Source organism: Natronosporangium hydrolyticum (assembly GCF_016925615.1).
Taxonomy (GTDB): domain Bacteria; phylum Actinomycetota; class Actinomycetes; order Mycobacteriales; family Micromonosporaceae; genus Natronosporangium; species Natronosporangium hydrolyticum.
This window is the reverse complement of record NZ_CP070499.1, coordinates 4,705,574-5,614,787: the sequence shown is the minus strand read 5'-3', so window position 1 is coordinate 5,614,787 and position 909,214 is coordinate 4,705,574. Positions and strand designations below refer to the sequence as shown.

The window sequence follows — 909,214 nt, the reverse complement described above, 5'->3', positions numbered from 1 at the left end:
CAGTCGGCCGCCGAGATGCGGGCCGACCTGCTCCGCGCCGCCAGCGGCCGGCCGGTGCTCGCCACCCCGGTGATGAGCGACGCCGAGACCGCGATGCTCGGGCAGGGGCCCGGCGGCGAACCGGCCCGGGTCGGCGACCCGCAGCAGCGCAAGGCCTCCACCTGGGTGCTCGCCGCGCTCGGGGTGCTCGGGGTGCTGGCGGTGATCGCCCTGATCACCGGTCTGATCCTGAGCAACCAGGGCAGCGAACAGGTGGTCGTGCCGAACCTCGAAGGGATGACCGAGGAAGAGGCGTCCGAGGAGATCGACGCGCTGGAGCTGGCGGCCGCGGTCGGCGAACCGCTCGCCGGCGACGACTGCGAAGAAGACACGGTGGTCGCCCAGTCGCCCGGGCCAGGCGAAGAGGTCGAACCGGCCTCGGTGGTCACCTTCCAGCTCTGCGCCGGCCCGGAAGCGTTCCCGATGCCGAACGTGGTCGGCTCCACCGAAGAGAGCGCCGTGAACCAGCTTCGAAACGCCGGCCTGGACGTCACCGTGGAGGACCGGGCCAGCTCGGAGCCGTCCAACACGGTCGTGGAGACCGATCCGGAGGCCGGCGAAGACGTGCTCCCGGGCGACGAGGTCACGATCTACGTCTCGCAGGGCAACATCGCCTCGGTGCCGGACGTGGTCGGCCTCTCGGAGGCAGAGGCCCGGGGCCGCCTGGAGGGCGCCGGCTTCACCGTGAACACGGACAACGCCGACAGCTCACCCTCCTCGCCGGATCAGGCGGGCACGGTGGCCGGGCAGAACCCGTCCAGCGGTGAGGAAGTCAACGTGAACGAGACGACGGTGACCATCTTCATCTACGCCGACGGCCAGGCCCTGCAGATCAGCGAGCCGGTGGTCGGCGACGACGGCGTCACCGTGGTGATCAACTGGGACAATGACATCTTCGGCGGGGTCACGATCGACTGGGGCGACGGCACCACCGAGGACTACAGCAGCTCCGAGGGCCCGAGCGACCCGCACACCTACCAGGTGGCCCCGGGCGACTCTGAGCAGTTCACGATCACCGTCACAGCCCAGGACGACTCGAGCCGGAGCCAGAGCGTCTCGGTGACGATCGAACCCGAGCCGTAACCGCGCCTGCGTGCGTGCCGCGCCTGCGTGCGTGCCGCGCCTGCGCGCGTGCCGCGCCTGCGCGCGTGCCGCGCCTTGGTTGGCTGGGGAGGGATCTTGCGTACCGGAATGTCGGACATTACCGGGCGCAAGATCCCGCTCTGCCCAACCATGATGCGCCGCAGGTCGCGGGTGGGCCCGGAGGTCGCGGCGCGCGCCGATCAGTCACAGTCAGGTCAGGGACGGTAGCCGCCGCGGACCAGCATCTGCTCAGCCCGGTAAGCCAGCGCGTCGGGCCGTTGGTACGCGTCCCGCCAGGTCCATCGGAAGGCGGTGAATCCCAGTTCGGCGAAGCCGGCATCGCGGAGCTTCTCTCGCCGGAGGACCTCCGGCGCGGTGTACTTCGTGAGTCCGTCCGCCTCCCCGATGACCCGGTACGGTGCCCAGAGAAAGTCGGCCCGCTCCAGGCCGCCGATGATCGCCTGCAGGGTCGGTGTCGGTAGCCCATGGTGGTGAAACGCCACCCGGGAGATCGACTCCAGCGGCGACTCGGCCCGGTGGTCGGCGAAGGCGGCCACGTGTCGCGCTCGGGCAATGCCCGGCCACCCCCGGCATGAATCGAGCACCTCCAGCAGTTCGTCGCGCGGGCAGCGACGCCGGAGCGCAGCGTCGGCGACCACCACCCCGGCCCGGAACGGCCGGCGCCGGCTCAGGTCCACCACCGTACGAGGCAGCGTCGTGACCGGAACTCCCCTGATCATGGTGTGCTCGCCGGGTGCCACCCGAGAGTGATGTACTACGACTCCCGGATACCGCGCCGTGCCCTGTGTCCGGCGCGCGCGGGTGAGCTGGTGATGATCCGGGGCGCCCAGCGTGGGGATCCCCCACAGCATCGCCGCGGTCTCGTGGCTCGCGATCGCGTCGAGCCGTTCCGTCGCCGCTCTGATCTCCATGATCGAGTCCGCTCGCAGGGCGTACAGTCCGCGTCGTAACCGCACGAGTTCGCCCCTGCCGTGGCGCGCGCGGAGGGCCGATTTGCGCTGCGGATCAGTGGTGATCAGCGGCGGCCACGGAGCGTCGGGTGACGGATACGAAGAGCCCATGACATTGACTATCGCCGACCCGTGCAACCCGGCGCTCGTCCACGTCGGCACCCTGCCCGCCCCGCCGCACCTTGGTTGGCTGGGGAGGGATCTTGCGTACCGGAATATCCGACATAACTGGACGCAAGATCCCTCCCCGCCCAACCAAGCGGGGCGCGGCGCCGGGGCGCTGTGGCGGGCGCGGCGGGGCGCGGCGGGGCGCGGCAAGGCGGGGGTGGGGGCCCGCGGCGGGGGACCTAGCGGAGGCCGGCGAAGGCGGTTTGCCGGCGGAGGTCGAGTTCGGCGCCGAGCGCCGGGGCGAGGGTACGCGCCGCGGGCAGGCCGCACTCCGCTAGCCAGTTCGCGAGCAGCAGATGCCCCGCCTGGCTCAGCACCGACTCCGGGTGGAACTGCACCCCCTCGATCGGGAGCCGGCGATGCCGCACGCCCATGATTACGCCGTGCTCGCTGCGGGCGGTGACGGCGAGCTCCGGCGGCAGCGTCGACTCGACGATCGCCAGCGAGTGGTAGCGGGTCGCCTCGAACGGGTCCGGGAGCTCCGCGAACACCCCCTCACCGTGATGGCTCACCAGCGACGTCTGTCCGTGCAGCAGCTCCGGCGCCTGGTCGATGGTGGCACCGTACGCGGCGCCGATGACCTGATGACCGAGGCAGACCCCGAGGATCGGCACCCGCCCGGCCAGCTCGTCGACGAGCGGCAGGCAGATGCCCGCCTGGGCCGGACCGCCCGGCCCGGGTGACAGCAGCAACCCATCGCCCGCGAGCGCCGCCGCTTCCGACACCGTGATCTCGTCGTGGCGGCGCACCAGGCACTCGGCGCCCAACTGCTCCAGGTACTGGACCAGGTTGTAGACGAACGAGTCGTAGTTGTCGACGACGAGAATGCGCACCCGTCACCCATCCGTGTCGTACGGGATGTCGTGCTCGTCCTCCAGCGTAGACCCGTCCGGCCCGACCAGGCCGTCGTCCTCCTCCGCCGGATCAGTCAGCCCGGGGTCGCCGCCCGGGGTCGGTGGGGCGTCGCCCTCACCCGGGTCGAACTCGCCCTCCAGCTGGCCTTCGTTCCACGGCAGTAGGGTCTGCTCGATCCACGGGTCCGCCCACGGGAAGACCACGAACCACAGCATCGCCATCGCCCCGCCAGCGAGCAGGACCGACCCGAACAGCTTGCCGGGGAGCCCGAACGGCAGGTGGCGCCAGATCCACGCGTACATGTTTGCCCGACCCCCTAGCCGCCCAGCCCGCCGAGCACCGATGGGCGCCCTTCCGACTGGGGCTGGTGGTCGACCAGCTCCGCGTGGACGATCAGCCGTTCGTAGTTGTCCCACTTCGGGTGGCAGGTGGTCAGGGTCAGCATCGCCTGCGACGGCTCCACCCCCGGCTGGCCCGGCACCGGTGCCACCACCTCCACCGCGCTCGGTGCGACGATGTGGTTCTGGGTGACCCGGTATGTGTACCAGTTGCCCTGGGTCTCCACCACGATCGCGTCGCCCTCGTACACCTTGTCGAGGTCCCAGAAGGTGGCCGGATTACGGTGACCAGCGATGGCGAAGTTGCCCACCTCGCCGGGCATCGCGCCGCTCGGGTAGCGCCCCGGTGCGTACCGGATGTCGTCGAGCTCCACACCCTCCACAACGACCCAGTGTTTGCCGAGCTTCGGCACGTACAGCCGGGCGATCGCGTGGCCGGGCGGTGGCCCCAGCGGCTCCGGGGTCGCTTCCGGCTCCTCGTCGTCCGGGCTCGGGGTCGGCGCTACTGGTTCGGCCCACATCTCCTCGAGCTGCCGGTCCAGCTCATCCTGGTGGGAGGCGACCACCGCGGCCTTACCCCAGACCTCGTACGCGGCCAGCAGCAGCACGATCACCCCGACGGTGATCAGCAACTCGCCGAAGCCGCGGACGGTGGTGCGCACCACCGTGCCGAAGGTGGTACGGGTCAGCGCGGAGTAGACGCTGCGGTACCCGCCGGTGTCGGTCTGCAGTGCCCGCAACGGGATCACCTGCTCGCCGGCCTTCGGCTCCGGCTTCGGCGCGTCGTCGTCGGGGTCCGGCGGCGGGGCGGGCGGGACGATACCCAGCAGACTGGTCTCCGCCGCCGGCGGCGGCCCGGTGCGGGCTGGTTCCCGGTGGCGAGTCCGGGCCCCCACCGCGGAGATGACGGCGGTCTGGTCGGCGTCGACCCGCCCGGCGTCGATCACCGCGGTCTGGTCGGCGTCCCGCAGCCGCGGCAGCACGGTCGTCGCCTCCACCGCCGGGCTGACCGGAGCGGGGTCGGTGCTGTCCGCCCACGGGTCCCAGTTTTGGCCGGTGGCCGGCGCGGGCGCTGGCGCCGGCTGCTGTGGCTGCGCCGGCCGTGGCGTCGGCGGCGGCGCCGAGAAATTCGGCGCCGGCGGGTTCAACGTGGGCGGCCGAGGCGGAGCGGGCTGCTGCGAAGGTACGGGCTGCTGCCCCCACGGCTCAGCCTGCTGCCCGGCCTGCCCGACTCGGGCCCCCGGCTGCTCGTCCGCCTGCCCTTCCGGGGGGAACGAGTCGTCACGCACCCACTCGTCAGTGTCGGAGGCCCGATGGCGCCCCCGACGACGTCCCGGATCGGGCCCCGCGGTCACCGCGGCACCTGCCCCGACCGTAACGTGCTGGTCCCCTCGTACGCCGGCACGCTGACATCCTCCTCCACCGACTCCCGATAGCCAAGCCCGTACGCGTCGGCCGCCTCCCAAAACACTTGAACACCTGATGAACCCGCCAACGCGTCGCTCATCGCCGCCGGATCCCCGATCGCCGTAATCTCGTACGGCGGCGAGTAAGGTCGGCCGTGCAGCAACAATACCGGCCCGACGCACAACACCGCGCTGGTCGCGATCACCCGCTCGCCCATGATGGTCATGGCTTCGGCGCCGCCGGCCCACAATGCGTTCACCACCGCCTGCACGTCCTCCTGATGCACCAGCAGGTCGTCAGGCTCAGCACCAGGCGGACGGACCCCGTCGGGGCGAAGCGCGTCATCGAGGTGGACGGTCAGACCCGGCCCCCGCAACGCCGAGAAGCCGGCGGCCTCCCGGTGCTCAGCCGCCCGGTCCTGCTCCGCCAACACCGGGGCGTCCGCCCCCGCCAACGCCTCGGTGAGCGCCGCGACCTCGGCCTCGAGCGGTGCCACCTCGGCCTCGGCGGCGGCCACCCGGTTCGCGCGCTCCTCGATCAAGTCGGCGAGCTGCAACTGCCGGTCCTCCCGCAGCGGAACGTCGCTGGCCGAGGTGGCGGAGGTCGTGAACAGCAGCCCGGCGGCGAGAGCGATCACGGGAACCCCCACCGCCCAACCCGGTCGCCGGGCGGGGCGGCGACGCAGCGCCTGCCGCAGGTGTCCGTACACGTTTCGCCAGCTGGCCGGACCCGGCGAGTACTCGCTCACGACCGCACCCCCACGCCGCGGGGCTTCCTGTTCGCGCTGCGGGGCTCGCTTCGCTCGCTCCTCGCACTCACTGTGGGGTGGGTGTTCGCGCTGCGGGGCTCGCTTCGCTCGCTCCTCGCACTCACTGTGGGGTGGGTGTTCGCGCTGCGGGGCTCGCTTCGCTCGCTCCTCGCACTCACTGGGTGCCCCCTTTGGGCGTGGTCTCGGTTAGGCTGTCGGGGTACGTAATGCGACAACCATCGAACCTACTGTTCAGCATGCCGGCCCCTCGGGGAGTATCTCGTGCCGAAGTCAACGATCCGTAAGAAGAAGGTCTACACGCCGCCGGCGGAGGTGCGGCCAGCTTCTGACGCTACCCGCCGGAAGCCCAGTCCGCCGTGGCTGCCGGTCAGTGCGGTCTGCATGATCGTCTTCGGCATCGCCTGGTTGGTGGTCTTCTACATCACCACCGGAGACTATCCCGTCGCAGCCTGGGGTTACTGGAACCTAGTCATCGGGTTCGGGGCGATGGTCAGCTCGCTGGCGGTCCTGTCCCGCTGGCGCTGACCGGCGCGACCCCCGGTCTGCCCACTTCGCCCCTGCGTACGCGGGGGTGAAGCCGTCGGTGGCGGCTGCTCGCCGCCGAGCGCCGAGGGTGCCGTTTGTCACGTGTGCGCAGCGTACCGGCGTGTCGCCGGGGCGAGCCAGGCTGGCGTGCCGCCGCACCGGTCCGTAGGCTACTGACGAGTAGGGTTTGTGGGGAACTACCGTGGTGTAGTTATCCACAGCCGTTATCCACACTGTGGATAACGGCATAGCTTTCAAAACGGACATTAGGAGCGAGTGTGGGCGCCGTCCAGATCCTCTCTACCGTCGTCGCGTACCTGGTGACCGTGGTCGCGGTGGCGTTCGCGGTGCGTGCGGCCCGGCGGATGGTCGCGGTGATCCGGCTCGGGCAGCCCGACCCATCCCGGTTCGACGACCGCCGCGGCCGGACCGCGACGATGCTGCGGGAGACCCTCGGCCACACCCGGATGTTGAAGTGGTCGGTGGTGGGGGTCGCCCACTGGTTCGTGATGGTGGCCTTCATCCTGCTCGCGTCGCTCGTCGTCGCCGCCTACTTCGAGGTGCTGGACCCCACCAGGACGCTGCCGATCGTCGGCGGCTGGACCATCTTCGGCCTGGTCACCGAGGTGCTGAGCGTGCTCGGGGTGCTGGCGATCGGACTGCTGATCGTGGTTCGGCTGCTGAACCTCCCACGCCGCCGCAGCTGGTCCCGGTTCGCCGGCTCGACCTCCTGGCAGGCCTACTACGTCGAGTACACGATCCTCGCGGTGCTGGTCGTGGGGCTGCTGGTCCGCGGCACCAAGGCGGCCGACGGGGCGCTCGCCTACCCGGTGTGGGCGGCGCCGGTCAGTCACGCCCTCGGCGGCGTGATGCCGGCGAGCGGCGATCTGATCAGCTTGCTCGCGTTGCTCAAGATTCTCATCTCGATGGCGTGGGTGATCGTGATCTCCACCCACGTGACCATGGGGGTGGCGTGGCACCGGTTCACCGCCTTCCCCAACATCTACTTCAAGCGCTCCGGCGACGCCGCCCCGGCGTTGGGCGCGCTCAAACCGATGACCACCGGCGGCGAGCCGATCGACTTCGAAACGGCCGACCCCGAGACCGACCAGTTCGGCGTGGCCGAGGTCGAGCAGTTCAGCTGGAAAGGGCTGCTCGACTTCACCACCTGCACCGAGTGTGGCCGCTGCCAGGACCAGTGCCCGGCCTGGCACACCGGCAAGCCGCTCTCCCCCAAGTTGGTCGTGCTGAGCCTGCGCGACCACGCGTACGCCAAGGCGCCGTACCTGCTCGCTGGCGGGGGCAAGAGCCCGGCCGGGGAGGAAAAGGCCTCGGCCGAGCAGTTGGCGAGCGTGCCCGCGTCGGCGCTGGCGGAGGCGCAACGGTCGCTGATCGGCGGCGCCGAGGAGGCCGGGATCATCGACCCGGACGCGCTGTGGGCCTGCACCACCTGCGGGGCGTGCGTGGAGCAGTGCCCGGTCGACATCGAGCATGTCGACCACATCGTCGATCTGCGCCGGCACCAGGTGATGATCGAGTCGAGCTTCCCGCCCGAAGCGGGGGCGATGCTGCGCAATCTGGAAAACAAGGGCAATCCGTGGGGGGCGGCGAACAAGGCCCGGGAGGACTGGACCAAAGGCCTCGACTTCGAGGTGCCGCGGGTCGGCGACGGTTCGGCGAACGACTTCGAGTACCTGTTCTGGGTCGGCTGCGCCGGGGCGCTGGAGGACCGCGCAAAGAAGACGACCCGGGCGGTGGCGACGCTGCTGCATCAGGCCGGTGTGAATTTCGCCATTCTCGGTGAGGGTGAGACCTGCACCGGTGATCCGGCTCGGCGGATCGGCAACGAGTTCTTGTTCCAGATGTTCGCCGAGCAGAATGTGGAGACCCTCAACGAGGCGTTCGGCGATCGGTCACGGCCTAATCGGAAAATTGTGGCAACTTGCCCGCACTGCTTCAACACGCTCGGTAACGAGTACTCACAGTTCGGCGGCGAGTATGAAGTGATTCATCACACACAATTGCTCTCCCAATTGGTCGGTGACGGTCGGTTGACCCCGATTCGTTCCGTGGCTGGCGGCCTGACCTGGCACGACCCCTGCTACCTGGGGCGGCACAACCAGGTGTACGAACCACCGCGTGAGCTGCTCGGCGACGCGCTGGTGGAGATGCCGCGCAACTCGGAACGCTCCTTCTGCTGCGGCGCTGGTGGCGCCCGGATGTGGATGGAGGAACGGATCGGTAAGCGCATCAACACCGACCGGGCCGAAGAGGCGATCGCCACCGGGGCCGGGACGGTCGCGGTGGGCTGCCCGTTCTGTTACACCATGTTGGGCGATGGCGTAGCTGGTGCGCAGGCAGGCCAGGAATCGCAGGTAGAGGTGGTCGACGTCGCCACGGTGCTGCTTCGCGCCAATGCAGATTCGGCCACCTAGTGGCCACTTTCGAGTGATGGCGCCACTACCCAGTGAAACCCTTTCGTGCCGCCCTTGACCACTGCTTGACAATCCGTTTAGGCTTCGGGGTCGTTGGGTCGGATGTCGGTTGCCCACTAGGGGCGACCCCGAGCCAGCACCGCCGAGTTGTCGGGGTGACCGTCCCGACGAGCCGGGGAACCACGCAACACCCCGGGGTGAATCCGCGACTTCGCGGTAGGGCGACACTTCCCGCCCGAACCCGTCAGCTAACCCGGTAGGCGGTCAGGGAAGAAGGGGTACGGTCCCCGTGGCAGAACCTGCCAGGCGGGTGCGCAGCCGGTCCGACCGGTCGCACAATGCCCGCTCTCGTTCAATGACCCGTTCACTTCTCTCCATCATGGCCGCCGCGGTCGTCGCGGTGCCGGTCATCTTCGCCGGTCCGGCCTACGCGCAAGACTCCCCCGAGGAGCTCCAGTCGCAGATCGACGACGCCTGGCGCGAGCTGGAGCCGATCATCGAGGAGCACAACGCGATCCGGATCGAGCTCGAGGAGCGCCAGGAAGAGGCCGAGGAGCTCGAGGAGAAGATCGAGCCGCTGCAGCTGCAGGTCGACCTGGCTCGGGCTGAAATTTCCGACATCGCCCTCTACAACTTCAAGGGGGGCAACGTCACCGCCTTCAAGGCGCTACTGACCACCGGCTCCCCGCTCACCTTCGCCGAGCAGCTGACCGCGCTCGACCAGTTCGCGCGCGCCCAGCAGGGCAAGATCCTGAAGGTCCTGGAGACCAAGGAAGCGTACGAGACCGAGCAGGAGGAGCTCGACGCGCTGGTGGCCGAGCTGACCGCGACTGAGGAAGACCTCGCCGAGCGGGCAGATGAGATCGACGCCGAGATCGACCGGCTGGAGGATCTCCGGGAGGAGGCGCTCGCCAACGCCGCCCCCGACACCTCGGCGCCAGCGGTCAGTGGCTCGGGCAACTGCCCCAGCGGCGCCAACGCCGTGATGGCCTTCGCCTGCGCTCAGCTGGGCAAGCCGTACGGCTGGGGCACCGCGGGTCCGGACACCTTCGACTGCTCCGGGCTGACCATGCGGGCCTGGGAGCAGGCCGGGGCGAGCCTGCCGCACAACGCGGCCGCGCAGCGCAACGCCACCCGACAGGTCGATCGAACTGATCTTCAACCCGGTGACCTCGTCTTCTACCACAGCGGGCTGAGCCACGTCGGTCTCTACGCCGGCAACGGCTGGATCGTCCACGCCCCCCAGGCGGGTAATCCGGTGAGGATGATGCAGATCGACCAGATGCCGATCCACAGCTATGGCCGACCGTAGCCGGACGGCCTGACTAAGGCTCCCGCCAATCCCCCCGGGCGGGAACCCTGGGCGCCCGCCGCGCGCATCCCCGTCGCGCGGCGGGCGCCACTACCTTTTCCTGCCGATCATGGACCTAGGTACATCATCAGGGCCGCTAAGCGCCCCAAACTCCATGATCAACGCATAGAACGGGGCGTCAGCGGGTGGGCCAGGTACGCCAGTTCTGCCAGGCGCGGCTCGGGGTAGGCCCACGCTGATCCTGGTACCGCGAGCCGTAGACCGCGGACCCGTACGGATTCTCCGCCGGGGAGGAGAGCCGGAAGATGCAGAGCTGGCCGATCTTCATGCCCGGCCACAGCTTGATCGGCAGCGTCGCGACGTTCGACAACTCAAGGGTCACGTGACCGGAGAAGCCCGGGTCGATGAAGCCCGCGGTGGAGTGGGTGAGCAGGCCGAGTCGCCCGAGGCTGCTCTTGCCCTCCAGCCGGCCCGCGAGCTGATCCCCAAGGGTGATCACTTCGAGCGTCGAGGCGAGCACGAACTCACCCGGGTGCAGCACGAACGGGTCCCCGTCGGCGACTTCGACCGCCGCGGTCAGGTCGTCCTGCCGTATTGCCGGGTCGATGTGGGTGTAGAGGTGGTTGTTGAAGACTCGGAAAATCCGGTCGAGCCGGACGTCGATACTCGAAGGCTGGAGCAGCTCCGGGTCGAACGGATCGAGGCGCAGCCCGCCGTGTTTGATTTCGACGAGCAGGTCACGGTCGGAGAGCAGCACCTTGGCAGCCTACCGATAGTGCAGCACGAGCGGCCTGACGGTCGTCAGTGTCGGGCCGCGCGAGCGAGGCGGATGCTTGCCCATGGTACACATGTTCGATAGAATTCAGACATGGCATCTTGGGGGGAGTTCGCCGCCGCCGCACCGAGGCTGGCGGGGCGGGCGCGGGCACTGCTGGAGCAGTACGGGCCGGGCCTGGCTTATCTGGCCACCATCCGGTCCGATGGTGGCCCGCGGGTGCACCCGGTGGCACCGGTGATCGCGGGAGATGGCTTGTTCTGCTTTCTGTTGCGCTCGCCGAAACGCCGAGACCTGGAGCGCGACGGGAGATATGCGCTGCACTCGTTTCCGCCGGAGCTGACCGATGACGAGGCTTATCTCGCAGGTCGGGCGAGTCCGGTGCGGGATTCTACCCGGGCCGCGGAGCTGGCGCGCCGGTTCAGCGCCTCGGGGCAGGTCGACTGGCGGCTGTTCGAGCTCTCCGTCGAGGTGGCGATGGTCGGTCACCCATCGCCGCCGACGCCGGCCGGAACCCTGCCCGCTGCCGGCTACCGCCCCGGCCCCACCCACCAGGTGTGGCGCGCTAACCAGCCGGTGAGGCATGCTCCCGCCCCACGTGCATCGCCGGTGGCAACCGGGTAGAGTGTCATCACCTGCGGGTGTAGTTCAATGGCAGAACATCAGCTTCCCAAGCTGACAGTGAGGGTTCGATTCCCTTCACCCGCTCCAGGAGTTTCGGCAGGTCGGCAGATCAGCGGCCTGATCGGCGATCGATGCCATCGGCTGATCTGCTGTTGGGTGCCCCAACCTATCGTGCCGAGGCACTAGTGGTCAGATTCCGGTTCCGCCGGGTCTCGGGGCCCTGCCGTCGCAGGACCCCGGCCGCAGTCTGGTCAGGCGGCGGAGTCCTGGTCGGTCAAGCCGACGGCCTGGCTGGCGGCCTGTTCCAGGATCCGGGCGACCCAAATGTCGATCGTGACGTGAGCGCTGTCCGCGGCCTGGCGGATGATGTCCAGTTGCCGGGGGGTGAGCTGGATGTCGAGGCGTTGGCCCGACTCATTTACGGTCAGCACGGGCAGGCTCGCGACGTTCGGGCCGGTGCCTTCGTCGGTCCCATCGGCGACCGGTGGCGCGTCCTCGGCCGGCGGATCGGCGGGCTTCTCCCGCTCACGCAGGCTGGCGCGGACACCCTGCCGTAGCTCGTTGCGGGACCAGCCGAGGGTCTCCGCCTTGCGCAGCCAGAAGTCTTGCTCGGGTTCAGCCAGGGCGGCCACTTCGGCATGATGGCCGAAGCTGAGCTCATCACGCCGCCGCTCCCGTGTGAGCCACCAAGCCGATCAGACGTTCGTACCACCGCCCTGGCCGTGGTATGCGCTCGTCGCCGACAGCATGTGGATGGTCGACGAGTTCACCCCAGAGAACGGGGCGACGCGGCTCGTTCCGAACAGTGTGTGATCTTTCTCGACTGCCGACTCTTCGACGACGAGCTGGAGCGCGACCGGTGGCTGTCCAGCCCGCACGTCACCATTCTTTGGAGCGATCATCCCGACATCTACATGCGACGCAATCTGATCGGGACACCCGAGCGCATCCTTGAGAAGCTTCAGCGGTACGTCGATGCGGGGGTCACCGAGTTCGGCATCTACTTCCGTGACTACCCGGCACTGGACAGCGTCAGCAGGTTCATGACCGACGTGGTGCCCTATCTGAACCAGCTTCATGATCGCAATCGGATGGATGATCCGGTGGGCCATCTGCATGGTACGTAACGGCCGGCTTCGACGCTTAAGCGACTACAATCGACCTCAGATCACCGCAGTGAGATCATCAAAGACCTAGGCCTGTCAGCTGAATACGTACGTTCCGTCGGCTAGAGTCCGATACGGATTCACCAAAGGGGACGAGATCATTCGAACTCGTCAAGGTGTGATGCCATTCACGTTTGCTAACGCACAGAACGAAAGGGAAACTTAGATGCCCAGCCCCACCGCATCGGCGAAGCTCTCCATGTTCGGGATCGTCGCCGATGATCTTCCTAAGACGCTCGCGTTCTACCGGCGTCTCGGCCTAGATATCCCACCGGAGGCGGACCAGGCGCCGCACGTCGAGGTGACGCTTCCCGGCGGTCTGCGCCTAGCCTGGGACCCTGCCGAGACGGTTCGGTCGTTCGACTCCCAGTGGCAGCCCCCGGCCGGCGGCAGCCACCGCTTCGCGCTCGCCTTCGAGTACGACGGCCCCGCTGCGGTAGACGCAGCCTACGACGACCTCGTCAGCGCCGGCTACGAGGGTCACCTGCCGCCCTGGAACGCACCGTGGGGCCAGCGCTACGCCACCGTCAAGGACCCTGACGGCAACGCCGTAGACCTGTTCTCGGCGCTCTGAGCATCCCGCCCCGGGAGCCGGTACGGCAGCCTGCCGCACGACGCGCCTGCGCGAAGACCCGGCCGCCATCGCCGGCGCGATCGAGGAACTGCTGCGCTGCTATCCGTCGAGCAACGACGGCCTGCTGCGGGTGGCTACCCGCGACGTGGTACTCGGGACGACGCCGGTTCCCGCGGACGCGGCGGTGCTCCCGCTGGTCTGCGCAGCCTCCCGCGACCCGAAGTACTTCCCGGAGCCGGACCGGATCGATGTTGACCGCGTCGCGGACCGCAGCATCGCCTTCGGTTCCGCCCCGCACGCCTGCCCGGCCGCCGACCTGGCCCGGACGGTGTTGTCGGTCGGTATGGGCGCATTGCTTGCCCGATTCCCGGGCGTCCGTCTGGCAGCGCCAGTTGACGATGTCGAGCACCACAGCAATCTTCTGCCACTGGGCATCCGCGCGCTGCCGGTACACCTGTGACGACCCCCTCGACTCCGACCGCCGAATACCCACCGTGAAAGGATTTCGGTGCACGAGCAAACAACCAGACCACGCCACTCCCTGGACCGAGCCGCCGTCAAGGAACTCACGGCCCTCGTGGACGGACCAGTGGTCCTCGCTGGCGACGAGGGGTACGACGAGGAACGGTCCGGGTTCGAGCTGACCGTTACGCATCATCCGGCGGTCATCGTGGGTGTCACCCGCGCGGCCGACGTCGTCGAAGCTGTGCGGTGGGCCGCCGACCGAGGCTTGCCGGTGGCGGTCCAGGCCACCGGCCACGGCGCCTCGGTTCCGGCCGATGATGCGGTGCTCCTCAACACCCGTCGCCTGGACGGGGTCAGCGTCGACCCAGTGGCGGGCACGGCGACTATCGAGGCGGGCGTCCGGTGGGAGCGAGTCATCGCCGCGGCCGAGCCGCACGGCCTGGTTCCGCTGAGCGGGTCGGCGCCGTTCGTCGGCGCCGTCTCGTTCACGCTGGGCGGTGGCCTCGGCCTGATGTCCCGCGCCCACGGCCTGGCCTGGGACCACGTCGTGGCGTTCGACGTGGTCACCGCTGACGGCCAGCTGCGCCACGTCACCCCGGATAACGAGCCGGACCTCTTCTGGGGGGTGCGCGGGAGCAAGGGCAACCTCGGGATTGTCACCTCCCTGACCGTCCGGCTGTTTCCCGTCGAGCGAATCTACGGCGGCCGCCTCTTTCTCGACGGCGAACACTTGCGGGCGGCTCTGGACACCTGGACGGGATGGACGGCGACTCTGGACGACGAGACATCGACGTCGTTTTTCATGACCCAGTTCCCGCAGGACGACACACTGCCGGAGTCGCTCAACGGCCGTTACGTGCTACAGATCCGGTTGGCATACGTGGGGACCGACCTGGAAGTCGGCCGCCGACGCTTCGCGGAGTTGCGTGATGCCCTGCCCCCGGCGTTCCAGGACACGCTCGCTGTCCTGCCCTACCGCGAGTCCGGCAGCGTCCACGGCGACCCACCGTCCCCGGTTCCTAGCCAAAGCCGCACGGTGCGGCTCGCCCGCCCGGACGCGGGGCTGCTCGACGTCCTGGTAGAGCGGGCGGGGTCGGGGTCGGTGTTCGGCGTGGAGGTGCGGCTGTTGGGCGGCGCCCTGGACCGAGCGGCCCCCGTACCGGGAGCAGCCCGCCGCCCGCGCGGTGCAGTCCTGAACGTCTACGTGGCGTCCCTTGTGCCCGAGCCGGCAGAGGCACCCGCCATCGCCGCCGCGCAGCAGGCCTTCCTCGACGCCCTTGCGCCCTGGTCGGTACCGGGCGCGGAGCTGAACTTCCTCGCCGGGGTAAACACCGGCGTTCACCTGACCCGCGACGCGTACCTGCCCGAGGATTACGAACGGCTGCGCCAGCTCAAGGCACGCTGGGATCCCCAGAACCGCTTCTGCTTCAACCCGAACATTCCACCGGCGGACAGCTGACCTGCAACTGCTCAGCCGGAAGCCCTCCGGGTCGGCGGGTGGCTCAGGTACGCGCCGTCCGGGCCTTCCGGGGCCCCGTCGACCAGCGTCTCGGCCCACTGCGCTCGGATCAACCGCTTGACCTCCTCGGCGTAGCGCGCCTCGAACTTGGGTGCGCTGGGGTCGATGCCCATCCGGCGGGCGACCTGGGGCAGGGTGATCGGTGCGGCGATGGCGCCCATGATGGCGACCATGATGGCGAGCAGGAAGAGGGCCGGGTCGAGGTCGGAGGCGATCTCGCCAGCGTCCTGGCGGCGACGGATGTCGGCCACGTCCGCCTGGCCAGTCTGGCTGTCGGTAACGCTGCCGTTTACTCAGGACGGGTACGGCACCTTCGCCACCGGCATCGGTGGCGCGCTAGTGGTCATTGTGCTCACCGCGTGCTGAGGGCTGGCCTACGGTGCGATCAGCTACGCGATCGCGCTAAAGACCGGCAGCGCCGCCATCACCCAGGCCGCTTTCCCGATCTTCTTCCCGTTCCTGTTTCTCGCGCCGTCGTTCGGACCCCGCGAGTCCATGAGCGGGTGGGTGCAGGCGGTAGCCCAGTTCAACCCGGTCACCTACGTCATCGAGGCGCAACGCGCCCTTGTCCTGACCGGCTGGGACAGCGGCCGGGTCGCCGCGGGTTCGCAGCTATCGGAGTGATGGTAGTAGTGACCACGACCCTTGCCCTGCTCGCCCTGCGTTCCCGGGTGAGCTGACCACGCCGGCCTTCGATGCGCTAACCGATCACCGGTTGGCGCATCGTCGGGTTCGCAACTGCCGCGGGCAGTCCGGTAACCTGGGGGCAGCGTCGCGTGTCGGTGGCAGGCTGTGCCAGGCATGGAGGCGCCGGACCGAAGGGAGCACGACGACGATGTTCGTCGTCCCTTCGCCCTCCCCCTGTGGCTGAGGGCGAGCAGGCCAGGCTGGTGGCCTGGACTTGGGAGCTGCACAGCGTCCACGATCGACTGCGTGATGCGCTCGCGGTGACCCGGGAGGCGGTGGCCGCTGGTGCGCCAGCGGAGCCTGCGACCAGGGATCTGCTGTTGTTCTGCCACGGCTTCTGCGCGGCGTTGGCGGCCCATCATGAGGGCGAGGATCGGCAGCTGTTTCCGGCGATCGCCGAGCAGTATCCGGAGCTCCGCGAGGCGCTGCGATACCTACAGCAGGATCACTCCATGATCGAGCACCTACTCGGCGGCCTCCAGGCGGCGGTGGCTCGGGCCGCCCCGCCCGAGGAGCTGTCCCGGCACCTGGAGGGCCTGGCAGCGATCATGGAGTCGCACTTCCGGTACGAGGAACGCCAGCTCCGGCAGGTGTTGGCGACCTTGGCCCTGGATGCCGAACCCGGCGCCGTGTTGGGGCCGTTGTGGGCTCCGAGCCCGGCTGCGGCCGACCCCTGAGGGAGGTCATGACCCGAGCGCGGTCACCAGTGTCTCGGTGAGGGCGACCCCGGCGGTGCCGTCCGGGTCGCGAGTGGGGTCATAGATGGTGACATCGAGACCGACCCAACCGGGTGCGGCGAGCAGCGGCGTTAGCAGTGCGCGCAGCTGGTCATGGTTTAGCCCGCCGGGCTCTGGAGTGTCCACTGCGGGCATGACGCTGGGGTCGAGCACGTCCGCGTCGAGATGAACCCAGAACCCGGCCAGCGCGGGGTCGCGTAGTCGCGCCAGCGCGGCGCGGACGACGGCGGCCGGACCGGCGGTCGCGACCTCGGCGGCGCGCACGGTGTGGAAGGTCTGCTCGGCCTCGGTGCGGAACTCGTCGTCGTCCCGGCAGCCGATCAGGGTTACGTCCTGATCCCGGAGGTAGGGCGCCAGCCGGTCGATGTCCGCGAGGTCGGGGCTGCCGCGGCCGGTGACCAGCGCCAGTGACTCCCCGGCGGCTCCGCCGACATGTGGGGAGTTGCCAGGGTGCCGGAAGTCCGGCCCGTCGAGACAGACCAGCCCGAACCGGCCGCGGCGCCGCAGGGCCAGCATGACCCCGAGCAGGATGCTGCAGTCACCTCCGAGTACGAGCGGGACGTGCCCGCTGCCTTGCAGGCTGCCGAGCCGGTCGGCGAGCCGCCGCGAGTATCCGGCGATCTCGGCGGAGTGCCGCACCCCGTCACCCGGGCGCCAGCCGTAGTCGTGATAGTCCGGTGGCGTCACCGCCCCGGCGTCGGTGGCGCCCAGCCGGGCGAGCAGCCCCTGTGCGCGCAGGGCAGCCGGGAGCTGTCGGCAGCCCGGCGCCTCACCAGCCGCCGAGGGTCGGAGCCCGAGGTTGCTGGGTGCGTCCAGGACCGTGAGGGTCGACATGTGCTCAGTTTTCAGGAGGGGTGCGACAGCTGCGGCCGCGCTTACTTCGCTCGGTGCCACTACGGCAACTGATCGGTGGGCCAGAGCTTCGGTACGCACGGCGGCGGGTTCGCCATCACTCGGCCCGTCCCTCGGTGGTCGCAGATGGTGAGTCCTGCTGCCGGGATGGCCGCACGCCGAGCGAGGCCAACTCGGTCGCCCGGGTCAGGTCGCCGCTGCACACGACGCCCACCAGCTGCTCCCGGTCGAGGACCGGGGCGAGCCGGTGACCCGGTGCGAGCAGCAGCGGTGCCGCGTCCACCAGCGAGGTCTGCGGATCGAGCACCGCGGTCCGGTCCCGCGGCGTCTGGACATCGGCCAGCCGGGTGGTGGGTCGCCTCGCCGGCGGCACCCGCCCGAGTTGGGCCAGGGTCACCACCCCGGTGAGCCGCCCGCCGATGTCGAGCACCGGGTAGCTGCGGTGTGGGCTGCCGCCGGCCACCCGGGCGGCGAAGTCGTCGAGGGTCTGGTGGGCGTAGCCGGCAACCGCGGGGGTGGTCATCACATCCGCCACCCGCAGGTCGCCCACGGTCTCCCGGAGCCGGGTGCCGGCGGTCTCGGCGCCGGCGGCGGTGATCAGGAACCAGCCGATCAACGCCAGCCACAGCCCACCGAGCCAGGCCAGCACGATGACCTGGGCCAGGCCGGCGGCGATCAGGATGGCGCCGAAGACCATGCCGGCCCGGGCGGCCACCCGCTGGGCGGCGGCCCGGTCCAGACCCAGGCCCCACAGCGCCGCCGCCAGCACCCGGCCGCCATCTAGCGGCGCCGCCGGCAGCATATTGAAGACTCCGAGGACGACATTGACGATCGCCAGCCACACCAGCGCGGCGACCACCAGCGGATCGAGTCCGATCAGCGAGGCGCCGGCCGCCAGCACCGCGAACCCGCCGGCGGCGGCGATGCTCACGATCGGGCCGGCCAGCGCGATGAATAGGTCTCCGCGGGCGTGCGGGGCCCGCCCGTCCAGCTCGGAGACGCCGCCGAGCAGCCACAGCGTGATCGCGCGGACCCGTACGCCGTAGTGGCGGGCCACCAGGGCGTGGGCGAGTTCATGGGCGAGCAGCGCCGCCATGAACAGCACCGCCGCCAGCACCGCCAACAGCCAGTAGAGACCGGCCGGCTCCCCGGGTGCGCTGGCCGGCAGGATCGTCAACGCCAGCAGCCACACCAGCAACAGCATGATCACTAGTACGGACCAGTGGCTGCCGATCGGGATACCGGCGATCCGGCCGAAACGTATCGACTGCCGCACCTGCTCACCCCCCGTGGCGGCACGGTTCGCCATCAGCTCAATTGTGTCACCGGCCAGATGACTCACGGTAAGAGTCGGTTGCGGCCTCACTGAGCGGCGGTGTTCAGGGGATATCCGGTCCATGCGAGATAGCTCTCGGGACCCGTGTGGTTTCCCGCAGGATGGGTAGAAAGTGCCCATGGTGAGCGGGAAGTCGCGCCGCGTCGAGCGGATCGAGGGGGCCCAGGCGGTCGATGCCCCGCCCGAGGTGGTCTTCGACACCTTGGCCGACGAACGCAACGAGCCGCGCTACAACCCCCGGCTGCGTCGGGTACGCCAGATCACTCCAGGCCCGATCGGCGCCGGTACGCGGTTCGAGGCCGACCTCGCTACCCGCCCCACCCGCACCATGACGATCGAGCTGACCGACTACCAACGACCGGTCCGCCTCGGCTCGCGTACCCATGCGCCGGGCCTCGATGTCGTGGGGGAGCTCCGGATCGAACCCAGCCCCGACGGCACGGTCCTGCACTGGTCGTGGGATCTGATCCCGCGCGGTCCACTCATGTTGGTGCGACCCCTGCTGCGCCGGCTCGGGCAGCGCCAGGAACGCCAGACCTGGCAACGGTTCCGGGACTATCTGGAGCAGCAGCCGGCCACGGCCCGGTCGAGCTACGTCGTCGTACCCTCGCCCACCGGCCGGATGCCCGCCTATCTCAGCCGGCCCGTGGGCGCCGGACCCTGGCCCGGCGTCATCATCGTCCATGACGCCGCGGGGATGAGCCCCGACCTACGAGCGCAGGCACGGTGGCTCAGTTCGGAAGGGTTCCTGGCGCTCGCCCCCGACCTGTTCCACTGGGGCGGCGCCGGTCGCTGCCTGCGGGCGTTCATCCGCGACGCGCTGGCCCGGGACGGCACCGCCTTCCAACAGCTTGCGGCGGCCCGGACGAGGCTGGCCGACGAGCCTGCCTGCACTGGCCGGATCGGGGTGATCGGATTCTGCCTGGGTGGTGGCTTCGCGCTCCTCCTCGCACCGCGGCCCGGGTACTCGGCAGCCGCCATCAACTATGGGACGGTGCCATCGGACGCCGCGACACTGCTCCGCGGCGCCTGCCCGATCGTCGCCAGCTACGGGGGCCGGGATTGGACTCCCGGTGCCCGGGGCGCCGCCGGCCGGCTCGATCAGGCCCTGACCAGCGCGGGGGTCGAGCACGACGTCATGGAGTATCCGGCGGCCGGCCACGGATTCCTCAACGATCACCGGGACCCGGTCGCGAGGGTCATGCGGGTGGTGGGTATCGGCTACGACGAGTCCTCGGCGGCCGCTGCCCGCCCGCGGATCGCGGCGTTTCTGCGCCGGCACCTGAGCGGTGGGTGCTGAGCCGGGGCGGGGGCGTCGCGACCCGAGCAACACCAACTGCTGGCCGGTCGTTACAGGCTGAGCGAGAAGACCCCGAGCAGCATCAGCGCGACCAGCAGGACGACGAACAACGCCACCACGGCGACGATCGCGCCGATACAGCCGCACCCGGCGTTGCCGCGGCGGTATCGGCTGTAGCCGAAGCCGCCACCCCCCATCCGGGGCCCACCAACCCGGGGCCCACCGAACCGGCGGCCACCGAACCGTAGGCCGCCGCCGGACGAGCGCCTGGCGACCGGCGACGACCGGCGGGCTGATTGGCGACGAGGTGATCTCCCACCGCGACTGGACCCGGATCTTCTACCTGCGCGCCTGCCCACCGAAGCCGCTCCTCTGGTTTTCGCACGTTGTGAAAGGGACTCGGGAAGCACATCACACGCGTGCAACCGGGTGACATCGGCATAACGGCTACGCGACAGGTACTCTGGCCCGTTGAGTAGCGGTGGTGGGGCTCACCGCATCCGCGTGGTTACAGTGCGGATAATCTGCGGTCTCGTGCCGCCAACGGTCCCTGCCGGGCAGATGTCCATCTAGCTGGCAGGGGTGACGTTGAGCGAGCAGGCGAAAGCAGCGATGCCGGTCGATTCGGATGTCGACCTGCGGGTCGCCCGACAGCGTCGGGAGCTGCGGCGGGCGCCGTGGTCGGTGCTGGCGATGATCTCACTCGGCGGTGGCGTTGGCGGCCTGGCGCGGTACGGGTTAGGGGTGTGGGCGCCGGTTGAGCCGGGAGCGTTCCCGTGGACCACCTTCGGCGTCAACGTCTCCGGGTGTCTCCTGATCGGCGCTCTGATGGTGCTGGTCACCGAGGTGTGGGGCGGGCACCGGCTGGTGCGCCCGTTCCTCGGGGTGGGGGTGCTGGGCGGCTACACCACCTTCTCGTTTCATATGGTGGAGGCGCAGCACCTGATCGAGGAGGCCGCGGTGCGCACGGCAGCGCTCTACCTCGCCGGCACCGCGGTCGCCGGGTTGCTGGCGGTGGCCGCCGGCATGGCCGGCACTCGATGGGTCATCCGCCGCCGGGCCGGGGTCCACCCGGCGGGGATCGGGGGACGGGCCGAGCTGGTCCAGGCCGTCGGTCGGCAGGGTGACGCATGACGGCCGCTACTTGGCTGCTGGTCCTGGCCGGGAGCATGCTTGGGGCGCCGGCCCGCTACCTGGCCGACCGGTGGGTGCAGTCGTGGTTCGACTCGGCGTTTCCTTGGGGGACCTGGGCGGTCAATGTGGTCGGATCGGCGATCCTCGGGTTCGTCGCGGCCGGGGCGATCGCCGGCGCGGTGCCGGGACTGGTGATGGCCGGAGTCGGCTTCGGCTTCTGTGGCGCGTTGACTACCTACTCCACCTTCGGCTACGAGACCATGCGGCTGCTGGAGACCGGCTCCTGGCTTTACGCGATTTTGAACGTGGTGGCCAGCGTCGCCGCCGGGCTCGGCGCCGCGTTCGGCGCGGGCGCGCTCGCGATCGTACTGTGGGGATGACGGGGTGGCGGGTCAGCCGGACCGCTGGGCAGGGGGGATCGGACCGGGGTGGCGGGGCTCCGACTGGGCTTCGCCCAGCTGTAGGGCACGGCTCCACATTGTGATGATCTGCTCCACGCAGTCCCGCCAGGTGTAGCCCTCGGGTGGATCGAGCACGGCGCCGTGCAACTGGGCGGCGATGCCTTGGATCGCGAGCAGCGCCGCGAGTTCACGGTCGGCAGTGGCCTCGCCGGAGCGTTCAAGATGCGGAGCCAGCGCCTTGGCGAGCCGTCGTTCGGTCAGCCGGAAACGGGTCACCAGCGCCGGCAGCCGCGGTGCCTCGTCGAAGAGAAGCTGGTGCAGTCGGGGTTGCTCGATGTGGCTGGCGGCGGTGGCGTACACCAGCTCCCGCAGCAGTTCCGCACCGGACGTCCCGGCCGCGCCGAGCTGGGCGAGCAAGCCTTCGATCACCTCGGTGGCGGCGGCGAGTTCCTGCTCGGCCAGCGTAACCAGCAGCGCGTCCTTGTCCGGGAAGTATTGGTAGAGCGACCCGATGGACACCCCGGCTCGCTCGGCGATCTTGTTGGTGGTGGTGGCCGCGTACCCCTCGCGCTGGAAGACCTGCGCAGCCGCCTCAATGATCACCGCGACCGTCTCGCGGGAACGCTTCTGGCGGGGAGTTTTGCGGGCGTTGAGCACTGGCCTCCCATGTGAGCGCCGATGCGGCTTTCTGTCTCCCCATTGAAGCAGCTTCGGGCCGTTTCGGCACTGTGGATACCAGCCCGTGAACGCCGAAGCCGACCTGCCGCATCGAGCGCATATATCTAACTTAGTAAGATCCAGTAGGAGTCTTGTGCATCTCTCGGTCCGCTCGTACGGTGTTCGGCATGGTGGATGGCGAACGGCCGCGCGAGCGGCGGCGGATCGACGACCCGGCGGCGCTCCGGGCGCTGGCGCACCCGCTGCGGCAACGGCTGTGGCGGCTGCTGATGCAGCGCGGCCCGGCCACGGTGGGCACGCTGGCCAGCCATACCGACTGCGACCCCGGCCAGGTCAGCTACCACCTCCGAGAGTTGGCCACGGGCGGCTGGGTGGTCCGCGCGCCGGAGCTCAACCGGGACCGGCGAGAGAGCTGGTGGCGGGCGGTGATGGAGAGCACCGACTGGGACCCGGACCTGTTCGACGACCCGGCGGACCGGGCGATCGCCGAACAGCTCAGTCACCAACTGGTGGGCGGGGATCTGCAGCGCCTCCGCCGGCACCTCGAGACGGGTGATCAACAAGACCCGGCGTGGCGGGAGGCATCCTCGATCACCAGGTCGTTCCTCTCGCTCACCCCGGAGGAGGCCCGGGCCGCACAGGCCGAGCTGAACGCGGTGCTGGGCCGGTGGGCCGAGCGCAGCGCCGATCCGCCCGCGGCCGGCGGCGAGCGGCGACCGTTCCTAATTCTGCTGTACGCGTTCCCCGACGATCCGGCCGCGGCGGGCCCGGCGGCGCCACGATGAGCGCGCCGGTCACGTCGACGGCGACCGCCGATCCCACGCTGCCGCCGCTGCGCCGGGACGCCCGCCTGTTCGGCTGGGTCACCAGCCACGGCCTGTCGTCACTGGGCGACACCATGATCATGGTGGGGTTGGTCTACACCGCTGCGCAGGTCGCCCCACCTGCGCAGGTCGGCCTGGTCAGTGCTGCCGCGGTGCTGCCGCAGGCGGTGCTGGGGCTGCTCGGCGGCGCGTTGGTGGACCGGACCGAGGCGCGCCGGGTGATGGTCGCGGCCAACCTGCTGCTGCTCCTGGTCATGCTGGGCGGACTAGCGGTGCTGTTGACCACCGGGGCGTCGATCTGGCTGCTGCTGGCGGTCGCGCTGGGCGCGGGCACCGCGATGTCGATGTACAACCCGGCCACCTTCGCCTTCCCCCGCCAGCTGCGGCAGGTTAGCGAGATGGGCCAGGTGGCGGGCGTCCGCCAGCTCGCCGACCGGGCCGCCGGAATCGGTGGACCGCCGCTGGCCGGGTTGCTCGTGGCGGCGCTGGGGCTCGCCGGTGTGCTCGCCGCCGAGGCGTTCCTGGTGGCGATGGTCGCTGTGTTACTGCTGCTCATCCGCCCGCGCTGGCCCCGGGAACGGGCCGGCGGCGCCAACATGTGGTCCGACATCCGGTCCGGCCTCGCCTACATCGGGCGTACCCCCCGGGTCCGCGGCCTGCTGATCGCGGTGGCCGGTTTGAATGTCTTCGCCGCCCCGGTGACCGCAGTCGGTCTCGCCCTGCGCGCCACCGACGAAGGGTGGGGCGCGGGCGGCCTCGGTGTGCTGCTCGGCAGCATCGGGGCGGCCGCCGCGCTGGCGACCGTCGGCATGCTCCGGTGGCGCCCGCGCCGCCCGGTGCTGGTGGCGCTGGTCGCCCTGCTCGGGCAGGCGGTCGGGCTCGTGGTGGTGGGCTTCGCGCCGTTCCCGGTCGCGCTGGCGGCGACGATCACCGTCGGCCTGACCGCCGGCGTGGCGTCGCCGCTGCTAGCCGGCGCGGTGCAGGCGATCGTCGAAGAGTCGTACCTGGCTCGGGTCGGCTCGGTGATCGGCCTCACCGACTCCGCCGCAGTGCCGCTGTCGGTCGCCGGTTTCGGCGTCCTCGCCGGCACCGCCAGCGTGGCGGTGGCCTGCGCGGTCTGCGGTGGCGGACTCATCCTGCAACTGGCCTACTCGCTGACCCGGCGGGAGCTGCGGCAGACCTCGTTTGCCACGGTCTGAGCGGCGGAGGCGGGCAGACCACCGGGTCAGTTCCGGATCGGCGTTCGGTCAACGTTGGTCAGTTTGGCTCCGAGATCAGGCATGCTGTTATCGACTATGAAACTGCTGCCGCTCGTCCGAGGCCGAGGCCCGCTGAGCCCCGCTTCCCGCGCCGGAATCGGCGCGGCGCTGGTGCTGCTCGCGCTCGTGTCGGCGGTCGAGCTGGCAGACGGTCGAGAACCCAACTACGTCGGCCTGATCGCGGCCGCCCCGTTCCTCGCGGCGGTCTTCGCCGGCTGGCGGGTGGTGCTGCTGATCGGGGTGCTCGCCACATTGGTGGCGCTGGGATTCAACCTCGCCGCTCCCGAGCCGACCTTGCAGTCCGGGGTCAACGTCGCCGGCGTCACCCTGGCGACCGCGATCGCGGCGGTGGTGGCGAGCCTGCGGGAGCGGCAGGCGGAGCGGATCGCGGAGCTGGCCCGGTTGGCGACCGTCGCCCAGCAGGCGGTGCTGCGGCCGATCGGGCCCCAGGTAGGCGGCTTGGCGGTGGCCGGCCGGTATGTTTCGGCGACCGCGGCCGCCGACATCGGCGGCGATCTGTACGAGGCGCTGGACACGCCGTACGGGGTGCGGATCATCGTGGGCGATGTGCGGGGCAAGGGGTTGGACGCGGTCCGGCTCGCCAGCATCGTGCTCGGCTCTTACCGGCACGTCGCCTATGAGCGGGCCGACCTGCGGGCGGTCGTCGCCGACCTGGACCGGGCGGTGGCCAGGTCGGTGGGGGACGAGGACTTCGTCACCGCGGTGCTGCTGGAGGAGCGTGGTGGCACGCTGTCGATCGTCAACTGCGGACACCCGGCGCCGCTGCTGCTCCGGCGTGGGGCGACCATCCCGCTGGAGCCGCCGGCGACTGCGCCACCGTTGGGGTTCATGCCGGTGGTGCAGACCCGGGTGGAGCGGCTGGAGCCGGGCGACCGGCTGCTGCTGTTCACCGACGGTCTGGGGGAGGCGCGCCGGGACGGCGAGTTCTTCCCGACCGCTGACCGGGCATGGGGGCTGCTCGGTCACGGCCGGGTCGACGACGGGCTCGCGTCGCTGGAGACCGCCCTGGTGGAGTGGGTACGCGGCCGGTTGGATGACGACATCGCGCTGGTGCTGATGGAGTACACCGGAGCCAACGGCGCCGCGGAGCGGCCGGCGCCGAGCTGGGAGTTCAACACCGCCGCCCCGGACCCGCGTTGATCATGGACCTAGGTACATGGTTGGGGCCATTTTCGGTCCCTAACCCCATGGTCAACCCAGCGGGCGTAGCCCCATGGTCAACCCAGTGGGTTCTCGGCTGGCCGGGCAGTCCCAGCGCCGGGAAGCGCCACCCTGCCGACGAACCGGGCCAGCCGGTTGGCGCGGTGCCGGCCTACGTACCGGCGGGGGCGCGTCGACCGGCCGGGGGCGGGATCCAGTCTGTTCGGCGCGGCGATCTCGGGCCCGGCTGGCGGCTCGATAGCGGGCGCGGTGGCATCGGTGGGTTCGGTGGCATCGGTGGGTTCGGTGGCGTCGGTGGGTTCGGTGGCGTCGGTGGGTGCAGTGGTCAACACGACAATTCCTCCCGGGGGGTCGGTGTGCGCGTGCCAGGACCAACGAGTCTTCCTACTGAGGGGTAACGAACTGGGTTACTCGCTGGTAACATGGCGCCCATGAGCCACTACCTGAGCAACCTCCGCGACCTTGAGTTCAACCTCTTCGAGGTGTTCGGGTCCGGCCCTGACGCGGGGCACCCGGTTTTCGGCCAGGGACCCTATGCCGAGCTGGACCAATCGACCGCCCGCGACATCCTCGGTGAGGTCGAGCGGCTCGCCCGCGAGCAGATCGCCCCCAGCTTCACCGCTGGCGACCGCAATCCCCCGGTCTTCGACCCGGCCGCCCACACCGTGACCGTGCCCGAGGAGCTGCACTCCGCGTACCAGGCCTTGATGGACTCTGAGTTCTGGCGGCTGGACCTGCCGGAGGACCTCGGCGGCACGCTCGCCCCGCGCAGCCTCTGGTGGGCCGTCGCTGAGCTGGTGCTGGGCGCGAACGCCCCCGTGTGGATGTACGCCTCCGGGCCGTCCTTCGCCCACACGCTGCTCCGCGAAGGCACCCCGGAGCAGCAGGAGTGGGCGAAGCTCTTCGTGGCCAAGCAGTGGCCCGCCACCATGGTCCTCACCGAGCCGGACGCCGGCTCCGACGTGGGCGCCGGCCGCACCCGGGCGGTCCAGCAGGCCGACGGGTCCTGGCACATCGACGGGGTGAAGCGGTTCATCACCGGCGGCGAGCACGACCTGACCGAGAACATCATCCACTATGTGTTGGCCCGCCCCGAGGGCGCCGGCGCCGGCACCAAGGGGCTGTCGCTCTTCGTCGTGCCGAAGTTCCACTTCGACCCGGCCACCGGCGAGCTGGGTGAGCGCAACGGCGTTTACGCCACCAACCTGGAGCACAAGCTGGGGATCAAGGTCTCCAGCACCTGCGAGCTGACCTTCGGCCAGCACGGTACGCCGGCCAAGGGCTGGTTGATGGGCGAGGTGCACCAGGGCATCCGGCAGATGTTCCTGATCATCGAGTATGCCCGGATGATGGTGGGCACCAAGGCGATCGCCACCCTCTCCACTGGGTACCTCAACGCCCTGGCGTACGCGAAGGAGCGGGTGCAGGGCGCCGACCTGTTGCAGGCCACCGACAAGACCGCGCCGCGGGTCACGATCATCCACCACGCCGACGTACGCCGGTCGTTGCTGCTCCAGAAGTCGTACGCGGAAGGGCTGCGTGCCCTGGTGTCGTACACGGCCGGTTGGCAGGACCGGTACTGGATGTCGATGGCCGGCGGTGACTCGGCAGCCGCCGAGTCTGCCAAGAACGTCAACGATCTGCTGTTGCCGCTGGTCAAGGGGGTCGGTTCGGAGCGGGCGTACGAACTGCTGGGGTCGGAGTCGCTGCAGACCTTCGGTGGCTCGGGCTACCTTGAGGACTACCCGCTGGAGCAGTACCTCCGCGACGCCAAGATCGACACCCTGTATGAGGGCACTACCGCAATCCAGGCGCAGGACCTCTTCTTCCGCAAGATCGTGCGGGACCAGGGCGCGTCGCTGATGACCGTCGCCGGGGAGATCCAGAACTTCATCGACGACGAGGCCGGCAACGGGCAGCTCAAGGAGGAGCGGCGGGCGCTCGCCGAGGCGCTCGGGGATGTCCAGGGCATGCTCGCCACCATGACCGGCTGGCTCGGGGCGGTAGCCGAGGGCGAGACCCGGGAACTCTACAAGGCCGGCCTCGCCTCCCGGCGATTCCTGCTGGCCATGGGTGACCTGTTGGTCGGCTGGTTGTTGCAGCGGCAGGCTGAGGTGGCGCTGGCGGCGCTGGCCGGCGCCGAGGTCTCCGAGCGGGACCGCACCTTCTACGAGGGCAAGTTGTCGGCGGCCCGGTTCTTCGCCCGTGAGGTGCTGCCGCGGCTGGCTGCCGACAAGCGCGTGGTGGAGAACACCACCCTCGACGCCATGGACCTCGCAGAAGAGGCCTTCTAGACCGCGCGCTCAGGCCCCGGTTTCGGAGGCCCCAGGGCTCCCTGGACCCGGGTAGGGGATCGGGGAGCCCTGGGGCCTCCGCGCGGCCTAGCCGCGGGCGGTATGGGTCGCCGTGAGCCGGGCGTTGCCCGGCGCGCACTCGCCCCAGCCACCGGGGATCTCAAGCAGCGCCAACCCGGCGGTACGCAGGCCGTCGGAGTCGAGCGGGCCCTCCGGGGCGAGGTCGAACGCCAGCTGCGACAAGGTCGGGTTGTGCCCGATCAGCAGCACACTGCCCACCGCGTCGTCGACCTCCTGGAGCAGCGTCAGCGCATCCGCGAGACCGCCGGCGTAGAGCCGGCGTTCGTAGCTGACGTGTGGACTCACCTGGCCCAGCCCGGTGGCCACCGCGTGCCAGGTCTGCCGGGTGCGTTTCGCTGGTGAGCAGAGCACCAGCTCGGGTGGTTGGTTGGCGGCGAGCCAGCCGCCGGCGGCGTGGGCGTCGGCGCGGCCCCGCGCCGACAGTGGTCGGTCCTCATCCGAGGTTCCGACCGGATTCTCGGCCTTGGCGTGCCGCAACAGTACGAGTCGACGTGCCGTCATGCCGATAGCCTGCCCCATCAAGCCGGCCGCCGCACCTTAAGGCGACCCTTCCGTGCCTCCCGGCCGGGAACTCAGGGGCAGTTGACCCATTCGTCGGTGCCGTCGGTGAAGAACTGGTGCTTCCAGATCGGCAGCCGCGCTTTCGCCTCGTCGACCAGCCGGGCGCACGCGGCGAACCCCGCTGCCCGGTGGGCGGTGGCGACCGCGGCGGCGAGCGCCACGTCACCGATCCCCAGCGGGCCCACCCGGTGGGAGACGGCGACCGCGTAGACCGCAGGGTCCGCCGCGATCTCGGCGGCGACTTCGGCGAGCACCACCTCGGCCCGGGGGTGGGCTTCATACTCCAGCCGGACCACCGACCGGCCGTGGTCGTGGTCGCGGACCACCCCGGCGAACGAGATCACCGCACCGGCGCGCGGGTCCGCCACGGCCGCTTCGTGCTCGGGGACGGTCAGCGGCGACTCCGTGACCACCGCCCACCAGGTGGCGGTCGGCGCGCTCATCCGACCTCCCCGGGCAGCAGCGGCAGCGGCAGTAGCGGCACCTCGTCGCCGGCGGCGGCGCTGGTCTCCGGGGCGATCACCGCGAAGCCGGCGGCTCGGGCCAGCCCACGCAGCATCGCCGAGCCGGCGTGTGGCAGCGGATAGGCCAGCCCGTCGGCCGGGTCGCGGTGGACCAGCGCCAGGTGGGTGTCGCCGCCGCGGCCCGGCACCGGTGCCCCCAACCGGACCCGCGGCGCCGGCTGGTGGGCGGGGTCGCCGCGGCCGGCCCAGCCGGCGAGCGCCGGGGCGACCAGGCTGACCAGCGCCACCACCGCCGACTGGGGGTTACCGGGCAAGCCGGCGAGCAGGCCGGAGCCGCCGCCCGGCAGCGGCACCCGGGCCAGCAGCATCGGGAACCCGGGCCGGACCCGTACGGCGCCGATTATGTACTCGGCGCCGAGCTCGGCGAGCGCCGGGTGGAGATGGTCGACCGGCCCGTGCATGGTGCCGCCGGTGGTGCAGACCAGGTCGGCGCCGGCGGCGAACGCCTCCGAGATCGCCTCGACGTGGGCGGCGAGCGTGTCCACGCCGGGTTCGGTCACCGGCCGGTCGACCGTAGCCCCGAGCCGGCTGAGCCAGCCGGGCAGCTGCGGCCCGAGCGCATCCCGCACCCGCCCGTCGCCGGGGAGCCCGCTCGACAACAACTCGTCACCGAAGATCAGCACCGCCGCGCGGGGGGCCGGGCGTACCGCCAACGACTCGTAGCCGCAGGAGGCCGCCAGGCCGAGCAGCCCGGGCGTGACCGGGGTGCCGGCCGGGAACAGTTCCTCGCCGGCGTGGGCCTCCTCTCCGGGCAGCCGCCACTCTGGCCGCTCCCGGGGCTCGCCGCTGACCCGGCCGTCGGCGCCGACGGTGGCGTGTTCCACCCGGACGATCGCGGTGGTGCCGGTCGGCACCATGGCGCCGGTGGCGATCTCGGCGCACTCCCCGTCGGCGGTCAGCGGCGCCGCCTGGGAGCCGGCCAGGATCTGGCCGGTGATCCGCCACGGGCCCGGGCCCCGGACCGCCCAACCATCCACACTTGAGGTCGGGAACGCCGGCAGGTCGGTCTGGGTGACCAGCGGCTCGGCCAGCACCCGACCGTCCGCTGCAGGTAACCCGGCCTGGACCGGGGCGGGGGTGAGCGCCCGACCCGCCGCCCAGGCGGCGGTCATCGCTGCTGGCCAGGCGGTCGCCGCCGGCAACCCGGCCGGCGCGGGGTGCGCGGTAGCGGTCATGAGGTCGAGCCTATCCGGGGTCGGCGCGCCCCAGCTGCGGGTCCACGCCGCGCAGCACCAGCGGCAGCGAGCCCGCGCCGTCGGGCGCGATGGTCACCGGCACGCCCCAGTCTTGGCGGGTGAGGTGGCAGGCCGCGTGCGGACCGTCCGCGTCGCACGTGGCGGCCTGCGCCACCACCTGCAGGACACCACCCCCCACCGCCGGGTCCAGCACCAACCGGCGAGTCAGCTCGCTGCCGACCCCGGCGCCGTCGCGGAGCAGCTCCGCCGGCATCGCCGACACCTCCAGCCGGGTCGCTGGCCCGAACGAGCTGTCGAGCTGTTGCCCGGGGGCTGGCGAGAAGACCACGGTGAGTTCGACCTCACCCGCCGCCAACGCGGTGGCCGGGCGTTCGGTCCGTAGCCGGGACTCCGGTGCCTGCTCGGCCCGCGCCAGCTCGGCCGGGGCGAGCGGCACCAGCCGGTGCCCGGCCGACTCCACCACCAACACTGTGCCGTCGTCCGCGACCACCAGGTCGCTCGGGTCCGCCAGCCCGGTCGCCACCGTGGCGACCTGGTCGGTGGCCGGATCGAAGCGACGGATGGCGCCGTTGTAGGTGTCGGCGACCAGCACCGCCCCGTCTGGCAGTGCCGCCACCCCCAGCGGGTGCTGCAACAGTGCGGTGGCGGCCGGCCCGTCGGCGTGGCCGAAGTCGAACAGCCCGGTGCCGACCGCGGTGTGCAGCTGCTCCTGCTCCACGTAGCGCAGCGCGCTGGTCTCGCTGTCCGCGATCCACAGCCGAGCCCCGTCGGGGCTAACCGACAACCCGGACGGCTGAGCCAGCCACGCCTCCCGCAGCGGACCGTCCCGCAAGCCCTCCACAGTGGTGCCAGCCCACATCTCGACGGTACGGGCGCCCGGGTCGAAGCTCCACAGCTGATGCACGCCGGCCATCGCCACGATCACCCGATCGGCGTACCAGGCGACATCCCACGGCGAGGACAGATCCATCGCGTACGCGTCGTGTCGGTGGAAGTCCGCCTTCGCCCGCCACGGCCGGCCGGTGCCGGCGATGGTCCGGACCTGCGGCGGCCCGCCATCGGCCGGGAACTGCACGCCCCGCAGCAGGTGGTTGACGGTATCGGCCACCACCAGCTCGTACCCGGCGATCTCGGCGATCCGGGGCGGCAGCCAACACAGCCCCTGCGGTTCGCTGAACTGTGCCTCCTCGGCCGGGCCGTCGAGTCGGCCCCGGCTGCCGTCGCCGATCGTCCGGCGCACCGTCTGCTGATCGGGGGCCAGCTCCACCAGTCGGTGGTGAACGGTATCCGCCACCAGCGACCCGCCGTCCGGCAGCGGCAGCGCCTTGGCGGGGAAGCGCAATGTGGTCTGCGGGGCGGCGGCCAGGGTGGCGACCTCGCCGCCCCGGCGGAGGGTCCCCCGCTCCTCGTGCTCGGTGATCAGCTGGTCGATCAGGCGGGCCAGCCCGTCGGCGTGCCCCTCACCAGCCATGCTCGCCACTACGTAGCCGGTCGGATCCACCACCGCCAGGGTGGGCCAGGCCCGCGCGGCGTACTGCCGCCAGGTCACCAGCTCCGGGTCGTCCAACACCGGATGGGTGACGCCGTGCCGCTCCACCGCCGCGGCCAACGCGGCCGGATCCCGCTCGTGGGCGAACTTCGGCGAGTGGACCCCGATCACGACCAGGACGTCGGAGTAGCGCTCCTCCAGCGGCCGCAGCTCGTCCACCACATGCAGACAGTTGATGCAGCAGAAGGTCCAGAAGTCGAGCACCACGATCCGGCCACGCAGGTCGGCCAGGCGCAGCTGTCGCCCGTCGGTGTTGAGCCAGCCACGTCCGGTCAGCTCCGGCGCCCGTACCTTGGGCTCGGTCATCCGGTTTCGTCCTCGTCGGCCGGCTGTTCGGCGTCGACCTCGCCCGGCTCGCCCAGCGGCTCCTCCGCGGCCTCGCCCGCCGGTTCCAGACAGAAGAAGTGGCTCGGCGGGCCGGTCATCTCGATCGCAGGCTGCGTCGGGTCGGCGCACTCGTCGCGGGACTCGACCTCGGCGACGATCTCGTAGGCGCCCGGGGAGCCACAGTCGGCGGTACGGGCATCCTGCCCGTCCCGGACCACGCAGTCCCCGATCGAGTGCTCGTCGCCCCCGCCGGCCGAGTTCAGGTACTGCAACAGCAACGGGATGCTGAGGGCGAGCAGCACCAGCAGCGTGGCGCCGATCATGACCAGCCCGACGATCACACCGGTCGACGGGCCCGACTTGCCGGGCTCCGGCGCCGGGGTGGGCGCGGCCACCGGCTGCTCATGGTCATCGGGCCGCCCCTGATCGGTCGGCGCTCCGTCCGCCGCCGGACCGGACCCACCGCCCGGCCGCTCCGGCGTGAGCAGATCGCCGTAGACAGGCACGCCCGGTTGCCGTTGCCGAGGCGGGCGCGCGGCAACGCCAGCGGCCGCCTCGGGCTGCCCACCGGCCGGCAGCGCGGGCTGCGCTGGTGACTCCCAACCATCCGGCGGGTACGCGTCGCCGGCCCCCGGGTGCGGCGGTCGCTCCACCGGTGCCGGCAGCGCCGCGGCGCCGCTCGGTGGCCCGCCCGCCGGCCCGCCGCGCTCCGGCGGTTCGCCACCCCGCGCTGGCCCGTCGCCGGCCGGCTGCTCGGGCGCTTCGCCGGGGTGGCTGAGGCCGGCGTGCTCCCCAGGGGTACGAGTAGGCAGCGGCGGATTGGCGGCCTGCGCCGCCGCGCTCGCCGGCTGCTGCGGTGCCCCCGGCGGCGGGCCGCCCTGGTACGACGGGGTCCGCTGGTACGGCGAATCGGGCGCGACCGCCGGCGGCTGGTGCGATGCTCCCGGCGGCTGGTGCGGCTGGTGCGGCTGGTGCGGCTGGTGCGGCTGGTGCGGCTGGTGCGGTGGCTGCGGCTGCCGCGGCGCCGGCGGATCCACCGGCTGTGGCGGGCCGGCGGCGGTCTGGTACACCTGCGGCCGGCTACCCCCCGGAACTGAATCGCCTGGGGTGGGCGCCGCCCGGTTCGCAACCGGCACGGTGGCGGCGCCACTGGCGCGCCGTACGCCGTCCCCCGGCGACCCTCCGGCCTGGCCGCGATCTGTAGAGCCGCGTTCTGCAGGGCCGCGATTGGTTGGGCCGCTATCTGCCGCGTCGCGAGCTGCCGGGCCGCGAGCTGCTGAGTCAGCCGCCGATGGGTACGAAGGTGCGGGCGCGGCGCCGGGGCCCGCGGAGCTTGGGCTGATGGGGCCCGGCCCGCCAGCGCTCGGGCCGCCTGGGCCGCCGCTGATGGGGCCGGGTGCTGGCGAGATCGCGCCAGGTGGCACCGGCGGCGCGGCAGGCGGCGGTGGCGGCGGGAACTCCGGCGCCACCGGGCTGCCGGGTGCCGCCGACCCACCCTGGCTCGCCGGCCCACCAGCCGCCGGGAGATCGTGGGGGTACCCCGGGGCGGGCTGGTCGCCCACCGGGTGGTGCGGCGCTGAGTAGCCGTCACTCGGCGGCCTCGACTCCGGGTACCGGGACTCCGGATAGTCCGGCCGAGGGAAGCTCGCTCCCGGATGGTTCGCTCCCGGATGGCTCGCCTCCGGACGGCTCGGCTCCGGACGGCTCGGCTCCGGACGGCTCGGCTCCGGATAGTCCGGGCGAGGAAAGTTCGGCTCCGGGTAACTCGGCTCCGGATAACTCGAATCGGGGTGGCTCGGGTCGGGGTGGTTCGGCGCGGGGTAGCCGCCGCCGTCGCCGGCTCCGGCCGGTGAGCCGTACGGCGCGGGGGGCGCGGGCCGGTTGGGCGGAGCGGGGGGCGCGGACGGCGACTCCGGGGAGGGAGCCCCCGGCGGCGGATGCACCAGCCGGTAACCCGGCGGGGGCGTGGGCTCCGCCGACGGGGCGCCGGCCCGGGTCGGCGGTGCCTCGCCGGCCAGCGGCGGCGCCGGGGAGAGCGGCGGACCGGCGGCCGGTGACGCCTGGGCGGCTGGCGGCGGGCCGGGCAGGAACGGTTCGCGTACCGGATGCTCCGGTCCGGAGTGGTCACTCGGTGGCGAAGGGGGCGGCTCGCCGTACGGGCTGTCCCGGTATGGGTTGGCCTGATACGGGGAGTGGCCGGCCGATGGCGGCGAGAACGGGGGCGGTTGCCCAGGCTGCTGCTGCGGCCCCGGTGGCCAGCCGGCGGGGCGCGGCTCGGACGGCCCCGGCGGCTCCGGATGGGGTGGCTCCCCGGCTGCGGGATTGTCCGGCTGGGACGGTGCCTGCGAGAAGACCGCCGCGGAGCCGCGGATCCGGTTCGGTGACGGCGGCGTCACCGACTCCGGCCAGCCACTGTGACCGGGATCGCTTACTGGTGATTGTGGCTCAGCCGGTGGGTCCGGTTCGCTCTCCGGTGGCATGCCGTACGGCGCCGGGGGCGGCTGCCCAGGCTGGTACTGACCGCTCGACGGGGAGTGGGGGGCGTTGGTCGCCTGGCTGTCCGGCTGGCCCTCGGACGTCATGTGTGCCCGCCTCCTGAAACGACGACAGTTGACAACCGTACCGGGCGCGCTTCGGGGAGGGAATCCCGGGCATAGCGCGGAATACGCGGACGGCCCCGCCGGGATCTCCGGTCGGGGCCGCGGTCATCGCCATCGGCTCGGGTCAACGGCCGATCGTGGCGAGCATCTCGTTTCGGACTGCCTTGGACGTGGTGCTGCTCATGGCGCGCCGGAGCGCCTGGGCGTGGCGCGCGGCCTCGCGGTGGCTGCGGAGTCGGTGCCGCAACGGGTTCATGCTGTCCCCCTGGCTGGATGTCTCGTGGACACCTACGATTACATCACCGATAGCGGCCAACAGCCAACGATTATTCGGTGATCCGGCCCACTCTCCTAACGACCCTCGGCCCACCCGGTGAGTTGATCATGGACTTAGGTGCATGATCGGGCCCTGATCATGCACCTAAGTCCATGATCAACCCGCAAAAACCGGAGGCGGGGCGGGCGCCGGACTCCCGGCACCCGCCCCGCCTCCGATGTGATCGGCCGCCAGATTCAACGGCCTCCTAGCTCAGCCCCAGCCGAGCAACGCCGTCTCGGGATCCGACAGGAACGCACCCACATCGGCGAGGAACCGGGAACCCAGCTCACCGTCGATGATCCGGTGGTCGAAGCTGAGCCCGAGCGTGGTCACCTGGCGTACCTTCACCTTGCCCTTGTGCGCCCACGGCTGCTCCCGCACCGCGCCGAACGCCAGGATCGCCGCCTCACCGGGCGGCAGGATCGGGGTGCCGGTGTCGACCCCGAACACCCCCACGTTCGTGATGGTGAACGTGCCGCCGGACATGTCGGCCGGGGCGGTCCGCCCCGCCTTCGCCGTCTGCACCAGCTCGGTCATGGACTCGGCGAGTTCCCGCAGCGACAGCCGGCCCGCGTCCTTGATGTTCGGCACGATCAGCCCCCGGTCGGTCGCGGCCGCGATCCCGAGGTTGACGTACTCCTTGACCACGATCTCGTTGGCGCCCGCGTCCCAGCTGGAGTTGACCATCGGATGCCGGCGCAGCGCCAGCAGCACCGCTTTCGCGGTCAACAGCAGCGGCGAGACCCGCACCTCGCGCCATTCCCGCTGCTCCTTCAGTCGACCGAGCGCCCGCATCCCGCGGGTCATGTCGATGGTCAGGAACTCGGTGACGTGCGGTGCGGTGAACGCCGACGCGGTCATGTTTTCCGCGGTGAGCTTCCGGACTCCCTTGACCGGAACCCGCTGCTCGCGGTCGGGGCCGAAGACCGGTGCCGTCGTGGCGGTCGGGGCCGGCGCGGCGGCCGGTGCGCCAGCGAGCGCCGTTTCGACATCCTCCCGGGTGATCGACCCGGCCGGGCCGCTGCCGTGCAGCGTCCGCAGGTCCACCCCGAGGTCCCGGGCGAGCTTGCGGACCGGCGGTTTCGCCAGCGCCGGGCCGCCGTTGACGGCTGGTGCCGGCTCAGCCACCGCCGGTGCGGCGGGGGTGGTCGGTGCGACCGGTGCGGCAGCGGCGGCCGGCGACGCTGCGGGACCGGTCGCGGGCTCCGGCCGTTTGCGCGGCCGTCGCACCGCCGCAGCGGTACGCGGGCCGTAGCCGACCAGCACCGCGGTGCGTCCGCTCGCGGTCACCTCGCCGATCTTGCCGCCGTTGCCCTCGCCGTTGGTCGCCGGAGCGGGTTCCGCCGAAGCGGCCGGCGCCGGCTCGGCCGGCCCATCGCCACCGCCGGTGTCGATGGCGACGATCGGTGCCCCGACCGCCACCGTGGCACCCTCGGGCTGGTAGATCTTCACGACTCGGCCGGGCCACTTCGCCGGGATCTCGACCGCCGCCTTGGCGGTCTCCACCTCCACCAGCGGCTGGTTCTGCTCGATGGTGTCGCCCTCGGCGACCAGCCATTTCAGGATCTCGCCCTCGGTGAGCCCTTCGCCGAGGTCGGGCAGGGGGAATTCGTTGACGCTCATCTGGTCACCACCCGAAGGTTCGGTCGACCGCGTCGAGCACCCGGTCCAGGTCGGGCAGGTACTCCTCCTCCAGCCGAGACGCCGGGTACGGCGTGTCGAAGCCGCCCACCCGCAGCACCGGTGATTCGAGCGAGTAGAAGCACTGCTCGGTGATCCGGGCCGCGACCTCGGAGCCGAGGCCGAGGTTGACCGGGGCCTCGTGCACCACCACGCACCGGCCGGTGCGCTTCACCGACTCGTACGCCGGGCCGAGGTCGAGCGGGGAGAGCGTACGCAGGTCGATGACCTCCAGCGCCCGGCCGTCCTCCTCGGCCGCGGTGGCGGCGTCGAGCGCGACCCGGACCATCGGCCCGTACGCCAGCACCGTGCAGTCGGTCCCGGACCGGGCGACCCGGGCGGCGTGCAGCGGGTACGCGTCGGTGGCGGGGGCGGCGGTGTCGACGTCGCCCTTCTCCCAGTAGCGTCGCTTGGGCTCCAGGAAGACGATCGGGTCGTCGGAGGCGATCGCCTGCTGGATCATCCAGTACGCGTCGGTGGGGTTGGCGCAGCTGACCACCTTCAGGCCGGCGGTGTGGGCGAAGTACGCCTCGGGGGACTCGGAGTGGTGCTCCACCGCGCCGATGCCGCCGCCGAACGGGATCCGGATCACGATCGGAATCCGGACCGCGCCCTGCGACCGGTAGTGCATCTTCGCGACCTGGCTGACGATCTGGTCGTACGCAGGGTAGACGAACCCGTCGAACTGGATCTCGCAGACCGGCCGGTAGCCGCGGATCGCCATGCCGATCGCGGTGCCGATGATGCCGGACTCCGCCAGCGGGGTGTCGATCACCCGGTCGTCGCCGAAGTCTTTCTGGAGACCGTCGGTGATCCGGAAGACGCCACCGAGCTTGCCGATGTCCTCTCCCATCATGATCACCTTGGGGTCGTCCTCCATCGCCCGGCGGAGACCGAGGTTGAGCGCCTTGCCCAGGGTGAGGTTCTCGGTGGCCATCAGTGCGCACCCCCTTCGAAGGACGCCGCGTACGCCTCGAACTCGCGACGCTGGGCGTCGACCTCGGGTGACCCGTGCGGATAGACATGGTCGAACATCTGGCTCGGCGCCGGGTCGGGCAGCGCCAGCACCCGCTCCCGCAGCTCCTGCGAGGCGGCCTTCGCCGACTCGTCGACCTCCGTGAAGAAGGCCTCGTCGGCGAGCTGCTGCTCGCTGAGGAAGGTGCGCAGCCGCGCGATCGGGTCTTTGGCCCGCCACTCCTCCAGCTCGCTGGCGAGCCGGTAACGGGTCGGGTCGTCGGAGGTGGTGTGGGCGCCCATCCGGTAGGTGTACGCCTCGACCAGGGTCGGACCCTCGCCGCGGCGGGCCTGCTCCAGCGCGGCCTTGGTGACCGCGTAGCTGGCCAGGACGTCGTTGCCGTCGACCCGGATGCCCTTGAAGCCGAAGCCACCGGCCCGCTGGTAGAGCGGAACCCGGGTCTGCCGCTCGATCGGCTCCGAGATCGCGTACTGGTTGTTCTGGCAGAAGAACACGATCGGGGCGTGGTAGACGCTGGCCCAGATGAAGGCTTCGTTCACATCGCCCTGGCTGGTGGCGCCGTCACCGAAGTACGCGATGACCGCCTCACTGTCCGCGCCGCCGACCTTGCCGTCCTGGGTGATCCCCATCGCGTACCCGGTGGCGTGCAACGCCTGGGCGCCGATCACGATCGTGTACATGTTGAACTTGAACTTGTTGGGGTCCCAGCCGCCCTGGTCCACGCCCCGGAACAGGCCCAGCGGCATGATCGGGTCGATCCCGCGGCAGTAGAGCACGCCATGCTCGCGGTAGGTCGGGAAGGCCATGTCCTGCGGCTCCAGCGCCCGGCCGGAGCCGACCTGCGCCGCCTCCTGACCCTGCAGGCTGGCCCAGATGCCGAGCTCACCCTGGCGCTGCAGCGCCTCGGCCTCGGCGTCCAACCGGCGGACCACCACCATGTCGCGGTAGAGCCCGCGGTATTCATCGTCGGTGAAGTCGACGGTGTATTCGGTGCCGTACGAGTCGCGGGCCGTGGGGATCCGCTTCCCGTCGGGGGTGAGTAGCTGCACCATCTCCGGTGTGCCACCCGCCGCGGTCTTGCCGCGACGGGGACGGGCCCGGGTGCCGGTAGCGCCCATCCGTGTTCTCCTGTCCTATTTGCGCGATCGCGGGGGTGTCCTGCGTGCGCCCAATTCGCCGAAACCCGCGCCGACCTGGGTAAAAGTCGTCACGCGGGGCCTGACATCGCTGCCGGGTCCATCCTCGCAGACTGCTGGCGCGCACTCCACCGTTGCGGTCGGCTGATCATGGCATGGAGCAGGTTACTGTCAGATACCCGGCAGTTTGCGACGCATAGAGAACTAGCATCCAGTCTGTCCGATATTGCACGCTTGATGGATGGCAACCATGTCCACTGGGCTGACCGGGAGCCGCTACCTGGCCGCGGTGCTCCTCCTGGCGTTGCTCTCGACGGTGCCGACGCTGCTCGTGGTCGCGGTCGGCGCCGCCGCCCTGGATCCGGCCACGACCAGTGACCACCCGCCGGCCCCGGACCCGTTCGTGACCTACCGGCCGGCCCCGGTGCCGGCGGTCGGGGTCACCCCGACAGGTGACCCGGCGCCGCCGGCCAGCCCGGCCTCCGGCCTCACCGTAGGGCCGGTGGCCTGCGGCAATGATGCAAAGGTGGGTTGCGGTTGGTGAGCCCGGGGAGCATCGCGTATGCTTTGGTGGCCTCCGGCGGGGCCGGATGGGTGGGTCGCCCCCATCGTCTAGCGGCCTAGGACGCCGCCCTTTCAAGGCGGTAGCACGGGTTCGAATCCCGTTGGGGGCACGCGATGCCGGGATGTAGAGTGTCCCGGCAGAGCAAGCAAGTGATGGTCCTGTGGAGCAGCGTGGAGTGCTCGCCGCCCTGTCAAGGCGGAGGTCGCGGGTTCAAATCCCGTCAGGACCGCACAACAGCATCATCTCGGCCAGGTAGCTCAGTCGGTACGAGCGTCCGCCTGAAAAGCGGAAGGTCGCCGGTTCGACCCCGGCCCTGGCCACCACCACTAGTCAGCGTCTTCCCAGTTCAGAGCCGGTCTCGGCGCTTCGCCCCGGCTTCTCTTCTTGCTCGCTGCTGACCGCTGCTTTCCCATGATCACCGAGGCTTATCGCACGCGGATCGCACGCGTCGGTGGTCCAGAGCGGGCCGTTTCAGGCTGTCAGGTGCCTGGTTCCGTACTTGTGGATCACGGACGGTGGCCTCTTCGTCTCGAAGCGCACGAGCGGGTCCACCTGGCTGCCGGAGCGTGCCTCGCGAGCTGGGCGCATCGTCCGCCAGGACGGTCCACCGGTGTACGGCTCCATTGCCACGCAGTTCGTCATTTACCCGCGCGGCGAGTCGGATCTTGCCGCCCACTTGCACCGTCTAGCTCGATAGAGAGGAGTAGGAGGTCAGAAGACTGCACCGAACTTGACGCGCTCCATGATATCGATCACGAGGTGAACCAGTTCGTCGGCGGTGTTGGTGTAGGCGAAGATCGCCGGATCCACGCCGAGTCTTGGGTCGAAGGCTGTGGCGAAGATAACGACCGGCGCCTGTACGCCGTATCCGCGCAGCTCGTGGACAAGGGTGATCCCCGCCCGGTCAGCTGGATGCTCGTTGTCGCGACGCATGTCGGTGATTACTAGGTCGTAGGGTCGGCTGCGAGCCAAGGTCATGGCGCTCGCCGTTGATTGTTCGATGTCTACGGTCATCTTGGCCTGACGAAAGAGATCGATGAGCGGCCGGTTCCAGTCTGGGTTGTCGTCCACCCACAAGATGCGACCGCCGGCGAGACTATCAACAGCATGTTCAAGGCGAGAGATCACCGACCGCCGATCGGCCGCCGACGGCGCCTGGCCCGTGTCGACCTTGCTAGCGGCCTCATCAAGCAAGTGCTCAGCGAAGCTGAACTCCACGCCGGAGGCTTTGACGTTCTTCACCTGTCCGAGCTTGGTCTGGATCGCTCTCCGTAGCATCCAGAACGCGATGAAGGCGACAAATACCCAGAGAACGCTCGGCGTGACGTTAATCGCTTCGATGACCACGGCTTCTGACATTCCCAACGTCCTCCACAGTGGCTTGGGATGGCGAGAGTCTAGCGCGCGAACCACAACCGTAGGGGCGGCTCTGGGCGGTTCACCCTCGCCTACAGCCTCCGGCGTACAGGCCGACTCGTCCGCCGCCGCCCTGCTCCCGGTCGTGGCCGGGGAGGTGAGCTGCGCCGGGCGTCCGCGGCCCGGCAGTCGGGATCGGGGTGGGGCGCGGGCGGCCGAGACTCGGCGGCCTCCCGGGAGTGGCTAAAGCTGGCGGAACAGGTGGTTACGACTCATCAAGCAGATCTGCTGCGGTGTCCACCAACTGCCTGGCCTGTCGTAGCGCTGCGGTGGCCCGCTGGTGGCTGACGTGCAGTAGGCCATAGTGGGCATCATCCTTTACCGCGAGCAGGCGGCGGAGATGACGGGACATCGCCGCTCCGCCGTGGGCAACCTGTGCGACCAGATCCACCGCCTGTCGGTGGTCCTGGCCTCGCGCCCGCCGCCCCAGGACCGTGCAGCAGGCTGCGTCCGCCGCCGCTATCCCGGCCAGCACCGCTAGCGCTGTGGCGACACTTGGTGTAGCCAGCTCGTTGTCCTCTGCACCTACCAGCTCAGCGACGTCAAGGAATGCCCGAGCCTGGTCCAGCCGGACCCGCCCTTCCGCCGCACCACAGTTCTGGGTCCGGCCGACCGGTCGCGGGCTCATTTTCTGCCTCCAGTACGGGGCAGCCGCCGCAGCACCTGCCGTAGTTCGTCACCGGCGATTTTGACCGCATCTCGCCGCCACTCATCGACGATCGGGTCCCGTGTTCGGAGGTGTTCGGCGAGCCGGGCCCGGTCGAGTTCAAACACATGGCAGTGGTTGCCCGTCCACGCCGAGACCAGCCCGCGAAGCCGGTCGACCTGCTCGGCCCAGGGCGGTGCTTCCTCGTCAACCCGGTCCGGGCGGACAAGAAGCAGGTCGATGTCGGAGTCTGCGTCGCCATCGCCTCGGGCGGCGGAGCCGAACAAGGATGCGTGCACGGGCCTTACCTCCCAGGCCGTCATCTCCTCGACCATTCGATTGATCAGCGTGCGACGCAGACTGGTCAGGGCCTCGACCGCGGGCCACGCCAGGTGATCCCGGTTGGCTAGATAGAAAACGGTGTTGGCCCGACGTTCGGCTCCCACCAGCCCTTGGTGGGCCAACCGGTTCAAAGCCAGCCGGACACCATTGGTCGATCCGGTGCCGGCCAACCGGTACACCTCGGGAGCGGTCAAGGACGAGGTCGTGCGCGCCAAGACCTCAAGGACCACGCCGTCCAGGGTTGGCGTAACGGTTCGGATCGGATGGGCGACGTCCACTGGTCTCCAGGATGCTGTGCTCAGATGTCGGATAGTGTATCCATATACAGGATAGTGTGCAGAGTCCGCGGTCCGCGGCCCGCTACGGGATAGCCGGCACCCAGCATCGTCGATGCCGTAGCAGGCCCCGGCTCAACCAGTGCCGGGCGGCGTGCAGTGCAACCGGTAACCCCGGTTCGCAGAACCCAAGAATGTGGGGCCGAAGCGACTCGCGCCCCAACCTGGGAGTACCTGTGAGCGGATACGCAGTGGTTATCGAGCGCGCCGAGGATGGCGGCTACGGGGTGTGGTCTCCGGACCTGCCCGGGTGCGTCGCGCTCGGGGATACTCCGGCCGAGGCCGTCGAGGAGATGCGTGCGGCGATCCGGCTGCACGTGGAGCTGTTGCAGGAGCGCGGCGAGCCGGTGCCCGAGCCGACCGCGGTAGGCGTCGACATGGTCGCGGCCGCCTGAGCGGAGCTAGTCGCACGCTAGTCGCACGAATGCCGATCGTACCGGCTCTGAGCTGGGAAAAGATGCGTGCCTGAAAAGCGGAAGGTCGCCGGTTCGACCCCGGCCCTGGCCACCACCACTAGTCAGCGTCTTCGCAGCTCAGAGCCGGTCTCGGCGCCTTGCCTCAACCAGTCTTCTTGCTCGCTGCTGACCCCTGTTTCCCCATGATCACCGAAGCTTGTCGCACGCGGTTCCCAATCAGAGGTCGACTGCGGAGCCTTGCGCCTGAGCAGCTGTCGTAAGGCAGGGTCGAGCTGCGGAGGTTGTGTGCACTCAAGCTCCTCGGCAGCAGCATGCCGTGGGCCAGATCTTGGAGAGTTGCTGTTCGTTACGAACAGCAACTCTCCAAGATTGACTGTGTTTGGGCCGAGGCGACCGTCGGCTGGTGGCCGCGACCCGATGGCCGTTGACCGGTGCCTCTCGATGAGTCGGTAGCAGTCATCGCCGCTCCGCCCGGTTACGCGCCACGCATCGCAGCCTCCGCCTTAATGCTTGATGCCGATGAGCGTGATCATGTGCGTCATGCCCGATGGGCCGGCCGAAACGAGATGGCAGGGGCTACGCATGTAGATCAAACATGTAGACAAAACGTAGCCTGATACGTAGACTTATTGCATGGCGACGACGACGATCAGAGTCAGCACAGTCACTCGCGACCGGCTGATGCGGACCCGCGCGCAGGATTTCGGTGACGCCCCGATTGACGAGGTAATTACGCGGCTCCTTGACGAGCACGCCGACCAGGCACTGCGGGCGAGGATACGTGCCGACGCGGAACATGCTCGCGACAACGCCGATGATCTTGCGGAGGTTCGCCGGGTCCAGGCGGAGATGGACGAGATCAGTGCGTGGTGACGTATACCGCCTGCGCGCACCCCGCAATGCCGTGGGTCACGAGCAGCAAGGTCGCCGGTACGCCGTGGTGGTGCAGTCCGACGATCTCCACCTGTCAACGACGATCGTCGCCCCAACCTCCACCTCGGCACACCCGTACGTGTTCCGACCCGAAGTCACGGTGCGCGGCGAGCCGACCCGACTCATGCTGGACCAACTGCGCGCCGTTGACGTCGAGAAGGCCATCGGCGACCGGGTCGGGCGACTGAGTCCAGCCGAGATGGCCGAGGTCAATCGGCTGCTTCGAGCTGTCCTCGACATCCTTTGACCGAAACGTCGATGTCCACCACGTGTCGAGCGGGCCGTCGCAAGCTCGCTGGCAAGCCTCGCCCTTGCGTAGACCCGCGCGAAGGTGCCCTCATCTGCTGAGATCAGTGCACCGGCAGTCATCTAACTTCAGGAAGCGGACGGGGTTGACCGTGCACGGACAACATGGGCCCTAGTTCGGTCAAGCTCTCAACTATGTGGCGGGCAGCCAGCCATGGGGGCGCCTCGCGACCCCTGCGGTTTACCCATATCGCCGCGAGTCCCGCAGCATGTGCTCCGGCAACGTCGGCGGTCAGCGAATCTCCGACATGAACGACATGATCGCCGTCCAGGCCCAGGGCCGCCAGCGCCTGCTGAAACATGGCTGGAGCAGGCTTGTATACGCGCACGTCATCACTGGTGACCACCGCTGTGAAGGCGAGACCGTGATACTCCAGGGCAGCTTCGAGATCATCCCGGTCGATGTTCGAAACTATGCAGATCGGCAGGTCAGTCGCCTCGAGAAAGGCCCGGCTACCCGCCCGCATGGGTGGCCTGCGCCAGTACGCAAACTGTCGTTCGCACCATCCGGCCGGATCACCACGACACTCCAATGTCATCGCGACCTCGGCCAAGCTCGCTACGGCGATCTCCCGTTGTGACCGGAAATCCGACGCCGCCATGGCAGCCTGGAACGCTCGCCACCACGCGGTACCCACCTGCGCCGGCGTCACCTGCACCGCGGTCGAAGCCGCGACATCGTGGCAGATCGCCGCCACGACCCGGTCGTCCTCCTCCACCACCGTGCCGTAGAAGTCCAAAAGCAAGCCCTTGACCATCCTGGCAGCATCGTGGAGGACCACTCGCATGTCGATCACAATCCGGTCCTCGTCGGGCACCTCTGCCTTGATCGCCGGTGGTGTTAAAGGTGGTTGCGGCAGGACTCTGCGACGCCTCCGGCGCTGAGGCATGACGGGCTGATGGAACGCTCACGACCTGTAGGGTTGCCCGCCGGGCGGAGGCCGGCAGGTTGGCCGGGCTGAGCTATCCACCGAATGCCAGCACGCCGAGGATGGTGTACGGGGCGCGGTCTCCCGACCTGCCCGGGTGCGTCGCGCTCGGGGATACTCCGGGACCGCGGTAGGCGTCGACATGGTCGCGGCCGCCTGAGCGGAGCTAGTCGCACGCCAGTCGCACGAATGCCGATCGTACCGGCTCTGAGCTGGGAAAAGATGCGTGCCTGAAAAGCGGAAGGTCGCCGGTTCGCTGCTACCGCCACTTTCCCATGATCATCTTGGGTATCACCCAGCGTGAGGCTTTCCCGGCGGGAAGTCGACGGGTCGCCAGGGTGATGCTAATATGTCTTTATGCGCACCACGATTGATCTACCCGCTGAGGTCATGCAGGCGGCGAAGATCCGGGCAGCAGAGCTCGGGGTGACTCTCAAAGAGCTCTTCAGTCGCGCCATCACCCACGAGCTCGGCTTGCCCGCTGCTCGGCAAGGGGCTAGCCGAGTAACCCTTCCGCTGGTCGGAGTCGCCGCCACACCAGCGGTCCACGTGACGAACGCCGACATCGAAGCCGCGCTGGCGGCGGACGAAGCGGAGAGGTACGGCGGGTGAGTCTCCTGGCCGACGTCGGTGTCTGGCTGGCCGCCGTCTGGGGCAGGCACGTCCACCACCCGGTTGCCGCGAGCTGGTTCGAGCAGCAACCGGGTGGGGTCATCCTGTGCCGGGTCACCCAGATGAGTCTGCTCCGGTTGCTGTCCAACCCGGCGGTTATGGGCGCAGACGCCACCAGTCGCCGTGATGCGTGGGCGGTCGTCGACCGGCTTCGAGCCGATGACCGGGTGTCCTGGGCAGACGAGCCACTTCAGCTTGAACACGTCTGGCGGGCGATCTCTGCCCGTGACGACGGTAGCCACAAGCTGTGGACCGACGACTATCTTGCCGCGTTTGCGCAGGCCGCCGACCTCAGCCTGGTAACGCTCGACCGTCAACTCGCTCGCCGCTACCCCTCGGTGCGGGTGGAGACGCTCGGCCCATCCCTGACCGCCGCAAACTGACCTCCGGCTAATGGGCCGCGTCATACGGTGTCAGTTCGCCCGCACGCCGTCGCCTTTGATGTGCCGGAGACCCTCGCCGACCTGGCCCGCTGCGTGCCCGGTTCGAGGAGATAGGCCAGCCGCCGGAGCTGATGCGGACGTGACCGGCGACGATCTGACCGAGGTGGCGGAGCAACTGCTCTCTCTGCCCCCGAACTAGCCGCGTCCCGATGCCGGCGCTGTCCGGTTGGTCGGCTACGGCGGGCCGACCGCGGAGATCTCATACCGCTGGACGCTGGCGTCGAGGATCGGCACCGCACTTGGTGACTCCGGCGCCTCGCCGCGGAATTGCTCCAGCTGCTCGGTCGAGCCCCAGCGTTCGTAGACGTTGATCCGGCCGGGCTCGATCGGGTCGGCGGCGAGCACGAAGTCGAGGCAGCCGTCGGCACTCCGGGCCTGCTCGATGATCGGCCGACAGCCGGCCAGATATTCCGCCCGGCCGGCCGGGTCGACGTCGAGTCTGCCCGCGATGATGATCACGATGGTGCCCTCCTACTACTAACTGGCAGGTTCGCGCGGATCCTGGCAGCCGGGTCCGACAATAACCGCTAGGCGGGCCCACGAGCGGATAACCGCTTTCGCGGCGGCGGCGTGATGGGTACGGTGAACACCGTCCACCACCGACCACAGCGCACAGAGGAGAGACCTGTGAAAGCACGGCACACCTGGCAACCACGGCGGCCGCAGCCGCACGTCGGTCAGGCGCGCCGTGCCGGTCTGCTCCGGCGCGGTGACCGATACCAGCTGCACCCCGGGCGGTGGCGAGGCTAGGCGCATAGCCGAGCGACGCGTGAGCCGCCCCGTCCCCGCCGGACCGGGCGGCTTTGTCATCTCCGCCGATCGGTCCCGCACCACCAGCCCTCGTAGCTCAATGGACAGAGCGGCAGCCTACGAAGCTGTGACATGTGGAGGTTCGACTCCTCCCGAGGGCGCTCCCGGCGCAGTAATCCGATTGTTGGCCGGGACCGACTGAAAGGAATGGCGATGCCGTACACGACCCTGCCCGGCACCCGGGCGCCGGTCAAGGTGTGGACCGACCCGTACCAGATTGACCCGGGGGCCACCCGGCAGCTGCGCAACATCGGCAATCTGCGGTGGGTCGACGGGGTCGCGGTGATGCCCGATGTCCACTATGGCAAGGGTGCCACCGTCGGTTCGGTGATCGCGATGCGGCAGGCGCTGGCCCCGGCCGCGGTCGGGGTGGACATCGGCTGCGGCATGACCGCGGTCCGCACCTCGCTGGTCGATGCTGAGCTGCCCGACGACCTGTCCCGGCTGCGGTCGGCGATCGAGGCGGCGATCCCGGTCGGTTTCGGCCGGCACCAGCGCCCGGTCGACCCGCGGCGGGTCCGGGGCCTGGACGGAAAGGGTTGGGAGCCGTTCTGGGCCGGGTTCGGCGATCTGCACGCCAGCGTCGGCAAGCTCGAGTCCCGGGCGGCCCAGCAGCTCGGCACCCTCGGCGGCGGGAACCACTTCATCGAGGTCTGCGTCGAGCAGGGCGGCGACGGCGCCGGGCGGGTCTGGTTGATGCTGCACTCCGGCTCCCGGAACATCGGCAAGGAGCTGGCCGAACGGCACATCGCGACCGCCCGCCGGTTGCCGCACAACGCCGACCTGCCGGACCGGGATCTGGCGGTCTTCGTCGCCGGCACCCCGGAGATGACCGCCTACCGGCGGGATCTGGCCTGGGCGCAGGAGTACGCCGCCCGGAACCGGGCGGTCATGCTTGCGCTGCTCTGCGGGGTGCTCCGCGACCAGGTGCCGCAGGTCCGGTTCGACGAGCCGATCTCGTGCCACCACAACTATGTGGCGGAGGAGACCTACGACGGGGTGGAGCTGTTGGTGACCCGGAAGGGTGCGATCCGGGCCGGTGCCGGGGAGCTGGGTGTCATCCCCGGCAGCATGGGGACCGGCTCGTACATCGTCCGGGGCCTGGGCAACCCGGCGGCGTACTGCTCGGCCTCGCACGGGGCCGGTCGCCGGATGTCCCGGGCGGCGGCGAAGCGGAGCTTCACGACCGACGATCTGGCCGCCCAGACCGAGGGGGTGGAGTGCCGGAAGGATGCCGGCGTGGTGGATGAGATCCCGGCCGCCTACAAGGATCTGGCGCAGGTGGTCGCCGAGCAGCGGGACCTGGTCGAGGTGGTGGCCCACCTGCGCCAGGTGGTCTGCGTCAAGGGTTAGCGGATGCCTCGCCGGCAGGCTGCCCGCGGCCGGCCGGGCCGCGGGCAGCTCAGGGCAGTAGTGTGCGCCAGTAGTCCCAGAACTCGACGCCGATCAGCGCCCCGATCGCCAGGTACCAGAGCAGCAGCAGGAACGAGTGGTTGCGTACCAGCGTGTCCGCGACCCCGGCGAGCGCAGCCGGCACCGGCAGGTTGCGCTGCCGCAGGTTGTAGAGCGTGACGTACCAGAAGACGGCGATCATCGCGACCCAGACCACCATGCAGTACGGGCACAGCGCCCCGATCGGGTAGAGGCTCTGGTAGATCAGCCAGTGGACGAAGACCACGCCGAAGGTGACACCGGCCTGCAACCCCAACCAAATCCAGCGGGGCAACCGGAGGCCGGCGAGCACCGCCACCCCCAGGGTGACCACCACCGGGAAGCCGGCCACCCCGATCAGCGGGTTGGCGAACCCGAACACCTCCGCCTGCGGCGTCATCATCACCGAGCCGCAGGAGAGGACCGGATTGATGCTGCAGGTGGGCTGGTAGGCGGGGTCGGCGAGCAGCGCCATCTTCTCCACCGTCAGCGCCCCGGCGGCGACCAGCCCGATCAGGCCGCCGAGCGTCAGCACCCAGCCGAGCAGCCGCTCACCGGTGCGGTGGGCGGGCTGCTGGGCTGGGGTGGCGGGGTCGCGGCCGGTGGCCGGCGGCGTTTCTAGCGCCATGTCTGGTTCGCCTACTCCGCCAGCGCCTCGTCGACCGCGCTCTTGAGCGCGTCGTAGGTGGGCGGGACGTCGAGCCGTTCGCCGTTGAGGAAGAACGTGGGTGTCCCGGTGACGCCGGCCTCCTGCCCGGCCGTGCGGTCCTCGCGGATCCGTTCGGTCACCTCGGGGCTGGTCAGGTCGGCACGGAACTGCTCGACGTCGAGGCCGAGCTGCTCCGCGTACCCGACGAAGGTCTCGGTCTGGTCGCCGCCGGCGCCCCGCCACTGTGGCTGGTTCTCGAAGAGCAGGACATACATCTGCTCGAACTGGCCCTGTACGCCGGCGGCCTCGGCGGCCCGGGCGGCGTTCTCCGCGTTGGGGTGCGAGGAGAGCGGGAACTGCCGCGGCACGTAGGTGATCTGCCCGTCGTACTCGGTCCGTAGCTGCTCCACGGCTGGGAACACCTGGGCGCAGGCCGGGCACTCGAAGTCGAGGAACTCGACCAGCGCCACCTGATCGCCCTCGGTGCTGGCAAGCCGGTGGCTGTCGGCCGCCACCAGGTTGCCGTCGACCGCGCCCTCGTCGGAGCGGTCGACGAAGAAGAAGAGCGCACCCAGCCCGACCAGCAGCACCGCGAGCAGGCCCACGGTGAGCTTGGTGTTGGTGCTGACCCCGCGCTGGCGGCTCAGCGAGGCGGCGGCGCGGTCGGCCGCGCGGTTGCGTGGCCGGCCGGCCCGGTTGGCCGGCTGGCGGGTCCGGTTCTTGTCTGCCATGGCTGCTTTCTCTGGTCTGCGCGATCACCCAGGGGCGGCCGCGCGCGGGTGTTGTCGAGCAGGTGGTCGGCTGGCGGGCCGAGCGAGTTCCACGGTACCCCGATTGTGTGGTGAATTATGGCGTTTCGTACCAATCCTGACTCATCGTCGGAACGGAATCCGCCGTCGGTGGCCAGGCTCACACCCATCAGCTGCCCGCCCTCACCCGGGAGCCGTCGGATTTCCGACTGTCCGGACGACCGGGCGGCGGTCTTACTCGGCGTAACATCAGCCACACAGGAGGGTCGGCGTTCCTACTCGGGATCGAGGACGTCATGGGCTTCGTTCAAAAGGCCAAGTGCAAACTCGGGTTCCATATCTTCGACTGGCAGCGGTCGGCCGACCCTGCCACCCCCTGCCGGTTCGAGTCCGACTGCTCCGCCTGCGACCGCAGCTCGGCCAAGGTGGAGCACGACCTGCCGCCGTGGTCGCCGTCGGCGGCCGACCCGTGCTTCTTCACCCGGATGTGTCGCCGCTGCGACCACTCCGAACAACGCACCGATCACGCTTGGGCAGCCCCCTACTTCACTGAGGACTACTCCTGCCAGCGGGAGCAGATCTGTGCGCGGTGTGGCGAGCAGCAGCAGGTGAGCCCGGACCACAGCTACAGCTATGTGTACGCGGCCGACTGGCGCCCCCGGAACCCGATCGGGGCAGCGGTCAACGACCTGCTCGAGATGATGTTGAAGACGTCACCCGGCCCGTGCGACCAGATCTACGTGTGCCAGCGCTGCGATCACCAGCTGGTGCACCGGCAGCGGCAGGAGCACCAGTGGTCGCAGTGGTCGCAATGGTCGCCGCAGTCGGCCGGGCAGCTGCGGCGGTTCTGCGGCCGGTGCCCGGCGCACGAGTTCCGGTCAGCGTAGCCCGACCGGTCGGTGCCGCGTCCGGTCTAACCCGCCGGTACCAGCAGCAGCTCGTCCGGGAAGCACCAGGCCCAGCCCTCGCGCGGCTCGGCGGACGAGGCGACCGGGTGGTCGCTGCGACGCCAGTGCCGGCTGGCGTGGCGCTGCGGCGAACTGTCGCAGCATCCGATGTGCTGGCAGCTGAGGCAGCGGCGCAGGTGCACCCACTCGGTGCCCTGCTCCACGCACTCGGCGCACACCTGTGCGGGTTCGATGATCACCGGGGCGCTCTGTGCGTGCGCACAGCCGGGCCCGGCGGGCTGGGCCGCCACCCATCCGGTCATGTCTGCCTCCCCTGCTCCGTGGCTGCCGCTTCGACCCCCGGTGGTAGCGGGAGCCGGGTGGTGAAGGTGGTGCCGTCGGGCCCGGTGGTGAACGACAGCTCGCCCCGATGCCGCCGGGTCACGATCCGTCGGGCGTTGTCCAGCCCCAGCCCGCTGCCCTGGCCGACCGGTTTGGTGGTGACGTACGCGTCGAAGAGGTTCCCCCGGACCGAGTCGGGGATGCCCGGGCCGGTGTCGGTGATCGCGACCGCCGCCCACTCGCCGTCCCGGTAGGTCCGGATCCACAGGTCGCCCCGACCGGCCATGGCGTCCACCGCGTTGTCGATCAGGTTGGTCCAGACCTGGTTCAGCTCCGAGGCGTACGCCGGCACCGTCGGCAACTCCCGGTCGTACTCCCGATGCACCTGGACCGCGGTGAGCTTGTGCCCCAACATCACCAGCGTACTGTCCAGTCCGGGATGCAGGTCGATCTCCTGATGCGCGGCCTGATCCAGGTGGGAGTACTGGCGAACCGCGGCGACCAGGGTGGAGACGCGGGTCGAGGCGTCCTCGATCTCGTCCATCAGCAGCTCCGTCTCCACCGTGTACGCCAGCCACCGCAGCGCGCCTTCCCGGGCGTCCGGCGCCAGCCCGTCGGCGACCTCGGCCAGCCAGTCCGCGTCGAGCCCGGCACCGGCGAAGACCGGCGCCAGCGCGTACGCATCGGGGATCCCCAGGTCGCTCAACTGGTCGGCGAGCGCATCTTCCAGGTCGCTCTCGGCGAGCGACGACAGCGGCTCGCGCGGTTTGGCGGCGCGCTCCACCGCCGCCTCCTGCACCGTGACCAGGGTGCGCAGCAGCTCCGGGTCGATCCGCTGGCCGGCGAGGAGGCCGAGCTTGTGCCGCATCCCGGCCACTCGGGTGCGCAGCTGCGCCGAGGCGCGTACCGCCGCCGCGGCCGGATTGTTCAGCTCGTGCGCGAGGTTGGCGGCGAGGTGGCCGAGCTGTGCCAGATGCTCACGTTGCCGGATCGTCGCCTCGGTGTTCTGGATGCCCAGATACAGCCCGTCGAGCAGGTGCACCGCGAGCGGGAACCAGTCGTGCATCAGGGTCGAGAAGTCGTCGGCCGAGATCCGCAGGAACCGGCTCGGCGCGACCGTCACCATCGAACTCTGGTAGATGCCTGGCGCGGCGGCGGTGAACGCGCGGATCGCGCCCGCGTAGGCGCCCCGGTGCGCGGTCTCGTTGACCGGCACCTCCTCGCCGTCGGCGGTGCGGGTCAGCCGGAGCCGGCCGTCCAGCAGCACCCACAGCGCCTCGGCCGGTTCGTCGGCCCGGTAGACGACCGCCCCGGCGTCGAAGGTGCGCACCTGTGCCCGCTCGGCGATCCAGCCCAGCTGATCATCGGTGAGCGCCTCGAAGAGAAACAGGCTACGAAGCTCGTCGATGGCAATGTTCGGGCCGGTCATATCGTCTCCAGATACCGATGGATCAAGGTGACCGCCATCGCCCCCTCGCCCACCGCCGAAGCGACCCGCTTGACCGACTCGGCCCGCACATCGCCGGCGACGAAGACGCCCGGCACGCTCGACTCCAGGTGGTACGGGTCGCGGTTGAGCGGCCAGGACGGCGGCGGCCGCCGCTCCTGATCAAGCAGCGCCGGCCCGGTCAGCAGAAAGCCGTGCCTGTCGCGCAGGAACGATTCGTCGAGCCAGTCGGTCAGCGGCGAGGCGCCGATGAAGACGAAGAGCCGACTCGCCGCCACCGTCTCCTCGGTGCCGGCGGCGCGGTCGGCGAGCACCAGCCGCTGCAACCGCCCGTCGCCCTGCGCCGCGACCACCTCGGTGCGGGGCCGGACCTCGATCCGGGGCTGCGCCTCGATCCGCGCCACCAGGTACTCGGACATGCTGTGCCGCAGGTCCCCACCTCGCACCAGCATCACCACCCGGTCGGCGAACTTGGCGAAGTGCAACGCCGCCTGGCCGGCCGAGTTGGCGCCGCCCACCAGGTAGATGTCTTCGCCCTGGCAGCCGGCCGCCTCGTGCTGGGCGGCGCCGTAGTAGACCCCGCGCCCGGCGAAGGCGTCGGCGCCGGTGGCGGCGAGCCGCCGCCAGGCCACCCCGGTGGCGAGCACCACCGCGTGCGCGGTCACCTCGCTACCGTCGGAGAACCGGACCACCCGGCCGTCGCCGCGCGGCTCGACTCCGACCACCTGGGCGGTGGTCAACGCCTCCACCGCGAACCGGACCGCCTGGTCCCGGGCCCGCTGGGCCAGGTCGTCCCCGCTCACCCCGCGCGGGAAACCGAGATAGTTCTCGATCAGGCTGCTCTGCCCCGCCTGCCCGCCGATCGCCTCCTGCTCCACCATCAGTGTGCGGAGCCCTTCGCTGGCGGCGTAGACCGCCGCCCCCAGACCGGCGGGCCCGGCCCCGATCACCACCACGTCGTAGAGCGCGCTACCGGCGGTGGTGGCCAGGCCGCAGCGCTCGGCGAGCTCGCGGAGGGTGGGTTGGCGCAACACCTGCCCGTCTGCGAGCACCACCGCCGGCAGGTCAGCCTCGGTTAGGGTTGCCGCCTCCATCACCGCAGCTGCGTCGGCCGCCGGCAGGTGCCGGTACGGGACCTGGTTGCGGGCCAGGAACTCCTTGAGCTCCTGGGTGCCGGCCGACCACTGGTGGCCGAGCAGGGTCGCGCCCTCGAAGCTGGGCCGGGCGTTGCGCGCCCACTGCTCGACCAGTTCGTCGAGGACCGGGTAGAGCCGTTCTTCCGGCGGGTCCCAAGGCTTGAGCAGGTAGTAGTCGAGGTCGACCTCATTGATCGCCCGGATCGCGGCGTCGGTGTCGGCGTACGCGGTGAGGAGTACCCGTTTCGCGGTGGGGGCGATGTCCATCGCCTGTTCGAGCAGTTCGACGCCGGTCATGCCAGGCATCCGGTAGTCGGCGAGCACCACCGCGGTGGCCTCGCCCCGGACGGTGAGCTCCCGCAGCGCGGCGAGCGCGTCGGGTCCGCTGTCGGCGCGGACCACCCGGTAGGTGTCGCCGTAGCGGCGGCGAAGGTCGCGGGCCACCGCCCGGCTCACCGCCGGATCGTCCTCTACCGTCAACAACACCGGTCTGGTCGCCATCCAGAGCCCCCTGCGCGATCCCCCTGCGCTCGCTCCTTCCCACTATGAACCCGCGGAGCGCAGTTGTGCAGGGTGGCAGGTCGGCTAGTCGGCAGGTCGGCTGGTCGGTAGGCCCAGCAGCGTGAAGTGCTCGGCACCGATGAACGAGACGACCTCGGCGATCCGGTCACCCCGGAACCGAAGCACATTCACCGACCAGGCTTGGTAATCCCCGCCGGGGTCGGTGCGGCGGTAACAGCCGACCGCAGGCTGCCCGTTCGCCCAGGTCGGCAGGTGGCGCCAGGAACCGCACCGGCTCATCGGCACCTCCCGGACGAACTCCACCACCGCAGCCACCCCCTCGTACCAATGCGGCAGCGGTGGCATCGACCAGGTCACGTCGTCGGCTAGCAGGCCGGCCAGGCCGGCCACGTCACCCTGCTCCAGGGCGGTGGTGAAAGCGGTGACGACCTCCCGCAGCCGGGCGTCCCCGAGCATCCGGAGCGACCGCTGCTGGCTCGGGGCGGGCACCTTCTCCGCGATTACCCGGCGGGCCCGTTGCAGGGCGCTGGTTACCGAGGCCGTCGAGGTCCGCAGCATCGTGGCGATCTCGGCCGGGGTGAAGCCGAGCACCTCGACCAGCAGTAATGCCGCCCGCTGGTTGCCGGGCAGGTGCTGCAGTGCCGCGACGAACGCCAGCTCGACCGCTTCTCGTTGTTCGTACCGGCCGGTCGGGCCGGTGGCATCGCCCCGAGAATCGGCGATGTCCGGGTACGGCCCGAGCCAGGCGACCTCGGTCGCCGGCCGGTCATCCACCACCACCTGGTCGCTGGCCGGCCCCACATCGATCGGCAGCGCCCGCCGGCCCCGGGCCGTCAGCGCGTCCAGGCACGCCCGGGTGGTGACGGTGTAGAGCCACGACCGCAGCGAACTGCGGCCCTCGAACCCGGCCAGGCCGCGCCACGCCCGCAGCAGAGCGTCCTGCAGCGCATCGTCGGCGTCATGGGCGGAGCCGAGCATCCGGTAGCAGTGGGCATGCAGCTCTGGCCGTAACGGGCCCACCAGTCGGGTGAACGCGCTGCCGTCTCCCGCCTGCGCCCGGGCCAGGTCAGCGGCGGCCTCGGGCCCGGCCTCCAGAGAATGTCTGCTCACCACCGATGATTCTGCCCCCTCCCCGCCGGTCATCAGTATGACAACCGACACTGCCAGGAGGAACAGATGAACCGCACCCAGGCCACCGGCCCGGCCCGTACCAGCACCCTGGAGGTGCCCGGGGCCACGCTGCACTATGAGGTACGCGGCGAGGGGCCGCTGTTGGCGATGGTGGGCGCCCCGATGGACGCCCGGGCGTTCGCTCCGCTGGCCGACCTGCTCGCCGCCGACCACACCGTGGTGACTACCGACCCGCGGGGCATCCACCGCAGCATCGTGGCGGACCCGGCGCAGGACTCCACCCCGGAGCTTCGCGCCGACGATCTGGCGAGGCTGTTGACCCACCTCGACGTCGGGCCGGCCGCGGTGTTCGGGTCCAGCGGCGGCGCGGTCACCGCCCTGGCGATGGCGCAGTCCCACCCCGGCCTGGTCGACACCGTGGTGGCTCACGAACCGCCGCTGGACGAACTGCTCGAAGATCCGGCGGCGAGCCATGCCCGCACCGAGCAGATCATCGCTACCTACCTCGCCGGGGATGTGCCGGGAGCCTGGCGGATGTTCCTCCACCAGGCCGGAATCTGGCTGCCGGACGAGGTCTTCCAGGCGGCGTTCGGCTCTCCCCGGGATCGGCAACAGGCGGCGGACGAGCACTTCTGGTTCGCCCGGGAGCTGCGGCACACCACCCGGTGGCGGCCCGACCTCGACACCCTCCGGTCGGGACCGGTCCGGGTGGTGGTGGGCATCGGGGTCGACTCGGCCGGCCAGCTGTGTGATCGGACCTCCCGGGCGCTGGCGACCGCGTTGGCAGTGGCGCCGGTCAGCTTCCCCGGCGACCACACCGGCTTCGTCGATGATCCGGCCGGGTTCGCCGACCGGCTCCGCGAGGCGCTCTGATCACAGCCACAGCCAGCCCTTTGCCGGGCCGATCATGAGCTAGTTGATCGACACGCCCGGCGTGTCTGCCAATTGGCTCATGATCGGCGGCGGATTCCGGGGGCCGGGGCCCGGGGGTCGGGGGCCGGGGGTTACGGGATGGCGAGGCCCGGCACTTCGACGCGTACCGACTCGATCCTCGCGGTGCCGTCGAAGTTGTTCGCCATCCGTTCCAGGTCGGTGTCGGCCGTGCAGAGGTAGAGGGTGCGCAGGTCGTCGCCGCCGAGCGCGCAGGAGACCACGAAGTGGCCCGGGGTGTGGGTCCGGACAGTGTCGGTGACGGTGCCGTCCGGCAGCACCCGGCGTACCTCGCTGCTGAAGGGGGCGGTTACCCAGATCCCGCCGGCCGAGTCGACGCAGAGCCCGTCCAGTGCGTCCCGCTCCAGGCTGTCGAACTGCTTGAGCACCCGCTGGTTGGAGAGTTGACCGTGCGGGTCGACGTCGAAGGCGGTGAGCCGGAAGCTGAACGTCTCGGCGACGTAGAGGGTGTCCCCGCTCGGGCTGAGCCCGATTCCGTTGGGGCAGACCAGGTCCTTACCCGCCACCGTGACCTCGCCGGTCGGACTCACGATCACCACCGGTCGGCCCTGTGGCTCGCCGCCGTTGAACAGGTCGTAGCCGATCTGGGTGATGTACGCGCGGCCCTGAGGGTCCACCCACATGTCGTTGGCGGCGACCGCCACCGCGCTCAGGGATGCCACGATTTCGGTGCCGCCGTCCGGGGTGATCCGGCGTAGCGCGGAGTCGGCATGTGTGACCACTAGCGGGGTCCCGTCCGGCCGGAACCCGAGCCCGGAGGGCTTGGCGTCGACCTCGGTGGCGATCCTGGCGACGCCGCTCTCCGGCTGGAGCCGGTAGACCCGGCCAGTCGGGATGTCTGAGCACCAGAGTTCGTCGCGGTACCAACGGGCGCCTTCCAGGTAGCCGAACCCCTCCAGCAAGACGGTCGCCGTCGTTGTGCTCATCGCCTACTCCTTCGCTTGAGCTGGTTGCCACCGGGGGTGACGTTGTGTACGTTAAGTGAATCACTCCTAGATGAGTGGCGCAAGTCATAACGTGCGGGAAGTGGGTAGCCGGATGACGGAGCATCGACCGCGAGTTGCCGGGGTTGGCCTGGCCAAGTTCGAAACACCCAGCAAGAGCGGTGATTATTGCGAGATGACCGAGGTGGCGATCCGTGCGGCGCTGCGCGACGCCCGGGTCGATCTGGCCGATGTTGAGCAGGTCTATGCCGGCTATGTGTATGGCGATTCGACATCCGGGCAGAATGCTCTATATGGCAGCGGCATGACCGGTGTGCCGGTGGTGAACGTGAACAACAACTGCTCCACCGGCTCGTCGGCGCTGTGGTTGGCCAGGCAGGCGGTGCTCGGCGGCACCGCCGACTGCGTGCTCGCGGTCGGCTTCGAGCAGATGCGCCCAGGGGCGCTCGGTGCTCACTGGGACGACCGACCCACGCCTTTCGCCCGGTTCAGCGCGGTCGTCGACGCGCGGTATCCCGACCACCGCGACGCGCCGCTCGCCGCTCGCTACTTCGGTGGCGCGGGGCTTGCGTACGCCGAGCGGTACGGGACCAAACCCGAGACCTTTGCCCAGATCACGGTCAAGGCGCGCCGGCACGCCGCCCAGAACCCGAACGCGGTGTTCCGCACCCCGGTCTCGGTGGCGGAGGTGCTCGACTCGCCGCACATCTTCGGCATGTTGACCCGGCTGCAGTGCTGCCCGCCGACCTGTGGTGCGGGCGCCGCCGTGATCTGCAGCCCGGAGTTCGCCCGGCGTCGGGGTCTCGACGCCCGGGTGGAGATCGCCGCCCAGGCCATGACCACCGACCAGCCCACCACCTTCGACCCTCCCGACCTGCTGAACCTGGTCGGCTACGACATGGCCGCCCGGGCGGCGCACCAGGTTTACGAAGCGGCCGGGATCGGACCGGAGGAGATCCCCGTCGTCGAGCTGCACGACTGCTTCACCGCTAACGAGATCATCAGCTACGAATCGCTCGGGCTGACGCCGCCGGGGACGGCAGAGAAGTTCGTCGAGGACGGCGACAACACGTACGGCGGTCGGGTGGTCACCAACCCGTCCGGCGGGCTGCTCGCCAAGGGGCATCCGCTCGGCGCCACCGGGCTCGCGCAATGCGCCGAGCTGGTTTGGCAACTGCGCGGGCAGGCCGGCGACCGGCAGGTGAGCGGCGCCAACGTTGCCCTGCAACACAACATCGGGCTGGGTGGGGCGTGCGTGGTGACGATGTACCGGAAGGTGGATTGAGATGGCGATCGACCCATCGGTGATCGGCAAGGAGCTGCCACCGGCCGAGTTGCTGGTGGAGCGGGGCCGGCTGCGCTTGTTCTGCCGGGCGATCGGCGAGACTGACCCGGTCTACCTCGATGTGGCCACGGCCCGGCGCGCCGGCCACCCGGATCTGCCGGTGCCACCGACCTTCTTCACCGCCGTCGGGCATGAACGGCCCGACCCGTTCGACTGGCTGGCGGAGCTCGGCGTCGGGCTCGCCGAGGTGCTGCACGGCGAGCAGGAGTTCACCTACCACGCCATGGCGTACGCCGGGGACCGGTTGGTCATGCGGAGCCGGATCAGCGACGCGTACAGCAAGAAGGGTGGGGCGCTCGACTTCATCGTGCGGGACTCCACCGTCGTTCGGCTGGATGGCCGCGCAATCGCCGACCTGCGGGACACGATCGTGGTCCGAAACCCGGAGCCGGCGCGATGAGCCTCGACGTGCGCGTCGGCGCCGAACTGCCTGAGCTCTCGCCGCCGCCGATCTCCCGGGCCACGCTCGCCCTGTTCGCCGGTGGCTCCGGCGACCACAACCCGGTCCACATCGACCTGGACGCAGCTCGGGCGGCCGGCATGGCCGACGTGTTCGCGCACGGCATGCTCAGCATGGCCTATCTCGGTCGGCTGCTGGCTGGCTGGGCGGGGCAGCAGCGGATCCGGAGCATGCGGGTCCGGTTCGCCGCGATCACCCCGGTGCACGCCGCGCTGCGCTGCACCGGCCAGGTGGTCGCCATCGACGACCAGGCCGGTGAACGGCGGGCCCGGATTGAACTCCGGGTGAGCTTGCCGGACGGGACCACGACGATTCTCGGCGACGCCACCGTCGCCATTGACTAAGGCTCGGAAGGACGTACGACGAAGATGGGAAAACTGACCGGCACCACCGCCCTGGTCTCCGGCTCCGGCCGCGGCATCGGGCGCGCCATCGCCCTGAAACTCGCCAGCGAGGGCTCCCGGGTGGTGATCAACGATCTGGATGCGGCACCGGCGCAGGAGACCCTGGCCGCGGTGACCGCCGCCGGGGGGACGGCTACCACCTGCGTCGGCAACGTCACCGATCAAGACTTTCCGGCGCGGTTTGTCCAGACCGCGGTGGACGAGTACGGCGGGGTGGACATCATCGTGAACAACGCCGGTTACGTGTGGGACAACGTCATCCAGAAGATGACCGATGAGCAGTGGGACGCCATCCTCGACGTGCACCTCAAGGCGCCGTTCCGGATCCTACGGGCGGCCCAGCCGGTCATCTCGGCGGCGGCGAAAGCCGAGCGGGAGGCGGGCGCGGTGCGGTGCCGCAAGGTGGTCAACGTTTCTTCGATCGCGGGGGTGGGAGGCAACGCCGGGCAGGCCAACTACGCGGCGGCGAAGGCCGGGATTCTGGGGCTGAGCAAGACTCTGGCCAAGGAGTGGGGCCGCTACAACGTCACCGTAAACTCGGTCGCGTTCGGGCTGATCGGCACGCGGCTGACCCAGGGGCCGGCGGACGGGAGCAGCTCTATCGAGCTCGACGGCAAGCAGCTGCCGGTGGGTGTCAACCCGGAGCTGCTTGCGGCGATGCAACAGATGATCCCGTTGGGCCGGGCTGGCACGGCGGAGGAGGCTGCGGGCGCGGTCTACCTGTTGTGTACTCAGGAGTCGAACTACATCAGCGGCCAGACCCTCGTGTGTGGCGGCGGGTTCATGGTGTGACCCGAATCGGAGGCGTAATGACCGACTACCAGTCCCCCTGGATGGATGAAGAACTCGCGGACCTGCGCGGGTTGGCTCGACGTTTCTGTGTCGAGGAGCTGCTGCCGCACCAGCAGCGGTGGCGCGAGCAGCACCACGTCGACCGCGAGCTGTGGCGCAAGGGTGGCCAGGTGGGGCTGCTCTGCCTGTCGGTACCCGAACAGTACGGCGGGGGTGGTGGCGACTACCGCCATGAGGCGGTGGTGTTGGCCGAACAGGCCCGGGTCGGCGACAACGCCTGGGGGATCGGGGTGCACTCGGTGGTGGTCGCGCACTATCTGCTCGACTACGGCACCGAGACGCAGAAACAGGCGTGGCTGCCGAAGTTGGCCAGCGGTGAGGTGGTCGCCGCGATCGCGATGACCGAGCCGGGCACCGGCTCGGACCTGCGGGGCATCCGCACTCGGGCGACGCTGGACGGCGACGAGTACGTGATCGCCGGTGCCAAGACCTTCATCAGCAACGCATCGCAGGCCGACCTGGTCGTGGTGGTAGCGACCACCGACTCGGGGGCGGATTCGCCGGGGATGTCGCTGCTGCTGGTCGAGGCCGACCGGGCTGGCTTCCGGCGGGGCCGGGTGCTGGAGAAGATCGGCCAGCGCGGCCAGGACACCGCCGAGCTGTTCTTCGACGATGTCCGGGTGCCGCGGGAGAACGTGCTCGGGGGAGTCCCCGGCCAGGGTTTGCCCCAGCTGATGCAGCAGCTCCCGCAGGAGCGGCTGACCGTCGCGGTGATCGGGCTGGCCGCGATGGAGACCGCGCTGGCGCAGACCATCAGCTACACCAAGCAGCGGCAGGCGTTCGGCCAGCCCATCTTCGAGTTCCAGCACACCCGGTTCACGTTGGCCGAGGCCGCCACCGAGGCCCGGGTCGCGCGAACCTTCGTCGACGACTGCATCGCCGCCCATGTCCGGGGCGAGCTGGACGCCGCCACCGCGGCGATGGCGAAATGGTGGACGACCGAGCGGGTGAGTCGGGTGCTCGACGACTGCCTGCAGCTGCACGGCGGCTACGGCTACATGTCGGAGTTCCCGATCGCCCACAGCTGGGTCGACCAGCGAGTGTCGAAGATCTACGGCGGCAGCAACGAAATTATGAAGGAAATCATCGCCCGCACCCTGTAGCGGCTGCGGGGCGTGGCGGAACCATGCGTGAAGGAGCGCAGCGATGTATCTCACCCAGGTTCTTCACCAAGCTCTACAACAGGATCCGACGCGCCCGCTCACTGTCTACGGTGACCGGACTCGTACCGTGGCCGAGACCGTCGACCGAGTGTCGCGGCTGGCCAGCGCTCTGCGTGAACTCGGGGTCGGGCCCGATGACCGGGTCGCCATGCTGGGCCTGAACTCCGACTATTACCACGACTACCTGCTCGCGGTGCCGTGGGCGGACGCGGTGCTCAATCCGGTCAACTACCGGTGGAGCCCGGCCGAGATGTGTCACTCGCTGGCCGAGTCCGGTTGCCGGGTGCTGCTGGTGGGCGAGCACTTCGTCGATATCGTGCCGCAGTTACGGGAACGCTGTCCGGATCTGGCCACTGTGGTCTTCTACGGAGATGGGGACTGTCCGGAGGGCATGGTCGACGGCCGGCGGTTGGTCGCCGAGTCCACCCCGGTCCCGGACGCCCGCCGGGGCGGCGACGCGCTCTTCGGCATCTTCTACACCGGCGGCACCACCGGGCTGCCGAAGGGGGTGATGCTCAGTCACCAAGCGGTGCTGGTCAACGCGCTCGGGACCATGGCCACCGGGGAGTGGGGCAGTCACGACGGCCGGATGCTCCACGTAGCGCCCATGTTCCATCTGGCTGACATCTTCATCTGGCTGACCGGCATGATCAACCGGGCCACCCACGTGTTTCTCGCCAGCTTCACCCCGGCGGGCATCTTCGACGCGTTGGAACGGGAGCGGATCAACGATGTCCTGTTGGTCCCCACCATGCTGCAGGTGATGGTGGACAGCCCGGAGTTGGCCGGCCGCGACCTCTCGAGCGTGCGGCAGGTCACCTACGGCACCTCGCCGATGTCGGAGGCGCTGTTGGCCCAGGCGGGTGCGATGTTCCCGAACGCCCGCTTCGCCCAGGCGTACGGGATGACTGAGCTGGCGCCGGTAGCGACGGTGCTCACGCCGCGGGACCACGAGGACCCATCGCTGCGCCGGTCGGCTGGTCGGCCGGCGCCGCACTCCGAGGTCCGGATCGTGGACCCGGACGACGTGGAGGTGCCGCGCGGGTCGGTCGGCGAGATCGTGGCGCGGGGAGTGCACATGATGAGCGGCTACTGGAACCGCCCGGAGGAGACCGCCGCCGCACTCCGGGGCGGGTGGATGCACACCGGCGACGCCGGATACATGGACGATCGGGGATACGTCTTCGTGGTGGACCGCCTTAAAGACATGATTATCAGCGGTGGCGAGAACGTCTACTCGGCGGAGGTGGAGTTCGCCCTCAGCCGGCACCCCGCAGTAGCGGCATGCGCGGTGATCGGCGTACCGGATGCGCAGTGGGGCGAGCGGGTGCACGCGGTGGTCGTACCGGCTGCCGGCGCCGCACCCACCCTGGCGGAGCTACAGCAGTTCTGCCGGCAGCAGATCGCGGCCTACAAGCTGCCCCGAAGCCTGGAGACGACCGACGCGTTGCCGGTCTCCGGCGCCGGCAAGGTGCTCAAGCGGGTGCTGCGGGCGCAGCACTGGGCGGCGGCGGGGCGGCAGATCTGATGGGGCCGCTGGCTGGGGCTGAGGAGGTCGACGGACCGGGTGCGTCGACTCCGTACGCAGGGAGTGGTTACGGAGCCACCGGCGGCGTAATGTGATAGCCCTTTGGCAGGTAACCCTGGTGCTCGGAAGCGGACCGGAAGGCGGCTGATCGGGACCGATGACGCTTGAGCGCGCGGCGCCGCCCCGGGGCACCCGGCCCCGCAACCGTCGTGCCCTGATCATCGCCGCGGCTACCGACCTGTTCCAGGATTACGGCTATGACCAGGTGTCGATGAGCGACGTCGCGGCAGCGGTCAACGTCGCACCGTCCGCGCTCTACCGTCATTTCGCCGGTAAGCCACAACTCTTCACCGCGGCGCTGGTCGCGGAGATGACGCCGATCCGGGAACTGCTCGACCGATCGGCCGACGCCGAACTGATCGCCGTCGCCGAGCAGTTGGCGACCGCGGCGCTCGACCACAGCCGCCTGGGCCGGTTGTGGCAACGGGAGGCTCGCAGCCTGCCGCGTGACGACTACGCTCAGCTCCGGCGTGAGGTCACCGCCTCGGTGACCATGCTGGCCGACCTGGTAGCCGTCCGCCGTCCGGAGTTGTCCCGGGCGGACACCCGGATGCTGGCGGTCGCCACCTACTCGGCGTTGTGCAGCGTCTCCTACCACCCTGACGAGCTGCCGCGCGGTCAGTATGAGCAGCTGCTCAGCGAGGTGATTCTGCTGATCCTGCAGACCGGTCCGGCGCCGTCGGCCCCGTCGGCCCCGTCGGCCCCGTCGGCCGAACGGGAGCCGGCTGGTCTGCTGCCGGTGGCCCGGCGGGAGCGGCTGTTACGGGCGGCGACCACGCTCTTCGCCGAGCGGGGGTACTCGGCGGTCAGCATGGAGGAGATCGGCGCCGTAGCCGGCATCGCCGGCGGTAGCGTCTACTACCACTTCGACTCCAAACAGCAGCTGTTGGCGGCGGCACTCACCCGCGGCGACGAGTGGCTCCGGTACGACATGTACCGGGCGCTCCGGGGCGTCACCGACCCGGGCGAGGGTCTGCGCCGGCTGCTGCGGTCGTACATCGAGTTCGCGATGGACCACAGCACCTCGCTCGACCTGCTGGTCAGTGAGGCCACGCACCTCGCCGACGAGGTGCGATCGCTGATCAAACAGACCCAGCGTGACTACCTGGGTGAGTGGATCCAGCTGATTCGGTCCGGTTACCCGGCGATGAGCGAGGCCGAGGCGAAGGTCCGGGTGCACGCGGTGCTGACGATCGTGAACGACGCGGCCCGGACACCGTGGCTGCGCTCGCGACCCGGCGTACTGGCGACGCTGAACGAGGTGGGTAACGCGATGCTGCAGCCCCCTCCCCGGCGATCATGAGCCAGGTGACCGACACGCCCGGCGAGTCTGCTTACTAGCTCATGATCGGCCGGGGAGGGCGGTTGGCCATGGGGAGGGCGGCGGGGGGTTTGTGATGGCGACGACGGGGTAGCTGTCCGTTATGAGCGGAGTGAAGCGCGTCCTTGAGAAGACCGAGACGCTGGAACGCGTCGACCGCCCGGCGAGCGCGCTGCAGCGCTGGTGGCGACGGGTGTTCCCGGACGGTCGACCACTGGTGAGACACCTCAGCGGCGAATCGGCCGGGCATCCGCTGCATCCGGCGCTGGTGCTCGCGCCGGCCGGGGCGTGGATCTCCGCCAGCGTCCTCGACGCCATCCCGGGTCAGCAACGGGCAGCTCAGGCGATGGTCCTGACCGGCTTGCTGACCGCGATGCCGGCCGCCGCAGCCGGGGCGGTCGACTTCCGCAATCTCGACCAGCAGCAGCGCCGGGTGGGGTTCGTCCACTTCTTGGCCAACGCGACCGGCATCGTCTGCTACCTCGCCTCGTACCGGCATCGCACCCGCGGCAGCCACCTGGCCGGCCAGGTGTGGGGTTTGCTGGGCCTCTCCGCGGTCGGCGCCGGTGGGGCGCTCGGTGGGCATCTGTCCTACGCGTTGGGCGCCGGCGCCTACCGGTTCCGGCCAGAGTTGGCCGAGGCGGCGGCCGAAGCCGCCCCGAAGGCCGAGCGGGTCACCGCCGCCACCGGCTGAGCCGATCGGCGTACGAGGCCGGTTGCAACCGAGGAGGGTGAGCCTGTGAAGGCGGTTACCTGGCAGGGGAAGCGGCAGATTCGGGTCGAGGAGGTGCCGGATCCGGAGATCCAGCATCCGACCGACGCCATTGTGCGGGTGACCAGCAGCGGCATCTGCGGGTCAGATCTGCACCTCTACGAGGTGCTCTCGCCGTTCTTACGCCGGGGTGACATCCTCGGCCACGAGCCGATGGGCGTGGTGGAGGAGGTCGGGGCCGCCGCCCAGGACCACCTCCGGCCTGGCGATCGGGTGGTGGTGCCGTTCAACGTTTCCTGCGGTGAGTGTTGGATGTGCCGGCGGCGGCTCTACGCCCAGTGTGAAACCACGCAGAACCGTAGCCACGGCATGGGCGCGTCGCTGTTCGGCTACACCGAGCTGTACGGGCATGTGGACGGTGGCCAGGCCGAGTATCTCCGGGTGCCGTACGCCAACTTCGGGCCGATCAAGGTCCCGGATGGTCCGGCCGACGACCGCTTCCTGTACCTCTCGGACATCCTGCCCAGCGGTTGGCAGGCGGCCCGGTTCGCCGCGATCAGCGAAGGGTCGACGGTGGCCGTGTTCGGGCTGGGGCCGGTGGGCCAGTTCAGCGCGCGGGCGGCGTTGCAGCTCGGCGCCGCCCGGGTGTTCGGTGTGGACCTGGTGCCGGAGCGGTTGGCGATGGCGGCCCGGGCCGGCATTGAGGTGCTGGACGCGCAGCGGATCGACGACGTGCCCGAGGTGTTGCGGGAGCGGACCGGGGGTCGTGGGCCGGACAGTGTGATCGATGCGGTGGGGATGGAGTCGGCCGGTAACCCGGTGGCGAAGGTGGGCCAGCACGCCGCGTCGGTGCTGCCGGATTTCCTCGGCCGGCCGGCGGCGAAGAGCGCCGCGGTCGACCGGCTGCGGGCGTTGTCGGATGCGGTGGCGGCGGTACGCCGCGGCGGCACGGTCTCGATTATCGGCGTCTACAGCGGGGCGGTGGATCCGTTGCCGATGCGGGCCATGTTCGACAAGGGGATTCAGCTGCGGATGGGTCAGTGCCACGTCCGCCGGTGGGTGGATGAGCTGTTGCCGTTGGTGCTCGACGACTCCGATCCACTAGGGACGATGGATATGGCGAGTCACTATCTGCCGCTGGAGCAGGCCGCCCACGGGTACGAGATTTTCCAGAAGAAGCAGGAAGAGTGCACCAAGGTGCTGCTGCAGCCGGGGCGGGTGAGCCCCGAGGTGTACCCCGGGGGCCGGGGCGCGGCAGCGCTCACCGCGGTCTGAGCGTGCGCAGCACCGGGAGGAGGAGGTCATGCCGGGACGTGACGAGTTGCCGGACACCGTGCAGCGGTCACCGAAGAAGGCGCGCGACACCTGGGTCAAGGCACACGATTCGGCGGTCGAGACCTACGGCGAAGGGCGCCGGGCGCACCAGACCGCGTTCGCGGCGTTGAAGCACAGCTTCCAGAAGGTCGGCGACCACTGGGAGCCGAAGCGGGCGAAGGGGCCCAGCGACGAGCAGGCGAAGCGGGGGCGGGGGCAGCGGCCGGTCGCCACCGCCGGTGGGGTGGACGCCAACGCCTCCAAGCAGGACCTGCTGCAGGTGGCGAAGCGGCTGGAGGTCAGTGGCCGATCCCGGATGAGCAAGCCGGAGCTGGTCGAGGCGATCCAGCGAGCGAACGAACGGAGCACCCGCCGGGCCCGTCAGCGTTCATGATCGACTCCCGCGCGGGCCCGGCATCCGTGATAGGGATGACGGAGCGCGGCGCGGAAGGAGTCGATCATGGCAACGGCCCGGCGACCCCAGCTGGCAGACCTGGCGCGGCTACGCCTGCCCAGCCAGCCGGCGATCTCGCCGGACGGCGCCAGCGTGGTCTACACCATGCACTCGGTCGCGAGCGAGGCCGACGAGCGGCGCAGCGCACTGTGGCGGGTGGCTGCTGACGGCGGCGAGCCTACCCAGCTCACTTTCGGCACCGGCGACTCGTCGCCGGCCTGGGCCCCGGACGGCACCCAGTTGGCGTTCCTGCGCCGCCCGGCCGAAGGGGGTCCGGCGCAGCTGTGGCTGCTTCCGGCCGGGCCAGGCGAGCCCCGGCAGCTCACCAGCCTGCCCGGCGGCGCCGGCCCGGCGGTCTGGTCCCCGGACGGGAGCCGGATCGCCTTCACCGCCCTGGTCGACCAGGGGGAGCAGCCCGACCAACCGGACCACGCGCCGCTCGTCGCCGACCGGTTGCGGTACAAACTCGACGGTCAGGGCTGGTGGCGGGGCCGGCGGCGGCAGCTCTTCGTGGTCGACCTCGCCGACGGCGAGGCCAGGCAGGTCACCGAGGGGGACTGGCACGCCGGCACCCCGGCCTGGTCGCCCGATGGTGGCTCGCTCGCCTTCGCGACCAGCTTCCGGCCGGAGCACGACCTGTCCCGCCGGAAGTCCGAGGCGGTGGTGCTCGACCTGGGCACCGGTGAGCCCCGGGAGGTGTTCGCCGGCCACGTGGCCGCGGTGACCTGGGTTCCCGCCGGAGACGCGCTGATCGTGATCGGGGCGGCCGAGGTGCGGGTCGGCCACGACCAGCTGCTGCTGGTCCCGCTCGGCGAGGAGGCTGCGGGAGGGGTCCGGCAGCTGGCGCCGGAGCTGGACCGCAACGTCATGCCCGGCGGCCCGGGCTACCCCGGTGGACTGCCCCGATTCACCACCAACGGCCAGATCCTGCTCTTCTGCGCCCGGCACCACGGCTGCACCCAGCTCTACGCCCTCGACGGGGACCTCACCGGCCCGGCCCGGCTGGTGGCCGGTGGCGACGGGCGGGTGGTGGCGGCGCCGTCGGTGGCGGGGCAGACCGGCCGCTGTGCGGTCACCCTCGCCGGGCCGGCTTCGTTCGGCGAGGTGGCGCTGGCCGATCCGGGTTCCGGTGCGGTGACCGTCCTGACCGATCATTCGCTGCCCGGGGTGGCGCTGATCGAGCCCGAGGAGCGCTGGTTCGACGCCCCCGACGGCACCCGGGTGCAGGGGTGGCTGCTGCGCGACTCGGCCACGCGGACCCCGGCGCCGCTGCTGCTGGACATCCACGGCGGCCCGCACAACGCCTGGAACCCGGTGCCGAATCCGGGCCGGTTCTACTGGCAGCTGCTCGCCGCCCGGGGTTGGGCGGTGCTGCTGGTCAACCCGCGCGGCAGCGACGGGTACGGCGAGGAGTTCTTCACCGGCGCGGTGGGCGGCTGGGGGGTCGCTGACGAGCAGGACTTTCTCGCCCCGGTCGAGCAGTTGGTCGCGGCGGGGGTGGCCGACCCGGATCGGCTGGCGGTCACCGGCTACAGCTACGGCGGGTTCATGACCTGCTGGCTGACCACCCGGACCGACCGGTTCCGGGCGGCGGTGGTGGGCGCTCCGATCGCGGATGCGAGCAGCATGATCGGCACCTCCGACGCCGGCCACGTGATCGCCGAGTACGAGCTGACCGCGTTGCCGTGGCGCGACCCCGAGCTGCTCGCCGGCCAGTCGCCCTACCAGCGGGTCGGTGAAGTCACCGCGCCCACCCTGTTACTGCACGGAGCCGCGGACGACCGGTGCCCACCCGGCCAGTCCGAGCAGTGGTTCGCGGCGCTGCGGACGCGGGGGGTGCCGTCCCGGCTGGTGCTCTACCCGGGCGGTTCCCACCTGTTCCTGGCCAATGGTCGGCCGTCGCACGCGGTCGACTACTGCCAGCGGGTGGTGGACTGGGTCACCCGGCACACCGGCGCGGCACCGCGCCTGGCCGGCGACCGGTGGCAGCGGCGGCTGGCCGAGTTGAGCAATGAGTTCCGGGTGCCGGGGGCGGTGCTCGGGGTGCGCCGCGGCACCGACCGGACGGTCGTCGCCACCGGTGTAACCAATGTGGAGACCACGGTGCCGGTGACGCCGGAGACCCGGTTCCAGATCGGCTCGATCACCAAGCCGTTGACCGCCACCGCCGCCCTGCGCCTGGTCGACCAGGGCCGGCTCGACCTGGACAAACCGGTCGTCAACTACCTGCCGGAGCTGCGGCTGGCCGACCGCTCCGCCACCGGGCAGATCACGCTGCGGCACCTGCTCACCCACACCAGCGGCATCGACGGAGACCTCTTCCACGACTTCGGTCGCGGCGACGACTGCCTCGCCAGGTACGTCGCCGCGCTCGCCGAGGTGCCGCAGCTGCACGCACCCGGGGCCACCCTCTCCTACAGCAACAGCGGGTACGCGGTGGTGGGGCGACTGATCGAAGTAATCACCGGCCAGGTGTGGGACGAGGCGCTGCGGGAGCTGCTGCTCGACCCGGCCGGCCTGACCGGGGTCAGCACCCTGCCCGAGCAGGCGCTGCTGCACCGGGTGGCGGTGGGCCACGTCCACGAGGCGGACGAGCCGCTGCGGCGTACCGAGGTGTGGTCGTTGCCGCGCGCCACCGCCGCATTCGGCGGCACCCCCTGCGCCACCGCCGACGACCTGCTCACCTTCGCCGGCCTGCACCTCGACGCCGGGGTGACCACCGGCGGCGGCCGGCTACTCTCGGCCGAGCTGGTGGCGGCGATGCAGGCCGAACAGGCGCCGGTGCCCGGTGGCCACCAGGTCGCCGACTCCTGGGGGCTCGGCTGGTTCCGGGGCCCGGCCGGCGGCTCGGCGATGATCGGGCACAACGGCAGCACCCTGGGCCAGCACGCCTTCCTGCGGCTGTTGCCCGACCACGACCTGGCGGTCACCCTGCTGACCAACGGCGGGTTCGCCGCCGACCTGCATACGGTGCTGATCAGGGAACTGATCGAGGAGCTGACCGGGGTGCGGCTGCCGGACCCGGTGACCCCCAGCCCAGAATCGGCCAGCTCAGAACCGGCCACCGCCGACCTCGGCCGGTGGGCCGGGGTCTACCAGCGCACCGGCGTCCGGTACGAGGTCCGGGGCGATCAGCTCGTTACGGTCGTCGATCATCGGACCCCGGGGCTGGGCCGGCCGCCGACCGAGTTGACGTTGCACCCGGTCGATCCGGCGGCCGGGGTGTACGCGGTGCGGCTGCCCGGTGCGCGTACCTGGCAGGCGGTCAGCTTCTACCAGCTCCCCGACGGGGCCACCTACCTCCACAGTGGCCTGCGCGCCACCCCTCGCGTCGATTAGCCACGATTGCCGGGAACTGAACGGCGCGGCTGGCCGACTACCCGGTCGTGACCAAGCCACACCCCCACCTGCGGTACGCGTGGGCGGCGCTGGTGGGGGTGTTCGCCGCGACCGTGTTCGCGGCCGCGCCCGCCCACGCCCACGCGGTGCTGCTCGATAGCGACCCGGCCGACGGCGAGGTGTTCGCGGAGGCCCCCACCGAGGTCGTGCTGCACTTCAACGAACCGGTGGAGCCGCCGCCGGAGCCGCTGCGGGTCTTCGACGCCGACGGTGAGCGGGTCGACGCCGACGACGCCGGTCACGGGTCGGATCGAAGCATCCTGCGGGTGTCGCTGCCGGCCGATCTGCCCGACGGCGGGTACGTGGTGGCGTGGCGGGCGATCTCCGCCGACACCCACCCGGTCAGCGGGTCGTTCACCTTCGTCGTCGGCGACCCGGCCGTAGTCGACCAGGCCACCATCGCGCCGCCGCCGGACACGCCGGCCGGCTGGGGCGCAGCGGCGGCGGCCGGCCGCTGGCTCACCTATGCGGGGACGCTGCTGGCGGTCGGCGGCGCGGTCTTCCTGCTCTTCGTCCACGACCGGGCCCCGGCAGAGCGGCGGCCACTGACCAGAATCGTCGGCTGGGCGGTAGCGGCGGGCGCCGCGGGCAGCCTGGTCGCGATCCCGCTCTACGCGGCGGTCAGCAGCGGCGCCGGTGGGCAGGCGCTCCTCGACGAGCAGCTGCTCGCCGGCGCGGTCAGCTCGGCGACCGGGGCGAGCGCCCTGCTGCGCCTCGCCGCGCTGGCGGTACTGCTGCTCGGGGTGGCCGGGCTGGGCATCGTCTCCTGGGCCGGCCCGCTCGCGGTCGCCGGCGGAGTCGGGGCGCTCGGCTCGTTCCTGTTCGCCGGCCACACCTACACCGCGGAGCCGCGGGCGCTGATCTGGGCGTCGAACCTGTCCCACACCGCCGCGGCGGCGGTCTGGCTCGGCGGTCTGGTCCTCCTCGGCCTGGTGCTGCACCTGCGGCGGCGGGCCGGCGGGGAGGCGAGCGGCGGAGCGGCCATGGTGGCGCGGTTCTCGACCCTCGCCGCCGCCAGCGTGCTGGTGGTGACCGTGGGCGGGATCGCCCTCGGCTGGGCGGAGATCCGTACCCTCAGCGGGCTCACCGGCACCTCGTACGGCTGGCTGCTGCTGGCGAAGGTCGGCCTGGTCGCCGCGGTGGTCGCGCTCGGCGGGTACAACCGCCGCTGGCTGGTGCCGGCGGTGCGGCAGGGCGGCCAGCAGGCGTGGCAGCGGCTCACCAGGACCGTGCGGGTCGAGGCGGCGGTGATCCTGGTCGGCGTGCTCGCGCTCACCGCGGTGCTGGTCAACACCGTCCCCGCCCGTACTCAGCAGGCGCTCGATGAGGCGGCAGCCGCCGCCGAGCCCTATCAGGAGACCCACCCGCTGGGGCCGGAGTACCAGGTGGAGCTCACCGTGGACCCGGCGGTCGCCGGCGACAACCAGGTGACGGTGGAGTTGCTGGATGAGGCCGGCGACCCGGTGTCGCTGGAGGTGCCGGCGGAGCTGCAGTTCAGCCTCCCGGAGGCCGAGATCGACCGGATCAGCCGGGAGCCGGAGCCGGCGGGGCCGGGCAGCTGGGAGCACTCCGGCGGCGAACTCTCGATCGCGGGTGACTGGGAGATCGAGATCCGAGTCCTGGTCGACGAGTTCGAACGAATCACCACCGTGGTCACGGTGCCGGTCGCGGACGCCGGCACCGGTGTTGATCACGATCACCACCCGTAGCGTCCGCTGCAACCAGAAGAGAGAAGAGTATGTCCACTGTGATACGTCGGGGCGGGATCGCTATCGCCGCGACCGGAGTGCTGCTGGCGGCGCTCGCCGCACCTGCGGCCGCCCACGTGACCGCCGACCCGAACGAGGTCAGCTCCGGGTACGCCACCAGCCTGCTGCGGGTGCCGCACGGATGTGACGGCGAGGCCACCACCGCGATCCGGGTCCAGGTGCCCGACGGGATCGAGAACCTCCGCCCCCAGCAGGTCGGCGGCTGGGAGATCGAGATCAGCGACGACGAGATCGCCTGGGTGGGCGGCGATCTGCCGGACACCGAGTTCCAGGAGTTCGGCATCAACTTCCGGGTGCTCGACGACGCACCGGAGATCTTGTGGTTCCCCACCATCCAGGAGTGCGGCGACACTGAGCACCGGTGGATCGACATCCCCGAGACCCTCGACGGGTGGGGCGCGCTCGACGAGCCCGCACCTTACGTGATCAACAGCGTGAGCGGCGGAGCCAGCGACGAGGACCACGGCGACGAAGCCGACGACGCGGCCGACCAGGATGCGGCCAGCAACGAGAGCGACAACGGGGAGACCGACGAGGCGGCCGGCGAGACCGGCGGCGGCACCGACGCGGTCGCGGTGATCGCACTGGTAGCCGCGCTCGCAGCGCTCGCCACCGGGGTCGCCGCGCTGGTCACCGGCCGGCGCCGGGGCAGCACCGGCAGCTGACCGCTCTCGCGGAGGTCTCGCCGGCCAGACCTGGTCAGCCGGCGAGACCGCCCGCGGCGCCCGACCCGCGCCCCGGCCGCGAACCGTGGCCCTGCATCGCCACCACCAGGTCCTCGCGGGCCCGCGCCACCCGGGACCGGACGGTGCCGATCGGGCAGTCGCAGACCTCGGCCGCCTCCGCGTACGACAGGCCCAGCACCTGGGTGGCGATGAACGCCAGCCGCCGCTCCTCGGTCAGCCCGGCCAGCAGCTCCCGCAGCGCCACCTGCTCCTCGAACCGGGGGCTGGTCACCACCGCGTCGACCGCCGCGTCGACATCGGCCACCTCCGCCCGGCGGGGACGCGCCGCCGCGGCGCGCAGATGGTCGGCGGCGACCCGGCGGGCGATCGAGTACAGCCAGGTGCGGGCGGAGGAACGGGCGGCGAACCGGGGGAGCGCCTTCATCGCCCGCAGGTAGGTCTCCTGCGCCAGATCCTCGGCCTCGCGCGGGTGGACCAGGTGCGCCAGGAACCGGTGCACCTGCTGTTGGGTGGCCCGCACAAAGGCAGCGGCGGCCGCCTGATCACCCGCCTTAGCCGCGAGCGCCAGATTGGTGATGGTCACTTCGTCCGCTGCCATGACATGCAGGTTACCTACTGGTGTCCCGGCTCCCCTACCCCCTAGGGGAACTTCGTGGCGCCGGTGACCGACTATGGGACCGTGGGCTGCGAGCAGTATCGGGAGGCGTTGTCGGCGCGGCTGGACGGCGAGGCCGAGCCAGTGCCGGCGGCAGCGACAGACGCGCACCTGGCCGGATGCCCGGCGTGCCGCGCGTGGGAACAGTCCGCCGCGGCGGTGACCCGGCTGATCCGGACCGGGCCAGCGAAGGCGGCGCCGGACCTGGCGGATCGGGTGGTGTCCGCTGCGCCGGGCCGTTGGCGGAGCCGGGCGGCGGTGCTGTTGCGGGTCGCGTTGGGCGCGATCGGCACCGTGCAGTTGATCCTGGGCCTGCTGCAGTTGACGACGTTGCGGCCGGCCGGCGAGTCCCATGCCCACGGCACCACCGTCGACGGGGCAACCGCCGGACACCTGTGGCACGAGTCGGCGGCGTGGAACGTGGCGGTGGGCGCGGCGTTCGTGTGGGTGGCGGCCCGGCGTGGCCGCCCGACCGGGATCGTGCCGATCCTCACCGTCTTCATCGCGATGCTGGTGGTCCTGAGCGCGGCGGACATCTGGGCAGGTCGGGTCGAGCCGGCGCGGCTGGCCAGCCACGTCTTCGTGATCGCCGGCTACCTGATCGTGCTGGCGTTGAGCCGCCGCGCGCTGGATCTGACTCCGCCGGGCAGCGTCGTCGGTGAGGCGGGGCAGCGGGAAGCGGCCGAACCGGACGCACCCCGGCCGGCGAAGGGGGAGGGCGCCGCCCAGTCGGCCGACGGTGTGGTGATCCCCTTCCCGGGCCGACCCGATCGAGGGCAACCGGCAGCGGAAGCACGCTGGCCCCACGCCGCCTAAGCCGCTCCCACGCGCTCGTACCCCGCACGCCCTAGCCCTCGCACGCCCTAGCCCCCGCGCCTTGGTTGGGCAGGGAGGGATCTTGCGTACGGATAAGTCCGACATTCCGGCATGCAAGATCCCTCCCCAGCCAACCAAGGCGCGGGGGCTCGCGTCGAGCGCCGCGGCCGTCACGACCCCGTACGCACGAAGGGGCAGTGCCGGCAGCCGCTGCCGCAGCAGCGACCCTGGTCGGCCAGGTAGCGGGCGGTAAGCGCGAACAAGCCGGTCGCAGGGTCCAGGTAGCCGCTCGCACCAGCGGCGAGCGCCGCCGAGTGCGCGGCGAGGATCTCCGCCCGGCGGGGGTGATCGGGCGACAAGCGGCTGGGGTGTGGCTCGGTCAACGGTCGCGGCGCCAGCCGTGCCCGGGCCGGCTGCCGCGAATCCTCCGCCACGCGGGCAACCCTAGCCGGGGAAAGAGCGGTCAGCTGGCAGCTGTGGCCGACGCGACCGCCTGTGCCAGTGCGGTATGTCAGCGAAAACCGTTCGTCGAGCGTCCCTACCCGTCCCTATCCTCGGCGCATGGTGATCCGGGTGGCGCCCGACCTAGCCGACGACGGGTTTCGATGGTCGGCGTACGCGGATGACCAGCGGGCCGGAGCGATGGCCAATCGGGCGGCGAACCGGGTGGCGCGGCGGGCCGGCGCGGTCCGGATCGGCGGGGGAAGCTATCTGCGCTGGCAGCGTCCCGAGCTGGTGGCGACGTGACGCTTGACCCGCAGGAAGGGATCGACGCGGCGGGGTACCTCACCACCGGCGCAGCGCTGGACCGGGTCCGGCCACCCTTTGCCGCAGTGCTCTCCGACGCGGTGGACACCCTCACCACCGAGCTGGGTAGCTGGCTACACGGTCTCTATCTGTACGGCAGCGTCGCTACTGGACAGGCGCGGCCAGCCGTGTCTGATCTGGATCTCCTGGTCGTCGTCACCGAGTCGGCCGCGCTGGCGCGCTGCCGGGAGCTGGCTGCGCTGCTATCGCAGCGGCACCGGGAGATAGTCAGTGCGGTAGGGGTCTCGGCCGGGCTGCTGTCGGAGGTGACCGCGCCGGGGCCGGCAGGGCGCGCCGACCGGTGTTTCCTGAAGCACTACTGCGTCCCGGTCAGCGGGGTGGACCTGCGTCCGGAGTTTCCGCGGTGCCGGCCTGATCGGGAGTTGGCCCGGGAGTTCATCGGCGACCTCGACCGGATCGTCGGGCGGCTGCGGGCGCAGCTGCAGGCAGCCACGAGCGAGTCCGAAGTAGCGGCGGCGACGGCCGCGGCGGCGCGGCGGCTGTGGCAGGTGGCCGCGGTGCTCTACTCGGCCGCGGAGGGTGGCTGGAGCACCGACCGGGGCACCGGCGCCGCGTTCTTCGCCGAGCGCTATCCGGAGGCGGCCGCCGCCGTCTCCTCGCTGCTGCCAGACCACCCTGCGGCAACCAGTTCTGCGGTGGCGATCTCCATGGTGGACCGGGTGGCGGAGCAGTTGCAGCAGGATCTTCAACGGCTGATGGATGCCGGGCCCGCCGCGCCGAGGAGGCCTGGGCGCGGCGGGAATCGGGCGCGCTAAGGTCGGGGGGTGAGCGATGCCAGTGGCCCGGGCCCCGCGCCCGGAGTCTCCGAAGAGCAGTTGCGTGAATATCTCCAGCAGCTGCGGTCCGCACCAGTCGATCAGGTCTTCGCTGAGGTGCTCAGCGGGCTGCTCAACGCGGCCCAGGCCAAGTTAGGCAGGCGGGATGGGCGGCTGCTGATCGATGTCGCCGCCGTGGCGGTGGAGCACGCCCGCCCCTACCTCTCCCCCGACCTGCTCGGCCAGCTCGACCCGGCGTTCCAGCAGCTGCAGGTGGAGCAGGCCCGGGCCGAGGAGGCGGTGGCCCAGCAGCCCGGGGCGGAGCCGAACGACCTCGCCGAGGCGCCCGGTTCGCCGGCGGGCGAGGCCGGTCCGGGTGCTGCGGCGCCACCCCGGCCGCAGGGGTCGCCGAGCTCCGGGTTGTGGGTGCCCGGCCGCTGAGCCGAGCCGCGATGGTCATATCCGGCGACTAGGGTGGCGCCATGCCGCGCACCGCCAGGAAGCCATCGCCCCGCCCACCCGCCAGCGCCAACCTGCCGGCGACCCTGCCGGCGGCCACGCTGGTCGATCATGACCTCGAAGACGAGGCGAGCTTCGACCGGCTTGAGTTCGGGCTGGCGCTGCCGGATCGGCACGCCGAGGCGGTGGAGTTCACCGAGTGCCGGTTCGCCCGTGCCGATCTCAGCGACTGCCGGCTGCCGAAGCTGCGGCTGCGCGACAGCGAGGTGACCGGCAGCAACCTGGCCAACCTGCAGGCCGAGCAGGCGACCCTGTTGCGCAGCGGTCTGGCGAAGAGCCGGATCACCGGGCTGCAGCTCCACGATGGGGTGCTGCGGGACGTCCTGGTCACCGACTGCCGGGCGGACCTGACCTCGTGGCGGTTCAGCTCCTTCACCCATGTCCGGTTCGAGCGGTGCCTGCTGGCTCGCGCCGATTTCTCGTACGCGAGGTTGGGCGGGGTCGAGTTCGTCGACTGCGACCTGACCGGTGCCCAGTTTTCCCACGCTGAGATGACCGGCGCCCGATTCCGCAGGTGTGAGCTCGCCGGCATCGGCGGCGTGACCAGTTTCGCCGGCGTCACGATGAGCGGGCAGGATCTGCTCGCCCTTTCGTACACGCTCGCCGGCGCGCTCGGGATCGAGTTGGCCGACGACGACGCTACGATCACCGACTGACCGCAGTGCGAACCCGGCTCACCCGGCGGGTTCGGCGGCGAGTTCTCGCAGGTCCAACACCTGTTCGCACCAGTGGTCGGCGAGCAGCCGATCATGAGTTACCAGCAGGATCCCGAGGCCGTGGCTGCGCTGCTGTTCGGCGAGGGTCGCCAGCAGCCCCGCCTGACTGGAGACGTCGAGCATCGCGGTCGGCTCGTCGCAGATCAGGTACCCGGGGCGTAGCGCCAGCGCGCGGGCGAGCGCGGCGCGTTGCAGCTGCCCGTCAGACACCTCATGGGGGTAGCGCCGCAGTAGCTCCGGGGTCAGCCCGACCGGTTCGGAGAGCCGCCGCAGCAGCTCCGGCCGGTCTGGCCGGGGCGGCAGTTCGCGGTGGGCGGCGAGCGGTTCCAGCAGCAGCTGCCCCAGCCGCAGCCGTGGGTCGGTGGCGGCGCGGGGCGACTGCCACAGCAGCTGCACCCGGCGGCGCAGCCGCTTGGGGAGGCTCAGCCCCGCGCCGGGTACCGGTTCGCCGTCGAGCTCGACCCGGCCGGCGTCGGGGGCGAGCAGCAGCGCCAGCACCAGCGCCAGCGTCGACTTGCCCGAGCCGCTGGGCCCGACCAAGCCGATCCGGCCGCCGGCCGGGAGGCTGAGGTCGACGCCCGGCAGGGCGGTCACCCGGTCCTGGCCGCCGCCGTAGCTGACCCGGACCTGGTCAGCGCGCAGCATCGGTGCTCCGGTGGGCGGTCGCGGGCACCATCGGTGGCGCCGGAAGGTAACAGCGGACGTGCCGGTCGGGCTGGTCCGGCACCGGCCGGGGCGTTGGTACCGGCCCCGCACAGTCGGGGATGCGCAGCTCGCAGCGCGGTTCGAACGGGCAGCCGGGCGGTGGCGCGGTCAGCTCCACCGGCTGGCCGGGGATCGGGAGACCGCCGCGCTCCGGCAGCGCCGCCAGCAACCCGTCGCCGTACGGGTGGGCGGGGGCTGCGAAGAACTCCTCGGTCGGCGACGACTCCACCAGGTAGCCACCGTAGAGCAGGGCCAGCCGGCCGCCGAGTCGTTGCGCCAGCCGCAGGTCGTGGGTGATCACCAACACCCCCGCGCCGCGGCCGGTGAGCTGCCGCAGCTGTGCCGCGGTCACGTCGACCAGGTCGGCGTCGAGCCCGGTGGTGGGCTCGTCGGCGATCACTAGTGCCGGGTCGCCCACCATCGCCAGTGCGTTGAGCACCCGTTGCTGCATCCCGCCCGAGAGCTGGTGCGGGTAGCGCCGGGCGATCCGGTCGAGGTCCAGGTCGAGTTCGGCCAGCGCCTGTCGCAGCGTGACCCGGGCGGCCGCCGGGCTCAGCCCGCGGGCTCTGGCCAGCTCCAGCAGCAGCGACCCGACTCGGCGTACCGGGTTGAGGGCGGTGGCCGGGCTCTGTGGGATGTAGGCGAGGTGGCTGCGCCGGAACCGGTCGAGGGCGGCCCGGTCCAGCGTGGCGAGGTCGTGGCCGGCGACTGAGATCGTGCCGGCGAGGTCGGTGTTGGCGGGCAGAGCGCGCAGGATCGCACTGGCGAGGACGCTCTTGCCGCTGCCGCTCTCGCCGACCACCACCAGGAACTCGCCAGCGGGCAGCCGCAGGTCGATCTCGGTCAGCGCGGCGACCGGGCCGGCCCGGGTCTGGAACCGTACCGACAGGCCGGTGACGGCCAGCGGATCTGCCGACGGGGCGGTCATAGGCGCAGCTCCGATCGCCACTGTGGTTGATAACGGTCGCGCAGCCATTCGCCGAAGGTGCCGACCGAGGCCGCCATCGCGAAGATCACCAGCCCGGGAAAGAGCGCGGTCCACCAGGCGCCGGCGTAGATCGCCTGTTGGCTGTCGGCGAGCATGTTGCCGAGCGACGCCTGATGCGCCGGCAGCCCGAGGCCGAGGAAGGAGAGCCCCGACTCGTGGAAGATCGCATGGGGCACCAGCAGGATCATCGCGGTGATGATCGACGGCGTGAGGTGCGGCAGGAAGTGTCGCCGCGCCAGCCGCCAACGGTCGGCGCCGCCACCGACCGCGGCGGTGACGAACGGTCGGGCTCGCAGCGACAGCAGCTCACCGCGCACGATCCGGGCCACCGTCGTCCAGTGGGTCAGGCCGACCGACAGCAGCACCGCCCCCTGTGCGCCGAGCACCGGCCGGAACAGCACTACCAGCAGGATCGCGAAGAGGAAGTGGTTCTGGCTGGCCATGAAGTCGACCACCCGCATCGCCAGGCCGTCGACCCAGCGACCGAAGAGCCCGGCGACCGCGCCGATCGTCACTCCGATGCTGACCGCGACCGCGGCGGCCAGCACCGAGATAGTGAACGAGACCCGCATCGCCGCCAGCACCATCGCCAACAGGTCCCGGCCGGAGGCGTCGGTCCCCATCGGATGGCTCAGGGACGGGCCGGCGAAGACGTTGCCCAGGTTGACGCCGGTGGGGCGGGCCCACGGCCCGATCACCGCCGCCAGCACCAGCCCACCGAGGACCACCGCGGCGACGGCCGCGCCCGCCGGCATCCGGCCCGGCCGCCGGTCCGACCCGAGGTACGCCAGCCGGGACCAGGGCCGCCACTGGCTCACCCGGGCGCGGAGCTGCCGCACTCCGCCGGTCACGGCGCCGGCTCCCGTACCCGTGGGTCGGCGACCCGGTAGAGCAGATCGGCGGTCAGGTTGCCCAGCACCACCAGGACGGTGCCGAACAGGGTGATCGCCAGCAGCAGCGGCAGGTCGACGGCGAGCGCCGCCTGCACGGTCAGCTGGCCGACACCGGGCCAGCCGAAGATGGTCTCGGCGAGCACCGCGCCGCCGATCAGCTCCGCGAGGTGGGCACCGGTCAGGGTCAGGAACGGCAGCAGCGCGTTCGGCAGCGCGTGCCGGAACAGCACCACGGTACGGCGGACTCCGCTCGCCTCAGCGAACTGTACGTAGTCGGCCCGGCGTACCTCCAGCAGCGTGTTGCGTACGTAGAGGGTGAACCAGGCGTGCTGGGCCGCGGCGAGGGTGAGCGCCGGCAGCACCAGGTGGCGAAGGTCCACCAGGGGCGGATCCAGTGCCCGCGGGTCGGTCATGCCGCCGGGCGGCAGCCAGCCGAGGGTGACCGAGAAGAGCCAGATGCCCAGTAGCCCCAGCCAGAACGACGGGGCGGCCAGGTTGACGTAGCAGAGGGTGCGGACGATCCGATCCGGCCAGCGGTCCCGGAACGCGGCGGCGGTCACCCCCAGCACCAGCCCGCCGATCAGCACCAGCAGCAGCGCCACTCCGATCAGGATCGCCGAGGGCAGCAGCCGGGCGCCGATCTCGCTGAGCACCGGTTGGCCAGCTAACAGCCGGGAGTTGCCGAAGTCGCCCCGCGCCAGATTGCTCAACCAGTGCCAGAACTGCAGGTGTACCGGCTGGTCGAGACCCCAGGCGGCCTCGATCTCGGCGGCGGTCTGGTCGCTGAGCGGGCTCTGCACGGTGGCGTAGGACTGCACCGGGTCCCGCGGGGAGAGCTGGGCGAGCGCGAAGGTGAACGCCGCCACCGCCAGCAGGATGATCGGTAACGCCAGCAGGCGCTGGCCCACCAGGGCCAGCGCGCTGCGGTTGCGTCGGGGGGTGGTCACCGGGTCAGCCGGTCACTCGCCACTCGTGGAGATTCCAGAGCAGGCCGCGGGAGAACCCGTGCAGGTGTCCTTCGCCGATCGCTGCGTCCACGCCAGCCACCCGGTCGGAGACCACGAAGACGTGTTCCGGGCGTACCAGGTGGTGGTAGCCGCCGTTGGCGGCGACCAGCTGCTGCACCTCGGCGTAGGCGGCGGCCCGCTCGGCCGGGTCGAAGGAGGCGCGGCCGGCTTCGAGGGCCGCGTCGAGCGCCGGGTCGTCGATCACCGCCGGGTTGTTGAAGGCGTTGCCGTCGTCGATCCGGGAGGAGTGGAACGTGTCCAGGAAGTCGAGGTCCGGGTCGAAGACGGTGCCGGTGCGGTTGAGCGCCGGGGTGCCCTCGGCGAGGTGGTCGACCATCACGGCGTGGCCGGCCGACTCCAGCTCCACCTGCATCCCCAGCTGTGCCAGGTCGTCGGCGACGGCGAGCGCCGCGCCCCGGTCGCCGGCGTCGCCGGCGCCGTAGACCAGGGTGAAGGCGAACGGCTCGCCGGCGTCGTCAACCAGCAGGTCCCCGTCGGCGCTCCAGCCGGCGGCGTCGAGCAGCTGCTGCGCCTCGGCCGGGTCGTGGGGCTGGTTGATCGACTCGTCGGCGGCCCAGTGGCCGGGCGGCAGCACCGCGTAGACCGGCTCGGCCCGCCCTTCGAAGACGCCGTCCACGATCGCCTGCCGGTCGATCGCCAGCCCGATCGCCTCCCGCACCCGCGCGTCGGTGAAGAGTGGGTTGTCGTTGGGCAGGATCAGCGCCAGCGAGTCACCGGGCACCCCGACAACCTGGAAGCCGTCGCGGTCAAAGGTGTTGGCGGTCTGCGGTGGCAAGCTGCTCGCTTCGGCGTCGACCGTGCCGGTGTCGAGCTGCGCGGCCCGGGCGTTCTCGTCGGGGACGAAGCTGAAGGTGAGCCGGGGGCTGGCCACCTCGCCGCCGTGCCAGCCGTCGTGGGCGGTGAGCACGATCCGTTCGCCGCGACGCCACTGGTCGAAGACGAACGGGCCGCTGCCGACCGGCTCCACGTTGAACTCGGTGGTGTTCAGGTCCTCGTCGGCGAGCAGGTGTTCGGGGATGATCCCGATGTAGAGCTTGTCCAGGAAGGCGGGGTCGTCGCGGCCGAGCGTGAACTCGACAGTGGTGTCGTCGACCGCCCGCACCTCGGTCAGCGAGTCGAAGAGCAGATCCCGGAGCCGGGTGGCGACGTCGGGGTCGAGAATCGACTCATAGGTGAAGACCACATCGTGGGCGGTGACCGGTTCGCCGTCGTGCCAGGTCGCGTCGTCCCGCAGCGTCACCGTGACCGTGGTGCCGGTCACCTCGGGCAGCTCGGCGGCCAGGTCGGGCACCTGGTTCAGCTGCTGGTCGTAGCCGATGAGGCCGCTGAACATCGGCCACTTGTCACCGTAGATGGTGCCGTAGATGTCGCCGAAGATCGGATTGAGGTTGTCCGGCTCGGCGCCGACCGCGATCACCAGCGGGGCGGTGTCGTCGGCGCCGGCGTCGGAGTCGTCGCCGCAAGCGGCGACCGCCAGCACGAGCGAAGCGGCGGAGGCTACGGTAAGGCATCTGCGCATGGCGCAACGCTATTGCAAGTTGATGGCAATAGGCAAGTCTTCCGTATTGATTCCATGCTTGTATGTGCATGTATGCTGCCCGTTCACCTGGTCGGCACTCACCTACCCCACGCTGCGGGGAGTACCCCCAACCGAGATGAGGTAGCGCAAATGCCAGACCAGGAGCGGAGTTCCCGGCGAGCCGAGGCGACCGAAGCGGGCGCCGAGGGCATCGGGCGGCGGGCGTTGCTGCGCGCCGGCGGTGTCGGCGGCGTCGCGGCAGCGGCGGTCGTGGGACTCGGGCTTCGGCCCGAGGCCGCGTTGGCCCAGCCTCGTGACGAGGCGGTGACCTCCCCTGCCCGAAACCTCGGAGAGCTGCACGAACTCGACCCGCACGCGCACACCGCGCGGACCGGGCCCGGGGGTGGACCCCGGCCGGCGCCCGGGGTGCGGATCCTCCCGATCGACCGGGCGAAGTTCCTGGTCGGCGTCCGATTCGACCTGCGGGTGGAGGCATCTGGCGTGGATCCGGAGACAGCCCGGATCGACATCGAGGTTCACGGCCCGGACGGGCCGGCCCCGATCCTGGTCGGTGACCCGATCCGCACCAGCACCGAGTCCGACAGCCTGGAGATCACCTACCCGCAGGTCACCTTCCCGGCCGCCGGCACCTTCCACGTACGGGCGAGGGTGACCGGCCGCGGTGGTCGCAGCGCTCAGGCCACGGTCGAACACGAGGTGGTGACCGCCCAGCTGGGGGACCACCCACCGGCGAAGAACATCATCTTCTTCCTCGGCGACGGGATGGGAACCGCGGCGATCACCGCTGCCCGGATCCTCTCCAAGGGGATCACCGAGGGCAAGTACCACGGTCTGTTGGAGATGGACCAGCTGCAGTATCGGGGCCTGGTCGGGACCTCGGGGGCGGATGCGCTCGCCACCGACTCGGCCAACTCGATGTCGGCGTACATGACCGGACACAAGTCGTCGGTCAACGCGATGGGGGTCTATGAGGGCAATGACCCGGACCCCAACAACCACCCCCGGGTGGAGAACCTCACCGAGTTGCTCAAGCGAAGCCGGGACATGGCGATCGGAGTGGTGACCACCTCCGAGATCCAGGACGCCACCCCGGCGGCGGTCTGGGCGCACACCCGCCGGCGCTCCGAGTATGTCGAGATCATGGAGCAGGCGTTGAACCCGGAGCAGCAGCCTGATGTCCTGCTCGGCGGCGGGCTGCACGCGTTGCTGCCGCAGTCGGAGCCTGGTTCCCGGCGGGAGGATGACCGGGACCTGGTGGCTGAGTTCCGGAAGCAGGGCTTCGAGTACGCCGACAGCCGCCGGGAGTTGCACAAAGCGGTCCGGGGCCGGCGGCCGGAGAAGCTGCTGGGGCTCTTCCACCTCGGCAACATGAACGTCTACCTCGACCGGCAGCACGCCCCGGACCCCGAGGTCCTGGGTGAGTGGACCGACCAGCCCAACCTGACGGAGATGACCGAGGCCGCACTGCGGGTGTTGGAGCGCAAGCCCAACGGCTTCTTCCTCATGGTCGAGGCTGCCTCCATCGACAAGATGGAGCATCCGCTCGACGGGCCCCGGGCGGTCTACGACACGATCGAGTTCGACCAGGCGATCGGGGCGGCGAAGCGGTGGGCGGCCGGGCGGGACGACACGCTGATCGTGGTCACCGCCGACCACAACCATTCGATGCAGATCGCCGGCACCCACGACAAGCGGGAAGCTGCGGGTCGAGCCGCGAACGGGGTATACGGCAACGCAGCCTTCCCCACCTACGCTGACCGGGACGGAGACGGGTTCCCGGACGACCCGGCCCCCGATGTCGAGCTCTTCTTCGGCTGGTCGAACCACCCGGACCACAGCGACGACTTCCACCACAACCCGGTCTTCAAGCAGCCGGCACTGCTCGACGAGGATGGTCGGGCGGTGGACAATCCGGAGCGGGATCCGGACGCCGAGCTGCAGGTGGGGAACCTGCCCTTCAACCAGACCAACTGTGTGCACACGGTGGAGGATGTGTCGGTCTTCGCCTCCGGCCCGGGTGCGGCCCGGTTCAACGCCTTCCTGGACAACACTGAACTCTTCTTCGCCATGACGGACTCGCTCGACCTGTCGGTGGCGGATTGATCCCGGTGGGTGAACGCCGCCGGAGCGGTCACTCGACCATCAGGCGTCGCCGCAGCTCAGGTGGTGCTGCAAGAGCGTTTCCCGCCGGCTGGGGCACCATCCTGAGCTTGCTCAAATACCCGGCAGTTGTACGGCTCGCCGTGTGTCGTACAGCTGCCGGGCTTTGGATCTTTAGCTCGACACCGCGTCCCGGCGCGCGGCCGCGAGGCCCGGGGCGTTTCGGGCATGGTTGGGTGGGGAGGGATCTTGCATACGGGAATATCCGACATTTCTGTACGCAAGATCCCTCCCCGCCCAACCATGTCGGGGTTGGGTGGGATTGGGGACGCCGCGCCTGTCGCCCAGTTGGTCGACAGGCTTGTCCTAATCGGCCGGCAGAGTCGCATACGCCAGCGGCCGGGCTGTCGGTGGGGATTGCCGCCAGATCGGAGCGGGCGCAAGAGGTCTACTGGCTGACTTAGTTCTGGCGGTTCCTCCCTCTCCAGCTGATGATCTTGGCTGGTCGGGCTGCTCCGTTTCTGCTCGCAGCTCTCGTAGGCCGCGAAGCGACGCCCGAGCCCACCCACCCGAAAAATTCCGTACCGGCGGGTCTTCAAAGTCCAGACCGCGACGGTCATGCCCACAGTGGTTGGCCAGCGGAGAGCGGTCCGCCGCGAGTGACCGCTGGCGGATGCGGCTTCGCCGAGCTTCAGATGAGCCCGTGCCGGGGCCTGACTTTCGTCAGGCAAAGTCTCCGTCGGAGGAAAATCCGGGCCTTCGACAGCGGGGGTGGTGTCGAAGGCCCGGACATCTGCGGGAAGGTTGACCGCCTAGATCGGCTCGTACCCCTCGGGGAGCGGCTCCGGGTCGTCACCGCCGAGCTCTGCCGGCGGGTCCACCGGCTGGCCCGGCTCCACCGGCTGGCCCGGACCGCCGGCCGCGCCGAGCGGCCACGCATTGAATACCGCGGTCACCTGCGCTCCCCTCACGGATCGGCGTCATATCCTTCACATCTGAGGATCGGCTGGTTACGCCGTGCTAGCAATGGGTCAGACCACCCAATCTTTGCCCGGTCGCCCGCCATCCGGACGATTACCCGATGGGTGGTCACCGCCGGCGCAGTAGTCGCCGGGTGAGCAGCGCGAAGACGATCGAGATCCCGATCATCGCTGCGATGCCGCCGAGCCACGCCGCCGGATGGTGTGACCACAGCACGTCGTCCGGAGTGCCGAGCGACACCCGGCGGAGGTCGGTAGTGGCGGCCGCACTGGCGTAGCCCCAGCGGGCCGGCGCCAACCACGACGCCTGCTCCAGCACCGCCCGGCCGGTCACCGGGATCACCCCACCGCAGAGCACCAGCTGCGCCATCACCGCCACCACCAGCGGCGGCGTCGTCTGCTCCACGGTGGTGGTGAGCGCCGAGACGAGCAACCCCATGATGGTGCAGGCGACCGCGGTGGCGGAGACCGCAATGATCACCTCCAGGGTGCCCGAGCCCAGCAGCAGCGCCGTGTCCGGCCCGGGACGGATCAGCCGGACACATCCCACCAATAGCACCGACTGGGCGATCGCCACGGTGGCGAAGAACGCGAGCTTCGACCGCAGGTACGCCTCCGGGGTCAGCCCGGCCGCCCGCTCATGTCGGAAGATCGGGCGTTCCCCGACCAGATCCCGGACCGAGGCGGCCATCCCGGTGAACGTCGCGCCGACGATCAGCACCACAAGTAATCGCATCGCCTCCGAGCTGGGATCCGGGAACGGATCACCGAGCCCGTTGCCGCCGGGCACCGCCAACGCCAGCACTGCCAGCGCGACCGGCATCGCGGCCAGGAACGCGAGGTAGCCGCGGTCGGCGAACAGGAGCCGCACCTGCCGCCGGAACAGCACCCCGAATTGCCGCCGGACCAGCTTTCCGGCGGGGCGGGTGGCGGCCTGCCGGGGCCGTGGCTGGCCAGCCCGGGCCCGCTTGCCGGCAGCGGTGGCGCCGCCGGACGGGCCGGCGGGTGCGATCGCCAGCCGGGAGAAAATCTCCGGCCACTGGTCGGTCCCGAAGTGGGCGGCGATGCCGTCGGGCGGCCCGACGTAGGCCAGCTTGCCGCCGGCACCCATGATCACCACCGAGTCGCAGAGGTTGAGGTGGGCGGTGTCGTGGGTGGTCACCAACACCTGCCGCCCCTCGTCGGCGAGCCGGCGCAGCAACTTCATCACGTCGAAGGCCAACGCCGGGTCGAGCCCGGAGGTCGGCTCATCCAGCATCAGCAGCGAGGTCCGGGTCAGCAGCTCGAACCCGATCGACAACCGGCGCTGCTGCCCGCCGGAGAGCCGGTCCACCCGGGTGCCGGCGTGCTTGCTCAGGCCCAGCTCGGAGACGACCTGCTGCACCCGGCGGTCCCGCTCGGCGGCGCTGGTGTCGCCGGAAAGCCGCAGCTGGGCGGCGTACTGGAGCGCCTCCTGGGCGGTGAGCCGCTGATGGGCGATGGTGTGCTGGGGGACGATCCCGATCCGGCTCTTGACCTCGGCGTAATGGGTGTGCACGTCGACGTTCTGGTAGAGCACGTTGCCGCCGGTCGGCTCCAGCTCGCCGCAGAGCAGCCGGAACAGCGTCGACTTGCCGGCACCGGAGGGGCCGAGCAGCGCCACCAGCCGGGCGCCGTTGACCTGCAAGCTGACGTTGTCGGTCAGGGTGGTGCCGTTGGGCAGCGTGTAGCTGATCCCGTTGACCGTCAGCCCGGCCGCCGGCTCGTCGGTGACCTCCCGCAGCTGGCCACCCTGCTGGACGAACCGGGTCCGGCCGATCGTGAGCAGGTCGCCGGCCTGCAGCGGTGCGCTGGTGATCGGAACCCCGTTGACGAAGGTCCGGTTGCTGCTGCCCAGGTCTTGCACCTGGAAGCCGTACGGGGTCGGCTCCAGGCGGGCGTGCCGGCGGGAGACCAGCAGATCGGTGAGGACGATGTCGTTTTCCTTGTCGCGGCCGATCGTGATCGGCCGGGACAGTGGTGGGGGCGGCGGCACCGGGCTCGGGGTCGGTGGCGGTGACGGCACATCCGGCGGAGGTGGCGGCACCGGGCTGCTGGCCGGCGCAGGTGAGGACACTTCTGGTGGCGGTGGCACCGGGCTCGGGGTCGGTGGCGGTGACGGCACGCCCGGCGGGGTCGGTGGTGGCGGCACCGTCGCCGGGGACGGCGAAGCCACACCTGGCGCCGCCGCTGCTGGCGTCGCCGGCGGCGGTGCCGCGATCGGGGCGCTGGCGACGCTCAGCTCCACCAGCGGGCCGTCGGTGACGTGGCCCAGCCGGATCTCGGTGGGCTCCGACACCGGACCACCGCCCCACCGCTGGCCGTCGTAGAAGGTGCCGTTCGCGCTGCCGAGGTCGCGCACCAGCCAGCCGTGCGGTTGCCGGCTGATCTCCAGATGTCGCCGCGAAACCCGACTGTCGGCGATCACCACCTGGCAGCCGGGGCTGCGGCCGAGTACCACCGGGACGCCGGGTCCGAACGCGTGCCGCTCCCCGTTCACCGTCACCACAAGCTGACCAGCCGACTCAATCACGCTCACATTTCACCATCGAGGCGCAAGGTGGACCGACGCCGGCCGGCGAAGCGGTCGCCGGGGTCACCGGCCGGCCGGCCCCAGCGCCGTGTCAGGCCGGTCGGAGACGTCCGGCCGGTCGGGGAAGTCACGTGAACCTTCGCCGGAGGGTCGCCGCCGCGGAGCCGGCGAGGGTGAGCAGGCAGTCGGTGAGGTGCCCGTCGGACTGTGCCGCTCGACACAGCGCGGTGCCGGTGCCGGGGTCGCCGTTGGCGTAGGCGCTCAGAAACCGCGCCACCCAGCGGGCTTCGTAGGGTGCCTGGTCGATGTCGGGGAACTCCAGCCGCCACGGCCCGCGCGCGAGCTGGTCGCCGACCGTAGTCTGTGCCAGGCACCAGGCCACGTCGTACGCCGAGGTCACGCCGCCTTTGGCGACCACAGAGTGGAAGGTGCCGGCTACCGCGTCCGCCTCGCCAGCGAGCGCGCGGTCCAGCACCTCGGCTGCATCCCGGGTGGCGGCCGTCGACAGGTCCACGAGGGCACTGTACGACCAGCGGTCAAGGCCGGTCGGGGGTTCGTTTGTGGCGCCGCCCGGGATATTGTGCCGGGGACACGAAGCGAGAGAGGGCCCCTGGTATGCGTACGCCCCGCCTGGTTCCGGCCGTCGTGGCGGCGGCCGCGCTGCTGCTGGCCGGATGTGTGGATTCGTCGGCGAGCGACGACGGGCCGGACGGGCCCGGGTCGGTCCGGCTCTACGGCACTGACGGCACGATGCAGGACGCCTTCGGCTCCGGTCTGGTCGACCGGACCGTGCTGAACGGTATGAAGGGCACCGCCCCGCTGAACCCGTTGCCGGCGGAGTTCACCAACCGGCTGTTGGCGGTGGACCCGGCGCTGGAAGGGTTCCTCTTCAGCGGGGAGACCTACGACGCGGTGGTGATCAGCGCGTTGGCGGCGGAGCTGGCGGGCACCCCGGACCCGGCGGTGGTGCGCGACTACATCAACACCGTCACCACCGGCGGCACCCCGTGTACCGAGGTGGCGCAGTGCCTGGAGCTGGCCCGCGACGGCGAGCAGCTCGCCTATCGCGGGGTGTCGCTGCGGGAGCGGGGCTTCACCGAACAGGGAGAGCCGTCCGCGGCGACCTATGCGACCCTGCACTTCGGCCGGCAGGGCTTCATCGAGCAGGACAAGACCGAGTTCGTGGGGGCCGGCGACGCGGCCGCGGTGACCGAAGCGGACCCGCCGGAGCCGGGTCCCCGGCCCACCGAACCAGCCTTCGACCGGGAGCCGCTGCGGATCGGCGGGCTGCTGCCGGAGACCGGAGACCTCGCCTTCGCGTACCCGCCGCTGATCGCGGCCGCCCAACTGGCGGTCGACGAGATCAACGAGGCCGGGGGTGTGTTCGAGGTCGACGTGGAGTGGTTCGACGGCGATGAGGGCAGCAGCGTCGAGGTGGCGCGGGAGTCGCTCGCCGCCCACATCGACGACGGCGTGCACGTGATCATCGGGGCGGCGGCGTCCCGGGCCACCCAGGCGGTGCTGCCGGACGCGGTCGCCGCGGGCCGGATCTTGTTCTCCCCGGCGAGTACCGCTGCCGAGTTGAGCGGGGTGGAGAGCGACGGTTACTACTTCCGGACCGCGCCCTCGGACCTGCTGCAGGGCGCGGCGCTCGCCGACATCATCCTGCGAGACGGCAACCAGCGGGTGGCGATCATCGCGCGCGACGACGCGTACGGGCGGGGACTGTCGCAGAACGCGGAGGAGTCGCTGCGCCGGCTCGGGGTGACCGACGCCGAGCTGACCGCGCTCACCTACCAGCCGCCGGAGCAGGAGGACGGGCCGGTGCCCGGGGTGGCGGAGTTGGTCGACGACGTGACCGCGGCGGAGCCGGACGCGGTGGTGCTGATCGGCTTCAGCGAGGCGGCACAGATCATCCAGGCGATGGTGGACGAGGGCCTGCTGGCGGAGGAGTGACGGAGGAGTGATCGGGGCGCCCCTGACTCGGCTACCTCCCGGAGCCGGGGCGCCCTACCCACGTGGGTCGTGGGACGAATTTGGTTCGGGGTCTCTTCGGGGGTGTGGGTTATTCGCCCGGGGGGCGCTGCTGGGGGATCTGGCCCTGGAGCAGGGCGCGGACTTCGGATTCGCGATATCGGCGGTGGCCGCCCAAGGTGCGGATTGCGCTGAGCTTGCCCGCCTTCGCCCACCGGGTCACGGTCTTCGGGTCCACGCGGAACATCGATGCGACCTCAGCCGGGGTCAGCAAGGGTTCGGGTTCATGCGTACGCGACGCCATCGGTAAAGTTCCTCCACATTAGCCGGATCCTCCGCGGGGGTGCGAAGGCCGCGTTCGACGCATATCGACCGGGGGGTCTTCCGGCCGACGCGTCTCCATCGTCCGGCTAGTCTCGGATGTCCGACATGGGCCGAACGGCCGAAGCTAGCTGGATGTAAGGACGACCAATGACTGATTTAAGGTGACTTGTCTGGACATGGGGTGAGTGTCCCGCCAGTACGGTCAGTTCGCCCGCTCCAATAGTTGAACCGCCCGCCACCGCGCGACCAGTTTCTCGTACGCCTCGGTCGCCGCGTCCGCGTCACCCTTGGCCAGGCTCGCCAGCCCGGCCGCGACCAGGCCGGGGGAGTCATCGGTAGCCAACTCCTCGTCGGGTAGCAGGTCCACGAGCCCACCGTAGTCGAGCTCCACCAGCGAGCCCGGGTGGAACTCCTCCAGCCAGCGGGCGCCCTCCGCCACCGCCTCGGTGATCGGCGCGTCCTCGCCCACCGCCTTGCGGAGGATGGCCAGGCTCCGGTGCGCGCGGCGGCGCGCCTTCGACATCGGGGCGTGGTAGATCAGCCGGCGCTGCCCCGGCTCGATGATCAATTCCCGCTCGCTCTCGTCCACGAAGACGAACCAGCGCAGCGGGATCCCCCAGGTCGCGACCTGCTCATGCAGCCGGCCCTCGCCAGCGCGCCAGTCGTCGAGCACCGCCTGGGCCAACCCGGCGAAGGCGGGTGGCACGAACGCGTCAGCGATCACCGCCGGCACCCCGTCGCGGGCGCTGAGCGCCGCCTCCGCCACCCGGGCCCGTAGATGCCACGGGCAGACCAACACGGTGCCCTCCCGCTCCAGGACATACGCCTCCTCGGGGAGGTCGGGCAGCCGGGTCCAGCCCGAACCGAGCGCCGCCATAACCGCCGTACGCTGGCGTTCCGGGCCTTCGCCCGGGCTTACCGCCCGCCCTTCCCGGACATATCGCCGCCAGCGGCGCTGCTGCTCACGGTCGAAGGCTGCCAATGGCTCGTAGACCCGCAGATAGGCGGCGGACAGGGAGGACACGCCTCGATCCTACGGCGGGGCTAGCGCCCGGCGCCGACCTCGGTTGCCGTCTACCCTCAGAGGTGGTGCACCCGATGATGGGCGTGCCGCGGCGACACCTCGCCGCCCCCGCCGGCGTCACCTCACAAGGGTGCGCCGGTTACGTTCCCCCACAGGAGTGAGACATGGGCGTTTTCTCCGGCCACGACGGCGTCGACACCAGCCACGAGCAGGTGGTCTTCTGTCAGGACAAGCCGAGCGGGCTTCGGGCGATCATCGGCATCTACTCCACCGCGCTGGGGCCGGCGCTCGGCGGCACCCGCTTCCACCCCTACGCCAGCGAGGCGGAGGCGGTCCACGACGTGCTGGAGCTCTCCCGGGCGATGGCGTATAAGAACGCGCTGGCCGGGCTGGACCTCGGCGGTGGCAAGGCGGTCATCTGGGGCGACCCGGACCAACTGAAGAGCGAGGCGCTGCTGCGCGCGTACGGCAGGTTCATCGAATCCCTGGGCGGGCGTTACATCACCGCCTGCGATGTCGGGACCTACGTCGCCGACATGGACATCGTGGCCCGGGAGACCCGGTGGGTGACCGGCCGCAGCGAGCAGCACGGCGGCGCCGGCGACTCCTCCGTGCTCACCGCCTGGGGCGTCTACCAGGGGATGCGGGCCGCCGCAGTGCACGCCTGGGGCGACCCGTCGCTGGCCGGCCGGCGGGTCGGCATCGCCGGTCTGGGTAAGGTGGGCAAGCATCTGCTTGGCCATCTGCGTGACGAGGGCGCGGTGGTGAGCGGTACCGACGTGAGCGAACGGGCGCGCCAGTGGGTGCGGGCGCAGCACCCCGAGGTGGCGCTGGTCGAGGACGTCCAGGCGTTGATCACCTCGGAGCTGGACATCTACGCGCCGTGCGCCCTCGGCGGGGCGCTCAACGACGAGACGGTGCCGGTGTTGCGGGCGAGTATCGTGGCCGGCGGGGCCAACAACCAGCTCGCCCACCCCGGCATCGACAAGGCGCTCGCTGATCGGGGGGTCCTGTACGTGCCGGACTATCTGGTCAACTCCGGCGGCGTGGTGCAGGTGGCGGATGAGATCGATGGGTTCAACTTCGAGCGGGCCAAACTGCGGGCCACCAAGATCTACGACACCACCCGGCAGTTGTTGGCCGAGGCGGAGTCCGAGGGGGTGCCGCCGGCGGCCGCGGCGGACCGGATGGCCGAACGGCGGATGGCCGAGGTCGGCCGGTTGCGGACGATCATGGCGCCGAGGCCGTAAATGCTGCGGGGTTAGCCACAGTACGCGGGGGCCGAGGTGTCGATTGCCGCGGTTGCGATGTAACGTAAGACCCACGAGAGATGCTGAAGACATCGGGGCCCGCCTTCGGGCTGCCCCGAATTCTGTGCGAGGGGGTCGCCATGGGGCGCGGCCGAGCGAAGGCCAAGCAGACGAAGGTGGCCCGGGAGCTTAAGTACCATTCCCCGGAAACCGACCTCGAAGCGCTACAGCGGGAGCTGTCGGGCAACGGCACCGCGGGCACGGGCAGCGTGGGCACGGGTAACGGCACCGTGCACCACGAGGAGCCGGACCCGTACGCTCCCTACCTCAACGAGGTGGATGAGGACGACGAGCCAGACCACGCTCGCCGTTCTTCTCGCCGCTAACCGAGCCGCGCTCCCAGCCCCGGTCAGCGGGGCCGGTTGCTGAACTCGGTGAACTGGGTGGTGAACACATCCGTCCAGCGCGGAGCGCCGCGCTCCCGGGCGGCGGCGGCGCGTCGGCGTTGCACCGCCGCCGCCTGCTCGAGCAGCGGCCGCAGCCCCGGCTCGGCGTCGCGCACTCGTTGCTCCAGCTCGTCAGGTGTCTCGGGCGGCATCGAGCACTCCCTCCAGTAGTCTGATCTTGGTGTTCCGGCAGTGTTCGGTCTCGGTGACATCGAAACGCCCCAGCTCGAAGTATCGGTTGGAGGCGTGGGCGCCACCGCAGAACCCGAAGTAGGCGCAGCCGCGCCGGCACCGCTCCACGCCGGTGAGGTACTCCGCCACCCACCCGGTCGGCCGGTTCGCCGCGGCCACAATCTCCGCCAACGGGGTCTGCCGCACATTGCCGAGCGCGAAGTCGCGGTGGCCGCCGGCGGCGTCGAACCCGGCCAGCTCCGGCGAGAAGAGCACCACCCGGCCGTCGTAGGCGACCGTGGGGACCGGGTCCCGACGGCGAGGCAGCACCGAGTCCGCCTCCCCCCGCACCGCGGCCGCCAGATAGTGCAGCGACCACTCGACCTCGCGCAGTTCGAACCGCGGGTCGGCCACCCACGCCGCGGTGAGCGCGGACCAGAACCCGCGCACCGCGGCGTCGGTGCGGTGGTTGTCCCGGCGGTTCACACCCTCCCGCTCCTCGATGTTGACCCCGAGCCAGTAGCAGCCCAGCTGGCCGAAGAAGTCGTAGAGTTCGCGGGCGAGCTCCGGGGTCGGCTCCGACACCACACAGATCACCGCGAACCTGATGTCGTGGGCGCGGAGCGCCGCCACCCCCCGCATGATCCGCTCGTACGCCGGCCGGCCGGCCCGATCTACCCGGAGCGCGGTCCGGGTGGCCGGCCCGTCGAGGCTCAGCCCCACCTCGATCCGGTGGTCGCGAAAGAAGCCGCACCACTCGTCGTCGATCAAGGTGCCGTTGGTCTGGATGTGGTGCTCAACCCCGGTGAACGGCGCCATCAGCGACGCCAGATGCTCCCGGCCGGCGGCTAACGGCTCACCGCCGTGCCACACCACCGAGAAACGGTCCACCCGGGTGGCCCAGTCGTTGACAGTCTCGGCCACCGCCGCCGCGACCGGCACCGACATCCGCCGATCGACCGCCCGGTGCGGCAGATAGCAGTAGGCACAGTCCAGATTGCACAGAGTCGTCGGCTGAAGTAGGAGGTAGGAAGGGATCTCCACCACACCGCGCATCCCGGTCCAGCCGTCGACCAAGAGGTACGCCCTCCTTCGCAGCGCAGCGCGGGACGCTCAGCCGCCCGCGTACGACCCCACTAGCTGGACGTTGCCGCTCCCTTCGATGATCTCGCCGGCCACCCACGCGTCGACTCGGCGCCCACGCAGGAACGCCAGCGCCCGGTCGGTCTCGCCGGCCGCGACGATCGCGAACATCCCGACCCCCATGTTGAAGGTCGACTCCATCTCCAGGTCGTCGATCCGGCCGCGCCGCTGCACCAGATTGAAGATCGGCTGCGGGCACCAGGTGGAGCGGTCGACCACCGCGTCCACGTGGTTGGGCAGCACCCGAACCAGGTTGCCGGGGATCCCGCCGCCGGTGACGTGGGCGAGCGCGCGCAGCTCGCTCTCCGCCTGCAGCCCGAGACAATCCTTCGCGTAGATCCGGGTCGGCGTGAGCAGTTCCTCGCCGACGGTCCGCTGCTCGCCCAGGTCTTCCACCACCGAGTCCAACCGCAACCGGCCGGCCCCGAGCAGCACATGCCGCACCAGCGAATAGCCGTTGGAGTGCAGGCCAGAGGAGCCCATGGCGATCACCGTGTCGCCTACCTCGACCCGCTCCCGGCCGAGGATGGCGTCCTCCTCGACCACGCCGACCCCGGTCGCCGCGAGATCATACTCGTGCGGGGCCATCACCCCGGGATGCTCGGCGGTCTCGCCGCCGATCAGCGCGCAGCCGGCCAGCTGGCAGCCGAGCGCCACCCCGGCGCCGATGTCGGCCACCCGGTCCGGCCGCACCTCACCGCAGGCGACGTAGTCCAGCAGGAACAGCGGCTCGGCCCCGCATGCGACCAGGTCGTCGACGACCATCGCGACCAGGTCCAGCCCGACCGTGTCGTGCACGTCCATCGACTGGGCGATCAACAGCTTGGTCCCCACCCCGTCGGTGGAGGAGGCGAGCACCGGGCTGCGGTACTTCGCCACGTCGAGTTTGAACAGGCCGGCGAAGCCGCCGACCGACCCGAGCACCTCGGGCCGGATGGTGCGCTGCAGATGTGGCTTCAGCCGCTCCACCGCCTCGTCCCCGGCCTGGATCGAGACCCCGGCCTCGGCGTAGGTCGCGGTCCGGCCTCGGGCCTGCTTACCGTTGCGGCCGGCACTCCAGGGCTGGTGGCCGGTGTGCTGCCGCGGGCCCTCGCTCACGTGCGTCACGCTTCACCCCTCATCGGTGTGGCCAGGCGCTCCGGCGCCGGCGGGGAGGCCGGTGCGGGCGGCTCAGACGGCTGGTCGTCGCCGGCGCGGCCGGTAGCGGTGATTCCTTCGAGGACGTGCTTGCCGATCAGGTGCTGGGCGGGCAGCTCGATCGGATACTCCCCATCGAAGCACGCCCGGCACAACCGCGTCCTCGGCTGTTCGGTCGCCGCCACCAGCCCGTCGAGCGACACGTAACCGAGCGTGTCGGCGCCGATGGAACGGCGGATGCCGGCGACGTCCATGCCGTTGGCGATCAGCTCGGCCCGGGTGGCGAAGTCGATACCGTAGAAACAGGGCCAGCTCACCGGCGGCGCCGAGATGCGTACATGCACCTCGATGGCGCCCGCCTCGCGGAGCATCCGCACGATCGCCCGCTGCGTGTTGCCGCGCACGATGGTGTCGTCCACCACCACTAGCCGCTTGCCCCGGACGTTCTCCCGTAGCGGGTTGAGCTTCAGCCGGATGCCGAGCTGCCGGATGGTCTGCGAGGGCTCGATGAAGGTACGCCCGACATAGGAATTCTTCATCAGGCCGGCACCGTACGGGATGCCGGACGCCTCGGCATAGCCGATCGCCGCCGGAATGCCCGACTCGGGGACCCCGATCACCAGATCCGCCTCGGCGGGCTGCTCGCCGGCCAGCCGGCGGCCGATCTCCACCCGGGTGGCGTAGACGTTACGCCCAGCCAGGGTGCTGTCGGGGCGGGCGAGGTAGACATACTCGAAGATGCAGCCGGTCGGGGTCGGGTTGGCGAACCGGGCCGACCGCAGGCCGTGCTCGTCGATCGCGAGCAGCTCACCCGGTTCGATCTCCCGCACCACCGAGGCGCCGACGATGTCGAGCGCAGCGGTCTCGCTCGCCACCACCCAGCCCCGCTCCAGCCGGCCCAGCACCAGCGGGCGCACCCCGTGCGGATCCCGGGCGGCGTAGAGGGTGGTCTCGTCCATGAAGACGAAGCTGAACGCACCCCGCAGCGTCGGCAGCACCCGCAGCGCCGCCTCCTCCACCGAGAGGTCCGGGAACCCGGCGAGCAGGCTGGTCACCAACGCGGTGTCGGAGGAGGTGCAGGGCTGGTGGGGTCCGGTCCGGTCACCGCCGGCCTCGACCCGCTGCGCCAACTCGGCGGTGTTGACCAGGTTGCCGTTGTGCCCCAGCGCGATGGTGCTGCCGGTGGGGGTGGCCTGCAGCGTGGGCTGGGCATTCTCCCAGGTCGAGCCGCCGGTGGTGGAGTATCGGCAGTGCCCGATCGCGAGGTGGCCGCGCAGGCTAGCCAGGGTGGGTTCATCAAAGACCTGGGCTACCAGTCCGAGGTCTTTGTAGACCACCACTCCGGAGCCGTCGCTCACTGCGATCCCGGCGGCCTCCTGGCCGCGGTGCTGCAGCGCGTACAACCCGAAGTAGGTGAGCTTCGCCACCTCTTCACCGGGTGCCCAGACGCCGAAGACGCCGCACTCGTCGCGGGCCTCCGACAACTGGAGGTCGGGCACCTGCCACTCCTCAGACTCGTTCGCTGGCGCGGCCAAGTCTACGCGAGGTTTCCGGTAAGCCACATAGCCGCGCTCAGCGCCGAGAGTGACCAACATCGCGTCCGGATTCGGCGTCACCGGGGGCCCACAGCGGCAGGTACGCGGACAGGTCGGCCCGGCCGCCGGAGAGCTGAACCCGGCCAGTAGCCACCGCCGTCGCCCAGGACACTTGGCCGGTGGCGACCTCTACCCAGGTCACCGGGTCGGCCTCGACCAGGTTGGGGGGTGTGCCGCGGGTGTGCCGGGGCCCGTCGACGCACTGCACCGCGCCGAACGGCGGCACCCGGACCTCCACGGAACGTCCCGGCGCTGCCGCGCTCAGTGCCCGCAACAGGGTCCGCACCGCGGCGGCGAGGTCACTGGCATCGGGTGTACGGCCAGCCGCCAACTCACCGGTAACGGTCAATATTGCGGCGGATTTTCCTGGCCCTCCGGACATGCCGGGACGATACGCCGGGTCACGAGCCCCCGTCCACCCGGACCAGGGTCGCGCGAGCGGGCATCGGCAAGGCATAGTTTCCGACGAGATCCGTACGTTCGGGTCCGGCATTCCCATCGTCGGGTGGTTGGCATCGGAGGTTGTTGACGTGACGGGGCTGCGTAGTGCGCTCCGGGTCGCGGTCGTGGCGGTGATCGGTACTGCCCTGCTCGCCGCCCCGGTCGGCCCGGCCCACGCCCAAGAGGGTGAGCCGAACCTCAACATCGGCGGCATCGGCGGCATCGACCTGCAGGTCGGTGGCGGCCAGCAGACCGTGCAGGTCCAGGTCGAGAACCGCGGCGACGGCCCCGCCCAAGGCGCCACCCTGACGATGACCCTGCCGCTGACCGACCTCGGCGTCCATATCACCAGCGCCCCGGGCGGCTGCGACATCAGCGGCAATGGCAGCCGGATGGACTGCCAGCTCGACATCCCGCCGGGCCAGTCCTTCAGCGGCCAGGTGCAGATCGCCGTCCACGGCAACAGCAACCTGCAGTCCGGCGAGAGCCGCAGCGGGAACGCCGAGGTCACGGTGAGCAACGGCGGTCGGCAACAGTTCAGCGTCCGGCTGCAGGGGCCGGACGCGCCGCCGTCGGTGGCCGAGGTCTCCGGTTTCGTCACCGACATCAGTACCGGCGAGCGGATCTCGAACGCCGAGGTGCTGCTCGTTGACGGCCAGGGTGTCGATCTGAGCACCACCACCAACGACAACGGTGAGTTCCGGTTCGCCGACGGCAACATCGCCCCCGGGTCGATCGGGCTGCGCCCCCGCAAGGAGGGGTTCGAGGGCGAGTCCGGCACCTTCTCGGTCGGTGCTGGGGAGTCGCTGCGGGACGTGCAGTTGACCCTGCGCGACACCGCCACCCCGAGCCCTTCCCCGAGCGCCAGCCCGAGCCCCAGCCCGGAAGCGAGCACCACGCCAGCGGCGGCGGCAGTGGAAGAACCCACCTCCTCCGGGTTGAGCTTCTTCACCCGACTGATGATCTTTCTCGGCATCTTGCTCGTACTCCTGGGCGTGGGCGCCATCGCGCTGCTGATCTACCGGCGGCGCAAGGAGGCCGCCGAAGAGGAGGGCGACGAGGGTGACGAGGGCTTCGGTCATGCCGACGACCCGACCTCCGGGCCGGATGGTCCGGGGCCGACGCCGGGCAGCCGGGGGGTCTACCACCCGACCCCGACCCAGGTTCGCAGCGCCGGACCGGCCACGGCGATCGGGCCGACCGCGGCGATGGCGAACGCCGAGACCAGCCTGATCCCGCGGGCTGGTGCCGCCGACGCGACCGCGTTGCAGCCGCGGGCGGGAGCGGCCGACGCGACGGCCATGATCCCGCGCGCCACCGACGCTGGCGGACCCCCCGCTGGCGGGCCGCCCGGCGGCGACCCGGCCGGGCCCCGACCGCCGGTCCCGGGCACCCCTCCTCCGCCACGATCCGCCGCCCCCACCTACGGCGCCGGCCAGTCCACCGAGGTCTACGGCGGTGCCGCGCAGAGCAGCGGCACCGGATACGGGGACCCGACCATGGTGGGTCGACCCGGCTCCGGTGGCCCAGCTGGGGGCCCGCGGTCGGGGCCGCCCGGGCGCCCCGAGTCGGGTGCGGGCTACGGACCCGACCCGTACACCCAACGTGGCCAGGGTCGGCCGGCGAACGGCTACGACGACGGCGGCACCCGCTACGACACCGGCGGTTACGAGCAGGCCCCACCACGCGGCGGGTATGACGAGCCGACCCAGTACGGCCGCCGGGGCGGTGGCCAGCCGGAGGAGCGCGGCGGCCGGCGCGGCTACGACCAGGGTCATGGTGCGGATCAGCATGGTGGCTACGACCAGCGCGGCGGGTACGACGCCGGCACTCGCTACGACACCGGCGGCTATGCGCAGCAGCCGCAGCGGGGCGGCGGCTATGAACAGGAGCCGCAGCGGGGCGGGTATGACGAGCCGACCGGCCACTTCGGTGGCTACGACCAGTCGGGCGGGTATGGCCAGTCCGGCGGTTACGACCAGTCCGGCGGTTACGACCAGTCGGGCGGGTATGGCCAGTCCGGCGGTTACGACCAGTCGGGCGGGTATGGCCAGTCGGGCGGTTACGACCAGTCGGGCGGGTATGGCCAGTCCGGCGGTTACGACCAGTCCGGCGGTTACGACCAGCGCGCCGGCTACGAGCAGTCGGGTAATTACGGCCAGCCGAGCTACGAGCAGTCGGGCGGCGGCTACGGTGCGGCCGGTTATGACTCTGGCGGTTATGACTCTGGCGGCTACGATTCCGGCGGTTATCAGGCTGGTGGTTACTCGGGCGGCAGCTACGCGACGGGCGGCTATCCGGCCGGTCCCGGTCAGCCCGGCGGCGCCGAGGGCCACGACCAGTACGGCGGCGGGTATGACCAGGGCTATCGCGGCGGCGGGTATGGCGACGAGGGCGGCTACCAGGACCCGAATCAGCCCGGTGGGCCGCCGCGGCGCTCGGCGCCGCCGGCTGACCGGCGCCGTAGCGACGACTGGTTCGACCGGCCCCAGGGCTGACCGCCGGCTGGCACCTTGCGCAGCGGCGGAGTAACCACCTGCTCCGTACCCAAGACCCCCCGCCAGGCCCTCGCCCGCCAAGGCACGTCGAGTCGGCAGCCCGATCGATCGTGAGGCATCGCCGCAGCTCAGGTGGTGCTTGCGGCAGCCTTTGCTTTGCTTATGCATACGCGAGCGTCAGCGGGCAGGTCTTCTTGGTGGGTTGAGTGGCGCCTGATTTGCCAGTTTGAACCTGGTTTGTCGCCGTAGTGGATCACCACTCAACCGACCAAGAAACACATGGCCGTGGCGGGACCGCCCGTAGGTGGATGAAAGAGGGCACGTGAAACCTGCAGAGTTCTAGCGATCTTGAACTCGCAGCCTAACTTATGTTCAGCTATGCCCGTTTCGTGCTGCTCGGGCGGCCAAAGTAACGACCATCGTAGCCCTCTTTCGTCTCAGCGATCGACGGCGCGCAAGGGGCTGTTGACAAGCCCATTCGCGGGACCGGCCGGCGTGGGGACGTCTCGCCGGAGGTCGGAAACGGTCGGCTGCATCGTCTCGCGATCTCGCGGTCTCGCGGCCGGGTCACGGCGTCGGCGTCGAGCTGAAGATCAAAGGCCCGGCAGCTGTACGACACGCGGCGGGTCGTACAGCTGCCGGGTAGTTGATCAACGATGGGCGGCGTATCGGAGTGATCCGCCACCGTCGAGTTGGCCGGCGGCCGGGGCAGGCACCTCAGCGGACCTCGTGGCCGCCTGCGTGCCGCCGGTCGGCCGCTTGGTCGGTTGAGTGGTGATCCACTACGGCGACAAACCATGCTCATACTGGCAAACCAGGCGCCATTCAACCCACCAAGCTGAGCGAGACGAGCCGCCCAGAACCGATCTTGCAGCTCGACAGCCCGGCCGACGGCGTATGCGTAAGCAAAGCAAACGCTTGCGCTAAGGGGAGGACGCCCTAAGGGGAGGATGCCCCCTCGTTCGGCGGGAACGAGGGGGCAGTCAGGCTAGTTGGTCGGTTCGTGAGGGGTTGTGGGATCGGAGCCGGCCGCCGAACCCGCCAGGTCCGGTTGCGCGGAAAGCGGCTCCGCGTCCACGGCCGCGTCCACGGCCGGGGTTACGGCCGCGTCCCCGCCTGCATACTCGACGGCATGCTCGGCCGCGCCGTCGTCCGGCAGCTCGGTGCCCCGAAGTTCGGTGGCGACCTGCGCTTCGGCGGCGGCGGGTGGGATGGTCGCGGTCGGTGCCGGGGGCTCCCCGGCGACCAGTTCGGCGACCGAGCCCGGCCGGTCGAACCAGGCCGGCAGCGTGCCCGACCAGGCCGCCCGGAGCTCCGACAGCGGGATGTCGAACTCGCCGGTCACCTCCAGCGAGGCGCCCGGGTTGCCGACCACCCCCAGCGCCGTCCACGGAACCTCAAGCTCCTCACAGAGGGCGAGGAAGGCCCGCTCCACCCCGAGCGGCACGCTGACCAGTGCCCGGGCGGTGGATTCGCTGAACAGGTAGCCGAAGGCGCCACCGGCCGCGTCGGCGGGCAGCTGCACCGTGGCCCCGAGATCGCCGCGAAGGCAGCATTCGATCAGCGCCTGCGCTAGACCGCCATCGGCCAGGTCGTGGGCCGAGCGGAGCAGCCCCCGCCCGTTGGCGGTCGAGACCAGCCCCGCCAACCGCTGCTCGGCGGCCAGATCCACCGCCGGTGGGGACCCGCCCAGGTGCCGGTGGGTGAGCCACGCCCACTCCGAGCCGGAGAGCTCCTCGCGGACCTCACCGAGCAGGATCACCACGTCGCCCGGGTTGCTGAAGCCCATCGGCACCCGGGTGGTGACGTCAGGCAGCAGCCCGAGCACACCGACCACCGGAGTGGGGTGGATCGCGGCGGCGCCGGTCGAGTTGTAGAAGCTGACGTTGCCGCCGGTGACCGGGATGCCGAGGGTGGCGCAGCCGTCGGCGAGCCCGCGGACCGCCTCGGCGAACTGCCACATCACATTCGGGTCCTCGGGGGAGCCGAAGTTGAGGCAGTTCGTCACCGCCACCGGCTCTGCCCCGGTCACCGCCACGTTCCGGTACGCCTCGGCGAGCGCCAGCTGGGCACCCGCGTACGGGTCGAGGCGGGCGTACCGGCCGTTGCCGTCGACCGAGATCGCCACGCCCAGCTGGCCGTCGCCCTCGAGCCGGAGCACCCCGGCGTCCTCCGGGGTGGCGGCCACGGTGTTGCCGCGTACGTTCTTGTCGTACTGCTCGGTGACCCAGGTCTTGTCGCACAGGTTGGGCGAGGCCACGAGTTGCAGCACCGCCTCCCGCAGCTCCTCCGGGGTCTGTGGTCGGGCCAGGGTCTCGGCCCGATCGGCCTGCAGCAGCACCAGGTCGGCCGGTTCGCGCACGGGTCGGGCGTACTCCGGGCCGTCGTCGGCGAGGCTGCCCGGTGGCAGCTCCACCACGGTCTCGCCGCGCCAACTCACCCGGAGCACTCCGGAGTCGGTCACCTCGCCGATCGCGGTGGCGGTGACCCCCCACTTCTCCGCGGTCGCCAGCACCGTCGCCAGCTGCTCCGGCTCGACGATCAGCAGCATCCGCTCCTGTGACTCGCTGGCCAGCACCTCGTGCGGCAGCATCGACGAGTCTCGCAGCGGCACCCGGTCCAGCTCGACGTCCATGCCGGTGCCGGCGGCGGCCGCGGTCTCCGACAGTGCACACGTCAACCCGGCCCCGCCCAGATCCTGCACGCCGACGACCAGGCCGGCCTCGTACAGCTCCAGGCAGGACTCGATCAGCAGCTTCTCCATGAACGGGTCGCCCACCTGCACGCTGGGGCGTCGCTGCTGGCTGGCGTCGTCGAAGTTCGCCGAGGCGAGCACCGACACACCGCCGATGCCGTCGCGGCCGGTGGCGGCCCCCATCAGGACCACCACGTTGCCCGTACCGGTGGCCTCTTTGCGCTGCAGCCGGTCGGTGGGCAGCACCCCCAGGCAGAGCACGTTCACCAGTGGGTTGCCCTGGTAGGACGGGTCGAAGACGACCTCGCCGCCGATGTTGGGCAGGCCCAGACAGTTGCCGTAGCCGGCGATCCCGGCGACCACCCCGGGCAGGACCCGGCCGGTGTCGGGATGCTCGGCGGCGCCGAACCGCAGCGGGTCCATCACCGCCAGCGGTCGGGCGCCCATCGCCAGGATGTCCCGGACGATGCCGCCGACGCCGGTGGCGGCGCCCTGGTACGGCTCGACGAACGAGGGGTGGTTGTGCGACTCCACCTTGAAGGTCACGGCTAGCTCGTCGGTGACCCGGACCACCCCGGCGTTCTCGCCCATCCCGGCGAGTAGCCGGTCGGACTCGGGCGCCCGGTCCCGGAACTGGCGCAGGTGCAGCTTGCTCGACTTGTAGGAGCAGTGCTCGCTCCACATGATCGAATACATCGCGAGTTCCGACTCGGTCGGCCGCCGGCCGAGGACCGCCCGGATCGACTCGTACTCTTCGCTGCGTAGGCCCAGCTCCTCGTAGGGCTGGAGATCATCTGGGGAGGCGGCGGCCTGCTCGACAGTGTCGACGAAGGTGGGCGATGCCGTGGTCACGCGGGAACCCCCGTGGTCTCGGCCCCGGTGAGATGCTTGAGCACCGAGGTGAAGAATCCCAGCCCATCGGTGGACGGGCCGGTCAGCATCTCCACCGCGTGCTCCGGGTGCGGCATGATCCCGACCACGTTGCCGGTCTCGTTGCAGACCGCGGCGATGTCGTCGAGTGAGCCGTTCGGGTTCTCGCCCAGGTAGCGGGCGACGATCCGACCGGAGGCGGCTAGCTCGGCCAGCGTGTCCGGGTCGGCGACGTAACACCCTTCGCCGCTCTTGAGTGGAATCACGATCTCCTGGCCCGCCTCGTAGCTGTCGGTCCATGCGGTCCCGGCGGTCTCGATCCGCAGCCACTGGTCGCGGTGCCGGAACCGCAGGTGTCGGTTGCGGGTCAGCGCCCCCGGCAGCAGCCCCGCCTCGCAGAGGATCTGAAAGCCGTTGCAGATGCCGAGCACCGGCAGGCCGTCGTGGGCAGCCTGGCGCACCGCGGTCATCACCGGGGCGAACCGGGCGATCGCCCCACACCGCAAGTAATCTCCGTACGAGAAGCCGCCTGGCAGGACCACCGCCGCGACGTCGCGCAGGTCCTGGTCGCCGTGCCACAGCGAGACCGGCTCGGCGCCGGCGAGCGCCACCGCGCGGGCGGCGTCGACCTCGTCCAGCGAGCCGGGGAAGGTCACCACCCCGATCCTCACGCGGCCTCCTCCGGAATCGCCTGCTCCGGCAGGCTGATCGCATAATCTTCGATCACCGGGTTGGCGAGCAGTTGGTCGGCGAGCTCGTCGAGCTGCTGCCGCTCCGGTGTGCTCTCGAATTCGAGCTCGATCCGGCGCCCGATCCGCACCGACCGGACGCCGGTGACGCCGAGTCGCGGCAGCGCATCGGCGACCGCCTGACCTTGCGGATCGAGAATCTCGGGTTTGAGCATGACGTCGACAACGACGCGCGTCACCAGCTACTCCTGACGTCATGGGGTCTGGACGGCCCGGCCCCGGCTACCGCGGTGACCAGGATGTGCTCAGGTTAGGCCAGGCCCAGGATACCGCGTCCGTCCGACGGGCTAACTCCACGATGCCTCCATGATCGCTGAGACGGTCAACACGGTCGCCAGGACCAGGCAGACCGCCCCGGCGATGTACCGCACCAGCGATAGCCGCACCTTCCGGACAATCCAGCTGCCGGCGAGCACCGCCGCCCCGGAGACCGCCGCCAACGCCCCCCAGGCGCCGAGGAAGACCGCGGTCGCCGGCTCGCCGCCAGCGACCAGCCCCATCGTGAACAGCTGCGACAGGTCGCCCCACTCGGCGGTGAAGAGCAGCACGAAACTGGCGCTGTACGCGGCCCAGCCGCCCCGCGGCCCGGCCCGCTCGCTGAGCTTCTCCTGGTAGTGCTGGTGTTGCTCCCGCTCCTCGGCGTCGGCCTGCCGCGCCCCCCGCACCATGATCACCGCGCCGACCAGGAAGAGGCCGGCGGCGACCAGCCGCACCGGGCTGGTGGGCAGCAGCCCGACGACGCTGCCGGCGGCGACCGCGATCAGGCAGTGGAGCGCGAACGCGGAGACCACCCCGAGCCAGACCGCCAGCGGCCGAAACCGGGTGCTGAGCACCAGGGTCGCCACAAAAGTCTTATCCGGTAGCTCCACCGGCGCGATCGCGGCGAAGGCCATGCCGGCCGACAGGAGCCAATCCACGCGATCAGGTTAGCTGCCGCGCCCGACCCGGATGGCGACCCGATCGAGGTACATGAGCTGGAGCACACCGGCGCCGACGAGGAACAGCAACAGCATCGGAATCGGGAACACCAGGCCAAATCCCGCATCTTCCTGCCCGGTGCCGAACCCGATCATCCGCAGCGCCCAGACCGGGCCGGTGAACTCCTCCCGGGAGACCAGCAGCCCCCACAGCAGGCTCTGCGACTGCAGCAACCAGGTGGCGCCGGCCACGAGCGCGACCATCGGCAGCGCCCGGACGAGCTGGAGACCGGCGCCCGGATCAGGCCCGGCGGCTGCGGCGGCGGCCCGCTGCCCGGTGAGCCCCCGGAACAACAGCGTGAAGACGAACAGCGCCGGAATGGTCAACCAGATCGGCGGGATGTAGACCAGGAACGTGTCCAGCCGCGGGAAGGGCCCGAACGCGGCGCTGTCGTACTTCGCGATCGCCAGCGGGCCGACCCCGACGAACAGCCACGGCGCGAACGGCAGCAGGAGCAGCTCGCTCCAGCGGCCCATCGGCCGCATCGCGCCGATGCCGTAACCGGCGAGTGCGGCCAGCCCGACCCCGATCAGGGTGGAGATCAGCGGCGGCGCCCAGGTGTGGAGGACGATCGAGGCGGCGGCGTTCCGGTCGCCCGGCCCGAGCCCGCCCAGCCGCGACAACCAGGGCCAGATTTGGTAAAGCCACACTCCGAGCACCAGCAACCCCCCGGCCCCGGCGATCACCCCTTTGACCAGGCGGCGCTGCCCGTCGGTCGCGCCGGCCGGGGCGCTGGCGGCGGCGCTTGCGGCCGGGTCCGGCGCGGCGACCGCGACCACCGAGCGGTCGCCGGCGCTCATGACCTCGATCCGCATCCGAGTAAAGATGATCACTAGCGTTGCGGCGATGCCGAGCACCATCACCGGCACCAGCAACAGCACCGATAGCGCGGCGGCGAGGCCGAAGTCCCCCCGCGCCAGACCCTGCTGGTAGATCTCCACCAGCGGCGGTATGCCCGCCGTGGGCCTACCCGGCAGGTATGCCGGGTAGGTGAAGGACTGCAACGCGATCGCGAACGCGGCCAGGACAATCACTGCCGCCACCGCGCCCATGCCGCCCAGCACCCGCCGGTTCGGCAGCCAGCCCGCCCCACCGCCGGCCTGGGGACCGGTCCGCGGCTCCCGCATGGCGGCCAGGAACAGCATGGTCCCCACCGCCAGCAACGCGCCGAACAAGGTCAACCACACCGCCGAGCGGAGCGCCGAACCGGCGCCGGTGCTCTCGGTCAGGTCGAGTCGATCCCGAACCCAGCCGACCACCAGCGCTGACGGCGCGACCATCACCAGCGGCAGCGTCAATGCCAGCCGGACACCCCGCCGGAGTGGGGTGGGAGCCCCGTTGATCGCCCACGCCAGCAACGGGGCGATTACCACCAGCAGCGCGAGCGGTATCAACGCCAACGAGAGCGCCAGCAGGTAGCCCTGCGCGCCGCGGCCGACGAACGAGTCGACCACCGACCCGTCGAACAGGATGTTGAACGCCCGCTCGTAGTTGGCCAGGGTGCGGTCGCCGTCCTCGGGGACGAAGCGCTGCCGCTGGTCGAAGCTGAGCCACACCGTCCGCAAGGTGGGCCACCCGTAGCCGACGAGCAGCGCCACCGCCGCCGGCAGCAGCAGGAGCAGGCCGAGCGGGTTGGCCCGCATCGGCCTGGCCCGGGCCGGATCGACTCCCGGACCGGGCGCCCGGTTAGGAGGTGGCTGCTGCGGGGGGTACGGCTGCGCCGGGTACTGGTGCGGAGTGTGTTGCTGTGGAGGGTGCTGCGGTGCTGGGTGCTGCGGCGGTTGCGGCGGGGTGGGCAGCATCAGCACGGTCCTTCCTGGACAGGAACAGGTGAGCTGATGGTAACCGGCCGTCGCCATACCCGCGGGGCAGCAGCCGCGGCGCCCGGCAGCGGGTCAGCCACGCGGCCCGGCGAGCGGGCGTCAGAGAATCGGCACCGGGGCGTACCCGGCCGCGTCCGGGTGCGCGGCGACCACCGGCGCCACCTCGGCGGCCACGGCATCGACCTGCGCCGACGCCGCCCCGGTGAAGGCCGACTCGTCGGCGACCAGCGCGTCGATGTCGGCCCGGGAAAGCCCCAACCGGGGATCTTCGGCGAGCCGGCCGAGGAGATCGTTCTCCCGGGCGCCCTGTTCCCGCATCGCGAGCGCCACCGCCACCGCATGTTCCTTGATCGCCTCGTGGGCGACCTCACGCCCCACCCCCCGCTGGACCGCGGCGACCAGAATCCGGGTGGTGGCGAGGAACGGCAGGTACCGGTCGAGCTCCCGGGCGATCACCGCGGGGTAGGCGCCGAACTCGTCGAGCACTGTCAAGAAGGTCTGGAACAGGCCGTCGGCGGCGAAGAACGCGTCGGGCAGCGCCACCCGGCGGACCACGGAACACGAGACATCGCCCTCGTTCCACTGGTCGCCAGCGAGTTCCCCAGCCATCGAGAGGTAGCCGCGCAGCAGCACCGCGAACCCGTTGATCCGTTCACTCGACCGGGTGTTCATCTTGTGCGGCATCGCCGACGAGCCGACCTGCCCCGGCCGGAACCCTTCGGTGGCCAGCTCGTGCCCCACCATCAGCCGTAGCGTGGTGGCGAACGACGAGGGGGCGGCGGCCAGCTGGCTCAACGACGAGACCACGTCCAGGTCGAGCGAGCGCGGATAGACTTGGCCGACCGAGTCGAGCACCCGATCGAACCCGAGATGGCGGGCCACCCGGCGTTCCAGCCCAGCGAGCCGGTCGGCGTCCCCGTCGAGCAGGTCGAGCTGGTCGGCGGCGGTCCCCACCGGCCCCTTGAGACCACGCAGCGGGTACCGCCGGAGCAGGTCGCTGACCCGCTCGTAGCCGAGCAGCAGCTCCTGCGCCACCGTGGCGAACCGCTTGCCCAGGGTGGTGGCCTGGGCGGGCACGTTGTGGGACCGACCCACCAGCACCGTGTCCTGGTGGGCGACGGCGAGCCGGGCCAGCCGGGCCAGGGCGGCGACGCTCCGGTCGCGGATCAGCTCCAGCGAGGCCCGGACCTGCAGCTGCTCGACGTTCTCGGTCAGATCCCGGGAGGTCATGCCCTTGTGGATGTGTTCGTGGCCGGCGAGGGCGCTGAACTCCTCGATCCGGGCCTTGACATCGTGCCGGGTCACCCGTTCCCGCTGGGTGATCGAGTCCAGGTCGACCTGGTCGAGCACCTGCTCGTACGCCTCGATCACGCCGGGCGGCAGCTCGACGCCGAGGTCCTGCTGGGCGCGGAGCACCGCCAGCCACAGCCGGCGCTCGATGCGCACCTTCTCCTCCGGGGACCAGATGGTTGTCAATTCCGGGGAGGCGTACCGCTGCGCCAGCACATTGGGGATCACCCGCTCATGGTACGGGCGGCGCCGGCTCGGCCCGGCCGACCCGGATGGTCAACCGGTCCAGATAGGTGAGTTGGAGCAGCGCCAACCCGCCCGCGAAGGCGAGGATCACCACGAACGGCAGCACCAGCCCGATCGCGGGCTCGGCCTGCGCGGCGGCCAGCTCCTGCTGGTGTCGCAACGCGGCCAGCGGGCCCGACTGTTGGTCCGGCGCCGCGGTCACCTGATTCCAGATCAGGCTCTGCGCCTGCACCAGCCAGGTAACCGCGCCCACCAGCCAGAACATTGGCATCGCCGGCCCGATCAGCGCCCGGACGGTCGCCGCCCCGAGCCCGGTCCCGGCCTGCCGCAGCTCCCGCCAGCGGGGTTCCTGACCGCGGAAGAGCAGGGTGAACACGACCACCGCCGGCACCACCACCCAGCCGGGCGGCACCAGCGACCAGAAACCGTCGGCGCCGCCAGCGTCGCTCAGTCGCTGATATTCGGCGATGCTGAGCACCCCGTTGCCGACGAAGAGCCACGGTGCGAAGAGCAGCAGCAGCGCCGGGCTGAACCGGCCCAGCGGGCGCAGCGCGCCGATCGCGAAGCCGGCCAGCGCCGCCACCACCATCCCGATCACCGCCCCGATCAGTGGCGGCAGCCAAGTGTTGAGGAGCAGCTGCCCGGTCTGGTCGGCGCTCCGGAATTGGAGCAGCCGGCTCAGCCATGGCCACAGTCCGTACAGCGTGACCGCCAGCACGACGGCCAGGCTGAGGATCGCGCCGAGCACCGCCTCCGGATGCCGCGCGGCGGCCTTGGTGCCGTGGAAGGTGCCGGCCGCGGCGGGCCGGCGGCGCGCCCCGGGCTCGGGGACGTCCTCCCGGCGTACCGGCGAGATCTGGATCCGCAACCCGGTGACGATCGCGAGCAGCACCGTCACCAGCCCGAGCACCGCCAGCGCGGCGAGTAGCACCGCCGCCGCGGCCGCGCCAGCGGCGAGGTCACCCTGCCGGAAGCCGAGTTCGACCACGGTGACCAGCGGCGTCGCGGCCGACTCCGGGTCGCTGCCCAGCACGGTCGGGTACGAGTAGAGCTGCAGCCCGACCGCCACCGTGGTGAGGCCGGCGAGCAGCGCCACGACCACGGTGGCCGCCCCGGGGCGGGTCTGTGCCCGGTGCCGCAACGTGGCCAGGTAGAGCGTCACCCCGACACCCACCAGCAGCCCGAACATGGTGAAGCCGACCGCCGAGCGGACCAACGCCTCCGCGGTGCCGGCGTCCGGGTCGACCCGGTCCAGCCGCCACCCCAGCGCGAACGCGGTCGGGGCCAGCGCCACCATCGGCAGCACCAGCGTGAGCCGCACCAGCCACCGGGCGAACCAGCCCGCCCGGTTCGCGAAGTACGCCACCACCAACGCCACCCCGGTGACCGTTACGACCGGCCACACCAGGACCGAGCCGGCGAACCCGTAGGTCGCGAAGTAGTCCACCGAGCGCAGCCGATCGAAGGCGCCGGGTTGGCCGAGCCCTTCGCGCAGCGTCGCGACGCTGGGCAGCACGTAGCCCACGACCAACATGATCAGCGACGGCGCCAGCAGCACCAACCCGAGCAGTCGGGCGGGGCGCCACTGGTCGAGGGAGGTCTGCGGCGTCTGGTCGGCGACGGGCGCTTCGGTCACGGCGACTCCGGGGTGATTCGCGCCGCGATCGCGCGTCGCGGGGGGTGAACGGCCGACCTGATCCTAGACCGGCCGCGCCACGTCGCCGTTCACCCGACCGGGTCGACGAGATCACCTACCGCGGCACACCGGAGGCCTACTCACACGTACGGTGGACCGATGGGCGACAGGTACGCAAGTTTCGCGCATTCTGGACCCGGCCGGGCGCTGGTCCGTCGGTTCGGGCTCCCCGAGCCGCCACGGCTACACCGCTACACCCCTGGTGACCCACTGCTGAGCGGGCCCGCGCTGATCAGCACCGCGACCGGGGGCCGGGTCACCAGCATGATCTCGCAGGTGCTCAGCGCTGCCGGGGTGGAGCGGGTGGCGCCAGCGGCGCCGGTCCCGGCGCAGGCCAACGGCGGCCGGCCGGACCGGCCCCGGCTGCACGCGGCGCTGATCTTCGACGCGACCGGGGTGACCGATGTCGAGTCGTTGCGGGGCTTGCACGACTTCTTCCGGACTCACCTGTCCAGCCTCTACCCGAACGGGCGGGTGCTGGTCCTCGGGCTGCCGCCCGCCGCCGCCGATGGGATCGGTGCGGCCGCCGCACAGGAGGCGCTGACCGGCTTCACCCGCAGCCTCGCCAAGGAGCTGGGCCGCGGCAGCACCGCCCACCTGGTGCAGGTGACGCCGGGGGCCGAGGAGAACCTCGCCGGCACCCTCCGGTTCCTACTCTCGTCCCGGTCGGCGTACCTCTCTGGACAGGTGCTGCACCTGCAGCCCGCGCAAGTCACCACACCGGCCGACTGGCACCGGCCGCTGGCGGGCAAGGTGGCGCTGGTGACCGGCGCGGCCGGCGGGATCGGCGCCGCCACCGCGGAGGTGCTGGCCCGCGACGGCGCCGAACTGGTCTGCGCCGACCAGCCCGGTCACGGCGACAGCCTGGCGGCGGTCGCGAACCGGGTTGGCGGCACCGCGCTGCAGCTCGACCTGGCCGATCCGGCGGCGGCGCAACGGATCAACGAGCATCTCGCGGGCCAGTACGGGCAGGTCGACATCGTCGTCCACAACGCCGGCATCACCCGCGACCGCCAGCTTGCGACGTTGAGCGGTACCGACTGGCAGGCGGTCCTCGAACTCGACCTGGCCGCGGTGGTACGGATAACCGAGGGGCTGCTCGACGACGGGCTGGTCCCGGAGCAGGGACGGATCGTGATGGTCTCGTCGCTCGCGGGCCTCGCGGGCAAGGCTGGCCAGACCCATTACGCCGCGGCGAAGGCGGGGTTGATCGGTCTGGCGCGGGCGTGGGCGCCGGCGCTCCAGCCGCGGGAGGTGACGGCGAACGCTGTCGTGCCGGGGTTCATCGACACCCCGCTGACCGCCCAGCTGCCGAAGGTGCCGCGCGAGTTCGGCCGCCGGATGAACAGCCTCTCGCAGGCGGGCCGCCCCGGCGACGTCGCGGAGGCGATCGCCTGGCTGGCCTCGCCGGGGTCGGCCGGGGTCACCGGCCAGGTGGTCCGGGTCTGCGGTCAGTCCATCATCGGCGCCTGAGTTCAATCAGCCGATCCTTGTGTGAGTTCGAGAGTCGTACCTTTAACCGGGATCGAGGGCTCTATCTCCAATCTTGTCAATCCTGATCCCGGCAGTGATCGACGTCTATACCATCTATCCAGTTTGATTCATCCGATAAGCGCTGATCCAGTCAGGACAGTGAGGAAAGGTGGGCATTTCGAGGGCATATCGGGTTACTGAGATCACCTCATTGAACCCAGATGGCGCTGGAACCAACGGTCATCGTGGCGGACAGCTGCGTTTTCTGCAGCCCGAAGGTCGGCGCTTGGCAATAGTCCCACTTCTTCTGACAAGGCTTGGCACGCGCGACGTACAGTGCTCTGCGCTATGGCGGGATTGCCATTCATGTAATGAGCGCAAGCCAGTAGTACCCAACCACTTTCTCTGGTGGGAGAGTCATTCACGTGTCTGTCTAATAACTGTATTGCCTCACCTACGTTGCGAATCGTAATAGCCACCCTTCCGAGCTGTTCCACAGCCAACGTTCGCTCGTTGTTAACACCACGTGCAATCGCCGTTAGGCGGCCGGTATTGGCGAGATCTTCTCCGAAAGGCCCTCGCCATATTGCAATCGCCTTCTTCAGCTCTACGGCAGCTTCTTCGTTTCTCCCTGCTAGGAGCTTTTTTTTTGCCTCCGCCCGCAGTGAACGAAATGAGAGGAGGTCGACTTCCTGACTATCTGCGACTATGCTGTAGCCGCCGATTCCTCGTTGACCTGTCAGGATTCTGTTTGATTGCGTGGTCACCCTCAGAATGTGTTGTAGCCTGCTCTTGTAGGTCCGCAGGTTACTCGCCGCTGATGGCGGTCTCTCATTCCACATTAAGTCGGCCAAGCGTCCGGTTGAGACTACCTTGCCGGAGCCCTCCAGGAGCAGTGCTGCTAACATTGTTCTGACCATGACGGAGTTGATCGAGTATACTCGGCCATCAGCGTTTGAGATGCGTGTTTCCCCCAATATTTGGAAGTAAAGCCTCCCCACAGCTGCACCATCCTCCTGTGCCCGAACTCTCCTGTGTAGGTTACGCGAAGTGGTCTATACCGCGCAACCCGCGGTAACTGTTCAACTAGGTCCGCGTAGTCACGAGAGTCTATTATGGAGCTGTGGGACCGCACCTGCTGGCGGTAGCAGTCTGTGCGGTGCTGGCCGGAGCGTCCTCGTTCGCCGCGATCGCGGACTGGGCTGCTGATCTGGATCCACCGGCCAGGCGCCGGTTGGGGTTGCTGGGGACGGATACCGGCCGGTAGTACGGTGTGGCGCTTCCTGGTCCGGGTGGACGCGACAGTGTTGCAGGCGGCGCTGACCGGCTGGCTACGCCGCCGCCTGCCGACTCGGCCTACCGAACCAGGTCGCAGAACTCGGGCACCGCCGAGGCGAAGTCGAACGAGAATCCGGCGTTCGCTCCGTTGCTGGATTAGGTGCAGGCCCGGCTGGGGTCGATTGCCGGCACGATCATCGTTGCCGGCGCGCTGCACGCCCAGGTGGGCCACGCCCACACGGTGGCCGCCCACGGTGGGTATCTGATGGTCACGGTGAAGGCCAACCGGCCCACTGCTGGAGCAACTACGTACGCTGCCTTGGGCGCAGGTGCCGGTCGGGCACCGCAGCCGCAGCCGCGCTCACGGCCGCCGCGAGACCCGCACCGTCAAGGCGGTCACCGTGGCCACGCCGGATGGGTTGCAGTTCCCGCACGCGGCCCAGGCGGTGCGGATTACCCGTACACGCCCCCTCGGCGGCAAGCCGACTCGCCAGACGGCCTACCTGGTGGTCAGCCTGCCCGCCGCAGACGCCCAGCCAGCTGGCCTTGCCGACTGGTCCCGCCGCGCCTTGCACATCGAAAACCGCCTTCATTGGGTGAGAGACGTGACCTTCGGCGAGGATGCTCACCAGGCACGTACCGGCAACGGCCCGCCGTGGCTGCGGTGCTACGCAACACCGCCATCAGCTTCCACCGCAGCAACGGCGAGCCCAACATCGCCCGCGCCACCAGACGAGCGTCATCCACCGGTGAGGATACAGTTGACCAAGTGCGCAGGGTGCGTACTGCGGCCGGTGTGTTCCTACTGGCGACTGACCGCAACCACCGCGGTCACCCGCGCAACGGCCTCCGCAACACTCTCGCCGGAAGCACCCGCAGCCATCGTGGTATCGACTGCGCCGGGAGGAGGCAGGCCCACACGCCCACAACGAGTACGGCGAAGGTAAGTATCCAAGATGAGAACGAATCAGCTCCGTGCGCCGGCCACGCCCAAGCCCGGACTGTGCCCGCCGAATCATAGATCATTAAGCTGAATACGAGGCATAGAGCGGTCGGCGCTGCCCAGGCCAAATGTCGTCCCATCAGCCTCCCGGAGAGGAGGGCGATGCCGAGCCAGAGAAGGTAGGCGCGCACGGCGACCGTCGCTCCCACCGTCTCACCTCCGAGGACAAACCCCGCTGCCATGGTGAGACAAACAAAGGCGGCCACGACTGCTAGCTGGCCGATCTCCCATGCGGGGAGGCGTCGAGCTGCGAATGACTCAAAGTCTGCCATGCTGCTGTGCAACATTGTCGCGGTCAGGGCCGCTAGCGGCGCAGGGAGCAGCAGTAGCACTGCTACCGAAACGAGGGTGCCGGTTCCGAGTTGCGGCAGTTCCACCCGGGCGTCTGCTGCCAGCCACGCAGCGGGCGCCCCCAGGCTTAGGGCAGCCATGCCGAGCCCTAGCCGTCGGGCCCGCAAGTAGGAGGAAAGAGCCGATATCCAGTCAGCCACATGCATCGCCTGTTACGACTTCGACCTGCAGTTCTGCCCACTCCACCTGCGACGGCGGAGGCTGCTCTACAACGTCATCGATAGCCGCTTCCAGGACCGGTTCATCGGCGAACTCCGAAGTGCTGTTGACCGTCCTTGAGTAGACCCAGGCGAACAACATTTCACGTGCGTTCTGCGCCTCGCGTACTTCGGCATCTCCAGCCTCCCAGACACAGTCGCCCACATTGGGTATGAGCTGCCAGACCATCATCGCTAACGCTGATCGTTCGTCGTGAAGTGTCAGCTCGAACGGTGGTTTACCAGCCTCCATAGTGATGCCGGGAGCCGGGCCTCGGAGCCCTTCTTCATAGAAGGCATCGGGTACGGGGAGGACGCCAAGGGTCGATTGCGGCAGTCGTTGCGCCAGCTCGGCGACTCTATCCAGTCGCATTGCGTGGTCAGGCCACACGCAGACTCGAGGGATAGGCTCCGAGCACAGGGGATCGGGGGCCACTCGATGCTGACGGAGGTCGCCACCGGTAGCGACAACCCACACACTGAGTCCAACCAAGCCAACCGCGAAGATGCCGGCAAGCCGATACTGCCGATTAACCACATCAGCCGTTGCCAGGCTCGCTACGAGGACCGCCGCGAGCGCAAGTGAGAGAGCCACGCCTGACCTAACCGCCAATGAAAAGAGATCTATCTCAGCCTGTGGACGGCCGGAGACTACCCAGAAGGCAAGGTGCGGATACGGATACGTGAAGATCAAACATACATATATCGTAACAGCGGATGCTATCGGGGCTAGAAAGGGCGGTAAAAACAATCCGAGTAGATGACCAACCGCCACACCTCCAATGAGCGTCACGAATCCCAGTACGAGGTAGCTTGGCCACGGTCCACCTGGAGGCCCGACAACAAACGCGGCGGTTATGGCTGATGCCACCCCGATGACATAACACACCATGGCGTACGCCATCGTTGCTCCGAGGTGGAGCACCTCGGCCTGCCAACGAGGTCGCGCCATACACATCAGTTGGTGAGTCAGCGCGCGGCGACGTGTACGTGACGCCGACCAAGCGGCGCCAGCGGCTAGCACTGCTCCGACGAACGGTACCGGGTATTGCGCCCTAGCCGAGGCCTGCGACCAAACGTCGACCCAGCCGCGATCGATTCCGAGAATCAGCAGAAGTAGCAGTGCTGCTGCGACCGGTAGCCACCAGCGAAGCGGTGAGCGACGAATCTCACTCCAAACAACTGGGCTCATGCGGCCACCGGTTCCTCGAGTACCGTGACGTAACCCCGTTCCAGGGGAGTGTCGCCGGCCGCACTCGGAGCAGCAGCAGCGGCCAGTGCCTCCGGGCTGCCGCTGAAGCGGATGTGCCCAGATTTTAGGACGTGCACCTGGTTGCAGGCTGCGGCGACATCCTCCACGAGGTGTGTACTAATGACTACGACTGCGGACTGTCCTAGTCGACGAAGCAGAGCGCGGAACTCCACCCGCTGCACGGGGTCCAGGCCCGCCGTTGGCTCGTCCAAAAGGACGACCTCAGGGAAACCTGCAACCGCTTGTGCGATACCGCATCGCCTGAGCATTCCCCCTGAAAGCTTCCGCAGGCGCAGGCCTGCTACGTCACTGAGCCCGACCGCTGTGATAGCCAGTGAGGCAGCCTCGCTGGCGTTCTTACCGGACATTCCTCGGAGCCAAGCGCAGTATTGGACGAATTCATGAACGGTGAAGCTGGGAAGGAAGCCGAAGTCTTGAGGCAGGTAGCCGATTTCCGCCCGTGCAGCGCGGGCACTTCGGGCAGTGCTTACATCGTGTCCCAGGATTTCGACTACGCCGGCGCTGGGAGGAACTACCGTTGCTAGCGTTCGCAATAGCGTCGACTTTCCCGCGCCGTTAGGTCCCAACATGGCTACCACGCCACGATCGATATCCAGCTTAAGGTCACTAATGACGTGTTTACCGCTATAGCCCTGGCACAATCCGCGTACTTTGATTCTGGTCATGAATACTCTCAACTCGACGGTTGCTTCAAGACTGACAGTAGGCGGCGTCGACACTGTCGAAGAAGTGTCAACGCCGCCTACTGATCAGGAGCCTATCCCCATTCGACGCTTACGCTTTGCACGCTGAAAGTGCACTCGAAGGAGTCTGATCCATCCCCTTGCTGCCAGTGTCGCGAGGGGTCGGGTTGAAATTGGCAGGCAATGTGCATCCGCCAATCCTGGTTCTGGCTCGACTGGGACGTGCCAGCGCAGTCCGTCCGGCCAGCCGTGTTCCACCACTGATTCTGACACTCCAGTCCATTCCTGGACTGCTCGGAGGAGCCGGAAGCGAACGCCGGCGTTGCTGAGACAGCACCAAGCGCGAGCAAACCAACAGCAGCCACCGAGGCGGTCCGCGCTATGATCCTTCTGGAGCCCGTGTAACGCACAGTTTCTCCTCTCTGCACGGGTCTCACCGGCCGCCGCAGCGAGATGGGCTGCGGCGGCCAACCGATGCTATAGAAGGTAGCAACCACGCGCATACAAGCTGCATATGGTGCGCACACAGAGCGCTAACATCGACACATTCCCTAGCTTTATGCAGATGGGCGGCCTTCGAGGCTTCGGCCAGGGCCCCGGCGAGGTGCCGAATTGTCGGGTTCACGGCGGGCTCACGCAACGAGTGTGAGGGGCCGGCGAGCGGCGCATAGGTTTCTGGTGCGGCGGGTGATTCGCAGCGCTTGCACGGCATTCGGAACAGCGGCCCGGGTGCGGTCAGCACCTGCAGGCGGCGGACCTCGTCGGGGCCGTGGTCCCGGCCGCGGGTGCGGTCGCCGACCGGTACCGTACCCCAGGGCAGGGCCCCAGCTGCCGATACAGATGTGGCTGGTTCGGCTTGATGAGCAGCACGTAGGCGGCGTGCTTGACGGTGACCAGGAACTGGGCGTGTTCACGCTGACCGTGAAGTGCATGTGCATCGGCGGTGACCACAGTCCTGGCCAGCTCCAGATCGGCCAGCAGCGGCGCGAAGGCGGTGATCTCGTTGCTCTTGCCCGCCACGGCGAGCTGGCCGAGCACCGCAGAGGTGTCGTGGCGCATCGCCGCCAGCAGATGCACCTGCGCATCGGTGTGGATGCTGCTGCCGCGCAAGGTTCTTCCGTCGACGGCGACCGCCGGCCACGGGCCGCGTGGGGTCGGCGGCTCGACCGTTGGTGGCGCCGCGGCCGGTGACAGGCCAGCTAGCCATGCACCGACAGCGGCGTCCAACGCGTCGCCGTCGATGCCGACCAGCATGGCCAGGTCGACAGTGGCCCACCACAGCGGCATTACCGGAGACCGGCTCCTCGCGAAGCTGACCAGCACCGATTGGCGGGCGGTCCTCGATTTCGACCTGGCGACGGTGGTCCCGGTCACCGAGGGGCGGCTCGACGACGGGTTGTGCCGGAGAGCGGCCGGCTGGTGGGGTGCGGCTTCCCGATGGTGGTCAGCTGCGGGTGCCGAGGCCGGCGCGGAGCCGGGTCAGGGCCTCGGCGAGCACCTCGTCCCGTTTGCAGAAGGCCCAGCGGACCAGCGGCCGGCCGGCCTCCTTCCGGTCGTAGAAGACCTCGTGCGGGATCGCCACCACGCCACACCGCTCGGGCAACATCCGGCAGAACTCCACCCCGTCGTCGTACCCCAGCGGCCGGACGTCGGTGGTCACGAAGTAGGTACCGGCGGGGACCGCCACGGTGAGGCCGAGGCCGGCGAGCCCTTCGCAGAGCAGATCCCGCTTGGCTTGCAGGTCGGCGCGGAGCTGGTGGTAGTACGTGTCGTCCAGGGCCAGCGCCGCGGCGACCGCCGGCTGCAGCGGGCCGCCGGAGACGTAGGTGAGGTACTGCTTGGCGGTGCGGACCGCGGTGACCAGCTCCGGCGTCGCGCACACCCAGCCGATCTTCCAGCCGGTGACCGCGAAGGTCTTGCCGGCGCTGGAGATGGTGACCGTCCGCTCCCGCATCCCCGGGAAGGTCGCGAGCGGCAGGTGCGGCACCCCGTCGTAGGTCATGTGCTCGTAGACCTCGTCGGTGACGACGAGTAGATCGCGCTCCTGCGCCAGCGCGGCGATGCCGGCGAGCTCGTCGCGGTTGAGGACCGCGCCGGTGGGGTTGTGCGGCGAGTTGATCAACAACAGCTTGGTACGGGGAGTCACCGCTGCCCGCAGCGCCGCAAGATCGAGCCGGAACTCCGGCGCGGTCAGGGTGACCGGCACCCGGACGCCACCGGCCATCGCGATCACCGCCGCGTACGAGTCGTAGTACGGCTCGAGGGCGATCACCTCGTCGCCGGGTTCGACGAGCGCGAGCACCGTCGCCGCGATCGCCTCCGTAGCGCCGGTGGTGACCAGCACCTCTTGATCGGGGTCGTACTCCAGGCCGTAGAACCGGCGCTGATGGTCGGCGATGGCGGTACGCAGCGGGGCGATCCCGGGGCCGGGCGGGTACTGGTTGTAGCCGCCGGCGCGTACCGCCTCGGCGGCCGCGTCGAGCATGGGCGCGGGGCCGTCGGTGTCGGGGAAGCCCTGCCCCAGGTTGACCGCCCCGGTCCGGGTGGCCAGCGCGGACATCTCGGCGAAGATGGTGGTCCCGAGTCCGTGGAGTCGGGAGGCCATGCGTGGGTGGGGATGGCTCACAGTCCCCGAGGGTAGGTCAACCCATCGGCGCGGTGGGGCGCGGTAGGGTAACCACCTGGTAGAGACCCCCGGGAGGCGCTGTCGTGACCCAGTTCGACCCGTCTGACTTGTCCAATATGTCTGACCTTGCGGCGATCGAGCCGGCGGAGTTCTCCCGGCTCGTAAAGTCGACACCGGACGCCACCATCGCCGAGATCATGACTGGGCCGCACCGCGGCGCCATCCTCGACGCGATCTTCGAACGGTTCCCGAAGGTGTTCCGCGCCGACCAGGCCGCCGGCACCACCGCGGTGATGCACTGGCAGGTCGGCGGCGCCCCCGACGGCGGCTTCGACACCTACCAGGTGGTGATCGAGGACGGAGTCTGCACCAGTTCGGCGACGACCGACCGGGAGCCCCGGCTGACCCTGGCGATGGGCCCGGTCGAGTTCCTGAAGCTCATCTCCGGCTCTGGCAATCCGATGATGATGTTCATGACCGGCAAGGTCAAGGCAAAGGGCGACCTCGGCCTCGCCACCAGCCTGCCCAAGTTCTTCGACCTCCCCAAGGGCTGACGGCAACCCGCACCCATGGCGGATCGGGTCCACAGCTGGGAACGGCGCACCGGCCCCTGGCTCATGGCGCTGGCCGTGCTCTTCCTCGTCGTCTACGCGTGGCCGGTGCTGCAGCCGGAGCTGCCGGCCGAGGTCCTCACCGCCTGCCGAGCCGCCAACCTGGTGATCTGGCTCCTCTTCGGAGCCGACTACCTGATCCGGCTGCTGCTCGCCGGCGACCGGTGGCGGTTCGTCCGCAGCCACCTGTTCGACCTGCTCGTGTTGGCGCTGCCGCTGCTGCGACCACTTCGGCTGCTTCGGCTGGTCACCGCGCTGATGGTGATCGAACGCCGGACCGAGGTGATGACCCGCGGCAAGCTCGCCGTCTACGTCGGCGCCACCATGGGTCTGCTGGTCGGCGTCGGGGCGCTCGCGCTGCTCGACGCCGAACGCGGCACCGGCAACATCGACTCCTACCCGGACGCACTGTGGTGGGCGGTGGTCACCGTGACCACGGTCGGCTACGGCGACCACTTCCCGGTCACCGGCGCCGGCCGGGCGGTCGCGGTCGGGCTGATGCTCTGCGGGATCGGCCTGCTCGGCTTCGTCACCGGGTCGTTGGCGAGCTGGGTGATGGAGCGCATCTCCACGGTTGCGAGCACGACCGAGCAGACCCAGGCGGAGCTGACCGACGTGGTCGCCGAGCTGCGGCAGCTGCGGGCAGAGGTCGCGGCGCTCGGGGCGCCGGCCGGAGCCGAGGCCACCGCGCCGGCAGGGCCGGAGCCGGGATCAGCGCCGGTAGGGCCGGAGCCGGGATCAGCGCCGGCACCGGGACAGCCGGGTTCGCCGCGCTAGGGAGCGCGCACCTCGCCGCGTACCGCGGCTAGGGCGATGTCGCCGCGGTGCTGCGCACCGGCGAAGCTCACCTGGCCCACCAACTGGTAGGCGGCGTCGCGAGCCCCGGCCAGGTCAGCGCCGGTCGCGGTGGCACAGAGGACCCGCCCGCCGGCGGTGACCAGCGAGCCGTCGTCAGCGCTTCGAGTGCCGGCGTGGAGCACACCCGGGCGGTCCGCCCCCTCGATAACGTCCCCGGTGGTCGGGCTGGCCGGATATCCGGCGGCGGCCAGCACCACCGTCACCGCCGCGCCGGAGCGCCAACGCAGCGGCGGATGCTCGGCCAGCCGGCCAGTAGCGGCGGCGTAGAGCAGCCCGGCGAGCGGCGTCTCCAACAGCGCCAGCACCACCTGCGTCTCCGGATCGCCGAACCGGCAGTTGAACTCCACCACCCGGGGACCGGCAGCGGTCAGCGCCAGTCCAACATAGAGCACACCGGTGTACGGGGTGCCGCGCCGGGCCAGCTCCGCCAGGGTCGGGCGGACGACCGAGGTCATGACCTCCTCCACCAGTGTGGAGGGTGCCCAGGGCAGTGGGGCGTAGGCACCCATCCCGCCGGTGTTCGGGCCGGCGTCGCCGTCGCCGAGCCGCTTGAAGTCCTGCGCTGGCAGCAGCGGCAGCGCGTGCTCGCCGTCGCAGAGCACAAACAGCGACACCTCGGGACCGTCGAGGTACTCCTCGATCACCACCTGGTGGCAGGCGGCCGCGTGCGCGGCGGCGGCCGCCCGGTCGGTGGTGACCAGCACCCCCTTGCCGGCGGCGAGCCCGTCATCTTTCACCACGTACGGCGGGCCGAAGTCGTCCAGCGCCGCGGCGGCCGAGTCGGCGTCGGCGCAGGCGTACGAACGGGCGGTGGGGACGTTCGCCGCCGCCATGACCTGTTTGGCGAAGGCTTTTGAGCCCTCCAGTTGGGCTGCGGCGGCGCTGGGCCCGAAGCAGGCGATGCCTTTGGCGCGGACGGCGTCGGCCACCCCGGCCACCAGCGGCGCCTCCGGCCCGATGATGACGAGGTCGGCGCCGATCTCCACGGCGAGGCCGGCGACCGCCGCCGGCTCGGTGCTGGTGATGTCGTCGCGCAGCTCGGCCCCGGCTGCGGCGATGCCCGGGTTGCCGGGGGTCACGATCAGCTGCTCGGTCGTCGGGTCGGCAAGCAGCCCCTGCGCCAGGGCGTGCTCCCGCCCACCGCCACCCACCAGAAGAGTCCGCACCCGACGCAGTCTAGGCCCCCACCCGCCCAACCCCGCCCCCCACCCGGCCGACCCGCCCGGCCGATCATGGACCTAGGTACATGGTTGGCGGGGTTTCGTGTCCCTAGCCCCATGGTCAACACCGGCTCTCGCGTCCCCAGCCCCATGATCACGACCCCGGGTGGGCGCCGGCGAGCGCCTGCCGGACCACGTACGGGATGTAGCCGGGGCGCAGCGTGTCCTCCCACGTGAACCGGATGATCCGCCAGCCCGCGTTCGCCAGCGCGTTCTGTCGCCAGCGGTCCCGGAACAGCGCGTCCGGGCGAGAGTGCACCTCGCCCCCGTCGGCCTCCCCCAACACCCGCGCCCCCAACCAGGCGAAGTCGGCGATCCCGAGCAGCTCACCATCGAGATCGAGGACCGGGTACTGCAGGACGTCGGGCGCCACGCCGCCGTCGGCACACCGTAGCCGTACCCGGGTCTCCAGCGGCGACGCCGCCCGGGCGTCGGCGGCCGGCACCCAGGTCTTCGTCTGGACGGCGCCGCGTCTGCCCGCGATCAGCTGCGGCAGGGTCGCGAACTCGGCCTCGCTGATCAGCTGCTGATGCAGCGCCGAATCCATGATCGAGACGGCCGAGAAGCGGCCGACCCGCAGGATCAGGTCGGCGACCGTACGCAGCGGGGTGGTGACCATGAGCCCGTCCACCTTGGTGATCTCTGCCGGTTTGATCGCCAGCTGGTGCAGCGCCAGCTGGCGGTCGATGATTCGGCGGGCGCGGGCGTGCTCACCGGGCAGGCTCAGGTGCACCTGGCCGTCGGGCGGCGGCAGGCCCTCGATCCCGTGCACCGCGGCGGCGGTGCTGAGCACCGCCACCGAGTGCGGTCCGGCCGCCAACAACCCCGCCCGGGTGCGTACCCGGGCGGGCAACTCCGCCACGCTGGCGCCCATCACCAGGTAGGTGCCGCGGTAGATGCGCCGCCAGCGGCCGCTGCGGCAGCGGGCTTTGATCTCTGCCGGGCTGATGCCCAGCTGCCGGCACTGCCGGGCGGTGACGATTCCGTCCTGTTTGCTGGCTAGCGTCAGGACCTGTTGCGTTGTGTGTGCACTCTCCATGTCGGAGACGGTGCCGCCGGCCGCCGGCTTCGGGCCAGTCGAGCCGGTGCCGGCCTGTGGATAACGGCCGCCTGTGGACGACGGTCCGTCCGAACCCCCAGCTACCCGGCGTTGACCATGGGGTTAGGGACGCAAAATCGCGCCGACCATGTACCCAAGTCCATGATCAACTCAGAAGGGGGTGGCGGATGACGTTCTCTTCCCGGCCGGGGCCGACCCCGACCATGCTCACCCGGGCGCCGCAGAGCTCTTCCAACCGGGCCAGGTACGCCCGGGCATTCGCCGGCAGCTCCGCCTCGGTGCGCGCCTTCGAGACGTCCTCCCACCAGCCGGGCAGCTCTTCGTAGATCGGAACCGCGTGGTGGAACTCGGTCTGGGTGGTCGGCATCACCTCCACCCGCTCACCGTCCACCTCGTACCCGACGCAGATCTTCACCCGCTCCAGCCCGGAGAGCACATCCAGCTTCGTGATGACCAGATCCGTCACCCCGTTGACCTGGACCGCGTACCGGCCGACCACCGCGTCGAACCAGCCGCACCGGCGTTCCCGGCCGGTGGTGGTGCCGTACTCGGCGCCGATCTTCCGCAGGTGCGCCCCGACCTCCTCGAAGAGTTCGGTCGGGAACGGCCCCGACCCCACCCGGGTGGTGTACGCCTTGGCGACCGCGATCACCTGGTTCAGCGCGGTCGGCGGGATGCCGGTGCCGACGCAGGCCCCAGCGGCGGTCGGGTTGGAGGAAGTGACGAACGGGTAGGTGCCGTGGTCCAGGTCGAGCATGGTCGCCTGGGCGCCCTCCAACAGCACCGTCTCGCCCCGCGCCAGCGCCTGCCAGAGGACGGTACGGGTGTCGGTGATGTGGGGCCGCAGCCGCTCGGCGTAGCCGAGGTACTCCTCGACCACCGCGTCGACCGAGAGCGCCTTGCGGTTGTAGACCTTCGCGAGGACCTGGTTCTTCTCCCGCAGCACCAGCTCCAGCTTCTGCCGGAGGATGCCCGGGTCGAGCAGGTCCTGCACCCGGATGCCGGTGCGGGCCACCTTGTCGCCGTAGGCCGGCCCGATGCCGCGGCCGGTGGTGCCGATCCGGGCCGAACCCAGGTAGCGTTCCACCACCCGGTCCAGCGCCCGGTGGTGCGGCATGATCAGGTGGGCGTCGCCGGAGATCAGCAGCCCGGAGACGTCGACGCCGCGCTCGGTGAGCCCGTCCATCTCGCCGAGCAGCACCTTCGGGTCGATGACCACGCCGTTGCCGAGCACCGTCACCGCGTTCGGCGAGAGCGCCCCGCTGGGCATCAGGTGCAGCGCGTACTTCTGGCCGTCCGGCGTCACCACAGTGTGGCCGGCGTTGTTGCCGCCCGAGTAGCGGACGACGTAGTCGACCTGCGCCCCGAGCAGGTCGGTAACCTTGCCTTTGCCCTCATCGCCCCATTGGGCGCCGAGGAGCACGATTGCTGGCATCGTGATCGCCTCCAGAGGGCTCCAGGGGCCCCACGACCTGCCAGGGTAACAAGGAGAAGACAGTGTACGACGTGGTGGTGCTCGCCCTGGCCGATCCGGACCAGGCCTGCGCGGTACGCGCGCCGGTGCGCGCCTGCCTGGACGAGCTCGCGGCCGGCGGGGTACGGGCGGAGTCGGTGGTGGCGACCTCGGACCAGGCGGTCGACGAGGTGCTGGCGCGGTTGGACGGCGACGAGCCGGCCCGGCTGACCGGCGATGCGCCGGCGCGGCTGGTGGTGGCCTCGGCGGCCGACGCGCAGCTGCGGGCGGTGGTGCGGCGGATGGTGCGCCGGTGGGCGCCGGCGCCGTCGAAGCGGCCGGCGGACCTGCCGGCGCACCGGACGATCCCGGATCTGCCGCCGCTGGGGGTGCTCCCGCTCGACCCGGCCGGCGCGGCGCCGACCGGACTGCCCGGCCAGCTGGGGTTGCCGAGAGATCCTGCGGCGGTGGCCGCGGCGGTGCTCGGCGGTGAGGTCCGCCGGCTGGATCTGCTGCGCCACGACGGCGGCTCGGTGACCCTGGACGGGGCGCTGCTCGGCGGCAGCGACCAGGCGGGCCGGGCGGTGCCGTGGCGGGCCCGGGTGGAGGTGGACGACGCGCTGCTTAGCGACGGCAAGGAGCCGCTGTTGGCGGGGCTGGTCGCCAACGCCGGTGGCTACCAGCGGGTGGATGACCTGCCGCTGGTGACCGGCGCCGACCCGGCCGACGGGCTGATCGAGGCGGCGGTGGCGGTGCCGGTGCGCAGCCGGTTGCGGCGCCGGGTGCGGATGGAGGTGCGGCGCGCCAGCGGCCGGGCGGTGATGGTCCGGCCGGCCGACGACGGGGTGCCGATGCTCGATGACGGGGTGGCGGCCGAGTTGACTCGGCAGCGCTCGTGGTGGGTCGAGGCCGGCGCCTGGGCCGTCTACACCCAGCCCACCCGGGCGCGCCGATCATGAGCCGCCCGCCCGGTCGCGCCGATCATGAGCTAATTGCGCGACACGCCCGGCGTGTCGAACAGCAAGCTCATGATCGGCGGCACCGGCCGGGCGGGCCGCATGAAGGGCGGGCGGTCAGCCGGCGAGGGCGTCGCCGGCGGCGGGGTCGCAGTCGCGCAGAAACTGCGCACACCGGGCCGCCTCGTCGGCTTCGCCGATGGCGTCGGCGGCCCGGGAGAGCTGGTGGAGCGCCCGCAGGAAGCCCCGGTTGGGGCGGTGCGACCAGGGCACCGGCCCGGCGCCCTTCCAGCCCGACCGGCGCAGCTGGTCGAGGCCGCGGTGGTACCCGGTGCGGGCGAACGCGTAGGCGCTGACCGGGTCGTCGTTGGCGTGGGCCCGGATGGCGAGCGCCGCCCAGGCCCCGCTGAAGGTGGGATGGTCGGCCGCGACCTGGGGCAGCGCCGTCGCCGGGGCGTCGGTCGCCAGCGCGGCGGCCAGTGCCGTTTCGGCGTCGTCGTCGCTCGGCAGCAGCGTGGCTGGTGGTTCGAGGAGGTTCTGCATGCCCTCTATTCAACCCCGGGCAGCTGGTCGGTGACAGTTCCCGCCCCCCGTTAGCCGAACGGCTGATGCGCTACTCCCGCGTACGGTGGGTGTGTGCCTGCCCGGAGCAGAGTAGAAATAAAAGTCCGGAGCCTCCCCAGGACCCGGTTAGGAGCCCGGCGGCGCAAGCTGCCGGGCTCCCCTTATATCAGCCGACGGCCGGCTACGCCGAGCTGGTGCGCAAACCAGCCGAGGGTCGAGTCGAGCAGCCGAGTGCGGGCGGCCACGCTGGTGAGCGTGTGCCCCTCGCCGGGCAGCGTGATCAGCTCGGTCGGCACCTGCTGCTCGCGGAGTCCATGGTGTAGCCGGCGGGCCTGTTCGACCGGGATCTTGCGGTCCTGTTCGCCGTGGACCACGAGCGTGGGGGTACGGCAGCGGTGTAGGTGGGTGAGCGGCGAGGCGGCCGCGTAGCCGGCCGTCCGGTCCCGGCTCGCGCCCGGGAAGAAGCCTCGCCACACCGGCCCCATCGGTGATTCGTCGAGGAAGCTGGCGACCTCTGAGATGCCCGCGCCCACCACCGCGGCGGCGAACCGGGTGGTCTGGGTGATCGCCCAGGCGGTGAGGTACCCGCCGTAGCTCCAACCACCGATCCCCAACCGGTCCGGGTCGGCGACCCCGTCGGCGACCAGCCGGTCCACGCCGTCGAGGACATCGGTCAGCGGCAGGGTTCCGAGTGCGCCGCGGACGGCGTGCGCGTACCGCCAGCCGCGGCCGGTGGAGCCGCGCGGGTTGGGCAGCAGCACCGCGAACCCGTTTCCGGCGAGCAGCTGCGCCCACTCCACCCAGGAGCCGTGCCAGCCGTCGCACCAGTGGTAGTGCGGGCCACCGTGCAGGTTGACGACTGTCGGCAGTGGTCCATCCGGTGCGTCCGGCGGGTGGACCAGTAGCCCGTCGACCCGGGTCCGGTCGCGGGAGCTGCGCCAGGAGATTTCGCGTACCGTGCCGAGCCGGAGTTCGCGCAGCTGCGGGTTGAGGTCGGTGAGTTGCCGGGCACCGGTAGTCGGGTCCCGGAGCCAGACGTCGGGGGCGGCGTCGGCGTCGCTGGTCAGGTAGGCGGTGCGGCCTCGGCGATGGCTGAATCGGGGGTAGCCGACCCGGGCCCGGGCCAGCCGTCGGGGTGGCCCGCCGGCCAGGTCCTGCTCGACCAGGACCGAGGTGGTACGGCGGAAGAGTTGGGCGACGATCCGGTCTCCCGCTCCGCTCCAGCGGGCCGCGAGCACCGTCGCCGGCCCGCCCCACCGGATCGGCCGGACGGCGCCGCTGGCGAGGTCGGCGACGGCGGGTTCGTGTCCGCCGCTCGCGCCGGCCCGGCTGAACAACACCGCCGTCCCGTCGGGCGACCAGTCCAGCGTCTGGTCGCGGGTGGTGGGGGCGCAGACCCGGTGGTGCAGGGTCTGGGTCAGTTCGCCGGTGGCCAGGTCGATCAGGCTGAGCTGGCCGGATTGGCCGGCGGTGGGCCGCGCTACCACCGCCGCCCGATTTCCCGCCGGGGAGAGCGTGAAGGCGAGCACGTCCAGCCCGTCGGGGCTGGCGGCGTGCGCGGCGCCACCGTCGGGATCGATCCGCCACAGTCGACCGACTTGGTGGGTACGCAGCAGCGCGACCAGCTGGCCGCCGCCGGGTTGGAAGGCGAGCGTCCCGGTCCCGGTGACAGGTTCGGGGAGCACGATCTCGCTCTCGGACGCGGGCAGGCCGGCCAGGCTGAGCCGAGTCAGCCACCGCGTCGCACCGTCGCCGGTGAGGTAGCCGATGTGGCGGCTCTCCGGGTCGAAGCAGAGGGGGGAGGCGAGGGCGACCTGCGCCGCCACCGGCTCCGCCTTCTCGCCACCGTCGGCCGGTGCCAGCCAGATCGACGCGTAGGGCGCCTCGGCGGGCCGGGTCACCGCGAAAGTGACCCACCGGCCGTCCGGGGAGAGGACCGGGGGGCCGGGCTCGGCGAGTCCGGCGAAGTCGGCGGCGGTCGGGCGCCGGCCAGGGCGAGGCTGTCTGGCCGGCGCTGGCGCGAGCGGATAGCGGGTCACGCCGCTGGTGCCTGCCCGTGGAGCAGCGCTTCCGCCACGTCGTCGAGGATCAGCTCGGCGGCGGCTAGCGAACCGCAGTTGAACCACCACCGAGGGTCGACCGGGTAGGCGTTGCCGGCGGTGACCGCGTCGAGCTGTTCCCACAACGGGTTCTCGGCTACTTGGTCGAACGTGGACTGGGCGTCCTCCGGGTTGGTGCCGGTGGAGCCGACGAAGTAGAAGAGGTGATCAGCGTCGGCGTCGGTGAGCCGTTCCACGCTCAGCCGTACCGCGTTCTCGCCGTCCTCGGTCTCGTCGTGCAGGTGCGGTTCGATCCCGAGGTCGTGCAGGACCGCTGCGGCGCAGGAACGGGTGTAGACCCGCAGATCATCCAGCGCCCGGATGTTGAGCAGCGAGACGGTCTCCTGGTCGATGCCGGCGTCGCTGAGCTGTGCGGCGAGGTCGTCGACCTGCTCCTGGTAAGCGGCCAGCTCGGCGCCGACCGGCTCGGCACCACCCACCGCGGCCGCCACGGTGGTGACGGTCTCCTGCCACACCATGTCGTCGAGCGGCAGCGCGATCGTGGGGGCGATCTCGCTGAGCTGGTCGTGGTAGGGCTCCACGAACGAGATGAGCCCAATGATCACGTCGGGCTCCAGCGTCGCGATCTGCTCCACATTGAGCTCCGTGAACCAGCCGACGTCGGTGGCGTCACCGGCCACCGTTTCGTCGATGTAGGGCGGGAACGGGTCACCGAAGGGCTGGTAGGAGGTGCCGACCACGGTGGCGTCGGCGGCCAGGGCGGTGGGCAGCGACGCGTACGGGTCGAGCGCCACCACCCGTTCCGGTGCTGCCGGTACCTCGGTCTCGCCCAACTCGTGGCTGATGACGCGGGTCTCGGCGCCGGATTCGGCGTCCGGCTCGGTGGAATCGTCGCCGCAGGCGACGGTCGCGAGCAGGGCTGTACCGGTGAGCGGCGCGAGCCACCGCAGGCGGTGCCGGGCGGCGCGGGTGGGGGCAGCTTGATTCACGGCTGCGATTCCTCTCTCTGGTTGGGTTCCCGACCCCGCGGGGACGGGATCGCCGGCCGGCCCATCGGGACCACCAGCGGGGTGTGGCTGACCGGGTCGTCGATGATCCGGCAGTCGATGGCGAAGACCCGGCGCACCAGGTCTTCGTCGACGATCTGGGTCGGTGGACCCTGGGCGACGACGGCGCCGTCGGCCAGCGCCACGAGCTCGTCGGCGTACCGGCAGGCCTGGTTCAGGTCGTGCAGCACCACGACGATCGTGCGGCCCTCGTCGCGGTTGAGCCGGCGCAGCAGCTCCAGCACCTCGACCTGATAGGACATGTCGAGAAAGGTGGTGGGCTCGTCGAGCAGCAGTGTGTCGGTCTGTTGCGCGAGCGCCATCGCGATCCAGACCCGTTGCCGCTGCCCGCCGGAGAGCTCATCCACCACCCGGTCGCGGAGCTCTTCGGCGCCGGTCATGGCCAGTGCCTGGGTGACCGCGGCCTCGTCGTCGCGGCTCCACTGCGACAGCCAGCTCTGGTGTGGATAGCGGCCGCGCGCGACCAGGTCGGCGACGAGGAGCCCTTCCGGGGCGGTGGGTGACTGCGGCAGCAGCCCGAGCTGCCGGGCGAGCTGCTTCGCCGGCAGCTGGGCGATGTCCGCGCCGTCGAGCAGGACCGCGCCCCGGGCGGGCCGGAGCAGCCGGGCCATGCCCCGCAACAGAGTGGATTTGCCGCAGCCGTTCGGGCCCACCAGGGCGGTGATCCGGCCGGCCGGCACGCTGACTGTGAGGTCGTCGATGACCAGCGCGCCGTCGTAGCCGAGCCGAAGGCCATCAGTGCGTAGGGTCGCCATCTCAGGTGGCCTCCGTCCGGCTCATCCGAAGCAGCAGGTAGAGAAAGTAGGGGCCGCCGATTAGTGGGGTGATCACCCCGAGCGGCAGCGGCACCGGCAGCAGGTGCAGCGCCACCAGGTCAGCGAGCAGGAACAGCAGCGCGCCGATCAGCGCGGCGATGCCGAGCACCGCCGCCCCGGGGGCGCGGGCGATCCGGCGGGCCAGATGGGGGGCGATGAAGGCGACGAACGCCACCGGTCCGCAGATCGCGACCGCGCTCGCGGCGAGCAGGACCGCGACGATCAGGACGGTGAGCCGGACCGGGCCGGTCCGGGTGCCGAGCACCTGCGCAGTGTCCTCGCCGAGCTGGAGATTCATCAGCGGACGGCGGACCGCGACCACCACCGGGGTGAGTAGCAGCAGCATCACCAGGAGGAACCAGGCGTCGCCGGGGCCGACGCCGGCGAGCGAGCCGACCATCCACAGCACCGCGGCTTGCGCGGGCATGCTCTCGACCGCGACCAGCAGAAACGAGATCCCGGCCCGGCAGGCGGCGTCGACGCCGATGCCGATGAGCACCAGCCGGTAGGGCTGGAGCCGGCCCCGCTGCTGCGCGGCCAGGTAGACGAGGGCGGCGGCGGCGATCGCCCCGGTGAAGGCGCCCACCTCCAGCGCTCCGCGATATCCGGTGTAGACGGTGAGGACGGCGACCGCCACCAGCGCGGCACCGGCGTTGACCCCGATGATGTCCGGTGCCACCAACGGGTTGCGGGCGAGGCTCTGGAGGAGGGCGCCGGAGAGCCCCATCGCGGCACCGGCGAGGACCGCCACCGCCACCCGAGGCAGCCGCAGTTGTCGGACGATGAACTCGGTGCTGGCGGAGCCGTGGCCGGTCAGAGCGCCCCAGAGCTCGGTCACCGGGATCGGCGCGTCGCCGAGCGTGAGCCGGTAGCCGGCGATCGCCATGGTGAGCGCGAGGCCGGCGGCGGCGAGGATCAGGATGCGTCGGTCGAGGCGCCGGGAGAAGGGGGTGCCGGGGATCCGGAGGGTGAGCTGCCGACTCATACCGACACCAGCCGGCCGCGACGGGCCAGGGCCACGAAGAGCGGCGCGCCGATCAGGGCGGTGGCGATGCCGACCTGCAGTTCGGCGGGGCGGATCAGCAACCGACCGGCGATGTCGGCGGTGAGCAGGATCACCGGTCCGTAGAGCAACGACAGAAAGATGATCTTCCGGTAGTCGGGGCCGGTCACCATCCGGACCAGGTGCGGGACGGCGAGGCCGAGGAAGCCGATCGGTCCGGCGGCCGCGACCGCGCTGCCGGCGAGCAGGACGACCGCGCCGCCGACCAGCAGCCGGGTCAGCAGCACCTGCTGGCCGAGGCCGCGCGCGACGTCGTCGCCGAGCACTAGCACGTTGATCGACGGCGACGCGGCGACCGCGATGACCAGACCGGCCACCATGAACGGTGCGACCACGACCGCCACGCTGGGGTCGCGGCCGGCGATCGAGCCGACCATCCAGAATCGAAACTGGTCGAGACTGCGTTCGTCGAGCAACATGATCGAGGCGGTGACCGAGCCGAGCAGCGCTGCCAGCACCGCGCCGGCCAGCGTCACCTTGAGCGGGGTCATCCCACCCCGCCCGCTGGCCCCGAGCGTGTAGACCAGCACCGCCGCCCCGGCCGCCCCGGCGAAACCGAACCACACGTACCCGATCGGCGCGGAGATCCCTAGTAGATAGATCGCGGAGATGACGGCGAGCGATGCGCCGGCGTTGACGCCGAGGATGCCTGGGTCGGCGAGGGGGTTGCGGGTGAGCGCCTGCATCAGCGCGCCCGCCACCGCCAGCGACGCCCCGACTCCGAGCCCGATCAGGGTACGGGGGGCGCGAAGCTCGCGGATGATGATGTGGGCCTCGGTCGGGGCCGGATCGGTGAAGGCCTGGACGACGGTCACCCAGTCGGTGGTGGTGTTGCTGCCGTAGCGCAGGCTGGCGAGCGCGGTGCCAGCGATCAGGAGCACGCCGACGACCGTCGCCGGGACCCAGGAAGATCGCATCGCGCGAGAGCTTAGCATCCCCTAACTAAGGCAAGGCTAAGCTACATGGGAGGTCGGTGCTCTGCGCTGGTTCCGTCGCGGCCGGCCGGGTGGGGTCACTTGATCATCAGGCATCGCCGCAGCTCAGGGTGTGTTGCTGGAAGCGTTTGCTCTGCTTATGCATACGCCAGCGGTCGGGCTGTCGGTGCGGGCAGCTCGTATCACTCGACTTGGTGGGTTGAGTGGCGCCAGGTTTGCCAGTATGAACCGGTTTTGTCGCCGTAGCGGATCACCAGTCAACCCACCAAGCGGCCGATGGCGCAAGCAGGACGCTGGGCGATGTGACCGGCCGCGGTCTGGCCGTCGCCGGTGGTGGCCCTCACCCCGCTGGTCGACGATCGGGGTGGGGTTCGCCAGCGCGGCAGACCCCACCCCGACAGCTCGGTGGTTACTTCTTCGCGGTGGTGCCGGTGGAGCGCAGCGCCTCGCAGGACTCAGCCACCCGCTTGGCCATGTTCTCCTCCGCGGCCTTGCCCCAGGTACGCGGGTCGTAGGCCTTCTTGTTGCCCACCTCACCGTCCACCTTGAGCACACCGTCGTAGTTGGTGAACATGTGGGTGACGACCGGCCGGGTGAACGCGTACTGGGTGTCGGTGTCGATGTTCATCTTGACCACGCCGTAGTCGAGCGCCGCGTGGATCTCCGAGATCAGCGAGCCCGAGCCACCGTGGAAGACCAGATCGAACGGCTTCTGCTTGCCGTACTTGGCGCCGACCGCGTCCTGGATCTCCTTCAGGATCTCCGGCCGCAGCTTGACGTTGCCGGGCTTGTAGACCCCGTGCACGTTGCCGAAGGTGAGCGCCGCCATGTAGCGGCCCTTCTCACCCAGCCCCAGCGCGGCGGCGGTGGCCATACCGTCCTCGACCGAGGTGTAGAGCTTGTCGTCGATGGCGCCGACGATGCCGTCCTCTTCGCCGCCGACCACCCCGACCTCGATCTCCAGCACGATCTTCGCCGCGGCGGCGTCCGCCAGGAGCTGCTCGGCGATCTCCAGGTTCTCCGGCAGCGGCACCGCCGACCCGTCCCACATGTGGGACTGGAAGAGCGGTTCCTCGCCGCGGGCGACCCGCTCCTTGGAGATGGCGATCAGCGGCCGGACGAACTTGTCGAGCTTGTCCTTCGGGCAGTGGTCGGTGTGCAGCGCGATGTTGACCGGGTACTTCTTCGCCACCTCGTTGGCGAACGCCGCGAAGGCGACGCTACCGGTCACCATGTCCTTGACGGTCGGGCCGGAGAGGTACTCGGCACCGCCGGTCGAGACTTGGATGATGCCGTCGCTCTCCGCCTCGGCGAAGCCCCGCAGGGCGGCGTTGAGCGTCTGCGAGGAGGTCACGTTAATCGCCGGGTACGCGAACCCGCCGGACTTGGCGCGGTCGAGCATCTCGGCGTAGACCTCTGGCGTAGCGATGGGCATGTCTGCTCCTTGAATCTGCGAACGCGGGTACGCGGGACCACGACGTCCCTGTCCCGAAGTATTCCCCAGCCGGGTGCGTCTCCACGCGTCACCCCGTACCGTGGGGAGGAGTTTGACGAGCAGGAGGTTCCAGCATGGCCCGACCCGACGAAGAGCTTGCTCCCGGCGACCCGGCCGGGCGCCCCGATCCGGACGAACGTGATCTGGAGGCGCCGCCGGAGGACGCTGCCGAGCAGGCGATGTCGGCGAGCCCGGAGCCGGAGCCGGCGCCGGTGGCATCCCCGAGCCGGAGCTTCGAGGTCGGGGAGTGGGACGCGATGGAGCAGTCCATCGTGATCGACATCGAGGACGACTACGACCGCTGACCCACCGCGCGCGGTGGCCGGGGTGGGCGAGGTCACCGCAGGCTGCCGGTGTGTCCGAGCGAGTAGCGCCCCGGCTGCGGCCAGACGGTGACGCTGTAGGTGCCGGGGCCCACGGTGGTCCGGGTCCGGAGTTCGCCGCTGTCGGTGTCGATGGCGTAGACCTCGTCGTCGCCGCCGGCGAGCCACAGCAGGGTCCCGTCGGCGTTTACGCCGCCGAGGTCGAGCGTGCTGGTCGGCACCGGCCATTCGGCGACCGCCGAGAACGACCCGAGGTCCAGCACGGTGACGTTCGCCTCGTCGCGGTTGACCACGTACGCGTGTTGGGCGTCGCGGCTGAAGTAGATCGCGTGCGCGCCTTCGCCGGTGGCGACGAACCCGCTTACCGTGCTTGCGTCGCCCGCCAGTAGCTGCACCCCGCCGGCGCCCGCGTCGGCGACCAGGAAGTACTGCCCGTCCGGGGTGAGCCGGACGTCCTGCGGGGAGCTGGCGTCCTGTTCGGTGAAGTCGAACTCGGCGAGCTGGTCGAGGCTGTCGGTGGCCAGCGCGACGACTTTGCCGGCGCCGGCGCAGCTGACCAGCATCGTGCGGCCGTCGGCGGAGTAGTCCAGGTGGCTGGCGCCATGGCAGCCGGGCAGGTCCAGTGAGCCCGCGTGCTGCCAGCTGTTCGGGTGGTAGAAGTCGAGGCCGCCGGCTGTTTCGGCGACCGCGATGGCGTACGTGCCGTCGGGTGCGAAGTAGAGGTTGCTGATCTCCGGGAGGTCGACGAAGTCGGCTGGTGAGTTGTTCGCCGGATCGATCACGACCAGCCCGCTGTCGGTCGGGTCGCTGGCGGCGACGTACAGGGTGCTCAGGTCGTAGCCGGGCACTATGTACCGGGGCCCGGGTCCGCCGGGGACGATGTCGACGACTTCGCCGGTCGCCTGATCGATGATGTAGACCTCGTCGTCGCGGTAGCTGGCCGCGTAGACCACCGCCGGGTGGTCGCGGACGTGTTCGGCGAACATCTCCGGCCCGGCGCCACCGTACACATTGTCGCTGGTGAGGTACTCCGGCATGCCGGGGAGCAGTTCGTAGGCGCGCAGGTCGACCGGGTCGTTGCCGCCGCAGCCGGCGGCGGCGAGTAGCGCCCCGGCGCTGCCGGCGGCGGCGAGTCGCTTTAGCTGGGTACGCATCACAGCATGCTATATGTGCAAATCCGGCATACCGTGCATTTATCTCAGGGCGTGCCGGGGCGGTGGGCCGCGACCAGCGGGTGCCGGCCGGTACGTGCCAGGACCCCCGTCGGGCTCGGATAAGGTGTCGCGCATGTCAGTCACCCGCGCCCGTGCCGCGAACGTCGCCCGAGGCGGCCTGATCGGGGCGGCCGAGGCGGTCCCCGGCGTCAGCGGCGGCACGGTGGCCCTGGTGACCGGGGTGTATGAGACCCTCATCGACTCGGCCGGACACCTGGTCAGCGGGGTGCGGGCGGTCTTCACCGACCGGGACCGGGCCCGCGCCGAGTTCCGGTCGGTCCGGTGGGACGTGATCCTGCCGCTGCTGGGTGGGATGCTACCGACCCTCGTGATCGCCCTGCTGCTGCTCGCGCCGCTGATCGAGGCGCACCCGGTGCCGATGCGGGCGCTGCTGCTCGGGATGGTGGCGGCCGCGCTGGCGGTGCCGGCGACCATGGTCGACCGGTGGGGCTGGCGTGAGGTGGGGTTCGCCGCGGTCGCCGCGCTGGCGGCGTTCGTGCTCACCGGGCAGCTGCAGCTCTCGGTCTCGCCCGCGCTGCCGCTGGTCTTCCTGGTCGCCGCGATCGCGATCTGCGCGCTGGTGCTGCCGGGCGTCTCCGGCGCCTTCCTGCTGCTCGCCTTCGGGCTCTACGGCCCCACCCGAGAGGCGGTACGCCACCTCGACCTCGCGTACATCGCCACCTTCTTCCTCGGCGCGGTCTGCGGACTGTCGCTGTTCGTCAAGGCGTTGCAGTGGCTGCTGAGCAACTGGCACCGGGCCACGCTGGCGGTGATGACCGGGCTGATTCTGGGCGCGCTGCGGGCGTTGTGGCCGTGGCAGACCGAGCAGAACCAGCTCCAGGCACCGGGTGAGCTGGTCGGCCTGGCGGTGGTGCTGTGCCTGATCGGGGCGGCGGTGGTGGTCGGCATCATGCTGCTGGAGCGGCGGGCCCGAGACCAGGACGCACCGGCCGCCCCGGTCAGGTGAGCAGCGCCCGCAGGAAGACCAGCCCGATCTCGTCCGGATTCTCCAGTTGAAAGGCGCCGCCGCCGGTGGCGTCGGCGACCGCCGTCAGTTGGGTCATGTCCACATCCGGGCCCAGCCCGAGCAGGATTACCCGGATCGGTCGGGTGACATCGGCCAACCGCTCCAGCTCCTCCAGGGTCTCCGTCAGGCCCGAGTCGTCCGCGACGTTGTCGCCGGTGTCCGTCCACACGATCAACGTGTTGGAGCGGGCCGGGTCGTAACCCTCCTTCAACTCCCGGTACCCGTCGAGCAGCACCTCGAAGAACGCGGAATCGTTGCTTTCGGCGAGGGTCACCGACCCGATCGAGGCGAGGATCTCCGCCTGGTGCTCCTCGGTCAGGGTGGCGATCGGCGCTCCTTCCCGCCAATCGTCGGTGTACTCCCAGTGCCCCAGCTCACTTTCGGGGGTGAACAACCCGAGGCCCTGTTCGGCGGCGGCTTGGAAGGCGTCGATCCGGCGCAGCGGCACCTCCACCGGGCCGATCGGCTCCGCCATCGACGCGTTTACGTTGATCACTGACAGCACCCGGGCGTCCCGGGTGGCCGAGGTCCAGATCCGCACCGTGCCGGCGACCTGCTCTGGTGGGCCGACCACCGGCTCGTCGCTTACCGGCCGGAAACCGTGGTCGCCGAAGACCGCCGCCCGGTCGGTGAGCGCGTCGTGGAGCATCCCGGCGGCGGTCTGTGCGCCGGGCACGGCGCGGGCCAGCCCGGCGAAGGGGAAGTCCAGCACCGGCGCATCCGTCACCGGCAGCGCGGCCACCCGGCTGGCGCCGGCGGTCTGGTTGTGAGTCTCGATCGCCTGCTCGCTGACGGCCGCGAGCACCACCCCGTCGAGGCCCGATCCGGTCTCGTCATCGTCCGGACCGCCGGTGGCCGTAGCCACCGCGTCGAACTCGACAAGCATGCCGGGCGCATCCGCGGGTGGCTGGTCCAGCGCGCGGAACGCACCGACCAGGTTCGGCAACTCCTCGTCGGTGGTGACCAGCGCTTGCTGGAGCCAGCCGGCGCCGACCACCCCGGCGGTGTCGCGGCGCGGTTCGGTCAGCCGCATCGGGGGTGGGGAGCCGGCGTCGAGCGCGCCGAGCACCGGCTCCCGTAACTGCTCCGGGTCGACCGGCCCGCCGTCGAAGAGGTCTGCCGCGGCCGGGGATGCCGCCAGCATCACTGGGCTCGTGGCCAGCGGGGCCGGCTCCCCGGCGAAGAGTCCGCGGCTGACCGACCGCAACTGCGAGACCCAGTAGCTGGAGTCGGGCACCCAGACATCCGGCAGCTCCCCGGCCTCGGCCGGCTCCGCCGCGTCGAGGAAGCCGCCGGCCGAGGCGGCCAGTGCGGTTGCGACATCGGCGGTGCCGGCGGCGGTCACGTCGACCGCGACGCAGCCGCCGTTGAGTTCGGGGGCGTCCTGGGCGATCCACGCGTCAGCGGCCTCCCGGACGGCGGGGGCGATCGCCGGGTCGGCGGCCACGGTGAGCCGGACCCCGGTGTTGCCGCTGCAGCCCTCGGCGTCGGCGAGGTTCTGGACCACCAGCACCAGACCGGTGGCGACGAGCGCGACCAGCGCGATGACGGCGGGGGTGCGGATCGTCGGCCGGCGCAGCGTACTGGCGGTGCGGTGTCGTCCCGGCACAGGCTTGCCTCCCCCTACCCCAGTGGACTGCGCGGTCCAGGGGCTGAGCTAGATCCGTAACCGGAAACTATCTCATATTGCCTGGGTGGCGGTCTGCCCCTGCGCGGGCAGAACATCCGGGGGGCACTCAGGAATGTCCCCACGGCCGAGTAACACCGCCCGGTAGGTCAGCTGGGCCGCCTCTTCCAGGTTGCGTACCCGCTTGTGCGCCAGCTCGACGGAGTCGGCCAGGACGGAACAGCCGTGATGGGCGAGGATGACGCACTCCGCCTCGGTCGCGGCCGCCGCCGCCCGCTCGGCGAGCAGGGTGGAGCCCGGTGGATAGGCGCCCACCCGGGCGATCCGGCCGACATAGAAGGCATGGTCGGTGGTGACCAGTCGGATCCGCTCACCGAGCGCGTCGAGCAACAGGACGCTCTGCGGATGCAGATGCACCACGACGGTGACATCGGGGCGGGCCCGATAGGTGTGAAGGTGCAGCGCCACCTCCGTGGAGGCGACCGGCGCCGCCGGGTCGAGCGGCGCGCCGTCGGCGATCCGGACCGGGACGAAGTCGCGCAGCGTCAACCGGTCCAGCCAGGTGCCCCGAGCGGTCACCCAGCACTCGGCGCCGCCGGGGGCGCGCACCGAGAGGTTGCCGCCCGAACCGACCACCAGGCCGGCGCGTACCGCGTCCGCGCCGACCTGTGCGAGCTGGTCGCACAGGTCGGCGGCGGTGCGGTCGTTGCGGTTCAGCGCTTCCGGCGCCGCTTCGGCGGCGTGAGCAGCTGAGCGACCTCACCGATCGCGGTCGGCACCAGGCGGTAATACGCCCACACCCCCCGCTTTTCGCGCTCGAGCAGCCCCGCCTCGGTCAGGATCCGAAGGTGGTGGCTGACCGTCGGCTGGGACAGGCCCACCGGCTCGGTCAGATCACACACGCACGCCTCACCGTCCGGCGAGGACTGGATCAGGCTCAACAGCCGCAGCCGGGCCGGGTCCGCTAGTGCCTTCAACACCCCCGCCAGCTTCTCGGCATCAGTCCGTTGGATCGGCTCGCCAGCGAGCGGCGAGGCGACGAGATTGGTTTCTACCAGTGCAGTACCCACGTACTTCATCCTTCCAGCAGCAGAATCGATCTGCCTACCTGGTCATATCTATAAATTCTTTCGGCCTAAAGGCCGAGATCGGTCAACGTGTAGGCCGACCGGTACGCCAGACCAGTGGATACGACCTCGTCGCGAGCACCGCGATCCACGATAACGGCCACACCCACCACCTCCGCTCCGGCTTCGCGTAGCGCAGCCACCGCAGTGAGCACGCTACTGCCGGTAGTGGAGGTATCTTCGACCGCCAATACCCGACGGCCCGCGACGTCCGGGCCCTCGATGCGCCGCTGCAGCGCGTGTGTCTTCTCAGACTTCCGGACCACAAAGGCATCAAGCACCTCCCCCCGCGCCGCGGCCGCGTGCAGCATCGCGGTCGCTATCGGATCCGCCCCCAAGGTCAGGCCACCGACTGCGTCGTACTCCAGATCAGCGGTCAACTCCCGCATCACCCGCCCCACCAATGGTGCGGCGGCGTGGTGCAGCGTCACCCGCCGGAGGTCGACGTACCAGTCCGCCTCCTGCCCCGAAGAGAGCACCACCGGACCATGGACCACCGCCAGGTCAGTGATGAACTTGCACAGGTCATCCCGATCAGCCATACCTACAGCGTACGGGGTGGTTGCCGAGACGCCGCGCCACCGCGCGAAATGGCGCGAACCAATGCGCCCGGGGCGACCCGCAGCAGCGCCACGAGGATCCGATATCGCCAGTCGACCACCCGCACTATTCTCCCACGTCGCAGTGACCGGAGTCCATCCGCCGCGACGTGATCAGGCGTCAACCACCATCGATCCGACGTACGGGACAGGTCGATCCCGGCGCGTTGATGGAACTCAGTCCGGACCAGTCCGGGACACAACGCCATCACTCGTACGCCGTGCGGACGAACCGCGTACCCGATGGACTGACTGAAGTTCGTCACCCAGGCCTTGCCGGCCGAGTAGGTGGAGCCGGCGCGGGGCACCGTGAACCCGGCGACCGAGGAGACGTTGACGACGCCCCCGTGACCGCGGGCGGCCATCCCGGGCACCACGGCCAGGGTCAGCCGCATCACCGCGTGCACGTTGAGTCGCAACAGCCGCTCCTCGGCGGCCGGGTCGGAGTCGAGAAAGGATCGATTCAGGCTGATCCCAGCATTGTTGATCAGTAGCTCGGGCGGGTCCGCGGCGAGTCGCTCGGCGACCGCGGCGACGCCCGCCTCGGTCGCCAGATCGGCCGGCAGCACGGTCACCGGCGCGGGCGCCAGCTCCGCCGCGACCGCCCGCAGCCGGTCGGCGTCCCGGGCCACCAGCACCAACCGGTACGACTCGGCCGCCAGCAACCGGGCGAAGGCGGCGCCGATGCCGGCGGTGGCACCGGTCACCACCGCGGTCGGCAAGGCGGCGGCAGGGTCCGGGGCAGGCTCCGGGGCGGGATCCGGCTTCATCCCGGACGGCGGGGAAGGCGAAGGCATACCCGGCACCTTAGGGGCGCCGGCCCGGCCGGCGGCGCGCCACACTGCCCGCGACCGGCAACCGCGATGAAGGAGTACGATTCTAAGAAACGTGTTCCTTGCTTTCGGGGGTCGGATGCTGGCAAAACCGTCACGAATCTACGACCGAGAAGCCGAATGGGATCTCCTCACCCGGTTCGCCGATCGGGCGAAAACCCGGCCACAGCTCGGCGTCGTCACTGGCCGTCGGCGGCAAGGTAAGACGTACCTTCTCGATGCGTTGACCAGTCAGGCCGGCGGCCTCTACTTCGGGGCTACCCAGGCGACCGCCACGGAGTCGTTAGCGCTGTTCGCCGCGGCGCTCGACCGTCACCTCGCACCCGTCACGCCGCACCGGTTCGCCGACTGGGACGAGGCGATCACCCACCTCTACTCCGCTCCGGAGCTACGCGGCACAGTGGTGGTGTTGGACGAGTTCTCCTACCTGACCGACGCCGTGCCGGCGTTGCCATCGATCCTGCAGCGGGAGGTGGACCGCGCGGTCTCCCGCAACGAAGGGCCGTCGGTGCTGCTGTGCGGCTCGGCGCTGTCGGTGATGGGGCGGTTGCTCGCTGGCTCCGCGCCGCTGCGAGGGCGGGCGAACCTGGAGTTCGTGGTCCGGCCTTTCGAATACCAGTCGGCTGCCCGTTACTGGGGGATCACCGACCCCCGCCTCGCCGTGCTCACCCACGCGGTGGTGGGCGGCACCCCGGCGTACCGCTCCTTCGTCAACGATGATGTTCCGCTCGGCCCCGGCGACTTCGATGATTGGGTGTTGCGGACGGTGCTGAACCCAGGGACCCCGTTGTTCCTCGAGGGGCGCTATCTGCTCGCGGAGGAGATGGTGAGTCAGCGGGAGCCGAATCTGTACCACTCAGTCCTCGCGGCGGTCGCGGCGGGCAACAACACTAGAGGTGGTATCGCCTCCTACGTCGGCCGCAAAGCCAACGACCTTAGTCACTACCTGAATGTCTGGGAGGACACCGGCCTGCTTGTCCGGGAGGTCGATGTGTTCCGACCAGGTCGGAGCACCTACCGGATCGCAGAACCGGTGATCGCCTTCTACGAGGTGGTTTGCCGCCCGCGGTGGGGACAGCTCGAAGCGGGCCGCGCCGCGGCGGTGTGGCAGGACGCTCGGGTTCGGTTTACGGCCCAGCTCCTCGGGCCGCACTTTGAGAGTCTGTGCCGTCGTTGGGCGCTGCTCGCCGAACCCGGCCGGTTTGGCGGGTTGCCGGGAGAGGTAGGTACCGGGGTGGTCGCCGATGCGGGTGGCCGGAGTCAGATTCAGGTGGATGTGGCCGTCTTCGCGCCCACCGAACCGGGTCGACCGCGACGGTTGCTCTCGATCGGGGAAGCGAAGTGGGGAAAGGTCATGACCACGACGCACCTTGACCGCTTGCGCCGGGCGGTCGAGCTACTCGCGAAGCCCGGGCTGGACACCTCCCACACGATCATGACCTGCTACAGCGCGGCCGGCTTCGACGACAAACTATGGGAGGCCGCCGCCGCTGATCCGAGGGTGCAGTTGGTCAGTGCGGCGGACCTCTATCCGGAGTTGGTCGACAGCCAGTAGCGCAGCTTGTTGCCGCGCTGGTCCTCGAGCACCCCGCCGTTGCGCTCGATCACTGTGCGGGAAGCGAGGTTGTCGTGGTCGCAGGTGATCAGCACCGGGTCGATGCCGAGCGAGGCGGCGACCGGGAGCGCGGCGGCGAGCATGGCGGTCGCGTGGCCGCGCCGGCGGGCGCTCGGGCGGACGTCGTAACCGATGTGGCCGCCGACCTCCCGCAGCTGCTCGGTGAGCTGGTGCCGGATCGCCAGCCGGCCCAGGTAGACCTCGCCGGCCAACCACCACAGCGTGGTGGCGGGCACCCGGCCGGGTGGCCGCGGGATGTCCGGGTCAGCCTCCGCGCGCAGCCCCGCGACGTAACCGGCGAACCCCGCCGCGGTGGCCCAGTCGGCGCGGAACCGGCGCAGCTCCGCACCGACCAGGCTGTCGTCGCCCGGCTCGCCCCGGCCCTCCGCGATGAACTCCGCCATCGCGGTGAGGAAGGAAGCTCGGGCGTCGGTGGTGGGGGCAGACAAGTGTGGCATCTCCGATGTATACCGGGTGCCCGCCGGCTTTCGCAGCTGAATAACCGGTCAACTCGGCACCGGCTCGGCCGGGGCCGTCGCGGGCTGCCGGGCCGGATGCAGATAGAACTCGGCCGCCCAGTGTCGCCACCCGGCCAGCTGTGTCTCCGCGTCCGGCACCAGTTCGGCGTGGACCGCCAGCCAGCTGGCGAACGCCAGCCGGCCATGCACCTCGTGGTAGCGCTCCCCGAGTTCGGCGATCAGCGTCTGGCGGTCGAGTAGCGCCAGGACCCCGCGGTCCTGGTAGCGAAACGGCTGCCCGGGCTCCCCGCGCCGGGCGGCGGCGATCGCGCGGGCCGCCCACTGTCCAGACTGGGCGGCGACGCTGGCCAGCTGCGGTAGCCACCCGCCGGCCGCGCCCGGCGTTGGGATGTTCGCCGCGTCGCCGACCGCGTACAGGCCGGGGTAGCCGGGCACGGTCAGCTCCGGCGTCACGGTCACCCGTCCGCCGGGGCCGGTCGGCAGCCCAGCGGCCGCGACCAGCGGGGCGGCGGTGACCCCGCCCGCCCATCCGGTGAGGTCGCTGGGGATCACCTCACCGGTGCTCAGGATCAGGTGGTCGGGGGCGACCTCGGTCACGGTCGCGCCGCAGCGGATCTCGACTCCCCGTTCTCGTAGGTGGGCGGCGGCGGCCTGCTGTGACTGGTCGTGGAAGCCGGGCAGGAGGATCTGCCCCTGCTCGAGCAGGGTCAGCGTCGTCGTCGAGCCGAGCGGTCCGGTGCCGTTCCCGAGCGCGTCGGCGAGCGCGCCGGCGGCCTCTACGCCGGTGGCGCCACCACCGACCACCGCCAGTTGGAAGCCGCGGCCGCGCCGGTTCGGCCCGAGCCGCTGCCGGAGCCGGTCGCGGATCTGCACCGCGCCGTCGATGGAGTAGAGCGGGTACGCGAAGCGGTCGGCGCCGGCCACATCGACGTAGGCCGGCCGGGAGCCGGCGGCGAGCACGACGACGTCGCCGGGCAGCAGTTCGCCGTCGTCGAGGGTCACGGTGTAGCCGGGCGCGGCGTCCGGCGCAGCGGTCAGGGCGACCACGGTCGCGGTCCGAACCTGGAGCTGGCTGCCGGCGTCGGCGCCGAGCCGCTGCCGGAGGTCGAACCGGACATCCGTGGCCGGTAGCTCCGCCGTCGCGACCTGGTAGAGCAGCGGCGTGAACTCCTGCTCGGCTCGCTGGTCGACCAGCGTCACCGCGATCCCCGGGGTGCCGGCGAGTCGTCGGGCACAGGCCACCCCGGCAAAGCCGCCGCCGACGATGACCACCTGCGTCGTATCCGCCACCACCGCAACCTCCCCCGCCTGCGCGTCGCGTCGCTTGCCAGCCAACCACAGAAAATACGGGCGGGTGGGTGGTTGCGGCGAAGGTCCACCCAGCGGGGTTCAGTCCCGGTAGGGCCAGGGAGCGGCGGCTACCACCACCCCGTACAGCACGTGGTCGGTGAGCAGCGCCAGCTGTTCGGCGCGGCGGTGCTCGGCTCGGGGCAGCCCCAGTAGCGGCGAGATCACGAGCTGGTAGGCGCCCCAGAACAGGGCGCCGTACGCCGGACCCAGCCAGTGCCGGTGGCGGCGCCGGAACCGGTCCGGGAGCGCCCCGAACATCACTCCGCCAGCGACGCCGTACGCGATGTGGGCGCTCTCCACCAGCGCGGGCCGGCGCCCGGGTGGGAGCGTGCCGAGGAGCCGGGGGGCCTGCTGGCGGAGCACCCGCTCCGGCGGGGTCCGTTCCACCCAGCCCAGCGTGGTGGTCAACCGGCGTAGCCCGGTCATCGCCATGGCCGCGATCGCGCCCCGGGCGCCGGCCCGGATCACCGGCAGGTACGGGTGGTGCGTCACGCTCCACCTCCGTGCTCGGTTCTGCTGGTCGTTCCTCCCCAGTTGCCGGGTTTCCCGATTCAATGCACCGTAAACGCGATTGGTGGTGCTGGCCGGCGGGTATCCAGATCCACGACGTGGGCAGCAGCTCGCCGAATCCGGGAGGTCAGCGCATGGGCACGGTAGGCCGGGAGATCATCGGTCCCGAGGCCGACAAAATCATCGATCTGCTGAACCAGGGCATCGCGGCGGAGGTGAACGACGCGTACCGGTACCTGCTGTTGTCGAGGTATGCGGCCGGTATCTACAGCCGTCCGGTGGCCGAGCTGTTCGAGCGGACCTCCCAACACGAATGGGGGCACGTCGCGCTGCTGATGGACCGGGTGACTCAGCTCGGGGGCGATCCAATGCTCGCCCCGGCCGAGGCGGGGGAACGCTCGTACGTCGCGTATCAGCCGCCGCCCAAGGATCCGGCCGATGTCCGGGGGATGGTCCGCGACAGCCTGGCGGGGGAGCGGGCGGCGATCCGCTTCTACCGCAACCTGTACGACGTCGCCCGGGAGGTCGACCCGGTCACCGCGCAGATCGCCCGGGACGCGCTGGCCGACGAGATCGACGATGAGGACGAGTTGGAGCGGCTGCTCGCGGGTTGGCACGAGTGAACGGGGTGGCCGCCCTGCGCCGGCTGGCGGGGAGCGCCGGCCGGATTCTGCCGGTGGAGCGGCTCAGCGAGCTGCTCGGGGAGTGGGAACGAGCCGCCACCAGTGAGCCGGCGGCGTCGGGTTCGCCGGTGGCCGGCTCCGCCCGCGGCGAGCTGATCACCCTCGGCACCTATGTGCTCGGTGCCGGGCTGGCGACGGTCGGGTCGGTGACCCGGGCGGCCCGGCTGCCGGCGGCGGTGCCGGCGCTGACCAGCGTGGCGGCGAACGTGCCGCAGCTGCGGGAGGTGCTCCGGGCCCGGCTCGGGGCCGGGCGTGCGGAACGGCTGGTCGCCACCGGTGAGTCGGTCCTCGGCGTGCTCGCCGGGCAGCCAGCGGGCCTGCTGGTCACCGCCATCCATAGTGGCCAGAAGGTCCTGGAGGCGCAGGCACGGGAGCGGGTGTGGGCGCGGCGGGCGCCGGGGCTCTTCACGATCGGTGGCACCCTCGCCGAGGATCCGGCGGCGGCGGGCCGGCCGGTGCCGTTGCCGGCCGGGCCGGTCGAGCGGTACGCCGCCCAGGCGGCCTCGGCCGGGCTCGCGGGGCTGGCCGGCGGGGTGGTCACCGGCCGGCCGGCGTTGCGGATGGCGGCGTTGGCCGGTGCGTCAGCCAAGGCGGCCCGGTTGACGAAGGAGTCCTGGGCGGCCCGGGTCGCCCGCGCCGCGGCCAACCACGACCTGATCATCGTCGATCCCCAGGCGTTCCGGCGGCTCGACCGGGTCGACACCGTGGTGATCGAGGCCAGCCTGCTCACCACGGGCCGGCTGGCGGTCGAGGAGGTGGTGCCGCTGGCCGAGGTGACCGACGCCGACGGCGAGTCGGTCGACCTCTACGGGATGGCGCTGACCCTGCTCACCCCGGACGCGCCCGCCCCCGAGGGGTGGGAACTCACCCCGGCCGCCCGCAGCGGTCCCGCCCCGTACCGGGAGCTGGCCCGGCGGCTGACTCCGGGCGGTGCCCTGTTTACCCTGCACCACGACGGTCGGGCGGTCGCCGCGGTCACCGCCGCCCCGGAGCTCGACCCGTACGCCGATGCGGTCGTCGCCGCCGCCCAACGAGTCGGTCCAGTATGGATCGCCGGAGTGGGTAGTCGGCTCGACCGGCGGCTCGACGTCGCGGGGGCGGTGCCCGCCGGCAATCGACTCGCCGAGCAGGTACGGGAGCTGCAAGCGGCCGGACACGGGGTGATCCTGGTGGCGGACGCCGGCACCGGAACCGGTGCCGGGCAGCGGCAGCGGGCAGCGCTCACCGCCGCCGACTGCGGGGTCGCGGTGGTCGGGACGGCGACGCTGACCGAACCACCCGGTGGCCATCTGGCGTGCGGCCCGGGCCTGGCCGAGGTGCCCCGACTGCTCGCGGCGGTGCCGAGCGCCCGCCGGGCCGCTCAGGCGGGGGTACTCACCGCCAGCTACGGCGCGGCAACCGGGGCGCTGGTCGGCCTGAGCGGGCTGGGTGGGCAGGCACAGGCCGGCCGGAACGCACTGGTCGCCACCAACCTGGCGGCGCTGGCGGGGATCATCACCGGAGCCTGGTACGCCGACCCGGTGGTACGCGGGCGCCCGGCGAACCCGATCGATCGGATCCCGTGGCACGCGGTCCCGGTGCCGGAGGTGCTGCGGCGGCTCGGTTCTTCGCTGCGGGGGCTGTCCACCGGGGAGGCGGACCGGCGGCACCACGCCGCCGGTGACGACATCCCGCCCGACGGCATGGTCCGGGCCACCGCCCACGAGCTGGACAACCCGCTGACCCCCGCCCTGACCGCCGGCGCCGGCCTCGCCGCCGCCAGCGGCTCCACTCTAGACTCAGTGCTGATCGGGGCGGTGCTGGGCGTGAACGCGCTCGTGGGTGGCGCGCAGCGGTGGGGTGCGGGGCGGGCGGTCCGCCGGCTCGCCGGCCAGACCGCGGTGCCGCTGCGGCTGTGGCGGGACAACCACCAGATCAGCGCGCCCGCCCAGGAGTTGGTCCGGGGTGACGTGATCGAGCTGCGGGCGGGGGATGCGGTGCCGGCCGACGCCCGGTTGCTCGCCGCTGACGGGCTGGAGCTGGACGAAGCGAGCCTGACCGGCGAGTCGCTGCCGGTGGCGAAGTCGGCCGAGCCGAGCGTCGCCCGGGAGCCGGCCGAACGCCACTCCATGGTGTACGAGGGCACCGCGATCGCCGCTGGCCGGGCGCGCGCCGCTGTGGTGGCGACCGGGGAGGCGACCCAGAGCCATCAGGCCGAGGCCCTCGCCGACCCGCCGCCGGCCGGCGGCGTACAGGCCCGGCTGGCGGAGCTGACCAACGCCAGCCTGAAGCTCTCGTTCGCCGGCGGGGCGGCGCTGTTGGCGGCGAACCTGCTGCGCGGCCGACCGCTGAGCGACTCGATCACCGCGGCGGTGTCGCTCACCGTCGCCGCGGTGCCGGAAGGGCTGCCGTCGGTGGCGACGGTGGCGCAGCTCTCGGCGGCCAACCGGCTCTCCCGGCGCGGAGTGCTGGTCCGCAACCCGACCGCCCTGGAGTCGCTGGGTCGGTTGCAGACCCTCTGCTTCGACAAGACCGGCACGCTCACCGAGGGGGCGCTGCGGCTGCGGATGGTGGCCGACGACGGCGAGCAGGCCCGGGCCGCGGCGCTGTCGCCCCGACTGCGCTCGGTGCTGGCGGCGGCGTTGCGGGCCACGCCACCGCCGGCGAGCAGCGGCCGGCGGCTGCCGCACCCCACCGACCAGGCGGTGGTCACCGGCGGGCAGGAGGCCGGCGTAACCGAGGACTATGACCGGCCAGAGTGGACTCGGGTGGACGAGCTGCCGTTCGAGCCCGCCCGCGGTTTCCACGCGGTGCTGGGGTCGGTCGGCGATGAGCATCTGTTGAGCGTGAAGGGCGCCCCCGAAGTGGTGCTGGAGATGTGCACCACCCGGCGTACCGGCGGGGAACTCCGGACGATGCGCGCGGCCGACCGGCGCCGGCTCACCGAGGCCGCGACCGACCTGGCCCGCCGCGGGCACCGGGTGCTCGCGGTAGCCGAGGGCGACACCCCGGCGCACACCCCGATGGAGGCCGACACCGACCTGGGTGAGCTGGCGTTCGTCGGGTTCGTGGCGCTCGCCGACCGGGCCCGGCCAGCCGCCGCCGCAGCGGTAGCCACGCTGACGCAGGCCGGGGTACGGGTAGTGATGGTCACCGGCGACCACCCCAGCACCGCCGAGGCGGTCGCGGCGGAGCTCGGCCTGCTCAACGGCGGCCGGGTGATGACCGGTGCGGAGCTGGACGAGTGTGGCGACGAAGAGCTGCGCTCGCGGCTGCCGGAGGTCACCGTCTTCGCCCGGGTGGACCCGGGCCACAAGGTCCGGGTGGTGCGGCTGCTGCGGGCAGCTGGCGAGGTGGTCGCGGTAACCGGGGATGGCGCCAACGACGCACCGGCGATCCGGTCAGCCGATGTCGGGATGGCGCTCGGCACCCGGGCCACCGCCGCGGCCCGGCAAGCCGCCGACGTCGTGGTCACCGACGACCAGATCGAGACCATTGTGGACGCGATTGTGGAGGGACGGATTCTCTGGTCCTCGGTACGGGAAGCGGTCTCGGTGCTGCTCGGCGGGAACCTGGGCGAGATCGGGTTCACGGTCGGAGCCGGCATGGTCGGGGCGGCGTCACTGCGCCCCCGGCAACTGCTGCTGGTCAACATGCTCACCGATGTCGCGCCCGCGATGGCGCTGGCGGCCCGGCAACCACCCGGGGTCACCCCCGAGACGTTGCTGGCCGAAGGCCCGACCAGCTCGCTCGGGGAGCAGCTGACCCGGGACATCCGTACCCGCGCCACCGCGACCGCCAGCGCCGCCGCGATGGCGTGGCTGGCCGCCCGGCTCACCGGCACCGAAACCCGCGCCGCCACGGTGGCGCTGATCGCGCTGGTCTGCGCCCAGCTGGGCCAGACCCTGCTGGTGGGGTGGCGGGACCCGGTGGTGGTGGCGGCGTGCGTCGGGTCGCTCGCAGTGCTGATCGGCGCGGTCCAGGTACCGCTGCTCAGCCAGCTGCTGGCCTGCCGGCCGGTGGGGCCGATCGGCTGGGGGATCGCGCTGACCGCCGCCGCCGGCACCACGCTGGCGGTCCACGCCAAAGGGGCCAGGAGCGCGGTATCGTAAGGCGGTGACCAGCGACGAAGCCAGCCCGCGCGGCCGGGGGCAGGCTACCGAGCGCAGCAACCGCTGGCTGCTGCGGGCGCGCGACGCGATGGACCGTGACTACGCCGAACCGCTCGACATCCCCGCGCTGGCCCGGCTGGCGCACGTGTCCGAGGGGTACTTCATCCGCAGCTTCCAGGCGACCTTCGGCGAGACCCCGCACCGCTATCTCCAGCGCCGCCGGGTCGAGCGGGCCATGGCCCTGCTGCGCACCTCCGACCGCAGCGTCACCGAGGTCAGCCTGGCGGTCGGCTTCAACAGCCTCGGCACGTTCAGCCGGACCTTTCACGCGATCGTCGGCGAGTCGCCGAGCGCCTACCGGCGCGGCCGGGTGCCGCAGCCGGTCCCGAGCTGCTTCGCCATGTCCTGGAACCGGCCCGCCACCGGCCTGCGGATCCCGGACCGCCAGCGGTCAGTTTCGGATAAGCCAGCGAGCGCGCTCAAGCCGTAGCGTGGCCGGCATGTTCAATTCTGTGACCCACTCAGCGATCTTTGTACTGGACCAGGACGAGGCGATCGAGTTCTACGTCGGCAAGCTCGGCCTGGAAGTCCGCAGCGACGTCGACCTCGGCTTCATGCGGTGGTTGACGATCGGGGTGCCCGGCGATGCGCGGGAGATCCTGATCGAGAAGGCCGCCCCGCCAGCGGTGAGCGAGGAAGCCGCCGGCCAGGTGCGGGATCTGTTGACCAAGGGAGCGCTCGGGCTCGGGTTCATCCTCAGCACCGACGACTGCCGCAAGACCTACGAGGAGCTGAGCGCCAAAGGGGTGGAGTTCAGCCAGCAGCCCACCGAACAGCCCTACGGCACCGACTGCGCCATTCGCGACCCGTTCGGCAACCACATCCGGATCGGCGAGCCGCCGGCCGTCGAAGGCGAGATCACCGCCGAGGTCATGAAGCGGTGGGAAGAAGAGAACGGCTGAGGCACCGGCTCAGGGCGGGTCGGGCAGCACCTCTTCGGCCGGCCCGGGCCGGCCGAAGAGCCACCCCTGCCCGGCGTCGCACCCGGCGGCGCGCATCCGCTCGGCGTGCTCGGTGGTCTCGATGCCCTCGGCGATGACCCGGAGCCCCAAGGTGTGCCCGAACGAGACCACGGCCGCCATGAACTCCTCGGGATCGGCGCCCGCGTCGTCGCGTACCTGGGGGTTCTGCACAAAGGTCGCGTCGAGTTTGAGGGTGTGCAACGGCAGATCCCGCAGCCGCGCCAGGTTGGAGTAGCCGGTGCCGAAGTCGTCGACGGCGATCCGGACCCCGAGGCCCACCAACGCCGCCAACGTCCCCGGAGCGTCCCTCGCGTCGATGATCGCGTGCTCGGTGATCTCGATCTGCAGCCGCTCCGGCGCCAACCCGGACCGGTCGAGCACCTGCGCCACATGGCCGACGAAGCTGGACTGCTGCAGCTCCACCGCGGAGGCGTTCACGCTCACATAAGGTGGCCGGCCGGTGCCGGCGGGCCAGGTGCTCGCCTCCCGGCACGCCTGGATCAGGAGCTGGCTCCCGAGTGGGACGACAAGCCCAGTGTGCTCAGCCAGACCGATGAACTGGTTGGCGGCGAGCCGACCCCGGTTAGGGTGATGCCACCGGGCCAACGCCTCCACCCCGACGAGGTGGCCGGTGTCGAGCGCGACCAGCGGCTGGTAGTCGAGGTCGAACTCGCCCCGCCGGAGCCCTCGGGGGATCTCGGCGGAGAGCCGGTAACGTTCGGTGTCCTCATAGGCGCGGGCCTGGGAGTAGAGCCGCCAGCGGCCCCGGCCGTCGGCCTTGGCCCAGTGCAGGGCCATCTGCGCGGCGCGGGTCAACTCGGCCGCGACGGCAGTCGCGATCGGACCCTCGACCACGCCGATGCTCGCGGTCATCGGCAACTCGGCGTCCTCGATGTGGAACGGCGCCGCCATCGCCGACTGGATCCGGTCGGCGGTCTTGGTAGCGTCGTCGCTGCCCCTGCTGGCCTCGGCGAGCAACGCGAACTGGTCGCCCTCGAACCGGGCGATCACCCAGCCGGCGGTGGCGGCGAGCGCGCGCAGCCGGTCGGCGACCGCCACCAGCAGCCGGTCGCCGACCCGGAAACCGAGGCTGTCGTTGACCGCGGCGAACCGGTCCAGGCCCACGCAGCACACCACCGCCCGGGTCTCCGGCCGGGCAGAGATGATCCGTTCCCGCAGCTGTTCGGTGAACATGGTGCGGTTGGGGAGGCCGGTGACCGTGTCATGCGTGGCGAAGTGGTGGAACTTCGCCTCGCTCGCCCGGAGCGCCTGCTCGGCGCGGTGCTGCGCGCGCATCGCCGCCGCCCGGACCTCCTCCTGCTCGTCCAGCGCCCGGTCCCGCATCGCCGAGGCGAAGCCGTCGGCGAGCGCGGCCGCCACCTCGGTGGCCCGGTGCGGATCGGTCACGCCGAGATCCGCGGCGAACCGGGTCGTCAACAGGGTGATCGTGCGGCCCAGCACCTCCGACGAGTTGAACCCGGCGGCCACCAGGTCGGCGCCCACCCGTCGCACCAGCTCCGCGGGGAATGGTTGCCGACCGGCCGCCTCCGACAACCGGGAGGTCAGCCCACTCAACAGCCCAAACCGCTCATCCGGGCTGAGCGGGGCATAGACGGCTCCATACAACGACGCCGACCAGGCCGCTACGAACCCATTCGCCCCCGCGCCAACTGTCTCGTCGGCCCATGTCACCTCGTCGAGTCTACGCGGCGGAGCGACCTACCCACATCGTCTTGGTGCCATACGATCGCGGATGAACGGGTAGTCGTCTGCTAACCGGAGGTCGTGATGAGCGCGCACGAAGACTACGGCCCGAAAGAGCTCGACCTCGAGGTGCCCAGCGCCGCCCGGGCGTACGACTACCTGCTCGGCGGCTCACACAATTTCAAGATCGATCGGGACTTCGCCAACCAGGTTCGCGAGCACTCCCCGTGGACTCCCAATGTGACCCGGTTGAACCGTTCGTTTCTGGGGCGGGTGGTCCGGTTCTGTCTCGACCAGGGGATCACCCAGTTCCTCGACCTGGGCTCCGGCATCCCCACTGTGGGCAACGTGCACGAGGTCGCCCAGCAGCGGGTCCCGGACGCCCGGGTCGTCTATGTGGACTATGAGCCGGTCGCCTATCAACACGCCAGCGCCATGCTGGCCGACAACCCGAACGCGACGATCATCCAGGCCGACATCCGCGATCCGGAGTTCATCCTCAACCATCCGGAGACCCGGGAGCTGCTCGACTTCTCCCGCCCGCTCGGGCTGCTGATCGTCGGCGTCCTGCTCTTCATCGGACCAGAGGACCAGCCGGCCGAGCTGGTGCGCGCGTACCGGGAACGGTTGGCGCCCGGCAGTTACCTGGCGATCTCGCACATCACCGGCGAGCACGCCTCGCCGGAGCTGCAGGCGCAGTTGGCGGCCACGGTCGCCGCCTACCGCGAAGCCAACGAGCAGCTGGTGATCCGCGACCATGCCGAGATCAGCTCCTGGTTCGCGGGGATGGAGCTGGTCGAGCCCGGAGTGACGTTCCTGCCGGACTGGCGACCGGACACACCGGACGAGGCGCAGGACCTGGCGCGCCCGCTGGGGTATGGCGGCGTCGCCCGGCAGCCGTAAGGTAGACCATCGGTAACGAGCTGGTCGCTCGACGGCACCGAAGGTCTCCGCGACGTTCACCACCTAGACCACTGCTGACTCTACCGTCACCCGGGTGGTCTCCCGTACGCTGCTGACAACGGGGGGTCAGGTCGTCGGATGTAGGGAGACCCCCGGATGCGCCGCACCCTCGTCACCGCCGTCACCGCCACCCTGCTCGTCGGCGGTGGAGCGGTCCACCTCGCCAGCCCCGCGCAGGCCGCGGTCGCTGCCGCACCCGCCTGCTCGACCAACGGCAGCTGGCAAGCCGGTGAGCTGAACATCTACTTCTTCGACGTGGAGCAGGGCGACTCCCAGCTGATCGTCGGCCCCACCGGCCGGACCATGCTGATCGACCTCGGGGAGCGTTCCTGGAACGCTTACCACACCACGATGGCGATGCGGGTCGCCGAAGAGATCCGAGCGATCTGTGGCATCGCCAGCGGTCCGGTGCATCTGGACTATGTGATGGCCTCCCACCACCACCTCGACCACGTCGGCTACGCCGGCAACCCGCACGACGACGGCAACATCGGCAACGGCTTCTGGCAGCTGCTACACCCGGACCATCAGGCGTTCACCGTCGGCACGGTGATCGACCGGGATGCCGGCGACTGGGTGGACACCAACGGTGACGGCACATGTGAGGTCGGAACCTCGGCGGAGCCCTCCGACGAGGTGGTGTGGCACAACGCCGGCACCACCTCGCAGACCACCCGGCGGCTGATCTGCTGGCTCTACGGGCCGGATGGCCAGCGCGACCGGCTCCACATCGAAGGCCGGGTGCTCCGGCTGACCAACGACGACCCGTGGCCGTCGTTCGATCTCGGCCCCGGGGTCACCGCCGAGGTGCTGCAGGCCAACGCGAAAGGGGTCATGCAGGCCGACGGGGTCACCCCGGTGCCGGGCGACCACACCACCGCCGCCTACCCGCCCAGTGAGAACGACTACTCCATCGCGCTGAAGGTCCAGTACGGGCAGTACCGGTACGCCACCGCCGGCGACCTCGACGGGGAGTATTCGATCAGCGGCTTCGGGTACTCCTACAACGACGTCGAAGCATCGGTCGCCGAGGAGTTCGGCGACGTCGACACCATGCGGGTCAACCATCACGGCTCCGGGCACTCCACCTCCTCGTACTACACCGAGGTGCTCGCCCCCGAGAGCGCGGTGATCTCCTGCGGCAACAACTCGTACGGCCACCCCGCGAACCGGGTGCTCGACGAACTCCGCACCGTCGTCAACGGGCTCGGGGTCGGCGCCGACATCTACCTCACCAACAACCCGTGCGCCATCGACGACCGCAGCGGCGACCCGATCGACTACACCGGGGTGCTCAACACCGAAGGCGACATCGCCCTGCACACCACCGGCGGCGGCACCGGCTACACCATCCACTACGACGCCGGGTCCAACAGCTACCCCGCCGGCCTGCCACCGGTCGACGGCGGACCCACCCCCACCGGTGAGGTGCTCATCTCCGAGTTGCGGTTGCGCGGACCCGGCGGCGCCAACGACGAGTTCGTGGAGCTGCGCAACACCGGCACCGGCAGCGCCGACATCTCCGGGTGGCGGCTCCAAGGGTGCGCCGCCACCTCCGGCGCCGCGACCAACCGGGCCACCATCCCGGCCGGGACCGTGCTGCCCCCCGGCGGCTACTACCTGATCGCCCGGGACACCCACTACACCGGTGCCGCCACCGCCGACCTGACCTTCAGCGCCGCCATCGCCGACGAGGGCGGGGTACGGCTCGTCACCGCCAGCGGCGGGTACGTCGACGGGGTGGGGTCGGCGGCGCCGGCCAGCTCGGAGTGTCGGGAGGGGGCCGGGCTCACCTTCCCCACCGGCGACGCGGACGTCTCCTTCCACCGGGACGGTGCCGGGTCGGTCGACACCGACGACAACGCCGCCGACTTCCTCGGCCCCGCCGCGTCGCAGCCCACCAGCTCGCTGGGCCAGGCCAGCTGACCCGGGCCGGAGCGAAGGCGATGCGACCGGGGCGACGGCGGCTCTGGGCACTAGCCAGCGGGGCGGTGGTGATCATCGCCGGCCTGGTCGGCCCGCGCATCGGTGGGGAACCGGCGCCGCCCCCACCGGCCGCCCTGGTCTACCTCAGCGGCCTGGACCAGCACCTGCTGCCGGCGTACGAGACGGTGCCGGTGCACGCCGAACCCGGCGGCCCGGTCGTGACCTCGGTGCCGGCGGGCAGCCTCGCCTGGGTGCACGACCAGGCCGGCGGCTGGCTGGAGGTGGTCCTCGCCGAGGGCGAACCGGTGCGGGGCTGGGTGGGGGACTACTTCTCCCGGGGCGAGCTGCACCTGGTCGACCCGACCGCCCCGTCCTGCCCGGTGCCGGCCGGAGCGGCGGAGTTCGCCCCCTCCAGCAAGGTGCGGCTGCTCGACGCCGGCGAGCCGGCCCGGCCCGACCTGGTCCGGGTCCGCGGCGTGGCCGACGGGCAGACCGGCTGGGTGCCCCGGGCGGTGCTTTCGGAGCAGCCGGGCCCGCATCCGCTCCGGCCCGGCCCGCAGCCGCTCGGCCCCAACCAGGAGTGTGCGCCGTGGCCGCTGCCCGAGCAGACCGACCACCGCCACCCGCCGGTGAGCTCAGAGCAGCCCTAGCCGTCCCAGGGCTTCCTCATCCCAGGGCAACAGATCGGTGTCGGAGAAGAGGGCCTGGTAGACCCGGGGGTCGGCGGCGTGTGCCAGCCGCAGCGGCACCGGCAGCTCCAGCACGTCGCGATCGAGGAGCCGGAGGTCATGCGCCGCGAGCTGGGCGATCACCCATTGTTCCGCGGCGTCCAGATCCGGCTGCCCCGGTTCGATCACCCGGGTCCACCCCAGCTCCACCCGGCCGAAGGCGGCGAACGGGCCGACCGCGGACAGATCGAGGGCCCACAGCTGCGGGTCGTCCTGCAGGAGCAGGCAACGGCCGTGGTCGAAGTTGGGGTCGGTGTCCTCGTCGACGGTGAACCGGGCCGCCAGCGCCGCGATCAGCTCCTGGTACGGGCCGCTCGCCAACGCCTCCCGCAGCAGCCGGTAGTCGGGCTCCGGGGTCGAGCCGAACATCCGGGTGAGGTGGTGCCGGATGTCGTGCGGAAGCCGGTCGACAGTCATCGTTAGTGATCATCCTACGCGACCCGTTCCGGCCGATCATGAGCGTGTTGGCAGACACGCTCGGCGTTTCTGTCAACACGCTCACGATCGACCGGTGGGGGTGGGGGGCTAGTCGAGCGCGCAGCGAACGCCGTTCAGCCACACCGACTCGGGGGCGTGGTCACTCGCCCCGGCCGGATCGCCGACGAACCCGAAGGTGTGGCCGGCGGCCGTCCCCTCGGCGGCGAGCAGCGGCTTCCACTCCGGATTTGTTGCGGTGACGGTCGAACCGGACTGACGCAACTCCGCTCCCCAACCGTGCCCGACCTGCTGGTCGCCGGGGAAGTCCCAGGTCAACGTCCAGCCGTCTACCGACCCCGGCCCGAGGTTCTCCACCCACACCTGGGTGAGGAAGCCACCCGACCAGTCGGCGTGGACGGTGTAGCTGACCTGGCAGGTGGTGGTCGGCGGGGTCCACTCCGGCGCCCCGTCGGCCATGTCCGCCGCCCACGACGCGTACCAGGAGAGCGCCGCGTTCCAGTTGATGGTGGTCTCGTTCGTCGACCACGACCCGATGTCGTCGATGTAGCACGCCTGCGGGGCGCAGCCCTGCAGATTCGCCTGCGCCACCGGGTCCTGGATGCCGGAGTTGGGACCACCCGCCAGCTTGCCGTCCGGGAACGGTGGCAGCCGGTCCGCCGACCGGTACCAGCGGCTGTGCATGTTCTGCGAGTAGTGCGTGCCGTACCCCTTGACGTAGGAGTTGTTGATGGCGTTGCGACCCAGGATGTAGTCGATCGCCTCCAGGCCACCGTCCAGGTACGCCGGGTCCCCGGTCAGGTCGTACGCGGTCGCGATCGCCACCGCGTTGTTGATGACCTGATGCGCCGAGCCCCAGTCGTAGAACTCCACCCCGTACGGTTGGCCGAACGGCTGCTCGGCCTGGGTGGCGAGGTAGTCGTCGGCGGCCTCGATCACCGAGTCGATCACGTCGGCCCGGCCCGGCAGGTTGTTCGGCACCGTGGCCAGGTCGAGCCGGCCGGCCGGTGCGGTCCACTGCCAGCCGAAGCCGGCCGGGTCGAAGATGTCCTCATTGGCGCCACCGACGTGGTACGGCGAGTCGAGCACCGCGGTGGCGAACTCCTCCTCGCCAGTGGTGAGGTAGAGCTGCGCCGCCGCCCAGTAGAACTCGTCGCCCAGGTTGCTGTCGTCGTACGGGCCACCGCCCGGGTTCGGATCGAGATCGTTGGTGTTCGGCGCGTAGATCTCCGGGTGGGCCTGCGCCGCGTCCCACGCCCGCCGCGCCGCGGCGAGCAGATCTTCGGCGTACGCCGGGTCGTAGTCGTCGTAGAGCCGGGCGCCCTGGGCCGCCGCAGCGGCCAGGTTGAGCGTCGCGGCGGTCGACGGCCGGTGCAGGTAGCGCGGCATCGGATCCTCGTGCGGCAGCATGTTCATGCCGGTCCAGGCGATGTCGTGCAGCTTGTGGTGGGCCAGGCCGCCGGCGTCGATGGTCTCGCCGCCGATGCCCATCTCGGTACCGTCCGGCACCTGCATCGCGAGCATCCAGTCCAGGTTCCACCGGACCTCGTCGAGGATGTCCGGTACGTCGTTGCCCCGCTCCGGGATGATCAACGTCGAGTCGCCGAGCGCGCCGTCGGCGACCACCCCGGCGTGCCGGGTCCGCTCGTAGGTGGCGAGCAGCTGGTAGACCGAGATCCCCGAGTTGACTACATACTTGCCGTGGTCGCCGGCGTCGTACCAGCCGCCGGTCACGTCCAGGGTGTACCCCTGCGGGCAGTCCCAGCCGTCCGGGCCGTAGTGGGCGTAGCCACCGAGCTGCGAGCTGCCCTGGTGATCCACGGCGCCCTCGTTGGGCAGGCACGGCACGGCCAGGTCACCCTGGTTGGTGTCCGCGCCGCCGTACTCCGAGACGTGCCCGGCCGGCCGGACGTAGTCCTCCTTGTGCAGTTCGCCGTCGGCCTCGATCGGGGTGATCTCGATCCCGGAACGCTGGGTGTAGTAGATCCCCAACGAGTCCCGGCGCAGGTCGTCGTAGAGGGTCTCGGTGATGTCGAACGGGTAGCTCACCTCCCCGTCGGCGGCGAGCTGGAACCCGGTGCCGCTGACCTTGACCTCGCTGAAGTCGATGGTGTGGACGTCGAGGCCGGCGGACGGGTCGAACCCGGCCGGCGCGGTCGCCCCGGTGGCGACCTCTGCGCCGTCGGCGTCGAGCAGCTGCCACGCCAGCGACTCCTCGGCGTCGGTGACCAGGGTGGCGTTCTTCGGGCCCTGCGGCAGGTAGCCGACCTGGTTGACCCGGACCCGCGGCCCGGTCTCGTGCTCGAAGTCCTCGACCTCACCACCGGTGGTCAGCGATGCCAGGTGCAGGCACAGGTCGAACTCGCTGGCGTTACCGCCGAGCTGGAGCTGGAACTCGGTGTCGGCGCTGAGTTCGGCCTCGAAGGTGTCGGTGAAGCTCTGGCCGTCCGGGCGGAGCGTGATGTCCGCCGCGTAGATCGGCGGCCAGTCCACGCCCGGTTCTGGGATCAGCACCCGGGCCGCGGCCTGCGGCTCGGCGGTCGCGGTGACGGTGACCGTGTAGGTCGCCCCCTCCTCGATCGCCACGGCGCCCTGCCCGAGGATGACGTCCCACTGCTCACCGCCGGCCGGTACGGTGCCGCAGACGCCGCCGTCCGGGCCCGGCTCCAGGGTCAGGTTGGGCGTCGTCCACCACGGCGCCAGCCCGTCGAAGGTCGGGTTCTGCAACAGTTCGGTGATTGGGGTGACGTACACCTGGCTGAGGCATACCTCGCTGGTGGCGTCGGCGTTCGAGAGTTCGAACTGGACCCGTTGGGCGTCACCGGAGGCGGTGAACGACCACTCGAAGGTCTCCGGCTCGCCGGCTACCGCGAAGGTCTCCTGCACGTCGAAGATCTCCGGGCCGGCAGCGCCGTCGGACTGCACCGCCGCCTGCAGGCCGCCGGTGCCCGGGTCACCGTGCGCGGTGAACCCGAACAGGTAGGTCTCGTCCTCGGCGAGACCTAGGTCGACGAAGTTGCCGAATCGCTCATGCTCCGGGACGGTGATGCACAGCTGGCCGTCCTGAAGGTCGTCATCACTGATGCCCCACCACTGGTCGGCTACGGGCGGAGAGAAGTCGCCGTTGCTGACCAGGTTGGGGGGTCCATCCTCGTCCTGCGCCTGGGCCGGCGGGGCCGCGAACAGGCTGGTGACCAAGAGGGAACTGGTCACCGTGGCCACGATCGCGCGCCGGCTGCTTCTGCGTTGCGAACGCACAGCACATCCTTCCACTGACGGGGGTGGAAGTGGGAGCGCTCCCACTTCTTTCACGAGAGCTTAATCACACTGAACCCTCCGCGTCACTAGCTTCGGCCGGAGAATCTGCGACGGAGCGGTCGGCCGGCCGGTTGCGGCGCTGTGTCACGATGCCGGGTGGCCACCGAACCCGTCCGACGAGGAGCCCTTCCGTGTCCCACCCCGGCAGCCCCGACCCACCGCTCGCCCCGGCCTCGGCTGGTCCGCCGCCGGGCAGTCGGGGCCGTGGGCTGCGCTACGCCGCAGTGGTCGTCGTCGGTCTGCTGGTCGGCCTCGCCGCCGGCTGGGGCGGCTTCACGCTCATCCGGGACAGCGGCGACGGTGGCGAGGACCGCTATGTTCGCGGGGCCTGCCAGGCGCTCGCGGACTTCCAGCGCGGCGGTGTCACCTGGAACGACCCGGAGTCGTGGCGCGATGACGCGTTCGTCACCTACCACCTGTGGACCGCGGTGATCGGCTACTCCCATGCGGCGGCGACGGCGGACCCGGACTTCGACATCTCCGAGGGGTCCGGGCAGGCGCCGGCGTCGCCGGACCTGAGCCGGCTCGATGTCGACGCGCTGGCCGACTCTGAGGCCGCGCTCGCTGAGCTCTGCGCCGACCGCGGACTCTGACCGTCGCTTTTCGCGCCCGCGTTTCTCCCTGCCGAGGAGGCCACGTTGTCCCATCCGCCCGTCCCCGACCACAGTGACTCCAGCGCCTTCCCGTCGGCGGGTTCGCCCCCGCCCGCTCCGGCGCCCTCGCCGTACCCCGCGGGCTCGCCGTACCCCCCGCCCTCGCCGTACCCCCCGCCCTCGCCGTACCCCCCGGCCGGTGGCGGTGTCGAGCCAGCTACCGGCCCCGCGCCGCGGCGGAGCTGGTGGCCGCTGCTGCTGGCAGCGCTGGCCGCGGTGGCGGTCGGGATCGCCGGCGGGGTGGGCGGCGCGGCCCTCGGCGGCGGCACGCTCTCCGGCGGCGGCACGCCCTCCGGCGGCGGGACGGCCGCTGGCGGACCCGATGCGGAACGGTTCGCCCGGGGTGCCTGCCAGGCGTTGACCGACTGGGAGCTGACCGAGGCCGAGTTCGTGATCACCGATGGCGAGGTGCCCGCCGATGGCTGGCTCGCCGCCTCCGGCTACGGGCTGGCGGCTGGGCTCTCCGATGACCGGTTCCACGAGTTCGAACAGGCTGGTCTCAACATCCAGCGAGCGGTTCACCTATACGACCAGGACGGCCTGGCCGAGGCGACCGAACGCCTCGCCGACGCCTGCGCAGACCACGGGTTCTGAGCTGGCCTAGCCTGCCTTGATCATTAGGCATCGCAGCAGCTCAGGTGGGTCTGCGGGACCGTTTTCTCTGCACACCTATACGCCTGCGCTTGGCCAATTCGGGGTGTGCGACTTCGCCGGTGTGCGACCGCCGTCGCACCGGCGCGCCAGGTTGGCCCTCTTGGTGGGTTGAGTGGTGATCCACTAGGGCGACAAAGCGGGTTCTACTGGCAAACCAGGCACCACTCAGCCCACCAAGTCGGGTGAGACGATCTGCCCGCCGATCTTGCAGCCAACAGCCCCCCGATGGCGTATACGTGTGCAGAGCAAACGGTCCCACAAACCACCTGAGCTGTGGCGATGGATGATGATCAAATGGTGCTATCACCGGCCATCTCCCAATCGGTACGGAAGGTGGAGCGCCGTTCGGCCGTCCGCCGCTCTAGGGTTTGGACCGCAAGATCGTGCCCTGGCAGGCGCGGGGGGCGATTACCGGTATGGGGGTCGCAGGGGGACGGGGGACGCAGTGGTGGAGCAGGCCGACCAACCGGCGGGGGCCAGGTCGGCCCTTCCGGCGTTCGTCGGCCGCGATCGAGAAGTAACCACTGTGGCGGCGTCGATAGCGCAGTCGCCGGTGCTGCTGCTGATCGAGGGGGAGGCCGGGATCGGCAAATCCCGGCTGCTGGCGGAGGCGCTGCGGACGGCGGCGCCGCAGCCGGTGGTGGTCGAGGCCGCGTGCCCGCCGCTGCGGGAACCATTTCCGCTCGGCCCGCTGGTGGAGGCGCTCAGCCGCCGGTGGCGGCAGGCAGGTCCGGTGCCGTTGAGCCCGCTCGCCGGGGCGCTGCGGCCGCTGTTTCCGGAGTGGGGTGATCAGCTGCCACCGGCGTTGGAGCCGCTGGACGACCGGCGCGCGGTCCGGCACCGGCTGTTCCGGGCGTTGGCCGAGCTGCTCGAGGCTCTCGGCACCGAGGTGCTGGTGGTCGAGGATGCCCATTGGGCGGACGCCGCCACATTGGAACTGCTGACTTCGCTGGCGACCACTGGGCACCCGCCGGTGAGCATGGTGCTCACCTACCGGCCGACCGATGTCCCGTCGGGCTCCCCGTTGTTGCGGCTGACCTCTCGGCCGCCGGCGCGGCTACCCACGGTACGGCTCGCGTTGGCGCCGTTGAGCGCAACCGCGACCGCCGCCATGGTCGCGTCGGTCTTCCCGGCGGAGGCGGCCGACGACGAGCTGGTGGAGTTCCTGCACGCGCATACCCAGGGTCTACCGTTGGCGCTCGCGGAGACGCTGTCGCTACTACGGGACCGTGGCGAGCTGCGCGGGGGCGGCGACCGGGCCGGCGGTGGCGACCGGGCCGGGGGCGACGGCCGGCTGCGCCGCCGGGACATCGACCGGCTGGCGGTCCCACCGACGGTTCGGGACTCGGTGTTGGAGCGGGTGTCGAGATTGGACTCTGTGGGCCGGCGACTGCTCACCGCGGCGGCGCTGCTGGCGGAGCCCGCTGACGAGCCGACGCTGCGAGCGGTCGCCGGGCTCGACCCGGCGGCGGGGCAGGTCGGGGTGGCGGAGCTGCTGGCCCGCGGGCTGTTGCGGGAGGCCGAGCCGGGTCGGTTCGAGGTGAGCCACGTGCTGGCGGCCCGGGCGATCGCCGAGGCGACCCCGGCCTCCGAGCGCCGGCGGCTGCACCAGCAGGCCGGGCAGGTGTTGATGCGGCTGGACAATCCGCCGTTCGCCCGGCTGAGTCACCATCTTCGGGAGGCCGGCGACATCGCCGGCTGGCGCCGCTACGCCGAAGCCGCGGCCGAGCTGGCCCTGGCCTCCGGGGATGAACTCGCCGCGGTGGCGGCCCTGCGGGGGCTGCTCGACACCGCCCCGCCACCGCCGCCGACCGCGCGGGCCCGGCTGGCCGGCAAGCTGGGTGAGGCGGCGGTCGGTGGGGTGGCCTCGCTCGGCGAGGTGGCGGCCGAGGTAGCCGGCACGCTCCGGGAGGTGCTGTCCGATGCGGACACGACCGCGACCGACCGGGGGCCGGTCCGGCTCTGGTTGGGCCGGCTCCACCTGCAGCTCGGCGAGTTCGAGGAGGCGTACGCGCAGACCCAGGCGGCCTGCGCCGAACTGTCCGGGCACCCCACGTTGGCGGCGCGGGCGATGATGTCGTTGGGGTTCCCGCGCGGCAACACCTGGCCGGTCGAGCAGCATCTGAGCTGGCTGGACGGCGCCACCGCGCTGCTGCCGGAGGTCGCCGACCAGGCCGAGCGGACGTCGCTGGCGGTCGACCGGGTCGGCGCATTGCTGCTGCTCGGTCAGGCAGCCGGCTGGCGGGCGGCGACCGAGCTCGGCGATGACGCGCCGACCCTGAGCCAGCGGCGGCAGCTGGCGCGGTGCGCCATGAACACCGGCCACATGGGGGTGATCTGGGGCCACTACTCGTACGCCGAGCAGCGGCTACGCACCGCCGAGCAGCTGATGCGCGACACCGGCTACGAGCGGCTGCTCAACTCGGCCCGGCTCACCCGGGCGTACCTGGACTGGCACACCGGGGCGTGGGCGGGGCTGGCCGGCCGGGTGGCGGAGCTGGCCGACGCCGACGACACCCTACCCGAGGCGTACCTGGAGGCAAGGCTGGTCACCGCGCTGTTGGCGTTGGCGGCCGGCCGCCGGTCGGCGGCCGAACCGGAGCTGCGGGAGATCCTCGGCCAGGCCACCCACCGCGGGCTGGTCGACACCCAGCTGTTGCCGGCGGCGGCGCTGGGCCGGCTGTGGCTCACCGACGGCGCGGTCGAGGAGGCGATCCGGGTCACCCAGCCCGGTATCGACCTGATCGCCGGCAAGGGGGTCTGGCTGTGGGCGACCGACCTGGCGCCGGTCCATGTGGCGGCGCTGGTGCGGGCCGGGCAACGGGCGGCGGCGACCCGGCTGACCGAGGAGTACGTCGCCGCGCTGGCGGGGTTGGACGCGCCAGCGCCAGCGCCAGCGACCGCCGCGCAGGTGTGCCGGGCGATCGTGGCGAACGCCGCCGGTGAGCCGGGTCGCGCCGCAGAGTTGGCGCTCGCGGCCGCGCAGTCGTGGGCGGCGCTGCCCCGGCGCTACGAGGAGCTGTTGACGCTGGAGCGGTACGGCGGCTACCTGCTCGCGGCCGGCGAGGACGACCGGGCGCTGCCGGTTTTGACCTCGGCGCAGCAGGGGCTGTGGGCGCTCGGTGCCAGGTGGGACGCCGACCGGCTGGCGTACCGGCTGCGGCAACTCGGGGTGGAGGTCGCGCGTACCTGGCGGGGTGGCCGGCGCGGCTACGGCGACCAGCTCTCCCCCCGCGAGCTGGAGGTGGTCCGGCTGGTCGCGCAGGGGTTGACCAACCGCGAAGTGGCCAAGGTGCTGTACCTGTCGCCCCGCACCATCGACCGCCATCTGCAGAAGGCGATGCAGAAACTGGCGGTCACCTCGCGTACCCGGCTCGCGGTGGCCGCCGCGGACACCGGCCTGCTGGTCGCGGAGCCGGCCGGGTCGGCGGGCGAGCCGGGCCAGCTGCCGGCCGCGCCGGCCAAGAATGGGTGATCTACCCAATCGCAACCTCGGCCGTACCGGGTGAGCGTGATCAGGTGACGGCGATGCCGCCGTTGTGACGCCCGGAGAAAGAGGATGTTGATGTCCCCCATCCCATTACCCCCCGGCGGGGAGCGGCCGGCCCGGCGATGGCGGATCGCCGTGGTGGTGCCGGCGCTCGCCGCGCTGCTCGGCGGATCGGCCGTACCAGCGACTGCCGCCCCGGCACCGGCCGACCCGGTACGCGGGATGGCCGCGCCGCCGTCCGCAGGTGACACCGTCCCGGTGACCCTGCTCACCGGCGATGTGGTGGTGGTGCATCAGGGCCCGGACGGCACCCAGTCGGCGTGGCTCGCCGAGCCGGCGGTTCCGGCGAGCGGGGCGGCGCCGCAGATCTACCAGCAGGACGGCCAGGTCCATGTGATCCCGGCCGAGGTGCAGCCGTACCTGGCCGCGGGCGTGCTCGACGAGCGGCTGTTCAACGTCACCGGGCTGGTGGCGCAGGGGTACGACGACCGGTCCCGGGACGACCTGCCGCTGCTGCTGGCGGCGCCCGATCTGGCGGCGCTTCCGGCGGGGGCGGCGCCCGGCGGTGAGGTCGGGGTGCTGTCGAGCATCGACGCGCTGCCGGTCGAGGTGGACAAATCGGAGATCCGGCAGGTGTGGGAGGCGTTGCGCGGGCCGGAGCCGGCCGCGGCCCAGGATCCGGAGCCGCAGCTCGCAGCGGCCGAACGGGTGTGGCTGAACGGTCAGGTCGAGCCGACGCTCGGCGAGAGCGTGGGCCAGGTCGGTGCCCCGGCCGCGTGGGAGCTCGGGTACGACGGCGCCGGGGTGGCGGTGGCGGTGCTCGACACCGGCTACGATCCGGACCACCCGGACCTGGTGGGCCAGGTCGCGGATTCGGCGAACTTCACGCCCGACGAGGACCCGGCCGGCGTGGTCGGGATCGACCGGCAGGGCCATGGGACGCATGTGGCCGCGACCGTAGCCGGGACCGGTGAGGCCGCCGACGGCGGGCGTCCCGGGGTGGCGCCCGGCGCCGAGCTGCTCATCGGCAAGGTACTCAGCGACGCCGGTGTCGGCTACGACGACTGGGTGATCGCCGGGATGGAGTGGGCGGTCGAGGCCGGAGCGCGGGTGGTCAACCTGAGCCTCGGTTCGTCGTTCCCGAGTGACGGCTCGGACCCGTTGAGCATGGCGGTGGACCGGCTCACCGAAGAGTCGGGGGTGCTGTTCGTGGTGTCGGCCGGCAACATCGGCCCTGCCGAGGGCAGCATCACCGCGCCCGGGGCCGCCGAGCACGCGCTCACCGTGGGCGCCACCGACCATCACGACCAGCCGGCGGACTTCTCCTCGCGGGGGCCGCGCCCCGGCGACTCGGCGATCAAGCCGGAGCTGGTGGCGCCCGGGGTGGATGTCGTCGCCGCCCGCGCCGCGGGCACCAGCTCGGGGCAGCTGATCGACGACTACTACACCGCGATGAGCGGCACCTCGATGGCGGCGCCGCATGCCGCCGGGGCGGCCGCGATCGTGGCCCAACAGCACCCGGACGATACGGCGGCGGAGCTGAAGGCCCGGTTGGTCGCCACCGCCGAACCGCTCGACGAGCGGGTCTCGTTCCAGGGCGGCGGCCGGCTCGACGCCGCCGCGTCGGTCGCGGCGACGGTCGCGGTGAGCGACGCGGCATTGTCGCTGGGCGAGGTCGGGCAGTCGGGCCGGTTCGAGACCCGCACCTTGACCTACCAGAACCACTCCGACCAGCCGATGACGCTGCGGTTGACGCCGCACGTCAACGCGGCCGGCGACCTCAACGACGCCCGGCCGGTGGTGCGGATCCGGCCGGCGGCGCTGGTGATCCCCCCGGGCGGGTCGGCCAGCGCCGACGTGTCGCTGCTGACCCAGGCGACGACGCCGGGCACCTATACCGGCTACATCCTGGCCGAGGACCGGCGGAACCAGTCGGCGCCGGTGCAGACCGTGCTGACCGCCACCCTCCCGCCGCCGATCCATACGGTCACGGTCGAGGGAGTCGACCGGGACGGGGAGCCGGCCGGCTCGGGCTCGGTCGAGGCGTGGAACCTGGAGACCGGGCAGATGTATTACGGCTGGTTCTTCGACGGCCAGACCCAGCTCGAGTTGCCCGCCGGGCGGTACACGTTGGTCTTCTCGGTGCAGTCGCCGGCGGGTGCCTTCCCGCCGAGCAGCGTGGTCTTCGGCGGCGACCCGGAGCTCACGGTGGCGAGGGACCTGACGCTGCGGTATGACGGCCGGGACGCCGAACCTTTCCAGGTGGAGACGCCACGGGAGACGGTGACCGATTCGTTCGACATCTTGTGGCACCGGCAGGTCGGCGACCGGGCCATCGCCACCACGTCCAGTGGTGGACTCACCGGCACCGACCTTTACCTGCTTCCCAGCGATGAGGCCGACACTGGGGTCTTCGAGGCGTCGGTGCTGTGGCAGGAGTCGGAGCCGCTGCTGCGACTCTCCGCGCCCGGCCCGGACGGGGCGCCGATCGAAACGACCCCGGTGTTGGCGACGCAACGGTTGGTCTACGAAGGCCAGGAGTCGCTGCCGGTGGTCTACGCCGGAGAGGGGACGCCGGAGGAGTTCGCGTCGGTGGACGCCGCCGGCAAGGTGGCGCTGGTGACCCGGGCCCGGTCCGGTCATTACATCTCCGACCAGTCGCAGGCTGCGGCCGAGGCCGGGGCGGTGCTGCTGCTGGCGCACAACGACGAGCCGGCGAACTGGTGGGACCCGGACAACACCAGCTTCCTGCCCAGCTACCGGCTCAACCAGGGCGAGGGCATGGCGCTGCGGGAGCAGCTCGCCGCCGACCCGGAGCTGGAGCTGGACCTGCACGGGGTGATCGACCCCGCGTACACCTACGACCTAGCCTTCCACACGGCGGGCCGGTTCCCCGGCGGGGAGCGGCAGGTGGTCGACGAGGCGGAGCTGGCGACGGTCGAGTCGGCGTTCCACGCCGACTCGGCGGAGACCGGCCGGATGGAGTCATGGGTGGCGCTGCTGGGTAGCTCCGAGTTCGGGCTGCGTATGGGGCGGACCCGCAACGCGCCGGGTCACCGGACCGAGTTCATCAGCACCGAGCAGGTGCGGTGGCAGCGGTTCGGTCAGCCGCATCATGAGTTCCCCGGGATGTATTGGATCTGGACCGGCGTCGAGCGCTACCACCCCGGCGAGGTCTACCAGCAGCAGTGGTGGGGGGCGTTGACCCGGCCCGGTGTGCCAGAGTTGCCCGGTTACGAGGCGATCGGGTTGCCGGCCGCCCGGTTCCACGACGCGCTGCGGTTCAACATCCCCACCTACCTCTACGACAACGGCCGGATGTACGGGTATCCATACCACCAGCTCGGCGACGAGGTGGTGATGCGGGTGTACCGGGACGGTGAGCTGGTCGGCGAGGGTGACTGGTCGGATCTGCAGGTGTCGGTGCCGCCGGAGGAGTCATGGTACGAAGTGGAGCTGATAGTCCGCAACGGCGCCGGTAACTGGGCCGGCACCTCGGTGGTCACCGAGTCCAGCTGGGAGTTCAGCTCCGGCCGGCCCGTCGATGGGCGGGAGGTGCTGCCGCTGGTGCAGCTCGACTACCACCTGGAGACCGGGCTGCACAACCAGGTCGAGGCGACCGACGCGTACCCGCTGCGGTTGGTGCCCGGCTACCAGCCGGGGGTGACCGGGCCCGGTGACTTCGAGCTGACCGTGGAAGTGTCCTTCGACGACGGTGCGAGCTGGGCGGCCGCGCCGGTCAGCGAGGTGGACGGCGGGTTCGAGGCGACCGTCCCGGCCGCCCCGGCGGCGGCCGAGTTCGGTTCGGTGCGGGTGGTCGCCACCGACCAGGCCGGAAACCAACTGCGCCAATATATCGAGCGGGGCTGGCGGGTCAATCTGGACTGAATTCGCGACGGGGGTGGTGGGGTCGGCCCGGGGTCTCGGCCGGCCCCACCATCACGTCACCGCTCTACAACACGCTGCCGGAGCCGACCAGCGCCTTCAGGTCGGCCATCAGCGCCGGTGAGACCTGCACCCGGTAACGGGGCAGCTTCAACAGCTCCGGCTGCCGGTTGCCGGTGTACCGCAGCTCCAGCCGGACCTCGGTGTCGCCCTGATGCTGCACCAGGACCTCCCGGAGCCGTTCCACGGCGCCCTCGGTGACCGCGGAGTCCTTCATCCGGATGGTGACCGGCCGGCCACCGGCCGCCGCCACCGCGCTGGTGTCCAGCACCGCCAGGTCGTGCGCCACCACCGAGACACTGCCGCTGTCGCGCCGGTTGACCTTGCCCTTGAGCGCCACCACCAGATCGTCGGCGAGCTGGTCCGAGACCGCGTCGTAGGTGCTGGGGAAGAAGAGCACCTCGATCGCGCCGTCCAGGTCCTCCAGGCTGGCCGAGGCCCACAGCTTGCCCTGCTTGGTCACCCGCCGGTTCAGGCCGACGATCATCCCGGCCAGGGTGACGTGCGCCCCGTCGGGCAGCTCGTCGTCCTCGATCTGGGTGATCGCCTGTTCACAGTTGCGGCGGAGCAGGTGCTCGGCGCCGGCGAGCGGGTGCGAGGAGACGTAGAGGCCCAGCATCTCCCGTTCGAAGTCGAGCAGGGTCTTGCTCTCCCACTCGTGCTCCGGCACCGTCAGCGTCAACCCGGCCGCCGGCTCGTCGGCCTGCACCAGGTCGTCGAAGAGCGAGAACTGCCCCTCCGCCTCCCGGCGTTTGATGTGGTGGGCGTCCTCGACCGCGGCCTCGTGCACCTCGACCAGGCCGCGCCGGGTGTGCCCGAGCGAGTCGAAGGCACCGGCCTTGATCAGCGACTCGATGGTGCGTTTGTTGCACACCACCAGCTCACCCTTGGCGAGGAAGTCGGCGAACGAGGTGAACGCCTCCTTCGCCTTCCGGGTCTCGATGATCGAACGCACCACGTTGGTGCCGACGTTACGGACCGCGTGCAGGCCGAACCGGATGTTGCCGTCGACCGGTTTGAACGGACCCTCTGACTCGTTGACGTCGGGGGGCAGCACCTTCACCCCCATCCGGCGGCATTCGCCGAGATAGAGCGCCATCCGGTCCTTGTCGTCGCTGACCGAGGTGAGCAGCGCCGCCATGTATTCGGCCGGATAGTTGGCCTTCAGGTAGGCGGTCCAGTACGCGATCAGGCCGTACGCGGCCGAGTGGGCCTTGTTGAAGGCGTAGTCGGCGAAGGGCAGCAGGATGTCCCACAGGGTCTGGATCGACTCGTCGGAGAAGCCGCGTTCCCGCATCCCGTCCCGGAAGAAGACGACCTGCTTGTCGAGCACGTCTTTTTTCTTCTTGCCCATGGCCTTACGCAGGTTGTCGGCTTGCCCCATGGTGTAGCCGGCCAACTTCTGCGCGATCGCCATCACCTGCTCCTGATAGACGATCAGGCCGTGGGTGGGGCCGAGCACCTCCTCCAGCGCCTCGGCGAGGTGCGGGTGGATCGGCACCACTTCCTGCTGGCCGGTCTTGCGCAGCGCGTAGTTGATGTGGCTGTTGGCGCCCATCGGGCCGGGCCGGTAGAGCGCGATGGCGGCCGAGATGTCCTCGAAGTTGTCCGGCCGCATCATCTTCAGCAGTGACCGCATCGGGCCGCCGTCGAGCTGGAAGACCCCGAGCGTCTCCCCGCGGCCGAGTAGCTCGTAGGTGGGGCGGTCGTCGAGGCCCAGCGAATCCAGGTCGATCCTGCGGCCGGTGCTGCGTTCGACGTTACGCAGACCTTCGGCGAGGATGGTCAGGTTACGCAGCCCCAGGAAGTCCATCTTGATGAGTCCGAGCGACTCACAGGTGGGGTAGTCGAACTGGGTGATGATGGCGCCGTCGTCTTCCCGCTTCATCAGCGGGATGTGTTCGATCAGCGGCTCCGCGGACATGATGACCCCGGCGGCGTGCACCCCGGTCTGCCGGACCAGCCCCTCCAGGCCGCGGGCGATGTCGAAGACCTTGGCGACGTCGGGCTCGGAGTCGACCAGCGCCCGGACCTCGGTCGCCTCGTGGTAACGGGGGTGGCCGGAGTCGGTGACCGCCGAGAGCGGGATGTCTTTACCCATCACCGCCGGCGGCATCGCCTTGGTGATCCGGTCGCCGAGCGCGTACGGGTAGCCGAGCACCCGGGAGGCGTCCTTGATCGCGGCCTTCGCCTTGATCGTGCCGTAGGTGGCGATCTGGGCCACCCGGTCGTCGCCGTACTTCTCGGTGACGTAGCGGATCACCGCGGCCCGCCCACGCTCGTCGAAGTCGACATCGATGTCGGGGCGCTCGACCCGCTCCGGGTTGATGAACCGCTCGAAGATCAGACCGTGGGTGAGCGGGTCCAGGTCGGTGATGCCCAGCGCGTAGGCGACGATGCTGCCGGCGGCGGAGCCGCGGCCGGGGCCGACCGAGATGTCGTTCTCCCGCGACCACCGGATGAAGTCGGCCACCACCAGGAAGTAGGCGGGGAACCCCATCGAGCTGATGACCTCGACCTCGTACTGGCACTGGGCCCGCCGGTCCTCCGGGATGCCGCCGGGGTAACGGCGGGCCATCCCCGCCCAGACCTCCTTGGTGAACAGGCTCTCCTCGGTCTCACCCTCCGGGGTGGGGAACCGGGGCATCAGGTCGTGGTAGGCGAACATCCCCTCGGTCTCGACCCGCTCGGCGATCACCAGGGTGTTGCGGCACCCCTCCAGCCAGGCGTCGGAGCCGTCGACGCCGTACATCTCGGCGGGCGACTTCAGGTAGTAGCCGGAGCCGCCGAAGCGCATCCGTTTGGTGTCGGTGATCCGGGCGTTGGTCTGCACGCAGAGCAGCGCGTCGTGGGCGCTGGCCTGGTCTTCCTGGGTGTAGTGGGAGTCGTTGGTGACCACCGGCGGGATGCCGAGCTTGCGGGAGATGTCGAGCAACCCGGAGCGGACCCGGGTCTCGATATCCAGGCCGTGGTCCATCAGCTCCAGGAAGTAGTTTTCCTTGCCGAAGATGTCCTGGTAGCGGGCGGCGGCGGCGAGGGCCTCCTCCTCCTGGCCCAGCCGCAGCCGGGTCTGCACCTCCCCGGAGGGGCAGCCGGTGGTCGCCACCAGCCCACCCGCGTACTCGGAGAGCAGTTCGGCGTCCATCCGCGGCTTGCCGTACTGGCCCTCCAGCGACGCCCGGGAGGTCAGCGCGAAGAGGTTGTGCAGGCCGGTTTTGTTCGTCGCCCACAGGGTGGCGTGGGTGTAACGGCCACCGCCGGAGACGTCGTCGTCCTTCTGCTCCGGCCGCCCCCAACGCACCGGCTTCTTGTGGAACCGGGAGTCCGGGGCGAGGTACGCCTCAATGCCGATCACCGGGGTGACCCCGGCGGCGGTGGCGGCTTTGTAGAAGGCGTTGGCCCCGTGCATGTTGCCGTGGTCGGTGATCGCCACCGCCGGCATCCCCAGCCGCTGCACCTCGGTCATCATGTCGTTGATCCGCGCCGCACCGTCGAGGATCGAGAACTCGGTGTGTACGTGCAGGTGCACAAACTGGTTGGACAAGCCGGTACCTCCTCAACCAGGCATACAACCCAGATGGAGGCCAGAACCGTCACACCCGGCGTCGCCTGGTCCGCAATCCGCCAAGGTCAGCCCATAGCGTACGCACTCCCGCCCAGCCGCTTGCGCAGACCGGCCGAGGTCGGCTGCCGAATCTGTCGAACCCGTCACCGGTCACCCGTCACCGGTCACCCGTCACCGGTCACCCGTCACCGGTCACCCGTCACCGGTCGTCGGCGTCGGCGAGTAGCGGGTCCAGCCGTACCGTGGGATTCTCCCGAGCGATCATGTCCAGCCGCCACCGGTTCGGGAAGAGCGCCAGCAGCGCCCCGTCGCGTACCCGGGTGAGCACCTCGATGCCGCGGACCCGGCTCAGCGCCTCCTGCCCAGCCGGATCGGTACGGCGGACATACTGGTAAGGTAGATGGTCCACAGTGGTGGGTACGCCGAACTCGGCCGCCAACCGGTGGGTGGCGACCTCGAACTGCATTGGACCGACCGCGGCGAGCACCGGGGCGGCGTCGCCCCGAGCCTCCGATCGCAGCACCTGCACGATGCCCTCGGCGTCCAGCTGGGCTACGCCCCGCCGGAACCGCTTGAACTTCGAGGTGTCGCTGGTCTGGATCGTCGCGAAATGCTCCGGCGCGAACGACGGCAGCGGCGGGAACTCCACCGGCCGATCACTGTAGAGGGTGTCGCCGATGCCCAGCGCGGTGGCGTTGACCAGCCCCACCACGTCACCCGGGTAGGCGTAGTCGGCGGTGTCGCGTTCCCGGCCGAACAGCTGCTGGGCGTACTTGGTGGCGAATGGCCGGCCGGTCGCGCCGTTCGTGACCTGCGCACCCCGCTCGAAGCGCCCCGAGCAGACCCGGACGAACGCGACCTGGTCGCGGTGAGCCGGGTCCATGTTCGCCTGGATCTTGAAGACGAATCCGGCGAACGGCGCCGCCACCGGCCGCGGCTCACCGGCGACGTCCGGGCGGGGGCCGGGCGCCGGCGCGAGCTCCACCAGCGTGTCCAGCAGTTGGCGTACCCCGAGGTTGGCGACGGCGGCGCCGAAGAGCACCGGGGTGGTTGTCGCGGCGGTGAAGGTGGCCTGATCATGGTCGGCGTCGCTGAGGTCGAGCAGTTCCAGCTCCTCGACGGCGCGTTGCCAGTCCTCGCCGAACCGGCGGGCGGCCTCGTCGGTGGTCAGCTCCTGCTCGGTGGCGGCGGTGGCGCCGCCCGGTGCCCGTTCAAAGTGGATGGCTGTGCCGGTGCGTCGGTCGACCACCCCGTGGAACTGCCCGGCGAGGCCGATCGGCCAGGTCAACGGTGTCGGCCGCAGCCCGATCCGGGTCTCGATCTCGTCCAGCAGCGCCAGCGGCTCCAGGCCGGGCCGATCCCACTTGTTGATGAAGGTGACGACCGGGATCCGCCGATGCCGGCATACCTCAAACAGCTTGAGAGTCTGCGGCTCCAGCCCTTTGGCGGCGTCGAGGAGCATGACCGCGCAGTCCACCGCGGTGAGCACCCGGTAGGTGTCCTCGGAGAAGTCGGCGTGACCCGGGGTGTCGAGCAGGTTGACCACCACGTCGCGGTACGCGAACTGCAGCGCGGCCGAGGTGATGGAGATGCCGCGGGTCTGCTCCATCGCCATCCAGTCGGACACCACCCCGCGGCGTCCGCCCTTGCCGTGGACCGCGCCGGCCTGCCCGATCACCCGGGCGTGCAGCGCCAGCGCCTCGGTGATCGTGGACTTGCCGGCGTCCGGGTGGCTGATCACCGCGAAGGTACGCCGCCGGGCCGCCTCTGCCTGGATGTTCGCCTGGCCCGGAGCCGTCACCGATTGCACCTGCGCTTCCCCCCACCGCCCACTCGGCCGATCATGGACATAGGTGCCGGATCGGCCGCTGACTCTGTCCCTAGCCCCATGATCGCGCGGGTGGGGTGGTGGGGGTGGAGCGGGGCTAGGTGGTGGGCGCTGAGGTGGCCTACGATGCGCGAATGGTGGTAGATAAGGGCCGCCTGCCATGGTGAGTGCCCGTTTCGAAGAGCTGGACTGGCGGCAGACCCCGATCGGTGAGATCAGCCTCCGGCGCCGGTGGGATCCCACCTGTGCCCGAGAGGTCCACGAGATCAAGCTCGACGACGAGTTCCTGATGTCCAGCCTGTTCACCCAGGCGGAGGTGGAACTCGCCCGGCTGGCCCTGGCCCGGATCCGCGGCGACGGTCCCTGGGATGTCGTCGTCGGCGGTCTCGGGCTCGGATGCACCGCCGCGACGGTGCTGGCCGAGCCGAAGGTCGGCACCTTGCTGGTGGTCGAGGCCCTGGAAGCGGTGATCGACTGGCACACGTGGCGGCTGTTGCCGACTGGTGAGCAGTTGGTCACCGACCGCCGTTGCCGGCTGGTGCAGGGCGACTTCTTTGCCATGGCCGCCGCCGATGGTTTCGACCCGAAACGCCCCCGGCGGCAGTTCGACGCCATCCTGGTAGACATCGACCACTCGCCGGATCATCTGCTGCACCCGGGCCACGGCGACTTCTATCGGCCGGCCGGGCTGCGTCGACTCGCCGCCCACCTGCGGCCAGCCGGGGTGTTCGCGCTGTGGTCCGACGACCCGCCGGAGCCCAGGTTCACCGCTGCGCTCTCCGACCTGTTCACAACCGTCGAGGCGGAGACTGTGCGCTTCCGCAACCCGTTCCTTGAGCAGGAGTCGGCCAATACCGTCTACGTGGCGGTCGACCCCCGCTGAGCTGGGCCGGGTTGTCCCATGCCGTCCCTACACTGACTGGCATGGCTGAGCAACTGCCGGAACTGATCGTCGTTGACGCCGCCGCGTGGCGCGAGTGGCTGGCGGCACACCATGACCGTGCCCCCGGCGTGTGGTTGGTGCTGGCAAAGGGGGGAGCTACCGACCCCACCAGTCTCACCTACGAGGAGGCGGTAAACGAGGCGCTGTGCTTCGGTTGGATCGACGGCCAGGCGCGGCGCCGGGATGAGACCACCAGCAGTCTGCGGTTCACCCCTCGCCGGGCCCGCAGCATCTGGTCGAAGAAGAACGTCGAACGGGTGGCCCGGTTGACCGAGGCGGGCCGGCTGCACCCGGCCGGGCTCGCCGAGGTGGAGCGGGCGAAGGCGGACGGCCGTTGGGAAGCGGCCTATGCCGGCCCGGCCACCATCGAGGTGCCGGCCGACCTGACCTCGGCGCTGGCGGCGCAGCCGGCGGCGCAGGCGATGTTCGAGATCCTCACCAGCCAGAACCGGTTCGCGATCCTGCACCGGATTCATAGCGCCAAGCGGCCCGAGACCCGGGCCCGTCGGATCGCGCAGTTTGTCGAAATGCTCGGCCGAGGTGAGACGATATATCCGCAGCGCCGTCAGGCCGGGCAGTAGCGCGCGGTTCAGCCGGGCGAGGCGGCCCGGTCGAGGCGGTCGCCGAGCGCCTGGGCGAGGACGCGGTGCACGTAGTCGGGGTCGGCGGGTGCGTTGTCGAGCAGGATGGCCGTGCACAGCCCATCGGCGGCGGCGACCAGCGCGGCGATCGCCGCGGGATCGTCGGTGAGGGTGGCGGCGAGGTCGGCGACGTTCTCCCGCCACCGACGGGCCAACGATTGCAGGGCGGGTCGCCGAGCGGCCATGGTGGCCAACTCCCGCTCGGCCAGCGCTCGCTCCCGACCGGCGCCAGCCGACTCTCCGATCAGCTGGGCCAGCCCGCGCAGCTTGTCGCCGGGGTCGTCGATGATGTGGCGGATCCGGGCGGTGTACCCGTCGGCGACGCTGGCCAGCGCCGCGACCAGCAGATCGTCGAGGGTGGCGAAGTAGTAGGTGGTCAGGCTGGTCGTAATGCCCGCCTGTCGGGCGACGGTGCGGTGGGTGACCCCGGCGGCACCGTCGCGGGTGACGACGGCGAGGGTAGCTTCGATGATCTCGGCCCGGCGCTTCTGCCCCCGGGCGCGACGACCGTCGACGGGTTCGCTCTCGGCGTGGTGCATGCTCCCTCCTGGGCTTCCAGGATAGTCGAGCGGCTCACCGCTGGGCCGGCTCGATCTCCTGGTCCGCGCCGAGCGGCCGCACCTGCCGCAGCGCCGACAGGCAGAGCAGCGTGGTGATCAGGATGGCCGCCCCGGCGACGGCGGAGGCGATGTTCACACCGGCGAGGAAGGCCTCCTGGGCGGCGGGGACGGTCTGTGGGGGCAGTTGGTCGGCGGCTGAGAGGGCGCCGGAGAGGCTGCCGGTGACCCGGTCGGCGACCTCAGGGGAGACGCCGGCGGGGGCGACCATGCGGGCGGTGTAAAGGGCGGTGGCGAGACTGCCGAGCAGCGCGACGCCGACGGCGACGCCCAGTTCCTGCACCGTCTCGGACATCGCCGCGGCGGAGCCGGACTGGGACGCGGGCGCGGCACCGACGACCATGTCGGTGCCGAGCGCCGCGATCGCCCCGAGGCCTAGATAGATCAGCGCGAAACCAGCCACCACCCGGGGCGCGTCGCCGGTGTCCGCGGTGGCCAGCGCCGCGTATCCGAGCAGCGACAGCCCCAGCGTGCCCGCCATGACCAGACCTGGACGCACCCGGCGGGCGAGCAACGGCGCGCCGATGGCGGCGACGAGCATCGCCAGTGCGGGTGGGCCCATCCACAGACCGGCCACGAACGGCGTGAGCCCTTCAACGAGCTGGAGGTACTGGGTTACCAGGTACATGGTTCCGCCCACCCCGACCAGCCCGATCAACAGCACGGCCAGCGCCGCGGAGAAGGCCCGGTTGCGGAACAACCTGACCTCTAGCAGCGGCGAGGGGAGGCGTCGCTGCCGGCGCACGAACACCACCCCGGCGGCGATGCCGGTGGCGAGCAGCACGACGGCGCTGACGGTCGCCCCGTGGGCGGCCGTGTGCTTGATGGCGTAGACCACCGACAGGATCGCCGCGAGCGAGAGGGCGACGCTGGCCAGGTCCAACCGCCCCGCTCGGGGGTCCGCGTACTCCGGCAGCAGGGTCCGCGAACCGGCCAGTACGACCACGGCGATCGGTACGGCGATCAGGAACGCCGCCCCCCACCAGAAGGTGTCGACCAGCGCACCACCGACGACCGGCCCGGCGGCCATGCCGAGCGCGAACATGGTGGCCCACACCCCGATCGCCACCGCCCGCTGGCGTACGTCGGCGAACATGTTCGAGATCAGGGACAGCGTCGAGGGCATCAGCGTCGCCCCCGCCACACCCAGCAGGGCGCGATAGAGAATCAGCAGTTCGGCGCTGGGGGCGAAGGCGGCGAGGACGGAGACGACGGCGAAGGCGGCCATTCCGATCGACAGCAGTCGGCGGCGGCCGATCCGGTCGCCCAGGGTGCCCATGGTGATGAGGAATCCGGCGATGAGGAAGCCGTAGGCATCCATGATCCACAGGGTCTGGGTAGCCGACGGGTCCAGCGCCGCCGCCAGATTTGGCAGCACCAGGTAGAGCACGGTTACATCCAGGCCGAGGAGCATCGTCGGCAGCGCCAACAACCCCAGGCCTGCCCACTCTCGCGCTCCCGCGCGCGCCACCTGGACATCCGACACAGCAGCTCTCCCCCCATCAGGCAGTTACTTGGACTATCGTACAACTAGTACAGGGGTTCGAGCGGTCAGCGGCGCGGCAACCGTCACCGGGTTGGCAGGGTGGGAGCTGGTGAGTCTCCGCCGGCGTGGGATCCGGTTCACCTCCGGTGGGCGCTAGCGAATGAGCGCCAGGGCGGCGTCGGTCATGCCGGCCGGGGCGGTGGCCGGGGAGCCGGCGCCGAAAGGTGGCTGCGGGTCGTACTCGATCGCCAGCTGTACCGCCTGGGCGATGGTGGGGTCGTGAAGCTCGGCCAGGAGGGCGAGCGCCATGTCGATACCGGCGGAGACCCCGGCGGCGGTGACGATCCGGCCGTCGAAGACCACCCGCTCCTCGACCGGGACGGCGCCGAAATCGGCCAGCCGCTCCCGCCATCCCCAGTGGCTGGTGGCCCGTACCCCTGGCAACAGCCCGGCGGCGGCCAACAGGAAGGAGCCGCTGCATACCGACGTGGTCCACTGGGTGTGCTGGTGTACACCCTGGAGCCAACCGATCAGCTGCTGGTCGGCCAGGGCCTCGATCGTCCCCGGACCACCCGGGACCAGCACCACATCAGGGTGGGACACCTCGGCGTACGTGGCGTTGGCGGTCAGCGACAGCGTGCCCCGGTCGTCGCTGACCGGGACCCGCTCCGCGGCGACGAAGCTCACCTTGCACTCCGGGGCGAACGCCAGCACGGTGTAGGGCCCGACCACATCGAGGGCGGTGAACCGCGGGTAGAGCGGGATGGCGATGTTGCGCATCAATCCTCCTTGGAGCTGAATCGGCGACGGTAGTCACCGGGAGAGATCCGCCAGTGCCGGCGGAAGGTTCGGTAGAGGGTCTCCGGCGCACCGAGACCCGACTCCCGGGCAACCCGATCCAGCGGATGGTTGGTGGTCTCAAGCAGGCGGCGGGCAGCCTCGGCCCGGCTGCGCTCCACGTACCGGCCCGGGGAGACGCCGGTCTGGTCGGTGAAGACCCGGGAGAAGTGACGTTCGCTCAGCTGCACCCGACTCGCCAGGGCGGCCACGCTGAGGTCCGCGGCCGGGTTGCCGTCGATATACGTCTGCAGCTCCCGGAGCGGGTCTTGGCGCGGGACAGCGGCGAGCATGGGAGTGCTGAACTGGCTCTGTCCGCCGGGCCGGTGCAGATACACCACCAGGCCGCGGGCGACGTCACGGGCCAGCTCGTGGCCGTAGTCCTCGGCGACCAGGGCGAGTGCCAGATCTACCCCGGCGGTGACGCCGGCCGAGGTCCACACCCTGCCGTCACGGATGTAGATCGGTTCGGCGTCGACGTCGACCGCCGGATATCTGTCGGCGAGGCCGCCGGCGGCGAGCCAGTGGGTGGTCGCCCGGCGGCCGTCGAGCAGACCGGCCTCGGCGAGCAGCATGGCCCCGTTGCAGACTGAGGCGACGCGGCGGGCGGGACCGGCCAGCCGGTTGATGTGCTCGACGAGGACCCGGTCGGCCAACCTCCTCGGCACCGTGAAGCCGCCGGTCACCAGCAGGGTGTCCACTGGGCCTGGGAGGTCGGGGAGCTGTACCGGAGCCACGATGGTGACCCCGTTGTGCGCCACCACCTCGCCGGCGGTGACCGCGGCGACCTCGACCCGGTAGCCGCTGTCGCCGGCGAGCAGGGTGGCGCCCGCGAACACGTCGGCCGGCCCGGCCAGGTCGAGGAGTTGGAATCCCTCGAAGGCCACGATGACGACGTGTCGTTGCATGGCAGCAATCGTCGCCACCGGTCGACGTTGACGTCAACGACACGTACCTTGCAGATCCGGCCACCTCGGCGAGTCACCGTTGGGTGCCGTCAGCTCGTCGGGCTGGCCGGGCGGTCGGGGAAGAGGATCCGGGGCACAAACCACAGGCAGAAGATCATGCCGAAGAGCTCCACCAGCGACTGCACGACGATGACCAGCGCGGCTATCTCCCATCCGGCGGGCAGCGCGAGCGCGAACGGCAACACGATGAACGAGTTGCGGGTGCCCAGCGAGAATGCCAGCGTCCGCCCCTGGGCCGCCGGCATTCTCGCTATGGTGGCGAGGATCCGGGCCACGATCAGGCTGGCGGCGAGGAAGGCGGCCGCGATCGCGACGACGGGCGGCAGCAGATCGATCGAGGCCCGCGCCGCGCGGACGTGGGCGGCGGCGACCAGGAAGATCACCACCGAGAGCAGCGGCACCGGCCACCACCCCAACCGCTGGCGGATCCGTTCCGGTTCGGGCCGCCGGGCGGACCAGAACTCGGTGAGGGCCGCCAGCCCGAGCGGCACCAGGACGACCAGTAACGCCGGCCACACCTGGCCCGGGGTGAACACGGTGGTGAACTCGGCACCGGACATCAGCCACAGGTACGCGGGCAGCAGTAGCAGCTGGAGCAGCAGGCTGACCGGGGTCAGCGCGGTGGCCCGGGTGGCGTCGCCGCGGCCGAGTTGGCTGAAGGTGATGAACCAGTCGGTGCAGGGCACCAGCAACACCAGCAGCAGGCCCAGCCGCAGCGCGTCGTCGGGGGGTGCGAACGCGACCAGGCCCCAGACGACGGCGGGGATGATGACGAAGTTGCCGAGCAGCGCGGTGAGCAAGAAGCGTCCATCCCGGAACGCGGTCGGGATCGAGGTGAGCGGGGTCTGGGTGAAGGTGGCGTAGAGCAGCAGCGCGAGCGTTGGCCAGACCAACGACTCGACGGTCTCGCCGACCGCCGGCCACAGCGTCCCCACGGTGAGGCCGAGCGCGAGGGTGGCGAGGTAGCACCACACCTGGTGGCGTTCGAGCCGCTCTCTGGTCATGATCGGTCCACGGTAACCGGGCTGGGTTGCCCAGTCAGCGGATGCGTGCCGCCCGCCCCACTCCATGTTCGGCAAATCGGCGTGGGGTGGCGCTGCGATTTGTAACGATAACGATTATCATTGGCGCGGTCCTGATGAGAGGAGCGCCCGGTGGGTCATCTGTTGCTAGTGGAGAGCTGGGTCGGCGCCATGAGTACGCTGCTGCCACGCGCGATCCACGAGGCGGGGCACCGGTTCACATTCGTCACCCGCGAGCTGGCGCACTATCTGCGCGCCTACCGCGGACCCGGCGTGCACCCGCTGCTCACCGCCGACCACGTGCTCACGACCGAGACCAATGATCCGGAGTCGCTGGCGGCGCAGGTCGCTCGTTGGCACTCCGTGTTCCGGTTCGACGGAGTAATGACCTCCTGCGATTACTACCTCACCGTCGCCGCCCGGCTCGCCGCCGAGCTGGGCCTGCCGGGGCCGGAGCCGGCGGCGGTGGCCCGGGCGACCCGCAAAGACCAGACGCGGCGCGCGATGCGCGACGCCGGCCTGCCCACCGGCCGGTTCGCCGTCGCCGAGCAGTGGCCGGAGCTGGCCGCAGCCGCCGACCGCGTCGGGTACCCGCTGATCTGCAAACCGGTCGACCTGTGCGCCGGCATGTACGTCCGGCGGGTCGGCGACCGGGCCGAGCTGCGCACCGCCTACGAGGCGCTGGCCGGCTTCCCGGTCAACGCCCGCCAACAGCTCCGGGCGCCGCAGATCCTGCTGGAAGAGATCTTCGAAGGGCCGGAGGTGAGCGTCGAGACGGTCACTATCGACGGGGTGACCGAAGTGATCGGCGTCACCGACAAGCGGCTCGCCGGCGACGCATGCTTCATCGAGACCGGGCACATGTTCCCGGCGGACCTGCCGGCCGGGGCCGCGACCGCGGCGGCCGAAGCAGCGGTGCAGGCGCTGTCGGCGGTCGGCTTCGACCGCGGTGTCGCCCACACCGAGCTGCGGCTGACCGCGGCCGGGCCGCGAGTGGTGGAGATCAACCCGCGTCCGGCCGGCAACCAGATCACCGAGCTGGTCCGGCTGGTCACCGGCGTCGACCTGCCGATGGTCGCCGCCCAGCTGGCGGCGGGGCAGCGGCCGGCGACCCAGCCGCAGCACACCGGGGTGGGTAGCGCGGCGGTGGCGTTCCGGCTGCCACCGCACGGCGGCGTGCTCACCAGTGTCACTGGCACCGACCCCCTCGCCGCCGCAGCCGAGGTGGTGGAGTGGTCGGTGAAGCCGCCCGGCACCCGGGTGGCCGACCCGACGAGCAACAACGCGTACGTCGGTCAGGTGCTGGTCACCGACCCGGGCGGGGGCGCTGGCGCCCGCGCCGAGCAGCTCGCCGACCAACTCCTGGTGACGGTCGCCGCCGACCCGGTCCCCGACACATCGGCCGCGGCCCCGGTGGCCGGGTCATGACCGCCGCCGACACCACCACTTCTTCCAGCGGGGGCGCCCCGGGCGTCGCGGCGCCGGGTGAGCCGGCCGCGCCTACGGTCACGGTGCCGGACCCGGTCGCCGAGCTGGCGGCCGCGGTGCGCGCCGGGCAGCTCGGGCCCGATCCGACCGAGACCCGGGTGAGCGTCGGCTTCGTGACCCGACAGGGCGCCCACCATCCGGGCCGCGGCACCTGGTACCGCAATCAGGCGGTGTCGTTGCGGGTCGGCGCCGCGGTCGGCTCCTGCGCGGTGGAGCCGGGTGAAGCCGACGACGATGTCATCGCCGACTGTGCCGGCCGCGACATCCACTCCCTGTTGGACCATCCGACCCCGGCGGTGCGGTTCGCCGCCCTCGACGCGTACCTGCTGGCCAGTCGGCCGCACGCGGCAGCCGTCCAGGCCGGGCAGGCGGAGCCGGTGACCGTGCCGGCGGGGGACTCGCTGACCAAATCGTTGGCCCGGGCCCAGGCGGTGGTCGGGCTGCTGCCGGTGCGCGCCGGGCAGCGGGTGCTGGTGGTGGGGGTGGTGAACTCGTTGCTGGCGCAGCTGCGCCGCCGCGGCGTGGGATATCTGCCGTGCGATCGGGCCGGTGGCGAGACCGAGTGGGGTGAACCGGTGCTGGCCGACGCGGCCGACGGGCTCGCCCGCGGCTGTGACGCGCTGCTGGTCTCCGGCATGACGTTGGGCAACGGCAGCTTCCCGCCGCTGCTGGCGTACGCGCGACGGGCCGGTGTGCCGCTGGTGGTGTTCGCCCAGACCGGCAGCGGGGTGGTGCCCCGGCTGCTGCGCGCGGGCGTCACCGCCGCCTCCGCCGAGCCGTACCCATTCTTCTGGCTGCACGGCGAGCCGACGGTGCTGTACCACTACCGCAGCCCGGACCGGGCCGCCGGTCGGCCGCCGGCCGACCGTGGGGAGGCGTCGTGAGGTCACCGGCCGACCGTGGGGAGGCGTCGTGAGGTCACCGGCCGATCTTGGGGAGGCGTCGTGAGTTCACTGGTCGCCAACCCGGCACCGCCAGCGGCCGCGACCGCCGCGAACCCGGCGTTGTTGCCGCTGCTGGGACAGACCCCGGTGCTGCGGGTGGAGGCGCCGCTGCCGCTGCCACACGCCGGTTTCTGGGCCAAGCTGGAGTGCCTGTCGGCGGGTGGGATGAAGGCCCGGGCGGCGGTGGCGATGCTGACCGCCGCCCGCCGCAGCGGCGAGCTCGCGGCGCACGCGCCGGTGGTGGAGTCGACCAGTGGCACGCTCGGACTGGGCCTGGCCTTCGCCGGCCAGGCGCTGGGGCATCCCGTGATCCTGGTGGTCGACGCGGAGTTGGAGCCGGCGATGCGTACGCTGCTGCGCGCCCACGGGGCCCAGCTGGAGGTGGTGGAGCGGCCGCATCCCCGCGGTGGGTGGCAGCAAGCCCGCCGGGACCGGCTGCAGCAGGTGCTGGCGCAGTCGCCCGGGGCGTTCTGGCCCGACCAGTATCACAACCCGGACAATCCAGATGGGTACGCCAGTCTGGCGGTCGAGTTGGCCGACCAACTAGAGCCGGCCGACGTACTGGTGTGCAGCGTCGGCACCGGCGGGCACAGCGCCGGAGTGGTGCGCCGGCTGCGGCGATGGTGGCCAGGGATGCGAATGATCGGAGTAGACACCGTCGGCTCCACTGTGTTTGGCCAGCCGGCCCGGCATCGGCTCGCCCGCGGGCTCGGCAGCAGCATCCACCCGCGCAACGTCGCGTACGACGAGTTCGCCGAGGTGCACTGGGTGGGCCCGGCGGAGGCGGTGGAGACCTGCCGGCTGCTGGCCCGGCGCAGCTTCGTCACCGGCGGCTGGAGCACCGGTGCGGTCGCCCGGGTCGCCGCCTGGGTGGCACGGGTGGAGCCGGCCGCCCGGGTGGTGGCGATCTTCCCGGATGGGCCGCATCGCTACCTGGAGTCCATCTTCGACGACGAGTTCTGCCGCAGCCGTGGGCTACTGCGCGAAACCTCCTGGCATCCGGTGCAGATCGCCGACCCGTGGGCGGTGGAGGTCACCAGCTGGGCCCGGTGCCGGCGGGTGGTCGATCCACGGTCCCGTCAGCAGGTGGCGGATTGATGCGGCTTTGCTGGCGCACGATTGCGCTGCCGCTGCGGGAACCGCTGCGGATCGCCCGCGGTGCCATGGCCACCCGCGACGCCGTGCAGGTGGCGCTCCGAGCCGAACCCGACGGCAGCGAAGCTGGCTACGGCGAGGTGGTCACCAGCCGCTATCTACAGCTGTCCCAAGAACGGATCACCGCCGAGCTGGCGACGCTGGCGCCGCGGCTGGCCGACTACGACGCACCCGAGCCGCTCCTCGCTGACCTGACCGCCCTCGCCGAACAGCAGCGGCTGTCCGCAGGCGTGCTGGCGGCGGTGGATGCGGCCGGGCACGACCTGGTGGGCCGTCGGCGGGGCGTGCCGCTGCACCGGCTGATCGGCCAGCCGCGCTGGTCACCGGTGCGGACCTGCCGCACGATCGGCCTCGGTAGCGCGGCCGCCGCCGAGGCGACCACCCGAGAGCTGGTGGCGCAGGGGTTCACCGACCTGAAGGTGAAGCTCGGCGCCGACGATCCGGCGCTCGACCAGGCACGGCTAGCGGCGGTACGGGCAGCCGCCCCCACGGCCCGGCTGCTGCTCGACCCGAACGCTGCCTGGTCGCCGGAGCAGGCGGTGCGGCTCCTTGAGCAGCTCGCCAACTACCGGTACGAGGCGGTGGAGCAGCCGGTGCCGGCCGGTGACGCGGCGGCGTTGGCGTGGGTGGCGGCCCGCTGCCCGGCGCCGGTGATCGCCGACGAGGACGCCCGGTCCGCGGCGGACGTGCCCCGGCTGGCCGGGGCGGTCGCCGGGGTGAACATCAAGCTCGCTGAGTGCGGCGGGGTCACCGCCGCCCGCCAGTTGGCCGACGCGGCCCATCGGGTCGGGCTAGCGGTGATGCTGGGATGCCAGGTCGCCAGCTCGCTCGGGATCGCCCCGGCGGTGCACCTGACCGGTCTCGCCCGATGGGTCGATCTGGACGGACACCTGTTGCTGGCCGCCGATCCGTGGACCGGGATCGGCGGCGGCGACGGCTGGTTGCGGCTATCCGGTGCCCCCGGCCTCGGGGTACGCCCGGTGGCGGGGCACGGTGCGGCCGAGGCGGCGGCGCCGGCGCAGCCGGGGCACCGGCCGTGATCGCGACCTGGCGGCTGTGGCGTAGCTTCCCATGGCCGGTGCGGCTGCTCGTGCTCAACCAGGCCGGCATCAACTTCGGGTTCTATCTAGTGCTGCCGTACCTGGCGACCTACCTCACCGATGACGTGGGCATGTCGTTGGCGACCGTTGCGGTGGTGCTGGCGGTGCGGAACCTCAGCCAGCAAGGGCTGTTCATGGTGGGCGGGTCCGCCTCGGACCGGCTCGGTGCCCGGTCGGTGATCATCGCCGGATGTGCGTTGCGGACCGTCGGGTTCGGCTTGTTCGTGGTCGCCGGTTCGGTGCCCTGGCTGCTCATGGCTGCGGTGCTGTCCGGGGTGGCCGGTGGGCTGTTCAACCCGGCGGCGCGCGCCTATCTCGCGGACGCCGCCGGGGACCGGCGCACCGAGGGGTTCGCGCTGTTCCAGGTGTGCGGCAACGTCGGGTCGCTGGCCGGTCCGGCCGTCGGCAGCGTCCTGCTGCTGGTGGACTTCCGGCTGGTGGCGGCGGCCGCTGCGGTGGTGTTCGCGGGCCTGACGCTGGCCCAGCTGGCGGCGTTGCCGCCGCGGCCGGCCACCCGCACCGGCGGCACGCTGCGGAGCGACTGGCGGCGGTGCCTCACTGACCGGCGTTTCGTGCTGTTCACATTGGCGTTGTCGGCGACCTACACCCTGCAGAGCCAGCTGTACCTGATCCTGCCGGTGCGGGCGGAACGGGCGACCGGGGCGGCCTGGGCGGTGGCGTTGCTGTTCGTCACCGCGACGGTGGTGACGGTGGTGGGGCAGGTGCGGGTGGCGCAGTGGTGCCGCCGATGGCGGCCCGGCGTGGCGATGGCGACCGGGCTAGCGGTGATGGCGGCCGGGTTTGCCCTACCCGCGCTGGCCGACGGATACCTGCCGGTACTGGCCGCGGCGCTGCTGCTCGCGGCCGGTCTGCTGCCGGTGATGCCGGTGATGCTCGAACGGATCGGCGCGTTCGGCGGCCGGCACGGGTTGGCCGGCACCTACTTCGGTTTCTTCTACATGGTCAGCGGGGTGGTGGCGGCGGCCGGAACGGCGGTGATCGGGTGGGTCGCCGGTCGGGCCGAAGCCGCGACCGCCGGAGCGAGTAGCCAGGTGGGGGCTGCGGCCACGACAGCGATCGCCGCGCCGGCGTGGTGGCTGTGCGCCGGGCTGGGGCTGACCGCCGCCGCGGCGGTGTGGTTGCTGGAACGAGCCGGTCAGCTCACCCCCGCCGACAGCCCGGAAGCCGCGGCGGCCGGGGCCGCGCAGACGACGAGTACCAACAATGATCGAAGGTGAGGAATCAACGATGAACGAGGTAATGACGGTGCCGAACGGGCGGCCGGTGGCGGCTGCGTTGCCGGCGGAGCGGCGAGTGGGTGACTATGTGGTGCGGCTGGCCACCCCGGCTGACCTCCACGGTGCCCGGAAGGTAATGCTCGACACCTTCTACCGCGAGTTCGGCCACGGCTATGTGGCCGACTGGCACCACGACGTGATCGACCTGGCCGGCACCTACCTCGCCACCCCCGGTCACGCGTTGCTGGTCGCGGCCACCGTCCCGTACCCGGGCGGCGATGAGCAGGTGGTGGCCACCGCCGCGGTCCGCGCGCACGGTCCCCGGCACCCCCCGCACCCGCAGTGGCTGGTGGAGCGGTATCCAGACGGGTCCACCGCCCAGCTGTTCCGGGTCTACGTGCACGCGGAGCACCGGCGCCGCGGACTGGCGCGGGCGCTGGTGCGCCGGGCGGTGGAGGTGGTCACCGCGCAGCCGCGGTACCAGCGGCTTTACCTGCACACCGATGCCCGGGTGCCGGGTGCGGAGGCGTTCTGGCGCTCGGTGGCCACGCCGGTGTGGGACGCCCGCGACGGGGTGGCCGACCGTCCTCAGACCATCCACTTTGAGATTCCGCTGCCGGGCCGATGCGGGCCGGCATGACCGCAGCCGACCAAGGCGCCAACGATTTCGCCGCGGCGGTGCAGCGGGCCGCCGCGGCGTGGCGGTGGGTCCCCTACGACGCCCAACGGGTGGCGGTTGCGGGCCAGGAGCTGATCGTCCGGGGGCAGGAGGCTCGGATCCACCTCGCGGGGGCACCGGACGCGGTACTGGTGGACGCGGTGCACCGGCGGGCGGCCGAGGCCGGCGCGCAGGCGGTGACCTGGGTGGTCGCCGAGCCGGAGCGGCCGGCGGCAGGGGTCGCTGCCGCGGCGGTGCCGGTGCCGCCGGTACTGGTCGAGGCCGGGGCGGTCTGTGTCGAGGAGTTGGAGTTGTCGGCCTGCCCGCTGCCGCTCCCCGCGCTGAGCTCGGGCGACCCGCCGGCAGGGCTGCGGCTGCGGCGGGTCGACACTGAACAGCTGCTGGACCAGGCGTACCACCTCGACGCCGAGGTTTTCGGCACCCCGCCTCGGTCCGGGGCGTACCGGCGCGAGGCGGCGGCGGCGCTGCGTGCGCAACTGGAGCAGGAGCGGACTCCCGGGGTGGTGGGGTCCGGGCCGTGCCGGTATCTGATGCTCGTCGACGGCGACCAGCGGGCGGGAGCCGGCCCGGGCGACGATGTGCCGGGGCTGGCCGTGGCTACCGCGGGGGTGACGGTGGTGGATGCGGTGGCGCGGCTGTGGGGCGCTGCGGTGCTGCCGGCCTACCGGGGTCGGGGACTGTTTCGGGTGCTATTGGCTGCGCTGCTCCGGCGGGGGAGCGCAGCCGGCGCGACGCTGGCGCTTACCCGGGCCAGAGTGGACACCACCGCCGGGGGTGCTGCGCCGGGCGGGGTTCGGCGAGTTTGGTCGGGAGCGTCATTATCGGACCAGGGTTTGAAAACGGTTGTCGTAAGCATTATTATGAGTCGGATGTGCTGCGTTACGCAACGGCCCACTGTCGCCACCAGGAGCTACGGTGGGCACAGCGGCTGACGCTCCGCTGGTGGTGAGCGACAACCTGCTCACCGACAACCCAGCGCTCTACGAGGCGGTGTTTCCAGACCCGGAGCACCACGCCGGTCGGTTCGTGGCCGGCGTGATGCGCCGGTTCGGGGCACCCACCCCGGCGCGGGTGCTCGACCTCGGCTGTGGCACCGGCCGCGACGCCGGCTACCTCGCCGAGCAGGGGCATCAGGTGGTGGGCCTGGACGCATCCGAAGAGATGCTCGACTACGCCCGGCGCCACCACCCGCGGGTGACCTTTTTGCCTGGACGGCTGGAGTCGTTCGCCCTGGAGCAACCGTTCGACCTGATCACTTGCCTGGACAGCGCGCTGCTCTACTGCCACCACAACGAGGAGTTGGCCGCCGCGCTCGCCGCCTGCCGGAACCACCTGGCGCCCGGTGGGCTGCTGCTGGCCGAACAGCGCAACGGGGCCTACTTCCTCGGCAGCGGCCCACCCGCCTCACCGACCGAACGGTCCGTGCAGTGGCGCGGGGTCACCTACCATGCCCACACCGAACTATGGATCGACCACGCCGCCCAGCTACTGCGCCGCCGCCGCCGCTGGAGCTGGGACGGCCAGGACCCGATCGGGCAGGAGTCGGCGTGGCGGCTGCTCTTCCCCCAGGAGCTGCGGGCGCTGGTGGCCGCCGCCGGGCTGACCGTGCTGGCGTTGTTCGACACCCCCGGACCGCGTACCCGGCCCGGCTGGCGCGACGACGCGCCGTTGGGCACCACCCTGCGGGGCGATCGGCTGCACCTGGTGGCGCAGCGCCCGCGTGCCGCGTGACCGCCCCAACCTCGAACCACCCCGTCCAGGCACCCCCGTGCGCTCCACAATGACCCCATGAACGGAGTAACCTCATGCCTTTACCTCGATTGACCCGACGCGCGGTGCTTGCCCGGGCCGGCCTGGCCGGCGCCGGGCTCGCCGGCGCCGCCACCCTGCTCGGCGCGTGTGGTCGCGGCGCTGCCGACTCAGCCGCCAGCGGCGACCAACCCCGCCGCGGCGGCGACCTGGCGGTGGCGTTCCAGACCGGCGGCTCCCAGGAGACCCTCGACCCGCACGCGGCGTCGCTCTTCGTCGACGGTGCCCGCGGCAAGGCGCTCTTCGACAAGCTGGTCGATCTCGCCGGTGACATGACCCCGGTGCTGCGGCTGGCCGAAACCCTGGAACCCGACGACGAAGCCCGGGTGTGGCGGGCGACGCTGCGGGAGGCGACCTTCCACGACGGCTCCCCGGTCACCGCCGACGACGTGCTCTACAGCTTCGCCCGGATCCTGGAGCCGGACAGCGGCCGGCGGGCCGCCGCCCAGTTGGCCCCGCTGGACCTCGACGCCAGCCGGGCGGTCGACGCCCGTACCGTCGAGCTGGTGCTCGACCGGCCGGTGGCCGAGTTCGCCACCGCGCTGGCGGCGTTCGGCGCCTGGATCGTGCCTGCCGGCAGCGAGGACTTCACCGCGCCGGTGGGCAGCGGCCCGTTCCGGTTCGGCTCGTTCACCCCCGGCGGTTCGCTGGTGGTGGAGCGGTTCGACGACTACTGGGAAGGCGCCCCCCATCTGGACACCGTGGAGTTCGTGCCGGTCAACGAAGAGACCGCCCGGATCAACGCCCTAGTCGGCGGGCAGGTCGGCTACGCACATGACCTGAGCGTCACCAGTGCCCGCACCTACGCCGACGAGTCGCGGGTGGAGATCCTCGCCGCGCCGGGTTCGCTGATGCACGCGTTCGCCATGAAGCTCGACCGGCCCCCGTTCGACGACCCGCACGTCCGGGCGGCGTTCCGGCTGCTGGCCGACCGCACCGAACTCGTCGACACGGCGCTCGCCGGCATGGGCGAGGTCGGCAACGACCTGTTCGGCAAAGGGCTACGGTTCTACGCCGACCACCTCCCGCAGCGGGAGCGCGACCTCGACCAGGCGCGCGACCTGCTCGACCGGGCCGGCGCGGATGGCTTGTCGGTGACCCTGCACACCGCCGAGGCCGGGGGCGGGCTGGTCGACGCCGCGGCCCTCTTCGCCGAGCAGGCCGCACAGGCCGGTGTGGACGTACGGGTGGAGGTGGGCGATGCGGACACCTTCTGGGCCGACTCGTTCGCCGACGGAGCGATCTCCAGCTACCGCTCCGGCGTGATGCCGATCGCCACCCACATCGGCAACCGCCTGCTCTCCGACGCATCGCAGAACATCACTCGCTGGCAGGATGAGCAGTTCGACGACCGGTACGCCGAGATGCAGCGGACGGTCGACGACGACGCCCGCGGCGAGATGCTCGGCGAGATGCAGCAGCAGCTGCACGAGAGCTGCGGGCTGCTGGTGTGGGGCTTCGCCGACTGGCTGGTCGGCACCGCCGACGGCGTGCACGGGGTGCAGGGCGCCCCACCGAACACACTGGAGTGGGCGCGCTTCGACCGCGTCTGGCGCGACTGACCCGGCGGTGCGCCGCTACCTGCTGCGCCGCGGCGGCATCGGGCTGGTGCAGATCCTCGTGGTGGCGACCGCGGTGTTCTGGCTCGCCGAGGCGCTGCCGGGCGACGCCGCGGTGGTCGCCGCCGGTGACGACCCGGACCCGGCCCGGATCGCGCTGATCCGCGAGCAGCTCGGGTTGGACGAACCGGCGTCGCAGCGGTACCTGTCCTGGCTGACCGGCCTGGCCACCGGCGACCTCGGTAGCTCACTACGCACCGGCCAGCCGGTGACCGAGCTGCTCGCGCCGGCGCTCGGCCCCACCGTGGTGCTGGCCGTGGTGACCCTGGCGGTGCTGCTGCCGTTGGCGCTGACGCTCGGGGTCACCGCGGCGGTACGCGCCGACGGGTGGTACGACCGCGCGGTCTCCACCACTACCGTGGCGCTGAACGCGGTGCCAGAGTTCGCGCTGGCGGTGCTGCTGGTGGCGGTGTTTGCATTGCAGCTGGGGGTGCTGCCGGCGACTGCGGTCGGCGCCACCGGCAGCAGCCTGCTCGCCGAACCTTCGTTGCTGGCGCTGCCGGTGGCGGTGCTGCTGTGCCGGTCGCTCTGCGCGCTCACCCGGCTGGTGCGCGCCGGCATGGTCGACGCGCTCGACGCCGAGTATGTCGCCTACGCCCGCCGGCACGGGGTGACCGGCGGGCGGCTGCTGCTGCGGCACGCGCTGCCGAACGCCCTGCCACCGGCGGTGCAGCAGTTGGCGCGCACCGCCGACTGGCTGATCGGGGGGATCATCGTGGTGGAGGCGGTGTTCGCGGTGCCGGGAGTCTCATCGGTGCTGGTGACCGCGGTATCGACCCGGGACATCCCGGTGGTGCAGGCGCTGGCGGTGCTGTTCGCGGTCGTGACAGTAGCGGTCAACCTGCTGGCTGACCTGGTCTGCCACCGGCTGGCGCCGCGTTCGGCGGTGGTCACGTGACCGCGACACCCGAAACCGAGCGGGACCACGGACGCGGGCGCGGCCCGGCCGGCAGTGGCCGGGCGACGTTGGCCGTCGGCGTGGTACTCGCCCTCGGCCCGCTGCTGCTGGCCGTGGTCGGCCCAGCGCTGGTGCCGCTGGTCGACCAGCCCCGCGCCGCCCCGTACAGCAGCGCCGACGGGCACCCGTTCGGCACCGACCAGCTTGGCCGCGACGTGCTCGCGATGACGCTCGCCGGTGGACGGTCCATGCTGGTGCTCGCCGCGGTCGCCACGGTCGCCGCGTACACGCTCGGCATCGCGCTCGGGGCAGCCGCCGCCGCGACCCGGCGGCGGTGGCTCGACGACCTGCTCAGCCGGCCGCTGGACATCCTGCTCGCCGTGCCCTCGCTGCTGATCCTGCTGCTAGTGGCGACCCTGACCGACCGTGGCGCCGGCATGGTGGTGCTGGTGGTGGCGCTGGTCAATGCCCCGGCGATCGCCCGGATCGTCCGCGCGGTCGGGTTGGACGCGCTGCGGTCGCCGGCCGCCGAGGCGATGCACCTGCAGGGCGAACGGTGGGTTGTGGTCACCATCGGGCACCTGGTGCGGGTGGCGCGGCGACCGCTGCTCGCCGACCTCGGAGCCCGGATCACCGCCGCCGTCTACCTGGTCGGGGCCGCGAACTTCCTCGGCGTCGGACTACCGCCGACCGCCGCCGACTGGGCGGTGGCGGTCGACCGCAACCGGGCCGGGTTGCTGCTGCAGCCCTGGGCGGTGCTGCTGCCGGCCGTGCTGATCGTGCTGTTCACCGTCGGGGTGAACCTGTGCGCGGACACGCTTACCCGGAGGCGACGGTGACCGACCTGGTACAGGTGAAGCACTTCGGAGCGGACGCGGTCGCCGTCGCCGGCGGGACGGGGCCGACGGCGCTGGTGCGAGACCTGTCGTTCACCGTCGCCGACGGCGAGGTGCTGGCGCTGGTGGGCGAGTCCGGCAGCGGCAAGACCACCACCGGGCTGGCGCTGCTCGGCGAAGCCCGACCGGGAATCCGGCTACACGGGACGATCATTGTCGCCGGCCGGGATCCCCGCCACCGGCCCGCTGCCGACCGGCCGCCGGTGGGGTACGTGCCGCAACAGCCCGGCGCCGCGCTCAACCCGGCCCGCCGGGTCACCGGCCTGCTCGCCGAACTCGCCCGGGTCAGCCAGCCGGCCGACGTACCGCGGCGTGAGCGGCGCGCCAACGCCGCCGCCCGGGTCGCCGATGCCACCCTGGCCGCGGCGCTGCCCGAGCCCGACACGCTGCGCCGTCGCTTTCCCCACCAGCTCTCCGGCGGGCAGCAACAGCGGGCGGTGCTGGCCGGGGCGCTGCTGGGCCAGCCGCGGCTGCTGGTGCTCGACGAACCCACCACCGGCTTGGACACCCTGCACCGCGGTCGGGTCCTCGACGAGCTGGCACAGCTGCGGCACCGTGGGCTGGCGGTGGTGCTGCTCACCCACGACCTGCCGGCGGTGCGGGAGTTCGCCGACCGGGTGTTGGTGCTACGCCACGGCGGGTGCTGCGAGGCCGGCCCGGTGGCGCAGGTGTTCGACCGCCCGCGCCACCCCTACACCCGCGAGTTGCTGGCGGCGCAGCCCCGATTGCGCTCAGCCGTCACTGTGGCGCAGCGAGTCCCGGCCCTGACCGCAGCGCCGGCGCGCACGGCGACGCCCTCGGCCGAGGTCCCGGCTGAGGTCCCGGCCGCCAGTCCGGACCCGGCGCCCGACCCGGAGACTGAGGTGTCCGGTGCCGGCTTGGTGGTCACCGGCCTGACCGCCAGCCACCGGGCGCCGGGTCGGGTCCGGCGGCGCAACGCGGTCGGTCGCATCGACCTGACGGTGCCGGCCGGCGGGTGCCTGGCGGTGGTCGGGCCATCCGGCGGCGGCAAGACCACCCTCGCCCGGTGCCTCGCCGGCCTGCACCCGCCGGAGACCGGCACCGTCACCGTGGCCGGCGAGCCGCTGCCGCCCCGGTTGGCGCAGCGCAGCAGCGCGCAGCGGCGCCGGGTGCAGTACGTTTTCCAGGACCCGCGGGCGTCGTTCGTGGCCGACCGGCCGGTGCTCGACCAGGTCGCCCGTACCGCCGTACGGCTGCGGCGGCTGGGCCGCGGCAACGCCCGGGCCGAAGCCACCGCGCTGCTGGCGACCCTGGGCGTCGATGAGGTCACCGCCCGGCGCCGGCCGGACCAACTCTCCGGCGGCGAACTCCAGCGCGCCGCGCTGGCGCGGGCGCTGCTGGCCGAGCCGGACGTGCTGATCTGCGACGAGGTCACCGCCGCCCTCGACACGTTCACCCAGGCGTCGGTGAGTGCGCTGCTGGCAAGCCTGGCCGCCCGGAACGACCTGGCGCTGGTGGTGATCAGCCACGACCTGGCGCTGGTCGAGCAACTCGCCGACCGGGTGGCGGTCATCGCCGACGGTGCCCTGGTCGAGCTCGGCACCGCCGAACAGGTGCTGACCCAGCCGCGGCACCGGATCACCCGCGAACTGCGCGACGCCGCCCGACGGTGACGGGGTAGCCGACCGCGGGCAGAATCGCCTGATCGACGATGCGCTCCAGATAGTCGCGGTTAGGCGGGTCACCGGTGTTCGCGTAGTACGCCGAGACGAGCGCCTCGCCGATCTCGGTGACCACATCGGTGATCAGCGCCGGGTCGATCACGCCGGCTTGGCCATAATGGAGCAGTACGGTCCGGGTGAACCGGACACCGTGCGGGTCGAAGACCCGCTCGAAGAGCGCATCGACCAGCTCCGGGTGCCGGCGACGCTCCATCATGATGGCGGCGACGGCCTGTGCGGTGGGGGTAGCTGTCCACCCGACCAGCTGCTCCAGGGCGGCGAGCAGATCGCCGCGGAGATCGTCGGCGCGGGGCGACACCTCCTCCCGCGGAAAGTCGCTCTCCAACGCGTCGAGCAGTACGTCGGTAGCGCTGCTCCAACGGCGGTAGAGCGAGGTCCGCGCGGTCCCGGAGCGTTCGGCGATGCCGGCCATGGTGAGTCCGGCGACACCTACCGCCAACACCTCCTGGAGGGCGGCGGTGTGAATATCGGCGAGCATCTCCGACTCGGTGCGACGACCGCGTCCCCCCATCCGCGCTTCCCTCCGCTCGGCAGGCTGGTGGCGGGCGCCCCCGCCGGGCGCCCGCCACCATGTTCTCAGGTGAAGGTCACGACCGCGGTAGCGAACGGAGCCAGCACCAGGGCAGGCTCGTGGACCTGTGCGGTCACCGGCGGGCCGGCCGCGGTGTCGACGCTCACCGAGCTCACCGTGACCGGCGTGCCGACCGTCGCCAGGTCGACCTCGGCCGGTTCGGCGGAACGGTTGACGAGCAGCAGCCGCCGCTCGCCACTGTTGGTGAGGAAGCCCTGGGCATGGACCGGCGGCTCGGGAGCGAGTTCGCTGCCGGCCGAGGTGGTCACCACCTGATCGCCCGGGCCGAAGTGGTCCAGCAGCAACCGGAGCACCTGGTAACGGGCGTTAGGCTCGCCGGTGTCCCAGTCGACCAGCGTGGTGCCCGGGATCACGCCCGGGTAGCCGAGAAACTCCGCGACGCCGACCAGTTCGATGCCCATTGTGGTCAGCCGCGACCAGAGATATCCGATCAGCGCGCCGCCCAGCGCCCAGTATTCTTGCGGGATCTGCGGCTCTGCCGCCAACACGTCGGGGGCGAAGCTGCCGATCTCGTTGATGTGGTGCTCGGTGTTCGGGCTCAGGTGCCGGCGGATGGAGTCGACCAGCGCCACCTTGTCGAGGAACCCGTCGGCCTGCGCGAAGAACGTCGTCGGCCAGGTGTGGAACGGCGCGTTGCCTTCGCTCCCCAGCGGGTTGATCAGTGCTGGGGAGGCGTAGAAGTGGTGCGAGAACGCGTCGATCGGGATCCCCGGCTGGTGGTTGGCCGGGTTCAGAAAGTGCCAGAAGTAATCCGCGTCCTGGGTGACCGGGCTCAGCGACAGCCCGACGAAGCGCATCTCCGGGTCGAGCGGCCGCAACCGTTCTACCACCAGGTCGTACAGTCGGGTGTAGACCTCCGGGGAGAGCTGGTGGCCGATGTCCGGCTCAATCAGCACCTCCCAGTGCGCGAACCGGTAGCGGTGGTCGGAGGCGTGGTGGACGCCGCGCTCGTCGGTGAACCCGCCGGAGATGTACCAGCGGGCGAAGCGCTCGAAGTAGTCGGCGATCTCGCGCAGCGACGGGTCCCGCGGCTGTTTGCCTACTTCGTAGTCCCAAACGGTGGCGCCCGGGTCCGGGTCGAGTTCGAAGCTGTCCGGGACGTCGAACATCCAGTGCGGAATAGTGGCATGGTGGGCGACGACCGGCCGCCCTTCGGCGGCGGCCATGAAGTCGGCCACGAACGGGTCGATGCGGCTGAAGTCCCAGGACGTGCTGGTCTCGGTCGGCGGCGTGAGGGCTGGGACCGCGAGCTGCGGATGGGTCCAGAAGGTCAGGAACCTGGCGCAGTTCGCCTTCAGCTCGCGGAGCGCCTGGAAGGCGGGGCCGCGAGTGGGCGCGCCGGGCTGCAATGGCGGCGCATTCCACATGTGGGTGGTCAGCGTGGTGCGGGAGGAGCGGATCACGTCGCTCCAGTCGGTCTGTACCGGGATCACTGGCCTGGTCATAGCTACCGGTCCTCCTGAGATGTTCCGGGTTCGGCTGGTAGAGCGTAGCTACAAAGTTGTAGCTACGACAACGTAGCTACATTGCTGTAGCTAGTGACGTGGCTCACGACGTCGATACCGCACCGCCCAGCGGTACGCTGCCGGGGACCGGAGAGGTGTTCATGACCGCACTGCTGTGGGCCGGAGCCGCCGGCACGGCGATCTTCGTCCTGACCTTCACGATCGACGGCGCGACCAGGTCCGGTTACCACCCGGCCCGGCATCCGGTCAGCGCGCTCGCCCTCGGGCGGCGCGGATGGGTGCAGACCACGAACTTCATCCTCTGCGGCAGCCTGGTCACGCTCGCGGCTGTAGCGGTGCCCCCGGCCGCCGACAGCATCCTGCTCGCGCTGCCCATCGGGGGCTTCGGCCTGGCCCTGATCGCCTCCGGGGTGTTCCCGATGGATCCGATGCGCGGCTACCCGCCGGGCACGCCCAATAAGACCCCGACCAGCTTCAGCCGCCGACACCAGCTACACGACGGCGCGGGCGCGGCGGTGTTCGGAGCGATGCCGCTGCTGGCGTTCGTCGGCGCCTGGGCGCTGGACGGTGTCCTGCGCTGGCTATCGCTGGTGGTCGGGATCGCGTTGGTGGGGCTGGTGGTCGGATTCGGCACTGCGTGGGAGAAGGACTCACCCCGGGCCGGGCTGGTGCAGCGGGGCGCTATCGTCCTCGGCTGGGCCTGGCTGACGCTGCTGTTCGGCTCCCTCGCCTCGGGCTGAGTCGTCGACCGCCGGAGGATGCTCCGGCAACGGGTCCGCCGCGGCTGTGCAGCTGCCGGGTGCGGCGGGTGAGATCCGCCGGCACGTCGGCCACGGGGTCGGCAACTTCGCCGTGATGGCTACGGCGGGCCTGCTGTCCCTGTGGTGGGGTGCCGCAGCATTGCTACTGCTCGCGATGATCCCGGCCGTCGAGGTGCTGGCGGACCGGATCGTCCGCCGCTCCGGCGCTGCTCCGCGGCCAGCGGGCGACTCGGCGGGGCAGCCGACCGGACCGGGAGAGCTCACGTCGACCCCCCAAGTCGAGCCGGGTCATCACACCAGCGTGAGCTTGGATGCCGCGTCGCCGCTGGTGATCGCCTACGCCGAAACGCTTGACCAGGTCGAACTGGCGGAGGTCCCCATGCTGGACCTGATCCACACCCTGATGCCGGACGCGTCAACGGCGCCGGCAACCGCGGTGGCGGAACTACACCAGGCGCCCCAGCGATTGCAGGCGGTGTTTCGCGGCGCCGCCGGGAACCTCGTAGTACGCATCGACGATCAGCTGCGGCTGTTGTGGCCGGTGCAGCGACCGGTGGCCGGCATCGGGCAGCCAACGGCGGTGCGGGCCTGCTCCGGCCGAGCGTTCGTGGCGGGTGACAACGGGCGACTGGTGCCGTTGCCGGCGGCGTCGCCTCCCACGCAGAGGGCGTGAACTGGGGAGACGGCGGCACCACCGGAGCCGTCAATTTCTACCTGGCCCTCGTCTATGCCGTCGCGGGTGAGATCCCGCCGATCCCGCCGCCCGCGGTCGGCGACGATCCACGGTCGATGTTCGGGTGGCTGCGGCGCCAGCAAGGGGCCGAGGTCGGGTGGGAGTGGCCCGTGGTGGTGCAACGCGTGGCCGAGGACAAGCCGCTCCGCGAGGCAGTCACTGAGACAAGCCGCGAACGCAACCGCTAAAAAGGGCCACCTTCATCGATGGAAAGTGGCCCATGAGCTGGTCGGGGTGGCGGGATTTGAACCCACGGCCTCTTCTCCCGAACCGGCGCTCGCCCGGACTTGTCATCGGTTGTCAGAACTCGCCCCTGAGCTGCAGGAATGCGGCCAGCTGATGATCACTACTTGTCGCCGTTCGTCGATCCGCGGACGGGGTTTTCGGGGGGTAAACGGGGGCGCTGTTGATCAGGCCTGGTGTTGGTCTGTCGCGTGGCCCAGCCGAGCCAGAGGCGGGCGCCTGCGATGAGGAGGTCGTTCTTGCGGCGTTCGTAGTCGGGTAGGGCTCGTTCGACGGTGGCCCAGAACGTCGGGGGTGTGCCGGGGTGGTTGAGGTGGGCCAGTTCGTGGACGAGGACGACCTGTCTTGGCTCAAGATCGCTGATCTTGACGGGTTTCGGCTCGCTGACCTCCGGATTCACCCACGAAGACGGCGAGAAGTGCGCACTAATCGGGTCTTCCGCGCCAACCGCAAGGCCGCCCAAAGCGCACGCGGCCGGATTGGGTGTGCTGCCGATCTTGTAGCCGTCGGTCGTTTGGCGATGTGCGGTGGGGTCGTGGCGAGGTGACCGGCGATGCGTGGGCAGTGATCGCGCCGCTGCCTCCCGAGCCTGGTGGAGCTTGCGCCGGCCGTCCTACGCCTCCACCTGAGCGGAACTGACGAACAAGGCACCGGATCTGACATCGATGGGCTCGTCGATCCATGGCTGCAGGACTGCAGCGACGTCCGTCGTCACCGGCCACACGTCCACGATCCAGCCTTCAGGTGTCACGTTGACGTGCGCACGCAGTGGCCCAACGACATCTGGTGGCAGATCCCAAGAACGTTCCAGGAAGCCGTCCGAGCCGAACTTCTCCACCAGGATGACCACCACCGTCACACCCTAGCCGCGGCCACATGTCAGTTCATGGTCGGCCGGGCAGCTAGTCCGTAGCTCAAGGATGTGTGCGATTCGAGCACTCACCGCCAGCGCTGTGCGACGTCTGTGCTTAACATCGAGATCTAGCTATGCCATGGGACCGCCGGACGACTTGTCGCCGCCAAAGCGGCCGATCAGCTCGTGCGGTTGCCCGATTCGCGCGACCCCTTCAGGTAGCCGCTTCTGACCAGCACCTTGCCGACCTCGTTGATCACCTCGATGTCGTGATGGTCCTTTGCCCAGTCATCACCCACGCACAGCCGCATCCGTGCTCTCCCTCCGGCACACCCATGTCCAGATACCCGTTCTGCAGCAGCCAGGGGAGAACCATCGGCAGACTAATGAACAGTGCTCACGTCAGGCGGCGGGCACAACATCCCAGCAGCGATCAACCCTCCCGGACCCCGACGGGGGAACGGTCTTGGGCTGAAGGGCTCCAAGGCCCAGCCAGGACAAAGTGCTCACCCGCCGGTGGCCACCGGTACCGAATCTGCCTCACGACCGACCCAGCAACTCTCATTAGTCGGGACGGACGGCACCACCCGCCCCGTCACGATCGCCGACTTCGCCTGGCCCGAGCACAAGGTCGCGGTCTTCTGTGACGGGTGGCAACACCACCACTACCCCGAACGGCAGGCATCCGACAAAGCCAAGCGCGACCAACTAGCCGACGCCGGATGGACTGTGCTGTCGTTCTGGGGTGGCGAGATCGTCCGCGACGCCGAGGGCTGCGCAACAGCGATCATCCAACAACTTCGTCGAACATAGACGACGCTCTTGCGCCAATCGGTGGCCGCGGAGGATGTTCGTCGGCCTCGCTCGGCGGAACGGCGGATAGTGGAGCCCGATGGTCTGGAAGGAGTCACCCTGTCGGCCCTATTCACACGTGTGGTCGAAGGTCGCGTCTCCTCTTCGGTCAGTAATCGTTACAGTGTCGACTCGAGCGAAAGGCGAAAGAACACGGAGCGAGTGCTGTGACGTCAACAACAGCACCAACTGAGAGCGGTGGGGCGGTATCGATGGCAGATGCGAAGCACGCGCCCGCGCGATTCTGGGCTGTCGACCTTCACATTCATACCCCAGCGTCGAATGATGTCGATTTCCGTACCTACGGCGCCAGCGACGCCCGACAGATCGTCGAAGCGGCGCTCGCCGCGGGACTGCACGCGATCGCCGTCACAGACCACAACACCGCCGACTGGTGCGACGCGATGGCGGAGGCTGCCCGGGACACCCCTCTCGTGGTGCTACCCGGCGTGGAACTCAGCACAGCCGAAGGCCACCTCCTCGCCATCTGGGAAGAAGGCACACCGGCACAGTTCATCGAGGACGTACTCGTCGAACTTGGGATCCTCCGCGCCGACCACGGCGACCTCCACAAGGCCCTGCGCACCGGCTTCGCCGATACCGCGAAGATCATTTCCGCCAGGGGCGGTCTGACGATAGCGGCACACGCCGACCGGGAGAAGGGTCTGCTCAAGCTTCCCGTCGCTGACCACGTAAACCGGACCCTGCTGGACCCTACCATCGCGGCCGTCGAGGTCGTCGACATCACCGAGGCCGAGAAGATCAGAACTCGGCTCCATGGCAAACGCGACCTGGCGGTCGTCCGCAGCTCCGACACCACCGCGCCCGGCGCGAGTGCCCACGCCCTCCACGGCATCGGGCACCGCCGGACCTGGATCAAGGCATCGAGGCCGGATCTGCGCGGGCTGCGGCACGCGCTGGCCGATCCGCCGCTGCGAGTGCGCCTGGTGGAGCCCGCGGCGCCAGAGCACACGGTGATCGAGTCGGTGACAGTGACCGGCGGGTTCCTCGACGCTCAGCAGTTCGAGTTCTCAGGCGACCTCACCTGCCTGCTCGGCGGCACCGGCACAGGCAAGTCGCTACTCATCGAGCTGGTCCGGTTTGCGCTCGACCAGCAGAGCGATCCCGACGACTTCCCACAGGTCCGCAGAGAGGTAGAGTCCCGGCTCAGATACGCCCTGACCTCGGGCTCGACCGTCGAGATCGTGCTCACCCGCGGTCACGCGCGGTGCCTCGTGCGCCGCGCGTACTTCGAGGACGGGTCCACACAGCCCGAGTTCATCGGCGACACCGAGCAGTTGACCGGCCCGTCCGGCCGGATCCCGATCACCGGATTCTCCCAGGGCGAGGTGATCGAGTACGCGCGAACGGAGGTCGGCCGGATGGCGCTCATCGACCCCGCACTCGACCTGACCGAGTTCGAGATCCGCGAAACGGACACGGTAGCCCGGCTCAACGACAACGGCCGTCTCATCGCCGAGCTCGAGTCGACGATCGCGCAAGCCCGGCACAGATTGCAGGCCCTGCCGGAGGTCGAGAAGCGGCTGGAGGAGCTGTCCGGCTTGTTCGACGATGAGGTCGTCAAGATGCAATGCCGTTAAGGTAGGGGCGTTTTTCGAGGTCAGCGCGGTGGGGTGAGCGTTGCGCCGGCGGGTGGGTTACCGTTCCCGGTCATGGCGGTGCCGCAGGGGCAGGAAGATGAGCAGGTTTCGGGTGACCGGCTGACCGACCACATCGGGCTGGGTGTGCTGTCGGCGAGGTTCGGCCGGGACCTGATCGAGGAAGTCATCAACGACACCGGTGTACGGGAGAAACGCCGCCGGCTGCTTCCTGCTCATGTGATGATCCGCTACGCGATCGCCTTGGGCCTGTACTCAAACGAGTCCTATGAGGAAGTGATGCGGCGGCTGGTGGGGAACCTTCGTAAGCTCGGTTCGTGGGTCGATGACTGGCAGGTGCCCACCGCCTCGGCGATCTGCCAGGCCCGTAAACGGCTGGGTGCGGCACCGGTCAAGGAACTGTTCGACCGGGCAGCGGTGCCGATCGCCACCACTGGTACGAAGGGGGCGTGGCTGGCAAGGCGCCGGCTGATGGCTATCGACGGCACCAGCTTCGACGTGCCCGACAGCGACGCCAACGTGGAACATTTCGGGCGGATCGGGTCGGGTCCGAAGGCTTCGGCGTTCCCGAAACTGCAGGTGATGGCCCTGGCCGAGTGCGGCACCCGGGCGATCGTGGCCGCGGTGCCCGGCGCGGCCCGCGCCGGGGAACGAACCCTGGCCGCCGAACTGGTCGACAAGATCGAGCCGGACATGCTGGTCACCGCCGATGCCGGCTTGTACTCCTGGGAGTTGTTCAACAGCTTCGCCGATACGGGTGCTGACCTGCTCTGGCGCATCGGCGCGTCGGTGTCGATCGGGCACCTGCGGTGGCTGGCCGACGGCTCCTACCTGGCCCTGATCTACCGGCCCGGGCTGGACGCCGACCGGCGTGCCCGGCTGGCCGCGGCGGCCAAAACCGGCGCCGAGGTGCCTGCCGAACTGGCCCGCCTGGTGCGGGTGGTCGAGTACACCGTGCCCGACCGTAACCCCGGCGGTGAGCTGATCGCCGTGGTCACCACCATGCTGGATCCGCGGCAGGTCGACGCTGGCGAGCTGGCCGGCGCCTACCACCAGCGCTGGGAAGAGGAATCGGCTATCGACGAGGTCAAGACCGACCTGCGGGGCCGTGGCCAAGTGTTGCGGTCGAAGACCCCCGAGTTGGTCGAGCAGGAGCTGTGGGGCCTGCTGCTGGCACACTACGGCATCCGCGCCCTACTGGTCGACGCCGCCGACGAGGCTGGCTACGACCCCGACCGGACATCGTTCATACGTGGCCTTCGTGTGGTCCGCCGCCAGGTCACCGACCAGGCGGCTATTTCCCCCTGAACACCTCACCGAAGCGATCGCCGAGTCCACACAGGAAATCCTGCGGCATCTCAACCCACGACGGCGTCAACGTACCTGCCCCCGCGCGGTGAAACGCGCCCGCCACAACTCCTACCGCGTCAAGCGACCCACCGACAAGATCATCCGACATGCCGGACCACCCACACCCATCCTGGCCTGCCCAGACGCCCTACCTTAACGGCATTGCGTCAAGATGCAGGCCAACTGGAGCACGGAGAAAGCCCTGTTCGACCAGCTGGTCGGTCACCCCGAACTGAAGCTTACCGCCCCGACTGAAAGCGGGGACAAGTTCGGGGACCCAGCCGCTGTTGTCGACAACCAGGGCCTCTACGCACGAGCGCAGGCAGCCTATGCCCAGTTGTGCGAGGCGATCAACGCGGCCAACACACAGCTGTCCCAGGTGCTGCTGGCGGTCAACAAGGAACTGGCTGCCATCCGGCAGGAGTGGCTCGAGCGGTACCAGCAGTTCGACAATCAGCTCGCCGAGGCAGTCAGCCGGATTGACGTCGACAACAAGGGGCTCGCCGCCTTACGGACCCGCCTGGTGGAACTACAGACGGAGAAGGTGCAGCTCCACGCGCAGCTAACCCAAATGAACCACGAGTTGCTGCCGAACCGGGCCGCAACCACAACGTACCGGGAGGAGTTGATAGCAGAGCTCCTGGAGACGCGTAAGACACGACGACAGCAGCGCGATAACCGGATCAAGGCGCTCAACAAGCTGATGGGCGGCATCGTCCGGATCAAGATGCTCCCCGAGAACGACGACTCGGCCTATCTGTCAAACCTGTCGGCTATCGCCAAAGGCTCCCGGCTGCGCGCCCCGATCCTCCAACAGATCTGCAACAAGTCGACCCCCGTCAAGCTGGTCCGTTCGTTCCTGGCGGGGGACATCGACGGCGTGTGCGCCGCCACCGACGTCGAGCGCAAGCACATCGAGACCCTGTTCGAGCACGTGATCGAGAAAGGCACCATCGAGGACTTCCTGCAGCTGCAGACGCTCGACCTGCACGACGGGCTAGCGGTCGAGTTCCGCAAGCACAGCAACGACGACTATGTGCCGATCGAGCGGCTGGCCCACGGCCAGAAGTGCACGGCCATCCTGATCATCGCCCTCGCCGACGGCGATGCCCCTCTGATCATCGACCAGCCCGAAGACGCGCTCCACGCACCGTGGATCGAGGAATACCTCGTCGCGAAGCTGCGCGACCTACGAGGTAGCAGGCAGTACCTCTTTGCTACTCGAAGCCCCGGCCTCGTCGTCTCCGCTGACGCCGAAATGATCATCACCATGACCTCTGACGCGAAGAACGGCGTCGTCGAGGCCACCGGCTCTCTCGAACGCCACGACCTCAACGTCTTGGCCCTCTACCATCTGGAAGGCGGCCCGGTACCCTTCAAGCGCCGTACCATCAAGCTCGGTTCGTCCATGAACTAGCGTGCGGCGGACTCCCCGCTGAGCCGCCATCGACGCTTGGGCCGTGCCGAACCCCAACCAGCTCGTAGGCCTGCCGCACGACCGACAGCAGACCCACAGGCAGAGGGCAAGTGCGAGGCGAGGCCGAGGGCAGCCCACGCATTCGCGGGCGATGAGTTCGTGGTGCCGTTCGGCTTCGCTGATCCAGCCGCGTTGTTCGGCGTCGGCGGCCAGAGTGGTGGCGTTGACGCGTTGGGCGGCGAGGATGGGCAATGAGCTGGCGTCGGTGTGGAAGCTGGGGCAGTGCTCGCAGATGTTGGCGCAGGCGCCCCGGTAGTTGTCAAGTCAAACTGAGACGGTCTGTTGCTGCTGGGCTGGCTGGTTGATCCAGGCCTGGTCGGGCAGTTTCGGTGCGTGGGGCCGGCGGTTGAACCGGTCGGGGTGGGCGGCGTGGGCCGCGTCGAGGGTGGTCTGGCGTTGCTGGCGGATTTGCTCGGCGGTGCCGTAGTGCACCGACGCTGGGGTGTGCCAGCCGATCCCGGAATGTCGGTGCTAGTGGTTGTAAGCGGTGAAGAAGCCGTCGCAGAAAGCTCTCGCGTCGGCGAGAGACCCGAACCTTGCGGGGAAGTCCGGCACGTATTTCATGGTCTTGAACTGGGCCTCGGAGTAGGGGTTGTCGTTCGAGGTCCGGGGCCGGGAATGTGACCGTAGGACACCGAGGTCGACGAGCATCTCTGATACCGGTTTCGACACCATGGCCCCGCCTCGGTCAGCATGGATAGTATGCGGCTCGATCCCGTTACGGGCGATCGCATCGGCCAGGAAGTCGCGGGCCACGACCGCGTCCTCGCCGGCGGCGACGAGCCACCCGGTGACGTAACGCGAGTAGATGTCGATAACGACGTAACACCGGTACCAGACGCCCTTGACCGGACCCTTCAACGCGGTGATATCCCAGGACCACACCTGAGCTGGCCCGGTCGCGACCAACTCCGGACGCACCCGCGGTGGATGCGACGCCAGCCGCCGCCGTTCCCGGCTCTGCCCGGCCGCCCGCGCGATGCGATACATCGTGGACATTGAGCAGTGGTAGCGGCCCGCGTCGAGTTCCCGAGCCCAGACCTGCGGAATCGCCAGATCAGCGTAGGCCGGCGAGTTCAGCACCGCCAGCACCCGCTGGCGCTCAACTGTGCTGAGGGTCTGGGGCGGCGGGGTGCGCGGTAGCCACGGGCCGTGCCGCGGCCCGACCGGCTTGGCCCGCCGATAGTAGGTCGCCCGCGCAGTCCCGGTCAGCGTGCATGCCCGTTGCGTGGCTGCCTGGTGGTGCAGCCCATGAACACCGAGGTAGGTGCGGAGACGCTGAACCCGGCCACGTTCCTCCGAGTGTTGGGGCCTGAGCCGTGGCGGGTGGCGTACGTTGAACCCAGCGTGAGTCCCGACGATGCCCGATACGGGGAGAACCCGAACCGGATCCAGACTCACACGCAGTTCCAGGTCATTCTCAAACCCGAACCAGGTGCCGCCCAGGAGCTCTACCTGGGCAGCCTCGCCGCGCTCGGCATTGACATCGGTGCCTATGGCTGCCGGTGGGGCTGAGCGCAGCTTCTTACAAGGCTTGGCGCGGGCCCATCCGCGTGGCGTAGGTGCTCCACCAGCCCTGCGCTCGCGCATCACGGGCGATGGTCATGATCTGGTGTCCCGGTCCTGGTCAACGTCAAATTAGCGTTCGCGGTGCACAGGTACGGGCTGGTCGGGTTCGTCTATCCATACCCACTGTTGTCCGTCGCTGCGGGCAGTGATCCCGATACGGGTGCGGTCTGGTTCGTCGAAACGCGTCCACGACTGCCAGGCGGCCTCGACGGTGTCCCAGAGGCGGTCTCGGTCCTGGGTCACCGGCCACCTCCCTGGCTCGGCGGCCGCATAATCGACCTGTGCCCGGCGGTCGGCGGTGTAGACGATGGCGCCTGTGCGGTCCATATGCTCGTTGACCAGATCGGCGATGTGGCCGTGCGGGAGGTGAAGCGCCAGCCACAGCCGCCAGTCCGGGTTGTTCCAGAGCTTCAGCGGAATTGCGGTGGTGGCCTCGTGTGAGGCGCCGATCTCGCTTAGCTGCGGTAGATCCGGGACGAAGCCGTTCGGCATCGGCTCTCCCGCCGCGTGCAGCGGCATGAAGTACGCCTGCTCGGCAGCGAGGTGACCTGACACCTCGCCAAGGGCGGTCTTGCGCAGGACTGCCAGGGCGCCGCCGTAGGTGAGGGGAGCGACGATCAATCCGCCATCTGTGAGCTGGTCAATCCAGGCAGCGGGGACGGTGGCGGCGGAGCATGTGGACAGGATGCGGTCGTAGGGCGCTGCGCTCGGCAGCCCGTTCGCCCCGTCGCTGGCCTCCACGACCGGTTGGTAACCGAGCCGGTTGAGGCGCTGCTGGGCCTCGGCGGCCAGCAGCGGGTCTATGTCCACCGAGGCTACGGCCGCGTGGCCGAGTCGATTGCACAGCAGCGCGGTGTTGTATCCGGTTCCAGTGCCGATCTCCAGTACCCGGTTGCCGTCGTGCACATCGAGTGTCTGGAGCATCTGGGCAACCAGCGAGGGCATCGACGCTGAGCTGGTGATAATCCGACGTCCGCGCTGTCCGTGCCATTGGGTGATTAGCACCTGGTTGCGGTAGCAAGCGGTTAGCCACCGCTCCCGATGGTCTGGGTGGGCACCGTCAACCAGTTCGGTGGGGTTGTTGTTCTGGTCGAGGTCCCAGAAGCGGGGAACGAAGTGATGTCGTGGAGTGCGTGTGATCGCCTCCCGCCATGGCGCCTCTAGGTTGACGTCAGCGGCGACTGCCTCGGCGAGTTCCTTGGCCAGCCGCTCCCAGTCGATCATGAGGGTCCCTTCTCCAATAGGTCGGCGACCGCGGCGGACATCGGCAGGCCGGTAGCATCTTCGAGCCATGCGTACTGGCCGACGCTGTTGCATTCCAACATCCACCAGCATCCATCGGAGTCCGCGGCGAAGTCGAAGGCTCCGTATGAGATGCGGAAGTGGTCCATGAACGCCTCGACCCCTTTCGCCACCTGATACGGGATCGGAACGACCGAGTAGGACAGCGAGGCGTAGTCAGCCCGGAAGTCGACTCGGGAAGTGTCAGAGCCGGACAGGATCGCTACCGCGAACTGATGTGGGCCGACGGCGATCAGCCGAACATCGTGTGTCTTCGGTATGTATGCCTGGAAATAGTGCATCGTGTGCTCAACACCGGCCAGGTCCTCAAGGTCGTGGCCGCTGAGTAGGTGGGTATACAGGGCTCGACGACCGCCCTCCTCAGCGATCGAGGCGAAGCCGAGCTGTTTAACCACGACACCGGCCGGATGGTGCGCGGCGAACCTGCGCACCACATCTGGACGGTTGGTAAGCAGGGTGTCCGGCACGGTCAGCCCACAACGTGAGGCGACCGCGAGCTGGGTGGGTTTGTAGAGGTCGGCCTGCCGCGCCGGGTGGTTGACCCACTGCACCGGCAGCGACCACAGCACCCCGGCAAGGCCGAACTTCGCCTCGTAGGCGGCGTGACGCCGCTCGGCGGCGGACATGCCCTCAGGGAACTCAAACCCGGTGGGGTGCCGGTACCAGATTGCGCGGACGTCGCTCAGCGCGACCTGCCGGTGCTGGGTGCGGATCTGGCCAACCCATTCGCCGTTGACCATTTCGCCGGCCACCTGCAGGCACTTCGGGAACCAGCTTGTGTCCGCGCGCAGCACCGGCACCTCACGCTGGTTGAGCAGAGCGATCACTTGGTCGGCGGTCGGGTCGATCTGCTCGGTGAGCACCAGCACGGTCACGCCGGAATGCCTCCGTCGTCGTGGTGGTTGTCGGGGCCCCACTCCTCCGCGCCGCCCCCACTGTTGCCGTCGCCCGAGGGGCCGGTGGTCCGCTGGGTCATGTCCAGGATGTCCGCGCCGTTGGGATGAATGGCGATCTGGCGGTCGGGGCATATCGACCAGTCGGCCTGATCCAGCCCAGGGGCAGGCAGCGGTGCGGTGGCGAAGCGAAGCCCGAACGGTCGCAACGAGCTGGCCGAGTCGCTGGCGTCGACCGGGGCAAACCGGGGACGACCGAGCGCGAACCGCTCGGAAGCGGCGACCAGTGGATCCGGTGCTGTGGGCATCAGTACCTCCTTGCAGTGTGCAGTTTGATGTCTGGTTGTATCCGGCAGCGTACGGCTGGTCACCGCGAGATCGCCATGGCTCAGGTGGTAGCTACCATCTAGGTCGGCGACTCTTGGCTGGGCAAAGAGTAGATTTAGATGAATAGGCGGGCCGCCGGAGTAGCGGCCGGTAGGTCCGCCCCAGCCCGCTACCTGGGAGCGCCGAGGAATGGCTTGCCACACCGCACCCGACTCACGTTTTGGCGTGCGGCTACGCGAGTTGCGCGTCGCCCGCGGCCTGTCCCTCAGGGGCCTGGCCAGCAAGGTGCCGTGCAAACACCCCCACATCTCCGACATGGAGAGCGGTAGGAGGAATCCGTCACAAGCCACGGCAGCCCGTTTGGACAAGGTCCTAGATGCCGAAGGCGAGCTGATCGCGCTTGCCGTGGCCGAGTCCAGCGAGCAACGGGACTTTGCGGAACCGGTCGCTACCCATAAGATCGTTAACCGCCTCGGTGCCGACCCGGATCAGTCGCTAACTCGGTTCGCCGGGGCAGCCTGGTTCGGGATGTTGCCTACGGAGGTGGCTGAGGGCGAGCTTCTGGGCCTCTCGCCCGTGTTGGCGAGTACGCCCGCGAAACTGGAGTATCCGCACGTCACCGCCTTGCGCAGCAGCATCAGTGTGTTCGAGCAATGGGATCACCAATACGGCGGGGGTGTGGTACGCGCGGCTATGGGCGGCCAGTTCGAGTGGGCTTGTCGGGCGGCGCGGACAGCGTCGATGACCGATGACCTGCGCAGGGAGTGGCAGTCCGCAGCCGCGCGACTCGGCGATCTGCTCGGCTGGGCCAGTTTCGACGCTGGCGAAGATGACGCCGCACGACGGTACCTCCTCGCCGCCCTGCAGCTCGCTGGCGAAGCAGGTGATCTTCAACAGCGCACGCACACCGCTACCACAATGAGCAGGCAGCTGGCATACCTTCGGGCCGACGAGGCGGCGCTAGAAATCGTCGACCTCGCCCGGTTGTCCTGGCGCCATCTCCCGCCATTGGGGCGGTGCGTGATCGGCATCGTCGAGGCTCGCGCCCTCGGCCGGATCGGTGATCGGCAGGGATGCCAGCGAGCTGTTGGCGTGTGTGACGAGCACTTCGCCGTTTGCACATCCGCTAGCGCCGACGATCCGGCGTGGAGCTACTACGCCGATGAGGGGCAGGTGCTGGGCGATGCCGGTCATGCCTTGTTCGATCTCGCCATGGCCACCGGCGACCAGCTGATTGGGTCAGCAACAATCGATCGGCTAGAAACGGCCTACACCACCCATCCTCTCGATGCCCACCGCTCCAGGGCGCTGACGATGATCCGGATTGCCTGCCTGAAGGCCCGCTTCGGCGACCCGGAGGAGGCGTGCTCAGCAGCCGAGAGCGGGATCAACGATGCTCGCCAAGTGTCGTCACGACGGATCACCGATGATCTCCGCATCCTGGATGCGTCGCTGAGCGAGATCCCCACGACTGGGGAAACGTTCGACCACGTCGCCAAGGTCCGAGTCGACGTGCGGGAGTTGGCCAGCGTCGGTAGCTAGAAGCCGGTCCAACCGGCTGGCGCAGAATCGTCACGAAGGCTCGCGATGCGATGCTCTAACTGCGCTTGGCGCTCCGGGTAGTCGGCGGCGGTTTGGGCGAGCCAGGTCGTCATCCGCAGCATCCTGATGCCACGCAGCACGGGCCACGCGGCGCTCATGCGTACATCGAAGCCGTACTCGCCGGTGAAACTCCTGTATTGGTCTGCTGTAAACCAGCCGCACTCGTAGTACAGCGCCGTCAGCGTCAAGTCCCATTCTGGCGGCCCGACAGCGACATGCTCTAGGTCGACGAACGCGAGTCTGCCGTCTGCTCCGTCGGTCACGAGCAGGTTGTCCATGTGCGCGTCGCCGTGGACAACCGTGGTTGGCAGATCGAAGGTGGCCTGTTTCCACTGCTCGCTGAGCTGGTTGCCCAGCGCCGCAAGGAACGACCGGTCAGCCGCGTTGAGGGTCACTGCCGACGTCAGCCGCTCCTGGAGTCGCGAGAACGGCTGGACCGAGGGCAAGGCAGGTGAGTCCGGGATCGGCGCAGCATGCAGACGACGGAGGAAACGCGCCAGAGTGATCAGGTCTGCCGACCGAGCCTCTGGAAGGTACTCCCAGAGCGCTACGACACAGCCGTCGATGATCACTGGTTCCTCCGCCACCGGCTGCATCACGGGCACGTCGGCCGAGGCGAGCCATTGCGCTACCGCCAGCTCGTGCCGAACCAGTTCGATCAGGCCCTCGTCTGGGACGACCTTGGCCATCACGCCGGCTGCAGAAAGGTGGACAACGGCGTTCTCTCCCACACGTACCATCCGGGAACCGCCCGAATCCAAGCCTCTCGCCGTGGCCGCTCTCCTCGCCGCCGACATCGCCCGCTGCTCCCACATGCCAACCATGCTGCCGGGTGCGCCCACGTCTGGCCAGTCGGGTGCAGGTCCGGTACGCGGCCAGCTGGTAGCAGCCGCTGCCTGGATGGCAGCTACCACCAAGACCCTTCACTGTCACTGCATGCTGGTGTCAACGACGCGTGAAAAATGGCTCTGGCTCAAGTTCCGTGATCGCCTCCCGGCCGGGTCTATGGTGGAGCGATGATCCGCTTGCGGAGGAGGTCGAGCTTCGCTCGGCCGTACATCTGCCGCTTGATCATCTTGATGCGGGTCACGGCGCCTTCCACCTTGCCGGAGCTCCAGTGCAAGGTTAGCCCGGCCTTGACCGCGTCGAAGTCGCTGTAGAGGCCCTTGGCGAAGCCCCGCACCTCCGGGAATGCGCTGCTGGTGGCCTTGTTGATCCACTCCTCCAGCCGGTGGCCGCTGCGAGTGCGGACCAGTTGATTGAACTCCTGCGCCAGCTCTGTCAGCGTGGCCAGCTCCGGGCATGCCTGACAGACGGTCTTGAGCCCCAGCCGGTCGTCCTCATCGAGCTTGTCGTCCGGGCGCATGATCCAGCCGGTGATCTGCCGGGCGGAAGGCACCACGGGTGCCGGAGGCACCGCGGGCACCGGGCGGCGGATCTGTGCCAGATACTCGCGCAGGGTACGCAGGCTGCCGCGGTAGCCCCGGCCGCGGATCTCGGCGAACAGCAGCTGGTTGCCGATCTCGGGCTCCTGCTCGATTCGAGTCTGCAGGTAGGGCTTGAACGCGCCGAGAACGTCGCGCCCGGTAGGCGGGTTCGGGGCGATCAGCTGCTCAGGATGCTCGGCGCGGGCGTACTTGCGCACGGTCTTGACGTTCATCTGCAGCCTGCGGCTGATCCCTCTGAGCGCCACGCCCTGCGCCAACAGCTCATGCACGGCGGCGTGACGGGCGCGGGCATTGCTGGCCCGTCTGCCCTCACTCTTGGCGGCCGGGGGCAGTCCCGACTGCTCACCCAGCGGTGGCGACGGCGCCTGCTCGGCAGGTGGGGTAGCCGGCGCGGTGCGCAGGCAGCGGCGGTGGGCGGTGACCACCTTGCGCACCGCCTGCGACAGGTTATGCATCAGATGCCACCGGTCTGCCACCTGCACCGCCTGCGGGGCGCCGGTGGCCGCGCCCTCGGCGTAGCCACCTGACCGGTCCCGGCAGATCACTTCCACACCAGGATGGTCACGCAGCCAGGCGGCGAACGTGTCCGCCTCCCGGTCGGGCAGCACATCCACCGGCCTGCCCGTCTCCACATCAATCAGGATCGTGGCGTAACGGTGTCCCCGCCGCTTGGCGAACTCGTCCACCCCCAGCACCCGCGGCGTCGCTACCTGCGGGTCCGGCGTTCTGCGGATCGCCCGCAGCAGCGTGGAACGGCTCACCGGCGCCGCGACCTGCTCAACCAGCCGGGCACCGGGCCGCCCACCCAACGCCATCGCAACTGCCTGCACGGTCCGCTCAACCGGCGCGGTACGCCGCCCGTGCCGCGAGGTGAGGCCCTGGACCTGCTCGACGAAGGTCTTCTTCTCGCAGTCGGGATGGTCGCAGAAGAATCGGCGCACCCGCAGCGTCACCAGCACTTCTCGGCCACCTATCGCCGAGTCGACCAGCCGACGCTGGTAGCGGCTGTGCACCCGGCCTGAGGTCACCCGGCACCCGGGGCACTCGGCCTTGCCGCGGGTCGTGGCCGCCTCGATGCGCACCCGACCGGCCTTGAGCCAGATCCGCTCCAGCCGAAGCTGCGCCATGTGCGGCAGCAACGCCGCAACGTTCTCCACAGAGGGCACAGACGATAATGATCAACTCCAGATGATCACGGAACTTGAGCCAGAGCCAACTTTCACCCGCCCTTGACAGCTGGCGGCAGGCTACGAGGCATAAGCGCCGGTCGCCGCGGCTGATCAGTGTCTGCGAGCGCGGATGTCCTCCGATGATCATCCCGCTAGGTGGCCGATACGAAGAGCGCAGGTACGGAGTTGAACCTCTATCGGGGAAGCGATGGTGGACCTACCAGTGGTGAATCCGCTTGATCGGGATCAGGTGCCGGTGGCCGGTAGCTATAAGCCGGGTGATGCGGTTTGGGTGCATCGGCATGGGGCCTGGAACCCGGGGACGGTTCGGGCGGCCTCGGATGGGGCTGTGCTGGTCGATTACCACCGGGGCGATGAGCGGGGGGTGCTTACGGACACGGTCCCTGCGTTGTACGTCATGGTCCGGCCGGCGCCAAATCAGTCGGGGGGTGGCGGGTGATGGCTGGGGTTACGCGGGCTGCTGAGCTGACCGTGAAGCGGCTGTTGACAAGGGGTTTCGTGGTGCACGAGCCGCTGCGTCCGGCTTGGGACTGCGGCCTTTGCGGTTTGCCGTATCCGTGTCGGGCGGCGCGTGAGCAGTTGCTGGTTCGGTACGGGCTCAGTGCTGACCTTGGGGAACGGGCCTGGGAGATGTTGGAGCAGGCAGTTCGTGATCGGCCTGACTTGACGGTGACGGAGCTGTTCGACCGGTTCGTGGCCTGGTCGCTGCCCTCCGAACCGTCACCCCGGCCAGTTCTGGGGAGGCCGCTGAGCCCGTAGACCTCTTCTTTAGACCGTGCCGTCGTGACGGCGGCGCGGAGCTCTTTTGCCCCGGCCCCGGGGCGCCGTTCTCGCCAAAGACCTGAGCGCCCCGGGACCGGTCCACCCCCAACCAGATGTGGAGGTCTTCTCATGCTGTCTTATGTGCCGGCTGGTGCCGGTGCCACCCCCCGCTCCCACCTTCGGCGCTTGAGCATCGCAGCGGTTTTAAGTGTGGTGGTGGTGACGCTCGGCGGCTGCGGCGTGTTTGGTGATGCCCGGGAGCCGGCGCCGATGCTGATCGGTGTGGATCTTGCGTTGACGGGTTCGTCCCAGCAGTTGGACGAGGTGCATCACCGGGCGTTGCTGCTTCGGCTGGAGCAGGTGAATGAGCAGCGGCAGCAGGCCGGGCAGGCGCGGTTGGAACTGCGGGTTCTGGACAACAGGTCAGACCCGGCGACGACCGTGGCCAACGTGGAGAGCTTCGCCGCTAGTGAGGTGTCCGCGGTGGTTGCCGGTGCTTGCGTTGAGTGTGCGCTGGGCGCGGTGGATGTGATCGACGAGCTGGGGGTGCCGGTGGTGGTGTTGGCTGCCTCGACCGGGGTGGCCGAGCCGGTGGAGGCACGTCGCTTCGTGTTTCAGCTGGCTCCGCATCCGTCCGGCGCCGCCGACGTGATGGCTTTGGAGCTTGCTCGGGCAGGGGCGGCGACCGTGGGGGTGCTGACCTCCGACGACGAGTACGGGGCGGATGGTGCGCGGGAGCTGGCGGCAGCGCTGGCGGTGCACGACATCGAGTTGGTGATCGACGAGCCGGTCGCCGGCGACGGGCTCGGGCAGGCGGTGTCACGGGTTGCCGCGTGGACACCGCCGCCGCCGGTGGATGTGTTTGTTCCGGGGCCGGTCGAGCCGGGCCCGGATGCGGTGGTGGTGTGGACCTCGACCCCGGTGTTGTCCGGCGAGATCGCGTTGGCGCTGGTGGAGGCCGATTTCCAGGGGCAGTTGTGGCTGGATCCGGCCGCGGTCGGCGAGTTGGTGATCTCTGGGCCACCGGGGCAGGCCTTGGATGGGGCACGGGCACTGTTCGTGGAGACGTTGGTGGCCGATCAGGTGATCGCGTCGTTGCCGCATCGAGTGACCCGGCGGCTGTGGTTCGAGACCTATGTGACCAACCACGGAAACTTTCACGGTCACGCTGTCTACAGCGCTGATGCGTTGGATGTGCTGGCTGCCGCCGCTGATGCCGGTGGGGTCGAGCGTATCGGGTTGCGGGATGCGTTGGAGAGCACGCAGCTGGTGGTGAGTTCCCCCCGCTTTCACGGAGCGGTGATTACCTGACGCCTGCCGGCGCCGGGGGCAAGATCCGAACCGAGAAGGTCGGCCCGAACCGGCACCGTGCCAGAGCACGGTTTCGTGACTATGACGGCACCACCCGCGACGTGGAAGCCACCGACACAACGGGTCCTGCTGCCACCCGAGCGTTGAAGATCAAGCTCCGTGATCGCAGCAGCCCGACCGACGATGAGATCAACCGTGAGACGCGCATCAGCAAGCTCGCCGAGCTGTGGATCGAAGAGATCACCGCGGAGGAGCGCCTCGCACCGCAGACCATCCAGCGGTACCAGACCAGCCTGAACACCGCAGTGGTGCCTGCCCTTGGCAACCTGCGGGTGCGGGAAGCCAGCGTCGGTCGCCTGGATCGATTCCTCCGTGACATAGCCAAGGAGCGTCCGGCAGCAGCCAGGTCAGCCAAGATCGTCCTGAGTCAGATGTTCGCGCTGGCGGTGCGTCACGGCGCGGTCTCGACCAACCCTGTACGGGACACCGGTCGGCTCCGCAAACGACGCCGCAAGGTGGTCACCCTCACTGAGGAACACCTCCAGGCCGTCCGTACCGCGATTCGCGACTGGCAACAACCTGAACCCGGCAAGCCGGGGCCACGGCATACCGGCGACCTGGCCGACATCATCGACCTTATGCTCGCTACCGGGGCCCGTATCGGCGAGATTCTTGCTCTCCGCTGGGAAGACCTGGACCTCGGCGCGGACCGCCCTACCCTCACGATCTGTGGAACCATCGTCTACGTCAAAGGAAAGGGCTTCTTCCGGCAGGAGTGGACGAAGAGTCACGCCAGCTATCGGACGGTCATACTGCCGCGGTTCGCGGTCGCTGTGTTGATGGGGCGCAAGCTCGTGGCCGCCGAGAATGCCCACGACGCGATCTTCGCCTCCCGGAGGGGTACCTGGCTGTCCACGAACAACGTGCGCCGTCAATGGCGGCAGGCCCGGGCCGCGACCGATCTCACCTGGGTCACTCCGCACACCTTCCGTAAGACCGTGGCCACACTGATCGACAGGGAAGCTGACGCCAAGCGTGCCGCTGCCCAACTTGGACACGCCAGCGAGGAGGTCACCAACACGTACTACATAGCCAAGCCCGCCCTCGCGCCCGATGTCTCTGACATCCTTGAGCAGCTCAGCGCCGAACGAGCGGCCAGCGATCTCAGCGGGGACCGCCGCCCGCGGTCAACCGAGTAGGCACCTACCGGGCAGCCCACAACCCCCCAGCCTGGCGGACCTGGTTCCCTTACCGCGTTTATGGGGGGTTTTCGAGGGGCGGTTCAGAATTCAATAGACAAAAGTCAACGCCCTGACCGCATTGTTGCTGGTCAGGGCGCTGGTTTGGTCGGGGTGGCGGGATTTGAACCCACGGCCTCTTCGTCCCGAATTAGGTCCGTGCCGTATCCGCACGTCCTTCTGTGGACGAAGGCGCAGGTCAGAGCGTTGGTCTGCGTTGCTATGACCAGCGGTCCGGATGTCTCTCAGGCAAGATCTTCTCCCAGATCTCTCCCAAGCTCCACAGCGCTGTCACGGTCTTCCTGTTTCGACAGTTCGCCGCGGAAGTCGCACCCATGGCAGGAATCCTCGCCCTGGATATGACCTTCATACCAGCCGTGCACGGCGGCGTGGAGGATCGCATCCTCGGCAGTCGCCTCGCCGGAGCGCATCGCATTGATCGCGTTGTCGATGACCAGCTTGAGGACCGCTGATTGAGGATCCGGAAACGGCGGCGCCGGCATCGGGCCTTGAGGGCTTGTCATAGATGCATATCGTATCGCAGTTCCGCCAGCCGGCGTAGGTGGTGGCGTGGAGGCCGCGCAGTAGCTGTACCTACGTTCGGCGGTGATGCACATTCGGGCGTCGTCCCTACTTTGGGGTGGGCGGCGCGGTTTCGAGGGCTCTCCGTGGCTCTGAGGCCGTTTTCCCTGCATACAGCTTGATTCAATCGCGTTAGGTCGTTGTCGTTCGGCCCTGGTCAGTGCGCTGACCAGGGCCTTTGTCATGGAAGGAGGAAACGCAGTGGGTGACGTGCTCGCCACCGCGTTGCGGCACGCTGCCGTTGGGCACCAGGTGTTCCCGCTGGCTTCCTCGAAGCGGCCGGTGGCCAACTGCGACCGGTGCCGCGACGCCGACCACGATCGGCAGGCGTGCCCGTGCCTGCTGTGCCACGGGCTCTACGCCGCCACCGGCGACCCGGAGCGGATCGCGGCGATGCTTGCGGCCGTGCCTCGGCCGCTGCTGGCGGTCCGCACCGGACAGCCCTCCGGGGTGGTGGTGATTGACATCGACCCCGGCAACGGTGGCGACCTCGCTGCGCTGATCCGCAGGGGCCTGGCCCCGCCGACAGCTCATGTGGTCACCGGCTCGGGTGGGTGGCACCTGTGGTACCGGTGGCCAGGCCGGCTGGTCCCCTGTTCGGCGAGTCGGATCGCCCCCGGAGTCGACGTGCGTGGTGATGGCGGCTACGTGGTCGTGCCACCTTCGGCGCATCCCCGTACCGGCCGCCGGTACGTGTGGGCCGATCGCCCGCGGGAGGTGGTGGAGATGCCCTCCGCGCTGGCGGAGGCGTGCCTGCCTCCGTCACTGTCGGTGCAAACCAGGGGTGAGCCTGTCCGCCCGGCTACCGCCAGCGCGGAGGGCATCTCCTACCCGGATCGGCTCCTGGCGGCGCACCTGGACGCCGTGGCTCGTGCGCCGGAAGGCCGCCGCCGGGTGACTCTCTACGGCGCGGCGCGTGGTGCCGCCCGGATGGTCGCCGCCGGGGCCATCACGAGCGGCGCTGCGGTCGCGGCGCTGACCAGGGCCGGATACGACGCTGGCCAGTCCGAAAGAGACACCCGCCGGGCGATATCGGGCGGCTTTGAAGCGGAAGGGGTGACGTGGTGATCGATACCGACACCGACGCGGACGAGCTGCCGCAGATCCGACTGGGGGATGCGGCTTCCACGATCCGCACCCTGACCCAAACGATCGCTGACGGCATCCTGCCGGACGTCTATGTCACCAACGGGGCGCTGGTCGGGCTGTCTCAGGTCTCGGGTGATGTGGACACCGCCGGCGACGGCAGCCCGCTGCCGGTGCGGGCCGAAACCCTGTCGGTGGACAGCCTCACGAGGCTGCTCGCCCACCACACCCACACCTTCCGCCGGCAGACCAAGGATGACGGTTCCACTGCGGATGTGCCCTGGCTGCCTCCGGCGCGGGTGCTGGCCTCGATCCTCTCGCGTCGCTGGTGGCCGGGGGTCCGGCCGCTGTATGGGGTGGTCGGCTCGCCGGTGCTGCGACCGGACGGCAGCCTGCTCCAGAGCCCCGGCTACGACGAGCCCACCGGGCTGTACCTGGCGCCGAAGGTGACCGTGCCGACAATCCCGACCCGGCCCAGCCGCGGTGAGGTGATCGCGGCGCGGCGGTTCGTGCTGCGGGAGTTCCTCGGTGACTTCCCGTGGGTGGCCGAGGCGGACAAGGCCAACTACGTCGGTCTGCTCGTCGCGCAGATCCTACGGCCCTATCTGCGCACGATCACCCCGTTCGGGATGGTCTCCGCGACCACCCAGTCGTCAGGCAAGACCTTGTTGACGGAGGGGATTGGTCTGCTCTACGGGCAGAACACCCCGACCTGGGGCCGTGACGATGCCGAGCTGCGGAAGGTCATCACGGCCATGCTCGGCTCGGCGGCGGCGGTGATCGTGTGGGACAACCTCAAGGAAGGTACGGCGATCGACTCGCCGGTGCTGGCGCAGCTGCTGACCTCGCCGTCCTGGTCGGACCGCACGTTGGGCAGCAATCGCACGTTCACCGCGGCCAACGACCGGCTGTGGCTGGCCACCGGTAACAACCTGCGTATCGGTGGGGACATGGCCACCCGGACCGTGCTGGTCCGGCTGGACCCGAAGATGCCCCGGCCCGAGCTGCGGACGAACTTCACGATCCCGAACCTCGACCAGTGGATCAAAGACCCCGACAACCGGGTGACCTTGTTACGCCACCTGCTGATCCTGGCCGTCGACTGGATCGCCCACGGCGCACCTCGGTCCACCCACACGATGCGGCAGTTCACCACCTGGGCCGCGGCCACCGGCGGGTTCCTCAACCACCACGGCATCCGCGGGTTCCTCGATAACGCCGAAGTGGTGCGGGAGCTGGACGACGAAGACGAGGAATGGGTGGTGTTCCTAGCCCGGTGGGCCGAACTCTACGGCGACCGGGAACTGACCGCCAACGAGCTACGTGTCGCGGCGGAGATCGACTACCTCAACGGCAAGCCGGTCGACCGGTGGGACGGCCGGTTCATCACCGACGACGCCGGTCGGCTACCAACGGTAAAGTCGCTCGGCCGGCGGCTGCGGGGACAGATCGGACGCCCACACGGCGACTACGCCCTCACCTGCCGCAAAGACAGCCACCGCCGCTGCCAGGTGTGGTCGGTCGTCAAGGTCTCCAGCTGACGAACATGGCTCAGACTCGCCGAACCAAACCCGCAAACCCGCCTGATCTTCAAAACCTACCTGTGACCTGCGGCAACGTTTGCGGGTTTGGGTCTGGCCAAACCCGCAACAAACCCGCAGATCGCTGACCAAACCCGAGAGTGATCGGTTCGTCACTTCGCAAACCCGCAAACCCGCATCAAACCCGCATCATCCCACCAGACAACACCCCAGTTCAGGGCCTGTTCATTGAAGATCAAGCGGGTTTGCGGGTTTGCGGGTTTGGTTCCAGGTGGTCTGAGAATTCGCTCCGGCCGTGCCCGGGTGCAGCCCGTCTCTTCACTTCGAGCGGAGGTGACCATGACCAGCCGTGGCGATCTCCGGCGCCGGCTCGCCGTGCTCCGCGACCAGTGGCGCACCGCCACCGCGGCCGGCGACCACGCCCGCGCCGCCCAGATCGAAGCCACCGCCCGCCAGATCCAGGCCGGGCTCGACCAGCCCGAACCAGCACGGCGTGCCGAGCTAGTGACCGTCCACGGGTGGTGGCTGGTCAGCGCCACCCCCATGCACCGGGGATGCGACGACTGCCGGCGGGCACCCGGCGGCCCGGACCACCCCTGACTCCCCGTTTCTGCCTGCTCGTGGCCGGCGCCCAAGCAGGGATTAGATGAATGGGAACTTCGCCCACCCATCCGGCGGGCCGTATGGGGCGGCCCTCGTGGCGTCAACCAGCGCGAGGCGGGAGCGGGGCCGGGCGCTAGGGTCCCGGTGAGATAGGAAGCACGTGGGTGACCTGTTCGATGGTCATCGGCGTACCGAATGTCGGTTTACGGAGCGCATAGTATTACTGCACGGTCGGTGAGCGTGAAAGGGGTTGATCCAGTGAGCGGCATCGTGGCTACGAGGTCCCGAGGCGTGGTCGGTGTGGGCTACCAGCAGCGACCCTCAGCCGAGTTCGTCGATGACCTGGGCCGGATAGGGGTGTCGTTGGTAGTAGATGTCCGATTGACGCCGCTTTCCCGCAAGTCGGGGTTCAGCAAGACCGCGCTGGCGCGAGCGCTGGCCAGCGCAGGGATCTGTTACGAGCATCGCCCTGAGCTGGGCAACCCACGGCCCAACCGGGCAGGGTTCACCGGCTCAGCTAGTGAGCTTGCGGCAGCTCGTTCGGTGTATAGGGCGCTGCTGGAGGAACCGAATTCGGCCCTGGCACTTGACGACATCGCGGCGGCGAGTGAGAAGCAGCTGGTGGCGCTGCTGTGCTACGAGGCCGATCAGCAAAGGTGCCACCGGGATGTGGTGATCGAGGCGCTGGCTGGGCGGGCGGCGGTCTAGCGCGGCGGGTAGTACACCCCGAGCACGCTGAACACGTGAGGTCGTCTGGCCTGGTTGCCCACGTAGAACGCCACGTCACGGGACGGCTTGCACATCTCGGTCAGAAACCTCGTCTGTAGCTGTGCGGTGAGTGCGTCATCCGCGCCGCCCTGGAGTTTGAGCTGTAGGGCGACGAACTCCCAGTCCAGCATCCCCTGCTTGTGCCCTCGGCATTGATCGTCGTGGCAGAGGTAGTGGTACGTGCCGCGGAAGCGGGGCGGTTGCAGCGGTGTCGGGTCCTCGTGGTTGAACAGGTCAGGCTGGTTGGCGTACGCGTCGATCTTTCGCTGCTGCTCGGGTGTCCATCCCGGATGGCGGGTGACCGATAGACCATAGACCTGCCGCGGTCGCACCAGTGCCAGCGACTGGGAGTTCGCGTCCTCGCGCGCGGCCCGGTTGAGCCTGCACATGGATTCTTCGATCAACGGGTCCAACAAGCCGCGCCGGGCCCTCCACGGGGGTAGAAACTGTTCCCTCTTGAGAGTGGGTAGATGAGGCTTCCAGCTTTCCCGACGTTGGTCCTGGCGAGCGGGGACAGCGTCAACGGTTACCACCTCATACTTCTTGAACTGGTCGCTGCTGGTCAGAGCCCGGAAGTTGATCGGGTATAGCCGCACCCAGCCCAGTCGCGCTTGATCCAGACGGAGGCCGGCAACGCACACGGTCTCCCCATAGGACTCTGAGGGGTTCGGTGCTGCCTTGACCGTGATCAGTACGCGCAACCGTACGACGCCGTCGCTGACTGGCTTCGCTATCGGTTCCGAGTCCTGGTCGAACAACGAGGGCTGCGCCACGGTGTCCTCCCGAGGGGGAAGGGAGTAATCACGACACTACAAGATGATATGAGGATGTCACACAGCGCGACGCGGCGCCAGTGCTGCGGCTAGGGCGGTCACGGGCGTACTCGCGGTGCCGGCCGCCGCGCTGTCCACCGCTTGGGCACGCACCCCTAGCCCTCCGACCGGTGTGGAACTTATGTCCCAGCTGCCCCGCTGTCGTCACGGCTTTCGAGATTCAGGTAAACGGCCGTGGCATCGTCGCTGGCCTTGTAGCGGGGCCAGCGCTCCCCGGTCGTGTCATCGCGCTCCACACTGCGGGTCCACGCGATGAGATCGGCGGGCCCGGCGGAGACGAGGCGATCAAGCAACTCCTCCCATGTCGCCAGACCGAACCCGTCGACCACCCGGCTAGCCCCGTCGGTGAGTACTGCTGCCCTCCGGCAGCCGCGTCGCGGCACGCTCCCGGTGATTGCCTCGTCCGCGGCCTCCGGTGCGGAGCCAGCGACCCAGTAGCCGCCTGGCTGGTTGCGGGAGAGCCGTTGAGTCCGCGAGAGCTCGGCGACCGCCTCGATATGTGCAGGCGAACCCACAGGGTGGCGCTGCGTCCGTGTGTGGGCATCCGCCGCGACCCTGGTCACGCGGTCATCAGTGACGACCGTTAGCTTCTCGTCGACGTCGAGCACGACCACTGTGTCGGCCAGCACCAAGTAGGTGATCTCCTCCGGCCCGAGTTGGAGGATCGCAACCGCCGCCGAGGGCGTGCCGGGGTGCCTCAGGTCGCAAGTGCCAGCGTGGGCGTCCGCGGTCTCGCGGATGGCTGCCGAGAGGCTGGCGTCCGGTGTCAGATCGTCTCCGGCCAGGTGGAGGAGGAGCCGCGAGCCGAGTTGGTTGACGTACCACGCAGTGCCGTGGCGGCATCCCGTAGACGTTCCGGGGGGTGCTGAGACACCGTCCAGAACCACTACGGCGGTCGGGCATGTGCCGACCCAGTCCTCGTTCTGGCCGCTGTCGCCGGCCTCTGTCGCCGTGGAGATGTACACGTCAGGCACCGTCCGGGCGGTAGATCGGAGTCAGCATCTCGCTGGATTCGACCTCTCGCGTCTTCGGATCGAAGGTGCAGGCGATGAGCGTTGAGAACCGCCGCTTCTTGACCTCCCGGTACAGGTCGGCGAGGTTATTGGCGAGGTAGTGAATGACGCCCGCGGCACCGGCGGCGTGGATGCCGGCGATGTAGAGGAAGCTCCCGCGGCCGTCAAGCCGGGGGAGGCGACCGAGGTACGCGTAGTCGGCCGACTGTCCGTCATCTATCGGCGACCGGTAGATTCTGCCGGCCTGCTTGTCGACCAGGTACCAGCCACTGTCGTCTTCTTCGAACGCTAGGTGCGGATCGCTGGCGAGAATCTGGGCGATCATCGAGGAGAGTCGCGGGCCACAGATGACGATCAGCCCTTCGCGGTTGACGTTGAGGGCGCCGCCCGCCGAGATCACTTCGTATCTGGTGCTCAGGCCCACCGTTTGGGCGAGGTCGCGCAGGTTCTCGTAGGCGACGAAGTCCTCCTGCGCCACGACCGGTCCGGGATTCTGCTTGTCGCCCTCGATCTTTCCGCCGAGAGCCACCGTCAGGGTGCCGAACCCAAGCAACGCCCGCTCCGGGCGAGGGCCGCTGGAGAGAATCTGGCCGATGCGGGCGCGGGTGGTGCCGAGGAGCTCAGCGATCTGGGTCTGCGTCATCCCCTGAGCAGCGAGCTCCTCGAGCGCCTCGCGTCGGATGCGCGACAGCTCCCCAACGATCTGCTGGTGGCGGACCAGCAGGTCTCCCGCCTCCTTGGCTCGAGTCGTCGGGTCTGCGAGTTCCGCCAGCTTGTCAATCTCCTGGTCCACCGCGACCACCGTCCCATCCTGATCTCGTCGCAGGCTACCCCGTCTTGCGCTAGACCCTCTGCGCTAGAGGGGGTTGACATAGCAAGCCCCCCTTGCCTAAGGTTACCCGCAATCCCCCCTTGCAGGGGACATAGCGGGAACGCTGGGCGTAGCCGTCCTGTTCCTTGACGAACTTCATAGGTGTTGGGCACGTTGCCGTGCGGCGCCTGCGGGTGCCGCGCCTGGGTTGACGCCCACCTCCCGATCAGCAGGGAGGCCGGTGTAACGCCGGAGCGGAGGCTTGGTCCCCGGGTAGGCAATGAGTGCAGCACCGCAGCGTTGTGTGCGCTGCCCGTCCGTCACCGCCGGATCCGTCGGCGACGGGTGGGGAACGTACACGATCTTGGAGGTGAATATGCGGCACAATCGGCGGCCGCCGCTGCGGACGAGCCGGATGGTTCCCAGCCGGGTGAGCCTGCGTCGTGGTGAGCCTGTGCAGGTGGCCTGTGCGGTGTGTGGTCGGTGGCGGCTGTTGGAGCGCGGGATGCTGCGTCCGCACCGCGCCGACGACGGACGCACCCGGTGTCCGGGCTCCGGGCAGCGGATCACGGTCGATGAGCAGCCGGAGCAATGGCTGGCGCGGCTGCGGTTGGCGGAGCGTAACCCATCGATGAGGTAGCAGCACGCCGCTTTCATATGGATCTAGAGGCCGGGCGACCGCCCGGCCTTTCGGCATTTCTGGAGGTGACCAAATTGTTCTACGTGGACTTCGACCTGGACCCGTTGGCGGGTCTGGAAGGCCCAAGCGATTCGGAGCTGGCCGCGCTGGTGGCCGAGGAGCACTTGATCGCGGCCGAGCTGGCCAGCCTGGACGCCGAGCTGGCGCGGATGGCTGGTGGTCTGTGATGAAGGTCCGGATTATGGGCACCCCGGCGGAGTGCCAGGCGGCGGTGACGGCGTTGGCTGCCTCGCCGCGGCTTTCGGTGGTTGAGGTGTCCAACCCGTACCCCAACCGTGGAGACTCCCGCCAGGTGCGCGTCTACGTCGAAGCGCACCCGGCCAAACGTGGCGGCCGTGATGACCACCAAGGCTGAGCTGGCGGCGGTGCTGGTCGAACTGGCCGACCCGGCGCCGGTGGTCCCGGCGCCGGACTGGTCGAAGGCGTTGTGCCCGCAGACCGACCCGGAGGCGTTCTTCCCTGACCCTGGCGGCTCTCCGCGGGACGCGAAGCGGATCTGTCAACGCTGCGAGGTTCGGCCCGAGTGCCTGGCCTGGGCGGTGGCCACCGGTCAGCGGCACGGCGTCTGGGGTGGCATGTCGGAGCGGGAACGCCGCCGGCTGCGCCGCCAGTTCGTCGGCGAGGCGGACCGGTGAGCGCCGTTGGTGCGGCTGACGGGCAAGAGTCCGCTATCCGGTGGGTGGCGTGATGGCCCTCGATGACGTGCTGGTGGTCGTCGGTGTCCTGGTCCTGGCGGTGCTGGTGGCCCGGCTGGTGTTGGGTGTGCTGCGTCGGCTGGCGCCGTTGCTGTTGCTGGGCGCTGTCGTGGTGGCCGCTGTCCTGGTGTTGATGTGAGGAGCACTTATGAAGGACACGGAGACGGAGTGCCCGCATTGCGGCGGGCCGGCGGATCTGCGCGGCGACCGGTACCGGTGCCGCCGCGGTGTCGAGTTCGAGCGATCGGGTGGCCGTGGCCGCCCCTGCTACGCGGAATGGCTGAGCCTGCGTTTGGAGCGGGAGGCGGCGGCGGAGATCGCCGATTACCTGCGAAGTCTCGGCTAGAAACCGAAAGCGACGCGCGGCCGGCGGCATCCGGCCGCGCGTCTTGACCTGATTGGAGCCACAAGATGGCTGTTGGTACAGGTCGCGGTCAGGATACCGCGACGACGTTCGACCCTGGCCCGGTGCCGGCGGTGGTGGAGCAGGAAACCTCTCCGGTGACCACCATCCCGGTGACCCCGCGTACGCACCTGGAGATCAGCCGGCGGGGTGACTGCACCCAGCTGGCGCTGGTGTCGGTACGGGCGGGCGCTCGGGTGGCCACCGATCTGCCTCCGCAGGCGGTTGACGCGCTGCTGTGGGCGCTGGTGGCGCACACCCCGCCGCCCTACCTGCTGGCCCCCTCAGCGCCGTGGGAGGTGAGCGGTGGTGAGTAAGCCGAGTCAGACAGTGGACCGCGCCTTCGCTGCCCTGCTGGGGATGGCCGGCGTCGGGTTGGCGGGGATCGTGTTGACCACGGTGTTCGCCGAGCAGCTGGAGCAGCCACGCACCGAGACCCGGGCGTGGCTGGCTGAGCATAGCTATCCGCTGGCCACCGTGGGCGGCGTCGCGCTGCTGGTGTGGGTGGCTGTACGGGTCGGCGCCGAGCTGCTGGTATGGCTGCGGGCCCGTCGGCAGGCCGCCCTGGCCGGTGGTTGGTGCGCGATCTGCCCCGGTGGGATCGCTGTGATGACTTACCCGCCCGTCGGCCGCCCGGTGCCCCTGTGCTGGGCGTGCCTGGACCTGGACCACAAGCGGGCCGAGCTGGCCGAGGGTGAGCCGGCGCCGTGGCTGCGGCTGGACCGCCCGGACTGGTGGCACCTGGCCGGGCTGGTCGCCGGGCCGCTGGCGGTGGCCGCCACGGGCGCCGTGCTGCTGCTGACCGCTGTGAGGAGTGCGACGTGATCGAGACCCTGTACGAGCTGCTGACCGGCCGGTCGTGGACCACCACCCGGTCGATGATGGCCGAGTTCGGGCCGCCGCCGGCCGCGCGGCACCCGGAGTTGGCCCGCTACTCCGACGCCGAGCTGTACGAGCGAGGCGCCGAGCTGGTGGCCGAACTGGACGCGGCCACGGCCGCCGGGCGGCGGCCCGACCTGCCCCTGCCGGTGGCCTACCGGGATCTGACCGCGCACGAGGTGGCGCGCGCCGCGTGACACCAGGTACGCCCGGCTGGGTCGGCTACGGCCGCCTGGCCGGGTGTCTTGGTCCTGCTACGACACGGCGGCCCTTTGCCGCCGGGAGGTGACGAGACATGACAGAGGAGAGCACAACGCAGGGTGCGGCGGCGGCCGGCACACTGTCGACCGAAGCGATACACCGGTTGGCGTTCACGTTCTACGCCACGGCCGCGGCGGCCGCGGTGATAGGCCAGACGTGGGTGGCGCTGAAGAAACTGCCGTGGTCGGATGACCTGCACGTGGGGTGGCGGATCGGTGCGGTGGCGCCGTTCGCGCTGACTTTGGAGCTGCTGGCTGTGGTGCTGGCGGTCATGGCTGACCACCGGATGCGGCTTGGTGAGCGGGCGGTTGTACTGCGGGTGTTCTCGGCGGCGGTGGCGGTGCTGGCGACCGGCGTAATCGTGGTCGGCCACTGGGGAGACCCGTACGTGGTCGCCGCGTTCGGCGGCCTGTCGGTAGCGGCCTACCTGCTGTCGATGGCGCACATGGCGATGCGGCGCCGCGACGCGATGCGTGCCGCCGGGCAGCTCGCCCAAATCGCCCCGGCTTACGGCTGGTGGCGGCGGCTGCGCCGCCCGCTGCTGACCGCACGGGCCGCCGAGCTGGCCCGTGAGCGTGGCCTCGGGCTGTACGAGTCGCTGCGGGCTGCGGAGTTGGAGCTACGAGCCGAGCGGCGCCGCCCGGCGATCGCGGCCGCGGTTGGGGCGGCGATTCGGGCTGAGCAGGCCGACCCCCGCATGGCCGAGATCGCCGTGTCGACCCTGGACCTTGACCGGATCGCTGCTGAGCTAGCCGGCCGGGCCGACTACGCCGGGTGGGCCGCACGGCTTGCGCCGGCTGTGACCGCCCCAGTCGACACCGCAACGGATGAGTCACCGTCGATGCCGGATGCGCCGCCGGTGGGTGAGTCACCGCTGTACGTGCCGGACGAGTGGATGAGCCACCCGACCTCTGGTGAGTCACCAGAGCCCGGCCAATCACCGCCGCACGCTATCCCGCCCGGTGACGCACCGGCGGGGAAGGCATCGGCGCGGCGCCAGCGGCGACCCCAGCCCGCCGCCAGCGGCGACCCGGAAGTCACTGACTCACTGCTCGCGCAGGCCAAGACGGTTAGCGACGACAGCGACACCCGCATGGCGTGGTTGTGGCACGCGACCAGCGGGCAGGCGTCGGGTCGCCAGCTCGCGGCGGTTGGGGGAGTCAGCGCGGCCACCGGCATACGCCGTGCGGCGCAGTGGCGCCTCACCCCGCCGCCGGACCCGCGCGGCGACACCCCGCCGGTGCCGGTCGCCTGACTCACCCACGGGTGACTCACCCCCGCCCGAGCAGAGCTGTCCGGACATGCGGGTGAACAAGGCACGGTCTGCGAACGCGGATCTGTCCGGACAGACCTTTCCCGGCCACCCGACCCCAACCCCCCTTGAGCGTGGCAGGCCCGCAGTCGCCGCGAGCCTGCCACGCCGGTTTTTCCAAGTCGAAGGAGGACAAAGTGGCGGTACGCCGTCCAAGCCGAGCGCAGACCCGCGCGCAGCGGCGCCGCGCACTGCTGATTACCCGGATGGGCCGGGCGCAGACCCCGGCGGAGCGGCTGGGCGTGGCCTACGGGTATGCCCGCGCCGCGATCCAGGAACTGCCACCCCACCAGGCCGAGATGCTCGCCAGCGAGTTGGTTGACGCGCTGGTCTCGGCCGCTGACCGGGCCACCACCCGACAGAAAGGACCCCGCTAGTGACTACTGACAGTGATACCGCATCCCGCAGTGCGGTTTCGGGTGCGGAACCCGCCGAGGAGGCCCCAACGCGCCCCCGTGCACGCGCGCGTGCGCGCGAGAATAGCGCGGTTGAAACCGCACCGCCAGCCACTACCGACAGTGACGTTCGCGGGGGTGGTTGGCAGCGTCTGGTGGGCGAGCTTCGTCCGCCGGAGCCGTGGGCCCACCGCCCCGCGTCCTTGGCGGCGATGGCCCGCTACGCCGCCCGGGGCGGCTGGACCGGCCCGGAAGGGCCGGCCCGCCGGTGCGGGGTGTGGTGGTACCGGCTGATCGCCGTGCCGGTCACGCTGGTGTGCCACTACACCGCTTGGCTGGTCGCCCGCCCGTCCCGCGCGGTGACCGCCGCCCTGGTGGCGGTGGTGGTGTGGATGGCGGTGCGCTCATGAGCCGGCGGAGGGAGCAAGGCAGGTATCTGCGCTTGCCCGTTGGGCGGGTGTCCGACCTCCGCGGCACGGACACACCCAGGCCGGGTGACCATCTCATCTTCCTCAAGACGTTGACGGTCATCCGGGTCATTGAGGTGCGGCTCCTCCACCCGGATCCGCCGCCGACCGACAGCATGTGGGCGGTCAAGGCCGAGATCGTCCAGGCGTCCAAGCGGCGCAGCGTCGGTCGTGTGGAGACCTGGCACCTGCGGCCCGAAGAGTTCGCCCGCGTGCCGGAGGAGGTGCGCTGACGGGCCGAGTGGTGGCCAACCCTTCCTGTGATGCCCGGCGGCCGGCTCCCCGGCGGCCGGGCATCCCCCATGACATTGATCGAAGGAGAAGATTGAGATGACGTTTACGGGTACGGCGGTGGCGGTGATCGCGCTGTCCGTCGCGTTGACCGTGATGTGGCGCCACCAGTGGCAGGGCTCGCGGCTGATCGTGTGCCTGATGCTGGTGGCCGGGTTCGGTATCGCCGGGGTCGGGCTGGTAGGTGAGATGCTCGGCCGGCTCGGCGGGATGATCGGCGGCGCCGCTGGAGATGGGACCGGTCGGCTGTTCGGTGTGAGCGTGCCGGTGGTGGTCATCGCGGTGATGGTGACCTGGATCGTGGTCGACATGCGCGACCGGTCGATCCACATCGCCACGCCGTGGATCGCGCTGGCGCTGCCCAGCATGCTCGCGGTCGTCGGCGGGGTCTACATCGGCATGTCCGACACCGCGCTGGGTGCGGCCGGGGAGGCCATGACCACCCTGGCCGGCTGGCTCGGCTCGCTGGGATAGGGAGCCGCCGCCGATGAGTCCTTTGGAGTTGCTGATCCTCACCGGGATCGTCTGGTGGATGATCCGCAAGGGCGTGGTCGACTGCGCAGCGGCGATCCGCGGCCACGCCCCGCCGCGGTGGAACGGCACCTCCGGCCGCGGCGGGGGCCGGAAGGGTTCCGGCCGGTACGGCGCCCGCAGCTATCTGGCCGACCTGTACTCGGATGCCTGGCAGGACGCCCGCGCTCGCCGGGAAGCCAAACGCGAGGCCCGCGCAACCGGCGGAGGTGATGGAACCTCGCGCTGGTCGCGGCTGCGTCACGCGGTCGGAAACCGGTGGGAGGCCGCGTGGGGCCGGTGGGAGGAGCGGCATAACCCTCGCGGCCGCGAAGGTGGCGACCAGGGGCAGTCCCACGCCCGACCTGCCGACAACCCGGGTACCGGACCAGGCGGAAAGCCGGGCGAGCAGCCGCCCACCCAGAGCCGGCCGGGTGGACCGGAGCAGACCCCACCAGCCGGGGAACCTACCGGCCCGGACGGCGGCACCGACCCTCACCGGCCCGGTGCCGCGGCTGGGCCGGATCCGCAGCCGGCCACCGACGGCCAGCACCGCCCACACGACAACGCCGACCAGAAACCGAACCAGACACCAGACCAGAGCGGAAAGGAACCAACACGGGTTCTTGATGCTCGCCGTGTCGGCGACCGGTGGGTCACCGACAACGACACCGACCACGGTCCGGCCGCCGGGGCCGGGCCGAACCCGCACCAGCACCAGCCGGGGCGGGACAACCAACCACCATCCACAGGAGGTACACCGATGGCAGAGGCAACCGGACTGACCACCTCAATCAACTACGCCGCCGCCATGGCAAAGGCCAACGAGACCAACGCCGTCGAGGCTGAAGCGTGGGCCGCGAGCCTGGCCTCCAACGGGGTGTCCGGGCCTGCCGTGGCAGCTGCGCACCAGGCCATGGAATCGCAGCAGCAGGCTGCCGCCAACTGGCGCGCAGCGCAGTCGGTGCTGGAGTCCCACATGGGCGTCAAGGAGCAGTACGACGCCCACCCCGACGCCGGCAGCCGGGAGTTCGTCCGGAGCGAGTGAGCGGCGCGTCGGCCGCATCGATCGGGCGCCCGAGAGGACATCTCCTCTCGGGCGCCCTGTCGTAGCTACCGACACCACAACCGACCAGGAAGGACACACCATGCGCACCGCAACCCGAGGCCCCGTGACCGTCACCCTCTCCCCAGACGGCGAGGTCACGATCAGCGTCTCGCTTCGCGACGGGCACGACTGTGTCGCCACCGACGCAGGAACCGCCCGCAACCTGCGCGACGCCCTCACGGCCGTGCTCGGCGGCGGGGATGCACACGTCAGCCAGGGGATCGATGTCGTCAAGCCAGGCAGCACAGTGATCGGCTACCGCGCCGACCGCATCTAGGAGCCGCAGATGAGCAAGAAGACCAGCAAAGACGAGCTGGGCGCGACGGTGAACGCCAGGCTGCGCCGCGATCGGACCAACACGATGCCCACCCGGCTGTCGAAGCAGGCGCGGCCGCACTACCTGCTGGCCGGGCTGGCCGCCGGAGGCGCTGCGGTTGGGCAGCTCGCCGCGGTCACCGACCCGGCCACCGTCGCCGGTGGCGTACTCGCGGCCGGGGCCGCCGGCACCGGTGTGCGGTGGTTGATGCGGCGGGGCAAGACCGGCCGGGCGGGCACGGTCCGGCAGCTGGCTACCGGGCTGGCCGCGACGTGCTGGTGCGGCTGGGTGGCCGCCGCCGCGGGGATCGACTGGACCTCAACCGCGGTGCTGGCGGCCGGCGGATACACCGCGGCGCTGGGATGGTGGCGCCGGCACCGGCTACCTGACCCGCCGGTGACCATGCCGCCGGTGATGGTCGAAGACGACCCGAACGACCCCGCGCTGCTGTGGGCAGAGCACATCGGCGGCAACTCGGGTGATGCCCTGCCGGGCAGCTCGCTGTCGGGTGCCGAGGTGATCCCGACCGGGGTGCGGTACCAGCTACACCTGGTCCCCGGCCGGCAGACCCTATCCGGGGCGCAGAACACGCTACCGAAGCTGCGTACTGGGCTGAGGTTGCGCCGCGACCAGGACCTGATCCTTGAACCGCACCCGGAGACCGACGAGTCGATCATCCAGCTGACGATCGTGCGCCAGTCGAAGGTGCTCCGGCAGGCTCAGCCGTGGCCGGGGCCGGCGTACAACCCGCACAGCGGCAACATCGTGCTCGGCCCCTACGTCGACGGGGAAGGCAGCGCCGAGTGGCTGCTGGCGGCCGACAACCGGCTCTACGGCGGGTTTGTGGTCGGCTCCACCGGATCCGGCAAATCCCGCCTCTTGGAGGCGTTGGCGTTGGGCGCGGCTGGCGGCGCCGGCACCGTGGTGTGGTTCGGCGACCCCCAAGGCGGCGCCAGTTCACCGTTTCTGGCCGGGCACGCCGACTGGGTCGCCCGCGACCCCGACGGCATCGCCGCGATGCTGGATGCCGCCCGAGCGCTCAAGCGGCTACGCCAGGTCGAGAACGCCTACCACGAATGGGAAGGCTGGACCCCGACCCAGTCCCGCCGCGGGCTGCTGCTGGTCATCGACGAATCGCACGGGCCGATGGCAGACGAGAAGATGCGCGCTGCCGCGACCGAGCTGGCCCGCGAAGGCGGCAAGGTCGGAATCGCGCTCGTACTCGCTTCCCAGGTACCCACCTTGGATGCCTTCGGCGGCTCTGAGGCGCTGCGGTCGAACGTGTGCGCCGGCAACGTGGTGCTGATGCGGATCAAGTCCAAGCAGGCCAAGAGTGTCCTGCCGGGGGTGGATGTCGACCCGTCCGGGTTCCCGAGGGTGCCCGGCTACGGGTTCCTCGTCGACGACACCGGCACCCGCCGCAGCGCGCCCTTTCGCGGGTTCTACCTCGATGACCAGACTCGTGACAACGCCGCCGCGCAGGTGGCCTGGCCCGAGCTGGACACCATGGGCACCAAAGCAGTCGGCGAGGGCTACCAGAACCGCCGCGAGCGGGAGCAGTCCGACAAGCAAGCCCTCGGCGCCGCACTGGCGGCGCTGGCCCGCGGGGAGGACGTACCCACGCTCACCGCCAAACGGCCAGTGCTGGCCGCCGCGGCGGCCGGGCCGAAGGTCCACCCGTTCCCCTCGTGGCCACCAGCGGACACCACGACCGGAGACAACACCGAGGCCACCCCAGACGGTGGCGGTGGCCGGCCCCGGACCGCGGTCGAGGCCGTGCGCGAGCTGCTCGCTCAAGGTGTAACCAGCCCCAAAGAGCTACGCGAACGCTCCCAGTACAGCGAGAAGTCCGTAGAGAACGCGCTGCGGGAGCTGGCCGACCGTGGCCAGGCCCGCCGGATCAAGAAGGGCGTCTGGCGCCCGACCGACGCCTGAACCACCACGCGGCCGGCCCTGCCTCGCCTGGACAGCACACAGGACCGGCCCGCCACTCCCACGAAGGAGCACCCCCATGATGACCGATGCCGGCGAATTCGCCGCCGCCTTCGTCGCCCTCTACGTCGCCCACCAGGTGGGCGACCACTGGATCCAAACCTGCGCCCAGGCCGAACGCAAAGGCGAACCAGGCTGGCCCGGCCGGCTCGCCTGCGCCCGGCACGTCGCCACCTACACCGCCACCGGGCTGATCGCCCTGCTGGCTGTGGCCTGGCCGACCAGCCTCCACCTGCACCCCGGAACCCTGGCCGCCGGGCTCGCGGTCTCCGCCGCTACCCACTACCTCGCAGACCGGCGCACACCACTGCGCCGGCTCGCCGACCTACTAGGCGCGTCACAGTTCTGGACGCTCGGTCAGCCGCGGCCAGGCCGCGACGACAACCCGAGCTTGGGCACCGGCGCCTACGCCCTCGACCAGTCCTGGCACATCGCCTGGCTACTGGTCGCCGCGTTGATCATCACCTGACCCGCACCCCTGGAGCACCAGTCATGCCCGGCCCGGCCGTCCCGGGTGTGGCTGGGGCGTCACGGTGGCGCCCAGAAGGAGACCAACATGTCCAAGCAGGAACCCACGTACCTGATCCGAGCAACCGCTGTCCCGGCTCGGCCCGGTGCCCTCATCGACCCGCTGGAGTTCGACGAGGAGCTGGCTGGTTCGCAGGCGTACTACTCCCGGCAGTGGGAGGAGTACGCCGAAACCGGTGGAAACGCCGACGACGACCAGTGAGCCGCTAAGCGACCAGTGAGCCGCTAAGCCAGCCTCCTCCGCCGCCTGCCCCCTTGAGATGCCCACCCTCCCCCCGCTGGGGCGGTCACCGAATAGGAGATGCCCATGAAGACATATTGCTGCGACACGTGCCGCACGTGCGGCCAGACCATCGAGAGGGTCGCCGGGCGTGACCCGTACTGGCGGCATGTCGGACCCATCCCGGACCCACCGCACCCGGCCGCCCCCCGGCGGTAACCCCCTGTTGATACCCCGCGGCGCCGGCGAGATCACACTCCGCCTCTGACCCGCTCGTTCACCGCGGCCCCGAGAGATCCCTCTCGGGGCCGCTGACTTGTCCACATCCTCAAATCATCGAAGGAGAAACGCATGGGCCGCACCTGGACCCACCCCGATGTCCTGACTCGCGGAGTCCGAGAGGGTTGGGCAGACCCCCAGACCGACCCGACCCGGATCGACTGGCCCAGCCGGCAACGTCACGCCGCAATCCCGTTCAAGGTCATCAACGGCCGCCCCCTCAACCCCACCGCGCCGACCGGCATCCGCCACGGCCGCGGCGAACTCGGCCACTGGGGCGAAGCGCAGGCAGCCGACGCGATGGTCACCGCCGACCACGACGGACACCGGTGGCTGCTGATGGTCGAACGAGCCGACCGGCACGGCTGGGCCCTGCCCGGCGGGCACGTCGACCCCGGCGAACAGGCAACAGCCGCCGCCATCCGCGAGTTGCGGGAGGAGACCGGGCTTCGGCTGCCAGCACGTACCCCGACGACCGCGCAGCGGCCACGGATCGTCCCCGACCCGCGTGCCACCGATGAGGCATGGATGGTGACCACTCTGGTCCGGATCGGCCTCGGAGCCGTCGACCGGCTTCCTGCGGTGCACGGCGGCGACGACGCCGCCCGCGCGGCATGGTGCATCGCCGACACCTACCAGAAGCTCACTCGCCACCTGGCCACGCAGCACCGCGGCCAGGTATTCGCCGCGCACCGGCAGATGCTGGCCGACGCGCTGGCCAAGTGACTACGAGGTGACTAAATGAAGACACTCAACTGGATGGCGGCCGCGAGCCGCCGCACGCTCATCCTGGCCAAGCCCGGCGCCGGCACAGTGACGATTACCCCCGGCCGTGGTGGCGGGTGGACGGTGCAGACCGCGAATCGGGTAGTCACCGTCGATGCGGTGAGGCTTGAGGAGCAGATGGAAGCCTGGGACTTCCGCGGCTACCGGGAGGTGCCCTCGTGAGCCGGCTCGGCAGGTACGAGCGGGACCGGCGGGTACGTAAGGAAGGCAAGGGGTACACCGTCACCGTCGACGGCCGCGAGTACCGGGTACTGCACACCGACGCCTTCGCCTGGGGTATCTACACCGGGCCGAACTTGGACCTGGTCGGCGACGGCCGGGGCGGCTTCGCCCACGGCTACCGCGGCGCCGAGGCTGCCATCGACGCCCTGATCGGGCACCGGTGATCGGCCGGCGCTACCTCGACCCCGGCGACCGGCAAGCAGGCCGCTACGACCCGCCCCGGCCATGCGTCGTGCTCGCCCGTTGTGGTCCCGGTGGTGGACCCCGCAACGTCCACGTCCGCTACCTCGATGACGGCACCGAGGAGGTCATCCCGTTCCCCCGCCGCCTCCGGCGGCACCCCCAGCAGCCACGCTGAAAGGGAAACCCATGGCATCCAAGCCCTACGACATCTATTGGACCGAGGTCGAGGTAGGTATGCAAATCGCGGTCGACAACCGCGGGCGCGGGTTCGCCTGGAACGTTATCGACGTCGAGCGCCGGCCCGGGAAATACGACTGGCGCATCGTCATCGGCAAAGACCGGGCCGGCCCCATCATCGACCGCGGCGGGCCCGGTATCAACGGCCCACTCGTGGTAGTCCGCGACCTCGGCCGCGGCGATCGGACCGCGATCGTCACTCTCGTACAGCACATCCGCAACGCCGTGATCGCACGCGACCGGGAAAGTGAGCAGCAGCTCCGGCGGCAGCTCGAACGCCGCATCGCCGCACTCCGGTAGCTGCCTCGCCGCGCCGGGCCACCACCACGGGTACCGCTACTAGTATCGCCGCCAGCGCTACTAGTAGCGGTGCGCGGCGGGGCCGCACAGCTTTGTCGACAGCGCCGGCCGGCCCTTGACGACAACCGCCGGCCCTACCTGACGACAGCGCCGATGCTCCGGCGTCGACAACCACACCGGCACCGGACCCGATGACGCGATCCGACAACAAGGGCTTCCCCGGCCTCGCGCTGGGGCTGCCACACTCCGGTGCCCCGAACGAGTTCGCGCAGCGCCGTTGCGCGCGCGGTGGTAGTAGCGCTGGGTTGCCCCCGCCGGGGCAGCCCCCAGCAAGGTAGAGCAGGGATAACCGTAGCCGCAGCAAGCTATGGCGGCGCTAAGCGCGGCCAGCCGACCGGGCGCGGTCGGCAACGGCGAAACCAGGAACTTGCGCCTGTTCGGCGCCAGACCGGGGGCGGCCACTCCCGCAACAGGACAACCTGCCGATACCCGGCCACTGGGCACGGCCGACGAACCGCCGGGTTGCTCGGCTCGCGCTGCCAGTGGACTCGCCCGCCCTCTGAGCCCACCGCTACTAGTAGCAGTTTCGCTAACGGCCGCTTCCTACGGTCGCCACCAGCACCGCCGAAGAGGTCCGACCACCGGCTCCGCGCCACCACCCGGGAGCTTCTCGCGCAGGCCACGCCCATCCTCGGAGGCTTCGAACACCTGAACCAGGGGCGGTTTCGATGACGGTTCCGGACACGGTTCCGGACACGCCCGCTTCCTACCGTCGCCCAACAGCACCGTCGAAAGAGGTCCGACCGTGTCCCGTACCACCTCCACCACCATCAACGACCTTCGCCGCCTCGCCGAACAGGCCACCAACCTCGCACGCGCGATCCGAGCCGCTGGCGACCGATTGCGACGTACCGATGACGAGCCCACCCGCAGGGCCGGCTTCCGGTTGGATGAAGCTGTCTCGGCCGCTGACCGGGTGACCGGCGAGCTGATCACCACCGCCGACTACCTGACCCGCATCGCCAACCGGGGCACCTGCGCCGCCGACTGGGGCCTGTGCCCCGAACACGGCAACACCCTGGCCGGCTCCGGCGGTCGCAGCTGGTGCCAGCGGATCGGATGCCGCCGCCGGTGGGATCACGACCGCGCCGGGCTGCCCTGCACCGAGCCAGCCGCCTACCAGGTACGCGACACCGCCGGAGGCGAAACGCTGCTGTGCACCGGCCACGCCAACGACGCCCGCCAACGGCTCATCGGCGCCCGGCTGACCCCGATCACGACGGGGAGGAAGCGGTGAGCGACCCGAACGCCCGCTACGAGGCCGAGCACCGCCGCTTCAACGACCTGGCCGTGGTCGGCAGCGCCGAGGGCGTCGTCACCCGCGCCCGGATGGCCGAACTGGCCGCCGCGCAGCAGAGCGCCTACCGCCGCGTCTCGGCCGCCCAGAGCCGCCTGACCCGAGCACAACGCGAAGGTGACGCCGCAAAGATCACCGCCGCACGGCAGCGGGTCACCCAAGCGCACGCCGAGTTCGACCGCATCTCTGACGCGGTGATCACCGAGATGTTCGCCCTCCAGCGGGCGCGGCTCGACCACACCGGAGCCTTGCTCGACCAGATGCGCCGCACCTGGGATGCCGGCGACGAGATCCGCGAGGCGCTGACCACCGGCAATCCCGAACCACCACCCGAACCCTCGCCGTCATCGACCAGGCCGAGGTCACCCGTACTCGCTGACCACCGGGAGGAAGTGATCGCCGTGGATCGCAGACAGCAGGTGCCTTGCGGGATGTGCGGAGGTACGGGCCGATCCCGCCTCACCGGAAACGCATGCGACAGGTGCAGAGGGAGCGGGGTCGACCCGTTCGCAACCGGCAGCGCGGGGAGGTGACGCACACCTGACCCGCGTAGGAGAAATGCGGCCCAGGCGCAACACCTGGCGGCAACCACGCCCCGCTGACGCCCTTCGACTCTCATCCCGCGAAAGGACCGATCACCGTGACCGCAACCCTCGACCGCTTCGCCACCGACGTACTGGCCCGATGCCGGTGGGCGCTCGCCCACAATAACGGCCACCCGAACCGGGCCTGGTCGACCGGCCAGCAGCTCGCCGTCGCCCTCGTGCTACGCGACCGCAAGCACCTGGCCGCGATGGACTGCACCATCACCGAGGCCGCCCAGCAGGTCGCCGCCGGAATGTGGAGCCCGCCCCGCGACATGAACCAGTGGCTCGCTGCGATCCGCACCGCCCTCGCCCACGACTGACACCCCCGGAGCAGCGGCCCTGGCGCACCGCCTGCAAGCAACCGCGCCAGGGCCGCACCCCTATCAGCCCGAGCCGAGAGGAGCGCCCCCATCATGACCCGCACCAGCACAGGACGGAACCATGCCCCCGGCGACGTACTCCTACGACTACTGACGCCCGCCGAGGTCGCCCGCGCCCTCGGCTGCTCCGAGTGGTGGATCAAGGAACAGGCCCGCAAGCGGCGCATCCCCTTCACCAAGACCGGCGGCGCCTACCGGTTCACCCCCGAGCACGTCCACGAGATCGTCCGCATATTCGAGCAGCGACCGAACGAGCACCGCGAGCCCGAGGTGACCACCGGCCGGAAGCGCCGACCGGTCGTGCAACCCGTGCGGCCGCTGGTCGAACTACGGGCACGCCCGCCCCGCCGTGCCCGCGACGCGGCATAGCCAACACAAAGGAGAGTCATACCTTGGGATACGCAGAGAACCGCGGGAGCTACTGGCGCGGCCGGTACAAGATCGGCGCGGGCCGGTACGGCACGGTGTGCAACGCACATGGTGAGACGATTCGCTTCCGCACCAAGCGGGAAGCCAAGCAGGCCGCCGACGCCGAAGAGGCCAAGATCCGCGCCGGGAGCTGGCGAGACCCAGCCGCCGGCCAGGTCACCTTCGGGGCCTACGCCTCACGGTGGTACGCCGCCCAGGACCTGGCGGCCTCGACCATGCAGAACTACCGGCGCCACTTGGAGGAACACCTGCTGCCCGAGTTCGGTGATCGTCCGTTGGTGAGCATCCTCAGCGCCGACGTGGAGGCATGGGAGAAGCGGGAGCGCAAGGTGTACGCGGCGGCGAGTGTGAAGACCTGGCGGAGCACCCTGCACCTGGTGCTCGCCGACGCCTTGGAGGAAGGGCTGATTGGCGCGAACCCGGCGACCAAGCGGCGCGGGCGGGGCAAGCGGGCCGGCCGGTCCCGCAACCGTGGTCCGGAGAAGACGGTGACCACCGCGCTCGGTGTGCTGCTGATCGCCGAGCGGGCCGCCCTGCTGTCTGGTCGGGATGACGAGTTCGTGGCGCTGCTGCTGAAGGGGTTCACGGGGATTCGCTGGGGTGAGCTGGTCGGGTTGGAGACCGAGTTCATCCGCCCGGGTGCCGTGCGGGTGGAGTGGCAGCTCTACGAGCTGGACACCGGGGAGCTGGTGCGGTGCCCGCCAAAGGACGACAGCTACCGCACCATCGACCTGCCCGGCTGGCTGGCTGACCTCGTGGCCCAGCACCTCGCACGTACCCGCCCGAAGCCCTGCGCCTGCCACGGCAAGACCTACGTCTTCCAAGGCCGGGGGAGTTCCGGCCAGCTCGGTGCCACCCTGGTCGACGTGGCACGCCGGGCCGAGGTGTCCACCGGCACCGTGTCCAACGTCCTCAACCGGCCCGCGGTGGTGGCCGAGCGTACGCGCGTCCGCGTTGAGGCCGCGATCGCGGACCTCGGGTTCGCCCGGCACCGGCTGCGGGCCGAGCCCGTACCGCACTGGCGCCGGACCGGATTCGCCACCTGGCTGTTCGGCCCGGCCGCCTCCGGCTGGTACCCGAAGAAGGCCCCACAAGAGGCTCGGCCGGTGCCGGTCCTCGCCGAGCCCTGGCCCGGGGTACCGGCGCGCGGCCGCAACGCCAGCGGCCGGGCTGATGCCTGCTGGCTACCGATCGCGGCCGGGCTCACCCCGCACGGGCTACGGCACTCGCACCGCACGCACCTGGAGGAGCTGCGAACAGAACGGGTACTCATGGACGACCGGATGGGCCACACCGATGGCTCGATCGGTGCCCGCTACGCCCACGTCACCCCGACTATGCGCCGCCGGCTGCTGGCCGGGCTGGACCGGATGTGGCGGGAAGCGCTCACCACCCGGCGGGAGATGAGCCCGCGGTCACCAGTGGCAGCGCTCGATGCGTTGCTGCGTAGTGAGTAGCCGCCGCAGCAGCGGCGGGGAGGCGACCCGTCAAGATCTTCTCCCAGAATTCTCCCGAACGGCCTCCGGACGAATTTCAGGGGCGGTTTCCTCTTTCGAGAAACCGCCCCTGACCTGGTCTTTCATTGGTCGGGGTGGCGGGATTTGAACCCACGGCCTCTTCGTCCCGAACGAAGCGCGCTGCCAAGCTGCGCCACACCCCGAGTGTGACTGGGCCATACTAACTGACGCCTGCGGGGCGCTACTACCCGATACCCCCGGCGTGGTGTCGTGGCTGGTCGCGGGCTTGGCTGAGGAGCCAGCCGCCGAGGCCGAGGAGAGCTGCCGCGGTGGCGCCGTGGATGCCGAGCGCCACCGGCAGGCTGCCGCCGTGGTTGAGCACGATCACCGTGTCGACGATCGGGATCAACGCTGCCAGCAGCAGGAAGCCGCCGAGCGTGCGGTAGAGCCCGCGTGCTAGCAGCAGTAGGCCGAACAGGCCGGAGGCGATGTCGCGAACCCCTTTGGTCGCCAGGTATGCCGAGGCCTCGCCGGACCCGGTGGCTGGTACTCCGAAGTTGGTTGCGGCCGTCTCCGGGCTGATCAGGAACCGGAGGCCGATCACGATGATGCCGGCGCCGAGGAGCCCGGCGAGGATCAGGGGTGTTCGTGGCATCACAGCTCCGTGTCTAGCGCTGACCGATTCTCTAGCAACGCTAGCAGTAGTCCAGGTGAAGGTGCTAGCGGTGCTAGCGTGAACCGGTGCCGCCAGGAGATCGGAAGGCTCGCGAACGAGCTCAGCGCCGACAGCTGATCATCGACGCCGCCCGCGCGCTCGCCGAGGCGGAGGGGTGGGAGGCGGTCACCACCCGGCGCCTCGCCGACCGGATCGAGTACAGCCAGCCCGTCCTCTACAGCCACTTCGCCAACAAGGACGCGATCGTCGCGGCGGTCGCCGTTGCGGGGTTCGCGGAGCTGGCTACCGCCCTTCGCAGCGCCCGGGCGATGTTTCCGCACGACCCCGACCAGTGGTTACCCGCCGCCGCCCAGGCGTACGTCGAGTTCGCGGAGGTCAACCGGGCCCGGTATGACGCGATGTTCGTCCTCGCCAGCGATCTTCAGTTCGCGCAGGCTGACACGCCGGCCGACCTCCGGGAGGCGTTCACCGAACTGGTCGAGGTGGTGGCGCCGCTCGCCGCAGGGCGTGATCGGGAGACCTTCGCCGAGGTGGTGTGGGCGGCGTTGCACGGCCTGGTGATGTTGACCCGGGACGGTCGGCTCCGGCCGGCGCAGCGCAGTGAGCGGCTGCGGATGCTCATTGAGCAGCTGAGCCGGCCGCCGGAACTCAGCGGGGGATGAGCGTCAACAGTGACGCCTCGGGCCGGCACGCGAACCGGACCGGGGCGGTCGGATGGGTGCCCAGGCCCGCCGAGACGTGTAGCCAGGTCGGATCGGCCCCGCCCGGCCACCGGTGCAGCCCGCGGGCCAGCTTGCGGTCCAGCCCACAGTTGGTCACCAGCGCGCCCACGCCGGGCACCCGGACCTGCCCGCCGTGGGTGTGGCCGGCGAGCAGCAGCGTGAAGCCGTCGTCGGCCATCGCGTCCAGCACCGCCGGCTCCGGGCTGTGGGTCACCCCCAGGTGGAGATCAGCGTCGGGCGAGGCGGGCCCGGCCACCGCCGGGTAGTCGTCGCGTTCCACGTGTGGGTCGTCGACGCCCACCAACTCGACCGCCCGGCCGCCGGCCTTGATCACCGTACGGGCGTTGTTGAGGTCGACCCAGCCGGCGCCGGTGAACAGGGCACGCAGCTCCTCGTACGGGAGTTGCTCACCCTGGATGTAGGGCCGGCCTTCGCGGGGCCGCAGGTAGCTGAGCGGGTTGCGCCAGACCGGGCCGGCGTAGTCGTTGGAGCCGAAGACGAACGCGCCCGGGTAATCCAGCAGCGCCCCGTACGCGTACTCGATCGCCGGCACCGCAGCCGGATGGGCGTGGTTGTCGCCGGTGACGATCACCAGGTCCGGGTCGGTGCCGGCGAGTTCAGCCACCCACTGCTGCTTGCGGCGCTGCCCTGGGGTGAGATGCAGGTCGGACAGGTGCAGGATCCGCAGCGGTTCCGCGTCGGGGGCGAGCACCGGCACGTCGAACCGGCGGAGGGTGAACAGGTTGCGCTCCACCAACGAGGCGTACGCGAAGGTGGCCGCTCCGGTCGCCACCAGTCCGCCGCCGAGCCATCCGAGCGTTCGCATCCGCATCCGTACAGCCTAGGGGTCGCGCTTCCAGCAGGTTCGCGGTGGTGCCCGGTAGGTTGGTCGACTATGGGCACGCTGAAGGAACAGCTCACCACCGATCTGCGGACCGCCATGAAGGCGCGCGAGCAGCTGACCACCGAGACCCTGCGGATGCTGCTGTCGGCGGTACGCAACGAGGAGGTGGCCGAGGCGGCGGCGCGGGAACTCTCCGACGACGAGGTCTCCACCGTCTTGACCCGGGAGGCTCGCAAACGCCGGGAGGCGGCGGATGCGTACCAGCAGGCCGGCCGGGTGGAGCTGGCCGACCGGGAACGAGCCGAGCTATCGGTGGTGGAGCGGTACCTGCCGGCGCAGTTAAGTGACGAGGAGGTCGCCGAGTTGGTGGCCGCGGCGCTGACCGACGGCGGGTTCCAGGGTGCGCAGGCGATGGGGCCGGCGATGAAGGCGGCGCGGGCGGCGGTGGCGGGGCGGGCAGACGGGGCCCGGGTCGCGGCCGAGGTACGCCGGCAGCTGGGTGGCTGAACGGCCGGGCACTCCCGGTTCGGGGATGGGTTTGGTGGCTCCGGCCACCGAACCCATCCCCACTCGAGTTCGGGCTACTCGCCGCCGGCGAGTTCCCGGGCACGCTCGGGCCACTTGGGCAGCGCGGCGGTGGCGCGCATCCCAGCAGCTTTGACCGCTGCGCGTAGCTCCGCCTCGCTGGTCTCGCCGAGCTGGCGGTAGGTACGGATGCCGGCGGACTGCAGCGCAGTGGCCATCTTCGGTCCGATGCCTTCGATCTTGCGGAAGTCGTCGGCCGGTCCGGCATCAGCCGGTTGCCCGGCGACGGGCTCTGCGGCGACGGGCTCTGTGGCGACGGGCTCTGCGGCGGCGATCGGGTCGGCCGCGGGTTCGGCGAGGGTGGGTTCGGCCGGGGTGGGTTCGGCCGGGGTCGGCTGCGCGGTGGTGGGGTCGGCCGCGAGCGGAGCGGCGGGCGTCGTGGCCGCGGGGGCGGGGGCGGGCTGGGCTGGCGTGGGCTCGTCCGGGACGACCGGTTCGGGCTTCAACCCGACCGGCACCGGCGCCGGCGGCACCTCGGTTTCGGACTCATTCTCCGGAGACGTCCTCGGCGCTGGAACCTGATCAGCCGGCGGGTCCATCGGTACGTCAGGCGAAGCGGTGGGGGCGACCGGCGGATTCGGCGCCAGCGGCGCGTCGGCGGCGCGGGCCCGGCGGCTCAACAGGAGAACTCCGCCGACGATGAGCCCGAGGAGTACCAGCACCCCCACCCCCACCAGCACACTTGAAATGGGACCCACGGCATACCTCCAGCACGAGACTCGGATCGGGAACGATCTCATCACAGATGAGCAGCTGTCAACATACGGTGGCCGGCAACGGGCGTCGTCGGCAGGGCGCTCAGACCGCCCCGACCTGCCGGCCGATCATGAGCGTGTTGACCGACACGCCCGGCATGTCGGTCAACACGCTCATGAACGCCGCGCCCGGCGACTAACCCGGCGCCGGGCGCCGGGCGCCGGGTTAGTCGCCGCCGTCGCCGGGGTCGGTGTTGCCGCCGAGGTCGGCGTCGTCGTCGTTGTCACCGTTGTCGCCGGGCGGGCCGTTGCCATTGCCCGGTCCGCCGTTGCCGTTGCCGTTGCCAGGGCCGCCGTTGCCGTTGCCTGGGCCGCCGTTGCCGGCCCCGGACCCGTTGGAGATCTGGATGGTGATGGTGTCGCCCGGTGAGGTCTCGCCGCTCGGGGAGGTGCCGGCCACCGAACCGGCCGGGCAGGAAGAGTCGACCCGGCCGCCGGCGACCCGGGTGGCGAAGCCAGCGTCTGCTAGCCGAGACTCCGCCTGCGACACCGACTGGCACGAGACGTTCGGGATCGTGACCGAGCTGCCGCGGACCAGCTCCCGGTCGTCGGGGACGTCCCAGTCCTCGCTGTCGTGGTCGGCCGTGCCGTCGCGGAGGATGCGCATCACCGCGTTGCGGACCAGCTCGGTCTCCATCTGCTGGTTGGTCTGGGCCCAGTCCGGGTCGGTGAGCTGGCCGGCGACGACCAGCTGTTTGGTGGAGAGCACGGTCGAGTACGCGCGGACTCCGTCGCTGGTGCCGGTCTTGCCCCACACCGGCTTGCCGACCGTGTCGTGTGCTTGCCGGGCGGTGCCGCTGCCGCTGCTGCAGCCGCCCAGCTCCGACCCGGCACCGGTGACGCAGCGGCCGGTGTCGATGGCGGCGAGCGCGACATCCTCGTCGAGCACCCGTTCGCAGTCCGGATCGGCGACGTCCAGGCTCTCGCCGTACTGGGTGCGGATCTCCTCCACCGGGATCGGCTCGCAGTGGACGCCCTCGGCGGAGACCGTGGCGTACGCGTTGGCGAGGTCGAGCGGGGTGGTGGCCGAGACGCCGAGCGTGAACGGGCCCCAGCTGGATGAGCGGCCGGGGGAGGCGTACTGGGCGTCTTGCGGGTTCTCTTCGGTGCCGCTGGCCCGGAATTTGATCCCCAGCCGTTTGGCGACGTCGACCGCGTTGTCGGCGCCGACCCGGTCGACGAGCTGGACGTAGTAGGTGTTGATCGATTGCCCGAAGGCGGTCCACATGTTGTAGTTGCCCGGCTCCTGGTCTGGGTAGTTCACCGGGCACCACCGGTCGCCGCAGGCCGCCGAGGTGCCGGGCTCGGCGTAGAAGTTGGTGGTGATCTGCGTGGGCGAGTCGATGTTGGTGGACAGGGGCAGGCCTTGTTCGAGCGCGGCGATCTGGGTGAAGAGTTTGAAGGTCGAGCCGCCCTGGTAACCGTCGATGTCGCCGCCGCCAGAGATCAACGGGTTGGTGGTGTTCGGGTACGAGCCGCGGACGCCCTCGTCACGAGCCTGCGGATTGGTGTGGGGGCCGTTCTGCGGGTTCTGCGGGTCGTCGATGGCGAAGTTGCGGTTGGTGCTCATCGCTCGGATCTTGCCGGTGCCCGGCTCCACCGCGGCGACCATCAGCGCGTGCTCGTCGCCGGTGGCGAGCTGTTCTTCGACGTGCTCCTTGGCGGCTTCCTGCGTGTCCACGTCGAGGGTGGTGACGACGTGGAAGCCGCCGCTGCGTAGCCGCTGCTCGCGCTCCCACCGGGTGGCGCCGAAGGTCTCCTGCTCCAGCCACCACCGGTAGAAGTAGTCGCAGAAGAAGCCCCAGTGGTTGATGGCGACGCCGACGCACATGTTGGGCTGGCGCTCGGGTTCCAGGTCCAGCTCGACCCGCTTGCCTTCGGCGGCTTCGGCGCGGGTGATCGCGCCGGTGTCGACCATTTGGTCGAGCACCCAGTTGCGGCGTTCGGTGGCGGCGGCGAGCCCACCCTCGCTCGGGCTGAACTGGGACGGGGCCTGGACCAGGCCGGCGAGGAAGGCGGCTTCGTCGATCTCCAGCTCGGCGGGGCGTTTGTCGAAGTAGACCTGGCTGGCGGCGAAGATCCCGTAGGCGCCCTCGCCGAAGTACGCGAGGTTGAGGTAGCCGTTGAGGATCTCTTCCTTGGTGAGCTGCTGCTCCACGGCGATCGCGTACCGGGCTTCGCGGAGCTTGCGGCCGTTGGTCTCCTCGGTGGCGTCGACGACGTCCTGGAGGTCTTCGGAGAAGTAGGTGAGGGAGAGCCGGACGAACTGCTGGGTGACCGTGGAGGCGCCCTGGGTCACCTGGTCGGCGGCGGTGTTGGCGACGAAGGCGCGGGCGATGCCGCGGACGTCGACCCCGTTGTGTTCGTAGAAGTTTCGGTCTTCGGCGGCGAGGATCGCCTCGAGCATGTGGGGGCTGATGTCGTGGAGGGGCACGTTGCGCCGGTTTTCGTCGTACATCGCGGCGATCCGGGTGGTGCCGTCGGCGGCGTAGACGAAGCTGACCTGTGGCCCGTCGTCGACGTGGAGTTCGGCCGGGAGTTGGTCGAACTGCTCGAGGCTCTCCTTCGCCATCAGGCCGGAGAGCGCGACGCCGGGGAAGAAGGCGGCCGCCACCACCACTCCGGCGATCGCTCCACAAAGAACCAAGGAGCCTAGGTTGGCGAAAAGATTGTTATCCCGGGGGCGCATCCAACTCACGTTTACAGGGTACGTGAGGGTGGGCGGAGTGACATCGGCACACGCCAGTGCCCGGCGAGGTATGTGTGGCGGCGGGTTCGCCGGTGGTGTTCCGGTGGTGATGAGTCGTGGCTACACCTGGCCGTGGCCGCCCGCGGTGGCCGGTCGATGACCACGGTCGGGTGAGCCCGGGGCCGGTTCGGGGCGCCGTTTGCGGTGTCGAGCTCGGGGTTACGGGGTGATTGGACTTGTTTTCGCCAGATTTGCCTGACGACGTTGCGTAACCATCCGGATACGGAGCATGATGGGCGGGCGGCATGCGCCGCACAGCCGCCTCGTGGTTACCGGGAAGGTAACGCGGGCGCGGCCCGGGGGAAACGGGAGAACACTAAGGGGGACGCGGGCAGATGGAGATGATCGCGGACTGGCCGAGTAAAGCGGCTTGCCGGGATGGCGATCCGGACGCACTGTTCGTGCAGGGGGCAGAGCAGAACGTGGCCAAGCGGGTCTGTCGGGCCTGCCCGGTGAAGTACGAATGCCTCGCTGACGCGCTGGACAACCGGATCGAGTTCGGGGTGTGGGGCGGAATGACCGAACGGGAACGGCGGGCGCTGCTCCGCCGGCACCCGCACGTGGCGAGCTGGCGCCGCGCCTTCGAGGCCGCGATGCGGGACAAGGAGCTCGTTTCCGCCTAGTCGATGAAGGGTTGGTGGGGGTCCGGGCGAAGCCCGGACCCCCACCAACCTCAGGCCAGGGTCGCCCCGACTGTCCGTAGCCCGGCCAGGTCGTGGACGTCGGTGGGTTGGGCGGGCACCGTCGCCACCGGCACCGCGGGGAACGCCCGGGTGAACCGGGCCGCCACGGTCTCTTCCCGGCCGACCCGCTGCACCAACGACGCGTGGGCGCGCAGCGCCGCCGCGGTCTGCGGATGCTCTTGCGCCACCACCTCGGCGCCGCGCAGGCTCTCGCTGGCCGACAGCCCCGGCGCGGCCGTGACATGGACCCGGTTGAGCAGCAGCCCGGCCAGCGGCATCCGGTCGGCGACCAACCGCTCCGCGAAGTAGGACGCCTCCCGGATCGCGTCCGGCTCCGGCGCCGCCACCAGCAGGAACGCCGTCTGCGGATCCTGCAGGACCTGGTAGGTGTGTTCGGCCCGTTGCCGGAACCCGCCGAACATCGAGTCCAACGCCTCCACGAAGCCGGACAGGTCCCCCAGGAGTTGGCTGCCCAGCACCCGCTGCACGGTCCGGGAGAACGCCCCGAACGACGCGGTCACCAGCTGAAACATGCTGCGCCCGCCGGCCCGGGCGGGGGCCAACAGCAGCCGCAGCATCCGGCCGTCGAGGAACCGGCCGAGCCGGGCGGGCGCGTCCAGAAAGTCGAGCGCGCTGCGGGACGGCGGGGTGTCGACCACGATCAGGTCCCAGCGGTCCGCGGCGCGTAGCTGGCCCAGCTTCTCCATCGCCATATATTCCTGGGTGCCGGAGAAGGTGGAGCTCATCGCCTGGTAGAAGGGGTTCCCGAAGATCTCCTGCGCCCGCTGCTCATCGGTGTGGGCGGCCACGATCTCGTCGAAGGTCCGCTTCATGTCGAGCATCATCGCGTACAGCTCGGCGTCCCGGTCGGTCTTGACCAGCCGGGGTTGGTTGTCCAGCTCGGTCAGGCCCAGCGCCTGCGCGAGTCGCCGCGCCGGGTCGATGGTGAGCACGACGGTACGCCGGCCGTGCTCCTCGGCCGCCCGCAGCGCTAGCGCCGCGGCGGTGGTGGTCTTGCCGACCCCACCCGCGCCGCAGCAGACCACGATCTTTACGCCCGGGTCGGCGAGGAGCTCGTCGACGGCCAGCGCGAGGTGATCCGACACATCATCGAGGCTAGCCGCCGGCACCGCCCGGCGCCGATCTCTGTGATCTCCTCAACCGTCGGCGGGGGGCGGGGTCAGCGCTGCGGCGAGCGCGCCGAGCCCGGCCCGGTTTACGCCACCGGGGATGAACGGCAGCTCGACCATCGGGCGGCCGAGGTCGGCCAGTTCGCGCCGGAGCCGCGCCGCGAGCTCTTCCCGGGCCAGCTGGTCGCGGGCCTCGGCGTGGAGGCCGCGGACGGTGGCCGGGTCGGCGGGGAGGCCGGCGGCGGTCAGCCCGGCGCGCAGCTGGGCCCGGGTGACCGGGGCCGATTCGCCCGGCAGCATCGGTGGCCCGGCGCCGTTGAGGATGATCTTGCCGAGCGGTAGCCGAAGGTCGGCGAGTTCGCGCAGCGTGTCGGCGGTCTCCTGGACCGGCATCTCCTCCAGCAGCGTGACCAGGTGGACCGCGGTCATCGGCGAGCGCAGCAGCGCCGCCACGCCTTCGCTCTGGGATTTGATCGGCCCCACCTTCGCCAGCCGGGCGGTCTCGGCGGTGACGTTGAGGAACCGCCCGACCCGCCCGGCGGGCGGGGCGTCCAGCACCACCGCCCGGTACGCGCGGTGGCCGTCCTCGGTCCGGGTGGTCGCCTCCTTGACCTTGCCGATCAGCAGCACGTCCCGCAGCCCGGGGGCGATGGTGGTGGCGAAGTCGATGGCGCCGATCCGGCGCAGCGCCCGGCCGGCCGCACCGAGCTTGTAGAAGCGGTCGAGGTACTCCAGCAGCGCCCGCTCGGGGTCGACCGCCAGCGCCCGGACCTCACCGTGGTCGGTGGTGGTGGCGATCGGTCGTTCTTCGTATGGCAGCGGGTCGATCTCGAACAGCTGGGCGATGCCCTGCCGCCCCTCCACCTCCACCAGCAGGGTGCGGTGGCCGCCGGCGGCGAGCGCCAGCGCCAGCGCGGCAGCGACGGTGGTCTTGCCGGTGCCACCTTTGCCGGTGACCACATGCAGGCGGGCCGGCCACTGCGGGTGGACCGGCCCGTGCTGCGTCAGGTGCACGATGCTGAGGCTACTCCTCCACGCGGGTGGGCTGGCTAGTCGTCGGCCGATTCGTCGCCGCCGTCGTCCTCGGCTTCGTCCCCGTCGGCGTCTCCATCTGCCTCGTCGTCAGCTTCCGGGTCGTCGCCGGTCGCGGGGTCGTCCGGCGGTCCGTCGGTCGTCGCCACGTCGCAGACCCACCAACCGTGAGGATCCTTGTCGAGGACGCTTACCTGCATCGACTGCTCGGCGACCTTCTCGTCGCCGGTGATCATGGTGAGAGTCACCGCGACTACGGCGAGTTCGTCGCCCTCGTCGACGATCTGTGGACTGGTCCACTGGAACCGGGGGTCGACCTGTTCGTCCTGGTAGGCGCGCACCTCATCGATCTTGGTGCTGAGGGCACCCTCGTCGCGCGCCTCCGAGCAGACCAGCGCGGCCGCGGCGGCCGGGTCTTGGTCGCGGTAGACCGCCTGGAGAAACGACTGCACCGCGGCGGTCGGCGTGGCGGCGCCATCACGGTCGGAGTCGCGGAGCAGGAGCCAGCCGCCGACCCCGCCGCCGACGCAGAGGACGAGGACGCCAGCGAGGGCGGCGGCGAGAATCAGCAGGCCCTTCTTGCGCCGGGGCGACATGCCGCCGCCGGGCGGGCCGGCTGGTGGGCCGTACGGGGGTGGGCCACCCGGTGGGCCACCCGCCGGGCCGTACGGCGCGCCGCTGGCCGGGCCGTACGGTGCGGGACCGTACGGTGCGCCACTGGCCGGACCGTACGGTGGCGGGCTACCGGGCGGTTGGGGTGGGCCGGCGGGCTGGCCGCCGTACGGCCCAGGTGAGGCAGGCGGGCCACTGGGTGTCCCGGGCGGGCCACCGGGTGTCCCGGGCGGACCGCTCTGCGGCGCCGGCGGGCCGGGCGGCGGCGGGAACTGTGAACTCGCCGGCGCAGGCTGCGGCGGCAGATATGGCGGCGGGGCGCCGCCGCCGGACGCGGGCTGCGTCGGTGGCTCCCAGCTGGGGGGTCCGTAGAAGGGATCCGCCGGCGGTGGTTGCTGACCGGGCTCCGGTGCCGGGTAGCCATCCGGGGGCTGAGTCATCGTCTCGCTCTCGGGGCGGGGAGTCGTGCTGTGGCAGGTCCCGACTCTACCCGGCGGGCACCAGTGCCCACCTGAGTACGGGTACCGGTTGGGTTAGGGTGCGGTCATGCAGAAGTGGGAGTACGCCACCGTGCCGCTGCTGGTGCATGCCACCAAGCAGATTCTCGACAACTGGGGGGAGGACGGCTGGGAGTTGGTCGCGGTCATCCCCGGCCCCAACCCGGAGCAACTCGTCGCGTACCTCAAGCGGCCGAAGTCGTGACCGCCCGGCGGGCGTGAGTCTGATGAGGAGTGATTGTGACTGACGTCTATGCCCGATTGTCGGAGTTGGGGCTGACCTTGCCGTCGGTGGCGGTGCCGGCCGGTTCGTATGTGCCGGCCGTCCGTTCGGGCAATTATGTCTACGTGTCGGGGCAGCTGCCGTTGGCGGATGGGGCGTTGCTCGCCACCGGCGCCGTGGGGGGCGAGGTCTCCGCCGAGCAGGCCAGCCAGCTGGCGGCCCGGTGTGCGCTGAACGCGTTGGCGGCCCTGGACAACCTGGTCGGCCTCGGCTCCGTGGTCAAGATCGTCAAGGTCACCGGGTTCGTCGCCTCGGCGCCCGGGTTCACCAGCCAGCCCGCGGTGATCAACGGCGCCTCGGAGTTGTTCGGTGCGGTCTTCGGCGAGGCGGGCCGGCATGCGCGTAGTGCGGTGGGGGTGGCCGAGCTGCCGTTGGGCGCTCCGGTCGAGGTCGAGGTGATCGCGGAGGTTGCATAGCGGCAGTTTCGCTACTTTGCGGTAGCCGCTTGTGACCGTATGTCACCTCGGTGCGTCGTCCCGAGAATTCTCGTTGTACCGGACCGATTTGCGTTCGTCGGGGCTCCCGCTGGCGTCGTAGCATCACTGGCATGGCGGGTGAACGGGGGCACACCACCACCTCGGTGGTGGCGGTCGCCACGGAGCTGCCCGAGTGGGTCACGCTGCTGCGGGCGCCGAACCCGGGGCCGATGACCCTGGACGGCACCAACACCTGGCTGCTCCGCTCCGGGCCACCGGGCGCGCCGCTGGTCGTTGTCGACCCGGGGCCGGACGACGAGTCACACCTGCGCCGGATCGCCCAGTCCGGTCCGGTCGCGGCGCTGTTCGTGACCCACGGCCACCCCGACCACCTCGACGGGGTCGAGCAGTGCCAGCGGTTGACCGGTGCGCCGCTGCGCGGCGCCGACCCGGCTACGGCCGACCCGGACTTCCGGCTCGGCGACTTGTCGATCACCACCCTGCCGACCCCCCGGCCACACCGCTGATTCGGTGTGTTTCCTGGTGTCGGCGCACGGTGACCGGGTGATCCTCACCGGCGACACGATCCTGGGTCGGGGGACCACCGTGGTCGCCTGGCCGGACGGCGACCTGGCCGACTACCTCGCCAGCTTGGCGCAGCTCACCGCCTATCGGGGGGTGCCGGCGCTGCCGGGCCACGGGCCGGCGCTCGCCGACTGTGGCGCCGCCGCGGACTACTACCTTCAGCACCGTCACAGCCGGCTGGCGCAGGTGCGGGCGGCGGTGGCGGCCGGTGCCACCACCCCGGCCGAGGTGGTGGCGAGCGTCTACCCCGATGTCGGCCAGGCGTTGCAGGGCGCCGCCGAATGGACAGTCCGGGCCCAACTGGCGTACCTGAACCACCCCGACCGGGAATCCCCGCCTGACCGACCGCCGTTGGACTCGCTGTGACCTGTGCCGTCTGCGGGACCGTGGCCGTGCTGGGGGCACGGTTCTGCCATCAGTGCGGCAGCGCGCTGCCGGACGCGGCGAGCTTGCCGCTCACTGAGCGGCGCGTCGTCACCGTGCTCTTCGGCGACCTCTCCGACTTCACCTCCTGGTCCGAGGACCAGGACCCGGAGCGGGTCGGCGCGGTGGTGGACCGAGTGCTGGCCGCGCTGGCGGGGGCGGTTCGGACCTTCGGCGGGCACGTCGACAAGCTGACCGGCGACGGGATCATGGCGGTCTTCGGGGCGCCGGTGGCCCACGAGGACGACGCCGAACGGGCGGTCCGGGCCGCGTTGGCGATGCAGCGGTCGGTGCGGCGGGTGCTCGACGACGAGCGGGGCGGCGGCGCCCCGCTCGGGCTGCGGGTCGGGATCAACACCGGCGCGGTCGTCGCCGGGGTGCAGGCCTCGCTCGACTACACCGTCATCGGCGACACCGTCAACACCGCCGCCCGGCTCGCCGACGCCGCCGCCATCGGCACCGTTTACGCCGGCGCCCGTACCTCCGCCACCACCCGTAACCTCGCCTCCTGGCGGCAGCTGCGGCCGTTGCGGCTGCGCGGCAAGCGGGAGCCGGTCGAGGCGTACGAGCTGCTCGGTCTGCACGACGCGCCCGGCACCCGGACCGCGTTCGGCGATGAGGCGCCGTTCGTCGGCCGGGAGGTCGAGTTGGCGCGGGTCGCCGGCCGGCTCGCCGAGGTGGTGGACCGCGGTGACCCGCGGGTGCTGGTGATGACCGCCGAGGCCGGGGTCGGTAAGACCCGGTTCGCCGCCGAGGCGGCCCGGGGCGCGGTCGACTACGCCACCCCGGCCCGGGTGCTGTCGGTGCGTTGCGCCGCGTACGGCGAGCGGCGCCGGTTCGCGCCGTTGGCCGACCTGGTCCGGGCGGCGATCGGGCTGGCCACCGACGGCGCTGCCAGCCGCTCCGTGGTTGAGCAGCGGCTGCGCCGGTTGGCGGCCCGGTTGGACACCCCGCTGCACGTGGAGGCGCTGCTGGCGATGCTCGGCCACGGCGAGCTGCCGGACCCGCTGAGCGGGGCCTGGGCCGGCGCGGAGGGGCTGGACGCGGCGGCGCTGCCGGCGGCGGTGGCGGGGCTCTTCACCGGCCTGGCCCGCAACGAACCACTACTGGTGATCATCGACGATCTGCACGACGCGACCACCGAGACGATGGAGGCGCTCGGGGCCACCCTGTCGCGGGTGCGGGGTCCGGTCCTGACCCTGCTGCTGGGCCGGCCCGAGCTGGTCCGCACCAGCGGCGCGCTCACCGCCGTGCCGGACGCCGAGGTGACCACGTTGCCGCCGCTGCGGGGCGCGGATGTCGCCCGGCTACTAGGCTCCTATCTGGCCGGTGGCCGGCTGGAGCAGTCCGATGAGGACCAACTGCTCGCCACGGCGCAGGGCAACCCGTTCTACCTCGCGGAGCTGGTGACGCTGCTGATCGAGCGGGGCGCGCTGACCCGGGTCTCCCGGCGCGGCGACGAACCGGGGCCGACTCGGTGGCGGCTGGCGACCGGATCGCTGGGGGCGCGGCTGCTCTCCCGGGACCTCGCGGCGGTGCTCGCCGCCCGGATCGACGCGCTGCCGCCAGAGGCCCGCTCGGTGCTGCGGGACGCCGCCGTGGTCGGCGCCACGGTGCCGGGCGGCTCGATCACCGCGCTCGCGGAGCGGCGGACCGGTCGGGACGGCCGGCCGGCGGCGGTGGCGGCAGTCGAGCTAGATCGGGCCATCGACGAGCTGCTGCACCGGCGGATGCTCCGGCGGACCCGGGACGGGTACGGCTTCGCCACGCCGCTGCTGCGGGAGGCCGCCTACGCCGGGTTGGGCAAGGCGGACCTGGCCGAACGCCACGCCTTCCTGGCCCGGTGGGGGGCCAAGTCCGGGCTGGCCGAGCCGGAGCGGGACGAGTTCGTCGCCCGCCACGTCGAGCGGGCCGCCACCTTGGCCGATCTGGTGGGGCTCGCGCCTGATGCGAACCCCCGGCTGGTGGTGCCGCTCGGGGTGGCCGCGCTGACCGCCGCGGCCCGCCGGTCGGTAGGGGTGGGCGAGCCGGCGCTCGCGGTGGACTTCGCCCAGCGCGCTACCCGGTTGGCCGGCGCCGATCTGCCCCCGCCCGACCGGCTGGTGCACGCCCGCGCGCTGCTTCAACACGGCCAGCTGGCGGAGGCCCGGGAGCTGGCCGAGAAGGTCTACGCCAACGCCGGCGACGCGCCGGCGATTCGGGCCAACGCACTGATCGTCGCCGGGACGGCACACCGGTCGCTCGGCGACCACCCGCGGTCGTTGCAGGTCTGGCGGGAAGCGCTGCAGATCGCCACCGACGCCGGGCTCACCACCGAACAAGCCGACGCGCTGCGCCGACTGGGCATGGCCGACTACCTGTCGGGCCGGGTGGCGGAGGCGGCGCAGCGGTTCACCGAGGCGTACGAGATCGCGGTACGCGCCGATGATCCGCGCAGCCAAGCCTGGTCGTTGCACCACCTGGCGTGGGTCAGCACCTCCCGGGGCGACTTCGCGGGCGCGGACGCGGCGTTGGGTCGCGCGGCCCGACTCTTCGCCGAGCAGCGGGACCCGTTCGGGCGTACCTGGCTGCGCGGGACCACCGCATTCAACCGGCTGTTGGCGGGTCGCCTCGCCGAGGCGAAGCGGCTGGCCCGGACCTTCCTGCCGTTCGGTGAGCGGGTGGGGGAGGCGTGGGCGGTCGGGACGCTCCGGGCGGTCTCCGCGTTCGCCAGCGCGGAGCTGGGGGAGTTGGGTGAGGCGGACCGGCTCGCCCGGCGGGCGTACCGGGACTTCGCCGCGGCCGACGACGACTGGGGCCGGGGGCTGGCGCTGGTGGTCCGGGGGGTGGTCGCGCGGGGGTTGGGCGAGGCCGAGCACGCCGCCGACCTGCTCGATGACGCCCGCGAATACTGCGAGCGGGCCGGCCATCCACTGCTGATCGGCGTCGCCCGCACCGTCCGGGGGCTGGTGGCGCTGGAGTCCGGTGATCCGGCGACCGCGATCGCGCAGGCGGAGGCGGTGCAGGCGATCGTGGAGCCGCACGGGGTGCTGGAGCCGGCGCTGGTGGGGCCGCAGGCGCTGCTCGGCGCCGCCCGGCTCGCCACCGGTGAGTACCCCGCCGCGCTGGCGGTGCTGGCGCCGTTGGCGGCGGCGGCGCAGGCGCCGTCGCTGGTCTTCCCGCGCCGGCAGGCGGTGGCGCTGTACGCGGCGGCGCTGCTCGCCGATGGCGAGGCCGACGAGGCGGTGGTCTGGGCGGAGCGGGCGCAGGAGGTTCCGGCCCAGGACGTCCGCAGCCGGGTCTTCTCGGCCCGGGTGCTGGCGCAGGCGTTGGCCGCCACCGGAGCGCGGGAGCGGGCGCGGGTGGCTGCTCGGGAAGCGGCTCAGTTGGCGTACGCCACCGCGCAGGTCAGCGAACGCGCGGCCGCCGACGCGGTCCTGGCCGAACTCGCCTGATGCCGGCCCGCGGTCCCACCCGGGGTCCGGCCGTGCTGTCCGGTTCGCGACGGGCTCGCGGCGGGACGTCAGATGACTGAGTTACGGTCGTTGCCGTGAGCGAACGAAGGCCGCAGGTGGTTGTGCCGACGATCCCCGGATTGTCCAACTTGTCGGTGCTCGCCCGCGGCGGATACGCCACGATCTACCGGGCCATCCAGGATTCGATCGGCCGCGAGGTGGCGGTCAAGGTCGAGAATCGCACGTTGGAGGGCGAGCGCGACCAGCGCCGGTTCCTCCGTGAGGCGCGCGCCGCCGGGCAGATGTCGGCGCATCCGTACGTGGTCGATCTGCACGACGTGGGGGTGACCGCCGACCAACACCCGTACATGATCATGGAGTTGTGCGACGGTTCATACGCGGAGCGGCTGCGCGCCGCCCCGCTTACCCCCAGCGAGACCCGCGATGTCGGGACGAAGATCGCGGACGCGCTGGCGGTGGCGCACGACAGCGGGGTGCTGCACCGGGACATCAAACCGGCGAACCTGTTGATCAGCCGGTTTGGTGAGCCGCTGCTCGCCGACTTCGGGTTGGCGGTGCTCGCGGAGACCCGCGAGACCTCGATCACCCTGGAGGTGCACACACCGGCGTACTCTCCCCCCGAGACCCTGCGGTATGGCTCACCGACCTCCGCGGTCGACGTGTATGGGCTCAGCGCCACGCTGTACGCGATGCTCAGCGGCCGGCCGCCGCGGCTGCAACCGGATCGCAGCCCCAGCGTGTTGGCGCTGCTGGAGCTGTTCGAGGAGCCGATCCCAGAGGTGCCCGGGGTGTCGGCCAGCTTCATCGATCTGCTGCGGCTGGGGATGGCGAACGATCCGCTGGCCCGCCCCAGCGCCGGCCGGCTCCGGGATCTGCTGGCGGAGCTGGTGCTGGAACGGCCGCCGGGGCCGGAGGCGGTGCGCGCGTCGGCCCGGGTGCCGACCGGCGGCTACGCCCAGCCCTCCGCCGGCGCCACCGAAGCCGGGTAACGGGGCAGTTCAGTGAGCGCGACCGAGCCGTCTGGGCAGTCGACATAGGAGACTTCGCCGACCCGGTGGACCGAATAACTGGTCAGCACGCCGGCTACGTCGAGCACCACCCGTTCGCCGGTTGCCGACACCAACGCCACCGGCGGCCGGTCCGCCGGCCGGCTGGTCGGCTGGCCCAGCCCAGCCAGGTCCACCTCGTCCGGATCGACGCCGCGGACCCACCAGTGTTGCAGCTCCTCGGTCCGATCGAACCGGTACCCGATCTCAAAAGTCCCCATCGGACTCGCATAGACCGTCGTCTGGGCGCCGGAAGGTACGTTGCGCCACCCCGAACCGATCGTCGCCAGCGCCCGGGCCCGGCCGCGCCGGTCGGCGGCGGCGGCCAGCGCCGCCGCCAACCCGGCCAGCCGGTGCGAGTCCACGACCGACAGTAGTGGGGCCAGCAGCTCCGGGTGTCGCGGCAGGAAATCGGTGTCGAGCGTGGCGGCCTGGAAATCCGGGTGACGCAACGCCCGGACCAGCAGCTCCCGGTTAGTGGTCGGGCCGTGTAGGTGGGCACCGGTCAACGCCCGGGCCAGCCGGCGGGTCGCCTCATGCCGGGTCGGTGCCCAGGCGGTGAGGCTCGCCAACTCCGGGCCGTAGTGGGTGCCCACCTCCTCACCGGTGGCGACCCCCGAGTCCAGCCGCAGCCCGGGCCCGGCCAGCGGTCGGAACGCGCCCACGACCGGCCCGAACCCGAACCGGTGCAGCCGACCGTTAGTGGGTTGCCACGCGTACGCCGGGTCCTGTGCCCGTAGTTGGCCGGTGATCGCGTGGCCGCGCAGCGCGGGTGCGGTGCGGAACGGCAGCGGGGACTCCTCGCCGACCAACAGCTGCAGCCGCACCAGGTCCAGCCCGGTGGCGCACTCGATCGCCGGCAGGCCTGGTGGCAACGCCGGGCGCAGCGCGAGAACTCGACAGTCGCCCGCCGGGGTGATCAGGAACTCCACGGTGATCAGTCCGGTGCCGCCCAAGGCGGTCACCGCCTCGGTCGCCGCCCGACACAGGCGTTCCCGGAGCCGGGCGGAGACCGCTGGCGACGGGCACTCGGCGAGCAGTAGCTCCGGGCCGCGGCGTACCGTGCAGTCGTACTCGCCCAACGCCACCGCGGTGCCATGATGGTCCACAATCACTGGTACGTCGAGCCGGCGGCCGGTGAGCGCGGCGGCGGCCGGGCGGCTGACCACCCGGACGCCCGCCTCGGCGAGGCGGGCGGTAGTCGCCGGTTCGTCGCGCAGCGCCGCTAACAGTTTGGCCGGTGGGCCGAGCCAGCTGCGGCCGTCGTCGGTTACCGCCGCGGCGAAGTCCGGGTCGGCGGCGAGCAGCCCCCACCCCGGGTGTACGGCGTCGGCGTCGACCCTTCGGGCCGCCGCCAGCAGCCGGTCGCCCCGCCGATACGTGGCGGTGAGCGCGTTGCCGGGCAGGTGGACCGCCCAATCCGCGTCGGCTATGTGGGGAGCGCGGGCGTCGGCGTCGGAGTAGACCGCCACCGTCTCCAACCCCACCAGCCGGCAGCTGGCGAGCACCCGCCGGGCGGCCTCCCCCCGACTCGCCACCAACACCCGCCGGATCATGTCCGGCCCGCCCGGATCGCGCCGAGGCAGATCCCCAGGACCGGGCGGGTGTCCAGCGGGTCGATCACCGCATCGTCGGTCAGCTGCGCGGCGTGTTCCAGCGCCGATCCGGCGGTCGGCCAGGCGAAGCGGAACCGGGCCTGGGCGGTGACCACCGGCGCCGGTTCGCCCGCCAGCCGGAGCAGCAGCAGCGGCACCAGGCTGGCGGCCACCGCCGGGGCCAGTGTGGACTCCGGCAGCGTAGCCCCGCCGTGCAGCGCCACCAGCGCTACCGCCCCGTTGGTCTCGGCGTCCTGTAGGAGCCGGAGCGCGGTCTCCGGGGCGGCCAGCCCACCACCGCCGCCGGCGTCGGCGAGCACCGCCACCCGGTGTCCGTGCAACCTCCCCCAGCCGGCGCAGGCCGGCCCGCCGGCCGGGTCGACCTCGTCGAACTCGGAGCCGTCCAGCACCCGGGTCAGGATCTCGCGCGGTTCCTGCACCGGCACGCCGAGCAGCTCTGCCGGGTCGTACGCGGGGCCGGTGACGGTCGGGACCGCGGCGGCCTCGGCGGCGGGCGGTCGGAGGGCGCGCTCGACGCACTCCCGGGCCGCCCGGATCGCCTGCCGTTCGTCGTCGGCGAGGAAGGCCGCGCGGCCGGGGCGGGTGACCGGCGACAGCGTGACCAGCTGCGCTAGCCAGTCGGCGAGGTCCGGCGCCCACGGCGGCGGGTGGTGGCCGCCGAAGCAGACCCCGACCGTCGGCAGCTGGTCGGCGGCGAGCGCGGCGAGTTCCTCCCCGAGCTGGCCGAGCTGCCGGCGGAGCTCCACCGGTGGCGGGTCGTCGCGCGGCTCCCGGCCTACTTCGAGCAGCAGCACCAGGGGCAGCCGGTTCTGGCTGCTGATTCGTACCGCCCGGCGTAGCTTGCGCGCCGCGTCGAGGTCGAGGACGCCGTCGGCGACCGGAGTGTCGGTCGCGGCGAGGACGCAGATCCGGTCCGCCACCACCCCGATCCCGGTGACCACGCCGGCCCCTACCGGGCCACCGGCGCCCCAGCCGGCGGTCGGGTTGAGCTCCAGCAACGGCGAGTCCCGGTCGACGAGAAGCTCCAGGCGTTCCCGCGCCAACAGGCCGCCGCGGGCGTGGTGACGGGTGACTGCCCGTTCACCGCCGCTCTCCCGGGCGAGGTCCAGGGCGCGGTGCAGCTGGGTCAGGGCGGTCTGGGTCAGCGCCTGGGTGGCGAGGTAGGACGGCGACCTCGGGTCGATCGTGGTCTGCACAACCTGCAGCTCCCCCACCTCCGCAAATTAGGACAGACCATGACATTTCACGCGTGCCATGGGGCCCAACGAGCGGAACGGCGGGTGGACACCCGCAGACTGTCAAGGGTGGCCGGCGAGCGGCGGTGGCCACCCGCGGACTGTCGGGGCGGCCGTCGAGCGGGTCAGACGCGGGCGCGTCGCGCCAGCCGCTCCGGGTCGAGAATGATCACGCTCTTGCCGTCCAGCCGCAGCCAGCCGCGGGAGGCGAAGTCGGCGAGCGCCTTATTGACCGTCTCCCGGGATGCCCCCACCAGCTGGGCCAGCTCCTCCTGAGTGAGGTCGTGGGTGACCCGCAGCACGCCGCCGTCGCGGGTGCCGAACCGACTCGCCAACTGGAGCAGGTTTTTGGCGACCCGGCCGGGCACGTCGGTGAAGATAAGGTCGGCCTTTTCGTCGTTGGTGCGGCGCAGCCGCCGGGCCACCACCCGCAGCAACTGCTCGGCGATCTCCGGCCGGTTCGCCAACCACGGTCGCAGCGCCTGCTTGCGCAGCCGGGCCAGCTTGGTGTCGACCACCGCGGTGACCGTGGCGGTGCGCGGCCCCGGATCGAACAGCGACAACTCGCCGACCATGTCCGATGGGCCCATCACCGCGATCAGGTTCTGCCGGCCGTCGGCGGCCCGCCGGCCGAGCTTCACCTTGCCGGTGAGCACGATGTAAAGGCTGTCGCCCGGCTCGCCCTCGTTGAAGACCACGTCGCTCTTGCGGACCTCGACGGTCTCCATCTCCTTGGCGAGCGCCTCAGCGGCTTCCGGGTCCACCCCCTGGAAGATCCCGCTGCGGGCAAGTACCTCGTCCATCGCGCACCTCCATGCATGCGCGGATCCCGCGCAGCAACAGTCTAGGCGCTGCCGCGCCGAACCCCACAACCACCCGGTAGGGGTGGTAGTCGCAAACGCAGGCTAGCCGCGGGTACCCCGGATTCGCAGCCAGCCGAGTGACCTCGCTGACGCGTGCTACCAACGGAGCGTATGCGACAGGTATCCTCAGCCGGGCGGAGTGTCCGCAGAGCGTCCCCCACAGCCTCCGGTGAGTTATCATGCCCGTCCCGTCCTACCGCCCGCCGCCAGCCGACGCACCATCGCGGCGGGGCGTGCCCCGCCGATTATTCATCGGGGCCGCCGCGGCAGTAACGGCCGCGCTGCTGCTCGGCCTCGGCGCGGCGAGCCTGTTCGGTGACCGGTTCGCCCGCGCTGGCGACCCGGCCGGCCAGTGGCGGTCGCCGACCGAGACCGTTGCCCCGACCCAGCCCAGCCCGGTGCCCACCACCCCACCGGCCGCGGCGGTGACCCTCTCCGCCACCGGCGACATCGTGCTCGGCGACGAAGGGCGGCTCCCGGCGGACGACGGCGCCGGCTTCTTCGCCCAGGTGGTCGACGCGCTCGCCGCCGATCTGGTGATGGGCAACCTGGAGCAGCCGCTCACCGAGGACACCGGCCACGAGAAGTGCCCGGAGGAGGCCACCGCCTGCCACGCGTTCCGGGCCCCGCCCCACTACGCAGCGCACCTGCGCGACGGCGGCTTCGACCTGATGAACCTCGCCAACAACCACGGCAACGACTTCGGTCCGGCCGGCCGCGAAAACACCCGGGCCGCGCTGGCCGACCACGGCATCGCCCACACCGGCGAGCGGGAAGAGATCACCGTCGTCTCGGCCGCCGGGGTCGAGGTGGCCGTGGTGGGCTTCAGCCCGTACGCCTGGACCAACGACCTGAACGACCACGGCCAGGCGTCGGCGGTGGTCGCCCGCGCCGCCGACCAGGCCGACCTGGTGGTGGTGCAGGTGCATATGGGGGCGGAGGGCGCCGACGCCACCCGGGTCTCCCCCGGCCCGGAGGAGTACTACGGCGAGCAGCGGGGCGACCCGATGGCGTTCGCCCGGGCGGTGGTCGACGCCGGCGCCGACCTGGTGGTCGGCCACGGCCCGCACGTGCTGCGCGGGCTGGAGTTCTACCAGGGCCGGCTGATCGCCTACAGCCTGGGCAACTTCGCCGGTGGCGGCGGCACCCTCAACGCCGCCGGCCCGCTCGGGCTGGGTGCGGTGTTGCGGGTGTCACTACACGCCGACGGCGGGTTCGCCGCCGGCCAGCTGGTCTCGACCCACATGTACGACGCGGGTCTGCCCCGCCCCGATCCGGAGCAGCGGGGCTTGGAGCTGGTCCGCGACGTCACCGCGCTGGACTTTCCCGAGACCGGTGCGCAGCTCGGACCGGACGGCGAGATCACGCCGCCGTCGGTGGGCTGACGTAGGCTGGCCGGCGTGGCGAAGGCGGCGAATCGGCGAGCGGCGGCGGGAGCGACCCCCCAGCGGTTCGACGATGACTCGGAGACCCCCCTGGCCCGTACCCGCCGCGCCCGGCGGATGGCCCGCGAGCTGGCGGTGATCCACCCGGACGCCCACTGCGAGCTCGACCACCAGACCCCGCTCCAGTTGACCGTCGCCACCATCCTCTCCGCGCAGACCACCGACGTCCGGGTCAACGAGGTGAGCCCGAAGCTGTTCGCCCGCTACCCGACCGCCGCCGACTACGCTGCGGCCGACCGGGGCGAGCTGGAGGAGCTGCTGCGGCCGACCGGTTTCTTCCGAAACAAGGCCGATGCGCTGATCAAGTTGGGGCAGCAGCTGGTCGAGCGGTACGACGGCGACGTGCCGGGCCAGATGGCCGAGCTTCGCACCCTGCCCGGGGTGGGCCGCAAGACCGCCAACGTGATCCTCGGCAACGCCTTCGGCGTACCCGGCCTCACCGTCGACACCCACTTCGCCCGACTGGTCCGCCGCTGGCGCTGGACCGAGCAGACCGATCCAATCAAGATCGAGCAGGCGGTCGGTGAGCTGCTCCCCAAGCGCGACTGGACCATGTTCTCGCATCGGGTGATCTTCCACGGTCGGCGGGTGTGTCACGCCCGCAAGCCGGCGTGTGGCGCGTGTTCGCTGGCCCGCTGGTGCCCGGCCTACGGGTCCGGCCCCACCGACCGGGACACCGCGGTGATGTTGCTCAAGGGCCCCCGGGCGGCCGAGTTGGCCGCGTTGACCGACGCCGAGGTCGGGTGAGCGCTGTGTCGAGGTCGGTTCGCGGAGCCGCCGTGGCGATGGCTGCGGCGCTGCTGCTCGCCGCCTGCGGTAACGATGGCGGCGGCGAGCCGGTCGACGACGGCGGGCCACCCGAGGTGGCCTCGCCGCTGGCCGAGTGTGACGAGCTCACCGCCCCACCCGACGGCGAGTCCCCCCCGGCCGCCGGCGGCGAGCCGTCCCCGGGCGGCGGCACCGACCAGTTGCCCGAGCTGACCCTGCCTTGCTTCACCGGGGACGAGCCGGTCGAGTTGACCGCCCTACGAGGGCCGGCAGTGGTCAATCTCTGGGCCAGCTGGTGCCCCCCGTGCCGGGAGGAGCTGCCGGCGCTGCAGCGCTACGCCGACCTGACCACCGGCCAGGTGCACGTGGTGGGGGTGGTGAGCGAGGACACCCGGCCCCGGGCGGCGTCGCTCGCCGAGGATCTGGCGCTGGACTTCCCATCGCTCTACGATCGCGGCGGCGACCTGCTCGCCAGCCTCGGCCTGATGAATCTGCCGATCACCCTGTTCATCGACGACGCTGGCGAACTCGTCTACCTCCACCTCGCCCGCCCGTACGACGCGGCGGAGCTGGCCGAGCTGGTGGCCGAACACCTCGGCGTCCCGCCGCCGGAGGGGCTGGCGTGACCGACTCCCTGCCCGACTGGTGGCAGCCGCTGGCGAGCCGGGCCGCCACCGCCGTAACCGCCGACTTCACCCGCTGGCCCACGCCGGCTGGGCGGGGGCGCCCGAGCGCGGTGCTGGTCCTGCTCGGCGAGGAGCCCGGTGCCGGGCCGGACGTGCTGCTATTGGAACGGGCCGCCACCATGCGCACCCACGCCGGCCAGGTCGCCTTCCCGGGCGGCGCCGCCGACCCGGGCGACCCCGGCGCGACCGGCACCGCGCTGCGGGAGGCGACCGAGGAGGTCGGCCTGGATCCCGGCAGCGCCACCGTGGTGACGGAGCTTCCCCAGCTGTGGATTCCGGTAAGCGACTTTGTGGTCACTCCGGTGCTGGCCTGGTGGCATGCCCCGCATCAGGTCTACCCCCGGGCCACCGACGAAGTGTCGCGGGTGGCCCGGTTGCCGGTCGCCGCGCTCGCCGACCCGGCCAACCGGTTGCGGGTCCGCCACCCGAGCGGATATGTCGGTCCCGCCTTCTCCGTGGATGGCTTGCTGGTGTGGGGTTTCACCGCCGGGGTGCTCGCCACCCTGCTGGAGTTGGCCGGCTGGGCGAGACCGTGGTCACAGGACAGAGTCGATGACCTGCCCCGTGAGCAAGCCTGGCCCGTACGCTAAAGCAGTGTCAGTGGTCGACGTCGTCCTAGTCGTGCTCATGCTGATGTTCGCGATCAGCGGCTACCGGCAGGGTTTCGTGGTCGGGATCCTCTCCTTCGCCGGCTTCTTCGCCGGTGCCCTGCTCGGGCTCCAGCTGGGCCCGATCTTCGCCCGCCAGATGGAGGCGGACATCCACCGGGTGGTGGTGGCGCTGCTGGCGGTGTTCGGCCTGGCGGTGCTGGGCCAGGTGCTCGCCGGCTGGCTCGGTTCCCGGCTGCGGGGGATCATCCGGAGCCGGCCCGGCCAGAAGCTCGACGACGCCGGCGGCGCGGTGGTGTCGCTGGTGGCGGTGGCGTTGGTCGCCTGGCTGGTGGCGGTGCCGTTGGCCTCGTCGTCCGTGCCCTGGCTGGCCAAGTCGGTGCGGGACTCGGCGGTGCTGGGCGGCATCGACCGGTTGATGCCGCCGCCGGCGCAGGCGCTGTCGAACGCGTTACGCGACGCGGTCGACACTCGTGGCTTTCCGGATGTGTTCGGTGGCCTGACCCCCACCCGGGTACGAGAAGTGGCGCCACCGGATTCGGCGCTGGCGGTCCACCCAGTGGTAGGCCAGGCGGCCGAGTCGGTGGTCAAGGTGGTGGGCAGCGCGCCGAGCTGTTCCCGGCGGATCGAGGGCTCCGGCTTCGTCTACTCCGCCGAGTATGTGATGACCAACGCGCATGTGGTGGCGGGCACCCGCTCGGTGGGGGTGGAGCTCGCGGGCCAGCCCTACGACGCCACCGTGGTGGTCTACGACCCGGACCGGGACCTGGCGGTGCTGCACGTGCCCGGCCTGGGCGCCCCGGTGTTGCCGTTCACCGAGGTGCAGTTCGACAACGGCGACGACGCGATCGTGCTCGGTTTCCCGCTGGACGGACCGTTCGATGCCCAGGAGGCGCGGATTCGGGACGTGCGGACCATCCGCGGGCCCGACATCTACGACGCGGCTCAGGTGTCGAGGGAGGTCTACACCATCCGGGCGCTGGTGCGCAGCGGTAACTCCGGCGGCCCGCTGGTGTCGCCCACCGGCGAGGTGATCGGCGTGATCTTCGCGGCCGCCGCCGACGATCCGAACACCGGGTTCGCGGTGACCGCCGACGAGGCCTCGACCGTGGCCGAGGCCGGGCTGGAACGGACCTCCCAGGTCGATACCGGGGCCTGCACCTAGCCCCGCCGGCCGTAACCGCTCATGATCGACGGGGGGACCGGCTGCGCTGGGCGGCGGCGGCCGCGGCCAGGCCGAGTGCGGTCGCTGCCAGCGCCACCGCCGACAGCAACAGCCAGGCCGGCGCCTCACTGGTCCGCCCACCCGGCGGCGCGGCTGCGACGGCGGTCGCGGCGGCATCCGGGACCGGGCTCGGATCGCCGGCCAGCTGCCACGGGTCGGTCGGCGCCGAGCCGAAGCCGGCGACGCCGTACCGCGCCTTGGTGTCCAGCGGATTGACCGGCACCTCGAACGATGGTGCGGTGAGCGCCGCCACCGGGTCGACCACGCCGTAGCCGTAATCGGGGTTGCGGGCCGGCTGGCCCAGATCGTCGGCGGTGGTGACCAACCGGTGCACCACCTCCGCTGCGGGCATCTCCGGGTAGGCGGAGCGGAGCAGCGCCGCCGCCGCCGCGACCAGCGCGGAGGCGAAGCTGGTGCCCTGCACTCGGCGGTGGCCACCGCCGGCCTCGGCGCCGGTCACCACCGCCGGGGCGGCGAGCACCGTCTCGGGGCCGGTCAGCGAGGCGCGCCAGCCGGCCGCGACGGACTCCTCGCCGACGAACTCGATGCCGGCGACGGCGAGCACCCCCGGCTCCCGCGCCGGGTACCACACCTCGTAGGTCTCGTCACCGCTCAGGTTGCCGGTGCACGCCACCACGACCACGTCGTTCGCCATCGCGTAGGCGAGCGCCAGGGCGAGCGCCGAACTCTCGCGGGGCCCACCCAACGACAAGTTGATCACGTCGGCCCCTTCGTCGACCGCCCACACCACACCGTCGGCGATGGTGGTCGCCTCCTGATAGCGGTTGTCCTCATCGAGCACCCGGACCGGCAAAATGGTGGCGTCAGGGGCGAGCCCCACAGCCGGCTCACCGGCGCCGGCCACCAGCGAGGCGACGGTGGTGCCGTGACCGACCGGGTCGTCGCGACCGTCGGTGGAGCCGTCGACCAGGTCGAGCCCGGGTAGTACCCGCCCAGCGAGGTCCGGATGGTCAGCGTCCACTCCGGAGTCGAGCACCGCGACTACTACGTCCGCCCCGGTCGAGAAGTGCCAAGCGTCCGCCGCGCCGAGCGTGGTGAGCTGCTCGTGTGGCTGATGCGTCGTCGGGGTGGGGGCGGGGGTCAGGTCGGGCACGGGTGGCTGTTGGGTGCCCGGCATCGCGGTGGCCGCCGGCGCGCCGGCGGCCACCGCGATGCCGGGACCGGCGACGACTACTGCCGAGAGCAGCATCGCCGTGGCGGTACGCAGCAGCGCGCGGGAACCCCGGCAACCGGTGATCACGTCGCTCATTGTGACACGTACCGCCGCCGATCCCCACGAACCTCTCGCTACTGGTCGTGGCGGCGGAACGACGCCGCGATCTCCTCCTCAGCCTCGGCGCGCCCGACCCAGGCAGCGCCCTCGACGCTCTTGCCCGGCTCGGTGTCCTTGTAGACGGTGAAGAAGTGCTGGATCTCCAACCGATCGAACTCGGCGACGTGATGGATGTCCCGCAGGTGCTCCAGTCGTGGATCACCGGCGGGCACACACAGCACCTTGTCGTCGACCCCGGCCTCGTCCCGCATCCGGAACATGCCGATCGCCCGGCTCTTGATCAGGCAGCCGGGGAAGGTCGGCTCCGTCACCAGCACCAACGCGTCCAGCGGGTCCCCATCCTGGCCCAGCGTGCCCTCGATGAATCCGTAGTCGGCCGGGTACTGGGTGGCCGTGAACAGGGTCCGGTCCAGCCGGATCCTGCCGGATTCGTGATCCACCTCGTACTTGTTCCGATTGCCCTTGGGAATCTCCACCGTAACGTCGAACTCCATGCCGCCCCTCCGTTGGCTCGTACCGGCTGGTAGCCCATAGTCTCTCGCGTAGGTGCGGGGACCGGACGAGCGGAGGCGGGGTTAGGTGGGGAAGAAGACCGCGTGGGCGGCCACGATCGTGGGTGGGTCGCTGGTCGCGCTGGTGGCGGCGGCGCTGGTGGTCCGCCCCTGGGAGGTGCCCGAGCCGGTCGCCACGCCGACCCCGACGCCGGAGCCGCCGCCGGCGGCCGTGCTCACCGGCGCCGATGCGGGTGCGCCCGCGCCGACCGCTGACGGGGTCCGCGACGCCATCGACGAGCTGGTCGAGGCGGCCGCGTTCGGCGGCGCGATCAGCGCCTCGGTAGTCGATGTGGGCACCGGCGAACAGCTCTACTCGTACGAGGGCGCGACCCCGACCATCCCGGCCTCGACCACCAAGCTGCTCACCGGCGCCGCGGTGCTGGCCGCTCATGGGCCGGCCCACCAGCTCGCCACCGTGGCGGTGGCCGGCGCCGAGCCCGGCGAGGTGGTGCTGGTCGGCGGGGGCGACCCGACGCTGGCCATCGACGCCGACGGCTTCTTCCCCGGGGCGGCCCGGCTCGATCAGCTGGCCGAGCAGGTGACCGAGGCGCTGGGTGATACCCAGGTCTCGCAGGTGACCGTCGACTCTTCACTCTTTACCGGTCCGGTACATGGCCCGTGGGACGACGACATTCCGGGGTCCGGCTTCGTCGGGCCGATCACGGCGCTGATGACCGATGGGGGTCGGATCGACCCCGATCCGGCCCAGGGGCAGCGCTCCAGCCTGCGCTGGGAAGAGCCGGACCTGGCCGCCGGGGTGGCCTTCGCCGAGCTGCTGGGAGTGTCCGCGGACCAGGTGACGATCGGCAGCGCGCCACCCGCGGTGGCCGGCGACGGCGATAGCGGCGGTCAAAGCGACCAGGGCGAGTCGACCACGGACCCGACGGGGACCCCGGCGCCGCCCGACCCCGCCGCGCCCGGCGCCGTCCTCGGCCAGGTTATGTCGCCGCCGCTGCTGCGGCTGGTCGAGACAATGCTGGTGACCAGTGACAATGCCCTCGCCGAGGGGCTGGCACGGCAGGTCGCCCTGCACCAGGGCGAGCCGGCGTCGTTCGCGGGCGCGGCGGCGGCGACCACCGCGGTCCTCGCCGAGCTTGGGTTGCCGATGGCGGCGGCGGAGATCGCCGACGGCAGCGGCCTGTCCCGCGACAACCAGCTCCCCGCCGAGCTGCTCACCGATCTGCTGGCCCAGGCGGCCGACCCCGCCGCCGGGGAGCCGCTGGCCGGGCTCTTCGCCGGGCTGCCGGTGGCGGGCTGGTCGGGCACCCTGGCCGGCCGGTACCGGGCGGGGGAGCCGGACCCGACCGGGGTCGAGGCGGAGCTCCGGCCGGCCGGCCCGGGAGCCGGCGCGGTACGGGCGAAGACCGGTTCGTTGACCGGGGTGAACGCGCTCGCCGGGCTGGTGATGACCGCCGATGGCCGGCTGCTGGCGTTCGCACTACTCACCGAGGAGGTGCCGGTGGCGCCGGGGCCGGCCCGGCAGGCGCTCGATGAGGTGACCACGGCGTTGCTGGAGTGCGGCTGCCGCTGAGCGCCGGGCCAGCTCGGGTGGCACGCGCTACGGTGGGGTGATGGCGCAGCTGGTGGATTGGGACTTGGCCGCGACGACCGCGCGCAGGCTGCGCCGGGCGGGCCCGCGAGTGACCTATGACGAGGCCGCCGAGGTGGTGGCGGAGCTGCGGCGGCTCACCGACGAAGCGGCCACGCTGGTCGCCGACTACACCGGGCTGCGGGCGCAGGTCGATCACCCACCGGTGCGGGTGGTGGACCGGGCCGACTGGGCTGGCGTCAACATCGCCGGCCTCCGAGAGGTGGTCACGCCGCTGGTGGGCCAGCTCACCGGGGGCGCCGCCGAGCAGAGCGGGGTGTTCAGCCTGGTCAGTGCCCGGGTGACCGGGGTGCAGGCCGGCACCGTGCTGGGTTATCTCTCTGGCAAGGTCCTCGGGCAGTATGAAGTCTTCACCGGCGACCCCGGGCAGCTGCTGCTGGTGGCCCCCAACATCGTGGAGGCGGAGCGCAAGCTCGGTGCCGACCCGCGCGACTTCCGGCTGTGGGTGTGCCTGCACGAGGTGACGCACCGGACCCAGTTCACGGCGGTGCCGTGGCTTCGCGGCTTCTTCCTCGCCGAGGTGCAGGAGTTCGTCGCCGCGTCGGACGCCGACGTGGTGCCGTTGGCCGACCGGCTCCGGGCCGGCATGTCCGCGGCGGCGGAGGCGATCCGGAATCCAGACAGCCGCGCCAGCATGCTGGACGTGGTGCAGACCCCCGGGCAACGGGCGGTGCTGGACCGGCTGACCGCGGTGATGACCTTGCTGGAGGGGCATGCCGAGGTGGTGATGGACGGGGTCGGCCCAGAGGTGATTCCGACCGTGGCCGAGATCCGGCGCCGGTTCAACCGGCGTCGCGAGGCGGCGAACCCGGTCGAGAAGCTGTTCCGGCGGCTGCTTGGAGTCGAGGTGAAGCTCCGGCAGTACGCCGAGGGGGCCCGGTTCGTGCGGGCGGTCGTGGATCAGGTGGGGATGGACGGCTTCAACCGGATCTACCAGTCGCCGGAGACGCTGCCGCTGCTCAGCGAGATCACCGAGCCGGACGCCTGGATCGCCCGGGTGCACGGCCCGGTCTCCGCCTGACTCGATACCGATGGCCGCACTCGACCCGGCGGTGGCCGCCCTCCGGGTCGCGGTCCGGGATGCCCTGACTATCGAAGCCGAAGCGGCTGCAGAAGCCGAAGCGGCCACCGAAGCCGCCGAGTCAGCGGTCGCTGGTCTCGCCGGCGGCGACTCGTTGCCCTTGGCGCTGGTGGCCTGTTCGGGCGGCGCCGATTCGTTGGCGTTGGCGGCGGCTGTGGCGTTCGTCGCCCCTCGGCACCGGTGGCGGGCCGGACTGCTCACCGTCGACCACGGTCTGCAGGACGGTTCCGGCGACCGCGCTGCCGCGGTGGCGCAGTGGGCCGCGACCGTCGGCCTGGCCCCGACCCGGGTGCTGCCGGTGCGGGTGGCCGGCCGGCCCGGTGGGCCGGAGGCGGCGGCCAGGCAGGCCCGGTATGCGGCGCTGGCGGAGGCCTCGCAGGTTGCCGGCGCCGCCGCGGTGCTGCTCGCCCACACAATGGACGACCAGGCGGAGACCGTGCTGTTGGCCCTCGCCCGGGGCGCCGGACCGCGCGGCCTGGCGGGCATGCCGGCCCGCCGGTACGCCGACCGGGTGGCGTGGCTGCGGCCGCTGTTGGGGCTCCGGCGGAGCCAGACTGTGGCCGCGTGTGCCGCGCAGGGCTTGGTGCCGTGGGACGACCCGCACAACACCGATCCGGCGTACGCCCGGGCCCGGGTCCGCGCCACCGGGCTGCCGGCGCTGGTGACGGCGTTGGGGGATCGGGTGGTGCCGAATCTGGCGCAGACCGCCCGGCAGCTCGCCGCCGACACCACGGTGCTGGATCAGCTCGCGGCCGACGCGCTGGCCGTCGCGCGTTCCGGGCCGGACGGGTTGTCGGTGGCGCGGCTGCGGGAGCAGCCGGACGCGGTGCGGACCCGGATGCTGCACGCGTGGGCGCGGCAGGCCGGAGTGCCGGGGTCGGCGCTGTCCCACCGGCACGTGGCCGCGCTGGACGCGTTGGTGACCGGTTGGCACGGGCAGGGCGCGGTGCATCTGCCCGGCGACCGGCGGGTGGTGCGGCGCGGCGGTGCGCTGCGCATGGCGCTGCCGCCGGCGATCGAGCCACCAGTTGATGATCCACTTGCCGGGTAGGGTTCGGGCATGACTCACCCCCGCAGTTCGGTGTACGCCCCACGAGGTGCCTGCGCCACCAGCCAACCGCTCGCCGCCGCCGCTGGCGCCCGGATTCTGGCCCGGGGCGGCAACGCGGTCGACGCCGCCATCGCGGCGGCCGCTGCGCTCACCGTGGTCCAGCCCGGCTCCAACGACATCGGCGGTGACCTGTTCGCGATCGTCTGGGACGGGCAGCGGTTGCACGGCCTCAACGCCTCCGGGCGGGCACCGGCCGCGCTCACCCGGGAGGCGCTGCTAGCCGCCGGTCCGGCCGCCGCCGCCACCGACGCGCACGGCGGTGCCCAGGCCGATGCCGGCGCGTACGGGGCGGTGCCGCCGCACGGTTGGGCGCCGGTGACCGTGCCGGGGGCGCCGGCGGGTTGGCGGGATCTGCACGGGCGGTTCGGGCAGTTGCCGTTCGCGGAGCTGTTCCAGGACGCCGTCAGCTACGCCGAGCAGGGGTATCCGGTTTCGCCGCGGGTCGCGGCGAGCTGGCAGCAGGGGGTGGCCCGGTACCGGCAGCTCGCCGGGCAGGGCCCGGAGTTCGCCGAGTGGGGTCGAGTCTGGACCATCGACGGCGAGGCGCCCCGGGCCGGAGCGCGGTGGCGGAATCCGGCCGGCGCCGGCACGCTGCGGCTGATCGCCGATAGCCGGGCGGAGGCGTTCTACCAGGGCGAGATCGCCGATGCGATGGTCGCCGCGGCGGCCGGGACCGGCGGCTACCTCGGCGCCGCTGACCTCGCCGAGCACACCTCCAGCTGGGTGGATCCGATCTCGGTGGAGTTCGCCGGGCACCGCGTCTGGGAGCTGCCCCCCAATGGCCAGGGCATCGCCGCGCTGCAGGCGCTGGGCATCCTGGGCCGGCTGGATCTGGCCGGCGCCGACGAGCAGGAGCGGTGGCACGCCGAGATCGAGGCGATCAAGCTCGGCTTCGCCGACGCCCACGCCTACGTCGCCGACCCGGACCGGGTGGCGGTGCCGGTCGCCGGGATGCTGGATCCGGCGTACCTGGCGCAGCGGGCGCGGTTGGTCGGCCCGAAGGCGGCCGACCCGCCGCCCGGCGATCCGGCCCGCGGCGGCACCGTCTACCTGTGCACCGCCGACGCCGACGGGCTCATGGTCAGCCTGATCCAGTCGAATTATCAGGGCTTCGGCTCGTACGTGGCGGTCCCCGGGTACGGCTTCGGCCTGCAGAACCGGGGGGCCGGATTCTCGCTGGACCCGCGGCACCCGAACGTGCTGGCCCCCGGCAAGCGACCGTTCCACACCATCATCCCGGGGTTCCTGACCCGCGCCGACGGCGCGCCGGTCGGCCCGTTCGGGGTGATGGGCGGGCACATGCAGCCGCAGGGTCACGTGCAGCTGGTGACCCGGACGCTGCTCGACGGGCTGGACCCGCAGTCGGCGTTGGCGGCACCGCGCTGGTATTGGCACGCCGGCCGGCGGGTCTACGCCGAGCCGACGACCGCCGCCGAGGTGCTCACCGGGCTCCGCCAACGTGATCACGATCTCGTTTCCGACGCCGGCGCCGCCTTCTTCGGTCACGGACAGGCGATCTGGCGGCTACCCGAGGGGGGCTACCAGGCCGGATCTGAACCGCGGGCGGACGGCTGCGCGATCGGCTGGTGAGCGCCCGTACTAGGGTTCGGACCATGCAGTCGCAGTCGCGCTGGTACGACGCGGACATTGAACGGGTCTTGATCACCGAGGAGGAGATCCGGGCCAAGACCGACGAGCTCGCCAAGCAGGTGGCCGACGACTTCGCCGGCATCGACCAGGTGGTCCTGGTGGGGGTGCTCAAGGGGGCGGCGATGTTCATGGCCGACTTCGCGCGGGCGCTGGGCCGGGTCGGTCCGGCGGTGGAGCTGGAGTTCATGGCCGCCTCCTCGTACGGTCAGGGCACCACCTCCTCCGGCGTGGTGCGGGTGCTCAAGGATCTCGACCGGGACATCGCCGGCAAACACGTGCTGGTGGTCGAGGACATCGTCGACTCCGGGCTGACGCTGAGCTGGCTACTGAAGTATCTGGCGAGCCGTTCGGCGGCGAGCGTGACCGTGGTGACGCTGTTCCGCAAGCCAGCGGCGATGCGGTCGGCGCCGCCGCTGAAGTACATCGGCTTCGACCTGCCGCCGGAGTTCGTGGTCGGCTACGGGCTGGACTTCGGCGAGCGGTACCGGGAGCTGCCGTACGTGGCGGTGCTCAAACCCGAGGTGTATGCGCGGGGGTGAGTGGCGAAGCTGTGAATCAGCTGTGCCGCGAGTGGGTTGAGGGGACCGTCGGCAGCCGATCCGACCGGTAACGGTGTACGGTCGAAGCCGGATCCTCGCCCTGGCGTGACCCGGTGAGGCGCGGCGCGGCGCGGTGGGGTGCTCAGGGCCGACGCGCGATCCCCGCGCTGCGGCAAGCGGACGAGGTCGATCAGGAGGGGTCGGGCGCGTAGCGCTCATACGACAACATGGAACGGACCCGTTTCTTCCGGCGGCCGGTGTTCTGGTTCATCCTCGTGGTGATCGGCGCCATCGTCGCGTTCATGTGGTTCACCGGCCGCGACTCGTACACCGAGGTGGATACCTCGGTGGCGCTGGAGCGGCTCGATCAGCCCGGCATCGAGAAGGTGCTGATCGAGGATCGGGAACAGACCATCCGGCTCGATCTCGCCGACCCAATGACGGTCGCCGGCGAGGAGACCACCGAGATCCAGGCGCAGTACCCAGCCGAGATCAGCGAACAGCTGTGGGACCGGGTCTCGGAGGCGCTGGCCGACGGTCGGGTGACCGAGTCGGTCGACACCGAGGTCACCCAGGACAGCCCCTGGTCGACAATGCTGCTGCTGCTGATCCCGGTGGCGATCATCCTGCTGCTCTTCCTGCTGTTCATGTCGCAGATGCAGGGCGGCGGGTCGCGGGTGCTCAACTTCGGCAAGTCCAAGGCGAAACAGATCACCAAGGACATGCCGAAGACCACCTTTGAAGACGTGGCCGGCTCCGACGAGGCCGTCCAGGAGCTGCACGAGATCAAGGACTTCCTCTCCGACCCGACCAAATATCAGGCGCTCGGGGCGAAGATCCCCAAGGGGGTGCTGCTGTTCGGGCCGCCCGGCACCGGCAAGACGCTGCTCGCCCGGGCGGTCGCCGGTGAGGCCGGGGTGCCGTTCTACTCGATCAGCGGCTCGGACTTCGTGGAGATGTTCGTCGGCGTCGGCGCCTCCCGGGTGCGGGACCTGTTCGAGCAGGCCAAGCAGAACGCGCCCGCGATCGTCTTCGTGGACGAGATCGACGCGGTCGGCCGGCACCGGGGCGCCGGCATGGGCGGCGGCCACGACGAGCGGGAACAGACCCTGAACCAGTTGCTGGTCGAGATGGACGGGTTCGACACCAAGGGCGGCGTGATCCTGATCGCCGCCACCAACCGGCCGGACATCCTCGACCCGGCGCTGCTGCGGCCGGGCCGGTTCGACCGGCAGATCGCCGTCGACGCCCCGGACATGGAGGGCCGCAAGGCGATCCTGCGGGTGCACGCGAAGGGCAAGCCGTTCGCGCCCGACGTCGACCTGGACGCGGTAGCCCGCCGGACTCCGGGCTTCTCCGGTGCCGACCTGGCGAACGTGATCAACGAGGCGGCGCTGCTGACCGCCCGGCACAGCAAGCGGGCGATCACCGACGAGTTCCTGGAGGAGTCGATCGACCGGGTGGTCGCCGGCCCGGAGCGAAAGACCCGGGCGATGAGCGACAACGAGAAGAAGATCACCGCGTATCACGAGTCGGGTCACGCGTTGGTGGCGTGGGCGTTGCCGGGCCTGGCGCCGGTGCACAAGGTGACGATCCTGCCCCGGGGCCGATCGCTCGGGCACACGCTGGTGCTGCCGACCGAAGACAAGTACACCCAGACCCGGGCGGAGATGATCGACACCCTGGCGTACGCGTTGGGTGGCCGGGCCGCCGAGGAGCTGGTCTTCCACGAGCCGACCACCGGAGCCGGCAACGACATCGAGAAGGCGACCCAGCTCGCCCGGTCGATGATCACCCAGTACGGCATGAGCGCGAAGCTCGGCGCGGTCAAGTACGGCAGCGGCAGCGGCGAACCCTTCCTGGGCCGCAACTACGGCCATGAGCGGGACTACTCCGACACCGTCGCCGCCGAGATCGACAAAGAGGTCCGGACCCTGATCGAGCTGGCCCACGACGAGGCGTGGGAGATCCTGGTCGAGTACCGGGACGTGCTCGACACCATGGTGCTGGAGCTGATGGAGAAAGAGACCATCTCCCAGCAGGACATGGAGCGGATCTGTAGCCGGGTGGTGAAGCGTAAGCCGATCCTGCCGTACAACGGATTCGGCAAGCGGAAACCGTCGACCGCCCCGCCGGTGTTGACCCCCGCGGAGCGGGCGGCGAAGGCCGAGGCGGCGCAGCGCAACGGTGGCGGACCGGAGGAGGCCGGGAGCGAGGACCGCACCCGGGTCACCACCCCGCCCGATCGCGCCGGCTCCGAGCAGGAGGAGCAGCCCTGAGCGAGCACCCCACCACCCCTCCCTACGGCGGCGGCTCCGCCACCGAACCTGACGACGATCTCACCGCCCCCGGCTTCGGCGGCGACGTGCTCGACCACCTGGCGGCCCGGCTGGTCAACGGCCGGCTCGCGGGCGGGCCGATCGAGGCGGCCGTGGATCTCCCACGGATCGAGAAGGCGGTCCGCGAGATCCTGATCGCGGTGGGCGAGGACCCGGACCGGGACGGGCTGGCGCTCACCCCGGCCCGGGTGGCCCGCGCCTACGCCGAGTTGTTCGCCGGCCTGCGGGTCGACCCGGCGTCGGTGATCACCACCAGCTTCGAGGCCGAGCACGACGAGCTGATCCTGGTCCGCGACATCGAGGTGATCAGCCTCTGCGAGCACCACCTGCTGCCGTTCCGCGGCAGCGCCCACGTCGGCTACATCCCGGGCGGCCATGGCCGGATCACCGGCCTGTCCAAGCTGGCCCGGCTGGTGGAGGTCTTCGCCCGGCGACCGCAGGTGCAGGAGCGGCTCACCTCCCAGGTGGCGGATCTGCTGCTGGCGCAGCTGGAGCCGCGCGGGGTGATCGTGGTGCTGGAGTGCGAGCACATGTGCATGGCGATGCGCGGCATCCAGAAGGCCGGCTCGAAGACGATCACCTCCGCGGTCCGGGGCATCTTCAACTCCGACGCCAAGAGCCGCTCCGAGGCGATGTCGCTGATCCTCGGCTCCGCCTAAGGCCTGCCTGCCGGCGGCGGCATCCCTACTGGACGACGAGCCAGAGCAGGACCAGGCCGAAGCAGGTGAGCAGCAGGGTGGCGCCGAGCAGTGCCACCGCCACCAGCGAGCCGGGGCGGCGTCGGCGGGGTAGCGGCGGTGCCGCGTTCAGCTGGGCGTCGCAGGCGTCGAGCAGGCCGTGGCTGTGGCGCAGCACCGGCAGCAACGAGAGCGGATCGTGGCCGATCGTCATCGCCGCGGCGGCCTGCTCAGCCGGCGCCGGGAGCAGTTGTGGCGCCGGCAACCCGGCCCGGACCGCCTCGCCGACCAGCCGGGCGCGTTGGAGCTCGATCCGTCGCCGCACCTGATCCAGCTCGGCGCGGGCGGCGCTGAGCGCGTAGCTCGGGTCGGCCGGGGCGTTCGCGGCGTCCCGGCGGATCGCGTCGAGTGACTGGGCGGCGGCTAGGTACTCCTCCCACGGGGTCGCGGTCGGGGTCGGGTCCGGGTCGACCTCCAGCTGGGTCATGACTGCTCTCCGCTCACTGGTCCGCCGCCGGCCCGCCACAGCCGGTGCCGCAGCCCGGCCAGAGCGACCCCATCCGCGTACGGGTCGGGGAAGCGGACGTGCTGTTCGTGCGCGCGGGTGGCGCCGCGGGGCCCACCCAGGCCGCTGGCCGTGTTGACTACTGCGGTGCCCTGCGCCAGCGCCGCCGCGGCCTGGTTGGCCGGGTCGAGCGCGGCCCCGCCGCCGGGCAGCGCGATCCGGACCCGGCACTGGGAGGTGATCGCGGCGGACGGCAGAGTGTGACTCGCCAGCACCAGGTGGATACCGTGCGCGCCGCCCTGCTGCGCCAGCGTGCCGAGTAGCTGGCCGGCCTCCGGCCCGAACTCCTCGTCGGCGAGCAGCGGCGCCAGGTCGTCGATCAGGCACACCACCCGCGGCAGCGCGCCACCGGCGGGGGCGGTCGCCTGCCGGCGGGTGAGCTCATCGGCGAGGCCGCGCAAAACCCCCACCCCGTCGGCGTGGTCGGGGCTGATGCCGACCGCCCGGGCGTGCGGGAGGTAGGACGGGTCGGTGGCGCGGGGCACGAAGTCGCTGAAGGAGCCGCGACCGGTGAAGTCGAGCAGGTAGAGCCGGAGCTGTTCGGGGCAGTACCGGCTGCACAATCCGTAGAGGACCGAGAGCAGCAGGGCGGTCTTGCCGGCGCCGGGCCGGCCGATGATCAGCCAGTGGGGGGTGATCTCGGCGAGCCGGAGCCGTACCGGCGCGTCGCCGGCGCGGCCGACGACCACCTCCAGCCCGGTGGTCGCGTCGCCGGCCCAGAGCCCGTCGGCGGGGAGGAGTTCGCCGAGGGTGAGCCGGGAGTGGTTGACCGCCAGCGAGGCGAGCTCCATACACACTCGATTGATCAGGGTGTTGGCGGGCGCCTCGTCCAGGTAGGCCGGTGCGGGCAGGCCGGGGGAGGCGGGCTGGCCGGGCGGCACCGGGCTGGCGTAGCAGCCGCCGGGCGGGTGGCCGATCAGGACGTGGGGGTTGTGCAGCGTCACCTGGGTGGCCTGGGCCAGCGGGCCGGGCACTGTGTCGCTCAGCAGCGGCGGCGGCGGCCAGCCGCCGACCAGCAGATGCAGCCGGGCGGCGGGGCCCGCCTGCGCGAGTGCGGCCAGCCGGGCCTGGTCCGCCGGTTCGGTCGTCTCCGGCCAGGCCGCGATCGCCAGCAGCAGCGTCCGATCGGGCCGGGACCGGGCGGCGCGGACCCACTGCTCGGCCTCGTCGAGCAGCGCCACCAGGCCGGGTCGGTCGGTGACCGGCGGCGGCATGATGCCGGCGTCGTGCAAGGGTTCGAAGGCGGCGAACCGGTCACCGGCCGGGTCGACCGCCCGCACCAGCAGCGAGCCGGGTGCGGCGGTGGCGAGCAGCCGCAGCAGCACCGCCCGGAGCGTGCCGGCGACCCGGGGGTCGCGGGCGTCGCCGTCGAAGGCGAGGTGGCCCAGCGGCGCCAGGACCGGGAAGCTGGCGTCGTCCAACGGGTACGCGGTGCCGATCCGGACCAGTTCGGGTTGGGTGGTGATGCCGAGCGGGGTACTCGCCGGCACCGCGTCGAGGGCCGCGCCGAGCCACCCGGGCGTCAGCAGAGCGGCGGCGACCCGGAGCCGTTCGGCGATCTCCCGGATGCTGCGTTCGTCGGTGGCGCCGCGCCGGGTGGGGCTGTGGCCGTCGAGCATGGCGCCGGCCGCCCCGGCGACCGCGGCCGCCTGGCGGTGCGTCGCCGCGGCCTGGTCGAGCCACGCCCGGATTTCGGCCATCGATCCCCCGCACCTCGCGCAGTCAGTTGTCGGAAGGGTAGCGCGGGAATACCGGCTGTCGGCGCCGCCGCTCCGAACCGTGTTCGGTTCCGGGCCGGCGGGCCGCCGTACCGGCTGATACTCAGGCTGGTAGGCCATCCGGATGCCTGAATTTCCACAGTAATCCGGGGCGAGTGAGCGTGTGGGGCGTCACTACCTGTTCCAATCTTGGCGTGCGCGTCCGATGATGTCCGCGTGGACTGGGGTACTGTGCCCGCCTGGGTGGGGGCGGTGGGGTCGCTGCTGGTCGCGTTCGTCATCGGCGGTGGGCTGTTGAATGAGATGCGGCAGCGGCGGGAGGCCGACGAGCGCGCGGCGGCGGAGCGGTTCGACCGGGCGGCGGCGCCGGCCCGGTTGGTGTCGGTCGGCGGCGGCATCGCCAAGACCCGCGGCGGCAAGGTCAGCGTTCGCAACGATGGCGACGCGCCGATCCGGAACATCGCCTACGCGGTGGTGACCCGCGGCGGGGACGGCGAGATCCGGCGGATCCCGGCCCGCTCCTCCAAGCCGCGGCAACCGTTCGTCGGGGCCCACTCCGAGCTGCGGGCCGACATCATCTCGTTGGAGGTGGTCGATCCGCGGTACTCGTCGATCGAGGTGGAGTTCACCGACAAGAACGGCCGGCGGTGGGCGCTGACCGAACGCGACGAGCTGCGGCAGGTGCATTACGAGCCGGAGCCTGACGGGGAGCCCTGGTGACCGCCGCGAGCTACTCGATCCGGACGGTGATCGGGGTGGCGCGTTCGACGGTCTGACTGACCGTGCACAGTCGGGTGTGGGATCGGGTCACCGCCTCCGGGAGGACCTCGCGGGCGGCGTCGCCGGCCTCACCGGCCGGGAACGAGACCCGAAAGACCACCTCGAGATCGGCGAGGTGGTTGCCGGCGTCGTCCCGCTCCTTGCGGGCGGTGATGCTCACCTCGAAGGACTCCGGTTCGGCCCGGCGGGCGGTGATCGCGGCGACATCCATGCCGGTGCAGCCGGCGATGCCGGCGAGAAGCAGCTCGACCGGTGAGAAGACATCGTCACCGGTGCCGAGCTCGACCGCCGCCCCGTGGGGGTTGGTGGCGACGAACCGGCCTTCCTCGGTGCGGCGGAGGGTCACCGACCGCAGTTTCTGATCACTCATCTGCCCACCTTGCCACGGCGCGGCGGCCGATGGGGCCGGCGGTTACGCCGGGTGGGCCGGGTAGGAGAACATGACGTCCACCGCCCAGTCGGTGAAGCCGAGCTTCCGGTAGAGCGCCATCGCCGCCTGATTCGAACCGTCTACATAGAGAAGAGCCTGGGGAAGGCCGCGGTCCCGCAGGTGCCGCAGCCCGGCCAGGGTCAGCGCCCTACCCAGGCCGGTGCCGTGCGCGGCCGGGTCCACCCCCAGCACATACACCTCGCCGATCGGTGCGCCGCCCGGCCCCTCGGCCGGATGCACCTTGGTCCAGTGGAAGCCCAGCAGCGCACCGGTGTCGGCGCGGACCGCCAGCAGGAAGCCGGCCGCCGAGAACCATGGTTCGGCCAGTCGGAGCCGCAGGTCGGTCTCCTGCCAGCGGCCCTGCTCCGGGTGGTCGGCGAAGGCGCGGGCGTTCAGCGCCAGCCAGGCCTGGTCGTCCTCGCCCGGCCGGTACGCCCGCAGCACCACCCCGGGTGGCAACTCGGGCTCGGGCAGCGGGGTGTCCAGCGGCCGGCGGAGCTGATGCAGCACCCGGCTGCGGGCGAAGCCGAGCGACTCGGCGAGCCGGTTGGCGCCGGGGTGGTCGCCGTGCGCCCAGATCCGCAGCCGGCCGGCGGGGTCGTGGTCGCCGGCGAGCTTCAGCGCACTGGTCGCCAACGCCCGGCCCGCGCCGGCACCGCGGGCGGCGGGATGCACCACCAGCTCGGCGGTGGGCCCCGCCGGGTCACCGAGGTCGAGGTACCCGTAGCCGATCAGTCGCCCTGGCTGGTCACGGAGGAGCATGTGGACTCCGCCGCCGCCGTGGCGGACCCGCAGCAGAGTCTGCTCGGCGAGCGGCGCGACGCCGTCGGTGGCTGCGGCGGCCTCCGCCAGCGCGACCACCTCGGTCGCGGTCGGCGGGTCCAGCTGATCGAGCTGTTGCACTATCCGGGCTGGTTGGCGGACTCGAGCGCGGCGCGCTCGTCGCTGCCGACCTCATCGGCGGTGGCGGTGGCCGCCTCGGGCAGTGGCCGGGTCGGCGGCAGGACGAACTTGTAGCCCACCTGCCGGACGGTGCCGATCATCGACTCATACTCGGCGCCGAGCTTGGCGCGGAGTCGCCGCACATGCACGTCCACGGTCCGGGTGCCGCCGAAGTAGTCGTACCCCCAGACCTCTCGCAGCAGCTGGTCGCGGGTGAAGACCCGGCCGGGGTGCTGCGCCAGGAACCGGAGCAGCTCGAACTCCTTGTAGGTGAGGTCGAGCGGGTGGCCCCGCAGCTTCGCCGCGTAGGTGTCCGGGTCGATGGTGAGCTCACCGGCGCGGATCAACCCGCTCGCGCCGGCGACGGCGCTGGAGTGGCGGCCGGTGACCAGCCGCAGCCGGGCCTCCACCTCGGCGGGGCCGGCGGTGGTGAGCAGCACGTCGTCGATGCCCCAGTCGGCGTTGACGGTGATCAGGCCAGCTTCGGTGACGACCGCGAGCAGCGGCACGCCGAGCCCGGTGGCCTCCAGCACCCGGCAGGTGGCGCGGGCGTCGGCCAGCTCGCTGCGGGCGTCGACCAGCACGGCGTCGGCGCTGGGGCCGGCGACGAGGGCGCGAACGTCGCGGGGGGCGGTGCGGACCGAGTGGGGCAGTAGGTCAAGCGAGGGAAGCACACTGGCCGGCTCTCCGGCACGGTTGCTTACCAGCAACAGGATCTCCACGACGAACCTCCGAGGTGGGTCGGGTCCCCGGCGACGCTGGCAGGTTCCGGCTGCGCACTAGCTTAGCCGACCGGCCGGCCGGGCACCTCACGCAGGCGCGGTTCTGGCACCATCGGATCGTGCCGACAACCGCCGCTCCGGGCTCACCGGCCGGCCCCGCACCGGGGGCCGGCGCCGAACCGGCCGCGCCGGCGCCCGCCGACGAGGTGGTCGCGCCCGCGCCGCCCGGGGGCAAGCCCGCCCCGGTGACCCCGGTTGACCGGCTGTTCTCCGCCGCGCTCGCCGGCTTCGCCGGAGTGCTGGCGATCGGCCTGGTCTTCGGTGCCCAGACCGCCGGGGTGGGGGTGCTCCGGTTCCCGTACGCGGTGGTGGTCTTCGGGGTCCAGGCGCTCTTTGTGATCGCAGTCACGCTCGCGCTGCGGCCACCCGCTCCCGCGCCGCTGGTGTTGGTGGGGCTGGTGGTCTCGCTCGTCGCCGACATCGCGGCGGTGGCGCCCGGTGAGGCTGATATCACACCGCTGCTCTATCTGGCGGTGCTCGGGTTGGTGGCCGGGCTCGCCGCCCAGCTGTGCTTCCGGGAAGGGCGGCTCCGGCTGACCGAGTCGCTGACCTCGTCGTCCGTGGTGGTGCTGGGCGGGCTCGGCTACGCGAGCCTGATCGTGCTCACCCGGCTTCCGATCGGCACCCAGGCGCTCACCATCTGCCTGGTCGCCGCCGGCCTGGCGCTGGTGGTCAGCCGGTTGGCGGACACCGTGGCGCCCTGGCCGCGGCTGGCGCCGCAGGTGCCGCGGGGCGCCACCGGGGTGGTGCTGGGGGCGATGCTCGGCACCGCCGCCGCGGCGTATCTGGGCGGCTACATCCGCGGCTTCGACCCGGGCAACGCCGCGCTGATCGGGTTGCTGGCGGCGGTGGCGGCGGTGCTCGCCGACGTCTCGGTCGGCTACGCCGAGGCCGGTCGCCGCACCCCGGGCGCGCCGGCCACGCTGTGGGTGGCCCGGCAGCTACAGGGACCGCTCTGCGGGTTCGCGGTCGCCGCCCCGGTGGCGTACCTGTTGAGCGCGCTCTTCTTCGTCCCGCGTTACCTCTGAACTCAGGAGCCGCCATGCGCAGAGTGGTCTGGTTGGTGGTGGCGGGGCTGCTGCTGATCGGGGTGGTGGTCGCCGACCGGGTCGGCGAGTCGGTGGCGGAGTCGATCGTGGCCGACCAGATCGAGCAGGAGTTGGCGGCCAACGGGGTCTCGACCGACCCGCCCGAGACCAGCGTGGACCGCAACCCTTTCCTGACCCAGGTCTTCGCCGGCCGGTATCACTCGATCACGGTGCGGCTCCGCAACGTCGGCACCGCCGAGCTGGAGCTCGCCGAGGTGGACCTGGTGGCGACCGGGGTATCGGCCCCGCTGGGCACGTTGCTCTCCCGGGACGGGGAGATCGTCGCCGACCAGCTTGCGGGCACCACCACCATCGACTACGACGACCTGCTCGACCTGCCGGAACTCGCCGGGCTGGAGTTGGGTGGGCTGGACCTCAGCCGGTTGGAGCTCGCCGGCGGCGACGACGGCCAGCTGCAGGTGCGGGTCCCGGCCGAGCTCTTCTCGCTCGACCTGGTCCTGGCAGGCACGGCGGAGGTGACGGTGGCGAACGGGGCGGTGGCGCTGGCGGTGACCTCGCTGGAAGTGGCGGAGCCGGCGGACCTGCCGCCGGGCGCCGACGCGGTGCTCGACCAGACTGCGGAGCAGCTGTCGCTGGCGGTGCCGCTGCCGGCGCTGCCGTACGATCTGCGGCTCGACGAGGTGGCGGTGACCTCGGCGGGGCTGGCTGTCGTCGTCTCCGGCGAGCAGGTCACCCTCGCGCAGTTGCACGGCTAGCTTGAGCCCTTACTCTGGATTCGTCTACCGTCGATATACAGATCTCCGCTGCTGGGAACATGGGGGGTGGCCATATGCAGCCAGCGGCGCCGCTAGCGACCCGCGGGCCGGTGGTGGCGGTCCAGGTGCGAAACCCGCAGTTGCGGACCGAGCTACGAGAATTTCTCTCCCGCTGGTGGGGGGCAGGGGCGCCGCCAGTTGTGGTCGAGCCACCAGCTCCTCGAAGTAGACCCGCTCCGGTCGATGTCGTGGTGGTTGACGGGGCACCGTCGACAGTTGATCAGGAAGCGTCATCGGCCGTATCAGCGCGCCATGTGATCCTCATGGTCGAGGATCTGACCGACTTCGACCCCGCGTGCTGGGGGAATCAACGGGTCAGCGCAGCCGTACTCATGAGTGCGCCGCTCGAAGAGGTGGGTTGTGCGGTTGACATCGTGCGTCACGGCGGGTTGTGGGTTTCTCCGGGCGTGTTGAGCCGGCTGGCCTCCGCTGGCGATCGGTTACCCCAGCGGGTGCTGCCGCAGGAGGCTGACTGGCTCACGAGCCTGACGCCCCGGCAGCGTGATGTGTATGACCTTGCGCTCGCCGGACTATCCAATGAGGGCATATCAAGGCGGCTGCAGGTCGCCGCCACCACGGTCCGGACCCATATGCGGGCGATTCTACGGAAGGCGCAGTGTGCCAATCGGCGAGAGCTGCTGGTGAAGGCGGCTGGGCGTGCTGTCCCGAACTCCGAGGTTCAGCCGCAGGGATGATGAATCTGCCCCGGTGGATCCATACGATACTTAGCGTCGTGATTGTTCGGTGGGGGTGGTGGCGGCGATAGGGCGCCGCCACCACTAACCCCTCACCGCGCTCAGAAGCCAATAGGGAGGCTATCTGATGCAAGGCCGAGGTAGATACATAGTAACGAACCGCCGAACCGCTTTGGTTGCGAGCGGCGCCGCGTTGGCGTTGGCGGTCAGCGGCGCGCCGGCGGTCGCCGACGATGCGGCGGAACGGGATCCGATCCCGGTGGAGGAGATCCATGTTTCACAGGCAGGATTCGAGTTCTCCATCGACGCACGGACGCTGGAGGCCGAGGTCCACAGCGTCGCTGCGGAACACATCGTGCAGGACACCGAAGGTAACGTCCTGCGGACCGGGACGCTCGACGCATCGGTCGACCGGGGTCCGGTGAGCACCAGCTCAAACGGAACCCAACAGGTCGGTGACTACACCTGCGTTGTCGAGGGCAACCCGGACTCGTACTTCTTCCCGGTCGCGCCCTTCGATGTGAGCTTCGGCGGGAACTCAAACTTCACCAGCTACCTGTACCACCCCTATGTGCAGTGGTATGCGCGGGAGTTGGTCACCGGTGAGCTCACCGACCAGCTGGAGATCTGCTCGACCGGCGGCGGCGACGTCTGGAACAGCTGGCGGCAGAACTTCAACGGCACGACGATGACGATCGAGGAGGCCACGACCTATCGAATCGGCAACAACTGGGGTCAGGGGGTGGTGGAGAACAGCGGGTTGGTCTCCGCGACGCTCGGGTTCCAGGTGCAGGATCCACGCGTGCCGGTCGCGATCAACGGCTCGGTCACCGTCGAGCCCAGCACCGACACCTACACCGGCAATCTCGGCAACGAGCCTCGCTACCTCCTGGACTGGCCCGTCGAGTGGCAGGCCAATCGGGTGAACGCATTCTACGAGGCGCCGGACACCTTCATCTGGGATGGCTCCAACCATTTCCAGGGCAACGTAGCGCACGTCCTGTATGAATGGGTGTGGACCAACCCGCCGAACCTCAACTACTGGGGAGGGGCGACGATCCGGGCCCATTGCGGCGTCTCACTGGGTCTCTGCGACCCGTTCAACTGATCGAGTGACGATGAGCGAGCGGTAGCGCAGGAGGAGGTGCGACCGATGGCCCAGGGCGTCACCTCAACAGGGCGCGCTTGTCTCGTCGCCGGGTTGGCCGGGCTGCTGGCGGGTGCCTGCACCGACAGCAGCCCGGCTCCGGAGCCGACTACCCCGGCGACTGAGTTCCACCAGGACATCGGGGTGGCGGTCGACCTCGCCGACTACCCGCGCTACGAAGGGACTGATCTCTACCTGCTCGCCGGGCCGGACGTGCGGACACTCGATGTCTATCTGGTCGGGTTCGACCGGGAGGTGGAGCGGCTCACTCGGAGCGTGCCCGATTTGGGAGTCTCGTTCATGTCGGCGTCGGGTTCGCTCGTGGTGATGGCGGACGCCGCCACGGGCCGCGACGAGCTGACGGTGCTGGACGGGACCGCACGTCGGCCGCTGCCCGGAGAACCCCCCGGGAGCCGCGGGTTCTCACCCACCCTGAGCCCCGATGGGCTGCTGGTGTATGCGCGGCTAAGACCGGCGGGCGACACCGCGGACGACGCCACACCTTTCGAACTGGTCACGCGCGATGGGGTCGATGGTGATCCGACTGTGCAGCTGCGGAGCGAAGGGCCGGTGGCCGGGGTGTGGGGACCGGACGGCACGATCGTCGTCCGCAGCCACCCGGGTCGGGCGGACCCGGAGGCGGCTGTCGAGGTGATGCTACTCGACCCCGAGACCGGCGAGACCACCTTGCTGGAGCCCGAGCTCGACCAGGCGGCGACGCTGGTGAGCCACCCAGCGGCCAGGCAGGTGGTGATCGGCGACCCGGCCGGAGGTGAGGCAGGGCTCCTCGATGTCCGCACCGGCGAGTGGACCCCGTTGCCGTCCGGTTGGACCGGCCTCTGCTTCGACCCGTACGGGGAGCGCTTGTTGGTCGGGCGCGGCGGCGACCTGGCGCTGCTCGACCCGGCCGAACCGGATGGGCCGACCCTGATCGGCGAGACCCACGGTGGGTCAGTGGGCCGGTGTTCCTGGGTCGCGGGATGACGGTGGGAGCGGATGCGCGGCGGGTCTCCCAGATGATGGGCGGTTGGCTGGGGGAATGACCGGTAGCGGTGCTATCGTCACTCCCTATGGGCACCTTGCTCACCAAACGGCGCGCGGTCGACCTGTGCCGCGTGGCCACCTGCTTGTGTCGCTCCGCCTAGTCGCGGAGCCAGCTGCCCGTTCCCTCTGTTCGTCGCGCGGTTCCGCATACCCCGTGCATGTCGACCCTGTCCAACCCGGGTCGCGCGCGGTGCGAACCGTCTGGTCGCCGTGCGTGGCTCACCCGACCATCTAGGGAGAACTCATGAGTCGCGACTCCGCGCTCGTCACGGCCGAGTGGGCTGAGAAGAACCTCGATACCCCGGGGACCGTCTTCGTCGAGGTCGACGAGGACACCGCCGCCTACGACGCCGGCCACATCCCGGGCGCCATCAAGCTTGACTGGCGGACCGAACTGCAGGACCCGGTCCGCCGGGATTTCATCGACAAGGGCCAGTTCGAGGAGCTGCTCTCCCGCAAGGGGATCAGCAACGACGACACGGTCATCCTCTACGGCGGCAACAACAACTGGTTCGCCGCGTACGCGTACTGGTACTTCAAGCTCTACGGGCACCAGGCGGTCAAGCTGCTCGACGGTGGTCGTAAGAAGTGGGAGCTGGACAACCGCAGTCTGGTGACCGAGGTGCCGCAGCGGGCGGCCACCAGCTACCAGGCGCAGGAGCCAGACCCGGCGATCCGTGCTTTCCGGGACGAAGTGGTCTCGGCGATCGGGGTGAAGAACCTGGTCGACGTCCGGTCGCCCGACGAGTACGCCGGCCGGTTGCTCGCCCCCGCTCACCTGCCGCAGGAGCAGGCGCAGCGGGGCGGCCACATCCCGAGCGCGCTCAGCGTGCCGTGGAGCAAGGCGGCCAACGAGGACGGCACCTTCAAGTCCGACGACGAGCTCCGCGAGCTGTACGCGGAGGCGGGCCTGGACGGCAGCAAGCCGATCATCGCCTACTGCCGGATCGGTGAGCGCTCCTCGCACACCTGGTTCGCCCTGCACGAGCTGCTCGGCTACGCCGACGTGAAGAACTACGACGGCTCCTGGACCGAGTATGGCTCGCTGGTCGGGGTGCCGGTGGCGGTCGGCGACGAGCCGGGCGGTAACGCATGAGCGCGGGTGCGGCCCCGGGTCAGGCGGCGGCGGCCGGCTGCGCCGCTCCCGACCAGTCGGCTCCACTCTCCGGTGTGGACCTGGAGCGGGAGACGGTGATCACCGGTGTGGTCCGGACTCTCGACTCCGCGGAGCCGGTGGCCGGTGCGTACGTCCGGCTGCTCGATCGCAGCGGCGAGTTCGCAGCCGAGGTAGTCAGCTCGCCGGAGGGGGTGTTCCGGTTCTTCGCCGCCCCCGGCTCGTGGACCGTGCGGGCGCTCTCCCGGCACGGTGACGGTCAGGCTGAGGTCGCCGCGGAGCGTGGCGTGAACGAGGTGGCGCTGGCCGTCTCCTGACCGCCGTAGGGCGCCAAGAGTACGTGGTCCGCTCCAGGCGGACCACGTACTCTTGTTTTTGATCTAGTCGGCGAGTGGGCCGGCCATGGCAAGATTGCTGGGTGCGGATGACTGGTAAGCGGCGCTGGTGGGTCACCGGCCTGGTGGCGATCTGGGCGGTGGTGTTGGTGGCGGCCGCGGTCTGGTCGGCGCAGTATGATCCGCCGACCGTGCGGGGGCAGAGCGATCTCACCGTCGGTCGGGAGACCCTCGACGAGGCGGTCGAGACCATTGGTTCGGTCGCCGGGGCTCAGGTGGCGGTCGAGATCGAGCCATACCAGCTGACCGCCGGCTGCCGGCTCACCCTCGCCCGGCCCGGCACGGAGGTAGACCAGACCTTGGTGTTCACCGTCCCCGCTGGCGAAGAGGAGCCGTTGCTGGAGCAGCTCGTCGACGAGCTACCAGCCCAGTGGGGCGCCCGGTACAACCCCAACCGCAACCGTTTCTTCGCCGACGCTGGCGACTTCGTGGCGATCCGCGGTGAGGTCGCTGGCGAGGGTGAGGTCCGGTTGACGGTCAGCACCGGCTGCCGGCCGGCCGATACCACCGTCGACGAGTAGGCCGGGGCTGGCCGATCGGGCCGGGCTAGTAGACCAGCGCCTGCGCGCCCTCGGCGAGCGACTCCTCCACGAAGACCGCGGCGCCGGCGATCATCACCCCCGGCAGCAGGTCCGCCTCGGTGATGCCGCGCCGGGCCGCGCACTGGGTGCAGAGCCGCACCTGCCCGCCGGCGATCACCGCGGCGAGCAGCTCCGGCAGCGGGGCCGAGTGGGGCAGCTCGAACTCGGCGGCCCGGTCCGGCAGCGCGAACCAGGCCGATTCGCCGGTGAGCCAGAGCGACACCTGCGCGCCGGCGGCGACCGCCGTCGCCGCCACCGTGAACGCCTGCGCACACCGCTCCGGCGCGTCCGCGCCAGCGGTAACCTTGACGACCAACGCTCGGGTCATACCCGACAGCATAGGATCGGCGGGATGGTTACTGAGATCGGGTTCGTAAGCCTGCTGGTGACCGGGTTCGGCGCACTCGCCGGGGGCCTGGTCTACCTCGCGATCAGACTGGGGCGTAGTCGATGACCGCCGAGATGGAACCGCCGTGGCTGCACGCGCCGCCGGTGGAGCCGTACCCCTATCAGGACTCCGACGATGTCGAGAGCGGGCCGCCGCTGCATCCGGCGCTGGCGCCGCTGCGCGCGTACGTCGGGCGTTGGCGGGGTCGGGGCCGGGGCGGCTATCCCACCATTGAGGATTTCGACTACGCCCAGGAGATCCGGATCAGCCACGACGGCCGACCGTTCCTGGCGTACGAGTCGCGCGCCTGGCTGTTGGACGAGCGCTCGCAGGCGATCCGGCCGGCGGGTCGGGAGAGCGGTTGGTGGCGACCGGTGATGGTGGACGGCGAGCCGACCGGCGAGCTTGAGGTCCTGCTCACCACCCCGACCGGGATCATGGAGCTGCACGTCGGCCGGGTCAGCGGTCACCAGGTGGAGCTCGCCACCGACGCGGTGCTGCGGACCACCACCGCCAAAGAGGTTACGGCCGGCAAGCGGCTCTACGGCATCGTCGAAGGGGCGCTGCTCTACGCCCAGGAGCTTGCGGCGGTCGGCCACGGGCTGGCGCCGCATCTGTCGGCTCGGCTGACCCGGGCCTGATCGGCCAGCGCTGGCCGGCACAAGTGCTCTTCGGGGCAGTGGTCACCGGGGCAGTGGCGGTGCGTCGAGGCCGACCGACTCGCCTTCGGTGTAGACATCGCCGTGGAGCCGTACGTGGGTGATGTCGGCGTGCTCCGGCAGGTCATAGCTGAGCACTGCGGTCGCCGCCGTGCCCGGCGGGAGGGTCCCGAACGGCGCCGGCTCGCCGGGCACCGGCAGGTGTCGTAGCCCATCGGGGCCGGCGAGGTGCTGCCGGTCGCCGGGGATCGTCGCGGTGGCGGTCCCGTCGTTGCGAGCTCCGATGGTCACCTCGCACAGCCGGCCATGGGTGGTTTCGCCCTGCTCATCCGGTCCGCACCGGATCTCATGGACGATGAAGGTGATGTGGCCGTCGGTGACCTCGGCGCCGAGTGGATGGCCGATCGCCGCATCGGCGTTGCGTTCAGCGAACCTCTCCACCCCGAGCGCCAGCCCTGCCGGAGCGAAGGCGAGCAGGGCGAGTCCGCCCAACGCCACCGACCCGGCGGTGATCGCCCGCCAGTGTTCCTGCCATATCGTCGCCGCCACTTGCCGGGCGGTCGATCCGAAGCGATCCGGTCCAGACACAGGCTTCCCCCGTCGCCGCGATCGTCGCGTTAACCCTAGAACAGGAAGTTACCCGCCCAAAAACAAGATCATTCACATTTCGCCTCAACTACCCTGCGGAGTCAGAGGCTTTACGGCGCGTAAATGGTTATATGTCAAGACAATCCTCTTTGGTAGCTCCGTGATCAAAGTGACTGAGTGGCTGCTATAGGCGCCACTTAGTCACTTTGATCACGGGAGTAGCTGGAGTTTCGGGTCGACGAGCCAGACCGTCAGCGACGCCCGAGCCCCAGGCGCATCCGATCGGCAGACCAGGTGCGGCCACTGCACCAGGCACCCAGGCTGGTCGGGAGGCTCGCCGCCAGCGGTGGTCAACGGGATGATGCCGGACCGGTCCGGACGCAGCACCCCCAGCCGGGGGCCGGCGTCGCCCGCCGCCCGGAGCGCCAGCGTCGGGGCGTCGGCGGAGGCCTCGACGTCGGCGCCGGGCGAGCCTGGCACCAGCCGCCAGTCCGAGAAGGTCGCGACCGTCTGGCCGGTGTCGGTCGCCAGTAACCGCTGGGGCCCGCGCGGATCGGGCCCGGCCACCACCAGCAGGTGGTCGCTGAACGGATGCTCCCCGGCCGGGGCATGCCAGATGATGTACCGCACCGGATCGGCGGCGGTCCAGCGCTTTTCGCCGGTGGCGGGATCCACTCCGTGCAGCACCCCGTCACCGGCCAGACAGAGCAGTTCGCCACAGCGCACCGGAAACACCGCATCGTCGGGGCCGATCTGGGTGTCCAGCTCCCAGCGCAGCGTCAGCGACTGCGAATCGAACGCCCGCAGTCGGGCCACCCGCTCCTGGAAATCGAGCTGCTGCACCAGCACCGCCGAGTCGATGGTTTGCAGGTGCGAGATCACCCACGGGGGTTCCGCCGCTTTCGTGGCGGCGACCGGCTCGCCGGTGGCGGGATCGAATCGGATGAGCTCACCCTCGTGGGCCCCGTAGACCCGGCCCTCGGCGATGTCAGCAGTGACGTGGCTGAGGGCGGCCGGCAGCTGCCACCGCGGCGACCCGGTGGTGGGGTCGACAGCGGACAGAACGGGAGCGGTGGAGAGCGGCCGCCCGTCCTCCCGTTGCTCCAGCACCACGAGCTCGTCGCCGACCGCGGCCGGTGACCCGGCGGCGGTCCACAGCAGCTCACCGGTCTGCCAGTCCAGCGCGCTCGTGGTGCCCTCGCCCAGGTCGAAGGAGGTGGTCAGCACCAGCCGGTGGCCGGCGAAGGACCGGAAGTGGTGGTCCGTGCCCGCGGGGATCTCCGAGCGCCAGGCGGTCCGGCCGGTGGACAGGTCGTGCGCGGTCACCCGCGCTGTCTGGTCCGGTGCGGAGTGGATGGTGTAGACGTGGTGATCGTCGAGGTGAAAGGCGTCGGCGCTGGTATGGAACACCACTCGGGCACTGGCTGGTGGCGGTGGGGCTCCGGTCAGCGTGAGCAGCAGGACGGCGATCAGCCCGGCTCCGAGCCCGGCGAGGACCGGATTCGGGTAACCGGGCCGGTGCCGGAGCCGGGACCGCAACGACTGCGCCGCTGCCTGCTCAGGAGGCGGCGGATGATCAAGGTTGATCTCGGCCGGCATCCGGGCGCTAGATCGGGTGGCCGGCGAGGCGTTGCAGGTCGGCGGTTAGCGGAGACGGTTTTAGCGCGACCCCGTCCAGCTCTCGCACCGCGGCGACCCCCCGCACCGACGAGACCAGCCACACCCCGTCCGCGGCGGTCAGCTCCTCCGGCTGGACCAGCTGCTCCGTGGCGCGGCAGCCGAGGTCAGCCGCGTGGTCCAGCAACCACCGGGCGGTAGTGCCGGGCAGCACCCCGGTCTGGTCGGCCGGGACCGTGCTCAGCGTCTCATCCCGCAGCCAGCACAGGGTCGAAGTAGGCGCCTCCAACGCGTACCCGTCGGTGGAGACCCACAGGACGTCGTCGAGTCCTTGTTGGGCAGCCCACCGCTGGCAGGCCATGTTTACCGCGTACGACAGCGCCTTGACGCCACCGAGCAGCCAGGGGGCGCCTTCGCGCACCGCCACCGGGAAGCCGAGCGTGGCGGTGGCGACGGTGAGCCCTTGGGCGCGGGCGAGCCGGGTGGCGTCCCGGATCGGCGCCAGGGTGGCGAAGACCGTGGCCGGTCCCCCCCACTCCGGGCCCCGGGTGCAGACCAACCGCAGCGCACCCTCCTGATCGGCCGGCCAGCCCCGCAGCGCGGTCTCGGCCAGCTCCCGCAGCACCGAACGCTCCGGCAGCGGCAGCTCCAGGCGCGCGGCGGAGTTGACCATCCGGGCCAGATGCTCGTCGAGCAGCCACGGCCGCCCACCGCGGACGTGCATCGTCTCGAAGACGCCGTCACCGCGCAGGACGCCGAGGTCGTCGGCGCGTAGCAGCGGCGTGTCCACCGGAACTCGGCCGCGACCGAGCATCACCACCACGGGTTCGATCACCCGGGCAGCCTACCGCCTCAGGTAAGCGCGGCGACGAGTTGCCGGGCCAGCGGCTCGTGCTTGGCGTAGTGGTCGGGGAAGGCGGAGACCTGTACGGTCTGCGCGGCGACCGTGACCGGCAGGTTCTCCCAGCCCGGCACCTGCTGTAGAGCCTGGTAGAACGTCCGGGTGGAGTGCTCCGGGTCCATGCACTCGGCGACGGTGCCCCAACCGGAGATCGGTCGCTGTTGGAAGATGCCGACCGAGTCGTGGTCGTAGCCTTCGCCGTCGTTGGGGATCTGGTACGACTCCGGGTACGCCGGGTTCGCCAGCACTCGTAGGTTGCTCTCCTGCAACGCAGTCGCGATCGCCACCACGTACGCCTGCTCTGGCAGCCCTAGCTCCTGCCCGACCCGGACGATGGTTCCCGCGTGCTCCATCTGTCGTTCGTTCAACCCGCCGATCGGTGCCGGTGGAGTATCTGGAGTGGACTCTTCGGCGGCCTCCTCGGCCGGCGGCTCGGGCTCCGGCTCGGGTTCCGGCTCGGGCTCGGGTTCGGGTTCCGGCTCCGGCTCCGGTTCGGGCTCCGGCTCGGGCGGTCGCAGCTGCGGCGCGGCCGCCGCCGGCCGGGGGGCTGCCGGGGGTTGGACCATCGCCCGAAGCAGGGATCGGGAACTGAGATCGGCGGTATCCCGCCGCTCGGTGAGCACCTCCGGGGCATCGTCGGCGGCGGCGCTGGCGGGCTGAGTGCGGTGCGCCGAGTTGGTAGCCACCAGCGCCGGTGCGATCGCCAGCAGCATCAGTAGCGCGACAGCGAGCGAGGCGCGCCGGGCGCGGAGCCGGACTGCCTGCGGGATTAGTTCGGCGCGGCGGCGCAGCGCGGCCCTCGCCGGGGCGCTGCGGCGGTGAAGCCAGGTGTAGCCGGGGGCGGCCGAGCGGACGCGGCGAGACCAGCTGGTGACGGTGTCGGCGAGATCGGCGGTGTGGTCGGCGAGCCAGCCGAGGGTCGGCCGCAGCCACCGGCGGCGGTGACGGACGGGGGTGGCGGTCGATCGGCGAACGTGACGCTCTCGGGGGGGCTGGGGGGTTTGCATTGGGTCAGGCTAGGCGCGGATCTGAAGCTAAAACACCAGGTCACGGCGTGTGCTCCATCACTGTTCATGAGTATTATCGGCGCGTATGCGCCGCCCTTGGCCCGGCCAAGGCGAAGTCCGTTTTTTCGGACTTAACCGAGATTTCAGTGGGGCTGGGCACGGTCGGCGCGCGGCGCCGGCCGGACTATCATCGAGCGGTGCCGGAGACATCGTTGGCCCAGGTGCTGCGTTCGCGCGGGCTCCGGATGACGCCGCAACGGCAGTTGGTGCTGGATGCGGTGCGCCGGCTCGGCCATGCCACGCCCGAGCAGGTGCACGCCCTGGTGCAGCAGGCCGCGGACTCGGTCAATATCACCACCGTCTATCGGTCGTTGGAGTTGCTCGAGCAGCTCGGCCTGGTCACCCACACCCACCTGTCCCACGGCGCCCCCACCTACCATCCAGCCGAAGATCATCAGCACGTTCATCTGGTCTGCCGTAGCTGCGGCGCGGTCGCCGACGCCGATCCGGAGCTGCTCCGGCCGGTCGCCGAACGACTGCACACCGAGCGTGGCTTCCAGGTGGACATCGCCCATATCGCCCTGTTCGGGCGCTGCGCCGATTGTGAGGCGGACCAATGAGCCAGCCGGTGTCGACGACCGGATTCCCCACCACTGCGGTGACCGTGGCTGCGCTCGACCCGGCGGCGGTCGACGCACCGGCGGCGGCCCACTACGGCGATCCGTTGCGGGAGCAACGACTCCTCGCCACCGAGGTGGGGATCGTCGACCGGAGCCATCACGAGGTGCTTGCGGTGCCGGGGGAGGAACGGCTGAGCTGGTTGCACAACCTGACCACGCAACACCTGCTTGAGCTGCCGCGGGGGGTGGCGACCGAGACGCTGGTGCTCTCCCCGCACGGTCACGTCGAGCAGCATGCGACCCTGCTCGACGACGCGGCCACCAGCTGGCTGGTGACCGAGCCTGGCGCGGCGGCCGGGCTGCTCGATTTCCTGACCAAGATGCAGTTCCTCACCCGGGTGGAGCCGCGGGAGGCCAGCGCCGAGCAGGCGTTGCTTTCGTTGCTTGGCCCGGCCGCCGAGCAGGCGCTCGCCGGGCTCGGGGTGGCCGTGCCCGGCCCGCCGGAGTTCACGCCGGTGCCGGGGCCGAAGTTCGCCACCGGTGCGGTGCCCGCCCGGCCGACCGGCCGATACGACGCCCAAGAGTTCCCCGGCGGCGGCTGGGTCTGGCGGGACCGGCTCGGCCTGCAGTTGTTGGTGCCCCGGGGCCAGCTGCCGGAGGTGGTGGGCGCGCTGCGGGGAGCCGGAGTGGCCGCCTGCGGGATCTGGGCCTACGAGGCGCTGCGTGCCGCCGCCCGGGTTCCGCGGATCGGACTCGATACCGACCACCGGACTCTGCCCATGGAGATCGACCTGGTGGCGCCCGCAGTCCATCTAGAGAAGGGTTGTTACCGCGGTCAGGAGACGGTGGCCCGGGTCCATCACCTGGGCCGTCCGCCGCGCCGGCTGGTGCTGCTGCACCTCGACGGCGTGACCACCGACGAGCTGCCGGCGTCCGGGACCCCGGTGGTCGCCGGCGAGCGAGGCGTCGGCTTCGTGGGGACCGCCGCCCGCCACTACGAGCTGGGCCCGATCGCGCTGGCGGTGGTCCGCCGCAACGTCGCCGACGACGCTGTGCTGCGGGTCGGCGACGCGGCAGCCGCCATCGACCCGACCGTGGCCCCGGGACGTTCCTGACCGGTGGCGGCACCCGTACCGCAGCATCGCCCTTTATGCTCATGATCGTCGGAGCAACGCAGCTGCGGCGGAAGGGAGCGGTGAGCCGGTGACCGGAACCCTGATCACGGTCGCGCCGACCGGGGCGGAGGCGGCGAAGGCTGAGGTGCCGGCGCTGCCGGTGACCCTTCCGGAGCTGGTCGAGACCGCTCGCGGCTGCCAGGCGGCGGGCGCCAGCATGATCCACGTGCATATCCGCGACGCGGCTGCGCAACCCACGCTCGATCTGGGGCTGCTGCGGGAGACGGTGGCCGCGCTGCGGGACGCGAGTGAGCTGGTGGTCCAGCTCTCCACCGGCGGTGCGGTGACCGATCCGTTCGCCGACCGGCTCCGGGTGCTCACCGCCGAACCGGATATGGGCTCCTGCAGTATGGGCACGGTCAACTTCGGCGATGAGGTCTTCCACAACCCGTGGCGACTCATCGTCGACCTGCACACCCAGGCCCAGCAGTACGGCGTCGTGCTGGAGTACGAGATCTTCGACCTGGGTCACCTGTGGAGCCTGGAACGGCTGCTGGACCAGCATGGCCTGCCGGCCGGCGGCCACGTCCACGTCGATCTGGTGATGGGGGTGCCCGGCGGCATGCCCGGCACAGCGGAGGCGCTGGTCGCCGCGGTGGCCGCGATGCGCAACCTGCCGGCCGGGTCGACCTTCTCGGCGACCGGGATCGGCCGTACCACGCTGCCGGTGATGTTCTCGGCGCTCGCTGCGGGGGGTCACCTGCGGGTCGGGATGGAAGACACCCGGTCGTACGCGAAAGGGGAGCCGGTGGAGTCCAACGCCCAATTGGTCGCCCGGGCGGCGGCGCTGGCACGCCTGGCGCAGCGGCCGCCGCTGTCGCCAGCGGCGGCGCGGGAGCTGTTGGGGGTGACCCGATGAGCTACCGCGGCGGAGTACCGGTAGCGGAGGTGACCCGGTCGGACTTTGTGGAGAGCCGGCACCACGGGTCGGTGGTGTTGTTGGACGCCGCCGGGGAGACCGTGGCCGTGACCGGGGATGTGACCTCGGCGATCTTTCCGCGCTCCTCGAACAAGCCGCTGCAGGCGGTGGGGATGGTGCGCAGCGGGCTGCGGCTGGCCGAACCCGCCGAGTTGGCCCTGGTCTGCGCCAGCCACTGGGGCGAACCTCACCACCTCGACCGGGTACGCGCGATGCTGCGGCACGGTGGACTCACCGAGGAGGCGCTCGGGTGCCCACCGTCGCTGCCGTTGGACGACGACGCCCGGGCGGCGGTGCTGGCGGCCGGCGGCGGCCCCACCCGGGCCCAGATGAACTGTTCCGGCAAGCACGCCGGGATGCTGCTCACCTGCCTGGTCGCGGGGTGGCCGATCGAGGGCTACCTGCGCCCGGAGCATCCGCTACAGCAGCGGCTGCAGGAGGCGGTCAGCGAGGGCACCGGCGAGCCGGTCGCCGCGGTAGGCGTGGACGGCTGCGGCGCCCCGGTCTGCTCCGCCTCGTTGACCGGGCTGGCGCGGGCATTTCTGCGGCTGGTCGGCGCCGAGGCGGGCAGCACGCAGCGGGCCATCGCGGATGCCATGCGGGCCCACCCTGACCTGGTCGCCGGGACCGCTGCGACCGCGGTCGACACCCGGCTGATGAGCGCGGTGCCGGGGTTGTTGGCCAAGAGCGGCGCCGAGGGGGTCTCGGCGGTGGCGGTGCCCGGAGTAGGGGCGGTCGCGCTGAAGGTCGATGATGGCGCTGCCCGGGCTCGGCTGCCGGTGCTGGTCGCGGCGCTGCGGCAGCTGGGGGTCCCGGCCGAGCAGTTGGCGGAGCTGGTCGACTCCCCGGTGCTGGGGGGCGGCCGGCCGGTGGGGGCGGTCCGGTCGTTGGTGTGCGTCGAGTCACGCTAGCTTTCGCTAGCAAATGCTTGCTGGAGTTAGCGGGGCACGTTACCGTCGAAGGGTGAGCGAGCAGCAGCACCATGAGGCGCCGGAGGGGCCGGACCAGCAGCGGCTCGGCCGCGAGGTCGGTGACTTCATTCGTGACCTCCGGCGCAGCGCTGGGGTCTCGCTGCGGCAGCTCGCGGCGAAGGCCGGCGTCAGCAATCCCTACCTCTCCCAGGTCGAGCGGGGCCTGCGCAAGCCGAGCGCCGAGGTGCTGCAGCAGATCGCCGGTGCGCTGCGGGTCTCGACCCCGGTGATGTATCTGCGGGCCGGCCTGCTCGACGCCAAAGACCGCGAAGGGGTGTTGGCCGCGATCGCGGCCGACCCGGAGCTCACCATGGCGCAGAAACAGTCGCTGAGTCAGATCTATGAGACGTTCCGGCGCGAGAACGCCCGGAGTGAACCCGAGCCAGATCGGGAGGAGCAACCATGACGACCACGGGCACCAGCAACCAGAAGCGAGTACGACTCAAGACCACCGAGCTGCCCAAGCCGGTCTACGCTGCCGCGGGCGCTGGCGACCTCGCGTACCAGCAGCTGCGCAAGCTGCCGGAGGTGGCGGCACGGACCATCCGCACCGCCAGCGAGACCGCCGACGAGCTGCGCCAGCGGCTCGCCGCCCAGGAAGAGACGGTCAGCATCCGGGTGCGGGCCTCCGCCGAGCGGGGTCGTTCCCGGATGCGCGAGACCGCGCTCGCCGCCCAGCAGCGCGCGGTCGCGAGCTACCACAATCTGGTGGCGCACGGGGAGCGGGTGGTCGCCGACCGGGCCGGCGCCGGCCCGGACGAACCAGCGCAGGTCGAGGTGATCGTCGGCCCGGTCCAGTCGCACGATCAGGCCAATGGAGCCAGCGCCGATGCTGGTCAGAGCCGCCCGACCGGTGCCTGACCCACTGGTTCGACGCCCCGCCCCAGGGGATGTTCGACGTTCCCGGGGGCGGGGGCATACGCTTCGGTCATGTGGCATGTAGCCGTCTACGAGGCGATCAACACCCTGATCACACTGTTTGCGCTGGTGCTCGGGGTGATCGCGTTCATCCATTGCGCCACCCAGCGTTCGGACGCCTTCTCCGCGATCAACACCATCCAGAAGCCGGCGTGGCTGGCGGTCCTCGGGGTGGCGACGGTGATGGCGTTGTTGACCCAGGGATGGTTGTTGTTCAACCTGATCGCGATCGGGGCGGCCGCGTTCTATCTACTCGACGTTCGACCCGGCCTGCGGGACATCGCCAACGGTCACGGCTCCTGGTGACCCCGGAGCGCCGTGATATCTTAGCTATCAGGGTCAGATATATCTGATAGCGAGGTGGTCCGGTGTCGCGGTTGCTGGTGGATGTGGACGATGACGCGCTGGCGGAGGCGCAGCGGGTGCTCGGCACAGCCACCAAGAAAGACACCGTGAACGCCGCGTTGGTCGAGGTTTCGCAGCGGCTACGTCGGCTCCGGGCCCTAGACAAGCTGGCCGCCATGGGGCAAGCGGGGGACTTCGACCCGTTGTTTGACAAGCAGCACTATCGGCCTTGATCACCTATCTCGTCGATACCTCTGCGGTAGTCCGGATGCTCACCAACCGGCAGGTCCAGCAGCGGTGGCAGGACGAGTTCGAGGCTGGTGTGATCGGCATCTGCGACCTGGTCGAACTAGAACTTTTGTACTCGGCACGTTCACTGGTCGACCGGCGCGACAAGAAGGACGCCTTCGGGCAGCTCTTCAGCTGGGTCACCACCCCGGACGCAGTCTGGTCCCGATCGCATCGGGTGCAACAGCTACTGACCGAGCGCGGCGAGCACCGCAGCGCCGGGGCGGCGGACCTGCTGATCGCGGCGACCGCTGAACTGAACCGGCTCGTCGTGCTCCACTACGACCGCGGCTTTGACGCCATCGCCGCCGCAACCGGCCAGCCGGCCGCCTGGGTGGCTGAGCCCGGCAGCATCTCCTAGTCACATCTCCTAGCCACATCTCCTAGCCAACGCGTGCATCGTTGGACCGGTCTGCGGATCGCGGGTAGCCCCGCCCGCGGGGCGTGAGCCGGGCAACCGGCGGGTACCAGAGATCAATGACCAGCTACCTGACCGGCGAACCACTGGTCGACGAGGGGCTCGGCAACAGCGCCTGGTTGGTCGACCTCGGTGACGGGCGGGCGCTCGCCGTAGACGCCCCCCGCGACCTGCGGGCGTTGCGGGCTGCGGCGTTGCGGCGGGGGCTCACCGTGGCGTTCGCGGCCGACACTCACCTGCACGCCGACTTCCTCTCCGGAGCCAGGCAACTCGCCGCCGAAGCGGGCGCGGTCACGCTCGCCCCGGTCGACGGCGAGCGCCGGTTCCCGCACCGGGGTCTGGCCGACGGCGACGAGGTGGAGCTGGGGGGTTTGACGATGCAGGCGCTCGCCACCCCCGGCCACAGCGACGATCACATCTCGCTGCTGCTGCGCGACGGGGCCACCCCGGTGGGGGTGTTCACCGGCGGCTCATTGATCGTCGGCTCGGCCGCCCGGACCGACCTGCTCGGCTCGGCTCGTACCGACGAGTTGGCGCGCAAGCAGTACGGGTCGCTGCGGCGGTTGGCGCAGTTGCCGGACGAGACAGCGGTGTGGCCCACGCATGGCGCCGGATCTTTCTGTTCGGCGGCCGGCGGGGCGGACCGGTCGACCACCATCGGTGCGGAGAAGGCGCAGAATCCGCTGCTTACCGCGCCCGATGTGGACACGTTCGTGGCGCGGCTGGTGGCCGGCCTCGGCAGCTACCCGGCGTACTTCGGCTGGTTGGCGGAGCTGAATCGGCGCGGGCCGGATGTGCTCGACGGGGCGCCGATCCTGCCCTCGCTCGACGCCGCTTCGGTGCGGCGGCTGCTGGCGGACGGCGCGATGGTGGTGGATGTGCGGCCGGTCCCGCAGGTAGCCGCCGGTTACCTGCCAGGGTCGGTGGCGATTCCGCTGCGGCCGCAGTTCGCGACCTGGCTCGGCTGGCTGGTGGACCCGGATGTGCCGGTCATCGTGGTCCGCGACCCCGACCAGGATCCGGCGGACATCCTCTGGCCCGCTCTCAACATTGGGTACGAGCGGTTGGTGGGCGAGCTCGCTGGCGGCCCGGGGGCGTGGCGCGAAGCGGGCGGCGAGCTGGCCCGGGTGGCGCTCCGGGAGCCCGGTGAGGCGGCCGGGCCGGCGGTGCTCGATGTGCGGCAGGAGAACGAGTTTCGCGCCGGTCACCTCCCCGGCGCCGTCCATATCGAACTTGGGGAGCTGCCGTACCGGACCACCGAGGTGGCTCCGGGACCGGTAGTGGTGATGTGCGCCCATGGTGAACGGTCGATGACCGCCGCCACGTTGCTGGCCCGGTCGGGCCACCCGGCGCCGGTGGTGGTCTTCGGGGGCGGCGCCGAACAGTGGGCGGCCGCGAGCGATGCGCACCGCCTGGTGAGGTGAGCCGGGGCGGCGGGCCGGCTCACCCCACCGGTGCGGGCGCTGCGGGGTTAATCTGGGAGGCCGTGCTCGGCGATCACCTTGTGGTACCACCGCGCGCTGTCCTTGCGCAGTCGGACCTGCGTCTCATAGTCCACATAGAAGATCCCGAACCTGGGTCGGTACCCCTCCGCCCACTCGAAGTTGTCGAAGAGCGACCACACCAGGTAGCCGCGGACGTCCACCCCCCGGGCGATCGCCTCGTGGACGGCTCGGAGATGACCGTCCAGGTAGGCGATCCGGGCCGGGTCGGCGACCCGCTCACCGTCCGCCTCCGGCTCGTCCTCGTAGGCGCATCCGTTCTCGGTGATCCAGAACGGCAACCCCGGGTAGTCCCGGCTGAGCCGCTCCAGCAGGCTGGTGAGGCTGGCCGGTTCGATCGACCACCCCATCGCGGTGAGCGGACCGGTGGCCGGCATGAACCGGATGTCCTCGGTGCCTGGGTGGACCGACGAACTCGGTTGGCCGGGGGCGCTGGTCACGATCGTCGGGTTGTAGTAGTTGATCCCCAGCAGGTCCAGCGGCGCGGCGATGATCTGCTCGTCGCCCGGCCGCAGCCATGGCGCACCACCGAACTGCGCGTCGATGAGCGCGCGGATGTCGGCCGGGTAGCCCCGGCCGTAGAGCGGGTCGAGGTAGAGCCGGTTCTGCAAGCCGTCGACCCGGGCGGCGGCGGCGACATCGGCCGGTGCGGTGGCGTCGAGCGGCCGGACCGCCGACGGGTTCAGGGTGATGCCGACCTGGCGGACGCCGTGGCCGCGCAGCACCGGCACTGCTTCGCCGTGGCCGAGCAGTAGGTGGTGGGTGGCGGCGAACGCGTCGGGCGGGTTGGTGATCCCGGGCGCGTGGGTGCCGCTGGCGTAGCCGAGGAAAGCGGCGCACCACGGCTCGTTGAGGGTGATCCAGGTGCCGACCCGGTCGGCGAGCCGCTCCGCGACCAGTCCGGCGTACTCGGCGAAGCGGTACGCGGTGTCCCGGTTGGTCCAGCCGCCCGCGTCCTGCAGCGGCTGGGGCAGGTCCCAGTGGTAAAGGGTGATCATGGGTTCGATCCCGCGAGCCACCAGCGCATCCACCAGCCGGTCATAGAAGTCCAGGCCGGCCCGGTTGGCCGGGCCGGAGCCGGTGGGCTGGATCCGGGGCCAGGCGATCGAGAATCGGTATGCCTGCAACCCGAGCTCCGCCATGAGCTCCACGTCCTCGGCGTACCGGTGGTAGTGGTCGCAGGCGACATCGCCGGTGTCACCGTTGTGGACCTTGCCCGGGGTGTGGCTGAAGGTGTCCCAGATCGACGGGCCGCGACCATCCGCGGTGACCGCGCCCTCGATCTGGTAGGCCGCGGTCGCCGCGCCCCAGACGAACCCAGCCGGGAAGCTCAGCCCGCCCGCGTCGCCGGTTACCCTCGTCGCCGGGTCGATCTGGGTGTCACTCATTGTTACCGCCCTTCCGTGGCTGTCGTCCGGACAGTCTAGGAGAGCGCTCCCAGCAGCGAAATCCCTGGTCAGGGCAGGAGGCGGCGCCGATCGGCGGGGACGGCCGGCTCAGCCGGCGCGTAGCGATGTCAGCAACGCCGCTTCACCACTGACCTCGAGCACGTCGAAGCGGACCCGGCCGAAGAGCGCCAGCACCAGGTCGCTCGCGGTGCCGCGGGCGCTGACCCGGGTGGGGTGCTCGTCATGGTCCAGCCAGGTGTCGGTGTCGAGCAACGCCACACCCTCACCGCGCAGCCGCACCAGCCACTCGTCGTCGGCGTCGGTGGCGACCAGCCGGACCACCCCGGACCGGTCGGTCGGCCCGCTCCGCCGACCCGCCGGCAGCCAGGTCTCCAGCACCTCGGCGACGCCGTCGGCGGCGAGCCGGGACTCGATCGGCTCCGCCTGGCCCAGCGCCATCTGGGCATCCCACCGCCGGACCGCGGTCGAGTGGGCCATCCGGCGCAGCCAGAACCCGGCGAGCTTCGGCGCTGGTGCCCAGTTCCAGGCCGGGAGCTGCGGGTCCAGCGTCTCCAGCAGGCCCACCAGGGCGTCGTACTCGTCGGACCACCATTGGATCGCGGCGGTGCCGGTCGGCAGTTCGGCCAGCTCTTCCCGCGGGTCGTGATCGGGGCGGCTGGTCACCCCCCGGGCGACGTGCGACCGTACCCACAGGTACGTCTTGGCCTGGTGGGTGACCAGGTCCAGGACGGTCCAGCCCGGGCAGGAGGGGGCGGGCACCGAGAGCCCCGCCTCGCTCGCGGCGGCCTCTTCGAAGGCCACCCGAGTTGCCGGGCCGTCGGCGCGCAGCGCCGCCAGCCAGAGCTGCCTGTGCTCTTGCGCCTTTGACATGGCGTTCCTCCCCGGAGTCGGGTACGCCGCCACTACCCTGCCGCTTAGGGTAAGTGACGTGCCTGAACTGAGCGCTGACCCGCATTGCCAGACCGTCCCACTCGCCGAGTTCACCACGCTCCGGCTCGGGGGCCCGGCCCATCGACTCCTCGCGCCCACCAGCGCGGAGGAGATCGCGCAAAGTGTACGGGACGCGACCGTCGACGGAGCGAGGACACTCGTGCTCGGTGGAGGCAGCAATGTGGTGATCGCCGATCAAGGTTTCCCTGGCACCGTGATCCTAGTCCGTAGCCGGGGGATCCGTGTTACCGGCATGCACGGGGACACGGTGACGATCGAGGTGGCCGCCGGCGAGCCCTGGGACGAGGTGGTCACCACCGCGGTCACCGCCGACTGGTCCGGTCTGGAGTGTCTGGCGGGCATTCCGGGCTCGGCGGGCGCCACCCCGATGCAGAACGTCAACGCCTACGGCCAGGAGGTGGCCGAGACGATCACCGCCGTCGAAGTGCTGGACCGGGTGAGCGGCACGGTGAGCCGGATGGGGCCGACCGAGTGCCGGTTCGGTTACCGCAGCAGCCTGTTTCGGGGCAGCGACCGGTGGGTGGTGCTGTCGGTCGAGTTCCGGCTGCGGCGGAGTCCGGCGTCGGCGCCGGTGCGCTACCCGGAGCTGGCCAGGGCGCTCGGCGTGGAGCTGGGCGCCCAGGCGCCGCTCGCCGAGGTCCGCCAGGCGGTGCTCGGGCTGCGCGCTGGCAAGGGGATGCTGCTGGATCCGGCGGACCCTGACTCCTGTTCGGCCGGGTCGTTCTTCATCAATCCGGTGCTCACCGCGGATGAGGTGACGCGGCTGCGGGGCCGGCTCGACGGGGCGCCGGAGCCGTCGCTGCACGCCACCGCGGATGGCCGGTTCAAGGTCAGCGCGGCCTGGTTGATCGAGCGTGCCGGCTTCGCCAAGGGGTACGGCCTGGGGGCGGTGTCGATCTCGTCGAAGCACGCGCTGGCGTTGACTAACCGGGGTGGGGGCAGCAGCGAGGAGTTGCTGCGGCTGGCCCGGCAGATCCGGGACGGGGTGCGCGCACGGTTCGGGGTCACGCTGGTGCCGGAGCCGGTGCTCGTGGAGTGCCAGCTGTAGCCGGCGCAGCCGGGGCCGCGCCTCGGGTGGTCGCTGTCTCGTTGCACAGGGTGTGCGCGATACGGGATGGCGGTGGCGCGGCATCACGACGCTGGCCCTGCTGGCCGGCGTCGGGTTGGCGGTGCCGGCGCTGCCGAGCGGGCCGGCGGAGCTTCGTCTGCTGGCGCTGGCCGGAGCCGGCCTGATGCTGGTGGGGTTGGGCATTCTCACCCGGGTGATCGTGGTGCGGGAGTGACCACCTCCGGGGCCGGGTTACTCGCGTCGATGCACCTTGTGGTTGGCGGCCTGGGCGAGCGGGCGGACCACTAGCCGGTCAACGTTGACGTGGTGTGGCCGGGTCGCGCACCAGGCGACACAGTCGGCGATGTCCTCGGCGACCAGCGGGTCCGGCACTCCGGCGTAGACCGCCGCCGCCCGTTCGGTGTCGCCGCGGAATCGGACCAGGGCGAACTCGTCGGTCTTGACCAGACCTGGATCGATCTCGATTACCCGGACCGGTCGGCCGCACAGCTCCAGCCGCAGCGTCTCCGCCAGGGCGCGCTCGGCGTGCTTGGCGCCGGTGTAGCCGGCGCCGCCCTCGTAGACCGCCAGGCCGGCGGTGGATCCGACCACCACCACGGTGCCGCGCCCGGAGCGTTCCAGCGCCGGCAGCAGCGCCTGGGTGATCCGGGCCGTACCGAGCATGTTCACCTCGTACATCCAGCGCCAGTCGGTGAGGTCGGCGGTCTCGACCGGGGCCAGTCCGAGCGCGCCGCCGGCGTTGTTGACCAGCAGGGTCACCGGCTCGGGGAGTTGGTCTCGGAGGGCCGCCACGGATTCGTCGGAGGTGATGTCACAGGCGACCGCGCGAGCCTGCCCGCCGGTATCCGTGATCTGCGTCACAAGTTCGTCGAGTCGGTCGATCCGCCGGGCGGCGGCGATCACCTGGTAGCCCTCGGCCGCGAGGCGCCGGGCGGTGGCGGCGCCGATGCCGCTGGAGGCGCCGGTGATCACCGCCACCGGGGCGGCGGCGTCGGGTGCGGCGGCTCCGGACGTGACATTACCCATAACCTGATGGTGCCCTACCGTTCGCGGGAAGATCCACGCCGGGCGGCACGGTTGCATTCAGAGGCGCTCCACCCCCAGGGCGCCTTGTCGATCTTGAGGAGGGCGATGTGCGCCGGTTGGCCACGATCTCCGTCCATACTTCCCCGCTCCACCAGCCCGGCACCGGCGACGCCGGCGGCATGAACGTGTACATCGTCGAGACCGCCAAGCGGTTGGCGGCCGCCGGAGTGGCGGTGGAGATCTTCACCCGGGCGACCGCCAGCGACGTGCCCCGGACGGTGGAGCTGGTTCCTGGAGTGTCGGTACACCAGGTGTTGGCCGGTCCGTTCGAAGGGCTGGCGAAGGAAGACCTGCCGGCCCAGCTCTGCGCGTTTACGCAAGGGGTGCTGCGGGCCGAGGCGCGCCACGCCCCGGGGTGGTATGACCTCATTCATTCGCATTATTGGCTCTCCGGTCAGGTCGGTTGGCTCGCCAAAGAGCGCTGGGGCGTGCCCCTTGTCCACAGCGCCCACACCCTGGCCAAGGTCAAGAACGCCTCGCTCGCCGAGGGCGACCGGCCGGAGCCGTGGACCCGGGTGATCGGCGAAGAGCAGGTGGTCGCGGAGACCGACCGGCTGGTCGCGAACACCGAGGCCGAGGCGCACGAGCTGACCACCTGGTATGACGCCGAGCCGGAGCAGGTGTCGGTGGTGGAGCCCGGGGTCGACCTGGGCCGGTTCCGACCGGCGCCGCCCGGCAACGAACACCGCGCCCGGGCCCACGCTCGGGCGTTGCTCGGTCTGCCGGACGACGGGCCGCTGATCACCTTCGTGGGCCGGGTGCAGCCGTTGAAGGCCCCCGATGTGCTGCTGCGGGCGGTCGCCGAGCTGCGGGCCCGGTCGCCGGAGTTGGCGGACCGGTTGACGGTGGCGGTGGTGGGCGGGCCGAGCGGCAGCGGCCTGGATCGACCCAGCGCCTTGATCGAGCTGGCGTCGACGCTGGGGATCACCGCCCAGGTGCGGTTCCTCCCGCCGCAGCGCGGCGCGGCGCTGGCCGAGGTGTACCGGGCTTCGGACCTGGTCGCGGTCCCCTCGTACAGCGAATCGTTCGGGCTGGTGGCGCTGGAGGCGCAGGCCTGCGGTACGCCGGTGGTGGCGGCGGCGGTCGGTGGGCTGGTCACCGCGGTGCAGGACCAGGTCTCCGGGCTGTTGATCGACTCTCACGACCCCACCGAGTGGGCCCGGGCGCTGGCTGGTCTGCTGGCGGCGCCGCAGCGGCGGGCGGAGCTGGCGCGCGGCGCGGTCACCCATGCCCGGCAGTTCTCCTGGGACCGGACCGCGTGGCGGCTGCTGTCGGTGTATCAGGACGCGGTGGCGGCGCACCGGCGCCGGTTGGCGGCGCAGCTGGTGTCATGCTGACCGGGTGGCGGCGAATCGTGACGAATTAGGGTCCCTGATCGAGCGGGTCTGCGCGGAGCGGGAACTCGCCTACGAACGCACCGGGGCGTACGCCTTCGCGGTGACCCTGCCCGGCACCCGCAAACTCCGAACCGTCTGCAACCTGGTGCTCGGCGAGCATGCGCTGCGGGTGGAGGCGTTCGTGATGCGCGCGCCCGACGAGCGGCACGAGCAGCTGTGGGCGTGGTTGCTTCGGCGCAACGCCCGGATGTACGGCGTGGCGTTCGCGATCGACGGTGCTGGGGATGTCTATCTGACCGGTCGGGTCGGGCTGGCCGCGGTGACCGAAGACGAGCTCGATCGGCTGCTGGGCTCGGTGCTGACCTACGCCGATGAATCGTTCGACACCATGTTGGAGATTGGCTTCGCGTCGGCGATCCGACGGGAGTGGGCCTGGCGGATCTCCCGGGGTGAGTCGACCGCCAACCTGGCGGCCTTCCGGCATCTGGCCGAGGGCTCGCCCGAACAGTCGTAACACCGCGTTACGGGCGGCCGACGGCTGGACATTGTGACCAGTGCCGCACCGCCAACCGTTGTCGCTCCGGAAACCGGGGGCGTACGCTGGTGTCAACACGCTGCTCATGGGGCCAGGTCAGATCTATGGGGTTGGGTCTGACGGCCGGCCGGAGATTCTCCGGCGCATGTTTGACGAGCGAGCGTTCGGGGGACGGGTGGACTCCGCCGTGGGGGACGGTGCCACCCTTCAATCCGGCGTGCGGGCGGGCGACGCTTACGGGGGTGGGCGTCGCCCGCCGCCGCCGGATCACCCCGGGTCTCGGGGATCTTCGATCAGCCGGAGACCCCGCGTCGCTGAAACATTCGGGTTCTCAGCACCTGGCCTTCTCAGCTTCTGTCCAGGTTCGCTGCTAGCGAATCGGCTTCGGTGCGCACCGCTGTCCTGGCAGGATCAGGCGCATGCGACTCCTGATATTGGGCGGCACCGTCTTTCTGGGTCGAGCGGTGGCCCGCCACGCCGTGGCCGCCGGGCATGACGTCACCTGCCTGGCGCGGGGAGTCAGCGGCACGCCGGTCGCCGGGGTCCGGTTTCTGAGCTGTGACCGTGGCCACTCCGCGGCGTACTCGCTTGTGGATGGTGAGCGCTTCGATGCGGTGATCGACGTAACCAGCGACCCCCGCCATGCCCGCGGCGCCGTCGCCGCCCTCGGCGACCGGATCGACCACTGGGTCTACGTCTCCAGCATCTCCGTCTACGCCGACCACAGCCAGCCCCACCAACGCGCGGAAACCACCCCGCTGCAGCCGCCGGCCGACCCGGCTGGTGACGACCCGAGGACCGACCCAGAGACGTACGGCCGGGCCAAGGTGGCCTGTGAGGCAGCGGTGCGGGACGGGGTGGGCGCTGCCCGCTCGTTGATCGCCCGAGCCGGGTTGATTGTCGGGCCGGCGGATCCGACCGGCCGCTTCACCTACTGGGTGACCCGGCTGGCGCGCGGCGGACGAGTGCTGGCCCCCAACGAACCCACCGACCTGGTGCAGGTCGTCGATGTCCGGGACCTGGCAGCGTGGCTGGTCCTCGCGGCGGAGCAACGGCTGTCCGGCACCTTCGATACGGTCAGCGAGCCGGTGCCCTTCGCGGAGCTGCTCGCCGAGGTCGCCCTCGGGGTGGCGGCGGAACCTTCGCTGGTGTGGGTGCCGGAGGTCTTCCTTCGCGACCACGACGTGCGCTTCTGGAGCGGTGAGCGGTCGCTGCCGCTGTGGCTGCCCCGCGCCGACCACGGCGGCATGGTCTCCCGGGACACCTCCGCCGCGCTCGCGGCCGGGCTGCGGATCCGGCCGTTCGCGGAGACCGCGTCGGCCACTCTGGAATGGGTGCGCGCTGGCGGTGATGCCGACGCCCGCCCGGCGGGTTTGACCGAGGCGGCGGAGATGAAGCTGCTGCGCGCCTGGGACGCGGCGGCGGCCGAGCCGGCGGGGTCCGGGACTTGACGAGCGGGGGCCCGCTGGCCGGGCTGCGGGTGGTGGAGCTGGCCGGTGTGGGGCCGGCGCCGTTCGCGGGCATGGTGCTCGCCGACCACGGGGCGGAGGTGCTGCGGGTCGACCGTCCGGGCGGCGCCGGCTACCCCATTCCGCCGCGGCTCGACCTACTCAACCGCGGTAAGCGTTCGGTCGCGCTCGACCTGAAGCAGCCGGCCGGCGCCGCCGCTGTCCGGGCGTTGGCGCGCCGGGCGGACCTGCTGTTGGAGGGTTTCCGGCCGGGCGTCGCCGAGCGGCTCGGGGTCGGGCCGGAGCAGTGCCGGGCGGAGCAGCCACGGCTGGTCTACGCCCGGATGACCGGCTGGGGTCAGCACGGCCCGCTGGCCCACACCGCCGGACACGACCTGACCTATCTGGCGCTGAGCGGGGTGCTGCACGCGGTGGGCCCGCCGGGTGGCCCGCCCACCCCACCGGCGAACCTGTTGGGCGACTACGGGGGCGGCGGCATGCTGCTGGTGGCGGGCGCGTTGGCGGCGCTGTGGCGGGCCGAGCGGACCGGCGTGGGCGAGGTGATCGACGCGGCCATCGTGGACGGCTCGGCCCTGCTCGCCACTCAGCTGCTCGGGCTGCGCCACAGTGGCCAGTGGCGGGAGTCACCGGGCGGGAACCTGCTCGACGGCGGCGCCCCGTTCTACGCGGTCTACCCGACCGCCGACCACCGGTATGTGGCGGTCGCCGCGCTGGAGCCGCCGTTCTTCGCGCAGCTGCTCGCTGGGCTCGGGTTGGATCCGGCGACCACCCCCGGGCAGGCAGCGGTCGCGGACTGGCCCCGGCTGCGGGCGCTGCTCGAGCAGCGCTTCGCCACCCGTACCCGGGACGAGTGGGCGGCGGTCTTCGCCGGTACCGACGCCTGCGTGGCGCCGGTGCTGGACTGGACCGAGGCGGCGGCCCATCCGCAGCTGGCCGACCGGGGCGTCTACCGGACGGCGTACGGGGTGAGCCAGCCCGCGCCGGCGCCCCGGTTCGCCGAGTCGGGCACAGCCTTCCCGGCCGCTCCGCCGCCGGTGCCTGGGGAGCACACCCGGCAGGCGCTGGCGGAGTGGGGGGTCGAGGGGGTGACAGAGCTGCTCGCGACCGGGGTGGCCGTGCAGGCCGACCCGCTGCCGGCACAGTGAGCGCCGCCGGGCAGGATGGCAGGCATGAGCGTCGGAACCCTGGTGCTGCTGCGGCACGGCGAGAGCGTGTGGAACGCGGAGAATCTATTCACCGGCTGGGTCGATGTGGACCTGAGCGAACGAGGCGAGGCGGAGGCCCGGCGCGGCGGGCACCTGCTGAGCGAATCCGGCCTGCTGCCGGACGTGCTACACACGTCGCTGCAGCGGCGGGCGATCCGGACCGCCCAGCTGGCGCTGGACGCGTGTGACCGGTTGTGGATCCCGGTGCACCGGTCGTGGCGGATCAACGAGCGCCACTACGGTTCGCTGCAGGGCAAGAACAAGAAACAGATCCGCGAGGAGTTCGGCGACGAGCAGTTCATGATCTGGCGTCGCTCCTACGACACGCCGCCGCCGCCGATCGCCGACGACGACAAGTGGTCGCAGGTGGGCGAGGCGCGGTATGCCGCGCTGCCGCCGGAGTTGGTGCCCCGGACCGAGTGCCTGAAAGATGTGGTCGGCCGGGCCCTGCCGTACTGGTACGACGCGATCGTGCCGGATCTACAGGCGGGCCGGACGGTGCTGGTCTCCGCCCATGGCAACTCGCTGCGGGCGCTGGTGAAGCACCTGGATCAGATCTCCGAGGAGGAGATCGTCGGGCTGAACATCCCCACCGGGATCCCGCTGCGCTACGACCTCGACCTGGCCACGATGCGGCCGGTAACGCCCGGCGGCGAGTATCTCGACCCGGAGGCGGCCGCGGCCTCGATCGCGGCGGTGGCGAACCAGGGCCGGTGAGGCAGTCGCCGCTCCCCGTCGAGCCAGCAACCGCCCGTGGGCGGGCGGCTCCTGGCTCGACGGGGCCCGGTCACTCGTTCTGCGCTTTGCCGGTGATCAGATAGATGACGTGTTGGCCGGCGTTGACCGCGTGGTCGGCGTACCGCTCGTAGAAGCGGGCCAGCAGCGCCATGTCCACCGCCGCTTCGACCCCGTGGCTCCAGCTCGCGTCGAGGATGGTGGCGAGGAGCCGCCGGTGCAGGTCGTCCATGGCGTCGTCGTCCCGCTCCAACTCGGTGGCGCGGGTCACATTCGGGGTGGAGAGTACGCGGCTGATCTTGCCGGCCATCTGGTCGGCCACCGTCGCCATCTCCCGGACCACCCCGGTCAGCTCCTCCGGCACGGCCGGGGCGGGGTGGCGGCGCAGTCCGGTCTTCGCGACGTGGCCCGCGAGGTCGCCCATCCGCTCCAGATCACCGGCGATGTGCAGCGAGGTCAGCACCAGCCGTAGGTCGGAGGCGACCGGCGCTTGCAACGCCACCACCTCGTACACCTTCTCCTCGACGTTGTGGTAATGCGCGTCGATCTCCTGATCGGCGAGAATGACCTGTTGTGCCTGCTCGGCGTCGGAGTGGAGGAGGGCCCCGGTGGCCTGCCGGATCGCGGTCCGGACCGCATCGGCCATCTCAACCAGCAGTCCGGCGATCGTGGCCAGATCGCCCTGAAACTTTTCACGCATCGTGACATGGTGCCACGGGATGTGAATTTCAGCCGGATCGGTGGTTAACAGTCTGGGTGGGTGGCCGGATTCGTCCGTTCTTGTGAAGGCCCGTCGCTACGCTGGGACATACGATCGACGAGATGAACTGGGCGCTCGTTCTCAGCCTGGCCGGCGGACTCCTCGCCGGTGCTGGCGTGACCCTGCTCGCGATCCGGCGGTGGGGGGCCCGCCTGGGCCCCGGTGGTGACGGGAGGATGACCATCGCGAGCCAGGTGTCCGAGGTGACCGACCCGCACCGGGACGACCCGCGGGGCGGGCTTGCCCGAAAGAGCGTGGATTCGCTGCGGGTCGGGGTGGTCGTGCTGGACGCGGGTGATCAGCCGGTGCTGGTGAACCCGTCGGCCCGGGCGATGGGGTTGTTGCGGGCCGGCGCCGGCCCGGGCACCATCGCCGCCCACCCGGTGGTGCGGACGCTCGCCGCCCAGGTGCGCCGCAGCGGGGTTCGCCGCGAGGTCGAGCTGGACCTACCGCGTACCGGCGCGGACGGCGCCGCCGACCCGCTGGGAGTGGTGCTGCGGGCGGTCGGCCTGGGCGCCGACCATGTGGCGGTGGAGGCGGCCGACGCCACCGAGTCGCACCGGGTGGCTCGGGTGCGCCGCGACTTCGTCGCCAACGTGGGCCATGAACTGAAGACCCCGATCGGCGCGCTGCAGCTGCTCTCCGAAGCGTTGCTGGACGCGACCCAGCCGGGCGACGAGGGGCGGGGCAGCTTCGCCACCGATCCGGCCGAGGATGTCGCCGCCGTCCGCCGGTTCGCCGAGCGGATCCAGCAGGAGTCCACCCGGCTGGGCCGGCTGGTGAGCGAGTTGCTGGAGCTCTCCCGGGTGCAGGGCGCGGAGCCGCTGCCGGACCGGGACCCGGTGTCGGTGGAGTGGCTCACCGCCGAGGCGCTCGACCGGGCCCGGACCGGCGCGGCGGCGAAGCGGATCGAGGTCACCGTGACCGGCGAGCGAGGGCTCACCGTCTACGGCAGCGCCGGGCAGCTCGCCACCGCGCTGTCGAACCTGGTGGAGAACGCCGTCGCCTACTCCCCGGAGGGCAGTTCGGTGACGGTCGAGGTGAGTTGCCAGGACGATGGTGGGCAGGTGGTCTTCGCGGTGGTGGACCACGGCATCGGGATCGCGGCCAAGGAGCTCGACCGGATCTTCGAACGGTTCTACCGGTCCGATCGGGCGCGGTCCCGCGCCACCGGCGGCACCGGGCTCGGGTTGGCGATCGTCAAGCACATCGCCACCAACCACGGCGGTCGGGTGGAGGTCAACAGCACGCTGGGCGAGGGGTCAACGTTCACCTTGCGGCTGCCCGCGCGTCCCCCGGAGGCAGTCATGGCGCAACCCGCCCCGGCTGAGATCGATGTTGTTCGAGGATTGTCTGTTTCGGAGATGAAGTGAGGGACCGTGGCCCGGGTGCTCGTTGTCGAGGATGAAGAGTCATTCTCCGACGCTCTGTCGTACATGCTCCGTAAAGAGGGCTTCGAGGTCTCGGTGGCGGATACCGGCACCGCGGCGATCTCCGAGTTCGACCGGGCCGGCGCGGACATCGTGTTGCTGGACCTGATGTTGCCGGAGATGTCCGGTACCGAGGTGTGTCGGCAGTTGCGGACCAAGTCGCAGGTGCCGATCATCATGATCACCGCCCGGGACAGCGAGATCGACAAGGTGGTCGGCCTGGAGATCGGGGCCGACGACTACGTCACCAAGCCCTACTCGCCCCGCGAGCTGGTGGCCCGGGTGCGGGCGGTGCTGCGCCGGCAACTGTCGGAGACGGCCGAGTCGGCCACCCCGTCGCTGGCGGTGGGCCCGGTCCGGATGGATGTAGACCGGCATGTGGTGACCGTCTCCGGCGCCGCGGTGCAGCTGCCGCTCAAGGAGTTTGAGCTGCTGGAGCTTCTGCTGCGCAACGCGGGCCGGGTGCTCACCCGGGGCCAGCTGATCGACCGGATCTGGGGCGCCGACTATGTGGGCGACACCAAGACGCTCGATGTCCATGTGAAGCGGCTGCGGTCGAAGGTCGAGCCGGTGCCCTCGAATCCCCGGCACATCGTCACCGTGCGCGGGCTCGGCTACAAGTTCGAGCCGTAACGGCCCCGGTGCAGCTCGCCAATCGCTGGCCGAACAGGTGGACGTCCGGTAGCGGCCGGTCCATACTTGTTGTATGACAGCAGTACGACAGAGCGAGGCGCGGGAGACGGGCCGCTCCCGGGTGGCCCAGGTCCGGTTGCAGCCCGACGAGTTCGCCGCGCTGCACGACGTCATGCGCCGGTTGGAGCTGCCGTCGACCTCGGAGGCGTTGCGGGAGGGCCTCCGGCTGCTGGTGCGGGAGGCTGCTGAGATCTCCGCGGCGGAGGAGATCCAGAGTTTCTACGGTGGGCGACCTGCGCCGTTACCTGATGGTGTCGCCGAGGCGACCGAGGAGGAGTTGGCGGCCGCGGACGCGGCACAGTGGTAGCAGCCTCGGCGGGTCTGCTGCCGATGCGTGGTGAGGTGTGGCTGTGCGCACTGCCTACCGCCGGCCCACACCCGGTCGTTGTCCTCACCGTCAACCGCATCGCGGCTCCGCTGTCGGCCATCACTGTGGCGCTGGTCACCGGCTCGGCTGGCCCCGCCACGACCCACGTAGCGATCGGGCGGGACGCCGGGGTATCGAAATATCCCGAGTCATACGTGAACTGCACCGATCTCCACTCGGTCGGCAAGCCGCGGCTCCGCCGTAGATTGGGTCGGCTCGCGCCCGTGGAGCTTAGAGGTGTGGAGCACGCGATCAGGACCGTCCTCGGTCTCTGAGGATGGGTCGGCAGCCGCGGACCAAGTCGCAGGTGTTGATCATCATGGTCACGACTCGGGACAGCGAGATCGACAAGGTGGTCGGCTCGGAGATCGGCGTCGACGACTACGTCGCCAAACCGCACGGGCCGAGGCGTGCGGGCCGGGCAGTGCCGCCACCAAGAATTGGGAGGTATAGGCTCCGAGACTCCAGCTGCCAGTCGATCGAGGGCAATAGCGATGGGCTCGTCGGAGACAACCCCGGTTCGTAGTCGCCGTGTCGCGCACTTCACACATCTGGATAATCTCGTCGCGATCCTAGAAGCCGACCGACTGGTCTGCGACAGCATCGCGCGCGGCGATCTCTTGCGCACCGAGGTAGGCGACCCGCAGATCAAGGAAGCACGTCGTGGTCGAAGGGTACCGATCGCTCCGGGAGGGCGTGTCGGCGACTACGTCCCGTTCTACTTTGCGCCACGTTCTCCGATGATGTTCCGGATCGCCTGCGACTGCCGGGGTCGCGTCACTGGTCGGTACGCGGATGGTGATCGCAGGCTGGTATACCTGGTGGCCACCATCGGCGCGGTGGTAGACGCCGGCCTGGACTGGGTCGGGACTGACGGCAACGCGGCGAGTGCGACGACGGCCTTTACCAGCACGCTCCATGAGCTCAACGGCATGGTGGACTGGCCGCTAATGCGTGCCCAGCGATGGAGTAACACTCAGGAGGACCCGGACCGGCAACGGCGCCGGATGGCTGAGTTCATGGTGCATCGCGAAGTCCCGCTCATCGTTTTCCACCAGGTCGCGGTGTTTGACCAGACCTGCGCACCGCTCGCGCAGCGATCCCTGGGGCAGCACCCATTGGCAGCGAGTGTCGTTGTCCGACCAGCATGGTACTAGCGGGTACGAGGCCGCGAGGAGGTGACGACGTGATCGAGGAGAGTCGGGGCAACCTGCTAACCGCGGAGGTGGACGCCCTCATCAACACGGTGAACACGGTGGGGGTCATGGGCAAAGGTATAGCGTTGCAGTTCAAGCGCGCTTATCCGGAGAACTATCGTGCATATCGCGCAGCGTGCGAACGGCAGGAGGTTCGCCTCGGTCGGATGTTCGTGTTCGACCGAGGTATACTTGGCGCTCGGCGCTATATCGTCAACTTCCCCACCAAGAGCCACTGGCGTAGCCCCGCGAGGATGGACGATATCCGTTCCGGGCTCGCCGATCTCATCGAAGTAGTGCAGCACTACGAAATACGATCTCTCGCGATTCCCGCGCTTGGCTGTGGCAACGGTGGTCTGGACTGGGGCGCGGTCCGTCCCTTGATCGAAGCGGCGTGCGCGGCAATGCCGCAGGTTCGGACGGTGGTGTTCCCTCCCGACGGGGCGCCCCCGGCTGAAGCCATGCCGGATGCGACCCCCCGCCCGCGGTTAACCCGATTGCGGTCGCTGCTCCTGGCGACGATCGCTGACTACCTCGAACGTGCGCGACTCCAAGAGTATCGCGAGGGCGTCAGCGAACTCGAAGTGCAGAAACTGGCTTATTTCCTGCAACTATTGGGCGCGCCGCTCAATCTTCACTTCGTTCGTGGCAGATATGGTCCGTACTCCGACCGCCTCGGGAAGGTTCTGGAAACCTTAGAGGGCCACTATCTAACCGGGCTGGGGGATAGGTCAGCGCGGGTTTCTGAGCTGGCGCCGATTACGCCGCTTCCCGGGGCCGTCGAAGCCGCCACGGCTTCGCTGCACGAGCATCGCGAAGACGAAGCCCGGAGAGCGGCGGTGCTCGACCTCATCAACGGGTTTGAAACACCCTATAGCCTCGAACTTCTCGCCACTGTCCACTTCGCGGCCATTCAGTTACCGCTCTCGGCTGACCCCGATGTGTTGAGTGATCGAGTCGCCGCTTGGAGTCTGCGGAAGGCTCGGCTGTTCACCGACGCCCATGTCCAGTTGGCAGCTGGGCGGCTGGGTTCCCATGGTCTTCTGCCCACCTAGTGTCTCGTGATCCTGTTAGCGTTATCTTGATGTGTCGTTGACTCGGTTGTGATGTCGGTGGTCGATGCTGGTGGGGTGGAGTTGACGCAGGAACAGACCGCCGAGCTTCGGGCTGTGATCAACAGCCGGGACGTGTCCGGAGCGGTCGCGACCCGGGCTCGGATCGTGTTGTGGATGGCCGAGGGAAGAAGGCGCAAGGACGTGGCGGCGTTGGCTGGCGTGTCGCTGCCTACTGTGGATCGCTGGGTGGGTCGGTACGAGGCCGAAGGGCTGGCGGGTCTGGAGGAGCAAAAGCGGGGCGGGCCCAGGCAACAGGTGCCCGCCCGGGTGCGTGCCCGGATCCTGGCGCTGAGCCGGACCAGTCCACCGGCCGAAACCGGGCTGTCGCACTGGTCGAGTCGTCAGATGGCCGGCTACATCAGGCGGACTGAGGGTGTGCCGGTGTCCTGGCACTACGTGGCCCGGCTGTGGCGTGAGCATGACCTCAAGCCGCACCTGCAGGGCACGTTCAAGCTGTCGAAGGATCCACGCTTCGCCGAGAAGGTCGCCGACGTGGTCGGGCTGTATCTGGACCCGCCGGCCGGAGCGGTCGTCCTGTCGATCGACGAGAAGACGCAGGTCCAGGCGCTCGACCGTACCCAGCCGATGCTGCCGATCGACTTCGGGCTGACCGAGAAACGCACCCACGACTACGTCCGGCACGGCACCACGAACCTGTTCGCCGCACTCGATGTCGGCACGGGGCAGGTGACCGCCGGCTGCTACCCGCGCCGCACCGGCGAGGCGTTCCTGGCGTTCCTGCGCAAGGCGGTCAAGCCGCACGCTGGCAAGCAGATCCACGTCGTGCTGGACAACCTGTCCACCCACACCACCCCCGAGGTGAAGGCATGGCTGGAGCGCAACCCGAACGTCACCCTGCACTTCACCCCGGTCGGATCGAGTTGGATCAACCAGATCGAGACCTGGTTCGGGCTCATCACCAGGCAGGCCATCCGGCGGGGCACGTTCACCTCGGTCAACGCCCTGATCGCCCGTATCCGCGCCTACGTCGAACACTGGAACACCGACGCCAAGCCGTTTGTATGGACCGCCACCGCCGGCCAGATCCTCGCCAAGGTCCGCTGGACCGAGACCAACGTCAAGCAACTCGTAGCGGACAACTCAAAGTAACGCAAACAGGATCACGGAACACTAGGCGAGTTGACGCGACCAGCCCTACCTGGGCGCCGTGGGTAACTCACGGCACATCCTTGGGGCGCTGGACGGCCGGTGGTGAGGTGGGCGCGGGTGCCGCACCAGCATTCGAGTTCGAGCAGGATGCCGTGGTCGGTGTTGCGGAGCCCGCGGATCCGGGCGGCGGTCAGCAGGATCGGCTGGCCGTGAGTGGGGCAGTCGATGAGGAACATGCCATCAGCGTCGCCGCGGCGGCGAGACCGGGCCAGTGGCAGAGTTGACATCCTTCGCAAGTTTCCTGCCATACTGTCGCCATGGCAGTCTCCACCCCCTTCCGCCGCGTGGTGGCGTACGCGCCGGAGCGGGTCGCGTCGTTCTCGCTCGGGATCATCAGTGAGGTCTTCGGCTACGACCGCACCGACCGGGGCATGCCCGGCTTCGAGTTCACCCTCTGCGCCCGGCAGCCCGGCCCGATGCGCACCGACACCGGCGTGACCATCGTCGTCGAGCACGGTCTCGACCGGCTGGCCGACGCTGACCTGGTGATCGTCCTGCCCTGGGAGGAGCACGAGGTGGCGCCGGGCGACGCCTTGACCGCGGCGCTGCACGCTGCGGTCGACCGCGGCGCGATCGTCGCCGGCACCTGCACCGGTTCGGTCACCCTGGCCGCCGCTGGGCTGCTGACCGGCCGGCGCGCCACCACCCACTGGCGCTGGGCCGGCGAGTTCGCTCGCAGGTTCCCGGCGGTGACCGTGGAGCCAGATATGCTCTATGTGGACGAAGGCAGGATCGTCACCGCCGCCGGCGCCGCCTCCGCAGTGGACATGAGCCTCTATCTGCTCCGCCGGGAGCACGGCGCGGCGGTGGCGAACGCGTTCGCCCGGGACATGGTGGTCCCACCGCATCGGGAGGGCGGCCAGGCGCAGTTCGTCGCGGCGCCAGTTCCGGACGGGTGCGAGGACGATCGGCTCGCCGACGTGCTGGCGTGGGCCCGCGCCCACCTGGACCAGCCGTTGACGGTGCCCCAGCTAGCCGCCCGGGCGCTGATGAGCCCGCGGTCGTTTGCCCGCCGGTTCCGGGCCGCCACCGGCACCACGCCGCGCGCCTGGCTGCTCGGGCAACGGTTGCTTCGGGCGGAGGAGCTGCTAGAGGCGGGGACGTTGGCGATCGAAGAGGTGGCTCGGCGGACCGGGTTCGGCACGTCGGCGGCGCTGCGGGAGCAGTTCCTGCGACGGCGCGGCGTCCCGCCCCGGGACTACCGCAGGACGTTCGCCGCCCGCTGAGCCGCGTTCGCCACGGTCGCCGGGTGGGGCGCCACCTGACCCTGCCGTTCCCGCTGCTCACACAACTCGGCCAGCTTCGCGTACGTCGCGGCACCGAGCAGCGCGGTCAGCTCAGCCTGGTACGAGCGGTAGAGCGGCTCACCCGCCCCGTGCCCCTCCGGCGCCGAGGTGCACCACCAGTGGTGGTCGTGGCCGCCCGAACCCCAGCCTCGCCGGTCGAACTCGCCGAGCGTGGTCACCAGGATCTGGGTCTCATCCTGCCGGGTGATCCACTCCTGGTCCCGGCGGACCGGCAGCTGCCAGCAGACGTCCGGTTTGTACTCCAGCGGGTGCACCCCGTCGCGTACCGCCTGGGCGTGCAGCGCGCAGCCGTAGCCGCCGGAGAAGTCGGGGTCGTTGTGGAAGACGCACGGGCCGCCGGTCTCGCGGAGCGCGGTCCGCCGGGCCGGGTTCTCGCCGTCGATCGTGTCCAGTTCGGTCCACTTGTTGAACCCGCGCCGGTAGTGCTGCCAGGTGCTCCGGTCGAGCCGTCGCACCGCCGCCCGGACCCGCTTCTCGTCGTCGGCGTCGGTGAAGAACGCCCCGTGCGAGCAGCAGCCCTCGTCGGCCCGCCCTTCGATCACCCCGAAGCAGCCGTTGCCGAAGACGCAGCCCCACCGTGAAAGTAGCCAGGTCAGGTCGGCCCGGATCCGGTGTTCCGGATCGTCGGGTGCGAAGAACTCCACCCACTCCCGCGGGAAGTCGAGGTCGACCTCCCGGTCCCGTGGGCGTGGGTCGGGCAGTGCCACCGGAACGCGTGCCATCCGGCAAGGGTACGCGTCCCCGGTCGGCGACTACGGTAGGTGGATGCGGCTCGGAGTGCTGGATGTCGGCTCGAACACCGTCCACCTGCTGGTGGTCGATGCCCACCGTGGCGCCCACCCGTGGCCGGCCCACTCGGAGAAGTCCGTGCTGCGGCTGGCCGAAGAGCTCGGCCCCGGCGGCGAGGTGTCGCCAGCGAGCGCGGCGGCGCTGGTGACCGCGGTGGCCGAGGCCCGGCAGTCCGCCCGCCGGCTCGGAGTCGACGACTTCCTCGCGTTCGCTACCTCGGCGTTGCGGGAAGCCAGCAACGGCGTCGAGGTGCTGGACCGGGTCCGCGACGAGACCGGGGTCCGGCTGTCGGTGCTCTCCGGCGAGGACGAGGCCCGGATCACCTTCCTCGCGGTGCGGCGCTGGTTCGGCTGGTCGGCCGGCCGGCTCCTGGTGGTGGACATCGGCGGCGGCTCGCTGGAGCTCGCCGCCGGGCTCGACGAAGAACCCGACCTGGCGATCTCGTTGCCGCTGGGGGCCGGGCGGCTCACCCGGGCGTACCTCGGCGACGGTGACCCACCCTCGGCGGGGGCGGTGGCGGCGCTGGAGGCGCATGTGGCGGGGGCGTTGGAGCCGGCGGCGGCGAAGCTCACCGACGTGGTGTGGGAACGGGCCGTGGCGACCTCCAAGACGCTGCGCTCGCTGGCCCGGCTGGCTGGCGCGGCGCCGAGCAGCGCCGGGCACCGGGTGCCACGGCAGCTGACCGGCACCGGGCTGCGGCAGGTGATGGGGTTCATCCGGCACATCCCGGCGCCGGCCCTGGCGGGGATGGACGGCGTCAGCGGCCGGCGCGCGCACCAACTGCTCGCCGGCGCGGTGGTGGCGGCGCAGGTGATGCGCCGGTTGGAGCTGCCGGCGTTGCAGCAATGCCCGTGGGCGCTGCGAGAGGGCATGATCCTGCGCCGGCTGGACATCCTCGACCCGGCCTGACTGGGTCGGAGGCACGGTAGGGCGGCGGCTGCCGGCTAGGCTGGGCGGCGTGAGTGTTCCGGTGTTGTTGTCGAGTTCGTCGGTCTTCCCCGAACCGACCGCCGCCGCTTTCGAGCTGGCGGCGAAGCTCGGCTACGACGGGGTCGAGGTGATGGTCTGGACCGACGCGGTCAGCCAGGACGCCGATGCGTTGCGCGGCTTGTCGAAGCATTACGGGGTGCCGGTGCGCTCGGTGCACGCGCCGTGCCTGCTGGTCACCCAGCGGGTGTGGAGCTCCGACCCGACCGTGCGGCTGCGCCGCTCCGCGGAGCTGGCCGAGGCGGTCGGCGCCGCGACCGTGGTGGTCCATCCACCGTTCAGCTGGCAGCGCGAGTACGCGCGCGGCTTCTCGGCGTTGCTCGACCTGCTGGGTGGGGCGCATCCGCGGCTGCGGTTCGCGGTGGAGAACATGTTCCCGGTGCGGATGGCCCGGCGGGAGCTGGTGCCCTACACCCCGGGCTGGGATCCCACCCAGTCCGGCTACGACGCGTACACTCTTGATCTTTCCCACTGCGCGGCCTCCCGGGCCGATGCCCTGGCCATGGCCGACAAGATGGGTGACGGGCTGGCCCATCTCCACCTGGGGGACGGTAACGACCGGGGCCGCGACGAGCATCTGGTGCCGGGCCGGGGCAGCCAGCCCTGCGCCGAGCTGCTTCGGTCCCTGCCCGGCCGTGGCTTCACCGGCACCATCGCGGTGGAGGTGTCGACTCGGCGGGCGGTCAGCCGGGCCGAGCGGGAGGCGGATCTCGCCGAGTCGCTGCGGTTCGCCCGGCGGCACCTCGCCGACGCGCCGACCTCGGCGCAGCCGACCGAGTCGACCGGGGGCCGCAGCGCGGCCAGCTGACTCAGCCAGCTAACGCGCTCGCCCGTTTGCGTGCCCTATGGGCCGCCACGTGGGCGCGGGTGGCGCAGCGTTCAGAGCAGAAGCGCCGGGAGTTGTTCGACGAGGTGTCGAGGTAGGCGCGGGCACAGCGGGGGTCGGCGCAGACCCCGAACCGGGCGCTGCCAAACTCGCACACCCACACCGAGAGTCCCCAGACCGCGCCGGCCAGATACTCGGCGCTGACCGAGGCGCCGCGGCTGGTCACGTGCATGTGCCAGTCGGTGGTGTCGTGGCCGGAGATCCGAGGTCGGACCGGGAAGGCGTCGAGCAGGCGGTTCAGCTCCGCGACCGCGTCGGCGTCCTGGCCGGCGGCGCCGAGCGAGAAGACCGCCCGCAGTCGACGCTGGGTACGCCGGAACACCCCGAAGTCGCGTTCGGTCAGGTGGTCGTGCTCCCAGCTGCCGGGTGAGAAGAGCCGGGTCAGGTCGTCCGGCTCGGTCAAGGGAGTGTTGACCAGCGCGACCGCCGTGCGGGCGTACGCGTCGAAGTCCACCCGCTTACGGTAGACGATACGCTCGGCTCATGCTCCGATCGGTTATCCTCGCCGCCTCCCGGTCATCCCGGATGGAGCGGTTCGTGGCTTCGGCCCCTGTCTCCCGCGACCTGATCCGGCGGTTCGTCGCCGGCACCACTATTGAAGACGCCCTGCGCGCTACCCGTGAGCTGGTCGCGGAGGGGTTGACGGTGACCCTCGACCATCTGGGGGAGGACACCTTCAACCCGGCGCAGGCGGCCGCTGCCCGCGACGAGTACCGCAACCTGTTGCGGGCGCTCGCCGCCGCCGGGTTGACTCCGGCCGCGGAGGTGAGCTTGAAGCTGTCCGCGCTCGGGCAGCGCTTCGACGAGCAGTTGGCCCACGACTACGCGGCGCAGGTCTGTGCGGCGGCGGCGGAGGCGGGGACCACCGTCACGCTCGACATGGAGGACCACACCACAACCGACTCCACCTGCGAGATTCTGGCGAAACTGCGCCAGGACCATCCGGAGACGGGCGTCGCGCTGCAGGCGTACCTGCGCCGTACCGAGGCGGATTGTCGTGATCTGGCGGGGTCGGGGTCGCGGGTGCGGCTCTGCAAGGGGGCGTACGCCGAGCCGGAGTCGGTCGCCTACCAGGCCAAACTGGAGGTCGACAAGTCGTACGTCCGGTGTCTGAACATCCTGATGTCCGGTGACGGCTATCCGATGTTCGCCACCCACGATCCGCGGTTGGTGGCGATCGCGGAGGACCGGGCGCTCTGGTTCGACCGCTCCCCGGATCGGTTCGAGTTCCAGATGCTGTACGGGGTGCGCACCGAGGAGCAGCAGCGGCTGGTGGCCGACGGCTACCGGGTCCGGGTGTATGTCCCCTACGGCACCCAGTCGTACGGCTATCTGATGCGTCGGCTGGCGGAGCGGCCGGCGAACCTGGGCTTCTTCGCCCGGGCGTTGGCCTCCCGACGTTGACGGTGGCCGGGCGGAGGGGCAGCGGTGGAGTTCGCTGAGGTGGTCCGGCGGCGCCGGATGGTCCGCAACTACGATCCGGACCGGCCGGTGCCCGAGGCGGTGCGGGATCGACTGCTGGCGCACGCGCTGCGCGCGCCTAGCGCGGGTTTCTCCCAGGGCTGGGGCTTCCTGGTGCTGAGCGAGCCGGCGGATCGGCAGCGCTTCTGGGCGGCTACCTCGCCGGATCCGGCGGCGGAGAACCGGTGGTTGACTGGGATGCGCCGGGCGCCGCTGGTGGTGGTGGCCCACTCTGACAAGCAGGCGTATCTGGACCGGTACGCAGAGTCCGACAAGGGCTGGGCGGATCGGGACGAGACGCGGTGGCCGGTGCCGTACTGGCACATCGACGCCGGCATGGCGTCGCTGATGATCCTGCTGACCGTGGTGGACGAAGGGCTGGGGGCGTGCTTCTTCGGGGTGCCGCCGCAGCGGGTCGACGCGTACCGGGGGGCGTTTGGGGTGCCAGATCGGCTGACTCCGGTCGGTGCGATCACGATCGGTTATCCTGCTCCCGACTGGCGGTCACCGTCGCTGAAGCGGGGTCGGCGCGGGGTCGACCAGGTGGTCCACCACGGCCGGTGGGGCGCCGTCTGACCAGCCAGCTAGTCTGGCCGATGGGCAGCGGGCGGCGGGCTGCTGGTCGACGGCGGGTCGACCGGGCCGACCGGGCCGACCATGGGGAGGGGTGAGCCGACGTGATCTTCAAGGCAGTGCTCGGCGATCGTCCCTACCCGCCGCACGGTTTGAGCCTGCGTGAGTGGGCGGAGATCCCCCCTCGGCAGGTCCGGCTGGATCAGCTCACCACTACGAAGCGTGAGCTCGCCCTGGACAAACTGCTGGCCGAAGACTCCACTTTCTATGGCGACCTCTTCCCGCACGTGGTCGAGTGGAACGGCGGGATGTATCTGGAGGACGGCCTCCACCGGGCGTTGCGGGCGGCGTTGCAGCAGCGGACCCAGATCCACGCCCGGGTGCTGGTCCTGAGCTGACTGGTCGGGTAAGTGTTGATGGGCCTTCACCTCTCGTAGTCTGTCCAATGCGTTGACGTAACATTGTCCAAACGTGAGCCCCTTGCATCGTCTGTTCGGATGATCCGATCTATCACCGGATCGGTGACATCAAACGCATTAATGGGTGACAGTGGTCTCCTGACGGCGCTTCCTGGTTCGGGTAAGCTCAGCCACGGTCTCCGTCTAGGAGGCGATCCAACCCCCTGGGCCGCCGACGGAGACACCGCCGAGTCGCCGCAAGGCGAGCCGGGGACCCGGTTAACTGGGGTGAATCCGCGCCAGCGGTAGGGAGCCTTCCGTCCCGAACCCGTCAGCTAACCCGGTAGGCGGCCGATGGGAAGGAATATGCAGCTGTGCTGACGACGGCACTTCCCCGCCGTGGTGCTGCGCATCTCGTGATCGTGACCGCTGTCGCCGCCGTCCTCGTAGGCCTACTCGCTGTGCCTGGGTTCGCCCAGTACGACGAGGAGACCGACGACGAGGGTGGCACCAGGTCACTGCGAGAGTCGCTCGACGCCGCCTCCACGGCCTACCAAGATGCGCAGATCGAACTTGAACAGTCCGAGAAGCGGGAGCTGAAGCTGCTGGTGCAGCTCGACGAGCTGGCCGAGGAGCGCGAGGCGCTGGTGGACGAGGTGCAGTTGACCGCCTCCACCGCGTACCGCACCGGCCGGGTGGGCGCGCTGACCGCCCTGCTCAACTCGAACTCCCCCGAAGCCTTCCTGGAGCGGGTGGTCGCGGTCGACATGCTCGCCAAGCGGGAAGGCGAGCAGTTGGCCAAGCTTCGGGAACTCGCCGAGGAGATGGAGGAGCAGCACTCACTTCTCGCCGATGAGATCGCGATCCAGGAAGACGAGGTCGCCAACCTCGAGGCTGCCAAGGACGAGGCTGAGCAGGCGCTCTTCGCGATCGGCGGCGGCGCCAACGCCAGTTTCGAGGCTTTCCCGGCCGAGGACGCGGCACCCGCGCCGCGAAACTCCGACGGCTCGTTCCCGTCCGAATCCTGTTCGGAGCCGGACCCGACCACCTCCGGATGCCTCACCCCGCGGACCCTCCACGCGCTGAACGAGGCCCAGACCTTCGGCTTCACCCGCTTCACCTCCTGCTGGCGGCCGGGTGACTTCGGTGAGCATCCGCTCGGTCGCGCCTGCGACCACTCCTCGTCAGCCAACGGTTTCGGTGGCGCGGCGGTCGGCGCGGACAAAGCCTACGGTGACCGGTTGGCATCCTTCTACGTGCACAACGCCGACGCCCTCGGGGTGCAGTATGTGATCTGGTATCGACAGATCTGGTTCCCCGGCACCGGCTGGCGCTCCTACGGAGGGTCCGACGGCACCCCCAACGGAGACCACACCAACCACGTCCACATCTCGATCCGCTGACCGGTCGAGAGGCCGATCCGCAGGCCGGCCGGCCTGCGGATCGGGCCCGGTGACCAGGTAGGACACGGCGGCGACGCGCCCAGCGGGCGGGTCGCCGTCACCGTCTCGGGTCGGGCGCGAGCTCGGCCAGCAGCGTCCGCGCCCGATCGCGGAGCAGTTGGTAGCCGACCGACTCGGCGAGCGCCAGCGCCGCCCTCGCATGGTCGCGGGCGGCCGTATCGTCACCGAGCTGCCGGTGCGCCTCGGCCAACCCCAGCTGCGCCTGCGTCTGCGGATACCGGGCCCCGATCTGCTCGGCCAGGACCAGCGCTGCTGCATACTGCTCCCGGGCTCCCGCGCCATCATCCAGCCGGGTCAGGATGCTGCCGAGGACATTCCGGGCGTCCAGCTCGCACCGGCGGGCGTTGATCCGCTCGCCGACCGCGAGCCCTTCCTCGGCGTGCACCCGGGCGCCGGCGAGCTGGCCGGCGTCGCGTTCGACGGCGGCCTGGACCGTCAACCCGAGCGCCTCACCCGGAAGATCCCCCAGCTCCCGGTGTCGGCGTAGCGCCTGCCGGATCTCTTCGTCGGCGAGCGCCAGCTGGCCCAGGTCGAGGTGGATGGTGGCGAGGTTATGTAGTGACGTGGCCAACCCGTCGGTGCCCTCCAGCTGTTGGTCGATCTCGTACGCCTGCTGGAAAAACTCCGCGGCCGCCGCGAGCTGACCCAGCTCACGGTTGATGATCCCGAGACCGGTCAGCGCGGCCGCCTCCCCGTCGAGGTCGCCGGCGTCGCGGACCAGCGCCAGCACTTTGGCGAAGCTCGCTGCGGCGTCGGCGGGTCGACCGGTCGCGGAGAGCACGATCGCCTGGCTCCGGTGGGCGGTGACCTCGCCCTCCCGCCAGCCCGCCGCCTGGGCCAGCGCCACCGCGGTGTCGTAGCCGGACAACGCTTCGGGGTACTCGCCCATCCGGCCCTGGATCTTGGCGAGGTTGTGCCATGCCGACGCCTGCGCGGCGGCGTCGCCGTGCGCGCGGGCCGCCGCCAGCGCCGCTTCGGCGATGACCCGCCACTCGACCGCGAGCTGCCGACGCATCAGATAGCCGCGAAGCCGATCGGCGAGCAGCCACGCCACCGGTGCCGGACCCCGCTCGGCCGCGTCGCTGACCGCCGCCACCAGGTTCGCCCGCTCCGCGTCGAGCCACGCCATCGCCGCCGGCACGTCGGTGAAGCCGATCGGTCCGCCAGCTGGGGCGCCCGGGTGGCCCGCGGGCGCCGGCACTCGGGCCGCGGTCGGGAAGAGCAGCTCGGCAGCTTCGTCGGCACCGGCCAGGTAGTAATGAAGCAGCCGGTGGCGGGCGGCCTCCCGCGCCGCGGCAGGCTCCTCGGTCGCGACCAGCTCGCCGGCGTACGCCCGGAGCAGGTCGTGGCTGCGGAACCGGCCAGGCTGTGGCAGGTCGAGCAGGTGCGCGTCGGTCAACTGCTGCAACAGGGCCCGGGTCGGTGCGGTCGGTTGGTCGATCAGCGCGGCGGCGGCGGGCGCGGCGATATCGGGACCGGTGGCCAGGCCCAGCCGGCGGAAGAGTTCGGCCGCTGCCGGCGACAGCCGGCGATACGAATGGGACAGCGCGGTCGCTACCGAACTCTCCTCGTCGTCGCCGGTCGTTAGCGCGGCGAGACGCTCGTCGCCGGCTAGCTCGGCGACGTAGTCGGCGATCGGCAGGCGTGGCTGCCCGTCGAGGTCGGCCGCGGCGATTCGCAGCGCCAGCGGCAGGTGCGCGCAGGCGGCGGCCAGCGCCGCGACCGGGCCGGGTTCGGCGGCGCAGCGCTCCGCGCCGAGCAGCCGCCGGAGCAGGTCGGTGGATTCGGCGGCGGTGAGCACCTCCAGCGTGAGCCGCCGGGCGCCGTCCCGGGCGACCAGGCCGGTCAGCTGCGCCCGGCTGGTCACCAGCACCAGGCAACCCGGGGCGCCAGGCAGCAGCGGCCGCACCTGGCCGGCGTCGGCTGCGTTGTCCAGCAGCACCAGCATCCGCCGGCCGGCCATGGTGGAGCGGAACATGGCCGCCGCCGGCCCGGGGTCGGCCGGGATCTGCTCGGCCGGCACCGCCAGCGAGCGGAGCAGCCAGCTGAGCGCCTCGATCGGGCGCAGCGGGGCGCCCGCGGCGTGGCCCCGCAGATCGAGGTAGAGCTGGCCGTCGGGGAAGTGGTCGAGCACTCGGTGTGCCCAGTGGACCACCAGGGCGGACTTGCCGACCCCGGCGGTGCCGGCCACCGCCGAGATCACTACCGGGGCCGGCGTGCCGGCCAGGTCCGGCAGGAGTTTGTCGAGCGCGGCGAGCGATTCTTCGCGGCCGGTGAAGCTGGGTACGGCGCCGGGGAGCTGACGGGGGACCGGCGCGGCGGCGAGGGCCGGCGGCGGCGCGGGCTCGGCCGGCGGCGTGGGGCTCGGCTGCGGCAGATCGAGGCTCGGGTCGTGGTTGAGGATGGCCCGGTGCAGCCGCCGCAGCTCGTTACCGGGATCGGTGCCCAGCTCCTCCCGCAGCAGCCGGCGGCCCTGCTCGTAGCGGCGGAGCGCGTCGGCCTGCCGGCCGGCGCGGTATAGCGCCAGCATCAGGGCGGCGCGCAGCCGCTCCCGGTACGGATGGTGGCTCACCAGCTCGGAGAGCTCCTGGACCAGCTCACCGGTGAGGCCGCTCGCCAGCTCGCTGTGTAGACACTCCTCGATCGACTGTAGCCGCTCCTCGGCGAGGTCGGCGTTGGCCCACTGGGGGCCGGCGACCGCGACATCCGCGAGCGGCACCCCGCGCCACAGCGCCAGCGCCGCCCGGTAGCGGCGGCCGGCCTCATCGTGCCGGCCCTGGCCGGCGGCGGCCCGGGCAGCGTCCCGGAGCCGCCGGAACTCGAGCAGGTCCAGCGTCTCGGGGCCGACCGCGGCGCGGTAGCCGCCGGGGTCGGTGAGGATCACCGGCTCGGTTACGCCGGCGGCGGTCAGCTGCCGGCGCAGCCGCGAGACCGCGCCCTGGAGCTGACCGCGACCATTGCGCGGTGGCTTGTCGGGCCACACCGCCGCCACCAGCTCATCGGCGGGGACCACTCGGTTGGGCTGGAGGAGGAGCGCTGCGAGCAGGGTGCGTTCCCGGTTCGTGGCGATCGCCGACTCGCCCGACCCGGTCTGGACACGCAGGGGGCCCAGGATCTGGAACCACACACCGTCTCCTCACCGCCACCGGCCGGGATGAGTGACCCGGTTGCCCGGCCTATGTCCTGAAGTCTGGCATGTGGTCCGGACAACGGCACCGTGCTGTCCACAGCTTGACATTCGCTGGCTGGCTGCTCCGCCAGGCGGGGAGGGGGAACACCCTGGTGAGTCTCGGGGTCGGATCAGGGACTAGCCGGATGTTCCGCGCCGCCCGTCGGGTCTACCGTGACGATGTGACTCTGATCAGCACCGAAGCACTGACCAAACGGTACGGTGAGCGGGTCGCCGCGCTCGACGGACTGACCGTCGAGGTGGCACCCGGCATCATCGGGCTCGTCGGCGCTAACGGCGCCGGCAAGTCCACCCTCATCAAGATCCTGCTGGGGCTCGCCGCCCCGACCAGCGGATCCGCCCGGGTGCTGGGCCTCGACCCGGTTCGTCAGGGCGAGCAGGTTCGGGCCCGGGTCGGCTACATGCCCGAGCACGACTGCCTGCCGCCCGACGTGATCGCCGCCGAACTCGTCACGCACCTCGCCAGGATGAGCGGCCTACCCCGCACCACCGCCAGGGAACGGGCCAGCGAAGCGCTGCGCCACGTCGGCCTCTACGAAGAGCGGTACCGGCAGATCGGTGGCTACTCGACCGGCATGAAGCAGCGGGTCAAACTCGCCCAAGCGCTGGTGCACGACCCGTATCTGCTGCTGCTCGACGAACCGACCAACGGGCTCGACCCGGCCGGTCGGGAGGCGATGCTGACGCTCATCGCCCGCATCGGCGTCGAGTTCGGCGTGTCGATCGTGGTCTGTTCCCACCTGCTCGGTGAGGTGGAGCGGATCTGCGACACGCTGGTGGCGATCGATGCCGGGAAGCTGCTGCGGGCAGATCGGATCTCCGCGATGACCGCCGGCACCGGGGTGTTGGCGGTCGAGGTCGACGAGGGGACCGATGAGCTGGCGACCGCCCTCGCCGAGCTGAGCCCACGCCGGGAGGGCGACGCGCTGCTGGTGCCGCTGACCGGGGAGCAGACCTACGACACGGTGGTCGAGACGGTGGCGCGGCTCGAACTACCGCTGCACCGGCTGGCTCAGCGCCACCACCAGGTCTCCGACCTGTTCGCCGCCGCCACCACGGAGGTGCGGGCATGACCAACGGAGTCATCCACGATCTCGGCTACCAGCGGTACACCGGCCAGCGGCTGGATCGCGGCTACGCGGTCCGCTCCCTGTACTGGCACTCGCTGCGCAGCGCGTTCGGCATCGGCCGCGGCGCCAAGGCGAAGGTCTTCCCGTGGCTGGTGACCGGCCTGGTGGCGGCGGTGGCGATCGTGGTCACCGCGATCCGCGCCGTGCTGGGAGAGCCGGTGCTCGGTTATCTCGCCTTCCCGGACGCGGTCTTCATGCTGCTGGTGCTGTTCTGCGCGGTGGCCGCGCCGGAGCTGGTCTCCCGGGACCTGCACAGCGGGGTGCTGCCGCTCTACTTCTCCCGGCCACTGCGCCGCACCGACTATGCCTTCGCGAAGCTGGCGGCGCTGGTGACCGCGGTCTGGCTGGTGCTCGCCGGCTCGCTGCTGGTGATGTTCCTGGGCGGCGCGTTCGGCACCGACCGGATCGGCGAGGTGTGGCCGGAGTTGGGCGACTTCGCCCGGGGCCTCGGCTACGCGGCGATCACGGCGACCGTCTTCGGCGCACTCGCGATCCTGGCCGCGTCGTTGATCGCCCGCCGGACCGTGGCGGCCGGTGTCATCGTCGCCCTGTTTCTGGCGACCATGCCGGTGGTGGGCGTGCTCGACCCCGGCGGCGGTCACCTGCCCGCGGGCGAGGCAGGCCGCCACCTGGCCCGGATGGTGAACCCGAGCACGTTGGTGCACGGAGTCCGGGACTGGCTCTTCCATCGGGACACACTGGAGCTGGGCGGGTTCGGCCCGCTCTACCTCGTGGTCGCCGTCGGGCTGGTCGGCCTCACCGTCGGTCTGTTGTTGCTGCGCTACCGGAGGGTCAGCCGATGAAGGTGGAACTCAACGACGTCTCCCGGTGGTACGGCAACGTGGTGGCGGTCAACAACGTCAGCATGACGCTCGGGCCCGGGGTGACCGGTCTACTCGGCCCGAACGGTGCCGGTAAGACCACCCTGCTGCACATGATGTCCGGCTTCCTGCCCCCGTCCCGGGGCACGGTGACGCTCGATGGGGTTCCGGCGTGGCGGCAGCCCGCGGTCTACCGCAGCCTCGGGCTGGTGACCGAACAGGAGGCGGTGCACGGCTTCCTGACCGGCTACGAGTTCGTGCTCGCCAGCGCCCGGCTGCATCGACTGCCCGATCCGGCGGCGGCGGCCCGGCGCGCCATCGCGCAGGTCGAGTTGGACGATGCCCAGCACCGGCGGATCGGCACCTACTCGAAGGGGATGCGGCAGCGGGCCCGGGTCGCCTCGGCGCTGGTCCACGAGCCGGCCGTGCTGCTGCTCGACGAGCCCTTCAACGGCATGGACCCGCGGCAACGGATGCAGATGATGCGGCTGCTGCACGAACTCGGTGAGTCGGGTCACACGGTGCTGTTCAGCTCGCACATTCTGGAGGAGGTGGCACAGCTCTCCGGGACGGTGCAGGTGATCGTGGCCGGGCGGCTCGCCGCCTCCGGTGACTACCGCAGCATCCGCCGGCTGATGACCCACCGGCCGCACGTGTTCACCGTCCACTCCAGCGACGACCGCCGGTTGGCGGTCGCCCTGCTCGCCGAGGCGTCGGTGGTCGGGGTCGAGCTGCTGCCCGCCGGCGGGCTCACCGTCCGCAGCAGGGACTATGGCGCGTTCGCCCGCGCACTGCCCCGGATCGCCGTGGCGCAACAGCTGCGGCTCACCGGGCTGGTCCCCACCGACGAGTCCTTGGAAAGCGTCTTCTCCTACCTGGTGGCATCATGATCAATCCAACGGTTGTCCGGATCACCCTCCGGGGTCTACTCGGGCGGCGCCGGTTCCTGCTCCTACTACCGCTGCCCCTACTCGTGGTCGGGCTGGCCCTGCTCGCCGACCTGATCGGCGCCCGGCCGGTCGACTGGGTGTCCGGCATCCTGATCGGACTCGGCGTCGCGGTGGTGCTGCCGGTGTTGGCGTTGATCATCGCGGCGAGCGTCCTCGGGTCCGAGATCGACGACGGGACGGTCGTCCACATCCTCGCCAAGCCCTTACCCCGGCGCGAGATCATCTGCTCCAAACTGCTGGTGGCGGTGGTGGTCACTTTCGTCGCGGTGGGGCCGGCGCTGCTGCTCGGCGGGGCGCTGGCCGAGCCCGCCATCGGGCTAGGCCTGCTGGTCGGAGCGGCGGCGGGCGCCTTCGCGTACGCCGCGGTCTTCCTGGCGCTGTCGCTGCTCACCCGCCGCCCGGTGCTGATCGGGTTGGTCTACGTCCTGGTCTGGGAGGGGCTGCTGACCAACCTGCTCAGCGGTGCCCAGGTGCTCTCGATCCAGCAGTATGTGATCACGATCGCGGATCAGGTGGCGGGCTCGACGCTGCTGACCAGCTCGGTGTCGCTGCCGGTCGCCCTCGCCATGACCGCGGTGGTGACGGTCGGCGCTACCGTACTGGCGACCGACCGGCTCCGGTCGTTCGCGGTCGCCGGCACCTGACCCCGGAGGCGACGGTGCCGAGCAGTTGGCGTCGGGCGGTTCTCGTCAGGTAACTGACGAGAACCGCTCCACGTCCGGGGTCTTGCCGGCGACGATCAGCAGCGCCCCGCCGTAGACCATGGTCTCCGGCCGGGCGTAGGTGAAGTCCGAACCGGTCATCTTCACCGCCACCACGGTCACGCCGTACTTGCTGCGGAGTTTGCTGTCGCCGAGGGTGCGGCCGATCGCCTCGGTCGGTGCCTGCACCTTCGCCATCGCGTACCCGTCGTCGAACTCGATGAAGTCGAGCATCTGGCTGGCGATGAGGTGGGCGACCCGCTCGCCCATCGCCGCCTCCGGGTAGATCACGTGGTCGGCCCCGACCGCGGAGAGGATCTTGCCGTGCTTGGCGCTGATCGCCTTCGCCCAGAGGTCCCGCACCCCGAGATCATTCAGGGTGAGCACGCTCAGCACGCTGGCCTCGATCTCGGTGCCGATCCCGACGATCGCCCGGCGCAGGTCCCCGACACCAAGTTGCCGGAGCGCATCCTCGTCGGTGGCGTCGGCCTGCACCACGTGGGTGAGCCGGTCGGCCCACTTCTGCACGATCTGCTCGTCTTCGTCGATCGCCAACACCTCGTGGCCGAGCCGGATCAGCGAGGCGGCGACTTGGCCGCCGAACCGGCCCAACCCCACCACCAGGATGCCGTCGGTGGAGGCCTTGCTAGCCAACGGTGCTGCTCCTTCGCCTGCCGGGACCGGTGTCGACGCCGTGGGCCGGTCAGCCGACGATCGGTCGCTCCTGGGGATAACGGTACATCCGCTGCCGGGTGTTCAGCGCCAGCCCGGTCGCCAGCACCATCGGCCCCACCCGCCCGATGAACATCCACGCCGCGATGATCAGCTGAGCGGGCTCGGGGGCCGCCGCGGTGACCCCGGTGGAGAGACCGACGGTGGCGAAGGCCGAGACCACGTCGAAGAGGATGTACTCGAGCGGGAACCCGTCGGTGACCAGCTCCACCAGCAGCGTGCCCACCACCACCAGCGCCACCCCGAGCAGCGCCACGCTGAGCGCCTCCCGCTGCGCCGGCCCGGCCACCCGGCGGCGGCCGACCACCACGTCCGGCTCACCTCGGATCTCCGACCAGATGATGTACGCCAGCAGCAGGAACGTCGCGACCTTGATCCCGCCGGCGGTGGAGGCGCTGCCGCCGCCGATGAACATCAGTCCGATCGTGATGATGATCGACTCGGCGTGCAGCGCGCTGAACTCGATGCTGTTGAATCCGCCGGACCGGGGCATCGCGCCGTTGAAGAAGGCGGCCAGCACCTTCTCGCCCACCCCCAGCGGTCCGAGCGTGGCCGGGTTGCGCCACTCGAACGCCAGCAGTGCGACGAAGCCGACCACCAGCAGCAGCGCCGAGCCGATGATGGTGAGCCGGGTATGCAGGGTCCAGTGCTCGGGGCGGCGCAGCTGCCGGCCCAGTTCGATCAGCACCGGGAAGCCGAGGCTGCCAGCGATCACCCCGAAGGCCAGGGCGCCGCTGATCCACCAGTCGCCGACGTACTCCTCCATGGAGGTGGTGAAGAGCGAGAAGCCGCCGTTGTTGAAGGCGGAGATGCCGTGGAAGATGCCCTGCCACGCCGCCTCTTCGAAGCTCCGGCCGTACCCGCTCCACCAGCGGATCGTCAGCACCGCCGCGACCACCAGCTCGAAGGCGAGCTGAATCAGCGCGACCCGGATCAGCACGCCCTTGATGTTGGCCATGTCCAAGCTGCGGCCCTCGGTGGTGGCGAGCAGCCGGGTGCGGACCCCGAGTCTCCGGGCGACCAGCAGCGCGAGCAGCGTCGCGGCGGTCATGATGCCGTAGCCGCCGGCCTTCACCGAGCAGATGATGACTGCGTGGCCGAAGTCGGACCAGTGGGCGGTGTCGACCACGATCAGTCCGGTGACACAGATCGCGGAAGTGGCGGTGAACAGCGCGGTGACGAGGCTGGTCGACGCCGCCGGGTCGGCCCGGGCGGCGGGCAGCATGAGCAGGACCGTGCTGATCCCGATCGCGGCGAGAAACGCCAACGGCACGAGCCGAGCAGGGTGCTTACTCAAACTGCCCTCTCCTCGCGCGATCATGGACCTAGGTACATGAACTGGCCGTTATGCGGTCCCCAACCCCATGGTCAACGCACCGGCTGTGCTGGCGGAGCGGGGTCGGCGAAACGGGCTTGGCGGGCGGCGTAGCTCCGTAGCGCCCGGAGGAAGTCGACCCGCCGGAAACCCGGCCAGTAGACGTCGCAGAAGTAGAGCTCCGAGTGCGCGGTCTGCCACAGCAGGAAGCCGCCCAGCCGCTGCTCGCCGCTGGTGCGGATGACCAGATCCGGGTCGGGCAGGCCGCCGGTGTAGAGATGGGCGGCGATCCGCTCCGGATCCAGGCTCGCCGCCAACGATTCGACCGTCTCGCCCGCCCTGGCGGCGTCGTCGAGCAGGCCTCGGACAGCATCGGCGATCTCGGTACGGCCGTCGTAGCCGATCGCCAGCGTAAGGTCGTAGCCGGCGCGATCCTGGGTCGCCGCCGCCGCCGCCTTCAGCGCGCGGGCGGTGCTGTCCGGCAGGATGTCCAGCTGGCCTGCGAGGTGCAGGCGCCACCGGTTGTCCGGGCGGGCAAGCCGCTGCTCGACCCCCTGTTCGGCGAGCCGCATCAGAAAGCCGACCTCGCCGTCGTCCCGCTTACGCAGGTTGTCGGCGGAGCAGACAAACGCGGTGACCTGCGTGATGCCGAGGTCGGCGCACCATTCGAGGACTCGCGCCAGGTGTTCGGCGCCCTGCTGGTGGCCGGCGCTGACGCTGTCGAGGCCCGCCCGCCGGGCCCACCGACGGTTACCGTCCATGACCACCGCGACGTGTCGGGGGAGCCGGTCGGCCGGCAGTCGACGTTGAAGTCGCCGGGCATACCAGCGATAGAGCGCTTGCCGCATTGCGTCAACCTAACAGCATCAGCGGCCCGGCCCGTGGGTACGCCGGTCCGCCCGCGTGGCTGGCGGCGGCGTTCCCAGCGTGGCTGTGGAGCGATCGCCGCGCGGGAGCAGACTGTTGGCAACCGGACCACATCCTGAGCGTTGTAGGCCACAACACTGAGGATGTGGGTTCGCGCCCAACAGTACGACCCGGCGGGGCCGTCGGTGGCCGCCTTGCGCGCGGGTCGCATCATGGACGGGTGACCAGGCGGACACTGCAAGGTGATGTGGGGCAGCTGCTCCGGACGGTAAGGGAGCGCCGAGGCCTTTCCCAGTCCCGGCTGGCGGCCCGGGTGGGGACCAGCCAACAGCGCCTCTCGCAAGTGGAGCGGGGGGTCGCCAACCCGACGCTGGGGGACCTCGAGCGACTCTTCGATGGGCTGGGCCAGCGGCTCCGGGTGGCGGCCGTTCCGCACGCCGAGGCGGTCCGGGAGGTGCGGGTGCGTCTGCTCGACCGCCTGCCGGCCGCGGTCGTCATTCGCCTGGGCGATCACCAACTCCGGGTGCCGCCAATGTCCTGGCTCACGGCGCACGATCCGGACCTCGCGGAGTTGCTGGCGCGGCTTACCCGGGCGGGGTGGGCAGGGTCGGCGGCAACAGCTTCGCCAGCTGTGGGGTGACCGACCAGGCACTGGTCAGGTCGGCGTACTCCTGTTGTTGGGCAGCGGTCGCGGGGGCGCCGGTATAGGCGGCGCGCAGCAGCAGATTCCGCGGGGTGTGCTGGGAGTCGATGAACTCCACCACCTCCACCCGGTAACCGTGCTGCCGCAACAGCGACGCCCGCAACGAGTCGGTGAGGACGTCGGCGAACCGTTCCCGCAGGATGCCGTGCCGGACCAGCGGCGGGTAGGGCGGGCTCGGCGACCGGCGCAGCTGCGCCGCCACATCGTGGTGGCAGCACGGGGCGGCCAGGATCCAACGGGCCCCCCAGCCCACCGCCCGGGCGAGGGCGTCGTCGGTGGCGGTGTCGCAGGCGTGCAGCGCGAGGACCAGCTCGGGCGCGGGGGTCACCACCGCGTCGGCGATGCTGCCGGCGGCGAAGGTGAGCCGGTCCGACCAGCCGAGCTGCGCGGCGAGCGCGGTGTTGCGGGCCCGCTGGTCGTCGCGGACATCCACCCCGACCACGTTGACGTCGAGCCCGCGCTCGGTGGTCAGCCACCGGTAGGCGGCGAAGGTGAGGTACGCGTTGCCGCAGCCGAGATCGACGATGTGCAGCGGCTGCGGCAATCGTTCGGGGTCGGTGCCCGGTTCCGGCAGCGTCGCCGCCAACGCCCGCAGGAAGGCGTCCACCTGGCGGCGTTTGGCAGCGTCCGCGCCGATGCTGCCGAAGAGCGGATCGCCGGGGTCGAGCAGGTGCCGCCGGCTCCGGTCATGGTTGGGCGTGGCCGAGGGCGGCGTACTGCCGGCGGCGCGGTGGACCTGCGCCTGCCCGGACTTGGTGACCCGCACCTGGAGGGTGGCGCCGCCGGCCTCCACGAGCCAGCTGCCGAACGGTTCCGCGAGCAGTTCGTCGACCGCGGCCTCGGCGGGCGGGCCGTAGCCGAGGTTGCGGGTGGTGGGGCGCTCGCCAACGGTGGTGACCAGCTGTAGCTGGGCCTCGCCGCGCAGGGTCACCGGCCGCAGCTCGGCCCGGCGCGCCGCCGGCTGCCGACCGCGTCGCTTGCCGGCGGCGACCGCGCGGATCAGGTCGCCGCCGAGCAGGAGGGTACGCAGCTCCGACAGGACCGGGGGCAATGGTTCGGGCATGAGTTCACCAGGGACGTGGCGACCAGGGGTCACAACGTTCGGGTCTCGCCGATCGCCAGATCCCAGAGGTCGTCGCGGGGGCGGCCGGCCCGCGTCCACGCTTCGGTGGCGCGGGTCAGGGGTTCGATGATCGGCTCGTTGGACAGGATGAAGGTCCCCCAGTGCATCGGCACCATGCGGGTCGCCGTCAAATCCAGGCAGGCCTGCACCGCCTCCTCGGGGTCGACGTGCATGGCGTGCATGAACCAGCGGGGCTGGTAGGCGCCGACCGGCAACAGCGCGAGGTCGATGCCGGGGTAGCGGTCGCCGATCTCGCGGAACCAGTGGCCGTAACCGGTGTCACCGGCGAAGTAGATCCGCTCCGCTCCGGAGCTGAGCACCCAACCGCCCCACAGGCTGCGGCAGGTGTCGGTGAGGGTGCGCCGGCTCCAGTGGTGCGCCGGAACGAAGTCGAACTCCACCTCACGAAGCCGCCACGACTGCCACCAGTCGAACTCGCGTACCTCGGTGAACCCTCGACGGCGGAACCATCGGCCGAGGTTGGCCGGCACGAATACCGGGGTGTCGCGGGGTAGCCGGCGGATGGTGGGCGCGTCGAGGTGATCATAGTGGTTGTGGCTGATCACCACCGCGTCGATCGGTGGTAGCGCGGACCAGGCGATGCCCGGTGGCGTGATCCGGGGGAGGATGCCGGGGATCCGGCGGGACCACACCGGGTCGGTGAGCACCGTCAGCCCACCGATCGTGATCACGAAGCTGGCGTGGCCCGCCCAGGTCAATGCGGTGGTCGCCGGCTCCGGGGCGGGCGGCGGCCCGGTCGGTGCACCCGGCGCGACCGGCACCGCGCCGGCCTGTGCGAGGAGCTGCCGGGTGGGGCCGCGTTCCCGCACCATCCGCCAGACATCGACCGGGCGGGGCAGGGGCCCGGTGAGCCGGTCACGGAATGAACGGGGCCAGCTGGCGACCTGCGGTGGCGTGGTCATGTCATCAGGGTACGGCGCGGCTGCGGTGGCGCGGCTGAAGTCCAGGCCACGCCACCGCAGCCGCCGTTGCGCTCAGCTGGCCGGCTGCTCGGTGGCCTCGGTGACCTGCTCCGGACGGGCACCTTCCCGGCCCGCGGCACCGCGACCGCCGCGGCGCCGACGGCGGCGGGTACGGCCGGCCCCGCCCTCGGAGGTGGTCGGCTCCTCCCGCTCCGGTGCCGAAGCGACCGCCGCGGTGGGCGCCGAAGTAGGCGCCGAGGTGGTCGAGGGCTCGCCCACGGCGGCGGCGTCTCGGGTGCCGCCGCGGCGGCGGCGTTGCCGGGGGCTGCGGGGGGAGCGTTCGGCTGGCCGGTCGGTGGGGCGGCGGCGGCCGCGCTCCTTGGTCCGGGAACCGCCGAGGTCTTCCTCGGTCTCGGCGCCGAGCCCGGCCCGGGACTGTTGCGCCGAGGGCAGGATGCCGGTGGCGTCGCTGGGGATGTCTAGATCCTGGGCTAGCCACTCGGAGGTGTGGTAAGTCTCGGGTGGTTCGGGCGTGGCCAGCCCCATCGACTTGTCGATCAGCCGCCAGCGGGCCATGTCTTCCCAGTCGACGAAGGTCACCGCGATGCCGGTGGCCCCGGCCCGGCCGGTGCGGCCGATCCGGTGGGTGTAGGTGTCGGGGTCCTCGGGGCAGTCGTAGTTGATCACGTGAGTGACCCCGGTCACATCCAGCCCGCGGGCGGCGACGTCGGTGGCGACAAGTACGTCGACCTTGCCGCTGCGGAACGCGCGCAGCGCCCGTTCCCGAGCACCCTGGCCGAGGTCGCCGTGGACCGCGGCGCAGGCGAAGCCTCGGAAGTCGAGTTCACCCGCGACCTTGTCGACCCCCCGCTTGGTACGCGAGAAGATGATGGTCAGGCCGCGCTCCCGGGCTTGCAGGATGCGGGCGACCATCTCGACCTTGTTGAGCGAGTGGGTGCGGTAGATGACCTGGCGGGTCTGCGGCGCCCCGGCCCCGGCCGCCCCTGGGTGGGTGGCGTGCAGCGTCATCGGCGACCGGAGGAACCGGCGGGACAGGGCCACGATCGGGTCCGGCATCGTGGCCGAGAAGAGCATGGTCTGCCGCTCGGCCGGCAGCATCGCGAGGATCTTCTCGACGTCGTCGAGGAACCCGAGGTCGAGCATCCGGTCGGCCTCGTCGAGCACCAGCGCCTGGATTTGCCGTAGCTTCAGCTGCTTCTGCCGGGCCAGGTCGAGTAGCCGGCCGGGGGTCCCCACCACGATCTCGACGCCGGCGCGCAGCTTGTCGGTCTGCGACTCGTAGGCGACCCCGCCGTAGATCGGCAGGACCCGGATCCCGCGGGTGGCGCCGCCGGCGGTCAGGTCGCTGGCGACCTGGAGGCACAGCTCGCGGGTGGGTACGACCACCAGTGCCTGCGGCGTGCCGTCGGCGCCCTCGCTGCGGGCGGTGACCCGCTCCAGCAGCGGCACCCCGAAGCCGAGCGTCTTCCCGGTGCCGGTGGGGGCCTGGCCGATCACGTCGTTGCCCCGCATCGCGATCGGGATCGCGTACTCCTGGATGGCGAACGAGTGGGTGATGCCCACCGCGGCGAGCGCCGCCACCGTCTCCGGTCGGGCGCCGAGGTCCGCAAAGGTCGGACTGTCCGGTTTAACTTGCTTTTCTGCTTGCTCCTGATTTGCGGCTGTATCGGTCATAAGTTGGATTTCGCTTGCCCTCCGTCGGGCCGCCGGCTACTGATCCGGCGGGTAGCGCGCCCCGGATTCTCGAAGGGCGCGACATCGTCGTTGCTGCGCCATCCCGGCGCAGCGCGCTCATCGGCGGCGATCTAGCCGCGAGAACACGTGCCGCGGGCGAGGACGCCCGCGTAACTGGCTCCATCATACGAGAGAGACGGCACAATCACGAGTAACTGCCGTAAGGTGGATCTCGACCGGTCGCGCTGACGGAGAGAAACCCACCTGTGATGTCTGAGCCGAGCTCGCCCGCTTCCCTGATCAGCACCACCGCTGACCCCGGGGCGGAGGCAGTGGCTGAGCTGCTCGGCATGCTCGCCTACGGCGAGCTGCTGGCGTTCGAGCGGATGGCCTCCGACGCCCGGCTCGCGCCGGATCTGGACCGTCGGGCGGTGCTGTCGGAGATGGCCGCCGCGGAGATCACCAATTACCAGCGGCTCGCCGCCCGGCTGGCCGAGTTGGGGGCCGAGCCGCAGCAGGTGATGACGCCGTACGTCCAGCCGCTGCAGGCGTACCACAACCGGACCGAGCCGCGGGATTGGCTGGAGGCGCTGACCAAGGCTTACGTTGGCGACAGCGTGGCCGACGACTTCTTCCGGGAGGTCGCGGCGTTCTTAGCCGACCGGGACCGGCAGCTGGTGCTAGAGGTCCTGCACGACTCCCGGTACGGGGAGTTCGCGGCCGACGAGATCCGGACCGCGATCGCGGCCGACCCGAAGCTGGCGAACCGGCTCTCGATCTGGGCCCGCCGGTTGATGGGAGAGGGTCTGTCGCAGGCGCAGCATGTCGCGGCGGCCCGGCCGACGCTGGCGACGCTGATCATCACCGGAGCGGGGGATCAGGATGGGGTGACCGCGTTACTGCGGCGGTTGACCTCGGCGCACGGTGCCCGGATGAACGCGGTAGGGCTGAACAACTAGCGGCCGTGCGGCCCGACGCCTAAACCAACCGGTTACGGCTGTGCCCGGCCCACCGGGGCGAACCCCACCGGCCGGTGCATCTGCTCGGCGATCTCGACGTAGGCGAGCTTGTCGACCGGCACGATCACCCGCCGCCCTTTCTCGTCGACCAGCTGCAACACCCCGGACGAGTCGGCGATGGCGGTGGTGACCGCCTTCTCCACCTCTTCCGACGACTGCGCGCTCTCTAGCACCAGCTCACGTCCGGCGTGCTGGACGCCGATTTTGACCTCCAAGTCCCCACTCCTCTCACGGGTTCGTCGCCGACGATACCTCCCCTTCGGGGCCAGGTTGCCACCCCTCCGCTCCGTGCTGTAGCGGAAAGCTCGCAATGCCCCGCCAGGCGAGGGCGGCGAGTAGCGACTCGGCCTCCGGGCGTGGCACTTGGCGGCCGGTGGCGAGCCAGAACCGGGCGGCGGTGTGCGCCGAACCGACCAGACCGGCCGCGAGCAGCTCCGCCGGCGCCCGGCCGGCGCCGGTGTCGGCCATGATCGTGTCCGCGATAGCCTCGATGGACTCCCGTTCGGCCCGTTCCACCCGCTCCCGGGCGGCCGGTTCGTTGCGCAGATCCGACTCGAACACCAGCCGGAAGGCTCCGCTCTCGTGGTCGATGATGTCGAAGTACGCCTCGATGGCGCTGCGCACCCGTTGCTTGTTGTCGGCGGTGGCCGCCATCGCTGCCCGGGTCTTGGTAACCATCGCATCACAATGGGTGTCTAGTAGTGCGAGGTACAGCTCAAGCTTGCTCGGAAAGTGCTGGTAGAGCACGGGCTTCGAGACGCCGGCCCGCTCCGCGATCTCATCCATCGCCGCCGCATGGTAACCCTGTGCGACGAACACCTCCTGAGCTGCGGCGAGCAGTTGCTTGCGGCGCGCCGAACGGGGCAGGCGAGTCGGCCGTCCGACGGGTATCTCCGTCGTGTCCTGGGACATCCTTCCCCCTTCCAGGTGCCGGGTGCAGGTGGCGGGCAATTGGTCCGTCTGACCCGGCTCGTCTAGTCCATCATCACGTATGCCGGCGACGCATGCGGCGACGCCCGGCGGGTTAACGGATGTGCGTAGGCACGGTAGCCTCACTCTCGGCAGCAAGGAGCGTGCGTGGACGAACAACGGCAACCCGACGGCCCTACTCACGCCGAGGCGGTGCCGTGGCGGGTGAACGGAGCGCAGAGCGCAATTGGCGTGCACGGAGCCGAGCCGGACTGGTCCGCGTCGGGGCCAGCCCGGGAGGGCGCGACGGAGCCCTTGACACTACTCTCGCCTGGGCCTGAAGGCGGGCCGGAGGCGCGGCACCGCTCGGAGGACCCGGAGCGAGGGGCCGACGCCGACACTCCCGCCAGCGGCGTACCGGTGGTCGAGCCGCCGCTGTGGCGGGAGGCGGCGCGCTGGTCGCCGTCGCCCAACTACCGGGGTGAGTACCACTCGGAGTACGCGTCGTCGGGGGTCCCGTACCCGTCGGCGCCAGAAGCGGAACCGGGGTCCGCGGACGATTCGGCGGACCTGCGCTGGGCGGAGGGCGACTACCTGGTGGGTGAGTCGGGCGAGCCGACCAGCGCCGCCGACTACCAAGACCCACTGGGCGGCTACCCCGACCCGAACGCCGGGTACCCCGGACCGGCCGGCTACCACTCCGACTACCAGGAGTACCCCGAAGCCGATTACCAGCAGGCCGATTACGGGCAGCCCCAGTATTCGCAGCCTGATTATTCGCAGTCGCAGTATGCGCACCCCGGGTACGCACAACCTGAGTACGCACAACCTGAGTACGCGCAGCCTCAGTACGCGCAGCCCGCCGAGCCGGCCGGTGGCTACCGCGAGTATCCCGACTACCGGGAGCGTCCGTGGTCGGGCGCGCCGGCCGCATCTGCGGTGGAGCGTCCGTGGTCGGGCGCGCCGGCCCCCACTGCCACCGAGCGGCCGTGGGCCGCGGAGCCACCCCGAGCGCCGCAACCGGCCCGGCCAGAGTCCCGGGCGGAGCCGGCCCGGCCAGAGTCCCGCGCCGAGCCGGCCCGCGCCGAGCCGGCCCGGGCGGAGCCGGCCCGGGCGGAGCCGGCCCGGGCGGAGCCGGCCCGGGCGGAGCCGGCCCGGGCCGAAGCTCGGGCGGAGCCGGCCCGGGCCGAAGCTCGGGCGGAGCCGGCCCGGGCCGAAGCTCGGGCGGAGCCGGCCCGTGGGGGTCCACCGGCCCGGAGCGCCGAGCCGCGGACCCCGGAGCAGTTCCGGCCCGCTGCGCCAGCCTCCCCCGCGCGTTCCGCCGCGGGCCCGCCTACGGCGCCCGTGCCCGAACCACGGCACGCACCGTCGCCGCCGAGCCCTCGCAGCGGTGATCGTCGCGCGCCGGAGGTGACGAGCGGGCTTCCGCAGCGGGTGCCGGCGGAGCCCGACGTACCTGTCCCGCCCATTTCGGCATCCGAGGGTGACGGTGGTGGCGGGCTGGACGCCGGTCGGGACCGCTGGACCGCGCCCGAACTGGCCTGGATCGCCAACCAGCTCCGTCGCGACGACGTTCCCGGGGAGGTGCCGCCGGAGCAGCTCGACGTCGACGGGGTGATGTCGGCGGTGCAGGAGGTCCCGGGAGTGCGCTCGGCCGCGGTCCGGCCCAACCCCAACGGGATCCACACCCTGCGGCTCGACCTCGCCGACGACGCCGACCCCGGCGAGGTCAGTCGGGCGGTGGCCCGGTTGCTGCTGGAACGGATGGGGCTCTCCGCGACCGACCAGCTGTTGGCGGCGCCGGAGGCGCTGCCGACGAGTCAGCCGGAGCCGGCGTCGACGCGGCAGCCGTGGAGCCCGCCGCACCAGCGCACGTCGCAGGAGGAGGGGGCACTGCCGCCGCAGCGGGGGCAGCCGGAGACACTGCCGCCGCAGCGGGGGCAGCCGGAGACACTGCCGCCGCAGCGGGGGCAGCCGGATACATTGCCGCCGCAGCGGGGGCAGCAAAGCCAGCGGGCCCCGCAGCAGCAGCGGACCCCGGAGCAGCAGCGGGCCCCGCAGCAGGAGCAGCGGGCGGCGCCGGCCCACCCGGTCGGCGAGCCTGGGCAGGGGCCAGCCGCCGATCCGGCCAGCCCGCCCTCGATGGCGGAGTATGAAGCTCTGGCGCAGCTGGGGCAGCTACCACCGGAGCTGCCCTGGGGGGTTTCCCTGCCCGGCCAGGCGACTCCGGAGGCGCCGGAGCCGGTGTCGAGACCGTTGCCGCCGGCCAGCCGACCCGGCCCCCGGGTGTTGATCGACCACGTTCAGGTGAGCACGTTCGGGCTCGACGCCACGGTGGAGGTGCGGCTGACCGCGGGGGCTCGGCGCGCCGCCGGGCTCGCCAGCGGTCCGGCGGTCGACTCGTACCTGGTGCGGTTGTCGGCGGTGGCCGCCGCCAAGGCGATCGATCTGCTCCTCCGGGAGGCGGACGAGCCGGCCGGCCCGTCGCGTTGTTTCATCGAGCACACCGGCGTGGTCAACTTCGGCAATACTGAGGTGGCGGTCGCGGTTGTGCTGCTGGTGTGCGGTGGCTGGGTGGAGCAGCTGACCGGCTCCGCGCTGGTCGACGGAGACCCGCGCCAGGCCGTGGTGCGGGCCACCTTGAGCGCGGTCAACCGCAGGTTGGAGGCCCTGCTGTCCTGACCGCGCCGGCATCGGAGGGGCAGGTGGCTAGCGGTGATCCCGAACTCGACCGGCCGGGCGGGTCTGCGGCGTCGCCGTGCGGGGCGGCGGAGCTCACCGGCGATGCGGACGCGGCGGGCGATGCTCGCCCCGGAGTCGGTGCTGCCTGACCTCACCGAGCCGTTGAGCGCCTGGCCTGGGCGCCTGGTACGGGTCGACGGGTCGTTGACTTACGCCCGGGCCGCTCCGCCGACCGGCGCCGACCCGGCGCCCGCGGTCTACGTGCATGGGCTGGGCGGATCGTCGACGAACTGGACGGACCTCGCGGCGCTGCTCGCCGGCCACCTCGACGCCGACGCGATCGATCTGCCTGGCTCCGGGCACAGCGACCCGGCCGGCGAGTACCGGATCCGTAGCTTCGCCGCCCGGGTGGTCCGCTGGATCGAGGAGGTGCGTGGCGAGCCGGTGCATCTGGTCGGCAATTCGCTCGGCGGGACGGTTTCGGTGGTGGTCGCGGCCACCCGGCCGGACCTGATTCGCAGCCTTACGCTGATCTCGCCGGCGCTGCCGTTTCTCGATCCGCGCCGGTCGCTGCAGAGTCGGATGGTGCCGTTGCTGGCGGTCCCCGGTGGCGAGTGGGTGGCCCGCCGGCTGCTCGCTTCGATGAGCCCGGAGGAGTTGGCGCAGCGGGTGGTGGCGGCGTGTTTCGCCGCTCCAGAGCGGGTGCCGGACGAGCGGTTCGCCGAGGCGGTGGCCGAGATGTCGATGCGCTTCACCGTCGACCACTATGTGCCGGCGTACCTGGCGACCATGCGGGGGCTGGTCGGCAGCTTCCTGCGGGCGTACCTGCCGGGGTCCGGGTCGTTGTGGCGGACATTGGCCAGGATCGAGGCCCCCACTTTGGTGATCGCGGGCCGACAGGACAGACTGGTGGATATCCGGGTGGCGCCACGGGCGGCCGAGTTGATCCCGGACAGTCGACTGTTGATCCTGGACGGTGTCGGACATGTTGGACAGATGGAGGCCCCGCGGTTGGTCGCCCGGGCGGTGGTGAGCATGCTCGATGAAGTTGTGGGGCGCCCGCTGGCGGGTGTGGCAGACTAGCCGCACCATGCCCGATACCCCTCAATCCGTTGATCGGGCGCGGACCCGGAAGAAGCCGTCCGCGACCCGGCAGCCCCGTCGGATCCAGGCCCGGCGCCGCCGCCGGCAACGACGGTTCTTCGCCTCGACGTTGGTGGTGGTCGGGTTGCTGGCCGGCTCCGCGTTCGCCCTGGATCAGCTCGCTCGCGAAGACGATGCGGGCGGCCCGGGCTCGGTCGCCGGACCGACCGCGTCGCCGGTCGCCACCCCAACCCCGGACCCGTCGCCGGAACCGTCGCCGGAGCCGACCGAACCACCAGTGGTGTTGGAGTTGTCGGGCGACTTCCCGGCCGACGGGCCCGGCAGTTTCCGGATCGGCACCGACCAGGGGGAGCAGCTGGGCGCCTCCGGGCAGTTGCTGCGGTTCCGGGTGGCGATCGAGGAGAACATCGACGAGGATCTAGCCGAGTTTGCGGAGTTCGTCGACGACACGTTGGGCCATCCGGATGGGTGGACCGCCGGCGGGGACCTGAGCTTTCAGCGGGTGCCCGACGGCGCCCCCGCGGACTTCACGATCTACCTGGCCACCAGCGGCACCACCGAGCGGATGTGCGCCCAGGGCGGGTTGAACGTGGTCGCGCCGGGGCTGCCCGAAGGTGGGGTCTCGTGCCGGTTGTTCGGGCAGGTGGTGCTGAACCTGCACCGGTGGCGTACCTCGGTGTCGCACTATGTGGCGGAGGAGGTGCCGCTGGAGGTCTACCGGCAGATGGTGCTCAACCATGAGGTCGGTCACGAGCTGGGGCTGGGCCATGAAGACTGTCCGGAGCCGGGCGGCCCGGCACCGGTGATGCAGCAGCAGTCGATCTCGCTCCGCGGCTGTGAGGCGTGGCCGTTTCCGTATGTGGATGGAGTGCGTCACACCGGGCCGCCGGTGCCGTGAGCGTTCGGCGTCCAGGTGCTGGGCCGGGCGTGGGCGGGACGGGTCGGAGCGGGTAACAATGGGAGGCGACGTGTTTCGGGTCGAATGTTTGCCCTCCAGGAGACGATGTGAGCCTGCCGCCGCTGGTCGAGCCAGCCGCCGAGCTGTCCACCGATGAGATCCGCCGCTACTCCCGCCACTTGATCATCCCGGATGTCGGGGTTGAGGGGCAGAAGCGGCTCAAGAATGCCCGGGTGCTGTGTGTGGGCGCGGGCGGCCTCGGCTCCCCGGCGCTGCTCTATCTGGCGGCGGCCGGGGTCGGCACCCTGGGCGTGGTCGACTTCGACACGGTCGACGAGTCGAATCTGCAACGCCAGATCATCCACGGCCAGTCCGACATCGGCCGGTCGAAGGCCGAGTCGGCGAAGGCGAGCGTCGCCGAGATCAACCCGTACGTCGAGGTGGTGGTCCACAACACCGCACTCGACCGGGACAACATCCGGGAGATCTTCAGCCAGTACGACCTGATCGTCGACGGCACCGACAACTTCGCCACCCGCTACCTGGTAAACGACGCGGCGGTGCTGCTCGGCAAGCCGTACGTCTGGGGTTCGATCTACCGGTTCGACGGCCAGACCTCGGTCTTCTGGGCGGAGCACGGCCCCTGCTACCGCTGCCTCTACCCGGAGCCGCCGCCGCCGGGGATGGTCCCCTCCTGCGCCGAGGGCGGTGTGCTCGGGGTGCTCTGCGCCTCGATCGGTTCGATCCAGGTCACCGAGGCGATCAAGTTGCTGGCCGGGATCGGTGAGCCGCTGGTCGGCCGGTTGACGGTCTACGACGCGCTGGAGATGAGCTACCGCACGATCAAGGTCCGCAAGGACCCGGAGTGCGTGCTCTGCGGCCCGAACGCCACCCAGACCGACCTGCTGGCAGATTACGAAGACTTCTGCGGCGGGGTCTCGACCGAGGCGCAGGATGCGGTCGAAGGCGCCACCATCACCGCCACCGAGCTGAAGGAGTGGCGCGAGGCCGGCAAGGACTTCCTGCTGGTCGATGTGCGGGAGCCGGCCGAGTACGAGATCGTCAAGATCCCGGAGAGTGTGCTGATCCCGAAGGGCGACATCATCTCCGGGGAGGCGCTGTCGCAGCTGCCGCAGGACCGGCAGATCGTGCTGCACTGCAAGTCCGGGGTGCGCTCGGCGGAGGCGCTGGCGGCGTTGAAGGCCGCCGGGTTCCGGGACGCGGTGCATGTGCAGGGCGGGGTGCTCGCCTGGATCAAGCAGGTCGACCCCTCGCTGCCCAGCTATTAGCCCGACCGCTGCTGGGGCCGGGGTGGCAGCCCACCCCGGCCCCAGCGCGGAGCGGTCACGGTCGGGCGGCGATGACCAGGTTGAAGGGCGTTTCAGCGGCCAGCTCAAAGCGGCTGAACCCGGCCTGGGTCGCTATCTGCCGTAGCCGTTCGGGGCCGGCCTGGGCCCCGAGGGCGAGCCCCACCTCTTGCGAGAGCGAGTTGGGGGTGCAGATCATGCTGGAGCCAGAGTAGAACACCCGGCCGATTGGGTTGAGGTTGTCCTCCAACCGATCGGCGGCGGCCGGCTCCACCAACAACACGGTGCCGTCGGGCTTGAGCCGTCGCCGAGCGTGGCGAAGCGCACCTACCGGGTCACCCATGTCGTGCAGGCAGTCGAAGTAGGCCACCAGGTCGAATTCCGGGCCGGGGAAGTCGCTGGCGGCCGCGACCTCGAACCGGCACCGGTCGGCCACCCCGGCGCGGGCCGCCGCCGCGGTCGCGGCCGTTACCGATGGTGCGTGATTGTCGAACCCGACGAAGTGCGACGCCGGGTAGCGCTGCGCCATCAGGATGGTCGACGCGCCGTGTCCACATCCGACGTCGGCGACGTGGGCGCCGGCGGCGAGCTTGTCGACCACCCCGTCCAACGCCGGTAGCCAGTTGTCGCAGAGGTTACCGATGTAGTTCGGCCGGAAGAACCGTTCCACCCCGACGAACAGGTCCGGGTGGTGGTCGTGCCAGGGCAGCCCATTACCGGCCCGGTAGGCCGTGACCACCTTCTCGACATCCTTGATCATCGAAGCCGCCAGCTGCAGGCCGCCCGGGGCGAAGACCGGGTTGTGCTCGTTGGTCAGTGCGAAAGCTTGTTCCGGGGGCAGTCGGAACCGTTCCGTGGCCGGGTCGTACTCGACGTAGCGGCTGGCCGCCTGGGCCCGTAGCCACTCCTCGACGCAGCGTTGGTCGGTGCCGGTCCGCTCCGCCAAGGTCGCCGGGGTGACTGGCTGCCCGTCGGCCATCGCGCGGTAGAGGCCGAGCGCGTCGCCGACCAGCACAGTCGCGGCGTGGGCGGCTGCGCCGAGATCGGTGAGGAACCGTTCGATGAACTCGTCCAGCTTGGCTGAGTCCAACTCGGGAGCGGGCTGTTCGGTCATGGTCATGGAGAGACTCCTTTCGGGAAACGTGATCAGGAGAGTCGGCGTACCGCGGGCTCGACCGGCACCGGGTTCGCCACCGTGTCCAGGACCGGTGAGGTCGCGACGGCGTCGCGGAGCAGCTCCGCCAGCACCTCGTCGCTCGCCTCGGTGCGCACCGACAGCTGGATCTTGGCCACCGTCCACCCGGGACGGACCTCGGCGACCTGGTACGCGCCGCGCAGGTCGAGCTGGCTTTCGCAGGTGACCTCCAGGCTGTCGATGACCACCCCCCGGCCGGCGGCGTGCTCCACGAACTGGTGCGCCACGCAGGCGCCGAGCGCCGCCGCGATCAGTTCGCCGGGGGCCGGGCCGTGGTCCGTCCCGCCCAGCTCCGCGGGCAGGTCCAACCGAAGCGTGTGGCGGCGGGTGAGCGGCTGATCGGCGAGCGTCACCTGGTCGGCGCGCCAATCCAGGGCGTACCCGCCGCGCCAGCGGTGCTCGGTTCGCAGCCGGGCGTCGCCCGCCGCGGGTGTGGTACGCAGTACCTCGGCGAAGCCGGTCACCTGGTCGACCTCGATGCCGTTGCGGATCATCAGGACACCTCCTCGGGTAGCGGTCCCGGTCGTGGCTCAAGCTCACCGCGGGTCGGCGCAGCGAACATCGGTGAGCTCACCTATCCGGGCCCGGGTGGCCGGCCGGCGGTGCGGTTTCTCGCCGTGGCGGCGTCGAACCCATAGGATCGCGGCATGTCTGTCGCCGGCGGTCCCGCCAGTGACCAGTTGCTGGCCGGAGATCAGGCGCTGGCCAGCGGTGACTGGGCGGCGGCCCGGGCCGCGTTCACCAGCGCGCTCGAGTCCGGGGACGAGCCGGTGGCGTTGGCGGGGTTGGGCGAGGCGCTGTGGTGGCTCGGTGAGTTCCCGACCGCGATCGGCTATCGGGAACGCGCCTACGCCGCGTACCGGCGCCGGGATGCCCCGGATGATGCCGGGCGCGCGGCCGAGCTGGCGGTCCGGCTCGCCATCGACCACTGGGCGAACCTCGGTAACGCCGCCGCCGCTGCCGGGTGGGCTGCGCGTGCGGACCGGATCGTGGCCGCTGCCGGGCTGGCGCCGTTGGCGGGCTGGGTGCGGCTGCTGGAGGCCTACGACGCGGTCGACCCCAAGGAGGCTGAGGCGCTGGCCAGGCAGGCCTGTGAGGCCGCCCGCGCGCACCGTGACCTCGATCTGGAGCTGTGTGCGCTGAGCCAACTGGGGACGGCGCTGGTGGGCCAGGGCCGAGTCAAGGAGGGGCTGCGGCACCTGGACGAGGCGATGGCCGGGGCGCTGGCGGGCGAGGGCACCCCGGGCACCGTGGTCTATACCAGCTGCAACACCATCATGTCCGGCAACGCCTGCGCCGCGTACGCCCGGGTGGTGCAGTGGGTCCGGGCAGCCGACCGGTTCACCAGCCGGTACGGGTGCCCCTACCTCTTCGCGTACTGCCGAGCCCGGTACGCGGCGGTGTTGGTCGCGGTAGGCGACTGGGCCCAGGCGGAGGAGGAGCTAGCCGTCGCCATCGCCGCCACCCGCAACGCACTGCCGGCGTTGCACGGTGAGGCGTTGGCGGTCTCCGCCGGGCTCCGGCTCTGCCAGGGGCGGCTGGAGGAGGCCGAGCGGCTGGTGGCGGGCCTGACCGACCATCCGGCGGCGGCGGCCGTGACCGCCCGGCTGGCGCTGCTCCGGGCCCGCCCGGCCCAGGCGGAGCTGGTCGCCCGGCGGCGACTGGCCGACGCGGGCGAAACGTCGCTGCGGGGGATGGGGTTGGTGGCGTTGCTGGGAGAGGCCCGGATCGACCAGGGCGACCCGGCGGCCGCGCTCGCCCTCGGGCAGGAGCTGATCGAGCTGGGCCGGTTGCAGGAGTGCGAGGTCGCGGAGGGCTACGGGGAGCGGCTCTGCGGCCAGGCCTACGCCGCCGGGGCAGCCCTGGCGGAGCCGGAGTCCAGCACGATCGCCCCCGATCAGGCCCGGGAACACCTGAGCCGGGCAGCGGCGACCTTCGTCCGGTTGGGGATGCCGTACGAGGCTGCCCGGAGCCGGTGGCTGCTCGCCACCGCGGTGCGACACGAGACGGTCGACCGGGCGGCGGCGGAGGCGCAGGCCGCGTTCGACACCTTCTGCGGCCTCGGCGCGGACCGGGACGCCGACGCGGCGGCGGCGCTGCTGCGCGAACTCGGGATCCCGGCCGCCCGGGTGGGCCCGCGCGACCCGGCGAGCTTGACCAGCCGGGAGCGGGAGGTGTTGGAGCTGCTGGCGGAGGGGCTGTCCAACCCGGAGATCGCGGAGCGGCTCTACCTGAGCCGCCGGACCGTGGAACACCACGTCGCCCGGGTGTTGGCGAAGCTGGGGCTGCGCAGTCGGGCCGAGGCGGCGGCCGAGGCGGTCCGGCTGCGGGCCCGCTAGCCGCCGACCGGCTCAGTCGGCGGCGGGTCGGGGCGGGTCCGGGAGCTCGTCAGCATCGACGATGGTGTACGCGTACCCCTGTTCGGCGAGGAAGCGTTGCCGGTGGGCGGCGTAGTCGGTGTCGACGGTGTCCCGCGACACCACGGTGTAGAAGTGGGCCTGCCGGCCGTCGCCCTTCGGCCGCAGGATCCGGCCCAGCCGCTGCGCCTCCTCCTGCCGGGAGCCGAAGGTGCCCGAGACCTGGATCGCCACCGTCGCCTCCGGCAGGTCGATCGAGAAGTTGCCGACGCGGGAGAGCACCAGTGTGGAGAGTTCGCCCCGCCGGAACGCCTCGAAGAGCCGTTCCCGCTCTTTGTTGGTGGTCTGCCCCTGGATCACCGGCGCGTCGAGGTACTCGCCCAGCTCGTGCAACTGATCCAGGTAGGCGCCGAGCACCAGCACCTGATCGTCGCGGTGCTTCTCCAGCAGCGACTTCACGACCGGAAGTTTGGTCCGGGCGGTGGCGGCCACCCGGTACTGGACATCCGACTCGGCGACCGCATACCCCATCCGCTCCTCGTCGGTGAGGGTGACGCGCACCTCGGTGCATTCGGCCGGGGCGATCCAGCCCTGGGATTCGATGTCGCGCCACGGCGCGTCATACCGCTTCGGGCCGATCAGGCTGAACACGTCCGCCTCCCGGCCGTCCTCCCGGATCAGGGTGGCGGTGAGACCGAGCCGGCGGCGGGTCTGCAGGTCGGCGGTGAACCGGAAGATCGGCGCCGGCAGCAGGTGCACCTCGTCGTAGATGACCAGCCCCCAGTCGCGGGCGTTGAAGACATCCAGATGGGTGAAGGCGCCCTTGCGGCGGGCGGTGAGCACCTGGTAGGTCGCGATGGTGACCGGCCGGATCTCCTTGCGCTCGCCGGAGTACTCGCCGATCTCCTCCTCGGTGAGGGTGGTGCGGGCCAACAGCTCCCGCCGCCACTGCCGGCCGGCGACCGTGTTGGTGACCAGGATCAGCGTGGTCGCGGCGGCCTGCGCCATCGCCGCCGTCCCGACCAGCGTCTTGCCGGCGCCGCAGGGCAGCACCACCACACCGGAGCCGGCGGCCCAGAAGTGCTCCACCGCCTCTTTCTGGTAGGTGCGCAGCGACCAGCCGGACTCGGTGAGCGCGATCGGGTGCGACTCCCCGTCGACGTAGCCGGCGAGGTCCTCGGCCGGCCAGCCCAGCTTCACCAGGGCCTGCTTCAGCCGGCCCCGCTCGCTGCCGTGGACGGCGAAGCTCTCCTCGTCGATCCGGGACCCGAGCATGCCGGCGAGCTTCTTGCTCTTGGCCACCTCGGTCAGCACCGCCCGGTCCAGCCCGCGCAACACCAGCCCGTGCGCCGGGTCGTTGAGCAGCTGCAGCCGGCCGTACCGGTCCATGGTCTCGGTGACGTCGACCAGCAGGGCGTGCGGCACCGGATAGCGGGAGTGGCGCAGCAGCGCGTCGACGACCGACTCGGCGTCGTGGCCGGCGGCGCGAGCGTTCCACAGCCCCAGCGGGGTCAGTCGATAGGTGTGGACATGCTCCGGTGAGCGCTCCAGCTCCGCGAACGGCGCGATCGCCATCCGGCACGCGGGCGCGTCCGGATGATCGACCTCCAGCAGCAGCGTCTTGTCTGACTGCACGATCAGCGGTCCACCGGTCACGCGATACACCTCCACCCCGCGTCCGACCTGCCGGACCGGACAAGTCTGCCACGCTGCTGCGGCGCCGGCGGGGCAGACCGCGCTGTGGGGCAGCTCACGAATCCAAGAAATTTCTCTGAAACACGCAACCGAGGGAGGGCGGTCAGCGTCGTAAGGGTATCGGCGTCTCGCGGGTGCGTCCGGATCTGGGGGTTACGGGGGTGGGCGCACCCGCGACGGCGCCGATGACCATGGTCCTGACCATGCGCCCTGACCAAGCGTCGCTCAGCCCTCGATCGTGGCCCCGGTGATCCGGTGCAGCGCGAAGGTGTGCAGCGTGTCGCTGCGCTCATCCTCGGCCCGCAGATAGCCCGCGCCGATCGACACCGGCCGCACCAGCCGCGAGGTCCGGGAACCATGCCCGTCCACGTAGCCCACCCGCACCGGGGTCTTGTCCCGTACCGCCTGCTGCAGGATCGCCATCGCCTCGGTGTGCGCCTGCGCCCCACCGACCGGCGCCCCGTTCGCGGCACCCGGGCCGGGTCGGCGGCGGGCCCGATGGTGGGTCTCCGCCCGGCGCAGATCCTCCACGATGCCCAACAGCCGCGGCGCCGCCATCCGTAGCGGGGCGAACGGGTCCGCCGGCGCAGTGGCCCGCGCCGAACGGGCCGGGGCCCGCCGGGTGCGCGGCTTGACCAGCACCATCGCCCCGCTGGGATCCTCCGGCACCGGGGCGTATCCGGCCTCCCGCAGCGTGGCCAGCAGCCGGTTGCGGCTGGCGCTGGCGCAGATCAGCACGGTCGGCGCCAGCCGCCGCAACCCCACCTCGGCGAGCCGCCGGTCGGCCAGCACCTGCGCCACCAGCGTCTCGTCGTCACTGCGCAGGTACGCGGTGGCGGTGCCGATCCGCAGCCCACCATGGGCGCGGGCGACGTCGTCGATCAGATACGACAACCCCTGCGGTACCGCGGTCCGGGACCGGCGCTTGAACAGGCTGTGCAGATCCTCGGCGGTGTAGCCGGCGTCGAGCGCCCGGCGGACACTCTCCCGGGTGACCCGGTGGACGCTGCCGCCGCCGGCCGACTCGGGCTCGGTGACCAGCTCCAGCTCGGCGGCGAGCAGCGGCTCCGGCGGCCCCGGCACCACCACCGACAAGTCGGCCTGCACCAACACCTCGGCCACCGGCTCCGGCAGCAGCTCCGCCAGCCGCGCGGCCGAGCCGGGCAGCCCGTCTGCCGCGCCCGCGGCGCGGACCCCGAGCGGATCGTCCTCGGGCTCGGGCGGCTGGTGCGCCTCCGCCAGCAGCGCCGCCCCGTAGGAGGTGAGCGCGCCCCGGCCGGTCAACCCCAGCGTCGCCGCCTCCGCCAGCACCTGCCGGGCGGTCGGTTCCCGCCCCGCCGACCAGCGGGGTGCGCGCCAAGCCACCAGCGCCAGCACCTCGTCGGCGGAGGGCGCCACCCCGGCCGGAGCGGTCGCGAGCACGCCCAGCACGGTCCGGCGGGTGGCTGGGGCGCCGGACCGGGTGACCTCCGTGGCGAGCGCCCCGATCAGCCGGTCCCGGGCATCCCGCTGGCCGACCAGGCCAGGCTGCCGGGTCATCAGCAGCCACGCCTTCGCCAGGGTGTGCCAACGGCCGGCGAGCGACGCGCCGGCCCAGTTGTCGTACGCCGCGGCGGGGCGGAACGTGGCCTCCTGCGCCGGCTCGGATCGGGCGCCGGCCCGGCCGCGCCGCTCCGGCTCGGCCTCGCCGATCAACCCGGCCGCGTCAGCCACCTCCAGCAGCAACGCCGCCAACTGCTCGCCGACCCCGACGGTGCGAGCCAGCCGGCGCAGGTCGCGGACGCCCATCCCGCCGGATCGCAGCACCGTCGCCGGCTCATTGCCGAGCGCGGTCAACATCGCGTCCGTACGCTGCACCAACTCCATCGCGGCGCCGGCGCCGGCGGTGTCGGCCGCGGCCGGATCGGGCGCCGGCGGCTGGTCCGGGGCGGATTCTCCCGAGGACGTGGCCCCGGGCGGGGTGGGGTGCAGCTCGCCGAGCGGGCCGGTGTCGCGCCGCAGCAGCATCCCCAGCTCTCGCGGCAGCTCCACCGCTCCGGGCGCGGTCGCGATCAGCATCCCCCGGCTGACCAGCCAAGCGACCGGCGAGTCCGCGGCCGGTTCGTCGGTGGTGGCGCCGACCGGTGGGCCGACGGCGAGCCGCTCCAGCACCGCCCGCGCCGCAGGTGGGGCGGAGAGCAGTGTCCGTCGTAGCCGCGCCGGGTCGCCGACGAGCGCCGCGCAGGCTTCGGAGAGTTCGGCGGCGGGGCGGCCGAGGCCGGCCGGGTGGGGGCCGAGCACCTCGTCGACGGCGGCCACCACCTGGAGCGCCTCGTCGGTGCCGTAGACCAGCAGCAGCTGCCGCAGTTGCCGGACCGCGGCCCGGACCTGGCCCGCCTCGACCCGGGGCACGTCGGCCCGGCCAGGGGCGCCGGCGGTGATCGCCAGCACCTGGTCGAGTGAGGAGTGGCCGGTGGGGTCCCGGGTCAACCGGATCCCGTCGAGGATCTCCAGCTGGAACTGGTTCAGCTGGTCGAGTGCCCGGGTGACCGAGAGCCGGGACTGGGCGCGCGCCGCCAGACCGGACAGATCACCCGGCAGGGGGACGATCAGGTCGGGCCGGGCACGCAGCAGCTCGGCCAGTGCCTCGTCGGACTGGCCGCGCACCAGGTCGGTGAAGGTGGACGCCATCGCCGTCCAACGCTACCGCCCCCGCCCCGGTTCCCCGCGCCGATCATGAGCCTGCCGTTCCCCGCGCCTCCCTCCTGGCCGATCATGAGCTGGTTGACCGACACGCCCGGCGTGCCGGTCAACCAGCTCATGATCGGCCCGAGGTTCCCGGGGCGCTACAGGTTGTCGCCGATCGCGTGGATCAGCTCGCCGTCGGCGGTGTCCCCGGAGAGCTCCCAGAAGAAGGTGCCGCCGAGACCCTGCTGCTGCACGTACGCCATCTTTCCGGCGATCGTGGCTGGTGTGTCGTAGCTCCACCACTGGTCACCGCAGTGCGCGTACGCCGTGCCGGCGACCGTGCCGGTGGCGGGACAGTTCGCCTGGAGCACCTTGTAATCCTCGATGCCCTGCTCGTAGGTGCCCGGCGCCGGCCCGGTGGCGGAGCCGCCCGGTCCGCTCTGGCTCACCCCGGTCCAGCCCCGACCGTAGAACGGCAGGCCCAGCAGCAGCTTGTCGGCGGGCACGCCGCCGGCCCGCAGGTGCGCGATCGCGGCGTCGCCGTAGAAGCCGGGGGTGGGGATGCCGCCGAACGACTCCAGCGGGGCGTGCGGCGCCGTCGGTCCTTGCGGCGCCCAGGCGCCGAAGAAGTCGTACGTCATCACCATGTAGAAGTCGAGGTACTGGGCGGCACCGACGTAGTCGGCCGCGTCCAGCTTGCCGCCGGCGGTGGCGTCGGCGGTGATCGCCGAGGTCACCAGTTGGCCACCGAACCGGTCCCGCAGCGCCGACATCAGCACCCGGTACCCGTCGAACCCGCTGTCGTCGCAGGTCAACCCGCAGGCGTTCGGGTACTCCCAGTCGATGTCGATGCCGTCGAAGACATCGGCCCACCGCGGATCGTTGACGAGCTGGTAGCAGGACTCGGCGAACGCGGCCGGGTTGGCGGCCGCCTCGGCGAAGCCGCCGGACCAGGTCCAGCCGCCGAACGACCAGACCACCTGGATGTGCGGGTACATCTCCTTCAGTTTCCGCAGCTGGTTGAAGTTGCCGCGGAGTTCACCGGTGTCCCAGCTGTCGGCCTGCCCGTCGACGCTCTCGGCGGCGGAGTAGAACCGGTCGTAGTCGGCGTAGGAGTCGCCGATGGTGCACTGCCCGTTCTGGACGTTGCCGAACGCGTACATGATGTGGGTGAGTTGGCTGGCTGAGCCGCTGGTGTGGATGTTCTGGACGTGGTAGTCGCGGCCGTAGACACCCCAGTTGGTGAAGTACCCCACCACCGCCTGGTCGCCGGGCGGGGGCGGCGGCGTGGTTGGTGGGGTGGTCGGCGGGGTCGTCGGTGGGGTGGTGGGCGGCGGGCCCTGCTCGCAGGGGCCGAGGTCCACCCAGACTCCCCATTCGCCGGTGGTGCCGGGCTCTTCGCCCTGGGTCCACCATTGGGCGCGCCAGCTGTGGCCGGCGTGGCTGACCAGGTCGCCGCCGGTGTAGATGGCGCTGGCGGACCAGGCAGGTTCGGCGCAGGCCTGGGCGGTGCCGGCGGCGGGGGAGTCGGTCTGGGCGGTGGCGGTGGGTTGGCCGACCAGGGTCAGGGCGGCCGCGAGCAGGCCGGTCAGGGTGGCGATCAGGAGCGCCCGGGCGGGTGCTCGGGTGGTGCGGAGTCTCATCTCGTCCCTCCCGATGTGGGGATCAGGTTGGAATCAAAAATTAGGAAAGCTTCCTAACAGTTAGGCTGTGACGTTAGTCTCTATGACGTCGGGTGTCAATGGATCGGTGGGTTGCGCCGTCGGGTTGGCTACCCTTGGCGCTCATGAGCGCGCCGGTGGTGGGTTTCGACCTCGACCTGACCCTGATCGACACCAGGGCCGGGATCGCCGCGACCTACCGGGCGCTCGCGGAGCGCAGCGGAGTCGCGGTCGACACCGACGCGGTGGTCTCCCGGATCGGGATCCCGCTCGCCGAAGAGGTGGCGCACTGGTTCCCGGCCGACCAGGTCGACACCGCCGTGCAGACCTTCCGGGAGCTCTACCCGGCACACGCGATCGAGGTGAGCAGAGCGCTGCCCGGCGCGGCGGCGGCGATCGCCGCGGTGCGCGACCAGGGCGGCCGGGTCGTCGTGATCACCTCGAAGTTGGACCGGCTCGCCACCGCCCACCTGACGCACCTCGGGATCGAGGTCGACGCGGTCTGCGGCAACCGGTTCGGCGACGGCAAGGTCGCCGCGCTGCGCGAGTACGGCGCCCACAGCTACGTCGGTGACCACCTCGCCGATGTCCGGTCGGCCCGCGCCGCGCAGGTCACCGCAGTTGCGGTCGCCACCGGCCCGTACGACGCGACCGCGCTCGCCGCGGCCGGCGCCGACGTGGTCCTGCCCGACTTGCGAGGCTTTCCGGAGTGGCTCGCGCGGGCGCCGATTGCCCAGGACTCGCCGAACGCCACGCGTTAGCCTATTGAGCGGGCGAGTCCGCGCGAAGTTTCCAGTACGAATTTCCCCAGTATGAGTTCACATCCAGCAAGAGGTTGAGGTCTGCGGTGCCAACGGGTCGAGTGAAGTGGTACGACGCTGCTAAGGGTTATGGCTTCGTCACCAGCGATGAGGGTGGCGATGTCTTTCTCCCGAAGAGCGCCCTGCCCAGCGGGGTGACTGAACTCAAGAGCGGCCAGAAGATCGAGTTCGGCGTGATCGAGGGGCGAAAGGGTTCGCAGGCGTTGGGGGTGACGCTGCTGAGCGCTCCGCCATCCGTGAGCGAGCTGCGTCGGCGCCCGCCGGAGGAGCTCCACGGCGTGATCGAAGACATGATCAAGGTGCTGGAGGCGAAGGTGTTGCCGGACCTCCGCAAGGGGCGGCACCCCGACAAGAAGACCGCGCAGAAGGTCGCGCAGGTGGTCCACGCGGTGGCGCGGGAGCTCGACGGGACCGGCAACGCCCCCAGCTAACGGGTCGGTGCGGGGAGGGCGGCGGCGCGCGCGAGCAGCGCCTCGACCGCGGCGCGGCCCTCCTCGCCGAGATCCTCAGTGAACTCGTTGACGTAGAGCGCGATGTGTTGCTCCACCACGCCCGGCGAGAGTTCCTGGGCGTGAGCGAGCACATAGTCCCGGCTCGCGGCGGGGTCCGCCCACGCCGCCCGGACCGAGGCCCGGATCCACTCCGCGGCCTGGTCGATATCGACCCGGTCCCGGCGGGCCAGGATCGCCCCGAGCGGGATCGGCGCGCCGGTCTCGGCCTCCCACCACTCGCCCAGGTCCACCAGCGCCCGCAGCCCGTGCTCCGGGTAGGTGAACCGGGCCTCGTGGATCACCAGCCCGGCGTCGACCTGGCCGCTCGCCACCGCCGGCATGATCTCGTGGAACGGCAGCACGCTGATCCGGGCCGGCGAGCGCTCTCCGGCCCACAGCCGGAACAGCAGGTACGCGGTGGTCAGCTCGCCGGGGATCGCGACGTGGGCGCCGGCGAGATCGTCGCGGTTCGGCTGGTCGCCCCGCACCAGCACCAACGGCCCGCAGCCGCGACCGAGTGCACCGCCGCAGGGCAGCAGTGCATAGTCGTCGGGCAGCCAGGGCAGCACCGCGTAGCTGACCTTGATCAGGTCGAAGTGTCCGTCCTGCACCGCCGTGTTGGTGACGTCCACGTCGGCGTAGGTGACGGCCACCGGTGGCGCTCCGGGCACCTGGCCATGGACGAGGGCGTGGAAGACGAAGGTGTCGTTCGGGCACGGCGAGATCGCCAGCGACAGGGTCACCCGCCCACGGTAGCCGGCGGCGCCGCCGGCCGGCCGGTCAGCGCCGCAGCCGCCATACCGTCAGGTCGTTGATCCGGGATCCGCCCTCGGCGCAGACCAGGTACGTCGACGAGTGCGTACACCAGTCGGTGGGGTGCGGCAGCGGGGCGACCGGTTCGACGCCGGAGTAGTCGGCGGCGATCCAGCCCAGCCAGCTGACATCGTCGAAGTCGCGCACCGTCAGCCTGCCCAGGGCCGGGGCGGTCATCGGGGACCAGGAGACCTCCGGTGGCTCGAGCGCGCGCCAGCCGGTGAGCTCCAGCAGCACCTCGCCGGTCTCGGTCGCCACCAGCTGTTGCGCCGGTTGCCGAGCGAGGTCACTGAACAGCATCACCCCGTCGTCCGGGTGTTCGGAGGGGAGGGTAGCTGTGCTGGTCGACCGCCACCGCAGCGCACCGGTCGCCGGATCGAGTCCGCCGATGCCCCCGCCCGGCGTGCCGAGGCAGATCACCGGGTCGCACGGCCGGGGGATCGGGAATCCCCACTCCTCGTCCCACTCGACTTGCCACTGCGGAGTCAGCCCAGCCAGGTCGAAGGCGTGCATGACCGGCGGGTCGCCGTCGTCGAGCAGCAGCGCCAGCGACCCGACGACCGAGACCGGGATCCGCTCGGGTCGGTCTGCCGGCTCAGGCGCCGGCGTCGATTGCACCGGCTCCCCGGTCTCGGGGTGGAACGAGACGAGGTCGCCACCGGTGAGGCCGACCACATGCCCGGCGGCGACGTTCAACGTGGCGTCGAGCGGGCCGATTCGCCACCGGTGTGCGCCGGTGGCCGCGTCCACCCCGACGTAGAGGTTGTCCTCCTCGGAGCGCACGAGGAAATTGGGATCGACCACCAACGTGTCGCCCGCCGCCCCGATCGGCCAGCCCGGCTCTGTCCACAGCAGCTCGCCGGTCTGCCAGTCCAGCATCGTGACCCGGCCGGCGGGGTCACCGGCGGGGTCACCGAGGCGACCCGCGGTCGGCAGGGACGACAGGTAGGGGGTGCCCGCCCCCGGGTGCAGGCTGAGGCCGTCGACCGTTTCGTCGAGCCGGGTGCGCCAGGCCACCGTACCGTCGGTGAGCTGGTATGCGGTGACCACGGCGAGGTCATCGTCGGGCGCTGGTTGCCGCGCCACCGTGTAGAGGTAGGTGTCGTCGACGAAGAAGTGGTTGGCGGTTACCTGAAACCGCAGGTCCAGCGCGGGACGTTCCGGGGCGCCGCCGGTCAGGCCGGTCAGGAGCGCTGCCGCCAGCGCCGCCGCCAGGATCGGCAGCAGCCGGCGGCGCAGCTGTTCCCCCCGCTGCCGACCGACCGCAGCCTTCGGCTGCCGGTCGACCAACTCGGTGGCGGACCGGTCGCCAAGATCGATGACCCTCGCGCTGTGCTCGGTGGACATCCGGCCACTGTAGTGGTTACCGGTGTAGTGGTTGCCGAGTGGACAAGCTCGGTGGTCGCGGTAGGGATGCCCCGCCGGCAGCCTACGAGAGCTGCTAGCGCAGACGGAGCAGACTTTGAGCTCCGCCGGCCGCTGTCGGGTGCTCCGCGATGCCGATGTCATTGACGTCGCCCCTGGTACCGCCGGTGCGGCTGCCCAGGATGCGCTCGGCGCCCGCGCCCCACCCCTGCTAGCACAGACGGTGCAGCTCTCGAAGGCTGCGGCACCACCCACATAGGCCGGGCGAGGGTTTTCCACAGCTCGGCGGTTATCCACAGGCTGGCCGGAGCAGGCTTGCCGCGCCTGGCTGAGCTGGGAAGACTGGCGTGCGTGACGACCCAGGGCCGATCCGAACCGGAGCCGCTCGATCTCGGCCAGACGCTGCGGTGGCTGCGCCGCTGCGCCGACCTGAGCCAGCGTGAGCTCGCCGCCCGCGCCGGGGTGCCGGCGAGCACTATCGCCAGGATCGAGTCCGGAGCAGCCAGCGACCCTCGGTTCCGGACCGTGGAGCGGCTAGTTTCGGCGGCCGGGGCGGCGCTCGCGGTGACGACAGAGCCGCAACCGCTGCCGACCCACCCTTATGAAGCCGTCCCGGATCGTCGAGGCCGGCACTTCCCGGCGCATCTTGAGGCGCGTCCGGTGCTGACCGCCCGCGACTGGTGGGGCGCCTGGTGGGCCCACTGGTATGAGATTCCCCGCCCTCGATGGCCCCGACCGGCGCCCGACCACACCTTCGACCTCGACCGGGAGCGCCGGGATCAGCGTCGTCGCCGTGCCTGCGGGGAGCAGCTGCTGCCGGAGCTGCACCTCACCAGGTCGTCGGTGGGGCTACCTGACAATGTGCGGCAATACGTGGCGTACGACCCGAGCGGCGGGATAACCGGCTGGCTCGGCGGTTACCTGACCACCGACCCGAGCTCCCGGCAGCGAGAGTTCGTGCTCTGCGCCGTCGAGGTGGCGCCGGCCTGGCGGGGCGTCGGGTTGGGGCGCCGGCTGGTCGGCCGGCTTCGGGATGAGCTCCGCGCCGGGGGCGACGGCGTCGTCATTCGAGTGTGGTTAGGGCTCCAAGCCCCGTTCGGGTTCTTCCGCTCCTGTGGTTTTCGCCTGGTCAACCCGCAGCCCGCGGCGTTGACGCTGGCCGTTGCTGGCTCAGGCGAGCGCCTTGGCCGCGGTGGTGAGGGCGGCGAGCGCCTCCTTGATCCGCCAGGCGCCGCGGTCCCGGGGGCCCACCAGGTTGGAGATCGCGCGGAGCTCGGCGAAGGCCGCGCCGGCGGTGGCGGCGGCGCAGGCGACCCCGTAGCCCTCCATCGCCTCGGCGGCGGCCCGGGGGTGGGCTTCGACGAGGGCGGCGGCACGCGCGGCGGTGCCGGTGACGGTGGCGAGGGTCAGGACATCGCCGATGACCGCCTCGGGTAGCCGGTCCGACAGTTCGGCGAGGAGCTGCGGGTCCGCCGCGACGGTGGCGCTGCCCCAGCCCAGCTCGTCGAGCGGTAACCAACCCTCGGGGGATTCGGCGCCCAGATCGGCCTGGCTGCTCCGGGCAGCGATCACCAGCTCCCCGGGGCCGGCGTGGCCGGCGAACCCGCCGGCGATGCCGGCCGAGATCACCGTCCGGTACGGGTGTCCGGCGGCCTCGGCCAGCGCCAGCAGCCGAGCGGTGCCGGCGGCGGCCGCGGCCGGGCCAACTCCGACCGCCTCGACCGTCACCGAGGTGGCGTCGGTGGGGAGCCCGGCGCGGATCGCGTCCCGCTCGGCGGCGACGGCGGCGGCGACCAGAATCGGCGAATTCAACGGTTGACTCCCTGGTCTCGTGGGTCGGTCTGGTCTCGTGGGTCGGTCCGGCCTCGTGGGTCGGTCCGGCCTCGTGGGTCGGTCCGGCCGGAAGGGTGATCCTGGTCGGCGAGTTCGACGGTGGCGGGGTCGGGGTCCGTGAGTTCGACGGTGGCGGCGTCGGGGTCCGCGAGTTCGACGGTGGCGGCGTCGGGGTCCGCGAGTTCGACCGTAGTGGGGTCGTGGCCCGCGCGGTCCGGGGTCGAGGGAGCGGGCTGCGCCACCGACGGCCGGCCGGAGAGGACCTCCGCTCGTAGCTGGACGGAGACGATCGCCGCTCGAACTACCGCCAACGCCAGCACCCCGGCCGCCACCGCCAGCCCGAGCTGGCCCGGCATCGGGATCAGGCCGAACGCCGCCCCGCCGACGAAGGCCAGCATCAGCACCGTCTCGGAACGGGCGAACGCCGAGGTCCGGTGCTCCTCGTCGAGCCGTTCCTGGATCGAGGAGTCGATCGCCACCTTGGCCAGGCCACTGGAGATCGCCGCGATCACACACAGCGCAACGACCATGGGGAGCGCGAAGAAGAACACCGTCGCGATCGCGGTGAGCGTCACCACCAGCAGCCCGATAGCCTGGATCGCGACCGGATGGTGGATGCGCAGCCGGCTGCCGAGCGCCACCGCCAGGAAGGTGCCGACCACCAGCGCCCCGCTGACGACGCCGAGCGCGGTGCCTTGGCCGAGTTCTACCCCGGCGATCGTGGTCGGTAGCTGGTCGGCCCGGATCGCGAAGGCGAGGAAGATGAGCAGGAACCCGTAGAGGGCGCGGTGGATGCTACTGCCGATCAGCGTCGCGACAACCAGCCGGCTGTTGAAGATCCGGTAGCCGAGGCCGCGGCCCGGGACCCACAGCATCTTCAGCAACCGGGGCGGCTCCTCCGGGGGGTCGGAGTCGGCGCGGTCCGGTAGTCGCAGCGCGATCACCATCCCGATCAGGAACAGCACCGAAGCTACCCGGAGCGGCCACTGCGGCCCGATCCAGAACGCCGCCAGCCCGAGCGGGGTCACCACCGCGCCCGCGATCGTCCCGTACACGCTGCCGCGGGCGTTGGCCTGCGACAGGCCCAGCCGGTCGGGCAGCAGTCGGGGGACGGTGGCCGCCCGCGCCACCCCGTACCCGCGGGAGAGCACCAGCACCCCGAAGGCGGCCGGGTAGAGCGCCCACTGGTCGAGGTAGTCGGCGATCAGCCAGGCCAGCACCGCCCGACCGAGCATGGTGGCGGCCAGGGCGTACCGGCGGCCGTGCCGGAAATGGTCGATCAACGGGCCGATGAGCGGCGCCAACAGTGCGAACGGCACCATCGTGACCAGCAGGTAGAGCGCTACGTTGGTGCGCGCTTCGCCGAGCGGTACGGCGAAGAAGATGGTGCCGGCGAGGCCTACGGCGATCAGTGTGTCGCCGGCGATCGAGGCGGCGTGCAGGTCGAACAGCCGGGCCATGCCGCGCTCGCCACCGGCCATGGCGGTCCGGAAACGGCCGGTCTGCCGCCGGGTCCAGCGGCCACCCGCGACCACGGGTCGGGTGGTGGCGCGGACTCCGCGACCTGCGGCGGTCGCCGCACGCCCGACGGTCTCGGTAACCGGCATTTCCCTATCCTTGCGCATTCTCGTCGGGTAGTGCGAGATTCGACCGGCGACCGTTCCCGCGCGTGACCCGCCGACGGCAGCCATGGGACAATGCCGGCATGCCCACCACACCGTCCCTGAGCAGCACCGCCGAGGCCGGCGCGCGTACGGTCGGCCGCCGTGCCCGGAGCCCGCGGCTGGACGCGGTCTGCGCCGAGGCGGTCGAGGTCGCTCGCGAATCGGTCACCGAGGTGGAGCCGCAGTACGTCGGCGACCATCTGGGCACGCTTGCCGAGGCGGACCGGGTAGTCACCCATCTCTTCGATTGTGGGTTGCCGGGATACCAGGGCTGGCGCTGGGCGGTCAAGGTGACCCGGGTGCCCCGCAGCCGCAAGGTGACGGTCTGCGAGACGGTGTTGCTGCCGGGGCCGGAGGCGTTGCGCCCACCCGAGTGGCTGCCGTGGGATGAGCGGCTCAAGCCGGGTGACCTGGGGGTGGGTGACCTGTTGCCGACCCCGTCGGAGGACGATCGGCTGGCGCCGGGTTACCTCCTCTCCGATGATCCGGCGGTCGAGGACGTGGTGTGGGAGATCGGGCTGGGTCGACGGCGGGTGATGTCCCGGGAGGGGCGGTTGGAGACCGCCGCGCGGTGGTATGAGGGTGATCATGGCCCGGACGCGCCGATCTCGACGTCGGCGCCCCGGGACGCCCGCTGCGTCTCGTGCGGCTTCTGGCTGCCGCTGGCCGGTCGGCTGCGGCAGCTCTTCGGGGTCTGCGGCAACCTGTACGCGCCCGATGACGGCACCGCCGTCAGCGCCGACCACGGCTGCGGGGCCCACTCTGAGGTGCTGCTCGCGCCGGAGCAACCGATCGAGGAGTTGCCGACCGTCTACGACGACACCGAGGTGGAGCTGGTCGAGACGCCGGGGCGCAGCGGCTAGCGACGCTCCCGGAGCCGGCCGACGATGGTGAGCCCGACTCCGATCAACGCCCCGGCGAGGCAGGTCCACACCCAGGCCGAGGGTGCGGCGGCGGCCAGCGAAACCAACCCCACCACCGCCCAGAGCGCGGTGCCGGCCAGGGCGTACGGCGTCAGCGGCGGGTCTAGGGCGGTGATCGGAGGTCGGGCGACGGTCGGGTCGCCGGAGCGCTGGTGCTGGGGCGTGGTTGCCACCGCTCAACGATACTGGTCCGCTCGCCAGGGTAGCCGGGCCGACACTGGTAGCGGCGGTGTCCGGCCTGGACAGGTGTAGGTACGCTACGACCCACACGGGTGACCGCGGTCATAGTAGCTGGTCGTTAGCCCGGCTTATTAGTTAAGCTAAGTATCGTGACGGAGCGGATGGTGATGGCGAAGCAGGTGCCTTCGGTGCAGCTGGCCGGGATGCTGCGCGACGCTCTCACCAGGCTCAACCGGCGGGTCCGGCAAACCCGACCGGTCGGCGATCTGACCGCGACCCAGCTCTCCGCGCTACTCAGCCTCGAGCTCGCCGGGGCGATGGCCCCGCGGGAGCTGGCCGATGCCGAGCGGGTCCGGCCCCCGACCATGACCAAGATCGTGGCCAAGCTGGAGCAGCGCGGGCTGGTGCAACGCACCCCGCACCCGACCGACGGTAGGCAGGTCATCCTGTCCGCTACCCAGGCGGGGCGGGAGATGCTGGCCCAGTTCGAACGGGCGCGCGACGAGTGGCTCGCCCGCCGGATCGCCGAGCTGACGATCGACGAACGCGAGGCGCTGCGGCGAGCCGCGGAGATCTTGCGTCGGGTTGCGGAGGCCTGAGCCCACCCCAGGGGGCTCACCACGCCGGGTCGGTCCGTTCCGTCCGCTATGGACCAAGGTTCGACCCGAGGAGGCGTACCCGCTTGCGATCGCGGCTGCACAAAACCTTTCAGTCCCTGACTGTCCGCAACTACCGGCTGTTCGCCACCGGCCAGCTGGTGAAGCTCATCGGGGTCTGGATGATGTTCGTCGCCCAGGACTGGCTGGTCCTGCAGCTGTCGGACAACTCCGCCACCGCAGTGGGGATCACGGTGGCGCTGCAGTTCACGCCGATCCTGTTGCTGACTCTCTTCGGCGGGGTCCTCGCCGACCGGTACGACAAGCGCAAGCTGCTACTCATCGCCAACGCCTCGTTCGCCGTACTGGCGATCGCCATGGCGCTGCTGGTAGTCACCGGCCTGGTGCAGCTGTGGCACGTGTTCGTGCTGGCCGCGCTGCTCGGCACCGCCAACGCCATCGAGAACCCGGTACGCCAGGCGTTCGTCTCCGAACTGGTCGGCAACACGCTGTTGCCGAACGCGCTCGCGCTCAACTCGGCGGTGTTCAACTCGGCCCGAATCGTCGGCCCGGCGGCGGCGGGCGGCGCGATCGCGCTGTTCGGCCTCGGCCCGGCGTTCCTCATCGCCACCAGCGCCGCGATCTCCCCGGTGATCAGCCTGCTCCGGATCCGGCCGCAGGAGCTACTCCGGGAGCAACTGCCGGGCAAGGGCAAGCGCCCCAGTAGTGGGATCGCCGACAGCATCCGCTACGTCCGCGCCCGCAGCGACCTGGTCCTGCCGATCGCGTTGGTGGCGGTGGTCGGCGCCGCCGGCTTCAATTTCCAGGTCACGTTGCCAGTACTGTCCAAGGTGGTGTACGAGACCGGGGCAGCCTCGTTCGGCCTGCTCGCGGCGGCCCTGGCCGCCGGTTCGCTGGCGGGTGCGCTGGGCGGCACCTGGCGCCGGACACGCCCCTCGGCGTACGTGGTGACCGGTTCGGCGGTCGGATTCGGGGTCTTTTCGATCCTGGTCGGCTTCTCCTCGCCGTACTGGTTGGTGCTGACGCTGCTGCTGCCGACCGGATTCTTCGCGATCTTCTTCGCCCAGGCGGCGAACCAGCGGGTGCAGATGGGCTGCGACGCCTCGTTGCGGGGCCGGGTGATGGGGTTGTACATCCTGGTCTTCCTCGGTACGACGCCGTTGGGCGCGCTCGGGGTCGGCTGGTGGTCGGAGCGGTTCGGCCCGGAGTCGGCGATCTGGCTCGGCGGGGTCGCGTCGCTGCTGGCGGGTGTGGCGGGGTTGGCGTGGCAGCTGCGCCGGCACGGGGAGCAGCTGCGGATGCGGTTCCGCCCGTTGCCGGCGGTGTACGTAGCCCCCCGCTCTCCCGCCGCCCCCACCCCCCCAATCGGCCGATCATGAACTTAGGTACATGAACAGCGGGGTTTCCGGTCCCTAACCCCATGATCGGCAGAGGGGAGCGGGCAGACTGGGGCGGTGAGGCTCTTCGTGGCGATCTATCCCCCGGCCACCGCCCTGGACCACCTGGCCGAGTATGTCCAGCGGCTACGGCTCGGCCGGGCCACCGCCGCCGGCTCCCGGGTCGGGCTCACCGCCCGACCGTCCTGGCACGTCACCCTGGCGTTCCTCGGTGAGGTGCCAGACTCCGGCGTACCGGCGGCCGCGGCCGCGCTCGACACCGGCGTCGCCCGATGGCGTGCCCGCAGCGAACCGGTACCCCGGTTGCGGCTGGCCGGCGGCGGCCGGTTCGGTCGCCGCCGCTTCACCGTGCTGTGGGTGGGACTAGATGGCGACCGGGCGGGGCTCAGGGATGTAGCCACCGAGGTCCAGCGCGCGCTGTGGGAGGCAGAACTCGCCATCGACGACCGCAAACCGTTCCGGCCGCACCTGACGATCGCCCGGCCGGGCGACCGGCTGCCCGTGGCCGACCTCGACGCGGACCTGTCCGCGCTCGCCGAGTACACCGGTCCGGAGTGGCCGGTGGCTTCGGTGATGCTGGTGCGCAGCCACCTCGGCCCGAAACCGGTGTATGACCCGCTGGTGCGGATTCCGCTCCCGCCCGCCCCCTCCGCGCCGATCATGAGCTAGTAAACCGACACGCCCGGCGGGTCGGCAAACCAGCTCATGATCGGCCGGGAGGGCGGGGCGGCTCATGATCGGCCGGGAGGGGGCGGGTTCACCAGGCCCAGGCTTCGGGCCCCGGGCCGCCCTTGCCGACCGGCGGGAACAGCTCGTCCAACCGGCTGCTCACCTCGGCATCGAACGGCACCGTCAGCGCCCGCAGCGAATTGTCCAGCTGCTCGACCGTGCGGGGCCCGATGATCGGCGCCGTCACCGCCGGCTGCGCCAGCAACCACGCGACCCCCACGTCCGCCGGGTCGTGGCCGAGGTCGGCGGACAGCTTCTCGTACGCCTCGATCGCCGGCCGATGCGCGGTCAGCGCCTCTTCCGCCCGGCCGGAGCCGGCCCGGGCCGCCCGCCCCTCGGCGAGCTTGCGGATCGCCCCGGCCAGCGCCCCGCCGTGCAGCGGCGACCACGGGATGATCCCGATGCCGTACCGCTGCGCCGCCGGCAACACCTCGAGCTCCACATGCCGGGTGAGCAGGTTGTAGATGCACTGTTCGGAGACGAGGCCCAGGAAGTGGCGCGACTTCGCCGCCTCCTGCGCCTGCACCAGGTGCCAGCCGGCGAAGTTCGACGAGCCGACGTAGCGGACCTTGCCCTGGTTGGTGAGCACCTCCATCGCCTGCCAGATCTCCTCCCACGGGGTGCTCCGCTCCACGTGGTGCATCTGGAACAGGTCGATCCAGTCGGTCTGGAGCCGTTGGAGGGACTCGTCGCAGGCCTTGATCAGATGCCGCGCCGACAGGCCCTGGTCGTTGGGCCAGTCGCTCATTTTGCCGAATGCCTTGGTGGCGAGCACTACTTTGTCGCGCCGGCCGCCGCCCTGGGCGAACCAGCGTCCGATGATCTGTTCGGTGACCCCTTCGCCGACCTTCCAGCCGTATACGTTGGCGGTGTCGAAGAAGTTGATGCCGTGCTCCAGCGCCCGATCCATGATCGCGAAGCTGTCGGGTTCACTGGTCTGCGGGCCGAAGTTCATCGTGCCGAGGCAGAGCCGACTGACCGAAAGTCCGGTGCGGCCTAGGTTTTTGTACTCCATCCGCCCAGCCTGCCACGCGCGGCCGGTGCCGACCGGCGACCGGCCGGCCGTGCCGGGCCTTGACGGTTCACGACTCGCGGGCCGCCGGTGGGCTGCCGAAGAGCACTTCGTCCCAGCTGGGGCCGCGCTTGCGGGGGGCTTCCCCGCCGCTGTTGGCGTCGTTGTTGCCGGTGCGGCGGGGGCGCAGCACCGCCAGCGACGGCACCGCCGGGACCTCCTGCGGGGCGTCGGCGTCGTCCTCGAACGGCGAGCTGCCCCGCTGCCGGGAGGTGTCTGCGATCGCGGCCGCCGCGGCCGGTGCGTCCAGGCCCCGACCAGCGGCGCCGAGCGGGCGGTCCAGGCTGGCCATGAGCGCGTCCCGGCCGGCGCGGATCGGGTCCCGGGTGCTGCGGCGGGCGGCGGTCTCGTCGGTCGGGGTGGGCAGCCCGTGGCCGCCGCGGGACTGCTCCCGCGGCTTGCCGCGACGACGCAACGGGTCGGCGTCGGCGCCGGGCGCCTCCTCTTGCCCGAGGATCGGGGTGGGCCGCTCCGCGCACAGGTAGTGCGCCATGTCGTCGTGCGGCGTGACCTGGGTGCGGGCCTTGTCGAGCTCCCAGATCGCCTGCGCGGTGGCCTTGCCCGACGGCCAGGTGGCGATGACCCGCCAGGTGCCGTCGTCTCGCCGGTACGCGTCCCAGGAGATCTTCTCCGCGTCCACGCCGTGCTGGTCGAGCCGACCGTCGACCACCTCGGCGAGGGTGGCGGAGCGGTCGGAGCTCTTCAGCTTGGTCCGCCGGGCGTGCTGGGCCAGCATCGCCCGCTCTTGCAGGACCGGTCCCGCGTACCGCAGCACCCGGTCGACCGGCACGCCGGCGACCCGGGCCACCTCGTCGGCGGACTCGCCGGCCCGGATCCGGGCCTGGATGTCGCGCGGGGAGAGCGTCGCGACCTGCTCCCCACCGCCGCCGGAACCGTTGGCGGACCCGTTATGATCTGCCTCGGCACGAACCGCCATCACCAGGCGGTCGTCGCGAGGCAGGGCCAGCAACCGGCCGACCTCGTCGGCGAGCACCAGCGCCTGACCGTCCTCGGAGACGGCGACGAACCTCACCGGTCGCATCGCGAGCCTCCCTCCCGTGCCGTGCCAGCGCCGAGGTGAAGTCCTCGGCTGCCCCCCGATGCCTCCCGACCACGGTACGCGGTCTTCGCCAGGGTCGGGGGGAGGCCACGCCGACGGGTACCCGACGCGAACGGTCCCGGCTGCCCACTATGGCAGACGCAGCGTCGTGGGCCGATCACCAGGAGGTGGCGACTCCGGCGAAGACGGCGAGGGTGCAGAACGCGATCCCGACGAATACGGCCCCGATGATCGTGAACATCACGTCATTGAGGGCCCCGCCGGCCCCGGCCAACCCGAACTCTGCCGGATGGGCGGGGTGGTACCGGACCGTCACCTGCTGCTGTGGCTTCGGCCGGAAGACGCTGTTGGCATCCCGGTGGCGGCGATGGACCTCGCGACCGTCGGGTGTGAAGAAATGCACGGTGAACGCGTACACGAGGCTGCTGCCCCGGCCGGAGCGCTGGCGTTCGGTCCACACATCGGTGACCACGCCGGTGGTCTCGGCGGTCCACTGCCGGCGCCGCCGGCCCGACCGGACCCCGCTGCCGAGCAGGACGCCGCCGACGATCAGGAAGAGCACCGGCAGCAGCACCGGCAGGATCTGCGCGCCCCACTGCCAGCTGGCCAGCAGCCCCGCCGCCGCCAGCACTGGCGCGATGAGCAGCAGGTACGGCCCGAACGGGCTGGTCTGGGCCGGCCCGGCGCGGACCGGGTACGGGCCGGCGGGTCCGAGGATCTGCTCCACCTGGTACAGGTCTGGATCGTCTGGTGACACCCGGAGCTGGACCTGCCCGCCCTCCCGGACCACATAGCCGCCCAGGCCGCTGGTGTCCCGGATGGTGCGGTCGTAGCCGCCGCCGGTGGGTAGTGACAGGGTGACCGCGTGGCCGGCGGCGCGGTTGACCGACCGGTCCATCGGCTCCACCGCGGCGACCCGGGCGGTGACCAGCCGGCCCGCCTGCGCGAGATGGAACTGGTCAGCGGCCCGCCGCCGGCCGGCGACGACGCCGCGGACCCCCAGCACCAGCGCACCGAGGATCGCGGTGGCGATGACGACGGCTCCGAGTGGTTCCATCCCCTCGGTGTATCAACCCTGCGCCACCGGCGGCCCGGCGGCGATCAGCTCAGCTCTGCTCCAGCAGGTAGTCGAGGCAGGAGGTGAGCGCTGCCACGTCGGCCGGGTCGATCGCCGGGTAGAGCGCGACCCGGAGTTGGTTGCGGCCGAGTTTGCGGTACGGCTCGGTGTCGAGGATCCCGTTGGCCCGCAGCGCGGCGGCGAGCCCGGCCGCGTCGACCGAGTCGTCGAAGTCGATGGTGGCCACCATCGGCGAGCGGAGCGCCGGGTCGGTGACGAACGGCTGCGCCACCGGGCACCGCTCGGCCCAGCCGTAGAGCACGCTCGCCGACTCCGCGGTGCGCTTGGCCGCCCAGCTCAGCCCACCTTGGCTGAGTAGCCAGTCGACCTGCTCGGCGGCGAGGAAGATGGTTGCCAGCGCCGGGGTGTTGTAGGTCTGGGACAGCCGTGAGTTGTCGATCGCGGTGATCAGGTCGAGGAAGGTCGGGATGTAGCGCCCGGACTCCTTGATCTCGTGGGCCCGCTCCAGCGCGGTCGGGGAGAGCAGCGCCAGCCAAAGCCCGCCGTCGGAGGCGAGCGCCTTCTGCGGGGCGAAGTAGTACACATCCGACTCGGCGACGTCGACCGCCAGCCCACCGGCGGCGGAGGTGGCATCGTGGAGCATCAGCGCGCCCGGGTCGGCGCCGGCGACCCGGCGGACCGGCACCGCCACGCCGGTGGAGGTCTCGTTGTGGGGGGTCGCGTACGCGTCGACGCCGGCTTCGGCGATCAGCTCCGGCGCGGTGCCGGGGGCGGCCTGCCGGACGCTCGGGTCGGCCAGGAACGGCGCGTCCTTGACGGCGGCCACGAACTTCGAGCCGAACTCGCCGAACGAGGCGCACTGGGCCTGGTTGCGGATCAGTGAGAAGACCGCCACCTCCCAGAACGCGGTGGTGCCGCCGTTGCCGAGCACGACTTCGTACCCGTCGGGGAGGTCGAACAGGTCGGCGATGCCCTGGCGTAGGCGCGCCACCTGGTCGCGGACGGTGCGCTGGCGGTGTGAGGTGCCGAGGTACGTGGTCGCCACCGCGCGCAGCGCGTCCAGCGACTCTGGGCGTACCTTCGACGGCCCGGAGCCGAACCGTCCGTCGGTGGGCTTACGGTCCTCAGGAATCTGGATCTTCGTCAGGTCAGCCACCAACCCATCCTTGCACCCCGGGCTGGGCGGGGGCACATGCCGCCCCCCGCCCACCCCGCCAACCTGCGGGTTGATCATGGGTTTTGGGACCTCAAACCGCCCCGTTCAGGTACCTGGGTCCATGATCAACTCTTGGAGGGTGCGGGGGGCTGGGCCGACGTACTTCGCTGAAGGGCGCACCAGCCGCCCCAGCTTCTTCTGCTCCAGGATGTGCGCGCTCCACCCGGCGGTCCGGGCGCAGGTGAACATCGAGGTGAACATGTGCGGCGGCACCTGGGCGAAGTCGAGCACCACCGCGGACCAGAACTCGACGTTGGTGGCGAGCACCCGGTCCGGGCGGCGGGCGTGCAGCTCCGCCAGCGCCGCCTTCTCCAGCGCCTCCGCCACCTCGAACCGCGGCGCGCCGAGATCCCGGGCGACCCGCCGGAGCACCCGGGCCCGCGGATCTTCGGCCCGGTAGACCCGGTGCCCGAAGCCCATCAGCCGTTCTCCCCGGTCGAGCACATCCTTGACGTACCGCTCGGCGTCGCCGGAGCGCTCCACTGCGTCGATCATGTGGAGTACGCGGGAGGGTGCGCCGCCGTGCAACGGGCCGGAGAGGGCGCCGATCCCGGAAGAGATGCAGGCTGCCGCGTCGGCGCCGGTGGAGGCGCAGATCCGGGCGGTGAACGTGGAGGCGTTCATGCCGTGTTCGGCGGCGGAGATGAAGTAGGCGTCGACCGCCTTGACGTGGCGAGGATCCGGATCGCCGCGCCACCGCTTCATGAATCGCTCCACAATGGTGCTGGCCTTGTCGATCTCGCGCTGTGGCACCGCCGGCAGGCCCAGACCGCGGGCTGACTGGGCGACGAACGACAGCGCGGTGACCGAGACCCGGGCCAGGTCGTCGCGGGCCCGCTGGTCCGAGATGTCCAGCAGCTGCTGGAGGCCGTAGTAGGGGGCGAGCATGGCGACCGCCGACTGCACGTCGACCCGGATGTCGCCGGAGTGCACCGGCACCGGGAACGGCTCGGCCGGGGGCAGGCCCGGCCCGAACTCGCCGTCGACCAGCAGCGCCCAGACGTTGGCGAACGACACCTCGCCGATCAGGTCCTCGATGTCGACGCCTCGGTAGCGCAGTGCGCCGCCTTCCTTGTCGGGTTCGGCGATCGCGGTCTCGAAGGCGACCACGCCCTCCAAGCCCGGTTTGAAGTCAGACATTTCGCACTCCCTTGATGTGTCTGGGCGAGCGCAGCCAGTGCTGCCCGGCGATGAGGGATCCCCTATCTTCGAGTCATCTTGCCTGGCCGGGGTGGTGCGGGTGGCGACCGGGTGGGTGAGGATGGGCAGTGTGACGAAGGACATGCCGGACCTGCCGCGGGTCCGCCAGGAGTACGCCGCCGAGGCGGCCCTCGCCGAGGGCGACCTGGCCGCCGACTGGCCGACGCAGTTCGCCGGGTGGTTCGCCGAAGCGGTCGACGCCGGTGAGCTGGAACCGAACGCGATGGTGCTGGCGACCGCCGACGCCCGCGGCCGGCCCAGCGCCCGGACCGTGCTGCTGAAGGGCTACGACGAGCGTGGCTTCGTGTGGTTCACCAATCTGCGGTCGCGTAAGGCCACCGAGGTACGGGCCAACCCGTACGCGAGCGTGGTCTTCGGGTGGCTGCGGCAACATCGTCAGGTGGTGGCGTGTGGGGAGGTGGCGCCGGTCTCCCGGGAGGAGACCGAGGCGTACTTCGCGCAGCGGCCGCGCGGCGCGCAGTTGGGGGCGTGGGCGAGTCACCAGTCGCAGCTGCTGACCGACCGGGCCCAGCTGCGGGAGCGGTACGAGCAGGTAGCAGCCCGGTATCCGGAGCGGGTGCCAGCGCCGCCGTTCTGGGGTGGTCTGCGACTGGTGCCGGAGACGGTGGAGTTTTGGCAGGGCCGCTCGGATCGGTTGCACGACCGGTTGCGCTACCGCCGGCTCGCCGGTGACCACAATCTGAGCGGCGATCCCAATCTTGGCGGCGATCCCAATCGATGGGTAGTGGAGCGGCTGGCGCCGTGACCCAGCCGCCAGGTCACTATAAGGTAACGGGCATGGCTGACACAGTTCATCCGTCGGGTTCCCAGTGGACCATCTCCGACGGCGCCCAGGAGGCGGTGATTGTCGAGGTCGGCGGCGGCCTGCGGACCTGGCGGGTGGGCGAGCACGAGCTGCTCGACGGGTATGCGGCGGACGAGCTGTGCCCCGGTGCCGCCGGCCAGATCCTCGCCCCGTGGCCGAACCGGATCCGCGACGGTCGGTATCCGTTCGCGGGCACCTGGCACCAACTGCCGGTCAACGAACCAGAGAAGCACACCGCCCTGCACGGGTTGGTGCGCTGGTTGCCGTGGCGGCTCACTGCGGCCGACGATTCGTCGATCACGGTCGAGTGCGTGTCGCCGGCGCAGCCGGGTTACCCGTGGACGTTGGCGTTCGAGACGGTCTGGTCGCTGGCCGCTGGCGGGCTCACCGCCACGCATCGGGTGACCAACTGGTCAGCGGAGCCGGCGCCGTTCGGTTTTTCGGTCCATCCTTATCTGCGTCTGCCCGGCGTCGCGGTGTCGGAGCTACGACTGCACGTGCCGGCGCGGTCGCGGCTGCTCGCCGACTCCCGGTTGTTGCCGATCGGCGCGGCCAAGGTCGACGGGACCGAGTGGGACTTCACCACTCCCCGCCGGATCGGTGATCTGGTGGTGGATGTGACGTACGGGTCGGTCATCCCGGAGGCCGACGGGACGTCGGCGGTGACTTTGTCGGCCGAGGACGGCGCCGGGGTGCGGCTGTGGGCCGACGCGTCGTTCCCGTGGTGGCAGCTGTATAGCGGTGACACGTTGGGCGACGAGCGGCAGCGCCGATCGGTCGCCCTGGAGCCGATGACCTGTCCGCCGGACGCGTTCCGATCCGGGCGGGACGTGATCATGCTGGCGCCTGGTGAAACCTGGGAAGCACGGTGGGGGCTGGTGGCGCTGTCATCGGCGTAAACACCGTGACGGAAATGCGAGAAGTGTTCGCGTCGGCACCTTGAGCCCCGGTACTGTGCTAGTTGAACGCACGTAGCCGGGGGGTGGAGCTATGACTAGAGCGACCCGTGCGGAGGGGGCGCTGGCCGACGTCAAGTTCTTGACGGTGGCAGAGGTGGCCGAAGTGATGCGGGTGTCGAAGATGACGGTGTACCGCCTGGTGCACTCCGGTGACCTGGCCGCGGTACGAGTCGGGCGTTCCTTCCGGGTGCCCGAGCGGGCGGTGCACGAGTATCTCCAGGAGGCGTTCGACGAGCACGGTGGCCCGGTGCTGCCCTAGCGGCGTCGCTCCCGGCCCGACCTCGTTGCCCGGTCGGTGGGGCGACCCGCTACCCTAGGTGCCGACCGCGCGGGCCGACCGCGTGCCGGCCGAGGGCGAAGGGTGATTTGCATGGGCTCGGTGGTCAAGAAGCGTCGTAAGCGCATGGCCAAGAAGAAGCACCGTAAGCTGCTGCGTAGGACCCGCGTCCAGCGTCGTCGCCTCGGCAAGTAACCCCGGGCGCGGGCGTTCGCCCGCAAGCTGTGGAGGGGCACGTGAAGGCCGCAGACCCGGAGGTCGTGCTGGTGACCGGCGTGAGCCGGTTCCTCGGCGCCCACGTGGCCTCGCGGCTGGCCGACGATCCCCGGGTTCGGCGGGTGATCGGGCTGGATAACGGCCCGCCGCCGCCGGAACTCGCCCCACTGTTGCGGCGGGTGGAGCTGATCGAGGCCGACCTCACCCGCTGCGCCACGCTGATTCCGCCGCTGGCGCCGCAGGCCGTGGTGCATCTGGGGGTCTCGACCGCGCCGGAGCCGGCTACCGGTGGCCGAGCGGCCATGAAAGACCAGAACATCATCGGCAGCATGCAGCTACTCGCCGCCTGCCAGCGGCTACCGAAGCTGCGCAAGCTGGTGGTCCGCTCCTCCACCGCCGCCTACGGCGCGTCGTTTCGGGATCCGGCGGTCTTCACCGAGGAGACCGAGCCGCGGGAGGTGCCGCGCGGCGGCTTCGCCCGCGACATCCTCGACATCGAGGGCTATGTCCGCGGCTTCACCCGGCGCCGCCCCGACGTGATCCCCACCGTGCTCCGGCTGGCCCCGCTGATCGGTCCGGCCGCGGAGACGACGCTCACCCGATACTTCGCCCAGCCGGTGCTGCCGACCGTGTTGGGTCGGGATCCGCGGCTGCAGTTCGTCCATGTAGACGACGCGTTGGAGATCATGCACCGGTCAGTGGTGGAGGATCATCCGGGCACCTTCAACGTCGCCGGTCCCGGGGTGTTGACGCTGTCGCAGGCGATCCGCCGGGCCGGTCGGGTGGCGGTGCCGGTCGCCGAGCCGGGGCTCTCCGGGGTGGCGGCGCTGGTGCGCCGGTTTGACCGGGGCAGCTTCGGGCTGGACCAGGTCGACCTGTTCATCCACGGCCGGGTAGTCGACACCACCCGCTTGTCGAAGGAGTTCGGGATCACCCCGCGTACCACCCCGGAGGCGTTCGCTGACTTCCTCAGCGGCCGCGGCGCTGGTGGGGTGGTGCTGGGGCGGCAGCGGCTGGAGGCGGCGGAGCGGGCGATCCGGTCCGGCATCGCCAAGGTGCGCGCGATGCGGCAGCAGCGCGATCAGCCGGAGCCGGAGCAACCGGGGTTCGGGCCATGACCGCCGCTTCCGAACCGGATATCTGGGATCGCCGGGTCGCTGCCGGGCTGGCGTTCCTGCGTCGGCGACTCGCCGGCGACTACGACGTCGACGAGTTCGGGTTCGATCCGGAGCTGACCGACGCGGTCCTCTACCCGATGCTCCGGCAGCTCTACCGCCGTTGGTTCCGCACCGAGCTGATCGGCGATGAGCACCTGCCGCGCACCGGTCCGGCGCTGGTGGTGGCGAACCACTCCGGCACTATCGCGCTGGACGCGTTGATGCTGGCCGTCGGGGTTCACGACGCGGTCGACGACGGCAATGGCGTGCCGCCCCGATATTTGCGGCTGCTCGGAGCGGACTTTCTGTTCCGTGCGCCGGTGATGTCGTCGCTGACCCGCAAGTCCGGCGGCACCCTGGCGTGCAACCCGGACGCCGAGCGGCTGCTGCGCGCTGGCGAGCTGGTGGGGGTGTTTCCGGAGGGGGTCAAGGGCGTCGGCAAACCGTTCCGTGACCGCTACAAATTGCAGCGATTCGGCCGGGGAGGCTTCGTCTCGGCGGCGTTGCACACCGGCGCGCCGATCATTCCGGTGGGGATCGTGGGCGCCGAGGAGATCTACCCCAAGCTCGGCGATATCCAGCCGCTGGCGCGGCTGCTCGGCCTGCCCTATTTTCCGGTCACCCCGACCTTCCCGTGGCTGGGGCCGCTCGGAGCGATCCCGTTGCCGTCGAAGTGGTTGATCGAGATCGGCGAGCCGATCGACACCTCGGAGTGGGCGGGGCAGACAGACGATCCACTGGTGATCTTCAACCTCGCAGATGAGGTACGAGAACGGATCCAGCAGTCGCTGCACCGGTTGCTGGAGCGGCGCCCGGAGCCGTTCTGCAGTGAGCCGTCGCCCGACCCGGACCGGTCGCCGCCGGTCAGCTGAGCGAACGCAGATCCAGCGCCCGCCAGTGGAGCGCCTCCCCGCTGCCGGTCGACCACCACAGGAAGCCGTTGCCGTGGCCTACCCGGCCTACCTCGGTGGCGAGCTGCACCGAGGCTGTCTGCCGGAGGTCGTAGAGCATCAGCTGCTGGTCGCTGACCGGGCTGCCGGCCACCCCCGGCACGGTCCAGATCTCGAATTGATCCTGCAACGCGACATCCAGCAGCGGCGACGCCACCTGCCCGCCGCCGGCGACCAGCTGCCGGTCGCTGCCGTCGGGCCGCTGTAGCTCGATTCGGGTGACCTCGCTGGCGGTCGCCGGCACCAGCACCCGGCACCAGCGGGCGGCGCAGGTGACCAGTTCGCCGGGCCCGGCGGGCACCTGCACGGTGGCGGCCGCGGCGGTCTGTGCCCGCAGCCGCACCGGCTCGTCCCCGACCCCGCCGTTGTCGACCAGCCAGGGCCAGGGGCCGAGCGCCCACTGCCCGGCGATCGTCCGCACCCGTACCGGGCCGCCGGCGAGCGGCACCGACCGGAGTTCGGTGCCGTCCTCGCTGGCGGCGGCCCAGTGCACCTGGTCCTCGGCGACGGTCAGGTCGTGCTGGGACTGCCGGAAAGTGGCCGGCCCGGTGTCGGCGGTCAGCCGTTGCGGCTGGCCCGGGCGCCGGTCATCGGACGGCGGTGTGGTCGGCAGCTCGGCGGTCCAGATTTCGGTGGTAGCACCGTCGGTGCCGCTGGTGGATTCGCCCCAGACCAGAGCACCGGGTGGCGGGTCGGCGGCGATGGTGAAGCGAGGCCGGCTGGCGCCCGGTAGCCGGCGCAACTCCGCCACCGAGGGCTCGCCGGCCGCCGCGGCCGGCGCTCCGCCGGCCGCGCCAGCGAGCTGCAGCAGCACCGCCTCGTCGGTCTCCGGGTCACGGCCGGTCGCGATCGTCGTCCCGTCGTCGAGCACCAGCAACGGCTCGTACCCGACCGTGCCGGGCGCCACCGGCAGGTCGAGGACGGTGGCGTGCGGGTAGGCCGAGGCGAGCGTGGGTGGGCCGCCGGACCGGCGGGGCGGGTCGCCGACCAGCAGCACCAGGCCGGCGGCGAGCGCCGTCGAGACCGCGACCAGCTCGCGGATCCGGACCCGGCGGGTGGCCGAGGTCACCGACTGCGGGCCGGGGTCTGGCGGCGCTCCGGCGCTCGCCAGCGCCGGCGCAGCGCCATCGCGGTGATGATCGCACCGGCCGCGGCGCCGGTCGCGAGGGTGGCGGGGATACCGACCTTGGCCGCCTTCCGGACCGACCGGAAGTCGCGTACCTGCCAGCCGCGGGCCCGGGCTTCCCGGCGCAGCGCCGAGTCGGGGTTGACCGCGACCGCCTGCCCGACGGTGTTGAGCATCGGCAGGTCGTTGATGGAGTCGCTGTAGGCCGAACAGCGACTCAGGTCGAGGCCCTCGGCGGCGGCGAGCTTGGTGATCGCGTCGGCCTTGGCCGGGCCGTGCATCAGGTCGCCGTCGAGGGCGCCGGTGTAGACGCCGTCGGCGACCTCCGCGACCGTGCCGATGGCCCCGGTGAGCCCGAGCCGGTTGGCGATCACCCGGCCGAGTTCGACCGGCGCGGCGGTGACCAGCCACACCGGCTGGCCAGCGTCGAGGTGCTGCTGGGCCAGCGCCCGGGTGCCGGACCAGATCCGTTCGGCGATCAGCTCGTCGTAGATCTCTTCGGCGAGCCGCTCCATGTCGCTGACCCGCCAGCCGGCGACGAACGCCAGCGCCGACTGCCGGGCCAGGTCCATGTGGCCGCGGTGTTCGGTGGCGACGACCCGGAACCGCAGCTGCCCGAGGGCGAACCGGACCAGGTCGCCGGCGGAGAGGTAGCGACGAGCCGCCAGCCCGCGGGCGAACCAGTAGATCGAGGCACCCTGCAGCATGGTGTTGTCGACGTCGAAGAACGCGGCGGCGCCGGGGTCCGGCGGCACCGTCAACGCCGCGTCTAGCTGCTCCTGCGCGCCCCGGGCCGGCTCACCAGGGGAGCGGAGCCGGCGGATGGGGCGCGCGATCCGACGGGTACGGGGCACCGGCGTCCCTCCTTCACGCTTCTCCCGCGAGGGTAGCCGGCCGCCGCGACCACGGAGAAACCCGACACCGGTTCCGAGAACCCACCACCGGTACGCCGGCACCGGCTAGTGGCCCAGCAGATTCGCCAGCAGCCGGTTGACGCTGTACGCCAGGCCTGGATCGTCCTCGGCCGAGCCGGTGGGGGGAGCGTCGGTGACCTGGCCGGAGGGGGTCGTGCTCGGCCCGGGGCTGGCGCTGGGCGGCGGGTCGGCGGTCGCCGAACCGGTGACCTCGGGGGTGGCGGCGTCGCCGGTGGGCTCGGGGTCGGCGCTGGCCGATGGCGAGGCCGGGGCGGTCTCGGTAGGAGTCGGGTGGCCCTCGCCGGCCGCCGCCGGCTGTCCGGTGGCCGGGTTCGGTACGGCGGCCGGGGCGGGCAGCGTGACGCAGTCGGCCGGCACCGGGCCGAGCATGTCGATCGAGCTGACCGCGGTGCAGTCCCGGTCCAGGTTGCCGCGCAGATCGCTGGCGCGTTCGTCGATCTCGTCCAGCAGCTCCAGTGAGGCGAGGATGGGTGCCCGCTCGGAGCTGTCGACCTGCCCGGCGAGCTCGCCCAGGGCGGTGCGCTGCTCGGCGCTGAAGGTCTCGATCGCGCGCAGCGCCGCCCGGTCCTGCCGGTTGGTGGCGGCGGTGGTGAGTAGCCGGACGCCGTGGCTGGTGTCGCGGTCCATGTCGGAAAGCACCCGGGAGAGGTCGTTGGCGAGGGTCCGGGCCTCGGCCAGCCGGGTCTGGGCGAACTCAAGGTATAGCTGACCGCGGCCCAGGTCGGAGCTGGCCAGCGCGAGCTGGGCCCGCTCGGCGGAGCGCTTGACCCCGTAGAGGGCGTCGCCGGGCATGGCGTTCTCGCTGGCGGTGGACATGCCGGTGAAGGCTACGGCGCCGACGGTGACCCCGGCGATCACCGCGGTGCGGGTGCGTGGCCCCTGTGCGAACGCCGTTCGCAGGCGGGCGGTTGCGGCGCCGACGAGCGGATGGGTCAACCAGGGGTTGGCCGGTGGTGGTTCGCTCGGTTCGGGCTCGGCGGTGGCGCCGATCCCTTCCCGCTGGGCGGTGGCGACCAGCATCGCCCGGAGTCCGGTGCGGAACTCGTGGTCGAGTTCGGGCGCCCGGATCTCCTCGACCAGCCGGCGTTGCAACGCCACCAGGTCGCCGACCTCGTCGTCGTAGGTGGTCCGGAGGTGCTGGCGGCGACCGCCGTTGGCCTCATCCAGGAGTTGGGAGAACCGTTCTGCGCGGCGCCGGTTGGTCAGTGGGCTGGCCATGGCCGGCACCTCCTCTCGTCATCGTGGCACTCGGTGTGCGGACCTGGCGACACGGATGCGACCGTCGGGCTGGACACCGGCGGCCGTACCTCTCCCAACGGGTCGGGAACGTGGTCGGTTACGGCTGTGCGGCGGCCGTCCGGTGGGTGCGGTGACAGGCTGGCGGGGCTAGCCGCGACCACGCTGGAAGCCCTCCGGAAGTAGCCGGGCGAGCGCGCGGACGGCGCGATACTGCAACGCTTTGATCGCTCCTTCGTTCTTCCCCATGGCCTGCGCGGTCTCGGCGACCGAGAAGCCTTGCAGAAACCGCAGCACGATGCACTCCTGCTGCTCCGGGTTGAGTTGTTTCACGGCGCTGAGCAGGGTGACGTTGGTGATGTGGTCGACCACCACGGTCTCCGGGGTGCCCTCGGGGCCGCGGTCCTCCTTGTCGGAGTCGAGCACGTCGCCGGTGGCGACTTCGAGCCGGTAGCGGCCGGACTTGAAGTGGTCGGCGACCAGGTTGCGGGCGATCGTCACCAGCCAGGCACCCAGGTCGCGGCCCTGCCAGGTGAAGGAGTTGATCCGTTTGAGCGCCCGTAGGAAAGTGTCGGAGGTGAGGTCCTCGGCGAGCTGCCGATTACCCACCCTGAAGTAGATAAATTTGAATACGGTCTCGACGTACCGGTCGTAGAGCAGCCCGAACGCTTCGGACTCGCCAGCCTGGGCACGTTCGACGAGGGCCCAGACCTCGGCCGCGGCGTCGCTCGGGTCGGGGCGGGCCGGGTAGCTCGGGGCGGCGGTGGGGGTCCCCGCCCCGGTGCCGGCGACGGCGGGGTTGACCGTCGCGGCGTCGGCGGCGGGGGTGGCCGCCGTCGACTGGTCGGTGGGTTGCGCCGGGACGGCCGGGAGGATCGCGGTGGGAACCTCCGGGTTCGGGTCCTGGCGGCGGTTGTGGGGTTGGGCTGGTGGGCGACGTGGGGTGCGGCGCGAGAGTGGGGGCGTGACGTCGTAGAACTTGGCGCGGGCAACGACATGTGCTTCGGTCACGTCTACCGCCCTTTCTCCGCAAACCTGACATCAGGCTGGGGAAGTACGTATTGGTGCACAGCGGTTCTCCTAGGCTGGACCGTATGTCTCCACCACATACGTGATGAGCTGACCTTTTGGTGATGGTAAGGCTCATCACGCTCCCAGGTGCGGGATCTGGCGACATGCGCTCGAAAATCCTTTCGTCAGCGTGGTCGAAGCAACGCACAGCGTGTGCGATTACCTCGAATGGGCGACATATGCCAGACTTCAGAGCCATGACGACCGCGTTCGACGGCCCCGGCGCCGGGGTAGGTCACCCGGAGGAGTCACCTGAATCGGTGCGAATCACCCTGCTGGTGCGGCCGGGTTGCCACCTCTGCGACTACGCCCGGGAGGCGCTGGGTCGGGTCGCCGAGACGACCGGCGAGCGCTGGCACGAGGTGAGCGTCGAGAGCGACCCGGAGCTGGAGCGCGAGTACGGCGGCCGGGTCCCGGTGGTGCTGCTCGACGGGCGGGAACACGACTACTTCCGGGTGGACGAGGCGCGGCTGCGGCGGGATCTGACCGGCGCTGACTGAGCAGACTGCCGCCGGTTACCTTCGACGCCATGAGTGGAGAGCGGCACCTGGTCTGGGACTGGAACGGCACCTTGTCCGACGATCTCACCCTGGTGGTCAGCGCGACGAACGCGGCGCTGGGCAGCGTGGGTGGCCCGGAGATCACGGCGGAGCAGCACCGGCAGGATTTTCGGCGACCGATCGCCGACTACTATGCCGGGGTGCTCGGTCGCCCGGTCGACGCGGCCGAGTTCGTCGAGCTCGACCGGCGGTTCCACGAGGCTTACCTGGCCGGGTTGCCGTGTGAGCTCGCCGCCGACGCCGAGGAGGCGCTGCGCGCCTGGTCGGGTACCCAGTCGCTGCTGTCGATGTGGTTCCACTCCGACCTGGTGCCGGCCGTCGCCGCGCACGGACTTACCGACCATTTTGCCCGGATTGACGGGGTGCCGCGGCAGTGGCTCGGGCAAGGTTCGTCCAAGGGCCCCCGCCTGGTGGCGCACCTCACTGAGTTGGGGTTGACCGATGCCTCGGTAGTCATGATCGGCGACACGGTGGACGACGCCCACGCCGCGGCGGCGGCCGGCGCCGACTGCGTGTTGTACTCCGGCGGGTTCAGCAGCGCCGAGCAGCTCCGGACGGCCGGCGTGCCGGTGGTAGACACGCTGCTGGAGGCGGTCTGGTTGGCGCAGCGTACCGGGTGAGTTGCGGTGGCAGTGCTCCGGGCAATTGGGGATAATCGGCCGTAGCCTAGGAGCCCACTCGCCACCGCGCCAACGCGGGAATGGAGGCACCGGTGGCTTCGTCGGTGCGTTCGTCGAGGAGCCAGCCGGCGTCGCGGGGGCATGCCCCGGGTTGGCGCTGGTGGCGAGTGGGCCCGGCGCCCGGCGGATCCGGGCGCGGTCCCGGCGCGCTTTCAAGATCGCGATTTGTGCAGGGCTTCACAAACGCCTACTCTGTAGCGGGTGGCGCGGCTAGCACTGCCGGTCACGGCCACGTTGGCCCACCGGGTCAGGTGACGATCGCTATGTCGGCACGGAGTCTCATGAGCCAGTTCGCGGGGCGCGACGCTGTGGCACCAGCGGTGATGGTGCCGGACTTTCCGGACCTCCCCGAGGCCACGGTGTCCCGGCTCCCGGAGTACCTCCGGGCGCTGCACCAGCTCGCCCAACTAGGTCACGACACCGTCTCCAGCGAGGCGTTGGCGACCGCCGCCGGCGTGAAGTCCGCCAAGGTACGCAAGGACCTCTCCCAGCTCGGGTCGTACGGCACCCGCGGTGTCGGGTACGACGTCGACCGGCTGGTGCAACAGATCGAGCAGGTGCTCGGGCTCAGCCAACGCCGCAACGTCGCGGTGATCGGCGCCGGCAACCTCGGCCACGCGCTCGCCGGCTACGCGGGCTTCCCCAGCCGGGGGTTCCGGATCAGCGCCCTGGTCGATGTCGAGCCGGCCAGGGTCGGCGAGCGGCTCTACGGCATCCCGATCACCCATCTGGACGACCTCGCGGCCACCGTGGCGGCGGAGAAGATCGCGATCGGAGTGATCGCCACCCCTGCCGGCGCGGCGCAGCAGGTCGCCGACCGGCTCGTCGGCGCCGGGGTCAAGTGCATCCTCAACTTCGCCCCGTGCGTGCTCAGCGTGCCCACCGATGTCGACGTGCGCAGCGTCGACCTCGCCATCGAGCTGCAGATCCTGTCATTCCATGAGCATCGCCGGACCCGGAGCGCGCTCGACGGCGTCACCGACGGCGCGGTGCCGCACCCGGTGAGCCACACCCCGGCCCGGAAGGTGGTCTGATCGTGAACCTGCTGGTGGTCGGGGCCTCCTATCGCACCGCGGACGTGTCGCTGCTGGAGCGGCTGGCGGTGGCCGCCCAGGAGCTGCCGGGGCTGCTCACCGGGCTGCTCCGCCGGGATCACGTGACCGAGGTGGCGGTGCTCTCCACCTGCAACCGGGTCGAGGTCTACGCCGGAGTCTCGACCTTCCACGGCGGGGTGGCGGACATCTCCGCGACGCTCGCGCAGCGCGCCGGAGTGGACCCGGCGCTGCTCGCCCATCACCTCTACGTCCACTGGGACGCCGACGCGGTCACCCACACCCTCCGGGTCGCCGCCGGGCTGGACTCGATGGTCGCCGGCGAGACCCAGATCCTGGGGCAGGTCCGGGAGGCGTACGCCGCCGCCACCGACGCCGACACCGCCGGCCGGCTACTGCACGACCTGCTGCAACAGGCCCTCCGGGTAGGCAAACGCGCCCACGCCGAGACCGGCATCGACGCCGCTGGCCGCAGCGTGGTCAGCGCCGCGCTCGACCTCGCCGCCACCGCCGCCGGGGCTACCTCGCTCGCCGACCGGGGCGCGCTGGTGGTGGGCACCGGCTCAATGGGTGCGTTGGCGCTGGCGACCCTCTCCCGGGCCGGCGCCACCCCCCGCTACGTCGCCAGCCGGACCGAGCAGCGGGCCGCCCGGCTGGCCAACGCCTACGCCGCCCGGCCGGCGGTGCTCAGCCAGCTCGCGGCGCATATGTCCGAGATCGACCTGGTGGTCTCGGCGACCGCCTCCCCGCACCCGGTCCTGACCACCGAGGCGATCGCCGCCGCGGTGGCGAGCCGGCCCGCGTACCGGGGGCCGCTGGTCATCTGCGATCTGGCCGTTCCGCGTGACGTGGAGCCGGCGGTGGGGCAGCTGCCCGGAGTGGAGCTGATCGACCTGCCGCGGCTGGCCGCCGGCGAGCCGTCGCTCGCCACCGCCGAGGTCGCCGCCGCGGAGGAGTTGGTCGCAGCCGAAGCTGCGACGGTCAGCGCCGGGCTGCGGGATGTCGCCGTGGTGCCGACCGTGGCCGCGCTGCGGGCCCGCGCCGACGAGGTGGTCGCCTCCGAACTCTCCCGGCTCGCCGGCCGGCTGCCGGAGCTCAGCGACGACCAACAGGCCGAGGTGGCGCACGCCGTCCACCGGCTGGTGCAGCGACTGCTGCACCAGCCCACGGTGCGGGTCCGGCAGCTCGCCGCCGGCCCGGACGGCCACAGCTACGCGGCGGTGCTGGCGGAGCTCTTCGATCTGCAGGTCCCGCAGCCACGCCGAGTCGACGAGGTCCCGGACCTCACCGAGCCGGGGGGTGGGGCGGCATGACCGGGGTTACGGCGGCGCGGCCGCCCGGCCTGATCCGGATCGGCACCCGCGGCAGCGCCTTGGCGATGACCCAGACCGGCACGGTCGCCGCGGCGATCACCGAAGCCACCGGTCTGCCCACCGAGCTGGTGGAGATCAGCACGGCGGGGGACCGTTCCGGTGCCCCGGTGGCGCAGCTCGGGGTGGGGGTGTTCGTCTCCGCGTTGCGGGAAGCGTTGGCCCACAAGGAGATCGACGTCGCGGTCCACTCGTTCAAGGACCTCCCGACCGCACCGGACGAACGGCTGACGATCGCCGCCGTGCCGACCCGGGCAGACCCCCGCGACGCGCTGATCACCCGTGACGGTGCCACGCTGGCCACCTTGGCCCAGGGCGGGCGGATCGGCACCGGCTCACCCCGGCGGATCGCGCAGCTGCTCGGGTACCGGCCCGACCTGACGGCGGTCCCGGTGCGCGGCAACGTGGACACCCGGCTGCGCAAGGTGGCCACCGGGGAGCTGGACGCGCTGGTGCTCGCGCGGGCCGGCCTGGCCCGGCTCGGGCGGGTCGAAGAGATCACCGAGACGCTCGATCCCGAGGTGATGCTGCCGGCGCCCGCGCAGGGGGCGCTGGCGGTGGAGTGCCGGGTCGACGACCCCAGCGTGGCCAAGCTGCTGGCGGTACTGGACGACCCGGCGACCAGGGCGGCGGTGACCGCCGAGCGGGCGCTGCTGGCCACCCTGGAGGCCGGTTGCAGCGTGCCGGTGGGTGGCCTGGCCGAGTTCACCGACGACGGCGAACTCCGGCTACGCGGCGCGGTCTGCGGGCTCGACGGGGCCCGGAGCATCCGGCTGGGCCGCTCCGGCCCGGTGCCGACCACCGCCGCCGCCGCCCGGCTCGGCCGGGACCTCGCCGCCGCGCTGCTCGCGGCCGGTGCCGACACGCTGCTCGGCGTCGAGCGGCAGCGGCACGTCGACGGGCCAGCCGGAGCCCGCGGCACCGCTACGACCGAAACTCAGCCGGCCGGAGTGGGCGCTTTGGGGCAGCGCCCGGACCCGCGCCGGCCCGGAAACCCGCAAGCGCAGTAGGAGCAACGATGACGACCCGTACCCGAAATCCCGTAGGCCGGATCACCTTCGTCGGCGGTGGGCCCGGCGACCCTGGCCTGTTGTCTCGGCGCGCGCTCGAGGCGTTGAGCGCCGCCGACCATGTCCGGTACGAGCGGGGTACCTCAGAACAGCTACTCGCCGCGGTCCGGGCCGAGACCCGGAGCGAGGTTGAGCTCAGCCAGGCCGACAGCAACCCGGGCGAGCTCGCGAAGGGGTTGCTCGCGGCGGCCAAGGACGGCCACGACGTGGCGTACCTGGCGATCGGGGACCCGTTCAGCCGCGAGTCGGTGGTGAAGGAGGTCTCCGAGGTCGCCCGCAGCGGCGTCCGCTTCGAGGTGGTGCCCGGGATCGACCAGTCGGCCGGGGTGGCCAGCTACGCCGGGGTGCCACTGGCCGGTGCACGGACCACAGTGGATGTCGATGATGTCACCACTCTCGACTACGAGGCGCTGGTGCCCCGCGCCGGCCGTGGTTCGCTCGCGCTCGCGGTCGACGCCGGCGAGCTCGCCCAGGTACGCGACGGCCTGCTCGCGGCCGGGGTGGACGGTGAGGCGCCGGTGACGGTCACCGGCGACGGTACCGGCGACACCCAGTACACCACCAGCTCCACCGTGGACAGCTTCGTCGCGGCGGCGCTCGGGTTCAGCGGCCGGGTGGTGCTCGCGGTCGGTGCCGGGGTCACCGAACGGGAGCGGCTCAGCTGGTGGGAGAGCCGGCCGCTCTACGGCTGGAAGGTGCTGGTGCCGCGGACCAAGGAGCAGGCCGGGGCGATGAGCTCCCGGCTGCGGCAGTACGGCGCCATCCCCACCGAGGTGCCCACGATCGCGGTGGAACCGCCACGTACCCCGGCGCAGATGGAACGGGCGATCAAGGGGTTGGTCGACGGCCGCTACGCCTGGGTCATCTTCACCTCAGCCAACGCGGTCAAGGCGGTGTGGGAGAAGTTCAGCGAGCATGGGCTCGACGCCCGCCACTTCGGCGGGGTGAAGGTCGCCTGCATCGGCCCGGTCACCGCGGAGGCGGTCCGCGCCTTCGGGATCAACCCGGAGCTGACCCCGGGCGCCGAACAGACCACCGAGGGGCTGCTGTCCGAGTTCGCCCCCTACGACGATCTGCTCGACCCGGTCGGCCGGGTGCTGCTGCCCCGCGCCGACATCGCCACCGAGACGCTGGCGGCCGGGCTGGTCGAAAAGGGGTGGGAGGTCGACGACGTCACCGCGTACCGGACGGTGCGGGCCTCACCGCCGCCGGCCGAGATCCGCGACGCGATCAAGTCGGGCGGCTTCGACGCGGTGCTCTTCACCTCTTCCTCGACGGTCCGGAACCTGGTCGGGATAGCAGGCAAGCCGCACGCCCGGACGGTGGTCGCGGCGATCGGGCCGAAGACCGCCGAGACCGCCACCGAGTTCGGGCTCCGGGTGGATGTGCAGCCCGAGCACTCGACCGTGGCCGACCAGGTGGAGTCGCTGGCCGAGTACGCGGTGGAGCTGCGGGAGAAGCTCGCCACCATGCCCGCCAAGCAGCGGCGCGGTTCCAAGGTCCAGGGGCCGACCGCGCTTCGGTTCCGCTGAGTGTTGCGGAGGGCAACCATGAGCTACCCCGGAGTACGTCCTAGGCGGTTGCGCGGCACCGCAGCGATGCGCCGGCTGGTGGCCGAGAACCGGGTCTCACCGGCCGAGCTGGTGCTGCCGCTCTTCGTCCGGGAGGGGCTGCCCGAGCCCCGGCCGATCCCGTCGCTGCCCGGGGTGATGCAGCACTCCCGGGAGTCGCTGCGAAAGGCGGCGGCCGAGGCGGTGGCGGCCGGGGTCGGCGGGCTGATGCTCTTCGGGGTGCCGCAGCAGCGGGACCCGGAGGGCAGCGCCGGCACCGACCCGCGGGGGGTGCTCAACGTGGCGATCGGCGACGTGGTCGCCGAGGTGGGCGACTCGACCGTGGTGATGAGCGACCTGTGCCTCGACGAGTTCACCGACCACGGTCACTGCGGGGTGCTGGCTGCCGACGGCACCGTCGACAACGACGCGACGCTGGTGCGCTACTCCGAGATGGCGTTGGTGCAGGCGGCCGCCGGGGCGCATGTGCTCGGCCTCTCCGGCATGATGGACGGGCAGGTGCAGGCGGTCCGCCGGGCACTCGACGCGGCCGGCCACGAGCAGGTGGCGATCCTGGCGTACGCGGCGAAGTACGCCTCGGCCTGCTACGGCCCGTTCCGGGACGCGGTCGAGTCGACGCTGGAGGGTGACCGGCAGACCTACCAGCAGCACCCCGCCAACAGCCGGGAGGCGCTGCGCGAGGTGGCGTTGGACGTGGCCGAGGGCGCCGACATCGTGATGGTCAAGCCGGCCCTGCCCTACCTGGACGTGATCGCGGCGGTCCGGGACGCGGTCCAGGTGCCGGTCGCGGCATATCAGGTCTCTGGGGAGTACGCGATGGTGGAGGCGGCTGCGGCCAACGGGTGGCTGGACCGGGAACGGGTGGTCGCCGAGACGCTGACCTCGATCCGCCGGGCGGGCGCGCAGATCATCCTCACCTACTGGGCGACCGAGGCGGCCCGCGCCCTGCGCTGAGCCACCCGCCTGCGGCGTTCAACTGCTCACATCGGAGTCTCGTCCCGGCTTCGCGGTCAGCCTGTCTGCGCTGGCCGGTGGGCCAGGTGCATAGGGTGTGCCCATGCGTCTGGTGACGAGCTGGATCGGGTTCCTGGTGTTGGGGCTGGCGCTGGTCGGCGCCGGCATCGGTTATCACCAGTTCCTGGCTGCCCGGGCCGCGGATCGGGTGGCCAGCGGAGAGGCGGTCGCCGCCACCGTCACCGAGGTGATCCGCACGCGAGGTACGCCGAACCGGATGGTGGTCGAGTACCACCTCGATGACGAACCGCGGCGTCAGCGCCTGGCGGGTCCGGTGGGTGCCCGGCTCTGGGAACCGGGTGACGCGCTCACCGTCTACGTCGACCCCGACGCGGGTACGGTGACCACTCCGGACGGCTACACCGATGACGACTGGCGGATTCTGGCACCGCCGGTGCCGCTGGCCGCATTCGGTGCCGTCTTCGCGGCGCTGGCGCTGCGGCACCCGGTTCGGACCTGGCGGGAGTCCCGGCAGCGGGCGCGGCGGTCGATCCATGACGTTTCGGTGACAATGGATCTGGGTGAGGACGCGTCGGTGGAGTGGGATCACGCGTACCGGCGGCTGGTCGCTCAGGTGACCGCGGCCCGTCGCCGCCGCCGGGTATCACCGGTGGCCCTGCGGGTGTCCTTCCTGGTCACGGGGGTGGGGTGCGAGTCTGGGGCCGAGGGGGCCGAGGTGAGTTCCTACGACAAGCGGCGCCAGGTGCTGACGGTGTCGGTGGCGTTACCGCCGCAACCGGCAGACACCGCGGACCGGGAGTTGCGGGCGGGTGTGCGGCAGGCAGTGACCTGCGGCGAGGCCCACCTGCGGGAGCGGGGGCGGGACGCGGATCTTCGCCCGCTGTGGCGGATCGTTGATGAGCTATCGTTGGCCGCCCGCCCCGAAACGCCGGCCGGGCCGGGGACGCAGGCTTGACCAAACCGCGGCTGGACCGCCCCGCCGACCTCAGTGGCGGCGGGACCTCCGTTCAGGGGGCGGCGTCGCTGAGTTCGAGGCTGGCGTGCAGCCCGCTGAGCGCGGTCTCGAAGCCCGCCGCCGGCGCGGCGAAGGTGACCAGGAACGAAAACGCCTCGCCGGGCGACGCCGCGCCGGTCCGGTCGGTGACGACCACGACGGTGGCCACCGAGGCGAAATCGTTCCACTGAATCCCAGCCGGCGCCCTACCGCCCCGGACGGCTCGCCCCGGCAGGGTGGCGCGGACCGGCCGGACTGCGCTGGCCAAATCAGGTCGATTGATCATCAGACATGGCCACAGCTCAGGTGGTGCTAGAGGGAGCGTTTGCTTGCTTACGCATACGCCATCGGCCGGGCAGTCGGTTGCGAGATCGGCGGGCAGATCGTCTCACCCGACTTGGTGGGTCGAGTGGCGCCTGGTTTGCCGGTATGAACCTGGTTTGTCGCCGTAGTGGATCACCACTCAACCGACCAAGCGGCCGACGGTGTTGACAGCCGGGCGCAAGGGGGTCTGCTGAAAAGGCCGTGACCTGGTACCGACTTCCGTCGGACGCGATCCCGGCGAGAGCCGGCCGGCCGCAGGGAGGACCGGCGCCTTCTCGAATTAGCCATTGGAGCCCGGCCGGTGAGCAGAGCACCGACCGCCTCCGGCGACAAGCCGGGCGGCGGCGGCGAATGTGAGCGGAGGCTCGGGGATTTGAACCCCGGATGGGCGCTAACCCAAACCGCATTAGCAGTGCGGCGCCATAGACCAGACTAGGCGAAGCCTCCACCGGCACCTCGCTTGGCGAGGCACGCGCAACGAGGATACAGGGCGGCAGCGGCCGGGAGCAAAGGGACGTCCATGCCGCGTTGCGAGCGGCAGCTCGGGCCGAGACCGGTTAGGCTGCGACAACATGGCTGACGAAAAGGCTGACGAGAGCACCCCGGCCCGGGACGCCGCCGCTGACCCGGCGCCACCGGCGAAGAAGGCTGCCAAGTCCACCTCCGCCAAGTCCACCTCCGCCAAGGCCACGAAGGCCGCCAAGGCCACGAAGACCACGAAGTCGACGGGGTCCGCCAAGTCGACCGGTGCTACCAAGTCCGCCAAGGCAGCCAAGTCGACCGGGCCGGCTAAGAAGGCTCCGGCCCAGGCTGAGCAGGCCCAGGCTGAGCCGTCCGCGGCTGAACCGCCAGCCGCCGTAGCGTCGCAGCCGGTCGGCGGCGACCGCGCCCGTGGGGTCGACACCCCGGATGCCCTGGCGGGTACCGTCGCGCCGGGGGTCTGGGCCGACGCCGCATGGCAGGCGTTGCAGCAGCTGGATCAGCCGCCGCGCCGGCTGGCGGAGCTCGCGGTCGCCGAGTTGGGCCCGCGGGCGGCGGCCTGGGCAACGTGGCTGCGGGACCGGTACCCGGCCGCACCGGACTACGGCGTGGCGCGGCTGGCCACCCAGGAGGCCGTCCGCGGTGGCAGGGCGCTTGCGCTCGGCGCCGCCGGTGGCCCGTTCACCGCCCCGCTGTTGTTGCCGGCGACCGCCTGGGTGTGGGCCACGGTGATCCTCCGGGTGGCCGCCGCGTACCGGCAGGACCCGACTGACCCGGCCCGCGCCGACGACCTGATCGAGCTGCTCGACCTCGATCCGGCCGCCACCGGTGAGCCGTTCTCGCTGCTCGGTTTCGGCGGCATCGCGGGCGCCGCCGGGCAGCAGGGGTTGGCCCGGTTCGCGGTCAGCCGGCTCGGGCTGCGCCGTACCCCTGCTGCCGCCGCCCTCCGGGTGATGCTCGCCGCGGGTGACCACAGTGAGCAGCTGACCCTGCTGGCGCATCGCGCGATCCGACATTTCCGGCCGGTCGCCGGCGCCGCGGTCGCTGACCGTTGACCGCCGACTGGATCCGCCGGACCGGCCGATCCGGACTACCGGTTACCGGCGCACATCCTCAGCGTTGTGGGCCACAACGCTGAGGATGTGACTTAGGGATCGACACCTGGGTCCGGCCAGCGCGGCCGGCGCCTCGTAAATCTTCCGGTTCAGCCCAGCGCCCCCAGGATGCGGCCGAGTAGGCTGTCCAGCTCGTCCGAGTAGAGCCCGTAGCCGACGAAGGCGACCACGTCGAGGATCGTGTGGGCGATCACCAGCGGCATCACCCGCCGGTACCGCAGGTAGAAGAGCGCGAAGATGACGCCCATGATCGCGTTGCCGATGAACCCGCCGAAGCCCTGATAGAGGTGGTAGGAGCCGCGCAGCAGCGCGTGGGCGCCGACCGCCGCGGCGGCGTGCCAGCCGAGCTCCCGCAGGCGAGTCAGCAGATACCCGACCCCGATCACCTCTTCCAGCAGCGCGTTCTGGAGTGCTGCCAGGATCAGCACCGGCACCGCCCACCACACCGCGCTCAACGCCGCCGGCGCGATCCGTACTCCGATGCCCAGGTGCAGCGCGGCGACGTAGAGCGCCAGGCCCGGGATTCCGATCACCATCGCCAGCAGCGCGCCGCTGCCGAGATCGAAGCGGGGGCGGCGCCAGTCCAGGCCGATCAGCCGCCGGCCGTCGCCCGGGTAGCGGCTGAGCAGATACACCGCGAGCAGCACCGGCACCAGCGCCAGACTGATCCGGAGCAGCTGGTCGACCAGGTCGAACCAGGGCCGGTCGGGTAGTCGGGAGACGTTGAGCGCCGCGGTCTGCTGCGACAGCGCCTCCGGCCGGCTGAGCCGTTCCACGATCCGGTAGGTGGCGAAGATCGCGGACGCGCCGATCGACACCCCGAGCACCAGCAGGACTTCGGTGCCCAGCACCCGGCGGGAGGGCGCCGGCGCGGTCGACGCGGCGGCCCCGGACGCTGGTGCCGCGGCAGCGGCCCCGGTCTCACCACTGGTCATGCCCGGTAGCGTACGTGTCGGCCGCTCGCGCTGGTGGCGGTGCGGGCCGGCGCCCACCGGGCCGGTGCCCACCAGCCCGGTGCACCGTCGCGTTAGCATGAGCACGGCGGCGTGCCGTCGCGGTGCGAGTCGCGGCAGTTTCTGGAGGGTTCGCCTAGTGGCCGATGGCGGCGGTCTTGAAAACCGCTGAGGCGTTTGCGCGTCTCCGTGGGTTCGAATCCCACACCCTCCGCTCACCAGCACGGTCGAGGCACCGGCATCCGGGTAGGCTGCGCCCGTGACCCGAACTCCCCGGGTGGTGCGCAACGACTGGTCGCGGGTGCCGGTGCCGCAGCTGGCGGGGTGGCGGCCCACCCTCACGGTGAGCGTCATTGTGCCCGCCTTTCAATGCCAACAGACGCTCGATCTGACGTTGGCGGCGCTCAGCCGGCAGACCTACCCAGCGGAGTTGCTCGAGGTCGTGGTGGTCGACGACGGCTCGGAGCCGGCGCTGGTGTTGCCGCCGCTCCGGCCGGACCGGACGAGGCTGATCCGGCTGGCGGACTCCACGGCCGGTTGGGGGCGGGCCTACGCGCTGGCGCAGGGGGCGGCGCGCAGCTCCGGCGAAATCCTGCACTGGCTCGACGCCGACATGGTGGCCTTCCCGGACCATGTCGCAGCGCAGGCGCGGTGGCACCATCTGCTGCCGTACGCGGTGACGTTGGGGTATAAGCGGTTCGTCGAGCCGGCGGCCGGCGGGTCCTGGCCGGAGCCGGGTGCCGTGGTGGCCGCCTGGGAACGGGCGGCTGCCGGGGAGCTGTTCGGCGGCGACGAGGGCGAGCCGCACACCTACGTCGAACGGTACATCGCGCAGACCGACCAGCTCCGAAGCGCCGACCATCTCGCGTTCCGGATCCACGTCGGCGCGACCGCGGCGCTGCGCCGGGAGCTGTACGACGCGGCTGGCGGGTTCGACGTAGAGCTGCGGCTGGGTGAGGACACCGAGTTCGGCTACCGGCTCGCCCAGGCTGGGGCGGTCTTCGTACCCGAGCCGGCTGCCCGCAGCTGGCATCTGGGGCGTACCCAGGTGATGCGGGCCCGTGCGCAGGTGTCCCGATACAACCAGCCGTTCTTCGCCGACCGGATTCCGTACCCCCGGCACTGGCGCAAGGTGGGCGGCACCAGCTGGTCGGTGCCGTTGGCGGAGGTGGTGGTGCCGGCGACCGACGCGCCATTGGAGCAGGTGCGTGCGGCGGTCGACTCGGTCCTGCGCGGCACCGAGTCCGACGTCCGGGTACACCTGGTGGGTCCGTGGCAACGGCTCGACCGCGGCCGGGTGCGGGTGTTGGTCGATCCGGTTCTCGATCTGCAACTGCTCGCGGCGACCTACCGCGGCGAGCCACGGGTCCGACTGGTGACCGAGCCGCCCGAGGCCGCCTTCCCGGCGCCGTACCTGCTGGAGCTCCCGGCCGCCTACGGCCTCAAGCCGGACGGACTACGGTCGTTGATCGCAGTCGCCGACCGCCATCAGGTCGGCCTCGTCCAGGTGGACACCCCTGGTGCCGGGTCGCCCGCCCGGCTGTGGCGGACGGCCGCGGTGAGCCGGTCGCGGTGGGTGCGGGAGCCGGATGAGTCGTTGGTGGAGGTGGTCAGCGAGGTGTTCGGTCGCCGGGATGCGACGGCCGAGGCTGCCGGCCTGGTCGACCTGACCGGGTGGGCGGCGGCAGAGCTCGCGGCCGGCATCCCGGCGGCGGCCAACGTTGGGCGGCGGGCCCCCCGACTGGCGCCGTCCACCGTAGAGGTTGGGGGTGTCCGCTCCTGGCTGCGGGCGACGGCGGTCGTGGCGTGGCTGGTGGCCCGGCGGATGCGGGAGATGCTGCGGTTCGGCCGGCGGTGACCCGGACGGTGCTAATCCGCCCGGCGGCCGGCGAGCGGTTCGGCCGGTGCCGCCGGGCGGTCGGCGAGCGTGCCGCCAGCTGGGCGCCGCCGCTTCAACATCAGGTCCCGCACCCTGCGCCGTAGCTGCGCGGGGGTCAGCCAGATCTGCAGAAAGGTCAAGTAGTCCAACGCCCCGGGCTGGCCATGACGGCGCGCTTCGCGCAGTAGCGTCCGGAATGCGGTGACGCTGCGGGTGGGGGCGGCCATCGAGCTGATCACACTCATGGTGATCGCTGCGTACGCCCGTCTTGTGAACAACGGCCGGCTGCGCTGCAGCCAGCCGAGCGACTCTTCCCAGGGAGAGTCGAAGGTGATACGAGGCCGATCCTCGTCGGTGTTCCAGATCACGAGCGGTTCGGGTGCGACGATCAGGGCCACGCCGTCGTGCTGGACCGCCCGGAGCGTCCAGTCCAGCTCCTGCAACCTCCGCAGCTCGGGGATGAACGGCACCCGCCGCAGCAGCTCGGTCGGGGTGAGTATGGTGGAGGTCTGGACGAAGCCGTCGCCGTGGAACAGGCCGTGCCGGACCGTGAGATATTCGCTGATCGGCTGGTCGGGGTCGGGTAGCCGCCGGGGGACCACCAGGTCGGCGCGCGGGGTGCGGTTGATCAGCCGGCTCGCCACGATGGGGGTCGGTACGGAGGTCGCGGCAGCGAGCTTCAGCTGGACCGCGAGCTTCTCCGGCAGCCACTCGTCATCATCGTCGAGCAGCGCGGTCCAGGCGGCGCGGGCGAGTCGTACCCCGTGGTTGCGGGCGGTCGGGGCACCTCCGGGAGCGGGCAGCTCCACGGCCCGTACCCGGTGGTCGCGGATCGCGGAGAGCGCCCCGATGGTCTCCTGGTCCGGTCCGTCGACCACCACGATGACCTCGATGTTCGTGACCGTCTGCGCGAGCGCGCCGCGAACCGCGCGGCAGACCAGCGCGGGTCGGGACCGGGTCGGGACGATCACGCTGACTTCCGGGACAGACGCCATGTTGACCTGCCAAGCCGAGTCGTTTGGGCGGTGTCCCGGCGAACGTTAGTGGCGCTGGGCGTCTGGCAGGTGACGAACAGTGATCCAGTCGACGTACAGTCGGGTGCGAGGTCGGCGCGGAATATCCCCCGGCCGGGGCCGGTTGTACTAGATGCAAACGCATGAAATCTCGGTGCAGCTGGAGGGAGCGCGCCATGCAGTTCGGCATCTTCTCGGTGAGTGACATCACCAGCGACCCGGTCTCCGGCTACACGCCGAGCGAGGCCGAGCGGATCGACGCGATCGTCAAGAGCGCACAGCGGGCCGAGGAGGTCGGGCTCGACGTCTTCGCGGTCGGCGAGCACCACAACCCGCCGTTCGTCTCCTCCTCGCCCACCACCCTGCTCGCGTACATCGCAGCCACCACGCAACGGTTGATCCTCACCACCGCTACCACGCTCATCACCACCAACGACCCGGTGCGGATCGCCGAGGAGTACGCGATGCTGCAGCACCTGGCCGGCGGCCGGGTCGACCTGATGCTCGGCCGGGGCAACACCGCGCCGGTGTATCCGTGGTTCGGTCAGGACATCAGTCAAGGGCTCGCGCTGGCGCTGGAGAACTACAACCTGCTACACCAGCTGTGGCGGGATGACGTGGTGGACTGGCAGGGCAGCTTCCGCACCCCGCTGCAGGGCTTCACCTCGACCCCGCGCCCGCTCGACGGGGTGCCCCCGTTCGTGTGGCACGGCTCGATCCGTACCCCGGAGATCGCCGAGCAGGCGGCCTACTACGGCAACGGCTTCTTCGCCAACCACATCTTCTGGCCGAAGGAGCACTACATGCGGCTGATCCGGTTCTACCGGCAGCGGTACGCCCACTATGGCCACGGCACCGAGCAGCAGGCGATCGTCGGGCTGGGCGGCCAGGCATACCTCGCCAAGCGGTCGCAGGACGCCTGGCGGGAGTTCCGGCCGTACTTCAACGAGGCCCCGGTGTACGGGCACGGGCCGTCCATGGAGGAGTTCACCGAGCTGACGCCGCTGTCGGTGGGCAGCCCGCAGGAGGTCATCGACAAGACTCTGACCTTCCGGGAGCACTTCGGTGACTACCAGCGGCAGCTGTTCCTGATCGATCACGCGGGGCTGCCGTTGGGCACCGTCCTCGACCAGATCGAACTGCTCGGGTCCGAGGTGGTCCCGGTGCTGCGTAAGGAGATCGCCGCCCGGCAGGATCCGGCTACTCCGCCGGCCCCGACCCACCAGCGGCTGGTGGCGGCGAAGTACGGCGACCAGCCGGCGCGGCAGCCGCGCCCCAACCCGAACCGGGGGGACAACGTCACCGGCGGCGCGCCGTACCAGGACACCGACGCGTCGGTACGCGCGTCCTACCCGACCCGGTGAGGCCGGCATGAGCACGCTGGCCAACAACGCCTGGGAGGCGCTGCTGCGCGCGCACGCGACGCTGATGAAGGAGTTCGCCGCCGAAGACATCTGGACCGAGGTCTCGATGCGGGAGTACGACGTGCTCTACACGCTGTCGAAGTGCCCGGCGCCGATCCGGCTCGGCGAGCTGCACCGGCATGTGCTGCTGAGCCAGCCGGCGTTGTCCCGGATGGTGGAGCGGCTGGTCTCCCGCGGGCTGGTGCAGCGCAGCGCCGACCCCGGGGACGGCCGCGGGGTGCTGCTGTCGTTGACCGAGGCGGGTCAGGCGCAGCAGCGGCAGGTCGGGCGGCAGCACGCGCGCAGCGTCGCCGCCGCCCTGACCGGGCCGTTGAGCGCCGACGAGCTGACCCAGCTGGCGTCGCTCTGCCGCCGGTTGGCGGCCCAGCCGGCCACCGCCGGTCGCTCGACAAACCAGGAGGACCAGGGACTATGACTACCGAGCCGACCGGCGAGCCGACCTCCCAGTCTGAGGATGCCCCGCTCGCGCTGGTGGTGGTGAGCGCTGGCGCGGGCGATCCGTCGTCGACCCGACTGCTCTCCGAACAGGCCGCTGGCCGGGTCGCGGCGATCGCCGCCGAACGCGGACAGCAGGTGGACACCACCGTGATCGACCTGCGGGAACTAGCGACCGAGATCGCCTCGGCGTTGACCTCGCCGCTGCTCGGGCCGCGGCTGGGCAGCGCGGTCGCCGCGTTGAGTAAGGCCGACGGGATCATCGCCAGCACCCCGGTCTACAAGGCCGGCGCCAGTGGGTTGTTCACCTCGTTCTGGCATGTGCTCGACGACGACCTGGTCATCGGTAAGCCGGTGATCCTGGCCGCCACCGCGGGCACCGCCCGGCACGCGCTCGTCGTCGACGAGCAGCTCCGGCCGCTCTTCGCGTACCTGCGGGCGTTGCCGGTGCCGACGTCGCTGTTCGCCGCGTCGGAGGACTGGAACGACGCCGCGTTGGGTGCCCGGGTCGACCGGGCGGCGCTGGAGCTGGTGCTGCTGATGGCGAGCGGGTTCGCCCGGCAGCTGAAGGAGGAGGGCTGGCGTAGCTACCAGCATCAGTTCGGCAGCGCCGGCGGCACCGAGTACGAGGTGGACCTCGACTCGGACCTGATGCGGCTCGCCGCGGGGGGCGCGCTGCCGCCCCGCGCCTCGGATCGGTGACCGCGCCGGCCCGCAAGCGCCGGATCGCTACGGCAGCGGCGAGGGCTCGCTCATCCTCGGCATCCACCTCGTGCTGCGCGGGCTGGCGCTCACTGCGTAACCACCGGGCGGGCGCCCGGTGTTAGACCGGTCATAGGTATACCTATCGGTGGGAGCGCAGATACCTACCACGACTGGGCGGCGGCCGGCGCGGGAAGTTACCGATTCCGTCCGATGTCATCGCCCGCGCCAGCGGCGACCGTTGGTGACATGACGCTGCTACCCGAACATGCCCAGCTGCTCGCCCAGGTGCACCACCAGGAGCTGGTCGCGGCCGCCCAGTCTTATCGACGTGCCCGCTGGCCGGGGCGATCGTCGAAGATCCGGTGGCGGCACTGGCCCCGCCGCAGCGACCCGGCCTAGTGAGCGTTCCAAGGGCGCAGAGTTGAGCCAGGCAGAAAACCAGCCGTCGATGTCCGCCCCGGTCGGTAATGTTGCCGCCATGCTGGTCTCCCGATCGGGACTGAGCCCGGTGATGGTGGGCCGGGACTCGGAGCTGGCGCAGCTGCGCCGGATCGCCACCGAGGCGACCCAGCCTGCGATCGCCCTGATCGGTGGTGAGCCGGGCATCGGCAAGACCCGGCTCGCCTCGGAGCTGGCGACCTGTGTGCCCCCGGGCACCCGTCGGCTGTTGAGCCAGGCCGACCCCGGCGGCGCCGGCCAGCCGTATCAGCTCGTCCTCGACCTGGTGCCCGACGCCGACGACGAGCTGGTCAAGCAGCTGCGCGCCGCCGACCCGATGCACCGGCCGGCGGCGGCGGTGGCGTTGCTGCGCAGCGTGGTGGGCACCGGCCCGGCGCTGTTGATCGTGGACGATCTGCACTGGGCCGACCCGGAGAGCCTGGCCGTCTTCGAGCAGCTGGAAGAGGTCACCACCGGCCCGTTGCTGCTGGTCGGCACCTACCGCCCGGAGGAGCTCAGCCGCCGCCACCCGCTGGCGGTGCTGCTGGAGCGGCTCGACCGCCGCCGCGGCGTCACCCACCTGCGGCTGACTCGGCTCACCCCGGCCGGCACCGCGAGCTTCCTCGCCGCGGTGTATGGCCGCGCCCCGGGCCGGCGCACCGTCTCGACCCTGCACGACCGCACCGGTGGCAACCCGTTCTTCCTGGAAGAGCTGCTCAAGGCCGCCGGCGACACCGACCTCGATGAGATCGGTCACCAGCCGCTGCCGTGGAATCTCGCCGAGGTGCTGCGCAGCCAACTCGACGGGCTCGCCGACCAGCAACGGCAGGTGGTCGAGGCCGCGGCGGTGCTCGGCAGTCGGGTCTCGTTCGACCTGCTCGCCACGGTCACCGGGCTGGCCGAGTCGACCATGCTCGCCGCGCTAGGTGACCTGGTCCACCGTGGCCTGCTGGTCGAGGTGGAGGAAGACCTGTTCGGGTTCCGGCACACCCTGACCCGGGAGGCGGTCACCGGGGAGATGCTCGGCCGGCAGCGTCGCCGGATCCACGAGGCGGCGTTGGCAGAGTTGCAGGCCAGCCCGGACCCGGATCTGGCGGCGGTCGCAGCCCACGCCCGCGGCGCCGGCCGGTACGACGATCTGATCGACGCGGCCCGCCGGGGAGCCACCGAACGACTCGCCGCCGGCTCGGCGTACGCCGCCCTGATCCTGGCCGAGTTGGGGCTGGCCGAGGCCCCCGACGATTTTCCCCTGCTGGTGTTGGCCGGGGCGGCGGCCTGGCGGGCCGGATACATCGACGACGCCCACCGGCACTCGGCCCGGGCGCTCCGCGCCACCAGCGACGACGGTAGTCGGGTGGCGGCGCTGACCCAGCTGATCCGGGTGGCCTGGGAGCGCGGCGAGCCGACCGAGATGGCCGAATACACAGCCCAGGTGCAGGCGCTCTCCGAGGTGCTGCCGGACGGCAAGATGCGGGCGAAGGCGATGGCGGCGGTCGCCCAGTCGTACATGCTCCGCGGTGAGCACGACCGGGCGGTCGACTGGGCCGACCGGGCCTATGCGGTGGCAGCGCAGCACGACCTCAAGGCGGTTTGCCGGCTGGCGCTGCTGGAGAAGGGCAGCGCGCTGGTGTGCCACCCGGACAGCGCGGAGCAGGGGCAGCGGTTACTCGCTGAGGTCGCCGCGGACTCCGAAGCCGCCGGCTGTTTCCTGGAGGCGGCGCGGGGCTGGCACAACCTGTTCTGGTTCTTACCTGCCGGCGATCCGGCCGCCGCCGAAGTGCTGGAGCGGGCCCGGATCGCCGCCGAGCGCGCTGGCGTCGTCGGCATGGCTTCGGCCGGCTACCCCGAGGGGCTGGCCCAGCTGGCGATCACCGATGGAGACCTCGACGCCGCGATCGGCCTGCTGGAGCGGGTGCAGCGGGTCGACCTGCACGCGGTCAGCACCGACCCGGCCCATGACCCGCCGCTGGCGGTGCCGGCCGGCCCGACCATGGGGGCTTATCTGCGCGGTCGGCTGGCGCAGCTCTACCTTGAGCGGGGTGACCTCGACGCCGCCGAGGCGCTGCTCGCGGACGGGCCGGACGCCCGGCGGTGGCGCACAGTGTCGCGGGGGATCACTTTCCAGCTCGCTTGCCACCGGGGCGACCTGCCGGAGGCGCGGCGGCTGCTGTCGAAGCTGCTGGCGACCCCTGAGGAGCCGCTCGGCGCCAAGGCGTTGCACTGCCAGGTGTCGGCGGCGCTCACCGTCGGCCTGAGCCCGGACGAGCTGCGGCCACTGCAACAGCGGCGCTGCTTGGACCAGAAGGGCCAGAACGACTCCGAGCACCCGCTCCGGCTGCTGATCGAGGCGCAGCTGGCCGAGGCCGAAGGGCGGGTCGAGCGGGCGCTGCCGGACTACCTCGCCGCCGTCGCGGGACGCCACGCGGCGCCCCCCTCCTGCCGGGGCACCGCCGCGGTCGGCGCCGCCCGCTGCCTGCTCCGACTGGGGCAGGTCCAGGCAGCGCGGGAGCAACTGGCGGACGCCGACGCCGCGCTGGCCAAGTGGCCGGGGTGGCGCCGCGACCAGCTGGTCGAGCTTCGTCGCCGGCTCGACCCGGCGCAGGTCGCGGGCGAGGCCGACGACGGTCCGCTCACCGCCCGCGAGCAGGAGGTGGCGGTGCTGATCGGGGAGGGCTTGACCAACGCCGAGATCGCCCGCCGGCTGGTGATCTCCCGCAAGACGGTGGCGGTGCATGTCTCCCACATCCTGGCCAAGCTGGCGATGTCCAGCCGCACCCAGGTCGCTGCCTGGGTGGCCCGGGGTGATGCCGCCGCTGCGTGGGCGGTCACCGGGCCGACCTCGGCCGGCGCGGTCAGCCGCGCAGGCAGCAGCTAGCGCAGACCTTCGGTTTCGGCAGGGTGAAGGCGAGGCAGCAGGTGTGCCTGCGCACCGCCAGCCCCTCCGGCCCGTCGTCGATGCTGACCAGGTTGGTCAGGTCGAGCGCGGAGAGTAGCCGCCCCGCGGTGTCGAGCAGGGTCTCCGCCGAGCCCTCCACGCCACGGATCACCGCGTAGGCGACCGCCGAGGCGAGCGAACCCCACAGCGGCCGGCTGCCCAGCCGCACCCGGTGCTGCACCTCCGTCAACAGCGGATCGAGGTGTGATTCGCGCAACGACGCCCGCAGCACCCCCAGCAGCTCCGACTCCGAGCCGACCACCGTCAGCTCGCCGCCGGCCGCAGCACCCGCCAACGGGTCGTCGGGCAGCACCGCCCAGCGCAGTCGACGCATGCCGACCTGCAGCAACTGCTGCTCGCCGCCGAACCGGAGCTGCACGTCGTCGGGGTGCACCAGCAGCACCCGGCGGGCCACCGCCCAGCCGAGGATCACCGGCAGCGACAGCCAGTACGTGTAGGAACGCCACGCGAGCGCCGCCGCCGCGTGCGGGCTCGCGCCCCACCGGCTCGCCGCGGCACCGAGGAGCCGGTCGAGATCAAGACCGGTGTCGCCGTGGAGTAGGTTGGCCGCTGGCCACCAGTCGACGGCGCCCTCGGGCACCAACAGGCCAGGTGCGAGGCCACGCATACCTTCAGCGCCCTGCCGGCGACGCACGGTTGCGAACGCGGCCTCCACCGGCATCAGCGTCGGCGTGGCTAGCATCATAAGCACTAAGGTTAGCCTAACCGTGTTCTCGGCCGCGACCCGGTTGCGGGAACGCGTGCGGCGACGGAGACTGGAAGCCCCCCGGGAGGCACGCCACAATGACGATCTCCCCGACTGAGCGGAGCGCCGCGACCTTCGCCGCCGTGTTCAGCCGTTGGCGTGCCGACCGCGGCATGACCAAGAAGCGCCTCGCCGCCCAGATGGGTTTCGACCCGTCCTACCTCAGCCATGTCGAGCGCGGCCGGCATCGGCCCACCGCCGACTTCGCCCGCCGGGCCGAGCTGGTGCTCCGTGCCGGCGGGGCGGTCTGGCAGGCGTTCGTCGACTATGACGAAGCTCGCTCAGCCGCCGCGCGGACCCGGCACGGGCTGGTGTCCGAGCATTGGCGGCCACCGGGCCCCGGCCCGGTCGTCGAACAAGAGGTGGCGTCGCTCACCTACCGGGACGGGCGGTACCGCTGCGTGGTGCAGCGCCGGCTGTACAACGCCGGCACCGAACCGCTCAGTCGCTGGCTCAGCCGGATCGCGGTCGACCGTTACCCGCAGGATTCGGAGCAGTCCAACGCCCACCATCGCAGCCACCCGCTCGCCCTGCCGGAGCTGGAGTTCTACGGCCTCTACGGCGACCCCGGCGAGGATCGGGAGCCGATGCGCTGGCGGGCCAAGCACGACCGGGACGCGTTGAAGGAGATCTGGCTGCTCTTCGAGAACGAGGCCCGGCAGTTCCCGCTCTACCCCGGTCAGCGCACCACCATCGAGTACGGCTACACGGTCCGTGATGATCTGTGGGGCCCCTGGTTCCAGCGGGCGATCCGGCTGCCCACCGGCCGGCTGGCGGTCCGGGTCGACCTCCCCACCCCGCCGGAGCCACAGGTGTGGGGAGTGGAGACCTCGTTGTCCACAGGGGAGGCACCGCTGCGTACGCCGGTGAACCGGCGCGCTGAGCCGGGTCGGGCCGTCTTCGAGTGGGAGACCGAAGCGCCGCCGGTTCATGCCCGCTACCGGTTGCAGTGGCGCTTCCGGCCGGAGGCGGGTCGGGGTACGGTCAGCTGAGCGCTCACCCGTACGCGGCGGGTCCGGCGGGCAGCTCAGGCGGCGTCGGCGGTGCGCATGGTCAGGATCCGGACCGTCCGCTCGCCGGGGTGCGGGTCGCGGCCGTGCCAGCAGCGGTAGTTGTCCAGCACCAGGATGTCGCCGGGTTCGAGGGTGAACCGCCGCAGCTCCGGCTCCACCGACCGCACCGTGGCGCGGAACCGGTCCAGCGCGGCGACGATGTAATCCTCCGCCGGGTCGCGCGGCAACGGCGCCGCGCCGTCGTTGCGGCGGACGATGCGCCGCCCAGCGCGGGTGTACTCGACGTGCCGGCCCACCCGCGGGGTCGCCGGCACGCCCCGCATGGTGGCCCACTCGCCGTAGAGGTCCACATCGGTCCCGGTGAGGAAGTCCACCAGCGCCGGGTCGGTGGCCGACAGTTGGTCGACGAACCGGTACGCGTCGGCGATGAACGACTCACCGCCGGTGGCCGACGGCCGTACGCATTGGATCAGCACCGCGTCCTCATCGGGGTCGCGCCGCCGCACCGGCACCCCACCGGCCTGCACCACCACATCGAAGCTGTCGGCGTGCAGGTGCACCGGGCCGCCGTCGCGGGAGGTCCGTTCCCGGTAGGGGAAGAGCTGCCGCAGGTCGCTGCCGTAGAGGTAGGCCGCGGCGACCGCGAGCGCGTCGGCGGTCACCGGCAGCCCGGTCACCACCACCGCGCCGTCGCGCCGCAGCGCCCGCCGTGCCTGCGCCGCCTCGGGGTACGCGTACCGGGCGGGGGTGACGGTGAGGTCGCTGATGGTCGAGGTGGTCATCGGATCATCGCCTTGTCGCTACGTGGATGCTCGCGGTCGGAGTGTTCGGTGGGGGCGGCGCCGAGAACCGGCGGGCGCCGGGAGCGAGCGCCGCAAACGCCGGCGCCAGGAAACAGATGGCCGCGCAGACCAGCAGTACCGCGGTCGCGCCGAAGGTGGCGATCGCGGGGGCGATCAGCGCCAGGCCGATCGGGGCGAGGCCGTAGGAGAGCAGGAAGTCCAGTGAGGAGACTCGGGCCAGTTTGGTGGGCTCGACCTCCCGCTGGGTGGCGGTGAACCACGGCACGTTGAACAGCTCGATGCCCAGCCCCGCCAGGACATACGCCGCGACCACCAGCACCGGGTGGACCGGCAGCAGCAGCGCCAGCGGTGCGAAGCCGTAGCCGGCCAGGGCTGCCAACGCGGCCCAACCCTGGGCGCTGGGTCGCCAGCGGGCGATGAGTACCGCGCCGAGCAGGCCGCCGGCGGTATAGCCGGCGAGCGCGGCGGCGAGCACCACCTCGGTGCCGTACTCGTCCCGGCTGACGATCGGCAACGCGACCGAGGTGGCCGAGTAGCCGGTGGTGATGACGGCGGTGAGGGCGGCCAGGCCGGCGAGGAACCAGGGGTGCCGGCGGGCCTCGCGCACCCCGTCGGCGAATTCGGTGAGCAGCGATGTCGGTGGCCGGGGCCCGGTGGGGGTGGGTGAGAGCCCGGGGGGTGGCAGCAGGCCGGCGCAGAGCCACAGCAGCGCCGTGCCGAGCAGCATCGCCTCGACCCCCATCAGCAGGCCGAGTAGCACCGCTAGCCCCGGCGCGATGAAGGTGGTGAGCCGGACCGCCAGCGACATCGCGGCGTTGACCGCCTGGCGGCGCTCCGGCGCCACGATCTCGGCGGTGAGCGCCTGGAACGCCGGTCGGCAGGCGCCCTGGCCGGCGCCGACGACGACCGCGGCCACCGCCATCAGCGCGACCGAACGGCCGAGGCCGAGGAACATCACCGGGGTGGCGGCGCCGGCGGCGATCCCCGCCCACAGCACCGTGCCGCGGCGGGAGTAACGGTCGGCGAGCACGCCGCTGATCGGCACCGCGACCAGGAACCCCACGGTACGGGTGGCGAGTACGATGCCGAGGCCGGTGGCGCTGAGCGTGCCGTCGACGACCGCGAGCCCGAGTAGGAAGGGCAGCGCCCAGGTGGCGAGTCCGGAGGCGGTGGTGCCGGTCCAGAGCCGGAGGACGGCGGGGGTCAGCAGGATCGGCCGCTGCCGGGGCGGAACCGCCTCGGCAGTCGAGGGTGTGCTCACCTGGTGGTACCTCCGGGCAACTGTTGCGCCAACCTAGTAGATGCTAATGAATTGCAATAAGGTGGCGTGGGCGGGGTGCCGGCGGCGGGAGCGGCTCGACCACCGCCCCGCCGATACTGCTAAAAATGATATTCATATTGTGAGAGGACGGCCCACCCCGATGCCCCACCCCTCCCGGGCGCTCGTACGCCGGCACGCCCACCGGGTCAGCGCAGCCCTGCTGGCCACCGTCGTCCTGGCCGCCGGTGCCGCCTGCGGCACCGAGCCCGACCCCGATCCCGGCGGTGCCGGCGAGTACCCGATGACCGTGACGAACTGCGGCCGGGACGTCGTCATCGAGCAGCCACCGGAACGGATCCTCGCCCTCGGCGGTGAAGCCGCCGCCATGCTGTGGGCCGCCGGCGGGGTAGACCGGATCAGCACCTTCGGCCCGGTCGACGGCGAACCGCTCGGCGCCGCCGCCGACGACCTCGCCGACCTCCCGACCATCGACGTCCCCGGCTCCGGCGAGATCAGCCGGGAGAGCATCATCGGCGAGCAGCCGGACCTGGTGGTCACCTTCGGTCTGAACGCCACCTCCCCCGAGGAGTTGGCCGACGCCGGCATCCCCAGCTTGATCATCTCCGGCCGGTGTGACGATGCCGGCGCCGGCCAGGACGCCGCCGACTACTCCGCCCTGGCCGCGGTGTACGACGACATCACCACCTACGGGCAGCTGCTCGGCACCGAGGAGCAGGCGCAGACGGCGATCGAAGAGCTCCAGGCCCGGGTCGACGCGGTCGCCGCACAGGTCGAAGGTGACAGTGCCCGCCCCGGCGCCGCGCTCTTCGTCAGCGGCGCCGACAGCGCCCTCGGCGCCTACGGCGGGCTCAGCATGGTGCACGAGCAGCTGGGGATCCTGGGCTTCCAGAACGTCTTCGGTGACACCGCGCAGCGCTACTTCGAACCCAGCGTGGAAGCCTTGATCGACGCTCAGCCCGAGGTCATCATCGCCCTCTACCAGGCGAGCGACAACTCTGCCGAGACCGCCGAGGCGGCGCTGGCCGACCGGGGCGAACTCGAAGACATCCCCGCCGTCGCCGACGACCGGGTGCTGGCGATCGACTTCTTCTACACCGGCAACAGCATCATCGCAGTGGACGGGCTGGAGCAGCTCGCCGAGCAGCTGCGGAGCCTGACCTGACTCGTACCCTCACCGAACCCGGGCGGGTGAGCGCCGACGACCTGGACCGGGGCGCCCGGATCTGGCGTACCTTGGCCTGGGTCGGCGGCCTCACCGCCCTGCTGGTGGTCAGCGTCCCGGTGGCGATCGGTCTCGGGCCGGTGGCGATCCCACCGGACACGGTGGCCCGGATCATCGCCCACCAGCTGTTCGGCTCGCCCGACATCAGCTGGGACGGCTCCGAACAGAGCATCGTCTGGCTGGTCCGGGTGCCCCGGGTGCTGCTCGCCGCGGTCGTGGGCGCCGCGTTGGCGATCTGCGGGGTGGCGCTGCAAGCGGTGGTCCGCAACGTTCTCGCCGAACCGTACCTGCTGGGGGTCAGCGCCGGCGCCGCCACCGGCGCCTCGCTCACCATCCTGTTCGGAGTGGGCGCGGCGCTGGGGGCGATCTCGTTGACCGGCAGCGCTTTTCTAGGGGCGCTCGCCGCCACCGCGCTGGTGTTCGCGCTGGCCGGCCGCGGCGGCGGGCTCACCTCGATCCGGCTGTTGCTGGCCGGCGTCGCCGTCGGCTACGTCCTGAACGCGCTCACCAGCTTCCTCATCTTCGCCTCGGACACCCCGGAGGGCGCCCGGGCGATCCTGTTCTGGCTGCTGGGTTCGCTGACCCGGGCCAACTGGCTGGCGGTCTGGGTGGCCGGACTGGTCACTGTGGTCGCCTTTCTGGTATTTGTCCTGTGGGGACGCCGGTTGGACGCGTTGACGCTCGGCGACGACACCGCACACGCGTTCGGCAGCCCACCGGTCCGGCTGCGGATCCAGGTGCTGCTGGTGGTGACGCTCTGCGTCGGCGCCGCGGTGGCGGTCTCCGGCGGCATCGGCTTCGTCGGCCTGGTCGTCCCCCATGTGGCCCGGCTGCTGGTCGGCAGCGTCCACCGGCGACTGTTGCCGGTCGCGGCGCTACTCGGAGCCACCTTCCTGATCTGGGCCGACGTGCTCGCCCGGACCGCGTTCGTACCCCGGGAACTGCCGCTGGGCATCGTCACCGCGCTGGTCGGGGCGCCATTCCTGCTGTTGCTGGTGCGGCGGTTGCAGGCGGCGGCGTGAAGGAGCGGGCACGATGATCAACGCCTCGGATGTCACCTTCGCCTACGATGGCACCCCGGTGCTGGCCGGTGTGGGCCTGACCGCCCACGCGGGTGGGGTGGTGGGGCTGATCGGGCCCAACGGCAGCGGCAAGACCACCCTGCTGCGCATCCTGTACGCGGCGTTGGTGCCCAGCGGCGGCACGGTGCTCGTCGACGATCGGCCGGTCGGCTCGCTGACCGGTCGGCAGTTGCCGCAGCAGATCGCGGTCGTCGCTCAGGAGGCACCATCCGAGTTGCCGGTCACCGTCGCCGACATGGTGCTGCTGGGCCGGGCTCCCCACCGGTCGGCGTTGCAGGCCTACCGCACCGAGGACCACCGGATCGCGGCGGCCGCGCTGCACCGGGTCGGCCTGCGCGAGCTTGCCGACCGGGCGTTCCACACGCTCTCCGGCGGCGAGAAGCAACGGACCCTGATCGCCCGGGCGATCGCCCAACAGGCGGGCCACCTGCTGCTCGACGAACCCACCAACCATCTCGACGTCCGCTACCAGCATGAGGTCCTGCAGCTGGTACGCGAGCTTAGGATCACGACCGTGGTGGTGCTGCACGACCTGAACCTGGCGGCCCGCTACTGCGACCAGCTGGTGCTGCTCGACCGGGGCAGCGTTGTCGCGGCCGGCCCGGTCGCCGAGGTGTTGACCCCGGCGGTCCTCGAGCCGGTCTACCGGATCTCGGTCCGCACCGTCCTCGACGACGACTGCGTCCAGCTGGTCTTCCGGCCGCAACCGGCCGTTGACTGAATCCCCACCCCGTACGCCGACATCGGGAGCATTTCTCCGATTTGCTGCTGTTGAGCGGCGTGCGCCGGTAGAGTCATTGATGCCCCTCATGGTCAGTTTCGGCGCTGCCGGGGAGGAGAACGATGCCTGCATGGCGGTGGTGGCTTCTGTCAATGTTGATACCGACGGTGCTGGCGGTGCCCGCCCCGGGCCACGCCGCCCCGCGGTCGACAACGGCGCCACCGCCGACGGCCATCGTCGGTGAGCCGGTCGGGTCGGCGCCGGCCGCCGGGGCGGGCCTGGTCGTCGCGGATGGGGATCACCGTCCGGTGCCGGACCTCGACCGCCGGGACCGGCGGGACGATCGGCACGAACGGGACCACCGGGACCACCGGCACCACCGGGACGGGCGTGACCACCATCATCCCCGGGACGCATTCGTAGCGCTGCTGATCGCGGCCATCATCGCGGCCCTCCTGGTGTGCCGCAAAAAGCCGGCCTAGCCCGCTCATCTCAGCTCCCCGGGCCGTCTGACGATCTTGGAGCGTGAGCATGAGCGGGCCGGCCGAGGTGCCGCTTCGTGCCCTACGAGAGCTGCGAGCACAAACGGTGCAGCGAGAGCTCGACCTTCTTACCGGCTTGCCCATTGTCGTCCACCTGGTGCCCAGAGTCGGAGCGGTCACGCCGTCACGTACGCGTTTGTCAGCTCGTGACATGCTGTGGTAGCAATCCCCGGGGTTTGTCGGGGGTGATCCGGCAGTTCGGATTTGCTAAGTGTGCTCCCCACTGATGTGGGGGTCTCGTACGCCCTGGCGGAGCAGGGACACCTCTCAGCCAGGGCGTACGTTCGGCTATAGGCGAATTAAGATAATGATCAGTATCAGGATTATCGGGGTAAGTGTTCCAGCTTCGGGCATGTTCATCGCAAACCGGATATTCAGCGTCCTAGTCATCTTCTCCGTGATCTCTAACGCAGTACGGATTTTGAACGAGAGCGTAACCTTACCATCGTCCCCTCCATGCCCGCGTGTCTACTCTGGTCACGAAGGCGCTCTCTGTCTAGTTTGAGGGCTTTGGGAGGATTTGGCATCCTCGGCGTCTGAATCGCGTGCGCGGGGGGAAGCAGGGCGAGCAGGGCGGGATCGCCCCAGCGTGCGCCCCATGACCGGATCACTCCCGCGTGCGCGGGGAAGACCCAGGGGGAGGGGCGCGAACCTGCTGGACACAGGGATCACCCCCGCGCGCGCGGGGACGATGGCGACGTAGTGGGCCAGCTTCGTCTACTCCGCGGATCACCCCCGGCGTGCGCGGGGAAGACTCCACATTCTCCACATCGGCCCGGTGATGCGGCGGATCACCCCCGCGTGCACGGGAAAGGCTGGCGAGGTCACTCATGGTCTGCTCCTGTCTCCGGATCACCCCCGCGTGCGCGGGGAAGACGAGTTGCCGGGCAAGCCACACCTGCCGGCGTGCGGATCACCCCCGCGTGCGCGGGGAAGACTGCGACGCGGAGCGGTGGGGCGGCCAGATCGACGGATCACCCCCGCGTGCGCTGGGAAGACTCTGCCTTAGCCATCCCCGTTACCTCCCTGAATGGACCACTCCCGCGTGCGCGGGGAAGACGACACTCCGGTTACGCTGGCGGACCGGGAAACCGGATCACCCCCGCGTGCGCGGGGAAGACGGCGTGCGGGGTGAGGGCGCAGACTCGGGCCAGGGATCACCCCCGCGTGCGCGGGGAAGACACCGCGTTCCGCTCCGTCTTAGTGATCCGCAGAGGATCACCCCCGCGTGCGCGGGGAAGACCAGGTGCCGCAGTGTTGAGGCGGCGGTATGCAGCGGATCACCCCCGCGTGCGCGGGGAAGACCCTGTGGCGGGGCTTGTGGGAAACGCTGTTGGGGGATCACCCCCGCGTGCGCGGGGAAGACGGGGCTGGACGATGCGTCCGACAGCCTGAACTGGGGATCACCCCCGCGTGCGCGGGGAAGACTTGACGGCCTGGTCGTCATCGCTTCCATCTCCCGGATCACCCCCGCGTGCGCGGGGAAGACAGCCAGGATCGGCCCGACATAGCCCGCCATCAGGGATCACCCCCGCGTGCGCGGGGAAGACGCCCATGAGGCGGTACACGGTGAGGTGCGGGAGGGATCACCCCCGCGTGCGCGGGGAAGACGCGCTGCTCAAGTGGGCGCTGGGCGGGTACGAGGGATCACCCCCGCGTGCGCGGGGAAGACGGTAGAGCACCAGGTCTCCGGCAGCGGCCCCCAGGATCACCCCCGCGTGCGCGGGGAAGACAGATCGACAGACGGCTACCCGGCGATAACTTCCGGATCACCCCCGCGTGCGCGGGGAAGACCCCTTGTAGAACAACGCCGGGGTGCCGGTCTGGGGATCACCCCCGCGTGCGCGGGGAAGACACAACGGGCGGCGGCCGTTGTTCACCCGACTGCGGATCACCCCCGCGTGCGCGGGGAAGACCCCGAGTGGCCCCATGCTGCCGCTCTGGAGATCGGATCACCCCCGCGTGCGCGGGGAAGACGGTGGTGGGTGCGGCCGTCGGGGTGTGGGCGGGGGATCACCCCCGCGTGCGCGGGGAAGACCTCCATGTCGACCATTCGCCAGCCGGCGGTTGCGGATCACCCCCGCGTGCGCGGGGAAGACTACGAAGCGCACCAGGCCCGCAAGGCCGACGTGGGATCACCCCCGCGTGCGCGGGGAAGACTAGCTGTCTGTCGATCTCGGCCGGAAGGGTTGAGGATCACCCCCGCGTGCGCGGGGAAGACATCACCGCGCTCCAGGCGCTCGAACTGGACCGGGGATCACCCCCGCGTGCGCGGGGAAGACAGCGTCAAGGCCTCGCTTGCGAGCTCGATCGGCGGATCACCCCCGCGTGCGCGGGGAAGACGGCCACGGGGCAGGGCCAGTCGAACCCGTCGGAGGATCACCCCCGCGTGCGCGGGGAAGACCGGTAGGCGCGGATCTGCCCGTCGAGGGTGGTGGGATCACCCCCGCGTGCGCGGGGAAGACGGTCCTATCCTTGAACGCTTTCGCCAGCAACTCGGATCACCCCCGCGTGCGCGGGGAAGACAGCATGGCATGCAATCAGGTCGCTGCCGAGCGGGGATCACCCCCGCGTGCGCGGGGAAGACCGGCGTCGATCTCTGGCATCGGCACGGTGCGCGGGATCACCCCCGCGTGCGCGGGGAAGACCTGGTGACACTGATGCCCGTAGCGGGATGAAGAGGATCACCCCCGCGTGCGCGGGGAAGACGGCTTGGGAATGGGGTTGTGGACGGGGCGCCCCGGATCACCCCCGCGTGCGCGGGGAAGACTGCTGGTCGCCCTACCTCGCACCGGATCGAGCCGGATCACCCCCGCGTGCGCGGGGAAGACGCAACTGGTGGACGGGATCGCCCGATGAGCAGGGGATCACCCCCGCGTGCGCGGGGAAGACCATTCCACTTCGTTAGTCGCTACCCCAGGAGGGGGATCACCCCCGCGTGCGCGGGGAAGACGGTCTGATGGTCTTCGAGCCCATCCTCCGGCTGGGATCACCCCCGCGTGCGCGGGGAAGACAGATCGAATCCCAGCCCAACTACTACGGTCCCGGGATCACCCCCGCGTGCGCGGGGAAGACGTGCGGACATGGAAGCGGGCGCGTGAGCGTGCCGGATCACCCCCGCGTGCGCGGGGAAGACTTGCGCACCGCGGCGAGCTGCGTTGCTGTCAGCGGATCACCCCCGCGTGCGCGGGGAAGACGAGATCCACCCCTTCGGTAGGCAGGCCAGTTTCGGATCACCCCCGCGTGCGCGGGGAAGACACTTCTTGACCTGCAGGTTTACACGTGATCATGGAGTTTTTCATTCACTTTGCACCGGTGTTCGTGGTGGACGAACCCTATCTCAGGCTTGCACCGAGGTATCACGCCTGAAACGAGGCAGCTGGGGCGTGGGCCGGTCGGGGCAACTTCGATAACCGAGGGCGAGCTGCCTTTTTGGCAGTATCCGTCCAGCTGATCGCTGCCTGTCCGATTGGTGGATCGGCTGCTCGGTTGCACGCGTGACGCGACCATCGGATCGCCATACGTGGGGTGGATGATCCGGTCTCCTGGGTCTTGTCGAGATGCGACCGCCACCCGGGTGCGGTACTACTGAGAGTCATCGTCAAGCTGAGCTTCCAATGGGGTGGGTGTGCGGTCACTGAGTGACGCTGCGGCGAGCGTCTGGGCGAAGTCGCCTCGCCAGGGGTTGGGCTGGTTGCCGTTGTGGCAGCATCTGTCCGACAGCGCGGCCGTCGCGGCGAGGCTCTGGGATGAGTGGCTCCCGGCCGCTACTCGGGAAACGATCAGCAAAGCGTTGCCGGGCGGAGTTGACGATGGACGCCGACTGGTGCGGTGGCTGGCGGGAGTTCACGACATCGGCAAAGCGACCCCTGCGTTCGCGGTTCAGGTGCCTTTCCTGGCCGAGCGGATGCGTCGGGAAGGGTTGTCCATGCCCGATGCGATTGCTTATCAGGAACGAAAGCTGGCAATGCACGCCACCGCCGGCCAGCTGTTGCTTGAGGAGTGGCTGCGGGAGTCGCACGGCTGGGACCTGTCGCAGGCTCGCCAGTTCAGTGTGATCGTCGGCGGGCATCACGGGGTGCCACCGAGCGCGGCTGGTCTGGGCGACGCGCAGGATCGGCCGGCGTTGCTCGGCACCGCGCAGGTCTCCCCGGCACAGTGGCGTAGCGTGCAGCGCGAACTCATGGATTGGGCAGCCGCCACATTCGAGGTAAACGATCGGTTGCCCGAGTGGCGGTTCGTGCGACTGTCGCAGGCCGCGCAGGTCATTGTGACCGGGTTGATAATCGTTGCGGACTGGGTTGCCAGCAACGAGGAGCTCTTCTCCTATGACGAGGCCACCTTCGGTCTGGCGGAGCGAGCGGACACGGCCTGGGCCGAGCTGGATCTGCCGACGCCGTGGCGGGCGGTCGCGGCGGATGAGTCGATGGATGAGCTCCTCTCCAGCAGATTTGGTCTGGCCGTCGGTGTGGTGGCCCGGCCGGTGCAGGTGCGCGCAGTCGAGCTGGCCCGGCGTATGCCGACGGCGGGAGTGTTGATTGTCGAAGCCCCGATGGGGGAGGGCAAGACTGAGGCGGCATTGGCGGCGGCCGAAGTGTTGGCGGAGCGTTCCGGTGCCGGCGGATGTTTCGTCGCGCTGCCAACGAGGGCGACCAGCGACGCCATGTTCCACCGGGTCCTGACCTGGCTGGGTCAGCTTCCGGACGCCGACCCCGGTCGGGGCGCGTTGCCGGTGACGTTGGCCCATGGGAAGGCTCGTTTCAACGACGACTACCGTTCGTTGATGAGGGGCCGGGTGGTCGGGGTGGCACAGGACGCCGCTGGCGGCGGCCATCGGGAGCGCGAGTTGGCTGCCCACCAGTGGCTCACGGGACGTAAGAAGGCGATGCTCTCGTCTTTCGTGGTGGGCACGATCGACCAGTTGCTCTTCGCCGCGCTTAAGTCGCGTCATGTGGCGCTGCGCCACCTCGGACTCGCCGGCAAGGTCGTCATCATCGACGAGGCTCACGCCTACGACGTCTACATGGGGCAGTATCTCGACCGTGCCCTAGAGTGGTTGGCCGCCTACGGAGTGCCGACCATCATTCTATCTGCGACGCTGCCCGCGAAGCGGCGGCGGGAGCTGGTGGAGGCGTATGAGCGGGGTCGGAATCCGGGCGCTGAGCTGGCTCCGCGACGCCGTTCGTGGCGCGATTCCGCTCCAGCGGCGTCACCCGCACCGGTTCACCCGCTGGAGCAAGAGATCGGATACCCGGTGTTGGTGGCGTCCGGCCCGGCCGGGGTCCCGTTGGTGGAGACAGCGGAACCCTCCGGACGCGAGACAGCGGTCGTGTTGGAGCGCATCGAGGACGACCTGCCGGCGTTGGCGCAGCTGCTCGGACGGGACCTGCACGCCGGTGGCTGTGCCCTGGTGATCTGCAACACGGTACGCCGGGTGCACGAGACGGCCGAGACACTGCGGGAGGCGTTGGCGCCGGCCGGGATCGACGTCTCGGTCGCGCACTCCAGATTCCTGGCGCCGGATCGGGCGGCGAAGGACCAGTGGTTGCGTGACCATTTCGGTCCTCCAGACCATTGCGCGGTGGCGGGCACCGTCCGCCCCAGCTCTCATGTGGTTGTCGCGAGCCAGGTCGCCGAGCAGTCGCTCGACATCGACTTCGATCTGCTGGTTACGGACCTGGCACCGGCTGACCTTCTGCTGCAACGGATGGGGCGACTGCACCGGCACCCGCGTGGCAAAGACCAACAAGACCGGCCCCAGGCCTTGCAGCAAGCTCGTTGCGTCCTGCGCGGCGTGGCTGACTGGTCCACCCAGCCGCCCCAGCCGGTGGCTGGTTCGGTGCGGGTTTATCAGGCGCATCCGTTGCTGCGTTCGCTGGCGGTGCTGCACGAGACGCTTGAGCAGGGCGGGCAGATCAACCTCCCAGCCGATATCGCACCGCTGGTGCAGACCGCGTACGGCGATAGCCCGATCGGCCCACCAGACTGGGGGGCCAGCATGGCGGAGGCCCAGCATCGCCATCAGGAGCTGTACGCGGAGAAAGAACGGCGGGCGCGTACCTTCCGGCTCGGTGGCGTCGGCGACGACGGCGAGCCGATCGTCGGCTGGTTGGACGCCAATGTCGGTGACGCCGACGACGACCGGCGAGGTCGGGCCCAGGTCCGCGACACTCCCGCCGAAAGCGTCGAAGTGCACGTCCTTGTACGCCGTTTGGACGGGACGCTGATCACACCACCGTGGTTGCTCTCCGGTGGAGGCAAGGAGGTGTCTACTGAGCGGACGCCGGATGGTTTCCTGGGCCGAACCATCGCCAGCTGCACACTCAGCTTGCCCATCGAGCTCTCCACCGAGGAGGCGATCGAGGAGCTGGAGCGGCGAAACGATTACGAAGCTTGGCAGCATTCGCCGTGGCTCACTGGCCAACTCATCCTCGACATCGACGAGCAGGGCCACGCCGAACTCGCAGGCTACCAACTCCACTATGACCGATTGGATGGCTTGGCTTTGGGACGAACGCAGTGACCGGGGCGGCGTACGACCTGACCGAGCAGCCATGGCTGCTGGTGCATCGGCTGGATGGCCGGGTCGAGGAGGTGTCGATCCGGGAGGTGTTCGCTCGGGCGAGCGAGTTCCGCGCGCTGCTCGGTGACCTGCCGACGCAGAGTTTTGCATTGGTGCGGCTGCTGCTGGCAATCCTGCATCAGGCAGTGGACGGCCCGCAAGACCTCGCGGGGTGGCGGCGGCTGTGGCAGGATCCGGCACTGCCGATGGCGGACGTCAACGGCTACCTGGATCACTTCCGGGGGCGATTTGATCTGCTCTCCGCGGAGACACCCTTCTATCAGGTGGCCGACCTGCACACAGCGAAAGAGCAGACCTTTACGTTGGAGCGACTGATCGCCGACGTGCCGGCCGGCTCGCCGTACTTCACGACCCGGCTGAAGTCGGGGGTCGAGCGGATCAGTTACCCGGAGGCTGCGCGATGGCTGGTCCACTGCCAAGCCTTCGACCCGTCGGGGATCAAGTCCGGTGCGGTAGGGGATGCGAGGGTGAAGGGCGGCAAGGGCTATCCGATCGGGACCGGGTGGGCCGGCGCTCTCGGTGGGGTCCTGGTCGAGGGACGGGATCTGCGGGAGACCCTGCTGCTCCAGTTGGTGCCCCGAAGCTCCCAGAAACTCGACCTCAGCGACCTTGACGTACCGGTGTGGGAACGGCCGCCGCACACCGCCGCCGAGGAGATCGGTGGCGCCCGGCCGTACGGGCCGCTGGACCTCTACACCTGGCAGAGCCGAAGGCTGCGGCTCTGGTGCGACGGCGCGTCGGTGACCGGTGCCATGATCGCTAACGGGGATCGGATCGCACCGCAGAATATGCACCGCCGCGAACCCATGTCCGCGTGGCGGCGCAGCAAGCCGCAGGAGCGCAAGCTGGGGACGGTGCCGGTCTACATGCCCCGGGAGCACGAGGTCGACCGGGCGCTCTGGCGACAACTAGGGGCGCTGCTGCCGAACCTGGCAAGCAGTCGCGACGAGCCACCGCAGCTGCTGCCACCCGCGGTCCTGGAGTGGCTGGCGGAGGCCCGCGGCGCGGGTGCGGTCGAAGGCCACTACCGGCTGCGCACCCGGGCGATCGGGATGACCTACGGGACCCAGCAGGCCACCACCGACGACGTCATTGATGACGCGGTGGCCCTGTCGATCGGGCTGCTCGCCGAGGCCAACCGGGAGCTAGGCTCGGCCGCGGTGGACGCGGTCACCGACGCCGAAGTGGCCGTACAGGCGTTGGGTCACCTTGCCGGCAACCTCGCCCTGGCGGCCGGTGGCGCGTCGGAAGGCCCGCAGGAACGGGCGCGCGAGACCGGGTACGCGGAGCTGGACCGGCCGTTCCGGTCCTGGCTGGCCGGGCTGGCGCCGGACACCGACATACCCGTGGCCAGAGCCGAATGGCAGCGCACCACCCATCAGATCGTCATCCGCCTGGGAAGCGAGCTGGTCACGCAAGCAGGACCGGCGGCGTGGCGGGGCCGCACCGTTAATGACTGGCACGTCAGCACCCCCGAGGCGGACCTGCGTTTCCGGAAGCGGTTGCGAGACAGCCTGCCGTGGGCGTACCCGAAACAAGAAGAGGTTATGGCATGACTACCGCGACGGCCTCCGCCGATCAGCAGCCGCGGCCCCGCAAGCTGCAGCCCTTGGGACGATTCGTGGGTCATCGAGTGTCGGCGCTGCAACGTGGCTTCCTGGCCAAGGAGCAATACAGCGTCGCCGCGCTCGCACGGCTGCGGCGAGGAGTGGGGAAGGAAGTCGGCGAGCTCGTCGAGCTGGGGCAGTACACTTTACTTGGCTTGCCTGAGCAGGAGTTTGAGCCCGACGAAGGTGCAACCTATGAGGAGCGGGCTGCCTACACTGCGATCACCCTCTATGCGGTGCATCAACAGTCACGGAGCGCCGGAATGCACCAGCCCGGCATCGGCCTGGGCAACGCCGTCGCCACGCTGGCGCGAAAAGGGAACTCCGACGCCGTTCAGCGCCGCTTCGAGGCCCTCGGCACCGCCGAGAGTTTCGGTGAAACTGTGCACCACGCCCGCGGTCTGATTACCCAGCTGCGGGGAGCGGGCATCGGGATCGACTACGGGCGATTCGCCGACGAGCTCTACTTCCTGCAGGTGCCGGGCGGTGCCGCCCGGGTACGCCTGCAGTGGGGACGGGACTTCTACCGCCGTGACCGAAGCGATTCCGCGCCGACCGACCCGACCGACCCGGACCTGGAGAAGGAAGCATGAGCCGAACCATCGTCGACATCCACATCCTGCAGACCGTCCCGCCGAGCAACCTCAACCGGGACGACACCGGCAGCCCCAAGAACGCCATCTACGGTGGGGTTCGCCGGTCACGGGTGTCCAGCCAGGCGTGGAAACGTGCCACCCGGGTGGCCTTCCAGACCACGCTGGACACATCGGAGCTGGGTGTGCGTACCAAGCAGGTGGTCGAGGTGCTCAGCCGCAAGATCGCCGAGCTTGCGCCGGAGCTGGCTGAGCAGGCAGGTGAGCTGGCGGCGGAGACACTCAAGGTTGTCGGTATCAAGTTGACCGCGCCGAAGAAGGCAACCAGCGTAAACGAACACGAATCCGGCTACCTGCTCTTCCTCAGTGCTCGGCAGATCCACAACCTCGCCGTGGCGGCGATCGCCGCGGCGGCGGAGGGCGGCAAGCTCACCGACGCGCTGAAGAACCAGAACGTAAAGGCGCTCGCCGACCGAGACCACTCGGTGGACGTGTCACTCTTCGGTCGGATGGTCGCGGACGTGGCGGACCTCAACGTCGACGCGGCCGCGCAGGTGGCCCACGCCATCAGCGTGCACCCGGTGGAGAACGAGTACGACTACTACACCGCTGTTGATGATCGGAAGGCGGAGGAAGACGAGACCGGCGCCGGCATGATCGGCACAGTTGAGTTCAACTCCGCCACGCTGTACCGGTACGCCACAGTGGATGTCAATCGTCTTGTCGACAACCTTGGTGACCCGCATGCCACTCAGCGGGCGGTGGAGGCGTTCCTACGAGCCTTCGTCACCAGCATGCCGACCGGCAAACAAAACACCTTCGCCAACCGGACCCTGCCCGACGCGGTGGTAGTGCGGCTGCGGGACCGTCAACCGATCAGCTTTGTCGGCGCCTACGAGACTCCGGTTGTGGTCCACGACCGCGCTGGCCGGATCACCGAAGCCGCCGCCCGACTCACCGAATACGCCCAGGAGGTGGAGCGCGTCTACGGCGAGCAGCCCGCCCACTCCTGGGTCGTGCGGGTAGGCGACCGCACAAAGTCGCTGGCCAGCCTCGGCGACGAGGTCACCTTCGACGAGCTCATCTCCGCGGTCGGCGGTGCAGTCGCCGGTCGGATGGCCGCGGCGGCATGAGCACGCTACGCCTACGGCTCGCCGGGCCGCTGCAGGCGTGGGGGGCACACAGCCGGTTTGTGCGCCGCGCCACCGAGACCGCCCCCACCAAGAGCGGCATCATCGGCTTGCTCGCGGCCGCGCAAGGCCGCCGCCGCACCGACGACGTCACAGACCTGTGCGGGCTGAGGTTCGGGGTGCGCGCCGACCAGCCAGGTCGGCTACTACGAGACTTCCAGACCGCCCGCAGCCTCGACGGGGCCCGGTCCTTCCCGCTGTCCTACCGTTACTACCTCACCGACGCGGTGTTCCTGGCGGTCGTCGAAGGTGCCGACGCGTTGCTCACCGGCCTGGACGAAGCGGTCCGTAGCCCACATTTTCCGCTGTACCTGGGTCGGCGGTCGTGCCCACCAGCGGGGCCGATCAGCCTCGGTGTCCATCCCGGCGACCTGAACCACGCACTGGCCACCACCGAATGGCAAGCCAGCGCCGGTCAGCAGCGACAAATTGGCGCCGCCACCGTCTGGCTGGACACCGTCCGGGACGCGGGCCCGCAAGGCCAGGGCGGAGCGGTCGAGACGGTCCGCGATGAGCCGCTCAGCTTCGACCCGGCGCGCCGCGAATACGGCTGGCGTACGGTGGCGCGCGGCCGGGTCAGCGTCGCCAATCCCCACGCACCACAGATTCCCGAACACGATCCGCTCGCGGTCGTCGGAGGCTGACCTTGTATCTCACCCGATTCGTAGTGAATACTGCCCGCCGCGGCGCCCGGAAGCTGCTCTCCTCGCCGCAGGCGATGCACGCAGCGGTCCTCGCCGGGTTCGCCGAACCACCGTCGGGCGCCGCCGGCCGGGTCCTGTGGCGGATCGACCACACCCCGCCCAGCAGGACCCTGCTCTACCTCACCAGCCCGGTCGAACCCGACCTCACCCACCTTGTCGAACAAGCCGGGTGGCCCACCACGGAAACCTGGCAAACCCGACCGTACGCGGGTTTTCTGCAGTCGCTGACGGAGAAGCAGGAGTGGGCGTTCCGGATCACGGCAAACCCAGTGCGCAACCGCATCGGGTCGGGCAGTGACGAACGGACTCGGCGGTACGGTCACTCAACCGTGGCCCACCAGCAACAATGGCTGCTCGACCGGGCCGAACGGTGCGGCTTTCGGATCCTCCACACCGAGGCCGGCGATCCGGAACTCACCATTCACCGCCGCGAGACCCTCACTTTCCCCCGCAACGGCAACACCGTCACGCTGCGGGTCGCCACCTACGACGGCCGGTTGGAGGTCGTTGACGCGGATCGGCTGCGGGCCGCGCTCAGCAACGGGATCGGCCACGCCAAGGCGTACGGGTGCGGACTGATGACGCTCGCGCCGGCCGGTCGGCCGTGACCATCCCCGGCACCCCACCGCCGAAGCTGCCGGAGTTGGTCCGAGCAGACGACCGGCTGACGTTCATCTACCTTGAACGCTGCCTCGTCCACCGGGACAGCAACGCGATCACCGCGCAGGACGACCGCGGCACCGTCCACATCCCCGCTGCCTCACTCAATGTCCTGCTGCTCGGCCCCGGCACCAGAGTCACCCACCAGGCGGTCAGCCTGCTCGCTGAAAGCGGCGCCACCGCCGTCTGGGTGGGCGAACAAGGTGTCCGCTACTACGCCCATGGACGGTCGCTGGCCCGATCCACAAGGCTGTTGGAGGCCCAGGCCAGCAAAGTGACCAACCGCAACGCCCGGCTCGCGGTCGCCCGCGAGATGTACGCAATGCGTTTCCCGGGAGAGGACACCAGCGGACTGACGATGCAGCAGCTCCGCGGCCGCGAAGGTGCCCGGGTGCGGCGCCTCTATCGGGAACACGCGGAGCGCACAGGTGTCCAGTGGCAGAAACGAGACTACGACCCGGAGGACTTCACCGCCGGCGATCTAGTCAACCAGGCGCTCTCGGCAGCCAACACCTCCCTCTACGGAGTCGTCCACGCCGTCATCGTCGCGCTCGGGTGTTCCCCCGGGCTCGGATTCATCCACACCGGTCACGAACGTTCCTTCGTCTACGACGTCGCCGACCTTTACAAGGCGGAAACCACCATCCCCACCGCGTTCGACGTGGCTGCCCGCAACCCCGCCGACGTCGCTGCCGAAACCCGCCGGACGATGCGCGACGCCATGCACGACAGAGCGTTCCTCGATCGCTGCGTCGGCGACATCCGTCGACTGCTACTTCCGGAACCGAAAGCGGCGCCTGACGACGAGCAGGCCGATCCTGCGCCGACGGACAGCTACTGGGATGAGGACCTGGTGAAGATCTGGGACGAAAAGGACGACCCGCTCGCCGGTGGCGTCAACTACTCGGATGACGTCGACTTCTGATGGTCGTCCTGGTGTTGACGGCATGTCCTGAAGGGCTACGCGGTCACCTGACCCGTTGGCTCCTGGAGATCTCGGCAGGTGTTTTCGTGGGACACATCTCGGCCCGGGTCCGCACCCTGCTCTGGGCCAGGGTGGTGCAGCTATCCGGGGACGGTCGCGCCATCATGGTCTACAGCCAACGCGGTGAACAGAGACTCAGCTTCGAGGTGCACAACCACCATTGGCGCCCCGTTGACTATGACGGCGTACGGCTGATGATGCGGCCGTCGGAGAAGCAGTCGCCGTCACTCGGCCGTACGGGTTGGAGCAAGGCTGGTCGCCGCAAGCGCTTCGGCCAGGGGCGCCGGAGCCCCACCAACCCGCCATCACAAGTGAATGAAAAACCCCAAGATCACGGGTGAACTCGCAGGTCAACAAGTGTCTTCCCCGCGCACGCGGGGGTGATCCCCGAGCATGTGTGCCCAGCGGCGTAGGCCGCGCGTCTTCCCCGCGCACGCGGGGGTGATCCGTACCCACCCCCCCCAACCCCCCGCGGACACAGTCTTCCCCGCGCACGCGGGGGTGATCCTCCTAACTGGATTTCAGTGGGGAACGAGGGGTTGTCTTCCCCGCGCACGCGGGGGTGATCCCCCGGGGCACAACTCGCCCGGGGTGCAAGGTTCGTCTTCCCCGCGCACGCGGGGGTGATCCCAGGTACAGCGCGTACGCGCTCGCTGAGAGTGTGTCTTCCCCGCGCACGCGGGGGTGATCCGCCCTGTCCGGCATTCAGCAAGCAGCGTTTAACGTCTTCCCCGCGCACGCGGGGGTGATCCTGCCCACGCCGCCGCCATGAAAACAGTGAACGCCGTCTTCCCCGCGCACGCGGGGGTGATCCCGGCTCGGACACGCCCAAGAGCACCGCCACCTCGTCTTCCCCGCGCACGCGGGGGTGATCCGCGACCGAAACCGCGCCGCCGGTCCGGCGGCGCGTCTTCCCCGCGCACGCGGGGGTGATCCTCCACGGTGCTGACCACCGACCAGCCGTGGCCAGTCTTCCCCGCGCACGCGGGGGTGATCCATGTTTCCGGCGGCCAAGTCAGCGGCGGGGACGGTCTTCCCCGCGCACGCGGGGGTGATCCTGGAACGGTGTGATCCGCACAGCGTGTACGAGGGTCTTCCCCGCGCACGCGGGGGTGATCCCCGCGCAGCGGATCAGCCTCAGGGTCCGGGTCCGTCTTCCCCGCGCACGCGGGGGTGATCCCTGGCTGCCGAGCGGATGCTGCACCATCAGGCCGTCTTCCCCGCGCACGCGGGGGTGATCCCGTCACCGGCTGGTCGAACTGCCAGTGCTGGATGTCTTCCCCGCGCACGCGGGGGTGATCCTGGATGACGCTACGAGTCAACAACGACACCACCGTCTTCCCCGCGCACGCGGGGGTGATCCGGTTGCGGGGCGACCGCCGGGCGTGGTGCTCGAGTCTTCCCCGCGCACGCGGGGGTGATCCGATGCACCGGCATGTTGAACTGCCGGTCGCGGGGTCTTCCCCGCGCACGCGGGGGTGATCCCTGGTCGCCCGGTGGCTTGAGGGTCGGATCGACGTCTTCCCCGCGCACGCGGGGGTGATCCCGACGCGTTCCACAACCCACCGGCAGACGAGGAGTCTTCCCCGCGCACGCGGGGGTGATCCCTGGCTGCCGAGCGGATGCTGCACCATCAGGCCGTCTTCCCCGCGCACGCGGGGGTGATCCTGGACTGGCAGCACCCGATGGAATGGCGCGAGCGTCTTCCCCGCGCACGCGGGGGTGATCCCTGGCCGGTGTGGTCGCGGCGGTCGGCGAGGTCGTCTTCCCCGCGCACGCGGGGGTGATCCCGCGACCGGGCGCTCGCCGAAGCCGAACAGCTAGTCTTCCCCGCGCACGCGGGGGTGATCCTCGCTACCCCACAGCTGCGGAGGGTGCAGCGAAGTCTTCCCCGCGCACGCGGGGGTGATCCCTCGCCAACCTCCTGGTCGCGGGCGGATGCTTGGTCTTCCCCGCGCACGCGGGGGTGATCCGAGATCGCGGACGCCGCCGCGGCCAATCAGACCGTCTTCCCCGCGCACGCGGGGGTGATCCGGTCAGGGCGACTCCGCGGAGGCGTGGCGACTCCGTCTTCCCCGCGCACGCGGGGGTGATCCCGGCTTTGCGTGGGGAAGGGGAAGACATGTCAGGTCTTCCCCGCGCACGCGGGGGTGATCCGCGCCGCCCGGGGGTCTACGGCCCGCGCGCTCCGTCTTCCCCGCGCACGCGGGGGTGATCCCCAGCAGCCCGCCCAGCAACGCCTTGTCGTCGCGTCTTCCCCGCGCACGCGGGGGTGATCCAAACCACTGCGCTGTCTCATCCTGGGCCGACCGGCTGGTGGCGTCTTCCCCGCGCACGCGGGGGTGATCCGGTGTACCGCTCCCCGATGGATGACGACGAGCCGTCTTCCCCGCGCACGCGGGGGTGATCCCAGAACACCACCCGATGCCCGGCGGCGGCCACCGTCTTCCCCGCGCACGCGGGGGTGATCCAACCACCTGGTGGCGGGTGTAGCCAGCGACGGCGGGTCTTCCCCGCGCACGCGGGGGTGATCCGAACGAAGAGATTTGGACGCCGCAGCACACGCCGTCTTCCCCGACACGCGGGGGTGATCCGTCGCCGCCCATCTTTAGGGCGGTTGTGCCGATGTCTTCCCCGCGCACGCGGGGGTGATCCACCACCGGCTACCCGATCGGGCACCGACACTACGTCTTCCCCGCGCACGCGGGGGTGATCCCGCCTCCGCCACGGGGTCGCTGGCCGGGCCGGCGTCTTCCCCGCGCACGCGGGGGTGATCCTTCGCGCCAACGGCGAAACCACCGCGTCATTCGGTCTTCCCCGCGCACGCGGGGGTGATCCCCACGCCAACGCCTGACCGGCGACCTCCCGCTGGTCTTCCCCGCGCACGCGGGGGTGATCCGGGTCGGCGACCTTAATGTGGCGCACGGTCGCCGTCTTCCCCGCGCACGCGGGGGTGATCCTGCAGCCGGCCGCCCCGCGTTCGGCATCTGCGACGTCTTCCCCGCGCACGCGGGGGTGATCCGCCGCCGAGCTGGACGGCAAACGCTGCGACCTGGTCTTCCCCGCGCACGCGGGGGTGATCCGGACGGCCCGCCACCGCCGGACGGCTGGTTGAAGTCTTCCCCGCGCACGCGGGGGTGATCCCCGTCTGATGCTTGAGGAAGCGGGCCGCGAAGCGTCTTCCCCGCGCACGCGGGGGTGATCCCTCCCATGATCGAGAATCCGGAGAACTCCCCGGGTCTTCCCCACGCACGCGGGGGTGATCCCGAACGGTTGGTGAGGTGGACGGCGGTGGCGAGGTCTTCCCCGCGCACGCGGGGGTGATCCGGGCAAGAGCCGACGCCCGATCGACGCCGCGGTGTCTTCCCCGCGCACGCGGGGGTGATCCCGTCCACGCCAACGGCGGGCAGCTGTGGCTGATGTCTTCCCCGCGCACGCGGGGGTGATCCCGGTGCTGGATGACCCCGGCACTCCCGGGCCACGTCCTCCCCGCATGAGGGGGGTGAGATCCGATCTCGACCAGCTCCGCCCCGAGCCGCTTGTCGTCTTTCCCTTGCACGCGGGGTTGCCGGGGCCCGAGTTCGGCCGCTTCGCGGTCGCCAGCCCTTACCGAGAGATCAAGTGCCCTGCAGCTGTACGACACACCGCGTGTCGTACAGCTGCAGGGCACTTGATCTTCCGATAGGGCTGGTGCGCGGTGTTGTGGAAGAGTCCTCCTCGCGCATCGGGATGGGTCCGGGAGCTGTCGACCTGTGAGGTCGGAGGTGAGGGGCCTTCGCTCCAAGAGCCGGTGATCTGCAGCGTCAGTCAGGCCGATGGCCCGCTTGGTGGGTTGAGTGGTGATCCACTATGGCGGCAAAAAGGGTTGGTCGCGGCATATCAGGCGCCACTCAGCCCACCAAGAAATACGTGGCCCCTGGCGGGACCGCCCGTAGGTGGATGAAAGAGGGCATGTGAAAGCTGCAGAGCTCTAGCGATCTTGAATTTCGCAGCCCAAACTTATGTTCAGCTATGCCCGATTCGTGCTGCTCTAGCGACCAAGTAACGGCCATCGTGGCCCTCTTTCGTCTCAGCGGGAAGGGGGAGACTCTTACGTGCGAGCCGTTGAGCACGCGTACTCATGCTCTGGCCACTTCGGATTCCTAGGCTCTAAGGCAGTTGGAGCAAACTCTCGTAGAGGAGCGGTCCGTGAGTGGTCAGCTGGTAGCCAAGGTGGCGCAGCACAAGGTGAAGACGGTCGCGGCTGGTGCGGCGGTGGCCGCGGTGGCGGCGGTCGCCGGATTCGGCCTGCTCGGGGGCGACGCCGTGCCGGCCGGTGCGCACACCGTGCAGGTTTACACCGTCGATGACTCGATCAGTTACGAGGCGACGGGGGAGCTGCGGCCCGGGCTCTACGGCCGGACGGTGGGGCTCTGCGACGGCGACACCCACTACATCGAGTATGCCGGGGGCGAGCACTGCCTGGTGCTCAGCGGCCCGCTGGGGGATGTTACCGCCGAGGGTGGGGACCAGGGGGTGGTGCTGCCGCCAGCTGAGCACAGCGCGATTCTTGACCTTGTCCGGGCGGAGGATGCTGCTGGACCGGTCACGCGGGTGGTCCTGGAGTACGACGGCTCCTTTGTCGGCGTCGTGGCGGTGTCGTCTCTCGACAGCACCGACCCGGCCAGCGTTACGCCGATCGACTGATCGCCCGCCGCGGGCCCCGCGGCGCGGGGTGGTGTCGGAGGTCCTTAGGCCCGACCGTCGGGGACCAACGGCCATGGCCGGGAGTTCGACACCGCCGGCAGGCTGACCCGGTGACGAAACGGACGGCACGGCAGCGGCGGGCGCAACGGGCGGCGCAGACACCGCAGTCTGCCCGATGGGTTTCCATTGTGGCGGTCGCTGGCCTGCTCGCCGCCGGCCTGGTAGGGATCGGGATCTGGCAGGCGGGTCGCCCCGGTGACGTGGCGGTGCCCGCGGCAGCAACCGAGGATGAGGCCGGGTTGCCGGTCGGCGACGGCCCGGTGGTCGTGGAGGTCTACCTCGACTTCCTCTGCCCCGCGTGCCAGCAGTTCGACCAGGCGTCGCGGCCGGTGCTCGACGAGTATCTCGCCGATGACGTGGTCACGCTGGTCTACCGTCCGATCGCGATTCTGGACGACCGGACCTCGACCCGATATTCGACCCGTGCCGCGGCCGCCGCCGGTTGCGCCGCCGACAGCGGAATCCTCGACGAGTTCGTCGATGAGCTGCTCGCCGTCGCGCCGCAGCCGGGTAGCGTCGGGCTTACCGACGCCGACATCAGCGGGGTGGGTGCCCAGGCCGGGGCGATGGATGCCACGTTCGACCAATGTGTACGCGACGGTGACTACCGCGATTGGGTGGGCTTCGCGACCGAGGCCGCTGCCGATCAGGGAGTGCACGGGACCCCCACCGTCCTGGTCGACGGGGCCCGGCTCGAGTCGCTCAGTGTGCCGGCACTGGTCGAGGCGGTCGACGCGGCGGCGCTGCGGCAGCTGGGCAACTGACGGCGGCGGTCAGGGCAGCGATCCGGCGGCGGTCTAGAGCAGCGGTCAGAGCGCGTCGCGCGGGTCGATGGCGATCGGGTTGCGGGCGACCGCCTCCGGGAACAGCTGATCGGCGAGCTTCAGGGTCTGCAGCCCTCGTGCCCGCAGCGGGTCGTCCGGCTCTGCGCCGAGCAGGATGCCGTTGGCGCGGGTGATCCGCGGCACCGCCGATTCCTGTTCGAGTAGGAGTTCGACGTGGCCCAGTTGGAGCAGCGCGTTCGCCAGCGCATGCCAGGTCGCCGACGCTTCCCGGTCGAGCAGCGCTTCTCGGAGCCCGAGGGCGGCCTTGCCGAAGCGGAGGGCCTGGGTGACCACCTCTTCGGTGAGGGCTTCGGCTTGCGCCGCGGTGACCATGGCGTTGCCGGCGGCGCGGGCGAGGTCGTCGAGCGAGGTCGCGTACTCCGCCATCAGGTCGGGGGCGGTGCGGGCGATCTCGGCGGGTTGGTTGTCGGGCAGGAGCTGGTCGAGCAGCTGGACCGACTCCCAGCCGGCATCGACGGCCTGGTCGTATTCGCCGAGGTCGTTGAGTGCTTTGCAGGTCAGCTGTTGCACCGAGGCGAGCCGGGTCACCGTGTGCACCCGCTCGCGCGGGTCCGCCTGCGCGTCGCCGATCTGCCGGTAGGCGTGCGCCGCGGCGGCGAACAGCGGCACCGCGTCCGCCAGTTGACCCTGGCTGCACTGCTCGACGCCCTGGGCGACCTGCAGGTCGGCAGCCTCGTAGAGCTCCTCGGCGGGCTCTGGTGGTGGCGGGTCCGCGCGTCGGCGCCACGGCCACATCGGCCACCTCCGTTGTTCGCGGGCTGTGGCGCTCCACCCTAACCGGAGCCGCGGCTGCGGGCCACGGGTCAGCGCTGTCCGGTACGCCGGGCGAGGGCGGCGTCGACCGACCAGCGGGTGACCGGCCGCCACAGTAGCCACGCCGCGGCCAGCAGAAACAGCACGTCCCGGGCGAGCACCGTGCCGTAGTTGGTGGCCTGGTCGGCGGCGAGCTCACCGCCGCCGCCGAAGCAGCCGCAGTCGATCTGCAGGCCCCGCGCCCAGGCGGCCGCCACCCCGATGACGAACCCGGTCAGCAGCAGCGCCGACGTCGCCGCGGCGAGCCGGGTGGCCAGCCCGAGCAGCAGCAGCGCCGCGAGCGCCAGCTCGACCAGCGGCAGCGCCGCGCCGACCAGCTCGGCGGCGGCGGAGGGCAGCAGCTCGTACGCCTTGACGGCGCGGATTGAACCGTCCAGATCGGTCACCTTGTTCAGGCCGGCGTAGAGCCACACTCCGGCGAGTACTGCGCGGGCGGCGAGCCCGAGCAGTGCCTGCCCGGCGTTTCCTACTTCCGCCATGGCGGCATGGTCGCACCGTGACGGGTGGTCCGGGTGGGGTCTTTGGTCCCGGTCATCCCCGGGACCAAAGACCCCGTGCCCGTTCGGGTGATAATCGGACCGGCTCCTGCGGGCTGGTCCGTCAACCTCAGGGCGTGGGTTGTTGGAGTGCGCGGCGCGGGTCGACGGCGACGGGGTGGGCGGCGATCAGCTGCGGAGAGAAGACGCGCTCGGCGAGCTGTAGCGCCTGCATCGCCCGCTCTTTCAACGGGGCGTCGTCGGCGGCCAGCAGAATGCCGGTTGCCCGGGTGATCTTTGGGACGGCCGACTCCTGTGTGAGCAGCAGCTCGACGTGCCCGGCCTGGAGCAGCGCACTGGCGAGCGGGGGCCACGTCGTGGGGTCGTCGTGGTCCACCAGTGACTCCCGGAACCGGAGCGCGATGTGCGCCGCCTGTAGCGCCTGGGTGGCCCGCTCGTCGGTCGCCAGCCCCTGCTTCGCCACGACCACCAACAGGTTGCTCTCGGAGCGGGCGAGGTCTTCGGCGGCGGCGGCGAACTCGGCGGCGAGCTCGGGGTGGTCGCGCGCGATGGTCGCCGCGTCCTGACCCGGTGCGAGCTGGCCCAGCAGGTTGACCGCGTCCCGGCCGGGGGCCGTGGCCTCGTCATAGCGGCCGAGGTCATTGCGGACTCTGCCGACGAGTCGAAGGGCGTTCGCGACCCGGCGGGCGGCGACCGCGCGATCCTCGGGCGCGGTCTGCTCCTCGCCGATCGTCCGGTATGCCGCGGCGGCCTGCTCGAACAGGGGCAGGGCGTCGGCGAGCTTGCCCTTTTGGCAGAGCTTCAAGCCGTTGGCGACCTGCCGGTCGGGTGCCCGGTAGCTGCTGTCGGCGCCGCGGTCGCGCTTGCGCCAGGGCCACATTGTCCACCTCCGGCTCTCGGGTTGTCGATTACCTTACGGGTCGGGCTCGCTGGCGGCCACCGCTCGCGGCGGCGGTCCCGCCGGGCCAGCGCCCTGACCATAGGCCAGCTCTACCTGGTCGCGATCCGCTTCGGCTGCTGGCCCGCCCGGTCGCGCGCTGGCTCGGCCAGGGCCCGGCGATCTGCCTCTCGGTCCTGCTCACCAGCCCGTTTGTGTTGCTGATGCCGCTGGTCGCACAGCCCGGTTGGCGGCTGTGGCTGGCAGCCGCCGGCGGCTTCGTCACCTCGATCGGCATTGTCGTCTACAACGTCACCCAGGTCAGCTTCCGGCAGGCGGTCACGCCCGACCAGCTGTTGGGCCGGATGAACGCACCATCCGGTTCCTGGTCTTCGGCGCCATGCCGGTCGGCGCGCTGCTCGCCGGCGTGCTCGGTGAGCTGCTGGGAGTGCGGGCCGCGCTGCTGGTCCTCGGCATCGGCAAGTGCCTGGCGTTCCTGCCGGTCCTGCTCTCCCCACTGCGCACGACCCGCGCGCTGCCCACCGAGCCGGCTCCGGCCGACCCCCAACTGAGCGAGGAACGAACGGCATGACGGCGAGCAATCGCACCGAGTACGGGAGTACGGGAGGAGTGGTATTCTCAGCCATATGAAGACGACCGTGGAGCTGCCCGACCCGCTGGTGCAGGAAGCTCAGGAGGTGGCGCGCGCCGAGGGCACGACCCTGCGGGCGCTGGTCGAAGACGGGCTGCGGGCGGCGTTGGCGGGGCGTCGCGCCGGTGCTCGATTCCGTCTGCCCGACGCCTCCGTCGACGGTGCCGGGCTGCGGCCGGAGTTTCAGGACGCCAGCTGGGACGAGATCCGCGCCGCCATCTACGGCGACCGCGCGTGATCGCCCTCGACACGAACCTGCTCGTCTACGCGCACAGGCGCGATTCGGCGTTCCATGAGCCGGCCGCGCAACTGGTCCGCGGGCTCGCCGAGTCACCGGCGGCGTGGGCGATCCCGTGGCCGTGCATCCACGAGTTCTACTCGACCGCCACCCACCCTCGGATCTACGACCCGCCGAGCACCTCCGACGAGGCGATCACCCAGCTGGACGCGTGGCTGGGCTCCCCGTCGCTGGTGTTGCTGCACGAGGCGGGCAGCTACTGGTCCGAGCTTCGCTCGATGCTGCAATCCGGCAAGGTACGCGGCCCGATGGTGCATGATGCCCGGGTCGCCGCGCTGTGCCGCCTGCACGGCGTCCGGGAGTTCTGGAGCGCGGACCGGGACTTCGGCCGGTTTCCCGACCTGCCCGTCCGTAACCCGCTCGTCGGCGGGCGAGATTCAAGCTGATTCGGTAACGACGCGGCGATGCTGGTACGGATCTCTGGGGATGCGTCTGGTGGTCCTGGCGACACCACCGCCAAACCTCACTCCTCGTCACTCGAACGGGCGACTTCAGGAACGTGGGCTCCCGGTGGCCGCTGGCCGACGGTTACGCCGACGTTATGCCCGCCGGTCCAGGATAGGGCGGGCGGAGTGCGATACCGGAGGTGGAGATGCGGGTGCTGGTGGCAGAGGATGAACGGCTGCTGGCGGACGCGATCGCGGAGTGGCTACGCCGGGAGGCGTTCGCAGTCGACGTCGCCTACGACGGTGACGATGCCCTGTCGCGGCTGCGGATCAACGAGTACGACGTGGTCGTGCTCGACCGGGATTTGCCGGTGGTGCACGGCGACGAGGTGTGCCGGGCGGTCACCGAGGTCGCCGCACCGCCCCGGGTGCTGATGGTGACCGCGGCCACGGCCGTGCGGGACCGGGTGGCTGGGTTGGCGATCGGCGCCGACGACTACCTCACCAAACCGTTCGCCTTCGTGGAGCTGGCGGCCCGGGTACACGCCCTAGCCCGGCGGACCCTACCTGCGGCGCCGCCGGTACTGGATCGGAGCGGAATCCGGCTCGACCCGGGCCGCCAGGAAGCGCACCGGGGCACTACCAGGCTGCAGCTGTCCCGCAAGGAGTTCGCGGTCCTGGCCGAGCTGCTCCGCGCCGACGGGGCGGTGGTCTCGGGCGAACAGCTGCTGGAGCGAGTGTGGGACGAGCACATCGACCCGTTCACCAATGTGGTTCGGGTGACCGTGATGAAGTTGCGACGCAAACTAGGCGAGCCACCGTTGGTGGAGACGATTACCGGAGTGGGGTATCGGCTGCGATGAAACGGTTGACGATTCGGACGCGGCTGACCCTGGTGTACGGCGGGCTGTTTCTGCTTGCTGGGGCCCTCCTGTTAGGGGTGGCCTACCTGCTGGTGGCGCACAGCTTGGCGGACCGGCTGACGGTGGCGACGTCGCAGGATGCCTACCGCGTGGGGTCGGCGGAGACCGTCGACCAGGGAGTGAAACTGGCCGAGGCCGTACGCTTCGCCCAAGATCTACAGAACGCGCAGGCCCAGGCCGAAGCCCAGCGGTCCCTGCTCATCTACGGCACCGCTGCGCTGGCGGCCGTGGGACTGGTGGCGATCGGGTTGGGTTGGGTGGTGGCCGGTAGGGTGCTGACCCCGGTGCACCGCATCACCGCTACCGCCCGCCGGATCGCCACCGGCAGCCCCGGCCACAGCCTGCGAGAACGGATCGGGTCTACCGGCCCACGCGATGAGCTGCGCGAGTTGGCCGACACCTTCGACCTGATGCTGGAACGGCTGGACCGGTCGTTCGACGGGCAGCGTCGGTTCGTCGCGAACGCCTCGCACGAGATTCGCACCCCGCTGGCGGTGAACCGGGCGCTGCTGGAGCTGGCGATCACCCGACCAGACGCCTCGCAGGAGGTGCGGGAACTGGGCGAGTCGCTGCTCGTGGTGAACGCCCGCCACGAGCGGCTGATCGACGGATTGCTCATCCTCGCCGAATCCGAACACCGGGTGGTGGAGCGGTCCCCGGTGGATCTCGCCGAGGTGGTGGCACACGCGCTGGACCCGGTCGGCGGGTCTGGAGTCGAGGTGATCCAGGAGCTCCGACCGGCCGAGACCACCGGAGATCCGGTGTTGTTGGAGCGGCTGGTGCACAACCTGGTGGAGAACGCGGTCCGGCACAACCTGCAGGACGGCGGCTGGCTATCGGCTGCGACCGGAGTCGAGGACGGGTACACCACCGTCACGGTGGCGAACACCGGTCGGGTCGTACCCGCGTACGAGGTCCCGGTGCTGTTCGAACCGTTCCGGCGGGCCTCGGCGGCAGACCGGGTGACCAGCGGCGGCCAGGATCGAGGCATGGGTCTGGGCCTGTCGATCGCCCGGGCGGTCGCCCAGGCGCACGGCGGCGAGGTGACGGCAACCCCGCGTGAGGGTGGTGGCCTGACCGTGGGGGTTCGGCTCCCCGCCGCCGCCAGCTGGGAGTGAGGGAGACTGGCCCGCATGTACGCGGTGACGATCGACGAGCCCGGCGGCCCCGAGGCGCTGCGGTGGACCGAGGTGCCCGACCCCGTCCCGGGGCCGGGTGAGGTGCTGATCGAGGTGGCGGCGAGCGCGGTCAACCGCGCCGACCTGCTGCAACGGGCGGGCCACTACCCGCCGCCGGCCGGCGCCCCGCCGTACCTGGGGTTGGAGTGCGCCGGAGTAGTTGCCGAGGTGGGAGCCGGGGGCACCGGCGTACAGCCGGGGGATGAGGTGTGCGCCCTGCTCGCTGGCGGCGGCTACGCCCAGCGGGTGGCGGTCCCGGCGGAGCTGGTGCTGCCGGCGCCGGCCGGGGTGCCGGTGGCCGACGCGGCGGCGCTGCCGGAGGTCGCCTGCACGGTCTGGTCCAACGTGGTCGACCTGGCCCGGCTCTCGGGCGGCGAGACGCTGCTGGTGCACGGCGGTGGCAGCGGCATCGGCACCTTCGCCATCCAGCTGGCGGTCGCCCTGGGCGCCCGGGTGGTCACCACCGCCCGGGCCGGCAAGCACGCCGCGCTGCGGGAGCTGGGGGCCGAGGTGACCATCGACTATACCGAGCAGGACTTCGTCGAGGTGACGAAGGACGCGACCGGCGGGCGGGGCGCCGACGTCATCCTCGACATTATGGGCGGGTCCTACCTGCCGCGGAACCTGGCGGCGCTGGCCCCGGACGGCCGGCTGGCGATCATCGGCCTGCAAGGGGGCCGCCGGGTGGAGCTGGATCTGGCGAAGCTGCTCACCACCCGGGCGCAGATCACCGCTACCACGCTGCGTGCCAGGCCGCTGGCCGACAAGGCCCGGATCGTCCACGGGGTACGCGAGCAGGTGTGGCCGTTGATCGAGACCGGCTCGATCCGGCCGGTGATCGACCGGCGGCTGCCGATGTCCCGCGCGGCCGAGGCGCACCGGCTGGTGGAGTCCCATGCCCACCTGGGCAAGGTGCTACTGCTGCCTGGGTGACCCATCATCGGGCCCCGGACCGGTCGCCAGCTTCCGGTGGGGATCGTGGCCCGAATCTGGCCGGGATGGCCACCAGATCTTGCGTCCGATGTCGTGGCACAGCCCGGGGATCAGCAGCGACCGGACCACCATGGTGTCGACCAGCACCCCGAGCGCCACGATGAAGGCGATCTGGGCCAGAAACAGGATCGGGATCACGCTGAGCGCGGAGAAGGTCGCGGCGAGCACCACCCCGGCCGAGGTGATCACCCGGCCGGTCACCGACAGTCCGATCCGGACCCCCTCGCGGGTGCCGACCTTGCCGGCCTCCTCCCGGACCCGGGTGAGCAGGAAGATGCTGTAGTCCACCCCGAGCGCCACCAGGAAGATGAAGGCGAACAGCGGCACCGACGGGTCGGCGCCCGGGAAGTTGAAGACGTGGTTGAAGACCAGCGCCGAGGCCCCCAGCGTGGCCAGGAAGGAGAGCACCACCGAGGCGAGCAGCAGCGCCGTGACCACCACCGCCCGCAGCAGCCAGGCGATGATCACGAAGACGATCGCCAGCGCGATCGGGATGATTACGGCGCGGTCCCGTTCGGCCGCCACCCGGGTGTCGGCGTCGACCGCGGTCTGCCCGCCGACCAGCGCCTCCGCCCCGTCGACGCCGCGGACGGCGTCGCGCAGCGGGTCGATGGTGGCGATCGCCGCCTCGCTGTCGGCCGGCTCCGCCAGCGTCACGCTGATCCGGGCCAGGTCGCCGTCCTCGGCGTCGGGACGGACCTCGGCGACCCCCGGCACCTGTTGCACCGCTGCGACCACCTGGTCGACATAGTCGACGTTGGCGATCACGATGGTGGGGGCCGCGGCCCCGGCCGGGAAGTGTTGGCCCAGCACCTCCTGCCCGGTGACCGCCTCCACCTCGCCCAGGAAGAACTCGGTCTGCGGCACCCCGTCGGCCTTGAACTGCGGCGCCATCGCGGCGAACCCGGCGAGCACCAGCAGCGTCAACACCCACACCAGCCGGGCCCGGCGGCCGATCAGATTCGCCAGCCACTCCCAGGCGCCCCGGCGTTCCGCCGCCGCCGTGCCGTACCGGGGTTGGAACGGCCAGAACCCGACCCGGCCCAGCACCAGCAGGATCGCCGGCAGATAGGTGAGCATCACCAGCAGCGCCGCGGTCACCCCGATCGCCGCCACCGGCCCCAGGCCACGGTTCGAATTCAGCTCGCTGAGCAGCAGCGCCAGCAGCGCGAGGATCACCGTCGACCCGGAGGCGAGGATCGGGCCGACCGCCCGCCGCCACGCCACCCGGATCGCGGTGACCCGGTCCTGGTGGTTGCGCAGCTCCTCCCGGTAGCGGGCCACCATCAGCAGGGCGTAGTCGGTGGCGGCGCCGAAGACCAGGATCAGCATGATCCCCTGGCTCTGGCCGTTGAGCAGGATCAGGTCGGCACGGGCGAGGGCATAGACCGCGGCCGAGGCGGTGCCGAGCGCCAATCCGGCGCCGAGCAGCACCACCAGCGGCAGGATCGGGCTGCGGTAGACGATCACCAGGATCACCGCCACCACCGCCGCGGTGACTGCCAGCAGCAACGTGTCGATGTCGCCGAAGGCGCTGCCGAGGTCGGTGGCGAACCCGGCCGGCCCGGTCAGGTAGGCGGTGACCTCGGCCGGCGCCGAAGCGCCGACCAGCTCCCGGATCTCCTGAACCGCGTCGCTGACCTGGTCGTTGTCGGCCAGCGGCACCACCACCTGGGCCGCCACCCCGTCGTCGGACGGGATCGGCGGGGACACCTCGCCGTCGGTCTGCGGAAGCTGGCCGAGCCGTTCGCTGAGGTCGGTGAGCGCCGCCAGGTCGGACTCGGTGAGGCCATCGTCGCGTTCGAAGACCACCACCGCCGGCAGTACGTCCCCGGCGAAGCGGTCCTCGTCTAGCTCCGCCACCTGGGTGGCCTCGGCGTCGGCGGGTAGGAAGGCTGCGGTGTCGTTCTCCTGCACCTCGGCCAGCCGCCCCTGGTAGCTGCCGAGCGGGCCACCCACGATGATCCACAGCGCGGTCACTACCGCCGCCCACACCAGTGGCCTGCGCAGCCAACCCAACCCTCGCGCCACGATCCCCCCTCACTCCCGCCACTGACCGTACTAGAGCGAGAAACCAGTTACCCGCTGGCCGAGTGGTTACTCCTCCGGGGCGAGCAGGATTCGCGGGCCGGGGCCGTCGTCGGCGAGCCGGTCCTTGGGGTTGTAGAGCGCACAGGTCTTCAACGACAGGCAGCCGCAGCCGATACAGCCGGTCAGCTGGTCGCGCAGTCGCTGCAGCAGCAGAATCCGGTCGTCGAGCCGGCTGCGCCAGTGTTTCGACAGCTTTTCCCAGTCAGCTTTGTTGGGAGTGCGGTGCTCCGGCAGGGAATGCAGCGATTCGTGAATCTCTTCCAGCGAGACCCCGACCTGCGCCGCGATCCGGATGAACGCCACCCGACGCAGCTGGGACTGCTCGTAGCGGCGTTGGTTGCCGCTGGTGCGGTTCGAGTGGATCAAGCCCAGCCGCTCGTAGTAGCGCAGCGCGGAGGGCGCCACGCCACTGCGCGCCGACAGCTCGCCGATCGACAACACTGAAACTCCTTGACCTAAAGTGCGCTTCAGGTTACAGACTAGCTGGTATGACCACGGCAACCAGCAATCCCGCCGGGTACGAACAGCTTCGGCCGCTGTTGGCCAGGTTGACCGGCGACGAGAAACACGAACCGAGCGCCTACGACACGTTGGATCCGATCTGGGTGCTCTACGACCGGATCCTGCGGGTCGACCCGGGGCAGCCGGACCATCCGGACCGGGACCGGTTCCTGGTGTCCAAAGGGCATGGCCCGCAGGCGTACTACGCGGTCCTCGCCGCGAAGGGTTTCATCCCCGAAGACTGGCTCGATGGCCTCGGCGAGGCGGACAGCCGGCTCGGTCACCATCCAGATCGGATGCTGGTTCCCGGCGTGGAGATCGGCTCCGGCTCGCTCGGCCACGGGCTCGGGCTCGGCGTGGGGATGGCGCTGGGGTTGCGGGCGCAGGGTCGCGCCCAACCACGGGTCTATGTGCTGGTCGGCGACGCCGAGCTCGACGAAGGCTCGAACCATGAGGCGATCCACTACGCCGGCGCGGTCGGGCTGGACGCGCTCACCGTGCTGGTGATCGACAACCGCAGCGTCGCGCACCCGCTGCCCGGTGGGGTGGCGCCGCTGTTCGCCGCCGCCGGCTGGAGCACGACGACGGTCCCCGGGGACGACCACGCCGCCCTCGCCGCCGCGTTCACCGGCCACCGGCCCGGCCAGCCGCACCTGGTCGTCGCCCGTGCCCGAGCGAAGGGAAGCCACTGATGCGTACCCAGTTCATCCGCACCACCACCGAGCTGCTCACCGACGACCCGCGGGTGGCGCTGGTGCTCGGCGAGATCAGCGTCGCCAGCTTCGCCGCCGCGGCGCAGGCCGCCCCGGGCCGGGTGTTCAACCTCGGCATCCGCGAACAACTCATGATCGGCACGGCCGGTGGGTTGGCGCTCACCGGCTTACGGCCGATCGTCCACTCCTACGCGCCGTTTATTGTGGACCGAGTGTACGAGCAGCTCAAGCTGGATCTCGACCATCAATCAGCGGGTGCGGTGGTAGCGAGCATCGGCGCCTCCTACGACGCCGCCGAGGAGGGTCGCACCCACCAGTCGCCCGGCGACGTGGCGCTGCTGGACACGCTGACCGACTGGACCGTCCACACCCCGGGTCACCCGGCCGAGGTGGAGCAGCTGCTGCGCGCCGCCGCCGGCCGGGCCGACCGGACCTATCTGCGGCTCAGTTCCCAGCGCAACGACCTGCCGTACCTCGGTGCGGGGCTGCAGCAGATCCACCGCGGCTCAGCCGCCGCGCCGGTGATCGTCGCGGTGGGGCCGATGCTGCACCCGGTGCTGCACGCCATCACCGGGCTCGATGTCACGGTCGCCTACACCCACACGCCCCGTCCGTTCGACGCCGCGGGGCTACGGGCGCTGGTCGGCGATCCGGCGACCGTGGTGCTGGTCGAGCCGTACCTCGCCGGCACCTCGACCCGGCTGGTGTCGGAGGCGCTGGCCGAGGTGCCGCACCGGCTGCTGGCGCTCGGGGTGGGCGACCGTGACCTGCGGCGTTACGGGGAGCCGGCCGACCACGCCCGGTGGCACGGCCTGGACCCGGCCGGCCTGCGCCGTTCACTGCTCACCCTAGCGAGTTGACCATGGGGTTAGGGGCGGGAAAGTGCCCGAATCATGTACCTAGGTCCATGATCAACGACGGGGGGCGGGGCGGCGGACGCGCTCGCGGCCCAGGATCCAGAGCGCCTCCACACCGTCCTTCCAGGTGATCTTCTTGCCCTCGTCCCGGCTGCGGGCCCGGTAGCTGATCGGCACCTCGTACGGCTTGATCTTGCGCCGGAGCAGCTTGGCGGTGATCTCTGCCTCCATGCCGAAGCCCTTGGAGCGCAGATTCAGCGACTTGAACAGCGGCACCGGCATCAGCTTGAAGCAGGTCTCCAGATCGCCCAGATACGAGTTGTAGAAGACATTCGCCGCGGTAGTGATCGCTTTGTTGCCCATCACATACCAGAACGAATACGCGGTGTGGGAGCCGAACACCCGGTTGCCGTAGACCACCCGGGCCCGGCCGTCCATCACCGGGGCCACCAGCTTCGGCAGATCCTGCGGGTCATACTCCAGGTCGGCGTCCAGAATGACCAGATAGTCACCCTCGGCCTGGTTGGCGGCGGTGCGGATCGCCGCGCCCTTACCGCGGTTACGCGGATGGGTGAAGACCCGCACCCGCGGATCGTCGAGGTTGTTCAGCACATCCCCGGTGCCGTCCCGGCTACCGTCGTCCACCACGATCAACTCGACGTCGCACGGATAATCCACCGCGAGGGTCTGCTTCAAGGCCTCGGCCACGTGCGCCTGCTCGTTGTAGACCGGCATCAGGATGGATAGCTTCACCAGGGCTCCAGGTTCCAGGGTCAGTAACGTGCTTCTGAACAGCCTAACGTCGAATCCGCGGTTAACGGAGCGGATCGCCGAGTTTTCCGCGCCCCGAGCGGCAGGTGTGAGGCGGGTCTCGGAGCCCGGCGGCGACTACTCCCAGCGGAACAGCCGAATCGCCAGCAGCCCGGTCACCACACTGTAGCCCAGCAGCGACACCAGGTGTATCAGGCTCGGCCAGGCGCCGCCCCAGCTGTCGTGGAACGTCTCCGCCATCGCCCCGAGCGGTGTGAACTCGGCGATCCGGCGCAGCGGCTCCGGCATCATCGGCCCGGGTAGCCACAGGCCGGCGAAGAACATCAGCGGGAAGAAGACCAGCGGCGCGACCGCGTTGGCGAGCCGGGCGGTAGGTAGGAACGATGCGATCAACAGACCGATCCCGAACGCTGCCACCGTGCCCAGCAGCACCGCCACCGCGAATCCGGCCGGCTGCGCGGGTGGATCGACCCGGAACACCACCGCCGCGGCCACGATCGCCAGCGCCACCGCTACCGCCGCCGCGCCGAGGTTGACCAGCAACTGGGCGGCGAGCACCATCGATGGCCGGGCGGGGGTGGTGGCCAGCCGGCGCAGCACTCCGCGCTCCCGGTAGGCGGTCAACACCGTCGGCACCGAGAGCAGGGCGGCGGTCGCGATCCCGGCGACCACCGCCACCGGCGCGTAGACATCGATCGGGCGGAGCCCGCCGGCCTCCTGCGCCGGTTCCAGGAAACCCGGCATGACCCAGCCGAGCGTCAGCAGCAGGCCGGCCGGGAAAAAGAACACAAAGTAGGAGCCGGGGTCACGGAGGAAGAGCTTCGTCTCCACCGACGAGGTCTTGGCCAGGGCAGCGAGCGCGCTGCGGCCGCGCAGCTGTGGGCGGTATGGCATATCGAGCGTCATGAGCTTTCCTCCGCGTCGAGCGGGCGTCCGGTCAACGCCACGAAGGCGTCGTCGAGTGAGCGTTGCTCCACTCGCAGCTCCGACGGCGTCACCTGCGCCGAGGACAGCGCTTGGGAGACCGCGAAGAGCAGGTCACCGGTGCCGGCGACGATCACCTGCCGGCCGGTCCGGGTCACCTCGGTGACGGCCGAGAGCTGCTCGATCTCCGCCAGCACCTGCGGGTCGGCGTCGGCGGGCAGTCGGAAGTGGAGCCGCTGCGCCGCGTCGACCTGGGCGACCAGGCCCGCCGGCGAGTCCAGCGCCACCACCCGGCCAGCGTCGATGATCGCCAGCCGGTCGCAGAGCCGCTCCGCCTCCGCCATGAAGTGGGTGACCAGCACCACGGTGACGCCGCGGTCGCGGATCTGCTCGATCACCGCCCAGGTGTCCCGGCGGGCGACCGGGTCCAGGCCGGTGGTCAGCTCGTCCAGGATGGCGATCCGGGGGTTGCCGACCAGCGCTAGCGCGATCGACAACCGCTGCTGCTGGCCGCCGGAGAGGTGGGCGAAGCGGGTGTGTTGCTTGTCGGCCAGCCCTAGCAGGTCGAGCAGCTCGCGCCAGTCCGCCGGCTGGTCGTAGTAGGACGCGTAGAGGTCCAGCGCCTCCCACACCTTCAGCTTCTCCGGTAGTTGGCTGCGCTGCAGCTGTACGCCGAGCTCGGGGCGCAGCGCCGCCGGATCACGCTGCGGGTCGATGCCGAGGATCTCCAGCTTCCCGCCGTCCGGCCGGCGTAGGCCAGCGAGACATTCCACAGTGGTGGTCTTGCCGGCGCCGTTGCGGCCCAGGATTCCGAAGATCTCTCCTTCGTCGACGCTGAACGATACGTCGGCGACCGCAACGGTGTCCCCGTAACGTTTGCGCAACTCGGTGACCTCGATGACGGGCATGACAGCTCCTTACTTGATCGGTGCGCGGCGGTTGGTCAGGTAGGCGGCGGCCAGCCCGGCGAGCATCACCGCGGCGGCGATGCTCACGGCGGCGAGGGGGTGGGCCGTGCTCACCCAGCCCGGCGAGTCCTCATCGACCGGGCCCCGCCAGCCGGCGGCGATCGCCGCCAGTCCTAACGGGCCCGGCGCGAAGGTCAGCGGCAGCGCGACGGTGCCCCAGCGCGGGCCCAGCCGGAGGTAGCCCGCCGCCACCAGCCACCCCGCGACGATGAACGCCGCGAAGATCAGGAAGTACTCGGTGAAGACCAGATGGAGTTCGCCGACGTTGGCGTAGAGGTGGGAGCCGTCGATCCGGTGCGGCAGGCCAGCGACTCGGTGCGCCGTCCACTCGACGACCAGCCCGACCCACACCGCTGCGGACATGCCGGCGGCGATCAGCAGCGCCGCGCGGCCCGCCGCGAGCGCACTGTGGTGCCGGGAGACGCCATGGGCGACGAGCACGGGGATCGCGGCTCCGATGAAGATCCCGGCGGGGAAGCCGGTCCACTGGGCAACCCAGTGGACCGAGGCCCAGACACTGTGCTCGGGTTTGCCCCAGATCGCGATTCCTACTGTGATGACGGCGTAGCCGAGGCTGAGTACCGCGAAGACGGCGGCCACCCAGGGCACGGTCAACCGGAGCAGATGCCGGGTGGCGGCCCCGGTCGGGTTGGGAAACGGTACGCGGCTCACGCTGGCCTCCTGGGACGGATCGGGACCCGGCGGGCCAGTAGCCAGAGCCCGAGTCCGGCGGCGGCGAGCGTGGCCAGGCTCAGCCCGACCGCGGTAGCCAGCTGGGGGGAGGGCAGCTCGCCACCGGCCGGTCCCCGTAGGAGTAGAGCCAGGTCGTTGGCGCTGAAGAGCACCCCCACCACGAGGATCGGCGCTACCGTCAGCGGCAGCGCGAGCGTGCCCCGCCCGCCGCCGAACCGGTAGTAGCCGACCCCCACCAGGTAACCCGCGACCAGGAACGCGGCTGTGAGCAGGGCGTACTGGGTCATCACCAGGTGCAGCTCGGTGACGCTGTCGAATAGGTGGTCGCCGCGGAGCCGGTGTTCCTGGCCGCGTCCGGTGAGGATCGCGTGCTCGACCAGATAGCCGGCGGCGATCACCAGTGCGAGGAGCACCGAGATGGCGCCACCGCCGATTCCGAGGGCCTGGAGCACCCGGCGTCGGGTGACGCCGAAGCCGATATAGGTCGGGAAGACCGTGGCAGTGGTCAGGACGCCGAAGACGAAGAAGAACCAGTGCAGCGGGCCGGCGGCCTGCTCCCAGACGCTGGTCCCGGACTCGTCGCCGCCGGCCGCGGTCACGAACGCGCCGAGCGTGACCGCTACGACCAGCACCAACGATGCCATCCAAAGCACCCAGCGGTACGACCGCAGCAGCATCGTTAGGACCGCCCGGGTACGCGGGTTCACGGGGCTTCTCCGGTGTCTTGTGTCGCCGTGGACCTGGTGGTGAGGTGGACGATGAGGTCCTGCAGCGGTACGGGTTCCAGCGTGAGCCCGTCGCGTTCGGCGCGCTGCCGTCGCTCGTCGTCGAACTGCCCGTAGACGGTCGCCGAGCTGGTGCCGCCCAGCCGGCGCTGGTTGAGCACGGTCAGCCCGGCGGTGACCGCCTCGACCTGCGCGGTCGGGCCGGTGACCGACACCCCGCGGGCACGCACCGCGTCCACATCGTCGTGCAGCAGTAGTCGACCGCGGTCGATCAGCACGACCTCCTCGAAGAGGGCGCCGAACTCCTCCACCAGGTGGGTGGAGAGGATGATGGTGCGCGGGTGTGCGACGTAGTCGCTGAGCAACTCTTCGTAGAAGGCGTACCGGGAGGTCGGGTCCATGCCCAGGTACGACTCGTCGAAGATGGTCAGCGGGGCCCGGCTGGCCAGGCCGAGCACGCAGGCCAGGGCGGATCGTTGGCCGCGCGAGAGCTGCCCAGGGGAGCGCTTCAGGGGTAGTTCGAAGCGGTCGATCAGCCGGTGGGCGTACCCGTCGTCCCAGTAGGGCCGCAGCGCTCGGGCCATGTTGAGGACGGTCTGGATTTTTTCGGTCTCGAACACGTCGCCGCCCTCCCGAATCAGGCAGATCTGCCGGGTGAGGCGCTCGTTCTCGAACGGGTCCTCGCCATCGACGCGGGCCGTGCCGCCGGTGGGTCGGCGGAACGCCGCGAGCACCGAGAGCAGGCTGGTCTTGCCGGATCCGTTGCGTCCGACCAGGCCGTAGATCTTGCCGGGGTCGAGCCGGACGGTGAGGGCATCGAGCGCGACCGTGTCCCCGTACCGGAGGGTCAGCTCGTCGGTCTCGATGCCGAGGCCGGTGGTCATGGGGTCTCCTGTTGCTGCTGGAGGTGGGAGATGACGTCGCTCAGCGGGATGCCGAGCAGGTTGGCCTGGGTGACCATGGGGGCGACGACGTCGCTGAAGAACCGTTCCCGGCGTTGGGTACGGAGTCGTTGCCGGGCGTCCGGGCTGACGAACATGCCGAGGCCGCGGCGTTTGTGGACGATTCCCTCCTCCACGAGGATGTGAAAGCCCTTCGCGGCCGTGGCCGGGTTGATCCGGTAGAAGGCCGCGTACTGGTTGGTGGACATCACCTGGTCGCCCTCCTGCAGCGCGCCGCTGAGGATGTCTTCTTTGATCCGCTCGGCAATCTGTTGGTAGATCGGACTCCGGTCGTCGAACACGCTCCTACCGGTCCCTTAGTCCGTCGGTTCATTAGTCATGTAACGAACCATAGCGCCAGTGCGGCCAGTCGGCAACCCCGCTTGGGTGAGCGAACCCTCAGATCGGCAGCGCCGTGCTCAGATCAGCAGTGCAGTGACCTCGGCATCGCTGGTCTGATCGAAGGTGTCGTAGAACCGGCTCACGGCACCGAAGTTCGGCGGCGCCAGCGGGCAGACGATCTCGTCCGCGGCCTGCCGCAGCCGATCCAGCGCCTCCGGCGCGGCTACCGGCGCCGCCAACACCACCCGCTCGGCTCCGAGCGCCCGCGCCACCGTCACCGCGGCCAGGGCGGTCGCGCCCGTCGCCAGGCCGTCATCCACCACGATCGCCACCCGGCCAGACAACGCCAACGGCCCCCGACCGCTGCGGTAGCGCTCCTCCCGGCGGGATCGCTCCGCCTCCTCCTGGTGCTGCACGGTGGTGATCTCCTCGGCGGTCAGCTGGGCGGCGATCTCCTCGTTGCGCACCAGCACGCCGCCCGGTCCGATCGCGCCGAAGGCCAGCTCCGGCGCGCCCGGCACCCCCAACTTCCGCACCACCAGCACATCCAACGGCGCCGCCAACTGGTCGGCGACCGCCGCCGCCACCGGTACGCCACCGCGCACCAGTCCGAGCACGATCACATCGTCCCGGTCGGCGTACTCGGGCAGATGCGCCGCCAGCACCGCGCCCGCGGCCGCTCGGTCCGGATAGGTCGTGGCCACCTATCCAGTCATACGCCTTCGGTGCCCCGCCGCCCAGCGAATCACGTCGACTTCGCCCGACCGGTTACCGGCCACGGAGCGGTCACTAGCGTGGCGCCGACAGTGGTGGGAAAATCCCAGCATGAACGGATCAGGCTCGGCATCGCCGGAAGTGCTCGAATGGGCGGCTGCGTCGACCACCCGGCCGGGCTGGTGGCACCGCCTCGATCCCCGGATAGCGCAGCTCGTCAGCTGCCTGGGCCTCGCCGCGCTGGCCGGGGCGCTGATCGTCGAATGGCAGGTCGTCGAGCTCGCCACCGTCAACCGGTTCGACGTCGAGGTGTCGGCCGCGGAGACCCGGCTGGCCGGACTCGGTGCCTGGGGGACCGGGTTCATCGTCGGGGTGCTGTTGCTGCTCGGGGCGGTCGGAGCGGCCCTGTACGGGCCGCCGGTGACCCGCGCGGTGAGCCGGGCGGCCGGCCTAGCGGTCGGGGCCGGCACCCTGGTGGTGCTGCTCGGGGCGGTGGTCGAGCTGCGCGAGTCGGCGCCGCAACAGATGGGCTTCCCGCTCTTCACCGGGCTGCCGGCGGAGGAGCTTGAGGTAACCGTGGGCCTGGGCGTCTACGCTGGCTTCGCCGCGGTGCTGCTGCTGGTGTTGGCGCTGGCGTTGGTCCGGCCGGGGGTCACCGCAGCCACCCCGTTCCCGCACGCCGCACCCGGCGAGCTGCGGCCGGAGCCAGCGATGGCCACCGAGCCGCCCGCCACTGGCGACGCGTTCCCCGGCAACGAGTTCCCCGCCAATGGGTTCGCCGACCCCGACTTCGCAGTCGACGGGCAGCGCTCTCCGGCGGCGGGTTATCACGGCGCTCCGGCGGATGGACCGAGCGACCTGACGGTCGGCCCATCCGAGCCGTTCGCCGGCCCAGCGGATGGGCGCGAGTGGCGTTAGCCGCCTCACCACCGGCCGATACCCTTTAGGGATGACCGTGCGCCTGTACGACACCGCCACCCGGCAGGTGGCCGACCTGGTCCCCAAAACCCCCGGTCAGGTCGGCATCTACCTGTGTGGTCTTACGGTGCAGTCGGCGCCGCACATCGGTCACCTACGCTCCGGTGTCACCTACGACGTGCTGCGCCGTTGGCTCCAGCACCGGGAGTTCGGGGTCACCTTCGTCCGCAACATCACCGACATCGACGACAAAGTGCTGATCAACGCCGCCGCTGCCGGCGTCCCGTTCTGGTCGCTGGCGTACGCCAACGAGCAGGTCCTCGCCGCCGCGTACCGCAGCCTCAACGTGCTGCCGCCGACCTACGAGCCGCGCGCCACCGGGCACATCCCCGAGATCCACCAGTTGATCGAGGAGCTGCTGGCGGCGGGCCACGCGTACCAGGCCGCCGACGGGTCCGGCGATGTCTACTTCGATGTCGCCACCTACCCGGAGTATGGGCAGCTCTCCGGGCAGCGGCCGGCCGATATGCAGCCAGCCGCCGACGGCGACCCCCGCGGCAAGCGGGATCCCCGCGACTTCGCACTCTGGAAAGGCGGCAAGCCCGACGAGCCGGTGGAGGCCTGCTGGGCGAGTCCCTGGGGGCTGGGCCGGCCGGGCTGGCACATCGAGTGCTCGGCGATGGCCCGCCGTTACCTCGGCGCCGAGTTCGACATCCATGGCGGCGGTATCGACCTGATCTTCCCGCACCACGAAAACGAGATCGCCCAGTCCCGCGCGGCCGGTCTGCCGTTCGCCCGCAATTGGGTCCACCATGGATTGCTCAATCTCGGGGAAGCCAAGATGAGCAAGTCCGAGGGCAACGTGCTCGACCTGGCCGCGGTGGCGGCGCTCGGCGTACGCCCGGTGGAGCTGCGCTACTACCTTGCCTCGCCGCACTACCGGTCCCGGATGGACTACTCCGACGAGGCGCTCACCGAGGCCGCGGTCGCCTACCGGCGGCTGGAAGGGTTCGTCCAGCGGGCGACCGAACGGGTCGGGCAGGTGGCGCCGGGGCCGGTCGGGGCCGAGTTCGCCGCCGCCATGGACGAGGACCTCAACACCCCGCAGGCGCTCGCCAGCGTGCATGAGCTCCTCAAGGAAGGCAACACCGCGTACGCGGACGGCGACGACGACCGGCTGCGGGCGGCGCTGGCCGGCATCCGCGCCATGCTCGCCGTGCTGGGCGTGGACCCGCACGACCCGGCCTGGCGGGCCGCGGGCCGCGACGACCAGCTCCGCGGCGTGGTCGACGAACTGGTCGCGTTAGCCCTACAGCAGCGCGAGGCGGCCCGGGGCCGGAAGGACTACGCCGCCGCCGACGCGGTGCGGGACCAGCTGAAGCAGGCCGGAGTCGTGGTGGAGGACACTCCGCACGGCCCCCGGTGGACGATCAACGGCCAGTGACGACGGCCGTCACCTGGCCGACAAAAGGAGTGGAACCAGCATGCCCCGCGATCCGCAACCACGAAGCAAGCGCACACAGCCGAAGCCGCCGCAGTCAGCCGGCAGCGGCATCAAGCGACGCGCCAGCCTCAAGGGGAAAGGTCGCACCCTGCCGGCCGAAGAGCGACCATGGCACAAGGCGTACTCCGGACCGGAGCCGCTACCCGCCCGGACCGCCCGGAGCCAGGAGAAGGACCGGAAGAAGGCGGCAGAGCGGGCCGCCAAGCTCGGCCGCAGCGCACCCGGCAGCGGCGGCGGTAGCGGTAGCGGCAGCGGTGGCCGGAGCCCGGTCAAGGCCAAGCCCCGCGGCCAGGCCGGCAGCGGCAAGGACGGCAGCGAGCTGCTGGTCGGGCGGAACCCGGTGGTGGAGGCGCTGCGCGCCCACGTCCCCGCCACCGCGCTCTACCTGGCGGTCGGCATCGACGTAGACGACCGGGTGCACGAGAGCATCCGCACCGCCGCCGACCGTGGCCTGGCGGTCATGGAGGTCGGCCGCGGCGAGTTGGACCGGCTTACCGGTGGGGTGCTGCACCAGGGCATCGGCCTGCAGGTGCCGCCCTACGCGTACCTGCCGTTCGAGGACGTGCTGGCGGCGGCGGTGGAGCACCAGCAGGCGCCGCTGCTGGTGGCGCTGGACGGGGTGACCGACCCCCGCAACCTCGGGGCGGTGATCCGCTCCGCCGCGGCGTTCGGCGCCCACGGGCTGTTCCTGCCGCAGCGTCGAGCCGCCGGGATGACCGCGACCGCCTGGCGGACCAGCGCTGGCGCGGCGGCCCGGCTGCCGGTGGCCCGGGTCACGAACCTCACCCGGTCGCTGAAAGCGTGTCAGGAGGCCGGCTTGGTGGTGGTCGGGCTCGACGCGGACGCACCGACCAACCTCTACGACCTGGAGGCGGCGGTAGACCCGCTGGTGGTGGTGGTCGGCTCCGAAGGGCGAGGGCTGTCCCGGCTGGTCGGCAACACCTGCGACCTGCGGGTCAATGTGCCGATGTCGGCCGATGTCGAGTCGCTGAACGCCAGTGTGGCGGCGGCGGTGACGCTTGCGGAGGTCGCGCGCCGTCGACGGGTGGATGCACGCGGGTCGTAGGATCGCACCCGTCGGCCCACCTCGACCGCGGGCCCACCCCCGACAACCGGAGCCCTCGCCATGACCGAGTACCACCAGAGTTCCACCCCGCCCGCCGGCATGCAGACCGCGGCTTACGACGCGTGGCAGCCGACTCACACCACGCAATTGGTGGGGCCGCCGCGCCGGCGGATTCCGGGCTGGATCCTGGCGGTGGCGGTCGCCACCGCGGTCGCCTCGGTGCTCGCCTTCGTGACCGTGCTGGTGTGGCCGGGCAGCTCCCGGCACACGGTCGCCGGGCCGCTGGCGTTCCACGGGTTCGCGTCGGTCGGCGGGCTGACCTTCGACGAGCGTTCCCGCACCACGATGACCGCGGTCCACCACGATCAGGCGTACGTGGCCTGGGAGCAGGGCGGCGATCTGCAGGTCCGGGCGCTCGACATCGCCACCGGCGCGGAGCGGTGGAGCGCGACGGTCACCGGCGCGCCGCGGTGGCACCGGCTGATCGCCAGTCCACACGCGCTGCTGGTGCTCGCCGACGAGCCCAGCGCGAGCGCGCCCCGACCGCTGTACGCGCTCGACCCGGACGGGGGTGCCCAACTGTGGGAGACCCAGGTCCACGGCAACGACCGGTTCATCTTCACCGAGGGCAGCCTCGGGCTGCTGGACCGCGAGGGCGAGCGGCTACGCGGCATCGACTGGCATAGCGGCGACGACCGATGGCAGGTGGAAGCGCCCGGCCCGGCGTACGCCACCGGAGTGAACACACCCGCCAGCTTGGCGCAGCCGACCAGCCCGACCGGGGTCAGCCTCAGCCCGGACAGCGACGACAACCGGATCGTGCTGGTCACCGGCGACCGGTCGGTGCGGGTGGTGGAGACCCGCGACGGCGGCACGATCGCAGATCGGGCCAACGTCGCCGACGCCGACAACGACCTCCTGCTCGCCTACGAGAACCGGCTCTTCGTCGCCCAGGGGCTGCAGAACGGGTACCGGGTCGAGTCGTACGATCTGGACAATTTCTCCGGCTCGGCGCAGGTCATCTATACCGCGAGCGACCCGGAGCGGCAGGTCGAGGCGTTGGAGCCCTGCGGCGAGGAGCGGGTGTGCGTGCTCGACCAGGTCCGCTTCGATGACGAGACCACCGCGGCGGCGGCGCTCGACGCGGTCGACGGCGGCGAGGTGTGGCGCACCGACGTCCCCGGCGGGCAGTACGCGATCCCAGTGGGCGAGTGGCTGTTGGTCAACGGTCAGCTCGACGGCGGACCGGAGGTGACGGTGCTGAGCGACGCTGGCGACGTCCGTGTCGGCCCGGAGCCCGGCAGCGGGGTCCGGGCGAACGACGGCAACCTGCTGATGTTCGCGGCCGACCCGCGGCAGAGCGACGCCGAGGTGCAGGCGGCCGGGCTGGCCGTCGGCACCGCCGCCCCGGAGGATCTGGGCCGCCTACCGGCGGTCGACCCGGCCACCTGCAACTGGAGCGACCGGTTCGTCATCTGCACGAGTCAGGACAGCGCCAGCATCTGGCGGTTCGCCGAGTAAAGCTGCGCCGATCATGAGCTTAAGGGCCGACACGCTCGGCGTGTCGGCCCTTAGAGCTCATGATCGGCGCGGGTGTTACAGCCGCTCGCCGGTGACCGAGTGGAACAAGTGGTGCTCGCTGGAGGGCTTCAGGTAGACCGTGTCGCCCATCGTCGGCATGTCCTTGCGGTCGATCGTCGCGACGAACCGCTCCGACTCGCCATCCAGGTCGGCGTGACCGTAGACGTTCGCGGTGGCGCCGATGTCCTCGACCAGCTCCACCACAATCCCGAGACCGCCCTCGGACGGGCCGACCAGCTTGGTGTCCTCCGGCCGGAAACCGATCGTCACCCTGCCGTCGCCGCCCTCCTGGGCCGCCGCCACCTGCTCGCGGGTCATCGGTACGGTGACCTTATCCAGCACCGCGCCACCGTCGGTGAGCGGGACGGTCTTGATGTTCATCGCCGGCGAGCCGATGAACCCGGCGACGAAGACGTTGCCGGGGGTGTCGTAGAGCACCCGGGGGGTGTCGCACTGCTGCAGCACCCCGCCGAGCAGCAACGCCACCCGGTGCCCCATGGTCATGGCCTCGATCTGGTCGTGGGTGACGTAGACCGTGGTGGTCCCCAGCTTCGCCTGCAGGGTGGCGATCTGCGACCGGGTCTGCACCCGCAGCTTGGCGTCGAGGTTGGAGAGCGGCTCGTCCATGAGGAACACCTGCGGCTCCCGGACGATCGCCCGCCCCATCGCGACCCGCTGCCGCTGACCACCGGAGAGCGCCTTCGGCTTCCGGCCGAGGAACTCTTCCAGCTGGAGCAGCTGAGCCGCCTCGCGCACCCGACGGTCGATCTCCGACTTCGGGGTGCGGCGCAGCTTCAGCGCGAACGCCATGTTGTCGTAGACCGACATGTGGGGGTAGAGGGCGTAGTTCTGGAAGACCATCGCGATGTCGCGCGCCTTGGGGGGCAGGTGCGTCACCTCGCGGTCATCGATGTAGATCGAGCCCTGGTCGACATCCTCAAGGCCGGCGAGCATCCGCAGGCTGGTCGACTTACCACAACCGGAGGGGCCGACCAGCACCAGAAACTCGCCGTCGCCGATCTCGAGGTTGAGCTTGTCGACCGCCGGTTTCTCAGTGCCCGGGTAGATCCGGGAGGCGTCGCTGAACGTGACCGTAGCCATCGGGGGCCATCCTTTCCACCGGCAGGAACGTGCCGGACGATCCGAGTAGAAAGAACCGGCGCGCTCACGGGCGAGCACGCCGGTGCAAGTGACGGTAAACATATTCGGTTCCCCGCCCGTTGCCAACCCCCACCCGTACGGTTTCCAGAAAGTTGCGGCCGACCCGGCCCGTCTGAGGCGCCTGCCGTGATCGAAGGTTCGAATCGCCCATCCGGCCGATGTCTGGGGCATAAGCGGCGGGCTTAGAATGGTGGCGTCGGGTGATCAGGGCATCACGTAAAGATCATCGACATTCGCTCGGGAAGACTGTGGCAACCCAGTACGACGGGAGGCTCTGCCAGGTGTCACGTCCACGGCATCCTGACAAAGAGCTGGAACTGATCCTCAAGGAGGCCGAGGATAAGGGATGGCGGGTTGGTCGAGGTAACAAGTACTACAAGATGTACTGCCCTTGCGCTGATCAACACACCAAGACTGTGAAGATTACCCCTCGTTCCGGCTACCTTAGGAACCTGTTGGGCCAGCTACGTCGCGCGACCTGCTGGGAGAAGATGGAGGGGCGATGACCACCTACTACTTCGTGATGGACCTGGAGTTCGCCACCGACGGACCAGACTCGCCCGACGACTTTGATGCCTTCGCTGACCGGGTGCTGGACGCGCTGGGGGAACTCGAAGAGGCTGACTCGGGCATCGTTGACCCGGACGTAACGGCCAGTCTGACGAAGCGGACCTTGTCGGTCCTGATGGGTGTGGTGGCCGACTCTCGCGACGATGCTCGGCGGTTGTTCGCAGCAAACGTCCGAACCGCGCTCCACGTCGCAGGCTGTGGCACCCCCGGGTGGCCGAACGTTCCGGGGCAGTTGCCGGCACCTTACGAACCGGACTACGCGCCTGCTAGTTGAGCCGCAGGACGCCTGCGGCGAGCAACGTCCGCTGGCGGCTGAGCTGATCCGCCACCCGCAACACGGCGGCTAGGGCTCGGGCCTGGTGGTGGAGCCGACGAGGGGACTCGAACCCCTAACCTGCGGCTTACAAGGCAGCTGCTCTGCCAATTGAGCTACGTCGGCGCGGTGCGGCACGTCTGCCACACCGGTAGCGATGCTACCGGTCCAGCCCGCCCTCGCAGGTCGGGGCCCGCCCCGCTAGTCGTCGGTGAGCTCCTCGGAGGGGAGCACGGCCTGCTCATCCGGCCGGTGGACGAGCACCTCCCCGAGGAACGACTCCACCGCCCGGGCCAAACCGACGTCGCGTCCCGCCTCCTCCGACAGCCACCAGCGGTGCTTCGCCACCTGCACGAAGAGCTCCGGCGGCTCCAGCTTGCCGCGCATGTCCGGCGGCACCGCCCGGACCACCGGTTCGAACACCTCGGTGAGCCACCGGTGCGCAGCCTGCGCCTCGTCGGTCAGGTCGGTCTCCGCCCGGTAGGCGTCGAGGTCGTTGAGCAGCTGCCGGGCCTGGTTCTCCTCGGAGTCGAGGCCGGTCAGCCGCAGCAGCCGCCGGCTGTGGTAACCCGCGTCCACCACCTTCGGGCGCACCGCGTACGCCTCGCCGCCGTCGGCGAGCGCCATCGACACCTCGGCGACGTCGAACCCCAGCTCGTTCAGCCGGCGCATCCGCTTCTCCAGGTGGTGTCGGTCGTCGCGGCCCACCACCTGCTCGTAGGTGATCTCGTGCCAGAGCCCGCGGTAACGGTCGATCACGTCGTCGGCGACCTGCTCCGGGTCGACCGACGGGTGCAGCATCTCCCCGGCGGCGAGGTCGAGCGCTTCGCCGAAGATGTTGACCCGGGCGATCTCCAGGTCCTCGTTGCGCTGTCCGTCGGAGAGGGTGGGGCGCAACGCAGAGGTCTCGGCGTCGACCAGGTAGGCGGCGAAGGCGCCGGCGTCGCGCCGGAACAGCGCGTTCGACAGCGAACAGTCGCCCCAGAAGAAGCCGGCCAGGTGCGCCCGCACCAGCAGCACCGCCAGCGCGTCCAGCAGCCGGTTCAGGGTGTCCGGGCGCAACGTGTGCGAGAACAGGGCCCGGTACGGCAACGAGAACTGCAGGTGCCGGGTGATCAGCGCCGGGTCGAGCGGCTCCCCGTCCGGGCTTTCCCGGTCGGCGACCACCGCCACCGCGCGTACCGACGGGAAGTCGAGCCGTTCCAACGTACGCAGTAGGTCGTACTCCCGGTCGGCGACCCGCTCGCCGATCTCCTTCACCGCGTAGACGGTGCCGTCGAGCCGCACGAAACGCACGATGTGCCGCGAGATGCCCTGCGGCAACGCGACCAGCTTGTCCGGTGGCCATTCGGCGAGCGGCACCGACCAGGGTAGGTCGAGCAGCGCCGGGTCGATCAAGGCTGAAGTGATCCGCACCTGACAAGCATGCGGTACGGCCCCCGCGGGTCGATAGGGTGGCGGGCGTGCAACGGGACACGTCGCTCGCGACGCGACAGGTGCCACGGGATGCGATATTGGCGACCGCGGCCGCAGCCGGCTTCGTGGCGATCACGGCGGCGCTCGCCGTCGGCGGGCCGCTGCTCGAGCTGGACCTGCTGGTGCGGGAGTGGTCCGAGGCGCACCGCCCAGACTGGGCGGACACGCTCGCTCGGGTCTTCAACCGGATCGGGCAGGGCGCCTGGCTCATGATCATCTCCGGCCTGCTCGCCGCCTGGCTGGGGTGGCGACGCCGCACCGCCGGCGCCCCGTGGCGGGTGGTGGGGCAGCCGCTGCTCTACGGGGTGTGTACCGCGGTCATGATCGTGCCGACGGTGCTGCTGATCAAGGCGATCACCCACCGCGCCGCGCCCAGCTCGGACCTGCCTCCGGAACAGACCGTGGAGCTGTTCGGTTCGCTGCCGGCCGGCGAGTACGCCGCCGGCTATCCCGGCGGCCACGTCCTCAATACTGTGGTCTGGTACGGCGTCATAGTGGCACTGATCACCGCGGTGCTGCGAGAGTACGGCCGCGGGGATCCGCCGTTGTCGGTGCGGCTCGCGATCCGGTTGGTGCCGTTCGCGATCGTGCTCTTCACCACCACGTACCTGTCGTTCCACTGGCTCACCGACGGGTTGGCCGGGCTGGCGCTGGGGTTGGCGATCGACCGGCTGCTGGCGGTGCTGCGCCCGTACCTGTGGCCGACGGTGCCATGACCACACTCGCCCGCCGGCTCGGGCTCCGCGACGCGGTAGTGATCGGGCTAGGTTCGATGCTGGGCGCCGGCGTCTTTGTGGTCTTCGCGCCGGCCGCGGCCGAGGCCGGCACCTCAGTGGCGTTGCTGGTGGCGTTGGGCATCGCCGGCCTGGTCGCCTACTGCAACGCCAACAGCTCGGCCCGGTTGGCGGTGCGCTATCCGGAGTCCGGGGGCACCTATGTGTATGGCCGGCGCCGGCTGGGGGAGGTGCCCGGCTTCCTCGCCGGCTGGAGCTTCGTGGTCGGCAAGACCGCCTCCTGCGGAGCGATGGCGCTGACCATCGGCGCGTACCTGTGGCCGGAGCAGGCCCGGCTGGTGGCGATCGCCGCGGTGCTCGGCCTCACCGGGGTGAACCTGCTCGGGGTGCAGAAGACCGCCCGGGCCACCCGGGTGCTGGTCGCGGTCACGCTGCTGGTGTTGGCGCTGGTGGCGGTCGTCGGGTTCGGCTTCGCCGACCCGGCGGTCGGCCGGCTCACCGGCGGCGAACCGGCCAGCGGTTACGGCGTGCTCACCGCGGCGGGTCTGCTCTTCTTCGCCTTCGCCGGGTACGCCCGGATCGCCACCCTCGGCGAAGAGGTACGCGACCCGGGGCGGACGATTCCGCGGGCGATCCCGCTCGCGCTCGGCCTGGTGCTGGCGATCTACCTGACGCTGGCGGTGGTGTGCCTGCTGGTGCTGGGGCCGAAGCGGCTGGCGGCGGCGACCGCGCCGCTGGCCGAGGTGGTGGCGGTGACCGGGGTGCCGGCGCTGGACTGGGTGGTGCGGATCGGCGCCGGGGTGGCGGTCACCGGGGTGCTGCTGGCGTTGCTGGCCGGGGTGGGCCGCACCGTGATGGCGATGGCCCGGCAGCGGGATCTGCCGGCGCCGCTGGCGGCGGTCCACCGGCGGTACCAGGTGCCCCATCGGGCCGAGTTGGCGGTCGCGGTGGCGGTGGTGGCGCTGGTGTCCTTCGGTGACATCCGGGATGCGATCGGCTTCTCCAGCTTCACAGTGCTGGTCTACTACGCGGTCACCAACGCCTCGGCGTGGACACTCCGCCGGGAACCGGAAGGTGCTCCCTGGCCGGGGCAGCTGCTCGCCGGGCTGGGCCTGGTCGGCTGTCTGGTGCTCGCGCTGACCCTGCCGTTGTCCAGCGTCCTGGCCGGCCTCGCCGTCCTCGCCCTCGGCCTGCTGGTGCGCCTCCTCCCGACACCCAACAGCCGATCATGGACCTAGGTACATGATCCGGGCGATTTTTCGCCCCTAACCCCATGATCAACTCAAGGGGTGGGGACGCCAGGCGGCGAGGAGCTCCTCGGGACCGTAGCTGGCGTCGAGTCCGGAGACGTTGCATCCGCTGCGGCTCAGCGCCACCAGCGGCACCGGCGCGTCGGTCACCGCCGCGCGGTGCCGTTGGAGGGCTAGCAGGTCGTGCCGGTCGAAGGGTGCCTGTTCCAGCCACTTCACCGAGCCGAGGAAGAGTAGCTGTTTCGCGACCGGCCCGTGATCGGCCCCGACGATATCGATCTCCACCTGGTTCGAGCGCGACCAGTACCCGCCGACCACCGGCGCTGACGGGAGCGCTTGATCGGGCAACAACCGGGCCAGCGACTCCCGCAGCAGTGGTTCGATCGCCCGTCCGCGCCAGGCAGTCCAGCCCTCCCTTACCCGCTCCAGGGCAATATCTCCCCGCATTCGCTCGATCTCAGGCAGGTGCGGTTGGATGAACCGGAGCCAGAATCGCAGGTACGGGTCGGTCACCCGATAGCGGCGAGCCCGTGTGGGGCGAGTGGAGACAGGTAGCTCGGCGGCGACGATGCCCTTGCTGACGAGAGCATCAAGGGCGCGGGTGAGGGTGGTGGCGGCCAGGTCGCCAGCGGCTCGGGCAATGTTGGCGAAGGTCCGCTCGCCGCTGCCGATCACCGACAGCACCCGGCGGGCATAGGTGTAATCAGGGAACTCGGCCGCCAACGACCGCTCGGCGGAGACGAGCAACGGCGAAACCGGGTCGGCGAGCTCCCGGGACAGGAAATCCCAGAGGGTCAGCGCCGGCCGCCACCGAGCACAGACCAGCGGCAGGCCACCGGTGACGAGTGAGGCGTCGAACGCGCTCGCAGGGTCGAGGTCCAGCATCGTCGCCACTTCAGCCGGGGTTAGCGGGCCCAACACCATCTCCTGGCCTCGCTGGTGGAACGGTCGCCCGTAGGCGCCGAGCGCCTCCATCATCGATAAATCGGACCCGATCAGGATGAGCAGCACCGGCTTGCGGCTCAGTTCTCGATCCCAGGCTCGTTGCAGGACACCCTCGAACGCGTCGACCCGGTCCATGAGGTACGGAACTTCGTCGATGACGACCAGGCTGGTCCGGTCCTCGGGCAGGATGCTGGCGAGTTGGCGCAGGGCCGCGCTCCAGTTGCCCGGGATCGCCTCGGCGAAGACCGTCCGGTCCGGCAGATCAGACTGGTCGACGGCGTTGGCAAGTTCCGCGAGCTCGACCGCCTCGGAGGCGCCGGCCGCAGTGTAGAAGACGTCGGGGGCGTCAGCGTCGTGGACGAAGGTCTCTACCAGGCTCGATTTGCCTACCCGTCGGCGACCTCGGAGGAGGAGGCAGCGGCCTGGCCGGCCGGAGCCGGCGGCGTCGGCGACCTCCCGAAGGAGGCTGTGCAGCACCGCTAGCTCACGATCGCGCCCTACGAACCGGACCATCGGCTGCTCCCCCAAGTAGTCCGAGCGAAACTAGCGCTGACGATAGTACCAGATTTGGGACTATCGTCAGCGCTAGTTAACTCGTCGCCAGCCAGGTGCCGGCTCGGAGGACACGGCGGACCGCCAGGTCCGCGTCCAGCTCGACCAGGTCGGCCCGCCGGCCCGGAGCGAGCGCCCCCACCTGCGCGCCGAGCCCGATCGCGGCCGCCGGGGTGGTGGCGGCCATCCGGACCGCGTCCACCATCGGCACCCCCACCCGCACCGCCCGGCGCAGCGCCGCCGCCATGGTCAGGGTGCTGCCGGCGATCGCCCCCGGCGAGCCGTCGTCGGTGGTCAACCGGGCCACCCCGCCGGTGACCGTCACCGCCTGCCCACCCAGCTCGTACGCGCCGTCGGCCATCCCGGTGGCGTCGATCGCGTCGGTGATCAGGGCGGCCCCGCCTGGCCCGGCCGCCGCGGCGGCGAAGCGCAGGGTGCCGTCGTGCAGGTGCACGCCGTCGGCGATCAGCTCCACCACCACCCGGGGCATACCCAGCAGCGCCAGCACCGGGCCCGGCTCCCGGTGGTGCACCGGCGGCATCCCGTTGAACAGGTGGGTGGCTACCCGGGCGCCGGCGGCGATCGCGGTCCGGGTCTGCTCGTAGGTGGCGTCGGTGTGCCCGACCGCTGCCACCACCCCCTGCTCGACCAGCCATTCGATCGCGGCCAGCGCGCCGGCACGCTCCGGGGCGATGGTCACCATCCGGACCGCGCCGCCGCCCAGCGCGACCAGCTCGGTCAGCTCCTCGATCGACGGGTCCCGCAGGTATTGCGGGTTCTGCGCACCGCAGCGCGCCGCCGACAGGTACGGGCCCTCGAAGTGGATGCCGGCGAGCACCCCGTCGGCGACTAGCGGGGCATACGCGGTCACCGCCTCCCGCATCAGCTCGTACGGGGAGGAGACCAGGCTCGCCAGCACCGTGGTGGTGCCGTGGCGGAGGTGGAACTCGGCGGCGCGGCGGGCCGAATCCGGGTCGCCGGTGGCGAAGCTGTGGCCACCGCCGCCGTGGTTGTGGATGTCGACGAACCCGGGTAGCAGCCAGTGCCCATCACCAGGGTCGCCGGCCGCCACCTCGACGATCCGGTCCCCGGCGATCGCCACGTGTCCGTCGATGATGCCGTCCGGGGTCACCACCCGGCCGTTGATGCGTACTTCGGTGGTCATGAGCCGATCATGTCAGCCGGTCACGGGCGCCGGCGGCGCCGGCTCACCGGAACAGGTCGTCGACAGTCTCGGCGGTGGCGGCGCGGCGGACCCAGGTGTCGAGCAGCTCCAGGTCGGTGCAGTCGGCGATCCGGGTCCGGGCATGCTCGGGGACCGCTATCCCGCGGGCGGCGAGGAACCGCAGCAGGGCCCGGGCCTCGCCTTCGGCCTTGCCTTCGGCCTTGCCTTCCGAGCGGCCCTGCTGGAAGTAGCGGCGAGCGAAGTCGCTCTGATACTGGTACGTGGTGCTCATGAGTGCCTCCAGGTGGTGTCGGGCCGCCTCCGGCAGTGCCGCGAGCACGACATCAGCGTACAACGCAGCGTGGTCTGCTTCCATGGTGTCGAGAGTCTTCAGCAGGGCGTAGAGGATCTTGTCGCGATCTGGGTGAGTGCTGTGGGCCATGGCGGAGAGAACCGCCAACTCGGGGCTGGCGCCGTCGGCGCTGGCGTCGGTGAGGACCGGCACCTGGTCAGGCCCGAGCGCGAGCGGAGTCAGTGTGAAGCCAGGGTGTCCGATCAGGATCGGGGTGGCGCACCATCGGGCCGTGGGCCGGTCGGGACAGATCACCAGCAGGATGGTCGGGCAGCGTAGGCGGGCGTGCAGGGTGGTGAGGTAGACCGGCCAGCTGCGCCGCTTTGCCCGGTCGCGACGGAGCTGGACCTCGACCACGACGGCGAGCGTCGGGACCTCGTCGGTGGTGAGGGTGACCACAGCGTCCGCGCGGTACTCGGTGGGGACAAGGCTGGTGAGGTCGCCCGAGTCGAGCAGGGCGTGTTGGTAGGTGGGCGGGTCGAGTCCTAGCGGATCCGCGAGGGAAGGTCGTTGCCGGAACAGTTCGATCAGGGCTTCGTGACGGTGCGACGGCATGCACCACAAACTACTGTCCAGCTACGACAAGATCGGATGATCGTGCTCAATCTCGTAGCGGTGCTGGCAGCGGCTGGGCGTGCAGCACGGTCAGCCGGGAGACCGCCCGGGTGAGCACCACGTAGAGCCGGTGCAGGCCGCGCGCTTCAGCTGAGGCGATCGTCGCCGGCTCGACCGCGATCACGTGGTCGTACTCCAGCCCTTTGGCGAGCGTGGCGGGCACCACGGTGACCCGGCCGGCCGGGTCGGGGGCTGGGTCCGAAGGGTCCACCGTCGATACATTGGCGGCGGCGAGCGCGGACCGCAGCTCATCGACGGCGGCGTCGGCGGCGATGACCGCGATCGAGCCCTCGACCGCCAGCGCGGCGGTCACTTCGGCCACCACCGCTGGAGCCAGCTCCGGCACCGGGCAGATCACCAGCTCACCGTCGCGGCGCAGCGACTCCGCCGGGGGTACGTCGACCGCCAGCGACGGCAGTAGCCGGTTCGCCAGCGCCAGCACTGTCGCCGGCACCCGGAAGCCGGTGGTGAGCGGGGAGATGGTGGCGGCCGGCTTCGTCAGGTGGGCCAGTGTCTCCCGCCAGTCGGCGGCGGCCCACGGGGCGGTGCCCTGGGCCAGGTCTCCCAGGATGGTGACCGAGCCGTGGCGGCAGCGGCGGGCGAGCGCCCGCGCCTGCATCGGCGACAGGTCCTGCGCCTCGTCCACCACGATGTGCCCGAAGCTGGGTAGCCGCTCCAGCAGCCCGGCCGCCTCGTCCAGCAGCATTGTGTCGGCGTCGCTCCAGCGGGTCGCCTTAACCGACCGGGGTGGGCGAGCCCAGCGCAGCGTCGCCTGTTCTGCCGGGTCGAGCAGGTCTGTGGCTGCCTCGGCGAGCAACCCCGGGTCGCTCAGCACCAGGAAGATCAACTGTTCCGGGGTGAGCTTGGGCCACACCGCATCCAGGCACTGGGTGACCGGCCGGGAGCGGGCGAGCCGCCGGGTCCAACTGTCGCCGGGTGACTCCGCCCGGCGTACCTCGGCCTGCCGGTGCAGCGCCGCCACCACCCGGGCCTGCACCCGCTCCCGGCCTAGCAGGTACGGCGGCGCTTCCCGGCGTACCTGGTCGACCAGGTCGGTGAGGTCGTCGATGCTCAGCCGCCACCGGTTCCCGCCGTCCGGGACCACCAGCGGCTCGGCCGGCGGGCGGACCCGTGACCAGAGCGCGCGCGAGAGCACCTCCGCCAGCCGGGGGTCGTGTTTGAGCGCGGCGGTCTCGGGCGGGTCGGTGCCGCGTACCTCGGTGCCGCGTAGTGGGCCCCGGGCGATCAGGTCGTCGATGGTGGCCTGCCGCACCTCCACCTCGCCGAGCGCCGGCAGCACCGCGGCGATGTACCGCAGGAAGGCCTGATTCGGGCCGACCACCAGTACGCCGGTCTTGCGCAGCTGCTCCCGGTACGCGTAGAGCAGGTACGCGGCCCGGTGCAAACCGACGGCGGTCTTGCCGGTGCCCGGTGCGCCCTGCACACAGATCGACTGGTCGAGCCCGGCCCGGACCAGCTCGTCCTGCTCGGGCTGGATGGTGGCGACGATGTCGCGCATCGGCCCGACCCGGGGCCGTTCGATCTCGGCGGTGAGCAGGGCGCTGCCGGTGCCCAGCTCTTCGCCGCGGTCGAGGTGTTCGTCCTCGAAGGAGGTGAGGGCGCCGGCGGCGAAGCCGAACCGGCGCCGTACCCGTACTCCGAGCGGGTCGCTGGCGCTGGCCCGGTAGAAGGCGCGGGCGACCGGGGCGCGCCAGTCCAGCACCAGCGGTTCGCCGTGTTCGTCGGTGACGTGCCGGCGGCCGATGTGGTGGGATTCGTCGGCGTGGTCGCCGGCGTCGCCGCCGAAGTCGAGCCGGCCGAAGAAGAGCGGCGTGTCCGGGTGGTCGGCGAGCGCGGCGACCCGGCCGGCGAGCGCCGCGCCCAGGCTCTCGGCGCCGTAGCCGTCCCCGGCGACCGTCTCTCCGGTGGCGAAGAGTTCGGCGGCGCGTTCCCGCATCCGGCGCAGCGCGGCGCGGGCGGTGGCCAGGTGGGCCTGCTCCTGCGCGAGGTCGGGGTCGGTGGCGGTCGGGGCGAGCGCGTCGGGCGGCATGCGGGTCTCCAGCGGGCGGGGGCCGCCCGGCTCGCCGCACCCCGCGCAGCTGCGGCACCGGCTGTGCCCGATCAGGAAAGAACCCGGGGTACGCGCGGGTGGGCCAGCTTACCGTGTGGTCGGGTGGGGGCAACCGGATTTCGGAGGGGTGCGCCTCCGGGCCAAGACTGTGCCCGCCTGACCGGGCGGTCCGGTAGGCGGGCACAGCTCAGCGTTCGAGGGCTACCGGAAGGCGGCGGCGTGGTCGGTCGCCCACTCCAGGAAGGTGCGGGGCTTGCGGCCGGTCACCCGTTCGACGGCGTCGCTGGCGCCGACCTGCTCGGGGCCGTTGGCGGCCGAGCCGTACAGGTCCAGGAGCCAGTCGACCACCTCGTGGGTGATCCCCTCGGCCGGGTCGAGCCACGCCTGCCGGGCCTGCTCGGGGGTGAGTTCGACGAAGCGGACCGGTTCCCCGATCGCGGTGCCGAGGATGTGCACCTGCTCGGCGACGGTCAGCGCTTCCGGCCCGCCGAAGGTGTAGATCTGGCCGGCGTGGCTGGCGGGGTCCGCGAGCAGCACGGTCGCGGCGACCGCCGCGATGTCGGCCTCATGGGTGGGGCGGGAGACCGCGCTGCCGAACGGCCGCCTGACCTCGCGGGTGGCGCGGATGTCGGGGGCGTAGTCGAGCCAGTTGGCGGCGAACTCACCCGGCCGGACCAGGGTCCAGGCGAGGCCGGAGCGTTGGGCGGCGAGTTCGACCGGGCGGTTCCCGGTTTCGTCCTCGGGGTCCTCCTGGTCGGCTAGCGCGCTCGACAGGACGACGATCTGTGCGACGCCCGCGGCCTTCGCCAGGTCGACCACCTCTTGCGCCGTCTCCGGGTGCGGGAACAGGTAGAGTCGCGCCACCCCGGCCAGAGCCGGGATCAGGGTCTTCGGGTCGGCCAGGTCGCCGCGCACCACCTCGACGCCGGCCGGCAGATTCGCCTGCTCGGGGCGGCGGGTCAGCGCCCGCACGTCGGCCCCGGCCTGCTGGAGTTCGTCGACCACGCCGCGGCCGACGTTGCCGGTCGCGCCGGTCACCAGAATCTTTGTGCTGCTCATAGGGTTCCCTTCGATAGTCGCGGTTAGTTGGGTTGGTTTCGGGGCCGTCACCGGAAGTCTTCGACGTGGTCGCGCGCCCACTGGGCGAAGGTCCGCGGTGGTCGGCCGGTGATCCGTTCGAAGTCGCCGGTGGCCGGGACGGCCCCGCCGGGGGCGAGGCCCAGTTCGATCGTCGGCAGCAGCCAGTCGAGCAGCTCGTCGTCCATCCCTTGTGCCGGGTCGAGCCACTCCTGCCGGGCCGCTTCGGGAGTCAACTCGACCAGCCGTAGCTCCCGCCCCAACGCCACACCGATTTCGCGTACCTGCTCCTCCTGGGTGATCTTGGTAGGGCCGGTGATGGTGTAGACCTGCCCTAGGTGCGCGTCGGTGATCAGCGCTGCGACGGCGACCTCGGCGACATCTGCCTCGTGTACCAGGGGATTGCCGGCCTGCGGGAACGGTGCCCGCACCGTGCCGGTCGTGCGGATCTCATCCGCCCACGCCAGCGCCCAGGTCGCGAGCAGCCCGGGGCGGACGTGGGTCCACTCGGCCCCGCTGGCGGCGACCGCCTGCTCCAGGCTCAGGTGCCACTGCCGCTCGTCGGCGAGGTGCCGGTCCAGCGCCGACAGCGACAGGTCGTCGGGCTCGCCGAGGTAGTCGAAGCCGGCGGCCGCCGCCGAGTGGACGACGAAGCGGCGGACCCCGGCGGCGACCGCGACCTCGATGAACGAGGGCCCGGCGGCCGGCGCCGGGTCGGCGAACGGGAACAGGTGCACCCGGTCGACCCCGGCCAGCGCCGGCTCCCAGGTTGCTGGTTGCTCGAAGTCGCCGGCCACGATCGCTACGCCCGCCGGCAGCCGCGTGGCGGCCGATTCGGGGGTGCGGGTCATGGCCCGGACTGGTTGCCCGGCGCCGACCAGGCCGCGGACCACGTGTTTGCCGATGTTCCCGGTAGCTCCGGTTACCAATACGGTCATGTGAACCGACTCCATTCCCTTTGTGCTGACCGGACCCGGCCACGAGCCTCACTAATCGGTTTGCCCGCAGCCGCCGGGGAGGAAGGCTAGGCCGAATTTTCGAGATCCGCCTATGGCGGGGGATAGCATCCGAGCTGCAGGCCTGGCGTACGTGATGCGGTGAGGTGAGTGTGGTGGCGACCGACGAGGGTTCCGGCCCGAACGAGGAGCGGATGGGGCTCACCGACCCGGGCGCCATCAAGGCGTTGAGCCACCCGGCCCGGCTCTCGATTGTGGATCATCTGGGGTCGACCGGGGAGCCGGCGACCGCCACCGAGCTCGCCCAGTTGGTGGGGCTCTCGCCCAGCGCCACCAGCTATCACCTGCGGGCGATGGCTAAGTACGGGCTGATCGAGGCGGCCGAGGGGCGAGGCGATGGCCGGGAGCGGCGGTGGCGGGTGGTCGGCGGGGGTTACCACTTCGAGACGGACCCGGCCGGGACGCAGGAGCGCCGGGAGGCCGAGCAGGCGCTGGTGGCGGCGGTGGTCGCCCGGTCCAATGCCCGGGTGACCGACTGGCTGGGGCAGCTGGAGGCGGAACCCGCGCAGTGGCGCCAGTCGTTGGGGATCTCCGACTCCTCGTTGCTGGTTACCCCGGACGAGTTGGCAGAGCTCGTCGCGGGTTATCAGGAGCTGCTCCGGCCGTACCTGCGGCGGCATCGTGGTGATCCGCCGCCGCAGGCCCGGGTGGTCTCGGCGCAGCTACGGTTGGTGCCCACCACGAACTGATCGCGGCCGGCCGGTTGCGCCGGAGAGATGTGAAGCCCATACTTCGAAGTATGGACTTCACATCTCGGTCGGAGGCTGCCTCGCGCTGGCGGGACGTGTACATCGCGGCAGCCGCCCGGGCCATCGCCGGCTGTGGCAACTTCACCGCAGTCACCGCGCTCGTCCTCACCCTGCAACCGGTCAGCGGGTACGCGGTGTCGGCGTTGATCCTCGCCTCGACAGTCCCGGTGGTGGTGCTGGCCCCGGTGGCCGGCCGGCTCGCCGACCGGGTGGACAGCCGGCGGTTGCTGGTCGCGGTCGGTGCCAGCCAAGTGGTGATCGCACTGGCGCTCGCGGCGACCGGTGCGCTGCCCGCGATCATCGTGCTGATGGCGCTACTGGGCTGCGGGCAGGCGATCATCAACCCCACGCTGGCCGCGCTGACTCCTAGCATGGTCCGGCGGGACGACCTGCCGCGCGCCAGCGCGACCAACCAGACCGCGGCGATGCTCGGGATGCTGACCGGGCCGGCGATCGGCGGTCTGCTGGTGGGCCTCTACGGCCTGCAGGTCCCGCTACTGCTCAACGCGGCGGCGCTGCTCGCGATCGTGGGGGCGGCGCTGCTGGTGCAGACCCGCCGGGGCGGCAGTCGGTCCACGCCGGCCGGGGAACCCGGCGCCGAGCCGCGAAGCACTACGCCACAGTGGCGGCTGTGGCACGACCCGCTGCTGCGTACGGTGATGATCGTGATCGCCGGAGTGTTGGGCGTGATCGGGGCGATGAACGTCGTCGAGGTCTTCCTGATCCGCGAGACCCTGGGCGCCGCCGAGGTGAGCTTCGGTCTGCTGCAGGCGGCCTGGACCGCCGGGATGCTGCTCGGCACCTGGCTGCTCGCGCGGGCGGCCCGCCGCGCCCGTGACGATGGTGCGCTCGTCTACGGCCTGTTGATGACGCTCGGGCTCGTCTGCGCGATGTTTTCACTCGCCGCGATGGTGGGTGGTCCGGCGTGGCTGGCGCCGCTGTGGATCATCGGTGGGTTGGGTAACGGCGGTCTGAACGTCTACGCCAGCGTGGTGGTCGCTCGGCGGGCACCGGAGCAGCGGCGCGGGCAGGTCTACGCCACTCTGGGCGCCACGCTGCACGGGGCCGCCATGGCGGGGTACGCCGGCGGTGGCCTGCTCGTGGAAGCGCTGCCGATCCGCCCGCTCGTCGCCGGGCTCGGACTCACCGGGCTGATCATGGTGGGGCTGCTGACCGGGCCGGTGATCAGGACGGTCCGACGCGAACGGCGCTCGCCAGCGGCGGTGGCTGGGCAGGGTGTTAGCGTGCCGGGGTGAACGGGGCGCGGCGACCACGGGTCGGGCACATCCAGTTTTTGAACTGTCTGCCGCTTTACTGGGGGCTGATGCGCTCCGGGGAGCTGCTCAACGTCGACCTGCACAAAGATGCGCCGGACCGGCTCGGGGCCGGCCTGGTCGCCGGCGAACTAGACATCGGGCCGATCTCGCTCGTCGAGTATCTGCACCACACCGAGGAGCTGTTGCTGCTGCCGGATCTGGCGGTGGGCAGCGACGGGCCGGTGCGCTCGGTGAACCTGATCTCCACCCGGCCCCCGGCCGAGCTGGGCGGTGCCCGGGTAGCGCTCGGCTCCACCTCCCGCACCGGGGTGCTGCTGGCGCAGCTGCTGCTCGCCGATTACTACCAGGTCGAGACCGACTATCTGCGCTGCCCGCCCGATCTCACCGAGATGCTGCTGGAGGCCGACGCCGCGGTGCTGATCGGCGACGTGGCGCTGCGGGCGCAGTACGAAGCCCCGCCGCGCGGGCTGGTCGTGACCGACCTCGGCCAGGCGTGGCGGGAGTGGTCGGGCCTGCCGATGGTCTTCGCGGTGTGGGCGGTGCGGCGTGACTTCGCCGCCGCCCACCCCGGCGTGGTGAAGGACGTGCACGAGGCGTTCCTGCGCTCGCGGGAGCTTTGCCTGGCCGAGTTGGATCAGGTGGCGGAGGTGGCCGCCCGCTGGGAACCGTTCGACGCCGTGACCCTGGCCGACTACTTCCGCCGGCTCGACTTCTCGCTGGGTGAGCGGCAGGTGGCCGGGTTGCGGGAGTTCGCCCGCCGGGCCGGGGCGGTCGGCGCGGCGCCGACGCTGCCGGCGGCCGGCCCGGAGTGGTTCGGGCCGTAGCGGTTCCGGCTCCGTAACCGATGGGTCGTGACCAGGGCCGCCAGCACGAGCAGGACCGCGGCGGCGACGGCCCACCGGGTCGGGCCCACCGCGGTCAACCAGGACTCCACCGCCCGCTGCACCCGGCCGGCCGCGTCCACCACCGGGTCGTCCGCCGAACCACCCGCGAAGAGTCGCAGCTCGTACCAGCCGTACCAGGCCACATACCCGCCGGCGACCACCAGCAGCAGCCCACCGGCCTTCGACAGCCACGGCGTCGCCCGCCGCAGCCCGCGGACGAACGAGACCCGGGCCAGCGCAACCGCCACCGCTACCGTGCCGACCACGAGCCCCATCCCCGCCGCGTACACCAGCAGGTGTGCGGTACCGGCCAGCAGCGACCCCTGGCCGAAGCCGGCGATCACCACGACCAGCAGGAACGGCGCGATCGTGCAGCCGAGCGAGGCGACCGCGTAGCCCATCCCGAACAGGGTCATCGAGCCGAACCGGCGGGTGACTGCCGGGCCGCGGACCAGCCCCTGGGGCAGCGCCGGCAGACCTCGGCCAGCGAGCAACCAGAAACCGAGCAACACCAGCACCAACCCGATCACTACCGTGAGCCACGGCAGTTGCCGGGCCAACGCGTCCGCCGCCGAGGCGGCGAGCAGCCCGAAGCCGCCGAAGATGGCGACGAAGCCGAGGGTCATCGCCCCGGTCAGTAGCAACGCCCGGCCGATCACCGTTGCCCGGCCGTCGCCATCCTTCTCACCATTGACCAGTAGCGTCACGTACGCGGGAAGCAGAGCGAACCCGCACGGGTTGACGGCGGCGAGCATGCCGGCGGCGAGCGCGGCGCCCAGGGTCGCGGTCATGCTCAGCCGACCAGCCCGTCGAGCCGGTCCCGCAACGCATCCGCGGTCAGCGTGCCCTCGAACACCAGTTCACCGGCGGCGTCGAGGATCACGAAGTACTCCTGGGTGGTGACCTCGAACCGTTGCCAGACCTCCCCGGTGTCGTCGGCCAGGTGCGGGAAGTCGTCGAGCTGATGCTGTGCCACGAAGGTGCGCATGCCGTCCGCCCCGCTGCCCAGCCCGGCGACGCCGACCACCTCGACCTGCCCGGCGTACGCTGCCTGGATCTCCCGGATATCGCCGGCGGCGGCGGCGCACCGGCTGCACCAGGCGGCCCAGAACCAGAACGCCACCGGTGACCCGGCGACCTGCGCACCGTCGAACTCGCCACCATCGATCGTGGCAGCGGTGAACGCCAGCGTCTCCGGTACCGGTAGCTCGTCCGCGTCGTCCGCCGCCGGGGGGTTGGTCTCGGCGACAGCGGCCGGCGCGGTCGTCGGCGGCTCCGCCGGATCGGCACCGTCGGTGTCGCCGCAGCCGGCGGTGGCCAACCCGACCACCGCAACGGTCAGAAAAGCCAGCGTTCGATGCCTACCGTGCATGTCGTCTCCTCCACATAAAACCGTTCGTCACCGTCACGCTAGCCGTCGCCGAGCCGCCAACGTGCCGAAAAATCCTTACGGGACGGTGACGGTCGGCAGCCGGACCACGAATCGGCAGCCGGAGCCGGTGTTCGCCACCTCGACCCGGCCACCCTGCGCCGTCACCAGCCCCTGCACGATCGCCAGCCCGAGGCCACCGCCGCCGCCGGTCTCCTGCGGGCTACGGGCGCGCTCTCCCCGGAAGGCGACGTCGAACACCCGGGGCAGCTCGGCCTCCGGGATCCCGCCGCAGGTGTCGACGACCGCCAGCCAGGCGGTGTCACGTTCGGCCCCGGCGGAGAGCGCCACGGTGCCGTCGGGCGGGGTGTAGTGGATCGCGTTGGTGAGCAGATTGGCGAGCACTCGACCCAGCTCCGGTTCGCTCGCGGCGACCGTCGGCCAGCCGTCCTCGGGTGCCCGCAACCGAACCCGCCGGCTGGCCGCCAGCGGCGCCACTGACGCGATCGCGTCCGACACCAGCTCTGCCAACGGCACCGCGGTGATCGTCAGGTGCAACTCGGCGGCGTTGATCCGGGAAAGCTCGAACAGGTCCTCCACCAGCCGCGACATCCGGTCGGTCTCCAGCCGGATCCGGCGGTGGTAGTCACTGACCGCCGTCGGCTCGGCGACCACGCCGTCCTCCAGCGCCTCCGCCATCGCGCGTAATCCGGCCAACGGCGTCCGGAGGTCGTGTGACACCCAGGCCACCAGCTCCCGCCGGCTCGCCTCGACCTGCCGCTCCCGCTCCCGGACCAGGTCGGCCCAGGTCGCCTCCTGGGCGATCCGCCGCCCCAACCACCAGCCCAGCCCCAGACTAACCACACCGGACACGCCGATCACGATCAGAAGTACGTGCAGGTCGTGCAGCGATAGGAACATCTCCCAGGCGACCAGCGCGACCCCCGCCACGACCGCCAGCACGGTGACCGCAACCAGCACGAACAGGTGGAGAACGACCGCCCGGCGCCGCATTCGCCGCAGCAGCAGCGCCCCGGGTACGCCGGCGAGCACCGCCCCGGCCAGCGACAGCGCGGCGATGATCGCCAGGTCAAGCACCGGTCACCTCGTATCGGTAACCGATCCCCCAGACGGTGACGATCCGGCGCGGCTTGGCCGGGTCAGACTCCACCTTCTCCCGCAACCGCCGGACATGGACGGTGACTGTGGACTCGTCGCCGAACCGCCAACCCCATACCGCTTCCAGCAGCTCCGCTCGGCGGAACACCTGCCCGGGATGGCGCATCAGGTACCCGAGCAGGTCGAACTCCCGTACCGTCAGCGGCAGGTCGCCGCCGGCCCGGTAGGCGACCCGGCGGTCGTGATCGAGCGTCAGGTCGCCATCGGTCACCAACCCGCGGCTGGTCGTCGTCGCGCTGCCGGTGGCCCGCCGGAGCACCGACCTCACCCGCAGCACCAGCTCCCGCGGCGAGAACGGCTTCGTTACGTAGTCGTCCGCGCCGAGCTGCAGCCCGACGATCCGGTCCGCCTCCTCACCCAGCGCCGTCAACATGATCACGGGAATGGCCGGGTGGTCGCGGCGGATTCGGCGGCACACCTCGAGCCCGTCGATGCCCGGCAGCATCAGATCGAGCACCACGAGGTCCGGGCGGCCGCGGCCGACCTCCGCCACCGCGGTCGGGCCGTCGGCCGCGGTAGCGACCTGGTAACCGGCCCGGGCCAGATAACGGCAGACCACGTCGCTGACGGTCGGGTCGTCGTCGACCACGAGCACCCTCGGCGGGCTGGTCTCCATCCGGACAGCGTACGGGCGGAGGGCGCCGATATTCGCTGCCGTAAGCGGACCGTAAGCATCGCCGGACGGCTGCTGGTCGGCTCCGGTCAGCCGATCGGCGGCGAGCCTGGCAGGTGTTGCTCGGCGAGGGCCCGGCAGAGCTCGGCGCCGTGCTCGTGGCCCAGTTCGGCCGGGTACCGGGTGAGCACGCCCATCGCCCACTCGTCGGTGACCGCCAGGCAGCTGACGTGCCAGGCGTTCTCGTCGTCCCGGATCACCCAGCCGTTTTTGATGCCGACCTGCGCCCGCTGCGCCGGTGGCAGCGCATCCCGGATGCCGAAGTCGCCGATGCCGCGGACCGCCCGCATCTCGTCCATAAGCCAGCTGGTCCAGGCGGAGCCGGCGGCGCGTCCGTCCGCCAGACACTCGGCCATCCGGGCGGTGTCGCGGGCGGAGAGTCGGGTGTTGCTCCACAGGTTCCGCACCGCAGACGAGTCGGTGAGGCCACAGATCCGGATCATGCGCTCGATCGATTCGTGCGCCCCCAGCTCTTGGAACAGCCGTTGCGCGTACCCGTTGTCGCTGTCCCGGATGATCAGCGAGAACTGATCGAGGCGGACCTGGTCGGGCGGTTCACCGGCCTCCTCCGCTAGCCGGAGATGGTCGGCGACGAGCCATACCTTGATCATCGAGGCGGTGGTGCTGGTCGCGGTGAGCGGCTCGGAGCCGGTGATCTGGCCGGAGCGCCGGTCGAGCAGCGCCCAGCTGACGAATTCGGTGGACTGCTCCGGCGCGCCGGAATCCTCGGGCGAGCGGGCCGGCGCGGCCGCCATCGGCACCGGCGCGGGGCGCTCGGGTGGCGGGGCGACGGTCGAGTCTTCCGGCCCGGGCAGCGCCCGGGTCACCTTCTGCTGCGGATCCGGCGACGGGGGAGCGGCGGCGAGTAGCAGTGCGATGGCGGTGAGCGCGGTCACCGCGACCAGCGCGGTGAAGGCTCGGCGCGGGGTGGTCCGCTGCGCCGCCGCGGTCGCGAGCCGGTCCAGCGCCTCCGACCGCTCCGCGCTGCCGACCCGGGGCAGCCAGCGCCGACCGGGGTCGGGGCGGGGGGAGGGTGGCGGGGTCACGAGAACTCCGAGACCGGCTCCGGGGCGCGGGGCGGGGCGAAGAGCTGCTCGGCGACGCTGGCGCACCGCTCGGCGCCGTAGTCGAGGCTGTTCTTGGCGGGGTAGCGCATCACGACCGCGATCACCCACTCGTCGGTGACCGCGAGGCAGTTGAGGTGCCAGCTGTCGGTCCGCCCGATCCGGGTCCAGCCGTTTTTGATCGCCACCTCGTCGGCCTGCTCATCGGGGAGCGCGTCGATGATTCCCCACCGGCCGCCCTCGAAGCCCTCTTCGGCCCGCTGGTCCTCCGGGTCGGTGGTACCCCGGACGTTGCGCATCTCCGCCAGCACCCAGTCGGTCCACTCTGGACCTGCGGCGCGGCCGTCGGCGAGGCATTCGCCGAGCAGCGTCATATCTCGGGCGGACATCTCGGTGCGGCTCCACCAACCCTCGTCGCCCTCCGGGGTGTGGGTGTCGGTGAGCTCGCAGATCTCGACCATCCGGTCGACGACGTCGTCGCGGCCGTTCTTGTTGTAGAGGCGTTGGGTGGTCCCGTTATGGCTGTCGCGGATCGCCAGCCGTCCGTCGCGTAGCTCCCGATCGGTCGGTTCGTCACCGGCTGCGTGCACCCGCCGCAGATGGTCGGCGACGATCCAGGCCTTGATGACGGACTCGGTGGAGCTGGTCTCATCGGCGTTGTCGGAGCCCGCGGCGTCGCCGGTGGTGCGGTCGAGCGCGGCCCACGAGAAGAATCCGTCGCTGTCGACGCTGACCGGCGGGGGCGGGTCGAGCCAGGCCGCGGGGGTGGGCTCGGGCGACGGGGCCGGCGCCGGCTCGGGCTCGGTGAACTCGGGAAGCCACATGCCCGGCTGCGCGAGTGGTTGGTCAAGGTCGCCGTCGCTGTCCCGGCCGCCGGCGACGGCGGTCGAGACCGCCGTCGATGCGAGTAGCGCAGCCGCTGCTACGGCAGCGGCGATGGCGATACGTGCGCGCACGGGCGGTGCTCCGGGCTCCGACTAGTGGGGGGACGTGCAGTTACGTGGGGTCCTTCGGAGGATACGAGGCCCGGGAAGGCCCGTCTACCCGGACATGCCCGACATAGATGGCTTTCGTGTTAATTGCCGCATCATTCTCGCGGCTGGATGGCGTAGCTCACTACCGAAAACTCGGTATGTTACAAGTCGTTTGCACATGGCTCCTAGGTTTGTAACACTAAGGTGGTGTACGGCAACGACTTCACCGCCCCCGACGGCGAGCTGCTGGCTGAGGTCGAGGCCGCCGAGACGGAGCTGCGCGAGGCGGCCGACCGCCGGCTGGCTCCGGACTCCACCCGGCCCTCGCCGGCCGACCCGCCCGCGGACGACTACTTCCACCAGGTGATCGCAGCCGATCAGAAGATCGAGCCGCGCGACGCTATGCCCGAGGCGTACCGCCGGACGCTGGTCCGTCAGATCGCCCAGCACGCACATTCAGAGATCATTGGGATGCAGCCGGAGAGCAACTGGATCAGCCGCGCCCCCTCGCTGAAGCGTAAAGCGATCCTGCTCGCCAAGGTGCAGGACGAGGCCGGCCACGGCCTCTACCTCTACGCCGCCGCGGAGACCCTCGGGGTCAGCCGCGAGGAGTTGGTGGACAAGCTGCTCACCGGCCGGCAAAAATACAGCTCCATCTTCAACTATCCGACGTTGACCTGGGCCGACGTTGGGGCCATCGGTTGGCTGGTGGATGGCGCCGCGATCGTCAACCAGGTGCCGCTGTGCCGCTGCTCGTACGGGCCGTACGCGCGGGCCATGATTCGGATCTGCAAAGAGGAGTCCTTCCATCAGCGGCAGGGCTTCGAGATTCTGTACACACTGGCGCGCGGCACCGCGGCGCAGCGGGAGTTGGCCCAGGACGCCATCGACCGGTGGTGGTATCCATCACTGGCGATGTTCGGTCCGCCCGACTCCGACTCCACCCACTCCGAGCAGTCCATGGCGTGGAAGATCAAACGGTTCAGCAACGACGAGCTCCGGCAACGTTTCGTGGACATGTGCGTCGGCCAGGCCGAGGTGCTCGGCCTGGCGCTGCCGGACCCGCAGCTGCGGTGGAACCCTGACCGGGGCGGTTACGATTTCACCCAGCCCGACTTCGACGAGCTATTTCAGGTCATCTCCGGCGATGGTCCCTGCAACCGGCAGCGGCTGGCGCACCGCCGGGCCGCCCACGACGAGGGCGAATGGGTCCGGCGCGCCGCCGCCGCGTACGCGGCGAAGTCGGCCGAGCGTCGCGCCGCCGCCGATGCCGACCAGCGCGAAACCCGGGCGCCGGTGACGGTGTGAACAGCGAGGAGCACAAGGTGACCGGGGAGCGGCAGGTGACTGAGGCGCCACCGGCGGGCGAGCCGAATGGTGTCGCCGCGCCGCTGTGGGAGGTGTTCGTCCGACCGCGCCGAGGGCTGTCCCACGTCCATGTCGGCAGCGTCCACGCCGCCGACGAGCAGACCGCCCTCCACCATGCCCGTGACGTGTACACCCGCCGGCAGGAGGGGGTCTCGATCTGGGTCGTCCCCGCCAAGCAGATCACCGCCTCTAGCCCGGACGAGAAAGACGCCTTCTTCGACCCCGCGGCCGACAAGGTCTACCGCCACCCCACCTTCTATCCGGTGCCGGAGGGGGCGAAACACTTGTGAGTACGCCGGCCTTGCGTAACGGGGAGGTCGCCCGATTCGAGGAGGTGCTCGGGCTGGGCGACGACGCCCTGATCGCCGCGCAGCGGCTCGCCGAGTGGTGCGCCCGGGCGCCCGACCTCGAAGAGGACGTGGCGCTGGCGAACATCGCCCTCGACCAGCTCGGCGCCGCCCGGCTGCTGCTGAGCTACGCCGGTGAGCTGGAACAGGCCGGCCGCGGCGAGGACGAGCTGGCGTACCTGCGCGACGACCGGCAGTTCCGCAACGTACTGCTGGTGGAGCTACCCAACGGCGACTTCGCCACCACCATGGCGAAGCTGCTCTTTCTCGCCACCGCCCAGCGGCTGCGCTACCGGCGACTCGCGGCCGGCAGCGACCAGCGGTTGGCGGGGATCGCGGCGAAGGCGGTGAAGGAGTCGACCTACCACCTCGAACATGCTGCCCTGTGGACAGTGCGGCTCGGGGACGGCACCGACGAGTCGCACCGCCGGATGCAGCTCGCGATCGACGAACTCTGGCCCTACAGCTACGAACTCTGCGACGACCCGGCTGGCGGCGCCGGTGGCGAGCTGGCTTGGCAGGAGTGGTCCGCGGTGGTGACCCCGGTGTTGCGGGAGGCGACGCTGACGGTGCCGGCCGACGGCGGCTGGGCCCCCCGCGGTGGTCGGGTCGGTCGCCACACCGAGCACTTGTCCTACCTGCTCGCCGAGTTGCAGGTGCTGCACCGGGCCCACCCCGGAGCGAGCTGGTGAGCGGCGAGCCCGCCTATCAGGTCGCCGCCCGGGTGGTCGACCCCGAGCTGCGGGTGGTAACCATCGACGAACTCGGCATCCTGCGTAGCGTCGAGCGCGACGGCGGGCAGGTGGTGGTCACCATCACCCCCACCTACTCGGGGTGTCCGGCGATGGAGGTGATCCGCGCCGACATTGAAACCTCGCTGCGCGACGCCGGATGGCCGGAAGTAACGGTCGTGACCCAGCTGTCGCCGGCCTGGACGACCGACTGGCTCAGCGATTCCGGCCGGGCGAAGCTCGCCGCGGCCGGCATCGCCCCACCCGGTCCAGTCCCGGCCGACCAACCGCTCTCGCTGGGGTTGCCCACCCGGCGGGAGGCGGTGGCGTGTCCACAGTGTGGGTCTACCGACACCACCCAGCTGAGCCGGTTCGGTGCCACCGCCTGCAAGGCGCTCTGGCGCTGCGACCACTGCGCCGAACCGTTCGAACAGATGAAGGCCTTCTGAACCGATGACTCAGGTGACGATATCCCGGCCGCCGCGGCGTCGGCCCACCTTTCACGCGCTGCCGGTGGTTGCGCTCGACCCGCTCACCGACGATGCGCTGGCGGTCACCTTCGCGGTGCCGGAGCAGCTCCGCGACGCGTACGCGTTCCGGGCCGGCCAGCACCTGACGGTGCGACGAGTCGACCCCGACACCGGTGAGGAGGTGCGCCGCTCGTACTCGATCTGCTCCACCCCCGCCGAGTTGGCCGCGACCGGTCGGCTCCGGATCGGAGTCAAGCAGATCCCCGGCGGGGCCTTCTCCCGGTACGCCGCCGAGCAGCTGCGGGTCGGCGACGAAGTGCCGGTCATGCCGCCGTTGGGCCACTTCACCACCGAGGTGACGCCGACCCGGTCCCGGTGGTACGCGGCGGTGGTCGCCGGCTCCGGTATCACCCCGGTGTTGTCGCTCGCGGCCACCGCCCTGGCCACCGAGCCGGCCAGCCGATTCACCATCTTCTACGGCAACCGCGACGTCCGGTCGGTGATGTTCGCCGAGGAGCTGGCGGACCTGAAGGACCGGTGGCCGCAGCGGTTGCAGGTGGTGCATGTGCTCTCACGGGAACCGGCCGACGCCGAACTGCTCTCCGGGCGGATCGACGCGCACCGACTGCCTCGGTTGCTGACCGCCTTCCTGCCTGAGCCGGCCGTGGTCGACGAGTGGTTCCTGTGTGGCCCGTACGGGCTGGTCACCGATGCCCAGGCGGTGCTCGCGTCGCTGGACGTGCCCGAGCCCGCGGTGCGTACCGAGCTGTTCCATGTGCCGTCGGGCGATGATCCGGCAGCACCGGCGGCCCCAGCCCCGTCGCCAGCGGGTGAGGTGGGTGAGGTCGACCTGACGATCCAATTGGACGGCCGCGCCTCGCAGGTAAGCATGGGCCGGCAGGAGCGGGTGCTCGACGCGGCGCTACGAGTCCGGGGTGAGCTGCCGTACGCCTGCCGGGGCGGGGTCTGCTCCACCTGCCGCGCCAAGGTCGTCACGGGCGAGGTGACGATGGCGGCCAACTGGGCCCTGGAGCCCGAAGAGGTGGCCGCCGGGTATGTCCTGACCTGTCAGGCTAGCCCGGTCACCGAGGAACTCGTCGTCGACTACGACGCCTAGCCCGCGGGATAGACCCCGCCTGGACGGCCCCGCCTGGACGGCCCCGCCTGGCCGGCCCCCGACTGGACGGACCCCGACTTGGTTGGCCAGGGAGGGATCTTGTATAGGGGAATGTCGGATTTATCCGTACGCAAGATCCCTCCCCAGCCAACCAAGAGCGGCGTGGGTGGAGCGAGCGTGGGTGGAGCGAGCGGGGTGGAGCGAGCCGGGCGGGGTGGCGGTGAGCCGGTGGAGCGCGGCGCCGAGCTAGTCGGGGGTAGGGCGGGGGAAGAGGGTTAGGAACCGGGCGCCGAGGGCGCGGTCGCCGGTGATCTCGGCCCGCCCCTGGGCGGCTGCGTCGACTAGCGGGTAGCCGCCGAAGACCAGCGCCCGCAGCGTCGCCGGATCCGTCGCGATGGTCGCGTCGGCGGCCCCGGCTGGTGGGTCTCCCCGCCCGACGCGCAGCGATCCCGATTCGATCGTGGCCCAGCAGTGATCGTCGTTGAGCTGGAGCTCGATCTGGGCCGACAGTTCGCCCGCCGCGGCCGGGTCGAAAGTCGTCTCCAGCGCCAGCAGGATGGCGTCCGTGCTCAGCTCACCACCGGTGGGCAGCGGCGCCCGGCTGCCCCAGTGCGCGAGCTCCCGCAGCACCGGGGCGAGCTGGTGGCCGCGTTCGGTGAGCTCATACCCCCAGGCGCTGGCGGGTGGGCCTAGTCGGCGTCGGCGCACCACGCCAGCGTCGGTCAGCTCGCGCAGCCGTTGCGAGAGCACGTTCTGGCTGGCGCCCGGCAGTCCGCGGCGCAGGTCGGTGAAGCGTTTCGGGCCTAGGCGGAGTTCTCGTACCAGGAGCAGCGCCCAGCGCTCGCCGATGGCGTCGAGGGCGCGGGCGACGCCGCAGGGGTCGTGGTAACTGCGTCGAACGGGCACTCGGTTGACCATACGCACCCGCCCGTGGTTCGATAGGAGGACCAATAGGTTCTAGATTAGGACTAATCAATGAGAGGCGCAACCATGGCGATCACCACCAACCAGGGCTACGCCCGGCTGCCGCAAGGAGACGTGGGCCTGCTCGCAAGCGAGGTGGCGCAGCGGCTGCTCCACTCCACCGCGCTCGCCCGGCTCGCGTACGTTGCCGCGGATGGCTCGCCCCGGGTGTTCCCGATGCTCTTCCACTGGACCGGCGACGAGGTCGTCTTCGCCACCTTCGGCGGTGCCCGCAAGATCCGGGCGCTGCGGGCCAGACCGGCCGTCGCGGTCACCATCGACACCGTGGGGCCACCGCCCGAGGTGCTGCTGATCCGGGGAGAGGCGGAGGTCCACGAGGTCGACGGGGTGCTGCCGGAGTACGCCGCGGCCCAACACCGTTACTACGGCGAGCAGGCGGCGGCAGCCACCATCGCCGAAATCGATCAGCCCGGTCTGAGGATGGCGCGGATCGGCCTCCGCCCCCGGTGGGTCGGGATGATCGACTTCCAGACCCGGTTCCCCGGCGGCACCACCGCCGACGAGTTTGCCCAGGTCGGGCGGGAGGGAGACTGAGATGGCGACCTACACGTTGGTCCACGGCGCCGGCGGCGACTCCTGGTACTGGCACCGGGTGGCCCCGCTGCTGCGGGAACGCGGCCACGAGGTGGTCACCCCGGATCTGCCGACCGGTGACGACGCCGCTGGTTGGACGGAGTACGCCGACGTGATCGAGGCGGCCATCGGTGACCGGCGGGAGGTGATCCTGGTCGCCCAGTCGATGGCCGGCTTCAGCGCCCCGCTGGTGTGCCAGCGGCGCCCGATCGACCTGCTGGTGCTGGTGGCGGCGATGGTCCCACGGCCCGGGGAGACCGGTGGTGACTGGTGGGAGCAGACCGGCCAGCCGCAGGCCGAACGAGCACTGGCCGAGCAGCAGGGGCGGTCGAGCACCGGCGAGTTCGATCCGATGGAGATGTTCTTCCACGACCTGCCGGCCGAGTTGGCCGAGGCGGCGATGGCGCGGGGCCGGCCGCAGTCGGCCACCCCGTTCACGCAGCCATGGCCGCTGGAGCGATGGCCCGACACGCCGACCCGGTTCCTGCTCGCCCGGCGCGATCGGCTCTTCCCCGCCGAGTTCCAACGGCGGGTGGTGGCCGAGCGGCTCGGGATCGTCCCGGACGAGCTGGACGCCGGCCACCTGGCAGCGCTGAGCTGCCCGGATGAGCTGGTTGCGTGGCTGGAGCGCTACCGGGCAGACCTGGCTGACTCGGGTGCCGTTACGGCTGGGTGATCGTCCGCAGCTCCGCCAGTTCGGCCTCGGTCGGCTCCCAGGCGCCAGCGGCGACGTTGGCGTGGACCTGCTCGGCGCTGGTAGCCCCGGCGATCACGCTCGCCACCGCCGGCTGGGCGGCCAACCCGCCGATCGCCACCTGCAACAGGCTCAGCGACCGCTGCTCGGCGAAGCTGGTCAGCCCTTCCACAATGTCCCATGGTGCGGCCGCGAGCCGGCTCGCGAACCGGTCGGCCGCCAACCTGGTCCCCGCCGGTGCGTCGGCGCCCCGCCGGTACTTGCCGGTGAGCAGCCCACTGGCGAGCGGGAAGTACGGCAGCAGCCCCACCCCGAACCGCTGGCAGGCCGGGATCAGCTCACTCTCGACCGGTTCCCGGTGCAGCAGGTTGTAGTGGTTCTGCGCGGAGACGAACGGGGTCAGCCGGCCGGTGCGGGCGAGCCACGCCGCGTCGGCGACCTGCCAGCCCGCGAAGTTCGAGTGCCCGAGGTAACGGACCTTACCGGCCCGGACCAGCTCGTCCAGCGCCGCCAGCGTCTCCTCGATCGGCGTACCCGGGTCGGGTGTGTGCAGCTGGTAGAGATCGATCCAGTCGGTGCCGAGGCGGCGCAGTGACGCCTCCACCGCCCGGACCACATACCGGCGCGCGCCGCGGGCACCCCAGTCTGGACCGTTGGCGCCGGCCATGTCCATGCCGAACTTGGTAGCGATGACCGCCTCGTCCCGGCGGCCCCGCAACGCCGCACCCAGCAGCTCCTCCGACTTGCCCTGTCCACCGTAGACGTCGGCGGTGTCGAAGAGGTTGATGCCGGCGTCGAGGGCGGCGGTGACGACCTCGCGGGTCTGGTCGGCGTCGATCCGGAAGCCAAAGTTGTTGCAGCCCACGCCGACCACGGACACCATCAGCCCAGAGTCGCCCAGCCGCCGGTAACGCATCTCCGCCATCTGATGATCGTAACCGGGCGGGGGTACGTTGTACCGGTGCGGTGGAGGTCGGTATCGACGCCGATTGGCCCGATCGCGGTGGCCGTGGTCAGTGGCGCGATCTGTCGCGCGCTCCTGCAGCCGGAGGCCCGGAGCGAGCCGCTCGACCTAGCTCGGGAAACGCCGCCGGAGCCGTTGCTCGAGGCAGCCGCGACCCAGCTGACGGAGTACTTCACCGGCCAACGGACCGGGTTCGACCTGCCGCTTTCGGCGCCGGACGGGGTGGGCAGCACCTTCGAACGGGCCGTTTGGGCGGAGTTGGCGCGTATCCCGTACGGGGAGCAGCACAGCTACGGTCAGGTGGCGGCCGCGCTCGGCGAGCCGGGAGCGGCCCGGGCGGTCGGCACCGCCTGCAACCGCAACCCACTGCCGATCTTCGTACCGTGCCACCGGGTGGTGGGGGCGGGCGGCAAGCTGGTCGGGTTCGGGGGTGGGCTGGCCCGAAAACGCTGGCTGTTAGAGCACGAGGCGCGGGTCGACCTGGAGCGGGCCTGGGGGTGAACCCGGTCGAACCGGACTGACGTCAGGGCCGGGTCGGGGTGGCGAGGCACCACTATGGTGAGTGCCGGTCCCCTCGGAGGTAATCATGAGCATCCCATCCGCCGGCCCCAGCGAGTACCACCTGCCACCGCAGCGGCCGGGTACGGTCACCGCCGCGGCGGTGATCCTGTTCGTCAGCGCCGGCCTCGGGTTCCTGGTCTGCTGCGCTCTCGGGGTCATCGCCGGCGAGGCAGACGTCGACCTGGGTGGGCTGTTGACCCTGCTGCTGCTGTTCGTACTCGCCACCGCCGCGTTCAACGTGTGGTTGGGGTATTACATCCTGCAGGGGCGTAACTGGGCCCGGATCACCACCATCGTGATCTGCAGTATCAGCATCGCCACCGGCCTGATCGGCTTCGCGATGGCGCCGTCGGACGGCATCCTCGGCGGCTGTATCGGCCTGATCCTGAACGGGGTGGTGATCGGTCTGCTCAGCGGTCGGGAGGCCACCATCTACTTCCGGCCGATCCGCCGGTGACTCACCGGGTCGGGCGGGTGCGTCGCGACCACGTACGCTCGGGGATGTGATACGGGAGATCGATGACGCGCTGCAGCGGGCCGCGGACGGCGGGCGGATCACGCCCGAGGAGGCGCTGCTGCTCTACACCGACGCACCGCTACACCCGCTGGGCGAGGCCGCCGACGCGGTCCGCCGCCGCCGGTACCCGGACGGGATCGTCACCTACCTGATCGACCGCAACATCAACTACACAAATGTCTGCGTCACCGCCTGCAAGTTCTGCGCCTTCTACCGGGCGCCGAAGCACGCGGAGGGGTGGAGCCACGACACCGAGGAGATCCTGCGCCGCTGCGGCGAGGCGGTCGAGCTCGGCGCCACCCAGGTGATGTTGCAGGGGGGCCACCACCCCGACTATGGCGTGGAGTATTACGAGCAGCTCTTCGGCGCGGTCAAGTCGGCGTACCCGCAGTTGGCGATCCATTCGATCGGGCCGAGCGAGATCCTGCACATGGCGAAGGTCTCCAGCGTCAGCATCGAGGAGGCGATCACCCGGATCCAGGCGGCGGGGCTGGATTCGATCGCCGGTGCCGGGGCGGAGATGCTGCCGGACCGGCCCCGGCAGGCGATCGCGCCGCTGAAGGAGTCCGGCCAGCGCTGGCTGGAGGTGATGGAGGTGGCCCACCGGTTCGGGGTGGACTCCACCGCCACCATGATGATGGGCACCGGCGAGACCAACGCCGAACGGATCGAGCACATGCGGATGATCCGCGACGTCCAGGACAAGGCAGTCGAGGCGGGCTACGCCGATAATCGGGTCGCCGAGCGCGGCGGCGCCGGCGGCTTCCGGGCCTTTATCCCGTGGACCTACCAGCCCGAAAACAATCACCTTAAGGGGCGTACGCAGGCGACCACCCTGGAGTATCTCCGGCTGGTGGCGGTGGCCCGGCTCTTCTTCGACAACGTGGCCCACCTGCAGTCGTCGTGGCTCACCACCGGCAAGGACGCGGGCCAGCTCTCCCTACACATGGGCGTGGACGACCTGGGCTCGATCATGCTTGAGGAGAATGTCATCTCTTCGGCGGGCGCCCGGCACCGTTCCAACCTGCTCGAGCTGATCTCCATGATCCGTTCGGCGGATCGGACCCCGGCCCAACGGGACACCCTCTACCAGCACCTTGCGGTGCACCGGCGGCCCGAGGACGACCCGACCGACGAGCGCGTGGTGTCACACTTCTCCTCGATCGCGCTGCCCCACGACGGCGCCGCCGATCGCTCCCTCCCCCTCATCGAAGCCCGCTAGGCCCCGACCCGCCCGCCGCGCCGCCCGCCGCGCGTCCGCCGCGCTGCCCACCCGCCGCGCGCTTGGTGGGCTGAGTGGTGCCCAACTCGCCCGGCTTGCCGTTTTTGCGGCCACAGTTGATCACCACTCAACACACCAAGCGGGCAAGAGGGTGGCGCGTGGCGGGCGGCGAGGGCCGGCGTGATTGCGGGCGGTGACCGTACTTGCGTGGTTGCGTCATGATGTCGGCCATGGTCGATGAATCACGCCACAGTACGGTCTTCCGCTACGGGGATGCGCTCGCAGCCAATCGGCGCCGGGCCGGTCTACGTGCGCAGCTTGAGCAGGGGCGGGCCTTCCGGCTTCGCCGTGGGGTGTACGCGGCCACGAGTAATCAGGTCGACCGGGCGGCGGCCGCCGTGCTCAAGGTGTCCGGAGCCGTCGTCAGCCACGAGACCGCCGCCCAGTGGTGGGGGATTTCGCAGCTTTCGCAACCGGGTGAAGAGGTCCGGGTGACTCGGCCCCGGCGAGGCAGCGGCCGGGCGCACTATCCCGGATTGGAGGTGCACAGCGCGGCGTTGCCGGGGGCCCACGTCACCTCGTACTGCGGTATGCCGGTGACGACGCCTGCCCGGACGGTCATCGACCTAGCGCGCGGTGCGGAGTTCCGGGCGGGGGTCTGCGCCGCGGACAGTGCCCTTCGGCGCAACCTCTGCACTCGCGAAGATCTATGGTCGGTGGTCGCGGACTGCGCGGGTTGGCCCGGGGTACGGCGAGCCCGGGAGGTGGTCGGGTTCGCAGACCGGCGGGCGGCCAACCCGTTGGAGTCGATCTCACGGGTCGCGTTCCAGGAGTACGGCCTGCCCACACCGCAGTTGCAGGTCGAGATGCCGAGCTTCGACGTCGTGGACTTCCTCTGGGAGCAGTTCGGGGTGGTAGGGGAAGCCGACGGCCTCGGAAAGTATGTGGACAGTGAAGTCTTGCGGCGGGAGAAGCTGCGGCAGGAGCGTTTGGAGCAGGACGGCTTCGCCGTCTTCCGCTGGACCTGGCGGGAGGTGTTCCGGCGGCCGGACGCGGTGGCGTACCGGGGCGAGCAGGTCCTTCGTCGCCGCGGCTGGTCACGCTAGGCCCGTCGCCCGTCGCCCGTCGCCTGTCGCCTGTCGCCTGTCGCCCGTCGCGCGCTTGGTGGGCTGAGTGGTGCCCAACTCGCCCGGCTTGCCGTTTTTGCGGCCACAGTTGATCACCACTCACCCCACCAAGAAGGGCATGCCAGTGGTGCGGGCCCCCGTAAGCAGGCGGGCGGCGGGGCCGGTGCAGCAGAGTCGGGCGGTTGGTTTCGGCGACGAGGGCGGGTGGCACTCTGGAGGGCATGCAGACTGGATCTGAACCGCGGCGGGCAGGACTCGACAAGGAGCGGGCCGAGGTTGCGGCGATGTTCGACCACGTCGCCGCCAAGTACGACCGGACCAACAGCATCATCTCGTTCCGGCGGGACCGGGTGTGGCGGCGGGCCACCCGGGCGGCGCTGGCCCCGCTGGCTGGTGAACGTGTGCTCGACGTCGGAGCCGGCACCGGCGTCTCCACCGAAGAGTTCGGTCGCGACGGTGCGTACGCAGTCGGGGTGGATGTCTCACTCGGAATGCTGGCCGCGGGCCGGGAAGCTCGGCCGCAGGTGCCGCTGCTGGCCGGGGACGCCCTGGCGTTGCCGTTCGCGGATGGCGCGTTCGATGCGGTCACGATCTCGTTCGCGCTGCGCAATCTGGCCGACCCGGTCGCCGGGCTGCGGGAGTTTCGGCGGGTGACCCGGCCGGGTGGGCGGCTGGTGGTCTGCGAGTTCAGCCATCCGACGAACCGTTGGTTCCGCAGCACCTACCTGACGTACCTGATGGGGGCGCTGCCGAAGGTGGCCAAGGCGGTTTCGAGCAACCCGGCGGCCTACCTCTATCTGGCCGAGTCGATCCGGGCGTGGCCGGACCAGCGCGGGTTGAGCGAGTGGTTGCAGGCCGCTGGCTGGCGGAAGGTGGGGTGGCAGAACCTCAGCGGCGGGATCGTGGCGCTGCACCGGGCCACCCACTGAGTCGGTCGGACCGCGCGGGGCTTGACGCTTCTTCGAGGTGAGCGGGGTGGAGGGCGGACCCGCGAATCAGCTTCGGTCGGGGTCGTTCTAGACTCGGCCACAGACGAGCTTGTGAAGAGTTTCACGAGCAAGATGAGCTGGCCCGAGGCAGGAGGTGCCGGTGGTGCCCGAGCACGACGCTGACGCCATCGTCGTCGGCGCCGGACCCGGTGGCAGCGCCGCCGCGTATCATCTGGCCCGGCACGGCGCGCAGGTGTTGTTGTTGGAAAAGTCCCAGTTTCCGCGCGAGAAGGTGTGCGGCGACGGGTTGACCCCGCGCTCGGTTGCGCAGCTGATCCGGATGGGCGTCGACCTGGACGACCCTGGCTGGGTCCGCAACGAGGGTCTGCGGGTGATCGGCGGCGGGGTGCGGATGGAGTTGAAGTGGCCGGAGTTGGCCAGCTTCCCCGAGTTCGGCCTTACCCGTACCCGGCACGACTTCGATGACATTCTGGCGCAGCGGGCGGTAAGTGCCGGCGCCGATCTGCGTACCGGCCACACCGTGACCGGCCCGATCCTGGATGACCAGAGCGGCCGGGTCATGGGGGTGACGGTCAAGGCCGACGGGGAGCTGCGCGAGTTCCGGGCGCCGGTGGTGATCGCCGCCGACGGGGTGTCCGGCCGGCTGCCGTTGGCGCTCGGGTTGACCAAGCGGGACGACCGGCCGCTGGGGGTGGCGGTGCGCCGCTACTACCGTTCGCCCGTCAAACATCAGGACAACTACCTGGAGTCGTGGCTGGAGCTGCGCAGCAGCAGCCGCCCCGAGGTGCTGCTGCCTGGGTACGGCTGGATTTTCGGGATGGGCGACGGCCGGGTCAACGTCGGGCTCGGCATCCTCAACTCCTCGGGCGCGTTCGGGAAGACCGACTACCGGCGGCTGCTGGTCGACTGGCTCGGCGCCACCCCGGCCGATTGGGGGCTCGGCGAGGAGGAGAACGCCGAGGGCTCGATCAAGGGTGCGGCCTTGCCGATGGGCTTCAATCGGGTGCCCCACTACACCAGGGGGGTCATGCTCGTGGGGGACACGGGGGGTATGGTCAACCCCTTCAACGGTGAAGGCATCGCGTACGCGATGGAGTCAGGTGAGATCGCCGCGGAGGTGGTCAACCAGGCGTTGGCCCGCCGGAACCCCGCTGAGGTGGAGCGGGCGCTGCAGCAGTACCCCCAACTGCTGAAGGCGCGGTTCGGCGGTTACTTCCGGCTTGGTGGCATCTTCGTGAAGTTGATCGGCTACCCGCCGGTGATGCGGGCGGCCACCCGGCACGGGCTGCCGCACCCGATGTTGATGCGGTTCGTCCTGAAGCTGATGGCGAACCTCACCGACCCACGCGGCGGCGATGCAATGGACCGGCTGATTAATGGGATGGTGCGAGTTGCCCCGGCGGTGTGAGGAGCGACCCGGCGTTGGCGTGAGCGCGCCCGGTACCGGTGACGACGGAGGAAGCACGGCATGACGCTCTCGGCGTACGTACCGATCATCGTGCTGTTCGGCATCGCCGGCGCGTTCGGCGCGGTGTCGCTGATGGCGGCGCGGATCGCCGGCCCCCGCCGGTACAACCGGGCGAAGCTGGAGCCGTACGAGTGCGGCATCGAACCTACCCCGCAGCCGGTGGGCGGCGGCCGGGTGCCGGTGAAGTATTACCTGACCGCGATGATGTTCATCATCTTCGACATCGAAGTGGTCTTCCTGATCCCGTGGGCGGTCGCCTTCGACCAACTGGCCCTCGGTGGATTCTTGGCGGTGGCGCTGTTCATCCTGGCGGTGACGATCGCCTACGTGTATGAGTGGCGCCGCGGCGGGCTGGAGTGGGACTGAGATGGGTATCGAAGAGAAGCTCCCCAACGGCATCTTGTTGACCAGCGTCGAGAAGCTGGTCAACTGGACCCGGAAGACCAGCATGTGGCCGGCGACCTTCGGCTTGGCGTGCTGCGCGATCGAGATGATGACCACCGGCGCACCCCGGTACGACCTGGGGCGGTGGGGCATGGAGGTGTTCCGGGCCAGCCCTCGGCAGGCGGATCTGATGATCGTGGCGGGCCGGGTTTCCCAGAAGATGGCGCCGGTGCTGCGGCAGATCTACGACCAGATGGCTGACCCGAAGTGGGTGCTGTCGATGGGGGTCTGCGCCACCTCCGGCGGGATGTTCAACAACTACGCGATCGTGCAGGGTGTGGACCATGTGGTGCCGGTCGACATGTACCTGCCCGGGTGCCCGCCGCGGCCGGAGATGCTGATCGATGCGATTCTTCGGCTGCGGGAGAAGATCATGCACGAGCCGCTCAACGAGCGGCGGCGGGAGCAGTTGGCGGAGGAGGCCGCGGCCGGCCGCGGGCCGGCGATCAAACCGGGCACCACCCCCTCCAGCTGGTACGCGGACAAGCAGCGCCGGGCGCAGTGGCAGCGGGCGGTGCTGGAGGGCCGGGAGGAGCAGCTGCGGATCTCGGACTGGATGGAGCGGCACCGGGTCCGTCGGGAAGAGGTTGCGGCCGAGCGGGTGACGGGGGGTGGCGCACGATGAGCGACGAGACCCACGAGGACGACACACCGACCCGGAAGACTCCGAGCGACGAGCCGGGCGGCGGGGTGCCGGTGGCGGCGCCGCCGGTGGGCGCGAGTATCGGGGCGCCGGCGGAGATGCCGCCGCGGGGCCGTTCCGGCCGGGGGATGTTCGGGGTCGCCGGCTCCGGGGACACCTCCGGGTTCGGGGGGCTGGCGCGGCGTAAGGTGGCGCCGGAGAGCGCCTCCCGCCCGTACGGCGAGTGGTTCGATGAGGCCGCGGATGCGCTGGAAGAGGCCTACCCGCTGTTTCATGAGGCGATCGAGCGGGTGGTGGTGGACCGCGGCGAGTTGACGCTCTACATCAAGCCGGAGCGGATCGCCGAGGTGTGCCAGGTGCTGCGTGACGATGCGGCGCTGCGGTTCGAGCTGTGCAGCAGCGTCTCCGGTGTGGACTATCTGGACGACCCGGAGGGGCGGCGGTTGCACGCGGTCTACCACCTGACGTCGATGACCTACCGGCGGCGGATCCGGTTGGAGTGCGCGGTCTCCGCGGAGGCGCCCCGGCTGCCGAGCGTCACCTCGGTCTACCCGACCGCCGACTGGCAGGAGCGGGAGGCGTACGACATGTTCGGGATCGTCTTCGAGGGCCACCCGGCGTTGACCCGGGTCCTGATGCCCGACGACTGGGATGGTCACCCGCAGCGGAAGGATTACCCGCTGGGCGGCATCCCGGTCGAGTACAAGGGGGCGGAGATTCCGCCGCCGGACAAGCGGAGGTCTTACCAGTGAGCGGCGCCGGCTACGCCCCGGTCCATGAGACCGACGAGGGCAGGAAGGTCTTCACCGTTACCGGTGGCGACTGGGAGGAGGCGCTCGCGGACCGGGATCCGGTCTACGACGAGCGGATCATCATCAACATGGGTCCGCAGCACCCGTCGACGCACGGGGTGCTGCGGCTGGTGTTGGAGCTGGAGGGGGAGACGGTCACCGACATCCGGCTGGTCGTCGGTTACCTGCACACCGGCATCGAGAAGAACCTCGAGTACCGCACCTGGACCCAGGGCACCACGTTCGTGACCCGGATGGACTACCTTTCGCCGATCATCAACGAGGCCGGTTACTGCCTGGCGGTGGAGAAGCTGCTGGGGATCACCGACCAGATCCCGGATCGGGCGAACGTGATCCGGGTGCTGATGATGGAGCTGAACCGGATCTCGTCGCACCTGGTGTGGATCGCCACCACCGGGATGGAGCTCGGCGCTCTGTCGATCATGACCTACGGGTTCCGGGATCGGGAAAAGGTCCTCGACATCTTCGAGATGGCCTCCGGGCTGCGGATGAACATGGCCTACATCCGCCCGGGCGGGTTGGCACAGGACTTCCCCGACGAGGCGGTCCGGGCCACCCGGGAGCTGATCCCGTACCTGACCAAGCGGCTGGACGAGTATGAGGCGATGCTCTCCGGCAACCCGATCTGGCGTTCCCGCACCGTCGGGGTGGCCGAACTCGACGTCACCGCCTGCCTGGCGCTGGGCGTGACCGGGCCGGTGCTGCGCAGCGCCGGGCTCGGCTGGGACCTGCGCAAGACCATGCCCTACTGCGGCTACGAGACCTACGACTTCGAGGTGCCGACCCGGGACGAGGGCGATGTCTACGCCCGGTACGAGGTGCGGATGGCCGAGATGCGCGAGTCGATGAAGATCGTCCAGCAGTGCCTGGACCGGTTGGAGCCCGGGCCGGTGATGGTCGCCGACAAGAAGATCGCCTGGCCGGCGCAGCTGGCGGTGGGCAACGACGGGCTCGGTAACTCGCTCGGCCACGTCGCCAACATCATGGGCCAGTCGATGGAGGCGCTGATCCACCACTTCAAGCTGGTCACCGAGGGCTTCCGGGTGCCACCGGGCCAGGTGTACGTGCAGTTGGAGAGCCCGCGCGGGGAGCTCGGGGTGCACGCGGTCTCCGATGGCGGCACCCGCCCGTACCGGGTGCACTTCCGGGAGCCGAGCTTCGTCAATCTGCAGTGCATTCCGGCGATGGCGGAGGGCGGCCTGATCTCCGATGTGATCGCCGGCGGGGCCTCGTTGGACCCGGTGATGGGGGGTTGCGACCGATGACCCAGTTCAGTGAGGAGACCCGGCGGCGGGCGACCGAGGTGATCGCCCGCTATCCGGCCGGCCGGGAGCGTTCGGCGTTGCTGCCGCTGCTGCACCTGGTCCAGGCCGAGCAGGGGCAGGTTACGCCGGACGGCATCGCCTTCTGCGCCGAGCAGCTGGGGTTGACCAAGGCGCAGGTCGCCGCGGTGGCGAGCTTCTACACGATGTATAAGCGCCGCCCCACCGGGGATTGGCTGGTCAGTGTCTGCACCAACACCATGTGTGGGGTGCTCGGCGGCGACCGGACCTTTGAGACGCTCAAGGAGCAGCTGGGGGTGGGGCACGACGAGACCACTCCGGACGGCACGATCACGCTGGAGCACGCCGAGTGCCTGGCCGCCTGCGACTACGCGCCGGTGATGACGGTCAACTACGAGTTTTTCGACCAGACCCAGGCCAGCGACGCCCTCCAGATCGTGGGGGCGTTGCGGCGTGGGGAGCGGCCGGAGCCTTCCCGCGGCGCGCCGCTGTGCACGCTGAAGGAGATGTCGCTGCAGCTCGCCGGGTTCGCCGACGAGCGGGAGGGGGCGTTGGCCGAGGGGTCGGCCGGGGAGCCGACCCTGGCGGGGGCGCGGCTCGCCGAGCGGCACGGCATCGCGGTCGCCGGGTTCGACCCGGACACCCCGATCGCGCCGCCGGCCGACACCCCGGCCCAACCCGGCCACGAGCCGCCGCCGACCGCCAAGGAGCCGGCGGCCGACCGGAAGCCGGCCGGCGAGGCCCCACCGGCGGACCTGCAGGACCCGGGTAAGCACCCGGAGACCGCGCCCAAGGGCAAGGACAACCAGAGGAGATCGCGATGACCGCACCGTCGCCAGCGGCGTTGGCTAAGCTGACGCCGGTGCTGACCAAGCGGTGGCTGTCACCGGATGCTTGGCGGCTCGATGTCTACCAGCAGCTGGACGGCTACGCCGCGCTGCGGAAGGCGCTGTCGGTGGCGCCGGACGATCTGATCCAGCTGGTCAAGGACTCCGGCCTGCGGGGGCGCGGCGGCGCCGGGTTCCCCACCGGGCTGAAGTGGGGGTTCATCCCGCAGGGCGACGACAAGCCGCACTATCTGGTGGTGAACGCCGACGAGGGCGAGCCGGGTACCTGCAAGGACCTGCCGCTGATGATGGCGGATCCGCACTCGCTGATCGAGGGCGTGATCATCGCCAGCTACGCGATCCGGGCCAGCCGCGCCTTCATCTACGTCCGCGGCGAGGCGGTGCACGCCGCCCGGCGGCTGCGGCACGCGGTGGCCGAGGCGTATGAGGCCGGTCTGCTCGGGGAGGACATCCTCGGCTCCGGCTTCGCCCTGGACCTGGTCGTGCACAGCGGTGCCGGCGCCTACATCTGCGGCGAGGAGACGGCGCTGCTGGACTCGTTGGAGGGGTTCCGGGGGCAGCCGCGGTTGCGGCCGCCGTTCCCGGCCACCCACGGGCTGTACGCCAGCCCCACCGTGGTCAACAACGTCGAGACCATCGCCAGCGTCCCGTACCTGGTGCTCGGGGGCGCGGAGTGGTTCCGGACCATGGGGACAGAGAAGTCCCCCGGTCCGAAGATCTACTCGATCTCGGGTCGGGTGAACCAGCCCGGCCAGTACGAGTGTGGGCTCGGCATCACCCTGCGGGAGTTGTTGGAGCTGGCCGGCGGGATGCTCCCGGGTCACCAGTTGCGTTACTGGACTCCCGGCGGTTCGTCCACGCCGCTGCTCACCGACGAGCACCTCGATGTGCCGATGGACTTCGAGGGGATGATGTCGGCCGGCACCATGTTGGGCACCACCGCGGTGCAGGTCTTCTCCGACCAGGATTGCCCGGTCTATGCGACCTACCGGTGGATCGAGTTCTACCACCACGAGTCGTGTGGCAAGTGCACCCCGTGCCGGGAGGGCAACTACTGGATGAAGCAGGTGCTGCGGCGCATCCTCGCGGGTGAGGGCACCCACGAAGACCTGGATACGCTGCTCGACGCCTGCGACAACCTGTTGGGCCGGTCGTTCTGCGCGCTCGGTGACGGTGCCACCAGCCCGGTGACTTCGTCGATCAAGTTCTTCAAGCAGGACTACCTGGACTACATCGAGGGGCGTAAGCCGCCGATCCTGAAGCCGCCGTCCGAGCTGGTTGGAGCTCACTAATGGCAGATGTGGCGAAGCAGACCGACGAGGTGACCCTGACCATCGACGGTGTCGAGGTCACCGCCCCGAAGGGCGCGCTGTTGATCCGGGTCGCGGAGCAGCTGGGGATCGCGATCCCCCGGTTCTGCGACCATCCGTTGCTGCCGCCGGCCGGGGCCTGTCGGCAGTGTCTGGTCGATGTGGAAGGTCAGCGTAAGCCGGTGACCTCCTGCACCACGCCGGTCGGCGAGGGGATGGTGGTGCGGACGCACCTCACCTCCGAGGTGGCCCGCAAGGCGCAGGAGGGGATCATGGAGTTCCTCCTGATCAACCACCCGCTCGACTGCCCGGTCTGCGACAAGGGCGGCGAGTGCCCGCTGCAGAATCAGGCGATGTCCACCGGCCGGGCCGAGACCCGGTTCCACGACATCAAGCGGACCTACCCGAAGCCGATCAACCTCTCCACCGAGGTGCTGCTCGACCGTGAGCGCTGCGTCCAGTGCGCCCGCTGCACCCGGTTCTCGGAGATCATCGCCGGCGACCCGTTCATCGAGCTGATGGACCGCAGCGCCGACGAGCAGGTCAACGTCTACCGGGACACCATGTTCGGTGGTGAGCCCGCCGACGAGCAGGGCACCCACAGCGACCTCGGCGACGAGCCGTTCCAGTCCTACTTCTCCGGCAACACCATCCAGATCTGTCCGGTCGGCGCGCTCACCAGCAGCAAGTACCGGTTCCGGTCGCGGCCGTTCGACCTGGTCTCCACCCCGAGCGTGTGCGAGCACTGCTCGGCCGGCTGCGCCCAGCGCACCGACCATCGGCGGGGCAAGGTGATGCGCCGGCTCGCCGGCGACGACCCGGCGGTCAACGAAGAGTGGGACTGCGACAAGGGCCGGTTCGGCTTCCGGTACGTCACCGCCACCGACCGGATCACCGAGCCGCTGGTGCGCGACGCCGAGACCGGCGAGCTGCGGGTCGCCGCCTGGAGCGAGGCGCTGGCGGTCGCCGCCGACGGGCTGCGGGCCGCCCGGGACGCCGGCCGCGGCGTCGGGGTGCTGCCCGGCGGCCGGCTCACCGTCGAGGACGCCTACGCGTACAGCAAGTTTGCCCGGACCGCGCTGCGCAGCAACGACATCGACTTCCGGGCCCGGCCGCTCTCGGCCGAGGAGGCACAGTTCCTGGCGGCGAACGTCGCCGGCCAGCACAGCCCGACGTACGCGGAGGTGGAGGCCGCCCCGGCGGTGGTGCTCGCCGGGTTGGAGCCGGAGGAAGAGTGCCCGATCCTGTTCTTGCGGCTGCGTAAGGGTCTACGGACCCGGCAGTTGCCGATCTACGCGCTCGCGCCGTTCCGCAGCCGCGGTTTCGACAAGCTCGCGGCCCGGCTGATCCGGTGTGTTCCGGGCGAGGAGGCGCAGCTGCTGGCCGAAGACGACCGGCTGGCCGAGGCGCTGTCGCAGCCGGGGGCGGTGCTCTTGGTCGGGGAGCGGCTCGCCACCAGCCCCGGTGGCTTGTCCGCCGCGGCGGCGGTCGCCGAGCGCACCGGTGCCCGGTTGGCCTGGGTGCCGCGCCGGGCCGGTGAGCGCGGTGCGGTCGAGGTCGGGTGCCTGCCCGGCCTGCTGCCCGGTGGCCGGCCGGTCGACGACGCCCGGGCACGCGCCGAGCTCGCCGATGTCTGGGGCACCGACTTCGCCCGCGACCTGGCCAGCGACCCGGGCCGGGACACCGGCGCGATCCTCGAAGCGGTGGTGGTGGGCCAGCTGGGCGCGCTGGTGGTCGGCGGGGTGGACCCGGCCGACCTGGCCGATGTCCGCGGCGCCGAGCGGGCGCTGGCCGAGGTGCCGTTCCTGGTCTCGCTGGAGCTGCGGCACTCGGCGGTGACCCGGCACGCCGATGTGGTGCTGCCGGTGGCGGCCGCAGTGGAGAAGGCCGGGGCCTACCTGAACTGGGAGGGCCGGCTGCGCCCATTCGGGAAGGTGCTCGACCCGGGCACCATGACCGACGCCCGGATCCTGGACGCGATCGCCAGCCAGCTGGGGGTCACGCTCGGCTGCGGTGAGGTCGAGGCGATCCGGCGGGAGCTGACCTCGCTGCCGGTGACCGAGGCGCCGCAGCCGGCGCCGCCGCGGGTGGCGGCCGGCTCGCCGCCGGTCCCGGAGGCCGGGCAGGCGGTGCTCGCCAGCTGGCATCAGCTGATCGACGAGGGCTCGATGCTGGTCGACGAGGAGCCGCTCGCCGGCACCGCCCGGCCAGCGGTGGCCCGGATCGGCAAGGAGTTCGCCGCGAAGCTGGGGGTGGGCGACGGTGATCCGGTCACGGTCGGCACCTCGCTCGGAGCCGTCACCCTGCCGGCCGAGGTCGTCGACGACCTGGTCGGGCAGGTGGTGTGGCTGCCCACCAACTCACCGGGCGCCACGGTCCGCCGTACTCTCGGCGTGACCGCCGGGGCGCTGGTGGATGTCACTGTGGCAGGAGGCGTCCAGTGATCTCGTCCCTCGCCCACGCACCGACCCTCGCGCAGGGGCCGACGCTGGCCGACTTCGGCCAGGACGTGTGGTGGATCGTCGCCATCAAGGTGCTCGGTGCGTTCGTCTTCGGGCTGGTCATGACCCTGCTGGGGGTGTGGTTCGAACGGCGGGTGGTGGCCCGGATGCAGTCGCGGCCCGGCCCCAACCAGGCCGGTCCGTTCGGGCTGCTGCAGACCCTGGCCGACGGTCTGAAGATGGCGTTCAAGGAGGACATCACCCCCCGCGGCGCCGACAAGCTGCTCTATCTGGTCGCCCCCGCGATCTCGATGGTGATGGCGCTGACCGCGCTGGCGGTGATCCCGTTCGGGCCGATGGTGTCGATCTTCGGTGAGCAGACGCCGTTGCAGGTCACCGACGTGTCGGTGGCGGTGCTGGTGCTGCTGGCGGTCTCCGCGGTCTCGGTCTACGGGGTGGTGCTGGGCGGCTGGGCCTCCGGCTCGCCGTACCCGCTGCTCGGCGGGATCCGGGCCTCGGCACAGCTGATCTCGTACGAGGTGTCGCTGGGGCTGTCGTTCGTGACCGTCTTCATCCTGGCCGGCACCATGAGCACCTCGGAGATCGTCAACGCCCAGGCCAACAATCCGGAGCTGCCGGTCGGCGACTGGAACATCACCCTGCCGGGCTGGTACGCGATCCTGTTGCTGCCCACCCTGGTGATCTTCTTCATCTCGATGGTCGGGGAGACCAACCGGGCGCCGTTCGACCTGCCGGAGGCGGAGTCGGAGCTGGTCGCCGGGTTCATGACCGAATACTCCACACTGCGCTTTGGCTTGTTCATGCTCGCCGAGTACGTCCACATGGTGGTCGCCTCGTCGGTGATCGTGACCTTGTTCTTCGGCGGTTGGCGGGCTCCGTGGCCGATCACCGAGTTCTGGGAAGGCGCCAACGAAGGCTGGTGGCCGCTGCTGTGGTTCACAGCCAAGGTCGTGATCATGCTCTTCGTCTTCGTGTGGCTCCGCGGCACCCTGCCCCGGATGCGCTACGACCAGTTCATGAAGCTGGGCTGGAAGCTGCTGATCCCGGCGGCGCTGGGCTGGGTGGTGGTGCTCGGCGCAGTCCGGGTCATCCAGACCGGCGACCTGACCTCCGGTCAGCGGTGGGGCCTGATCATCGGGCTGATCGTGCTGCTCGGCGCGGCGGTGCTGTTCTGGCCACAGCGCAAGCCACCGGCCCGGCCGACGCCGGAGGAGCAGGTGGCGGCGAAGCCACCGGGCAGCTTCCCGGTGCCGCCGATGGACCTGCAGGTGCCACCGAGTCCCCGGGCGCGCCGCGAGGTCGCCGGCAAACGGGAGGCCGCAGTGGACACCATCGACGCCGAGGCGGACGAGGTCCGCACGGAAGGAGATGAGGGACGTGGGTGAGATCCTCGACTCCGTCAAGGGTTTCGGGGTCACCTTCTCGCACCTGTTCCGGAAGACGGTGACCACCGAGTACCCGAAGCGGCCGGATCCGGTCGCGCCGCGGTACCACGGCCGGCACATCCTGAACCGGCACCCGGACGGGTTGGAGAAGTGCATCGGCTGCGAACTGTGCGCATGGGCCTGCCCGGCGGACGCGATCTACGTGGAGGGCGCGGACAACACCGACGAGGCGCGTTACTCCCCCGGTGAGCGGTACGCCAAGACCTACCAGATCAACTATGCCCGCTGCATCTTCTGCGGGCTGTGTCTAGAGGCCTGCCCGACCCGGTCGCTGACCATGAGTAACGAGTTCGAGCTGGCCAGCGACGACCGGCGCTCGCTGATCTTCACCAAAGAGCAGCTGCTGGCGCCGCTGCTGCCGGGGATGGAGCAGCCGCCGCACCCGATGCAGCTCGGTGAGACCGAGCAGGACTACTACCTCGGGTCGCTGACCAACCCGGGCACCAGCGCCGGCGCCGAGCACGTCGAGACCTTCGGCGTCGACCCGACCCGGGAGGGGCGCGCATGACCGGCGCGATGATGCTGGCGCAGGAGACTGTCAGCGCCGGCGAGGCCTGGACCTTCTGGCTGCTCGCGCCGATCGCGGTGATCGGCGCGATCGGCATGGTGCTGGCCCGTAACGCGGTCCACTCGGCGATGTGGCTGGTTCTGACCATGCTGTCGCTGGGGGTCTTCTTCGTGGTGCAGCAGGCCCCGTTCCTGGGGTTGGTGCAGGTGATCGTCTACACCGGCGCGATCATGATGTTGTTCCTGTTCGTGCTGATGCTGGTCGGCCGGGACTCGGGGGATTCGCTGATCGAGCTGATCCGGGGCCAGCGGGTGGCGGCCGGAGTGCTCGGGCTCGGCCTGGCGGCGCTGTTGGCCGCCGGCACCTACCGGTGGCTGGAGGGCACCCCCTCAGTGGGGCTGGCCGAGGCCAACGAGCTGCACGGCGGCAACGTGGAAGGGCTGGCGAACCTGCTCTTCTCCCGCTGGGTGCTCGCCTTCGAGGCCACCGGCGCGTTGCTGATCGTGGCCGCGGTCGGGGCGTTGATGCTGACCCACATCAGCCGGGACCCGGCCGAGAAGCAGCGGCAGCCGGAGCGGATGCGGGCCCGGTTCGCACCCGGTAACTACCCCGGCCCGGGCCCAGGGCCGGGGGTCTTCGCGACGTCCTCCTCGAACACCACGCCCGCGAAGCTGCCGGACGGCACCGCCGCCGAGGGCAGCGTCTCGCCGATCCTCCCGGCACGTGAGTTGACCGCTGGCGAGGCCGCCAACAAGGAAACGGAGAGATAATGGCGCCCGGGCCAGAGCACTATCTCGCGCTCTCCGCGCTGCTGTTCACCATCGGTGCGGTCGGCGTCCTGGTGCGACGCAACGCGATCGTGCTGTTCATGTGCATCGAGCTGATGCTCAACGCCGGCAATCTCGCGCTGGTCACCTTCGCGCGGATGCACGGTGACCTGAACGGCCAGGTGATGGCGTTCTTCGTGATGGTGGTCGCGGCGGCGGAGGTTGTGGTTGGACTCGCCATCATCATGTTGATCTTCCGTACGCGACGCTCCGCCAGCGTCGATGACGCCAATCTCCTGAAGTACTGAGGCTGGATAGATGATCGAGCTATCGGAGCCCACCGGGCTGCTGAGCGTTCTCTGGTTGCTGGTGGCCATCCCCGCCGCCAGCGCCGCCGTGCTGCTGCTCGCCGGCCGGCGGGCCGATCGTTGGGGACACCTGCTCGGCTGCGCCAGCGTGGCGGTCGCCTTCCTGCTCGGGCTGGGGATGTTCATCCAGCTCGCCGGGTTGGAGGCCCGGGCGGTGGAGAACCACCTGTGGCAGTTCATCGCCGTCGGTGACCTGCAGGTCGACTTCGGCCTGCTCTTCGACCCGCTCTCGGCGGTGTTCGTGCTGCTGATCACCGGCGTGGGTTTCCTCATCCACGTCTACGCGGTCGGCTACCTCAGCGAACAACCCCCCGACCAACGCGACGAGCCGCCGGCCAGTGCCCGGCGGCGCTTCTTCGGCTACTTCAACCTCTTCGTCGCGGCGATGCTGCTGCTGGTGCTGGGCAACAACTACGTGATGCTCTTCCTCGGCTGGGAGGGCGTCGGCCTCGCCTCGTACCTGCTGATCTCCTTCTGGTACAGCCGGTCGGCGGCGACCACCGCCGGCAAGAAGGCGTTCCTGATGAACCGGGTCGGCGACGCCGCCTTCCTGATCGCGATCTTCATGATGTTCGCGCAGCTGGGGACGGTGCAGTTCGACGGCGTCTTTGAAGGGGTCGCCGGGCTGACCGGCACCACCGTGCTGATCCTCGGGCTGCTGCTGCTCTTCGGCGCCTGCGGCAAGTCCGGCCAGTTCCCGCTACAGGCGTGGTTGCCGGACGCGATGGAGGGCCCCACCCCGGTCTCGGCGCTGATCCACGCGGCGACCATGGTCACCGCCGGGGTCTACCTGATCGCCCGCTCGCACGTCATCTTCTCGGCGAACCTGACCCTGCAGACCGTGGTCGTCAGCATCGGGGCGTTGACGCTGGTGATCGGGGCGATCATTGGCTGCGCCAAGGACGACATCAAGCGGGTGCTGGCCTGGTCGACGGTGAGCCAGATCGGCTACATGTTCCTTGCGGTTGGGCTCGGCGGCGCCGCCTACGCGCTGGGGATCATCCACCTGCTGGCGCACGGCTTCTTCAAGGCCGGGCTCTTCCTCGGGGCCGGCTCGGTGATGCACGGCATGCAGGACCAGACGAACATCCGCCGGTTCGGCGGGCTGTGGCGGTTCATGCCGATCACCTGGGCCACCTTCGGCCTGGCCTGGCTGGCGATCATCGGCATCCCGCCGCTCTCCGGCTTCTTCACCAAGGACCCGATCATCCTCGCCGCCTTCGACCGGCCCGGCTGGACCGGTTGGCTCTTCGGCGGCGCCGCGCTGCTCGGCGCCGGGGTCACCGCCTTCTACATGACCCGGCTCTTCGTGCTCACCTTCCACGGCCCGAAGCGGTGGACCGAGGGGCAGCATCCACACGAGTCGCCGAAGGTGATGACCATCCCGCTGATCGCGCTGGCGGTCGGCACCGTCGCCGCCGGTGGCCTGATGGCCACCCCGGTGGTCACCTGGCTGACCCCGGTCTTCGGCGACGAGCCGGTCGGGCACGGGCCGCTGAGCCACTTCCAGGTCACCGCGCTGGCGATCGCGGTGATCGCGATCGGAGCGCTCGGAGCCTGGGCACTGTTCCGCAACGGCACCGAGCTGGCTGAGCAGCCGGCCGGGCCGCTCGTCACCGCGGCCCGCGCCAACCTCTACACCGACGCGGTCAACGTGGCGCTCTTCGAGATACCCGGCCGGTGGCTGACCCGCGCACTGGTCTTCGTGGACAACCGCGGGGTGGACGGACTGGTCAACGGAGTCGCCGCGGCGGTCGGCGGGGCGTCGGCGCGGCTGCGCCGGATGCAGACCGGCTTCGTGCGGTCCTACGCGACCGCGCTGCTGCTCGGTGCGGTCCTGATCGTCGGCGCCTTCGTGGCGGTCCAAGGAGGCTGGTTCCAGTGAGCGACTTCCCGTACCTGTCCGTGCTGACCGCGGCGCCGCTGGTCGGCGCGGCGGTGGTGGCGCTGCTGCCGCGCAGCCGGCCGGAGCTGGCCAAGCGGGTCGCGCTGATCTGGTCGCTCGGGGTGCTGGTGCTGGCCGGCGCGACCTGGGTTGCGTTCCAGCCCACCGGGGACACCTTCCAGCTGCGCGAGTCGTATCCGTGGATCCCGCACTGGGGGGTGAACTTCACCTTCGCCGCCGACGGCATCGCGCTGGTGATGCTGGCGCTGATCGCGGTGCTGGTGCCGCTGGTGATCCTCGCCTCCTGGCACGATGCCGAGCGGCCCAACATGCGCCGGTCGGTGCCGGCCTTCTTCGCGTTGATTCTGGCCCTGCAGGGCACCATGATCGGTGTCTTCGCCGCCGCCGACGTGTTCCTCTTCTACGTCTTCTTCGAGGTCATGCTGGTGCCGATGTACTTCCTGATCGGCGCCTACGGAGGCGCCCGTCGGCAGTACGCGGCGGTGAAGTTCTTCATCTACGCGCTGGTCGGCGGGTTGTTCATGCTGGCGGCGGTGGTCGGCCTCTGGGTGGTCGGCGGCGGCACGCTGGACTGGCAGTCGCTGACCCAGATCGACATGTCCACCGGGACGGAGCGCTGGCTGTTCCTCGGCTTCTTCCTCGCCTTCGCGATCAAGGCGCCGTTCTTCCCGTTCCACACCTGGCTGCCCGACGCCGGTGGGGCGGCGCCGGCCGGCGTGGCGGTGCTGCTGGTCGGCGTGCTGGACAAGGTCGCCACCTTCGGCATCCTGCGCTACAGCCTGCCGCTCTTCCCGGAGGCGACCCTGTGGTTCGCCCCGTACGTGCTGGCGTTGGCGGTGATCGGCATTCTCTATGCCGCGTTGTTGGCGATCGGCCAGAACGACCTGAAGCGGCTGGTGGCGTACACCTCGATCGCCCACTTCGGATTTATCGGGGTCGGCATCTTCGTCTTCACCAGCCAGGCCGGCACCGGCGCGGTGCTCTACATGGTCAACCACGGGCTCGCCACCGGGCTGCTCTTCCTGGTGGTGGGGATGCTGGTCTCCCGCCGCGGCTCGTCGCTGATCAGCGACTTCGGGGGCGCCGGGAAGCTGGTGCCGGTGCTCGCCGGGGTGCTGCTCTTCGCCGGCATGGCCTCGCTATCGCTGCCCGGGTTGGCGCCGTTCATCTCCGAGTTCCTGGTGCTGATCGGGGCGTTCGCGGTCAACGCGCCGGTGGCGGTGATCTCGACGCTCGGGATCATCCTCGCCGCCGCGTACGTGCTGTGGATGATCCAGCGCACCACGCATGGGCCGGTCAACCCGAAGTTGACGTCGATGCCGGAGATGAAGCGCGACCTGAGCCTCCGCGAGAAGGTCGTGGTCGCGCCGATGATCGTGCTGATCATCTTCTTCGGTTTCTATCCGAAGCCGCTGACCGACGTGATCACCCCCGCGGTGGAGGCGACGCTGACCCATGTCGAGGTCTCCGAACCGGCCGACGCCCCGGAGGCCCAACCATGACCCCCACCGAACGGCCGATCATGGACTTAGGTACATGGTCGCCGCCCGATCTCGCCCCCAACCTCATGATCGTGCGAGAGGAATCGGATCACCGTGCCTGACTTCACGTTGCCGTCGATCGACTACCTGGCGATCTCGCCACTGTTGATCCTCTTCGGCGCAGCCTGCGTCGGCGTACTGGTCGAGGCGCTGGTCCCCCGGCAGTACCGCCACCCGATCCAGCTGGGGCTCTCGCTGGTCGCCGTGCTGGTCGCGTTGGTCATGGTGATCCGGCTCGCCGGCACCGCCGTGATCACCGCCGGCGGCTCGGTCACCGTCGACGGGCCGGCCCTGTTCATGCAGGGTGCGCTCTTCGTCTTCGCGTTCGTGGCACTGCTGCTGATCGGGGAACGTCGAGTCGAACGGCAAGGTGCCTTCGTGGCCCAGGCCGCGATCCCCGTCGGCTCCCGGGCCGACACCAAACAGCTCACCGCCCTGAGCGCCACCGAGGTCTACCCGCTGACCCTCTTCTCGCTCGGCGGCATGGCGCTGTTCATCTCCGCCAATGACCTGCTCACCATGTTCATCGCGCTGGAGGTGCTCTCCCTCCCGCTCTACCTGATGTGCGCGCTCGCCCGCCGGCAGCGGTTGATCTCGCAGGAAGCCGCGGTCAAGTACTTCCTGCTCGGCGCGTACGCGTCGGCGTTCTTCCTGTTCGGGGTGGCGCTGGCCTACGGCTTCGCCGGCTCGGTCGACTTCGCCGACATCCACGCCGCGATCGGCGAGTCGCCGTACCACCCGGGCCTGGTCTTCGCCGCCCTGGCGCTGATCGTGATGGGGCTGCTCTTCAAGGCCGCCGCCGCCCCGTTCCACGTCTGGACCCCGGACGTCTACCAGGGCGCCCCCACCCCGATCGTGGCGTTCATGGCCGCCGGCACCAAGGTCGCCGCCTTCGGCGCGCTGCTGCGGGTGACCTATGTGGCCTTCGAACAGCTGGCCTGGGAGTGGCTGCCGATCATCGGCGTAATCGCGGTGCTCACCATGATGCTCGGCGCCATCCTCGCGGTCACCCAGACCGACATCAAGCGGCTGCTCGCCTACTCCTGGATCGCCAACGCCGGCTATGTGCTGGTCGGAGTCCTGGCGGTAGGCCGCGCCGGCGCCTCCGCCACCATGTTCTACCTGGTGGCGTACGGCTTCGCGGTGCTCGCGGCATTCGCCGTGATCACCCTGGTACGCGACAAGGATGGGGAGACTCCGTATCTGGCCCGCTGGGCCGGTCTGGGCCGCAACTCGCCGCTGATCGCGGGAGCCTTCACGCTGGTGATGCTGGCGCTCGCCGGGATCCCGCTCACTGCCGGCTTCACCGCGAAGTTCGCGGTCTTCAGCGCGGCGCTGGCGGCCGGTGAAGCGTGGCTGGTGATCGCCGGCGTGCTGAGCAGCCTGATCATCGCCTTCCCGTACCTGCGGGTGGTGGTGATGATGTGGCTCTCGGAGCCGACCGAGTCGACCTCCACAGTGGCCAAGCCGGGGATCTTGACCGGCTCGGCGCTGGCGATCGGGGTGGCCGCGATCGTGGTGCTCGGCGTCGCGCCCGGCCCGGTGCTCGACCTCGCCCACAACGCCGCCGTCTTCCTCCGCTGACCCGAATCCCTATGCCGCGCCGATCATGAGCGTGGTGACCGACACGCCGGCGTGTCGGTCACCACGCTCATGATCGGCGCGGCCCGGGGCGCTACACCGAGTAGCGGCGCTTGCGCTCAACTGGCATCCAAAGTAGGTACAGATGGGGAGGCAGGGAGGCGTGTTCAGTGAGGATTGGCCCATTCGAGCGGCACCCGGCGGTTCCGGAGAGCATCGACAATCGTGCTGACACGTTCGTAGGGTTAGCCGAGGAGTCCGGCGACCACCAGACCGTGACCGACCGGGCGTTCGAACCGGCGGTGGCCTCCTGGGACGGCGTCGCAGCGCCGGAACTCCAGGCGGCGCCCGTCGGGGTCCGTAAGGACGCTGCTGAAGTGGCGACGCAGGTCGCGTGGGCGGCAGTCCCGCTGGGGATCTGGGCGGACCACGTAAGGTCCTTCAATCGTCGCGCCGATGAGCTGCTCGAGGAGCAGGGGCGGATCCCAAGCCAGGTGGAGCAGTTCATCCGTCAGCGATATCCCGGTGTTGACGACGACTACCCCACGGTCGACCTGGAGAGCGAGCGTGCCTGGAAACACTCGCACCTCCTATCTGGGCTACGCCAGCAATGGCACGAGGCTCACGATCTTCACATTGATGAAGGGGAACGTGAGGTCGCCGCGATGCTCCGGCACGGCCCGACGCTCGACGGGCTGGCGCTCGCGAAGGAGCTGGGCGTGCTGCCGGCGGGGCCGATGGCGGAGTTCTTCGCCGCCCGGTGGGAGGTGACCGCGGCGGCCAGCGAGGCAGAACGGATCGCCGGCCTGCTGCGGGACCCGGACAACAACCCCACGGATGCGGAGCTGGAGCAGCTCGCCGACCTGTTGGACGAGTACGCTGACAACGAGGAGTTCGCTTACCTGCTGGCGCTTGGGCTAGGCCCCGAAGGCGTGATCGAAACCAACGTCGCGGTGATCGGGTTGGCGGACCAGTACGACCACGAGGCGCTGGCGAGGATTCAAGCTGGCCTGGGCACGGCGCTGGCCACCGCCACCACCGAGCGCGGGGAGTATGTCAGCGATCCGTACCAGGGCGGTCGGGTGTATCAACCGGCCGAGTTCGAGCTACCTCCGGAGTGGATCACGCAGTTGACCGAGGCCGGCCGCCAGCTCTACCCGGTCCCCATCCACGGCGAGCCCGAGATCTACGGATACCAGGGTCTCGGCCCACTGCTGAGCCAAGGCAGCTACGACGAGCGGTTCCTGGAGATTATCGGTGGCGACATGCTCGACTTCGAGATGGAGATCGGAGGACGAGACAACTGGCCCCGACTCTACGTCGGGAACCCGCCGGAGCTGGTCCCGATGGATCTGTCGCTCACCGGTGACTCGGACCTGACCCATCGGTGGTATGGCCACGACCCGATTCTCAACCTCATGGACGCCTTCGAAGACAACCCCTACGGCGCCCGGGCAGCGCTCGCAGGGCGGACGGAGACGTCAGAAGACGGGGTCGAGTTTCTGCCCAGGGTCGACTACCTCGTGACTGACCGAGAATGGGGGTCGCAGGAGGCAGGGCTGCAGCAGTTCGGTCGAGTGCTGGAACATGCCGCCGGCGTCAGCGTCGTGCGGCATCCCACCGGGGAGTTCGAGCAGCTCTATCCGCCGGACGAGCGTTCGTACCGGATCGTCGAGTCGATCGTGTACGCGGTCGCGAACGATGAAGAGGTCAAGGGGTACCCGAACGATCCGAGCGGACAGGGCGACGAGATCGGCAACCAGGCACTGGGGTTCGCGCAGGCGGAGATTGTGCCGGACGCGCTCCGCCCTTACGTCGGCAGAGTCATTGCAGGCTATATCGACGACGTGCACTGGGCGCTGGGTGACCATGATGAACGCCATCCGGACCTACCGGGCGACCAGCAGCTTCGACTACCGGCTGGCGACCTGATGGTTACGCTGGCAGAGATGGGAAAGAATGCCGAAGCGCGGGACACCATCATGCTGGCCGAGGAAATCTACGTTGTCTCGCTCTACGATTACTACCTGTCGGGCGGCGCAGGCCACGAAGGCCTGGCTGCTCAGGCGGCCGCCGAGGCCAACGCCATCTACCCCTCCGCCAAAGTTTACGGTGCCCTGGACTACGGGGCGGGGACTGAGATCGAGGATCAGTACAACGCGGACTCTGAGGAGTTTAACCAATCTCTGCGTAACAGGTACGTGTTGGCGGGTGCGGGTGTCGCGCTCGCTGAGGATCTCGGAATGCCGGGCACGGTAGGCTACGTGGCGCAGGAGATGCTTGATCAGAGTGAGGAGTCGCGACAGGCAGATTACACGGGCAACGCTACCCACGACCAGGCGACCCTCCGTGAGTTGAGCCGGGAGCGGCTGAAGGACCAGGCAGAAGCCTCCGCCTATCGCAACCTAGACCCGGCCGAACTCCCCGAATACGCACAAGTGGAACTCGTGGACGAGCAGGGTCAGCTCAAACCGTTCGAAGATTGGATCAATGACCGTGACAGCGAAGAGTATCGGGCCTGGTCGCGCTATCGAACCAATGAAGGGTCCCACTATGTCAATAGTATGAGAAACGCAGCCGAGAAGGATTACGAGAGCGCCTTCAATCGGACAAAGACGGATCTGGGCAACTACATCGCGAGTAAGTAATAGGAAGCAGGATATGCTGTGGCCATTAGGCGGGTGCTGAGATGACTTCACCTGTCCAACAAACTAGGTTCGCAATCGTTCTCCTGATCTCCGCAGCCGCGGTCTTGGCTTGTGTTGGAGAGGAACCGACCGTTGCTGAACCGCCGCCTACCGCCACATCGACGCCTGAGGTGGAGATTGACTACGAGTCGGCCTTGGCGGATCTACCGCTGGCCGGGGTGTCGGATCGGCCGCTCGTCTGGGAAAACGTGGAGTTGGCGGAGGCGGATCAGGAGATTGCGTTGGTCACCGTTGTGCAGCAGTGGGAGTCGCTAGTACACAAGCTCACCTATGCGCCGGTCCCGCGGTCAACTGAAGACTTGGCGTTGTTGTGGGTGTTGGCGACCGATGACTGGGCGTCGGAGATGGCGGGACATCACGCTGGGGTGTCGGACGACCCGAATCCCGATCCATGGGTGGGGCCGCAGTGGATTCGAGTGCTGGATGTCGATGCAATGGAGCAGCCTGCAACGGTCACTCTTTGTTTTGATCGCGGTTACTATGGCCGGGAGAGTCAAGGTGGTGGCGTCGAGATGTTTCGGGAACATCGAGCGCTGCTGGTCGTGTATAGCCTCGTCCCGGAGCTAGTGCCGGAACTGGGGGAGCGTTGGAAGGTGTCGCATGAGCGACCGTACGCCGGTGACGATTATCCGGAGCCGAATACCGGGCCGGACCGGGAGTGCAAAGAGTGGGCTAACCACGACCTGACCGATGTGCCCGACTCGTGAGCCGAGTGGAGGATCGATGGAGAGTCCGAGCTATCTGGAGGTCTACCCGGACGCGGTGATGCGCGCCGGTCAGCAGACCACCGACACCGCTGGCGCTTGGCAGACCTGGAGCACCCGGATCCGGATGCATGTTGGCCACACCGACAATGCGGTCCGCAGCACCCACATCTCGGCGGCGTTGGACGTCTTGGCGGAGCGGGTGGTGCCGGTGGCCGCACGCGTCGGTCAACGGGTCGCTGATCTCGGGGTGGTGACCACATCGGCTGGGGTGGTGGTCGCCGACAGCGATGGTGTGTCGGCCGAGCTGCTGCACCAACAGTCTGGAGCCGCGGCGGGGCAGGCGTCGGTCTTGAGCCGCCCGATCGACGGCTCCGCCGCCGCGGTTTGATGCAAGCCGCCGCAACCTTTCCGCAGGCTCCCCGCGTAAGGGGACGACCGCGATCGAAGCGGTACGGGTTGTAGTTTCTCCGTAAGCAGTGACTGGGTAAGTCTCGGAGTGGATGATCAATTGGGTGTGGTGCTTGACTCGGTAGCGCAGGGATACGGCAGGTCAACCGTCCTCGAAGCGGTAAGCCTGACGCTGCGGCCGGGCGTCACGGCTTTGCTGGGTCCTAACGGCGCGGGCAAGACAACCCTGCTTCGTACGCTGGCGACGATCAAGCCTCCCCGGAATGGCCGGATCTACGTCGACGACATCCAGGTCACCGGGGAGAAGTCCGCTCGTGATGTTCGTGATCGGATCGGCTATCTGCCGCAGGACTTCGGCTTCGACCCGCGGATGACGGTGGCCGACTTCGTGACCTACGCCGCTTGGCTGCGCGGGGTCCCTGCTACTGCGTGGCCTGACCGCGTCGCGGAGGCGCTGCAGTTGGTCGACCTGACCGATCGTCGCCGGTCGAAGATGCGGAGCCTCTCCGGCGGCATGCGGCAACGCGCCGGGATCGCCTGGGCGATTGTGGGACGACCCTCGTTGGTGCTACTGGATGAACCGACCGTGGGTCTGGACCCACGGCAACGGCTCCAGTTTCGCAAGATTGTTTCTGAGCTGCGCGACACCGTCGTGGTCCTCAGCACCCATCTGATCGATGACGTCGGGGCGATCTGCGACCGAGTGATCGTGTTGCATCAAGGATCACCCAAGTTCGACGGCACCGTGGCCGACCTGGAGGCGCTGGGCGAGGAGGGGCTGCCCGGCCACTCCAGACTGGAGCGGGCGTATATGCATCTGCTTCCGGCCGAGGAGCAGCTGCTGTGAGCGCGTGGTGGCTGCATCTCCGTAATTCGCCGATCCGGCTCGCGCTCCCCGTCCTGATCGTCTTGGATCTGGCGGTGTTGTTCCTGCGTAACCGGCACTGGATCGGAGTCTGGCCCGAAACCGGCGCCGCAGCGCAGGTGCCCGCGTACCTGCTGGGTGTGGTCGGGGCCGGTGCGGCGGCGTGGGCGGCCAGCGCGCCGGCGCGACAGGGGTTGCGGGAACAGTTGTCGTCGGCGCGGGTCCGACCGACCCGCGCCGAGGCCCACCAGTTGGGCGCCACCCTGACCATCATTCTGATCCCGTACCTGCTCGGTCAGGCGGTCGCGTTCGCGATGACCGCCCGGACATTTCCGCCGGGCGTACACCTCTGGTTGGGGTACCTCGTCCTCGGCCTATTCGTGCTGCTGATGTCGGTGGCGATGGGCTGGCTCTGTGGCAAGCTGTTCGCGCCGGTCTTTGCCGCGCTCACGGCCGCGCTGGGTTTCCTCCTGCTGATCGGGTTGCTGGACGCCTCGGCGGAGTTCGTCGTGGCCAGCGGCCGCCCCGATGTCGTCGTCGATCCGCTGTCGTTGGCGTGGCGACTGGCCGCAATCCTGGTGCTGCTGCTGGTCATGCTGTGGCTGCCCGGTTCCGGCGCGCCGCGGCAGTATCGGCGGCGAAGCCTGGTGCTGGTTCCCGTGGTCATGCCGCTGCTCGCCGGACTGGTCCTCACCGACGCCGTAGCCGCGAGGCAGCCGCCGGGCGACCGAGCCACCTGCATCGAAGGAGCGACAACGATCTGCGTCTGGCCCGAGCACGAGAAGTACCTGCCGCAGCTGGGGGAGGTCAGCGCGAGGATCGACCTGCTTCCCGACGCCATCGTGCCACCGCCACGCATCAATGAGATCGGGCTCGAGCAGACCCCCTACTCGGGCGGCGGTGAACCGCCGATCTCCGAGGGTGACTCTGCCCCTACCTTCTTCATCGCGGAAGGTAGTCCCTGGTCCTACGCCAGCACGATCAGTATTGCGATCGCGGCGTCGACCTTTGCGTACCAGGATGTCGAGGAGTGCAACTGGCGGCAGCTCACGCCGAGAGACCGGCACCGGCTCGGGGCGGTCGAGGCCTGGCTGGAGACCTATCTTGCGGATCAGGACACCCCGGACTACCAGACCAACGCCCCCGCCGAGATACAGGCGGCTTGGACAGCTGGGCGCGAAGTCGCCGGCTGGGATTCGCTTGCTGACCAGTTCGAGTGGGCCGAAGCGGAGGTGCACGAGCTTCGTGGCCGTTACTGCTCGGAGCGCTGACGAGTCCGTGAAGCGTCACCCGGCACGACTGTTCGCGGTTCCGAGACCGGCCCGGGCGACGCTTGTCGGGGTGATCGTTCTCGGCGGGCTCACCGCCTGGCTCGGACTGATCGAGGCGCCGCTGCCCGCCGCGATCGAGCAGGGCAGGGCGACGATCCCGATCTGGCGGCTGCTCGCGCTGGCCGCAGCGGTGCTGCCGGTCCTCGCGTTGGCCAGCCCACTGGCCGATCTGGAGGAGGTCGCGACCAGCCGGCTGCGGGCCGCCCAGCGGACCTACCTGGCCGTGCTCAGTCTCGCCGGGGCCGCTATCTACCTTGGGCTCTCGGCGCTGGCGGTGCCCGTGTCGGTGGTCGGGATGATGGCGCGTTCGTGGCTGGGCTGGTTAGGACTGGCCCTGCTCGCTGGCGCGGTCCTCGGCTGGCGGCTGGCCTGGACGTTGCCGGTGACCGTGGCGGTGGTGCTCTGGTACTGGGGGTTGCACGGGGAGCAGTACCGATGGTGGGAGTTCAGTGCCCGGCCGATCGCCGACCTACCAAGCCTGGTGGTCAGCGTCGCTCTCCTCAGCGTCGGCCTGGTCGCGTACGCCGCGACCCCGTGGCGACGTTCCCGCTGGCGGACTCTCCGGGCTGCTAGATCGCGGCGGAATGTGAGCTGATCGGCCGAGTCAATACCGACTGCTGGCTGTCTGCGGTCGCCGTTGACTGGGCGAGCAACGCGGAAGCGTCGTGATCCGCCTCGGTGATCACCACTGCGACGCTGCTGGTGTTTTGGCCTAGCGCGTCCACATCGTCGGCGATGTCCCGGGCGAACGGGCGCCACTGTTCTCGATACCGGCCCACCGCGATCGCCACGGTCTGATGGTGGACCGTGGCGGCGGCCGTGTCCAGCCGTGACGCGTACAGGCCCGCCAGTCCGCTCGCGTCCGTGGCGAATCTCGCCACATGCTGCCCCGCGGTGTAGACGTGGTCGGGTTCGACACCTACTTCGTCAGTCATCAGACTCCTCAGCTAGCGGCGATCATGGCACTACAAAGTGTAGCGTCAGTCGGGTACGATGTGTCTGTAGTGACCTGGGGGTAAGGGTGTGACGGCGATCCGGGAAGGTGGCCGTAGCGGCGGCGTCGCTGGCGAGTTCGATCCCTACCCAGTCTCTGCCTTCCAGGTGTGGTTGGTCGCGGAAGCGGTTTCCCAAACCGGGGGGGATGTGGAGCGGCTCGGAGACGATGTGAGCGGCGCCCACCAGCCAGCCCAGCAGGGCGTGGCGGGCCTCCTAGCAGTCCCGATGGTGGCTGCCGAGCGGCCCATCCACGACCGAGTCCGGCGCTGGTTGGCATCTGCGGTCTTCGCGGGTGGCGCAATACGCTGGTTCGGCGACGCCATCCACGACTATGACCAGGGCATCGAAGGGTTGAATCAACGCTGGCGGGACGCCCAGGCGAGTGACTTCGGCGTCAGCTATGACCCGCCAACGCCGCCAGACGGGTTCACGCGGGCGTACGAGGAAGCACACGCGGCCGAGCTGTCGCACGCGCGGCGCCAGCTGTGGCTTGAGCTGGAGACCGATCGCGTCAGCCGACTCGAATCGACGCTCGATGACATCGCCGACAGGGTCGCCCGAATGCTTGCGGCCGGTCCCGACGACGAGGATTCGGTGCTGATGCTTTTCCAGGCTGGCGCCTTGCCGATCGCTGCGCCGGTAGTGTTCGGCAGCGTCGATTTCAGCAAGACCGATCCCGAACTGCTATACCGGAACCTTCTCAGGAGCGGTCGGCTGCCTGATGTCGACGCTATGACCGAGGACGAACTCTTCGCCTGGCTGAAGGACCACCCCGCCGAAGCCGAACTCCTCAGCGCCGCGTTACTGCTTCCCGGAGAGCTGAGCGCTGCGGACAAGCGGGTCGTGAAAGCGCTGGCGAGGTACGACGCTTGGCACGTGGAGAGGGGCCTCGGCCTGGTCGCTGGGTCGGCCGGGCTGGCGCTGATCGGCAGCGGCAGCCAACGGCTGGCTGGGATCAATACCCAACTCGCTGCGGGAGACAGCCTATCCCCGGCGCAACGGACCTACCTTCACGCCTGGTACGACGGCGTGGGCGCGGACAACCTGGCCGCGCTCGACGACTACGTAACTCAAGCCACCTATGCGGAGATGGCCGGGCTCCCCGCTGACCCGTACGGATCTGTGGCCGAGACCAGGCTGGCCGAGAACCGCGACCGATTCCTCGCTCCGGTCGCTGACGGCATCATGAATCTTTCGAACCCGCAGCTCGGGGGGACCGACGACCTGGCCAAGATGCCGCGCGCAATTCAGGATCTCGTTACGATCCACATCGGCGGGATGGACCCGGTGACCGGGGCGCCGGTGGACGAATTCGGCCTGCCGGTCGGCTTTAGCCCGGACCTCGGGTCCTTCACTGTGGCCGGCCTGGATCAGTACAACGGGTTCGCCAGCTTGCTTTCGCGTACCACGGTGCTCGGTGGCGACGAGTTCACCCTAGCCTTGGGTGAGTCCGCATTGCGGGTCAAGGAGGAGCTGGCGGCGATTGAGCAGCAAGGATTGATCGTCATGCGCCCCCGGTTGGTGCTGGGCATGGATGAGCCCTACCAGGTCCTGCTCAACGCGGTCAGCGACGACTCCGGCGCCAGCACCATGTTGTCGCTGGTAGCCCGCAACCAGGATGTCGCCACCACCATGCTGATCGGCGATGACGATGACGATGACCTCCTCCCGCGCCTCCTTGGTGCACGCTGGTACGACGATCAGGGTGCCATCGACATCCTTGGCAGCGGCACTGCCCGTACCCCGGATGGGGTGGCACAGGCCGAGGCGGCGATGAAGGTGATGCAGGAAGTCGGCGGGCGTCGGAGCCACTACCTGTTTACGATGACCGAGGGCTTGGAGGACGCGGTCATCGATGTCGGCATCGTCTGGATGGACACCTTCGGTCACGACAGCCATCCTCGTACCGATTCGGCTGCTGGTATGTCACCCGATGTTCTCTCTCGGGATTCGCAGGCGGGCATCTACCTGTCAGCTGACGACCGCGACGGCTTTCTGGAGTTCATCGCCGCAAGTGGCGAGGGGCAGGCGGCAAGGTTCCGGGCTGCCTCCGTCGTCTACTCTGAGGAGCTGTTGGTCACAGCTCTGACAGACCCGGGGACGCAATCAGTGGAATCGGTGCTGAGACATATCGGCCGGCTTGACGGCGCAATCAGCGCTGCGGACTTCAACGTCGTTATGGAGCAGAGTGCCCACCGGGACGTCACGGAGACGATGGCAGCCGTGGATGCCCGCCGCGCGGGTGGCGTTGCCCTGGCCGCCGAGGTGGCGTTAAGTGCGGTCGGGGCCGCTGGCAGCGTGAAGAGCGGTGGAATCAGTATGCTGCTCGCCAGCGTGGCGGATCCGTTGGTGAGTTCCGCGATCGATGAGCTTTTCCCCTCAGAGGATGAGCAGGGACGGAGCAATCTGGAGCAAGCGAAGGATCACGCATACAATGACGACCGTCTAAGTGCACTATCGCAGCGAAACTACTTGATGGTTGTGGCCTATGACCGTGCGGGCCTTTTGGACCGCGACGATCCGTCGATCCAGTCCTTGTACGGCCCTGATGGGAATTTGAAGACCTACCAAGAACTTCTTAACAACGAGAATATCCTGCAGCATCTAATGGAGCTAGAGGACGCCCAAGACAGCGGAGCAAACCAGGCGGGCCTGGACGCAAACATGTACGACCAAGAGCGTGACCGGATTCATAATGGAAGCTGGACATCGGACCGGGACGGAGACCGCGTCTATGGCTAGCGGCATAAGATCCGGCCCAACCGTCGCGGTGGCGCTGCTGACCATCCTTCTCGTCTCTGGCGGCTGTTTCTGGACGACCGAGGAGGACGATCCGCGCGAACTCGCTATCGACCAGGCTGTCATTGGCCTGGACCGCCAGAAAGACGGAGAGCAAGCAGCGGCAGCGACCATTCGGGTCATGCAACAGGTGGCAGAGGAGGGTAACCGCTACCGAGAACCGCTTCCGCAAAGCACGGTTGACCTTCTTGTAGATCTCGCGATTGTATGGATGGACGCTTTTGGGCAGGCGACGATCCCAGAGTCTGTGTCCATGGTTGTCGAGGACCAGTATCCTGCTATCACCACTGGGATGGTGGGTATCCACCTGTCTGGCTCAGACCGCCAAGGCTTCCTTGAGTTCCTCGCCGGCTCTGGTGATGTAACGGCGGCGCGTTTCCGAGCCGCCGCTGTAGACTACCAGCGCGAGTTGCTTGCAGGGACATTGCGGAACGAGGATCTACCCCGACACAGGCAGATGCTGCGACACCTTGGCCTATTGGATGGGCACCTTAGCATCGCTGACTATCATTGGGCATTGGAATCCATGGTGGGAGTCGGCGAGAACCGATCAAGGGCGATTGTGGTGGCTGAACGGCGCCGAGGGTGCGGTATCGAGGTCGCGTTCGAGGTCGACGCGAGGATATCCGGAGCTGGCGGAATCGAGGCGGGAATTCCCGGCGGAAGATTCGTCTCCAGTAACGAGGACGGGATGATCCAGGCGGCCATCGAGGAGACGCTTGGAAGGGGCGAGTTCCTGGCGTGTCGCTCGTACACTGACGATCCCATCTCCGAAGCGGAGAGTGCCAGGACCCCACTTAGCGGGCAGCAGGCGGACCGCCACTACTTGCTGACCTGGTCGGCCAGCGGGGCAGGCATGCTTGACATGGAGGACCCGGCCGTTCAGACATTGCATCCTGAAAACCAGCTCATCTCTTACCATGACCTCCTTTCCAGCGACGACGTGCTGACCTATCTGATGGCGCTTGAAGACGTCCGCGGACTCGTAGCGCGTCAGCACCAAATCGATCTGTCGCACTTCGATGAAGCGCAGAACCTCGTCTACAACAGTCAGGTGACCAGGTGAAGCCGTGAGCGGCAATCCGAGGGTGGAGAGCTCCAGCCCTTCGATGCACTGACCGCCGGCAGTGACGCACGGACATACCTTCGGGCGCTCACCCGGACCCAGCGAACGGTGGCGGAAGAGATCGACCTGGAAGTTGGAGTTTTCGTCACCGCTCAACGCGAAAACTACACCAGGCTTATCGAACTCGGCCTGTGAAGCGTCCCGGAGCTTTCGCCGGGTGGTGGGGAAGGACGGAGAGTGGCTGGTGGGGCGGGTGGGCGTCATTGCGACCACCGTGTGAGGTACCTCCGGCACCGGTGGTTCTGCTGCGTGTGGCATCGTTGAGGGCGTGTTCGACATCGCGGACGAGGCCCTGGAGTCCTCCATCCTGGCGATGCTCGAGGAGATCGAGACATTGCTGCGGGACGGGGTGGCCAGCGCGGACCCGTTGGTCACCGAGGCGGCTCAGCATCTCGTCGTCGCCGGTGGTAAACGGTTCCGCCCGATGCTGGTCGCGGTCGGTGGGCAGCTGACCGCTGGCTCCGGCCATGACGCGGCGGCCCAGCGGGAGCTGGTGCTCGCCGCCGCCGTCGTGGAGCTGACTCATCTGGCGACGTTGTATCACGACGATGTCATGGATGAGGCCGCCGTCCGGCGGGGTGCGCCCAGCGCCAACCAGCGGTGGTCCAATTCGATCGCGATCCTGGTCGGTGACTACCTGTTTGCGCGGGCGGCGGATCTCGCCGCCGATCTGGGGCCGGAGGCGGTGCGGATCCAGTCGCGGACGTTCGCCCGGCTGGTGCACGGTCAGATCGCTGAAACGGTCGGTCCGCGCGGGGACGACCCGATCGCCCATTATCTGCAGGTTGTGGCGGATAAGACCGCTTCGTTGATCGCGACGTCGGCCCGGTTCGGTGGGATGTTCGGGGGCGCCGAGCCGGCGCAGGTGAGTGCGCTGGCCGAGTTCGGCGAGACGATCGGGGTGGCCTTCCAGCTCTCCGATGATCTGCTCGACATCTCCTCGGATTCGGCCGCTTCCGGCAAGACCCCCGGCACCGACCTGCGCAAGGGGGTGCCCACCCTGCCGGTGCTGTACGCGCAGGCGGGGACCGACGCCGACGCCGCCTCGGTCCGGTTGCGGGAGATTCTGGCCAGCGGCCCAGTCGAGGATGAGGCACAGGTTGTCGAGGCGTTGGGGCTGCTGCGGGAGTCGGCGGCGTTGAAGCGGGCCCGGGAGACCGTGCGGTGGTATGCCGAGCAGGCGCGGGCCACACTTGCGCCGTTGCCGGATGTGTCGGCGCGCCGGACGTTGGCGTCGCTCTGTGATCTGATCGTCGACCGGACCGGCTAGGCGGGCGGTCGGCCGATCGGCCGGCGCCGACGGAGGCCAGCCGGCTGGCGGTGCCGACCGAGGCCAGCTGGGCCGGTGGTTCAGCCGCTGCCGGCGGCGACCAGGATGCGGTCCCGATGGCTGCGGAGCAGTCGTTTGCCGAGCAGGATCAGCGCTGACGCGACGAGCATCGCCACGCCCGCCCCCAGCCAGGTGGCCGGGTAGCCGGCGGCGGCCGCGGCGGCGCCGAAGATAAGCGGCCCGAAGCAGCCGCCCGCGTACACCCCGGTCTGGGTGATGGAGGTGGCGGCGGCCGGCGCGTGCGGATGGAGCTGAACCACCGCGAAGTTGACCAGGCCGGGGAAGGCCCAGCCGAAGCCGAAGCCGAGCAGCACGCCGATCACCAACGCCAGCTGGCCGGGGACGGCGAGCAGGCCGAGGCCGACCGCGCCGATCGCGAGGAGGACGGCGACGGTGGTGACGTCGCCGTGGGCGCCGCGCCGGTCGGCGAGCCAGCCGCCGGCCACCCGGCCGGTGAGGCAGGCGAGGCTGCCGAGGGTGAGGGCGAGGCCGGCGGTGGCCGGGCTGGTGAGGCCCTGGCTGACGGACGAGTCGACCAGGAAGACCCCTAGCGCGCCAGCGCTGGCGGCGCCGAGCGCGACAGCCACCCCGATGACCACCAGTGCGGCTGTCGCCCGGGGCGCGGCCTCGGCCCCGCCGCCTGATTGGCGCGCTCCGGCGGCGGGCAGGGCCCGGGCAGGTGGTACGAGCAGCAGCGCACCGGCTGCCGCGCCGGCGATGATGACGAACGCCCATCGCCACCCGATGGTCAGCGCGATCACCGGTACGGAGGCGCCAGCGAGCAGGGTCGCCGCCGGAATCGCTGCCTGTTTTATCCCGAATGATAGTCCTTGTCGGCGGGCGGGGACGCGGGCCAACATCGTGTTCGCCGCCAGCTGGCCGAGCGAGTTCGCCGCGCCGCCGGCGGCGAGCAGCGCCACCAGCGCCGGGTAGCTGCGGGCGGCGACGGCGATTGCCAGCAGTGAGGCGACCGCGAGCACTACCCCACTGCGGGCGGTGACCGTGGCGCCGTACCGCTCCACCAGCGCACCCGCCGGTATCGAGGTGACGGCGCTGACCCCGAAGTACACCGAGACCGCCAGGCCGAGGCCGGCCGGGCTGAAGTCCAGCTCCGCCCCGATCTGCACCGCCAGGCCGCCGACCAGGAACACCGGCACCACGCAGGCGATGGTGGTGGTGACCGCGGCGATGGCGGTACGGGTCGGGGTCATCTGTTCAGCGTTGCACGTCGGCGGAGGGGGCTTCGGGGGTGCAGACGGTCTCGGCGTCGGCCTTGGCCTGCGCCGCGGTCGCGGCGGCGCGCTGCCGGGCTCGGCGCAGACCATCGGCGGTGAAGATGGCGAGCGCCAGCCAGACCAGCGCGAAGCCGGCGAGCCGGGTCGGCGGCATCGGCTCGGCAAAGAGCAGCACGCCGAGGAGGAACTGCAGGGTCGGGGCGAGGTACTGGAGGATCCCCAGGGCGGTGAGCGGGATCCGGTTGGCCGCTCCGGCGAAGAAGAGCAGCGGGACCGCAGTGATCGCCCCGGCCAGCAGCAACAGGATCAGGTGCCCGACCCCGGCGGTGCCGGCGGTCGCCTCCCCCTGGGCCGAGAGCCACCACAGGAAACCCAGCGCCGGCAGGGCCAGGATGCTCGACTCCACCAGTAGGCCAGAGACCGCCGGTAGGCCGAGCTGCTTCTTGAGCAGGCCGTAGCAGCCGAAGCTGCCCGCGAGGATCAGCGCGATGTACGGCAGTCGACCGTGGTCGATGGTGAGCACGGTGACTGCGGCGGCGCCGACGCCGAGGGCGGTCCACTGCGCCGGGGTGAGTCGTTCCCGTAGTACCAGCACGCCGAGCAGCATGGTGACGAGCGGGTTGATGAAGTACCCGAGCGAGGCTTCGACGACTCGGTCGGTGGCGACGCCGTAGATGAAGGTGCCCCAGTTCAGCCCGATGAGGATCGCCGCGAGTGTGAGACCCGCCACTGCCAGTGGTTGACCGGCGAAGCCTCGTAGGGTGCTCCAGCCGCGGATTACCAGCAGGACCAGGGCGAGGAAGAGCACCGACCACACGACCCGGTGGGCGAGGATCTCCAGGGGGGAGGACGGTTCGAGAAGCTTGAAATAGAGTGGGACGAAACCCCACAATCCGTACGCTGCCAGTCCAAAAAGGTACCCCCGTTGCAGCGCACTCACTCGCCAGACGGTACGGCCGATCGAAGGGTGTCGCCCAACGGTGTCGTTTCTTTATGGTGGAGGTCACCTGGGAGGTGCTGCGGTGATCGAACAGTGGCTGACCGGACCACGCGGCCGGGGCAGCGCCCCAGCGCCTCGTGATCTGGTCCAGAGTGTCCGCCGGGCGGTCCAACTGCTGGAGATAATCGGATCCGAGCCCGGCCTGAGCGTGAAACAAATGGCGCGGCGGCTGGAGATGAACCCCACCACCGCGTACCACCTGATCCGTACGTTGGTCTACGAGGGTTACCTGATCCGGGGCGAAGTCGGCAACTACACCATGGGGCCGGCGGTCTCCGACCGGTTTCGCGACCTCGCCCGCTCGCTACGCGGGCCGGACCACGTGACGCTGGCGATGCGCCGGGCCGTCGTCGAATCTGGCTACAGCCACTATCTCGCCCGACTGGTCGGCGGCCGGGTCACCGTTACCGCAGTGGTCGAGGGCCCGTACTCGCCGTGGCTGGAGGACCTGGTCCCCGGCTTCGATGACGCCGCGCACGCCACCGCGATGGGCAAAGCGATGCTGTCACTGCTGGAGCCGCATCGCCGGGAGCGTTACCTCAAAGAGTCCGGTATGCGGCCGTTCACCGAGGCCACCGTGACCGACCCGCTGGCGCTGGACGCGGACCTGGCCGCCGGCCGGAAACGCGGCATGCAGATCGACACCGGGCAGTTCCGGCCGGGGGTGGCCTGCGGCGCGGTGCCGGTGATCAGCGACGGACCGCTGGATCAGTTGGCGGTGCTGGGGTGTTCCCTGCCCCTGCGGGACTTCATGCACTCGGCGAAGGAGCTACGGACCCGTCTACAGGCGACAGCCCGGCGGTTGGCCCCGTTGCTCTGCGGCGACGTCGACCAGTCGCCGCCCGAACCGGAACCGCCATCGTCGGGCGACGCCAGCGAGTCCTGAGTCGGTGCGACCGGCGGAGCCGCCCCGACCGTGGTCGGAGCGGCCCAGCGGTTCGGCCTACCTCACTTTGCCCGGACGAAGATGTTCAGCAGCCAGCTCACCACCCCGATCACCAGCGCCCCGAGCACCGCCGAGAGGAAGTTCTCCACCTCGAAGCCGATCCCGAAGACGCCGCTGATCCAGGCCGTCAGCAACAGCAGTGCGCCGTTGACCACGATCGCGATCAGCCCGAGCGTCAACGTGTACGCGGCGCAGCCGATTGTTCGGATGATCGGTTGCAGGACCGCGTTGACCACCCCGAAGATCACCGAGACCAGCACCAGTGTGCCGAACCACCCGGCGCTGAACTGCTCGTCGGTGAGCGTGATCCGGGTGTCGACCCCGAAGACCGACGAGATCGTGTTGGCGGAGAAGAGCAGCGCCGCTACCCAGAGGGCGACCGCGCTGATGAGAAGTCTCAGCAACAGTTTCATGTCCGAGGATGCTGCCATGGCGTCGCCGCCGCGTGGGGGCGGGCCGGAGTAGATCCACCGCCCGGCCAACTGTGCCGACGGCACGGCCACGATTGCTCGTCGCGGCTGATTGCGCGAGCCGGGTTGGCGTGCGAGCGTATCAAGGGAACGTCCGGAGCGTTGGACTACACGATCACGCCGGGCAGTGGGTAGGTTGTAGGGCGGCGGACCGCCGCCGTTAGCGAGTGTGGTGAAGGGGGTGGCCGTGACCGAGTGGGCGCCGGCCACCGAGGCCGAAGCGACCATGCGAGATGCGCTACGAGCCGAGGACCAGGAGCAATACTTCCGAATCCTCGCCAGCGCCGAGCTGCTCCTCCCGGTCTCGGCGGAAGCGTTGGCGGGCCGGGAGCCGATGGGGTGGGGCACCTGGACCGCGAATGGGCGGACCCACGTGCTGGCCTTCACCTCCTCCGAGGCCATGCGGTTCTGCCTGGCAGAGCACGCCAGCTCCGCTCGCACCATGCCGTACCAGGAGCTCGCCGCCGCCTGGCCCAATCTGGACTGGTGGCTGGCGGTCAACCCGGGCCTGCCGATCGAGGGCTACCTGCCCGCCTGGTTCGTCACCCAGCTCGCCCGCGGCGACACCCGGCTGCCTGGCCGGGGCGGCAACCGGCAGGAGGCGGCGGCCGCGGCGGAGCAGAGCGGCCGCTCCGAGCCATGGGGTCGGGCGTCGGTGCCACCGGCGCCGACCGGGGCGTCGCATCGGCCCGCGGTGCCGGCGCAGCCCGGCCCGGCCGGGCCGGAGTCGGACGCCGACCCGGCGGTCGATTCGGCTTCGCCGGGCGTCGGCCCCGCCGGGGAGCCAGCGACGCCGCCAGCGGCACCGGAGGTCGAGTTCGGCGCCGGGTTCACCCCCGCCAACGAGCTCGAGTCGCAGCTGTTGACCGCCTCCGCGGCCGGCCGCATCGACCACTACCTCTCCACTGTGCTGCTGGCGAAGGTGCTGCTGCCGTCGGCCGACGACGCCGACCCGGAGCTGCGCCCGAATGAGCCGGGTTACCAGTGGCGGGTCGAGAAGCTCGACGGCGAGCCGGGCGTGGTGGTCTTCACCTCGGCGGAACGGCTGGTGGAACACCTGGAGACCGAGGCGCCGAGCCATGCGATCAGGTTCATGCAGCTGATCCGGACCTGGCCGGACGAATCATGGTCGCTGTCGGTCAACCCCGGCACCCCGATCGGCATCCTGCTGCCCGGCCGGCAGATCGCCGGGCTGGCCAGCTCCGCCGCCGAGGTGGGCCTCGACGACGACGCCGGCGAAGCGCGCGAGACCGGCGCGGACGCTGCCAACGCGGCCGGTGCCCGGGCGGTGGCGCAGCCGGTGCCGATGCAGAAGGTCGTCGCGCCCAGCCAGGTCTCCTGGTATCTGGAGCGCAGCTATGACCGGGTCTCCGGGTTCGTGCAGCGAGAAGGCGAGGTGGCGCACCTGCGCAGCCCAGCCAAGCTGGTCGACGGGCTGGGGCTGCGCTACCAAGGTTCCCCGTTCAGTCCGGACGACGAAGAGGTCTATGTGCTGCGCTGGCCGGCGTATCGGCCGTCGCTCTACCGGATCCCGTACGGCGGGCGCAGCGAGGCCGCGATGGCGGCGATGGAAGGCTGGGTCATCGAACGCCCCCCGTTCCGGGGCAACGGGTTCGCGCCCTCCGAGAGCGAAGATGTCATCGCCGAGTTCAAGGTGGACAGCATCCGGTTGCCGCACGGCGCGCAGCTGTGGCGGCTACGGGCCGACGGCACCTCGCAGCTGGTGGCCCGACTTGACGCGGACGGCCCCACCTGGCACCGCAACGAGGAGAGCTGATGCGGGACGGGTACGTCGCCCGCTGGCAGGGCATCGAATATGAAGCCAGCCCCGACAATGGTTCGGTGCGGCTCTACCAACCCTCCCCGGCGGAAGGGTTCGACAAGGTCCGCGATGGCCGCTACGTCCAGGTGGTGCCGGTCGCCGAGATCGAAGATCTCGCGTACGTCCGGACCACCTGTTCCTGGCGTGGCGAGCCGTTCATCGTGCTCGCCGAGTACGAACAGTGGCTGCGGGTGGAGTACACCGGCGGCCGGGCGCCGGTCGCCCAGCAGCTCGGCATGGAAGAGTTCGAGTACGGCGTCTACCAGGGGTGGATCCCCGCCGCCGAGGTTGCCGACCTGCGCGAATACCGGGTGTAGCAGCTGCCGGAGCGCGTCCCGGGCGACCCGACGGTTACGGTTTCACCCACCGGAGCACCTCGGCGGCGACCAGGTCCGGGAACTCCAGATGCGGGAAGTGCCCGGCGCGCGGTAACAGTCGCCACTCGTATCCGGCGATCACATACCGGCCGGAGCCCAGTGCGGTGCGGGGCAGCACCGCGGTATCCAACTCGCCGTGCAGCTGCAGCGTCGGCGTGACCAGCGGCTGCTGCAACAGCTTCACGAACCGGTACCCGTGTAGCCGCAGCACCGACCGGAACGCCCACCGGTACGCCTCCAGCGCGCAGAATGCGGCCTGCGGGATCTGCATCGCCTCCCGGCAGCGGGCCGAATACTCGGTGAACTCGGCGGTGGCCTGCCAGTCCGGGCCGCTCCACCGGTGCAGAAATTCGCCGACCATCGCGGCGTCGTCGCGGGTGAGCCGATGCTCGTAGCGGGGCAGCTGAAATCCCAGCACCGGGGAGGCGGCGCTGAACTGGCCCCGCGGGTCGACCACCACCGCCGCCCGCATCCGCAGCGGATGCGCCGCACCCACCACGATCAGCCGCCGGACCAGCTTCGGATGGAACGCCGCTGCGGTCCAGGCCATCATCCCGCCGTACCCGGCGCCGACCAGCGTCGCCGACCGTTCGCCCAGCGCCCGGATCAGGCCGGTGGCGTCGGCGGCCATGGTGTAGCCGTCGTAGCCCCGCGGCGGCTTGTCGGAGGCGCCGTATCCGCGCAGGTCCACCGCGACCGCCCGGTAGCCGGCGTCCGCGACCATCGGCAGCACCTTGTGCCACGCCCACCAGAACTCGGGAAAGCCATGCAGAAACATCACCAGCGGGCCGGTGCCCGCCTCCACCACATGGAACCGGGTGCCGTTGGCGCTGACGAACCGGTGCGTCCACGGCCCTTCTATCAGCACGCAGCTGTCGTCCACGCCCGCAGCCATACGCCTCAGCATAGGCGTAAGGTGTCCGGATGACGCTGCCCTACGTGTCGGTCGCGGGCACCCCCGGCGAGTGCGGCGCCGCCTACGGCTCGGCCGCGAGCGTCCAGATCGCCGAAAATCTCGACGCCTACCAGCGGCGATTCGCCGATCAAGCAGGCCTCGACCAGGCCGGCCGGACCGCCGCCGGGGAGGCGTTCCGGGCCGCCACCCAGGCCCATCACCCCCGCGTGGCGGCGATGCTGGACGGCGTGGCTGCGGGGGCCGGGGTGCCACCGGCCGAGATCTACGCCCTCAACGCCCGTACCGAACTGCTGTACGGGCAGCCGGTGTCGCCCGCGGCCGAGGGCTGCACGGCGATCGGGGTGCTGGGCACCCACACCGCGACGGGGCACCTGCTGCTCGGCCAGAACTGGGACTGGCATCCGGACCAGCGCGGCGCGATGCTGCTGCTGGAGACCACCGACGAGCGTGGGCTGCGGGTGCTGACCCTGGCCGAGGCCGGCATGCTCGCCAAGACCGGCCTCAACTCTGCCGGGGTGGGCCAGTGCCTGACCATGCTCGCCTGCGACCGGGATGGCCTCACCGACCCGCCCGGGGTGCCGTACCACGTGCTGGCCCGGGCAACGCTGGAGGCGGACTCGTTGGGCTGGGCGATGCGTGCCGCCTGCCGCAGCCCGCGCAACGCCTCGATCAACCTGCTGCTCGGCCAGGCCGGCGCCGCCGCCGACGATGGTGAGCTGATCGATCTGGAGCTGGTCCCCGGCGACGTCGGGTGGCTGCATCCGGTCGACGGTCTGCTCACCCACGCCAACCATCTGGAGGCCGCCGTGCCGGTCTTCGACAGGCAGAAGGAGTGGGGTGGCTCGTCGCTGTTCCGGGCCTCCCGCGCCCGCCGGCTGCTCGCTCCCGCGGTGACCGCCGGGAAGGCCGACCCAACCGACCTGGCGACGGTGCTGGCCGACCACGCCAGTTACCCGCACGCGATCTGCCGGCACGCCGACGACCGGCTGCCGCCGCTGGAACGGTCGGAGACGGTCTGTTCGGTGCTGCTGGACCTCTCCGCGGGCCGGTTCGGGATCAGTAACGGCCCGCCCTGCGCCACCCCCTACGAGTGGTATGAGCTGCCCGGGGCCCCGGTCGGCTGATCCACCGGCGGCGTGGCCGCAGCCGGGTCGGTGCCCCCGAGATCGAGCCGGAACGGTGGATACTGGTCGGTGAGCAGCGCTGCGTAGCTGCCCACCCGGAAGACCCACCGGTTCATCCCCAGCACGAAGTCGAAGATCCCGCCGGGGTAGCGCCCGGTGAAGAGGAGCACCACGGCGGCGAAGAGCACCAGCAGGCCGATCAGGCCGAACATGGGGCCGTTCTGGTCGGCGCTGCGGCCGGCCGCCCAGCCGCCGCCGACGAAGAACCCGACCACCAGGTAGTGCGGGATCGCCAGCAGCCACCACTTGACCAGCACCAGTCCGCGCGAGAGCCGCTGCGGATACGCGACGGTGTACCGGGCCGGGTAGTCGATCACGTCGGCGAGCCGGAAGGGCGGGTATCTATCGGTGCCCAGGGCCCCGTAGCCGTAGAACGCGACCCGCCACGCCCAGCGCAGTACGCCGGTGTTGAACTCGAAGATCGATCGGGGATAGCGGGCGGTGATCAGAATGGCGAAGAATGCGACGATCGTCAGGATCAGGAACGCCAGCCACAGGAAAAACAGGATCACGTAGTGCGGGATCAGCAGCAGCCACTTCACCAGCCACAGCCATCGGCGCAGGTCGGGAGCTAGGTCACCGTGCAGCTGCACCGGGTACGCTGGCCGGTCGACGCGAATCGGATTGTTCGGCGCCATCTACTCAGTCTGACGAGCCTGCGCCTTCCTCGGCGCGTATTCGCGCAATCCAGCCCGCACCGCTCAGGAATCACCGGGGCGACGGGCGATCTTGGAATCCGCGAACCAGACCGCCCGCCGCCGAGTTGTCAGTCGTCGTCGGCGTTGCTGCTCTGTATTCCGGTGCTGATCAGCTCCATCACCGACGAGTCTTGCAGGGTGGTCACGTCGCCCAGTTGGCGGTTCTCTGCCACGTCCCGCAACAACCGGCGCATGATCTTGCCGCTGCGGGTCTTCGGCAGCTCCGGCACCAGCAGGATCTGCCGCGGCTTGGCGATGGCACCCAACGCGCTAGCCACATGGGTACGAAGGTCGCTGGCGAGCGACTCGGAGCCTTCGATGTCGCCGCGGAGGATCACGAACGCGACGATCCCCTGACCGGTGACCGGGTCGGCCGCGCCGACCACGGCCGCCTCAGCCACCGAGGGGTGGGAGACCAGCGCCGACTCTACTTCGGTGGTGGAGATGTTGTGCCCGGAGACCAGCATGACGTCGTCGACCCGGCCCAGCAGCCACAGGTCTCCGTCGTCGTCGAGCTTGGCGCCGTCGCCGGCGAAGTACATCCCGTCGAACCGTGACCAGTAGGTGTCGATGAAGCGCTGGTCGTCGCCCCAGATGGTGCGCAGCATCGATGGCCAGGGCTCCCGCAGCACCAGGTAGCCCCCGCCGCCCGGCGGCACCGACGCGCCAGCGTCGTCGACCACGTCGGCGGCGATGCCCGGGAGTGGTCGCATCGCTGAGCCCGGTTTGGTGCCGGTCACCCCAGGCAGCGGCGAGATCATGATCGCGCCAGTCTCAGTCTGCCACCAAGTGTCCACGATGGGGCACCGGCCGCCGCCGATCTGTTCCCGGTACCACATCCAGGCTTCGGGGTTGATCGGCTCACCCACCGTCCCTAGCAGCCGCAGCGACGAGAGGTCGTACTTCGCCGGGATCTCATCACCCCACTTGGCGAAGGTCCGGATCGCGGTGGGTGCGGTGTAGAGGATGGAGATCTGGTACTTCTGGACCAACTCCCAGAACCGGCCCCGGTGTGGGGTGTCCGGGGTTCCTTCGTACATCACCGAGGTAGCGCCGTTGGCCAAAGGTCCATACACGATGTAGGAGTGTCCGGTGACCCAGCCGATGTCGGCAGTACACCAGAAGACGTCCTGCTCCGGCTTCAGGTCGAAGACCGCGTGGTGGGTCCACGCCGCCTGGGTGAGGTAGCCACCGGTGGTGTGCAGGATCCCCTTCGGCTTTGCGGTGGTGCCGCTGGTGTAGAGGATGAACAGCGGGTGCTCGGCGTCGAACGGTTCGGCGGTGTGCTCGACATCGGCGACATCCACTGTGTCGTGCCACCACACGTCCTGATCGTGCCATTCCACGTCTTCTCCGGTACGCCGGACCACCACTACCCGTTCCACGCTGGATGTCCGCGCCACCGCTTCGTCGACGACCGGCTTCAGCGCGTGTGGTTTGCCGCGGCGGAAGCCGCCATCGGCCGTAATCACCAGTCGGGCGCCGGCGTCCTCGATGCGGCCCGCCAACGAGTCGGCCGAGAAACCACCGAAGACGACCGAGTGGGTGGCGCCGATCCGGGCGCAGGCGAGCATCGCGACCGGCAGCTGCGGAATCATCGGCAGATAGATCGCGACCCGGTCGCCGGCCCGTACCCCGAGTTCCGTCAACGCGTTGGCGGCCTGCGACACCTGCCGCAGCAACTCGGCGTAGGTGATCGTCGCGGTGTCGCCGGGTTCCCCTTCCCAATGAAACGCGACCCGGTCGCCGTGCCCGGCGGCGACGTGGCGGTCGACGCAGTTCTCGGCGACGTTGAGTTGACCGCCTACGAACCACTTCGCGAACGGCGGGTTCGACCAGTCCAGCGTCTGCTGCCAGCGGGCCCGCCAGGTGAGCCGGTCGGCGGCGGCGTCCCAGAAGCTCAGCCGATCCTCGGACGCCGTCTGATACGCGTCGATCGTCACGTTCGCTGCCGCGGCGAGTTCCGGCGGCGGCTCGAACCGCCGGTTCTCCCGTAGCAGATTCTCCAACGTCGTTCTCTCCGGCGCGCTCATCTCCTGCTCCTTCGGGTTGGCTCGGCAGGCAAGGGTGACTCCGTTACCGTACGACGATGGCTGAAGATCCGCTGTCCGCCCTGTCCCAGCTGGCGGATGTGGCGCCGGCGTTGGCGAGCGCCCGGGCCGCTGTCGATGACGCGTACCGGCATCGGATGCTGCGCCGGCGAGGGGGCGAAGTGGCTGCCGAGGTGAGCCTGCGGTCCGCAGTCGCCAGCGCGGCGTTGGCCGGTGGCCGGTACGACCTGGCCGATGCGCGCAGCGGCGTCGTCACCGATCCGTTGCTGCACGGGGCGCTGCGCTGTGCGCAGGCACTGCCCGGGTTGGCGGAGCAGTGGCGGCGGGCGCCCCGCCAGGTGCTTGCCCGGCTGCACCTGCTCGCGGCCCGCGGTGTGGTCGCGGACGAGCTGCTGGGCCGACCGGTGGGCACCGAGCAGCCGCCGGTCGCGGCCCGGCTGGACGCGTTGGTCGAGGTCATAGTCGCCAGCGGCGGGCAAGGCATGGTACGGGCCGCGGTTGTACACGGGGAATTGTTGGCACTGGGGCTTTTCCCCGGCCCGAACGGCGTGGTGGCGCGGGCGGCCGGCCGACTGGAGTTGCTGAGCAGCGGGCTTGATCCGCGCGGCCTACTGCTGGTCGATGAGGTGCACCTGGCTCGGGAGCCTGAGTACGTGGGTAGCGCGGGGTCGTTCGCCACCGGCACCCCGGACGGTGTGCGCGCCTGGCTGCGGCACTGCGCGACGGCGGTCGAGCAGGGCGCGGGCGGGGTCGCGGAGGTCGCGGACTATCTCGGCTGACCGCCGGGGTCGCCGGGCGGTGGCGGTCCGGGCGGTGGCGGCCCGGGGGGTGGCGGCCCGCCGAACGACGATCCCGGCGGTGGTGGTCCGGGCGGTGGTGGTCCGGGTGCTGGCGCCGCCGAGGGGGGCGCTGGCGGCGGAGACCGGCGCCGTCCGCCGATCGGCAGCTCCGGCCCGACCGTGAAGTGGTTGAGCACCGCACCAACCAGCAGCAGCAACGAACCGATCAACATCAGCACCGCGCCCCAGCCGGTGTCGAGCGCCGAATCCGCCGGCTCAAAGGTGGGATCGAGCTGGGAGATCCGGCGGGCACCGAAGACCGCGTACTTCTCCGAGGTGACGAACCCGAGCAGGACCGCGACCAGGAACAGCGCCAGCCCTACCTCGATCTGTCGTAGCCGGAACCCGAACAGGTGCGGGTCGCGTCCCAGCACCACCCGCACGATCGCCGCGGCGATCGCGAGCAACGCTGCCACCACCACGAAGGTGGTGAGCGGCACCATGAAGGTCTGGGGAGACCAGGCGCTGAAGTGCGGCGAGATCTCGGGCGCGAACGCGAACAGGCTCTCCTGCGCACGAGGGCTGTAGGACACGAAGGGCGCGAACGAGAAGGCGACGACGAACACTGCGCCGATCAGCACCAACAGGTCACCGAGGTGTACGCGGAGGCGACGCCGGCCAGGCGTGTCCGGTTCCATGCCCCCGTGGCTGTCTTTCGCCATGATTCAGCAGCTTACCGGTGATGTGGCGAGACCAGGGGCCGATGGGGCATTTACCGGGATGTCGGAGCCGAGACGCCGGATGTCCCGGTCGGGGCTGCCACTGCACGCGAGGACGGCGCCCCATCAAGTGAGGCGCCGCCACCTGCACGTCCAGCCGGGTTACCAAGCGTGCACCATAAAGTGTCGTCGCCGGCCTCAGCGGGCCGACGCGACCGCCGATTGCGTGGCTGATCGCCCGCGTGGGTGCCCGGTGGCCGTGCCCGGATCCCCTTGTCTCGGGGTCCGTAACTCCTTTCTACCCCTCATCCGCGGCCCGCGCCAGTCTCCCGCCAATGCGGTTCTGACCAGCCACAACGTACGGGCAGCGGGGCGCGAAATGGGTAGCGTCAGCTGGGCGACGCGAGCGCGCCGGATCGGGAAACCGCCCGGCTTCTGCGGCGACGCCCGTACCAGGCGATCCCGACCGCCAGCCCGACTCCCACCCCGACCGCCGCGGCGACCGGCATCGCCCGGGAGCTCCGCAACCGGTGGCGGAGCGGAATCGGATGCCGGAACTCGCGGACCTCCCAGCCCCGCTCGGTCGCCGCGCGGCGCAGTGCCCGGTCCGGGTTGACCGCGGTAGGGTGCCCGACCGCCGCCAGCAGCGGCAGATCACTTATCGAGTCCGAGTAGGCGTAGCAGCCGGCGAGGTCGTACCCACGAGCCGTGGCCAGCTCCCGGACCGCCTCGCCCTTCCCCTCGCCGGCGGCGTAGAACTCGATCTCCCCGGTGTACCGGCCGTCGGCGACCGTCATCCGGGTCGCGATCACGTCGGTGATTCCGAGCAGTTCGCCGATCGGCCGGACGATCTCGTCCCCGGACGCTGAGACCAGCACCACGTCGTGGCCGAGGCGACGGTGCTCTTCGATCAGCTCGCTCGCCTCCGCGTAGACGTACGGGTTGATCAGCTCCTGCAGGGTCTCGGCGACGATCTGACGAACCTGCTCGACCGGCCACCCGGAACACAGCGTGGCGAGATAGTCCCGGGTCCGGGCCATAGCGGCCTCGTCGGCACCTCCGAAGCGGAACATCAGCTGCGCGTACGCGCCCTTGACGACGTCGCTACGGGTGATCAATCCGTCCCGGTAGAAGGGGCGGCCGAACGCGAGCGCGCTCGACTTCGCGACCACCGTCCGGTCGAGGTCGAAGAAAGCGGCGCTGCGGCCCACGCGCGGAGTCTAGCCGGTGCTGCCGGCCGGTGGGGAGGGCCGCTCGATGTGGACGCGAGAAAGGGAGCACGCGGGGCGCAGCGCTCCCCGGTCAGGTGCTAGGGTCGCCCGATGCGTGGGGTGTCCCGCGGCCGACGGACCCCGCTCGACGGCGGAGCGTCGGGTCAGGCACCCTAGAAGCGTCCGAATGACCCTCGGCGGTTCTCTTGACCGCTGAGAGGGTTCGGCTCTGCCCCCCGGAGCCGACCCCATGACGACCCCCGCCTACCCCCCGGGCGGGGGTCGTCCCATCTCTGCCGCCCCGGAGTCTGCCGTCCCGCAGTGGCGCGGTCAGCTCGCACCGCATCCGTGGGCAGCGGCGGGTTTCGCCGCATAGCAGATCATCCCCACTCACCGCCGCTCTGTCCACAGGCGCGGGTTGTCCACAGCGCGACGCCACCGCCAGTTGGCTCCCGCCGGCTCTTCCCCCCACCGTGGAGCGCACGCCGATGAGCTCACGATCTGAGGGGGAGCAGAATGTCCAGGCACACCGCCGCCGCGACCATCGCGGCGCCCGGCCCCGCCCGCCGGCCGTTGTTGGTCACCGGGGACGAACAGCTGCTTGACGAGCTGCTTCGGCTCGCCGCCGCTGCCGGAGTCGAACCCGAAGTCGCCACCGATCCGGCGTCGGCACGGGGCCGCTACCCCGGGGCGCCGCTGGTGCTGATCGGCGCGGACCAGGCTGCCGCGTGTCAACGGGCCCGGCTCCCCCGCCGCAGCGATGTGGTCGTGGTGGCGAACGCACAGCGCACCACCGATCCGTGGGCGGCGGCGGAGTGGCTAGGTGCGGCCCAGGTGGCGTTGCTCCCCGAGGCGGAGACCTGGCTGGTCGAGCGGTTCGCCGGTTGCCGAGCGCACGGTCCGCCCGCCCCGGTGGTGGCGGTGTTGGGCGGCCGGGGCGGCGCTGGCGCCAGTGTGCTCGCCGCCGGGCTCGCGATGACCGCCGCGCAACATGGCCGGCGCGCGCTGCTGATCGACGCCGACCCCCTCGGCGGCGGGCTGGATCTGGTGTTGGGCTGGGAGGAGGACGGCGGCCTACGGTGGCCCGAGTTGGCCGGCGCCAGTGGCCGGGTCGATCCGTCGGCGCTGGTCGATGCCCTGCCGGGCCGGGGGGAGCTGGCGCTGCTCTCGTTCGACCGGCGAGATTCGCCGCAGATCGACGCCGAAGCGATGTCCGCGGTGCTGGCCGCGGGGCGGGCGGCGCGGGAGTTGGTCGTCGTCGATCTGCCTCGCTGGTCGGACCCGGCGGCGGTCGTCGCACTGCAGGGCTCCGACCAGGCGTTGCTCGTGGTGCCGGCAGAGGTGCGGGCCGCGACCGCGGCTGCGCGGGTGGCGGTCAGCGCAACCGAGCACTGTGCTCAGGTCCGGTTGGTGGTTCGTGGGCCGGCGCCCGGTGGCCTCTCGGCAGCGGAGATCAGCGAGTCGTTGGCGCTGCCGCTGGCCGGCACTTTGCGCCCAGAGCAGGGTTTGGCGGCGATGCTTGAGGGTGGGATGCCACCCACCAGCACCGGACGCGGGCCGTTGGCGGTGCTGTGCCGGCGGTTGGTCGACGAGCTCTGCCTCCCGGCCACCGCGGCGGGTGTCGAGAGCAGGGCGGCGTGAGCGCGCCACCACCATCGGAGCCTGCCGCGGCGCCCGCCAGCTGGCTCGGTGAGATCCGTGAGCTGTTGGCGCAGGAGCGGGCGACCGCGACCGGCGCGGCCGTTGTCGAGGCGGTCCGGCGGCGGCCCGAGGCTGCCGCGCTCGGAGATCCGGCCCTGCTGCGGGTCGCCGACCAGGTTCACGCGGACCTCGTCGGCGCCGGTCCGCTCGCCCCGCTGCTCGGGGATCCGCGGGTGACCGACGTGCTGGTCAACGGCGAGGAGGTGTGGGTCGATCGGGGCGGCGGGTTGCAGCGCTGCCAGGTGGAGCTGGGCGGGGTCGCCCAGGTCCGCCGGTTGGCGCAGCGCCTCGCTGCGGCGACTGGCCGGCGGCTCGACGACAGCAGCCCGTGCGTCGACGCCCGGCTCGCGGACGGCACGCGGGTGCATGCGGTCTTGCCGCCGGTGGCGGTCTCCGGCCCCTACCTCTCGCTGCGGACATTCCGGGCCCGGCCGTTCACGCTCGCCGATCTGATCGCCGCCGGCGCCATGAGCGAGCCGTTGGCGGAGCTCCTCACCGCGATCGTCGCCGCCCGGCTGCCGTACCTCATCTCGGGCGGCACCGGCAGCGGCAAGACCACCCTGTTGGCCACGCTGCTTTCGCTGGTGCCGGCCGATGAACGGATCGTGGTCGTGGAGGACGCGGCCGAGCTGCGTCCGGGCCACCCCCATGTGGTCGGGTTGCAGTGTCGCACCGCCAACGTCGAAGGCGCCGGTGCGGTCGAGCTGCGTGAGCTGGTCCGGCAGGCGCTTCGGATGCGTCCGGACCGGATTGTCGTCGGAGAGTGCCGCGGCGCCGAGGTGGCCGACCTGCTCGGTGCGCTCAACACCGGGCACGAGGGTGGGGCGGCGACCCTGCATGCGAACACTCCCCACGATGTCCCGGCCCGGCTGGAGGCGCTGGGCCTACTCGGCGGGTTGCCCCGCCCGGTGCTGCACGCGCAGGTGGCGGCGGCGCTGCGAGTGGTGCTCCATGTGCGCCGAGTGGGGGCGGCGCGGGTGCTCGACGAGGTCTGCCTGCTGCGGCTGGGCGCCGACCGGCTGGTGGAAGCGGACCCGGTGTGGCAGCGGGAGCACGGCGGTGCCCCGGCAGCGGTGGTGCTGGCCGACCTGCTCCGGCAGCGGGGGGTCGCAGTGCCGGAGCTGCTCGCGGCGGCGGAGCGGACCCGGTGACGGTGTCGACCGGGCCGGCTGGCTGGTCTGTCGCCGGCTGCCTGCTGCTCGCCGCGGCGGTTCTGGGCTGGCCGAACCGGTCTGCCCGGGCCCGGCGTCGCCGGCTGCTCCAGCCGGGCGGGTCCGCGCCGGAGCCAGCGTTGTTCCGGGCCGCGCGGCGGCTGGTCGCCACGGTTGTCGGCGGGCGGCGGGGGGATGCCCGGGGGCGGCGCTCGACCCGGTCTGGCTGGCCACCGCCGGCCGGCGGACGGGCCGGGCCGGGGCGCCGCCAGGTCGGATGGCGGCGTTCCGGAGAGCTGTTGTTGCTGGTGGCCGCACCGGCGCTCGCCGGAGTGCTAGCCGCACCGCTGGGCGGGCCGGTCGCCGCCGCGGTGGTCGCCGCTTACACCGCGGTGGCGGTGTGGGCGGTGCGACGGCGGACGCGTCAGCGGCAGCAGGCCGACCGCCGCGCCACGGTGCTGGATCTGCTCAGCTCCGCTGCGGCGGACCTGCGGGCGGGCCTCCCGGCGCAGACCGCCCTGGCCGAGCTGGCCCCGCTGGCCCGACCGGGGTCGCCCGCCCCGTCCGCTGCGGCGGTGCCGGCCTCGGTTCAGTCGCTCGTGGCCCGGATCTGGGCGGCGGTTGCGCTGGCCGAGGCGACCGGCGCGCCCGCGGCGGAGGTGCTGGAACGGATCGAGGTCGACGCCCGGGGGGACGACCGGGCCGCCGCGGGCGCTGCGGCCCAGGTGGCCGGGGCGCGGGCCACCTCCTGGCTGCTGGCCGTGCTGCCGCTGGCCGGCTTGGGGCTCGGGTACACCATCGGCGCGGATCCGTTGCCGGTGCTGCTGCACACCCCGGTCGGCGCCGCCTGCGCGGCCGGAGCGTTGCTGTTGCAGCTCGGCGGGCTGGCCTGGACCGGCCGAATCGTGCGCCCGCCGACCGTGGCGGGTGCCAGGTGAGCGGCGGCTGGGCGGCGGCCACCGGGCCGGTCGCCGTCCTATTGGTAATGCTGGCGCTGCTGCTGCTGGGCGCCCCGGCCGTCACCGGTCGGCGCCGGCCGGGGCGGCGGTTGCGGGCGCTCTCGACGCGGGCGGCGCAGCCGGGCGGGTCCGGCCGGCCTTCGGTAGACCCGCGGCGGATCGTGGCAGTGCTGGTCGGTGTGGCGGTGGCGGTGCTGGTCGAGGGCTGGCTCGGCCCGGTGCTCGCGGCGCCGCTCGCCGTCGGCGTCGACCGTGGCCTGCGGCGCCTGGAGTCGCCCGCGCAGCGGGTCCGGCGGGCGACCGAGGCGGCGTCGCTGCCGCTCGCCGCCGACCTGCTCGCGGTCGCGCTCCGGGGTGGGGCGCCCGTCGACGCGGCGGTCGCCGCGACCGCCGCCGCGCTCGGCGGCCCGCTCGGCGACCGGCTCGACCGCGTGGCCCGACTGCTGCGGCTCGGCGCCACCGCCGAAGAGGCGTGGCAGCAGCTCTCCTCGGTGCCCGGCGCCCCACGGCTAGTGCGGGCAGCGGTCCGCAGCGCCGAGCATGGGGCGGCGCTCTCCGACTCGTTTGCCCGGCTCGCCGCCGACCTGCGCGCCGACCGGGCGACCACGGTGGAGGCGGCCGCCCGCCGCGCCGGGGTCCTGATCGTGCTGCCGCTCGGGCTGTGCTTCCTGCCCGCCTTCATGCTCGCCGGCCTAGTGCCGGTGATCATCGCCGCGCTCGGCGATTACCTGTAGCAACCACGAAAGGATCTGCCATGCACGCTCTTCGACGTCGACTTCGATCGGATGCCGGGATGAACACCGCCGAGTACGCGGTGGGGACCCTCGCCGCCGTCGCTTTCGCCGGGATCCTCTACGCCGTGATCACCTCCGACAACATCCAGTCCGCGCTGCAGGCGATCGTGGAACGGGCGCTGGGGTGACCGACCCTGCACACGGCACCGGCGGTCGGGTTGCCCCGGCCGCCGGTCCGCCCCGGCGCCGCCGAGGGGAGCGGGGGTCGGTCACCGCCGAACTCGCCGTCGGGCTGCCGGTGCTGGTGCTGCTGCTGCTCGCCGGCCTTACCGCGGTCGGTGCGGTCACAACCGCACTGCGCTGCGGGGACGCCGCCCGGGAGGCCGTGCTCGCCGCAGCCCGCGGCGAACCGGGCTCGGTCGCGGCCGAGCAGCTCGCCCCGCCTGGAGCCGAGATCGAGGTGACCGCGACCGCCGACACCGTGGTGGCGACGGTACGCGCACCGGTGCCGTTGCTCGGTGCCCGGCTGCCCGGCCGTTGGGTGGAGGCCCGATCCGTCGCCGCGGTCGAGCCAGGCTACCCGGGTCCCGCGCCGTGAGCGGCGACCGTGGCTCCGCGTCACTCTGGCTGCTCGCGGTCGGCCTGATGCTGCTCGCCGCCGGGCTCGCCGGCGCCGCGATCGGTGACGCCCAGCTGGCCCGGCACCGGGCGCAGTCCGCCGCCGACTTGGGCGTGCTCGCCGGGGCGGCCCGCGCCCACTACGGCGCTGAGCTGGCCTGCGCCCGGGCCGAGGAGCTGATCTTCGCCAACGGCGGCGTCTTGCGGGAGTGTCGGCTGGTCGGGCTTGAGCTAACGGTCACCGTCGAGGTCGTAGCGACGGTCGCCGGACGTCCGGCGACCGCCGTCGCCCGCGCGGGTCCGCTCCAGTCGGCGCCTGGGCCGTACCCCGACGCTGCCGGCGCTGGTTGACCGGTCCGGCCCACGCGCCAGCGGTTGAGTGGCCGCGCCAGCGGGTTAAGGTGGCCGGGTGGAGCTGCTGCACTCGGGCAAGGTCCGAGACATCTATCTGGACGGCGACGAGTTGATCCTGGTCGCCTCCGACCGGGTCTCCGTCTACGACGTGGTGCTGCCGACCCCGATCCCGGATAAGGGCGCCATCCTCACCAAGCTGTCGCTTTGGTGGTTCGAGCGCCTAGCGGACCTGGTCCCGCACCACGTCATCTCCGCCACCGACGTCCCCGACCAGTGGCGCGGCCGGGCGATCCGGTGCCGGCGGTTGGCGATGGTTCCGGTGGAGTGCATCGCCCGCGGCTACCTCGCCGGGTTGGGGCTACGCGCATACCAGTCTGGGGGCGCCATCTGCGGGGTGGCGCTGCCGCCGGGGCTGGTGGAGGGGTCCCAGCTGCCCGAGCCGGTCTTCACCCCCACCACCAAGGCCGCGGTCGGCGAGCACGATGAGTTCCTCACCGCCGACGAGGTGGCGCAGACCCTCGGCGGCGAGACCACCGAGCAGCTCCGGCAGCTCACCCTCGACATCTACCAGCGGGGCGCCGAGACCGCTGCTGATCGCGGCATCATCGTCGCCGACACCAAGCTTGAGTTCGGCTGGGCGCCCGACGGCAGTCTGGTGCTCGCCGACGAGGTGCTGACGCCGGACTCGTCGCGGTTCTGGCCGGCCGACGAGTGGCAACCCGGCCGTGCCCAACACGCCTTCGACAAGCAGTTCCTGCGCGAGTGGGCGAACCGCACCGGCTGGGATCGCAAGCCACCGGCGCCGGAGGTCCCGGCCGAGATCGTCGAGGCGACCCGGCAGCGTTACCTGGAGGCGTACCAGCGGCTTACCGGCGATTCCTGGCCGGGCTGAGGCGCGGTGCCCGCACCGTTACCGCAGCGCGGTGAGCACCACGTCCAGCGCGGCCACCGCGCCCCACTTGGCTAGCGGCTGGTTGCCGTTGCCGCACTTCGGGGATTGGACGCAGGAGGGGCAGCCGCGTTCGCAGGGGCATTCGTCGATCGCGTCCCGGGTCGCGCGCAGCCACTCCCGCGCCGCCCGGTACGCACGTTCGGCGAAGCCGGCGCCGCCGGGTTGTCCGTCGTAGACGAACACGCTCGGCGTCCCGGTGTCCGGGTGCAGCGCGGTGGAGATGCCGCCGATGTCCCACCGGTCGCAGGTGGCGACCAGGGGCAACAGCCCGATCGCCGCGTGTTCGGCGGCGTGCAGCGCGCCCGGCACGTTCGGCCCGTCGACCCCGGCGTCGGCCAGCGCCCCGGGCGCCACTGTGTACCAGACCGCGACGGTGGCGAGTTGCCGTTCCGGAAGGTCCAGCGGGAAGGTGCCGAGGACTTCGCCGGAGCCGAGCGCCCGACGTTGATAGGAGACGACCTGTTGCCGGACCGCCACCTCACCGAGGAACAGCCCCACTGGTCCGGCGTCGTGGTATTCGCGGACCTCGGCTACCGACAGGTCGGTGGTGTCGCGTGGGTGGGTCGACCAGGCGGGCGACTCCGGGCGCACCAGCGCTACCGCGTCGGGCAGGTCCAGGTTTTCGACTACATACGACACTCCCTGGTGGAGGTAGACCGCGCCGGGGTGGACCAGGAAGTGGGCTGACCCGGCGTCGACGGTGCCGAGTAGCCGGCCGCTGGCGGCCTCCACCACTGCGACCGGGGTGCCGCCGGTGCCGCGCAGGTCGACCTCGGGCCGGTCGGTCCGGGTCCAGTACCACCCGGTGGGGCGCCGCCGCAGCGCCTTCGCCGCGACCAGCGCCTCGATCGTCGCCGCGGCGGGTTCGCCGCCGAAGCGTTCCACATCGGCGTCGGTGAGCGGCGCCTCGGCCGCCGCCGCGGCGAGCTGCGGCCCCAGCACGTACGGGTTGCCGGGGTCGAGGACGGTCGCTTCGACCGGCCGCTCGAAGAGCGCCTCGGGGTGGTGCACCAGGTAGGTGTCGAGCGGGTCGTCCCGGGCCACCAGTGCGCACAGCGCGGGACGGCCGGCTCGACCGGCGCGGCCGGCCTGTTGCCACAGCGAGGCGAGCCGGCCGGGGTAGCCGCACAGCACCACCGCGTCCAGGCCGACCAGGTCGACGCCGAGCTCCAACGCGTTGGTGGTGGCGAGCCCCAGCAGCTCCCCGTCGCGCAGCGCCCGCTCCAGTTGCCGGCGCTCCTCGGGCAGGTAGCCGCCGCGGTAGGCGGCGACCCGTTTCCCTAACCCCGGCACCACCTCGTCGAGCGCCTGCCGGGCCTGCGTCGCCAACACCTCCGCGCCCCGGCGGGACTTCACGAAGGCCAAGGTACGAACGTCGTGGCTGACCGCGTCGGCGAGTAGGTCCGCCGACTCGGCCAGCGCCGACCGCCGGACCGGGGCGGCGTCGTGCGCTGGTTCGTCGTCGTGCGCCGGTTCGTTGCCGGTCGCGGCGACGGCTGGCCCGCCGGCCAGCAGCGGCGGCTCCCAGAGCAGGAAGGTGACGGCGCCGCGGGGGGAGGTGTCCTCGGTGACGGCGGTGACCGGTGCGCCGATCAGCCGGCTCGCCGCGTCGGCCGGGTCGCCGGCGGTCGCCGAGGCGAGGATGAAGGTCGGGTCGGCCGGGGCGAGCCGGCGGAGCCGACGCAGCACGTGGGCGACGTGGGAGCCGAACAGGCCGCGGTAGGCGTGGCACTCGTCGACCACCACGAAGACGAGCCGCCGCAGGAACTGCCGCCAACCGCGGTGGCCGGGCAGGATGCCCCAGTGCAGCATGTCCGGGTTGGTCAGCACGAAACGTGAGTGCGCCCGTACCCATTCGCGTTCTTCCCGGGGCGTGTCACCGTCGTAGCAGGCCGGTCGTACCCCTGGTAGGTCCAACCCCCGCAGCGACCGCAGCTGGTCGTTGGCGAGGGCCTTGGTGGGGGCGAGGTAGAGCACGGTGGCCCGCGGGTCGTCGAGCAGCGTGGCGAGCGCCGGCAGCTGGTAGGCGAGCGACTTGCCGGAGGCGGTGCCGGTCGCGACCACCACATGCTCGCCGTCGGCGGCGTGTTGGGCGGCCGTTGCCTGATGGCGCCACGGCCGGGCTACGCCGCGGGTGGCCAGCGCTTCCCGCAGTGCGGGGGGAACCCAGCTGGGCCAGTCCGCGGGCTCGCCGGCCCGCTCCGGCAGCCGCGCCACATGGGTGATCCGGCCGTCGTCACCGGCCCGGGACGTGAGCGCGGTGAGTAGCGTCTCGGGGTCGGGGTCCGTGATCGTCACGCCGCCTCGTCACCCATCGCGACACCGTCGGCAGGAGCATTGTCCGGACCCATCGTCTTACCGTACTGCGCGCCGCCGACCAGCAGGATCGGGCAACGGACCGGCGTGATCGCACACGTCACCGTGCGGCGATGGTTCAATGACACCGGGAGGTACGCCGATGGAGTTGTCGCTGAGCAGTCGTGAGTTCGCGGGCTACACGGTGGTGGAGGCGCGCGGGGAGGTCGATGTCTATACCGCGTCGGTGCTGCGGCAGCGGCTGATCGAGGTGATCGAGGGCGGTTCGCATCGGGTGGTGGTCGATCTGCGTCGGGTGGACTTCCTCGATTCGACCGGGCTGGGGGTGCTGGTCGGGGCCCTGAAACGACTCCGGATGGCCGGTGGTGAGCTCGGCCTGGTGTGCGACAACGAGAAGTTGCTGAAGGTTTTCCGGATCACCGCGCTGGACCGGGTGTTCGCGCTGCACGAGACGGTGGAGGCGGCGACCGCCCCGCCCGCGCAGCCGAACGGGTGAGGCGGGTGCCCACGATTCAACTGGCGTTCTCTTCCGCGCCGCAGTATGTGCGGACGGCCCGGCTGATCGGGGTGGCGATGGCGCGCCGCGCCGGGGTGCCGGATGAGCGGCTCTACGAGGTGCGGCTCGCGATCGGTGAGGCGTGTGGCCGGGCGGTGGCCCGCCATCAGCGGCACGGGGTGGCTGACCTGGTGCGGGTCGAGATGTCAGACGACGGGCCGTACTCGGTGCGGGTGTTGGATGCCTGTGGGGCGGAGGCGGCCCCGCCGGCGGCCGACGCGGGTGAGGAGGAGGCTGCCGACGCCGACCGGATGGGGGAGGCGCTGCTGGCGGCGCTCGTGGACGACCTGTCGGTGCACAACAGTCCAGCGGGTTCGGAGGTCCGGATGGTCTGGCCGGTGCGGCGTCGGCTCTCAGGCGTGCGCGGTGGACCGGTCGGGTGACCGGAAACAGGCCGGCAAGCCAGACGTTACCCAGCTGACACATCGTGATCTGGCCCACGTGAGCGGCGCCACTTGACCGGCCAGTAAGGTACACGGATCAACAGGGATTTTCGGGCCGGTGAACCGCCGGTCATGAGCCGCCAGGTCCAGCCCACGCCGGGCCCAGTTGTATTCGGTACAGGAGGACAACGATGTCCGAGAGCCCACTCGCCGTGGAGAGCGGCCTATCACTTAGTGGGATAAACCTCTCATATGTGGTTATAGCCGCTGTTATCGGGCTAGTCGCCCTCGGCTTCGCCGCCGCCATGGTGCAGTCGGTGCTGAAGGCAGACCGCGGCACCGCGAAGATGCAGGAGATCTCCGGTGCGGTCCAAGAGGGTGCCGCCGCGTACGTCTTCCGGCAGCTCAAGACCGTTGCCGTCTTTGTGGTGCTGGCCTTCGTGGTGCTGATGGTGCTGCCGGTGCACGAGGTCGGCGGCAGTGAGCTGGCGGTACGGATCGGCCGCTCGGTCTTCTTCGTGATCGGCGCCGCGTTCAGCGCGTTCATCGGCGCGGCCGGTATGGCGCTGGCGACCCGGGCGAACCTGCGGGTCGCTGCGGCCGCCCGGATGGGCGACGGCAGCCGGGAACGGGCGATGCACATCGCCTTCCGCACCGGCGGCGTGGTCGGCTTCCTGACCGTCGGCCTCGGGCTGTTCGGCGCCGCCCTGGTAGTCATGATCTACCAGGGGGATGCGGCCACGGTCCTGGAGGGCTTCGGCTTCGGCGCCGCCCTGCTCGCGATGTTCATGCGGGTCGGTGGCGGCATCTTCACCAAGGCCGCCGACGTCGGCGCCGACCTGGTGGGCAAGGTCGAGCAGCACATCCCGGAGGACGACCCCCGCAACGCGGCGGTGATCGCCGACAACGTGGGCGACAACGTCGGCGACTGCGCGGGGATGGCCGCCGACCTGTTCGAGTCGTACGCGGTGGTGCTGGTCGCCGCGCTGATCCTGGGTGGTTTCGCGTTCGGCGCCGACGGGCTGGTCTTCCCGCTGATCGTGGCCGCGATCGGGGCAGTGATCGCGATCGCCGGGGTGTTCATGACCCGGATGCGTCGGGGGGACCGGACCGGGTTGACCGCGATCAACCGGGCGTTCTTCATCGCCGCCGGAGTCGGCGCGGTGCTGGTGGCGGTGGCGGCCTTCGCGTACCTGCCGAACTCCTGGGCCGACCTGCACGGCGAGCAGTGGCGCGACACGCTCGGGCTGGGCGAGGGCGACCGGGACCCGGTCAACCCGCAGCTGTTGGCGATCGGCGCGGTGGTCATCGGGATCGCGCTCGCCGCCGCCATCCAGGCGCTCACCGGCTACTTCACCGCCACCAACCGGCGCCCGGTCCGGGACATCGGCAAGACCTCGCTGACCGGGCCGGCCACCGTGATCCTCGCCGGGGTGAGCGTCGGGTTCGAATCCGCGGTCTACTCGGCGCTGGTGCTCGGCGCGGCGGTCTTCGGTGCCTCGCTGCTCGGCGGGGGCGCGTTGACGGTGTCACTATTCGCGGTGGCGCTGGCCGGCTGCGGTCTGCTGACCACCGTCGGCGTGATCGTGGCGATGGACACCTTCGGCCCGATCTCGGACAACGCCCAGGGCGTTGCGGAGATGTCCGGCGACATCGACGAGGCGGGCGCCCGGATTCTCACCGACCTGGACGCGGTGGGCAACACCACCAAGGCGATCACCAAGGGCATCGCGATCTCCACGGCGGTGCTCGCGGCGACCGCGCTCTTCGGCTCGTACCGGGAGATCGTGCTCGACGCGATCACCGAGGCCGGCGTCACCGACATCATCTCCTTCGACGAGCTGCTGAACGTGGCGAACCCGGTGAACCTGGTCGGCATGCTGGTCGGTGCCGCGGTGGTGTTCCTCTTCTCGGGTCTCACGATCAACGCGGTCTCCCGGTCGGCCGGCGCCGTGGTGATGGAGGTCCGCCGTCAGTTCAAGGAACTGCCGGGGATCATGAACTTCAGCCAGCGGCCCGAGTACGGCAAGGTCGTGGACATCTGCACCAAGGATGCCCAGCGGGAGCTGATGACACCGGCGCTGCTCGCGGTGCTGGCCCCGGTGGCGGTCGGGTTCGGGCTCGGGCCGGGTGCGCTCGCCGCCTTCCTGGCCGGCGCGATCATTACCGGTGTGCTGATGGCGGTCTTCCTGGCGAACTCGGGTGGCGCCTGGGACAACGCGAAGAAGGCGGTCGAGGACGGGGCGCACGGCGGGAAGGGCTCGGAGGCCCACGACGCCACCGTGATCGGCGACACCGTCGGCGACCCGTTCAAGGACACCGCCGGGCCGGCGATCAACCCGCTGCTGAAGGTGATGAACCTGGTGGCGCTGCTGATCGCCCCCGGAGTTGTGCTGTTCAGCCTCGGCGACACCGAGCAGCCACTGCTGCGTACCGGGATCGCGGTGGTGGCGGTGCTGATCATCGTAGGCGCGGTGATCTTCAGCAAGCGCAAGCCGATCGTGGTCTCAGCCGCTGGCGACGATGAGGGCGACGGGGCCGGGGGCGGCGCGACGCCGCCGCCGAGCGCCGCCAGCGGCTCCAAGGAGCCGCCGGCGGCAGGGGAGAAGGCGTCCGCCTACACCTCCTGATCAAGCCGATGCAGGTCACGGGGCCGGTGGGACTATCCCACCGGCCCCGCCTGGTTCATATGCCCTTTTCGTCCAGTTACGGGTACCCGCGCCAGCGAGCATCCATTACTTGGTGGGCTGGGTGGGGATCTTGCATGGAGGAATATCCGACATTTCCCCATGCAAGGTCCCCACCCAGCCCACCAAGCCGGAAATGTCCGCGTAGGCGAGGGCCTGGCCCGGGGCCGGGTCGGAGCGCCCCGGGAACTGCGGATGTCCTCGGGTTGGGGCATAGTGACGGTGAAAGGTCACCAGCGCAGCTTCATGAGTGGGCTGGGCGGCGCGGCCGCCCCGGGGTCCGGCCCGCTCGGGACCGGCGGGAGCCCACAGATGCAGCCGTCGTTGTTCGGGGTCGAGGCCACCGAGCCGACCCCGGGTGACCTCGCTGGCTTGCTCGCCGGGCCGGGCCAGCTGCAGCAGATGGGCGGTACGGCCAGGGTGTGGGTCCGGGTCGACGCGGGCTGGCGGGTGCATGTCCTGATCGGCGAGCTCGCCCGGCGGGGGCTGGCAGCGAGCTGGGCGCCGGTCGATGAGCTGGCTGGCGGGCCGGCCCACGAGCGGGCCGAGGACGAACGGGCCGAGTACGAGCGGGCCGAGCAAGAGTTGGTCCACGAGCCGGCCGAGGGTCCGGCTGGACCGTCCTCGGCGTTCGAGGTTCGCACCGCGTACACGACCAGGCTGTGGGCGTTGGCCCAGCGTTGGCGCGGTGGGCCGCCGGCCGGTCTGCACCTCGACGGGCAGGCGCTGCGGCTGTGGGTGGCGGCCGCAGGTTCGCCAGCTGCGGACGGGTATCTACTCGGGCTGCCCGGTGGCCGGCCAGCCGGCGGGCCCGCGACCGAGGCGGCCCTGCGGGCGCTCGGGCTACCGACGACGCTGGTGCCGGGGCCGGCGTACCGCGTCGACGGCCGCCGGCGGCTGGCGTTGCTGGCGGAGCTGGTGGGTGACCCGCCGCCGATCGCCCCCGCTGACCAGTGGCCAGTGCCCCCGTCGTGAATCATGTGAGTCGAACAGGAAGATGTCGATCATGGAGATATTGACGGAAACGCTGCGGCGAGTCTGCACATATGCTCATGATCGGGGAGACCTGGTGTACGGTGTCGCCGTTGTAGGTCACCGCAGCAGCTAGCTACCGTGGATGTCCGATTCCACCCGAGACCGCAGGAGAGCTGTGCCGAGCACCGCCACCGATAAGCGCACCAGACTGGTCGTCGTCGAATCGCCGGCGAAGGCTAGGACGATCTCTGGCTACCTGGGGCCAGGGTGGGTGGTAGAGGCCAGCCTCGGTCATATCCGCGACCTGCCGGCCGGCGCCAAGCAGATGCCGGAGAAGTTCAAGAAAGAACCCTGGGCCTACCTCGGGGTGAACGTCGACCATGACTTCGAGCCCGTTTACATCATCAACCCGGACCGCTCGAAACACGTCACCAAACTGCGTGCACTGCTGAAAGAGGCCGACGAACTCTACCTCGCCACCGATGAGGACCGCGAAGGTGAGGCGATCGCCTGGCATCTGGTGGAGGCGCTCAAGCCCAAGGTGCCGATCCGGCGGATGGTCTTCCACGAGATCACTAAGCCGGCGATCCAGGCCGCGATCGCCAACCCGCGCGACATCAACCGGGACCTGGTCGACGCCCAGGAGACCCGGCGGATCCTGGACCGGCTCTACGGTTACGACGTCTCGGCGGTGCTCTGGAAGAAGGTGCAGCGGGGGCTGTCGGCCGGCCGGGTGCAGTCGGTGGCGACCCGGGTCGTGGTGGATCGGGAACGCGCCCGGATGGCGTTCCGGTCGGCGGAGTACTGGGACATCGCCGCCACTTTGGCGGTGGTGCCCGACTCGGTTGGGGAAGGACCGCGCACCTTCGGGGCGACCCTGATCGCGCTGGATGGCGACCGGATCGCCACCGGCAAGGACTTCGAGCCGACCACCGGTGCGGTCAAACCCGGCTCCGGGGTGGTCCACCTGGATGGGGACGGGGCGCGAGGGCTCGCGGCGCGGTTGGCCGACCGGCCGTTCGCCGTCACCCGGGTCGAGACGAAGCCGTACCGGCGCCGGCCGTACCCGCCGTTCATCACCTCGACGCTGCAGCAGGAGGCCGCCCGTAAGCTGCGGATGTCCTCGGCGGTGACGATGCGGGTGGCGCAGCGGCTGTACGAGAACGGCTACATCACCTACATGCGGACCGACTCGGTCAACCTCTCCGACACCGCCATCGCGGCCGCCCGTACCCAGGTGGCGGAGCTGTTCGGCGACCGGTTCGTGCCGCCGCAGCCGCGCCGCTACACCGGCAAGGTGAAGAACGCGCAGGAGGCGCACGAGGCGATCCGGCCGGCCGGTGACGCGTTCCGCACCCCCGGCGACATCGCCGAGGAGGTCTCCGCCGAGGAGCTCCGGCTCTACGAGCTGATCTGGCGCCGGACCATCGCGTCCCAGATGACCGATGCGGTCGGCCAGTCGGTCTCGGTGCGGATCCGGGCGGTGTCGAACGCTGGCGAGGAGTGCGACTTCGCCGCCACCGGCAAGACCATCATCGACCCGGGCTTCCTCAAGGCGTATGTGGAGTCCAGCGACGACGCCGATGCCGAGGCTGAGGACGCCGAACGCCGACTGCCCAACCTGGCCAAAGACCAACCGCTGACCGCGGAGGAGCTGCAAGCGGTCGGGCACACCACCGCGCCGCCCGCCCGGTATACCGAGGCGAGCTTGGTGAAAGCGCTGGAGGAGCGGGGGATCGGCCGACCGTCCACGTACGCGTCGATCATGCAAACGATTCAGGACCGCGGCTACGTCTTTAAGCGCGGTCAGGCGCTGATCCCCTCGTTCACCGCGTTCGCGGTGGTCGGGCTGATGGAGCGCCACTATCCGCGGCTGGTCGACTACGACTTCACCGCGGCGATGGAGGACGAGCTCGACGGGATCGCCGCCGGGGAGGCCGCACGGATCGACTTCCTGCGGGCGTTCTACTTCGGCGCCGGTGACGATCTCGGCGGCGAGGGCTCGATCGCCCGGGCGGGCGGGCTGAAGCGGCTGGTGACCGAGCAGCTCGGTGAGATCGACGCCCGGTCGGTGAACTCGATCCCGCTCTTCACCGACGAAGACGGCCGTACCGTCGTGGTTCGGGTCGGCCGGTACGGCCCGTACCTGCAGCGGTTCCGGGCGGAGGAGGAGACGGCGCCGGCGGCCGGCGGTGGCGAGGGCGACGGCGGCGGCGAGAGCGACGGGGATCGGGACCGGGCGCCGATCCCGGACGGGGTGGCGCCCGACGAGCTGACCCCGGAGAAGGTCGCGGAGCTGTTCCTCGGCGGCGGCGGCGAGCGCAAGCTGGGCGAACATCCCGACACCGGGGAGCCGATCGTGCTCAAGTCGGGGCGGTACGGGCCGTACGTGTCGCACGGCGAAAAAAACGCCTCGCTGCTACGTTCGCACAGCCCGGAGCAGCTCACGCTGGCGGACGCGCTCAAGGTGTTGAGCTTGCCGCGGGTGGTCGGCACCGATGAGGCTGGTGAGGAGATCCTGGTCGCCTCCGGGCGGTATGGGCCCTATCTGAAACGGGGCAGCGACACCAGGTCGTTGGAGAACGAAGAGCAGCTGTTCACGTTGACGGTGGCGGAGGCGCTGGCGCTGCTCGCGGCGCCGAAGACCCGCGGTCGCCGGGCGCCGGCGCCGCCGTTGAAGGAGCTGGGAGCCGACCCGCTCACCGAGAAGGCTGTGGTGATCAAGGACGGTCGGTTCGGCCCGTACGTGACCGATGGTGAGACGAACGCCTCGCTGCGCCGCGGGATGACGGTAGAGGGCATGACCCTGGAGCAGGCGTCCCAGATGTTGATGGAGCGGCGGGCGGCGGGTCCGGCTCCGAAGAAGGCGGGCAAGAAGGCCGCGCCGAAGAAGACCACGGCGAAGAAGACCACCGCCAAGAAGGCGGCGGAGAGCACTGCGAAGCAGGCCACGGCGAAGAAGGCCGCGCCGAAGAAAGCCACGGCGAAGCAGGCGGCGGCCAAGAAGACCACCGCGAAGAAGACCACCGCGAAGAAGTCGACCACCGCGCAGGCATCCGCCGAGCAGGCCGCGGGGGCTTCCGACACCTGATCCGGCCACGGCCGTTGCTGGCCGGCTGCCGACTCGATCTGCCGTCTCGACCGACCGGCCACCCGCTGTGGGTGGCCGGTCGGTCAGCTCTATTCTGTACGGCGGAACTTGAGCCCGAAATAACCGATTCGTCAGGGCAGCAGTGTCGTTGACCCGAGTAGGGTTTCATTTCCGTGCAGAACTGTGCACGCCGCACGAAGGGTGACGATGTGACAGCTACCGTGCCTGTCGACCCCCCGGCTCGGTCTACCGGCAGCCCGCTGCGCCGCTTCCCGGTCCAGGGACGCAGCGTGGCGCGGGTGCAGCGGATGCTCGACGCCTGCGCCGCGCTTGTGGACGAGGTTGGGTACGAGGGACTCACGACCACGTTGCTCGCGGAGCGAGCCGGAGTCGCGATCGGATCGGTCTACCAATTTTTCCCGGACAAGCGCGCCGTGGTGCAGGCGTTGACCCAGCGCAACCTGGAGGCGTATCTTCAGCGGCTCACCGAACGGGTGACCAGCTCAGAGCTCACCGACTGGTGGGACGGGGTCGGTGCCGCCATCGACGAATACATCCACATGCACCGGACCGTCCCCGGCTTCCGCACTCTCCACTTCGGCGATGTTGTGGACATGCACCTGCTCGACGAGCAGCGGGACAACAACGCGGTCATCGCCGAACAGCTCGCCGAGGTGCTGGTAGCGAAGTTTCCGGTCCCCGACGCCGACGAGCTGCGCTTCGCGTTGGCGATCGCGCTGGAGGCCGGCGACGCGCTGATCCGGTTCGCGTTCCGGCGGGACAACAAGGGCGACGAACAAGTGCTTACCGAGGCGAAGGCGCTGGTGCGCGAGTATCTGCACCGGCAGTTCACCGGCCGGTTGGTACGGCAGCCGTAGCCGCTGGCCGCAACCCTGAGACGACCCTGAGGTCCGGATCACGGGTAAACTTGGGGTGGCCGGCTGGGCTGCGCCCGATACAGTGAGGCGCAGGGGACGTCCCAGGGGCGGACGGCACAGGCGAAGGAACGGCCAGCAGATGAGCGTCACGGGTTCGGGGGGCGGTGGGCAACCGCTGCCGCCACCGGTGACTGGGGGAGACGCACCGGTGGATCTCTCCGGCTTCCAGGCGGCGCGGGCGGTCCTGCGGATCCGGCCGTTCCGCCGGCTGTGGGGCGTGTTGTCGGTGGCGGCGCTGGCCGACTGGGTCGGCATCCTCGCCACCGCCATCCTCGCCACGACGCTGGTGGAGCCCGCCTGGGCCAAGGGGGTCGCGTTCGGCGGGGCGATCGGCATCCGGCTGCTGCCGGCGCTCGTGCTCGGCACCGTGGCCGGGGTGATCGCCGACCGGTTCGACCGGCGGTACACCCTCTTCGTCTGTGACCTGCTGCGGTTCCTACTCTTCGCCTCGATCCCGCTGGCGTTCCTGGTCGGTGATCTGCCGCAGTGGATGGTGCTCGGCTGGATGGCGATCGCCATTTTCATCATCGAGGCGATCACGCTGGTCTGGAACCCAGCGAAAGATGCCGCGCTGCCAAACCTGGTGCCGCGGGCCAAGCTTGAGGCCGCCAACCAGCTGTCGCTGATCGTCACCTACGGGCTGGCGCCGGTGGCGGCGGCGCTGATGCTGGCGGGCATGGAGCCGCTGCTGGAGTCGGTCGACGCCGACCGGGCCTGGCAGGCCGGCGCCGCCGCCACCATAGTGGCGCTGTTCCTCAACGCCGCTTCCCGGCTCGCCACCGGGCTGGTGGTCTTCTTCGGCATCAAGGAGATCAGCGGCCGGGACGGCGTGGCCCACGTGGAGCAGCCGGCGCTGCTGCGGCAGTTCGTGGAGGGCTGGAAATACATCGGCCAGACCCGGCTGGTGCGGGGCCTGGTGCTCGGCATCCTGGGGGCGTTCGCCGCCGGTGGCATCGTGGTCGGCACGGCGCAGTTCTACGCCCAGTCGTTGGGCGGCGGCAACGCCACCTTCTACCTGCTGTTCGGCCTGATCTTCCTGGGCCTCGGGGTGGGGGTCGGGCTCGGGCCGTGGCTGATCGGCGAGCTGTCCCGGCGACGCTGGTTCGGCATGAGCATCATGCTCGCCGCGATCGGGGTGATCGTGCTGGCGGTCGCGGTGCATCTGAGCATCGCGGTGGTGGGGGCGCTGCTGGTCGGCGCCGGCGCCGGCATGGCGTTCCTCTCGGGGATCACGCTGCTCGGCGGCGAGGTCGGCGACGACGTCCGGGGCCGGGTGTTCGCGTTCGTGCACACCAGTGTCCGGGCGGTGCTGATGTTGGCGATCGCCGTGACCGGCCCGGTCGCCGGCGCCGGTGGTTCCCGGATGCTCAACCTGGGGTTGGCGCAGCTGTCGGTCTCCTGGACCCGGGTCCTGCTCCTGGTCGCCGGGGTGTTCGGGATCCTCGCCGGGCGGCTGGCGTTCCGGCAGATGGACGACAAGCCCGGCGTGCCGGTGCTGGCCGACCTGTGGGGCTCGCTGCGGGGGCGGCCGCTCTCGGCGCCGCAGCCGGTGGCCTGGGCCGGTCTGTTCGTGGTCTTCGAGGGCGGCGAGGGAGCCGGCAAATCCACCCAGGTGACCCGGCTGGCGAAGGCGCTGCGTGGGCAGGGGCAGCAGGTGGTGGTCACCCGGGAGCCGGGGGCGACCGAGTTCGGTGCCCGGATCCGGGGGATGCTGCTCGGCGGCGCGCACGGCCCGGCGGCCCCGACTCCGCGGGCCGAGGCGCTGCTGTACGCCGCAGACCGGGCACACCATGTGGCGACGGTGATCCGGCCAGCCCTGACCCACGGCTCCGTGGTGGTCAGCGACCGGTATGTGGACTCGTCACTCGCGTACCAGGGCGCGGGGCGGAGCCTGCCGGTGGAGGAGGTCGCGTGGTTGTCGTCGTGGGCGACCGGCCGACTCAAGCCCGACCTGGTGGTGCTACTAGACGTGGCGCCGGAGGTCGGCCTGGACCGGGTCGCCGACCGGGGCAAGGCGCCCGACCGGCTGGAGCGTGAGTCGCTGGCGTTCCACGAACGGGTCCGGGACGCCTTCCTCGATCTCGCCGCCGACGAGCCTTCCCGCTACCTGGTGCTCGACGCCACCCTGCCGCCGGAAGAGATCGCCGCGGCGGTGCTGGACCGGGTGGGTCCGATGTTGCCGCCGTCGGCGCCGCCGCAGCCGCCCCGCGCCTTTGACGTGGAGTTACGGTCGATCGTCGACCAGGAGCTGGAACGGCGCGGCTGATGTCGGTCTTCGACTCGCTGGTGGGTCAGGACGAGGTGGTGGCGACGTTGACCCGGGCCGCCGCTGCCGCGAGCGCGACCCTCCGCGACGAGGAGACCGTCGACCCGGGCGCGATGACCCACGCCTGGCTCTTCACCGGCCCACCCGGCTCTGGCCGGTCGGTGGCGGCGCGGGCCTTCGCGGCGGCGCTGCAGTGCCACCGCGGCGACGGCTGCGGCGGCTGCACCGGCTGCCACACGAGCCTGACCGGCACCCACGCCGACGTTCAACTGGTCATTCCGGAGGGGTTGTCCATCCCGGTGAGCCAGATGCGGGAGCTGGTGATGCGGGCGGCCAGCACCCCAGCCAGCGGCCGATGGCAGGTGCTGCTGGTGGAAGACGCCGACCGGCTCACCGAGGCCGCCTCGAACGCGCTGTTGAAGGCGGTGGAGGAGCCGCCGACGCGGACCGTCTTCCTACTCTGCACCCCGTCGCTGCACCCGGACGACATCTCGGTGACGATCCGATCCCGGTGCCGGGTGGTGGCGTTGCGGCAGCCGGCGCCGGCGGCGGTGTCGCAGCTGCTGCAGGCCCGGGACGGAGTCTCCGCCGAGGTGGCGGCCTGGGCGGCCGCCGCGGCGCAGGGGCACGTGGGACGGGCGAGGCGGCTCGCCGCTGACCCGGACGCTCGGCATCGGCGGGACGCGGTGCTCGGGGTGCCGCGCGCCCTGACCAGCATCGGCGCCTGTTTCGACGCCGCCGAATCATTGATCAACGCGGCGGAGTCGGAGGCGGCGGCCACGGTGGCGGAGCTCGACGCGGCCGAACGCGCCGAGTTGGAGACCGCGCTCGGCGCCGGCGCCACCGGCCGCGGCACGTCCGGGGTGGTGCGCGGCGGCGCCGGTCAGCTCAAGGAGCTGGAACGGCGGCAGAAGTCCCGCGCCACCCGTACCCAGCGGGACGCGTTGGACCGAGCGCTGGTCGACCTCGCCGGGTTCTACCGCGACGTGCTAGTGACCAGCCTGCGGGCACCGGTTGCGCAGGTGCACAGCGACGTCGGCGAGCAGACCACGGCGGCGGCCGCGCGCTGGCCCGCTGAGAGCACCCTGCGCCGGCTGGAGGCGGTGCTCGCCTGCCGCGACGCGATCGAGGCGAACGTCAAGCCGCGGATCGCGGTCGAGTCGATGATGCTGGAGCTGTGGCGGGGCTGACCTGAGCCGCGCCGGATCTGCTCACAGCGAGCTACCGGAAGGTACGTCAGCCGATCCGCAGGCGCTTCCCGCGGTTACCGCGGCCCACCAGCATCATCAGCCGCCCAGCCAGGGCCAGCAGTACTCCGGCGCCGGCGATCATGCCGAAGGTCGAGCCGGTAACCGGAAGCTCGTCATCCGGGCACTCTTCGCACTCACCACCTCCGCCGGGCGGCGTGGGGTCGACTGGATCGTCCTGCACCGGCTCCGGCGCCTCGGCGTTCGCCGAGAGCAGCCCGATGCCGAGGTCGAGCACCGCGTCGGCCTGGTCCGCCGGGCCGGACTTGCCACCCCAGCGCAGCAGCTGCAGCCGCACTGAGGCGGCGGCGGCGCTCACCTCATCGTCGCCGATCGCCGCTTCCAGCTCGCCGACCGAGAGCCGAAGCACAGCAAGGTTGTCGAGGTTGAGCCCGGTGGGCTCCGAAACCACGTCTGCCAGCTGTGGCAGCGAACCGGCGTTGCTCGGCTCTGGCGCGTCGAGGTCGGGCAGCGCGGTGGTGGTCTGCTGGCCATCGGTGGTCAAACCGCTGAGGTGCTGCTGATTCAACCCGTCGAACACGTCATCCAGGGTGTATCCGACCAGCGAGCGCAGTCCGAGCAGGTCGGCCGGCGGAGCCAACGGGAGGAGTGCGATGTCGACGGTGGGTTGGTCGGCGTCGACCGTGACCGATCCGACACCGGGCACGTCCACTTCGAGCACCGGGGAGTCGTAGTTCACCACGGAGGTGTCGGCCACGCCGGTGGCGGTCACCTGCAACGTCGGCTCGCTGATCACCTTGACCGTGATCTCGCGGGAGGAGCCGGCAAAGACCCGCAGGTCCGCCAGCGAGGCGGCGGCGGTGGCCTGGGCGGCCGCGGCGCCGTCGTGCTCCACCAGGCCGGTCTCCGACCAGCTGCTGAGGTTGTCGGGCAGCGCCACCAGCGCGCCGTGGTCCTCCCCCGGCAGCAGTTCGACGTCGACCAGCGAGCTGCTGCCGGTGGCGACTGCGCCGTTGGGCGTTCCACAGGTCAGCTCGTCGTCCCAGGTGGCGTGGGCGTCGACGGTGCCTACCCCGAGCTTCAGGAATCCGGGGAGCACCAGCGCCGCCCGGGAGTCCTTGGCGCCAGCGCCGTTGGCGGGAGGCGCAGTCTGCTGCACCGACAGCGGGGTCGTTAGGTCGGCGCCGAGCAGGTTCAGTTCGAGGTCCCGGGCGGCTGCGACAGCAGCCGGGGCGCCATCGGCCGCCATGCCCGCACCGGACGACGCGATCCGGGCGTCCACCAGCGGCCCCAGGCCCGGGATCGGCAGGTCGAGCGGGCTGAGCCGGAGCAGGTCAGCGGTGGCGGCGGCGCGGTAAGGAAGCGCGTCGTCACAGTCGGGCGCCGCCGCTGCGGGCCCGGTCGCGATCCCTGGCGCCAGGACCGTGCCGGCGAGCGCTGCCGCGGCGGTGGCGGCGGCGCCGCGCCGGAATCGGCGACGCGTGGGCGAATGTGGATACGGGTCCGTCATGGACATCCTCTGCGGAGAAACCGTTACGTGATTGGCGATGGGGGTGGGGCACGACTCAGGGACGCTCGACGGCGATTCGCCACCATGTGCCCACGTCGTTGACCAACGAGGCTCCACAGCCCGATGTCACGGTCGGCGGGCGCCAGCGTGCCCCGGCCGACGTAACGGTCAACCGGACGAGGGCGTGTCGCGGCTCTCCGGAGCGGAAGGTGAGACGGGAGCGGACTAACCCGGGATCTGGACGGGTGACTCGATGAGGCGGTACCTGGGGGTGTCTGCGGTGGTGGGGACGATCCAGGAGGCGTCGGCCTGCTCGGCGTCCGGGTCGGTCCGCCACCGGCGGCAGACCTTCTCGACGCCGATCGGATAGACGGTCAACGTCCCGTCACCGGCGATGTGCAGCCGCAGGAAGCTCTTGTTGTCCTCGATCCCCTGCGCGGCGAAGAGCTCATTCAGGTTGATGCCGAACCAGGAGCCCAACCACAGATAGCCGGCGACCAGTTGAGCCCCCACCAGCGCGGCGAGCGGCGCATAGAGGAGAAACGCGGCGAGCAGCGGCAACGGCCAGTGCCAGGTCGCGAACGGCAGCGCCAGCCACAGCAACGCGCCCGCGACCGCGAGCGCGATCTGGGCAAGCCCATGTAACGCCCCGGCCAGCAGGTGCCGGGCGGTCTTCGGGCCACCGGTCGGGAAACAGGCCAAGCCGATCGACAAGCCCATCACCAGCACGACCATCACCAGCAGTGGGATCGTGAAGAGGCGCTCCTCGGCGATCGAGGTCTGCGTCGCCGCGCCAGCGACAGCCAGCATCAGCAGGGTCTGGATCACCCCGATCAACGCGGCGAAGCCGGGGTTGCGGGGGATCAGTTTGCTGAAGACACCCCAGGTGAGCCGCCGTGACCGCGCCTGCTCCGGGAAGCGCGCCGCCAGCTCGTACTCCCGTGGTGGACTGGCTTTACGGACGATGGTCCGTGGCGGCGGCACGGTCAGCTGCTCCGGCAGCGTGTGGGTGGCGGTCTGATATGCGCCACCACCACCGCAGGTGAAGAGCTCTCGCTCCGGGTGTGAATACCGGGCGTAGTAGTGCTGGTCCCCGGCGACCATCATCGGCACCCGGGCGCCGGTCGGGCCGATCACCTTACGCAGGAAGTAGTCGATCGTGTCGTAGCCCTTCGGGTCCTGCTTGGACCAGTTCGGGGCGGGGACCACCAGGATGATCCGGTCGTCTGGGCCCAGCTGCTCGGCGACCTGTTCGAAGTAGACCAGCTGCGGGTCGTCCAGGTAGGCGCCGAAGGCTTCGTCGAGCGCGAACAACCACCAGTTGTGGGGTAGCTGGACCGCGAAGTAGGAGCGAGTCTGTTCGGTGCGCCAGCCGCCGACGTGGTGGGTCCGCTCGCCGACGAAGACGCGGAGGAAGGCGGTGAGCCCGTCGTACCAGTCGTGGTTGGCGGGCAGCGCGTACAGGGTGGGCTGCGGGCCGTCCTCGGGGGGCAGCGGCAGCGCCGCGGTGAACGGGCCCTTGAGTCGGTCCTCGTACTTCTCCATGCTCGCTGACGGGTAGACCAGGTCGCCGCCCATCACCAGCGTCTGGCCGCGGGGCAGCTGCTCGCCGTCGACGGCGAGCTCGGGCTGGGCCAGCAGGTAGGCGACCGAGTAGGTGGCGTCGAAGCCATCCCCGGTATCCGCAACGTAGTCGAGCCACAACTCGCCGTTATCGCCCGGCTGTCGATAGCTGCGGGACGGCAGGGCGCCCTGCAGCTCCCGCTTGTCCAGGTAGGCACCGAAGACCATCGCCAACCCGGTACGCAGGCCGGTGCGCAGTAGCAACGCCGGGGACAGCCAGGGCACCTGGGGCTGTGGCGTAAACCCGAGTTGGCGGGGGTCGAGGCGGTCGGGGCGGCGCAGCGGGTCCATTCCTGCACGGTAGTTCACTTCCGCCCGGACTGTCTCACCCGTTGCGGTGGCTCGTTCACTCCGGCCAGCGGACACCGCCCAGCGGCCCGGCGACCCGACCGGCCGCGGCTCGCGTACACTAGACCGGCAACCCTGCCGCCTTAGCTCAGTCGGTCAGAGCGATGCTCTCGTAAAGCATAGGTCGTCGGTTCGATTCCGACAGGCGGCTCAGAACGAGGCCCTGACCAGCATCAACATTGGTCAGGGCCTCATGTTTGTCTATGCGATTGTGAATCGCCCCCGACCCCCCCGAAAATGCCCACCGGCGATCAGGTTCGGGGCGGTGACGGTTACGGGGTGCCGGGTCACCCAGCCCGGGGCTTTCTCCGGCCTTGGTGTCTGGTGCCGGCGTGCTCCGGAGCAGACCCGAGGCGTTCGAGGATGTCGGAGCTGTCCGGGGCGAGAGCAGGCTTGACGATGAGGCGAACATCTGGCCGAGGGCGACCTTCGCGCCCTTTGCCGCTGATGGACGGTCCTCAGCTACCGTGCGTAGGAACCGGTCGAGGCGGCCTGCGGTGGCTTCCCGGATACGCAGGTTCCCCAGGGCGGGCACGATCGAAACCCGGATGCTGATCTCGTACCTGCTGATGGTTTGTGGTGTGACAGGTTCCTCGGCAGTTATCTCGTCTAGCCACATTCTGGCGAGCGTGCTGATGTGAGTCTCCCGGGTGATCTCATCGTCGTTCGGGGTCGTGCGGTCGCGTAGCTGCTCTTTCAGCGTCCGGACGGCGGCTGGGCCGGTCGTGCCGGTGGCCTCGACGACCGCGAGGTGTTCGAGGGCACCGGTGTAGGGGGTCAATGCGACGGATGCTGCGGTTTGAAGGCCCGACCGTCTCAGCTCCGGCAGCGCAGACACTCGAATTCACGGCAACCGAAGCTCGTGCAACGGGTCCCGGCGTGAGGCGATGATTGCGGGGACGACCGCGGCGGCAGTCGCCGCCAACACCGCCGCTGTCCCGAGCGCGAGCGAGAACAGAACTCCAGGCAAAGGGCTCTGGCTCAGCACGAGCCCAACCAGCGTAGCCACGGTGCCGAGTGATGCACCGGCGATCGCCAACAGCGCTACCTGGAGCATTATGATTGCGACGATAAACGACCTCGTAGCACCCAGCGCACGCCGCCGACCGAAGTCTCGGCGACGCATCGCCACCACGGCAAGCAGGTTCACCGTAACCAGCAGAGCCGAGACAACCAAGATCCCGAGCACGGTGCTACGGCCGTGAGTGCCTAATTCGCCTGCGATCGCGGAACGGACTGCGGCCAGCTCGGCGCTGGTTTCGACGGTCACGTCTCCCGGCTCAGCGGCAGGTAACAGGTCCCGCACAACCGCCTCCACCGCAGCCACCTCGCCCGGACTTTCAGCGACGACCACCAGCAGCGTCACAGGCTCGTCTGGGCCGGGAGCCACAACCGGAGCAATGAGCAGAGGTTCCAGGAAGGTCAGATGTGAGGGCGTCACCACAGCTCCAGTCACCACCACCTCCTGCCCGTCGCCTGCCAGCAGTGCTCCGGTCCCGTCATGTAGCCCCAGCTCGGCCGCGGCCGCCGGCGAGGCCAGCGCCGTCTGGGAGGCCCACGAGTCTGCCGTGGCTGGTCCCTGCTCGACCAGCCCATACGCCGGACGCAACGCCACCGCAGCCGTGCCCGGCACCGTCGGGTTACGGGCATCGACGACAGGCCCGAAGCCAGCTAGGTACGCCACCCCCGCCACTGCCCGCAATCGTTCCAGCGTAGTAACCGTGACGCCGGCATCAACGACCGCGCGGACGACGATGCTTCGGGTGCCAGCAGCGTCAACCTCCGCGAGCACCGCCTGCTCCGCCGCGACCGTCCGCCCCGTTGTCAGCAGCACCGCCGTACACATCGCCCCAACAACAAAGACCGTCAACATGCTCGCCACCAGTTGGCTACCTGCGGTGGCGACCGCTTCACGAAGGATGCCCCGCTTCAACCTGTGCGCCCGAGGTCGAGGCGCCGGTCGCACTCGCCAACCACCGCGGCGTCGTGGGTTGAGATGACGACAGCCGCACCATGAGCCGCACTCTCACGCAAAGCCTCGATCACCGCGGTGCTGGAAACCGGGTCGAGGTTGCCCGTTGGTTCATCCGCCAGGATCACCGAGGGAGCGCTCAGCAGCGCCCGACACAGAGCGATCCGCTGTGCCTGACCCCCCGAGATCTGGCCCGGCCGGTGCTTCGCGCGGATTTCGACGCCGAATCGGCTCATTAGGGCGTACGCCTTATCAACCGCCTCCCGGCGTGGCTGTGAGCGGTACAGCGCCGTCTCCACGACATTGTCGAGCACGGTACGGGTGGCATCCAGCGCCGCGTCCTGGAAGACGAAACCGAACCTGTGAGCTCTCAACCTGGCCCGCGCGGCGTCTGGCAGATGGTCTACTTGTGCGCCGTCGAAGCAGACCTGGCCGCCTTGCGGACGCAGCATCAACCCAAGAACATAGAGCATAGTAGACTTACCGCAGCCGGAAGGGCCGGTCAAGGCAGTAACCGTACCGGCAGGGAACCGCGCGTGCCACCGGTTCAGAATCGGCTCATTGGCTCGGTACCCAAAGGTGACATCGACAGCCGAAAGTGGATCGGAAGGCGGGGAGCTCACGGCGCAACCTCAAGCTGTGCCGGATCGGTCCCCGGGGCACGGACGAGGTCCCCGAGTTCGATCCCTTCGACAACCGCCATACCAGCTGCAGCAGCGACTACCGTGACCTGCTGGAGGTCTCCGCTCTCCATGACGACGACGGTTTCACCGGTCGCGGTGGTCACCACGGCGGAGGCCGGCACCGCCACTCCCTGAACCGGTGCTATCACCTCGATCGTGCTCGGCAGCAGCGTCTCCTCCGACAGCGGAAGCACATCGCACTCATCTCCGCAGACCGGACGGCCTGCGAGACCTGCCAGCGACGCCGATCTCTGGCCCTCGTCGGTCACCCTGATGTCGATGATCTCTGCTTGCCACTCCGACCCTGACTCGTGGTGGATGGTCACGGCCATTCCCAGCTGAACCAGCCGCGCCTGTCCTTCCGGCAGCTGAATGGTGAATGTGGGCTTCTCCGGCAGCACATGAATCAATGGCTCCACCCCAGTCAGCACCGTGCCAACCTGCACCTCCTCGTCCAGAGCTAGCTTGGCGGGCAGCCGCGGCACAAAAACGACGTCCCCAGCGCGGACCCTGCCATCATCCACGACCCCAAGATTCCGCTGCCAAGCGCGAACTGCCCAGTAGAGACGATAGTCGAAGCTCCCATCGGCCGACTCCGACCAGAATCCCTGACTGGCCAGCAATCGCTGCAGCTGAGCCACATCTGCACCCGAGTCGCCTTGGCTCAGATCGCGAAAGGCGGGGACATCGCCCTCAGCCGCCACCACCGGTCGTAGATTGACGTGTAGCAGGGCTTCACCAGAAGCCACCGCCTCGCCCGTCGCCTGGATGGCGGTGACAGTACCTGAGGCCCGGCTGCTCAGCGTGACCTCCGACTGCCACCGTGCGCTCGTCGAAAGCTGAATGGACTGCTGGACTGTGTCCTGCCGCGCCGCAGCCAGAGTAAATCCGGGTGACTCTAGTACATCTGGGGCAGAAGCCAACAACGTCCGCGCTGCCCAACCTCCCACCGCTCCGAGTAACAGAACGACTAGGACAGCAGCGGCGACACTACCGACGTTGTGCCCTCTATCCGAGGCCCCGAACAGTTCGACCGTCGTACCTCTTGGCCGGGGAGCGGCAGTGCGCCGGGGTTGATCAACGCTGCGCTCGGAGCGGTGCATCTTCACGAACACACCCCACACAACCGAGTCAATCCAATCAGCTCTCTCCACCCAGTACGCGCACCGCTTCGGCGCAGCCGTGTGGTCGCGGGAGACCACACGGCTGCGCGCCTCGACACTCAGCCACCGAGGCGGTCGAGGTAGCCATCAGGCCACCCTGTCGGCATCGGACACCTGTGCTCCAGCTCGGCGTTCTCTGCATCACTCAGCTGCGCCGCCAAGCTGGGCTGGGCCGCCCAACTTGGCATCGGTGACTGCATGAGTTCGTCGATCGCCGCCTGCATACTCGGCGGGTCGGGCAACGAGTAGCCCTGTTTAATCACGCAGTCGTAGTGGTCGAAGAGAGCCGCCGCGTACTCTTCCGCCTCAGTGCGGCTCATCGGGGGCAACTCTGCACTGAGCCCGGCCTCGCCCTCGCACTCTTCATGATCGGCGTTGAACTGCTCCCGCTGTTCGCTTGGATAGCTGTAGGACAGGCTTTGCCCCGTGTCTTCCGAAGGCTGCCACCCCTTAGCCGTCATGCAGTCACGAAACTCATGGGTAAAGGGCTGACTCGCCAAATCGGTGCTGCTCTCAACCGGATCACCCGTGGTGCAGCCAGCCACCAGCAAGAGCCCGAGTATCGCGCCCACTCGTTTGCCAATGATCATTTAGACCTTCCAACATCTAGGTCAACGCGGTGAGGTACCGAGGGTGGAACACTGGCTGTAGGCGTTATCCTCAATAGTTGCTGTGGTGTGCCAGGAGCTAATGTTCTGCAACCCTGCGTTGTACCGGAAAGTGCGGGGGGAATGGTAGCCAGGAAACGTGTGCACCCAGTCCACTCCACCGGACCAGTGTGTGTGTCTCACAGTGCCGGCAGCGAAGCTACCCGTGGTCGCTCGATTAGTTCCGGAACAACTCAGCGCTCCTCCAGTCCCAGCTTGAGCTGGAACGCCGAATGCACCAGCCGCCAGCGCTGCTACTGCAAAGACCACCGTCAGTCGCTTGGCTGTCGCGCCGAATCTAGATATTCGATTGTCCCTTCCCGACTAGTCGAACTGATTTGAATGATTGCGAGAGTATCCGAATGGAGTCCTGACAGGATGGACCAGGAGTGAATGTTCGACAAATTAGCGGGAGACTTGAAGAGACACTTCCGTTAACCTCAATACCGGTAGCTTTAAGCCTGGATCCACCGATGAGCGTGCGTCGTGTGTCGGCGCGGGAACGTGAGAATGCCCTTCTGGCCTGGAAAGATACGACTTGTTCAAGGTCAGTATCGCCTGGCGCGCGATTGTGGGTACAATAGCCCGAGATCCTCGTGACCGAGGAGGTCCGTGACGCCGCCGCGCGCCTGCCCTCCGGAGCCCGCACGGTGGACGCCGTCCATATAGCCAGCGCGCAGATCCTTGAGGACGCGCTCGATGTGTTGGTCACCTACGACAAGCGGATGTACGAAGTCGCCAAGTCCATCGGCGTGCCGGTTGCCGCCCCCGGCGCGAGCTCACACGGTTGACCCTCCTTAGTGGCTGCGGCGCGACAGGGCAGGTCCACGGACGACCGGCATCCGGTTCGGATTCTGGGTAGTTTGGCCCACCACGGGTGCTCTACTCGAACAACTTGACTCGATCGCGAGCTCCACGGCTGACTGGATGTCCTTGAAGCCCGGAGCAGGGCAGCCGCCGGGCCGGATCGTCCCCGTCACGTAGGTAACGCGACCCGCTGCTCGATCGTCAACCGTGAGGACGTGGCCGAACGGTCAGACGGGTGGGATGTTTGGTGTGCCCCCGGCAGGGCACCAACCTGCGTCAGGACCGCGTACCAGCCCGCCGGCATCGGCACGGGCTATCGGGAACGCCCCCGTTTACCCCCCGAAAACCCCTCACGAACGTTGGCGATCTGCGGTGAGTGCCGATCATAGCGATGGGGCGTTTGGGCAGTTCAGCGGCAAGAACTGGCGATCAATGACAAGTCTGGTGTCCCGGCAGTCGACAAGCACAGGTCGTCGGTTCGATTCCGACAGGCGGCTCAGAACGAGGCCCTGACCAGCATCAACATTAGTCAGGGTCTCATGTCTGTCTATGCGATTGTGAATCGCCCCCCGGCCCCCCGAAACCGCGGACAGGGCCCGGACGTCGGCGCCTCGTTCCAGCAGGTTCTTGACGATCAGGCTCCCGAGGCTTCCGGTCGCACCTGCTACCAAGACTGTGGTCATCGTCGTTGCTCCTCAGGTTTTCAGGTGCCCGCAGGCAGGCGCGTGTGGCGAGGGATGCTGCCGAATTTGCCGGAGTGGAAGTCGCGGTAGGCCTGTTCGATCTCGGCCCGGGTGTTCATGACGAACGGGCCGCTGGCGACGACGGACTCACCGATCGGCCGGCCCGCGAACAGCAACACGGTGGTTCGCTCGTCCCCGTCGCCGGTGGCCAGCGTCAAGGTGGTCGCGTCGCCCTGACCGGATACGGGATCGGACCAGGCGGTCTGTCCGGTGCCCACGGTGCGACCGCCGACGGTCAGCCGCCCCGCGATCACGTACGCGAAGGCGCGCTCGGCGCCGTCGATGACCTGACGGTACTCGGTTCGCGGATCGAGGGTGATCACCGCGCCGAGGATGGGCCACTGGTTGACCGCCGGGCCGCGTGCGGCCCCGGTCTCGCCCGAGATCACCTGGACGAGCACGCCCGGCTCGGTATGCACGGCCTGACTGCCGGCTCGTAGGTCCTGGTAGCCGGTGGGGACGAACTTCAGGTGCGACGGCAGGTTGAGCCACAGTTGGATCACGCGAGCATGTTCGGCGCGGGTGGCGACCTCGCGGTGGATGACGCCCCGGCCCGCGGTCATCCACTGCACATCGCCCGGTCCGAGCACTCCGGCGTTGCCCAGGGAGTCGCCGTGTTCGAGGGCGCCGTCCAGGATCAGGGTCACGGTCTCCAGTCCGCGGTGCGGATGCCAGTCGAACCCCGGCTGGTTGACCAGCTCCTCTCCCATCAGCAGGAATGGGTCGGTCCAGGCGTCGTTGCCGGGGGCGATGGCCAGGGTGCTGCGTGCGGACATGGGTGTCGGGCCCAGGTCCACCTGGTCAACGACCCGATTCACCCGTCGGGCCACCGGTGCGGAAAGTGCGGTCATGATGCCTTGCCTCTCGTCGGTCGGAGGAAGCGTCCCGCTTGTCGACAGGTGTTAGCAAAGAGCACCCAAGTTGCTTATTCTTGAGAAGTGACTTCTCCATCCAGCACGGCCGTCGACGAGGACAGCTGCCACCGCATCCTGCGCGCCATCGCCATCATCGGCGTCCGTTGGAACGGGCCGATCCTGCTCGCCGGGGCTCGCGGGGCGCGCCGGTTCAAGGAGTACCGGGCGCTCGTCCCGGGTATCTCCGATCCGCAACTGACGCTGCGGCTCAAACAGCTCCAGGAACGCGGGCTCATCGCGCGCACCGTCATTCCCAGCACCCCGGTCCAGATCACGTACGCCCTCACCGCCGACGCCAGAGAGCTGATCGCCGCCCTCCAACCGCTGGCGGACTGGAGCGAACGGAACCTCCCGAACAGCGACGCGTAAGGTTCTACCCTGCTCGAAGCCTGAGATCTCGACCTGCAACTGTTCCCCCGTGATCGCCGAGACAGAACCGTCCACCTCCGCGAGACTGTCTCCCATGAACGACGCGGTGCACGCCGACGACGGATGCCGACTGTGGGCTACCTGCAGCGGCCACGGACATCCACTGCTGTTCTGCCACGGCGGGCCAGGGCTGTGGGACATGTTCACCGATCTCGCCGCCACCCTCGGCGACGTGGCCTCCGTGGTGCGGTGGGACCAGCGTGGCTGCGGCCGATCTGAACGCCGCGGGGGTTACACCGTGGCTCGCTACCTCGCCGACCTCGACGCGGTACGTGGCCAGCTCGCCGGAGCCCGCACAGCGCTGCTGGGCCACTCCTGGGGAGCGACTCTGGCACTGCGGTACGCCCTGCAACACCCCGACCGGGTCAGCCACCTGATCTACGTCAGCGGCACCGGCCTCGATCCCAAAACCACCTGGAGATCCGCGTTCGGCCGCAGGCCGTCACCAGCTTTCTGGCTCAACCAGCACCCACCGGCGATACTGCTCACCACGAACTCCCGGACCCGGCCACGTCTGCACCGGCCAACCGACCTTCAGGTTCACTCTGAGAACCCGTCGATTTGGGTACTGAGGATTCGGTCCACCGCGCGGTCGGGTCGCGGATTAGGTCGGGGATCACGGCGTCAGCACCGCCGCGCCGTTCAACCGATCTGCGGCTAGGTCGGCCAGCGCCCGGTCGGCGGCGTCGAGGGGATACCTGGTGACCGCGACCCGGAGCCGGTGGGCGGCGGCGTGCGCTAGCAGCTCCTGACCATCGGCGCGGGTGTTCGCGGTCACGCTGCGCAGCGTGCGCTCTTGAAAGAGATGCTCCTGATAGGTGAGCGCCGGTATGTCGGAGAGGTGGATGCCGGCGACCGCGAGGGTGCCGCCCCGGTCCAGCGCCGCCAGCGCGGTCGGCACCAGTTCGCCGACCGGTGCGAAGAGGATGGCTGCGTCCAGCGGCTCCGGTGGCGGGTCGAAAGCGGCGCCGGCCGAGGCGGCGCCCAGCTGAAGCGCTAGTCGCCGGGCGGGCTCGGCCCGGGTCAGCACGTGCACCGTCGCCCCTTGCGCGATCGCCACCTGCGCGGTCAGGTGCGCCGAGGCGCCGAAGCCGTAGATCCCCAGCCGGCCACCGGCTGGCAGGTCGGCCAGGCGCAGCGCCCGGAAGCCGATGATGCCGGCGCAGAGCAGCGGCGCCAGCTCCTCGTCCGGGTAGCCATCCGGCAGGTGGTAGGCGTAGGCCGCTGGCGCGACCGTGTACTCGGCGTATCCACCGTCGGCGTCCCAGCCGGTGTAGCGGGACCGCGGGCATAGGTTCTCACTGCCGCGCCGGCAGTAGCGGCACCGCCCGCAGGTGTCCCGCAGCCACGCGATGCCGGCGCGGTCGCCGACCCGCCAGTTGGCGATCTCCGGGCCGACGGCGACCACCTCGCCGACCACTTCGTGGCCCGGCACCACCCGAGGTCGGCGCGGCGGCAGGTCTCCCTCGGCCAGGTGCAGGTCGGTGCGGCACACCGCGCTCGCCGCCACCCGAACCAACAGCTCACCGGCGACCGGCGTGGGCACCGGCCGGCGTACCGCGTGCAGCGGATGGGAGGTGATCGGGCCGGGGCGGCCGATCTCCCACGCCAGCATTGTCTCGGCCATCACTCCCATTCTGCCCCCGCCGCCGGATCGCGGCGGCCGGGCGCCGTGCTACTTCGGCGAGTCGAGCATCCCGTGGAGGTGGGCCGCAGCCTGCTCGATCTCGGCGTGGTCGTACTGGCCGGCCCGGGACTCCGCCGAGATCACGCCACACCGGTGTACCTGTTCGAAGTCGCCGTACGGAAATTTGTAGTGCCCCTTCCGGTCGGGCGGCAGGTCGTCGTCGACCCCCAGAAACCACTTGCCGAATTCGTCGATCCCGTTCGCTTCGATGAAGTCGTTCTCCTGGCTGGTCGAGGGCTGGTCGTCGCTCCAGTGGTCTCGGTCGTCGAGGACGTACCGCCCGTCCGCGACCAATCGGCGGGCGTGCCGGTAGCCAGTTTCATTCAGCGTGACGGTCATCTGCCGTTCCCCCGATCTGATCTCTTGCCTGGCCGTCAGCGAGTCACTACCCGGACCCCACCGCAGGTAACCACGCTGGTTGAGCCGTCGACCCCACCGCAGTCGCTTCGTCACCTGGGCCTCACGGGTCGCGCCAGCCACGTCGGTCCGGTGACGGATCGCTGCGCCCGTAACTCCGATCGTAGGAGCGGTCCCCGCAGAGCATTGACATGCGCATCTATCGATGGCAATCTACAGTCGCGCGATTGGGAGCCGAAGCAGTTTTCGGAGCCGGGGCGGCGGCTTCACTCATCGCCGGTCTGTGGATCGGCTCTCACCCATGGAGGCATTGTGCACAGAAAGAATCCCCGGGCGCGCGTACCCTTAGCATTGCGGGCCGTGCTCGCGGTGGCCGCGGCGGCGGCCGCGACGCTGGCGTCGACGATGGTGCTTGTCAGCCCCGCCTCAGCGCACGGGGCGGTGGTCGATCCGCCGACCCGGAACTACAGCTGTCTGGAGCGGTGGGGCGGCAACCACATGGACCCCGCGATGCAGACCGAGGATCCGATGTGTTGGCAGGCGTTCCAGGACAACCCCAACGCCATGTGGAACTGGAACGGTGTCTATCAGGACAACCTTGGCGGCAACTACCAGTCGATTCCGACCGGGACGCTGTGCAGCGCCGGGAACTCTGAGGGCGGCCGGTACGACTCGCTCGACACGATCGGCGCTTGGCAGCCGACCTCGATCGACAACAACTTCTCGATCCGCCTCTTCGACCAGGCCAGTCACGGCGCCGACTTCATCCGGGTGTACGTGACCCGCCAGGGCTTCGACCCGTTGACCCAGCCGTTGGGCTGGGGTGACCTGGAGTTGGCTGGAGAGATCGGCTACACCCCGGCCTCTCAGTGGGAGCAGGAGGCCGACGGGGTCGCGATCAACGTCCCGGCGTCGGCGCCGGGCCGCTCCGGTCGGCACATCGTCTTCACGCTCTGGCTGGCTGGTCATATGGATCAGACCTACTTCCTGTGCAGCGACGTGACCTTCCCGGGCGGCTCCGAGCCAACACCGACCACGCCGCCGACGACCCCGCCGACCACTCCGCCGACCACCCCACCCACGACGCCGCCGACGACCCCGCCGCCGGGCGGTGGCGAGGGCTGCAGCGCCGCCTACAGCGAGGGGTCGTCCTGGGGTGGCGGGTTCCAGGGTGAGGTCACCGTTACCGCGGGCTCCTCGTCGATCAGTGGTTGGACGGTCGACGTGTCGTTCCCCGGCGGACAGACGATCACCGAGCACTGGAACGCGAACCGGGCTAGCGGGAGTTCCTCCAGCTTCAGCAACGTGAGCTGGAACGGTGCCCTCGGTGCCGGTGCCTCGACCAGTTTCGGGTTCCTGGCCTCCGGCGATGCGGGGACGCCGCAGCTGAGCTGCACCGCCTCCTGACCCGGTAACCATCCCGGCCGATCATGAGCGTGTGGTCCGACCCGCCCGCGTGTCGGACCACACGCTCATGATCGGCCGGCGGGGGGTCTGGGTGGCGCGTAAAGTGGGCTGGTGCCAGAGGGACATACGATCCATCGGCTGGCGAGCCGGCACCGGGAGCTCTTCGCTGGCGGGCCGGTGACCGCGGCCAGCCCGCAGGGGCGGTTCGAGGCGGGCGCCGCCCAGCTCACCGGCCGGGTGCTCCGCGACACCGAGGCGTACGGCAAGCATCTGTTCCACCACTACGAGGGTGACCGGATTCTCCACGTCCACCTGGGCCTCTACGGCGTCTTCACGGAAGGCGCCGGACCGCCGCCGCCGTCGGTGGTGGGCCAGGTGCGGCTGCGGTTGACCTCGCCGGATCATTGGCTGGAGCTCCGCGGTCCGGCCGCCTGCGAGCTGTTGGCCCCACCGGAGGCGGAGTCGCTGCGCCGGCGGCTCGGCGCCGACCCGCTGCGTGACGACGCTGACCCGATGGTCGCCTATCAGCGAATCCGCCGCAGCCGTACGGCGCTGGCGGCGCTGCTGCTGGACCAGTCGATCGTGGCCGGGGCGGGGTTGGTCTATGTGAGCGAGGTGTTGTTCCGGGCCGGCATCCCGCCTACGCTGCCAGGCCGGGAGCTGGCCGAGATCCAGTGGCGGGAGCTGTGGCGTGATCTGTGCGAGTTGATGAAGGTCGGTCGCGCGACCGGCACTATCGACACCGTCGACGACGAGCATCTGCCCGAAGCGATGGGCCGCCCGCCGCGGCAGGATCGGCACGGTGGCGAGGTGTATGTCTACCGGCGCGCCGGCCAGCCGTGCCTGCGGTGCGGCACCGAGGTACGCCGGTCGGGGCTGGCCGGCCGGAATTCCTACTGGTGCCCCAGTTGCCAACCGGCGATCTGCGATGAGTGAGCTGCTCGCCTCGGGTCGCGAGGCCGACGTGTACGCGCTGGACGCGGATCGGGTGCTGCGCCGCTACCGGGCTGATCGGGATGTGGCCGCCGAGGCGGAGTTGATGGCGCACCTCCAGCGGCAGGGTTTCCCGGTTCCTGAGGTCTACTCGGCACACGGGCGGGAGATGGTGATGCAGCGGGTGGCAGGGGAGACACTACTGACCGCGATCGTCGCGGAGCGGATCTCCCCGGTCGATGCCGGGAGGGTGCTCGCCGAGCTGCACCGCGAGCTGGGCCGGGTGTCGCCGCTGGCGGGCGAGGGCGCTCCAACGGACCGGATCGTGCACCTGGATCTGCACCCCGACAATGTGATCATGGCCGACGCCGGCCCGGTCCTGCTGGACTGGAGCAACGCCCGGCATGGGCCGGCCGAGTTCGATCTGGCGGTCAGCGCGTTGATTCTCGCCGAGGCCGCGATCGGCCTGCACGTGCCGGCGATCATGTGTGGCCCGGCCGCTGAGACGTTGAACGCGTTCTTGACTCGTGCTGGTGACGATGTGCTCGGTGGTCTGCCCCGGGCCGTGGCGTTGCGGGAGGGGAATCCGACGCTGTCGGCATCCGAGCGGGCGCAGGTGACGGCGGCCTCGGTGGTGGTCCGGCAGCGGGTCGCACCGGAGTAACGGTGCCGGGGCAAATTGCGGTCGTGGCGCGATTGCGGTCATGCTAGCGTCAAGGCATGTACAGCTCCTGAGATCCCCCGCGCGCTAACGCGCCTCGGTCGTTCACCCTTGTTAGTCATCCTCAGGAGGTCTTGATGTCGCAGCCAACGCACGATTCCGCCGCCGACCCGGAGCAGCCGGAGCAGCCGGAGTCGGCCGAACCACTTAACCGTGCCGAGCGGCGGGCGCAGCAGCGCGGCAAGAAGCTCGGCTCGTCGCAGGAGCATGGGCCGAGCCAGCAGCAGGGTCGACCGCAGCCGATCCTTTCGCCTCGTCGGGCTGGTCGGCGCGGTAACCGCTGATCTGCCCGGTGTGAATCGGTTGACCGACCGGCGCCGCCGAACGCGGCGCCGGTCGCAGCCGTCAGGTCGCGGTGAGCCGGCGGGTGGCCAGCTCCGCGAGCAGCGCCGCCCCGTCCGATAGCACGCTGTCGTCGAAGCGCGCCAGCGGCGAGTGGTTGGTCGGTGCCGCGGCCGGGTCGTCGTCGGCGCAGGTGGCGCCGAGGAAGACGTACGCGCCGGGCACCCGGTCGAGCACCCGGGAGAAGTCTTCGCTGCCGGTCATCGGGTTGGCGAGTTCTTCGTACCGTTGCTCGCCGAAGAGTTCCTGGATGGTTTGGGCTACGAAGGCGTGCTCGGTGGCGTCGTTGACGGTGGCTGGATACTCCTCGTGGAAGGTCGCCTCGGCGCGTAGCCCGTGGGCGGCGGCGATCTGTTCGCAGAGCTGGACGGCGTATTCCCGGACTCTGGCCAGTGGCTCCGGGGAGAAGGCGCGGACCGTCGCCTCGAAGGTCGCGTCGTCCGGGATAATGTTGCGTTTGGTGCCGGCGTGGAAGCTGCCGACGGTCACCACCACCGGCTCGAACACGTCGAACCGGCGGGTGACCATGCTCTGCAGCCCGAGCACCATCTCGCAGGCGGCGGGCACCGGGTCGAGGGTGCGATGCGGAGTGGAGCCGTGGCCACCCGCGCCGATGACCCGCACCGAAAGCCCGGCTGAGGCGGCCATCAACGTGCCGGGTCGGCCGACGAAGACTCCCTTGTGGTACATCGACGAGCTGACGTGGATGCCGTACGCGGCGCTCACCTCCGGGCCGGCGGCGGTCAGCACCCCCTCCTCGACCATGTACCGGGCCCCGTCGTGCCCCTCCTCTCCGGGCTGGAACATGAAGACCACGTCGCCGGCGAGCTGTTCCCGCCGGGCGGCCAGCAGCCGGGCGGCACCGACCAGGCCGGCGGTGTGCAGGTCGTGGCCGCAGGCGTGCATCGCCCCCTCGTGCTCGGAGCTGAACGGCTCGCCGGTGCGCTCGGTGACCGGCAGCGCGTCCATGTCTCCGCGCAGCAACACCGCCGGCCCGCCCGGGGTGCCGCCGCGCAGTACCGCGGTCACCGAAGAGAGCTGCTCGCCCAAGGTGATCTCCAGCGGTAGACCGTCCAGCGCGGCGAGCACGGCCTCCTGGGTACGCGGCAGGTGGAGCCCGATCTCGGGAATCTGGTGTAGGCGTCGCCGCAACGCCGCCAGCTCGTCCGCCATGTCGTTCGCCTCTTCGCGGAGCGCCAACTGGGTCATCTGGGTACCTCCGGTGTCCTAGCCTCGTCGCTAAAACGCGCTGCGGGGTGGTTGGCGACCAACCCTAGACCCTCACCGCTGGTGATCAAAGCGCTCGTCCGGTGGCGAGCGGCCTCGACGGGCCTGGCCGATCTCGATAATCTGGGTCTACAGCCGAGCGGATGATCGGCCAGTTGGGAGAGCCATGGCCCGTGGAGCGATGCCACCCCGCCCGCCAGCCGGTGGCCGGGGGCAGCCGCCGCGCCGGGGCGGCCAGCCGGCGAAGCCGGGCCAGCGGCCGCAGAAGCAGGGGCAGAAACCGGCGCAGAAGCAGGGCATGACCCAGGCGCAGAAGGCCGCCCAGACCCGGCATGTGCTGGAGCAGCAGCGGAAGGCCGCCGCCAAGGCAAATCAGCAGCAGCAGCACCGGCAGCGGCAGGCGGTCTTCATGCGGGAGGCGCACGGCCAGCGTCGCCGTAACGCCGCCGAGCAGCGCACCGCGGAGGTGGCGGAGCAGGTCGAGCAGCTGGAGTCCATCCTGGCTACCGGGGTCGGGCGGTCGCCGACGATCGACCTTGACTCGTTGTATCAGACCCCGGAGGCGGGGCTCGATTTCGACCCCGGTCCGTTGGCCACGCCGTATCCAGAGCCGGCGTGGGACGACTTCGCACCGGCCGGTGGGCTGCTGGGGAGTCTGGGCGGTAAGGCTGGCCAGCAGCGGCGGGAGGCGGCCGCCCGGGAGGCGTACGAGCAGGCTCGCCAGCAGTGGGAGGAGGCCGAGCGGCTGCGCGCGGAGCAGTTGGCGACCGCGCAGCGGGCGCATGAAGGGAAGCTGGCGCGGCAGCGGGAGCAGACCGAGCAGTACAACGGGCGGATCGCCCGGGTCGCGGCCGGCCTGCGGACCCGGGAGCCGGCGGCGGTCGAGAGTTTCCTGCGGACGGTGCTGAGCCGGGTGCCGTTGCCGGCAGGGTTTCCGCGCCGGTACGAGGTGCAGCACGACCGGGAGACCGAGCAGGTCCGGCTGCGGTTCGTGCTGCCGGGGCCGGACGTGGTGCCGACGGTGAGCCGGTACGAGTTCCGGGGCGGCGTCGAGGAGCTACGGGCGGTGCCTCGCCCGGAGCCGGAGATCCACCAGCTCTACCAGTCGGTGCTGGCCCAGGTGACGTTGCTGGTGCTGCGGGATGTCTTCGAGGCGGAGCCGGGCCTCGCCGGGGTGCGCCTCGAAGGGCTGGCGGACCGGCTCGACCCGGCCAGTGGCGCCCCGGTCTTCGCCCACCTGGTCCGGGTGGCGGCGGAGCGCGACCAGTTCGCGGCGCTGGAGTTGTTGGCGGAGCCGCCGGCTACCGTGCTCGGGAGGTTGCCGGCTCGGATCTCCCCCGACCCGTACCGGTTGACTTCCTTGCCGGTGGCCACCGGCTGAGCCGGGGCACGGCGGGTGGCCGGCGGTGGGTCAGCTGTCGGCCTCGGCGGGGTCGCCGGTGAGGCTCTCGGCGACCGAACCCGCCATCTCCTGGATCTCCGGCACCTGCCAGGTCGCGGCGGCGCAGGCGGCCAGGGTCAGGCCGGGCAGCAGCACCGCCCGCTCGAAGCCGCCGCCTGCTTTGACCGAGATCGCGGTCGGGGTGGTGAGCATGTACCACCGGCGGCCTCTGATCTTGAACGGCCAGAGCACCGGCACCCCTTGATGGGTGATCAGGTCCCCGATCAGGTGCACCAGACAGCCCAGCCCGACCGCCACCCCGAGCAGGGGGTAGCCGGCGGCGGGCAGGCCGGCGAACGCGATCAAGGTGACCGCCCCCGAGATCCCGGTGGTGACCAGCCAGCCTTTGGTGCGGGCCCACTCGGCCATGACTCCGCGGATCGCCAACGCCAGGGTGAAGAAGAGGACGGCTAACACCACCGGCCGGCCGAAGTGGTGCACCAGCACGCTCACCAGCGCTCCGACCATCGCCGCGAACGCGATGGTATGCGTAAATGTCCGGTGGCCGTTGCGGCGCCGCGGGTCGGACTTGGACCGGGTCAGGTTGTAGATGCCGCGGGAGAGCCACTCGATCCCGTTAGCTAGGGCCAGCGACGGCACCCCGAAGACCCGGGCGGCGGTGGCGCCGCCCCGACGGCGGAACACTTTGCCTTTGACATCCAGGTCGGGCAGCAGCGCGGCGCCCGCGCAGACCGAGGTGTAGACGGCCAGCTCCGCGGGAGCCTGGGCGTATCCCGCCACTGTGGTCACTAGGCCCGCACCGGCGAGCCACGCCACCGCTCCCGAGGTAGCATGTGTCGGCCCCATCACCATGGGTAGGCATCCTCCACTCCCGACGCCCTGAGCGCCCGGGTCAACCTACCCGACGGTGCCGACATCACCGCCGTGGGGATCTTGCGGAACCGCCTGCGGTCAGGCCCGGCGGCCGAACTCGGCGAGCAGCCGGGTCTGGGGGTCGGCGTCGGCCGGCACCGGCGGTGGGTCGGCGATCAGGCCGGCCGCCCGGTAGAGCGGCGCGGTCTCAGCGAACCACGCTGCGCACGCCGCCACCAGCTCCGACGGCAGCCGCTGGTCGGCGCCGATCGCCGTCGCGAGATCCCAGCCGTGGATAAGGTGATCGGTGAAGAGCTGCATCAGGTACGCGGTAGCGCTGTCGTCGCCGTAGGACAGGTGGACCACTCGGCCCGGCACCCCCGGCTCGGCCGCCGCCACCTTCGCCGCCGACATCGCGCTCCGCCACGCTGCAACCGGATCGGCACCGAGCTGATCGCCGTCGAACGCGTTGCCCACCTCGGCCATGCCGCGGCCGGCGAGCAGCTGCGGCGCCCACAGGTCCTCCACGGTTACGTGGTTGACCAAATGCCGGACGTCCCACTCGGTGCAGGGGGTGTCGGCATGCCACTGGTCTGCCTCGATCTGCCGGACCGCGGAGTCGAAGACATCGCACGCGGACTGGTAGAGAAACACTGAGTCGTGCTCGGCCGCCATGGCTGCGCCTCCCCGGGACCCCTCCCCACGGCTTCTCACTCCAGCCTAGCGCGGCACGCGACCGCTGCGGGACGGATCAGCCGGTGTTGCGCAGCCCCGCGGCGATGCCGTTGACCGTGGTGAGCAGTGCCCGCTGCAGCGCCGGATCGACCGGGTCGGAGTTTCGGTACTGGCGCAGCAGCGCCACCTGCAGATGATGCAACGGCTCCAGGTAGGTGTCGCGCACCGCCAGCGTGCGCCGCAGCCCCGGCTGGTCGTCCATCAGCTCGGTGCCGCCGGTCACCGCGAGCAGTTCGCTGGTGGTGCGCTCAAACTCGGCCTCGATCCGATCGAAGACCGGTCGCAGCCGGGTCGGCACCAGCGACTCGACGTACCGGCGGGCGATCTCCAGATCTGTCTTCGCCAGCATCATCTCCACGTTGGAGATGAAAGTGCCGAAGAAGTGCCACTGGCCGTACATCTGGGACAGCACGTCCGACAGGCCGGCGGCGCGGGCGGCGGCCAGCCCGGTGCCGACGCCGTACCAGCCGGGGACGATCTGCCGGCTCTGGGTCCACCCGAAGACCCACGGGATCGCCCGCAGTCCGGTCAGCCCCGCCCCGGAGTCCGGCCGCTTCGCCGGCCGGGAGCCGATGTTGAGGGCACCGAGCAGCTCAGTGGGGGTGGCGGCCCAGAAGTACTCCGGCAGCAGCGGATCCTCCACCAGCGACCGGTACTCGGCGTACGCGGCGTCGGAGACCGTGGTCATCGCCGCGTCCCAGTCGGCGAGCACGGTCAGCGACTGCCGCGGGGTGGTGTGCAGCACCGTGGCGCGCAGCACCGCCGCCACGGTCAACTCGAGATTCTCCTCCGCCAGCGCCGGCACTGTGTACTTGTCGGAGATGACCTCGCCCTGCTCGGTAACCTTGATCGCACCATCCAAAGTGCCGTACGGCTGGGCGAGAATCGCCTCGTGGGTTGGCCCGCCGCCCCGGCCGACCGTGCCGCCCCGCCCGTGGAACAACCGCAGCTGTACGCCGTGCTGGGCGGCGACATCGCGCAGCGCCCGCTGGGCCCGGTGGATCGCCCACTGGGAGGTGGTGATGCCGGCCTCCTTGTTGGAGTCGGAGTAGCCCAGCATCACCTCCTGTTCGTCGCCGCGGGCCCGCACGATCTCCCGGTAGGCGGGAACGCTGAGCAGCTCGTCCAGGATCGGGCCGCCGTTGTCCAGCTCAGCGATCGACTCCAGCAGCGGCACGAATCCGATCCGGGCACGGCCGGCGTGCGGGTCGACCAGGCCGGCCTCCCGAGCCAGCACCGCCGCCGCGAGCACGTCGTCCACGCCCCGGGTGGCGGAGATGATGTACGACTCCACCACCTGATCGCCGAACTGCTCCTGCGCGCTGCGGATGGTCCGGAAGACATCGGCGGTCTTCCGGGACGGATCCGACAGCGGCGTGTCCGGCGTCGACAGTGGGCGCCGGCTGCCGAGCTCGTCCGCGAGCAGCTTCGTGCGCTCCTGCCGGGACAGCTGGTCATAGCTCGGCACCTCCCCCACCTGCCGGTAGAGCTCGGCGAGCACCACATGGTGCGGGTCGGCATGCTCGCGCACGTCCAGGGTGGCGAGCTGGATCCCGAACGCGGTGACGGTCCGCAGCAAGGTGGCGAGTCGACCGTTGGCGACCAGCTCGCCCGCGTTGCCGGCGAGCGAATCCCGCAGCAGGGACAAGTCGGCGACGGCCGCCTCGGAACCGAGGTAGTCCCGGCCGGGAATGTGGGTGGTGCCGGCGGCGAGCCGGGCCCGGGTGTTCGCCAGCTTCGCCTTGATCGCCCGCGCCTTGAGCCGGTACGGCTCCTCGGCGTTCACCCGCCGGAACCGGTCATCCACCTCCGGCAGCGCCGCCAGGTCCCGGTCCAGACTCGCGGCGAGGTCAGGGGAGACCCCGCGCAGCCGCCGGGAGACGCTCAGCTCGGCGATCAGCAGCTCCATCGCCGACTCCATCGCCTGGATGCCGTGCTCATGCTGCAGCAGCAACACCTCCCGGGTCACCGCCGGGGTCACGAACGGGTTGCCGTCCCGGTCGCCGCCGATCCAGCTGCCGAAGGTCAACGGCCGGGCCGTCAGCGGCACCGCCACGCCCAGGTCACGCAGGGTGGTGGCGAGCCGGTCGAGCACCGCCCCAGCGGCGCCGTCGTAAAGGTCGCGCAGATAGTAGACGGCGTTGCGGGCCTCATCGGTCGGGTCCGGCCGGTCCAGCCGCAGCTCGTCGGTCTGCCACAGCAGGTCGAGCAGCTCCGCCAATCTGCCGTCGCGTGGGGTGCCCGGGGTGCCGTAGAGCGCCGCCTCGGCGGCCTCGGCGTCCAGCTCGTCGGCGATCGCGCGTTGCTTGGTGAGGATCGAGCGGCGCGCGGCCTCGGTCGGATGGGCCGTGAAGACCGGACGCACCGCCAGCCGCCGCACCGCCTCGGTCAGCTCGTCGGTGGGCACCCCCCGCTCGGCGATCCGGGCGGCCGCTTGATCCAACCAACCGCCCTCGGCCGAGCGCTGCCGGCGCAGCTCCCGCGCCCGGTGCACCTGCTCGATGATGTTGGCAAGGTGGAAATAGGTGGAGAAGGCCCGCGCCAGCTTCGTCCCGGTCGTCACATCCAGCCCGCCGAGCCGCTCGGCCGCCTGCTGCGGGTTGGTGCGCACCAGTGCGCGTACCTCTTCGACCAGGTCGAGCAGCGGCTCGCCCTCTTGCCGGGCCAGCGTCTGGCCGAGCAGACCGCCGAGCCGGCGGATGTCGGCGCGCAGCGCGGCGTCCGGGCCGGGCTGGTCGTCGGTCTGGCGCTCAGGGTGTGCCACGGGTCTCGCCCTCCAAGTAACAACGGTACGGAGGGACGGCGTTGTCCGGGTACCCGGATCCTACCGACCGCCCCGTACCTGCTCGAACCGGAACTCCCGGATGAAGCAGTCCCGGGGCTGCCCCACCGCGAACATGACGCAGTCGATCACCGACTGCGCGGTCAGGTCGGCGTCGGCGGTACGCGGGCCGGCCTGGACGAAGTCGGGCGGATAGAGCGAGATCACCCGTACCCCGGCGGGACGGAGCCGGTAAGAGGCGATCTCGGCGAAACCGGCCTGGGCATGCTTCGCCGCGTAGAACGCGGCGTGCGCCTCGGACCGGTGATGGCCGACCTCGCCGCAGGTGGAGATCAGGTTCACCAGGTCGGGCCGGTCGGAGCCGCGCAGCAGCGGCAGCAGATGCTTGGTCAACAACACGGTGCCGGTGGCCGCGCCAGCGATGGTGTCGATGATCTCCGCGTCGGTCGCGTCGGCCAACTCCGCACCCTCGATGTAGCGGGCGCCGTTGTTGACCACGATGTCGATCCGGTCGGTCCGCTCGGCCAGCTCGGCGGCGAAGCTGGCGACCGAATCCGGATCCGCTAGATCGCACTGCAGGGCCTCAGCGCCTCCGACTCCTCCTTGCCGGATGAGCGAAGCGGTCTGCTCGGCGGCGGCGGCATCCCGGGCGGAAACGTAGACGTAGCGCCACGCTCGGCAAAGGACAGTGCGATCGCGCGTCCGGTGTCTCGGCCTGCGCCGGTGACCACCACTCGCAACCCAGTAAGTGTCATGATCCCGACGCTACCCCACGTCTTATGGATCAATGGTAGTCACTGTTGCTCACTGCTACTAGACTGCTGCGCATTGCTTGGTCGACCCAGTGTCGGAGCCGGTTTGAGACGACTGGCTCGACTGCTGGTGACAATGAGGAGGGGCGCCGGTGGGCTGGGGAGATATGTGTCCGCGTGGAGCGGTGGGTTTGATCGCGGTGGCCGCGATGCTGGCGGCCGGAGGTTGCAGTTCGGACAGTGGCCTCCCGGACCCGCCGGAATCTCCGCCGTCAAACCCTGATCATTCGGTGGCGGAGGTGGACCTCACGGCGGATGAGGAGCAGGCGGTCGACGAGGCCCGCGCGGTCTTCGACCAGTTCATGACCGCCTACAACGACGTCCTCACCGCTGGCGACCCCGCCACCGACGAGGTGCTCGACGGAATCCTGCCCCTTGCTGGCGGGCCGTTGGCACGCGAAGTCAACGGAGAAATATTCGACAATTTTCAGGCTGGCGTACGGGCTGAGGGTGTAATCGAACACCAGTTCATCGAGATCGTATCCCTAGACCTCGATCAAACGACCGTAGTTGGTGGAGAAGATCGTCCAGTGCCTACTGTGCTGTTGCATTATTGCATGGATGCCACGGAATGGAAAAGTGTCGACAAAGATACGGGCGATGTTGTCGATGGACCGGGAGATCGTCAATTAACTACTGTGACTGCCATATATTTCGACTCAACGCCCGTCGCTGTGGCGGAGGAGAATCTTGACCCGAACTGGGAGGTCACAGAGATGGATGGCACGGGGGAGCCATGCTAGCGTCGCGGTCCTTCAAAGCGTTAGCCAGGCTAGCCGCATGGATGGTGATTGCGGTGCTTGGATTTGTTGGAATGGAAGCGGTCCCTCCTGTGCCCATGGCGGCGAATGCTTCGGGGGCGGGCTGCGACGGAGTCGAGCCGACTATCGACGACACGGCCTACTGCACAGCGCATGTCAGTGGTTCGATTACTGACGGTCCCCTCGAGATTGCGGTGCCAGAAGGGGGTGCAGGTCCTGTCCAGCTGGCCTGCATCAGGGTGCGAGGGTCTAATGATGACCGAGATGTCATCGAGCGAGATGGCCCTCGCGAGGTGAGTTGTAACCATCCTAAAGGCTGGTTCAGCCGGAGTTGGGATTGTCACCTGTCGGCGCGCCCCGAGGAGCCGCCGTCTAATGACACACCCGGGTTCGCGGAACACGGAGAAGAAGGCGAAGTCTACGAGGTCTCGTGCTATCCGCATGGTGAGGAGAATCCGCATGGGCTGGGGCCGCACTGGGCTGCCGGTCCGTGGGGGGCGGTGTCGGACCCAGAGTCTGCGCAGTGGCAGCCGGCCGACCTGGTTGTGGTAGCTGCGCCGCCGGATGATCTAGGTGGGGAGGAATCACGAATTCTTGAGCTGTGGGTCGAGGCCGTCAACGCGTTGGAGATGCACGGACCCGCGATCACCACCGCGCCTCCGCAGGGCACTCGCGGCCTCGTAAACCTGCCCGTGTGGTTTTGGACCGAGGAGCATGAGCACCGTTGGCCGGAGGAGTTGCACGCCGCTGCCGAAGCGCCGGAGCTGGGCGAGCGGGTCGACGTGTACGCCGAGCCGTTGTTCATGGAGTGGGACATGGGTGACGGGAACGTGCGCCGTTGTGACGGGCCAGGCGAAGCCTGGCAGAGCGGAATGGATCTGCTCAACCCAGCGCACGAGTGCCACCACACCTATCGGCGCACCAGCCGTGACGAGCCCGGCGGGGTGTACGAGATCGTGGCTATTACTACCTGGCGCGTGTGGTGGGACATCAATGGCAGCTTCGACAGTGAGCTGGAGATCCAGGTGGGTACGACCGGTGAGCTGCAGGTGGACGAGATCCAGGTGCTGACCTCATGATCGCTCCCCGTCGCGGGAAGCGACGTGGAGCCCACTGACCCATTTGACCGACCCCGGGGCTTGCGTATGCATGAGGTTCGCTGAGGAGTCGGTCAAGGATGAGTTCTCGCTGGGTGGTGAGTTCATTCCGAGCGGTTGAGGCGGCCGAAGACGCGCCTCGCTCGTAGCTGTGCACGGGTTGGTCACTCTGCTGAGTGGATCGCGACACCTGATCAACTACATCGCCGGTGTTCAGGTGATCCGCTTTGGCCAGCGGAGTCGCATACGCCTGCCCGACCTCCGCCACTCGACCTCCTGGGCGGGTCGGGCGGCGTCCAGCCCTCACCAAGCAACCCCGACATGGTTGGGTAGCGAGGATCTGTGCGAAATATCCGACTTTTAGTTACGAAAGATCCCTGGCTACCCAACCATGCTGGAAGTGGCGGCGTCTCGCGGCCCTGCTGCCGGGTTGGGGTGTGGAGCTGAAGATCCAAAGCCCTACAGCTGTACGACACGCGGCGTGCCGTACAGCTGAAGGGTAGTTGATCAACGCGGGACTGCGCCCCCGGAGCGAACTGCCGCCGTCGAGTAGGCCGGCGGGCAGGCAGCTCCACGGCGTGCCCGGCCACGGACAGTTTGCCTCACTCGGCTTGGTGGTTTGAACGCTGATCCATAAGGGTGGCAAACTAGCTCAAATGCGATGACTCGGTCACCACTCAACCCACCAAGTGGAACGGGCTAGCTCGAACGGCGCTGGGGACATGAACGCTTCGAGAGCCAGGTCGGGAACTGCACGTCGAACCGAAGTCAGCCCAGCCGGCTATCGGCGCCGGGCCGCCGCCAACAATGCTCCGTTTGTGCTCTCAGCTCTCATAGGCCACGTAGCAGGTTCCACCAGCATCCGGCGATCTATGGTCATCAACCTACGCGGCGAGCTGCGCCGCCGGGATACGACCGCCGCAAGGCGCGGGGATAAGGTCGCTGTGGCGGTGTAGGCCGGGCTCGGGAGGTGCCGGGTGGCGAAGTCGGCGAGAGATCGTGAGGACCGGGCGATCGAGCAGCCTCCGCGGGAGTTTCCGCTGGCGGCCGGGGTGGTTCGGGTCGCGGTCGTCCGGGCGCCGATCGCCGCCGGTGTGTTTGTCCTGGCCGGCGTAACCCTGGTGCTGCTGCTGCTGTTGGTGGTGCTGCCGTCCGCGGTCGCGCCGGTGATAAACCACCTGTTGTGGGCGGCGCTCTTCACGATCCTGGCAGCGGTCCGATTGCTGCGGGTGGTGTGGCCGCAGCTGCGGCAGGACGGGCCGGCGCGGTTGGTAGTCGACCAGGACGGGTTGACGATGGTGGCCGATGGCGAGCGGACCCACCTCGCCTGGAAGTCGGTGAAGTGGGTGGGGGTGACCCATGGTGTGCCACCGCGCAAACAGAGCCCGACCCTGGTGGTGTGGCCGAAGGCTAAAGCCGAGCCGCCGGCGGAGTCGGGCCGCCGAGGCTGGCTACCGATCCGATACCAGCCTCACCCGCGGTGGTTCCCCCAGCTCGGGCTGGTGCGGGTGATAGACCTGGCGTTGTTGCGGGCGTCCGAATCCGAGGTCACCGAGGCGGTGATGCAGGTGGCGGGGCGTCGCTGGCGCAGGTGACCGCAGGCATCCCGGTCCGTCTCCGCGGTGGGGGATGGCGGCAGGTCGGGTCGATCGTCCGGGGCGCCGCCCCGCCGTACGAGATCATGTGGCGTGCGACTCAGTGGTGAGGTATGGCCCGCAGGCCGGCCGTCGGCGAAGACGACCGACCTGCGGGCTGGGGAGGAGTTAGGACCCGACGGTCAGGGCGGCCCCGAACTGGGTGGCGTACCGGTCCAGGGTGTCCGTGACCTCTTGGTAGAAGGCCTGGTTCTCCAGGCCGGCATCGGACGGGCAGGCGCCGTTGTAGGAGACGCTGCCGCTGTGGATGCCCTCGGCGTAGTAGCCGGGGCTGTAGGTGGCGCCGCCCGAGTCACCGGAGCGGGTGCAGGCGTTGTGGACACCCATGTCGAAGACGGGGCCGTCCGAGTAGTTGGCGGTGGCGCCCTTCTGGGTGATGACCCCGCAGGTGACCTCGGTGGTGATGCCGGAGGCGCAGACCGGGGTGCCGACCGGTGAGCTGCGGGCGTCGAGGATGGTCACCGCGCCGGGGTACTCCCAGACGAACGGGCCGGTGCTCCAGTACGAGTTGGTGATCTGCACCAGCGCCTCGTCATGAGTGGGGAAGGTGGAGGCGACGAACGGGCCGACCGCGGTGCCGTGGTGGGAGGTGTCGTCGTTGACTCCACCGCAGTGGCCGGCGGTGAGGAAGTAGCGGTCGCCGGTGGTCGGGTTGTGGGCGTTGAACCCGATCGAGCACCAGTAGCCCATGGCCGGGATCTCGTAGCGGGTGCCGCCGTCGAGCCAGGAACCGTCGTGGTCGGCCGGCTCCGGCCGAACCGTGCCGGGGGAGACCCGCACCGCGTCGCCGTAGTCGGCGGTCAGCTCCTCGAAGGTGGTGACCTCGGCCGCGTCGACGGTCAGCAGCACCTGGTTGGCCGGCACGTCGATGCCCCACGAGTAGGCGTCCGACATGGTCGCCGGGTCCGACTCGGCCAAGTCGTTCAACTCGCCCTGGATCGACACCAGGTCGGCCTCGGTGTGGGCGACCGGCTCGACTGTGGTGCCGGTCGCTTGCACCGTGCCGGCGGTGGCCGGGTCGGTCGTGCCAGCCACCAGGGTCGCGCTCTCGTGATCGAACCAGACGCCACCGAACGAGTCGCCCAGCTGTGCGCGCAGCTGGTCGACTCGGGTGTCCAGGTCGCCGAGCGCCGCAAGCAGCGTGTCCAGCTCTGCCGGGCTGACGTCGAGGTCTCTGACGAGGGCCGCCCGCACGGTCGCGTCGGCGGGTGAGTGGGGGGTCTCGGCCCGGTCGGCGGCCGTGCTGATCCGCACGTCGGCGGGGGCGCTGTCGAATGCTCCGGCCGCGACGGCTGGTGGCGCGGCGGTGATCGCGAGTGCGCCGATCGCAGTGGCCGCTATCGCGCCACTCGCCAGCCGGTAGACCCGCGTAGATCCATGCCTGCTCATGGTGTCCTTTCGTGGGTGCACCCCCGCGGTCCGAACGGTTCGGACCCCGTAGCATGGACACTATTAAGTGAATCGATGCTCAGGCAGCCGGGCTGTGAAATCAACCACACTGGATGGCTGGGATGGATTCAGCCCCGGGGCGTGACTCCGAGCGCGGCGCAGGCGCGCCGGTACATCCGGACGACCTCCTTGCGCAGCTCCGTCCGGGCCTCCAACCGCCGCGAGAACGGCACCCGTACCGCCACCTCCGTCCTATCTACAGTGGCTATAAAGGTCATGGCCGTCGGATCCACGCCGGTCATCTGGACCGACCGGGCATCGGGCTGTCCACCCAGCGCCCGCACGATCAGCAGCGAATCCTCGGCGTGGTCCTCGTTCATGTGCTGGGTCACCTGGGCCACCACCGCTGGCGAGAACGGGTCCGCGCGTACCTCGCGGGCGAGTTCGGTGAAGACCTGCGCGTTGAGTCGATACGCGAGCGCCACCTCCGCGGTCATCCGGGCCTGCTCCTCCGGTTGGAAGGGCAATGCGTCGAGCTGTTCTCGGTACCGTCGCTTGAATCCGGTGGGCGAACCCAGGTCACTGAAGTCGTAGAACGCCACCCCCCGCCCGTCACCGAGGCCGTACGCGGTGCTGACCGCCCGCCGGATTACCTGCCCACCGGAGAGGTCGCCCAGGTATCGCGTGTAGTGGTGGGCGATGAACCCGGCCGGCCACGAAAAACAAGCCTGCCGTAACCGGTCGCAGTAGGCGGCCGTCGCTGGGCTCGGGGAGACCCGGTCCAGCCAGTCCGGTCCGATCAGATGGGCGAGGTCGGCGCGTAACCCCGGCAGCCTGGTGAGTTCGTCCACCACGAATGGGCCGGCTGTCGGATCCGGCCGCATCGCCTCAGCCGCCTGTTCCAGCACTTGGTAGATGTGCCAGTGCGCCACCACCATCGCGACGTATCCGGTGCGCGGCACCTCACCGGCTAGCAGCTCCTGGATGAACCCGCTTGACTCAGCGTGTTCGTGGTGGGTTTCGGTAGCGGCCCGCAGCTGTGCGGAGAAGGGGAGTGTCTCCATCGAATCTCTCCAGTCGGCTCGTGGCTAGGTGGCATCGGTGGCGGAAAGCTCATCGGGCAATGGCAGCACCAGTGGTGTCCCGGTACGCGGGTGCCGCAGCACCTCCACCGGGTGTCGCCAGACCGCGCTGAGCAGCGGCGCGGTCAAGACCTCGGGGGGTGGTCCGGCGGCGGCCACCCGGCCGGCGTCGAGCACCACTACGCGGTCGGCGTAGCCGCCGGCGAGCGCCAGGTCGTGCAGGACCACCACGACGGCGACGCCGCCGGCGGCGAGCCGGCGGGCGGTCTGGAGTACGGCCTGCTGGTGCCGGAGGTCCAGGGCGGCGGTCGGCTCGTCCAGCAGCACCACCGGCGTCCGTTGCGCCAGCACCCGGGCGAGCGCGACCCGGGCGCGTTCCCCGCCGGAGAGGGACGGGAACGGGCGGGCGGCCAATTCGGTCACGTCGACCGCAGCCATCGCCGCCGCGACCGCGTCGTCATCCTCGGCCTCAGCGGGGGTGCCGGCCCATGGCGCCCGCCCCATCCGGACCACCGCCGCCACCGGGAACGGGAACGACAGGTGGTGGTGCTGCGGCAGCACAGCCCGCCGCATCGCCTGCTCGATCGGGCGCCAGCTGCGCAGCGGCCGGTCCAGCAGGGTCACCTCGCCGCTGGCGGCGGTGGTCTCGCCAGCGATCACCGAGACCAGTGTGGACTTGCCGGCGCCGTTCGGGCCGAGGAGCGCCACCACCTCGCCGGCGCGGACGGCGAGGTCGATGTCGTGGAGCACCGGCCGGCCGCCGAGCGCCACGCTGACCTGCTCGACGTTGAGCACCACCGTCCCCGGCTCCGGCCACCGGGGCGTCGACCGCCGGCCGGCGCCGATCATGCCCAGCCTCCTGCCCGCGCCCGGGTACGGCGCAGCAGCCAGAAGAAGAACGGCCCGCCCACGAGCGCGGTGAGCACTCCGAGCGGCAGCTCCTGATACGGGATGGCGGTGCGGGCGATGAGGTCGCCGACGACGACCACCAGGGCGCCGCCGAGCGCGCTGGCCGGCACCAGCACCCGGTGGCCGGGGCCGGCGACCATCCGGATCAGGTGCGGCACCACCAGCCCGACAAACCCGATGATGCCGCAGAAGGCGACCGCCGCCGCGGTCAGCAGCGCGGTGACCGCGATCAGCACCAGCCGCATCCGTTCCACGTCGACGCCGAGGTGGCGGGCCGGGCGTTCACCCAACGCCAGCAGGTCGAGCCGTCGGGTGTAAGCCTGCGCCACGGCGAGGCCCACCACCGCACAGATCCCGACGGTCAGCACATTGGGCCAGCTCGCGGCGGCGAGACTGCCCAGATTCCAGAACGCGATCGCCCGTACGCCGTCGGCGTCGGTCAGGAACATCAGCAGCCCGAGGGCGGCACCGGCGACCGCGTTGACCGCGATGCCGGTCAGCACCAGGGTCACCACCTCGGTCCGGCCGCCGCTGCGGGCCAACAGGTAGACCGCGACGGTGGTGACCAGGCCGCCCACGAACGCGGCCGCGGCCACGCCGCCGACCACGGTGGTGCCGGCGACCAGAATGATCGCCGCACCGACCGCCGCCCCCGCCGAAACTCCGACGACGCCGGGTTCGGCGAGCGGGTTGCCGAAGATGCCCTGCATCACCGCGCCGCCGCAGCCGAGACAGGCCCCGACCAGGATGGCGAGGCACACCCGGGGAAACCGGACCTGCCACAGCGCGTTCTCGCCGTGCGGGGCGCTCGGCACCGGCCCGAGGCCGAGGCCGAGCCGGTGCAGCAACGAGCCGACCACTTCGGCGGGGCTGACCGCGACCTGACCGGTGCCGGCGGCGAAGACCGCCGCCACCAGCAGGGTGATCGTCAGGCCCAGCAGCAGGTAGCGGCCGCGCCGGCCGCTGGCGGGTCGCACCGCGGCGGCGGCCGGCGCGGGCCGGGCGGTCATCAGCACGTGCCGTGCACCGCCTCGGCGAGCGCCGCCACCGCTTCCCCGGTGCGGGCGCCGAAGCTGAGCAGGACCCCGTCGGCCATGTCCACGATCCGTTGCTGTTCGCCGGCGGGGGTCTGGGCCACGCCGGGCAGCTCGAGCAGGCCCTCGATGCCGCCGACCGAGTCCAGACCCTCGGACATCACCAGGATCACCTCGGGGCCGGCGTTGATCAGACCTTCGCTGGTCAGTGGCCGGAAACCAGAGATGCCGATCGCGCTGCCGGCGTCCTCGGCCCCGATCGCTTCGATCATCGCGTCCGCACCGGAGTCCTCGCCGGCGAGCAGATACACCCCGGCGGTGCCGCGCAGGTAGAGGAAGGCGACCCGCAGCGGGTCTGCGCCGGTGGGGGCGGTGGCGCGAGCCTCGTCGATCTCCTGCTCCACCCGGGTCACCAGCTCCTCGCCGGCCTCGACCACCCCGAGGGCGGCGGCGATCTCACGAATGTGGAGAGTGACGGCGGGCAGGGTCTGCTCGTCGTCGATCAACACCACCGGGATGCCGCTGCGGCGCAGCTGATCGAGCACCTCGGGCGGGCCGATGCTGGCGTCGGCGAGGACGACGGTCGGGTCCAGCGCCAGCACCCCTTCGGCGGCCAGATCGTGGCCGCCGGGGGTGACCAGCGGCAGCTCGGCCGCGGCCGGGAAGGTGGTGGCGGTGTCGCGACCCACCACCCGGTCGCCCAACCCGAGACTGAAGACGATCTCAGCGATCGAACCATACAGATTGACCGGCAGGATCCGGCTGGCGTCGGTCACCGTGACCTCGGCGCCGTCGGCGGAGGTCACGGTGACCGGCAGGGCTGGGGTCGGCGGTGGCGAGACCGGGGTGATGTCGTCGGAGCCGACGGTGGCGGTGGTCGGCCCACAGTCGTCGGCGGCGTCGGCCGGGTCGGCGGCGGCGCAGCCGGCGGCTCCGAGCATCAGCGCCGCGAGGGTGGCCGCGGTGAGGCTGCGCCGGGGGCTCACGGAGCGGCCCGCCGGCGCCGGATCACCCGATTGGTGACGATGAGTCCGAGGAGTAGGGTGGCAAGGCTCGCGGTCGCCGTCCACCACCAGGTACCGGCGGTGCCGCTGCTGCTGACCCGGGCGATCGAGAGCTCCTCCGGAGCCGGGGTGGCGGCCGCGCTCGGCGCCGGCGCCACGCCACCGGCCGGCTCCGGCTCGGCCGGGTCGCCGTCACCGGATCCGTCGGCACCGTTGGGGTCGCTACCGGAGCCGGCCGGGCTGCCACCGTCGTTGCTGCCGCCATCGCTGGTGCCGGCGCCGGTGTCGCCGCTGCGGCTCCCGTCGGGCTCGCCGCCGCCGCTGCCGGCGAAGCTGACCGGCACCCGGACGTCCTGGGTACGGTCGGCGCCGCGGGTGTGGTCGGCTCGGGTGACCACGGCGCAGCCACCGGCCAGGCAGTCGATGTCGCCGATGGTCGGGGTCAGCCGGAGCGTCACTGAGAACGACCCACCCGAGTCGTACGGGACGGCGAGATCCCCGGCGTACGAGGGCGGATTGTCCGAGATCCAGTGCGATGCTCCGAGCGAGCCGCTGGTGTCCGCGCCCCCGCCGCAGGGGCTCGGGAGCACGCCCGGGCCATTGTCCACGCAGTACGCGACGTAGATGCCCTTGTTGGTGTCGAAGCCGCTGCCCTGCACCGTGACGGTCGCACCACTGCGGTCGATTCCGGTGGTGGTGGAGACGGTTACCTGCTGCCCCTCCGGTCCGGTGCCGGAGCTCTGCGCGGCGGCGGCCGGGCCCGCGGCGGCGCTGCTGGCGACCGGTGCGGCCAGCGCCAACAGCGCACAGGTGGGGAGCAACCGGCGGCGGGCCAGTTCACGCATCGGGGTCCTCCTTGGTCGGTCGCCGGGGTTGACGGCCTCACGAGGTAAGCCTAACCTAAGCTCGTTAGGTAAGGCTAGCCTCACTAGCGGCTTCAATATCCGGAAGGACCGGTGCATGACGACAGGCAGTGCGCGACCACGACGGGCCGGGCTGGCCCGGGCGGCGCGATGGGTGGCGGCAGTCGCGGTGGGCCTGGTGGCCGCCGCCACCGGCGGTGTCGGCGTCGCGGCCGCGGCGGAATCCGACATCGCCGACGGCCATCTCGACTGGGGATTCAAACAGTCGTTCCGGCAGTACGTATCGAACGGCAACGGTAACCCGCCAATCGCGGCTAGCGACGGTGCCGCCGTCAACAGCGACGGCACGTTCCGCTTTCCGGTCACCGGCGGCACCTACGATGACAGTAGCGGCGCCACCACCGTCCACCATGGTGGCACCATCGTCTTCTCTTACCCGGCCCACTTCTTCGAGATCACGATCGCCAACCCGACCGTCGTCATCAGCGGCGGAAACGGAGTCCTGCTCGCCGATGTGGAGCTGGTCACCTCGGGCGGTGGCTTCGAGCCGGTCGACGAGGTCCAGGCCGAGATCGCGGAGCTGGCCACCGCCGGCAGCTCGCCGATCGTCGACGGCGGCGTGGTCCGGTGGGAAGCCCTGGCGGCCACCATGACCGCCAACGGCGCCGAGGCGTTCGCCGGCTTCTACGGGGCGGGGGAGGCGCTCGACCCGGTCTCCTTCGCCTTCAGCACCGACGGCTCGGTGCCCACCGATCCAGAGACCGCGACGGTCACCGTCACCCCGGCCAGCGGCCTCGACCCGGCCGGCGCCACGATCCAGGTCAGTGGCTCCGGCTTCGACCCGACCTCGCCCGGGATCAACCTGGCGTTCGGGCCGGCGACCGGCGACTGGTGGAGCGATTCGTCGCAGTACCTGAGCGCCAAGTGGGTACACCCCGGTGGCAACCCTGGAGGCAACCAGGATCGGCTCAACTCGGACGGCACCTTCAGCACCACGCTCGAGGTCGCCGGAGAGTACACCGATGGCGGTGGCAACCAGGTCGACTGCGTCAGTCAGCAGTGCTATGTGGTCACGATGCGGGCGCACGGCCAGCCCGACCGCAGCCAGGACACCCGGACCCCGATCGAGTTCGCCGGTGGCCCACCCGGCACCGGTGGCAGCGACGAGCAACAGATCACGGTGGACGTGCTCGGCGGGCCGCTCACCCTCTCGGTCGCCGGTGACTCGGTGCAGCTCTCGGACGCGGCGATCGGCGGTACCGCCACTGGCGAGCTGAACCAGGCCGAGGTAGAGGATCTGCGCGGCACCAACGCAGGCTGGAGCCTGGTCGGGCAGGTCGGTGAGTTCACCGGCGACGCCGGCACCTTCCCCGGCAACCAGCTCGGCTGGGCGCCGCAGGCCGACGTGGTGAGCGGACCTGGTCTGGTCGCACCGGGCTCACCGGTCGGCTCCGGGCTCGGCGACGCGCGTACCTTGTGCTCGGCTGGCGCCGGCGCCAGCGCCGGCACCTTCGAATGCGGCGCCGAGCTGAACCTGGGCATCCCCGGTTCGGCCGCTCCCGGCCGCTACACCGCCACGTTGACCCTCACGTTGGCGTGACCGACCGCTCGCCCCGGGGATCACCGGTTGGCAGACCTCTCCCCGGGGCGAGCTCTCTTCCGTCCGAGAGCGACCTCATGCCGTCATCACCCCTCGTCCGCCGAGCACCCCGGATCGCGCTCGCCGCGCTGATCGCGTTGCTGGCCGCGCCGCCCGACCTCACCCCGGCCGCCGCATCGCCGGCTGCCGCAGCGCCGACTGCGGTAGCGCCGGCCGGCGCCGTGCCGGCCAGCCAACAGAGCTTGCCCGACGATCCCGAGATCCGGTGGGCGGTGCAGCCCACCCGCGAGGCCGGGCCGACCGGCCGGAGCTGGTTCACCTACGACCTGGTGCCCGGAGGTGAACTCGTCGACTCCGCGACGATCACCAACTTCAGCAGCACCACATTAGACTTCGAGGTCTACCCTACCGACGCGTACACCACCCCGGACGGCGGTTTCGCGCTGCTGCCGGCGGACGAACCCGCCAGCGGGCTCGCCACCTGGGTCGGCATGGCGCAGGGGCGGTACCGGGTTCCCGCCGGCGAAACGCTGGAGGTGGAGTTCCGGCTCCGAGTCCCGGCGAACGCCACCCCCGGCGACCATGCCGGCGGCATCGTCGCCTCCCTCACTTCCCGCACCAACGACGCCGACGGGCAGCTAGTCGACCTGGATCGTCGGGTGGCCGCCCGGGTGTACGTCCGGGTGGCCGGGCCGGCCGAGCCCGCGGTGCAGGTCGAATCGGTGCAGGTGTCGTACGACAATCCGATCGCGCCCTGGGGAGAGCACCGGATGACCGTCACCTACGTGCTGCGGAACACCGGCAACCTGCGGGTCGGCGGCGATAGCCAGGTGCGGGTAACCGGCCCGTTCCGCTGGCGGTTGGCCACCAGCGGTCAGACCGAGCTGCCCGAACTGCTGCCGGGCAGCACGCTGACGGTCACCGAGACGGTGACCGGGCTCGCGCCCGTGCTCCGGTTGACCGCCGCGATCGAAGTGGACGCGGTCAGCTCGGACGGCCCGATGCCGCAGGTTCGGCGTACCACCGGGGTGTGGGCGATCCCCTGGCTGTTGGTCGCGGTGCTGCTGGTGGGCGGCGCGGTGGTGGCGGTCCGGCGGATCCGTCGCCGTCGGGCGGCGGCCCAGCGACCGGGCGCTGCCGGGCGGCCCTCCTCATGACCCGGCCCTGGCTACGGTGCGGGTGGGCCGGGCTGTTGACGATCGCCACCCTGTGGCCGGGTACGCCCGCCAGCGGAGCCACCACCGTCGAGATTACTGTGGACGACTCGGTGGTCGAGGTGGGGGGCGAGCTGACGGTACGGCTGACCGGGTGGCCCGCCGAACTCGCGATCGTCGAGCTGTGCGGCAACGACGCGGCCCGCGGCGCCGCCGACTGCGCGGTCGGCGCCGGGGTGCAGACCTTTCCGCAACCGGACGGCGCCGCCACGGTACGTCTACCGGTGACCGCGCCGCCGGTCCCGTGCCCCTGCTCGGTCCGGGTCCGCGACGTTGCAGGCACCCGTCTCGCTACGACGGAGGTCGAGGTCACCGGGTTCGCGGCGGAGCCGCCGGAGGAGGTAGAGCCGCCGGGTGAGCTGGCGATCGTCGACCTTTCGGTGAGACCGGAGCGCGGCTGGTCGGCCTGGTTTGGCGGGCCCGTCGACCGGACCATCCTCGTGACGGTTCGGCACGCTGGCGGTGGCCCGGTCGCCGATCCGCCGCTCACCCTGTTGGTCGGACGCGGTGGGCACGCCGACACCATCGCGCCCGCCCCGGATTTGGCCGGCGTCGCGGTCGGGGAGGAGCGCAGCTATGAGGTGCCGGTCGAGCTTCCCGCCCCGGCCCTCGGCCAGTATCTGATCTCCGGTGACCTGGCCGGCGCAACCTTTGCGGTGGAGACCGAGCACTACCCGTGGGGGGTGCCGACGCTGCTCACGGGTCTGCTGCTGGTTGGCGGGGTGGGCACCGCCCGGGCGCTACGTCGGCGCCGAGCGGTTCCCACCCCACCACCTCCCCATCGGTGAGTTCGCCGTCGCACCGCTGCCGGTGCTAGCTACGCTGGGACCAGGCCTGCCGTAGCTTGACCCGGGACCCGGTCCGCAGCAACGAACCAGCGTAGAGCCGGCTCCCGATCAACACCCCGGCGATCATGGTGGCCACCAGACCGAGCATCGAGACGAAAGGCTCCCACGGCTGGGCCTCCCCGGCGAACAGCCGGACCGGCATCGCCACCGCGGCCGAGAATGGCACATAGGACAGGATGGTCATCACCAGGGTGTTCTCGAAGAAGAAGACCACTCCGAAGTAGGGCAGCATGACCACCGCGATGATCGGGGCGGCGGTGCTGCCGAGGTCCTCCTGCCGGCTCACGATCGAGCCAGCCACCGACCACATCGTCGCCAGGAGTACGAAGCCGAGCGCGAAGAACGGCAGGAACCAGCCGAGCGCCGGCGCGAGCAGCGACAGCAGCTGCGACTGGTCGCCGGCGCGGAGACCGATCGGGGCGACCATGGCGAGCAGGGCCAGTTGCGCGAAGACCAGCAACGAGTGACCGATTATCTTGCCGGCCAGGATCGCCCGGATCGGGATCGTCGCGACCAGGATCTCGACGATTCTGGTCTGCTTCTCGGTAACGACGCTCTGGGCGATCGCCATGCCCGAGAAGGAGAACATCATGAACGCCAGGGCGAAGGCGAAGGCGACCAGGAACCGCAACCCGCCGCCCACCTCGTCGGGTTCGAGCAGCTCGACCGGCGGCGACTGGCTCAACCCGGACACTACTGCGGTGGGCGGATCCGCGAGTCCGATCACCAGCGGCCCAGCCGGGCCGTCGATGACCGCCCCGTCCACCTCCCCATCGCGCACCAGCTCCTCGGCGGCGGCCCGGTCGGTGACCGGCTCGACCTCGAAGTCAGTCGCCGCCACCGCCTCGGCCGCTGCCGGACCAGCGACAGCGACGGTGACCCGGTCGTCCCCACCGAAGAGGCCAGGCAGGATCGTCGCCGCCAGCAGGCCCACCACGAAGACGGCGAGGGTTATCCAGAACCCTTTGGTGCGGAGCTGAGTGCTGATTTCTCGTTCGGCGACCAGCCGGGTGGCCGCCCAGGTGGCGTTGGTGCGGGGAGCGTCCGGCCGGTGAGGCTGCGGCTCCCGGGTGATCGTCGGGCTGCCTGCGGAACTCATCGGATGACCTCCCGGAAGATTTCGCTCAATGTGGGCACGATGGGTCGGAAGCTGTGCACCGGCCCCCGCCGCGTCGCCTCCTGCAGGACCACCTGCTCGGCACCGGCGACCGTCACGTCGAACTGCACGGTGGCACCGGCCAACTCCACGACCGTGGTGTGGGGCATGTCCCGAATCCAACCGGCGTCGTCGTCGACGGTGAGTTCGTACCGGGGCGGGCCCTGCCGTTGTTGCAGCTCGGCCCGCGCCCCGGCGGCGGCGATGCGGCCCTCCGCGATAACCACCAGGTTGTCGCAGAGCCGCTCGACCACCTCGAGCTGGTGGCTGGAGAAGAGCACCGGGACACCCGTTCGGGCCCGCTCCCGAAGCACCGAGAGGACCGTCTCCACGGCGAGCGGGTCCAGGCCGGAGAAGGGCTCGTCGAGAATCAGCAGTTCGGGTTCGAAGGCCAGGGCGGCGGCGATCTGTGCTCGTTGCTGATTGCCGAGGGAGAGTTGCTCGACCGGGTCGTCGGCGCGTTCGGTCAGCTCCAGCTGCTCCAGCAGGTCGGCGCAGTTGCGTCGGGCGGTGGGCTGGTCCAGCCCGTGCAACCGGGCCAGATAGACGATCTGCTCGGCGACCTTCATCTTCGGGTAGAGGCCGCGTTCTTCGGGCATGTAACCGAATCGCTGCCGGGTCGTCTGGTCGATCGGGCTGCCCCGCCAACTGACGGTGCCGCTGTCCGCGCCGAGCACCCCCAGGATGATCCGCATCGCCGTGGTCTTGCCGGCGCCGTTGGCGCCGACGAAGCCCGTCATCGTGCCCGCACCCACCTCAAAGGATACATCGTGGAGCACCTGGTGGTCGCCGAAGCTGCGACTCACCGACCGTAGCGCCAACATCCGGCTGGGTCCCTCCCGGTCGTCGTCCGATTGCCCACCCGAGCGTAGGCGGGCAGCTCGGCGGCCGCGTCCGGCGCGGGAATGAACACCGAACTCCTCCGCGCGACGGACCCGCCCTCTAACCGCCGCTGGGGTCTGCCCGGGGACCCCGGTGGGGTCTTCTGGTGGGTGCGGGGAGCCCAAGGTCAGGCGCCGGGGGCGACCACACCGTGCTCGTAGGCGAAGACCACCGCCTGTGCCCGGTCCCGTAGCTCGAGCTTGTGCAGGATTCGCGAGACGTGCGTCTTGACCGTGGTCTCGCCGAGATAGAGCTGTGCGGCGATCTCGGTGTTGGTGGCGCCGCGGGCCAGCAACACCAGCACCTCATGTTCCCGGTCGGTCAAGGCGGGCGGCCGGAAGGTCCCGAGCGCGGGCGTCGGCGCGGTGAACCGGGCCAGCACCCGGCGGGTCACCTCGGGTGAGAGCAGGGCGTCGCCGCGGGCGACCGCGCGAACCGAGGCAATCAAGTCTTCCGGGCCGGCGTTCTTCAGCAGGAATCCGCTGGCTCCGGCCCGCAGCGCCTCGAACAGATAATCCTCGCGGTCGAACGTGGTCACCATCACCACCTTGGGGGGATCCAGGTCGGTTGGTTCGGAAGCCAGGATCTGGCGGGTTGCGCTCAACCCGTCCAGATCCGGCATCTGGACATCCATCAGCACCACATCCGGGCGGCCGGCAGCGGTCATGGTGATCGCTTCCGCGCCGGTCGCCGCTTCGCCGGTGACCTCGATGTCGGGTTCGGACTCGAGGATCATCCGGAATCCGCTGCGGACCAGCTGTTGGTCATCGACGATGAGGACCCGCAGCGGTGGGGACGGCTCTGCCGGGTTGGTCATGCCGACTCCGCCTGGCCGGCGTCCGCGGGCAGCGGGAACCGGGCACGCACCTGGAAACCACCCTGCCGGCGGGGCCCGGCCGCCAATTCCCCGTTATGGACAGACATTCGCTCCCGCATTCCCACCAGTCCCAGCCCGCTGCCGTTCGAACCCGGCCCGCCGGCCGGCGAGGTGCCCCGGCCGTCATCGCTGACCTCCACCTCCAAGCTCTGCGCGAGATACCGTACCCGGAGGTCGACGTGGGTCGCCCCGGCATGCTTGATGGTGTTGGTGAGCGCCTCCTGCGCCACCCGGTACGCCGAGAGTCCGATCGCCTCGGGGATCGGCACCGGCGGGCCGACCGTGCGGTAGGAGACCTGTAGCCCGGTGGCGCGGGCCTGGTCGGCGAGCTCGGACAGCTGGTCCAGCCGGGGCACGACGGCGAGCGGCATCGCGCTCTCCCGGTCGGCGCCGGAAGCGGCGGCGGCCGCGTCGGACCCGTCGCGGTCGGGCGGCCCAGGCTCGGAACGGAGGACTCCGAGCAGCTCCTGCAGCTCCCGTACGGCGGTCCGGGCGGTCTGCTCGACGGAGCGCAGCGCGGTGCTCGCGGCCTGCTGGTCGCGGTCGAAGACGCGGCGGGCGGCGGCGGCCTGAATCCCCATCACCGAGACGTGGTGGGCGACCACGTCGTGCAGGTCGCGGGCGATCCGCAGCCGCTCCGCGACGACCGCCTGCCGCGCGTTCTCGGCCTGCGAACGCCGCAGCTCCTCCTGCCCGGCCAGCAGCTCGTGCCGTCGCCGGGCGGACTCCCAGGCGATGTTGCCGAAGTAGTAGGCGGCGCCGAAGTACAGCGCGTTGAGGGCGACGCTGTAGAGCGCGGCGGCGAGCAGCGGATCCAGCGGGCCGGCCCCACCCGCCTCGGCGCCGACGGTCAGCGCCGCGATCAGCAAGCCGTAGCCGAGCCAGCCGAACATGGCGACGATGACCCCGATCCGGACCAGCCTGCCCTGCCGCCGGTCGTTACCCCAGGCGCCGAGCGTGTAGAGCGCCACGAACAGGATCGCCGAGTGCACCAGCCCGTCGTCGGCCTGCCGGGCCTGGGCAGCGATGAAGAGCACCGCGACCGCCAGCAGCACCGTGGTGGGGAAGCGGCGGCGTACCGCCAGCGGCACCGCGAGCAGCACACTCCAGAGCAACTGCTCAGGCAAGCTCGCGGGGTCCGGGAAGGCGGTCACCCCCATGCTGGTCGTCAGTACCGAGCTCGCCGCCGCCAACGCGGCCGCCGCCGCGGCCAGCCAGAGGTCGCGGTGCTGCTGGGTGGGGGTGGGGCCGGGGCGTTGCCACCACAGCGGGACTGCCATCTGGCCACCGTAGCCCTGCGCCGACCGCTACCTGGAAGTAACCAGTTGGACCGGCTGCTGTGGCCGGGGTCGGACCGGTAGCCTCGCGGGATGCGGGAGCCAACCTGTGTCGGGGCCTTCGTGCGAGACGACCACAACCGCGTCTTCGCGCAGCGGCGCAGCGCCGACCGGCGGCTGCTACCTGGCCTTTGGGACATCGTCGGCGGGCACGTGGAGGCCGGCGAGGCGCCCGAGGAGGCGTTGGCGCGTGAGATCGAGGAGGAGACCGGCTGGAAGCTGCGCCGGATCGAGACCGTCCTCGCCGAGTGGGAGTGGGAGCACGACGGGGTGGTCCGTTACGAACGGGACTATCTGGTCGAGGTAGATGGAGACCTCGCCGCCCCCCGGTTGGAGGCGGGCAAACACGACGCGTACGCCTGGATCGGGCTGGACAATCTTGACCTGATGATGGCGGGGCGCACCGACGGCGACCGGCGACTGCGGGATCTGGTGGCGAAGGCCGCGCGGACCCGGTTGACCGAACGGCTGCGGCTGGAGCCGGTCGGCCCCGAGCATGTGCGGGATCTCTTCCTGCTGCACCAGGACGATCGGGTAGCAGCGTGGCACGGCCGCCGGCTCACCGCTGAATCCGCCCGCCGGTGGGCGGTACGCGGCCAGCGTGGCTGGGACCAGGAAGGCGTCGACAAATGGATGGCGTACGACCGGCAGACCGGTGAGCTGATCGGGCGCAGCGGGCTGAACCGCACCGAGCTCGACGGGCAGTCCCGGCTGGAGATCAGCTGGACGGTCCGTTCGGACCGGTGGGGCAACGGCTACGCCACCGAGATGGGGCGGGCCGGGGTCGAGTTCGCCTTCGAGGAGCTGGGCGACACCGCGGTGATCGCGGTAACCGACCCGCACAACCTGCGCTCCCGGGCGGTCATGGAACGGATCGGGATGAGCTTCGTCCGGGAGATCACCCGCGACGGCACCCGTTCGACGCTGTACGCGATCGCAAAGCCCGGGCCGGGGCAGCGCTAGGCTGGACAGTGCCGGCCCCGCCCCGCATCTGGTGTGGGGGCGTTCCCTGTGCCCACGCTCGCCACCGCGTACCCGGAGGGCTGACCCAGATGACGCTCGTAGGTCTCCAAGCTGCCGCGCTGCCTACGCTCTCCCGGCTGCGGGAAGTCGCCGCCGACCCCGCCGCCGACCCGCTGGACCTCACCGGCCCATCCGCGCTGCGCCCACTGGTCACCGCCGCGGCGGCCGCCAGCGTCGACCGGGGTGGGGCCGGCCGGCCGGTGCTGGTGGTGACCGCCACCTCCCGGGAAGCTGAGGAGCTCGGCGCGGCGGTGGCGGAGCTGATCCCGGGCGACCAGGTGGAGGTCTATCCGGCGTGGGAGACGCTGCCGCATGAGCGGCTCTCACCCCGCAGCGACACCGTGGGGCGCCGGCTGGCGGTGCTGCGCCGGCTCGCCCACCCGGGCGACCAGCCGGTACGGGTGGTGGTGGCGCCGGTCCGGTCGGTGCTGCAGCCGCAGGTGAAGGGGCTCGGCGAGCTAGTGCCGGTGACGCTGCGGCCGGGCGACACCGTCGAGCTGTCGGAATTGGCGCAGCGACTCACCGACCTGGCGTACGCCCGGGTCGACCTGGTCACCAAGCGCGGCGAGTACGCCGTACGGGGCGGCATCCTCGACATCTTCCCGCCGACCGCGGAGCATCCACTGCGGGTGGAGCTGTGGGGCGACGAGGTGGACGAGATCCGCAGCTTCGCCGTCGCCGACCAGCGGACCCTGGAGACCGAATCCGAACTGACCGCGCCGCCGTGCCGGGAGCTGCTGCTCACCCCGGAGGTGCGGGCTCGTGCCGCAGCGCTGGCGCAGCAGCAGCCGGCGCTGGCCGAGATCTGCGAACGGCTCGCCGAGGGGATCCCGGTGGAGGGGATGGAGTCGTTGGCCCCGGCGCTGCTCGCGCCGGCCGGCGACGGCGACGGGGGCGGGCTGGAGCTGTTGCTGCACACGCTGCCCCGGCAGACGCTGGTGCTGTTGTGCGACCCGGAGCGGATCCGCACCCGGGCCCATGACCTGGTCCGGACCAGCGAGGAGTTCCGGGAGGCGAGCTGGGCGGCGGCGGCGACCGGCGGCACCGCCCCGATCGATCTGGGGGAGGTGGCGTTCCGGTCGCTGGCGCAGGTCCGGGCCGTCGCTGGGGAGCTGGGTTTCAGCTGGTGGACGATGGCGCCGTTCGGCATCGTCGAGGAGGGGGAGGAGACATCGCCGACCCTTGGCGACGTCAGCGAGTTGGGGGAGAGCCTGCGGCTGCCGGCCGAGTCGGTGCCGCTCTACCACGGTGACACCGCCCGACTGATCCAGGACGTCAAGGGGTGGCTGGCCGACGGGGCCGCGGTGGCGTTGGTCTTCGCCGGGCACGGGCCGGCGCAGCGGGCGGGGGAGGTGCTCCGCGACGCCGGCTTCGGGGTGCAGCTGGTCGATTCGCTCGAACAGCCGCCGACGCCCGGTGCGGTCACGATCACCACTGCTGCGCTCAGCGTCGGCTTCGCGCTGACCGGCCCGCCGCCGCTGGTGGTGCTCACCGGCGACGACATCACCAGCGGCCGGGGTGGGGCGGGCGGCGGTCAGCTGCGCCGGATGCCGACCCGGCGCCGCAAGACCATCGACCCGCTGGAGCTGCGCGCCGGTGACCTGGTGGTGCATGAACAGCACGGCATCGGCCGCTATGTGGAGTTGGTGCAGCGGGCGGTCAACGGGGCCCAGCGCGAATATGTCGTGATCGCGTACGCGGCGGGCAAGCGGGGGCAGCCGGAGGACCGGTTGTTCGTCCCCACCGACGCACTTGATCAGCTGTCCCGTTACGTCGGGGGCGAGAACCCGGCGCTGCACAAGCTGGGCGGGTCGGAGTGGCAGAAGGCGAAGGCCCGGGCCCGCAAGGCGGTCCGGGAGATCGCTGCCCAACTGATCCAGCTGTACGCGGCCCGGAAGGCGAGCAAGGGGCACGCGTTCGGGCCGGACACGCCGTGGCAGCGGGAGCTGGAGGACGCGTTCCCGTGGGTGGAGACGCCGGACCAGCTCTCGGCGATCGACGAGGTGAAGGCCGACATGCGGCAGTCGACGCCGATGGACCGGCTGATCTGCGGCGACGTCGGCTTCGGCAAGACCGAGATCGCCGTCCGGGCGGCGTTCAAGGCGGTGCAGGACGGCAAACAGGTGGCGGTGCTGGTGCCCACCACGCTGCTGGCGCAGCAGCACTTCAACACCTTCACCGAACGGATGAGCCAGTTCCCGGTGGAGCTGCGGCAGCTGTCGCGGTTCGCGACCACCGCCGAGACCAACCAGACTTTGACCAAGCTCGCCGAGGGCGGCGTCGACATCGTGGTCGGCACCCACCGGCTGCTGCAGCCGAGCACCCGGTTCAAGCAGCTCGGCCTGGTCATCGTCGACGAAGAGCAGCGGTTCGGGGTGGAGCACAAAGAATATCTGAAATCGCTTCGTGCCACTGTGGACGTGCTGACGCTCTCGGCCACGCCGATTCCGCGTACCTTGGAGATGGCGGTCACCGGGATCCGCGAAATGTCGACGATCGCCACCCCACCGGAGGAGCGGCATCCGGTCCTCACCTATGTCGGAGCATACAAAGAGAAGCAGGTCGCCGCCGCGATCCATCGTGAGCTGCTCCGCGACGGCCAGGTCTTCTACGTGCACAACCGGGTGGAGTCGATCGAGAAGGCCGCGCGCAAGCTGCGGGAGCTGGTGCCCGAGGCGCGGATCGCGGTGGCGCACGGGCAGATGGGCGAGGCCACCCTGGAGAAGGTGATGGTCGGCTTCTGGCAGCGCGAGTACGACGTGCTGGTCTGCACCACCATCGTCGAGTCCGGTCTGGACATCCCGAACGCCAACACGCTGATCGTGGAGCGGGCGGACCTGCTCGGGCTCTCGCAGCTGCACCAGATCCGGGGGCGGGTCGGCCGGGGCCGCGAGCGGGCCTACTCGTACTTCCTGTTCCCGCCGGAGAAGCCGCTCACCGAGCAGGCACACGAACGGCTCGCGACCATCGCCCAGCACACCGAACTCGGCGCCGGGATGTATGTGGCGATGAAGGACCTGGAGATTCGCGGCGCCGGGAACCTACTCGGCGGTGAGCAATCCGGCCACATCGAAGGTGTGGGTTTCGACCTCTACGTCCGGATGGTCGGCGAAGCGGTGCAGCGGTTCAAGGGCGAAGAGACCGGCGAAGAGGAGCCCGCCGCCGAGGTCAAGATCGACCTGCCGGTCGACGCGCACCTGCCGCACGAGTACATCGGGGTGGAGCGGCTGCGGCTGGAGGCATACCGCAAGCTCGCCACCGCTGCCACCGCCGACGAGCTGACCGAGGTCGTCGCCGAGCTGGACGACCGGTACGGCACCCCGCCGGAGCCGGTGGCGAACCTGGTGGCGGTAGCGCGGTTCCGGTTGCTCGCCCGCGCCTACGGGCTGACCGAGGTGTCCCTGCAAGGGCGGCACATCCGGTTCGCGCCGCTGACCCTGCCCGACTCCAAGCAGCTGCGGCTCAAGCGGTACCACCCGGACGCGGTCTACAAGCCGGCGGTGGCGACGGTGTCGCTGCCCCGACCGGCCACCAAACGGGTCGGTGGGCAGCCGCTGCGCGACACCGCCCTGCTCGACTGGTGCGCGGAGCTGCTCACCACCGTGCTCGGGGAGCCGCCGGCGGGCGCCGCCGCTGGCGGCGCCGCCGCGCCACCCGCACCGAGCGCACCCGCCCGAACATGAGAGAGTCACCTCGTACTGACCCCTCGCCGCTGATCCCCTCAACCCTGGAGGCCCGAGTCATGAAGCCCCGCCGGCTCGCCACCCTCGCGGTCGTCGGCGCACTGCTCGCCGGTGCCCTCACCGCCTGCCGCGCCGACCCGTCGGTGGCCGCCTACGTCGACGGCGCCCAGATCACCGAGGCGGAGGTGGACGAGGCGGTGGGTGAGATCGCCGACCTGCTCTCGGCGGACCTGGACCAGGGCCTGGCGCAGTTCCAGGAGATGTTGGACCAGCAGGTGGCGCAGGATGACGAGTTCGACACCGCCGACGCCGAGTCGCAGTACCAGGAGTACGCCTCGGAACAACAGGGCCAGCTCGCCGAGCAGATGCAGGCGCTGCGCACCTGGGTGGTGGAGATGCGGGTGCTGACCGAGGCGGCCAACCAGTACGCCGACGAGCTGGAGATCACCATCCCGGCCGGCGATCCGGCCGGGATGGCTCAGGAACTCGGACTGCCCGCCGACTTCGCATTTGTCGCGGTGGTCGCCGACTACGACGCGGTGAGGTCGCAGCTGCAGGGGACGCTCGAGCCGGCGGAGCCGACCGAGGCCGACAAGCGCGAGGTCTACGACAACCTGGTCGCCGAGGGGCACACCCAGGAGCCGTACGAGTCGGTCCAACAGGTGCTCACCGCCGAGGTGCTCGCCGAGCCGGTCGCCATGCGTAATCTCTTCGAGGAGATCGTCAACGGCGTCGAGATCACCCTGAACCCGCGCTACGACCTGCAGTTCCGGATTGAGGTGCAGCTGTTCGGGGTGGAGTCCTGGCTGACCGTGTCGCTGGGCGACCCGGCGGTCGCGGAGGTGAGCTGACGATGCGTACCCCTGGATGGTTAGGCCGGCTGCGCCGCCCGATGGCGGCGGTGGCCGCCGCCGCACTACTCGGTGCCGCCGCCACCGGCTGCACCAGTGACGACGACTGGGAGGACGACGACGTCGTCGCCTACGTCGCCGACGAGGCGATCACCGAGGCCGCGGTCGACGAGGTCGCCGAGGCGCTGCGGGCAGAGCTGGGCGACGAGGTGGAGCGGGAGATCGACCTGCTCACCGAGGACGGCGACATGTCGGAGGAGGAGCTCGCCGCGCACGCCGAGCGCCGCCGCGGCGAGCTCGACGCGCAGGTGGCCCAGGCCCGCACCCGGGTGCTGGAGATGCGGATCCTCACCGAGGCGGCCGGCGCGTACGCCGAGGCCGAAGGGCTGACCCGACCGGCGCCGCAGCTCGAACAACACGCCTACGAGCTGGGGCTCTCGGAAGAGAACGCGTACGTGCAGGTCGTGGGCGAGTTCTACGCCGTGCTGGGGATGATGCAGGCGACGGTGACCCCGGCGGAGCCCAGCGAGGACGATCAACGCGAGGTCTACGACGGGCTGGTCGAGCGGGGGCTGACCTCGGCGCCGTTCGAGGAGGCCCAGGAGGTGCTCACCGCCGAGCTGATGGGGCAGCAGGTGGCCATGCGTGACCTGCTGCGGGAGGCGTTGGAGCGGGCGGAGACCAGGGTTCGGCCCGACCACGACCTGGTCTACCAACTTCCGGTGACCGTGGGCAGCGGCGAGGCGTACCTGGCGCTGCCGTTGGATACCGCAGACTGAGCGTCGATATGGCTGCCCGGATCGTCCTGCTCGTGACCTCGCCGCGACTGCCGGTCGGGCTGTTGACCGCGACCGCCTGGGACCTGCTGCGCACGCATCCGGTGCTCACCGGAGCCGACCCGGCGTGGGTGTCGGCGTTGCGTGAGGCCGGGGTTCGGCTGTTGCCCAGTCCGGAGCCGGCGGCCGGCACCGACGCGGCGGTCGCCGCCCTGCTCACCGCCGCCGCCGACCAGCAGGTGGTGGTGTGGTTCGCCGGGCCGACCGGCGACCCGGACCTCGCCCGGCAGCTCGGGATCCGGCTCGCCCGCGAGCCCGGGGTGGCGGAGCTGGAGCTGGTCTACGGCTCGTGGGATCCGGCGGGTGCCCGGCTACTCGACGCCGTATCGGTGATCGACCGGCTTGCCTCGCCCGGCGGTGATCCGTGGAAGCAGCAGCAGACCCACGAGTCGCTCGCACAATATCTGCTGGAGGAGTGTTACGAGGCGTACGACGCGATCGAGGCCGGTGACCTGACCGCGCTGCGGGAAGAGCTCGGCGACCTGCTGCTGCAGGTGGTGCTGCACGCCCGGATGGCCGAGCAGCTGCCCGAGGAGCAGCGCTGGTCGGTCGATGACGTCGCCGCCGACCTGGTCGCCAAGATGATCCGCCGCAACCCGCACGTCTTCGCCGGGCAGGAGGTGGCCGACGTAGCGGAGATCATCGACAACTGGGAGCGGATCAAGAAGGCCGAGAAGCAGGGCGGCTCGGCGCTGGCCGGGGTGGCGATGTCGCAGCCGGCGCTGGCGCTGGCAGCGAAGCTGCTGACCCGGGCCGACCGCGCCGGATTGCCGGTCGCGCCACCGTCGGCCCCGGTGGGCTGGCAGGTCACCGACCCGGAGCGGCTAGGTGAGTCGCTGCTCGGGGTGGTGGCAGCTGCCCGGGCCGCCGGCGTGGATGCCGAGGCGGCGTTGCGCCGCGCCGCGCTCGCCTACGCCGACCGGGTGCGGGCGGCCGAAGCGGGATAGCGCAGCACCAGCAGGCTCAGCTCTACCGGAGCCCGGCGGGCGGGCGCTGCCCGCAGCGCCGCCACCCCGGTGGCGATCTCGGCATCGGTGAGCGCGGTCAGGATCGTGTCGGCGTGGCGCATCTGCTCCACCCAGTCCGCCCACTGGGCAAAGTTGTACTCACCTTCGGTGACCGCGCCGAGGTGGCTGAGCTCCCATCCGTGCGGCTCGCAGACCTCAATTAGTCGGTCGAGATCGGGGAAGCGGGCGAGCGCCTTGGAATGGCCGGGGAAGGCGCCGGCCCAGGTGACCCGGGTGTGCCCGGGGAGGAAGGTGCGGATCAACAGCCGGCCGTCTGGCCGCAGCGCGCGGACGCACTCCGCGATCGCCCGAGGTAGATCGACGAAATGGTGCAGGGCGGTGGAGATCCACACCACGTCGAAGGCGCCGGACCTGACCGGTAGCCGCTCAGCCACCGCGCGGAGGTAGCGGACCGACTCCGGGCCCGCGCGGATCATGGCCTGATTCGGCTCCACCGCGACCACCGAGCTCCCGGGCCGCCAGCGGGGCCAGGCGGTGGCGAAGAACCCGGTGCCGGCGCCGACGTCCAGCACCCGTAGCGGGCCATCGGGAAGATGCGCCAGCACCGCGTCCCGCCAGCGGTGCAGCGCCGCCGGGCTGAGTTGGCGGCCGTGTCGGTAACGGTCGGCGACATTGTCGTAGTCGACGAACCGAGAAAGTCTCGGGTCCCCCATCTGGTGGACCCTATCGATATCCGCCGACGAGCACACCCGGTAACTCGGTCACTTTTCTGCGTTGATCATGGGGTTTGGGGGCCCGAAAGCCGCCGATCATGGACCCTAGGTCCATGATCGGCGGGAGGGGTTGCGGTTGCGGTACTACGTATAGCGCAGTAGTGTGTGGTGTGTGGATGTGACCCAGCTACTCAAGGGAGTGCTGGACCTTGCGGTGCTCGCGGTGTTGGACAAACGAGACGGTTACGGCTACGACGTGCTGCACCGGCTCCGCGACGCCGGCCTGACCGAGCTCGGCGACGCCTCCGTCTATGGCACGCTCCGTCGACTTTTTCAGGCCGGCTACCTGAGCACCTATGTGGTGCCCTCGGAGTCCGGCCCGCATCGGAAGTACTACGCACTCACTGAGGCCGGTCGGGCGCAACTGAACCGCTCAGCCAAGACCTGGCGCACGTTCACCACGACCATGGACGATCTGATCGCCGAAGGCGAGGTGGGGCATGACGGCTAACAGCGGAGCGGCCGGCCGCGGCGCCCGAGCCGACGAAGTCAACGAGTACGTCGCGGAAGTTCGGGCGGCCCTGGCCGACCTCGCCCCTGCCGAGCAGGAGGCGCTGCTGGAAGACCTGCCCGGGCACCTGGTGGAGGTGGCCGCCGAGGATCCGACTCCGTTGCGGACCCGGCTCGGTCCGCCCGAGGCGTACGCGGCGGAGCTGCGCACCGCCGCCGCGGAGGGTGCGGTCGACGATGGCGGCGACCCCCGGCAACGGCTGCGGGAAGGTCTTCGCCGGCTGCGGGAGCGGTCGAGCCGGTTGGACGCCCGGGTCGGGCCGCTGCTCGGCTACCCGCGGGTCAGCGAGTTCGGCCGGCTGCTGGTGCCGGCGTGGTGGCTGCTCCGCGGCTACCTCGCTGCCATGATCGTGGTCAACCTGCTCGATCAGCGGGGGGAGCTCGGCCTGCTCCCCCGGCTGGGCGGCAGCACCCTCGCCGGGTGGGTGATCCTCGCGGTCTTCGTGGCCGGTTCGGTGTGGCTGGGCCGCCGTACCCCGCAGCTGCGAGAGTGGCCCCGCCGGACAGTCTTCGTCGGCTCGGCATTCGTGGCATTGATCGGGCTTGTGCACGTCGCGGGGCTCGACTCCGACCGGCGGCATCAGGCGCCGCCGGTGCACCACGCCGGGGGCGGCAATCACGACCCGCTCCGGGAGGTCGTCGATGTCTACGCGCTCGACTCCGAGGGGCGGCTGCTGACCGAGGTCACGCTCCTTGACCAGCACGGCAACCCGATCAATCTGGGTTGGGACCATTGCCGGTCGGTGACCGATCCGACCACCGGCGCGCGCACCGACTCGGAGCCGAGGGTGACCTACCGGCCGGACGGGTCCGCGATTTTCACCTACCCGCTGTGCCCGGCGCAACTGCCGTGGTGGCTGGACCCGCAGGGTGCCCCCGCCGCGGTCCCGACCCCGACCCCGACCCCGACCTCGGGTCCGGCCCCTTCGTCGAACCCTAGCGTTGAGCCTTCGGCCAGCCCTACCTCCACGCCCAGCCCTGATTCTTCGGCCAGCCCGGACCTGGAGTCGGCCCCCGCAGCCACCGTTTCGCCGACGCCCACGCCGAGCGCTGCCCCCACCGCAACTGCCGGGGGATGAGCCGGATCACTCGTCGCCGAGGGCCGGGTCACGCCACCGGCCCTCGGCGACACCGGTAGGCTCTGCTGCGGACCAGGGTGGCCGCGACGGGGCGGCCTGCCACCCAACTGAGCGGGCAGACAGGAGCGAGCCGACTGTGGCCACTATCGAAGGAATCGTCGCCAGGGAGATCCTCGACTCTCGCGGTAACCCGACCATCGAGGTCACGGTCGGGCTCGATGACGGGACGGTCGCCCACGCCGCCGTCCCCTCCGGCGCCTCGACCGGCGCCTTCGAGGCGGTCGAGCTGCGCGACAACGACCCCGACCGGTACGCCGGCAAGGGCGTCGAGCAGGCCGTCGCCAATGTGGATGAGCGGATCGCCGAGGAGCTGGTCGGCTACGAGGCGAGCGAGCAGCGGCTGATCGACCAGCGGATGCTCGATCTTGACGGCACACCGGACAAGTCCGAGCTCGGCGCTAACGCGGTGCTCGGGGTGTCGTTGGCGGTGGCGAAGGCGGCCGCCAGCTCGGCCGGGCTGAGCCTGTTCCGGTACCTCGGCGGGCCCAACGCGCACCTGCTGCCGGTGCCGATGATGAACATTCTCAACGGTGGCGCCCACGCCGACTCCAACGTCGACATCCAGGAGTTCATGATCGCCCCGATCGGGGCGCCCACCTTCCGGGAGGCGCTCCGGGCCGGCGCCGAGGTCTACCACTCGCTCAAATCGGTGCTGCGTAAGCGCGGACTCGGCACCGGCCTCGGTGACGAGGGCGGCTTCGCCCCCGACCTGCCGAGCAACGAGGTTGCGCTGGAGCTGATCGCCGAAGCGGTGGGGCAGACCGGCTATGCCCTGGGCAGCGACATTGTGCTCGCCCTCGACGTCGCCGCCACCGAGCTCTACCAGGACGGCTCCTACGTGCTGGAGGGCAAGCCCCGCACCGCGGAGGAGATGACCAATTACTACGCCAAGCTCTGCCAGGACTACCCGATCGTCTCGATCGAGGACCCGCTGGCCGAGGACGACTGGGCGGGTTGGTCCACGGTGACCGGCCAGCTCGGTGACCGGGTGCAGATCGTCGGCGATGACCTCTTCGTCACCAACCCGGAGCGGATCCGGCGCGGAATCGCCGAACGCGCCGCCAACGCCCTGCTGGTCAAGGTTAACCAGATCGGCTCGTTGACCGAGACCTTCGAAGCGGTCGATCTCACCCACCGCGCCGGCATGAAGTGCATGATGAGCCACCGCTCCGGCGAGACCGAGGACACCACCATCGCCGACTTGGCGGTCGCCACCGGCTGCGGGCAGATCAAGACCGGTGCCCCGGCCCGGTCAGAGCGGGTGGCGAAGTTCAACCAGCTGCTGCGGATCGAGGAGGAGCTGGACGACGCCGCGCGGTACGCGGGCGCCGACGCGTTCCCCCGGTACCGTAACGACTGAGCGTCGTCTTAGCGACCAACTGCCGTCGTACGATCGGCGTCGAGCCGGGCACCTGCTGGCCGGCGGCTTGGGGAGGAGGTGGCGATGCGGGATCGGTCGACCCGACCGGGTAACGCCCGGCGTCGGCCAGGCGCCGCTGCGCCGACCCCCGCCGCCGGTCGGCCGGGCGCCCGGCCGACCTCGTCCCGGCGCCCCAACGCCCGCGGGCCGGGCGGCACCACCCGCACCTCCGCCCCGCGGCCCCGGGGCCGGTTCACCGCCCGGGCGGTCGTGCTCGGTTTCGTGTTGGCGGCGCTGGGTCTGAGCTATGTCTTCCCGCTGCGCGTCTACCTCGCCCAGCAGGCAGAGATCGCCGAGCTGCGGGCGGCGCAGGAGCAGCAGCGCAGCCACGTCGCCGACCTTGAGGCGGAGGCGGCCCTGTGGTCCGACGACGACTACATCCGGATCCAGGCCCGGCGCCGGCTCTACTTCGGCGAACCGGGAGAACAGCTGCTGATCGTGCCCGAAGAGGATCAGCCGCCGCCGGAGACCGGGTTCGACCCGGACGATGTGCCGGCGCCACCCGAGATCTGGTGGGACACGCTGTGGCTGAGCATCCAGAGCGCCAGTGAGGGCCCTGCCGAGCCAGAGCCACCCGCCCCCGGCGATGATGCCGATCCGGCCGACCCGTCGTTGCCGGAGCCGGAGGAGAGCCCGTGAACGAGTCGGTCGACCCGGCCGACCTGGCCGCGGTCGAGGCGCAGCTGGGTCGGCCACCGCGGGGCACCCGGGCGGTGGCGCACCGGTGTCCCTGCGGGCTGCCGGACGTGGTCGAGACCACGCCTCGGCTGGCCGACGGCACCCCGTTCCCGACCCTCTACTACCTCACCTGCCCCCGGGCCTCGGCGGCCTGTGGCCGGTTGGAGGCGAGCGGGGTGATGAAAGAGATGACCGCCCGGCTGGCCGAGGATCCTGGCCTGGCGGCGGCCTACCAGGCCGCGCACCGCAGCTACCTCGTCGCCCGGGAGGCGATCGAGCCGGTGCCGGAGCTCACCGGGGTCTCCGCCGGCGGGATGCCGGGCCGGGTGAAGTGCCTACACGCGCTGCTGGGTCACGCACTTGCCGCCGGCCCTGGCGTCAATCCGATCGGCGATGAGGTGCGGGCCGCGGTGGAGCCCTGGTGGACCGGCGGTCCGTGCGTCCCCCGGGAGGATCGGGAGTGAGCGGCGCCGCTGACCCAGCGGAGATCGAGGTTCGTCGGGCCCGGGCGGCCGATGTCCGGGGCATCCGCTGCCTCGTCGACACGTACAGCATGGACCGGCGACTGTTGAGCAAGGCCACCGTCACGTTGTACGAGGATGTGCAGGAGTTCTGGGTGGCGACTGCCGGTCCTACCGGCCCGGTGGTCGGCTGCGGCGCGCTTCACGTGATGTGGGAGGACCTCGGCGAGGTGCGCACGGTGGCGGTCGATCCGGCGTACCGGGGTCGCAACATCGGTGGCCGGATCGTGGCCGAGCTGCTGGCGCAGGCACGCCGGTTGGGGCTGGAGCGGGTCTTCGTGCTCACCTTTGAGCGGGGCTTCTTCGCCCGGTTCGGGTTCGCCGAGGTCGACGGGGCGCCGGTGCCGCCGGAGGTCTACGAGCAGCTACTCCGCTCGTACGACGAAGGGGTGGCCGAGTTTCTGGAGTTGGACCGGGTCAAGCCGAACATCCTGGGCAATACCCGGATGTTGCTCCACCTGCCAGCCCACCCCGACTAGCCTTAATCCAACTAGCCTAAATTTTTTCAGGCTATTCGGCCAAGGCGACGATTCGCGGCGTGGACATTCGCGACCTTGATCGGCTCTACGGTCGGTGACGAGGGTCAGGCACCGTCGGGGTTCCGGATCGTGGGCAGCAGCTCGCTGACCACCCGCTCCAACGTGGTCTCACTGCCGGCGTACCAGCTGTCGGCTCGCGGCCAGTGGGTGATCACATCGGTGAAGCCGAGTTCGGCGGCGCGCCCGGTAGCCTCCGCGAAGTAGTCCACGCTGGTGAGCGAGAAGACCGGGGCGGCGTCGAGCGACAACACCCGGTCGAGGTCGGCGGGGTCGCGGCCGGCGGCGATCGCCAGCTCCTCGAAGTGGGTGACCAGCGCGGCGACCGAGCGCCACCACGCGTCGAGGTCGTCGGCGGGAGAGCCGATCGTCACCCAGCCCTGGCCGAGCTGGGCGGCGAGCCGCATCGAGCGCGGGCCGTTCGCCGCAACCAGGAACGGGCACCGGGGTTGCTGGACACATCCGGGGTGGCTGCGGGCATCGACGGCTCGGTAGTGGTCCCCCTCGAAGTCGGCGCGGCCGTCGCGTAGCAACCTGTCGAGCAGGGTGACGAACTCGGCGAACCGGTCGACCCGCTGCCGCTTCGTGAGCGCTGGTAGGCCGAGGACCCGGTCGTCGTGTCCGGTCCCACCGGCGCCGATCCCGATCGTGAGCCGGCCGCCGGTGAGGTCGTCGAGCGCGGTCACCTCTCGTGCGAAGTGGACCGGGTGGCGGAAGTTCGGGGAGGCGACCAGCGTGCCCAGCCGGATCCGGGAGGTCACCGTGGCGGCGGCGGTGAGGGTCGGAACCGCGTCGAACCAGGGGCCGTCGACGAGGTCCCGCCAGCCGAGGTGGTCGTAGGTCCAGGCATGGTCGAAGCCGTACTCTTCCGCGAGCCGCCAGCGGCGGGACGCCTGCGCCCAGGGTTGGTCCGGGAGGATCACGATGCCGACGCGCATGGCCGCTCACGCTACCGGACTCCAGTGTCCCGCCGATCATGAGCGTCCAGTGCCCCGCCGATCATGAGCGTGGTGGCCCGACACGCCCGCTTCGGTTCAACCGGTCCGTGCAAGTGGTTCGTTGACCACGGCATGGACCGGTTGAACGGAGTGGGTGCATGGCTCGGGCGCATGTGTTGACGTTGGGGCACCGGCAGGTGATCGAGAACCTATGGCGGCAGGGATCGACCTTCGAGCAGATCGCGGCAGCGCTCGGGGTGGGATTCTCGTCGGTATGGCGGGAAATCGCACGGTCGCATTCCTCGCGGCATGGAACGAAAAACCCGCTCGGGCCGGTGCGGGGCGGGCTGTACCGGTGGGGCTACACCGCCCAGTGGGCGCAGCGACACGCCGAGAAGCGGCGTGCGCGGCCTAAACCCCGCCGACTGGACCACAAACCGTTGCGTGAGCAAGTCGCTACCTGGCTGCGGCAACGTTGGTCGCCTCAGCAGATCACCCACTCCTTGCGGCGTACCTTCACAGGTATGCCCCAGATGCAGGTCAGCCACGAGACGATCTACAAGTCCATCTATCTGCAGGCGCGGGGAAGTCTGCGGGAGCTGGTCAACGACGCGCTACGTACCGGCCGTAAGCAGCGGCGTTCGCAGTCCCGCGCCGCGCAGGCCGCCCGGGGGGCGATCTGTGGTAAGCCGTGGGTGACCGAGCAGGTGCATATCTCGGCGCGTCCGGCCGAGGCCAACGACCGGGCAGTGCCCGGGCATTGGGAAGGTGACCTGGTCCTGGGCCGTAACAACGCCTCGGCGATGGTGACTCTAGTGGAGCGCACCACCCGGTTTGTGATGCTCGGCGCATTGCCTGTTGACCGCTCCAGCCCGGAGGTATTGACGGTAGTGCGCGGATTGATGGCCCGCCTGCCGCAGCATCTAGTGCGTTCGCTGACCTGGGACCAGGGAAGCGAACTGGCTGGTCATGCCTCCTTCACCCTGGCCACAGGCTGCCCGGTGTTCCTGTGTGATCCGCACTCGCCCTGGCAGCGGGGCACCAACGAAAACACCAACAGGCTGCTGCGTCAGTACTACCCGAGAGGCAAAACCAACTTCTCTGTCGTCAGCCAGGCCGAGATGGACACGGTCGCGGTGTCGCTGAACGGCCGTCCGCGGGAGACCCTGGGATGGGATACTCCCGCGGAGGCCTTGAATCAACTACTCCTTGCACCGACCGCTTGAAACCACCCCGGCGTGTCGGCTGTCTAGCTCATGATCGGCCCAGAGGGGCGGGTGGAGGCGTGGCCGGCTGCGGCGTCCTCGTCCGGCGCGGTGGGCTGGCGGCCGACCGGCGCCGGCGCCGGCGGCTGGTCAGTCGGCTCGGCGTCGGCGCGCCGGGCGGCGAGCCAGAACCGGGCGATCAGCGCGGCCTCGAACGCTACCAACGCCAGCCCGGCGACGCCGGTGACCCAGAACAGCCCGGCGGGGGCGGTCGCCGCCACCACCAGCGGCGCGACTACCAGCACGGCCATCTCGAACTCGATGCCACTGACCAGGTTGAATCGGATTCGGCGCTGGTGTAGCCAACGCCGAACCTGACCAGCGAGCCCGCCCGCCGGGCCGGCGGCGGTGTCGAGTAGGGCCTCGTCGTCGACCGGGTCGCCGGCCCGGCGGGCCAGCGACGCTCGCGCCTTGTCGGTCTCGGCGCCATTGACATACCCGAAGAGCGCCAGGAAGACCACCGCGATGGCGGCGAAGAGGAAGCCGGCGTTGTCGGTCTGCAGGAACTGGCCGGCGAAGAGGGCGATCACACAGATCATCACCCGAATCCGGTCCAGGAAGAAGTCCAGCCAACCGCCGAAGACGGAGCCACTGCCGGTGAGCCGGGCGAGCTTGCCATCGATGCAATCGATGGTGAAGCCCACGTGGTAGAGCAGCGCGCCGACTATCAGCCAGCCGGGCTGCCCGGTCAAGAAGGCGGCTGCCGAGCCCATGCCCAGCAGAAACGCGGTGATGGTGAGCCGGTTCGGGGTGATCCAGGCACGGCCGGCGGCGACCCGCACCAGGCGGCCCGCGACCGGGTCCACCAACAGCACCGTCCACCACGAATCGCGTACCTTGTAGGTGGCGCGGACCTGCTGCATGGAGAAGCGGCTCACCTGCGTCACCCCACGTTCAACAGCTGGTCATATGCGAGTCAACAGCCTAGCGGCGTAGCATCCGTCCGGCGAACCAGGGAGGGGAAGGCGTGAAGGTCCTGATCACCGGCGGAGCGGGCTTCATCGGAAGCACGATCGCCTCTGCGTGCGCAGACAACGGCGTTGAGTCAGTCATTTTGGACAATTTGGTCACCGGTCGGGCTGAGTTTACCGACGGTCACCGCTTCTATCGTGGCGACATCGCCGACGGGGCCCTGCTGGATCAAATCTTCGCCGACCATCCGGAGATCGAGGCGACGGTTCATTGCGCGGCGCTGATCGTGGTGCCGGAGTCGGTCAGCGACCCGCTCCGCTACTGGCACGCGAACGTCGCCAAGACCATCGCGTTCGTTCAGCACCTGCTGCGCAACGGTCGGCCCCGGCTACTGTTCAGCTCGACCGCCGCGATGTACGGCCCGGGAGACGATTTCGCGGTCGACGAGGAGTCGGCGATCGAACCGGGCAGCCCGTACGCCCGGACCAAGGCCGCGGTCGAGGTGATGCTGCAGGATGTGGCGGCCGCCACCGAGCTGCGGGCATTGTCGCTGCGTTACTTCAACCCGATCGGCGCCGACCCGCAACTGCGCACCGGCCTGCAGACCCCCCGCCCGACCCACCTGCTCGGCAAGTTGATCGAAGCCTCTGAGACCGGCGCCGAGTTCGCCATCACCGGCACCGACTGGCCTACCCGGGACGGCACCGGCATCCGCGACTTCATCCACGTTTGGGACCTGGCCGCGGCCCACCTGGCGGGGCTGCGCAGCTTCGACGAGGTGGTTCCAAAGGACGGCTCCGGCTACCAGGTGATCAACCTGGGCACCGGCACCGGCACCACGGTGCGGGAGATGCTGGTCGGGTACGAGCAGGTCACCGGCGAGTCGCTGCGCACCCGGGAGACCGGGCCCCGGCTGGGCGACGTCGCCGGCGCCTACACCCGCAGCGACCGGGCCCGTCGGTTGCTCGGCTGGACGCCCGAGCACTCCCTCGCCGACGGCATCCGAGACTCGCTGCGCTGGGCCGAGGTGCGGGCCGAGCGGCTGGGCTGATCACCCATCCCACGCCGGCAGCGGTTCGCCGGCCAGGAAGGCGCTGATCAGCGCGGCGAGCCGGGCCGGGTGCTCGGCGGCGAGCGCGTGGCTCGCACCGGGCAGCGGCTGCACCCGCAGCTCTGGGCGCTGCGCCGCTATGGCCGCCAGGTCGCGCCGCAGCCCGGTGCGGTACGCCGCGTAGAGCTCCCCGAACGCCTGCTGTTCGGGTAGGTCCTCGGTGGCGAGCAGATGAAGCGCCGGAGCCGTGGCTCGTCGGTACGCCCCGAGCAGGTCGAAGCTCGCGATCGCGGTCTGCAGCGCAGCCACCGTGTCGGCGCCCGGGCGCAACCGGGTGGTGCCATCCGCCTGCCGCCGCAGGCTGCGTCGGAACCCGTCGACCAGCGCCTGGCCCGCCTCGCCGTACCGCTGGGCGACCTGTTGCTGGGCCGCCTCGGCCGCCGCCAGCTGTTCATCGGTGAGCGGTGCGGACATCGCTGCGGCCATCGCCGCGAACGTGTCGTGCAGGCGGCGGAGGGCCTCTTCGGCATCGGCGGGATCCATCCCGGCAAGCTGCTCCGGGTGGGTAGGGGACGGGTTGCCGTCCAGGTTGATCACCCCGGGGCAGTCATGGTGGTGGCTGGCCCAATGCGCGGCGACCATGCCGCCCAGCGAGTGGCCGACCACCGCCGGAGGGTCGAGCGCGAGCGCCTTTACCACCGCGGCGAGGTCGCCGAGCACGGCATCCCAGGTCCACGGGCCGTCGCCGGATCGGCCGTGACCGCGCAGGTCCACAGCGACGACGCGATGCCGGCTGGTGAGCGCGGTCGCTAGTGGTCGGAGCGCGGCGAGGTTGCTGCCGGCGCCGTGGAGCAGCAGCAGCGGAGCGCCGGCACCGTCGAAGTCGGCCACGACGATGGGTACTCCGCTGTCGGTGATGGTCGATTCAGTCATGCTGGGTCTTCCTTTCCGCAGCGGCTCGTCGCTGGAGCCGGGTCCGGATCGAGGTGGTGGCGACGCCGCCGTCCGGATGCCGGGCCAACCGACCCCGATTGAGCAGGTCGTGCACCCCTTGTCGGGTGATGCCCAGCATGGCCCCAGCGACCGGGTAGCTGACCGAGGCGGCGGCAGGGTGACCGACCCGGTGTGCGACCACCTGCCCAAGGGGGGTGCGCCACCAGTCGGGTGGCGGGTCGAATGCCTGGTCGCCCGGGTAGAGCGCGGCGACCAATCGGGCGGCGGTGGCGACCACCTGTGGCCTGCTCCCGTCGATTAGGCGGTCGGCTAGCTCGCCGGCGTGCCGCTCGACGCGGCGCCGCAGGGTGGCTACGGCGCTATCGCCGTCGAGCAGGATCTCTAGTGGATCGAGTAGTCGAGCCCCGATCACCTGGGTCAAGTGCGCAACGAGGTCCGGGTGGCTGGGCGGCATCGGCTCACCTCCTTGACGTTCATTGTCAAGCACTTGACGTAAGGCGTCAAGTCGTTCCCTCGATCATCCGCGTTCTGTCGGTGGCTGGGGGTAGGTTGCCGGTCATGTCGGGTGATTCGAGTCCACATGATGCGGTGTTTCGGCGGATGCTGGGGGAGCCAGCCAACGCGGCCTCGCAACTGCGGGCGGTGCTTCCGCCGGAGTTGGCCGACCAGCTGGACCTGGCCCGGTTGACCCGGCTGCCGGGCAGCTTTGTGGATGCCAAGCTGCGGTGGCGGCACTCGGACCTGCTGTTCACCGCCCCGTTGGCCGGTGGTGACGGGCACAGCGGAGACGAGCGCAGCCGGGAGGCGTTCATCTATGTGCTGGTGGAACACCAGAGCGGCACCGACAAACTCATGCCGTTGCGCATCCTTCGATACATGGTGCGCATCTGGGATGCGTTTCTGAACGAGCATCCACGAGCACACCGGTTGCCGGCGGTGTTCCCGCTGGTGGTGCACCACAACCGGCAGGCGTGGGACGCTCCGACCGAGCTGGCCGACCTGTTGGATCTCGACCCGGGCACGGTCAAGGCTGCCGGTGAGTTCCTGCCCCGGCTGCGGTTTCTGCTTGATGATCTGACCGTGGTGGACGAGGCGGCGTTGCGGGCGCGGCCGGTGACTGCGCCGGTGCGGTTGACGCTGCTGCTGTTGAAGATCGCCGCGGGTAACGCCGGCCTGGCTGATGATCTTCGGCGGTGGTCCGATCAGTTGCAGGTGGTGCTGCAACGGCCCAGTGGCATTGAGGATTTCGTCACCATGCTCACGTATATTCAACAGGTAGGTGAGGTTCCTGCGCAGGAGTTGTATGACCTGTTCGCAGGGCTGGGGCCGACAGTGAAGGAGGCGTTCGTGACCACCGCTGAGCAGCTTCGCGCCGAAGGTGAAGCCCGTGGTGAGGCCCGCGGTGAGGCCCGTGGTGAGGTCCGTGGGCGTGCCGAGGCGCTGACCCAGTTCTTGACCCACAAGTTCGGCCCGCTTCCGCCGGACGTGCACGATCGGGTTCATACCGCCACCGTCGAGCAGCTTGAACGCTGGACCGGTCGGGTCGTTACCGCCCGCACCCTGGCAGAGGCCTTGGACTAACCGACCAGCACCGTCCAGCGACCCGGCAGCCGTCCCTACCTGCGGCGGAGTCTCCGGGTCGCCCGGGTGACGGCGAGTCGCGCCACCATCCAGGCGGCGCGCCCCAGTGACCGGGCTCCCGCCACCTCCACTGAACTCGGTAGCCACCTACCCACCGGTGCCTCCGTGAGCACCGGCCCGGAGGTGAGCATTGCTTCGGGGAATCCGGCCAGGTCTACTACCCCGACCTGCTCGGCCGGCAGGGTTCCGGCACCGTACACCTCGGCCACCACTGCGGCGAGAGTTTCACCCTCCTCGCGTACCCAGCCGGCTCGGTGCAGTGCCGCGGTTCGCCACAGCTCCGCCGTGCCGGCCCCGGGTAGCTCCACCCGGACCAGGCCGAGCCGCCCGGAATCGGCGTACTCCAGCAGTCGGCGCAACGCCGGCCGGGTGAGCCCCACCGCGGGCGGTAGCCGCAGCAGGTACGGGGAGGGGAAGCCGGTCGTTGGCGCCTCATCTAACAGGCGTACCCGAGGGTCGCCCTGGTAGGTGGCGGCGAGCAGCCGCAGGTCCAGCTGCGGGTCGTGCAGCGGCGAACCCCGCTCCGCGGACAGCTCCCGCCACGGGCCCACCAGCGCCACCCGCAGGTCCGCCTCGTCGCTGGCGAGCACCGAGTCGACCGCGGCCCGGACCCGCTCCAGCGACTGCCCGCCCACCGGTGCCACCACCGTGACCAGCGGTACCGACCAGCCGGTGCCGCCTACCCGGCGCAGCCACCGCGGCTGCGGCATCCGGTCGGCCAGGAACGGCCGGTTGTAGCGCTGGAGGACCAGCTCATGCCGCATCATGTGGGTGGCGCCGAGGTGCCAACTGTGAGCGGCCGGCTCCGGGACGAACAGCGCCCCGGCCTGCGCCAGCCGGTAGCCGAACTCGGTATCCTCCCCCAGCCGCAGGTCGGAGTCGAGCCCGCCGGTGGCCTGGTACAGCTCGCGCCGTAGCGCTGCGGTCGCCCCGACATGGGCCAAGAATCCAGTGTGGTCGGCGTCGCGCAGCTGCCGGGTCCGGGCGATCTGCGCTTCCACATAGTCGTGACCGGTGCTGGGCAGCTCGTTGAAGAGTTCGCCGGCCGCGTCTTCGTCGCAGGCGGCGGCGACCTGATCGGCTGTGGGCCAATAAGGCGCGTCCGGCGCAACATCGACGAAGCGTTTCCAGCCCAGGGTTACCGCGTACGGCAGTTGGTGGTGCCACCGGGCCTGCGCTTCTACATGGGTCGGGTAGACCACCATGTCCGCGTCCAGCCAATGGATGATCTCGCCCGTGCTCTCCTCCGCGCCGGCCCGCAGCGCGTTCGCCCGCCCCCAGCCCTGCTCCGGACGGATCACCCGGCAACGGGCCGGCCGGAGCTTCGGCAGGGTCAGCGGCGGTTGCGAACCGTCGTCGACCACCACGACCTCCAGCAGTTCTGCCGGGTAAGTCTGGTAGGCGAGCGAGGCCAGGGTGAGATCGAGGCTCGGCTGGCACTGGTACGCCGGGATCACCACGCTCACTGTCCGGGTGGGGCGCCACTGCCCCAGCGGCGGCACCGCCACCGGCGACCAGTCGTTACGCACCGGTCGGGGGCTCGTCCCGGTCATCGAGCCGGCCCGGTGCCGAACTCGGCGTACGCGGGAAGGCCCGGCCAGGTCCGCAGCGGATCCCGCTTGAAGTACTCCAGGCCCGGGTCCCAGGTGTGGCCGGCGCCGTGCCGGGTATAGATAAAGCCAAGTGGATGGGTGCGGTAGACCGATCCGCCGCCGGCGATGATCTGGTCGAGCAGCGCCCGGTCGACTGAGTGTGGCACCGCCGGCCAACCCCCGGAGGCGGCCAGCTCCGCGCGGGTCAGGGCGATGGTGCCGCCGGCCACGGTGTCGGTCTCCGCCTCCGCGGCCATCCGCCGGCGGACGGTCATCTCGTCCGGCTCCAGGTAGACGAACTCGGCGCCCTTGCCGACGACGGTGGCGTTGCTGTAATGGCGGGCGAGGACCAGATCCCAGATGTGCTCCGGGCCGTAGCGGTCATCGTCATCCACCTTGGTCACCAGCTCGCCGGTGGCGGCTCCGGTCGCGGCGGCCAACGCCTCGCCCAGCACCTGGGAGGCCGGCACTTCGATGATCCGCAGCGGCCGGTCCCCAGCCGACAGGCCGGACGGGGCCGGCGAGCCGTGCACCCCGACCACGATCTCCAGCTCCGGGTAGGTCTGACCGGCGAGCACCGCTACGGCGTGCGCCACCAACTGCGGGCGTTTGGTCACCAGTAGCGCCGAGACGGTCGGCGGGCGGGTGCGGGCCAACCCTGCTGCGTGTTCCCGGATCGCCAACCGGCGCTGCCGGACGCTGCGCAGCTCCCACTCCATCGCGTCGGCGTCCCGCGCCGGCAGCGGGGCGGCGATCACCTCGGCGAGTTCGGCCGCCACGCCGGGCGGCGGCTGCGAGGCGTGCAGGACCACCCCGGTCATCGCCAGTGGGACCAGCACTCGCGCGAGCCGTTCCGGCGGCGCCGACGCGGCGCCTGCCCAGGTCACCGCCGCCAGTTGGGCAAGCACCTCCGACTGCCGGGCGTCGAGCGCCGCGCCGACCCGGCCGGCCACCACGGTGACGCCGTCGCCGCTGCGGCGGACCTGCCACTGCTCGTCGCCTTCGGGCAGCACCAGCTCCGCCAGCGGCAACGGTGGCCCGTGGCGGCGCCGCCCGCGCGGGCTGGCCGCGGCGGGCGTCACCAACACCACCCCGTCCGAGGCGGTCACCACCTCGGTCGTCGGCGTGGCGGGCAGCGGCAGCTCGGCGGACCATCGCGGCAGCCGGCGGGGGAACCGGTGCCGCCACGCCTGAGCGGCATGGCGCAGCCGGGTCCGCAACCGGACCCGTACCCGGAGCGTGTGCAGCAGCCCGGCTGACCGGCCGCGCCCCTGGGCAGCGCGTGGTGGCATGGTCATCCCTCCTCACCCTGCACGCTAGTGAACCCGCGCGGCTAGCAGCTGACGTTTCGGTGAACGTCGCTGTTGGGCGGCTCATCTATCAGCGCCACTGGCGCCGGAGCGCTGGCGCTCTGCCGGGGTGGTTCCGGCCAATAGCCTGATAGAGCGTGCCGATTCTGCTTACGCTGGGTAGGTGCAGGCTAGCGGAGACGCGCGCCCCACCGATGTGGTGATCATCGGCGGCTGCGGTCGAGCCGGGTTGCCGCTGGGGCTGGCGTTCGCCGCACGCGGGATGACGGTCACGCTCTACGACATCAACGCCGAGGCGGTCGCCAAGGTCAACGCTGCCCAGTTGCCGTTCGCCGAAGCCCATGCCGGTCCGCTGCTCACTGAGGCGGTCGAGCACGGCCGGCTCTGGGCTACCACCGACGACGCGAGCGTCGGCGACGCCGAACAGGTCATCGTGGTGATCGGCACCCCGGTCGACGAACACCTCAACCCCGACCTCGACGCAGTTCCGCAGGCACTGTCCCGCTGCCTGGCCCACCTGCGCGACGGCCAACTGCTGGTCCTGCGATCCACAGTGCATCCGGGAGTTACCGCCCTGACTGAACAACTGCTCACCCGGCACGGTCTCCGGCTCGATGTAGCGTTCTGCCCGGAACGGATCGCGGAGGGGCGGGCGCTGACCGAACTCTTCTCGCTGCCGCAGCTCGTCGCCGCCCGTACCGCTACCGCGGCGGACCGGGCCGAAAAGCTGTTCCGGCACCTCACCGAGCAGATCGTCCGCCTTACCCCGGAAGAGGCCGAGTTGGCGAAGCTGTTCACCAACACCTGGCGGTACATCAAATTCGCCACCGCCAACCAGTTCTGGATGATGGCCAACGACGCCGGGCTCGACTACCAGCGCATCCAGCACGCCATCACCTTCGAATACCCCCGCGCCGCCGATGTCCCGCTGCCCGGGTTCGCCGCCGGGCCGTGCCTGCTCAAGGACACCCTGCAGCTGGCCGCCTTCCACCAGAACAACTTCGTCCTCGGGCACGCCGCGATGCTCATCAACGAAGGGCTTCCGCTCTACCTGGTGAACCGGCTCGCCGCCCGCTACGACCTGCCCCGGCTCACGGTGGGGCTACTCGGCACCGCCTTCAAGGGCGGCAGCGACGACCCGCGCGAGAGCCTCGCGTACAAGCTGCGAAAACTGCTGACCGTACGAGCTCGGGCGGTGATCTGCACCGACCCGTACGTGGTCGACGATCGGCTGGTGCCGCTGCCGCAGGTGCTCGCCGAGGCCGACCTGCTGGTGCTCGGCTCACCCCATCCAGAGTATGCCCAGCTCGCCACCGAGCTGCCGATTGTGGACATCTGGGGACTGACCCGACGGGGGGTGCGGGTGTGACACCACAAGTGAGCGTCATCGTTCCGGTCTACCACGAAGGCGAGGCGGTAGTGCCCAGCCTGGAACGAATCGGTCGGGAGGTGCTCCTGCCGGCGGAGATTCTGGTGGTGCACGACACCCCGGACGACCCGTCCGTCCCGTACGCCGAGCAGGTCGCCCGTCGCGACCCCCGCGTCCGGGCGGTGCTCAACACCTACGGCCCGGGCCCGGCCCACGCGGTCCGCTTCGGCATCGACGAGGCGCGCGCCCCGGTAGCGGTGGTGACCATGGCCGACGGCTCGGACGACCCACGGCAGATCGACGAGTTGGCGCGGCTCGTCGAGCGGGGCGTGGTGGTGGCCGCCGCTTCCCGGTACATGCCCGGCGGCCAACAGGTCGGCGGGCCCCGACTCAAAGGCCTGCTCTCCCGGGCCGCCGGGCGTAGCCTGCACCTGCTGGCCCGGGTCGGCACCCGCGACGCCACCAACAGTTTCAAGGCGTACGACACCGCCTTCGTGCGTACCGTCGGGATCGACTCCCGGGCCGGGTTCGAGATCGGCCTGGAGTTGACCGCCAAAGCCACCCGGCTGCGGTTGCCGGTCGCCGAGATCCCCACCATCTGGCTGGACCGGCGGCTCGGCGACTCCCACTTCGACCTCGGCCGGTTCCTGCCGGCGTACCTGCGTTGGTACCGCTACGCCTTCGGGCCGCGGCTGCCGCTGACCCGGGTCGCCAGCGGCGGGGCACGGCGCCCGCACCGTCGCTCACCCCGGGTGGGTAACCGTGGCTGAGGTGCTGGTCACCGGCTCGGCCGGGTTCATCGGTGGCTACCTGGTGCAGGAGTTGCTCAGCCAGGGGCACCAGGTGATCGGGCTGGACGACCACAGCAAGTACGGGCCGGTGGCACACTCGTACGATGATCATCCCCGGTTCCGGTTCATCCCCGGCGATGCCCGCGACCCGGAGTTGCTCACCGAGCTAGCGGCCGGCTGCGACCAGCTGATCGCCGGTGCGGCGATGATCGGCGGCATCTCCTACTTCCACCAGTACCCGTACGATCTGCTCGCCTGCAACGAACGGATCGCCGCCGCCACCGGCGACGCGGCGATCACGGCCCACCGGTACGGCCGGCTCCGGAAGGTCACCTACCTGTCATCGTCCATGGTGTACGAGTCGGCGGACCGGTGGCCGTCGGCGGAGGGCGACGAGCGGCGGATCCCGCCACCCCTGTCGTCGTACGGCTTCCAGAAGCTCGCGGTCGAGTACTGGGCCCGCGCCGCGTACGACCAGTACGGCCTGCCCTACACCATCGTGCGCCCGTTCAACTGTGTCGGCGTGGGCGAGGCCCGGGCGTTGGGCGAGGCCACCGCGCTCTCCGGCAACGTCAAACTCGCCCTGTCCCATGTAGTACCCGATCTGGTGCAGAAGATCCTCAAGGGACAGGACCCGGTGCACATCCTCGGAGACGGCAGCCAGATCCGGCACTACACCTACGGCGGGGACCTGGCCCGCGGGATCGTCACCGCGATGACCCACCCGGCCGCCGAGAACGAAGACTTCAACCTCTCGACCAACGAATCCACCACAGTACGCCAGCTGGCCGAGCTGATCTGGGCGAAGATCAAGGGCCCGGATGTTGCATTCCGGTACCTGAGCGACGACCCGTACCCCTACGATGTGGCCCGTCGGGTCCCCGACATCGGCAAGGCCCGACGGTTGCTCGGCTTCGAGGCGGTCACCCCATTGCCGGAGATGCTGGACGAGGTCATCCCCTGGGTCGCGCAGGCGATCGCCGACGGCCGGCTGTGACGATCGTCGGCCGCGGGCTGCGGGCGGCCCGCCCGTGGCTGTTTCTGGCCGGGGCCGCGGGCCTGGTCCTACTCGCGGGCACCGCCGACTACCACCCGTTCAGCCTGCGGGTGGAGTACGCGCTGCGGGCCGCGGTAGTGGTCCTGGTCGCGGTCGGCGTCGGCGGCTACGCCTGGTCACTGCGGCGCAGTCGGACTGAGCCGCAGGCGAACCTGCGCGGAAGCTGGGGCACCGACCTGCTGCCGGCCGTGCTCGGCGGAGTCGCCGGACTGACCCTGACGGTGCTACTCAACGGCACCCCGTACGCGCTCGGCGGGCTCACCGCGGACCAGACCTTCCGCACCGCCGCGATCACCCGGTTCGCCGACTCCCCCGGCACCGCCGACTTCACCTTCGCCGGGCTACCGGCTTTCTACGCCCCGGCGTACTTCTGGGTGTTGGGCCGGGCCGCCGACCTGGCCGGTGTCGAACCGTGGCGAATGGCCAAGATCGGTGCCATCGCCGCCGCCCTGGCGGTGCCGGTCGTCACCTACCTGCTGTGGCGACGGCTGGTGCCGGCGTACGCGGCGGCGCTGATCGCCGGGGTGCCGCTGCTGGTCCAGGACGTCTACCAGCCGTACGCCTGGCTGGTGCTCTTCGCCATCGTGCCCTGGTGGCTGGAGGCGGTGCACGGGGTTCGCCGGCCGGGTCGGCGGGTGGGAAACCCGCTGTTACTCGGGCTGATCGGGGCGGTGCTGTTCCTCACCTACTACTACCTCTTCCTGGTGGCAGCCCTGTCACTGCCGCTGTTTCTGCTGGCGGAGCGGCTTCGGGGCCGCTGGCCGTGGCGGCAACTGGGCCGGGCCGCGCTGGTACTCGCCATCGCCGCTGCCGGGTCTGCCCTCTACTGGCTGCCGCTGTTGATCAGCATGATCCGTGCCGACCATCCCGAGTCGCTGGCGAACCGGTGGTTCACCAGCAGCCACCCACAGCTGCCGTTGCCGATGGCGGACGGGACGCTGACCGGGCTGCTGGCACTGGTCGGCCTGGTGTTCCTGGTGTGGGCCGCTCCGCGGGAGGCGCTACCGCGCGGACTGCTGGTGCTGCTGCTCGCCGCGTACGGCTGGTATCTGTTGGGGGCGGCGGCCGCGGCGGTGGACGATCCGTTGCTCAGTTTTCGGGGCAAACCACTGGTGCCGCTGATCCTGTTGAGCGCCGCAGCGCTGGCGGCGGTGCGGCTGACCCGGCTGGTCGCCGCCCGGGTCCAGTCCGGTGACGCCGCCCGGGCGGTGGCGGCGGCGCTGGCGGTGCTGTTGGTGGTGCTGGTCGCGGCCGGGCAACAGCTCGTCACCGAGCTGCGGGACAGTCCGCTCACCGAGCTGGCGCACGCCGACGCACTGCCCGACGGATCGCTGCCGACCCATCACCCACCCGACGCGGAGCCGGCCGCCGCGTCCGCGGTACAGCTGGCGGCCGCGATCGACGAAAGGTACGCCGGCCCGGGGCACCCGGTGGTGCTCACCGACCGGGCGGACCTGCTTGCCCTCTACCCGTACTGGGGGTTCCTGCAGTGGAACGCCCACTACGCCCACCCGGCTGGGGAGTTCAGCGCCCGGGCAGAGTTTGTGGACCGGCTCGCTGTTGCGGGGCCAGCGGAGCTCTCCCAGCTGGCGGCGGAGAACGCCTTCGACCCAATCGACGGGGTGGTGCTGCCGATCGAAGGTGACGACGCGGTGCTGCGCTACGCCGCCGACGCGTTTCCGGCGGGGGTGCGGACGATCGAGGTCCGCTTCCCGCGGGGGGTGTTCGCCGCCGCCGGCTTCGAAACCACCGAGGTCAATGGCTACCTCGTCGCCGTCCGACCTCGCTAAACCGGGGCCGCCATCGGCGGTGGTGGTGCTGGTCGGTTTAGTCGAGGGCCTCTGCCAGGGTGCGGGCGGTGACGACCCGACCGGTCCAGCGTTCAAGCTCCTCGACGGTGGCGGTATGAACCCGATCGTGCACGTCCGGCGGAAGCGGGCCGAACTTGTGGGTCAAGAACTGGGTCAGCGCCTCGGCACGCCCACGGACCTCACCACGGGCCTCACCACGGGCTTCACCTTCGGCGCGAAGCTGCTCAGCGGTGGTCACGAACGCCTCCTTCACTGTCGGCCCCAGCCCTGCGAACAGGTCATACAACTCCTGCGCAGGAACCTCACCTACCTGTTGAATATACGTGAGCATGGTGACGAAATCCTCAATGCCACTGGGCCGTTGCAGCACCACCTGCAACTGATCGGACCACCGCCGAAGATCATCAGCCAGGCCGGCGTTACCCGCGGCGATCTTCAACAGCAGCAGCGTCAACCGCACCGGCGCAGTCACCGGCCGCGCCCGCAACGCCGCCTCGTCCACCACGGTCAGATCATCAAGCAGAAACCGCAGCCGGGGCAGGAACTCACCGGCAGCCTTGACCGTGCCCGGGTCGAGATCCAACAGGTCGGCCAGCTCGGTCGGAGCGTCCCACGCCTGCCGGTTGTGGTGCACCACCAGCGGGAACACCGCCGGCAACCGGTGTGCTCGTGGATGCTCGTTCAGAAACGCATCCCAGATGCGCACCATGTATCGAAGGATGCGCAACGGCATGAGTTTGTCGGTGCCGCTCTGGTGTTCCACCAGCACATAGATGAACGCCTCCCGGCTGCGCTCGTCTCCGCTGTGCCCGTCACCACCGGCCAACGGGGCGGTGAACAGCAGGTCCGAGTGCCGCCACCGCAGCTTGGCATCCACAAAGCTGCCCGGCAGCCGGGTCAACCGGGCCAGGTCCAGCTGGTCGGCCAACTCCGGCGGAAGCACCGCCCGCAGTTGCGAGGCCGCGTTGGCTGGCTCCCCCAGCATCCGCCGAAACACCGCATCATGTGGACTCGAATCACCCGACATGACCGGCAACCTACCCCCAGCCACCGACAGAACTTGCTGCCGCCACCGATCAGGCCGCTGGCTCCGCCGCGTCGGCTGCATACCAGCGCAGTTCGACGGTATTGCCGTCCGGATCCTGCACATAGAGGGAGTGGCCCGAGCCGCGGGCGCCGAATCGGACCGCCGGCCCGTCGAGCACAGTGAACCTCCCTCCGTCGACCACCTCTTGCCAGTCCAGCGGCTCGACCACGAGGCAGAAGTGGTCGACGTTGGTGCCGCCGCACGGCTGTTCGACCAGGTCGATGATGGTGCCAGCATCGACCCGTACGGACGGGAATGGTGCCGCACCGGCGCGCCATCGGTCGACCCGTACCGGCGTCAAGCCCAACTGGCCGCAGTAAAACTCCAACGAACGTTCCGGATCTCGGACGTTGATGACCAGATGATCGAAGTCGATGACCCGGATCACTGCGGCTGCTCCAGGGCGAGGGCCTGGTGCAGCCAGGTAGTGATGCGCGGCGCGTCGATGTCGGTGAGACCGGTGAGCTTCACCGAGGCCATCCGCCGGGCTCCGGGTTTGAGCCGGCCGTCGGGGTCGTTGACGTCCTGGCCGCGCCACAACCCGAAGGTGACATCGGAGCGGTATGCCTTGAGCAGGCAGACCGGCCGTTGGCCGGGATTGTCGCCCAGCCCCCAGACCGGGTGTCCGTGGTAGAGCACGCCGGTCGCGTCCGGCAGCGCGGCTTCGATGATCTCGCGGGCGCGGTGGCCGACCTGCCGCAGGGGGTCGTCGAGCGCGTCGAGGTACTCGGTGACGCTGGTGGGTTTCATGGTCCCAGCATCAGCCAGCTGGTGACGGGGCGCCAAGCCATGATCGGGCTACAATCGTTGAGCCAGATTCAACGAACGGAATGCGATGCTAGAGCGGCACGAGCTGGAGACCTTCCTGACGCTCTCCGAGGAGCTGCACTTCGGCCGTACCGCTGCCCGGCTGCGAGTCACGACCGGCCGGGTGAGCCACGTGATCAAGAAGCTGGAGCGCCGGATCGGAGCGCCGCTGTTCCACCGCACCAGCCGGGTGGTACGGCCCACCCCGGTCGGTCAGCGCCTCGCCGCCGACCTCGCGCCGCTGGTCAGCGAGATGACCGCGGCGGTGCACCGAGCGATCGATGCTGGCCGCGGCCTCACCGGCCAGCTGCGGGTGGCGTACCTGGGCGAGTTGACAGCGCCGGTGCTGCGCCGGGCGGTCACCCTGTTCACCGAGCGTCACCCCGACTGTCGGGTCGAGGTGCACGAGCTGCAACTGGCGAACACCCGCGCCAGCCTGCTGGACGGCTCCATCGACCTGCTGATCGCGTCCTTCCCGTTCGACGGCATGGCCTGCGGCCCACCGCTGCTGCACGAGCGGCGGGTCCTGGCGGTCGCCGCCGATCACCCGCTCGCCCGCGAGGAGTCGGTGTCGCTGGAGGTGCTCGCGGACCATCCGGTGGTGCAGTATCCCGCCGTGACCTCGACCGAGTTTAAACGCGACCGTACCCCCGACCGCACGCCGGCTGGCCGGCCAGTGCCGAAGGGGCCGGCCGGCAACACGTTCTCCGAGATGCTGTCACTGGTCGCGATGGGACGTGGGGTGCTGCCGGTCGGAGAGCAGAGCCGGGCCTACCACCCCAACCCAGACCTGCGGTATGTGCCGATCCGGGATGCGCCGCCGATCGCACGGGGGCTGGTCTGGCTGGCGAGCAACACCAACGCCAGGCTGCAGGAGTTCGTCCGGGCAGCCACCGACGCCAACGCCCACTCCCACTCCCCGCGCACGTCCGCCCCCCGACCACCCGACACGTAACGCACCCCGAGCCGTCACCGGTGGATCGTACGGAGTTCGGCCGCGCGCAACCTGGTTCGTGGAGGGTGAGGCGTGCCCTCGCCACCCCGTGTCATCGTGCTGCCCGACCTGGCACGGCCAGAGCCACGGTCGGGCGCCGGCTCCGGCAGTTTGTCGTGGCTGCCGGCGGCGGCGAAGCGACCGCTGGCAGCCGGCTACCGGCGAACATTGGCGTTGCTCGACGCGGTGCGGGCCCGGCGGCGGCGCCGCGCGCTGGCGTCGCAGTGTGCCGGCGCCGACCTGGTGCTGGCGAACTCTGCCGCCACCGCGGCGGTCGCCGCCGAGGTGGTGCCGCGGGATCGGCTGTGGCTGCGGGTGGCGCCGAGCCCCCGGCTCTTCGCCGGTGAAGTCTGCGGGCCGGGCGCCGAGGTGGCCGCGGTCGCCGGGCGGGTCGGCGGGTTCGTGGTGGCGAGCGAGGCGGACCGGGACTCGGTGGAGCGGGCGACCTGCGCGGTCTCGGCCCAGGTGCTGGTGGCGCCGGCAGACACGGAGTCGGCGGCGCTCGGCCAGCTGATCATTCAGGGTAGCCAGGCTGGGGCGAGCCGCCGACCGGCCCGGCGGGCGCTGGTCGCCGGCTTCGACCTGAAGTTCGCCGCTGACCTGGCGCAACAGCTCGACCGTCGGCCGGACCTGGCGGTCACCGTCGACGACTGGCCGGAGCTGGGGCGGCCCACCCGGCACACCCGCGCCCGGCTGCGCGCCGCCGACGCGATCTTCGCCGAGTGGGCGCGCACCAGCGCGATCTGGCTGGCCCGGCACAAACGCCCCGGCCAGCTGCTCGTCGTCCGGCTCCACCGGTTCGAACTCGACTCGCATTACCCTGGGCAGCTGCCGGTCGACGCGGTCGACGCGATGGTCTACATCGCCCCACTGTTCGGCCGGCGGATCCGGCGACAGCTCGGTTGGCCGGCGGAGAAGCTGCTGTACATCCCGAACTACCTCGACGTGGCCCGGTTCGACCGGCCGAAGCTACCCGACGCGCGGTTCACCATCGGCTTCGTCGGTATGGAGTGGTCCCGGAAACGGTTCGACCTGGCGCTGGATCTGCTGGCGGCGGTGCGGCGGGTCCAGCCTCGATTCCGCCTGCTGGTGCGCTCCACAATGCCCTGGCACAACCCGTACGTCTGGTCCGCACCGGCCGAGCGGGCTTACGTGAGCCAGTGTTTTCAACGGATCGAGCGTGACCCGCTGCTGCGGGAGGCGGTCCGGTTCGACCCCCCTGGGCGGGACATGCCGCGCTGGTACCGGGAGGTGGGTTTCCTCGCCTCCACCAGCGACGAGGAGGGCTCCCACGCCTCGGTCGCGGAGGCGATGGCGGCGGGCACGGTGCCGGTGATCCGGCCGTGGCCGGGCGCGGCCGAGGTCTACGACCGGTGCTGGGTCCACGACGGCACCGAAGCGGCGGCGGCCGCCGTACTCACGAGTGACGATGAACCGGTGTGGACCGAGCAGGCGCGGCGGGCGCAGTCCGAGATCCGGCACAGTCACGACCCGGCTGCGGTGACGGCCGCTTGGGCGGATCTGCTCCACGGCGACCTGGCCGGCGCCCGGCAGCACTTCGAGGACCGGGTAGGGGCGGACCTGTCGCGGATCGATGTGGACGCCGAAGCCACCTTGGCCGGTGGCCCGGCCGAGACCGAACGGAGGATGGTGGACATTGGCTAGCGGGGTGGCCGGCCGGGTGTCGGCGCCGGTGAAGCGCGGGGTACGGCGCAGCGTGCGGTGGGCGGCCCGGGTGCGCAACACCCGAGCGTGGCCGGTGGTGCGGCCCGGGGTGGTGTTGGCCCGCCGGCTCGTCAACCTGGATCGACTGCTGGGCCGCCCAGCCGGCGCGGACGACCCGCCGCGGGTCGCCGCCGCCATGGAGGTGCTGCGTCGCCGGCTGCTCAACCTCGGCCTGACCGACCGGGCCCTCGCCGACCTGCGGGCGCTCGCCGCCGACGATTCGCTGCCGAATCGGCGACGGCTGGCCGCCTGGGAGCTGGCGCTGTGGCACGCCGACCAGTACGACCCGGCACACGCCGCCGAGGCTTTGGGATACCTGCAGGTGGCTGCCCGCGGCGACCGGGACCGGGACCGTCGTCGGCGCCGGGCGGTCATCGAAGCGGAGTGCCACGCGCTCGCCGGTGATCCGGCAGCGGCACGCCGGGTTCTTGAAGCGACGCTCGCCGCTGGCGAAACACCCGACCTGTTGCTCGCCGCCGCCAACCTGGAGCCGGAGCACTCCGGCCGGGTCGCCCGGATCAACGCGGCGTTGGCCTGCTTCGGCCTCGCCCCGGTCCGGACCGCCGAGGCCGAAGGGGAGCCGTTCGACCGGCTCGTCGCCGAAGCCGTCGAGCCGGACCCGGCCAGCGAGGACGGCCCGCTGGTCAGCATCATCATGCCGGTGCACAACTCGGCGTCGACGGTCGGTACCGCGCTCGCCTCGATCCGGGCGCAGACCTGGACCCGCTGGGAATTGTTGGTAGTCGACGACGCCAGCACCGACCACACCGTGGAGCTGGCCGCCGAGTACGCGGCGCGGGACGTGCGGGTGCGACTGATCCGAACGGAGGTGAACGGCGGCACCTATGTGGCCCGCAACCTTGGTCTCGCCGAAGCGGTCGGGGAGTTCGTCACCTGCCACGACGCCGACGACTGGTCACATCCGGAGAAGCTGGCCCGGCAGGTGCGGCACCTGCTCGCCAGCCCGGAGGTGGTGGCGAACACTTCCCAGCAGGTACGGGCGACCGAGGACCTGCGCTGCCACCGGCGGGGCAAGCCCGGTTTCTACATCTTCCCGAACCTGTCGTCGCTGATGTTCCGGCGGGCCGAGGTGGTCGATGCGCTCGGCGCCTGGGACACCGTCCGGTTCGGTGCCGATGCGGAGCTGCACCGCCGGCTGAAACGGGAGTTCGGGGAGCGGGCGGTGGTCGAGCTCGCTACCGGCCCGTTGTGCCTGCAGCGGCAGTCGTCCGGGTCGTTGACCGGCAGCGAGGCGTTCGGTTACCACGGCTACTTCATGGGCGCCCGCCGGGAGTATTTTGAGGCGTACACCCACCATCATCTTCGGGCGGCGCAGACGCTGCGCTACGAATTCCCGTCGTCGAAGCGGCCGTTCCCGGTGCCGGCGCCGATGTTGCCGCACCGGTCGCCGCCGAAGCAGCGGCGCCATTTCGACGTGGTGATCGCCTCGGATTTCCGGCTGGTTGGTGGCTCCACAATGTCCAGCCTGGAGGAGGTGAAGGCGCAGCAGCGGCTGGGGCTGCGGACCGGCCTGGTCCCGATGTACTTCTACGACGCCGACCCGCGCCGCAGCGTCACCCCGAAGGTCCGGGAGGTGCTCGACGGCGACCAGACCCAGATGCTGGTGCACGGCGAGCGGATCAGCTGCGATCTGCTGATCGTCCGGTATCCGCCGGTGCTGCAGGACCGGCACCGGTTCCTGCCCGAGATCGAGGCCGGCGACGTGCGGGTCATCGTCAACCAGCCGCCGATGAGCGACTACGGCCCGGCGGGGGTCCGGCGGTACCGGATCCCGGACTGCCAGCAGAACCTCGAGCGTTACTTTGGGCAGGCCGGCACCTGGCACCCGATCGGGCCGCTGGTGCGGGCGGCGTTGCACCAGCACCACGCCGCCGAGCTGCCGGGGATCAAGCTCTCCGATGAGGACTGGGTGAACATCATCGACGTCGCGGCCTGGCGCCGGCCAGCCCGCCCCGAACGCGGCGAGCGGATCCGGATCGGCCGGCATTCCCGGGACCACCCGATGAAGTGGCCTCACGATCCGGTGCAGCTCCGCCAGATCTACCCCGACACCACCGGGTACGAGGTCCACGTGCTCGGTGGCGCAGACGCACCCGCCGCGGTGCTCGGCGGCCTGCCGGAGAACTGGCGGGTGCACCGGTTCGGGCACCTGTCGCCAGCGGAGTTCCTGGCCGGCATCGACGTCTTCGTCTACTTCCCCAACCCGGACTGGGTGGAGTCGTTCGGTCGGGTGATCCTGGAGGCGATGGCGGCCGGGGTGCCGGTGGTGCTACCGGAGCAGTTCCGGCCGCTCTTCGGCGGGGCGGGCCTCTACGCCGCGCCGGCCGAGGTGACAACGTTGGTCGACCAGTTGATGGCCGACGACGACTACTATGCGGCTCGGGTGACTGCGGGGCTGCGCTTCGCCGAGACAGGCTTCGGCTACAGCCGGCACGCGGAACGCATCGGGGGGCTGGTCAGACGATGAGTGGATGGACGACCCGGCAGCGGGCCGGGGCCGCGGTGGTGGCCGTGCTGGCGGCCGCCGCGGTGGTGGCCGCGGTGCTCGACGCGCCGTCGGTGGCGTTGGCGGCGGTGGCGCTGCTAGCGGCGATCGGGTTCGCCGCGTCGCTGCAGCTGCGGCGGCGGATAGCCGAGTTGCAGCAGCGGCAGCGGGCCCTCAGCGCCGACACGACGGCCCTGACGGACCTGGTGGTGCGCGGCGACCGGCGTGCCGAGCGGGTGCTCGCGGAGTTGGCCGACGACCGGGCAGCGGCGCTGGACCGGCACCGCGAGCTGCTGCGGGAGTTGGCCGATGCGCGAAAGGCGGAGGCGGCCGCGGTGAAGCGGCTCAGCCACCACCTGGTCCGTCACCAGCGGGACCAGACCCGCGAGGTGGAGGCGCTGCTGCAACTGTTCCAGGAATTGACGCCGCGGGCGCCGATGCCCTCCTCTGGCCACTGGGCGCTGAACCCGACCGAGCTGCTGCAGCTCTGGTCGGTGGTGTCGGAGGCCCGGCCGAAGCTGGTGCTGGAGCTGGGCAGCGGCACCTCCTCGGTATGGCTGGGGTACGCGGTGGAGCGGGTGGGGGGCCGGCTGGTCTCAGTCGAGCACGATGCCGCGTACGCCGAGCAGAGCCGGGCGCAGCTGGCGCGGCACGGCCTGACCGGCACCGCCGAGGTGCGGGTGGCGCCGCTGCGCGAAGTGCAGCTGAGTGGTGAGACCTATACCTGGTACGCCCCGGAGGCTTTCGCGGATCTGTCCGATATAGATCTGGTGTCGGTGGACGGCCCGCCGGGTGCGACCGGTCCGCAGGCCCGCTACCCGGCCGTGCCGATGCTTGCGGAGCGGCTCTCCCCGGACGCAGTGGTGCTGCTCGACGACGCCGACCGCGACGATGAGCAGGAGATCATTCGCCGCTGGTGCGATCTGCCGCCTGGGCTGGTCCAGGCGCCCGCCACGCTCGGCCATATTGCGGTGCTCCGCCGCCGTTGACTCTGCCCGCAGCGACGATCAAATGCCCTAGAGCTGTACGACACGCGGTGTGTCGTACAGCTCCGGGGCACTTGATCTCGGGTTGTCCGCCGGGAGCGGCGCGGCGCGAGGTAGCTCCAGCGGTGGGTCAGGCCGGCGGCCAGCCAGTGGCCTCGACGATCTGCTCCCCGAGATAGGGCGCCAGGGTGCGTGCGTAGGTTGCGGAGAGGTGGTGGTCGTCGTGGTAGACGAGGACGTTGCCCACCACGGGTGGGCAGAAGTCCGCCTCGCAGAGATAGTCGGTCAGGTCGAGGATGTGCACCTGGTCGGGGAGGTCACCGTGCCGGGCGATCTCTGGGGGGCCGGCCAGATCGTGCTCGGCCCGGTCGGCGCCACAGGTGGGGTTCTCCGGACCGTGCTGCGCCACGCAGTCGGGCACGTTGATCTGCGGCCAGGCCACATCCCGGATCGCCAGCACCGGAATGTCCAGGTCGGTCACCGCCTGCCACTGCGGCAGGTAGCCGGGGGGAGTGTGCTCCCGACCGCCCTGGCCGGTGGTGGCGGTGGTGAAGACCGCGTCTGGTCGCAGCTCGGCCAGGGTGTCGAGGAGAGCGAGGTTCCACTCGTGGCACGAGTGTTGTTGCCGATCGTCCGGTGCCGGCGCCACCGGTTCGAACCGGCACGCCGACTTGGTCATGGACACGATTTGCCAGCTCTGCGGTCCGGCGAGTTCCTGCAGCGCCGGCAGCCAGTGAGCCGAGTGGGAGCCGCCCACCACCGCGATGGTGTAATCGGCATCGTCGGGACCGAATTCGCAACTGAGCACTTCGGACTCTTCTAGGCCCTGGTGGCATCCGAGGTCGTAGACATCGGCCCGGTCGTCGGGGGCCGAGATCGGGTCCGGCCGGTAGGGCACGTCGGCCAGGTTGCCGCCCTCGGCGAGGTAACGGGCGCCCGGGTAATCCTGGGCCGGCCCAGCCGCCGCCTGATTCTGTTGCCAGGTCAGGTACCCGTGCCAGCCGGCGGCGGTCGCCAGCACCAGCGCCACCGAGGTGACGGCCAGTGCGAATCCGTCCCGGTTGGAGGTCTGCCCGATGCCGCTCTTGGGCAGCCGCACCTCCAACAGCCAGGTGGTGGCGATGGCGAGCAGCAGCGAAGCGCCGATGACGAGCACCCCACCGCGGATGGTGGCGCTGGAGTAGCCGGTGACTGCTAGGTAACAGATGAGCACCGGCCAGTGCCACAGGTACCACGCGAACGAGTGCTTGCCGAGCCAGCGCAGAGTACGGGTGCGCAGCAGCCGGTCGGCGCCGAACCGGCCACCGGCGCCGGCGCTGGCAACCAGCAGCGCCGCCGAGAGGGTGGGCCACAGCGCTGCCCAGCCGGGGAACTCGTTGCCTTCCCGGAAGACCAGGCCGCAGCTGAGCAGCCCGACCAGCCCGACCCAGCTCAGCGGGGAGGCGAGTGCGGTGGGCAGCCGGAGCCGTGGCAGCAGCAGCCACACCAGCCCACCGAGCGCGAACTCCCACAGCCGGGCGCCGGTGTCGAAGTAGGTGAAGACCTGGTCGGTGGCGGTGCGGTGGATCGAGTACGCCAGTGACCCGACGAAGACCGCGCCGAGCAGCGCCGCCATGATCGGTTGCAGCCGCTCGGGACGGCGCGCCGCCAGCGCGACCGCCACCCCGATCAGCGCCGGCCACAGCAGGTAGAACTGGCCCTGGATCGCCAGCGACCAGTAGTGCTGGACCGGGCTGGCCGCCTGCTGGGAGGCGAGGTAGTCCACCGCGTTGCCGGCGAGGTGCCAGTTGACCAGGTAGAGCGCCGAGGCGACCACCTCGGTGAGGGTGTCCCGCCAGCGGGTCGCCGGCAGGAACAGGATCGCCGCGACCACCACTCCGAGCAGCACAAACAGCGCCGGTGGCACGATCCGGCGGGCGATCCGGGCGTAGTAGGTCAGCAGCCAGGGGCGGCCTGGGCGGGCCGCGGAGCGCAGCAGCGTCCCAGTGATCAGCAGCCCGGAGAGGAAGAGGAACACATCCACGCCGCCGGAGACCCGGTGCAGCCAGACGTGGTAGACCACGATCAGCGCGATCGCCACGCCGCGGAGCCCGTCGATCTCCGGCAGCCGGCGCCGCTGCTCGCCGGCGACCTCGGTCGGGCGGTGGGCGTGCCGGGGAACGTGGCCGCTGCGGTGGGAAACGGCGGCAGATGGGGTGTCGGTGCGGGTCATCACCGGCTGCCTGGGCGGGACCCGTCGCCGTGGCCGGGCATCAGCTCGGTGGGCAGCCCCGGATAGGCGCGCTCGCCGTGCGCGAGCAGCTCCGCGAGCGGGGTGACGAAGGTGTGCCCGGCGCTGCGCCGGACATAGACGTACTCCAGGCCATGGGTGCGGTAGGTAACCCCGCCGGCGGCCCGGACCCGGGCGAGCAGGTCGGCATCCACATGCTTGGGGGCGTGGCTCCAGCCGCCGACCTGCTGCAGGGTGGAGCGGCTGAGCAGCATCGCCCCGCCGGCCGGGGTGACGTCGCAGACCTCGGGCGCCGCCCACGCGCGGTCGATGGTCTCGCCGCGTTCAGGGAGGTAGACGAAGCGGGCGCCTTTGGCGGTCAGGTCGGCGCCGCTGCTATGCCAGGCGATCACGAGATCGGTGAGGTGGTCTGGTCCGTAGTGGTCATCGTCGTCGAGTTTAGTCAGTAGCTCCCCGTCGGCGGCACGGCTCAGTTGCCCCAGCACCGCCCCGAACGGGAGGTCGTCGGCGAAGCTGAGCAGTCGCAGCCGGCCGGGTAGCAGCTCACCCCAGGCACGCCGGGTTTGCTGCGAAATGTCGTAGCCGTGGAGCCCGACCACCACCTCCAGCGCCGGGTAGCGCTGGGCGGCGAGGTAGCGCAGGCAGCTGGGCAGGTCGTCGGGGCGTTTACTGGCCACCACCGCGGTGACCGTCGGCAGCGGCACCGCGCCATCCCCACCGAGCGCCGTCCGGCGCAGAGCGGCGTCGCCGGTGATCGCCATCCGGCGGGCAGCGGCGACGCTGAGCTGGTAGCCGGGCAGGTCAGCGACCTGATCCGGCGACTCGACCACGGTCAGCGCCAGCCCCGCGAGCCGTGCTCGCACCGCCGGGTCGGTGCTGGCGAAGACCATGCCGCAGGCGGCCAGCGTCCGGAGCCCGTGGGCGAGGAACGGATCGGCCGGGACCGGCCCGGTCACCGAAACCACCGCGTACTTGTCGAGGGTCCCGCGCAGCAGCGCCGCCGGCAGTTGGTCGGGCCGGCGAAGGTCGACCAGTCGCCGGTCGCGCCGGTCAGACAGGCTAAACCCGGTCAGCCGGTAGCGGGTGGCGGCGCCGACCAGCCGCCGACCGTACGGGTTGGCCACCGCCGCGACCAGCGGCAGCGGTGGATCGGCCGGGGGAGGCTCGGCGGGCAGGAACGGCCCGAGTGGCCGGCCCCGGTCGTCGTAGTCGGGCGGGTTCGCGGCGGCGACCAGCCGGCCCTGCGGCCAGGAGTCGGCGCCGCGGTGCCACCCAGAGCGGTCCAGCGCGTAGACCGGGCCGCTGGTCTGGTCCCAGGCCCGGGCCCGGGTGACGGCGGCGAGCAGGTCGGACATCGCTTGCGCCGCCGGGTACGGGCGGGACCAGGCCAGGTCGACCCGCAGCCCGTACCGGCCGTGGCGGCGCCAGCTGAACCGTCGACTGTGCCGGCCCGGTCGGGGTGGCCGCAGGCCGGCGAGCGCGATGTCGCCGGCGGTGGTCATCCGCAGGTTGAGCCGGCGCAGCTCGCCGGTGATCAGGCCGGCGGCGGCGAGCTGCACCAGCGCCGTCGGGTCGGCGACCCGCAGCGCCACCCCGCCGCCGGCGGCCGGCAGCGCCGCCGCCGGGTCGGTGAGCCGGAGCCGGCGCGGCAGCGGCCGATGGGGCCACTGGGTCGCGGTCACGCTCGGGCCACCGCGGGTCCGGAGCGTGGTCCGCCGCAGCCCCGCCAGCTCGCGGCGGGCCCGCCGCAGCACCCGTCCGGCCAGGTCGGGGGTGCGCGGGTAGCGGGCGGTGCAGAGCAGCACGATCGCCGCCAGTACGGCCGGGCCGAGGGCCCGCTGCGCCGACAGGAACCGCTCCAGCAGGAAACCGGCGATCACCAGCCCGTACAGCCCCCAGCCCAGCGCCAGGTACGCCGGGAGCGAGGCTCGCTGCCAGCCGGCCACCCCGACCGCGGCCAGCAGTAGCAGCAGGGTGGCGATCAGCGTCGACGCGCCGGGCCAGTCCGCCATCGGCCCGTCCGCGGTGAAGACTCCCTGCCCGATCGAGGCGAGCAGTTCGAACCAGCCGACCAGCGGCGGGCTGAACCGGCTGAACGTCCCGTGTGGATTATTGTCCGGGGGCAGCGCGGCGGCGACATACAGCCACCAGGCGGCGAGCAGCGCGGCGCCGGGGGCGGCGAGCGCGATCGCCGCCCGCCACCAGCCCCGGGTGCCCGACAGGTAGCCGTGCACCACCACGAACCCGGCGGCGATCAGTGCGAAAGCGAGATAGTTCTCTTTGGTCAGTGCCGCACCGGCGAACGCCAGCCCGGCGAGCAGCGCTCGCCGCTCCAGCGCCAGGCTGATCCCGAGCGCGGCCAGCGCCAGCCCGAGCGGCTCGGCGGTGCCGTAGGCGACCCCCACCACCACCCCCGGGATCGCCGCGAAACTCAGCCCCCACCAGCGGGCACGGCCGTAGGCGGCGGCGATCCGGCCGGTCGCGGCGCAGCCCAGCGCCACCGAAAGGGCCCCCACCAGCAGCAGCGCGTACGGGATGGCACCCGGCTGGCCGGCGCCGAGCAGCCACCCGGCGGCCGGCAGCATGACCCGCAGCGCCCGGTACCGGGGCGCGTCGAAGGTGGTGGCGATGTCGGTGCGCAGCAACGGATCCAGCGCCTGGCCGAGGAACCACTGGCCGTCGTAGCCGTACTGGCTCAGCTGGTCGGCCGGCGCCACCGGCAGACCCCGCTCCCGCAGCTCGGCGTCGATGCCGGTGTGGTGGCCGACCACGAACGGGCCGATCGGATCGAACTCGTCGGGTGCTCCCATCCGGGCCCCCACCAGCAGCGTCGCCACCAGCAGGCCGAGCAGCGCCACCGGCAGCAGCCGCCGCCACGGTGGTGGTGCGCCGGGCGGCGGCAGTTCCCCCGCCCCGGTACGGGTCTGCGGTGAACCACTGTGGAGGAGGCGGAGCGTGCTGGTCAGCAGCGACATGGCCGCCAGTCTCGAATGGTCACACGTCCCCCTGGTGAATGCGGGGTGAATCCTCGGCGGTGGTGCCGGCGCCGGTGCGGCTGGTCACCGCCAGCGCCACCGCCGGCCAGGCGAGATCACCGGCGGTCAGCAACAGCCGGGAGACCAGCGCCGCCACCAGCGCGGCCGGCGCCTCGACCGCCCCGGCGAGCAGCACCACCAGCGCCACCTCCCGCGGCCCCGCCCCGGCCGGCGCCACGACCAGCAGGAAGCCGACGCACCAGGCGGCGGCGAAGGCTCCCAGCGCCCGCAGCGGCAGGGTCGCCCCGGTCGGCCCGGCCAGGCTCGCCAGCAACAGCCACAGGTGCAGGCCGTACCCGGTCCACATCACCAGCGCCCAGCCGGCGGCGCGGATCATCCCGGCCGGTGACAGCGGCGCCGGTAAGGGCTGCTGCCGGAGCCGGTGCAGCAGCCACGGCAGCAGCCGGTTCAGCAGCGGCGGCCACAGCAGCACCGCCACGGCGGGCAGCGCCGGCAGCAGCCACCAGTAGTCGGCGTACGCGCCGGGGGCGAACAGCGGCACCGTCGCCACCGCCACCAGCAGGCCGGTGCCCAGAACTACCAGCATGAAGATGATCGCGGCGGTGGCGGAGACCCGGTCCGGCAGCTGGTATCGCCGGCCCAGCCGGATCTGCGCCAGCACCGGCCACACCGCCCCCGGGACGTACTTGCCGGCCTGGCCGACGAAGAAGATCCGCATCCCGCCGGTGACCGGCGGCCGGTGACCCAGCGCCGCCAGCACCGAGCGCCAGACCAGGAAGCTGGCCCAGATCCCGGCCAGCCCGGCCCCGGCTGCCGCGGCGACCGCCATCGGCGAGAGGTCGGTGAGCACGGTTCGGACCTGCGACCACTGGCTGACCAGCGCCCAGCCGAGGAAGCCGGCGAACGCCGCGACGATGCTGTACTCGAGCGCCGGGCGCAGCCAGCGGCGGCGTGGTCGGGCGCCAGCAGCGGTCACGGCCGCCGGCTGGCCCAGACGATGGTCCACGGTAGCGGGGTGGCGACTGCCCGTACCTGGGCGGCCTCGGCGACGAAGCGCCGGAAGCCGCGGGTGGACCAATGGTTCAGGTGGCCCGGGGTGTTCCCCCAGTCGCGGACGTAGCGGCCGGCGGCGAGGTTGCCCAGCCGGAAGATCGGCTCCCGGGGGACCGAGAGCACCAGGTGGCCGCGGCTGACCCGGAGCAGTTCGGCGAATCCGCGCTCGGGGTCGGGCAGGTGCTCCAACACTTCGGCGGCGACAACCACGTCGAACTGCCGGTCCCGGAACGGCAGCCGGTGCGCGTCGGCGTGCAGGTAGTGCGGTCCCGGGCGGGTTCGCCACTGTTCCCGCAGCCCGGCGTCGGGTAGGTCCAGTGCGGTCACCTGCCCGAACCGGTCGGCGAGGTAGTGCGAGATCACTCCCTCGCCGCAGCCGACCTCCAGCGCGGTGGCCCCGGCCGGCGCCTGTGCCGCGACCGCGTCCAGGGCGGCCCGGAGACGGGCCACCCAGCGGCCGGTCAGCCAGCGGATGGCCGGGTTCCGGGCGGTGTACTTCTGGGTGTGGTTGCCGATCACCACGCCGGGGCTCTCCGCCGGGTGTTCCGGGGTGGTGGGGTGGGTGAGCGGTGGCATCGACGGCTCCGGTCAGTCGGTCCGGGACCGGACGATCAGGTCGGCGAGCAGCGCCATCGAGGCGATGATCAGGCCGGTGAGAATCAGCAGGATGGTGTTGGTGGCGATCCGCACCGGGTTCGCGACCACGTCGTAGATCAGCTTGCCGCCGCCGATGCCGAGCAACGCCAGCGCCGGCGGCATCAACACCCGCAGCGGATTGAAGTACATCACCATCCGGAGGACCTGCAGGATGTACCGGTACGCGTCGGTGACGAACCGGAACTTGGACCGGCCGGCCCGCTTGGCGTACTCGATCGGCAGGTAGCGCACCTGATGCTGGTTGTGCAGGAACGCCATGGTGATGGTGGTGACGCAGGAGAAGCCGGGCGGCAGCAGCCGCAGGTACGGCAGCGACACCTCCCGCCGGAACGCCCGCAACCCGGAGTTGAGGTCCGGGATGCGTTCGCCGGCGAGTCGTTCGGCGAGCTTGCGGATCGCCCACTTCGCCGGCACCCGCAACAGCTTGTGGCTGCCCTGTTCGCTGGTGCGGGCGCCCACCACCTGGTCGATGGTGGGGTCGGCGCGCAGCTGCGCCACCAGCTCCGGGATCCGCTGGTTCGGGTAGGTCAGGTCGGCGTCGGTCCAGACCACGATCTCGCCGCGGGCCTGCTGGGTGCCGAGCCGGCGGGCGGTGCCGGCGCCGCCGTTGCGCGGCAGCGGCAGCAGCCGCAGCTGCGGGAAGCGCAGCTGCGCCGCCCGGAGGACGGCGAGCGTGTCGTCAGTGGAGGCATCGTCGAGGGCGAGCAGCTCCCAGCGGTACCCGGTCTCCGCCATCGCCGCGCTGATCCGCTCCACCTCGGCCAGCACGTGGTCCTGCTCGTTGTAGCAGGGCAGCACCACGGTCACGTCGAGCCGTGCCGGGGCGGGCTCGGCGGGCGACTCGGCCGTCGCCGCCGGCCGACGGGTCCGCTGCGTCACTGCCATTCCGGCACCCTGGGCCACTGGCGTGAACCGGCGGACGCGGCGATGTGAACAGCCGGTGCCGCCGGCCGGAACTCCTCGGTGGGGCCCGCCCGGCGGACTATCGTCGCTGGTGGTGAGCCGGATCGGTAACCAGCTGGACGGCGAGGTATGGCTTGCCGGCCACGCCGCCCTCATGCCGCATTCGCCGGCCGGCAACCTTCGACCCCGACGGTGAGGGAGTGTCCCTCACCCCGATGCTCTCCTTCGTGGTGCCGGCCTTCCAGGTGGCGCCGTACCTGACCGAGTGCCTCGATTCGCTGCTCGCCGACCCGGATGTCGGCGACGAGGTCGAGGTGGTCGCGGTCGACGACTGCTCGCCGGACGAGACCGGTGACCTGCTCGACGCGTACGCCGAGCGGGACCCGCGGCTGCGAGTGGTGCACCTGGCCACCAACGTCGGCCTGGGCCGGGCCCGCAACGCCGGCCTGGAGCACGCCCGCGGTGAGTACGTTTGGTTCGTCGACGGCGACGACTGGCTGCCGGCCGGGGTGGTGCCGCCGGTGCTGGCCCGGCTCGGGCATCGGCGACCGGACGTGCTGCTGCTGGACCACGTGGAGGTGCGACCGGACGGCTCGATGCTCGGCACCGGCTCCGGCCCGGTGCTGCGCTCGGTCGTCGAACCCGGCCCGGTGGGCGAGCGGCCGGAGCTGCTGGGGCTCAACCTCGCCACGTCGGTGTGTACCAAGGTGATCCGGCGGGGGCTGCTTGACGAGGCAGGGCTGCGGTTTCCGCCGGGGTGGTACGAGGACTGCGCCTTCGCGTACCCGCTGTTGCTGGCGGCGGCGCGGATCGACACCCTCGACCTGGTCGGCTACTGCTACCGGCAGCGCCCAGCGGGGGCGATCACGAAGTCGTGCAGCGCCAAGCACTTCGACATCTTCGAGCAGTACGAACGGATGTGGGGTCGGATCGACCCGGCGCTGCCGGCCGACGGCAGCCTGCGCCCGGAGTTGTTCCGGCTGATGGTCGACCATCTGCTGGTGATCGCCGGCAACGAGCGGCGGCTGCCGCCGGGGCTGCGGCGGGACTTCTTCCGGCAGGTGGTGGCGCAGTACCGGTACCGGTTGCCGGCGGGCGGCTACCGGTTGCCGGGCGGGGTTACCGGCTGGAAGCACCGGCTGGTCCGGCACAACGCCTACTGGGCGTACGCGACGCTGCGGCTGGGCTGGCGGGGGATGGCGCTGCGGCCCCGGTTACCCGGCGGGCGGCGGCTGGTCGGCCGGCGGGTCTCGGCAGCGCCGCCGGTAGATGCGCAAAACCACCCCAACTGAACATAACTCAGATATCCTTCGCCGTGTGACCAGCGCAGCAGTGACGCTCACCGTGGTGGTGCCGGCCTTCCGGGCCGAACCCCACCTGCGCAGCTGCCTCGACTCGCTGCTCACCGACGCGCCGCCCGAGCTGACCGTGGTGGTGGTCGACGACCATTCGCCGGACCGCACCGCCGACATCGCCCAGCAGTACGCCGACCGCGACCCCCGGGTGACGCTGCTGCGGCTGCCGGTCAACGTCGGCCCCGGCCGGGCCCGCAACCACGGGCTGCGGCACGCCCGCGGTGCGTTCGTCTGGTTCGTCGACGCCGACGACTGGCTGCCGGCCGGCAGCGTGCCGGCAGTACTGGCGCGGCTGACCGCCACCACGCCAGACGTGTTGATGGTCGACCACGCCGAAGTGTTCCCGGACGGCCGCTGGGTCGGCACCGACCCGGCCGGCGCCCTCCGCGGTGACACCACTCCCGGGCCGCTGCAGCAACGGCCGGAGCTGCTCCAGCTCGCTCACTCCGCCTGCACCAAGATCATCCGGCGGGCGTTCCTGGACGAGATCGGGCTCCGCTTCCACCCCGGCTGGTACGAAGACAGCGCCTTCAACCATCCGCTGCTGCTGGCGGCGAACCGGATCGACACCCTCGACCGGGTCTGCTACTGCTACCGGCAACCACCCGGCGGCACCATCACCAAGTCGATCAGCCCCCGGCACTTCGCCGCCTTCGCCCAATACGATCGAATGTGGACGGCGGTAGCGGGCGCCGGCGAGGCGTACCAACGGTTCCAGCCGGAGCTGTTCCGGCTGATGGTCGACCACCTGCTGGTGATCGCCGGCAGCGGCCACCGGGTGCCGCCGTCGCTGCGGCGTGCCTTCTTCCGGCGGCTGGCGGCCGAATACCGGCTGCGGCGGCCGAAAGCTGGCTACCCCATCCCCGGCGGCATCGCCGGGCTCAAACACCGGCTGGTTAGCTGGGGCGCCTACGAGGCGTACGCGACGCTGCGGTGGGGCTGGCGGCTCGCCGGCCAGCTCCGGCTCCGGGGGGATGCGCCGATCGGGAGCGGGCGGAGACCCGCGCCGCGGCCTCAATCGGCCGATCTCACCCCGCGGTAGACCAACGTCCGGTACGGCAACTCGAACCGCTCCCGGCCAGCCAGCTCCGGATGCTCCGCGCAGAGCCGCCGCACCTCGGCCGCCATCTCGGCCTGCCGCTCCGGAGGCGCGGTCAGAAAGTAGGACCGGGTGGCGATCAACCCCACCAGGGTGTCGACGGTGTGCTCGATCGCGTGGACGAAAGTCTCCCGGGCCACCGGGTCGAAGCTCGGCCCGAACGACGGCCGGTCACCCAACAACTCCCGCATCCCGTCGCCGGCGGCCTCACCGTGCGCCATGGTGCTCAGCTCGCCGATCCACGGCACCGTCTCGTCCCGCTGGTTCCAGATCGGAGCGAAGACGCCGCCGGGTCGCAGCACCCGCGCCACCTCGACATGGGTGGGCTCCGGATCGAACCAGTGGTACGCCTGGCCGGCCATCACCGCGTCCACACTGCCGTCGGGCAACGGGATCTGCTCGGCGAACCCGGCCAACGGGGTCAGCTCCGGGCTGACCGCGGCGAGCTGCTCCCGCATCCCCTGGTCCGGCTCGACCGGGAGCACCTCGTGGCCGAGCGCCACCAACGCCCGGGAGAGGATGCCGGTGCCGGCGCCGAGATCGACCACCCGCAGCCGCTGGTCGCCGAGCGCCCAGCGCAGGGCGGGCTCGGGGTAGCGGGGGCGCAGCCGGTCATACTCGGCGGCGGCGGGGCCGAACGATAGCGCGCGCGTGGCGGCCGGGGTGTCTTCGCTCATCAGGGCCCAACCCTATCCGAGGCGGCGGGTGGGATGACTGGACGAGGCTCAGCTGAGCCGCGGCTGTTTCGATCTGCGAGGGGTACCGCTTTCGATCTGCGGCCAGTCGCAACCCGCGTTCGTGTGCTCCCGGTGCGCTTCCCGGTCCGGGAGCGCACCCGGCGGCGTGGACGAATGTGGGCCACTCCCTATCATCACAGGTGCCACAGGTCGCTAGACTGGGCACGCGCGCCCCCGTAGCTCAGGGGATAGAGCAACGGTTTCCTAAACCGTGTGTCGCAGGTTCGAATCCTGCCGGGGGCACCCAGCGTACAGCCTTAACGCACAAGTTGTGGATCTTCGCGGAGAGCTACCCCAACATCTACGGGCCGGTGCCCATCAGCGCGGTGGTCGACGTCATCACAGTCACCCGTGATGCCGCCGGCCGGATGGTTCTGCCCGAGTTCGGACGGAGCTCATCCTGCGCCACCGGTCAGGCGCGCAGCACCATAACCTTGCGCCCGGTCGAGGTTACGGTGCTCTCGAAGCGGATCCGATCGTCGATGGACGGAGCGTCTGGCCGGCGGTCGAAGACGACCAGCGTGCCTTCGTCGAGGTCGAGCCGGCGCAGGTATTCGTCGAGCTGGGTGAGGCCCTCGGCGAGCGGGTCGGGGCGCCCCTTACGCCACACCTTCAGCTCGACCGCCTGCCGCTGCGTCACCCGCCTGCCCTGCTCGTCCTGGTACGGCCACCGGACGAGCAGGTCGATCCGACCCCGGCCGACACCGTACTCCCGGTCGATGAAGCCGCCGCCGTTGACGAGCCGGTGCAGGAAGGCCATGAGTACGAGCTGGGGCGACACCTCGTGGTAGGCCTCCCCGCTGGTCAGGACATCGGCGTGGGCCCGCCAGAAATCGGAGAACTCCCGCAGCAGCTTGTCGAAGTCGAGCCGGCCGTCGGCCCGCACAAAGGTACGAGGCTCGGCGGTGATATTCGCCTCGGTTGCGGTGCCGAGTACCCGGACGATCACCTCCCGATAGATCGGGTTCGCCACCCGTACCGGCATGCCCGGCGCGACCAGCCCCAGATCACGAACGTAGGTCAGGTCGTCGTCGAAGGCCGGGTCGGGGATCAGCGGGTCGCCGGCGATCAACGGGGCGATGATCCGCCGTACCCGCGGCTCGTACAGGCGGGCGACGAGCGAGTCCAGATGGGTGGCTCGGGCGAGGATCAGCCGCTCCTTGGCGGTGTCGATGTGCGCGGCGGTGATCGGCTCGGCGACCGGGACCCTCATCTCGCGAATTACCTCACGGGCCAGGGCGTTGACCAGCCAGGGCTGGCCGGCGGTATACGCCCACGCGCGGACCAGCGCCTCCTTGTGAAACACCTGTCCCGTCTCGGCGGTGTGCTGGGCGTAGAGCGTCCCGAGGTCCGCTTCGGTGAAGTCGGCCAACCGCAGCGACGCCACCTTGACATTGAACGGACTCGCGGTGCCCAGCCGGGCCGGGTCGCCACCGGCCGCCGCTTTGTAGTCACGCACATCCCGTAGCCCGCACAGGACGGCGGTAGTCGGAAAGGCGTCCGGTCGCCGCGCATACCCGTCCCGCAGTTGCCGCAGCACGCTGCGCAGGCTCTCGCCCCGCAAGGAGTCGATCTCATCGAAGAACAGCACTAGTGGTCGGGGACAGGTCCGCGCCCAGGCGGACAGCGCCACGCTGAGCTTCCCCTCCGCGGGAGCGTCGGGCCACGGGTCGGGCGGGCGCAGTTCCGCTGGTAGCGCCGCGGCGCTCTCCCGGATCGCGAGGAGTACGGCGTCCTGCGCACCGAGGTAGTTGTCACCGGCGGGCTCGCCGGTCTCACAGGAGAAGTGCACAGCGGCCCACCTGCCCTCGGCGGTGAGTTGCTGGGCGAGCGCCCGCAGGGTGGTGGTCTTGCCGGTCTGCCGGGGCGCGTGGACGACGAGGTACATCCCCTCTTCCACCAGCTGCCGGGCCTCCGGCAGGCGCGGCTCCGGCGGCAGCATGTAGTGCAGCTCGGGTACGCACGGCCCGGCCGTGTTGAAGTACTTCACAAGCGAACCCTAGCCGGCAACAGCCGCCACAGGGCGGGCGAAACGGGGCCGGCGGTCGGCAACTGCAATGGGGCACGGGTGAGCCCCAGCCCAGCGGGGATCTGCACCAGGACCATCTGGTCCGAGGCGTCCGGGAAGATCAGCCACCGGGTGTCCGACGACTCCCCCTCGGCTTCCCAGGGAAAGCCGAGCTGGCCGGTCTCGCCATTGATGTCGACCTCTGTCTTGGGCGACTCGTCCGGGAGCCGGGACTCGCCCAGGAGCGAGACCGCGAGCCGTTGCCGAGCCGTCCGCAGTGGTGGGCTGAGTGCCCCCGGGCTGGCCGAGCCGAGGGACGGCGAGCGCCACGGCAGCAATGTCGCTACCAGCGGCGAAGATCACGTGACGTCGTGGGGCACCAGCCAGCAGTTCACCGCTCTCCTGTTGCGCCGCCGGATCTGAGCCGGTCAAAGGCTAACCGGGCCGTAGCCGGCCGCCAGAAGATAGTATGTATCCAGCATGGTGGAGGACCCCGCGGTGGTACTGGCTCTCACCCCCCGTCAGCTACTGGCGTGTGGTCTGGCAGGGTCTGCTGCGGGGTGACGGCTGGTCTGAGTCCATCCACCAAGGAAGGCGAGGGCCTGCGCGGAGCGTGAGTTCGGCTCAGCGGTATAGATGAGCAAGGTTTGATCTGCACTGCCGCGAACATCGAGGACCTGAAAGTCCAGGGACAGTTCTCCTGCGGTGGGGTGCAGAAATTCCTTGCGTCCGGTGCGTAGAGCACGAACGCTATGGGCCGACCACCAACGGCGGAAGTCCTCGTCCTTCATAGACAGCTCGCCGATCAGCTGGGCCAGTGCGGGATCCTCCGGGTAACGGCCGGCATCCATCCTGAGATAGGCCACGCACTCCCGCGCGACCTTTTCCCAGTCGCGGTACAGACTGCGAACCCGCTCATCAAGGAACACCAGTCGGATTTGATTGCGATGCTGCGGTGCGAGAGCGCCGAAGTCTGTGAAGAGTGCCGCCCCTAAGGCGTTCCACCCGATGATGTCCATCCGCCGGCCCAGCACCAGGGCGGGTACTCCGGTCAGGCTGTCCAGTAGCACTCTGATGGCGGGGGACACTCGCTGTTCGGCAGGCGGTTTCGATGCCGCGCGTGACGATGCGCCGGTGGCGTCGGTCGCACACCGAAGCAGGTACTCCTCCTCATCAGGACGTAGGTCGAGTGCCTGCGCCAGCGCCCGGAGGATCTCCGGTGAGGCGGACTTCGCTCTGCCTTGTTCCAGGCGCACGATGTAATCCGCGCTGACTCCTGCCAGCATGGCGAGCTCTTCGCGGCGTAGCCCTGGGACGCGGCGGTGACCGCTACTTGGTATGCCGGCGGCCTCAGCGCTCACTTTGGCACGGCATGATCGCAGATAGTCACCTAGCTCGGTCATGGCACCCTCTCTCCTCCGTGGTATTCCACAACGCTCGTACCCTTTGTGCGATTCCCGTTACGGAGGTGATGGGGGAGTCGTCGTGGTCGGTAGAGAGCGCCAGTTCTCGCCAGGTCGCAGATTCAGCCCGCAGCGCAGTGATCTTGGTGTCCAGCTCCTGGAGGCAGTCGCTGCCTAGCTGGGCGCGCACTGGCGGGTTCTCTGCATCGGCCAGGGTCAGGAAAGCTGCGGCGCCCTTGACCGGATCGCCAGGTTGAGCGTGGTTCAGGTTGGGAACGGCTGCGCGCACCGCACCAGCGGTGCTCGCGTAGTCGTCGATCACGGTGCGCTCGGTGTGCAGGCTGCGGTCGTCGAGGAAATCGGTGCGGAAATAGCCCGGTTCAACCACTGTCACGGCGATGCCCAGCCCCGCCAGTTCGGCGTGCATGGCCTCGGAGATCCCTTCGACAGCGAACTTGGTGGAGCAGTAGACCCCGAAGCCTGCCGAGCTGCTGAAACCACCCAGGGAGCTGACGTTGAGGATCCTGCCCGAGCGTTGGGAGCGCATGACCGGCAGCACCGCGCGGGAGACGTTGAGCAGGCCGAAGACGTTGGTGTCGTAGATCATGCGGACCTCGGCGTCGGAAGACTCCTCCACCGCGCCCAGCAGGCCACGCCCAGCGTTGTTGACCAGCACATCGATCGAACCGAAAGCCTCAACCGCAGCAGACACGGCTGTACGGGCCTGGTCCTCGTCGGTGACGTCGAGTGCGACCGAAAACAGGCGGTCGCCGTAGTCCGCCAGGGTCTTCTTCAGTGTTTCAGGATTGCGAGCGGTGGCTACGACGTTATCGCCTCGCTCCAGAGCCTGACGGGCGATCTCCAGGCCGAGTCCCCGCGCGGCACCGGTGATGAACCAGGTGGTCATGAGATTACTCCTTGGATTGAAAGGGCTACGTGTCGCAGTGGCGATCGGCATCCGACCAGAGGGGACATGCGTCCACGGGCTGGCGCCAAGGGTGCGCCCGACTCATCGGTCACTGCCTGTGCCAGGACCAGAGTCGCGCCATGGACCTCCTTGTCCGGCGCTCCGTACCCGGCTCCCATTCCATCCTGGAACGCCGCTGGAAAGTGTTCCAGAGAGGCGATTTCCTAGGCAGATCCTTCCTAGGAACGCTGTTGCCACCCAGCGCCTCGAGGATAAGCGCGAGAGCGCTTAGCGCACCTGCCGAGCATTTTCAGTGGGAGGTGCGGCGGCGGTACGCCCGCTGGCGGCATGCTGGCGAACAGTAGGTGCGGGGTCGACCCGCGTCGGAGCGCTGGGTCGGGGCCCCGCACGATGGACACATTACGTCACGGGTTTCGTAACGGCGCTGGATCAACGACCCGGTCCCGTCCAGTACCCGTTGCAGCCCGAACTCGAACGAGTCGACCGGTTCGTCGTACCCGCCGGCCTGCCACGGTTGCAGCAGGGTGGGGGAACGGTCCAGCCTGGCGTAGAGCCGGTCCGCGATCTTGCGCATGGAGAGGATTCATCCTCGTCAGTGATCTGGTCGCCCAGTCAGCCCCGGACCGGCCTGGGTCTTCTCGTCGCCCAGCATCAGGTCCAGCCGACCCGTCACGACCTGGATCACCTTGGGGGAGCACTACGGAGTCCAGTCTCGACCTGTCCTCGCCGTTGCGGACCGTCCGTCGCTGATCTTGGAGTAGGCGCAGGCGGGGCAGATCCCGCTCCGGTGCCTACGAGAGCTGCTAGCACAAGCGGAGCGGCGGCGCACCGGGTGCCGGCACCGCGCCGGGTAGCCAGTGAGCCTCGTGGCCTGCTTGAACGCCTCGTAGGTCAGGCCCCGGGGCGGCCGAGCCGCCGGCCCGGGACCCTCTCGACCGCTCCGTTTGTGCTAGCAGGTCTCGTAGGCGACGCGGCGAGGTCCCGTAGGCCACGCGGCGAGGTCCCGTAGGCCACGCGGCGAGGTTTCGGTCGATTTGACTAGAAAGGGATGTCGCGTGGTGACCCGATCATCCAAGAAGGGTCTGGGTCAGGTTGACCATGTTGCCGTCGGGGTCGTGGATGTGGGCCACTCGCTGGCCCCATGGCATGTCGGTCGGCGGGCCGAGCACCCGCCCGCCAGCTGCCGCCACCTGGTCCAGCAGCGGGTCTACGTCGTCGACCTCGATGCTCAGCAGGATCCGCGACGGCGTCGACAGGTCGGTGTCGGCCTCGTTGACCAGTCCGAACTCGGAGTCGCCGAGTTTCAGACCGATGAAGAAGACGGGTCCGTCGGCCGGGAAGCGGGTTGTCTGAACGGCGTCGAGCAGCTGCTGGTAAAAGGCGTACAGGCGGTCGAGGTTGGGGGTGCTGATGATGGGCTGGACGGTTGGCACGAAAACTCCCCGTGGGTCGTTCGGATTCGGTCCCAGGGGATACGTCTCAGCGCGCCGGAACTCATCGCTCCGGCGGCGATCCGAACAGCGGCACCAGCCGGTCGGCGTCGAGGTAAGTGACGATACTGGCGATCCGACCGTCAACCACCTCGAGAAGCACGAGTGCGAACGGCCGGTAATCGCCGGCCGGATCCGGGCGCGCCTGCCAGAACGCCGGCGATCCGTTCGCCGCCACCGGCCACAGCTGCGCCCCCGCGCAGGAGCCCTCCGGGTCCAGCAAGGCCACCCGGATCTCGTCTCTGCCACGGAGCCACCACGCGAACGGCGGCATCGACATAGTGGCGTCCTCGTGCAACAGCGACACGAGCGTGGCGACGTCATGGCGTTCGAACGCGGCGCAGTAGCGGTCGAGCAGATCTTGGTGGGCCGGGTCGGCCGGTCGCCACGTCCCGCTGGGCGTGGGCCCGTTCGTCTGCAGCGTCGCCCGTGCCCGCTGCAGCGCGCTGTTCACCGCCGCGACAGTGGTCTCAAGCAGCCGCGCGACCTCCGCTGCGGTCCAGCAGAACACGTCGCGCAGGATCAGTACGGCGCGTTGCCGGGGCGGCAGGTGTTGGAGCGCGGCGACGAACGCCAACCGGATCGTCTCGCGTTGGACGGTCAACTCCTCCGGGTTGTCGGTCGCCGGCAGGGCCCGGTCGTCGGGGATCGGATGAATCCACCGCTGGTCCGCCACCGGCGGGCCGATGGCAGCGCCGGCGTGAACCGCCGGGCCCAGGTCCATGGCCAGGGCCCGGCGTTGCGCGCTGCGGAGCAGGTCGAGGCAGACGTTCGTCGCGATCCGGTACAGCCAGGTCCGCAGCGACGCCCTCGTCTCGTCGTAACGGTCGTACGACCGCCACGCCCGCATCAGGGTCTCCTGCACCGCGTCCTCGGCCTCGAAGCCGGAGCCGAGCATCCGGTAGCAGTAGCCGGTGAGCTCCGTCCGGAACCGTTCCAGCTCGGCGCTCATGGATTTTGCCACGCACGGAACACGTGACGATGGACCGCCTTGAGGCCGACGAACACCGCTGCTTTCTTCAAGCAACGGAACCTGCCACGGATACCGATTTGGGTGGTTCTGCTCAACAACGTCGCAGTCCCACCGTCCAGGGATGCCAGCTGAAACTCGTCGCTCACCCGGTCAACACAGCGGGCGAACGCCAGATCGGTGTGTTCCATATGGAACGCCAGCCGGGTCGGCGGTGTCCACTCCGTTATCCGCTGCTGGATGGATCCCTGCTCAGACACACACTCTCGGGACGCCCCTGCCTGCCCTACGTCCTCCGGGAGCCGGCACTCCACCGGCCTTGGTGCACCGAGGCGGAAGACTGGGCATCGTGACTTCACCGTGACGCGCGAATCACAAAGCAACGGCCAGACGCTCTCCAACGGCCGCGCCAGAATGGTCTGCGTTCGAACGAACATGTTCAACACGGTAGCTGGGGCGCATGGTTGGTGGGAGCCTCCTCACCGCTGGGACGAAGGCAGCATCCCGCCGCAACGCCTCCGGCAGCAGCGCCGAACCGTCGATGCCCACCGGGAGCCCCGCCGATACGCCGATCCCACCTCCTGGTACCTGCAGCCGTGGCCCCAGCTGCGGACCCAACCTCGGCCAGGTCGTCACCGCACGGGTGGCGGGCCGCTGCTCTCCCGGATCACCAGCTGTGGCGTACTGGATGAGTTCTGGGTCGGGTGGTCTTCGCCGATGATGCTGGCCACGAGCCCGAACGCGCGGCGCCCGAGGTCGATGAAGTCTTGCTGGATGGTGGTGAGGGCGGGGCGCCACAGCTCGCCCAGCGGGTGGCCGTCGAACCCGACGACGCTGATGTCCTCCGGCACCCGCCGGCCGCACTCGTGGAGTGCGCGCAGCAGCCCGATCGCGAGTTCGTCGTTGCCGCAGAGCACCGCGGTGACATCGGGTCGGCGCCCGAGCTCCAGCCCGATCTCATAAGCCCGGCGCGGATCCCAGCCCGCCTCCAACAGCGGCGGCACCTCGGCACCGGCCGCCTCCAACGCTTTGCGCCAGCCCGCAGCACGGCCACCCCGTCGACCGGCCTGCGGCACCGCGATGTGATGGACCGTGCGGTGGCCGAGCTCGAGCAGGTAGTTGGTGGCGGTCATGGCCGCAGCGCTGTCGTCGAGCACGGCGTGCGGGATGCCGGAGCCGCGGCTGCCGGCGACCGCCACCACCGGTACTCCCGGCGGCAGGGCGCGGACGGTGGCGATGCCAGCCGGGTCGAACTTGAGCACGATGACGCCGGCGATCGGGTTGGCGAGCGCCAGGTCGATCGTCTTCCGGACGGTGTCGGGGTGTTCCGACTCCACCACGGTGATCATCACGATGTAGCCGGCGAGCCGCGCCGCCTCTTCGATCCCCTGGATGGTGCGGGCGTACCCGTAGCGAGTGGTCGCTCCCGCGAGCACCGCGATCACCGACTGGTGGCCCTTGATCAACGCGCGGGCGGCGCCGTTGGGCCGGTAGCCGAGGGTCTGGATCGCCTGGAGCACGCGTTCCCGTCGTTCGGTGCTGACCGGCACCGAACCGGTCAACACCCGGGACACGGTCGGGACCGAGACGCCAGCCAGTTTGGCCACGTCAGTAATGGCGGGCGAACGGCCGACGGGTTTGCGCATTTCAGTGACATCCTAGCCGGCCGGAGGTAAGTGACGACTCCGAGCGGACCGCCGGCCGACGCTCCGCTCGGTTTCCCGTTCATTGCGGCTGGATCACGAATGGTTGACAGGATCTCTGAAAACCTTATCATCGGCTACACCGTGAGTTGTCACACAGGCCACTCGGTCCCCGGGAGGGCGGTCAGATGAGAGAGCGCTGGCAGCGGTTGCGCCAGCACCAGGGCGCGGTGGCATCGCTGTTCCTGCTTCCCGCCGGGTTCGGCTTCGCCATCTTCTACCTGTGGCCGTCGCTGCGGGCGCTGTACATGAGCTTCACCGACTACAGCCTGTTGCGGGGCGAGGGCGAGCTGGTCGGGCTGCAGAACTACGAAGATATGATCGCCGATCCGTTGTTCTGGCAGTCGATGCGGGTGACCGGCCTTTATGTCCTGATCAACATCGTGGTGCAGACGATCCTGGCGCTGCTGATCGCGGTCATGATGGACCGGCTCACCCGCTCGGTCATCATCCGCGGGATCCTGGTGCTGCCATGGCTGATCCCGCAGGTCGTGGTCGGGCTCCTGTGGCTATGGATGCTGGACCCGCGGCTCGGGGTGGTCAACCACCTGCTCAACGTCGTCGGTATCGGAAGCCAGGGTTTCCTGGGTTCCCCAGATCAGGTGGTGCCGTCGTTGGCCGGGATCAATACCTGGCGCTTCGTCGGCTACACCGCGCTGCTGCTCTTCGCCGGGCTGCAGATGATTCCCAAGCACCTGTACGAGTCGGCGGCGCTGGACGGAGCCGGCGAGATCCGGATGTTCTTCCGGGTGACGCTGCCGCTGCTGCGGCCGGTGCTGGCGTTGGTGCTGGTGCTGTCGGTGGTCGGCTCGTTCCAGGTCTTCGACCTGGTCCAGGTCGCCACCGGCGGGATCGGCGGGCAGCCGGGCGGGCCGGCGGACTCGAGCCTGGTGATCTATGTATACATCTTCCGGCAGGCGTTCAACTTCAACAACGCCGGCTACGCCGCCGCCATGTCCGCGGTGCTCGCCGTCCTGCTGGCGCTGGTCACAGTCCTCATCATGCGGGGCCTGCGCGGCTCCCGGTCGGATCTGGCGTAGTGGGAGGTAGGTGACGATGTCGTCGACGACCAAGACCTCGCCCGTGCGGCCGGGCGCTTCGAAGGCTGGTGGTGAGGCCGGCCGACTGCTGGCGCGGCTGCGGCTGTCGCGGGGATTCGCCTGGCTGGTCCTCTTCGTGATCATCCTGGTCACGCTGTTCCCGTTCTTCTGGATCCTGCGGACCGCGCTGACCACCAACTCGTCGCTGTTCACCGGCGACCAGTCGATGCTGCCGCCGGAGCCCACCCTGGTGAACTTCCGGCGGGTGTTGGGTCTGGCTACTGACGAAGAGGTACGCGCCGCCGGTGGCTCCGGGGCCGAGCTGCGGTTCTGGCTGTACCTACGGAATTCGGTGGTCTTCTCGACACTCGTGACCGTCGGCCAGGTGACCAGCTGCGCGATGGCCGCCTACGCCTTCGCGCGGTTGAAGTGGCGGGGTCGGGACGCGGTCTTCTACGTGTTCCTCTCCTCGTTGATGGTGCCGCCGGTCTTCATCCTGATCCCCAACTTCATACTGTTGAGCGACCTCGATCTGCTCGACACCTTCGCGGGCCTGGTGGCGCCGTTCATCTTCATGACCCCGTTCATGGTCTTCTTCCTGCGCCAGTTCTTCCTGGGGATCAGCAGTGAGCTGGAGGAGGCGGCGAGGCTCGACGGCGCCGGCCACGTGCGGATCTTCGCTCGGATTTGCGTACCGGTGATGGCGGCTCCGCTCACCACAGCCGCCATCCTCGCGTACGTGATCGCCTGGAATGAGTTCATGTGGCCGTTGGTGGCCGGCAACGATCCGAGCGTGCGGGTGCTCACCGTCGGCCTGTCGGTGTTCCGGTCGGGGCAGCCACAGGCGGCACCGGACTGGAGCGGGCTGATGGCCGCTACCGTCCTCGGCGCGCTCCCGGTGATCCTGCTCTTCCTGCTGATGGGGCGACGGATTGTCGACTCGATCCAGTTCACCGGCATCAAGTAACCAACCACTAAGGATAGACAGGTAACGACACCCCCAACCCAGAGGAGCTAACGATGCAGTTACGGAGGGCACGGCCAGCGGTCGCGCCGTTATGCACAGCCGCGCTGGTGCTGACGGCCGCCTGCGGCGGCGGCAGCGGCAGCGACGACGACGTCACCCTGGCCTATTGGCTGTGGGACGATCGGCAGATCGCGCAGTATCAGCAGTGTGCCGACGATTTCACGGCGGAGACCGGGGTCGAGGTAGATATCAGTCAGTATGGTTGGGAAGACTACTGGAGCAACTTGAACACCCAGTTCGCCGCCCGGCGGGCACCGGACGTGTTCACCAATCATCTGGCGTTCTACCCCCAGTTCGTGGCGAACGAGGTGATCCTGCCGATCGACGAGTACATCGAGCAGGACGAAGTGGACCTCGGGCAGTACTTCCCCGGTCTGGCCGACCTGTGGGTCGGGCAGGACGACCAGCGGTACGGGCTACCGAAAGACTGGGACACGATCGCCTACGGGTACAACGCGGAGTACCTGGAAGACGCCGGGTTGACCGAGGACGACCTGTGGAACGCCACCTGGGATCCGAGCGACGGCGGGACCTTCGAAGAGATCATCGCCAGCTTGTCGGTGGACGTGAACGGGGTGCGGGGCAACGAGCCCGGCTTCGACGCCGACAACGTGGCCGTCTTCGGCCTGAGCTTCGACAATCCCTCGAATTCGGCGTCCGGCCAGACCAGCTGGGGCAACTTCGCGCACAGCCTCGGCTTCGAACTCCTCGCCGACGGGAACCCGTGGGGGACCGACTACCAGTTCGACGACCCCAGGCTGGCGGAGACCCTGGACTGGTTCGGCCGGATGATCGAGGCGGGGTATGTGACCCCGCTCAGCGACCTGCAGGGCGTCGGTTATGTCTCGCTCTTCGAGGCGGGGGACGTGGCGTTGGCGATCAACGGTTCCTGGGCGATCGGCAGTCTGACTGGGATCGATGGGATCGAGGTCGGGTTCGCCCCGCTGCCGGAAGGTCCGCAGGGTCGCTGGAGTATCTACAACGGAATCGCCGACTCGATCGCGGTGAACACCGATCATCCAGACGAGGCGTGGCAGTGGGTCAAGCACCTGGGATCGGTGGAGTGCCAGAACATCGTCGGAGAGCACGCGGTGGTCTTCCCGGCGATCCCGGAGTCGTTGGAGATCGCGGAGGAGGTGCGGGCGGACGCCGGGCTCGACGTGAGCGCGTACACGACCTATCTGGAGGAGGAGGCGACCTTCCTCCACCCGGTGACCACCAACTTCGACCAGGTGACCCAGGCGGTCGGGTCGGCGGTCGACGAGATCCTGCTCGGGTCCCGGCCGGCGGCCGAGGCGCTCCAGGAGGCCCAGGAACAGGTCGATTCGATCATGGGTAGATAGCTAGGCCCGGGGGCCGGCCGCGCTCAGCGCCGGCCTCCGGGGCAACCTGAAAACCTTATCAGCGCTTCGTGTCGGAAGCGCCCGTCGATCTGCGAGGAGCATGTGTGAGCACGACCAGCCATCGGGACCACCACCTGTGGTGGGGACACTCCGCGTTGACGGTTACCATCGCCGTCGCCCCTGACGCGCCACCGAGCATGGTGGACGTGACGGTCGTCGCCGGCGACCCCACCGACCAGGATGGTCAGCCGATCGCCGGGGTCATCGCGGCGGGACACGGCCGGTCGTGGTCGGGTGCCCGCTCCACCGGCACCGCGATCGGCCAGCGGCTGCGCTACCAGGGTCACGAGGAGAGCGTCGAAGCGGGCTGGCAACGGCTCCGGGTGGACGCCGCTGACCCGGAGACCGGGTTGCGGGTGGAGATCTGGCTCCGGACCCGGGACGGCCTGGCGGCCTTCCAAACCTGGACCGTGGTGCACAACCGCGGCGCCGGCCCGATCTCGCTGCGGTCGGTCAGCTCGGTCACCGCCGGTCTGCCGCTACCGCCGGGCGGGATCGACGACCTCCACCTCCATTGGGCGCAGAGCGGTTGGTTGGCGGAGAACCGGTGGCGCAACGACCCGGTGCGCGAGCTAAACCTGCCGGACCTGGACCACCCCCGGCACGGCTACCGCTCCCGCGGCTGCATCGCGGTCACCAGCACCGGTTCCTGGTCGACCAAACAGGTGCTGCCGACCGGAGTGCTGGAGCATCGGCCCACCGGCCGCTCCTGGTGCTGGCAGGTCGAGCACAACGGCGGCTGGCGATGGGAGGTCGGCGAGGTTCGCGGTGGTGCGTACCTCACCGCCACCGGCCCCAACGACCCGGACCACCAGTGGCGGCAGGTGCTCGACCCGGACCACAGCTTCACCACGGTCCCGGTGGCGATCGCCGTCTCCGACGCCGGTTGGGAGGGCGCGGTCGCGGCGATGACCCACTACCGCCGCCAGATCGTCCGGCCGCATCCGCAGCGGGAGACCCTGCCGGTGGTCTTCAACGACTACATGAACACGCTGATGGGCGAGCCCACCAGTGAAGCCTTGGAGCCGCTGATCGCCGCCGCCGGCCGGGCCGGCGCCGAGTATTTCTGCATCGACGCTGGCTGGTTCGACGACACCAGGTCCGCGCAGTGGCATGAGCACATGGGAGATTGGCAGCCGTCCAGCAGCCGGTTCGCCGAAGGGCTCGGGGCGGTGATCGACCGGATCCGGACCGCCGGGATGGTTCCCGGCCTGTGGCTCGAGCCCGAGGTCGTCGGGGTGCAGAGCCAGGCGGCCCGGGAGCTGCCGGTCGACGCCTTCTTCCAGCGCGACGGGGAGCGGGTGGTCGAGGACGGCCGGTACCACCTGGATCTGCGGCACCCAGCGGCGATGGCCCACCTCGACCAGACCGTCGACCGGCTAGTTGCCGACTTCGGCGTCGGCTACTTCAAGCTCGACTACAACATCGATTCAGGCGCCGGGACCGACGTGGCCGCCGCCAGCCCCGGCGACGGCCTGCTCGGGCACGGCCGGGCGCTGCTGCGCTGGCTGGAGGGCGTGCTCGACCGCCATCCGCAGGTGGTCATCGAGAGCTGTGCCTCCGGCGCGATGCGGATGGACTACGGGATGCTCTCCCGGACCCAGCTGCAGTCCACCAGCGACCAACAGAACCCGCTTCGGTACCCGCCGATCGCCGTCGCCGCGCCGATGGCGGTGCTGCCGGAACAGGCGGCGAACTGGGCCTATCCGCAGCCGGGGATGTCGCTGGAGGAGATCGCCTTCTGCCTGGTGACCGGTGCCGCCGGCCGGCTCTATCTCTCCGGGCACCTGGACCAGATGACGGCCGAGCAGCTGCGGCTGGTCGCCGACGGAGTAGCCGCGTACCGGGACATCCGGGGGGAGCTGGCGCGGGCGGTGCCCAGCTGGCCGCTCGGACTACCCGGTTGGCGGGACCCGTGGGTCGGGTTGGCGCTGCGGCCACCCGCCGGCACCGCGGCGCCGACCTATCTGGCGCTCTGGCGCCGCCCCGGCGCCAGCAGCAAGGTGACCCTGCGGCTGCCGCACCTACGGGGCGTAGATGTGCAGGCCGCCGTCCGCTACCCCCAGGACTTGCCGGCGTGGCAGACCACATGGGAGGCCGGCCCCGGCCTGCTGACGGTCGCCAGCGACGGCACCACCCCGGCGGCGCGCCTCTACCGGCTCGCCGCCGACGTCGACCAGCCGAGGGGAGGTGGCAGCTGACCCCGGTCATGACGACCGGGACCAACCCCGAAACGCCCGGTCCGAGCCCGCAACGGTCTGGCCACCAGCGACTCGAACCGGGCACCTGAATGGCCAGCACTCATGACAGGAGAAGACATGGCCAAGCTCAGCGTACCGCGTGCGCGCCTCACCGCGCCCGCGATCGCCACGGTGGCGGCGCTCACCGCCGGCGCGGTGGTGGCAGCCGCCCCCGTCGCGCAGGGGCAGGAACCGGCACCGCAGCAGCTCGTCGTCGACCTCGGCGAGCGCACCGGCGCCTTCCACGGGGCCGCCAGCGGAGTCCTGTACGGACTCAGCGAGGACGGTGTGCCCAGTGACAACACCCTCGAACCGTTGCGGATGACCACGGTCAACCAGAAGCCGCCGGCGGGTGCGCAGCACCCCAACGGCGACGCGTTGGTGGTCGCGGACGCGTTCTTCCGCACCGGTGGCGAATACATCCAGATCAACGTCCAGGACATGTACGCCGAGTGGACGTACGAGAACGTTGGTGGGGAGATCCCCTGTAACGACGTCTGCTTCGACGACTACATGGAGAAGCTCGCCTGGGTAGTCGACGAGGTGGCGAACAGTCCGTACGCGGACCAGATCGTCTACGTGCCCTTCAACGAGCCCGACTACATCTGGTACGAGACCTCGGCGGGCAACCCGGCGCAGTACGAGGCCCGGATGGGTCAGCTGCTCGACCACTGGCAGACCGCGGTCGAGTATATCCGGGAACACCACGAGGGTGCCCGGGTGATGGGGACCAACGACGCGATCTTCCGGGAGCGGAACTACGGCGACTTCCTGGCCTTCGCCCGGGACAACGACGTGCTGCCGGACTTCACCTCGTGGCACCAGCTGGACTCCTCCAGCATGGACCCGAACAACCCGAACTACTTCCGGAACACGTACGAGGTGTATCGGAACCTGGAGCGGGAACTCGGCATCGAACCGATCCCGATCAACATCAACGAGTACGCCGGCAACCGTGACCTGACCGTACCGGGCCAGCTGGTGCAGTGGGTCTCGATGTTCGAAGAGGCCAAGGTGGACGCTGGCGGGAAGGCCTACTGGACCGCCGCGGGTCTGCTCGCCGGTGATGTGGTCGAGACCAACAAGCCAGGTGCCGGCTGGTGGTTCTACAAGATGTACGCCGACATGCACGGTGGCGACACGGTCGCCGTCACCCGGCCGGACACCACCAGCCTGGATGCGCTCGACGCGATCGCGGCGATCGACGACACCCGCCGGCAGGCCCGGATCGTCGCCGGTGGCACCCCAGATCCGTTCGACGTGGTGATCGAGAACATCGACCCGGCGATCTTCGGCGACAGCGTCCACGTGACCCTGGCGGCGAGCACCTGGAGCGGCCAGAACTCGGATGCTCCGCCACCAGCGGTGCTGTTCGAGGACGACCTGACCCCGGAAGGCGGGGCACTGACGATCCCGGTCGGCGGCCTTGGTTTCGACGGCGACGGCGCGCCGAACGTCGACGAGATGGCGGCGTACGAGATCATCCTGTCGCCCGGCGGCGTCGGCGAGCGGACCGCGGTCGAGCAGCCCTGGCAGGCCTCCTACGAGGCCGAGAACGCCACCATCACCAACGGCCGGGTCGCCACCCACGGCACCCAGCAGAACTGGAACGCCGCCGCCGCGTCCGGCACCCAGGACGTGCGGGATCTGAACCAGCCCGACAGTGCGGTCACCTTCGATGTGGAGGTGCCGGAAGCTGGCGACTACACCCTGGGCATCATGTACGCCAACCAGACCGGGCAGCCGGCGCAGCAGGTGCTCACGGTCAACGGGGAGCAGGCCCAGTTCGTCGACTACCAGGCGACGATGCACTGGCAGTGGCGGACCCGGGTGGATGTGGTGGTGGAGCTCGACGCGGGTGAGAACCAGATCCAGCTCGCCAAGTCCCACCCAGAGCTGGGGACGGCCACCAGCGAGGCGTCGATCGACCGGATCGACCTGGCCCAGGTGCCCACCGGTCCGGTGACCCGGGAGTACGAGGCCGAGCGGTCCCAGACCTCCGGGAACGTCAGCTACCACTATGACCAGCCCCAGCAGTCGGGGGCCGGGTTCATCACCCTGCAGTCCGGCGGTGAGGCGCTGTTCTCCGTCTACGCCGAGGAGGACGGCTACTACGACCTGGAGTTCATCCACAACAGCCCGGGCCGGCCGGGTTCGGTCGCCGCAGACATCGAGCTGGACCGGCGACCGGTGGCGGGGGCAGTGCTGCGCGCCAACCCGGGCGGTGGCAGCTTCTTCAAGGGTGACGAGCACCGGCTCTTCCTGTCGGCGGGCGTCAACCGGGTGACGGTCGAGCCGTCGGCGTCGACGCCGGTCCGGCTCGACAAGATCAACGTCACCCGGGCCACCACTGGACCGCAACCGGTCCAGACGGTGGAGGCGCAGGACGCCGAGTTGGCCGGATCCGCGGTGGTCGAGGGCCACGCCGCCGCTTCTGGCGGCGAATATGTCGGCTGGATCGGCCAGGGACCGGAGAACAACCTGTCCTTCGATGTCGAGGTGGCGGAGGCGGGCGACTACCAGCTCGTCGTGCACTACTCGAACGACGAGCGGGACACCGGCCACCCGTACAACGCCGACATCATCTCCCGACCGATCGACATCACCGTGAATGGTGGTGACTCCGAACGGTTCTGGTTCAAGAACACCTGGTCGTGGGGTAACTGGTGGGCGGTCGGCGTGCCGGTGACCCTCGAAGCCGGGACCAACACCATCACCATGTACAACGACCCGGCCAACAGTGACACCGCCGAGGGGTGCCCCGACCCCTGCATGCCGCTGCTGGACAGCGTGTGGGCCCCGAACCTGGACCGGTTCGAGCTCGCGCCGGTCCGGATCGGCTGATCGGCTGAGAGCGGGGGTCGGCTCGAGTTTGGGCCGGCCCCCGCGGTCCTTCCAGCGGCTTCGCGACTCGCCGGGCAGTCGGCGTTCCAGCGGCGGGAGACCGGACCTGTCGTCGAAGGGCTACATACTCATCGTTGTGGCCCACAACAGTGAGTATGTAGCCACCCGTACGTCCCGATACGGTCCGCCGCTGTGCTTCTCAATGATCACAATTGGTGCGGTGAGGCGATACCAAGCAGGTCGAGACCCAGCTTGAGGGTGTCGCTGGTGAGCTGGCACAGGGCGAGCCGGTTGTCCCGGATGGCGGTGGTCGGTGCTTTGAGTACGGGGCAGGTGTCGTAGAAGGTGGTGAACGCCTGCGCGATGGCGTAGAGGTGCCCGGCGAGCCGATGCGGTTCGAGCGTCGCGGTGGTGGTGTCGATGATCGCCGGTAGGGCGTCGAGGTGCAGCGCGAGTGCCCGTTCGGCGGGTTCCATTGCGACGGCCGGGTCGATGCCGCCCGCGTCGGTGCCATCGGGGAGCTTGCGGAGGATGGAGCGGATGCGGGCGTGGGCGTACTGGAGGTAGACGCCGGTGTTGCCCTGGAGCGAGACCATCCGGTCCAAGTCGAACACGTAGTCGCGGGTGCGGCCAGTGGACAGGTCGGCGTACTTGACCGCGCCGATGCCCACCTGGTGGGCGCGCTCGTCCAGTTCGGCCGGGGCGAGGTCCGGGTTCTTGCCGGCGACGGTGTGACGGGCGCGGTCGACCGCCTCGGTCAGCAGCGATATGAGTTGGACACTCTGCCCGGCGCGGGTCTTGAACGGCCGCCCGTCCGGGCCGAGCACCGACCCAAACGTCACATGGACCGCTTGTACGGTGTCGGGCAGGTAGCCGGCGCGGCGGGCGGCCTCAAACACCATCCGGAAGTGCAGGGCCTGCCGGGCGTCGACGACGTAGAGGATGCGGGTAGCGCCCAGGGTGGCGACCCGGTGGCGGATGGCGGCCAGGTCGGTGGCGGCGTAGCCGAAGCCACCGTCGCGTTTCTGGACGATCAGCGGCGACGGGTTGCCGTCGGGGCCGCGGATGTCGTCGAAGAACACGCACAGCGCACCGTCGCTGCGTACGGCGACGCCGCGTTGTTCGAGGTCGTCGGCGGTTTCCCGCAGCATCGGGTTGTAGAAGCTTTCGCCTACGGCGTCGTCGTCGGTGAGTAGCACACCGAGCCGCTGGTAGACGTCGTTGAAGTAGATTTTGGACTCGTCCACCAGCTCCTGCCAGGCGGCTAGGGTTTCCGGGTCGCCGGCTTGGAGGTCGACCACCCGGCGCCGGGCGCGTTCCACGAACGCGGGGTCGGTCTCGAACCGCTGGCGGGCCTGTTGGTAGAGGGTGGTGAGTCGGGAGATCGCCGCCGCGCCGGTCTCGTGTTCGGGGGCAGCGGCGCGTAGGTCGGGCTGCTCGAACAGGTACTGGATGAGCATGCCGAACTGGGTGCCCCAGTCGCCGAGGTGGTTCTGCCGGATCACCTTCGTGCCGGTGAACTCCAGGATGCGGACCAGCGCGTCGCCGATTATGGTGCTGCGCAGGTGCCCCACATGCATCTGCTTGGCGATGTTGGGTTGGGAGTAGTCGATCACAGTGACGTTGCCGCTGTCGCTGGCGGGGATGCCGAGTCTTGGCGCGGCGAGGCGGGCGGCGACCTGTCGCCAGATCGCGGTGTCGGCCAGGGTGAGGTTGAGGAACCCGGGACCGGACACCTCGCACCGGGCGATCAGCTCGTCGGTGGCCGGATCTTCGGCACCCAGGGCGGCGGCGACGGTGGTGGCGAGCTGGCGCGGGTTGGCTCGCAGCGGCCTGGCCAGCGGCAGGATGCCGTCTGCCTGGAAGTCGGCGTGCTCGGAGGGGCGCACCTGCGGGTCGGTGTCGCCAGCTTCGGGCAGGGCGGTGGCGATGGCGTGCCGTAGCCGCTGGTCGAGAGCGCTCGTCAGCGGTGTCACCGTGCTCATGGATTCCTCTGCGGTGGGTCGTGTGATGGCTGGTAGTCCCAGGACCAGCCAGCGGATCGTGGCGGGCTCATTGTCTCAGTCGGGCTGGTAGCCCCGGCCTGCGGCCAGGCTCGCGTGTTGGGCAGTCTGGCCCGCGGGCGAGCGCGCCGAACTTCCAGCCTCGTACGAGGAGGTGTGGGTCGTTCTGCGCGGTCAGCTTCGCGTGACCAGTGGCGGGTTCGAACCCTGCGCGGTGCCCACCCTCGTCGAGCACCTCCAGGCGCACGACGACCGCATCGCCAATCTCCTCAGCACCCGATCCGCCCTGCCAGGGCTCATCGACTCCGCGACCCCGGAGCAGTAAGTATCAGGCCGTGTCGGGGTCAGCAGCCAGGGCGGCGCGTTCGATCGTCGCACACTTGCTCTCCCAGTACGCCGCATCGCGCGCTCGGCCGGCGTACGCGGCTGCCCGCCCGGTCGCGCCGTCGAGCTGTTCGCGCAGGATATCGGCGTGTCCGGCGTGCCGACTGGTCTCGGTGAGCATGTGGACCATTACGTTGAACAGCTTGACATGGGGGCGTGGCCACCAGGGCACGTAGCCAGGGGAGTCGATGGCCAGCGCGGTGATCGTCGCGTCCGAGTGGTCCCACACTCGGCGATAGCGGTCGATAATCTCCTCGCGCGTCTCGTGCTCGGTCACCCACGTCTCGGCAGCGCGACTCTCGGCATCGTCCCACCGAGGAATAGGCTCGGGATACGGCCGGTCGAAGACCTCGCCGAAGTACCTGGACTCCCACACCGACAGATGCTTGACCAGGCCGAGGAGGTTAGTCCCCGTCGATGTCAGAGGTCGGCGGATGTCATACTCGCCGAGACCGTCGAGTTTCCACAGCATGACCTCGCGGATCTCATGTAGATCGCTGTGCAGGTACTCCTTCGCGAACTCATCGATCATGAGCATAAGTATGCCCCTACCAAGTGGGGGGCTCCCGAGCCGGTAGCTTGTCGGTCATGATCGACGTACGGCTGGAGCCGATGACCGCCGATGAGTACCAGCCGTGGCGGGCCGAGGCCGAGGCGCACTACGCGCGGAGCGTCGCCGCATCGGGCCGGTCGGCGCAGGCCGCGGCACGCGCCGCCGCCGACACCTACGCACAGCTGCTTCCGGACGAGTTCGCCACCCCTGACCACCGTTTCTGGTACGCCTACGACGGCCATCGCCGGGTCGGTTTCCTCTGGGTCAAGGTCAACGACGACACCGCCTTCGTCTACAACGTCGCCGTCGAACCCGACCTACGCCGCCAGGGTTACGGCCGTGCGATCATGCTGGCCGCCGAGCGCTGGTGCCGCGACAATGCGCTGACCAGGATCGGTCTGCATGTCTTCACCCACAACACCGGCGCCCTGGCCCTCTACGAACAGCTGGGCTTCACCGAGACCGGCCGCAATATGGCCAAAGACCTGTGACCGTGGCTCCGTTACGAAACGGTCGGTGCCGTCGGATCGCTGGGGACCACGGTCGTCGTACCACTGTTGAGATATGCGGCGAGCCGGGCGGCGCCGGTGAGCATGGCCCGGCCCCGGCTGGTCAGCCGTTCCCGCCACTGATGTAGTGAGGCGGCGAGCGCTTCGGCGCCGCCGGCACCGCGCACCTGGCGCAGCACCTCGGCGATGTGGTCGAGCCGGTGTCCACCACGGCGCAGCAGGTGCGCGAGTTCGGCGTCGCGGACATCGTCTGGCGAGTAGACCCGGTAGCGGGTTGCCGGGTCCCGGGCCGGCTGCAGAATCCTCGCCCGCTCCCATTTGCGCAGGGTCGCCGGCCGTACGCCGAGTCGGTGGGCCACCGCACTGATCGGCAGGGATCGCTCCGGTCCGGGTTCCCGCGCGGCGCCGGTGAGGACCGCGACCGCCGCCTCGACCGCGTCCAACGTCTGTCGGTCCCGCTGCAACAGCGCATGACTGTGGTCGATAGCGCGAAGCGCCGTGTCGATCTCGCCCCGGTTGATGGCGCGCATGATCTCGCCAGCGGACGCGTAGCCGTGGCCCGCGATCAGCGCGAGGTAGGCGTCCAGCGCCAGGGCATGCGCTTCGGTGAATCGGCGGTAGCCGTTCGAACCGCGCTCCGCGGGCGGCAGTAGCCCGGCCTGCTCATAGTTGCGGACAGCCTGCGGGGACAGGCCGTGTACGCGGGCGAGGTCGACCGGTCGACGTACCCCGGGGTTTGAGGGTTTTATCGCTACCATCGGGTCCAGTTTCTCAAAAGTCTCAACCGCTGGTTCAACGATACGGTCGATGGAATGACCTCCTTCCTTGACCTGCTCTCGGTGCAACCGACCCTGCTCGCGATCGGCGAGCCGACCCACGGAGAGTCCGCCTTCCCACAGATCCGTAATCAGGCGTTCCAGTTGCTGGCCGAACGTGGCTACCGGTCGATCGCGCTGGAGAGCGACCGGGCCGCCGGGCTGATCGCCGACGAGTTCGTACAAGGCTCGACGGGCGTGACCCTCGACCGGGCGCTCGCCGACGGGTTCAGTCACGGGTTCGGTGCCGCCCCGGCCAACCGGGACCTGCTGCTGTGGATGCGCGAGTGGAACGCCGGGCGGCCGGCCTCCGAGCGCCTGACGTTCCACGGCTTCGACGCCCCGCTGGAGATCGAGGGCGCCCCGAGTCCGCGACGCTATCTCGCCCGGGTCTGCGACTTCCTCGGCGACGACCGGTCAGCGGAGATCGGCGAGCTGGTCGGCGATGAGGCACGCTGGAGCGATCCGGCCGCGATCTGGGAGCCGGGTCGGTCGGTCGGGCGCTCGGCCGACGCCCACCGCCTGCGGGTGCTCGCCGACGACCTCCTGGTCGAGCTGTACCGGCAGGCGCCCCGCCGACCCGATGGCTGGCGGGCAGCGTTCGTGCAGGCGACGAGCGCCGTCGCGGTGCTGCGCTACCATGCCACGGCCGCCGCCCCGATTCCGCGGGAGGAACGCTTCGCCCAGCTGGTCGGGGTCCGGGACGCGCTGATGGCCGAGAACCTGCTCGCGATCCGGTCACTGGAGGAGCACCGGGGGCCCACTCTGGTCTTCGCGCACAATGCCCACCTGCAACGCCAGCCAGGCACGATGACGATGGCCGGCGTGGAGCTGACGTGGTTCAGCGCTGGCGCGATCGTCGGATCGCTGCTGGGCGACCGGTACGCCGTGATCGCCGGCAGTCTCGGGGCGAGCCCGTCCCTGGGCATCGGTGCCCCTGACCCGTCGACGTATGAAGGTAAACTCAACCAGCAGACCTCGCTTCCCAGACACCTCGCTGCGGTCGAAGTGGAAATCGGTGCGGTGAGGGCGCACGACTACCGCTACTTCCCGTTGGAACAGGCCACAATCGAGCAGGCGGACGCGGTGCTGCACATCCCGAGCGGCGTCGACCCCGCCATGCTCGCCGACCGGATCCTCGCCCTGCCCGGCGCCGAGCAACTGGTGGCGAGCGAAGAGAACGGGTCACCGGAGGGCGCGTGGGGCGACCGGTTCTTCGCTGTCGGCCCCGATCGTCGCCGACCGTTCGCCACCATCGTCGACCATGACGTGCCCGGCTTTGACGAGGACTCATACCTCGACCGCCCCGGCGTCTTCCGGCTCAACCTGGACGTGGGCCGGGCCGAGTTCCAGCGGCTGTTCGGCTTCCCGCCCAAGGAGTTCGAGCAGCACCGGCACGAATTCGACTTTGCGCGGCTGGACACCGTCGTGCCGAACCCAGCCTACGCACGCTACGGCTTCGCCAGCATCGTCATGCCCGGGCCGCAGCTGCTGCCCGAAATCGACCGGCTGCTCGCGATCGCGCACGCCCGGGCGGTCGAGCGCACCACCGTAACGAGATCATCCGCAGTCAATCCCGATTAGTCGCCGACCATGCGGAGCAGCTGCGTCGGACGCGATGCCGGCTAACCCGCCGACCTCGGCTACAGTCCTCCTATGCGCCGTGTCCGTGCCGCTCTGTATCTCGATTTCGATAACGTCTTCGGCGGTATGCTCAAGCTCGACCCCGACGTTGCGATCCAGTTTGCCACCGAGCCAGGATCCTGGCTCGGGCGACTGTCGGAGTCATTCACCATCGAAGGTCCTCGTCGGTGGTTGGTGTTGCGCTGCTACATGAACCCGGCCGGCTGGGTGCCTCATCCTCATCCGCACGAGGGAGCGCCACCCAGGCTTTACTTCTCAAGGTTCCGGCCGCTGTTTACGCGAGCCGGCTTCGAGGTGGTCGACTGTCCACCTCTGACGTACTCCAAGAACGCAGCCGACATTCGGATGGTCGTGGACGCCATCGACGCACTGGCCAGCGAGGTGACCTACGAGGAGTTCGTCATTGCTTCCGGCGACTCCGACATGACGCCCCTACTGACCCGGCTGCGGCGGGCCGACCGGCGTACCACGATCTTGGCGGCATCCGAGGCAGGTGAGGCGCTTACCGCCGTCGCCGACAGGTTGGTCGACAGCGGGAACTTCCTCGCTCTCGTGCAGGGTGAGCAGCTCGGACTAGGCGACGAGGAGACCGATATCGGGGACCGGCAGGCGGCTAGCGCCGCCGGGGACACCGCCAAGGTTTCAGCACCGGCCGAACCTCCGGCCGGTTTCGACCAGTTCCGCAGCCTCATCGAAGGGCGGTACCGGGCGGCATCTGGACCGCTGAACCTCGCTACGTTGGCCCATGAGATCCGCCGGGAGCTCGGGGCATCACTGGACGGCGGTGACTGGTTCGGGGTCGGTAGTTTCGTGCGGGCGTTGCGGTGGCTCGACCTGCCCGGCGCGCAGTTCTCGCAGCACTACCTGTGGGATACGGTACGCCACGAGGCACCCGGTTCGGGCCTGAACGGCGGCGGCCATTTGGAGCTTCCCGATCCGGTTGCCAGGCTCGTTGCTCTACTGGGTTTGCCAAAGCTGCCGCAACGTTCCTGGCTGCGCCTATACCAGGCGCTCGCCGATTACGCCGGTTCCCACCGGTTCAATCTCACGGAGTGCACCAGGTGGTGTCGCGATCAGCTGGTTGAGCAAGGAATCGACGTCAGCCGTTCGGCTGTCAGTTTCGTCACCCGCGGTGCCTCTTTCGGCGGGTGCCCACTTCACCGGCGGCCGCCCCCGACGGCGGAGGAGATAGCCGCGGCTTTTCTGGACAATGTGCTCAACCGTGCCGAGTCGCAGGACATCGGGCTCAATGATGAGGAAGCCGCGCTGGTGCGGGCCTGGCTCGGTGGCGGCCTGGAGATGTCTGTAACGGAGTAGTTCGGTAGGGCGTCACGACTACCTGGTGCGCATCCTCGTACAAGATTATCCCAGGGTCGTGTTCGCGACGTTCGACCCACGGTACGTCATAGCGGTCAAGCAGACTCAAGTATCCGGGAACTCGGTCGAGTAGGTGGTGAGCCGTGTCTTTGAACCAGCATGTTGCGTTAGGGTGGAGAACCTTGTCGAAGAGCGAACGATCCACAGTCGCTGGATCGAGATAGGCGGCGTCGAGCCAGTCGTTGTTGGTTCGCCACCATGCCCAATCCGGTAAGGACAGCTTGTCGGATCTCGCTAGGCCGTTCGCCAGGGCGAATATGCCTGGGCGTCGCCCTTCTGCGCTCGCATGCGGCGACTCGAACCGGACATACATCATGGGCCGATGCTGTCATAGTGTGGCAGGTGTGCAAGCGCTGACGACTACCCGGGAGCCTTCACCTCCATGGTGATCCCGTAGTGGGGAGCACCGGCTCGGCAGCCGGGAATCCAGACCAACGTTGCGGTGTGATCTTCCGAGCCGCAGCTACGCCGTGGTGAAGAAGTCCCGCAGTTCGCTGGCTATGGTAGCCGGCGCGACCTGGCAGGCCAGGTGACCGACGTCGGCGACCGTCCGGACCTGAGCCGCCGGCAGGTGCTCGGCGGCGAACCGGCAGCCCGCGGCGAACCAGTCGAGCTGTTTCGACGCGGTGCCGTACATCAGCAGCACCGGGGCGGTGATCTTCGCGAGTGCCGCCGGATCGGTCGGGCTTGGCTCGTCGGAGACCAACGCCTGGTCGATCTCCTTCAGGTCGACCGGGAAGTAGTCAGCCGCCCGGGCGAACTCGTCGGCCGCCGCCAAGGTCACCATCTCGTGCTCATTGCCGATAAAGCCCAGGAATGTCCGGACCCCCTCGGTGTACTGGCCGGCCGCGTGCAACTCATGCATCCGCGCCAGCACCTTCTGGAAGGTACCCGCCACCTCGTCCGGCAGCACCTCGATCACTACCGCCTCCCAGGTCACGACCGCCGCGATCTGGGAGGACCGGGCGGCCGCCCCCAGCGCCAGCATGCCCCCGCCGGAGACGCCGGCCAGCCGCACCGGGGCGCCGACGCTGTCGACGAACGCGGTGACATCCTCGATCAGCCTCGACGTCGACAGGTCCGGGTTGGAACCGCTCGCACCTCGGCCCCTGGTGCTCATCGAGTAGCAGGTGAATCGGTCTGCCAGCAGCTTTGCTACCGAGCTCCACTCATCTTCGTCTGCGCAGGCGCCGTGGACCAGCACCAGCGGCGGCCCGTCTCCGTGCACACTGCCGGCGATCTCGGTGCCGTCGTTGGAGATCGCGCGGTGGATCCGGTTCTCAACCATGGCCTTGCTCCTCAGGTTCGGGGCGGCCCGGTCGCCACCCACTGACAGCCTTTCGTGCGATCCCGGTGCCGGCGTCGGTGAACTCACCTAATCCGTGGCGGGTCCGGCACGTACGATCGCCCCATGCCGACCGCGCCTGACGACCAGCTAGCCGCCGGTGGCCGTGCCTTGACCAGCGGCGACTGGCTGGCCGCTAAGGAGGCCTTCGCGGCGGCCCTCGCCGCCGCTGGCGAGTCCCCCGAGGCGTTGGTCGGGCTGGCCGAGGCCCACTGGTGGCGCGGCGAGCTAGCCGCCTCGACCGGGTACCGAGAGCGGGCGTACGCGTTGCTGGCGCGCCAGGGCGATGTGGCGGCAGCCGCGTTCGTGGCGTGGCAGCTGTCGCTGGACTATCGCGACGGTCTGCACAATCCCGCCGCTGGGCAGGGCTGGGCTGCCCGCGCCCGACGGCTGGTCGACGAACACGACCTCGCGCCGTTGCGCGGCTGGGTCACGCTACTCGACGCGCACTACGCCGTCGATGCGGTGGAGTGCGAACGGCTGGCCGGACGGGCCCTGGAGCTGGCTCGGGAACGTGGCGACGCCGACCTGGAACTGTGTGCGTTGAGTCAATGTGGCGCGGCACTGGTTGACCAGGGTCGGGTGGTCGACGGGGTGCGCATGCTCGACGAGGCGATGGCGGGTTCGTTAGGTGGCGAGGGCAACCGGCTCGACCCGGTTGTCTTCACTAGCTGCAACACGCTTGCCGCCTGTACGTCCTGTGGGGACTTCACCCGGGCAGTACAGTGGTTGCGCGCTACCGATCGGTTCGCGCAGCGGTACGGTTCGCCGTACCTGCGAGCGGATTGCCGCATCCACTATGCGGCGATGCTGGTGGCGATCGGGGATTGGCCCCAGGCGGAGGCCGAGCTATCCACTGCGGTCACTCTGGCCGGTGCCGAGCTGCCGGCCTTGCACGGTGATGCCCTGGCAGGCCTGGCCGGCCTACGGCTGGCGCAGGGGCAGTGGGAGGAAGCGGCGAGGCTGGTCGCAGGGTTGCAGGAACGGCCCTCGGCGGCGGCCGCGATCGGCGAGATACACCTGCGGCAGGGGCGGCCGGAGAGCGCCCGCACGGTGCTGCAGCGCGGGCTCACCGCGATCGGGCCCGACCGGCTTCGGGCGGTAGCGTTGCGAGAGCTGCTGGGGCAGGCGCTGCTGGCCTGTGAGGAGGTGGCGGCCGCCCGGCAGCACGCGGCGGCCATGGTCGAGCTGGGGGCTGGGCGGGAGTGCGCCGTCGCCGCCGCCTACGGCGAACGCCTCAGCGGTCGGGCCGATGCCGCCGCTGGGCAGTTCGATGATGCTGGCGCGCATCTTGAGCGGTCGCTGGCCGGCTTTGTCGCGCTGGGAATGCCGTATGAGGCGGCGCGGACTCGATTGTTGCTGGGGGAGAGTCTTCGCAGCAGGCGTCCACAAGCGGCGATAGATGAGGGGCGCGCGGCACTGGCTGCGCTCGATGGCCTGGGGGCGCGCAGTGAAGCCGACGTCGCCGCCGCCCTCTTGCGAGAGCTTGGGGTTCCGGCGCCCCGAGCGATCGACCCACCCGGGCAGGCGCTGACCCGGCGCGAACAGGAGGTGCTCGACCTACTGGGGCAGGGAATGTCCAATCCCGAAATAGCCGAGCGGCTTTATCTCAGTCGCAAGACCGTCGAGCATCATGTGGCACGGGTGCTGTCCAAGCTGGGGCTGCGCAGCCGGGCCGAGGCTGCCGCCGAGGCGGTTCGCCGGAGACTGACTGCCAGCCGGCGCGGTGGCAACTAGCTAAGCCGTGCGGCGGACCGGAGAACGACCTTTCCTCATTCACCAGCTTCGCGAGGGAGCTGATTGGTTCCGGCGGGGGCGGGGATCAGCGACAGTTCGAGGATGGCGGGCAGCTCCGCCGAGCCGGGCCCGCCGTCGCGTACCCAGTTGGTGAGGTCGTCAATGATGGCGGGATCACCGACGAGACCGAACCAGACCGGCCGGGCTCCCACCCGTCGGGCGGCCGGGGTGGGGTGGACGACGATGACGTTGGCCTGCTCACACACGTCTAGGCAGAGGCTGGTGCGGACCCGGTGCGGCGCGGGTAACGCCGCCTGCAGGTGCTGGAGTTGGGCAGCGTGGTCCACTTCGGGCCGCTTTGCGGCGTTGCCGCAGCAGCAGTCCCGGCACACCGTCACGGTGCATCCCGGCTCATCCGTACGCGGGCGGGATTCGTCTTCGGTCGGCACCTCGCTACCATAGGCGCCGCATCGCCGCTGAATCCACTCGACCAACACCTGGTCGACCACCAAGCCTCCGCTGCTGGTGACTGGCGGCGGTACGCGCCGGCGCATACCCCGTCCCCCGCTGCCTGAGACTGAGGGTAGCTTGTTTGCCTATGCGCCTCAGCCAGACCGTCCGTGTGGGCAGTGCCGGTCTGCTGGCGTTGGTGGCGACGTATGGCATCGGCCGGCAGGCGTACGGGTTGTTCGTGCCGACCTTCCGGCAGGAGTTCAGCCTGTCCCTGGATGTCCTGGGTTTCTACGCCAGCGCAGCCCAGGCCGGCTACCTGGTGGCCACGGTAGTCACCGGTGTGCTCACGGCCCGGTTCGGGCCTCGCGTGCCGGTGGTGGCCGGGTGTCTGCTGCTGGCGGTCGGCGCGGCCGTAGCCGCGTCGGCGCCGGGCCCGGTGCTGCTTGCCGTAGGGATCATCGCGGCGGGTACGAGCGCCGGTGGAGCGTGGGCGCCGTTCTCAGATGCGGTCAGCAATCAAGTCCCGTTGTCCGGGAGCCGGCGCGCCCTGGCGCTGGTCAATGCCGGCTCGCCGGTCGGGCTGGTGGTCGCCAGCGGCCTCGTGCTGGTCGCCGGAGACCAGTGGCGGGCCGCGTGGTGGGGGTTCGCAGTGATCGGGCTGGTGGCGGCTGCGGTGGCCTGGCGGGTGCTGTCACCAGCCGGGGCGGGCCCGGCTGTGGCCAGCCCACGGCCCCGGATCGGGTGGTTCTTCCACACGCGGTCGGTCCGCCTGTTCGTCGTCACCGTGGGGGTATCGATCACCTCTGGCGCCTTCTTCGCCTACGCCCCTGACACGGCGCAAGCCGATGGTCTGGGGAGCTGGATCGGGCCGGCGATGTGGGCGGCCCTGGGAGTCGCCGGAGCCGCGGTGGGGGTGTTCGGCGGCGGGATCGCCGACCGGTACGGCCTGCGCCGGCCGCTGGCGGTGGCGCTCGTCATGGTGGGTGCCTCGACGCTGTTGCTGCTGGTCGCGCCCGGCTCCGTGGCCGCCGCTTTGGGGTCGGCTGCCCTGTTCGGTATTGGTTTCACCACGGGGTTCGCCTTCGTGGTGATGTGGAGCCAACAGGTCTTCCACGACCGCCCGACCACCGGATTCACCCTTGTCATCATATTTATCGCGGCCGGGTTCATCATCGGGCCGAGCCTCTTCGGTGTGCTGGCCACCTACGTTGGCCGTCCTGAAGCGCTGCTCGCCGCAGCCGTACCTGCGCTGCTGGTCGCACTGGTGCCGCCGGCGGCCGAGGACCGCTTCCGGGCCTGAAGCCGGCCAGCTCCAACCCAGCGCGGTGCCCGCCGGCCGCATCGTGCCGAATAGCCGGGTGCCCTGGCTCACCGGTCAGCCGCCGACGAGCCGGAGCAGGTGGGCGACCTGGTCGGCGCGGGACTGCTCGATCCGTTGCGCCAGGTCCTGGGTCTGCGGGTTGACTCCGTCGGCGGCGATGCCGGCCAGCTCCACCGCGCTGTTCTGATGCCCTGTCAGCAGGACCAGGAACATCTGCTCGAAGTCCGCGTCCGACGCGGTACGCAGTGCCTCGATCTCCTCCGGCCCGGTGGCGGGGAGACCGCCATGATGGGCATGGTGTCCGTGATCGGGGTGACTGTCGTGGTCCAGGGTGGTCGGCTGGTCCCAACTCTCCAGCCAGGAGGTCATGATGGTGACCTCGTCCCGCTGAGTGGTGTCGATCGCCGCGGCCAGCAACTGGACCTCCTCCCGCAGCGTACGCTCGTCGGCGAGGCCGGTCAGCGCCAGTCCTTGTTGATGGTGATCGATCATCAGCTGTAGGAAGTCGACGTCGGCCGCGTTGTGCTCCGGATCGGCGGCCGGGAGGGAGTCGGCCACCGAAGCTGCCTCACCGGGCGGCGCCGCGGCCGGCTCCGACTCCGAGCCGCAGGCCGCGGTGGCGACGAGCAGCGCCGCCGCCGCGGCCAGGATGGCAGTACGTCGCAGGCCGGTCACAGCGGCAACCACAGCGCGAGGGTGAAGATCGACGGCTCCCAGCCGGGCAGCGAGGTGTGCGACTGGCGGCACACGTACCGCTCTCCGTCGAAGGTGACCTCGTCGCCGGCCTGGTACGCCTGGTTGGCCACCCACTCACCCTCCGCCGGTGCCGGCGCGTCGCCGTTCGGCGGGGCCGTCGTGGCAGGTGGCGCGGTGGCAGGTGGCGCGGTGGTGGCGGCCGGCGGGGCAGTCGCGGGCGGCGCGGTGGGAGCGGTGGTGGTCGGCGGTGTGGTCGTCGGCGCTGGGGCACCGCCGCTACCACCGATGTTCACGTCGACGCAGTTGTAGAAGGCGTGCGGGGTGTCGCCGATGTTCCAGATGGCGAGCACAGTCTGGCGGCCGGAGAACCCGGAGAGGTCGACCTCGTGCGATACGACCGCCTCCGGCTGCTGGTTGCCACCGTCGACAGTCTCCAGCCGGGTGTCGCCGATGAAGTACTCCCAGTCGGCGGTCCGGTGGCGGGCGGTGAAGACCCAGGTGAAGGTCACCGAGCTGCCGACATCCTGGGCCGGCCAGTTCCGGCTCTCGTCGCTCAGCACGGCGAACTGGGGGAGCCCGCCGTCGCAGCTGCGCAGCCCCTTCACGCCCTCCACACTCTGCGGTTCGAACTGGATCGGACCGCAGTCGCCGACCGCCCCTTGCGCACAGAGCGCCTGGCGGCTGGGAGGCGCGGAGACGTATCCGTGGGCGGAGGCGGGCGCGGCGGTGACCACCAGGCCGGCGGCCGACGTTACGACCAGTGTCAACGAATAGGCGAGTAGTTTGCGCATGCCCGGGGACGCTACGGACACCGACCATAAAGCGACCTTAACGACCCCGTAAATCTGCTCCGGCTTACGTCGTACCGGTGCCTTCGAGGCGGCCCGGGCCGCCGGATCGGGGTGGCAGCAGCAGCGCGATCCGGGCTCCGCCGAGCTGGCTGCGGCCGATCTCGAGCCGCCCGCCGACGGCACCGGCGACCCGCTGGGCGATGTCCAACCCGAGCCCGGTCGAGCCGCTGCCGCTAGCCCCTCGGCGTACCGCCGCCGCCGGGTCGGCGATGCCCGGCCCGGCGTCCTCCACCACCAGCCCGTTCGGGCCCACCGTGACCCGGAACGCGGTCTGTTCTGGGGTGTGGGCGAAGACGTTGCCGAGCAACGCGTCGATGGCGAGGATCAGCTCGTCCCGCGGCACCGGCACGCGCACCGGCCGGTCACCCCCGACCACCGATGTCTCCCGCCCCTGGTCCTCGGCGAGCACCGACCAGAAGGCCAGCCGGTCGGCCAGCACCTCCACCAGGTCGGTGGGGTGGCCGGGGCGGGCGGCGGCGCTGCGTCGGGCTCCGGTGATGATCGCCTCCAGTTCGTCGTCGAGCAGGTCGAACGCCTGCGTCATCCGGTCCGCCACCGGGCCGCGGGGGAGCGCCTCGACGTCCAGTCGCAGTGCGGTCATCGGCGTCCGTAGCCGGTGCGACAGGTCGGCGGCGAGGTTCCGCTCATCGTCGATGAGTCGTCGCATGTCACCGGCCATGGTGTTGAACGCCTGCGCGGCGTCGCGCAGCTCCGGCGGCCCGGCGGGGACTACCTGGACCGTGAGGTCACCCGTGCCCAGCTTGCGGGCGCCCGCGGCCAGGTCGCGGGTGGCGCGGACCAGCCGGGCGCCGAGTCGGTCGGCGACCAGCGTCGAGCCGATCACCAGCACGACCGCCAACCCGGCGAGCCCTAGCCACGCCGGCCACACCCCCCGGTAGATCTCACCGTGGGGCAGGTACACCTCGATCACCGCGGTCTGGTCCCCCGCCAGCACGCTGGGCTGCAGGTAGGCCAGACCGTCGGCGTATTCGATCAGGGCCGGCCGCCGGTCCGGTACGGTACCGGCGATGTCGGCGGGCTCCGCCCGGCTCGACCCGATCGGCGGTTGGTCCGGCAGGTGGACCGCGAGCCGACCGGCGCTGCCGGCGGCGGTGCTCGCCACCGCCTGCTCCAACAGCGCCGGACTGGGGTCGACGGCGAGCGCCACCACCACCGCCGCGGCCTGGGCTCGGGCCTCGGCGACCGCTTGGTCGTGGGCGACCTGCCGGGTGAGCATCGCCAGCGGCACCAGGAACGCCAGCGCCACCATCGTGGTGATCGCCAGGGCGAGTCGGGCAACAGTAAGCCTCATCGCTGCGGTTCCACCAGCTTGACACCGACACCCCGGACGGTTCGCAGGAACCGGGGCTCGGCCCCGGTCTCACCCAGCTTGCGGCGTAGCCACGAGATGTGTACGTCCACGGTCTGCTCCTCGCCGGCCCGGGCCAGTTGCCAGACCTCGGCCAGCAGCTCCCGCCGGCTGACTACTTGCCCTTTGCGGGTGGCGAGGTACGCCAACAGGTCGAACTCCCGCCGGGTCAGCTGGATCTCCGCGCCGTCGAGGTGAACCTCCCGGCTCTGCGCGTCGATCACCAGTGGGCCGACGACGATCCGGTTCGGCGCGTCCGGGCGTACCGGCCGGCCACGGCGGCGGACGGCGGCGATCCGGGCCAGCAGGTGACCGCCCGAGAACGGCTTGGTGACATAGTCGTCCGCGCCGGCGTTGAGCAGGCTGATGATGTCCAGCTCGGAGCGGCGGGCGGTCGCGACGATCACCGGGACGTCCGAGATGCCGCGGATCATCCGTAGCGCGTCGGCCCCGTCGATATCCGGTAGCCCCAGGTCCAGGATCACCAGCTCGGGCCGGTCGTCCGCGACGATCCGCAGCGCCTCGGTCGCGCGCGACGCCCGCAGGACGACGTGGCCGGCGTCGACCAGGGCGTGGGTCAACGCAGCCGCGACGATCTGGTCGTCCTCGACCAGCAGGATGGTCGCCATGCCGACACCTTAGGGGCGATGATTCAATGACGCCTATGGGGATGCGATGGTTGGTGCCCGTGCTGGGTTGGTGCGCGGCCACCCTGGCCAGCATCGGGCTAGCGACTGTGGCGCTACAGCCAGTGGTCAGCGCCGCCGCCCCGGGCCCGATCGCGGCCCTGCCACCCGCCGACCTACCGGTCGCCTCCCGGGCCGCCCCGCCCGCCGGGGCCGGCTCGGCCACACCGGTGGTCCCGAGCCCGACGGCGACCGCGACCTCGCAGCCAAGTCCCGAGCCGACCCGAGCAAGCGGTACGCCGACCCCACCGGCCACTGTCGTCGACGGCTGGACGGTGACGACCGACGCTGCCGGCGAACCCACCTACACGCGTACCTTTCGGGTGGCAGGTGGCGTCGCGGTGATCCGGCTGACTCCCGGGGAGGCGCACCTGGTCAGCGCCACCCCGGACCCGGGCTACACAGTGGATGTCACGCAAGGCGGGGTCGGCAATCTCGCCGTCCAGTTCACTACGGCGGACCACTACGTCATCGTCCACACCATCTGGCAGGACGGCCCGGTCGCGCTGATCAGCGACAGCACCGGCTAATTCGCCACCATTTGACGACTACCCGGGAGCCTTCACCTCCATGGTGATCCCGTAGTGGGGAGCGATGCGGCCAAGCAGTGCGAGCAGCTCCGGCGCCGGCGGCAGCATGCCGAGCGTGTCCCGGGTCAGGTGCGGCGGGACCTCGATCAGGGTGTCGGCGCCGGCCGCCTGTTGGGCGGCGTTGAAGGCCTTGACGTCGTGCAGGGTGAACTCGAGCGTGGTTGTCGCATTGATCCCGGAGTGCGCGGCCAGTGCTCCGGCGACGTTCTGCCCCACCGCCTGGCCGGCGGTGGCCGCGCCGCCCGCCCCGCCATGCTGTTGTACCCGTAGCGAGATCCGCTCGAGTTGCTCCCAGCGCACCAGGCCACGGTCATGAAACTCGATGCCGTCGGATCTGACTGTGAACGCCACCCACCCCAGCCGGCTTGGGGTGTTGGTGTTCAGCCAGGCGATCAGTCCGAGCAATCCGGCGGCCGCTGCGAACATCACCGTCAGCACCACGAAGCCGCTGTGGTCGAGCAGCGGCCAGGCGGCGAGCGTGGCTGCGGCCACGACCAGGAAGCTGTAAGCGAGGCGGCGCTGCCTGCTTGTCTGCCGGTTGATGACGCCACGGTCGTAGCGGACAGTCAACGGCAGGGGTAGCGCCGGCCCGCTGGCGTCGAGTCCGAGGTCATTTTGCATGGCGGCCTCCGAAAGCGATCTGGGACCCGGTCATTGTGGCCGAGCCGTGCAACCCGGCGGCGAGAACCGAACCAGATTCGAGACCAGCGGCGCTCTGAAGACCGTCAGCCTCCGCCGCGTGATACTGGCATGAATCGCGGTCCTCGCTCGCCGGCCAGAAAGGCGCCGATGAGCTGGGTGCAGTGGCCCGGGTGTTCGTGCAGCAGCAGGTGGCTGGCGCCGGGCACGATTGCGAGATGGCCAGCTGGCAGCGCTCGGTACAGCTCGATGGTGTGTTCCAGGGTGACGATGTCATCGTCGGCAGCCATTACCAGTGACGGGCAGGTCACCCGGCCAAGGTCGGTGGTGGTCAGCGGGGAGCCCTGGTCGACCGAGGCGGCGATCTTCTTCGCGATCACCGGAAAGTGGGCCTCGCCGTCCGGCGAGACCTCCGCGTACGCGGCGATGACCTGCGGTGGCCACTCTCCCTCTGCGTCCGGGCGGATGATCAGGCCGGCCGGGTCGTAGGCGCCGCTGATCATCACCAGTGAGGAGACCAGGTCGGGCCGGTGCGCCGCCACCCACAGCGCGACGCTTGCGCCGGCGCTGTAGCCGACCAACGCGGTCGGGCCGTCGACCACCTGCTCGATGAATTCGACCATGTCGGCGGCCATGTTTTCGATCGTGATCGGCCCGGCAACGTCGGCGGTGCGTCCGTGGCCGCGGCGATCCGGCAGCAGCAGCCGGTGGCGTGAGGCCAGGGTGTCGAGGTTGCCGGCGAAGTCGCGGGAGTCGCTGAAACCGCCGTGCATCAGTACGGCGGGTGGGCCGGAGCCCTGTTCGTCATACCAGAGGTGGACATTGCCGAGGTCGAGATGGTTGCTCATGGTTAGGTATACGAGGTCGGGGCCGGGAATTCATCGCTGAGCCCGAAGATCGTGAACAGCCGCGATGGCTGCTCCAAAAATGTCGTCGTCGCCAGCATCTTGCCATCGAGCCACTCGATGACGACGAGCCCGAACGGTTGCAGCCGGCCAGCTCCCGCCGGGCCGTACTGCGCGACCGCGGTGGTGCCGTTGGCGCGTACCGGCACGAGTCGTGACCCGCGGCACGGGTCGCCAGCGGCCCGCAGCGCCGCCGCCATCGCCGTGCGGCCGCGCAGCCACCAACGGTACGGGGGCATGGCGGTCGTGCCGTCCTCGTGGAGCAGCGCGATCAGGGTCTCGATGTCGCTGTTCTCGAAAGCTTCGCAGTATCGACTGAGCAGGGTATCGGATGCAGGGTCCAGTGGCGGGCGGGTCGGGTCCCGTTCGGCGAGCGTAGCCCGGGCGCGCTGCAGGGCGCTGTTGACCGACGCCGCCGTGGTGTCGAGGATGCCGGCGGTCTCCGCTGAGGAGTATGCCAGCACGTCCCGGAGGATCAAGATGGCTCGCTGCCGCGGGGGCAGCAGCTGCAACGCCGCGGTGAACGCCAGCCGGATCGACTCGCTCAGCAGCGCCCGCTCACCGGGGTCGGCGGTGTCCGGGATGGCGCGCGAGTCGGCTATCGGCAGGACCCACGCGGCCTCGGGCAGCTGCGTCCCCAGATCCGGGCCCGGTGAAGACGGCGGACCCATGTCGACCGCGAGTTCCCGCCGCCGGTTGGCGCTCTTCAGGATGTCGAGGCACAGATTCGTAGCGATGCCGTGAGCCAGGTACGCCGGGACGCGCGCGACGGGTCGTAGGTTGCTCGGCTGCGCCAAGCGCGAAGGAAGATCTCCTGCACAGCGTCCTCGGCGTCGAAGGGGGAGCCCAGCATTCGATAGCAGTAGCCGGTCAGCTCCACCCGGAACTGTTCCCAGTCGCCTACCAGCAGGCCATCGGCGAGATCAGCGGAGGTTTGGTGGCTGGCGATGGTCGTACTCTCCCCTCGATCGTTCGGTGCCGGGCAAGACGTTGAACTGCGCCATCATCATCATGTCCTCGTGCTCGAGCATGTGGCAGTGGAACACGTAGGCGCCAGTGTGGCCGGTGAAGGTGGTGATCAGCGAGATAGTCTCGTTCGGTTCGATAAACCAGGTCTCCTTCAACGCGTTCTCCCACGCTGGCGGCGGTTGCCCATCGCGGTGTTCGAGCAGCCAGTCGACATCGTGGATGTGTATCGTATGTGATTGCTCGGTGTTGTTGGTGAAGATCCAGCGTTCGGTGCTGTCGAGTGCTGGCTCCGCGTCGAACCGCTCCGGGTCGAACGGCAGCCCGTTGATGGTCCACATATCGTCGGCGAAGTCCAGGGAAAACTCACGGGTCACCGAGACCTCGCCGAAGTCGGGGATCGGGCGGAGGGTGGCCGGCAGCGCGCTGTCGTCGATGAGGTCCCGGTCGACGCGGAACTGCAGCACGTCCCCGCCCACGACCATGCCGCCGCCTCCGCCGACGGCGCGCAGGACGATCTCCTCACCGAGGTGGCCGGCGAAGTCGATCACGACCTCGACCCGTTCTCCCGGGCCGAGCACGATCTGGTGGCGCTCCACCGGCGCTGGCAGCAGCCCGCTCTCGGTGGCGATCTGGTGCATCGGCTGGCCGTTGCTCAACTCCACTGCATACGGTAGGCGGTTGGAGGCGTTGAGCAGTCGCAGCCGGTACTTGCGATCGCCGACGTTGAAGTGTGGCTGAGGTCGGCCGTTGACCAGGATGGTGTCGCCGACGGTGCCCAGGGGATTGAACACGTACGGGATCTGGTTCTGCTCGTCGAAGCTGCGGTCGGCCAGCACCAACGGTATGTCGAACTCGCCGCTGGGCAGGTCGAGCGCAGCCTCCACCTCATCGTCCAGGATAAACAGACCGGCCAGCCCGTTCCACACATTGCGGCCGGTAAGGTCCATCCGGTGGTCGTGGTACCACTGCATGGCCGCCCGTTCCGGCTCCCCACGCTCCATGTGCTCGTAGGTGTAGGTGCGCATCCCGCCGCTCGGAATGAGAAACGAGTCTGCTTGGCCATCCTCACTGGAGGCTGAGTGGCCGCCATGATTGTGTAGCGTGGCCTCCCCGAACGTCGCCGGCAACCGATTGCGCACCGCCAATTGGGTCGGCTCGCCGGCCGGACGACGGATCGTGGGCCCAGGGAAGTTGCCGTTGTAGGTCCACATCCGGGTCGGCGGCCCGGTCGGCAGCAGTTGCACGTCGGCCTCGACCATCTCCAGGGTGACCTCTGGGCCCTGCAACACCGGCGGGATGTAGAGCTGTTGCTGGAATGGCTGGACCTGCGCGGAGGCGGCGGAAGCGACCAGCGCCACGCTGCCAGTCACCACGACCACGAGGGCACCGCCGACCGCAAGCCAGCGGGAGCGCAGGCGGAGCAGGCCCCGCCGCTGCCCGGCCGCAGCCGTGGCGGTGGCCGGTAGCCGGCCGGCCGCGGCCGACCCGAGCAGGGCCAGCGGCATCGCCAACAGGAAGACCACAGCCGCGTCCTGGATCGCGTACGCGGTCGCCTCCGATTCAGGTGAAGCTCCACCAGCCCAGCACCCCGGCGGTCAGCAGCAGCGCCACCACCAGCACGCCGCGGCCGGTGGCCACGGTCGTTCGGGCGGCTAATGATCGGGACAATCGGTTCACGTTGACGACAGCAGCACGCATGATCCACTCCTGGCCTCGCTCCGTACGACGTCGGCGTTGAACAATGTTCAGTGCCTGACCTGATCCTGCCTGAACATTGTTAAAGTGGCAACTGTGAATGACGTCACGCGCGGCCGCACCCTAGCGGAGCGGGGATGCTCGGACTCGCCCTCGGGGCGTTGCTGCGCTCCACGGCCGCCGCCATCTCCACATTGGTTGGCGTGATGTTCCTGCTGCCCAGCGCCGCTATGATCCTGCTGCCGGAGAGCTGGAATGAGAACCTCACTCCACCTGCCGTCGGAGGCCGGCGGTGCGTTCACCGCCGTCAGCCAGAGCGCGACCCAACTGTCGCCTTGGACCGGTCTCGCCGTCTTCGCCGGCTACCTGGTCGCCCTCATCACCGCCGCCGCCTGGCGGCTGCAGAGCCAAGACGCGTGACCCCGCGCGAACCCCGCCCGGCTACCGAAAGGAGACCGCCATGTCCGTTCCCTCAGCGACAGTGGCACCCGCCCGACCCGCCGGCCTGATCGCCGCACTGCTCGTCCCGATCGTTCTGGGGAGCCTCGCCTGCGCCGCCATCGCAGCCGCGGTCGGCACCATCGCCACCATTCCCTCCGAGTTCATGCCCTTCACCCCGGGTGCGTACATCTCGGCCGCCACGATTGGCGTCATCGCCGGGATGATCGGCTGGGAGGTGGTACGCCGCCGCGCCGCCAACCCCGCAGCCGTCCTGCGGATACTCGTGCCGGTGGTGGTGCCGGTGTCGCTGGTGCCCGACGTCATGCTTGGCGTGAGCGAATCGTCGCCGGGCACCACCTGGCCCGGCGTGATCGGACTGATGGTGATGCACCTAGCGGTCGCTGCCATAGCGGTGGCGTCCTTCGTCAAGTTCCTGCCACTGGCGCACCGCGACCGACCAGGATCCTGACAGCTACGCAAGCAGGTCAGAAGTCAGCAAAGAAACCCAACAGTTCCTGGTTCGCCCAGTAAATGCCGTAGCAACAGAGGCCAAGCAACACGAGCGTCGATATGGCATAACCCAACGCCGTAATGCCGATCATGCGGAGACCACGGTCGGAGGGCGGCGGCTCAAACGGGTCGGTCACTGAGGCGGAGTATCTCACGCGAGGATCGACCATGTTCCGGAGACCATCGAGTACGGCATCAGCAGTCTTGCCTACCGAGCCGTCGCACCGTTCCATCCGCAACGGCTCTGGGATCTACTATCCGAACTCGACACGTTCGACGTCGTACGGTCCAAGGGGTTCCTCTGGTTGGCGACCCGCCCGGACGTGCTGGCGTTGTGGTCCCAGGCGGGACCGTCCGCCCGCTGCGACCTGGCCGCCGTGCCAGTGGCGAGTTCGGGGCAGTGGCCGGACGATCCGGCCGACCGGGCCGACCTGGAGTCCCGCTGGGACCCGATCTTCGGCGACCGGCGACAGGAGCGATGCTTGATCATCTTGCCTCGCCGCAGCTCAGGAGGGTGTCGCGGGAGCGTTTGCTCTGCTTACGTATACGACTCTGCTGGTTAGTTGAGGAAGGGTTGGAGCAGCGCAGAAGGCGGCGACGGGAGCCGCTGAGCTGGCGTCCTGGCCGGGGTCCACTCATTGGATCTTCAGCTCGACACCCCAACTCGGCCGCCGCACGGCCGCGAGACCACGGCATTTCCGACATGGTTGGGCAGGGAGGGATCTTGCGTACAGAAAAGTCGGATATTCCGGTATACAAGATCCCTCCCTGCCCAACCATGTCGGGGTTGGGCAGGGGCGCCGCTCAACTCGCCCGGTAGGTCAAGTGGCGGCCCGGGTATCGTCCACACCGGACCCCGCCTAGTCGCAGCAGAACGTCTCGCCAGGGCACAGGCTTGTCTTAATTGACCAGCAGAGTCCTATACGGCTCTGCTGGTCAATTCAAGAAGGGCAGTAGACAGCAAGAAGGTGGCTGGCAGGCCGCTGAGCTGCCTCCGGGCCGCCACTTGTGGCGTCGGTCCTCTCTGCCGCCGGCTGACTCGCGCCGGGATCGCGTCCGACGGAAGTCTGTACCAGGTGGTGGGCTTGTCAGCAGACCCCCTTGCGCCCGGCTGTCAATATTGTCGGCCGCTTGGTCGGTTGAGTGGTGATCCACTACGGCGACAAGCCAGGTTCATACTGGCAAACCAGGCGCCACTCGACCCACCAAGTCGGGTAAGACGATCTGCCCGCCGATCTTGCAGCCCGACAGCCCGACAGCCCGACAGCCCGGCCGATGGCGTATGCGTAAGCAGAGTAAACGCTCCCGCAGCATCACCTGAGCTGCGGCGATGTCTGATGATCAAGTGACCCGATTTGGCCAGCGGTGCCCTACACGAGGGTGCGATCCCTTGGGTAGTTCCCGGACCGCCGAGGCTGCGCGCATGCGGGTCACCGCTCGCGTAGATAGGACAAGACCGCGAGGACTCGTCGGTGGCCCGCGTCCTCGCTGTGGAGGCCCAACTTGTCGAAGATACCCCGGATATGCTTGCTGACCGCCGCCTCGGAGACATTAAGCTTCGCGGCGATCTCACCGTTGCGGGCCCCCTGAGCCACCAGCTCGAGTACGTCGCGTTCGCGGCCCGTGAGCGCCGCCAGCGGACTGCGGCGACGTTGCATGAGGGTGCTGACCACCTCGGGGTCCAGGATGGTCTCGCCGCCGGCGACCCGGTGCACGGCGTGGATGAAGTCGCCGACGGCGGCGACCCGCTCTTTCAGGAGATACCCCACCGACCCGGCCCCGTCGGCGAGTAACTGGCCGGCTGCTGCCGGCTCGACGTGAGCGGAGAGGACGACCACGGGGAAGTCGGGCCGGTGACGCCTGATCTCGATGGCCGCCCGGAGCCCTTCATCGGTCCACGTAGGCGGCATCCGAACATCGACGACGGCCAAGCTCGCGTCGTGCGCACCAACCAGGTCTTCGAGGCTCGCCGCAGAGTCGGTCACCGCGACGACCTCGATCGCCTCGGCGCGAAGCAGCGCCGCCAGGCCTTCGCGCAGGAGCGCGTCGTCCTCCGCGATCACGACTCGCATGGCAGGCTCACCTCGATTCTGGTCGGGCCGCCCGGCGGGCTCGTTACCTGGAGCGAGCCCCCCAGCGCCCGGACCCGGCTCTCGACGCCCGCGATGCCACTGCCCAGGCTCGGGTCGGCGCCACCCTTGCCGTCGTCGCCCACCACCGCCGTCACCCATCGGACCTGCTCGGTGACGTCCCAGCGCAGCAGCACCGTCGCCGACCGGGCGCCGCTGTGCTTGGCGATGTTGGTCAGTAGTTCGGAGATGGCGAAGTAGAGCGCGGCGTCGACCGAAGCAGGGGTGGGCGCCGGACGGTCCACATGCAGCCGGGTGGGGATCTGGCACTGGTCGACGAGGAGCCCCACGGCTGGCACCAACCCTTCCTCGGCGAGCACAGGTGGGTAGATGCCGTGGATGACCCGCCGCACCTCGGCGATAGCGTCGGTCGCGGCACGGCCGGCCTTCGCCAGCGACGGGCCAGGGTCTCCTGATCCGGTCTCCAACTGGCGCTGAGCCATGCCGACGTACATCGCGACCGCCACCAGCCGGTTCTGGGCCGCATCGTGCAGATCCCGCTCGATCCGCCGCAGCTCCGCGGAGTGGGCGGACACGGCAGACCTTCGCCGGAGCCGCTCGACCTCGGCGCGGCGGCGCTGCTCCTGCGCCGGGCCCGGTGACAACAGCGCCGCCGCTACCGTGGTGTCGACCCGTGACGCAACTGGAGCTGCCGCCCAGAGCGTGAGGCCACCGAGACCGATCAGCACTGCGGCGAGCGCCACCGGCCACGAGGTCACCTCGAACATCACCGCGGTCTCCCCGTCGGGCAGGGCCCACCAGTAGAGCGGGAGCAGGACGTAGGGCAGCGAAAACAGCGGTAGAAAGATCGCCACTAGGCCGAGCGGGACGCCGACCAACGCACGCGCGACGAGCGTGCCGGCGTCGCGGCCGAGACTGCCCGAAGCCGCGTGGTCGCGGGCGTCGGCTAGTCGCGCCCCGGCCTCGCCGACGTAGGGCGAATCGATCCGCCGGCCGAGCAGCTGGCCGACGCGGGTGCGCTCTCGGTCGCACCACCGGCGCACCTGACGGTCCAGGAGCCCGACGAAGAGCAGCCCCACTCCCACCACTGACAGGACCAGGACGGCGACCGACACGACGAGGAGCACGAGGGCAACCAAGCCGGCGAGCAGGTTCCCGACCAGGTAGCGCACCGCGCGAAGGTGGCGAGCTGCCGCGGTGGTGACGGTCGACCGGGGATCCCGGCTGCTCCTGTCACTCACGAGCCGATCCTACCGAGGATGTGACTGGTGGAACCTGGCCACGACGGTATAGCCAGCACTACGACGATCCGGGACCGCGCTGGATTCCCGGGCCGCCGCGCTCTCCCGACGATGAGAGCGTGGTCAGAAAGCGTAACCGTCCGACTGTCGACGAGGGCCGCCCAGCTGCTCCCGTCACCATCCGTGGCGTCAGCAAGAGCTACCGCAGTGGCGCGAGCCGGCTGCAAGCTCTGGTCGAGATCGATCTCGTGCTCGAACCGAGGACGTTCACGGCGATCATGGGGCCGTCGGGGTCCGGAAAGACCACGCTGCTGCACTGCCTGCTCGGACTCGACAAGCCCGACTCCGGTGCGATCTTCGTGGGCGGCACCGACATCACCGGCCTCGATGAGACCAGCCTGGCGAAGCTGCGGAGATCCCGGCTCGGCGTGGTATTCCAGTCCTACAATCTGATCCCCGCCCTGACCGCCGCCGACAACATCTCGCTCCCGCTGCGGCTGGCGGGCGAGAAGATCGACCCAGCAACCGTGCAGCGTCTCGCCGACGCGGTGGGAGTCGGCGGGTTCCTCGACCACCGACCCGCTCAGCTCTCCGGCGGGCAGCAACAGCGGGTCGCCTTCGCGCGCGCACTGATCGCCGACCCGGACCTGGTGGTCGCCGACGAACCGACCGGCGCGCTCGACTCCGCCACGGCCGAGGCCGTACTCGGCCTCTTGCGCTCGATCGTGCGCGACCTGGGCCAGCAGGTCCTGATGGTCACCCACGACCCGGTGGCAGCCTCGGCGGCTGACCGGGTCCTGTTCATGGCTGACGGCCGGTGGCAGGGCGAGCTGCGCGGAGCCTCCGCAACGCAGATCGCGGCTGCGGTGGCGGAGCTGGGACGGCACCGGTGAGCTGGCTGGTTCGTCGCAGCTTGCGTGGGCGACGGGGGCAGGTGGCCGCGCTCGCCATCACCATAACGTTCTCCGCCATGCTGGTGGGGATGCTCGGCCTGTTGACCGAGACCGGCGTGAGCGGTCAGGTCAGCACCGGTGAGTACGCCGCTGCCCCGGTGTTGATCGGTGCCCACCAGGCCCGGCCGATTCCCGACGACGTCGACCTGCCAGTTCCCGGCCGCGCGCTGATGCCGGCTGCTGTCGTCGACGAAGTATCGGAAGCGCTGCCCGATGCCCGGGTGGTCGCGGACCGGATCGTGCCCGCAGTCCTCGTCGCCGGTCAGGGCGACCCGATACCCGTCGAAGTCCACCCCTGGTCGGCGACCGGGTTGGGTGACCGAAGCCTCGCATCCGGCCGGGCCCCAGAGGCCGGAACCGAGATCGTCTTGTCGGGCGGCGTCGATGGCCCTACCCGGCCGGATCTCGGCGATATCGTCGAACTCGGCTTCGGTGATGAGCCGGAGCCAGCCACGGTCGTCGGCGTCCTCGCCGTCGACGACTCCGGCACCGATGTCGCAGACGTCTACCTCAGCGACGACCATCATCGCCTGCGGGGCAAGCCGGAGCAGCGGGTCGCGGTCGTGGGGGTGTGGCCCGGGGCGGGCGACGACACCGCGGTCCTTCGGGCCATCGCCGAGCGCAACGGCGGGCGGCTGTGGCCGGCCGGCGACCGGGGCGAGATCGAAGTGGTCCGGCAGGGCCCGGCCAAGGGCGCGCTGGTCTCCGCGGCCGCCGCCTTCGGCGCCCTGGCGATCATCGTCAGCGCGTTCACCCTCGTCGTCCTCACCTCCCTACAGATCAGGGAACGTTCCCGCGAGCTGGCCATGCTGCGCGTCATCGGCGCCACCCCCCGACAGGTGAAGCGGCTCCTGCGCGGCGAGATCAGAGGGGTCGCGGTCGCCGCTGCCGCGGCTGGCGCCCTGGTCGGTCCGCTGCTCGGTGCTCGACTGGTCGGCGTCCTCCGGTCCTGGGAGGTCATCCCGCGAAGCCTCGAACCGGTGTATGGCCCGTGGCCGTCCGTGGCGGCGTTCGCCGTCGCGGTCGTCTCCGCGGAGATCGCCGTACTGCTCTCGCTTGGACGGGCCGTCCGCGGCAGCCCGCTCACCGGCCTCGATGGAGCCGATGAGCGGAAGTCCGGGTGTGCCCGAGTGCTGGCCGGATGGGCAGGCGTGACGCTGGGACTGATCATGGCGAGCGCGCCGGCGTACGTGTCGGGCGAGGCGGCGGTCGGGCTACCGGCTCTGGCCGGACTGGTGATCGCCATCTCGGTCGGTCCGCTCAGCCCGCTGATAGTCCGGTTGATGGCGTGGACGCAGCGGCGGCGGGCCGCGCGCTCGGCACCTCGATATCTCGCGATCGCCAGTCTCAGCGCACGTTCTGCACGGGTCGGCGGCGCCCTGACGCCCATCGTGCTCGGGGTAAGCCTGAGCTGCACCCAACTCTTCTCGGGAACGACCCTGAGCGCGATCGCGGTCGACGAGTTCGAGGCCGGACACCGCGCCGACCTGCTGGTCACCGCAGGGTCGACCGGGGTGGCCGACGGGGTGGCGGAGGACCTCGCCGCGACCGCCGGGGTCGCATCGGTCCAGCCGATCGTGACGACGAGCGTGCTGATCCGTGGCCGGCAGCACGACACGAACTGGCAATCCATCCCCGCGCTCGCGGTCGGCGGAGACCAGATCGAACAGTACGCCGACCTGCAACCCGTCGGTTCGCGCACCGTCAGCCCCGTTGACGGTGGCGTGGCGATCAGCGCCCAGCTCGCAGCCGCCCTTGGCTCCGAAGCGGGCGACGATCTTGAGATCGTGCTTCCTGACGGCCAACCGATCAAGCGCCACGTGACCGATGTGTACCTTCGGGGCCTCGGCTTCGGTGACGCGGTCCTCCCGATCGGCGACGTGCAGCCGGCGATGGCCACCGGCAATGCGACTGCGCTGGCGGTCACCGTCGCCGACGGCGCGGCCCTGCCGGAGGTCGAGCAGCAGCTGACGGAGTATCTCGCCGGGCGACCGGGCCTCGAGGTCAGCTACCCGACGGGGGCCGGCCTGCTCACGGAAGAGCCCGCAGATGGCGTCTTCCCCGTCCTCCTGCTGCTGATCCTTTGGGGCTACATCGCGATCACAGTGGTGAACTCGTTGGTGATCACGACGCTCTCGCGTCGGGCAGAGTTCGCCTGCCTGCGAATCGTCGGGGCCACCCCGACCCAGCAACGGCGAACGGTGCGTTGGGAGGCGACCTTCCTCGCGGCCACCGCGTGTCTAGTGGCGACGGTGGCGTCCCTGCCCGGACTGTGCGGACTCACGTTCGCACTCAGCCACGGCGAACGGATCCTCCCCAGCATCGACATCCTCAGCTACGCCCTCATCGTCGCCACCAGCTTCGGATTGGTCCTGGCCGCCACCGAACTGCCCGCACGCAAGGCCATGCGGAGGTCGGCCTGATCGGTGAGTCCAGCTCGCTCACCACCCATCCCGCATGATAGATACCAGACGCGCCAACCAGGTCGCCGACGAAGGGAGCACAACCGTGGACAGTGCTGACTGGGACGCCCGCTACGCCGCGTCGCCGGACCTGGTCTGGACCGCCAACCCGAACCGGTTCGTGGTGGCGGCGACCACCGACCTGTCACCCGGCCGAGCGCTCGACGTCGCCGCCGGCGAGGGCCGCAACGCGGTCTGGTTGGCCGAACGCGGTTGGCTGGTCACCGCCGTAGATTTCTCCCCGGTAGCGGTGCAGCGGGGGCGGCAGCTGGCCCACGATCGGGGTGTGGACGTCTCGTGGGAGGTCGCCGACGTCATCAGTTACCAGCCTGAACCGGCCGCGTACGAGTTGGTCGTCATCGCCTATCTGCAGCTGCCCCGGGCTGACCTGGCGGCGGTCCTACGGTGGGCGGCAGCGGCGGTCCGTCCGGGTGGTTCGCTCGTGGTCGTCGGTCATGATCTGGCCAACCTCACCGACGGCACCGGTGGCCCGCAGGACCCGGCGGTGCTGCAGACGCCCGATGCGGTCGTCGCCGACCTGCCGGGCATGCAGATCCGGCAGGCCGAGACGGCCCGGCGTCCGGTCGTGGTCGACGGTGAGACTGTCGAAGCGCTCGACACGGTCGTCGTCGCCACCCACCCGTGACCGATTCCGGCATTCGAACGGGACAGCACGCTGCGGTCCTTCGCCCGACACCTGATGTTGCCCCCGGTCAACGGACACGGAAGTGAGGAGACGTAGGGTCTGACGATCTTGTGAAGGAGATTGTCTTCGTGCCGAAGCCCTGTTAACGCTGGCTCTCTCGACACGCTCGTCACGGACCGCAGGTATGGACTGGGCGTTCAGCTCCCTGGAATTAAGGGAACCATTGCCGCATGATGGCATGGCCCGCAACCGCGGTTGTGCTATCGGGGGTCGAGGGCTACCACCGCCGTCCGTACAGCTGTTGACCGACGTGCCGCTTCCTGAGCGGCTTCTCATCGGCCACATCCCAGTGGAGGGACGGGCATTGACCGTCGTCAGCTACCACGCCCCGCCGAGCAAAGCAACCCGGTCGTCCTAGGCGCCGACGCCAACACTCCTGAGATCGACCACCCCGAGTTTCAGCGCACAAGAACTCACTGGTACACCGGGCACCGGCGGCTCGGTGGCGCTCCTGGCGATGACATCCTGTTCGGACCTGACAAGATCCATGGGTTTGACGATGCGTTACGGCGATGGCTTGCCGCCAATCCCGAAGAGATGGAGCGGATAAGTGTGCAGCGTCCGAACGGGCCGCTGGCTCCCTCCCACTACACGGGCAAACGGCGCACGGTCCCGGTACTGCTCGCCGGTTCGATGGCATCTGGGGCAGCAAGCACCTGGAGGTCGACTCGGTGCGGTACCTGTATGAGCAAGCGTGCGAGGCCGGCAGCGACCACGCCGCTGTCTGTGCAGACCTCCGCCTGACCGCCGAGCCATGAATAAGGACCAATGTCGTTAAGGTGCTCGCTCGTCGCAGGGCGGGATCATCCGGCGGCGTTGGTCCTGGCGTTGGTCCTGGCGTTGGTCGCGGCAGCGACCGTGGCGGGCATGACCGGGTATACGGCGATGGCGGGCTGGATATCGGACGTGCTGCCGCCAGCCAGGGAATAGACGTCGGGGAAAGAGGATCCGAACCCCCGTTACGATCTTTAGCCTCGTCGCTCCGAAGTGCGTAGAGGTTGATGAGCGTTCGCGGTGTAGTTTCCCCTATGTAGACTGATCGAAGGTGCGGCGGGGCTGCCGGGCCGCCGGCCGGCCTCGGGTCAGCTGCCGGGCGGCGCAGATCGTGCACTCGCAGTACCGGGGGTCGCGGGACATCGAGCAGATCGGGTCCGCGCACACCGACGCTGACCTGGAGCTATTGAAGGCGGTGGCGCGGCAGCGGTTGGCCGCGGGGCATGACGAGCTGAATTTTCGTCTGCCCGACAGTCCAGCTAACCAGGGCGCGGCATTGCCGATCACGTCCTCGCGGATGGGGCAGCGGCCAAGAGCTTCGTAAGCCGAGCGAGAGACCGGCATGCCTGCTCGGCCCGGACGCCCTCAGCGGCCAGTTCAGCCACGAGGACGACCGGCTCGTCGGGGGCACCAACTTTTCACCGTGGCAGCTGCCTTCTCAAGAATTTGACCTCGGTCTCCAGCTCTGCGATCCCTTGGCCCGGGCCACGGTCAATGCCGATGTTGGCGCGTCGAGCACGACGCAGCCGTCGAGTTTGCCCTTCGCGGGTGAGATGTTCAAATATGTCGGTCGGGTCATGTCCGCGCGAGTGGTATACGAGCCGGTCGCTGACCCCTTTGCGTACTAAAGGTACAACAGTCCCAATGTTGTAGGCCCGTATATCTGGTGTTGCTGAGGGCCAACCGGCAGGATGAGAGGGCCGGGTAAGAGGACATGGGCAGGCGTCGGAGGGTCGATCTTCGTGGTTCAACCCGAGCAGCAGCTGGGTGCCGTGCTGCGTCACTACCGACTCAGGGCGGGCTTCACCCAGCAGGATCTGGCCCGCGAGTCCGGGATGAGCGTACGCGGCCTACGTGACCTGGAGAATGACCGTATCCGCCGTCCGCACAGGCGTTCTGTCGAGCGGCTCACTGCGGCTCTACAGCTTTCGAAGACAGAAGAGCAGCTGATCCTGGCTGCCGCCGCCGCTGCGGATGGGCCTGAGAAGCACCCTCGGGTCGCTGTGCTCGGTGCGTTGGAGGTGCGACTTGATCAAGCCGTCCTCAATCTGGGGTCAGGGCATCAACGGTGTCTGCTGGCGCTGCTGGCGTTGCAGTACGGACAGGTGGTGTCCCAGCGGGAGATCGTCGACGTGTTGTGGCAACAGGAACCTCCAGCGACCTCAAGTAACCTGGTTCACGTCTACGTCAGTCGACTTCGACGCCTATTGACCGCTGACGCGACAACCGGGCGCCGTCGGCAACCGATGTCTCGGGTGCCGCTGCTCGAACGCACCTGCGGCGGATACCGGCTCACGCTCACCGGTGGGGCACTAGACCTCGTCACCTTCGACGACCTGCTCGCCGCAGCCGATCAGGCGAGGGCCAGGCAGCAGCCGACCGCGTGCCCCGAAGCCGCAGATCTGCTGGCACGCGCGCTACGGTGCTGGCGAGGGCCGGTCCTCGGCCGTGCCGAGCCGCGGCTGTCCGACCATCCAGCGGCGGTGATGGTGTCTAATCGGCGGATTGATGCTGCGTTAACCTTCGCCGATATCGCGATGACGATGGGACGCCACGACGAGGTCGCGACCCTACTGCGGCCGCTGGCGCTCGACGAACCCTTACATGAGGGCGTGCACGCGCGGTTGATGCTGGCATTGGCCGCTGGCGGACAACAGGCAGCGGCGCTCGCGGTATTCGAGACCATCAGCCGGCGCCTAGTTGAAGAGCTGGGCATCGATCCAAGTCAGGAGTTATCGGCGGCTCGGCTGACTGTTTTGCGGGGTCGGCATAGCACGACACCGGCGGCCGAGGTTGTCATCGCGACCGAAAGCGGGTTCCCAGCCGGGGCGCCGGAAGCGCCGCAGCCAGCCCAGCTGCCGGTCGACATAGCCACCTTTACGGGACGCGAAGAACACCTGCGCGAGCTGGACAGTCTAATTCCTGAGGTCGCTGGCCCGGGCAGGTCCACGGTGGTCAACCTGTGTGTGCTCACCGGGATGGCGGGGGTGGGCAAGACAGCACTGGCCGTGCACTGGGCACACCGGGTACGCCATCAGTTCCCTGACGGGCAGCTATTCGTCGACCTACGAGGCTTCTCGTCGTCGACGGCCGCCCGACCCGTCGATGTCATCGGACGGTTCCTCCGTTCGCTCAACGTCCCTGCCAGCGAGGTCCCGGTCGAGCTGGACGAGGCCGCCGCACTTTTTCGCAGTCTGACGGCGGATCGGGCCCTTCTCATCGTCCTGGACAACGCCGGACACGCTGAGCAGGTGCGCCCCTTACTGCCCGGCGGTCCGCGCTGCCTGGCACTGGTGACTAGCCGCGACTCACTGGGTGGACTCGCTGTCCAGCAGGGGGCGCCACGGCTGTCGATTGACGTGCTGCCGCCCGCCGACGCGCTCACCCTGCTCACCCGGAGCATCGGCGCGGATCGCGTCGCCAGGGAACCGGCGGCGGCTGCCGCCTTGGCGCAGGCATGTGCATCGCTGCCCCTGGCGCTGCAGGTCGCCGCCGCGAACGTCACCGATCGCGTCGGCTCCACCATCGCCGACTATGTGGCCGATTTGTCAGCGGCGAACCGGCTGGCGGTGCTACAGATCAACGGGGATAGCCAGGCAGCCGTCCGTGCGGCGTTCGACCTGTCCTACACCCACCTGCCGGCGCACGCGCAGCGGCTGTTCCGGTTGGTCGGCCTGGCGCCAGGAGATGACGTGACCGTCGAGACGAGCGCGGCGCTCGGCGGTGTCTCACCGGAGCGGGCCAGAGAATCGCTGGACGAGCTGACCCGCGCCCACCTGCTGCGCCATCACGCCTCCGGCCGGTACGCCATGCATGACCTGTTGCGGTTGTACGCTGTGGACCGGGCGGCGCGGGAGGACGACGGCACCGAACGCCAGCGTGCGCTGGTGGCCCTCTACGACCATTACCTCCTTAGGGTCGACGACGCTGCGGACCTCCTCTATCCAGCCATGTTGCGCCTCCCCCGTGGCGACACCCCGCACGCCGTCCGGGGCACGTCGCTCTTCGCCGACGAGGCAGCGGCGACTGCTTGGCTGGATGCCGAACGGGCTAACCTGATCGCGCTGATCCGGACCGCGGCCGAGCAGGGACCATACCCGTTCGCGTGGCGGCTCGGCGACGCCCTGCGCGGTTACTTCTTCCTGGGAGTGGACCCAGTCGGCTGGCTTACCGTCGCCCATGCCGCCTTGGCGTCAGCCGAGGCACAGGGCGATGCTCAGGCGCAGGCGGCGGCTCACCTCAACACTATTGGGGGCCTCATCCGCCAGAGCCGTCCGGCCCAGGCGCGCCTCCATGCCGAACGAATGCTCCTGCTGGCGCGCCGGGCGCAATGGGCGGACGGCGAGGCCGCAGCGCAGGGCAGCCTTGGAGAATTGAACCAGATGCTGGGCCGCCCAAAGGAGGCAGCCGAGCACTACTCGCAGGCTTTGGAACTGGTTCGGCGCACCGGCCGGTTGGGCGGCTTGTCCATCAATCTGAACAACCTCGGGGTCGTCTACTGCCACATCGGCCGACTAGACGAGGCGGCCGAGTTGTTTCAGGAAGCCCTTCAGCTTGAACGTTCGTTGCGCTCACGCACGGGTGAGGCCGTCTCGCTCGCGAATCTGGGCGAGGTGCAACACCTCCTCGGCCATCTCCATGTGGCGCTCGAGGACCTGACGAAAGCCTTGACGATCTGTCGGGAGACCGTCTACCGGTCTTGCGAGGCCGAGGCCTTGCGCTGCCTCGCTGCCTTGTATTGGGATTTGGGCGACCGGCCCCAAGCCCTGGAGCACGCCGAGGAGGCCCTGACGGTTGCGCGTGGCATCGGCTATCGAACCAGCGAGGTTGACGCCCTCAACATTCTCGGCGCCCTGCACCGAGATGGGAACCAGCTGACTGAAGCCCGCGAACGGCACGGGGCAGCGCTGAGCCTGTCGCTTGATGCCCACCACCGTTACGGGGAGGGACAGGCGCTGGTTGGACTTGCCAGAGTGCACATCCAGGTTGGTGAGCCCGCGTCGGCACTGCCGCTGGTTCGCCGGGCTCTGGGGCTGGCCGACCGCCTGCACTATCGGTTCCTGCACAAGGCGGCCGAGGCCGCACTGGCGGAGGCTAATCTCGCGTTGGCCCACCAGGGCCAGCGACCAGCATGACCAACCTCGACGAACCGCGCGCGCCCTAACCCGCCCGAAGATGACCGCCGCGGCGAGGTCTGGCGCCAGCCCGTTGGCCTCCACATCGATCCGAGAGGCTGCCTCCTCACCAAGGGTGAGAACGCGGTGCCGCTGACTCCGCCGGCGTTGAGCGCATTCAGCGAAAGCTTCTACGTGCCAGCTTCACGCAGTGTCTCTACGAAGGCTGGGATTCGTGAGTCGATGACTTGCCGGAGCCGTTGCCAATATTGCCGAAACTGCCGGTCCCGCAGCGGGAGCCAGGACCCGACCCGCTGAGCTGGGAACTTCCGCTGGCTATGCCTACCCGCTGGCGCCAGCCAGCGTACAGCGACTCGCAACGGCTGCGGACTAGTTTGATTTCAGACCAGCAGGCAGTCCGGCGGAGTCCGGGCCGTGGAGGTGATATCGGGAACTATGGGTGGACCATTCCACACAGTTGCAAACCCTTGTTGGCCTTGTTTCATCCAGATTGCATGAGTGATACGGAGAAGCGATGTCGTTCCTTTCTTTGCTCACAAGAGCTGCTGCGGCGTTAATTGTCATGATCGGCGCGACGGTCGCCGCCATCCTGCCCACGGCAGCGCCTGCACAGGCCAGCGGATGGACCGGATGGATCTGTAGCGCTGTCCCCGACGGCTACATGGCTACGGCGCAGCGTCTTGATCTGTGTGCCGGCGGCATTGTGGGTCAGTACATCGAGCCCATTCGTGGCGACGTGTGGATCTGCGACAGTGTCCCCGCTGGGTACGTGGCCACCCAGATGAGGACCGGCAGTCCCTGTGTTGCGAATATGGTCGCGCAGTACATCGAAGCTCCTCGCGGTGACATTTGGATTTGCGACGGGGTCCCCGCTGGGTACGTGGCTACCCAGATGAGGACCGGCAGTCCGTGTGTTGCGAATGTGGTCGCGCAGTACATCGAAGCTCCTCGTAGTGACATATGGATTTGCAGTCAAGTCCCTCCCGGCTTTGTCGCCACTCAGACGAGGGTCGGCAGCCCGTGCATGCCCGGTGTGATGGCGCAGTACATCCAGCAGATCTGAATTCCTGGCCGCTCCACTTGAGGCCCGGGTGACCGGTCGCGACGCTCGACCAGTCACCCGGGCCCCGCTTATCCGACAGATCGGACCGAATACTCACACCGTCATGCGCTGGCGCACCCGCTCGTCGCGGGTGCGCCAGCGGCGGCGGTCGAGCCGTCGCTCTGCGGGCGGCCCCAGCACGCCTCGCCGACAGCGTTGTCGTACGGGTCGCCGACGCTGCCCATCGACGGAGCCAGGCAGGCCTTGCGGGCGCGTTCGGTGAAGTTCCACGAGGTGAACTGCGTGCCATGGTCGCCGTGAATGATCCCCGCCGGGATGGCCGGCAATGCTGCGCGCGTGGATGGCCATGAATAGGCGTCGAGCACAACGCGGCAGTAGAGCTTGCCTTCGCGCGTTGGGTGTTCGGTTATGTCGTTCCCCACAGCTGGTTCGGTCCGTCCCGGCGGAAGCTTGACCCAGGTCGAACCCCACCGCCACCCCGAAAAAGCGCTCCGGGGTACGTAATCGCATGCGGCTGACGGTCATCGTCGGAGTCGCCGGCGCCTGGTTCGAGCAGGTGCTGCTCGAGAAATGTCGGAGATATCCGGAGCGATCCGCCTTAGGAGGCGACCTCCACCACCCCGTAGCTACCGTCACACCTGCAGGCGAAGTCATACCGAGCCGTTGCCTTAAGCCCCCAAAACTGCCGGTGCTGCGCCAGATCCAGAAATTGCCACCTCTGAACAGGAACTTTGCAGGGAGTCCGCGCGGGCTGACGCCAGCCGTCGTACAGCGATTCGCAACTGCTGGTGGAGTAGCTTCATGTCGAAACCCAGTAGTCGACACCGGTGTAGACCGGGCTTGGAGGCAGCAATGCGCATTTTTTCGAGCTCTCTTACGGGAATGTTCGACCCCCATTAAGAATCTCGCCTTACTTTCACCCCTAGAGCACGCGAAGAAGGAGTTAGCATGGCTCGCTCGTTGTCAGGATCAGATCGAATCCGGAATGCCTGCAAGTTTCTCGGAACAGTTCTTGCTGCTACTCTCGCGATCACCATCGTTGCGCCCAGCCCTGCGTCGGCCGAAACCCCGCAGATCGGACTAGACCAAAGTGACCGCCAGCAGCTGCATGACTTTTTCGCTCAGTACGGCGTAGACCCGGGTACCGCCGATACGCTGATCGAAAGTCTTGAGGCCGGCGAGGCATGGGACTCCCTTACCGGGGCTTCCCCGGTGAGCACGGAGATCCAGCGCCAGGAGAACCAGGTTGTCGACATTAGTACTTACGAAGACGGATCGATCGCAGTATCCGTCGTTCCCGATCTGCACCCCGAAGTTTCGGCTACCTCTGGTCATGCCACACCGCAATCGGTTAGCGGATGCACCCTTCGGAGTACTCCGAGCATCGATTACTACGACCAATGCCTAGCACGGGTCGACCTGGGTGTGATCATGATGGGCTTCTACATGGACTTTCAGCGGGTATACTTGCAGGGTGCCCAGATTACGCGTTACTGGGGACACCACCACCGTGTGATCGGTGGCGCACTCTCCTCGCACCGACTTGAGCAGTGGAGTCCGACCCAGGTAAGGTATTCGGCGGATGTCTCGTTGGCATTCGAAGGCTTTCCTGTCGGATGGACTGCATGGATGCAGGCCAATGTGAGCATGACCCACGCCTGGACGACTAACAATTAAGTGATCGTTATGTCTGCAGCGGCTATCTCGTTCATCATCTCTCTCGCGATCGTAACGCTTGCGATCGTTGCTCTTGTCGTCGGTTTGATCTACGTGATAAAGAAACAGCGCAGCTAGCCGTGGTGGGATGGGCCCGCTAGATCGATAGCTAAGGCGGTCCATGAGGCAATGCCGTTAAGGTAGGGGCGTTTTTCGAGGTCAGCGCGGTGGGGTGAGCGTTGCGCCGGCGGGTGGGTTACCGTTCCCGGTCATGGCGGTGCCGCAGGGGCAGGAAGATGAGCAGGTTTCGGGTGACCGGCTGACCGACCACATCGGGCTGGGTGTGCTGTCGGCGAGGTTCGGCCGGGACCTGATCGAGGAAGTCATCAACGACACCGGTGTACGGGAGAAACGCCGCCGGCTGCTTCCTGCTCATGTGATGATCCGCTACGCGATCGCCTTGGGCCTGTACTCAAACGAGTCCTATGAGGAAGTGATGCGGCGGCTGGTGGGGAACCTTCGTAAGCTCGGTTCGTGGGTCGATGACTGGCAGGTGCCCACCGCCTCGGCGATCTGCCAGGCCCGTAAACGGCTGGGTGCGGCACCGGTCAAGGAACTGTTCGACCGGGCAGCGGTGCCGATCGCCACCACTGGTACGAAGGGGGCGTGGCTGGCAAGGCGCCGGCTGATGGCTATCGACGGCACCAGCTTCGACGTGCCCGACAGCGACGCCAACGTGGAACATTTCGGGCGGATCGGGTCGGGTCCGAAGGCTTCGGCGTTCCCGAAACTGCAGGTGATGGCCCTGGCCGAGTGCGGCACCCGGGCGATCGTGGCCGCGGTGCCCGGCGCGGCCCGCGCCGGGGAACGAACCCTGGCCGCCGAACTGGTCGACAAGATCGAGCCGGACATGCTGGTCACCGCCGATGCCGGCTTGTACTCCTGGGAGTTGTTCAACAGCTTCGCCGATACGGGTGCTGACCTGCTCTGGCGCATCGGCGCGTCGGTGTCGATCGGGCACCTGCGGTGGCTGGCCGACGGCTCCTACCTGGCCCTGATCTACCGGCCCGGGCTGGACGCCGACCGGCGTGCCCGGCTGGCCGCGGCGGCCAAAACCGGCGCCGAGGTGCCTGCCGAACTGGCCCGCCTGGTGCGGGTGGTCGAGTACACCGTGCCCGACCGTAACCCCGGCGGTGAGCTGATCGCCGTGGTCACCACCATGCTGGATCCGCGGCAGGTCGACGCTGGCGAGCTGGCCGGCGCCTACCACCAGCGCTGGGAAGAGGAATCGGCTATCGACGAGGTCAAGACCGACCTGCGGGGCCGTGGCCAAGTGTTGCGGTCGAAGACCCCCGAGTTGGTCGAGCAGGAGCTGTGGGGCCTGCTGCTGGCACACTACGGCATCCGCGCCCTACTGGTCGACGCCGCCGACGAGGCTGGCTACGACCCCGACCGGACATCGTTCATACGTGGCCTTCGTGTGGTCCGCCGCCAGGTCACCGACCAGGCGGCTATTTCCCCCTGAACACCTCACCGAAGCGATCGCCGAGTCCACACAGGAAATCCTGCGGCATCTCAACCCACGACGGCGTCAACGTACCTGCCCCCGCGCGGTGAAACGCGCCCGCCACAACTCCTACCGCGTCAAGCGACCCACCGACAAGATCATCCGACATGCCGGACCACCCACACCCATCCTGGCCTGCCCAGACGCCCTACCTTAACGGCATTGGTCCATGAGGCGCCTTTGGGCACCTCATGGACCGCCTGATTGCGCACATTGGTCGGGTGGCCGGAGGCGTCTCACCTCTCGGGTCCCTCAGCTGTACCTGCCGAGTCCTGGACAGCCGACATCGAACCGCCAGATGGCCGCCGCAGCCCGTCCACTGGGCGGCTCGCTCTTGGCCACGCGACACCGCCCAGATCGGCGCATCGGCCTCCGCGCTATCGGCGGCAGATGAGGACGCCCGAACTTGGATCCGGCCGCGGCTTCAGCGGTCGCCGAGGAGGTCCCACCGGTTGCCGACGATGTCGAGGAATACCGCGACCCGACCGTAGGGTTCGGTGCGCGGTTCCCGAACGAAGGTGACACCAGCGTCCGTCATGCGCCGAAACGTGCTGCCGAAATCCTCGACACGGAGGAAGAATCCGACTCGGCCGGCTGCCTGGTCACCTACCGCGGCACCTTGTCGTTCTCCGTCTGCGCGGGCGAGTAGAAGCCCAGTCTGTGCGCCCGGGGGGCGGACGACGACCCACCGCTTGGGGTGTCCGTCGTTGGTGAGAGCTGGCGAGTCCTCGACGAGGTCGAAGCCGAGGATGCTGGTGAAGAACGTGATTGCAGGGTCGTACTCGTCGACGATCACGGTAACGAAGTCGAGCTGCACCAAGCCAGCGTACGCGTAGCCGCGGCCCCGGGTCTGCTGCGCGTTGTCAGCGGCAGATCCGGATTCGTTGAGCAGCGGGCTACGTTATCGATAGCGGCGCTACGGGATTCTCGCTACGGTGCCCGCCGCGGGATGGCGAGACCGACGGGGGTGCGAATGACGTTGCCAATGAAGGGTTCGCGGAAGATCACGGAAGATGGCGTGACCTACCGCTGGTCGGTCCGGCGCAGACCCACCTACTGTCAAGCCCTCGGCTGGTCGCCGCTGACCTTCGCTGCCGAGCATCAGGAGCAGCCAGGCGCCTGATGGTCGCGTCGTTGCCTTGCGCTCATCCTGGCAACTGGCTCGGATCACCGAGCCAGCCGGTGTTACCCGGCACTGTGACTCTCGGGGGCCGCCAGGCCCTGGCCGCCGGTTGGCAGCTCTCCCGCCCTGGGGCCGGCCTTCGAGCTGCTCCTGCCCGACTCGTCGTACGGGCGCAGCCGTATGACCTTCGGCATGCGGCGGTGTCGAGCTGGCCGAACGCAGGGGTAGACCCCACGCAGGTCGCCGAAAGGGCCGGCAACAGCGTGAACGTACTCCTCAGGGTGTACGGCCGGTGCGTGGTCGGTCGGGACCGGGTTGCGCGGCGACGGATCGCTGAAGCGCTGCGACCGGATGTGGAGTCTTAGCGACACCTGCCGATGAAGTTCGTTCCACGGATGTTCCACAGACGTCCGGATCGGGCCGCCGCTGGCCGGTGATAGCCGGACCGAAGTGCGACAGCCCCTGGTCAGGTTTCACCTGGTCAGGGGCTGGTTCTCGCTGGTGGTGGCGGGTACTGGATTCGAACCAGTGTAGCTTTCGCGACGGTTTTACAGCGCGCTACGGCGGCTGGCCCGGCAGCCGGTCTAGCTCCGGAAACCCGCGAACTCCAATCCATCCGCGTCTACTTCGTCCGCCATCCGTCCGTGCGTCCCGAGTCGGGGGGGTGCACCGCATACGCGTGTCCTCGCAGGGACCTTGGCAAGATCGCGGTTTGTCGGTTCAAGAGTTAACGATGCCGAATCTGCAGGGGTCGGAAAGGGCTGCGCGTGTTGTGCCCTGAGGCATTCGCGATGTTCGTGGCGCCCCGTACTCGGAGGATGGCGATTGCCAGGTTGCGTAGGCTGGCCATGGCCCGCGGTCCGTTGCCGGTGCGGACCAGGGAGGCGTCCTCGCCGTAGGTGACGTCCCGGATGTGGTGCAGGGCCTCGATGCGCCGTGGCCCCGGAAGTAGTTCGGCCAGGTGGGCTGGGCTTGCCTGGTAGGCGGACAAGTTAGTGATGGCATAGGCGGTCATGGTGCGTTAGCGGCTGCGCCGGTAGGTTCGGTGCATCGGGTGATCTTTAACGCCTGCACCGTGTGCGGGGACCGCAGCCCGGCGGTGGTGACCACCTGCAGACGTCGGATCTAGTCGCGGCCGTGGCCCCGGCCGCGGGTGTGGTCGCCGATCGGCACCTGTCACGAGGGTAGAGCTTTGAGCTGCTGATACAGGTTGGGGTCCATCACCGCCAGCAGATGCACCTGCTCACCAGATACTCCCGTGCCGCGCAACGTCTTGCCGTCCAACGCCACCGCCCGCCACGGCGTTCGTGGTGTGGGCGATTCGATCACCGGTGCCGGCGGGGCGGCGAGAGTTCCTGCAGCCCGTCGCCGATCGCCGCGTCCAAAACGTCGGCGTCGATACCGATGAGCACGCGCCGCACAGTCGACTCGCCCGGCGCGCGCACCACCCCGGTGATCGGATTAGGTCGAAGCCCGACCGCGGCCAGCACCGCGCACACCGCCACACCCAGCACTCCGACCAGCCGGTGGCGCCGGCCGCGACGGCTCCGAGGGTCAGACACCGCAGCCAGGTGTGTCAGCACCCCGGGCAGTTCTCAACGCGATCAGCGTCGGCAGCGACCCGGCGCGCGCCGATGCGCACCACGGGAGAGGATACGAGGGCAGACGCGGTCTGCCTTCATGATCAGTTGGTCTCGACACCCAAATGATCATCGGAGTCGTGCCTGCTCTGCTCTAACCGCCGTAACGGGACGAGTCCGACCCATATACGTCTAACTGGGACATAACGCGACCTCGCCGGGGCACTGCATCTAGGGTGCTCCTTCGACCGTTCGGGCTGCGAGGTCCTTTGCCATCTCGTCTCGACCACCATCGGGTGTGGGCATTCATCTCCCTTGACCTCCAGATTGTGCTCTCCCGCAGCTCACGAGAGGTGACCTTGGAGAAGGCGCCGCTTCAATTGCCCAAAGCCAAGGACGCCGCCGAGGTGTGGCACATGTGAGTATAGGTCCGGCAGCGACACCTACCGACCAGTCCAATCACCTGGCTGGCCGGGTGTCGTACTTCGCGAGTAGCGTAAGAGCTTGCCGCTTGAAGTGCCGGACGCTTCCGCTGGGTTGGAGACCAGGTTTGGTGACTGAGCTTCTCGAGTGGTTCCTATCAAGATCAGGCCCCTCGCGCGTGTGACGGAGGCCGGCCGGGTACTCGTTGGCCTACGTCAGGTCAACATCGACCGGGTTGAGTTCGACGAGATGCCCGACGGATGGGCTATCGAGATTGCCGATCCCGGTCGAGAAGGTCCCGTGGTGATAGGCGCTGCCCGACCTGGCGCACGCGTCGGGTGGCACTTGCGGAGGTGCGGCCGTCACGCGGTGACGATTGAACAGGGCTTACGATCGGTGCGGGTTTCGGAACCAACGCCCGCGACCAATCGTCACGTGCGCCTCAATCTCCGCCAGAACGGCAGCAGGCTACAGTTCCTGTCCCCGGGTAGCTATGCTGTCGCCAGTGTGGCCGAAGCCGACCATCCCGTCACCTACCAGGCATGGACGGAAGCAGTGGATCCGGCAGCCATGATAACCATCAGCGGAAACGCGCGGCTTACTTCGCTACGGGGTTCAGGAGCGGTACAGCTGGAGGACATTGAATTAGATCAGCTCGACTTCGGTGGCAGCCTGCACGCCAAGATGGCGTCGATCAAGAATCTCGTGATCACCGGCAAGCTGACCTGTACACATCTGATTGCCGAGTCCGTCCAGGCTGAACAGGTCGAGGTTCACCCTCCACCGCAGAGCGCACGGGCCAAGCGACAACGGAAGCCCTTCGGTCCGGCTGTGGAGATCCGCAATGCACTGACAGCTCGATGTCTCACCGCCACTGGGGAGGTAAGGGGAATCGGCCCTACACTCGCGGAACTGCACCTCACCCAGTCCCTTTCCGCTACAAACCTTACGAACGTGCACGTCGCAGCGACTGGAACCCCGGGATCACAAGGAGGCAGTGCCACACGACTTGCAGTCGATGTCAAGCGCACCGCGACCGCGTGCCAGTTCACCGGTCCGATCGGTGACATTGCGTTCCGAACAGTCAACGAGAGTCTGACAGTCGATGCGGCGAACTCTGTCGCCATCACCGACGACTGCACCGGGCAGTTGCGGGTATTGGCTGTCTACCTCCGCCTCGGTTCGGTACAAGGCTGCGGCATGCTGTCCGCCGAGGAGATTACGGTCACCGAAGATGTGGCCGGTCACGACGATGGCCTCATCATCAAAGCTGGCAGTACTCTGCGCGTCGGTGGTACTGCACGAAACGCGGCGCTGCTTTGTGATGCATCAAGCGACCAGCCCGTTGTTACCGTCGGCTACGACAACGGGGAGCCTGCCCGGCTAGGTGACCATGAGCTGTCCCCAGAGAGCGTACAGCCCACACTTCCGGCACCCTACCGTGCGGCTTCGTCGCTGCCCGAGGGACTAGCGGAGGGCTTGGTCGTCGTTGCTGGAGACGTCGCAATCAGAGGTGGTGTCAGCTCGTCCTTGCTGCATGTCGACGGACAACTCCAGGTTGAGGGAGACCTCGACTGTACTGCTCCGGCGGTCGCTCACCTAGTTCCCCAGATTCCGCTGAAGTACCGAACCTCAACTGGTCACGTCTAGACTGAGGAGGGGGATCCGGGTGCCGGGAACTGATGATTTCTCTCGGCGCCGTATGCCGGACACTCAACTGCTGCCCAGAGTGGAGACCCGATGGTACCTGAGGAAAGTAGCCGCCATCTTTGCGAGCTGCTATCCCTGCTTGACTCGTCCTTATCTGAGTGGGAAGGGGCTGTTAGTGATCCGAAGGCCGGCCTCTGGATGGTCCAAGAAGGCTCGCAGCTCGCGGACGACGACCGGCGCATCGGCAGTCGCTACGCACTGAGCGCCCAGGCCGCCCTCGGGATCTCGGCGGGCATCGACACCATGGGTTGCCTCCGTAGCAGCCTAAATGTCACCTGGGAAGGACAATCCAAAGCCCGCGTCGCCGTCCACAGGTACGGCCAACCGACGCTGGTCCGCGCTGCGTTGGAGAACGCGGCCACAGCTGTGTGGCTGCTTGGCCCGAAGGACTCGACAGACCGGATAGTCAACCGTCTCAGGCTGGCATGGAAGGAGATTCATCCAACCTATGGCCTGTACGACAGGCTCGGGGTGACCCTCCCCAAGACCGAGGAAGAGATGCGTCAGCAGGTGGTCCAGGCGCTGTTCGCCGCCGGCTGGTGCAAGCCGGACGACTGTAAGAAGACCGATTGGAACGCGGCAACGGTGCTGCTTGGATCGTTCGGCTACGAGAAGGTTGTTGAAGAGGCTGGAGAGATCGTTGGCATGGGCAAGGATGTAGCCGCTGCTACCTGGTCTGCATGCAGTGGTCTTGCCCACGGGCAAGAGAGCTCGACCAACTCGGCGCTTGCTCGACAGAAGGTCGCTGATCTCTATCCAGGGATTGGGCTGGGTTACTACTCGCTGGACATAGGTCTGATGTTGGGCTGGGCCAGGGTGGCGAAGACGATGCTTGACAAAGCGATCACGCTGTATCGGGTGAGCGCAGGCTCATCGTAAATGAGTCGGTGGCCCGCCGTGATCGGCGAGCAGGCCGCCGGCTCCGGTATCCTCGACCGCGTGATATACGAAGGGCCGGCCACGCTTATCCACGGCCGCGAAGCCAGCGAAATTCACGTCGCACTCTGGATCTCCGACCCTGGGAAGCAGTGGGCCGGTACCGCCACGTTCGACTCGCATGCCGAGGCGATGCGAGCGTTCGAGGTGGGCAACGTCGGGGTGCGTCTACCCGACGGCCGAAGCGCCCGCGCTGTCCTGGAAGGCATCTGCGCCGGAGGAACGGCAGTCGAACTCCTTGGCAGCGGCCCACCGCCGCGTTGACGGACCTTCCGCAACTCGCGACGTGCCAGATTCGCTACGGTGCGAACATGACCACCCCCGATGATGACGAACCCACCGGCGTGTGGGTGTCCGCAGCCGGCCCCCGTTTCGAGGTAATCCGCCACGAAGCCGGCTACCGGATGTACGTCTACATGTTCCGCCGCGGCGGGGCCCCATCCGCCGAGCGGGACTTCGCCACCATCGGCCAGATCGCTAAAGCGATCACCAACCTGGAACAACAGGGCTACCAATTCGACCCAGGTCGAGAACCAGACAGTGACCGCACCGTTAAAGAGAACGTCGCCCGGCAGTGGCGCAGCCCAAAGCACCTGATCGGCGCAGGAATCCTGTTCCTCGTGATCCTGGTGTGCGGGATCGTGCTAGTCGTCGACTAGCGTACTTAACGACCGCAGTCTGCCTTCTTAGCTTGTGGTGACCCTGGGTGGCGATTGGAGTTCGCTGGAGGAAGCCTACAAGCTGGCGACCGAGCCATTTCGAAACCAAAGTAACGACGGCGACCTAGGCCAACACCATGCCGCTGGCGACCTCGTAGGCCGACAACAAGTGCACCTGCCGCCGGCAGTTAGCCGGGCACCCCGCAGCAGTTTGCCGTCGACCGCGATCGACAACGCCGCCGGCGCGGCTGGTGCCGCTGCCGGCCGTGTCGCGTTACCGCGCCGACGGTGTGAACTGGGGAGACCGCGGTACTACCGGCACAGTCAACTTCTATATGGCTCTTGTCGATGCCGCAGAGGGCGAGGTTCCGCCGATCCCACCGGCTGCGCTCAACGACGATCCGCGATCGATGTTCGGTTGGATGCGGCGCCAGCCGGGGCCGGAGGTCAGGTGGGAGTGGCCTGCGGTGATGCAGCGGGTGGCCGAGGACAAGCCGCTCCGCGACGCGGCCGCCAGGGTCGAGCGCCAACGCACCGGGCCGCTCAAGAGTAGCTAGCCATCGGCCTCAGCGTGCCTTGAGAACGGGCAGGTCGGGGCAGCGGAGGCGCTGGTCCAGCCGGTGGTGATAGCCGGTGCTCACCACCTCGTGCCGCTTCGGCGCGTCTGCGGGCGTCGGTCTTTGAGGTGCCCGGGTGCAGGTCGGGGATGCGGCGCACGGCCAGCCCTGGCAGGTAGGCCACCTGGTGTCCGCCGGCACGGGCTACCGCCACCGGCAGGGCGCCGATGGAGGCGGGCTGGTCAACCACCACCAGGATGGTGCCGTGTCGGGCGAGCTTGTCATACAGGGTCTGCAGTCTGGCTTCGTTGTTGGGAAGCGGTGCGTCGTGGAGCCTCGTGCCGTCGCGGCCCAACGCGACCGCGTGGTGTTCGTCTTTGCCGACGTCCAGTCCCAGGAAGACCTCGTACTGGCCGTGCATTTCTGTGGACTCCTCGCCTCGGTGGGCCTCGGTCGCGGGTCTGGGCGTCGGACTGCCGGCAGCCACGTTACGAGGAGACCTACCCGGTGCGGGGTGGCCTGGTCCCTATCAGCGGTCGGCCGACGCCACCCGACCCGGCGACAACACCCCCCCGGATCATGGCTACGACAGGGGCGGTAAGTCATACCGGGCCGGGCGACCGAGGAGTCCCCGGCTGGGGACGATCAAAAGGTAACGGGCGGTGCCGAAGGTGGCGTGGTTAACGCCGCCGAAGGTGTGTCGGTTGCCGAGTCCGGAGGTGTGGACGGCGACCGGTTGCCGCCGACGCGGGGATGTTGCCGAGGCTGGCCTGGAAGGCCGTCTCCAGTGGGTGGCCTTCGTTTCGAGTTCGTCGTCCCTGGATGGTCCAACAGGGCGCCCGGGCAGGACGGCACCAGTTGGGCGGTCTGCGACGACGGGACCGCAACCATCAACGGCTGGGCACTGCCTGGCGGGCAGGCGACGTTTCCCACCCGGCAGCCAAAGGGCTGAAGTAGCAGGTCAGCGAGGCGCACGCGGCAAAGAGCAGTGGTCTTGGCCCAAGTCGGATTCCACGCCGTGAGGATCGGTGCGCCGATCTTGGCGGGCACGGTGGTGAGGCTGTCGACGACGCCGATGCCGTGCATGTCGGCCGATTAGAGGTTCGTTGCCTCACACCACAGGATTACGTCTAGCACCCTCAACCGTGGGTCATTGATCGGCAGTGCCACGTTCATAATCGCTTGATCGAGTCGTGAGGCGATCTGGCTGTCGCGCAACAAGCAACGGTAGACCTGCCAGTCGATCTCGTAGTTGCGATACTGCTCCAGGTTGAGCAGTTTCCGCACCGTCGTGTCCCGCACTGGAATCAGGTACGGACGCTTGCGGGCGCACAGCTTGGTCGCTCGAACCCAGCCATCGGCGGCTCGTGCGTCCGCGCCTTTGAGGGCAGCTCGAACCGCCATGTACAGCGTAGCGGCGGCTTCGAGCGCGGCGGCCGTGGCATCCTCAAGTCGTACGTCTTCAGGCGTGTTTCGGAGTGCTTCCTGGACCGCAGCTTGGTGCGTTTCTTGGCCCAACAAGCGTCGTGCCTCCCGTGGATGGACTCTCAGCCCGCCAAGCAGCGACATAGCGAAGCAGTCTGCTGCCGTTATGGCCCTGGGGTCGTTCTCGATACCGAGGAATGTCGGACCGGCGAAGCCGCCATCGGGGTCGTAGTACAGAGCGAGCCTGCGGGCGGCGGGTTCTTCCGCTAGAGCGCGCAGCGTCACCTGCCTTGCGTATTCCAGGTCGCTCGAGCGTGCTCGTTGCCAGCCATCCGGCAGTGGTAGTTCAAGGCATTCATCGCCCACGATCCACCCGTATTCTCCAGCGTAGCAGTTCTGCAAGACCATGAGGGCAAATGAAGCACACGGCCCACGGGGTCGCCGATTCGGTCAGTGTACGGGCGATTGCCGGCCAGTGTCGGCCACCGCAGATGCGAACTCGGTGGCGTTGCTGTCGGACTCTCGCCATCGGCCAGCCGCACCCACCGCGATAGGCATCACCTGGCCGGTCCCGCCTCGCGCGGGCCGAGGCACGCCAGCCGCATCGCCTGCGCTGCCGGCAGCCCGTTAACGAGCATCCGGGGTGGCTTGCCAGGCAGGCTATGTCTCCGCGACCGCGAGCGCGCGGTCCTTGCCTCAACCAGTGTCCCCGAAGACCCGACACACCAAGCACTGTCTGACCGAGCGCCACCGGCGGCCACGAGGTCTCTGACCGCGTCACGCATTTCCGGCAGGTGAACGTGGCGGTAGCTTGATGTTTGCTCGGGGCCATGTCGGCAGATCGGGGACTATTCGGGGGTGTGGCGTTCGTCGTGGGTGGTCCATGTAGACAGCAGTTGGTGCATCGTGTCGCGGATGGCGGGGTCGGGTTCGAGGAGGCTTGCTCGCCGTAGCGTGGTAACGATGTGGTCCGGGACGGTTTCTGGGGGCCAGGCGGTGAGGGCGCGGACGGCCATGTTGCGGTTGCGGATGATGGGATTGCCCATCGCGACTCTGATCAGCGGCCAGCCCTTGCCCGGGTGGCCGTTGAGGCGGCTGACGATCAGGTCGAGGATGTAGTGCGGCGGGTCGGCGCGGAGTCCGACGTCAAGAGCGGGTCCGCCAGCGAGGCGGTCCAGGGGCAGCAGTTGCTGGGCGAGGGTCAGGACGTCGTCGATGTCGTCGGTGAGTGCCTGCCAGAGGTAGGCGTCGTCGGGGTGTTGGTGCACGCGGGCGCGGATACGGGTGCGGGTGGGTATGGCCAGTTGCCGGGCCGGCGCGATCGCGAGCCGGAAGTGGGGTAGGTCCGGGCTGTCCATGGCGTGGTCGACGGCGAGTAGCCAGTCGGGTCGTTGGACCAGGTGGTCGCAGGTTTGCCGCAGTCGGGTGCGGGTGATCTCCGTCCAGTTCAGGTGGGCGGCCTGGTCGGAGGCGATGAACTCGCCCAGTCGCAGCACGACGGTGACCCTGGCCAGGTTCGGGGGCCGTTGGGCAGCCAGGGCGAGGTACTGTTCGATGGTCTGTGGTGCGTCCGGGTAGTCGGTGATGTCTTCGGCCGGTCCGCCGAGGCATAGTGCGGTGAGGATGTCCCCGGCGCTGTCGAGAAGTTCGTCGTCTACCGGCGGTGTGGTCAGCGCCGCGTGCAGGTCGCCGGTGGTGGCGGCGATGTGGGCGAGGTATTCGTTCATGATCTGGTTGCGGAAGCCGTGGCGCAGCAGCCACGCCTTGATCTGTGGGTCGTGGGTTGCGGCTAGTCGGTGGACGGTGTGGATGCGGCCCCAGCCGGCCACCCGCAGGGCCAGGTCGAACAGTGCCTGGTCGCGGTCTGGTTGTGAGCGTGCTAGTGCGACAGCGGCGTAGAGGCTGAGGTCTTCCAGGCTGCCCAGTAGGAGCAGCAGATCGCGGTCGCGGTGGTCGCCGGCCAGCCCGAGCAGCAGGATACCCAGGGCGACTGCGTTGCGGCGGGTGCTGTACTCGGCTAGCCATCGCCCGGTCTGGCGCAGCCGTTCGGTGGGCAGGTCCCGGGTGGTCAGCTCGCGGGTAACGGCGTCGGCGATCGGTAACAGGTCCTGGTCGGCGGCGATGTCGTGCAGGTGCCCGAGGGTGTTGGTCGTGGGCGAGTTGGTTACGAGGTCGTCGATCAGATGAGCGAGTGTCACCGCGGCCGGCAGGTCGGGGTCGACACCGCCATGGTTGGTGCGCACCCCGTCGAGGACGGCCCCGGGCATCATGGGCCGTGGCCGGGCCTGGTCCTCGTCGGGTAGTGGATAGCCACCGTTGGGTAGTGGGCCAGGTCCGTGCAGGGTCGTCAGTGCGATCGCGTGGGCGAGGTAGGTCGGGCGCTGATCGTCGGCGGGTGGAAGCCGCCACGCTGCCGTCATGCCACTGGGCGGAGGCCGCCCTTCAGGTCAAACATCATCCGATCATGATGGACGACGACCTGCTTTCACGCAAGGCGGGGTGGGCGTCCCGCCATTTGTCAACGTCGGCCGAATCTGGGCTCGGGCCAACTCCGGGTGTCTCCAGCCGAAGGGGCAGCGCGATGCGCGAGTTCCCCCATGCTGCCCGGGCGTTGCAGGTCCGCCGCCACAGACGCCGCCTCCACCAACCGAAGCGATTCACCACCGAAACGGTCTACACGATCACCGGCCTGAACGTGCACCAGACCCGACCGGTCCAGCTGGCCGCCTGGATCCGCGGCCACTGGTCCATCGAGAACAGACTCAACTGGGTACGGGACGTCACCTACGACGAGGACCGATCCCAGATCCGCACCCGCACCGGACCGCAGGTCATGGCCGCCCTACGAAACGCCGCCATCAGCGTCCTGCGCCTCATCGGCGCCACCAACATCGCCGCCGCCAACCGACACCACTCCGCGACCGCACCCCCCCACTTGCCCTACTCGGCATCACTTAGCGACTGAGCCGGGTGGTCCACCAACCCCCGACCCGCCGCACAGGTAAAGATCAAGCTCAGGAAACGCGAGTCAGCCTCGTAGATCATTCCTCTACATGCGACCGAAGTGCCCGCTAGATCATCTCGTACCATCTTGGATGGTCCAATCAGTGCCGTGACGAGCGCTTATTGACGGCTATAACGCTGGCTCTTGCGGGCTTCGACCTACGTCGCTTAATACTTACTCGCTAGGCGGTTCAGTCCGAGGCCACCTTGTCGATTGAAGGATTCCCTCGGGTTGCGTCGTCGAGCTAGTACGGCAGCCCGGGTTCGTTACGTAGGCGCTGCTCGATGGGTGAGCTGGCCTCGGCGTCGGTAGTGGCTGGCCCGGGCGTTGCTGATGCTGGCGTCGCCATTGTGACCAGCTCAACCAGGGCGGACTCAACTGGTCGTCGCAACACCTCGATCACGGAGGTGTGCGATGGGCGGGAACACGAAGTTGGAGCGGGTGTCCGAAGGGGCGCGAAGGCAGTGGGCGGCGGACCGGGCGCTGCGGCCGCCGATGCGGTCGCCGGGTCGGCCTGAGCCCTCTCGTGCTGTGCAGCGGGAGTTCTGGCGGCTGATCGCGACGGGGATTACGACGGTCGAGGCCGCGCTCCACGTTGGCGTGTCGTGGCCGGTTGGAGCGCGGTGGTTTCGCCATGCTGGCGGCATGCCGCCGATCAGCCTGGACGAGCCCTCGGGCCGCTATCTGTCATTCGCCGAACGCGAGGAGATCGCACTGCTGCGGGCGCAGGGCAAGGGCGTGCGGGAGATCGGCCGCAGCATCGGACGCGATGCGGGAACGATCTCGCGTGAGTTGCGACGTAACGCGGCGACACGGGGCGGCAAGCAGGAGTACCGGGCCACGGTGGCGCAGTGGAAGGCGCAGCAGGCGGCCAAGCGCCCGAAGACAGCCAAGCTGGTGTCGAATCCTCGGCTGCGAGACTACGTGCAGGAGCGCCTGAGCGGCAGCGTCCGCAGACCCGATGGCACAGTCGTCGCCGGGCCCAGGCCACCTGCATGGAAGGGACTGAACAAGCCGCACCGGCAGGACCGGCGGTGGGCGACGGCCTGGAGTCCGGAGCAGATCGCCCACCGGCTGAGGATCGACTTCGCCCATGATGAGTCCATGCGCATCAGCCACGAAGCGATCTACCAGGCCCTGTTCATCGAGGGCCGCGGCGCGCTCAAGCGGGAGCTGGTCGCCTGCCTGCGCACCGGGCGTGCGTTGCGTGAGCCGCGCGCGAGGTCCCAGAGCAAGCCGCAGGGCCACGTCACCGCGGATGTGGTCATCAGCCAGCGGCCGGCCGAAGCCGACGACCGCGCCGTTCCTGGGCACTGGGAGGGAGACCTGATCATCGGCACCGGCCGTTCGGCGATCGGCACGGTCGTGGAACGCGCCAGCCGCTCCACGCTTCTGGTGCACCTGCCACGGCTGGACGGGTGGGGCGAAACGCCGCCGGTGAAGAACGGCCCCGCGCTTGGCGGTTACGGCGCGATCGCGATGAACGCCGCCCTGACGGCGTCGATGACCCAGTTACCTGAACAGCTACGCAAAACCCTTACCTGGGATCGGGGAAAGGAGCTGTCGGCCCATGCGCTGTTCGCGATCGAGACCGGCACGAAGGTGTTCTTCGCCGACCCGCACTCCCCCTGGCAGCGGCCCACGAACGAAAACACGAACGGGCTGCTGCGTCAGTACTTCCCGAAGGGCACCGATCTGTCGAGGTGGACCGCCGACGACCTCGAAGCCGTCGCTTTGGCGCTCAACGACAGGCCCCGCAGAACCCTCGGCTGGCGCACCCCGGCCGAGGTGTTCGAGGAGCAGCTACGCTCGATCCAACAGACCGGTGTTGCAACGACAGGTTGAACTCGAGAAGTTCACCTCGTGGACCTTCACCGAACGCGCCCGCAAGGCTGGCCTGCGCCGTCGCTGGGCAGCGTCGGCGATCCGTACGACAACGCTGTCGCTGAGGCGTTCTGGGGCCGCCTGCAGACCGAACTGCTCGATCGCCACCGCTGGCGCACCCGCGTCGAGTTGGCCAACGCGATCTTCGAGTACATCGAAGGCTTCTACGACCGCCGTCATCGCCACTCCGCGCTGGACTGGCTTAGTACGGCAGCCCGGGTTCGTTATGTAGGCGTTGGTCGATGTGGGAGCTGGCCTCGGCGTTGGTAGTGGCTGGTCCGGGCGCGTTGCTGGTGCCGGCGTCGCCAGTGTGACCAGCCCAGCCAGTGAGCTATGGTATGGACGGTGTTGAGTGCGAGCCTGGCCAGCAGGCGCCGGATCTCATTGATACTCAACGGAACCAGCGACCCATCATCGTCGACCAGCCGGGCGCGTTCCTGGGCGGCGATCACGGCCAGCACCGCGTGGGCGAGCATCACCAGGGTCGTATGGCGATACCAGGAGCCCCACCGGCGGACCTGATGCTCATCCAGCCCGAGCCCTTTGCCGGTCTGGAAGCAGGTCTCGATCGACCAGCGGCGCCCGGCCACGGCCACCAGCTCACGCAGGCTCACCGGCCGTGGCGACCAGCAGCGGTAGAACGCAAGCTTCCCGTCCCGCCGGCTGCGACGTACCAGCAGATAGTGGTGCCCGCCGACCTCGTCTGGCGGCGGGTCCAGCCTCACCCAGGCCCAGTCGTACTCCCGCCAGCCTTTCGACCCATCACCTGCCGAACGCCGATTCCAGCCCCGCCGCGGCAGACCGGCGGCGACGTGATCGACCCGAGCAGGCCCCAGCGGGGTGCAGGTGGTGACCCGGTGGCTCTTGGCCACCGCCAGCACATAGCCCACACCCCGAGCCTGCAGGTCCCGCCGTAGATGCCGGTCACCGCCGTAGAACTCGTCCGCGGTGGCCCACCCTGCCGGAACCCCAGCATCGAGGGCCCGGGTGAGCATCCGCCGTGCCAGCGTGATCTTGGTGGCGAACCGCACCTGCTCCGGCACCCCAGCGGCGGCGCACCGCTGCGGCTGATCGGTCCAGGACCTGGGCAGGTAGATTTCCCGGTCGATCAGCGTGTACCCGCCGCTTGTGGTGGCGTAGCCCAGAAACACCGCCCTGGCTGTTCTCGATCCGCCCGGCAGTGCCGGTGTACTGACGCTGCACCCCAACACTGTGGATCCCCTTCTTGAGATCACCAGTGTCATCGATGACCAGCACGGCCTGCGGGTCACCCAACTCGTCAACCACGTAGCTGCGCAGGTCGCCACGTACCGCATCAGCGTCCCAGACCGCCTCGGCGAGCAGCCGTTGCATGCCGTGCGGGGAGGTCTCACCGGCGTGCTCGGCCAGCTGCCAGCATGAGCGGGTCTCCACATCGGCGAGCAGCCCGAGCAGGTAGGCCCGGGCGCGGCGTCGTGGCTCCACCCGGGTGAACCGGCCGGCGATGCGCGCGAAGGCGGCCTCGAAGTGTTCCATCCACCCGTGGGCGTCTACGCTGTGACCAGCGGCCGCCGCCGTTTGATCTTCACTTGGTCTCACAGCCGTGCATGATCAACCGGCGGCCGCGTTCACGCACGCCGACACGCCGAGACCGCCCCCGAACCACGCCGGCGCATCGTCAGGCATCTACATAACGAAGTCGGGCTGCCGTATTAGCCCTGTACAGTTCGAAACCATCGCCCGTCCGTCAGACCCGATCTCCTCACATCGGAAATGGCACCCGTCATGTGGTTGAACCGGTGGCCATCCGGGCGGTGAAACTGTTGATGGTGACGACTGGACGGGGAGAGGGGTGACGTTTGGGTTGAAAGCAAGGTTTGGAGGCCGGCTACGTGAGAACCTTCCGCCTATTCTAGAAAGGTCGTCATGGGTAATGCATTTCTAGGCATCCAAGCGTTGGTCAGTATAGCGGCTTCAGTAGAACCGAAACCGAGAGAAACTATTGGGACTTTTCCAGGCGCACTCTTGGGCTTAGCCTGGATCGCTGCTGGATTGGTCATTGGAGTGTTGGCTGTACGGAGAAAGAGGCGCAATCGGGATTCCATGCTGGATGAGACGGAGAATCCCATTGGTGCGATTTTTCCGTTTATCGTGCGCCCTAGCTTATTCGCGAGTAGTATCTTGAGCATAGTCGTGGGAGTGATAATTCTTTCGCTAATGGCTATCAGGGGTTGACCCATGGGCTATTGAGGTGATCTCAGCAAGAATCGTCGGGCAGCTCATCTTGGCTCACGCCTGATTCACCTACCGCGAAGGACCCCACGTGATCGCCTATCCTGCCGTGCTCGACGTACCCCGTGAACTGGTCCACCACCTGGCCCGACTCCTGACCGCCGAACGACGCACCTGCGGCACCCGACGACGCACCCGAGCGCTGACCTGCTTCAGACAGGCCCTGCTGGTACTGGTCTGGTACCGCAAACGCGAAGACCTCACCCTGCTGGCCGCCGGATTCGGCATCTCCCGCGCCACCGCCTACCGCTACCGCGACGAAGCCACCACCGTGCTGGCCGACGGCGCCCCAGACCTCCACCAGGCGCTACGCCGGGTCGCCGACCAAGGCTGGTCCCACATCATCCTCGACGGCAAAATCCTCCGCACCGACCGGTTGGCGGAGACCACTTTAGTGAGTGGAGCAGCTGGTCGTCTTGGGATCGGCCATGAGTGACGTTCGATTTCCCGAAATGCGGCAGGAGATCGTTCGGGCCCTGAAGGCCCTGGCAGACCCGGTGTATCAGTGGTCCGCGTGGATCCGACGCGAATTGCCTCCTGGTGAGTACGACGAGTTCACTCATCGTATCCATATCCTTTACGACGATACGCAGGTACTGGAAAATCCGGACGCCGCAATCGGCATCTACCTGAGGTCTCAGGAAGAAGCCAATGCGATGCGACACTTGGCCCAAGCAATCGATTCTTTATTCGACGAACTGGGCACAGATCTTTCCGACGAGGAATATTTACGGGCACCAGGCTGGGCGGCGATCGTGGATGCCGCAGGTATGGCGCTCTCGACCCTGAGGGATAGTGGCTAGCGTGGCCCGTGTCGATGTGTTCCTTCGGGCAACACCCGTTGCGATCTTTGGCCTCGTCGCTTAGAAGTGCCGAGGGTGATGAGCGTTCGCGGTGTGATCTCTCCTATGTGGCCTAATCGAAGGCGCGGCGGAGCTACCGGGCCGCTGGCTGGCCTCGGGTCAGCTGCCGCAACACTCCGTTGATCGCAGCCCAACATCACCCTGTCCGTCGAATCGGGTCAATCCCAACTTGTGGTGCTCAGGCGAAGTGGAGGAGCGGCACGTCGTATAGGTCGGGGTGGCGACGGCGCTGCATCTGCGGGTGGGTGACCTCGATGATGAGCATCTCGGTGAGGAACTGAACCTTGGCTGATAGTAGGTGGCTGGTGTGGCCGGTGGCACTGTGTGCCTTGAGTCCGGCCGTGACGTGGATGTGTGGTCGGAGCTGATGGTCGGTCGGGTCGTGGGCGAGGGTGCCGCCGCCGAGAGCCTCTACTCCAGTGAGGTGGACCGCGGACCAGACCGGCGCGTGCGGGTCGTCGAGCTTGCCGCAGGTGCCGACGATCTCGGCTTCGGAGAACCCGGCGATGAACATTGGGATGTAGCCCTGCCGGATGTTGTGGTCGGCGCAGAACTGGGTCAGGGAGTCGAAGAAGTCTTCTCCGTGTTCGAGGACGAGGCCGAAGGATCGGCCCATATTCAGCTCATGACCTCGCATCAGCATCCCGTTCTACTGTGAATCCGGTGGTCTGGCTCGGCGGCCATGGCCAGGTATCGGGGTCGGCGTAGCCGCCAGCGGCTGCGAACGCGGAGGTGATCGTGTCTCGGTCGCGGGTGGTTGCCAGCAGCACGGTAAGCAGGATACGGGCCTTGTAGGGGTCGAGGAACCCGGCTCGGATTAGGCCGCGGGCGAGCAGGTCGGACTCCGAACCGGGGAACCCGTAGGTGTTGGAGAGTACCGGGCCAGCGCCGGTACGCGAGGCGAGCACCACGGGCAGACGTCGGGCCAGGTCGGCCAGTGCTGGCACCGTGGCCTCGGGTACGTGGCCGGCGCCGAACGCGGCCACGACCAGCCCGTCGTATCCTTCCGCCAGCGCCGGCCACCGTCGGCCGTCGTCGCCGAGTGTGATGGTGAGCAGGCCGACCTGCGGCCATGTCACGTCATCAGCGAGGGGTAATACATTGCGGGCGGCCAGCCGCGACAGCAGGACCGGCGTGCCCTCCACTACTCGGCCTAGCGGGCCGCTGTCGGGTGAGCAGAAGGTGGCGGGGCTGCTGGTGTGGGTCTTGCGGACTCGGCGGGCGGCGTGGATCTCGTCGCTGATCACCACGAGGACCCCCTGGCCCCGGGCGTCGGGGTGGGCTGCGGTGGTGATGGCGGCGAGCAAATTGGCTGGACCGTCGGCTCCGGCCAGGCCGGGGTGGCGCATGGCTCCGGTGACCACCAGTGGTTCCGGCCGGTCGTGCAGGAGGTCGAGGAGGTAGGCGGTCTCCTCAATGGTGTCGGTGCCCTGCACGACCACGGCGCCGCTGGCTCCGGCCTCGATCTGTTTGCGGGCGGTGGCGGCGGTGGCCGCCAGGCGGGCGAAGTCGAGCGAGGCTCCGGGTAGCCGGGCCACCTCGACGGTCTCCACGATAATGCTGGTCTCGGCCAGTCCGGGCACTGCCGCGATCAGGTCGGCGGCGGACAGCGCGGGCGTAGCGCCACCGTCCCCGGTGGGGGTCATGGCGATTGTGCCGCCGAGCCCCAGCACGGCAACGCGCCGTGGCGGGGCAGGATCGGGATGGGACATGCAGGGCTCCCTACGGTGACGGCTGCCCCGGCAGCCTATCCGTTGTGGGTCGCTACGGTGGCGACGTAGCCGCAGGCGCGGTCCACACCGGCGGTGGACAGCAGCCGGCTGTGGGGATCGGCGATCCCTGCGCTGCCGTAGGCGGCCAACTCGCCGCACCGGTGGGTCAGCCATTGCCAGTCCAGGTCGAGAAGACCGGCCAGTGCCGTCAGCCTGCCGGTTGGGGTCTTGGCGGCGATCGCCGAGCGTGCCTGTGCGTGGTCCAGCGCGTCGGCGTAGCGCTGAAGGTCGGGCTTGTTGGTGTTCACGTCGACGTGCCAGACGGCATCGATGTCGACCCAGTTGGCGATGATCGCGCAGCGCTGCCGGTCGAGCACGAAGCCTTCCAGCTGCCGGTATGCGGGGTCGAGGCATAGGTTGACCTGGATGCCGAAGGATTCCATCAGCGCCACGGCGAGCAGTAGCAGAACCCGTTCGCGTGGCGGCGATGTGGTGATCGCGGTCTCGGTGATCGAGAAGGTGCGGGTCATAGGCTCGGCTCGGCTGCGGTAGCGGTCGGCGAGGTGCTTAAGGTAGTCGTACTTGTGGGTGAACAGCAGCCAGGTGCTGGCCTCCTCGCCATGCTGTTCGCGGGTCCAGAACGCCGGCAGTCCGGCAAGGGTGTCGCAGTGGCGCAGGATGTGCCGGGCGCAGAACTCGCTACCGAGCCACATCTGTGATATTTGGCGAGGCGACAGCATCCCGGCTAGCCGACGAATGGGGCAGCGACTCGTACTGGCTGATCCAGCCGTGGCAGGCTGCTAGCTGGGCGTCATCGCCCAGCAGAGACGTTTCGAGGTTGGTTACCGCCCACAGCAGCCCAACGGTGAGGTCATCGAGCTGATACGCCCGCGGTATCGGCAGCCGGGCTTCGGCAGTGGCCACCTGGAGGCCAGCTCGGCGGCTGTCGATACCGAAGGCATCAACGTGGGTGCCTCTTTCGACTACTCCGACCAACAGCTCCCGACCCGGCCAACCCGGGGCCCCGCTGTCTGCTCCACCCTGGGGGAGAGCGGCCACGATCCGCCCGTCGTCGGCTGCGGGAAGAATGCGTGCGTTGATCACCGAGCCCGCGTGGGTGCGCCCACCGGCGACCAGCAGCGGCAGCACCGATGCGGTCGTCTGGCTGCACAGCAGCGTCGGACAAAGCGGATGCAGGTGTTCGATGGTGCGCGGGTCAAGGCAGCTGGCCCCGGTTCGGGGGGCGAACTCCAGCGCCTCGGCAGCCGAATGTCCCAGGAGCTTCCCGAGGTTGGCGGCCGGTAGGTCGGAATTATTGGCGTGCGCTTGCGGGCGGGTCGGCTGCCCCACGTGAGGTGGGCCAGCATTTAGCGCGGCTGTTACCCACCCTGCGTGGCCCTCTGGAGATGACGGGCAGATGGCCGGGCCGGCGGCTTCTCGGTAGAAGTAGAACCCGAGGTCGGCGTCGGTCCGGGCACGAAGAACAGCCCGGAATCCGAGTCGACGCGCTTTTCGTGGCCAGCGGACCCGGCCGTTTTCGACCTTGCCGATGTCGTCTTGGCTCAGGTGCTCTTTGATGCCTTCCTTCTCCCAGAGCAAGGTGTTGACCGCGTCGGCCAGCTCCCGTCGAGACATTGGGCGCGGCGCGCCGGAAGGCGAGGGCAGACGTTCGCGCGCACTACGGAATAGGCCGTTTGGCTGGTAAACGCGGCCCACGGTTGACGCCCCCTCCCCTCGCGTAGGGACCGTGACTGTGCGATGGCGAGCCACCGGTCACAGGTTTGGGTGATGTTGCCAGCATGACAATGTCACGCACTCGTCACAACCCGTCTGCCGTTCGGGGTTTCAAGGATCAGCTGGTCAGAGCGATATGCAGACGGAAATGCCGACGAGAATTCCGAGGCGATGAGGGTTCCGCTCCCCTTGGACTTTCCCCGATTGTGGACAGGGGTGCGGTAGTCCCTGACACCACGGTGGCTCCCAGTCCTCGGAACCGACTGGAGGCTGGACGGCCGTGGACTTCCCTGGGGGAGGAAGGCGGCAGGAACATCTGTACGAGTCGGTACCGAAGGGAGGACCCCGCCATGGATTCCCAGATGGTCCTGGCCTTGAGCGGACCGGACAACGTGGGCAAGTCGACTCAGCTGCGCATCCTGACTCGGCGTTGCCTGCCGAAGGCTGGCTCGGCCGGCGCCCTGCACGAATATGATCCCAGGTGGCCGGCCATCGTCGCGGGCGGAATGGCAACCTGGTGGTTCACGGCATCAAGCATCGAGGAGCTTGCCGATGTACTGGCCGCTTCGTACCTGAACCGGCACGCCGACATCGAACACCGACCAGAGCCTCAGCTACTCGACCGTGGAGTGCCGATGCTCGAGGCGTGTCTTGCTGCCACGATCTCGGTGCGAGAAGGTCTGACCGAGGACGACGCCTACCGCGAGGCACTGCGCCTGCTGCACCGATACCATTCCAGGCTCCAGGCTGCTGAGCGGCGCGAAACCCCTATCTGTCAGGCTCGGGTGGGACATGGGACAGGGTAATCTCCTGAACTGACCATCGAGCAGGGCGAGACAGGACCATCGAGAGCGATGACCATGAGTAATGCCGATCTGGAGCCGCGGGCTGAGCGCCCCAAGCGCAGGGTGTTCACCAACGAGTACAAGCTGGCGATCGTGGCTGAGTACGACGCGCTGACCGAGTCGGGTGCCCGCGGGGCACTGCTACGCCGCGAGGGCCTGTACCACTCCCATCTGATCGAGTGGCGCAAAGCGCGCGATGCCGGTGCGTTGTCCGGGCCGACGCCGAGGCCGGGACGCAAGCCCCAGCGCAGCCGGGAGCAGGTCGAACTGGAGCGGCTACGCCGTGACAACGAACGAATGGCCGCGGAGCTGGCGCGTACCAAAGCCGCGCTTGACGTGGTGGGAAAAGCACACGCGCTCTTGGGGATGCTCTCCGAGAGCGCGGAGCCGACGCGCGAAAACAGGTCGAGCAGGTGATCGAGGAAGCGTTTGTCGAGTTGGCGCCGGTCACCGGGATCAAGCAGGCATGTCGGCTGTTGGGTAAGCCGCGTTCCAGCCACTACCGCAGGTTACGGCCAGCGCCAGCGGGTCAGGCCCGGCCGCCGCGGCCGGCTCCGCCCAATGCGTTGAGCCGCGCTGAGCGGGATCAGGTGGCTGCGGTGCTGCACTCGGAGCGGTTCGCCGACAAGTCCCCGGCGCAGGTGTGGGCCACCCTGCTCGACGAAGGTGTCTACCTGTGTTCCGAGTCGACCATGTACCGCATCCTGCGCGAACGCGGCGAGGTGCGGGAGCGGCGCCGCCAGGCCCAGCACCCGCCGCGGGTGCGCCCGGAGTTGGTCGCCCACGGGCCCAACGAAATTTGGTCCTGGGATATCACGAAGTTGCATGGTCCGCATCGGGGTGTGTACTACGACCTGTACGTCATGATCGACATCTACTCCAGGTATGTGGTCGGGTGGCAGGTCGCCGCCCGCGAGTCCGGTGAGCTGGCTGAAGAGTTCATCGCCGAGGCGATCGCCCGCATCGGTGTCGCGCCCAGGGCGGTGCACGCTGACCGTGGCACTGCCATGACCAGCAAACCGGTCGCCGCGCTGCTGGCCGACCTGAACATTGACCGTAGCCACTCCCGACCGAAGGTGTCGAACGACAATCCGTTTTCGGAGGCGCAGTTCAAGACTCTCAAGCATTGTCCGGCGTTCCCCGGCCGGTTTGGATCCATCGCTGACGCCCGCGCGTTCTGCGCCGAGTTCTTCACCTACTACAACCATGATCATCGACACCGCGGGATCGGGCTGCACACCCCCGCGTCGGTCCACTTCGGCACTGTCGAGAAGATCCGCGAGGAACGGGCCAAGGTCCTCGACGCCGCCTACGCCGCCAACCCGGACCGGTTCCGTAGCCGACCCACGCCACCGACCATCCCCGGAGCGGCATGGATCAACGAACCACCAGCGACCACACAGACATCGTGAGTAACACGTGTCTCAACGAGCTTGACAGCTTCCGAACCGGCGTTGTACTGCTGCACTCGCTCGATCCGACAGACGATGCCGAACGGAGCCTTGCCCGGGAGCAGAACGCCAACGACGTGTACCGCAGGTACCAACATCACCTCTCCCGGCAGGTCCTTCGCCTTGTCAACGACCGGCGCTTCGCCCACATTGTTCTCGTCGACGACAGGCCGATCATGTCCATTCAGGACAAAATTCGCGCTGTCTTCGCCCGACACATGACTGAGCCATCGCCACCGGCCGGTCTTTCGAGAGCGACCATTGTCGCGCTGGGAGGAATGTCGGAGAGCGGCAAGAGCAGCGCGGCGTGGTGGCTACAGCAACGTCATGGATTCACCCGGCTGAAAATCGGCTACCTGTTGGAGCAGGCGGCAGCCCGCCACGGGGTTGAGGATGTCTACTCCCTCGACGAAACCACCCAGGCGGAGGTCTTGGTGGACAGCCTTGATCGGTTCCTAGCGGCACACTACTTCTCCGACCACCTCACCATCGAGTCGCTTCACCGCTACCACGCAACCACCGCACTGCAGGCCCTGCTCGGCCCGACCCTGACCACGGTATACGTGGACACACCCGAGGATCTTCGGCAGAAGCGCGGATCCGTCGGTGCGCAGGAGATCGCTGAACGGGACCAGGTCAAGCGATCACGCGGCGCGCATCGGATCCGCGGCATCGCCGACCTCGTGCTCCGCAACGACCGATCGGCCCTGCACCTCTACCACGCGCTTGACCGGTTCGCCGTCTCGCTGCGCCAACCGGGCAAGTCGCCACAGGCACGACCCACGACCCAGCTCGCGGCGCCTCCACAGGTGACCACCCACCTTGAGCGCCTTGTCCAGGACCTGACTACGCGAGCAACGACGCTCGAGATGATCGCGGTTACCGGTAGTGGAGGCCGAGGCAAGTACCAGCACGGGTGGAGTGACCTGGACATTCTGATCGTAGCTGGCGATGAGGCCATGCCCGCGATCGGCGACGCCCTAGCCAACCTTCGCCGAGGCGTCAACGGCGTGAAACTTGGACTCACCGTCGTCACAAGGCAGGAGTGCCTGGCTGGCGCACTGACTCCCCGTCTTATCCATACGTTGCGCCAACTCGGCACGGGCGCGCTCGGTGTGCAATGGCGTGCCCCGGGTTTTGATCTACCGTGTCCAAGCGCGGCCACCGATGCTCTGACCAGCCACGCCGATGGCCCAGCCAGCGCGATAGAGCTGCGGCGCCAACTGCTGAGCCCAATCCTCGACAAACGGGCGGTCTTCAAGCTCGCCGCGCTGCTCGCCAAGGTGATGCTTCGGCTGGAACACCAGGACCACTCAGACGACGATCGCGCCCTGCGGGCCTTCGACGAAGCGCACCCATCTGCCTTCGACCCGAGCCTCCTAAACACAGCCCGCACCAGTGATACGGACTCGCGAGCCCTCGCCCGCGCCGTTCTGAACGCCTGGCTGGACACCCTCGCCACGGAAGCGCCGAGCTCGTGAACGCTAAGTTCGTCAAGGTGATGTCCCCCGAACAGGCCGCCGCCGAGACAAAGGGTTGGCACGCCGTGCGAAATGTTCTTCGCGTACCGCACCTACTCGGGTGGAATCTGCACGAGCGCTACCACACCGTCGTCTACGAGGACGTGTTCGCCAACGGCCGCTGCGAGCACCTCCTCGGCGACTGCATCGCTCTGGCCGACCATGGCCTGACCGATGGAACCCCTGTCCAACAGCTAGTGGCAGGCGCCTGCGCCGATCTGGTGCGGAGCGTGGCGCAGCACGGCGAACAGGCCGCCCTAGCCGACAGCGTCACGACGCTTCATGCTCCTCGGCTGCGCCGAGGAGGCCGACTCGACCTCTGGTACGCCCCTGACAGCATCCTGAACATCGGAGGCACTCGCGTCACAGTCGCCGATCTTGCCGCCTTCGAGCTCGTGGTCAACGGTGAACGGCGCCGCCTCGACATCACCGCCATCATCGAACAGTCCCGGCAGCGTCTTCACCTGCGATCGTGCTGGATGACCGCCCTCACACAGGGCGACCCCACCGAACCGAACATCGCCTACCCCAAGACATGGCTAGACTTCGAACACGCCGGCCGCAACATTCTCGCTGCAGACGTCGCTAACCTGCTGTGGTACCTACTCGGCATGGGCGGTTGGCTTGTCCCCAAGTACCAACCAGATGTCTACCAGCGCACCCTTCGCCACCGGCTCCCGCCTGTCACCACACCCGTGGCCTCCCACCTCGAAGTCTCCCAAAGGCACCGGCGAATCGATGTAGGCGCTCAATGGCGCGTCGGACCCGGCCGAGCGGCAGCGCTCGAAACCCTCACCGCTCAGCTGCGTGGACAACTGGGGCAGGCATGCACCGACGGTAGTGCCGACCTGCTGGGCTGTCTGCGCCCCTTTCTGGTCACGCGGATACTTGGAGTCATCCACCTCGCGACGCTCGACGGGATGGACACCGCCCTGTGCCTGGCAAAGCTCGCCCAACTCCAAGATCTTCAAACAGGACTCGGCAGCCTCTTGGCAGATCTTGTTGTACATCCAGGCGACTCCGGTAGCCTCGTCTGCCAGACAAGAGTCCGCCGTTCATGCTCGGCAAAGGATTCCAGCTGAAGCGGAAATGCCATCTGACTCGAGGAGGTCGGCGATGATCGAACGCGTCCGCGGGGTTCTCATAACCCCCACCAACGAACTCGTCACCATTCGCCGCCAACGCCCCGACACCCCCACATACTGGGTTCTTCCCGGGGGACACGTGGAATCCACCGACGACACTCTCGAACAGGCCCTTCACCGCGAGATACGCGAAGAACTGGGCGGCACCGCCAGTCTCCACAGCCTCATTCACGTGCTGGACGGAGACGAAGACCGACAGCACATCTACCTCGGCAGCATCCACGACTGGTCTCTCGCTGACCGCAGCGGGCCAGAGTTTGCCGACCACGGACGGGGCAGCTACGACCTCCACCTTGTCCCGTTCACCACCGCCGGACTCGCTTCGATCGACCTCAAACCCGACGCGGTCGCCCGCCTACTTGCCCAGACCATCAGGGACACGATCGACCCCTTCGACCTCCCCGACCTACGAACTTCACTATAGACAAGAAACCCTCGGTTCGCTCGACCGAAGCCTCGCAGCCGCGGAGTCTGGGCATGACTCGATTTTTACGGTCATCCGGCGACCGGCCATGCGAACTGATGCGACCTCTGCCCGTCTACCGTCGGGATCTTGATAATCTGCGGTCGACCGTGCGGTCGGCGACGCGATGATCTGCGCGGCTGATCGGCCGGTGGGTCGGCTGGCCGCCGCAGCCGAGTGTCGGTCTGTAACATGAGGCGAATGTCCGGCCTCCTGGCGATCACTCTCAACGCGAGACTACGGCCGCTGGACCGTGGGGAGATCTTCGAGGACCCTCTGCAGGAGATACTCGACGTTGAGGCACCGGGCAGTCAGGTCTGCGGTGGCGGCACACAGATGGCCGCCAACGGCGAGCCGAGTTGTTGCGACATCGACGTGGAGCTGCACGGTGACCAAGAGGCTGGTCTCCGCTTGGTGGTCCACACACTCGAGTCGATCGGGGCGCCGAAGGGGTCGACCGCACGGCTCGGCGACCGAGAGCCAGTGTCGTTTGGTGTCGCCGAAGGGATTGGCCTTTACCTCAACGGCACCGACTTGCCCGAAGAGGTGTACGCGACGAGCGACGTCAACGAACTCATCAGCGCCCTTCAGAGTCGGCTCGCCGACCGAGGCCGCATTTTCTCGTACTGGCAAGGCCCCACCGAGACCGCCCTGTACTTCTACGGCCAGTCAGCGGCCACCATTCGTGACCTGATACAGCCCGTGCTCGCCGAGCACCCACTTGCCCAAAACCACCGCCTGCTGTCCATCACACCGCGCGGCTGACGCGCAGGTACCGGTGGATAAGGGCCACTCGCATCACGGGGCTTCGGCTGTCGCGTGCAGCCGCGCCCGCGCCTGCTCCCAGGTGGCCGTGAGCATGGCCAGTCGGGCGCGCAGCGGATGGCCAGGTTCGAGTTCGCCGTGGGTGCGTAGCTCACGGGTGGTCACCATCGCCACGTTGACCCAGAACCCGGCCACGGCGGCGCGATCGGTGCCGACCACTTCGGTGATCCGGTGCCGTGCGTCGGGGATGTTGCCGAGCAGCACCCACATCAGCGCCAGGTCGAAGCAGGGCAGGAACAGGCCGGTGAACTCGAAGTCCAGCAGCCCGGTCACCGTCGGCCGCGTTTTAGGGGCCGGTGGCTGGTGCAGCACGTTGGTCGGCAGCAGGTCTCCGTGAGCCATCCGCAGCGACCCTGCCGCCTCGGTCAAGACCGTCAACGCGTTTGTCGTCCTGGTCGAGCAGTGCGGAGCCGGCAGGCCTCGGCGTCCCGTTCGGCGGTAGCCGTGCTGCGGGTGTAGCGGCCGCGGCCGTCACGGGTACGGGGGTTGTCACCGTGGTCGGATGTCACCATGGCGCGATTCCTCCGCAGGGTGTCGCGCCCGGCCCGTGACCAGCGGCTGTGGTTGTGAGTGTATCGACGTGGCCGGCCACCGCCGGTGCCTCTGATGGGCTGGCGTCCGCGGGATCAGCCGGCCAGGGTCACCAGACCCCTGGCGGCGGTGGCGGGGCCTTTACCGGTGCCCGCCACCGCCAATGAGGCTCGTCGCTGCTCGGGTTGGTTCGCCGGCCGCAGGCGCAGGTCCAGTCGTCGCCGGGCCACAGGTCTAGGAGTAGTTCCTCGGCGGTCGGACGTTCGCGGCCGGGCGGGCCGTGCTCAACCTGCACCTCGTAGGGCTTGTTGGCCTCCAACAACGCCGGAAGGTTCAGCCGGCGTCTGCTGCCGTAGTCGTCGATGATCGCGTAGCCGAGGGCGCGGTAGCTTCGCGGTAGTCGGATGGTGGCGAAGTTGTGTCCCTCGCGCCGTTCCAAGTTGACGTATGCCGGCTCCCCGGGCTTGAGCCGTTCGTGGTGCTCCAGCCTCTCCCGGACGTCCGTCCTCGCGGCAAGCTCGTTGGTGCGGCGGTGAGCGCGTACCCCAAGGACGCCGCCGACGGCACCGATCGTTCCGCCGACAGCGCCGATGATGCCACCAACTGCGCCGAATAAGCTGGGCCAGTCCGACATGGTCGATCACGTTAACAGCTCGCCTCGGCCAGCGTGGGGGCACCGCAACGGTACGGGCATCAGCCTCGGGTTTACATTCTGCGCGCACCGCGGCGGGCGCTAGACTCGCCCCGCTGACGAGCTCACGGGCAGGAGGACTGGATGACCAATGATCGCCGAGGTGAGACGGAGAACCTTCGGGCACTGCTGAGACTTCTTAATCAACTGGATGGATGACTCGGCCTCGTGGCCGTTGCCCCGGGGGAAGGCGCCATCAGGTACAGCCTGGCTCACCCCTGGCCGGTGACGACCGGGCCTCGTACTCGTACCAGGTGAGCCACCGAGCGTGGCTCGGAGTTACAGCAGCTCCTGCTGATGCTCTTGTATGACTCCTGTTCGGATCATCGGGCCTGTTCCAGGCCCTACCCGACCCTCAGGGTTGACCGGCATGTCGCTGACCTCCATCACGCTTCGTGTTGATGAGCCGGTTTAGTCGTGTACGTTGTCGATGAAGACGACCTCACCATCCTCTGGTGGGCATCCTTGGATAGTCTCCCAGCCTTCGAGCGTATGAAGCTGCTCCTCGGGAATGAAGAGATAGCTCACTCTAATGTCTCTGCCGTGCAAAATCGTTCCGTAGTTAGGGAAGTTGACGCCGCGCTCGTCGTTCTCAAGCACCGGAGTAACTCCACGCGGCCAGACCAACAACTTGGAAACACCATCCCGGAGGTACATCAGGGCCCCGGCAAAGTCGTTAGGTGATGCCGAGTAGCGCAAGTGGGCGGGTGCTGTCGCGGGCGTGGTGGCGGTTGGCGGCGGCAATGTTGGTGACGCCGGTGATGCGCAGGATGCCGATGGCGGCGTTTCGTAGGGCGGCCATGACCTGTGGTCCGGTTCGGGTGCGGATCTGGGATCGGTCCTCGTCGTAGGTGACATCGCGTACCCAGTGCAGTTTGTTCTCGATCGACCAGTGGCCGCGTATCCAGGCGGCCAACTGGGCCGGTCTGGCCTGGTGCACGTTCAGGCTGGTGATCGCGTAGACGGTCTCGGTGGTGAACCGTTTCGGCTGGTCGAGGCGGCGTCTGCGGCGGCGGATCTGCAACGCCTGGGCGGCGTGCGGGAACCCCAGCCCGCCAGGGGTTTGTACGGTGAGGGCCTTGAGGGTGCGGATCTCGCGGCGGCCGTGGCCACGGCCCTCGTCGCGGGTGGCCTGTGGAACGGCTCGCCACGGTAGGGCAGCCAGCTGGGTGTGCAGGCTGGGCTGGTTGGCCTTGACGGTGAGGATCCAGTGCGCGCCACGTTCGGCGAGGTAGGCGACGTGGTCACGTTGGCAGTGCAGGGCATCGAGGGTCACGATGGTCTCGCGCAGGTCACTGATCTGGTCCAGCAGAGGCTGGAACCGGGTGATTTCGTTGGTCTTGCCGTTGACGTCGGTGCTGGCCAGTGCGACGCCGGTGGCCTGGTCGAGCGCGGCCATCACGTGCCGGGCAGGAGCATCGCGGCTGCGGGAGCCTCGTAAGGTTTTGCCGTCGACCGCGACCGCCCGCCTGGTCGGCGGCGCTGCCGTGGCGAGCCGGTTGGCCAGCCAGCCGCTGACCGCGGCCGTTAGCAGGTTCGGGTCCAACGATTGCAGTAGCCGGCGGATCATCGCCTCCGACGGGCGCCGATCAGGGTCCATGCCCAACGCCGCCACCGTGGCCGCTGGCGCGTCGGCGACCCACTCGGCGATCGCCACATAGGAGCGGCAGCCGGCCACCACGGCGCAGACCGCCGCGCTGACCACCACCGTCAGCCGGTGCCGCACACCGCGACGGGCGCGAGGGTCGGGCAGATAGCCCAACGCGGCGGGCAACCCGACCGCGGTCTGCGAGACGGTGGCAGGCGGTTGCTGAGACAGCGAACAGATCAGTGATGATGGGAGTGCGGGCATGGCTCACTTCAGGTAGATCAGCAAGGCTTCGAGAACCTCGATGATCTTCTGAACCGGTCATGCCCGCCCTGCTACCACCGGCACGGGCGCGTCTACGCCAACCCCATCAACCCGGACACCGCGCGACTTTGCCGGGGCCCTGGGTGGTCGGCCGACTGCGCATCACTCCTTGTCGTCGGATTCTGAGATCCTACGCTGGATTTCACCAATGATGGTGTCGACACGTCGCGAAACCTGGACCAGGTAGTCGGCGCCGGGTCGCTCCACTGCGTGGATTACTTGGTTCCTCAGCCGTCGCAGTTGGTCAAACTCCACTATGAGCTCAGGAGGAATTACGCCAAGGTCTTTTAGCTGTCGGCCGGCTTGAAGGAGCGGCCGCTCGGCCCCCTTCGCAACTGCCAGCTCTCTAATCAACTTCTCGAGCTCAATCCAGCGAGCCATGAAGATCCCCAAAGCGGCGGATTCTTCTTCGGCCGTTCCAGATTCGACCGCAACCCGGTCGATGTGAAGTGAATTGTACACTCGATATCGGGCAGCATCTTCCGCTAGCAGGACGTCAACTATTTGCTCCGCCAGAGGGCGCAACTCAACGTTTCCGTGCAATGAGTCCAAGTGGGGGGCAAGGTGCTCCGGAGTGTTGAGGCCAAGATCGGTTATGAAATCGAAGAGAAAGTCGACTCGCCCTAGCCCTGCCTCGCTGATCGGCTCCTGAGTCTTTGCCTCCATGCGGCCTATTAGGTGGGCGGCCAGTTCAAAATGATTGGCGAAGATCCTCCCACTGGTTGCGACCCTACCCTCGCCAGCCTTCTGGAGTTGCTCAAGTGCGATCTCGCCAGCAATAACTAAGCCGTTGAGTTGGTCCAAAATGGCGCTTTCCGCATCGGATAGGTATTCTGTTAGTGGCTTATAGGCTAGATCGTGTTCGACCTCTGCCCAAGCATGCATCAGAACGGACGCAACTTGGATCTCGATCCTAGCTGTCGCGTATCGCTTCTCCGAGTCGCCTAGTTCTTGCTCCCTAAGCTGCACACGATAATGGGCAGCCGAGTAGCCGGTGAAGCGCTTATCGGGTCGTAGCTTTCCAAGCTCCGGGAATTCCTTCTTCAGGTGGACATGGAACAGCTTGTGAATCGCCGAGTGAACCTGCTCTCGCTCTGCAGGGAAGTAGAGGGCTACCCGCACCCCTGCTAGATCGACGATGTCCTCAACAATGTGGGCGACGGACGCGTAGCCCCCGTTCTGCCGTTCTCGTTGTCGACACTTCTCTCGCAGGCGCGGGATTGATTTCGCTCGTGAGGTCACGATGCAACGGATGCCGGCCGCATGTAATGCTGATTCAAGCTCCTGAGCTCCGAGACGCGCTGCCTGGGCATAGAAGTCGTATTCCTTGGTGTATCGATCAACGAAATCCTCGATAAATCCCACGGGGCCTGCCTATCCAGAGCAGCGACCGACATCGCCAGATCACAGTACCAGCGGGCTGCGGATCTAGATACGACCGGACGGGAGTACGATGCGACCGGACGTCGTCTTGATCCACGATCAGGGACGCTCCGTGGGCATGGTCGGTGGCAGATGTACCAACTGACCAATCGGCCTCTTCGCATTGGTCGAGTCGCAGGCGTACCTCCGCATGGTCGGCGTTTTGCATACGGATCGATGCCGAGCACCAGCGCCGCACGCGAGTGGTGCGCGGCGATCCACCGCCAGTTGCTGTACGCGGACGGCTCGCGCCGGGCGTCGAGCTCTACCGTGGGCCGGGCTTTGCCGGTTCGGGGACTGTCATTAGGAGGGTGTAAGTCCGAAATATAGGACAAGGAGACACCCGGTGACGACCAAGACCAGGACCGCGATGACGGCGGGCGAGGGCCACGGCCTCGCCTGGGCGCCGGCGGTGCTGCACCAGCCGGAAGGACCTAAAGGTGAGGCGGCTGCGGCGGCGTTGGACCCGCAGCTGGTGGCCCGGCTGGCCGGGCGCAGGGCGTGTCGCTGCTGGGCCGCGACGGGCTGCTGCAGCAGCTGACCAAACGGTTCCTGGAGGCCACGCTGGCAGCGGAGATGGACGAGCATCTCGGCTACGGCAAGCACGAGCCGGCCGGTCGTGATGGCGCCAACAGCCGTAACGGCTGCCGGTCCAAGACGTTGCTGACCGAGGTCGGCCCGGTCAGGGTGGGCGTGCCACGCGACCGGGACGCCAGTTTCACCCCGCAGATCGTGGCCAAGCGGCAGCGGCGGATGGGCGGCATCGACGATCTGGTGATCAGCCTGACCGCCAAAGGGTTGACCACTGGTGAGGTGTGCGCGCATCTGGCCGAGGTGTACGGCGCGACGGTGTCGCGTGATCACATCTCGACGATCACCGACCGGGTGCTGGGGATCATGGGCGAGTGGCAGAACCGGCCGCTGGATCCGATCTACCCGGTGATTTTCATCGACTGTATCCACGTGAAGATCCGCGACGGGCAGGTCGCCAACCGGCCCGTCTACGTGGCGCTGGCGGTTACCGCCGACGGTGGGCGGGAGATCCTCGGGCTGTGGGCCCGGCGAAGGGGCGAAGTACTGCCGTGCGGAGTGGGCCGACGTGGCGCGGTTGGTGTTGCAGCTTCGGCACCGGTGCCGGCGGTGGCGCTACCTCGAACGCCCGGTAGATCGTTATCTCAGCGGGGAACTTGCCCGCCCAGAACGGGTCCGGGTCCACAAGGACCTTCACCACCGCACGCTGGCCGGCGACCGTGCCGGACAACACTAGTGCTTTGCCGTTGTCGTGCAGCACCGTGTCCACCTGGGCGTCAGGCAGGGCGGCCCGTATCCGGGCGCGCAGCGGTGGGTCGATCACGCCAGCACTCGCCATGCCGCCTGCTCCCTCTCCTCGACCGCATCAGGTGCGACGGCCACGTCCATCGCGTCGACCGCCGCGTTAATGGTCATCCGCCCGGTCACGGCTGCGGCGACCAGCGGCAGGCACCGCTCATAGTAGTAGTGGGACACCCCATGCCCGGCGCTGTGACGCTGCTCCACCAGCCGATACATCCAGAACGGCAACCGGCGTGCCTGTCCGGCCCGGCTACCGTTTGGCACCGGCCACCGCTGATGTATCCGCCGATGCCCGGCGGCGAACCGCCGCAACCCGGCCAGGGTGCTCGCTGCTTGCCCGGTCATCGACGCCGCCTGCGGGATGCGGTGATACACCGTCGTGGCCGCCGGCAGGTGAAGGAGACGCCACCCGGCACCGCGTACCAGGTCGAGCCACATCGCCCAGTCGTCCTGCACCCCGTCATGCCGATGAAGCATCGCGGGGTCGAACCTGCGCGCGACGACTGAGGTCACCGGGATCATGTTCGTCACGTCGAACAGTGCGGCGTCGAACGGGTAGTCGAACCGGTACCGTGCCGAAACGGGTTCTTCGGAGCCGAGGTGATGCACGCGGTCGGCGACTAGGCAGGTCGTGTACACCAGGTCCAACCCGCTGTCGAGACCGTCCAAGGCCACGGAGAGATGATCGGGGAGCCACAGGTCATCGTCGTCAAGGAACGCGACGAACCGGCCACGAGCAGCACCTATGCCGCTGCGGCGAGCCGCCGTCAGGCCCTTGTTCGTAGGCAGGGTGATTAGCCGCACCGGGAGCCGGTCGCCGAACTCAGCCACCACACCGGCAACGTCCGGCCCGCCATCGTTGACGACCACCGCCTCCACCCCGTCCACGCCCTGTACGCAGATGCTCGCCAGCGCCGCGCGTAGCGGCTCGGGACGCGCGTAGGTGCACACCACCACGCTGACCAGCGGACGCCGCCTCATCGGGGCACCGCCTCGGCAACGTTGACGAGCAACGGGGAAGGGTCGCCCCGATGCGTGAACCGGACAACCTCGGCCCCTGCGGCGGCGACCTGCGCGGCCAGGACCACGCTATCCCGGCCGAAGGCGGCGACATCGCGGTGTGGGAAGGGAAGGTGCCGCTGGTGGAGCCGCTGATCCTCTATCCAGTCGGTACGCCCATGCCCAGCCAGCTCCGACGCAGCGGCCTGAGCCGGCACCATCTCCACCACGCCTTCCCGCTGCCCCGGCCCGGCGTAGGAGGGGAACACCACCGTCAGCCGCCGACCGGCCAGCTCGACCAGCACCGGGTTCGCCTGTCCGAGCCGGCCGAAGGTGTAGTAGACCGCCGCGTCGGAGGCGTACCGGGCGACGGGCGTGGCTGCTCGCCACATCTCCGCGTTGATCCCGTTGGAGTCCCAGGGCGGCGGCAGGCGGTCGATCAGGTCGACGTACGTACCCACCTTCAGTGGGATCGGGGTAGGCAAGGAGGTGGCCACCAGCCCAGCCTCGCCACGCCAGACGATCAGGTGGTCGTTGGACAGCCACCGCCACCCGTGATCGAGTACCGCGCGCAACGCAAGCGTCGTCTTCCCACCACGCTTGTCCGCGGCGAACACGATGGCCTGGTCGTCGTGGTAGACAGCCGACGCGTGCAGCATCCCGTAGCCTGCCCGCTCACAGGCATCGAGGAAGATCTCCCGCACACACTTGCGGGTCGTGATCGCCAGATCCGTCTCCCGTGTGGCCCACAGGATGAGCGAGCGGCCGGCTAGGTCCGGCTGGTAGCCCACCCCGAAGCGGTTCACGGCAACGCCGCGAGGCGGTGCCTGCGCATAGGCGACAATCGTCCACATCGGCTCACTGGGGCCCGACTCCACCGGATAGAACTCGGCAATCAGCTGATGCACCAGCGTACAATCGGATTCGACCGCCACGGCCACACCGCCCAGCCCCACGATCACGGGCGCCACCTCCATGTTGTCCTGGCTCTACGAGAAGCCGCACACTACCGTCCGCGTCCGACAGGGCACAACATGTTTGATCGAACGATGTGAGGGTCATGCGCGTTTCGCCGGCCGCGTCGCCGCGAAGGTCGAGCCCAAGCTCCCTGGCGAGCGGCTGAAGCGAGCGGTTCGCGGGCGTCTTTGGCGTCGGCTGCACAGGCTGCGGCTTGGTCAGGGTCACCGTTGTGGCGTGTAGACGGTAAGCTGGAGCTGGCACAGGACCCCCGGGCGGGTCCGTTCGGTGTGCGCCAGCCCGTCCACTGCCCCGAGAAGCCGTTTGCAGGCGTCGGCCTAGTCCGACATTGTCGCCACAGGTGGTCACTACGGAGCGCCAGTGCATGCTAGGCGAGGGCGGCGGCCCATCCAGGCCCGCCGCGGTCACGCAAGACACCTGCCCCGCGAAGCAATCCGCCTGTTCCTCTGTGCGCAGGTAGGTGCCGCGATCACCTCCGGTGAGCGCGGCCCCGCGGACCCCCGGCGATCAGTCAGACTGGCCTCGGTGGGAATCCAAGTGCACTGGTACGGCAGGCAGGAGGACTTGTGTGTGAGCTCAATGGAGACCGCCTCAGCGCTCTCCTGCAGGACTCTGTGAAGGATCTACTCACCTACTACCACGTCGGCGAGCCGCGTTCGGCGACCCCTCCTCTGTTCACGGGGGGTTGGTTCGACCAGCTGGGTGGTGGTGGCGACCGGCCGGACACCGCGAATCGGATCACTGCCGAGGACCTGATGGCCGTGGAGATGCTGGGCGTCCAGTACCCAGCGAAGGTCGCCCTGTGGCTCCTCGTCGGCGACCTTGGTGTGCAGCTCTCCGCCCTGCTCGCTGAGGTCCCGCGGCAGGTTGACCTGGCCAGCTCAGGCAACCTCCAACCAGACCCAGTCGCCGACGGCGGGCCCGCAGACCGGGCGTGGCAACTGCTGATCAACCAACCGAACGTTAGGTGGGTCAAGGCCAGCAAGCTCCTCGCCCGCAAGCGGCCGCGACTCCTGCCGATATACGACAGCGTCGTCGCCGGCGGAGCCGGTTACCGGGTGGGCTGCTACTGGACCTGCCTACGCCGTGTGCTCCAGCAAGACGACTCGGCGCTTCACCGCCAGCTCGTCCAGCTGAAGGGAGATGCCGGACTGCCGGACCCGGTCAGCCCAATCCGTATCCTGGATGTCGCCGTCTGGATGCGCCACCGCCAGGGCGCCGACGACTTCCGCCGACGCAACACAGCGTGAGTGAGATCAGCTCATTCCAGACCCACGCTCGCACAACCCAGTTAGATCATTGCGTTTCGCCGTGCAGGTCGCGGCAGATGAGCGCCCGCCCGAGCCGCTGTCCTATGGCTGTCCCTGGCAGGATCGCCGAAGGCTACCGTGGACGGAATAACGCCAGCATTGCTGCTTGCTCCCGGGATACGGCCAGGACGGCGTCGTTGGCGGTCGGGTAAATCTCGGCGGCCTTCCACCAGCTCTGTGGGACGCTTGACGCGACCCCCACCTTAACGCCGCGGGCAAGCTGGTCGGAGAGCAACTGCCGCGCGTCGAACAGGTAAACGTTGTCGATGCGCCACAGCCGACTGCCTCCCCGAGAGGATGCGGCAGGGCCGGCTGGTCCGGTCATGACCAGGTAGTAATCCGGCACATCAGCAGTGGTCATGTCGAGCAGGCCCTCGCGCTTGAGATACCACTTGATGTTGACGGTCCGGCCTTGCAGCTTGCCAGTCAGGAACCGGCCGTCGACGGCGGCGGTGCTGGCCGAGGTCTCCAGCTCGATGTCGAAGACCCAGGCGGCAATCCACTCGCCGAGGTGCCCGCTTGCCACCGGGCGTTTGATGATCTGTGTGATCTGTTCATCGATCGTGTTGCGTTGGTGGAGTAACTCGGCAACCCGAGCCAGGTCGTATACCACAATATCCCTCGCGGCCGGCCGTTTATCGGCTGAACGTACACTCCACCGAACGAGCGAGTTCCGTGACCACCCGCTGACGTGCCTCGACGATCCCTGGTGCTCGCGGCAAGCACCGCCCGCGCAGATCGAGGGTGGGCAGTCGGGTAGACGCTGCTCGTGTGGCCAGCCGGGGAGGACCGTGACACCCGCCGACGCCCCGTTCCGGATCCACACGGCCGCTGTCCGGAAGGTGCCCAGAGGTAGGGGTTTAGTCGCGTAGCCGGCGGCGTAGGCGCCGCAGCCACACCGGAGTCGACAGGTCCTCCAGGACCTGCTCCCACCATGACGGTGCGCGGGTCGGCTGGGGTGGGCGATAGCCTCTCGACCGGCGACAGATGACCTCGTCCTTGCCCGTGCCGAGCCGACGCGGGGCGATCGTCACGATCTCCCACCCGTCAGCCTCGATGGCTTCCAGCTCACGGTCACGGAGACGGGCGAGGTGCCCTCGGCCTGCGTACTGGCCAGCGGCAATCCGGACCGTCCTGTACTCGTAGTCGCTCTGCGGGCGCCCCACGCAGCCGCCGGTCGAGGCCCTGACACTCCCTCAACGGGCCAGGCCCCTTTAACCTCCAAGATCGGACCGCTCTCATGCCGCAGTCCCCACCGCGGCGACTCTCAGGAACGCCGCGAGCACCGCCCCCTAACAAGCGCCCAACTTGCCGTCGGCGTTGGGCGTGGACACTGTGCGGCATTGCGACGTTAGTCGGGTCACCCGTTGGCTGGGTCGCCCGGCAGCCGACCATATCGATATGCTGTGGATCGGACCGGCGGATACGACCGGCCACCCAGCCCTCCACCTGGGAGCTTCCCACCATGCCGCGTCGCACGCCGCCTGACCCCCGTTTCGGACAGCGGATGCGTACCCTGCGGGAGCAGCACGCCCTGTCTTTCCGAGAGCTCGGCCGGCTTACGTTGGCGAGTAAGTCCAAGCTCCACAAGATCGAAACCGGGATGGTCGCCGCGGACGCGGAGACCGCCACGAGGCTCGACGACGCGCTCGGCGCCGGCGGAGAGTTGACGGCGATGGTACGGCCAGCCGCCGTCCAGCTGCCGCAGGACACGGTGACGCCAACACCGGCCGTGGATCTCGCCGCGCACTGGCGCGACATGCTCAGGGTGCTGACCGCGGCCGATAACGCGCTGGGAGGACACGGACTACTCAACCTCGTCAGCACCGAACTGCAGCTCATAGACAGCCAACGCGAGACCGCCGCCAGACCGGCCCGGACCGACCTCACCGTGGTCGCTGCACGCTGGCGCGAGTTCGGGAGTTGGATCTGCGACAACGAGGGCCACGACCAACAGGCCGGGCGTTGGCTCGAAGCCGCCGGGTCGATGGCACGTGAAGCCGGTGACGTCACCCTGACTGCCTACGTGGGCATGCGACGTGCTCAGCGTGCCGTCGAGAAAGGGCAGGTCGGGGCAGCGGAGGCGCTGGTCCAACCAGTGCTGGGGGCCGGTGGTCTTCCCCCGCGAGTGCGAGCGCTGGCGGCCGTACGCCTGGCACAGGCACATGCCCACCACGGCGACGCCACCGGCACCCGGCGCAGCATCGGCACCGCATTCCGTCTCGTTGACCAGTCGGCAGCGGAGGACCCGCAGACAGCGTCGCTGGTGAGCCACTGCACCAGCGTCTACGTACGCGCGTATGAGGCATGCTGTCGGCTGCTGCTGGGCGAACCGGCGGCGGCGATCCATGACTTCGAGACGGTGCTGGCCGACTGGCCGCACCACCAGCGCCTGGACGAGGGGTTCTTCCGTGCGCACTTCGCCGTCGCGCTGCACCTGGCCGGTGACGTGGACGCCGCCCGAGATCACGCCGCCGCCGCCCGAGAACTGGGACTCCAAACCGGGTCGCAACGCACCCTGTCGCTGGTGACTGAGGTGGCCGCGGACCGTACCGCAACGGTGCCCGTCGGCGGCCATCCAGCCACCCGGGTGGTGGCCGGGTCCGGGGAACACGGCAGGGTGTAGGAGTGGATGTGATTACGACCGCGACATCGCCGGAGGTGGGCGCCCTCGGGGCCAGTGTCGCACTGCTGCCGGTCGGCAGCCACGAACAGCACGGCGACCACCTGCCGCTTGCCACGGACACGATCATCGCCTCGTCAATCGCGGCGGTGCTGGCCGAGCGGTACCGACTGCTGCTGTTGCCTCCGCTGACGATCTCCTGCTCGCATGAGCACTGGGCGTGGCCGGGTACCGTAAGCATCCGTGCCACGACGCTGGCTACGGTGATCAAGGATGTGGCCGAGTCGCTGCATGCGAGCGGGATTGACCGGCTAGTGATCGTGAATGGGCACGGCGGCAACTACGTGCTCTCGAACGTCGTCCAGGAGGCGACGGTGGCCGGGCCGGTCATGGCGCTGTACCCAGGCCGGGATGACTGGAACCGTGCCCGCGTTGACGCAGGTCTGGAAACCACCAGCCACGACGACATGCACGCCGGTGAGCTCGAAACGTCGCTGCTGCTGCACCTGCATCCCACCCTGGTGCGGGGCAGCTACGCCGACGCGGACTACGACGCCCCGCACCGGCCCCACCTGCTGACGCTGGGAATGCAGGCGTACACCGCTTCCGGGGTGGTGGGCCGGCCGTCCGCCGCCAGCCCGGCGAAAGGTAGGGCACTCTTGGAGAGCCTTATCGCCTCGTTCAGGAGTTCCCTGCGACTGCTCGACCCTCGTTGATCATCGCTGGCTGGGTTCGTGGCTCGGTTCGCGGCCGAGGAGACGCCGATCCGGATCGTGTGAAAACCGAGCGGGGCCGGGGAGGGTGCCTTGCATGAGTCTTCCGGGCTCCGGTCACGACCTGCAAGCTCCCCAGCGCCGCACCCGTTGGCTCCTGCACTGCACCATAGCGGCGGCAATCCTGCTCGTCGCCGTAGTGGTCGCGGTAGGAGTGCTGTGGGACCGCAGCGGAGTCGACTGCGAAAGCTGGTCCGACGAGTTTATCGGTGCTTTGGAGGACGGAACGCTGTCCGATGGCACGTTCGAGGCGTCGGAGGTGTGCCGGGAGCAAATGCGTCGGGATCTCGATCGCCTCTCCGATTAGCGTCAGCCACGGATGACGGACCGTCGACATGAGCGTTTCGTCGGAGCCGACTATCGCGAGTTAGCGAACACAGGCGCGGGCCCCGAGGCCGCCGCCGGCCAGCGGTCGGCGGGAGTACCGGTCGGCCGCCGACGTACACCGACTACCCTGGCCCGGTCGCCAGCGGCCGGGGACCGCAGTTTGGTCAGGCCGGGGATCCTCTCGGCCCAGACTCCATCACCGCCGCGTCGCCGTGGTCGGTGGAGCGCCGCACCGTGAATCGGGTGGACGAACTTTCATGTTGCTTGTCGGGGTCGCGGTACTAGGTCGAGGAGGCGGGCCTGCGCCGGTTTGGCACTGTCGCCTACGTCGTGCCGCAGTTTCTTTAAGACGTTCCGGTCGGCCGGCGTCGCGGTCTTTCAAGGTGGGAGGGCTTGGCTACTTGGATTCCTGCCGGACCGGCCGGACGACCACCCGCGAGCGTCGCTTATCCGCGATCATTAGCGCGTCGGCCATCTCGCCCTGCCCGGGTGGGTGGATCTCGATGCGGACCCCGGTGATCGACTCGCGGTCGCGGTCCCAGCGGTGAACCCGTTCGGTCAGGTCGGCGAGCATCGCCGCTGCGCGCGGCCCGTAGGCGCACACGCCAAGCTCATACAGGTAGGGGTTGTCAAGGCAGGTGCGTTTGGTCAGGTAGCCGAGCGCCTCGTCTGTGGCCGCGCCCATGCTTCCCCAGTCGTTGACGGGTTCGGCCAGGCCCCGTTCGGTGATCGAGGGCGAAGCCAGCACGCGGCAGAACCCATCCAACTCGGCCAGGTAGAAATCCAGCAGTTCCAGCGACCTGTCGATGAGCACTCCTGACCAGTCCACCCGGCCAGGGCTGGCGGCCGCCTGCGCGAGAGCCAGCGCATCCGCGTCCTGCCCGTCATCGAAGCGGACGAACAGATCCTCCGCCGGGCGGATGTTGCGCTCGGGCATTTCGCCTTTGCCGCGGATCGGCATAAATCCGCAGGTGACAGTGCTGTGGCTGCGCCACACGCCGGCCTCGCGTGTCATGGCCACTGATCGGGTCAGACCCCGCATCCGCAGCGGAGCGACCAGAACCCCTTCCGGGGACAGCTGCTCCGCCCACGCATCTGGGATCTCCCATACTCCGGCGGTGGAGATGATTCGGTCATGCGCCGCGGCCTGCGGGTGGCCGTACTCGCCGTCGCCACAGACGATCTCGACGTTGGTCGCGCCGATGGTCGCCAGCGCTTTGCGGGCGTCGGCCGCCACGTCCGGGGTGATCTCCACGGCGGTCACGTGACCGGTCGGGCCGACCAGCTCGGCGATCAACGCCGCGTTGTAGCCGGTTCCGGCCCCGATCTCCAAAACTCGCATACCTGGCTGGAGCTGGAGTTGGTCAAGCATTTGTCCCACTAGCCAGGGGGCCGAGGCCGAGCTTGTAGCGATGCCGGTGTCGTCGCGCCGAGTGACCACGGTGTCGTTTGCGTACGCCTCCTCAAGAGAGGCGGTGGGCACAAAGACGTGCCGCGGGACCTTGTACATCGCAGCAGCAACGGCGTCTGATAGCTGACGACGGGCGCTGATTCGTTCGACGAGGGCCCGGCGCAGCTCGGCGTCGCCGGTCGGGCTGGTTGGTGGTTGTCTTACGGTGGTAATCGTCTTTTCCTTTCGACTTTGCGACTGGCGAGCCTCGGCGTGTGAGACCAGTGGCTGTTGTTTGGATTGTCGTGTGGAGGCGGCCGGGAGGGGCGCTGCTGGGCGGAGAATCAGCCAAGCCGGGTGCCCAATAGCGCGGTTGCTGCGCTGTGGGCGAGGATCCCTTGCGTTCGGGCGGGTAGGCCGAGTCGATTCCAGTGGAAGATGGCTATTTGTGCGATAACCGCGCGGAGTCCGCGGTCGAGTCGACCTCGTGCCGCCGCCTCGCCGAGCATGTGGCCAGTCTGGATGAACGCGGTCCGCCAGCGGCTCGCGAAAGCTGCCGGGCCGCCGGGCGCGAACAGCGGGGTGTGGGCGTTGGCGTTCGCGGTCAGGATGCTGGAGAGGTCGGCGGAGAGCGTTTCGACACGCTGGTCATCCGAGCCGGTGGGCGTGGGGCGCAGCCGCGCGACTCGGTCGAACACGTCGCCTTGTTCGAACCAGTCGAGTCCTGCCGCGTGCTGGAACGCGGTGAACAGCAGCATCGACATTTCTCGGCGCCCTAAGGCGGGCGATGGTTGTCGGACGTAGTTGAGCAGGCCGCGGCTGTCGGCGCAAGACAATGCGTGAACGGCGTCGATAGCCGCTGGGCCACCGAAGGCGGCCGTTTCTGGTTCATAGATGGTCTGGTGCCAGCCGGTGAGGATGCCTTGTCTGGTCAGCTGTTCGAGTAGGCGCGCCACGGCCGTGGTGTCGGCGTGGTGGAGGCGCAGCCGCCAGAAGGGGTGCTTACGTAGGAACCACCAGCCGGCTGTCTCCCCCTCCTGCAGGAGTTGGTCCAGGGCGGGGGCGAGTCGGTTGGCCGCCGCTGCTTCAGCGGTATGCCAGTCGGGGAACCGTAGCCGCAGGTCGTACCATTCGTGCTCGGCTCGTTGCTCCAGTGCCGCCAGTCCGGCGGCTTGATACAGCTGTACGGCGTCGGTCAGGTCGTCCGAGGTGATGCCAAGGTCTGCGGCGGTGGTGGACGGATCAGAACCGGCGAGTACTGCGAGCACGCCGCGGGCGAGGTCGTCGGGCAGGGCGGGTATCAGCTGATCAGTAGGCATGCGTCCCATCCTGATCGTGGCGGTTGTCTATTTCGTGCGGTCTCCAGAGCCAGGGTGAGACCGGCTGAACCGGTGAGAAGCCCGTCGCCGTGGGCGCTGCTGCTGTGCTGCGCCAGCCGGTCGGCCAGTGCGGGCAGCTGTCGGCGGAGGGTCGGGTTGGCGGCGTCGTGGGCGGCGCGGCTGATGGTCTGGTAGAGACCGGCCGCGCCGTGGCATAACCCTGGCTCGGTGATCAGTTGGAGACGCGGTGCGCTTATAGAGCCGGCGAGGGCGTCCTCGGCTGCTCGCTGGCGTAGCTGGTCGCCGGTGGCGATCGCGGCGAGTTGAAGTGCGCGGGCGATGCCGGGGGTGCCGTAGCACCAGCTGGGGCGGCCGGGGCCGGGTTGGGCTGCGCGGCCGGTGCGCAACTCGTCCCGGGTGAGCCATTGTGGCCACCAGGGTCCTTCGGGTCCGTCTTGGCGCCAGGTGTCGAACCAGGCAAGGAGCCGGTCGATCGCCTCGCGTTGGCCGTCGACCAGGACACCGCTGCGGGTGGCGAGGGCCAGCAGGGCGAGCAGGCCGGCCGCGCCGTGGGCCATGCCGAGGTTGGCGTGCCCGCCGGGGGTCGGCAACAGCGGGTCCGGGTCGTGGGCCACCCACCAGCCCGGGAGACGCTCGTCGGCGGGGTGCGGTCCGGTCAGCCGGACGAGGTAGTGCAGCAGGTCGGCGAGGGTGTCGCTGCCGGGTAGGTGTCGCAGCAGGAGCGCCCCGATTCCGGTTAGGCCGTAGAGCAGGTCGTACTCGCTGAACCGAGTGTTTTCGCCGTGGTCTATCCGCTCGTTGGCGTCGGCTACCCGCTGCCGGGTCAGGTGGAGGATGTGCCGGTCGAGTGTCGCGGCTGCTTGCCGGTAGCGTGGTTTCCCGTCCGCGCCGGCGGTGTGCAGGAGGAAGGCGACTGTCGGGGCGCCGTAGAACAGTCCGGTGTGGGCGGCGGCGTCGACGGGGCCTGCGGTGACCTGGCGGATGTGCTCGTGGGCTGTGGCCCAGCCTCCGGTGCCGGTCATGGCCAGTTCGATGTGCAACAACGCGGGTCCTGCTGCACCGGAGGCCAAAGACTGTGCGGATGCTTCGGCGGCGGTGAGGGACTGTGGTGGTGTGGTCATTGTGCTGCGGAGGGGGCTAGGCGGCGCAGGGCGGCCGCGCGGGCGAGCCGGCCGGTCGTCTTCTCGGTCTCCGGGGCGAGGTCGAGGGCTCGGCGGTGGTGTCCGTGCAGCAGGCTGCGCAGCACGGTGGATGGATCGCGCTGACCGGTCAGGTTGTGGTGGTAGGCGGCGAGGGCCGCGTCTCGTTCGTGCCAGGCTTCGACTATCCGCTGCCCGCCTGGTAGACCGCGGAGCCTGCTGAATCCGCCAGCGGGGTCGGAAAGGTGTCGGGCGAGAGCAGCTGTGGACCGGTCCAGCGGCCCGGTCTGCTGCGGCAGGCATGCCAACAGTGCCCGGTAGCCGGTGGCCGGGTCCGGCGCGAACGCGGCGGCGAGCTGCGCCATCGACGCCGCGGCGAGCGCCTGGGCCGGAACGCCGCAGGCTCGCGCCGTAGCGATCTGGGCTATGGCTGCCTGCGTGTCCGCGGCGAACACCAGTTCAGCGGCGGCTAGGGCGGGCCCTTCGCCGTAGCGGCCCGGCTGCTGCGCATACGGCACGAGCGCGATGTCGGCGGGCAGGCCCCGCTGGTGGAGGCCGGCGGCGAAGGTAGCCACTTTAGCGGCCGTCGGGGCGTACCGGTCCGGTGTAGTGAGGTCGACAACGATGGCGAGGTGTTGGTCGCCGTCGGGGTGGTCGCGGTGCCGGTGCGCCCACCAGCGACGCAATCCGAGTCTGGATAGCTCGTCAACGAGTGCGGGCAGGTGGCAGACCAACAGGTCGTCGAAGTGTGCCGGGTCGCCGGTGAGCCTGGCGTGCAGCAGGCGGGAGCTGCCCGGTCGATGCACCGGCCCTGGCGGCGCGGTTGTCGGTACCGGCCGGGGTTGCGGGGCGGCGGTGGTCATCGGGATCAGCAGTTCGGCAGGCCGGCCAATCCAGCCAGGTGCCTGCGAGGGAACGTCTTCCTGCAGCTCCAGCCGCCCGGACTTCTCCAGCCGCCCGCGTAGCAGTGTGCGGTCTAGGCGCTGGTCGAGTTCAAGGGGTAGCCGCAGCTCCCCGTCGCGCAACACCACCCGCGCCGGCACGCGCCACCGTCGCCGCCACGACTCCAGCCCGGCCTGCCAACCGGCATCGGTTGCCACGTCGGCGGCGGTGAGGATCCAGCGGGCGGCGGCCAGCACGGTACGCCGGTAGCGGATTCGCGGGGTGTGCGGCAGGGTGCGGGCTGCACCGAAGTCGAATGGGCCGAACACGGCGCTGCGTGCGTCGGCGACCTCGGCCAGGAACCTGGCCAGCGGCGGGCTCTGCACCGAGGTGTCCAGTGCGTGCGGGATCCGCGGTACCACCCGTCGCCCGGTGGAGCTCTGAATCAAGTACATCTGCTCGGCGTCGGCGGTCACGGCGAGGTCGTCCAGGCGGATCGTGTCACCGTCGTGATGTTCGGACAGGCAGACGACATCGGGCAGCAGTCGGGGAATCCGCACGACGTTTTCGTTGTGGGGTCGCCGCGGTGGGTATGACAGCTGCACCGCCACCACATCATCCCCTCCTGGTGCCGCGTAAGTGGCGGCAAGCCGCCGCCGGTCGGTTGGATCGAGCAGGTATGTGAACCGTCCGGCCATGCTGGTGTAGGCGCGCGGCACAGCCGTAACCCACAGCCGGAACCGGCCACGATCGATCTCACCGGTCGATGCCGCGTCCAGCACCACGCCGAGCTCCACACGCTGGGGCGCAACCAGGTCGGTGTGCTCCCCGACGGTCAGCGTGTCCACGTCGGCGTCGCTGAGATCAATCTCGTCGGCCTGGTCGGCGGCGGCCTGCTGGATCATCGCCAGCAGCGCCGCGTCGCGTTCGGTCAGCGCACGCCACGTCGGCCGGGTCCGTGGCCCACCCAGATAGCCGGCTGGGTAGCCGAGCCCTGAGCCGGCCACCAGATCCCGTACCGGAACGAGGGCTCCCGGGCCGTAGCGGACGCGGAATCGGGCGTGGTAGTCCAGCCACGCTTGGGTTCCGAACGGTTTCGTGGTCAACCGAAGCAGCACCGAGGCGGCCTGTTGCGCCTCCTCCACCACGTTTTCTGGCAGGGTGATGTGGCTGCCAAGGCGCACGTCGGCGGCCAGGACATGCCCGGCGGTGGTGGCGAGGCTGTCCATGTGCGCGGCGGCCGAGGCCCGAAAGGCGGCAGCCTGCCTTTGGTCCGGGCAGGTGTTGTGGTCGGCAAGCTGTTCGCGGATCTTCTCTAGCTGGGACAGCATCGGGGCGATGTCGGCCAGTTCGGCGGCGTCGACGGCCCGCAGCACCTCGACCAGGTGCGCGAGCCCATCAACGGCCGTCATGGGGGCCCGCAGGCTTGTGAGCAGAATGCGCTGGGCGATCAGGGCATCCACCAACGCCGCGACCTTGGCCGGCGGTGTGGTCGGGAACGCGGCTGCGACCCGCGGCACCAGGGACTCCACACGCACCGGCGCGGCAGCGGCGGCCAGTACCGCCTGGACTGGCCGGGTGTAGCGCACGGACACTTCCCGCAGCGGGCCCGGCGTCCCCGCGCTGGCATCAGCGCGTCCGGCGACGACGAACCGGCCGTCGCGGACCATTCCCGCGGTGTCGGCCACCACCGTTAGCCGCTGCAGCAGCGGCGGGTGCTGCTCTAGTTGGTCGACCAAAGCGGTGAGCCAGTCCGCGTCGACGCGCACCACCGCCCGATGGTCCTGGCCGACGCTCGCTGCGGCGGGCCCGACCGCAGCGGCAGTGACTCCGGCGAACAACCCGAACGGTGTCGCTCGCCGCTGCCAGCGCATCAAGTAGCCCGCCGCCGACAGCACCGCTCGGCGTAGGTCCGCTGAGGCGGTCACGGCGGGGTCGCGGTCGAGCAGTTGCTCTACGCGTGCCGCGAGGGTGGGGCTGGCCAGCGAAAGCGCCTCGCGAACGTCGGTGCGGGACCACAGCTTCGTCAGCCATACCCGGCCCTCGGTGGCCACCGCGGCCGGATCGTCAAGGTCAATGCCCAGCCGGTCCAGGTCACCCGGGTCGGTGCTGGCGCGCACAATCATCACGTTTTGGTGCTGGTAGCGCACGGGGGTGGTCGCCACGGTCACCCTCCTCAACGGGGTGGCGGCAAGAGGGACGCCGGGGGTCCGCCGATCGCGCGGACCCCCGGCCGGACACCGGATCTAGGAGGGGTCGAGCGAGCCGCTGTTGCACGCACTGGTGCCGCAGGTGGCGCCGCAGTTGTCGCTGGTGTCGCACCTCATCGAGGTCACCGCGGCGGTTGTTTGTACCACCCGCAGGTCTAGCTCGAACTCTTCATCCGGGATCGGCGTGGAGGTGTCGGCCTCGTCAAGCATCAACACTGGTGGCATGAATACGACTCCTTACAGAAGGTAGGGGTTGTTTCTTCTTCTGGACGTTTCGGCCTACGGCCGGCTAGCCCGCGGCCACGAGACTGTGACCAGGCCATGGTGCTTCTCCAGCAGTGCCACGTGATCCGGGATGTGGCTCCGGTCGCTGCCGTCGGGCCAGAACCCGAACGTGGGCACTGGACCGCGGCGTGCCCGCCGGTCCCACGCCTGAATCTGCTCCACCATCGCCGCAGCGGCCTGCTCGCCGTTGGGGCCGTAGGCGCCGGCCCCGAACTCAATCCCGGCTCCGTCCATGGCCGGGCGCACCGCGAGGTAAGCGAACGAGTCGATGAAAACGCACCCGAACGGAAACCAGCTCTTGCGGTCCTGGGCCAGTTCTGTGCCCTCATCAGCAGCCACCTTGCAGAAACCGGGAAGGAAACACGCATTCCACAGGTGCAGGTCAGCGAACGAGACGCCGTTCGGAAACTCCACCCCGGACCACACCCGGACCTTCATGTCGGCGAGTACACCGTCCAGCAAATTGGGATCCTCCGGCGCGCCGGTGTCGAAGCGCAGCCTCACGTACCGCCCGTGTCCGTCGGGAAGCTGCAGCACCCGCTCGCGCCGTTCGCCCAGACCCTGCATAGGCACGAACCCGCAAACCTCCGCCGAGGTGCTCGCCAGATGATCGGCCTGCCTGGCGAAGGCTATCGAGCGGGTGACCCCGTTCATTCGCAGCGGCACCGAAAGCGTCCCGTCATGATCCAGTTGCGTCAGCCAGGCCGGGGGGATGTCCCACGCCCCCACGGTGACAATGATCGCATCAAAAACCGACGATCCGGCTAGACCGTGCTCAGCATCAGCGCACACCGTCTCGACGCGGTTGCCGTAGCCGCTGGCATCGAGGGCTTCGCGCGCCCAGGCGGTGACGTCCGGGTCGATGTCGACGCTGACCACTCGACCAGCCGGGCCGACAACCTCAGCGATCAGCGCGGCGTTGTAGCCTCCGGAGCCGATCTCCAGCACGCTCGCGCCGGGATGCAGCTGCGCCTGCTCCAGCATCTGCGCCTGCAAGAACGGTGCACTCACCGACGAGATGATCTGGCCTTCGACATCCTTTTTGGTTGGTGGGGCAGCATCGGCGCTGTAGGCCTCCTCGATCGATGTGCCAGCGGGGACGAACAGGTGCCGTGGAACCCGTCGAAACGCCGCTTCGACCGCCTCCGAGCGGATCATGTCATCGGCCTTAAGGCGGTCCGTGAGAGTGTCTCGCGATCTTGCTGTCTTGTCGTCGGTCACACAACACCCCTAACCCGCTTGGCTGTCCCACACGGGAGCGAGTCGGCTTCCGTGTGCAGTAGAGCCTATGGACGTTGGATGACTGGGGTCAACGGACGAGCTGTCCACCCGTTGTCCACCATCGCGACGGCTGTCCATCGCTGGGTGGACGCCGTTGAACCGCTGGCGGTTGTGGACGGGTGGCCGGTAGGATCTGTTTCGGCCGCCGGTGTGGAGGCCGGCAGCCTTCCCAGTCCTCCACCTGGGGGTTACGATGCCACGCCGCTCTACTGTCGACTCTGGCTTCGGCAGCCATATGCGCGAGCTACGGAAGCAGCGCAACATCTCCTTTCGTGATCTTGCTCGGCTCACACTGGCCAGCAAGTCGAAGCTCTACCAGATCGAGACCGGGCGGGTCGTCCCTGACGCGGAAACCGCCCAGCTGATCGACAACGCCCTCAACGCCTGTGGCGATCTAGCTAGACTCGCCCAGCTAGGGCAGGAAGGGCAGCCCGCACCGTTGTTGCCGCGGCGGGAGTTCCTGGGCGTCGCAGCATCAGCGGTGGCCCTGGCACCGTTGATGGATCATTTGAAGGCGGGTCGCCAGCTGGGCGGAAACCTAGTTCGGCAGCTGCTGATGAACACCGCACGCCTGCGGCGTCTTGACGACTACTTTGGCGGCGCCGACACCTACGAACTGTTCGCTGAGGAAGTCGAGGCCACCGCACTCCTGCTGCACGAGGGAAGCTATCCCGAAGCCACGGGCAGGCAGCTGTTGGCTTTGCTATCCGAGCAAGCCCAGCTCGCGGGATGGGCTGCCTTCGACGCTGGCTGGCAGCCACAGGCGCGGCACATGTACGAGCTGAGCCTTCAAGCTGCCCAGGAGGCGGGCGACCCCTCGCTTACCGGGAACGCGTTCGCGTTCCTGGGGTATCAGAGGCTCACGGTAGGCGAGCCTCCGATCGAGGACCTTACTGCGGCATGTGAGTGGGCCGAGCGCGGTAGCCCTCCGAAAGTGAGGACGTTGTTGCACTGCAGGCGGGCATGGGCGCACGCCAACATCGGCGACGCCTCGCAGACCCAGCGGCACCTTGACATCGCAGCTGACGCCCTCACCGTCTCCGCTCAGGCGGCCGAGCCGGACTGGGTGTACTGGGTCGACGGCCTGGAACACGACATCATGACCGGGCGTTGCTGGGCAGCGCTGCGTCGGCCGCTACGGGCGATCAAAGCACTGGAGGACGCCCTGGATTGCTACGACGACACCCATGGACGTGACAAGGGGTTGTACCTGTCGTTCCTCGCCGACGCCTACCTGGAGGCTAACGAGATCGAGCAGGCGTGTGCGGTTGCGTCCAAGGCCATGGATCTGTGCGCAGGCGTGGGTTCGGTACGGCCACACGAGCGGATTAGGAACCTCATCGGTCGCATGGAACCGGTACAGCCTGCTGTGGCCGACCTGCGCACGAGGGCTGAGCAAGTGTTCAATCTTCGGCAACTGTCTGCTCCACCCACCGGGCGTACTGCGGTGACGCTGCAGCCAGGGACACGGCGGTGACCTCCGGATTCTTCCAAGGGTGGTTGTCGATCAGGTGCTGTTGGAGCGCTTGGTAGCAAGAAGCGGTAGTCCTGAAGATCACCTGGTACTCCTGCGCGCTTCCGAACTCGCCGTGGTGCCAGAACATCGAGCCAACCGGCCCGACAAGCTGAGCGCTGGCGGCGAGCTTTGCCATGAGCGCTGATTCGGCAAGAACCTCCGCCGCCTGCCGATCTTCCACTGCTGTCGACACGTTCCACAGATCCGTCATGCCACGAGCCTAGGCGAGCAGCTCTGGTGACGGTGTTGGACACCCGTACCATCAAGAATGGACACGGGATGGACAGGCAAGGCCTTCCGTCGATCGGTGATGGGGACGAAGCTGACTGTCAGTGACAGCCGCTCGCTGCCCACAAGGCACAGCGGATTGGTTCGACGCACCTTCTGGGGGAGGGAGCGTTGTGCTCGGTGCGGCGTGGCGGAGTCGGGAATCTCGCCGCTGCGCTGTCCGACTACCTCCTAAGGCGACAAGGCAGGTGACACAGTGCTACAGCGTCGACGTCGACAAGAGCCGCCGGCGGCAGACCCCGGCCAGACGCCGGGACCGCTACCTGACGGTGACGTTCATCCAATCCCCGGGGTCGGCAGGACCGGAGACGTCCTCGAACGCGGGCGTGAGTCGGGACGCAGCCAGACCAGCCGCGGCAGGCGACTGTGGCGGAGGTGGCGGCCGGGGCGGGGTCCGGGCAGCCGCGAATGTTGTTGCTGGTGGCGTTGCAGGCCGCGGTCGAGGCCGGCGACGCCGACCGCTGCTGCCGGGTGTTGCTGGCAGCGGCCCGAGGGCTGGCTGCCGAGGGCCATCGGCGCGAGGCGCAGCGGGTGCTGAACCTAGCGCAGGCCCACTTAGGGGCCAAGGATTGCCTGCGCGCCGACCTCGCGGCGGCGTGGCGGGAGTTTGAGCAGGAGGAAAGCAATGCCTAGTCCGGGGGGTAGCGTCCCTGCCCTTAAGACCACCGGCCCGGCCGCATTGGGCGGCGTCATGGAACGGCGTGGGCACCAGGTGGCCGCGTTGGTGCGGCTGGCCCGCCACAGCGGCCAGGGCGCGGTAGAGCGTTCGCTGGCCGGCCGGGATGCCGAGATGCTTGCGGCGCTGCTGAGCGACGCGGTAGCGATGATGGCCGGGCAGCCCCGGGAGTGGGATGAGGAGGATCTGCTCGAGTCGCAACGGCAGTTTGAGCGGGGCGATGGGGTGGTGGAGGCGCAGGTAGCGCTGTGCCGCCGGCGGCTGGCTGATGGATCAGGCCCGGCGGAGCTGGTGGCCCACATGACCCGCACCTATTCACTGTGGGAAGAGCACGGGGCGCAACTGGCAGCCCGCGCGGTGCTAGCGCTGTCTGTCAGTGAGCGGGGGCGGCCGTGATGATCACGCAACGGCGGTGGGACCTGCGGGGAGTCGGCAAGCACAAGCCCCGCCTGCGCGGTGGCGATCGGCTGTGGCAGTGCCGGTGTGGTGACCCGTGGCCATGCGCGGCGGCCCGTCGACGGCTGCTGATCCGGTACGGGTATGGACGCAGACTCGGCGAGTTGGCGTTCGAGCTGCTGGAGCAGGCGGTGCGGGACCTACCGCACCTGTCGGTGTCGCAGCTCTACGACCGGTTCATCGCGTGGACGCTGCCGCCGGAGCCGGCGCTGTGCCGGCAGCATGATCCTGGCGGGGGCACTCGGCCTTGCCGCGGGTCGTGGCCGCCTCGATGCGCACCCGACCGGCCTTGAGCCTACCAGCTCGCCCACGCCCGTGGGTTGGTGACAAGGAGGCGGCCCGTGACAACCCCAGTGCGGGGATGGATCTTGCCGCGGTGGCGCTGCCGTATGCGGACGGGCCGCGTCCGGGTGGGCCGGCCTACTTCCGGGTGGAGGATGGGCTGGTGCATCATCGGCTCTGTTCCCGGGCGAGGGCCGTTGCCGAGATCGAGTCGGGTCTAGGGGGTCTGCCCGGCCGATATGTGTGATGTGGACTGGGCTGGGATGAACCGGCGGGCAGCCGCAGCCGCCAGGTGGGCGCGGGTTCGCACGTGCGACAGGCGGGCACTCGGTAGGAGACTCGGTTCACGACGGGCCAGCCTCGCTAGGGAAAGGTGGAGGTAAGCCCTTTCGCTGCCGGCCAACCGCGGCAAGATCGCTATGTCGTGGGCGCTCTCCATGACCACCGCGGCCCCTGGCATCGGTGGACCCGCGGTCCGATGTCAGCCGGGGACCATGATCATTCTGTCCGCTATGTGTCCGTGGATGGCCGTAGAGGGCCGGATATGGCGGGACTGAACCGGACCGACGGCCGGACATACGCCGCTAGAGGGTCTTGGTGTTCGTGCTGGTCGTCGGGCGCTTTCGCTGGTGGTGGCGGGTACTGGATTCGAACCAGTGTAGCTTTCGCGACGGTTTTACAGACGGCCGAGTTTCGCCGTCAAGCACCCACGATGAGCTGGGAAAACTTGTGCCGTGACTCGGGCGCATTCTAGATCATTTCATGAATGTTGGTCGGCGGCAGCGGTAGTGCCGTGACGAGGGTAGCCGGTCAGGGTCCTAGCTTCCGGCCTGCGCCTTAGCCATCCACTGTCGAGAAGTCGACAGTTTGGACATGGTGGAGCCTTCGCATCAGACCTACGATTGTCTGATGAAAGCGAAGAAAGAGACGTCGAAGGCGCAGTTGACTGTAGCAGTTCTGATCGTGGTAGCCCTGCTGCTGCTGATAGGCGCCTTTCTGTTTAGTGCTTTAAGATTCTTCGTCAGGGCTGATCCGACTGTAGTGGCAGCCATGATGGGGGCAAGTGCCACCGTGATCGTTGCAACTCTCACGGTTGTGGGAGGTCGGGTCTTTGAGCGGAAGAAGGCAATTGAGGCCGAGCAGCGTACCCAATGGGCTAAGTTGTATGAGGAATTCATTCGAGAATGGTTGAAGATAATGCAGCTCAATATACCCAAGGAGAAGCGTGTAGAGAAGGTCGATGACAGTGCTGTAGTGGAGTACTTCGCAAACTTCTCAGCTAAAGCGATGCCGTGGGCTTCAGCTCAAGTCTTGAATCAGTGGATAGCATTTCGTCAGCTGACGGTGCAAGGATCGGCTGGAGACAAGGGCAGAGGTAAGCAGTTACTGTTCGAGTGGGAAAAATTGATTCTTGCTATGCGCCGAGATTTGGGGCACAAAGACAAATCTCTAGATGATCACCAGATTTTGAAGATGTTCATCAACGACTTGGACGAGAGTATCGGCAAGAAGGAGGAAACGCAGTCTCAGCCGGAGCGGGCCGGGTAGGAGCCTTGCGGCTCTCGGGAGACAGCGTTGACACGTTGACAGTCTGGTGTTTGCGCTGTTCAGGAGGCCAGACGGAGCGTCAACGGGCGCGCTGACACCCGTTGACAGCTGCTCTCATTGGTGCCGTGACCAGGTCCCGGAGGTGTTGCCGGTGTTCTGCATCGGTTGCGGCAGCGCCGAAGGCCACCACCCGGACGCCAGCGGCAAGGTAGTCGGGCGCGGCGGCGAGCGATACCCCGCCCGTAGCTAGGAAATTCATGGTGTGGAACGGGCCTTGCATCGCGCGGAACCAGGCAGTCCCGAGGGTTCCGGCCGGGAAGACCTTGACCCAATCGCAGCCGGCGGCCTTAGCGTGCTGAACCTCGGTGGCGGTGGCTGCGCCCGGCAGGTGCGGTATACCGGCCGCTCGACTCGCGGCCATTACCGCAAGGTCAAGACCAGGCGCCACCGTGTACTGGGCACCAGCGGCGGCCGCCGCCCGGACCTGGTCGCCGGTTATCACCGTGCCAGCTCCTACACCCTTGCCGCGCTCCGCTCCAGCTGCCACCACTGCCGCGAGCGACGAGACCAGCTCAGGCCGTTCGACCGGGACCTCGACCAGCTCGACGCCTGAATCCCACGCTCGGCTCGCTGCCGCCACCGCCGCAGTGGGTGATGGCAGGCCACGAAGGATGACCATCACTCGTTGCTGTCTGAATGGCAGCGCCTCCGCGGTCATTTGGTAGAGCCGATGTTGTCGGCCATGACTGTTCGAACTAGCTCCCGGGCCTGGTCATGGAGTGGTGCCGCAGCCTCCGAATTGTCGATGAGGTGGTACGGAACTGACGGCCTGAAGTCGACGTCGATCACCGACAAATAGCCTGGCCAGTCCGACAGCTTGCCGGAGTCCCTAGCGGCGCCTCGACGCCGTAGGTATGTATGCATTGTCTCTGGGTCGCAGTAGACCCAGACAAAGGTGGTAGTTGCGTTCATCGCGCTATGAACGGCCTGGATTCGCTTCACCCAAGCGTCGTCGCTGAACTCCCGGATGAACGGTGCCGTGACGATTGCGCTATTGCCGCACTCGACGTTCTCTTTGGTGGCGGCGGCGAGTGCTTCGTACTCACGCGGCCTGATCTCTTTCATGTAGTAGTCGGAGTCTCGATCGTGCGGGGATCGTCCGACTGACTCTAGGGCTGTCTCGACCACCGGCCGGGTGAGTGTGTCCTTGTCGAGCAGCGGCCAGCCTGTCTCCCGTACCAGGATCCGGCCAAGCTCTGTCTTGCCGCTACCGGCGTAACCGCCGATCACGATGACGTGCGGGGTCGAGCCTCTGATCTCGGTGCGGCGCGCCTGGGCGGGTGCGTTGACTACCCGCTTGGCTCGTGAACGGCTGAGGACCAGCCCATCCGCGGCCAGAAGCTTCATCGCCTCGCTGATCGTGAACGGGCTGACGCCCCACTCGGTGGCCAGCTCGCGCGTGGATGGCAGCACGTCACCGTGACGGAGTACCCCGGCCTCGATGTCGGTTCGGATGTTGCGCGCTACCTGGCGGGTGCGTGACTCCGATGGTTCGAGCGGTGGTCGAGGCGACGACATGGACACCCTCCCGAGCGGCCTGCTGAGCGTGGCGACGGATCGTGCCGACGATACCAGCGCCTAACAGTTGGCTGTGTCTCCCGAGGTCACCACTGCTGCACGGCCCACGTCAGCGAAAAGTTGTACCTAACAGTTGACTGGCAAACCAGCCAACTGTTAGGTTCGCATGCATCGCAACAGACCACCGAAAGGAGATACGTGGTGACACAGGGACATCTGGGTCAGTCGCACCCGCTGGCGGTGGTGGCTTCGCGTCACTGCCGGCATGGTGTGCCGGTGCCGCTGCTGGTGGGCGGGGTCGCCTGCGGGGCGTGTTGGGAGCTGGCGATTCGTGATGACGAGCGGGTCGTGGTGGAGCACGGGCTGCCACGCGAGCTGGTGCCGGACCCGGACCACGTCGATGAGGTGGCGGTTCGGCTGGCGTGCCGGGGCGAGCCGGTGGAGCTGACGGCGGCCGAGCGGGCTGAAGCGGCGCGCGTGCTGGCGGGGCGGGGAGTCAGCGCGTGGGAGATCCGGCGTCGACTGCGGCAGCCGCGGTCAGGGGTGGTGGTCGAGTTCCGCCGCCGTCCGAGTGTTTCGGCTGGTCTTGCCGATGCGGCCTGAAGTGAAGGTGGCCCCGGTTGGCGACTGCAACGCCGTCCGGGGCCTGGATCAAGAAGTTTGGAGGCTCCTGATCGTGAATCCACGATACGACGAGGTCACCTCGGCCGCTGTGCGGCCCGAGCTGGCCTCAGCGGCTGGCCCGGCACCGTCTGAGTACGACTACCGGGGCGATGCCGAGAAGACGGCGGTCGTTGAGGATGCCGCCGCCGAGTGGGCGGATTACGTGTCGGAATACGCCGCCGAGGTGGCGGCCGAGGAGGGCGACACCGAGCGCCCGATCGTCGCGGACGCGATCAAGGCCCTGTCCGCGTGGGGGGTCGACCTTGCCCCGGACAGCGCCGCCACCCTGCTGCGCTCCTGGCGCCGTGCCGACCAGCTCACCCCGGAGCAGGTGGCCGAGGTGGCCGCCCGCTTCTCCGGCGCGGACCCGGGTGACCGCGGCCCGTCGCCAGAGGTGGTCGAGCTGGAGACCGGCGGCTGGCGGACCACCATCGAGGTCTCGCCGCGGGTGCGGGTGGTCGTCACGGAGGACATCGGCCGTACCGGTCATACCGGGCTGACGGTGGAGCTGGGCAGCGGTGAGCACATCACCGTTGCATTGCCTTCGCGGGCTGTTGATGCGGTGGCGGCGGCGCTGACGGCGGCCGGGCGTGCGGAGGTGGCCCGATGAGCGCCGGGTATGAGGCAGCCGCGGTGGTCGGGGCGGTATTCGCTGCCTTGTATGCGGCTCACATGGTGGGTGACCACTTCGTTCAGACTCAGCACCAGGCAGATCACAAGGGTTTGCCGGGGTGGCGTGGTCGGGTCGCCTGCCTGGGGCACGTGGTGTCCTACACCGCTACCGGGGTGGTGGCGCTGCTGGTGCTGGTGCTGGGTACCGGGCTGACGTTGGACCCGTGGCGGGTCGCGGCAGGGCTGGCGATCTCGGCAGTGACCCACTACATCGCCGACCGGCGTACGCCGCTGCGGCGGTTGGCTGAGGCGACCGGGTCGGCCCGGTTCTACCTGCTGGGGGTTCCGCGACCCGGTCGCGATGACAACCCGTCGCTTGGTACCGGGGCGTACGCGCTCGATCAGTCCTGGCACATCGGCTGGCTGTTTGTTGCCGCGGTGGTGATCGCATGAGTGGGCGTATGGAACCTGCGGTGTTGCAGCAGGTGATAGACCGGGGTCTGCCGTCGCAGGACGCCTATGACGCGGCGGTGGCGAGGGCGACCGCTGCGGCGACCCGCGATAGCCGGCCGCCTCGCCGGTTCCGGGTGAGCATCAGCGCCGAGCGTCTGGCGGCCCCGTACTACGGCCTGGCGGTGGCCGGGGCCGCTATCGGGCAGGTTTGGGTCGGGCTGACGCACTTGCCGTTCCCGGACGGTCTGCCCATGGTGGCGCGGGTGGCGGCGGTGGTGCTGCTGGCCGCGTGCCTGGAGACGCTGGCGGTGGTGGTCGCGGCGATCGCTGACCAGCGGCGCCGGTTGGGTGAGCGTGCCACCGGGTGGCGTGTGTTCTCGCTGGTGGTGGCGATCCTGGCCACTGGGGTGATCGTGGTCGGGCATTGGGGCGAGCTGTATCCGGTGGCGGTGTTCGGCACGCTGAGCGTGTCGGCGTACCTGTTGTATCTGCTCCACAGCGCGGCCCGGCGCCGTGATGCTCTACGGGAGCAGGGCATGTTGGAGCAGATCCCCCCGGCCTACGGGTGGCGGTGGCTGCGCCAGCCGGTCGTCACCGCCAGGGCTCGCCAGTTGGCGGCAGAGCATGGTTTCGATCTGGGCGCGTCGCTTGCCGCTGCCCGTGACGCGCTGGCGGCCGAGCAGGCCGAGCGGGTCGCCGCTCGGCGGCGTCGGCGGATCGCCCGCGCCGTTCGGGTGGTGGTGCGCAGCGAGCACCAGCACCGCCGCGACGCGAAAGCGGCGGCGCTGACGCTCGACCTTGACCGGATCGCCCGCGACTTGGAAGCGTCAGCCGACTACGACTGGTGGCGCGCCAAGCTGGCTGACCGGTTGGGTATCGCTGGCGACAGCGGCACGCCAGAGCCGACGACAGGGCAGGCGACAGGGTCGCGCCAGGACAGCGACGGCGACCCGTCCCCGGTGGCGCCACGGCCGCGTCAGCGGCGGCGCCAGGGCAAGCGACAGAGCACAGCGGAGCGTGTCGCGGCGGCTGTCGCCCGTACCCCCAACGCGGCCCCGGTGGATGTGGCCGGGCGGCTGTCGGTGTCGCTGCGCACCGTTCAGCGGTATTGGCCGAAGCCTGCCACCGGCGGCGACCTGGTCGCGGCTGCGGTAGCGCCGAACGGGGTCGAGGTGATCCGTGATGCTGCCTGATCTTTTCCGGCTCGCGGATGCGGTTGACCAGATGGTCGACCGGTACCAGTGGGCACACAGCGATTGGCTGACCGCCGCCATCTTCAGCTCGGACCAGCCGGAGGTGGAGCGGCTGTGGCGAGCACAACGGCGTCGCCGGCACGCGTTGCGGCGCCTGATCGCGGCCCTGCGTGACCGGCAGGGGGTGAGCAGTGATGGGTAAGGCGCTGCTGGTGGTTCTGGCGCGGTCGGTTGGGTTTGTGTCCGTGGTGGTGGCGTGGTCGGCGTTCGTGTGGTTCACCGGCCGTACGTGGTCGCACCGGCCCCGGCGGCGGTATGTCACCCGGCGAGTGCGCGCCACCGGGAACTGGCTGCTGACCGTTGTCGCGGCGGCGCTGCTGTGGCAGCCGGCGGTTACCGCCGCTGTTCTGGCGGTGGCCGGTGGGGTGCTGGTGGCTACCGCGGCGGTGACCCGCCGCCGCGCCGCTGTCACGGCTGCCGGTGGGCCGATTCGGGTTCGGGCCGAGGTGGGCACACCCCGCCGGCTGGCCGCGAGCGGGTCGGGGCGGTAGCCGTCATGACGCGGGAGACGCCGGAGGAGATCCAACGGTGGGACGACGCGGCGGTCTGGTCGATCATGCGTCGGCTTAACGACAAGCCGGGCTGGCGGAACTGGCTGCTTGACCAGATGGACCCGGTCGAGCGGGATCGGGTGCTGGCGGCCGAGCGGCGCCACTACTGGCGGATCGGCCAGTAGCCGGCCGGTGAATGTCCGACCCCGCCAGCCACGGCCGGGGTGTCGGGGTCGGGCCTTGACCGGTCGGCTACCCGCCGACCATCCATCAACCAACCTAAAGGGAGGGAACTATGGACAACCGTGAGCAGCCACCCCCCGCTGAGGTAGCGGAGGAAGGCGCCACCCACTACGAGGTGCGGCTTGACCCGGAACCGGCCATCCCGCAGCAGCCGCAGCGGGTCGATGAGGAGCCGGCGGCGCGGCGCGGCCCGGTGTATGTGGACACGACGGTTCGGGAGCACACCGAACAGCCGGTGATCCCGGCCGGTTGGCGCACGTGGGGAAATGTGCGCAGCAACGTTCGCCGGATCGCCGGTCACGCAGCACATGCGGCGGCGTATCACGCGGTTCGGTCGCCGAAATACGTTGCGCTGGCGGTGTTCTGGTCGGTGGTGGGCATGTTCCGGCTGGGGTGGCGGTTCTGGCGCTGGGCCTACGACTTGGAGCAGCACGGCGAACGGGTCCGCGCCGCCGACCGCGACGACGTCGAGGGCTACATGAAGCTGATGCGGGAGGCCGACCAGCACCGCCGCAACCGGCTACCGGTGTTCCTGCTGGCTATGGCCGCCCTGCCCTGCCTGGTCGGGGCGTGGTGGTTCTGGGCGCCGCGGTGGGTGCAGCTGGTCACCGTGGTGGTGTTGGTGCCGCTGCTGGCCCGCGTGGGTCGCCCGGTGGGGCAGCGGATCGTGTCGCCTGCGGTGGTCGCACCGAGGTTCCGGCGCCTGAACGCCGACATCGTGTTGCGTGCCTACTACGCGGCGAAGCTCGGCGACCCGGACAAGCCGAGTCAGCAGATCACGTTCGGGTCGCCGATGGCCCGCGACGGTGAAGGGTCGACCGTCCTTATCGACCTTCCCTACGGCAAGGGGTTCAGCGACGCGGTCAAAGCCCGCGAAGCGATCGCCAGCGGTCTTGACGTGGCGGTGTCGCAGGTGTTCCTGTCCCGCGACCCGTCAAGCAACCGGCGGCATCAGCTGTGGGTGGCCGACCGCGACCCGCTGGCGATCCCGGCCGGCCGGACGCCGCTGCTCAAGCTGCAACCCACCGACGTGTGGAAGCCCGCCCCGCTGGGGCTCGACCAGCGCGGCCAGCGGGTCGAGCTGACCCTGATGTGGAACTCGGTACTGGTCGGTGCGGTGCCCCGGCAGGGCAAGTCGTGGTCGGCACGGTTGCTGGCCCTCTACGCCGCCCTCGACCCGTACTGCAAGCTGACGGTGTTCGACGGCAAGGGCTCGCCGGACTGGCGCAAGTTCGCGCTGGTCGCCGACCGGTGCGGGTTCGGGTTGGCGATGACCCGCGACGGCGACCCGGTCGAAGGGTTCATCGACGCGTTGCGGGAGCTACGCGCCGATGTGCAAGACCGTTACCAGCGGCTGTCGGAACTGCCGGCCGAGGTGTGCCCCGAAGGCAAGCTGACCCGCGAGATCGCCCGCAACCCCCGCTACCGGATGCCGGTGCGGCTGGTGGTCGTCGACGAGGTTCAGGAGTACTTCGACCTGGGCGACTCCGCCAAAGAGAAAGAGATCGCCTCGCTGCTGGTGTTCCTGGTGAAGGTGGCCCCGGCCGCCGGAGTGATCGTGCTGTGCGCCACGCAGAAGCCCGGCGGCGTCGGGTCCGGCGAGGTAGGCCGCGCGTTCACCTCGTTCCGCGACAACCACCAAGTCCGGTTCAGCCTGCGTACGTCGTCGTGGCAGGTCTCCGACGTCGTGCTGGGCGCCGGTGCCTACTCCGAAGGGCACGACTCCTCGGCGCTGCTGCCCACCTACAAGGGTGTGGGGATCCTGCGCGGCGCCGGGGACGACACCCCCACCGTGCGGACCTACCTCGCCGACGGGCAGGACACCGAGCGGATCCTGACCACCGCCCGCCGGATGCGCGAGGCCGCCGGCACCCTGACCGGGATGGCCGCGGGCGAGACCACCGCCCGCACGGTGCGTGACCCGCTGGCCGACGTCATCCGGGTGTGGTCGTTCATCGACCGGCCCGCCCTGCACTGGTCGCAGCTGGCCGAACTGCTGGCCGAGCACATGCCCGACAAGTACGCCGACGCCACCGCCGAAGAGATCTCCGCGCTGCTGCGCACTTTCGAGGTGCCCTCACCGGTGGTCAAGGTCGACGGCCGAGCGGCCCGCGGCGTGCGACGTGAGCACGTCGAGCAGGCCACCCACCAGCGGCAGCTCGCCGGTAACGGCAACACCGCCACCGACCCCGCACACGGCCCCTCAGACACCCCGCCGGCCGGCTGAGCCACCGGCCGTTACCCCGTTACCCGCACCCGTTGCCGCAGGCCAGACCGGTTACAGCAGCCGCGACGCCGCCGTTACCGCCACCGCTGGCCCGTAACCCCGGAGGTACCGATGGAGACCGCCCCCGACTTCGAAACCGCCCTCGTGACCGGCGTGCTGATCGTCGCCGCCGTGGTCGCCTTCGGCTGGGCCTTGAAGACCCTGGCCAAGTACCGCCTGATGGTCCTCGCCGCCCTGGCGCTCATGGCGCTGGCCTGCCTATGCGGCGAGATCCCCTAACCCACCGCCACCCCAACCCGAACGGAGGACCCACAATGGAGCTGCTGACCGCGGCCCTGGCCGCCGCCGACCGCGGCTGGCGAGTGTTCCCGCTACGCCCCGACGACAAGCGACCCGCCATCCGCGACTGGGAACCCCGGGCAACCCTCGACCCCTCCCGCATCCAACGCTGCTGGACCACCGGCCCCTACGGCGTCGGGATCGCCTGCGGCCCTTCCCGGCTGGTCGTGCTCGACCTCGACACCCCCAAGCCCGACCAGACACCCCCACCAGCGTGGGCACGCGAAGGTATCCACAACGGCGCCGACGTGCTCGCCGCCCTGGCCGAACAGCACCAGCAGCCGCTACCGGTCGACACCTACACCGTCACCACCGGACGCGGCGGTACCCACCTCTACTACCAACACCCCGCCGGGCAGCAGCTACGCAACACCGCCCGCCAGCTCGGTTGGCTGGTCGACACCCGCGCACACGGCGGCTACGTCGTGGCCGCGGGCAGCACCGTCGCCGGCCGCCCCTACCTCGAAACGTGGCTATCCGACCCCGCCCCACTGCCGGCATGGCTGGCCGAACTACTCACCCCCGCCCCGCCGCCACCAGTCCGCCCGGTCGTGGTCGACCTGCCCACCAACCGCCGCGGTGCCTACCTCGCCACCGCCATCGCCCGCCAGGTCGACCACGTCACCACCGCACCCGAAGGCCAACGCAACCAAGCCCTCTACCGCTCCGCGGTGGCACTCGGCCAGCTGGTCGCCGGTGGGGAACTCACCCAACCGGACGTGACCGCCGCCCTCACCGGCGCCGGGCAAGCCGCCGGGCTCGGCGCCCGGGAAACCGCCCGCACCATCGCATCTGGCCTACGCGCCGGCCACCACCGCCCCAGGAGCGTCGCGGCATGACCACCACACTCAACGGACACCGGCCAGACCTCACCACCCCCACCAGCAGCGGCGGCGGCATGCCCTGGGAAGTGCCGGTACCGCTGACCCACACCACACCGCCGCCACCGTTCCCCGTCGACGCGCTACCGGGCTGGCTGACCGACATGGTCACCGCCACCGCCCGGTTCACCCAAACCGATCCGGCCATGGCCGGCACCGTCGCCCTGGCCGTGCTCTCGGCCTGCGCCGGTGGCCGGCTGGAAGTCGAAGCCCGCCCCGGCTGGCGCGAACCGGTCAACCTGTTCGTGGCAGTGGTCGCCGACCCCGGCGAACGCAAGAGCCCCGTGCACGGCCTGCTTACCCGGCCGCTGCTCGACGCCGAACGGACCCTGGCCGACCGCACCGAACCCCTGATCGCCGAGCAGGCCGCGCTGAAAGACATCGCCGCCCGCACCGCCGAGCAGGCCAAGGCCACCGCCGCCCGCGCCGACGCCGCCCGCCGCGACGAACTCACCGCCGAGGCCATCGCCGCCGCCCTAGCAGCTGAAACAGTGACAGTTCCCGGCCTACCTCGGCTGTTCGCCGACGACGCCACCCCCGAAGCGCTCACCTCGCTCATGGCCAGCAACGGCGGCCGCATGGCCGTGATCTCCGACGAGGGCGGCATCTTCGACACCCTCGCCGGCCGGTACTCCTCAACCCCGAACCTCGACCCCTACCTAAAAGGCCACTCCGGAACCCTCCCGCTGCGGGTCGACCGCAAAGGCCGCGAACCCGAGTACGTCCCCAAACCCTCGCTCACGGTCGGCGTGATGATCCAACCCCGCGTACTGCGCAAGTTCGGCGCCGACGCCGACATGGTCGGCCGAGGGCTGGTCGCCCGGTTCCTGTTCGCCCTACCGACCAGCCTCGCCGGCTGGCGCGAAGTCGACCCCGACCCGGTCCCCGCCGAGGTCGCCGACACCTACGCCGGACACATCCACGACCTGGCCGCCGCCCTCGCCGAATGGACCGACCCCGCCGTGGTCACCCTCACCGACCAGGCCGCCGAACTGCGCAGCCACACCGCCGCCGCTGTCGAAGAGCAGCTACGCCCCGGCGGGGCGCTGCACGACATGCGCGAATGGTCGAACAAGCTCGGCGGCGCCACCATCCGGCTAGCCGGCCTGCTCCACACCGCCCACCACCCCACCGACGCGTGGCGAAAGCCCGTCGACGCCGCCACCATGACCGGCGCCGTGAAGCTCGCCGAGTTCTTCACCGCCCACTACCGAACCGCAACCTCCACCATCGCCGCCGACCCCGCCACCACCGCCGCCCGCCACGCACTCCATGTCCTCATAGCCAACGACATGAGCAACTTCACCCGCCGGGAACTTCACCGGAAGGTGATCCGACGCCTGCCCAAAGCAGCCGACGTAACCGCCGCCCTCGACACCCTCACCTACCTCGGATGGGTGCGCGCCGGCGACGGCGGCCGCTACGAACTCCACCCCCGAGCGGCCGACCTCGCCGACCACGCCGAAACCACCACCACCGCGGTGAACCAAGCATTCGGGACCATTCCGGGGGGTCATCGGTGAGCGGTGTCAACGGCTGTCAACGCCCTGTCTGCAACCCTGTTGACAGCAACCGCTGCCCGGTGACCAGGGCAAACGGACTCCGGACGGCTAACTGTCAACGTGTCAACGCTGTCACGCACTCCCACGATCGCAGCGCCACGGCGGACCGCTCAGAGCCCCGTAGAGCATCCGACCCACCCGGTACCCCTCGAAAGGCCGTGATCTTGCCGCTACGGCCAACTCAGCAGGCCGCCAGGAGCCCGCCTCAGCGACCCAACCTCGCAGCCTGCCCCGGAAACCCTCCACACCAGAAAGGCCGTGAGCATGCCGAACAGCGTCCGCCAAACCCCATCCAGGAGAGCCGAAAGGAGCAGCGCTCTGCCGAAGCAGCCGGACCGCCGAGCGTCAGATCACCTAACGATCGCGGATGTCTGCCGCGTCCTCAAAATCTCTCGATCGACCTTCTACGACTGGCGAGCGAAGCGGAAAGCCCCCAAGTGTTTCAGGCTTCCGAACGGTGATCTTCGAATCCGTCAGGGCGAGCTAGACCGCTGGCTGAATGCACTTGAGGAGGTGGGTCACTGATGACTGAGGAGAAGCGGTCTACCTCTTACGATGTCCGAATATGGGCTGTGCGTCCTTACGACCGCAAGCGTGGCCGAACCTACGGGGTGAGGTGGGGAGTCGCCGGGGAGCGGCAGCACCGGACGTTTACGACCCGCGCTCTGGCCGAATCGTTCCGCGCTGAACTGATGACAGCGTCCCGGCAGGGACAACCGTTCGATGTCGACACCGGGCTGCCGGCTAGCATGCTTCCGACGAGCCCCACTCCTACTTGTCTCGCGCACGCTCGGGCCTTCGTCGATATGAAGTGGCCGCGGTTGGCCCCTAAGTCGCGCGAGTCGGTTGCTGACGGCCTTGCCGCCGTCATGCTGGCGGTCCTGCCGCGTCGGGCGGATTCGCCATCGCCCAAGGCGCTACGTCAGGCGCTCCGGGGGTGGGTGTTCAACGTCCGGCGCCGAGGCGAAGCGGAGACGCCCCCCGCCGATTGGACGAGGGAGCTGGCATGGCTGGAGCGGCACGCCCCGGGCGTTGACGTTTTCGACGACACCGGTGCGGCTCGGCGAATACTCGATTCACTGACGGTCAAGCTCGACGGGGGAGCAGCAGGGGCGACCACCGTAGCGCGTCGCCGGGCGGTGTTCTTCGGGTATCTCCAGTACGGCGTGGAATTGGGCTACTTCACCAGTAACCCACTTCAGCGCTTTACCTGGCAGCCACCGGCCAAAGACGAGGCGGTCGATCGGCGAGTAGTGGTGAACCACGACCAGGCTCGCGCCCTACTGACAGCGGTTGCTTTGACGTACCCGCCGTTGGTTGCGTTCTTCGGTTGCATGTACTACGCGGCGATGCGTCCGGCCGAGGTGATCGCGCTGCGGGAGACTGACCTCGTACCGCCGCGCGAAGGGGAACTTGCCGAGCTTGTCCTCAACGGGTCTAACCCAGCGGTTGCGGCGGGGTGGACTGATTCAGGCCGCCGGGGGAAACGGCAGCTGAAGCACCGGAGTGTGAAGACCACGCGCGTGGTGCCCTGCGTGCCTGAGTTGTGGGAGCTTCTGCGGGCTCACCTAGAGACGTTCGGCGTCGCTCCGGACGGCCGGCTGTTCCGAGGGACGCGAGGTGGCCCGGTGCCGGACAGCGTCTACTCGCGGGTCTGGGAGCAGGCACGAGGGCTCGCGCTCTCACCTGCCGAGGTGGCCTCACCCCTGGCCGGTCGACCGTATGACCTTCGACATGCGGCAGTGTCGAGCTGGCTGAACGCAGGGGTAGACCCCACCCAGGTCGCCGAGTGGGCCGGCAACAGCGTGAACGTACTCCTCAGGGTGTACGCCCGGTGCGTGGTCGGCCGGGACCGGGTTGCGCGGCGACGGATCGCTGAAGCGCTGCGACCGGATGTGGAGTCTTAGCGACACCTGCCGATGAAAGTTCGTTCCACGGATGTTCCACAGACGTCCGGATCGGGCCGCCGCCGGCCGGTGATAGCCGGACCGCAACACGACAGCCCCTGGCCAGGTTTCGCCTGGTCAGGGGCTGTTTTTGCTGGTGGTGGCGGGTACTGGATTCGAACCAGTGTAGCTTTCGCGACGGTTTTACAGACCGCTCCCTTTGGCCGCTCGGGCAACCCGCCAGGACCTCCGCGCGCGGCGCGGTGGCGTCAGCAAGGATAGCTGGCGCGTTGGGCAGGTTGGCAAGTGGGTAGGGTCAACCGTGGCGGTAACCCACGGCACATATCGGGAGAATCGGATCATGGCAGCGAACCCGTCCTTCGACATCGTCAGCAAGGTCGACCGGCAGGAGGTCGATAACGCCCTGCAGCAGGCGTCCCGGGAGATCGGTACCCGGTTCGACTTTCGGGGCACCGGCGCCGAGATCTCGTGGGCCGGGGAGGAGGCGGTCACCGTCCAGGCCGAGACCGAGGATCGGGTGAAGGCCGCGCTCGACGTCTTCAAGGACAAGTTGATCAAGCGGGATATCTCGCTCAAGTCGCTGGAGGCAGGGGAGCCTCGCTCCTCCGGCAAGATCTACAAGATCGACTGCAAGATTCTGCAGGGGATCAGCCAGGATAAGGCCAAGCAGATCAGCAAGAAGATCCGCGATGAGGGGCCGAAGGGGGTCCAGGCCCAGATCCAGGGTGACCAGCTGCGGGTGACCGGCAAGAAGAAGGACGACCTGCAGGCTGTCATCGCGCTGCTCAAGGGCGCCGATTTCGAGGTGGCGCTCCAGTTCACCAACTACCGCTGAGGTGACCGTACAGCCGGCGTGACGCGGCCCACGTGACTCGGTCGGCGATACTGGCGGCATGGATGGTGGAGTAGAGCTGACCGCGTTTCTGGTGAACGAGTCCCGCGCCCGTCGGCCCGAGTTGGCGCAGGATCCGCTGGCCGCGCACTGGATCCCCGACGCGCAGCGCGATCAGGTGCGGCAGCTGTGGGACGAATATGCCGACGAGGTGTACCCCCACGATGACCTGGTGGTGTCGCTGCGGGGTCGGTGCATCGTGGACCTACTCAGCGAAGCGTTGGAGCGCAACCCCGAGACCGTGCTGCTGGTCTGCGGCGCCGGCTTCACTTCGTACCCGTGGTTGCGGCGGTTTCCGGTGGCGATCGAGGCTGATCTGCCGCGGATCATCGAGGCGAAGCAGCGCCGGCTGGCTGAGCTGGTCGCGGCAGGGGTCGTGGATGACCGGCCGGTGGAGCACCGGGCCGTGGACCTGGCTGATCCGGCTGCCCGGCGGCGGCTCGTCGACCATGTCCGGACGGTCGCCGCGGGCCGGCCGGTGGTGTATGTGGTGGAGGGGGTCATCTTCTACCTGCCCGATGCCGAGGCGCGGGCGGTGGCCGGGCTCGGCGCCCAGTTCGGGCCGGGCACGGTCAGCGCGGTGAGTTATTGGCCGGTGGCGGCCGCCGACAATCCGGTGCTGGCTGCGCAGCGAGGTTGGTTTCGGCGCCGCGGTGTCCCGGAGTCTGCCAGTTACCTGACCGTCGATGACATCGCCGCCGCCGCCGACGCCAAGGTCGACAACGAGAGCCCGGAGCAGCTGCAGCAGCGCTACCTCGGTGAGGTCAGCGTCGCGGAGTGGGGTCTGATCCCTGAGCACATCGCCGTGGCCCGATCTTGAGCGACATTCTGCACCTGCAGACCCGGGCCTATCCGCTCCAGCATGGAGCGATCGAGTTCACCGCCGGTTCGGTGGTGGTGCCGGGTCGGGGCGAGGTGCCGTTGCGCGCCGCGGAGCTCGGCTCCAACGCCTACAACTCTGAGGCGACGATCGAGGCAGAGCTCACCGCCCTGGTACGCGGTGCGGTGAGCCTGCCCGGCACCGAGATCGTCAGTTGCCGGGCCCGGATCATGAGCTCCGGGGTGGTCTTCCTGACGTACGCGCTGCGACACGACGTCGACCTGCGAAGCATGGACGCCTACCGGTTGGCGGAGTTCGACGCCCGGGTCAACCGGGAGCTGCGGGACGCCGACAGCGAGGTGATCGGGGAGGCCTTGTACGCGGCGGCAGCCGTTGGCGTGCTGCGGGATCTGGTGCTGCGGCCGGGGCACGATCCGGAGTTTGGGTTGACGTCGGTCGATCGGCGGGCGGTGAGGTACAACTGCCACTTTGTCGCCGTCGAGCCGTCGTGGACACCGGACCCCCGGGTGCCGGTGCTGTCGATGGGGCCGTGTTGCCAGGTGCTGTTGCCCTACACGTACGCCTGGGCGGCTGACCCGCACAGTGACCTGGACGACCTGTTGACGATGTTGGAGCCGGCCGACATCGCCACCGCCCAGCTTTCCATAGTGTTCAGCGCCAGTATCGGTGGCCGCCGGATCCTCGACGAGCTGGCCCGTTCGCAGTTGGGCCGGCTGCGCGCCGATGATCTGCGCCGGTTCCTTGACCGGGTGTGGGCCTCCTACCATCGGCTGGACACCTATCGACTGGAGTCGGCGCAGCAGCACCGGGCGAACTATCTGGCGACCCGGGAGGTGATCGGCCTGGATCAGGCGCATCGGCGCGCCGGCGAGCTGCTCGACTATGTCGGCAAGTCGTTGCTGGCCGAGTCGTCGCGCCGCAGCCAGCAGCTCGATTCCCGACTGAACCGGGTGGCGGCCGGTCTGACGGTGGTGGTAGCGGCCGCGTTCGCGATCGATCTGGCGGCGTGGCTGCTGCCGGACGCGGGGTGGCATGCCCGGTTGACGGTGGCGATCGGGGTGCCGGTGTTGTCGGTCGCCGGGTTGCTGGCGATCGTCCTGTCGGTGCGTCGTCGTCGCCGCCTTCAGGACGAAGTTGCCAGGCCCGGGTCGTCGGAGCCGATGCCGACCCACCACGTCCCGGCGCCGGTCGTCGGCCAGCGGGCCGGCGCGCCGGACCCAGCCGGGTCGGACCCGGCGGTGGCGGTTTCCCGAATCGGGCTCGATTCTGACTGATCACGCTACGCCCGGTCGCTGCCCGCCTGAGTAGAGTTGCGGGGTGACCAGGGTGGCAGCGATCGACTGCGGAACCAATTCGGTGCGGTTGCTAGTGGCGGATCTGCCCTCCGCCGCCGAGCAGCCGTTGCAGACGTTGACTCGTCGCAACGAGGTTGTCCGGTTGGGGGAGGGGGTCGACCGGACGGGCCGGCTCTCGGTGGAGGCGTTGCAGCGTACGCAGGTGGCGTTGAGCAACTTCGCGGTGGAGATCCGCCGGTGGGGCGCGTCGCGGGTGCGGATGGTCGCGACGTCGGCGACCCGAGATGCGGGCAACTCGGAGGCCTTCGTCGCCATGGTGGTCGAGACGCTCGGGGTGGTCCCCGAGGTGGTCACCGGGGCGGAAGAGGCGCAGTTGTCGTACCTTGGTGCGGTCCGTGGCCTGCCGGTGCAGGTGTCGCCGCCGTACCTGGTGGTGGATATCGGCGGCGGCTCGACCGAGTTTGTGGTGGGCGAGAGCCCGGAGGTTCATCAGCGGGCGGTCTCGGTCGACATCGGCTGTGTCCGGATGACCGAGCGGTATCTGCGCGGCGACCCGCCGACGCCGGCGGAGGTCGAGGCGGCCGAAGCGGACATTACGGCGGTGGTCGATCAGGCGCTGGCCGTTGTCGGCCGCGGCGGGCACTCGTCGCTGATCGGGCTCGCCGGTTCGGTTACCACGGTGACCGGGCTGGCGCTGGGCCTGCCGGAGTATCTGCCGGAGCGGATCCATCAGGCCCGGGTGAGCTACGACGAGGTCGCCAAGGTGACGGGCGAACTCCTGACGATGGGCCGGGAGCAGCGGTTGCGGTTGCCGGTGATGCACCCGGGCCGGGCGGATGTGATCGGGGCCGGTGCGTTGATCTTGCGGACGGTGATGGCCCGGGCGGAGGTACATAGCGTGGTCGCGAGCGAGCACGACATCCTTGATGGGATCGCGTGGTCGCTAGGGGAGCCGACGCCGTAGGGTGACCGCCATCACCCCTCGATGGAAGGACATCCTGCGATGAGTCAGCCCACTGACCCGCCGCCGCCAACATCACCCGAACCGACACCGGACGAACCGACACCGGACGACCCGCAACCGGAGGGCCCGCCGCCGGATGCGGCGCCGCCGGAGGCGTTGCCCGCGGACACCCCTCCCGCGGTCGAAGAAGCGCCCCCCGAGCCCGACTCCGCCGAGCCCGACTCCGCCGAGCCCGACTCCGCCGAGCCCGACTCCGCCGAGCCCGACGCCGGCCACGCCGATCCGGAGCCCGCAGAATCACCGGTACGCCGCGGCGTACGGCTGACCGCGTTGATCGCTGGCAGTGCGGTGATCGGGGCGCTGGTGGTCGCCGCCGCCGGCTTCGCCGCGCTCCAGTTCTTCAGCGAGGAGACGCCGGTGGTGGGTGACTGCCTCACCGAGGCGGCCACCGCAGACGATATGAGCGTGGTCGACTGCGAGGGCGGCGACGCGTACTGGTCGGTGGTGGGCGCCGACGGTACCTGGCAGTACGGCGAGTTCGAGGCTGCCCAGGCTGGTGAGGTGTGTGCGGAGCACCCCACCACCCAGCAGGCGTTGTGGATCACCAGCGAGCGTACCGTCGGCGCCGAGTCCGAGGGCGAGGTGGTGTGCCTGGAGCCGGTCGCCGGAACGCCTGATGACGCGCAGGACAGCGACTAGCCTGACCGCGGTGTTTGTTCGCAAAGTGACGGTGCCGCCACGCCACGACACCCCACGCTTCGCGCCAGTGGCAGCGACGTGATTGGGTGAGTAGTCGACGTTGATGACGGTAGGAGGAGCAGCCGATGGGCGAGATGGTGAGCTACCCGAGCGACGGTGCCACCAGTGAGGGCTATCTGGCGTTGCCGCGGTCGGCGGCGGCAGCTCCCGGGGTGATCGTGATCCAGGAGTGGTGGGGGCTGGTCAGCCATATAACCACGGTGGCGGACCGGTTCGCCGACGCCGGGTATGTAGCGTTGGCGCCGGATCTGTTCCACGGCGCCACCACCACCGAGCCGGATGAGGCGCGTACCTTGCTGATGGGGTTGGCGATGGACACCGCGGCCCGGGACATCGGCGCAGCCGCGGACTACCTCGCCGGGTTGCCGCAGGCGCAGCCGCACACCGGGGTGGCCGCGGTCGGTTTCTGCATGGGCGGCAGTCTGGCGTTGTGGTCGGCGACCCTGTCGGATCGGGTACAGCTCGCGGTTGGCTTCTATCCGACGATTCCGTGGGAGCGGATGCGGCCGGAGTGGCCGGAGTTCGCGGGCAAGACCGCGGTGATCCACTGCTCGGAGGCGGATGGTTCCAGTCAGGCGCCCGGGATCCAGACCGCCCGGGGGGCGATCGTGCAGGCCGGCGGGGAGTGCGACCTCTACGACTACCCCGGCACCAAGCACGCGTTCTTCAACGATGACCGGCCGGAGGTCTTCGATCCGGAGGCGGCGGCCAGCGCGTGGGCGCGTACCCTCGACGCGCTCCGGACCAGGCTCGGGTGAGCGTTGCCCAGTTCAGTGGGGGCCAAGACCGTCCGGGGGGTGGCGAGCGCCGCGGCCCGTTCCGGGACGTTGGCCGACCTTGACCGGGCGGTGATCCGGTGCCGCGCCTGCCCGCGGCTGGTGGCCTGGCGGGAGGAGGTGGCGGCGACGAAGCGGGCCGCCTTCGCTGACCAGGAGTATTGGGGCCGGCCGGTGGCTGGCTTCGGCGCCGCCGACGCGGAGATCGGTTTGTTGGGGTTGGCGCCGGCCGCGCACGGCGGCAACCGGACTGGCCGGATCTTCACCGGGGACCGGTCCGGTGATGTCCTCTTCGCTGCGCTGCACCGCGCTGGGCTGGCGAATCAGCCGGTGAGTACCGGCCTGGACGACGGGCTGAAGCTGTTCCATACCCGGGTCTTCGCGGCGGTTCGCTGCGCGCCGCCGGCGAACAAGCCCACCCCGGTCGAGCGGGATACCTGCGCGCCGTGGCTGCATCGGGAGATTGCGTTGCTGCGGCCCACGCTGCGGGTGGTGGTGGCGTTCGGCGCGTTCGCGTGGGGGGCTTGGTTTCCGGCGCTCACTGCGGCGTATGGTTTGCCGCCGCCGGTGCCGCGGCCGAAGTTCGGGCATGGGGTGTTGTGGTTCGCCGGCGGCGGGCCACGGGTGCTGGGTTGCTATCACGTCAGCCAGCAGAACACCTTCACCGGCCGGTTGACCCCGACCATGTTGGACGACGTGTTGGGGCGGGCGAAGCAGCTGGCGGGCCTGCGGTGAGCGGCGGCGGGGGTGGTCGGCGCCGGTCGTTCTGGCTGCTGGCGTTGACCGGGGTGGTGCTGGTGGGCGTCGCGGTGGCGGCCGGGTTCGGCACCGTGGAGATTTCGGCGCGGGATACCGGCTGGCAGGCGCCGGCGGCGCCGCCGACGCCGTTCGTCCCGGAGCCGCCGCCGCTGGCGGAACCGGTGGAGGCGGAGGAGTCGACGATCCCGTGGCTGGCGACCGCGTTCCGGGGGTTGTTGATCGCCCTATTCGCGGCGGTCGCGGCGCTGCTGGCGCGGGCGCTGTGGCGGTACCTGCGCCGGATCACGTTCAAGCCGCGCTGGCTGCGGGTGCGGGGTTTGCGGGGGGCGGCCACGAGCGCGCTCCATGACGCCGCGTTGGCCGAGGCCGCCGCGGATGAGCACGAGCTCTTCGAGGCGGTGAGCGAGGCCGTGCTCCGTTCCGAGGATGACCAGGATCCGCGCCGGGCGGTGATCGGTTGCTGGGTGCGGTTGACCGAGGCGGCGGAGCAGGCGGGGGTGCCCCGGCACCGTTCGGACACCGCCACCGATCTGGTGGTTCGGCTGTTGCGGGGGCAGCAGGTGAGCGAGTCGGTATTGGGGGAGTTCGCGGAGGTGTACCGGCGGGCAAGGTTCGCCAGCCATCCGGTGGATGAGCGGATGCGCCAGGAGGCGCGCGACGCGTTGGCGCGGCTGCAGGGCGAGTTGGCGGCGCGGGTGGGGGTGTCCGGGTGAGCCTCGACGAGTTGTTCGACCGCGGTGACGAGCGCCGCTCGTCGCGTACCGGGGAGATTCTCCGCTGGTTGGGGGCGAGCGCGTTGGCGGCGGTGCTGCTCGGTGCCGGGCTGGCGGTGGTGTTGTACGCGCTCGGGGTGGAGTTCTGGTATCCGGTGGCGCCGGTGGCGATCTTCGCGGTGCTGTTGCTGCGGCGGGCACAGCAGGGGTTGGGGCCGGAGGCGTCGGCCGGTCCGGCCGCCGGGGGGCGGATGCTCGCCGACTACTGGACGGGCGCAGCCAACGCCCCCGCTCCGGTGGCGGAGTTGGGGCAGCGTCCTCCGCGGGGCGACGCGGCCGATCCGGATGGGTTGGTGCCGGCGGTGTACCGCTGGGAGTCGCGGCTACGGTGGGACCGCGCCGGGTTGTGGCGGGGCAGCCGCGCCCTGCACCCCCACTTCGTTGAGCTGGTTGATGAGCGGCTGCGGCAGCGGTACGGCGCTACGGTGGCGGGCGATCCGGAGCGGGCGCGGCAGTTGCTGGGTGAGCGGGTGTGGCGCTATGTCTCGGAGCCGTCGCCTCGCAATCCGTCACCGAGGGAGCTGGCGGCGATGGTTACCACTGTGGAGGAACTATGAGTGAGCAGAACCAACCCGTGCCGACGTTGCCGGTGGCCGAGGTGGGCCGGCTGGCGCAGGCGGTGCTTGACCAGGTCGGGACCGTGGTGGTGGGCAAGCGGGACGCCCTGGAGCTGGTGCTGGCCGGGATTCTCGCCGGTGGCCACGTGCTGCTGGAGGACCTGCCGGGGTTGGGTAAGACGCTGACCGCCCGTTCGTTCGCGCAGGTGCTGGGGTTGGAGTTCCGGCGGCTGCAGTTCACACCGGACCTGCTGCCGGCCGACGTCACCGGATCGTTCCTCTACAACCAGCGCGACCACGAGTTCACCTTCCGTTCCGGCCCGGTCTTCACCAACCTGCTACTCGCCGACGAGATCAACCGCACCCCACCGAAGACGCAGGCGGCGCTGCTGGAGGCGATGCAGGAGCGGCAGGTGTCGGTGGAGGGGGTCACCTATCCGCTGCCGGCGCCGTTCCATGTGCTGGCGACCGCCAACCCGATCGAGTACGAGGGCACCTACCCGTTGCCGGAGGCGCAGCTGGACCGGTTCCTGCTGCGGGTCTCGTTCGGATACCCGGCGGCGGAGGAGGAGTGGGACGTGCTGCGCCGGCGGATGGTCCGTCAGCAGGAGGAGAGCCGGCTGGCGCCGGTGGTGGACCCGCCGACCCTGCTGGCGATGCAGGCCGCGCTGGAGCGGGTGACGGTGGAGGAATCGATCGGCCACTACCTGGTGGCGTTGACCGGCGCGACCCGGTCGCACGCCTCGGCGCTGGTAGGCGCCTCCCCGCGGGGGTCGTTGGCGTTGCTGTTGTTGGCTCGGGCGCGGGCGGTGATGGCTGGGCGGGATTTCGTCGTGCCGGAGGATGTGAAGGCGGTGGCGGTGCCGGCGTTGGCGCACCGGATCACGCTGCGTCCGGAGTTGTGGCTCCGCAACGCCGACCCAGCGGTGGTGGTCACGGACGCGCTGGCCAACACCCCGGCGCCGGCGACCGGTGCGCTGCCCCGGCACGCCGGCCCGGACGGTGCCGCCCCGCCGGAGCCGGTGGACGCGGGGCGGTTTTGACGATGCCGTGGCGGCCCACGCCAGCGTTGCGGCGGGCGGTGCTGCTCACCGGCGTGCTGGCGCTCGGCGGGGTGCTGCTGAGCCGGCCGGATGTGGTGCTGCTGGCGGCCCCGTTCGCGTTCGGCACGATCTGGGCGCTGCTGCGACGGCCGCAGCAGCCGCCGCGGCTCACCGTCGCCGTTTCGGAGGAGCGGCAGGTCGAGGGCGACCAGAGCGCCGGCACGATCAGCGTAGGCAACCCGGACCCGGCCAGCTACGACCTGGTGGTGGTGCGGACCCGGGCCAGCCGGTGGCTGGCGTACCAGGGGGTGGACCGCCCGTACGCGGTGACCGTGCCCGGGGGGCAGGTGGCCGAGTTGTCGCTGGTCGGGCCGGTGCGGCGGTGGGGGCGGCAGCTACTCGGGCCCGCGCAGGCGCTCGGCTACGCCGCCGACGGGCTGCTGCTGACCGAGTCGAGACGCGCCGGCCCGGCGATGTTGACCGCCTACCCGGCCGCGGCCCGGTTCCAGGCCGGAGAGACGATGCCCCGCTCGGCCGGGCTGGTCGGTAGTCACCGTTCCCGGCAGCCGGGCGCCGGCGGTGAGCTCGCCGGGGTGCGGCAGTTCCTGCCGGGTGACCGGCTGCGCCGGGTCGACTGGCGGGCGTCGCTGCGCACCGGGCACCCGCATGTGGCCGCCACCCTCTCCGACCGGGACGCCGAGGTGGTGCTCGTGCTCGATGTGCTCACCGAGGTGGGGGTGTCGGGCGGGGTGGACGGGCAGGCCTCGGTGCTGGATGTCACCGTCCGCGCCGCCGCCGCGATCGCCGAGCACTACCTGCACCAGGGGGACCGGGTGTCGCTGGTGGAGTACGGCAAGGCGGCCCGGCGGCTGCGGCCGGCCAGCGGTCGCCGGCAGTATTTGACGGTGCTGGAGTGGCTGCTCGACGTGACCCCGGGCACCGGTCACAGCGCACCGTATGAGCGGGTCTTCGGCCCGCATCTGCTCTCCGGCGACGCGCTGGTGGTGGTCTTGACTCCGTTGGTGGCGACCGGGGCGGTGGAGATGCTGGCGCGGTTGGCCCGTTCCGGCCGGTTCGTGGTGGCGGTCGACACCTTGCCGCCGGATCTGCCGGTGCCCGACCTGGGGCCGCAGTCGGCACTGGCGTACCGGATGTGGCAGCTGGAGCGGCGCAACACCGTCGGCGCACTCGGCGAGCATGGGGTGCCGGTCGTGCCGTGGGCCGGTGCCGGGACGCTGGATCCGGTGCTGCGCCGGGTTGGCCGGCTGCCCGGTGGCCCGGTCGGCGCTGGCGGGCGGGCGGCGCCGTGATCGCCCGGGTGGTGACCGCGGCGGCGCGGATCAGCGTTACCCCGCTGTTGTTGCGGGCGGTGATCGCGACGGCGGGGTTCGGCGCGTTGGCGCTGGCCGCTCCGGATCTGGTGTGGACGTTGCCGGTGGGGTGGGTGTTGCTCGCGGCGGTGGCGATCGTGCCGGCCTGCTTGCCGAGCGGCGTCGCCCCGCTGCTGCTGGTGTTGGTCGCGGCCGGCGGTTGGGTAGCCTCGGCCAGCCCGAGCGCCACGGTCGGGTTCGCCGCCCAGGCGGCGGCCCTGGCCGGGCTGCTTTACCTGGTCCATACCGTGAGTGCGCTGGTGGTGGCGTTGCCGTTCGACGCGGTGGTGGCGCCGGACGCGGTGGTCGCCTGGCTGCTGCGGGCGGCGGCGGTGATCGCCGCCTCGGCGGGGCTGGTGGGGTTGGTGCTGCTGGGGGTGCCGTATCTGGCGGAGGCCGCTGGGGTGGTGGCGGCGCGGCATGTGGCGGCGACGGTGGTCGGGGTGGCGCTGGCGGTGCTGCTCACCTACCTGTTGCGGGCGTTGCGGAGTTCGCAGCGAGGATGATTAACCGGTAAGCGTCACGACGCTCACATTTGTCGCGAGGACTTCCGTGCCGCCCGGTAACGGAGCATGATGGAGGCGTGGCACCTCACCGCGTCCTCATCGTCGGTGCCGGGCACGTCGGTTACTACACCGCGCACCGGCTGAGTCACCGGCTCTCCGCGCGGGAGGTCGAGGTCGTCGTGGTCGACCCCCAGCCGCACCTGACCTACCAGCCTTTCCTTCCCGAGGCGGCGGCGGGGAGCATCGAGCCGCGGCACTCGGTGGTGCCGCTGCGGCAGACGCTGCGGCGCTGCACCATCGTCACCGGGGCGGTGGCGGGCGTGGATCATGCGCAGCGCACCGCCACCGTGCAGATGGCCGACGGCCCGACCCGTCAGTTGCGCTACGACGATCTGGTGCTCGCCCCGGGCAGCGTCTCCCGCACCCTGCCGATCCCTGGGCTGCGCGAGCACGCGGTGGGGTTCAAGACGTTGGGGGAGGCGATCTGGGCCCGTAACCGGGTGCTGGAGCGGCTGGATGTGGCCGCCGCCACCGACGATCCGCTGCTGCGGCAGCGGGCGCTGACCTTTGTGGTGGTGGGCGCGGGCTATGCCGGGATCGAGGCGCTGGCCGAGCTGGAGGACATGGCCCGGGTGGCGCTTCGCTACTATCCGGAGCTCACCGACGCCGACATGCACTGGGTGCTGGTGGAGGCGACCCAGCGGGTGTTGCCGGAGGTGGGGCCGGAGCTGGGCGCCTACACGGTCACCCAGCTGCGGGAGCGGGGGCTGGACATCCGGCTGGACACCCGGCTCGACTCCTGTGTCGACGGCAAGGTGGAGCTCTCCGACGGTGACACCTTCGAGGCGGACACCATTGTGTGGACCGCTGGGGTGCGGGCCCATCCGCTGGTCGCTGCCACCGATCTGCCCCGTGACGACAAGGGCCGGATCACCTGCCTGCCGACGCTGCAGGTGGTCGACGGGGAGACGGTGGTGCCGGGTGCGTGGAGCGCGGGCGACTGTGCCGCCGTGCCCGACCTGACCGCCGCCGAGCCGGGCACGCTCTGCTCGCCGAGCGCGCAGCACGCGGTCCGGCAGGCGGATCGGCTCGCCGACAACATCGTCCGGGCGGTGAAGGGCCGGGCCCCGCTCGCCTACCGGCACAAGCATGCCGGCAGCGTCGCTAGCCTCGGCCTCTACAAGGGCGTCGCCCACGTGTATGGCATCAAGATCCGCGGGTTCCCGGCCTGGTTCATGCACCGCACGTACCACATGAGCCGGATCCCCACCTTCGCCGGCAAGGTTCGGGTGCTGGCCGACTGGACGCTGGCGCTGTTTCTGCGCCGGGAGGTGGTGGCGTTGGGGCAGCTGCACGATCCCCGGCTGCCGTTTACCGACGTCACTCCGTCGACGCCACCTCGCCAGTAGGTCGGCGGGGTCGTGCCGGTGATGCCGGCGCCGCCGGTTCAGCGGGCGACCGGCCACACCCAGGCGTCGGCGATCCGTTGCCCGGGGGCGTTGAGCAGCGCCGCCAGCGTGTCCCGCAGCGCCGTCTCGTGTTGCTGGCCCGGGCCGAGTACCACGCACTCGGCGTTCCAGTACGCCAGGTCGGCTTGGGCGTGCGCCCGCTGCTCCCGGCCGATCTCGGGGGCGGCTCCGGTGGCGGCCACCTCCGCGAGCAGCGCCGAGGTGGTTCGTTTCGCGGTGCCCATGGAGGCGGTGCCGCCAGCGCCGTAGGGGCCGATGAAGAAGCCCTCCGGGAGGCCGAATTCGGCGTTGGCCGCGGCCGCCCAGCGCATCGGCTCCGGCTCGGGTGGCGTGGGCAGCGGGACCGGCACCAGGACCCCACCGGGGGAGACGCATTCCCGCCAGTGGCCTTCGCTGATGAACTGGGGCACCGGGTCGCGGTCGCCGGCCGGCAGCGGGGTGGGCAGCAGCGGCAGCAGCACCGCTGCCGCCACCACCGGTACGGCGTAGCGCTGCCAGTCGGTCTGGCGGCGGGCCCGTTCGAGCCCGACCAGCAGGATCAGGGCGAGCAGCGGCACCACCGCCACCGCGTACCGCTGCGGCAGTGCGCCGTCGATGACCGGAGTGTCGACCAGTGCGACGTAGGGCAGCGGGATCTGCATCCGGGTCTGATACATGATCAGCTCCGGGCCGAGCGAGAGCACTGCCAGGATCGCGCTGGCGCCGGCGGCGGCGAGCACCAGCGGGTTGTCCCGGAGCCAGATCACCCCGGCGACTGCGGCGAGCAGCAGTGGCCAGCCGAGGAAGGCGTTGTACTCGGCGGGTCCGGTGGCGAGCGCGGCGGCGCTGTCGCTGCCGGCGATGCTCAGTGGCGAGAAGTTGGTCCAGCTGGCTAGGTCGGCGGAGTAGTAGTACGGGTCGAACGGCCCGTCGGCGACGCTGACCGGGCCGGCGAGCTGGACCCAGATCGGGTAGGCGAGCGCCGCGGTGGCGAGGCCGGTGGCGACCGCCATGCCGGTGAGGAACCCGGGCAGGATCTTCCGGGCCCAGCCGAGCCGCAGCACTGCGTACCCGATGCTGAATAGGGCGAAGGCGACCGCGGCGAGGTAGAGCACCTCGGCACCGAGGAAGTACTGGGCGATGACCAGGCCGGCGAGCCACAGTGCGGAGGTGAGGATCCGTCGGTGATCACGCTGCTCGGCCGCGCGTGTGAGGCGAATCACACTCCAGGCGATCGCGGGCACCAGCCACTGCGAGGACATGTGCCAGTGACTGTTCGAGTGGGAGATCATCGCCGGCGCGAACCCACAGAAGCCGGCGGCGACCGCCGCCGCCAGCCGGTGGGCCCCCAGGGTACGGCTGAACAGCAGGTACCACGCGATGGCGGTGGCGGCGAGGTTGCCGATCGTGGCAATGGCGAACGAAACCGGCGCCCCCGCGGTCAACGTGACCGGCGCCAGCAGCAGCCCCAGCGTCAACGAGGTGGCGTTGGCCAGCATGTTCATGCCGTCCGGCGCGTTCAGCCGGTCGGTGACCAACCCCTGGTCGCCGAAGAGCACCTGCACATCGACGGCGAAGAACCACTCGATCAGGATCTGATCTTCCGGGTTGAGGATCAGCTCCCGGGTGGTCGGGTCCGGCCACAGGCCCTGCCCGACCCAGACCGCGGCGGCGAGAAACAGCAACGCCACGCCGAGGTCGACCACCGCTGGCCGTCGCGCCCACGTACGCAGCTGAAACATCGCGCGGCCTGACGTGGTGGGGAGGGCGGGGTCAGCCGGCCGGCTGGTCGGGGTCGTACGCATCGGTCTGACCTTAACCGCTGGGTACGGGTTACGGTGGCAGAGCCGCCCGGGTGGTGGAACCGGTAGACACGGCTGCCTTAAAAGCGGCTGCCGAAAGGCGTGCGGGTTCGAGTCCCGCCCCGGGCACGGCGTGGAAAAGGCCCACGCGTTGATCATGGACTTTGGTCCATGGTCGGCGTCCGATCAGTGACCAAAGTCCATGATCCGCGCAGCCGCAGTAGGTCCGGTCCCGCGCCGCCACCCCCGTGGCTACGGCGCCGGCACCGCCGTGACCACCACATTGTCCTGGTAGCGGCCGGCGGCCGGATCGAACTCGCCGCCGCAGGTGATCAACGTCAGGCGGAGCTCGCCGTCCCGGGCGAAGTAGCGCGCCAGCGGGATCTCCTCCTTGTCGTAGACCTCGCGGGCGACCACCTCGAACTGGTGCACCTCGCCAGCCTCGTCGGCGGCCTCCACCAGGTCACCGGGGGCCAGCTCGCCGAGCGCATAGAAGGCGCCGTGGCCCTGGTCGGCGCTGTCGACATGGCCGGCGACCACGATTGAGCCGGCCTCAGCCTCCAGCCCCGGACCGTACTCGTACCACCCCACCTGGTCCACGCTCGGCGGGACGTCGAACTCGCCGGTCTCCGGGGTGATCCCCACCTGGTTGACCTGGGCGGCGAGCCCCAGCGCCGGGATCGACAGCGTCACCGGCGGCCGTACCGTCCGCTCCGACCCGCCGCGGCCGTCGGTGATCGGCACTGGCGGGTCGCCCGCCTCGGTCGGCGGCGGTGCGGTCAGCTCCGCCGCCGCGTCGGTGCCCACCTCGGACACGCCCTGCCCCCGCCAGACGGCGACGCTGCTGGCGGCGACCAGGGTCACCCCGAGCACCAGCGCGGCGACCACCAGCGGCCGACCGCGGCCGGCGCCGATCCCCCCAGATCGGCGCCGGCCCCGGTGCCCCCTCATCGCAGCGCGGTCCGGCGGTAGTGCCGCAGCCCGAAGGCCCCGCCGATGACGAGCATCAGCCCGGCCGCGGCGGCGGCGAACCAGCCGGCCGCCACCCCGGTGGCGGCCTGGCCGCCGGTGCCGCTCGGCACGCCGGACGGCGGCGAGTGCAGCCCGTCGATGGTCTGCACCACCAGATCCAGCGTGTCGTCCTCGGCCGAGCCGATGGCGTAGACGATGGTCGCCGTGCCTTCGGCCAGGTCCAGGTCGGCCGGGCCGAGCACCACGTCCTCGGTGCCGGCGAGCACCACGTCGGCGTCGACGGTGCCGGCCGGCAGGTCGGCCCCGTCCTCGTTCGGGTTGGTCAGGTCGGTGAAGACCGGCTCGCCGCCGGCCCGCACATCCACCGCCGGTGCGGCGGCGGTGTGCCGGACGGTCAGCCGGGCATCCCCGGCGGCCACCTCGCTGACGTCGTTGGCGAACGGCGTGAGCGTCGGCTCCCCGTCCTCCGAGAGGTGCGCGACCAGGCTCAGGTTCGCCCCGCCCGGCACCTCCGCCCCATCGACCTCCAGGATCGCCTCACTGTCCGGGTCGCCGCCCGGAGCGGTGATCACGATGTCGTACGCACCGGCCGGCAGGTCCAACGGGCCGGCGATCTCGCCCGGCGCGAAGCCCTCCAGCAGCGCGTCCCCGTCCACGTAGACATCGACATCCTGGCCGGGGATGCCGTGCACCACCGACACCTGGGATGTCTCCTGCGCCTGCGCCGGGCTGGCGAGCGCCAGTCCCGCGCCGGCGGTCACCGCGGCGATCGCGGTCACCGCCAACGGCCGGCGGATCTGCGACGTACGCATGTCTCCTCCTCGCTGTGGTCCTCACCACTGTCGGTCAGGTTGCACAGCGGGTTACGCCCGATCGCGCCGCGCCGGATGCGGATTTCTCGCCGATGTGACACTGCCTGCATCCGGGCGGCGGCCTCGCGGCGTAATCCCAATCGCATGACTCCGCTGCCCGCAACGATGGGGGAGACTTTATGTACGCAGAGCCGCTACGGTGTAACGATGCGGCGACTCGCACCGGGTGACCGGTGACCGACAACCATCAGTCGCCTGACTCCCGGGCCGAACGGGACGCCGAGCTGACCGGCCGGTTCCGGGACGGCGACGAGCAGGCTCTCCGGCAGGTCTACGACCGGTACGGCCCGGCCGTGTTCCACCTGGCTACCGGGGCGCTGCCGACGGCGGCCGACGCCGAAGATGTCACCCAGGCCACCTTCGTCGCCGCCTGGCTGGGCCGCGGTACCTTCGACCCCGACCGCGGCAGCCTGCTCGGTTGGCTGCTCGGGATCGCGCGTAGGCAGGCGATCGACCGGCTCCGGGTGCGGTCCCGGGAGCGGCGGGTGGCCGAGACCGTGCAGGCGCAGCCCGCGCCGCAGTCGGCGCCGGCCGACCCGGACCGGGTGGTGGACCGGTTGGTGGTCGCCGACGGGTTGGCGCAGCTGCCGCCGGAGCAGCGGCGGGTGCTGGAACTGGCCTTCTACGACGACCTGACCCACCAGCAGATCTCGGCCGTGACCGAGCTGCCGCTGGGCACGGTGAAGAGCCACATCCGGCGGGGCATGGCGAGCCTGAAACGCAGATGGGAGGTGGACGGTGCCGCACCTCGATCCAGACCGGCTGGTACTCATCGCCATCGGTGACGGGGTAAGCGACGGTGGCGAGACGGCCCACCTCGACGGCTGCCCGCAATGCCGCGCGGAGCTGGGCGACCTGCGGGAGGTCGCTGGTCACGCCGCGGACGCCCGGCAGCTGCGGGAGCTGCCGGCGCCCCCGGAACGGGTGTGGCAGGGCATCCTCGCCCAAGTCACCGAAGCGCCAACGGTGGCGGCCACCGAATCACGCACCGGGCCGAGCACCGAAGCGCCGGACCGGCCGCCGCCCCACCGGGCCTCGGTCCGCTCCCGCCGCTGGCCGGAGTCGGCCCGGCTGCTGCTGGTGGCGGCGGTCGCGGCGGTGCTGGCGGTCGGCGGCACGCTCGGCGTCACCGAACTGCTCGACCAGGAGCCGGCGGTGGTCGAGGAGGTCACCGCGCAGGCAGCGTTGACGCCGCTGGAGACGGTGCCGGTCGCCGCCCACGGCGAGGCCCGGGTGCTCGACGGGCACACCCTGCACCTGCACGTCACCGGCCTGGAGCAGCAGGCAGGCTACTACGAGGTGTGGCTGATCAACCCGGACACGATGGAGATGATCTCGATCGGGGTGTGGGGGGAGGGCCCCGACCTGGTGTTGCCGCTGCCGCCGACGGTGGACCTGGGGGCGTACCGGCTGGTCGATGTGTCGTTGGAGGAGTACGACGGCGACACCAGCCACTCCGGCAACAGCATCGTGCGAGGGGTGCTCGGCGACTGACCTGGGTGTTACCCGAGCCGGGCCACCGCGGCACGGCCGCTGCTGATCGCCCCCTCGACGAAGCCCCGGAAGCGGGGTGCCAGCTCGGCGCCGGCGAAGACCACCCGGTCACCCCAGGCCGCGAGCCGGTCCGCGGAGTCCGCCGCGGCACCGGCGCGTACCTGGGAGTTGTAGGCCCCGCCCGACCACGGGTGGTCGACCCACACCGCCTCGTGGATCGCCAGCGGCTGCGCTGCGGCCGGACCGAACGCCCGGGCCAACTGATGTCGCAGCTGCTGGTCGCGCTGCTCGGTCGGCAACCCGGCCCAGGTACGCGCGGTGGGGCCGCCCAGGAAGGCGGTGAGCCGGGGTGCCCGCCCGTCGTCGACCGAGCCGTCGGCTACCACCAGGCCGACCGGGTCGGTGTAGGTCGCCGCACCGCTCAGCCCGTCGTACCGCCAGAACGGGCGGTCGTAGACGGCGGTGTACTTGATCAGGTCGCCGGCGACGAACCCGGCCAGCAGCGAGCTGAGCTCCTGCTGCGCCGGCAGGCGGTAGTCGATCCAGCGCGCCACCGGCGGCGGGGCGGTGATCACCACATACCGCGCCGACCAGGCGGCGGTGGCGGTCTGCACCACCACCTCGTCGTCGACCACCCGGACGGTCTGCACCGGCGTGCCCATGACCGGCGGTCGGCGTAGCTGCCCGGCGAGCGCCGTGATCACCTCGCCGAATCCGCCCCGTAGCTGAAACTCGTCCGGGTCGCGGTCTGATTCGTAGGTGGCGAGCTCGCGCCGGACCGCCTCGGCGTCGAGCCGGTGCGCCGGCTGGCCGAACAGCTCGGCGGTCACGGTCTGGGCCAGGTCCGCCTCGGCCTGGGGGAGGTCGGCGGCCTTGAGCAGGTCGGCCACGCTGCTGCCCGGAGCCGGCGGCGCGCCGTCGGTAAGCAGCGCCAGCCAGGCGTCGGGCCGTTCGTGGGCCGGCCGGCGGCGCTGGGCGTCGCCGGTCACGGTCAGCCCCGCCCCGCCGGTCGGCAGCGGGCTGAGGTGCCGGCCGGCGTCGGCGGCGAGGTCCAGCACGGCGGTCATGTCGCCGTTGATCTCCTGGGCGCCGAGGTCGACCGGGCCGGTGTCGGTCTCGACCGTGTGCACCCGGCCGCCCAGCCTCGCCTGCGCCTCCAGCACCTGGCAGGTCAGGCCGCGCTGCTCGCCGGCGACCGCGGCGGCGAGACCGGCGGCGCCGCCGCCGATCACGAGCAGGTCGACCGGGTCAGCCATGCGCGGGCGCTGGTCGGATCGGGTCGCCGACGGTGGCGGCGAGCTGGTCGAGCGAGATGCCCAGCGCCTGCGCCACCGCGGTGACGGTGAAGAAGGCGGGCGCCGGAATCCGGCCGGTTTCGATCTTGCGGAGGGTCTCGACCGAGATCCCGGCGGCGCTGGCGACCTGCGCCATGCTCTGCTCGCCGCGGGCCTGCCGAAGCAGCCGGCCGAGTCGTTCGCCGCGTTCGCGTTCGTGCGGGGTCAGCGGAGCGCGCACCATTCCTGTGATAGTAATACCGGTATAGTTATCCGAGGACGACGTGTGGGAGCGGCGGCATGGTGGAGTTGAAGACCCCGGCGGAGATCGACGGGCTGCGCAGGGCCGGCCAGGTGGTGGGCCAGGCGTTGGCGGCGGTGCGGGAACAGGCGGCGATCGGGGTACGGCTGCGGGAGCTGGACGAGATCGCCGCCAAGGTGGTCGCCGACGCCGGCGCCGAACCACTGTTCCGCGGCTACCACCCGGAGTGGGCGCCCACCCCGTTCCCCGGGGTGATCTGCGCCAGCGTCAACGACGCCGTGGTCCACGGCATCCCCGGCGACCAGCGGCTCGCCGACGGCGACCTGGTCAGCATCGACTGCGGGGCCCGGCTCGACGGCTGGTGCGGCGACGCCGCGATCAGCTTCATCGTCGGCACTCCGGACCCGGCGGACCAGGCGCTGATCGAGGCCACCGAACGGGCGCTCGCCGCGGGCGTGGCGGCGGCGACGGCCGGCGCCCGGCTCAGCGACATCTCCCACGCGATCGGCCGCTCCGCCCAGCAGAGCGGTTACCGGGGGTTGGCCGACCACGGTGGACACGGCATCGGGCGGACCATGCACGAGGCGCCGTACGTGGCGAACGACGGGCCGCCCGGGCGCGGGATGCGGCTGTCGGCCGGGCTGGTGTTGGCGCTGGAACCGATGCTGACCAGAGGTGGTCGCCGATACCGGCACGACCCGGACGGCTGGACGGTGCGCACCGCCGACGGCACCCGCGCCGCCCACGCCGAGCACACCGTCGCGGTGACCGAATCCGGCCCTGAACTACTCACCGTGCCGTAGCCGAGCGGTTTCTGCAGGTTCGTTTTGCCGGGGTGGCGGGGCCGGATACCCTGTGGTCATAACCCCACCTGGCAAGATCCCTGGCGTGGCCAGAACGATATCGACGGAGCGTGTGACGTGAGGACGAGTAACCCGGTGTTGACCCGGCTCGCCAAGGACGCGGAGCGGGAGCGGACCGCCGCGCCGGGCGGGCACCAGCCGCAGGTCTTCGGCCAGTCGGCCGGCGCCTACCCGACCGGCCCGGACGGGACCGCCACCGCGCCGCCCGACACCCGGCCGATGACCATCGACGACGTGGTCACCCGGACGGTCGGGCTGATCGCACTGGTCGCGGTCGCCGCTGGCGTGATCTGGCTGGGCACCGAGCCGGCCGACGGCCTGGTCTTCGCCTTCCCGGCGATGATCGTCGGGCTGGTGCTCGGCTTGATCATCGCCTTCGCCCGGGTCACCAACCCGATCCTGATCAGCGTGTACGCGGCGGTGATGGGGGTCTTCCTCGGCGCCATCAGCCAGTACTTCAACGCGATGTACGAAGGCATCGTGCTGCAGGCGGTCGCCGCCACGGTCGGCGTCTTCCTGCTGATGGGCATCCTCTACAAGAGCGGCACCATCCGGGCCACCCCGAAGTTCATCAAGTTCATGACCGCCGCGCTGGTCGGGGCCGCCGCGGTGATCCTGGTCAACCTGGGCATCACGCTGTTCACCGGTGAGCCGACCATCCTTCGCGACGGCGGCCCGATCGCGATCATCGTGAGCCTGGTCTTCATCGTGCTGGCGGCGCTGAGCTTCATCCTCAGCTTCCACGAGGTGGAAGAGGGGGTCCGGCTCGGCCTCCCGCAGAAGTACGCCTGGGCCTGCGCCTTCGGCATCGTGGTCAGCCTGATCTGGCTCTACATCGAGGTGCTGCGCCTGCTCAGCTACTTCCAGGGCGACTGACCGACGCCGTTACGACGCGACGACCCCGAGGCCTGGCGGCCCCGGGGTCGTTTCGTATCGGACCCTGGTCAGCTCAGCCGCTCGAGGACCATCGCCATGCCCTGGCCGCCGCCGACGCACATGGTCTCCAGGCCGATCTGCTGGTCGTGCCAGTCCAGCGCGTTCAGCAGGGTGGTGGTGATCCGGGCGCCGGTCATGCCGAAGGGATGCCCCACCGCGATCGAGCCGCCCGCCACGTTCAGCTTCTCCAGCGGCACCCCCAACTGCTGGTACGACGGGATCACCTGGGCCGCGAACGCTTCGTTGATCTCGACCAGGTCGACGTCGGAGATGCTCATGCCGGCCCGGGCGAGCGCCTGCTGCGACGCCGCCACCGGACCGAGCCCCATGATCTCCGGCGAGAGCGCCGACACTCCAGTGGCGACGATCCGGGCAAGCGGGGTGATCCCCAACTCCCGGGCTTTGCCGGCGCTCATCACGATCACCGCCGCCGCCCCGTCGTTCAGCGCGCAGCAGTTGCCGGCGGTGACCCGGCCATCGGGCCGGAACACCGGCTTCAGGCCGGCCACCGCCTCCTTGGTCACCCCGGGCCGGGGGCCGTCGTCCCGCGCCACCACCGTACCGTCCGGTGTGGTCACCGGTGTGATCTCCCGCTCCCAGAAGCCGTCCGCGATTCCCTTCTCCGCGAGGTTCTGCGACCGGACCCCGAAGTCGTCCATCTCGTCCCGGCTCACGCCGTGGACCTCGGCGAGGTTCTCGGCAGTCTGGCCCATGGCGATGTAGATGTCGGGCAGCTGCCCGGCTTCCCGCGGATCCCGCCAGCTCTCACCGCCGCCCTCGGCGCGGGACTGGGTCCGGGATCGGGCCGCCTCGAAGCGCGGGTTGTGCCAGCCGCCGCCGACCAACTCGGCCGCCTCCGGCGGCAGCATGTCGGAGTTGCCGCGGGCGTAGCGGGAGACGCACTCCACCCCAGCCGAGACGAAGACCTCGCCCTCGCCGGCCCGGATCGCGTGCATCGCCATCCGGGTGGTCTGCAGCGACGACGAACAGTACCGGGTGATCGTGGCGCCGGGGACCGAATCCAGTCCCAGCAGCACCGAGACCACCCGGGCCATGTTGAACCCCTGCTCACCGCCGGGCAGTCCGCAGCCGAGGTAGAGGTCGTCGATGGTCTCCGGGTCCAGCTCGGGGACCTTGTCCAGCGCGGCCTGCACGATGGTGGCGGTGAGGTCGTCCGGCCTGACCTGGCTGAGTGAGCCCTTGTGCGCCCGGCCGATCGGAGACCGGGCGGTGGCGACGATGACAGCTTCCGAGTGCTCCATCTCCACAGGCTACCGCTTCCTACTCGCCAGTAGCCTCAGCCGTTGTGGCAGCGCGGCCGCCCGTCGCCCGTACCTTGTGGGCTGGCGCTTGATCAACTTCGAGCAGTGGCGGGTAGGGGGCGGTTGCGCAGCCTACGAGAGCTGCGAGCGCAGACGGAGCAGACGGGAGCGGTGTGGCGCCACTCAATCCACAAGCGCTGCTAGTGCCGGCATATAGGACCCTGCTGGTTAAATCGGGTCACTTTTGATCATCAAGCATCGCCGCAGCTCAGGTGGTGCTGCGGGAGCGTTTGCTTTGCTTACGCATACGACTAAACCCCGACATGGTTGGGCAGGGAGGGATCTTGCGTACGGTAATATCGGACTTTTCCGTACGCAAGATCCCTCCCTGCCCAACCATGTCCGAAATGCACCCGGTGCCGCAGTGGCCCCGGCCAGCGTAGGCGTATACGTGTGCAGAGCAAACGCGGTGGAGTAACCACTTGACCTGCGGAGACGCGGATTGATCAAGTGGGCGGATCAGCCGAGCGGCGTCAGCGTTGCAGCGGCACCACGGCGGCGGCGACCGCCGGGTAGAGCGCGTGAGCCCAGACCCGGTAGCCGTCGGCCGACGGGTGGAACCGGTCGAAGCAGAGCGAGGCGTGGTCGGTCCGGAACACCGTGCCGGTCTCCGCCGCCAGGTCGACCACGTCGCCGCCGGCGGCGTGGACCGCCGCCGCCTGTGCCCGCGCCAGCCGCCGTCCCTGCCAACCGAGAAGCTGCCGCAGGGGCGGCGCGAAGGCACGGACCGCGCCCAGGTCCGGGCAGGTGCCGACGACCACTTCCACGCCGGTGTCGCGCAGCCGGCGCACCGCCGCGCCCAGGTGTGCCGCCGCCTCGCCGGAGCGGTGCAGGCCGGTGACGTCCCCCGCGCCGATCAGGATCACCGCGACGTCCGGGATGTTGCCCACCAGCGCTCGGGAGACCTGGGTGGCCAGATCCCGGGACCGGGAGCCGGCGACGGCCACGCTGGCCAGCTCGACCCGCCGCCGAGGTGGTGCGCCCGCCGGCCCGCTGCCGGTGGTCAGCAGGTCAGCCAGCTGGCCGCCGAGGGTGGCGTCGACCGTGTCCACCCCCACCCCCAGCGCCCCCGCGTCCCCGAGCAGGGTCAGCCGCAACGGTGGCGCCTCCGCCGGGCCGACAGTGGTCCGCATCGCCAGGCTCAGCGACGGCGTCGCGTACCGGCGGGAGCGGGCGGCGATCACCTCAGCGAGTAGCAGCAGCGCTCCGCCGAAGCCGGCGGCGGCGAGGGTGGTGGCGGCGGCGCGGCCGACACGACGCGGAAGGGTGGCCATTACGACTCCAACAGGTTGGGCTCGGGAATGGTGCTGACAGCAGCGGAGCCGACGGACGGGCCGACCGCGGCGCGGACCCGGCGTCGCAGCGACGCCCACCGGCCGGCGGGCCCGCGCTCGCGCCCACCGACCGAGGCGGCGGAGACCTCGGTCCCGCCGTGTCGAGACGCCTCGGCCGCGGCCCGCGGCAGCGACTGGATACCCCGCTCGCTGGTCGGGTCTTCCCGCCCGAGCGCGGCCAGCGCGGTGGGTAGCAGCGCGGCGGCGGCGGCCGCGTACCCCTCGATCGAGGGGTGGAACCGGTCGACCCCGAACATCCGCTGCGGCTCGGCGGCGAACCGGGGCCCGATCAGGTCGGCCAGCGAGACGGTCCAGCCGCCGGCCTCCACCACCGCGACGGTCTGGGCGGCGGCGAGCTGACGGCTCCACCGGCGGGCCACCCACCGCAGCGGTGGTCGGATCGGCACGATGGTGCCGAGGTCGGGGCAGGTGCCCACCACCACCTCGGCGCCGGCGTTGCGGAGCGCGCGGACCGCCGCCACCAGGTGGGCGACGGCGACCGCCGGGGGAGTGCCGTGGGTGACGTCGTTGCCGCCGATCACGATCACCGCGAGGTCGGGGCGCAGCTCCAGCGCCTCCTCGACCTGGGGAGCCAACCGGGCGGAGATCGCCCCGACCACCGCCAGCCGGTGCAGCCGGACCGGTCGCCCCAACCGCCGGGAGATACCCTTGGCGAGCAGCGCGCCGGGGGTCTGCCGCGGTTTTGCAACGCCGTACCCGGCCGCGACCGAGTCGCCGAGCATCACCACGGTCAGCGGCTCGCCGCTGCGGCCGCCGTACCGGCCACTGCCGCGCGGCGGCGGCGCCTGCGCCCGCGGGATGTTGCGCCGGGCCTGTTGGGCCTGGCCCAGCAGGAGCCCGACGGTGGCCAATGCGGTGCCGAGCACGGCGGCCGCCCCGTAGCCAACCCCGCGCATCCAGTTCCCGTTCACGCCGCCCACGCGCGAAGATTATCCGGTGGCGCCGTCCTTACGCATCTGACCTGCGGGCGTGGTTAACCCTGAGGCGGGACGGGCGACTGTGATTCGGTTTGAGGCTACGCTTCGGTGGTGCGCTACTACGACAACGTGGTCGAACTGATCGGCGACACGCCGCTGGTGCGGCTGAACACAGTTACGGCGGGGATCCCCGCCAGGGTGCTCGCGAAGATCGAGTACATGAATCCCGGCGGGTCGGTGAAGGACCGGATCGCGCTGCGGATGGTTGAGGCCGCCGAGCAGGAGGGCAAGCTCCGCCCCGGTGGTGTCATCGTCGAACCGACCAGCGGCAACACCGGGGTCGGCCTGGCCATGGTGGCGCAGATGCGGGGGTACCGCTGCGTCTTCGTCTGTCCCGACAAGGTCAGCGAAGACAAGCAGCACGTCCTGCGGGCGTACGGGGCGGAGGTGGAGGTCTGCCCGACGGCGGTGGCGCCGGACGACCCCCGCTCGTACTACAGCGTCTCGGATCGGCTGGCGCGGGAGCTGCCGGGGGCGTGGAAGCCCGACCAGTACGCCAATCCCAACAACCCTCGCTCGCACTACGAAACGACCGGGCCGGAGCTGTGGGAGCAGACCGGCGGCGAGATCACCCACTTCGTCGCCGGGGTCGGCACCGGCGGCACCATCAGCGGCGTGGGGCGCTACCTCAAAGAGGTCTCCGGCGGGCGGGTACGGATCATCGGTGCCGACCCGGAGGGCTCGGTCTACTCCGGTGGCACCGGCCGGCCGTACCTGGTCGAGGGGGTCGGTGAGGACTTCTGGCCGACTACGTATGACCGGGAGATCTGCGACGAGATCGTGGAGGTGACCGACCACGCCTCGTTCGACATGACCCGCCGGCTCGCCCGGGAGGAGGCGTTGCTGGTGGGCGGCTCCTGCGGGATGGCGGTGGTGGCCGCGCTGGAGGTGGCGCGCCGGGCCGGCCCGGACGACGTCGTCGTGGTGCTGCTCCCGGACGGCGGCCGCGGCTACCTGTCGAAGATCTTCAACGACGACTGGATGGCCAGCTACGGGTTCCTGGACAGCATCGGGGAGACCGTCGCGGGTGTGCTCGCCGGTAAGGGTGAGGTGATCCCGCCGCTGGTGCACACCCACCCCACCGAAACCATCCGGGAAGCGATCGACGTGATGCGCGAGTACGGCGTTTCGCAGCTGCCGGTGTTGAAGGCCGAGCCGCCGGTGGTCACCGGTGAGGTTGCCGGTTCGATCGCCGAGCGGGACCTGCTGGACGCGCTCTTCTCCGGGCAGGCGCAGCTCTACGACATGATCGAGGGGCACATGGGGCCGCCGTTGCCGTTGATCGGCGGCGGCCAGCCGGTCTCCGAGGCGGTGGCGCTGTTGGCGAAGGCCGACGCGGCGATGGTGCTGGTGGACGGGAAACCGGCCGGGGTGCTGACCCGGCAGGATCTGCTCAACTACCCCCGGTAGCGCCGGCACAGGGGAGCTCGCCGGGGCCACCCGGGCCCGCGCGAACGGGTGAATCGGACACCCTGTCCGGCGCGGGGGTGGCCTCGGCGGGTTCCACTGAGTGCAGAGATGGCAGCGGCGAGTTATCGCGATCCGCTGTTGAGGGGGTGCATATGAGCCGGGACGAGGCTTCTGAGCCGGCCGACGTGGTCGACCGGTTGCTGTGGCGGGACGCACAGCAGATGTTGGGTAGACACGACGAGCCGGACGAGAACGAACAGTGCCGGTGGTGCGGCGGCGACTGGCCGTGCCCACCACGCCAGCTCGCCCAGCGGGCGGACCAGGCGTCACGCCGGCCACCGCCAGCTATGAGTTCGCCACCGCTGGCGCCAGCGCCGGTGCTGGTGTCAGCTCCGGCTGGAGCTGGGGTAACGGGGGCGCCGGACGGCGTCGGGTCGGCGGGTGCGCCGGCCGGTGCCGGGCCGGCGGGCGCCGGAGCGAAGCCCGGGCCGGTGCCGAAGCCCGCGTCGAAGCCGACGCCGAGACCCACGCCGAAACCGGTGGCGGCTCCGGCGGCCGAGGGCGGCAACGGCAACAAGCCAGCGCGGTCGCAGTCTGGTTGGCGAGCGCAGCCGAGCCGTCGAACCGGCGCACAGCCGCGGCAGCGGCCCGCCCGGCGAACCGGGGAGGGTGGGCGTAGCACCAACGGCGGCCTGTTCGACTGACCGGGCCGCCGGGAAGCTCTCCACTCGCGGCGGCCCGACGTTTCGCCAGCCTCGGGCCCGCCGCACCGCCCACCCGTCAGCCCCCTTCGGCCGGTTGACCTCCACCGGTCGGCTGCGCGCCAGTGCCGGCGCGAGATTGGGGTGGGTGGGTACGGGGGTGGCCGGAGTGCGGGGCCGTGATGCTCCCCGCCCTGTGCAGCGGTCGCGCACTCCGGCACCCTCTAGACATGGTTCGACCCCCGGGGTTCTGCGCACACTGTGGAGCGCAGCACCGGCTGGACTAGGCCGGCGCCCCGGGGGTCGGGTAACTGCCTGGGTTTCGCCGCGTCACCGTCACACGTGAGTGTCACGCGGCCTCGGCATACGAAGTCCGAGAGAACGGCGACTAGCGGACAGTCACCTCACGAGTCCGATAGCTATACAACTTAGGACCACCTCCTCTCTCGTGTACCTAGCACGCTAGCCGCCTGGCGGCGACGCGGCAACCGGATTCCGAGGATCGGACCGGGATCGCCGGGCCGGACCGGGCGGACGCTGGGTATCACCCCAGCGGTCACATCCGAGCGGCACACCCTACCGCCTGGTAGGCCACAACGCTCAGGATGTGGGCGCTGGTCGCGACACTCGCTCCGGTGCCGGATCCGCCGCCCCGGCCACGCCTTCCCCCGCCCCGGCGCCGCCGTCGCCCTGCTCCGCCTCGGCTACCCCCTCCTCGCGCCACAGCCGGCGCATCTCAGGGCAGGTGCGCAGCAACTCCGGAAGCGGGCCGGTGCCCACCACCCTGCCCCGGTCGAGCACCACCACCTGGTCGGCGCGGGTCAACGCTGCCCGTCGGTGGGAGACCACCAGCAGCGTGGCCGGGCCCCGGCCGGCCTTCGCCGCCTGGTCGATTCGCTGCCACAGCAGCTGTTCGGTCTCCACATCCAGCGCCGATGACAGGTCATCCACCACCAGCAGCTCCGGAGTTCGGACCAGTGCCCGGGCGGCGGTGGCCCGCTGCACCTGGCCGCCGGAGAGCCGGACGCCGCGCGGCCCCATCATCGTCGCCAACCCGTCCGGCATCGCCGCCAGGTCCTGTTCCAGCGCCGCCTGGTGGATCGCCGCCGCGAGCTGCTGGTCGTCGGCCTCCCACCCCAGCAGGAGGTTCTCCCGCAACGTGTCGGAGAAGAGACGTGGCACCTGCCCCGCATAGGCTGCCCGGTCCGGGACCAGGAAGGTACCCGGGTCGTCGACCGGCTGCCCGTTCCAGTAGATCGCGCCATCCTCGGCCGGCAACAGCCCCAGCAGCCCGCGTACCAGGGTGGTCTTGCCCGCTCCGACGGCGCCGGTGACCACTGTGAACGAGCCGTGCGGCACCCGTAGGTCCACGTCCTGGACGCCGCGGCCACCGTCGCCGTGCTGGATGGTCAGCCCTCGCGACTCCAGCAGGACGAGCTTGTCCGCCGGCCGGGCCGGTGCCGAACCCGCTGGGGCGTCCTGGTGGAACCACACCCCGCTGCGGCGCGACAGGTCGTCCGAGCTTTCGTGCGGTGCCATCAGCCGAGTCAGTCGTTCAGTGGCGACCGCACCCTGCGGGATCCGGTACAGCAGCCGGCCGAGGAAGCGCGGCAGCATGGTCAGCCAGCCGACGTAGCTGACGAAGAGCGCGAAGTCGCCGACGGTGAACTCGCCGGTCCGCATCGCCGGTGCCGCCAGCAGCAACACCAGCCCGATGCTCACCTCGACCCCGGCGCTGGTGGAGGTGTCCGCCAGGTCGATCAGCAGCCGGTCTTTGACCGCGGCGGTGCGGCGTCGGCGGTTGTGCTCGCGCAACCGCTCCAGAACGGCCGGCTCGGCGCCGGCGGTCTTGATCGCCAGCACGCCGGCGAACATTTCGCCGACGAAGGAGGTGACCACCGCGCCGAGGTGCTTGGCGCGGGCGTGCACCCGGCGGATCATCGCCGAGAGCACCCGGTTGAGGATCAGCACCACCACCATCGGGAGCACCAGCACCAGGGTGATCACCGGGTCGATGCGCAACATGATGATGAAGGCGCCGATCGTGAAGAGCAGCGCGCCGACCACGTCCACCAGCCGGTCGGTGAGCGAGACCAGATCGGTTACGTCGTCGCGGAACCGGGACACGGCCTCCCCAGAGGAGTGTGGCAGCCGGCTCGCCGCCGGCCCGCGGGCGCTCAGCACCGAGCGCAGCACGTTGGCGCGCAGCGTGGTCTCCGAGCCGATCCACCAGTACGGCCAGACGATGACTCCGGTCCAGAAGAAGAACCCGCGCAGCGCCTCCACCGCCACGAAGGCGGCGCACAGCCACAGCGCGGCGTCCAAGCCGGCGGCGCGTTCGCCGCTGAGTAGGTCGAACAGACCCTTTAGGACCAGGCCACTAAGCAGCGGCGTCACCCATAGCGCGACCCACAGCAAGCCTCCGCCGTAGTAGCGGCCCGGGCTGACCCGGATCAGCCGGCTGACAACCAACCACACCGGAGATCTCATCGGGCCACCCCCGCGGCATCGAGTAGGTGCCCGAAGTGGCTCTGCGGGTCGGCGGCCAGCTGCGCCCGCGGGCCGTACTCGACGATCCGGCCGCCGTCGACCACCGCGATCATGTCCACTCGCGACAATGACGAGAGCCGGTGCGCGATCAGCACCCCGGTACGCCCGGCGAGTAGCCGGTCCATCGTGTGGTCGATCAGCTCCTCGGTGGCCGGGTCGAGCCGGCTCGCCGCTTCGTCCAGCACCACCAGCCCCGGGTCGCGCAAGAACGCCCGGGCGAAGGCGATCAGCTGTGCCTCGCCAGCGGAGACTCCGCCGCCGTGCGGCCCCAGCTCGGTCTCCAGTCCGTCGGGCAGTCCGGCGAACCAGTCCGCCAACCCGACGTCGGTGAGCACCTGCCGCAGCCGGTCGTCGTCGGCGAGCTCCGGGCGGAACAGGGTCAGGTTGTCCCGTACCGAGGCGGCGAAGAGCTGCACCTCCTGGGTGACGATGGCGACCCGGCGGCGCAGGTCCGCCCGGGCGGTGTCCCGCAGGTCCACGCCGCCCAACCGGACCGTGCCGTGGGTGGGGTCGTATAGGCGCAGCGCCATCCGGGCAATGGTGGTCTTACCGCTGCCGGTCCGCCCGACCAATCCGAGCGTCTCACCCGGCGCCAGCCGGATCGTGACATCGTCGAGGACCCGGTCGTCGTCGGCCGAGTAGGCGAAGCTGACCCGGTCCAGCTCCAGCCCCAGCGCGCCGGTGGCTGGCAGCGCCTGCGGCTGCGCTGGATCGTGCAGCGTCCGGCGCTCACCGAGCAGGTCGCCGATCCGGGCGATCGCTGCCAACGCCTTCTGATACTGCTGAAGCTGATCGATGATGCGCTCGAACGGGGTACGGACCATCTGCGTGTACTGGAACAGCAGCACGACCGTGCCGACGGTCAGCGTGTTGGTCTGCTGGGTCCAGGCCGCCAACGCCAGCACTAGCGCGGTGCCGATCGCGAACGCCACCGTGGTGCCGGCGAACAAGCCACCGCTGATCTGGTTGGCGCGTAGATCGGCCCGGTATACCCCGGCGCTGACCTGGTGGAAGCGGCGGACGGCGTGGTCGCCGGCGCCGTTGGCGCGGATGTCCTCGGCGCCGGCGAGCCGCTCTTCCAGGTTGCCGAAGAGCGCCGCGAAGCGTTCCCGGACCCGGGTGGCGGCCGGCACCGCCAGCCGCTGCGCCCGGATCATCCCGAACCCGACCAACGCACAGTACGCGATCAGCGCTGCCCCGATCCGGACGTCCACTGTGAGGACGATGATCAGGACGCCGAGCAGGAGCAGGAAGCTGGCGATCACGTCGAGCAGGAAGGCGACCACGAACTCGGAGAGCGCCACCACGTCGCCGTCGACCCGTTCGATCATCTCGCCCGGGGTGCGCCGGCCGTGGTACGACATGTCCAGCTCCAGCGCGTGCTCGGCGAGCCGTTCGCGGAGCCGATTGGTGCCGTCCCAGGCGAGCCGGCTGGCGAGCCAGGCGGTGAACATCCGGGCGAACTGGCCCGAGACCGCCAGCCCGAGATAGCCGAGCGCGAGCAGGATCAACGACTGGGTCGGGTCGCCGGCGACCGCACCGTCGACGAAACGCTGGGTCAACTGCGGTGCCAGTAGCGGCAGGACGGTAGCGGCGAGCACGCCCGCGGTCAGGGCCAGCGCGCCACGCCGCCCTGGCCGCAGTTGACGCAGGACGATTCGACGAGTGGATCGGGAGGATTTCATGGCAGATGTCGAGATTACGGCCCGGTCGTTGCCGGGGCAACGGAATTACCCGCAGGGCACGACGACCTGTGTGGGCGTTCTGCAAGCCCGGCACCGTCGGGCTAGTCGGTCTCCGTCGACCGGGAGCCAGGACCGCCGCCAACCGACCGCTGCTCGGCGAGTTGGACCTGTTCGTAGATCCAGTTCCGCGGCAGCCCGCTGACGTCCCGTACCACGTCTCGGACAAATCGCCCCGTCCCGCCATGCTTCACCATGGCGCGGATCAGTTGGTCGGCCAGCGTCCGAGTCTCGTCGGCGGAGGCCTCATCCGCACCGGCCACCACCACCGTGAACTGGCCGCGGACGACCTCCGCTGCCGCGAGTCCGGAGTGTAGTGTGGACAGTGGTCCGCGCAGGAACTCCTCGTCATCCTTTGACAGATTGCGGCCGAGGGCTGCCTGCCGATCGCCGAGGACCGTCAGCAGGTCGGCGAGGGTCGCCAGAATCCGGTGCGGTGCTTCGAAGAAGACCAACGTGGCCTGGTTCATGCGCAGGCTGGCGAGTGCTGCTCGCCGGGCAGCCCCTTTTCGGGGGAGGAAGCCTCCGTAGTAAAAGTGGGAGCTGGGGAGCCCAGAGCCCACCAGAGCGGTCACCGGCGCGTTGGCCCCGGGGAGCGGGCAGACCCGGACACCCGCGGTGATGGCCGCGGTCACGATGCGGTAGCCGGGGTCGTTGACCAGTGGGGTCCCGGCGTCGGAGACCAGCGCCACGTCCATACCTGCCAGCAGCGATGCGACGAGCTGTCGGCTGCGGGTGTCCTCGTTGTGGTCGTGGTAGCTCAATAGGCGTACCTCAATGCCCAGTGATTTCAGGAGGCGTTGCGTGTGCCGGGTGTCCTCCGAACCGACGACGTCAACCTGGCTGAGTACGTCGATTGCGCGGAGGGTAATGTCGCGAGGATTGCCGATCGGTGTCGGCACCAGATAGAGGGTGCCCGCGCTGGGGTCGCGCGCCCCAGGGGCCTTGCTCGGTGTTGCCATCATGCACCCCCCGATGTCGTCCGAGGCACACTCTATCCGAGGGGATCCTCCGATCAGCTCTGCTAGCCGGATGGGCTGCTCCGACAGCACCCCGGCTGGTTTACGTACGATCTCGACGGTGGTCGATAAGATCCATCGGGCCCATCCCAGCCAGGTACATACTCAGCAGCGTGGTCTTGGCGCCGCCGCGGTCCTGCACACTGGCCGCGTAGGCCATCACCACCAGCAGCCCGAGGGTGTCGGTGATGACGAACCGCTTCCGGCCCGCATGGACAACCGTAGGCCGAGGTAGGTGGATCATGCATCAGCGGGTATGGACCGCTTCACTCCTCACGCTGTCGGCGGGGCTGGTCGCCGGCTGCTTCGGCGATAGCCGGGCACCCGATGCGTCGCAGAGGTCAGAATTATGACCAGAGTCATGGTCTGCGCAGCTGAAGAGTACGACGGCGTTAGCCGCGATTGCACAGACATGCCAGTACCCCTCGCGGATGTTGCAATAGCTTCCGGCAGCGAACCCTTCATTCCCGAAGAACTACGAACCGACGTCATCGTGCCCGCTGGCCAGCGCACATACACGGAGTACATGTTCACCGAAGACCTCTACACCCTCGAGTGGCTGGAGCAGGCGCCCCAGCCGGAGGAGTAGATTTCCATACTCATATCTATCGTCCCGGTCACGGTTGTCCGGGCCGCTGAGGTGGCCCACCACATGAGCCGACTCGCCTCACTTCGATGACGGAGCCCTATTGGCCGGCACGGTCCGGGCGCGGTGGGCGTCGGTTCTACTCGTGATCACCTGCGGCGGTGGGGCCGGCCGAGCCCGGCGATGAGGAGTGGACTCAGCTCTTCCCCGGATCGTGGCCCCGGAGTCGCGGCTGAACCCGACCGGCACGCTCTTCGCCGGGTATTCGCCTGGCAGCGTATTCTGGGTGTCACCGCCCTGCCTGAGGAGCCGCCGCACCCATGACGTCTGTTGACGATCCCGTCGCCTCGGGTGTCTGCCTCGAAACCGCACACGGGGCGATCGCGCTACCGACGTTCTTGCCTGACGCGACCAGGGCCTCGGTCCGCACCGTCGACACGCTCGACCTGCGTACGGTGGGGATCGACGCGGTGATGGTGAACGCGATGCATCTGGCGCAACGCCCAGGGCTGCGAAACGTACGTCAGGCGGGCGGGTTGCACCGCCTGATGGCCTGGGACGGCGCCATTGTCTCGGATTCGGGTGGCTTCCAGGTGCTTTCGCTGCTGCGAAAGCAGGGTAAGACCAGCTCGATTCGGGCAGGCGGCGTCACCTTTCGAGAACCAGACAACGGCAAGAAGACCGTCCTGACCCCCGGGAAGGTCATAGAGTGGCAGTTCAGCCTTAAATCGGACGTAGCTATCGCGCTCGACGACTGCACCGGCCCGGACGATTCGGCGGCGGAGCAACTGGCCTCCACCGAACGGACCATCCGATGGTTTCAGCAGGCGCGTAAAGCCTACGACCTCCAGTGCCGGCAACGGCGCGAGGCGGATCCGCCGCTGCTGGTCGGGGTGGTTCAGGGCGGCGCCGACCCGACGTTGCGAGAGCGGTGTGTCGACGCGCTCGTCGAGTCCGGCGCGCAGGGGTTCGGATTCGGTGGCTGGCCGCTGAACGCCGCCGGCGAGCTCGAGTTCGACATGTTCGCCTTGATCGCCCGGTTGACCCCGAGCAACGCGCCGCTCTTCGCGCTGGGCGTCGGGCGTCCGGAGCACCTGGTCTCCCTGTGCCAGCTCACCCGCCGGTGGGTGTTCGACTGCACCATCCCGACCCGGGACGCGCGGCATGGCCGGCTCTATGCCTTCGTGCCGGACATCGCTACCCGGGGCCTCACCCCGGATCGCGGCTTCTACCGCAATGTCTATATTCACGACGAGGAGAACGCGCGGGTCGACGAGCCGATCTGCGCCACCTGCGATTGCCCGACCTGTCGCCGCTACAGCCGGGCCTACCTGCACCACCTTTTCCGAGTGCGGGATGGGCTCGCGGACCGGCTCGCCACCCTCCATAATCTTCGCTTCTACACCCGGCTGTTGGAGATGCTCCGCGCCGGCGGCGGCCCGGTGCCCGCCACGGCCGGTTGATGAGCGCGGCGGAGCAGGTCATCGCGCGTCTGCGCGCGTCGGCGAAGTACCGTGACGTCCACCCGGAGACCATCGCGGACCTGGTGCGTCGGGAGCACCACGGCGACGGCACCATCGGCGCCGCGGAGCTGGAGCGCCGGGTCCGGTTGCGGCTGCACAAGGTAGCTGCGCTGCATCTGTCGACCGCCCGGCCGGCGGGGTTGCGCCGCGGCCTCGGCCGCACCGATCTGGCGGACCCAGCGAGTCGTAAAGAGTGGTGCCGGCAGGTCCTCGGCAGCCACTTCTCCACAGCGGAGCGGCTGCCCGATCTCGAGGTTTTCTATCCGACGGTGCTCGGGTTGGTCCCGCCACCGGACACGATAGTCGACCTCGCGTGCGCGATGAACCCGTTCACCCTGCCTTGGCTGCGGGACGTCACCGAAGCCCGGTATATCGGCTACGACTTCAACGCGACCTTCGTGTCGCTTGCGAGCACCTTCCTCGCCCGGACCTACCCGGACTGCGAGGTGTCCCACGCGGACATACTCACCGGGGCGCCGCTGGTCCGTGCCGACCTGGCGCTGTTACTCAAGACCTACCATTGCATCGAGGGGCGGGAGTCCGGGGCTGGGCTCCGACTCGTCGATCGCCTCGAGTGCGACCACATCGTCGTGTCTTTTCCTACCCGGGCGATGAACGGCCGGGCAGCGGTCTTCAGCCAGCAGCACGTTGACGCGTTGACGGCGTTGGCGCGAGACCGGCGATGGGCCTGGTCGCGTACCGCCTTGCCCACAGAGGAGCTTATCGTGATTCGGAAGCGGAGCTAATCTTCCCAGCGCCGGTTGACCAGTGCCGTCGTCTCTGGCCGGGTACGCGGGCGTCCGCCAGTGCGACCCGGTCGACCCGGCTGCATGCGTCGGCAACGGCCGAATTGGCGAAAGCGGGGGAGCGCACGTACGAAGTCACCCAGATGTGCCGGGAACGCGCGGGAGCTACTTCTTAACTATGTAGATCAACTCGTTGCCGACCTCGAGTTGCTGAATGGCGTACGACCGCGAGGCTGCGTGCTGCTCGAAAGCGGTCGAATAGTTCTGGAACATGCCTTTGGAGCGCTGGCCGAGTGACTTCGTGGGGAACGTCACCACGACGATGGGTGAGTTCAAACTGTCGATCACGGACCATCCGACGCTCTTCTGCTGAATCTCCAGACAAGGAAGGGTCTTCAACAACAGCGTCACATCAGCCGGTGCGTCAACTGGCGCATCGACAAGGTCGACGACAGCAACCTCGTGCGCCACGTCGAGTTCTGCGAGCACTGCGCCGACAAACTCGACCAATCGGGTGTCGATGTCCGAGGCGAGGTAGGTCGCACCTGGCGGTAGGGGCATCCATGGTACGGCCAGCGGGTTCAGGCCACAGGCGAGGTCTCGGACCGTCGTCGGTGGCGGGATGTCCGCGAAGACCGCGCGGTAGAAATCAGCGATCTTGGGCAGACGTTCCCGAGTGGACACGTGCACCGACATGGCCCGGCTCAACTCGGCCCGCACCGCCGCGTCGTCGCCTTCGGCTACCGCTGCGGCCACGCTCTTGAGCAGCGAAGGGTAGTTGGGCGCCTTGGGTGGCAAGAAGGCGCCGTAGATCTCGTGCAGCCCTCGCTTGGTGCGCTTGACCGCGTCGGGCATATCGCCGTTGGCAGCGACGAGCGCGGAACGTGCGACACGGCTGACCGTCGCTGGGGACACTGTCTGGTATCGCCGGCTCCTGGTGAGCGCATGCACAATCTCGTCGATGCGGGGGTCGTCACAGTCAGGTGTCACTATCGGGCCTCATGCTGGGTCGGTTTTCTTACCTTAGAGCACGCTGGTTGGCTCAGGACCACACCGTTGGTCAGGGGCGAGCGTCGTGCCATAAGCAGCGGGCTGAGATGGCGCAGCAGGTTACGAGGGGGCTGCTAGAATTCGGTAGCTTCATTCCCCTTGCCCGACGCTGCGGGGGTGACCCGGAAGCTGTCAAGCTCGTTGAGACACGTGTTACTCACGATGTCTGTGTGGTCGCTGGTGGTTCGTTGATCCATGCCGCTCCGGGGATGGTCGGTGGCGTGGGTCGGCTACGGAACCGGTCCGGGTTGGCGGCGTAGGCGGCGTCGAGGACCTTGGCCCGTTCCTCGCGGATCTTCTCGACAGTGCCGAAGTGGACCGACGCGGGGGTATGCAGCCCGATCCCGCGGTGTCGATGATCATGGTTGTAGTAGGTGAAAAACTCGGCGCAGAACGCGCGGGCGTCAGCGATGGATCCAAACCGGCCGGGGAACGCCGGACAATGCTTGAGAGTCTTGAACTGCGCCTCCGAAAACGGATTGTCGTTCGACACCTTCGGTCGGGAGTGGCTACGGTCAATGTTCAGGTCGGCCAGCAGCGCGGCGACCGGTTTGCTGGTCATGGCAGTGCCACGGTCAGCGTGCACCGCCCTGGGCGCGACACCGATGCGGGCGATCGCCTCGGCGATGAACTCTTCAGCCAGCTCACCGGACTCGCGGGCGGCGACCTGCCACCCGACCACATACCTGGAGTAGATGTCGATCATGACGTACAGGTCGTAGTACACACCCCGATGCGGACCATGCAACTTCGTGATATCCCAGGACCAAATTTCGTTGGGCCCGTGGGCGACCAGCTCCGGGCGCACCCTGGGCGGGTGCTGGGCCTGGCGGCGCCGCTCCCGCACCTCGCCGCGTTCCCGCAGGATGCGGTACATGGTCGACTCGGAACACAGGTAGACACCCTCGTCGAGCAGGGTGGCCCACACCTGCGCCGGGGACTTGTCGGCGAACCGCTCCGAATGCAGCACCGCAGCCACCTGATCCCGCTCAGCGCGGCTCAACGCGTTGGGCGGAGCCGGCCGCGGCGGCCGGGCCTGACCCGCTGGCACCGGCCGTAACCTGCGGTAGTGGCTGGAACGCGGCTTACCCAACAGCCGACATGCCTGCTTGATCCCGGTGACCGGCGCCAACTCGACAAACGCTTCCTCGATCACCTGCTCGACCTGTTTTCGCGCGTCGGCTCCGCGCTCTCGGAGAGCATCCCCAAGAGCGCGTGTGCTTTTCCCACCACGTCAAGCGCGGCTTTGGTACGCGCCAGCTCCGCGGCCATTCGTTCGTTGTCACGGCGTAGCCGCTCCAGTTCGACCTGCTCCCGGCTGCGCTGGGGCTTGCGTCCCGGCCTCGGCGTCGGCCCGGACAACGCACCGGCATCGCGCGCTTTGCGCCACTCGATCAGATGGGAGTGGTACAGGCCCTCGCGGCGTAGCAGTGCCCCGCGGGCACCCGACTCGGTCAGCGCGTCGTACTCAGCCACGATCGCCAGCTTGTACTCGTTGGTGAACACCCTGCGCTTGGGACGCTCAGCCCGCGGCTCCAGATCGGCATTACTCATGGTCATCGCTCTCGATGGTCCTGTCTCGCCCTGCTCGATGGTCAGTTCAGGAGATTACCCTGTCCCATGTCCCACCCGAGCCTGACAGATAGGGACCGGTGGGCGGCGGTATGAGCTGCTGTTCCGCTTTGACACTGCCGCGTGGGAGGGGCTGCATCGGGACCAGGTTCCGGCTGCCCTGCTGGCGGAAGGGGTCGAGTTCCAGAGGTTATCATCTGTTGATGGCGCTGACGAAGCTAGGCCAGGCGGGGGTGTCGCCTGACCGCTCCCTCGAGACGTTTCCGATCGATGACCGCTCGCAGGAGATCACGATCGATTGTCGCGAGTTCACCTGTCGTTGCCCCGTGACCGGCCAGCCGGACTGGGCGACGATCCGGATCAATTACCGTCCGGGGAGCCGTGGCGTCGAGACCAAGAGCCTCAAGCTCTACCTTGAGACCTTTCGTGACGAGGGAATCTTCCACGAACATCTCGCGACTCGCATGCGTGATGACCTGGTGGCCGCCTTAGATCCGGCATATCTTAAGGTAACGGTCGATTTCAACGTTCGCGGCGGGATCGCGCTGGCAGCCTCAAGTGAGTACGACCCGGAGGAAACAGCGTGAATCGCCGAAAAGCTGTCATTCTGCTCAGTGGTGGCCTTGACTCCGCCACCGTGCTTGCGATGGCTGTTCGGGACGGATTCGAGCCGTATACGCTGACCTTCCGGTACGGGCAGCGGCACTCGGTTGAGCTGCGGGCTGCGGCGCGTATCGCTGAGGCGTTCGGATCGGTTCGACACGTGGTCACCGATATCGATCTGCGGGCCTTCGGGGGCTCGGCGCTGACCGACGATTCTATTGCTGTGCCACATCCGGAGGTGCCCGGTGACAGCGACGCCGGGATCCCGGTGACCTATGTGCCGGCCCGCAATACCGTGTTCCTCTCCTTCGCGTTGGCCTGGGCCGAGACGCTCGACGCCACGGACATTTTCATCGGCGTTAATGCGCTCGACTACAGCGGCTACCCGGACTGCCGTCCCGAGTTCATCGCGGCCTACCAGGCCATGGCAAATCTCGCGACCAGGGCAAGTGTCGAGGGCCGCCAGCGGCTGACCATCCACACGCCACTCATCGCGCTGACGAAGGCGGAGACCATCCGCCGGGGCCTCGAACTCGGTGTCGAATACAGCATGACGCATAGCTGCTATGACCCGGTCGGTGAGCAGGCATGCGGTACGTGCGAGTCCTGCCGGCTGCGAGCCCGGGGGTTCGCCGAGCTCGGCCTCTCCGACCCAGTGTCGCCGCCGGGACGGTAACCGCCATGTATCGCGTCAAGGAGATCTTCTACACCCTTCAAGGTGAGGGTACCCATGCCGGCCGGCCGGCGGTGTTCTGCCGGTTCACCAGCTGTAACCTGTGGACCGGCCGGGAGGCTGACCGGCATCGGGCGGTATGCCAGTTCTGCGACACCGACTTCGTCGGCACTGACGGGCCTGGGGGCGGTCGGTTCGGCTCCGCGGCCGAACTCGCCGCTGCGGTCTTCGCGGCGTGGGCCGGGCTTCCGCATCAGGGCAGCCGGCCATACGTTGTGTGTACCGGCGGCGAGCCATTGCTGCAACTCGATGCCGCGGCGGTCGACGCGATGCATGCCCAGGGCTTCGAGGTGGCGGTCGAGACCAACGGCACCAGGCCAGCACCGGCCGGAGTCGACTGGGTCTGCGTCAGCCCGAAGGCCGGCTCCGAGCTCGTGCTGACCTCCGGCGACGACTTGAAGCTCGTCTACCCGCAGCCCGGCGCAGAGCCCGAACGTTTCGAGGGGCTCGACTTCGCCCACTTCTTACTACAACCGATGGATGGGCCGGATCGGGAGGCGAACACCCGCGCCGCGGTTGACTACTGCTTACTCCATCCACAATGGTCCTTGAGTCTGCAGACACACAAGTATTTGGGGATTGCCTGATGGAGATCTTCCGCGAGTTTACGTTCGAGGCTGCGCACCGGTTGCCGAACGTTCCGGAAGACCATCGGTGCGCTCGGCTGCACGGTCACTCGTTCCGGGTCGAGCTCCATGTCGCTGGTGAGGTCGATCCAGCGACTGGCTGGGTCATGGATTTTGCGGATATCAAGAAGGCGTTCGCTCCGTGCCAGGAAAAGCTCGACCACCATTACCTCAACGAGGTGCCGGGCCTGGAGAATCCGACGAGCGAGAATCTCGCACGGTGGATATGGGATCGCCTCATCGGCTCGTTGCCGCTGTCCGCCGTCGTAGTACGGGAGACTTGTACATCGGGGTGTGTCTACCGTGGCGAGCCGTAGGAGTCTAGGAGTTGGTGGGGATGAGAATGGTTGGGTGCGCGCTGAGGGTGAATCGGAAGCCAGCGGAGACCCCCGCCGCCGCGCCGTGGGCTCAGCGCAGCACGGCGGTGGCTGGTCGCCCGAGCGCGTCGCTGACGCCGGTGGATAGGTGGGCGTCCCACCCGCGGGCGATCAGGTCCATGAGGTCCCCGAGCAGCTCCGCGTACGCAGGGGAGATCCCTTCGGCGACGCGGGTGGCCACGAAGGACGCGCGGTCGATCGGGGCGTAGCTGACCGGCTGCCCGCCGGCCGCGGTCAGGGCGGCGGCGACGTCGCTCCCGGTGAGCGGCGCCTGGCCGGAGAGCTCGTAGACCCGGCCGTGGTGCTCGTCACTGGTGAGCGCCGCCACCGCCACCTCGGCGACGTCGGCCAGTTCGACGTACGGGTGGGCCCCGTCGCCGAGCGGGAGCCGGATGGTGTCGTCCGCGCCCGGGGCCCCGAAATCCTCTGTGAAGGTCTGCGCGAACCAGGCTGGCCGCAGGACGGTCCAGCTGCGGCCACTGTCGCGTACCGCGGTCTCGGCAGTCAGGGCCGTCGGACCGGCCGCCTCGATGCCGCGGGCGGAGAGCAGCACCAGGCGTTCGGTGGCCGGGTCGAGCGCCGTGCTTACCAGCTCTGTCAGCAGGTCGGTGGCGTCGAGCCGGTAGGGGGCGCCCACGAGATAGACCGCACGGCTTCGCGCCAACGCAGGCCGCCAGGTCGGTGGCTCGGTCCACTCGAATCGGGGGGTGCTGGTGCGCCCGAGCGGGCGGGCGTCGTACCCGAGGCGTCGGAGTCGGTCGGTGATCCGGCGGCCGGACTTGCCGGTGCCGCCGAGCACGGTGATGGGTCCAGTCATATGGCCAGCATCCCCGCCAGCGATGCGCGTCTCCATTGGTGAAGCGGCCCAGTACCTGTGTCAGCGTCTACTATTACCGGTATCGACGTGCTCGAGGACCTGCTACACCGAGCCCGCGCCCGAGGGGCGCTGATGTCCCGGTCGCTGCTGTCTGCGCCGTGGGCGCTGGCGTTCCACGACCGGCCCGCGGTGGCGCTGGAGGTGGTCTCCGGCGGCGACGCGTGGCTGCGCCATCCGGACGCGGGCACGCTCGGGCTCGCGGCGGGGGACCTCGCCCTGATCAGCGGCGGCCACCCGTACGTGATCGCGGACCGGCCCGAGACGCCGGTGCAGGTGGAGGTCTTCGGTCCGGCAGAGTGCGCCGCCCCGGGCGAGCCGGCGGCGGCCCGCGGCGACCGGTGGCGGCTGGACCACCGCACCTACGGCACCGACCCGGCCGCCCCGATCGAGGTGATCCGCGGGGCCTACCGGTTGGCCGGGGATGTGGGTCGCTGGCTGCTGGCCGGGCTGCCGCCGGTGGCGGTGGTCCGGTCAGCGCCGGCGACCGAGCCGTGGGTGAGCCTGCTCCGTCAGGCGCTGCCGGTCGCCGCGCCTGGTCAGCAGGTGGTGCTCGACCGGTTGCTCGACGCCCTGTTCGTGGTCGCCCTGCAACGCTGGCTGGGCACCGATCCGACGCCTCGCTGGACCGGCGCCCTGGCCGACCCGGCGGTGGGTCGGGCGCTGGCGGCGCTGCACGCGGAGCCGGCTCGACCGTGGACAGTGGACCAACTCGCCGCGGCGGCGGGGATGTCCCGGTCGGGGTTCGCCCGGCGGTTCCGGCGGCTGGTCGGCGACACCCCGCTGGGCTACCTCACCGGGTGGCGGATGACGCTCGCCGCCGATGCGCTGGACACGGGTCGCTCGGTGACGGCGACCGCCCGCGAGGTGGGCTACGGCGACCCGTACGGGTTCTCCGCGGCGTTCAAACGGCATCACGGATTGCCGCCGTCGCGCTGGTCGGCCCGGTCGGTGCCGCGCAGGTAGGCGAGCACCGCGAGCACCCGCCGGTTGCTGTCGTCGGTCGGCGGCAGGTCCAGTTTGGCCAGGATGTTGCCGACGTGCTTGCCCACCGCCGCCTCGGAGACCACCAGGGCGCGGGCGATCGCGGCGTTGGAGTGGCCCTCGGCCACCAATCCCAGCACCTCCCGCTCCCGCGCCGACAGCCGCGACAGCGGCTCGCGCCGGGCCCGCAGCAGCTGCCGCACCACATCCGGGTCGACCACCGATCCGCCGTCGACCACCCGCCGCAGCGCCACGGCGAACTCCTCGACCTCGACCACCCGGTCCTTGAGCAGGTAGCCGACGCGCCGGCCATCTGCGGAGTCGAGCAGTTCGGCGGCGTAGCTCTGCTCCACGTACTGGCTCAGCGCCACCACCGCCAAGCCCGGGTACGCCCGTCGTAGCGCCACCGCCGCGCGGAGCCCTTCGTCCCGGAAGCCCGGCGGCATCCGGATATCGGTCACCACCAGGTCCGGCCGGTGCTCGGCGACGGCCGCGGTGAGCGCCTCGCCGTCGCCGACCGCCGCGACCACGGCGAAGCCGAACCGGGCGAGCAGGCCGGCCAGGCCCTCCCGCAGCAGTACGCCGTCCTCGGCGAGGACTACCCGAGTGATGGTGGACATGGGAACTCCGCACGAATGGTGGTCGGCCCGCCAACCGGGCTGGCGAGGAACATTCTGCCGCCGAGGGTGGCGGCCCGGTCGGCCAGGCCGGTGAGGCCGGTGCCGCGGGACGGGTCGGCGCCCCCGTTGCCGTGGTCGGTGACCTCGACAGAGAGCAGACCGGCCGCCAGGCGCACCGAGACCTCGGCCCGACCGGCCCCGCTGTGCTTGATGACGTTGCTCAACGCCTCGGTGACCGTGAAGTAGGCCGCCTCCTCCACCGGGCGCGGTGGCCGGCTGGGCAGCGTGGTGGCGATCGTCACCGGGATCGGCGCGCCGTCGGCGACCGCGTCCAGCGCCGCCGGCAGGCCTAGGTCGGCCAGCTCCTTCGGGTAGATTCCGCGGATCAGCTCCCGCAGCTCGACCATCAGGTGTTTCGCCTGTTCATGGGCGCTCGCCACCGACTCGGCGGCGGGGGTGTCGGGGGGTAGGTCCAGCTTGGCCAGTCCGAGCTGCAGCGTGAGCCCCACCAGCCGCTGCTGGGCGCCATCGTGGAGGTCCCGCTCGATGCGGCGCCGTTCGGCCTCGAAGGCATCCACGATCCGGGCCCGGGACTGGGTCACCTCGACCAGTTCGTGGCGCAGGCCGGCGTCGGCGCCGCCGGTGAGCAGGGCCCGGGCGACCAGGCCATGCACGCCGGCGACCCCGGCCGCGAGGTAGCCGAGCAGCGGCAGCGCTATCACCCCACCCACGACGTACGGCCAGGTGCCGGCCACCGTGGTGACCTCGGTGGTGCCGAGGCTCACCGGGCCGTCGGTCAGCCACACCAGCGCCGGGCTGGCCAGCAGCACCACCGTCATCAGCAGTAGCAGACCGACCAGCCCGGCCAGCACCGGCGCCACGGTGACCAGCAGCACCGCGTACAGGACCTCATACCAGGGTGGCGGGTTCGGTGTACCGGGTGCGCAGCCAGGCCCACAGGCCGGGCGCGGCCAGAGCGCGGTGGCCGGAGCGGGCCGGCCGGTCGTCCACCAGCCGCAGCCGCCACCGTTCGACGATCGCGGTCGGGATCGACAGCAGCGGGCCGGCCGCGGCGACCAGCAGCAGCCCGAAGGCGACCCCGAGCACGCCCAGCCCGAGCGGTCCGGGTCGCCCCTCGTTCAGCCAGACGAGCACCAGCAACCAGGGCATGCCCAGCATCAGCGCGACGGGTGACAACGCCATCGAGATCGCCGAGCTGGTGGCCAGGTAGCCCAGCGACCGCCACGGCCAGCCGGTGACCAGGAAACGCGGTCGGCGCAGCGCCGCCAGCGCATGGACAGGAGCAGCAACAGCCATGACGCAGACGCTAAGGCCCGGGCCACTGCCAGGTCACGGGGGCGAGGGGGCGTCCTCGGGGTAGGCCTGGCCATACCTCGGGTCGGTCAGGCGCGCCCGGTACAGCGGCCGGACTACCGTGGTGGCGTGAGCAGTCCTGACCTCGACGAGCAGGTTGAGCGGGCGGTCGACGCGATCTGGCGGATCGAGTCGGGCCGGGTGGTGGCCGCGGTGGCCCGGACGGTCGGCGGGGATGTCGGGCTCGCCGAGGACCTGGCCCAGGACGCACTGGTGGCGGCGCTGGCGCAGTGGCGGGAGACCGGCGTGCCGGAGAACCCCGGGGCGTGGCTGACCACAGTGGCCAAACGGCGGGCGATCGACCACTTTCGGCGCCGGCAACGCGAGCGTGAGCGGGTCGAGCAGCTGGGCCAGGAACTGCTGACCGCCGCCGGCGACGATCCGGAGCTGACTCGGCTCGGTGAGCCCGACTTCGGCGACGACCTGCTGCGACTGATCTTCGTCTCGTGCCATCCGGTGTTGTCCCCGGATGCCCGCGCGGCGCTGACGTTGCGGCTGCTCGGCGGGTTGCGCACCAGCGAGATCGCCCACGGCTTCCTGGTGCCGGAGCCGACCATCGCGCAGCGGATCGTGCGCGCCAAGCAGACGCTCGCCCGCGCCGCGGTGCCGTTCGAGGTGCCCGATCAGACGGAGCTGCCGGAGCGGCTGGCCTCGGTGCTGGAGGTCGTCTACCTGATCTTCAACGAGGGTTACTCCGCTTCCAGCGGCGACGAATGGTTGCGGCCCGAGCTGACCGACGAGGCGCTGCGGCTCGGTCGTCGACTGGCCGCGCTGCTGCCGGCCGAGCCGGAGGTGCACGGCCTGGTCGCGCTGATGGAGCTGCAGGCCTCCCGGAACCGGGCGCGGGTGGCCCCCGACGGGTCGCCGGTGCGGCTGCTGGAGCAGGACCGGGCCCGATGGGATCGGCTGCTGATCCGCCGCGGGTTGGCGGCGTTGCGGCGGGCGGAGGCGGCGGCGGGCCGCGCCGGGCCGTACCAGTTGCAGGCGGCGATCGCCGCCTGCCATGCCCGGGCACTGACCCCGGAGCAGACCGACTGGGCGCGGATCGCCGCGCTCTACGGGGAGCTCGGTGCGCTCACCGGTTCGCCGGTGGTGGCGCTGAACCGGGCGGTGGCGGTCGCCCAGGCCCAGGGTCCGGCGGCGGGCCTCGCGCTGGTCGACGAGCTGGTCGACGAGCCGGCGCTGCGCGGATACCATCTGCTGCCGGCGGTGCGGGGTGAACTGCTGTCGCAGCTCGGCCGGGAGCAGGCGGCGCGGGCGGAGTTCGCGCGCGCCGCGGAGCTGACTGACAATGCCCGCGAGCGACAGCTGCTGCGGGAGCGCGCCGCGGGCCCGTAGGCGCCGGAATATCGGCTCGCCGGCGACCGGGGCACGTGGTTTGCTTCGGCTATGGAGTTGTCGTGGCTCGATCCGCAGCAGCCGGACCAGCGGGATCTCGCCGGGGCGGTGGCCGTGCTGGCGGCCGCCACCGCCGCCGACACCCCGAGCTTTCCGCTGCCCACCGTCTCCGGCTTCGCCGCCCGGTTGCGTTACGGCTTCGCCGGGGAGCCGAGGCTGGCCGCGGTCGCCCGGACCGGCGCCGGTGGCGACCGGGTGCTCGGCGTGCTCCGGTTGACGCTGCCCCGGTGGGACAACACCCACCTCGCCGACGTCACGGTCACCGTCGATCCGGCGTACCGGCGGCGCGGGCTGGGCCGGGCGCTCTTCGACGCGGGCGTGGCGCAGGTGCGGGAGCAGGGGCGCCGGCTGGTCTGCGCCACCTGCCTGGACCAGCCCGGACCGGCGGCGTTCCTCACCGCGATGGGGTTGACGCACGCCTACACCGAGGCGTTGCGGCGGCAGGACCTCAGCGCGCTCGACCCGGACCGGTTCGCCGCCGCCGAGGCCGAAGCCGAAGCTGGCCCGGGCGCCGACGAGTACGAGCTGCTTCGGCTGCCGGGCCCGGTCCCGGATGACCTGCTGGCGGCGGTGGTGGCGGTGACCGGGGCGATCAACGACGCCCCCACCGGGGAGCTGGAGATCGAGGACGAGGTCTTCACCCCGGAGCGGCTCCGGGCGTACGAGCGGGCAGCGGCCGGCTGTGGGCGGCGGCTCTACCGGGTGGTGGCGCGGCACCGGCCGAGCGGTGAGCTGGCCGGCCAGACCGTGGTGGCGGTGGATGCCGAGCATCCGTGGCGGGCCGGGCAGGACGACACCAGCGTGGCGGCGGCGCACCGCGGGCACCGGCTGGGGCTGCGGCTGAAGCTGGCGATGCTGCGGCTGCTCGCCGAGGCGGAGCCGCAGGTGCGCGAGCTCGACACCGGCAACGCCGCCGACAACGCCCACATGATCCGGGTCAACGAGCTGCTCGGGTACGAGCTCTACGCGAACGAACTGGAGTGGCAGCGGCACCTGTGAGCCGCCGCGGCGGAGTACGCTACCGGCGTGGAGGGCTACCTCGGCTCGTACGCGACGCTCGGCCTGCTGCTGGCGGCCGGGGTGCTGTTCCTGGCCGCGGCCTTCGGCGCGAACCGGCTGCTGCGCCCGGCGCGGCCGGCCGGCCCACCGGGCAAGACCGAGTCGTACGAGTGTGGCGTGGACCCGGTCGGCGGCGACTGGGCGCAGGCCCAGGTGCGTTACTACGTCTACGCGTTCCTGTTCGTCATCTTCGCGGTAGAGGCGGTCTTTCTCTTCCCGTGGGCAGTGATCTTCGCCGAGCCCGGATTTGGCGTGGTGACCGTGGTGGAGATGGGGATCTTCGTGGGGATCCTGGCGCTCGGCATCCTCTACGCTTGGCGGCGCCGGGTGCTGCACTGGACCTGAGGCCCTGGGTCGCGCGGTATCAGACAGTCTGCCACGATCGGGGCGTGAGTCAGTTTCTGCTAGTCGTCGCCGTCGCGTTGACCGTCGGCGGGGTGGTGTTCGGGGTCACGATGTTGCTGTCGGGTGATGACCGTGGTCTGCGGCGGGCGGAGCCGGACGGCCGGGCAGTGCCGCTCCCCGAGGACCGGCCGTTACTCGAGACGGACGTGGCCAATGCCCGGTTCGACCCGGCGCTGCGCGGTTACCGTATGGCGCAGGTCGATGTGGCGCTGCGCCGGGCCGCGTACGACATCGGTTACAAGGAGGAGCTGATCCGGGTGTTGCAGGCGGAGGTGGCGGCGCTGCGCGCCGGCCGGACCGAAGAGGCGCACGCCCTGCAGCGGGCGCGGGATGCGGCCCTGGCGCAGGTGGCGGCGCTAGAGGCGGAGCCGGCGGCCGAGTCGGCGGCGGCGATCGAGGCGGAGCTAACGGCCGAGCCGGAGGCGACGCTGGCCGCGGAGTCGCCGCCGGAGTCGGAGCTGGCCGGCGAGCCGGACGGCGCTGGGCGGGGCGCTCCGTGAGCGAGCCGGCCGAGCCGGGGTCGCTGGAGGTCACCGCCACCGCGATCGTCAACGCCCCGAACGTCGATGTCTTCGATGCGCTGCGGCAGTGGGAACGGCAGAGCGACTGGATCCCCTTCACTACCGTCCGGGTAGTCGACGGTGACGGCGGCGAAGGTAGTCGGATCGTGGCGGTGACCGCGGTCGGGCCGGCCACGCTGCGGGACGAGATGGAGGTCACCCGGCTGGACCGGCCGTACGAGATCGTGGTCCTGCACACCGGCCGGATCCTGCGGGGGCCCGGAGTGTTGCGCTGCACCCCGTTGGGCAAGGAGCGCACCCAGGTGGTGTGGCACGAGTGGTTTCATCTTCCCGGCGGGGCGCTGGGCAAGCTCGCCGCGCCGGCGTTGTGGCCAAGTTCGAAGGTCGGGCTCACCAAGGCGTTGCGCCGGTTCGCCCGGCTGGTTGAGCAGGGGAAGCTGCCATGACCGGTCCGGTCGTGGGCGCCGACGGGCGGGCGCGCTGCCCGTGGGCGGCGCAAGCGCCGGACTATCGCGACTATCACGATCAGGAGTGGGGGCGGCCGGTCCGGGGTGACGACGCCCTCTTCGAACGGCTTACGTTGGAAGCGTTCCAGTCGGGACTCTCCTGGTTGACCATCCTGCGAAAGCGCCCGGCGTTCCGGGCCGCCTTCGCGGATTTCCGGATCGAGGCGGTGGCGAGTTTCGGCCCTGCCGACGTCGATCGGCTGTTGGCCGATGCCAGGATCGTCCGCAACCGGGCGAAGGTGGCGGCGGCGATAACCAACGCCAGGGTCGCCATGACCCAGCCAGATGGGCTCTCCGAGCTGCTGTGGTCGTTCGCGCCGCCGCCGCGGTCGCGGCCGGCCAGCTTCGCGGAGGTGCCGGCCATCACCGCGGAGTCGACGGCGTTGGCGAAGGAGCTGAAGCGGCGGGGCTTTCGGTTCGTCGGCCCCACCACCGCGTACGCGTTGATGCAGGCGACCGGAATGGTCGACGATCACCTGGCCGACTGCCACGTGCCGGCTGCCAGGCCGCCGCAGCCGGAGTCCTGAGCAGCGGCCGGATGCCGGCATGATGAGATGGACCGGTGACTGCGCAGCGACAGACCTGGTTGGTGAGCCTCGACCTGCCGATCGAGGCGCCCACCCCGGCGGAGGCGGTGGCCCAGTTCTGGGATTACCTCCGGGAGCTCGGCCCGGATGAGCTCCCGGCATTCGTATCCCCGGTCGAGGACGAGTTGGCGATGCAGGCGTACGTCGGCGGCGAGCAACACGACCTCGACCCGGAGGACGACGACTGACCCATCCGGTCAGCGACCCTCGAAGGTAGGCCGCTGCTTGGCCACGAACGCCTCGGTCGCCCGCCGGTGATCTGTGGTACGTCCGCAGGTGGCCTGCGCCGACGCCTCGACCGCCAGCGCCTCGGTCAGTGTGGTCGCCTCGGCCAGCTCCCGCTTGAGCTGTGCGTAGGCCACGCTCGGCCCGGCCGCCAGCCGCGCCGCCAGCTCATGGGCCGTCGGCCCGACCGCGTCGTCGTCCTCTACCAGCCGGGTGAGCAGGCCGAGCCGGTGTGCCTCGGCGGCCGAGACCGGTTCGGCCAGCAGCAACAATTCGGTGGCCTTGGCGTGGCCGACTAGCCGCGGCAGCGTCCACGAGATGCCGGTGTCGGCGGCGAGCCCGACGTTGGCGAAGGCCATCAGGAAGCCGGTCGACGGCCCGCCGATCCGTAGATCGGCGAGGAAGGCTAGGCCGGCGCCGGCCCCGGCGGCCATGCCGCGGACCGCCGCCACCACCGGCTGTGGCATGGTGGCGAGCTGCTGCGCCAGCGGGTTGTAGTGTTCACGGACGGTGTCCAGCGGCGGTGCTTCCGCCCGGCTCAGGATGTCGACGTGCTCGCGGAGGTCCTGGCCGACGCAGAAGGCCCGGCCGCTGCCGGCAAGCACCACCGCTCGTACCGTGGTGTCGCCCGCGATCGCGCGCAGCTGTGCCAGCAGCTCCTCCTTCAACGCGACATCGAGCGAGTTCAGCGAATCCGGTCGGTTGAGGGTGACGGTGGCGACGGCGCCGTCGCGGGAGATTAGCAGCGGGTCGGTCACGGGGTGGTTCCTTCCGTCCTCGGGGTCGGGCGCGAATGGTCAAGCGAGACAGTGGTTGACGAACCGGTCTGCTGCCGGTCGCAGCCGGGCGGCGTGCTTGTCGAAGAAGTTGGCCGCGGCCACGCCGGGCCACGGCGCGGGGAGCAGCGCCGCTGGCAGCTGCGGGTCCCGGAAGAGGAACGTCCGCCAGGCGTGGACCAACTGGAACCGCGCCTGGTAGGCAGCTTCGTCGTCGCCGCGGGCTGGCGCCTCCGCGACCACCGGGGTCAGCTCGGCCACGAACTTCTCGTACTCCCGGGCCAGCGCCGGCAGATCCCAGGCCCGCTCTACCAGCGAGGCCGTCCCGTCGGTGCCGGCGCTGTGGGTGGCGGTAAACCGGTCGTAGCGGACGCCGGCCTCGTCGAGGAGCAGGTCCACCTCGTCGTTGAGCCGGGGCGCCACCCAAACCCGCTCGCCGATGGTGCCGTAACCGAGGTATGCGAGGTTGGCGGCGAGTCGGGAGCGGGCCGCGCGGGACCGCGGTGGGTCGAGCACGATCAGGTCGAAGCGGCCGTTCCAACTCGGCCGGGCGGTACGGTAGACCCGGCCGGCGGCGTCGTCGAGGCGCTTGGCGGCCTTACTGGTGAGCGCGTAGCCGGGGCCGGCGGCCAACCGGCGCGGCGCCAGCCAGCCTTGCCGTACCATCCGGGACACCGCAGTCCGGACGGCGGGCGCGGCGATCCCTAACGGCGCAAGTAATTTGACGAGCGCGGCGACCGGCGCCTCCCCGCCGCGGGAACGAAGGTGGTCTCCGTAGAGGTCAAACAGCGCCGACCGTGCCTGCATAGCCGCTCATTGTGACATGGGGTTTGCGGGTTGGCCAGGTAATTGTCACATCGTTACCAGGCCGGTTTGAGATGGCGGGCCACAATCAGGGAAAATCAAATGTCCGTGCTGCGCACGGCGCAGCCATGGTGGCAGGAGGGGCGCGTGAAGGGTAACCCATCGGTGACTGGCCGCAGCCAGGGTGGTCGGCCGGCGGGTGTGCTGCGACGCTCCACAACCCTTGAGGGGAGACGAGATGGCGGCGATGAAGCCGCGGACGGGTGACGGTCCGCTGGAAGTCACCAAGGAGGGCCGGGGCATCGTCATGCGGGTCCCGCTGGAGGGCGGCGGCCGACTTGTGGTGGAGATGACACCGGACGAGGCGACCGCGCTCGGCGCGGCCCTGAAGACCGCTGTCGGCTGACGCCTCGTGCTTGTAGTTCGACTTGCGGCCGGCGCGGCGCCGGCCGCTTCGCTCGCGCTGCCGGTGGCGCCGGGTGCGGAGGGGGCGCCGGCAACGCTGGTCGCCCCCGCCCGCCCGGTCCCCGAGCAGCTGGCCGTTGAGTGCGCGGCGATGGTGAAGCAGGCACCGCATCGGGGCGGTGCCGGGTCGGTCTCCTCCCTGCCCCGGCCGCTCGGAAAACCGCATCGGGTGCTGCTGGTCGGGGTGGGCGGCGGCGCCGAGGGTGACTGGCGGGCCGCTGGCGCCGCGCTCGCCCGGGCGGCCAGCCGGGAGACCGCGCTGACCGTGTCCCTCCCAGCGGAGGTCGGTGCGCCCGCGGTGCGCGGACTGGCCGAAGGGCTGCTGCTCGCCTCCTACCGGTACCGGCTCGGCGCCGACCCCCCGGGCCAGGCGCCGCAGCTGCGTCGGGTCGCGATCCAGGTCGACGACCCGGGCCGCTACCAGGCGGCGCTGGCGACCGCCCAGGCGGTGGCGGAGGTCACCGCTTTCGCGCGGGATCTGACCAACGCTCCCGCTGCGCAGAAGACCCCGGCGTGGTTCGTCCGGCAGGTGACGAAGCTGGCGGCCAAGGCCGGGCCGGCGAGCCAGCTGAAGGTGCGTGCCCGAGAGGTGGCGGAGCTGCGGCGCGACGGTTTCGGCGGGATTCTGGCGGTCGGCGCCGGGTCGGTGAATCCACCCCGGCTGCTGGAGGTCTCCTGGCGGCCGCGCGGCGCCGGTCAGCACGTGGCGCTGGTCGGCAAGGGCATCACCTTCGACACCGGCGGGATCTCGCTCAAGCCGGCCGCCGCCATGAAACTGATGCGCAAGGACATGGCCGGTGGGGCGGCGGTTGCCGCCGCCGCGCTCGGGGCGGCCCGGCTCCGGCTCCCGGTGCGGGTGACCGCGCTGGTGCCGCTGGCCGAAAACATGGTCGGCGGAGCGGCGCAACGGCCCGGCGATGTGATCCGGCACTGGGGCGGCAAGACCAGTGAGGTCCGCAACACCGACGCGGAGGGGCGGCTGGTGCTCGCGGATGCGTTGGCGTATGCGGCGACCCGGCTGCGGCCGGATCGGCTGGTCGATCTCGCCACCCTCACCGGTGCGAACGCGGTGGCGCTCGGGAAGCGCACCGGCGCCCTCTACAGCGAGGACGCCGATCTCGCCGGTGAGTTGGCGGCGGCGGCGGCCGGCGCTGGCGAGCGAGTGTGGCGGATGCCGCTGGTCGAGGATTACATCGACGCACTCGGTAGCGACCTGGCCGACCTCAATAACGCTCCGGAGGGTGGCGCGGGGTCGGTGCTGGCCGCGCTCTACCTTCGTGAGTTCACCGGTGCTGCCCGGTCCCGCTGGGCACATATCGACATGTCCGCGCCGTCCTGGGCGGAGCGGGACGACGGCGAGTTGAGCCGGGGCGCCACCGGCTGGGGAGTACGCACGCTGTTGCGCTGGCTGGGCTCTGATGTGGCCATACCCGAGGAGTAAGCCGCTGGGCAATCTGCACGATCTTAGTAGATTATCCGAATTCTCCTCGGCTACCCATGTCATGCTGGATCGGTGAGCGACGGCGCACCCTGGACCGGACCGTCGAGGGCCGTCCCGCCGGGGCCGCCCCCGACCGAGCCGGGGGCGACCATCCCGGCTCGGTCGGCCGACTTCTGGTGGTCTGACGGCCAGCACGACCCATGGCGCAACCCCGCCACCCCGACCGAGATCGTGGTGGCGGCGCCGTCCGCGCCCGACCTGCCGGAGCTGGAGCCGGTAGCCGATCCGACCGCGGCCACCGGCGGCCGGCTCCGGCTGGTGCCGGTGGTGCTGGTCACCGCCCTGCTGGTCGGCCTGGTCGCCGGCGCCATGGGCGGCACCCTCGGGTACCGGTTCGGTGCCGGGCAGGCGCCGGGCACGGTGCTGGGAGCCGGTCCGGAGGCCGATCCGGCGGCGGTGGCCCAACGGCCGCCCGAGAGCCTCGCCGCGGTGGTGGATCAGGTCGCCCCGAGCGTGGTGACGGTCCGCTCCACCGGCCGCGGTGGCGGCACGGTCGGCTCCGGCTTCGTCGTCTCCTCCGATGGGCACGTGCTCACCAACGACCACGTGCTCGGGGCCGGCGGAGTGCCGCCGACCGTCACCCGGCACGACGGCGAGACGGTGACCGCCGACGTGGTCGGCCGCGATGCCGAGGCCGACATCGCCGTCCTGCATGTGCCGCAGCTCGCCGCGCCATCGGTCCGGTTCGGCGACTCCGAGACGGTGGCCGTCGGTGATCAGGTGCTCGCATTCGGCTCGCCGCTGGCGTTGGCCAACACCGTGACCTCGGGCATCGTCAGCGCGGTGGACCGCACTATCGTCGCGGGTGACCCGGGCGATGAGACCCGGTATTACGCCGCGATCCAGACCGACGCCGCGGTCAACCAGGGCAACTCCGGCGGCCCGCTGGTGGACGCGGCTGGCCAGGTCGTCGGCATGAACTCCGTGATCAAATCAGTGGCGTCGTCGGCGGAGGAGGCGGCGAACATCGGTCTCGCCTTCGCCATCCCGATCAGCCACGCCCAACGGGTGGCCCAGGAGTTGATCGACACCGGCACCGCGCGCCGGACGGTCATCGGCGCGGAGCTCGACCGGGTGAGCCGCTCCGCCGGGGGCGGTGTTCGGCTCTCCGCGGTGGTCGACGACGGGCCCGCGGCCGAGGCCGGGCTACAGGCCGGTGATGTTCTGGTACGGATGCAGGACCGGCAGCTCGCCGAGCCTGCCGACCTGATCGCGCTGGTTCGCAAGCATCCGCCGGGTGCGGTGGTCACCGTCGAGTATCTACGCGGCGGCGCCCCTGCCCAGGCCGCCGTGACGCTCGTCGCCGACGGCGACTGACCCGCCAGCTACGCTAGTGGGGCGCCCGCCCGGCCGGCTGCAAGGAGGAGAGCGTGTTCTCTAACCTCAACTGGTATAACGTCGCGATTCTGCTGCTGTTGGCCCTGTTCATCTTCGGTGACAAGCTACCGCAGATGATCACCGACGGCCTGCGGATGGTGCGGAACCTTCGCCGGATGGCGCAGAACGCGACCTCCGACCTGAGCCGGGAACTCGGCACCGACATCCGGGTCGAAGACCTTCACCCCAAGGCGTTCGTCCGTAAGCATCTGCTCAGCGAGGCCGACCAGGAGAAGCTGCTGCAGCCCATCAAGGGCATCTCCGAGGACGTGTTGCAGCAGACCAAGGGCATCCAGGACGAACTCAAAGAGGTCGGCCGGCAGGCCGACCAGGTCGCTGGCGAGGTAAAGGGCGCGACCGGGGCGCGTCGCGGCAACGGGGCGAAGCAACGGCGTGGCGGCGAGGCCGCGAGCGCCACCGGCGACGGCAGCGCGGCGGTGGCGGGTGCGACCGGTGCGGTCGCGGCGGGCGCGGCCGGGGCCGGCGAGCCCACGGAGCGGGCGGCCGAGAGCGGTGGCGCCGACGCCGCCCCGCCGGCCGGGCGCCCCCGGTTCGACGACATCACTTAGCCGGGCATCAGCAAGCGGGGCATCAGCAAGCGGGGCATCAGCTAGCGAGCCCCGCCGGGCGGAGGCCAGCGTCAGCGGGGCGTGGGCTGCAGACCCAACGGTTTGCCGGCGAGCGACTCCCGGCGCACCGCCAGCTGATCGGCGATGGTGATCAGAGCTTTGGCGGCCGGGCTGTCCGGCGAGGTGAGGACGAGCGGATTGCCCTCGTCACCGGTCTCCCGGACCGCGGTGTCCAGCGGCACCTGGCCGAGCAGTGGCACCGGCCCGCCCACCAGTGTGGTCAGCGAGTCCGAGACGGCCTGCCCGCCACCGGCGCCGAACACCTCCATCCGCTCGCCGGAGGGTAGCTCCAGCCACGACATGTTTTCGACGACTCCGACCAACCGCTGATGAGTCTGCAGCGCGATGCCGCCGGCCCGCTCGGCGACCTCCGCCGCCGCTACCTGCGGCGTGGTGACCACGAGGATCTCCGCGTTGGGGAGCAGCTGCGCTACCGAGATCGCGATGTCGCCGGTGCCCGGGGGGAGGTCCAGCAGCAGCACGTCCAGCTCGCCCCACCAGACATCGGCGAGGAACTGCTGCAGTGCCCGGTGCAGCATCGGGCCGCGCCACACCACTGCGGCGTTGTTGGCGGTGAACATGCCGATCGAGATGACCTTGATGCCGTGGGCGGGCACCGGCATGATCATGTCTTCGACCTGGGTCGGGCGGCCGGTCGCCCCGAGCATCCGGGGGACGCTGTGACCGTAGATGTCGGCGTCGATCACGCCGACCGAGAGGCCCCGCTGGGCCAGGGCCGCCGCGAGGTTGACGGTCACGCTCGACTTCCCGACGCCCCCCTTGCCGGAGGCGACCGCGTACACCCGGGTGCGAGAGCCGGGCTGCGCGAACGGGATCACCGGCTCTCCCCCGCCGCTGCCGCCGCGGAGGCGTTGTTGCAGCTCCTGGCGTTGTTCGGAGGACATGACGCCGAACTCGACCGAGACCGCGGTGACCCCGGCGACCCGGCCTACGGCGGTGGTGATGTCGTTGCGCAGCTTGTCTTTGAGTGGGCAACCGGCCACGGTGAGCAATAGCTCGACCTGGACCTCGCCGCCCTCCCCGATGGTGACATCCCGGACCATCCCGAGCTCGGTAACCGGCTTCTTGATCTCCGGGTCGTCAACCGTGGCCAGGGCAGCCTGCACCGCGTCGGTCATGGTGGTCGCTTCGGCAGCCATATTGCCCATGGTACGTGCGTGCTCCGCCGAGCACCGGCGCGCCCGATGAGTGGACGTACCCCTGGCGCAAGTGCGACGATCGGGAACGACTGCCGCGCGTCGGGCAGGTCGCCCACGGCTCGGCCAGTCGGTAGGGGGCGCGTGATGGCACACCCGACGACCGTGGACCGACTCGCCCTCGGGGACCACGTATGCTGGACGTTTCAGGGCGAAGGTGAACGCCTCGACGCAATGGCCAGGTTCGTCTCTGCCGGATTGGAGCACGGGCACAAGGTGGTCTACAGCACAGCCTCGTTGGCGCCGGCGGCGGTGCTCGCGGGGCTGCGTGCCCGGGGGGTGAGGGTTGCGGAGCCCGCTCGCACCGGCCAGCTGCAGGCCCAGAGCTCCGCCACGGCATTCACCGCGGCCGGCGACTTCTCTGCCGATCAGCTACTCGACGCCTACGCCACCGAGATCGCCCGGTCCGACCGCGAGGGGTACGCCGGGGTCCGGATCATCGGCGACATGGCCTGGGCGAGCGACTCGGCGGTGACCACCGAGGCGCTCGCCGAGTTCGAGGTCCGGGCGAACGCGCTGTTCGCCCAGGGGCACGCGGTCGGGCTGTGCCAGTACGACCGGCGCCAGTTCCCCGCGACGGCCCTGCGCCGGGTGGGCGCTGCGCACTTTGGCACGACCTGGTCCGAGACCGACCAGCGGTGGTCGCCGCTGCTGCGGATGACCAGGACCGAGAACCCGCCCGGCCTCCGGTTGGTCGGCGAGGTGGACATCAGTAACTATGATGCGTTCACCGGCGTGTTGCGGGCGGCGGTCGCCGAGCAGCGGGCAGACCCGCGGCCAACGGCGTTGGTGATCGATGCCGGGGCGTTGCGCTTTGTCGATGCGCGGGGGGTGGGGTTGCTGGTGGAGGCCGCGGCGACCGCCCCGGCAGGGGTCCACCTTCGTTGTTGCCAGCCGGTGCTCGCCCAGAGCATCGCGGCGGTCGAGCCCGGCGCCCCGGGGCTTACCGTGAGCTTCTCCGACACCGGAGCTACGTGACCATGGAATCCTTCGTCCATGAGGCGTTCTTCTACCGTGGCCGGGACGAGTTTCTCGCCGCCACGGTGCCCTTCATCGAGAAGGGGCTCGCGCAGGACGAACCAGTGCTGGCGGCGACGCAGCCGGCGAATCTGTCCCGGCTGCGGGCGGCGCTGGGCACCACGGTCAGCCAGCTGCACCTGGTGGACCTGGTGCGGGCCGGCCGGAATCCGGGCCGGATCTTACCGGCGGTGCTGCTCGCGTTCGTGCACGCCCACGCTGGTCGCCGGGTCTGGATGATCAGCGAGGCGACCTGGCCCGGCCGCTCCGATCTGGAGTATCCAGCCTGTGTCCAGCATGAGGCGCTGGCCAACGTCGCGGCAGCGGAGACTGAAGCGATCATGCGGTGTCCGTATGATGCCGAGTCGCTGCCGCCCACCGCGATAACTGACGCGGAGCGCACCCACCCGGTGGTCTTCTCCCCGGAGGGGAGTCACCCCAGCACCCAGTACGCCGACCCGTTCACCGTGGCGGAGGAGTGCAACCTGCCGTTGTCGGCGCCGCCGGCCGACGCAGTCACGTTCCCGGTCGCCATCGCCCAGCTGGCGGGCCTTCGGCAGTTCGTCGCCGAGCAAGGCGAGAAGGCGGGGCTGCCGGCGGCCCGGATCGCCGACGCGATCATCGCGGCGAACGAGCTGGCCAGCAATACGCTCGATCATGATGGCGGCCCGGGGACGCTGGCCTGCTGGACCGAGGCGGACCACCTCGTCTGCCAGTTGGACGACCACGGCCACATCGGCGACCCGCTCGCCGGGCGGCTCCCGCCGGGCGCGGAGGCGTTGGCCGGGCGGGGTCTCTACGTCGTCAACCAGCTCTGCGATCTGGTCCGGATCCACACCCGACCAGGTCGCACCACCATCCGGGTGCTGATCGGGCCGGGGGAAGGGGCGCCGCGGCTGCGGTGGTGACTCACCCGGCGGCCACGGGTCAACGGCGGCGTACCCGATGGAGCCGGAAGGGAGTCCGGACCGCCCGTCGGGCCGGCGACTCCCGGGGCGGTTCGGCCAACGAGGTGTCGGGCAAGCTGCCGGCCGCAGCGACCGGACCCTCCGCCGGCGCGAACTCATAGACCTCGCACTCGGCGGCCCATCGGGCCACCAGGCTCGCGGCGTCGCCGCTGGCGTTGAGTCGCTTGCCAGCCAGCTGCGGCGCCAGCTCAGCCCAGCGTTCGCCAGCGGGGTCGAGCCGCCGCACCGCCGCCGGCCAGCTGACGACCCGGCCGCCGTGGCTGCCGCGCAGCGTGACCACCGCCCGGTCCGCGCCGGCCAGCCCCGGCAACTGCTGCTCGCCCGGGCCGGTGACCAGCCACAGCGACCCCGTCACCGGCACACACCAGACCAACCGGGCGGGCTGGTCGGCGACCTCGACCCAGGCCACCGCGGCCTTCCGCATCGCCTCGTCGATCAGCGGCTGCCCCATCCGGCCATGGTATCGGCGTCGCACCGGCGGCGGCGTACCGACGGCCGCCCGGGTCGGCCGCCCGGCCCGGCGGTTAGGCTCGACAGCCGTGTCCTCCCTGCGCACGGCGCCGCCATTGACGATCGCCGCGCTGTTCGTCGCGGTGGTCGGAGTCTCTTCCTCAGCCCCGCTGATCGCCTACGCGGCCGCCCCCGCCCTGGCGGTCGCGTACTGGCGAAACGCGTTGGCGGTGGCGGTACTGGCGCCGGTCGCGACTGCGTTGCCGACGCCGCGGCGGGAGCTGCGCACGCTGTTGACCGGACCGGAGGGTCGGGTCAGCATCGTCGCCGGGGTGGCGCTCGCGGCGCACTTCGGGGCGTGGGTGCCGAGCGTACGGATGACCACCGTGGCGGCGGCGACCGCGCTGGTCGCCACCCAGCCGGTCTGGCAAGGGCTGATCGCCCGGGCACAGGGCCGGCAGCTGCCGCGGGCCATGTGGTGGGGGATCAGTCTCGCGGTCGCCGGTGCGGTGGCCACCACCGGCGCCGACCTTGCCGGGTCGCTGCGGGCGGTGGCGGGGGACGGGCTGGCCCTGCTCGGCGCGGTGGCGGGAGCGGTCTATACGGCGGCCGGGGAGCGGGTCCGGGCGACCGTCAGCACGCTGAGCTACACCACCGTGTGCTACAGCTCGTGCACCGTGGTGCTGCTGGCGGTGTGCCTGGCCGGCGGGGTTCCGCTCACCGGTTACCCGGCCACGGCTTGGCTGGCGATCGGTGGGTTGGTGCTCGGGGCCCAGCTGCTGGGTCACTCGATGTTCAGCTACGCCCTCCGGCGGGTCTCCGCCCCGACGGTAAGCGTTCTGATCTTGCTCGAGGTGCCGGGCGCGACGCTGCTCGGCTGGTGGTGGCTGGGGCAGTTGCCGGAACCGGCGACCTGGCCGGGCCTGACGCTGCTGGTGATCGGGGTGGCGGTGGTGATCCGCGCCGGCTACCAGGCGCCTCCGCCGCAGGCGCGGGCGATAGTCTAGGAGGACGCGGTCTAGAAGGACGCGGTCTAGAAGGACGTGGTGAAGAACAGGATGGCCGCGAGCAGCAGCAGCACCGAGAGGCCGGCACCGATCCACCCCACGATCACCCCGGTGAGGGCCATGCCCCGGCCGCCCTCGCCGCGCTCTCGGCACTGTTTCAACCCGACGTGCCCGAGGATCGCGCCGACGATCGCGATCGGTAGCACGATCACACTGAGGAAAATGAAGCAGAACGAGAGGCAGACCAGGAGGACTGCCCCTGCCAACGACAGCGACATCGAGGTGACCGCCATAGCGTTGGTCTTCGGCGGCGGGACATACCCATAGCCGGGCGGCGGGTAGCCGTAGCCAGCAGGCGGGTAGCCGTAGCCCGGCTGGTGCCCGTAGCCGGGCGGATAACCAGGGGGGTATGCCGCAGCCGGGGGGCCCGTGGGATATCCCGGCGGCGGGCCGGGATAAGGCTGCGGAGGCGGCCCGGCCGTGGGATCGCGCCAGCCGCCCGCGGGATCGGGGTAGCTCATGACGCCCCGCACCCGTGGCCGGCGTGCCCGGACAGGATCAGAGTGACCCCTCCTGAGAGATCGCGATCGCGATAACGGTGATGTAGCCGGCGACGCCGAGCCCGCACAGCCCGGTCAGGATCCAGCCGATGACGATGCCGGCGAGGGCCATCCCGTCGCCCTCCTCGCCGCGCTCCCGGATCTGCTTGCGGGCGATATGGCCGAGGATCGCCCCGACCGGTGCGGACAGGCACACCATCAGCCCGGCCAGCGAGCACACGAGCGACGCGATAGCCATGCCGTTGGTCGACCGTGGCTGGTACGGAGCGGGGGCGGTAGCGTACGGCTGGCCGGGCGGCGGGCTGTAGCCGGGCGGCGGGCTGTAGCCCGGCGGGGGGCTGTAGCCCGGCGGGGGGTTGTAACCGGGCGGCGGTGACCCGAAGCTCTGCTGTTGCTCGGCCGAGCCCGCTGGCTGGTAGGGGTCGGCGGTGGGGTAACCCATCTGGGTCGGCTGCTCGTGGACCGAGCCCGAACCGGGTTGCGGGTGGTACGGGTCCGACCAGTCGCCGGACGAAGGTTGTGACATTGCCCGTTCTCCAAAGGGGCCGAAACTGCTGAGGGGTGGCGCCAGCCTAGGGTAGCGGACCGACGCAACCAGCCCGCGGTCGTTGCCCGGGCCCTACGCACCAGGCAGGATCAGCCACATGAGCGACCACGAAGAAGACCTGCCACCAGTGACCGACCGTCTGGACGGTCGGGTGGCGCTGGTGACCGGTACCGGCAGCCCGGAGGGGATCGGCTACGCCACCGCCCGGAGGCTGGTCGGTCTGGGAGCCCGGGTGGGCATCGTCTCCACGACCCGCCGCATTCACGAGCGAGCAGCTGAACTCGGTGCGACCGGGTTCGTCGCGGACCTGACCGATGAGTCCGAAGTGGGGGCGCTCAACGATGCCGTCTCCGACCAGCTCGGCGAGGTGGAAGTGCTGGTCAACAATGCGGGATTGGCGAGCAAGGCGAGCCCGGAGGTGCTGCGCCCGATCGCGCAGCTGAGCCTCGCCGAGTGGCAGGCTGAGGTGGACCGGAACCTGACGACCGCGTTCCTATGTAGTCGAGCATTCGCCCCGCAGATGGCGGAGCGTGGCTGGGGGCGGATCGTCAACCTGTCGGCGACCGCCGGCCCCGTGAACGCACTGCCCGCCGAGGGCGCATACGCGGCGGCGAAGGCGGGGGTGGCAGGGTTGACCCGGGCGTTGGCGATGGAGTTGGTGGCCGACGGGGTCACCGCGAACGCGGTCGCGCCCGCCTCCATCTACACTGCCGCCTCCACCGTCGCCGAACTCAAACAGGGCATCAGCACCCCGATGGGTCGCCCGGGACGGCCCGACGAGGTGGCGGCGGCGATCGCTTTCCTGTGCTCACCGGCGGCCTCTTACATCACCGGCCAAGTGCTGGTGATCGACGGCGGTAACAGCGTCCGGGAAGCGATCTATATCTAACCGGTCGAGCAGCCATCGCGGCCGAGCCTGCCGGTGGGGTCAACCCCGCCAACGGATGGTCAGGCAGACTCGGCCGCGATGGCGAGCCCGAGGAGCCCGCAGCACGCCAGGATGCCCAGTCCGGTGATGATCCAGCCCACGATCACACCGGTGAGGGCCAGGCCGTCGCCTTCTTCACCGCGCTCCCGGATCTGCTTGCGGGAGATGTGCCCCAGGATCGCGCCCACCGGGGCGGAGATCCAGATGAGCAGGCCCGCGAGCGAGCACACCAGCGACACGATCGCCAACGTGTTGGTGCCGCCCCCGGCCGGGGGTTGATACCCACCGACCGGCGGTGGCGGCGGATATCCGCCGGGCTGCTGCTGCTGGTAGCCCGACTGGTCCCCGGCTCCCGCGTACGGGTCGTGCGGGGGCTGCTGGCCAGGCTCGGGTGGTTGCCCATACGGATCGGGCGGTTGGTTACTCATGATCGTTATACCTCCTGATCGGGTACGTTACCGTGCCGGCCGGGCGCGACGGAGCAAGCGGGCGCGAAGCGGGCAGCCGGTGCTGGGATCACCAGGTGGAGCTGGCCATAATGCCCATGAAGAGGACGAAGAACACGGCGTAGCCGACGCAGAACAGCACCAGAAGCCCGGTCTGGACGTAGCCGATGATGAGCCCCACCAGCGCCAGCGTGTCGCCGTCCTCCCCGCGCTCACGGATCTGCCGGCGGGCCACGTGACCGAGGACGATCCCGACCGGCGCGAAGACGACGCCGAACACCAGCGCCAGGATCGCCATGGTGCTGGTCGGCCGCGGCGGCGGATAGACGGCGTAGGGATAGGGGTACGGCGGTGGCGGCTGGCCGGGAGCGGGATCGTAGCCGGGTGGGGGATGACCGGGTGGTGGGGCCGCGGCCGTCGCCGGCGTCAGCTCGGCGCCGGTGGCCCGCGCCGGCTGTGGTGCCTCGGTGGGCGCTGCCGCTGGCGCGTCTGCCGCTGCCGGCTCCGGGGTCGAGCCGGCCGGGTCCGGGGTGGGGTCTGTCATCGGGAGCACCTCCTGGCTGCGGAGCCTACCGTCGCCCCGCAACCACGGTCGCCCATGATCACCACAGGGTGGGTTGCTGGACGAGGGGTGGTGGCGCCGGCTGGTCGACTCGGCGATGCTCGGCCGTAGCCGCCGGCGGATCGTCGTCGCGGCCGATGCCGTGGCGGCGGGCGGCCTGCCGCACCCGGGCGGTGACCTCTCGCTGGTATGCCTGCGGCGCGTAGGAACCCTTGCCGTAGAGGTCGCGGTAGTGCTGGACCAGTTGCGGATGCTCGCGCGCGAGCCACTGGCCATACCACTCGCGGGCGCCGGGCCGCAGATGCAGCGGCAGCGGCGTAAGGCTGGCCGCCCCGGCCGCGGCGATCGCGGCGACGGTCTCCTCCAGCTGGGCCGGGTCGTCAGTCAACCCGGGCAGGATCGGCGCCATCAGCACGCCCACCCGGAATCCGGCATCGGTGAGCCGCCGGACCACCTCCAGCCGCCGCCGCGGGCTCGGCGTGCCAGGCTCGACCGTGCGCCACAGCTGCTCGTCCACCGAGCCGACCGAGACCGCCAGCCCGACCGTGGTGACCGTCGCCGCCTGCCGCAGCAGATCGAGGTCGCGCAGGATCAGCGTGCCCTTGGTCAGGATGGAGAACGGGTTGGCGAAGTCGCGCAGCGCCCCGATCACCCCGCGCATCAGCTGGTAGCGCCCCTCGGCGCGCTGATAACAGTCGACGTTGGTGCCCATGGCGATGGCCGCGCCGCGCCAGCTGGGGGCGGCCAGCTCCCGCCGCAGCAGCTCGGGCGCGTTGACCTTCACCACCACCTGCCGGTCGAAGTCTGCGCCGGGGTCAAGGTCGAGGTAGGTGTGGGTGTTGCGGGCGAAACAGTAGACACAGGCGTGGCTACAGCCCCGGTAAGGGTTGATGGTCCAGTCGAACGGAACGTGGGAAGCGCCGGGGACCCGGTTGATGATCGACTTGGCCTGGATCTCGTAGAAGGTCATCCCGGCGAAGCCGGGGGTGTCGACCCGGCGCACCACGTCCGCCGGGAGCCCCAGCGGCAGCTGCGGGGGGCCGGCCTCGGCCGGCTCCCGCAGCAGATTCGACCAACGCATCTACGCCATCGTACACACGTTCGGGGTCAGGTGGCGGCGAGCTTGGCGCGCACCTCGGTCATGTCGAGCGCCCGGACCTGCTCGATCAACGAGTCGAGCAGCTGTTGCGGCAGCGCACCGGGCTGGGAGAAGACGATCACGCCGTCGCGGATCGCCATGATGGTCGGGATGGAGCGAATCTCGAACTGCGCTGCCAGCGCCTGCTCCGCCTCGGTGTCTACCTTGCCGAAGGTGATGTCCGGGTGCTGCTCGGAGGTGCGTTCGTAGATCGGCGCGAACTGCCGGCACGGGCCGCACCAGCTGGCCCAGAAGTCCACCAGAACGATTCCGTCGCCACCAGCGACCTCGTCGAAGGTCTCGGCGGTCAGCGGCACGGTGGCCATTGATCACTCCATTCACGTCGGGTCATCTGCTGGGTCCAACCGTGCGGTAACCGTGGGTATTCCGACCGGGCGCGGACTGAGGGCGCTCGCCGTTGCCGCCGTCGGGTGGGACAATGAGGTCATGACCGCGACATTCGTGTACGACGGTGACTGCGGATTCTGCACCCGGAGTGCGGAGTTCGCCCAGCGTCGGGTGCCTACCGCCGCCACGATCGTGCCCTGGCAACGGGCCGATCTGACCGCCCTCGGGTTGACCGTCGCCGAGGTCGACGAGGCGGTGCAGTGGGTGGCGCCGGGGCAGCCGGTCCGTTCCGGCCCGGCGGCGATCGCGGAGCTACTTCGCAGCAGCGGCCGCCGGTGGCGGTGGCTAGGCGGACTCCTCGCGCGGCGGCCCGTGCTCAGCCTCGCCTGGCCGGCGTACCGGCTGATCGCCCGCAACCGGCACCGCATGCCCGGCGGCACCGCCGCCTGCGTGCTGCCCAGCGCCGAGCGGGGTGGCAGCACCTCGCCGGCGGCGTAGCCAGGCGCGGGTCCGCACCACCGGGCGGACCCGTTCCAGCGGCAGGAAGCTGGCCATAGCGACCAGGTGCGGCAGGAACGAGATAGTGATCATGGCGAAGGTCACTAGGTGGAACGAGTAGAAGAACCCGACCACCCTTAGCTGCCAGCGCTCCCGCAGCACAAACACCAGCGGGCTGAGGAGTTCGAAGAGCACGATGCCGAGCTGCGCCAGGATCAGCAGCCAGGGCAGCGCCAGCAGCAACTCCGCCAAGAAGGTGCCGCGGCGGATGATCGCCCACGTGAGCGTCGCGCTGGTGATCCACTCCAGCCCGCCGTAGCGGAGCTTCGCCCACGCCGCGAGGAAGTAGGTCGCGATCACCGCCAGCTGAACCACCCGGAGCGCCCAGCCGGTGGCTTCGGAGCGGGTGCGGTCACCGTGCCGGGCCCGGCCGATGGTGGGCAGCACCGCCAGCGCGATCAGGAAGGCGAACCGGTCGTGGTCCACCTTCCCGTAGCTCATCGCGATGATCATCCACTGGAAATAGAGCACCGCCACCAGGGCGCCGGTGAGCCGCGGCCACCGCCCGGTCGCGGCGACCGCCGCGGTGACCAGCAACCCGGCGAACACGCCGTAGACCAGCGCGGCGGTCGGGGTCGGCAGCGGCAGCAGCCGGCCCACGAGCAGCGGCTGATAGAGCTCCCCGGGGATCGCCGCGTGTGCCCGGACCCAGTGGGTGAAGAACAGCACGTCGGCGATGACGAAGACGTAGACCAGGGTCCGGAAGGCGGCCACCCGCCCGAGCGGGACCGGGGCGGTCAGCCAGCGGGTCACGGCCGCCATGTCGCCACCACCTCGTCCTGCCAGTCGCCGGTGACCTCGAAGTCCTGCACCTCGTGCCAGCGGACCACGATCTGGATCTCCCGCAGCGGCGGGGACTGGGGATTGCGCCGCTCGTACGCGTCGGCGACGGTGGCGAGTAGGTCCGGCTCGTCGGCGAAGCGGCCCAGTTGGCCCTCGAACTCGGCCCGCCGGATGCCGGTGTTGGCGGGGGTGATCAGCAGCGCGGCACCGGTTTCGTCGGTCGCTTCGACCCGGGTGTCGCGCGCCGGGGCGTCCGGATCCACCGCACTGGCGTACATCTTGAACGGACCGAACGGGAAGTGGTCGTCCTCGCCCCAGACCGTGCCGGCGAGTAGTAGGCAGCCGGCGATCACCGTCGCGGTGAGCCGGAGCCAGCGGCCACGGCGGGTCAGCCTCTCGGTCTTCATCGGTTTTGTACCGTACCGGTACCGCGGGGGTATCTGTGCCGCACCCGGACGGGCGAACGAATGTGACCTGGGTCTCCTTTTCCACCTCTTTTGCTTGGCCGGGAATTCCTGGATAATTTCCTGCATACAGCGTGGGCGGCGGGTGCCAAAGAGCCTCGCCGCTCATTGCTTTCCACCCCCAGGCCCCCAGCGTTGATCATGGACCTAGGTACATGATCGGGGCCATTTGCGGCCCCTAACCTCATGGTCACCCGGGTGGGGCGGTGGGCTACCAGCGTTGGTCCGTATCGTGCTTGCGCGGGCACGGTGCAACGAGCCGGCCCGCGCGTCCCCATCGGTTTCCAGCGGGCGGACGGTCCACGGCGGCGCACCCAAATCCGTGACTGCGCCTCGGCGGCTTTCGTCCTATGCTGGGCGCAGGAGGTTGTCCCCATGCCCCGTCCCAGCTCAACCCCCAAAAGCCCGACCAGCAGCGCCCCCCTCCGGTGGGTGGCGAGCGGATTCGCTCCCGCCGACTGGCGCGCTCTGGTGAGGCTCCCCGCGGAGATCATGATCGCGGCGATCTCGGTGCCGGAGACTGGGCACCGGCGGACCGTTCCGGAGGGGCTCGCCGGTCTCGACGCGATCGCCGCCGGGCGCAGCTCTGACTCGGATCTGGTCCGGGCGGTGGTCGCGGCGATCTTCGCCGAGCCCGAAGAGGAGCGAGCCCTGGAGCAGTCGGCCCCTGCCGAGCAGGCTGGTCAGCGCGGCGCGTTGCTTGACGATTGTCGCCGGGCGGTGGAGATCCTGCGCGCCCACGCCGATCCCGCCGACGGGGCCGCCTACCGGCACTGGGTGCAGCAGGTGGCGGTCCGGGTCTGCGCTGCGTCCCGCTCCGGTGGCGTGCTCGGCTTCGGCGGCGAGCAGCTCAGCGGTGCGGAACGATCGTTCCTCGACGAGCTCGGTGCGGTCCTGTCTTGAGCCCGCCCGCCGAGCCGTCGGCGGAGCCGGGTCCACCGGCTGAGCCGGGAGCAGCAACAGAGCCGGCAACGCGGCCGGGTCCACCGGTCGGCGTCGGGCCGTGGCCGGGTGAGTGGCCCAGCGACGACCGGTACGACCCCGAGCTGCTCGCCGCGGGCGACCAGCGCAACGTCGTCGACCGGTACCGCTACTGGCGGCGGGAGGCGATCGTCGCCGATCTCGACTCCCGGCGGCACGACTTTCACGTCGCGATCGAGAACTGGCAGCACGATCTGAACATCGGCACCGTGGTCCGCAACGCGAACGCGTTTCTGGCGCGGCAGGTGCATATCGTGGGCCGGCGGCGCTGGAACCGGCGGGGCGCCATGGTGACCGACCGCTACCAGCACGTGAGCCATCATGATTCGGTCGACGAGTTGCTTACCTGGGCGCGGGGGGCCGGGCTGCTGGTGGTCGGGATCGACAACCTGCCCGGCAGCCGGCCGCTGGAGACCGAACCGCTACCCCGGGCCTGCCTGTTGCTCTTCGGCCAGGAAGGCCCCGGACTCTCGGCGGCGGCGCGGGCCGAGTGCGACCTGCTCTACTCGATCGCCCAGTACGGCTCCACCCGCTCGATCAACGCCGGGGTCGCGTCGGGTATCGCCATGTACGCGTGGATCCGTGCCCACGCCGGTCCACCGCCGACCGGCTGACCAGGCTCCGTACCGCCCGCCCCGGATCGGCGAACGTGCCCGCTGGGCCCTTGACGGCGGCGATAGCCCCGTCGCAGGGTTGGGGGGTGGGCATGACCGTCACGTGTCCCCGCTGTGGTGGGGAAGTGCGTCCGCCAGGTCTGATGAGCAGCGACTGGCGTTGCGAGGAGTGTGGTCCCGTTCCGCCGCTGCACGTCCCGGACCACATCAACGACCAGGTCCTCAGCGGCGCCGTGACCGAGATCACTCGAGAGAAGCCACCGCCGCCGTTGTGGTGCCCGTGGCCGTTGCCCCCCGGCTGGACCGTCACCGGCGTGGGCTGGGCCGGCGACGACCGCGCCGGAGCGCGGGCGACCGTGCTGGCCGCCAGCGGGCCGGCCCCGCTGCTCGACGGCCCGGCGGACCTGTTGCTGGTGGCGGAGGCTCCCGGGGTGGGGCTCGCCAGCCGGTACGCGGGGCTGACCGAACGGGATCCCGGCCCCTTGCTAGCCGAGGCGATGGCCGGCAGCCCACCGCATGCCAAGGTGCGGACCGAACGCCACCCGACGCCGCTGTGGTCGGTGCCGGCGCCGGCGGACCGCAGCGCGTACGTGGGCGAGGCCAACGGGATCTGGCTGGTCGCGGTGGCCTGGCCGGCCTCCGCCGGCTACCTGCTCGCCGACGATCTGGCCCTCGCCGACCTGGTCGACTGGTTACCCCCGGAGTTGGTCTACGGCGCGCCGTGCGCCCGACTGCTCGGCTGAGGTGAGGCCCGCCCGGGCGGATTCGGCGCGGATTGATCGCCCGGTGCGGCTGCTGGCGAGTGGGCGCGCCCGGCGCGCCTCCGCGTAGGGCTGGTGGGCAAGCGCTAAGGTTGGCGCGCTGTCCGGTGGCTGTGCCGGACATAGCTGTTGAATCCCGGTGTGACCGGAGCAGACGCTGATATTCTTGGCATACCACAGCGCGAGCGGTGCGGTGGGGAGGAGGCCGACCCATGGTCAAGAAGATTCTGTTATGGGGAGGCCTAGCATTTTTAATCCTTTTCATCGCATATAACCCACGGGACGCCGCGGATGTGGTCCGCGCCCTCGGCAACGGGCTGCTCAGCATGGCCCAGGGCTTCGGAGACTTCGTCTCGGAGCTGGTCGCCTGACTGAGCCCTCGCGGCAGGGCGCCGACAACGGGGGAGCGGTGGCATGAGACGCGAGCCGCCGGACCGCTGGCCCGGGGGCGGGCCAGGCGACGAGCCGGACGACGCTGACCAGCCGAGCGAGCGCTACCAGCGCGCCGACGACGACACGCAGGCGCTCGGCCGGGTCTCGGTGCCCAACCCGGAGGTCTACGACGAGTTCGACGACCCGCTCGGCGAGCCGCCCCAGATCGACCCGGAGGAGCTAGCACCGCTGCAGGAGGCGGGAGCGGCCCCCAGCCCGGTACGACGGGTGTTGCCGCTCGAGGACGAAGCGAGCCACCTGGTGGCCCGCTACCTGTTTCCGACCGAGCGCTATCGCGGCGAGTGGAAGCGGCACATCATCCACCTGCTCTGGCCGATGACGATCGGGGTGCTGTCGACCTTTGCGTGCGGCTGGCTCGCGGGGCTGCTCTTCCAATGGGATGAGGGCGCCTGGCTCACCTGGGTGATGATCGTGCTCTGGCTCGGCGTGATGGGCTACGTCGCCTGGCGGGTGGCGGACTGGCACTTCGACAGGTTCATCCTGACCAACAAACGGGTGATGAAGGTCAGCGGCATCATCACCCGGAACGTCGCGATGATGCCGCTGCTGCGGGTCACCGACATGAAGTACGAGCAGACCCCGCTCGGCCGAGTGCTGAACTACGGCACCTTCGTGATCGAGTCTGCCGGTCAGGATCAGGCGCTGCGGGAGGTGCCGCACCTGCCGAACCCGAACGAGCTCTACCTGCGGGTGGTGGAGGAAATGTACGAACCGGCGGCGGTCGAGGCCCGAATGGGCGGTGGCGAGAGCGAATCGGAGGAAGAGGAAAAGGTCGGTGGACCATGAACTGGGCGGAACGGTAGACCAGCCGGGTGGTCTGTGTCAGGCTGGCCGAATCCAACGGCATGGAGGCGGTCGGTGGCCAATCAGTCCAGCATGGAGGAGGAGTTCCGCGAGTTCGTCGCGGCCCGCTCCACCGCCCTGCTGCGTACCGCCTATCTGCTCGCAGGCGACTGGGCCACGGCCGAAGATCTACTCCAGACCGCGCTGACCAAGACCTACCTGGCATGGAAACGACTCGGGGGCATCGAGGCGGTCGAGCCGTATACCCGGCGGGTCCTGATCAACACCGCCACCAGCTGGTGGCGCCGCCGGTGGCACGGTGAGAAGCCCACCGAGACGTTGCCCGAACGCCCCGGCCCGGACCGGCTAGAGGAGGCGCTGGCCCGGGACGCGATCTGGCAGCAGGTACGCACCCTGCCCGCCCGGCAGCGGGCGGTGCTGGTGCTGCGCTACTACGAGGACCTCTCCGAGGCACAGACCGCCGAGTTGTTGGAGATCGCGCCGGGCACGGTCAAGAGCCAGACCGCCCGGGCGCTGAACACGCTCCGAAAACGGCTGGTCGAGGCCGGTCTCGCACCGGAAACGGCGAGGACCGCGCTGCCCAGGCCCCCGGCGGGTCCCGCCCCGGCTCCCGTACCCGTGCCGCGTCGCCCCGCCGCCGAGCGGGCTGCTGCCGTCGGGTCGGTTACCGACCGGGCCGCCGTCGACTCCGCCGAGCCGGAGCCGGCCCGGCGGAGTGCCGGGGGTCGGCCCGAGCCGCTACCCGAGCCGCGGGTTCCGGCGTCCCGGGCGGGTTGACCGGTGTCCCAGGGCAACCTGCCGCCGGACCCGCGGCGTCTACCTGATGTGGCCGACCGGCAGGAGTGGGAGCAGCAGCTCAGACGCAGCCTGGGTGACCAGGCGGCGCGGGTCCCGGGCGCCCGGCGGGACCTCGCCGGCGCCGCCATCAGCCGGGCCCGCCGCGGCCAGCGCCGCCGCACCCTCGCCGGCATCGCCGCCGTGGTGGTCGCGACCGTGCTCGCCACCGGCGCCGGGATCCACAGCTGGCCCGAGCCCACCGGCTCCGAACTCGGTGCGGTAAGCGGGCTGTTCGGCGAGCGTGGTCCGGCCAGCCCCACCCCGCAACCGGAGACTGCCGCCGGGCTCGCCGTCGACGAAGACCTCGCCACCGACTTGGCGACGGCGGTGGTGGGGCCGGGGACCACCGGCGAGCTGGTGCTGTCGGCCGCCGACGGGAGCGTGATCGAACTGACCGGTGTGCGGCAGGTCCACGCGGTGGCCCGGGTCGATGACGGTTGGGCGATGGTCGGCGGGGAGCCTGGGCGGAAACGACTGTGGTGGGTCCGGCCCGGCCAGTCGCCGGTGTCGCTGCTGACCGGGATGGACGCTGTGGTGATCCACGGCGACCAGGTGGCGGCGCAGCGTGGTCGGCTACTCTCGGTCGCCATGCTGGTCGCGGGTGAGCTGGTCGGCCGGGTCAGCACCACCGGGCCGGCCGACGGGCGGCCGGTGGGCCTGCTCCACGACGCGGTGCTGTTGCAGCGGACCACCGACCCGGGCTGGGACATCTGGCAACCCGCCGCCGGGGATTACCAACCGACCTGGAACAGCGAGCTTCGCCACGTCTACGGGGCGCTCTCGGACGGCGGCTCCGCGCTCGGCCTGCTGCCGGCCGGTGCGAATCCTGACGGTGACATCGAAGGTGACGCCGACGGTGACATCGACGCCGACGCACAGTGCCTGGCGAGGCTGGAACTCGCCGACCGGCTGCGGGTGGTGGAGACTCGGTGCCTGCCCCGCGCCCTGGTCGGCGATCTGCTCGACGGTGCCCCGGCCGCGGCCTCACCGCAGGGGCGTTGGCTGATTACGGCCGGCGTTGGTGAGCCGGTGCTGGTCGATCTAGCGGCGGCATTCGACGCCCCGCAGTCGTCGGTGTCGATCCCATTAGTCGGCTTGGCGCAGCCCAAGGCGGCTCCGCTGTGGCTCACCTCCGATCGGGCGCTGCTCGACACCGGTGATGGGCTGCTGGAGGTGCGTCCCAGCCAGCTCGCCACCGGTGATGATGACGTCCCGGTCGGGCACTACCCGCTCACCGGGCCGGTCCCGGTGGTGGCGACCGGCTGAGCCGCCGGCAGCCGAGTCGCAGCCGGCTGGCAGGATCGGTGGTATGCGACGAGCGGCCACAAACCACACCGGGGAGCAGCAACCGCAACTCCCCGGGATGCCTGCCCAACTGGTGGTCGCCACCCCCAGCAAACTCGGCGCGTACGAAGACTGCCCGCGTCGCTTCCGGTACGCGTACCTGGATCGTCCCGCACCCCCGAAAGGTCCGCCGTGGGCCCACAACTCGCTCGGCGCCAGCCTGCACAACGCCCTGCGCAACTGGTATGAGTTGCCGGTTTCGCAGCGTCGGGCTGAGGCCGCGCCCACTCTGTTGAAAGCCGGTTGGGTAAGGGACGGCTACCGCGATGTCGAGCAGGAACGCGCAGTGTGGCGGCGAGCGCTGGGCTGGCTCGAATCGTACGTGGACACGGTCGCCATGCCCGAAGAGCCGCTCGGCGTCGAGCGAGGGGTGGCGGCGCGTACCTCGGTGATGGCGTTCAGTGGTCGCGCGGACCGGATCGACCCGCTCGCCGGTGACGGGCTCGCGATCGTCGACTACAAGACCGGCCGCTGGCAGCCCACCGCGGACGACGCCCGCGCCTCGGCGGCGCTGGCGCTCTACGCGTTCGCGGCGGCGCGGGTGTTCCGGCGGACCAGCCGCCGCGTCGAGCTGCACCACCTGCCGACCGGCACGGTGGCGGCGGCCGAACTCTCCGAGGAGTCGATCGCCCGGCAGGTGCGCCGGGCCGAAGCGACCGCCACCGACATCCGCGCCGCCGAGCAGGAGCTGCGGGGAGGCGGCGACCCGGACACAGTCTTCCCGATCAGCCCCGGACCCCGCTGCGGCTGGTGCGACTTCCGTAGTCATTGCCCCGCCGGCCGTGACCTTCCCGCTAAGGAACCGTGGTCGGCGGTGGCGGCGCCGGTTACCGGGCCGGTGGAAGAAGTCGACCAGATCGGCTAGCCCGGCCTCGCCTGCTCCTCCGACCTGCGCCGACGCGATAATGGCTCGGTTCGGTCAGCCGGAGGGAGCCGCGAGTGTCGCTGCGTGACAGGGTGCGAGGGTTGGTGGAGGCGCGAAGCTTCCAGCACGCGATCATGATCGTGATCGTCATCAACGCGGCCACCCTCGGGTTCGAAACCTCCCCGGCGATCATGGACTCCCATGGCGGGTTGCTGACCGGCCTGGACCGGGTGGCCCTCGGCATCTTCGTGCTGGAGCTCTCCGCGAAGTTCTACGCCTACCGGCTGCGGTTCTTCCGGGACCCGTGGAACTGCTTCGACTTCATCGTGGTCGGGATCGCGCTGGTGCCGGCGACCGGCGCCTTCTCGGTGCTGCGCGCGCTGCGGGTGCTGCGGGTGCTGCGGTTGGTCTCGATCATCCCCAGCATGCGTCGGGTGGTGGCGACGCTGCTCGCCGCGGTGCCCGGGGTCGCCTCGATCGTGGGCCTGCTGGTGCTCATCGTCTACGTCTCGGCGGTAATGGCGACCAAGCTCTTCGCGGAGGCTAGCCCGGACCACTTCGGGAACCTGGGCCGTTCTCTCTGGACGCTCTTCCAAGTGATGACGGGGGAGAGCTGGCCGGAGGTCGCGGACCGGGTGATGGCCGAGGAACCGATGGCGTGGATCTTCTTCCTGATCTACATCCTGATCTCGACCTTCGTGGTGCTCAACCTGTTCCTGGCGGTCATGGTGAACGCGATGGAGAACGTGCGTGCCGCGGACGCCGCAGACGCCGCCGAGGCCGCAGCCGCCGCGGAGGCCGCTGCCGAGACCGTGGCCCCTGCCGAGGCGGTGGGCCCTGCCGAGACCGTGGGCCCTGCCGAGGCGCGGGGCGCTACCGACGCCGCGGACCACTCGGAGCGGACCGCTGCCGGGGGCGCCGCGGTGCCGCCGCCGAGGTCTCCGGCGGCAGCCGAGCGAGCGGACGCGGCGATCCTGACCGAGTTGACCGCGCTTCGCAGCGAGGTTAGGGCGCTCAGAGAGCTGCTCCAGGAGCGGTGATCGAGCCCGCCGGGGCTGGACCGAGCGGACCCCGGCCAGTTCGAGCGGCCGGGTGGGAGCAGCAGCACCATCGCCGCCGACCTCCACCTTGTAGGGTCGCCGACATGGACCAGCTGGCGCTCGACCTCATGGCCTACTACGACCAGGATGCGACGTTGCGGGCGGAGCGTCAGGTCGACCCCGAGCGGGCCATTCGTCGGGCGGAGTTCCTCGACCTACTGCGCGCCGAGGGCCGGCGCACGCTGCTTGAGGTCGGCACTGGCCCGGGTCGGGACGCCACGGTCTTCGCCGCCGCCGGCATCCAGGTAAGCGGGGTGGACCTCGCCGCCGAGCAGGTGCGCCTGGCCCGGCGTGCCGGCGTGGACGCGTACCAGGCCACCATCTGGGACATGCCGTTCCCACCCCGGTGCTTCGAGGCCGGCTGGAGCATGAGCACCCTGCTGCACGTACCAGATTCCCGGTTCGACGCCGCCATCGATGCGATCGTGTCGAAGCTGCTGCCCGGCGCGCCGCTGGCGGTGGGCCTGTGGGGCGGAGTGGATCACGAGGGGGCCAGCGAACGCGACGTGATCACTCCGCCCCGGTTCTTCAGTCGACGATCGCACGACAGGTTGCGGCGGATGCTGGCCCGGGCGGGCGCGGTCGAGCGCTTCGTCACCTGGGGTGAGTCGCCAGGTTGGCAATACCAGTGGGCGCTGGTGCGGGTCCGGCACCGGGACGCGACCTGATCCGACTCGCAGCCGTCCCCTAGGCGGCGCATCGAGCTCCCGTCGGCACCGGCGAAGGGCGGGCCGGCCTCTTGGTGGGTTGAGTGGTGATCCACTGGCACGGCAAACTGTGCCTATAGGGCGAAACGGGCGCCATTCAGCCCACCAAGTTGGGCTGTGGCACGCTCCTTGCCCAGCGCCCTAATCGACACCCGCCGGCGACCTCCCGATCCTGGCCAGGATCTTGGCTGCGCAATCGGCCATCACCTGGTTGGCGTCGCAGCCCAAGCTCTCGATCGCCACCAGCGCGGTGATCGCGGTATCCGCGAGTTCCGCGGCCACGTCGTCAACGCTGTGCGTGACCGCGTGGCGCGGGTTCTGACCGGTCGCGCCGATCCACGCCCGCGCCGCCTCGCCGGCCTCCTCGGTCAGCTTGAGGATGCGGATGGTCTGCTGCTCCCGCCCGGTGCCCTGGTGCTCGTCCAGCCAAGCTACCGCCGCTCGCACCGCCCGCATGGTCTGGTCGTCCACGTTGTCTCCTTGCCGCAATCGAGGCAGGACGATCATCAGCCTAAGGGAGGGCGGGCCGCGGCGATGTGCGGCATGCGCAGAGCTGGTCAAGGCGACGAACTGGACTTCGAGCAGCTACGGTCAGAGACTCCTCACTGGTGATCTTCGAGGGGTGCTGCCGGGTCGCGGTGGCGGTAGATGCGGCGGAGTTGGCCAATCTCGGCGGCATTCTTCATCAGCTCCACGTTGACCCAACCGACGACCTGCGCGAACGGGCTCCCGGCGGGGAAAGGCCAACCGGTCCGGTCGGCGGCGTCGAGCTCCCCCTCGCTCAGCGTGGCGAGCGCCGTCGCCCACTGCTCGTGCAGTTGCTGGACCCGTGCCACCGCCGCTGTCGCGTCACCCGCCCATCGGATCTTCCCGGGCTGAAGCGCTCCGGCGCCGAAGGCGTGGTCGTAGACCATCGACCACCACATGTCGATGTGCCACGTCAGCCATCCGATCGTGGTGACCGGCGGCGGGTCGGGCTCCGGCTCGACCCAGTCGGGGTACCAGTCTCCGTCCTCGGCACGCCGTACGCCCCAGGCTGCGGGCGCCGGCGACCAGTGGCACTCCCGGTCGGTGAGGCCGTCCACCACCAGTTCAGTCAACGACCATGCGATGTGCAGCTGGTGCCGCAGCACCTCCAGCCGGGGCCCGTCCATCGGCACACCCTAAGATCACTTCTGGCCTACGGCGACCGGATTTTCGCCACTGACCCTGCTGGCCAGGTGCCGCTGACCTGTTGACCACGGTATGTGGTGCCAGCGCCGGTCACGGATTCGCGGGCACGAACTCGACGTGAAACAGCCAGGGGCAGACATTCCTTACGGGTGATCTCGGCAGGCCGTCCGGGACGGTGTGGTTCTGCCTAGGACGTGCATCGTGATGCCGCATCACGATGCGGAGGTAGTATTGTGGTATGCGTACGACCATCGACCTTCCGCCGGATCTGCATCAGCAGGCACTTGCCATCGCTCGCGACACGTCCCGAACGCTGAGTGAGACCGTCGCAGATCTGATGCGACGGGCTCTCGGCCAAGGGCAGCCGAGCGACTCGCCTATCACCCGGGACGAGCTGACCGGTTTGCCGGTCTTCAGTGTCGGCAAGGTCATCACCACGGAGGATGTGCGGTCCCTGGAGGACGACGAGTGACGAGCTTGCTGGACGCCAACGTCCTGATCGCGCTGCTCAACACAGACCACGTTCATCACCGAGCGGCCCAGCGATGGTTTGTTGATCTCCAGGAGAGCTTCGCCACCTGTCCTGTCACCGAGGGAGCGCTGGCCCGATTCGCATTCCGTGCTGGGAAGGCCGCCGAAGATGTCGAGCAGCTCATCGGCATGGTGGCGCAACATCCCCGCCGGGAGTTCTGGCCGGACAGCCTTCCGTATGACAGAGTCGCCTTCAAGGGCGTCATCGGTCACCGGCAGGTGACCGACGCCTATCTCGCTCAGTTGGCTCGGGCCAACGGCGGCCGTCTCGCAACCTTCGACAAAGGCCTCGCGCAATTCCACGGCGATGTCGCGGAGCTCATACCCGTGTGATCGGCCCTACCTCGGTTCGTACTGCCGCGGGTCGTCCGGTTGGCAGGTCGAAGCTGACCTCGAAGAGCCAGAGCCAGATAAGCTCGGCTTCTTATGGGCGCAGACGCAGGAATCTCCATGGTCTCCGTCCCGGCGGGGGAGGTGACGCTATCGGATCGTCGCACGCAACGCCGGTGGCCGGTCGCGCTGGAGCCCTATCGGCTCGCGGCGTTCCCGGTTACCCAAGCCCAGTACTTCGCGGTCACCGGCGAGCGGCCGAGCGCGGCTGCCGGGGACCAGCTGCCGGTGGAGCAGGTTTCGTGGTGGGACGGGATCCGGTTCTGTAACGCCCTGTCTACACGCGAGGGATTGCCGCTCGCATATCACCTCGACCCGAGCGCCGGGACCGTCGAGCACGTCTCCTCGGCTGGGTACCGGTTGCCAACCGAGGCCGAGTGGGAGCATGCCGCTCGTGCCGGCACGACCGGCCCGCGTTACGGCCCGCTCGATGAGATCGCTTGGTACCGCGGCAACTCACACGAGCGAATCCACGAGGTGGGGGGTAAGCAGCCCAACCTCTGGGGCTTGTCCGACATGCTGGGCAACGTCTGGGAGTGGTGCTGGGACATCTATGACGCCGAGGTCTACGGCACCTACCGGGTGCTCCGGGGCGGCGGTTGGTTCGACGAGCACTGGAGCTGCCGGGTTGCCGTGCGCCGGCGTAGCCATCCCACCTACCAGATCGACGACGTGGGGTTCCGAGTCGCGATCGCTGGCGGGTACGCATGATCGCGTAGGGTCGGCACGCTAAAGCCTGCCTAAGCCTTCGCGATCATCGATGCGCTGCTACCCGGCCGGGTCGAATCTGACTTCGAACAGCCAGGGCCAGAGCTTGCCGGTGATCAGGAAGGTGTCGGTGTCGGGGATCGCCGCGATGCCGTTGAGCACGTCCGCGCCGACGCCCTCCTCCTCGGTGAGCAGACCCGACGCGTCAACCACCGCCTCCACCACGCCGCGCGCCGGGTCGATCCGGACGATCTCGTCGGTGAGCCAGATGTTGGCCCAGACCTGATCGCCGACGCACTCCAGTTCGTTGATCATCGGCTGCGGTTCGCCATCCCGGGTGATCTCGACCGAACCGGTCGGCTCGAAGGTCTCCGGGTCCCGGAAGGTCAACTCCGCGCTGCCGTCGCTCATCACCAACCGGTCGCGCTCCGGGTCGTGGCACAAACCCCAGCCCTCGCCGTCGTAGGAGACTTGCTCCTGCTCGACGAGGGTGTCCCGGTCCCACCGGAACGCGACCCCTTCCTGCCAGGTCAGTTGCCAGACCGAGTCGTCGACGATGGTCAGGCCCTCGCCGAAGAACTCCGCCGGCAACGGCTCCAGTTGAACCACCTCACCGGTCTCCAGATCGGAGATCCGGATGTCGGATTCGCCGTACTGGCCGGTGCTCTCATAGAGCTGGCCGTCGAATAGCTCGAGGCCCTGCGTGAACGCCGCCGGGTCGGTCGGGTAGCGCTCCAGCACGGTCACCGTCAGCTGCGCCACCGGCTCGGGATCGCCGGCGTCGTCGGCGGTGCCGACCTCATTCGTGCAGCCGGCGAGCAGCGCAGGCACCAGGACGGCCGAGCCGATCGTCGATGTGATGGAGGGTCGCCGGCTACGCATGATGGCTACCCTACCGTCATCAACGTCGATCTAGGAAGGTGTCGGTGCGGCGGCGGCCGCGCGGGCCATCGCAGCCTGGTAGAGCGGCCCCTCATACCACCGGTGCGGCATGCTGTTGAGCACCAGCCGCAGGCTCCGGGCCGAGACGGTGGCTCCCAGATCGGTGGTGGGTAGCCCCAACCCGCCGTAGAGCCGCCGTGCCCACGGCGGCAGCAGGCTGAACGCGGTCAGGGCTATCCCGAAACTGGCTGCCCGGAACGGGCCACTGCCGAGCATCGTGAGCGTCCGGCGCCGCCAACTCTGACCGGTCGCACCGGCGGCGGGTCGCCACGGTGGCGGCGGGACGGAGAGAAAGACCAGCGTGTCAGCGGCGTCCCGGGTCATCTTCAACTCGGGGCGTACCTCGGCGAGGTAGGCCGCCGCGTCGGTGGCGGTGCCCGGGACGCTGGTGGGGTCGAGTCCGACCAGCGGAGCCCGCCGTCGCTGCTCCGACCAGTAGCCGTCCCACTCGTCGTCGGTCAGTTGTAGGCCGGCGCGCCGGGCGGTGGTGGCGTACGAGTCGACCTCGGTGACGTGGACCCAGCGCAGCAGCTCCGGCTCGTCGACCCGGAATCGTTGGCCGGAGATCGGGTCGGTGGCGTACATCCGCTGGTGAACGGCGCGGACCCGGCGCCCCGCGGCCTGCGCTTCGTCGGTGGTGCCGTAGATGGTGGTCGCGACGTAGGTGATGGTGCGGAACAGCCGCCCCCAGGGATCGGCCTTGTAACCGGAGTTCTGCACCACCCCGGCGATCGCGCGCGGGTGTAGCGCCTGCAGAAACAACGCCCGCAGCCCGCCCAGCGCGAGGATCGGCTCGTCATGGACCCGCCAGGTCACCGACCCAGGTCCGAAAAGTCCCATATCTGCGGTCACGAGCCGTCGCCTAACCCTCCGTAGTGGGCCGGGTCTGGCAGTCCGGGCAGAGCCCCCAGAAGGTCACCTCGGCCTCGTCGATGGCGAACCCGTGCCCGTCGCTCGGGGTCAGGCACGGGGCCAGGCCGGTGGCGCAATCGACATCGGCGATCTCGCCGCAGCCTCGGCAGACGATGTGGTGGTGATTGTCGCCGACCCGCGCTTCATACCGGGCGGGCGAGCCGGCGGGTTCGATCCGACGGGCGAGCCCGGCCCGGGAGAGCGCCCCGAGCACGTCATAGACCGCCTGGGTGGAGACCGAGTCGAGGCGGTGCCGGACCCGGGTAGCGATCTCGTCGACCTCCAGGTGGCCGCCGTCGTGCAGGATTTCGAGCACGGCGAGTCGCGGCCGGGTCACCCGTAGACCGGCCGCGCGCAGTAAGTCTGTGCCCGCCACCCTTCCATAACACCACGGCTGGTTGGAATGCTTCAAGAAAAAGCCACGGTACGCGGGCCGTTGCCGGCCGGATGAGCGGACTCCCGTACTGATATGGGATCTGTCGGACAGTGATTGAACCCGAACGCTCTTCGCTTCGTCTTCTGAGGTGGAGGGGTTAGACGTGTTCGAGGGTTTTCAAGGGTTGCCGCTGCACGCGCTGGCGGTTCACCTGCCGGTGGTGTTGATCCCGGCGTTGGCGGTGATGGCTGCGGTCTATGCGCTGCTGCCGAGGGTCCGGGCGCTGGTCGGCTGGCTGGTGGTGGCGCTGGCGGTGGTCGCGCCGCTCTCGGCGGTGGTGGCGAAGCTCTCCGGCGACGCGTACCGGGATGTGATGTTCGGTACCGCGGAGCTGGACCCGGATCTGCCGGTGCAGGCGCATGCCGGGTTCGGCGTCCTGTCGATGTGGTCGTCGCTGGGGCTGGGCGCGGCGACGCTGGTGCTGGCGGCGGTCCGCCGCGGGACCGAGAGCGGCTCCGGGCTGTGGCGGTGGGTGGCGTGGCTGCTGTCGGCCATCGTGCTGGTGCTGGCCGCGGTAGCGGTCTACTACCTGATCCGGGTCGGGCATACGGGCAGTGAGATGTCGCACGGCGGCCGGTTGCCCGACTAAGCCCGCGCGGTCGGCCGAGTAAGCGGCTCAGCTCAGTACCCGGTTCAGCCCAGTAACCTGCCGACCAGCACGCAGCTGAGCAGTAGCGCGACGACGCCGGCGCCGGCGCCGACCGCCCAGGTGACCAGCTGAGCCTGCCGCTCCGCCGTGGTCAGCGCGGTGTGGTCCTGCGGAGGCAGCGTTCGCGGCGGCGTCGGCTCGGCCACAACCGGTGGGCGCCACCCCGGCGGTGGCGGGCTGGTCGGCGGCGGCCCCGGGTAACTCACGCTGCTGACGTTACCGAACTCCGCCCCCCACCGCGCCGATCATGAGCGGGTTAGCCGACATCCCCGGCGAGTCTGTTGCCACGCTCAGGATCGGCGGGAGGGAGGGGTGGCCGCGGCGGCGGTTGGGGCTATGGGGGCAGCAGCACGGCGAGCGCGGCGGTCGCTGGGGTGGCCAGCACCGTACGGCTCTCCGCTGGGGTGACCGCCAGCAGCAACGCACCGGATGGCCGGTCGGTCGCGAGCACGATCGCGCCCGCCGCGAGCTCGACCGGAGCCGCCGATGGCGGCGGTGCGGGCAACGGCGATGGCGCGGTCGGGGATGGCGCCGGCGGCACCAGCTCGGGCGGCGTCTGCTCGGCCGGCGTCTGCTCGGCCGGTCGGAGTAAGGCGGTCTCGACCGAGAACAGGTCGACCCGATCACCGGGGCGGAGCAGGGCGAGGCTGGCCGGGTCGGCGAGCCGGACCGGCACCCCAACCCGGCCGCTCGGCACCGGCAGTCGACCCGGTGGCGCGTCCGGGTCGACCGCGCCGGCACCCGGGGGCTGTGGCCAGTGCACCGAACCAGGCTCCGGCCAACCCGCCGGGGCGGGTGCCGTCGCGGGCCTCGGCCCGGGCTGCTGGGTCGGGCTCGGGACGGTCGGCGACCCCGCCTCCCGGTCGCCGGAGCCGTCGCGCCCGCCGGTGTAGAGCACGGCGGCCGCGGTGAGCAGCAGCGCCGCGACCGCGACCAGCCGTGCCAGCGTGGCCCGCCGGGGCAGTCGCAGCCGGCCGACCGGTGCGAGCGAGTTCGCGCGCCGGGCACGCACGGGGGTGAAGGCCATGCTGCCGGAGGCTAGGAGCGCTCACCCGGCGACCGCAACCGGCCGCGGGCCGGACCTGTGGATAGCGACCCTAGCGAGGTGGTTGTGGAAAACCCGCCGGGGAAACGTGCCACTGGACCCGGCGCCGGGGACCCCCGGGTCAGCTGCTGGTGCTGGCTTTGGCCTTGTCTTTGCTGCCGCTGCCCGAGCTGGCCGCGGAGTCCTTGCCGCCGCTGCCCGAGGCACCGCTGCCCGAGCTGCTGCTGTCGGAGCTGCCGGTGGAGCTGGCGTCGCTCGACTTCCCGGCGCCCTCACTCTTGCCGGCGGCGTCCTTGCCCTCCGAACCGTTGCTGCCGCGCTTGCCATTCTCGGCGGCCCGGGAGTCGGTGCGGTAGAAGCCGGAGCCCTTGAAGACCACTCCGACCGAGCCGAACAGCTTGCGGAGCCGGCCCTGGCATTCGGGGCACTCCGTCAACGCCTCGTCGGAGAAGGACTGCACCGCCTCGAGCTGGTGGCTGCACGCGGTGCAGGCGTACTGGTAGGTCGGCACGGTAACCTCCATCGCGCTCTGACCCCGGCTGGCCGCCGGGTGCCCTAGAATCTAGCACTCAATCAATTGGAGTGCTAACAAGCGATCGGATCGGAGCCGCCCGTTGCCGTCCTCACCAGCCCGGACGCGGGGGTGACGGCCCCGGTGACCCGGGCGTCGTGCGGCTCGGCCGGCACCTCCGCCAGCAACTCCCCGTCGTGCAGCAGCGCCAACACCGGGACGCCGGCCGGCACCCGGGCCAGCGCCCGGTCGTAGGACCCGCCGCCGCGGCCCAACCGGACCCCGCGCTGATCCACCGCCACCGCCGGGACCAGCACCAGGTCGGCCTCGGCGACCGCGCCGCGGCCCAGCCGCGGCCCGACCGGCTCCCGCATCCCGCGGTGCCCCGCCGCCAACTGGCCCTCGTAGCGGGCCCAGGACAGGTCCAGGTCGGGCCGCAGCACCGGCAACAGCAACCGGCCGCCGGCCGGCTGGTCGGCCAGCGCCGCGAGCAGGACGTCGGGCAGGTCGGCCCCGCCCGGCTCCGCCCCGAACGGGGCGTACGCGGTGACCGTGAGCCCGCCCCGGGCCGGCGGGGGCAGCGCGGCGAGCACCTGGTGCAGCGTGGCCTGCACGGCGGCGGCCGCGGTCGCGCGCTCCCGGTCGGTCAGCTGGCGCCTTGCGGCGAGCAGCCGGGACCGCAGCGCCGCCTTCGACGTCGCATGATCGATTGGTTCGCCAGAATCCGACACCCGAAACGCCTGCGCACTCCCCACATCATTTGCCCCGCTGTGTAAGCATCGCATCCGAATGACTTTTTCGGTGACGAGGGAGCGGCAGGGGGCGGGCGAGTGACGCTGCGGATGCGCCTGACAGCGGCCTTCCTCGCAGTGGTGCTCGCGCCGATCCTGCTCGGCGCCGGCTTCGTCGGCTACACGGTCAACGCGGTCGGCGAGGAGCGGGCAGCGCACCAGCTTGAAGTCGCCGCCGGCGCGGTGCGCAGCTCGGTCGCCGGGCTGTGCCAGCAGTTGCGGACGGCCGCGCAGCTGGGCGCGGCGGCCTCGGCCGGGCAGCGCCAGGTGGTCGCGGAGGCGCTAGTGCGGGAAGGCCCGGTGACCGGGGTGCGGGTGCTCGCCAGCGACGGCTCGCCGATCACCCACGCCGGCCGGCCCCCGCTGCCGCGCTGGGCCGACTGCGACGCCCCGGCCGAGGCGGTCGGGCAGGAGCGGTTCCGGGCGCTCGCCGCCGCCGCCCCGTTGACCGGTCCGGACGACCCGGCGGGCGGCGAGGTGTGGGCGCTCGCCCACCTGGACCAGGAGCTGGTGGAACGGCTCGCCGCAGCGGCCGGGGTGGCGGTCACCATCCGTACCGCGGGCATCACCGGGCTGCTGACCACCGATGACACCGCCGGGTCCGCGGTGGCGGCGGCGTCATCGGCCGAGCCCGATGCGGTGACCGAGAGCGCCGACGGCCGCTGGGTGCGCCGGCTGGACCCGACCGCCGGGCAGCCGCTGTCGCTGGTGTTGAGCACCTCGGGCAGCTACCCGCCCACCTTCTATCCGTTACTGAGCGGGCTGGTGGTGCTCGCCGGCCTGGTCGCCGTGCTGGCGGCCTGGCGGCTGGGGCGCTCGACCACCCGACCGCTGACCGAGCTGGCGCACGCCGCCGACCGGGTGGCCGAGGGCGACCTGAGCGTCCGGGTGCCGGTTCGCACCACCGACGAGACCGGCCGGCTCGCCGCGACCTTCAACCGGATGACCCACCGGATGCAGCTGTACGTGCAGGCCTTGACCGCCAGCCGGGATCAGCTCCGCCGGCATCTGGCGGTACTGGGCGACACGCTCTCCGGAACCCACGACCTGGAGCGGATTCTGCGGGTGATCCTGCAGAGCGCGCTCACCACCGCGGCCGGCAGCCGCGGTGCGGTCCTGCTGGTCGACGAACGCAACCACACGCTCACCGGCCACGCCACCGTGCCGATCCGGGGTGCGATCGGCGAGGGTCACGCCGCCCTGCCGGTGACGGTGCCGTTGGACCAGGGCCTGCTCGGGCGGGTCGCCACCACCGGCCGGGCGCAGCGCGGCCGGATCGACGCCGACCAGGCGCCCGAGGAGAGCGTCGCGCTGCACCCCGACGAGCCCCGCTGCCGTACCTATGTGGTGGTGCCGATCACCGCGCCCGGCGGGGTGGTGATGCCGACGGCGCCGTGGCCGGTGCCGCCCGGGGTGCGGGGGGTGCTGGCGCTCTACGACCGGTTGGGCGGCGACGACTTCGACGACTCCGACCTGGTGGCGCTGCGGACCTTCGCCGGCCAGGCCGGCGTGGCCGTCGACAATGTGCGGATCCATCAAGAGGCCCAGCGGTTGTCGTTGACCGACCCGCTCACCGGGCTGTGGAACTACCGTTACCTGAACGAGGCGATCCGCAAGGAGGTGGAGCGGGCCCACCGCTTCAACCATCCACTAGCGCTGCTCGTGCTCGACCTGGACCGGTTCAAAGAGGTCAACGATGCGTACGGGCATCCGGCCGGGGACGCGGTGCTGGCCGAGTTCGCGCAGCGGATCGGCGGCGTGATCCGGGAGGTCGACCTGGCGTTCCGGCACGGCGGCGAGGAGTTCGCGGTGATGCTGCCGGAGACCGACGCGCCCGGGGCGGCGGTGCTGGCCCGCCGGCTCGGGATGGCGGTGCGCGACCAGCCGATGGTGATCAGTCCGCGGGGCGCGGAGGGCGACGACGAGCTGCCGATCAGCGTCACCGTCTCGATCGGTATCGCCGTCTACCCGGACCATGCCCGTACCCCGGACGGGCTGTTGGAGGCGGCCGACGATGCCCTCTACGCGGCGAAGGCGGCGGGCCGGGACACCTTCCGGGTGGCGGGCGACCCGGAGTCGGGGGAGCCGTCGACGACGGAGCCGGTCCCCGCTGGTGATCCCGGGGCGATCGAGGAGGAGGATCCGGCGGCCGGCGGGGCGCAGCCACCCCGGCAGTCCCGCGGCCGATAGTCTCGCTTACATGTCCCAAGACCCTCACGCCGACCGGCGCGAACGCCGAAATCCCAGCGTAACGGCGCGTGCTGAATGCGCGGTGATACCGGCGGCCGGCTTCGCCACCCGCTTCCTGCCCGTCACCAAGTCCATCCCGAAAGAGTTGCTCCCGGTGGTGGATCGGCCAGTGCTGCAGTACATCGTCGAGGAGGCCGCGCAGGCCGGTATCGGCGACGTGCTGCTCATCACCGGGCGCGGCAAGACATCCATGGTCGACTACTTCGACCGCCGCCCCGAACTGGAAGACATCTTAGCCGCGAAGGGCGACGAGAAGCGGCTGGCGGCGGTGCGCAAGCCGGCCGAGCTCGCGGAGATCTTCACGGTGCGACAACCGGAGATGCGCGGCCTCGGCCACGCGGTCGGGTGCGCCCGTGCCCACGTCGGCGACCGGCCGTTCGCGGTGCTGCTCGGCGACGAGTTCTTCGCCCCGCCGGTGCTGCCGGAGATGCTCGACCTGCAGGCCCGCACCGGCGGCATCGTGCTGGCGCTGGTCGAGGTCCCCGACGAGCAGGTCAGCCGGTACGGCATCGGTGCGGTGGCGCCGGCCGACCCGGATCTGGGCGACCCGGAGCAGGTGGTGGCGGTGACCGGCCTGGTGGAGAAGCCGGCGCCGGCCGACGCCCCCAGCAACCTCGCGCTCGCCGGCCGGTACGTCCTGCCCAGCAGCATCTTCGAGGCGATCGACCAGACCGGCCCCGGCTCCGGCGGCGAGATCCAGCTCACCGACGCGATGGCCCGGCTGCTAGCCGAGGGCACTCCGGTGCACGCGGTGGTGTTCCGCGGGGTCCGCTACGACACCGGGGCGCCGCTGGGTTACCTGCAGGCGGTCGTGCAGCACGCCTGCCAAAATGAGGAGCTGGGGCCGGAGTTCCGGCAGTGGCTGACCACTCTGGTCGCCGAGTTCGGCGAACTCGGTGTCGGGGGGCGTACTGGATGACCACCACGGTCGACGCGGGGGCGGCGACCGCGCGGACGTCGCTCGCGGACTACCTGAGCAGCGTGCTGCGCAGGTTGCCACCGCTGCCCCCGCTCGACCTCGACCTCACCCAGGCGTACGGGCATGTGCTGGCCCAGGATGTGCCGGCGCCGCACCAGGCGCCCTCGTTCGACTACGCCGCTATCGACGGGTATGCAGTCAGCGCTGACGACCTGCTCGGGGTGGCGCGCATGACCCGGCTCTCGGTGATCGGCGACCTCACCGCCGCCAGCTGGCGACCGGTCCGGTTGACGCCGGGTACGTGTTTCTCGGTGGCGGCCGGCGCCCCGCTGCCCGGCGGCGCCGACACCGTCGTCCCCGCCGACTGGACCGACCAGGGGATGGCGGCGGTGGAGATCCACCGGCCGCCGAAGCGGGGTCACGGCGTGCGCCGCGCCGGCGATGAGATCGGCGCGGGGACGGTGCTGGCGCGGGCCGGGGTGGTGGTGACGCCGGCGCTGTTGGCGGTCTTCGCCGCCACCGGCATCGCCCACGTGGTGGTCCGACCCAGCCCCCGGGTGGTGGTCGCGGCCACCGGCGACGAGCTGGTCGACCTGGGCCGGGTCAGCCAGCCGGGGCAGGTGGTCGACGTCAGCTCGCACGCGCTCGCCGCGGCGGCCAGCGAGGCCGGCGCCTACGTCTACCGGCTCGGGATCTGCGACGACGACCCGGAAGGGCTGCGCGGTCTGCTGGAAGACCAGAGCAACCGGGCCGATCTGATCATCACCACCGGTGGCACCGGCGTCGGTCCGGGAGACATGGTCCGACGAGTGCTGGCCCGCCGGGACGGCGTACGGGCCGGGTCGGTCGCCTTCACCGAACTGGCGGTCTACCCGTGCTCGATGCTCGGGTTCGGCACCGTCGGGGTGGAGGAGGTGCCGATCATCTGCCTGCCGGGCGACCCGGGCGCGGCGATGATCGGCTTCGAGATGCTGGTGCGACCGGCGGTCCAGCTGCTCTCCGGCGCTCAACCGGTGTTTCGGCCGAGCGTACGTGGGCACTTGTTGACGGCGGTGCAGTCCCCGTTGGGGATGCGGGAGTTCCGGCCGGCGCAGGTCTCGGAACGTCGTGGCGGCGGCTACACGGTGCAGCCGTTGGCGGGCGGTCCTTACACTCTGTCTGGGCTGGCCGCCAGCAACGCGTTGATGGTGCTCGGGGAGCGGATCGGCAGCGCGCCAGCTGGATCTACAGTGGATGTCATGTTGCTCGACAGAAGACGGTGACACAGTGACGGTGGCAGGGTGGCGGTGATGGCCCTCGGGGCCCTGACCCGACCGGGTTGGCCGGCGATCCTCGCCGACGGGCCGGTCGTCCTGCGCCCCTACCGGCGCCGCGACGCCGCGCAGTGGTCGGCGGTGCGGTGCGCCAACCAGGCGTGGCTCGCCCCCTGGGAACCTGCCGGCTACGGGCCGTGGGTCGAGCTGAACTCACCGGCCGCGTACCGGCTCTTCTACCGGGACATGCGCCACTCCATCCGCGACGGCAGCGCCATGCCGTTCGCGATCGTGCTCCGCGAAGGTGGCGGCGAGCGCTACGTCGGCCACATCAGCCTCGGCAACATCGCCCGCCGCGCCTTCGGGTCGGGCTACGCCGGCTACTGGGTGGATTCGGCGGTGGCCGGGCGCGGCATCATGCCGACCGCGCTCGCGCTGCTGGTGGACCACGCCTTCGGCCCGGCCGGGCTGCACCGGGTCGAGGTGAACGTCCGGCCGGAGAACCGGGCCAGCCGCCGGGTGGTGGAGAAGCTGGGTTTCCGGGAAGAGGCATACCACCCCCGGTACATGCTCATCGACGGCGCTTGGAGAGACCACATCGGATATGCCCTGACCAGCGAGGACGTAGCGGCCGAAGGTGGCCTGCTGGCGCGCTGGCACCGCCGCGGCGGTGGCGCCGGCTAACCCGGGGGAAGTCCCGCTCCGGCGTGCCGTCGGACGAGCCTGGCGCGACCACCGTAGCCTCCAAGAAGGCGGTCCCTGACCCCGGCGCTGGTGGTCGTGCCCGTGCCGGAGTCGGGCCGGCGTCGTCGACCACTGTAGGGACGGGAGGATGTGCGGGTGCCGACCTCGGTGCTGCTCGCCGTCCTGGCCGCCGCCGGGTTGTTGGCGCTGGCGCCGGCGTTGGTCCGGCGCTACGACGCGACGGAGCGGCTGGAGGCGGCGCGGGCGCAGTCCACGGCCCGGGTGCTGTCGCGTACCCGCCGCCGCCGCACCGTCCCAGGCCGCCGCCCCATCAACCCCCCCTTGTCAGTTGATCATGGACCTAAGGACATGGAAGGGGCCAAATCGCGCCCCGAACCCCATGATCAACAGCCGCAATCGCCGGTGCGGCGTCGGGCAAGGGAGGGCCCCCGCCGTGGCAAACCGCGGACCACCCGACGCGACCGGACCGCGATAGGTCGCCCACGGCGCCGACCCCGGCAGTCCCCGGCGATCTACCGGCGGCGCCGAGCCCTCGCCGCCCTGGTGCTGCTCAACGTGGTGAAACTGGTCGGGGTAGCGACGGTCGGACCCGGCTTCTGGATCGGGTTCGCGGTAACCGGCACCCTCCTCCTGGCGTACCTCGGCTACCTGCGACAGCTCGCGGTGGCCGACCGGCGCCGCCGACGGGCAGAAGCCCGGCACCGGGCATGGGTCGCCGCCCGGCAGGCCCAGGTACGGCAGGAGCAGGAGCGGCGGCTGGCCGAACGGCGGGCAGCCGCCCGCCGCCTGGCCGAGCAGCGGGAGCAGCTGCGCCGCGCCGGCGACGGCTGGTCCGCCGACCCCACGGTCTCCTACCGGCGCGCCGGTCGCATCGAGCAGCCCGGCGGCCCCCGGGAAGCGGCGAGCGGCTAACGATGAAACCCGACCCCGCGCGGCGGGTCGCGGCCGCTCCTGACCGTTGCTCCCCGCCTCACTGCAGGTAGCGCTCGACCTCCTCGACGGGCCGGGGCTCAACCACGTCGTCGGGCTGGCCCTCGCTGCGGGCGGCCCGCCGGCGGCGAAGCAGATCCCAACACTGGTCGAGCTGCTCCGCCACGGTGCGCAGCCGCGCCTGCTCCTCGGCGCTACTGATCACGCCAGCCGCCAGCTGGCTACGCAGCCGGTGTTCCTCATCCACCAGCTCGTCGATCCGGCCCAACACCGATTCGTCCCTCATATCCGAAGGATCGCACGATCTCATCGTGAAAGCCAACAAACAGGTGTACGCGGAGCCGGGGCCGACCGGCCGTCCCCGCGGCGTACCGCGTCGCACGGATACCAGCCGGCCTGCTATCGTTGCTGGCGGTCCATGACTGGTCGTCCTGGTCCGTCTATGGGGCTTGAGCCCCATGGGGCTGTAGCGCAGTCCGGTAGCGCACCTCGTTCGCATCGAGGGGGTCAGGGGTTCGAATCCCCTCAGCTCCACCATTACCTAGCCTGACCAGGGCGAACGTTATTTAAAGATCAACAAGTACAGCCTGAGTACAACTCAGCTTTGATCTTGAGTCTCAACCGGCGATGTCGTTGGGCGGAGCTGGCTACCGATGATGTTGCGCCGCCGCTGCTTTCGCGGCCACCAGTGCACATAGGTTTCAAGGGTTATCCGCAGGCTGGAGTGGCGCAGCGCCCGCTGTACGTCGGTGGGGTCGGCGCCGGCGGTGATGAGCATGGTGGCGAAGTAGTGGCGCAGCGAATGAAAGGTGCCCTCCGCTGGCCAGCCCGCTTGCCGCCGCCACCGTCCCCAGATGTCCGACCAGCGCTGATCATGGACCGGACGTCCCTGCGCATCGGTGAACAGCAGCGGAACCGCGCGGAGCTTCGGCGCCTTTCCCGGGTCGGGGGTGCCGGCGGTGATGTCTGGCAGTTCCACCGTGACCGGCGGGTACTTCCGGACATGCTCTCCCAGCACCGCCGCAACATCGTCGTCCAGGTCGACCGAGCCCACGGAACCGGACTTCGGTGGGGCGAGGTAGAAGCCGCCGAACTCTGCCCGGTGAAAGCGAAGCTGTTGGACCACCCGCACTTCCTGAAGGTCGCGGTCGAGGCAGCGAGTTCCGTCCTCGAAACCGAGCACCTCGCCGAGGCGTAGCCCTGCTCCCGCGCCCAGCCATACCGCTGCCCGATACTCATCGGGAACCACCGCGAACAGCGCGCGCACGTCCTCGGTGGTGGGCACCCACTTCGGTGCCCGGGAGACGCCACGCAGGATTGCCGAAAGCCGGATGGCTTTACACGGGTTCTCCAGTACCACCCGGTCAACGAGCGCCGCGTTCAAGATCATGTTGAGTAGGTCGAAGTAGGTGCGAATCGATGACTGCGCGACGTTCTTCGCCATTAGGTGAGTGATCCATTCGAGCACATCCGTAACGGTGATCGCCATGATCGGCCGGTCGGCGAAGTACGGGTACAGGTGATGCCGTAGCCGGGCATCGATATGACGCCGATAATCGAGCGCTTGCCCGATCTGCCGAGATGTCTGCCAACGCTCGGTGTAGGCCCGGAAGGTTGTCCTCGGCCCGCTAACTACTGGCTGCTCAGCTTCGCTGACGCGGGGCCTCCTATCCCACTCCTCAGCGTCGGTCTTGCGGTCGAAGAATCGCGTCGAGGGCTTGCCCGTAGCATCCTCGAACCGGACTCGCCAGCGCTTGCCCTGGCCGTGACGCTTCGAGGGGCGGCGCTTGCCGTCCGGGCCAGGCTTCTTGAGGTACCAGAGGTCATCGACGGGCATATCAGTCTCCCTGCTGGTCGAGCCAGGCCCGGATGTCGGCCGGGTCGTAACGGAGGTGTCGGCCGATCCGCCGGGCACGCGGACCGGTGCGCCGGTATCGCCACTGGTAGAGGGTGGCCACCGGCACCCCGAGGTAGGTGGCGACGTCCTCGACTGTCCACAGCGGTTCCAGAGTTGTCGTAGGCATGCGCTCCCGTTCTGTTCGAGGGTGGCGGTCAGGAGGAGGAGACTCGGTCACCGGGCGGGGCGTTGGCCTCCCGTCTTGCCTGGTCGAGCTGGACGCGTTGCTGGATACGTTCAGAGACCGCGCGGAGTAGCCGTTGACCGATCGGCGGTAAGTCAGGGTCGCCAGGTCGGGCGAGCTCCCAGGCATAGCGGGTCGCCCGCGTGCCGCCGCCGGTGTCGTCGGCCTGGTCGTCGGTGGACAGGCCGAGCAGCGCCCGGACCCAGGCCCGGTTGTCGGCCCGGTGATCCTTCAAGGTCTTGCCGGACCACTGCCGAGACACGAGCACCCGCCGGCCGCCGAGGCCGAGGGTGGCCCGTTGGTGGACCCGTCCCCGACAGCGACCCGGGGCGAGCTTCGCGTGTGCCCGGTCCGGTTGGATGCCGTAGAGCAGCCAGTTCGCGCACCGCGGCGAGCACGGGGTCACCCGTAACTGTGCGTGGAACCGTTCCAGATGCGCCCGCTGCCGATCAGTGGTCGCGGCGTGGCAGTCGGCGGCTTGTTTGGTCAGGTACTTGGTGATGTAGCGGACGCAGCGGTCGGAGTCGGCCGAGCCGGCGGTGACGCCCTGGGCATGGACCTGGACCCCGAACCGGGCCACATGCACCGGCTGCGCGTCCGGGTCGTTGTCGACCTGGTCCAGCGCCTCACCCCAGGTTTGCAACGGGCGCCCGGTGTCCGGGTCGACGTATCCGCCGGTGTGCTCGTCCCAGACCGGTAGGTGGTCGGGGCGGTATCGCAGCCCGTCGACGGGCGGCCACCACACCTGGTGGTAGGTGGCGGCCGCGACCTGCCGCAGCAGCGCCCGGGAGATGGTGCCCCGGATCGCGAAGTGTGCATGGGGAGCGAGCCGCCGTTGCGGTTCCACGCTCCCGGCGTATTGGACGTTCCAACCGACCGCGCGGCGCAGGTTCTGCCAGAACCGGTCGAGCAGCCGAGGGAAGTGGACCGCATCCCACGCCGCCGCCCGGTAGTCGTAGCTGTTCGGGTCGGCCGGTGTGCCGTCACCGAGGACCCGCCCGTACGAGGGCAGGGTGAGGGTGAGAAACAGCGACGGCCGGTAGGTCTTGCCATCGGGCGCCTGATACTCCCGGCCTACGGTGCGCGGCTGGACGGGTCGCCGAGGTAGGTCGGGCGCGTCCTGCCGCCGCCGGGTGGAACGCACCCGACGTTCCCCGCCGGTGTCCGGGTCGTCGGGTTGCCGGTGGGAGGGTGCCGCCTGACCACGCAACCCGGCCGCCGAGATCTCCTCATCCAGTTCGGCGATAGCCGCATCAACGTCAGCCAGCTCCGCCGCCCGCGTGTCCGGGTCGCTGGGCCGCAGCATCATCTGCGCCCGCTCGAACTCCAGGTGCGCCCGCAGCACCACCAACCCCTGCTGCTCGTCGGTAGGCCGATCCGGGAGGGGTAGCGGCTCCTCGGCCCGGTGCCAGCCTTCGCGGATCTGCTGTTGCCGCAGCCGCCGGGCACGCGTTGCGCAGGGTTTGCACTTGTCTTCGCGGGTGGCACCGCAGGGCAGGTCAACCAGCTCGGTCGTACCGGTTTCCAGGTCGGTACGGCGCAGGCTCACCGGCCGTGCGCACACCCCGTGCTCGGCCGCCAGTTCTTTCAACACGTCTACTGTGCGGGGTAGTCGGAGACGGGCCGCCCGCGATCCCGGCCGAGGCGCCGAGCACGGTTCCCCGGTGCCCGCCTCCGGTGATGCCGGAGCGAGTCCCGGTAGTGTCTGCTGTTGCGTACTCACTGGCGCTCACCTCCCGCCAGTTCGACGCCGACCCCTGCCCGGCAGAGCTGGCGTAGCTCATGGAACTCTTGCCCGCTCCGATGGAGCCGATGACGAGAGATTGCGGCGAGTTCGCCGATCAGACCTTGTAGTTCGGTTTCTGCGGCAGCAGCCGCCTTGTGGGCCACGGCGGACGTTTCGTAGTCGCCGCGTGCGCGCGCTTCGGTCGCCGCAGTGTTGGCCGAGTCGAGCCGAGACACGACCTGTCGACGGTCAGCCTCGATAGCTTCAAGCGACCGGAAACCGTTGGCAGCACTGGTCATCGGGTCACCTCCCGAGTCAGCGTCGGCACCGAGGCGCCACCGTTGCTGCCGTTGTGGCTGGTGAACAGGGTCACCGGCTCCGGCTCGACCGGCTGCGGCTCGACCGGGGCTGGCTGGTCGGGCAGGGTCGCGGGTCGGTGGCGCTGCACAGTGCGTTCCGACAGGCCGAGCCGGGCAGCGATCTCGGCATCGCTGGCCGAAGGTGTGTCCGTCACGGCCTTGCCGACCCGTTGCGCAGCGGTGGGCCGCCGCCTGGTCGTAGCCCGCTTCTTGCCGCCGGTGGTCGCCGGCTTGCTGGCCGCCATCGTCTCCGCCGAGGCCGCCGAGGTGACCGCAGTGTTTGCCGGAGTCGGCTCGGCCGCAGCGGGTTGCGGCTGGTCGACGGGTTTCGTGTCGTCAGGTGTCGACACGGGACGACCGCTACGGGTCACCACCTCGACCGAGAGCAGGAACGCCACCGGCGCCGCCAGCGCCACCAGCCGCGCGGTCACGGTCGGCTCGGCCGAGGCGACGTTAGCCGCCAGCGTCGCCGCTACCCCGGTGATAACCGCCAGCCGTGCCGCCATGCGTGGCCGCCGACCCAGCCGGCCGTCTTCGATCAGCGCCATGGCCCCGACCACGATCAGCCCGTCAATGGCGATCGGCAGACTGTAGGCCACCCAGGTCCGCTCACCGGCGCCGATGGCTACCGAGGCGATATGGGAGAAGCTCGCCGCCCCGGCCACCGCGGCGACCAGCACCGCAGCCGCACGGGCCGCCACCCGAGTCCACAACGTCGCCCAGTCACGTGTCTGATTGCTCATGCCGCCAACCCCCAACCGTTCTCACGCGAACCGCGCCCCCCGGCACCAGACCCAGGCCCGGACGCTGGGCCAGGCCGAGGCTTGCGCGGCGGGACGGTGTGCCCGTCGATCACGCCACCGGGCCGATAGGTGCCTGCCATGTCGCGGATGTCGTCATCGGCCAGGAAGGAGAACCGCACCCGCACCGGGGTCGGGTCACCATCGAGCACCACAAAGCCGACGCCGGGTAGGGCTTGCGGGATCTGGTCGCAGACCGCGCCCCGGTCGCGCATACCGTCGCCCAGCACCAGGTCTACTTGGGAGGATTCGGCCAGCCGCAGTCCGATCCGGGTGGGGAACAGGTCCCGGAACGGCAGCACCTCTTTACGCGGGTCCTGCAACGCCGCCAGGACATGTACCCCGACCGCCCGACCCTGGGTGAGCAGCAGCCCGAGCGCGGCCCGGATGCGTTCTTTGAGCTTGCGATCAGCCAGGTACGCCGTGAGCGCGGCTAGCTCGTCGACGACCAGCACGATCAACGGCTCGTCGGTGGTGGGGGTGTGCTGGCGGGTGTGCCCCCGCAACCTGGCCGCCCGCTCCCGAGCCACGGTCACCGCCTGGTCGAGCAGGTCGGCCATGGCCGCGTAGTCTTCGCAGGCGAACTTGGCGAACAGCGGCAGCCCGGGGCCGAGTTCCATGCCGCCTTTCGGGTCGAACCCCCACAGGCGTACCTGACCGGAGGCGACCCCGCCGGCGAGCGAGCGGACGAACGACCAGATCACCGAGCCTTTACCCGCCCCGGTCGCGCCGGCCACCAGCACCTGAGTCCCGAACAGGCGCAGCTCGTAGGTTTGCCCGTCTTCGCGGACCCCGAGCGGCAGCGCCCGAAAATCCGGGGTCGAGGCGACCGGCAACACTGGCACCACCCCGGCCAGCGGGTCACGCCGCACCATCGTCAGATACACCAACCCGGGCTTGCGGTGCGGACGCACCCGCACCCCCACCACCCCGAAGGTGTGCGCGAACCGCTCCGAAACCTTGGCGAAGTCTTCCGGGATCTGCCCGGTGACCATCCGCACCAGCAGCACATCCAACCCACGCCGCGCGGCGACCTTCTTCACCTCCGGCAGCAGCTCCCGGCCGTTGAACCGCACCACCAGCCCGGCAGTGGACATCGCCGACCACCACCGCCGCCGGTAGGTAAACCGGCGCCACCGGCTCAGTAGCCGCAGCCAGCACCACTTGTCGAACGACGCCCGGTCGATGCTGTACCAGGCCACCAGCCCACCGGCCACCGCGACCAGGGCAGCGACCGGACCCGGCCAGCCCAGGCGCCACCACAACCCCGCCAGCGCCAGCACCGGGGCGGAGATCCACCACCAGCGCACCGCGACGACCACGGCCAGGGTCAAGGTTTTGAGGCACCACCAGATCGCCATCAGCCACAGCGGCACCCGCACCACCGGGGTACGGACCATCACCGGACGTTGCAGCATCATCGGCGGCACGTCGGGAACCCGGTCCCCGCGCACCACCCCCACAAACGGACGCGGCATCACCGACCACCCCCCGCCACCACCGGCAGACGGCAGCCGCCGGCACGGTCGAACTGGAACGGCCGACGTGCCCGCGACCGGCGAAACGCCTCGATCGCGGCACCCGCCACGCTGCCCGGGTACACCCGAGCCTCGACCACCGACGCCAGCACCACCGCCGCGTGATGGACACATCCGGCCACCGAGTCGCCGGCACGGTCGACCACCCGCACCGCATCAACCGGGCCGTCACACGGCGACCAGTCCTCGGGATGCGCCGCCGCACACCCCACCGGCCGGGGCATCACCGGCTACCCCCGCACACGTCCGCCGCCAAGCCGGCGTCGGTGATCAGCCGCAGCAGCAACCCACACGGCAACGCGCCGACGTAGTCCCGGTAGCAGGTGCCAGACTCGCCAACCCAGTCCTCAATCCGTACGTCTTCCAGAAGCGGCAGCACCGCTTTGACGTCGCCCGGCCTGGCACCGGTGACCTCTAGTTCCGGCCCGACGTGGCTGAAGCCGTGCGGGTCGTGCAGCGCCCGCCACACCAGCTCGGCGACGACAGCGCCGTCCTGGGCATGCATCGGAGTACGGGCGTTCTCGGGTACGTTGAACATCACCAGCCCCTTTCGAGAGTGGTTGGGGTGGCGCGGGACGGGCTGGAGTTCTTGGCGGAAGGAAGGCCCGCCCCGCGCCTGCTTACAGAGGAGTTAGACGGCCGGCTTCTCCGACCGCTTGACGCTGGCCGCGCCGGCCGACTGCGGAGCGGACATCGACTCAGCACGGACTGACCAGGCCAGCCGGGAGCGGCACTTGTCGGTGCAGCGACGCTGCGAGTTGACGTACGGGGTCACCGTGACCCCGGTGAACTCCACGATGGGCGGGTAGCCGGGCGCGGTCGGCTCCGGCACCGTAGGCGCGTAGTCGGAGGCGATCTTGACCTTTGCCTCCATCGGAGAGCCGAACTTGCCGGCCTCCGGGTCCAGGTCGAGCACCCGTACTTGCCAGAGCCGCTTACCGGACTCCTTATCCCGCGCCTGGTCGTCGGCGCCTTTGGCGTCGAAGTCCTTCACCGGCTCGACCCCCAGGCACAGCGCACCGTGGGGAAACACGTAGTCGGACGGCACTGGCACCTTCATGGTCAGCGGAACCATGAAACCTCCCTGTTCGTCAGAGCGCACCTCTGCCAACGGGAAAGCTTTCTCGCCGAATGTAAAGAGAAAGTTCCACGGGGGAGAGATAACTATTTGTAGTTTTCTCCACCCTCGAATTTTTCGAGGTGTAAAACTTAAACATGTTATACCTGTTCACAAGATCCAGTGTAGAGGCGCCTCCCCCTTTCGTCAAGGTCGATCGAGCCGCCTTCACTGGTTCCCTCTCGGCTCCACGGCGGCCCACCGATCATGCGGCCTACTGACGGGACGTGGTCAGGGCATGGCTGGACGTGTCAGAGAAGTCTCGCGTATCGTGAGCATCTGCCGGGACGTCCTGACGCGGGGAGCCGATGCCGAACGACCGCCTGCGTACCGCATTGCTCGAACGCGGTATCACCCCTGTAGACCTCGCGACCGCCTTGCAGGTCGACCCCAAGAGCGTCGAACGCTGGCTCAAAGGCCGCACCCCGTACCGGCGCCACCGCTACGCCGTAGCCGCTCACTTGCAAATGGACGAGGCGTACCTGTGGCCCGACGCGCTCACCTCTGACCAGGTGAGCAACGCCGCCGAGAGCGAAATCATCAACGTCTACCCCCATCGATGGGGCGTGCCGTCCGACCTGTGGCGGGACTTCTTCGGCAACGCCGAGGAGAGCATCAACGTCCTGGTCTATAGTGGCCTGTTTCTCGCCGAGGACCACGGCCTACAACGCCTCTTCCGGCAGAAGGCCGAGGCCGGGGCCAGCGTGCGGATTCTGCTCGGCGACCCGGAGAGCAGCCCGGTAGCCCAACGCGGCGCCGACGAGAGCATTGATGACACGATGGCCGCCCGGATCAGGAACGCCATCGTGCTCTACCAGCCGTTGCGGCAGGTCGATGGGATCGAGTTCCGGCTACACGGCACCGTGCTCTACAACTCCATCTTCGGCGCCGATGACCAGGTCCTGGTCAACACCCACATTTACAGCTTCCCCGCCTCCCAGGCTCCGGTGCTGCACCTGCGCCGGGTCGCCGGAGGCGACATGGTCACCACCTACCTGGACAGTTTCGAGCGCGTCTGGGACGGCGCCACCCCGCTGAAGTGAGGTAACCCGGATGGGCCGACGCATCGACTACTACGACGACCCAGCCGCGCCACCGGCCAACAGCGTCGTACCGTCGGCAAACGCCGTGGTCACCAACGACGCCGGGCAGCTGCTTCTGATCCACCGCACCGACAACGACAACTGGTCACTACCCGGCGGTGCGATGGACCTCGGCGAATCACTGCCGCAGTGCGCCGTGCGGGAGACCTTCGAGGAGACCGGCGTACACGTCGAGGTCACCGGCCTGGTCGGCATCTTCACCGACCCCAAACACGTGATCCACTACACCAGCAACGACGAGGTACGCCAAGAGTTCTCGGTCGTGTTCACCGCCCGCCCCACCGGCGGCACCCCCACCCCGAGCAGCGAATCCCGGGAGGTCCACTGGGTCACCCTCGACCAGCTCGACACACTCACCATGGACCCATCGATGCGCATGCGCATCAACCGCTACCTCGCCGACGACCCCCACCCGCACCTTGGCTAGCAGCTGGATCGGCGCCGGAGCCGAGGTATTCGCCGCCGTCGGCACCGTCGGCGCGTTCCTGGTCGGCTTCCTGCTGCTGCGCCGCGAACATCGTCGCGAGGCCGAACGCGCCGAGGACGAGCGCCGCGCCCAGGCTTCCCGTATCAGCGCGTGGGTCGAGGCACACCGCAAACCCGACGGCATCCGGCAGGTTGCCTTCCACATCCACAACGCGAGCGAGATGCCGATCTACGAGGTAGAGCTACCGTCGGCCGTCCCCGACCAGCCCGACCCCGAACAGGCCGCCGAGTTCATCGGCCTCATCCCACCCGGCCAGACCGTGCGCCGACCCGCCCCCGCCGAGTGGCAGCGCACCTACGTCGAAGCCGAACCGATCCAGATCGAGTTTCTCGACAGCGCAGGCCGCCGCTGGGTACGCGACGAGCAAGGCGCCCTGTCTGCTGTCGACCGCTAGCCGGCCAGCGCTGCCCGTACGGCGCGTTCGGCCTGCTCGATGCGGGGCCGGGCTTCTTTCATGGACTCGGCGACCAGGTGCCCGTCACCGTAGCGGGCGAAGATCTCCGCAAGCCGTGTGTCGACCTCGACCGGGGCGCCGTCCGGGCTGGTCGTCATGTCGGCGAAGGTCAACGCGTCGGTCAGGATGCCCTCGACCGGGGCGAACTCGGCCGCCAGCTCCTCGCCCAGGCCCCGGTTACCCGCCTCGATGCAGGCGCACGAGTGGTGCGCCACCAGCCGGCACAGCAGCTCACCGGCCCCGACCACATCGCGCAGATACCTCGCGCCGTCGAGCGGATGGAACCCGGTCACGGCCAGGTCGGGGGAGTAGCCGATGTCATGCAGCCACGCCGAACAGACCAACACGTCGGCATCCTGACCAACCACTGAGGAGACCGACTCCGCTTTGGCCGCCACGCCGATCGAATGGCGCCAGCGACGCGGCAGCGGCTCTTCTAGCAGCTCACGGGCCAGCTCGCGAGCCCAGGCGACATCATGCACACCGTTGAGGCTAGTCGAGGCCCGGTCACTGGCGCTGTCGGACGAACCGGCCCCGCCCGTGCACCGCTTCGACCAGGCCCGCACCCTCCAACTCGGCCAGCGCATGTCGGGCGGTACCCCGCGAAACCCCGTGCGACTGCGCTAACGCCGATTCGCTGGGCAGCGGGTCGCCGGGCGCCAGGTCGCCGGAGTCGATCAGCGCCCGCAGCTGCGCCGCCACGGCCCGATACTGCGGCACCGACCCGCCGGCCCCGCCCTGCGCGTCGGCTACCACCCGACCCCGACCCGGGTGCGTCACGATCAGCCCATCGGCCGCCAGCTGGTCCAGCGCCCGCCGCAGCGTGTTCCGCGCCACCGCGTACTGCTCGCACAAGTCCGCCTCAGAAGGCAGCGCCGCCCCCGGGGCGAACTCGCCCCCGGCGATCCGCTCCCGCAGCGCCGTAGCGATCTCCCGGTACGCCCCCCAGGCGGTAGAGCGTGGGCTCACCAGCGACGACCCTCCATCCACACGCCCCCGAGTGTAGACCTGCCCCACCGGCACACCCGGCTAGTCGGCGGCGCCGGGCACCCGCAGACCCTTTCGCGCCGCCCGGTGCAGCACCGCCGCCAACGAGTCGGCCACCGACGCCGACACCTGGCCCAGCTCCACCACCGGTACGCCCTCTCGGCCCGACCCGGCGCCCAGGAGCGGGAACGCCCGCCCCACGTCGAACCCGACCTCTTCAAGAGCCAACGCCAGCGCATCCGCTGTCTGTAACGCGTCCGACTCCGGACGCTGCCCCGGTTCGCCCACTGGCAACCCCTGCTCTCAACGGCCACACTTGCGGCCCACCCGCATCAATATCGGCCCACTCAGCATTCACACCGGACGCTCCGGCTTGCACCCCACGAGCGGGACGTCTTGGGACTTCTTCGCTAAGCTTGGGTGATGACTCCGACACCAGGAGTGGCGGAATGAAGCATCCCCTCACCCGAGCGCTCCACAGCGCCGGCCTGCGCCCGGCCGACATCGCCGCCCGACTCGCCGTCGACCCCAAGACCGTCGAACGCTGGCTCGCCGGCCGCGTGCCCTACCCGCGCCACCGCGCCGCCCTGCTCAAGCTCACCGGCTGGCAGGCCCGCGACCTGTGGCCCCAGCTGGCGCCCCCGGCCACCTCCGAGACCGCCGCCGACGAGATCCGGGTCATCTACCCCAACCGCGCCGCCGTGCCCGTCGACGCCTGGCACCGGCTGTTCGCCGCCGCCACCCGAGAAATCAGCATCATCGCCTACAGTGGCCTCTTCCTCGCCGAAGACGCCGCCATCCTGCGGCTACTGCGAGACAAGGCTCGCGCAGGCGTACGGGTGCGGATCGCGCTGGGCGACCCCACCGGCCGGCACGCCGCGCAACGCGGCAGCGAGGAAGGCATACACGACATCCTCGCCACCCGTATCCACCACGCGCTGATCCTGTACCGGCCCGTCGTCGACGAGCCGGGACTCTGCCTGCGGCTGCACGACACCGTGCTCTACAACTCGATCTACCGCGCCGATGACCAGCTACTGGTCAACACCCACACCCACGGATGCCCCGCCTCCCACGCCCCGGTGCTGCACCTGCACCGCCGTCACACCGAGGGCATGGCCGCGACCTACCTCGAAGCGTTCGAGCGGATCTGGGCCGCCGCCCGCGACCCCGAACCAGCCGCCCCGGCCCGCCGGCGGTGAGCGTCGGTGACCGGGAACGGTGAGTTCGCCCGGTAGATGCTCCGCCGGCCCAGCGGCAGCAACGGCCACCAGCCCAGATGCCGACGATCGGCCAACCGGGTCCAGGCCAGCACCCGCCCTACCCGCACCGCCGCCGACAGATCCCACACCCCGGCCCGCCGATACACCATCAGCTGCTGGTCGCCGTCCCACCAGACCTCGACACTCGTCCCGGGCAGCCGCACCGGCCGCCCCGGCACCAACCGCGCCATGCCAACCTGACCGGGCACATCATCAGGCCGGGACATAGCTCGACCCCCACACCCCGTCATGATCGACCGCATCGAGCGCTTCGATCAGCTCCCGCACCGCCGGATCGCCCTCGTACTCACCGGCGGCTTTCCGCAGTGCCGACAGCGCCCGCCGCAGCCGCCCGGACTGGACCTGCTCAGTCGACCGCACCGCCATCGCGCCCCAGTACACCGCCGACTCCAGCTCACCCCCAGAGATCTGCAGCAGCGCCAGCCGCGCCGTACACAACGCGTGCCCCCGCCCACAGGTATCGCGGTCGAGCGCGTCAACCGCCTCGGTCAGCCGCCGCTGCGCCTCCGCCACGTCGGCCGCCGACCCGGTGTGCCCCGACAACTCGGCCATCGCATGCCCCGTCGCCGCCGCCAAACTCCCCGGCCGCCGCAGCGTGCCCACCCACCCCGGCGCCTCCGGATCGGCCTCGGCGTAGGTGTCCTCCGCCAACACGATCTGCCGCCGGCACTCATCGACCGACCCGGCAGCGCCGTAGATCCGCGCCTTCACCCAGTGCAGCATCATCCGCACCGCCGCCGCCGGCCGCTCATCACCACCCACAAGCCGGATCACATCCAACGCGTCATCGTGATAGCCCAGATGACTGTGATGGGCCGCCGAGTCCGCCACAATGTGCGCCCGCAAGTCATGATCCTCAGCCCGCACCGCGAAGAACAACGCCATCCGGAACAGGCTGCGCGCCGCCTCATGACTGCCCACATCGAACGACGCCCACGCCGCCCGAGCCGCGATCACCGCCAACTGCCGAAACAACGGCCGCTGCTCCGGATCAAACCCGCTGGTCGGTTCCGCCATTGCCACCGCCCACCGCAACACCGTCTTCGCGAACTGGCTCGGCAGCGCCCCACCAAACCGCAGATCACAGCGCGCCAGCATGTCCCCGAACTCGGCCAGCTGCGCCACATCCGGCACCCCCGCCACCGTCGGCACCGCCGGCCGACCCGTCGAATCCAGCAGCCGCCGCAACGGCTCCCCGAGCTGACCCCCGACCGCGATCGCCCCGACCGCAGCGTTGAACGCCAACCGGCGCATATCGGTCAATTGCCCCGGTCGCCAGCTCCGCCCCCGACGACCCGGCGCCGACTCCCGCTGCTCCGCGATCGCCGCCGCAGCATCAGCCAACGAAACCCCGGTGACCTTCTCGTACGCCGCCAACACCGCCGGAGTGATCGGCCGACCATGCTCCCCACGCTCGACCTTGCTCAGATGCCCATGCGACATACCCACCTGACGGGCCACCCGCCGAAGCGGAACCCCCATACTCTCCCGGATCGCCCGCAACGTCGGACCATCGTAAGCAGCCACCACACGGCCTCCCTTCGTCTGGAAGAGGGCACGACCGCCCATCGACCGGCCGCCGCGCCCCACAACAGGACGCCGAAACGGTGGCCAGCCCACCACCGGCCACCGCCCGGCGAGGCCGGTGCAGACTTACCAACCGTTGGCGACTCCGGTGCCGCACCAGCGCCCACACCCAGACTCGACACAACGGCACGGCAGCATAAGCACGCACATCGAGACGTCCTGGGACGACAACCCCGTCCCCACCAGCACCGACACCGCCCACACGATCCCGCGTAGGTGGGGGGCCGCGCACGTTGCCGAATTCGCCTCTACAGGATCAAGGCGCCGCGCTTCGCGCGGCGCACCGGGCGCGCTCCGGGCCGCACTGCGGGCGGCGCTCCGCGCCGTCCTCGCGCGCCCCGGCACACCGCACTCAACACGGACACCCGATCAGAACAGGCAGTGGCTTACGGCCGTGACGATCGCCGAGGGTGGTCACCCACCGTCGAGGTCTGGGCGATCGCTGCCGCGCCGCTACGCGGCTTGCCGCCGAGAATCCCAGGTCACCCGGTCTCTGATGTGATCATCAGCAGATAAACCGTGTGCGGCTCGCCTTACTGTCGAGTGGCCCCATCCTTCGCGATAGACTCCGACACAACGACTCGACGAAGGGGAGCTATCTCAAGAGATTAGGATAGCTCTGAACTCGGGCGTGGTAATACGACTGCAACCAGAGAGCGCGGCTTGGTTCTTTGCCAGGGAGGTCTTATGCCGGAGTTTGAGATCGAGATTAATGAAGGCGAAGACCGCGATGATCTCGCCGAACTCTGCGGCATGTACTGGACTACGAGTGAAGATGGCTCATTTACTTACACAGTCGAAGCCTTGGCAAAACGTTTTGGGGAGCCGTCTCATAGAATTAGCAGACTCGTCAGCAAGTCATGCTTTGCGCGTTCTACGAGCCGGCGTTGCAGCGAATGCAATCAAGGATTTGTCTACAAGTCGCGGTCGGAGTGGAATTCGAGTACTCGCCACGTCTCCGGCCGGTGCCGGACTTGCATCCAGGCGGAAGAGCAACGGTTGAGGAAGGAGCGTGAGCGCGCGAATGCTGAAATGAGGAACCAGGTTCTTCAGCTGGTTACCGTAGTGGACGACGAGTCTGAGATTTACGCTGAGGATCTCGACATGTCGGCAGCCTTTGTTTTGGCCGCTCTCCTCGAGGACGCAGAGGAAATCTCGCAAGGAATCACCACGCCCGTTTGTGATCGCACGGATCGCCTCACTCCTACCCCCAACTACGACCATAAGCTGTTGCGGGATGTCTCCAGTCTGGGTCTGGTGAAAATTCATCCCTCGTCGTCACTCGACGCCTTCGTCTGGGAAGAAGACCGGACCTTGGGTGAGGCCTATCATCCTGCACGCGCCTCGTTCTACCTGTGTGGCTCCGGCAGTCTCGCAAGTCGCGCAGACGCGTACCTCAAGAACTTCGCTCAGACTCTCTCGCGCACGTCTTGGCCCGATCGATGGGTGGACCGATTCTCCGCATTCTGGTTCGACGTGGCTACGGCGGAATGCGAGGCATATCTTGTATACCTGCTTCGGCAACATGGACTCAACTTTACGCCGGGACAGAAGACCGACGAGGTCCTTCGACGCGCCCTCAAGTGGTATTCGATTGGCCAGGTTTACTATTTTATATGGCGAGCGGCTAAAGACAGTACAGCCTATCGCGCCCGAGAGAGGGTTTCAGCGAAACAAGCTGCTAATAGCGCTGTGACTCGCATATCAACGGACATTGAGCGAGCATATGCAAACGGTTGGCAGGTTAGCACCTTCAGGCGTGACTCACGCCTACCCCTGTCAACCCTCTCCCATATTCTATTCAGGCGCGCACTCGAACTCGACGACCCTATGTCCTACTCACCCGCCGGTCTACCTATGCGGAGAGCTGGGCTGGAACTCGCTTGGGAGAATATCGACTCTAGGGTCTTCGAACAGCTCATATTCCAGCTAGTCGCCGAGACCGACGGTTATGAGAATGTTGAATGGCTGATGCATACCAACGCGCCCGATCACGGCCGTGACGTTAGCGCGTTTCGCACGCGTCGGGACCCTTTAAGTGGTCATAGTTCACAAAGGGTCGCCATTCAGTGCAAACATTGGCTCACTCGCCCCATTCGTGATGTAGATGTCAATTCGGCGATCGTAAGTATTAGCCATTGGGACAGCCCGCCATTCGATGTTCTGGTTATCGCGACCAGTGGGCGCTTTACCGCTGACGCCGTTAGCTGGATTGAGCGTCACAATTCCGGAGGCGGGCGACCTAGTGTTGAGATGTGGAATGACGCTAGACTAGAACTACTACTAAACGAACGCCTTCACCTAGTACGCGCATACGAATTGCGCTAACACTTTGGACCACGGGATAGGCGTACACTCAGCATCATCGACATAGGGCTCTCCGTAATGGTGACGCCTGCGCTTGATCCGACTCGTCGACATTCTCATGGGCGTACCCCTACGGATTCCACTACAACTGGAGTCAGAAAGTGCTGGGAGAGTTCGGAAGACCTTACGAACGTTCGCCCTGGTCAGGCGGTTGATCCGTCCGGTTTCGGATGATCTTCGGTGGCGCTGGAGTTTTGGGGTCTAATCCCGCGCTGCTTGCCCTGCCCCCTCAAGATCAGGGGGCGCGGGTTCGCTACCCGTCACCGTCGACCGGGCTGAGCCGAGCCGGAACTTGGCCCGCGGTCAAGGTCGTTCCTCCGGTTGGGCGCTCCACCTTGACCGGGGGCCAGGACCCAATGCCGTTAAGGTAGGGCGTCTGGGCAGGCCAGGATGGGTGTGGGTGGTCCGGCATGTCGGATGATCTTGTCGGTGGGTCGCTTGACGCGGTAGGAGTTGTGGCGGGCGCGTTTCACCGCGCGGGGGCAGGTACGTTGACGCCGTCGTGGGTTGAGATGCCGCAGGATTTCCTGTGTGGACTCGGCGATCGCTTCGGTGAGGTGTTCAGGGGGAAATAGCCGCCTGGTCGGTGACCTGGCGGCGGACCACACGAAGGCCACGTATGAACGATGTCCGGTCGGGGTCGTAGCCAGCCTCGTCGGCGGCGTCGACCAGTAGGGCGCGGATGCCGTAGTGTGCCAGCAGCAGGCCCCACAGCTCCTGCTCGACCAACTCGGGGGTCTTCGACCGCAACACTTGGCCACGGCCCCGCAGGTCGGTCTTGACCTCGTCGATAGCCGATTCCTCTTCCCAGCGCTGGTGGTAGGCGCCGGCCAGCTCGCCAGCGTCGACCTGCCGCGGATCCAGCATGGTGGTGACCACGGCGATCAGCTCACCGCCGGGGTTACGGTCGGGCACGGTGTACTCGACCACCCGCACCAGGCGGGCCAGTTCGGCAGGCACCTCGGCGCCGGTTTTGGCCGCCGCGGCCAGCCGGGCACGCCGGTCGGCGTCCAGCCCGGGCCGGTAGATCAGGGCCAGGTAGGAGCCGTCGGCCAGCCACCGCAGGTGCCCGATCGACACCGACGCGCCGATGCGCCAGAGCAGGTCAGCACCCGTATCGGCGAAGCTGTTGAACAACTCCCAGGAGTACAAGCCGGCATCGGCGGTGACCAGCATGTCCGGCTCGATCTTGTCGACCAGTTCGGCGGCCAGGGTTCGTTCCCCGGCGCGGGCCGCGCCGGGCACCGCGGCCACGATCGCCCGGGTGCCGCACTCGGCCAGGGCCATCACCTGCAGTTTCGGGAACGCCGAAGCCTTCGGACCCGACCCGATCCGCCCGAAATGTTCCACGTTGGCGTCGCTGTCGGGCACGTCGAAGCTGGTGCCGTCGATAGCCATCAGCCGGCGCCTTGCCAGCCACGCCCCCTTCGTACCAGTGGTGGCGATCGGCACCGCTGCCCGGTCGAACAGTTCCTTGACCGGTGCCGCACCCAGCCGTTTACGGGCCTGGCAGATCGCCGAGGCGGTGGGCACCTGCCAGTCATCGACCCACGAACCGAGCTTACGAAGGTTCCCCACCAGCCGCCGCATCACTTCCTCATAGGACTCGTTTGAGTACAGGCCCAAGGCGATCGCGTAGCGGATCATCACATGAGCAGGAAGCAGCCGGCGGCGTTTCTCCCGTACACCGGTGTCGTTGATGACTTCCTCGATCAGGTCCCGGCCGAACCTCGCCGACAGCACACCCAGCCCGATGTGGTCGGTCAGCCGGTCACCCGAAACCTGCTCATCTTCCTGCCCCTGCGGCACCGCCATGACCGGGAACGGTAACCCACCCGCCGGCGCAACGCTCACCCCACCGCGCTGACCTCGAAAAACGCCCCTACCTTAACGGCATTGGGCCAGGACCCGGCTCCACTGGCGTGCGTCCGACGGCGACGGGATGGCGAACCGGCCACGCGTGCTCTGGCGAGCCCGAGGGGGTGTTCAGTTTCGTCAGCGTCGTGCGCTCTTCCCATGCATCCCGGGATCACTCAGGTCCCCGCTCTTCGCGAAGGTCACCTCGCCAGTGTCGAGGCTGTACCACGTCTGCGAGTACTTGTTGTTTCTTCGGTCGATGACTATGACGCGACGCTCCAACCGGCCCCGCTCGCCATTCCATACGGTGCGATCCGTGACCTCCTCATACGGCTTCACCTGCCCAGCCGGCGCGTCGCGCTTCCTGACTCGAACCTCCTCACGAATCACCAGAACACTCTCTTGGTCAACGATGTGTCGATCTCGACCGTCGCACCCCGGGCACGGGTTCTCGTCCGCGCGAAGAGCGCGCCCACAAGCCTCGTTTCCGCAAACTATCCATGCCATGATCAGACGGTACAACTGGGACAGTCTGAACCACACCACCCTTGGGTATGCCCGACCAGCTAGTCGACAGTAGGGGGATAGCGACTCGACGCGAGCCGGCCGTATGGAGCCCGTCAACGCTGCCTTGACGGATGAGCCCCTATCGGACGGACCGACATCTCTGGGTACACAGTGTGCTACTGGGGGTAGCACTAGAGTCCTTCAGTAAGATGTGGCACCATCCTCACATGGCAGTCCGCGCGCGCGTCGAGATTGATGACTCACTCACCTTCGGTGACCTTTACCAATTCGTTGATCTCGCACGCGCGAGCAACACTCCGCCCGATACCAAGGTGACTTTGGTGCCAGCGAGCGACCGTGAACCTGACCTTGGCATAGGTGGACTTGAGGTCGAAGTCACCATCGCGGGGCTCGACTCGCAGTTTCGCCCCTCGACCGACGAGGTCCGGCAGCTACTTGAGGTGATCGAGAGCGCTGCAGAGGACGGGGATGCCAGAGGGGTGCTGCCGGAGCTTCAGGAGTGGCGAGACCGGTTGTTGAGGTACACCTGATGAACGGGCCGATCGTGCTCGGCCCAGCAGTCCCTGAGCGGGCAGCAACCGCGGGCCCAAATCGGTGCGGGCTCCCAAGCCGAGTTGAGACCACCTGTCGCGAAAGGCCGTCCGCCCTCTCCGACCCCTACTAAGCTGCTTTACAGCAGCCGGGTAGAGCAACCGACCCGACCACGAGGAGCAGTCCGGCCACCGCACAGGGCGGTTGACCTCGCGTTGGACGCCAGCCGAATCAAAGGGCCGGAAGTTCGGGACGATTGGGCCATAGTCCATGATCCACAAGTACAGATCCAGTACAACCGGGGTCAGAAGGTGCCGCGAGAGGTCGAGAGACGTTGCGAGCGTTCGCCCTGGTCAGGCGGCTGATCCGTCCGGTTTCGGATGATCTTCGGGAGCGCTGGAGTTTAGGGGTTCGAATCCCCTCAGCTCCACAAAATGTAGGCCCTGACCAGCAAGAACGCGGTCCCACATCCCTGGACAGCGACGACCCAGCGCGTGGAGCGTTGGCCGGCCTGATGATCTTCCACGGTCTGCGGCCCAGACAACTACGCACCCTTCAGATAACCGACATCCGTGACGGCCGCCTCCACGCTGACGGCCTGGTCATCCTGCTCGCCGATGAAGCCCGCGCGAGGCTCAACACTTACCTGGAGTTCCGCGCAAAGCGATGGCCAGCAACCGCCAACCCGTACGTATTCATCAACCACATCACGGCGAACCGCATGATGCAGTTCGCCTACTCGTGGGTGGACGACAGGCTCGGCATCCTCGCGCACCGGCTACGCGAGGACCGCATTCTCGACGAGATCCAGGCCACCGCCGGCGACCTGTTCGGCCTCCGAATCCACAGCACCCTGCGATACGCGAAGACCCTAGCCACCCAGACCTCGCCACCGAGACACCCAGCGACCCGAACAGCCGTGGCGTGCCGTTGGCTGACCGTGAATACGTCGACAGCCGCAACGCGTCCGCGGTGGCACGCGCCGAGGACATCACGCACCTGCTCGAGGCGCTGGAGGCCGGACGTTCAGCACGCAGGTGGGCGGGCCCGCCTGCGTGGCTGCACGGGGATCTTCACCCAGCCAACCTCCTCGTGCACGACGGGCGGGTCCGGGCCATCATCGACTTCGGCGACGTCACCTCTGGCGATCCTGCGACGGACTTGGCGGTGGTATGGATGTTCCTGCCCAGCCACGTTCGCGAAGGCTTCTGGTCCGCCTACGCCTCGACCGCGACGCACGTCGACGGCGAACTCGTTCTTCGCGCACGAGCCTGGGCAGCCGCCTTCGCCCTGGTATTCCTGGCGCATTCGGCGGACAACCGGCAGATGGCCGCGATCGGGAGAACCACATCCCGGGCCCTCCGAGACGAACGGCTGGTTTGAGACTTCAGGGGCCTGTCCCGAGAGGACCTGTCGCCTGACGTCGAGAAGCGACTGAACCAAGAAGAGTTGGGCCGCCTCGGTGGCTGCCCAGGGGCACAGCTGCTTCGCGCCGGTTGAGACTTCCGGCCTGTGGATGGCCGGGTCAAGGCTGTTGCCGGCGTGCCCGGCCCGGCTCGCCTCCGCACGGTGCGGGTGCGAGCGGCTCAGCCGCAGCCCGTGCGGCCCCGCCGCGGCGGGTGGCCCCCTTCCCCGTTGATCTAGGGCGCGCCACGGGGACGCACCGTGGAGACTCGATTTTCGAGCGAAACCGCTTGATTATCGAGCGATTACGTGCGATATTCGATACATGAATCGAATAGTCTTCGTCCTACTCACCGTCCTGATCGCGCTAGGGATGTCCATCAGCCTCTTCGCCCAGGTCAGGATCCTGCCGGGGATCGCCGCGGCGGAGGCCGAGCTCTTCCCGCCGTACGAGCCCTACCGCGTCCCGCTCCTGACGGCCGGCATCGCGTTCATCGCCTGTGCGCAGGTCGCGCTCGCGGCAGTCTGGATGCTGCTGTTCCGCGCGCAGTCGGGCACCTTTTTCCGGCCCGGGTCGCAGCGCTGGGTGATCACAATCGGCGCGGCGATCGGCGCCGGCACCCTGCTCACCGTCGGCGTGTTCGGGTTCTTCACGTTCGGGCAGTTCCCGTCGCCCACCGACGGCATGGACACTCTCGGGCTGTGGCTGGCCAGCGGGCTGGGCAGCCTGGTCGGCGCAGCGCTGCTCGGGGTCATGCTCGTGGTGCACCGGCTCGTCGATCGCGCGACGAGCGCGCAGACGGAGCTGGACGGCGTGCTCTGATGGCCATCGTGGTCGAGATCGACGTGCTTCTCGCGAAGCGGAAGATGTCGGTCGGGGACTTCGCCGACGCAATCGGGCTGAGCCCGGCGAACGTGTCGGTGCTGAAGAACGGCCGCGCGAAAGCCGTGCGGTTCTCCACACTCAACGCGATCTGCGAGGTGCTCGACTGCCAGCCCGGTGACGTCCTGCGCTGGGTGCCCGACGACGATGGTGCACGGTAAGGCCCAGATCTCCACCCGCCGTGGGCCGTGGCCGCCATCCAGGCGAACGCGGTGGCCCGGGCCGCCCCGGCGTCAGACAGTCCGCGACGAGCGCCCCCGCGACTACCTATGGGCCTGGATCACCACCGCCAGCCAGCCGAACGAGCACCGGTGGCCACTCATCCGCCGCAACCGCACCGCCGACGAGCTGGCCTTCTACCTGTGCTGGTCACGCCGCCCAATGCCGCTGCACACCCTCGTCACCGTCGCCGGCGCCCGCTGGAGCATCGAGGAACTATTCCAGACCGGCAAAGGGTTAGGTCGGCCTGGACCACTGCCAGATCCGCGGCTGGACCGGCTGGCACCGCTTCATCACCCTGGCCATGCTCGCCTCGCCGTCCTGCCCATCTTCGCCGCCACCGCGCAGCAGTCCGACGCTGATCCGCAGCTCATCGGGCTGACCGTCGCCGAGCTTCCGCGAACGGGCACTTGGCGCAGCAGGTCCGCACCCAGGTGCGGCCGCGTTCGAAGACAGTGGAGCACTTCCACCTGCCACCGATCTGTTAAGAGCGTCCGGGGCGGCGGTGGTTCGGCCACCCGCCGCCGCCCCGGCGTACACCTTCGATCAACCCACCGGCGACCGGGCAGCGATCGCGCTGATCGCGTCGACGAACTTGGCGGTGAGCTGGTCCGGCAGATCGTGACCCCAACCAGGAATGACCTGTAGCTCAGAGTCGGGTATCGCAGCATCCAGATCGTACGCCGCAGCTACCGGCACGAGCGGGTCATCGGTTCCGTGCAGCACCATCGTGGGCGCGGCGATGTTCGCCAGGTTGGCCAGCCGGTAGGCGGCGGTCTCCAGATGGCCCACAAGCGAGATCACCTCCTGTCGGGTGCGCGCTTCGGGATCGTAAGCACGGTCGGCCGCCGCCCGCTCGCGGGCGCGTATGGTGGCTTCGTCGGTCGGATAGCCCGGTCCGGCCAGCACTTGGGCAACGGTGACCCGGTAGTCGACCACCGCGTCGAGATCGTCGGGCGCTGGCGGCGGCGGGAGTTCAGCGAAGTTGTCTGCCACGTCGGGCAGCTCGGGATTGCCCGAATCGGCCGCGAGCAGGGTCAGGGAGGCCACTCGTTGCGGTGCGTCGATCGCGATCAGCTGCGCGATTGCCCCACCCATCGACATGCCGACGACGTGAGCCTGTGGCACGTCGAGCGCGTCGAGCAGCCCGAGCGCGTCACCGGCCAGGTCGTCGAACGTGTACGGCACCGGGGCAGGTTCCCCCGCCTCCAGCGCATCGCCGATCGCGACCGGGTCGATCGGTTCGAGCTCGCCAGGCATACTCGTGAGCCCCACGTCGCGGTTGTCGAAGCGGACCACCCGGAAGCCCGCATCGACTAGTCCTTCAACCAGACCATCCGGCCAGTCGATCAGCTGCATCCCGGTGCCGGCGACCAGCAACACTGTCTCCGCCTCCGCCGGACCCAAGCTTTGATAGGCGAGCGTCGCACCCTCGACCTCCACCCTGGTGGTCTCCGGCGGCTCAGGAGTCTCCGGCGGCTCCTGCGCGCATGCCACCACCGCGCTGAGGGCCATGGCCACCGCCAACCAGCCCGTACCCCGCCGGAGCCGCCCGTGCTCGATCACATTCGTCATGCGCCAAGCCTCGCAGTCCGGCGCCGACCCGGGCTCGACCGGCCAGCTGTCGAGTTGATCGATTTCCGGTGGCCGATCGGTTGACGCCGCGCATCCACCGATCGATGCGAGTCATCGGCGGCTGGTCGGTCGGTCCCGGTCGGGGCAGCTTGAGCCGGTCGGTGGCGCGAGCGGCTGACAGTTGGCAACTCGCGGGGTGGGTCCGGTCTTCGATCGAGGTTGGACGGCGTCGTCACTCATCCAGCAGCATTGACAGAATGTGCACATGAGCGGATCTCGGGTGGCGATCGATGATCAGCAGCGGATCTTGCAGTTCTGGTGGATGTTGGAGTTGTTCAGCCCGCAGCCGGTCCCGAAGGCGACACCGCGAGCAGCTCGTCCGACCGACCGGCAGGTCCTTGAATGGAAGCCTGGTGATCCGCTGCCATGGGAGACCATGGCTCCTCCCGAGTCGGTTGGTGGGACGCGCCGAGTTTGGCAACACACGGTCTATCTCGGCGTCTACGAGCTTGAGGCGACGTACGAGCGGTTGCATCGCGCCTTCGGCGAAGATGCTGACGCCTACGACGAGCGCCCTGGCGGGCGGAGCGCCTGCGCGGGTCTCCTCATCGACAGTCAGGGTGGGCTCGTTCCCGAGTCGGCGGTGCTCTCCTCAGCGCTGTGGGCGGTCGCGCAGATCGGAGCTGGTGGCTTGCGGCGTCGGGAGTGGGCGGACGGGTTCCCGGATGTCGCGCAGAAGTTTGCGCTCGCCGTCGATGAGTATGAGGGGGAGAGACGTAAGGCCGCCGGGGACGAATCACCCGCTTACGACGCGGATTCGCTGCGCGACCTGCTGGCGGTCGCGCACACGCTGTCCGGCATCGCCGGCGTCGGCGAGCTAGCCACCGAGCGGATCGTCATTCAATCGGTGGCGGTGTCGGCGCGACGTGCGGAGGAGGCGATCGACTTTGATTTCCTCAACAGCTTCTACCTGGATGATCTTGAGAAGGTCCGCGCCGATGTCGCGAAGCAGCCTGCCGCGGGAACAGCACTTGCCGCCTATCTCACGCATGATCGGCATCTCGACACCGGGGAGCGGGTGGATGTGGTCGCGGCCCCCGGCGCGGTCGATGCCGGGGTGGAACTCGGCCGGCTGCCTAAGGGGCGTTGGCCGGCCAACCCCGCCCATGGACTGGCGTTGAGCCAACAGTTCGCGGTCAATCAGGCGCTGAACGACCTGGCACTCACCCGTGGGCTCATGGGAGTCAACGGTCCACCAGGGACAGGCAAGACGACCATGCTGCGCGATATCCTGGCAGGCAACGTCGTCGAGCGGGCCCGGAGGCTGGCCCGGCTTGCTCGGCCGGAAGACGCCTTCACCGAGACGACTTACCGGTGGAGTGCGAACGACGGCTACCAGCGCAGCGTGCGGCAGCTTCGGACCGAGCTGACCGGCTTCGAGATGGTCGTGGCGTCGACAAACAACGCCGCGGTCGAGAACGTGACTGTGGAGATGCCGGCAGCCAAAGCTATCGATGAGCAGTGGCAGAACCAGGCAGACTATTTCGCCGACATCGCCTCTGCCGTGCTCGGCGACGGAGTGAACACCGGAGGTTCGCAGAGCACGGCCGTACGGGCATGGGGGCTGGTCGCCGCTAGGCTGGGCAACAAGCGCAACCGTAGCGCCTTTCACTCCGCGTTCTGGTTCGACAAGCAGGACCCGCGCAGCAAGGAACGCGACGCCGACAGCGCCCCGCGGATGCAGACCCGGCTCGCCCAGTGGCGCGACGGCGCCGTGCCGCGCAAGAGTTGGCAGCAGGCACGCGACGACTTTGCCCGAGCCGAGCAACGGGTCGATGCGCTCATCGAGGCGGGGCGGCAAGCGGAGGAGCGTAGGCAGCAACTAGCAGCGGCGGTCCGCGAGGAACCGGTGGTCGCGGCCCGGGTCGGACAGGTCGGCGAGGCGTTGCGGACCGCCGAGCGACAGCTGGTCGAGCAGAAGCCGGTGCTGGAACGAGCCGCGACGCTCGTGGCCGAGGCTACCGCCCGCTACGACCGGCATCTCGGCGTCCGGCCAGGTCTCCTCGAGACGGTATTCAGCCTGGGGCGTGCCGTCCGCGACTGGCGCGCCACACTCGGTCCGATCGCTGACGACCTCCGAATAGCTGAGCAGCGCCAGCAGGAGGCAGCCGCCACTGCGCAGCGACTCGGCGGTCAGATTGAGCAGCTCCGTGCAGACCAGGTCGCTGCCAACGCCGCGCTCTCGCGGATCAGGGACTCCTTGGCCCAGCTCCGTAACCACTGTGGAGAAGACCGAGCGCGCTACGGTCCAGCCTATCCGGGCGAAGAGTGGCTAGGCGAGCAACGCGAACTCCACGCTCCCTGGCTCGAAGCGGAACTCGACACGGCCCGTTCGGAGCTGTTCCTCGCCGCGCTGCAACTTCACCAGGACTTCCTCGCCAACCTCGCCGGCGACATGTCACACGGGCTGCGCGCAGCCGTCGAGGTCGTGGCCGGCAACCATCCCCATCGGCTGGAGCCCGAGAAGCTGCGGGCCGCCTGGCAGCTGTTCTTCCTCGTGGTGCCCCTGGTCTCCACGACCTTCGCCTCCGTTGGTCGGATGTTCGGCCAGGTTGGCCGGGAGGCCATCGGCTGGCTGTTCATCGACGAAGCCGGACAGGCGACACCGCAGTCCGCGGCCGGCGCGATCTGGCGTGCGCAACGAGTCGTAGCTGTCGGGGACCCACTCCAACTCCGGCCGGTCGTGACGATCCCGCAGAAGGCGCAGCGTGACATCGCCAGTGCCTACGGCGTCTCGTCGATATGGATCCCGCCGCTGGCATCCGTCCAGACGTTGGCCGACCGGATTTCGACGTACGGTACGACGCTTACCCAAGGCCAGCAGCGGGTCTGGGTCAGCGCACCGCTGAAGGTGCATCGACGCTGCGACGACCCCATGTTCAGCCTGTGCAACCAGATCGCCTACAACGGCATCATGGTCAGCGGGGTGCACCGTCGCCTCGACGACCCGGACGACCCCGACCTGTTCGACGCGCCGGCCGGCGCCTTGATCGCAGCCAGTCACTGGGCCGATGAACCCGCGCCAACCCGGGGCAGTCACCTGCAGGAGAACCAGATCACCCGGCTGGAGCGGGCGCTTCGCTACCTTCAGGACAACGGCGTCGACCCGTCCCAAGTGATCGCGATCTCGCCGTTTCGAGCCGTGGCAGATCGGCTCGCCGCCCTCCCGAGCAGGTATCCCGGGCTGCGGGCCGGCACCATCCACACCGCCCAGGGTCGTGAGGCACCCGTGGTGGTGCTGGTCCTTGGCGGAGACCCGGGCAGCCCCGGGGCCAAGGTCTGGGCGGCGGCCAGCGTCAACCTCGTCAACGTGGCGGCGAGCCGAGCCCAGCGGCGGCTCTACGTCATCGGCGACCGTGCCGCCTGGGCGAAGCACAACTACTTCCATCAGCTCGCAGGTGCGCTGCGACCCTAGAGAGCGTCCGCACCGGCGTAGTCTTCACCAGCCCGCGGGCCGGTCCGGCCGGGGTGCCGGACTACATGATCATCGGGCTCCCTTGAGAGTCTGCGGCGCGGCCCTCTTCATGGGAAGTAGCTGGCCCTTACGAGATCGCCACCATCCGAGGTACGATTACGAAGACTTATCAGACTTTATGCGGATTATTGGCGACGTATGTCTGGAACGTCCACTCATCGCTGGTTCGGGATCGGCCATAGCGAACAGGCCGACCCGGATGCCGCTGGCGAAGCGGCGGCCTCCGCGGCGCTCGCGGGGAGGTCACCGTCGCTGCTGATCGTCTTCAGCTCGATCAGCTATGACCTGCCGACCTTGCTGGCGTCGGTTCGCCGAGCAGCCGGCCCAGGGGTGCCGATCGTCGGCTGCTCCGCCATGGGCGAGATCAGCGCGCACGGTGTGACCGACGGCAGCGTCGTCGTCGCGGCGTTGGGGGGCGCCGGTCTCCAGGTGTACCCGCAGGTGCGCCGCGGCGTCTCGGGCCGGCGTCACGCGGCGGGCCGGGAAGCGGCGGACCCGTTGGCGTCACTCGATGCGCCGTACCGGGTGCTGCTGCTGTTGTGCGACGGGCTCAGCTTCGAGCTTCACCGGGTAGTGCGCGGCGCCTATGCCGCCGCGGGGGCCGCGGTGCCGCTCGTGGGCGGATGCGCCGCGGACAACCTCACCTTCACCGCGACCTACCAGTTCTACGGCGACGGCGACGAGGTGGAGATCATGTCCGATGCGGTGGTGGGGGTGGCCATCGGATCGGACGCTCCGCTGGGCGTCGGCGTAGCCCACGGCTGGCGCCGGACCGACGAGGCGATGGTGGTGACCAGTAGCGAAGAGAGCCGGGTCTTCCAGCTCGACAATGAGCCGGCCCTCGACGTCTATCTGCGCCTGATCGGGGAGGACGTCTCGATCGTCGACGACCCCGACAAATTTCATAATCGCGCCTATTACCACCCGTTGGGGCTATCCCGCAGGGATGGTGACGACATGCGGGTGGTCCATGCCGCGGATGTCTCCGACCGGTCGTTGATCTGCCTGGCCAATGTGCCACAGGGTGCACTCGCCTCGCTCATGGAGACCGATCCCGAGTCCCTGGTCAGCTCCGCCGGAGAGTCGTGCCGACAGGCGTCGCGGATGCTCGGCGGTGCGCCACCGATCGGTTTCCTGACCTTCGACTGTGGAATTCGGAAGGTGATGCTCGGCCATGACAGCGTCCAGCGAGAGGTGGCCCAGATGCGGCAATTCACCGGGGACGCTCCGGTCGGTGGCTTCTACACTTACGGCGAGATCGCCCGTTCTCAAGGTTCCCGGGGCACCCACCACCTCGCCGTCGCGTCGCTGGCGCTGGCCTAGCAACCGGTGGGTAACGTTGACTGACAACTGGTCGGTGCATCTGCTCACCGAGTACTTCTCGGCGGTGAGCGCCTCCGAGGACGAGCCCGCCGCGATCGAGACAGCGGCCGCGCGGGCGGCAGAGGCGTTGGACGCCGAGGTCGGTGCGGTCGTCATGGATGACGAAGTCCGCGGCTGCTGGGGGTTCGGCACGCAATCGGCCCCGGCTGACCTCGTGACAGCAGCGCACGGGTCACCGACGCTGTCGGTATCCTCGCTCGGCGTCCTCTTCACCGCCACGGGACACCTCGGCCGGACGACTCCCGGCGCCCTGCTGGTCGCCCGTACCGACCGCCAGTTCCAGGCCGACGAACGGCTGATGCTGCACGGTATGGGCCAGGTGCTCGGCCTCGCTCTGCGCGGGCTGCGCACCCTGGGCACCGAACGCGCGCTCCGGGAACAGCGGGAGCGCGAGGCCGAGGAGCGGCTGCGCCTGCTCGAGGCTGTGGGCACCCGGCAGCGGCTGTTGGAGACGCTCTTGTCGATCCAGCGCGCCATCTCGAAACGCCGGCCACTGCAGGAGGTCCTGGACGCGGTCACCGAGGGGGCGTCCGGGTTGCTGGAGAACGCCGAGGTAGCGCTCGTACTGCGTCCCTCGGGTACGGACCAGCTGACGGTGGCGTCGACCTACGCCCCCGGCATCCCCGGAACCGGTGGCGGCGACGAGGAGGTGGAGGCCGCCGGTGCCACCGCCCGAGTGCGCGCGAGCGCCGCCCAGGCGATGCGGGCCGGTGATGTGGTGACCCAGGCGGTGGTCGGCGGCCAGGGCAGCTCCGGCATGATGCTGGCCACCCCGGTGCATGTGGGTGGTGCCGTGGGCGGCAGTCTGGTGGCCCTCACCACCGGGTACGGCGACATCGCCGACCAGCGGGAGTTGCTGACGGCCTTCGCCCAGCAGGTGAACCTGGCGCTGACCGATGCCCAGACGATCCGCGCCATCCGCGAGGCGTACCACGACTCGATTACCGGCCTGCCGAACCGGGCGCTGTTTCTGGAGAAGCTCAAGCAGGGGCTCGCCAACGCCCGGCGGAATGAAGAGGTGCTTGTCCTCTACATTGACCTCGACCGGTTCAAGGAGGTCAACGACAGCTTCGGCCACTCGACCGGGGACGAGATGCTGGCCGAGGTGGCCGAACGGATCCGTTCCTGTGTGGGGAGCGAGGACACCGCCGCCCGGCTCGGTGGGGACGAGTTCGCCGTCATGCTCGAGCACAGCGATCCGGCGGCCGGGGTGCAGCTGGCCAATGAGATTATCGGCGCCGTACGACAGCCGTTCTGGATCGCGGGGCGCAATGTCTTCATCGACGCGAGCGCCGGCGTGGCGTCGAGCGAGAGCGGCCGGACCGACCCGGTAGAGCTGCTCAGCAACGCAGATCTTGCCATGTACCACGTGAAGCGACGGGATCCAGGCCACACCGCGGTATTCGAGCCGGAGATGCGCGCGGCGATCCTGCGCCGGTTGGAGCTGCACACCGATCTGAAGTACGCGCTAGCACTGTCCGAGCTGACGCTGCAGTTTCAACCACTGATCAGCCTGGACTCCGCCGAGCTGGTCGCGGTCGAGGCGCTGCTGCGCTGGCCGCATCCCCGACATGGACCGGTGCCTACCGCGGAACTCGTCCGGATGGCCGAGGAGACCGGCCTGATCGTGGAGATCGGGCGATGGGTGATGCGGGCCAGCGCCAAGCAGGTCGCCGCGTGGCGAACCGCGCTGCCCGGCTTGAGTCTCAACGTCAACGTCTCGGCGCGGGAGATCGCTGACTCGGAGTTTCCTGCCACAGTGGCTGACGTGTTGACCGAGACCGGGCTGACCGGCGGGGCGCTGACGCTGGAGCTCACCGAGACCGGGTTGATGACTGACCCGGACGGGATGGCGCACTGTCTGAGCCAGCTCAAGGCCCTCGGAGTGCAGCTCGCAGTGGACGACTTCGGCACCGGCTACTCGTCCTTAGCCTACCTGTGCCGCCTGCCGGTGGACCAGCTGAAGATCGACCGTAGCTTCGTCGCCGGCCTCACGGGGAGCAGCCCGAGCCGGGCCGTGGTCCGTGCCATCGTCGAGCTCGCGCACACCCTGGGCATCCAGGCGGTCGCCGAGGGAGTCGAGGACGGGGCTCAGCTTGATGCCCTGCGGGTGATGGGATGCGAGCTGGGGCAGGGCTACCACTTCGCCCGGCCGCTCGATCCGGACGATGTCCCCGCATTGCTGTCGCGGGAGCTGGCCCGGACCAAGTAGCCCCAGCCGTGCCGGGTCGTGCCGCCAGCCCGATGTTCCCCAGTTCGGGAGCCGACTGGCGGCGGGAGGCGGTCGCGCGGCGGCGTGGCGGCGTGGCGGCATAGACAGCGGCGGTGCCGGGCTCGGCACCGCCGCTTCATCGCCGTTGCCGGCTAGCTCTTTCGGTTGTAGATGGACATCGAGAGCGGGCCGAAGCTGGCGATCAGGACCAGGCAGCACAGCCCGACCAGGCCGATCGAGCTAGCACTGTAGACACCGTTCATCAGTTCGCGTACGGCGGTGACGACGATCGACACGGGGTTGACCTCTACGGCGCCCTGCAGCCAGCTAGGCATGGTCTGTGGGTCGACGAAGATGTTCGAGGCGAAGGTCAGCGGCATCAAGACGAACATCGAGACCCCCATCGCGGCCTGTTCGGTGCGTACCGCGAGCGAGACGGTCGTCCAGACCCAGGAGAGACTGAAGCTGAAGATCAGCAGCAGCAGGAATGCCGCGGCGACTCCGATGAGGCCGCCGTCGGGCCGGAATCCCAGCAGGAAGCCGATGCCCAGCATGATGGTGCCGGCCAGCAGGTAACGCACCTGGTCTCCGAGCAGGGCGCCGACCAGTTGCGCGGGGCGCCAGACGGGCAGCGAGCGGAACCGGTCGAAGACCCCCTTGGAGAAGTCTTTGTTCAGCGTCAACCCGGTGTACATCGTGATCATGATCAGGGTCTGGACGAAGATCCCGGGGATCAGGAACTGTACGTAGTTCGATACCGACCCGCCGATCGCTCCACCGAAGATGAACGTGAACATCACCGTCATCATGATCGGGAAGATCGTCACATCGAAGAGCTGCTCCGGCAGGTGCTTGATCTTCTGCAGCGCCCGCCACCCGTAGGTCAGCGACGCGGAGAACGCGGTGGCTCGCTCTGGCCGGTCCTGCGGGGCGACCAGCACGTGCCGGATCCGCTCGGACTCGGCGAGGCCTTCGCGGGGCAGCCGGGTGGGTGGCGACTCGGCCGGTCGCGCGTACGTTGTGGTCATCGGGCACCTGCCTTTGTCGCGGTTTCGGGGATAGCAGCCGGCCGTACCTGGCCTGGGTGGTCGGGTTCGGCCTGGTCCCGGTCGGGAGCGGTGGGGGATCCGGTGAGGGTGAGGAAGACCTCGTCCAGGCTTGGCTGCCCGTAGCCGAATGCCGCCACGTCGATGGCGGCGTCCTGCAGCGCGCGCAGCGCCTCCGCGGCCCGGTCGCTGTGATCCAGCTGGATGGTGACGGCGGCTAGGTCGGTCTCCCGGGTGACCTCGACGCCGCAGGCTCGGCCCAGGAGCTCGGCGGCCTCCTCGCGGCGGGTTGGGTCGCCCACTCGTACCCGTAGGGCGCCGGAGCCGACCTGGGCCTTCAGCTGACCAGGAGTGCCCTCGGCGATGACCTTGCCGTGGTCGATGACGGCGATCCGATTGGCCAACTGGTCGGCCTCTTCGAGGTACTGGGTGGTCAGCAGGATCGTGGTGCCGCCGTCGACCAGCGTGCGGATGATGTCCCAGACCTGGTTCCGGCTGCGCGGGTCGATGCCGGTGGTCGGCTCGTCCAGAAACATCAGTTCGGGGGTCACGATCAGCGAGCCGGCGATGTCGAGGCGGCGGCGCATGCCCCCGGAGTACTTCTTCACCTGGCGGCTCGCGGCGTCGGTCAGTCCGAAGGCATCCAGCAGCTCCAGCCCTCGCGAGCGGGCCGCTTTGGGGCGGTGGCCGAGCAGGCGCCCCAGCAGGATGAGGTTCTCGATGCCGGTCAGGTCCTCATCCAGCGAGGCGAACTGGCCGGTCAGCGCGATCTTGTCGCGGATGGTCTTGGACTCGGTGTAGACGTCGTGACCCAGGACGCTGGCCTCGCCGCCGTCGGGCCGCAGCAGGGTGGCCAACATCCGGATCGCGGTGGTCTTTCCGGCGCCGTTGGGGCCGAGGACCCCGTAGATCCCGCCGCGGGAGATGGTGAGGTCGACGCCGTCGACGGCGGTCGTCTCACCGAATCTCTTGACCAGTCCGCGGGTCTGTACGGCCGGGGTGTCGGATCGCGTTGTCATAGGTTCCTTTCGCGCGGGTCCATGCGGGGCATGCCCCCACGCTGAAGGTTGAACCTATGTTGAAGTCAAGGCGGCGCTGGCGTAGCGTAACGATCTATGGCGCTTACCACATCACCACCGGCGTACGGGGCCGTGACCACCGTCGAGGGGTTCACGGTCGGCGAGGTCGCTACCGAGAGCGGTGTCGCGCCGTCTGCGGTGCGGTTCTACGAGAAGCACGGCGTAGTCAACGCGGTGCGCACCAACGGCAACCAGCGCCGGTTCGATGAGTCTGCGGCCTGCCGCATCCAGGTCGCCAAGCTCGCGAAGCGCGTCGGACTGACCGTGCGGGAGATCGCCGACCTGTTCGCCGACCTCCCGCCCGATCCTGGGTACGACGACTGGGGTCGCCTCGCCGACCAGCTCATCAGCCAGGCCGAGCAGCGCGTCGCCGACCTCAGAGCCCAGCTTGACGCGCTAGGGACGGAAGCCAAGCTCTGCGAACTCGGCGCCAATCTCGACGATTGAAAGGCGCCCGCCGCCGGGGTCGACGAGGTGCGGTCGGTCAGAGGGCCGGCGTGGCGGTGCCGCGGGCGGCGTTGCGGGCACGGGTGGTCTCCCGGCGTTCCACGAACCGGTCAGCGGTCTGGTCGAGTTGGGCGACGAAGTCCGCCAGCTCTTCCCGGGCCTTCTCCCCGGCCGCGGACAGCCCGTCGCGTTCGAAGATTCTCAGTTGCCGCAGGATCGGCGTGACCACCTCGTCATGGTGTAGGCGCAGGTCGTAGATCCCGGCCATGGCGATCTGGGCCGATTTGCGGCCGAAGTTCTCGATCGTGTGGCCGGGCATCTGGAACCCGGCCACCACCTGGTTGACCGCCTGCATCGCGGCGTTGGGGGCCAGGTCGAACGCCGCGCCCAGCAGATTGCGGTAGAACAGCATGTGCAGGTTCTCGTCGGCGGCGATCTTCGCCAGCATCTGGTCACAGATCGGGTCGCCGCTGATCCGACCGGTGTTGCGGTGCGCCACTCGGGTCGCCAGCTCCTGGAAGGACACGTACGCCACCGATTCGATGACGCCGCCGTTGTCGTTGGCGAAACCCTCCGCCATGTGCGCCATCCGGGCCTGCTCCAGCGCGACCGGGTCCACCGCCCGGGTGGCGTGCAGGTAGTCGCGGATGGCGATCCCGTGCCTGCCCTCCTCGGCGGTCCACCGGTGCACCCAGGTGCCCCACGCCCCGTCGCGACCGAAGATGGTGGCGATCTCATGGTGGTAGCTGGGCAGGTTGTCCTCGGTCAGCAGGTTGACGATCAACGAGGTACGGGCGACCTCTGGCAGCGTGGACTGGCTCGGATCCCACGCCTGCCCACCGAGTACGCCATCGAAGTCGGTCCCCTGGCTCCACGGCACGTACTCGTGAGGGAACCACTCTTTGGCTGTCGACAGGTGCCGGTTGAGGTTGGTCTCCACGACCGGCTCAAGCTCGTGCAGCAACGCGATGGTGTCGGTGGGTTCAGTCATCGTCACATGGTTTCCTTCCGCGCCGGTTTCTAGCTACGGTACCGTAACCTACGGTCCCGTAGTTTCCCGGCCTGGTCAAGCCCCTTCTTCCTCACCGGCCAGCTCCGATGGGGCAGGCGCAGTCCCGCCTAGATGCGCGGGCAGCCACCAGCGGTCGTCGGGGCCGGCCGGTGAGTCCGGGTAGTCGCGTTGGGCCCGGTCCAGCAGCGCCGACATCCGGTTATGCAACTCCGCGCCGACCTCGGTCTGGTTGTCCCGTCGAGCCGGGCGCAGCGGTTCACCGACCACGATCGAGATCGGCGTATGCCGGCGGGTGAGGGTCCGTGGCCGCCCCTTGGTCCACAGCCGCTGCGTGCCCCACACCGCCATCGGCACCAGCGGCACCCCGGCCGACGCTGCCATCCGGCTGGCGCCGCTCTTGTGCTCCTTTACCGTGAACGACTGGCTGATCGTGGCCTCCGGGAACACACCCACCACCTCCCCGGCGGTGAGCGCCGCCAACGCCGCCCGGTAGGAGCTGAGCCCCGCCTCCCGGTCGACCGGAATGTGATGCATCCCGCGCATCAGCGGCCCGCCGATCCGGTGCGCGAAGATCTCCTGCTTGGCCATGAAGCGCACCAGCCGCCGGGACGGCCGAGCCGCCAACCCGCAGAAGATGAAGTCAAGGTAGCTGACGTGGTTGCTGGCCAGCACGGCCCCGCCGGTGGCCGGGATGTGCTCCGCGCCCTCGATGGTGATGCGTAGGTCCAGGAGCCGGAACATGGTTCGAGCCAGCGCGATGACCGGTGGGTACACGAGATCGGACATCTGGTCACCGTAGTGGGCGCGGCGCCGGCCGGGAAGGGCGCCAGCCTGCGTCACACGGGCGCAGCTGCTCGACCCTGCCCCGGCCGGGCCTGCCGCAGGTGGGTGCGGCCGCGAGGCGGCGTCAGGCGACCGCGGTGCCCTCCACCTCGACCAGCAGGGTGGGGATCGCCAACCGGTTCACCCCGAGCATCGTGGTGGCGGGTGCCACCCCGGCGGCGCCCAACCGCCCCGCCAGCACGCCGTAGTGCTGGAAGAGCAGGTCGACGTCGGTGGTGTAGACGTTGAGCCGGACGAGGTTGGCGAGGGACATCCCGGCTTCGTCGAGCACCGCCTCCAGGTTGTCGAGGGTCAGCGCCAACTGCGCCGCCAGGTCACCGGCGTGCTGTGGCTCGCCGTCGCCGCTCATGGCGGTCTGCCCGGCGCAGTAGAGGGTGCGGGTGTGCCCGGCGACGAGCTCGCCCTGGTGGTAACCCAGCTCCTTCGACCACGGCCACGGGTTGACCGCCGTCCGCGCCACCGTCAGGTCAGCTTCCTTCGATTCGTTGCCATTACGTCCGTCTACCGGCTCGGTGGCTGCCATCTTTGTCGTCATGGCGGTAAGCCTGCCAACAAATCACGACACCTCCTGTCGTGTATCCCGATACAATTTCGCGGTGCGAGCCGATCGGTTGGTGTCGATAGTGTTGCTGCTGCGCCAGCGCGGTCGGCTGACCGCGACGGCGCTCGCCCGGGAGCTGGAGGTCTCCACCCGCACCGTGTCGCGGGACATCGAGGCGCTCTCCGCCGCCGGCGTCCCGGTCTATGCCGAACGCGGCCGGCGTGGCGGATTCGCGCTGTTGCCCGACTTTCGGACCGACCTCACCGGCCTGACCGAGGAGGAGGCGCTCGCGCTGCTGGTCGCCGGGGCGCGCCGCGGCGCGCAGGCGTTCGGTCTGGGCTCGGCGCTCGCTTCGGCCATGCTCAAGGTGGTCGACGCGCTGCCCGAAACGTATCGAACCGCCGCGGCCGGCGCCGCCGAACGATTGCTCATCGACCCGGAGACCGACCTCCTCTCCCGCCGGCTGGACCCGGAGGAGGTGCCCGACACCGCCATGGTCGAGGTCCGTCGGGCAGTGCTCGCCGGGCACAAGCTACGCATCCACTACGCGGCCGCCGGCAAAACTCCACAGTGGCGTACGGTGGACCCGGTGGGCCTGGTCACCGTACGCGGCCACGGCTACCTGTTGGCCACGAGAGCCGGCGCGGACCGTACCTACCGGTTGTCGCGAATCTTCTCCGCAACGGCGCTCTCCGAACCCGCCCAGCGGCCGGACCGGGTCGAACTTGATCAGATATGGCGAGAACGCAGCACCCGGTTTCGGGCCGGCGGTGACCAGGTCGCTGTGCTGGTGCGGCTGGATCCGGCACGGCGAGCGGAGCTGGTCGCCACCGCGCTAACCGTCGCCGCCGAGGCGACCGACCCAGATGGCTGGCTGCGGCTGGAAGTGACCTTCCAGGACGCCCGACACGCGCGATGGGCGCTGTGGCAGCTCGCCACGGGCGCGGAGGCCCTGACCCCACAATGGTTGCGCTCCGAGCTGCGGGACCGGGCCGCCGCGATCGCCGCCCGCTACACGGTTTCGCCGGCGACTGGGTAGCAGGTCTGGCCGGCAGTGCCCGGGGCGGCTACTGCGGTGACCGCTGTCGCGCGGCTTCGTAGAGCATGACCGAGGCCGCGGTGGCGGCGTTGAGTGAACTGGCGGCGCCGACCATCGGGATCCGGAGCGAGATGTCGCAGGCCTCCCGCCAGCCGGCGCTGAGCCCGGTCGTCTCATTGCCGACCAGCACCATGGTCGGCCGGGTGAAGTCGTACCGGGCGGCCGGCAGCTCACCGTGCTCGTCCGTCCCGACCAGTCGCAGGTCGACGCCGTCGGCGCGGATCGCCGCGACCCATTCGTGCACCAGGCGGGGGGAGGCCACCCGGACCGCCGGCACGGCGAAGAGCGATCCGGTGCTGGCCCGGACCGACTGGGGGTCGTAGACATCGGCGGCGTGGCCGGTGATGATGACACCGCTGGCGCCGAACGCGTCCGCGGTTCGGATCACCGCCCCGATGTTGCCCGGACTGGTGGGCCGGTCAAACAGCACCACCAGCATCTCCGAGCTGGTCGGGATGCGGGCGAGGTCGTCGTCGGGCAGCGCCACCACCGCGAGCAACTCGGGCGCGGCGTCGGTCTTGCCGCCCAGCTCGAGCATCAGCTCGCCGGCGACCGCCACTGTGGTCGCGGACACCGTCGCGCGGGTGTCGTGTGCCCAGGCCGACAGGCGGACATCGGCGTTGTACAGCAGTTCGCGGATCTGCCACCCGTGCTGGAGCGCCATGGTGATCGGCCGTACCCCCTGGACCAGGAACGCGCCGCTGCGTTGCCGCTTGCCCCGGTTGGTCAGCAGCGCCTCCCACTGCTGGAAGCGGGCGCTCCGGGTGGTGACCCGGGGAGTGTCAGCTGCGGCCCGCGGTCGCGGCATGGTGAGCCACCTCCTTGGCAACCTCGGTGCGAGTGGTACGCGAACTGCGAGAGTCCGAGAGTCTACTGACCCACGGGTGCCGACGGCTACGCACCACGGCCGCCGGCCCGGGTTCCGCGGGGGTACGCCGACCGTGGTGGTGACCACACGACGACACATCATCTGGTGGTGGACGTGGGGCATGATCCCCATATATTGTGTTGGCCGCAGCTGGTTCGGCCGTCTCCGCGGGAGGGTCGAGGTAAGAGGGAACCCGGTGGGAGTCCGGGACTGCCCCGCAGCGGTGAGTGGGAACGACCGCCGTCATCGACGCACTGGGTTCGACGACCTGGGAAGCGACGGCTAGTAGGAGCGAGCAGCGCGCCCACGAGTCCGAAGACCTGCCAGTGCGCCGTACGCGAGTCCGTGTGCGGCGGTCGGAGGCCGCGCGGGACGGCCGACGCCAGCAAGCCGGGCCCAGCGGCAGCGCGGCCGGCGGCGTCCTCCTGCGCGTTCGACGGCCATCGGCCGAGGTAGACGAGGAGGAGCGGGTGACGGTGACCCAGGCGAGAGCGACATCCGATGAGGTAGCGGATGTCGAGGCGATGGTCCGTGAGTGGCAACGGTGGGTGGGCGATCTGGACGACGTGGACGCCCAACGGGTCGCCACCAAGACGATCAGCGGCCTCCCTGCTGGCGCGGGCATCGCCGAGCGGGACAGATTGGCGATCCAGACGGCGGCCGGGTTGATCGGCGAGGAGCCGCAGTATTCGCGGCTGGCGGCGCGGCTGCTGGCGGCCCAGGTCGCCGAGGAGGTCCGGGGGCAGGAGATCGGCAGCTTTAGCGACTCCATCGCCACCGGCCATGCCGAGGGGCTGATCGGCGACGATACGGCGGCGTTCGTGGCGCGGCACGCCGATATGCTCGACGACGCGATAGACCCCGCGGGGGATCTACGGTTCGAATACTTCGGGCTACGAACGGTGGCGGACCGGTATCTGCTGCGGCATCCGCGGTCGCGGCTGGTGGTGGAGACTCCGCAGTACTGGCTGCTGCGGGTGGCCTGCGGATTGTCGACCCGCCCCGATGAGGCGATCGGCTTCTACCGGCTGATGTCCTCATTGGCGTACCTGCCGAGTTCGCCGACGTTGTTCAACTCCGGGACCCGGCATACCCAGATGTCCTCGTGTTTCCTGGTTGATTCCCCGCGCGACGAGCTGGATTCGATCTACGATCGTTACCAGCAGGTCGCGCGGTTGTCGAAGTTCGCCGGCGGGATCGGCATCGCCTGGTCGCGGGTGCGGGGCCGGGGCGCCCTGATCCGGGGGACCAACGGCGCCTCGAACGGTATCGTCCCGTTCCTGAAGACGCTGGACGCCAGCGTGGCAGCGGTAAACCAGGGTGGCCGGCGCAAGGGCGCCGCCTGCGTCTACCTGGAGCCGTGGCATCCGGACATCGAGGAGTTTCTGGAGCTGCGGGACAACACCGGGGAGGACGCCCGGCGTACCCATAACCTCAACCTGGCCAACTGGATCCCGGATGAGTTCATGCGTCGGGTCGAGGCCGATGAACAGTGGTCGCTGATCGACCCATCCGACGCGCCGGAGCTGCCGGATCTGTGGGGTGAGGAGTTCGATGACGCGTACCGGGTCGCGGAGAAGAGCGCGGTGCGTACGGTCCGGGCGCGGGATCTGTTCGGGCGGATGATGCGGACGTTGGCCCAGACCGGAAACGGCTGGATGACCTTCAAAGACCCGTCGAACCGGCTGTCCAATCAGACTGGTTCCACCGGCGACACTATCCACCTCTCGAACCTGTGTACCGAGATCCTGCAGGTCAACTCCGACCGCGAGACCGCGGTCTGTAACCTCGGCTCGATCAATCTGGGCGCCCACGTCACCGCCGACGGGGTCGACTGGGAGAAGCTGCGGGCGACGGTGCGGACCGCGGTGGTGTTCCTGGACCGGGTGATCGACATCAACTACTACCCGTCCGAGCAGGCGGCGGCCTCGAACCCGCGGTGGCGGCCGGTCGGACTCGGCCTGATGGGGTTGCAGGACGCGTTCTTCACGTTGCGGCTGCCGTTCGACTCGGCAGCGGCGGCGCAGCTCTCGACCCGGGTGCAGGAGGAGATCTACCTCACCGCGTTGGAGACCTCGGTGTCGCTAGCGGAGGCGCATGGCCCCCATCCGGCGTACCCGCAGACTCGGGCGGCAAACGGCGACCTCCAGCCGGATCTGTGGCTGGTCACCCCAACCCAGTCGCAGCGCTGGGCCGAACTACGGCAGCGGCTGGCAACCCACGGGCTGCGGAACTCGTTGCTGGTGGCGATCGCGCCGACGGCGACGATCGCCTCGATCGCGGGCTGCTACGAGTGCATCGAGCCGCAGGTGTCCAACTTGTTTAAACGGGAGACGCTCTCCGGCGAGTTTCTGCAGATCAACAACTACCTGGTACGCGAACTGAAGGTACGAGGACTGTGGACTCCGGCGATCCGGGAGCAGATCAAGCGGGCCGAGGGCTCGGTGCAGGGTGTCGCCGAGGTGCCGGCCGAAGTGCGGGAGTTGTTCCGGACGGCGTGGGAGCTGCCCCAGCGGGCATTGATCGACCTGGCGGCGGCCCGGGGGCCGTATGTGGATCAGTCACAGTCGTTGAATCTGTTTCTGAGCGCGCCGACGATCGGGAAGCTCTCCTCGATGTACCTCTACGCCTGGAAGTCCGGGCTGAAGACCACTTATTATCTGCGTTCCCGGCCCGCGACCCGGATCCAGCAGGCCACGGTCTCCGTCGAGCCGGTGGCAGCGAATGGGCCGGCGGATGCGACGGACGCGGAAGCCTGCTCCCTGGAGAACCCCGAGACCTGTGAGGCGTGCCAGTGACCACGATCCCGGAACCTCGTACCGCCGACCGGCAGCTGCTCCTCGATCCGGGGATGGACCTGACTCTGCGTCCGATGCGGTATCCGCACTTCTTCGACCGGTTCAAGGACGCGATCAAGAACACCTGGACCGTCGAGGAGGTCGATCTGCACTCCGACCTCGCCGACCTGGCGAAGCTGTCGCCGGCTGAGCGGCATCTGGTGAGCAGGCTGGTGGCGTTCTTCGCCACCGGCGACACCATCGTGGCGAACAACCTGGTGCTGAACCTGTATCAGCACATCAACTCGCCGGAAGGGCGGCTGTACCTCTCCCGGCAGCTGTTCGAGGAGGCGGTGCATGTCCAGTTCTATCTAAACCTCCTCGACACCTATGTCCCCAATGAGCAGGAGCGCTTCGAGGCGTTCGCGGCGGTGGAGAACATTCCGTCGATCGCGCGCAAGGCAGAGTTCTGTTTTAAGTGGATCGACTCGGTCTTCGAGCTTCGAGAGTTGCGGACCCGAGAAGATCGACGAGCGTTCCTGCTGAACCTGATCTGCTTCGCGGCCTGTATCGAAGGGCTCTTCTTCTATGGGGCCTTCGCCTACGTCTATTTCCTTCGCTCCCGGGGCATGCTGCACGGTCTGGCGTCCGGCACCAACTGGGTCTTCCGCGACGAGTCGATGCACATGGCCTTCGCCTTCGACGTGGTCGACACGGTACGGGCCGAGGAGCCGGACCTGTTCGACGACGAGCTGCGCCGCCGGGTGACCGAGATGCTGTCCGAGGCGGTGGAGTGCGAGGTCCAGTTCGCGGCGGACCTGCTCGAACAGGGAGTCTCCGGGCTGTCGTTGGCCGACATGCGGGAGTATCTCCAGCACGTGGCCGACCGGCGGTTGGCCGCCCTCGGCATCGAGCCGGTCTACGGCAGTGGAAACCCATTCGCCTTCATGGAGCTGCAGGACGTTCAGGAACTGTCCAACTTCTTCGAACGTCGGGTCTCGGCCTACCAGGTGGGCGTCACCGGGTCGGTCAGCTTCGACGACGATTTCTAGCCCGCAGAAGGCCAGGTCACAGCCGCCCCGGGCGCTCAGGACCCCCGGGGCGGCGCCCGGGGCGTTGTAGGATGGCTGACAGTGCTGGTTCGCCCCGGCTGTGACAGCGGGGCGTCGTAAGAGGGAACCCGGTGCAAATCCGGGACTGCCCCGCAGCGGTGAGCGGGAACGACCGCCGTCAGACGCACTGGGCCCCTGGGTCTGGGAAGCGACGGCCAGTAGGCGACCATCAGTGGTCACGCCCGCGAGTCCGAAGACCTGCCCGCACCGCGTGCACCAACCGGTGTGCGCCGCCGACGGCCTCTCGGGACGGCCAGGGCGGAAGCGCTGGTACCTCGCCGTACCCTCCTTCCCCCTCGCCTTCGTGAGGGTCCGCCGGGCACTTCGAGGGAAGGAACGGCTGTGAGCAACCCATTCGGCCAGAGCACCGTGCTCGGCTATCCGCGGATCGGCCCGAACCGCGAGCTGAAGCAGGCGGTCGAGGCATACTGGGCGGGCAGCATCGACGCCGACGCCTTGGAAAGGACAGGCGCGTCGCTGCGCGCCGACGTGTGGCAGGCGTTGGCCGCCGCTGGACTCGATTCGATCCCGTCGAACACATTCTCCTACTACGACCACATGCTCGACACCGCCGTCGCGGTCGGGGCGATCCCGGAACGCTTCCGCCGACTGGGCTTGTCCGACCTGGACACCTACTTTGCGATGGCCCGGGGCGTCGACGCCGAGCCGGCGTTGGAACTCACCAAGTGGTTCGCTACCAACTATCACTATCTGGTCCCGGAGATCGGCCCGGAGACGGTCTTCACCCCCGACCCCGCCAAAGCGCTGCGCGAGTACGCCGAAGCGGCCGCGCTGGAGATCCCGACCCGGCCGGCGCTGATCGGTCCGGCTACCTTCCTGCTCCTGGCCAAGCCGGCGGTGCCCGGGTCCAACCCGTTCGACCGGCTCGACGACCTGGTCGAGGTGTACGCAGAGATCCTGGCAGCGCTCGCCGACGCGGGCGTGGCGTGGGTGCAGCTCGACGAGCCGGGATACGTCGCCGACCGCAGCGCTGCCGAGATCGTGGCGCTGCACCGGGCTTACACCAGGCTCGCGGGTCTGTCCCGACGGCCGAAGATCTTCGTCGCGACCTACTTCGGGCAGCTCGACGATGCCCTACCGGCGTTGCTCGACACCTCGATCGAGGCGCTGGGCCTGGATCTGATCGCCGGGCGAGCCACAGTGGACCAACTCGCCGCCGCGGCACCCCGCCCGGGTACGACGATCGTGGCTGGCCTGGTCGACGGGCACAACGTGTGGCGTACCGACCTGCGGGCGGCGGCGGCGACCGCGGCCACGGTCGCCGCGATCGCCGACCAGGTCGCGGTCTCGACCTCGTGTTCGCTGCTGCACGTACCGGTGGATGTCTCGGCGGAGCAGGGCCTCGACCCGCAGCTGCGGGAGCGGTTGGCGTTCGCCCGGCAGAAGGTCGACGAGGTGGTGCAGCTCGGCCAAGCCCTGGCCGAGGGCGTGGGGCAGCTGCCGGCTCCGCTGCCACCGTCACCCGAGCAGTGGCGCAACGACGGGGTACGGGCCCGGCTGGCCACGCTGCAGCCGGCGGATCGGCAGCGCGGTGCCTACGCCGACCGGGCCGCAGCTCAGCAGGCGCGACTGCAGCTACCGCCGCTACCCACCACCACCATCGGCTCGTTCCCGCAGACGCCGGAGCTGCGGAAGGCTCGGGCTGCCCACCGGGCCGGCAAACTTGACGACGCCAGCTACGCCGAGCGGATGCGGGCCGAGATCGAGCAGGTGATCCGGCTGCAGGAGCGCCTGGGCCTGGATGTCCTGGTGCACGGCGAGCCGGAGCGCAACGACATGGTGCAGTACTTCGGCGAGCAGTTGGCCGGGTTCGCCGCTACCGAGCATGGCTGGGTGCAGTCGTACGGGTCGCGCTGTGTCCGGCCGCCGATCATCTACGGCGATGTGGCCCGGCCGGCGCCGATGACCGTCGAGTGGTCCAGCTTCGCCCAGTCGCTCACTGATCGGCCGGTCAAGGGCATGCTCACCGGGCCGGTCACGATCCTGGCCTGGTCGTTCGTGCGGACCGACCAGCCCCTCGCGGAGACCGCCGACCAGGTGGCGCTGGCGTTGCGGGACGAGTGCCGGGACCTTGCGGCGGCCGGCATCACGGTGATCCAGGTGGACGAGCCTGCGCTACGGGAGCTGCTACCGTTGCGCAGGTCTTCCCAGCCGGCGTACGTAGACTGGGCGGTATCGGCGTTCCGGTTGGCGACCAGCGGCGTCGATGACTCCGCCCAGATCCACACCCATCTGTGCTATTCGGAGTTCGGTGAGGTGATCCACGCGATCGACGCGCTGGACGCCGATGTCACCAGCATCGAGGCTTCCCGCTCGAAGATGGAGGTTCTCGACGATCTGGCGGCGATCGGGTACGCGCGGGGAGTCGGCCCCGGGGTGTGGGATATCCACTCCCCGAGGGTGCCCCCGCAGCAGGAGTTCGAGGCGGCGCTGCGGCTGGCGGTGGCGGCGGTTCCGGCGTCGCGGCTGTGGGTGAATCCTGACTGCGGGTTGAAGACTCGTCGCTACCCGGAGGTCGAAGCGTCGCTGCGGCGCCTGACCGCTGCCGCGGCTGCGGTGCGGAGCTAGGCGGCGACCTACAGCCGGGGCTGGCTCGCGATGTGTGCGTCGAGCATGCTCGCGAGCCTGCCCGCGGCCTCCCGTGCCTCAAGGTGGAGCCGGGCAACGTTCAACGTGCTGTCACCGAGCACCGCCAGCAGCGCCCGGTCGTTGATCGCGTAGACCGCGAAGTAGCCACGGTGGCTGCGAACGGTGGACTCCCGGAACGGGCCGTGCCGGAGCGCCAGGGCGGTCTGCCGTCCCAGGCCGAAGGTGGCGGCGGCGAGGGCGGCGAGATCGTGCGGTTCGGTGCCGTCGGCCAGGTCATGGAGGAGGAGCAGGCCGTCGACGCCGGTGATGACCGAGCCGACCACGCCATTGACCGCCTGCCGAAGCGCCGCGAGCTCGGTGTGCGGGCCGTTGGCGGCGGATGCCGCATCGTGGTGACCGGGCACGGTCGCCCTCCCTAAACCTCGATCGAGGCTTCGATCTGTCGTAGCAGGTGTCGGGCCAGCCCCAGGTTGGCGCGGGTGCGGTGTAGCGCGAGGTAGAGGAAGAGGCCGGACCCGCTGCGGGCGGAGAGTGGCCGGATCAGGTGGTACTGGGTGTCCAAAGTAATCAGAATGTCTTCGATGCCGTCGGACATCCGCAACATCTCAAGGGCCCGGATCTTCGCGCGGACGACATCGGTGTTGCCGGCGGCTGCTACCGACAGGTCCAGTTCGGCGGACCCACCGGCGACCCCCAGGGTCATGCCGCTGGTGTAGTCCACAATGGCAGCGCCGATGGCGCCCTCGATGCTCATCGCGTCCTTGAGGGCTGAGTCGATCGTAGTCATGCCAACACCCCTAGTCGTAACGCTGTGGTGGCTCGCCACAGCTCTCGGTGGCACGCCGTCGCCTGGTGCCCCGTGCACCTCGAAGGTTAGCGAGCCAACCGGGCTGCGGCATAGGCCGAGCATCGCGTTGCGTCGAGCCGATCGGGCGAGTCTCGGTTACTCCGCCGGGTTGGCCGGCTGCAGCCTGACGTGCCCCCGACGTGCCCCCCGCTAGTTGACCATGGGGTTTGGGGCAGAAATCAGCCCCGACCATGTACCTAGGTCCATGATCAACGCTGGGGGGAGAAGGTGCGGAGGCGCAGGCTGTTGCTGACCACGAAGACGCTGGAGAACGCCATCGCGGCGCCGGCGATCATCGGGTTGAGCAGGCCGAAGGCGGCCAGCGGGATGGCCGCGGTGTTGTAGGCGAACGCCCAGAAGAGGTTGCCCTTGATGGTGCCGAGGGTGCGGCGGGAGAGCCGGATGGCGTCGGCGGCGGCGCGGAGATCGCCGCGGACCAACGTCAAATCGGCGGCTTCGATCGCGACATCGGTGCCGGTGCCCATCGCCAGCCCGAGGTCGGCCTGGGCCAACGCCGGGGCGTCGTTGATCCCGTCGCCGACCATGGCGACGACCTTCCCCTCGGCCTGCAGCCGCCGGACCACGTCGGCCTTGTCGGTCGGCAGCACTTCGGCGATCACCTGCTCGATCCCCACCTCGGCGGCGATCTGCGTGGCCACGGTCTGGTTGTCGCCGGTGAGCAGCACCGGGGTGAGACCGAGCCGCCGGAGTTGGCTGACCGCCTCGGCGCTGGTGGGTTTGAGCTGGTCGGCGACGATCAGCAGACCCCGGGCGTGGCCGCCCCACCCGGCCACCACCACGGTCTTGCCCTCCGCCTGCGCCGCCTGCTTGGCGCGGCGTAGTTCGGCGTCGAGCGGGTGGGCTTCGTCGGCCAGGAGGGTGTCCCGGCCGACCAGCACGGGGGTTCCGTCGACCACGCCGCGTACCCCGTTGCCTTCGATGTTCTGGAACGACTCCGGGGTCGGCAGTGGACCGACCGCCGCGGCGGCGGCCTGCGCGACCGCCCGGGCGATCGGGTGTTCGGAGGCGGCCTCCAGCGCCCCGGCCAGCCGCAGCAGGTCGGTGCGGGAGGTGCCCTGGGCCGGGACCGCGTCGACCAGCGTCATCGCGCCGGTGGTGACCGTGCCGGTCTTGTCCAGCACCACCGTGTCGATCCGGCGGGTGGACTCCAGCACCTCCGGCCCTTTGATCAGGATGCCCAGTTGGGCGCCGCGGCCGGTGCCGACCAGCAGCGCGGTCGGGGTGGCGAGGCCGAGCGCGCACGGGCAGGCGATGATCAGGACGGCGACGGCGGCGGTGAACGCGGCGCTGATCGGGAAGCCGGCCCCGAGCCAGGCGCCCAACGCGGCGACCGCGATCGCGATGGCGATCGGCACGAAGACCGCCGAGATCCGGTCGGCTAGCCGCTGCACCTCGGCCTTGCCGGACTGCGCCTGCTCGACCAGCGTGGCCATCTGCGCCAGTTGCGTGTCGGCGCCGACCCGGGTGGCCCGGACCACCAGCCGGCCGCCGGCGTTGACGGTCGCCCCGGTGACCGGGTCGCCTTCGCCCACCTCGACCGGCACCGACTCGCCGGTGAGCATCGAGGTGTCGACCGCCGAGGTGCCGGAGACGATCACGCCGTCGGTGGCGATCTTCTCGCCGGGGCGGACGACGAAGGCGTCGCCGACCGCGAGCTCCGCCACGTCGACCCGGTGTTCGACGCCGTCCCGCAGCACCGCGACCTCTTTGGCGCCGAGCTCCAGCAGGGCCCGAAGGGCGGCGCCGGCCTGCCGTTTCGAACGCTTCTCGAAGTAGCGGCCGGCGAGGACGAACGCGATCACCCCGGCGGCGACCTCCAGGTAGATGTGGCCGAGGCCGTCGCTGCGGGAGATAGTCAGCGAGAACGGGTGGACGACACCGGGTTCGCCGGCGGTTCCGAAGAACAGCGCGACGATCGACCAGAGCAGCGCGGCGGTGGTGCCGACCGAGATGAGTGTGTCCATGGTGGCGGCGCCGTGCCGGAGGTTCGCCCAGGCAGCGCGGTGGAATGGCCAACCGGCCCAGACCACGACCGGGGCGGCGAGTACTAGGGAGGCGAACCCCCAGTAGTCGAACTGGAACGCCGGCACCATCGCCATGGCGATCACCGGCACCGCCAGCGCGGCGGCCCAGGTGAGGCGGTACCGGAGCGTCCGCAGCTCGGCCTCTTCGGCCGACTCGCCGCCGCCTGCCGCAGCGCCGTCGCTGGTTTCGGCGCCGGTCCGGGGCGGGGGAGGCAGCGTGGCGGTGTAGCCGAGCTGCTCGACCACCGAGATCAGCTGCTGCGGGTCCAGGTCGGCCGGCCCGGTGACGCTCGCCTTCTCGGTGGCGTAGTTGACGCTGGCGCGTACCCCGTCGAGCTTGTTGAGTTTCTTCTCGATCCGCATGGCGCACGAGGCGCAGGTCATGCCGCCGACCCGCAGGTCGACGTGGGCGTTGCCCGGGTCGGCGCCGGGGCTGCGTTCGGTCGCAGGGCTGCTCATCGGTGGCTCCTCTGGCTGACGCGGCGGGTCACGGGGCGTCGACGACGAAGTGGGCGGTGTGGACCTCACCGTCGACCTGGAAGTCGAGGTAGAGCAGGTACCGGCCGGGGGTGGGCGCGGTCGCCTCGAAGACGATCTCTGGTCCGCCGGTGTGATCGTGGTCGGATGTGTGACCGCCGGCCGCGGTGTGGTCGTCGTGGTGCGGGTGGACGTGTAGGTAGCCGAGGTCGCCCTGGCGTAGCGCGACCAGGTGGCCGTAGGCCCCCAGGTACGGCTCAAGGTCGGTGACCGGGGCGCCGTCGCGGGTCACCGTCGCGGTGAGCGTGGCCGGGCCGCCGGCGGTGAGGGCACCGTCGAGGTCGATCTCGAAGCCTCCGACGGTGTCGGTGGCTGCTTCGCCGGCAGCTGGGTCGGGGGTCACCTCGCCGGCGACCTGCAGGGTGCTGGAGAGAGTCAGGTTCTCGCCGGTGGCGGCGGGCACGAAGTCGGCGAAGACCCGGTAGGCGCCGGCCGCCTCCCACCGCCACGGGATGTGCCACTCGCCGGCGGCGTCCCGTGCCGGGTGGACGTGCTGGAAGTGGGCCCCGTCCTGCCGTACCACGATCAGGTGCAGCTCCTGCTCGTGGGCGGTCTCGAAGTCGGTGACGGGTTGGTCGTCGGGGCCGAGCACGGTCAACGAGAGCGCGCCGTCCTGGTCGGTCGCGACGGGCGCGGTCAGTTCGGCGAGGCGGTAGCCGTCGTGCGCCATCGCCAGGCCGAGCCCGCCGCCCGCGGTAGCGGTCGCGGCTGGCGGGTGGGCAGCCGCGGACTGGTCTGCTCCGGGAGCGTGGTGGTCGTCGGTCTCGGCGGTCCAGTCTCGTACGGTCTCGGCCGGCACCACGGCGCCGGCGGTGATGAACGCCACCGCGAAGACCGCCGCCAGTAGCCCGCCGTACCAACCGAGTCGGGTAAGCACCCGCATCTGCTCGCTCCTCCACCAGAGTCGCCGTGGGCATATACCCCCGAGGGGTAGGTGCAAGCGTACACGGGCGGGGGCGAGGCGCACCGGAATGGCCGCCGCGGTCACCCGCCAGCGGGCAGAGTTCTCACCTCGGTTACCTCCGGCAGCTGCTCCCACCAGCGGGCGTACCGGCGGTACGCGGTGGGGTCCCGCTCGGCGAGCAGGGCCAGCAGCGACGCCGCCTCGGCCGCGAGCGCTTCCCAGTGGGCGGGCGCCAGCGCGGTGAAGGCGGTCACCTCCACCCCCAGCTGATCCCCGGCCGGCACCGTGCGCCACACCCCGGCGACCTGCCCGTCGACCAGCACGGTGGGTAGGACGTCGCCGTTGTTGCGGATCACCACCCGGCGCAGCCGTTCCGGGAGGATCCGGCTCCGATCGTGGTAGGCGAGCAGGGTGCTGTCCCACATCGGCAACAGCCGCGGCGGCGCCGGCTGCTCGGCCGGGGGTAGCGCGCCCGCCGGCAGCTCAGCTGCCGGCAGGTCGAAGAGCTCGGCGCCGGCCGGGCCGGAGTATCGGACCAGCCCGTCGCCGAGCCCGGTCAGCGCCGCCCGCGCCCGGCGCCGCGGCACCAGCGCGAACTGTGCCACGTCGGCGACGCTCGCCGGCCCGAAGCCGGCCAGGTAGCGCCGGGCCAAGGTCTGCAGCGCGGCATCGGACTCGGCCACGTCGTACGGCCGGGGTGGTCGGCTCCCGGCGGCGACGAAGGTCGGGCGGTGGCCGAACGACCAGGGCCCGCCGTTGGGATGGTGGCGCACCGGAGCGTAGTGGCGCAGCGCCCACCACGCCCACTGCGCCGGTGGGCCGAGCCGTTGCTCCACCCAGGTCTGCGCCTGGTCGTTGGTGTGCGGCGTGGCCAGCTGCGCCACCAGGTCGGGGACGAGCGCGTCGGCGTCGGCCGCCGCCAGCCCGGTCTCGACGTACCGCCGGTCGCCGAGCCGGGCGGCGCGCAGCGTCGGCTGCATCGCCGTATGCAGCGGCGGGTAGTCCTCGGCGTGGACCAGGTGCAGGGTGATCCGCATCAGCGTCGCCTTGACCAGCCGGGCGTCGGTGATGGCGGCGTCGAGCTCGGCCGGGTCGAAGCCGCGCAGCCGGGTCCAGAGCGCGAGGTACGGCGAGGCGGGCGCCTGGGCCTGGATGGCGGCGATCCGTCGGACCGCCTCGACCGGGTGGAGGTCGTGCCGCTCAAGCAGCAGTTGCCGGGCGAGCGTGGCCCGGTTGAGCTGGCCGGCGGTGAGGTGAGGCTGCATGGTGGTCATCGGGCGGGATTCTACGAGTCGGCACTGTCAATCTCGGTCGGCCGCGTCCCCGGATTCGGTCGGCCTGGATCGGGAACCCTCGATGAGGGTGGCCAGCCCGTCCAGCACCCGCGCCAGCCCGAACCGGTAGGCGTGCTCTGGTTGGTAGGCGGCGCCGTGCGCCGCACCGGCGGCGGTGCCCACCCGGGTGGCGAGCGGATAGCGCGCCGCGTCGACGTACTGGTCGAGCAGCGGCCCCGCGGTCTGCCACCACTCATCCTCGTAGGCCCCGCCCGGTGAGGTCACACCGTCGGCGGGCGCGGCGTTCGCCCGGACGAAGTCCAGCAGGTAGGTGAGGCAGTCGTCCATGGTCACCTCGTCGAGACCGAGCCCGTCGAAGGCGGCCAGCTCGTGCTCGTACTTGGCGATCGACCCTGGGCCGAGCGGTGGGCGCCGGGTCGAGATGGTGGCCGCCCACGGGTGGGTCGCGAACAGCGCCCGGTTCTCGTCGGCGACGGTGGCCACCCGGTGGCGCCACGGTCGGCCGGTGGTGTCGGTGCGGGGTAGCTGCGTGTACGCCGCGTCCAGCATCAGGTCGAGCAGCTCGGCCTTGCCGGGCACGTAGGTGTAGAGGGTCATCGGCACCACTCCGAGCGCCCGCGCCACCTCGCGCATGGTGAGGGCGGCGAGTCCGCGTTCGTGGGCGATCGCGGTGGCGGCGGCGATCACGTCGTCGAGCTGCAGCGACCGGCGGGGGCCGCGGCGGGAGATCACCGCCGGGTCACGCCAGAGCAGGGCCAAGGTACGCGCCGGGTCGCCGGCGCTGGTCGAGATAGCGGTCACAGCCTCATTCTGGCAGAGCTTACTTGTACTCCGTATAATGTACGGCGTACAAGTAAGCTCGAGATGAGGTATCAGATGAAGATCAGCGGCTCAGCGGTCTCGCTCAACGTCGACGACGTCCCCGCCGCCAGCGGCTTCCTGGCTCGGCACTTCGGCTTCCGGGAGGTGATGGCGGCCGACGGGTTCGCCTCGCTGACCCGCGACGACGCCGGGATGAACGTGGTCTTCCTGCGGCGTGGCCTGGCCAGCCTGCCGGCGGACCAGCGCGACGACCACGCGAGCGGGCTCATCCTGGCCTTCGAGGTCGACGATCTGGAGGGCGAGCTGGCCCGGCTCCAGGAAGAAGGGGTCACCATCACCATGCCGCTCACCGCCGAGGAGTGGGGAGAGCGGGCCTTCCAGGTCCGCGACCCGAACGGGGTGATCGTCCAGCTCGTCGACTGGCAGGGCCCGACGGGTTAGCTCGGGTCGGCGGCGGGCGGCCGACTGGCCGCCCGCCGGTCCCACCACGCTGGCGCCAGCGCCAGCAGCATCAGCGCACCGGTGAGCAGGAACCCCCAGGAGTAGCCGGTGTAGACCACCAGCAGGCCGAAGACGATCGCGCCGAGCCCCATCGCCGCGTCGTACGCCAGGTTCCACACCGCCCCCACCATCGCGTACCCGGCGGGTGGCACCCGCCGGAACATCGACGCCAGGCTGGCGTTCTGGATCGCCCCGAAGCCGCCACCGAAGAGCGCCATCGCCAGCAGCAGCGCCACTGGCTGGTCGACCAGCACCAGCAGCAGGATGCCGCCGGCGGTCGCGAGCAGCGCCGGCAGCATCAGCCGCGCCGGGCCGTGGCGGTCGCCGTACCAGCCCGCCCACCACCGGGTCGCGGCGAGCGTCACCGCCTGCACCAACAGCGCCAGCGCGGCGAGCCGGCCAGACCCGCCCACCGCCAGCGGGATAAAGGTGACCACCACCCCGGCCGCCATCGCGGTGGCCGCGAAGACCACGGCGGGGCGGCGCATCTCGGGCATCCGCAGCCCCCGGCGGATGCCCACGCGGGGGGCGTCCGGGCTGACCCGGCCCGGCAGCCCGGGCGCCGCGGCGAGCCCGAGCAACGAGGCGACCGCGCCCGCCACGAAGACCACCGGGTAGCCGATCAGGTCCACCAGAAAGACCCCGAACGGCAGGAACAGCACTCCCGGGACGCTCATCACCAGCCCCAGCAGGCCCAGCCCCTCACCCCGGCGCTCAGCTGGCACCAGCTGCGCCACCAGGGTGCTGCCGAGTACGACCACAAACCCGAAGCCGATGCCGCGCAGCGCGCTCACCGCGATCACCACGGCCGGGTCGGCGGCGACCGGCAGGGCGAAGGCCGGCGCCCCCAGCAGGACCAGTCCGACGGCGAAGACGAGCCGGGCGCCGAACCGGACCAGCAGTCGCGGCGTCACCAGCTCGGCGGCGACCGTCGCCAGCAGCAGCGCGCCGGTTACCGCCCCGGCCGCCGACTCGCCGCCGCCGGTAGCTGTCGCGTAGAGCGGTGCCACCGAGAGCAGCAGGAAGAAGCTGACCATCCCCCCGGAGGTGGCGCCGAAGACCGCGAAGAGGGTGGGGGTGAGCAGCCGCGGTCGGGTGGCCTGGGGATCAGCCATTCTTCACTCCTTTCATGACAAACCGCCATCATTCTGACCGGCTCCCGTTTCTCGTTCCGGTTCAACGTCCCGAGCAGGCGTTGATGGCCAACCGAGCCGGCGCCTCCTCCCGGTCGTCTTCACGGTCACCATCCAACATGCGCCGCGTTCGACCAGGTAGGCGACGTGGGTCATAGCAGTCCTGCTACCGCGCGACAGCGCTCGCCCACCGGCCCGACTTGGCATCACCCAGTTGACGACTTCGCCGGGACCCTGGCCGACTACCCCGCTGACCTGCCTACACAGGTTTGAGGCGGCCCTGGTCAACTCCAGCGTTAGGAGCCAACCGCCCGATACTTCATGAATCGGCTCGGTGGATGCCGGCCAAGCCGGGGCCGCAGCAGTATCCTTCCCACACCGCGGTTTGTTGCGTTGACAATGACTTTTGAATGGTTCTCTTTGGGCGAAAGGGGCAGTAAGTCTTATGCCTCAAAAACCGGTATGTTCGCCATAATTCAATAGTTGTCTATGAATAGTCGATCCGTCCCATACCAGATCCTGCTTATTGGATGGTCGCTTCTGCATATGGGATAGTTCCCAGTCATCTCCGTGCAGGCCACGGGGCTGGCTTCCGCTGACGCCTCAGGTGACGCCGCAGGCCTGCTCGCCGACCGGCGTGCTATCAGCCAGGATTCATCAGGGGGCCACTTGCGGGCTGTGCCTGGGTGGTGTGTGATGTGGGCATCGATCAACTGAACCTCGGCGACCGGAACCCGAGGGAAGCGTGGTCGTGTGCTAGGAGGCCGATGATGTCAAAGCCGCACACCCCGCATTGGGCTGGTAGTGGGGATTTGCAGATATTGGTGGCGGTGGGTGATGAGCTGATTCGGTGTGGGGTTAGCCAGTTGTTGTCGGGCTTGTCGATGGTTGGTTCGGTGGTGGAGTGTTCGGGGGTGGAGGGGGCGGTTTCGTTGTTGGGGGTGCGGGATTTTGATGTGGTGTTGGTGTCGGTGAGTGGTGGGGTGGAGGGGGTTGGTGAGGTTGTGGGGGTGGCGGGTGAGCGGGGTGCGTCGTCGTTGTTGTTGTTGCGGTCTGCGGAGGATGGGTTGACGTCGGAGTGGTGTGGTCTGGGTGCGGATGGGTTTTTGTTGGAGGCGGGTTTGAGTCGTGCGGTGTTGTTGGAGGCTTTGCAGAAGTTGCGGCAGGGGGATATGCCGATGCCGGGGGTTTTGGCGCGGCGGATGCTTGATGAGCTGCACGGTCGGGGCCGCGGTCAGAGTCGGGAGGGTTCGTCTTTTTTGTTGACGCCGCGGGAGCGGCAGGCATTGGTGTTGTTGGCGGAGGGGTTGAGTAATAAGCAAATCGCTCGCCGGTTGGGGATTTCCGAGCACGGGGCGAAGCGGCATGTGGGGAATGTGCTGGCGAAGCTTAATTGTCCGAATCGGACGGTTGCGGTGGCGGTGGCGTTGCATCATGGCTTGCTGGCGGATGGGGAGAAGGATGCGCCGACGAGTTCGTCGGTGGTGGGTGAGCGGCGTCGGTTGGCGTCGCGGTCGAATGTTCGCCGTCGCACGATGTGAGGAGTGTGCGTGATGTCCGATGCCAAGGTGTGGATGGATGGGTCGTTGGTTGATTGGGATGCGGCGTCGGTGCATGTGAGTGCGCATGGGCTGCATTATGGGATTGGTTTTTTTGAGGGGGTGAGATGTTTTGCGACGCCGTCTGGTCCGGCGATCTTCCGTTTGACGGATCATCTGCAACGGTTGGTTCGGTCGGCGGCGACGTACTTGGTGGCGTTGCCGTATGGGGTGGAGGAGTTGGCGGAGGCGTGTCGGAGTGTGGTCCGGGCGAATGGGTTCGCAGATTGTTATCTGCGGCCGGTGGTTTTTTTGGGGGCGGGTGAGAGTCCGTTGGCGGCGCCGTATCATGTGGCGGTTATTGGGTCGACGCATGGCCCGTTGGTGGGGGCTCCGAAGGAGGGGGGTGTGGCGGCCAAGGTGGTGAGTTTTCACCGGGTGCCGTCGACGGTCATTCCTCCGGCTGCGAAAGCGACGGGTCAGTATTTGAATTCGTATCTGGCGCAGATGGAGGCGTTGACGTGTGGGTTTGATGAGGCGATTTTGTTGAATACCCAGGGGGAGGTGACTGATGGGTGGGCTCATAATTTGTTTGTGGTGCGGGATGGGGTGTTGATGACACCGCCGTTGTCGGCGGGGGCGTTGGCGGGGGTGGTGCGGGACACGGTGATGGTGTTGGCGGGGGAGTTGGGGGTCGAGTGTCGGGTGGAGCCGTTGACACGGACGGATCTTTACCATGCTGATGAGTGTTTCTTGACGGGTACTGCGGCGGGGGTTGTGCCGGTGGTGAGTGTGGATCGTAGGGTGGTGGGTGGTGGTGTGCCGGGGGCGGTAACGGAACGGTTGGTGGAGCGGTTCGGGGATGTTGTTTCGGGTCGGTCGACGGACCATCAGCAATGGCGCGAACCAGTTTCGGCAGAGGCCGTTGCGGACTCCCGCCTGCAGACGTGACCCCGTCTGATCTACCGACGGGATTCATGGTGAGCTGGTTTTCGGGCGTGGCGTCACGGCACTGATCGCATCCGGGCAGCGCAGCGGGTCAGCTCAAGACACGGCGGGTGGAACCTGACCCTGACCGACTACCAGCGGTAACCTCGCTCACCTACGCCGGACCCAGCCCGCGACCTTGCCAGCATTCCTGCCTGCCGCCACCGCCGAAGTCGTACTTTCTTGAGTCGGTCGTTACCCGGGCCGCCGCCCGACGACGGCTGGGAAGGGACGACCGGCGGGGACCTGCTACCTGGTTGCCGTATCGGTAGATCGGGATCTCTGAGCTCTCATTCGGAATGTACCTGGTTGGGCACCCCGTAGGAGGAAGTGACAAGGGTCGGCTGACCCCGTCGAAAGGAGTCCCTGTCCGAGGCCGGCGCTCCCCGCAGACCTTTCCTATGGTTTGTAGCAGGATCGCCCGGCAGGTGTTCGCTCTGTGCCAAGGGTTGCTGCCGTGGCGACGTGTCGACGACCCGTGAGGACGATATGGACGAGCAACAAGCGCTGGAGATTGTGACTCGGATGGTCGCGCGGGGGAGAGGCGTCGATGCGCGTGCGTTGACCCCGCAAACCGATCTGAAGGAGGACCTGGGCTTCGATTCGCTCGACGCTTCCGAGTTGTTCGCTTCCCTGCACGGCGAGTTAGGTACCGGAGTTGATCTGCCTGATCTGACCGAGTTGCGGACAATCGAGGATATTGCCCGGTGTATCGCGAAGCAGGAGGGGTGAACGATGATCACGCGATCTGGCCGCCACATCGACCCAGAGGATCCGGTGTGGATTCTCAACCACTACCGTGCAGCCGAGGTTCATGGTGCGGGCGCCATCATGCGGATGCAGAGGTTGGCGAACACCACGAGACTGCGCACAGATCTTTCGCGTCACCTGCGCGATGAGGCAGTTCACGCATGGCTGTGGACCCGTGCCATCGAGGAGTTCAACGGCGAGGTAGTCGACGTCGACGAGCCCTATCAGGCAGTTCTCGCTGCTCACTACGGAATCCCAAAGACCTTGAACGACATGCTTGCCCTAACCCTGGTATCGGAGCGGCGTGGTCTATCGGAATACGAAATCCACGTCGACCAGCAAGGTTTGCCGAAGGCAATCCGGCGTCCGATGAAGGCAATCATTCGTGACGAGCAGTGGCACGTGTCATACATTGAGGACGCGCTGCGGGAGCAGGCGAAAGAGGACAAAGGGGTGCACCAGCTCATCGAACGAGCCGAACATGCCGATGCTCTAGCGATCGAGGAGCTGGAGTCGAACGCCCCGGTGTAGGAGACCGACGGCTTGTGGACGGGAGAGTCGGTGCTGACCGAGCCGGGAGTGCCGGCCGTGGCAGTCTGGGCAAAGAAGGATGGCACGTATGTCGCAGGTTGGTCTCGGTCAGCAGTTGGCTGAATGGCCCACGGGTTACCAAACGACGCAAGCACTCTCGTTGGAGGAGGTAATCCGCCCCTTTGGCTCGGAGCAGACCGTGAGCTTCGTCGCTACTGATGGCGCACGGACCACGGTGACGTACGACAAGCTAGCCCGAATCGTAGCCACCGCCGGGAGTCGCCTCCGCGCACAGGGGGTGCGCGCCGGCGACTCGGTTGCGGTCACGATCACCAACGACCTCGAGGCGGTCACGGCTGCGCTCGGAGTCTGGTCCGCCGGCGCAACCCTGGTGTCGCTGCCTCCGGCCCCGCGCCGCGATCAGCAGGCCCCATATGTCGAACGGATCGGCGCGGTCCTGACTGCAATGGGCTGCCGGCACCACCTGACCTCGGCGGCTGCCGTCGCAATTCCAGGCCTGCAGTCCTTGCGGATCGAATCCCTGGCCGGCGACGACTCCGTCGTAGACCCCATACCCCCAATTCCGGACATAGCGCTCGTACAATTCACATCCGGGAGCAGGGGCGCTCCGAAGGGGGTCGCGATCAGCCGGGAGGCCTTCGCCGGACACATTCGCATGATTAGCGGAACCCTGGAAATGGACCCGGCAGTCGACTGTACGGCTACCTGGCTTCCGCTCTACCACGATCTTGGCTTTGTCTGCTTCTTCGGGGCAGCACTCTACAGCCGGGTACCCCAGGTGCACACTGAACCCCGGGCCTTTGTCCTCAATCCGGCACGGTGGCTGACGATGCTCGCTGCCGAGGGGGCAACGATCAGCGGTGCCCCGAACTTCGCCTTTCGGCTGGCCGCCCGCGCCGCGTACCCGGCCGGCCTGGACCTGTCCCGTATGCGCTTGTGTCTCAACGCCGCCGAACGTGTGCTGTGGCCGGATCTCACGGCCTTCCAGGAGACCGCTGGCGCGTTCAACTTTCCGTGGCAGGCGATCTCTCCTGCCTACGGACTAGCGGAGGGGACGGTCGGAGCCTCGGCCACAGTCATCGGAAATGGCCCCCGACAGGGTACTAACGGCCACGTTTCGCTCGGCCCGCCGCTGCCCGGCAGCCTACTCTCGGTGAAGGAACCAACCGGTCCCGGACCGGGATCCCTATTGATCGACGGTGATTGGTTGTTCGCCGGCTACTGGACAGAGCGAGGGTTCGAAGCGCAACCAGCGCGCCCATTCGACACCGACGACGCCGGTTTCATACAGGACGGTGAGATCTACGTAATCGGCCGCCGTGGCGAGGTAGCTTCCGTCGCAGGGCACAACGTGTTCGCCGAGGACATCGAGGCGCTGGCGAACACCATCGGAGCGCCCTATGTCGTCGGATGCGCTGCCTTCAAGCACTCCCGTGAGGAGGCGGGAGAGTCGTTCGGGCTGGTCTTGGAGGTCTCACCGCGGGAGCGGCCGCGGGCCGAAGAGTTGGCGCGCCGGGTGCGGGCGGCGGTGGCCGACGAGGCCGGCATTCGGCCAACTCCGCTAGTCGTGGTCCAGTCCGGCGTCATTCCCAGGACATCCTCCGGCAAGCCCCGCCGTCCCGAGCTACGGTCTATGGTCCTGGGCGATGAGTTACCGCCACGCCGGATATACGGCTCGGTGTCCTGAAGGCCGGTAGACGTCAAGCGCCGTGATTAGCTGGCCGGTCCGGCACGTCCGCAGCAACGAGCCGCTCGATCATGGAATCGAAGTGCTGATCAGGCTGCCGTAGCCGACCAGCGAGCGCTTCGGTCAAGACCTCGTCGGCGCCTCCGCCGATACGGGCGAGCCGAACATCCCGCCACCAGCGCTGGAGGGGAAAGCCAGTGGTGTAACCACGAGCGCCGAAAATCTGCAGGCAGTCATCGGTTACCCGTTCGACCAGATCGGAGACCACGAGTTTGAGGCCGGCGACCTCGTGTGCGAAGGGCTCCTCGCGGCTGCCCCGCTGGACCAATACCTCAAGACCGGCGGTGGCGACAGAGAGGTCGGCGTGTGCCCGCGCCAGCCTGTGCCGGACCACCTGCTTATCGATCAACTTCTCCCCGCCGGTCACCCGGTGTCGGGCATAGGCGCTGGTGAGCTGTAGCGCTAACCTGCCAGCGGTCAGGAGCTGGGCACATATCGACAGTCGCTCAAACTGTAGCAGCCGGCTGGCGTACGCCAGGCCGATTCCTTCTTGACCAAGGAGCGCGTCACCAGGAAGCGGCGCGTCCTCGAACTCGATAGCACCAACGTCACATGAGCGTAGTCCAACGGTGTCGTAGAAGCCGACAATTCGGATACCCGGCGCGTTGGTGGGGACCAGGAACAGGGACAGATCGCGAGGTCTGCTGCCCTGGGTCCGGCCGAGCACAAGAATGTGGGTGGCGGTGCCGAGGTTCGAGACATACTTCTTGTGTCCGGACAGGCGCCAACCGCCGCCGTCCCGAACGGCGGTGGTTTGGAGGCCGGAGAGATCTGAGCCGCCCTGAGCCTCGGTGGCGCCAAAGCACCCGATGGCTTCGCCAGCGAGTGCTTGTTGGAGAAGCAGCCGCTGGCGTTCGGTCTCACCCAGCCAATGGAGGCTGCCGACGAAGACCTCGCTGTGGCCCATCGCAGCCAGCGCTAGTCCACCACATGCCTGGCTGGTCTCCTCGGCCATTGCGGTGAGGTATCGAAGTCCACCGGTGGCGCCATGGTGCCAGCGCGCTTCGAAGGCGCCGTGGTTGGCGAGGTCAACGATGGCCTGGCGAGGGGTGTGTCCGGTTGCCTCCCAGCGAGCGACGGCCTCGTCGGTGATGCCGGCCATCGCAGTGCGCAGCGCGACGCGATAATTGGTGAGTTGCTGGTCGGGTGACGAGCTGGGCGGCTCCGCGGGCAGAATCTCGACCGGTTCGCGCCATTGCTGATGGTCCGTCGACCGACCCGAAACAACATCCCCGAACCGCTCCACCAACCGTTCCGTTACCGCCCCCGGCACACCACCACCCACCACCCTACGATCCACACTCACCACCGGCACAACCCCCGCCGCAGTACCCGTCAAGAAACACTCATCAGCATGGTAAAGATCCGTCCGTGTCAACGGCTCCACCCGACACTCGACCCCCAACTCCCCCGCCAACACCATCACCGTGTCCCGCACCACCCCCGCCAACGCCCCCGCCGACAACGGCGGTGTCATCAACACCCCATCCCGCACCACAAACAAATTATGAGCCCACCCATCAGTCACCTCCCCCTGGGTATTCAACAAAATCGCCTCATCAAACCCACACGTCAACGCCTCCATCTGCGCCAGATACGAATTCAAATACTGACCCGTCGCTTTCGCAGCCGGAGGAATGACCGTCGACGGCACCCGGTGAAAACTCACCACCTTGGCCGCCACACCCCCCTCCTTCGGAGCCCCCACCAACGGGCCATGCGTCGACCCAATAACCGCCACATGATACGGCGCCGCCAACGGACTCTCACCCGCCCCCAAAAAAACCACCGGCCGCAGATAACAATCTGCGAACCCATTCGCCCGGACCACACTCCGACACGCCTCCGCCAACTCCTCCACCCCATACGGCAACGCCACCAAGTACGTCGCCGCCGACCGAACCAACCGTTGCAGATGATCCGTCAAACGGAAGATCGCCGGACCAGACGGCGTCGCAAAACATCTCACCCCCTCAAAAAAACCAATCCCATAATGCAGCCCATGCGCACTCACATGCACCGACGCCGCATCCCAATCAACCAACGACCCATCCATCCACACCTTGGCATCGGACATCACGCACACTCCTCACATCGTGCGACGGCGAACATTCGACCGCGACGCCAACCGACGCCGCTCACCCACCACCGACGAACTCGTCGGCGCATCCTTCTCCCCATCCGCCAGCAAGCCATGATGCAACGCCACCGCCACCGCAACCGTCCGATTCGGACAATTAAGCTTCGCCAGCACATTCCCCACATGCCGCTTCGCCCCGTGCTCGGAAATCCCCAACCGGCGAGCGATTTGCTTATTACTCAACCCCTCCGCCAACAACACCAATGCCTGCCGCTCCCGCGGCGTCAACAAAAAAGACGAACCCTCCCGACTCTGACCGCGGCCCCGACCGTGCAGCTCATCAAGCATCCGCCGCGCCAAAACCCCCGGCATCGGCATATCCCCCTGCCGCAACTTCTGCAAAGCCTCCAACAACACCGCACGACTCAAACCCGCCTCCAACAAAAACCCATCCGCACCCAGACCACACCACTCCGACGTCAACCCATCCTCCGCAGACCGCAACAACAACAACGACGACGCACCCCGCTCACCCGCCACCCCCACAACCTCACCAACCCCCTCCACCCCACCACTCACCGACACCAACACCACATCAAAATCCCGCACCCCCAACAACGAAACCGCCCCCTCCACCCCCGAACACTCCACCACCGAACCAACCATCGACAAGCCCGACAACAACTGGCTAACCCCACACCGAATCAGCTCATCACCCACCGCCACCAATATCTGCAAATCCCCACTACCAGCCCAATGCGGTGGTGCGTCGAACCGTTGGGCTGCCGTCATCGGAACCACCGCCATTCATGCGAGGACACCAGTTGGTGGACATCGAGCTGGTCGCTTCGGCTCACGCTAGCCAAGATCAGCGAGGGTAGGGCAGCGTGGATGAGGTGCCCGATCGGGTATTGCCGGACGATCGAGTGGCAGGCAAGAATCCTCCGTTCGGTTGGGTCAGGCGATCTGGTCAGGTGCCCCAGCGGGTGCTTGGCCGTGCCTGTGCGTGCTCCTCGGATCGGCACTGTCAGGGTGACGAGGAGCGGCCACAATGGCAGCATGAATGGCGAAACAGCAGCTGGGAACGGTCATGTGGTAGCCACTGGCACCAGCCACTCCGGCTCGTACGAAGAGTTCCTGCACCTGGACGAGCTCTTCGCCGCCTGTCAGCAGGTGCCAGATCATCCCGATGGTCGGTTCTTCGTCATGGCACACCAAGCGTTCGAGCTCTGGTTTGAGCTGCTCCTCCACGAGCTGGAGCAGGCGCGCGACGACTTGCTGGCGGAGCGGGTCGAAGCCGCCCAGTACCGGCTCCGACGAGTCGTAGCGGTGGATCGGCTGTTGCTGGCGCAGTTGGACACCCTGACGACCATTAGCCCTCAGCAGTTCGCAGGTCTGCGCCCCAGCCTGGGTACCGCCAGCGGATTGGAGTCGACCAGGTTCCGGGAGATTGAGCTGCTCTCAGGGCTGGTGGGGCGGCACCTCCCGACGACGGTGGCCAGCCAGCCCCGAGTACGACGGAGGCGGCAAGAGCCAACGCTCTGGGATGCGTACCGCAAGCTGGTGCGGCGACGGGGTTTCGCGGAGCCGGCGGACGTCGTCACCTGCGATCACAGGTCCTGGGAGCTGACCGAGCTCGCCGAAGCATTGCTTGATCATGACGAAGCCTGGGTGATGTGGCGGGTGCGGCACGCGGTGGTGGTCGAGCGCATTATCGGTCACCAACCCGGCACCGGGGGTTCCACTGGGGTTGGATACCTCCGTTCCCGGCGAGACGACCGGTTCTTCCCTGACCTGTGGCAGGCCCGGACCCGTCTTCGGTAGGGGCGTCGGGATCACCCGGGCACCCTGTCTAGGCAGGTGACCAAACGGGTACCCCGTCTTGCTCGTTCAGGACGGTGACTGGGCGGAGCCCCCGGTCGAGGGGCGTTTCTCAGCCGCTCCCTCGGCAGGCTAAAGGCAGCGAACTCGCTAGCTCCGCGTGACCGGGCGCGGTGTACACCGTCAAGAGCAGGAGCGCAGATGACCGACCCAGTCGCCGTAGGGCAGCTCGACGGCACCTTCGTCGATGTTTTGCGAGCCAACGCTGCTAGCGACCCAGCGCGAAACGCCTTTCGGTTCTTGTCCTATCCAGGTGGCGGCGAGACCTCCGAAGCTGTCTACACCCGGGGTGAGCTGGACCTGCGGGCCCGCGCGCTGGCTGCGTCGCTGGCCGAGCGGGTCAAACCCCAAGATCGTGTCCTGGTGCTGCTTCCGCCCGGGCTCGACTTCCTGGTAGGTACCTTCGGTACTCTCTACCGTGGAGCTGTGGTGGTGGCGTGCCCTCCTCCAGTGGATGGTCCAAGTGACCCGCGTACCGAACGGGCGATGCAGATCGCCGCGAACGCGGAGGTCTCGGCAGTAGTGACGGTTGAGGCGATCCGGCAACAACTTGACGACGTAACGGGACAGCTCGCAGGTTCGGCGCCATGGTTGACCATCGACACGCTGGACCCGACCGCCAGCGACGCATGTGTCGCGGAGTCGATCCCCGGTGAGAACCTCGCGCTACTGCAGTACACCTCCGGTTCCACGGGGGCTCCCAAGGGAGTGATGGTTAGCCACGCCAACCTCATGTTTCAGCTGGCGCAGATGCAGCAACTGGGTCAGCTCTCATCGGGAACCAACGTTGTCAGCTGGATCTCGCCCTACCATGCCTTGGGTATCGCCGGTCATCTGATGCTGTCGCAGTACCTGGGAGGCGAGGCGACCTTCCTGACTCCGGAGGACTTCATAGCCGATCCGGCTCGGTGGTTGCGAGCCATCTCCGCTACTCCCGGCCCGGTCCTCTCCTGCGCCCCGAACTTCGCCTTCGATCGCTGCGTGGACCGTATCCCGGAGTCACAGCGATCAGGCCTCGACCTCGCTGGCTGGCATACCACGATGAACGCCGCAGAGCGCATTCGCCCATCTACAATAGAGCGGTTTACCGCGGCATACGCGCCTTACGGATTCCGTGCCGAGGCGATGACCCCGGGCTTCGGCATGACTGAGACGATGCTGTTCATCACCGCTCGGCACGCGGATCCCTCACCGACGGTGCTGCATGTCGATGCAGCAGAGCTCGAGAGGGGACGCGCTGAAGTGCTGCCGGATTCCCATCACCGGCGGCTCAGCCTGGTCGGAGTAGGACTTACGGGACCACACTGTGAGGTGGTCGTGGTGGACCCGGACACCCATGCCCCAGTCGCGGAGAGGCAGGTCGGTGAGGTGTGGGTCGGGGGTCCGATCACCTGTCAGGGATACTGGCGGCGCGAACAGCTATCCGATGCGACTTTTCGGGCCCGGTTGGCCGATGGCTCGGGGCCCTTCGTGCGTACCGGCGATCTCGGGTTCTTCTTTGGCAACGAGCTCGTGCTGTGCGGCCGGCACAAGGAGCTCATTATCATCCGCGGCCGCAACATCTATCCCCAGGATGTGGAGCTGACCAGCGAGCGGGTTCACCAAGCCTTGGCAGGTGCCCCGGCGGCGGCGTTCTCAATTGACAGTGAAGAGGGCGAGAAGTTGATCGTCCTCCAGTCGATATTAGACCCGGAGGCGTTCTCGGACAGTCTGACGAGCCTCGCCACCGAGATTCGATCCGCGATCACTAATGAGCATCAGGTGGAGGTTCACGAGGTGCTCGTCGTCCCACCCAACGAGGTGTCGAAGACGGTGAGCGGCAAGGTGCAGAGGGGCGCATGCCGGGACCGCTACCTGGCCGGGAAGGTAACCGCACTGGCAGCGTCGGCGATGGCAACACCGATCGGTGATGTCGAAACGCCGACCGCGACGGCCACGCTCAGCGTGGTGCTGGGTTCAGTGGACAACCTGATCCGGCCAGTGATCATCTCCGCGGACCTGCGGCGCCGCCTCGCCTCGATGCTGGGCGTGGCAATCAGTGAGGTCCCGGAGGAGACCCCACTCGCTGGGTTGGGGCTTGAGTCGCTACGGGCGATGGAGTTGCGGGGAGCCCTAGAGCGCGATACCGGGGTGCTGATACCGGTCTCGACCTTCCTTCGTGCATCCGTCGCCGAGCTTGCCGAGCATATCTCCAACGGCTTCGAGTCGAAGGAGGTAGCGCCGGCGGACTATCCGCCGGCGCGACATTCCGAGGCTGAGACCGTAAGTCACGCGACGGCGATCCAGAGCGCCGACCTGGAGCAGCGTTACCACCCGTTTCCGTTGACCGACTTGCAACACGCCTACCTGGTAGGGCGAGCTGACGGATACGACCTCGGCCGTGTCGGTACCCACCTGTACCTAGAGATCGATACTGAATCCTTGGACCAGGAGCGCCTGTACGCGGCGTTGGTGGAGCTGGTGGACCGCCACGACATGCTGCGGGCAGTGATCACCGACGATGGCGAACAAAGGGTGCTGCCGATGTCGGAGGCGACTCCGGTGCCGATGGTGGTGACCGACGTGGCCGGATCCGCAGCGGAGGTGTCGACCGAGCTAGCGCGAATCCGGGAGGACATGTCCCACGAGGTACGCCCGGTGCACGAGTTCCCACTCTGGCAGGTGCGGGTCTCCCGATTGTCCGGCGGCGCCGCCCGGTTACACGTCAGCATTGACCTGTTGATCGCCGATGTCGCGAGTGTGCGGCTCTTCTTCGACGATTGGCGCCGGTTGTATGAGGGGGAGAAGCTGGCCCCATTACGACTGACCTTCCGCGACGTTGTCCAAAGCTGGCTTGGCAAACGCGATGAGGAAGAATACCAGCAGGCACGAAGCTACTGGTTGGACCGGATCGACGAACTTCCGGAAGGCCCGCAGCTGCCGTTGACCCGACCCGACGGGAGCGACCGGCCGACCTGGGTGCGGCGCGACCACAGTGTGTCACCTGCTCATTGGACACGAATTCGCGAAGCGGCAGCACGCCACCAGGTGACGCCGACCGCGACCATGCTCGCGGCTTTCTCGGTGGTATTGGCCCGCTGGAGCCGCAATGGCCGGTTCCTGCTCAACCTGCCTTTATTCAGCCGGGAATCGCTACACCCGGACATCGCTGCGGTGATTGGCGACTTCACCGGGGTCACACTGCTGGAGGTAGATCTGCAGGGCAATCCCACATTGGCGGAGCTGGCGCAACGTTTGCAGGAGCAGTTGTGGCAAGACTTGGCGCATCGCGACTTCAACGGGGTTGAAGTCCTTCGAGAACTCGCTGCCCGGCGGCATGCCCAAGGGCGAGCGATAAGTCCGGTGGTCTTCGCGAGCGCCCGCGAGCAGGGCTGGGATCGTCGTGGTGAGGATTATGGAGCATTTGGGCAACAGTGGCTTGGCACCACCCGTTACGCGATATCTCAGACCCCGCAAGTCGTGCTCGACCATCAGGTATACGAAAACGTCGGGGCGTTGGAGTTCAACTGGGACGCGCCCGCTCAGGTTCTTTCGGCCAACCACCTCGACAACATGTTCGACACCTATTGCCAGTTGCTGGAAACGCTGGTGGATGAGGCTGGTTGGGGTGTGGGGGTTGGTGGGTTGGTGCCGGTTGGGTTGGGGGAGTTGGTGTCGGGGGTGAATGCGACGGATGGGGTGGTGCCGGAGGGGTTGTTGGTGGATGGGTTGGTGGGGTGGGGGTTGCGGGATCCGGGTCGGGTGGCGGTGGTGTCGGCTGATGGTGGGGTGTTGACGTTTGGGGAGTTGGTGGGGTGGGCGTCGGGTGTGGCTCGGGGTTTGCGGGAGGTTGGTGTGGGGCGGGGTGATGTGGTGGCGGTGGGGGTGTCGAAGTCGGTGGAGCAGGTGGTGGCGGTGGTGGGGGTGTTGTTGGCGGGTGGTGTGTATTTGCCGGTGGATGTGGATTTGCCGGTGGCGCGGAGGGGTGAGTTGTTGTCGGCGGGTGGGTGTGGGTGGGTGTTGTGTGCGGGGGGTGATGGGGATGTGGTGTGGCCTGGTGGTGTGGGGGTGTTGCGGGTGGATGAGGTGTGTGATCGGGAGGGTCCGGTGGAGGTGTCGCCGGCGGTTTCGTCTGATGTTGCTTATGTGATTTTCACGTCGGGTTCGACGGGTGTTCCGAAGGGTGTGGCGGTGTCGCATCGGGCGGCTTTGAATACGTGTGTTGATGTGTGTTCGCGGTTTGGTGTGGGTGCGGATGATGTGGTGTTGGGGTTGTCGTCGTTGAGTTTTGATTTGAGTGTGTGGGATGTGTTTGGGGTGTTGGGTGTGGGGGGTCGTTTGGTGTTGCCGCGGCGTGGTTCTTCTCGTGATCCGGGGCATTGGTTGGAGTTGGTTTCGGGGCATGGTGTGACGGTGTGGAATAGTGTGCCGGCGTTGGCGGAGATGATGGTGGCGCATGTGGAGTCGGGGGGTGGGGAGGGTGGTTTGGATTCGGTGCGGTTGGCGTTGTGGTCGGGTGATTGGATTGGTTTGGATTTGCCGGGTCGGTGGCGTTCGGTGGTTTCGGGGTGTCGGGTGGTGTCGTTGGGTGGGGCGACGGAGGCGGGTATTTGGTCGGTTTTTTATGAGGTGGGTGAGGTGGGTGCGGGTTGGGAGTCGGTTCCGTATGGGCGTCCATTGGCGGGTCAGCGGATTTATGTGTTGAATGATCGGTGGGAGGATTGTCCGGTTGGGGTGGTTGGTGAGTTGTTTATTGGTGGGGTGGGGTTGGCGGAGGGGTATTGGGGGGATGTGGTGCGTTCGGCGGAGCGTTTTGTGGTGCATCCGTTGTCGGGGGAGCGGTTGTATAGGACGGGTGATCTTGGTCGGTGGTTGGCTGATGGGAATGTGGAGTTTTTGGGGCGTGAGGATTCTCAGGTGAAGGTGGGTGGTTTTCGGATTGAGTTGGGTGAGGTGGAGGTTGTGTTGGGGCGGTGTGTGGGGGTGTCGGCGGTGGTGGTGGTGGCGGTGGGTGGGCGTCGGGGTCGACGGTTGGTGGGCTTCGTGGTGCCGAGCGGGAGTCGTCCCGCCGCTGCTGCCGCGGCCGGAGCCGAGGATCCCGCACGGCAGCGCCCGCCGTCCACGGGAGCGGACTTCGGTCGGGACCGGCAGTTGCTCGGTGACGTCATCACCGACCCGGCACAGCGGGCTGCGATTACTATCTCCCAGCCGGCACGGCGGACCGGGTGGACCGCCGGTGTGGACCTGCCTGCGGCGACGGACCCGGTCCGGGCGCGCGGGCAAAGCTTCCGCCGCGCCAGCTACCGCACGTTCGAAGCAACCCCGCTGCCAATGACCGAGCTGTCTCGGCTCCTCGAATGTCTTCGGGCGTGGCCTGATGATGAGCGGCCGGTGCCCAAGTACAGATACGGTTCAGCAGGATCGCTCTATCCAGTACAGACCTATCTCTATGTCAAGCCGGGCCGGGTGACCGGTCTTTCTGCCGGTGCCTACTATTACGATCCGGTCGAGCACCGGCTGTATCCGTTGCGCGATGGCGAGACGCTGCCAGCGGACATGCAGATCGACGACAACCAAGCCGCCTTCGAAGGTGCCGCTTTCGGCATCTACCTGGTCGGACACGCCGCCACCGTGCGGCCGATGTACGGTGACCGATCCGAGCAGTTCTGCCTCCTGGAGGCCGGCCAGATGAGCCTGCTCCTTCAGGAAGCGGCCGCGCTGGGTGCAGTGGGTCTCTGCGGAATCGGCCTTCACCGCAACGAAGAGCCGCTGCGGGAGGCTTTCGGCCTGGCGGACGACGACTTCCTGCTCCACAGTCTGGTTGGTGGGGTTCGGGCGAGCGCGGCACCCGGCCCGGGGAAGCCGGATCCCGCCCAGGCCGACCCGTCCGAGCTCATTGCGGAGGTGCGTCGGTATGCCAGCGAACACCTGCCGGCATACATGGTGCCCGTCGACCTTCGGGTGATGGCGGAGTTGCCGCTCAATGCTCAAGGAAAAGTCGACCGCCGGGCGCTCGCCGCGCTCGCTGATGAGGTCGACCGGAGCAGCGCGCCGGTCGTAGCACCCGGGTCCGACTTGGAGTCGCAGATCTTCGATGTCTTCGCGGCGGAACTCGGCACCAAAGGGATGAGCGTTACCGATAGCTTCTTCGAGCTAGGTGCCGATTCGGTCGCGATCGTACGGATCGGCCGCCGACTCCGAAGCGCCCTTGGCCGGGAAGTGCCGCTGATGGCCCTGTTCGAGTATCCCAGTATCCGCCGGCTGGTCGGATTCCTGGACTCGACGGGAAGCCGCCCAACTGACCGGATCGATGAGGCGTTCGACCAAGCACAGCAGCGGCGCGCAACTCGCCGTCGCCGCCATGCCTTCCCCGCGGAACAGGAGGTCTGAGCGTCATGAGCCAAACCGCCGACGCCGGCACCGGCAGTGAAATCGCAATTATCGGTATGGCCGGCCGCTTCCCCGGCGCCGCTACGTTGCCGGAATTCTGGCGCAACCTCCGTGACGGGGTGGAGTCGATCACGAGATTCGACCAGGAGCTGTTGCTCTCTGCCGGCGTGCCGGCTGAGTTGCTGGCCAATCCACACTATGTCGCGGCCGCGCCGGTCCTGCCTGACGTCGACTTGTTCGACGCTCACCTTTTCAACTATCCAGCCCGCGAGGCGGCTCTCATCGACCCACAGCAGCGGCTCTTCCTCGAATGTAGTTGGCAGGCGCTCGAGGACGCTGGCTATGCCCCCGGCGGGCGCGTCGATGATGTGGGCGTCTATGCCGGCGCCGCGCTCTCGACCTATCTCCTCCACCACCTGCTGGCAGGCCGTAGTGAAGCATCCATCGCGGACACGCTGGAGCTTCTGGTGACCAACGACAAGGACTACTTGGCAAGTCGCGTGTCGTACAAGTTGGGTCTCCGAGGGCCGTCGGTCGCAGTGCAGACCGCCTGCTCTTCGTCGCTGGTCTCGATCCACCTTGCATGCCAGGGCCTACTTGATGGCGACTGCAGGATCGCGCTGGCAGGGGGGGTCGCGGTGCGCCTGCCGCAACCGTCTGGCTACCTGTGGCAGGAAGGCATGATCTTCTCGTCGGATGGACACTGCCGCCCGTACGACGCGTCGGCCACAGGCACCCTCTTTGGTAGCGGCGTAGGAGTTGTCGCGCTGAAGCGGCTCTCCGACGCGCTAGCGGATCGCGACCGGGTACTCGCAGTCGTTAAGGGGTCGGCGGTAACCAATGATGGCGCAAACAAGGTGGGCTATACCGCCCCCGGGATGGCTGGTCAGGCCCGTGCGATCAGTACCGCACTAGGTCTGGCTGGTGTCGAGCCGGCGACAGTGACCGCGATCGAGGGGCACGGTACAGCGACACCACTCGGTGACCCGATCGAGGTGGCCGCACTCACGCGAGCGTTCCGGGCTCGTACCGACCGACGCCAGTACTGTGCGCTCAGCTCAGTCAAGTCGAACGTCGGCCACCTTGATACTGCGGCCGGAGTAGCTGGCCTGATCAAGGCGGTCCTCCAGATCCAGCACGGACAGCTCGTACCCAATCTTCATTTCACCACGGCCAATCCGGAGATCGACTTCTCGGAGACCCCGTTCTTTGTCAATACCGAGGTGCGCGACTGGGCTCCCGGCGGCGACGTACCGAGGAGGATCGGGGTCTCCTCATTCGGCATGGGAGGCACCAACGCCCACGTCGTCCTTGAGGAGCCGCCGACCCTGCAGCCCCGGCGGCAGCCACCAGGCGGGTCGCACTTGATTACCGTTTCTGCGCAGACTGCGGAAGCGCTCACGGCCGCCGCCGCCGCACTCGCCGACGCGCTCGAGAGCCCGGCCGCGCCGGAGCTGGCCGACGCCGCATATACCCTGCGTGTGGGGCGCCAGGCGATGGCGCACCGCCGTGCAGTCATCGCGGACTCTTCGGGCGCGGCCGCGATGGCGCTCCGGGGGAAGGAGCCGGGATCGCTCGCGGCCGGGGTCGCTCCGATGCGACCGCGAGTAGCCTTTATGTTCCCTGGTCAGGGTAGTCAACGTCCGGGTATGGGCGCACACCTCTACGAGTCTGAGCCAGCGTTTCGGGACGAGGTAGACGCCTGCGCCCGCTTCCTTACGCCTTTGCTCGGACTCGATCTGCGAGCACTGCTGTTCCCGCCGGCGGGAGCTGAGCCGGCCGCCGCGGAGCAGTTAGAGCGGACCGAGTTTGCCCAGCCAGCGCTCTTCACGGTGGAGTACGCCCTGGTGCGGCTGCTCGACTCGTGGGGGGTCAAGCCGGAGGCGATGATCGGCCACAGCGTGGGGGAGATCGTGGCAGCCTGTGTCGCCGGCGTATTCACTCGAGATGACGCACTCGCGCTAGTCGCCGAACGTGGCAGGCTGATGCAGCAGCTGCCCCATGGATCGATGCTGTCAGTAGCGCTCCCGGCGGAGCAGCTGCAGAAGCAGCTCCCGCCGTCGGTGTCGATCGCCGCGATCAACGCTGCGGAGCTGTGCGTGCTCTCCGGAGAGACTTCCGCCATCAACGCGCTCGAAGCGGAAATGAGTCAGCTCTATGTGCCGTGTAAACGGCTGCGGACATCCCATGCCTTTCACTCGGTGATGATGGAGCCGATGGTAGACCCGTTCCGGAAAGTGGTGGCGGACCTACCCAAGCAGCAGCCCAGTATCCCGTATCTCTCGAACCTCACCGGGCGATGGAGCACACCGGAGGAGGCAATCGATCCTGCGTACTGGTCACGGCACGTCCGGCAGCCGGTCCGGTTCGCCGAGGCGCTGGACAGGCTCACCGAGCAAGCGGGAATCGTGCTGATCGAAGTTGGCCCTGGGCGGACGCTGCAAGCCTTGGCTAACCAGGGCAACCGGCGGGTTCCCACCGTCGCGGCTATGGACGAGGCGGAGGAAAGTGCGGGCTCGCTGTCGTTGCTTTCCCGCCTGTGGGCCAACGGTGTCGAGCTGGACGATGCCGCCTTCCCGGTCGCGCCCGAGGCGTGCCGGGTCGCGCTGCCGACGTATCCGTTCCAACGTCGCAGCTACTGGGTTGCACCGGCTGCACCATCGGGAAATAACCAGAGCCGTTCCGGTATCGAGGCCATCGAGATCGCGGAGAACGCCGACGCTACCTCGACCGCGGGGGCGGCAACCGCGCGTCCACCGGTGAGTACGGAGTACACGCCGCCACTGGACGACCGGGAACGATTGATCGCCGGCGTTTGGCAAGAGCTATTGGGAGTAGCACCGGTAGGCCGGCGCGACAACTTCATCGAGCTCGGCGGACATTCGCTCTTGGCGGCAAAGATGGTGACCCGAGTCAAGGATGCGTTTGGCGTCCCGCTTACCCTGCGTGAATTGATCGCCGCGCCCACCGTGGCGGATCTGGCAGACCTGGTGGCACAGGCGCAGAGCGGTCCCACCGAGGCGACCGCCGCGGGCGGCGAT

The 909,214-nt window shown here is 70.1% G+C and carries 874 protein-coding genes, 14 tRNA genes, 19 pseudogenes, 3 CRISPR repeat arrays and 4 riboswitches (2 of these 914 cut by a window edge); of the genes and pseudogenes, 523 read left to right on the top strand and 384 right to left on the bottom strand.

The genetic code is table 11. From position 1 onward, the window contains the following. On the top strand, positions 1–1,122 hold the 3' portion of the coding sequence (gene pknB / locus JQS43_RS25590; RefSeq protein WP_239676917.1) for a Stk1 family PASTA domain-containing Ser/Thr kinase. It extends 795 nt beyond the left edge of the window; the window shows 1,122 of its 1,917 coding nt (coding positions 796–1,917); the start codon falls outside the window, past its left edge; its stop codon occupies positions 1,120–1,122. A gap of 215 nt (positions 1,123–1,337) precedes the next feature. Here the strand turns inward: pknB and JQS43_RS25585 are convergent, their stop codons facing one another. The 5 genes from JQS43_RS25585 to JQS43_RS25565 form a co-directional block, all read right to left on the bottom strand. After that, entirely contained in the window at positions 1,338–2,054 is a 717-nt protein-coding gene (locus tag JQS43_RS25585) for a type IV toxin-antitoxin system AbiEi family antitoxin (RefSeq protein ID WP_239676916.1), read from the bottom strand. A gap of 386 nt (positions 2,055–2,440) precedes the next feature. Continuing rightward, positions 2,441–3,094 carry an aminodeoxychorismate/anthranilate synthase component II gene (locus JQS43_RS25580; RefSeq protein ID WP_239676915.1) on the bottom strand — a complete coding sequence of 218 codons (654 nt, stop codon included), beginning with the start codon at positions 3,092–3,094 and terminating at the stop codon, positions 2,441–2,443. A 3-nt stretch (positions 3,095–3,097) separates the two neighbouring features. Then, a complete protein-coding gene (locus JQS43_RS25575; protein ID WP_239676914.1) occupies positions 3,098–3,418 on the bottom strand; it encodes a hypothetical protein in 321 nt (106 codons plus the stop codon). Between the two features lie 14 nt (positions 3,419–3,432). Next, positions 3,433–4,743: a class E sortase gene (locus JQS43_RS25570; protein WP_239676913.1), complete on the bottom strand. Its 1,311-nt coding sequence runs from the start codon at positions 4,741–4,743 to the stop codon at positions 3,433–3,435. Positions 4,744–4,805: 62 nt separating this feature from the next. After that, positions 4,806–5,609, bottom strand: coding sequence for a DUF881 domain-containing protein (locus JQS43_RS25565; RefSeq protein WP_239676912.1), 804 nt, complete (start codon positions 5,607–5,609; stop codon positions 4,806–4,808). Between the two features lie 282 nt (positions 5,610–5,891). On the opposite strand from JQS43_RS25565, the gene JQS43_RS25560 reads away from it, so the two are divergent. The 3 genes from JQS43_RS25560 to JQS43_RS25550 all read left to right on the top strand — a co-directional run bounded on the left by JQS43_RS25560 (position 5,892) and on the right by JQS43_RS25550 (position 9,902). Next, positions 5,892–6,155, top strand: coding sequence for a cell division protein CrgA (locus tag JQS43_RS25560; protein WP_239676911.1), 264 nt, complete (start codon positions 5,892–5,894; stop codon positions 6,153–6,155). Between the two features lie 278 nt (positions 6,156–6,433). Then, the gene (locus tag JQS43_RS25555; protein WP_239676910.1) at positions 6,434–8,590 is read left to right on the top strand and encodes a (Fe-S)-binding protein; all 2,157 of its coding nucleotides are present in this window, start codon (positions 6,434–6,436) and stop codon (positions 8,588–8,590) included. 130 nt (positions 8,591–8,720) lie between these two features. Continuing rightward, positions 8,721–8,868, top strand: a riboswitch (cyclic di-AMP (ydaO/yuaA leader). A 77-nt stretch (positions 8,869–8,945) separates the two neighbouring features. Beyond that, a complete protein-coding gene (locus JQS43_RS25550) occupies positions 8,946–9,902 on the top strand; it encodes a C40 family peptidase (RefSeq protein ID WP_239676909.1) in 957 nt (318 codons plus the stop codon). A gap of 178 nt (positions 9,903–10,080) precedes the next feature. Here the strand turns inward: JQS43_RS25550 and dcd are convergent, their stop codons facing one another. Beyond that, positions 10,081–10,659 (bottom strand): dCTP deaminase, encoded by a 579-nt coding sequence (gene dcd, locus JQS43_RS25545; protein WP_239676908.1) that lies wholly within the window; start codon positions 10,657–10,659, stop codon positions 10,081–10,083. A gap of 111 nt (positions 10,660–10,770) precedes the next feature. On the opposite strand from dcd, the gene JQS43_RS25540 reads away from it, so the two are divergent. Together JQS43_RS25540 and JQS43_RS25535 are read left to right on the top strand one after the other, a co-directional pair. Continuing rightward, positions 10,771–11,301, top strand: coding sequence for a pyridoxamine 5'-phosphate oxidase family protein (locus tag JQS43_RS25540; protein ID WP_239676907.1), 531 nt, complete (start codon positions 10,771–10,773; stop codon positions 11,299–11,301). 13 nt (positions 11,302–11,314) lie between these two features. Further along, positions 11,315–11,388 (top strand) — tRNA-Gly (locus JQS43_RS25535). A 164-nt stretch (positions 11,389–11,552) separates the two neighbouring features. On the opposite strand, the gene JQS43_RS26155 is transcribed toward JQS43_RS25535, so the two are convergent. Beyond that, a complete protein-coding gene (locus JQS43_RS26155; RefSeq protein WP_275580984.1) occupies positions 11,553–11,933 on the bottom strand; it encodes a hypothetical protein in 381 nt (126 codons plus the stop codon). On the opposite strand from JQS43_RS26155, the gene JQS43_RS26425 reads away from it, so the two are divergent. The 4 genes from JQS43_RS26425 (at position 11,907) to JQS43_RS25510 (ending at position 14,965) form a co-directional block, all read left to right on the top strand. Further along, positions 11,907–12,428: an LLM class flavin-dependent oxidoreductase gene (locus tag JQS43_RS26425; RefSeq protein WP_239676906.1), complete on the top strand. Its 522-nt coding sequence runs from the start codon at positions 11,907–11,909 to the stop codon at positions 12,426–12,428. The two genes, JQS43_RS26155 and JQS43_RS26425, sit on opposite strands and share 27 nt — an antisense overlap. Positions 12,429–12,633: 205 nt before the next feature. Then, positions 12,634–13,041, top strand: coding sequence for a VOC family protein (locus JQS43_RS25520; protein WP_239676905.1), 408 nt, complete (start codon positions 12,634–12,636; stop codon positions 13,039–13,041). A 46-nt stretch (positions 13,042–13,087) separates the two neighbouring features. Then, entirely contained in the window at positions 13,088–13,501 is a 414-nt protein-coding gene (locus JQS43_RS25515) for a cytochrome P450 (RefSeq protein WP_338037196.1), read from the top strand. A 117-nt stretch (positions 13,502–13,618) separates the two neighbouring features. Continuing rightward, positions 13,619–14,965: an FAD-binding oxidoreductase gene (locus JQS43_RS25510; RefSeq protein ID WP_239676903.1), complete on the top strand. Its 1,347-nt coding sequence runs from the start codon at positions 13,619–13,621 to the stop codon at positions 14,963–14,965. An 11-nt stretch (positions 14,966–14,976) separates the two neighbouring features. Here JQS43_RS25510 and JQS43_RS25505 read toward each other — a convergent pair whose 3' ends face one another. Next, entirely contained in the window at positions 14,977–15,276 is a 300-nt protein-coding gene (locus JQS43_RS25505; protein ID WP_239676902.1) for a hypothetical protein, read from the bottom strand. Here JQS43_RS25505 and JQS43_RS26150 point away from each other — a divergent pair. The 3 genes from JQS43_RS26150 (at position 15,266) to JQS43_RS25495 (ending at position 16,389) form a co-directional block, all read left to right on the top strand. Next, entirely contained in the window at positions 15,266–15,391 is a 126-nt protein-coding gene (locus JQS43_RS26150; RefSeq protein ID WP_275580983.1) for a hypothetical protein, read from the top strand. The genes JQS43_RS25505 and JQS43_RS26150 overlap by 11 nt on opposite strands. Before the next feature lie 3 nt (positions 15,392–15,394). Next, positions 15,395–15,649, top strand: a complete 255-nt coding sequence (locus JQS43_RS25500; protein WP_338037195.1) for an ABC transporter permease — start codon at positions 15,395–15,397, stop codon at positions 15,647–15,649. Between the two features lie 239 nt (positions 15,650–15,888). Beyond that, positions 15,889–16,389 (top strand): hemerythrin domain-containing protein, encoded by a 501-nt coding sequence (locus JQS43_RS25495; RefSeq protein WP_239676901.1) that lies wholly within the window; start codon positions 15,889–15,891, stop codon positions 16,387–16,389. A 6-nt stretch (positions 16,390–16,395) separates the two neighbouring features. Here the strand turns inward: JQS43_RS25495 and JQS43_RS25490 are convergent, their stop codons facing one another. Then, positions 16,396–17,283 carry an arginase family protein gene (locus tag JQS43_RS25490; RefSeq protein ID WP_239676900.1) on the bottom strand — a complete coding sequence of 296 codons (888 nt, stop codon included), beginning with the start codon at positions 17,281–17,283 and terminating at the stop codon, positions 16,396–16,398. A 115-nt stretch (positions 17,284–17,398) separates the two neighbouring features. After that, positions 17,399–18,610, bottom strand: a complete 1,212-nt coding sequence (locus JQS43_RS25485) for a site-2 protease family protein (RefSeq protein ID WP_239676899.1) — start codon at positions 18,608–18,610, stop codon at positions 17,399–17,401. A gap of 145 nt (positions 18,611–18,755) precedes the next feature. Here JQS43_RS25485 and JQS43_RS25480 point away from each other — a divergent pair, with 145 nt between their 5' ends. After that, positions 18,756–19,937 carry a dienelactone hydrolase family protein gene (locus JQS43_RS25480; RefSeq protein ID WP_239676898.1) on the top strand — a complete coding sequence of 394 codons (1,182 nt, stop codon included), beginning with the start codon at positions 18,756–18,758 and terminating at the stop codon, positions 19,935–19,937. Positions 19,938–19,987: 50 nt separating this feature from the next. Here JQS43_RS25480 and JQS43_RS25475 read toward each other — a convergent pair whose 3' ends face one another. Continuing rightward, entirely contained in the window at positions 19,988–20,134 is a 147-nt protein-coding gene (locus JQS43_RS25475) for a hypothetical protein (RefSeq protein ID WP_239676897.1), read from the bottom strand. A gap of 415 nt (positions 20,135–20,549) precedes the next feature. Between JQS43_RS25475 and JQS43_RS25470 the strand changes: the two genes are divergently transcribed. Next, the gene (locus JQS43_RS25470) at positions 20,550–21,071 is read left to right on the top strand and encodes a fluoride efflux transporter FluC (protein ID WP_420847720.1); all 522 of its coding nucleotides are present in this window, start codon (positions 20,550–20,552) and stop codon (positions 21,069–21,071) included. After that, positions 21,068–21,451 carry a fluoride efflux transporter FluC gene (locus JQS43_RS25465; RefSeq protein WP_239676895.1) on the top strand — a complete coding sequence of 128 codons (384 nt, stop codon included), beginning with the start codon at positions 21,068–21,070 and terminating at the stop codon, positions 21,449–21,451. The genes JQS43_RS25470 and JQS43_RS25465 overlap by 4 nt, the downstream gene beginning before the upstream one ends. A 12-nt stretch (positions 21,452–21,463) precedes the next feature. Here JQS43_RS25465 and JQS43_RS25460 read toward each other — a convergent pair whose 3' ends face one another. Beyond that, a complete protein-coding gene (locus JQS43_RS25460) occupies positions 21,464–22,129 on the bottom strand; it encodes a TetR/AcrR family transcriptional regulator (protein ID WP_239676894.1) in 666 nt (221 codons plus the stop codon). 188 nt (positions 22,130–22,317) lie between these two features. Between JQS43_RS25460 and JQS43_RS25455 the strand changes: the two genes are divergently transcribed. From JQS43_RS25455 to JQS43_RS25445, 3 genes are all read left to right on the top strand, one after another. After that, complete coding sequence (locus JQS43_RS25455) at positions 22,318–22,935, top strand: ArsR/SmtB family transcription factor (protein WP_239676893.1); 618 nt, start codon at positions 22,318–22,320, stop codon at positions 22,933–22,935. After that, positions 22,932–24,173 carry an MFS transporter gene (locus JQS43_RS25450; protein WP_239676892.1) on the top strand — a complete coding sequence of 414 codons (1,242 nt, stop codon included), beginning with the start codon at positions 22,932–22,934 and terminating at the stop codon, positions 24,171–24,173. The genes JQS43_RS25455 and JQS43_RS25450 overlap by 4 nt, the downstream gene beginning before the upstream one ends. 81 nt (positions 24,174–24,254) lie before the next feature. After that, entirely contained in the window at positions 24,255–25,394 is a 1,140-nt protein-coding gene (locus tag JQS43_RS25445) for a PP2C family protein-serine/threonine phosphatase (RefSeq protein ID WP_239676891.1), read from the top strand. A gap of 77 nt (positions 25,395–25,471) precedes the next feature. Here JQS43_RS25445 and JQS43_RS25440 read toward each other — a convergent pair whose 3' ends face one another. Continuing rightward, the gene (locus JQS43_RS25440; RefSeq protein ID WP_239676890.1) at positions 25,472–25,747 is read right to left on the bottom strand and encodes a hypothetical protein; all 276 of its coding nucleotides are present in this window, start codon (positions 25,745–25,747) and stop codon (positions 25,472–25,474) included. Positions 25,748–25,846: 99 nt separating this feature from the next. Here JQS43_RS25440 and JQS43_RS25435 point away from each other — a divergent pair, with 99 nt between their 5' ends. After that, positions 25,847–27,709 carry an acyl-CoA dehydrogenase gene (locus JQS43_RS25435; RefSeq protein ID WP_239676889.1) on the top strand — a complete coding sequence of 621 codons (1,863 nt, stop codon included), beginning with the start codon at positions 25,847–25,849 and terminating at the stop codon, positions 27,707–27,709. 87 nt (positions 27,710–27,796) lie between these two features. On the opposite strand, the gene JQS43_RS25430 is transcribed toward JQS43_RS25435, so the two are convergent. The 8 genes from JQS43_RS25430 to pdhA all read right to left on the bottom strand — a co-directional run bounded on the left by JQS43_RS25430 (position 27,797) and on the right by pdhA (position 38,640). Further along, positions 27,797–28,291, bottom strand: a complete 495-nt coding sequence (locus JQS43_RS25430) for a SixA phosphatase family protein (protein WP_239676888.1) — start codon at positions 28,289–28,291, stop codon at positions 27,797–27,799. Between the two features lie 71 nt (positions 28,292–28,362). After that, a complete protein-coding gene (locus tag JQS43_RS25425) occupies positions 28,363–28,794 on the bottom strand; it encodes a molybdenum cofactor biosynthesis protein MoaE (protein WP_239676887.1) in 432 nt (143 codons plus the stop codon). Beyond that, a complete protein-coding gene (locus JQS43_RS25420) occupies positions 28,791–30,050 on the bottom strand; it encodes a molybdopterin molybdotransferase MoeA (RefSeq protein ID WP_239676886.1) in 1,260 nt (419 codons plus the stop codon). The genes JQS43_RS25425 and JQS43_RS25420 overlap by 4 nt, the downstream gene beginning before the upstream one ends. A gap of 10 nt (positions 30,051–30,060) precedes the next feature. Next, the gene (locus JQS43_RS25415; protein WP_239676885.1) at positions 30,061–31,926 is read right to left on the bottom strand and encodes an NHL domain-containing thioredoxin family protein; all 1,866 of its coding nucleotides are present in this window, start codon (positions 31,924–31,926) and stop codon (positions 30,061–30,063) included. Next, positions 31,923–34,529 (bottom strand): LppU/SCO3897 family protein, encoded by a 2,607-nt coding sequence (locus tag JQS43_RS25410; protein WP_239676884.1) that lies wholly within the window; start codon positions 34,527–34,529, stop codon positions 31,923–31,925. The genes JQS43_RS25415 and JQS43_RS25410 overlap by 4 nt, the downstream gene beginning before the upstream one ends. Before the next feature lie 547 nt (positions 34,530–35,076). After that, the gene (locus tag JQS43_RS25405; RefSeq protein ID WP_239676883.1) at positions 35,077–36,489 is read right to left on the bottom strand and encodes a dihydrolipoamide acetyltransferase family protein; all 1,413 of its coding nucleotides are present in this window, start codon (positions 36,487–36,489) and stop codon (positions 35,077–35,079) included. Positions 36,490–36,493: 4 nt separating this feature from the next. Then, positions 36,494–37,483 carry an alpha-ketoacid dehydrogenase subunit beta gene (locus JQS43_RS25400; RefSeq protein ID WP_239676882.1) on the bottom strand — a complete coding sequence of 330 codons (990 nt, stop codon included), beginning with the start codon at positions 37,481–37,483 and terminating at the stop codon, positions 36,494–36,496. Continuing rightward, positions 37,483–38,640 carry a pyruvate dehydrogenase (acetyl-transferring) E1 component subunit alpha gene (gene pdhA / locus JQS43_RS25395; protein WP_239676881.1) on the bottom strand — a complete coding sequence of 386 codons (1,158 nt, stop codon included), beginning with the start codon at positions 38,638–38,640 and terminating at the stop codon, positions 37,483–37,485. Before pdhA ends, JQS43_RS25400 begins: the two co-directional genes overlap by 1 nt. A 259-nt stretch (positions 38,641–38,899) precedes the next feature. Between pdhA and JQS43_RS25390 the strand changes: the two genes are divergently transcribed. The 4 genes from JQS43_RS25390 to JQS43_RS25375 all read left to right on the top strand — a co-directional run bounded on the left by JQS43_RS25390 (position 38,900) and on the right by JQS43_RS25375 (position 39,546). Further along, a complete protein-coding gene (locus JQS43_RS25390; protein ID WP_239676880.1) occupies positions 38,900–39,202 on the top strand; it encodes a hypothetical protein in 303 nt (100 codons plus the stop codon). 57 nt (positions 39,203–39,259) lie between these two features. Beyond that, a tRNA-Glu gene (locus tag JQS43_RS25385) sits at positions 39,260–39,332 on the top strand. A gap of 45 nt (positions 39,333–39,377) precedes the next feature. Beyond that, positions 39,378–39,452, top strand: a tRNA-Asp gene (locus JQS43_RS25380). 17 nt (positions 39,453–39,469) lie between these two features. Beyond that, positions 39,470–39,546 (top strand) — tRNA-Phe (locus JQS43_RS25375). A gap of 388 nt (positions 39,547–39,934) precedes the next feature. Here the strand turns inward: JQS43_RS25375 and JQS43_RS25370 are convergent. The 3 genes from JQS43_RS25370 to JQS43_RS25360 all read right to left on the bottom strand — a co-directional run bounded on the left by JQS43_RS25370 (position 39,935) and on the right by JQS43_RS25360 (position 41,857). Continuing rightward, positions 39,935–40,582: a response regulator gene (locus tag JQS43_RS25370; RefSeq protein WP_239676879.1), complete on the bottom strand. Its 648-nt coding sequence runs from the start codon at positions 40,580–40,582 to the stop codon at positions 39,935–39,937. 262 nt (positions 40,583–40,844) lie between these two features. Continuing rightward, positions 40,845–41,267, bottom strand: coding sequence for a hypothetical protein (locus JQS43_RS25365; RefSeq protein WP_239676878.1), 423 nt, complete (start codon positions 41,265–41,267; stop codon positions 40,845–40,847). Continuing rightward, positions 41,264–41,857, bottom strand: a complete 594-nt coding sequence (locus JQS43_RS25360; RefSeq protein ID WP_239676877.1) for a nucleotidyltransferase domain-containing protein — start codon at positions 41,855–41,857, stop codon at positions 41,264–41,266. The genes JQS43_RS25365 and JQS43_RS25360 overlap by 4 nt, the downstream gene beginning before the upstream one ends. 281 nt (positions 41,858–42,138) lie before the next feature. On the opposite strand from JQS43_RS25360, the gene JQS43_RS25355 reads away from it, so the two are divergent. From JQS43_RS25355 to JQS43_RS25345, 3 genes are all read left to right on the top strand, one after another. Further along, complete coding sequence (locus tag JQS43_RS25355; RefSeq protein WP_239676876.1) at positions 42,139–42,357, top strand: type II toxin-antitoxin system HicB family antitoxin; 219 nt, start codon at positions 42,139–42,141, stop codon at positions 42,355–42,357. A 654-nt stretch (positions 42,358–43,011) separates the two neighbouring features. Then, positions 43,012–43,251 carry a hypothetical protein gene (locus JQS43_RS25350; RefSeq protein WP_239676875.1) on the top strand — a complete coding sequence of 80 codons (240 nt, stop codon included), beginning with the start codon at positions 43,012–43,014 and terminating at the stop codon, positions 43,249–43,251. Beyond that, positions 43,241–43,558 carry a type II toxin-antitoxin system PemK/MazF family toxin gene (locus JQS43_RS25345; protein WP_239676874.1) on the top strand — a complete coding sequence of 106 codons (318 nt, stop codon included), beginning with the start codon at positions 43,241–43,243 and terminating at the stop codon, positions 43,556–43,558. The genes JQS43_RS25350 and JQS43_RS25345 overlap by 11 nt, the downstream gene beginning before the upstream one ends. A gap of 118 nt (positions 43,559–43,676) precedes the next feature. Here the strand turns inward: JQS43_RS25345 and JQS43_RS25340 are convergent, their stop codons facing one another. Next, the gene (locus JQS43_RS25340) at positions 43,677–44,435 is read right to left on the bottom strand and encodes an HAD family hydrolase (RefSeq protein WP_239676873.1); all 759 of its coding nucleotides are present in this window, start codon (positions 44,433–44,435) and stop codon (positions 43,677–43,679) included. A 468-nt stretch (positions 44,436–44,903) separates the two neighbouring features. Here JQS43_RS25340 and JQS43_RS25335 point away from each other — a divergent pair, with 468 nt between their 5' ends. Both JQS43_RS25335 and JQS43_RS25330 read left to right on the top strand, forming a co-directional pair. Further along, positions 44,904–45,158 (top strand): hypothetical protein, encoded by a 255-nt coding sequence (locus tag JQS43_RS25335; protein ID WP_239676872.1) that lies wholly within the window; start codon positions 44,904–44,906, stop codon positions 45,156–45,158. Further along, positions 45,155–45,601: a TA system VapC family ribonuclease toxin gene (locus JQS43_RS25330; protein WP_239676871.1), complete on the top strand. Its 447-nt coding sequence runs from the start codon at positions 45,155–45,157 to the stop codon at positions 45,599–45,601. The genes JQS43_RS25335 and JQS43_RS25330 overlap by 4 nt, the downstream gene beginning before the upstream one ends. Before the next feature lie 234 nt (positions 45,602–45,835). Here JQS43_RS25330 and JQS43_RS25325 read toward each other — a convergent pair whose 3' ends face one another. Continuing rightward, positions 45,836–46,120, bottom strand: a complete 285-nt coding sequence (locus tag JQS43_RS25325; protein ID WP_239676870.1) for a putative quinol monooxygenase — start codon at positions 46,118–46,120, stop codon at positions 45,836–45,838. A gap of 377 nt (positions 46,121–46,497) precedes the next feature. Here JQS43_RS25325 and JQS43_RS25320 point away from each other — a divergent pair. Both JQS43_RS25320 and JQS43_RS25315 read left to right on the top strand, forming a co-directional pair. Next, positions 46,498–46,572: transfer RNA gene (locus JQS43_RS25320), tRNA-Arg, on the top strand. Between the two features lie 52 nt (positions 46,573–46,624). Beyond that, positions 46,625–47,824, top strand: a complete 1,200-nt coding sequence (locus JQS43_RS25315; RefSeq protein ID WP_239676869.1) for an RtcB family protein — start codon at positions 46,625–46,627, stop codon at positions 47,822–47,824. 49 nt (positions 47,825–47,873) lie between these two features. On the opposite strand, the gene JQS43_RS25310 is transcribed toward JQS43_RS25315, so the two are convergent. After that, positions 47,874–48,530, bottom strand: coding sequence for a vitamin K epoxide reductase family protein (locus tag JQS43_RS25310; protein ID WP_239676868.1), 657 nt, complete (start codon positions 48,528–48,530; stop codon positions 47,874–47,876). Positions 48,531–48,541: 11 nt separating this feature from the next. Further along, a complete protein-coding gene (locus JQS43_RS25305; RefSeq protein ID WP_239676867.1) occupies positions 48,542–49,282 on the bottom strand; it encodes a DsbA family protein in 741 nt (246 codons plus the stop codon). Positions 49,283–49,596: 314 nt separating this feature from the next. Between JQS43_RS25305 and JQS43_RS25300 the strand changes: the two genes are divergently transcribed. Next, positions 49,597–50,187, top strand: coding sequence for a hypothetical protein (locus JQS43_RS25300; RefSeq protein ID WP_239676866.1), 591 nt, complete (start codon positions 49,597–49,599; stop codon positions 50,185–50,187). A gap of 26 nt (positions 50,188–50,213) precedes the next feature. On the opposite strand, the gene JQS43_RS25295 is transcribed toward JQS43_RS25300, so the two are convergent. The 4 genes from JQS43_RS25295 to JQS43_RS25280 form a co-directional block, all read right to left on the bottom strand. Next, on the bottom strand, positions 50,214–50,510 hold the full coding sequence (locus JQS43_RS25295; protein ID WP_239676865.1) for a UBP-type zinc finger domain-containing protein: 297 nt from the start codon (positions 50,508–50,510) through the stop codon (positions 50,214–50,216). Beyond that, on the bottom strand, positions 50,507–51,958 hold the full coding sequence (locus JQS43_RS25290; protein WP_239676864.1) for an ATP-binding protein: 1,452 nt from the start codon (positions 51,956–51,958) through the stop codon (positions 50,507–50,509). Before JQS43_RS25290 ends, JQS43_RS25295 begins: the two co-directional genes overlap by 4 nt. After that, positions 51,955–53,613 (bottom strand): NAD(P)/FAD-dependent oxidoreductase, encoded by a 1,659-nt coding sequence (locus tag JQS43_RS25285; protein WP_239676863.1) that lies wholly within the window; start codon positions 53,611–53,613, stop codon positions 51,955–51,957. The genes JQS43_RS25290 and JQS43_RS25285 overlap by 4 nt, the downstream gene beginning before the upstream one ends. An 84-nt stretch (positions 53,614–53,697) precedes the next feature. Next, the gene (locus JQS43_RS25280; protein WP_239676862.1) at positions 53,698–54,744 is read right to left on the bottom strand and encodes a sigma-70 family RNA polymerase sigma factor; all 1,047 of its coding nucleotides are present in this window, start codon (positions 54,742–54,744) and stop codon (positions 53,698–53,700) included. A 66-nt stretch (positions 54,745–54,810) separates the two neighbouring features. Here JQS43_RS25280 and JQS43_RS25275 point away from each other — a divergent pair, with 66 nt between their 5' ends. Further along, positions 54,811–55,638, top strand: coding sequence for an alpha/beta fold hydrolase (locus JQS43_RS25275; RefSeq protein ID WP_239676861.1), 828 nt, complete (start codon positions 54,811–54,813; stop codon positions 55,636–55,638). A 131-nt stretch (positions 55,639–55,769) separates the two neighbouring features. Here JQS43_RS25275 and JQS43_RS25270 read toward each other — a convergent pair whose 3' ends face one another. Continuing rightward, positions 55,770–56,642, bottom strand: a complete 873-nt coding sequence (locus JQS43_RS25270; RefSeq protein WP_239676860.1) for an SMP-30/gluconolactonase/LRE family protein — start codon at positions 56,640–56,642, stop codon at positions 55,770–55,772. A gap of 112 nt (positions 56,643–56,754) precedes the next feature. On the opposite strand from JQS43_RS25270, the gene JQS43_RS25265 reads away from it, so the two are divergent. From JQS43_RS25265 to JQS43_RS25205, 13 genes are all read left to right on the top strand, one after another. Then, positions 56,755–57,945, top strand: a complete 1,191-nt coding sequence (locus JQS43_RS25265) for a lipid-transfer protein (RefSeq protein WP_275580982.1) — start codon at positions 56,755–56,757, stop codon at positions 57,943–57,945. Between the two features lies 1 nt (position 57,946). Continuing rightward, positions 57,947–58,405, top strand: coding sequence for a MaoC family dehydratase N-terminal domain-containing protein (locus JQS43_RS25260; protein WP_239676859.1), 459 nt, complete (start codon positions 57,947–57,949; stop codon positions 58,403–58,405). Continuing rightward, a complete protein-coding gene (locus JQS43_RS25255; RefSeq protein ID WP_239676858.1) occupies positions 58,402–58,809 on the top strand; it encodes a MaoC/PaaZ C-terminal domain-containing protein in 408 nt (135 codons plus the stop codon). Before JQS43_RS25260 ends, JQS43_RS25255 begins: the two co-directional genes overlap by 4 nt. Positions 58,810–58,833: 24 nt before the next feature. Further along, positions 58,834–59,661, top strand: a complete 828-nt coding sequence (locus JQS43_RS25250; protein WP_239676857.1) for an SDR family NAD(P)-dependent oxidoreductase — start codon at positions 58,834–58,836, stop codon at positions 59,659–59,661. Between the two features lie 17 nt (positions 59,662–59,678). Beyond that, a complete protein-coding gene (locus JQS43_RS25245; protein ID WP_239676856.1) occupies positions 59,679–60,824 on the top strand; it encodes an acyl-CoA dehydrogenase family protein in 1,146 nt (381 codons plus the stop codon). A 43-nt stretch (positions 60,825–60,867) separates the two neighbouring features. Next, positions 60,868–62,412 carry a long-chain-fatty-acid--CoA ligase gene (locus tag JQS43_RS25240; protein WP_239676855.1) on the top strand — a complete coding sequence of 515 codons (1,545 nt, stop codon included), beginning with the start codon at positions 60,868–60,870 and terminating at the stop codon, positions 62,410–62,412. Positions 62,413–62,569: 157 nt separating this feature from the next. After that, on the top strand, positions 62,570–63,775 hold the full coding sequence (locus tag JQS43_RS25235; RefSeq protein ID WP_239676854.1) for a TetR/AcrR family transcriptional regulator: 1,206 nt from the start codon (positions 62,570–62,572) through the stop codon (positions 63,773–63,775). Between the two features lie 121 nt (positions 63,776–63,896). After that, positions 63,897–64,487 carry a DUF2231 domain-containing protein gene (locus JQS43_RS25230; protein ID WP_239676853.1) on the top strand — a complete coding sequence of 197 codons (591 nt, stop codon included), beginning with the start codon at positions 63,897–63,899 and terminating at the stop codon, positions 64,485–64,487. Between the two features lie 45 nt (positions 64,488–64,532). After that, complete coding sequence (locus JQS43_RS25225) at positions 64,533–65,780, top strand: zinc-dependent alcohol dehydrogenase (RefSeq protein WP_239676852.1); 1,248 nt, start codon at positions 64,533–64,535, stop codon at positions 65,778–65,780. 28 nt (positions 65,781–65,808) lie between these two features. Next, complete coding sequence (locus tag JQS43_RS25220) at positions 65,809–66,213, top strand: ChaB family protein (protein ID WP_239676851.1); 405 nt, start codon at positions 65,809–65,811, stop codon at positions 66,211–66,213. Between the two features lie 66 nt (positions 66,214–66,279). Then, positions 66,280–69,612: a serine hydrolase gene (locus JQS43_RS25215; protein ID WP_239676850.1), complete on the top strand. Its 3,333-nt coding sequence runs from the start codon at positions 66,280–66,282 to the stop codon at positions 69,610–69,612. Positions 69,613–69,659: 47 nt separating this feature from the next. Then, complete coding sequence (locus JQS43_RS25210) at positions 69,660–71,381, top strand: copper resistance CopC/CopD family protein (protein ID WP_239676849.1); 1,722 nt, start codon at positions 69,660–69,662, stop codon at positions 71,379–71,381. A 29-nt stretch (positions 71,382–71,410) separates the two neighbouring features. Then, the gene (locus tag JQS43_RS25205) at positions 71,411–72,106 is read left to right on the top strand and encodes a YcnI family protein (protein ID WP_239676848.1); all 696 of its coding nucleotides are present in this window, start codon (positions 71,411–71,413) and stop codon (positions 72,104–72,106) included. 34 nt (positions 72,107–72,140) lie between these two features. Here the strand turns inward: JQS43_RS25205 and JQS43_RS25200 are convergent, their stop codons facing one another. Further along, positions 72,141–72,725: a sigma-70 family RNA polymerase sigma factor gene (locus JQS43_RS25200; RefSeq protein ID WP_239676847.1), complete on the bottom strand. Its 585-nt coding sequence runs from the start codon at positions 72,723–72,725 to the stop codon at positions 72,141–72,143. A gap of 63 nt (positions 72,726–72,788) precedes the next feature. Here JQS43_RS25200 and JQS43_RS25195 point away from each other — a divergent pair, with 63 nt between their 5' ends. Then, positions 72,789–73,598: a zf-HC2 domain-containing protein gene (locus JQS43_RS25195; RefSeq protein WP_239676846.1), complete on the top strand. Its 810-nt coding sequence runs from the start codon at positions 72,789–72,791 to the stop codon at positions 73,596–73,598. A gap of 170 nt (positions 73,599–73,768) precedes the next feature. On the opposite strand, the gene JQS43_RS25190 is transcribed toward JQS43_RS25195, so the two are convergent. Then, positions 73,769–74,032, bottom strand: coding sequence for a DUF5522 domain-containing protein (locus tag JQS43_RS25190; RefSeq protein WP_239676845.1), 264 nt, complete (start codon positions 74,030–74,032; stop codon positions 73,769–73,771). Between the two features lie 127 nt (positions 74,033–74,159). Between JQS43_RS25190 and JQS43_RS25185 the strand changes: the two genes are divergently transcribed. Genes JQS43_RS25185 through JQS43_RS25170 form a run of 4 tightly spaced genes read left to right on the top strand, consistent with a single transcriptional unit; the run spans position 74,160 to position 76,356 of the window. After that, positions 74,160–74,345: a hypothetical protein gene (locus JQS43_RS25185; RefSeq protein ID WP_239676844.1), complete on the top strand. Its 186-nt coding sequence runs from the start codon at positions 74,160–74,162 to the stop codon at positions 74,343–74,345. Beyond that, positions 74,342–75,181, top strand: a complete 840-nt coding sequence (locus tag JQS43_RS25180) for a nucleotidyltransferase domain-containing protein (RefSeq protein ID WP_239676843.1) — start codon at positions 74,342–74,344, stop codon at positions 75,179–75,181. Before JQS43_RS25185 ends, JQS43_RS25180 begins: the two co-directional genes overlap by 4 nt. 9 nt (positions 75,182–75,190) lie before the next feature. After that, positions 75,191–75,622 carry a hypothetical protein gene (locus tag JQS43_RS25175; RefSeq protein ID WP_239676842.1) on the top strand — a complete coding sequence of 144 codons (432 nt, stop codon included), beginning with the start codon at positions 75,191–75,193 and terminating at the stop codon, positions 75,620–75,622. 41 nt (positions 75,623–75,663) lie between these two features. After that, complete coding sequence (locus JQS43_RS25170; RefSeq protein WP_239676841.1) at positions 75,664–76,356, top strand: pentapeptide repeat-containing protein; 693 nt, start codon at positions 75,664–75,666, stop codon at positions 76,354–76,356. Positions 76,357–76,374: 18 nt separating this feature from the next. Here the strand turns inward: JQS43_RS25170 and JQS43_RS25165 are convergent, their stop codons facing one another. From JQS43_RS25165 to JQS43_RS25145, 5 genes are read right to left on the bottom strand one after another with little or no spacing between them, the layout of a single operon-like run. Continuing rightward, positions 76,375–77,061 carry an ABC transporter ATP-binding protein gene (locus JQS43_RS25165; protein ID WP_239676840.1) on the bottom strand — a complete coding sequence of 229 codons (687 nt, stop codon included), beginning with the start codon at positions 77,059–77,061 and terminating at the stop codon, positions 76,375–76,377. Beyond that, positions 77,048–78,049 (bottom strand): ABC transporter ATP-binding protein, encoded by a 1,002-nt coding sequence (locus tag JQS43_RS25160; RefSeq protein ID WP_239676839.1) that lies wholly within the window; start codon positions 78,047–78,049, stop codon positions 77,048–77,050. Before JQS43_RS25160 ends, JQS43_RS25165 begins: the two co-directional genes overlap by 14 nt. Next, a complete protein-coding gene (locus JQS43_RS25155; protein ID WP_239676838.1) occupies positions 78,046–78,960 on the bottom strand; it encodes an ABC transporter permease in 915 nt (304 codons plus the stop codon). Before JQS43_RS25155 ends, JQS43_RS25160 begins: the two co-directional genes overlap by 4 nt. Then, entirely contained in the window at positions 78,957–79,949 is a 993-nt protein-coding gene (locus tag JQS43_RS25150; protein ID WP_239676837.1) for an ABC transporter permease, read from the bottom strand. The genes JQS43_RS25155 and JQS43_RS25150 overlap by 4 nt, the downstream gene beginning before the upstream one ends. A 4-nt stretch (positions 79,950–79,953) precedes the next feature. Then, complete coding sequence (locus JQS43_RS25145) at positions 79,954–81,549, bottom strand: ABC transporter substrate-binding protein (RefSeq protein WP_239676836.1); 1,596 nt, start codon at positions 81,547–81,549, stop codon at positions 79,954–79,956. Positions 81,550–81,699: 150 nt separating this feature from the next. Between JQS43_RS25145 and JQS43_RS25140 the strand changes: the two genes are divergently transcribed. Continuing rightward, a complete protein-coding gene (locus JQS43_RS25140) occupies positions 81,700–83,673 on the top strand; it encodes an alkaline phosphatase (RefSeq protein WP_239676835.1) in 1,974 nt (657 codons plus the stop codon). An 809-nt stretch (positions 83,674–84,482) separates the two neighbouring features. Here the strand turns inward: JQS43_RS25140 and JQS43_RS25135 are convergent. The 3 genes from JQS43_RS25135 to JQS43_RS25125 all read right to left on the bottom strand — a co-directional run bounded on the left by JQS43_RS25135 (position 84,483) and on the right by JQS43_RS25125 (position 87,715). After that, a complete protein-coding gene (locus tag JQS43_RS25135) occupies positions 84,483–84,626 on the bottom strand; it encodes a hypothetical protein (protein ID WP_239676834.1) in 144 nt (47 codons plus the stop codon). A gap of 133 nt (positions 84,627–84,759) precedes the next feature. After that, a complete protein-coding gene (locus JQS43_RS25130; protein WP_239676833.1) occupies positions 84,760–87,207 on the bottom strand; it encodes an FHA domain-containing protein in 2,448 nt (815 codons plus the stop codon). Between the two features lie 121 nt (positions 87,208–87,328). Beyond that, complete coding sequence (locus JQS43_RS25125) at positions 87,329–87,715, bottom strand: hypothetical protein (RefSeq protein ID WP_239676832.1); 387 nt, start codon at positions 87,713–87,715, stop codon at positions 87,329–87,331. 101 nt (positions 87,716–87,816) lie between these two features. Between JQS43_RS25125 and JQS43_RS25120 the strand changes: the two genes are divergently transcribed. Next, on the top strand, positions 87,817–89,157 hold the full coding sequence (locus JQS43_RS25120) for an ABC transporter substrate-binding protein (protein ID WP_239676831.1): 1,341 nt from the start codon (positions 87,817–87,819) through the stop codon (positions 89,155–89,157). A 109-nt stretch (positions 89,158–89,266) separates the two neighbouring features. Here the strand turns inward: JQS43_RS25120 and JQS43_RS25115 are convergent, their stop codons facing one another. Both JQS43_RS25115 and JQS43_RS25110 read right to left on the bottom strand, forming a co-directional pair. Further along, on the bottom strand, positions 89,267–89,479 hold the full coding sequence (locus JQS43_RS25115; RefSeq protein WP_239676830.1) for a BldC family transcriptional regulator: 213 nt from the start codon (positions 89,477–89,479) through the stop codon (positions 89,267–89,269). 222 nt (positions 89,480–89,701) lie between these two features. Beyond that, positions 89,702–90,523 (bottom strand): DUF8083 family protein, encoded by an 822-nt coding sequence (locus JQS43_RS25110; protein ID WP_239676829.1) that lies wholly within the window; start codon positions 90,521–90,523, stop codon positions 89,702–89,704. A gap of 164 nt (positions 90,524–90,687) precedes the next feature. Here JQS43_RS25110 and JQS43_RS25105 point away from each other — a divergent pair, with 164 nt between their 5' ends. Both JQS43_RS25105 and JQS43_RS25100 read left to right on the top strand, forming a co-directional pair. After that, positions 90,688–91,773, top strand: coding sequence for a Glu/Leu/Phe/Val family dehydrogenase (locus JQS43_RS25105; protein ID WP_239676828.1), 1,086 nt, complete (start codon positions 90,688–90,690; stop codon positions 91,771–91,773). Between the two features lie 140 nt (positions 91,774–91,913). Next, positions 91,914–92,159 carry a DUF3073 domain-containing protein gene (locus tag JQS43_RS25100; protein ID WP_239679572.1) on the top strand — a complete coding sequence of 82 codons (246 nt, stop codon included), beginning with the start codon at positions 91,914–91,916 and terminating at the stop codon, positions 92,157–92,159. Between the two features lie 23 nt (positions 92,160–92,182). On the opposite strand, the gene JQS43_RS25095 is transcribed toward JQS43_RS25100, so the two are convergent. The 5 genes from JQS43_RS25095 to JQS43_RS25075 form a co-directional block, all read right to left on the bottom strand. Beyond that, on the bottom strand, positions 92,183–92,371 hold the full coding sequence (locus tag JQS43_RS25095) for a hypothetical protein (RefSeq protein ID WP_239676827.1): 189 nt from the start codon (positions 92,369–92,371) through the stop codon (positions 92,183–92,185). After that, positions 92,352–93,446, bottom strand: a complete 1,095-nt coding sequence (gene amcB / locus JQS43_RS25090; protein WP_239679571.1) for a cyclophane-forming radical SAM peptide maturase AmcB — start codon at positions 93,444–93,446, stop codon at positions 92,352–92,354. Before amcB ends, JQS43_RS25095 begins: the two co-directional genes overlap by 20 nt. Before the next feature lie 57 nt (positions 93,447–93,503). After that, positions 93,504–94,640: a phosphoribosylformylglycinamidine cyclo-ligase gene (gene purM / locus JQS43_RS25085; RefSeq protein WP_420847624.1), complete on the bottom strand. Its 1,137-nt coding sequence runs from the start codon at positions 94,638–94,640 to the stop codon at positions 93,504–93,506. Continuing rightward, the gene (gene purF, locus JQS43_RS25080; protein WP_239676825.1) at positions 94,637–96,169 is read right to left on the bottom strand and encodes an amidophosphoribosyltransferase; all 1,533 of its coding nucleotides are present in this window, start codon (positions 96,167–96,169) and stop codon (positions 94,637–94,639) included. The genes purM and purF overlap by 4 nt, the downstream gene beginning before the upstream one ends. A gap of 73 nt (positions 96,170–96,242) precedes the next feature. Beyond that, positions 96,243–96,647, bottom strand: a complete 405-nt coding sequence (locus JQS43_RS25075) for a sterol carrier family protein (protein ID WP_239676824.1) — start codon at positions 96,645–96,647, stop codon at positions 96,243–96,245. A 148-nt stretch (positions 96,648–96,795) separates the two neighbouring features. On the opposite strand from JQS43_RS25075, the gene JQS43_RS25070 reads away from it, so the two are divergent. Continuing rightward, the gene (locus JQS43_RS25070; protein WP_239676823.1) at positions 96,796–99,204 is read left to right on the top strand and encodes a carboxypeptidase regulatory-like domain-containing protein; all 2,409 of its coding nucleotides are present in this window, start codon (positions 96,796–96,798) and stop codon (positions 99,202–99,204) included. A 988-nt stretch (positions 99,205–100,192) separates the two neighbouring features. Here the strand turns inward: JQS43_RS25070 and purL are convergent. The 7 genes from purL to JQS43_RS25035 form a co-directional block, all read right to left on the bottom strand. After that, positions 100,193–102,751, bottom strand: coding sequence for a phosphoribosylformylglycinamidine synthase subunit PurL (purL, locus tag JQS43_RS25065; protein WP_239676822.1), 2,559 nt, complete (start codon positions 102,749–102,751; stop codon positions 100,193–100,195). Next, the gene (purQ, locus tag JQS43_RS25060) at positions 102,748–103,440 is read right to left on the bottom strand and encodes a phosphoribosylformylglycinamidine synthase subunit PurQ (RefSeq protein ID WP_239676821.1); all 693 of its coding nucleotides are present in this window, start codon (positions 103,438–103,440) and stop codon (positions 102,748–102,750) included. The genes purL and purQ overlap by 4 nt, the downstream gene beginning before the upstream one ends. Further along, the gene (purS, locus tag JQS43_RS25055) at positions 103,437–103,697 is read right to left on the bottom strand and encodes a phosphoribosylformylglycinamidine synthase subunit PurS (protein ID WP_239676820.1); all 261 of its coding nucleotides are present in this window, start codon (positions 103,695–103,697) and stop codon (positions 103,437–103,439) included. Before purS ends, purQ begins: the two co-directional genes overlap by 4 nt. Before the next feature lie 108 nt (positions 103,698–103,805). Continuing rightward, on the bottom strand, positions 103,806–104,435 hold the full coding sequence (locus JQS43_RS25050) for a TMEM165/GDT1 family protein (protein ID WP_239676819.1): 630 nt from the start codon (positions 104,433–104,435) through the stop codon (positions 103,806–103,808). A gap of 9 nt (positions 104,436–104,444) precedes the next feature. Continuing rightward, positions 104,445–106,298 carry a hypothetical protein gene (locus JQS43_RS25045; RefSeq protein WP_239676818.1) on the bottom strand — a complete coding sequence of 618 codons (1,854 nt, stop codon included), beginning with the start codon at positions 106,296–106,298 and terminating at the stop codon, positions 104,445–104,447. 120 nt (positions 106,299–106,418) lie between these two features. Continuing rightward, positions 106,419–107,837: an adenylosuccinate lyase gene (purB, locus tag JQS43_RS25040; protein ID WP_239676817.1), complete on the bottom strand. Its 1,419-nt coding sequence runs from the start codon at positions 107,835–107,837 to the stop codon at positions 106,419–106,421. Between the two features lie 4 nt (positions 107,838–107,841). Then, entirely contained in the window at positions 107,842–109,491 is a 1,650-nt protein-coding gene (locus JQS43_RS25035; RefSeq protein WP_239676816.1) for a hypothetical protein, read from the bottom strand. 159 nt (positions 109,492–109,650) lie between these two features. On the opposite strand from JQS43_RS25035, the gene JQS43_RS25030 reads away from it, so the two are divergent. Continuing rightward, positions 109,651–111,024 carry a 3-oxoacyl-ACP reductase gene (locus tag JQS43_RS25030; RefSeq protein WP_239676815.1) on the top strand — a complete coding sequence of 458 codons (1,374 nt, stop codon included), beginning with the start codon at positions 109,651–109,653 and terminating at the stop codon, positions 111,022–111,024. Between the two features lie 203 nt (positions 111,025–111,227). Here the strand turns inward: JQS43_RS25030 and JQS43_RS25025 are convergent, their stop codons facing one another. After that, entirely contained in the window at positions 111,228–111,791 is a 564-nt protein-coding gene (locus tag JQS43_RS25025; protein WP_239676814.1) for an AfsR/SARP family transcriptional regulator, read from the bottom strand. A 356-nt stretch (positions 111,792–112,147) separates the two neighbouring features. Here JQS43_RS25025 and JQS43_RS25020 point away from each other — a divergent pair, with 356 nt between their 5' ends. Continuing rightward, the gene (locus tag JQS43_RS25020) at positions 112,148–112,291 is read left to right on the top strand and encodes a transposase family protein (RefSeq protein ID WP_239676813.1); all 144 of its coding nucleotides are present in this window, start codon (positions 112,148–112,150) and stop codon (positions 112,289–112,291) included. Between the two features lie 1,497 nt (positions 112,292–113,788). Here JQS43_RS25020 and JQS43_RS25015 read toward each other — a convergent pair. The 4 genes from JQS43_RS25015 to JQS43_RS25000 all read right to left on the bottom strand — a co-directional run bounded on the left by JQS43_RS25015 (position 113,789) and on the right by JQS43_RS25000 (position 118,414). Then, positions 113,789–114,757 (bottom strand): DUF7224 domain-containing protein, encoded by a 969-nt coding sequence (locus JQS43_RS25015; protein ID WP_239676812.1) that lies wholly within the window; start codon positions 114,755–114,757, stop codon positions 113,789–113,791. A gap of 284 nt (positions 114,758–115,041) precedes the next feature. Continuing rightward, a complete protein-coding gene (locus JQS43_RS25010; protein WP_275581102.1) occupies positions 115,042–115,791 on the bottom strand; it encodes an ATP-binding cassette domain-containing protein in 750 nt (249 codons plus the stop codon). Between the two features lie 753 nt (positions 115,792–116,544). Then, complete coding sequence (locus tag JQS43_RS25005; RefSeq protein WP_239676811.1) at positions 116,545–117,096, bottom strand: ISAs1 family transposase; 552 nt, start codon at positions 117,094–117,096, stop codon at positions 116,545–116,547. A gap of 157 nt (positions 117,097–117,253) precedes the next feature. Continuing rightward, a complete protein-coding gene (locus JQS43_RS25000) occupies positions 117,254–118,414 on the bottom strand; it encodes a pyridoxal phosphate-dependent aminotransferase (protein ID WP_239679569.1) in 1,161 nt (386 codons plus the stop codon). A gap of 104 nt (positions 118,415–118,518) precedes the next feature. Here JQS43_RS25000 and JQS43_RS24995 point away from each other — a divergent pair, with 104 nt between their 5' ends. Next, positions 118,519–118,989, top strand: coding sequence for an SCP2 sterol-binding domain-containing protein (locus tag JQS43_RS24995; RefSeq protein ID WP_239676810.1), 471 nt, complete (start codon positions 118,519–118,521; stop codon positions 118,987–118,989). A 15-nt stretch (positions 118,990–119,004) separates the two neighbouring features. Continuing rightward, the gene (locus JQS43_RS24990) at positions 119,005–119,823 is read left to right on the top strand and encodes a potassium channel family protein (RefSeq protein ID WP_239676809.1); all 819 of its coding nucleotides are present in this window, start codon (positions 119,005–119,007) and stop codon (positions 119,821–119,823) included. On the opposite strand, the gene purD is transcribed toward JQS43_RS24990, so the two are convergent. From purD to JQS43_RS24975, 3 genes are all read right to left on the bottom strand, one after another. After that, complete coding sequence (gene purD / locus JQS43_RS24985; protein ID WP_239676808.1) at positions 119,820–121,070, bottom strand: phosphoribosylamine--glycine ligase; 1,251 nt, start codon at positions 121,068–121,070, stop codon at positions 119,820–119,822. The two genes, JQS43_RS24990 and purD, sit on opposite strands and share 4 nt — an antisense overlap. A gap of 148 nt (positions 121,071–121,218) precedes the next feature. Further along, complete coding sequence (locus JQS43_RS24980; RefSeq protein ID WP_239676807.1) at positions 121,219–122,163, bottom strand: type IV toxin-antitoxin system AbiEi family antitoxin domain-containing protein; 945 nt, start codon at positions 122,161–122,163, stop codon at positions 121,219–121,221. 166 nt (positions 122,164–122,329) lie between these two features. Beyond that, positions 122,330–123,619 (bottom strand): adenylosuccinate synthase, encoded by a 1,290-nt coding sequence (locus JQS43_RS24975; protein WP_239676806.1) that lies wholly within the window; start codon positions 123,617–123,619, stop codon positions 122,330–122,332. 62 nt (positions 123,620–123,681) lie between these two features. Here JQS43_RS24975 and JQS43_RS24970 point away from each other — a divergent pair, with 62 nt between their 5' ends. Next, on the top strand, positions 123,682–124,596 hold the full coding sequence (locus tag JQS43_RS24970; RefSeq protein WP_239676805.1) for a hypothetical protein: 915 nt from the start codon (positions 123,682–123,684) through the stop codon (positions 124,594–124,596). A 114-nt stretch (positions 124,597–124,710) separates the two neighbouring features. Here the strand turns inward: JQS43_RS24970 and JQS43_RS24965 are convergent, their stop codons facing one another. The 7 genes from JQS43_RS24965 to fbaA form a co-directional block, all read right to left on the bottom strand. Continuing rightward, complete coding sequence (locus JQS43_RS24965) at positions 124,711–125,136, bottom strand: DUF3151 domain-containing protein (RefSeq protein WP_239676804.1); 426 nt, start codon at positions 125,134–125,136, stop codon at positions 124,711–124,713. A 182-nt stretch (positions 125,137–125,318) separates the two neighbouring features. Continuing rightward, a complete protein-coding gene (locus tag JQS43_RS24960; protein WP_239676803.1) occupies positions 125,319–127,196 on the bottom strand; it encodes a S9 family peptidase in 1,878 nt (625 codons plus the stop codon). Further along, on the bottom strand, positions 127,193–128,206 hold the full coding sequence (locus JQS43_RS24955; RefSeq protein ID WP_239676802.1) for an ABC transporter substrate-binding protein: 1,014 nt from the start codon (positions 128,204–128,206) through the stop codon (positions 127,193–127,195). Before JQS43_RS24955 ends, JQS43_RS24960 begins: the two co-directional genes overlap by 4 nt. Next, the gene (locus tag JQS43_RS24950) at positions 128,203–129,039 is read right to left on the bottom strand and encodes an ABC transporter ATP-binding protein (RefSeq protein ID WP_239676801.1); all 837 of its coding nucleotides are present in this window, start codon (positions 129,037–129,039) and stop codon (positions 128,203–128,205) included. The genes JQS43_RS24955 and JQS43_RS24950 overlap by 4 nt, the downstream gene beginning before the upstream one ends. 1 nt (position 129,040) lies before the next feature. Continuing rightward, positions 129,041–130,084 carry a FecCD family ABC transporter permease gene (locus tag JQS43_RS24945; protein ID WP_239676800.1) on the bottom strand — a complete coding sequence of 348 codons (1,044 nt, stop codon included), beginning with the start codon at positions 130,082–130,084 and terminating at the stop codon, positions 129,041–129,043. After that, a complete protein-coding gene (locus JQS43_RS24940) occupies positions 130,081–131,079 on the bottom strand; it encodes a FecCD family ABC transporter permease (protein ID WP_239676799.1) in 999 nt (332 codons plus the stop codon). Before JQS43_RS24940 ends, JQS43_RS24945 begins: the two co-directional genes overlap by 4 nt. Before the next feature lie 427 nt (positions 131,080–131,506). Further along, positions 131,507–132,532 carry a class II fructose-bisphosphate aldolase gene (gene fbaA / locus JQS43_RS24935; protein WP_239676798.1) on the bottom strand — a complete coding sequence of 342 codons (1,026 nt, stop codon included), beginning with the start codon at positions 132,530–132,532 and terminating at the stop codon, positions 131,507–131,509. Between the two features lie 134 nt (positions 132,533–132,666). Here fbaA and JQS43_RS24930 point away from each other — a divergent pair, with 134 nt between their 5' ends. Then, positions 132,667–132,897, top strand: coding sequence for a hypothetical protein (locus tag JQS43_RS24930; RefSeq protein ID WP_239676797.1), 231 nt, complete (start codon positions 132,667–132,669; stop codon positions 132,895–132,897). 32 nt (positions 132,898–132,929) lie between these two features. Here the strand turns inward: JQS43_RS24930 and JQS43_RS24925 are convergent, their stop codons facing one another. Further along, positions 132,930–134,069 (bottom strand): YncE family protein, encoded by a 1,140-nt coding sequence (locus JQS43_RS24925; RefSeq protein ID WP_239676796.1) that lies wholly within the window; start codon positions 134,067–134,069, stop codon positions 132,930–132,932. A 133-nt stretch (positions 134,070–134,202) separates the two neighbouring features. Between JQS43_RS24925 and JQS43_RS24920 the strand changes: the two genes are divergently transcribed. Then, on the top strand, positions 134,203–135,096 hold the full coding sequence (locus JQS43_RS24920; protein ID WP_239676795.1) for a DUF368 domain-containing protein: 894 nt from the start codon (positions 134,203–134,205) through the stop codon (positions 135,094–135,096). Here JQS43_RS24920 and JQS43_RS24915 read toward each other — a convergent pair. The 5 genes from JQS43_RS24915 to JQS43_RS24895 form a co-directional block, all read right to left on the bottom strand. Next, the gene (locus tag JQS43_RS24915) at positions 135,089–136,765 is read right to left on the bottom strand and encodes a substrate-binding domain-containing protein (protein WP_239676794.1); all 1,677 of its coding nucleotides are present in this window, start codon (positions 136,763–136,765) and stop codon (positions 135,089–135,091) included. The two genes, JQS43_RS24920 and JQS43_RS24915, sit on opposite strands and share 8 nt — an antisense overlap. A gap of 72 nt (positions 136,766–136,837) precedes the next feature. Continuing rightward, positions 136,838–137,470, bottom strand: a complete 633-nt coding sequence (locus tag JQS43_RS24910; protein ID WP_275581101.1) for a class II aldolase/adducin family protein — start codon at positions 137,468–137,470, stop codon at positions 136,838–136,840. 26 nt (positions 137,471–137,496) lie between these two features. Beyond that, a complete protein-coding gene (locus JQS43_RS24905) occupies positions 137,497–137,862 on the bottom strand; it encodes an ArsR/SmtB family transcription factor (RefSeq protein WP_239676792.1) in 366 nt (121 codons plus the stop codon). 56 nt (positions 137,863–137,918) lie between these two features. After that, a complete protein-coding gene (gene pyrE / locus JQS43_RS24900; RefSeq protein ID WP_239676791.1) occupies positions 137,919–138,452 on the bottom strand; it encodes an orotate phosphoribosyltransferase in 534 nt (177 codons plus the stop codon). A gap of 2 nt (positions 138,453–138,454) precedes the next feature. Beyond that, complete coding sequence (locus JQS43_RS24895) at positions 138,455–139,279, bottom strand: SDR family NAD(P)-dependent oxidoreductase (RefSeq protein ID WP_239679568.1); 825 nt, start codon at positions 139,277–139,279, stop codon at positions 138,455–138,457. A 118-nt stretch (positions 139,280–139,397) separates the two neighbouring features. Here JQS43_RS24895 and JQS43_RS24890 point away from each other — a divergent pair, with 118 nt between their 5' ends. After that, a complete protein-coding gene (locus JQS43_RS24890) occupies positions 139,398–140,897 on the top strand; it encodes an AAA family ATPase (protein ID WP_239676790.1) in 1,500 nt (499 codons plus the stop codon). Here the strand turns inward: JQS43_RS24890 and JQS43_RS24885 are convergent. From JQS43_RS24885 to JQS43_RS24875, 3 genes are read right to left on the bottom strand one after another with little or no spacing between them, the layout of a single operon-like run. Continuing rightward, positions 140,870–141,415 carry a GNAT family N-acetyltransferase gene (locus tag JQS43_RS24885; protein WP_239676789.1) on the bottom strand — a complete coding sequence of 182 codons (546 nt, stop codon included), beginning with the start codon at positions 141,413–141,415 and terminating at the stop codon, positions 140,870–140,872. The genes JQS43_RS24890 and JQS43_RS24885 overlap by 28 nt on opposite strands. Positions 141,416–141,463: 48 nt before the next feature. Beyond that, positions 141,464–142,771, bottom strand: a complete 1,308-nt coding sequence (locus JQS43_RS24880; RefSeq protein ID WP_239676788.1) for an NAD(P)/FAD-dependent oxidoreductase — start codon at positions 142,769–142,771, stop codon at positions 141,464–141,466. 54 nt (positions 142,772–142,825) lie between these two features. Continuing rightward, positions 142,826–143,278, bottom strand: a complete 453-nt coding sequence (locus JQS43_RS24875; RefSeq protein ID WP_239676787.1) for a hypothetical protein — start codon at positions 143,276–143,278, stop codon at positions 142,826–142,828. Positions 143,279–143,430: 152 nt separating this feature from the next. Between JQS43_RS24875 and JQS43_RS24870 the strand changes: the two genes are divergently transcribed. Genes JQS43_RS24870 through JQS43_RS24855 form a run of 4 tightly spaced genes read left to right on the top strand, consistent with a single transcriptional unit; the run spans position 143,431 to position 149,032 of the window. Next, positions 143,431–143,919: a ferritin-like domain-containing protein gene (locus JQS43_RS24870; RefSeq protein ID WP_239676786.1), complete on the top strand. Its 489-nt coding sequence runs from the start codon at positions 143,431–143,433 to the stop codon at positions 143,917–143,919. Beyond that, positions 143,916–148,070 (top strand): cation-translocating P-type ATPase, encoded by a 4,155-nt coding sequence (locus tag JQS43_RS24865; RefSeq protein WP_239679567.1) that lies wholly within the window; start codon positions 143,916–143,918, stop codon positions 148,068–148,070. Before JQS43_RS24870 ends, JQS43_RS24865 begins: the two co-directional genes overlap by 4 nt. A 4-nt stretch (positions 148,071–148,074) precedes the next feature. Then, positions 148,075–148,560, top strand: a complete 486-nt coding sequence (locus tag JQS43_RS24860; protein ID WP_338037143.1) for a helix-turn-helix domain-containing protein — start codon at positions 148,075–148,077, stop codon at positions 148,558–148,560. Between the two features lie 10 nt (positions 148,561–148,570). Then, complete coding sequence (locus tag JQS43_RS24855) at positions 148,571–149,032, top strand: VOC family protein (protein WP_239676785.1); 462 nt, start codon at positions 148,571–148,573, stop codon at positions 149,030–149,032. 9 nt (positions 149,033–149,041) lie between these two features. Here JQS43_RS24855 and JQS43_RS24850 read toward each other — a convergent pair whose 3' ends face one another. Next, entirely contained in the window at positions 149,042–150,784 is a 1,743-nt protein-coding gene (locus JQS43_RS24850; protein WP_239676784.1) for a putative bifunctional diguanylate cyclase/phosphodiesterase, read from the bottom strand. Positions 150,785–150,880: 96 nt separating this feature from the next. On the opposite strand from JQS43_RS24850, the gene JQS43_RS24845 reads away from it, so the two are divergent. From JQS43_RS24845 to JQS43_RS24835, 3 genes are all read left to right on the top strand, one after another. After that, positions 150,881–151,699, top strand: coding sequence for an SAM-dependent methyltransferase (locus JQS43_RS24845; protein ID WP_239676783.1), 819 nt, complete (start codon positions 150,881–150,883; stop codon positions 151,697–151,699). A gap of 156 nt (positions 151,700–151,855) precedes the next feature. Further along, on the top strand, positions 151,856–153,685 hold the full coding sequence (locus tag JQS43_RS24840; RefSeq protein ID WP_239676782.1) for a lamin tail domain-containing protein: 1,830 nt from the start codon (positions 151,856–151,858) through the stop codon (positions 153,683–153,685). A 20-nt stretch (positions 153,686–153,705) separates the two neighbouring features. Continuing rightward, positions 153,706–154,335 (top strand): SH3 domain-containing protein, encoded by a 630-nt coding sequence (locus tag JQS43_RS24835; protein WP_239676781.1) that lies wholly within the window; start codon positions 153,706–153,708, stop codon positions 154,333–154,335. Here JQS43_RS24835 and JQS43_RS24830 read toward each other — a convergent pair. Both JQS43_RS24830 and JQS43_RS24825 read right to left on the bottom strand, forming a co-directional pair. Continuing rightward, the gene (locus JQS43_RS24830; RefSeq protein ID WP_239676780.1) at positions 154,321–154,830 is read right to left on the bottom strand and encodes a hypothetical protein; all 510 of its coding nucleotides are present in this window, start codon (positions 154,828–154,830) and stop codon (positions 154,321–154,323) included. The two genes, JQS43_RS24835 and JQS43_RS24830, sit on opposite strands and share 15 nt — an antisense overlap. A gap of 108 nt (positions 154,831–154,938) precedes the next feature. Continuing rightward, positions 154,939–158,061, bottom strand: a complete 3,123-nt coding sequence (locus JQS43_RS24825; RefSeq protein ID WP_239676779.1) for a glycoside hydrolase family 9 protein — start codon at positions 158,059–158,061, stop codon at positions 154,939–154,941. A 236-nt stretch (positions 158,062–158,297) separates the two neighbouring features. Here JQS43_RS24825 and JQS43_RS24820 point away from each other — a divergent pair, with 236 nt between their 5' ends. The 4 genes from JQS43_RS24820 to JQS43_RS24805 all read left to right on the top strand — a co-directional run bounded on the left by JQS43_RS24820 (position 158,298) and on the right by JQS43_RS24805 (position 166,851). After that, positions 158,298–158,759, top strand: a complete 462-nt coding sequence (locus JQS43_RS24820; protein ID WP_239676778.1) for a hypothetical protein — start codon at positions 158,298–158,300, stop codon at positions 158,757–158,759. Positions 158,760–158,804: 45 nt separating this feature from the next. Next, positions 158,805–159,413 (top strand): hypothetical protein, encoded by a 609-nt coding sequence (locus JQS43_RS24815; RefSeq protein ID WP_239676777.1) that lies wholly within the window; start codon positions 158,805–158,807, stop codon positions 159,411–159,413. Between the two features lie 343 nt (positions 159,414–159,756). Continuing rightward, entirely contained in the window at positions 159,757–162,948 is a 3,192-nt protein-coding gene (locus JQS43_RS24810) for a helix-turn-helix transcriptional regulator (RefSeq protein WP_338037142.1), read from the top strand. Positions 162,949–163,038: 90 nt separating this feature from the next. Then, positions 163,039–166,851: a S8 family serine peptidase gene (locus JQS43_RS24805; RefSeq protein WP_239676775.1), complete on the top strand. Its 3,813-nt coding sequence runs from the start codon at positions 163,039–163,041 to the stop codon at positions 166,849–166,851. Between the two features lie 64 nt (positions 166,852–166,915). Here JQS43_RS24805 and dnaE read toward each other — a convergent pair whose 3' ends face one another. After that, positions 166,916–170,452 carry a DNA polymerase III subunit alpha gene (gene dnaE, locus JQS43_RS24800; RefSeq protein ID WP_239676774.1) on the bottom strand — a complete coding sequence of 1,179 codons (3,537 nt, stop codon included), beginning with the start codon at positions 170,450–170,452 and terminating at the stop codon, positions 166,916–166,918. A gap of 220 nt (positions 170,453–170,672) precedes the next feature. Further along, positions 170,673–172,274, bottom strand: a complete 1,602-nt coding sequence (locus tag JQS43_RS24795; protein ID WP_239676773.1) for a peptide chain release factor 3 — start codon at positions 172,272–172,274, stop codon at positions 170,673–170,675. A 187-nt stretch (positions 172,275–172,461) separates the two neighbouring features. On the opposite strand from JQS43_RS24795, the gene JQS43_RS24790 reads away from it, so the two are divergent. Continuing rightward, positions 172,462–173,184 (top strand): polyamine aminopropyltransferase, encoded by a 723-nt coding sequence (locus tag JQS43_RS24790; protein ID WP_239676772.1) that lies wholly within the window; start codon positions 172,462–172,464, stop codon positions 173,182–173,184. A gap of 41 nt (positions 173,185–173,225) precedes the next feature. After that, entirely contained in the window at positions 173,226–173,825 is a 600-nt protein-coding gene (locus JQS43_RS24785; protein ID WP_239676771.1) for a YdeI/OmpD-associated family protein, read from the top strand. Positions 173,826–173,833: 8 nt separating this feature from the next. Here the strand turns inward: JQS43_RS24785 and JQS43_RS24780 are convergent, their stop codons facing one another. The 5 genes from JQS43_RS24780 to JQS43_RS24760 form a co-directional block, all read right to left on the bottom strand. Next, entirely contained in the window at positions 173,834–174,424 is a 591-nt protein-coding gene (locus JQS43_RS24780) for a TetR/AcrR family transcriptional regulator (protein ID WP_239676770.1), read from the bottom strand. A 34-nt stretch (positions 174,425–174,458) separates the two neighbouring features. Next, entirely contained in the window at positions 174,459–175,988 is a 1,530-nt protein-coding gene (locus tag JQS43_RS24775; RefSeq protein ID WP_239676769.1) for an MFS transporter, read from the bottom strand. A gap of 153 nt (positions 175,989–176,141) precedes the next feature. Continuing rightward, positions 176,142–176,768, bottom strand: coding sequence for a DJ-1/PfpI family protein (locus JQS43_RS24770; RefSeq protein ID WP_239676768.1), 627 nt, complete (start codon positions 176,766–176,768; stop codon positions 176,142–176,144). Further along, the gene (locus JQS43_RS24765; RefSeq protein WP_239676767.1) at positions 176,768–177,733 is read right to left on the bottom strand and encodes a GlxA family transcriptional regulator; all 966 of its coding nucleotides are present in this window, start codon (positions 177,731–177,733) and stop codon (positions 176,768–176,770) included. The genes JQS43_RS24770 and JQS43_RS24765 overlap by 1 nt, the downstream gene beginning before the upstream one ends. An 89-nt stretch (positions 177,734–177,822) precedes the next feature. After that, positions 177,823–178,797 (bottom strand): hypothetical protein, encoded by a 975-nt coding sequence (locus JQS43_RS24760; RefSeq protein ID WP_239676766.1) that lies wholly within the window; start codon positions 178,795–178,797, stop codon positions 177,823–177,825. A 150-nt stretch (positions 178,798–178,947) separates the two neighbouring features. On the opposite strand from JQS43_RS24760, the gene JQS43_RS24755 reads away from it, so the two are divergent. From JQS43_RS24755 to JQS43_RS24700, 12 genes are all read left to right on the top strand, one after another. Continuing rightward, entirely contained in the window at positions 178,948–180,243 is a 1,296-nt protein-coding gene (locus tag JQS43_RS24755; RefSeq protein WP_239676765.1) for an ATP-grasp domain-containing protein, read from the top strand. Then, on the top strand, positions 180,240–181,187 hold the full coding sequence (locus tag JQS43_RS24750; RefSeq protein ID WP_239676764.1) for a Rossmann-like domain-containing protein: 948 nt from the start codon (positions 180,240–180,242) through the stop codon (positions 181,185–181,187). Before JQS43_RS24755 ends, JQS43_RS24750 begins: the two co-directional genes overlap by 4 nt. A 60-nt stretch (positions 181,188–181,247) precedes the next feature. Beyond that, entirely contained in the window at positions 181,248–182,345 is a 1,098-nt protein-coding gene (locus tag JQS43_RS24745; protein ID WP_275580976.1) for a PLP-dependent cysteine synthase family protein, read from the top strand. Further along, entirely contained in the window at positions 182,345–183,442 is a 1,098-nt protein-coding gene (locus JQS43_RS24740; protein ID WP_239676763.1) for an enolase C-terminal domain-like protein, read from the top strand. Before JQS43_RS24745 ends, JQS43_RS24740 begins: the two co-directional genes overlap by 1 nt. Beyond that, the gene (locus tag JQS43_RS24735) at positions 183,439–184,740 is read left to right on the top strand and encodes an MFS transporter (protein ID WP_239676762.1); all 1,302 of its coding nucleotides are present in this window, start codon (positions 183,439–183,441) and stop codon (positions 184,738–184,740) included. Before JQS43_RS24740 ends, JQS43_RS24735 begins: the two co-directional genes overlap by 4 nt. 10 nt (positions 184,741–184,750) lie before the next feature. After that, positions 184,751–185,380, top strand: coding sequence for a GNAT family N-acetyltransferase (locus JQS43_RS24730; protein WP_239676761.1), 630 nt, complete (start codon positions 184,751–184,753; stop codon positions 185,378–185,380). Continuing rightward, positions 185,377–186,351 carry a GNAT family N-acetyltransferase gene (locus JQS43_RS24725; protein WP_239676760.1) on the top strand — a complete coding sequence of 325 codons (975 nt, stop codon included), beginning with the start codon at positions 185,377–185,379 and terminating at the stop codon, positions 186,349–186,351. Before JQS43_RS24730 ends, JQS43_RS24725 begins: the two co-directional genes overlap by 4 nt. Then, on the top strand, positions 186,335–187,150 hold the full coding sequence (locus JQS43_RS24720; protein WP_239676759.1) for a class I SAM-dependent methyltransferase: 816 nt from the start codon (positions 186,335–186,337) through the stop codon (positions 187,148–187,150). Before JQS43_RS24725 ends, JQS43_RS24720 begins: the two co-directional genes overlap by 17 nt. A 74-nt stretch (positions 187,151–187,224) precedes the next feature. Beyond that, positions 187,225–188,790, top strand: a complete 1,566-nt coding sequence (locus tag JQS43_RS24715) for an ABC transporter substrate-binding protein (RefSeq protein WP_239676758.1) — start codon at positions 187,225–187,227, stop codon at positions 188,788–188,790. A 7-nt stretch (positions 188,791–188,797) separates the two neighbouring features. Then, positions 188,798–189,745, top strand: coding sequence for an ABC transporter permease (locus tag JQS43_RS24710; protein WP_239676757.1), 948 nt, complete (start codon positions 188,798–188,800; stop codon positions 189,743–189,745). Continuing rightward, entirely contained in the window at positions 189,742–190,584 is an 843-nt protein-coding gene (locus JQS43_RS24705; RefSeq protein WP_239676756.1) for an ABC transporter permease subunit, read from the top strand. Before JQS43_RS24710 ends, JQS43_RS24705 begins: the two co-directional genes overlap by 4 nt. Beyond that, complete coding sequence (locus JQS43_RS24700) at positions 190,551–192,275, top strand: ABC transporter ATP-binding protein (protein WP_239676755.1); 1,725 nt, start codon at positions 190,551–190,553, stop codon at positions 192,273–192,275. Before JQS43_RS24705 ends, JQS43_RS24700 begins: the two co-directional genes overlap by 34 nt. Here the strand turns inward: JQS43_RS24700 and JQS43_RS24695 are convergent. Both JQS43_RS24695 and JQS43_RS24690 read right to left on the bottom strand, forming a co-directional pair. Then, complete coding sequence (locus JQS43_RS24695; protein ID WP_239676754.1) at positions 192,241–192,855, bottom strand: TetR/AcrR family transcriptional regulator; 615 nt, start codon at positions 192,853–192,855, stop codon at positions 192,241–192,243. The genes JQS43_RS24700 and JQS43_RS24695 overlap by 35 nt on opposite strands. 65 nt (positions 192,856–192,920) lie before the next feature. Next, a complete protein-coding gene (locus JQS43_RS24690; protein WP_239676753.1) occupies positions 192,921–194,381 on the bottom strand; it encodes a hypothetical protein in 1,461 nt (486 codons plus the stop codon). Positions 194,382–194,542: 161 nt separating this feature from the next. Here JQS43_RS24690 and JQS43_RS24685 point away from each other — a divergent pair, with 161 nt between their 5' ends. Genes JQS43_RS24685 through JQS43_RS24675 form a run of 3 tightly spaced genes read left to right on the top strand, consistent with a single transcriptional unit; the run spans position 194,543 to position 196,084 of the window. Continuing rightward, a complete protein-coding gene (locus tag JQS43_RS24685; protein ID WP_239676752.1) occupies positions 194,543–195,142 on the top strand; it encodes a DUF998 domain-containing protein in 600 nt (199 codons plus the stop codon). A gap of 46 nt (positions 195,143–195,188) precedes the next feature. After that, entirely contained in the window at positions 195,189–195,836 is a 648-nt protein-coding gene (locus JQS43_RS24680) for a hypothetical protein (RefSeq protein ID WP_239676751.1), read from the top strand. Beyond that, on the top strand, positions 195,833–196,084 hold the full coding sequence (locus JQS43_RS24675; protein WP_239676750.1) for a hypothetical protein: 252 nt from the start codon (positions 195,833–195,835) through the stop codon (positions 196,082–196,084). The genes JQS43_RS24680 and JQS43_RS24675 overlap by 4 nt, the downstream gene beginning before the upstream one ends. A gap of 158 nt (positions 196,085–196,242) precedes the next feature. On the opposite strand, the gene JQS43_RS24670 is transcribed toward JQS43_RS24675, so the two are convergent. From JQS43_RS24670 to JQS43_RS24660, 3 genes are all read right to left on the bottom strand, one after another. Continuing rightward, on the bottom strand, positions 196,243–196,539 hold the full coding sequence (locus JQS43_RS24670; RefSeq protein ID WP_239676749.1) for a M48 metallopeptidase family protein: 297 nt from the start codon (positions 196,537–196,539) through the stop codon (positions 196,243–196,245). Between the two features lie 213 nt (positions 196,540–196,752). Continuing rightward, positions 196,753–196,992, bottom strand: coding sequence for a hypothetical protein (locus tag JQS43_RS24665; RefSeq protein ID WP_239676748.1), 240 nt, complete (start codon positions 196,990–196,992; stop codon positions 196,753–196,755). Between the two features lie 179 nt (positions 196,993–197,171). Then, complete coding sequence (locus JQS43_RS24660) at positions 197,172–197,303, bottom strand: IS110 family transposase (protein WP_239676747.1); 132 nt, start codon at positions 197,301–197,303, stop codon at positions 197,172–197,174. A 205-nt stretch (positions 197,304–197,508) separates the two neighbouring features. Here JQS43_RS24660 and JQS43_RS24655 point away from each other — a divergent pair, with 205 nt between their 5' ends. From JQS43_RS24655 to JQS43_RS24640, 4 genes are all read left to right on the top strand, one after another. After that, positions 197,509–197,805, top strand: coding sequence for an endonuclease domain-containing protein (locus tag JQS43_RS24655; protein ID WP_239676746.1), 297 nt, complete (start codon positions 197,509–197,511; stop codon positions 197,803–197,805). A gap of 251 nt (positions 197,806–198,056) precedes the next feature. Beyond that, complete coding sequence (locus JQS43_RS24650) at positions 198,057–199,445, top strand: AAA family ATPase (RefSeq protein WP_239676745.1); 1,389 nt, start codon at positions 198,057–198,059, stop codon at positions 199,443–199,445. A 72-nt stretch (positions 199,446–199,517) separates the two neighbouring features. Then, the gene (locus JQS43_RS24645) at positions 199,518–200,771 is read left to right on the top strand and encodes an IS4 family transposase (protein WP_239675868.1); all 1,254 of its coding nucleotides are present in this window, start codon (positions 199,518–199,520) and stop codon (positions 200,769–200,771) included. Between the two features lie 214 nt (positions 200,772–200,985). Next, a complete protein-coding gene (locus tag JQS43_RS24640) occupies positions 200,986–202,230 on the top strand; it encodes a coiled-coil domain-containing protein (protein ID WP_239676744.1) in 1,245 nt (414 codons plus the stop codon). 324 nt (positions 202,231–202,554) lie between these two features. On the opposite strand, the gene JQS43_RS24635 is transcribed toward JQS43_RS24640, so the two are convergent. Next, the gene (locus tag JQS43_RS24635) at positions 202,555–202,722 is read right to left on the bottom strand and encodes a hypothetical protein (RefSeq protein ID WP_239676743.1); all 168 of its coding nucleotides are present in this window, start codon (positions 202,720–202,722) and stop codon (positions 202,555–202,557) included. 39 nt (positions 202,723–202,761) lie between these two features. Further along, positions 202,762–203,373 carry a DDE-type integrase/transposase/recombinase gene (locus JQS43_RS24630; RefSeq protein WP_239676742.1) on the bottom strand — a complete coding sequence of 204 codons (612 nt, stop codon included), beginning with the start codon at positions 203,371–203,373 and terminating at the stop codon, positions 202,762–202,764. Between the two features lie 99 nt (positions 203,374–203,472). Between JQS43_RS24630 and JQS43_RS24625 the strand changes: the two are divergent. Next, positions 203,473–203,799 (top strand): annotated as a pseudogene (locus JQS43_RS24625) (glycine--tRNA ligase subunit alpha); the annotation flags it as partial. 129 nt (positions 203,800–203,928) lie between these two features. Here JQS43_RS24625 and JQS43_RS24620 read toward each other — a convergent pair. The 3 genes from JQS43_RS24620 to tgmA are packed head-to-tail and all read right to left on the bottom strand — an operon-like array spanning position 203,929 to position 206,362. Then, positions 203,929–205,083, bottom strand: a complete 1,155-nt coding sequence (locus JQS43_RS24620) for a methyltransferase domain-containing protein (RefSeq protein WP_239676740.1) — start codon at positions 205,081–205,083, stop codon at positions 203,929–203,931. Beyond that, entirely contained in the window at positions 205,080–206,036 is a 957-nt protein-coding gene (gene tgmB / locus JQS43_RS24615; RefSeq protein ID WP_239676739.1) for an ATP-grasp ribosomal peptide maturase, read from the bottom strand. The genes JQS43_RS24620 and tgmB overlap by 4 nt, the downstream gene beginning before the upstream one ends. Then, on the bottom strand, positions 206,033–206,362 hold the full coding sequence (gene tgmA, locus JQS43_RS24610) for a putative ATP-grasp-modified RiPP (protein WP_239676738.1): 330 nt from the start codon (positions 206,360–206,362) through the stop codon (positions 206,033–206,035). Before tgmA ends, tgmB begins: the two co-directional genes overlap by 4 nt. A 244-nt stretch (positions 206,363–206,606) precedes the next feature. Between tgmA and JQS43_RS24605 the strand changes: the two genes are divergently transcribed. Further along, positions 206,607–207,923 (top strand): helix-turn-helix domain-containing protein, encoded by a 1,317-nt coding sequence (locus tag JQS43_RS24605; protein ID WP_239676737.1) that lies wholly within the window; start codon positions 206,607–206,609, stop codon positions 207,921–207,923. On the opposite strand, the gene JQS43_RS24600 is transcribed toward JQS43_RS24605, so the two are convergent. After that, positions 207,920–208,798 carry a phosphotransferase enzyme family protein gene (locus JQS43_RS24600; protein WP_239676736.1) on the bottom strand — a complete coding sequence of 293 codons (879 nt, stop codon included), beginning with the start codon at positions 208,796–208,798 and terminating at the stop codon, positions 207,920–207,922. The genes JQS43_RS24605 and JQS43_RS24600 overlap by 4 nt on opposite strands. Before the next feature lie 188 nt (positions 208,799–208,986). Continuing rightward, the gene (locus JQS43_RS24595) at positions 208,987–210,597 is read right to left on the bottom strand and encodes an ISL3 family transposase (protein ID WP_239676735.1); all 1,611 of its coding nucleotides are present in this window, start codon (positions 210,595–210,597) and stop codon (positions 208,987–208,989) included. A gap of 972 nt (positions 210,598–211,569) precedes the next feature. On the opposite strand from JQS43_RS24595, the gene JQS43_RS24590 reads away from it, so the two are divergent. Continuing rightward, positions 211,570–212,694, top strand: a complete 1,125-nt coding sequence (locus JQS43_RS24590; protein ID WP_239676734.1) for an ABC transporter substrate-binding protein — start codon at positions 211,570–211,572, stop codon at positions 212,692–212,694. Then, entirely contained in the window at positions 212,691–213,893 is a 1,203-nt protein-coding gene (locus JQS43_RS24585; RefSeq protein ID WP_239679565.1) for a tyrosine-type recombinase/integrase, read from the top strand. Before JQS43_RS24590 ends, JQS43_RS24585 begins: the two co-directional genes overlap by 4 nt. A 284-nt stretch (positions 213,894–214,177) precedes the next feature. On the opposite strand, the gene JQS43_RS24580 is transcribed toward JQS43_RS24585, so the two are convergent. Next, a complete protein-coding gene (locus JQS43_RS24580) occupies positions 214,178–214,456 on the bottom strand; it encodes a hypothetical protein (protein WP_239676733.1) in 279 nt (92 codons plus the stop codon). 259 nt (positions 214,457–214,715) lie between these two features. Here JQS43_RS24580 and JQS43_RS24575 point away from each other — a divergent pair, with 259 nt between their 5' ends. The 4 genes from JQS43_RS24575 (at position 214,716) to JQS43_RS24560 (ending at position 218,452) form a co-directional block, all read left to right on the top strand. Beyond that, positions 214,716–215,582 carry a bifunctional DNA primase/polymerase gene (locus JQS43_RS24575; RefSeq protein WP_239676732.1) on the top strand — a complete coding sequence of 289 codons (867 nt, stop codon included), beginning with the start codon at positions 214,716–214,718 and terminating at the stop codon, positions 215,580–215,582. Further along, on the top strand, positions 215,579–217,141 hold the full coding sequence (locus JQS43_RS24570) for a hypothetical protein (protein ID WP_239676731.1): 1,563 nt from the start codon (positions 215,579–215,581) through the stop codon (positions 217,139–217,141). Before JQS43_RS24575 ends, JQS43_RS24570 begins: the two co-directional genes overlap by 4 nt. 339 nt (positions 217,142–217,480) lie before the next feature. Next, complete coding sequence (locus JQS43_RS24565) at positions 217,481–217,741, top strand: hypothetical protein (protein ID WP_239676730.1); 261 nt, start codon at positions 217,481–217,483, stop codon at positions 217,739–217,741. A 261-nt stretch (positions 217,742–218,002) separates the two neighbouring features. Next, complete coding sequence (locus tag JQS43_RS24560; protein WP_239676729.1) at positions 218,003–218,452, top strand: DUF488 domain-containing protein; 450 nt, start codon at positions 218,003–218,005, stop codon at positions 218,450–218,452. Here JQS43_RS24560 and JQS43_RS24555 read toward each other — a convergent pair. The 3 genes from JQS43_RS24555 to JQS43_RS24545 form a co-directional block, all read right to left on the bottom strand. Continuing rightward, positions 218,449–219,285: a hypothetical protein gene (locus JQS43_RS24555; protein WP_239676728.1), complete on the bottom strand. Its 837-nt coding sequence runs from the start codon at positions 219,283–219,285 to the stop codon at positions 218,449–218,451. The genes JQS43_RS24560 and JQS43_RS24555 overlap by 4 nt on opposite strands. 179 nt (positions 219,286–219,464) lie before the next feature. Further along, positions 219,465–220,319, bottom strand: coding sequence for a protein phosphatase 2C domain-containing protein (locus JQS43_RS24550; protein ID WP_239676727.1), 855 nt, complete (start codon positions 220,317–220,319; stop codon positions 219,465–219,467). After that, positions 220,312–221,151, bottom strand: coding sequence for a sigma-70 family RNA polymerase sigma factor (locus JQS43_RS24545; RefSeq protein WP_239676726.1), 840 nt, complete (start codon positions 221,149–221,151; stop codon positions 220,312–220,314). The genes JQS43_RS24550 and JQS43_RS24545 overlap by 8 nt, the downstream gene beginning before the upstream one ends. 388 nt (positions 221,152–221,539) lie before the next feature. On the opposite strand from JQS43_RS24545, the gene JQS43_RS24540 reads away from it, so the two are divergent. The 29 genes from JQS43_RS24540 to JQS43_RS24400 all read left to right on the top strand — a co-directional run bounded on the left by JQS43_RS24540 (position 221,540) and on the right by JQS43_RS24400 (position 237,463). Next, positions 221,540–221,809, top strand: a complete 270-nt coding sequence (locus tag JQS43_RS24540; protein WP_239676725.1) for a hypothetical protein — start codon at positions 221,540–221,542, stop codon at positions 221,807–221,809. Between the two features lie 74 nt (positions 221,810–221,883). Continuing rightward, positions 221,884–222,036, top strand: a complete 153-nt coding sequence (locus tag JQS43_RS24535) for a hypothetical protein (protein ID WP_239676724.1) — start codon at positions 221,884–221,886, stop codon at positions 222,034–222,036. Further along, entirely contained in the window at positions 222,036–222,224 is a 189-nt protein-coding gene (locus JQS43_RS24530; RefSeq protein WP_239676723.1) for a hypothetical protein, read from the top strand. The genes JQS43_RS24535 and JQS43_RS24530 overlap by 1 nt, the downstream gene beginning before the upstream one ends. Beyond that, positions 222,208–222,504 carry a WhiB family transcriptional regulator gene (locus JQS43_RS24525; protein ID WP_275580972.1) on the top strand — a complete coding sequence of 99 codons (297 nt, stop codon included), beginning with the start codon at positions 222,208–222,210 and terminating at the stop codon, positions 222,502–222,504. The genes JQS43_RS24530 and JQS43_RS24525 overlap by 17 nt, the downstream gene beginning before the upstream one ends. Before the next feature lie 52 nt (positions 222,505–222,556). Further along, complete coding sequence (locus tag JQS43_RS24520) at positions 222,557–222,703, top strand: hypothetical protein (RefSeq protein WP_239676722.1); 147 nt, start codon at positions 222,557–222,559, stop codon at positions 222,701–222,703. 9 nt (positions 222,704–222,712) lie between these two features. Then, a complete protein-coding gene (locus JQS43_RS24515) occupies positions 222,713–222,910 on the top strand; it encodes a hypothetical protein (protein WP_239676721.1) in 198 nt (65 codons plus the stop codon). Positions 222,911–222,975: 65 nt separating this feature from the next. Further along, a complete protein-coding gene (locus JQS43_RS24510; RefSeq protein WP_239676720.1) occupies positions 222,976–223,284 on the top strand; it encodes a hypothetical protein in 309 nt (102 codons plus the stop codon). After that, entirely contained in the window at positions 223,277–223,792 is a 516-nt protein-coding gene (locus JQS43_RS24505; protein WP_239676719.1) for a hypothetical protein, read from the top strand. The genes JQS43_RS24510 and JQS43_RS24505 overlap by 8 nt, the downstream gene beginning before the upstream one ends. Further along, positions 223,789–224,043, top strand: a complete 255-nt coding sequence (locus tag JQS43_RS24500) for a hypothetical protein (protein ID WP_239676718.1) — start codon at positions 223,789–223,791, stop codon at positions 224,041–224,043. The genes JQS43_RS24505 and JQS43_RS24500 overlap by 4 nt, the downstream gene beginning before the upstream one ends. Before the next feature lie 98 nt (positions 224,044–224,141). Next, on the top strand, positions 224,142–225,362 hold the full coding sequence (locus JQS43_RS24495; RefSeq protein WP_239676717.1) for a hypothetical protein: 1,221 nt from the start codon (positions 224,142–224,144) through the stop codon (positions 225,360–225,362). 194 nt (positions 225,363–225,556) lie between these two features. Then, positions 225,557–225,796: a hypothetical protein gene (locus JQS43_RS24490; RefSeq protein ID WP_239676716.1), complete on the top strand. Its 240-nt coding sequence runs from the start codon at positions 225,557–225,559 to the stop codon at positions 225,794–225,796. A 173-nt stretch (positions 225,797–225,969) separates the two neighbouring features. Then, the gene (locus JQS43_RS24485; protein WP_239676715.1) at positions 225,970–226,224 is read left to right on the top strand and encodes a hypothetical protein; all 255 of its coding nucleotides are present in this window, start codon (positions 225,970–225,972) and stop codon (positions 226,222–226,224) included. A 47-nt stretch (positions 226,225–226,271) separates the two neighbouring features. Further along, positions 226,272–226,514 carry a hypothetical protein gene (locus tag JQS43_RS24480; RefSeq protein WP_239676714.1) on the top strand — a complete coding sequence of 81 codons (243 nt, stop codon included), beginning with the start codon at positions 226,272–226,274 and terminating at the stop codon, positions 226,512–226,514. 97 nt (positions 226,515–226,611) lie between these two features. Next, the gene (locus JQS43_RS24475) at positions 226,612–227,046 is read left to right on the top strand and encodes a hypothetical protein (protein ID WP_239676713.1); all 435 of its coding nucleotides are present in this window, start codon (positions 226,612–226,614) and stop codon (positions 227,044–227,046) included. A gap of 13 nt (positions 227,047–227,059) precedes the next feature. Next, positions 227,060–228,130: a hypothetical protein gene (locus tag JQS43_RS24470; RefSeq protein WP_239676712.1), complete on the top strand. Its 1,071-nt coding sequence runs from the start codon at positions 227,060–227,062 to the stop codon at positions 228,128–228,130. A 100-nt stretch (positions 228,131–228,230) separates the two neighbouring features. Next, positions 228,231–228,467, top strand: coding sequence for a hypothetical protein (locus JQS43_RS24465; RefSeq protein WP_239676711.1), 237 nt, complete (start codon positions 228,231–228,233; stop codon positions 228,465–228,467). A 9-nt stretch (positions 228,468–228,476) separates the two neighbouring features. After that, positions 228,477–230,441: a hypothetical protein gene (locus JQS43_RS24460; RefSeq protein WP_239676710.1), complete on the top strand. Its 1,965-nt coding sequence runs from the start codon at positions 228,477–228,479 to the stop codon at positions 230,439–230,441. A 76-nt stretch (positions 230,442–230,517) separates the two neighbouring features. Beyond that, the gene (locus JQS43_RS24455; RefSeq protein WP_420847623.1) at positions 230,518–230,967 is read left to right on the top strand and encodes a DUF3307 domain-containing protein; all 450 of its coding nucleotides are present in this window, start codon (positions 230,518–230,520) and stop codon (positions 230,965–230,967) included. An 87-nt stretch (positions 230,968–231,054) separates the two neighbouring features. Continuing rightward, positions 231,055–231,228 carry a hypothetical protein gene (locus JQS43_RS24450; RefSeq protein WP_239676709.1) on the top strand — a complete coding sequence of 58 codons (174 nt, stop codon included), beginning with the start codon at positions 231,055–231,057 and terminating at the stop codon, positions 231,226–231,228. A 369-nt stretch (positions 231,229–231,597) separates the two neighbouring features. After that, complete coding sequence (locus tag JQS43_RS24445) at positions 231,598–232,251, top strand: NUDIX domain-containing protein (protein WP_239676708.1); 654 nt, start codon at positions 231,598–231,600, stop codon at positions 232,249–232,251. Between the two features lie 15 nt (positions 232,252–232,266). Next, positions 232,267–232,473: a hypothetical protein gene (locus tag JQS43_RS24440; RefSeq protein ID WP_239676707.1), complete on the top strand. Its 207-nt coding sequence runs from the start codon at positions 232,267–232,269 to the stop codon at positions 232,471–232,473. Next, a complete protein-coding gene (locus JQS43_RS24435) occupies positions 232,470–232,697 on the top strand; it encodes a hypothetical protein (protein ID WP_239676706.1) in 228 nt (75 codons plus the stop codon). Before JQS43_RS24440 ends, JQS43_RS24435 begins: the two co-directional genes overlap by 4 nt. Continuing rightward, positions 232,694–232,891, top strand: a complete 198-nt coding sequence (locus tag JQS43_RS24430; protein WP_239676705.1) for a hypothetical protein — start codon at positions 232,694–232,696, stop codon at positions 232,889–232,891. Before JQS43_RS24435 ends, JQS43_RS24430 begins: the two co-directional genes overlap by 4 nt. An 11-nt stretch (positions 232,892–232,902) precedes the next feature. Then, the gene (locus tag JQS43_RS24425; protein WP_239676704.1) at positions 232,903–233,253 is read left to right on the top strand and encodes a hypothetical protein; all 351 of its coding nucleotides are present in this window, start codon (positions 232,903–232,905) and stop codon (positions 233,251–233,253) included. Positions 233,254–234,058: 805 nt separating this feature from the next. Then, positions 234,059–234,550 carry a hypothetical protein gene (locus tag JQS43_RS24420; protein ID WP_239676703.1) on the top strand — a complete coding sequence of 164 codons (492 nt, stop codon included), beginning with the start codon at positions 234,059–234,061 and terminating at the stop codon, positions 234,548–234,550. Continuing rightward, positions 234,547–235,143, top strand: coding sequence for an HlyD family secretion protein (locus JQS43_RS24415; protein WP_239676702.1), 597 nt, complete (start codon positions 234,547–234,549; stop codon positions 235,141–235,143). The genes JQS43_RS24420 and JQS43_RS24415 overlap by 4 nt, the downstream gene beginning before the upstream one ends. Positions 235,144–235,250: 107 nt before the next feature. Beyond that, on the top strand, positions 235,251–235,517 hold the full coding sequence (locus JQS43_RS24410; protein WP_239676701.1) for a hypothetical protein: 267 nt from the start codon (positions 235,251–235,253) through the stop codon (positions 235,515–235,517). A 93-nt stretch (positions 235,518–235,610) separates the two neighbouring features. Next, positions 235,611–235,946 carry a helix-turn-helix domain-containing protein gene (locus tag JQS43_RS24405; protein ID WP_239676700.1) on the top strand — a complete coding sequence of 112 codons (336 nt, stop codon included), beginning with the start codon at positions 235,611–235,613 and terminating at the stop codon, positions 235,944–235,946. 23 nt (positions 235,947–235,969) lie between these two features. Continuing rightward, positions 235,970–237,463: a tyrosine-type recombinase/integrase gene (locus JQS43_RS24400; protein WP_239676699.1), complete on the top strand. Its 1,494-nt coding sequence runs from the start codon at positions 235,970–235,972 to the stop codon at positions 237,461–237,463. 126 nt (positions 237,464–237,589) lie between these two features. Here the strand turns inward: JQS43_RS24400 and JQS43_RS24395 are convergent. Both JQS43_RS24395 and JQS43_RS24390 read right to left on the bottom strand, forming a co-directional pair. After that, positions 237,590–237,666, bottom strand: a tRNA-Pro gene (locus JQS43_RS24395). A 41-nt stretch (positions 237,667–237,707) separates the two neighbouring features. Next, positions 237,708–238,118, bottom strand: a complete 411-nt coding sequence (locus JQS43_RS24390) for a DUF4267 domain-containing protein (RefSeq protein ID WP_239676698.1) — start codon at positions 238,116–238,118, stop codon at positions 237,708–237,710. Positions 238,119–238,204: 86 nt separating this feature from the next. Here JQS43_RS24390 and JQS43_RS24385 point away from each other — a divergent pair, with 86 nt between their 5' ends. Further along, positions 238,205–238,801 carry a TetR/AcrR family transcriptional regulator gene (locus JQS43_RS24385; protein ID WP_239676697.1) on the top strand — a complete coding sequence of 199 codons (597 nt, stop codon included), beginning with the start codon at positions 238,205–238,207 and terminating at the stop codon, positions 238,799–238,801. On the opposite strand, the gene JQS43_RS24380 is transcribed toward JQS43_RS24385, so the two are convergent. Next, the gene (locus tag JQS43_RS24380; RefSeq protein ID WP_239676696.1) at positions 238,788–239,693 is read right to left on the bottom strand and encodes a metallophosphoesterase; all 906 of its coding nucleotides are present in this window, start codon (positions 239,691–239,693) and stop codon (positions 238,788–238,790) included. The genes JQS43_RS24385 and JQS43_RS24380 overlap by 14 nt on opposite strands. Before the next feature lie 63 nt (positions 239,694–239,756). Between JQS43_RS24380 and JQS43_RS24375 the strand changes: the two genes are divergently transcribed. Then, positions 239,757–240,212, top strand: a complete 456-nt coding sequence (locus tag JQS43_RS24375) for a GatB/YqeY domain-containing protein (RefSeq protein WP_239676695.1) — start codon at positions 239,757–239,759, stop codon at positions 240,210–240,212. Positions 240,213–240,286: 74 nt separating this feature from the next. On the opposite strand, the gene JQS43_RS24370 is transcribed toward JQS43_RS24375, so the two are convergent. Next, positions 240,287–240,988, bottom strand: coding sequence for a helix-hairpin-helix domain-containing protein (locus JQS43_RS24370; RefSeq protein ID WP_239676694.1), 702 nt, complete (start codon positions 240,986–240,988; stop codon positions 240,287–240,289). A 47-nt stretch (positions 240,989–241,035) separates the two neighbouring features. Here JQS43_RS24370 and JQS43_RS24365 point away from each other — a divergent pair, with 47 nt between their 5' ends. Then, the gene (locus JQS43_RS24365) at positions 241,036–241,185 is read left to right on the top strand and encodes a hypothetical protein (RefSeq protein WP_239676693.1); all 150 of its coding nucleotides are present in this window, start codon (positions 241,036–241,038) and stop codon (positions 241,183–241,185) included. Between the two features lie 26 nt (positions 241,186–241,211). Here JQS43_RS24365 and JQS43_RS24360 read toward each other — a convergent pair whose 3' ends face one another. After that, positions 241,212–243,692, bottom strand: a complete 2,481-nt coding sequence (locus JQS43_RS24360; protein WP_239676692.1) for a transglycosylase domain-containing protein — start codon at positions 243,690–243,692, stop codon at positions 241,212–241,214. Between the two features lie 437 nt (positions 243,693–244,129). On the opposite strand from JQS43_RS24360, the gene JQS43_RS24355 reads away from it, so the two are divergent. Next, positions 244,130–244,417: a WhiB family transcriptional regulator gene (locus JQS43_RS24355; protein ID WP_239676691.1), complete on the top strand. Its 288-nt coding sequence runs from the start codon at positions 244,130–244,132 to the stop codon at positions 244,415–244,417. 50 nt (positions 244,418–244,467) lie between these two features. Here JQS43_RS24355 and bagB read toward each other — a convergent pair whose 3' ends face one another. The 3 genes from bagB to JQS43_RS24340 are packed head-to-tail and all read right to left on the bottom strand — an operon-like array spanning position 244,468 to position 247,691. Further along, complete coding sequence (bagB, locus tag JQS43_RS24350; RefSeq protein ID WP_239676690.1) at positions 244,468–245,583, bottom strand: ArsA family ATPase; 1,116 nt, start codon at positions 245,581–245,583, stop codon at positions 244,468–244,470. A 51-nt stretch (positions 245,584–245,634) separates the two neighbouring features. After that, positions 245,635–246,621 carry an ATPase BagA gene (gene bagA, locus JQS43_RS24345; protein WP_239676689.1) on the bottom strand — a complete coding sequence of 329 codons (987 nt, stop codon included), beginning with the start codon at positions 246,619–246,621 and terminating at the stop codon, positions 245,635–245,637. A gap of 35 nt (positions 246,622–246,656) precedes the next feature. Further along, on the bottom strand, positions 246,657–247,691 hold the full coding sequence (locus JQS43_RS24340) for an Rv0361 family membrane protein (RefSeq protein WP_239676688.1): 1,035 nt from the start codon (positions 247,689–247,691) through the stop codon (positions 246,657–246,659). A gap of 106 nt (positions 247,692–247,797) precedes the next feature. On the opposite strand from JQS43_RS24340, the gene JQS43_RS24335 reads away from it, so the two are divergent. The 5 genes and pseudogenes from JQS43_RS24335 (at position 247,798) to JQS43_RS24315 (ending at position 253,899) form a co-directional block, all read left to right on the top strand. Next, positions 247,798–247,953, top strand: a complete 156-nt coding sequence (locus JQS43_RS24335) for a Sp36 family protein (RefSeq protein ID WP_239676687.1) — start codon at positions 247,798–247,800, stop codon at positions 247,951–247,953. 35 nt (positions 247,954–247,988) lie between these two features. Continuing rightward, positions 247,989–248,447 (top strand): RidA family protein, encoded by a 459-nt coding sequence (locus JQS43_RS24330; protein WP_239676686.1) that lies wholly within the window; start codon positions 247,989–247,991, stop codon positions 248,445–248,447. Positions 248,448–248,578: 131 nt separating this feature from the next. Next, positions 248,579–249,398, top strand: a pseudogene (locus JQS43_RS24325) (MBL fold metallo-hydrolase). Continuing rightward, the gene (locus tag JQS43_RS24320; RefSeq protein WP_239676685.1) at positions 249,395–252,889 is read left to right on the top strand and encodes an adenylate/guanylate cyclase domain-containing protein; all 3,495 of its coding nucleotides are present in this window, start codon (positions 249,395–249,397) and stop codon (positions 252,887–252,889) included. The pseudogene JQS43_RS24325 and the gene JQS43_RS24320 overlap by 4 nt, the downstream one beginning before the upstream one ends. A gap of 95 nt (positions 252,890–252,984) precedes the next feature. After that, positions 252,985–253,899 carry a serine/threonine-protein kinase gene (locus JQS43_RS24315; RefSeq protein WP_239676684.1) on the top strand — a complete coding sequence of 305 codons (915 nt, stop codon included), beginning with the start codon at positions 252,985–252,987 and terminating at the stop codon, positions 253,897–253,899. On the opposite strand, the gene JQS43_RS24310 is transcribed toward JQS43_RS24315, so the two are convergent. The 3 genes from JQS43_RS24310 to JQS43_RS24300 all read right to left on the bottom strand — a co-directional run bounded on the left by JQS43_RS24310 (position 253,860) and on the right by JQS43_RS24300 (position 257,610). Further along, the gene (locus JQS43_RS24310) at positions 253,860–255,500 is read right to left on the bottom strand and encodes a biotin carboxylase N-terminal domain-containing protein (RefSeq protein ID WP_239676683.1); all 1,641 of its coding nucleotides are present in this window, start codon (positions 255,498–255,500) and stop codon (positions 253,860–253,862) included. The genes JQS43_RS24315 and JQS43_RS24310 overlap by 40 nt on opposite strands. An 8-nt stretch (positions 255,501–255,508) precedes the next feature. Further along, a complete protein-coding gene (locus JQS43_RS24305; RefSeq protein WP_239676682.1) occupies positions 255,509–256,786 on the bottom strand; it encodes a carboxyl transferase domain-containing protein in 1,278 nt (425 codons plus the stop codon). 146 nt (positions 256,787–256,932) lie between these two features. Continuing rightward, positions 256,933–257,610 carry a Crp/Fnr family transcriptional regulator gene (locus JQS43_RS24300; protein ID WP_239676681.1) on the bottom strand — a complete coding sequence of 226 codons (678 nt, stop codon included), beginning with the start codon at positions 257,608–257,610 and terminating at the stop codon, positions 256,933–256,935. A gap of 239 nt (positions 257,611–257,849) precedes the next feature. Between JQS43_RS24300 and JQS43_RS24295 the strand changes: the two genes are divergently transcribed. From JQS43_RS24295 to JQS43_RS24275, 5 genes are all read left to right on the top strand, one after another. Beyond that, positions 257,850–259,055, top strand: coding sequence for a CapA family protein (locus tag JQS43_RS24295; RefSeq protein WP_239676680.1), 1,206 nt, complete (start codon positions 257,850–257,852; stop codon positions 259,053–259,055). 117 nt (positions 259,056–259,172) lie between these two features. Then, positions 259,173–259,862 (top strand): endonuclease III, encoded by a 690-nt coding sequence (nth, locus tag JQS43_RS24290; protein WP_239679562.1) that lies wholly within the window; start codon positions 259,173–259,175, stop codon positions 259,860–259,862. A 38-nt stretch (positions 259,863–259,900) separates the two neighbouring features. Next, positions 259,901–260,509, top strand: coding sequence for a TlpA family protein disulfide reductase (locus tag JQS43_RS24285; RefSeq protein WP_239679561.1), 609 nt, complete (start codon positions 259,901–259,903; stop codon positions 260,507–260,509). Then, a complete protein-coding gene (locus JQS43_RS24280) occupies positions 260,506–261,159 on the top strand; it encodes an NUDIX hydrolase (RefSeq protein WP_239676679.1) in 654 nt (217 codons plus the stop codon). The genes JQS43_RS24285 and JQS43_RS24280 overlap by 4 nt, the downstream gene beginning before the upstream one ends. A gap of 4 nt (positions 261,160–261,163) precedes the next feature. Next, positions 261,164–262,342 (top strand): MarP family serine protease, encoded by a 1,179-nt coding sequence (locus JQS43_RS24275; RefSeq protein ID WP_239676678.1) that lies wholly within the window; start codon positions 261,164–261,166, stop codon positions 262,340–262,342. A gap of 19 nt (positions 262,343–262,361) precedes the next feature. Here the strand turns inward: JQS43_RS24275 and mycP are convergent, their stop codons facing one another. After that, a complete protein-coding gene (mycP, locus tag JQS43_RS24270; RefSeq protein WP_239676677.1) occupies positions 262,362–263,672 on the bottom strand; it encodes a type VII secretion-associated serine protease mycosin in 1,311 nt (436 codons plus the stop codon). Between the two features lie 38 nt (positions 263,673–263,710). Continuing rightward, entirely contained in the window at positions 263,711–264,190 is a 480-nt protein-coding gene (locus tag JQS43_RS24265) for an inorganic diphosphatase (protein ID WP_239676676.1), read from the bottom strand. Positions 264,191–264,275: 85 nt separating this feature from the next. Between JQS43_RS24265 and dacB the strand changes: the two genes are divergently transcribed. The 7 genes from dacB (at position 264,276) to folE (ending at position 273,238) form a co-directional block, all read left to right on the top strand. Then, the gene (gene dacB, locus JQS43_RS24260; protein WP_239676675.1) at positions 264,276–265,781 is read left to right on the top strand and encodes a D-alanyl-D-alanine carboxypeptidase/D-alanyl-D-alanine endopeptidase; all 1,506 of its coding nucleotides are present in this window, start codon (positions 264,276–264,278) and stop codon (positions 265,779–265,781) included. Between the two features lie 40 nt (positions 265,782–265,821). After that, a complete protein-coding gene (locus tag JQS43_RS24255; protein ID WP_239676674.1) occupies positions 265,822–266,880 on the top strand; it encodes a zinc-dependent metalloprotease in 1,059 nt (352 codons plus the stop codon). A gap of 10 nt (positions 266,881–266,890) precedes the next feature. After that, complete coding sequence (tilS, locus tag JQS43_RS24250; RefSeq protein ID WP_239676673.1) at positions 266,891–267,991, top strand: tRNA lysidine(34) synthetase TilS; 1,101 nt, start codon at positions 266,891–266,893, stop codon at positions 267,989–267,991. A gap of 9 nt (positions 267,992–268,000) precedes the next feature. After that, complete coding sequence (locus tag JQS43_RS24245; RefSeq protein WP_239676672.1) at positions 268,001–269,641, top strand: gamma-glutamyltransferase family protein; 1,641 nt, start codon at positions 268,001–268,003, stop codon at positions 269,639–269,641. Positions 269,642–269,664: 23 nt separating this feature from the next. Beyond that, positions 269,665–270,240, top strand: a complete 576-nt coding sequence (hpt, locus tag JQS43_RS24240) for a hypoxanthine phosphoribosyltransferase (RefSeq protein ID WP_239676671.1) — start codon at positions 269,665–269,667, stop codon at positions 270,238–270,240. Between the two features lie 227 nt (positions 270,241–270,467). After that, positions 270,468–272,519, top strand: a complete 2,052-nt coding sequence (ftsH, locus tag JQS43_RS24235) for an ATP-dependent zinc metalloprotease FtsH (RefSeq protein ID WP_239676670.1) — start codon at positions 270,468–270,470, stop codon at positions 272,517–272,519. Continuing rightward, complete coding sequence (folE, locus tag JQS43_RS24230) at positions 272,516–273,238, top strand: GTP cyclohydrolase I FolE (protein WP_420847719.1); 723 nt, start codon at positions 272,516–272,518, stop codon at positions 273,236–273,238. The genes ftsH and folE overlap by 4 nt, the downstream gene beginning before the upstream one ends. A gap of 25 nt (positions 273,239–273,263) precedes the next feature. Here the strand turns inward: folE and JQS43_RS24225 are convergent, their stop codons facing one another. Together JQS43_RS24225 and JQS43_RS24220 are read right to left on the bottom strand one after the other, a co-directional pair. Further along, positions 273,264–273,743, bottom strand: a complete 480-nt coding sequence (locus JQS43_RS24225) for a hypothetical protein (protein ID WP_239676668.1) — start codon at positions 273,741–273,743, stop codon at positions 273,264–273,266. Next, on the bottom strand, positions 273,740–275,521 hold the full coding sequence (locus JQS43_RS24220) for an FtsK/SpoIIIE domain-containing protein (RefSeq protein ID WP_239676667.1): 1,782 nt from the start codon (positions 275,519–275,521) through the stop codon (positions 273,740–273,742). Before JQS43_RS24220 ends, JQS43_RS24225 begins: the two co-directional genes overlap by 4 nt. Before the next feature lie 234 nt (positions 275,522–275,755). Here JQS43_RS24220 and JQS43_RS24215 point away from each other — a divergent pair, with 234 nt between their 5' ends. Next, positions 275,756–276,259 (top strand): hypothetical protein, encoded by a 504-nt coding sequence (locus tag JQS43_RS24215; RefSeq protein WP_239676666.1) that lies wholly within the window; start codon positions 275,756–275,758, stop codon positions 276,257–276,259. A 10-nt stretch (positions 276,260–276,269) separates the two neighbouring features. On the opposite strand, the gene JQS43_RS24210 is transcribed toward JQS43_RS24215, so the two are convergent. Genes JQS43_RS24210 through JQS43_RS24200 form a run of 3 tightly spaced genes read right to left on the bottom strand, consistent with a single transcriptional unit; the run spans position 276,270 to position 278,413 of the window. Beyond that, positions 276,270–276,689 (bottom strand): OsmC family protein, encoded by a 420-nt coding sequence (locus tag JQS43_RS24210; RefSeq protein WP_239676665.1) that lies wholly within the window; start codon positions 276,687–276,689, stop codon positions 276,270–276,272. A 42-nt stretch (positions 276,690–276,731) separates the two neighbouring features. Next, on the bottom strand, positions 276,732–277,655 hold the full coding sequence (mshD, locus tag JQS43_RS24205; RefSeq protein ID WP_239679560.1) for a mycothiol synthase: 924 nt from the start codon (positions 277,653–277,655) through the stop codon (positions 276,732–276,734). Beyond that, positions 277,652–278,413, bottom strand: coding sequence for a winged helix-turn-helix transcriptional regulator (locus JQS43_RS24200; protein ID WP_239676664.1), 762 nt, complete (start codon positions 278,411–278,413; stop codon positions 277,652–277,654). Before JQS43_RS24200 ends, mshD begins: the two co-directional genes overlap by 4 nt. Before the next feature lie 119 nt (positions 278,414–278,532). Here JQS43_RS24200 and JQS43_RS24195 point away from each other — a divergent pair, with 119 nt between their 5' ends. From JQS43_RS24195 to JQS43_RS24160, 9 genes are all read left to right on the top strand, one after another. Then, positions 278,533–279,501: a hypothetical protein gene (locus JQS43_RS24195; RefSeq protein ID WP_239676663.1), complete on the top strand. Its 969-nt coding sequence runs from the start codon at positions 278,533–278,535 to the stop codon at positions 279,499–279,501. 14 nt (positions 279,502–279,515) lie between these two features. After that, a complete protein-coding gene (locus JQS43_RS24190; protein WP_239676662.1) occupies positions 279,516–280,277 on the top strand; it encodes an LmeA family phospholipid-binding protein in 762 nt (253 codons plus the stop codon). Between the two features lie 248 nt (positions 280,278–280,525). Further along, complete coding sequence (locus JQS43_RS24185; protein WP_239676661.1) at positions 280,526–281,032, top strand: helix-turn-helix transcriptional regulator; 507 nt, start codon at positions 280,526–280,528, stop codon at positions 281,030–281,032. 172 nt (positions 281,033–281,204) lie between these two features. Next, entirely contained in the window at positions 281,205–282,140 is a 936-nt protein-coding gene (locus JQS43_RS24180; protein WP_239676660.1) for a hypothetical protein, read from the top strand. A 45-nt stretch (positions 282,141–282,185) separates the two neighbouring features. Further along, positions 282,186–283,163 carry a TolB family protein gene (locus JQS43_RS24175; protein WP_239676659.1) on the top strand — a complete coding sequence of 326 codons (978 nt, stop codon included), beginning with the start codon at positions 282,186–282,188 and terminating at the stop codon, positions 283,161–283,163. A gap of 86 nt (positions 283,164–283,249) precedes the next feature. Continuing rightward, positions 283,250–283,324, top strand: coding sequence for an Ms5788A family Cys-rich leader peptide (locus tag JQS43_RS26400; RefSeq protein WP_420847718.1), 75 nt, complete (start codon positions 283,250–283,252; stop codon positions 283,322–283,324). A gap of 143 nt (positions 283,325–283,467) precedes the next feature. Next, a complete protein-coding gene (locus JQS43_RS24170; protein WP_239676658.1) occupies positions 283,468–284,319 on the top strand; it encodes a sulfurtransferase in 852 nt (283 codons plus the stop codon). Beyond that, positions 284,316–284,654 (top strand): DUF1416 domain-containing protein, encoded by a 339-nt coding sequence (locus JQS43_RS24165; RefSeq protein ID WP_239676657.1) that lies wholly within the window; start codon positions 284,316–284,318, stop codon positions 284,652–284,654. Before JQS43_RS24170 ends, JQS43_RS24165 begins: the two co-directional genes overlap by 4 nt. Positions 284,655–284,755: 101 nt before the next feature. Continuing rightward, the gene (locus JQS43_RS24160; RefSeq protein ID WP_239676656.1) at positions 284,756–285,253 is read left to right on the top strand and encodes a hypothetical protein; all 498 of its coding nucleotides are present in this window, start codon (positions 284,756–284,758) and stop codon (positions 285,251–285,253) included. 25 nt (positions 285,254–285,278) lie between these two features. On the opposite strand, the gene JQS43_RS24155 is transcribed toward JQS43_RS24160, so the two are convergent. After that, positions 285,279–285,653, bottom strand: coding sequence for a DsrE family protein (locus JQS43_RS24155; protein WP_239676655.1), 375 nt, complete (start codon positions 285,651–285,653; stop codon positions 285,279–285,281). Between the two features lie 12 nt (positions 285,654–285,665). On the opposite strand from JQS43_RS24155, the gene mtfM reads away from it, so the two are divergent. Both mtfM and JQS43_RS24150 read left to right on the top strand, forming a co-directional pair. Beyond that, complete coding sequence (gene mtfM, locus JQS43_RS26145) at positions 285,666–285,767, top strand: small membrane protein MtfM (RefSeq protein ID WP_275580969.1); 102 nt, start codon at positions 285,666–285,668, stop codon at positions 285,765–285,767. Further along, entirely contained in the window at positions 285,764–286,342 is a 579-nt protein-coding gene (locus JQS43_RS24150; protein ID WP_239676654.1) for a heme-binding beta-barrel domain-containing protein, read from the top strand. The genes mtfM and JQS43_RS24150 overlap by 4 nt, the downstream gene beginning before the upstream one ends. Positions 286,343–286,384: 42 nt before the next feature. On the opposite strand, the gene JQS43_RS24145 is transcribed toward JQS43_RS24150, so the two are convergent. The 4 genes from JQS43_RS24145 to JQS43_RS24130 all read right to left on the bottom strand — a co-directional run bounded on the left by JQS43_RS24145 (position 286,385) and on the right by JQS43_RS24130 (position 290,473). Next, entirely contained in the window at positions 286,385–286,909 is a 525-nt protein-coding gene (locus JQS43_RS24145) for a DUF4352 domain-containing protein (protein WP_239676653.1), read from the bottom strand. A 249-nt stretch (positions 286,910–287,158) separates the two neighbouring features. After that, complete coding sequence (locus JQS43_RS24140) at positions 287,159–288,547, bottom strand: outer membrane protein assembly factor BamB family protein (protein ID WP_239676652.1); 1,389 nt, start codon at positions 288,545–288,547, stop codon at positions 287,159–287,161. Positions 288,548–288,554: 7 nt separating this feature from the next. Next, positions 288,555–289,400, bottom strand: a complete 846-nt coding sequence (locus JQS43_RS24135) for an aminotransferase class IV (protein ID WP_239676651.1) — start codon at positions 289,398–289,400, stop codon at positions 288,555–288,557. A gap of 17 nt (positions 289,401–289,417) precedes the next feature. Beyond that, a complete protein-coding gene (locus JQS43_RS24130; RefSeq protein ID WP_239676650.1) occupies positions 289,418–290,473 on the bottom strand; it encodes a peptidase M23 in 1,056 nt (351 codons plus the stop codon). 197 nt (positions 290,474–290,670) lie between these two features. On the opposite strand from JQS43_RS24130, the gene JQS43_RS24125 reads away from it, so the two are divergent. The 10 genes from JQS43_RS24125 (at position 290,671) to JQS43_RS24080 (ending at position 297,551) form a co-directional block, all read left to right on the top strand. After that, positions 290,671–291,093 carry a Fur family transcriptional regulator gene (locus tag JQS43_RS24125; RefSeq protein ID WP_239676649.1) on the top strand — a complete coding sequence of 141 codons (423 nt, stop codon included), beginning with the start codon at positions 290,671–290,673 and terminating at the stop codon, positions 291,091–291,093. 8 nt (positions 291,094–291,101) lie between these two features. Then, the gene (gene ygfZ, locus JQS43_RS24120) at positions 291,102–292,208 is read left to right on the top strand and encodes a CAF17-like 4Fe-4S cluster assembly/insertion protein YgfZ (protein WP_420847622.1); all 1,107 of its coding nucleotides are present in this window, start codon (positions 291,102–291,104) and stop codon (positions 292,206–292,208) included. An 88-nt stretch (positions 292,209–292,296) separates the two neighbouring features. Beyond that, positions 292,297–293,127: a beta-keto acid cleavage family enzyme gene (locus JQS43_RS24115; protein WP_239676648.1), complete on the top strand. Its 831-nt coding sequence runs from the start codon at positions 292,297–292,299 to the stop codon at positions 293,125–293,127. Continuing rightward, entirely contained in the window at positions 293,124–294,098 is a 975-nt protein-coding gene (locus JQS43_RS24110; protein ID WP_239676647.1) for an asparaginase, read from the top strand. The genes JQS43_RS24115 and JQS43_RS24110 overlap by 4 nt, the downstream gene beginning before the upstream one ends. Positions 294,099–294,150: 52 nt before the next feature. Beyond that, on the top strand, positions 294,151–294,564 hold the full coding sequence (locus JQS43_RS24105; RefSeq protein ID WP_239676646.1) for a helix-turn-helix domain-containing protein: 414 nt from the start codon (positions 294,151–294,153) through the stop codon (positions 294,562–294,564). Beyond that, positions 294,561–295,019, top strand: coding sequence for a hypothetical protein (locus tag JQS43_RS24100; protein ID WP_239676645.1), 459 nt, complete (start codon positions 294,561–294,563; stop codon positions 295,017–295,019). Before JQS43_RS24105 ends, JQS43_RS24100 begins: the two co-directional genes overlap by 4 nt. Before the next feature lie 69 nt (positions 295,020–295,088). Then, complete coding sequence (locus JQS43_RS24095) at positions 295,089–295,382, top strand: DUF2516 family protein (RefSeq protein ID WP_239676644.1); 294 nt, start codon at positions 295,089–295,091, stop codon at positions 295,380–295,382. Between the two features lie 62 nt (positions 295,383–295,444). Next, positions 295,445–295,654 (top strand): type II toxin-antitoxin system VapB family antitoxin, encoded by a 210-nt coding sequence (locus JQS43_RS24090; protein ID WP_239676643.1) that lies wholly within the window; start codon positions 295,445–295,447, stop codon positions 295,652–295,654. Next, positions 295,651–296,070: a PIN domain nuclease gene (locus JQS43_RS24085; RefSeq protein ID WP_239676642.1), complete on the top strand. Its 420-nt coding sequence runs from the start codon at positions 295,651–295,653 to the stop codon at positions 296,068–296,070. Before JQS43_RS24090 ends, JQS43_RS24085 begins: the two co-directional genes overlap by 4 nt. A 116-nt stretch (positions 296,071–296,186) precedes the next feature. Beyond that, positions 296,187–297,551 (top strand): MBL fold metallo-hydrolase, encoded by a 1,365-nt coding sequence (locus tag JQS43_RS24080; RefSeq protein ID WP_239676641.1) that lies wholly within the window; start codon positions 296,187–296,189, stop codon positions 297,549–297,551. Positions 297,552–297,598: 47 nt separating this feature from the next. Here JQS43_RS24080 and JQS43_RS24075 read toward each other — a convergent pair whose 3' ends face one another. Beyond that, on the bottom strand, positions 297,599–299,017 hold the full coding sequence (locus JQS43_RS24075) for a GH1 family beta-glucosidase (protein WP_239676640.1): 1,419 nt from the start codon (positions 299,015–299,017) through the stop codon (positions 297,599–297,601). A gap of 108 nt (positions 299,018–299,125) precedes the next feature. Continuing rightward, on the bottom strand, positions 299,126–299,908 hold the full coding sequence (locus JQS43_RS24070) for a maleylpyruvate isomerase family mycothiol-dependent enzyme (RefSeq protein ID WP_239676639.1): 783 nt from the start codon (positions 299,906–299,908) through the stop codon (positions 299,126–299,128). Between JQS43_RS24070 and JQS43_RS24065 the strand changes: the two genes are divergently transcribed. Both JQS43_RS24065 and JQS43_RS24060 read left to right on the top strand, forming a co-directional pair. Beyond that, entirely contained in the window at positions 299,907–301,037 is a 1,131-nt protein-coding gene (locus JQS43_RS24065) for a UDP-N-acetylmuramate dehydrogenase (protein WP_239676638.1), read from the top strand. The genes JQS43_RS24070 and JQS43_RS24065 overlap by 2 nt on opposite strands. A gap of 52 nt (positions 301,038–301,089) precedes the next feature. Further along, a complete protein-coding gene (locus JQS43_RS24060; protein WP_239676637.1) occupies positions 301,090–301,272 on the top strand; it encodes a hypothetical protein in 183 nt (60 codons plus the stop codon). Positions 301,273–301,289: 17 nt separating this feature from the next. Here JQS43_RS24060 and JQS43_RS24055 read toward each other — a convergent pair whose 3' ends face one another. Further along, a complete protein-coding gene (locus tag JQS43_RS24055; protein ID WP_239676636.1) occupies positions 301,290–302,084 on the bottom strand; it encodes an SDR family NAD(P)-dependent oxidoreductase in 795 nt (264 codons plus the stop codon). A gap of 107 nt (positions 302,085–302,191) precedes the next feature. Here JQS43_RS24055 and mshA point away from each other — a divergent pair, with 107 nt between their 5' ends. From mshA to JQS43_RS24030, 5 genes are all read left to right on the top strand, one after another. Next, positions 302,192–303,481, top strand: a complete 1,290-nt coding sequence (gene mshA, locus JQS43_RS24050) for a D-inositol-3-phosphate glycosyltransferase (RefSeq protein WP_239676635.1) — start codon at positions 302,192–302,194, stop codon at positions 303,479–303,481. A gap of 4 nt (positions 303,482–303,485) precedes the next feature. Continuing rightward, a complete protein-coding gene (locus JQS43_RS24045; RefSeq protein WP_239676634.1) occupies positions 303,486–303,995 on the top strand; it encodes a type III secretion system chaperone family protein in 510 nt (169 codons plus the stop codon). A gap of 440 nt (positions 303,996–304,435) precedes the next feature. Further along, entirely contained in the window at positions 304,436–305,467 is a 1,032-nt protein-coding gene (locus JQS43_RS24040; RefSeq protein ID WP_239676633.1) for an NAD-dependent epimerase/dehydratase family protein, read from the top strand. Next, on the top strand, positions 305,464–306,630 hold the full coding sequence (locus JQS43_RS24035) for a CaiB/BaiF CoA transferase family protein (protein ID WP_239676632.1): 1,167 nt from the start codon (positions 305,464–305,466) through the stop codon (positions 306,628–306,630). The genes JQS43_RS24040 and JQS43_RS24035 overlap by 4 nt, the downstream gene beginning before the upstream one ends. Before the next feature lie 15 nt (positions 306,631–306,645). Then, the gene (locus JQS43_RS24030; protein WP_239676631.1) at positions 306,646–307,407 is read left to right on the top strand and encodes a phosphoglyceromutase; all 762 of its coding nucleotides are present in this window, start codon (positions 306,646–306,648) and stop codon (positions 307,405–307,407) included. Positions 307,408–307,477: 70 nt separating this feature from the next. Here the strand turns inward: JQS43_RS24030 and phoU are convergent, their stop codons facing one another. Beyond that, positions 307,478–308,125, bottom strand: coding sequence for a phosphate signaling complex protein PhoU (gene phoU, locus JQS43_RS24025; RefSeq protein ID WP_239676630.1), 648 nt, complete (start codon positions 308,123–308,125; stop codon positions 307,478–307,480). Between the two features lie 122 nt (positions 308,126–308,247). Here phoU and JQS43_RS24020 point away from each other — a divergent pair, with 122 nt between their 5' ends. The 9 genes and pseudogenes from JQS43_RS24020 (at position 308,248) to JQS43_RS23985 (ending at position 315,382) form a co-directional block, all read left to right on the top strand. Beyond that, complete coding sequence (locus JQS43_RS24020) at positions 308,248–309,558, top strand: sensor histidine kinase (protein ID WP_239676629.1); 1,311 nt, start codon at positions 308,248–308,250, stop codon at positions 309,556–309,558. 6 nt (positions 309,559–309,564) lie between these two features. Continuing rightward, positions 309,565–310,248: a response regulator transcription factor gene (locus JQS43_RS24015; protein WP_239676628.1), complete on the top strand. Its 684-nt coding sequence runs from the start codon at positions 309,565–309,567 to the stop codon at positions 310,246–310,248. Positions 310,249–310,321: 73 nt separating this feature from the next. Then, positions 310,322–310,615, top strand: a complete 294-nt coding sequence (locus tag JQS43_RS24010; protein ID WP_239676627.1) for a hypothetical protein — start codon at positions 310,322–310,324, stop codon at positions 310,613–310,615. A 23-nt stretch (positions 310,616–310,638) separates the two neighbouring features. Then, complete coding sequence (locus JQS43_RS26395) at positions 310,639–310,950, top strand: type II toxin-antitoxin system PemK/MazF family toxin (protein WP_420847621.1); 312 nt, start codon at positions 310,639–310,641, stop codon at positions 310,948–310,950. Between the two features lie 8 nt (positions 310,951–310,958). Beyond that, positions 310,959–311,084 (top strand): annotated as a pseudogene (locus tag JQS43_RS24005) (response regulator); the annotation flags it as partial. Between the two features lie 85 nt (positions 311,085–311,169). Beyond that, complete coding sequence (gene darT, locus JQS43_RS24000) at positions 311,170–311,832, top strand: type II toxin-antitoxin system toxin DNA ADP-ribosyl transferase DarT (protein ID WP_239676626.1); 663 nt, start codon at positions 311,170–311,172, stop codon at positions 311,830–311,832. Positions 311,833–311,861: 29 nt separating this feature from the next. Beyond that, positions 311,862–312,926 (top strand): type II toxin-antitoxin system antitoxin DNA ADP-ribosyl glycohydrolase DarG, encoded by a 1,065-nt coding sequence (gene darG / locus JQS43_RS23995; RefSeq protein WP_239676625.1) that lies wholly within the window; start codon positions 311,862–311,864, stop codon positions 312,924–312,926. A gap of 75 nt (positions 312,927–313,001) precedes the next feature. Continuing rightward, on the top strand, positions 313,002–314,096 hold the full coding sequence (locus tag JQS43_RS23990; protein WP_338037191.1) for an IS630 family transposase: 1,095 nt from the start codon (positions 313,002–313,004) through the stop codon (positions 314,094–314,096). Positions 314,097–314,413: 317 nt separating this feature from the next. Continuing rightward, positions 314,414–315,382, top strand: coding sequence for a GlxA family transcriptional regulator (locus tag JQS43_RS23985; protein WP_239676624.1), 969 nt, complete (start codon positions 314,414–314,416; stop codon positions 315,380–315,382). Here JQS43_RS23985 and JQS43_RS23980 read toward each other — a convergent pair. Further along, a complete protein-coding gene (locus JQS43_RS23980; protein WP_239676623.1) occupies positions 315,355–316,185 on the bottom strand; it encodes a DUF3109 family protein in 831 nt (276 codons plus the stop codon). The two genes, JQS43_RS23985 and JQS43_RS23980, sit on opposite strands and share 28 nt — an antisense overlap. A 43-nt stretch (positions 316,186–316,228) precedes the next feature. Between JQS43_RS23980 and JQS43_RS23975 the strand changes: the two genes are divergently transcribed. Both JQS43_RS23975 and JQS43_RS23970 read left to right on the top strand, forming a co-directional pair. After that, a complete protein-coding gene (locus tag JQS43_RS23975) occupies positions 316,229–317,161 on the top strand; it encodes a Ppx/GppA phosphatase family protein (RefSeq protein WP_239676622.1) in 933 nt (310 codons plus the stop codon). A 28-nt stretch (positions 317,162–317,189) separates the two neighbouring features. After that, positions 317,190–318,047 carry a sugar phosphate isomerase/epimerase family protein gene (locus tag JQS43_RS23970; RefSeq protein ID WP_239679558.1) on the top strand — a complete coding sequence of 286 codons (858 nt, stop codon included), beginning with the start codon at positions 317,190–317,192 and terminating at the stop codon, positions 318,045–318,047. Position 318,048: 1 nt separating this feature from the next. Here the strand turns inward: JQS43_RS23970 and JQS43_RS23965 are convergent, their stop codons facing one another. Next, complete coding sequence (locus JQS43_RS23965) at positions 318,049–318,579, bottom strand: CGNR zinc finger domain-containing protein (RefSeq protein WP_239676621.1); 531 nt, start codon at positions 318,577–318,579, stop codon at positions 318,049–318,051. A 29-nt stretch (positions 318,580–318,608) separates the two neighbouring features. On the opposite strand from JQS43_RS23965, the gene JQS43_RS23960 reads away from it, so the two are divergent. From JQS43_RS23960 to JQS43_RS23945, 4 genes are all read left to right on the top strand, one after another. After that, on the top strand, positions 318,609–319,529 hold the full coding sequence (locus tag JQS43_RS23960) for a proline dehydrogenase family protein (RefSeq protein ID WP_239676620.1): 921 nt from the start codon (positions 318,609–318,611) through the stop codon (positions 319,527–319,529). 24 nt (positions 319,530–319,553) lie between these two features. Then, positions 319,554–320,162 (top strand): nitroreductase family protein, encoded by a 609-nt coding sequence (locus JQS43_RS23955; RefSeq protein WP_239676619.1) that lies wholly within the window; start codon positions 319,554–319,556, stop codon positions 320,160–320,162. Between the two features lie 101 nt (positions 320,163–320,263). After that, positions 320,264–320,557 carry a type II toxin-antitoxin system VapB family antitoxin gene (locus JQS43_RS23950; protein WP_239676618.1) on the top strand — a complete coding sequence of 98 codons (294 nt, stop codon included), beginning with the start codon at positions 320,264–320,266 and terminating at the stop codon, positions 320,555–320,557. A gap of 235 nt (positions 320,558–320,792) precedes the next feature. Next, positions 320,793–320,923, top strand: a riboswitch (cyclic di-AMP (ydaO/yuaA leader). 50 nt (positions 320,924–320,973) lie between these two features. Next, positions 320,974–321,960 carry a coiled-coil domain-containing protein gene (locus tag JQS43_RS23945; RefSeq protein WP_239676617.1) on the top strand — a complete coding sequence of 329 codons (987 nt, stop codon included), beginning with the start codon at positions 320,974–320,976 and terminating at the stop codon, positions 321,958–321,960. Between the two features lie 97 nt (positions 321,961–322,057). Here the strand turns inward: JQS43_RS23945 and JQS43_RS23940 are convergent, their stop codons facing one another. Then, positions 322,058–325,147: an AfsR/SARP family transcriptional regulator gene (locus JQS43_RS23940; protein ID WP_239676616.1), complete on the bottom strand. Its 3,090-nt coding sequence runs from the start codon at positions 325,145–325,147 to the stop codon at positions 322,058–322,060. A 224-nt stretch (positions 325,148–325,371) separates the two neighbouring features. On the opposite strand from JQS43_RS23940, the gene JQS43_RS23935 reads away from it, so the two are divergent. From JQS43_RS23935 to JQS43_RS23920, 4 genes are read left to right on the top strand one after another with little or no spacing between them, the layout of a single operon-like run. Continuing rightward, complete coding sequence (locus JQS43_RS23935; protein ID WP_239676615.1) at positions 325,372–326,283, top strand: ABC transporter ATP-binding protein; 912 nt, start codon at positions 325,372–325,374, stop codon at positions 326,281–326,283. Beyond that, positions 326,280–327,143 (top strand): ABC transporter permease subunit, encoded by an 864-nt coding sequence (locus tag JQS43_RS23930; protein WP_239676614.1) that lies wholly within the window; start codon positions 326,280–326,282, stop codon positions 327,141–327,143. The genes JQS43_RS23935 and JQS43_RS23930 overlap by 4 nt, the downstream gene beginning before the upstream one ends. Further along, the gene (locus tag JQS43_RS23925) at positions 327,140–328,051 is read left to right on the top strand and encodes an ABC transporter ATP-binding protein (protein ID WP_239676613.1); all 912 of its coding nucleotides are present in this window, start codon (positions 327,140–327,142) and stop codon (positions 328,049–328,051) included. The genes JQS43_RS23930 and JQS43_RS23925 overlap by 4 nt, the downstream gene beginning before the upstream one ends. After that, positions 328,048–328,755, top strand: coding sequence for an ABC transporter permease (locus tag JQS43_RS23920; RefSeq protein WP_239676612.1), 708 nt, complete (start codon positions 328,048–328,050; stop codon positions 328,753–328,755). Before JQS43_RS23925 ends, JQS43_RS23920 begins: the two co-directional genes overlap by 4 nt. 45 nt (positions 328,756–328,800) lie before the next feature. Here JQS43_RS23920 and JQS43_RS23915 read toward each other — a convergent pair whose 3' ends face one another. The 3 genes from JQS43_RS23915 to uppS are packed head-to-tail and all read right to left on the bottom strand — an operon-like array spanning position 328,801 to position 331,707. Further along, a complete protein-coding gene (locus JQS43_RS23915; RefSeq protein ID WP_239676611.1) occupies positions 328,801–329,466 on the bottom strand; it encodes a potassium channel family protein in 666 nt (221 codons plus the stop codon). A gap of 49 nt (positions 329,467–329,515) precedes the next feature. Beyond that, complete coding sequence (locus tag JQS43_RS23910; protein ID WP_239676610.1) at positions 329,516–330,865, bottom strand: TrkH family potassium uptake protein; 1,350 nt, start codon at positions 330,863–330,865, stop codon at positions 329,516–329,518. 47 nt (positions 330,866–330,912) lie between these two features. After that, positions 330,913–331,707 (bottom strand): polyprenyl diphosphate synthase, encoded by a 795-nt coding sequence (gene uppS / locus JQS43_RS23905; RefSeq protein WP_239676609.1) that lies wholly within the window; start codon positions 331,705–331,707, stop codon positions 330,913–330,915. A 239-nt stretch (positions 331,708–331,946) separates the two neighbouring features. Between uppS and JQS43_RS23900 the strand changes: the two genes are divergently transcribed. After that, on the top strand, positions 331,947–332,366 hold the full coding sequence (locus tag JQS43_RS23900) for a helix-turn-helix domain-containing protein (protein ID WP_239676608.1): 420 nt from the start codon (positions 331,947–331,949) through the stop codon (positions 332,364–332,366). On the opposite strand, the gene JQS43_RS23895 is transcribed toward JQS43_RS23900, so the two are convergent. From JQS43_RS23895 to JQS43_RS23885, 3 genes are all read right to left on the bottom strand, one after another. Then, a complete protein-coding gene (locus JQS43_RS23895) occupies positions 332,311–333,492 on the bottom strand; it encodes a class I SAM-dependent methyltransferase (RefSeq protein ID WP_239676607.1) in 1,182 nt (393 codons plus the stop codon). The genes JQS43_RS23900 and JQS43_RS23895 overlap by 56 nt on opposite strands. 29 nt (positions 333,493–333,521) lie before the next feature. Next, positions 333,522–334,475, bottom strand: a complete 954-nt coding sequence (locus JQS43_RS23890) for an MBL fold metallo-hydrolase (protein ID WP_239676606.1) — start codon at positions 334,473–334,475, stop codon at positions 333,522–333,524. Between the two features lie 72 nt (positions 334,476–334,547). Beyond that, a complete protein-coding gene (locus JQS43_RS23885; protein ID WP_239676605.1) occupies positions 334,548–336,170 on the bottom strand; it encodes a DEAD/DEAH box helicase in 1,623 nt (540 codons plus the stop codon). A 269-nt stretch (positions 336,171–336,439) separates the two neighbouring features. Here JQS43_RS23885 and JQS43_RS23880 point away from each other — a divergent pair, with 269 nt between their 5' ends. Further along, positions 336,440–337,129 (top strand): ferritin-like fold-containing protein, encoded by a 690-nt coding sequence (locus tag JQS43_RS23880; protein WP_239676604.1) that lies wholly within the window; start codon positions 336,440–336,442, stop codon positions 337,127–337,129. 32 nt (positions 337,130–337,161) lie between these two features. Here JQS43_RS23880 and JQS43_RS23875 read toward each other — a convergent pair whose 3' ends face one another. Continuing rightward, the gene (locus JQS43_RS23875) at positions 337,162–337,404 is read right to left on the bottom strand and encodes a DUF3107 domain-containing protein (RefSeq protein WP_239676603.1); all 243 of its coding nucleotides are present in this window, start codon (positions 337,402–337,404) and stop codon (positions 337,162–337,164) included. Positions 337,405–337,417: 13 nt separating this feature from the next. Next, a complete protein-coding gene (locus JQS43_RS23870) occupies positions 337,418–338,101 on the bottom strand; it encodes a TetR/AcrR family transcriptional regulator (protein ID WP_239676602.1) in 684 nt (227 codons plus the stop codon). A gap of 165 nt (positions 338,102–338,266) precedes the next feature. Here JQS43_RS23870 and JQS43_RS23865 point away from each other — a divergent pair, with 165 nt between their 5' ends. The 4 genes from JQS43_RS23865 (at position 338,267) to moeZ (ending at position 344,071) form a co-directional block, all read left to right on the top strand. Next, on the top strand, positions 338,267–340,780 hold the full coding sequence (locus JQS43_RS23865) for a hypothetical protein (protein WP_239676601.1): 2,514 nt from the start codon (positions 338,267–338,269) through the stop codon (positions 340,778–340,780). Positions 340,781–340,882: 102 nt separating this feature from the next. Then, on the top strand, positions 340,883–341,863 hold the full coding sequence (locus JQS43_RS23860) for an alpha/beta fold hydrolase (protein ID WP_420847620.1): 981 nt from the start codon (positions 340,883–340,885) through the stop codon (positions 341,861–341,863). Positions 341,864–341,870: 7 nt separating this feature from the next. Next, positions 341,871–342,782 carry a DUF3152 domain-containing protein gene (locus JQS43_RS23855; RefSeq protein WP_239676600.1) on the top strand — a complete coding sequence of 304 codons (912 nt, stop codon included), beginning with the start codon at positions 341,871–341,873 and terminating at the stop codon, positions 342,780–342,782. A gap of 107 nt (positions 342,783–342,889) precedes the next feature. Beyond that, a complete protein-coding gene (gene moeZ / locus JQS43_RS23850; protein WP_239676599.1) occupies positions 342,890–344,071 on the top strand; it encodes an adenylyltransferase/sulfurtransferase MoeZ in 1,182 nt (393 codons plus the stop codon). Positions 344,072–344,126: 55 nt separating this feature from the next. On the opposite strand, the gene JQS43_RS23845 is transcribed toward moeZ, so the two are convergent. After that, positions 344,127–345,209, bottom strand: coding sequence for a methyltransferase domain-containing protein (locus JQS43_RS23845; protein ID WP_239676598.1), 1,083 nt, complete (start codon positions 345,207–345,209; stop codon positions 344,127–344,129). Positions 345,210–345,235: 26 nt separating this feature from the next. Further along, positions 345,236–345,778 carry an OsmC family protein gene (locus JQS43_RS23840; protein ID WP_239676597.1) on the bottom strand — a complete coding sequence of 181 codons (543 nt, stop codon included), beginning with the start codon at positions 345,776–345,778 and terminating at the stop codon, positions 345,236–345,238. Positions 345,779–345,931: 153 nt separating this feature from the next. On the opposite strand from JQS43_RS23840, the gene JQS43_RS26140 reads away from it, so the two are divergent. Continuing rightward, positions 345,932–347,623, top strand: a complete 1,692-nt coding sequence (locus JQS43_RS26140; protein ID WP_275580966.1) for a LuxR C-terminal-related transcriptional regulator — start codon at positions 345,932–345,934, stop codon at positions 347,621–347,623. A 12-nt stretch (positions 347,624–347,635) separates the two neighbouring features. On the opposite strand, the gene JQS43_RS23830 is transcribed toward JQS43_RS26140, so the two are convergent. The 3 genes from JQS43_RS23830 to JQS43_RS23820 form a co-directional block, all read right to left on the bottom strand. Continuing rightward, the gene (locus JQS43_RS23830; RefSeq protein WP_239676596.1) at positions 347,636–349,297 is read right to left on the bottom strand and encodes a DNA repair helicase XPB; all 1,662 of its coding nucleotides are present in this window, start codon (positions 349,295–349,297) and stop codon (positions 347,636–347,638) included. A 264-nt stretch (positions 349,298–349,561) separates the two neighbouring features. Further along, positions 349,562–352,006, bottom strand: a complete 2,445-nt coding sequence (locus JQS43_RS23825; RefSeq protein WP_239676595.1) for a helicase-associated domain-containing protein — start codon at positions 352,004–352,006, stop codon at positions 349,562–349,564. A 155-nt stretch (positions 352,007–352,161) separates the two neighbouring features. Then, entirely contained in the window at positions 352,162–353,646 is a 1,485-nt protein-coding gene (locus JQS43_RS23820; RefSeq protein ID WP_239676594.1) for a glycosyl hydrolase family 18 protein, read from the bottom strand. A 143-nt stretch (positions 353,647–353,789) separates the two neighbouring features. On the opposite strand from JQS43_RS23820, the gene JQS43_RS23815 reads away from it, so the two are divergent. Then, entirely contained in the window at positions 353,790–354,425 is a 636-nt protein-coding gene (locus tag JQS43_RS23815; protein WP_239676593.1) for an HAD family hydrolase, read from the top strand. A gap of 86 nt (positions 354,426–354,511) precedes the next feature. After that, complete coding sequence (locus JQS43_RS23810) at positions 354,512–354,916, top strand: cold-shock protein (RefSeq protein ID WP_239676592.1); 405 nt, start codon at positions 354,512–354,514, stop codon at positions 354,914–354,916. Here JQS43_RS23810 and JQS43_RS23805 read toward each other — a convergent pair. Continuing rightward, complete coding sequence (locus tag JQS43_RS23805) at positions 354,913–355,719, bottom strand: 1,4-dihydroxy-6-naphtoate synthase (RefSeq protein ID WP_239676591.1); 807 nt, start codon at positions 355,717–355,719, stop codon at positions 354,913–354,915. The genes JQS43_RS23810 and JQS43_RS23805 overlap by 4 nt on opposite strands. A gap of 37 nt (positions 355,720–355,756) precedes the next feature. After that, positions 355,757–357,136, bottom strand: coding sequence for an outer membrane protein assembly factor BamB family protein (locus JQS43_RS23800; protein ID WP_239676590.1), 1,380 nt, complete (start codon positions 357,134–357,136; stop codon positions 355,757–355,759). Between the two features lie 369 nt (positions 357,137–357,505). On the opposite strand from JQS43_RS23800, the pseudogene JQS43_RS26390 reads away from it, so the two are divergent. Further along, a pseudogene (locus JQS43_RS26390) lies at positions 357,506–358,267 on the top strand (GNAT family N-acetyltransferase); the annotation flags it as partial. 57 nt (positions 358,268–358,324) lie between these two features. Here JQS43_RS26390 and JQS43_RS23795 read toward each other — a convergent pair. Together JQS43_RS23795 and JQS43_RS23790 are read right to left on the bottom strand one after the other, a co-directional pair. Continuing rightward, a complete protein-coding gene (locus JQS43_RS23795) occupies positions 358,325–358,966 on the bottom strand; it encodes a futalosine hydrolase (protein ID WP_239676589.1) in 642 nt (213 codons plus the stop codon). Next, on the bottom strand, positions 358,963–360,594 hold the full coding sequence (locus tag JQS43_RS23790) for an MFS transporter (RefSeq protein WP_239676588.1): 1,632 nt from the start codon (positions 360,592–360,594) through the stop codon (positions 358,963–358,965). The genes JQS43_RS23795 and JQS43_RS23790 overlap by 4 nt, the downstream gene beginning before the upstream one ends. Before the next feature lie 98 nt (positions 360,595–360,692). Here JQS43_RS23790 and JQS43_RS23785 point away from each other — a divergent pair, with 98 nt between their 5' ends. Continuing rightward, positions 360,693–361,514: a DUF3027 domain-containing protein gene (locus JQS43_RS23785; protein ID WP_239676587.1), complete on the top strand. Its 822-nt coding sequence runs from the start codon at positions 360,693–360,695 to the stop codon at positions 361,512–361,514. On the opposite strand, the gene JQS43_RS23780 is transcribed toward JQS43_RS23785, so the two are convergent. Beyond that, the gene (locus JQS43_RS23780) at positions 361,511–361,747 is read right to left on the bottom strand and encodes a DUF2530 domain-containing protein (protein ID WP_420847619.1); all 237 of its coding nucleotides are present in this window, start codon (positions 361,745–361,747) and stop codon (positions 361,511–361,513) included. The two genes, JQS43_RS23785 and JQS43_RS23780, sit on opposite strands and share 4 nt — an antisense overlap. Before the next feature lie 156 nt (positions 361,748–361,903). Between JQS43_RS23780 and JQS43_RS23775 the strand changes: the two genes are divergently transcribed. From JQS43_RS23775 to thpR, 3 genes are all read left to right on the top strand, one after another. After that, positions 361,904–362,353, top strand: a complete 450-nt coding sequence (locus JQS43_RS23775) for a MarR family transcriptional regulator (protein ID WP_239676586.1) — start codon at positions 361,904–361,906, stop codon at positions 362,351–362,353. 83 nt (positions 362,354–362,436) lie between these two features. Next, positions 362,437–363,750, top strand: a complete 1,314-nt coding sequence (locus JQS43_RS23770) for an MFS transporter (protein ID WP_239676585.1) — start codon at positions 362,437–362,439, stop codon at positions 363,748–363,750. Between the two features lie 75 nt (positions 363,751–363,825). Continuing rightward, complete coding sequence (gene thpR, locus JQS43_RS23765) at positions 363,826–364,437, top strand: RNA 2',3'-cyclic phosphodiesterase (RefSeq protein WP_239676584.1); 612 nt, start codon at positions 363,826–363,828, stop codon at positions 364,435–364,437. A gap of 88 nt (positions 364,438–364,525) precedes the next feature. On the opposite strand, the gene JQS43_RS23760 is transcribed toward thpR, so the two are convergent. The 5 genes from JQS43_RS23760 to JQS43_RS23740 all read right to left on the bottom strand — a co-directional run bounded on the left by JQS43_RS23760 (position 364,526) and on the right by JQS43_RS23740 (position 370,063). Then, the gene (locus JQS43_RS23760) at positions 364,526–365,512 is read right to left on the bottom strand and encodes an aldo/keto reductase (RefSeq protein WP_239676583.1); all 987 of its coding nucleotides are present in this window, start codon (positions 365,510–365,512) and stop codon (positions 364,526–364,528) included. Positions 365,513–365,579: 67 nt separating this feature from the next. Continuing rightward, positions 365,580–366,611: a septation protein SepH gene (sepH, locus tag JQS43_RS23755; protein ID WP_239676582.1), complete on the bottom strand. Its 1,032-nt coding sequence runs from the start codon at positions 366,609–366,611 to the stop codon at positions 365,580–365,582. A 175-nt stretch (positions 366,612–366,786) separates the two neighbouring features. After that, on the bottom strand, positions 366,787–367,686 hold the full coding sequence (locus tag JQS43_RS23750; RefSeq protein WP_239676581.1) for a DUF3592 domain-containing protein: 900 nt from the start codon (positions 367,684–367,686) through the stop codon (positions 366,787–366,789). A gap of 49 nt (positions 367,687–367,735) precedes the next feature. Beyond that, a complete protein-coding gene (serC, locus tag JQS43_RS23745; protein WP_239676580.1) occupies positions 367,736–368,863 on the bottom strand; it encodes a phosphoserine transaminase in 1,128 nt (375 codons plus the stop codon). Between the two features lie 105 nt (positions 368,864–368,968). Then, entirely contained in the window at positions 368,969–370,063 is a 1,095-nt protein-coding gene (locus JQS43_RS23740; protein WP_239676579.1) for a citrate synthase 2, read from the bottom strand. Between the two features lie 121 nt (positions 370,064–370,184). Between JQS43_RS23740 and pdxH the strand changes: the two genes are divergently transcribed. From pdxH to JQS43_RS23710, 6 genes are all read left to right on the top strand, one after another. Then, on the top strand, positions 370,185–370,889 hold the full coding sequence (pdxH, locus tag JQS43_RS23735) for a pyridoxamine 5'-phosphate oxidase (RefSeq protein ID WP_239676578.1): 705 nt from the start codon (positions 370,185–370,187) through the stop codon (positions 370,887–370,889). 32 nt (positions 370,890–370,921) lie between these two features. Further along, on the top strand, positions 370,922–371,848 hold the full coding sequence (locus tag JQS43_RS23730) for an aldose 1-epimerase family protein (protein WP_239676577.1): 927 nt from the start codon (positions 370,922–370,924) through the stop codon (positions 371,846–371,848). A 91-nt stretch (positions 371,849–371,939) separates the two neighbouring features. Continuing rightward, entirely contained in the window at positions 371,940–372,167 is a 228-nt protein-coding gene (locus JQS43_RS23725; protein ID WP_239676576.1) for a helix-turn-helix domain-containing protein, read from the top strand. A 111-nt stretch (positions 372,168–372,278) separates the two neighbouring features. After that, a complete protein-coding gene (locus JQS43_RS23720) occupies positions 372,279–372,380 on the top strand; it encodes a 30S ribosomal protein bS22 (RefSeq protein WP_239676575.1) in 102 nt (33 codons plus the stop codon). 41 nt (positions 372,381–372,421) lie between these two features. Continuing rightward, complete coding sequence (locus JQS43_RS23715; RefSeq protein ID WP_239676574.1) at positions 372,422–373,519, top strand: NAD-dependent epimerase/dehydratase family protein; 1,098 nt, start codon at positions 372,422–372,424, stop codon at positions 373,517–373,519. Continuing rightward, positions 373,516–374,430 (top strand): lysophospholipid acyltransferase family protein, encoded by a 915-nt coding sequence (locus JQS43_RS23710; RefSeq protein ID WP_239676573.1) that lies wholly within the window; start codon positions 373,516–373,518, stop codon positions 374,428–374,430. The genes JQS43_RS23715 and JQS43_RS23710 overlap by 4 nt, the downstream gene beginning before the upstream one ends. On the opposite strand, the gene JQS43_RS23705 is transcribed toward JQS43_RS23710, so the two are convergent. From JQS43_RS23705 to JQS43_RS23690, 4 genes and pseudogenes are all read right to left on the bottom strand, one after another. Then, positions 374,423–375,577, bottom strand: coding sequence for a hypothetical protein (locus JQS43_RS23705; RefSeq protein ID WP_239676572.1), 1,155 nt, complete (start codon positions 375,575–375,577; stop codon positions 374,423–374,425). The genes JQS43_RS23710 and JQS43_RS23705 overlap by 8 nt on opposite strands. After that, positions 375,574–376,488, bottom strand: coding sequence for an HAD family hydrolase (locus JQS43_RS23700; protein WP_420847618.1), 915 nt, complete (start codon positions 376,486–376,488; stop codon positions 375,574–375,576). Before JQS43_RS23700 ends, JQS43_RS23705 begins: the two co-directional genes overlap by 4 nt. Before the next feature lie 423 nt (positions 376,489–376,911). Next, positions 376,912–377,787, bottom strand: a pseudogene (locus JQS43_RS23695) (DUF5667 domain-containing protein); the annotation flags it as partial. Between the two features lie 168 nt (positions 377,788–377,955). Further along, the gene (locus JQS43_RS23690) at positions 377,956–378,816 is read right to left on the bottom strand and encodes a sigma-70 family RNA polymerase sigma factor (protein WP_239676570.1); all 861 of its coding nucleotides are present in this window, start codon (positions 378,814–378,816) and stop codon (positions 377,956–377,958) included. Between the two features lie 257 nt (positions 378,817–379,073). On the opposite strand from JQS43_RS23690, the gene JQS43_RS23685 reads away from it, so the two are divergent. The 8 genes and pseudogenes from JQS43_RS23685 (at position 379,074) to JQS43_RS23650 (ending at position 387,109) form a co-directional block, all read left to right on the top strand. Continuing rightward, positions 379,074–379,376 carry a glutaredoxin family protein gene (locus JQS43_RS23685; RefSeq protein ID WP_239676569.1) on the top strand — a complete coding sequence of 101 codons (303 nt, stop codon included), beginning with the start codon at positions 379,074–379,076 and terminating at the stop codon, positions 379,374–379,376. Between the two features lie 29 nt (positions 379,377–379,405). Continuing rightward, positions 379,406–380,056, top strand: coding sequence for an HAD family hydrolase (locus tag JQS43_RS23680; RefSeq protein WP_239676568.1), 651 nt, complete (start codon positions 379,406–379,408; stop codon positions 380,054–380,056). 341 nt (positions 380,057–380,397) lie between these two features. After that, on the top strand, positions 380,398–381,150 hold the full coding sequence (locus tag JQS43_RS23675) for a redox-sensing transcriptional repressor Rex (protein WP_239676567.1): 753 nt from the start codon (positions 380,398–380,400) through the stop codon (positions 381,148–381,150). A gap of 2 nt (positions 381,151–381,152) precedes the next feature. Continuing rightward, the gene (locus tag JQS43_RS23670) at positions 381,153–382,481 is read left to right on the top strand and encodes a glutamyl-tRNA reductase (RefSeq protein WP_239676566.1); all 1,329 of its coding nucleotides are present in this window, start codon (positions 381,153–381,155) and stop codon (positions 382,479–382,481) included. After that, positions 382,478–383,422: pseudogene (hemC, locus tag JQS43_RS23665) on the top strand (hydroxymethylbilane synthase); the annotation flags it as partial. The gene JQS43_RS23670 and the pseudogene hemC, both read left to right, overlap by 4 nt. 134 nt (positions 383,423–383,556) lie before the next feature. Further along, positions 383,557–385,140 (top strand): uroporphyrinogen-III synthase, encoded by a 1,584-nt coding sequence (locus JQS43_RS23660; RefSeq protein WP_239676564.1) that lies wholly within the window; start codon positions 383,557–383,559, stop codon positions 385,138–385,140. A gap of 18 nt (positions 385,141–385,158) precedes the next feature. Further along, entirely contained in the window at positions 385,159–386,133 is a 975-nt protein-coding gene (gene hemB / locus JQS43_RS23655) for a porphobilinogen synthase (RefSeq protein WP_239676563.1), read from the top strand. Between the two features lie 103 nt (positions 386,134–386,236). Beyond that, on the top strand, positions 386,237–387,109 hold the full coding sequence (locus JQS43_RS23650) for a DUF3592 domain-containing protein (RefSeq protein ID WP_239676562.1): 873 nt from the start codon (positions 386,237–386,239) through the stop codon (positions 387,107–387,109). Between the two features lie 52 nt (positions 387,110–387,161). Here JQS43_RS23650 and JQS43_RS23645 read toward each other — a convergent pair whose 3' ends face one another. Both JQS43_RS23645 and JQS43_RS23640 read right to left on the bottom strand, forming a co-directional pair. Beyond that, positions 387,162–387,434: a hypothetical protein gene (locus tag JQS43_RS23645; protein ID WP_239676561.1), complete on the bottom strand. Its 273-nt coding sequence runs from the start codon at positions 387,432–387,434 to the stop codon at positions 387,162–387,164. A gap of 396 nt (positions 387,435–387,830) precedes the next feature. Continuing rightward, positions 387,831–387,919 (bottom strand) — tRNA-Ser (locus JQS43_RS23640). A 125-nt stretch (positions 387,920–388,044) separates the two neighbouring features. Here JQS43_RS23640 and JQS43_RS23635 point away from each other — a divergent pair. Beyond that, complete coding sequence (locus tag JQS43_RS23635) at positions 388,045–389,007, top strand: hypothetical protein (protein ID WP_239676560.1); 963 nt, start codon at positions 388,045–388,047, stop codon at positions 389,005–389,007. A 149-nt stretch (positions 389,008–389,156) separates the two neighbouring features. Here JQS43_RS23635 and JQS43_RS23630 read toward each other — a convergent pair whose 3' ends face one another. Then, positions 389,157–390,002: a CPBP family intramembrane glutamic endopeptidase gene (locus JQS43_RS23630; RefSeq protein WP_239676559.1), complete on the bottom strand. Its 846-nt coding sequence runs from the start codon at positions 390,000–390,002 to the stop codon at positions 389,157–389,159. Between the two features lie 143 nt (positions 390,003–390,145). Between JQS43_RS23630 and JQS43_RS23625 the strand changes: the two genes are divergently transcribed. After that, positions 390,146–390,234, top strand: a tRNA-Ser gene (locus JQS43_RS23625). 45 nt (positions 390,235–390,279) lie between these two features. Next, positions 390,280–391,878, top strand: coding sequence for a glycosyltransferase (locus tag JQS43_RS23620; RefSeq protein ID WP_239676558.1), 1,599 nt, complete (start codon positions 390,280–390,282; stop codon positions 391,876–391,878). Positions 391,879–391,889: 11 nt separating this feature from the next. Here the strand turns inward: JQS43_RS23620 and JQS43_RS23615 are convergent, their stop codons facing one another. Beyond that, positions 391,890–392,894, bottom strand: a complete 1,005-nt coding sequence (locus JQS43_RS23615; protein ID WP_239676557.1) for a glycosyltransferase family 2 protein — start codon at positions 392,892–392,894, stop codon at positions 391,890–391,892. 194 nt (positions 392,895–393,088) lie between these two features. On the opposite strand from JQS43_RS23615, the gene JQS43_RS23610 reads away from it, so the two are divergent. The 5 genes from JQS43_RS23610 to JQS43_RS23590 all read left to right on the top strand — a co-directional run bounded on the left by JQS43_RS23610 (position 393,089) and on the right by JQS43_RS23590 (position 398,789). Next, complete coding sequence (locus tag JQS43_RS23610) at positions 393,089–394,276, top strand: LLM class flavin-dependent oxidoreductase (protein ID WP_239676556.1); 1,188 nt, start codon at positions 393,089–393,091, stop codon at positions 394,274–394,276. Positions 394,277–394,283: 7 nt separating this feature from the next. After that, on the top strand, positions 394,284–394,751 hold the full coding sequence (locus tag JQS43_RS23605; protein WP_239676555.1) for a MarR family winged helix-turn-helix transcriptional regulator: 468 nt from the start codon (positions 394,284–394,286) through the stop codon (positions 394,749–394,751). Further along, on the top strand, positions 394,748–395,473 hold the full coding sequence (locus tag JQS43_RS23600) for a CE1759 family FMN reductase (protein WP_239676554.1): 726 nt from the start codon (positions 394,748–394,750) through the stop codon (positions 395,471–395,473). Before JQS43_RS23605 ends, JQS43_RS23600 begins: the two co-directional genes overlap by 4 nt. A 249-nt stretch (positions 395,474–395,722) precedes the next feature. Beyond that, on the top strand, positions 395,723–395,875 hold the full coding sequence (locus JQS43_RS23595) for a hypothetical protein (RefSeq protein ID WP_239676553.1): 153 nt from the start codon (positions 395,723–395,725) through the stop codon (positions 395,873–395,875). Positions 395,876–395,954: 79 nt separating this feature from the next. After that, entirely contained in the window at positions 395,955–398,789 is a 2,835-nt protein-coding gene (locus JQS43_RS23590) for a helix-turn-helix transcriptional regulator (protein ID WP_239676552.1), read from the top strand. On the opposite strand, the gene JQS43_RS23585 is transcribed toward JQS43_RS23590, so the two are convergent. Next, positions 398,767–399,555, bottom strand: coding sequence for a hypothetical protein (locus tag JQS43_RS23585; RefSeq protein ID WP_239676551.1), 789 nt, complete (start codon positions 399,553–399,555; stop codon positions 398,767–398,769). The two genes, JQS43_RS23590 and JQS43_RS23585, sit on opposite strands and share 23 nt — an antisense overlap. A 98-nt stretch (positions 399,556–399,653) precedes the next feature. Here JQS43_RS23585 and JQS43_RS23580 point away from each other — a divergent pair. Further along, positions 399,654–400,577, top strand: a pseudogene (locus JQS43_RS23580) (helix-turn-helix domain-containing protein); the annotation flags it as partial. 65 nt (positions 400,578–400,642) lie between these two features. On the opposite strand, the gene JQS43_RS23575 reads toward JQS43_RS23580, so the two are convergent. Together JQS43_RS23575 and JQS43_RS23570 are read right to left on the bottom strand one after the other, a co-directional pair. Continuing rightward, positions 400,643–401,410, bottom strand: a complete 768-nt coding sequence (locus tag JQS43_RS23575) for a TauD/TfdA family dioxygenase (RefSeq protein ID WP_239676549.1) — start codon at positions 401,408–401,410, stop codon at positions 400,643–400,645. A gap of 4 nt (positions 401,411–401,414) precedes the next feature. Continuing rightward, a complete protein-coding gene (locus JQS43_RS23570; protein WP_239676548.1) occupies positions 401,415–402,692 on the bottom strand; it encodes an MFS transporter in 1,278 nt (425 codons plus the stop codon). A gap of 160 nt (positions 402,693–402,852) precedes the next feature. Here JQS43_RS23570 and JQS43_RS23565 point away from each other — a divergent pair, with 160 nt between their 5' ends. The 14 genes from JQS43_RS23565 to JQS43_RS23500 all read left to right on the top strand — a co-directional run bounded on the left by JQS43_RS23565 (position 402,853) and on the right by JQS43_RS23500 (position 424,112). Continuing rightward, positions 402,853–403,875, top strand: coding sequence for an ABC transporter substrate-binding protein (locus JQS43_RS23565; RefSeq protein ID WP_239676547.1), 1,023 nt, complete (start codon positions 402,853–402,855; stop codon positions 403,873–403,875). A gap of 26 nt (positions 403,876–403,901) precedes the next feature. Further along, entirely contained in the window at positions 403,902–404,957 is a 1,056-nt protein-coding gene (locus JQS43_RS23560; RefSeq protein WP_239676546.1) for a FecCD family ABC transporter permease, read from the top strand. A 13-nt stretch (positions 404,958–404,970) separates the two neighbouring features. Next, positions 404,971–405,738, top strand: coding sequence for an ABC transporter ATP-binding protein (locus JQS43_RS23555; protein WP_239676545.1), 768 nt, complete (start codon positions 404,971–404,973; stop codon positions 405,736–405,738). Between the two features lie 152 nt (positions 405,739–405,890). After that, the gene (locus JQS43_RS23550; RefSeq protein ID WP_239676544.1) at positions 405,891–406,220 is read left to right on the top strand and encodes a hypothetical protein; all 330 of its coding nucleotides are present in this window, start codon (positions 405,891–405,893) and stop codon (positions 406,218–406,220) included. 847 nt (positions 406,221–407,067) lie between these two features. Further along, positions 407,068–409,538: a CRISPR direct-repeat array (repeat unit 28 nt; unit sequence GGATCACCCCCGCGTGCGCGGGGAAGAC). A 370-nt stretch (positions 409,539–409,908) separates the two neighbouring features. Continuing rightward, positions 409,909–412,803 carry a CRISPR-associated helicase Cas3' gene (gene cas3, locus JQS43_RS23545; RefSeq protein ID WP_239676543.1) on the top strand — a complete coding sequence of 965 codons (2,895 nt, stop codon included), beginning with the start codon at positions 409,909–409,911 and terminating at the stop codon, positions 412,801–412,803. Beyond that, positions 412,800–414,419, top strand: a complete 1,620-nt coding sequence (gene casA / locus JQS43_RS23540; RefSeq protein WP_239676542.1) for a type I-E CRISPR-associated protein Cse1/CasA — start codon at positions 412,800–412,802, stop codon at positions 414,417–414,419. The genes cas3 and casA overlap by 4 nt, the downstream gene beginning before the upstream one ends. Further along, a complete protein-coding gene (casB, locus tag JQS43_RS23535; RefSeq protein ID WP_239676541.1) occupies positions 414,416–415,063 on the top strand; it encodes a type I-E CRISPR-associated protein Cse2/CasB in 648 nt (215 codons plus the stop codon). Before casA ends, casB begins: the two co-directional genes overlap by 4 nt. Next, the gene (gene cas7e / locus JQS43_RS23530; protein WP_239676540.1) at positions 415,060–416,196 is read left to right on the top strand and encodes a type I-E CRISPR-associated protein Cas7/Cse4/CasC; all 1,137 of its coding nucleotides are present in this window, start codon (positions 415,060–415,062) and stop codon (positions 416,194–416,196) included. The genes casB and cas7e overlap by 4 nt, the downstream gene beginning before the upstream one ends. Continuing rightward, entirely contained in the window at positions 416,193–416,897 is a 705-nt protein-coding gene (cas5e, locus tag JQS43_RS23525) for a type I-E CRISPR-associated protein Cas5/CasD (RefSeq protein WP_239676539.1), read from the top strand. The genes cas7e and cas5e overlap by 4 nt, the downstream gene beginning before the upstream one ends. 23 nt (positions 416,898–416,920) lie before the next feature. Then, the gene (gene cas6e / locus JQS43_RS23520) at positions 416,921–417,565 is read left to right on the top strand and encodes a type I-E CRISPR-associated protein Cas6/Cse3/CasE (RefSeq protein WP_239676538.1); all 645 of its coding nucleotides are present in this window, start codon (positions 416,921–416,923) and stop codon (positions 417,563–417,565) included. Next, complete coding sequence (cas1e, locus tag JQS43_RS23515) at positions 417,526–418,542, top strand: type I-E CRISPR-associated endonuclease Cas1e (RefSeq protein WP_239676537.1); 1,017 nt, start codon at positions 417,526–417,528, stop codon at positions 418,540–418,542. Before cas6e ends, cas1e begins: the two co-directional genes overlap by 40 nt. After that, a complete protein-coding gene (cas2e, locus tag JQS43_RS23510; protein WP_239676536.1) occupies positions 418,542–418,943 on the top strand; it encodes a type I-E CRISPR-associated endoribonuclease Cas2e in 402 nt (133 codons plus the stop codon). The genes cas1e and cas2e overlap by 1 nt, the downstream gene beginning before the upstream one ends. 18 nt (positions 418,944–418,961) lie before the next feature. Beyond that, positions 418,962–421,136: direct repeats of the CRISPR family, unit length 28 nt; unit sequence GTCTTCCCCGCGCACGCGGGGGTGATCC. Positions 421,137–421,228: 92 nt separating this feature from the next. Continuing rightward, a CRISPR array of direct repeats spans positions 421,229–422,051; the repeat unit is 28 nt; unit sequence GTCTTCCCCGCGCACGCGGGGGTGATCC. Between the two features lie 739 nt (positions 422,052–422,790). After that, positions 422,791–423,288, top strand: coding sequence for a hypothetical protein (locus tag JQS43_RS23505; protein WP_239676535.1), 498 nt, complete (start codon positions 422,791–422,793; stop codon positions 423,286–423,288). Between the two features lie 110 nt (positions 423,289–423,398). After that, on the top strand, positions 423,399–424,112 hold the full coding sequence (locus JQS43_RS23500; RefSeq protein ID WP_239676534.1) for a DsbA family protein: 714 nt from the start codon (positions 423,399–423,401) through the stop codon (positions 424,110–424,112). 45 nt (positions 424,113–424,157) lie between these two features. Here the strand turns inward: JQS43_RS23500 and JQS43_RS23495 are convergent, their stop codons facing one another. From JQS43_RS23495 to JQS43_RS23485, 3 genes are all read right to left on the bottom strand, one after another. Beyond that, the gene (locus JQS43_RS23495) at positions 424,158–424,928 is read right to left on the bottom strand and encodes a hypothetical protein (RefSeq protein WP_239676533.1); all 771 of its coding nucleotides are present in this window, start codon (positions 424,926–424,928) and stop codon (positions 424,158–424,160) included. Positions 424,929–424,996: 68 nt separating this feature from the next. Beyond that, positions 424,997–425,485 (bottom strand): MauE/DoxX family redox-associated membrane protein, encoded by a 489-nt coding sequence (locus JQS43_RS23490; protein WP_239676532.1) that lies wholly within the window; start codon positions 425,483–425,485, stop codon positions 424,997–424,999. Between the two features lie 127 nt (positions 425,486–425,612). After that, a complete protein-coding gene (locus JQS43_RS23485) occupies positions 425,613–426,383 on the bottom strand; it encodes a hypothetical protein (RefSeq protein WP_239676531.1) in 771 nt (256 codons plus the stop codon). 397 nt (positions 426,384–426,780) lie between these two features. Between JQS43_RS23485 and JQS43_RS23480 the strand changes: the two genes are divergently transcribed. The 6 genes from JQS43_RS23480 to JQS43_RS23455 all read left to right on the top strand — a co-directional run bounded on the left by JQS43_RS23480 (position 426,781) and on the right by JQS43_RS23455 (position 430,750). Continuing rightward, a complete protein-coding gene (locus JQS43_RS23480; RefSeq protein ID WP_239676530.1) occupies positions 426,781–426,972 on the top strand; it encodes a hypothetical protein in 192 nt (63 codons plus the stop codon). 55 nt (positions 426,973–427,027) lie between these two features. Continuing rightward, on the top strand, positions 427,028–427,270 hold the full coding sequence (locus JQS43_RS23475; RefSeq protein ID WP_239676529.1) for a type II toxin-antitoxin system VapB family antitoxin: 243 nt from the start codon (positions 427,028–427,030) through the stop codon (positions 427,268–427,270). Beyond that, positions 427,267–427,716 carry a type II toxin-antitoxin system VapC family toxin gene (locus JQS43_RS23470; RefSeq protein WP_239676528.1) on the top strand — a complete coding sequence of 150 codons (450 nt, stop codon included), beginning with the start codon at positions 427,267–427,269 and terminating at the stop codon, positions 427,714–427,716. Before JQS43_RS23475 ends, JQS43_RS23470 begins: the two co-directional genes overlap by 4 nt. Positions 427,717–427,922: 206 nt before the next feature. Continuing rightward, the gene (locus JQS43_RS23465; RefSeq protein WP_239679553.1) at positions 427,923–428,579 is read left to right on the top strand and encodes a response regulator transcription factor; all 657 of its coding nucleotides are present in this window, start codon (positions 427,923–427,925) and stop codon (positions 428,577–428,579) included. Then, a complete protein-coding gene (locus JQS43_RS23460) occupies positions 428,576–429,757 on the top strand; it encodes a sensor histidine kinase (RefSeq protein ID WP_239676527.1) in 1,182 nt (393 codons plus the stop codon). Before JQS43_RS23465 ends, JQS43_RS23460 begins: the two co-directional genes overlap by 4 nt. A 15-nt stretch (positions 429,758–429,772) precedes the next feature. Beyond that, positions 429,773–430,750, top strand: coding sequence for an NAD(P)H-quinone oxidoreductase (locus JQS43_RS23455; RefSeq protein WP_239676526.1), 978 nt, complete (start codon positions 429,773–429,775; stop codon positions 430,748–430,750). Here JQS43_RS23455 and JQS43_RS23450 read toward each other — a convergent pair. Together JQS43_RS23450 and soxR are read right to left on the bottom strand one after the other, a co-directional pair. Next, positions 430,733–432,841 (bottom strand): MMPL family transporter, encoded by a 2,109-nt coding sequence (locus tag JQS43_RS23450; RefSeq protein ID WP_239676525.1) that lies wholly within the window; start codon positions 432,839–432,841, stop codon positions 430,733–430,735. The genes JQS43_RS23455 and JQS43_RS23450 overlap by 18 nt on opposite strands. A 66-nt stretch (positions 432,842–432,907) precedes the next feature. Further along, positions 432,908–433,342, bottom strand: coding sequence for a redox-sensitive transcriptional activator SoxR (gene soxR, locus JQS43_RS23445; protein ID WP_239676524.1), 435 nt, complete (start codon positions 433,340–433,342; stop codon positions 432,908–432,910). Positions 433,343–433,389: 47 nt separating this feature from the next. Between soxR and JQS43_RS23440 the strand changes: the two genes are divergently transcribed. Both JQS43_RS23440 and JQS43_RS23435 read left to right on the top strand, forming a co-directional pair. Then, the gene (locus JQS43_RS23440; protein ID WP_239676523.1) at positions 433,390–434,094 is read left to right on the top strand and encodes a thiamine pyrophosphate-dependent enzyme; all 705 of its coding nucleotides are present in this window, start codon (positions 433,390–433,392) and stop codon (positions 434,092–434,094) included. Beyond that, the gene (locus JQS43_RS23435) at positions 434,094–434,975 is read left to right on the top strand and encodes a transketolase family protein (protein WP_239676522.1); all 882 of its coding nucleotides are present in this window, start codon (positions 434,094–434,096) and stop codon (positions 434,973–434,975) included. Before JQS43_RS23440 ends, JQS43_RS23435 begins: the two co-directional genes overlap by 1 nt. A gap of 51 nt (positions 434,976–435,026) precedes the next feature. Here JQS43_RS23435 and JQS43_RS23430 read toward each other — a convergent pair whose 3' ends face one another. From JQS43_RS23430 to JQS43_RS23395, 8 genes are all read right to left on the bottom strand, one after another. Beyond that, positions 435,027–435,725, bottom strand: coding sequence for a glycosyltransferase family 2 protein (locus JQS43_RS23430; RefSeq protein ID WP_239676521.1), 699 nt, complete (start codon positions 435,723–435,725; stop codon positions 435,027–435,029). A gap of 135 nt (positions 435,726–435,860) precedes the next feature. Further along, complete coding sequence (locus JQS43_RS23425) at positions 435,861–436,649, bottom strand: ABC transporter permease (RefSeq protein ID WP_239676520.1); 789 nt, start codon at positions 436,647–436,649, stop codon at positions 435,861–435,863. Continuing rightward, positions 436,646–437,575 (bottom strand): ABC transporter ATP-binding protein, encoded by a 930-nt coding sequence (locus JQS43_RS23420; protein WP_239676519.1) that lies wholly within the window; start codon positions 437,573–437,575, stop codon positions 436,646–436,648. The genes JQS43_RS23425 and JQS43_RS23420 overlap by 4 nt, the downstream gene beginning before the upstream one ends. 9 nt (positions 437,576–437,584) lie before the next feature. Next, positions 437,585–438,307: a hypothetical protein gene (locus tag JQS43_RS23415; RefSeq protein WP_239676518.1), complete on the bottom strand. Its 723-nt coding sequence runs from the start codon at positions 438,305–438,307 to the stop codon at positions 437,585–437,587. After that, the gene (locus tag JQS43_RS23410; protein WP_239676517.1) at positions 438,304–438,972 is read right to left on the bottom strand and encodes a hypothetical protein; all 669 of its coding nucleotides are present in this window, start codon (positions 438,970–438,972) and stop codon (positions 438,304–438,306) included. Before JQS43_RS23410 ends, JQS43_RS23415 begins: the two co-directional genes overlap by 4 nt. Before the next feature lie 59 nt (positions 438,973–439,031). Continuing rightward, positions 439,032–439,937 carry an ATP-binding cassette domain-containing protein gene (locus JQS43_RS23405; protein ID WP_239676516.1) on the bottom strand — a complete coding sequence of 302 codons (906 nt, stop codon included), beginning with the start codon at positions 439,935–439,937 and terminating at the stop codon, positions 439,032–439,034. Next, positions 439,934–440,296, bottom strand: a complete 363-nt coding sequence (locus JQS43_RS23400) for a GntR family transcriptional regulator (protein WP_239676515.1) — start codon at positions 440,294–440,296, stop codon at positions 439,934–439,936. The genes JQS43_RS23405 and JQS43_RS23400 overlap by 4 nt, the downstream gene beginning before the upstream one ends. A gap of 117 nt (positions 440,297–440,413) precedes the next feature. After that, positions 440,414–441,040, bottom strand: a complete 627-nt coding sequence (locus JQS43_RS23395; protein ID WP_239676514.1) for a phosphoribosyltransferase — start codon at positions 441,038–441,040, stop codon at positions 440,414–440,416. A gap of 121 nt (positions 441,041–441,161) precedes the next feature. Between JQS43_RS23395 and JQS43_RS23390 the strand changes: the two genes are divergently transcribed. From JQS43_RS23390 to JQS43_RS23375, 4 genes are read left to right on the top strand one after another with little or no spacing between them, the layout of a single operon-like run. Continuing rightward, positions 441,162–441,968 (top strand): hypothetical protein, encoded by an 807-nt coding sequence (locus tag JQS43_RS23390; protein WP_239676513.1) that lies wholly within the window; start codon positions 441,162–441,164, stop codon positions 441,966–441,968. 31 nt (positions 441,969–441,999) lie between these two features. Beyond that, positions 442,000–443,412, top strand: coding sequence for a cysteine--tRNA ligase (cysS, locus tag JQS43_RS23385; RefSeq protein WP_239676512.1), 1,413 nt, complete (start codon positions 442,000–442,002; stop codon positions 443,410–443,412). A 40-nt stretch (positions 443,413–443,452) separates the two neighbouring features. Next, positions 443,453–444,538, top strand: coding sequence for a 23S rRNA (guanosine(2251)-2'-O)-methyltransferase RlmB (gene rlmB / locus JQS43_RS23380; RefSeq protein ID WP_239676511.1), 1,086 nt, complete (start codon positions 443,453–443,455; stop codon positions 444,536–444,538). A 60-nt stretch (positions 444,539–444,598) separates the two neighbouring features. Beyond that, complete coding sequence (locus JQS43_RS23375) at positions 444,599–446,059, top strand: PQQ-like beta-propeller repeat protein (RefSeq protein ID WP_239676510.1); 1,461 nt, start codon at positions 444,599–444,601, stop codon at positions 446,057–446,059. A 75-nt stretch (positions 446,060–446,134) separates the two neighbouring features. Here the strand turns inward: JQS43_RS23375 and JQS43_RS23370 are convergent, their stop codons facing one another. After that, on the bottom strand, positions 446,135–447,220 hold the full coding sequence (locus JQS43_RS23370) for an ABC transporter ATP-binding protein (RefSeq protein ID WP_239676509.1): 1,086 nt from the start codon (positions 447,218–447,220) through the stop codon (positions 446,135–446,137). A gap of 562 nt (positions 447,221–447,782) precedes the next feature. Here JQS43_RS23370 and JQS43_RS23365 point away from each other — a divergent pair. Continuing rightward, on the top strand, positions 447,783–448,124 hold the full coding sequence (locus tag JQS43_RS23365; RefSeq protein WP_239676508.1) for a hypothetical protein: 342 nt from the start codon (positions 447,783–447,785) through the stop codon (positions 448,122–448,124). Positions 448,125–448,213: 89 nt separating this feature from the next. Here the strand turns inward: JQS43_RS23365 and JQS43_RS23360 are convergent. Both JQS43_RS23360 and JQS43_RS23355 read right to left on the bottom strand, forming a co-directional pair. After that, positions 448,214–448,289: transfer RNA gene (locus tag JQS43_RS23360), tRNA-Thr, on the bottom strand. 75 nt (positions 448,290–448,364) lie between these two features. Further along, positions 448,365–449,579, bottom strand: coding sequence for a DUF4032 domain-containing protein (locus JQS43_RS23355; RefSeq protein ID WP_239676507.1), 1,215 nt, complete (start codon positions 449,577–449,579; stop codon positions 448,365–448,367). Positions 449,580–449,626: 47 nt separating this feature from the next. On the opposite strand from JQS43_RS23355, the gene JQS43_RS23350 reads away from it, so the two are divergent. Together JQS43_RS23350 and JQS43_RS23345 are read left to right on the top strand one after the other, a co-directional pair. Further along, positions 449,627–450,355: a phosphatase PAP2 family protein gene (locus JQS43_RS23350; RefSeq protein ID WP_239676506.1), complete on the top strand. Its 729-nt coding sequence runs from the start codon at positions 449,627–449,629 to the stop codon at positions 450,353–450,355. Further along, entirely contained in the window at positions 450,352–451,611 is a 1,260-nt protein-coding gene (locus tag JQS43_RS23345; protein WP_239676505.1) for an APC family permease, read from the top strand. The genes JQS43_RS23350 and JQS43_RS23345 overlap by 4 nt, the downstream gene beginning before the upstream one ends. A 39-nt stretch (positions 451,612–451,650) precedes the next feature. Here JQS43_RS23345 and JQS43_RS23340 read toward each other — a convergent pair whose 3' ends face one another. From JQS43_RS23340 to JQS43_RS23315, 6 genes are all read right to left on the bottom strand, one after another. Next, a complete protein-coding gene (locus JQS43_RS23340; RefSeq protein ID WP_239676504.1) occupies positions 451,651–453,081 on the bottom strand; it encodes an ATP-binding protein in 1,431 nt (476 codons plus the stop codon). A gap of 76 nt (positions 453,082–453,157) precedes the next feature. Next, complete coding sequence (gene nagA / locus JQS43_RS23335; RefSeq protein WP_239676503.1) at positions 453,158–454,285, bottom strand: N-acetylglucosamine-6-phosphate deacetylase; 1,128 nt, start codon at positions 454,283–454,285, stop codon at positions 453,158–453,160. Between the two features lie 43 nt (positions 454,286–454,328). After that, positions 454,329–455,192 carry a hypothetical protein gene (locus JQS43_RS23330; RefSeq protein WP_239676502.1) on the bottom strand — a complete coding sequence of 288 codons (864 nt, stop codon included), beginning with the start codon at positions 455,190–455,192 and terminating at the stop codon, positions 454,329–454,331. A 46-nt stretch (positions 455,193–455,238) separates the two neighbouring features. Continuing rightward, positions 455,239–457,302, bottom strand: a complete 2,064-nt coding sequence (locus JQS43_RS23325; RefSeq protein ID WP_239676501.1) for a HelD family protein — start codon at positions 457,300–457,302, stop codon at positions 455,239–455,241. Between the two features lie 222 nt (positions 457,303–457,524). Beyond that, positions 457,525–458,382 (bottom strand): NAD(P)H-binding protein, encoded by an 858-nt coding sequence (locus JQS43_RS23320; RefSeq protein ID WP_239676500.1) that lies wholly within the window; start codon positions 458,380–458,382, stop codon positions 457,525–457,527. 47 nt (positions 458,383–458,429) lie between these two features. Beyond that, positions 458,430–459,338 carry an NAD(P)H-binding protein gene (locus JQS43_RS23315; protein WP_239676499.1) on the bottom strand — a complete coding sequence of 303 codons (909 nt, stop codon included), beginning with the start codon at positions 459,336–459,338 and terminating at the stop codon, positions 458,430–458,432. A 173-nt stretch (positions 459,339–459,511) separates the two neighbouring features. On the opposite strand from JQS43_RS23315, the gene JQS43_RS23310 reads away from it, so the two are divergent. From JQS43_RS23310 to JQS43_RS23300, 3 genes are read left to right on the top strand one after another with little or no spacing between them, the layout of a single operon-like run. Beyond that, the gene (locus tag JQS43_RS23310) at positions 459,512–460,105 is read left to right on the top strand and encodes an ArsR/SmtB family transcription factor (RefSeq protein ID WP_239676498.1); all 594 of its coding nucleotides are present in this window, start codon (positions 459,512–459,514) and stop codon (positions 460,103–460,105) included. A gap of 50 nt (positions 460,106–460,155) precedes the next feature. Beyond that, entirely contained in the window at positions 460,156–461,421 is a 1,266-nt protein-coding gene (locus JQS43_RS23305; protein ID WP_239676497.1) for an MFS transporter, read from the top strand. Then, positions 461,418–462,266 (top strand): menaquinone biosynthetic enzyme MqnA/MqnD family protein, encoded by an 849-nt coding sequence (locus JQS43_RS23300; protein ID WP_239676496.1) that lies wholly within the window; start codon positions 461,418–461,420, stop codon positions 462,264–462,266. The genes JQS43_RS23305 and JQS43_RS23300 overlap by 4 nt, the downstream gene beginning before the upstream one ends. Here JQS43_RS23300 and JQS43_RS23295 read toward each other — a convergent pair. The 6 genes and pseudogenes from JQS43_RS23295 to JQS43_RS23270 form a co-directional block, all read right to left on the bottom strand. Further along, positions 462,242–463,117 (bottom strand): annotated as a pseudogene (locus JQS43_RS23295) (cytochrome c biogenesis CcdA family protein); the annotation flags it as partial. The gene JQS43_RS23300 and the pseudogene JQS43_RS23295 overlap by 25 nt on opposite strands. A 2-nt stretch (positions 463,118–463,119) precedes the next feature. Next, complete coding sequence (locus tag JQS43_RS23290; protein ID WP_239676495.1) at positions 463,120–463,698, bottom strand: redoxin domain-containing protein; 579 nt, start codon at positions 463,696–463,698, stop codon at positions 463,120–463,122. Positions 463,699–463,773: 75 nt separating this feature from the next. Then, positions 463,774–464,793 carry a sensor histidine kinase gene (locus JQS43_RS23285; protein ID WP_239676494.1) on the bottom strand — a complete coding sequence of 340 codons (1,020 nt, stop codon included), beginning with the start codon at positions 464,791–464,793 and terminating at the stop codon, positions 463,774–463,776. Further along, entirely contained in the window at positions 464,786–465,490 is a 705-nt protein-coding gene (locus JQS43_RS23280; RefSeq protein ID WP_239676493.1) for a response regulator transcription factor, read from the bottom strand. Before JQS43_RS23280 ends, JQS43_RS23285 begins: the two co-directional genes overlap by 8 nt. Before the next feature lie 86 nt (positions 465,491–465,576). Continuing rightward, complete coding sequence (locus tag JQS43_RS23275; protein WP_239676492.1) at positions 465,577–466,593, bottom strand: serine hydrolase; 1,017 nt, start codon at positions 466,591–466,593, stop codon at positions 465,577–465,579. Further along, on the bottom strand, positions 466,590–467,567 hold the full coding sequence (locus JQS43_RS23270) for a hypothetical protein (protein ID WP_239676491.1): 978 nt from the start codon (positions 467,565–467,567) through the stop codon (positions 466,590–466,592). The genes JQS43_RS23275 and JQS43_RS23270 overlap by 4 nt, the downstream gene beginning before the upstream one ends. Positions 467,568–467,792: 225 nt before the next feature. Between JQS43_RS23270 and paaA the strand changes: the two genes are divergently transcribed. From paaA to paaE, 5 genes are read left to right on the top strand one after another with little or no spacing between them, the layout of a single operon-like run. Next, positions 467,793–468,893 (top strand): 1,2-phenylacetyl-CoA epoxidase subunit PaaA, encoded by a 1,101-nt coding sequence (paaA, locus tag JQS43_RS23265; RefSeq protein ID WP_239676490.1) that lies wholly within the window; start codon positions 467,793–467,795, stop codon positions 468,891–468,893. Positions 468,894–468,928: 35 nt separating this feature from the next. Continuing rightward, positions 468,929–469,243, top strand: coding sequence for a 1,2-phenylacetyl-CoA epoxidase subunit PaaB (paaB, locus tag JQS43_RS23260; RefSeq protein ID WP_239679552.1), 315 nt, complete (start codon positions 468,929–468,931; stop codon positions 469,241–469,243). After that, entirely contained in the window at positions 469,240–469,992 is a 753-nt protein-coding gene (gene paaC / locus JQS43_RS23255) for a 1,2-phenylacetyl-CoA epoxidase subunit PaaC (RefSeq protein ID WP_239676489.1), read from the top strand. Before paaB ends, paaC begins: the two co-directional genes overlap by 4 nt. Further along, a complete protein-coding gene (gene paaD, locus JQS43_RS23250; protein ID WP_239676488.1) occupies positions 469,989–470,480 on the top strand; it encodes a 1,2-phenylacetyl-CoA epoxidase subunit PaaD in 492 nt (163 codons plus the stop codon). The genes paaC and paaD overlap by 4 nt, the downstream gene beginning before the upstream one ends. Before the next feature lie 13 nt (positions 470,481–470,493). Then, entirely contained in the window at positions 470,494–471,618 is a 1,125-nt protein-coding gene (gene paaE, locus JQS43_RS23245; RefSeq protein ID WP_420847617.1) for a 1,2-phenylacetyl-CoA epoxidase subunit PaaE, read from the top strand. A 246-nt stretch (positions 471,619–471,864) separates the two neighbouring features. On the opposite strand, the gene JQS43_RS23240 is transcribed toward paaE, so the two are convergent. Then, positions 471,865–472,524 (bottom strand): winged helix-turn-helix transcriptional regulator, encoded by a 660-nt coding sequence (locus JQS43_RS23240; protein ID WP_239676486.1) that lies wholly within the window; start codon positions 472,522–472,524, stop codon positions 471,865–471,867. A gap of 69 nt (positions 472,525–472,593) precedes the next feature. Between JQS43_RS23240 and JQS43_RS23235 the strand changes: the two genes are divergently transcribed. Together JQS43_RS23235 and JQS43_RS23230 are read left to right on the top strand one after the other, a co-directional pair. After that, positions 472,594–473,136, top strand: coding sequence for a pyridoxamine 5'-phosphate oxidase family protein (locus JQS43_RS23235; protein ID WP_239676485.1), 543 nt, complete (start codon positions 472,594–472,596; stop codon positions 473,134–473,136). A 1-nt stretch (position 473,137) separates the two neighbouring features. Then, positions 473,138–473,851 carry an alpha/beta hydrolase gene (locus JQS43_RS23230; protein ID WP_239676484.1) on the top strand — a complete coding sequence of 238 codons (714 nt, stop codon included), beginning with the start codon at positions 473,138–473,140 and terminating at the stop codon, positions 473,849–473,851. On the opposite strand, the gene JQS43_RS23225 is transcribed toward JQS43_RS23230, so the two are convergent. After that, positions 473,838–474,794, bottom strand: coding sequence for an aldo/keto reductase (locus JQS43_RS23225; RefSeq protein WP_239676483.1), 957 nt, complete (start codon positions 474,792–474,794; stop codon positions 473,838–473,840). The two genes, JQS43_RS23230 and JQS43_RS23225, sit on opposite strands and share 14 nt — an antisense overlap. A gap of 36 nt (positions 474,795–474,830) precedes the next feature. Between JQS43_RS23225 and JQS43_RS23220 the strand changes: the two genes are divergently transcribed. From JQS43_RS23220 to JQS43_RS23095, 26 genes are all read left to right on the top strand, one after another. Next, the gene (locus tag JQS43_RS23220; protein ID WP_239676482.1) at positions 474,831–475,334 is read left to right on the top strand and encodes a methylated-DNA--[protein]-cysteine S-methyltransferase; all 504 of its coding nucleotides are present in this window, start codon (positions 474,831–474,833) and stop codon (positions 475,332–475,334) included. 85 nt (positions 475,335–475,419) lie between these two features. Further along, a complete protein-coding gene (locus JQS43_RS23215; protein WP_239676481.1) occupies positions 475,420–475,851 on the top strand; it encodes a hypothetical protein in 432 nt (143 codons plus the stop codon). Between the two features lie 46 nt (positions 475,852–475,897). Further along, positions 475,898–477,133 carry a cyclic dehypoxanthinyl futalosine synthase gene (gene mqnC, locus JQS43_RS23210; RefSeq protein ID WP_239676480.1) on the top strand — a complete coding sequence of 412 codons (1,236 nt, stop codon included), beginning with the start codon at positions 475,898–475,900 and terminating at the stop codon, positions 477,131–477,133. A 230-nt stretch (positions 477,134–477,363) separates the two neighbouring features. Next, entirely contained in the window at positions 477,364–478,239 is an 876-nt protein-coding gene (locus JQS43_RS23205; protein WP_239676479.1) for a type IV toxin-antitoxin system AbiEi family antitoxin, read from the top strand. A gap of 242 nt (positions 478,240–478,481) precedes the next feature. After that, entirely contained in the window at positions 478,482–479,189 is a 708-nt protein-coding gene (locus JQS43_RS23200; RefSeq protein ID WP_239676478.1) for a demethylmenaquinone methyltransferase, read from the top strand. Between the two features lie 160 nt (positions 479,190–479,349). Beyond that, positions 479,350–480,618: a geranylgeranyl reductase family protein gene (locus tag JQS43_RS23195; RefSeq protein ID WP_239676477.1), complete on the top strand. Its 1,269-nt coding sequence runs from the start codon at positions 479,350–479,352 to the stop codon at positions 480,616–480,618. Positions 480,619–480,678: 60 nt separating this feature from the next. Further along, complete coding sequence (locus JQS43_RS23190; protein ID WP_239676476.1) at positions 480,679–481,044, top strand: NADH-quinone oxidoreductase subunit A; 366 nt, start codon at positions 480,679–480,681, stop codon at positions 481,042–481,044. Position 481,045: 1 nt separating this feature from the next. Continuing rightward, positions 481,046–481,747, top strand: a complete 702-nt coding sequence (locus tag JQS43_RS23185) for a NuoB/complex I 20 kDa subunit family protein (protein WP_239676475.1) — start codon at positions 481,046–481,048, stop codon at positions 481,745–481,747. A 116-nt stretch (positions 481,748–481,863) separates the two neighbouring features. Next, complete coding sequence (locus tag JQS43_RS23180) at positions 481,864–482,517, top strand: NADH-quinone oxidoreductase subunit C (RefSeq protein WP_239679551.1); 654 nt, start codon at positions 481,864–481,866, stop codon at positions 482,515–482,517. Further along, positions 482,514–483,842: an NADH-quinone oxidoreductase subunit D gene (locus JQS43_RS23175; RefSeq protein WP_239676474.1), complete on the top strand. Its 1,329-nt coding sequence runs from the start codon at positions 482,514–482,516 to the stop codon at positions 483,840–483,842. The genes JQS43_RS23180 and JQS43_RS23175 overlap by 4 nt, the downstream gene beginning before the upstream one ends. Continuing rightward, entirely contained in the window at positions 483,839–484,684 is an 846-nt protein-coding gene (nuoE, locus tag JQS43_RS23170; protein ID WP_239676473.1) for an NADH-quinone oxidoreductase subunit NuoE, read from the top strand. Before JQS43_RS23175 ends, nuoE begins: the two co-directional genes overlap by 4 nt. Then, positions 484,681–486,000 (top strand): NADH-quinone oxidoreductase subunit NuoF, encoded by a 1,320-nt coding sequence (gene nuoF, locus JQS43_RS23165; RefSeq protein WP_239676472.1) that lies wholly within the window; start codon positions 484,681–484,683, stop codon positions 485,998–486,000. The genes nuoE and nuoF overlap by 4 nt, the downstream gene beginning before the upstream one ends. Next, a complete protein-coding gene (locus JQS43_RS23160; RefSeq protein ID WP_239676471.1) occupies positions 486,000–488,462 on the top strand; it encodes an NADH-quinone oxidoreductase subunit G in 2,463 nt (820 codons plus the stop codon). Before nuoF ends, JQS43_RS23160 begins: the two co-directional genes overlap by 1 nt. Further along, entirely contained in the window at positions 488,462–489,865 is a 1,404-nt protein-coding gene (gene nuoH / locus JQS43_RS23155; protein WP_239679550.1) for an NADH-quinone oxidoreductase subunit NuoH, read from the top strand. Before JQS43_RS23160 ends, nuoH begins: the two co-directional genes overlap by 1 nt. Further along, entirely contained in the window at positions 489,849–490,433 is a 585-nt protein-coding gene (gene nuoI / locus JQS43_RS23150; protein WP_420847616.1) for an NADH-quinone oxidoreductase subunit NuoI, read from the top strand. Before nuoH ends, nuoI begins: the two co-directional genes overlap by 17 nt. Continuing rightward, positions 490,430–491,203: an NADH-quinone oxidoreductase subunit J gene (locus JQS43_RS23145; protein ID WP_239676470.1), complete on the top strand. Its 774-nt coding sequence runs from the start codon at positions 490,430–490,432 to the stop codon at positions 491,201–491,203. Before nuoI ends, JQS43_RS23145 begins: the two co-directional genes overlap by 4 nt. Beyond that, positions 491,203–491,508, top strand: coding sequence for an NADH-quinone oxidoreductase subunit NuoK (nuoK, locus tag JQS43_RS23140; RefSeq protein WP_239676469.1), 306 nt, complete (start codon positions 491,203–491,205; stop codon positions 491,506–491,508). Before JQS43_RS23145 ends, nuoK begins: the two co-directional genes overlap by 1 nt. Positions 491,509–491,518: 10 nt before the next feature. Continuing rightward, positions 491,519–493,453, top strand: coding sequence for an NADH-quinone oxidoreductase subunit L (nuoL, locus tag JQS43_RS23135; RefSeq protein WP_239676468.1), 1,935 nt, complete (start codon positions 491,519–491,521; stop codon positions 493,451–493,453). After that, positions 493,450–494,976, top strand: a complete 1,527-nt coding sequence (locus JQS43_RS23130; protein WP_239676467.1) for an NADH-quinone oxidoreductase subunit M — start codon at positions 493,450–493,452, stop codon at positions 494,974–494,976. The genes nuoL and JQS43_RS23130 overlap by 4 nt, the downstream gene beginning before the upstream one ends. Positions 494,977–495,069: 93 nt before the next feature. Further along, positions 495,070–496,599, top strand: a complete 1,530-nt coding sequence (gene nuoN / locus JQS43_RS23125) for an NADH-quinone oxidoreductase subunit NuoN (RefSeq protein ID WP_239676466.1) — start codon at positions 495,070–495,072, stop codon at positions 496,597–496,599. A gap of 167 nt (positions 496,600–496,766) precedes the next feature. Then, complete coding sequence (locus tag JQS43_RS23120) at positions 496,767–499,244, top strand: hypothetical protein (RefSeq protein WP_239676465.1); 2,478 nt, start codon at positions 496,767–496,769, stop codon at positions 499,242–499,244. A gap of 170 nt (positions 499,245–499,414) precedes the next feature. Beyond that, a complete protein-coding gene (locus JQS43_RS23115) occupies positions 499,415–500,011 on the top strand; it encodes a hypothetical protein (RefSeq protein ID WP_239676464.1) in 597 nt (198 codons plus the stop codon). Positions 500,012–500,027: 16 nt separating this feature from the next. Then, complete coding sequence (locus JQS43_RS23110; RefSeq protein WP_239676463.1) at positions 500,028–500,399, top strand: hypothetical protein; 372 nt, start codon at positions 500,028–500,030, stop codon at positions 500,397–500,399. Between the two features lie 126 nt (positions 500,400–500,525). After that, entirely contained in the window at positions 500,526–501,266 is a 741-nt protein-coding gene (locus JQS43_RS23105; RefSeq protein ID WP_239676462.1) for an ATP-binding cassette domain-containing protein, read from the top strand. Continuing rightward, entirely contained in the window at positions 501,263–502,555 is a 1,293-nt protein-coding gene (locus tag JQS43_RS23100; protein WP_239676461.1) for a hypothetical protein, read from the top strand. Before JQS43_RS23105 ends, JQS43_RS23100 begins: the two co-directional genes overlap by 4 nt. Positions 502,556–502,625: 70 nt before the next feature. Next, complete coding sequence (locus tag JQS43_RS23095) at positions 502,626–503,210, top strand: hypothetical protein (protein WP_239676460.1); 585 nt, start codon at positions 502,626–502,628, stop codon at positions 503,208–503,210. On the opposite strand, the gene JQS43_RS23090 is transcribed toward JQS43_RS23095, so the two are convergent. Continuing rightward, positions 503,185–503,550 carry a hypothetical protein gene (locus tag JQS43_RS23090; RefSeq protein ID WP_239676459.1) on the bottom strand — a complete coding sequence of 122 codons (366 nt, stop codon included), beginning with the start codon at positions 503,548–503,550 and terminating at the stop codon, positions 503,185–503,187. The two genes, JQS43_RS23095 and JQS43_RS23090, sit on opposite strands and share 26 nt — an antisense overlap. A gap of 88 nt (positions 503,551–503,638) precedes the next feature. Here JQS43_RS23090 and JQS43_RS23085 point away from each other — a divergent pair, with 88 nt between their 5' ends. The 3 genes from JQS43_RS23085 to JQS43_RS23075 all read left to right on the top strand — a co-directional run bounded on the left by JQS43_RS23085 (position 503,639) and on the right by JQS43_RS23075 (position 508,806). Further along, positions 503,639–506,353 carry a TPR repeat domain-containing protein gene (locus JQS43_RS23085; protein ID WP_239676458.1) on the top strand — a complete coding sequence of 905 codons (2,715 nt, stop codon included), beginning with the start codon at positions 503,639–503,641 and terminating at the stop codon, positions 506,351–506,353. A 28-nt stretch (positions 506,354–506,381) separates the two neighbouring features. Continuing rightward, the gene (locus JQS43_RS23080) at positions 506,382–507,476 is read left to right on the top strand and encodes a hypothetical protein (RefSeq protein WP_239676457.1); all 1,095 of its coding nucleotides are present in this window, start codon (positions 506,382–506,384) and stop codon (positions 507,474–507,476) included. Positions 507,477–507,804: 328 nt separating this feature from the next. Continuing rightward, positions 507,805–508,806, top strand: a complete 1,002-nt coding sequence (locus JQS43_RS23075) for a polyprenyl synthetase family protein (protein WP_275580963.1) — start codon at positions 507,805–507,807, stop codon at positions 508,804–508,806. 80 nt (positions 508,807–508,886) lie between these two features. Here the strand turns inward: JQS43_RS23075 and JQS43_RS23070 are convergent, their stop codons facing one another. Then, positions 508,887–510,077: an MFS transporter gene (locus tag JQS43_RS23070; RefSeq protein ID WP_239676456.1), complete on the bottom strand. Its 1,191-nt coding sequence runs from the start codon at positions 510,075–510,077 to the stop codon at positions 508,887–508,889. A gap of 4 nt (positions 510,078–510,081) precedes the next feature. Beyond that, positions 510,082–511,041: an EamA family transporter RarD gene (gene rarD / locus JQS43_RS23065; protein ID WP_239676455.1), complete on the bottom strand. Its 960-nt coding sequence runs from the start codon at positions 511,039–511,041 to the stop codon at positions 510,082–510,084. Positions 511,042–511,123: 82 nt separating this feature from the next. On the opposite strand from rarD, the gene JQS43_RS23060 reads away from it, so the two are divergent. Beyond that, positions 511,124–511,987 (top strand): IclR family transcriptional regulator, encoded by an 864-nt coding sequence (locus JQS43_RS23060; RefSeq protein ID WP_239676454.1) that lies wholly within the window; start codon positions 511,124–511,126, stop codon positions 511,985–511,987. Positions 511,988–512,049: 62 nt separating this feature from the next. Here the strand turns inward: JQS43_RS23060 and JQS43_RS23055 are convergent, their stop codons facing one another. Beyond that, positions 512,050–512,460, bottom strand: a complete 411-nt coding sequence (locus JQS43_RS23055; RefSeq protein WP_239676453.1) for a phage holin family protein — start codon at positions 512,458–512,460, stop codon at positions 512,050–512,052. A 244-nt stretch (positions 512,461–512,704) separates the two neighbouring features. Between JQS43_RS23055 and JQS43_RS23050 the strand changes: the two genes are divergently transcribed. Further along, positions 512,705–514,294 carry an SseB family protein gene (locus JQS43_RS23050; protein ID WP_239676452.1) on the top strand — a complete coding sequence of 530 codons (1,590 nt, stop codon included), beginning with the start codon at positions 512,705–512,707 and terminating at the stop codon, positions 514,292–514,294. Then, the gene (locus JQS43_RS23045; RefSeq protein ID WP_239679548.1) at positions 514,291–514,656 is read left to right on the top strand and encodes a hypothetical protein; all 366 of its coding nucleotides are present in this window, start codon (positions 514,291–514,293) and stop codon (positions 514,654–514,656) included. The genes JQS43_RS23050 and JQS43_RS23045 overlap by 4 nt, the downstream gene beginning before the upstream one ends. A gap of 34 nt (positions 514,657–514,690) precedes the next feature. Here the strand turns inward: JQS43_RS23045 and JQS43_RS23040 are convergent, their stop codons facing one another. After that, positions 514,691–515,611 carry an alpha/beta fold hydrolase gene (locus tag JQS43_RS23040; protein ID WP_239676451.1) on the bottom strand — a complete coding sequence of 307 codons (921 nt, stop codon included), beginning with the start codon at positions 515,609–515,611 and terminating at the stop codon, positions 514,691–514,693. Between the two features lie 29 nt (positions 515,612–515,640). Between JQS43_RS23040 and JQS43_RS23035 the strand changes: the two genes are divergently transcribed. Next, on the top strand, positions 515,641–516,756 hold the full coding sequence (locus JQS43_RS23035) for a C45 family autoproteolytic acyltransferase/hydrolase (protein WP_239676450.1): 1,116 nt from the start codon (positions 515,641–515,643) through the stop codon (positions 516,754–516,756). Here the strand turns inward: JQS43_RS23035 and JQS43_RS23030 are convergent. Both JQS43_RS23030 and acs read right to left on the bottom strand, forming a co-directional pair. Then, positions 516,717–517,454, bottom strand: a complete 738-nt coding sequence (locus JQS43_RS23030) for a DUF4389 domain-containing protein (RefSeq protein ID WP_239676449.1) — start codon at positions 517,452–517,454, stop codon at positions 516,717–516,719. The two genes, JQS43_RS23035 and JQS43_RS23030, sit on opposite strands and share 40 nt — an antisense overlap. A 128-nt stretch (positions 517,455–517,582) precedes the next feature. Beyond that, positions 517,583–519,547, bottom strand: coding sequence for an acetate--CoA ligase (gene acs / locus JQS43_RS23025; protein ID WP_239676448.1), 1,965 nt, complete (start codon positions 519,545–519,547; stop codon positions 517,583–517,585). 56 nt (positions 519,548–519,603) lie between these two features. Here acs and JQS43_RS23020 point away from each other — a divergent pair, with 56 nt between their 5' ends. Further along, positions 519,604–520,344 carry an oxidoreductase gene (locus JQS43_RS23020; RefSeq protein ID WP_239676447.1) on the top strand — a complete coding sequence of 247 codons (741 nt, stop codon included), beginning with the start codon at positions 519,604–519,606 and terminating at the stop codon, positions 520,342–520,344. Here the strand turns inward: JQS43_RS23020 and JQS43_RS23015 are convergent. Together JQS43_RS23015 and JQS43_RS23010 are read right to left on the bottom strand one after the other, a co-directional pair. Then, positions 520,332–521,066, bottom strand: a complete 735-nt coding sequence (locus JQS43_RS23015) for a hypothetical protein (RefSeq protein WP_239676446.1) — start codon at positions 521,064–521,066, stop codon at positions 520,332–520,334. The two genes, JQS43_RS23020 and JQS43_RS23015, sit on opposite strands and share 13 nt — an antisense overlap. 386 nt (positions 521,067–521,452) lie before the next feature. Next, positions 521,453–522,274 (bottom strand): HAD family hydrolase, encoded by an 822-nt coding sequence (locus JQS43_RS23010; protein ID WP_239676445.1) that lies wholly within the window; start codon positions 522,272–522,274, stop codon positions 521,453–521,455. Between the two features lie 516 nt (positions 522,275–522,790). Between JQS43_RS23010 and ssd the strand changes: the two genes are divergently transcribed. Genes ssd through JQS43_RS22970 form a run of 8 tightly spaced genes read left to right on the top strand, consistent with a single transcriptional unit; the run spans position 522,791 to position 528,683 of the window. Next, positions 522,791–523,915 carry a septum site-determining protein Ssd gene (gene ssd, locus JQS43_RS23005; protein ID WP_239676444.1) on the top strand — a complete coding sequence of 375 codons (1,125 nt, stop codon included), beginning with the start codon at positions 522,791–522,793 and terminating at the stop codon, positions 523,913–523,915. A gap of 53 nt (positions 523,916–523,968) precedes the next feature. Then, positions 523,969–525,126 carry a TadA family conjugal transfer-associated ATPase gene (locus JQS43_RS23000; RefSeq protein WP_239679547.1) on the top strand — a complete coding sequence of 386 codons (1,158 nt, stop codon included), beginning with the start codon at positions 523,969–523,971 and terminating at the stop codon, positions 525,124–525,126. Then, positions 525,123–526,064: a hypothetical protein gene (locus tag JQS43_RS22995; RefSeq protein ID WP_239676443.1), complete on the top strand. Its 942-nt coding sequence runs from the start codon at positions 525,123–525,125 to the stop codon at positions 526,062–526,064. The genes JQS43_RS23000 and JQS43_RS22995 overlap by 4 nt, the downstream gene beginning before the upstream one ends. A gap of 47 nt (positions 526,065–526,111) precedes the next feature. After that, complete coding sequence (locus JQS43_RS22990) at positions 526,112–526,819, top strand: type II secretion system F family protein (protein ID WP_239679546.1); 708 nt, start codon at positions 526,112–526,114, stop codon at positions 526,817–526,819. A 20-nt stretch (positions 526,820–526,839) separates the two neighbouring features. Next, entirely contained in the window at positions 526,840–527,007 is a 168-nt protein-coding gene (locus JQS43_RS22985; protein WP_239676442.1) for a DUF4244 domain-containing protein, read from the top strand. Further along, positions 527,004–527,417, top strand: a complete 414-nt coding sequence (locus tag JQS43_RS22980; RefSeq protein WP_338037140.1) for a TadE family type IV pilus minor pilin — start codon at positions 527,004–527,006, stop codon at positions 527,415–527,417. The genes JQS43_RS22985 and JQS43_RS22980 overlap by 4 nt, the downstream gene beginning before the upstream one ends. Next, positions 527,414–527,788 carry an Rv3654c family TadE-like protein gene (locus JQS43_RS22975; RefSeq protein ID WP_239676441.1) on the top strand — a complete coding sequence of 125 codons (375 nt, stop codon included), beginning with the start codon at positions 527,414–527,416 and terminating at the stop codon, positions 527,786–527,788. Before JQS43_RS22980 ends, JQS43_RS22975 begins: the two co-directional genes overlap by 4 nt. A gap of 58 nt (positions 527,789–527,846) precedes the next feature. Further along, entirely contained in the window at positions 527,847–528,683 is an 837-nt protein-coding gene (locus tag JQS43_RS22970; protein WP_239676440.1) for a phosphoribosylaminoimidazolesuccinocarboxamide synthase, read from the top strand. A gap of 18 nt (positions 528,684–528,701) precedes the next feature. Here the strand turns inward: JQS43_RS22970 and JQS43_RS22965 are convergent, their stop codons facing one another. Both JQS43_RS22965 and JQS43_RS26135 read right to left on the bottom strand, forming a co-directional pair. Then, the gene (locus JQS43_RS22965; protein ID WP_420847615.1) at positions 528,702–531,041 is read right to left on the bottom strand and encodes a DEAD/DEAH box helicase; all 2,340 of its coding nucleotides are present in this window, start codon (positions 531,039–531,041) and stop codon (positions 528,702–528,704) included. After that, positions 531,038–531,163: a hypothetical protein gene (locus JQS43_RS26135; RefSeq protein WP_275580962.1), complete on the bottom strand. Its 126-nt coding sequence runs from the start codon at positions 531,161–531,163 to the stop codon at positions 531,038–531,040. The genes JQS43_RS22965 and JQS43_RS26135 overlap by 4 nt, the downstream gene beginning before the upstream one ends. A 38-nt stretch (positions 531,164–531,201) precedes the next feature. Here JQS43_RS26135 and JQS43_RS22960 point away from each other — a divergent pair, with 38 nt between their 5' ends. The 8 genes from JQS43_RS22960 (at position 531,202) to JQS43_RS22925 (ending at position 543,145) form a co-directional block, all read left to right on the top strand. Next, positions 531,202–531,555, top strand: a complete 354-nt coding sequence (locus JQS43_RS22960; protein ID WP_239676439.1) for an STAS domain-containing protein — start codon at positions 531,202–531,204, stop codon at positions 531,553–531,555. Positions 531,556–531,560: 5 nt separating this feature from the next. Next, on the top strand, positions 531,561–531,998 hold the full coding sequence (locus tag JQS43_RS22955; protein WP_239676438.1) for an ATP-binding protein: 438 nt from the start codon (positions 531,561–531,563) through the stop codon (positions 531,996–531,998). Between the two features lie 191 nt (positions 531,999–532,189). Beyond that, positions 532,190–534,628 carry a sodium-translocating pyrophosphatase gene (locus tag JQS43_RS22950; RefSeq protein ID WP_239676437.1) on the top strand — a complete coding sequence of 813 codons (2,439 nt, stop codon included), beginning with the start codon at positions 532,190–532,192 and terminating at the stop codon, positions 534,626–534,628. Positions 534,629–534,997: 369 nt separating this feature from the next. Then, the gene (locus tag JQS43_RS22945; RefSeq protein ID WP_239676436.1) at positions 534,998–535,660 is read left to right on the top strand and encodes a hypothetical protein; all 663 of its coding nucleotides are present in this window, start codon (positions 534,998–535,000) and stop codon (positions 535,658–535,660) included. 175 nt (positions 535,661–535,835) lie between these two features. Next, on the top strand, positions 535,836–538,751 hold the full coding sequence (topA, locus tag JQS43_RS22940) for a type I DNA topoisomerase (protein WP_239676435.1): 2,916 nt from the start codon (positions 535,836–535,838) through the stop codon (positions 538,749–538,751). A 308-nt stretch (positions 538,752–539,059) separates the two neighbouring features. Beyond that, complete coding sequence (locus JQS43_RS22935; protein ID WP_239679543.1) at positions 539,060–539,629, top strand: TetR/AcrR family transcriptional regulator; 570 nt, start codon at positions 539,060–539,062, stop codon at positions 539,627–539,629. Positions 539,630–539,906: 277 nt separating this feature from the next. Next, positions 539,907–541,955: a dTMP kinase gene (tmk, locus tag JQS43_RS22930; RefSeq protein ID WP_239679542.1), complete on the top strand. Its 2,049-nt coding sequence runs from the start codon at positions 539,907–539,909 to the stop codon at positions 541,953–541,955. Then, on the top strand, positions 541,952–543,145 hold the full coding sequence (locus JQS43_RS22925) for a DNA polymerase III subunit delta' (RefSeq protein WP_239679541.1): 1,194 nt from the start codon (positions 541,952–541,954) through the stop codon (positions 543,143–543,145). Before tmk ends, JQS43_RS22925 begins: the two co-directional genes overlap by 4 nt. A gap of 46 nt (positions 543,146–543,191) precedes the next feature. On the opposite strand, the gene JQS43_RS22920 is transcribed toward JQS43_RS22925, so the two are convergent. Both JQS43_RS22920 and JQS43_RS22915 read right to left on the bottom strand, forming a co-directional pair. Further along, positions 543,192–544,673: a hypothetical protein gene (locus JQS43_RS22920; RefSeq protein WP_239676434.1), complete on the bottom strand. Its 1,482-nt coding sequence runs from the start codon at positions 544,671–544,673 to the stop codon at positions 543,192–543,194. A 225-nt stretch (positions 544,674–544,898) separates the two neighbouring features. Then, on the bottom strand, positions 544,899–546,587 hold the full coding sequence (locus JQS43_RS22915; protein WP_239676433.1) for a metallophosphoesterase: 1,689 nt from the start codon (positions 546,585–546,587) through the stop codon (positions 544,899–544,901). A gap of 134 nt (positions 546,588–546,721) precedes the next feature. Here JQS43_RS22915 and JQS43_RS22910 point away from each other — a divergent pair. Then, positions 546,722–546,795: transfer RNA gene (locus JQS43_RS22910), tRNA-Thr, on the top strand. Between the two features lie 252 nt (positions 546,796–547,047). Here the strand turns inward: JQS43_RS22910 and JQS43_RS22905 are convergent. The 5 genes and pseudogenes from JQS43_RS22905 to JQS43_RS22885 form a co-directional block, all read right to left on the bottom strand. Further along, positions 547,048–547,386: pseudogene (locus tag JQS43_RS22905) on the bottom strand (site-specific integrase); the annotation flags it as partial. Between the two features lie 102 nt (positions 547,387–547,488). Then, the gene (locus JQS43_RS22900; RefSeq protein ID WP_338037193.1) at positions 547,489–548,517 is read right to left on the bottom strand and encodes an FtsX-like permease family protein; all 1,029 of its coding nucleotides are present in this window, start codon (positions 548,515–548,517) and stop codon (positions 547,489–547,491) included. 56 nt (positions 548,518–548,573) lie between these two features. Next, positions 548,574–549,239, bottom strand: a complete 666-nt coding sequence (locus JQS43_RS22895; RefSeq protein WP_275580961.1) for an ABC transporter ATP-binding protein — start codon at positions 549,237–549,239, stop codon at positions 548,574–548,576. Then, positions 549,236–549,940, bottom strand: a complete 705-nt coding sequence (locus JQS43_RS22890; protein ID WP_239676430.1) for a peptidoglycan-binding domain-containing protein — start codon at positions 549,938–549,940, stop codon at positions 549,236–549,238. The genes JQS43_RS22895 and JQS43_RS22890 overlap by 4 nt, the downstream gene beginning before the upstream one ends. Positions 549,941–550,521: 581 nt before the next feature. Beyond that, positions 550,522–551,052 carry a hypothetical protein gene (locus JQS43_RS22885; protein WP_239676429.1) on the bottom strand — a complete coding sequence of 177 codons (531 nt, stop codon included), beginning with the start codon at positions 551,050–551,052 and terminating at the stop codon, positions 550,522–550,524. Between the two features lie 653 nt (positions 551,053–551,705). Here JQS43_RS22885 and JQS43_RS22880 point away from each other — a divergent pair. Continuing rightward, positions 551,706–551,900 (top strand): PIN domain-containing protein, encoded by a 195-nt coding sequence (locus JQS43_RS22880; protein ID WP_239676428.1) that lies wholly within the window; start codon positions 551,706–551,708, stop codon positions 551,898–551,900. Between the two features lie 719 nt (positions 551,901–552,619). Here JQS43_RS22880 and JQS43_RS22875 read toward each other — a convergent pair. Continuing rightward, positions 552,620–553,510 (bottom strand): pirin family protein, encoded by an 891-nt coding sequence (locus JQS43_RS22875; RefSeq protein ID WP_239676427.1) that lies wholly within the window; start codon positions 553,508–553,510, stop codon positions 552,620–552,622. A gap of 87 nt (positions 553,511–553,597) precedes the next feature. Here JQS43_RS22875 and JQS43_RS22870 point away from each other — a divergent pair, with 87 nt between their 5' ends. Continuing rightward, on the top strand, positions 553,598–553,942 hold the full coding sequence (locus JQS43_RS22870) for a winged helix-turn-helix transcriptional regulator (RefSeq protein WP_239676426.1): 345 nt from the start codon (positions 553,598–553,600) through the stop codon (positions 553,940–553,942). 94 nt (positions 553,943–554,036) lie between these two features. After that, positions 554,037–554,663, top strand: a complete 627-nt coding sequence (locus JQS43_RS22865) for an alpha/beta fold hydrolase (RefSeq protein ID WP_275580960.1) — start codon at positions 554,037–554,039, stop codon at positions 554,661–554,663. On the opposite strand, the gene JQS43_RS22860 is transcribed toward JQS43_RS22865, so the two are convergent. Together JQS43_RS22860 and JQS43_RS22855 are read right to left on the bottom strand one after the other, a co-directional pair. Then, entirely contained in the window at positions 554,619–555,629 is a 1,011-nt protein-coding gene (locus JQS43_RS22860) for a zinc-binding alcohol dehydrogenase family protein (RefSeq protein WP_239676425.1), read from the bottom strand. The genes JQS43_RS22865 and JQS43_RS22860 overlap by 45 nt on opposite strands. 48 nt (positions 555,630–555,677) lie before the next feature. Continuing rightward, positions 555,678–556,028 carry a hypothetical protein gene (locus tag JQS43_RS22855; RefSeq protein ID WP_239676424.1) on the bottom strand — a complete coding sequence of 117 codons (351 nt, stop codon included), beginning with the start codon at positions 556,026–556,028 and terminating at the stop codon, positions 555,678–555,680. Between the two features lie 378 nt (positions 556,029–556,406). Here JQS43_RS22855 and JQS43_RS22850 point away from each other — a divergent pair, with 378 nt between their 5' ends. The 4 genes from JQS43_RS22850 (at position 556,407) to JQS43_RS22835 (ending at position 559,391) form a co-directional block, all read left to right on the top strand. Next, positions 556,407–557,453, top strand: a complete 1,047-nt coding sequence (locus tag JQS43_RS22850) for a lytic polysaccharide monooxygenase (protein ID WP_239676423.1) — start codon at positions 556,407–556,409, stop codon at positions 557,451–557,453. Positions 557,454–557,564: 111 nt separating this feature from the next. Further along, positions 557,565–558,389, top strand: coding sequence for an Fpg/Nei family DNA glycosylase (locus JQS43_RS22845; RefSeq protein ID WP_239676422.1), 825 nt, complete (start codon positions 557,565–557,567; stop codon positions 558,387–558,389). Beyond that, positions 558,382–559,050 carry a phosphotransferase gene (locus JQS43_RS22840; protein ID WP_239676421.1) on the top strand — a complete coding sequence of 223 codons (669 nt, stop codon included), beginning with the start codon at positions 558,382–558,384 and terminating at the stop codon, positions 559,048–559,050. The genes JQS43_RS22845 and JQS43_RS22840 overlap by 8 nt, the downstream gene beginning before the upstream one ends. Positions 559,051–559,184: 134 nt before the next feature. After that, entirely contained in the window at positions 559,185–559,391 is a 207-nt protein-coding gene (locus JQS43_RS22835; RefSeq protein WP_239676420.1) for a hypothetical protein, read from the top strand. 61 nt (positions 559,392–559,452) lie between these two features. On the opposite strand, the gene JQS43_RS22830 is transcribed toward JQS43_RS22835, so the two are convergent. Then, a complete protein-coding gene (locus JQS43_RS22830) occupies positions 559,453–560,658 on the bottom strand; it encodes a M20 metallopeptidase family protein (RefSeq protein ID WP_239676419.1) in 1,206 nt (401 codons plus the stop codon). A 184-nt stretch (positions 560,659–560,842) separates the two neighbouring features. On the opposite strand from JQS43_RS22830, the gene JQS43_RS22825 reads away from it, so the two are divergent. Beyond that, entirely contained in the window at positions 560,843–562,057 is a 1,215-nt protein-coding gene (locus tag JQS43_RS22825) for a hypothetical protein (protein WP_239676418.1), read from the top strand. Positions 562,058–562,087: 30 nt separating this feature from the next. Here JQS43_RS22825 and JQS43_RS22820 read toward each other — a convergent pair whose 3' ends face one another. The 4 genes and pseudogenes from JQS43_RS22820 to JQS43_RS22805 all read right to left on the bottom strand — a co-directional run bounded on the left by JQS43_RS22820 (position 562,088) and on the right by JQS43_RS22805 (position 567,202). Further along, complete coding sequence (locus JQS43_RS22820; RefSeq protein WP_239676417.1) at positions 562,088–562,924, bottom strand: metal-dependent hydrolase; 837 nt, start codon at positions 562,922–562,924, stop codon at positions 562,088–562,090. A 105-nt stretch (positions 562,925–563,029) separates the two neighbouring features. Next, complete coding sequence (locus tag JQS43_RS22815; protein ID WP_239676416.1) at positions 563,030–563,605, bottom strand: TIGR03086 family metal-binding protein; 576 nt, start codon at positions 563,603–563,605, stop codon at positions 563,030–563,032. Positions 563,606–563,681: 76 nt separating this feature from the next. After that, on the bottom strand, positions 563,682–566,429 hold the full coding sequence (gene ppc, locus JQS43_RS22810; RefSeq protein ID WP_239676415.1) for a phosphoenolpyruvate carboxylase: 2,748 nt from the start codon (positions 566,427–566,429) through the stop codon (positions 563,682–563,684). 60 nt (positions 566,430–566,489) lie between these two features. Beyond that, positions 566,490–567,202, bottom strand: a pseudogene (locus tag JQS43_RS22805) (SDR family NAD(P)-dependent oxidoreductase). 182 nt (positions 567,203–567,384) lie between these two features. Between JQS43_RS22805 and JQS43_RS22800 the strand changes: the two are divergent. The 3 genes from JQS43_RS22800 to JQS43_RS22790 all read left to right on the top strand — a co-directional run bounded on the left by JQS43_RS22800 (position 567,385) and on the right by JQS43_RS22790 (position 570,712). Then, positions 567,385–568,002, top strand: coding sequence for a hypothetical protein (locus JQS43_RS22800; RefSeq protein WP_239676414.1), 618 nt, complete (start codon positions 567,385–567,387; stop codon positions 568,000–568,002). Between the two features lie 518 nt (positions 568,003–568,520). After that, positions 568,521–569,099: a hypothetical protein gene (locus JQS43_RS22795; protein WP_239676413.1), complete on the top strand. Its 579-nt coding sequence runs from the start codon at positions 568,521–568,523 to the stop codon at positions 569,097–569,099. A 995-nt stretch (positions 569,100–570,094) separates the two neighbouring features. Continuing rightward, positions 570,095–570,712, top strand: a complete 618-nt coding sequence (locus JQS43_RS22790) for a hypothetical protein (protein ID WP_239676412.1) — start codon at positions 570,095–570,097, stop codon at positions 570,710–570,712. A 168-nt stretch (positions 570,713–570,880) separates the two neighbouring features. On the opposite strand, the gene JQS43_RS22785 is transcribed toward JQS43_RS22790, so the two are convergent. The 6 genes from JQS43_RS22785 to JQS43_RS22760 form a co-directional block, all read right to left on the bottom strand. Then, complete coding sequence (locus JQS43_RS22785; protein WP_239676411.1) at positions 570,881–572,161, bottom strand: trypsin-like serine protease; 1,281 nt, start codon at positions 572,159–572,161, stop codon at positions 570,881–570,883. A 128-nt stretch (positions 572,162–572,289) separates the two neighbouring features. Beyond that, positions 572,290–573,225: a biliverdin-producing heme oxygenase gene (locus tag JQS43_RS22780; protein WP_239676410.1), complete on the bottom strand. Its 936-nt coding sequence runs from the start codon at positions 573,223–573,225 to the stop codon at positions 572,290–572,292. A 24-nt stretch (positions 573,226–573,249) separates the two neighbouring features. Continuing rightward, positions 573,250–574,092, bottom strand: coding sequence for a heme ABC transporter ATP-binding protein (locus JQS43_RS22775; protein WP_239676409.1), 843 nt, complete (start codon positions 574,090–574,092; stop codon positions 573,250–573,252). Continuing rightward, complete coding sequence (locus JQS43_RS22770) at positions 574,089–575,162, bottom strand: FecCD family ABC transporter permease (protein WP_239676408.1); 1,074 nt, start codon at positions 575,160–575,162, stop codon at positions 574,089–574,091. Before JQS43_RS22770 ends, JQS43_RS22775 begins: the two co-directional genes overlap by 4 nt. Then, positions 575,162–576,172: a heme/hemin ABC transporter substrate-binding protein gene (locus JQS43_RS22765; RefSeq protein WP_239676407.1), complete on the bottom strand. Its 1,011-nt coding sequence runs from the start codon at positions 576,170–576,172 to the stop codon at positions 575,162–575,164. Before JQS43_RS22765 ends, JQS43_RS22770 begins: the two co-directional genes overlap by 1 nt. Continuing rightward, positions 576,169–577,035 (bottom strand): hypothetical protein, encoded by an 867-nt coding sequence (locus tag JQS43_RS22760; RefSeq protein ID WP_239676406.1) that lies wholly within the window; start codon positions 577,033–577,035, stop codon positions 576,169–576,171. The genes JQS43_RS22765 and JQS43_RS22760 overlap by 4 nt, the downstream gene beginning before the upstream one ends. A 115-nt stretch (positions 577,036–577,150) precedes the next feature. Here JQS43_RS22760 and JQS43_RS22755 point away from each other — a divergent pair, with 115 nt between their 5' ends. From JQS43_RS22755 to JQS43_RS22745, 3 genes are all read left to right on the top strand, one after another. Beyond that, positions 577,151–578,653: an HtaA domain-containing protein gene (locus JQS43_RS22755; protein ID WP_239676405.1), complete on the top strand. Its 1,503-nt coding sequence runs from the start codon at positions 577,151–577,153 to the stop codon at positions 578,651–578,653. Positions 578,654–578,730: 77 nt separating this feature from the next. Continuing rightward, positions 578,731–579,810, top strand: coding sequence for a WxL protein peptidoglycan domain-containing protein (locus tag JQS43_RS22750; protein ID WP_239676404.1), 1,080 nt, complete (start codon positions 578,731–578,733; stop codon positions 579,808–579,810). Further along, positions 579,807–580,655, top strand: a complete 849-nt coding sequence (locus JQS43_RS22745) for a hypothetical protein (protein ID WP_239676403.1) — start codon at positions 579,807–579,809, stop codon at positions 580,653–580,655. The genes JQS43_RS22750 and JQS43_RS22745 overlap by 4 nt, the downstream gene beginning before the upstream one ends. Positions 580,656–580,680: 25 nt before the next feature. Here JQS43_RS22745 and JQS43_RS22740 read toward each other — a convergent pair whose 3' ends face one another. The 4 genes from JQS43_RS22740 to JQS43_RS22725 all read right to left on the bottom strand — a co-directional run bounded on the left by JQS43_RS22740 (position 580,681) and on the right by JQS43_RS22725 (position 584,910). Continuing rightward, positions 580,681–581,814 carry an ABC transporter permease gene (locus JQS43_RS22740; protein WP_239676402.1) on the bottom strand — a complete coding sequence of 378 codons (1,134 nt, stop codon included), beginning with the start codon at positions 581,812–581,814 and terminating at the stop codon, positions 580,681–580,683. After that, positions 581,811–582,695 carry an ABC transporter ATP-binding protein gene (locus tag JQS43_RS22735; protein ID WP_239676401.1) on the bottom strand — a complete coding sequence of 295 codons (885 nt, stop codon included), beginning with the start codon at positions 582,693–582,695 and terminating at the stop codon, positions 581,811–581,813. The genes JQS43_RS22740 and JQS43_RS22735 overlap by 4 nt, the downstream gene beginning before the upstream one ends. Before the next feature lie 185 nt (positions 582,696–582,880). Further along, positions 582,881–583,570: a response regulator gene (locus tag JQS43_RS22730; RefSeq protein ID WP_239676400.1), complete on the bottom strand. Its 690-nt coding sequence runs from the start codon at positions 583,568–583,570 to the stop codon at positions 582,881–582,883. After that, positions 583,567–584,910 (bottom strand): sensor histidine kinase, encoded by a 1,344-nt coding sequence (locus JQS43_RS22725; protein WP_239676399.1) that lies wholly within the window; start codon positions 584,908–584,910, stop codon positions 583,567–583,569. Before JQS43_RS22725 ends, JQS43_RS22730 begins: the two co-directional genes overlap by 4 nt. Before the next feature lie 90 nt (positions 584,911–585,000). Between JQS43_RS22725 and JQS43_RS22720 the strand changes: the two genes are divergently transcribed. From JQS43_RS22720 to JQS43_RS22700, 5 genes are all read left to right on the top strand, one after another. Further along, complete coding sequence (locus JQS43_RS22720) at positions 585,001–585,930, top strand: GNAT family N-acetyltransferase (RefSeq protein ID WP_239676398.1); 930 nt, start codon at positions 585,001–585,003, stop codon at positions 585,928–585,930. 89 nt (positions 585,931–586,019) lie between these two features. Continuing rightward, entirely contained in the window at positions 586,020–589,673 is a 3,654-nt protein-coding gene (gene mfd, locus JQS43_RS22715) for a transcription-repair coupling factor (protein ID WP_239676397.1), read from the top strand. A gap of 59 nt (positions 589,674–589,732) precedes the next feature. Further along, positions 589,733–590,524, top strand: a complete 792-nt coding sequence (locus tag JQS43_RS22710) for a hypothetical protein (protein WP_239676396.1) — start codon at positions 589,733–589,735, stop codon at positions 590,522–590,524. A 2-nt stretch (positions 590,525–590,526) separates the two neighbouring features. Then, complete coding sequence (locus JQS43_RS22705; protein WP_239676395.1) at positions 590,527–591,303, top strand: hypothetical protein; 777 nt, start codon at positions 590,527–590,529, stop codon at positions 591,301–591,303. Positions 591,304–591,311: 8 nt separating this feature from the next. Beyond that, a complete protein-coding gene (locus tag JQS43_RS22700; protein ID WP_239676394.1) occupies positions 591,312–592,307 on the top strand; it encodes a nucleoside triphosphate pyrophosphohydrolase in 996 nt (331 codons plus the stop codon). On the opposite strand, the gene JQS43_RS22695 is transcribed toward JQS43_RS22700, so the two are convergent. Next, the gene (locus tag JQS43_RS22695) at positions 592,271–593,041 is read right to left on the bottom strand and encodes a class I SAM-dependent methyltransferase (protein ID WP_239676393.1); all 771 of its coding nucleotides are present in this window, start codon (positions 593,039–593,041) and stop codon (positions 592,271–592,273) included. The two genes, JQS43_RS22700 and JQS43_RS22695, sit on opposite strands and share 37 nt — an antisense overlap. Before the next feature lie 172 nt (positions 593,042–593,213). On the opposite strand from JQS43_RS22695, the gene JQS43_RS22690 reads away from it, so the two are divergent. The 6 genes from JQS43_RS22690 to JQS43_RS22665 all read left to right on the top strand — a co-directional run bounded on the left by JQS43_RS22690 (position 593,214) and on the right by JQS43_RS22665 (position 597,848). Beyond that, on the top strand, positions 593,214–593,552 hold the full coding sequence (locus JQS43_RS22690) for a PadR family transcriptional regulator (protein ID WP_239676392.1): 339 nt from the start codon (positions 593,214–593,216) through the stop codon (positions 593,550–593,552). Further along, complete coding sequence (locus JQS43_RS22685; RefSeq protein WP_239676391.1) at positions 593,542–594,690, top strand: hypothetical protein; 1,149 nt, start codon at positions 593,542–593,544, stop codon at positions 594,688–594,690. The genes JQS43_RS22690 and JQS43_RS22685 overlap by 11 nt, the downstream gene beginning before the upstream one ends. Before the next feature lie 136 nt (positions 594,691–594,826). Beyond that, positions 594,827–596,110, top strand: coding sequence for a phosphopyruvate hydratase (eno, locus tag JQS43_RS22680; RefSeq protein ID WP_239676390.1), 1,284 nt, complete (start codon positions 594,827–594,829; stop codon positions 596,108–596,110). A gap of 84 nt (positions 596,111–596,194) precedes the next feature. Then, a complete protein-coding gene (locus JQS43_RS22675) occupies positions 596,195–596,809 on the top strand; it encodes an FtsB family cell division protein (RefSeq protein ID WP_275580958.1) in 615 nt (204 codons plus the stop codon). Beyond that, on the top strand, positions 596,806–597,312 hold the full coding sequence (locus JQS43_RS22670; RefSeq protein WP_239676388.1) for a DUF501 domain-containing protein: 507 nt from the start codon (positions 596,806–596,808) through the stop codon (positions 597,310–597,312). Before JQS43_RS22675 ends, JQS43_RS22670 begins: the two co-directional genes overlap by 4 nt. Then, positions 597,309–597,848, top strand: coding sequence for an amino-acid N-acetyltransferase (locus JQS43_RS22665; RefSeq protein ID WP_239676387.1), 540 nt, complete (start codon positions 597,309–597,311; stop codon positions 597,846–597,848). The genes JQS43_RS22670 and JQS43_RS22665 overlap by 4 nt, the downstream gene beginning before the upstream one ends. 104 nt (positions 597,849–597,952) lie before the next feature. Here the strand turns inward: JQS43_RS22665 and JQS43_RS22660 are convergent, their stop codons facing one another. After that, positions 597,953–598,843, bottom strand: a complete 891-nt coding sequence (locus JQS43_RS22660; RefSeq protein WP_239676386.1) for an LLM class flavin-dependent oxidoreductase — start codon at positions 598,841–598,843, stop codon at positions 597,953–597,955. 158 nt (positions 598,844–599,001) lie between these two features. Between JQS43_RS22660 and JQS43_RS22655 the strand changes: the two genes are divergently transcribed. Beyond that, on the top strand, positions 599,002–600,069 hold the full coding sequence (locus JQS43_RS22655; protein WP_239676385.1) for an IS30 family transposase: 1,068 nt from the start codon (positions 599,002–599,004) through the stop codon (positions 600,067–600,069). A gap of 23 nt (positions 600,070–600,092) precedes the next feature. On the opposite strand, the gene JQS43_RS22650 is transcribed toward JQS43_RS22655, so the two are convergent. Then, positions 600,093–600,986 (bottom strand): CDP-alcohol phosphatidyltransferase family protein, encoded by an 894-nt coding sequence (locus tag JQS43_RS22650; RefSeq protein WP_239676384.1) that lies wholly within the window; start codon positions 600,984–600,986, stop codon positions 600,093–600,095. A gap of 89 nt (positions 600,987–601,075) precedes the next feature. On the opposite strand from JQS43_RS22650, the gene galE reads away from it, so the two are divergent. Continuing rightward, complete coding sequence (galE, locus tag JQS43_RS22645; protein ID WP_239676383.1) at positions 601,076–602,071, top strand: UDP-glucose 4-epimerase GalE; 996 nt, start codon at positions 601,076–601,078, stop codon at positions 602,069–602,071. Here galE and JQS43_RS22640 read toward each other — a convergent pair whose 3' ends face one another. Both JQS43_RS22640 and JQS43_RS22635 read right to left on the bottom strand, forming a co-directional pair. Next, complete coding sequence (locus JQS43_RS22640) at positions 602,072–603,004, bottom strand: alpha/beta fold hydrolase (RefSeq protein ID WP_239676382.1); 933 nt, start codon at positions 603,002–603,004, stop codon at positions 602,072–602,074. After that, a complete protein-coding gene (locus JQS43_RS22635; protein ID WP_239676381.1) occupies positions 602,997–603,479 on the bottom strand; it encodes a hypothetical protein in 483 nt (160 codons plus the stop codon). The genes JQS43_RS22640 and JQS43_RS22635 overlap by 8 nt, the downstream gene beginning before the upstream one ends. 104 nt (positions 603,480–603,583) lie before the next feature. On the opposite strand from JQS43_RS22635, the gene JQS43_RS22630 reads away from it, so the two are divergent. Next, complete coding sequence (locus tag JQS43_RS22630; protein ID WP_239676380.1) at positions 603,584–604,606, top strand: Rpn family recombination-promoting nuclease/putative transposase; 1,023 nt, start codon at positions 603,584–603,586, stop codon at positions 604,604–604,606. Positions 604,607–604,641: 35 nt separating this feature from the next. On the opposite strand, the gene JQS43_RS22625 is transcribed toward JQS43_RS22630, so the two are convergent. Continuing rightward, on the bottom strand, positions 604,642–606,195 hold the full coding sequence (locus JQS43_RS22625) for a glycosyltransferase (protein WP_239676379.1): 1,554 nt from the start codon (positions 606,193–606,195) through the stop codon (positions 604,642–604,644). Positions 606,196–606,215: 20 nt separating this feature from the next. Continuing rightward, entirely contained in the window at positions 606,216–607,556 is a 1,341-nt protein-coding gene (locus JQS43_RS22620) for a glycosyltransferase (protein ID WP_239676378.1), read from the bottom strand. A gap of 175 nt (positions 607,557–607,731) precedes the next feature. Here JQS43_RS22620 and JQS43_RS22615 point away from each other — a divergent pair, with 175 nt between their 5' ends. The 4 genes from JQS43_RS22615 to JQS43_RS22600 are packed head-to-tail and all read left to right on the top strand — an operon-like array spanning position 607,732 to position 612,575. Continuing rightward, positions 607,732–608,937 carry a nucleotide sugar dehydrogenase gene (locus tag JQS43_RS22615; RefSeq protein ID WP_239676377.1) on the top strand — a complete coding sequence of 402 codons (1,206 nt, stop codon included), beginning with the start codon at positions 607,732–607,734 and terminating at the stop codon, positions 608,935–608,937. Continuing rightward, positions 608,934–609,707 (top strand): glycosyltransferase family 2 protein, encoded by a 774-nt coding sequence (locus tag JQS43_RS22610; RefSeq protein WP_239676376.1) that lies wholly within the window; start codon positions 608,934–608,936, stop codon positions 609,705–609,707. The genes JQS43_RS22615 and JQS43_RS22610 overlap by 4 nt, the downstream gene beginning before the upstream one ends. Continuing rightward, positions 609,700–610,725: an NAD-dependent epimerase/dehydratase family protein gene (locus tag JQS43_RS22605; RefSeq protein WP_239676375.1), complete on the top strand. Its 1,026-nt coding sequence runs from the start codon at positions 609,700–609,702 to the stop codon at positions 610,723–610,725. Before JQS43_RS22610 ends, JQS43_RS22605 begins: the two co-directional genes overlap by 8 nt. Next, the gene (locus JQS43_RS22600; protein ID WP_239676374.1) at positions 610,722–612,575 is read left to right on the top strand and encodes an arabinofuranosyltransferase; all 1,854 of its coding nucleotides are present in this window, start codon (positions 610,722–610,724) and stop codon (positions 612,573–612,575) included. The genes JQS43_RS22605 and JQS43_RS22600 overlap by 4 nt, the downstream gene beginning before the upstream one ends. Before the next feature lie 37 nt (positions 612,576–612,612). Here JQS43_RS22600 and JQS43_RS22595 read toward each other — a convergent pair whose 3' ends face one another. Genes JQS43_RS22595 through JQS43_RS22585 form a run of 3 tightly spaced genes read right to left on the bottom strand, consistent with a single transcriptional unit; the run spans position 612,613 to position 614,433 of the window. After that, a complete protein-coding gene (locus tag JQS43_RS22595; protein WP_239676373.1) occupies positions 612,613–613,623 on the bottom strand; it encodes an Rpn family recombination-promoting nuclease/putative transposase in 1,011 nt (336 codons plus the stop codon). A gap of 49 nt (positions 613,624–613,672) precedes the next feature. After that, the gene (locus tag JQS43_RS22590) at positions 613,673–614,071 is read right to left on the bottom strand and encodes a VOC family protein (RefSeq protein ID WP_239676372.1); all 399 of its coding nucleotides are present in this window, start codon (positions 614,069–614,071) and stop codon (positions 613,673–613,675) included. After that, a complete protein-coding gene (locus JQS43_RS22585; RefSeq protein ID WP_239676371.1) occupies positions 614,068–614,433 on the bottom strand; it encodes a DUF1801 domain-containing protein in 366 nt (121 codons plus the stop codon). The genes JQS43_RS22590 and JQS43_RS22585 overlap by 4 nt, the downstream gene beginning before the upstream one ends. An 85-nt stretch (positions 614,434–614,518) precedes the next feature. Between JQS43_RS22585 and JQS43_RS22580 the strand changes: the two genes are divergently transcribed. The 4 genes from JQS43_RS22580 (at position 614,519) to JQS43_RS22565 (ending at position 620,704) form a co-directional block, all read left to right on the top strand. Further along, the gene (locus JQS43_RS22580) at positions 614,519–615,445 is read left to right on the top strand and encodes a LysR family transcriptional regulator (RefSeq protein ID WP_239676370.1); all 927 of its coding nucleotides are present in this window, start codon (positions 614,519–614,521) and stop codon (positions 615,443–615,445) included. A gap of 72 nt (positions 615,446–615,517) precedes the next feature. Next, the gene (locus JQS43_RS22575; RefSeq protein ID WP_239676369.1) at positions 615,518–617,149 is read left to right on the top strand and encodes a glycosyltransferase family 4 protein; all 1,632 of its coding nucleotides are present in this window, start codon (positions 615,518–615,520) and stop codon (positions 617,147–617,149) included. Beyond that, entirely contained in the window at positions 617,142–619,697 is a 2,556-nt protein-coding gene (locus JQS43_RS22570; RefSeq protein ID WP_239676368.1) for a glycosyltransferase, read from the top strand. Before JQS43_RS22575 ends, JQS43_RS22570 begins: the two co-directional genes overlap by 8 nt. Beyond that, positions 619,694–620,704 carry an O-methyltransferase gene (locus JQS43_RS22565; protein WP_239676367.1) on the top strand — a complete coding sequence of 337 codons (1,011 nt, stop codon included), beginning with the start codon at positions 619,694–619,696 and terminating at the stop codon, positions 620,702–620,704. The genes JQS43_RS22570 and JQS43_RS22565 overlap by 4 nt, the downstream gene beginning before the upstream one ends. 127 nt (positions 620,705–620,831) lie before the next feature. Here the strand turns inward: JQS43_RS22565 and JQS43_RS22560 are convergent, their stop codons facing one another. Genes JQS43_RS22560 through JQS43_RS22540 form a run of 5 tightly spaced genes read right to left on the bottom strand, consistent with a single transcriptional unit; the run spans position 620,832 to position 628,522 of the window. Beyond that, positions 620,832–622,913 carry an acyltransferase family protein gene (locus tag JQS43_RS22560; protein ID WP_239676366.1) on the bottom strand — a complete coding sequence of 694 codons (2,082 nt, stop codon included), beginning with the start codon at positions 622,911–622,913 and terminating at the stop codon, positions 620,832–620,834. Beyond that, positions 622,913–625,906, bottom strand: a complete 2,994-nt coding sequence (locus JQS43_RS22555; protein ID WP_239676365.1) for a glycosyltransferase family 2 protein — start codon at positions 625,904–625,906, stop codon at positions 622,913–622,915. Before JQS43_RS22555 ends, JQS43_RS22560 begins: the two co-directional genes overlap by 1 nt. 19 nt (positions 625,907–625,925) lie before the next feature. After that, positions 625,926–626,933 carry a lysylphosphatidylglycerol synthase domain-containing protein gene (locus JQS43_RS22550; RefSeq protein ID WP_239676364.1) on the bottom strand — a complete coding sequence of 336 codons (1,008 nt, stop codon included), beginning with the start codon at positions 626,931–626,933 and terminating at the stop codon, positions 625,926–625,928. Beyond that, positions 626,900–627,556 (bottom strand): class I SAM-dependent methyltransferase, encoded by a 657-nt coding sequence (locus JQS43_RS22545; RefSeq protein WP_239676363.1) that lies wholly within the window; start codon positions 627,554–627,556, stop codon positions 626,900–626,902. The genes JQS43_RS22550 and JQS43_RS22545 overlap by 34 nt, the downstream gene beginning before the upstream one ends. Before the next feature lie 12 nt (positions 627,557–627,568). Further along, positions 627,569–628,522 carry a glycosyltransferase family 2 protein gene (locus tag JQS43_RS22540; RefSeq protein WP_239676362.1) on the bottom strand — a complete coding sequence of 318 codons (954 nt, stop codon included), beginning with the start codon at positions 628,520–628,522 and terminating at the stop codon, positions 627,569–627,571. A 218-nt stretch (positions 628,523–628,740) separates the two neighbouring features. Between JQS43_RS22540 and JQS43_RS22535 the strand changes: the two genes are divergently transcribed. Together JQS43_RS22535 and JQS43_RS22530 are read left to right on the top strand one after the other, a co-directional pair. Then, positions 628,741–629,832, top strand: a complete 1,092-nt coding sequence (locus JQS43_RS22535; protein WP_239676361.1) for a glycosyltransferase family 2 protein — start codon at positions 628,741–628,743, stop codon at positions 629,830–629,832. A gap of 25 nt (positions 629,833–629,857) precedes the next feature. Continuing rightward, positions 629,858–630,937, top strand: coding sequence for a glycosyltransferase family 2 protein (locus JQS43_RS22530; RefSeq protein WP_239676360.1), 1,080 nt, complete (start codon positions 629,858–629,860; stop codon positions 630,935–630,937). Here the strand turns inward: JQS43_RS22530 and JQS43_RS22525 are convergent. Then, the gene (locus JQS43_RS22525; protein WP_239676359.1) at positions 630,910–631,671 is read right to left on the bottom strand and encodes a class I SAM-dependent methyltransferase; all 762 of its coding nucleotides are present in this window, start codon (positions 631,669–631,671) and stop codon (positions 630,910–630,912) included. The two genes, JQS43_RS22530 and JQS43_RS22525, sit on opposite strands and share 28 nt — an antisense overlap. 230 nt (positions 631,672–631,901) lie before the next feature. Here JQS43_RS22525 and JQS43_RS22520 point away from each other — a divergent pair. Next, positions 631,902–631,974 (top strand) — tRNA-Arg (locus JQS43_RS22520). Between the two features lie 169 nt (positions 631,975–632,143). Here JQS43_RS22520 and JQS43_RS22515 read toward each other — a convergent pair. The 9 genes from JQS43_RS22515 to JQS43_RS22475 form a co-directional block, all read right to left on the bottom strand. Further along, entirely contained in the window at positions 632,144–633,721 is a 1,578-nt protein-coding gene (locus JQS43_RS22515; RefSeq protein ID WP_239676358.1) for a hypothetical protein, read from the bottom strand. Continuing rightward, positions 633,718–634,077, bottom strand: a complete 360-nt coding sequence (locus tag JQS43_RS22510; RefSeq protein ID WP_239676357.1) for a hypothetical protein — start codon at positions 634,075–634,077, stop codon at positions 633,718–633,720. The genes JQS43_RS22515 and JQS43_RS22510 overlap by 4 nt, the downstream gene beginning before the upstream one ends. Before the next feature lie 183 nt (positions 634,078–634,260). Then, positions 634,261–635,142, bottom strand: a complete 882-nt coding sequence (locus JQS43_RS22505) for a helix-turn-helix domain-containing protein (protein ID WP_239676356.1) — start codon at positions 635,140–635,142, stop codon at positions 634,261–634,263. Further along, entirely contained in the window at positions 635,126–636,049 is a 924-nt protein-coding gene (locus tag JQS43_RS22500; protein WP_239676355.1) for an oxidoreductase, read from the bottom strand. The genes JQS43_RS22505 and JQS43_RS22500 overlap by 17 nt, the downstream gene beginning before the upstream one ends. A gap of 310 nt (positions 636,050–636,359) precedes the next feature. Beyond that, the gene (locus tag JQS43_RS22495) at positions 636,360–636,644 is read right to left on the bottom strand and encodes a hypothetical protein (protein ID WP_239676354.1); all 285 of its coding nucleotides are present in this window, start codon (positions 636,642–636,644) and stop codon (positions 636,360–636,362) included. A gap of 493 nt (positions 636,645–637,137) precedes the next feature. Then, the gene (locus tag JQS43_RS22490) at positions 637,138–637,503 is read right to left on the bottom strand and encodes a VOC family protein (RefSeq protein WP_239676353.1); all 366 of its coding nucleotides are present in this window, start codon (positions 637,501–637,503) and stop codon (positions 637,138–637,140) included. A 61-nt stretch (positions 637,504–637,564) separates the two neighbouring features. Continuing rightward, on the bottom strand, positions 637,565–638,512 hold the full coding sequence (locus tag JQS43_RS22485; RefSeq protein WP_239676352.1) for a sigma-70 family RNA polymerase sigma factor: 948 nt from the start codon (positions 638,510–638,512) through the stop codon (positions 637,565–637,567). Next, on the bottom strand, positions 638,509–638,790 hold the full coding sequence (locus tag JQS43_RS22480) for a hypothetical protein (RefSeq protein ID WP_239676351.1): 282 nt from the start codon (positions 638,788–638,790) through the stop codon (positions 638,509–638,511). The genes JQS43_RS22485 and JQS43_RS22480 overlap by 4 nt, the downstream gene beginning before the upstream one ends. Before the next feature lie 372 nt (positions 638,791–639,162). Further along, positions 639,163–640,176 (bottom strand): LacI family DNA-binding transcriptional regulator, encoded by a 1,014-nt coding sequence (locus JQS43_RS22475; protein WP_239676350.1) that lies wholly within the window; start codon positions 640,174–640,176, stop codon positions 639,163–639,165. 185 nt (positions 640,177–640,361) lie between these two features. Between JQS43_RS22475 and JQS43_RS22470 the strand changes: the two genes are divergently transcribed. The 5 genes from JQS43_RS22470 (at position 640,362) to JQS43_RS22450 (ending at position 648,787) form a co-directional block, all read left to right on the top strand. Then, on the top strand, positions 640,362–641,273 hold the full coding sequence (locus JQS43_RS22470; protein WP_239676349.1) for a carbohydrate ABC transporter permease: 912 nt from the start codon (positions 640,362–640,364) through the stop codon (positions 641,271–641,273). 16 nt (positions 641,274–641,289) lie between these two features. After that, the gene (locus JQS43_RS22465; RefSeq protein ID WP_239676348.1) at positions 641,290–642,240 is read left to right on the top strand and encodes a carbohydrate ABC transporter permease; all 951 of its coding nucleotides are present in this window, start codon (positions 641,290–641,292) and stop codon (positions 642,238–642,240) included. Positions 642,241–642,293: 53 nt separating this feature from the next. Beyond that, positions 642,294–643,643: an ABC transporter substrate-binding protein gene (locus JQS43_RS22460; protein WP_239676347.1), complete on the top strand. Its 1,350-nt coding sequence runs from the start codon at positions 642,294–642,296 to the stop codon at positions 643,641–643,643. Positions 643,644–643,747: 104 nt separating this feature from the next. Continuing rightward, positions 643,748–645,904 carry a glycoside hydrolase family 36 protein gene (locus tag JQS43_RS22455; protein WP_239676346.1) on the top strand — a complete coding sequence of 719 codons (2,157 nt, stop codon included), beginning with the start codon at positions 643,748–643,750 and terminating at the stop codon, positions 645,902–645,904. A gap of 117 nt (positions 645,905–646,021) precedes the next feature. After that, the gene (locus JQS43_RS22450) at positions 646,022–648,787 is read left to right on the top strand and encodes a CBM35 domain-containing protein (RefSeq protein ID WP_239676345.1); all 2,766 of its coding nucleotides are present in this window, start codon (positions 646,022–646,024) and stop codon (positions 648,785–648,787) included. Positions 648,788–648,993: 206 nt separating this feature from the next. On the opposite strand, the gene argS is transcribed toward JQS43_RS22450, so the two are convergent. After that, the gene (gene argS, locus JQS43_RS22445; protein ID WP_239676344.1) at positions 648,994–650,772 is read right to left on the bottom strand and encodes an arginine--tRNA ligase; all 1,779 of its coding nucleotides are present in this window, start codon (positions 650,770–650,772) and stop codon (positions 648,994–648,996) included. 172 nt (positions 650,773–650,944) lie between these two features. Between argS and JQS43_RS22440 the strand changes: the two genes are divergently transcribed. Further along, positions 650,945–651,115 (top strand): hypothetical protein, encoded by a 171-nt coding sequence (locus JQS43_RS22440; protein WP_239676343.1) that lies wholly within the window; start codon positions 650,945–650,947, stop codon positions 651,113–651,115. A 3-nt stretch (positions 651,116–651,118) separates the two neighbouring features. On the opposite strand, the gene JQS43_RS22435 is transcribed toward JQS43_RS22440, so the two are convergent. Further along, positions 651,119–651,706, bottom strand: coding sequence for a DinB family protein (locus JQS43_RS22435; protein ID WP_239676342.1), 588 nt, complete (start codon positions 651,704–651,706; stop codon positions 651,119–651,121). 56 nt (positions 651,707–651,762) lie between these two features. Between JQS43_RS22435 and JQS43_RS22430 the strand changes: the two genes are divergently transcribed. After that, positions 651,763–652,218, top strand: a complete 456-nt coding sequence (locus tag JQS43_RS22430; RefSeq protein ID WP_239676341.1) for a GNAT family N-acetyltransferase — start codon at positions 651,763–651,765, stop codon at positions 652,216–652,218. Positions 652,219–652,229: 11 nt separating this feature from the next. Here JQS43_RS22430 and JQS43_RS22425 read toward each other — a convergent pair whose 3' ends face one another. Beyond that, positions 652,230–652,994 (bottom strand): TioE family transcriptional regulator, encoded by a 765-nt coding sequence (locus JQS43_RS22425; protein ID WP_239676340.1) that lies wholly within the window; start codon positions 652,992–652,994, stop codon positions 652,230–652,232. 54 nt (positions 652,995–653,048) lie between these two features. On the opposite strand from JQS43_RS22425, the gene JQS43_RS22420 reads away from it, so the two are divergent. Together JQS43_RS22420 and JQS43_RS22415 are read left to right on the top strand one after the other, a co-directional pair. After that, positions 653,049–654,635 (top strand): DUF6194 family protein, encoded by a 1,587-nt coding sequence (locus JQS43_RS22420; RefSeq protein ID WP_239676339.1) that lies wholly within the window; start codon positions 653,049–653,051, stop codon positions 654,633–654,635. 72 nt (positions 654,636–654,707) lie between these two features. After that, positions 654,708–656,012, top strand: a complete 1,305-nt coding sequence (locus JQS43_RS22415) for an NYN domain-containing protein (protein WP_275580957.1) — start codon at positions 654,708–654,710, stop codon at positions 656,010–656,012. Between the two features lie 523 nt (positions 656,013–656,535). Here JQS43_RS22415 and JQS43_RS22410 read toward each other — a convergent pair. Continuing rightward, positions 656,536–657,360 carry an alpha/beta fold hydrolase gene (locus tag JQS43_RS22410; protein ID WP_239676338.1) on the bottom strand — a complete coding sequence of 275 codons (825 nt, stop codon included), beginning with the start codon at positions 657,358–657,360 and terminating at the stop codon, positions 656,536–656,538. Between the two features lie 123 nt (positions 657,361–657,483). Here JQS43_RS22410 and JQS43_RS22405 point away from each other — a divergent pair, with 123 nt between their 5' ends. Next, positions 657,484–659,154: a LuxR C-terminal-related transcriptional regulator gene (locus tag JQS43_RS22405; RefSeq protein ID WP_239676337.1), complete on the top strand. Its 1,671-nt coding sequence runs from the start codon at positions 657,484–657,486 to the stop codon at positions 659,152–659,154. A gap of 35 nt (positions 659,155–659,189) precedes the next feature. Here the strand turns inward: JQS43_RS22405 and JQS43_RS22400 are convergent, their stop codons facing one another. Then, positions 659,190–659,552 (bottom strand): hypothetical protein, encoded by a 363-nt coding sequence (locus JQS43_RS22400; protein ID WP_239679538.1) that lies wholly within the window; start codon positions 659,550–659,552, stop codon positions 659,190–659,192. A gap of 224 nt (positions 659,553–659,776) precedes the next feature. Between JQS43_RS22400 and JQS43_RS22395 the strand changes: the two genes are divergently transcribed. Further along, complete coding sequence (locus JQS43_RS22395) at positions 659,777–660,907, top strand: MFS transporter (protein ID WP_239676336.1); 1,131 nt, start codon at positions 659,777–659,779, stop codon at positions 660,905–660,907. A 75-nt stretch (positions 660,908–660,982) separates the two neighbouring features. On the opposite strand, the gene JQS43_RS22390 is transcribed toward JQS43_RS22395, so the two are convergent. The 4 genes from JQS43_RS22390 to JQS43_RS22375 all read right to left on the bottom strand — a co-directional run bounded on the left by JQS43_RS22390 (position 660,983) and on the right by JQS43_RS22375 (position 664,473). Beyond that, a complete protein-coding gene (locus tag JQS43_RS22390) occupies positions 660,983–661,615 on the bottom strand; it encodes a DUF305 domain-containing protein (protein ID WP_239676335.1) in 633 nt (210 codons plus the stop codon). Next, positions 661,600–662,415, bottom strand: coding sequence for a lytic polysaccharide monooxygenase (locus JQS43_RS22385; RefSeq protein ID WP_239676334.1), 816 nt, complete (start codon positions 662,413–662,415; stop codon positions 661,600–661,602). Before JQS43_RS22385 ends, JQS43_RS22390 begins: the two co-directional genes overlap by 16 nt. Before the next feature lie 64 nt (positions 662,416–662,479). Continuing rightward, the gene (locus JQS43_RS22380; protein ID WP_239676333.1) at positions 662,480–663,787 is read right to left on the bottom strand and encodes a sensor histidine kinase; all 1,308 of its coding nucleotides are present in this window, start codon (positions 663,785–663,787) and stop codon (positions 662,480–662,482) included. Then, on the bottom strand, positions 663,784–664,473 hold the full coding sequence (locus JQS43_RS22375) for a response regulator transcription factor (RefSeq protein WP_239676332.1): 690 nt from the start codon (positions 664,471–664,473) through the stop codon (positions 663,784–663,786). The genes JQS43_RS22380 and JQS43_RS22375 overlap by 4 nt, the downstream gene beginning before the upstream one ends. 35 nt (positions 664,474–664,508) lie before the next feature. Here JQS43_RS22375 and JQS43_RS22370 point away from each other — a divergent pair, with 35 nt between their 5' ends. Then, positions 664,509–665,060, top strand: a complete 552-nt coding sequence (locus JQS43_RS22370; protein WP_239676331.1) for a hypothetical protein — start codon at positions 664,509–664,511, stop codon at positions 665,058–665,060. An 18-nt stretch (positions 665,061–665,078) separates the two neighbouring features. Here JQS43_RS22370 and JQS43_RS22365 read toward each other — a convergent pair whose 3' ends face one another. The 6 genes from JQS43_RS22365 to JQS43_RS22340 form a co-directional block, all read right to left on the bottom strand. After that, on the bottom strand, positions 665,079–665,741 hold the full coding sequence (locus tag JQS43_RS22365; RefSeq protein WP_239676330.1) for a hypothetical protein: 663 nt from the start codon (positions 665,739–665,741) through the stop codon (positions 665,079–665,081). A gap of 104 nt (positions 665,742–665,845) precedes the next feature. Next, entirely contained in the window at positions 665,846–666,607 is a 762-nt protein-coding gene (locus JQS43_RS22360; protein ID WP_239676329.1) for an alpha/beta fold hydrolase, read from the bottom strand. A gap of 2 nt (positions 666,608–666,609) precedes the next feature. Further along, positions 666,610–667,374, bottom strand: coding sequence for an RNA polymerase subunit sigma-70 (locus JQS43_RS22355; RefSeq protein ID WP_239679537.1), 765 nt, complete (start codon positions 667,372–667,374; stop codon positions 666,610–666,612). Continuing rightward, entirely contained in the window at positions 667,371–667,517 is a 147-nt protein-coding gene (locus JQS43_RS22350; RefSeq protein WP_239676328.1) for a sigma factor, read from the bottom strand. The genes JQS43_RS22355 and JQS43_RS22350 overlap by 4 nt, the downstream gene beginning before the upstream one ends. Positions 667,518–667,587: 70 nt before the next feature. After that, on the bottom strand, positions 667,588–669,156 hold the full coding sequence (locus JQS43_RS22345) for a multicopper oxidase family protein (protein ID WP_239676327.1): 1,569 nt from the start codon (positions 669,154–669,156) through the stop codon (positions 667,588–667,590). Positions 669,157–669,193: 37 nt separating this feature from the next. After that, complete coding sequence (locus JQS43_RS22340) at positions 669,194–669,331, bottom strand: hypothetical protein (protein WP_239676326.1); 138 nt, start codon at positions 669,329–669,331, stop codon at positions 669,194–669,196. A 252-nt stretch (positions 669,332–669,583) separates the two neighbouring features. On the opposite strand from JQS43_RS22340, the gene JQS43_RS22335 reads away from it, so the two are divergent. Beyond that, complete coding sequence (locus JQS43_RS22335) at positions 669,584–669,748, top strand: hypothetical protein (protein WP_239676325.1); 165 nt, start codon at positions 669,584–669,586, stop codon at positions 669,746–669,748. Positions 669,749–669,788: 40 nt separating this feature from the next. Beyond that, positions 669,789–670,238 carry a hypothetical protein gene (locus JQS43_RS22330; protein ID WP_239676324.1) on the top strand — a complete coding sequence of 150 codons (450 nt, stop codon included), beginning with the start codon at positions 669,789–669,791 and terminating at the stop codon, positions 670,236–670,238. Between the two features lie 16 nt (positions 670,239–670,254). Here the strand turns inward: JQS43_RS22330 and JQS43_RS22325 are convergent, their stop codons facing one another. Beyond that, a complete protein-coding gene (locus JQS43_RS22325; RefSeq protein WP_239676323.1) occupies positions 670,255–670,416 on the bottom strand; it encodes a hypothetical protein in 162 nt (53 codons plus the stop codon). Between the two features lie 27 nt (positions 670,417–670,443). Between JQS43_RS22325 and JQS43_RS22320 the strand changes: the two are divergent. Next, positions 670,444–670,768 (top strand): annotated as a pseudogene (locus JQS43_RS22320) (GTP-binding protein); the annotation flags it as partial. A gap of 941 nt (positions 670,769–671,709) precedes the next feature. Here the strand turns inward: JQS43_RS22320 and JQS43_RS22315 are convergent. After that, on the bottom strand, positions 671,710–672,351 hold the full coding sequence (locus JQS43_RS22315) for a response regulator transcription factor (protein ID WP_239676322.1): 642 nt from the start codon (positions 672,349–672,351) through the stop codon (positions 671,710–671,712). Further along, entirely contained in the window at positions 672,339–673,610 is a 1,272-nt protein-coding gene (locus JQS43_RS22310) for a sensor histidine kinase (protein ID WP_239676321.1), read from the bottom strand. The genes JQS43_RS22315 and JQS43_RS22310 overlap by 13 nt, the downstream gene beginning before the upstream one ends. Positions 673,611–673,729: 119 nt before the next feature. On the opposite strand from JQS43_RS22310, the gene JQS43_RS22305 reads away from it, so the two are divergent. The 5 genes from JQS43_RS22305 (at position 673,730) to JQS43_RS22285 (ending at position 682,860) form a co-directional block, all read left to right on the top strand. Further along, positions 673,730–674,503, top strand: coding sequence for an ABC transporter ATP-binding protein (locus JQS43_RS22305; protein WP_239676320.1), 774 nt, complete (start codon positions 673,730–673,732; stop codon positions 674,501–674,503). Next, entirely contained in the window at positions 674,500–676,986 is a 2,487-nt protein-coding gene (locus JQS43_RS22300; RefSeq protein ID WP_239676319.1) for an FtsX-like permease family protein, read from the top strand. The genes JQS43_RS22305 and JQS43_RS22300 overlap by 4 nt, the downstream gene beginning before the upstream one ends. A gap of 85 nt (positions 676,987–677,071) precedes the next feature. Next, positions 677,072–677,671, top strand: a complete 600-nt coding sequence (locus JQS43_RS22295; protein WP_239676318.1) for a class I SAM-dependent methyltransferase — start codon at positions 677,072–677,074, stop codon at positions 677,669–677,671. 1,105 nt (positions 677,672–678,776) lie between these two features. Beyond that, positions 678,777–679,049 (top strand): hypothetical protein, encoded by a 273-nt coding sequence (locus JQS43_RS22290; RefSeq protein ID WP_239679596.1) that lies wholly within the window; start codon positions 678,777–678,779, stop codon positions 679,047–679,049. 418 nt (positions 679,050–679,467) lie between these two features. Then, entirely contained in the window at positions 679,468–682,860 is a 3,393-nt protein-coding gene (locus JQS43_RS22285) for a BTAD domain-containing putative transcriptional regulator (RefSeq protein ID WP_239676317.1), read from the top strand. Positions 682,861–684,024: 1,164 nt separating this feature from the next. Here JQS43_RS22285 and JQS43_RS22280 read toward each other — a convergent pair. Further along, positions 684,025–684,345 (bottom strand): hypothetical protein, encoded by a 321-nt coding sequence (locus JQS43_RS22280; protein WP_239676316.1) that lies wholly within the window; start codon positions 684,343–684,345, stop codon positions 684,025–684,027. A gap of 526 nt (positions 684,346–684,871) precedes the next feature. Between JQS43_RS22280 and JQS43_RS22275 the strand changes: the two genes are divergently transcribed. Together JQS43_RS22275 and JQS43_RS22270 are read left to right on the top strand one after the other, a co-directional pair. Next, positions 684,872–685,600, top strand: coding sequence for a hypothetical protein (locus tag JQS43_RS22275; RefSeq protein WP_239676315.1), 729 nt, complete (start codon positions 684,872–684,874; stop codon positions 685,598–685,600). 250 nt (positions 685,601–685,850) lie between these two features. Beyond that, positions 685,851–687,104: an IS4 family transposase gene (locus JQS43_RS22270; RefSeq protein WP_239675868.1), complete on the top strand. Its 1,254-nt coding sequence runs from the start codon at positions 685,851–685,853 to the stop codon at positions 687,102–687,104. A gap of 466 nt (positions 687,105–687,570) precedes the next feature. On the opposite strand, the gene JQS43_RS22265 is transcribed toward JQS43_RS22270, so the two are convergent. From JQS43_RS22265 to JQS43_RS22250, 3 genes are all read right to left on the bottom strand, one after another. Beyond that, entirely contained in the window at positions 687,571–687,966 is a 396-nt protein-coding gene (locus tag JQS43_RS22265) for a VOC family protein (RefSeq protein WP_420847614.1), read from the bottom strand. A gap of 1,479 nt (positions 687,967–689,445) precedes the next feature. Further along, a complete protein-coding gene (locus JQS43_RS22255) occupies positions 689,446–689,598 on the bottom strand; it encodes a hypothetical protein (RefSeq protein WP_239676313.1) in 153 nt (50 codons plus the stop codon). Beyond that, positions 689,595–689,831, bottom strand: a complete 237-nt coding sequence (locus tag JQS43_RS22250) for a hypothetical protein (RefSeq protein ID WP_239676312.1) — start codon at positions 689,829–689,831, stop codon at positions 689,595–689,597. The genes JQS43_RS22255 and JQS43_RS22250 overlap by 4 nt, the downstream gene beginning before the upstream one ends. Positions 689,832–690,145: 314 nt before the next feature. On the opposite strand from JQS43_RS22250, the gene JQS43_RS26130 reads away from it, so the two are divergent. From JQS43_RS26130 to JQS43_RS22225, 6 genes are all read left to right on the top strand, one after another. After that, positions 690,146–690,271: a hypothetical protein gene (locus JQS43_RS26130; RefSeq protein ID WP_275580955.1), complete on the top strand. Its 126-nt coding sequence runs from the start codon at positions 690,146–690,148 to the stop codon at positions 690,269–690,271. Positions 690,272–690,641: 370 nt separating this feature from the next. Further along, a complete protein-coding gene (locus tag JQS43_RS22245) occupies positions 690,642–691,922 on the top strand; it encodes a hypothetical protein (RefSeq protein WP_239676311.1) in 1,281 nt (426 codons plus the stop codon). 90 nt (positions 691,923–692,012) lie between these two features. Continuing rightward, entirely contained in the window at positions 692,013–692,861 is an 849-nt protein-coding gene (locus JQS43_RS22240; RefSeq protein WP_239676310.1) for a hypothetical protein, read from the top strand. 18 nt (positions 692,862–692,879) lie between these two features. After that, the gene (locus JQS43_RS22235) at positions 692,880–693,182 is read left to right on the top strand and encodes a hypothetical protein (RefSeq protein ID WP_239676309.1); all 303 of its coding nucleotides are present in this window, start codon (positions 692,880–692,882) and stop codon (positions 693,180–693,182) included. Positions 693,183–693,229: 47 nt separating this feature from the next. Next, a complete protein-coding gene (locus JQS43_RS22230) occupies positions 693,230–693,577 on the top strand; it encodes a hypothetical protein (protein ID WP_239676308.1) in 348 nt (115 codons plus the stop codon). Between the two features lie 335 nt (positions 693,578–693,912). Continuing rightward, complete coding sequence (locus tag JQS43_RS22225; RefSeq protein WP_239676307.1) at positions 693,913–694,134, top strand: hypothetical protein; 222 nt, start codon at positions 693,913–693,915, stop codon at positions 694,132–694,134. A gap of 70 nt (positions 694,135–694,204) precedes the next feature. Here the strand turns inward: JQS43_RS22225 and JQS43_RS22220 are convergent. From JQS43_RS22220 to JQS43_RS22210, 3 genes and pseudogenes are all read right to left on the bottom strand, one after another. Then, positions 694,205–694,555, bottom strand: a pseudogene (locus JQS43_RS22220) (IS110 family transposase); the annotation flags it as partial. Between the two features lie 674 nt (positions 694,556–695,229). Then, on the bottom strand, positions 695,230–695,967 hold the full coding sequence (locus JQS43_RS22215; RefSeq protein WP_239676306.1) for a DUF6308 family protein: 738 nt from the start codon (positions 695,965–695,967) through the stop codon (positions 695,230–695,232). Positions 695,968–696,407: 440 nt separating this feature from the next. Then, the gene (locus JQS43_RS22210; protein WP_239676305.1) at positions 696,408–697,979 is read right to left on the bottom strand and encodes a hypothetical protein; all 1,572 of its coding nucleotides are present in this window, start codon (positions 697,977–697,979) and stop codon (positions 696,408–696,410) included. A 161-nt stretch (positions 697,980–698,140) separates the two neighbouring features. Here JQS43_RS22210 and JQS43_RS26220 point away from each other — a divergent pair, with 161 nt between their 5' ends. The 3 genes and pseudogenes from JQS43_RS26220 to JQS43_RS22195 form a co-directional block, all read left to right on the top strand. Further along, entirely contained in the window at positions 698,141–698,524 is a 384-nt protein-coding gene (locus JQS43_RS26220; protein ID WP_338037197.1) for a hypothetical protein, read from the top strand. Between the two features lie 534 nt (positions 698,525–699,058). Next, a complete protein-coding gene (locus JQS43_RS22200; protein ID WP_239679536.1) occupies positions 699,059–700,408 on the top strand; it encodes an IS30 family transposase in 1,350 nt (449 codons plus the stop codon). 7 nt (positions 700,409–700,415) lie between these two features. Continuing rightward, positions 700,416–700,717: pseudogene (locus tag JQS43_RS22195) on the top strand (integrase core domain-containing protein); the annotation flags it as partial. On the opposite strand, the pseudogene JQS43_RS22190 reads toward JQS43_RS22195, so the two are convergent. Further along, a pseudogene (locus JQS43_RS22190) lies at positions 700,672–701,962 on the bottom strand (IS701 family transposase). The pseudogenes JQS43_RS22195 and JQS43_RS22190 sit on opposite strands and share 46 nt — an antisense overlap. Before the next feature lie 787 nt (positions 701,963–702,749). On the opposite strand from JQS43_RS22190, the gene JQS43_RS22185 reads away from it, so the two are divergent. Beyond that, complete coding sequence (locus JQS43_RS22185) at positions 702,750–703,154, top strand: transposase family protein (protein ID WP_239676304.1); 405 nt, start codon at positions 702,750–702,752, stop codon at positions 703,152–703,154. After that, on the top strand, positions 703,147–703,521 hold the full coding sequence (locus JQS43_RS22180; protein WP_239676303.1) for an SCO4402 family protein: 375 nt from the start codon (positions 703,147–703,149) through the stop codon (positions 703,519–703,521). Before JQS43_RS22185 ends, JQS43_RS22180 begins: the two co-directional genes overlap by 8 nt. A 238-nt stretch (positions 703,522–703,759) precedes the next feature. On the opposite strand, the gene JQS43_RS22175 is transcribed toward JQS43_RS22180, so the two are convergent. From JQS43_RS22175 to JQS43_RS22160, 4 genes are read right to left on the bottom strand one after another with little or no spacing between them, the layout of a single operon-like run. After that, a complete protein-coding gene (locus tag JQS43_RS22175; protein WP_239679535.1) occupies positions 703,760–704,218 on the bottom strand; it encodes a PPC domain-containing DNA-binding protein in 459 nt (152 codons plus the stop codon). Continuing rightward, the gene (locus tag JQS43_RS22170) at positions 704,205–705,293 is read right to left on the bottom strand and encodes an asparaginase (protein ID WP_275580954.1); all 1,089 of its coding nucleotides are present in this window, start codon (positions 705,291–705,293) and stop codon (positions 704,205–704,207) included. The genes JQS43_RS22175 and JQS43_RS22170 overlap by 14 nt, the downstream gene beginning before the upstream one ends. 35 nt (positions 705,294–705,328) lie before the next feature. Beyond that, positions 705,329–706,006: a hypothetical protein gene (locus JQS43_RS22165; RefSeq protein ID WP_239676301.1), complete on the bottom strand. Its 678-nt coding sequence runs from the start codon at positions 706,004–706,006 to the stop codon at positions 705,329–705,331. After that, complete coding sequence (locus JQS43_RS22160) at positions 705,993–707,009, bottom strand: hypothetical protein (protein ID WP_239676300.1); 1,017 nt, start codon at positions 707,007–707,009, stop codon at positions 705,993–705,995. The genes JQS43_RS22165 and JQS43_RS22160 overlap by 14 nt, the downstream gene beginning before the upstream one ends. A 368-nt stretch (positions 707,010–707,377) precedes the next feature. On the opposite strand from JQS43_RS22160, the gene JQS43_RS22155 reads away from it, so the two are divergent. The 6 genes from JQS43_RS22155 to JQS43_RS22130 all read left to right on the top strand — a co-directional run bounded on the left by JQS43_RS22155 (position 707,378) and on the right by JQS43_RS22130 (position 713,216). Beyond that, positions 707,378–707,833, top strand: coding sequence for a hypothetical protein (locus JQS43_RS22155; protein WP_239676299.1), 456 nt, complete (start codon positions 707,378–707,380; stop codon positions 707,831–707,833). A 48-nt stretch (positions 707,834–707,881) separates the two neighbouring features. Beyond that, positions 707,882–709,284, top strand: a protein-coding gene (locus JQS43_RS22150) for an IS3 family transposase (protein WP_239676298.1) whose coding sequence is annotated in 2 segments (ribosomal slippage) — positions 707,882–708,212 and positions 708,212–709,284 — 1,404 coding nt in all. Because the reading frame shifts where the segments join, the coding sequence is not laid out codon by codon here. Continuing rightward, positions 709,245–710,804, top strand: a complete 1,560-nt coding sequence (locus tag JQS43_RS22145; RefSeq protein WP_239676297.1) for a nucleotidyltransferase domain-containing protein — start codon at positions 709,245–709,247, stop codon at positions 710,802–710,804. Before JQS43_RS22150 ends, JQS43_RS22145 begins: the two co-directional genes overlap by 40 nt. Continuing rightward, positions 710,801–711,925 (top strand): hypothetical protein, encoded by a 1,125-nt coding sequence (locus JQS43_RS22140; RefSeq protein WP_239676296.1) that lies wholly within the window; start codon positions 710,801–710,803, stop codon positions 711,923–711,925. Before JQS43_RS22145 ends, JQS43_RS22140 begins: the two co-directional genes overlap by 4 nt. Before the next feature lie 34 nt (positions 711,926–711,959). After that, a complete protein-coding gene (locus JQS43_RS22135) occupies positions 711,960–712,412 on the top strand; it encodes an NUDIX domain-containing protein (RefSeq protein ID WP_239676295.1) in 453 nt (150 codons plus the stop codon). 240 nt (positions 712,413–712,652) lie between these two features. Continuing rightward, positions 712,653–713,216, top strand: a complete 564-nt coding sequence (locus JQS43_RS22130; protein ID WP_239676294.1) for a hypothetical protein — start codon at positions 712,653–712,655, stop codon at positions 713,214–713,216. A 33-nt stretch (positions 713,217–713,249) separates the two neighbouring features. Here the strand turns inward: JQS43_RS22130 and JQS43_RS22125 are convergent, their stop codons facing one another. The 5 genes from JQS43_RS22125 to JQS43_RS22105 form a co-directional block, all read right to left on the bottom strand. Further along, a complete protein-coding gene (locus tag JQS43_RS22125) occupies positions 713,250–713,654 on the bottom strand; it encodes a phosphotransferase (RefSeq protein WP_239676293.1) in 405 nt (134 codons plus the stop codon). Positions 713,655–713,916: 262 nt separating this feature from the next. Next, a complete protein-coding gene (locus tag JQS43_RS22120; RefSeq protein ID WP_239676292.1) occupies positions 713,917–714,441 on the bottom strand; it encodes a hypothetical protein in 525 nt (174 codons plus the stop codon). 468 nt (positions 714,442–714,909) lie between these two features. Beyond that, the gene (locus JQS43_RS22115; RefSeq protein ID WP_239676291.1) at positions 714,910–715,098 is read right to left on the bottom strand and encodes a hypothetical protein; all 189 of its coding nucleotides are present in this window, start codon (positions 715,096–715,098) and stop codon (positions 714,910–714,912) included. Positions 715,099–715,174: 76 nt separating this feature from the next. Then, the gene (locus JQS43_RS22110; protein ID WP_239676290.1) at positions 715,175–716,350 is read right to left on the bottom strand and encodes an ISAs1 family transposase; all 1,176 of its coding nucleotides are present in this window, start codon (positions 716,348–716,350) and stop codon (positions 715,175–715,177) included. A gap of 162 nt (positions 716,351–716,512) precedes the next feature. Further along, complete coding sequence (locus JQS43_RS22105) at positions 716,513–717,775, bottom strand: GTP pyrophosphokinase (RefSeq protein ID WP_239676289.1); 1,263 nt, start codon at positions 717,773–717,775, stop codon at positions 716,513–716,515. A 403-nt stretch (positions 717,776–718,178) separates the two neighbouring features. Between JQS43_RS22105 and JQS43_RS22100 the strand changes: the two genes are divergently transcribed. After that, positions 718,179–718,373: a PH domain-containing protein gene (locus tag JQS43_RS22100; RefSeq protein WP_239676288.1), complete on the top strand. Its 195-nt coding sequence runs from the start codon at positions 718,179–718,181 to the stop codon at positions 718,371–718,373. Further along, a pseudogene (locus JQS43_RS22095) lies at positions 718,322–718,906 on the top strand (IS256 family transposase); the annotation flags it as partial. The gene JQS43_RS22100 and the pseudogene JQS43_RS22095, both read left to right, overlap by 52 nt. Here the strand turns inward: JQS43_RS22095 and JQS43_RS22090 are convergent. From JQS43_RS22090 to JQS43_RS22080, 3 genes are read right to left on the bottom strand one after another with little or no spacing between them, the layout of a single operon-like run. Continuing rightward, entirely contained in the window at positions 718,851–719,201 is a 351-nt protein-coding gene (locus JQS43_RS22090; RefSeq protein ID WP_239676287.1) for a hypothetical protein, read from the bottom strand. The pseudogene JQS43_RS22095 and the gene JQS43_RS22090 sit on opposite strands and share 56 nt — an antisense overlap. Further along, positions 719,183–720,145: a glycosyltransferase family 2 protein gene (locus tag JQS43_RS22085; RefSeq protein ID WP_239676286.1), complete on the bottom strand. Its 963-nt coding sequence runs from the start codon at positions 720,143–720,145 to the stop codon at positions 719,183–719,185. Before JQS43_RS22085 ends, JQS43_RS22090 begins: the two co-directional genes overlap by 19 nt. Then, complete coding sequence (locus JQS43_RS22080) at positions 720,142–721,125, bottom strand: hypothetical protein (RefSeq protein ID WP_239676285.1); 984 nt, start codon at positions 721,123–721,125, stop codon at positions 720,142–720,144. Before JQS43_RS22080 ends, JQS43_RS22085 begins: the two co-directional genes overlap by 4 nt. Positions 721,126–721,755: 630 nt before the next feature. On the opposite strand from JQS43_RS22080, the gene JQS43_RS22075 reads away from it, so the two are divergent. Beyond that, complete coding sequence (locus tag JQS43_RS22075) at positions 721,756–722,391, top strand: DUF6308 family protein (protein WP_239676284.1); 636 nt, start codon at positions 721,756–721,758, stop codon at positions 722,389–722,391. A gap of 133 nt (positions 722,392–722,524) precedes the next feature. Here JQS43_RS22075 and JQS43_RS22070 read toward each other — a convergent pair whose 3' ends face one another. After that, complete coding sequence (locus JQS43_RS22070) at positions 722,525–723,064, bottom strand: hypothetical protein (RefSeq protein ID WP_239676283.1); 540 nt, start codon at positions 723,062–723,064, stop codon at positions 722,525–722,527. A 247-nt stretch (positions 723,065–723,311) separates the two neighbouring features. Beyond that, the gene (locus tag JQS43_RS26420; protein WP_476739034.1) at positions 723,312–723,617 is read right to left on the bottom strand and encodes a DUF4177 domain-containing protein; all 306 of its coding nucleotides are present in this window, start codon (positions 723,615–723,617) and stop codon (positions 723,312–723,314) included. Between the two features lie 74 nt (positions 723,618–723,691). On the opposite strand from JQS43_RS26420, the gene JQS43_RS22060 reads away from it, so the two are divergent. The 3 genes from JQS43_RS22060 (at position 723,692) to JQS43_RS22050 (ending at position 726,154) form a co-directional block, all read left to right on the top strand. Beyond that, on the top strand, positions 723,692–725,077 hold the full coding sequence (locus JQS43_RS22060; protein ID WP_338037138.1) for a helix-turn-helix domain-containing protein: 1,386 nt from the start codon (positions 723,692–723,694) through the stop codon (positions 725,075–725,077). A gap of 2 nt (positions 725,078–725,079) precedes the next feature. Continuing rightward, entirely contained in the window at positions 725,080–725,790 is a 711-nt protein-coding gene (locus JQS43_RS22055) for a creatininase family protein (RefSeq protein WP_239676280.1), read from the top strand. Between the two features lie 94 nt (positions 725,791–725,884). Beyond that, positions 725,885–726,154 (top strand): hypothetical protein, encoded by a 270-nt coding sequence (locus JQS43_RS22050; RefSeq protein ID WP_239676279.1) that lies wholly within the window; start codon positions 725,885–725,887, stop codon positions 726,152–726,154. Between the two features lie 417 nt (positions 726,155–726,571). Here the strand turns inward: JQS43_RS22050 and fxlM (JQS43_RS22045) are convergent, their stop codons facing one another. The 6 genes from fxlM (JQS43_RS22045) to fxlM (JQS43_RS22020) form a co-directional block, all read right to left on the bottom strand. Next, entirely contained in the window at positions 726,572–727,750 is a 1,179-nt protein-coding gene (fxlM, locus tag JQS43_RS22045; protein ID WP_275581098.1) for a methyltransferase, FxLD system, read from the bottom strand. A 158-nt stretch (positions 727,751–727,908) separates the two neighbouring features. Then, positions 727,909–728,883, bottom strand: coding sequence for a thiopeptide-type bacteriocin biosynthesis protein (locus tag JQS43_RS22040; protein ID WP_239676278.1), 975 nt, complete (start codon positions 728,881–728,883; stop codon positions 727,909–727,911). Beyond that, positions 728,865–729,926, bottom strand: a complete 1,062-nt coding sequence (locus tag JQS43_RS22035) for a lanthionine synthetase C family protein (RefSeq protein ID WP_239676277.1) — start codon at positions 729,924–729,926, stop codon at positions 728,865–728,867. Before JQS43_RS22035 ends, JQS43_RS22040 begins: the two co-directional genes overlap by 19 nt. Before the next feature lie 95 nt (positions 729,927–730,021). Next, positions 730,022–733,090, bottom strand: a complete 3,069-nt coding sequence (locus tag JQS43_RS22030) for a lantibiotic dehydratase (protein ID WP_239676276.1) — start codon at positions 733,088–733,090, stop codon at positions 730,022–730,024. Positions 733,091–733,171: 81 nt separating this feature from the next. Continuing rightward, positions 733,172–733,360 carry an FxLD family lanthipeptide gene (locus tag JQS43_RS22025; RefSeq protein WP_239676275.1) on the bottom strand — a complete coding sequence of 63 codons (189 nt, stop codon included), beginning with the start codon at positions 733,358–733,360 and terminating at the stop codon, positions 733,172–733,174. Positions 733,361–733,414: 54 nt separating this feature from the next. After that, a complete protein-coding gene (gene fxlM, locus JQS43_RS22020; protein ID WP_239676274.1) occupies positions 733,415–734,641 on the bottom strand; it encodes a methyltransferase, FxLD system in 1,227 nt (408 codons plus the stop codon). A gap of 295 nt (positions 734,642–734,936) precedes the next feature. Between fxlM (JQS43_RS22020) and JQS43_RS22015 the strand changes: the two genes are divergently transcribed. Then, complete coding sequence (locus JQS43_RS22015; protein WP_239676273.1) at positions 734,937–736,178, top strand: helix-turn-helix domain-containing protein; 1,242 nt, start codon at positions 734,937–734,939, stop codon at positions 736,176–736,178. Here JQS43_RS22015 and cutA read toward each other — a convergent pair. Next, positions 736,105–736,428: a divalent-cation tolerance protein CutA gene (cutA, locus tag JQS43_RS22010; protein ID WP_239676272.1), complete on the bottom strand. Its 324-nt coding sequence runs from the start codon at positions 736,426–736,428 to the stop codon at positions 736,105–736,107. The two genes, JQS43_RS22015 and cutA, sit on opposite strands and share 74 nt — an antisense overlap. 443 nt (positions 736,429–736,871) lie before the next feature. Between cutA and JQS43_RS22005 the strand changes: the two genes are divergently transcribed. The 5 genes from JQS43_RS22005 to JQS43_RS21985 all read left to right on the top strand — a co-directional run bounded on the left by JQS43_RS22005 (position 736,872) and on the right by JQS43_RS21985 (position 739,467). Next, the gene (locus JQS43_RS22005) at positions 736,872–737,138 is read left to right on the top strand and encodes a hypothetical protein (RefSeq protein WP_239676271.1); all 267 of its coding nucleotides are present in this window, start codon (positions 736,872–736,874) and stop codon (positions 737,136–737,138) included. Further along, positions 737,131–737,577, top strand: coding sequence for a hypothetical protein (locus tag JQS43_RS22000; RefSeq protein WP_239676270.1), 447 nt, complete (start codon positions 737,131–737,133; stop codon positions 737,575–737,577). The genes JQS43_RS22005 and JQS43_RS22000 overlap by 8 nt, the downstream gene beginning before the upstream one ends. Then, a complete protein-coding gene (locus JQS43_RS21995) occupies positions 737,577–737,930 on the top strand; it encodes a hypothetical protein (protein ID WP_239676269.1) in 354 nt (117 codons plus the stop codon). The genes JQS43_RS22000 and JQS43_RS21995 overlap by 1 nt, the downstream gene beginning before the upstream one ends. 68 nt (positions 737,931–737,998) lie before the next feature. Further along, positions 737,999–738,166, top strand: coding sequence for a hypothetical protein (locus tag JQS43_RS21990; RefSeq protein ID WP_239676268.1), 168 nt, complete (start codon positions 737,999–738,001; stop codon positions 738,164–738,166). Between the two features lie 662 nt (positions 738,167–738,828). Further along, the gene (locus tag JQS43_RS21985) at positions 738,829–739,467 is read left to right on the top strand and encodes a hypothetical protein (protein WP_239676267.1); all 639 of its coding nucleotides are present in this window, start codon (positions 738,829–738,831) and stop codon (positions 739,465–739,467) included. Between the two features lie 79 nt (positions 739,468–739,546). Here the strand turns inward: JQS43_RS21985 and JQS43_RS21980 are convergent, their stop codons facing one another. Next, the gene (locus tag JQS43_RS21980) at positions 739,547–740,146 is read right to left on the bottom strand and encodes a bifunctional 4-hydroxy-2-oxoglutarate aldolase/2-dehydro-3-deoxy-phosphogluconate aldolase (RefSeq protein WP_239676266.1); all 600 of its coding nucleotides are present in this window, start codon (positions 740,144–740,146) and stop codon (positions 739,547–739,549) included. Between the two features lie 35 nt (positions 740,147–740,181). Further along, entirely contained in the window at positions 740,182–741,045 is an 864-nt protein-coding gene (locus JQS43_RS21975; protein ID WP_239676265.1) for a GntR family transcriptional regulator, read from the bottom strand. Between the two features lie 201 nt (positions 741,046–741,246). Between JQS43_RS21975 and JQS43_RS21970 the strand changes: the two genes are divergently transcribed. The 13 genes from JQS43_RS21970 to JQS43_RS21910 all read left to right on the top strand — a co-directional run bounded on the left by JQS43_RS21970 (position 741,247) and on the right by JQS43_RS21910 (position 751,676). After that, positions 741,247–741,648, top strand: coding sequence for a hypothetical protein (locus tag JQS43_RS21970; protein WP_239676264.1), 402 nt, complete (start codon positions 741,247–741,249; stop codon positions 741,646–741,648). A gap of 73 nt (positions 741,649–741,721) precedes the next feature. After that, positions 741,722–742,318 (top strand): hypothetical protein, encoded by a 597-nt coding sequence (locus JQS43_RS21965; protein WP_239676263.1) that lies wholly within the window; start codon positions 741,722–741,724, stop codon positions 742,316–742,318. Further along, the gene (locus JQS43_RS21960) at positions 742,315–742,773 is read left to right on the top strand and encodes a DUF3307 domain-containing protein (protein WP_239676262.1); all 459 of its coding nucleotides are present in this window, start codon (positions 742,315–742,317) and stop codon (positions 742,771–742,773) included. Before JQS43_RS21965 ends, JQS43_RS21960 begins: the two co-directional genes overlap by 4 nt. Beyond that, complete coding sequence (locus tag JQS43_RS21955) at positions 742,770–743,966, top strand: hypothetical protein (RefSeq protein WP_239679595.1); 1,197 nt, start codon at positions 742,770–742,772, stop codon at positions 743,964–743,966. The genes JQS43_RS21960 and JQS43_RS21955 overlap by 4 nt, the downstream gene beginning before the upstream one ends. Beyond that, complete coding sequence (locus JQS43_RS21950) at positions 743,956–744,168, top strand: hypothetical protein (RefSeq protein WP_239676261.1); 213 nt, start codon at positions 743,956–743,958, stop codon at positions 744,166–744,168. The genes JQS43_RS21955 and JQS43_RS21950 overlap by 11 nt, the downstream gene beginning before the upstream one ends. Continuing rightward, on the top strand, positions 744,161–744,517 hold the full coding sequence (locus tag JQS43_RS21945; protein ID WP_239676260.1) for a hypothetical protein: 357 nt from the start codon (positions 744,161–744,163) through the stop codon (positions 744,515–744,517). Before JQS43_RS21950 ends, JQS43_RS21945 begins: the two co-directional genes overlap by 8 nt. Before the next feature lie 5 nt (positions 744,518–744,522). Beyond that, on the top strand, positions 744,523–744,702 hold the full coding sequence (locus JQS43_RS21940; RefSeq protein ID WP_239676259.1) for a hypothetical protein: 180 nt from the start codon (positions 744,523–744,525) through the stop codon (positions 744,700–744,702). Positions 744,703–744,812: 110 nt separating this feature from the next. After that, positions 744,813–746,987 (top strand): cell division protein FtsK, encoded by a 2,175-nt coding sequence (locus tag JQS43_RS21935; RefSeq protein ID WP_239676258.1) that lies wholly within the window; start codon positions 744,813–744,815, stop codon positions 746,985–746,987. A 111-nt stretch (positions 746,988–747,098) separates the two neighbouring features. Next, a complete protein-coding gene (locus tag JQS43_RS21930; protein ID WP_239676257.1) occupies positions 747,099–747,266 on the top strand; it encodes a hypothetical protein in 168 nt (55 codons plus the stop codon). Between the two features lie 35 nt (positions 747,267–747,301). Continuing rightward, positions 747,302–748,165, top strand: a complete 864-nt coding sequence (locus JQS43_RS21925) for a bifunctional DNA primase/polymerase (protein WP_239676256.1) — start codon at positions 747,302–747,304, stop codon at positions 748,163–748,165. Next, positions 748,162–749,730 carry a YfjI family protein gene (locus tag JQS43_RS21920; protein WP_239676255.1) on the top strand — a complete coding sequence of 523 codons (1,569 nt, stop codon included), beginning with the start codon at positions 748,162–748,164 and terminating at the stop codon, positions 749,728–749,730. Before JQS43_RS21925 ends, JQS43_RS21920 begins: the two co-directional genes overlap by 4 nt. A gap of 303 nt (positions 749,731–750,033) precedes the next feature. Further along, positions 750,034–750,294: a helix-turn-helix transcriptional regulator gene (locus JQS43_RS21915; RefSeq protein WP_239679533.1), complete on the top strand. Its 261-nt coding sequence runs from the start codon at positions 750,034–750,036 to the stop codon at positions 750,292–750,294. A 344-nt stretch (positions 750,295–750,638) separates the two neighbouring features. Beyond that, positions 750,639–751,676, top strand: a complete 1,038-nt coding sequence (locus JQS43_RS21910; protein WP_239676254.1) for a tyrosine-type recombinase/integrase — start codon at positions 750,639–750,641, stop codon at positions 751,674–751,676. Positions 751,677–751,813: 137 nt separating this feature from the next. Here the strand turns inward: JQS43_RS21910 and JQS43_RS21905 are convergent. Then, positions 751,814–751,897, bottom strand: a tRNA-Tyr gene (locus JQS43_RS21905). 119 nt (positions 751,898–752,016) lie between these two features. Here JQS43_RS21905 and JQS43_RS21900 point away from each other — a divergent pair. From JQS43_RS21900 to JQS43_RS21840, 13 genes are all read left to right on the top strand, one after another. Beyond that, a complete protein-coding gene (locus tag JQS43_RS21900) occupies positions 752,017–752,511 on the top strand; it encodes a YajQ family cyclic di-GMP-binding protein (RefSeq protein ID WP_239676253.1) in 495 nt (164 codons plus the stop codon). 58 nt (positions 752,512–752,569) lie between these two features. Next, positions 752,570–753,388, top strand: a complete 819-nt coding sequence (locus JQS43_RS21895; protein WP_239676252.1) for a class I SAM-dependent methyltransferase — start codon at positions 752,570–752,572, stop codon at positions 753,386–753,388. Beyond that, positions 753,385–754,683 (top strand): hypothetical protein, encoded by a 1,299-nt coding sequence (locus JQS43_RS21890; RefSeq protein ID WP_239676251.1) that lies wholly within the window; start codon positions 753,385–753,387, stop codon positions 754,681–754,683. Before JQS43_RS21895 ends, JQS43_RS21890 begins: the two co-directional genes overlap by 4 nt. A 52-nt stretch (positions 754,684–754,735) precedes the next feature. Beyond that, entirely contained in the window at positions 754,736–755,668 is a 933-nt protein-coding gene (locus JQS43_RS21885) for a Ppx/GppA phosphatase family protein (protein ID WP_239679532.1), read from the top strand. A 39-nt stretch (positions 755,669–755,707) separates the two neighbouring features. Then, positions 755,708–756,367: a hypothetical protein gene (locus JQS43_RS21880; RefSeq protein ID WP_239676250.1), complete on the top strand. Its 660-nt coding sequence runs from the start codon at positions 755,708–755,710 to the stop codon at positions 756,365–756,367. A gap of 125 nt (positions 756,368–756,492) precedes the next feature. Continuing rightward, positions 756,493–757,185, top strand: coding sequence for a dienelactone hydrolase family protein (locus JQS43_RS21875; protein WP_239676249.1), 693 nt, complete (start codon positions 756,493–756,495; stop codon positions 757,183–757,185). Positions 757,186–757,200: 15 nt separating this feature from the next. Beyond that, complete coding sequence (locus JQS43_RS21870) at positions 757,201–757,938, top strand: uracil-DNA glycosylase (RefSeq protein ID WP_420847717.1); 738 nt, start codon at positions 757,201–757,203, stop codon at positions 757,936–757,938. Then, a complete protein-coding gene (locus JQS43_RS21865) occupies positions 757,935–758,675 on the top strand; it encodes a DUF4129 domain-containing protein (RefSeq protein ID WP_239676248.1) in 741 nt (246 codons plus the stop codon). Before JQS43_RS21870 ends, JQS43_RS21865 begins: the two co-directional genes overlap by 4 nt. Next, complete coding sequence (locus JQS43_RS21860) at positions 758,672–759,292, top strand: hypothetical protein (protein WP_239676247.1); 621 nt, start codon at positions 758,672–758,674, stop codon at positions 759,290–759,292. Before JQS43_RS21865 ends, JQS43_RS21860 begins: the two co-directional genes overlap by 4 nt. Beyond that, on the top strand, positions 759,289–760,335 hold the full coding sequence (locus JQS43_RS21855) for an AAA family ATPase (RefSeq protein ID WP_239676246.1): 1,047 nt from the start codon (positions 759,289–759,291) through the stop codon (positions 760,333–760,335). Before JQS43_RS21860 ends, JQS43_RS21855 begins: the two co-directional genes overlap by 4 nt. Positions 760,336–760,337: 2 nt before the next feature. Then, a complete protein-coding gene (locus tag JQS43_RS21850; RefSeq protein ID WP_239676245.1) occupies positions 760,338–761,645 on the top strand; it encodes a DUF58 domain-containing protein in 1,308 nt (435 codons plus the stop codon). Then, complete coding sequence (locus tag JQS43_RS21845) at positions 761,642–762,211, top strand: hypothetical protein (protein ID WP_239676244.1); 570 nt, start codon at positions 761,642–761,644, stop codon at positions 762,209–762,211. Before JQS43_RS21850 ends, JQS43_RS21845 begins: the two co-directional genes overlap by 4 nt. Positions 762,212–762,288: 77 nt before the next feature. Beyond that, on the top strand, positions 762,289–763,620 hold the full coding sequence (locus JQS43_RS21840; RefSeq protein WP_239676243.1) for an NAD(P)/FAD-dependent oxidoreductase: 1,332 nt from the start codon (positions 762,289–762,291) through the stop codon (positions 763,618–763,620). Between the two features lie 38 nt (positions 763,621–763,658). Here the strand turns inward: JQS43_RS21840 and JQS43_RS21835 are convergent, their stop codons facing one another. After that, positions 763,659–765,464 (bottom strand): hypothetical protein, encoded by a 1,806-nt coding sequence (locus JQS43_RS21835; protein ID WP_239676242.1) that lies wholly within the window; start codon positions 765,462–765,464, stop codon positions 763,659–763,661. 44 nt (positions 765,465–765,508) lie between these two features. Between JQS43_RS21835 and JQS43_RS21830 the strand changes: the two genes are divergently transcribed. Further along, positions 765,509–765,590: transfer RNA gene (locus JQS43_RS21830), tRNA-Leu, on the top strand. Between the two features lie 123 nt (positions 765,591–765,713). Here the strand turns inward: JQS43_RS21830 and JQS43_RS21825 are convergent. Beyond that, positions 765,714–766,412, bottom strand: coding sequence for a class F sortase (locus tag JQS43_RS21825; RefSeq protein WP_239676241.1), 699 nt, complete (start codon positions 766,410–766,412; stop codon positions 765,714–765,716). Beyond that, the gene (locus tag JQS43_RS21820; RefSeq protein WP_239676240.1) at positions 766,409–767,245 is read right to left on the bottom strand and encodes a DUF4397 domain-containing protein; all 837 of its coding nucleotides are present in this window, start codon (positions 767,243–767,245) and stop codon (positions 766,409–766,411) included. Before JQS43_RS21820 ends, JQS43_RS21825 begins: the two co-directional genes overlap by 4 nt. A gap of 233 nt (positions 767,246–767,478) precedes the next feature. Between JQS43_RS21820 and JQS43_RS21815 the strand changes: the two genes are divergently transcribed. Both JQS43_RS21815 and JQS43_RS21810 read left to right on the top strand, forming a co-directional pair. Further along, positions 767,479–768,090 carry an RNA polymerase sigma factor gene (locus JQS43_RS21815; protein ID WP_239676239.1) on the top strand — a complete coding sequence of 204 codons (612 nt, stop codon included), beginning with the start codon at positions 767,479–767,481 and terminating at the stop codon, positions 768,088–768,090. Next, a complete protein-coding gene (locus JQS43_RS21810) occupies positions 768,044–768,799 on the top strand; it encodes an anti-sigma factor (protein ID WP_239676238.1) in 756 nt (251 codons plus the stop codon). The genes JQS43_RS21815 and JQS43_RS21810 overlap by 47 nt, the downstream gene beginning before the upstream one ends. Positions 768,800–768,807: 8 nt before the next feature. Here the strand turns inward: JQS43_RS21810 and JQS43_RS21805 are convergent, their stop codons facing one another. Continuing rightward, positions 768,808–770,055, bottom strand: a complete 1,248-nt coding sequence (locus JQS43_RS21805) for a flavin monoamine oxidase family protein (RefSeq protein ID WP_239676237.1) — start codon at positions 770,053–770,055, stop codon at positions 768,808–768,810. After that, positions 770,048–770,317, bottom strand: coding sequence for a helix-turn-helix domain-containing protein (locus tag JQS43_RS21800; RefSeq protein WP_239676236.1), 270 nt, complete (start codon positions 770,315–770,317; stop codon positions 770,048–770,050). The genes JQS43_RS21805 and JQS43_RS21800 overlap by 8 nt, the downstream gene beginning before the upstream one ends. Positions 770,318–770,373: 56 nt before the next feature. Between JQS43_RS21800 and map the strand changes: the two genes are divergently transcribed. Together map and JQS43_RS21790 are read left to right on the top strand one after the other, a co-directional pair. Continuing rightward, the gene (gene map, locus JQS43_RS21795; protein WP_239676235.1) at positions 770,374–771,138 is read left to right on the top strand and encodes a type I methionyl aminopeptidase; all 765 of its coding nucleotides are present in this window, start codon (positions 770,374–770,376) and stop codon (positions 771,136–771,138) included. Positions 771,139–771,255: 117 nt separating this feature from the next. Next, on the top strand, positions 771,256–772,074 hold the full coding sequence (locus JQS43_RS21790) for a Bax inhibitor-1/YccA family protein (protein WP_239676234.1): 819 nt from the start codon (positions 771,256–771,258) through the stop codon (positions 772,072–772,074). A 68-nt stretch (positions 772,075–772,142) separates the two neighbouring features. Here JQS43_RS21790 and JQS43_RS21785 read toward each other — a convergent pair whose 3' ends face one another. The 3 genes from JQS43_RS21785 to JQS43_RS21775 all read right to left on the bottom strand — a co-directional run bounded on the left by JQS43_RS21785 (position 772,143) and on the right by JQS43_RS21775 (position 775,707). Then, positions 772,143–773,396 (bottom strand): acetyl-CoA C-acetyltransferase, encoded by a 1,254-nt coding sequence (locus JQS43_RS21785; RefSeq protein WP_239676233.1) that lies wholly within the window; start codon positions 773,394–773,396, stop codon positions 772,143–772,145. 533 nt (positions 773,397–773,929) lie between these two features. Beyond that, positions 773,930–774,730 (bottom strand): SGNH/GDSL hydrolase family protein, encoded by an 801-nt coding sequence (locus JQS43_RS21780; RefSeq protein ID WP_239676232.1) that lies wholly within the window; start codon positions 774,728–774,730, stop codon positions 773,930–773,932. Continuing rightward, entirely contained in the window at positions 774,730–775,707 is a 978-nt protein-coding gene (locus JQS43_RS21775) for an SGNH/GDSL hydrolase family protein (protein WP_239679530.1), read from the bottom strand. The genes JQS43_RS21780 and JQS43_RS21775 overlap by 1 nt, the downstream gene beginning before the upstream one ends. A gap of 132 nt (positions 775,708–775,839) precedes the next feature. On the opposite strand from JQS43_RS21775, the gene JQS43_RS21770 reads away from it, so the two are divergent. Together JQS43_RS21770 and JQS43_RS21765 are read left to right on the top strand one after the other, a co-directional pair. After that, positions 775,840–777,198 carry a cystathionine beta-synthase gene (locus JQS43_RS21770; protein WP_239676231.1) on the top strand — a complete coding sequence of 453 codons (1,359 nt, stop codon included), beginning with the start codon at positions 775,840–775,842 and terminating at the stop codon, positions 777,196–777,198. A 152-nt stretch (positions 777,199–777,350) separates the two neighbouring features. Continuing rightward, the gene (locus tag JQS43_RS21765; protein ID WP_239676230.1) at positions 777,351–777,902 is read left to right on the top strand and encodes a hypothetical protein; all 552 of its coding nucleotides are present in this window, start codon (positions 777,351–777,353) and stop codon (positions 777,900–777,902) included. Between the two features lie 597 nt (positions 777,903–778,499). Here the strand turns inward: JQS43_RS21765 and JQS43_RS21760 are convergent. The 4 genes from JQS43_RS21760 to JQS43_RS26385 form a co-directional block, all read right to left on the bottom strand. Continuing rightward, positions 778,500–780,389, bottom strand: coding sequence for an ABC transporter ATP-binding protein (locus tag JQS43_RS21760; protein ID WP_239676229.1), 1,890 nt, complete (start codon positions 780,387–780,389; stop codon positions 778,500–778,502). Then, a complete protein-coding gene (locus JQS43_RS21755) occupies positions 780,386–782,134 on the bottom strand; it encodes an ABC transporter ATP-binding protein (protein ID WP_239676228.1) in 1,749 nt (582 codons plus the stop codon). Before JQS43_RS21755 ends, JQS43_RS21760 begins: the two co-directional genes overlap by 4 nt. 101 nt (positions 782,135–782,235) lie before the next feature. Continuing rightward, positions 782,236–783,093, bottom strand: a complete 858-nt coding sequence (gene rsmI, locus JQS43_RS21750) for a 16S rRNA (cytidine(1402)-2'-O)-methyltransferase (RefSeq protein WP_239676227.1) — start codon at positions 783,091–783,093, stop codon at positions 782,236–782,238. Positions 783,094–783,253: 160 nt separating this feature from the next. Further along, the gene (locus JQS43_RS26385; protein ID WP_420847613.1) at positions 783,254–783,454 is read right to left on the bottom strand and encodes a hypothetical protein; all 201 of its coding nucleotides are present in this window, start codon (positions 783,452–783,454) and stop codon (positions 783,254–783,256) included. Between the two features lie 105 nt (positions 783,455–783,559). Between JQS43_RS26385 and JQS43_RS21740 the strand changes: the two genes are divergently transcribed. From JQS43_RS21740 to JQS43_RS21730, 3 genes are all read left to right on the top strand, one after another. Then, the gene (locus JQS43_RS21740) at positions 783,560–783,799 is read left to right on the top strand and encodes a hypothetical protein (RefSeq protein WP_239676226.1); all 240 of its coding nucleotides are present in this window, start codon (positions 783,560–783,562) and stop codon (positions 783,797–783,799) included. A gap of 317 nt (positions 783,800–784,116) precedes the next feature. Continuing rightward, positions 784,117–785,259 carry a tRNA-ribosyltransferase family protein gene (locus JQS43_RS21735; RefSeq protein ID WP_239676225.1) on the top strand — a complete coding sequence of 381 codons (1,143 nt, stop codon included), beginning with the start codon at positions 784,117–784,119 and terminating at the stop codon, positions 785,257–785,259. Then, the gene (locus JQS43_RS21730; RefSeq protein WP_239676224.1) at positions 785,259–786,065 is read left to right on the top strand and encodes a class I SAM-dependent methyltransferase; all 807 of its coding nucleotides are present in this window, start codon (positions 785,259–785,261) and stop codon (positions 786,063–786,065) included. The genes JQS43_RS21735 and JQS43_RS21730 overlap by 1 nt, the downstream gene beginning before the upstream one ends. A 165-nt stretch (positions 786,066–786,230) precedes the next feature. On the opposite strand, the gene JQS43_RS21725 is transcribed toward JQS43_RS21730, so the two are convergent. Both JQS43_RS21725 and JQS43_RS21720 read right to left on the bottom strand, forming a co-directional pair. Then, positions 786,231–787,016, bottom strand: a complete 786-nt coding sequence (locus JQS43_RS21725) for an Rmt family 16S rRNA (guanine(1405)-N(7))-methyltransferase (RefSeq protein WP_275580950.1) — start codon at positions 787,014–787,016, stop codon at positions 786,231–786,233. Positions 787,017–787,272: 256 nt separating this feature from the next. Further along, positions 787,273–788,675, bottom strand: a protein-coding gene (locus tag JQS43_RS21720) for an IS3 family transposase (RefSeq protein ID WP_239676222.1) whose coding sequence is annotated in 2 segments (ribosomal slippage) — positions 787,273–788,345 and positions 788,345–788,675 — 1,404 coding nt in all. Because the reading frame shifts where the segments join, the coding sequence is not laid out codon by codon here. A gap of 215 nt (positions 788,676–788,890) precedes the next feature. On the opposite strand from JQS43_RS21720, the gene queF reads away from it, so the two are divergent. The 4 genes from queF to queD are packed head-to-tail and all read left to right on the top strand — an operon-like array spanning position 788,891 to position 790,966. Beyond that, on the top strand, positions 788,891–789,274 hold the full coding sequence (gene queF / locus JQS43_RS21715; protein WP_239676221.1) for a preQ(1) synthase: 384 nt from the start codon (positions 788,891–788,893) through the stop codon (positions 789,272–789,274). Continuing rightward, entirely contained in the window at positions 789,271–789,966 is a 696-nt protein-coding gene (gene queC, locus JQS43_RS21710; protein WP_275580949.1) for a 7-cyano-7-deazaguanine synthase QueC, read from the top strand. The genes queF and queC overlap by 4 nt, the downstream gene beginning before the upstream one ends. Before the next feature lie 5 nt (positions 789,967–789,971). Beyond that, positions 789,972–790,610: a 7-carboxy-7-deazaguanine synthase gene (gene queE / locus JQS43_RS21705; protein ID WP_239676219.1), complete on the top strand. Its 639-nt coding sequence runs from the start codon at positions 789,972–789,974 to the stop codon at positions 790,608–790,610. Further along, positions 790,610–790,966, top strand: a complete 357-nt coding sequence (gene queD, locus JQS43_RS21700; RefSeq protein ID WP_239676218.1) for a 6-carboxytetrahydropterin synthase QueD — start codon at positions 790,610–790,612, stop codon at positions 790,964–790,966. Before queE ends, queD begins: the two co-directional genes overlap by 1 nt. Positions 790,967–791,057: 91 nt before the next feature. On the opposite strand, the gene JQS43_RS21695 is transcribed toward queD, so the two are convergent. Next, positions 791,058–791,843 carry an NAD(P)H-binding protein gene (locus JQS43_RS21695; protein ID WP_239676217.1) on the bottom strand — a complete coding sequence of 262 codons (786 nt, stop codon included), beginning with the start codon at positions 791,841–791,843 and terminating at the stop codon, positions 791,058–791,060. An 87-nt stretch (positions 791,844–791,930) separates the two neighbouring features. Between JQS43_RS21695 and JQS43_RS21690 the strand changes: the two genes are divergently transcribed. Next, positions 791,931–792,866 (top strand): AraC family transcriptional regulator, encoded by a 936-nt coding sequence (locus JQS43_RS21690; protein ID WP_239676216.1) that lies wholly within the window; start codon positions 791,931–791,933, stop codon positions 792,864–792,866. Here the strand turns inward: JQS43_RS21690 and JQS43_RS21685 are convergent. The 3 genes from JQS43_RS21685 to JQS43_RS21675 are packed head-to-tail and all read right to left on the bottom strand — an operon-like array spanning position 792,815 to position 794,821. Next, complete coding sequence (locus JQS43_RS21685) at positions 792,815–793,504, bottom strand: response regulator (RefSeq protein ID WP_239676215.1); 690 nt, start codon at positions 793,502–793,504, stop codon at positions 792,815–792,817. The genes JQS43_RS21690 and JQS43_RS21685 overlap by 52 nt on opposite strands. Continuing rightward, the gene (locus JQS43_RS21680) at positions 793,483–794,400 is read right to left on the bottom strand and encodes a sensor histidine kinase (protein WP_239676214.1); all 918 of its coding nucleotides are present in this window, start codon (positions 794,398–794,400) and stop codon (positions 793,483–793,485) included. Before JQS43_RS21680 ends, JQS43_RS21685 begins: the two co-directional genes overlap by 22 nt. A 13-nt stretch (positions 794,401–794,413) precedes the next feature. Next, positions 794,414–794,821 (bottom strand): sensor domain-containing protein, encoded by a 408-nt coding sequence (locus JQS43_RS21675; RefSeq protein ID WP_239676213.1) that lies wholly within the window; start codon positions 794,819–794,821, stop codon positions 794,414–794,416. A 126-nt stretch (positions 794,822–794,947) separates the two neighbouring features. On the opposite strand from JQS43_RS21675, the gene JQS43_RS21670 reads away from it, so the two are divergent. The 7 genes and pseudogenes from JQS43_RS21670 to JQS43_RS21640 form a co-directional block, all read left to right on the top strand. After that, positions 794,948–796,216: an RNA polymerase sigma factor gene (locus JQS43_RS21670; protein ID WP_239676212.1), complete on the top strand. Its 1,269-nt coding sequence runs from the start codon at positions 794,948–794,950 to the stop codon at positions 796,214–796,216. Positions 796,217–796,267: 51 nt separating this feature from the next. Continuing rightward, on the top strand, positions 796,268–797,275 hold the full coding sequence (locus JQS43_RS21665) for a GNAT family N-acetyltransferase (protein ID WP_239676211.1): 1,008 nt from the start codon (positions 796,268–796,270) through the stop codon (positions 797,273–797,275). 27 nt (positions 797,276–797,302) lie between these two features. Next, the gene (locus JQS43_RS21660; RefSeq protein ID WP_239676210.1) at positions 797,303–797,680 is read left to right on the top strand and encodes an NADH-quinone oxidoreductase subunit A; all 378 of its coding nucleotides are present in this window, start codon (positions 797,303–797,305) and stop codon (positions 797,678–797,680) included. A gap of 44 nt (positions 797,681–797,724) precedes the next feature. Continuing rightward, the gene (locus JQS43_RS21655; protein ID WP_239676209.1) at positions 797,725–798,240 is read left to right on the top strand and encodes a DivIVA domain-containing protein; all 516 of its coding nucleotides are present in this window, start codon (positions 797,725–797,727) and stop codon (positions 798,238–798,240) included. Beyond that, complete coding sequence (locus JQS43_RS21650; protein WP_239676208.1) at positions 798,237–798,707, top strand: SRPBCC family protein; 471 nt, start codon at positions 798,237–798,239, stop codon at positions 798,705–798,707. Before JQS43_RS21655 ends, JQS43_RS21650 begins: the two co-directional genes overlap by 4 nt. Then, entirely contained in the window at positions 798,704–799,294 is a 591-nt protein-coding gene (locus tag JQS43_RS21645) for a DNA-3-methyladenine glycosylase I (protein WP_239676207.1), read from the top strand. Before JQS43_RS21650 ends, JQS43_RS21645 begins: the two co-directional genes overlap by 4 nt. A 47-nt stretch (positions 799,295–799,341) precedes the next feature. Next, positions 799,342–799,542 (top strand): annotated as a pseudogene (locus JQS43_RS21640) (hypothetical protein); the annotation flags it as partial. Between the two features lie 9 nt (positions 799,543–799,551). On the opposite strand, the gene JQS43_RS21635 reads toward JQS43_RS21640, so the two are convergent. Together JQS43_RS21635 and JQS43_RS21630 are read right to left on the bottom strand one after the other, a co-directional pair. Continuing rightward, positions 799,552–800,337: an enoyl-CoA hydratase-related protein gene (locus tag JQS43_RS21635; protein ID WP_239676206.1), complete on the bottom strand. Its 786-nt coding sequence runs from the start codon at positions 800,335–800,337 to the stop codon at positions 799,552–799,554. Between the two features lie 39 nt (positions 800,338–800,376). Further along, complete coding sequence (locus tag JQS43_RS21630) at positions 800,377–801,162, bottom strand: PaaX family transcriptional regulator (RefSeq protein ID WP_239676205.1); 786 nt, start codon at positions 801,160–801,162, stop codon at positions 800,377–800,379. A gap of 235 nt (positions 801,163–801,397) precedes the next feature. On the opposite strand from JQS43_RS21630, the gene JQS43_RS21625 reads away from it, so the two are divergent. From JQS43_RS21625 to JQS43_RS21610, 4 genes and pseudogenes are all read left to right on the top strand, one after another. Beyond that, on the top strand, positions 801,398–801,565 hold the full coding sequence (locus tag JQS43_RS21625) for a DUF3117 domain-containing protein (RefSeq protein WP_239676204.1): 168 nt from the start codon (positions 801,398–801,400) through the stop codon (positions 801,563–801,565). A gap of 6 nt (positions 801,566–801,571) precedes the next feature. Continuing rightward, on the top strand, positions 801,572–803,065 hold the full coding sequence (locus tag JQS43_RS21620) for a leucyl aminopeptidase family protein (RefSeq protein ID WP_420847612.1): 1,494 nt from the start codon (positions 801,572–801,574) through the stop codon (positions 803,063–803,065). Between the two features lie 72 nt (positions 803,066–803,137). Next, positions 803,138–804,442, top strand: coding sequence for a S1C family serine protease (locus JQS43_RS21615; RefSeq protein WP_239676203.1), 1,305 nt, complete (start codon positions 803,138–803,140; stop codon positions 804,440–804,442). Between the two features lie 53 nt (positions 804,443–804,495). Then, positions 804,496–804,730 (top strand): annotated as a pseudogene (locus JQS43_RS21610) (twin-arginine translocase TatA/TatE family subunit); the annotation flags it as partial. A gap of 412 nt (positions 804,731–805,142) precedes the next feature. Here JQS43_RS21610 and JQS43_RS21605 read toward each other — a convergent pair. Continuing rightward, positions 805,143–806,291, bottom strand: coding sequence for an Mrp/NBP35 family ATP-binding protein (locus tag JQS43_RS21605; protein ID WP_239676202.1), 1,149 nt, complete (start codon positions 806,289–806,291; stop codon positions 805,143–805,145). Between the two features lie 144 nt (positions 806,292–806,435). On the opposite strand from JQS43_RS21605, the gene JQS43_RS21600 reads away from it, so the two are divergent. Next, on the top strand, positions 806,436–807,326 hold the full coding sequence (locus JQS43_RS21600) for an MEDS domain-containing protein (protein ID WP_239676201.1): 891 nt from the start codon (positions 806,436–806,438) through the stop codon (positions 807,324–807,326). Positions 807,327–807,328: 2 nt separating this feature from the next. Next, the gene (locus JQS43_RS21595; protein ID WP_239679528.1) at positions 807,329–808,273 is read left to right on the top strand and encodes a sensor histidine kinase; all 945 of its coding nucleotides are present in this window, start codon (positions 807,329–807,331) and stop codon (positions 808,271–808,273) included. A 19-nt stretch (positions 808,274–808,292) separates the two neighbouring features. Here JQS43_RS21595 and JQS43_RS21590 read toward each other — a convergent pair whose 3' ends face one another. Then, entirely contained in the window at positions 808,293–808,784 is a 492-nt protein-coding gene (locus JQS43_RS21590; protein WP_239676200.1) for a hypothetical protein, read from the bottom strand. A gap of 88 nt (positions 808,785–808,872) precedes the next feature. On the opposite strand from JQS43_RS21590, the gene JQS43_RS21585 reads away from it, so the two are divergent. Beyond that, entirely contained in the window at positions 808,873–809,790 is a 918-nt protein-coding gene (locus tag JQS43_RS21585) for a DMT family transporter (protein ID WP_239676199.1), read from the top strand. Between the two features lie 26 nt (positions 809,791–809,816). Here the strand turns inward: JQS43_RS21585 and JQS43_RS26215 are convergent, their stop codons facing one another. Both JQS43_RS26215 and JQS43_RS21575 read right to left on the bottom strand, forming a co-directional pair. Further along, entirely contained in the window at positions 809,817–810,083 is a 267-nt protein-coding gene (locus JQS43_RS26215) for a DUF4190 domain-containing protein (RefSeq protein WP_338037137.1), read from the bottom strand. Positions 810,084–810,348: 265 nt separating this feature from the next. Next, positions 810,349–810,876, bottom strand: coding sequence for a DUF4190 domain-containing protein (locus JQS43_RS21575; protein ID WP_239676197.1), 528 nt, complete (start codon positions 810,874–810,876; stop codon positions 810,349–810,351). Between the two features lie 118 nt (positions 810,877–810,994). On the opposite strand from JQS43_RS21575, the gene JQS43_RS21570 reads away from it, so the two are divergent. Further along, positions 810,995–811,786 carry an SDR family NAD(P)-dependent oxidoreductase gene (locus JQS43_RS21570; protein WP_239676196.1) on the top strand — a complete coding sequence of 264 codons (792 nt, stop codon included), beginning with the start codon at positions 810,995–810,997 and terminating at the stop codon, positions 811,784–811,786. A gap of 59 nt (positions 811,787–811,845) precedes the next feature. Here JQS43_RS21570 and JQS43_RS21565 read toward each other — a convergent pair whose 3' ends face one another. The 4 genes from JQS43_RS21565 to trxA all read right to left on the bottom strand — a co-directional run bounded on the left by JQS43_RS21565 (position 811,846) and on the right by trxA (position 814,297). Then, positions 811,846–812,253, bottom strand: coding sequence for a DUF4190 domain-containing protein (locus JQS43_RS21565; protein ID WP_239676195.1), 408 nt, complete (start codon positions 812,251–812,253; stop codon positions 811,846–811,848). A gap of 88 nt (positions 812,254–812,341) precedes the next feature. Further along, positions 812,342–812,815 (bottom strand): DUF4190 domain-containing protein, encoded by a 474-nt coding sequence (locus JQS43_RS21560; protein ID WP_239676194.1) that lies wholly within the window; start codon positions 812,813–812,815, stop codon positions 812,342–812,344. A gap of 58 nt (positions 812,816–812,873) precedes the next feature. After that, a complete protein-coding gene (locus JQS43_RS21555; protein ID WP_239676193.1) occupies positions 812,874–813,914 on the bottom strand; it encodes an Rv2578c family radical SAM protein in 1,041 nt (346 codons plus the stop codon). Between the two features lie 26 nt (positions 813,915–813,940). Beyond that, the gene (gene trxA / locus JQS43_RS21550) at positions 813,941–814,297 is read right to left on the bottom strand and encodes a thioredoxin (RefSeq protein WP_239676192.1); all 357 of its coding nucleotides are present in this window, start codon (positions 814,295–814,297) and stop codon (positions 813,941–813,943) included. Positions 814,298–814,418: 121 nt separating this feature from the next. On the opposite strand from trxA, the pseudogene JQS43_RS21545 reads away from it, so the two are divergent. Beyond that, positions 814,419–814,694 (top strand): annotated as a pseudogene (locus JQS43_RS21545) (thiol-disulfide oxidoreductase DCC family protein); the annotation flags it as partial. Here the strand turns inward: JQS43_RS21545 and JQS43_RS21540 are convergent. Continuing rightward, positions 814,665–815,639 (bottom strand): MFS transporter permease, encoded by a 975-nt coding sequence (locus JQS43_RS21540; RefSeq protein ID WP_338037136.1) that lies wholly within the window; start codon positions 815,637–815,639, stop codon positions 814,665–814,667. The pseudogene JQS43_RS21545 and the gene JQS43_RS21540 sit on opposite strands and share 30 nt — an antisense overlap. Continuing rightward, on the bottom strand, positions 815,627–816,067 hold the full coding sequence (locus JQS43_RS21535) for a hypothetical protein (RefSeq protein ID WP_239676190.1): 441 nt from the start codon (positions 816,065–816,067) through the stop codon (positions 815,627–815,629). The genes JQS43_RS21540 and JQS43_RS21535 overlap by 13 nt, the downstream gene beginning before the upstream one ends. A gap of 489 nt (positions 816,068–816,556) precedes the next feature. Between JQS43_RS21535 and JQS43_RS21530 the strand changes: the two genes are divergently transcribed. The 10 genes from JQS43_RS21530 to JQS43_RS21485 all read left to right on the top strand — a co-directional run bounded on the left by JQS43_RS21530 (position 816,557) and on the right by JQS43_RS21485 (position 824,551). Further along, a complete protein-coding gene (locus JQS43_RS21530) occupies positions 816,557–817,027 on the top strand; it encodes a hypothetical protein (RefSeq protein ID WP_239676189.1) in 471 nt (156 codons plus the stop codon). A 143-nt stretch (positions 817,028–817,170) separates the two neighbouring features. Further along, on the top strand, positions 817,171–817,719 hold the full coding sequence (locus JQS43_RS21525; RefSeq protein WP_239679527.1) for a TrmH family RNA methyltransferase: 549 nt from the start codon (positions 817,171–817,173) through the stop codon (positions 817,717–817,719). A 92-nt stretch (positions 817,720–817,811) separates the two neighbouring features. Next, positions 817,812–818,462: a DUF6758 family protein gene (locus tag JQS43_RS21520; protein ID WP_338037135.1), complete on the top strand. Its 651-nt coding sequence runs from the start codon at positions 817,812–817,814 to the stop codon at positions 818,460–818,462. A 230-nt stretch (positions 818,463–818,692) separates the two neighbouring features. Then, on the top strand, positions 818,693–818,851 hold the full coding sequence (locus tag JQS43_RS21515) for a hypothetical protein (RefSeq protein WP_239676187.1): 159 nt from the start codon (positions 818,693–818,695) through the stop codon (positions 818,849–818,851). A 43-nt stretch (positions 818,852–818,894) separates the two neighbouring features. Then, positions 818,895–819,719: a PH domain-containing protein gene (locus tag JQS43_RS21510; RefSeq protein ID WP_239676186.1), complete on the top strand. Its 825-nt coding sequence runs from the start codon at positions 818,895–818,897 to the stop codon at positions 819,717–819,719. 72 nt (positions 819,720–819,791) lie between these two features. Further along, complete coding sequence (locus tag JQS43_RS21505) at positions 819,792–820,514, top strand: SigE family RNA polymerase sigma factor (protein WP_239676185.1); 723 nt, start codon at positions 819,792–819,794, stop codon at positions 820,512–820,514. Positions 820,515–820,517: 3 nt separating this feature from the next. Further along, positions 820,518–821,840, top strand: coding sequence for a hypothetical protein (locus JQS43_RS21500; protein ID WP_239676184.1), 1,323 nt, complete (start codon positions 820,518–820,520; stop codon positions 821,838–821,840). Positions 821,841–821,883: 43 nt separating this feature from the next. Further along, complete coding sequence (locus JQS43_RS21495) at positions 821,884–822,783, top strand: RecB family exonuclease (RefSeq protein WP_239676183.1); 900 nt, start codon at positions 821,884–821,886, stop codon at positions 822,781–822,783. Positions 822,784–822,857: 74 nt separating this feature from the next. Further along, positions 822,858–823,823, top strand: coding sequence for an ion transporter (locus JQS43_RS21490; protein ID WP_239676182.1), 966 nt, complete (start codon positions 822,858–822,860; stop codon positions 823,821–823,823). A 104-nt stretch (positions 823,824–823,927) separates the two neighbouring features. Continuing rightward, positions 823,928–824,551, top strand: coding sequence for a class I SAM-dependent methyltransferase (locus JQS43_RS21485; RefSeq protein ID WP_239676181.1), 624 nt, complete (start codon positions 823,928–823,930; stop codon positions 824,549–824,551). A gap of 180 nt (positions 824,552–824,731) precedes the next feature. Here the strand turns inward: JQS43_RS21485 and JQS43_RS21480 are convergent, their stop codons facing one another. Beyond that, a complete protein-coding gene (locus JQS43_RS21480; protein WP_338037134.1) occupies positions 824,732–825,061 on the bottom strand; it encodes a MazG-like family protein in 330 nt (109 codons plus the stop codon). A gap of 131 nt (positions 825,062–825,192) precedes the next feature. Then, positions 825,193–825,744: a DinB family protein gene (locus JQS43_RS21475; RefSeq protein WP_239676180.1), complete on the bottom strand. Its 552-nt coding sequence runs from the start codon at positions 825,742–825,744 to the stop codon at positions 825,193–825,195. Between the two features lie 257 nt (positions 825,745–826,001). Here JQS43_RS21475 and JQS43_RS21470 point away from each other — a divergent pair, with 257 nt between their 5' ends. The 3 genes from JQS43_RS21470 to JQS43_RS21460 all read left to right on the top strand — a co-directional run bounded on the left by JQS43_RS21470 (position 826,002) and on the right by JQS43_RS21460 (position 827,395). Continuing rightward, positions 826,002–826,235 (top strand): hypothetical protein, encoded by a 234-nt coding sequence (locus JQS43_RS21470; protein ID WP_239676179.1) that lies wholly within the window; start codon positions 826,002–826,004, stop codon positions 826,233–826,235. Then, a complete protein-coding gene (locus tag JQS43_RS21465; protein WP_239676178.1) occupies positions 826,232–826,627 on the top strand; it encodes a TA system VapC family ribonuclease toxin in 396 nt (131 codons plus the stop codon). The genes JQS43_RS21470 and JQS43_RS21465 overlap by 4 nt, the downstream gene beginning before the upstream one ends. Before the next feature lie 117 nt (positions 826,628–826,744). After that, the gene (locus JQS43_RS21460; RefSeq protein ID WP_239676177.1) at positions 826,745–827,395 is read left to right on the top strand and encodes a formylglycine-generating enzyme family protein; all 651 of its coding nucleotides are present in this window, start codon (positions 826,745–826,747) and stop codon (positions 827,393–827,395) included. 57 nt (positions 827,396–827,452) lie between these two features. Here JQS43_RS21460 and JQS43_RS21455 read toward each other — a convergent pair whose 3' ends face one another. From JQS43_RS21455 to JQS43_RS21445, 3 genes are read right to left on the bottom strand one after another with little or no spacing between them, the layout of a single operon-like run. Further along, complete coding sequence (locus tag JQS43_RS21455) at positions 827,453–828,274, bottom strand: glutaminyl-peptide cyclotransferase (RefSeq protein WP_239676176.1); 822 nt, start codon at positions 828,272–828,274, stop codon at positions 827,453–827,455. Positions 828,275–828,304: 30 nt separating this feature from the next. Beyond that, positions 828,305–829,174 carry an oxygenase MpaB family protein gene (locus tag JQS43_RS21450; RefSeq protein ID WP_239679525.1) on the bottom strand — a complete coding sequence of 290 codons (870 nt, stop codon included), beginning with the start codon at positions 829,172–829,174 and terminating at the stop codon, positions 828,305–828,307. Positions 829,175–829,196: 22 nt separating this feature from the next. Continuing rightward, the gene (locus JQS43_RS21445; protein ID WP_239676175.1) at positions 829,197–829,622 is read right to left on the bottom strand and encodes a Fur family transcriptional regulator; all 426 of its coding nucleotides are present in this window, start codon (positions 829,620–829,622) and stop codon (positions 829,197–829,199) included. Positions 829,623–829,785: 163 nt separating this feature from the next. Between JQS43_RS21445 and JQS43_RS21440 the strand changes: the two genes are divergently transcribed. Further along, positions 829,786–830,271: a DUF2231 domain-containing protein gene (locus JQS43_RS21440; protein WP_239676174.1), complete on the top strand. Its 486-nt coding sequence runs from the start codon at positions 829,786–829,788 to the stop codon at positions 830,269–830,271. A gap of 44 nt (positions 830,272–830,315) precedes the next feature. Here the strand turns inward: JQS43_RS21440 and JQS43_RS21435 are convergent, their stop codons facing one another. The 4 genes from JQS43_RS21435 to JQS43_RS21420 all read right to left on the bottom strand — a co-directional run bounded on the left by JQS43_RS21435 (position 830,316) and on the right by JQS43_RS21420 (position 832,618). Next, on the bottom strand, positions 830,316–830,537 hold the full coding sequence (locus JQS43_RS21435; RefSeq protein WP_239676173.1) for a hypothetical protein: 222 nt from the start codon (positions 830,535–830,537) through the stop codon (positions 830,316–830,318). 128 nt (positions 830,538–830,665) lie between these two features. Continuing rightward, on the bottom strand, positions 830,666–831,358 hold the full coding sequence (locus JQS43_RS21430; RefSeq protein WP_239679594.1) for a hypothetical protein: 693 nt from the start codon (positions 831,356–831,358) through the stop codon (positions 830,666–830,668). 139 nt (positions 831,359–831,497) lie between these two features. After that, positions 831,498–831,887, bottom strand: a complete 390-nt coding sequence (locus tag JQS43_RS21425; protein ID WP_239676172.1) for an FmdB family zinc ribbon protein — start codon at positions 831,885–831,887, stop codon at positions 831,498–831,500. Between the two features lie 74 nt (positions 831,888–831,961). Next, on the bottom strand, positions 831,962–832,618 hold the full coding sequence (locus tag JQS43_RS21420; RefSeq protein WP_239679524.1) for a 5-formyltetrahydrofolate cyclo-ligase: 657 nt from the start codon (positions 832,616–832,618) through the stop codon (positions 831,962–831,964). Between the two features lie 99 nt (positions 832,619–832,717). Between JQS43_RS21420 and JQS43_RS21415 the strand changes: the two genes are divergently transcribed. From JQS43_RS21415 to sepX, 5 genes are all read left to right on the top strand, one after another. Beyond that, the gene (locus JQS43_RS21415) at positions 832,718–834,868 is read left to right on the top strand and encodes a GGDEF domain-containing protein (RefSeq protein WP_420847611.1); all 2,151 of its coding nucleotides are present in this window, start codon (positions 832,718–832,720) and stop codon (positions 834,866–834,868) included. 10 nt (positions 834,869–834,878) lie between these two features. Further along, positions 834,879–835,847 carry a UTP--glucose-1-phosphate uridylyltransferase gene (locus JQS43_RS21410; RefSeq protein ID WP_239676170.1) on the top strand — a complete coding sequence of 323 codons (969 nt, stop codon included), beginning with the start codon at positions 834,879–834,881 and terminating at the stop codon, positions 835,845–835,847. After that, positions 835,844–837,109 (top strand): molybdopterin molybdotransferase MoeA, encoded by a 1,266-nt coding sequence (locus tag JQS43_RS21405; RefSeq protein WP_239676169.1) that lies wholly within the window; start codon positions 835,844–835,846, stop codon positions 837,107–837,109. The genes JQS43_RS21410 and JQS43_RS21405 overlap by 4 nt, the downstream gene beginning before the upstream one ends. 27 nt (positions 837,110–837,136) lie before the next feature. Further along, positions 837,137–837,784 (top strand): GNAT family N-acetyltransferase, encoded by a 648-nt coding sequence (locus tag JQS43_RS21400; RefSeq protein ID WP_239676168.1) that lies wholly within the window; start codon positions 837,137–837,139, stop codon positions 837,782–837,784. Positions 837,785–837,934: 150 nt separating this feature from the next. After that, on the top strand, positions 837,935–838,717 hold the full coding sequence (gene sepX / locus JQS43_RS21395) for a divisome protein SepX/GlpR (protein ID WP_239676167.1): 783 nt from the start codon (positions 837,935–837,937) through the stop codon (positions 838,715–838,717). 58 nt (positions 838,718–838,775) lie between these two features. On the opposite strand, the gene JQS43_RS21390 is transcribed toward sepX, so the two are convergent. Continuing rightward, positions 838,776–839,021: a DUF2630 family protein gene (locus tag JQS43_RS21390; RefSeq protein WP_239676166.1), complete on the bottom strand. Its 246-nt coding sequence runs from the start codon at positions 839,019–839,021 to the stop codon at positions 838,776–838,778. Between the two features lie 174 nt (positions 839,022–839,195). On the opposite strand from JQS43_RS21390, the gene JQS43_RS21385 reads away from it, so the two are divergent. Beyond that, positions 839,196–839,272 (top strand) — tRNA-Ala (locus JQS43_RS21385). Between the two features lie 61 nt (positions 839,273–839,333). Here the strand turns inward: JQS43_RS21385 and JQS43_RS21380 are convergent. From JQS43_RS21380 to JQS43_RS21340, 9 genes are all read right to left on the bottom strand, one after another. After that, positions 839,334–840,572 (bottom strand): tyrosine-type recombinase/integrase, encoded by a 1,239-nt coding sequence (locus tag JQS43_RS21380; RefSeq protein ID WP_239676165.1) that lies wholly within the window; start codon positions 840,570–840,572, stop codon positions 839,334–839,336. Position 840,573: 1 nt separating this feature from the next. Further along, the gene (locus JQS43_RS21375) at positions 840,574–840,759 is read right to left on the bottom strand and encodes a helix-turn-helix transcriptional regulator (protein WP_239676164.1); all 186 of its coding nucleotides are present in this window, start codon (positions 840,757–840,759) and stop codon (positions 840,574–840,576) included. A gap of 28 nt (positions 840,760–840,787) precedes the next feature. Beyond that, a complete protein-coding gene (locus JQS43_RS21370; RefSeq protein WP_420847610.1) occupies positions 840,788–842,539 on the bottom strand; it encodes a replication initiator in 1,752 nt (583 codons plus the stop codon). Further along, complete coding sequence (locus tag JQS43_RS21365) at positions 842,536–842,841, bottom strand: hypothetical protein (RefSeq protein WP_239676162.1); 306 nt, start codon at positions 842,839–842,841, stop codon at positions 842,536–842,538. Before JQS43_RS21365 ends, JQS43_RS21370 begins: the two co-directional genes overlap by 4 nt. Then, a complete protein-coding gene (locus tag JQS43_RS21360) occupies positions 842,838–843,644 on the bottom strand; it encodes a DUF2637 domain-containing protein (RefSeq protein ID WP_239676161.1) in 807 nt (268 codons plus the stop codon). The genes JQS43_RS21365 and JQS43_RS21360 overlap by 4 nt, the downstream gene beginning before the upstream one ends. Further along, positions 843,641–845,179, bottom strand: a complete 1,539-nt coding sequence (locus tag JQS43_RS21355) for an FtsK/SpoIIIE domain-containing protein (protein WP_239676160.1) — start codon at positions 845,177–845,179, stop codon at positions 843,641–843,643. Before JQS43_RS21355 ends, JQS43_RS21360 begins: the two co-directional genes overlap by 4 nt. Then, positions 845,179–845,463 carry a hypothetical protein gene (locus JQS43_RS21350; protein ID WP_239676159.1) on the bottom strand — a complete coding sequence of 95 codons (285 nt, stop codon included), beginning with the start codon at positions 845,461–845,463 and terminating at the stop codon, positions 845,179–845,181. The genes JQS43_RS21355 and JQS43_RS21350 overlap by 1 nt, the downstream gene beginning before the upstream one ends. Next, positions 845,463–845,777: a hypothetical protein gene (locus JQS43_RS21345; protein ID WP_239676158.1), complete on the bottom strand. Its 315-nt coding sequence runs from the start codon at positions 845,775–845,777 to the stop codon at positions 845,463–845,465. Before JQS43_RS21345 ends, JQS43_RS21350 begins: the two co-directional genes overlap by 1 nt. A gap of 93 nt (positions 845,778–845,870) precedes the next feature. Beyond that, positions 845,871–846,314, bottom strand: coding sequence for a hypothetical protein (locus tag JQS43_RS21340; protein WP_239676157.1), 444 nt, complete (start codon positions 846,312–846,314; stop codon positions 845,871–845,873). A gap of 350 nt (positions 846,315–846,664) precedes the next feature. On the opposite strand from JQS43_RS21340, the gene JQS43_RS21335 reads away from it, so the two are divergent. From JQS43_RS21335 to JQS43_RS21325, 3 genes are read left to right on the top strand one after another with little or no spacing between them, the layout of a single operon-like run. Further along, entirely contained in the window at positions 846,665–847,399 is a 735-nt protein-coding gene (locus JQS43_RS21335; RefSeq protein ID WP_239676156.1) for a helix-turn-helix domain-containing protein, read from the top strand. A 10-nt stretch (positions 847,400–847,409) separates the two neighbouring features. Beyond that, positions 847,410–847,886, top strand: coding sequence for an NUDIX domain-containing protein (locus tag JQS43_RS21330; RefSeq protein ID WP_239676155.1), 477 nt, complete (start codon positions 847,410–847,412; stop codon positions 847,884–847,886). Then, on the top strand, positions 847,879–848,340 hold the full coding sequence (locus JQS43_RS21325) for a hypothetical protein (protein WP_239676154.1): 462 nt from the start codon (positions 847,879–847,881) through the stop codon (positions 848,338–848,340). The genes JQS43_RS21330 and JQS43_RS21325 overlap by 8 nt, the downstream gene beginning before the upstream one ends. Here JQS43_RS21325 and JQS43_RS21320 read toward each other — a convergent pair. Genes JQS43_RS21320 through JQS43_RS21310 form a run of 3 tightly spaced genes read right to left on the bottom strand, consistent with a single transcriptional unit; the run spans position 848,337 to position 849,675 of the window. Then, a complete protein-coding gene (locus JQS43_RS21320; RefSeq protein WP_239676153.1) occupies positions 848,337–848,882 on the bottom strand; it encodes an HD domain-containing protein in 546 nt (181 codons plus the stop codon). The genes JQS43_RS21325 and JQS43_RS21320 overlap by 4 nt on opposite strands. Positions 848,883–848,907: 25 nt before the next feature. Further along, complete coding sequence (locus tag JQS43_RS21315; RefSeq protein WP_239676152.1) at positions 848,908–849,369, bottom strand: GntR family transcriptional regulator; 462 nt, start codon at positions 849,367–849,369, stop codon at positions 848,908–848,910. 60 nt (positions 849,370–849,429) lie between these two features. Continuing rightward, entirely contained in the window at positions 849,430–849,675 is a 246-nt protein-coding gene (locus tag JQS43_RS21310; protein WP_239676151.1) for a hypothetical protein, read from the bottom strand. A 161-nt stretch (positions 849,676–849,836) separates the two neighbouring features. On the opposite strand from JQS43_RS21310, the gene JQS43_RS21305 reads away from it, so the two are divergent. Beyond that, a complete protein-coding gene (locus tag JQS43_RS21305) occupies positions 849,837–850,589 on the top strand; it encodes a phospholipase D-like domain-containing protein (protein WP_239676150.1) in 753 nt (250 codons plus the stop codon). On the opposite strand, the gene JQS43_RS21300 is transcribed toward JQS43_RS21305, so the two are convergent. Continuing rightward, the gene (locus JQS43_RS21300; protein WP_239676149.1) at positions 850,514–850,876 is read right to left on the bottom strand and encodes a hypothetical protein; all 363 of its coding nucleotides are present in this window, start codon (positions 850,874–850,876) and stop codon (positions 850,514–850,516) included. The genes JQS43_RS21305 and JQS43_RS21300 overlap by 76 nt on opposite strands. Beyond that, positions 850,863–852,197 (bottom strand): helix-turn-helix domain-containing protein, encoded by a 1,335-nt coding sequence (locus JQS43_RS21295; RefSeq protein WP_239676148.1) that lies wholly within the window; start codon positions 852,195–852,197, stop codon positions 850,863–850,865. The genes JQS43_RS21300 and JQS43_RS21295 overlap by 14 nt, the downstream gene beginning before the upstream one ends. A 747-nt stretch (positions 852,198–852,944) precedes the next feature. Between JQS43_RS21295 and JQS43_RS21290 the strand changes: the two genes are divergently transcribed. After that, positions 852,945–854,585, top strand: coding sequence for a restriction endonuclease (locus tag JQS43_RS21290; RefSeq protein WP_239676147.1), 1,641 nt, complete (start codon positions 852,945–852,947; stop codon positions 854,583–854,585). Between the two features lie 600 nt (positions 854,586–855,185). Here the strand turns inward: JQS43_RS21290 and JQS43_RS21285 are convergent. Continuing rightward, entirely contained in the window at positions 855,186–856,439 is a 1,254-nt protein-coding gene (locus tag JQS43_RS21285) for an IS4 family transposase (RefSeq protein ID WP_239675868.1), read from the bottom strand. A 180-nt stretch (positions 856,440–856,619) separates the two neighbouring features. Then, the gene (locus JQS43_RS21280) at positions 856,620–856,871 is read right to left on the bottom strand and encodes a hypothetical protein (protein ID WP_239676146.1); all 252 of its coding nucleotides are present in this window, start codon (positions 856,869–856,871) and stop codon (positions 856,620–856,622) included. Positions 856,872–857,215: 344 nt separating this feature from the next. Between JQS43_RS21280 and JQS43_RS21275 the strand changes: the two genes are divergently transcribed. The 5 genes and pseudogenes from JQS43_RS21275 to JQS43_RS26380 form a co-directional block, all read left to right on the top strand. Further along, positions 857,216–857,539: a hypothetical protein gene (locus JQS43_RS21275; protein ID WP_239676145.1), complete on the top strand. Its 324-nt coding sequence runs from the start codon at positions 857,216–857,218 to the stop codon at positions 857,537–857,539. Positions 857,540–858,206: 667 nt separating this feature from the next. Then, positions 858,207–858,923 (top strand): phosphotransferase, encoded by a 717-nt coding sequence (locus JQS43_RS26210; protein ID WP_338037132.1) that lies wholly within the window; start codon positions 858,207–858,209, stop codon positions 858,921–858,923. 346 nt (positions 858,924–859,269) lie between these two features. Next, complete coding sequence (locus JQS43_RS21265) at positions 859,270–859,767, top strand: DUF2975 domain-containing protein (protein WP_239676143.1); 498 nt, start codon at positions 859,270–859,272, stop codon at positions 859,765–859,767. Continuing rightward, entirely contained in the window at positions 859,767–859,988 is a 222-nt protein-coding gene (locus JQS43_RS21260) for a helix-turn-helix domain-containing protein (RefSeq protein ID WP_239676142.1), read from the top strand. The genes JQS43_RS21265 and JQS43_RS21260 overlap by 1 nt, the downstream gene beginning before the upstream one ends. A gap of 94 nt (positions 859,989–860,082) precedes the next feature. Then, a pseudogene (locus JQS43_RS26380) lies at positions 860,083–860,448 on the top strand (IS701 family transposase); the annotation flags it as partial. Between the two features lie 144 nt (positions 860,449–860,592). Here the strand turns inward: JQS43_RS26380 and JQS43_RS21250 are convergent. Next, on the bottom strand, positions 860,593–861,621 hold the full coding sequence (locus JQS43_RS21250; protein WP_239676141.1) for an alpha/beta fold hydrolase: 1,029 nt from the start codon (positions 861,619–861,621) through the stop codon (positions 860,593–860,595). 265 nt (positions 861,622–861,886) lie between these two features. On the opposite strand from JQS43_RS21250, the gene JQS43_RS21245 reads away from it, so the two are divergent. From JQS43_RS21245 to JQS43_RS21235, 3 genes are all read left to right on the top strand, one after another. Beyond that, the gene (locus JQS43_RS21245) at positions 861,887–865,096 is read left to right on the top strand and encodes a DEAD/DEAH box helicase (RefSeq protein WP_239676140.1); all 3,210 of its coding nucleotides are present in this window, start codon (positions 861,887–861,889) and stop codon (positions 865,094–865,096) included. Positions 865,097–865,294: 198 nt separating this feature from the next. Beyond that, positions 865,295–866,479 (top strand): FIST signal transduction protein, encoded by a 1,185-nt coding sequence (locus tag JQS43_RS21240; RefSeq protein ID WP_239676139.1) that lies wholly within the window; start codon positions 865,295–865,297, stop codon positions 866,477–866,479. A gap of 16 nt (positions 866,480–866,495) precedes the next feature. Then, positions 866,496–868,751 carry a putative bifunctional diguanylate cyclase/phosphodiesterase gene (locus JQS43_RS21235; protein WP_239676138.1) on the top strand — a complete coding sequence of 752 codons (2,256 nt, stop codon included), beginning with the start codon at positions 866,496–866,498 and terminating at the stop codon, positions 868,749–868,751. A gap of 152 nt (positions 868,752–868,903) precedes the next feature. Here JQS43_RS21235 and JQS43_RS21230 read toward each other — a convergent pair whose 3' ends face one another. Further along, a complete protein-coding gene (locus JQS43_RS21230) occupies positions 868,904–869,779 on the bottom strand; it encodes an ABC transporter permease (RefSeq protein ID WP_239676137.1) in 876 nt (291 codons plus the stop codon). Next, positions 869,776–870,816 (bottom strand): ATP-binding cassette domain-containing protein, encoded by a 1,041-nt coding sequence (locus tag JQS43_RS21225; RefSeq protein ID WP_239676136.1) that lies wholly within the window; start codon positions 870,814–870,816, stop codon positions 869,776–869,778. Before JQS43_RS21225 ends, JQS43_RS21230 begins: the two co-directional genes overlap by 4 nt. A gap of 132 nt (positions 870,817–870,948) precedes the next feature. Here JQS43_RS21225 and JQS43_RS21220 point away from each other — a divergent pair, with 132 nt between their 5' ends. Further along, on the top strand, positions 870,949–871,323 hold the full coding sequence (locus tag JQS43_RS21220; protein WP_239676135.1) for a MerR family transcriptional regulator: 375 nt from the start codon (positions 870,949–870,951) through the stop codon (positions 871,321–871,323). Between the two features lie 37 nt (positions 871,324–871,360). Here the strand turns inward: JQS43_RS21220 and JQS43_RS21215 are convergent, their stop codons facing one another. The 3 genes from JQS43_RS21215 to JQS43_RS21205 form a co-directional block, all read right to left on the bottom strand. After that, positions 871,361–872,314: an acyl-ACP desaturase gene (locus tag JQS43_RS21215; protein WP_239676134.1), complete on the bottom strand. Its 954-nt coding sequence runs from the start codon at positions 872,312–872,314 to the stop codon at positions 871,361–871,363. A gap of 75 nt (positions 872,315–872,389) precedes the next feature. Further along, on the bottom strand, positions 872,390–873,121 hold the full coding sequence (locus JQS43_RS21210) for a lysophospholipid acyltransferase family protein (RefSeq protein ID WP_239676133.1): 732 nt from the start codon (positions 873,119–873,121) through the stop codon (positions 872,390–872,392). Between the two features lie 121 nt (positions 873,122–873,242). Beyond that, positions 873,243–873,713: a RidA family protein gene (locus JQS43_RS21205; RefSeq protein WP_239676132.1), complete on the bottom strand. Its 471-nt coding sequence runs from the start codon at positions 873,711–873,713 to the stop codon at positions 873,243–873,245. Between the two features lie 61 nt (positions 873,714–873,774). On the opposite strand from JQS43_RS21205, the gene JQS43_RS21200 reads away from it, so the two are divergent. Further along, a complete protein-coding gene (locus tag JQS43_RS21200) occupies positions 873,775–874,758 on the top strand; it encodes a helix-turn-helix transcriptional regulator (protein ID WP_239676131.1) in 984 nt (327 codons plus the stop codon). Positions 874,759–874,786: 28 nt separating this feature from the next. On the opposite strand, the gene JQS43_RS21195 is transcribed toward JQS43_RS21200, so the two are convergent. After that, entirely contained in the window at positions 874,787–875,626 is an 840-nt protein-coding gene (locus JQS43_RS21195) for a TrmH family RNA methyltransferase (protein ID WP_239676130.1), read from the bottom strand. Between the two features lie 194 nt (positions 875,627–875,820). Continuing rightward, positions 875,821–876,027, top strand: a riboswitch (cobalamin riboswitch). A 6-nt stretch (positions 876,028–876,033) separates the two neighbouring features. Here JQS43_RS21195 and JQS43_RS21190 point away from each other — a divergent pair. The 3 genes from JQS43_RS21190 to metE all read left to right on the top strand — a co-directional run bounded on the left by JQS43_RS21190 (position 876,034) and on the right by metE (position 882,164). Next, the gene (locus tag JQS43_RS21190) at positions 876,034–878,484 is read left to right on the top strand and encodes a ribonucleoside-diphosphate reductase subunit alpha (protein ID WP_420847609.1); all 2,451 of its coding nucleotides are present in this window, start codon (positions 876,034–876,036) and stop codon (positions 878,482–878,484) included. Between the two features lie 53 nt (positions 878,485–878,537). After that, positions 878,538–879,515 carry a ribonucleotide-diphosphate reductase subunit beta gene (locus JQS43_RS21185; RefSeq protein ID WP_239679523.1) on the top strand — a complete coding sequence of 326 codons (978 nt, stop codon included), beginning with the start codon at positions 878,538–878,540 and terminating at the stop codon, positions 879,513–879,515. Between the two features lie 68 nt (positions 879,516–879,583). Continuing rightward, positions 879,584–879,795: riboswitch (cobalamin riboswitch) on the top strand. A gap of 122 nt (positions 879,796–879,917) precedes the next feature. Further along, positions 879,918–882,164 carry a 5-methyltetrahydropteroyltriglutamate--homocysteine S-methyltransferase gene (metE, locus tag JQS43_RS21180; RefSeq protein WP_239676128.1) on the top strand — a complete coding sequence of 749 codons (2,247 nt, stop codon included), beginning with the start codon at positions 879,918–879,920 and terminating at the stop codon, positions 882,162–882,164. 8 nt (positions 882,165–882,172) lie between these two features. Here metE and JQS43_RS21175 read toward each other — a convergent pair whose 3' ends face one another. The 6 genes from JQS43_RS21175 to JQS43_RS21150 form a co-directional block, all read right to left on the bottom strand. Next, positions 882,173–882,589, bottom strand: coding sequence for a roadblock/LC7 domain-containing protein (locus tag JQS43_RS21175; RefSeq protein ID WP_239676127.1), 417 nt, complete (start codon positions 882,587–882,589; stop codon positions 882,173–882,175). 11 nt (positions 882,590–882,600) lie between these two features. Further along, a complete protein-coding gene (locus JQS43_RS21170; protein WP_239676126.1) occupies positions 882,601–882,972 on the bottom strand; it encodes a hypothetical protein in 372 nt (123 codons plus the stop codon). A gap of 269 nt (positions 882,973–883,241) precedes the next feature. Continuing rightward, on the bottom strand, positions 883,242–885,536 hold the full coding sequence (locus JQS43_RS21165) for a heavy metal translocating P-type ATPase (protein WP_239676125.1): 2,295 nt from the start codon (positions 885,534–885,536) through the stop codon (positions 883,242–883,244). A gap of 28 nt (positions 885,537–885,564) precedes the next feature. Continuing rightward, a complete protein-coding gene (locus JQS43_RS21160) occupies positions 885,565–886,497 on the bottom strand; it encodes a hypothetical protein (protein WP_239676124.1) in 933 nt (310 codons plus the stop codon). 101 nt (positions 886,498–886,598) lie between these two features. After that, positions 886,599–887,792 (bottom strand): winged helix DNA-binding domain-containing protein, encoded by a 1,194-nt coding sequence (locus JQS43_RS21155; protein ID WP_239676123.1) that lies wholly within the window; start codon positions 887,790–887,792, stop codon positions 886,599–886,601. Positions 887,793–887,819: 27 nt separating this feature from the next. Beyond that, positions 887,820–888,614, bottom strand: coding sequence for a TetR/AcrR family transcriptional regulator (locus JQS43_RS21150; RefSeq protein WP_239676122.1), 795 nt, complete (start codon positions 888,612–888,614; stop codon positions 887,820–887,822). Positions 888,615–888,689: 75 nt separating this feature from the next. Here JQS43_RS21150 and JQS43_RS21145 point away from each other — a divergent pair, with 75 nt between their 5' ends. Next, positions 888,690–889,076: a VOC family protein gene (locus tag JQS43_RS21145; RefSeq protein WP_239676121.1), complete on the top strand. Its 387-nt coding sequence runs from the start codon at positions 888,690–888,692 to the stop codon at positions 889,074–889,076. On the opposite strand, the gene JQS43_RS21140 is transcribed toward JQS43_RS21145, so the two are convergent. Next, positions 889,073–890,251 carry an MFS transporter gene (locus JQS43_RS21140; protein ID WP_239676120.1) on the bottom strand — a complete coding sequence of 393 codons (1,179 nt, stop codon included), beginning with the start codon at positions 890,249–890,251 and terminating at the stop codon, positions 889,073–889,075. The genes JQS43_RS21145 and JQS43_RS21140 overlap by 4 nt on opposite strands. Positions 890,252–891,039: 788 nt before the next feature. Between JQS43_RS21140 and JQS43_RS26125 the strand changes: the two genes are divergently transcribed. The 5 genes from JQS43_RS26125 to JQS43_RS21115 all read left to right on the top strand — a co-directional run bounded on the left by JQS43_RS26125 (position 891,040) and on the right by JQS43_RS21115 (position 895,783). After that, positions 891,040–891,810: a helix-turn-helix transcriptional regulator gene (locus JQS43_RS26125; protein WP_275580946.1), complete on the top strand. Its 771-nt coding sequence runs from the start codon at positions 891,040–891,042 to the stop codon at positions 891,808–891,810. A gap of 12 nt (positions 891,811–891,822) precedes the next feature. Beyond that, positions 891,823–892,758 (top strand): branched-chain amino acid transaminase, encoded by a 936-nt coding sequence (locus JQS43_RS21130; protein WP_275580945.1) that lies wholly within the window; start codon positions 891,823–891,825, stop codon positions 892,756–892,758. Positions 892,759–893,259: 501 nt separating this feature from the next. Continuing rightward, entirely contained in the window at positions 893,260–893,526 is a 267-nt protein-coding gene (locus tag JQS43_RS21125) for an acyl carrier protein (protein WP_239676119.1), read from the top strand. A gap of 3 nt (positions 893,527–893,529) precedes the next feature. Continuing rightward, the gene (locus tag JQS43_RS21120; protein WP_239676118.1) at positions 893,530–894,075 is read left to right on the top strand and encodes a ferritin-like domain-containing protein; all 546 of its coding nucleotides are present in this window, start codon (positions 893,530–893,532) and stop codon (positions 894,073–894,075) included. Between the two features lie 160 nt (positions 894,076–894,235). Beyond that, positions 894,236–895,783 (top strand): AMP-binding protein, encoded by a 1,548-nt coding sequence (locus JQS43_RS21115; protein WP_239676117.1) that lies wholly within the window; start codon positions 894,236–894,238, stop codon positions 895,781–895,783. Between the two features lie 13 nt (positions 895,784–895,796). On the opposite strand, the gene JQS43_RS21110 is transcribed toward JQS43_RS21115, so the two are convergent. Both JQS43_RS21110 and JQS43_RS26120 read right to left on the bottom strand, forming a co-directional pair. After that, on the bottom strand, positions 895,797–897,920 hold the full coding sequence (locus JQS43_RS21110; RefSeq protein WP_275580944.1) for a branched-chain amino acid transaminase: 2,124 nt from the start codon (positions 897,918–897,920) through the stop codon (positions 895,797–895,799). 12 nt (positions 897,921–897,932) lie between these two features. Then, entirely contained in the window at positions 897,933–898,715 is a 783-nt protein-coding gene (locus JQS43_RS26120) for a helix-turn-helix transcriptional regulator (protein ID WP_275580943.1), read from the bottom strand. A 267-nt stretch (positions 898,716–898,982) separates the two neighbouring features. On the opposite strand from JQS43_RS26120, the gene JQS43_RS21100 reads away from it, so the two are divergent. The 3 genes from JQS43_RS21100 to JQS43_RS21090 all read left to right on the top strand — a co-directional run. Beyond that, complete coding sequence (locus JQS43_RS21100; protein ID WP_239676116.1) at positions 898,983–899,747, top strand: tryptophan 2,3-dioxygenase family protein; 765 nt, start codon at positions 898,983–898,985, stop codon at positions 899,745–899,747. Between the two features lie 198 nt (positions 899,748–899,945). Beyond that, positions 899,946–906,173, top strand: a complete 6,228-nt coding sequence (locus tag JQS43_RS21095; protein WP_239676115.1) for a non-ribosomal peptide synthetase — start codon at positions 899,946–899,948, stop codon at positions 906,171–906,173. A gap of 5 nt (positions 906,174–906,178) precedes the next feature. Then, positions 906,179–909,214, top strand: partial view of a non-ribosomal peptide synthetase/type I polyketide synthase gene (locus tag JQS43_RS21090; protein WP_239676114.1) — the start only. The gene runs 4,563 nt beyond the window's last position; 3,036 of the gene's 7,599 nt are visible here — the first part of the coding sequence; the start codon lies at positions 906,179–906,181; its stop codon lies off the right edge, out of view.

Excerpts from the sequence above, each read along its gene's own strand:
- JQS43_RS25585 (WP_239676916.1), bottom strand. The coding sequence starts at position 2,054 with ATGGAGATCAGAGCGGCGACGGAACGGCTCGACGCGATCGCGAGCCAC.
- JQS43_RS25575 (WP_239676914.1), bottom strand. The coding sequence starts at position 3,418 with ATGTACGCGTGGATCTGGCGCCACCTGCCGTTCGGGCTCCCCGGCAAG.
- JQS43_RS25550 (WP_239676909.1), top strand. The coding sequence starts at position 8,946 with ATGACCCGTTCACTTCTCTCCATCATGGCCGCCGCGGTCGTCGCGGTG.
- JQS43_RS25540 (WP_239676907.1), top strand. The coding sequence starts at position 10,771 with ATGGCATCTTGGGGGGAGTTCGCCGCCGCCGCACCGAGGCTGGCGGGG.
- JQS43_RS25520 (WP_239676905.1), top strand. The coding sequence starts at position 12,634 with ATGCCCAGCCCCACCGCATCGGCGAAGCTCTCCATGTTCGGGATCGTC.
- JQS43_RS26150 (WP_275580983.1), top strand. The coding sequence starts at position 15,266 with ATGTCGGCCACGTCCGCCTGGCCAGTCTGGCTGTCGGTAACGCTGCCG.
- JQS43_RS25490 (WP_239676900.1), bottom strand. The coding sequence starts at position 17,283 with ATGTCGACCCTCACGGTCCTGGACGCACCCAGCAACCTCGGGCTCCGA.
- JQS43_RS25485 (WP_239676899.1), bottom strand. The coding sequence starts at position 18,610 with ATGGCGAACCGTGCCGCCACGGGGGGTGAGCAGGTGCGGCAGTCGATA.
- JQS43_RS25480 (WP_239676898.1), top strand. The coding sequence starts at position 18,756 with ATGGTGAGCGGGAAGTCGCGCCGCGTCGAGCGGATCGAGGGGGCCCAG.
- JQS43_RS25475 (WP_239676897.1), bottom strand. The coding sequence starts at position 20,134 with ATGGGGGGTGGCGGCTTCGGCTACAGCCGATACCGCCGCGGCAACGCC.
- JQS43_RS25470 (WP_420847720.1), top strand. The coding sequence starts at position 20,550 with ATGCCGGTCGATTCGGATGTCGACCTGCGGGTCGCCCGACAGCGTCGG.
- JQS43_RS25465 (WP_239676895.1), top strand. The coding sequence starts at position 21,068 with ATGACGGCCGCTACTTGGCTGCTGGTCCTGGCCGGGAGCATGCTTGGG.
- JQS43_RS25455 (WP_239676893.1), top strand. The coding sequence starts at position 22,318 with ATGGTGGATGGCGAACGGCCGCGCGAGCGGCGGCGGATCGACGACCCG.
- JQS43_RS25450 (WP_239676892.1), top strand. The coding sequence starts at position 22,932 with ATGAGCGCGCCGGTCACGTCGACGGCGACCGCCGATCCCACGCTGCCG.
- JQS43_RS25445 (WP_239676891.1), top strand. The coding sequence starts at position 24,255 with ATGCTGTTATCGACTATGAAACTGCTGCCGCTCGTCCGAGGCCGAGGC.
- JQS43_RS25435 (WP_239676889.1), top strand. The coding sequence starts at position 25,847 with ATGAGCCACTACCTGAGCAACCTCCGCGACCTTGAGTTCAACCTCTTC.
- JQS43_RS25430 (WP_239676888.1), bottom strand. The coding sequence starts at position 28,291 with ATGACGGCACGTCGACTCGTACTGTTGCGGCACGCCAAGGCCGAGAAT.
- JQS43_RS25425 (WP_239676887.1), bottom strand. The coding sequence starts at position 28,794 with ATGAGCGCGCCGACCGCCACCTGGTGGGCGGTGGTCACGGAGTCGCCG.
- JQS43_RS25420 (WP_239676886.1), bottom strand. The coding sequence starts at position 30,050 with ATGACCGCTACCGCGCACCCCGCGCCGGCCGGGTTGCCGGCGGCGACC.
- JQS43_RS25415 (WP_239676885.1), bottom strand. The coding sequence starts at position 31,926 with ATGACCGAGCCCAAGGTACGGGCGCCGGAGCTGACCGGACGTGGCTGG.
- JQS43_RS25410 (WP_239676884.1), bottom strand. The coding sequence starts at position 34,529 with ATGACGTCCGAGGGCCAGCCGGACAGCCAGGCGACCAACGCCCCCCAC.
- JQS43_RS25405 (WP_239676883.1), bottom strand. The coding sequence starts at position 36,489 with ATGAGCGTCAACGAATTCCCCCTGCCCGACCTCGGCGAAGGGCTCACC.
- JQS43_RS25400 (WP_239676882.1), bottom strand. The coding sequence starts at position 37,483 with ATGGCCACCGAGAACCTCACCCTGGGCAAGGCGCTCAACCTCGGTCTC.
- pdhA (WP_239676881.1), bottom strand. The coding sequence starts at position 38,640 with ATGGGCGCTACCGGCACCCGGGCCCGTCCCCGTCGCGGCAAGACCGCG.
- JQS43_RS25390 (WP_239676880.1), top strand. The coding sequence starts at position 38,900 with ATGGCAACCATGTCCACTGGGCTGACCGGGAGCCGCTACCTGGCCGCG.
- JQS43_RS25370 (WP_239676879.1), bottom strand. The coding sequence starts at position 40,582 with ATGTCAGAAGCCGTGGTCATCGAAGCGATTAACGTCACGCCGAGCGTT.
- JQS43_RS25365 (WP_239676878.1), bottom strand. The coding sequence starts at position 41,267 with ATGAGCCCGCGACCGGTCGGCCGGACCCAGAACTGTGGTGCGGCGGAA.
- JQS43_RS25350 (WP_239676875.1), top strand. The coding sequence starts at position 43,012 with ATGGCGACGACGACGATCAGAGTCAGCACAGTCACTCGCGACCGGCTG.
- JQS43_RS25335 (WP_239676872.1), top strand. The coding sequence starts at position 44,904 with ATGCGCACCACGATTGATCTACCCGCTGAGGTCATGCAGGCGGCGAAG.
- JQS43_RS25315 (WP_239676869.1), top strand. The coding sequence starts at position 46,625 with ATGCCGTACACGACCCTGCCCGGCACCCGGGCGCCGGTCAAGGTGTGG.
- JQS43_RS25310 (WP_239676868.1), bottom strand. The coding sequence starts at position 48,530 with ATGGCGCTAGAAACGCCGCCGGCCACCGGCCGCGACCCCGCCACCCCA.
- JQS43_RS25305 (WP_239676867.1), bottom strand. The coding sequence starts at position 49,282 with ATGGCAGACAAGAACCGGACCCGCCAGCCGGCCAACCGGGCCGGCCGG.
- JQS43_RS25300 (WP_239676866.1), top strand. The coding sequence starts at position 49,597 with ATGGGCTTCGTTCAAAAGGCCAAGTGCAAACTCGGGTTCCATATCTTC.
- JQS43_RS25295 (WP_239676865.1), bottom strand. The coding sequence starts at position 50,510 with ATGACCGGATGGGTGGCGGCCCAGCCCGCCGGGCCCGGCTGTGCGCAC.
- JQS43_RS25290 (WP_239676864.1), bottom strand. The coding sequence starts at position 51,958 with ATGACCGGCCCGAACATTGCCATCGACGAGCTTCGTAGCCTGTTTCTC.
- JQS43_RS25285 (WP_239676863.1), bottom strand. The coding sequence starts at position 53,613 with ATGGCGACCAGACCGGTGTTGTTGACGGTAGAGGACGATCCGGCGGTG.
- JQS43_RS25275 (WP_239676861.1), top strand. The coding sequence starts at position 54,811 with ATGAACCGCACCCAGGCCACCGGCCCGGCCCGTACCAGCACCCTGGAG.
- JQS43_RS25270 (WP_239676860.1), bottom strand. The coding sequence starts at position 56,642 with ATGAGCACAACGACGGCGACCGTCTTGCTGGAGGGGTTCGGCTACCTG.
- JQS43_RS25265 (WP_275580982.1), top strand. The coding sequence starts at position 56,755 with ATGACGGAGCATCGACCGCGAGTTGCCGGGGTTGGCCTGGCCAAGTTC.
- JQS43_RS25260 (WP_239676859.1), top strand. The coding sequence starts at position 57,947 with ATGGCGATCGACCCATCGGTGATCGGCAAGGAGCTGCCACCGGCCGAG.
- JQS43_RS25255 (WP_239676858.1), top strand. The coding sequence starts at position 58,402 with ATGAGCCTCGACGTGCGCGTCGGCGCCGAACTGCCTGAGCTCTCGCCG.
- JQS43_RS25250 (WP_239676857.1), top strand. The coding sequence starts at position 58,834 with ATGGGAAAACTGACCGGCACCACCGCCCTGGTCTCCGGCTCCGGCCGC.
- JQS43_RS25245 (WP_239676856.1), top strand. The coding sequence starts at position 59,679 with ATGACCGACTACCAGTCCCCCTGGATGGATGAAGAACTCGCGGACCTG.
- JQS43_RS25240 (WP_239676855.1), top strand. The coding sequence starts at position 60,868 with ATGTATCTCACCCAGGTTCTTCACCAAGCTCTACAACAGGATCCGACG.
- JQS43_RS25235 (WP_239676854.1), top strand. The coding sequence starts at position 62,570 with ATGACGCTTGAGCGCGCGGCGCCGCCCCGGGGCACCCGGCCCCGCAAC.
- JQS43_RS25230 (WP_239676853.1), top strand. The coding sequence starts at position 63,897 with ATGAGCGGAGTGAAGCGCGTCCTTGAGAAGACCGAGACGCTGGAACGC.
- JQS43_RS25220 (WP_239676851.1), top strand. The coding sequence starts at position 65,809 with ATGCCGGGACGTGACGAGTTGCCGGACACCGTGCAGCGGTCACCGAAG.
- JQS43_RS25215 (WP_239676850.1), top strand. The coding sequence starts at position 66,280 with ATGGCAACGGCCCGGCGACCCCAGCTGGCAGACCTGGCGCGGCTACGC.
- JQS43_RS25205 (WP_239676848.1), top strand. The coding sequence starts at position 71,411 with ATGTCCACTGTGATACGTCGGGGCGGGATCGCTATCGCCGCGACCGGA.
- JQS43_RS25200 (WP_239676847.1), bottom strand. The coding sequence starts at position 72,725 with ATGGCAGCGGACGAAGTGACCATCACCAATCTGGCGCTCGCGGCTAAG.
- JQS43_RS25185 (WP_239676844.1), top strand. The coding sequence starts at position 74,160 with ATGGTGATCCGGGTGGCGCCCGACCTAGCCGACGACGGGTTTCGATGG.
- JQS43_RS25170 (WP_239676841.1), top strand. The coding sequence starts at position 75,664 with ATGCCGCGCACCGCCAGGAAGCCATCGCCCCGCCCACCCGCCAGCGCC.
- JQS43_RS25165 (WP_239676840.1), bottom strand. The coding sequence starts at position 77,061 with ATGCTGCGCGCTGACCAGGTCCGGGTCAGCTACGGCGGCGGCCAGGAC.
- JQS43_RS25160 (WP_239676839.1), bottom strand. The coding sequence starts at position 78,049 with ATGACCGCCCCGTCGGCAGATCCGCTGGCCGTCACCGGCCTGTCGGTA.
- JQS43_RS25145 (WP_239676836.1), bottom strand. The coding sequence starts at position 81,549 with ATGCGCAGATGCCTTACCGTAGCCTCCGCCGCTTCGCTCGTGCTGGCG.
- JQS43_RS25140 (WP_239676835.1), top strand. The coding sequence starts at position 81,700 with ATGCCAGACCAGGAGCGGAGTTCCCGGCGAGCCGAGGCGACCGAAGCG.
- JQS43_RS25120 (WP_239676831.1), top strand. The coding sequence starts at position 87,817 with ATGCGTACGCCCCGCCTGGTTCCGGCCGTCGTGGCGGCGGCCGCGCTG.
- JQS43_RS25115 (WP_239676830.1), bottom strand. The coding sequence starts at position 89,479 with ATGGCGTCGCGTACGCATGAACCCGAACCCTTGCTGACCCCGGCTGAG.
- JQS43_RS25105 (WP_239676828.1), top strand. The coding sequence starts at position 90,688 with ATGGGCGTTTTCTCCGGCCACGACGGCGTCGACACCAGCCACGAGCAG.
- JQS43_RS25100 (WP_239679572.1), top strand. The coding sequence starts at position 91,914 with ATGGGGCGCGGCCGAGCGAAGGCCAAGCAGACGAAGGTGGCCCGGGAG.
- JQS43_RS25095 (WP_239676827.1), bottom strand. The coding sequence starts at position 92,371 with ATGCCGCCCGAGACACCTGACGAGCTGGAGCAACGAGTGCGCGACGCC.
- amcB (WP_239679571.1), bottom strand. The coding sequence starts at position 93,446 with ATGCGCGGTGTGGTGGAGATCCCTTCCTACCTCCTACTTCAGCCGACG.
- JQS43_RS25075 (WP_239676824.1), bottom strand. The coding sequence starts at position 96,647 with ATGTCCGGAGGGCCAGGAAAATCCGCCGCAATATTGACCGTTACCGGT.
- JQS43_RS25045 (WP_239676818.1), bottom strand. The coding sequence starts at position 106,298 with ATGCTGCCCACCCCGCCGCAACCGCCGCAGCACCCAGCACCGCAGCAC.
- JQS43_RS25030 (WP_239676815.1), top strand. The coding sequence starts at position 109,651 with ATGGGCGACAGGTACGCAAGTTTCGCGCATTCTGGACCCGGCCGGGCG.
- JQS43_RS25015 (WP_239676812.1), bottom strand. The coding sequence starts at position 114,757 with ATGGCGTACGCCATGGTGTGTTATGTCATCGGGGTGGCATCAGCCATA.
- JQS43_RS25010 (WP_275581102.1), bottom strand. The coding sequence starts at position 115,791 with ATGACCAGAATCAAAGTACGCGGATTGTGCCAGGGCTATAGCGGTAAA.
- JQS43_RS25005 (WP_239676811.1), bottom strand. The coding sequence starts at position 117,096 with ATGCCGCTGTGGTGGGCCACTGTCGACCTGGCCATGCTGGTCGGCATC.
- JQS43_RS25000 (WP_239679569.1), bottom strand. The coding sequence starts at position 118,414 with ATGGCCTCCCGACTCCACGGACTCGGGACCACCATCTTCGCCGAGATG.
- JQS43_RS24990 (WP_239676809.1), top strand. The coding sequence starts at position 119,005 with ATGGCGGATCGGGTCCACAGCTGGGAACGGCGCACCGGCCCCTGGCTC.
- JQS43_RS24980 (WP_239676807.1), bottom strand. The coding sequence starts at position 122,163 with ATGGAGAGTGCACACACAACGCAACAGGTCCTGACGCTAGCCAGCAAA.
- JQS43_RS24975 (WP_239676806.1), bottom strand. The coding sequence starts at position 123,619 with ATGCCAGCAATCGTGCTCCTCGGCGCCCAATGGGGCGATGAGGGCAAA.
- JQS43_RS24965 (WP_239676804.1), bottom strand. The coding sequence starts at position 125,136 with ATGCAGAACCTCCTCGAACCACCAGCCACGCTGCTGCCGAGCGACGAC.
- JQS43_RS24950 (WP_239676801.1), bottom strand. The coding sequence starts at position 129,039 with ATGGCGACCCTACGCACTGATGGCCTTCGGCTCGGCTACGACGGCGCG.
- JQS43_RS24945 (WP_239676800.1), bottom strand. The coding sequence starts at position 130,084 with ATGAGTCGGCAGCTCACCCTCCGGATCCCCGGCACCCCCTTCTCCCGG.
- JQS43_RS24940 (WP_239676799.1), bottom strand. The coding sequence starts at position 131,079 with ATGCGATCTTCCTGGGTCCCGGCGACGGTCGTCGGCGTGCTCCTGATC.
- fbaA (WP_239676798.1), bottom strand. The coding sequence starts at position 132,532 with ATGCCCATCGCTACGCCAGAGGTCTACGCCGAGATGCTCGACCGCGCC.
- JQS43_RS24930 (WP_239676797.1), top strand. The coding sequence starts at position 132,667 with ATGGCCCGACCCGACGAAGAGCTTGCTCCCGGCGACCCGGCCGGGCGC.
- JQS43_RS24925 (WP_239676796.1), bottom strand. The coding sequence starts at position 134,069 with ATGCGTACCCAGCTAAAGCGACTCGCCGCCGCCGGCAGCGCCGGGGCG.
- JQS43_RS24920 (WP_239676795.1), top strand. The coding sequence starts at position 134,203 with ATGTCAGTCACCCGCGCCCGTGCCGCGAACGTCGCCCGAGGCGGCCTG.
- JQS43_RS24905 (WP_239676792.1), bottom strand. The coding sequence starts at position 137,862 with ATGAAGTACGTGGGTACTGCACTGGTAGAAACCAATCTCGTCGCCTCG.
- pyrE (WP_239676791.1), bottom strand. The coding sequence starts at position 138,452 with ATGGCTGATCGGGATGACCTGTGCAAGTTCATCACTGACCTGGCGGTG.
- JQS43_RS24895 (WP_239679568.1), bottom strand. The coding sequence starts at position 139,279 with ATGAAGCCGGATCCCGCCCCGGAGCCTGCCCCGGACCCTGCCGCCGCC.
- JQS43_RS24885 (WP_239676789.1), bottom strand. The coding sequence starts at position 141,415 with ATGCCACACTTGTCTGCCCCCACCACCGACGCCCGAGCTTCCTTCCTC.
- JQS43_RS24870 (WP_239676786.1), top strand. The coding sequence starts at position 143,431 with ATGGGCACGGTAGGCCGGGAGATCATCGGTCCCGAGGCCGACAAAATC.
- JQS43_RS24855 (WP_239676785.1), top strand. The coding sequence starts at position 148,571 with ATGTTCAATTCTGTGACCCACTCAGCGATCTTTGTACTGGACCAGGAC.
- JQS43_RS24845 (WP_239676783.1), top strand. The coding sequence starts at position 150,881 with ATGAGCGCGCACGAAGACTACGGCCCGAAAGAGCTCGACCTCGAGGTG.
- JQS43_RS24840 (WP_239676782.1), top strand. The coding sequence starts at position 151,856 with ATGCGCCGCACCCTCGTCACCGCCGTCACCGCCACCCTGCTCGTCGGC.
- JQS43_RS24835 (WP_239676781.1), top strand. The coding sequence starts at position 153,706 with ATGCGACCGGGGCGACGGCGGCTCTGGGCACTAGCCAGCGGGGCGGTG.
- JQS43_RS24830 (WP_239676780.1), bottom strand. The coding sequence starts at position 154,830 with ATGACTGTCGACCGGCTTCCGCACGACATCCGGCACCACCTCACCCGG.
- JQS43_RS24810 (WP_338037142.1), top strand. The coding sequence starts at position 159,757 with ATGATGATCAAATGGTGCTATCACCGGCCATCTCCCAATCGGTACGGA.
- JQS43_RS24805 (WP_239676775.1), top strand. The coding sequence starts at position 163,039 with ATGTCCCCCATCCCATTACCCCCCGGCGGGGAGCGGCCGGCCCGGCGA.
- JQS43_RS24790 (WP_239676772.1), top strand. The coding sequence starts at position 172,462 with ATGGTGAGTGCCCGTTTCGAAGAGCTGGACTGGCGGCAGACCCCGATC.
- JQS43_RS24785 (WP_239676771.1), top strand. The coding sequence starts at position 173,226 with ATGGCTGAGCAACTGCCGGAACTGATCGTCGTTGACGCCGCCGCGTGG.
- JQS43_RS24780 (WP_239676770.1), bottom strand. The coding sequence starts at position 174,424 with ATGCACCACGCCGAGAGCGAACCCGTCGACGGTCGTCGCGCCCGGGGG.
- JQS43_RS24770 (WP_239676768.1), bottom strand. The coding sequence starts at position 176,768 with ATGCGCAACATCGCCATCCCGCTCTACCCGCGGTTCACCGCCCTCGAT.
- JQS43_RS24765 (WP_239676767.1), bottom strand. The coding sequence starts at position 177,733 with ATGCAACGACACGTCGTCATCGTGGCCTTCGAGGGATTCCAACTCCTC.
- JQS43_RS24760 (WP_239676766.1), bottom strand. The coding sequence starts at position 178,797 with ATGACCAGAGAGCGGCTCGAACGCCACCAGGTGTGGTGCTACCTCGCC.
- JQS43_RS24750 (WP_239676764.1), top strand. The coding sequence starts at position 180,240 with ATGACCGCCGCCGACACCACCACTTCTTCCAGCGGGGGCGCCCCGGGC.
- JQS43_RS24740 (WP_239676763.1), top strand. The coding sequence starts at position 182,345 with ATGCGGCTTTGCTGGCGCACGATTGCGCTGCCGCTGCGGGAACCGCTG.
- JQS43_RS24730 (WP_239676761.1), top strand. The coding sequence starts at position 184,751 with ATGAACGAGGTAATGACGGTGCCGAACGGGCGGCCGGTGGCGGCTGCG.
- JQS43_RS24725 (WP_239676760.1), top strand. The coding sequence starts at position 185,377 with ATGACCGCAGCCGACCAAGGCGCCAACGATTTCGCCGCGGCGGTGCAG.
- JQS43_RS24715 (WP_239676758.1), top strand. The coding sequence starts at position 187,225 with ATGCCTTTACCTCGATTGACCCGACGCGCGGTGCTTGCCCGGGCCGGC.
- JQS43_RS24695 (WP_239676754.1), bottom strand. The coding sequence starts at position 192,855 with ATGGGGGGACGCGGTCGTCGCACCGAGTCGGAGATGCTCGCCGATATT.
- JQS43_RS24690 (WP_239676753.1), bottom strand. The coding sequence starts at position 194,381 with ATGACCAGGCCAGTGATCCCGGTACAGACCGACTGGAGCGACGTGATC.
- JQS43_RS24685 (WP_239676752.1), top strand. The coding sequence starts at position 194,543 with ATGACCGCACTGCTGTGGGCCGGAGCCGCCGGCACGGCGATCTTCGTC.
- JQS43_RS24660 (WP_239676747.1), bottom strand. The coding sequence starts at position 197,303 with ATGCGGCTGTGCGTGGGTGATGACTGGGCAAAGGACCATCACGACATC.
- JQS43_RS24650 (WP_239676745.1), top strand. The coding sequence starts at position 198,057 with ATGGCAGATGCGAAGCACGCGCCCGCGCGATTCTGGGCTGTCGACCTT.
- JQS43_RS24645 (WP_239675868.1), top strand. The coding sequence starts at position 199,518 with ATGGCGGTGCCGCAGGGGCAGGAAGATGAGCAGGTTTCGGGTGACCGG.
- JQS43_RS24640 (WP_239676744.1), top strand. The coding sequence starts at position 200,986 with ATGCAGGCCAACTGGAGCACGGAGAAAGCCCTGTTCGACCAGCTGGTC.
- JQS43_RS24620 (WP_239676740.1), bottom strand. The coding sequence starts at position 205,083 with ATGATCGACTGGGAGCGGCTGGCCAAGGAACTCGCCGAGGCAGTCGCC.
- tgmA (WP_239676738.1), bottom strand. The coding sequence starts at position 206,362 with ATGCCCACAGCACCGGATCCACTGGTCGCCGCTTCCGAGCGGTTCGCG.
- JQS43_RS24600 (WP_239676736.1), bottom strand. The coding sequence starts at position 208,798 with ATGTGGGAGCAGCGGGCGATGTCGGCGGCGAGGAGAGCGGCCACGGCG.
- JQS43_RS24580 (WP_239676733.1), bottom strand. The coding sequence starts at position 214,456 with ATGACAAGCCCTCAAGGCCCGATGCCGGCGCCGCCGTTTCCGGATCCT.
- JQS43_RS24565 (WP_239676730.1), top strand. The coding sequence starts at position 217,481 with ATGACCAGCCGTGGCGATCTCCGGCGCCGGCTCGCCGTGCTCCGCGAC.
- JQS43_RS24530 (WP_239676723.1), top strand. The coding sequence starts at position 222,036 with ATGAAGGTCCGGATTATGGGCACCCCGGCGGAGTGCCAGGCGGCGGTG.
- JQS43_RS24525 (WP_275580972.1), top strand. The coding sequence starts at position 222,208 with ATGACCACCAAGGCTGAGCTGGCGGCGGTGCTGGTCGAACTGGCCGAC.
- JQS43_RS24520 (WP_239676722.1), top strand. The coding sequence starts at position 222,557 with ATGGCCCTCGATGACGTGCTGGTGGTCGTCGGTGTCCTGGTCCTGGCG.
- JQS43_RS24515 (WP_239676721.1), top strand. The coding sequence starts at position 222,713 with ATGAAGGACACGGAGACGGAGTGCCCGCATTGCGGCGGGCCGGCGGAT.
- JQS43_RS24510 (WP_239676720.1), top strand. The coding sequence starts at position 222,976 with ATGGCTGTTGGTACAGGTCGCGGTCAGGATACCGCGACGACGTTCGAC.
- JQS43_RS24495 (WP_239676717.1), top strand. The coding sequence starts at position 224,142 with ATGACAGAGGAGAGCACAACGCAGGGTGCGGCGGCGGCCGGCACACTG.
- JQS43_RS24475 (WP_239676713.1), top strand. The coding sequence starts at position 226,612 with ATGACGTTTACGGGTACGGCGGTGGCGGTGATCGCGCTGTCCGTCGCG.
- JQS43_RS24470 (WP_239676712.1), top strand. The coding sequence starts at position 227,060 with ATGAGTCCTTTGGAGTTGCTGATCCTCACCGGGATCGTCTGGTGGATG.
- JQS43_RS24465 (WP_239676711.1), top strand. The coding sequence starts at position 228,231 with ATGCGCACCGCAACCCGAGGCCCCGTGACCGTCACCCTCTCCCCAGAC.
- JQS43_RS24460 (WP_239676710.1), top strand. The coding sequence starts at position 228,477 with ATGAGCAAGAAGACCAGCAAAGACGAGCTGGGCGCGACGGTGAACGCC.
- JQS43_RS24455 (WP_420847623.1), top strand. The coding sequence starts at position 230,518 with ATGATGACCGATGCCGGCGAATTCGCCGCCGCCTTCGTCGCCCTCTAC.
- JQS43_RS24450 (WP_239676709.1), top strand. The coding sequence starts at position 231,055 with ATGTCCAAGCAGGAACCCACGTACCTGATCCGAGCAACCGCTGTCCCG.
- JQS43_RS24445 (WP_239676708.1), top strand. The coding sequence starts at position 231,598 with ATGGGCCGCACCTGGACCCACCCCGATGTCCTGACTCGCGGAGTCCGA.
- JQS43_RS24440 (WP_239676707.1), top strand. The coding sequence starts at position 232,267 with ATGAAGACACTCAACTGGATGGCGGCCGCGAGCCGCCGCACGCTCATC.
- JQS43_RS24425 (WP_239676704.1), top strand. The coding sequence starts at position 232,903 with ATGGCATCCAAGCCCTACGACATCTATTGGACCGAGGTCGAGGTAGGT.
- JQS43_RS24405 (WP_239676700.1), top strand. The coding sequence starts at position 235,611 with ATGACCCGCACCAGCACAGGACGGAACCATGCCCCCGGCGACGTACTC.
- JQS43_RS24390 (WP_239676698.1), bottom strand. The coding sequence starts at position 238,118 with ATGCCACGAACACCCCTGATCCTCGCCGGGCTCCTCGGCGCCGGCATC.
- JQS43_RS24380 (WP_239676696.1), bottom strand. The coding sequence starts at position 239,693 with ATGCGGATGCGAACGCTCGGATGGCTCGGCGGCGGACTGGTGGCGACC.
- JQS43_RS24375 (WP_239676695.1), top strand. The coding sequence starts at position 239,757 with ATGGGCACGCTGAAGGAACAGCTCACCACCGATCTGCGGACCGCCATG.
- JQS43_RS24365 (WP_239676693.1), top strand. The coding sequence starts at position 241,036 with ATGAGCAGCTGTCAACATACGGTGGCCGGCAACGGGCGTCGTCGGCAG.
- JQS43_RS24355 (WP_239676691.1), top strand. The coding sequence starts at position 244,130 with ATGGAGATGATCGCGGACTGGCCGAGTAAAGCGGCTTGCCGGGATGGC.
- JQS43_RS24340 (WP_239676688.1), bottom strand. The coding sequence starts at position 247,691 with ATGACTCAGCCCCCGGATGGCTACCCGGCACCGGAGCCCGGTCAGCAA.
- JQS43_RS24335 (WP_239676687.1), top strand. The coding sequence starts at position 247,798 with ATGCAGAAGTGGGAGTACGCCACCGTGCCGCTGCTGGTGCATGCCACC.
- JQS43_RS24300 (WP_239676681.1), bottom strand. The coding sequence starts at position 257,610 with ATGGACGAGGTACTTGCCCGCAGCGGGATCTTCCAGGGGGTGGACCCG.
- JQS43_RS24295 (WP_239676680.1), top strand. The coding sequence starts at position 257,850 with ATGCCCGTCCCGTCCTACCGCCCGCCGCCAGCCGACGCACCATCGCGG.
- nth (WP_239679562.1), top strand. The coding sequence starts at position 259,173 with ATGGCCCGCGAGCTGGCGGTGATCCACCCGGACGCCCACTGCGAGCTC.
- JQS43_RS24285 (WP_239679561.1), top strand. The coding sequence starts at position 259,901 with ATGGCTGCGGCGCTGCTGCTCGCCGCCTGCGGTAACGATGGCGGCGGC.
- mycP (WP_239676677.1), bottom strand. The coding sequence starts at position 263,672 with ATGAGCGACGTGATCACCGGTTGCCGGGGTTCCCGCGCGCTGCTGCGT.
- JQS43_RS24265 (WP_239676676.1), bottom strand. The coding sequence starts at position 264,190 with ATGGAGTTCGACGTTACGGTGGAGATTCCCAAGGGCAATCGGAACAAG.
- JQS43_RS24255 (WP_239676674.1), top strand. The coding sequence starts at position 265,822 with ATGGCGCAGCTGGTGGATTGGGACTTGGCCGCGACGACCGCGCGCAGG.
- tilS (WP_239676673.1), top strand. The coding sequence starts at position 266,891 with ATGGCCGCACTCGACCCGGCGGTGGCCGCCCTCCGGGTCGCGGTCCGG.
- JQS43_RS24245 (WP_239676672.1), top strand. The coding sequence starts at position 268,001 with ATGACTCACCCCCGCAGTTCGGTGTACGCCCCACGAGGTGCCTGCGCC.
- hpt (WP_239676671.1), top strand. The coding sequence starts at position 269,665 with ATGCAGTCGCAGTCGCGCTGGTACGACGCGGACATTGAACGGGTCTTG.
- ftsH (WP_239676670.1), top strand. The coding sequence starts at position 270,468 with ATGGAACGGACCCGTTTCTTCCGGCGGCCGGTGTTCTGGTTCATCCTC.
- JQS43_RS24225 (WP_239676668.1), bottom strand. The coding sequence starts at position 273,743 with ATGACCCAGCTGGAGGTCGACCCGGACCCGACCCCGACCGCGACCCCG.
- JQS43_RS24220 (WP_239676667.1), bottom strand. The coding sequence starts at position 275,521 with ATGGCCGAAATCCGGGCGTGGCTCGACCAGGCCGCGGCGACGCACCGC.
- JQS43_RS24210 (WP_239676665.1), bottom strand. The coding sequence starts at position 276,689 with ATGAGTGATCAGAAACTGCGGTCGGTGACCCTCCGCCGCACCGAGGAA.
- JQS43_RS24190 (WP_239676662.1), top strand. The coding sequence starts at position 279,516 with ATGCGCAGAGTGGTCTGGTTGGTGGTGGCGGGGCTGCTGCTGATCGGG.
- JQS43_RS24175 (WP_239676659.1), top strand. The coding sequence starts at position 282,186 with ATGGCCCAGGGCGTCACCTCAACAGGGCGCGCTTGTCTCGTCGCCGGG.
- JQS43_RS24170 (WP_239676658.1), top strand. The coding sequence starts at position 283,468 with ATGAGTCGCGACTCCGCGCTCGTCACGGCCGAGTGGGCTGAGAAGAAC.
- JQS43_RS24165 (WP_239676657.1), top strand. The coding sequence starts at position 284,316 with ATGAGCGCGGGTGCGGCCCCGGGTCAGGCGGCGGCGGCCGGCTGCGCC.
- JQS43_RS24155 (WP_239676655.1), bottom strand. The coding sequence starts at position 285,653 with ATGCTGTCGGGTATGACCCGAGCGTTGGTCGTCAAGGTTACCGCTGGC.
- mtfM (WP_275580969.1), top strand. The coding sequence starts at position 285,666 with ATGGTTACTGAGATCGGGTTCGTAAGCCTGCTGGTGACCGGGTTCGGC.
- JQS43_RS24150 (WP_239676654.1), top strand. The coding sequence starts at position 285,764 with ATGACCGCCGAGATGGAACCGCCGTGGCTGCACGCGCCGCCGGTGGAG.
- JQS43_RS24140 (WP_239676652.1), bottom strand. The coding sequence starts at position 288,547 with ATGCCGGCCGAGATCAACCTTGATCATCCGCCGCCTCCTGAGCAGGCA.
- JQS43_RS24130 (WP_239676650.1), bottom strand. The coding sequence starts at position 290,473 with ATGCAAACCCCCCAGCCCCCCCGAGAGCGTCACGTTCGCCGATCGACC.
- JQS43_RS24110 (WP_239676647.1), top strand. The coding sequence starts at position 293,124 with ATGAGCTACCGCGGCGGAGTACCGGTAGCGGAGGTGACCCGGTCGGAC.
- JQS43_RS24100 (WP_239676645.1), top strand. The coding sequence starts at position 294,561 with ATGACGACCACGGGCACCAGCAACCAGAAGCGAGTACGACTCAAGACC.
- JQS43_RS24095 (WP_239676644.1), top strand. The coding sequence starts at position 295,089 with ATGTGGCATGTAGCCGTCTACGAGGCGATCAACACCCTGATCACACTG.
- JQS43_RS24080 (WP_239676641.1), top strand. The coding sequence starts at position 296,187 with ATGACCAGCTACCTGACCGGCGAACCACTGGTCGACGAGGGGCTCGGC.
- JQS43_RS24075 (WP_239676640.1), bottom strand. The coding sequence starts at position 299,017 with ATGAGTGACACCCAGATCGACCCGGCGACGAGGGTAACCGGCGACGCG.
- JQS43_RS24065 (WP_239676638.1), top strand. The coding sequence starts at position 299,907 with ATGGCGTTCCTCCCCGGAGTCGGGTACGCCGCCACTACCCTGCCGCTT.
- JQS43_RS24070 (WP_239676639.1), bottom strand. The coding sequence starts at position 299,908 with ATGTCAAAGGCGCAAGAGCACAGGCAGCTCTGGCTGGCGGCGCTGCGC.
- JQS43_RS24055 (WP_239676636.1), bottom strand. The coding sequence starts at position 302,084 with ATGGGTAATGTCACGTCCGGAGCCGCCGCACCCGACGCCGCCGCCCCG.
- JQS43_RS24040 (WP_239676633.1), top strand. The coding sequence starts at position 304,436 with ATGCGACTCCTGATATTGGGCGGCACCGTCTTTCTGGGTCGAGCGGTG.
- JQS43_RS24030 (WP_239676631.1), top strand. The coding sequence starts at position 306,646 with ATGGCAGGCATGAGCGTCGGAACCCTGGTGCTGCTGCGGCACGGCGAG.
- phoU (WP_239676630.1), bottom strand. The coding sequence starts at position 308,125 with ATGCGTGAAAAGTTTCAGGGCGATCTGGCCACGATCGCCGGACTGCTG.
- JQS43_RS24020 (WP_239676629.1), top strand. The coding sequence starts at position 308,248 with ATGAACTGGGCGCTCGTTCTCAGCCTGGCCGGCGGACTCCTCGCCGGT.
- JQS43_RS24010 (WP_239676627.1), top strand. The coding sequence starts at position 310,322 with ATGACAGCAGTACGACAGAGCGAGGCGCGGGAGACGGGCCGCTCCCGG.
- JQS43_RS26395 (WP_420847621.1), top strand. The coding sequence starts at position 310,639 with ATGCGTGGTGAGGTGTGGCTGTGCGCACTGCCTACCGCCGGCCCACAC.
- darT (WP_239676626.1), top strand. The coding sequence starts at position 311,170 with ATGGGCTCGTCGGAGACAACCCCGGTTCGTAGTCGCCGTGTCGCGCAC.
- JQS43_RS23985 (WP_239676624.1), top strand. The coding sequence starts at position 314,414 with ATGGCAGTCTCCACCCCCTTCCGCCGCGTGGTGGCGTACGCGCCGGAG.
- JQS43_RS23980 (WP_239676623.1), bottom strand. The coding sequence starts at position 316,185 with ATGGCACGCGTTCCGGTGGCACTGCCCGACCCACGCCCACGGGACCGG.
- JQS43_RS23975 (WP_239676622.1), top strand. The coding sequence starts at position 316,229 with ATGCGGCTCGGAGTGCTGGATGTCGGCTCGAACACCGTCCACCTGCTG.
- JQS43_RS23960 (WP_239676620.1), top strand. The coding sequence starts at position 318,609 with ATGCTCCGATCGGTTATCCTCGCCGCCTCCCGGTCATCCCGGATGGAG.
- JQS43_RS23930 (WP_239676614.1), top strand. The coding sequence starts at position 326,280 with ATGACCAACGGAGTCATCCACGATCTCGGCTACCAGCGGTACACCGGC.
- JQS43_RS23925 (WP_239676613.1), top strand. The coding sequence starts at position 327,140 with ATGAAGGTGGAACTCAACGACGTCTCCCGGTGGTACGGCAACGTGGTG.
- JQS43_RS23920 (WP_239676612.1), top strand. The coding sequence starts at position 328,048 with ATGATCAATCCAACGGTTGTCCGGATCACCCTCCGGGGTCTACTCGGG.
- JQS43_RS23910 (WP_239676610.1), bottom strand. The coding sequence starts at position 330,865 with ATGATCGCGCGAGGAGAGGGCAGTTTGAGTAAGCACCCTGCTCGGCTC.
- uppS (WP_239676609.1), bottom strand. The coding sequence starts at position 331,707 with ATGCGGCAAGCGCTCTATCGCTGGTATGCCCGGCGACTTCAACGTCGA.
- JQS43_RS23895 (WP_239676607.1), bottom strand. The coding sequence starts at position 333,492 with ATGCCCGAACCATTGCCCCCGGTCCTGTCGGAGCTGCGTACCCTCCTG.
- JQS43_RS23890 (WP_239676606.1), bottom strand. The coding sequence starts at position 334,475 with ATGACCACGCCACCGCAGGTCGCCAGCTGGCCCCGTTCATTCCGTGAC.
- JQS43_RS23885 (WP_239676605.1), bottom strand. The coding sequence starts at position 336,170 with ATGACCGATACAGCCGCAAATCAGGAGCAAGCAGAAAAGCAAGTTAAA.
- JQS43_RS23880 (WP_239676604.1), top strand. The coding sequence starts at position 336,440 with ATGTCTGAGCCGAGCTCGCCCGCTTCCCTGATCAGCACCACCGCTGAC.
- JQS43_RS23870 (WP_239676602.1), bottom strand. The coding sequence starts at position 338,101 with ATGTCCCAGGACACGACGGAGATACCCGTCGGACGGCCGACTCGCCTG.
- JQS43_RS23860 (WP_420847620.1), top strand. The coding sequence starts at position 340,883 with ATGCGGACGCGGCGGGCGATGCTCGCCCCGGAGTCGGTGCTGCCTGAC.
- JQS43_RS23855 (WP_239676600.1), top strand. The coding sequence starts at position 341,871 with ATGCCCGATACCCCTCAATCCGTTGATCGGGCGCGGACCCGGAAGAAG.
- JQS43_RS23845 (WP_239676598.1), bottom strand. The coding sequence starts at position 345,209 with ATGACCATGACCGAACAGCCCGCTCCCGAGTTGGACTCAGCCAAGCTG.
- JQS43_RS23840 (WP_239676597.1), bottom strand. The coding sequence starts at position 345,778 with ATGATCCGCAACGGCATCGAGGTCGACCAGGTGACCGGCTTCGCCGAG.
- JQS43_RS26140 (WP_275580966.1), top strand. The coding sequence starts at position 345,932 with ATGTCTGTCGCCGGCGGTCCCGCCAGTGACCAGTTGCTGGCCGGAGAT.
- JQS43_RS23825 (WP_239676595.1), bottom strand. The coding sequence starts at position 352,006 with ATGGCGTCCACCTTCACCGACCTGGTGCGCGGCCAGTCCGACGAGGCA.
- JQS43_RS23820 (WP_239676594.1), bottom strand. The coding sequence starts at position 353,646 with ATGAGACTCCGCACCACCCGAGCACCCGCCCGGGCGCTCCTGATCGCC.
- JQS43_RS23815 (WP_239676593.1), top strand. The coding sequence starts at position 353,790 with ATGAGCGCGCCGGTGGTGGGTTTCGACCTCGACCTGACCCTGATCGAC.
- JQS43_RS23800 (WP_239676590.1), bottom strand. The coding sequence starts at position 357,136 with ATGTCCACCGAGCACAGCGCGAGGGTCATCGATCTTGGCGACCGGTCC.
- JQS43_RS23790 (WP_239676588.1), bottom strand. The coding sequence starts at position 360,594 with ATGCCGGTTACCGAGACCGTCGGGCGTGCGGCGACCGCCGCAGGTCGC.
- JQS43_RS23785 (WP_239676587.1), top strand. The coding sequence starts at position 360,693 with ATGCCCACCACACCGTCCCTGAGCAGCACCGCCGAGGCCGGCGCGCGT.
- JQS43_RS23760 (WP_239676583.1), bottom strand. The coding sequence starts at position 365,512 with ATGGAGTACAAAAACCTAGGCCGCACCGGACTTTCGGTCAGTCGGCTC.
- sepH (WP_239676582.1), bottom strand. The coding sequence starts at position 366,611 with ATGCGACCGGTGAGGTTCGTCGCCGTCTCCGAGGACGGTCAGGCGCTG.
- JQS43_RS23750 (WP_239676581.1), bottom strand. The coding sequence starts at position 367,686 with ATGGAACCACTCGGAGCCGTCGTCATCGCCACCGCGATCCTCGGTGCG.
- JQS43_RS23740 (WP_239676579.1), bottom strand. The coding sequence starts at position 370,063 with ATGTCTGACTTCAAACCGGGCTTGGAGGGCGTGGTCGCCTTCGAGACC.
- pdxH (WP_239676578.1), top strand. The coding sequence starts at position 370,185 with ATGGGCAGTGTGACGAAGGACATGCCGGACCTGCCGCGGGTCCGCCAG.
- JQS43_RS23730 (WP_239676577.1), top strand. The coding sequence starts at position 370,922 with ATGGCTGACACAGTTCATCCGTCGGGTTCCCAGTGGACCATCTCCGAC.
- JQS43_RS23725 (WP_239676576.1), top strand. The coding sequence starts at position 371,940 with ATGACTAGAGCGACCCGTGCGGAGGGGGCGCTGGCCGACGTCAAGTTC.
- JQS43_RS23720 (WP_239676575.1), top strand. The coding sequence starts at position 372,279 with ATGGGCTCGGTGGTCAAGAAGCGTCGTAAGCGCATGGCCAAGAAGAAG.
- JQS43_RS23710 (WP_239676573.1), top strand. The coding sequence starts at position 373,516 with ATGACCGCCGCTTCCGAACCGGATATCTGGGATCGCCGGGTCGCTGCC.
- JQS43_RS23685 (WP_239676569.1), top strand. The coding sequence starts at position 379,074 with ATGACGACCGCGTTCGACGGCCCCGGCGCCGGGGTAGGTCACCCGGAG.
- JQS43_RS23680 (WP_239676568.1), top strand. The coding sequence starts at position 379,406 with ATGAGTGGAGAGCGGCACCTGGTCTGGGACTGGAACGGCACCTTGTCC.
- JQS43_RS23675 (WP_239676567.1), top strand. The coding sequence starts at position 380,398 with ATGAGCCAGTTCGCGGGGCGCGACGCTGTGGCACCAGCGGTGATGGTG.
- JQS43_RS23660 (WP_239676564.1), top strand. The coding sequence starts at position 383,557 with ATGACGACCCGTACCCGAAATCCCGTAGGCCGGATCACCTTCGTCGGC.
- hemB (WP_239676563.1), top strand. The coding sequence starts at position 385,159 with ATGAGCTACCCCGGAGTACGTCCTAGGCGGTTGCGCGGCACCGCAGCG.
- JQS43_RS23650 (WP_239676562.1), top strand. The coding sequence starts at position 386,237 with ATGCGTCTGGTGACGAGCTGGATCGGGTTCCTGGTGTTGGGGCTGGCG.
- JQS43_RS23645 (WP_239676561.1), bottom strand. The coding sequence starts at position 387,434 with ATGATCAATCGACCTGATTTGGCCAGCGCAGTCCGGCCGGTCCGCGCC.
- JQS43_RS23635 (WP_239676560.1), top strand. The coding sequence starts at position 388,045 with ATGGCTGACGAAAAGGCTGACGAGAGCACCCCGGCCCGGGACGCCGCC.
- JQS43_RS23630 (WP_239676559.1), bottom strand. The coding sequence starts at position 390,002 with ATGACCAGTGGTGAGACCGGGGCCGCTGCCGCGGCACCAGCGTCCGGG.
- JQS43_RS23615 (WP_239676557.1), bottom strand. The coding sequence starts at position 392,894 with ATGGCGTCTGTCCCGGAAGTCAGCGTGATCGTCCCGACCCGGTCCCGA.
- JQS43_RS23610 (WP_239676556.1), top strand. The coding sequence starts at position 393,089 with ATGCAGTTCGGCATCTTCTCGGTGAGTGACATCACCAGCGACCCGGTC.
- JQS43_RS23605 (WP_239676555.1), top strand. The coding sequence starts at position 394,284 with ATGAGCACGCTGGCCAACAACGCCTGGGAGGCGCTGCTGCGCGCGCAC.
- JQS43_RS23600 (WP_239676554.1), top strand. The coding sequence starts at position 394,748 with ATGACTACCGAGCCGACCGGCGAGCCGACCTCCCAGTCTGAGGATGCC.
- JQS43_RS23595 (WP_239676553.1), top strand. The coding sequence starts at position 395,723 with ATGACGCTGCTACCCGAACATGCCCAGCTGCTCGCCCAGGTGCACCAC.
- JQS43_RS23590 (WP_239676552.1), top strand. The coding sequence starts at position 395,955 with ATGCTGGTCTCCCGATCGGGACTGAGCCCGGTGATGGTGGGCCGGGAC.
- JQS43_RS23585 (WP_239676551.1), bottom strand. The coding sequence starts at position 399,555 with ATGATGCTAGCCACGCCGACGCTGATGCCGGTGGAGGCCGCGTTCGCA.
- JQS43_RS23575 (WP_239676549.1), bottom strand. The coding sequence starts at position 401,410 with ATGACCACCTCGACCATCAGCGACCTCACCGTCACCCCCGCCCGGTAC.
- JQS43_RS23565 (WP_239676547.1), top strand. The coding sequence starts at position 402,853 with ATGCCCCACCCCTCCCGGGCGCTCGTACGCCGGCACGCCCACCGGGTC.
- JQS43_RS23555 (WP_239676545.1), top strand. The coding sequence starts at position 404,971 with ATGATCAACGCCTCGGATGTCACCTTCGCCTACGATGGCACCCCGGTG.
- JQS43_RS23550 (WP_239676544.1), top strand. The coding sequence starts at position 405,891 with ATGTTGATACCGACGGTGCTGGCGGTGCCCGCCCCGGGCCACGCCGCC.
- casB (WP_239676541.1), top strand. The coding sequence starts at position 414,416 with ATGACTACCGCGACGGCCTCCGCCGATCAGCAGCCGCGGCCCCGCAAG.
- cas7e (WP_239676540.1), top strand. The coding sequence starts at position 415,060 with ATGAGCCGAACCATCGTCGACATCCACATCCTGCAGACCGTCCCGCCG.
- cas5e (WP_239676539.1), top strand. The coding sequence starts at position 416,193 with ATGAGCACGCTACGCCTACGGCTCGCCGGGCCGCTGCAGGCGTGGGGG.
- cas2e (WP_239676536.1), top strand. The coding sequence starts at position 418,542 with ATGGTCGTCCTGGTGTTGACGGCATGTCCTGAAGGGCTACGCGGTCAC.
- JQS43_RS23495 (WP_239676533.1), bottom strand. The coding sequence starts at position 424,928 with ATGTGGCCGTGGCGCCGACGCGCGGACCCGCCACCACCAGAGCCCGCC.
- JQS43_RS23490 (WP_239676532.1), bottom strand. The coding sequence starts at position 425,485 with ATGGCGGAAGTAGGAAACGCCGGGCAGGCACTGCTCGGGCTCGCCGCC.
- JQS43_RS23485 (WP_239676531.1), bottom strand. The coding sequence starts at position 426,383 with ATGTGGCCCTGGCGCAAGCGCGACCGCGGCGCCGACAGCAGCTACCGG.
- JQS43_RS23480 (WP_239676530.1), top strand. The coding sequence starts at position 426,781 with ATGCCGGTCGGCGCGCTGCTCGCCGGCGTGCTCGGTGAGCTGCTGGGA.
- JQS43_RS23475 (WP_239676529.1), top strand. The coding sequence starts at position 427,028 with ATGAAGACGACCGTGGAGCTGCCCGACCCGCTGGTGCAGGAAGCTCAG.
- JQS43_RS23465 (WP_239679553.1), top strand. The coding sequence starts at position 427,923 with ATGCGGGTGCTGGTGGCAGAGGATGAACGGCTGCTGGCGGACGCGATC.
- JQS43_RS23460 (WP_239676527.1), top strand. The coding sequence starts at position 428,576 with ATGAAACGGTTGACGATTCGGACGCGGCTGACCCTGGTGTACGGCGGG.
- JQS43_RS23455 (WP_239676526.1), top strand. The coding sequence starts at position 429,773 with ATGTACGCGGTGACGATCGACGAGCCCGGCGGCCCCGAGGCGCTGCGG.
- JQS43_RS23440 (WP_239676523.1), top strand. The coding sequence starts at position 433,390 with ATGACCACGGCAACCAGCAATCCCGCCGGGTACGAACAGCTTCGGCCG.
- JQS43_RS23435 (WP_239676522.1), top strand. The coding sequence starts at position 434,094 with ATGCGTACCCAGTTCATCCGCACCACCACCGAGCTGCTCACCGACGAC.
- JQS43_RS23425 (WP_239676520.1), bottom strand. The coding sequence starts at position 436,649 with ATGACGCTCGATATGCCATACCGCCCACAGCTGCGCGGCCGCAGCGCG.
- JQS43_RS23420 (WP_239676519.1), bottom strand. The coding sequence starts at position 437,575 with ATGCCCGTCATCGAGGTCACCGAGTTGCGCAAACGTTACGGGGACACC.
- JQS43_RS23410 (WP_239676517.1), bottom strand. The coding sequence starts at position 438,972 with ATGGCATCGTTGGTGCTGGTCGTAGCGGTCACGCTCGGCGCGTTCGTG.
- JQS43_RS23405 (WP_239676516.1), bottom strand. The coding sequence starts at position 439,937 with ATGACCACCGGCCTCGGCATCGAGACCGACGAGCTGACCCTCCGGTAC.
- JQS43_RS23390 (WP_239676513.1), top strand. The coding sequence starts at position 441,162 with ATGAACGGATCAGGCTCGGCATCGCCGGAAGTGCTCGAATGGGCGGCT.
- cysS (WP_239676512.1), top strand. The coding sequence starts at position 442,000 with ATGACCGTGCGCCTGTACGACACCGCCACCCGGCAGGTGGCCGACCTG.
- rlmB (WP_239676511.1), top strand. The coding sequence starts at position 443,453 with ATGCCCCGCGATCCGCAACCACGAAGCAAGCGCACACAGCCGAAGCCG.
- JQS43_RS23375 (WP_239676510.1), top strand. The coding sequence starts at position 444,599 with ATGACCGAGTACCACCAGAGTTCCACCCCGCCCGCCGGCATGCAGACC.
- JQS43_RS23370 (WP_239676509.1), bottom strand. The coding sequence starts at position 447,220 with ATGGCTACGGTCACGTTCAGCGACGCCTCCCGGATCTACCCGGGCACT.
- JQS43_RS23365 (WP_239676508.1), top strand. The coding sequence starts at position 447,783 with ATGACCACCTACTACTTCGTGATGGACCTGGAGTTCGCCACCGACGGA.
- JQS43_RS23345 (WP_239676505.1), top strand. The coding sequence starts at position 450,352 with ATGACCACACTCGCCCGCCGGCTCGGGCTCCGCGACGCGGTAGTGATC.
- JQS43_RS23340 (WP_239676504.1), bottom strand. The coding sequence starts at position 453,081 with ATGGTCCGGTTCGTAGGGCGCGATCGTGAGCTAGCGGTGCTGCACAGC.
- nagA (WP_239676503.1), bottom strand. The coding sequence starts at position 454,285 with ATGACCACCGAAGTACGCATCAACGGCCGGGTGGTGACCCCGGACGGC.
- JQS43_RS23330 (WP_239676502.1), bottom strand. The coding sequence starts at position 455,192 with ATGCCGTCGCACCGTCACGAAGCCCTGATCGAACTGTTCCGGCAACGA.
- JQS43_RS23325 (WP_239676501.1), bottom strand. The coding sequence starts at position 457,302 with ATGCCGCCCGACGCGCTCGCCCCGACCGCCACCGACCCCGACCTCGCG.
- JQS43_RS23320 (WP_239676500.1), bottom strand. The coding sequence starts at position 458,382 with ATGAGCAGCACAAAGATTCTGGTGACCGGCGCGACCGGCAACGTCGGC.
- JQS43_RS23315 (WP_239676499.1), bottom strand. The coding sequence starts at position 459,338 with ATGACCGTATTGGTAACCGGAGCTACCGGGAACATCGGCAAACACGTG.
- JQS43_RS23305 (WP_239676497.1), top strand. The coding sequence starts at position 460,156 with ATGGACTTCACATCTCGGTCGGAGGCTGCCTCGCGCTGGCGGGACGTG.
- JQS43_RS23290 (WP_239676495.1), bottom strand. The coding sequence starts at position 463,698 with ATGCACGGTAGGCATCGAACGCTGGCTTTTCTGACCGTTGCGGTGGTC.
- JQS43_RS23280 (WP_239676493.1), bottom strand. The coding sequence starts at position 465,490 with ATGGAGACCAGCCCGCCGAGGGTGCTCGTGGTCGACGACGACCCGACC.
- JQS43_RS23235 (WP_239676485.1), top strand. The coding sequence starts at position 472,594 with ATGAGAGGCGCAACCATGGCGATCACCACCAACCAGGGCTACGCCCGG.
- JQS43_RS23230 (WP_239676484.1), top strand. The coding sequence starts at position 473,138 with ATGGCGACCTACACGTTGGTCCACGGCGCCGGCGGCGACTCCTGGTAC.
- JQS43_RS23225 (WP_239676483.1), bottom strand. The coding sequence starts at position 474,794 with ATGGCGGAGATGCGTTACCGGCGGCTGGGCGACTCTGGGCTGATGGTG.
- JQS43_RS23215 (WP_239676481.1), top strand. The coding sequence starts at position 475,420 with ATGAGCATCCCATCCGCCGGCCCCAGCGAGTACCACCTGCCACCGCAG.
- JQS43_RS23205 (WP_239676479.1), top strand. The coding sequence starts at position 477,364 with ATGGTCGATGAATCACGCCACAGTACGGTCTTCCGCTACGGGGATGCG.
- JQS43_RS23200 (WP_239676478.1), top strand. The coding sequence starts at position 478,482 with ATGCAGACTGGATCTGAACCGCGGCGGGCAGGACTCGACAAGGAGCGG.
- JQS43_RS23190 (WP_239676476.1), top strand. The coding sequence starts at position 480,679 with ATGACGCTCTCGGCGTACGTACCGATCATCGTGCTGTTCGGCATCGCC.
- JQS43_RS23185 (WP_239676475.1), top strand. The coding sequence starts at position 481,046 with ATGGGTATCGAAGAGAAGCTCCCCAACGGCATCTTGTTGACCAGCGTC.
- JQS43_RS23180 (WP_239679551.1), top strand. The coding sequence starts at position 481,864 with ATGCCGCCGCGGGGCCGTTCCGGCCGGGGGATGTTCGGGGTCGCCGGC.
- nuoE (WP_239676473.1), top strand. The coding sequence starts at position 483,839 with ATGACCCAGTTCAGTGAGGAGACCCGGCGGCGGGCGACCGAGGTGATC.
- nuoF (WP_239676472.1), top strand. The coding sequence starts at position 484,681 with ATGACCGCACCGTCGCCAGCGGCGTTGGCTAAGCTGACGCCGGTGCTG.
- JQS43_RS23160 (WP_239676471.1), top strand. The coding sequence starts at position 486,000 with ATGGCAGATGTGGCGAAGCAGACCGACGAGGTGACCCTGACCATCGAC.
- nuoI (WP_420847616.1), top strand. The coding sequence starts at position 489,849 with ATGAGGGACGTGGGTGAGATCCTCGACTCCGTCAAGGGTTTCGGGGTC.
- JQS43_RS23145 (WP_239676470.1), top strand. The coding sequence starts at position 490,430 with ATGACCGGCGCGATGATGCTGGCGCAGGAGACTGTCAGCGCCGGCGAG.
- nuoK (WP_239676469.1), top strand. The coding sequence starts at position 491,203 with ATGGCGCCCGGGCCAGAGCACTATCTCGCGCTCTCCGCGCTGCTGTTC.
- nuoL (WP_239676468.1), top strand. The coding sequence starts at position 491,519 with ATGATCGAGCTATCGGAGCCCACCGGGCTGCTGAGCGTTCTCTGGTTG.
- JQS43_RS23110 (WP_239676463.1), top strand. The coding sequence starts at position 500,028 with ATGGAGAGTCCGAGCTATCTGGAGGTCTACCCGGACGCGGTGATGCGC.
- JQS43_RS23090 (WP_239676459.1), bottom strand. The coding sequence starts at position 503,550 with ATGACTGACGAAGTAGGTGTCGAACCCGACCACGTCTACACCGCGGGG.
- JQS43_RS23070 (WP_239676456.1), bottom strand. The coding sequence starts at position 510,077 with ATGACCCCGACCCGTACCGCCATCGCCGCGGTCACCACCACCATCGCC.
- JQS43_RS23055 (WP_239676453.1), bottom strand. The coding sequence starts at position 512,460 with ATGAAACTGTTGCTGAGACTTCTCATCAGCGCGGTCGCCCTCTGGGTA.
- JQS43_RS23040 (WP_239676451.1), bottom strand. The coding sequence starts at position 515,611 with ATGGCTGCGGGCGTGGACGACAGCTGCGTGCTGATAGAAGGGCCGTGG.
- JQS43_RS23035 (WP_239676450.1), top strand. The coding sequence starts at position 515,641 with ATGACGCTGCCCTACGTGTCGGTCGCGGGCACCCCCGGCGAGTGCGGC.
- JQS43_RS23030 (WP_239676449.1), bottom strand. The coding sequence starts at position 517,454 with ATGGCGCCGAACAATCCGATTCGCGTCGACCGGCCAGCGTACCCGGTG.
- acs (WP_239676448.1), bottom strand. The coding sequence starts at position 519,547 with ATGAGCGCGCCGGAGAGAACGACGTTGGAGAATCTGCTACGGGAGAAC.
- JQS43_RS23020 (WP_239676447.1), top strand. The coding sequence starts at position 519,604 with ATGGCTGAAGATCCGCTGTCCGCCCTGTCCCAGCTGGCGGATGTGGCG.
- JQS43_RS23015 (WP_239676446.1), bottom strand. The coding sequence starts at position 521,066 with ATGGCGAAAGACAGCCACGGGGGCATGGAACCGGACACGCCTGGCCGG.
- ssd (WP_239676444.1), top strand. The coding sequence starts at position 522,791 with ATGTCCAGGCACACCGCCGCCGCGACCATCGCGGCGCCCGGCCCCGCC.
- JQS43_RS22990 (WP_239679546.1), top strand. The coding sequence starts at position 526,112 with ATGCTGGCGCTGCTGCTGCTGGGCGCCCCGGCCGTCACCGGTCGGCGC.
- JQS43_RS22985 (WP_239676442.1), top strand. The coding sequence starts at position 526,840 with ATGCACGCTCTTCGACGTCGACTTCGATCGGATGCCGGGATGAACACC.
- JQS43_RS22960 (WP_239676439.1), top strand. The coding sequence starts at position 531,202 with ATGGAGTTGTCGCTGAGCAGTCGTGAGTTCGCGGGCTACACGGTGGTG.
- JQS43_RS22950 (WP_239676437.1), top strand. The coding sequence starts at position 532,190 with ATGTCCGAGAGCCCACTCGCCGTGGAGAGCGGCCTATCACTTAGTGGG.
- JQS43_RS22945 (WP_239676436.1), top strand. The coding sequence starts at position 534,998 with ATGCAGCCGTCGTTGTTCGGGGTCGAGGCCACCGAGCCGACCCCGGGT.
- JQS43_RS22935 (WP_239679543.1), top strand. The coding sequence starts at position 539,060 with ATGCTCGACGCCTGCGCCGCGCTTGTGGACGAGGTTGGGTACGAGGGA.
- JQS43_RS22920 (WP_239676434.1), bottom strand. The coding sequence starts at position 544,673 with ATGACGGACCCGTATCCACATTCGCCCACGCGTCGCCGATTCCGGCGC.
- JQS43_RS22915 (WP_239676433.1), bottom strand. The coding sequence starts at position 546,587 with ATGGACCCGCTGCGCCGCCCCGACCGCCTCGACCCCCGCCAACTCGGG.
- JQS43_RS22900 (WP_338037193.1), bottom strand. The coding sequence starts at position 548,517 with ATGTTGACGGTCTTTGTTGTTGGGGCGATGTGTACGGCGGTGCTGCTG.
- JQS43_RS22885 (WP_239676429.1), bottom strand. The coding sequence starts at position 551,052 with ATGATCATTGGCAAACGAGTGGGCGCGATACTCGGGCTCTTGCTGGTG.
- JQS43_RS22875 (WP_239676427.1), bottom strand. The coding sequence starts at position 553,510 with ATGACCGCACTTTCCGCACCGGTGGCCCGACGGGTGAATCGGGTCGTT.
- JQS43_RS22865 (WP_275580960.1), top strand. The coding sequence starts at position 554,037 with ATGAACGACGCGGTGCACGCCGACGACGGATGCCGACTGTGGGCTACC.
- JQS43_RS22860 (WP_239676425.1), bottom strand. The coding sequence starts at position 555,629 with ATGGCCGAGACAATGCTGGCGTGGGAGATCGGCCGCCCCGGCCCGATC.
- JQS43_RS22855 (WP_239676424.1), bottom strand. The coding sequence starts at position 556,028 with ATGACCGTCACGCTGAATGAAACTGGCTACCGGCACGCCCGCCGATTG.
- JQS43_RS22840 (WP_239676421.1), top strand. The coding sequence starts at position 558,382 with ATGAGTGAGCTGCTCGCCTCGGGTCGCGAGGCCGACGTGTACGCGCTG.
- JQS43_RS22835 (WP_239676420.1), top strand. The coding sequence starts at position 559,185 with ATGTCGCAGCCAACGCACGATTCCGCCGCCGACCCGGAGCAGCCGGAG.
- JQS43_RS22830 (WP_239676419.1), bottom strand. The coding sequence starts at position 560,658 with ATGACCCAGTTGGCGCTCCGCGAAGAGGCGAACGACATGGCGGACGAG.
- JQS43_RS22825 (WP_239676418.1), top strand. The coding sequence starts at position 560,843 with ATGGCCCGTGGAGCGATGCCACCCCGCCCGCCAGCCGGTGGCCGGGGG.
- JQS43_RS22820 (WP_239676417.1), bottom strand. The coding sequence starts at position 562,924 with ATGGGGCCGACACATGCTACCTCGGGAGCGGTGGCGTGGCTCGCCGGT.
- JQS43_RS22815 (WP_239676416.1), bottom strand. The coding sequence starts at position 563,605 with ATGGCGGCCGAGCACGACTCAGTGTTTCTCTACCAGTCCGCGTGCGAT.
- JQS43_RS22785 (WP_239676411.1), bottom strand. The coding sequence starts at position 572,161 with ATGAGCAGGCATGGATCTACGCGGGTCTACCGGCTGGCGAGTGGCGCG.
- JQS43_RS22780 (WP_239676410.1), bottom strand. The coding sequence starts at position 573,225 with ATGGAGACACTCCCCTTCTCCGCACAGCTGCGGGCCGCTACCGAAACC.
- JQS43_RS22775 (WP_239676409.1), bottom strand. The coding sequence starts at position 574,092 with ATGATCGGCGCCGGCCGGCGGTCGACGCCCCGGTGGCCGGAGCCGGGG.
- JQS43_RS22770 (WP_239676408.1), bottom strand. The coding sequence starts at position 575,162 with ATGACCGCCCGGCCCGCGCCGGCCGCCGCCGCGGTGCGACCCGCCAGC.
- JQS43_RS22760 (WP_239676406.1), bottom strand. The coding sequence starts at position 577,035 with ATGCGTGAACTGGCCCGCCGCCGGTTGCTCCCCACCTGTGCGCTGTTG.
- JQS43_RS22755 (WP_239676405.1), top strand. The coding sequence starts at position 577,151 with ATGACGACAGGCAGTGCGCGACCACGACGGGCCGGGCTGGCCCGGGCG.
- JQS43_RS22750 (WP_239676404.1), top strand. The coding sequence starts at position 578,731 with ATGCCGTCATCACCCCTCGTCCGCCGAGCACCCCGGATCGCGCTCGCC.
- JQS43_RS22745 (WP_239676403.1), top strand. The coding sequence starts at position 579,807 with ATGACCCGGCCCTGGCTACGGTGCGGGTGGGCCGGGCTGTTGACGATC.
- JQS43_RS22740 (WP_239676402.1), bottom strand. The coding sequence starts at position 581,814 with ATGAGTTCCGCAGGCAGCCCGACGATCACCCGGGAGCCGCAGCCTCAC.
- JQS43_RS22735 (WP_239676401.1), bottom strand. The coding sequence starts at position 582,695 with ATGTTGGCGCTACGGTCGGTGAGTCGCAGCTTCGGCGACCACCAGGTG.
- JQS43_RS22730 (WP_239676400.1), bottom strand. The coding sequence starts at position 583,570 with ATGACCAACCCGGCAGAGCCGTCCCCACCGCTGCGGGTCCTCATCGTC.
- JQS43_RS22725 (WP_239676399.1), bottom strand. The coding sequence starts at position 584,910 with ATGGCAGTCCCGCTGTGGTGGCAACGCCCCGGCCCCACCCCCACCCAG.
- JQS43_RS22720 (WP_239676398.1), top strand. The coding sequence starts at position 585,001 with ATGCGGGAGCCAACCTGTGTCGGGGCCTTCGTGCGAGACGACCACAAC.
- mfd (WP_239676397.1), top strand. The coding sequence starts at position 586,020 with ATGACGCTCGTAGGTCTCCAAGCTGCCGCGCTGCCTACGCTCTCCCGG.
- JQS43_RS22710 (WP_239676396.1), top strand. The coding sequence starts at position 589,733 with ATGAAGCCCCGCCGGCTCGCCACCCTCGCGGTCGTCGGCGCACTGCTC.
- JQS43_RS22705 (WP_239676395.1), top strand. The coding sequence starts at position 590,527 with ATGCGTACCCCTGGATGGTTAGGCCGGCTGCGCCGCCCGATGGCGGCG.
- JQS43_RS22700 (WP_239676394.1), top strand. The coding sequence starts at position 591,312 with ATGGCTGCCCGGATCGTCCTGCTCGTGACCTCGCCGCGACTGCCGGTC.
- JQS43_RS22695 (WP_239676393.1), bottom strand. The coding sequence starts at position 593,041 with ATGGGGGACCCGAGACTTTCTCGGTTCGTCGACTACGACAATGTCGCC.
- JQS43_RS22685 (WP_239676391.1), top strand. The coding sequence starts at position 593,542 with ATGACGGCTAACAGCGGAGCGGCCGGCCGCGGCGCCCGAGCCGACGAA.
- JQS43_RS22675 (WP_275580958.1), top strand. The coding sequence starts at position 596,195 with ATGCGGGATCGGTCGACCCGACCGGGTAACGCCCGGCGTCGGCCAGGC.
- JQS43_RS22660 (WP_239676386.1), bottom strand. The coding sequence starts at position 598,843 with ATGCGCGTCGGCATCGTGATCCTCCCGGACCAACCCTGGGCGCAGGCG.
- JQS43_RS22655 (WP_239676385.1), top strand. The coding sequence starts at position 599,002 with ATGGCTCGGGCGCATGTGTTGACGTTGGGGCACCGGCAGGTGATCGAG.
- JQS43_RS22640 (WP_239676382.1), bottom strand. The coding sequence starts at position 603,004 with ATGACTGAATCGACCATCACCGACAGCGGAGTACCCATCGTCGTGGCC.
- JQS43_RS22635 (WP_239676381.1), bottom strand. The coding sequence starts at position 603,479 with ATGCCGCCCAGCCACCCGGACCTCGTTGCGCACTTGACCCAGGTGATC.
- JQS43_RS22630 (WP_239676380.1), top strand. The coding sequence starts at position 603,584 with ATGTCGGGTGATTCGAGTCCACATGATGCGGTGTTTCGGCGGATGCTG.
- JQS43_RS22620 (WP_239676378.1), bottom strand. The coding sequence starts at position 607,556 with ATGACCATGCCACCACGCGCTGCCCAGGGGCGCGGCCGGTCAGCCGGG.
- JQS43_RS22595 (WP_239676373.1), bottom strand. The coding sequence starts at position 613,623 with ATGTCGGGTGATTCGAGTCCACATGATGCGGTGTTTCGGCGGATGCTG.
- JQS43_RS22585 (WP_239676371.1), bottom strand. The coding sequence starts at position 614,433 with ATGAAACCCACCAGCGTCACCGAGTACCTCGACGCGCTCGACGACCCC.
- JQS43_RS22580 (WP_239676370.1), top strand. The coding sequence starts at position 614,519 with ATGCTAGAGCGGCACGAGCTGGAGACCTTCCTGACGCTCTCCGAGGAG.
- JQS43_RS22565 (WP_239676367.1), top strand. The coding sequence starts at position 619,694 with ATGAGTGGATGGACGACCCGGCAGCGGGCCGGGGCCGCGGTGGTGGCC.
- JQS43_RS22560 (WP_239676366.1), bottom strand. The coding sequence starts at position 622,913 with ATGACCCGCACCGACACCCCATCTGCCGCCGTTTCCCACCGCAGCGGC.
- JQS43_RS22555 (WP_239676365.1), bottom strand. The coding sequence starts at position 625,906 with ATGTCGCTGCTGACCAGCACGCTCCGCCTCCTCCACAGTGGTTCACCG.
- JQS43_RS22545 (WP_239676363.1), bottom strand. The coding sequence starts at position 627,556 with ATGCCACCGCTCACCCACCCCACCACCCCGGAACACCCGGCGGAGAGC.
- JQS43_RS22540 (WP_239676362.1), bottom strand. The coding sequence starts at position 628,522 with ATGGCAGTGACGCAGCGGACCCGTCGGCCGGCGGCGACGGCCGAGTCG.
- JQS43_RS22525 (WP_239676359.1), bottom strand. The coding sequence starts at position 631,671 with ATGAGCGAAGACACCCCGGCCGCCACGCGCGCGCTATCGTTCGGCCCC.
- JQS43_RS22505 (WP_239676356.1), bottom strand. The coding sequence starts at position 635,142 with ATGACCGAGCTAGGTGACTATCTGCGATCATGCCGTGCCAAAGTGAGC.
- JQS43_RS22500 (WP_239676355.1), bottom strand. The coding sequence starts at position 636,049 with ATGACCACCTGGTTCATCACCGGTGCCGCGCGGGGACTCGGCCTGGAG.
- JQS43_RS22495 (WP_239676354.1), bottom strand. The coding sequence starts at position 636,644 with ATGCGCAAGATCGCGGACCGGCTCTACGCCAGGCTGGACCGTTCCCCC.
- JQS43_RS22485 (WP_239676352.1), bottom strand. The coding sequence starts at position 638,512 with ATGAGCGCCGAGCTGGAACGGTTCCGGACGGAGCTCACCGGCTACTGC.
- JQS43_RS22475 (WP_239676350.1), bottom strand. The coding sequence starts at position 640,176 with ATGCGCAAACCCGTCGGCCGTTCGCCCGCCATTACTGACGTGGCCAAA.
- JQS43_RS22470 (WP_239676349.1), top strand. The coding sequence starts at position 640,362 with ATGAGAGAGCGCTGGCAGCGGTTGCGCCAGCACCAGGGCGCGGTGGCA.
- JQS43_RS22465 (WP_239676348.1), top strand. The coding sequence starts at position 641,290 with ATGTCGTCGACGACCAAGACCTCGCCCGTGCGGCCGGGCGCTTCGAAG.
- JQS43_RS22460 (WP_239676347.1), top strand. The coding sequence starts at position 642,294 with ATGCAGTTACGGAGGGCACGGCCAGCGGTCGCGCCGTTATGCACAGCC.
- JQS43_RS22450 (WP_239676345.1), top strand. The coding sequence starts at position 646,022 with ATGGCCAAGCTCAGCGTACCGCGTGCGCGCCTCACCGCGCCCGCGATC.
- argS (WP_239676344.1), bottom strand. The coding sequence starts at position 650,772 with ATGAGCACGGTGACACCGCTGACGAGCGCTCTCGACCAGCGGCTACGG.
- JQS43_RS22435 (WP_239676342.1), bottom strand. The coding sequence starts at position 651,706 with ATGATCGATGAGTTCGCGAAGGAGTACCTGCACAGCGATCTACATGAG.
- JQS43_RS22430 (WP_239676341.1), top strand. The coding sequence starts at position 651,763 with ATGATCGACGTACGGCTGGAGCCGATGACCGCCGATGAGTACCAGCCG.
- JQS43_RS22425 (WP_239676340.1), bottom strand. The coding sequence starts at position 652,994 with ATGGTAGCGATAAAACCCTCAAACCCCGGGGTACGTCGACCGGTCGAC.
- JQS43_RS22420 (WP_239676339.1), top strand. The coding sequence starts at position 653,049 with ATGACCTCCTTCCTTGACCTGCTCTCGGTGCAACCGACCCTGCTCGCG.
- JQS43_RS22415 (WP_275580957.1), top strand. The coding sequence starts at position 654,708 with ATGCGCCGTGTCCGTGCCGCTCTGTATCTCGATTTCGATAACGTCTTC.
- JQS43_RS22410 (WP_239676338.1), bottom strand. The coding sequence starts at position 657,360 with ATGGTTGAGAACCGGATCCACCGCGCGATCTCCAACGACGGCACCGAG.
- JQS43_RS22405 (WP_239676337.1), top strand. The coding sequence starts at position 657,484 with ATGCCGACCGCGCCTGACGACCAGCTAGCCGCCGGTGGCCGTGCCTTG.
- JQS43_RS22385 (WP_239676334.1), bottom strand. The coding sequence starts at position 662,415 with ATGCGCAAACTACTCGCCTATTCGTTGACACTGGTCGTAACGTCGGCC.
- JQS43_RS22380 (WP_239676333.1), bottom strand. The coding sequence starts at position 663,787 with ATGAGGCTTACTGTTGCCCGACTCGCCCTGGCGATCACCACGATGGTG.
- JQS43_RS22375 (WP_239676332.1), bottom strand. The coding sequence starts at position 664,473 with ATGGCGACCATCCTGCTGGTCGAGGACGACCAGATCGTCGCGGCTGCG.
- JQS43_RS22370 (WP_239676331.1), top strand. The coding sequence starts at position 664,509 with ATGGGGATGCGATGGTTGGTGCCCGTGCTGGGTTGGTGCGCGGCCACC.
- JQS43_RS22365 (WP_239676330.1), bottom strand. The coding sequence starts at position 665,741 with ATGCAAAATGACCTCGGACTCGACGCCAGCGGGCCGGCGCTACCCCTG.
- JQS43_RS22360 (WP_239676329.1), bottom strand. The coding sequence starts at position 666,607 with ATGAGCAACCATCTCGACCTCGGCAATGTCCACCTCTGGTATGACGAA.
- JQS43_RS22350 (WP_239676328.1), bottom strand. The coding sequence starts at position 667,517 with ATGCTGGGCTCCCCCTTCGACGCCGAGGACGCTGTGCAGGAGATCTTC.
- JQS43_RS22340 (WP_239676326.1), bottom strand. The coding sequence starts at position 669,331 with ATGCGTGCTGCTGTCGTCAACGTGAACCGATTGTCCCGATCATTAGCC.
- JQS43_RS22335 (WP_239676325.1), top strand. The coding sequence starts at position 669,584 with ATGAGAACCTCACTCCACCTGCCGTCGGAGGCCGGCGGTGCGTTCACC.
- JQS43_RS22330 (WP_239676324.1), top strand. The coding sequence starts at position 669,789 with ATGTCCGTTCCCTCAGCGACAGTGGCACCCGCCCGACCCGCCGGCCTG.
- JQS43_RS22315 (WP_239676322.1), bottom strand. The coding sequence starts at position 672,351 with ATGCGAGTCGTGATCGCGGAGGACGACGCGCTCCTGCGCGAAGGCCTG.
- JQS43_RS22275 (WP_239676315.1), top strand. The coding sequence starts at position 684,872 with ATGGCTCGCTCGTTGTCAGGATCAGATCGAATCCGGAATGCCTGCAAG.
- JQS43_RS22270 (WP_239675868.1), top strand. The coding sequence starts at position 685,851 with ATGGCGGTGCCGCAGGGGCAGGAAGATGAGCAGGTTTCGGGTGACCGG.
- JQS43_RS22240 (WP_239676310.1), top strand. The coding sequence starts at position 692,013 with ATGGTACCTGAGGAAAGTAGCCGCCATCTTTGCGAGCTGCTATCCCTG.
- JQS43_RS22230 (WP_239676308.1), top strand. The coding sequence starts at position 693,230 with ATGACCACCCCCGATGATGACGAACCCACCGGCGTGTGGGTGTCCGCA.
- JQS43_RS22225 (WP_239676307.1), top strand. The coding sequence starts at position 693,913 with ATGGCTCTTGTCGATGCCGCAGAGGGCGAGGTTCCGCCGATCCCACCG.
- JQS43_RS22215 (WP_239676306.1), bottom strand. The coding sequence starts at position 695,967 with ATGGTCTTGCAGAACTGCTACGCTGGAGAATACGGGTGGATCGTGGGC.
- JQS43_RS22210 (WP_239676305.1), bottom strand. The coding sequence starts at position 697,979 with ATGACGGCAGCGTGGCGGCTTCCACCCGCCGACGATCAGCGCCCGACC.
- JQS43_RS26220 (WP_338037197.1), top strand. The coding sequence starts at position 698,141 with ATGCGCGAGTTCCCCCATGCTGCCCGGGCGTTGCAGGTCCGCCGCCAC.
- JQS43_RS22200 (WP_239679536.1), top strand. The coding sequence starts at position 699,059 with ATGCGGTCGCCGGGTCGGCCTGAGCCCTCTCGTGCTGTGCAGCGGGAG.
- JQS43_RS22180 (WP_239676303.1), top strand. The coding sequence starts at position 703,147 with ATGAGTGACGTTCGATTTCCCGAAATGCGGCAGGAGATCGTTCGGGCC.
- JQS43_RS22175 (WP_239679535.1), bottom strand. The coding sequence starts at position 704,218 with ATGCGAGGTCATGAGCTGAATATGGGCCGATCCTTCGGCCTCGTCCTC.
- JQS43_RS22170 (WP_275580954.1), bottom strand. The coding sequence starts at position 705,293 with ATGTCCCATCCCGATCCTGCCCCGCCACGGCGCGTTGCCGTGCTGGGG.
- JQS43_RS22165 (WP_239676301.1), bottom strand. The coding sequence starts at position 706,006 with ATGTGGCTCGGTAGCGAGTTCTGCGCCCGGCACATCCTGCGCCACTGC.
- JQS43_RS22155 (WP_239676299.1), top strand. The coding sequence starts at position 707,378 with ATGGATTCCCAGATGGTCCTGGCCTTGAGCGGACCGGACAACGTGGGC.
- JQS43_RS22145 (WP_239676297.1), top strand. The coding sequence starts at position 709,245 with ATGGATCAACGAACCACCAGCGACCACACAGACATCGTGAGTAACACG.
- JQS43_RS22135 (WP_239676295.1), top strand. The coding sequence starts at position 711,960 with ATGATCGAACGCGTCCGCGGGGTTCTCATAACCCCCACCAACGAACTC.
- JQS43_RS22130 (WP_239676294.1), top strand. The coding sequence starts at position 712,653 with ATGTCCGGCCTCCTGGCGATCACTCTCAACGCGAGACTACGGCCGCTG.
- JQS43_RS22120 (WP_239676292.1), bottom strand. The coding sequence starts at position 714,441 with ATGTCGGACTGGCCCAGCTTATTCGGCGCAGTTGGTGGCATCATCGGC.
- JQS43_RS22110 (WP_239676290.1), bottom strand. The coding sequence starts at position 716,350 with ATGCCCGCACTCCCATCATCACTGATCTGTTCGCTGTCTCAGCAACCG.
- JQS43_RS22090 (WP_239676287.1), bottom strand. The coding sequence starts at position 719,201 with ATGGCGAGTGCTGGCGTGATCGACCCACCGCTGCGCGCCCGGATACGG.
- JQS43_RS22085 (WP_239676286.1), bottom strand. The coding sequence starts at position 720,145 with ATGAGGCGGCGTCCGCTGGTCAGCGTGGTGGTGTGCACCTACGCGCGT.
- JQS43_RS22060 (WP_338037138.1), top strand. The coding sequence starts at position 723,692 with ATGCCGCAGTCCCCACCGCGGCGACTCTCAGGAACGCCGCGAGCACCG.
- JQS43_RS22050 (WP_239676279.1), top strand. The coding sequence starts at position 725,885 with ATGAGTCTTCCGGGCTCCGGTCACGACCTGCAAGCTCCCCAGCGCCGC.
- JQS43_RS22040 (WP_239676278.1), bottom strand. The coding sequence starts at position 728,883 with ATGCCTACTGATCAGCTGATACCCGCCCTGCCCGACGACCTCGCCCGC.
- JQS43_RS22035 (WP_239676277.1), bottom strand. The coding sequence starts at position 729,926 with ATGACCGGCACCGGAGGCTGGGCCACAGCCCACGAGCACATCCGCCAG.
- JQS43_RS22025 (WP_239676275.1), bottom strand. The coding sequence starts at position 733,360 with ATGCCACCAGTGTTGATGCTTGACGAGGCCGACACCTCCACGCCGATC.
- JQS43_RS22015 (WP_239676273.1), top strand. The coding sequence starts at position 734,937 with ATGCGCGAGCTACGGAAGCAGCGCAACATCTCCTTTCGTGATCTTGCT.
- cutA (WP_239676272.1), bottom strand. The coding sequence starts at position 736,428 with ATGACGGATCTGTGGAACGTGTCGACAGCAGTGGAAGATCGGCAGGCG.
- JQS43_RS22000 (WP_239676270.1), top strand. The coding sequence starts at position 737,131 with ATGCCTAGTCCGGGGGGTAGCGTCCCTGCCCTTAAGACCACCGGCCCG.
- JQS43_RS21995 (WP_239676269.1), top strand. The coding sequence starts at position 737,577 with ATGATCACGCAACGGCGGTGGGACCTGCGGGGAGTCGGCAAGCACAAG.
- JQS43_RS21990 (WP_239676268.1), top strand. The coding sequence starts at position 737,999 with ATGGATCTTGCCGCGGTGGCGCTGCCGTATGCGGACGGGCCGCGTCCG.
- JQS43_RS21985 (WP_239676267.1), top strand. The coding sequence starts at position 738,829 with ATGAAAGCGAAGAAAGAGACGTCGAAGGCGCAGTTGACTGTAGCAGTT.
- JQS43_RS21980 (WP_239676266.1), bottom strand. The coding sequence starts at position 740,146 with ATGGTCATCCTTCGTGGCCTGCCATCACCCACTGCGGCGGTGGCGGCA.
- JQS43_RS21975 (WP_239676265.1), bottom strand. The coding sequence starts at position 741,045 with ATGTCGTCGCCTCGACCACCGCTCGAACCATCGGAGTCACGCACCCGC.
- JQS43_RS21960 (WP_239676262.1), top strand. The coding sequence starts at position 742,315 with ATGAGCGCCGGGTATGAGGCAGCCGCGGTGGTCGGGGCGGTATTCGCT.
- JQS43_RS21955 (WP_239679595.1), top strand. The coding sequence starts at position 742,770 with ATGAGTGGGCGTATGGAACCTGCGGTGTTGCAGCAGGTGATAGACCGG.
- JQS43_RS21950 (WP_239676261.1), top strand. The coding sequence starts at position 743,956 with ATGCTGCCTGATCTTTTCCGGCTCGCGGATGCGGTTGACCAGATGGTC.
- JQS43_RS21945 (WP_239676260.1), top strand. The coding sequence starts at position 744,161 with ATGGGTAAGGCGCTGCTGGTGGTTCTGGCGCGGTCGGTTGGGTTTGTG.
- JQS43_RS21940 (WP_239676259.1), top strand. The coding sequence starts at position 744,523 with ATGACGCGGGAGACGCCGGAGGAGATCCAACGGTGGGACGACGCGGCG.
- JQS43_RS21935 (WP_239676258.1), top strand. The coding sequence starts at position 744,813 with ATGGACAACCGTGAGCAGCCACCCCCCGCTGAGGTAGCGGAGGAAGGC.
- JQS43_RS21930 (WP_239676257.1), top strand. The coding sequence starts at position 747,099 with ATGGAGACCGCCCCCGACTTCGAAACCGCCCTCGTGACCGGCGTGCTG.
- JQS43_RS21925 (WP_239676256.1), top strand. The coding sequence starts at position 747,302 with ATGGAGCTGCTGACCGCGGCCCTGGCCGCCGCCGACCGCGGCTGGCGA.
- JQS43_RS21920 (WP_239676255.1), top strand. The coding sequence starts at position 748,162 with ATGACCACCACACTCAACGGACACCGGCCAGACCTCACCACCCCCACC.
- JQS43_RS21915 (WP_239679533.1), top strand. The coding sequence starts at position 750,034 with ATGCCGAACAGCGTCCGCCAAACCCCATCCAGGAGAGCCGAAAGGAGC.
- JQS43_RS21910 (WP_239676254.1), top strand. The coding sequence starts at position 750,639 with ATGCTGGCGGTCCTGCCGCGTCGGGCGGATTCGCCATCGCCCAAGGCG.
- JQS43_RS21900 (WP_239676253.1), top strand. The coding sequence starts at position 752,017 with ATGGCAGCGAACCCGTCCTTCGACATCGTCAGCAAGGTCGACCGGCAG.
- JQS43_RS21895 (WP_239676252.1), top strand. The coding sequence starts at position 752,570 with ATGGATGGTGGAGTAGAGCTGACCGCGTTTCTGGTGAACGAGTCCCGC.
- JQS43_RS21880 (WP_239676250.1), top strand. The coding sequence starts at position 755,708 with ATGAGTCAGCCCACTGACCCGCCGCCGCCAACATCACCCGAACCGACA.
- JQS43_RS21875 (WP_239676249.1), top strand. The coding sequence starts at position 756,493 with ATGGGCGAGATGGTGAGCTACCCGAGCGACGGTGCCACCAGTGAGGGC.
- JQS43_RS21855 (WP_239676246.1), top strand. The coding sequence starts at position 759,289 with ATGAGTGAGCAGAACCAACCCGTGCCGACGTTGCCGGTGGCCGAGGTG.
- JQS43_RS21850 (WP_239676245.1), top strand. The coding sequence starts at position 760,338 with ATGCCGTGGCGGCCCACGCCAGCGTTGCGGCGGGCGGTGCTGCTCACC.
- JQS43_RS21835 (WP_239676242.1), bottom strand. The coding sequence starts at position 765,464 with ATGCGTACGACCCCGACCAGCCGGCCGGCTGACCCCGCCCTCCCCACC.
- JQS43_RS21825 (WP_239676241.1), bottom strand. The coding sequence starts at position 766,412 with ATGAGGGGGCACCGGGGCCGGCGCCGATCTGGGGGGATCGGCGCCGGC.
- JQS43_RS21820 (WP_239676240.1), bottom strand. The coding sequence starts at position 767,245 with ATGCGTACGTCGCAGATCCGCCGGCCGTTGGCGGTGACCGCGATCGCC.
- JQS43_RS21805 (WP_239676237.1), bottom strand. The coding sequence starts at position 770,055 with ATGGCTGACCCGGTCGACCTGCTCGTGATCGGCGGCGGCGCCGCCGGT.
- JQS43_RS21800 (WP_239676236.1), bottom strand. The coding sequence starts at position 770,317 with ATGGTGCGCGCTCCGCTGACCCCGCACGAACGCGAACGCGGCGAACGA.
- map (WP_239676235.1), top strand. The coding sequence starts at position 770,374 with ATGGTGGAGTTGAAGACCCCGGCGGAGATCGACGGGCTGCGCAGGGCC.
- JQS43_RS21785 (WP_239676233.1), bottom strand. The coding sequence starts at position 773,396 with ATGGAGCACTCGGAAGCTGTCATCGTCGCCACCGCCCGGTCTCCGATC.
- JQS43_RS21780 (WP_239676232.1), bottom strand. The coding sequence starts at position 774,730 with ATGGCCACCCTTCCGCGTCGTGTCGGCCGCGCCGCCGCCACCACCCTC.
- JQS43_RS21775 (WP_239679530.1), bottom strand. The coding sequence starts at position 775,707 with ATGCGCGGGGTTGGCTACGGGGCGGCCGCCGTGCTCGGCACCGCATTG.
- JQS43_RS21765 (WP_239676230.1), top strand. The coding sequence starts at position 777,351 with ATGAGCCGGGACGAGGCTTCTGAGCCGGCCGACGTGGTCGACCGGTTG.
- JQS43_RS21760 (WP_239676229.1), bottom strand. The coding sequence starts at position 780,389 with ATGAGATCTCCGGTGTGGTTGGTTGTCAGCCGGCTGATCCGGGTCAGC.
- JQS43_RS21755 (WP_239676228.1), bottom strand. The coding sequence starts at position 782,134 with ATGAAATCCTCCCGATCCACTCGTCGAATCGTCCTGCGTCAACTGCGG.
- JQS43_RS26385 (WP_420847613.1), bottom strand. The coding sequence starts at position 783,454 with ATGATCCACCTACCTCGGCCTACGGTTGTCCATGCGGGCCGGAAGCGG.
- JQS43_RS21740 (WP_239676226.1), top strand. The coding sequence starts at position 783,560 with ATGACCAGAGTCATGGTCTGCGCAGCTGAAGAGTACGACGGCGTTAGC.
- JQS43_RS21735 (WP_239676225.1), top strand. The coding sequence starts at position 784,117 with ATGACGTCTGTTGACGATCCCGTCGCCTCGGGTGTCTGCCTCGAAACC.
- JQS43_RS21730 (WP_239676224.1), top strand. The coding sequence starts at position 785,259 with ATGAGCGCGGCGGAGCAGGTCATCGCGCGTCTGCGCGCGTCGGCGAAG.
- queF (WP_239676221.1), top strand. The coding sequence starts at position 788,891 with ATGGCGCTGACGAAGCTAGGCCAGGCGGGGGTGTCGCCTGACCGCTCC.
- queE (WP_239676219.1), top strand. The coding sequence starts at position 789,972 with ATGTATCGCGTCAAGGAGATCTTCTACACCCTTCAAGGTGAGGGTACC.
- queD (WP_239676218.1), top strand. The coding sequence starts at position 790,610 with ATGGAGATCTTCCGCGAGTTTACGTTCGAGGCTGCGCACCGGTTGCCG.
- JQS43_RS21695 (WP_239676217.1), bottom strand. The coding sequence starts at position 791,843 with ATGACTGGACCCATCACCGTGCTCGGCGGCACCGGCAAGTCCGGCCGC.
- JQS43_RS21685 (WP_239676215.1), bottom strand. The coding sequence starts at position 793,504 with ATGTCCACCATCACTCGGGTAGTCCTCGCCGAGGACGGCGTACTGCTG.
- JQS43_RS21675 (WP_239676213.1), bottom strand. The coding sequence starts at position 794,821 with ATGGCTGTTGCTGCTCCTGTCCATGCGCTGGCGGCGCTGCGCCGACCG.
- JQS43_RS21665 (WP_239676211.1), top strand. The coding sequence starts at position 796,268 with ATGGAGTTGTCGTGGCTCGATCCGCAGCAGCCGGACCAGCGGGATCTC.
- JQS43_RS21645 (WP_239676207.1), top strand. The coding sequence starts at position 798,704 with ATGACCGGTCCGGTCGTGGGCGCCGACGGGCGGGCGCGCTGCCCGTGG.
- JQS43_RS21630 (WP_239676205.1), bottom strand. The coding sequence starts at position 801,162 with ATGCAGGCACGGTCGGCGCTGTTTGACCTCTACGGAGACCACCTTCGT.
- JQS43_RS21625 (WP_239676204.1), top strand. The coding sequence starts at position 801,398 with ATGGCGGCGATGAAGCCGCGGACGGGTGACGGTCCGCTGGAAGTCACC.
- JQS43_RS21605 (WP_239676202.1), bottom strand. The coding sequence starts at position 806,291 with ATGGCTGCCGAAGCGACCACCATGACCGACGCGGTGCAGGCTGCCCTG.
- JQS43_RS21600 (WP_239676201.1), top strand. The coding sequence starts at position 806,436 with ATGGCACACCCGACGACCGTGGACCGACTCGCCCTCGGGGACCACGTA.
- JQS43_RS21595 (WP_239679528.1), top strand. The coding sequence starts at position 807,329 with ATGGAATCCTTCGTCCATGAGGCGTTCTTCTACCGTGGCCGGGACGAG.
- JQS43_RS21590 (WP_239676200.1), bottom strand. The coding sequence starts at position 808,784 with ATGGGGCAGCCGCTGATCGACGAGGCGATGCGGAAGGCCGCGGTGGCC.
- JQS43_RS26215 (WP_338037137.1), bottom strand. The coding sequence starts at position 810,083 with ATGGCGGTCACCTCGATGTCGCTGTCGTTGGCAGGGGCAGTCCTCCTG.
- JQS43_RS21575 (WP_239676197.1), bottom strand. The coding sequence starts at position 810,876 with ATGTCACAACCTTCGTCCGGCGACTGGTCGGACCCGTACCACCCGCAA.
- JQS43_RS21570 (WP_239676196.1), top strand. The coding sequence starts at position 810,995 with ATGAGCGACCACGAAGAAGACCTGCCACCAGTGACCGACCGTCTGGAC.
- JQS43_RS21565 (WP_239676195.1), bottom strand. The coding sequence starts at position 812,253 with ATGAGTAACCAACCGCCCGATCCGTATGGGCAACCACCCGAGCCTGGC.
- JQS43_RS21560 (WP_239676194.1), bottom strand. The coding sequence starts at position 812,815 with ATGACAGACCCCACCCCGGACCCGGCCGGCTCGACCCCGGAGCCGGCA.
- JQS43_RS21555 (WP_239676193.1), bottom strand. The coding sequence starts at position 813,914 with ATGCGTTGGTCGAATCTGCTGCGGGAGCCGGCCGAGGCCGGCCCCCCG.
- trxA (WP_239676192.1), bottom strand. The coding sequence starts at position 814,297 with ATGGCCACCGTGCCGCTGACCGCCGAGACCTTCGACGAGGTCGCTGGT.
- JQS43_RS21540 (WP_338037136.1), bottom strand. The coding sequence starts at position 815,639 with ATGGCGGCCGTGACCCGCTGGCTGACCGCCCCGGTCCCGCTCGGGCGG.
- JQS43_RS21535 (WP_239676190.1), bottom strand. The coding sequence starts at position 816,067 with ATGAAGACCGAGAGGCTGACCCGCCGTGGCCGCTGGCTCCGGCTCACC.
- JQS43_RS21520 (WP_338037135.1), top strand. The coding sequence starts at position 817,812 with ATGACCGTCACGTGTCCCCGCTGTGGTGGGGAAGTGCGTCCGCCAGGT.
- JQS43_RS21515 (WP_239676187.1), top strand. The coding sequence starts at position 818,693 with ATGGTCAAGAAGATTCTGTTATGGGGAGGCCTAGCATTTTTAATCCTT.
- JQS43_RS21510 (WP_239676186.1), top strand. The coding sequence starts at position 818,895 with ATGAGACGCGAGCCGCCGGACCGCTGGCCCGGGGGCGGGCCAGGCGAC.
- JQS43_RS21495 (WP_239676183.1), top strand. The coding sequence starts at position 821,884 with ATGCGACGAGCGGCCACAAACCACACCGGGGAGCAGCAACCGCAACTC.
- JQS43_RS21485 (WP_239676181.1), top strand. The coding sequence starts at position 823,928 with ATGGACCAGCTGGCGCTCGACCTCATGGCCTACTACGACCAGGATGCG.
- JQS43_RS21475 (WP_239676180.1), bottom strand. The coding sequence starts at position 825,744 with ATGGACGGGCCCCGGCTGGAGGTGCTGCGGCACCAGCTGCACATCGCA.
- JQS43_RS21470 (WP_239676179.1), top strand. The coding sequence starts at position 826,002 with ATGCGTACGACCATCGACCTTCCGCCGGATCTGCATCAGCAGGCACTT.
- JQS43_RS21460 (WP_239676177.1), top strand. The coding sequence starts at position 826,745 with ATGGTCTCCGTCCCGGCGGGGGAGGTGACGCTATCGGATCGTCGCACG.
- JQS43_RS21455 (WP_239676176.1), bottom strand. The coding sequence starts at position 828,274 with ATGCGTAGCCGGCGACCCTCCATCACATCGACGATCGGCTCGGCCGTC.
- JQS43_RS21450 (WP_239679525.1), bottom strand. The coding sequence starts at position 829,174 with ATGGGACTTTTCGGACCTGGGTCGGTGACCTGGCGGGTCCATGACGAG.
- JQS43_RS21430 (WP_239679594.1), bottom strand. The coding sequence starts at position 831,358 with ATGGCCTTCACCCCCGTGCGTGCCCGGCGCGCGAACTCGCTCGCACCG.
- JQS43_RS21410 (WP_239676170.1), top strand. The coding sequence starts at position 834,879 with ATGTCCCAAGACCCTCACGCCGACCGGCGCGAACGCCGAAATCCCAGC.
- JQS43_RS21405 (WP_239676169.1), top strand. The coding sequence starts at position 835,844 with ATGACCACCACGGTCGACGCGGGGGCGGCGACCGCGCGGACGTCGCTC.
- JQS43_RS21400 (WP_239676168.1), top strand. The coding sequence starts at position 837,137 with ATGGCCCTCGGGGCCCTGACCCGACCGGGTTGGCCGGCGATCCTCGCC.
- JQS43_RS21390 (WP_239676166.1), bottom strand. The coding sequence starts at position 839,021 with ATGAGGGACGAATCGGTGTTGGGCCGGATCGACGAGCTGGTGGATGAG.
- JQS43_RS21380 (WP_239676165.1), bottom strand. The coding sequence starts at position 840,572 with ATGCCCGTCGATGACCTCTGGTACCTCAAGAAGCCTGGCCCGGACGGC.
- JQS43_RS21375 (WP_239676164.1), bottom strand. The coding sequence starts at position 840,759 with ATGCCTACGACAACTCTGGAACCGCTGTGGACAGTCGAGGACGTCGCC.
- JQS43_RS21365 (WP_239676162.1), bottom strand. The coding sequence starts at position 842,841 with ATGACCAGTGCTGCCAACGGTTTCCGGTCGCTTGAAGCTATCGAGGCT.
- JQS43_RS21360 (WP_239676161.1), bottom strand. The coding sequence starts at position 843,644 with ATGAGCAATCAGACACGTGACTGGGCGACGTTGTGGACTCGGGTGGCG.
- JQS43_RS21355 (WP_239676160.1), bottom strand. The coding sequence starts at position 845,179 with ATGCCGCGTCCGTTTGTGGGGGTGGTGCGCGGGGACCGGGTTCCCGAC.
- JQS43_RS21350 (WP_239676159.1), bottom strand. The coding sequence starts at position 845,463 with ATGCCCCGGCCGGTGGGGTGTGCGGCGGCGCATCCCGAGGACTGGTCG.
- JQS43_RS21345 (WP_239676158.1), bottom strand. The coding sequence starts at position 845,777 with ATGTTCAACGTACCCGAGAACGCCCGTACTCCGATGCATGCCCAGGAC.
- JQS43_RS21340 (WP_239676157.1), bottom strand. The coding sequence starts at position 846,314 with ATGGTTCCGCTGACCATGAAGGTGCCAGTGCCGTCCGACTACGTGTTT.
- JQS43_RS21335 (WP_239676156.1), top strand. The coding sequence starts at position 846,665 with ATGCCGAACGACCGCCTGCGTACCGCATTGCTCGAACGCGGTATCACC.
- JQS43_RS21330 (WP_239676155.1), top strand. The coding sequence starts at position 847,410 with ATGGGCCGACGCATCGACTACTACGACGACCCAGCCGCGCCACCGGCC.
- JQS43_RS21305 (WP_239676150.1), top strand. The coding sequence starts at position 849,837 with ATGAAGCATCCCCTCACCCGAGCGCTCCACAGCGCCGGCCTGCGCCCG.
- JQS43_RS21300 (WP_239676149.1), bottom strand. The coding sequence starts at position 850,876 with ATGTCCCGGCCTGATGATGTGCCCGGTCAGGTTGGCATGGCGCGGTTG.
- JQS43_RS21290 (WP_239676147.1), top strand. The coding sequence starts at position 852,945 with ATGCCGGAGTTTGAGATCGAGATTAATGAAGGCGAAGACCGCGATGAT.
- JQS43_RS21285 (WP_239675868.1), bottom strand. The coding sequence starts at position 856,439 with ATGGCGGTGCCGCAGGGGCAGGAAGATGAGCAGGTTTCGGGTGACCGG.
- JQS43_RS21275 (WP_239676145.1), top strand. The coding sequence starts at position 857,216 with ATGGCAGTCCGCGCGCGCGTCGAGATTGATGACTCACTCACCTTCGGT.
- JQS43_RS26210 (WP_338037132.1), top strand. The coding sequence starts at position 858,207 with ATGGCCAGCAACCGCCAACCCGTACGTATTCATCAACCACATCACGGC.
- JQS43_RS21265 (WP_239676143.1), top strand. The coding sequence starts at position 859,270 with ATGAATCGAATAGTCTTCGTCCTACTCACCGTCCTGATCGCGCTAGGG.
- JQS43_RS21260 (WP_239676142.1), top strand. The coding sequence starts at position 859,767 with ATGGCCATCGTGGTCGAGATCGACGTGCTTCTCGCGAAGCGGAAGATG.
- JQS43_RS21250 (WP_239676141.1), bottom strand. The coding sequence starts at position 861,621 with ATGACGAATGTGATCGAGCACGGGCGGCTCCGGCGGGGTACGGGCTGG.
- JQS43_RS21245 (WP_239676140.1), top strand. The coding sequence starts at position 861,887 with ATGAGCGGATCTCGGGTGGCGATCGATGATCAGCAGCGGATCTTGCAG.
- JQS43_RS21240 (WP_239676139.1), top strand. The coding sequence starts at position 865,295 with ATGTCTGGAACGTCCACTCATCGCTGGTTCGGGATCGGCCATAGCGAA.
- JQS43_RS21230 (WP_239676137.1), bottom strand. The coding sequence starts at position 869,779 with ATGACCACAACGTACGCGCGACCGGCCGAGTCGCCACCCACCCGGCTG.
- JQS43_RS21225 (WP_239676136.1), bottom strand. The coding sequence starts at position 870,816 with ATGACAACGCGATCCGACACCCCGGCCGTACAGACCCGCGGACTGGTC.
- JQS43_RS21215 (WP_239676134.1), bottom strand. The coding sequence starts at position 872,314 with ATGACTGAACCCACCGACACCATCGCGTTGCTGCACGAGCTTGAGCCG.
- JQS43_RS21210 (WP_239676133.1), bottom strand. The coding sequence starts at position 873,121 with ATGTCCGATCTCGTGTACCCACCGGTCATCGCGCTGGCTCGAACCATG.
- JQS43_RS21205 (WP_239676132.1), bottom strand. The coding sequence starts at position 873,713 with ATGACGACAAAGATGGCAGCCACCGAGCCGGTAGACGGACGTAATGGC.
- JQS43_RS21195 (WP_239676130.1), bottom strand. The coding sequence starts at position 875,626 with ATGCCGCGACCGCGGGCCGCAGCTGACACTCCCCGGGTCACCACCCGG.
- JQS43_RS21185 (WP_239679523.1), top strand. The coding sequence starts at position 878,538 with ATGGACCTGACTCTGCGTCCGATGCGGTATCCGCACTTCTTCGACCGG.
- JQS43_RS21170 (WP_239676126.1), bottom strand. The coding sequence starts at position 882,972 with ATGACTACGATCGACTCAGCCCTCAAGGACGCGATGAGCATCGAGGGC.
- JQS43_RS21165 (WP_239676125.1), bottom strand. The coding sequence starts at position 885,536 with ATGAGCAGCCCTGCGACCGAACGCAGCCCCGGCGCCGACCCGGGCAAC.
- JQS43_RS21160 (WP_239676124.1), bottom strand. The coding sequence starts at position 886,497 with ATGCGGGTGCTTACCCGACTCGGTTGGTACGGCGGGCTACTGGCGGCG.
- JQS43_RS21155 (WP_239676123.1), bottom strand. The coding sequence starts at position 887,792 with ATGACCACCATGCAGCCTCACCTCACCGCCGGCCAGCTCAACCGGGCC.
- JQS43_RS21145 (WP_239676121.1), top strand. The coding sequence starts at position 888,690 with ATGAAGATCAGCGGCTCAGCGGTCTCGCTCAACGTCGACGACGTCCCC.
- JQS43_RS21140 (WP_239676120.1), bottom strand. The coding sequence starts at position 890,251 with ATGGCTGATCCCCAGGCCACCCGACCGCGGCTGCTCACCCCCACCCTC.
- JQS43_RS26125 (WP_275580946.1), top strand. The coding sequence starts at position 891,040 with ATGTCAAAGCCGCACACCCCGCATTGGGCTGGTAGTGGGGATTTGCAG.
- JQS43_RS21130 (WP_275580945.1), top strand. The coding sequence starts at position 891,823 with ATGTCCGATGCCAAGGTGTGGATGGATGGGTCGTTGGTTGATTGGGAT.
- JQS43_RS21120 (WP_239676118.1), top strand. The coding sequence starts at position 893,530 with ATGATCACGCGATCTGGCCGCCACATCGACCCAGAGGATCCGGTGTGG.
- JQS43_RS21110 (WP_275580944.1), bottom strand. The coding sequence starts at position 897,920 with ATGTCCGATGCCAAGGTGTGGATGGATGGGTCGTTGGTTGATTGGGAT.
- JQS43_RS26120 (WP_275580943.1), bottom strand. The coding sequence starts at position 898,715 with ATGACGGCAGCCCAACGGTTCGACGCACCACCGCATTGGGCTGGTAGT.
- JQS43_RS21100 (WP_239676116.1), top strand. The coding sequence starts at position 898,983 with ATGAATGGCGAAACAGCAGCTGGGAACGGTCATGTGGTAGCCACTGGC.
- JQS43_RS21095 (WP_239676115.1), top strand. The coding sequence starts at position 899,946 with ATGACCGACCCAGTCGCCGTAGGGCAGCTCGACGGCACCTTCGTCGAT.